Raw genomic sequence first — 901,978 nt, 5'->3', positions numbered from 1 at the left:
AGCGCCTTGTCGAGATCGCGCATCGGCACCGCCAAAACCTCGTTCCACCCGGGCATTCGCAGGACAGCTGGTCCCGTTACTTTGTATTGCAAAGTATATGGCACCGCAAAGTAAATGCAAGCCCGAATTGCTGCGGGCAGCCGAAACGATGAGAGCGGACAACTGACGGTTGCGCCTCACCTGCCCTCGCGGATAAGATGGGTGCAAGCGCGTTTGCCGGGGGCTGGTATGTGGTTGAGGTCGTTGGTCGTTGCGTTGGTGTTGCAGCTGAGTGTGGTCGGAGCGAACGCGGCGGGGCCGTTCGGCACCGTCAATGTCGGCAACTGGATCGGCGGCGCGTTCAGCAATGACGAGCCGGGCGCGTTCTCCCATTGCGCGGCGACGACGCCTTACGCGAACGGCGTCATTCTCGTCGTGGGTTACAATGCCACCGGCACCTGGACGCTGGCTTTTGCGAGTCCGAGCTACCGCTTCAACAAGGGCGAGAGCGCCGCGATCGACGTGACCTTCGACGGGCAGGAGCAAGCCAGGCTGTACGCTACGGCGTACCAGTCCAACATGCTCACCGCCGTCATGCCGCTCAAAGTCGTGCGCACCTTTCAGAAGGCGAGCCTCATGGTGGCGACAGCCGGTCGCGCCGTTCTGAATTTCGATCTGACGTCGACCGGGCCGGTGATCGCGGCACTGACCAACTGCGTAAGCAAGGTGAAAGCCGACGGGCTCGACAAGGCGGGCGATTTCACCAAGGGTGCGGCCAAGCCGGCGGCGACGGCGGAGAAGCAGGCGGCACCGCCCTCCGGCGGCAAGCCTGCCCGAGCCAGGAGCGGCACCGGCTTCGTCGTCAGCACGGGCGGGCACATCGTCACCAACCACCATGTGATCGACGGCTGCGTCGGCGACATCAAGGGCAATCTCACCGGCGAAGCCGCAATGGTGCTGCGCGTCGTGTCGAGCGACGCCAACAACGATCTCGCGCTGTTGCAGGCGCCGTCGACGACGACCTTCAAGGACTTCGCCCGGATCCGCGACCGCTCGATCCGCTCCGGCGATTCCGTCGTCGCGATCGGCTTTCCCTATCACGGCATCCTGACGTCGGACTTCAGCGTGACCACCGGCATCGTGAGCTCGCTCAGCGGCATGCGCAACGACTCGCGCTTCCTGCAGATCAGCGCACCCGTGCAGCCCGGCAACAGCGGCGGGCCGCTGTTCGACAACACCGGCCAGGTCGTGGGCGTGGTCACCGGCAAGATCCCGGCCTTGCGCATCGCGGTGGCGACCGGCAACATCCCCGAGAACATCAACTTCGCCATCAAGACCGGCGTGCTGCGCGACTTCCTCGACAATTCGATCGTGCCCTATCAGACCGCCGAGCCAAAGAGCGAGCTCAAGACCACCGACATCGCCGCCAACGCCCGGCCGTACACGATGCTGATCTCGTGCAATGCGACGGAGCAGGCGGACGCGAAGCGGTAGCCATCGGGCAAGGCACACCCTGCATATCACCCTCCGCTGTCATTCCCCGCGAAAGCGGGGAATCCAGTACGCCGCGGCCCATCGATTCAACCACAACTGTCGCGGAGTACTGGATCGCCCGGTCAAGCCGGGCGATGACACATTTGATGTGCGTCGAGCGCCCCCCTCACCCGTGACAGCACGCCGCCTTCGCCGGCTGCGGTTCGTACTGGTCGCGCAGACGCACCCAGTCCATCGGATAGGGCAGGCCTTCCTCGTGACGGCCGAGCGGGGTGAGATCGAGATATTGATAAGCGGCGTTCATCATGTCGAGACCGCGGGCGAAGCAGGAATAGGTATGGAAGATCGCGCCGGCCTCGTCGCGGTAGAACACGCTGATGCCGGGCAGCTCGGGGCCGTACAGCGGCGTGGTCCCGAAATTATACATCGGCTTGCCGGTCGCGACCTCTTCCTGTGAGTACGTCACGCCGTAATCGCGGTTGAAGTCGTTGCGGCCTGAGGAAACCCAGTCGAAGGTCCAGCCCATCCGCTTCTTGAACGCCTCGAGCTTTGCGCTTGGCGCCAGCGAGACCGCAACCATCGCGGTGTCGCGCGCGGCCAAATGCGGCACCATGCGCTCGAACCCATCGGCCCAGAACGAGCAGCTCTTGCACGCCGCCTCCCAATCGGGTGCGAACATCACGTGCTGCACGATGAGCTGCGGCCGGCCCTCGAACAGGTCGCCCAGCGACAGAATGCCGTTCGGCCCGTCAAATTCGTACGCCTTGTCGACCTTGACCCAGGGCAGCCGGCGGCGCTCGTCGGCAAGCCGTTCGCGGGCCTGGGTCAACTCTTTCTCATGGTCCAGAAGGGCCTTGCGCGCGGCGATCCATTGCTCGCGCGAGACGATCTGATGTTGCTGCATGGCGTTCTCCTTGGTCAGGCGACGAAAGCATCGAGCTTGTCGAACAACGAGCTCCAGCCGCGCTGGTGGTTGTCGCGTGCGGTCTCGTCGAAGAACTGGGCGTGATGGAAGATCATCAAGGTGCCGGCGCCATCAGGTTTCAGCGAGATCGTCACCAGCGATTCACGCTCCGGCGTCGAGTGCCAGGCCCAGGTGAAGACGAGAAGCTCGTTCGGCATCACCTCGCGATAACGGCCGCCGGCCTCGAAATATTCGCCGTCATCGCCAGTGAAGCTGATGCGAAACCGGCCGCCGACGCGAACGTCGAGCTCGGCTTTAAGCGTCGCCGGCTTCATGTTCGGCGGCCCGAACCATTGCGCTAGCTGCGCGGCTTGCGTCCAGGCGGCGTAGACCTTTTGCGGCTGCGCGCGGAGCCGGCGCGTGAGCGTGAGGCTTGGTCGTTCTGCCGGGCGTTCGGCGGCGTTGGCGACTGCGTTGGCCATGTCTCTTCCTCCACGAAGGCGGCGAGGCGATCGAGATTGTGGGACCAGAACTGCGCATAGCGATTGAGCCAGTTCATCGCCTGCTCCATCGGTTGCGCGGTCAGCCGGCAGGCAACCGTGCGCCCGGTCTTCTCGCGCACGATCAGCCCGGCATCCGTGAGCACGTCGAGATGCTTCATGATCGCCGGCAGCGACACCGCAAACGGGGCCGCCAGCTCGCTCACCGACAGGCCGTCCTGCTCGCCGAGGCGCGCCAGCAAGGCACGCCGCGTCGGGTCGGACAGCGCCGCAAAAGTCCGGTCCAGCGTCTCGTCCCTATACTTAACCATGTGGTTTAGTATAGACGCGAGCGCGACAGCGTCAAGCCGGAACCCGCAGACGCGGATCCGCACGACTGCGTGATCTGTTGCTGGACGCAGGCTGCATCAACCAAGCAACGCAAAGAAAAAAGCCCTGCCGAACGGCAGGGCTCTCTTCCCGGTCATCACGAGATCGCTACTCGACCTTCAGGCCGGCGAACTCGACGACCTTCTTCCACTTCTCGGTCTCGGCCTTGATCTCCTCGCCGAACGCCTCGGGCGTCTGCACCCGCGGCTCGCCGCCGAGTTCGACCAGGCGCTTGGCCATGTCGGGCTCCTTGATCACCGCGTTGACCTCGGCGTTGAGCTTGGCGATGATCTCCTTCGGCGTGTTCTTCGGCGCGCCCATGCCGAACAGCGCGCTCGCCTCATAGCCCTTCACGGTGTCGGCGATCGGCTGCACGTCGGGCAGCTGCGGCGAGCGTTCCGTGGTGGTGACGCCGATGGCGCGCAGGCTGCCGGAGCGGATGTGCTGGATGATCGAGGGCATGTTGTCGAAGATCACCTGCACCTGGCCGGCGAGCATGTCGGTGATCGCGGGCGCGGCGCCGCGATAGGGCACGTGCTGCATCTTGCAGCCTGTCATGGCCATGAACATCTCGCCGGACAGATGCACCGAGGTGCCGTTGCCGGACGAAGCCATGTTCACCTTGCCGGGATTGGCCTTCACGTACTCGATGAACTCGGCGACGTTCTTGGCCGGCACGTCCTTGTTGACGGTCATCACGTTCGGCACGCGCTGGAACGAGGCGACCGGCGCGATGTCGCGCACGAAGTTGAACTTCAGATTGGCGTAGAGCGAGGCGTTGATGTAGTTGGCCGGATTGACCAGCTGCAGCGTGTAGCCGTCGGGCTCGGCATTGATGACCGATTCGGTCGCGATGTTGTTTCCGGCGCCCGGCTTGTTCTCGATCACGAATTGCTGGCCGAGCTTTTCCGACAGCCGCTGGCCGATCAGCCGTGCCAGGATGTCGGTGGCGCCGCCCGGCGGATAGCCCACCACCCATTTCACCGGACGGGCCGGATAATCGGCGGCAAGGGCCTTCGACAGCGGGGTGGCGGCAAGCGGACTGGCGGCGAGCAGGCCCAGCGCGGTACGGCGAGTGATCATCTCAAGGGTTCTCCCAGTGTTGTTCTTGAAGGTCGGATGGCTTGAAGGCCGCGTGGCCGCGGTTGTAACAAAGCTGGCCGCGGGCGGAAAGTGCGCGGGGCACTTCACGACGAAAGGATGAGACATGACGGTCAAGGTTCATGCCCTGGATCATCTCGTGATCAATGTCACCGATGTCGCGGCAAGTGCTGCGTGGTACGGCAAGATTCTCGGCATGGATGTCAAGCTGTTCGATCCCGGCGGCGGCAAAGCGCCGCGGACTTTCCTTGAATTCGGTAACCAGAGGATCAACGTCCGGCAACGCGACGCCGACAAGGTGGAGTGGTTCACCGCGGACCACCCGACGGCGGGCAGCGAGGACCTGTGCTTTCTCACTTCCGCCACGCCGGACGAGGTGGTGGCGCATTTGCGGGCACATGGCGTCGCGATCGAGGAAGGCCCGGGCCCGAGGCAAGGCGCCCGCGGCACGCTGCGCTCGGTCTATTGCCGGGATCCCGATGGCAGCCTGATCGAGATCTCGTCGTACGAGGATGGTAGCCGGTAGGACCTCCGCTTCCCGCCCCAAACACCGTCATTGCGAGCGAAGCGAAGCAATCCAGAATCCCTCCGCGGAACCAGTCTGGATTGCTTCGTCGCAAGGGCTCCTCGCAATGACGGTGGAGAGAGCTCGGCCCTCTCCCCCGATTTGCTTCACGCCTCATCCGATGGCAGGAAGACGCAATCATCAAAAGACAGCCGCCAGCAAGATGCAGGCTGCACCGGGAGGAGCCATGCCAGTTCAACAGACCACAGCCGGAATCCTGGGCCCGTTCGATGGGCTCGACGTGCCCTGGCTCTTGAAGATGCGCGCCGAAATCCGCAGCTCACATCCGTTCCTGATCTGGGCGCCGTTCGATGCGCCGGCGCGGCGCTGGAGCTACGGCGAGTTTCACGAGCGGGTTGGCGCGCTCGCGGCCGGGCTCGCCAGGCGCGGCGTCAAGCCGGGCGAATATGTGCTCATTCATCTCGACAATTGCATCGAGGCGATGCTGGCCTGGTTCGCCTGCGTCGAGCTGGGCGCCGTCGCGGTCACCACCAACACCCGCTCGGCGCCGGCCGAGATCGCGTATTTCGCCGATCATTGCAGCGCGGTCGCCGCGATCACGCAGCCGGCCTATGCGGACATCGTCGCGCAGAACTGCCGCAACATCCGTTGGCTGGCGGTGACTTCGCACGATGCGGGCGCGGCGCCCGCGCAAGGGGTGTCGCGCGGCGACAGCTTCGAATCGCTGTTCGCCGACAGTGCCGATCGTCCCCGGCGCGCGACCGATCCGCTGGCGCCATGCAGCGTGCAATACACTTCGGGCACGACGTCGCGGCCCAAGGCGGTGCTGTGGACCCATGCCAACGCGCTGTGGGGCGCCAAGATCAACGCCGCGCATGAGGACCTGCACGCCGGCGACGTGCACCAGGCCTACTTGCCGCTGTTCCACACGAATGCCCTCGCCTACTCCATGCTGGCAACGCTGTGGGTCGGGGCGACTTGCGTGATCCAGCCGCGCTTCTCGGCCAGCCGGTTTTGGGGCGTCGCACGCGAGCATGGCGCGACCTGGACCTCGACCATCCCATTCTGCACGAAGGCGCTGCTCGAGCAGGAGATCCCGAAGGACCACAAGTTCCGCCTGTGGGGCACCGCCATCAACGAGCCGCCGGCCTTTGCCGCGTTCGGCATCAAGATGATCGGCTGGTGGGGCATGACCGAGACCATCACCCACGGCATCGTCGGCGAGGTCGACCAGCCCAACATCCCGATGTCGATCGGCCGCGCCGCGCCCGAATATCAGATCCGCATCACCAACGACGACGGACGGCCGACGGAGGTCGGCGACACCGGCAATCTCGCGATCAAGGGCATCCCGGGCCTGTCGCTGTTCGCCGAGTACCTGCACAACGAGAAGGCCACGCGCGAGAGCTTTGACGAGCACGGCTTCTTTCTCACCGGCGACCGTGTCGAGCGGCTCCAGAACGGCTTCATCAAGTTCGGCGACCGCGCCAAGGACATGCTGAAGGTCGGCGGCGAGAACGTTGCGGCCTCCGAGATCGAGCAGGTGATCGCGCTCGTGCCGGGCGTGCGCGAGGCCGCGGTGGTGGCGAAGAAGCATCCGATGCTGGACGAGGTGCCCGTGGTCTTCATCATCCCGCAGGACGGCGTCGCGGGCGCTGCGCCCGATCTGCATGATCGCGTGATGGAAGCCTGCCGCAAGGGCCTCGCCGACTTCAAGCTGCCGCGCGAGATCAGATTCGTCGACGACATGCCGCGCTCGACGCTGGAGAAGGTGGCGAAGGCGGAGCTGCGGAAGATGGTGGGGTGAGGCGCGCGAAGACAGTTCACCCGTCATTGCGAGCGAAGCGAAGCAATCCAGCGTTCCTCCGCGGAGGCAGTCTGGATTGCTTCGTCGCTTCGCTCCTCGCAATGACCGAGGTTGGAGGGATCCTTATCCTAGAACGACCCCAGCGCGACCGGGCGGAACGCCTGCAGCAGCTGCTGGTCGAGCTTGCCGCCCATGCCTTCCATCATCGTGAAGGCGCGGGAGTGGGTGAAGGGCATGCGGTAGGCGCGCTTCTCGACGAGCGCGGCGTAGATGTCGACGATCGTCGTCAGCCGCACGATGTCGCTGATCTGGTTCGACGACAGGCCGTTCGGATAGCCCGAGCCGTCGAGGAATTCGTGGTGATGCAGCACCACGTCCAGCATCTCCGGCGGGAAGCTGCCTTGGGCGGCGAGCGCGTCATAGCCGCGGCGCGGATGCTGGCGGACCTCGGCCATCTCCTCGTCGGTGAGCTTGCCGGGCTTGTCGAGCAGCCAGGCCGGAACGAAGGCCTTGCCGACGTCGTGCAGCAGCGCGGCGCGGACGAGGCGGCGCTGGTCGTCCTCGCGCATACCGAGATGCTGGGCGAAGGCGACGGCGAAGCCGGTGACGAACAGGCAGTGGCGATAGCTGCCGACATGATGACAGCCCACCGTGGTGAGCCATTCACGCAGCGAGGAATGCTTGATCGCCTTCAGGATCTTGCTCTCGGCGGCGATGACGTCGTCGAAGGTCAGGGGCACGCCGAGCGGCAGCTTCTCGAACATCTTGGTCAGCACCGCATGCGCCGCCTCGACGCCGCGGTTGAGCGTCTTGCCGCGATCGGTGGCGTCATAGGCGGCGGTGTCCGGGAAGGCGGCGCGGATGCGCTGCAGGATGGCCTCGGCCTGAAGTGGCCGCGAGATGGTGTCGGTGGCCCCGAGCGCCCAGGCCTGCATGGTGCCGTGATGCAGGGCGTCCGCGAGCACGAACAGCCGCGGCATCGAACGATAGGCATCGCCGCGCAGCTTGTTGCGGACCCGCTGCACGCTCTCGGGCGAGCGCAGGTTGATGTCGACCACGAGGCCGGAGAGATCGCGCGCCGGCTGGGTGGGGATCTCCTCGGTCTTCACCGTCGAGACGTCGCCGACCGCTTTCAAGATGCTGGCGAGCTCGCTGCTGCCGTCGCTGCGATCGGAGGCGAGCAGAAGCCGGCGTTTGGCGGCGGATTTGGCTGTGGCGTTCATGGCTTCCCCACAAGGACCGGGAACTCGGGCGTATTGGCCGATGAGCCTAAGCCGGATCAGGTTCTCTGGCCCTTAAGAGGCGTGCTCAATGGAGGCTTGGGGAATTGCACGCAATTTTAGGGATTGGGTTCCGGGAGGGGGAGCCTCAAAAGCGAGAAAACAACCCCATGCACAGTAGAGCGGGCATTGATAACACAGGGGAATTTCTACAGGCCGCCTCCGCTGTCGTCGCCCGGCTTGACCGGGCGACCCAGTACGCCGAGACGGCGAGCTGGAACCGAGATGCCGCGGCGTACTGTATGCCCGCTTTGGCGGGGCATGACAGTGAGGGTGGGAGGCGGCTCCAAAAACAGATCCGCCGGAGGTTGCCCTCCGGCGGACCATTTGATTCTGCAATCGCGGCTCGGCTTACGCCTTCATGCTCGCCTTCACGGCCTCCGCCGTGATCGGTAGCGCCCGGACGCGGGCGCCGCTGGCATTGTAGATGGCGTTGCCGATGGCCGGCGCGACCACGGTGACCGCGGGCTCGCCGACGCCGGTCGCCTTCTCGCCGTTGGCAATCACGGCAACCGCGACCTCGGGCGTCTGGCTCATGCGCAAGGGCGTGTAGCTGTCGAAATTGGTCTGCTCGATGCCACCGTCCTTGAGTGTCGCCTTCTCGTACATCGCCAGCGACAGACCCCACAACGCCGCACCCTCGACCTGGGCGCGGATATTGTCGGGATGCACCTGCGTGCCGACGTCGGTTGCGACCGTGAGCTTCTTCACGGTCACCTCCCCCGACGGCGCGACGGCGACGTGAGCCACGCACGCCGTCCAGCTCGCGGTCGCGCGCTCCTGCGAGGAGACGCAGGCGACGCCCATGCCCTCGCCTTTCGGCAATTGCTTGGTGCCGTAGCCGGACAGTCCCATCGCGGCGAGCAGCGTGTTGCGCAAGCGCTGCGCGCCGCCGTCGTTCTTGCCGGCGCCGTCGAGCAACGAGATGCGGAACTGCGCGGGATCCTTGCCCGTCGCTGCCGCGATCTCGTCGATCATGCTTTCGACGGCCCAGAAGGTCCAGCCGGGCGCCACCGAGCGAAGCTGGCCGGATGGCGTGGCGTTGTGCGCGAGCTCGTTCTTGATCGCGCGCACATAATGGTTGGGCACGGTGTAGAAGAAGTCCGCGCCATTGACCGTGAACGAATCAAGCGGGCCCTTCTTGTCGACCGAGGGCGTCAGGAAATCGGGGATTCCCCAGCGCGCGGTCGGCCAGGCCGAGACCACGTCGTGGCTGATCGCAACGAGCTTGCCATCGCCGTCCACGCCGGCCTTGACCTTCTGGTAGGTGAGCGGACGCGAGAAATCCATCGTCATGTCGTTCTCGCGCGAATAGATCACCTTCACCGGCTTGCCGACCGCCTTGGCCGCCTGCACCGCCGGAATCATCATGTCGGCATCGAGCCGCCGGCCGAAGCCGCCGCCCAGCCAATGCTGATGCATCACGACGAATTTCGGATCGATCCCGGCAGCGCCCGCCGCGATCGCACCGGAGCGCGTCGCGAACTGGTTGCCGGAATAGATGTGCAGGATGTCGCCCTTGAACTCCGCAGTGGCGTTCATCGGCTCCAGCGGCGCGTGGATGTTGATGCTGGTGGTGTACTCGGCCTCGACCACTTTCGCCGCCGTGCCGAAGGCAGCATTGGGATCGCCGTCCTTGACGAAGAACTGGCCGGAATCCTCCAGGCCCTGCAACCGCTTGGCCTCGTCGAGCAGCGACTGGCTCGACAGCTTCGCGTTCGGACCCGCGTCATAGGCGATCTTCAGCGCCTGTGCCGCCTTCTTGGCGTTGGCGTAGGTGCCGGCGACGGCAACGACCCAGCCCGACGTCGTTGCGGTCTTGTCGTCGAGCGTGACGGCCTTGATGAAGCCCGGCACTTTCTTTGCCGCGCTGTCATCGACCGATTTCACCGTGGCGCCGAAGCGCACCGGCGGCGTGACCACCGCGCCATAGACCATGCCCGGCAACATCACGTCGATGCCGTACTTGGCCGTGCCGTTGGTCTTGGCGGGGATGTCGAGCTGCGGTACCGACACGCCGATCATGGTGTATTGATCGGGTGTTTTCAGCTTGAGTGCCTTGAGCTCGTCCGGCGTGAAGGTCTTCGTCGCCTTGCCGCTTTTCACGACATCGGCGAACGACATCTGCTTCTTCGACTTCGGATGCACGATCATGGAATCGCGCACCACCAGCTCCGATGCCGGCACGCCCATGGCGGCGGCAGCACCTTCCGTCAATGCGATCCGCCCGGCTGCACCGGCCCGGCTCATCGCCTCGAAGTTCATCATGGTCGACCAGCTGCCGCCGGTGATCTGTGCGCCCAGCACGGGATCGTTGAACTTGGGATCGTTGGAGGCGAGCTGCACGCGCATGTCGCTCCATTTCGCGCCCAGTTCCTCGCAGACGATCTGCGCCATGGTGGAGGCGATGTGCTGGCCCATGTCGGCCTTGCCGCAGGTCACGGTCACGAGCCCGTCCGGCGAGATCGCGTACCAGACGCTCGGCTCGAAATTGGCCGGCGCGGCGGCTGCCGATTCGATGCCGGGCACGCCGGCATAGCCGAGCACGAGACCGGTCGCGGCGGTGCCGACGAGGAAGGAGCGGCGGCTGAGATCCGTCGCCTCGGGTGTCACGTTCTTCACATGCTCGTTCATGTGGGCCTCCGCTCGTTGGAGGTGGCGGATGCGGTGCGCATCTCGGATGCGGCGCGCATGATCGCCTTCTGGATCCGCGAATAGGTCATGCAACGGCAGAGATTGCCGTCCATATGGGCGACCACCTCTTCCTTGGTCGGATTGGGATTCTTCGCGAGCAGCGACGCCGCCTGCATGATCTGCCCGGACTGGCAATAGCCGCATTGCGGCACCTGCTCGGCGATCCAGGCCTTCTGCAAGGGATGATCGCCCTTGGCGGAGAGACCTTCGATGGTGGTGATCTTCTTGCCGGCGACGTCGCCGACCATGGTCTGGCACGAGCGCACGGCTTCGCCGTTGACGTGGACGGTGCAGGCACCGCACAGCCCGGCACCGCAGCCGAACTTGGTGCCGGTCATCTGCAATTGCTCGCGGATCGCCCAGAGGAGCGGCGTGTCGTTCGCCGCATCCACGGACAGACTCCGCCCGTTGATGGTGAGAGTTGGCATAGGCGTCTTCCCCTGCCGGTGCATGAAGCCGCTTACGGCGGCAACTTGAATGGCGGACGCCCACCGGGCTAGCGTCAACCTTGCCCGCGAGCATGATCGCGTTCCGGCGCGGAGGCAAATGCAATTTGGAACGAGTCGAAAAAACGTCCGCCACACTCGCCCGTTGTGCGCCGCGCCAAGGGCCGCGACGCAGCCACTGGACACAACAGCGCGTGCGTCAGGCATGCGTGCCATCGCGTTCGAGCGGTTTCTTCGAGGTAACTTGGCGAGCTAGAGTGCAGCCGCACGCAAACCCTTACCCTCCCCTGGAGGGGGAGGGTGAAGCACCGAGTTAGTGGCGAGGAAAAGAAAGGGCGGGAAACAATGCCAAGGATAAACCGGGACGGCGTCGGGATCTACTACGAGGTTCATGGCAACGGGCCGCCGCTGCTGCTCACGCACGGCTATTCCTCGACATCGGCGATGTGGCATGGGCAGATCGATGCGCTGGCCAGGGATCACCAGCTGATCCTGTGGGACATGCGCGGTCACGGCCAGTCCGATTATCCCGACGATGCGAACGCGTACAGCGAAGCGCTGACGATCGCTGACATGGCGGCGATCCTCGATGCGGTTGGTGCGAAGCGCGCCATCATCGGCGGGCTTTCGCTCGGCGGCTACATGTCGCTCGCGTTCTATCGTGCACATCCGGAGCGGGCCCGCGCGCTGCTGATCATCGACACCGGCCCCGGCTTCAGGAAGGACGATGCGCGCGAGGCCTGGAACGCGCGGGCGCTTGCCACCGCAGAGCGGCTCGACCGCGAAGGCCTCGACGTGTTGAAGGCGGCGACGCGCGAGCGCGCCACCGCGCGCCATCGCAACGCCAGGGGACTGGCGCTTGCCGCGCGCGGCATGCTGACCCAGCGCGATGCGCGCGTGATGGAGCTGTTGCCCGACATCCGGGTGCCCAGCCTGATCGTGGTTGGCGCCGACGACACGCCGTTCCTCGCCGCGTCCGACTACATGGCGGCAAAAATCCCCGACGCACAAAAGGTCGTGATCCCCGCCGCCGGACACGCCGTCAACATCGATCAACCCCAGGCTTTTGTTGACGCGGTCGCGCCTTTCCTGAAGAACTTGCCGGCATAGGGCGATCGAGCAGGGACACAGGCGATGAAGCTGATGATGCTGGCTGCGGGCACGATGCTGCTGTCGCTATCTGTGCAGGCCGAGCCGATCGGCGCCGTGCCGCCGCGCCAGCCCTTCGTCACGACCTTGTCGAACAACATTCCGCTCGCCTTCGGCATGGATGCCGAACAGACCGCACGCGCGCTCGGTCAGCCGCTGCAATATGTGCGGGGACGTCCCGGCCACGAGATCTATCTCGCTTTGCGCAACATCGGCGGCAGCCGCCTGATCCCCTCTCGCCACCGCCTGTTCCTGCAATTCCGTCACGGACGGCTGGCCGGATGGAAGGAGGATTACGGCGAGAACTGGATGTGGGAGTAGGTGCTGCGCCTCATCCTGAGAGAATGCGAAGCTATCGCTAGGATTGAGGTTCTGGCTGGCGGACAATGGCCCTACATCATACTCCGTCATTGCGAGCGCAGCGAAGCAATCCAGGCTGCTTCCGCGGAGGGATTCTGGATTGCTTCGCGGAGCCTGTCATCGGGCCGCGCTTTGCGCGGACCCGGTGGCTCGCAATGACGGTGTTGAAGCAGCGAGCTCTCATCTATGACCGTCATCCTGAGAGCCTGAGTTCGTAACAACCAAGAAGGACAACCCGCATGGGACAAGACATCAAGCTGACGGCCTCCGACAATTTCCAGCTCGGCGCCTATCGCGCCGACCCCGCCGGCACGCCGAAGGGCGCGGTGGTGGTGATCCAGGAGATCTTTGGGGTCAATCACCACATCCGCTCGGTCTGCGACCGCCTTGCCGGGGAAGGCTATGTCGCGATCGCGCCGTCGATCTTCGACCGGACGGCGCCGAACTTCCAGTCGGGCTATTCGCCCGACGAGATCGCGGAGGCGCGCAAGTTCGTGGCCAGTCCGGACTGGGCGGCAATGCTGCGCGACACGCAAGCTGCGATCGATGCGGTGAAGAGCACCGGGCCCGTGGGCATCATCGGCTTTTGCTTAGGGGGCAGCATCGCTTTCGTCGCGGCGACGCGATTGACCGGCCTGAAGGCCGCGATCGGCTATTACGGCGGCGCCGTCGTGCGCTTCGCCGACGAGACGCCGAAGGTGCCGACCCAGCTGCATTTCGGCGAGAAGGATGCGGGCATTCCGCTCACCGACGTCGAGACCGTCAAGGCGAAGCGGCCCGAGGTCGAAGTCCACATCTATCCGGGCGCCCAGCACGGCTTCCATTGCGACGAGCGCGCCAGCTACGACAAGGCCAGCGCCGACATCGCCTGGCCGCGCAGCATGGCGTTCTTCGCGAAGCATTTGAAATAGAGTGCGGGTTTCTCCACCGTCATTCCGGGGCGCGCGCAGCGCGAGCCCGGAATCCATCGAGCGTCAGCGCTTGTGGATGAATGGATTCCGGGCTCGCCACTTCGTCGCGCCCCGGAATGACAGAAGGAGAGAACCCTAGAACCAGCGCTCGCCGACGAACACGGTGTCGCCCGGTGCGAGCGGCGTGCCGAGCGGAACAACCGCGCGCATGGCGCCGCCGTTCTCGCTGTGCGTGACCGTGACCACGTCGCGCTTGGCGCGCGGGGAGAAACCGCCGGCGATGGCGACCGCGCTCTCGACCGTCATGTTCGGCACGTAAGGATATTGGCCGGGCGCAAGGACCTCGCCGAGGATGAAGAACGGACGATAGGTCTCGATCTCGACCGCCACCGAAGGTTCGCGGATGTAGCCGTTGCGCAGGCGTGCGGCGATCTCGCCGGCCAGCCCTGCCGTGGTGCGGCCGCGGGCCGGCACCGCGCCGATCAGCGGCATGGTGATGGAGCCGCCGGCATCGATCGCATAGCTGTTGGTGAGACCTTCCTGGCCATAGACCACGACGCGAAGCTTGTCGCCGGCGTCGAGATGGTAGGAGGCGCCATTGCGCACCGGTGCCGCCATCGGCGCGGCGTAGCCGACCGGCATCGGTCCGGGCGAGGCGGCAAAGGAATTGCTGAAGGCTGCGATGGCGCCGCCGCCGTTGCTGGCCACGGCGACCGGCTGCGGCGCGCCGTAGGGCTGGCCGTAGGCCATGGAATCGAGATCGGGACGAGGCTGCACCATCGCGACGGGGGTTGCGGTCTGCATGCAGCCGCCCAGGGCGAGCGCGGCGGACGCTGCCAAGGACGCCAAGTTCGACCATCGAAACGCGCGTGCAAACGGCACCGGACCCATCCCTCGAAACGAGACAGCTCCACTGATGCACCGGGTATGGTTAATAAAGCGTTGAGTGGAGGGATGACGGTGCCACCCTCCCCTGGAGGGGGAGGGTCGATCGCGCGCAGCGCGAGCGGGGTGGGGTGACGGTCTTTCCGCGACGAACAGTGCCCGAGTGGAGAGATCACCCCACCCCGTCACGCAATCTCGCTTCGCTCGATCGCGTGCCGACCCTCCCCCTCCAGGGGAGGGTAAGCAAGACACGTCGTTTAGCTCACGCGCTCACGCCAAGGCCGATCGGGCAGGACACGCCGGTGCCGCCCAGGCCGCAATAGCCGGCGGGATTCTTCGCCAGATATTGCTGATGGTAGTCCTCGGCGAAATAGAACGCACCGGCGGGCGCGATCTCGGTGGTGATGGCACCGAGCCCCTTCGCTGCGAGCGCCTTCTGATAGAGCGCCTTCGACTGCTCGGCCGCCTGCTTCTGCGCATCGGAAGTGGTGTAGATCGCGCTTCGGTATTGCGTGCCGACGTCGTTGCCCTGGCGCATGCCCTGCGTCGGGTTGTGGCTTTCCCAGAAAGTCTTCAGAAGCGTCTCGTAGGAGATCTTGTTCGGATCGAACACGACCAGCACCACTTCGGTGTGGGCGGTGCGGCCCGAGCAGACCTCCTCATAGGTCGGGTTCGGCGTGTGACCGCCGGCATAGCCGACGGCCGTCACATAGATGCCCTCGCGAAGCTGCCAGAACTTGCGCTCGGCGCCCCAGAAGCAGCCTAAGCCGAACAATGCCTGCTCGAGACCGGCGGGATAAGGCGGCTTCAGCTTTGCGCCGTTGACGAAATGGGTGGTCGCGGTCGGGATGGCCTGCGCACGGCCCGGCAGCGCGTCAGCTGCGCTCGGCAATGCAGTGGTCTTGCGCACGAACAGCATGATGGATCTCCGAAGCGAGCGCATGCCTGAGCCAGTCGGGAGACCAGGCGCGTGCTCGCGATGAGGTGGGAATATAGGGCTCTACGCGGCAAGAGGCAGCGCTGTTACGCGGCGGCCGGCGGAACTTGAAAGCTCAATCCCGGGAATAGCCGATCAAGGGCTTGCGCGGGCGGAACAGGATCATCAGGAGGATGCCCAAAATGCCGAGGACGGCGAAGACCGGCTGCTCCAGCACCAGGCGGATCACCGAGGTCCAGAGCCAAGGCGCCTTGGCCTCGACCCAGGTGCGGAAGGCCGATTGGCTGGCCTGATTGATGTCGTTCCAGAACTGGCCGAAACGGGTGAATTTGAGGGTCTGGTCGGCCACCCAGCGGGCGCCGTCATAGACCATGAAGATGAACCCGCCGGCGAGCAGCAACAGCCCAATCAGTCGGAAAAAGCCGCGGATCATGCCTCACCTACGATGGTCGCCCGACCGGACGACCTTGCGAAACGATGCCAGCCAATAGCCGGGCGACGGCAGAAATTCAACCTCTTCAGGGCGTTACGGCACCAAACCGGCCCGCCAAAGGCGCGTTTCCAGCCCCCGAAAGCGTTGACGGTGCGAAAGACCCTCTCTATAAGGGCGCCAACTGGCGGTGGGCGCAATCCCGCCGCCGCTGTTCTTTGAGCAGTTGCAGGCCCCTTGGGCTTCAGGACTCTCTCGAGCTTGAAGTCACCGTGGAGCCTCAGAGACAGCCGCGAGGCGGTCGCTCATGTTCCGGGAACGGCCCAGCAACCGAACACCCTAAATCCGAGCGTCGATTACGCGGTCAAGCAAGCCGGCGCTACCCGACCAAGACGCGACCGGTACCCGCAAAGGACATTGAGACCATGGCCAATACCACTTCCGCCAAGAAAGCGACGCGCAAGATCGCCCGCCGCACCGCCGTCAACAAGTCGCGCCGCACCCAGATGCGTGGCGCCGTGCGCACTGTCGAGGAAGCCATCAAGAGCGGCGATCGCGCCGCTGCCGTGAAGGCACTCGCGACTGCCGAGCCCGCCTTGATGCGCGCCGCCCAGCGCAACATCATTCACAAGAACAACGCCAGCCGCAAAGTCTCGCGCCTCACCGCGCAGATCGCCAAGCTCGCGAAGTAAATCTTGCCAAGTCATCTTGGTGACATCGTCTGATCGGTCGATCCGGTCAGCGCGTCAAAAAGCCCGGCCTCACGCCGGGCTTTTTTGTTGGCTGTCATAATTTCACGCCAGCAGTCACGCGAGGCTCACGCCTCGCTTGGACGATTTAAATCGTCTGCGTCAGTTTTCGTTCCGTAGTTCTACCTGCCGATGTTCTGCAACAGTGGAAACTTCACTGCGTTGCAAAAACCCCTGTGCCGCGGGCGCGAATTGAATCGGTGGCCGATGAGAGTTCTGCACACCGTAGATTCACCGGAACGCGAGCGAGTGTGGAGTTACCCTGCAAAACGAGTCTCGAAAAGCGATGACTCGATAATCACTTATCTACATAGCAGCGACAAGCATTTGGAAAATTCGCCCGCACGTCGGGCGCATGACGAATTTATAAAAAAAATTTGGCGCTGAACGAGAATTGTCACATGACGCGCGGCCTTCTCGATTCTGTGCACGGATTCAAAAACTTGCTTCGGAGCCTGTGAACAACTCCTGTGCGGCATTAACCGAGGTCAAGTTTTTTGACGCCTCAACTGTGAATCAATTTCGTTGCGAGTCTTTCCGCTTAGTGTATTCCTTAACCCAGTCAGCGGCGCCCACGATCTTGAGACCAGCGCGGTTTAGGAAACGGGGCGAACGTGCAGATCGGCGGCGGTAGGCACGTAGGCGACGCTTCAACAAGTGATGTCGGTTCAAAACCCACAGCAATGTGGGAATGGTAGCTCTTTGTCTGAATGTCTCCAAGCGGGATCTCCTCGCTCGCGCCAAGCGCAAATGAGAGACATCGCGAAGTTACCCCGGCACGCAAGGTGGCGAAGTCGAGCGGACGACGAGTACATTGGGCAGACATCCGCGACAGGAGTACGGCGCGGTTGTCTTCAGGACACGCAGGACCTTGTCGTGAGCGATCACGGCAGGACGGGGAGGTATCATGTCTTACGGACTCAGCGCGGTATTGCAGCACGTTTCTTTTTCCAACGATGCCGTTTCAGCCCCGTCGGATCTCCAGCCTCCCGCGTGTGACGGAGCGCCGAGTACGCGCTGACCTCGCGACCCCTCCATCTCTGACATCGCTGATCTGACCCGCGGCGTTCGCGCCGAACGGTCGAGCCATGCCCGACGATGGACTCGCTCGAGGTCGCGCCAGTTCAGGGTGCGTGGCAAGAACCCTGCATGGCGCTCACAACGCAACTATATCTCTCAAGAGAAGTTTTCTGACGATGACAATGGAACAGGATCGCTGGTCACGCGTGAAGGGTCGGTTGCGCTCGAGCGTTGGCGAGGACGTCTACACGAGCTGGTTTGCACGCATGGATCTGGAAGGCGTGCAGGACGAGAGCGTGCGGCTGTCGGTGCCGACGCGGTTCCTGAAGAGCTGGATCCAGGCCCATTATGCCGAGCGCGTGCTGTCGTGCTGGCAGGCCGAGATGCCGGAAGTGCATCGCATCGACCTCACGGTGCGGTCCGCCGTGCGTCCGACGGCGCAGCCGAAGGAAGCGCCCGCGCCGGTCGAGGCGCGCCGCGCGCCGACGCCGGAATTGCGCTCGACCGCGACCGCGCCGGTCTCGGCCAATCACGACGCGCTCGGCGGCTCGCCGCTCGATCCGCGCCTGACCTTCGCGAGCTTCGTCGTCGGCCGCTCCAACACGCTGGCCCATGCGGCCGCGCGCCAGGTCGCCGAAGGACGTCGCGGCGACCCCGTGATGTTCAACCCACTCTACATCCATGCCGGCGTCGGCCTCGGCAAGACGCATCTGTTGCAGGCGGTGACCTGGGCCGGCAATTCCGGCAACGAGCGCAAGGTGCTGTATCTCACGGCGGAAAAATTCATGTACGGCTTCGTCGCCGCGCTGAAGACGCAGACGGCGCTGGCTTTCAAGGAAGCGCTGCGCGGCATCGACGTGCTGGTGATCGACGACCTCCAGTTCCTGCAGGGCAAGTCGACGCAGGCCGAGTTCTGCCACACGCTGAACGCGCTGATCGACGCCGGCCGCCAGGTCGTGATCGCGGCCGACCGTCCGCCGTCCGATCTCGAAAGCCTGGATGACCGCGTGCGCTCGCGGCTCGCCGGCGGGCTCGTGGTCGAGATGGGCTCGCTCGGCGAGGAACTGCGCCACGGCATCCTGAAATCGCGCGTCGCGGCGGCCCGCGCCCATCATGCGACGTTTGAGGTGCCCGAGGAGGTGCTGCACTATCTGGCGCGCACCATCACCCATAACGGCCGCGACCTCGAAGGCGCGATCAACCGCCTGCTCGCGCATTCCAAGCTCAACAACCGGCCGGTGACGCTGGAGATGGCCGAGCACGAGGTGCGCGACCTGGTGCGGCCGCAGGAGCCCAAGCGGATCAAGATCGAGGACATCCAGCGCGTGGTGGCACGGCAATATAATGTCAGCCGCTCCGACCTGCTCTCCTCGCGCCGCACCGCCAACGTGGTGCGCCCGCGCCAGGTGGCGATGTATCTCGCCAAGACGCTGACCCTGCGTTCGCTGCCCGAGATCGGCCGCCGCTTCGGCGGACGCGACCACACCACGGTGCTGCACGCCGTGCGCAAGATCGAGGCGCTGGTCTCCAAGGACACCGCTCTGTCCGAGGAAGTGGAATCGCTGAAGCGCCAGCTTCAGGAATAAAGGCCTAGGGCTCCCGCCCTGCTCCCGCCGCCCCGGCTCGCCCTGGGCGGCGGCCTTCGTTTGGGGCGGTAAATCGTGGGGAACTGGCCCCGATCCCTTGAATCGCCGGGGCATCCGCGGCACCTTGCGCGACCCAGGCGGCTTTGGTCATATCGGCAGGAATGATCCGGCCTTGCGGGGTCTTCGATGCCGTGGCGCGCGTCCCGCCGCCCGGCCTTCTCAACGCTGTGTTTTCCTTGGGGATCGGGCGAGTAGTGCAATGAAGGTTACGGTCGAACGCGCGCAATTGCTGAAGTCGCTGGGCCATGTCCACCGCGTGGTCGAGCGCCGCAACACGATCCCGATCCTCGGCAACGTGCTGGTGCGCGCCGAGAACGCGAAATTGTCGCTGAAGGCGACCGACCTCGACCTCGAGGTGACCGAGACGCTGCCGGCGGAAACCGCGACCGCGGGCTCCACCACGGTGCCGGCGCATATGTTCTACGACATCGTGCGCAAGCTGCCGGACGGCTCGCAGATCGTGCTGGAGGCCGACGGCGACCGCGCGGTGCTGGCAATCCGCGCCGGCCGCTCCCGCTTCACGCTGCAGACGCTGCCGGAGAATGATTTCCCCGATCTGGCGGCCGGCGACATGTCGCACTCGTTCTCGCTCGCCGCCAAGGACGTCAAGCGGCTGATCGACCGCACGCAGTTCGCGATCTCGACCGAAGAGACGCGCTATTACCTCAACGGCATCTATCTGCATGCCGCCGGCACGGCAAAGGCCGCCACCCTGCGCGGTGTCGCCACCGACGGCCACCGCCTCGCCCAGCTCGACCTGGTGCAGCCCAAGGGCGCCGAGGGCATGCCCGGCGTGATCGTGCCGCGCAAGACGGTCGGCGAGGTGCAGCGCCTGATCGAGGACACCGAGGCCGAGATGACGATCGAGCTGTCGCAGGCCAAGATCCGCTTCACCATCGGCAACGTCGTACTGACCTCGAAACTGATCGACGGCACCTTCCCCGATTACGGCCGCGTCATCCCGCAGAACAACGACAAGGAGCTCGTGGTCGACAAGAAGGATTTCGAGAACGCGGTCGACCGCGTCTCGACGATTTCGAGCGAGCGCGGCCGCGCGGTGAAATTGTCGCTGTCGGCGGGCAAGCTGGTGCTGTCGGTGACCAACCCGGATTCCGGCAGCGCGACCGAAGAGCTCGAGGTCGAATACGCCTCCGACGCCCTCGATATCGGCTTCAACTCCCGCTATCTGCTCGACATCGCCGCCCAGATCGAAGGCGACGTCGCAACGCTTCGCCTCGCCGACCCCGGCTCGCCGACGCTGGTGCAGGACCGCGACGACAAGAGCGCGCTGTATGTGCTGATGCCGATGCGGGTGTGAGGATATTTCCCCTCTCGTCATGGCCGGGCTTGACCCGGCCATCCATCAAACAAGATGACTTATTGGGTGTATATCCTCGCCAGCAAGCCCGGTGGAACACTCTACATCGGCGTCACCAACAATCTGGTCAGACGCGTCTACGAGCACCGGGAAGGGCTGGCGGACGGCTTCACCAAACGCTACGGGGTGAAGATCTTGGTCTATTTCGAGGCGCACGACACGATCGCCGCTGCCCTCCAGCGCGAAAAGAACATGAAACACTGGTCGCGCGAGTGGAAGATCGATCTGATCGTGAAGAGCAATCCCGCGTGGCAAGACCTATATGATGAAATTGCCCGCTGACGCGGGCGATGGATTGCCGGGTCAAGCCCGGCAATGACGAGCTATCATGCCCCCCTCCCGCATTCATCGCCTGACGCTGACGCATTTCCGCAATTATCGGGCGGCGGGGCTCGAGACGGCGGCTGACCTGGTGGCACTGGTCGGGCCGAACGGGGCGGGCAAGACCAATTGCATCGAGGCGATCTCGTTCCTGTCGCCGGGCCGCGGCCTGCGCCGCGCGACGCTCGAAGACGTCGCCGACAACCAGGGCGACGGGTCCTGGGCGGTGTCGGCGCAGGTCGAGGGCGCGCTGGGGCTGGCCACGCTCGGCACCGGCATCGATGCGCCGCGCGCGGACGCCCCGGTGAGCCGGCGCTGCCGCATCGACCGCGAGCCGGTGGGTTCGGCCAGCGCATTCGGCGATCACATCCGCATGGTGTGGCTGACGCCGGCGATGGACGGGCTGTTCATGGGCGCCGCCTCGGAGCGCCGGCGCTTCTTCGATCGTCTCGTGCTCGCCATCGACAGCGAGCATTCCAGCCGGATCAACGCGCTCGAGCGCTCCTTGCGCTCGCGCAACCGCCTCTTGGAGACGCGCAATTACGACGACCATTGGTGCGACGCGATCGAGCGCGAGACCGCCGAGCTCGCAGTCGCGGTGGCGGCCACGCGCGGCCAGACCGCGGCAAGGCTGACCGGCATGCTCAACGCGCGCGCGCAAGCCTCCGCATTTCCATCCGCGCAAATCGCGCTCGACGGCTGGATGGAGAACGCGCTGCTGACGGAGACCGCGACCTCGGTCGAGGACCGCTACCGCCAGATCCTGCGCGACAACCGCCCGCGCGATGCGATCGCCGGCCGCACCACCGACGGCCCGCACCTCACCGACCTCGCGGTCCTCTATGCGCCGAAGAGCATGCCGGCGCGCGATGCCTCGACCGGCGAACAGAAGGCGCTGCTGATCGGCCTCGTGCTGGCGCATGCGAGCCTGGTCGCCGAGATGACCGGCATCGTGCCGCTGCTGCTGCTCGACGAGGTGGTTGCGCATCTCGATCCGAACCGCCGGGCGGCGCTGTTCGATGAGCTGAAGAAGCTCGGCGCGCAGGTGTGGCTGACCGGTGCGGATCCCGCCGCCTTCGCCGAGATCGGCGCAGGGGGCGAAGTGTTTGACGTCGAGAGCGGACGAGTCGCGGCCCGCAGCTAGGCCGCCGCATTGAACCCGCTTGTTTGCGGCCACGACTAGCTGCTTGTGGCTGCAAGAGGCGGCCATCGCGCAGGATTTCACAACTGGCGCGATATCCTTGGAGCACGAGCATGGCGACGGTGGGGCGTGGGGCGCAAGCTCCGGCACGATGGCAACTCATTGCGTGCGGCCTTGCTCTCCTCGCAAGCTGCCTGCTCGCGGCAAGCGCCGGCGCCTTCGTGTCGAACCTGCCGCCGCTGTTCCCGGCCGCGCTGACGCTGGATCCCGCGGCCAGGCTGCCCGCACCGACCCGCTATAGCTATCGGGGGATCCACACCACCGTGATGCCCGGCATCGAGGCGCCGCTCCGGACCAGGCTCGAAGCCCGCGTGCCCGCGGCGCTCAGTGACGTGCTCGCGTTCTATCGGACCGAGCTTGGAAAGCTCGGCTGGCAGGAGCAGCAGGATGACGCGGTGGTCGGCGCCGCTCACGCGCGCCTCGCCTTCGTCTCCCCGATCGGGCCGGCGGCGCTGGAGCTCGACCGCAAGGAGGGCAGCACCGCGGTGCAGCTCGTGCAGAAGAATTCGCAGGCCGCGACCCGCGCCAACGTCCTGCCTGAACCCGGCCAGGCCAAGCTGGTGTTCAGCAATATCGGCGAGAACGAAGCCGTGCTCACGATCAACCAGCGGACCATCCCGCGCCCCGCCGGCGCCAACGCCGTCGCGCTGGACCTTGTGCCCGGCACATACAGCTACGGACTGAGCGTGCCGGGCCATCCGGCCAGAACGAGCATGCTCGCGGTCGCAGCCGGCGATACCTGGGAGCTCACGATCGGGCGCGACGGCGAGGCGTGGCCACCGCTGCAGCTGTACTGAGCCGCTGTTCGGCCATGGCTGTTGAACCTGGCCGGTTCCTGCCGCGACTTCTGGTCTGAGGCCGCGCCGATGGGGGCGTCGCCTGCAAATGCGCGGGCATGACGACCCCGCGCCATCCAGGAGCTTGACGATGTCGATGATCCCGCGCGGGACGCAAGTCCCGGCACGATGGCGGCTGTTGGCCTGCGGCCTCGTCCTGGTAGCGAGCTGCTCGATCGCGGCTGCCGCGGACAGCGGTATCGTCGATGTCCACGCGCTGCCCAAGCTCGAGGGTGCGGTGGAGGACACCTCACGGTCCGAATCCTGGCGCCTCGAATATCGCATGCCGACGTCGGAAGCGGTGACGGCGCCCGCGTTGAAAAAGCTCCTCGGCGCCGACGGCTGGGTGCCCTATCTGCGGCCGCTCGACGAAAAGAGCACGACGCTGAATTTCAAGAAGGGACGTCAGGGCCTGTCGGTTCATTTCACGCAGGGCCTCGGCCGCCCGGATCAATCCATGGTCACCTACGCCTCCGACCGGATCTACGGCAACGTGCCGTTCCCCGATGGCGCGACCGACATCATGTTCGATGGCACGAGGCCTTATCTCGGCTGCATCGCGCCCACCGCGCTCGATGCGACGTCGGATTTCTTTGGCCGCGAGATGGCTGCGATCGGCTGGCAAAAGCTCACGGCGGAGACCGCCGCACGCTGGACCAGCAGTCTGGATGAGACCATCCCCAACGGCCTGCGCGCGTATTACGCGCACCCTGATGACCAGGAGACCGGCTTCTCCAAGCAGAAGCCGGTGATGCTGACGCTGACCCGCCGCGACGACGGCCGCACCAATGTCGAAATCCGGGTCGCGCCGTTCGCGCTGCCGGAGGTGCTGGAGGCCGACAGCGAGATGGCCGGCCTGCCGCGGCCCAAGCCGACCAAATCCGCGCGGAGCCTCGGCAGCGCCAGCTCCAACAAGCGCGAGATCTCGGCCGCCGCGATGGCCGAGCTGCCCGCCGTGCTCGCCTTCTACCAGCGCGAGCTCGCCGCACGCGGCTGGCAGGAGGACGGCAGCGCGCCGCTCGCACCCGGCGACGAGGTGGCGATCAAGATCTCCAACACCGATGAAATCGGCGTGCTGCGGCTCGGCCGCAAATATGATTTCACCATGGTCAGCCTCACCGCGCAGGTGAAGGACTCCGCGCTCGCCGCCCGCGCCAAAGCGAAGAAGGAGGCCGACGCGAAGTTCCTCGGCGATGCGCTTGGTGCGGCTCAGCAGCTCATCGCCGCCGACGAGGCGAGGCGCAAGGCGCAGGCCACCTCCCTGTCCGATGCGCCGCTCCGTGCGCTCGCCGACAGCAACACGCCAGTGCCGCTGCCCGAGAGCGCCGAAGGCGTGAAATTCGAAGGCGGCGACGGCCATCTCGAATTCTCCTCCACCTCGAGCGTCAAGGCGCTCACCGCGTTTTATCGCGCATCGCTCAAGCCCACCGGCTGGAAGGAGCAGCCTTCCGTCATCAACCAACCCAACATGGCGGTGATGGAATTTTCCAAGGGCGGCAAGTCGATCTCGATCACCGTGATGCAGATGGGACCGAAGGTGAATGTGAGCGCCAGCGGATCGGGCCTGGTGATGGCCGCGGCCAGGCCGGCGGCCGTCCCGGAGGTGCAGGCCAAATCCGCCGATCCGCTGAAGCCGGATCCCGAATCCCCGCTGCCGGTGCCGACGCAGCGCTCGTCGAAATCGCTCGCCACCTCGAAGATGCCGGGCAGCGAGACGCCGGTCCGCCGCGAGTTGGAGGCCAGCATCCCCGCTTCGCTCGACGAGGTCCTCGCTTTCTACCGTGCGGAGCTTGCAAAGCTCGCCTGGCAGGAAAAGACCGACGGCGCAGCCGTGTCCGCCGAACGCGCGCAGATCGACTTCACCTCGCCGCAAGGCCCGGCCGTGCTCAAGCTCAGCCGCGCCAAGGGCGAGACCATTGTCAATCTGGCGCAGAAGAATGCGGATGCCGCGGCGAAGGCCGACATCATGCCGAAGGCCGGACAGGCCCGGGTGATGATGGGCAACATGGGCGACAAGGAAGCCTCGCTCACGATCAACAAGCAAACCGTCAAGATCGCAGCCGGCGCCGGCGGCCCGCAATCACCGAAAGGCCCGATGCTCGACCTGCCGCCGGGCAAGTACCAATACGCGCTACGCCTGCCCGGACGCCCGGCCCGCACCGAGACCCTCACCGTTGTCGCCGGCGAGGCCTGGGGCCTGCTGGTGGGCCCGAGCGGCGACGTGCTGCCGCTGCAGATGTACTGATCTCATGTCCGCGGGTGTATGGGCCTCGTTGAACCCGTCCGGTTCGTGGGGCGACTAGTCGTCGAGAAGGCGGCGGCGACCGTGTCGCAGCCGCTGCATCGCGCAGAGATCGCGGTATTCCTGGAGAGTGGGCATGACGACGGCAAGGCACGGGGCGAAGGTCCCGGCACGGTGGCGGCTGTTGGTGTGCGGCCTCGCGCTTCTTGCAGGCTGCTCGCAGGAGCCCCTGACCGCAGCAGATCCCCACGCCGACATGCCCGTGCCGACGCGAGCCAGTCACTCCAGCTTCAGCACCATGCGCGCGTCCGGCATCGATGTCCCGTTCCGGCGCGAGCTCAAAGCCCATGTACCCGCAGAGCTCAGCGAAGTCCTGGCGTTCTACCGCACAGAACTCGGAAAGCGCGGCTGGCAGGAGAGGCCTGATGGCGCGATGGTCGCCGCCGATCACGCGCGGCTCGTCTTCGCCTCCCCGAAGGGGCCGGGCACGCTGACGCTCGACCGCGTCAAAAGCGAGACCACAATCGACCTCGTGCAACGAAATACCGAGGTTGCGGCCAAGGCCAACTTCCTGCCGATCGCAGGACACGCGCGGCTGATCTTCGGTTATCTCGTACCTGATGTGGCCTCGCTTGCGATCAACGGCCAGACCATCAAGATCGCGGGCGGCGTCAACCATCCGCAAACGCTGGATCTGCCGCCCGGCACATACTCCTACGCGCTGCTCGTGTCGGGCCATCGGGTGCACACCGACACCATCACCGTGGCCGCCGGCGAGGCCTGGTCCCTCAGTTTGGGGGACGACGATAAGAAGCCGGACCAGATCTACTGAACCCGATGGCCCGTTCCGGGGCGGCACGGCGCCTTCGGAACAGGCATCCATGTCACCGCAAAAACCACGCCTTCCACGGCCGAAAACCGCCCACGAATCGGGCTTTTTGCAGCGCCCGGAATCGCCCGGCAAAAGCCTTGAAAACTTGCCGAAAAACCCTATCTGCTCAAAGGGTTGCCGGGAGATACTTTGCGCTAGGCGCAAGCGGTCTTTCATGGCACAAATAGCTCGCAAATCAGCGCCTTTTGCGCCGCTGATTCGGGCGACATCTCGAAGGCCTCTCATGACAGAACCTGCTCGGCAGCACGCTGCCGAAAACGAGCCCTCCAACGCGAGCGATTACGGCGCGGAATCGATCCGCGTGCTCAAGGGTCTCGACGCCGTCCGCAAGCGCCCTGGCATGTATATCGGCGATACCGACGACGGCTCGGGCCTGCACCACATGGTCTATGAGGTCGTCGACAACGCCATCGACGAGGCGCTCGCCGGCCATGCCACGCGTGTCGACGTGATCCTCAATGCCGACAATTCCGTCACCGTGCGCGACGACGGCCGCGGCATTCCCGTCGACATCCACAAGGGCGAAGGCATCTCGGCGGCCGAGGTCATCATGACCCAGCTGCACGCCGGCGGTAAGTTCGACCAGAACTCCTACAAGGTTTCCGGCGGCCTGCACGGCGTCGGCGTCTCCGTCGTCAACGCGCTGTCGAGCAAGCTCGGCTTGCGCATCTGGCGCGACAACAAGGAGCATTACATCGAGTTCGCCCACGGCGATGCCGTGGCGCCGCTGAAGGTCGTCGGCGACGCCCCGGGCAAGCGCGGCACCGAAGTGACGTTCCTGGCCTCGACCGAGACCTTCAAGAACATCGAATATGATTTCGCTACGCTCGAGCATCGGCTGCGCGAGCTCGCCTTCCTCAATTCCGGCGTCAACATCGTGCTTTCCGACATGCGCCACGCGGTCGAGAAGCGCGAGGAGATGCACTATTCCGGCGGCGTCGAGGAGTTCGTCAAATATCTCGACCGCAACAAGAAGGCGCTGGTGCCCGCCCCGATCATGGTGCGCTCGGAAGCCAACGGCATCGGCGTCGAGGCGGCGCTGTGGTGGAACGACAGCTACCACGAGAACGTGCTGTGCTTCACCAACAACATCCCGCAACGTGACGGCGGCACCCATCTGGCCGGCTTCCGCGGCGCGCTGACGCGCCAGGTCAACGGCTATGCCGAGGCCAATGCCAAGAAGGAAAAGATCGCGCTGACCGGCGACGATTGCCGCGAAGGTCTCACCGCCGTGCTCTCGGTGAAGGTGCCGGACCCGAAATTCTCGTCGCAGACCAAGGACAAGCTGGTGTCCTCGGAAGTGCGCCCCGTGGTCGAGAACGTCCTCAACGAGGCGCTCCAGGCCTGGTTCGAGGAGCACCCGAGCGAAGCCAAGATGATCGTCGGCAAGGTGATCCAGGCCGCGGCGGCCCGTGAAGCTGCGCGAAAAGCGCGCGAGCTGACGCGCAAGAGCCCGCTCTCGGTCTCCTCGCTGCCCGGCAAGCTCGCCGACTGCCAGGAAAAGGATCCGGCCAAGTCCGAGCTCTTCATCGTCGAGGGCGACTCCGCAGGCGGCAGCGCCAAGCAGGGCCGCAACCGCGAGTTCCAGGCCGTCTTGCCGCTCCGCGGCAAGATCCTCAACGTCGAGCGGGTGCGTCCCGACAAGATGCTGTCGAGCGAGCAGATCGGCACGCTGATCACGGCGCTCGGCACCGGCATCAGCGACGAGTTCTCGGTCGAGAAGCTGCGCTATCACAAGATCATCGTGATGACGGACGCCGACGTCGACGGCGCCCACATCCGCACGCTGCTGCTGACGTTCTTCTACCGGCAGATGCGCGACATCATCGACGGCGGCTATCTCTACATCGCCCAGCCGCCGCTCTATAAGGTCTCACGCGGCAAGTCCGAGCAATACCTGAAGGACGAGCGCGCGCTGGAAGATTATCTGATCGACGCCGGCCTCGACGACTGCGTGTACATCCCCGGCACCGGCGGCGACCGCTCCGGGCGCGATCTGCGCGCGCTGGTCGACGACGCCCGAATCGTCCGCAGCATCCTGCGCAACCTGCACAGCCGCTATAACCGCAAGGTGGTCGAGCAGGCCGCCATCACCGGCGTGCTGAACAAGGAAATCTACGGCGATCCCGAGAAGGCGGCGGCCGCTGCGCAATATATCGCGAGCCGGCTGGACAACCAGGCCGAAGAGGTCGAGCGCGGCTGGGTCGGACAATTCGTCGAGGGCCAGGGTTTCCTGTTCGAGCGCACCGTGCGCGGCGTCAAGGAAGCCGCCGTCATCGACGACGCGCTGCTCGGCTCCGCCGAGGCCCGCAAGCTCGACGAGTACACGACCAGGCTCCAGGACGTCTATGCCCGCTCCGGCAAGCTGCGGCGCAAGGATACAGAGCACATGGTCCATGGTCCGGTCGATCTGTTCGAGGCCGTGACCGACGCGGGCCGCAAGGGCATCACCCTGCAACGCTACAAAGGCCTCGGCGAGATGAATCCGGAGCAGCTCTGGGAAACGACGCTGGACACCGAGGCGCGCTCGCTGCTGCAGGTGAAGGTCAAGGAGGTCGACGAGGCCGACGACATCTTCACCAAGCTGATGGGCGACGTGGTCGAGCCGCGCCGCGATTTCATCCAGGAACATTCGCTGAGCGCGACGATCGATATTTGATCGCCTCTCAAGCTCGTAGCTCTCGGTGCCAGCCAAGCACTCGCTGCACCTCTCCCGCTTGCGGGAGGTCGACACGCTCGCAGAGCGTGGCGGGTGAGGGCTTTCTCCTCTAGGGGATTGTCTCATTGCGGAGACACCCTCTCCCCCGCTCTCCCCCGCAAGCGGGGGAGGGAGCGCACCGCCGTCCTGGCTACGAGCCCCACTGCACTCTAGGCCGCTCCTGAACCTCCCCACCCGCCATCGCGACGAAATGGCATGAACCCGCAAGGCCCATTCCGGCCGGGAAGTGTCGCGCCATGACCGCCTCTGCTACGACCAGCTCCGCTGCGCCCTCACGCCGCCTCGGCATCATCGGCAGCATCGTCGGCGTGCTGGCACTGATGGCGGCTGTGCTGCCGCATTGGGTCGTGCCGATCGTGTTTCCGCCGCCGCCGGCGGACAAGGTGATCGTCGACACCGGACACCGCATCAAGGACCGCATCGTCGCGAAGGTGAAGGGCCTGGAGTATCAGGCTCCGAAGGTCGAGAAATCGGCCGGACGAAGCTGGAGTGAAACCGCATCGGTCACGGCAATCTCGCTCGGCCTGCTCGCCATCCTGCTCTCGGTGCTCTCCCTGATCTTCCGGGAGGAGCGGCTCCTTGCCGCTGTCGCCGCCACACTCGGCACCGGCGCCATCGCCATCGAAATCTCCTTCTTCATGATGGGGGCCCTGATCCTGATCGCGATCCTCTACGTGATCGGGAATATCATCGGGCTGTTTTGAGGGGCGCTTTGACGGGTGCGGGTCCCAGCCTGCACAATTGCTCCCGCGGTCAAATCTCTGTAGTTTCCGCCCGAAACAGCCCACCCAACAGGACAGCGAGAACCCCGTGGCGCCCATCCAATACATCGTCGAGGGCGGTCACCGGCTCTCGGGCTCGATCGAGCCGTCCGGCAACAAGAATTCGGCGCTGCCGATCATCGCCGCCGCACTGCTGACCGAGCACCCGGTCGTGCTGGAGAACGTGCCGCGGATCCGTGACACCGAGACGCTGGTCGAGCTGGTCCGCTCGGTCGGCGCGTCGGCGGAATGGTCCGCGCGCAACACGCTTCACATCCACGCCAAGAGCATCCGCGCCGCCGACCTCGACCCCGAGCTGTGCGTGCGCATCCGCGCCTCGATCCTGCTCGCCGGGCCCCTGCTCGCCCGCTGCGGCGAAGTGATGCTGCCGCCGCCGGGCGGCGACGTCATCGGCCGCCGGCGCCTGGACACGCATGTGCTCGCGCTGGAGCAGCTCGGCGCAAAGGTCACCGCGACCGACCGGCTCGAATTCCGCGCGCCCAAGCTCGCGGGCGCGGACGTATTCCTGGACGAGCCGAGCGTCACCGCGACCGAGAACGCGCTGGTCGCGGCGGTCGCCGCCGACGGCACCACCTATTTGCGCAACGCGGCCTCCGAGCCGCACGTGCAGGACCTCGCCAATTTTCTGGTCGCGCTCGGCGCCAGGATCGAAGGCATCGGCACCAACACCATGATCATCCATGGACCAGCGACGCTCGGCGGAGCCACCTACCGGATCCAGCCCGACCATATCGAGGTCGGCTCGCTGATCGGGCTCGCCGCCGTGACGCGCTCGCCCTTACGCATCACGCGCGCGGGCGTCGAGCATCTGCGCTCGATCCGCATGGGCTTCGAGCGGCTCGGCATCGTCTGCCGCATCGAGGGCGACGACCTCATCGTGCCCTCCAACCAGACATTGAAGATCCAGGACGATTTCGGCGGCCATGTGCCCAAGCTCGAAGACCAGCCCTGGCCGGCCTTCCCGGCCGACCTGATGTCGATCGCGATCGTCACCGCCACGCAATGCGAGGGCGTGATCCTGATGTTCGAGAAGATGTTCGAATCCAGGATGTTCTTCGTCGACAAGCTGATCGCGATGGGCGCGCGCATCGTGCTGTGCGATCCGCACCGCGCCATCATCGCCGGCCCCAGCCGCCTGCACGGCGCGACGATGACCTCGCCCGACATCCGCGCCGGCATGGCGATGCTGCTCGCGGCCGTCTGCGCCGAGGGCACCTCGACCATCAACAATGCCGACCAGATCGAGCGCGGCTATGAGCGCATCGAGGAACGGCTGAACGCGCTGGGTGCGAAGATCAAGCGCGTGCCGGAGCGGAAGGGCTGAGGCGTTCTTCCTTCTCCCCTTGTGGGAGAAGGTGGCGCGAAGCGCCGGATGAGGGGTATGCCTCCACAAATTCCGGTGAGAGTTGGACTCGTGGATAAAACCCCTCACCCGTCTCGCCGCTTCGCGGCGAGCCACCCTCTCCCACAAGGGGAGAGGGGAAGAGGTAAGCCTCTCGCATCGTACATCGGTTTCGTGCCCCGGACGCAGCGCAGCGCTTCTTCAGCGATGCGCTGCTGAGCCGGGGCCCATGCGACTACGCGCCACGCTCGCGGCTTCTGGGTCCCGGCTCGCGCTTCGCGCGTCCGGGACACGAGCCATGTTTTCGTCGCGCGGCTGTGCTATTGAGCGCCATGCTCGACACCGTCCAACATCATGCGCAGCCGCATGCCGGCGTGCCGCCGAATCATCTTGCCGAAGAATTCGTCGAGACGCTGCGCCTCGCCGTACCGATGATGCTGACCCAGCTCGGGCAGATCGCGATGATCACCACCGATCTCGCGATGATCGGCCGGCTCGGCGAGGAGGCGGTGGCGGCGGCGGCGCTGGCCCATACGGTCTATTTCGTCAGCTTCACGTTCGGCCTCGGATTGACGTCGGCAGTGTCGCCGCTGGCGGCGCAGGCGTTCGGCGCCGGCGACGCCAGGCGCATTCGCCGCTCGTTGCGCGTCGGTCTGTGGGCCGCGCTGCTGATCTCGCTGCCGATGATGGCCTCGCCGCTCTATGGCGAGCAGATTTTGCTCGCGCTGGGTCAAATGCCGCGAGCCGCCGCGCTGGCGCAGCACTATCTGAACGGCCTCGCCTGGGGCATCGCGCCGGCGCTCGGATTCATCGCGCTGCGCGGCATGATGAGCGCGGTGAACCGGCCGCAGGCGCCGCTGTGGATCACACTGGCGGCGATCCCGGTCAACGCCGCGCTGGTCTACGCGCTGATCCACGGCCTGTTCGGCCTGCCGGAGCTCGGCCTGTTCGGCGCGGGGCTTGCGACCACGCTGGTCAATCTCGGCACCTTCCTCGCCGCACTCGCGATCGCCGGCTTGCGCAAGCCGTTTGCGGACTATCATCCGCTCGCCCGCCTGTGGCGGATCGACTGGCCGTTGATGCGCCAGCTGATCGCGATCGGTGCGCCGATCTCGTTTTCCCTGCTGCTGGAATATGGCCTGTTCTCCTCGGCGGCGCTGCTGATGGGACTGATCTCGACCGCCGCGATTGCCGCGCATCAGATCGCGCTCCAGGTCACCGCCGTGCTGTTCATGGTGCCGCTCGGCATCGGCATGGCGGCGACGGTGCGGGTCGGTCACGCCTACGGCCGCAAGGATCCGGAGGCGGTGAAGCGCGCAGGGCTCGTCGCAGCCGTGCTCGGCGTCGCGCTGGTCTCCGCGCTGACGATCGCCATCGTGATCGGTCGCTATCAGCTCGGCCGGCTGTTTTTCGGCAGCGGCAGCGAAAGCGCGGCAACGGTCGAGCTGACGGCAACGCTGCTGCTGGTCGGGGCCAGCTTCTTCATCGCCGACGGCCTGCAGACCATCATGGGCGGCGCGCTGCGCGGCATCAATGACACAAGGATGACGCTGCTATTCGCCGCGATCGGCTATTGGGGCGTCGCCTTTCCCATCGGCTGGATGCTGGCGTTCCACACAGGGCTCGGCGCGGTCGGCGTCTGGATCGGATTCTCGGTCGGCACGTTCGTCTATGCCGGGCTGTTGATCTTGCGCTTCCGGATGCTGGCGCGCAAACTGGCGGAATGATCGGGACGGTCTGCGAAGTCGCGCCTGAGGTCGATGCCAATGCGCTGCTCGCCGGCGCGCAGTTCATCGACGCGTTTCGCGTGGACATCGGCGCTGCGGCGGTGAATGCCCGCGAAGCCTGCACCAGGATGGTGCTGCACGGGCCGCGCTGGATCGACGCACTGCTGCGCCTGCGCAACATTCTGGTGACGCCGTTCGGACTGAAGACATCAGGCGAAGGCGCCCCGGCGCCGGGCGGCATGATCGGCCTGTTTCCGGTGGTCGACGAAACGCCCGAGCGGCTGGTGGCGGGCTTCGATGATTTGCACCTCGATTTCCGCATCGTGGTCGACGTTTCAGGCAATGCCGCGAGCCGGCAGGTGACCTCGACCACGCTGGTGCGCACGCACAACCTGCTCGGCCGGACCTATCTCGCGCTGATCATGCCCTTCCACAAGCGCGTGGTCCGCAACATGATGGGACGAATCGTGGCGCCGGCCCGCTGAACTGTGCGGGCCGACATTGATGAACACGTCCGCCTTCAGCCCACCGGCCCCGGGGTCCAATTGTCTCCCGCGAGCGGACTGACTCTCACGTCAGGAATGACACCGCGGTCCATGCTCGGATCGAAATGGCGCATCGCCCGCTCGTTGAGGTCGATGATGCGGCCAGGTCTGAGCGGTCCCACGTCATTTATCTTGACGATGACCTTCTTGCCGACAGCCTCGACGAGGGCATATTTCGGCCTCGCGCCAAATTCGACCCCACCAAATTTCCGACGCAGGCTCGTCTTGATGGCAGCCGTCCAGGCAGAGGGATCATAACGCTCGCCGGAGGCTGTCTTCGGACCTCCCTCCTCCTTGCCGGGCTTGAACGGATTGTAGGTGGACGCCGCGCCCACGATCGCATTACCGGAAGCGGCATCGACGACGGCACTTGAGTGATCCCCACGCGTTTCACTTCGAGCAACTGAAACGGAAAAGGCAAGCGTAACCAGGGCGCCGCAAATTGCGGCGCTCGAGCGGAAGAGCATCATAAGTCCTGTTATTTTTTAGATTGTCCGGTTCCAGAACCGCAAAACTGGTCAAGCGAACGCAGCAGCGTTCATCAACTTGCGCCAATCGTTTTGCGGATTCGAGCCAACCCCTGGCTACGGAACCGTTGTGTGAACCGGCGTGGTCCTCACGTCGTGTTTACCGGTTAAGACAGAGATTGCGTCAGCAACATGACCCGATGGAACCTGGCGCGTGCAGCGTCAGAACACGCAGGCAGCGATCACGGCCGAATCGCGCGACGTATGCATCGCGGTCGAAACGAGTCTACGAGGATGCGTTCGACTCACTCCGCCACCCGAACTGACTTGTCGGTTGCGGTTTCCGACCATTCGCCGACGACGCGGTCGAGGTCGCAGAGATCTTGGTGCATCTGCTCCAAGGAGAAGCCGAGCGCGAAGAAGCGCTCGGCGGTGTCGCTTGCGTGGCCGCGGATCAGGCCGTCCTGACGGACGGACGCGACCGCCTCGGCGTAGTGCTGGAGCGCGACATGCACGGGATGGATCGGCGGCGCGCCGGCGCCTTCGCGCAAGGCGCTAGCGGCCGCGCGCAGGAAGCGCGCGATCACGGTCGAGACTTCCGTCAGCGGCGCTGCCAGCCGCATCTGCACCTCGACCGGCAGCGGCACCACCGTGGCGCGGCCGATCATCACGACGTCGTGGCGCAGCCGCAGGATGGTTCGCAACAACGGACCGGTGTCCGGGCCGCTCGACAGCCGCGCGGCGCGCTCGCGCTCGGCCTCGGAGCCGATCGCATTCAGGTTGACCATCGCGGAGCCGATGCCGTCCTGGATCCGGTGCAGCGCGTCGTTGTCGCGGCCGCGCGTGAGGCCTGCCAGCAGCTCGGTGAAGGCATCGGCGATCAGCTCGAGCAGAACCGCCGCGCTGGCGCGGATCTGCCGTACTGCGCGCGAGGGCAGCACCAGGAACGAGACCAGCAATCCCGTGACGGCGCCGACGCCGACCTCGCTGACCCGATCGATCGCCGAGGTCAGGGGATCGGCATGATGCAGGGTCGGAACCAGGAGCACGATCACGGCGGTGACCGTGGCGGCGCTGAGACTCGGATTGATCGCGGCGATGAAGGCGAGCGGGGCGACGGAGAGGACCAGCAGGCCGAGCAGGCCCGCCTCGCTGGAATAGGGAATCAGGATCGCGATGGCGCCGCCATAGATCGCGCCGCCGATGGTGCCGAGCATGTAGTCGCGCGTCGCCTTCAGCGAGCGGCCGACGCTCATCTGGGTCACGATGAGTGAGGTCAGCACCGCCCAGAGCGGCAACAGCAGATGCAGCGCGGTGGCGATCGCATAGGCTGCGGTCGCGGCGACCGTGACCCGGATCGCCAGCCCCAATTGCGTCCGCCGCGCTCGAACCCGGTCGAACAGCTGCCTTGCGCGCGTCATACGGAATATCCCGATCCTTTGCGCCAAGCCAAAAGCATGGCTGATCCCCGCCCCCGCAAGGCCGCTTGAAAGGCCAAATCGACCCGCCTAACTTGCGCGCCAAAACGAGGAAACACGATGGCTCACGAAACCGCAACGCTCGCCGCCTATGTCTTCAATCTGAAGTACCAGGATATTCCCACCGAGGTGCTGGAGCGCGCCAAAGTGTTGACGCTGGACTTTCTCGGCAGCGCAATCCGAGCGCGGCGCGAGGCGGAATCGACCCCGTCGATGCTGAAGATGCTGGAGGCGCTGGCGCTGGACACCAAGGGCGAGTCCACCGTGTTCGGCGATACCAAGACCTGGACGCCGGCGGTCGCGGCGCTGCTCAACGGCGCGCTCGGCCATTCGCTCGATTTCGACGACACCCACGCCGATTCCTCGCTGCATCCGAGCGCACCGGTGGTGCCGGCCACCTTCGCCGTCGGCGAGATGGTCGGCGCGTCGGGCCGCGACGTGCTGACGGCGATCGTTGCCGGTTACGAGGTCTGCTGCCGGCTCGGCAACGCACTCGACCCGACCTCGCATTATGCACGCGGCTTCCACCCCACAGCGACCGCCGGCACCTATGGCGCCGCCGCGGCGGCCGGAAAGCTGTTCGGCCTGTCCGAGAAGCAGCTGATCGCCGCGTTCGGTGTCTCCGGCAGCCAGGCCGCAGGCTCGCTGCAATTTCTGGTCAACGGCGCCTGGAACAAGCGCTACCAGGTCGGCGCCGCCGCGATGAACGGCGTGATCGCCGCGACGCTGGCGCGCAACGATTTCGTCGGCGCGACCGAGTCGGTCGAGGGCAAGCACGGCCTGCTCGCCGGCTACACCGACGATGCGCATCCGGACAAGGCGGTCGCCGAGCTCGGCAAGACCTATGAGACGATGAAGATCGGCGTGAAGCCGTATCCGAGTTGCCGCTATACCCATGCCGCGATCGATGCGCTGATCGCGATGCGGCGCGAGCACAATCTGACCCCGGAGCAGGTCAAGCGCGTCGAGATCGGCCTGCACCGCAACGGCATCACGCTGACCGGCGATGCCGCGACCAAGCGGCATCCGCGCTCGATCGTCGGCGGCCAGTTCTCGATGTTCTTCACCGGCGCGCTCGCGCTCGACCAGGGCTCGTTCGGCTGGGACGATTACAACCGGCTCGGTGATGCCGCGATCGACGCGCTCGCCGACAAGTTCGACGTGGTGCAGGACGATCGGCTCGAGATCGGCCGCACCCATCCCTTTGGCGCGCGCGTGAGCATCACGACGGATGACGGCGTGCACGAGCGGCTCTATGCCGACCCGTCGGGCGAGCCGACCTCATTCCCGGACACGCAGGCGATGCAGCAGAAATTCCTGACGCTGGCGCGCCCCGTGCTGAACGCCCGCGCGGAGAAGTTTGCGGATGCGATCATGACCTTGGAGCGGTTCGACCGCGTGGCGCAGGCGACGGAATTGGGGAGGTAGGGCTCTCTCTTCTCCCTCTCCCCGTTCTTACGGGGAGAGGGTTGGGGTGAGGGGCCTCTCTCCACACGTGAGATCGTCGAGGGACCTGTACCCCCTCACCCGGATCGCAAGAGCGATCCGACCTCTCCCCGCAAGCGGGGAGAGGTTGAGCTAATCCACTCCCGCCAGCTTCCCCTTCTCGCGCGTGGCTGCCACCACCTCGCGCACGAGATCGAACACGCCATCCGCCGCCGGCGGCCAGTTCGGCGAGCGTCCAAGGCGCACGATCACCAGTTGCTCAGACGGGATCACGATGGCGTATTGCCCGATCGTGCCCTTGGCGAAGAAGGCATCGCGCGGCCAGCCATGCTCCACGCGGAAGTTTGCGCCAAAGCTGTCGCCCTGGTTGGTCCAGAAGCCGGCGCCGATGCCGACCCAGGCATTCGGCGTGGCCGTCGCCGAATAGTCCACCCACCCTTCCGGCAAGATGCGTTTGCCGCCGGCGACGCCGTCATTGAGATAGAGCTGGCCGAAGCGCGCCCAGTCGCGCGCAGAGGCGAGCATCTCGCTCGACCCTTCGATCGTGCCGGCGCCGTCGAGCTGGAGCACGACATGGCGCATGCCGAGCGGGGCGAACAATTCGCGGCGCGCAAAGCGCAGCGCGTCTTCCGGCGTGCCACCGGCCGCATCGCGGATCAGATGCGAGAGGATGAGGACGTTGCCGTCGTGATAATTCCACGCGGTGCCGGGCGTGGTCTGAAGCGGGATGGTCTCGGCATAGGCGGCCATGTCCTTCTCGGCGAATTTCATCCGGTTGACGGGCTCGAAGGCGGAGCCGAGCGAAGCCTGTAGCGAACTGCCGAGCGCAAGGCCCGCGGTGTGACGCAGCAGCTGATCGACGGTGATGGCATGGCGGGGATCATCGGGATCTTTCCAGGCCGCGACCGGCGCGGGACCGTCGAGCTTCAGCTTGCCCTGGCGCACCAGCACGCCGATCAACGCCGAGATCACCGATTTCGTCATGGAGAAGCCGAGCAGCGGCGTCTCGGGGCCGATGCCGTCGGCGTAGCGCTCGGCGACGACGCGGCCGGCCTTCATCACGACGATGGCGCGGGTGCGGCGGTGAGGCGGCTGCGCGGGCTCGGCGAAGGCCCGGTCGAGCGCGGCGGCGAGCAAGGGGTTTTGCGGCGACACGATCGCGGGGCCGGCGATCTCGGGCAGCAAGGCGGGCCGTTTGTCGCCAGGCGGCGGCGCGACGGCGGCAATGCCAGTGCCGTGATCGAGCGTGCAGCCGAGGCCCTCGCGATAGACGGCACGGCTGCGGCCGAGGCCAAACAACGTCACCGTGACATCCTTGCGGACGGAATCGACCCTGTACTCCATCGCCCAGCCGATCAGGCTCGCTCCGGGCATGGCGTCGGTGGTCTCGGCGAAGTTACGGCTGGGATCGAGGCCGGAGACGAACGTCTCGGCGCACAGGATGTCGGCGACGAAGCCGGTGGCGACCTTCGGCACGTCGCGGGCCCGGGCCGCGCCGAGCGCGAGGCCGGCTGCGGCGATGGCGGTGGTGAGAAGGAGGATCTTGCGGCGGGTCACGGGCTTTCTCCGGCTGGGACGCATGCTGGAGGAAGCCGGAGCAGCCGGGGGTGCGCTCGCCGGATTTGGAAAATGGCCTTGTTGAAACCGAACTGACCTCGCCGATTCCAGAATTTCGGTGTGATTAGAATGGCTTGGAATTAGGCCGCACTTGTCTTCAGCCGCCGGTACTCCGTCGGGGTCACGCCCGTCACCGCTTTGAACGCCCGGTTGAACGGCCCCAGTGACTGGAAACCGGCGTCCATGGCGATGGTGATGACGGGGACCCCGGCCTGGGCGGGATCGGCGAGCGCGGCCTTGGCTTCCTCGATCCGATGGTTGTTCAGGAACACATTGAAGTTGCGATAGCCGAGCCGCTGGTTGATCAGCCGGCGCAGCCGGTATTCGGGAATCTTCAGCCGGCCCGCCAGCGCGCCGATGGTAATGTTCTCCTGGCGATAGATCCGCTCGTCCGCCATCAGGCGCATCAGGGCATCGACGAGTTTCTGGTCGGAGTCCTCGGCCGTGGGCTGGACCAGCGCGACCGGGAGTGCGGGCTCTGGCGCAATCGGAAACAGGTCGGCGCCATCGACGCGCATCATCGCGTAGGCAATCGCTGCAACGATGCAGGCGAGCACGCCTGTATTGATCGTGTTGGCGACATCGCCCACGCTGAAGGCAACGAGGATCTGGAGCACCGCATTCGACCCGCCATAGAGCACGGCAGCGCAGACGATGAAGACGCGCACGCGGCGGCGACGCTCGACCAGGTCGGCGGACCATGATCGAATCGTCTGCGCCACCGCGAGCACGATGAAACCGAGCACGATCAGGTTCACTGCAGTCACGGAGAACCGCGCGTTGCCACCGGGCGCGATCCAGAGACACCCGACGAAGCTGAAGGCGGTCACCGCAGCCCAGATCAAACCGTGCCACCAGCGCAGGCGAAAGGCGTCGTCGAACAGCGCGCGTGTGAACAGCCAGAATACGACGATATTGCCGGTCGACAGTGCAATCAGCGGCGCGTGCCAGACCGGAACGAGCGACGACACGCCGATGGAATAGCTCGCGGCATGCGCCGCCGAGCCGAGCCCGAAGGCCGCACCGAGCCGGGCTGCCAGCACATTGCGGAACTCGGAGAGCAATGATGCCGCCAGCACCAGCAGCAGCGCGACGCTGGCAGCGCGGAAGGCGAGCTCGGTTGTGGCAAGTGTCATCGGGTGATGCGACGGTGCGGTTGAAGGCAGCCGAACATCGTTCGTTGCGCTCGTTTTTTCAAGGACCATCCGTACGCAAGGGTTAGCGGCGCCCACCGCTGTCATCGCCCGGCTTGACCGGGCGATCCAGTACACCGCGACGCCAGTGATTGAATCGACGGGCTGCGGCGTACTGGATGCCCCGGTCAAGCCGGGGCATGACAGGGGAGTATGTGGTTCGGCCTTTGTCGCGACGGCGATGCGAAATCCTGCTACGATCGCGCTCAACAAAGCTAAAAGGAGTCCACCATGAGCTGGCAGCCCTCGAACGATCCCGTGCTCGGCGATCCCATGTCCTGCGATGCGCTCGATCTCGTCATCGTGCCGCGCACGCGCGACCTCGGCGATGGGTTCGCTGTGCGCCGCGCGTTGCCGCACGGCAAGCGGCAGATGGTCGGGCCCTTCATCTTCTTCGACCATTTCGGCCCGGTGCAGTTCGTCTCCGGCAAAGGCATGGACGTGCGGCCGCATCCGCATATCGGGCTTGCCACCGTCACCTATCTGTTCGACGGCGCGATCATGCATCGCGACAGCGAGGGCAACGTCCAGGAGATCGCGCCCGGCGCGATGAACCTGATGACGGCGGGGCGCGGCATCGCGCATTCCGAGCGCACGCCGGATGCACAGCGCGCCTCGGGCCAGAAGATGCTCGGCCTGCAAAGCTGGATCGCGCTGCCGGCGGGCTCCGAAGAGATCGCGCCGTCGTTCCAGCATTACGCGGCGGGCGACCTGCCGATGATCTCCGAGCGCGACTTCACCGCGCGGGTGATCGCGGGCTCCGCCTTCGGCATCACCTCGCCGGTGTCGATGGTCTCGCCCTGGTTCTACACCGAGGTCACGGCGGTCGCGGGCGCGAGCGTGCCGCTCGACCCCGATCACGAGGAGCGCGCGATCTATTTGGTCGACGGCGAGGTCGAGATCGCGAACGAGCGCTACGAGGGGCCGCGCCTCCTGATCTTCCGGCCCGGCGACCGCATCACCGTGAAGGCGCTGAAAGCGACGCGGATGATGTTTCTCGGCGGCGATGCGCTGGAAGGCCCACGCCACATCTGGTGGAATTTCGTCTCCTCCAGCAAGGAGCGGATCGAGCAGGCCAAGCAGGACTGGAAAACCGGCCGCTTCGCGGCAGTTCCGCAGGAACATGAGTTCATTCCGCTGCCGGAATAGGCTAATCCGGTCTCCGGTCGCGCCGTCAGACGCGGCCGGATGTCCTGTGCGAAGGCTTTGCCGATGACCACCATGCTCTCCAGCGACCTGCCTCTATCCAAGATCGGACGCGGCAAGGTGCGCGATATCTACGCCGTCGACGACGACCGCCTGCTGCTCGTCACCACCGACCGCATCAGCGCCTTCGACGTCGTGATGGGCGAGACCATCCCGATGAAGGGCGCGGTGCTGACGCAGATCAGCGCGTTCTGGTTCAACGAGCTCGAAGGCGTAGTGCCGCATCACATGATCAGCGCCGACACCGACGAGATCGTCGCGGCCGTGCCGGCGTTGCAGCCGCACCGCGCCGAGATCCTCGGCCGCGCCATGCTGTGCAAGCGGACCACCGTGTTTCCGATCGAATGCGTGATCCGCGGCTACCTCTCGGGCTCCGCCTGGAAGGAATACGCCGCCAGCGGCACGCTCGCCGGCGAGAAGCTGAAGACGGGCCTCGTCGAGAGCGAGAAGCTGGAGCCGGCGATCTTCAGCCCGGCGACCAAGGCCGAGAGCGGCCATGACGAGAACATCACCATCGCGAAGATGCGCGCGGTGGTCGGCGACGAGGTCGCCTACACGCTGGAGAGCATGACGCGGGCGATCTACACGCTCGGCGAGGAGCTCGCCCGCGAGCAGGGCATCATCATCGCCGACACCAAGTTCGAGTTCGGCCGCGACAGGGACGGCCGCATCATCCTGATCGACGAAGTCATGACGCCGGATTCTTCGCGCTTCTGGGCCGTGGACGCCTACAAGCCCGGCCAGCCGCAGGCGAGCTTCGACAAGCAACCGCTGCGCGACTATCTCGACGTCGAGCGCCGCGCCGGCCGCTGGAACGGCGACGCCCCGCCGCCGCCGCTGCCGGCCAGCGTGGTTGACGCGACCAGCAAGCGATATCTGGAAGCGTATCGGCGCGTGACGGGGAACGAGCTGAAGATTTAGGGCGCGGTTTGCTGTCGCGCTGCGTTCGCAGGGACGACAGCAGAGTATGGACACGCCTTTGGCGCTTTGCGCCGACCCAAGGGCTCCATTCGGGCTGCGATCTCGCCTCCATTGATCCAGATCAAGCCGGAAGCCAATGATAAGAGAAAAGTGATCACCTCGGCTTGATACAACAACGAGGGAGATCGCCATGGTCGGCACCAAGCGAATGTTACTTTTTGCAGCCGTCCTGGGCTGCGGGATTTTCGGCTCGACCAACTGGTCAAACGACGCCGGCATCGCGTTCGGCGTTCCCAGCGCTGAAGCCAGGGTCGGCCGGCCGGCAACCCCCGTGAGCGTTGCCGGCGTCGCACGTCGAACCACGCGACGCGCGGTCGTGGGGGGAGCGGCGGTGGGTGCGGCAGCTGCCGGCGCGGCATGCGTCCGTGTCTATGTGAACGGCGCCTACGTCTGCCGCTGATGCCATCCGCGCCGGCGAACTCAACTCGCCGGTCCGGGCTACGACGTCAGCTCCGTCATTGCGAGGAGCCCTTGCGACGAAGCAATCCAGGCTGCCTCTGCGGAGGGATTCTGGATTGCTTCGCTGCGCTCGCAATGACGTGGAGAGATGATGGTGGCTTAGACCCCCGCCATCATCACGTATTTGATCTCGACATATTCTTCCATGCCGTGACGCGAGCCTTCGCGGCCCAAACCGCTTTCCTTGACGCCGCCGAAGGGCGCGACCTCGGTGGTGATCAGGCCGGTGTTGACGCCGACCATGCCCGACTCCAGCGCTTCGGCGACGCGCCAGACGCGGCCGAGATCCCGGGAGTAGAAGTACGAGGCGAGACCGAACGGCGAGGCGTTGCACATCGCGATCACGTCGGCCTCGTCCTTGAAGCGGATGACGGGTGCGAGCGGGCCGAAGGTCTCCTCCTGCGACACCAGCGAGTCCGGCTTGACGTCGGCGAGCACGGTCGGCTCGAAGAAGGAGCGGCCGAGCTCGCTGCGCTTGCCGCCGGTGACGACCTTGGCGCCGCGCTTGACGGCATCCGCAATGTGGCGCTCGACCTTGTCGACCGCCTTCATGTTGATCAGCGGGCCCTGCGTGACGCCGCTCTCGGTGCCGTCGCCGATCTTCATCGCCGCGACCTTCTTCGACAGCTTCTGCACGAACTCGTCGTAGATCTTGTCCTGGGCGTAGATGCGGTTGGCGCAGACGCAGGTCTGGCCCATGTTGCGATACTTCGAGACGATCGCGCCTTCGACGGCAGCCTCGATGTCGGCGTCGTCGAACACGATGAAGGGGGCGTTGCCGCCGAGCTCGAGGCCGAGCCGCTTCACGCCGACCGAGGCCTGCTGATAGAGGATCTTGCCGACCGCGGTCGAGCCGGTGAAGCCGACGAAGCGCACCGCCGGATGCTCGCACAGCACCTTGCCGATCGGCGGCGCGTCACCCGTGATGATGTTGAGCACGCCCTTGGGGATGCCGGCCTTCTCGGCGAGCACGGCGAGCGCCAGCGCCGACAGCGGCGTCTCGTTGGCGGGCTTCAGCACCACGGTGCAGCCGGCGGCCAGCGCCGGCGAGACCTTTCGCGTGATCATCGAGTTCGGGAAATTCCACGGCGTGATCGCGCCGCAGACGCCGATCGGCTGCTTGATGGCGAGCAGGCGCGCATCGGGCCGCTGGCTCGGAATGGTCTCGCCATAGACGCGGCGGGCTTCTTCCGCAAAGAACTCGATATAGGCGGCGCCGATATCGACCTCGCCGAGCGCCTCGGTGAGCGGCTTGCCCTGCTCGGAGGTGAGGATCAGCGCGAGATCCTCGCGATTGGCGGTGATCAGCTCGAACCATTTGCGCAGGATGTTGGAACGCTGCTTGGCCGTGTGCTTGGCCCAGCCCGGAAAGGCACGCGCTGCGGCTTCGACCGCTCTGGTGGTGTCGTCAGCACCAAGCTGCGGCACCTTTGCCAGCTCGACGCCCGTGGCGGGATTGTTGACGGCGAAGACCGGCGTACCGACCCAGGCGCCGTCGATATAGCAGGCCTCCTTCAGCAGCGAGGGGTCCTTCAACCGGTCGCGCAGGGTGGCGGTGGATTGAGTGGCGCGGGCGGCGGCGGTCGGGGTCATGGCGTTCTCCCTGCGGGCGATCGGATTGGCCCGGAATATAGGGACAGGCGGCGCGCAATGCACCGCCCCGCAACGCACATCTGATGGGAATTAAACTCGGAGCCGCGAGGTTACGCCGCGCCGCTCATATAGGTCTCGCGCCGGCCGATCATGCGCTCGGCGGCCGCCTTGGCGTCGGCCTTGGAGGACGTCGCGCAGGTCCGGTATTCGAGATCGGGAACGTGGGAGGTGTCGCGACGGCCGAACCACGACTTCGAGCCGACCGGCAGCAGCGCCAGCGCCTGCGCCAGATTGTCGACCGCGCCGAAAGAATAGAGCGCGCCGGTGCCGGCAATGCGGACCTCGTAAATCCCGGGCGAAATCGGCGCCTCCAGGTTCTCGCCCCGTCCGGCACGGGGATAGCGCTTCCATTCGCTCCAGGTCGATATCATCTGAGGTCCCCCCTCGCCGCCCATGCGCGGGCGGCGACATTTGCATCAAATCTTAATCAGCCCATGAGCCGGGCCGGGTGCTGAACGCGGCAGCTCACGAAATGTTTCAAGCTGCCGAAACTATATCGCCTCGAGCCCTTCCGAGGTGAGGCGACGTCCGGCAATCCACCGCAGATTGTGAGAGAGCGTCGCCGTTCAGTCCCGCTGTCGTCGTGCCTGGGACCAAGGCGGTCAAGTCACGACATCGCGACCGGCGCAGCTGCATGGATGCGCTTGCCGCGCGGGAAGGCAGTCGATTACTTCAAACAATAATCAAACCCGAGGACGCCATGCAGACAGCAGAGTCCAAGGCGCGCATCTGCATCACCACCGTCATTGCGAGCCACCGGGTCCGCGCGAAGCGCGGCCCGATGACAGGCTCCGCGAAGCAATCCAGTCTGCCGCCATGGAGAGACTCTGGATTGCTTCGTCGCTGCGCTCCTCGCAATGACGGGGAGAGAGCCTTGCTCTACCCCGTCAACCCGCGCTGCTCCGCCAGCTCCTTAAGCGACACCAGCGGGCGGGCGCCGATGTGCTGGATGACTTCGGCGGCGGCGAGCGCGCCGAGCTCGCCGCACTGCTTGTAGCCGAAGTTGCGCGCGAGGCCGTAGAGGAAACCGGCAGCGAAGAGATCGCCGGCGCCGGTGGTGTCGACCACCTTCTCGACCGGGAAGGCCGGCGCTGCGACCGCGTCTTCCACGGACACGACCATGCAGCCCTTCTCGCTGCGAGTGACGATTCCGAGATTGACGTCGTTGCGCAGCTGCTTCAGCGCGGTGTCGAAGTCCGAGGTCATGTAGAGCGAGTGCAGCTCGGACTCGTTGGCGAGCACGATGTCGACGGTGCCGCCCCGCATCAACGAGAGAAACTCGTCGCGATAGCGATCGACGCAGAAGGAATCCGACAGCGTCAGCGCCACCTTGCGCTTGGCGTCATGGGCGATCTTGGCGGCCTTGACGAAGGCCTCCTTGGCGTTCTTGGGGTCCCAGAGATAGCCTTCGAGATAAACGATGCCGGCAGCAGCAATCTCGGCCGGATCGATGTCGGCGGGCGACAAATCCTGCGCCGCACCGAGATAGGTGTTCATGGTGCGCTCGCCGTCGCCGGTGACCAGGATGTAGGAGCAGCCGGTGGCGGGGCCGTCCTTGGCGGCGGGCGTGTTGAAGGCGACGCCGGCTGAGCGGATGTCGTGAACATAGAGCTTGCCGATCTGGTCGTCCTTGACCTTGCCGACATAGGCGGCGCGTGCCCCCAGGCTGCCGATGCCGACGATGGTGTTGGCGGCCGAGCCGCCCGAGACTTCGGTGGCCGGCCCCATGTCCTTGTAGATGGCCGCCGCCCGCGCCTCGTCAATCAGCGACATGCTGCCCTTGGTCATGCCATGCTTGGCCAGAAAGGCCTCGTCGGTCCGAACCAGCACGTCGAACAGCGCGTTGCCGATGCCGAGAACGTCATATTTCACGTCAGCCATTCACCTTGATCCTGTTTGCCGGATTGCGGACCTCACGGAAATCCGCTTCCTGTCGGCCTGAAATCCAAGCTCGCGGCCTATCACGACCGGGCCTTGGCGGGCAAGCAACGGTATTTTCGAGAGCATGATCCGCTCCTTCCTGACCGTCTCGACGGGAACGCTGGCCTCGCGCCTCCTGGGTTTTGCCCGCGATTCCCTGATTGCGGCGCTGCTCGGCACCGGCGCCGTGGCGGACGCGTTTCTGGCGGCGTTCCAGCTCGTCAACGTGGCGCGGCGGCTGCTCAGCGAGGGCGCGCTGAACGCGGCGCTGATCCCGGCCTGGTTGCGGGTGCGGGACCGCGACGGAGTGGCGGAAGCCGCGGCGTTCGCCGGGCGCGTGCTCGGCACGGTCAGCGCAGCGCTGGTCGCGATCTCGCTCCTGATCGCATTGTTGATGCCGCTGATCATGACAATCATCGCGCCGGGATTCCTCGGCAGCGGCACGCTCGATCTCGCGGTTCAGAACGCGCGGCTGATGCTGCCTTACCTCGCCTTCGCCGGTCCCGTCACCGTGTTGATGGGGCTGCTCAACGCGCAGGGACGCTTCGCGCTCACGGCATTCGCGCCGCTGCTGTTCAACATTGCGCTGATCGCCGCGATCGCGATGTTGCTCGTCGGGCGGGCAGAGGCCGGCTTCGCCGCGTGGATCCTGGCTGCGACCGTTGGTCTCGCCGGCCTGCTGCAACTGATGATGCTGCTGTCGCAGCGAAGCGCGCGCCTCGCGACGCCGCTGCGCGCCAGTTTCGACACGGAGATGCGCGGCTTTTTCGCCAAGGCGATCCCCGGCATGATCGCAAGCTCGGGGCCGCAATGGCTGATGGTGGCGGGCGCGATCATCGCGTCCGCGACGCCGTCCGCGGTGTCCTGGCTCTATTTCGCCAACCGCTTGATCGAGTTGCCGCTCGGCATCGTCGGCGTCGCCATGGGCACCGTGCTGGTGCCGGAGCTGACGCGCGCGGTGGCTAGCTCCGATCGCGACGCGGTGGCGCACGCCGAATCCCGTGCGCTGGAGCTTGCGACCGGGCTGGCGCTGCCGGCGACGCTCGGCCTGATCGTGCTCGCCGAGCCGATCGTGCGGCTGTTGTTCGAGCATGGCGCGTTCGGTGCGGAGGACAGCACGGCCACCGCGCGCGCGCTGATGTGGCTGGCGCTGGGCTTGCCGGCCCATGTGCTGATCAAGGCACTGTCGCCGGCGTTCTATGCCCGCAGCGACACGATGACGCCGCTCATGGCCACCGCCAAAGGCTTTGTGGTCGCGGTCGTCCTCGCGGTCCTGCTCGGCCATCTCTTCGGCGCGAGCGGGATCGCGGCGAGCATCGCGGCGGGCGCCTGGAGCAGCGCGCTCTCGTTGCTCCGAAAGGGCACGCGCGAGTTCGGCTTCTCGGTGGACGATGCCGCGCGAAGACGGCTGCCGCGGATCGTGCTCGCCGCGGCCGCGATGGGCGCCCTGCTCTGGCTGTCCGCAGATCTGATGCCTGCGGAGGCGCATGGCCTGATCCGCTTCGTCGTGCTGGGTGTGCAGATCGCGGCCGGGATCGCGGTCTACGGCCTGCTGCTGCAGATCCTCGGTGCCGCCTCCTGGCGCGAGGCACTTAACGCGCTGAAACGACCCGGCTGACCCACGGCCCGCGCGAAAGACCCTTGACGGGGCAGCGCCGCTGTTGGAAACGACGGCCGAATACCTATGGGAAGGCTGACCATGCCATTCGTTGAACGGGTCTTTTCCGGCGTCCAGCCGACGGGCAATCTGCACCTCGGCAATTACCTCGGCGCCATCGTCAACTTCGTGAAGATGCAGGAAACCCACAATTGCATCTATTGCGTCGTCGACATGCACGCGATCACGCAAGGGGTGGACGTCTGGGGCGGGCCGGTCGAGCTCGCGCGCAACACCCGCGAGGTGACCGCGGCGTTCATCGCGGCCGGCATCGATCCCAAGAAGCACATCGTGTTCAACCAGAGCCAGGTCTCGGGCCACGCCGAGCTCGCCTGGATCTTCAACTGCGTCGCGCGCATGGGCTGGCTCGGCCGCATGACCCAGTTCAAGGAGAAGGCCGGCAAGGACCGCGAGAACGCCTCCGTCGGCCTGTTCGACTATCCCGTGCTGATGGCCGCCGACATCCTGCTCTATCGCGCCACCCACGTTCCCGTGGGCGAGGACCAGAAGCAGCATCTCGAGCTCTCCCGCGACATCGCGCAGAAGTTCAACAACGACTTTGGTGACTCCATCCGCGCGCAGGGCACCAATGACGGCCTGTTCTTCCCGCTGCCGGAACCCTTGATCACGGGTCCGGCGACGCGCGTGATGAGCCTGCGCGACGGCACCAAGAAGATGTCGAAGTCGGATGCCTCCGACAATTCGCGCATCAATCTCACCGACGATGCCGACACCATCGCGCAGAAGATCCGCAAGGCGAAGACCGATCCGGAGCCGCTGCCGACGGAAGAGAAGGGCCTGGAAGCGCGGCCCGAGGCCGACAATCTCGTCGGCATCTTCGCCGCGCTGTCCGGCCGTTCCAAGGCGGACGTGCTGCGCGAGTTCGGCAACGGCCAGTTCTCCAGCTTCAAGAACGCGCTGGCCGAGCTGTGCGTGACCAAGCTCGCGCCGATCGCCGGCGAGATGAAGCGCCTCGTCGCCGATCCCGGCCATATCGACGCGATCCTGAACGAGGGATCCGACCGGGCGCACGCGATCGCCGACGAGACGATGAAGCTCTCCAAGGACATCGTCGGCTTCATCCGCCGGCGCTAGAGCCGCCATTGCAAGACCGGCTGGCGCCACGGCGCCGGCCGCTTCTCCTCTCCCAAACGTTGCGGGAGTGTGGCAGCATGCTTGCCGTGCACAATCCGGGACATGCATGACCAGCAAGCGACTTTGCTACGAGCCGGGTCACAAGCCCAAATGCCTCGTCATCGTCGACGACAGCGCCGAATGGGATCGCGCCGTCTATTACGCCAGCCGCTGGGCGATCCGCGCCGGCGGCGGCGTGGTCATGCTGCGCATCATCGAGCCGGAACAGCAGAGCCAGGAATGGCTCGGCGTGGCCGACATCATGCGCGCCGAGGCGCAGGAAGCCGCCGAAGCCGCGCTCGACCGCGCCGCCGGGCGCGCCAACGGCATTGCCGCCATCACGCCGGAGCGGGTGATCCGCGAAGGCGAAGCGTTGGAGCAGCTGCTCGCTGTCATCGACGAGGACCCCGATATCGCCATGCTGGTGCTCGCCGCCAATCCCGGCGCGGAAGGGCCCGGGCCTCTGGTTTCGCTGCTCGCCCATGCGCTCGGCACGTTTCCGGTGCCGGTGACGATCATTTCGGGCGCCCTGAGCGACCAGAGCGTGGATTCGCTGTCGTAGCTGCGCTGCTCTTACCCTCCCCTGGAAGGGGAGGGTCGGCTCGTGTCGAGCGAAGCGAGACATGAGACGGGGTGGGGTGACAGTCTCTCCACCTCGAACGCTGCCCGTGGGGAAAGATCACCCCACCCCGCTCGCGCTTCCGCGATCGACCCTCCCCCTCCAGGGGAGGGTAAGTAAGAACGTCCCTAACCCGCTGATTTAACAACAGAACGCTATCCGAAGCCCTTGATCGTGCGTTCGCCGTCGCCATCTGCTAGGGGATAGAGCACGCGCCGGCCTTGAACCGGCGACGTCTGGAGAAAATCATGTTCATTCAAACCGAAGCGACCCCCAATCCCGCCACGCTGAAGTTCATTCCCGGCCGCGTCGTGGTCGACGGCAGCCCGATGGAGTTTTCGAGCCGCGAATCGGCGGCGCGTTCGCCGCTCGCTGAAAAGCTATTCGAGGTGCCCGGCGTCACCGGCGTGTTCTACGGATCGGACTTCATCACCGTGACCAAAGCGAGCGGTGAATGGCAGCAGCTCAAGCCCGCAATCCTCGGTGCCATCATGGAGCACTACATGTCGGGCGCGCCGCTGCTGGCCGACGGCGCGGCCACAAGCGAGGCCGATCTCGACGACGAGGACGAGTTCTTTGACGAAGCTGACGCCGAGACCGTCGACATGATCAAGGACCTGATCGAGACCCGGGTGCGGCCGGCGGTCGCCAATGACGGCGGCGACATCACCTTCCGCGGCTTCAAGGACGGTATCGTCTATCTCAACATGAAGGGCGCCTGCTCCGGCTGCCCGTCATCGACGGCGACGCTCCAGCACGGCATCCAGAACCTGCTCAAGCACTTCGTGCCTGACGTGGTCGAAGTCCGGCCGATGTAAGCCCCTTACGCTGCCTTCTGCTTGGCGGTGATCAGCTTGCGGTTGATCAAGACTTCCGCGATCTGGATCGCGTTGAGGGCAGCGCCTTTGCGCAGATTGTCGGACACGCACCAGAGCACGAGGCCGTTCTCCACCGTCGCGTCCTCGCGGATGCGGCTGATGTAAGTCGCGTCCTCGCCGGCCGATTCATACGGCGTGGCGTAGCCGCCGGGCTCCTGCTTGTCGATGACGAGGCAGCCCGGCGCCACGCGCAGGATGTTGCGCGCTTCATCGGCGGTGATCGGATTCTCGAACTCGATGTTGACGGCCTCGGAATGGCCGACGAACACAGGCACGCGCACGCAGGTGGCGGAGAGCTTGATCTTGGGATCCAGGATCTTCTTGGTCTCCGCCATCATCTTCCACTCTTCCTTGGTGTATCCGTCCTCCATGAAGACGTCGATGTGGGGAATGACGTTGAAGGCGATGCGCTTGGGGAATTTCTTCGCGACCAGCTCGTCGTTGGTGTAGACGGCCTTGGTCTGGGAGAACAATTCGTCCATCGCGTCCTTGCCGGCGCCCGACACCGATTGATAGGTCGAGACCACGACGCGCTTGATCGTCGCCTTCTCGTGCAAGGGCTTGAGCGCCACCACGAGCTGCGCGGTCGAGCAGTTCGGGTTGGCGATGATGTTCTTCTTCTTGAAGCCTTCGGTCGCGGCCGCATTCACCTCGGGCACGATCAGCGGCACGTCCGGGTCCATGCGCCAGGCCGAGGAATTGTCGATCACCACGGCGCCGGCGGCGCCGATCTTCGGCGACCATTCCTTCGACACCGACCCGCCCGCCGACATCAGGCAGATGTCGACGTCGGAGAAGTCGTAATGCTCGAGCGCTTTGACCTTCAGGGTGCGGTCGCCATAGGAGACCTCGACGCCGACGCTGCGGCGCGACGCCAGGGCCACGACCTCGTCCGCGGGGAATTTGCGCTCATCCAGGATGTTGAGCATTTCCCGACCGACATTGCCGGTCGCGCCGACGACTGCGACTTTGTAACCCATCGTTCACTCTCCGATGAAAAAGCCCGTTCCCGAAGCTGACGCTTAAACAGGAAGAGCAGCGCTTCTATGCGAGAACCGGCCTCAAGACAACGTTAAGACCATGCCTTAGGGACGTGGATGCAGTCGCCTGAGGCCAGCACGGCCGTTAGCCCTACCCAGATCCAGCTGAGGCTTTTGGCTATCGCCGATGAGGTGGTCGGCACGCTCGCGCATCTGGTCGTGTATGTGGGGGCGCTCGCCCTGTTTGCCATCCTCGCCCTCGCAGGCCTGGGACAGCTGCCTGACCTGCGCGGTGACGGTCCCGCGGACAAGCCAAGCTGGACTACGGCAGACCGCTCGCATCCGCGCTTCGCCGTCAGTCGGATCGATTCATCAGAGAAAACAGCCTCTTACACCATCTTTCGGCATCCCGAAGGCGGCCGCAGGGACGTGCTGCGCTGGACCGACGCGGCGGACAAGCCGGTGGCCGAGATCGAAATCTACCGCCAGGGCGCCGAATTCGACGTGACGCGGCCGGCAGCCGCAGGCTTGGCCGCTCAGATGGGTTTGGGTGCGGATGCCCCGCTCGAGCAGGCCGGCCTGATCGACACCAAATTAGGCCCCGTTGCCCTGTTCCGACCGGTCGGCGCGGCGGAGGGGACGCGGGCCTGCCTCGGCTATCTCAAGCGCTATGAGGAGCCAGGCTTGCAGATCTCCGGCTTCTCTTGCCAGGGCGACAGCTTGCCCGCCCGCCGCGCGGCGATCGCCTGCACGCTGAACCGGCTCACGCTGCTGGCCTCGGGCAACGAGCCGAAGCTGGCCGAATTGTTCGCCCATGCCGAGCTCAGGCGCCGCGGCTGTGCCCCGCAGGGCTCGCCGGACTGGCTGCTCGGCGCCGCGAACGCGCAATTGCGCGGAGCGCTTTGACCTGCATCAAGGATTCTGCATCAAGCTCAAGTGGCTGGTTTGCATGCAACTTTTGCCGGCGCGCACGATTATTCCGCGCTGGTGTGACCCAATTGACCTAGTTGCATCCGCCCTGGCCGGGCTAGTATGGGGTGAAATCGACTGGCGGCCTGCCGCCTGAAGGGGACGTGATGAGCTTGAAATTTTCTGCCGCGAACAAACTGGCGACGTTGCTTGCGGCGGGCGCCGCAATGGCCATCGCGTTCGCGACCCCGGCTTCCGCCGAGACCAGGACCAAGCAGCGCTATGACGAGCGCGGCCGGCCCTATTACGGCCCGAGCGGCCCCAACGCAGTCTACCAGCAGGGCCGCACCCGCATCTATGTGAGCAAGCGCTCCTGGCTCGACGGCGGCACCGAGGTCAATCCGGGCGACCGCAAGTTCACCGACTACGCCTTCCCGCCGGCCGTGGGCTATCCGTCCTTCGCCCGCGAGAACCTCAACCGTCCGATCGACCGCCAGCCGCTCTCGCCGCCGCAGGATGTCGGCGGCTATCCGCAGAACTTCCCGCTGTACTGAGGCGGGTCGACTTGAAGTCAAAATGGCCGGGCCGAAGTCCGGCCATTTTTGTTTTGGCGAGATGCCGTAGGGTGGGTTAGCGCAGCGTAACCCACCACTGTTCTTCGCCGCTGAGACAGAAGAGGTGGGTTACGCCTTCGGCTAACCCACCCTACGCATTCGCATCCAGGTCATAGCGCCGGCAAAATTCTTCGATGGCCTCGGAGCGGAAATCGCTGAGGCGCTCGAAGATCAGCTCATCCGGCCAATCCCACCAGGCAATGCGGCGCAGGCTTGCGGCAACGGCATCATCGAAGCGCTTGCGGATCGGACGGGCGGGAACGCCGCCGACGATGGTGTAGGGCGCGACATCGCGGCTGACGACCGCGCCTGCGGCGATCACCGCGCCGTCGCCGACGCTCACGCCCGGCAGCAGGATGGCGGCGTGGCCGATCCAGACATCGTTGCCGACGATCACCCGATCGCCGCGCCTACCTGCGAAGAAGTCGCGGTCGCGCGTCGCGCCCGCCTCGTAATATTCGGGGACATAGGTGAAGCGGTGCTGCGAGGGACGGCCCATCGGATGGTTCGGCGCACCGATCCGCACCGAATTGGCGATCGCCGTGAACTTGCCGATCACGGCGTCGGCGACGTCGCAATTCTCGCCGAGATAGGAGTAGTCGGCGAGCGAAGCATATTCGATGCGCGTGCCCGCGAGCACCTCGCAGCGCCGCCCGATCTGCGCCTCGCGCAAGCGCACCGTCTCATGGATGATGGTTTCCGCGATCTTGGGGCGGGGTGAATCCATGAGGTGGCTCCTGAGATTACGGACAGTGCCGTAGGGTGGGCAAAGGCGCAACGCGCCGTGCCCACCATCTCTCTCTAACTAATCGCGATCGACTGGTGGGCACGCTACGCTTTGCCCACCCTACGATTGCTACGTTTCTGTGCTTGCCGCTTACGCGTGCAGCTTCTGCAATTCCTTCAGGATCGCTTCGCCCATCTGCGTGGTCGAGGCGGACGTGGTGCCTTCCGACTTGATGTCGGCGGTGCGCAGGCCGCTGGCCAGCACGGCGGCGATGGCCTGGTCGACCTTGTCGGCGAGATCGCCCATGTCGAAGGAATAGCGCAGCGCCATGCCGAAGGACGAGATCATCGCAATGGGATTGGCGAGGCCCTTGCCGGCGATGTCTGGCGCCGAGCCGTGCACGGGCTCGTACAGCGCCTTGCGCTTCTTGGTCTTGACGTCGACCTCGCCGAGCGAGGCCGAGGGCAGCATGCCAAGCGAGCCGGTGAGCATCGCCGCGATGTCGGACAGCATGTCGCCGAACAGATTGTCGGTGACGATGACGTCGAACTGCTTCGGCCACTTCACCAGCATCATGCCGCCGGAGTCGGCGAGCTGGTGCTCGAGCGTGACGTCGGGGTATTCGCGCTTGTGGACCGCCGTCATGACCTCGTTCCAGAGCACGCCCGACTTCATGACGTTGCGCTTCTCCATCGACGTCACCTTGTTCTTGCGCTTCCGGGCAAGTTCGAAGGCGACGCGGCCGATGCGCTCGATCTCATAGGTGTCGTAGACCTGGGTATCGATGGCGCGCTTCTGGCCGTTGCCGAGATCGGTGATGGTCTTCGGCTCGCCGAAATAGACGCCGCCGGTGAGTTCGCGCACGATGACGATGTCGAGGCCCTCGATCGCATCGCGCTTCAGGCTGGAGGCATCCGCCAGTGCCGGATAGCACACGGCCGGGCGGAGGTTGGCGAACAGCGCCAGATCCTTGCGCAGGCGGAGCAGGCCGGCTTCGGGGCGAACCTCGTAAGGCACGGCATCCCACTTCGGGCCGCCGACCGCACCAAAAATCACAGCGTCGGCGTCCTTGGCCTTGGCCATGTCGCCCTCGGAGATCGAGACCTTGTGCGCGTCATAGGCGGAGCCGCCGACGAGGCCGGTGTCGGTCTCGAACTTGGCGATCCCGGCCGCATTGAGCCAGTCGATCAGCCGCTTCACCTCGCCCATCACCTCGGGGCCGATACCGTCGCCGGGGAGCAGCAGCAGTTTGTGGGTCGCCATGGTCGTTTCCTTCTTGATCCTCTCTCGTCATTCCGGGACGCGCCGCCGACCTCGGGTTTACCCGAGTTCGGCATCTTGGTTGTCCAAGTCGGCAACAGCCGACTTGGATGCGCGGGCCCGGAATCCATAACCACCAGCCGGGTTATGGATTCCGGGCTCGCCCGCTTCGCGTGCGCCCCGGAATGACAGGTCGGCCGGAGTGCTAGAGCGGCGTTGCACGCTTGGCAAGACACCATTGCCGGGGTGCGGCTGTGCAAGGCGGGCGGGGCCTGCCACACTGGGCAGGCCGGAGTACCCCTTGCACGCACCTGATCGCCCCCTGCCCGACGCACACCCCGCGCGGCTGATCCTGACCCTGTCGCTGGCCGCGACGGTCGGGCTCGGCATCGGCCGCTTTGCCTATGCGCTGGTGCTGCCGGACATGCGGGAGGACCTCGGCTGGTCCTACTCGGCGGCCGGTTTCATGAACACGATCAACGCCGTCGGCTATCTCGTCGGCGCGCTGGTGGCGTCCCGCCTGATCCAGCGCGTCGGCTGGGCCGCCGCGATCCGCGGCGGAACCCTCGCCTGCGTCGCCGCGCTTGGGACTTGCGCCATGACCGGCAATTTCGTGGCGCTGAGCCTGGCGCGCCTCGTGCTGGGCCTGGGCGCGGCGGCCGGCTTCGTCGCCGGTGGCGCGCTTGCCGCCACCATCGCCCAGTCGCGTCCGGAGCGGGCCAATTTCCTGCTGAGCCTGTTCTATGCCGGGCCCGGCATCGGCATTCTGTCCTCGGGGCTGATCGCTCCGTTCACGCTGCAATATTTCGGGCCGGGCTCGTGGTGGATCGTCTGGTGGGCGCTGACGGTGCTGTCGGTCGCGATGACCGTGCCGCTGTTCCTGATCCGCATCGAGAGCGGCGCGCGCTTCTCGGAAGGCAGCCACACCTCGTTCGCGATCCTGCCGGTGCTGATTTATCTCGCCGGCTATTTCTTGTTCGGCGCGGGCTACATCGCCTACATGACCTTCATGATCGCCTATGTGCGCGACGGCGGCGGCGGAGCCGCGGCGCAGGCGGCGTTCTGGAGCCTGATCGGCCTGTCCGCCTTCGTGACGCCCTGGGCCTGGCGCGCCGTGCTGGCGCTCGATCGCGGCGGACTTGCCACCGCCATCATCCTCGGCACCAACGCGCTGGGCGCAGCCCTGCCGATGCTCGGGCATTCGCCGGCCTGGCTCGCGGTCTCCGCGGTTGTATTCGGCGTCGCCTTCTTCGCCGTGGTCGGCTCGACCACCGCCTTCGTCCGCTTCAACTATCCGCCGCCTGTGTGGCCGACCGCGATCGCGGCGATGACGATCTCGTTCGGCGTCGGCCAGACGCTCGGGCCGATCGTGGTCGGCGCGATCACCGATGCGCTGGGGAGCTTGAGCTACGCGCTGAATGTGTCGGCGGCGCTGCTGGCGCTGGGCGCGGTAGCGGCGTTGTGCCAGCGCAAGGTGGGCCCAGCCAAATAGACGGTGCCGTAGGGTCGATTAGCGAAGCGTAATCCACCAACTTCGTTCGGCAAGCGCGGACGCATGGCGGATTACGCTTCGCTAACCCGCCCTACGGCAGTGGAGTTCGCCTCAACTCCCACTGAACGAATTATACCCCTGGTCTTCCCAATAGCCGCCCTTGTAGTCGTTGGTGACTTCCATCGAGACCACGTATTTCGGGTTCTTGAAGCCGAGCTTGGTCGGCACGCGGATCTTCATCGGGAAGCCGTAGGCGCGCGGCAGGATCTCGTTTGCGTATTTGAACGTCATCTGCGTCTGCGGATGCAGCGCGCTGCGCATGTCCAGCGGCGAGTTGTAGCCGTCCTTGTCGGCGCACTGGAACCAGACATATTTCGCGCGCGTGTCGGCGCCGATCAGTTTCAGGAAATCGCGCAAGGGCGTGCCGGTCCAGCTGCCGATCGCGCTCCAGCCCTCCACACAGATGTGTCGCGTGATCTGCGTCACCTGCGGGAGCTTGTAGAGCTCCTCCAGCGTCCAGGACTTCTTGTTGTCGACGAGGCCGCGCACCTCGAGCTTCCAGTCCGCGGCCGAGACCTCGGGCGCGTCGTCGAGATCGTAATAGGCGTTGAACGGGAACGGCTTTGTTATCGCGCTTTCGGGGAAGGTCGGCGCCAGCGCGTCGGGATTGAAGATGAAGGCCTGCACCGCGTCGTTGAACTTCGAGACGCTCTTCAGCATCTCCTCGGCCGAGGACGAGTCGACGACGTCGCAGCCGGTGAGCAGCGTCAGCGCGCCCAGGCTGGCGCCGCCGGCGATGAAGCGGCGGCGGGTGACGTCGGGCATGGTCTTCATGGAGTCCTTGATCAGCAATCGTTTGTCGACGCCGGGGATCAGAAACGGACGCTTGGCCATGACGGGTCTCCTTATCAGCGGCCAATGATCATCGCACGCAGGCTCTTCGGCACCAGCAGCGCGAGCAGGACGTGAATGACGAGGAAGGCACAAATTGCGGCCATGCAGAAGAAATGCACGTAGCGCGCGGTCGGATAGTCGCCGAACAACATCACGAGATAGTAGAGCTGCACCGGCTTCCACATGCCGAGGCCTGAGAGCACGATCAGCACGCCGACCACGATGATGCCGGCATAGAGCAGCCGCTGCACGTAATTGTAGACGGCGAGATCGTCATGGCCGAGCTTGAAGGTCAGCGCCGCCCTGACGTCATGGAGCACGCCCGCCGGCGTGATCGGCAGCAGTTTTTTGCGGAAGCGGCCGGTGGCGAAGCCGGTGATGAGATAGGCGAGGCCGTTGATCATCAAGAGCCACATCGCCGCAAAGTGCCAGAGCAGGCCGCCACCGAGCCAGCCGCCGAGCGTGTACTCGCGCGGAAAGCGGAAGTCGAACAGCGGCGAGGCGTTGTAGATCTGCCAGCCCGACAGGATCATCAGGATCATGGCGAAAGCGTTGACCCAGTGCATGACCCGCACCCAGGCCGGCTGGATCACTTTGGACTTGATAGCCGTGACCTGCTCGTCGGTGACTGTGAGGCTCGCCATGGCGGGTTCCATTCTGAGGTCGTCTGACAGCGATTATACGCCGGTGTTTCGGCTTTCGTTACATCCCGCCCGCCATCGAATCGATGCGGTCAGGCTATTGTGGTCACAAAAAAGCGAGCCGGGTATCCCCGGCTCGCGGTCTGAGACCATCCTGTTCGGGGATGAAACAGGATCGCGCGGTGTTACGAGGCCGGCATCAGCACGGTATCGACCACATGGATCACGCCGTTGGACTGGTTGACGTTGGAGATCGTCACCATGGAGGTGCCACCCTTGGCGTCGACGATCCAGACCTTGCCGTCCATCTTCTTGACCGTCAGCTCCTCGCCTTCGGCGGTCTTCAGCTTCTTGCCGTCGGTGAGGTCGGAGGCTTCGAGCTTGCCGGGCACGACATGGTAGGTGAGGATCTTGGTCAGCGTCGCCTTGTTCTCGGGCTTGACGAGGCTGTCGACGGTGCCGGCCGGCAGCTTGCCGAAGGCGGCGTTGGTCGGCGCGAACACGGTGAACGGGCCCTTGCCTTCCAGCGTCGGCACGAGGCCCGCGGCCTTCACCGCCGCCACCAGCGTGGTGTGGTCCTTGGAGTTGACCGCGTTCTGGACGATGTTCTTCGAGGGGAACATCGCGGCGCCGCCGACCATGACGGTCTTTTCCTCGGCGCTTGCGGGCGCGACGACGGTCGCGGTGATGGCCAGGGCGCTGAAGGCGGCGGCAGCGAGATAGGCAATGCGCTTCGACATGAGAAAGTCTCCCGATTGAATTGAGACCGGCGATGGCCGGCGTTGAGTTGGGGCAACAACGGCGCCTGCGACAGTCGAGGGGTGATGCAGCAGTGCCGTCGTTGGACCGAACTACGGGAGGGTTTGTGGTGCGGTTTCGAGGAAAAATTCTTTGTGATGGGTGAAACTATCGGCGGGGATGTTCGTGGGGGCCCATCCGCCGTCATTGCGAGGAGCCCTTGCGACGAAGCAATCCAGACTGTCTCCGCGGGCACATTTCTGGATTGCTTCGCTTCGCTCGCAATGACGAGTTTGCGGCTCCGCCTCGCCTCAATCCCTGTTGTTCGGGGTCTGGATGAATCCGCGATTATGCGTCGGGCTGATCAGCACTTCGTTGATGCAGACTCTGGCCGGCATGCCCGCGATGAAGGCGATGGTGCGGCCGAGGTCTTCCGATTGCAGCATCTTCGCCTGCTCCGCTTCGCTCGGCACCACCGGACGCAGCTTCAGGATCGGCGTCGCCACCTCGCCCGGCATCAGGCAGCAGGCGCGCAGGCCGTTGACGCATTCGTCCATGTTGAAGGAATGGGTCAGCGCCAGCACCGCATGCTTGGTGGTGGTGTAAGCCGGGCCCGGCATTTTCGAGACGTGGCGGCCGGCCCAGGACGAGACGTTGATGATGGCGCCGTCTTGCTGCTTGCGCATCGTCGGCAGCACCGCGCGCATGCAATAGAGCACGCCGTTGAGATTGACCTGGACCAGTCTGTCCCAGCCCTCCAGCTCCATGTCCTTCCAGCTGCGCTTGGGAACATTGATGCCGGCATTGTTGACGAGCAGGTCGATGCGGCCGTGCCTTGCGACGATCTGGTCGGCTGCCTTCTGGGCTGCGGCCGCGTTGGACACATCGAGCACAAGGGCCTCGGCCGCCCCACCTTCCCCAGTGATCTTCGCTACCACGGTCTCCAGGGCGTCTTTGCGCCGGCCCGAGACCACAACGATCCAGCCGTCGGCAGCTAGCGCCTCGGCGCCGGCCTCCCCGATCCCGCTGCCACCGCCCGTGACCCAGGCCACGCGTTTCCCGCTTTTTGACATGCAAACTGTCTCCGTTGCTTCATCGGGGCGGTTTTTGCTAATCCAGCCCTCGGTTTTGACCGGCCTGTGCCGGCGAGGAATGTTGCATGAACCAAGCTGCCAACGCCAACCTGTTTTCCCGCCTGTTCGAGGGCCTCGCCGATCCCAAGCGGCTCGCGATCGAGACGCATGACGGCGCCCATATCAGCTATGGCGATCTGATCGCGCGCGCGGGCCAGATGGCGAACGTGCTGGTCGCCCGTGGCGTGAAGCCCGGCGACCGCGTCGCGGTGCAGGTGGAGAAGTCGGTCGCCAACATCGTGCTCTATCTCGGCACGGTGCGCGCCGGCGCGGTCTATCTGCCGCTGAACACGGCCTATACGCTCAACGAGCTCGACTACTTCATCGGCGATGCCGAGCCGTCGCTCGTGGTCTGCGATCCCGCCAAGGCGGAAGGGCTCGCCCCGATCGCCGCCAAGGTGAACGCGAAGGTCGAGACGCTCGGGGCTGACGGCAAGGGCTCGCTGACGGAGGCCGCCGACAGAGCGAGCCGCGAGTTCACGACAGTGCCGCGTGAAAACGACGATCTCGCCGCGATCCTCTACACCTCGGGCACCACCGGCCGCTCCAAGGGCGCCATGCTGACCCATGACAATCTGGCGTCCAACTCGCTTTCGCTCGTCGACTATTGGCGCTTCACCGACAAGGACGTCCTGATCCACGCGCTGCCGATCTACCACACCCACGGCCTGTTCGTGGCGACCAACGTGACGCTGTTCGCGCGCGCCTCGATGATCTTCCTGCCGAAGCTCGATCCGGACCTGATCATCAAGTTGATGGCACGCGCGACGGTGCTGATGGGTGTGCCGACCTTCTACACCCGCCTGCTGCAGAACCCCGCGCTGTCGCATGGGACGACCAAGCACATGCGGCTGTTCATCTCGGGCTCGGCGCCGCTCTTGGCCGAGACCCATCGCGAATGGTCGGCGCGCACCGGACATGCCGTGCTCGAGCGCTACGGCATGACCGAAACCAACATGAACACGTCGAATCCCTATGAGGGCGAGCGCGTGCCCGGCGCGGTCGGCTTCCCGCTGCCGGGCGTCTCTGTGCGCGTCACTGATCCCGAGACGGGGAAAGAGCTGCCGCGCGACGAAATCGGCATGATCGAGGTGAAGGGGCCGAACGTCTTCAAGGGCTATTGGCGCATGCCGGAGAAGACCAAGGCCGAGTTCCGGCCTGATGGCTTCTTCATCACCGGCGACCTCGGCAAGATCGATGCGAAGGGTTACGTGCACATCCTCGGCCGCGGCAAGGATCTCGTGATCTCGGGCGGCTTCAACGTGTACCCGAAGGAAATCGAGAGCGAGATCGATGCCATGCCCGGCGTAGTGGAGTCCGCCGTGATCGGCGTGCCGCATGCCGATTTCGGCGAGGGCGTCACCGCGGTGCTGGTGCGCCAGCCCGGCGCGAGCATCGATGAAGCAGCCGTGCTGAAGGGCCTCGAGGGGCGCCTCGCGAAATTCAAGATGCCGAAGCGGGTGTTCGTAGTCGACGAGCTGCCGCGTAATACGATGGGCAAGGTGCAGAAGAACGTGCTGCGCGAGACGTACAAGGATATTTACGCGAAGAAGTGAGGGGGCAAATGCTCCAGGGCGGGGAGATGCATGAAGCGCGAGCAGGCTGTCCGGATCAACAATCATCTCCTCGATGCTTATCGGGCCCTCGACGAGGCTCGAATGGCAATCGCGGCACTTGGCAAGGCTGAGCGGATCGAGCTCGAAGATTGGCTTGAGGAAGTCGTTGTCGCCTTAGAGGACGAGCTGCTCCAGCCAATCTACGATCAGTACCCGGATCTAGAGCCGCCGAAATCTGATCGAGAACCGCTAAGATATATCTGCGAACTCACGTGGGATGAGGTGCAACTCCCGGCGTCGGTGACCGAAAAGCAGCTCGACGAGATCATTTTCTCGGTCATGGAGCCGACTTGGCGGAAAACCGCGATGATGGTCAGCTATGTGTTGGATCGCTGCAAAGAGCTTGGATTGCCGATCGAAGGCGAAGTGATTGCTGCGCGATTGAAGGTACTTTCCGATTCCGGTCGCATCGAAGGCATCGGCGATCTCCGATCATGGTTCCACAGCGAGGTGCGATTGAAGGACTAGTTCGTAGAGTGGGTTAGCGGAGCGTAACCCACCTCTTTACTTTCTGCGGAGACAGAAGCGGTGGGTTACGCTCCGCTAACCCACGCTACCACTGGATTGCTTCGCTTCGCTCGCAATGACGGAGGTCGTGGCGGCTACTGCCCGCCCACAAGGCTCAACACAAACCGGCTCCCCACGATCAACAGATAACACCCGAACGCCATCTCCAGTGTACGCTTCGACATCGCATGCGCGGCTCTCACGCCCAGCGGCGCGGTGACGAGGCTCATCGGCATCACCAGCACGGCGCCGATCAGCGAGACGTAGCCGAGCGCGAATGGCACTTGCAGCGCTGCGACGGCCGGATAGTTCGCGGCAGCAGGCCGGCCGGCATAGATGTAGCCGAGCGCGCCGGGGATGGAGATCAGCACCGCGAGCGCGGAGGAGGTCGCGACCGCCTGATGAATGGGACGGCTGTAGAAGGTCATCAGCAGGTTCGAGAACAGGCCGCCGCCGATGCCCATCAGGGTCGAGAGAATGCCGACGCCGAAGCCGTAGACGCGCATCAACGGGCCCTTCGGCAGATCATCGCCAAGCTTCCAGGTCTCGCGGGCGAAGATCAGCCGGACCGCGGCTGACCAGGCGACGGCGACGAACACGATCTTGAACAGCCGCTCCGGCGCGAAGCGCGCGACCACGCTGCCGGCGATGACGCCGATCAGGATCGGCAGCCACCAGACCCGCAGGATCGCCATGTCGACGGCGCCGCGCTTGTAATGCGCCTGGAAAGAGCGGATCGAGGTGGGGATGATCACGGCGAGCGAGGTGCCGACGCAGAGCGGCATCCGCACCTCCAGCGGCACGCCGGCGATGCGAAAGCATTCGTAGAACACCGGCACGAGAATCGCGCCGCCGCCGATGCCGAACACGCCGGCCAGGAATCCCGAGAGCGCGCCGGTTGCGATCAGCAGCAGCGCGAGCTCGACAAAGTCCCTGATATCAAGACCTGCAATCACCCCAGACCTGCCCGGCCTGCCGGCCCGATACGCACGTTCAGAGCCGGCCGCGTCGGCAAGCTGTAGGCGATCCGATCCAGCCGGTCGACACGTCGCGCGACCCGGCTGGGGTGGAATGCAGGCTGCGCATATCCGCCCGCACTGCGGGAACCGTGGCGCGCGGCGAGCACCGCGATGGGGCGGCAGCCGGGCTGGTTCACCCTCGGCGATGCCCCTCGCGAGTTGCGATCACGAGGGCCCGAGGCGGCTTAGAGGCGTTCCAATAGTGATTTCAATGCGCCATACGCTCGGGATCAAAGAGCGAACTTATATTCACACTTTCGCTGGCGGACCGATATGCTGGTATACCAAGACCTTGATTGGCCTTGGTTCATCAAGGCCATAGAGCTGAACCCGGGTTCCGTTTATGGCGATTTGGTGATTGCGCAGTCCAAATCGACTCCGTAAATAGAGCCAACCTCTCGCGATCCCCGCGCGCCCCATGCTGGGCCGCAACAAACATCAAAAGCCGCCCATGACCGCACGGATCGAACGACCGCTTTCGCCGCACATCCAAACCTATCGCTGGACGCTGACGATGGCCCTGTCCATCGTCCATCGTGCCACCGGTATCGCCCTCTATGTCGGAACCCTGCTGCTGGTCTGGTGGCTGGTTGCCGCGGCCTCCGGCCCGGCCGCCTATGCCCATGTCCAGGCCTTCTCCGGCAGCATCATCGGCCGGCTGATCGTGTTCGGCTACACCTGGGCCCTGATGCACCATATGCTCAGCGGCATCCGGCATTTCGTCTGGGATCTCGGCTACGGCTTCAAGGCCAATGAGCGCGAAGCGCTGACCTGGGGCGCCCTGATCGGCGGCATCGCGCTGACGGTGCTGATCTGGATCATCGCCTATGCGAACGGAGGCGGCCGATGAGCTTTGACGAATCCCACGGCTCTCCGAAGCGTCCCTCGATGCGCACGCCGCTCGGGCGCGTCCGCAATCTCGGCGCCGCGCATTCCGGCACGACCGATTTCTGGCGCCAGCGCATCACCGGCGTTGCCATGACGCTGCTGATGATCCCCGCGCTGGTGATCATCATGATGCTGCTCGGCCGCAACCAGGTCTACGCGGCGCAGACCCTGAGCTCCATTCCCGTTGCGGTGATACTGCTCCTCTTCATCTTCGCCAGCGCCTGGCACATGAAGATCGGCATGCAGGTGGTGATCGAGGACTACGTCCATAACGAGAAGCTGAAGCTCACCGCGATCATGCTCAACAATTTCTTCTCGGTCGCCGTGGCGCTCGCCTCGACCTATGCGATCCTGAAGCTTTCTTCCGGAGTGTAACCCATGGCCGCTGAGACGAATGGCAAGGGCAACGGCGCTCCCGCCACCAACGGAAAAGCCTATCCGATCGAAGACCACACCTATGACGTCGTCGTGGTCGGCGCCGGTGGCGCGGGCCTGCGCGCGGTCGTCGGCTGCAGCGAAGCGGGCCTCCGCACCGCCTGCATTACGAAAGTGTTTCCGACCCGGTCGCACACGGTCGCGGCGCAGGGCGGCATCTCCGCTTCGCTCGGCAACATGCACAAGGACGACTGGCGCTGGCACATGTACGACACCGTGAAGGGGTCGGACTGGCTCGGTGACCAGGACGCGATCGAATACATGGTGCGCAACGCGCCCGACGCGGTCTACGAGCTCGAGCATTGGGGCGTGCCGTTCTCGCGCACCGAGGACGGCAAGATCTACCAGCGTCCGTTCGGCGGCATGACCACCGAGTTCGGCAAGAGCCAGGCGCAGCGCACCTGCGCCGCCGCCGACCGCACCGGCCACGCCATGCTGCACACGATGTACGGCCAGTCGCTGCGCCACGCGGCCGAGTTCTTCATCGAGTTCTTCGCCATCGACCTGATCATGGACGATCAGGGCACCTGCCGCGGCGTCATCGCGCTCAAGCTCGACGACGGCACGCTGCATCGCTTCCGCGCCCAAACCACGATCCTGGCGACCGGCGGCTACGGCCGCGCCTATGCCTCCTGCACCTCGGCGCACACCTGCACCGGCGACGGCGGCGGCATGGTGCTGCGCGCCGGCCTGCCGATGCAGGACATGGAGTTCGTCCAGTTCCACCCGACCGGCATCTACGGCTCGGGCTGCCTCGTCACCGAGGGTGCGCGCGGCGAAGGCGGCTATCTCGTCAACTCCGAGGGCGAGCGCTTCATGGAGCGCTATGCGCCGTCGGCCAAGGACCTCGCCTCGCGCGACGTGGTCTCGCGCGCGATGACCATCGAGATCCGCGAAGGGCGCGGCGTCGGCAAGAAGAAGGACCATATCTTCCTGCATCTCGACCATCTCGATCCCGCGGTGCTCGCCGAGCGCCTGCCGGGCATCTCGGAATCGGCCAAGATCTTCGCCAATGTCGACGTGACGCGCGAGCCCATCCCGATCGTGCCGACCGTGCACTACAACATGGGCGGCATCCCCACGAACTATCACGGCGAGGTGCTGACCAAGAAGGACGGCGACGACAACGCGGTGATCCCCGGCCTGATGGCGATCGGCGAAGCCGCCTGCGTCTCCGTGCACGGCGCCAACCGCCTCGGCTCCAACTCGCTGATCGACCTCGTCGTGTTCGGCCGCGCCGCCGCGCTGCGCCTTGCGGAAAAGCTCACGCCCAATGCCAAGCAGCCCGAGCTGCCGGCGAACTCGGCCGAGATGGCGCTCGACCGTCTCGACCATTACCGCTATGCCTCGGGCGGCACGCCGACCGCAAAGCTGCGCGAAGGCATGCAGCACGTGATGCAGAACAATTGCGCGGTGTTCCGCACCGGCGAAGTGCTGAGCGAAGGCCAGAACCTGATCGCGAAGGTCCACAGCGGCATCATCGACATCGCCGTGTCCGACCGCTCGCTGGTGTGGAATTCGGACCTCGTCGAGACGCTGGAATTCGACAATCTGATCTCGCAGGCGGTGGTGACGATGAACTCGGCCGCCAACCGCACCGAGAGCCGCGGCGCCCATGCCCGCGAGGATTTCTCGGAGCGCGACGACAAGAACTGGATGAAGCACACGCTGGCCTGGCTGGACGATGCCGGCAAGGTCAGGATCGAGTATCGCCCGGTTCACAACTACACCATGACCAACGACGTTCAGTACATCCCGCCCAAAGCTCGCGTTTACTAAACGTCGCGCGTGTACTGATCGAACAGCGAAGGCCTTAATCGAATGGTTGAATTCGCACTTCCGAAGAACTCCAAGATATCAGGCGGCAAGACCTGGCCGAAGCCTGCGGGCGCGACCGAGCTCCGCGAGTTCAAGGTCTATCGCTGGAATCCGGATGACGGCAAGAATCCGAGCGTCGACACCTATTATGTCGACACCAATGATTGCGGTCCGATGGTGCTGGACGGCCTGATCTGGATCAAGAACCACATCGACCCGTCGTTGACCTTCCGCCGCTCCTGCCGCGAAGGCGTCTGCGGCTCCTGCGCGATGAACATCGACGGCCAGAACACGCTGGCCTGCACCAAGTCGATGCACGACGTGAAGGACGGCGCGGTGAAGATCAACCCGCTGCCGCACCAGCCGGTGGTGAAGGACCTCGTCCCTGACCTCACCAATTTCTACGCGCAGTACGCCTCGGTCGAGCCCTGGCTGAAGACCACCTCGCCGACGCCGCAGAAGGAATGGCGCCAGAGCCACGAGGACCGCGAGAAGCTCGACGGTCTCTACGAGTGCATCCTCTGCGCCTGCTGCTCGACCTCCTGCCCGAGCTATTGGTGGAACAGCGAGCGCTATCTCGGCCCCGCCGCGCTGCTCCAGGCCAACCGCTGGGTGTCGGATTCGCGGGATGAGGCGACTGGCGAGCGGCTCGACAATCTCGAGGATCCGTTCCGGCTCTACCGCTGCCACACCATCATGAACTGCGCCAAGGCCTGCCCGAAGGGCCTCAACCCGGCCGAAGCCATCGCCGAGCTCAAGCTCAAGATGGTCGAACGGCAGATCTGAGGCGAAGTCCCCCCTTTGCGCCCCGGCCAAACCGGCCGGGGTGTCCTGCATTTGCCGTCAATTCGAGCAGAATTTTCTCTGACCCGCTGGGCGCGCAAGTTTCCGGCTCACAACCAGCGGTTCCAGCACAAGCTGCTTCCTTCCTCACGCGGGATTCAGTTAAGCTCCCGTCAGGGACGGAGCGACTGTGCAGAGGGCGCAACGCAACTCGCTGAGGCTGTTGCAGTGGATGATGGCGGCATCCCTGGCGCTGCCGATTGCGCTGTTCGCCGTCGCCGCCGCGATCTCCTACACGTCGACCAAGGATACCGCCGACCGCGAGATCGAGCGGACGGTCGATGTCGCCCATGAGCACGCGCTCAAGGTCTTCGAGACCATCGACCGCAGCCTCGCCGAGCTCAACGAGGTCGTGCGCGGCCTGCCCGACGACGTCATCCGCACCCGGGAGCCGACGCTGCATCGCCGGCTGAAGCGGCTGAGCGATTCGCTGCCGCAGCTCAAATCGGCCTGGATCTTCGATGCGAACGGGAAGGCGCTGGTCAACAGCCTCGTCTCGCCGCCGCCGGACCTGAGCTTTGCCGACCGCGATTACTTCTATGCCCATGTCGACCAGAGCATCGGCACGTTCATCGGCACGGCCCTGACGCCACGGCCGCCCTATCAGGGCGCCCGCTTCTTCGGGGTCAGCCGCCGCCGCGAGTCCGACGACGGCCGCTTCATCGGCGTGATCCAGGCTTCGGTGCTGCCGGAATATTTCGAGAGCTTCTACGCCAGAATCGGGTCCGATCCCGGCAGCTTCCTTGCGATGGGCCGCACCGACGGCGCGATGCTCACGCATTTTCCCCGACTCGACCACGAGCTTCGGCTCGATCCGACCGGACCGGTGGGCCAGAAAATCGCGGCCCAGCCCCAGCACGGCCTCATCACCGTCGCCTGGCCCTCGGACGGGATCGAGCGGCGCATCGCTTACCGGCGCGTCGCCGAATATCCGATCTATGTCAGCGCCGGACTCGAGACCTCGGCGATCCGCGCCCGCTGGCTCGCCACCATCGGCCAGCATCTGGTGTTCGGCATTCCCGCCACCGCGCTGCTGTTCCTGCTGCTGGCGCTCGCTCTGCGGCGCACCCAGCACCTCCAGGCGGAGGCTGCAAAGCGGCGCGAGGCCGAGGAGGCGCTGAAGCACAGCCAGCGCCTGGAAGCGCTCGGCCAGCTCACCGGCGGCGTCGCGCACGACTTCAACAATCTCCTGACGGTGATCCGCGCTTCCGTCGACCTCCTGAACCGCCCGCAGCTGACGGAGGAGCGGCGACAGCGCTACATCACGGCCATCGCCGATTCGGTGGCGCGCGCGGCCAAGCTGACCTCGCAGCTGCTCGCCTTCGCGCGGCGCCAGACCCTCAAGCCGGAGGTGTTCGACGTCGGCGCGCGGGTGCAGTCGCTGCACGACATGCTCGCCACGCTGCTGGGCCCCGCGATCGAGATCGTCATGCAGCTGCCGGCGGAGCCGTGCCTCGTCAATGCCGATGCCAGCCAGTTCGAGACGGCGCTGATCAACATGGCGACCAATGCGCGCGATGCCATGCAGGGCCAGGGACGAATCGTCTTCAAGGTCGAGGCCACGACGGCCGTTCCGGACACGCTGGCATCGACTGGCCCGGGCATGGCAGGCCACGGCTTCGTCCGCGTAACCGTAAGCGACACCGGTGTCGGCATTCCCGCCGCGCGGCTCGGGCGCATCTTCGAGCCGTTCTTCACCACCAAGCAGGTCGGCCACGGCACCGGCCTTGGCCTGTCCCAAGTGTTCGGCTTCGCCAGACAGTCCGGCGGCGAAGTGACTGTCACGAGCGAGGTGGGGCGCGGCAGCACCTTCTCGCTCTATCTACCGCGCGTGCCGCCGGACCTACTGCCGCAGCGCCAGGCGCCCAACACGGCGCCGGCGGTGGCCGGCAGCGGCATGTCGGTCCTGGTGGTCGAGGACAATATCGAGCTGGCGAATTTCGCCGCCGACGGCCTCACCGAGCTCGGCTACAGCATCACTCTGATCGACAACGCGACCGATGCGCTCGCCGAGCTCGTCGTGGACGCCGACCGCTTCGACGTCGTGTTCTCGGACGTGGTGATGCCCGGGATGACCGGGCTCGATCTGGCGCAGGCGATCCGCGACCGCAGCATCGGCGTGCCGGTCGTGCTGACCACCGGCTACAGCCAAGCCCTGTCGCAAGAGGGCGTTGCCGGCTTCGATCTCGTGCAAAAGCCCTATTCGATCGAGGAATTGTCGCGCGTTCTGCATCGGGCAGCCCGGATCAGGCGCGTCAGGGACGGCGCCGCCGAATAGGGGCCCGCGGAACCTCACGGGAACCGGCTGAGTTCCCTTCGCGTTGTCCGCTCATGCACAAACCGGCCGCGACGCGCGAACAGGGCAAGAAGCCGCCCATCATCGATATCCAAGGCGAGAACGGCGACGACGTGACACCGCCGCCGCCCGAGCTGGTCGAACCCGACCCCGAACTGTCACCGGAGGAAGCCGAGCAGGTCCGCAAGGATTATCTGCTGACGCGGTTCTGGATCAGCGCCCGCGGTTTCTGGGGCCGCAACGGCGACCGCCTAGCCTGGCCGTTCTCGATCGGTCTCGTCCTGCTGATCGTGCTGACCGTCGGCTTCCAATACGGCATCAATGTCTGGAATCGTGCAATCTTCGACGCCATCGAGAAGCGCGATGCGGCGAGTGTCTTCCATCTCACCGCAATGTTCTTCCCGCTCGCGATCGGCAGCATCGTGCTCGCAGTCGTGCAGGTGTTCGCGCGCATGGGCATCCAGCGGCGCTGGCGCGCCTGGCTGACCGCGAGCGTGCTGACACGGTGGCTCAAGAACGGGCGCTACTACCAGCTCAACCTCGTCGGCGGCGATCACGGGAATCCGGAATACCGGATCGCGGAGGATCTTCGCATTGCCACCGACGCGCCGGTCGATTTCATTGCCGGCGTCACCTCCGCGCTGCTGTCGGCCGCGACCTTCATCGTCGTGCTCTGGACCATCGGCGGCGCGCTCACCGTCACGCTCGGCGGCTCGTCGGTGACCATTCCCGGCTTCCTCGTGATCGCCGCGATGCTCTACGCCGCGATCGCATCCGGGTCGATCACGGTGATCGGCCGGCGCTTCGTGCAAGTCTCGGAGGATAAGAACCAGGCCGAGGCCGATTTCCGCTACACCCTGACACGCGTACGCGAGAACGGCGAAAGCATCGCACTGCTCGGCGGCGAAGAGGAGGAGCGCGACGGCCTCGATCGCAACTTCACGAACGTGCTGCGGCAATGGGCGCGGCTCGCCGGCCAGCACATGCGCACCACGCTGGTGTCGCAAGGATCGAGCCTCGTTGCGCCGGTCGTGCCGCTTCTGCTCTGCGCGCCAAAATTCCTCGACGGCTCCATGACGCTGGGGCAGGTGATGCAGGCCGCATCCGCCTTCACCATCGTGCAGAGCGCGTTCGGCTGGCTCGTCGACAATTATCCGCGGCTCGCCGACTGGAACGCCTGCGCGCGCCGCATCGCCTCATTGATGATGTCGCTCGACGGCCTCGAGCGCGCCGAGCAGGGCGATGGCCTCGGCCGCATCAAGCGCGGCGAGACCTGCAGCGAGGCCATGCTGGAGCTGAAGGATCTCTCGGTCACGCTCGACGACGGCACCGCGGTGGTCGGCGAGACCGAGGTAGTGATCGAGCCCGGCGAGCGGCTCCTGGTCGCCGGCGAATCCGGCACCGGCAAGAGCACGCTGGTGCGCGCCATCGCCGGCCTATGGCCCTGGGGCGGCGGCAGCGTGAATTTCCATGCCGACCGCCGACTGTTCATGCTGCCGCAGCGGCCCTATGTGCCCTCCGGCTCGTTGCGGCGGGCGGTCGCCTATCCCGGCGCGGCCGACCACTGGACCTTGGACGAAATCGGCGAAGCCCTGCACAAGGTCGGCCTCGATCATCTCAAGGAAAAGATCGAGGAGGAAGGACCATGGGACCAGACCTTGTCGGGCGGCGAGAAGCAGCGCCTCGCCTTTGCGCGGCTGCTGCTGCACAACCCCGATATCGTCGTGCTCGATGAGGCGACCTCCGCGCTCGACGAGAAGAGCCAGGACAAGATGATGAAGATGGTCACCGACGCGTTGCCCAAGGCGACCATCGTCAGCGTCGCGCACCGCGCCGAGCTGGAGGCTTTCCACAGCCGCAAGATCGTGCTGGAGCGGCGCAAGGGCGGCGCCAAGCTCGTCAGCGATATCGACCTGATTCCGCGCAAGGGCAGGCGCCGGCTGCTCGGGCGATTCTTGCGGCAGCGCAAGGCTCCAAGGAAGGCGGCGTGAGGCTCTCTCCGTCGTCCCGGACAAGCGCGCTCCAAGCGCGCAGATCCGGGACCGATACCCACAGGAAGGAAGTTTGACGAAGACTCGGAGTGAGCGTGTCGCATCACACTCCTTCCTGGGGTTATGGGTCCCGGGTTCGCTTCGCGCCCCGGGACGACACCGGTGATCGAGCGTTGGAGTCCCCCGCAAAACCGGCTATGCATGCGCCGCCTGCAACGAGGATCTGCTGCTTGACGTCCGACAATGCCCCTTCGTCCGCGCCGTTCGGCGCGTTCGCGCCCAATGCGGCGCAGGCCGCAATCATCCGCCTCGCTCAACGATCCGGGCTGAAGCGCGGCGCGTTCCGGCCCTGGATGTCGCGGCTGGTCAACCTGCTGCGCAGCGGCCCTGTCGACGTGCAATACCAGGGCGCCTCGTTCCGCCTCCATCACCAGGGCAGCGCGACCGAGCGCGGCGCGCTGTTCAATCCGGACTACAATCTCGACGAGCTCGACTTCCTGCGCCAGCACACCCCCGCGGGCGGCGTGTTCGTCGATGTCGGCGCCAATGTCGGCACGTTCGCACTGGTGATGGCACGGCAGGTCGGGCCATCAGGAAAAGTGGTGGCGATCGAGCCGCATCCGCTGACCTTCGCACGGCTCTCCTTCAACCACGCCGCATCGAAGACGCCGCAGGTTCGCCTGGTCCAGGCCGCCGCGGGCGACAGCGACGGCGAGCTGATGATCGAGAGCGGCGGCGGCAATCTCGGCGCCACCCACGTCGTCACCGGCACGGCCAGTGCCGAGGCGATCAAGGTGCCGTCGCTGCGCTTGATGCGCATTCTGGAGGAGGCCGGCGTCGGGCAGGTCGATTCGCTCAAGATCGACGTCGAGGGCTTCGAGGACCGCGTGCTGATCGGCTTCTTCCGCGACGCGCCACAATCGCTGTGGCCGCGGGCGGTGGTGATCGAGCATCTGTCACAAAACGAATGGCAGCAGGATTGTATTGCCGACATGGTCGGGCGCGGCTTTACGATCGTGCGGAAGACACGAAGCAATACGTTTCTGTCCCGCTGACAGGGACGAACAAGGGAGGTTAGCGATGATCGACCATCTGGGTTTCTCCGTCTCCGACTATGAGCGCGCCAAAGCGTTCTACGTGAAGGCGCTGGCGCCGCTCGGCTACAGCCTGATCATGGAAGTCACGGCCGAGCAGACCGGTCACGCTGCGGCCGCGGGCTTCGGCGCCGAGGGCAAGCCCGATTTCTGAATCGGCGGCGAGGGCGCGATGAACAAGCCCGTGCATGTCGCCATTCGCGCCAAGGACCGCGCCACGGTCGATGCATTCTACAAGACGGCGATGGCGGCCGGCGGCCGCGACAACGGTCCGCCCGGCATCCGTCCGCATTATCACGCGAACTATTACGGCGCCTTCGTGCTCGATCCCGACGGCCACAATATCGAGGCGGTCTGCCACACGCCGGAATAAACCGGGCTTCGAAGCGGGTGGCGCGGAACATCGGCGCTGCGCCGTCGTTGTTGTTCTCTGCACAACGATCCCGATGGTGCCGATGCCGATCGAACCGCCCGAGATTCCGCCCTCGACGCCCGGTACGCCAACTGAGCCACCGCCCGGAATTCCGCCCGGCAATCCGCAGCCCGAAATCACGCCGCCGGTGCGCGAGCCCGGCTCGCCGCCGCGGCCCGACGAATTGCCGGGCCGCATGCCTGAAGAGATTCCATCGCGCGGGCCGCATGGACCGCTCACGCCCAATCCTGCGACGGATGCAATTCCGCCGCGGGATCACGTGTGAAAGGGCCAACGAGTGCAAGGCGATTGCAACCAGCTTCTGAATGCGCAATGAACGTTGCCATAGTGAGATGATTTGCGTGCAGAAATAAATCGAGCCGCGGTTGCATCGCCCGCCACAATGCGGCCTAACGCGTAGCCGTTCATCACGACACTTCGACAAAGAACCTTCCGGGGAAGTTCACCACCATGACCAACCTTCGTTTCGTGCTGCTTGCGACGACGGCTCTGACCGCGATGCAATTGGCCAACACCGCATCGCATGCGCAAGACGCCGCGCCGCTCGTGGTCGCGCAGGCCCAGCCGCAAGACACGGGCCCTGACGGAAAACCGAAGCAGCCGCCGAAGGGACCGCCCGCAGCCGCGCCGCCTGCAGCACCCGCGCGCCCCGCGGCTCCGCCGCCCGCGGCAGCACCGCCCCACCCGATACAGACCGCCGACGGTCGCACCCGCGTTCCGCGCCGCGCCGACGGTCGCAGCGCCCTTGCCGCCGCCGCCGCGTCCGCAACAGCGTGACCTGACGCCGCTCGCGATCGGTGCCGGCGTGGTGGCCGGCGCCGTGATCGGCGCCACCATCGCCGATCTCCATAGCCAGCGACGCGAGGTCGTCGAAGGCGGCCGCACCGTCTACACCGAGCCGGACCGCATCATCATCCGCGATCCGGGCGGGCAGGCCTATGTCCGCGGCAACGATCTCTATCGCTTCCGCTACGGCGCCCGCGACATCCGCACCGACACCGTCGGCGGCGAAACCCGCACCGTCGTGATCCGTCCCGATGGCAGCGAGGTGATCACCGTGGTCGGGCCGGACGGCTCGCTGCTCCGTCGTATCCGCAGGGACCCGCGCGGACGCGAGATCGTGATCATCGACAACACCTACCGCGATCCGCGGGCGGTCGGCGGCTTCTACGTCGACGTGCCGCCGCCGGTGGTCAGCATTCCCTACGATCGCTACATCGTCGACGCCCAGGAGGCGCCGCCGCAGGTGATCTACGAAACGATGCGGGCTCCGCCGGTGCAGCGGATCGATCGGCGCTACTCGCTCGACGAGATCCGCTACAGCCCGAACGTTCGCATGCAGATGCCGAGCATCGACGTCAACACGATCAACTTCGAGACGGGATCGTGGACCATTCCGCCGGACCAGGCGGCGCGGCTTCAAGTGATCGCCGACGGCATCAACCAGGCGCTCCAGGCCAACCCGCAGGAGGTGTTCCTGATCGAGGGCCACACCGATGCGGTCGGCAACGAGGTCGACAATCTGTCGCTGTCGGACCGCCGCGCGCAGGCCGCAGCCGAATTGCTGACGCAGCAGTTCAATGTGCCCGCGGAAAACCTGACGTCGCAGGGCTATGGCGAGCAATACCTGAAGGAGCAGACGCAGGGGCCGAGCCTGATCAACCGGCGCGTCACCGTCCGCCGCATCACGCCGTTGCTCAACGGCGGCCAGGCCAATGCGGCGCCTCCGCCGCGCCAGTAGGACCTTCGCAAAAAGAAAATGGCCGGGAGCAATCCCGGCCATTTTTCTTATCACGCCGTCATGGCTTCCGACGGCAGACATGCCTCACAAACCGCGGCAACATGCCGGTGATCAGTGCCGCAACAGCCGCCGAGAATGCGCATGCCGGGGAATGCGCGCCTGAGCAAATGGTAGCGGCGGCCGAGATCTGCGGGATCACCACTGTCTAACGCCTCCGATTCATCGAGCTCGGCGTGGCTCTTGACCGATGCATTGGCTCTGATGCCGTGGATTCGCTGAACCCAAGCCTCGCCTGTAGCGAGTGCACTCTCGAAGTGCGTTGGGTGCGCGCAATTGATCAGGAAGTATTCGCAAGCCCGCTCCGTTGCGTCGTCGACCGCCTCGATCGCCTCGCGCAGCGACTCTCCCCGGACGAGGCGGCCATCGGTTTCGACCGTGAAAGAGATCGCGACCGGAATGTCCTGTCTCTGGGCTGCACGGACCACGCCCACGGCTTCGTTGATGCTGTTCAGCGTGAATGCAGTCGCCATGTCGGCGCCGGCCTCGGCAAAGGCCGCGATCTGGCCCAAGTGGTAGGCTTCCGCCTCCGCCGCGTCCATGTTGCCGGCCTTGTAGCCGTCGCCTCGCGGACCGATCGCGCCGTTGATGACGCAAGGCGTGCCGGGGGCCTCCCAAGCACCGCGCAATTCGTCGAGGAAGCGAATGGCGCGCATGTTGATGGCCTCGAGCCTGGCCGCATCATAGCCGAGCTTGGCGCCCCAATCAGGGTTGGCGCGCCAAGTCGGACTGTCGAGCACGAAGCCGAGCCCATGCTGCCGCGCGATACGCAGATAGGCTTCGTAGTACTGCCTCAAGTGCGCGCGGCCATCCGCGCTGTCGAGCAGCACGAATGCCGCAAAGTGGGGCAGCTCCAGCCCGTGGTGAAAGATAAGGGTTGTTTCCATGCCGCCGTCGGTCAGGAAAATGCCGCCGCCGCGCTGCGGCAGACCATGCCTGTATCTGGCCATTGATCGCTCCATCATTTGGACGGGCCCGCTCTCTTCATTCGGTCGCGCCATGCCCGTGTTCGGTCGCGGCATTTGGTGCCGCATAATGTCGCGTCGCTCTAGAAGCCCCGTGGTGCGGCTGAACTTCCACCGGCAAGCGTAGACAAATCAAAGATTTGCACGAGTCACTCGGAGAGGTGCTTGGTCCCAAGGGCCAATTTCCGCACCGTCGGTACAGTTCTGGAGACATCGATGGGAAAGGGCGAAGCGACGCGCGAGCGCATTCTCGAAATCGCGGAAGCGGCGGTGCTCGCAAAGGGCTTCGGCGCCACCTCGATCGAGGAGGTCATTGCCGAGGCCGGACTGACCAAGAGCGGCTTCTTCTATCACTTCAAGGACAAGAACGCGCTCGCACGGGAGATGCTGCGCCGCTACGTGGATACGAATGATCGCCTGTTCGACGAGATCTTCAGGCGCGGACGTGAGCTCTCCGACGACCCGCTGCAGTCGTTCCTGATCTCGCTGAAACTGCTCGCCGAAGTCATGGCCGATCTGCCGAACGGCCATCCCGGCTGCCTGATCGCCAGCATCTGCTATCAGGAGCGCTTGTTCGACCGCGATGTTCGCAATCTGACCGCGCAATCGGTCCGGAGCTGGAATGCGCACTTCCGCGAAATTCTCGACGGGATCGCCGCCGTCTATCCGCCCCACGAGCCGATGGACCTCGACGATCTCGCGGAGATGATCTCGTGCGTGGTCGACGGCGCAATCATCATGTCGAAGACGCTCAACGACCCGAAGCGGCTGGAGCGACAGATCCTGCTCTTCCGCAGCTTTGTGAAGCTGGTCTTCACGCCGACTCACTCGTCGTAAATTCATAGGGCGTGAGCGAACCAGGGCGGCCGCCCTGCCGCGTTCGCGTGCGGCAGGCATGTAGTTGTGCCCAGATTGGCAGTCGACCCGTCATCATTGTCGCGCAGCCAATCCCAGCGCATCGGCCATGACACGGAACACGTCGGTATTGTCCATCGAGCCGTGCACGCGCTCGCTGCCCGGTCCGGTCGCGGTCAGGATGACGTCCTCGCCCGAATGCACGCTGGCGCCGACCAGCGCCGACAGATTGCCGGGGCGCAGCACCGCGCCCGGGACCTCCTTGTATTTGTCGTTGGCCTTGTAGGTGCCGTCGTCGCCGGCCTTGACGGTCGGCTCGTTGGGATTGTCGAGCTTCGGACGGAACGTCTCGTAGTGGTCGGGCAGGCTCGCCGAGAAGATGGCAAGCCGCCGGCTCACGTCGACGCGTGACGGATAACCTTCCGCATCCGGCGCGGGATAGTTGGGAAATCCGGCCTGATCGTAGACTCCGACGCGCTCGCGCAAGGGCACGTTGGGCGTCGTGCCCATGTCGTCATTCACCGTGCCGACGAGGCTGTTGGGATGATTGTGATCGGCCAGCACCAGGATGAGGGTGTCGTCGCCGCGTGCGCGCGCCCATTCGCGCGTCTGACGCACGGCGTTGTCGAGCATGATCGTGTCGTAGACGGCGCGCTCCATGTCGAGCAAATGCGCGTATTTGTCGATCATTCCGGATTCGACCATCAGGAAGAAGCCGCTCTCGTTCTTCGCGAGGATCTTCAGCGCCGCCTGCACCTGCTCGGTCAGATCGGGCTGCTCGGGGAATTTCCTGACGCCGCCGCCCTTCAGGAATTTGCGGTCGAGCACACCGTCCATGTTGCCGGTGGCGAACAGGCCGAGCAGCCGGCTCGTCTCCTGTTTTGCGGCAGCGGCGCTGAGCTCGCCCGCGGTGGTCGCCACCTGATATCCGGCATCGCGAAACTTCGCGATGTAGTCGGTCTCGTCCTTGCGCTTGGAGCCGGTAGCCGACTTCGGCAGAAAATTCGCGCTGCCGCCGCCCATCATCACATCCGGCTTCGCCGCGAAGAACTGCTCGACGATGTCGTCATAGGCGGCGCGCCGACGGGTGTGCGCGACCATCGCCGCCGGCGTCGCGTCTTCGATCTCGGTATTGGTGACGATACCGATCGCCATGCCGAGCTGCCTTTTGGCAAGGCTCGTGATGGTTTCGACCTTGGGATCGTCGAGCGGGCTTGCGGTGCGGTCGGCATAGACGCCGAGAGCATTGACGGCGCTCTTGTGCCCGGTCGCATAGGCGCTCGCCGAGTTGGCGGAATCCGTGATGATCGAGTCCGAGCCGGCGGTTGCCACCAGCGCCATATGCGGCATGTCGTCGATGGCGAGCTTGCCGCGGCTCTTGCCTTCCGAAATCCCCTTGGACAGGATTCGCGCGGCGACCCGATGCGCCGGCGACATGCCGTCGCCGATGAACAGGATGACGTTCTTCGCCTTGCGCGCGCCGGTGTCGTAGACCGTCCATGTGACGCTGCGCTGGCGCGTGCCGTCGTTCACGTCGACCACGATGCTGCCGGGCTTGGTCAGCGTGACGTCGCGCAGGATCAGGGCCGACTGCTCCTTGCCGTCCTCGCGCTCGATGAAGCTCCCGGAACGGCCGAACGCGGCCGCATAATCCGCGCCGTTCACCGTCACCTTCAACTTGGCGGGATCGACCAGACCGGGAAGTTCGACCTTGAAGTCGAATTTGGCTCCAGCGAGGATCTCGGCACGATCGATCGGATAGATCGTCTGCGCCTGCAGCGACGATGTCCAGCAAAGGACGATGAGAGAGGCGAGTGCCGATCTCGTGACCATGTTTGATGCTCCGCAATTCCGTTCCGATGGACACAGGAAGCTAGCGATCGAGCATGACACCGTCATTAAGCCCGTAGCCCGGATCGATCGAAGCGCAATCCGGGAATCTCATCGGCTTGGCAGCGGCCCCGGATTTCGCTTCGCTCGATCCGGGCTACGGGGCGTCAGTAATCGTAGGGTGGCAAAGGCGCGAGAGCGCCGTGCCCACCACTATCTCGGTCGCGGAAAGATGGTGGGCACGCTTTCGCTTTGCCCAGCCTACGACAGCGAGAGCGTCAGCCCTTGTCGCTCTCGAGCCGGAATATCTGCGAGCCTTCAGTGCCCGACAACAGGCCGGTCTTCGAATAGAGACCGAGCTTGGTGCGGGTGTCGGCGATGTCGAGGTTGCGCATGGTGAGCTGGCCGATGCGGTCGGCCGGCGTGAAGGCGGCGTCCTCGACCTTCTCCATGCTGAGCCGCTCCGGCGCATAGGTGAGGTTGGGGCTCTCGGTGTTGAGGATCGAATAATCGTTGCCGCGGCGCAGCTCCAGCGTCACCTCGCCGGTGACGGCGCGGGCGACCCAGCGCTGCGCGGTTTCGCGCAGCATCAGGGCCTGCGAATCGAACCAGCGGCCCTGATAGAGCAGGCGCCCCAGGCGCATGCCGCTGATGCGGTACTGCTCGATCGTGTCCTCGTTGTGGATGCCGGTGACGAGGCGCTCATAGGCGATGTGCAGCAGCGCCATGCCGGGCGCCTCATAGATGCCGCGGCTCTTGGCCTCGATGATGCGGTTCTCGATCTGGTCGCTCATGCCGAGGCCGTGACGGCCGCCGATCGCGTTGGCTTCGAGGAACAGCGCGACCGGATCGGAGAAGGTCTGGCCATTCAGCGCGGTCGGCTGACCTTCCTCGAAGCGCACCACGACCTTCTCGGCCTTGACGGCGCAATCGTCGCGCCAGAACGGCACGCCCATGATCGGGTTGACGATCTTGATGCCACTGTCGAGGCTTTCGAGATCCTTGGCCTCGTGCGTGGCGCCGAGCAGATTGCTGTCGGTCGAATACGCCTTCTCGGCGCTCATCTTGTAGGCGAAGCCCTGCGCGGTCATGAATGCCGACATCTCCGCGCGGCCGCCGAGCTCGTCGATGAACTGTTGGTCGAGCCAGGGCTTGTAGATCTTCAGGCCGGGATTGGTGAGCAGGCCGTAGCGGTAGAAGCGCTCGATGTCGTTGCCCTTGAAGGTCGAGCCGTCACCCCAGATGTTGACGCCATCCTCCTTCATGGCCGCAACCAGCATCGTGCCCGTCACGGCGCGGCCGAGCGGCGTGGTGTTGAAATAGGTGATGCCGCCGGTCGAGATATGGAAGGCGCCGGACTGGATCGCGGCGATGCCCTCGTGGACGAGCTGCGTGCGGCAATCGACCAGGCGCGCGTTCTCGGCGCCGAACTCCATCGCCTTGCGCGGGATCTCGTTGTAGTCGGCTTCATCCGGCTGGCCGAGATTGGCGGTGTAGGCGTAGCAGCGCGCGCCCTTCTGCTTCATCCAGAGCAGCGCCGCTGAGGTGTCGAGGCCGCCCGAAAAAGCGATGCCGACTTTCTCACCCTTGGGCAGGCTTTTCAGGATCGTGGTCATGGGGCTTCCAATCGGGTCTCAAGCTGATGTGACGGATGGGTTTGACCGCGCGAATATCAAATTTCGCGGGGCTCGGCACCCCTTTAATGGCTCAAACCGAGGGTTCGGGGCCGGTCTTGCGGCCGAACAGGCGCTGGCGGAGCCGGTAGGCGGGCATGTTCAGCCGGGTCAGGGCGGCATCCACCGCCTCGTCCGAGAACCGCGTCCGCGGCCAGCGGTAAATCAGCGCGTAGGCGAACCAGATCACGACGAAGGTGACGAGGCCGGCGATCGAGACATCGGTAAAGAAGTGCCCGCCGAAGGCCATGCGCAGGGTGCTGGTGACGGCACCGAACACCACGGCGGCGGCATAGGCGAGCGGCCGCCACGCCGGCGGCGCCAGCGCGGCCGGCGCCAGCGTCCAGAATGCCGTTGCCCCTTCGCCGGAGAAGAACGAGCAATTGCGCCCGCAGCCGCCGCGCGGATCCCACCACGGCACGAATTGCTGGTCGCCCGCGAACTCGGTCACCACCACCGGGCGCGGGCGGCCCCAATAAGTCTTGAACGTCAGGTTGGTCAAAATGCCGGCCGACATGATCAGCGTGACCAGCAGGAAAATGATCGTGCGCCCGGGCACCATCAGCGGCCGGTCGGGCCGGACCATCTTGACCACGAGCGCGACGATCGAGGGAAGGGCGAACGCCCAGGCGATCCACATCGCCGCATCGCGCGCAAAGCCGGCCCACTCGTTCAGCTTGAGCGGAAAAGTCCTGGTCTCGGGGTCGAAGAACAGCGAAGCGAGCTTGAGGTCGAGCTCGGGATAGAGGCCGAAGGCGACGCCGATGACGAGCCACAGCGCCAGGGCAATGAAGAGTCCAGTCCGGTTCATGGCGCGCGGTTTAGCGGAGTGGGAAGGGGATGGAAACCCCGGAATCCGTCATTGCGAGCGACTTGTCCGCCGTAGCTCGAAGAGCGAAGGCGGAAGCGAAGCAATCCAGAATCTTTCCGCAGAGGACCCTGGATTGCTTCGTCGCTTCGCTCCTCGCAATGACGGCGTCTCAATCCGGCCGCGAATTCGACGGCATCGGCGGAGGCGGCTTGCGCGCGGGTGGCGGCTCGCGCCAGGCACCGGCGTTGCGGCCGGCGATCAACCAGTAGACCACGCCGGCAACGATGCCGGCACCCGTCATGATTTCCAGGTGACGCCGCACGATGCCCTCGAACTGCAGCGTGTCGGCGTGGAAGGGAACAAGACCGAGATAGCAGGCGAGCCCGACGAGGCCCCCGCCGACGGCATAGGCGATCGCACTGCGGATGTAGAGCGCTTCGGTGATCGCGACGATTACCGCCGCCGGCACCAGTGCGAAGCCCGAGACGAAGATGAAGCCGAAGCCGAGCAGGATGTCGATCGTGCCCTGATCGACCGGACCGGCGCCGAGATCGGCGAATTCCGGAAACAGCAGCGCGACGACGACGATCATGCCGCCGACGAAGCAGGCGGCGAGAAAGCCGATGAAGATGACGACGAGGCGGCCGATCAGGGACATGACGAAAATGCCAACTCAGTCGTCATTGCGAGGAGCGCAGCGACGAAGCAATCCAGACTGCCGCCGCGGAGATATTCTGGGTTGCTTCGCTGCGCTCGCAATGACAGGAATGCGAGAACGACGGCATGAACAACTCAATCCGTCATCGCCATGGCGCGCAGCGCCTGGCGTTCGCGCGCGGATAGCTTTTCGGTCTCCGACTTGAGCTGGCCGCAGGCGGCGAGAATGTCGCGGCCGCGCGGGGTGCGCACCGGCGAGGAATAGCCGGCGTCGAAGATGTATTCGGAGAACCTTTCGATCTGGTCCCAGTCCGAGCATTCATATGCAGTGCCGGGCCACGGATTGAACGGGATCAGATTGATCTTGGCCGGAATGCCCTTGAGCAGCTTCACCAGCAGCTTGGCATCGTCGAGCGAATCGTTGACGCCCTTGAGCATGACATATTCGAAGGTGATGCGGCGCGCGTTGGAGGCGCCGGGATAGTCGCGGCAGGCCTGCAGCAGCTCCTTGATCGGATATTTGCGGTTGAGCGGCACCAGCTCGTTGCGCAGCTCGTCGCGCACCGCGTGCAGCGAGATCGCGAGCATGACGCCGATCTCCTCGCCGGCGCGCACGATGTTCGGCACCACGCCCGAGGTCGACAGCGTGATGCGGCGGCGGGAGATGCCGATGCCTTCGTTGTCGCCGACGATCAAGAGCGCATCGCGCACCGCGTCGAAATTGTAGAGCGGCTCGCCCATGCCCATCATCACGATGTTGGTGACGCGGCGGGTGCCATCCTCGCGATCGGCCCAGTCGTTGAGGCGATCGCGCGCGACCATCACCTGGCCTACGATCTCGCCGGCGGTGAGGTTGCGCACCAGGCGCTGGGTGCCGGTGTGGCAGAAGGCGCAGTTCAGCGTGCACCCCACCTGCGAGGAGACGCACAGCGTGCCGCGGTCGGTCTCGGGGATGTAGACGCATTCGACTTCGTGCGCCTTTTGAACATTGTCGCCGCTCGGCAGACGCAGCAGCCATTTGCGGGTGCCGTCGTTGGAGATCTGCTCGGCCACCACCTCGGGCCGGTCCACGGTGAAATGCTGGGCGAGATCGGCGCGGATGCCCTTCGAGATCGAGGTCATGTCATCGAAGCTCTGGGCGCCGCGGAAATAGATCCAGTGCCACAGCTGCTGCACGCGCATCTTGCGCTGGGCCGGTGCGACGCCGATCTCGCCGAGGCGATCGGCAAGCTCGGCGCGCGACAGGCCGATCAGCGACGGTTTTGCCGGCGGCACATAGGTTTCGAGCGGAGTCTTCTCCACCAGGATGGCGTTGTGCGGCTCGGTCATCGGTTGCCTGAGATTGCTGCTGTCTCGTCATGCCCGGGCTTGTCCCGGGCATCCACGTTCTCCCCGCCGGAACCAGCGCGTGGATGGCCGGGACAAGCCCGGCCATGACGGCAGCGCCTTTGGGATACCCCTATATAGCAACCGGAACCGCCGATTGCGACCTTATCGCCAGCAGACTTAACGCCCGCAGTCTTAACGCCTGCAGTCCTGCGCGATCTTGTCGAGCGCCTGGGCGAGGCCTTTCAGCGAAAACGTGTCGGTCGTCTCGGTGCCCTTGGCCGAGACGCCCTTGACGACGAGATCGGCGGATTTGCGCATGGCTTCGACCATCCGCTCCTCCTCGGCCGCGTTCTTGATCCAGAGCCCGTCGCCCTGCGTGTACATGGCGAAGGAGGCGCCGCCGACCTCGACGGTCGATTCCGAGCCGGGCTTCAGCGCATAGCCGATCATGACCGAGACTTCGTTGTTGACCTTCTCGGCCGGCCGGGTCGAGACGAAGGCATAGGCGGGATCGCGCGGCCGGTTCGGCGGGTTGGTTTTCGACGACGACGGCTTGGCCAGCGCGAAGCAGACCTTCTTGCCGTTCGGCGTCGCCGAATAGGCGCCCCAGGTGCCGAACTGCCCGATCAGGGTCGGCTCCGCGCCCCCCGCAACTGCCGCAGCCGGGGCCGCCGGCTTGCTCTCGGGCTTCGGGGTCGCCTTTGCGTTGGTGTTGGCCGGCGGCGCCGCCGGCTTGGGTGTAGCCTCTTTTGGAGCAGAACCGGACTTGGGCGCCGGTTGCGCCGTCTGCGCCCGCGCAGAAACGGCGATTCCCCCGGCCGCCACGCCAGTCGTCAAAGCTAAAATCAGCACCCGCCACATGCCGCAGTGGTTCCCTCAATATTGTGACTGGAAGATGGCCCGAGCGCGCGTTGTCCCCGGCCAGGGATAGCCGGGAAAGTCCAATTTGGGAAGGCAGTTAGCGGTATCGGCGGCGGTTACGCCTTGGATCTGGCGGCGCGTTGAGCGGCCCATTGCGCCTCGGTCCAGCCGAGCAGATCCTCGGCACCGGAACTGCGCAAATGCGCGCCGCCGTCGATCACCACCATCTCGCCATTGATGTAGGCGGCGCGGTCCGAGACCAGGAAGCTGGCGAGATCGGCCAGCTCGCTGTGCTCGCCGGTGCGCCCAAGCGGGTTGCGCGAGGACCAGCCCTCGTCGCGGCCTTCGGGACGGAGCTGCCCGGTGGCCCCTGCGGTCGGAAACGGGCCCGGCGCGATCGCGACGGTGCGGATGCGCTTCGGGCCCCATTCCACCGCAAGGCTCCTGGTCATCGCCAGCAGCGCCGACTTCGCCATTGCCGAGGGAACCGTGAAGGCGCGGCCGGTGATGGTGGAGGTGGACAGGATCGACAGCACGACGCCGGCATGCTTGGCCTCGATCCAGCGCCGGCCGGCGGCGAGCGTGCAATACATCGCGCCGTGCAGCGTCGGCGCCAGGATCGCATCCGCGGCGCGGAAGGAGAGATGCTCGCTTTGTGCGATGAAGGTGGCAGCGGCATTGTTGACGAGAATGTCGAGCGGCGCCTCGCGCCAGATCGCATCCATCATGTTGTCGACGGCCGCACCGTCGCGGATATCGCAGGCGATCGCGGTGACCCTGCCGCCGGTCTCTTCGCGCATCTCGCGCGCCGTTGCCTCGAGGCGATCGAGCTTGCGGCCGCAGATCACGAGCTCGGCGCCGAGCGCGAGGAAGCGGCGGCCCATCGCGGCGCCCAGGCCCGAGCCGCCGCCGGTGATGAGGATGCGCTTGGTCTCGAGCAGGCTTGTTTCAAACATCGTTTGAATCCTTTCTCCGCGAATTTCGTCATTGCGAGCGCAGCGAAGCAATCCAGACTATTTCCGCGGTGCGGACTCTGGATTGCTTCGCTGCGCTCGCAATGACGGGAGGTTAGGCCGTCGCGTGGTCCGAGACAAAGAATCCGGATTGTCCGACCGCAGTAAATCCGGCAGAAACGACCCAACTATAATTCCACTCGAAACGCTCTCAAGGTGCCGCCATGAAAGCCATCCTCTGCTCGCAATATTGCCAGCCCGACGACCTCGTTCTGACTGAGGTGCCGGATCCGGTGGCAGGGCCCGGCGAAGCCGTCATCGCGATCAAGGCGGCGGCGCTGAATTTCTTCGACATCCTGATGATCCAGGGCAAGTACCAGATCAAGCCGCCATTTCCGTTCTCGCCGGCGGCGGAAGTTGCCGGGGTGATCGAGAGCATCGGCGCCGGGGTCACTGACCTCAAGGTCGGCGACCGCGTCGTCGCCTCCTGCGGCCACAATGGCGCGCGCGAGAAGATCGCGCTGCCGGCGGCATCGATCGTGAAGATCCCCGACAGTCTCGACTACGACCGCGCGGCCGGCATCATCATCATCTACGGCACCGCGCTGCACGCGCTGGAGGATCGCGCCAGCCCCAAGCCGGGCGAGACGCTCGCCGTGCTGGGTGCAGCTGGCGGCACCGGCCTTGCGGCCTGCGAGCTCGGCAAGCTGATGGGCTTGAAGGTGATCGCCTGCGCCTCGTCGGACGAGAAGCTCGAATTCGCCAAGGCGCATGGCGCCGAGCTGACGCTGAACTACGCCAAGGAAGATCTGAAGGAAGGCCTGCGCAAGCTCACCAATGGCAGGGGCGTCGACATCATCTTCGATCCGGTGGGTGGTGCTTACGCCGAACAGGCGCTGCGCTCGATCGCATGGGAAGGCCGCTTTCTCGTCATCGGCTTTGCGGCCGGCGACATTCCCAAGATGCCGCTGAACCTCGCGCTGCTGAAGGGCTGCGACATCCGCGGCGTGTTCTGGGGCGCCTGGACGCGGCTCAACCCGGCGAAAAATCGCGCCAATCTCGAGAAGCTGGTGAAGTGGACCGCGGAAGGCAAGATCTCATCGCATGTCGACCGCACCTTCCCGCTGGCCCAGACCGCGGATGCGTTGAAGGTGCTCGCGGGCCGTCAGGCTATGGGCAAGGTGATCCTGCATCCGTGATCGCAATGTCATCGCGACGCTGTTTCAACATCCACAGCTGTCATCGCCCGGCTCGACCGGGCGATCCATTATTCCAGAGACGTTAGTGATCTAGCCGAGACGCCGCGGTGTACTGGATTCCCCGCTTGCCGCCTACGCTCAAGCTTCGGCGTGCCCAAGACCGAAACCTCGGCGAAGCCTTGGCGTAGCCGGGTCGCGGGGAATGACAGCGGAGGGCGAGACGGGCAGCGTCGACGACCGCGACATCGCAAAGCTGCGCACGCCGCCGCATCGAAAATCCCGCTCAACCATAGCGAGCAAAATTCCGGTGCATTCCGCCGCGCCGCCGTAATCAAACCCAAATATTTCCAGATTCGCGCAAACCACCGTCGTTTTTTGGGCTGAATCGGACGGCGATTTACCGGTTCCAGTTAGCGGGGACCTCTGGACAACAACAAGAAGACTGAAGCCGGGACTGCCCCTGCGTTGCGTCAGTAAAGGGGAGCATCACACCATGGAGACGACGGCCTACCGTCTGTCGAAGGAATCGCACGCGCACGATTCCGATCGATCTGCATCACATCCGCCCATCGCGTCCTATATCCGTGCACGTGCCAAGCGCGCCGAGCTCGCGCAGGACGATCCAATTCCACTGTTTCTGTCCGATCCGCTCGGTGCGCCGGACCCGAGCGAATATGCACCGGTGACATTGCGCTCCAGAATGGTCCCAAGTGTGCTCGCGGCCGTTCTGGCGGCATCCACTCTGGCAGTTCTGGTCACACTGTTTCAGTCCGACTTGCGCGGCCTCTTCGCCACTCATGCCGATAGCTGGGTCCGCATCATGGCGGACCCAGCGATGGCGTCGGCCAGCGCACCGACCACACCGCAGATCCCGCCCAAGGATGCGGCCCGCGTGAGCGACACGAGGCTGGCGAGCGCCGACACGCAGGCTCTCTCTGCACCTGCCGCACCGAGTCGCGAGGCGATCGCGACCGCCTATCAGACCGCGCTGCAAGTCCAAGGACAAACCCAACCAGCGCCCGCGCCCGTCGCGGCGCCGCCTGCACCGCCTGCGCCCGCAAAGACGCTCGATGCTGACACGCTGGCCGCGCTGATGACGCGCGCGAAGAGCCTGTTGGGCGTCGGCGATATTGTTGCTGCCCGCCTGCTGCTTGAACGCGCGGCCAATGCACAGGATGCCACGGCTGCGTTTCTGCTGGCGCAGAGTTATGACCCGGCCGTGCTTGGCACCAGCGACTCGCGGCGCATCGCCGCTGACGCGACCGCCGCGCGCGACTGGTATCAAAAGGCTGCCAGTCTCGGATCGGCGGAAGCGCGCCAGCGCCTCGCCCAGTTCTCGAATTAGGCCAATTCAGAGGGGACATCATGCGTAATACTTTGAAAATGGCGCTTGCCGCCATCACGACCATCTGTGCCTTCGCCGCCCACGCCGAGCAGGCCGAATACGATCCGGCCAAGGTCTCGGACAGCCTGAAGGCCATCTTCCAGTTCGGCTCGACCTCGACCAAGCAGGCGCTGAACGCCAACACCGTCACGCTGATCACGGGCACGATCGGTGGCACTTATGTGCAGTTCGGCGCCGACCTCGCCTCGGTGCTCGACGACGGCAACAAGATCCGCGTGCTGCCGATCGTCGGCCGCGGCTCGGTGCAGAGCGTCGCCGACATTCTGTTCCTGCAGGGCGTCGATCTCGGCATCGTGCGCGCAGACACGCTCGACTATCTCGAGCGCAAGGGCTTCGCCAAGGACATCAAGAAACAGTTCACTTACGTGACCAAGCTCTACAATGAAGAGATGCAGGTCATCGCGCCGAAATCGATCGCAACGCTGAAGGACCTCGAGGGCAAGAAGGTCAGCGTCGATCTGCCCAATGGCGGGACCTTCGTCACCGCACTGACGGTGTTCGAGCGGCTCGGGATCAAGGCGAACTTCGTCTATGTCGAGCAACGCATCGCGATGGAGAAGCTGAAGGCCGGACAGATCGATGCCGTCATCGTGGTCGGAGGCAAGCCGTACAAATCGGTCTCGACCTTCGGCAATGACGGCCGCTTCCATCTCGCGAAGGTGGACTATGCAAAGCCGCTGCAGAGCGACTATCTGCCGGCAACCCTGACCGCCAAGGACTACCCGAATCTCATCAAGGAGGGTGAGAGCGTCGACACGATCGCGGTGCCCGCGGTGCTCGCGGCCTACAATTGGGCGCCCAACACCGAGCGTTATCGCAAGCTCGCGCTGTTCGTGGACGCGTTCTTCACGAAATTCACGGCACTGCAGAATCCGCCCTTCCATCCCAAGTGGAAGGAGGTCTCGCTGGCGGCGCCGCTTTCCGGCTGGAACAGATTGCCGGTGGCGCAGCAATGGCTCGACAAGCACGGCATCGAGCCGGTGACACGGCAGCGCTTCGAGGCGTTCTTGAAGCAGAGCCCTGCGGCAGCAACCGTGTCTGATGCAGACAAGGAGACGCTGTTCAGGCAATTCCAGGCGTGGGACGCGGAGAAGGCGCGGGCGGAGAAGAAATAGCGGCCGTCATTGCGAGGAGCGGAGCGACGAAGCAATCCAGAATCCCTCCGCGGAAAGAGTCTGGATTGCTTCGCTTCGCTCGCAATGACGATGCTCGCGGCAGCAGCAGCCACACACTCAGTGTCATCGCCCGGCTTGACCGGGCGATCCAGTACTCCGTGACGTCAGTGATTGAATCGAGAGGCCGCAGCGTACTGGATGCCCCGGTCAAGCCGGGGCATGACAGCGGAATGTGTGGTTGAATCCGCCTTGACTACGCCGCTTCCACGTCCGCCTCGCTCACCCCGCGCTTCAGCGCGGCGCGGGCGGCTTCGCGGTGCTCGTTCGTGATGTGGCCGGCAACCATGCGGATGGCGGTGGCGAGCACGGCGGCGTCATCGGCGAAGCCGAGCATCGGCATGACGTCGGCGACGAAGTCGAACGGCAGGATGAAATAGGCGATCGCGCCTAACAGCGAGGCCTGGACGTGGCGCGGCGTCTGCCGGTCGAACGCGCAGTAATAGGCCGCAAGCAGATCCTCGGCGAACGGCAGTTGTGCGGCGACGCGCTTCAGCTTGCGCCAGAAGCGGCGGCGCACGCTCTCGCGATCTTCCGCAAGCCGATCGGCCGGCTCAAAGCCAACACTGTGCTCGGCAGCCATGCTGCAACTCCCCGTTCAGCAAGGGGCGGCGGATCGCCGCATGCCCTGCTGATCACAAGATGGGGATGCGGCCGGGCGCTGCAAGATGTCAGCTAGGTGTCAGCTAAGCCGTCGGCTTGGCGATGGCGTTCATCGCCTTGGCGAGCTCGATGTCGCGCGCCGTGACGCCGCCGGCATCATGGGTCGACAGCACCACCTCCACGGTCTTGTAGACGTTACGCCATTCGGGGTGATGGTCCATCTTCTCGGCGACCAGCGCGGCGCGGCTCATGAAGCCGAACGCCTCGTTGAAATCCTTGAAGACAAAGGTTTTCCCGATGGCGTCGCGGCCTTGGACGTCGGTCCAGCCGGGTAGTCCGCCCAGCGCCTGCCTGCGCGCCTCTGCCGAGAGCCGTTCTGACATGACCATCTCCGTCCTTCAGGGGAACTTTACCCTAACACCGCGCTGACGCCCGGGTTCACACGGGGATTTCCTCGATCCGCTAACCATGACGGAGATGTAACCCCGCCGGACAAGAAATTTGCTACAATTGCGGGCGTAAATCGCCGGCCAAGATGAAACTGAGCCTGAAGCGCCTGTTTGGGAGATCTATGACCGGGGGATTGGACCTGGCCGAAGCGCCCCCTCCGCCTTCGCCGCGATCCGCGGCGCGGAAGACGGCTCTCGTGTCGCTGGCCCTGGTGCTCGCGATCATCGGCGCGCTCGCCGGCGGCTACTATTTCGCGATGCGACCGGTGACGCTGAGGATCGCGGTCGGCCCTGCCAACAGCGACGACGTCAAGGTCGTGCAGACGCTGACGCAAGGCTTCGCGCAACACAAGAGCCAGGTGCGGCTGCGCCCGATCCAGACCGACAGTGCCATCGCCAGCGCCAATGCACTCGCGGAGGGCAAGGTCGACCTCGCCATCGTGCGCGGCGACCTCGAGGTGCCGAAGAACGCACAGGCGGTCGCGACCCTGCGTAAGAACGTCGTGGTGCTGTGGTCCGTGCCCGCCAAGGGCAAGAAGAAGGGCGCGAAGATCACCAAGATCGCGCAGCTCGCCGGCCATCGCATCGGCGTCGTCGGCCGCACCCAAGCCAACGTCAACCTCCTCAAGGTGATCCTGCAGCAATACGGCGTCGATTCCGCCAAGGTCGAGATCGTGCAATTCCCGGCGAACGAGGTTGCCGACGCGATCAAGGCGCAGAAGGCCGACGTCTATCTCGCGGCCGGCCCGGTCAACAGCAAGATCACGGCCGACGCGATCGCGGCATCGATCAAGGAAGGCGGCACGCCGACCTTCCTCGAGATCGATTCGGCGGACGCAATCGCACAGAACCATCCGGTCTACGAAGCCTCGGAGATCCCTGCCGGCACCTATGGCGGCTCGCCCGCTCGACCCGAGGACGAGGTCAAGACCATCAGCTTTTCGCATCACATCGTGGCGCGCAAAGGCGTGTCCGAGACCACCATCGCGGCGTTCACGCGCCAGCTGTTCGCCGTGCGGCAGCAATTGGTGACGGAATTCCCGCTGGCGGCAAAGATCGAAACGCCCGATACCGACAAGGACGCCGTGATCCCGGTGCATCCGGGTGCGGCCGCCTTCGTCGACGGCGAGGAGAAGACCTTCCTCGACAAATACAGCGATTACATCTGGTGGGGCTTGATGGCGCTGTCCGCCATGGGCTCGATCGGCGCGTGGTTTGCGGGCTATCTGAAGAAGGACGAGCGCGACAACAACAGCCATCTGCGTGATCGGCTGTTGGACATGATCGCGGCCGCGCGCAAGTGCGAGACCACCGAAGAGCTCGACCAGATGCAGACCGAAGCCGACGACATCCTGCGCGATACGCTGCGCTGTTACGATCACGGCGCGATCGAGGAAGGCGCGCTCACCGCCTTCAACATTGCCCTCGACCAGTTTCATTCGGCGGTCGCCGACCGCAAGGCCCTGCTGATGAGCCTGCCGCAGAACCTGCAGCGCGCCGGCGCGCAATTCCGGGCCGCCGGCAACGCCTGAGCCTGCGCTTGCGCGCGTTATTGCTGCGTCACATTGTCTCAATATAGCTTGCTCCGTCATCCCGGGCGCGCAACGCGCGAACCCCGGAATGAGGTGCCTTCCTGCAAGCTCGGGTTCGGAGCCATCTTCATGAACATTAGGTTCTCCCGCCGCCGCTTCCTCGCCACCGGCGCGGGTGCACTCGGCACGATGGCGATGCCCTATCTTTCCCGCGCGGCCGACCGGCCGGTGGTCACCCACGGCGTGCAATCGGGCGACGTCACCGTGGACGGCGGCGTGGTGTGGGCGCGCGCCGACCGTCCATCGCAGATGCTGGTGGAGGTGGCGACCACCGAGTCGTTCAAGGATGCCCGCGCGCTGCCGCCGATCGCGGCGCTGCCCGAGAGCGACTTCACCGCGAAGCTGCTGGTCGAAAATTGTCCGGCCGGCCAGGACATCTTTTACCGCGTCCGCTTTCGCGATCTCTCCCACAGCGCGATCGAGGGCGAGCCGGTGACCGGCCGCTTCCGCACCGCGCCCGCCGACCGCCGCGACGTCAACTTCGTCTGGGGCGGCGACGTCGCAGGGCAGGGCTGGGGCATCAATCCCGACGACGGCGGCATGTTCACCTTCTCAACCATGCGCAAGCACCGGCCGGACTTCTTCCTGCATTCGGGTGACACGATCTATGCCGATGGCCCGATCCAACCCGAGGTGAAGCTCGCCGACGGCAAGATCTGGAAGAACCTCACCATCCCGGAGAAGGCCAAGGTCGCCGAGACGTTGGACGAGTTCCGCGCCGCGCACAAATACAATCTCACCGACGACAATCTCCGCGCCTTCAATGCCGAGGTGCCGATCTTCGTGCAGTGGGACGACCACGAGGTCACCAACAACTGGTCGCTGTCGAAAGACTTGCCGGCCGCCTACAAAGTGCGCGACATCTCGCTGCTCGCGGCCCGCGCAGGCCGCGCCTTCCACGAGATGTACCCGCTGCGGGAGAGCATCACCGAGCCCGGCCGCGTCTATCGCCAGATCTCCTACGGCCCGCATCTCGACGTGTTCGTGCTCGACGAGCGCAGCTATCGCGGGCCGAACGGCGCCAATCTCGAAACCGCCTATGGCCCTGCCAGCTATTTCCTCGGCCCGGACCAGATTGCCTGGCTCAAGCGCGGCCTGCTGAACTCGCGCGCGACTTGGAAGGTGATCGCGTCCGACATGCCGATCAGCCTGATCGTCTCGGACACGCCGAACGGCGGCTCGGAAGCCGTTGCGCAGGGCGACGGCCCGGTGCGCGGCCGCGAGCTCGAGATCGCCGACATCCTGCGCTTCATCAAGATGGCGCCGATCAGCAACACGGTGTGGCTGACGGCGGACGTGCATTACGCCGCCGCGCACTATTACGATCCGAACAAGGCGCAATTCCAGGAGTTCGAGCCGTTCTGGGAATTCGTCTCGGGCCCGCTGCATGCCGGCACGTTCGGTCCGAACGCGCTCGACAACACCTTTGGCCCCGAGGTGCGCTTCGTCAAGGCGCCGGGCAAAGACAGCCAGAACCTGCCGCCCTCAGCGGGCATGCAGTTCTTCGGCCACGTCAAGATCGACGGCGCCTCCGGCCAGATGACGGTGACCCTGCGCGACCGCGCCGACGTCGCGCTGTGGTCGACCACGCTCGACCCGAAGCAGAGCTGACCGCTAATCGGCGGCGCGCGCCTGAAGCGCCGCTTCCAGCGCCTCGCTGGAGCACGGCTTCTGCAGCCGCGGCCGGCCCGCCAATTCGGACGGAATACGCGCTTCGGCGCCGTAGCCGGTGACGAAGACGAACGGAATCTTCAGCGCGATCAGCCGCTCGGCGATCGCAAAGCTCGTCTCCCGGATCAGCTCGACATCGAGCAGCGCGAAATCGGGTGTCCGTTTCGCGATGGCGTTTAGCGCCTGCGTCACCGAACCCACGGTCCGCACCGCGGATACTCCAAATCCGAGCAGGCGATCCTCGAAATCGATCGCGATGATCGGATCGTCCTCGACGATCAGAACATCGGCCGGCCAGCCTGTGCCATTGGAGGGTGCGGGTGCCATGATCGCATCTTGGTTGGGGGTTTTTGGATCAGGACTGCCGCGACACGATGCCTGCGTCCAGCGCATCGGAGGGTTCCCGGAACGAAACTCACCACATCGTCGTTCTCTGGTCTGTCCACTTGTGCACACAGGAAACGGATGGAACTCGCTAAGGTGAAAGGAAGGGTGGGAGTTCAGGATGGATGCGCGTATCGCCAAGGTCACCGAGGTCGAGAGCCGGCCGGCCAACAATCTGCTGCGGCGCTTGAGCCAGGTCGATTACGGCCTCCTGGCACCGCACGTGACCGTCGAGGAGTCTGCAGCAGGCCACTTGCTCTACAATCCCGGCGATGACGTGCAGGTCGTCCACTTCCCCTGCGGCCCGTCGCTCGCGACTTTCCTCGTCCCCAACGAGGACGGCCGCGACGTCGAAACCATTCTGGTCGGCCGCGAAGGCGCGGTCGGCGGCATCGTCAGCGAGGGGTTTCTGCCGGCCTATACCCGGATCTGCGTGAAATTCGGCGGACCGTTTGCGCGCATTCACGTCGCCAAGCTGGAAGCAGCCAAGCTGCGCTCGGCATCACTGCGCAACGTCTTCGCCCGCTATGCCGATTGCATGCTGGCCCAGATCTTCCAGTCGACCGCCTGCAACGCGATCCATTCGATCGAGCAGCGCACCGCCAAATGGATTTTGGCTGCGATGGAGCGGACCGGCGACGAGACCAGCGTGCCGCTGACCCATGAACAGCTCGCGACGCTGCTCGGGGTGGGCCGCTCCTATGCCAGCCGCGTGCTTCAGTCGTTCAAGGCCGAAGGCGTGCTCGACACGAGGCGCGGCTCGATCCTGGTCCGCAGCCGCGACGGCCTGAGGCTGCGCGCCTGCCTGTGCAACGATGCCGTGAAGATGCATTTCGAGGAGGTGCTGCGCGGGGTTTATCCGACCGAGGAGCGGGAGGCCGGGTAGCTTCTTGCTTCTCCCTTGTGGCGCGATAATGCGCGGCGCGCCGTTCTAACAGCGGTCGTGCTATACTGCCCCCGCATGAGCGGGGCTTTCCTTCACACTCTCTTCGACATCCTGGCCTGGCTGGCGGCGGCGGCCGCCGTCTATTGGCTGTCGCGACGGGGCTTGCAGTTTCCGGCGCAATCCTTCGCGCTGCCGTATGTCGCCGCGCTGGTGTTTGGCGCAGGCCTTGGCGCCTATCTGTTCGGCTCCGCCAATCTGTGGCTGTCAGGGCAAAACGGCATTGCGCGCTCGGTCGAGGGGGCGCTGGCCGGCGGCATCGTGGCAATCGAGCTCTACAAATGGTCCGCAGGGATCACGGTGCGAACCGGCGCGCGGTTCGCGTTGCCGCTGGCGCTCGGCATCGCGATCGGCCGGATCGGCTGTTACCTCGCGGGTCTCGACGATTTCACCTATGGCACGCCGACGGCCCTGCCCTTCGGCCATGATTTCGGCGATGGCGTTCGCCGCCATCCCGTGCAGCTCTACGAGAGCGCGGCCATGGCTCTGTTCGCGCTCGTCTATGCGCTGGCGGTTTTGAACCGGAACGCGTTCGCGATCACCAATGGTTTCTACCTGGTGCTCGCCTATTACGGAGCGCAACGCTTCCTATGGGAATTCCTCAAGCCCTATGGCACGCTGGTCGGGCCCCTGACCCTGTTTCACCTGCTGTCGCTGTCGATCCTGCTCTACGCCGCTTTCATGCTGGCGACGGCACCCAAAGCGAGACCCCTGCATGAACGCGCCGTTGCGTAAGTCGCGTCCCTACATCTTCTGGGGCCAGACCCAATCCCTGTGCGAGACCTGCCTGAAGCTGGTGCCGACCAAGATCCAGATCCAGGACAACGAGGTCTGGTACGAAAAGCGCTGCCGGGAGCACGGCGTGCAATCGACGCTGGTGTCGACGGATGCCGCCTATTGGCGGCTGTGCAAGGATTTCATCAAGCCGGGCGACCGGCCGCTGCAATTCCAGGAGCGCACCCAATTCGGCTGCCCCTATGATTGCGGCCTCTGTCCCGACCACGAGCAGCATTCCTGCCTGGCTCTGATCGAGATCACCGAGCACTGCAATCTCACCTGCCCGGTCTGCTTCGCCGAATCCTCGCCGGCACGAACGAAATTCACGCCGCTCGCGACGGTCGATAAGATGCTCGACGCGCTGGTCGCGAGCGAAGGCGAGCCCGATCTCGTGCAGATTTCCGGCGGGGAGCCGACGCTGCATCCTGACTTCTTCGAGATCCTGGAGGCCGTGCGCGCCCGCCCGATCCGCCATGTCATGATCAACACCAACGGCCTGCGCATCGCCCGCGAGAAGGATTTCGTGGCACGGCTTGCTGAGAACAGGCGCGGGCTGGAGGTCTACCTCCAGTTCGATTCGCTGCAGCGCGATGCGCTGATCAACCTCCGCGGCGCCGACTTGCGAAAAATCCGCCAGCAGGCGCTGGAGAATCTCGAGCATTACGGCATCTCGACCACGCTGGTCGCGACCATCAAGCGCGGCGTCAACGATGCCGAGATCGGCGACATCGTGCGCCACGCACTGACCTGGAAATGCGTGCGCGGCGTGACCCTGCAGCCGGTCCAGGATGCCGGCCGCAACGAGAGTTTCGACAAGAATACCGACCGCATCATGCTGTCGGAGATCCGCAAGCGCGTCGTCGAAACCGGCGTGTTCGGCGACAAGGACATGATCCCGCTGCCCTGCAACCCCGAGAGCATCTCGATAGGCTATGGCCTGCGCAACGGCGAGAAGGTGCTGCCGCTGACCTCGCTGATCCCGCAGGAGCAGCTGGTGGCGGTGATGCCCAACACCATCAGCCCGGAAAAATATCCGATGCTGCGGGAAAAGTTCATCGACCTGTTCTCGCTGTCCTCAGGCCCCCTCAACACGTCCGAGCGCGTCTGCGAATTGTTGTGCTGCCTGCCGAGCTTCCAGGTGCCGGACGGGCTCACCTACGAGAACGTCTTCCGCGTCACCATCGTGCAGTTTCTCGACCGCTTCAATTTCTGCGTCGGCAACGTCAAGCGCAGCTGCATCCATTTCGTGACCGAGCAAGGAGCGATCATTCCGTTCGACACCTACAATCTGTTCTACCGCAACGGGAAGATCGACGGCATCCGTGCCGCGCTGGCCGGCGACACTTATCGAGAAGCCAGGCAGAGCGAGGAGATGCCTCGTTGAGCGAGACGTCGTCACCTCCACCGTCGCGAAGCGGATGCGCCACCGCGCTCATGGTGATGTTCGGGGTGATTCTGCTGTTGCCGGGCATCTGCGCCTTGATTTTCGTCGCCGACTCGTCGTTCCACGTCGATAGCCGTTTCATTCCCATCCTCGTCCTTGCACTACTGGCGGCATTCGCCGGCGTGTTGCTGATTGGGGCCGCGAGAAAGAAATCATGAGCGATTCCAGTCTCAACCCACCGGCAGTGCCTCCGCAGGCCCCGCAACAGCGCGGCGGCTGCCTCACCGCCCTGATGGCGATCGCCGGGATCTTCATGCTGCTACCGGGCTTCTGCGCACTGCTGTTCGGCGGAATGTCGGTGGTCGAGGACGGCAAGATCCCCTCCGACATCGCGTCGCTGGTCTTTTTGGGACTAGTCATCGGCATCGGCGGGGTCGCCATGATCTGGGCGGCGATCAAGGGGCGCAAGGCCCCCGCCGATCCCCCGAACCAGCCCTAAGCCCCGGGGATTCCCGGACAAAATTCAGTCAACCAACGGCCAAAGAACACATTGTTTTTTGGCCGTTTTTGCATATATTGCGCCGCAACGCGCAGGGCGCCCGGTCCGATGGCCGGGCTTCCTTTTTGGGCGCAAAGCGCCCCGTTTCCAGTCTTCCAGCGTTGTTTCGAGAAGAGGTCCCGGTCCGACCGGCGAGATCGCGCTTAACCCATTGTTCGACCGCAAAGAAGCTCACTCATGAATCTTCGTAACGTCGCCATCATCGCCCACGTCGACCACGGCAAGACGACCCTGGTCGACAAACTCCTGCAGCAGTCCGGCACGTTCCGCGAGAACCAGAAGGTGACCGATCGCGCCATGGACTCCAACGATCTGGAGCGCGAGCGCGGCATCACCATCCTGGCCAAGGCGGCCTCGGTGCAGTGGAAGGACACCCGCATCAACATCGTCGACACCCCTGGCCACGCCGATTTCGGCGGTGAGGTCGAGCGCATCCTGAACATGGTGGACGGCGCCCTGGTGCTGGTCGACGCCGCCGAAGGCCCGCTGCCGCAGACCAAATTCGTGGTCTCCAAGGCGCTCAAGGTCGGCCTCAAGCCGATCGTCGTCATCAACAAGGTCGACCGCCCCGACGCGCGCCCGACCGAAGTCATCAACGAGGTGTTCGACCTGTTCGCTGCGCTCGATGCCAGCGAGGAGCAGCTCGATTTCCCGATCCTCTACGGGTCGGCCAAGCAGGGCTGGATGGCGGACAGCCCCGAAGGTCCGCAGGACAAAGGCATGGAGCCGCTGTTCGACCTGATCCTGCGCCACGTCGCCCCGCCGAAGGTCGAGGAAGGTCCGTTCCGGATGATCGGCACCATCCTCGAGGCCAACCCCTATCTCGGCCGCATCATCACCGGCCGCATCTCCTCCGGCACGCTGAAGCCGAACCAGCAGGTCAAGGTGCTGAACGCCGACGGCAAGCTGGTCGAGTCCGGACGCATCACCAAGATCCTGGCCTTCCGCGGCCTCGAGCGCACCCCGCTCGACGAAGCCGAAGCCGGCGACATTGTCGCCATTGCGGGCCTGACCAAGGGCACCGTCGCCGACACCTTCTGCGACCCGACCGTCGAGGTGCCGCTGCCGGCGCAGCCGATCGACCCGCCGACCGTGTCGATGTCGTTCATCGTCAACAACTCCCCGCTCGCCGGCACCGAAGGCGACAAGGTGACGAGCCGCATGATCCGCGACCGTCTGCTCCGCGAGGCCGAGGGCAATGTCGCGCTGCGCGTCGTCGAATCCGCCGACAAGGACGCGATGGAAGTGTCGGGCCGTGGCGAACTCCAGCTCGCAATCCTGATCGAGACCATGCGCCGCGAGGGTTTTGAGCTCTCGGTGTCGCGTCCGCGCGTCGTCTACCAGAAGGACGAAGCGACCGGCGCCACCATGGAGCCGATCGAGGAGGTCGTGATCGACGTCGACGAGGAGCATTCCGGCGTCGTCGTGCAGAAGATGAGCGAGCGTAAATCCGAGCTGATCGAGATGAAGCCCTCGGGCGGCAACCGCCAGCGCCTGGTGTTCTACGCGCCGACCCGCGGCCTGATCGGCTACCAGGGCGAACTGCTCACCGACACCCGCGGCACCGCGATCATGAACCGCCTGTTCCACGGCTATGCGCCATACAAGGGCGAGATCCAGGGCCGCCGCAACGGCGTCTTGATCTCCAACGATCAGGGCGAGGCGGTGGCCTATGCCATGTTCAAGCTGGAAGACCGCGGCCCGATGATGATCGAGCCGGGCTGGAAGGTCTATCGCGGCATGATCGTCGGCGAGCACACCCGCGACAACGATCTCGAGATCAACGTGCTCAAGGGCAAGCAGCTCACCAACATCCGCACGACCTCGAAGGACGAAGCGGTGCGCCTGACCCCGCCGATCCGCATGACGCTGGAAAAGGCGCTCGCCTATATCGAGGACGACGAGCTGGTCGAGGTCACCCCCAAGTCGATCCGTCTGCGCAAGAAGCACCTCGACCCGAACGAGCGCAAGCGCGCGGAAAAGGCCAAGGAAGCGGTGGCGTAAGGCCGCCGCGCCTCAGTGCCGTAGGACCTCCTACCCTTGGTCAAGGGGAACGTCCTTATAGGGCAATATGGTAGCGCCGTGCTCGATGCAGTCCAGGACGCTGCGCGCCGGCTTTGCCGGTGCCTTCGGCATCCTGGACAGCATCTTCCGCCGGGGCGCGGTTCCTACGTCGGTGCTCGAGGCACAGGTGGACAAGGCTGCTCCCGGCGGATCGGCCCGGACGGCCAGTCTACATCCGAAGGCCGCCACGAACCCCACAAGGGTACAGGGTGGGCAAAGCGCAAGCGTGCCCACCAATCGAGATCCCCATAGGCAATGGTGGGCACGGCGCAAGGGCGCCTTTGCCCATCCTACGAAACCCAACGACTGTCATGCCCCGGCTTGACCGGGGCATCCAGTACGCCGCGGCTTCTCGGCTCTATAACGACTGCCTCTGGAATACTGGATCACCCGCCTGCGCGGGTGATGACAGCCGACTTGTGGCGGCTTCAGCACACCCGGCGAACGTGCTAGAGCCCGTCCATGACCTCTCTCCCCTCCTCCGTCGACGTTGCGATCATCGGCGCTGGTGCCGCCGGTCTCGGCGCAGCCCATGCGTTGCACGGCTCCGGCCTCTCCGTCATCGTGCTGGAGGCCCGTGACCGGCTCGGCGGCCGGGCCTGGACGGTGCAAGCCTCGCCCGAGGTGACCTTCGACGTCGGCTGCGGCTGGCTGCATTCGGCGGACAAGAACTCCTTCGTGCCGATCGCGCGACAGCTCGGTTTCGAGCTGAACAAGGACCTGCCGCCCTGGCGCGAGCGCGCCTATGGCAACGCCTTTCCGGAAAGCGAGCGCGACGATTTCATGCGTGCGATGGACGCCTTTTACCAGCGCGTGTGGAAGGCCGCGCAAACGGGCAAGGACGAGCCCACGAGCTCGCATTTGGAGCCTGGCAATCGCTGGAATCCGATGATCGACGCGATCTCGACCTATATCAACGGCTGCGAGCTGAAGGATATGTCGACGCTGGACTGGGACGCTTATGAGGATACGAACTTCAATTGGCGCGTTCGCCGCGGCTACGGCGCGCTGATTGCGGCTTATGGTGCGCCCTGCCCGGTGGCGCTGAACTGCAACGTCACGCTGATCGATCACTCGGACAAGCACATCCGCATCGAGACGTCCCGGGGCACGCTGACCGCGGACAAGGTGATCGTCACCGTGCCGACCAATCTGATCGCCGATGAAGCGATCCGCTTCTCACCGCCGCTCCCCGCAAAGGTGAACGCAGCGGCCGGCCTGCCGCTCGGCGTCGACGACAAGGTGACACTGGGGCTCGACGACGCCGAGGCTTTCCCGAAGGAGGGCAACCTGCGCGGCGCCACCATGCGCACCGACATGGGCACCTACCACATCCGCCCGTTCGGCCAGCCCTGCATCGAGGGCTTTTTCGGCGGCAGCTTTGCCCGCGAGCTGGAAGATGCCGGTGACGGCGCCATCGCCGCGCAAGCTATCAACGAGATCGCGGGTTTCCTCGGCAACGATATCAGGCCCAAGCTGAAGCCGCTCTGCGAGTCCCGCTGGGCTCGCGATCCCTTTGCGCGGGGGTCGTATTCGCATGCGCTGCCGGGGCATGCCGGAGATCGCGCTGTGCTGGCCGCGCCGGTGGATGGGCGATTATTTTTTGCGGGGGAAGCGACGTCCCCAACGTTCTTCACGACGGCGCATGGCGCGCGGGACAGTGGCGAGCGAGCGGCGGGGGAAGTGCTCGCGACTCTGGGAACGTCGTAGCTCCACACTTCCGTCATTGCGAGCGTAGCGAAGCAATCCAGACTGCCACCGCGGAGAGATTCTGGATTGCTTCGCTGCGCTCGCAATGACGAATTATTCGATCACCCGCGCCCGCAAATCCGCGTCGGGCACGAAGCAGGCATCGTACTTGCCGAAGATGCGATAGCGGTTGTGCGCGACGAGGCTGTACACGAGGTCCCGCAGCGGCTTCGGCACGGCGAACAGCCCACGCACCCAGCCCCAGCCGGGGAGCTGCGACAGCACCGTCAGCGCAGCATCCGACTTCATGAACACTTCGCCGCCATGGATCACCGCATTGGTATCGGGATCATCGGGGTCGATACCGAACGTGCGTGCCAGCCGCGCCCCATAGTCCGACTGGATCGGCGTGAAGCGAAAGCGCCTCGCCTCATCGCGCTTGGCGACGAAGCGTACCCAGCGTGAGCAGAAGATGCAGATGCCGTCGAACAGGATAACGTCATCGTCGGGCCATTTTGGCATCAGACTCTCTTTTTGACGCGTTTTCTTCATGCGAACCGGAATCCACTTCGCTCGAAAACGCTATCGATTATCCAGGATGAGCAACGCAACGAGCATCAGCACGATCGCCGGCCCGGTTTTCACCAGCGCGCCGAGCGGTTCGATCCACAGGTCGGGCGTCAGGATCGCCGCGCCCACCATATACCCGAGCGAGGCGACGATTCCCGTGACGAGCCCGACCGCCGCGGTGCGGCGGAAGGCGATCAATACGCCGATGCTCATGTCCATCAGGCTGGTTCCGATGGTGATGGGATCGACCAGCGCGGGCGGAAAATTGTGCGCGCTCAAGATGCCGGCGGCGGCAGGATAGGACACGAACAAGGCGATGAAACCGGAGACGACCCAGAACGCGACCAGGCTTGCGAAGATCAGCGCCTTGACCAGGAACAGGCGCGCGAACCATTTGTCCTGGATGCTGGCAGGATGGCGTCCGATCGTCTCAGGCAGCGTCTTCGGCGCGATGCCCGTCGCGGCGATCCACGCTGACGGATCGCCTGTCACGCCGCGACGGAGCTCGGCAATGGCGGTGGAGCGCATCGGCGGCATCCAGCCGAGATGGCTGGCGATATCACCGAGTTTCGCGCCGAGATCGAGCATGAGGCGCGGCATCGCGATGCGCGGCCAGCCGGCCGTGCCGAATGCAAGGCGAAACGGCTTGATGACGCCGGCCATGGTGACCGGTTCGGCCGCCATCAGGTCCCAGCTCACCGCCCTTAACGAGGCACCGTCGATGTCGCATGCCGCGAGCCAGGCGATGGTCACCGAAATATCCTCGATCGCCACGGGCTGGAATGGCGTTGCCATTTCCTTGGCCGGCAAATCGATCGGAAAGGCAGCAAGCGTGCGGAGCATGGCGCTGCCGCCATAGGCTGGGGGTGCGACCACGAAGCCGGGCCGCAGGATGGCGTGGGGAATGCCGCTAGCCCCGATCAGGCGCTCGGCCTCGCGCTTGGTCGTGGCGAAGGCGGTGCGATCCGCCTCCGCGGCGCCGGGGATCGAGATGTGCACCAGTCGGATTGCGCGGCCGCAGCCGCCGATCGCCTGAAGCAGCCGCGCGACGAAATCGCGATGCACCGCGCTCGTGTTGCTGCCGGGGCCATCCTGGAGCACGCCGAGGCAGTTCACGACGACGTCCACCGCATGCTCGCTGAGGAAACGCATCAGCGCGGCCGCGTCGAGGATGAGGATCGGCAGCTCGATGTCCAGCGCGCTCATCCTCTGCGCCGGCGACAGGCTCCGCGCCACGCCGACGACGCGAAAGCCCCGCGTGCGCAGATCGTCGGTGACGAAGCGGCCGATCAGGCCGGAGGCGCCGAGCACGAGAATGGTGCGCTGGTTCATCACGTGTCTCAAAACGGTTTCGCGATCATCAGCCACAGGATCAGCACGGTCGCGCCGAAGCCGGGGAAGCCGAACGCGAACCAGCGGCGGAACAGCACGAAATAGCGCTGTGGCAGCGCACTGCGCTGCGCAGCAGCCTTGCGCGCGAGGTCGCGCATCTCGATCTGCATGAACACCACCGGCACCCAGAACAACCCGGCAATCGCATAGAGCGCGAGTGAGGCCAGCAGCCAGCGCTCCGCGATCGACGTCGCCGACAGCATCATCAGCACGCCGCCGCTGATCGGCTGGAGGATCACGGCCGACAGCGTGAAGATCGCGTCCGCGATGACGACGACCGAAGCGGTGCGGGCGATGAACTCCGGATCCTGCGTGCGATGCGCCATCAGCATGAAGAAGGCGATGCCGGTCCCGGTGCCGAGAATGACGATGGCGCCGAGCACGTGAACAAATTTGACCAGGAAATACAGCGTCATGGCTTCTTGGTCGCCACAGGCTTGGGCGGGTTCAGCACGCGCGCGAGCTCGCTGCCGGCGGCTTTGACGCCGGCTTCGGTTTCGATCAGCCAATGGCCTTCGCTGCCGACGGCCGGCAGCGGGCGAAACTCGGCCTTGCCGCCAGTGCCGCGAAACGCATCGACGAGTTTGTGCGAGAATGCAGGCGCAAAATAGCTGTCATTGCGCGCAACAAGCCAGGTGACGGGAATGCGGGCGGTCTTGCCGAACTCCGCTGCCGCGGCGAGCAGCGTATGCGGCGCGCAGATTCTGTTCGGCTCATCATTGGCATGGCCGCCGCGTCCCGGAGCAAACACCGTGATGGCGGAAATCACCTTCGGATCGGCATTGGCGAGCGCCAGCGCACCCCATCCGCCGGCGGAATGGCCGATCACGATCGCGCCGTCCTTGCGGATGAAGTCCTGCTTTTGCAGATGAACCAGCGCCCGCGAGATTGCGTCGGCCGTTGCGCGGCCCGAGCGTGCGTAATCGGCTTCGTCGCAGCCGCCCTGATCCTCGAGGTAGCGGCCGCCGGTTGCACCATGGCCGGGCCGCTCCGGCACCAGCACGGCAAAGCCGCGCGCGACGAGATAGGCGGCAAGCGGACGATATTCCGGCTGCGGCATTTGCGCCCGACGCAACGTGTTCTGCGTCGAGGCGTGGGCGATCACCGCGAGCCGGAACGGACCTGGGCCGGAGGGGCGAAACAGCACGGCATGCGCGGCAAGGTCGGTATCCGGCGTGGGCACGCGCCAGTCCTCCCGACGCAACGGCGCGCCCTCCTCTCCCGATGGACCAAACCTGACCTGCGCACACAGAGGCGGCGCAGTCAGCAAAGCCAGCAGAGGCAGGAGCGCGATGATGTTGAGGAGCCGCATGAATTGCCGAGAGCGAACGCGAACAGCGACAGCCAGATTAGTAGGAACGAATCATTATCGGCCGACTTTCTGCGGTGCCATTGCCGTCCCCTCGTTGCCGCGACGTAGTTTTGCACCGACGCCGGCCCTGCGGTTGGCGTTTGACATGGCGGCTTGTCCTCTTTCGGCACAACATGGCCGAAATACTGATGCAGAAAGTCCACAGGTTAACCGATAATTAACGATAGGTCTTGCCGCCGACGCGGCGACTTGGTTTGATCGCGTCCATGAGCACAACCCTGATCGAGGTCCGGCCGGCCAAAGCCGCAGATGCAACTGCGGTGGCGTCGACCCATGACGAAGCCTGGCGTTCGGCCTATCAGGGCATCATTCCCGGGGCCGAGCTGGAGAAGCTGATCAACCGCCGCGGTCCGCAGTGGTGGGACAGCGCGATCCGCAAAGGCAGCCGCGTCAGCGTGCTGGTGTTCGGCGACAAGATCGCAGGCTACGCCAATTACGGTCGCAACCGGGCCCGCAGCCTGCATTTCGACGGCGAGATCTACGAGCTGTATCTGCGGCCCGAATTTCAGGGCCTCGGCTTCGGCCGCCGCCTGTTCGCCGCCGCCCGCCGCGACCTCATGCAGAGCGGCCTGAAGAGCATGGTGGTGTGGGCGCTCTCGGACAACGACCCCGCCACCGAGTTCTACCGGGCCTTGGGTGGCCGCATGGTGGCACGCTCGTCGGAGCGGTTCGGGCCGAAGGCGCTCGACAAGGTTGCCTTCGCTTGGACCAATTGAGCTGCTGAAACCCTAATCGGGCAGCGTTCCCATCCGTCGATACCGCCGGCCGCTCGAGCCGGTGATCGCCGGATTCATTATTTCACAAAAACGCGATGGATCAGCGGGCCAAGCCCGCGTATGACAGCGCCAAAATCGCTGCCGGGCGCGATTTATCCTCGGCAACAACGGAGCCTTGAATGCGTATCGATGCGGTCTCGATCGGAAAAAACGTCCCCCACGATGTCAACGTCATCATCGAGGTCCCCGTGGGCGGCGAACCGATCAAGTACGAGATGGACAAGGAGGCCGGCACGCTGGTGGTCGACCGCTTCCTCTACACGCCGATGCGTTACCCCGGTAATTACGGCTTCATCCCGCACACGTTGTCGGATGACGGCGACCCTTGCGACGTGCTGATCATCAACACCCGCGCCATCATCCCCGGCGCCGTCATGAGCGTGCGCCCGGTCGGGGTGCTGTTCATGGAAGACGAAGCCGGCGGCGACGAGAAGATCCTGGCGGTGCCGTCGTCCAAGCTGACGCAGCGCTACGACAAGGTGAAATCGTACTCCGACCTGCCCGACATCACGCTGCAGCAGATCCAGCACTTCTTCGAGCACTACAAGGATCTCGAGAAGGGCAAGTGGGTGAAGATCCTGCGCTGGGGCGGCCCGGAGGAGGCGCACAAGCTGATCCAAGAAGGCATCGAGCGCGAGAAGAAGAAGAAGGGCTAGGCTTCCGTGCCCCGGACGCAGCGCAGCGTGAAACGATGCGCTGCTGAGCCGGGGCCCAGCACAGCGGCGCCATGGGTCCCGGCTCAGCGTCGCGTCACTTTATGCCGCGCCGCGTCCGGGACGCGAGAGCTTGCTTACACCGCCGGCTTCGGCAGCCCTGCGATGGCGCACGCCGCGCGCAGCGTGTTCACCAGGAGGCACGCCACCGTCATCTGGCCGACGCCGCCCGGCACCGGCGTGATCGCGCCGGCAACGGCAAGCGCTTCCTGATAGGCGACGTCGCCGACGAGGCGCGTCTTGCCGTCCTCCTTCGGAATGCGGTTGATGCCGACATCGATCACGGTCGCGCCCGGCTTCAGCCAGTCGCCGCGCACCATCTCTGGTCTTCCAACCGCGGCATAGACGAGGTCCGCTTTCCTCACGAGGCCGGGCAGATCGCGCGAGCGCGAATGCGCGATCGTTACCGTGGCGTTCTCGTTCAGCAGCAATTGCACGAGCGGGCGGCCGACCAGGTTCGAGCGGCCGATGACGATCGCGTTCATGCCCTCCAGCGAGGCATGCACGCTCTTGGTCAAGATAATGCAGCCGAGCGGCGTGCAGGGGGACAGCGCATCGAAGCCGCCGGCGAGCCGGCCAGCATTGTTCGGATGCAGCCCGTCGACGTCCTTGCCGGGATCGATGGCGTTGATGACGGCCTCGGTGTTCAATCCCTTCGGCAACGGCAATTGCACGAGAATGCCGTGCACGGCGGGATCGCGGTTGAGCTTTGCGACCAGCGCCAGCAGATCTGCCTGCGAGACGTCGGCCGGCAGCTTGTGCTCGAACGAGGCCATGCCCGCGGCCTGAGTCTGGGTGTGTTTTGAGCGGACATAGACCTCGCTGGCGGGGTCATTGCCGACCAGGACCACTGCAAGGCCCGGCACCAGGTTGTGCTCGCGCTTGACGCGGGCGACCTCCTCAGTGACGCGGCCACGGAGTTCTGCCGCAATGACTTTTCCATCGATGATCTCAGCGGTCATGTCAGTTCCCTCAGTCCTTCGATTTGGCCGATACAAGCTGGCGCAGGGCTTCGCCGAGCCGCGCCGGATCGCCGTCGACCGCGATCTGCTTCAGCCGCGACGTGGCTCCGGATAGCAATTTCACGCTGGCCTTGGGCACGTCGAGTGATTTCGCCAGCAGCAGCAGAACGGCCTTGTTGGCCTCGCCGCCATCGGCGATGGCGCGCACCCGCACCTTGAGCACGCTGCGGCCATCCGAAAGTTGCTCGATCCCGTCGACGTCGTCGCGGCCTCCGCGCGGCGTCACCCGCAGCGCGATGCTGATCCCTGCGGCCGAGTAGCGCCAAGGCTCCTTGTTGGCAACCAAGGCGCTCCCGCCCGCTTAGATCACGTTCGGGTAGATGTAGTACAGAATCACCCGCTCGATGAACATGATGATCAGGATCAGGATGATCGGCGAGATGTCGAGACCGCCGAGACTGGGCAGGAAATTGCGAATCGGCGCAAGCAGGGGCTCGGTGATCCGGTACAGGAACTCCGCCACTGCCGAGACGAACTGGTTGCGGGTGTTGACCACGTTGAAGGCGATCAGCCAGGACAGGATCGCGGAGGCGATCAGCAGCCAGACGTAGAGATCGAGCACGATGATGACGATGTCGAGAACGGCACGCATGGCTTTTGAGGCCTCTGGCTTTTGAAAACTCTGGCTCGGTCGGGATTGACGCCCCGTTTGCTAGATATCGGTTCCCCCCGGCCCAAACAAGGGAAGTCGGCGCCCGGATGGCTAAAACCCGGTTACACGCGTCCTTGACTTGACCTTGGCGGGGACTTAAATGGCGCCCGGTTGTCGGCCGCGTTCACCAGAGCGGCCAGCAAAGGGGCCATAGCTCAGCTGGGAGAGCGCGTCGTTCGCAATGACGAGGTCGGCGGTTCGATCCCGCCTGGCTCCACCAGCCTTCGCTGGCTTCGCCAGCTTCGGCTCGGCAAGCCACGTCGAACTCTATCGCAGCGAAGCCAGCGAGGGCTGCCGCGGCGTAGCCCGAAGGGCGGAGCCGGGCTCCCTCCGAATCCCCTACCTCCCCGTAAACCTCGGCGGCCGCTTCTCCATGAAGCTCGCTACACCCTCGCGGAAATCGCTCCCGTTCAACGCCACCATCATCTCGCGGTTGGCCTCGATCGTCGCCTCGGCCAGCGTCTGGAACGGCACCTCGTAGAGCTGGCGCTTGATCACGGCCATCGCGCTCGGCGAGACGAAATCGGCGAGATCGCGCGCGTAAGCATAGGTTTCCTCGCGCAGCTTCTCCGGCGAACACAGCCGGTTGACCAAGCCCATCCGCAACGCCTCATCGCTGGAGACGCGCCGCGCCGAGAGCAACAGATCCAGCGCATTGGCGTGGCCGACGATGCGCGGCAGCATCCAGCTGATGCCGTGCTCGGCGATCAGGCCGCGCCGCGCGAAGGCGGTGGTGAACACGGTGTTGTCGGCGGCAAAGCGCAGGTCGCAATAGAGCGCATGCACGAGGCCGATGCCGGCCGTGGCGCCATTCAGCATCGCGATGACCGGCTTCTTGATCGAAGGATAGTAGCCGTACCGCGTCTGCCAGTCCGGCCGGCGATTCATGTCGAACGGCGGCAGGTTCGAGGCACGCCTGACGTCGTTGGGATCGAGGCCCTTCAGCGCATCCATGTCGGCGCCGGCGCAGAAGGCGCGGCCCGCGCCGGTGAGGACGATGACGCGGACATTGTCGTCGGCGTTCGACGCCTCCATCGCGTGGCGCACGTCACGCTCCATGATCGGCGTCCATGCATTCATGCGATCGGGGCGATTGAGCGTGATGGTCGCGATCTTGTCGCTCACCTCATAGAGAATGTGTTCGTAGGCCACGGCGCTCTCCCTTGCTTGCCGGCACGCATTGGTGCGCGATCGTTTGCAGAGAGCCTAGCATATTCAGGGAAGAGGCAAGGACTTGCGCGAAGGCGCGATCACTCGGCGGCTTGCGCCAGCACCGGCCGGCGCTCCAGCCAGCCATCAATGAAGCGATCGAGCCAGGCGCGTTCGGCGACATCGTAGACGGCACGATCCGCGAAGTGATGATGCCGCTGCCGCGCCCCAGGCGCGCTGAAGCCGTCGTAGCCGCGCGTGGTCCAGCGGCACATCATCGCGTAGGTCACATCGGGGTGGAACTGCACACCGAAAGCATTGCCGGCGCGGAACGCCTGCACCGGGAAATCATCGCCTTCGGCGAGCAAGTCGGCGCCGAGCGGCAGCTCAAAGCCCTCGCGATGCCAATGATAGACCTGCGCCGGCCAATGCGGGCAGAGCGCGCGGCCTGCGGCGGTCGGCCTGATCGGATAGTAGCCGATCTGCGTCAGCGCCTGCGCATGCGGCGCGACACGGGCCCCGAGCTGCATCGCCAACATCTGCGCACCGAGGCAAATGCCGAGCAACGGCCGCTGTTCGCGGAGCGGAATTTCGATCCAGTCGATCTCGCGACGGATGTAATCGTCGGGATCGTTGGCGCTCATCGGGCCGCCGAAGATCACGGCGCCGGCGTGCTGATCGAGCGTCTCGGGCAGGGGATCGCCGAAGCGGGGACGGCGGATGTCGAGGCGATGGCCGAGCGCGCGCAGCGCATTGCCGACGCGGCCGGGCGTCGAGCACTCCTGATGCAGGACGATCAGAACCGGCAGCCGGGTTTCAGCGGCGGCGGCGCGCGGCGCCCTCTGTGGGAAGGCGACCACCTCTGCGCCACCAAACCTGTCCGTCCGGAATGACATGGCCTCTGCGAGTGCTATCGGTTCAGACCGCCAGCATAGCTAAGCGATAGTTAACATCGTGTGAGTTTGCGCACACACGCCGCGTGCTTGAAGCAAGCTCCGGGCCACTACGGACGCGGGCGGCGTTGTTCAGCGCCGCTGCCTCTGGAACCGGCTGGTGGCGGCCAGGATGAAGCCACGCGGAAAGAAGCGCAGCGCGAACGGCACAATCTTGATGCCGAAACCCGGCAGCACTGCCCGTTTGTTGGCCATCAGGCCGCGATACGCCTCCCGCGCAACTTCGGCGGCAGAAACGTTGAGCATGGCCGTATCATGTTGCGAGCCAACACCAGCGCGGGCCTGGAATTCCGTGGGCACCGGGCCCGGACAAAGCACGGTGACGCGAACGCCGCGGGGCGCGAGCTCCGCCCGCAATGCTTCGGTGAAGGAGATCACATAGGCCTTGGACGCGTAGTAGACCGCCATGCCGGGGCCGGGCAGGAAGCCTGCAACCGAGCCGACATTGAGAAGACCACCCTTGTTCCGGACGAGTTGATCGGCGAAGCGCAGCGACAGATCCGTCAGGGCCCGGACGTTGACGTCGACGATGCCGAGCTGCGTGTCGCGATCGCGCTCGATGGCATCGCCGAACACGCCGAAGCCGGCATTGTTGACGAGATGATCGAGCTCGACGCCCTCGGCGGCAAGTGCTGCGGCGATCCTCTCGCCGGCATCCGCGTTCTCGAGGTCGCAGGCGATCACGATCGGCTTCTTGCCGCCCCTGGCGGCGAGCTCGCTCGCGAGCGCTTCGAGCCGATCCACCCGTCTCGCGGTCAATGCGAGGCGATGTCCATTGGCGGCAAACACACGCGCCAGCTCCATCCCGATGCCCGCCGAGGCACCGGTGATCAACGTTACCCGCTCAGTCACGATCGAAGTCTCTTGAATTGAAGTCTGTGGCCCCGGCAATGGCTGAACGAGAGCATAGGCCGTACGCGCCACGCAAGCGGCGCAGGCAGCATGGCTGCTTGAGAAGGCGACAGGGGATCAGCAAAGACCGGTATTTGCAGCCGAATCCGCAAAAGCGGGGCCGCCCGGCTTACATTAAAGTTTCGTCATGTGGCGCGCAGGCCAGGCAATCCGCCGGGGACAGGTCCGACAGCGCGATCCTTGACCTGGCCACCGGCACGCTCCGCAACGGCGTGCTTCAGCTCGATGCGGTCGCGCTGGGAAATGCCGAGCAGATCGGACGCGCGCCAGACCACATTGTCCTCGAACTCGCTAACCTCTCCGTCGGCATAGACCAGCTCCCACATCATCTGCACGATCCGCTTGCGGCCCGCTTCGTCGAGCGAGCGCATGATGACGCTGGTGAAGTGATAGAGGTCGACGGCCTCACCCTCGACCTGGGTGGCATCCGCGATCAGACGGTCAGCGGTGCCGCGGTCGAGCCCGAAATGGCTTTCGATCAGGCTGTGCAGCTTGCGCTGCTCGGCCGCGCTGGGCTGGCCGTCCAGCGAGACCACATGGACCAGCAGCGCGGTCGCGGCCAGCCGATAATCGCTGTCGCCGAAGGCGCGGTCCTGGGCTTGGGGGCCGACAATGTCGGCGATGAATTGACGCAAGCCGTCGAGCATAGGTCCTACCGAGATCGATGACGCCGCAAGGAGCGCGGCCGTTACCAGCATTATATGAGCGGGAAACTCAACCGCCGCAACGTGCGTCAGTTCCGCGCGCGCATTACGTTTCGGCAATCTGGGAGGTGCCTTCGGCCTCATGACATGGGCCGACCCGGCCATGACGATGGAGGATGTATCACCCATCTGCGTCTACAGCGTCATTGCGAGCGCAGTGAAGCAATCCAGAATCTTTCCGCTGAGGCAGCCTGGATTGCTTCGTCGCATCAGCGCAAAATTGCTTCGCAATTTTGTCGCGAGCTCCTCGCAATGACGGAGATGGTGGCAAATTCCGCTGGTCTCACGGTATCTCGTACACCACCATCTTGTCGGCTATGCCGCGGAGCGCGGCCTGTTTCTGAATCGGCTTGATCTCGCGCTGTTGAAGGATTTCGGCAACCGCCGGCACGTCGAGCACCGGGCCGGTGATGTGGATCTCCTGCGCGGTCGACAGGCTCTGCACGCGGGCGGCGATGTTGACGGTCTGGCCGAAATAATCCTGCCGCTCGTTGAGCATCACCGCAAGGCAGGGGCCTTCATGGATGCCGATCTTGAGAATGAGATCGTTGGCGCCGCGTTGCTTGTTCAATTCGTCCATGGCTGCACGCATGTGCAGTCCCGCGGTGATGGCGTGCTCGGGCCTGACGAAGGTCGCCATGACGGCATCGCCGATCGTCTTCACCACCGCGCCCTTTTCGGCCGCGATGATCTCCAGCAGCGCACGGAAATGCGCTCGCACGAGATCGAAGGCACTGAGATCGCCGACGCGCTCGTACAAGGCCGTCGAGCCCTTCAGGTCGGTGAACAGGAACGTCAGGGACGTGATCTTCAGCCGCTGGTCGACGTTGAGATTGTCGGCCTTGAAGACGTCACGGAAGGTCTGATTGGAAAGCATCCGCTTGGCGGTCAGGATCGGCTTGCGCTTGCCGATCATCTCATGCAACGCGTCGGCGGCAATCCAGACCGACGGCAACACGCGATTGCCTGATTGGTTCTCGAGCGTGAGACGCAGCGGTCCGGGACGCATCACGGTGGTCCCCGTGGGCGCCTCCAGCTTGTTGAACATGATCGAAAGCTGCTGGCGTTCGCTGGTCGGCTCACCCTGGACATCCAGGAAGTGTGCGGAATGGGTGACCGGCTCGAAAACGATGATGAACTGGCTGGGCAGGTTCAGCGAGAGGATCGCCTTTTCTCCCGCAGGCAGTTCGAGTGCTTCAAGCGTCACTTCGTTGATCAGCCGTGAAAACGATTCCTCGTTGATGTCGACACCCGAGCTCCAGAACATCTGTCGCACATACTCCCAGATCGGCAGCGTGTCGGGATCGTGAGCCCCGATGCGGCGGACCCGCGGACTGACGGTGAAGGCGACTTCGACCATCTCGTCGACGGACGCCTCGTATCCGGCCGCACAGAGAGCGCAGTTGTAGTCCTCGTGCTTCAGCGATTTCAACGTTGCATGCGCGCCCAAGACACCACCGCAGCCCGGACACAGCACGTTCCAGCTCATGTCGAACAGGCCGAGCCGTGAGGCATGCAGGAATCCGGAAATGACCTTCTCCTGATCGAGCCCGGTACGATCGGCAAAATCGAGCACATTGATACGGTTGAGATCGCGATCATGACCATTGGCGATCAGCTGCGCGATCGCATCGACCACCTCTGGGTCGGCGGTCTGCTTCAGAACGGAGAACTGGGCCTGGATGTCGCTCATGGCGAAACTCTATCTAGGGTGGTTCACGCCAACGGCCAGACGCGCGCCTGTCACCGACGCGTGATGCGGAACATGGGTGAGTGGTCCGGCTGGGTGGTGACGACGCCAAGCGGGATCACGGCGGTCGCGGGGTCGGCGAGCTCGACACGGAATGCGCCGATCAGCCGCGCCAGCGCCAGCACGGATTCGGCCTGGGCGAACGGCGCGCCGATGCAGACGCGCGGACCCGCGCCGAACGGCAGGTAAGCAAAACGGTCCGGTGCCTCCTTCGACATGAAGCGCTTTGGAATGAAGGCGTTCGGCTGATCCCACAGCTTCTCGTGCCGGTGCAACAGCCAAGGCGCGATCATGATGATGTCGCCCTTGCCGATCTCGACGCCCGCCGCGTTGTCCTTGTCGCGCGCGGCACGCGCGACCAGGAAGGCCGGCGGATAGAGCCGCATCGTCTCGTCGATCACCGCGCGGGTGAATTTCTGGCGATCGATGTCGGCCATGCTGTCGAGATGCTCGCCGCGGGTCTCGGACGCCACCTCATCCTGCGTTTCAGGATCGAGCGCGAGCAGGTAGAGCGCCCAGAACAGCGCCGTTGCCGTGGTCTCGTGACCGGCGAGGATCATGGTCGCGACCTCGTCGACGAGCTGCTCGTCCGAGAAGCCCTTGCCCGTTTCGGGATCGCGTGCCTCGTCCATGAGATCGAACAGGTCGCGCGGCGGCGCGCCGTCCTTCTTGCCGGCCTTCCGCCGCTCGGCGATCAGCATGGCCACGAACTCGGTCCAGCGCTTGCGGAAACGGGCGCGGGCAAAATCCATCGGGCTCGGCCAGGACACCGGCAGCACCATGTCGAGGAAATAGGGACGCCCCAACCGCGCGGCATATTCGATGATGAAGTCGCGCAGCGTCGCGCCGTGCTGGTCCATGCCGAACGAGAACATCGTGCGCCCGGCGATCTCCAGCGTCATGCGCTGCATGATCTGGCGCAGGTCGACCGGCTCCCCGGTTTTCGCGTCCAGCCTGGCGATGGTCTCGTCGAGCACCGCCGTCATATGCGGAACGAGGTTCGCGGTCGCGCGCGGCGTGAAGGCCGGCGCGAGTGTGCGGCGCTGGAACGTCCAGGAATGACCTTCCGCGATCAGAAGGCCGTCGCCGAGCACGGGGCGCAGCATGCGGATGCCGGCCGGCGTGCGCGTGTAGTTCTCGTAATTGCTGAGCAGGACGTGCCGGATCGCGTCCGGCTGGTTCAGGATGAAGCTGTTGCGAAAGAAGAAGCGGCCCGGGATGACCTCTTCCTCATAGGCGCGCTGTCCCCAGGTCGCGATCATGTTCTGCCGGATAACCGCGAGCCGGCCGAAGAACGACATATCGTCGGGCGCACGCGGGGGAGCCGGAGGGATGATGGGCCGACGCACGCTGGCGATATTCATGGCTCTCTCCCGCAGGGTGGGACAGGTAAATAGCTAGTAAGTCAGCTCGGCAATGGCAATCCGGTTCTCGGACGCAGGCCAGGCGCGTGCCACAATTCGTTCTTCGCCGAATTGGGCGACGATGTTACGTCCAACCTCGCTGGCGGGAAGCCGCAGGGTTGCTGCCGCATCCGTGGGCACGCCCGGCTTGACGTCGGCCGGCTCCTTGCCGTCAAGCAGCACCACGTCGCGCGGCAGGCCGAAATAGCCGCGCGGACGCGACATGATCACGACGGCGCCGGCGTCCTTGTCGGCCGGCCCGAGCGGGCGCGCAGGCCGCAGATGCACGACCTCGGACGAGCGCGGGAAGGGCGAGCGATAAATGTGCGTCGTCGGCGCATCCGGCGAGGTCAGCACGAATTCGAGCGACCAGGCGGGATCGACCTGCGCCGGCCCCCAGCGGCCATCGGAGCCCGTCTTCGAGTTGTGCAGCACACCGGCTTTGCGCTCACCGGTATCAGGATCGACACGGAAGACATCGACGGTTGCACCCGCGACCGGGCGATTGGTCGGCGCGCCGCCCGGCGTGCCGGTGACCAGGCCGCTCAATGTCACACTGGCCTCCGGCGCGATCGCGATGCGCGCAGGCTCACGGCCGGCGATGAACTTGTAGATCTCCCGGAACGCGCGCGGGTGAAAAGCCACCTCGCGATGGTCGAGCGCGCCGAGTACGAGATTGGTGGCGCCCTTCAGCTCCGGCCCTTCGGCCGTGACATTGGTCGGCGTGCCGGGCTTGCCGATGAAGCGGCCGTCGCTCTGCGCATATTTGTCCATGCCATCGCTGCGCAGCGTGAGGAAGGCAACGCCCGGAGTCACCTCGCTCTCGCCCTCGTTCAGGCTGCGCAGGAACGTGCCGCGGCCATTGAACTCGTTGTTGGGCTGGTCGTCGGTCGCGAACACGCCGTGATTGGGCGTGCCGCACAGCACGGCATGGCTGACATCGCCGGCGCCGCCGTTCCTGATGACGTTGCGGATGGCGTTGCCGCCGCGCGAGCTGCCGACCAGCGCCACGCGAGGCGCGCCGGTGCGGCGCTTCAGTTCAGCGATGGCGGCAGCAAGCTCACGGCGCTGGTCCTCGGTCGAGGAGCGGCCCGCCTGCTCGACCTTGTCGTCGTTGCGCGCCAGGGGGTCGGTGAAATTGATCGCCATCATGCGATCGCGTGCGACGCCATTCGACTCCATCCGCCACAAGGTGGTCATCCAGAGCGCGCCGTAATCGCCATTGCCGTGGACGAACAGAATCGGCGGCAGCTCGGTGCCCGCCGCGGCGGCGGGCGCGGTCTGGGCAAGCGCGTCCGTCCGCAAGCTCGCAAGTGCGAAAGGCGCGCTCGCAGCCCCTTGCAAAATCGTCCGTCGCGACAGCTTCATCTGTTCCTCCCGGCAGCCCGCCTCTTTGCACTGCTTATAGCGGCCTAAGCACTGGACAGCGAAGGACTTTCGCGGGCATCACTGAATTGGCCGGAATCACCACGACCACTTCTGCCATCCGACATGGAAGGGGATATGACCGAGCAGCCGAACCGCCCGAAAATGGCCGCCGACGGCATCACTGCGCCCCTGCGGTACACCGTGTTCCGGCGGATCTGGCTCGCCAGCCTGCTCTCCAATCTCGGCCTCCTGATCCAGGGCGTGGGCGCGGCCTGGGCGATGACGCAGATGGCGGCCTCGGCAGACAAGGTGGCCCTGGTGCAGACCGCCTTGATGCTGCCGATCATGCTGATCTCGATGCCCGCCGGCGCCATCGCCGACATGTATGACCGTCGCATCGTCAGCGTGATTTCGCTGTCGGTCGCGTTGATCGGCGCGAGCGCGCTCACCGTGCTGGCCGGCTTCAACCTGATCACCCCCGAATTGCTGCTCGCCTTCTGCTTCGTCGTCGGCAGCGGCAATGCGCTGTTCGGCCCGGCTTGGCAGTCCTCGGTCAGCGAACAGGTACCGCCGGAGGCATTGGCGTCCGCGGTGGCGCTCAACGGCATCAGCTACAACATCGCGCGCAGCTTCGGTCCGGCGGTCGGCGGCGTCATCGTCGCTGCACTTGGCGCGGTGGCCGCGTTCGCCTGCAATGCGATTCTCTATCTGCCGCTGCTTGTGGTGCTGCTGCTCTGGCGCCGCAGCAACGAGCCGTCGCGCCTGCCGCGGGAAAAGCTCAACCGCGCCATGGTCTCGGGCGTGCGTTACATCACGAATTCGCCGCCGATCAAGATCGTGCTGTTGCGCACGCTGGTGATGGGCCTGATCGGCGGCGCGGTGATGGCGCTGATGCCGCTGGTCGCGCGCGACCTCCTGCATGGCGGCGCACAGACCTACGGCATCATGCTGGGCGCCTTCGGCATGGGCGCAGTGATCGGCGCACTCAATATCCACGAATTGCGCAAGCGCATGAGCGGCGAGGCCGCGATCCGCGCCTGCACCATCTCGATGGCCTTCGCCATGGCCGCCCTCGCTTTGAGCACGGAGCCGGTGCTGACGGCAACCGCGCTGGTCCTGGCCGGCGCGGTCTGGATGGCTGCGATCGCGCTGTTCAACATCGGCGTGCAGCTCTCGGCGCCGCGCTGGGTCGCGGGCCGCTCGCTCGCCGCGTTCCAGGCCTCGATCTCCGGCGGCATCGCGATCGGCGCCTGGGGCTGGGGCCATCTCACCGATTATGCCGGCGTCGAGATCGCGCTGCTGACCGCGGCAGGCCTGATGCTGGTCTCGCCGCTGCTCGGCATCTGGCTAGCGATGCCACGCGTCGGCGCGCGCAACGAGGATGCGGACGTGCTGGCCGATCCCGAGGTGAAGCTGTCGCTGACCGGACGCAGCGGACCGCTGGTGGTCGAGATCGAATACCGGGTCGCGCAAGAGAATGCGCGCGCGTTCCACAACGTCATGCAGGACGTGCAGCTCTCCCGCCAGCGCAACGGCGCCTATGGCTGGTCGATCGCGCGCGACATCGCCGACCCCGAGCTGTGGACCGAGCGCTATCACTGCCCGACCTGGCTCGACTATTTGCGTCAGCGCAACCGTTCGACCCAGTCCGAACGCGCGCTGCATCAGCAGGCGATCGATTTCCACATCGGCCCCGAGCCGGTGCGGATCCGCCGCATGCTGGAGCGTCCATTCGGCTCGGTGCGCTGGAAGGACGAAACGCCGGACCGCGCCAACAGCGAGGTGCTGCCGGTGGTCGCGGCCGGGAGCAGTACGTAATTCTGGTCATTCCGGGGCGCGCGAAGCGCGAACCCGGAATCCATCGAGCAGCATGAGCGTGGAGAAATGGATTCCGGGCTCGCGCCTTACGGCGCGCCCCGGAATGACGAGGATGTGTTTACTGCCCGTGATCCGTCAGCACCTTGTCGCAGCCCTTGCTGAGCCGGGTGCGGTTCTGCTTCAGGCAGGCGAGCACGGCGCCGTCGCCATTGTTCATCACGGCGCGGCAGAAGCGGCTGACATCGCGCGCGCAGGCATCATGGCCGGGCTGCTGTTGCGCTGATGCTGCCGATGCGCACAAGAGCAAAGGAAGAATGAAAAGAAATCTGGTCATCGCGTAATGCCTCTACCCGGAAGAAAGTGCGGGCGAAGCTAGTGCGACGATCCGGAGGCTGCAACGGCTTTATTGCCGGGCTGGAGGCAAGCCACCGCGTGGCCCCGGCGTGACACCGGGGCACATCGCGAGGGGGAGCTGACCAGCGCGACGATCGTTGTTGCGTGCGCTCTTACTGGCTGTCCCGGGCGTCAGCGACCTTGCGCGAGGCGCCCTTGGCGAGGTCCTTGTCCATCACCGCGCGGCAGCCGGCGCTGAGGTCCGAGCGATGCTTGATCATGCACGCCGTGATCTTCGGGATGTTGGGGATCTCCGCCGAGCAGAGACGGAAGGCATCGCCCGTGCACATCTGCTGCGCCTCAGCCGTGAAGGCGAAGCTCGCGCTCGTCGAAGCGATCGAGACGATGGCGGCAAAGCCCAGGGCCAGGCTGGTATCGCGGATCTTGCTGGTAAACGACTTGGTCATTTGAAGCTCCCATTGGCACCGCCTCAGCGGGCCCGTTATCGATGGGAGCTACGATGCTCCGGCAAAACCGTTTCCACTGTGATGACAGTCACGGGAGACCCACTCTCTGTGATCTCGGTCACTTTGGCGCACCCTACTGAAATTCCACCGCAACCGCTGTCGTGTTGGTGTCACGTTAACTCTTGGTTCGCATTAATGGCTCGTCGCGCGGGAAATTCCGCCGGTTTGGTTGCGTAATTGGAAAGATTAGCGATGCGTAATGCGTTGGGCCTGATGCTGGCCAGTGTAGTTGCGGCGGTCGTGATCGCCGCCGGCGGTTGGTTTTATTATTCCACGCGCGCCGACCAGGGCGCTCCGAAGACAGTTGCCGCCCGTGTCGCCGACCCATTGCCGGCACAGGCGAAGCTCGCCGCGAAGGACGACGTCGAGACCACCGCGACCGTCGCGGCCAAGCCAGCCGCTCCGGCACCTGCGCCGGTCATGCCGATGCAGCCGAAACAGGTCTGCACCAATCCGAACGCGCTGGGTGTGTCCCGCGTCGTCGAGATCGACACGACGGGCGGCCCCGGCTTCGGCTTCGAGCATTTCAAGCAGTTCGACTTCCTGACCGAGAAGGAGGTCGTGCTGACCTTCGACGACGGTCCGTGGCCGGTCAACACCCCTACGGTGCTGAAGGCGCTCGCGGACGAATGCACCAAGGGCCTGTTCTTCTCGGTCGGCAAGCACGCGACCTACCATCCGGAGATCCTGAAGCAGGTGCTGGCCCAGGGCCACACGGTCGGCACGCACACCTGGTCGCATGTCAATCTGAACAGCAAGAAGTTGACCGAGCAGCAGGTCAAGGACGAGGTCGAGAAGGGCTTCAGCGCGGTGAAATTCGCGCTCGGCACCAATCCGGCGCCGTTCTTCCGCTTTCCGCAGCTGCAGCACAATCCCGCGATGGTGAGCTATTTCGGCACCCGCAACGTCGCGATGTTCTCGACCGAAATCGATTCCTTCGACTTCAGGAAGGGCGCGACGCCGGAGAAGATCGTCGAGACCGTGATGACGAGGCTGGACAAGCTCGGCAAGGGCATCATCCTGATGCACGACTTCCAGAAGAACACGGGCCTCGCCCTGCCGACGCTGCTCGCGCGGCTGAAGGCCGGCGGCTACAAGGTCGTGCAGATGAAGGCCAAGACGACCTTCCAGACGCTGCCGGAATATGACGAGGCGCTGATGAAGGACATGAAGGTGCCGACCGCGGGCACCAACACCCGCCCGATCGCGAGCGTGGTGCAGACGGTGTCGCAGTAAGCGCGATCAATCCAAACTCTTGCGTCATGGCCGGGCTTGTCCCGGCCATTTTGCGTGTCTGGATCGGGCGAAGACGTGGATGCCCAAGCCCAGGCATGACAGCAAGATTGGAGGATCCGAATCGGGTGCTGGTGCCGCAAGAGGGATTCGAACCCCCGACCCCGTCATTACGAATGACGTGCTCTACCGACTGAGCTATTGCGGCGAACCTGCCGAGACCGAAGCAATGCCGGCCCCGATACGCGCGCTCCTGATATCGGGCATGGCCCGAATTGGCAAGGACAAGCCGGGGGCGAAATGCGGCTCACGCGCCCCAGCGGGACCAGAATCCGCGCCAGCCGCCCGCCTGGGCCTTTGCGTGGGCTTTGGGCGTGCCGATTTGTTCCGTAAATTCATCGCTTGGGCCCTCGTCGTCGATCCCGGGATCGTCGGGTGCACGGACGATCGGAATGACGGTCTGGATCGGCGCCGAGGCGGGCTTACTGAGGTCGGCCCGGGTCCGGAAGACGGGCGTTGCCGCCGGAGGCGATGATTCAGCGGGCGGCGGAGCCGGATTCGCCGGCTCAGCGGGTGTGACGGCCGGCTCGTCGATCTCCGCAGTTTCCTTCGCAGCTCGCTCCGCGGTTTCCTTGGGAGCTTCCTTGACAACCTCCTTCGCGGCCTCCTTGGCCGGAGGGGGTGAATTGTCCTGCGCGGCCGGTGCCGGCACCGGGGCCACCTCCGGCGGTTCCACCGAGGCCTCGCTGGGAACCGCAGTCACCCGCTTCGCCGGCGGAGCGGCCAGCATGGCTTCCTCGAAGGCGGAGGATTCGAGCGTGGGGCCCCTGTCCGAGGGCAGGCTCGCGACCGGCGTCTGCCACTGGAACGCATCGAGGCGGCCGGTGACCGGGGAGACCGGACGCCAGCGGTCGCTGACATAGCCGTCCGCGGTCCAGGCGGGATCGAGGCGGGCGCGCACCGCGCGCAAGGTCCAGGCGCGGGCTCGGCCGCCGTCACCATGCTCGGTGCGCTCGAGCTCGGCCATCAGCAGCGCGACGCGCTGGGTCGGATCCTTGAGATAAGGCGCGAGCACCTCGCGCGCGCGGGCGAACTCCGAGGCCTCGATCGCAGCGCGCGCGATGGCGAGCTGCCCTTCGACATAACCGGGCTTGTCGGCGGGGGTCTTCGCGGCGAGAGTCTCCACCCGCTGCAAGCGGTGCCATGCGGTATCGCCGAGCTTCACATGCGCATAGGCTTCCGCAAGATCGGGATGCGGATTGGCGAGCCAGGCGGCTTCCACCATCTTCATGGCGCGGCGCACCTGATGCGCCTCGCTCTCGAATTTTGCCGCGAGCACGGCCGCCGGCACCAGGGTCGGGGCGAGCTTGACCGCTTCCATCGCGCTCTCCCGCGCGACGTCGCGGTCCATCGTTTCCAGCTCCAGCGCACGCGCGGTGAGCAGCACGCCGCGCTGCCGGCGATAGGTCTGCTTGTCGATCAGGCCCGCGGAGAGATTCGAATCGAGGATCGCGAGCGCGCCGCTCCAGTCGCCGCGCGCGCAGCGGAAGCCGAGCACCGCGTGCGAGGCCCAGGTCGCGGACGGCGACAGCTTGATGGCTTCCTCCGCGATCATCACGGCGCCGACCGCATCATCGGCGCGCTGCGCCTCGATGAATAGACCGCGCAGGCCGAGAAGCCGCGTATCCTCGCGCTCGGCCATGACGCGGAAGACGCGCTGCGCCTCGTCGCGATTGCCTTCGAGCTGCGCCGACTGCGCGTGCAGCAGCAGCGCGAGCGGATCGTTCGGTGCATGCCGCCGTGCCGCCTCGGCGTGCCGGCGCGCGAGCGCGGGATCGCCATGGCCGATCGCGAGCAGGCCATGGGTGATGGCGTGACGGCCGCGGGCATGGCGCTTGTCATGACGCCGGCGGCGCAAGCGCCCCGGCATGCGCCAGATCGTCGTCAGGATGCTCCAGACCAGCACGACGGAAGCGGCAAAGAGCCCGAGCAGGAACACGAACCTCGGCAGCGTCGTCGAGATGCGGAAGCTGCCCGCGGTCAGGACGAGATCGCCGGGCTGGTCGGCAACCCAGGCCGCGCCGACCGCCGCCAGTGCGATCAAGACGAGAAAGAGGACGATGCGAAGCATGGTCGATCCCTATACGCGCCGATTGTTGCGCGAATCTTATTGAGTAGATTTGGCGAGATCCGCCATGGCATCGTCGGCGAATTTGCGGGACGCGGCGAGCGCGGCGTCGCGGGCGTCGGCCTTGTCGAGCCAGGCCTGTGCCGCGGCGCGATCTGCCACGGGCAGCGTCTTCAGCTCGCGCCGCGCCTCGGCGAAATCGCTGCGGAGCGCCGCCGCCGTCACGCGCGACACGATGGCGCCGCGATCGTTGCCGACGCCGTCGGTGCGCTCGATCCGCACGAGCTTTGAGGCGCCGGCCTGGAGACGCTCGACAATGCCGGCCTCGCTCGACGGAGCTTCAGCCGGCGGCGACAGCTTCGGCACGATGTTGAGGAGCTCGCGGCTCAGCGCAGCCGACGTCGGGATGCCGGACGATGCAAACGCCTCGAGCGGCTTGAGCATGTCGGGCTTGGCCGTCAGCGACCGCGCCGCGGCCAATTGCGATTGATAGGGATCGCCGTGGCGAACGGCAACGTCGAGCAGCGACGCCGCCACCACATAACGGAGCGGCTTGTCGTCCATCGTCTTGGCCTCGGCGATCTTCTCGCCCTGCTGCGCGAGCTCGGCCCGCTCGGTCTTGCTGGCGCGCTCGAGCTGAGCGATGCGGTCGGCGAGCGCGGCAAGATCGGGCGCGGCAGTCGGCGGCGCGGATTTCGTATCGTTCAGCGCGCTCTCCATCTTGTCGAACTGCGCGCGCAAATTGGCGATGTCGCCGCGCAGGGCGCTCGCCGCTTTCTCCAACGCATCGATTCGCGTCACTTGGGCCGGATCGGCCGCGGGCTTGGCGGCCTTGGCTTCGACCGCGGCAACGCGTCCGCTCAGCGCATCGACGGTCGCATTGGTGACCTGCGGCGCGGCCGGCGGGGCCTGTACCGCCGGCCAGCCCAGCATCCAGCCGACCGCGATCACGACCGCAGCTGCGACCGCGCCGGAGAACGGTGCAACGACCCAGGGGGAGATCGGCGCCGATACGAGCGCCGCCGCCGACGCCTGCTGCTCTGCCGATTCGGGCTGAGGCTCGGCCTTGAGCTCTTCCGAGCCGGGCTCTTCCACCCTGGCCTGCTCCTGCGCGACATGCTCGGACGGCTCGGGCTCGCCGGCGACCTGCTGCGGCTGGGTCGAGACTTCCGTCGCCTCGAGGTCGATGGTGGGCGGGGTGCGCTTGGCACGACCCGGATCGGGCGCCAATCCAGCGTCTTCAGGCTTATCGTCGGCCATCGTGACGGTTCCTCACACTTCCATACCAGGGTGGATCAGATTGCGTCGGATTCGGCCCGACCTTTACGCCAAACGGGTGCGCAACGCACGCTCCAAGGAGTCGAATAAGGCAGTTTCGTCCGGCGTTGCGGCCACCAGAACCTGCGACGCGCCGGCCTCGCGCAGCACGCCCGCAACGGTCTCGGACAGGCAGCAATGCGGAATCGCCAGCGCCGAAATTTCGACACCTTCGTCCCGCGCCGCATCGAGGAACGCACGCGCGCTACGCCGGGAGTAGTGCAGCACCGCCTCGATCCCATGGGCGGCAAAGCCTTCGCAGACCTCGCGCGGCAAATGCTTCACCGGCGCCATGCGATAGGTCGTCCGCGTCAACACGCGAAAACCTTCCGCACCGAGCTCGCCGCCGAGGTCGCGCGACAGATCCGCGCCGGCGAGATACAGCAGCGCGCTCTTTTTCTTCAGCACCTTGTCGCGCGCGCTCTGCATCACCTTGTCGCGCAAGGACGCGGCATCGCCGCCGGCGACGATCACCTCGGCAAAACCGGCCTCGCGCGCCGCAGCAGCCGTATGCTCGCCGAGCGCGAACAAAGGCAGCTGCAACAGACCGAGGTCCGGCAATTGCGACGCCACGGTGCGGATCGCGTTGGCCGAGGTGACGAGAACGGCATCATAGGAAACGCCACTCTCGCCTTGGAAGGCGACCGGCTCGAGCTTGAGCGCCGGCGCAAGCAGCACCGCATGCCCGCGTGCGCGCAGATTGTCCGCCGTCGCCTCGTTGTCGGGATGCGGCCGTGTGACGAGAATGGACATCGCTGGTGTTCCCGGACCATTTGGCGGTGACGCATTGACCAGAACGGCTGCGCGTGACGATTGCGCAAGACGACCCCGGGATGCTACCGGACGTACCAGAACTCTGCTTTACGGATGAGCGCAAGGGCGCAAATTGGATAACAATTCGCCAATGCTGGTGCTGGGCATCGAAACCACCTGCGACGAGACCGCTGCGGCCGTGATCGAACGCGCGGCCGACGGCAGCGGCAAGATCCTGTCCAACATCGTGCGGTCGCAGATCGAGGAGCATGCCCGTTTCGGCGGCGTGGTGCCGGAGATCGCCGCGCGCGCGCATGTCGACGTGCTCGACGGGATCATCGACCGTGCCATGGCCGAGGCCGGCATCGATTATGCCCAGCTCGACGGCGTCGCGGCGGCCGCGGGGCCCGGGCTGATCGGCGGCGTCATCGTCGGGCTCACCACCGCGAAGGCGATCGCGATGGTGCACGACACGCCGCTGGTCGCCGTGAACCATCTCGAAGCGCATGCGCTGACGCCGCGCCTCACCGACGGTATCGAATTTCCCTATTGCCTCTTCCTCGCCTCCGGCGGCCATACCCAGATCGTCGCAGTCACCGGCGTCGGCCAATATGTGCGGCTCGGCACCACGGTCGACGACGCCATCGGCGAAGCCTTCGACAAGGTCGCGAAGATGCTGGGCCTGCCCTATCCCGGCGGCCCGCAGGTCGAGCGCGCGGCGGCAGGCGGCGATGCCACGCGCTTTGCGTTTCCGCGGCCGATGCAGGGACGCCCGGATGCCAATTTCTCGCTGTCGGGACTGAAGACGGCGGTGCGCATCGAAGCGAGCCGGCTGACCGAGCTCACGCCGCAGGACATCAGCGATCTCTGCGCGAGCTTCCAGGCCGCCGTGCTGGATTCGACGGCCGACCGGCTGAGCGTCGGCCTCAGGCTTTTCCGCGAGCAGTTCGGCGCACCGCGCGCGCTGGTCGCCGCCGGCGGCGTCGCCGCCAATCAGGCGATCCGCGGCGCCCTTGATGATGTCGCAAGGCAGGCCGGGACGCAGCTGATCATGCCGCCGCCCGCGCTTTGCACCGACAACGGCGCCATGATCGGCTGGGCCGGCGCCGAGCGCCTCGCGCTCGGCCTGACCGACACGATGGACGCGCAGCCGCGCGCACGCTGGCTGCTCGACGCCAACGCGACGGCGCCCGCGGGTTACGGCAAGACGCGGGCGGGATATTAGCGATGACCGCGCCGCAATCCGTCGCAGTAATCGGCGCGGGCGCCTGGGGCACGGCGCTGGCGACGGTGGCGGCGCGAGCCGGGCGAAACGTGACGCTGTGGGCACGCAATGCCGAGCATGCCGCGCGGATCGCATCGACGGGTGACAATCCAAGGCTGCCTGGCGTCCAGCTCGTGCCTGAGATCGTCGTCACGAGCGATCTGTCGCTTGCCACGCGTGCGGACATGCTGCTGATCGCAACACCGGCGCAACATTTGCGCGGCGCGGTCAACATGCTGGCCTCGCACATCACGAAGCCAATGCCGATCGTCGCCTGCGCCAAGGGCATCGAGCACGGCACCCACAAGTTCATGACCGAGGTGATCGCCGAGGCCGCGCCGCACGCGCAGCCCGCGATCCTGTCGGGGCCGAGCTTTGCCGACGACGTCGCACGTGGCCTGCCGACGGCAGTGACCCTGGCGGCAAGCGATGAGGCGCTGGCCAGCAGCCTGGTGCAGGCGCTGGGCTCGCCGACATTCCGCCCCTATCACTCCACCGACATCCGCGGCGTCGAGATCGGCGGCGCCGCCAAGAACGTGCTGGCGATCGCGGTCGGCATCGCGGTCGGACGCAAGCTCGGCGCCTCCGCGCAGGCGGCCCTCACGACCCGCGCCTTTGCCGAGCTGACGCGCCTCGGCCGCGCGCTCGGCGCACGCCGCGAGACGCTCACCGGCCTCTCTGGCCTCGGTGATCTCATCCTGACCTGCTCGAGCCCGCAATCGCGCAACTTCGCGCTCGGCCTCGCGCTCGGGCGCGGCGAGCAGCCTCCCGCCGGCAAGCTCGCCGAGGGCGAGTTCACCGCCCCCGTGCTGATCGAGCTCGCCGCTTCGCAAAACATAGAGTTGCCGGTATCGGAGGCGGTCGCATCCATCCTGAGCGGCCGAAGCACGATCGATGCCGCGATCTCGGGGCTGATGACGCGCCCCTTCAAGGCAGAGGAATAAGCATGGCGTACTGGCTCGTGAAATCCGAACCGTCGGTGTGGTCCTGGGACCAGCAGGTTGCGAAGGGCGCCAAGGGCGAAGCCTGGACCGGCGTGCGCAATTTCACCGCGCGCCAGAACCTCGTGAACATGAAGAAGGGCGACAAGGCGTTCTTCTATCATTCCAACGAGGGCAAGGAGATCGTCGGCATCGCCGAGATCATCAAGGAGGCCTATCCCGATCCAACCGACAAGACCGGCAAATTCGTCTGCGTCGACATCAAGGCCGACAAGCCCCTGAAGACGCCGGTGACGATGGCCGCAATCAAGGCCGAGAAGAAGCTCACGGACATGGCGCTGGTGAAATATTCGCGCCTCTCGGTGCAGCCGGTGACGGCGGAGGAATGGAAGCTCGTCTGCAAGATGGGCGGGGTTTAGTCGCATCTTGCCCTGGATCTGTAGGGTGGGCAAAGCGCAGCGTGCCCACCATTCAGGATGAAAGCTCGCGGTGGAATAGTGGGCACGGCGCGCGTAAAGCGCGCCTTTGCCCATCCTACAGATCTGGCAACGCAAACACCTCGCACGGCGCGGCAATGCCGCGCAGCGCATGCGTCCCGAGCGCGACTAGCGGCATCTCCGTCTCTGCAGCGACCGCGCCCGAGACCAGCACGGTCCGGCCCAGCGGCTTGCACAATCCCTCTAGGCGGCTGGCGAGATTGACCGCGGGGCCGATCGCGGTGAAGTCGAGCCGGTTGGCGGCGCCGATATTGCCCCAAAGCATCTCGCCGAGATGGAGCGCGGCGCCAAACGACAGCGGCGGCAATCCTTGCGCGCGGCGCTCCTTGTTGAGGTACGCCATCCCGGCCTCGGCTGCGCCTGCAGCACGCAGAGCAGCGTCACAGGCGCGGCGCGGCGACGCCTCGAGCACCGGAAAGATCGCGAGCACGCCGTCGCCGATGAATTTCAGCACCTCGCCGCCGAAGGCGTGAACCGCGCCGGCGATGCGATCGAACCAGGCGTCGAGCGCCGCGATGACGTCGGCCGGCGGTGTGGTCTCCGACAGGCTCGTGAAATTGCGCAAATCCGCATAGAGCAGCGCGGCCTGGATGGTCTCGCCGAGATCGCGGCGCAGAGGCGCCGCGAGCACCCGCTCCGCGCTGCGCGTGCCGAGGTAAGCATCGAGCGTCGCCCGCAAGGTGGCGCGGGCGGCGAGCACGGCAAGCGGCGTCGCGGCGAAACGCGCGGCCTGACGTAGTTGCTCGATCTCATCCGCCGTGAACGGACGCGGCCCGATCCAGCCGAGCAGCGGCCCATCGGGCCGTCCGGCGACATCTTCATGCACCTGCCCGCGCGCGCTGTCGCGCAGCCAGCGACGGCCGGCGTCGTTGGGTGGATCGGGCGCGAGGCCGCCCGGCGCGAAGCCGAGCGCTTCGATCACCTGGCCGCTATCGGCACGCCACAGCCAGGTCCGTTTCGCGATCAGCGGATGCGGCACCGCCAGCGTCAAGGCGCCTGCCTCGAGCGGCACGCCGTCGGCGACCAGATGCGCGCCGAGTTCCGCGAGCAGGCGGTCGGCCCCGGGACAATCCGAGGCGGCATCGAGGAGCCAGGCGAGGGTCGAAGAGAGGTGCATGGCCCGATGATGACGAAGGCGGACCGTCTTTGTCACGGGCAATCCTTGACGGAGCGCCGGGCCGCCGCCATGTCCCATCGTCAGACCAGGGATGATCGCCGATGCCCGAGCCGTTCATAGTGCGACGCGAGACCCAGATCGCGGCCCCGCGCGCCACCGTCTTCGCCTATCTCACCGACCCCGAAAAGATCCTGAGCTGGATGGGCTCGGATGCGACCACCGAGCCGTATCCCGGCGGGCTCTATTTGCTCAAGGGCGTCAGCCCGCGCGGCGGTGTCGCCCGCGGTGTCTTCCGCGAGGTCGTGCCGGTGCATCGTCTGGCCTACACGTTCGGCTGGGAGGGCGGCCAGGAAGTTCCGCCCGGCTCGAGCCTGATCGAGATCGACCTGATCGAGCAGGACGGCGGCACGCTGCTGCGCATGACCCATAGCGGCCTGCCGAACGAAGCGCAGGCCGCCGCGCATGCGACGGGATGGGCGCACTATCTGGAGCGGCTCACGATCGCAGCCGCGGGCGGCGATCCCGGTCCGGACAAGGGTGTGTCAGAAAAGAAGTAGCGCTCGGTAGGGTGGGCAAACGCGCGCCCTTCGCGCCGTGCCCACCACCTTTCACCATGAGCAAATGGTGGGCACGCTTCGCTTTGCCCACCCTACGAGAGTGCGGCGCGCCGTTACACCGCTGCGGTCGCCACCACCTGCGCCAGCAGCTGTTCACGCCTCGCCTGCGAGCGCTGGCCCTTCATGGTCGCGGCGAAGCGCTCGAGGATGCCCTCCTCGAAGGCGGTGACGATGGTGTCGTGGACGTAGCTCTTGCGGCAGATCGCCGGCGTGTTGGAGAGCTGGTCGGCGGCGGCGCGGATCGCGTCGAGCACCTGCTTCTTGCGGCCGCGCTGGCTGCTCGCCGGCGTGATCCGCGACAGCGATTCCACCACGACGGCGGACGCCATCAGCGTACGGAAATCCTTCAGCGAAATCTTGATGCCGGCGATCTCGCGCAGAAACGCGTTCACCTGGGTGGTGTTGACCGCGCGCACGATGCCGTAGGCATCGCGATACTGGAACATGCGCTTGCCGGGAACGCTCTGCAAAATGCCGATGGCGCGCACCAGCTTGGCGGCGTCGCACTCCTTGCGCACCGCCTTGCCACCCTTGGCCTTGAAGGTCAGCACGAAGCAATCGTCTTCCAGCGTGACGTTGGACTTCAGCAGCGTGGTGGCGCCGCGGGTGCCGTTGAGGCGGGCGTAGGATTCATTGCCGGGACGGATCGCGGTACGCGCGATCAGCTCGATCACGGCCGAGAGCGCGAACTCGCGCGTCGGCTCGTCACCGGACAGGAACGCCGAGACCTTGCGCCGGATTTTCGGCAGCGCGCCGACGAGCTTTGCCAGGCGATGCGCCTTGCGCTGCTCGCGGACCTTCTCCCAATCGGCGTGATAGCGATATTGCAGCCGGCCCGCGGCATCGCGGCCCACCGCCTGCAGGTGCGAGTTCGGATCGGCGGAGTAGCGCACCTCGCGATAGGCCGGCGGCACCGCCATGGCGTGCAGCCGGCGGATGGTGCGGGCGTCGCGGATATGCGCGCCGTTGGGACGGACGAAGGAATAGCCCTTGCCGCGCTTGATACGGCGGATGGTCAGCTCGTTCTGGTCGCCGAGCCGCAAGCCCAGCTCCTTGGCGAGGGCCTCGACCGTCGCCGCAGGCGCCGTGTCGTAGGTCTTCTTCGGGCTCGGGCGCCTGAAACCGGTCGGTTTCGGCCATTGTCCGAGGGCCTTGGCCAGGGCAATGGCTGCAGGATCGGCTGAAGCGGGCCGCATCGTCCCGAGATTCTGCTGATCCATCATGGTCTTATGCCTTAGCCCTGTCTGTTATCGATCAATGCCGCTGTTCTGATTTTTGTTCCGAAGGGTCTCTTTGGACCCGGGTTGGCCATTTAGGGTGTTCCGAACGCTATTGCGAGTCCCGAATCAGTGGGGAACGGTTCCTAAATACCTCCGACTGACGCATAGGGGCTCTGCGGCGTCCCTTCTGGCGGCCTGGGTCAAGAGCCGAAAGGCGCCTGTCGGCCTGTTTCAGAATTGCGACAGCGGGCCTTCCGGACCTTGATCCTCCGCATGGCCGGCTGCCCGCCGAAGGTCCAGCTTGTGCTCCTTGTCGGGTCCGGTTAGCCCGACGCATAATCCGTCAAACGATGCTGTCGGCATTGCCTGAGCTTGCCGCATGTGGAGGGAAGCATGTCCGAGAAGATCTACGACGTCCCCGCGGAGTGGGCGAAGCGCGCCTGGGTCGACCAGGCCAAGTACAAGGAGATGTACGCCCGCTCGATCTCGGACCCGAACGGCTTCTGGGCGGAGCAGGCCAAGCGCATCGACTGGATGAAGGCGCCGACGAAGATCGAGAACGTCTCCTTCGCGCCCGGCAACATCTCGATCAAATGGTTCGAGGACGGAATCCTCAACGTCGCCCATAACTGCATCGACCGGCATCTGCCGGCGCGCGCCCACCAGACCGCGATCATCTGGGAAGGCGACGATCCCTCGCAGTCCAAGCACATCACCTATAAGGAGCTGCACGACGAGGTGTGCCGGATGGCCAACATCCTGCGCACCCGCAACGTCAAGAAGGGCGACCGCGTCACCATCTACCTGCCGATGATCCCCGAGGCCGCCTATGCGATGTTGGCCTGCGCGCGGATCGGCGCGATCCACTCCGTGGTGTTCGCGGGCTTCTCGCCCGACAGCCTTGCTCAGCGCATCAACGATTGCCAGTCCAAGGTCATCATCACCGCGGACGAAGGCCTGCGCGGCGGCAAGAAGGTGCCGCTGAAGGCCAATGTCGATGCCGCGCTCAGTAAAGCCGACGGCGTCGACTGGGTCGTCGTGGTCAAGCGCACCGGCGCCAAGGTGGACATGAACCCGACGCGCGACCTCTGGTACCACGAGGCCGCGGCAATGGTGACCACGGAATGCCCGGTCGAGCACATGCACGCCGAGGACCCGCTGTTCATCCTCTACACGTCGGGCTCGACCGGCCAGCCCAAGGGCGTGCTGCACACCTCCGGCGGCTATCTCGTGTTCGCCTCGATGACGCATCAATACGTCTTCGACTATCACGACGGCGACATCTACTGGTGCACCGCCGACGTCGGCTGGGTCACCGGCCACAGCTACATTCTCTACGGACCGCTGGCGAACGGGGCGACGACGCTGATGTTCGAGGGCGTGCCGAATTATCCGGATAATTCGCGGTTCTGGAACGTCATCGACAAGCACAAGGTCAACATCTTCTACACCGCGCCGACCGCGATCCGCGCGCTGATGCAGAGCGGCGATGAGCCGGTGAAGAAGACCTCGCGCGCCTCGCTCCGCCTGCTCGGCTCGGTCGGCGAGCCCATCAATCCCGAAGCCTGGGAATGGTATCACCGCGTCGTCGGCGACGACCGCTGCCCGATCGTCGATACGTGGTGGCAGACCGAGACCGGCGGCATCCTGATCACGCCGCTGCCGGGCGCCACCAAGCTGAAGCCGGGCTCGGCAACGCAGCCGTTCTTCGGCGTGATGCCCGAAATCGTCGATGCCGACGGCAAGGTGCTGGAAGGCGAGACCACCGGCAACCTCTGCCTGACGCGGTCCTGGCCGGGCCAGATGCGCACGGTCTATGGCGATCACGCTCGCTTCGAGCAGACCTATTTCTCGACCTACAGGGGCAAGTATTTTACGGGCGACGGCTGCCGCCGCGATGCCGACGGCTATTACTGGATCACCGGCCGCGTCGACGACGTCATCAACGTCTCCGGCCACCGCATGGGCACCGCCGAAGTCGAAAGCGCGCTGGTGGCGCATGAGAAGGTGTCGGAAGCGGCCGTCGTCGGCTTCCCGCACGACATCAAGGGTCAGGGCATCTACGCCTATGTCACCCTGATGGCCGGCGTGCAGCCGACCGACGAGCTGCGCAAGGAGCTCGTGACCTGGGTGCGCAAGGAGATCGGTCCGATCGCCTCGCCCGACCAGATCCAGTTCGCCCCGAGCCTGCCAAAAACCCGCTCCGGCAAGATCATGCGCCGCATCCTGCGCAAGATCGCCGAGGACGAGCCGGGGAGCCTCGGCGACACCTCGACACTCGCCGATCCTGCCGTCGTCGATGATCTCGTCAAGAACCGGCAGAACAAGAAGTCAGCGTAAGGCAAGCTCGTGCCCCGGACGCAGCGCAGCGCTTCTTCAGCGGTGAGCTGCTGAGCCGGGGCCCATCTAACGACAAGCGTGTGGCTTGCTGGGTCCCGGCTCTGCGCAGCAGCGTTTCACGCTGCAGCGCGTCCGGGACACGAGACTAGTTTTCGCGTCAGCCCCCAAAAGACAACAGCGATTCACACCCTCACGCTCTTGTCAGCGGGCGCGGTGGTGCGCCGGCATCTTTCCCGCCGAGTGTTGTTTTCAGGTCATTTACTTTATTTCGAACATTTCCTTTGTTCCCCCTGCTGGCCGGCCCTCGGCAGCCGCGCGTGGAAACCATTGGGTTAACGGGCGCGGTTAAGAATGAGCATCGACGAGGGCTTGGTGCGGCGGCGATTGCCGGGTTCTGCGTCATTTTGGACGATCCGTTTGGGGTTAAGGGGAAGCATCGATGTCGATGAGGATTGCGGTGGCGCTGGCCGCCACCATCGCGGCAGGGGCCTTGACGTCGACGGCGGCGCAGGCGCGGCCGGAAATGGTGGGGTCACACCTGGCCGACTATTCGCCGGGCACCATCGTGGTCAAAACCAGCGAGCGGCGGCTTTATCTCATCCTCGGCAACGGCCAGGCCGTGCGCTATCCGGTCGGCGTCGGCAAGGCCGGCAAGCAGTGGGCCGGCACGACGCGGATCGACGGCAAATATCTCAATCCGGCCTGGGCGCCGCCCGCCGAGGTGAAGCGCGACAAACCGAACATGCCCGACGTCATTCCGGGCGGCTCGCCGCGCAACCCGATGGGCGTTGCGGCGATGACGCTCGCCGGCGGTGAATATGCGATCCACGGCACCAACGTGCCGGGCTCGATCGGCGGCTTCGTCTCCTATGGCTGCATCCGCATGCTCAACGACGACATCACCGATCTCTATGGCCGCGTCTCCGTCGGCACGACGGTGGTCGTGACGCGCTGATCGAGGAGCTCGCGAGAAGACCGTCAAAGCCGCGTCGCTCGACGCGGCTTTTTGCTACCAGAAGCGCCAGCCCCGCGCGCACCAGCCGTCGCGATGGCCGCCATTGTAGCTGCGCACGTAGCCGCCCGCGAGCAGCGCGGCCGCGACGTCGGCGGTCCGTCTGGTCGCAACATCGGCGAGGACGCGCCCGTACTTGTCGGCACCGAGATTGCTGATCGTGACGCCGCCCTGGCCGAGCAGATCGCGCAATGCGCGGGTCGCAGCTTCGGCCTTATCCAGCTCCTCCTGGCAGGACGCCTTCAATTCAGGCGCATCGATGCCGCGCAGCCGAACGCGCGCAACGAGACCGCGGCCGTCACGGTGGCGCAGGCGCGCGAGAAAAGTGTCGCCATCGACGGTGCGGATGACCTCGACCGGACGGAGGTCGGCATTGCCGGTCTGCTGCAGGATAATTTCGGCATTCTGCCCCTGGTCGTCAGTCGCATGCGGCTGCGGCCAGTTTGTTCCGTGACGAAAGGTGATCACGATCACCACCGCCACGCCGACCACGAACATCCATGGCGGCAGGCCCGAGAATTGGCGGCGGAACGGAGAACCGCTGAACGACGACCGATGAGGATTGATACGACCGGGGGAACGCATCGTTCCACGCTAGAGCTGAGTCGGGCAACCTCGCAAGCGCGTGCCTTCCACGCACTTCAATGCCGACTGCGTCGCTATCGCTGTTCCAAGCGCTCTCCGGCGGTGACCCCCTGTAGTTGCACGGGCTAATCGGCCGTACTTCTACGGTCACTATGGAATGTTACCCAATTTTCAATCTTTGGTTGCGAATACGATTGCCGTAGGGTGACGATCCAAGGAGGCAGAGGTGGGGACATTCAGGTTTCGCATCGGAACCAAGCTCGGCATCGTGACGGGCATAAGCGTCGTGCTGGTCGGCGGCATGCTGATCAACCAGATGCTCGGTAACCGTTCGATCGCCGAATCCAATCGCCTGGTCACGATCAACTACCTCAACAAGGGCAATGCGCAGGCAGCGCAGACGGCGATGGCACGGGCGCAGCTCGCCGCTCTCGAACTCGGCTCGGCGCCGACAGCCGGAGAGGTCGACAGGCTCCTCGAGCTTCTCCGCACCCGAGGGGGCGAGGCCGGGTCGGAAATCGATGCCGCGACCGAGCGGGCGACCCGGAAGGTCACCCAGGACGCCTACCGTGAGACCAAAAAATTCGTCGAAGCGTATCTGACCAGTGGCATCGAGCTGGCGGGGGCGCAAAAGGCCCTCATTGCCGCTCCTGCCGGTGGTGCCAGGATTGCAGCGGAATCGGCGAAGGCAAGCATTCTCGCAGAGCACATGCGTCCGGCCGCTCTGGAAGTCAGCAAACGCATCGACGACCTCGTCGGCGTCGCCAACGAATTCGCCGCGCGCCGCAAGGGCGAGATGCTCACCGAGCTGGACCGGGTCGCCAATTTCGCATTGATCGTCGGCGTATTCGTCGTTCTGACGTTGGTCGGGTCCGCGGTGTTTTCCGTGATGAGTATCGCCAGGCCGGTCCGTCGCATCGGCGACGTGCTGCTGCAACTCGCGGGCGGCAACAAGGCGATCGAGATTCCCTACACGGGCCGCGGCGATGAAGTCGGCGACAATGCTCGCGCCGCCCAGACCTTCAAGGAAAATCTGATCCGCATCGAGCAGATGGAAGCCGAGACGAAGGACCAGGAAATCGCCGCGGCCGCTCAGCGCAAGCAGGAGATGACGCGGCTCGCGAGCGCATTCGAAACTGCGGTTGGCGGTATCATCGACTCCGTGTCGGCGGCCTCCCACCAACTCGAATCCGCCGCCGGCACACTGTCCGGCACGGCGGAACAGACCCAGCAGCTCTCGGGAATGGTCGCCGCCGCTTCGGAAGAAGCCTCCACCAACGTCGGAGCCGTGGCGTCCGCAGCCGAGGAAATGAGCACGTCGGTCGTCGAGATCGGCCGCCAAGTGCACGATTCCAGCCGCATCGCTAGCGACGCGGTCAAGCAGGCCGAGCGCACCGACGTCAGGATCAATGAGCTGCTCAAGGCTGCGGGCCGCATTGGCGACGTCGTCAAGCTGATCACCGCGATAGCCGAACAGACCAATCTCCTGGCCCTGAACGCAACGATCGAGGCGGCGCGGGCGGGCGAATCCGGCCGCGGCTTCGCGGTCGTCGCCAGCGAGGTCAAGGCGCTCGCAGCACAAACCGCGCGTGCGACCGAGGAGATCAGCGCACAGATCGCCGGCATGCAGGCGGCGACCGAGGATTCCGTCGGCGCGATCAAGGAGATCGGCGCAACCATCGCCCGCATCTCGGACATCTCGACGACGATCGCTGCGACCATCGAGGAGCAGGGCGCGGCGACGGCCGAGATTGCGCGCAACGTCAGCGAAGCCGCCAAGGGCACCGTCGAAGTTACGAATAAGATCGCGCAGGTCAGTCAAGGCGCCAGCGCCACCGGCGCGGCATCGGGACAGGTGCTGGCATCGGCGCGCTCGCTGTCGAGCGAAAGCAGCCTCTTGAAGACAGAGCTCGAGAAGTTCCTCAAGACCGTGCGCGCGGCCTGATCCGCAAAACGTCGGCGAGCATTCGCAGTGCTCGCGGGCGTGGGCGGTACCCCCCGGGATTCTCCGGGTTTGACGACAGCCATCCCACAACTATAGCCTGCATGTGATGCTGCAAGCAACCTCGTTTGCGGAACCACTAGAGTGAGCTCCCCCATATGAACATCGACGGGACTTTCCCCGATTCGCTCCAACGAACCGCCGATCTGATTCGGCAACAGCACGGCTCCCTCGATACTTTGCCGCTTTCGCCGGTCGGCGAATTCCAGACCAGGACCGTCACGCTTGAGAGCTTGATGCGCGAGGTCACCGGGTGCCTTGCGGAGAATTTCCGGCATCGCCCGGCGCAAGACTTCCCGATGCTTTATTTTGCATGCGGCAAGGCTCGTGTCGGCTCGACGGCTCTGAGCAATCTGTTCGGCATGACGGGGATGCCGTCATATTACCAGCCGCTGAAGGCGATCTTGCGCGACGCGCTCGTCGGCCGCCCGCTGACGCCCTGGATCGTTCCATCGGCCACCGACGAGCCGCACATCTTCAGCAAGGAAACGATCGGGCCCTACGTGCTTGCCGAGAGCCTGTTCAATCCGTTGCAGCTCTTGATCGAAGCGGGCTATCCGCGGCACCGGCTCCATCTCATCATGCTTGATCGGGAGCCGGCGAGTTCGCTGGCGTCGTGGCTCGACAAGCTGATCTCGCGCGCGCCAGCAGACGTGTTGCTGCGGCACTATGTGGTCGCAGCGCTCAGCGCGGCTCGGGTCTCTAGCTACGCCGAGCGGCAGGGCGTTCCCGTCACTCACTACGTCTACGAGGTAAGCAAGGAGGCCTTGTCGTCCGTGCGCGTCTTGTTCGACCGCCTCGGACTGTCCGGCAGCTTTACCGAGAATGCCGTGACGTCGTGGCGGGAGCCCGGACAAATGGAGGCGAACAACGCGCGCGTCATCTTCCCGAGCGAAGCGGCGATCTACAAGGTGCCCAATCTGCACACCTCCGACATCGCCTATCGCTACCAGCGCCGCGCGACGGCCTCTCTCAGCGAAGCTCAGCTCGAAACTCTCGAGCGCTGTGGGGTCAATGAATCCTATCGCACCTCCGTTGCGGCCTGCGCTCACGATCTCGGCCTGAATACGGCGATGTCGGCGCGACTGTTCGGCGATTGGTTTGCTGCGGCCGCGTGATGAGCATGCTGGACATCCCCACGACCGCCAGATCCGCCCTCCCTGAAAGGGCCGGCGGCAAGCAGCTTCACGTCACAAGCCATCTCCGACGGCTGGAGGCGGAAAGCATCCACATCCTGCGAGAGACGGCGGCCGAGTTCCGCAAGCCGGTCATGCTGTATTCGATCGGGAAGGATTCGTCGGTGCTGCTGCATCTGGCGATGAAGGCCTTTGATCCCGGCAAGCCGCCGTTTCCGCTGCTGCATGTCGATACGACCTGGAAGTTTCGCGAGATGATCGCGTTTCGGGATCGACGCGCGCGCGAGCTCGGCCTCGACCTGATCGTCCATACCAACGCTGACGGATTGAGCCAGGGCATCGACCCTTTCACCCACGGCTCGGCCCGCTACACCGACGTCATGAAGACGCAAGCGCTGCGACAGGCGCTGGACCTCCACGGCTTCGACGCCGCGATCGGAGGCGCGCGGCGCGACGAGGAGAAGTCGCGCGCCAAGGAGCGCGTGTTCTCGCACCGCAGCGCTGCGCATCGCTGGGATCCGAAGAACCAGCGGCCGGAGCTGTGGGGCCTGTACAACACGAGGCTCGCGCCCGGCGAGAGCATGCGGGTGTTTCCACTGTCGAACTGGACCGAGATCGACGTGTGGGACTACATCCTGCTCGAGGACATCCCGATCGTTCCGCTCTATCTCGCAGCTTCGCGCCCCGTGGTCGAGCGCGACGGCGCGTTGATCATGGTGGACGACGGCCGGATGCCGCTCCAGCCTGGCGAAGAGCCGCAATGGCGCTCCGTCAGGTTTCGCACCCTCGGCTGCTATCCCCTCACCGGCGCAACGAGCTCAACGGCGGCAACGCTGCCTGAGATCGTGCAGGAGATGATGGCATCGCGCACCTCCGAACGACAGGGACGCATGATCGACCGGGACAGTCCCGCATCGATGGAGCGCAAGAAGGCGGAAGGTTATTTCTGATGTCCTATCACGAGGCACCGACGATCGCCGCGACCGATGCGCCGCGGCTCGAGCATGACGATCGGCCGACTCTGCGTTTCGTCACCTGCGGCAGCGTCGACGACGGCAAGAGCACGCTGGTCGGCCGGCTGCTCTACGATTCGAAGACGCTGCTCGACGACCAGCTCGACGCGCTCGCCTCGGAGAGCAAGACCGCCGGAACCACCGGCGGCGACCTCGACTTCGCGCTGCTGGTCGACGGGTTGCAGGCCGAGCGCGAGCAGGGCATCACCATCGACGTGGCCTACCGCTTCTTCGCCACGAAGCTGCGCCGCTTCATCGTCGCCGACACGCCGGGGCATGCGCAATATACCCGCAACATGGCGACCGGCGCCTCCAATGCCGACCTCGCCGTGGTGCTGGTCGACGCGCGCAAGGGCGTGATCACGCAGACGCGGCGCCACAGCCACATCCTGTCGCTGCTCGGCATCCGCCACGTCGTGCTCGCCGTGAACAAGATGGACCTGATCGGATTCGACGGTGATCGCTTCGCTTCCATCACCGCCGAATACCTGACTCTGGCCGGCCAGCTCGGGATCTCCCAGGTCCAGTGCATCCCGGTCGTGGCGCCCGACGGCGACAACATCGTCGCCGCGAGCACGCGCATGCCCTGGTACACGGGGCCGACCATTACGGCCTATCTGGAATCCGTGGACGCGGCCGGGGACGCCTCGCAGCAGCCGTTCCGGCTGCCGGTGCAATGGGTGAGCCGGCCGCATGCGGATTTTCGCGGCTTCTGCGGACGGATCGCGAGCGGGACGATCGCGGTGGGCGATGCAGTCCGCGCGCAGCCGTCGGGACACCAGACCCGCATCGCACGCATTCTCACGCCCGGCGGCGAACACAATCACGCAGGGCCGGGCGAGTCCATCACCCTCACGCTCGCCGACGAGATCGACGTCAGTCGCGGCGACGTGCTGACCGCCGGATCTGCCGCGCCGGTGTCGGACCAGCTCGCGGCCCATCTCGTCTGGTTCGATGACGAAGCCATGGTCGCCGGCCGGCGCTATCTGCTCCGGTGCGGCGCCGCCTCGACCGGCGCGGTGATCACGACGCTCAAGCACCGGGTCGCCATCGACACCAGGGCGCGGGAAGGCGCCACCACGCTCGACGTCAACGAGATCGGCTATGTCCATCTCGATCTCGACCGGCCGCTGGTGTTCGAGGCCTATCGCGACAACCGCGACATGGGCAGCTTCATCCTGATCGACCCGATCAGCCATCGCACCGCCGCGGCTGGAATGATCGACATGTCGCTCCGCCGCGCCACCAACGTTCATTGGCAGCGGCTTGCGGTCGACAAATCCGTGCGAGCCCGGCTGAAGCAGCAACGGCCCTGCGTGCTCTGGTTCACGGGGCTGAGCGGCGCCGGCAAATCGACCATCGCCAATCTCGTCGACAGCCGGCTTGCCGAGCTCGGGCGCCATGCCGCGTTGCTCGATGGCGACAATCTTCGTCACGGCATCAACCGCGACCTCGGCTTTTCCAATGCGGAGAGAACGGAGAACGTCAGGCGCGTCGCGGAGATCGCGGCACTGTTCGTCGATGCCGGCTTGATCGCGCTGGTGGCGCTGATCTCGCCGTTTCGCAGTGAGCGCGAGCTGGCCCGCCAGCGGCTCGAGGCGGGTGAGTTCATCGAGATCCACGTCGCGACGCCGCTTGCCGACTGCGAGCGCCGCGATCCCAAGGGGCTCTATCGCAAGGCCCGGGCGGGCGAGCTGCCGGCATTCACCGGCATCGATCATCCCTACGAAGCGCCGCTGGCACCGGACATCACCCTCGACACCTCGGAGCTGTCGAGCGAGGCGGCCTGCGAACGCATCATCCGCTACTTGCGAGAGCACAATTACCTGTGACGACCGAGACGAGCCATGCCGGCGTTATCCGACCGCAAGTTCAGAAGTCGGAAGCGATGCCCTTGCGCTCCCAATCGCCGTAGCGGGTGGGCTCGGGCCCCTGCGGACCCTGCAACTCCTTCGCTTTGACCTCGGCCTCGTTCTTGGCCTGGGCGGCCGCAGCCTGCCGGCGCGCCTCGGCCTCGGCCAGCGCACGCTGGGCGGCCGGCGACAGCGGCTTGCGATCGGGAACGGGGTCACTCATCGCCGCGCGTTCTAGCGCAGGACCGGGCGTAACGCGATGCCCAATAACGCATTCCTGAAATCGGCTCGGAGCGCTGAAAAACCCGCAAGCGATTCTTACATTTGGCATATTCGCGTGTCAGAGATCGAGTTCTCAAGGCATGCGCCCATTGCGGCGGAACTGCCGCTCGTTCAGAACCTTGCTTCCGCATGCCATCTCAACGTTTCGTCCCTCCGTCCGAAGTGCCCGGCCTTGCGGCGCGACGGATTGCCGCCGACATCGTCGACGGCGTGCTGCACAAGCACCGCACGCTCGACGACCAGCTCGACGGCGGCGGTGCCCATCCCGGACTGAAGACGCTGGCCGACCGCGACCGCGCGCTGATGCGGCGCCTGGTCGCCACCGTGCTGCGCCGGCTCGGCACGCTCGGCCATGTGCTGTCCCGCCTGCTCGACAAGGGCATCCCCTCCGAAGCGCCGCGGGCGCAGAGCGCACTTCTGATCGGAGCCGCGCAAATCCTTTGGATGGACGTTCCGGATCACGCCGCGGTCGATCTCTCCGTCCGCCTCGTGCAATCCGACCGCCGCGCCGCGCGCTATGCCGGCCTCGTCAATGCCGTGCTGCGCCGCTGCGCGCGCGAGGGCAAGGCGCTGGTCGAGGAGGTCGCGACGCAATCGCTGGATCTGCCGCCATGGCTGCTCGCGCGCTGGAGCGCGCATTATGGCGAGGCGACCGCACGAGACATGGCATCCGCGCTCGGCCACGAGCCTTCGCTCGATCTCACGGTGAAATCGGATCCCGCACAATGGGCGAGCCGCCTGCATGGCGAGACGCTGCCGACGGGAACGGTGCGGATGCTGCTGCACGGTGCGGTGACCATGCTGCCCGGCTTCGCCGAAGGACAATGGTGGGTGCAGGACGCCGCCGCCGCGCTACCGGCGCGGCTGTTCGGCGACGTCAAGGGCAAGTCCATTGCCGATCTCTGCGCCGCCCCCGGCGGCAAGACCGCGCAGCTGGCGCTATCGGGCGCGCATGTGACGGCGATCGACCGCTCGCCCGCGCGGGTGGCGCGTTTACGCGAAAACCTGACGCGGCTGTCGCTGCAGGCCGAGACCGTCGTCGCTGACGCCGTCGAATGGGCCGGCCCGGCCGAGGCATTCGACGGTATTCTGATCGATGCGCCCTGCACCTCCACCGGCACGATTCGCCGGCATCCCGACGTCGCATGGCTGCGGCAGGACTCCGACATCGCCCCCCTGGCCGCGCTCCAGCAGCGGCTGCTGAAGAAATCCGTCTCGCTGCTCAAGCCGGGCGGGACACTGGTCTATTGCACCTGTTCGCTGGAACCCGAGGAGGGCGAGCAGGCGGTGGCGGCGCTGCTCGCCGCCGAGCCCGCGCTTCGCCGCGCCCCGATCTTGGCGTCGGAGGTTGCGGACCTCGGCGAAATCCTCAACCGGGACGGCGATCTGCGTACCCTGCCCTGCCATCTCCCGAACGCCGATCCCAGGCTCGGCGGGCTCGACGGATTTTTCGCGGCCCGGCTCGTTAAATCCTGATTTTGCACTGGATTTTGCGACCACGACGCTGATTCGCGCCGTTCAAGGTGGTGTCAGACGTCCGATTTTGGGATTAATAAGGATTCGTCACTGATCCTCTCCCCCATCAAGGCAAGGCGTGTCGGTCGCTCAACGCAGACGTATCTCGACGCTGGTCATGAACCGCTTCGCGCGGAACATGCTCGCGCGCGCGAGCGGCGGTTCCGTTGCGCTGTCGCGGGTCTGGCCCGGCCGCACCGACCGGCTGATCATCGCTCCGCACGATCTGCGTACCGCGGATGCGACCCGTGCCGCCGAGATCTATGCCGGCCGCTTCGTCTTCGCCGGCAAGATCGTCAACTGCCACGGCCGATCGATCTTCGATCTCGAGCCGCCGTCCGAGGATTGGGAGGTTGCGCTGCTCGGCTTCGGCTGGCTGCGGCATTTGCGCGCCGCCGACACGGCGCTGACGCGGGCGAATGCGCGCGCACTCATCGAGGACTGGATCGGCAACCCCGCCAACAAACGCCGTCCCGTCGCACGCCGCGCCGACGTGCTGGCGCGGCGCGTGATCTCGCTGCTGTCGCAGGCGCCGCTGGTGCTGAACGAGACCGACAACAAGTTCTACCGCCGTTACTTGCGCGCCCTCGCGCGCGAGATCCGCTTCCTGCGCTACACCATGGTCGACATTCCGGACGGGGTGCCGAAGCTGCAGGTGCTGATCGCGCTGTGCTATGCGTCCCTGTGCCTCGCCAACCAGACACGTCATATCCGCACCGCCTCGAAGAAGCTGTCCGACGAATTGCAGCGGCAGATCCTTCCCGATGGCGGCCACATCTCGCGTAATCCGGGCGCGCTGATCGAACTGTTGATCGACCTCTTGCCGCTGCGGCAGACTTTTGCTGCGCGCAACATCGCGCCGCCGCCGGCGCTGCTCAATGCGATCGACCGCATGATGCCGATGCTGCGCTTTTTCCGGCACGGCGACGGGAATTTCGCCCTGTTCAACGGCATGAGCGCGACGTCTTCGGACCTGCTCGCGACGCTGCTCGCCTATGACGACACCCACGGCGCGCCGATGGCGAACATGCCGCATACCGGCTTTCAGCGCCTCGATGCCGGCCAGACCACCGTCATCATCGACACCGGCCCGCCGCCGCCGGCGGGCGTCAGCCACGACGCCCATGCCGGCTGTCTGTCGTTCGAGCTGTCCTCCGGCATCAGCCGCATCGTCACCAATTGCGGCATGCCGACCACGGGCCGCGACAATTGGCGGCCCTTCGCGCGCAGCACGGCGGCGCATTCGACGCTGACCTATCACGAGACGTCGTCATGCCAGTTCGTCGAGATGTCGGCGATGAAGCGGCTCCTGCACGGCGCGCCCGTCACCAGCGGCCCGGTCGAGGTCGAGAGCTATCGCGAGGTCGTGCAGAACGGCACGCTGCTCACGACCTCGCATGACGGCTATCTCGGCAAGTTCGGCGCGATCCACCGCCGCGTGCTGATGATCGCCAATGACGGGGCGCGCATCGACGGCGAGGACACGCTGTCGCCGCCGCAGGGCGGACGCTTCAAAGGCACCGATGCCGATTTCGCGCTGCGCTTCCATCTGCATCCGGCGGTGAAGGCGAGTCGGCTGTCGGATGCGCGCGGCGTCATGCTGGTGCTGCCGAACCGCGACGTCTGGACCTTCGAGGCATTGGACGACAAGGTCGATCTCGAGGACAGCGTATTCCTTGCCGGCAATGACGGCCCGCGCCGCACCGCCCAGATCGTGATCCGTCAGAACGCCCGCCAGGCCCCCTCGATCCGCTGGAGCTTTGTCCGCTCCACCGCCTCGCCCGCGGTGACCAATGCCCGCCGCAACGCCCGGCGCGAGCCGGAACTTCCGTTGTAAACAGGCGCGATCCGGCCCCATCTACCCGTTGAGAGCGACGCCAAAAGCTGCTATCGAGCGCTCGCTCGCGCGACTGGCGACCTTGGATGGAGCACCATCGGGAAGCGCGGGACGTATCCGCCGCGCGCCTGGGCATAGACACTCCCTGAACAGAGGATCTTGCTCATGACTGATCATCCCCGCCGCGTCACCCGCGCTCTCCTTTCCGTCTCCGACAAGACCGGCCTAATCGAGTTCGCCAAGGCGCTTGCCGCGCACGATGTCGAGCTGGTCTCGACCGGCGGCACCGCCAAAGCGATCGCCGCGGCCGGCCTCAAGGTGAAGGACGTCTCCGAGCTGACCGGCTTCCCCGAGATGATGGACGGCCGCGTCAAGACGCTGCATCCGAAGGTGCATGGCGGCCTGCTCGCGATCCGCGACAACAAGGACCATGCGGAGGCGATGAAGGCGCACGGCATCGCGCCGATCGACCTGCTCGTCGTCAATCTCTATCCGTTCGAAGCGACCGTCGACAAAGGCGCGGGCTTCGAGGATTGCATCGAGAACATCGACATCGGCGGCCCCGCGATGATCCGCGCCGCTGCGAAGAACCATGACGACGTCGCCGTCGTGGTCGAGGCGCAGGACTATCAGGCCGTGCTCGACGAGCTCGCCGCCAACAAGGGTGCGACCACGCTGGGCTTGCGCCGTCGGCTGGCCGCAAAGGCCTATGCGCGCACCGCGGCCTATGACGCCGCAATCTCCAACTGGTTCAACCGTCAGCTCGAGATCGACGCGCCCGACTTCCGCGCTTTCGGCGGCCGGCTGATCCAGTCGCTGCGCTACGGCGAGAATCCGCACCAGAGTGCCGCATTCTATGCGACCCCGGACAGGCGCCCGGGCGTCTCCACCGCGCGGCAGCTCCAGGGCAAGGAGCTCTCCTACAACAACATCAACGACACCGATGCGGCCTATGAATGCATCGGCGAGTTCGACGCCAAGCGCACCGCGGCCTGCGTCATCGTCAAGCACGCCAATCCCTGTGGCGTCGCCGAAGGACCGAACCTCGTCGAGGCCTATCGCCGCGCGCTGGCCTGCGATTCGACGTCCGCGTTCGGCGGCATCATCGCGATGAACCGTCCGCTCGATGCCGACACCGCGCGCGAGATCACCAAGATCTTCACCGAGGTCATCATCGCACCCGACGCCAGCGAAGAAGCGATCGCCATCATCGGCGGCAAGAAGAACCTGCGCCTGCTGCTCGCCGGCAGTCTGCCCAATCCGCGTGCGCCGGGCCTGACCGCCAAGACGGTGGCCGGCGGTCTACTGGTGCAGAGCCGTGACAACGCGGTCGTCGACGACATGACGTTCAAGGTGGTGACCAAGCGCGCGCCGACCGACGCAGAGATGCGCGACCTGAAGTTCGCGTTCCGGGTCGCAAAGCACGTCAAGTCCAACACCATCATCTATGCCAAGGATCTCGCCACCGTCGGTATCGGCGCGGGCCAGATGAGCCGGGTGGATTCCGCGCGGATCGCGGCGCGCAAGGCGCAGGATGCTGCTAGCGAGCTGAAGCTCGCCGAGCCGCTCACCAAGGGTTCGGTGGTGGCCTCGGATGCGTTCTTCCCGTTCGCCGACGGGATGCTCGCCTGCATCGAAGCCGGCGCCACCGCCGTGGTGCAGCCTGGCGGCTCCATGCGCGACGACGAGGTGATCAAGGCCGCCGACGAGCACGGCATCGCCATGGTGTTCACGGGCACGCGGCACTTCAGGCATTGACACGATCTGCGTAGCGGGCTGCAAGAGCTACGACGATCCTGTCGACCTCGTCATTGCGAGCGCAGCGAAGCAATCCAGAATCTTTCCGCAGAGGAAGTCTGGATTGCTTCGTCGCTTCGCTCCTCGCAATGACAGGGGGTGAGATCGCGTAATGTGGCTACTTCCGCACCCGCATCAACAGCCCGAGACCCGCGACGAAGAACACGACCAGCACGGCCATGCCGGCCTTCTGGCTGGCGGTCAGCGCGGTGACCATGCCGATCAGGAGCGGGCCGATGAAGGACGTCACTTTCCCGGTCAGCGCGAACAGGCCGAAATACTGCGCGATGCGGTCTTTTGGTGCGAGGTGGATCAGCAGCGTGCGGGAGGCGGCCTGGAGCGGGCCGCCGGCTGCGCCGATCAGGCAGCCCAGCACGAGATAAGCGCGCTCGGCCGCACTCGAGAACAGGGGAGCGCCGGCCTGCGGCAGCGCGGTCTTGACGAACAGCACACTGTCCTTGTCGACCAGGAGGATCGCGGCCACCGACAGCAGCAGGACCAGCAGGCTGCCGGCGATGACGCGCTTCGGCCCGAGACGATCATCCAGCTTGCCGCCGAGCCAGGCGCCGAGCGCACCGGCAATCGCGAGCATGATGCCGAACGTCCCGATCTGGATCGTGTGCCAGCCGAAGGTGCCGGCGGCATAGATGCCGCCGAAGGCGAACAGCGACACCAGACCATCGGTGTAGATCATGTTGGCGAGCAGGAATGCCGCGAGCGATTTCTGCCTCGGCAGACTCTCGATCGACTGCTTCAGCTCCGACAGACCCTCGCGTAGCGCCTCGCGCAACGGTCGCTTCGCCGGGTAATCCGGCGTGAACAGGAACATCGGCGTCACGAAGATGATGAACCACAGCGCGGTCAGCGGGCCGGCCGCACGGTCGCCCTGATGCGTGACGGGATCGAGCCCGAACAACGGCGTGAAGCCGAGCAGCGTGCGGCCGGTCTCGGGATTGGCAGCGAGGAAGCCGAGCACGATGATCAGGCTGACGATGCCGCCGATGTAGCCCGTGGCCCAGCCGGTGCCGGAGAGCCGGCCGATCCGCTCCGGTGGCACCAGGGTCGGCATCATCGCATTGTTGAAGACGGTGGCGAATTCCGCGCCGATGCTGGCGAGCGCCACCGCAGTGAGCAGCGGGGGAATGACGGCGGCATCGCCCGGCTTGCCGATCCACAGCGTGCAGGACGCCAGCACCAGAACCGCACCGAACCCCGCGATCCACGGTTTCCTGCGGCCGGCGGCGTCGGCGATCGCTCCCAGCACCGGCGACAGCAGCGCGATCGCAAGGCCCGCCGCAGCCATCGCAAAGCCCCACAGCGACTGCCCGGTGGCGGGATTTGGTGCCACGCTGGTCGCGAAATAGGGCGCGAACACGAAGGTCGTGATCAGCGTGAAATAGGGCTGCGCAGCCCAGTCGAAGAAGATCCAGCTGACGACGGCAGCGCGCGGCGGGTAGGACCGCGGCGCGCCAGCCATACGCACATCCGGGGCGATCGTCGTCATCACGCAGTCCTCATCACGAACAGTTTTGTCTCTCTCGGCGCAAACCGTATAGCATTACCGAGACAGCTGTGAACCGGGTCGAGCGTGCGACGGTAATTTCGATGATCTCGTCATATACAACACGGCGAACCTTTTTCGCGATCGTCGCCAGTCTGGCGTTCGCTCTCACGCCGGCGGCCGCTCAGGACGCGCGGTCGGGCTATGTCCCGCCGGCACGCGATGCGGTGCGGGCCGTCGCCGCCGAGCACGGCATGGTGGTGGCGCAGGAGAAGATCTCCGCGCAGATCGGCGCCGACATCCTGCGGCGCGGCGGCAATGCGATCGACGCCGCAGTCGCGACCGGCTTTGCGATGGCGGTGACCTATCCGCGTGCCGGCAATATCGGCGGCGGCGGCTTCATGGTGATCCATTCCGCCGACCGCAATGAAGACATCACGATCGACTATCGCGAGACCGCGCCGGCCGCGACCACGCCGCAGATATTCCTCGGCGCCGACGGCAAGCCTGACACGACGAAGTCACGGGATTCCGCGCTCGGCATCGGCGTGCCCGGCACCGTCGCGGGCCTCGCCCTCGCGCTCGACAAATACGGCTCGGGTCAGTTCACGCTGGCGCAACTGCTGGCGCCCGCGATCGCGCTCGCACGCGACGGCTTCATCGTCAGCGACGACATGGCCGATACGCTGCCGAGCTGGCACCGGCGGCTGGCGCGCTGGCCTTCCTCGGCCAAGATCTTCTCACGTCCGGATGGCACGCCGCTGGGCGAAGGCGATCGGCTGGTGCAGGGCGATCTCGCCGAAACGCTGGCAGCCGTCGCCGCGCAGGGGCCGCGGGGATTCTATGAGGGGCCGGTCGCCGAGAGACTCGCTAAGGCCGTGACCGATGCCGGCGGCATCATGACGCCGGCCGACCTCAAGGCCTATCAGCCGGTCGTCCGCGCGCCGGTGCGCGGCAGCTATCGCGGCTATGACATCGTCTCGATGCCATTGCCCTCATCCGGCGGCGTCGTGCTGATCGAGACGCTCAACATCCTCGAAGGCTTTCCTATTGCCGATCTGAAGCAGGGATCGGCGGCGTCGCTGCATCTCTTGATCGAAGCCATGAAGCGCGCCTATGCCGACCGCGCCCGCCATCTCGGCGATCCCGCCTTCGTCAACGCGCCGATCGAGACCCTCATTGCGAAGGACTACGCCGCCAAGCTGCGCGCGGGTATTTCCCCCGAACGCGCTACGCCCTCGAAGGAGCTCGTGGCCGCTTCTGCCACGCCGCGTGAGGGCAGCAACACCACGCATTTTTCCGTCGTCGATGCCCGCGGCAACGCCGTCAGCAACACTTACACGCTGAACTTCAGCTACGGCGTCGGCCTCGTCGCCGACGGCACCGGCGTGCTGCTCAACAACGAGCTCGACGATTTCACCGCGGCAGTCGGCGCCTCCAACGCCTATGGCCTCGTCGGCTTCGAAGCGAATCTGCCCGGACCCGGTAAGCGGCCGCTGTCGTCGATGTCGCCGACCATCGTGCTGAGGGACGGCAAGCCGGTGCTGGTGACGGGCTCGCCCGGCGGCAGCCGCATCATCTCGACCGTGCTTCAGGTGATCGTGAATGTGCTCGACTACAAGATGGATGTTGCGGCCGCCGTGGCAACGCCGCGGCTGCACCATCAATGGCTGCCGGACGAGGTGCGCCTCGAGCGCGGCTTTCCCGAGGGCGTGCTGCTCGAGCTGAAGGCGATGGGGCACCTCGTCGTCGAGCCGATGGGGCAGACATCGGCCAACTCGATTCTGGTGACGCCGAACGGGCCACTCGGCGCAGCCGATCCGCGCACGCGCGGCGCGGAGGCGGCGGGGCAGTAACTGCTTCCGGAATGACGGGGTGAGGGACTTTACCGCCCGACCTGATACGGCCCGCCCTTCTCAAGCGCGCGGTTGTACGCAGGCCGGGCGTGGATGCGCTCCAGGAACGCCATCGCCTTGGGATGGCCCTGCTCGAGCCCGCCTCGGGCTTGGGCGGCTTCGAGCGGAAAGCTCATCTGGATGTCGGCCGCGGTGAACTCGCTGCCGGCGAACCACTCGCTCTTCGCAAGCTCGCCTTCCCAATAATCCATGTGCTGCTTGATCTGCGGATTGACCAGCGCGGTCAGCGCCTGGTTGCAGACCTTGCGCACCAGCGGGCGCAGCAGCGCCGGCGCGCGCTTCGGCATCAGCGTGAACAGCAGCTTCAACAGCAGCGGCTGCATCGCGGATCCTTCCGCATAGTGCAGCCAATAGGTGTAGCGCAGCCGCTCGGGCGTGTTCGCCGGGGGAATCAGCCGTCCGTTGCCATAGGTGGCGATGAGATATTCGATGATCGCGCCCGACTCGGCGATGGTGTTGCCGTTGTCGGTGATGACGGGCGATTTGCCGAGCGGGTGGATGGCGCGCAGCTCCTTCGGCGCACGCATGTCCGGCTGGCGCTGATAGCGCACGATCTCGTAAGGCACGCCCAGCTCCTCGAGCAGCCACAGCACGCGCTGCGAGCGGGAATTGTTGAGGTGGTGAACGGTCAGCATCGCGGGGTCCTCAAGGCTTGGACTTAGGCTTAAACTTGGACTTGGGCGTGGTCCCGCGCCGTTGGTGCCAGCCCGGGAACACATTGTCGAGCCGTCGCTGCAGATATTTTCACCCGGGTATATTGACGCGGGGAATTTACCCGGGTATTAAGCCGACAACGCGATCAATATGGCAATGATTCCAATGCAAGGAACCTACACAGCTTTCGCCGGCCAGCGCCGGCTGGCCTCCGGCGCGGCGGGCGATGTCGCGCTTGCCGTCAAACGGGCCACGCAGCCGCTGGACCAGCCGATCATCATCTTCGACGACGGCACGGGCCGGTCGATCGATTTCGACCTGCGCGGTGACGACCGCGAGGTGCTGGCCCGGCTTGCGAAGCTTGCCCCACCGTCGGCTGAGGCGACGGAAGCGCCCGCAGAGCCGCGCGGACGCGGCCGGCCGAAGCTCGGCGTGGTCGCGCGCGAGGTGACCTTGCTGCCGCGGCACTGGGAGTGGCTCAACGCGCAGGCCGGCGGTGCTTCGGTCGCGCTACGCAAGCTCGTCGACGAGGCGAGGCGCGCCAGCGGCGACAAGGACCGTGAGCGTCAGGCGCGCGATGCGGCCTACCACTTCATGTCGACCATGGCCGGCAACCTGCCGCAGTTCGAGGAAGCTTCGCGCGCGCTGTTCGCAGATGACCGGCGGCGCTTCACCGGGCTGATCGCCGACTGGCCGGCCGACATCCGCGACCACATCGTCAAGCTCGCCTACAGCGACCGCGCTTAAACCGCGCATCGCTTTCACAACCCCATCGACGGCCGAGCCGCGCATTGCGCGGCAACGGCTTCGCACGCCCTGATGAAAGGCCAATGCCATGTCTGCCGCAAAACCGCTCTGGACCGCATTCCTCCGCTTCCTCGTCCCCCTGATGCTGGGCAACGCCCTGCAATCGCTGTTCGGCACCGTCAGCAACGTCTATCTCGGCCAGATGATCGGCGTCGACGCGCTCGCCGCGGTCTCGGCGTTCTTCCCGGTGATGTTCTTCCTGTTCGCCTTCGTCATGGGCCTGAGCACCGGCGCCACCGTCCTGATCGGCCAGGCCTTCGGCGCCGGCGAGCATGGCCAGATCAAGATCATCGTCGGCACCACGCTCGCCGCCGGCCTGCTGCTCTCGATTGCGATTGCACTCGTCGGCGGGCTCTTCAGCCGGCACTTGATGGTGATGCTCGCGACGCCCGCGGACATTCTCGATGAGGCCAGCGCCTATGCGCGCATCATGCTGTTGACCATGCCGCTCGGCTTCGTCTTCCTGCTGATGACGGCGATGATCCGCGGCGTCGGCGACGGACTGACGCCGCTGCTGGCGCTGGCCTTGTCGACGGCGATCGGCTTGATCCTGACGCCGATGCTGATCCACGGCACGTTCGGATTGCCGGCGGTCGGCATCACCAGTCCTGCCTGGGCGGCTACGACCGCCAACGCGCTGACGCTGATCGTACTCGCCGTCTATCTGCTGCGGAAAAAGCACGCGCTCGCGCCGGACGCGACGCTGCTGCGTCACCTGCGGCTGAGCGGCGCCGTGTTCGGCAGAATTCTCGGCATCGGCCTGCCGAGCGCGATCGGCATGGTGGTGATGGCGATTGCCGAGCTTGTGCTGCTCGGCCTCGTCAACGGCTTCGGCTCGAATGCCACCGCGGCCTATGGCGCCGTCAACCAGGTGATGGGCTATGCGCAGTTCACGGCGATGTCGATCTCGATCGCGGTCTCGATCCTCGGCGCCCAGGCCGTCGGCGGCGGCGACCGGGTCCGGGTCGACGGCATCGTGCGGATGGGCCTTGCGTTCAACATCGTCCTGACCGGCGGGCTGGTGGCGCTGATCTACCTTGCGCCGCGCGCGGTGCTCGGCATCTTCATCACCGACGGCGCCGTGCTGGACCTGGCGAAGGGATTGCTCAACATCGCCTTGTGGAGCTCGGTGCCGTTCGGGCTCGCCACCGTGTTCTCGGGCGCGATGCGCGGCGCCGGCGTCGCGTTGACGCCGATGCTGCTGTCGATCTTCGCGATTGCCGCAATCGAGCTGCCGGCCGCAATCATCCTCAGCCAAGCCGTCGGCCTGACCGGCGTGTGGGCCGCCTATCCCATCGTGTTCTGCGCCATGTTGATTCTGCAGATGGGCTATTACCACCTGGTGTGGCGCAAGCGGGCGATCCCGCGCCTGATCTGACCTTCAAAGTATTATGACCGTCATTAAACGATGGACCTGTGGCGCGCCCTGCGCCACAATGAGGAAAAGCCAACTCAAAAAGCCAGGCCAGGGAGAATGATCTTGACCCGCACCGCCCCGCAATTCCTGTTCGATTTCGGTAGCCCCAACGCCTATCTCAGCCATCTGGCGATACCGGCCATCGAACAGCGGATCGGCGTCAAGTTCGAATATGTGCCGATCCTGCTCGGCGGCATCTTCAAGTCGACCAACAACAAGTCGCCGGCCGAGACGCTCGCCGGCATCAAGAACAAGCGCGAGTTCCAGCAGATCGAGACCGAGCGCTTCATCAAGCGCTTCCATGTCCAGCCCTATGTCTGGAATCCGCACTTTCCCGTCAACACGCTGAATTTGATGCGCGCGGCGATCGCGGCGCAGCTCGAGGGAGTCTTCGAAAAATATGTCGAGGCCGCCTTCCACCACATGTGGCGCGAGCCGAAGAAGATGGACGATCCCGAGATCGCGGCGAAGGCGCTGACCTCATCCGGCCTCGATGCGCAAAAGTTGTTTGCCCGCAGCCAGGAACCCGAGGTCAAGGGCAGACTGATCAAGAATACCGAGGAGGCGGTCGCCCGCGGCGCCTTCGGCTCGCCGACCTTCTTCGTCGGCAATGAAATGTTCTTCGGCAAGGAGCAGCTGCGCGAGGTCGAGGAGATGGTGAAGGGCGAGTAGTCAATGGCGAATGGCGAGTAGTGGAAACGTTACTCGCGTTTCGTCATCTGCTATCCTATTCGCTAGTCCCTATTCGCCATTCGCCATTGTCCGAAGAACAACAATAACGGAGCTTGTCTCATGCGTATCCTCGTGGTCGGCGCCGGCGCCATCGGCGGCTATTTTGGTGGCAGGCTGTTGCAGGCCGGCCGCGACGTCACCTTCCTGGTCCGGCCGCGCCGCGCCGGCGAACTCGCGAGCGCCGGCCTTGTCATCAAGAGCCCGAACGGCGATGTGACCCTGAAGAACCCGCCGACCGTTCAGGCCGACGCGATCAAGGACAAGTTCGACGTCGTGCTGCTCAGCTGCAAGGCGTTCGACCTCGACGATGCCATCAACTCGTTCGCCCCGGCGGTGGGGCCCAACACGGCGATCATCCCGATGCTCAATGGCATGAAGCATCTCGACACGCTGGATGCCAGGTTCGGCAAGGAGCGCGTGCTCGGCGGCCTCTGTGCCATCGCGGCGACGCTGAACGAAAAGCGCGAGGTGGTGCAGCTCCAGCCGATGCAGTCGATCACTTACGGCGAGCGCGACGGCACGATGTCGGACCGGGTGAAGGCGATCGACGAGGCCTTCAGGAGCGGCATCAATGGCGCCAGCGCAAGCCAGAACATCATGCAGGACATGTGGGAGAAGTGGGTGTTCCTGTCTTCGCTCGCGGCAAGCACCAGCCTGATGCGGACGTCCGTCGGCAATATCCTCGCCGCGCCCGGCGGCCGGGATTTCCTCCTCGGCATGCTGGATGAGACCAGCTCGGTCGCTGCTGCAGCGGGCTACCCGCCGGGCGGGCCGTTCTTCGAGCGCGTCAAAGGCAATCTCACCACCGAGGGCTCGCCGCTGACGGCGTCGATGTTCCGCGACATCAAGGCGGGCCTGCCTGTCGAAGCCGATCACGTCATCGGCGACCTCATCGCGCGCGCCGACGCCGCCAAGGTGCCAGTGCCGAAGCTGCGCATCGCGTATACGCATCTGAAGGCGTATGAGAGGCAGCGGGCGGGGTAGGGCGTCATACACCACCGTCGTCCCGGGGCGCGCGCAGCGCGAGCTATGATGCGCAATTGCGCATCTGAGGATCCATAACCACAGGGAGTGGTTATGGGGCGAGGTGGTCACCACGAGTCTTCGTCAAACTTGATTCTGTGGTTATGGGTCCCGGGCTCGCGCTGCGCGCGCCCCGGGACGGCAGCTGAGTTTATGGCGACAGCTCCGCGCTACCGAAAATGCGCGAGATAGTGCGAGACGGCGGTGATCTCCTCGTCGCTCATGTGATAGGCGACGTCGGCCATCGCGGCGACGCCGCCGCCGACACGCTGGCCGGCTTTGTAGTCATGCAGCGCCTTGACGAGATATTCCTCGCGCTGGCCGGCGAGCCGCGCCACCGCCTTGGTGCCGGCATAGCTGTCCGTATGGCATGAAGCGCAGCGGCGGCCGGCGGCAACCTGCGCGCCCTTTTTCGACAAGTCGGGATCCCCGTCCTCGGCTCCCTTCGGCGGCGTCAGCGTGGCGAAGTAGGCACCGAAATTGCGGATGTCCTCGTTGGTGATCTCTTCGACGATCGGCTGCATCTGGTCGTTCTTGCGCGAGCCGGCGCGAAAGAACACGAGCTGCCATTGCAGGAATTGATCGGGCTGGCCGGCGAGCGAGGGGATGTTCTCGGTCTGCGAAATGCCGTTCTCACCGTGGCAGCCGGCGCAGGCGGCGGCCTTCTCCTTGATCGCGGCATTGTCGGCGGCCTCGGCTGGGATGAAGGCGATCAATGCGAGCGATAGCGCGCCGATTGCGGACCAAGAGAGCTGACGGCGCATGATTGGAGATCCGTTCTGTACTGCGTCATTCCAGGGCGCGTCACTTGGCGCGTGCCCGAATCCATAATCCGCGTTCGTGGTTATGGGTTCCGGACTTGCGCGCAAGTGGCGCGCAGTCCGGAACGACAGCGTGAGGCTTCAAAATGAAGGAGGCTGCGGCCGTTACCCGGTCGCAGCCTCTCCGTCAGGTAGCTACTTCTTGCTGTAGCTGATGCGATAGATCGCGCCGGCCCAATCGTCGGCAACGAGGATCGATCCGTCCTTGGCAAGGATGATGTCGTTGGGACGGCCGAGATAGCCCTGGTCGCCCTCGAGCCAGCCAGAAGCGAAGATCTCCTGCTTCGGGTTTTTGCCGTCGGGCCCGACGATCACGCGCACGATGCGCGCGCCCTGGTACTTGTGGCGATTCCAGGAGCCGTGCTCGGCGATCAGGATGTTGTTCTTGTAGTCGGCGGGGAACTGGTCGCCGGTGTAGAACTTCATGCCGAGCGGCGCGACATGGGCACCGAGATTCAGCACGGGCGGCGTGAACTCGGAGCATTTGTGGCCCATCGCGAACTTGTCGTCGGGAAGATTGCCCTGATGGCAATAGGGATAGCCGAAATGCTCGCCGATCCTGTTGATCATGTTCAGCTTGTCCGAGGGCAGATCATCGCTGATCCAGTCGCGGGCATTCTCGGTGAACCAGAGCTTGCCGGTGCGCGGGTCGACGTCGGCGCCGACCGAGTTGCGGACGCCGAGCGCCCAGATTTCGGCGTTGCCGGTCTTGGGATCGACGCGCCGGATCTGCGACACGCTGGTCGGCGGAATGCCGATGTTGAAGGGCGGTCCGAACGGCAGGAAGAACCAGCCTTCCTTGTCGACCGCGATGTATTTCCAGCCATGCGCGGCGTAGGAGGGCATGTCGTCATAGACCACCTTGCCTTCGCCGAGATTGTCGAGCTTGTTTTCGGCATCGTCGTAGCGGATCAGCTTGTCGACCGCGATGACATAGAGCGCGCCATCCTTGAAGGCGAGACCGGTGGGCATGTTCAGGCCCTTGAGGACGGTCTTGACCTCCTTCTTTCCGTTGTTGTCCTTGATGGCATAGACGTTGCCGAGACCGAACGAGCCGACGAACAACGTGCCCTTGTCACCCCAGGCCATCTGCCGCGCGGCCAGCACGCCCGAGGCGTAGACTTCGATCTTGAAGCCCGACGGCAGCTTGATCTTCTTGACGATGTTGGCGAGCTCGGCGTCGGAGGCGCCGGTCGGCGGGCCCGAGGGCGGCGCGAGTCCCTTCTGCGCCTCGGTCTCGTCGCCGAGGAACCAATCGTCCGGCGGATGGGTCCAGAATTCCTTGGTGCCGGATTCGTATTTCTTCAGCGGCTTGTTCTTGTCCTGTTGTTGCGCGTTGCCGGCACCGGTCCCCGCGAGAAGGGCCACGGCCGCAAGCGCCAACACGGATCGGTGGAACATCGATATCATCGCATCACTCCCCTAAGGCAGCCGTCAGGGCTGCGCGTTATTTTGTTTTGCTAGTCGAGAGGCGAAGTTTTGAGCCCGTCGGGACGACAGACGCAAAAAGGTTAGCACATCTGCCCATCGTGAGAAGCGCGCCGGATGCAGCGCGGCTGCGCTCATCAAAAATTGAGACGGAATGTGAATGAACGGATGAACGCTGCGACGACCGCGTTCCCGCTGCAACGCGGAATCAAGCGCGCACGCGCATCGTCGTCAGGCGCTCCGCCGGGGTGGGCATACAAAAGCGCGAAAACAACCCCATGCACCGTAGAATCGACGCAAGTTGATCCGCACCCGGTGACGCCGGACAGTCATTTGAAGCGTCGAGCAAAATAGCAATTGCGGCGCTTACGAGGCGACGGGGTAGGGTCCGTCGTCAAACAGCGTGTCGTGATAGCCTTTCGATCCGACCTCGCGTGCCAGCGTGCTGCGGACATCGCGACCATCGCGCAGGCCGCGCAGCACATGCGCGAAGTCGAATTCGGGCCGCCAGCCGAGCTCCCGCCGCGCGCGCTCGTTGACATAGACCCGGTCGATCGCGGGGAGGAGTCGCCAGCCGCGCGCTGCATAGAGCTGCGAACACTCCGGATAGAGCTCGCGCACGACAGCGGCGGCATCGCGCGCCAGCGATCCGAGATGACGTTGCTCGAACGGGCTCGTCGCCGAGACGATGTAGCGGGCGAAGCCGATGCCGGGCGCGCGCTCGACGGCGAGCAGATGCGCGCTCACCGCGTCCGCGATATCCAGCCGGCGATAGAGCAGCTCATTGGCCTGCGCGTTCTCCAGCGCGTAGGCCGACCGCATCGCCGGATCGTCGTCGTCCTCCGGAAAGAAGCGCGAGGTCCGCAAGGTAACGACGGGCAGGGCGCGCTCGCGAAAGAACAGCTCGCAGAGGTTCTCGGCCATCAGCTTGGTCGTGCCGTAGATGTTCTTCGGCACCGAGGGCAGCTCCTCGGTGACCCACACCGCGGCCTGTCCCGCCTCGGGCCGCAGCTGCGAGCCGAACGCGCTGGTGGTGCTGGTGAAGACGAAACTCTTCACGCCGGCCGCGACTGCCGCTTCGAGCAGGTTCAGCGTGCCTGACACGTTGGTGTCGACAAAGTCCTGCTTGGAATGGGTCGCCACATGCGGCTTGTGCAGCGTCGCGGTGTGGATCACGGCAGTGACGCCGTTCATCTGCTCCCGTACGAAGGCGGGATCGACGATCGAGCCGACCGCGTCGGTGAAGGGGGAGGGCTTGAGATCGATGCCGCGCGCAGGCGACCCGCGCCCGCGGAGGGTCCTGACGATCGCCTCCCCAAGATGACCCGCGCTGCCGGTGACCAGAATTGTCATGTGGGACTCGAAACAGCCGCCAGTCGCGCGGAAAACCGCGGCCCGATCCGGTTCGGCTGGATGCTTTGGAGAAAATTGGAGCGGGCGAAGGGGCTCGAACCCTCGACCCCGACCTTGGCAAGGTCGTGCTCTACCACTGAGCTACACCCGCATCCTGTGTCGGTCGCGTGACGCGCCGGCAACGGCTGTCGTATGCCAAAAGCGGGAGGGGAATGCAACAGCTACCGGCGGCATCAATTCGCATTTGAGGGCCCCATATGGACCCCCGAAGCTGGCCGAATCGACCGGAAACGCCCCAGAACCGGCGAATAGGGGGGCCTGGATTGAAATTCGGCCCATTCGGCCCAATTTAGGAGCCGACCACAAGCATATGACGCGGCGGCGTGCTAAAGAGCCGCCATTCCAGACATGACGAGGGAATCCCGTGACGATCATCGACCAGGGTAACGGAGCGGCGGGCCCGGCTGCGGCCGACCTGATCAAGGACACCACCACCCAGACCTTCGTGAAGGATGTCATCGAGGAATCGAAGCGCCAGCCCGTGCTGATCGATTTCTGGGCGGAATGGTGCGGCCCCTGCAAGCAGCTCACCCCCGTCCTGGAGAAGGCGGTGAAGGCGGCCAAGGGCAAGGTCAAGCTGGTCAAGATGAACATCGACCACCATCCGGCGATCCCGGGCCAGATGGGCATCCAGTCGATCCCGGCCGTGATCGCCTTCGTCAACGGCCAGCCGGCCGACGGCTTCATGGGCGCGGTGCCGGAGAGCCAGGTCAACGCCTTCATCGAGCGGCTGACCAAGGGCGTCACCGCGCCGGGCGAGGTCAACGTCGCCGAGATCGTGCAGGAGGCCGACGCGGTGCTCGCCGAGGGCGACGCGGCGGCGGCCGCGCAGATCTATGCCGAGGCGCTGCAGCATGATTCGACCAACATCGCGGCGCTTGCGGGCCTCGCGAAGTGCTACGCCGTCTCCGGCGCGATGGAGCAGGCCAAGCAGACGCTGGCCATGGTGCCGGAATCCAAGCGCAACGACCCGGCCGTGAAGGCCGTGCAGACCGCGATCGATCTCGCCGAGCAGGCGAAATCGCTCGGGCCGGTCGCCGAGCTGGAACAGAAAGTCGCCGCAAATCCGCTCGATCATCAGGCCCGTTTCGACCTTGCCACCGCGCTCAACGCCCAAGGCAACCGCGCGGCGGCGACCGAGCAGCTGCTCGAGATCGTCAAGCGCGACCGCAAATGGAACGACGATGGCGCCCGCAAGCAGCTGGTGCAGTTCTTCGAGGCCTGGGGCGGCACGGATGATGCAACCGTCGAAGGCCGCAAACGTTTGTCGACGATCCTGTTTTCGTAACGGCCTTTTTTGAGCATGATCTGTTCGGAACACCGCTCCACACTTTTCCGGATCATGCGCTAGCAACGCCAGTGGGACCGGGCAGATGCCGATCAACATCGAATATCGCGGGCCCGCCGACCTCCCGGAGATCATCCCGGTCTTTCCGCTGCCGGGCGCGCTGCTGCTGCCCCGCGGCCAGATGCCGCTCAACATCTTCGAGCCGCGCTACCTCGCGATGGTCGACGATTCCTTCCGCGACGGGCATCGCCTGATCGGCATGATCCAGCCCGACGTTGCGCATTCGCGGAAGGATTCCGACAAGCCGGCGCTGTTCCGCGTCGGGTGCGTCGGCCGCATCACCCAGCTCGCCGAATCCGGCGACGGCCGCTACATCCTCGAGCTCACCGGCGTTTCGCGCTTCAAGGTGGTCGAGGAGCTCGAGGTGCTCACCCCCTATCGGCAGTGCAAGGTGGACTTCTTCGCCTTCGTCGACGACTTCACCGCGCGCATGGGCGAGGAGGAGGTCGACCGCGAGGCGCTGCTGGCGGTGCTGGCGGACTTCCTGAAGGCCAACAATCTCAAGGTCGACTGGGAAGGCGTCGAGAGCGCGCCCAACGAGGCGCTGGTCAATGCGCTGGCGATGATGTCGCCCTATGGCCCCGCGGAGAAGCAGGCGATGCTGGAGGCGCCCGACCTGAAGACCCGCGCCGAGATCCTGATCGCCGTCACCGAGATGGACCTCGCCAAGAAGCGCACCAGCGGCGATCCGCCGCTGCAGTGATGGTCCCGCGCGACCTAAAGCGCGAAGCGATCAGGATGAATCCTCATCGCGCTTTGGGTTTTTTGTTTGAGCATGATCTTTTCGGAAAACCGCTACGCACTTTGCGCTGGCGCGGCCCTTCGGGTCCGGATCATGCTCTAAGCGGCAAACTCGCCCGCCTCGGCCTTTCGGTCCACCAGCCGCGCGATCGTCGAGGCCCGCATCGGCGGGCTGAGATAGAAGCCCTGCGCCTCGATGCAGCCCTCTTGGCGCAGGATGTCCAGCTGCTCGGCGGTTTCGACACCTTCGGCGGTGGACGTCTTGCCGAGGCTCGTGGCGAATTGGACCACGGCCCGCGCGATCCGATGAGGCTCCTCCATCGGACTGGACAGCTCGCTGACGAAGCTGCGATCGATCTTGATCTTGTCGAACGGAAACTTCTGTAGAAAGCTGAGCGACGAATAGCCGGTGCCGAAATCGTCGAGGGCAATCCGCACCCCGAGCTCGCGCAGCTGGCTGAGTGCTGCGAATACGGTCCCGCTGTCGTGCATGATGACGGTTTCGGTGACCTCGAGCTCGAGCCGGTCTGACGCAATCCCCGAAGCCGCCAATGCGCCCACGATCGTCGACACGAGCTCCCTGCTCCTGAATTGCGCTGGAGACAGGTTGACCGCGATCTTCAGGTCGGAACGCCATTTTGCCGCTTCGGCGCAGGCGGTTCTCAAAACCCATTCCCCCAGCGGCAGGATCAAGCCGGTTTCCTCTGCGACGGGAATGAATTCGCCTGGCGAGACCAGACCGCGCTCGGGGTGATGCCAACGCAGCAACGCCTCGAAGCCGCAGGTCTCGCCGCTGTTCAAATTGACGAACGGCTGGTAGTGGAGCTCGAATTCGCTTCTCGCAAGCGCCTTCCGCAGATCCCGCTCCAGGTTGCGGCGCGCACGCAGGAGCTGGTCCAGCTCCGGCTCGAAGAAGCGGAATGCGCCACGTCCGGCGCTCTTCGCCGAGTAGAGGGCCAGATCCGCGCTCCTGAGGATCGTGTCGGAATCGGCGCCGTCCTGGGGTGCAAGGGCGATGCCGATGCTGGTCCCCACGATGACCTGATGATCGCCGAGATCGAACGGCGCGCTGAGCGCGGCATGAATCGCCTCGGCGAGAGAGGCCGCGTCCGCGGCCGGATTGGTCACGTAATCGACGATTGCGAATTCGTCGCCGCCCAATCGGGCGACGAACGTCGTCTCCCTGACGCAATCCAGCAGGCGCGTGGCCACCGACCGCAGCAGCAGGTCACCCGCCGGATGTCCGAGCGTGTCGTTGACCTCCTTGAAGCGGTCGAGATCGAGCAAGAGAACCGCCAAATGGAGGTTTCCGCCACGCGTATCGGCAAGAGCGGGCTCCAGACGCGCCTTGAGCAGCACGCGGTTCGGCAGCTCCGTCAGCGCATCATGTTGCGCCATGTAGGTGATCTTGGCTTCGGACCGGCGTTGCTCGGTGACATCCAGGTGCGTGGCCACCCAGCCGCCGCCGGCCATCGGCTGCCGCGTCACGCAGATCAGCCGGCCATCGGCGAACGCGTCGATGCGGCTCGACACGGCATGGATCGGCAGTGCATCGAGCTTGGCGATCTGCCGTTCGGCGGCGAAATCGCTGGCCTCGCCTTCGAGTATGCCGCTGGTGACGCGATGTCTGATGATATCGCGGTGCGGAGTTCCCGCGCGCAGCAATTCCGACGGCAGCCGGTACAGCCGGGCGTAACGCTCGTTGCAGATGACGAGCCGCTTCTCGGCGTCGAACATGCAAAGGCCCTCGACCATGTGGTTGATGGCCGTGTCCAGCCTCAGCTTCTGTTCCTTGAGGTCGTTCTGCGACCCTTCGAGCTGCTGCCGTGCGATGGAAAGCTGGCTGATGATCTCCTCGAACCTGGCGGTTCTGGTCGCCAGACGACGATCGGCAAGCACGCCGATCAGGCTCATCCCCAGCACGGACAATGCGACACCGGCGATGGCGAGCGCGAGGAAGGCCGGAGAAAGCGAAAGCGTATCGGTCGCGCGCGCCGGATCCGGTGTGATCTGCACGGCGCCCATGGCCGTGAAGTGATGCGAGACGATGGCGAGCGTCAGCAGGACGGCCGCGGCGAGCGTGCCCCGATAACCCTGGCGGGTGAGCGCGACCGCCAGCGCAGCGTAGCCGAGGCACATGCCCAGAACGATGGAGAGGAGGACGAGGTCGACGGACCAGGAGACTCGGCCCGGCACTTCAAGAGCCCACATCCCGATATAGTGCATGCTGGCAATGCCGCCGCCGATGATGATGCCGCCAGCCGCCGCGCGCCAGCGGCCGGACGTGACGACCGCGACGCCGAAGCCGACCGAGGTCAGCAGCATTGCCGCTGCGAGAGAGGACGCGGTCAACACGATGCCGTAGCCCGTCGTGACGCCGGGCTCGTAGGCGAGCATCGCGACGAAATGCGTGGCCCAGATGCCGTATCCGATGGCCGCGCCGGCAATGGCGATCCAGATCCACCGGGTTCTCGCGCGCGTCGCGATCGCGCGGTGAAAGATGCTGACCGCGACGATGCTGGCAACGAAGCAGACCAGGGCAGCGAGTACGACGAGCCGCCAATCGTGCTCGGTCGTAAGGCAGGAGAAAACGCGGAACATCCAGTCTCGCCTCATCGTCGATATTGTCGATGCTGGACGGGCTAATCGCCATTCGCGTTAATTTTGTGCCGCGCCTGATTGCACGCTTAGCGGCATGCTAACGTCGTCCGTAAAATTTGATCTGTCGGGCTAACGCGCTTCGCGCTTGTCGCGCGGGGAAACCGCTATGCGCGTTTCCGGCTCATGCTCTAAAGGTGGCCGCGGATGCGCTTGCGTCCGGTGATCATTGCGCGGATCAGGTTCTCGCGCTGCAGGATTCCCATCAGCATCACGCCAACGACGTGGAGCACGACCAGAACGATGACGGCATCCGATGAATAATGGTGAGCGTCTTCGACCCACCACACGCCGAAGAACGTGACGGTCACCGACATCGCTCCCGTGATGGTCGAAACGGCGAGCGAGGCCAGCAGCGCGACCAGCATCAGCGTGCCGGCGGGATTGAGCCCGATGTAGCGGCCGGTGATGCCGCGGCGCAGATTCCAGAGATAGCGGGGCGAAGCGCGCAGCCGGACGCCGACCATGCGGAAGCGCGAATAGCGGCTTCCCCAGACGCCCCAGACCAGGCGAAACGCGAGAAGCCCCAGCACGGTATAGCCGACCATGCGGTGAAGGCCGTCATAGACGGTCGGCGTGAACCACGCGGCCAGAACGCCGGCCGCGAGAGCCCAGTGCCAGAGGCGCAGCGGCAGGTCCCAGACAGCGATCGTCCGCGGCGCGGCTCGCTCGGCGGGGGTCCGATCGGACACCCCGCGAGCTTCTGGCATCGCTTCTTCAATCAAGCAAAGACCATCCTCGAGCCCTGCTTTGCGCAGAACGCGTCGCGCAGCCGACCTATAGCAACCTACTTGGCGATCGTGTGCTTCAGGCTGAGATCTTCGGGGCTGTAGAACAGCTCGTAGAGCTTGCCTTCCTTGACGCCGTAGACCTCGTAGCAGGAGCCTTCGACCTTGGAGCGCCGCACCTCATAGCCAAGTGCCTTGGCCTTGGCTTCGGCTTCGCTGGCCGGCTTCCACGACGCCTTGTCGAGCTTGGTGCAATTCTTGAAACCGTCGGCCATGGCCGTCGATCCCGCGCCAATCCCGATCGTCAGTGCAATGGCAACAACTCGAATGACCTTCACGAACTTCTCCTCTCTGTCGTGGGCGCTGCGCGGAGCCGCGGAGCACACCGAAGGAAGCAAAGAGGGGGGTGAAGTCAACAATGAGGGGCTTGGTCCGCTTTAGATAAGTTCTATTGTAGAGTTTAGACTGGTTCTAACATGAGCCACAATGTGAGGGCTTCCTGCGGAGAATGCGGATCTTGGGCCACCGCTGCGGCCTTACGCCTCATCGGTGGAAGCGCAGCTAGTACCCGGCAACCGACATCACGACGACCGCACTGAGCGCCATCCACCCGAAATGCCGGCCGCGCGTCGCCCAGGCGTTGGCGAGGGCGGAAAGGCCGAGCACACAGGCCATGGTGGCGACGATCCAGTGGCGAGCCGGCTCCGATTGCATCCACGGCACCGCAATCAGCAGCATGCCACCGCCGATCCAGGCTACGGTCGAGGTCTGCCACACCAGCCGGATCAGGGTGCGGAGCCGCTCCGGCTCGATGCGCACGCGGGCGAAGACCTTGGCCTCGCCGAGGTAGCCGTGGATGAGGGCCGAGGCGATGGTCACGACGCCGGCGCACTGGAGCAGCAGATCACGCATCAACGCCTCCATACACTGATGTATGGATCGATAGCGCCTGGCCAGTCGCCTGTCAATACACTAGTGTATGGTACGATCCCGGGAAGTGACATGAACCAACAGCTCTCCGCCGACGACTGGACCAGCGAGGGCCTCAAGGCACTGGCCAGAAGCGGCTTCACGGCGCTGAAGGCCGATCCGCTCGCCAAGGCCATGGGGGTGTCGCGCGGCAGCTTCTATTGGCATTTCGCCGATCTGGCCGCGTTTCACGCCGCGGTGCTGAAGCGCTGGCGCGAGATCGCGGCCGAGCAGATCATCGCCGACGTCGAAGCGGCCAGCGACGAGCCGCTCAGGATGCTGCTGCGGAGATCCTTCGGCGCGCGGCTCGACCTCGAGCGCGCCGTGCGCAATTGGGCGGCGTTCGATGCGAGCGCGCAAGGGGCGGTGCGCGCAATCGACCGCCGCAGGCTCGACTACATCGAAGAGCTGCTGCAAAAGCGTGGGCAGGCCCCGGCAACGGCGGTGGCCCGCGCGCAGATCCTGTACTGGACATTTCTCGGTTTCGCCCTGTCGGGCCCGTCAATCACGGCCACGCGGCTGCAGGCCATGCTCGACGAGCTCCTGGCGATGGTCTGCGCCTAAAGCATGATCCGGAAAGTGCGAAGCGGTTTTCCGGAAAGATCATGCGTAAACAACAACCTGAGGCCGTGATGGCGGGTGCGAATTTCTATGGTAAAGGCAGGCGAGTGCCGGAGACTCCCATGAACGCGCCCACCGAACGTCCCGAACCCAGCGTCGATCCAAAACTGCTGGAGATCCTGGTCTGCCCGCTGACCAAGGGCCCGCTGGAATTCGATTCCGCAAAGCAGGAGCTGATCTCGCGCAGCGCCAAGCTCGCTTATCCGATCCGGGACGGCATCCCGATCATGCTGCCGGAAGAGGCGCGCAAGATCGATTGAGGGGATGGCCGTATCGCACGACGGCCATGCAACACTCTCGCTGTCGTCCCGGGGCGCGAAGCGAGCCCGGGACCCATAACCACAGGGAGTGGTTATGACGCGAGCTGGTAACTCCGGGTCTTCGCCAAACTACATCCTGTGGCTATGGATCCCGGGCTCGCGCTACGCGCGCCCCGGGATGTACAGGAGAGGTTGCGGCTACAACACCTCGCCCTTCAACAGCCGCGGCACCTCGCCGGTGAGGCCGGCGGCCTGGCGGATGAAGAGGTTCTTCAGCGGCGGGGCGCGGTCGACGAGGCCGAGGCCGATGTCGCGCACCGTGCGCAACAGCGTCGACTGGTTGGAGAACAGGAAATTCAGCGAGTTGGTGGCGACGCCCATCGCCATCGTGTCGAAGCGGCGCCAGCGCTGGTAGCGTTCGAGCACGTCCGCCCCGCCGATATCCATGCCCAGCCGCGCGGCATCGACCACCACTTCCGCGAGCGCGGCGACGTCCTTCAGGCCCATGTTGAGGCCCTGACCCGCGATCGGATGGATGACATGGGCAGCATCGCCGACCAGCGCGAGGCGCTCGGCGATGAAGGACCGCGCGACGAAATAAGACAGCGGAAAGGCCCGCGGCTTGTCGAGCACCTTGACCTCGCCGAGATGCAGGCCGAAGCGCTGCTCGAGCTCCGCATGGAATTCCTCGTCGCTGAGGGCGATGATGCGCGCGGCCTCCGTGCGGCGCTCGGTCCACACCAGCGAGGAGCGTTTGCCGGTGAGCGGCAGGATCGCGAAGGGACCTGCCGGCAGAAAGTGTTCTTCGGCGCGGCCCTCATGATCGCGCTCATGGCCGACGGTGACGACGATGCCGGATTGGTCGTACTCCCAGCCATGGGTGGCGATGCCGGCGCGCTCGCGCAATTTCGAGCGCGCGCCATCGGCGGCGACCAAGAGGCTCGCCGCGATCACGCTGCCGTCGCCGAGCGTCACGTCGATGCCGTCGGAGCGCGCATCGTAAGACGCGACCGGGGTGGCGCGGAGATCGATGCCTTCGGCCTCCGCACGCACCACCAGCGCATCGATCAGCCGACGGTTCTCGACCATATGCGCGAAGGGCTCGCCCGGCGCGACGTCGCCGGCAAAGTTCAGGAACACCGGACGGGTGGCGTCCTCCAGTTTGGAATCGGTGACGACCATGTCGAGGATCGGCTGGGCCTCGCCCCGCACGTCGTCCCAGGCCCCGATCGTCTCGAACAGGCGGCGGCAGGCGGCGACGATCGCAGTGGCGCGTGGGTCGCGGCTCGGCCGCGTGCCGAGCGCGGGATCGGCGACGACGACGGGGATCTCGGGCCCCAGCCCCTGGCGCAGCGCCAAGGCCAGCGCGAGGCCGGCAAACGCGCCGCCACCAATGACAATGCTACCCTGTACCGACATACCAAGCTTCCCGGTCAATTCTCGGTCTTGCTAGCAGACTTGAGCTGGGCGAAACAGTGCGGTGAAACGAGGGCAGCTAGCCCCATTGTGTCATTCCGGGGCGTGACGAAGTCGCGAGCCCGGAATGACGACTTCAGAGAGCTGTGTTCATGTCCAAAGGCCTGATCGACCTGATCGCGATCCTCGACCTCGAGCAGCTCGAGGTGAACCTGTTCCGCGGCAACAGCCCGAAGACGAGCTGGCAGCGGGTGTTCGGCGGCCAGGTGATCGGGCAGGCGATGGTCGCGGCCTGCCGCACCGTCGAGGGCCGGCTGCCGCATTCGCTGCATTGTTACTTCATCCTGCCGGGCGATCCGCAGATCCCGATCATCTACCAGGTCGAGCGTCTGCGCGACGGCAAGAGCTACTCGACCCGCCGCGTCACCGCGATCCAGCACGGCAACGCGATCTTCTCGATCATGGTGTCCTTCCACGCCGAGGAGGAGACTGCGTTCGACCACCAGGACAAGATGCCTGATGTGCCGCCGCCGGAAAAGCTGACGGCGGAGGAGGTGGCAAAGCAGCCGATGTTCAAGGAGATGCCGGACTTCATCCGCCGCTACTACGAATCCGATCGGCCGATCGAGCTGCGTCCGGTCGAGCTCGGCCGCTATTTCGGCCAGAAGATCGACGACGGCCGCATCCACGTCTGGATCAGGACCGCCGCGAAGCTGCCTGACGATCCGGCGCTGCACATGTGCGCGCTCGCCTATGCCTCGGACTTCTCGCTGCTCGATGCGATCATGGCGCGCTATGGCCGCACGCTGTTCGACAAGCGCATGATGCCGGCGAGTCTCGACCACGCGATGTGGTTTCACCGCCCGTTCCGTGCCGACGAATGGCTGCTCTATGCGCAGGATTCGCCGAGCGCGCAATCCGGCCGCGGCCTGACCCGCGGCTCGATCTTCAAGCCGGACGGCACGCTGGTCGCCTCCGTCGCGCAGGAAGGCTCGGTGCGCGAGCGGAAGACCTGATCGCTGCAAGCGCGACGAGTAGCGCTTGAAGCCTTTCAGATCAGGCCCCGAGCGAGCCGCGCGGCGCGAGCTCGGTCTGCGAGGCGAACCAGTTCATGATCCAGCGATACACCCACGGGATCGGGATGATGAGACTGCACAGGAGCGCAGCCACGATGCCGCGCCAGAGAATGTCGAGACCCGAGCCCTTGAAAACGATCTCGCGCCGCGTGCCCTCGATGCTGCGGCAGAACCAGCGCATCTGGGCCGCGGCCACCCAGGCCCAGCCGATGATGGTGATGATGGAAATCGCGAACAGCAGATTCCAGCCGACATAGGCCCAGACCGAACCGGTGAAGCTCAAGCCCAGCGGCTGCCCGTTGGAGGCGAGGTTCGCGATCATCCATTTGATCAGCAGCCAGTAGAGCACGATCTGGACGATGAACAGCAGATTGCTCAGCAATTGGCTGCCGACGAAGCCGAGCGCGATGGCCAGGACGATGAAGCCGAAAAACCAGGGCACCAGCGTCATCGCGCTGCCGGTGAAGCTGAGATTGGGGCGCCCGGGGACCTTGATGCAGGGCACGATCCATTTCGTGTACCAGACGAACAGCCACGGCACCGGGATGATGAAGCACGAGCCGATCGCGAGCACGAGCGTGCGCCAGGTGAAGTCCCAGATGCCGAAATCGACGGCGAGTGATCCGCCGCGCACTGCGCCGCCATAACCACCGCCACCCATCACCGGGGGCCCGCCGCCTGGGACCATCGGCGGCGCGCCGCCGCCAATCAGGCCGGGAATTTCGGCGGCCTTCTGCCAGCCGGCCATGCCCTCGGTCCACACCAGCGTGTCCGGGCGCACCACGCCCTGGGCGACGAGATCGCGGAATTGCCCTTCCGGAAAGGGCCCCTGCTGCTTGCCCTCGGATGCGTAGAACCAACTCGCCATGGAACGTCCCCCTCGAACTTACGTATGTACCGGCCGGGACGCTTTGGTTCACGCCTGGGTTCACCGCATCCATGCCAAAAATGCATTGTGAAGGATGAACAGCTGCCCTGTACAGAGGCGGCCGTTCACATGACCACCCTTGGCCAAACGTTTTTCCGCTTCAATCTGCAACTTTTTTGTGCCATTTGCCCGGAAAGATGCCAGATTGACGCAGCGCCGGGGACATACGGCGCGGCGCATCCCGGGGAATAGGCCAGACCATGAAACTCGTCGTCGCGATCATCAAACCCTTCAAGCTCGATGAGGTCCGCCAGGCCCTGACGGCAATCGGCGTGCACGGCATGACCGTGACCGAGGTGAAGGGCTATGGCCGGCAGAAGGGCCACACCGAGATCTATCGCGGCGCCGAATATGTCGTGAACTTCCTGCCGAAGCTGCGCATCGAGATCGCGGTCGCCTCCGACGTCGCCGACAAGGCGGTCGCCGTGATCACCGCGACGGCGCGCACCGGGCAGATCGGCGACGGCAAGATCTTCGTCACGCCGATCGACCACGCGCTGCGCATCCGCACCGGCGAGACCGACAGCGACGCGCTCTGACTTTTTGTTTTGACGCGTTTTCTTCACGCGAACCGGTATCCACTTCGCTCGAAAACGCTCTGACACGACTGCTTCGATCGCACCGGGCAACGACGCCACAGCGTGCGACGCCAATTGATGCCGGGGGGAATGACATGGCGGGATTGTTGCGCCGCGCAGCTGCTATGGCTGCGCCAATCGGATTTGTATCCGTCGTAGCTTCGCCGGCGCACGCGGCGGCCAATGAGATCAACACCGCCGACACGGCCTGGATGATCGTCGCGACCGCGCTGGTGCTGATGATGACGATCCCCGGGCTCGCGCTGTTCTATTCCGGCATGGTGCGCAAGAAGAACGTGCTCGCCACCATGGCGCAGAGCCTCGCCGCGGTGACGCTGATCTCCATTCTCTGGGTGGCGTTCGGCTATTCGCTGTGCTTCGTCGGCGACGGCCCCTGGATCGGCACGCTCGATCGCTGGTTTCTCGCCGGCATGACCTTGGACAGCGTCAACCCTGCGGCCAAGACGATCCCGGAAGCGCTGTTCATGCTGTACCAGATGACATTTGCCATCATCACGGTGGCGCTGGTCGCAGGCTCGGTCGCCGACCGCATGCGGTTCTCGGCGTATCTCCTGTTTTCCGTCGCCTGGTTCATCTTCGTCTACATTCCGCTGGCGCACTGGGTGTGGGGCGGCGGCTTCCTCAATAGCATGGGCGTGCTCGATTTCGCCGGCGGTCTCGTCGTGCATCTGTCGGCCGGCACCGGCGGCCTCGTTGCGGCCAAGGTGATGGGACGCCGTCACGGCTACGGCACCGAGAATCTCTCGCCGTTCGATCTGTCGCTCGCGGTGATGGGCACCGGCCTGTTGTGGGTCGGCTGGTTCGGCTTCAACGGCGGCTCGGCGGGCGCGGCCAATTCGCGCGCAGTGATGGCGATCATCGCGACCCATCTTGCCGCCTGCGCGGGCGCGCTGACCTGGGGCGCGATCGAGTGGTCGACGCGGCGCAAGCCCTCGGTGCTCGGCATGATCTCCGGCGCGGTCGCAGGTCTCGGCACCATCACGCCGGCCTCCGGCTTCGTCGCGCCATGGCACGGCATCGTCATCGGCATCATTGCCGGTGCGGTCTGCTACTGGGCCTGTACCTGGCTGAAGCACCGCTTCGACTACGACGATTCGCTCGACGTCTTCGGTGTCCACGGCATCGGCGGCCTGACCGGGACCCTGCTCGGCGGCGTGTTCGCCACCAGCGCCATCGGCGGCACCGCCGGCCTGCTGGAGGGCCATCCGCAGCAGCTCCTGATCCAGTTTTACGGCGTCGCCGTCACCTTCGTCTGGTCGGCGGGCGTCAGCTTCATCCTGCTCAAGCTGGTCGGCCTGTTCGTGCCGTTGCGCGTATCCCGTGAGCACGAGCTCGAGGGACTGGATATTTCGCAGCACGGTGAAGCCCTGCAATAGGCCCTGCTGCTACGTAATTACCTTCCTGCTGCCCGACACGTGAGCAACATTGTGTCGGGAGGCTGTCCTGCCCTCGTTTTGAGCAGGTGTGATCACCTTTTAAGCGCGACGTAATGGCGCACTGCATTGCAATACCCCTCAAACGCGAAAACGCCCGTCTTCATAATCCGTTAGGCAACACGCCTGATCTGGCACGGCATTTGATTCTAGGGGTCCCGGCTGTGCCCGCGTAGTGAAACTTCTCCCTCGTGGCGAACCAGTCGAGAACGCCCGGCCACGTCCGGACCGGGCCCAAGCGGGGATAGGACCCATGAAAATTGTTATGGCGATCATCAAGCCATTCAAGCTTGAAGAAGTCCGTGACGCCCTGACCGCCATCGGCGTTCACGGTCTCACGGTGACGGAAGTCAAGGGGTATGGCCGCCAGAAGGGCCATACGGAAATCTATCGCGGCGCTGAATATGCCGTGAGCTTCCTGCCCAAGATCAAGATCGAGGTCGCTGTCGCCTCCGACCAGGTCGACAAGACCATCGACGCCATCACGTCCGCCGCGAAAACCGGACAGATCGGCGACGGCAAGATCTTCGTCATCAACCTCGACCACGCCGTGCGCATCCGCACCGGCGAGGCCGATGCCGCGGCCCTCTGATTTCGCGCTCAACCTTATCCAAGCAGGAGTAAATAATATGACGTTCAAGCGTCCCCATGGCGCGGGATTGGCGGCTCTCGCAGTCGGCCTGTTCGCTGCGACCGCAGCCTACGCCGAGCCAACGGTCAACAAGGGAGACAACGCCTGGATGCTGACATCGACAGTGCTCGTGCTGTTGATGACGATCCCCGGCCTCGCACTGTTCTACGGCGGTCTCGTCCGTTCCAAGAACATGCTCTCGGTCCTGATGCAGGTGTTCTACACCGTCTGCGTCGTCACCGTGATCTGGGCCGTGTACGGCTACAGCCTCGCCTTCACCGGCGGCTCCGACTTCATCGGCGGCTTCTCCAAGGCCTTCATGATGGGCGTCACCACCGATTCGAAGGCCGCGACCTTCTCGGTCGACGCCAACATCTCGGAGCTCATCTACATGTGCTTCCAGATGACCTTCGCGGCGATCACTCCCGCCCTCATCGTCGGCGCCTTCGCCGAGCGCATGAAGTTCTCGGCGATCGCGCTCTTCATTCCGCTCTGGGTCACGCTGATCTACTTCCCGATCGCGCACATGGTCTGGTACTGGCCCGGCCCGGACATGATCCAGGACGCTGCCAAGGCGCTCGCTGCGGCGGGTGATGCGGCGGCGAAGACCGCGGCACAGGCCAAGCTCGACGAGATCAACGCCGACGCCGGCTGGATCTTCAAGATGGGCGCCATCGACTTCGCGGGCGGCACCGTGGTGCACATCAACGCCGGCATCGCAGGCCTCGTCGGCGCTCTCCTGATCGGCAAGCGCGTCGGCTACGGCAAGGAGCTGATGGCTCCGCACTCGCTGACCATGTCGATGATCGGCGCCTCGCTGCTCTGGGTCGGCTGGTTCGGCTTCAACGCCGGCTCCAACCTCGAAGCCAGCGGCGGCGCTGCGCTCGCCATGACCAACTCCTTCGTCGCCACCGCGGCCGCTGCGCTGTCGTGGATGTTCGCGGAGTGGATCATCAAGGGCCATCCCTCCGTGCTGGGCGTCATCTCCGGCGCGGTCGCGGGCCTCGTGGCCGTCACGCCTGCCGCTGGCTTCGCCGGCGTCATGGGCGCGATCGTCCTCGGCCTCGTGGTCGGCGTGGTCTGCCTGTTCTTCTGCACCGTCGTGAAGAACGCGCTCGGCTACGATGACTCGCTCGACGTGTTCGGCGTGCACTGCATCGGCGGCATCGTCGGCGCCATCGGCACCGGCATTCTCGTCAACCCCGCCCTCGGCGGCGCAGGCATCGTCGACTACACCGCGATCCCGCCGAAGGTCGCCGACTACGACTTCGCGGTTCAGGTGCTCGCTCAGCTCAAGGCTGTCGCCACCACGCTGGTGTGGTCGGGCGTCGGTTCGGCGATCCTCTACAAGGTGGTCGATGTGATCGTTGGCCTCCGCGCCAATGTCGAGAGCGAGCGTGAAGGGCTCGATATCACCGAGCACACCGAGCGCGCCTACAACATGTAACCCTCTCCTCCCGGACGCGGTCTCTTCGGAGACCGCGTCCACAACTACGGTTCGGGCACATACCCGGCAATGCCCTGACCGTTGAGGGGCTCCGGCGCAAGCTGGAGCCCCTTTCTTTTGACCGGGGCGTTGAAGAAAAGGATTGCCATTCCGCGCGGGCGGCGCAGAAATATCGACCACAAAGATAACAAACGGGAGGTCGTCATGCGTTTGGAAGGCGGATGCTATTGCGGCGAGGTGCGCTACGTGGCCGAGGGCGATGCGATGATGCAGGCGCAGTGTCATTGCCGCGAATGCCAGTACATCTCGGGCGGCGCGCCCAACACCTTCATCGCGATGCCGGCGGCCGGCTTCACCTACATCACCGGTCAACCCAAGCAGTTCCGGCGCAAGGACCTCGAACGCCCCGTCACGCGCGAATTCTGCGCCGAGTGCGGCACGCATCTCGTGACCAAGGTTCCGGGGCTGCCCGCCGCGATCCTGAAGGTCGGCACGCTCGACGAGCCGGCGCAGTTCCAGCCGCAGATGGCGATCTACACCTGCGACATGCAGGAATTCCACACGATCCCCGAGGGCATGAAGACGTTCGAGAAGCTGCCGGGGCGCTGAAGCCGCGATGACGGTGCGCTCCCTCTCTCGCAAGCCAAGCGGGAGAGGTGGGGGAACCTGCCCGCCTGGTCGCTCCCATCCTGTTGTTGTCCGGCCCGATTATTCCCGCTCTGGACGCGGGCGGCGGCCGATGGTTAATCGCGTCTTAACCTCGCCCTATCTATGGTGAACTGAACCGCTTCCCGCCGGCGCCTTGGTGCGACCGGCCGTTCCAAGAGTACTGGCGCCCAGAATGGTCATGACCGCTTCATCCCGTGCGCCGCAGGCCAGTGGAAGCTCCGATTCCGAACGCTCGCCCTTCGTCCGGCTGAACGAGCTCTTGGCCCCGCATCAGCCGGGCAAGCCTTTGATTTCGCTTGCGGTTGGCGAGCCCCAGCATCCCGTGCCCGATTTCGTCGGGCCGGTGCTGGCCAAGCACATCGCCGATTTCGGCCGTTACCCGATGAACCAGGGCACCGAGCCGTTCCGCAACGCCGCCGGCGCCTGGCTGTCATCGCGCTTCAAGCTGCCGCGGTCGCTCGACCCCAAAACCGAGATTCTCGTCCTCAATGGCAGCCGCGAGGGGCTGTTCCTCGCCGCGATCGCGGCCGCCCGCTATGTCGGCCCGCGTCCGGGCAAGCCTGCGATCCTGATGCCGAACCCGTTCTATCCGGTCTACGGCGCAGGCGCTCTTGCGGCCGCTTGCGAGCCGATCCATCTGCCGACGACCGTCGAGAACGGCTTCCTGCCCGATCTCGACGCCATCGACGAAGCGACGCTGGCGCGCACGGTGGCGTTCTACCTGGCTTCGCCCGCCAATCCGCAGGGCTCGGTCGCGAAGCCCGATTATTTCAAGCGCTTGAAGCAGCTCGCCGACCGCTATGGCTTCGTAATCCTCAGCGACGAGTGCTATTCCGAGATCTACACCCGCGAGGCTCCCGGCAGCGCGCTGGAATGCGCCGGTCCCGACTTCACGCGCGTGGTTGCATTCCAGTCGCTGTCCAAGCGCTCCAACCTGCCGGGCCTGCGCGTCGGCTTCGCCGCCGGCGACAAGAAATTGATCGGCATGTTCCTCGAGCTGCGCAACATCGCAGCACCCCAGGTGCCGGTGCCGCTCCAGCATGTCGCGACTGTCGCCTATGGCGACGAGGCGCATGTCGAGGAGAACCGGCGGCTGTACCGGATCAAGTTCGATCTCGCCGACCAGATCATCGGCAATCGTTACGGCTATCGCCGGCCCGATGCCGGCTTCTGCGTCTGGCTCAACACCTCCGAGATCGGCGACGACGTGTCGGTGACGCTCAAGCTGTTCAGGGAAGCCGGCGTGCGCGTGGTGCCCGGCAGCTTCCTGGCGCGACGGCAGCCTGACGGATTCAATCCCGGCGCAGGCTATATCCGCCTTGCGCTGGTGCAGGACGGCGAGACCACGGCGCAGGCGCTGCACCGGCTGGTCGAGACTCTGGGTTAGGCGGGGCCCGTGAGCATGTCGGCAATCGAACGTGTCATTCCTCTGGTCGGCCATCTGCCGCCCTCGATCCGCGAGGGGCTGGCGCGGCGCGTGCGCGAGCTCACCGGCCTCGGCCTGATCGCGCTGGCGGGCGTCGCCGCCGCGGCGCTGATGACGTGGTCGGTGCAGGATCCCAGCCTCAGCCACGCGACCTCGCGGCCGATCCGCAACATCCTCGGCTATGCCGGTGCGATCGGCGCCGATCTCGCGATGCAGATCCTGGGGCTCGGCGCGATCATGCTGGTGCTGACCGTTGCGGTCTGGGGCTGGCGCATGATGACGCATCGCCCGTTCGATCGCGAGGCGTTGCGGCTCGGCTCCTGGGTTCTCTGCACGGTGATCGCGGCAGGCTTCGTCAGTTGCTTTCAGCACGGCGGCGCCTGGCCGCTGCCGACCGGCCTCGGCGGGGTGGTCGGCGATGCCCTGGTGCGCGCGCCCGCGGTGATCTTCGGGCCGGCCGGCACGATCTATCGCATCGTGCTGGGCACGATCCTGTTCGCCGCGATGACCGCGACTTTCCTAATCGCCTGCGGCCTCGGCGCACGCGAGCATGACGACGAGCTCGCGGAGATCGAGGAAGACGACAAGCCGCTCGACCAAGACGAGGAGAGCGATCGCGGCTCGGTCTCGCTGGGCTGGCTATTCCATGCGCTGATGAGCACCAAGGCGCGGCTGATCTGGTTGCTAGGCGCTGCCTACCGCTCGCTGGTCTCGAGCGGTCCGAAGACCAAGGCTGTCGCCTTCAGCCGCCAGGAGCCCAATCTCGGCGGCGGCCGCTCAGCGCCGTCTATCTCGCCGCAGTCTCACGACGAGGACGACGAGGACGAGCACGAAGAGGACGTGGAAGACGAGGAGGAGGAAGAGGAGGAGCCCGCCGTGCGCGCCCCGAAGAAGAAGGCTGCGCCGAAGGCCGCTTCCAAGAAATCCTCCGACAAGTTCGATCTTCCCTCCGTCTCCATGCTGGCCGCGCCGAAGGCCGGCGATCGCCAGCCGCTCAGCAAAGCCGAGCTGGAGAACAATTCCCGTTCGCTCGAAGGCGTACTGCAGGATTTCGGCGTGCGCGGCGAGATCGTGAAGGCCAATCCCGGCCCCGTTGTCACGCTGTACGAGCTGGAGCCGGCGCCCGGCATCAAGTCCTCGCGCGTGATCGGCCTTGCCGACGACATCGCCCGCTCGATGAGCGCGCTCTCGGCGCGCGTCGCGGTCGTGCCCGGCCGCAACGCCATCGGCATCGAATTGCCGAACGCGCATCGCGAAAAGGTTTACCTGCGCGAATTGCTGGTGGCGAAGGAGGCGACCGATACGGTGGCAAAGCTGCCGCTCTGCCTCGGCAAGACCATCGGTGGCGACCCTGTCATCATCGACCTCGCGCGCACGCCGCACATGCTGATCGCCGGCACCACCGGTTCGGGCAAGTCGGTCGCGATCAACACCATGATCCTCAGCCTCGTCTACAGGCTGCGCCCCGATCAGTGCCGCCTGATCATGGTCGATCCGAAGATGCTCGAGCTCTCCGTCTATGACGGCATTCCCCATCTGCTCACGCCTGTCGTGACCGACCCGAAGAAGGCGGTGGTCGCGCTGAAATGGGCCGTGCGCGAGATGGAGGAGCGCTACAAGAACATGGCCAAGCTCGGTGTGCGCAACATCGACGGCTACAACACGCGCCTGCTCGAATTGAAGGCCAAGGGCGAGGAGCCGACGCGGACCGTGCACACCGGCTTCGACAAGGAAACCGGCAAGGCGATCTACGAGGAAGAGAAGCTCTCGCTCGACCCGCTGCCCTACATCGTCATCATCGTCGACGAAATGGCCGACCTGATGATGGTCGCCGGCAAGGACATCGAAGGCGCGGTGCAGCGTCTCGCGCAGATGGCCCGCGCCGCAGGCCTGCACGTGATCCTGGCGACGCAGCGTCCGTCGGTCGACGTCATCACCGGCACCATCAAGGCGAACTTCCCGACCCGCATCGCCTTCCAGGTCACGTCCAAGATCGACAGCCGCACCATTCTGGGCGAGATGGGCGCCGAGCAGCTGCTCGGCCAGGGCGACATGCTCTACATGGCGGGCGGTGGCCGCATCAGCCGCGTGCACGGACCTTTCGCCTCCGACGAGGAGGTCGAGAAGGTGGTGCGTCACCTCAAGACGCAGGGACAGCCGGAATATCTCGAAGCCGTCACGGCCGAGGAGCCGACCGAGGACGAGGACGGTGCCGTGTTCGACGCCACCGGCATGGGCGGGGATGGCGGCGGCGATCTCTTCCAGCAGGCGGTTGCGATCGTCAAGCGCGACCGCAAGGCCTCGACCAGCTACATCCAGCGTCGTCTGCAGATCGGCTATAACCGCGCCGCATCGTTGATGGAGCGCATGGAACTGGAGGGCATCGTCGGTCCCGCCAACCATGCCGGCAAGCGCGAGATTCTGGTCGAGGAAGAAGACAGCCATATGTGAGGCGAGGAGCCTCTGAACATCATTTCACGCAAATTCGATATCTGCTTTTGCCCGAAATCACGGTAAAAGGGCGCCCAGCCATACAGGACGACGCGTTGATCAGACATCCGGACATTCGATTCACTGCCACCATCGCCGCACGAAGCGCGCGCATGGCCGGCGTGCTTCTCGTCACCGCCGCGATGGTGACCGCCGCGTCGTTCGCGCAGACCGTGCCGGTGCCGAAACCCGCGCCGAAGGGGCGTGACGGTGGCGCGTCCGCCGGCGGGCCGGCCGTCACCGGCGCGACGCAGGCGCCGCCCAATCCGGTGATCCCGGATCCGCGGCGCAACGTGCCGAGCAGCATCTTCCAGACGTTCGACGCCAACCAGAAGGCGCAGGCGGCCAAGGTCAGCGCCTATCTGTCGTCGCTGCAGACATTGGTCGGGAATTTCGTCCAGGTCGGCCCCGACGGCAGCAAGACGCAGGGCGATTTCTACATCCAGAAACCGGGCAAGGTGCGCTTCGAATATGACGCGCCGAGCCCGATCGACATCGTCGCCGACGGATCCTCGCTCGTGGTGCGCGACCGCAAGCTCGCGACCCAGGACGTCTATCCGCTGTCGCAGACGCCGCTGCGTTTCCTGCTCTCCGATCGCATCGACCTGATGAAGGACACCAACGTCGTCAACGTCTCGGCCGACGACGTCTTCGTCAGCGTCACCATCGAGGAGAAGCAGGCCCTGGTCGGCACCAGCCGCCTCCTGCTGATGTTCGGCGCCAAGGACGGCCAGCTCAAGCAGTGGACCGTCACCGATCCGCAGGGCTACGACACCACGATCGCGGTCTACAATCTGGATTCGAGCAAGAGGCTCGACCCCAACATGTTCAAGATCGATTTCACCAATTACAGCACGCCGTCGCCGGGTTGAGCTCCGCTGCCGTAGCCGTAGGGTGGGCAAAGCGAAGCGTGCCCACGATTCTCGGACTTGAAAAGACGGTGGGCACGGCGCTTTGCGCCTTTGCCCACCCTACGAGAGCTTGCTAAGACGCATTCCCCATGCGTCTTTCCCTGACAACCTGGAACATCAATTCGGTGCGGCTGCGCATCGATTTGGTCGCGAAGTTTCTCAAGAGCGCGCGGCCGGAGGTGCTCTGCCTGCAGGAGACCAAGTGCATCGACGATGCCTTTCCGCTGAAGCGCTTCAAGCGGCTCGGCTACGAGCACATCGCGCTGAACGGGCAGAAGGGCTATCACGGCGTCGCCATCGTCTCGAAGATCCCGTTCGAATCAAAGGACATCCGCACCTTCTGCGACAAGGTGGATTCGCGCCACATCTCGGTGTCGTTCGGCGACAAGGCGGGCATCGCAAGACCGCTGGTGCTGCATAATTTCTACGTGCCCGCTGGCGGCGACATTCCCGATCCCGTTGCGAACGAGAAGTTCGATCACAAGCTCCGCTTCCTCGACGAGATGACGGCGTGCGAGCCGCTGCATCCGCGCGGTGAGGATCGCCACATCCTGGTCGGCGATCTCAACGTCGCCCCGCATGAGAACGACGTGTGGTCGCACAAGCAGCTGCTGAAAGTCGTGTCGCACACGCCGGTCGAAACCGAGAAGCTGAAGGCGGCGCTCGAAGCCGGCGAATGGATCGACGTCGCGCGCGATCGCATTCCGATGTCGGAGAAGGTCTATACGTGGTGGAGCTATCGCTCCGCCGACTGGACCGTCGGCGATCGCGGCCGCAGGCTCGACCATATCTGGGTCTCGCGCGCGCTGAAGGACGCGGTGCAGGATTTCAGGATTCTGCGCGACGCCCGCAGCTGGGAGCGTCCGTCGGACCATGTCCCCGTGACGGTGACGCTGGAGGTTTAGCCCCGCCTGTCATTCCGGGGGCGCGCGCAACGCGAGCCCGGAATCCATCGGGCAACACAGACGGTGGATGAATGGATTCCGGGCTCGCGACTTCGTCGCGCCCCGGAATGACGAGCGGAGAGAGCTCAGCTCGTCAGCTTCGCGCCCGCCATCAGGATATCGCTGGCGATCTGGCTGGAGCGCACCGCGAATTCGTCGCGCAGGCGCACCGCCGCGGCGGGATCGCTTTCGAGCACGCGCTGGAACAGGCTGCGTGCGACGCGGATGACGGAGGAATGCTCCAGCGCGATCGCGCTCGACGGCCGCTTCATCGGCACCACCAGCGCGAGCTCGCCGATCAGCGCACCGGGGCCGGCGATCATTTCGGCGCCGGCGCCGTCCTCGACCCGGAAGGCGCCGCGCTGGACCACGAAACCGGCATCGGCGTCGTCGCCGAGATTGAACAGCACGTCGCCGCGTACGAAGTCGCGCTGCTCGGAGCCGATCGCCAGCATGCGCAACGAAGCGTCTCCCAACAGGCGCAGTGTCGGGACACGCTCGAGAAGCGCTACATCATCGTCGATTGACATTCAGGTCCGAGGCTCGAAGGCATGCGATCTAAAACGATTCGCAGGCCGTCGAAGCGTATCACGGCACCAGCTTGTAGCCACCGGCTTCCGTGACCAGGATCTCCGGGTTGGCCGCGTCCTTCTCGATCTTCTGGCGGAGGCGGTAGATGTGGGTTTCCAGCGTGTGGGTGGTAACGCCGGAATTGTAGCCCCAGACCTCCTGGAGCAGGGTCTCGCGCGACACCGGCATCTGGCCGGCCCGATAGAGGAAGCGGAGGATGGCGGTTTCCTTCTCGGTGAGCCGCACCTTGCGGGCATTGGCCGCGGTCAGCATCTTCGAGCCGGGGCGGAAGGAGTAGGGGCCGACCGAGAACACCGCGTCCTCGCTGGCTTCGTGCTGGCGGAGCTGGGCGCGGATGCGGGCCAGCAGCACGGCGAAGCGGAAGGGCTTTGCCACATAGTCGTTGGCGCCGGATTCCAGGCCCAAAATCGTGTCGGAATCGGTGTCGTGCCCGGTCAGCATGATGATCGGGGCCTTGAAGCCGCCCTTGCGCAGGGAGCGGACGACCTCGCGGCCATCGGTGTCGGGCAGGCCGACATCCATCAGGACCAGATCGGGGGAGTTGGCCTTCGCGGCGCTGGCGCCCTTGGCGCCGGTATCGACGGCGGAGGCCTCGAATTCTTCGTGTAGCGATAATTGCTCCACCAACGTATCGCGCAGATCGGTATCGTCATCCACGATCAGGATCTTGCGGGCATTGGCCATGGGGGGTCATCCTTTTGGGGTCCGGCTCGGCGCGCATCCATGCCGCACCCAGCCGCGAGGGAAGTTTAAGGTCGCCGTTATTATTGTTGTTCGTGTTGAAGTAGTGGGCTGTTACCGATTCACAAGCCAGAAGCACTCTAACTCAGAATAGCAGGCCGTTTTGATGAATGTCCTGTAATGAATTCGACATTGCGCGTTCACATGAAAAATAAAGCAACTTCAGTCGGTTACACCAGGAATCGAAGTGCCGGGCCGCTGTCGGCGATCCGCGTTAAGCCTGCTGCCGGTAATCCGCGGCGGGGCTGGCTGACGGCCGGAGCGCTGACCATTCCGGTTGCGCTGGGGCGAGGCGGCATTCTCGCCAACAAGCGCGAGGGCGATGGCGGCACCCCCAGAGGCAGCTTCCGGCCCAGGCAATTGTGGTGGCGGGGCGACCGGCACAGCCGTCCCCGGACATTCCTGCCGGCCCGGATCATCACCGGCGAGGACGCCTGGTGCGAGGATCCGCGGGATCGCCATTACAACCAGAGCATCCGGCTCGGCGAGGGGCAGGGCGGCGACCGCCTCGAACGCGGCGATCATCTCTACGACTTCATCATCGAGATCGACCACAATACGCGCCCCCGCATCGCCGGCCGCGGCAGCGCGGTGTTCCTGCACCTCGCCCGCGACAATTTCGGCCCGACCGCCGGCTGCGTCTCCATGACGAAATCCGCGATGCTGCAATTGCTGCGGCGCCTGGGCCCGCGAACAAAGATCATCATCGGGTGAGGGCGCGCCGCCGTCATTGCGAGGAGCCCTTGCGACGAAGCAATCCAGAATCTTTCTGCGGAGGGACTCTGGATTGCTTCGCTTCGCTCGCAATGACGAAATCGAGGACGTGTATGGCTCCCTGACCCGGCTTACGGCTATCACCGATGCCCGAAGATCGCGCTCCCGACGCGCACATGGGTGGCGCCCAACATGATGGCGGTCGCGAAATCGGCGCTCATGCCCATCGAGAGATTCGTCAAGCCATTGCGCGCGGCGATCTTGGCGGTGAGCGCAAAGTGCGCGGCAGGGGGCTCGTCGACCGGCGGGATGCACATCAACCCGGAGATCGTCAGCCCGTAGGTGTCGCGGCAGCTCGCAATGAAGGCATCGGCCTCGCCAGGCGCAACGCCGGCCTTCTGCGGCTCCTCGCCGGTGTTGACCTGGACGAACAGCTGCGGGTGCTTGTTCTGGGATTCGATTTCCTTGGCTAACGCTTGGCAAATGCTCGGACGGTCGACCGAATGGATGGCGTCGAACAGCGCGACCGCCTCTTTCGCCTTGTTGGATTGCAGCGGCCCGATCAGATGCAGCGCGATACCGGGGTAAGCAGACGTTAATGCCGGCCACTTGGCTTTGGCTTCCTGCACCCGATTCTCGCCAAATACGCGCTGTCCGGCGGCGATAACCGGAGTAATTGCGTCCGCCGCGAAAGTCTTGGACACGGCGATCAGCGTGACCGAGCCGCGGTCACGCTGCGCGTCCCTGCAGGCGCGTGCAATTTCGGCTTCGACTGTGGCGAGCGCATTTGGTGAATCGCCGGTTACCGGCGCGGCGTTGGCTTCTGTCATGACGTCTCTTGGCTGTGACCGAACCCGCGTTAGGTCCAATTTTACCGAGTTCAAGAAACAGTTTTTGAACCCTTCGCTTTACCTTAGCCCGCGGGGTGGGTAGCGAAAATGGCAAGCGTCAGTCTCAACCGCAAGCGCGCGAAACTCAAGCAGGTTCTCGGAATCCGGGCGCGGCTTGCGTTGCTCGCGGTGATTCTCGTGACGCCCCTGATGATCGAGCGCATCCGGTCCCTCGAAGACACGCGCGCGCGGCAGATCGCGCAGGCTGCGGCTGAATTCACCATTGTGGCAAGGCACAGCGCCGATGCGCAGCGCGAGGTGATCTCGTCGGTCGAGACCATCCTGAAATCGGAGGCCTTCATCCGCGCCTCCGCCGGCGGAATCACCAAGAGCTGCGACGTGCTGCGGGCGAGCCTGCCGTCGAGCCTCCCCTGGATCCGCACGCTTCTGATCGCCGGCCAGGACGGCCGCATCCAATGCACCACCAACAACATGTATGTCGGCCTCGATCTCAGCGACCGGCCGTACTTCCAGCAGGCCCAGGAAACCGGCCGCTTCGTGCTGAGCGACTTCATCATGTCGCGGCCGGTGCCCTCGCCGACGGTGATGGCGGTTTATCCGGTCTCCGCCTTCAGCGGTGTGGCCGATGCCGTCGTGCTCGCCACCGTCAATCTCGACTGGATGTCGAAGGTCATGAACAATCTGGGCGGTCGCGCCGGCATCACAGCGGTGCTGGTCGACAGCGCGGGCACCGTGCTGGCGGCACCGGCCGATCAGCACAGCGCGGTCGGCCGTCCGCTCGACCACATGCCGCTGATGTCCGCGATCGCCGACAAGGCGCTGCGCTCCGATCAGGATGAGGGTTCGCTGTCCTTCCTCGCCGCCGACGGCTCCCGCCGCGCCGTCAGCTATATCCGCATCGCCGGCACCAATGCCCGTCTGATCGCCAGCATCGACGAGGACAAGGTGTCCGCAGCGGTCAGCCGCGACATCCGCACCGCCTATCTGCAGCTCGCCTTCGTGCTCATGTTCGTCCTGCTCGGCGCGCTGATCGCCGCCGAAAAGCTCGTGATCAAGCCGATCGAGATGCTCGCCGACATGGCCAAGCGTCTCGGCGAGGGCGATCTCTCGGCCCGCGCCGCGCGCAATCGCCTGCCCGCCGAGTTCGTGCCGCTGGCCCGCGCGTTCAACGCGATGGCCGCGCAGCTGAGCCAGCGCGAGCGCGAGCTGATCGCAAGCAACGACCGCCTGACGGTGATGGCTTCGATCGACATGCTGTCCGGCCTCGCCAATCGCCGCGGTTTCCAGAGCCGGCTGGATTTCGAATGGATGCGCGCGCAGCAATATGGCAGCGAGCTTGCGCTTCTGATGATCGACGTCGATCATTTCAAGCTGTTCAACGACACCTATGGCCATCTCGAAGGCGATTCCTGCCTGACGCGACTCGGCGAATCGCTATCCGGCATCGCCGCCGACACGATGGGCTTCGCGGCCCGTTACGGCGGCGAGGAGTTCTGCCTGCTGCTGCCGAACACCGACGTGACGCGCGCCGTGGAGATCGGCGAGCAGGTGCGTTCGGCCGTGCTGAGGCTCTGTCTGCCGCACATCACCTCGCACCACATGATCGTCACCGTCTCGATCGGCGTCGCTGCGACCAAGCCGAACGAGACCCTGCGCCCAGGCGACCTGATCGAAGCCGCTGACGCCGCGCTCTACGCCGCCAAGCACCGCGGCCGCAACAACGTCGTCGAGCACGGCGTGCAGGCCATCGAGACCAGCGCGGCCGGCATGATGATGGTGGCGAGCGCCTAAAAAGCACGACGGGATTCATCGCGCCTTGGGTTGTTGTCTGGGCATGATCCTTCCGGAAAACCGCTTCGCACTTGTCCTGATCGTGCTTTACCCCGCAGCCCCGGCCCGCTCGAGCTCGCTCTCCGTCACCACACGATTACGACCGCCGCCCTTGGCGAGATAGAGCGCGCGGTCGCAACGCTCGATCAGATCCGCGATCGTCTCGCCGACCCGATATTGCGCCACGCCGATCGACACGCTGATGCCGGGCAGGATCTCGCCGGTCGAACGACGCGTGATGGTGGCTTCGGCGATTGCGCGCCTGATGCGTTCGGCGATCTCGGCGCAGGCGGCCAGATCGGCGTCCGGCAGCACCGCGATCAGCTCCTCGCCGCCATAGCGGGCCGGCAGATCCTGCGCGCGAACCTTCTCGCGCAGCACCTTGGCCATCAGGCGCAGCACCTGGTCGCCGACACCGTGGCCGAAATTGTCGTTGAAGGACTTGAAGTGATCGATGTCGAGCAGCAGCACGCTGAGCGGCTCGCCCCATTCCGCCGTCGTCTGCGCCTTGCGCAGGAATTCATCGAGTGCCCGCCGGTTCGCGAGCCCCGTCAGCGTGTCGGTCCGGGCGCGCTGCTCGGATCGCGACAGCGAATCGCGGATCACGTCGAGCTCGCGGGTCTTTTCCGCAAAGCCTGCCTCCAGCCGCGTCGCCCGCGTGGCGGCCCGCGCCAGCTCGTTCATGAGCTGGGCGACCAGCAGCTTTGGATCGACGCCGGCCTTGCCCTGGTCGGCCACCTGGCTGATGACCTGCATCTGCGAATGATTGTCAGCGATCGCTGTCGCCAGAAACTCCTTCGCCGTCCCCATCAGCGCCTGCAGCCGCTCGGACGTGTCGACCACGACGGCACTCACCTGGGGCGCGACGTAGGTCTCGAACAGATCCTGATTGGTTTGGGCATCGAACGGACGATTGTGATCGATCAGGAGATCGATTGCGTTGCGCAGATCGTCGTGGCCGCCTGCGAAATATTGGTACCAGACCGCAAAATTGGCCGGGGTCGGCGCAACCCGCTGTTCGGCCATGCTCCGCATCGCCCGCCCAGCAATGGACGCGGCATAGTCGTAATCGGGATCGTCGAAGCTGGAATCCATTTGCGGTACGCGGCCTTGTCGAGCCGCAAATTGGCATTGACCCCTTAATCACACCCCAACGCGGGCCCTCGTAGTTATGCGGAGGCGTGGTCAAAGTTCCAAAACGCGGCAACCCATTGACCCCCCGAGGTCTTCTATGGCCTAGTCCGCCGTCTTGACGGCCGAACCCACGAAAACCCAACGATTCCATGACCTCCGAACGCTATAACGCCCGCGATGCCGAACCGCGCTGGCAACGCCTCTGGGACGAGCAGGCGATCTTCGTCTCCAAGAACGACGATCCGCGGCCGAAATATTACGTCCTCGAGATGTTCCCCTACCCGTCCGGGCGCATCCATATCGGCCATGTCCGGAACTACACGCTCGGCGACGTGCTGGCCCGCTTCATGCGCGCCAAGGGGTTCAACGTGCTGCATCCGATGGGCTGGGACGCTTTCGGCCTGCCGGCCGAGAACGCCGCGATCGAGCGCAAGGTGGCGCCGAAGGCCTGGACCTACGACAACATCGCCGCGATGAAGAAGCAGCTCCGCTCGATCGGGCTGTCGCTGGACTGGTCCAGGGAGATCGCGACCTGCGATCCCTCCTATTACAAGCACCAGCAGAAGATGTTCCTGGACTTCCTGCGCGCAGGCCTTGCCGAGCGCGAGAAGCGCAAGGTGAACTGGGATCCCGTCGACATGACCGTGCTCGCCAACGAGCAGGTGATCGACGGCCGCGGCTGGCGTTCGGGCGCCGTGGTCGAGCAGCGCGAGATGAACCAGTGGGTCTTCAAGATCACGAAGTACTCGCAGGAGCTGCTGTCGGCGCTCGACGGGCTGGACCGCTGGCCCGACAAGGTGCGGCTGATGCAGCGCAACTGGATCGGCCGCTCGGAGGGCCTGTTGATCCGCTTCGCGCTGGATGCGGCAACGACGCCGGCGGGCGAGAGCGAGCTGAAGATCTTCACGACGCGCCCCGACACGCTGTTCGGCGCCAAGTTCATGGCGATCTCGGCGGATCATCCGCTGGCGCAGGCAGCAGCGGCCAAGAACCCGAAGCTTGCCGAGTTCATCGCCGAGATCAAGAAGATCGGCACCGCGCAGGAGATCATCGACACCGCGGAGAAGCAGGGTTTTGATACCGGCATCCGCGCGGTGCACCCATTCGATCCCTCCTGGAAGCTGCCGGTCTATGTCGCCAACTTCGTGCTGATGGAATACGGCACCGGCGCCATCTTCGGCTGCCCCGCACACGACCAGCGCGACCTCGATTTCGTCAACAAGTACAATCTCGGCAACACGCCCGTCGTATGCCCGGAAGGTCAGGACCCGAAGAGCTTCGTCATCACCGACACCGCCTATGACGGTGACGGCCGCATGATCAATTCGCGCTTCCTCGACGGCATGACCATCGACGAGGCCAAGGAAGAGGTGGCGAAACGGCTCGAGACCGAGCTGCGCGGCAACGCGCCGGTCGGCGAACGTCAGGTCAATTTCCGCCTGCGCGACTGGGGCATTTCACGCCAGCGCTATTGGGGCTGCCCGATTCCGATCATTCACTGTCCGAAGTGCGACGTGGTGCCGGTGCCGGATGCCGACCTGCCCGTGAAGCTGCCCGACGATGCGACCTTCGACAGACCGGGCAACGCGCTCGATCATCATCCGACCTGGAAGCACGTCACCTGCCCGCAATGCGGAGGCAAGGCCCAACGCGAAACCGACACCATGGACACCTTCGTGGATTCGTCCTGGTACTTCGCGCGCTTCACCGATCCCTGGAACGAGGCTTCGCCGACGACGCCTGATGTCGCAAACCGGATGCTGCCGGTCGACCAATATATCGGCGGCGTCGAGCACGCGATCCTGCATCTGCTCTACAGCCGCTTCTTCACCCGCGCGATGAAGGCGACGGGGCACATCGCGCTGGACGAGCCGTTCGCCGGCATGTTCACGCAAGGCATGGTGGTGCACGAGACCTACCAGAAGGCCGACGGCACCTATGTGCAGCCGGCCGAGGTGAAGGTCGAGGTCGGCGGCAACGGACGGCGCGCCACGCTGCTGACGACGGGCGAAGACATCGCGATCGGCCCGATCGAGAAGATGTCCAAGTCGAAGAAGAACACGGTCGACCCCGACGACATCATCGAGACCTATGGCGCCGACGTCGCCCGCTGGTTCATGCTATCGGACTCCCCGCCCGACCGCGACGTGATCTGGAGCGACGAGCGCGTCCAGGGCGCCTCGCGCTTCGTGCAGCGGCTGTGGCGGCTGGTGAACGATGCCGTCGAACTCGGCAAGGCTGCGCCCGCGGCCCGGCCGGCCAGCTTCGGCCCGGACGCCACCGCTTTGCGCAAGGCCGCCCACGGCGCGCTGGACAAGGTCACCACCGGCATCGAGCGGTTGCATTTCAACGTTTGCCTGGCCCATATCCGCGAATTCACCAATGCATTCTCGGAGGTGCTCCAGCGGCCCGGCCAGCCCGCCCCTGATCTCGCCTGGGCGATCCAGGAGGCCAGCCAGATCCTGGTCCAGCTTTTCTCGCCGATGATGCCGCATCTGGCCGAGGAGTGCTGGCAGGTGCTTTTCAAGAATGGTCTTGGCCGAAAGGGGCTGGTTTCGGAGGCCGATTGGCCCCAAATCGAACGCGATTTGCTGGTTGAAGACAGCGTGACCCTGGTGGTCCAGGTCAACGGCAAGAAGCGGGGTGAGGTCACAGTTGCAACAGCGGCCCAAAATCCGGAAATCGAGGCTGCCGTTTTGGCCCTCGATGCGGTAAAGCTGGCCCTGGACGGCAAGCCCGTCCGCAAGGTGATCATCGTCCCCAAGAGGATCGTGAATGTTGTCGGCTAGGATCCGTATCGCAGCCCGCTTGCTGGCAGTCGCCGCGCTGGCGGCGCTGACGGCCGGCTGCTTCCAGCCGATGTATGCCGAGCGCAGCGACGGCACCCCAGGCCTGCGCGAGAAGCTGATGGGGGTCGAGCTGCCCCCGATCAACAAGTCCAATGCCTCCCGCGAGGCCCGCGTCGGCGTCGAGATCCGCAACGCGCTGGCCTTCAAGCTTTATGGCACCGCGACGGGCATGCCGCCGACCCACCGGCTCGACATCCGCTTCACCACCAGCCGCTCCTCGCTGATCGTCAGCTCCATGACCGGACTGCCGACCAGCGAAAATCTCGGCATCGACGCCCAGTACAATCTGATCGACGTCGCGACCGGCCGGTCGGTGATGAACGGCTCGACGTTCTCGCGCGTGTCCTACGACATGCCCGGCTCCTATCAGCGCTTCTCGCGCACCCGCGCCGTACGCGATGCCGAGGATCGCGCCGCCAACGAGATCGCCGAGAACATCACGACCCGGCTCGCCTCGTTCTTCACTGCGGGCACGTAGTTCGCTCCCGTCGTTCCGGGGCACGCGAAGCGTGAGCCCGGAATCTCGATCCCAAACCTCTGGATTCTCTGGTGCGCAATTGCGCACCGTAGTTCGCGCCACGCGCGCCCGGAACGACGGTTAGCCCCAATGGTCGCACTGCGTGGAAAAGAGATCGACGCCTTCCTCGCCCGCCCTGATGCGGGCCGTCCGATCATCCTGCTCTACGGTCCTGATGCCGGTCTGGTGCGCGAGCGCGCCGATGCGCTGATCGCGTCCAGCGTCGACGATCCCAACGACCCGTTCTCGCTGGTCAAGCTCGACGGCGACGAGCTCTCCGCCGAGCCGTCGCGCCTCGTCGACGAGGCGATGACGGTGCCGCTGTTCGGCGGCCGCCGCGCCATCCGCGTTCGCGCCGGCTCGCGCAGCTTTGCCAGCGGCATCGAGACGCTGGCCGAGATGAACGTGAAGGATTGCCGCATCGTGATCGAGGCCGGCGAGCTCCGCCCGGAATCGCCGCTGCGCAAGACCTGCGAGAAAGCCAAAACGGCGGTCGCGATCGGCTGCTATCCCGACACCGAGCGCGATCTTGCCAAACTGATGGACGACGAGCTGCGCATCGCGAATTTGCGCATCGCGCAGGACGCCCGCGCGGCGCTGATGTCGTTCCTCGGCGGCGACCGCCAGGCCTCGCGCAACGAGCTGCGCAAGCTGACGCTCTACGCCCACGGCAAGGGTGAGGTCACGCTGGATGACGTCATGGCCGTGGTCGCCGATGCCTCCGAGCTGAAGCTCGATCCGATCGTCGACGGCGCCTTCGCCGGGCGGCCCGACATCGTCGAGACCGAGTTTGCCAAGGCGATGATCGCCGGGACCTACCCCGGCGTGATCATCTCGGCCGCCCAGCGCCAGGCCGCGTGGCTGCACAAATCCGCGCTCGCCATCGCCGACGGCACGCCAGCCTCCGCCGTGCTCGAGGGCGGCTATCCGCGCCTGCATTTTTCTCGAAAGCCTGCAGTCGAAACCGCGCTGCGCAATTTCAGCCCGGCGCGGCTCGCCGCTGTGATCGAGCAGCTCGCGACCGCCGCGCTCGACACCCGCAAGCAGTCCACCCTCGCCGCCGCCATCGCCCAGCGCGCGCTGATGGCGATCGCCGCGAACGCGAAGCGGCGGGGATAGGCCCCCGCTCTCTCGCCACGTCATTGCGAGCGCAGCTGTCTCCACCCGTCATTGCGAGCGGAGCGAAGCAATCCAGAATCGTTCCGCAGTGGGACTCTGGATTGCTTCGCTGCGCTCGCAATGACGATGTGGAAATAGTTGCGCGCCCACGCACGCCCTGACGTCCTCGAACGTGGGAACGACGCCCGAGGATTCGGTCTACAGCGCGCCCTTGGCCAGCCGCTTCATCACCTCGTCGAGCTGATCGAGGTTGCGGTAGTTGATCTGCACGGAGCCGCCGGGATCGCGGTGGTTGACGGTGACCTTGAGGCCGAGCGCGTCGCTGACGCGCTTCTCCAGATCGATCGTGTCGGGGTCCTTTTCCTTGCCCCCGTTGGCGCGCGCCTTCTGCGGCTTGCGCTCTGGCACGCCCTCTTCGTGCGCGAGCGCCTCGGCCTGGCGGACGTTGAGACCTTCCTCGACGATGCGCTTGGCGGCAGCGAGCGGATCGGGCACGCCGATCAACGCGCGGGCGTGGCCGGCCGTCAGCTCGCCGGTCGCGATGAAGGCCTGCACCTCCGCCGGCAGCTTGGTCAGCCGCATCATGTTGGCGACGTGGCTGCGGCTCTTGCCGACGACCTTGGCAATGTCGTCCTGGCTGCGTTTGAACTCGTTGGCGAGCGCGTGATAGCCCTGCGCCTCCTCCATCGGGTTGAGGTCCTCGCGCTGGACGTTCTCGACGATCGCGAATTCCAGCGCGTCGCTGTCGCTGATGTCGACCGGCACGATCGGCACTTCGTGCAGGCCGGCCATTTGCGAGGCGCGCCAGCGTCGTTCGCCGGCGATGATCTCGTAGCGATCCTGCGCGCCCTTCACGGGCCGCACCACGATCGGCTGGATCACGCCATGCTGCCTGATGGAGTCGGAGAGCTCCTTCAGCTCGGTGTCCGAAAACGTGCGGCGCGGGTTGCGCGGATTGGCCTTGATGAATTCGATCGGCACCTTGCGCTGCGCGCGCGGACGATCGACATGCTGGGCCTCGCCGCCGACGTCACCGATCAGACTTGCAAGACCCCGGCCCAGTCGCGAACGCGCTTCATCGGCCATCGCCAGCTCCCTTGGATTCACGGTGCAGCACTCCAGAACTGAATTATCGTAGGGTGGGCAAAGCGAAGCGTGCCCACCGATTGTGTGCGGAGGACGGTGGGCGCGGAAAACGCCTTTGCCCACCCTACGGGAGCGTCAATGCGTCGTGCGCAGCTCGCGCTCGCGCTGGATCACTTCGGTCGCGAGCCGCAAATACGCTTCGCTGCCGACGCATTTGAGATCATAGACCAGCACCGGCTTGCCGTAGGACGGCGCTTCCGAGATGCGCACGTTGCGCGGGATCATGGTCTTGTAGACCTTCTCGCCCATGAACTGGCGGACGTCGGCGACGACCTGGTTCGACAGGTTGTTGCGCGAGTCGAACATGGTCAGCACGATGCCGTGGATCGACAGGTTCGGATTGAGCGTCGAGCGCACCTGCTCGACGGTCTGCAAGAGTTGCGACAGACCTTCGAGCGCGAAGAACTCGCACTGCAGCGGCACCAGGATCGCATCCGACGCCGCCATCGCGTTGACCGTGAGCAGGTTGAGCGAGGGGGGGCAGTCGATCAGCACGTAGGTGTAGTCGGCGTCAGGCGAGACGTTGTTGTTGAGCGCGCCGATCGCGTCGCGCAACTTGAAGGCGCGACCGGGCGTGGTGCCGAGCTCGAGCTCGAGGCCGGAGAGGTCCATGGTCGAGGGTGCGATGTGCAGCCGAGGCACCGCGGTCGAGACCACGGCTTCACGCAGAGGCGCTTCACCGATCAGCACGTCATAGGTCGAGCAGGAGCGGTTGCGGCGATCGATGCCGAGGCCGGTCGAGGCGTTGCCCTGCGGATCGAGATCGACGATCAGGACGCGCTCGCCGATCGCAGCGAGCGCCGTGCCGAGGTTGATCGCTGTGGTTGTCTTTCCCACGCCGCCCTTTTGATTCGCCAGCGCGAGAATGCGCGGATGGCCATGGGGGACCTCATCGGACTTTTGGGCCGTCTGTTCTTGCTGCGGTTCGTCAATCACGCTCATCGCGATTCCCCACTCACCCCTCAGCCGCGCCGTTCGGCGGCATTGAGCTCCACGATCCACCCGTCGCCCGTGCGGCTTTGGTGGAGCTGCGGCCGAATATTCCAATATTTAGCGGCTTCGGTCAATTCAGCCTCTACATCTTGACCCTTGAGAAATAACGCCTTTGCGCCCTGGCGCATCAGCGGCTCCGCAAAGCCGATGAGTTGATGTAGCGGAGCCAGTGCACGCGCGGTGACGCAATCGACGGGGCCGGTGATTCTATCCACATTATCCCCGATCTCAGCGAGATGTACGACTCCCGGAGATGTGGTGACGCGGATCGCTTCGCGCAAAAAGGCGGCCTTCTTGGCGATTCGCTCGACGAGATGGACGCTCGCGCCAAGTGTGCCGGCCATGGCGCAGGCGAGCACGACCCCGGGAAATCCGCCACCGCTGCCGAGATCGGCCCAGCGCTTTGCGGCCGGCGCGAGATCGATCAGCTGAAGCGAGTCGGCGATGTGCCGGGTCCAGAGCTGCGGCAAGGTCGAGGGCGCGACCAGATTGGTCTTGGCCTGCCACTCCCGCAGCAGCGCAATGTAGCGATCGAGCCGCTCCTCGGTTTCACGTGAAACGGGAGCCAGCTTGAGGGCAGCGATCTTGTCAGCGGCGATGATGGAATCGAGCGCCTTGTCGTTGGCAACGGCCTTACTGGCCGTTGGGCTGACCGGTCCCGCCTCCATTCGGCGCCCAGCGCCCTCGCCCGCTTGGGGTCGTCGCGTTGGCGGTCGATCCCCGCCCGATCCGCGCTGTTTCACGTGAAACGCCTATGCGATTGGCTTTATGCGATTGCTTTGGAAGTCTTTCGTGCCTCGCGGCGCAGATAGGCCGCGAGAATGCCGAGCGCCGCCGGCGTCATACCGTCAATGCGGCCGGCCTGGCCGACGGTGAAGGGTCGTGCCTTCTCCAGCTTGGTACGCACTTCATTGGAGAGACCGGGAACGAGATGGTAATCGACGTCCGCCAGCACCATGCCCTCGTCGCGGCGGAAGGCTTCGACGTCGGCGCTCTGGCGCTCCAGATAGACGTCGTACTTGGCGTCGATCTCGAGATGGGTGGCGATGACGGGATCGATGGCCGACAGCTCCGGCCAGATCGCGCGGACCTGGCTCCAGCCGATCTCCGGATAGGCCATCAGCTCGAAGGCCGAACGGCGCTGGCCATCCCGGTTCAGCGACAGCCCGTGCTTGATCGCCTCGTTCGGGGTGATGGTCAGGGACTTCGAGAGCGTCCTGGCGGCGTTCAACGCATCCATCTTGGCGCGATGATGGCGGGTTCTGGCGCTGCCGACGCACCCCAGGGCGATGCCCTTCTCGGTCAGACGCTGATCGGCATTGTCGGCCCGCAGGGTCAGCCGGTACTCGGCCCTCGAGGTGAACATGCGATAGGGCTCGCTGATCCCGCGGGTGACGAGGTCGTCGATCATCACGCCGAGATAGCCGTCGGCACGATCGAACACGGTGAGCGCGGCACCGCTGGCGGAAAGCGCCGCATTCAGGCCGGCAACAATGCCCTGCCCGGCGGCTTCCTCATATCCGGTGGTGCCGTTGATCTGCCCGGCCAGGAACAACCCGCGCAGACGCTTGGTCTGCAGGGTCGGATCGAGCTCGCGCGGATCGATGTGGTCGTATTCGATGGCATAGCCGGGGCGAACCATCTTCACCCGCTCCAAGCCGGGAATGCTGGCAAGGATCGCAAGCTGCACCTCCTCCGGCAGCGAGGTCGAAATGCCGTTGGGATAGACGGTCGTATCGTCGAGCCCTTCCGGCTCCAGGAAGATCTGGTGGCCGTCGCGGTCGCCGAAGCGGACGATCTTGTCCTCGATCGAGGGGCAATAACGCGGCCCGGAGCTCTTGATCTGGCCGGAGTACATCGGGGAGCGATGGACATTGGCCCGGATCACCTCATGGGTCGCCGGCGTGGTCCGGGTGATCCCGCACTGGATCTGCGGCGTCGTGATCCGCTCGGTCATCACCGAAAACGGCTCCGGCGGCTCGTCGCCGGGCTGCATCTCGACCGCCGACCAGTCGATCGTGGTGCCGTCGAGACGCGGCGGAGTGCCGGTCTTGAGACGTCCGAGGGTAAAGCCAGCGCGCTCGAAAGAGCTGGAAAGGCCCATTGCAGGCGCCTCGCCGACCCGGCCGGCGGGCCAGTTCTTCTCACCGAGATGAATCAGCCCACGGAGAAAGGTGCCGGTGGTCACGACAACGGCCCCTGCCCGAAGCTCCCGGCCGTCCGCTAGGCGCAGTCCGGTCACCCGGTTATCGACCACGATCAGCTCGTCGGCCTCACCCTCGATGACGGAGAGGCCTTCGGTCTCCCGGATCGCCGCCTGCATCGCCGCCGCGTAGAGCTTTCGGTCTGCCTGAGCCCGGGGGCCACGCACAGCGGGGCCCTTACGGCGATTGAGAACGCGAAACTGGATGCCGCCGGCATCGCCGACACGGCCCATCAGACCGTCGAGCGCATCCACCTCCCGGACCAGATGGCCCTTGCCGAGCCCGCCGATGGCGGGATTGCAGGACATCGCGCCGACCGTGGAGAAACGGTGCGTCACCAGAGTGGTCGCCGCACCCATCCGGGCAGCGGCAGCCGCGGCTTCACAGCCGGCGTGGCCGCCGCCAATGACGATGACGTCGAAACTCTCTCGCTCTGTTCGCATGGACGGACTTCTAGCTCAGAGCTGGGAAAGCCGGAAGTGGAAACTCGGGAGCGGCGTTTCACGTGAAACAGGCGCAAGCCCCAAGTCGGAACCATTTTCGCGAAAAACAAGCCCATGCACAGTAGGATGTGCATTGATCCATCTGGTGTTTCACGTGAAACAAATATGGCCTCCTAGGCCGAGCGATGCTCGACCAGACATCCGGTCACATGCCCTCACCGCGCCGCTTTAGCTGCTAGTCGGGGGGCGCCACGTACCGCGTCATGCTCCGTCATTGCGAACGCAGCGAAGTAATCCAGGATCTCGTGGAGGAGGCAGTCTGGATTGCTTCGTCGCAAGGGCTCCTCGCAATGACGGGGAGAGAGCGGCGTTTCAAGTAAACAAAGCGAGGACCCGCCCATGTTTCACGTGAAACAGAAGAAATGGAACAAGGGCTAGTTTTACAATCAAGTACTAGCGTTACTTTCCGATACAGAATTTCTGGAAGATGGCGCCAAGGACGTCCTCGACGTCCACGCGGCCCAAGAGCCGGCCCAAGGCATAGGCCGCTGCCCGCAGCTCTTCGGCCGCGAGCTCCTCGCCGTCTTCTACAAGGTCCAGACTTCGGCGCAAGCTGTCTGAGGCCCGGCTCAACAAGTCTCGCTGGCGGGCCCGGGTCACCATGGCGCCCTCGGTGGTCCCGAAGAACTCGGAAGCGAATCTCACCAGCGCGTCGACCAGCTCGGGGATGCCGTCGCCCCGGCTTGCCGAGATCCCGAACTCGCCGCTTGGCCCCGCTCCACCGCCCCCGCCGAGATCGATCTTGTTGCGCACGATCCAGACCGAGCCGCCGGATGAAGCACCACCGTCCGCGGATGTCCAGCGCGAGCGCATTGTGTCGAGATCGAGGGCTTGCCCGCCCTCCACCAACCACAACACCAGATCGGCGTCCTCGGCTCGCGCGCGGGCCCGGCGCACGCCTTCCTGCTCCACGGGATCATCGGTCTCGCGGATGCCGGCAGTGTCGATGACCGTAACCGGATAGCCATCGAGATCGAGCTGCACCTCGATCACGTCGCGCGTGGTGCCGGCATGCGGCGAGACGATCGCGACCTCGCGGCGCGCCAGCTGGTTGATCAGCGTCGACTTGCCGACATTCGGCTCGCCCGCGATCGCAACCACCAGGCCATCGCGCAGCCGTTCGGAATGTCCCTGTGCCGCAAGCACTTTTGTGATTTCGTCGTGAAGCGACTTGATCGCTTTCACCGCCGGCGCCCTCAGCTCCGCGGGCACGTCGCCTTCATCGGAAAAATCGATGCCGGCCTCGATTAGCGCGGAGGCCTCGATGATGCGCTCGCGCCAGTCGCGCGCGCGGTCGCCGAGCAGGCCCTGCAGCTGGCGTAGCGCCTGACGGCGCTGGCGGTCGGTGTCGGCGTGAATGAGGTCGTCGAGGCCCTCGGCCTCGGTCAGGTCGAGTTTGCCATTCTCGAAGGCGCGCCGGGTGAACTCGCCGGGCTCCGCCGCGCGCGTATTCGGAATATCTGAAAAAGCGGCGAAGAGCGCCGCCAGCACCGCCCGGCCGCCATGGACGTGAAATTCGGCAATGTCCTCGCCCGTCGCGCTGGCCGGTCCCGGAAACCAGAGCACGACCGCATCGTCGATCGGCTGGCCTGCGCCGTCCCGGAGCAGCCGCCGGCTCGCCTGTCGCGGCGCCGGCAACCGGCCCGCAAGCGTCGTCACCGCCAAGCCGGCTTGCGCGCCGGAGACGCGGACCACGGCGATCGCGCTGGGCGCCCGCCCCGATGACAGCGCAAAAATGGTCTGCTCTCGCGGATGCATGGCCTATTTGTCCGGCTGCCGCCGAAAACGCAAACGTCCGTTTTCCGGACGAGCCAACCGTGTTTTGCTGCACAAGATCATGCAGCAAATCGAATATTGCGATGCACAATAACTGCGGGCGTTTTGCTGCACTTTGCCTGATAAGCACACGGGAGGACTGACCCGATTTCAAATATTTAGCTTTAATATCAACAGATTACTAGACATCCAAGGTCGAAGATCCGAGCAGCGGGATGTCTTCCATGCTGCATCTTCGCTGCAGCAAAGCTGCACAATAAAAAGGGCGCCCGAAGGCGCCCTCGAAGTCTTTGCTGCAGTGTCCTCAGGTGTTCATGGAGTCGAAGAACTCCGAATTGCTCTTGGTCGAGCGCAGCTTGTCGAGCAGGAAGTCGATCGCGTCCATCGTACCCATCGGATTGAGGATGCGGCGGAGCACGTACATCTTCTTGAGCACCTGCGGATCGGTGATGAGCTCCTCCTTGCGGGTGCCGGAGCGCGAGATATCGATCGCCGGGAAAGTGCGCTTGTCCGAGACCTTGCGGTCCAGGATCAGCTCGGAGTTACCGGTACCCTTGAACTCTTCGAAGATGACTTCGTCCATGCGGCTGCCGGTATCGACCAGCGCCGTCGCGATGATGGTCAGCGAGCCGCCCTCCTCGATGTTTCGGGCCGCGCCGAAGAAGCGCTTCGGACGCTGCAGCGCGTTGGCGTCGACACCGCCGGTCAGCACCTTGCCGGATGACGGCACCACGGTGTTGTAGGCGCGGCCGAGGCGCGTGATCGAATCGAGCAGGATCACGACATCGCGGCCGTGCTCGACCAGGCGTTTTGCCTTCTCGATCACCATCTCGGCGACTTGAACGTGGCGCACCGCCGGCTCGTCGAAGGTCGAGGACACCACCTCGCCCTTCACAGAGCGCTGCATGTCCGTGACTTCTTCCGGACGCTCGTCGATCAAGAGCACGATCAGATAGCATTCGGGATGGTTGTGGGTGATCGAGTGCGCAATGTTCTGCATCAGCACGGTTTTGCCGGTTCGCGGCGGCGCCACGATCAAGGCGCGCTGGCCCTTGCCGATGGGCGCAACGATGTCGATCACGCGTGCAGACAGGTCTTTCCGCGTCGGATCGTCGATCTCCATGCGGAAACGCTGATTCGGAAACAGCGGCGTGAGGTTATCGAAATTGACCTTGTGCTTGGCCTTTTCCGGGTCCTCGAAATTGAGCGTGTTGACCTTCAGCAGCGCGAAGTAGCGCTCGCCCTCTTTCGGGCTGCGGATATGACCTTCGATGGTGTCGCCGGTGCGCAGGCCGAAACGGCGGATCTGCGAGGGCGAAACGTAGATATCGTCCGGACCCGGCAGATAATTCGCATCGGGCGAGCGGAGGAAGCCGAAGCCGTCGGAGAGCACTTCGACGACGCCCTCGCCGACGATATCGGTCTCGGCCAGCGAGAGCTGCTTGAGGATGGCGAACAGCAGCTCCTGCTTGCGCATGGTGCTGGCGTTTTCGACCCCGTTCTCTTCCGCGAACGAGACCAGCTCGGCCGGGGTTTTCGACTTGAGGTCCTGGAGTTTGATTTCCCGCATTGGGGTGGTCCTGTGGGGTAACCTGAAAAAGAGGGGGGTGCGAGGTGGCTCTGAAATGCGGACGCGAGCAGGTGCAGGTAAGGTCCGCAGGTCTGGCAAGGTTAAGCGCCGGTGAGGCTTCAAACCTGATGCGGTGTCCGGCCTCTGGAAGGCTCGGACACAACCACATCCGCCTGCGTTGGGTGGGATATCGCTAATATAGAAAATCGCTCAACGCTCCGCAAGCCGAAGCGCTGAGCTAATCGCCGCGGGGTATGCCTAGAACGGCTTCACGATCACCATGACGACGATGAAAATCATCAGGACGGTCGGCACCTCATTGATAATCCGATAGAATTTCTGGCTTCGTGGACGCTTATCAGCGGCAAAATCCTTGACCCAGCGGGAAAAAAAGCCGTGGACCGCCGATAGCACCAGGACCAGTGCCAGTTTTACGTGCAGCCAGCCGAACGAGAACCAATGTCCGGACCAGGCGAGATAGAGCCCGGCGAGCCAGGTGACCATCATCGCGGGGTTGATGATCGCCTTGAGCAGCCGGCGTTCCATGACCTTGAACGTCTCGGACTGCTTCGAGCCGATTTCGGCCTCGCAGTGATAGACGAACAGCCGCGGCAAATAGAGCATGCCGGCCATCCAGGAGATGACGGCGATCACGTGCAGCGCCTTGATCCAGAGATAGACGTCTTCGAACATTTTCGACGGTCCGGGTTGCTGTGCAGCTCGGGAGCGCTGGGGATAGTAAGAACTCGTTAAGGTCTTACCCCGCACACATATCCGTCCGTAGCGCCTTCCTCAAATCTAGAATCTTAGATTCTTAAGGTTTGAGTCTATGTGACCGTGGATTGGACTCACGCAATTCCGTCCGCGCGTTCGCGCGCGCTTGTTCACATCCATCCACATATTCCGGACAGCCTTTGTCGACTTCCGATAAGTCAGTCGGCTTCAAAGGCTTGCGCGTTTGTATCGGCAGCTTATCAAGGGACTTGTCCGCGCAATCCCGTTTCCCTCTCGGTGGGGCGCCGGACTTGTCCTGACCGGCAGCAGTGTGAAGAAAATCGCCGCTTGTCCCGCCCCTGGTGTCGCGCATCCCTTTCCGAGAGGTTAAGCTCCACAGAAATCCACAAACCACCCCAACGAAATTCAAAGGGTTTTTGTGCCGACCTCGAACAATTATTTCCATCTCCACCTGGTCTCGGACTCCACGGGTGAAACGCTCATCACCGTGGCGCGCGCGGTCGCGGCCCAATACGCCAACGTGACGCCGGTCGAGCACGTCTATCCGCTGGTGCGCAGCCAGAAGCAGCTCGACCGCGTGCTCGACGAGATCGAGGAAGCACCGGGGATCGTGCTGTTCACGCTGCTCGAGAAGGATCTGGTCGCCAGACTCGAGGACAAGTGCAAGCAAATCAATGTTCCGAGCCTCTCGATCATCGGGCCGGTGATGCAGCTGTTCGAAGCCTATCTGGGCGCTGCGACCACCGGCCGTGTCGGCGCCCAGCACGTGCTCAACGCGGAATATTTCAAGCGCATCGACGCACTGAACTACACGATGATCCATGACGACGGTCAGCACGTCGAAGGTCTCGACGAGGCCGATGTGGTCCTAGTCGGCGTGTCCCGGACCTCGAAGACACCGACTTCGATCTATCTGGCCAATCGCGGTATCCGCACCGCCAACGTGCCGCTGGTGCCGGGCATCCCCGTGCCCTCGCAATTGGAGACGCTGACGCGGCCGCTGGTCGTCAGCCTGCACGCGACGCCGGAACGCCTGATTCAGATCCGTCAGAATCGCCTGCTTTCCATGGGCGCCGAGTCCGGCAGCGATACCTACACCGACAAGCAGTCGGTCACCGAGGAGGTCGCGTTCGCGCGCAAGCTGAGCGCCAAGCACGACTGGCCGCTGCTGGACGTCACGCGCCGCTCCATCGAGGAAACCGCGGCGGCGATCATGAAGCTGTATAGTGACCGCCAGCGCAACCGGCCGTCCGAGTAAGTGTCGCCGATGAGTTTGTGGCGCGGCAAAAGTCCGTTGATCCTGGCCTCGCAAAGCAGCGCGCGCAAAATGCTGCTGGCCAATGCCGGGCTCGAATTCGTAGCTGTCATCGCTGATATCGACGAGCGCGGCATTCAGGCCGCGTCAAAACTTTCGGACCCGCGCGAGATCGGCCTGTTGCTGGCGCGCGAGAAAGCCAGAGCGGTCTCTGCCGGTCATCCCGGACACTATGTGATCGGCGCCGACCAGACGCTGGCCCTCGGGAACCGTCTCTTCAACAAACCGGCCGGCCGCGCCCAGGCGCTGGCGCAATTGCGCGATCTCGCCGGTCAGACGCACGAGCTGAATTCAGCCGTCGCCGTGGCGCAGGATGGCAGGATCGTGTTCGAGGACGTTTCCGTGGCGCGCATGACCATGCGGCCCATGAGCGAAGCCGAGCTTTCGGCCTATCTCGACGCCGCCGGCGAGGCCGTGACCAGAACCGTCGGTGCCTATCAGCTCGAGGGCCTCGGCATCCATCTGTTCGAGCGCATCGAGGGCGACCATTTCACCATTCTCGGCCTACCGCTGCTGCCGCTGCTTGCGTATCTGCGGAGCGAGCAGCTAATTGCGGTGTAGATGCGACAGAAGGCTGGGTGCTGATGCGGATTCTCGGACTGACTGGCTCGATCGGGATGGGCAAATCCACCACCGCGAAATTGTTCGCGGAGGCCGGCGTTCCCGTCTACGACGCCGATGCCGCCGTGCATCAGCTCTATGAGGGTGAGGCTGCCCCCGCAATCGAGGCCGCTTTCCCCGGCACCACCGCGAACGGCAAGGTCGACCGGCAAAAGCTGTCGGCGCGCGTCGTGCACGATCCCGCCGCCATCAAGCAGCTCGAGCAGATCGTTCATCCCATGCTCGGCGCTTCCCGGCAGAAATTCTTTGCCGATGCCGAGGCAGCCAAGGTGCCGGTCGTCGTGCTGGACATCCCGCTGCTGTTCGAGACCGGCGGCGAGAAGCGGGTCGATGCCGTGGTCGTGGTCTCGACCTCGCCGGAGCTTCAGCGCCAGCGGGTGCTGGCGCGCGGCACGATGGACGAGGCCAAGCTCGATGCCATCATCGCCAAGCAGATGCCGGATGCCGAGAAGCGCAAGCGGGCCGATTTCGTGGTGGATACCTCACACGGCCTTGACCCGGTGCGCGCCCAAATCGCGCACATCCTGGCCGAGGTCGTTAAGATGCCGCAGCGGCGGATCTGATTCGCCACCTCACACGGCTTCTTAAAGACATGCGCGAAATCGTCCTCGACACTGAAACCACCGGCCTCGATCCGCTGCGCGGCGATCGACTGGTCGAGATCGGCTGCGTCGAGATTTTCAACCGCATGCCGACCGGACAGACGTACCACGTCTATATCAACCCTGAGCGGGACATGCCGGCGGAAGCGTTTGCGGTGCACGGATTGTCGTCCGAATTCCTGGCGACCAAGCCGTTGTTCCACGAGGTCGCCGACGACTTTCTCGCGTTCATTGGCGACGCCCCGCTGGTGATCCACAACGCTTCGTTCGATATCGGCTTCATCAACGCCGAGCTCGACCGCATCGAGCGCGCTGCGATCCCGCGCGAGCGCCTGGTCGATACGCTGCTGCTGGCGCGTCGCAAGCATCCCGGCGTGTCCAACCGGCTCGACGATCTCTGCTCGCGCTATTCGATCGACAATTCACACCGCACCAAGCACGGCGCGCTGCTGGACGCCGAGCTGCTCGCCGAGGTCTATGTCGATCTGGTTGGAGCGCGGCAGTCGCAGCTGCTGCTGGCCTCCGACACCGAGGAGATCAGGGTCCACAGCGCTGGCGATGCGCCGCGGCGGCAACGTCTGGTGCCGCTCACGCCGCGGATTTCTGAAGCCGAGCGCGAGGCCCATCGGGCCTTCATCGCGACCATGGGTGACAAGGCGATCTGGAACGAGTACCTGCCCGCTCCAGCCGTGGCGGTCGCCGCTCAGGCCTGACCGGCTTGACCCTGAGCGGCCATTTGTCGCTCCATGTTCTGGCGGTACAGACCGACGAAGTCGACCGGATCCAGCATCAGCGGTGGGAACCCGCCGTCGCGCACCGCGGTGGCGATGATCTCGCGTGCGAACGGGAACAAGAGGCGCGGGCACTCGATCATGACCAGCGGATGCAGGTTCTCCTTGGGCACGTTGACGATCCGGAACACGCCGGCATAGGCGAGCTCGAACGAGAACATCACTTTACCTGCGGTCTCGGCCTTGCCCTCGACCGACAACGTCACCTCGAATTCCTGTTCGCTGAGATTGTTGGCGCTGACGTTGATCTGGATGTTGATCTGCGGCGGCTGGCTCTGCTGCTGGAGCGAGCCGGGCGCGTTGGGATTTTCGAACGAGAGGTCCTTGGTATATTGCGCCAGCACGTTGAGCTGGGGAGCCTGGGCCGCCTCGGGAGGGGTGCCGTTACCGTTGGTCATGAAAGTGTCTCCTTACCCGATTGGGGCTGAATTTCGCGGCGGTTGGCTAACATAGGGCCGGCTCGTTCCACAAGGACGAACGGTCCCGGACCGGGAATTCGGCCCGCGCTCGCGCCTTGGACGCTCATCCTGCCTTTTCCGCGAAATTTCGCCTTAAGTGATTGAAGATGCGCGATTTCCGGCCAGGATCGGGTTTCCCCTTAAGCATAAAACGCGCTACACTTGGCGCTGTGCCAAAAGGCGCCATTGGCCGGGCAAGATTTCGTGCCTACATCCCACGGACCTGACGCGGACCTAATATGGTGATGTAGACTTGCCGTTTCCGAAAGGAACGGTCTACTGGCCGGATTGATTTTCCCGGCAACGAGCCCTGAAAAGACCAGAAAGCGGATACGACGTGGACATCTACACCATCATATTCCTGGCGCTGGCCGTCTTCATCTTCTTGCGGCTGCGTAGCGTGCTGGGGCAGCGCACGGGCAATGAGCGGCCGCCGTTCGATCGCACCGCCGCCCGCAATGCGCTGGGAGGTGCCCAGGACAACAACGTCGTGACCGTGCCGGGCAAGGTGATCGACCAGGCGCCGCTGGCGCCGACGGCCGAGCCGACCGCACCGGCCGATCGCTGGAAGGGGCTGGCCGAGCCGGGCACTGCGCTGGCGCAGGGTCTCGATTCCATCGTCGAGAAAGACTCCAGCTTCGACCCGCGCCATTTCCTCTCGGGCGCGCGCGGCGCCTACGAGATGATCGTGCTGGCTTTCGCCAATGGCGACCGCCGCGCGCTGCGCGATCTGTTGTCGTCGGACGTCTATGACAGCTTCGACGCCGCGATCAAGGAACGCGAGAGGAACGAGCAGAGGACCGAGACGCGCTTCGTCTCAATCGACAAGGCCGAGCTCGTCGGCGCCGAGCTGCGCGACCGCAACGCGCAGCTGACCGTGCGCTTCGTCTCGCAGATGATCTCGGTCACCCGCGACAAGACCGGCAACATCGTCGATGGCAGCGCCGAGACGGTCGCCGACATCACCGATATCTGGACCTTCGCCCGCGACACCTCCTCTCGCGATCCGAACTGGAAGCTGGTTGGCACCGGAAGCGCGAATTAAGACTTTCCTGAAGAACAGCGCGACGGCGCTTTGCGCAGGCGCCGTCGTGCTGTCGTCGTTTTCGCTCGGTGCCGAGGCGGCGCGGCGTCATCACCGCAGTCACTACCATCATCTGCCACGAACGCCTGCCGCTCCGCCGCGGGCCTTGCCCTATCCACAGCTCTCCCTGCCGTTCGAAATTCCCGGCGCGCAATATCTGCCGCTGGCCTGGGCAGACGTGAAGGGTTGGGGCGACGACAATCATCTCACGGCGTACAAGACCTTCCGCGCCAGCTGCAAGTCGATCAATGCGCAGAGCGGCGCGGCCGAACCCAAGGCCGAATCCAAGGCTTTGGGTGCCTCGTTGGCTGAGCCCTGCCGGGCCGCCAAGACGCTCGATCTCACCGACGACGGCAAAGCGAAGACCTTCTTCGAGGAGAATTTCACGCCGCTGCGGATCTCGCGGCTCGGCGAGCCCGACGGTTTCGTCACCGGCTATTACGAGCCGGTGCTGGAGGGATCGCGGACACAGACCGATGTCTACAACGTGCCGGTCTATCGCCGCCCCTCGAACCTGTTCGTGCGCGGCTACAAGCAGGACTCGGTCAGCCTGCCCAACAAAGGCCCGGTCTATCGCAAGATCGGCCGCCGCAAGCTGGTGCCCTATTACGACCGCGGCGAGATCGAGGACGGCAAGATCGCGGGCCGCGGGCTCGAGATCGCCTGGCTGAAGGATCCGACCGATCTGTTGTTCGCCCAGATCCAAGGCTCGGCGCGGATCAAGTTCGAGGACGGCAGCTCGGTTCGGCTCAATTACGACGCCTATAACGGCTATCCCTACACGGCGGTCGGTCGCATCCTGATCGAGCGCGGCATCATTCCGAGGGAAGAGATGTCGATGCAGAAGATCAGGGAATGGATGACGCAGAATCCTGAAGGCGCCAAGGAGCTGCGCCGCGCGAACCGCGCCTACATCTTCTTCCGCGAGGTCAACCTCTCCGACAAGGAGGAGGCAGTTGGCGCGCAAGGCATTCCCTTGACTGCGGGACGTTCGATCGCGGTCGACAAATCGCTTCATGTCTACGGCACGCCGTTCTTCATCGAGGGCGAGCTGCCGATCGAGTCCGAGCGCGCCAAGACGCCGTTCCACCGGCTGATGATCGCGCAGGACACCGGCTCGGCCATCATCGGTCCCGCACGCGCCGATCTGTTTTTCGGCGCCGGCGCGGATGCCGGCCGCGTCTCCGGCCGGCTGCGCCACCCCATGCATTTCGTGATGCTGGTGCCGAAGAGTCTCGATCCCGCCCCGCGAGCCGCGAAGCTGCCGATCCCGGACCCCAGGCCCTCGGAGAAGATCGCAAAGCTGTTTCCGCAGACCGATCCGGCAAAGACCGGCACGCCTGTCGCCGCGGCGGCGCAAGGCAAGAGCGAAACTGTCGCCGTCGCCGGCCCCGTTCCGCTGCCGGTGCCGCGTCCCGCGATCGAGCCTGCCCCTGAGCCGCGCCGTCCGGCGAAGAATCGTCCTCACCGTCCGCAATGAAGCGACCCTCCCGTCCGCCCGTGCTGGAGCCTCGCCCCTCGCCGCGCCGTCGCGCGCTCAGCGAGGAAGAGCGCGAGCTCTGGGATCTCGTTGCAAAGCATGTCAAGCCGCTGCGGAAGCATCGCGCGGTCAAGGCGCATGCCCCGCGCGCCGAGCCTTCGCCCGGGACCCAGGTGACCAGGACTTCGCTACCGGCAAGGCCGGTTGCCGCTGCACCGGCGCCGCGCGCCGCAAAGCCGTCGATTCCGCCGCTTGCGCCGCTCGGCAAGCGCGAGCGGACAAAGCTGTCGCGCGGCCGCAGCGAGATCGACGCGCGGCTCGATCTGCACGGCATGACCCAGATGCGCGCCCATCGCGCGCTGGCCGGCTTCCTGCACCGCGCCCGTCAGGACGGCCTCACCTTCGTGCTCGTCATCACCGGCAAGGGACGCAGCGGCGGCGAAAGCGGCGTGCTCCGCCGCCAGGTGCCGGAATGGCTCAGCCTGCCCGAATTCCGCGCCTTCGTCGTCGGCTTCGAGGAAGCCGCGATCGGCCATGGCGGCGAGGGGGCGCTGTATGTGCGGATCAGGCGAGCGCGAGGGTAGAGAGTTCTGGCGGGCGAGTTCGGTGCAACCTCTCCCGCTTGCGGGAGAGGTCGGCGCGCGAAAGCGCGGCGGGTGAGGGTTCTGTCCTCTTGGGGGCTTTTGGTTGCGGAGAGAGCCCTCTCCCCAACCCTCTCCCGCAAGCGGGAGAGGGAGCGCACCGCCTAAAACGGGCGAACGATTCCAACGCGCGGGATCAGCGTGAGTATCAAGCCGAAGATGTTGGTCTTTCGATCCTCGGCCGGAATCAGCGGCGCTTCCTGCTTGGCCGGCAGCATCGTCACGGCATGCAGGATCAGGAACATGCAGACCGCCCAGTTCGAGATCCAGCGCGAATAGTCGAACACCATCGCGAACATCACGAGATAGGCGACGCTGATGCCGACCAGCGCGGCGATGACGAGCCGCTTGTGCCGCTCGCTCGCGAGCGCACCGATCAGGCTCGCGAAGAAACGCCATAGCGGCGTGTGCAGCCAGATCAGCAGCGCGAACACGGGCACGCCGAGGATGTTGTGCGGCAGACGGCTCCAGGTGTCGGCAACTTCTTTGGCCAGCGGCTGGTACCAGATGTAGGCGAATTGCAAGAGGTCGGTGCGCGCCGGATCGGCCATCCGGCTCTTCAGATAGGCGATGAAGTCCGCTTCGGGGATCGGCATCGTTCCCATAAACTGCGCGGCGAAGAACAGCGCCGAGACGGCGGCAAGGGCGATCACACCGAAGACGACATTGCTGCGATCACAGCCGCAAGCGAGGTAGTGCCGGATCACGACGATGGTGATGATCGTCGGCACATACATCAAGAGATGAATGTGATGGATCAGCACGAGAATGATCGAGAACAAAGCAGCCGTCGCCACGAAGACCAGCGAGCCCGCCGGCATCAGCAAGAGGATGATCGCCAGCGCGCAGCCATAGATGTCGAAATGGCCGAGCGTGTGCATGAAATTCTTCAGGAAGAACGGCGAGCCCGCGGTGAAGACGAACAGCGGCAGTGTTTTCGCGGAGAAGCCGAACGTGTTCTGGAAGAGCCTGGCATAAAGGCCCAGCGTTGCAAGCCACGTCGTCCCGCCGAGCGCGAACACCAGCCACACCGGCACCTTCGCCGTGAACAGCGCGACGATTGCCCCGATCAGCGCGCGCTTGATGAAGCCGAAATGATAATCGACCAGCAGATGGATGTAGGGGACATAAGGCGGCAGCTGGATCTTGTGGACGAAGACGCCAACGATGACCGCCGCGTTGATCGCGAGCAGGAGCCGCCAGGGATTTTGCAGGATGCGTACGGTCACGCCGCATCAATAGCGTGACCGCTCCAAATTACAAAATGAACCGGCTCAGATCCGCGTTCTTGGCGAGGTCGCCGATGTGCTTTTGCACGTAATCCGCATCGAGCCGGACGGTCTCGCCGTTGCGGTCGGGGGCGGTGAAGGAGATCTCGTCCAGCACCCGCTCCATCACGGTCTGCAGCCGCCGGGCGCCGATGTTCTCGACCGTTGAATTGACGGCAACCGCAATGTCGGCCAGCGCATCGATGGCGCTGTCGGCGATGTCGAGCGTCACGCCCTCGGTCTGCATCAGGGCGACATATTGCTTGATCAGCGAGGCCTCGGGCTCGGTCAGGATGCGGCGCATGTCGTCGCGGGTCAGCGCCTGCAATTCGACGCGGATCGGCAAGCGGCCCTGCAATTCCGGCAACAGGTCGGACGGCTTGGCGACGTGGAAGGCGCCGGAGGCGATGAACAGGATGTGGTCGGTCTTGACCGCGCCGTGCTTGGTCGAGACCGTGGTGCCTTCGATCAGCGGCAGCAAGTCGCGCTGCACGCCCTCGCGGGAGACGTCGCCGCCGACGCGGCCATCGCGGGCGCAGATCTTGTCGATCTCGTCGAGGAACACGATGCCGTTGTTCTCGACCGCGCTGATCGCTTCCAGCGTCAGCTGCTCGGTGTCCAGGAGCTTGTCGGATTCCTCGTTGACGAGAATTTCGTGCGAGCCTTCCACCGTGAGCCGCCGCGTCTTGCTGCGGCCGCCCAGCTTGCCGAAGATGTCGCCGATCGAGATCGCGCCCATCTGGGCGCCCGGCATGCCCGGGATCTCGAACATCGGCATGCCGCCGCCGGACGACTGCGTCTCGATCTCGATTTCCTTGTCGTTCAATTCGCCGGCGCGCAGCTTCTTGCGGAAGGATTCCCTCGTCGCCGAGCTCGAATTGGCGCCGACCAGCGCGTCGAGCACACGCTCCTCGGCGGCGAGCTGGGCCCGCGCCTGCACGTCCTTGCGCTTCCTCTCGCGCACCTGCGCGATCGCGACCTCGACGAGATCGCGGATGATCTGCTCGACGTCGCGGCCGACATAGCCGACCTCGGTGAACTTGGTCGCCTCCACCTTCAGGAACGGCGCATTCGCGAGCTTGGCGAGCCGCCGCGCGATTTCCGTCTTGCCGACGCCGGTGGGGCCGATCATCAAGATGTTCTTCGGCAGCACCTCCTCGCGCAGGGAGCCGGTCAGCTGTTGCCGGCGCCAGCGATTGCGCAGCGCGATCGAGACGGCGCGCTTGGCGTCGCCCTGGCCGACGATGAAACGGTCGAGTTCGGAAACGATTTCGCGGGGGGAGAAGTCTGTCATGTCTGATTAGCTAGGGCGGGAGGCAGCCAAGGACAAGCCGCATTTTGGGTCAGATGATCGGCGGGCCGGATTGCCATTGCTTCACGGCCTCGATCGGATGGATCAGCATCAGGATATTGAGCGTCAGATTGTCGCGAATGTGGAGCGCCAGCACGATCTCGAAGGCCAGCCCCAGCAGCACGGTCGCGGTGACAGGCAGCGCGCGCGCGGCCAGGAACCCGAGGATCATGGCCAGATTGTCCGAGACCGAATTGAGGATGCTGTCGCCGTAATAATCCAGCGAGATGGTGCCGGCACGGTATCGCTCGATGATGAAGGGCGAGTTCTCGACGATCTCCCAGGCGCCTTCGATCAGTATCGCGATGATCAGCCGTGCCGGCCAGGAGAGATGCAGGAACGGCAATCGTGCGAACAGCAGCCAGGTCAGGCCGTAGAACAGGAAGCCGTGCAGGACGTGTGAGAACGTGTACCAGTCCGCGATCTGCTGGGAATTCTCCGAGCTGTTCACCACGCCGTGCCACAGCTTGATGGTGCCGCAGGTGCAGATCGGCACGCGGCCCATCGCAAGCAGGATCGCGGCCTGCAGCGCGAGCAGCAACAGCGCGATGCCGACCCAGGCGAGCGGCGGGACAGCGACCTTGCTCTCGCGGGCCTGCACCAGCGTCACGGTTCGCGCACCATCAGCAAGGCCGGACCGTCCGGCGTCTCGACCATGCGATCGCGGACGAATCCCGCTTTCTCGTAAGCGCGTATCGCGCGCGCGTTGAGCGGGTCCGGATCGGTGACCATGCGCGGCAGCCCCTGCCGAAACCGTTCGTCGACGAATTGGCGCGCCAACGCCGAACCATGGCCGCGCGCGATCATGTCGGTTTCGCCGATGAACTGGTCGATGCCACGCGTGCCCTCCGGTTGCGGCCCGAAGCCCGTATTCCAGGCGGTCAGGCGGTAGCATTGAAGATAGCCGAAGGGCCTGTCGCCGGCCAACACGATGAACTGGTCCATCGCCGGCTCGTCGAGATCGCCGCTGACCAGCGAAAGCTGCTCGTCCGGATCGCCCCACCACTCCCGCACATGCGCCTCGCCCAGCCATCGCCGGATCAGGGGCAGGTCGGCCACGGTCATCGGGCGGAAGGCGTAGGTGGACGCCATCGCCTAGCCGCTTGCCAGGCTCTCAATGGTCAGATTCCGGTTGGTGTAGACACAGATGTCCGCGGCGATGTCGAGCGAGCGGCGGACGATGGTCTCGGCGTCCTTGTCGGTGTCGAGCAGGGCCCGAGCGGCCGCCAGCGCGTAATTGCCGCCGGAGCCGATCGCCATCACGCCGGCCTCGGGTTCGAGCACGTCGCCGGTCCCTGTCAGCACCAGGGAGACGTCCTTGTCGGCCACGATCATCATGGCTTCCAGCCGCCGCAAATAGCGGTCGGTGCGCCAGTCCTTGGCGAGCTCCACGGCCGCCCGGGTCAGCTGCCCCGGATATTGCTCGAGCTTGGATTCGAGCCGCTCGAACAGGGTGAAGGCGTCGGCCGTGGCGCCGGCAAAGCCGCCGATCACGTCGCCCTTGCCGAGCTTGCGGACCTTCTTGGCGTTGGACTTGATCACGGTCTGGCCGATCGAGACCTGGCCGTCGCCGCCGACCACCACCTTGCCGCCCTTGCGGACCGTTAGAATCGTGGTGCCGTGCCAGCCCGGCGAGCTGTTCTGGGAGTCCTGCATGAAATACCTCGTTGTCCGGCCTGATTTAGGCGGTCAGGGGCTGGGGCACAACGGGCCGTTCCGGCCCTAGATTCTGCTCACCATAGGCGGAAGTGGTGCCATGCTTGAGCGTTCCCGCAGTAGCGAAGGCGTCGTTTGGCTGTTAAGAGACTGGCGTTTTCGGCTCCCAAGCTAGAATGGAAACCGCACTTCAATGCGCACCGCGACGATCAAGCGCAAGACCAAGGAAACCGACATCGAGGTCTCCGTGAACCTCGATGGCACCGGCGTGGCCAATATCGCGACCGGCATCGGCTTTTTCGACCATATGCTCGATCTCCTCGCCCGCCATTCCCGCATCGACCTCACGGTCAAGGCGGTGGGCGATCTGCACATTGATTATCACCATACCACCGAAGACACCGGCATCGCGCTTGGCCAGGCGGTCAAGCAGGCGCTCGGCAACATGGCGGGCATCACCCGCTATGCCGGCGTGCACATGCCCATGGACGAGACGCTGACGCGCGTGGTCATCGACATCTCGGGCCGCTCGTTCCTGGTGTTCAAGGCCGACTTCCCCCGCGCCAAGATCGGCGAGTTCGACACCGAGCTGGTGCGCGAGTGGTTCCAGGCTTTTGCCATCAACGCCGGCGTGACTCTCCACGTCGAAACCCTATATGGCGATAACAGCCATCATATCGCCGAGTCCTGCTTCAAGGGTCTGGCGCGGGCGCTGCGCACCGCCGTGGCGATCGATCCGAAGGCGGCGGGCGAAATCCCCTCCACCAAGGGCTCGCTCGGCGGCTGACATCTCCGTCTTGCGGCGAACGCTGCTGGCGGCATCACTGAATTTCGAGAACGGGGCATCACCATGCCTGTCTACACAGTTCACGCTCCCTCACCCGCCGGAGCCGATCTGCGCGCGACCGACAGGTTCGTGTTCGTGCGCGACGGCTTCCATTTCTGGGCGATGATCTTCGGTCCGTTCTGGCTGTTGTGGAATCGGCTGTGGTTGGCGCTGATCGGCTATCTGATCTTCGTGGCCGCGTTCAACGCGGGGCTGTCGAGCCTCGGCGCCGGGCGCTCTTCGATCTTCTTCGCCGATCTGATCGTCGCGGTACTGATGGGCTTTGAGGCCTCGAGCCTGCGCCGCTGGACCTTGTCGCGCGGCAAGTGGCGGCAGCTCGACATCGTGGTCGGCGACGACGGCGATACCGCGGAGCGCCGCTTCTTCGAGCGCTGGAGCGAGAAGAACGGCATCGCTGGCGATCAATGGACCATCGATCGCGGCGGCCCGCCGCCGACCCGGAATGTGCCGGGTCAGCCATTCTCGAACCCGCCGCCGATTCCGGCCGGCGGCATCATTGGGTTGTTTCCAGAACCGGGAGGGTCAAGATGAGCGTCGCCATCATCGATTACGGTTCCGGCAATCTGCATTCCGCCGCGAAAGCCTTCGAGCGCGCCGCGCGCAGCCTGGAGAGCCCGCAAAAGGTCTTCGTCACCAGCGATCCCGACCAGGCTTACGAAGCTGACCGCCTGGTGCTGCCCGGCGTCGGCGCCTTCGCCGATTGCCGGCGTGGGCTCGACGCCGTCAACGGCATGGTCGAGGCGATCACCGAAGCGGTGCGCGTCAAGGCGCGGCCGTTCTTCGGCATCTGCGTCGGCATGCAGCTGATGGCGAGCCGCGGCAAGGAACACGTCGTCACCGAAGGCCTGAACTGGATCGGCGGCGACGTCGAGAAGATCACGCCGCGCGATGAAAACCTGAAGATCCCGCACATGGGCTGGAATACGCTCGAGGTGCTCAGGGAACATCCGGTGCTGGACAAGCTGCCGCTCGGCCCGAAGGGCCAGCACGCTTATTTCGTGCACTCCTATCACCTCAACCCGGCCAGCGAGGCGGACGTGCTCGCGCGCGCCGATTACGGCGGGCCCGTCACCGCGATCGTCGCGAAGGACACCGCCATCGGCACGCAGTTTCACCCCGAGAAGAGCCAGCGTTTTGGCCTGGCTCTGATCTCGAACTTTTTGCGATGGAAACCGTGATGGATTGCACGGCTTTCACCTCGTCATTGCGAGCGCAGCGAAGCAATCCAGCGTCTTTCCGCGGCGGCAGTCTGGATTGCTTCGCTGCGCTCGCAATGACGAGGTGCTTAGCTGGCAGATCCGTTCCCATGATGGGGACGAGAGCAGGTGCGACATGATTCTCTTTCCCGCGATCGACCTCAAGAACGGCCAGTGCGTGCGCCTCGAGCAAGGCGACATGGCGCGCGCGACCGTGTTCAACCTCAATCCCGCCGCGCAGGCGCAGAGCTTTGCTGCGCAGGGCTTTGAATATCTCCACGTCGTCGACCTCGACGGCGCCTTCGCCGGCAAGCCGGTGAATGCTGACGCCGTCGAGGCGATGCTGAAGACGATCAAGATTCCGGTGCAGCTCGGCGGCGGCATTCGCGATCTCAAGACCGTCGAAGCCTGGCTCGACAAGGGCATCATCCGCGTCATCATCGGCACCGCCGCGGTGCGCGATCCGGAGCTGGTGAAATCCGCGGCGAAGACATTCCCCGGCCGCGTCGCGGTCGGGCTCGACGCCCGCGACGGCAAGGTCGCAGTCGAAGGCTGGGCCGAGACGTCGCAGGTCACCGTGCTTGAGATCGCCAAGCGTTTCGAGGATGCCGGCGTTGCCGCCATCATCTTCACCGACATCGCGCGCGACGGCCTGCTCAAGGGCTTGAACTTAGAGGCGACGATTGCGCTCGCCGATGCCATCTCGATTCCCGTAATCGCCTCCGGCGGCCTCGCCTCGATCGAGGACGTGAAGGCGATGCTGACGCCGCGCGCGAAAAAGCTCGCGGGCGCGATTGCGGGCCGTGCGCTCTACGACGGCCGGCTCGATCCCGCCGCCGCCCTCACCTTGATCCGCGACGCGCGCAGGAGCTGACCCATGTTCAAGGTGCGCGTGATTCCCTGCCTCGACGTCAAGGACGGCCGCGTCGTCAAGGGCGTCAACTTCGTCGACCTGCGCGATGCCGGCGATCCCGTCGAAGCCGCGATCGCCTATGACGCCGCCGGCGCTGACGAGCTCACTTTCCTCGACATCACCGCGACCCACGAGAACCGCGGCATCATGCTGGACGTGGTCCGGCGCACGGCGGAAGCCTGCTTCATGCCTGTCACCGTCGGCGGGGGCGTGCGCGAGGTCAACGACATCAAGACGCTGCTGCGCGCCGGCGCCGACAAGGTCTCGATCAACAGCGCCGCGGTGTCGCGGCGCGAATTCGTCAAGGAAGCTGCCGAGAAATTCGGCGAGCAGTGCGTGGTTGTCGCGATCGACGCCAAGCGCGTCAAGCGTCCGGGCGGCGACCGCTGGGAGATCTTCACCCATGGCGGACGCAACTCGACCGGCATCGACGCCATCGAATATGCCCAGGAAGTGGTTTCGCTCGGCGCCGGTGAAATCCTGCTCACCTCGATGGACCGCGACGGCACCCGGCAGGGATTCGACATTCCGCTGACCCGCGCGATCGCCGACAGCGTTCCCGTTCCCGTGATCGCCTCGGGCGGCGTCGGCAATCTCGACCATCTCGTCGACGGTATCCGCGACGGGCACGCCACGGCCGTGCTGGCCGCCTCGATCTTCCATTTCGGGGAATTCACCATTCGCGAAGCCAAGGAGCACATGGCGCGGCGTGGGCTGCCGATGCGCCTTGATGCCTGACGACTCCGGTTCGTAACGATGCTACATTGGCGGATGGCGATGGCCGCGGTGGCCAGATCTGTTGCCAAGCGTGTTTTTGAGTGAGTCCGATGCCGCGTTTCACGATCCATGATCTGGCCGAAACCATCGACGCCCGCGCGGCGTCCGGCGGCGAAGCGTCCTATACCCGCAAGCTGCTCGACAAAGGCCCCGAGCATTGCGCCAAGAAGTTCGGCGAGGAAGCAGTCGAAACCGTAATCGCTGCAGTCGAAAACGATCGCGCGCATCTGATCGCTGAAAGTGCCGACCTGCTCTATCATTTCCTTGTGCTGCTGAAGGCACGCGGCATAAAGCTGGAAGAGGTCGAGGCGGCGCTGGACAAGCGGACCTCGATGTCGGGGCTAGAAGAAAAGGCGTCGCGCAAGGGCGGCTAGGCAAGGCGAATAGATCGCAACGGAAAGGCGGCGTCATGGATATCCGCGCACCCGAGCAGCAGTACAATCCCTACCGCGTCTATACGCGCGAGCAATGGGCGCGACTGCGCGACGATACGCCGATGACGCTGGAGCCGGGCGAGTTCGACCGGCTGCGCTCGCTGCACGACCGCCTCGACCTGCAGGAGGTCGAGGACATTTATCTGCCGCTGTCGCGCCTGTTGTCGATCTACGTCGACGCGATGCAACGGCTGTATTACGCCGAGCGCCAGTTCCTCAACATCCGGGATCGCAAGGTGCCCTACATCATCGGCGTCGCCGGCTCGGTGGCGGTCGGCAAATCCACCACGGCACGCGTGCTCCAGGCGCTCTTGGCACGCTGGTCGCCGCGGCCGAAGGTCGAGCTGATCACGACGGACGGATTTCTCTACCCCAACGCGGTGCTCGAGCGTCAGGGCATCATGCAGAAGAAGGGTTTCCCGGAGAGCTACGACCTGCCGCTGCTGCTCAGCTTCCTCTCCGACATCAAGTCCGGCCGCGGCCACGTCCGCGCGCCGGTCTATTCGCATCTGACCTACGACATCGTGCCGAACCAATGGGCCGAGATCGACCAGCCCGACATCCTGATCGTCGAAGGCGTCAACGTGCTGCAGACCGGCAAGCTGCCGCGCGACGGCAAGGCCGTGCCCGTCGTCTCCGACTTCTTCGATTTCTCGGTCTATATCGACGCCGACGAAGCGGCCCTGCGGCAATGGTACATCAAGCGCTTCCTGGCGCTGCGCGATACCGCATTCACCAATCCCAAGTCCTATTTCAACCGCTACGCGCTATTGTCGGACGAGGAAGCCACTGCCACCGCGATCGCGATCTGGGAGCGCACCAACCTCGCCAATCTCGAGGACAACATCCTGCCGACCCGGCCGCGTGCGACGCTGATCCTCAAGAAGGGCGCCGACCACACGGTGGAGAGCGTGGCGCTCAGGCGTCTGTAATCGCCCCCGGTGCGCTGCCATGCCCGTTCGAGCATGGTGTCTTTTGTTGCAGACCAATAATGGGTATTCCGCTATTCCTTGGAAAACGGCGGGGGCACACCATGGTTGATCGTCTCAGGAGCGCTGCGGAGCAGCTGGAAGCTCCGATCTGCCCGGATTGCCATGTGGAAATGAAGTGGTTCCGCTCGGAACTGCTCGCGGACGAGCCGACCCCGGTTATCGCGCATCTCTTCGTATGCCCGCACTGCAAGCGCGCGGCGCAGGCAAATACCGTCTTCCGCGGAGGCCAGACGACACCGGACAAGCTCTCTGCGCCGCGCTTCACTGCCTCGGCTGCTTGACATTCCGCGTCGGCCGGATCGTCCGCGCCAGGCCCGATATGACGGTCATTTCCGGGCTCCCTGTTGCACCTTCGCGACGACGAAGATGTGCCACGTCGTCAGAAACATCGCAGCGACGAGCGGGCCGATGACGAAGCCGTTCGCACCGAACGAGGCGAGCCCGCCCAGGGTGGCAAGCAGCACGACATAGCTCGGCATCTGGATCGACTGGCCGACCAGGATCGGGCGGAGAAAATTGTCCGCAAGCCCGATCACGAAGGTGCCGAAAGCGAGCAGGATGAGCCCCTTCGTGACTGCGCCTGCCACGAGCAGGTAGAGTGCAGCCGGAACCCAGACCAGGGCGGAGCCGAGCACGGGCAGCAGCGAGACCAGCGCCATGAGCGCGCCGGCGAGCAGCGGCGCCGTCAGGCCGAGCAGCCAGAAGATGAGCCCGCCAAGTGCTCCCTGGATCAGAGCGACGAGAACGATTCCTTTGATGGTTCCACGAACCGCCAGCGTGAAGGCATCGAGGATTTCGGCGGTGTCGCTCGGGCGCAGCGGCAGCGCGTCGCGAATGCGGGCGTTGAGCTCGTCACCGTCGCGCAGCAGGAAGAACAGCAAATACAGCATCACGAGCAGGCTTGCGACGAACTCCAGCGTCACCTGACCGATGTTGATCGCATGTCCGGCCAGTTGTTGCCCGGCAGGGACGACCAGACCCGACAGGCGTTCCCTCAGGGATGAAAAATCGATGCCGGCCAGGCGATCCAACAGGGACGCAGCCCAGTCGGGAAGCGCGGATTTCAGCTGCTGCAGGGGATGAGCGAGGCTGATCTCCCCGCTCTGAATGCGCTGGTATAGCTCTCCGCCCTGGTCGATGAGCGAAGCGATGACGATCGCTACGGGGATGAGGACCATGACGACCACCACGACGACGGTGATGAGTGCGGCAAGGCTGTGCTTCCCGGGCAAGGACTTCAGGACCCGTCGATAGAACGGGGCGAAGATGATGGCCAGCAGCGTGGCCCACAACACGGCACCGGAGAACGGCCAGAGCACCCAGGCGAACGCAACGGAGATCGCGCCGAGCAGGATGAGGAATGAACGGTCTTCCGATGTTCTCACGTGTTCGCCAGCTCTTCACTCGTTCGCCACACGACGTCCGTAGCACGACATCGTGGTGGAGCGGCAGTCCTGGCCGCTTCCCGGTCCCTCACCTGCCCGCTTTCGCGATCCAATCCGCAAGCTTGATGCGCCCGGCTAAGGTGGCGGGGCCCGAGCTGCCGGCCTTGTAGACGAAGGCCTCGCCTTCCTGGACGTCGCCGGCCTCCTTGCCGAAGGCGTCGGCGATGTTGGTCTTGTGGGTGATTAGGACCGTGTTGGTGCCCGCCTTCGGCGGCGCGTCGACGAGCTGACGCACGGCCTGCCCGGCCTTGGCATTGGCGCCGGTCGGGTTTGCCATTCCCGATGCGCTGGCGTTGCTGCTGTCGGTCAGGGCATCGACCGGCTTGACCTCGCGGCCGGAGATCAGCTTGCCGGCCTCGACCGCGCGGTTCAGCCGGCTGGTGTAGATATCGCCGATCGGGATCGCGAGGTCCCTGATCGCCATCCCGATCTGGCGCGCCGCCTCCCTGCCCTTCTCGCTGAGCTGACGCTGGGCGCTCATGTCATCGAACTTGAAGGGATAGACGTCCTTCTGGCTGTCGTCGGTCGCGGTGTGCCGGAAGATCAGGACGTAACCGCCCTGCTTGAGCGACGAGATGAGATCAGGTGTATCGGCGGCAGCGTGCCGAACGCTTCCGGCGAGGAGGACAATGAGGGCGAGGCGGCAAAGCACGTTCATGCGCAAAATCCTCAGTTGCAAATGCCCCCCTTGAGGATCGTGACGCGCAACGCGCGCGATTTCAATTACGATCGCCGAACGAGATCAGGTTCCCGTGAGATCCGGAACTGTCAGGTGCCGGGACGCGGCGAGGCCCGCGAGCGCCTCCTCGAGCTTCTCGCGGTCGAGCGGCTTGATCAGAAATCCGTTCATGCCCGCCTCGAAGCAGGCATAACGATCCTCCACCAGCGTGTTGGCGGTGAGCGCCAGGATCGGCGTGTGCTGAGCGCCAAGAGCGGCCTCGTGCGCGCGGATGCGCTTTGTCGCCTCGATGCCGTCGAGCTGCGGCATCTGGATGTCCATCAGCACGAGATCGTAGGGCGTGCCGGCGGATGAGGCCGCGAGCCAGGATTCCAGCGCGGCCTCGCCATGGACGGCGATGACGACGCGGTGGCCGAGCTTGGCCAGCAGCGAGTGCATCAGCAAGGCGTTGATCTCGTTGTCCTCCGCGACGAGGATCGACAGGCCTTTCGCCGGCGCGGGGCCGGCGGTTGCCGCCGGCGGCTCCGGCGCGAGATCCGGCGAGGCGACCTCCGGGGTCAGAGCTAGACGCGCGGCGAGCGAGGCCGCTCGCAGCGGCTTCACCAGAAAGCCGGTGAAGGCCGGCGACAGCTTCTCGTGCCGCGAGCTCGACGTCAGCAGCACGAGGCGCTGCAAGGCATGCGCGCGGGCGGCTTCACCGAGGTGGTCGGCCACGGCAGGACCGAGCGTACGATCGATCAGCACCGCGTGCCAGAAGCGTTCCGGCAGCAGCGCTTCGGCGACCGCCGCATCCGCAACCAGGCAGGTCTGGCCGCCCCAGCGCTCGAGGCGCCGCGCGATGAGCGAAGCTTCGATGCCGTCGGCGACGAGCAGCATCGACTTGCCGGTGAGGTCGGGGCTCGGAAATGCGGTCTGTCCCGCGCCGCCTTGCGAGGGCGGAAGCGGCGCTGCGACCTCGAAGGTCGAGCCCTTGCCCGGCTCGCTCGTGAGCGTGATCCGGCCGCCCATGCGCTTGACGATGCGCTCGCTGATGGCAAGGCCAAGTCCGGTGCCGCCATAGGTGCGGGCGACGCGCTCGTCGGCCTGCTCGAATTCGCGGAAGATGCGCTGCTGGGCTTCGGCTGCGATTCCGATGCCGGTGTCGCGGACCAGGAAGCTGATCTCGTTCGGCCAGATGCCGGGCTCGACGATCAGCGCCACACCGCCGCTGCTCGTGAACTTGATGGCGTTGCCGGCGAGGTTCAGCAGCACCTGGCGCAGCCGCGCGGCGTCGCCGACCACTTCCAGCGGCAGGCGCTCGTCGACATAGGCGGCGATCTCGAGCGACTTCGCCTGCGCGCGCGGCGCGAGCAGCTCGGTGATCTCCTCGACCAGGGTCGAGAGCGCGAAGGGACGTTGATCGAGGTCGAGCTTGCCGGCCTCGATCTTGGAATAGTCGAGCAGCTCCTCGATCAGCGCCATCAAGGCTTCGCCCGAGGTCTTCACCGCCCTGGCATAAGTCACCTGCTCCGGCGTCAGATTTGTGTCGAGCAACAGGCCGCCCATGCCGATGATGCCGTTCAGGGGCGTGCGGATTTCGTGCGAGGCCATCGCCAGGAAGCGCGACTTGGCGCGGTTGGCGGCGTCGGCCTGGTCGCGCGCATCGGACAATGCACGCTCGGTCTCGGTGCGGTCGGTGACGTCACGTCCCACGCTCTGCAATTCGGCGGGCTGGCCGGCATCGAGGCGGACATAGCCCTCGCGCCAGGCGATCCAGCGCGCACCGAGGGGCGTTGCGATCTTCTGGTCGTGGATGCGCGTGCCGTTGCTCTCGCGGGCGCTGTCGCCCTGCTCCAGCACGTCGAAATCGAAGCGCGTGCCGACCAGCGCGCTGCGCGCCTGTCCTGCGAGCGTGCAATAGGCCTCGTTGGCAAAGGTGATGCGGCCATCGGTAGCGCGCAGCACGATGAGGTCGCCCTGCTGCTCGAACAGGCTGCGGGCGCGTTCTTCCGCCTCCTTCAGCTCCCAATTGCGGTCGATCAACGCTTCGTTGTGGGCGGCGAGCGTCCGCAGCCGCTTATTGACGAAGCGCAGGCGCATGCTCAGCGTTGCAAGGCCGAGACAGGCGAGCGCGAACAGGAAGCTGGCGCCGATCGCAAAGGTATGGGGATCGTAGCCGGAATTCTCGGACCGGCTGCCGGAGACGAAACCATAGGCGCCGCCGAACGTCGCCGAGAAGATCATGAAGGAACGGATCGCGAAGGCGAGCCTCGGATGCTGCCGCCTGAAGCGACGCATGCGCACCTTGATCCGGAACGTCCGACCCATCACAACCGACCCTTGGCAACCGACCCTTGCCTGAAACCCGCCGCCGCATGCGACGATGGCCCGCCGACCTTGCGAACAGCTTGCGGCTGTGGCGATGCCTCCGAACAGGGTTGACGAGGTGTTAACGGGTCAGAGCATGATCCGGACCCGAAGGGCCGCGTTAGCGAAAAGTGTGTAGCGGTTTTCCCTCGCGACAAACGCGGAACACGTTTGCGCGGAGATCATGCTCAAAAAATTTAAAGCGAAGCCGCCTGGAAGCGGCCATGGCCGCCGCGCGCGCCGACGATCAGCGCTGCCGCCTCGCGCGGCGAGAACGTCTTCGAGCGCACAAAGATGCGGTAATCCGCCGGTCCTTCGCTGGAGAGATAGACCACCTGGCCGCCGTCGACCGGCTGCGCTGCGATCGAGACGAGGCGCGTCGAGGGACCAGCCTGGCAGGAGTCCGGCTCGGAGCCGAGGCCGTCGTCGACCACGGCAAAATCCGCCGCGTCGGCATCGTCGGTGATCTGCACCCGCACCGTGGCCCGCGCGGGATCGTCGGTGAAGGCGACATGCACGCCGGCGGTCCAGAACAGCGAGGTGAGCTCGACCGATGTGTCGCCCAGCGCGATGCAGGGATGCGACACCGAACCGATCTCGGCGCGGGCGAAGACCGCAGCCGCGAGCAGGGGAACAGCCGAGGCCAGGAACTTGAAACGCAACATGACGCTCTACTCGCCGGGCCCAGGGAAACTCACAGTCGAAACGCGTCGGGCCTTATGGTTTGCAGAGCGTAAAGGAAAGTCGTTACCGCCGGGTTGATGCGAGGGCGCTTACGCCAGCTGGCGCACATCCTCCGCGAGTGCGCGGTAGGACAGCGCTTCGGCAAGGTGCAGCCGGCCGATCTTGTCGGCATGATCGAGGTCGGCCAGCGTGCGCGCCACGCGCAGCACGCGGTGATAGCCGCGCGCCGACAGCCGCATCGTCTCGGCGGCGTCGCGCAGCAGTTTCTGACCCTGCGCGTCCGGCTTTGCGATCTCCTCCAGCACGGAAGCGGGGGCCTCGGCATTGGTGCGGACATGGGGCAGGCCTGCGTTCGCATAGCGCGCCAGCTGGATGTCGCGCGCCGCCGCCACGCGGGCAGCGACCTCGGCCGATCCTTCCGCCGGCGGCGGCAGGATCAGGTCGGCGGCGGTCACCGCCGGCACTTCGATGCGCAGATCGATGCGGTCCATCAGGGGACCGGAGATGCGCGCCTGGTAATCGGCGGAGCAGCGGTCGATGCGGCCGCGCTTGCAGGCATAGCCGGGCTCGAACGCATTGCCGCAGCGGCAGGGATTCATCGCCGCGACCAGCATGAAGCGGGCAGGGTAGGTGACGCGGTGATTGGCCCGCGACACCGCGACCTCGCCGTTCTCCAGCGGCTGGCGCAGCGAATCCAGCACGCGCGGATCGAACTCCGGCAATTCGTCGAGGAACAGCACGCCTTGATGCGCCAGCGAGATCTCGCCGGGCTTGGCGCGCGCGCCGCCGCCGGTGAGGGCGGCCATGCTGGCGGAATGATGCGGCGAGCGGAACGGGCGCCGTGCTGTCAGCGCGCCGCCTTCGATCTCGCCGGCAACGGAGGCAATCATCGAGACCTCGAGCAGCTCGCTTGGCGACAGCGGCGGCAGGATCGAGGGCAGGCGCGCCGCCAGCATCGATTTGCCCGCGCCCGGCGCGCCGATCATGAGCAGATGATGTCCGCCGGCGGCCGCGATCTCGAGCGCGCGCTTGGCGCTTTCCTGGCCCTTGATGTCGCGCAGGTCGAGCGTCGAGGCGGCGGGCTCGTGCACCTTCGGCGTCGGCCGCGACAGCACCTGCGTGCCCTTGAAATGGTTGGCGATCTGGATCAGCGAACTCGCCGCAATGATCTGGATGTCCGGGCTCGCCCACGCCGCTTCGGAGCCGCAGGACGCCGGGCAGATCAGCCCTTCCTCGCGCATATTGGCGCCGATCGCGGCGGGAAGGACGCCGGCCACCGGTGCGATCGAGCCGTCGAGGCCGAGCTCGCCGAGCACGGTGAAGCCGGTCAGCGCGTCCGGCGGGATCGCACCGATCGCCGCCATCAGCCCGAGCGCGATCGGGAGGTCGTAATGGCTGCCCTCCTTGGGCAGGTCGGCCGGGGCCAGATTGACGATGATCCGCCGCGCCGGCAGCGCCAGCCCCGAGGCGATCAGCGCCGAGCGCACCCGCTCGCGCGCCTCCGACACCGCCTTGTCCGGCAGGCCGACGATGGCGAAGGCCGGCAGGCCAGGCGCGACCTGCACCTGCACGTCGACCGCGCGGGCCTCGATCCCCTCAAAGGCGACGGTGGAAACCCGCTGAACCATGCCGAACCAGCCTGCCCTGTCCTGCAATTAGGGGTAGCAGAGCGCGGCCATCTCTGCAAGAACAATACGGGAACAATCCGCTGGCGCCCGGTCAAGTCCTAACCGGGCGTAAACGCGCCGCGGAAACTACGTCTCGAATGCGAGTCGCTCTCCTCAGCACATTCCAACGAATGTCCGCTACTCCTAGGCCTGCGGGATGGGCCGTGGTCTAACGGGTGAAAAGTAAATGCTTGCAAATCGCCGGAGAAGCGAACGTCGGGTGTGCAGCCGTCTCGCAAAGATCCATTTTGGCGCGGGCTCGCTGCCGCGGGATTGCACGATCACGGACATTTCGGATGGCGGCGTGAAGGTGGTGGCGGAATTTTTGGAAGTGCCGCCGCAATTCACCATCATCTTCGCGCCCGATTATTCCCGCCAATGCCGCCTGCGCTGGCGCATCGGCTGCGAATTCGGTGCCGAATTCGTCGACTGAACCTCGACAGGCCTGCCTCCTTAACGGGACTTTAGCGTTAATCGGTAAGCATCTCTGATCAGTTGCCGAGTGATCAGAGTATGTCCAAGCGTTCGTCCCTCGCTTTTCCCCCGGCGAGATATCTGTGTTCTGCCGTCCTGATCCTTGCCCTCGGCGGCTGTCAGACCACCGGCATCGAGGACGTCACCGGCGCGCTCGGCGGCAAGAAGGAGTCCGCCGCCAAGGACGGCGCCAAGTCTGACACCAGGGCCGACGCCAGGCCGGAGATGGACGCACTTCGCGAGCGCTATCGCGCCAAGCCCGGCGATCCCGCAATTGCCATCGAATACGGCAAGGCGCTGCGCGACAGCGGCCAGCGTGCGCAGGCGGTCGCGGTGCTCGAGCAGGCCGTGCTCGCTCATCCCGGCAACAAGGCGCTGCTCGCCGGCTATGGCCGCGCGCTCGCCGACAACGGCAATTTCCAGCAGGCCTTCGACGTCCTCGGCCGGGCGCATAGCCCTGAGGATCCCGATTGGCGCATCCTGTCGGCGCAGGGCGCTGTGCTCGATCAGCTCGGCCGCAACGAGGAAGCGCAGCAATATTACGCCGCGGCGTTGAAGATCGTGCCGAACGAGCCGACCGTGCTGTCCAATCTCGGCCTGTCCTATATGTTGCAAAACAACCTGTCGAAGGCCGAACAGGTGCTCGGCCGCGCCTATCAGCGCAATCAGAACGATGCGCGGGTCCGCGCCAATCTGGCGCTCGTGCTGGGATTGCAGGGTCGCGAGGCCGAGGCCGAAATCCTCGTGAAGGCAGATTTGCCGCCGGACCAGGCCGCGGCCAAGGTCGCGGCGCTCAAGCAGCTGCTGGCGAAGAAGCAGCAGCGGGCGGACAGGTAATCCGCCCTAGAGCATGATCCGGAAAAGTGTGAAGCGGTTTTCCGAAAAGATCATGCTCAATTAAGCTGCGCCTACGACGCCTTGCGATGCGGAGCCGAGCTCCGTCCCGACTTGCCCTTCAGCTTCTTCAAAAGCGGCTCGAGCAGCGAGCGCTTCGGCTTCTTCACCTCGCCGCGGCCGGCGAGGCGGTTCGCCATGTTCTGGAACAGAACGGTGGTGCGGTGGCTCCTGGAGACCTCCGCGATCATCTGGCCATTATTGGCCGCGGTCGAGAACAGTTTCGAATCGAATGGGATCACCGCGATCGGCTGGCTCTCCATGGTCTTGGCGAAGGCCTTGACCTCGATCTCCGCGCGCTTGGGCATGCCGACCTGATTGATGCAATACAGCGGCGGCCGGTCGTTCGGTCGCGCCGCCTTCAGGACGCTCAGCATGTTCTTGGTGTTGCGCAGATTGGCGAGATCGGGCTCGGCCACGATCACGATGTCGTCGGCGTTCACCAGCGCGCGGCGGGTCCAGCCGGACCATTGATGGGGAACGTCGAGCACGATGCAGGGCGTCGTCATGCGCAGCGTGTCGAACACCGCGTCAAAAGCTTCGGCACCGAAATCGTAGACGCGGTCGAGCGTGGCGGGCGCCGCCAACAGGCTGAGGCGATCGGTGCATTTGGCGAGGAGGCGCTCCATCAGCGCCGTGTCCGGCCGGTCCTGCGACAGCACCGCATTGGCGATGCCTTGCACCGGATCCTGGTTGTAGTCGAGGCCCGCGGTGCCGAAGGCGAGGTCGAGATCGATCACGACGGAATCGAGCGAGAGGTCGCGGGCGATGGTCCAGGCCAGATTATGCGCAACCGTGGACGCGCCGACGCCGCCCTTGGCGCCGACCACCGCGATGACGCGGCCGGTGATGATGGCCTCGGAGGCCGAGAACAGGCTGCAGATCGAGCGGACCACGTCGAGCGTCTCGACCGGTCCGACCACGTAGTCGTTGACGCCGCGGCGCACCAGCTCGCGATAGGGCGCGGTGTCGCTGGGGCTGCCGATCACGACGACGCGGGTGCCGGGATCGCAGACGCCGGCGAGATCGTCCAGTCCCTCGAGGATGTCGCGCGTGCCGTCGGACTCGATGACGATCACGTTCGGCGTCGGCATCGATTCATAGGCTTCGATCGCCGCGGCAATGCCGCCGTCCTTGGCGCTGAGGTGGGCCTTGGCGAGCCGGCGGTCCTGGCCAGCCGCCGTCACCGCGTTGAGCGTCTGCTCGGTCTCGCAAAAGGCTTGCACCGAAATGCGAGGAACCGGCGCGATATGTTCCTCGGGATGCTGCGGATCGTCCGCGTCTTCGTTGTGGATGGCTGTCATCTGCCGGTGTCGCTGAGTTTGGCCTTGTCGGATTCGGGATAGGTGGTCGTCGTCGTCGTGCCCTTGCGATAGCGCTCGAACGCGATGTCGCGCCGTGCGGTATAGGCGGGCGTCTCGGCGCGCGGCTGCTCGAGGTCGGCCGGGTTGTCGATCATCGCGGCGAGATTGCGCTGGCTGGCGCAGCCCAGATTGAAATAGGGCCGGTTCTCGTTGTAGCCGGGATCGAGGATGTTGGGGCCGACGTCTTCCGGCCACAGCCCGCAGGGGCCGGCGACCGCGGTGATCTTCGAATAGCTGAGGCGGATGGTCGGCAGCAGCCCGGGATCGTCAGGGCGATAGGGCCGCTGGACGATGGCGCGCGACGGCACGCCGCCGGACGTGAGCACCGAACGGATCTCCTGATAGCTCGCGGCAGCCGCGCGCGAATTGGCGGTGTCGACGGGCACGTCGACGACGACGGAGCCGCTGCCTTCGCGCACCCAGTCCCGCGCGATGCCCGCGACGTCCGCATGCTGCGCAGCCGAGAGGCCGCCTCGGCTCTTGCCGACGAAGATCACGATCGACTTCTTGCCTTCCTGCACCGCGATCGGGTGGCGCTGGCGATAATCGGTCGGCACCGTCTGGGTGACGATCTCGGTGGTGTTGCAGGCGCCCAGCATGACGGACAACCCCGCCAGTGCCAGCGCGATGCTTACGCTGCGACGTCGATCGGCTCTCGTCTTCGTCATCGCCTGATCCCCTCTTGCCCCGTGTCTTGCCCGGTCCCCAAACCGTTCGTCTCAGTCGATGATGAAGCCGAAATCACCAGGCGTGCCGGCGACCGGATCGACGCGGCTCGCGACGCCGTAGAGGCGGTTGACCCGGCCGAGCAGCGCCCTCTGCGCGTCCGAGGCCGGCGCGAAGCCGTCGTCGGGCCGCGACAATTCCTTCTGGGCCACCGCGCGCACCACATAGGGCGTCACGATCACCATCAGCTCGGTCTCGTTGTTGACGAAGTCCTGGCTGCGGAACAGCGCGCCGATGATCGGCACCTGGTCGACACCAGGCAGCCCGTTGATCGCCTGCTTGGTCTGCTGCTGGATCAGGCCGGCCATCGCCATCGAGCCGCCCGACGGAATTTCCAGCGTCGTTTCGGCGCGGCGGGTTTGCACCGAAGGGATGGTGATCGAGTTGGTCGAGTTCCCGGACACGGCCTGCGTCAACGTGATCGAGTTGGTGTTCGACAGCTCCGAGACCTCGGTCATCACGCGCAGGCTGATGCGGCCTTCGCTGAGCACGACCGGGGTGAAGTTCAGGGAGATGCCGAACTTCTTGTAGGTGACCTGGGTGGTGCAGACGTGTGTGACCGGATCGCAGGCATAGCCTCCGGGAATCGGAAATTCACCGCCGGCGACGAAAGTGGCGGATTCGCCCGAGATCGCGGTCAGGCTCGGCTCGGCCAGCGTGCGCATGACACCGGCGCTCTCCATCGCCCGCATCGTCGCGTTGACGGTGGCGACGCCCTTGGCGAGCCCGGTGACGCCGAGCCCATTGCTGCCGACGATCGGCCCGCCGGAGACCGAGAACGGGTTGGAATTGTTGAAATTCACCACGGCGGTGCCGGCGTTCAGGCTGGCGCTGAGATCGACACCGAGCTGCTTGACGATGTCGCGGCGGACTTCGCCGACCACGACCTTGAGCATGACCTGATCGCGGCCGCGCACGACGATGTTGTTGACGACCTTGTCCGAACCGCCGACGAGCTTTGCGGCGACATCGCCGGCCTGCTGGGCCTCGACCGGGCTCGACACCGAGCCGGTCAGCATCACGCTGTCGCCGACGCCTTCGATCTGGACTCCGGGCAGGGACTGGCGCAGCGCTGCACGCATGCCGTTGAGGTCGCGCTTCACCGCGATGTCATAGGAGGCGACCTGCTGGCCGTCGGCGGCGAAGAACACGACGTTGGTCTGGCCGACCTGGCCACCGATGATATAGGCGCGCTGGGCCGAGCGGATCACCGCATTGGCGATCTTGGGATCGGCCACCAGCACGTCCTTGACCTCGCGCGGCAGGTCGATGACGACGGACTTGCCGATGCCGAGCGACAGAAAGCGCGACCGCGCCGGTGCGACCGTCCCGACCGACGATACGCTGAGATCCGACGCCTGCATCGGCGCCTGGTCGCCGACCGGCGCCTCCGCGGCACTGACGACGCCGTGAGCCGCGAGCAGCCCCAGCATCAAGATCGTCCCCGTCAGGACCGAGCCCGCGCGCTTCCCCCGAATGCGCAGGCCCGTCCGATCACCCCCGTAGTTCATGCTGTCCCCATCACTTCTGCGACGTCAGTTGCCGTGCCTGGACGCCGTAACGGATCACGTTCACGCCGCCCGGGCGCTTGATCGCCTGGTCCTCGGGCGTGCCGTCGACTGCGTTGGCATCGACGATGCTGCGCAGTGCGAGTGTCAGAGTGCCGCCCTGCCGTGCGGCTGAAAGCGTGGCGATCTGGTCGGGCCGGAGCTCGAGCGTGACCGTCTTGCCGACGACCGCGTTCTGGCCCTCCTTTTCCTTCGGGGCCTGGTCGATCGCGAGCACGCGGATGTTGGTGAGAATGACCTCCGACAGGATGAGGTCGTTGCCGCCGGTCGGACCGTTGCTGTTGCCGCCGTCCGGATTCTTCAGCCGGCGGGTCAGGACGATGTCGACGCGGTCGTTCGGCAGGATGAAGCCGCCGGCGCCGGTTTCGGCTGAAATCTCGGTGGAGACTGCGCGCATCCCGGACGGCAGGATCGCGGCCATGAAGCCGGAGCCTTCGGCCTTGACCAGCTTCTGCTCGCGGATCGGCTCGCCCTGCATCAGCGGCACGCGCGCGATCGAGCCTGCGATCTGGGTCCGGGCCTCCGGCCTGCTGTCGCGGCGGATGAAGGCGCTGCTGGCGGTCGCCGCGGGCCAGGCCTGCCATTGCAGGTCCTCGGGCTTCACGGCCTGGCCGAGCTGGATGTCGTTCTTGGCGATGAGGACCTCGACCGTCGGCAGCTTCTCGGCGACGGGCAGGGTGGCCGCGGGCGGATTCTGATAGCCGCTCGCCAGATATGCAGCGACGCCGCCGGCGCCGAGAGCGATGACGAGAACGACAATGCGTGCGGTATTCATACGCTTCTACTCTTACGCGGGGCACTCGAACCGCACCTGGCGTGTTCCCCCGCGTCGATGAGTAGGCAGCAAAAGTATAAGGGGTGTTGCGAGGCCGAACGCGATTGCCGGCCGCGATGCTGGTTTTCGGCAGATGGTGAACGCGGCGTTATTGAGCCGGCCAACGGCCCCGTAGTTTCACGCATGTCGGAGCACGCGTTTGCGCGAGGCGCGGGGGCGTCATGGTGAATACGTCGTTAGCGCGCGAGGTGGCCGCGAGCATCGTCCGTAGCCTGGATGGAGCGCAAGCGTAATCCGGGGCCGGTGCGAGTGGTGGGCGTCCCGGATTTCGCTAACGCTCTATCCGGGCTACGCGCAGAGCTCTACCTCTTCCGCTTCGCTTCGATCGCGTCCCAGATCTTCGCCGCGACATCAGGGCCGCCGAGCCGTGCGATGGCGCGGATGCCGGTCGGTGAGGTCACGTTGATCTCGGTGAGATTGCCGTTGATGACGTCGATGCCGACGAACAACAGGCCGCGCTCGCGCAGCGCCGGGCCGACGGTGGCGCAGATCTCGCGCTCGCGCGGCGTGAGCTCGGTCTCCTGCGCCGCGCCGCCGCGCACCATGTTGGAGCGGAGGTCGTCGGCCGCCGGCACACGGTTCACCGCGCCGGCGAACTCGCCGTCGACCAGGATGATGCGCTTGTCGCCGTGCTTCACCTCGGGGATGAATTGCTGGATCACCCAGGGCTCCCTGAACGTCACCGAGAACATGTCGAACAGCGAGCCGAAATTCATGTCCTGCGGCATCACGCGGAACACCGCCGCGCCGCCATGGCCGTGCAGCGGCTTCATGACGACGGCGCCGTGCTTGTCGCGGAACGCGTTGATCTCATCGAGGTCGCGCGAGATCAACGTCGGCGGCATCAGCTGCGGAAAATTCATCACGAACAGTTTTTCCGGCGCGTTGCGCACCGAGGCGGGATCGTTGACCACCAGCGTCTTCGGATGGATGCGCTCGAGGAAATGAGTCGAGGTGATGTAGGCGAGGTCGAACGGCGGGTCCTGGCGGAGCAGCACCACGTCGAAGCCGTTCAGAGCCTCGCGCTTGGGCTCGCCGAGGGTGAAATGGTCGCCGGGCTCGTCGCGCACGGTCAGGAGCTGAACCGGTGCGACCAGCTCGTCGCCGACCATCGAGAGCTTGTCGGGCGTGTAATAGGACAGGCCATGGCCGCGCTTCTGCGCCTCCAAGAGCAGCGCGAAGGTGGAATCGCCCTTGATGTTGATGCGGGCGATGGGGTCCATCTGGACGGCGACGTTCAGTTTCATGGGCTGCCTTTCAGGTCGAGGCGTCGAATGCCGCCAACACATGGCGCGGAAGCGAGCGCGGCGCAATCAGCATGGCGTCGAATCGCAATTCAAATTCGGCATGCTCGGGATGCGCTGCGAGCCAGCCTTGGGCGGCGTCGATGATGCGCTGCTGCTGGCGCGGCGTCACGGCAAAGGCGGCATCGTCCAGCGTGGCGCGTGCCTTGACCTCGACGAAGGCGATCAGGTTGCGGCGCCGCGCCACGATGTCGATCTCGCCATGCGGCGTGCGGTAACGTTTGGCGAGAATGCGGTAGCCCTTGGCCATCAGATAGGCGGCGGCGCGGCTCTCCGCGGAAATCCCCGTCTGGAACGCCGCGACGCGCTCCGGCGAGGCGACCTTTGGCTCCGCAGGAGTCTCAGTCTTCGCCATCGCCGCCCCGCGAATCCTTTGCGAGCTCGAGCGCGCGGGCATAGACCTCGCGGCGCGGCCGGCCCGAGAGCGCGACCGCATGCGCCACGGCATCTTTAACGCTGTGCGCGGCAAGCTGCTCGCGCAACAGACCGTCGAGTGCGTCCAATGTCAGAACCTCGGCGTCGGCCGCGGGCGGCGCGATCACCAGCACGAATTCGCCGCGCGTCTCCAGCGTATCGGCCTCGCGCGCCAGTTCGCTCAATGGTGCGCGCGAAATCTCCTCGTGCAGCTTGGTCAGCTCGCGGCAGATCGCAGCCTCGCGCGTCCCCATGATCTCGGCGAGATCGGCGAGCGTGTCCTGCACGCGGTTGCCGGATTCGAACATCACCAGCGTCGCGTCGATCCGCGCGAGCTCGGCGAGGCGCGACTTTCGCGCCGCGGATTTCGCCGGCAAAAAGCCTTCGAAGAAGAACCGATCGGTCGGCAGGGCTGCGACCGACAACGCCGCTAGTACCGAGGACGGGCCGGGCAGCGCATACACCGCATGGCCGGCGGCGCAGACCTCGCGCACCAGCTTGAAGCCGGGATCGGAGATCAGCGGCGTGCCGGCGTCCGACACCAGCGCGACCGAGCCGCCCTGTCCGAGGGCTTCGAGGATTTTTGGACGCGCGGCCTCCGCATTGTGCTCGTGATAGGGCTTGAGCTGTGCCGTGATCGCATAGCGCTCGGTCAGGCGGCGCGTGATGCGGGTGTCCTCGCAGGCGATGACGTCGACGCCGGCGAGCGTCTGCAGCGCCCGCACGGTGATGTCGCCGAGATTGCCGATCGGGGTCGCGACCAGATGGAGGCCTGGCGCCGCCTTCGGCGCCGCGAGCCGATGGGCATCGATGGAGAAACCGCGCGAGGCGGCGTCTTGAGCTTCAGGCGTATTTATCGGGGCCGGCTTTGCGCGCATAATGAAGTCAACTTAGGCACGATCGGTGGGGCTGGGAACCGGCTCGCCGAAAAAGATCGTGCCGAGGTGAGGGGCGAGGAACGGACGGGAATGTGATCGGTCGAAGATCACGTCGGGAGGGAGTTAGGGCCCTCGCGCCATATTCGCGACGGAAACGCCGCCTTGATGAGTGAATGAGTGACGGTAAAGAGCTGCCGGGACGGGACGGCGGCCGCGTTAAGCGGTTGTTATCCTTTTGTTTTGGTTAACTATTTGCCGACACACTGTCTGAATCCGCGGCCTGTGTCGCGGAAAGCAATGTCGTGATCGGCTGGCGCACGGCCGGTCAGAAGAGAAGCTGCCATGCTGGGCCCGCGTCATCCAAAGTCTCCCGTTCCGGGGTCCCGATCGCCAGGGGCGACCCGGCGGACTGCGCTCGGCCTGTTGCTCGGCGCGCCCGTGCTGTCGGCCTGCGCCGGCGTGCAGCAAAGTCTCAGCCAGTTCTCCAACCCGTTCTCGAGCTCCGCACCGCCGGCCCAGCCGGCAGGTCCGCAGCAGCAGGCGACGACCGCCGGCACCGGCGGCGTGAAGGTCGGTCTGATCCTGCCGCTCTCCGCTGCCGGTAACGCCGGGCTCGCCGCGCAATCGATGCGCAATGCCTCCGAGATGGCGCTGGCCGAGTTCCAGAACCCGAACATCCAGCTCCTGATCAAGGACGACAATGGCAGCCCGCAAGGCGCGCAAGCCGGCGCGCAGCAGGCGGTCGACGAGGGCGCCGAGATCATCCTCGGGCCGCTGTTTGCGCAATCGGTGCCGGCGGTGGCGCAGGTCGCGCGCACGCGCGGCATCCCGGTGATCGCGTTCTCGACGGATTCCAGCATCGCCGGCCGCGGCGTCTATCTGTTGTCGTTCCTGCCGGAGTCCGACGTCAACCGCATCGTCGAATATTCCGCCGGCATCGGAAAGCGCTCCTTCGCCGTGCTGGTACCCGACAACGCCTATGGCAATGTCGTCGAGGCCGCGGTGAAGGCGGCGGTGCCGCGGCGGGGCGGGCGCATCGTCGCGTTCGAGAAATATGGCGCCGATCGTGCCACCCCCGCGCGCACCGTGGCGCAGCAGCTCGGCAGCGCGGACGCGCTGTTCATTGCCGATGACGGCGATGCGGTCGTGTCAGTGGCGGATGCGATGACGGCCGCGGGCGCGAACCTGCGCAACATCCAGCTGCTCGGCACCGGCCTGTGGGACAATCCGCGCGTCTATGCCAGCGCCGCGCTGCAGAGTGGCCTCTACGCCGCGCCCGACCCGGCCGGTTTTCGCGCGTTCTCCGGCCGCTACCGCACCAAATACGGCGCGGAGCCGATCCGCACCGCAACGCTCGCCTATGATGCGGTCGCACTCGTCGCCGCGCTGGCGCGCACGCAAGGCGGCCAGCGCTTCTCCTCCGACGTGCTCACCAACCCCTCCGGCTTTGCCGGCATCGACGGCCTGTTCCGCTTCCGCGCGGATGGCACGAATGAACGGGGCCTTGCCGTGATGAAGGTGACGCAAGGCGGCGGTGCTGCGGTGGCGGGATCGCCGAAGAGCTTTGGGGCGTAGTACGACGACGGTGTCGTAGGGTGGGCAAAGCGAAGCGTGCCCACCAATTCACGCGGTTTTGTTGAGAGATGGTGGGCACGGCGCAAGTGCGCCTTTGCCCACCCTACGGCATCTCCTTACGCCGCCAGATCCGCGACCACCGCATCCAGCACGGGAAATCCGCTGCTGGTCACGCGCAGGCGTCCCGTGCCATCCACGGTGATCGCGCCTTCCTCGCGCAGCAGCGCGATGCGGCGGGGGTCGAGCGGGCGGCCGGCGAGGGCCCTGTAGCGCTCGGGATCGATGCCTTCGGCGAGACGCAAACCCATCAGCAGGAATTCGTCGGCGCGCTCCTCGCTGTTGAGGAGCTCGTCGCTGACGACGCCGTCGCCGTTGGTCTCGACCCGCATCAGCCAGGCCTCCGGACGCTTCTCGGTGGCGGTGGCGTGCCTGATCCCGTCAATGTCGAGGCGGCCATGTGCGCCGGGGCCGATGCCGGCATATTCCTCGCCGCGCCAATACACCAGATTGTGCCGGCACTCGGCGCCGCGCCGGGCGTGATTGGAGATCTCGTAGGCGGGCAGGCCGAGCTTGTCGCAGGTCTCCTGCGTGACGTCGTAGAGCGCGCGTGCGACCGCTTCGTCCGGCGTCTTTAGCTTGCCGGCCTGGTGCAGGCCGAAGAACGGCGTGCCTTCCTCGATCGTCAATTGATAGAGCGACAGATGCTCGGCCGCTTCATCGATGGCGTGCCTGAGCTCGTCGGCCCACATCGCCGGCGTCTGGTCGGGCCGGGCGTAGATCAGGTCGAACGAATAGCGGTCGAACGCGCGGCGCGCGATGGCGACGGCATCGAGCGCCTCGCGCGCGCTGTGCATGCGGCCGAGCGCCTTCAGCGAGGCGTCGTCGAGCGCCTGCACGCCGAGCGAGACGCGGTTGACGCCGGCGCTGCGATAGCCGGCAAAGCGCGTGGCTTCGACGCTGGTCGGGTTCGCTTCCAGCGTCACCTCGACGTCGCCGGCGACGGTCCAGTGCTTGCCGATCGCATCTAACACCGCGCCAACCGTGGCGGGCTGCATCAGCGAGGGCGTGCCGCCGCCGAGGAAGATCGAGGTGACCTCGCGGCCGGGGGCGCGCTCGGCAGTCGTTGCGATCTCGCGCGCGAAGGCGGACGCAAACCTCGCCTCGTCGATCGCGGCGTGGCGGACGTGGCTGTTGAAGTCGCAATAGGGGCACTTCGACAGGCAGAACGGCCAGTGCACGTAGACGCCGAAGGCTTCCTTAGCGCGGCTCAAGGCAGATCTCCGCCAGTTTCACGAAGGCGCGGGCGCGATGCGACAGGCCTAGGCCAAGCGGCGGCAGGCCGTGTTTTTCGATGCTTTCCATCTCGCCGAAGGTTCGCGTGTGCCCGTCCGGCAGGAACATCGGGTCGTAGCCGAAGCCGGCCGTGCCGCGCGGTGGCCAGATCAGCGTGCCGTCGACGCGCGCCTCGACCTCCTCGCGATGATCGTCGGGCCAGGCCACGCATAGCGCGGAGACGAAGTGTGCCTTGCGCTTGTCCGGCGTGGTGGCGCCGCGCTCCTGCAGCAGGCGCTCGATCTGCGCCATCGCCGCGTTGAAATCCTTGGTCGGGCCGGCCCAGCGCGCGCTGTAGATTCCGGGTGCGCCGTCGAGCGCGTCGACCACGATGCCGGAATCGTCGGCGAAGGAGGGAATCTTGGTCGCCTGCGCTGCGGCGATCGCCTTGATCGCGGCGTTGCTGCGGAAATCGTTGCCGGTCTCCTCGGGCTCGTCCAGGCCGAGCTCGCCGGCCGACACCGCCTCGATCCCGTACGGCGCGAGCAGCTCCCTCATCTCGGCGAGCTTGCCGGGATTGTGGGTGGCGATGACGAGCTTGTCCGTGATTCGGCGGTGCATGGGCCTATTGACTACGCCACGGCCAGTTTCTGCAAGTCCACCAGGCGCGCGATGCCCTTCTGCGCCAGGGCGATCAGCTTCAGGAACTCGTCCTGCGTAAACGGCTCGCGTTCCGCGGTGCCCTGCACCTCGATGATGCGGCCGTCGCCGGTCATGACGAAATTGGCGTCGGTCTCGGCTTCCGAATCCTCGGCATAGTCGAGATCGAGCACCGGCGTGCCGTTGTAGATACCGCAGGAGATCGCGGCGACGTTGTCGCGCAGCACGTTGGTCTTCACCATGTTGCGCGCCTTCATCCAGTTGAGGCAATCGGCAAGCGCGACCCAGGCGCCGGTGATCGAGGCCGTGCGGGTGCCGCCGTCGGCCTGGAGCACGTCGCAATCGACCGTGATCTGGCGCTCGCCGAGCGCTTCGAGATCGACGATGGTTCGAAGCGAGCGGCCGATCAGGCGCTGGATCTCGACCGTTCGGCCGCTCTGCTTGCCGGCAGAGGCCTCGCGGCGGGTGCGTTCGGAGGTTGCGCGCGGCAGCATGCCGTATTCGGCGGTGACCCAGCCGCGGCCCTGGCCCTTCAGCCACGGCGGCAGGCGCTCCTCCAGCGTGGCAGTGACCAGCACATGGGTGTCGCCGAATTTCACCAGGCACGAGCCTTCCGCATATTTGACCACGCCGCGCTCCAGCGTCACGGGGCGCAATTCGTCGGGCGCACGGCGGCTTGGCCGCATGGGAAATCTCCAAAACTCACGGGAAAAGGCTGTTCGCGGTGCTTGTAGGTGGGGCGGGGGTGGGCGGCAAGGGCTTATTCACCCCCTGACGTCGAGCCCGCAAACGCCACGCTTGTCAGAAGCGGCCCGGATGGACAAATTATAAGTATCTGAGAGGAGTTACCGTCTGTGGCCCATCACGATCCGATCCATCTGATCGCGCCGCGCGCAGGCCTTGCCCAGCTCAACGAGCGTTCCCGCGACATCTTTCGTCAAATTGTCGAAAGCTATCTCGCGACCGGTGAGCCGGTCGGCTCGCGCAACATTTCCCGCCTGATCGCCATGCCGCTGTCGCCGGCCTCGGTCCGCAACGTCATGGCCGATTTGGAACAGCTCGGCCTGATCTATGCCCCGCACACCTCCGCCGGCCGGCTGCCGACGGAACTGGGCCTGCGCTTCTTCGTCGACGCCCTGATGCAGGTCGGCGACCTCAATGAGGCCGAGCGGCAGTCGATCCAGAGCCAGCTCTCCTCCGTCGGCGAGGCGCAATCGGTCGAGGCGGCGCTGGACCAGGCCTTGATGCGGCTCTCCGGCCTGACCCGGGCCGCCGCCGTCGTGCTGACGCCAAAATCCAATGCCCGGCTGAAGCACATCGAATTCGTCCGCCTGGAACCGGAAAAAGCGCTTGTCATCCTGGTCGGCGAGGACGGCCAGGTCGAAAACCGCGTGCTGACGCTGCCGCCCGGAGTTCCCTCCTCGGCGCTGACCGAGGCCGGCAATTTCCTCAATGCGCGGATCCGCGGCCGCACCCTGGCCGAGGCGCGGCTCGAGCTCGAGACCGCACTCGGCGAGGCCCGTGCCGAGCTCGATCAGCTGACACAGAAAGTGATCTCGGCCGGCATCGCCAGCTGGTCCGGCGGCGAGAATGAGGACCGCCAGCTCATCGTCCGCGGCCATGCCAATCTGCTCGAAGACCTGCATGCGCTGGAGGATCTGGAGCGGGTGCGGCTGTTGTTCGACGATCTCGAGACCAAGCGCGGCGTGATCGACCTGCTCGGCCGGGCCGAGACCGCCGAAGGCGTGCGGATCTTCATCGGCAGTGAGAACAAGCTGTTCTCGCTGTCGGGGTCGTCCACCATCATCTCGCCCTATCGGGATGCCGCCGGCCACATCGTCGGCGTTCTCGGCGTGATCGGCCCGACGCGGCTGAATTATGCCCGTGTGATCCCGACCGTGGACTACGCCGCCCGCATCGTCAGCCGCCTCTTAGGGGGCTGATTTGGGGGGCTGACCGGCCTTTCCGCCGATCACGGGCGCTTGATTTTCGTGGGCTTAAGCACGATATCCGGGCCAGCATCCCTGAAACGAGTTCGAGACCAGAGCCGATGACCGAGCAAGACCGGCAACCCGAAGACACGACTGCAGCGACCGGCGAGCCCGTGGTGTCGAAACCCTACATCATGCCCGACGATCCCGAGCCCGGCGCGGTCGAGACGTTGCAGAAGGAAGCCGCCGAGGCGCGCGACCGCATGCTGCGGACGCTGGCCGAGATGGAGAACTTGCGCAAGCGCACCAGCAAGGAGGTCGCCGACGCCCGCCTCTACGGCATCACCGGCTTCGCCCGCGACGTGCTCGATATCGCCGACAATCTTCAGCGTGCGCTCGATGCCGTTCCGGCCGAAGCGCGTGCCGCGGCCGATCCCGGCCTGATCGCGCTGATCGAGGGCGTCGAGCTCACCGAACGCTCGCTGCTCAACGCGCTGGAAAAGCACGGCGTGAAGAAGCTCGATCCCTTGGGCCAGAAGTTCGACCCGAACTTCCACCAGGCGATGTACGAAGTGCCCGATGCGTCGGTGCCGTCGGGCACCGTGGTGCAGATCATGCAGGCCGGCTACACCATCGGCGATCGCGTGCTGCGCCCGGCGCTGGTAGGCGTCGCCAAGGGCGGCGCAAAGGCTGCGTCTGCGGCGAACAACAACAACGAGCAGAGCGGCGCGGCGAACTGAGTCTCAGGCCCTCATGGTGAGGAGCCGCGCCCTTGCGCGGCGTCTCGAACCATGCAGGCCCGGCTCTGGCAGCTCGGCCTTCCTCCTTCGAGACGCGCGCGAAGAAGCGCGCTCCTCAGGATGAGGGTCGTCCAGTGTTGCGCGCTGCTTACGCGCTCACCGCGATATCCGCAGACTGAATCCGCTTCACGCCGGCCTTGGCCATATCGGCCCAGGCCTTTGCCAGCGAGCCCTGCGTGTCGATGCCGCGGCAGGCGTCTTCCACCACATAGACCTCGAAGCCCGCCTTGCGTGCGTCGAGCGCGGTCCAGGCGACGCAGAAGTCTGTCGCGAGGCCAGCGACGAAGACGCGCTTGATCTTGCGGCCCTTCAGGTAGCCGGCGAGCCCCGTCGAGGTCTTGCCGTCGGCTTCGAGGAAGGCCGAATAGCTGTCGACGTCCTTGTGAAAACCCTTGCGGATGATGAGCTCGGCGTGTGGGATCGAGAGGTCCTTCGACAGCGCCGCGCCGTCGGTGCCCTGCACGCAATGGTCCGGCCACAGCACCTGCTTGCCGTAGGGAAGATCGACCGTTTCGAACGGCTTCTTGCCGGCATGAACCGACGCAAACGAAACGTGGCCCGGCGTGTGCCAGTCCTGCGTCAGCACCACGTTCGCAAATGCCTTCGAGATCTTGTTGATGACCGGCACCACCTGCTCGCCTTCCTTCACCGCGAGGCTACCGCCGGGCAGGAAGCAGTTCTGCACGTCGATCACGAGCAGCGCGGATGCATCGTCCGGCTTGATCGATGCGGCCGCGAGCAGCGCGGTTGGCGCCAGCGTCGCCAGCGCCGTCGTTCCAAGCATTGCCAAGACTTGTCGCCGAACCAGCATGTATGCCTCCCTCCAGGATGATCCAACGGGAGGAAGCCTAGTTCCGTTCGTGTACGAACAGAAGCCCGAAAATGCAGCCGGCTTTGATGAGCGGTTGGGCTGATCGCCCCAACATCATCGTCATCCCGGGGCGCGCAAAGCGCGAGCCCGGGATCCATAACCACAGGGAGACGTGTGGCGAAAACTCTTCGTTGGTACTGTATCCGACTGCAACCGTGAGGTCACGCGGTATGGATCCCCGCCCCCGTGCGCAATTGCGCACTAGGCGGGGATGGCACTGAATGTGCTGAAGCCCCGAGCCTCACCCCTTCGGCTGAATCCCGTCGCGCACGGCGCGGAAGCGGGTGAAAGCGGCTTGCCACTGGTCGCGCGGGGCGCTGGCGATGATGCGCAGCGAGGTGCCGCCGGTGGAGAAACGGATCCACTGCACCACGGTGACCGGGGTCTTGTCCTTGCCGCTGACGCCGTCGATCCGGGTCTCGAAACCCTGCTGGCCGTTGATGCGGATCGGCTCGGACATGGTGATGCGCGAGTCGCGCACGCCGGGAATCTGGCGCGCTGCCTCCTGGGCGAAGCGGGCGCGGTCGTCTGCGGCTTGCGGGGTGGCGCCGATCAGGCCGAGGATGATGAACGGCTTTGACTCGTAGCCGGCGCTCTCGTCACCGTCGGCCAGGATGATGCTGGAGCCCGGCGCCAGCGTCCGGACGTCCTTGAAGTCGGCGAGATCAGTGATCTTGAACGGCAGCAGTGCGAGCTGCTCTTCGGCCGACACCTGCCTGCGCGTGGTGGCGCTCGCGAACATCTGTCGCACCGCCTCGTCCGTGTAGATCTTGGTCGCATTCTCCGGGATCTGCACCGCGACATAGCCGGAGAAGCCGGCGCCGGGCACGATCATCGAATAGCGCTTCACCGGCGTATCGCCGGCCTTGCCGCTTTCGGTGGTGAAATAGGCAAGACCCGCGGGGGTCTCGACCTTGTCCTGCTTGACGCCGCCCGTCCCGCCGGGATTGGAATTGAAGGCGCTCACGACCTCGCCATAGGCCGCCGGCGGCAGCTCGGTGACCAGCACCTTGACGCTGCCGTCCTCGCTCTCGAAGCCCGGAAAGGTCTTGGCCGTGCTGAGGCCGATCAGCGGCACCATGCCGAGACGCAAGCCGGGCGGAAACACGGCGTCGGCGGCGCAGGCCGGAAGCGCGGAAGCGGCGAGGAGGGCGAGCGCGGCGAGGGGGCGGATCAGCTTCATGGGCACTCTGATTGGTTCACATTGAGGCCGTTCGATGGTTGGCCACCGGGCCGCTTTGTCGCGCGAAGCAGCGCTCGCGGCTGCCCGGCCGGTCCGCCTTTTACCGGGTTTGGGCTTGCGGTAACAGGGCGACCCGGGCCCGCGGGTGCAGGGGCTTGCCGAGGCCCGAACCTATTAATATTTCCTCACCCGCAAGGGCGGTTGAGCCCGGATATCACCTTCCAAAACCCAATGTTTTAGCGGCAGAAACGTAGCTTCGGTCCTTGCGGGCCCCTCCCCCCCTCCTATATGAGCCTCAATCATCGCAATATCGCGGATGTTTGATCTTAGGGGGTTTCGGTTCGGGTGCCTCTTGGGCCCAGCCAACCTGCCGCAAAAAGAAGGATATCAGGACCATGGGAAAGGTCATTGGGATCGACCTCGGCACCACGAATTCGTGCGTTGCCGTGATGGATGGCAAGAACGCCAAAGTCATCGAGAATTCCGAAGGCATGCGCACGACGCCTTCGATCGTCGCCGTCACGGATGACGGTGAGCGCCTCGTCGGCCAGCCGGCCAAGCGCCAGGCCGTCACCAATCCCGAGCGCACCTTCTTCGCAGTGAAGCGCCTCATCGGCCGCCGCTACGACGACCCGATGGTCGAGAAGGACAAGAAGCTCGTTCCCTACAAGATCGTGAAGGCCTCCAACGGCGACGCCTGGGTCGAGGCCGACGGCCAGACCTACTCGCCTTCGCAGGTCTCGGCGTTCATCTTGCAGAAGATGAAGGAGACCGCGGAAGCCCATCTCGGCCAGAAGGTCGAGCAGGCCGTCATCACCGTTCCCGCCTACTTCAACGACGCCCAGCGCCAGGCGACCAAGGACGCCGGCAAGATCGCGGGCCTTGAAGTGCTGCGCATCATCAACGAGCCGACCGCGGCCGCGCTCGCCTATGGCCTCGACAAGACCAAGGCCGGCACCATCGCGGTGTACGACCTCGGCGGCGGCACGTTCGATATCTCCATTCTCGAAATCGGCGACGGCGTGTTCGAGGTGAAGTCGACCAACGGCGACACCTTCCTCGGCGGCGAAGATTTCGACATGCGCCTGGTCGGCTATCTCGCCGACGAATTCCAGAAGGAGCAGGGAATCAACCTGCGCAACGACAAGCTCGCCCTGCAGCGTCTGAAGGAAGCCGCTGAAAAGGCCAAGATCGAGCTGTCCTCGACAACGCAGACCGAGATCAACCTGCCCTTCATCACCGCGGACCAGACCGGCCCGAAGCATCTGACGATGAAGCTCACCCGCGCGAAGTTCGAGGCGCTGGTCGACGACCTCATCCAGAAGACCGTCGAGCCCTGCCGCAAGGCGCTGAAGGACGCCGGCGTCACCGCCGGTGAGATCGGCGAGGTCGTGCTGGTCGGCGGCATGTCGCGCATGCCGAAGGTCCAGGAAGTCGTGAAGCAGCTGTTCGGCAAGGAGCCGCACAAGGGCGTCAATCCGGACGAAGTCGTGGCGATCGGTGCCGCGATCCAGGCCGGCGTGCTCCAAGGCGACGTCAAGGACGTGCTGCTGCTCGACGTCACCCCGCTGTCGCTGGGCATCGAGACGCTGGGCGGCGTGTTCACCCGCATCATCGACCGCAACACCACGATCCCGACCAAGAAGAGCCAGGTGTTCTCGACGGCTGAAGACAATCAGAATGCCGTCACCATCCGCGTCTTCCAGGGCGAGCGTGAAATGGCGGCCGACAACAAGATGCTCGGCCAGTTCGACCTGATGGGCATTCCGCCGGCCCCGCGCGGCATGCCGCAGATCGAGGTGACCTTCGACATCGACGCCAACGGCATCGTCAACGTCTCGGCCAAGGACAAGGCCACCGGCAAGGAGCAGCAGATCCGCATCCAGGCCTCCGGCGGCCTGTCGGAAGCCGACATCGAGAAGATGGTCAAGGATGCCGAGGCCAATGCCGAGGCGGACAAGAAGCGCCGCGAGGCCGTCACCGCCAAGAACGAGGCGGATGGTCTGGTGCATTCGACCGAGAAGGCCTTGGCCGAGCACGGCTCGAAGGTTGCCGAGAGCGAGCGCCGCGCCATCGAGGATGCCGTCAGCGACCTCAAGGAAGCGCTGAAGGGCGACGATGCCGAGGCGATCAAGGCCAAGACCCAGACGCTGGCGCAGGCTTCGATGAAGCTCGGCGAGGCCATGTACAAGCAGCAGGCCGAGGCCGACGCCAAGAAGGACGCGGCCAAGGACGACGTCGTCGACGCGGAATTCACCGAGGTCGACGACGACAAGAACAACAAGAAGTCCGCTTAAGCCCCGAGAGGGTGACGATGCGGACGGCTTGGACCCCACACACGCTACCGGCCTCCTCCCTCGCGGGGGAGGCCGTCGTGTCGGGACGGGGCGAGGCGCCCGTTACGATCAATCAATTCCCGACCGTTATGCTGAACGCAGGCACGGTGCCCTCTGCCGCAAGGCGGAAGGCTGCCTATATCGTCGCTTGGCGACGTCGTTTTGCTCCAACTTGAATCGCGATTGGATAGACCGAGTCCCACATGTCCACGTCCACCAAGCGCTGCTATTACGAGACCCTCGAAGTCGAACGCGACGCCGACGAAGGCAAGCTGAAATCGTCGTTCCGCAAGCTCGCAATGAAATTCCATCCCGACCGCAATCCGGGGGATGAGACCAGCGAAGTCAAGTTCAAGGAAATCAACGAGGCTTACGAGGTCCTGAAGGACAAGGACAAGCGCGCCGCCTATGATCGCTACGGCCACGCCGCGTTCGAGCAGGGCGGCGGCTTCGGCGGCGGCGCCGGTTTCGGTGCGGGCTTCGCCTCCTCTTTCTCTGACATCTTCGAGGATCTGTTCGGCATGGCCGGACAGCGCGGCCGCGGCGGCCGCGAGCGCGGCGCGGATCTGCGCTACAACATGGAAATCACCCTCGAGGAAGCTTTTGGCGGCAAGACCGCGCAGATCGAGATTCCGGTCTCGGTCACCTGCGAGGCCTGCTCGGGCATCGGCGCCAAGGCCGGCACCAAGCCGAAGACCTGCTCGACCTGCGGCGGCGCCGGCCGCGTGCGGCAGTCGCAGGGCTTCTTCACCCTGGAGCGGACCTGCCCGGGCTGTCAGGGCCGCGGCCAGATGATCGAGGACGCCTGCCCGTCCTGCTCGGGACAAGGGCGGGTGACCCGCGAGCGGACGCTCTCGGTCAACATTCCGCAAGGCGTCGAGGACGGCACACGGATCAGGCTCGCCGGCGAGGGCGAGGCCGGCGTCCGCGGCGGGCCGCCCGGCGATCTCTACATCTTCCTGTCGCTGGCCCAGCACCAGTTCTTCCAGCGCGACGGCGCCGACCTGCATTGTCGCGTGCCGATCTCGATGGTGACCGCCGCGCTCGGCGGCGAATTCGAGGTGCCGACCATCGAGAAGGGCAAGACCAAGGTGAAGGTGCCCGCCGGCACCCAGTCGGGACGCCGATTCCGCATTGCATCAAAGGGCATGCCGGTGCTGCGGTCGCGCCAGATGGGCGACATGTACGTTCAGGTCATGGTCGAGACCCCGCAGAACCTGACCAAGAAGCAGCAGGAATTGCTGGCCGAGTTCGAAAAGCTCTCCTCCGGCAACACCCAGCCGGAAGCCGAGGGTTTCTTCGCCAAGGTCAAGGATTTCTTCGGCAATCGGGCGAATTGACTCGTCTTGACCGTATCGCCTCCGGCCTATACGTCTTTATGACCATTTTCTGACACGCCGCGGTCCCGCGGTTCCGTCCGGTCCCGACATGCCATTGCCATCGTCCGCGCGTGCGTTGAAGAAGCCTCGTCTTGACGACGAGGTGCGCTTTCTCAGGTCGTGGATCGAAAAGCCCCTGCACATGGGCGCGGTGATGCCGTCCGGCAAGCTGCTGGCGCGGACCATGGCTCATTACGTCGATCCCGATTCCGACGCACCGGTGGTCGAGCTCGGACCCGGCACCGGCGCCATCACCTCCGCGCTGATCGAGCGGGGCGTCGACCAGAAGCGTCTCGTTCTCGTCGAATACAATCCCGGCTTCTGCGCGCTGCTGCGTGACCGCTACCCGCAAGCCAAGGTGGTGCAGGGCGATGCCTATCGCCTGCGCGATACGCTCTGGAATGTCTTGAGCGCGCCGGCCAGTGCGGTCGTGTCCGGCCTGCCGCTCGTCACAAAACCGATGCTGACGCGGCTGCGGCTCGTCCGCGATGCCTTCACCGCTCTCGCACCTGGTGCGCCCTTCATCCAGTTCACCTATGCGGTGGTGCCGCCGATCCCGAAATCGCTGCCCGGCGTGTCCACAGAGGCCTCGGAACGGATCTGGATGAACCTTCCGCCGGCCCGCGTCTGGGTGTATCGCAAGCATTAATTCCGCCGGCTCCTCCTTTGCGCGGCGGGCTCGTTTCGCCGAACGCGTGGGATTGGATGCCAGCTCCCAAGATCCTGATCATTCCCGGCTCGCTGCGCACCGGCTCGCACAATGCGAAGCTGGCGGCGGTGGCGGCCTACGAATTCGCGCAGGCCGGCGTCGACGTCACCCGCATCTCGCTCGCCGATTTTCCGCTGCCGATCTACGACGGCGATCTCCAGGCCAAATCCGGCGTGCCCAAGCACGCGATCAATCTGAAGCGCATGATCGGCGCGCATCACGGCGTCCTCATCGTCTCGCCCGAATACAACGCCTCGGTGCCGCCGCTGCTGAAGAACGCGATCGACTGGGTCAGCCGCGTGCACGAGCTGCACGAGGCGCGCGGCGAGGTGTTCCGCAACCGCGTCTTCGCGCTTGCCGGCGCGTCCCAGAGCCGGTTAGGTGCCGCCCGCGCGCTGCAGGCGCTGCGGCTGATCCTCTCCTCCTGCCACGCCAATGTGATTGCGAGCCAGCTCACGCTCGCCTTTGCCGACCAGGCCTATGACGATATGGACAGGCTGAAGAACGAGGGCGATATCGCCGCCTTGAAGGAGCTGGTCGCGCAGTTGATCGACGTTTCCCAACGCATGATGTGAGGTGACATGACACCAGCCGAAATCGCCCCAAAGGACCGCCTGATCGTAGGCCTCGATCTGCCCAGCGTGGATGCCGCGGAGGCGATGGTCGCAAGGCTCGGCGACAGCGTCACCTTCTACAAGATCGGTTATCGCCTCGCTTACGCCGGCGGGCTGCCCCTCGTCGCCAAGCTTGCCGACAGCGGCAAGAAGGTCTTTCTCGATCTCAAGCTGCACGACATCGGCAATACGGTGATGCAGGGTGTTCAGAGCATCACCAGGCTCGGCGCTACCTTTCTGACCGTCCATGCCTATCCGCAGACGATGAAGGCGGCGGTCGAAGGTTGCGCGGGCTCCGGGTTGAAAATTCTCGCCGTCACTGTGCTGACCTCCTACAACGACGACGACCTGCATGCGGCGGGCTATCGACTCCACGTTTCCGAACTGGTTGAAGCGCGGGCGGCGCAAGCGCAGGCGCTTGGCGTTGCCGGCATTGTCTGCGCGCCGGAGGAGGTCGGCAATCTGCGCAAGGTCGTGGGGCACCAGACGAGTCTCGTCACCCCAGGCATCCGGCCCGCCGGCACGGCCGCTGGCGATCAAAAGCGCATCATGACCCCCGGGCGCGCGATCGCTGCGGGTGCCGACTACCTCGTCGTTGCGCGACCCGTGATCGAGGCTGTCGATCCCAGGGCAACAGCCGAAGCCATCCACGCCGAGATCGCGCAGGCGCTCGGTTAACCCACCAACAACAGGGAGAAGAACAATGGCAAAGGGTTACTGGATCGGGCGTGTCGATGTCAGCAATGACGAGGGCTACAAGCCCTACGCGATCGCCAACGGCCCGATCTTCAAGAAATGGGGCGGCCGTTTCGTCGTCCGCGCCGGCAAGTTCACCGCCGTCGAAGGCGCGAGCCGCAACCGCAACGTCGTGATCGAATTCCCGGACTACGAGACCGCGCTCGCCTGCTACAACTCGCCGGAATACCAGGCCAACATCAAGGTGCGCCAGCCGCACTCGATCGCCGACCTCATCGTCATCGAGGGCTATGACGGCCCGCAGCCGCAGGACGGCTGAGGCTCTTTCTTACCCTCCCCTGGAGGGGGAGGGTCGCTGAGCATGGAGCGAAGCGGAATGCGCAGCGGGGTGGGGTGATCTCTCCACGCGGGCACTGTTCGTCGCGGAGGGACCGTCACCCCACCCCGCTCGCGCTGCGCGCGATCGACCCTCCCCCTCCAGGGGAGGGTAAGAGCGCGTCACCGCCCCAGATCGACCCTCCCCCTCCAGGGGAGGGTAAGAGCGCGTCACCGCCCCAGATCCCCCTCGGTTGCCGGAACTGCCTCCCCCCGCTACAACGGCTCCGAAGAGGATCACACCATGTCCGACATGCGGTTGATTGTTGCGGGAGCCGGCGGCCGGATGGGCCGGGCGCTGGTGCGGGCAATTGCCGAGAGCAAGGGTGCGGTGCTGGCCGGCGCGCTGGAGGCGCCGGGCTCCGACCTGCTCGGCAAGGATGCCGGCGTGCTCGCAGGCCTGCCGGCCAATGGCATCAAGCTTTCCGCCGATCTCTGGGCGATGTCCAAGGACGCCGACGGCATCCTCGATTTCACCGTGCCGGCGGCGACCATCGCCAATGTCGCGATCGCCGCCGAACGCGGCCTCGTGCACGTCATCGGCACCACCGGGCTGTCCGGCTCCGACAATGCGGTGATCAAGAGCGTCACCAACCGCGCCGTCGTGGTGCAGTCGGGCAATATGAGCCTCGGCGTCAACCTGCTTGCCGCCGTGGTCAAGCGCGTCGCCAAGGCGCTCGACCAGAGCTTTGACATCGAGATCGTCGAGACCCATCACCGCATGAAGGTCGATGCGCCCTCGGGCACCGCGCTGATGCTGGGCCAGGCCGCAGCCAGTGGCCGCGGCGTCAGCCTCGATGACCATTCCGAGCGTGGGCGTGACGGCATCACCGGCGCGCGCAAGCCCGGCCATATCGGTTTCGCCTCCTTGCGCGGCGGCACCGTCGCCGGCGATCACAGCGTGACCTTCCTCGGCGCGTTCGAGCGCCTGACGCTGTCGCATCAGGCCGAGGACCGCATGCTGTTCGCACATGGCGCGCTCAAGGCGGCACTATGGGCGCATGGCAAGAAGCCGGGGCACTACTCCATGGCCGACGTGCTCGGCCTGTCCGACATCTAAACTGAAAAACACGGAAAGCAGTGATGAGCGAACGTCTTCTCGTGCTCGTGCGCCATGGCCAGAGCGAATGGAATCTGAAGAACCTGTTCACGGGATGGAAGGACCCTGACCTCACCGAACTCGGCGTGAAGGAAGCCAAGGAAGCCGGCCGCAAGCTGAAGGCACAGGGCCTGGTGTTCGACGTCGCTTTCACCTCGGTGCTGACGCGCGCGCAGCACACGCTCGATCTCATTCTTGCCGAGCTCGGCCAGGAGGGGCTGCCGACCTCGAAGGACCTCGCGCTGAACGAGCGCGACTACGGCGATCTCTCCGGTCTCAACAAGGACGACGCCCGCAAGAAATGGGGCGAGGAGCAAGTCCATGTCTGGCGCCGCTCCTACGATGTGCCGCCGCCCGGCGGCGAAAGCCTGAAGGACACGCTGGCGCGCGCACTGCCGTACTACGTGCAGGAGATCCTGCCCGGCGTGCTCAACGGCAAGCGCACGCTGGTTGCCGCCCACGGCAACTCGCTGCGCGCGCTGATCATGGTGCTGGAAAAGCTCTCGCCCGAAGGCATTTTGAAGCGCGAGCTCGCGACCGGCGTGCCGATCATCTACCGCCTCAACGCCGACTCGACCGTGGCCTCGAAGCTGGATCTGGCGGGCTGAGTTTCGCCACACACGCGGTGCCGTAGGGTGGGCAAAGCGCAGCGTGCCCACGCAGCGTCAGCGGTTTAAGAGAGATGGTGGGCACGGCGCTTTGCGCCTTTGCCCACCCTACGGCAGTGTGCTTGTTACGCCTACTGCAGCCCCAGCTGCCCGGCTTCCCAGCCCAGCATGGCCTGCTTGCGGGTGATGCCCCAATGATAGCCGGTCAACGTGCCGCTCTTGCCGAGCGCGCGGTGGCAGGGCACGACGAAGGAGACCGGGTTCTTGCCGACGGCCGCGCCGACGGCGCGCGAGGCCTTCGGATTGCTGATGTTGCAGGCGATGTCGGAATAGGACACCGCGCGCCCCATCGGAATTCTCAAGAGCGTCTCCCACACCCGGACTTCGAAATCGGTGCCGATCAGCACCACGCGCAGCGGCTGATCCGGCCGCCACAATTTTGGATCGAAGATGCGCGCTGCGAGCGGCGCGGTGCCGTCGTGATCTTCCACATAGGTGGCGTTCGGCCAGCGCCGCGTCATGTCGGCGAGCGCGATCTTCTCCTCGCCGTGATCGGCGAAAGCGAGGCCCGACAAGCCGCGGTCGGTGGCGATCACGATCGCGGTACCGAACGGCGAGGGATGGAAGCCGTAGCGCAGGGTGAGGCCGGCGCCGCCGTTCTTCCACTCGCCCGGCGACATCGCCTCATGCGTCACGAAGAGATCGTGAAGCCGGCCCGGCCCCGACAGGCCGGAGTCGAGCGCCGCGTCGAGGATGCTGGCGGAATCCCGCAGCAGGTTCTTGGCGTGGTCGAGGGTGAGCGCCTGCATGAAAGCCTTCGGCGTGATCGAAGCCCAGCGGCGGAACAGATGGTGCAGCTCATCCGGGGTCACGCCGGCGGCATCCGCCATCGCCTCGATGGTCGGCTGCGCGCGCCAGTTCGCCGAGATGAAGGCGATCGCCCGCCGCACCGAATCATAGTCGCGCAACGCGGCGTTCTGGGTGCCCGGCTTGGTCAGGCGCTGGTCATGTATCGCAAGGGTCATCATGACTGGAAATGTAGGGAAGGGGGCGGCGCGAAACCACCCGATTTCCGACTGTGCTCAGGTCACCGGATTATAGGTCGGGCCACGCCGCGCGGCGTTCAGGGCTCCAACCAAGGCATTGTAAAAGCTCGATTTTTCTTCCGGCCCGAGAAAGCCTGCGATGAGCAGCCGGCGGCCGCGGGAGATCAGATAGAGGTGCTCGATGCCGTATTCCTCGTCGACCTCCTGGTCGAGCCTGACCCAGAGCGGATTGAAGGTCCATTCGGCAACCTGGCCGCGATGGCTGACGCGTCGCACCCGCAATTCCGTCGGCGTCACCACGATCTCCTCGCTGGCCCGTGCCGCGCGAAAATTGACCTTGAAGGCCCACCAGATCACGAGCACGTCGAGACCGAAGAAGCCGAACACCGGCCAGGCGCCCATCATCAGGAAAGCGACGCCCGTGACGAAGCTGACGGCGCTCAGGAACAGCATTACGGCGAGAAAGCCGGTGCGGTTCAGGGAGCGGTGCGGCGTCAGCAGCGCGGAGAAGATCTGAGGCTCGTCCTCGCTTTCAGATCGCGGCCACGCAATTTCGTTGCCTGTGCTCATCGTCCATCAGTATATCCCGATCATGGCGAAAATCACCCGCAAGCCGGTCCCGCGCAAAGCGGCCGTGCCGAAGAAAAAGGCAAAGCCGGTCGCTACCAAGCCGAAAGCGCCCGCGAAGAAATCGCTCAAAGCCACCAGACCCTGGACTCCCGCCGAGATCCGCGAGGTCTTCAGCCGTTTCCGCAAGGCCAATCCGGAGCCGAAGGGCGAGCTCGAGCACGTCAATCCGTTCACGCTCCTGGTCGCCGTGGTGCTGTCGGCGCAGGCGACCGATGCCGGCGTCAACAAGGCGACGCGGGCGTTGTTCGAGGTCGCCGATACGCCGCAGAAGATGCTCGATCTCGGCGAGGAGCGCTTGCGCGACTACATCAAGACCATCGGCCTCTACCGCACCAAGGCGAAAAACGTCATCGCGTTGTCGGCGAAGGTGCTCAGCGATTTCGGTGGCGAGGTGCCGCGCACGCGGGCCGAGATCGAGTCATTGCCCGGTGCAGGACGCAAGACCGCCAACGTCGTGCTCAACATGGCCTTCGGCGAGCACACCATGGCGGTCGACACGCACGTCTTCCGCGTCGGCAACCGCACCGGACTTGCGCCGGGCAAGACACCGCTCGAGGTCGAGCTCGGTCTCGAAAAGGTAATCCCGGCCGAGTTCATGCTGCACGCGCATCATTGGCTGATCCTGCACGGCCGCTATACCTGCCTCGCCCGCAAGCCGCGCTGCGAGGTCTGCCTGATCAACGATCTCTGTCGCTGGCCGGAGAAGACGGTCTGAGACAGCGCCGTGCCGGGTGCATTTATCGCACCTGCCGCGCCGGCTCGATCAGCTCGGGCCGCGGGCCTGACAGGCGCTTGTGCATGTGGACCATGAAGGCCATGCCGAAGATCGGCGTCGCCAGATTGACGATCGGGATCGAGACGAAGGCGGCGATGAACAGACCGGCGGTGAAGATGGTCGCGGCATTGTCGCGCCGCATCGCCTTGGCTTCCTCCGGCGGGCGGAAGCGCATCGCGGCGAGCTCGAAATATTCGCGGCCGAGCAGCCACGCCGCGGCGATAAAGAAGATCAGGAAGCCGGCGCCGGCGAACAGCACCAGCGGCAGAGCGATCAGATAGACCAGGATCGTCAGCAGCGCGGTCTTGATGCCCTCGAGCATCGCCTGGCTGAACGGAAGCGCGGCGCCCGGCCGCTCGGCGGGATAATGTTCGCGCTCGACGATCTCGGCGACGTCGTCGACGAACAGGCTCGCCACCAGCGAGGTGATCGCAGGCATCAGGAAGATGCCGCCGAACACCACACCGAGGCCCGCCGCGATTGAGACGATCCACGAGAGAACCTCGAGCGAGGAATGCCAGCCCGGCCCGAGCAGGCCTTCCAGCCACACCTCGCCGGAGGTCGCAAACCAGCTGAGCAGCCGCTGCAAGCCGATCGCCAGCACGGTGATCAGCACCAGCGCAAGCCCGATCGACCGCCACAGGATCGAGCGCATCGGCGGCGAGATCATTTGCGACAGCGCCTTGATGGCGGCATCCAGCATGGGGGACCCTCGGAGGTAAACGACCTGCGAGAGGTAGAGATGCAGGGCGACTTCGGCAAGGGCGGGGGCCGCGCTGCCGTCGGCCGCGAGCGCGGCGCGAGCCCTTGCTTACCCTCCCCTGGGGTATCGCATATGACTTGTGGCGGCGGTCTGCGCGCACGCCTCGTCCTTCGAGACGGCGCTGACGCGCCTCCTCAGGATGAGGCTAATCATCGTCAGTGCCCGTTGAAACTGCTGCCGCGCACTCCGCCCTCATCCTGAGGAGCCCGCCTCAAGCGGGCGTCTCGAAGGATGGCCGCAGGGAAAAGCTCTCAAATGCGATAGCCCTCCCCTGGAGGGGAGGGTAAGAATCGCCACTCTCTCCCCGAGTAGCCTACTCGTGCCGATGGCCATGCCCGTGCCTGCGCGCCTTCGCCGGCTTGCCGTCGCCCGTCGGGATCATCACCACGCGGCCGTAGCGCACGCCACGCTCGGCGATGATGTGGTCGGCGAAATGCCTGACCTCGGCGGCCGCGCCGCGCAGCGCCGTCATCTCCATGCAATTGTTGTCGTCGAGGTGGACGTGCAGCGTCGCCAGCGCGAGGTCGTGATGGCCGTGGAATTCCTGCACCAGCCGTTTCGACAGATCGCGCGCCGCGTGGTCATAGACGTAGACGAGGCCGGCGACGCATTGGCCGGTCTGCGCGGTATCCTCGGTGCTCTGCTGCAGGCCGGCGCGCGCGAGGTCGCGGATGATCTCGGAGCGGTTCTGGTAGCCGCGCGCTTCAGCTGCGGCATCGATCTCCGCCAGGAGATCATCCTCGATCGTGATCGTAATCCGCTGCATCAGGTCCTCCGCGGGCGCCGCTCTCTCTCACCTCGCCCCGCTTGCGGGGAGAGGTCGGAATTCAAGCGTAGCTTGAATTCCGGGTGAGGGGGACTCTCCGCGAATCCAATTGTCACCGTCCCTGTGGAGACTCCCCCTCACCCCAACCCTCTCCCCGCAAGCGGGGCGAGGGCGCGCACCGACCTCGCAGCCAAAGCGGTCACAGCCGCATCGCACGCAGCCGCAGCGCGTTGCCGACGACGCTCACCGAGGACAGCGCCATCGCCGCCGCGGCGATGATCGGGGAGAGCAACAGACCGAACGCCGGATAGAGAACGCCGGCCGCGATCGGAATCCCGGCGGCGTTGTAGATGAAGGCGAAGAACAGGTTCTGCCGGATGTTGCTCATCGTCGCCTGGGACAGTTTCCGCGCGCGGACGATGCCGACGAGGTCGCCTTTGAGCAGCGTCACGCCGGCGCTCTCCATCGCAACGTCGGTGCCGGTGCCCATGGCGATGCCGACCTCGGCCGCCGCCAGCGCAGGCGCGTCGTTGACGCCGTCGCCGGCCATGGCGACGCTGCGGCCGGCCTTCTGCAGTTTTGTCACCACCGCGCTCTTCTGGTCCGGCAGCACCTCCGCTTCGACCTCGGCGATGCCGAGCCGGCGCGCCACGGCCTCTGCCGTGGTGCGGTTGTCGCCGGTCAGCATGATCACCTTGATGCCTTCGCCCGCGAGCGCCTTCAGCGCCTCCGGCGTCGAGGCCTTGACCGGATCGGCGATCGCGAACAGGCCGGCCAGCCGGCCGTCGACGGCCATGTTGATCACGGTGGCGCCGTCGCCGCGCAGCCGTTCGGCTGCGGCGTCGAGCGATTGGGTATCGATGCCGATCGACGACAGATATCTGGCATTGCCGAGCACGACGGTCTTGCCGTCGACGTTGCCGGTCGCGCCCTTGCCGGTCGGTGAATCGAACTGCTCGACTTGCCCGAGATTGAGCTGCTTCTCCTTGGCCGCGCGCACGATGGCGTCGGCCAGCGGATGCTCGCTGGCACGCTCGACGGTGGCCGCCAGCCGGAGGATGTCGTCCTCCGCAAAGCCGGACGCCGGCACGATCGAGACCACCTTGGGCTTGCCCTCGGTCAGCGTGCCCGTCTTGTCGACTACGAGCGTGTCGATCTTCTCCATCCGCTCCAGCGCCTCGGCGTTCTTGATCAGGACACCGGCTTGCGCGCCGCGGCCGACGCCGACCATGATCGACATCGGGGTGGCCAGGCCCAGCGCGCAGGGGCAGGCGATGATCAGCACGCTGACGGCGGCGACGAGGCCGAAGGCGAGCCGCGGCTCCGGTCCGAACCAGGCCCAGGCGGCAAAGGCGGCGACGGCGACGACGATCACTGATGGCACGAACCAGCCGGCGACCTGGTCGGCCAGGCGCTGGATCGGCGCGCGCGAGCGCTGTGCGTCCGCGACCATCTGCACGATCTGCGACAGCAGCGTCTCGCGCCCGACCTTGTCGGCGCGCATGATGAAGCTGCCGGACTGGTTCAGCGTGCCGGCGATGACTTTTGCACCTTGCTCCTTGGTGACCGGCATGGACTCGCCCGTCACCAGCGATTCGTCGAGCGACGAGCGGCCTTCGAGGATAACGCCGTCGACCGGCACCTTCTCGCCGGGGCGGACGCGCAGGCGATCGCCGGCGTGCAGCGTGTCGATCTCGACCTCATGTTCGCTTCCGTCGGCATCGACGCGGCGCGCGGTCTTCGGGGCGAGCTGGAGCAGCGCCTTGATCGCGCCCGAGGTCGCGTCGCGGGCGCGCAGCTCCAGCACCTGGCCGAGCAGCACCAGCACGGTGATGACCGCGGCCGCCTCGAAATAGACCGCGACCGCGCCCTCATGGCCGCGGAAGGTGGCCGGGAAGATCTGCGGTGTGACCGTGCCGAGCACGCTGTAGACATAGGCGACGCCCGTGCCCATCGCGATCAGCGTGAACATGTTGAGATTGCGCGTCAGCAGCGATTGCCAGCCGCGGACGAAGAATGGCCAGCCGGCCCACAGCACCACGGGCGTTGCGAAGACGAGCTGGATCCAGTTCGACAGCGTCGGATCGATCCAGCTGTGGGGGCTTGCGAGATGGCCGCCCATCTCCAGCACCACCGGCGGCAGCGACAGCACGCCGCCGATCCAGAACCGCCGCGTCATGTCGGCGAGCTCCGGATTGGGGCCGGTCTCCAGGCTTGCGACCTCAGGCTCCAGCGCCATGCCGCAGATCGGGCATGTGCCCGGCCCGACCTGGCGGATCTGCGGGTGCATCGGACAGGTGTAGATCGTGCCCGCGGGCATCTCAGGTTCGGGCGCCTTTTCCTTGGCAAGATACTTGGCAAGATACTTGGCGGGATCGGCGGCGAACTTGGTGCGGCAGCCGGCCGAGCAGAAATGGAAGGTCTCGCCGTGATGTTCGAAATGATGTTTCGAGGTCGCGGGATCGACGCTCATGCCGCAGACGGGGTCTTTGACCTTGGTTGCGGCGTTGCCATGATCGTGGGCGTGATGAGGGCCATGGCCGGTATGATCGCCGTGGCCGCCGCAGCACGAGGGAGCCTCGGGCTTGGCCGCCGGCGCTGCAGCTTTCGTGGAACAGCCGCACCCGGCAGGCGTTTCCGCGCTGTGACGATGCTCGTACTCGTTGTTGTTCATTGCCATGTTCCGGCCTTTGCGCCTGGTCTTGAAACCTATACCCGGTAGGGGTATATAGACGCCATGCGCAAGGACATCAAGGTATCCGTCGGAAAACGTCTCGGCCGGATCGAGGGCCAGGTTCGTGGCCTCTCGAAAATGGTAGACGAAGACCGCTACTGCATCGACATCGTGACGCAAATCGCAGCGGTGCGCGCCGCGCTGCGCCGGGTCGAGGAAGAGGTCCTGAAGGATCACGTCGCCCATTGCGTCGAGCACGCCATCGCGAGCGGCGACAAGGCCGACCAGCGCGCCAAGATCGCGGAGTTGATGGCGGTGATCGGACGGGCGGAGCGGTAACCCTCGCGCTCTCCGCCGTCATTGCGAGCGCAGCGAAGCAATCCAGACTTTTACCGCGGAGGCAGTCTGGATTGCTTCGTCGCAAGAGCTCCTCGCAATGACGGTGGAATCTCGTAGGGTGGGCAAAGCGGAGCGTGCCCACCATCAGTCAGTGATCGCGTGAGAACGTGGGCACGGCGCTTCGCGCCTCTGCCCACCCACGAGACCGGGCGAGATCTCTCCGCGCGCCGAACCTAAGCCGCCATCTCCCGCGTCTGCGCGCGGTACACCGCGAGCTCGCTGAGCAGCACAAAGTGCTCGGAGAAAACAACGCTGGCTTGCGCAGGTGGCGCGTTCACTTCTTCAGCCGGAATCTCAGTCGGCGTCTCTTCGTCAATCGCCTCAGGAACGAGCGGCGGCGCACGGAGCGTTTCTGGAAACACACTGAACGTGCCCGCCACCTCCTCGAGCGGCTTTTGCTTGTCGGCCCAGTGCAGGGCGGTGTAGTCGAATCCATTGACGATGGTGGGTTTGACCACCTCGAAATAGGGCGAGATGTCGAAGTCGCGGGGCATGTAGAGCGAGGAATCGCGGATGTGCAGGATTTCGCGCCGCGCGGCGCGGCTGCCGGCCTTGGTGATCTTCGGCAGGATCGGGTAGCGCACGGCGTCGAAGGCCTGCGCGATCAGCGCCGAGCAGATGATCTTGGTCGGGTCGCCCGAGCCGATCGCGATCATGCGCCGGCGCCAGCGCTGCGGTATCGGCAGCGGGAACAGATAGCGCATGAGGTCGACGATGTTCTTGGTGTCGTAGCCGAACCCGATGCGGTTGATCGCATAGCGGCAGACCGTGGTGCGGTCCTCATAGGACAGCCCGACCGGGCGGCAGAGGCGGGTGTGATAGGGGAAATATTTCGACAGCGGTGCCGAGGTGACGCCTTCGCCGATATTGGCCTCGATCAGAACATGCGGCTCGCCGTTGGGCTCCTCTGCCCCCTCGATCGGACCGACATAGAGCGCGGCATGCGACCAGGTCGACTGCGTCAAATATTTGATGATGCCGGAGATGCGGTTGTTGCCCTCGACCAGCAGCACGTCGCCGGGCGCGATGACGCCGCGCAGATGCTCCGGGTCGCTCGGCGTGAACGGCTCATAGCCCGGCACCTCCTTTGAGAGGTACGCGGCAATCAGCTTGCCGACAGAATCCAGGACCGTCCCCATCTCGAACTCCCCCCACGGCCTTTTCCGGCCGTCTTTTTCCCTTCTCTATCATGGTCGAAACGTGTTGCAATTCGGTTCATCGCTCTGTGAGATCAAGCATGATTGATTCACCATGATGGTTGCTGCGCAACATCAGATACGGCAAGGTTCGCGGGCTGTTCCCGTTCGCCGCAAGTCCCCGGAAACCATGACATGACAATCACGCGCCGCGGCTTCCTTTCGGCGTCCGCGGTCCTTGCGGCGATGCCGGTGCTGCGCGCATCCGCCGCGCCCCTGCCGCGCGAGGCCGACATCGTGGTGATCGGTGCGGGGGCTGCGGGAATTGCCGCGGCGCGGCGTATCATGGCAACGGGCCGCAAGGTCATCGTGGTGGAAGCAGCATCGCAAGTCGGCGGCCGCTGCATCACCGACAGCACGACCTTCGACACCCCGTTCGACCGCGGCGCGCGCTGGATGCACAATCCCGACACCAATCCGATGATCCGGCTGGCGCGCAGCGCCGGGCTCGACGTGCTGCCGGCGCCCTCGGGCCAGAAGATGCGCATCGGCCGCCGCAACGCCCGCGCAGGCGAGACCGAGCAGTTCCTGGCCGCCCTGGTGCGCGCCAACCGTGCCATCGACGAGGCCGCGCGGGGCAAGCTCGATACCTCCTGTGCCGCCGTGCTGCCGAAGGATCTCGGCGACTGGGCCGGCGCGGCCGAGTTCACGCTCGGCGCGAGCTTCGCCGGCAAGGACCTGAAGGAGCTGTCCGCGATCGACAAGGGACGCGCGCAGGACCGCAACGCAGCGATCGCCTGCCGTCAGGGCCTGGGCACGCTGATCGCCAGGCTCGCCGAGCAGGCGCCGGTGGCGCTGTCGACGCCGGCGAGCCGCATCGCCTGGAGCAACCGCGACGTCAGCATCGAGACGCAGGCCGGCAAGATCGCGGCGCGTGCCGCCATCGTCACGGTCTCGACCAACGTGCTGACATCGGGCGCCATCAAGTTCGCCCCCGACATTCCCAAGCGAACGCTGGATGCGGCATCGAAGCTCAGCCTCGGCAGCTACGATCGCATCGTGCTGCAGCTGCCGGGCAATCCGCTCGGCCTCACGCGCGACGACATCCTCATCGAGCAGAGCAATTCGACCCGCACGGCGTTGATGTTCGCCAATATCGGCGGCTCCTCGCTGTGCTCGATCGATGTCGGCGGCTCGTTCGGCCGCGATCTCTCGGAGCAGGGCGAGAAGGCGATGGTGGCCTTTGCCAAGGAGTGGATCGCAAAGCTGTTCGGCAGCGAGGCTGCTTCCGCCGTGCAGAAGACCAGCGCCACGCGCTGGAATGCCTCGCCCTACGTGATGGGCGCAATGTCGGCGTCTGCGCCCGGCGGCCAGCTCTCGCGAAAGATTCTGACCGAGCCGATCGGCAATGTCTTCCTCGCCGGCGAAGCCACGCACGAGACGCTTTGGGGCACCGTCGATGGCGCCTGGGACAGCGGCGAACGCGCCGCGGATGCAGCCCTGCGCAAGATCGGCGCGCTCAAGGACGAGCCTGCGGATGTGCCGACGCAGTCGACCAAGAAGCGGCGCGTGCCGAGGCAGTAGTTACCGCAACACGCCGTCCAACGCCGGCAGCCCAAAGATCACGGCCATCGCAATCAGCGCGTAGCAGATGCCGCGAAACACTTTCTCGCTCGCGCGCCCGAACAGCGAGGCGCCGAAGGCGACGCCGAGGGCGTAGACGGGGCCGACGATCAGCGACAGCACCAGCGATTCGCGGCTGATCAGGCCGGTGGTTGCGTAGCTGACCATCGAGAAGAAATCCGACGCGCCGAAGAACAGCACGATGTTGGCGCGCGCGACGATCGGCGCGATCGGGCGGCCGAGCCAGTAGCCGACGATCGGCGGGCCGCCGGTCTGCGCGAGACCGCTGCAGAAGCCGGAGAGGCCGCCGATGCCGACCGACAGCCAGGCGTGGTCCTTGCCGCGATAGCGCCACCCCGACAGCAATAGCAGCAACAGCGCCGCGACGAAGCAGGAGATGATCCAGCGCGTGGTGACGGGTTCGAGCACGCTGAGGAAATAAGTGCCGATGGGTACGCCGATCAGCGCGCCCAGCACGATGACCGCGGTGGCCTTGCGATCGGCCTTCCGCCAGGCCTCGGGCAGCAGCGGCGCGGCCGCGACGAAGTCGATGACGAGCAGCAGGGCTGCAACGAGCCGCGGCGCCGCGAAGCTGCTTGCCAGTGGCATGAAGATCAGCGCCGCGCCGAAGCCGGAGAAGCCGCGCGCGGTGCCCGAAACGAAAGCGACGGCGCAGAGCGCCGTCGCGATCGTGAGGCTGAAGTCCTTCGGAAGGAAATCAGCGAAGGTCATGCTCTATGACTCCCAAGCATGACTTTTGTCCGAAAACCGCTTCACACTTTTCGGCGTCATGCTCGCAAAACGCCGCCGGTCTTCTTGGTGACCTCGGCCACGATCTTGGCGCCGACGGCCTCGATCTCCTGATCGGTCAGGGTTTTTTCGCGGGGCTGAAGCGTGACCGCGATCGCGATCGACTTCTTGCCGTCATCGATGCCCTTGCCCTCGTAGACGTCGAAGACGTTGACGCCCGTGATCAGCTTCTTGTCGACGCCTTGCGCGGCGCGAACGATGTCGCCGGCCCTGACGCCGCGGTCGACAATGAACGCGAAGTCACGCGACACCGGCTGGAACGCCGAGAGCTCGATCAAGGGCTTGGCGCGCGTCGGCTTCTTCTTGGCCTCGGGAATGCGGTCGAGGATCACCTCGAACACGACAAGCGGCCCGTCGGCGCCGAGTGCCTCGAGCGCTTTGGGGTGCACTTCGCCGAAATATCCGAGCACGTTCTGCGGCCCGATCTGGATCGTGCCGGAGCGGCCCGGATGCAGCCAGCCGGGACCACCCGCCACGATCTGCAGCGCCTGCATCGGCGCGCCGGCGGCCGCCAGCACCGCCAACGCATCGGCCTTGGCGTCGAACACGTCGGCCTGCGCCGAGCCGGACCAGTGCCGTCCGAGACCTTCAGATGAAGCAAGGCCGCGGCGCACGCCACTCGCCGCCATGAACTGGTCCTGGGGGCGATCGCCCTTGAACACCTGGCCGACCTCGAACAGCGCGACATCGCCGAAGCCGCGATCGGCATTGGCCTGCGCCGCCGCGATCAGGCCGGCGAGCAGGGTCGGGCGCATGTCGGAGAGATCCGAGGCGATCGGGTTCGCCACTTCGAGCTCGCGCTGTCCGCCGCCGAACAATTCGGCGGCCGGCTTGGCGATGAACGACCAGGTGACGGCTTCGACCATGCCGCGGCTTGCGAGCGCGCGCCGCGCGCGGCGGGTGCGCAGCTGCAGCGGCGTGAGCACCGGCTTGCGCGGCTCGTCGCCGCGCTCGAACGGCGTCATCGGCACCTTGTCGACGCCGAAGATGCGGACGATCTCCTCGACGATGTCGGCCTTGCCGTGCACGTCGGAGCGCCACGAGGGCACCGCGACCTTCACCACCGGGCCGGGACCCGCCATCATGAAGCCGAGATGGGTCAGGATGCGCTTCATCTCGACCTGCGGCACCTCGATGCCGGAGAGGCGCTTCACCTCCGTGACCGGGAAGTCGATCACGCGGTCGTCGGCGAAGGCTTTGCCGACCACGACTGTTTCGGACGGCGTGCCGCCGCACATCTCCATCACCAGCTTGGTCGCGAGCTCGACGCCGGGCACCATGAAGGCCGGATCGACGCCGCGCTCGAAGCGGTAGCGCGCGTCCGAATTGATGCCGAGCTTGCGGCCGGTCTGGGCGATGTTGATCTCGTTCCACAGCGCCGATTCGATCAGCACGTCAGTCGTGTTCTCGTCGCAGCCCGAGGCTTCGCCGCCCATGATGCCGGCGAGCGATTCGACGCCATGCTCGTCGGCGATCACGCAAATGGCGGGATCGAGATTGTAGGTGCGGCCGTCGAGCGCCAGCAGGCTCTCGCCCTCGCGCGCGCGGCGCACGACGAGATTGCCCTTCACCTTCCTGGCGTCGAACACGTGCAGCGGGCGCGCACGGTCGTAGGTCATGAAGTTGGTGATGTCGACCAGCGCGTTGATCGGACGCAGCCCGATCGCGGTCAGCCGCTTCTGCAGCCATTCCGGCGACGGTCCGTTCTTGACGCCGCGCACCAGGCGGAGCGCAAAACCCGGACAGAGCGTGGCATCCTCGACCGTGACCTTCACGGGGCAGGGGAATTCGCCCTTGATCGGCTTGATCGTAGGGTCCTTGAACCTGCCCATGTCGGCGGCGGCGAGATCGCGCGCGATGCCATGCACGCCGGTGCAGTCCTGCCGGTTCGGCGTCAGGTTGATCTCGATCACGGGATCGCCGAGCCCGGCCCATTCGGCGTAAGCCGCGCCGATCGGCGCGTCCACGGGCAATTCCATGATGCCGTCATGGTCGTTGGAGATCTGCAGCTCGGCCGCCGAGCACAGCATGCCGCGGCTCTCGACGCCGCGAATGGTGCCGACGCCCAGCGTGATGTCCTTGCCGGGAATGTAGGTGCCGGGCGGTGAGAACACACTGACGAGGCCCGTGCGCGCATTCGGCGCGCCGCACACGACCTGCACCGGCGCACCACCGTCGCCGGTATCGACCATGCAGACCCGCAGGCGATCCGCATTCGGATGCTGCTCGGCCGAGATCACCTTCGCAATGGTGAACGGCTTCAGCGCCTTCGCCTTGTCCTCGATGTTCTCGACCTCGAGCCCGATCATGGTGAGCTTGTCGGCGAGCTTGTCCAAAGGCTCGTCGGTCTCGAGATGATCCTTCAGCCAGGAGAGGGTGAATTTCACGTGCTCAGCCCTCCGGCAAGCGTTGGTACTTCGAGCGGCTTGAAGCCGTAGTGGGACAGCCAGCGGACGTCGCTGTCGAACAGCTGGCGCAGGTCGGCGATGCCGTATTTCAGCATGGCGATGCGGTCGATGCCCATGCCCCAGGCAAAGCCCTGGTACTCGTCGGGATCGATGCCGCAGGCGCGCAGCACGTTCGGATGCACCATGCCGCAGCCGAGGATCTCGAGCCAATCCTCGCCCTCGCCGAAGCGGATCTCGCCCTTGTCGCGGCGGCACTGGATGTCGACTTCGAGCGACGGCTCGGTGAACGGGAAGAACGAGGGCCGGAAGCGCATGTTGATGTGGTCGACCTCGAAGAACGCCTTGCAGAACTCGTGCAGGATCCATTTGAGGTGGCCGAGATGCGAGTGTTTGTCGATGACGAGGCCCTCGACCTGATGGAATTGCGGCGTGTGGGTCGCGTCCGAATCGATGCGGTAGGTGCGGCCCGGGCAGATCACGCGGATCGGCGGCTTCTGGCTCAGCATGGTGCGCACCTGCACCGGCGAGGTGTGGGTCCGCAGCAGCATGCGCGAGCCGTCCTCCCTCGGATGGAAGAAGAACGTGTCGTGCATCTCGCGCGCCGGATGGCCTTCCGGAAAATTCAGCTTGGTGAAGTTGTAGTCGTCGGTCTCGATATCAGGGCCTTCGGCCACCGAGAATCCCATGTCGGCGAAGATGGTGGTGAGCTCGTCCCAGACCTGGCTCAGCGGATGGATGCGGCCGGCCTCCGCCGCCGTATCGCGCAGCGGCAGGGTGACGTCGACGGTCTCGGACGCCAGCCGCGCATCCAGCGCGGCCGACTTCAGCACGTCGCGTCGCGCCGCAAGCGCCTGGCTGACTTCGTCCTTGGCCTGGTTGATCGCCGCGCCTTGCGTCTTGCGCTCGTCCGGCGACATCTTGCCGAGCGTGGCGAGCAGCGCCGAGATCGAGCCCTTCTTGCCGAGGGCTGCAACGCGCACGGCCTCTAACGCAGCCTCGTCGGCAGCCGCGGCGATGTCGGTGATGATCTGGGCTTGGAGCTGGGCAAGATCGGTCATGGCAATCCCTTTTGGCCAGGATGCTGAGCCGATGATCCTAGCCCGTCACGCCCGGCCCAAAAGCGCGAAGCGCGTCTTCGCGTTAGATTCGCCGGGCATCCACGTCGGAGAAGTTGTGCTTTGCGCGAGAGATGACGGCCGGGGCGATGAAGCGCGAGACGCGCCTCTGCCCGGGCCATCACAAGCTCAATGCTGCGCAAGTTGCGCAGTTGGGCGGCTTACGCCGCCAGCGCGGCTTTGGCCTTCTCGGCGATCGCCTGGAACGCGGCAGGCTCGCGGATCGCGAGATCCGACAGCACCTTGCGGTCCACGGTGATGCCCGACTTGGCCAAGCCGTCGATAAATCGGCTGTAGGTCAGGCCGAACGGACGGACGGCAGCGTTGAGGCGCTGGATCCAGAGCGCGCGGAAGGTGCGCTTGCGACGCTTGCGGTCGCGGAAGGCGTATTGCTGGGCCTTCTCCACGGCCGGCTTGGCGGCGCGGATGGTGTTCTTGCGGCGGCCGTAGAAGCCCTTGGCGGCCTTGTAGACTTTCTTGTGCTTGGCGTGGGCGGTCACACCGCGTTTGACGCGAGACATGACGAAATCCTTCAGAGATGACTTTGGTTATCGGATCGCCGCGCGGACGCGGCAGGGATGGCAATGATCGTGGACGCGATCAGGCGTTCGGCAAGAAGTACTTCTTGACGTTGTCGCCGTCGGTCTTGAACAGCACGCGGGTGCCGCGGAGCTGACGGATCTGCTTCTTCGTCCGCTTGATCATGCCGTGACGCTTGCCGCGCTGGGCGTGCATCACTTTGCCGGTGGCAGTCACCTTGAAGCGCTTTTTAGCGCCCGATTTGGTCTTCAGCTTGGGCATTTGGCTCTCCTAATGGCCACAGAGATCCGCCCGCGAAGGCGGCTGGACCGTCAATAATGCTCGTTAGAGCGTTGATTGTGCTCAGGTTTTGCGAACAAGCGCGAAACCCGCACGAGACACCGCCACGGCAGCCCGTAAATCAGCCGGGCGATGAAGGCTGGGCTTATGACAGAGCACAGGCCAATTGGCAACGATGAACCGCCAAAACCACCCCGCCGACTATTGGACGCTGCTACCCTCATGTCCAAGCCTTCTCGCTGAAGCAGGTCCAAAATGGCTCATTTCCCGCAACTTTTGATTTCACTGGCCGATTTCGCTCGTCCGCGCCGTCTGGCGCTGTTCGCCGTGCTCGCCGCGGCTGCGCTGCCTCAGGCCGCCGATGCCCGCGCCGGCCGCTATGACGGCATCTGGAACGTCACCTTCGCCACCACCCGCGGCAATTGCAGCTCGGGCTACAGCGTTCCCTTCACCGTGACAGGCACCCGCGTCTCCTCCGCCGGCGGCGGCCGGGTCTCGGGCCGGGTCAACCGCTCCGGCGCTGTCGCCGTCCAGGTCTCGGTCGGCGCCTCCCACGCCAGCGGCGGCGGCCGGCTCGCCCGCGTGAACGGCGCCGGGTCGTGGAAGGGCATCATTTTGGGCGACCAGTGCAGCGGCACCTGGCAGGCGACGCGGACCTGATACACAAACGGCCCGCCGGGGATCCGGACGGGCCGTTGCATTCTCAAGTCCCAAAGCGTTGCGCGTCAGCGCGGCGCCAGCACCATGACGACCTGGCGACCTTCGAACCGCGCGTCCTGCTCCACCTTGGCGAGCTCGGCGACGTCGGTCTTGATCTTGTCGAGCAGCTTGGTGCCGATCTCCTGGTGCGCCATTTCGCGGCCGCGATAGCGCAGCGTGATCTTCACCTTGTCGCCCTCTTCGAAGAACCGCTGCATCGCGCGCATCTTCACGTCGTAATCGTGATCGTCGATCATCGGACGGAGCTTGATCTCCTTGATCTCGACGGTCTTCTGCCGCTTGCGGGCTTCCGCGGCTTTCTTCTGGGCGGAATACTTGTACTTCCCGTAGTCCATGATCTTGCAGACGGGAGGGCTGGTATTCGGCGAAATCTCGACCAGATCCATGCCAGCTTCCTGGGCCATCCGGATGGCGACGACCGTTTCGACCGTGCCCTTGTTGTCACCGGTCTGGTCGATCAGCTGGATCTGCGCATTGCGGATATCATCATTGATGCGCGGCCCGTCTTTGCTGGCAGCGGGCGGAGCTTTATTAGGACGGCGAATGGGTGGTTCTCCAAAGTTGTGAAAGAAGCGGCTATTTTGAAGGAAGATGCGTTTGCGGGCAAGCAAGTCGCTGGTACGAGGCGCGAAAAACCCTCAAATGCGAGGCATTTTGGTCACGGCCCTCGGCACGCTGACCGACATAGACACCTTGCCTCTGTTCCGCAAGCGTCCCAAAGGACCAATAGCGATGCCGGTCGTCTTCGGAACAGGTCCGGACAGCTCAAACCGCACAGCCAGAGTAAACGTTCCATGACCGACGCAATTCCCGATGCCGCGCTTGAGTTCATCGATGTGGGCGAAGGGCGGTCCGCACGCCGGATCGCGGTGCGCCGCCGTCCCGGAAAAGGCCCCGGCCTGGTCTGGCTGGGCGGCTTCAAATCGGACATGCAGGGTGGCAAGGCCGTGGCGCTGGATGCCTGGGCCCACGAGCGCGGCCGCGCAATCGTCCGGTTCGACTATTCCGGTCACGGCGAATCCAGCGGCGATTTCGCCGACGGAACCATCGGCAGCTGGCTCGAGGACAGTTTTGCGGTGTTCGAGCGCTTTTGCGACGGCCCGCAAATCCTGATCGGCTCCTCCATGGGCGGCTGGATGGCGCTGCTGCTCGCCCGCGAGATCAAGAAGCGTGCCGGCAAAGCGTCGCTCGCAGGGCTCGTGCTGATCGCGCCGGCGCCCGATTTCACCGAAGAGCTGATGTGGAAGAATTTCTCGCCCGCGGTGAAGAAGGAGATCGAGACCAGGGGCTTCTGGCTGCGCCCGTCGGAGTACGGCGACGGCACGCCCTATCCGATCACGCGGAACCTGATCGAGGAGGGGCGCAACCACCTCGTGCTCGGCAGCGCCATCGATCTCGGCTGCCCCGTCCGCATCCTGCAGGGCGCGAAAGATCCCGATGTGCCGTGGCAGCATGCGTTCGCGCTCACCCATCGCCTGCCGGCCGACGACGTCGTGCTGACCATGATCCAGGACGGCGACCACCGCCTGTCCCGCCCCCAGGACATCGCGCGCATTCTTGCCGCGGTGGCGGAGATCGGGTGAAGTTGCAGTGCTCGCTGTCATTGCCCGCGAAGGCGGGCAATCCAGTATTCCAGAGGCCATCGTGCTTAAGCCGAGAAGCCGCGGCGTACTGGATGCCCCGCCTTCGCGGGGCATGACAGAAACGGGAAGGGAGAAACGCCAATGACAACCGTCACCGCCATGCTGCGGGCCTTCTGCGACGCGGTCGAGCAGCGCAACTGCAAAGCCTTCGCCGAGCTCTTCACCGAGGACGGCGTCTATCACGACGTTTTCTACGGTGCCTTCGCCGGCCGCACGAAGATCGCCGCGATGATCGACGACTGGTTCTATCGCACGGCGACGGATTTCCGCTGGGACATGCATGACCCCGTCACCGACGGCACCACGCTCTATGCGCGCTACACCTTCAGCTACAAATCGACATTGCCGGAAGCGAACGGCGCGCGCGCGATGTTCGAGGGCGTTGCGATCATGACGCTGAAGGACGGCAGGATCGCGAGCTATCATGAAGTCGCCAACACCGCGCCGGCGTTTGTCGACTTGAGATTTGCGCCGGAGCGGATCGCGAAGATCGTCGCAAAGCAGGGCGCCGAGCTCAAGGCGCGGCCGGAGATGCAGCGGCATCTAGCCGTCATTCCGGGGCGCGCGTAGCGCGAACCCGGAATCCATTCCTCCACCAACTCTGCCGTCCGATGGATTCCGGGCTCGTGACTTCGTCACGCCCCGGAATAACGGCGTTGAGCTAACGCTTCGACGGATTCGCCATCGGCTTGCGCTGCGCCAGCGCGGCCACCGTCGCGGTGCCGATCGGGCCCGCTTCGTCATAGAGCCAGCATTCGCCGATCGCGACGCCGTCGGTGGCGTGGTGGTTCACCACCTCCAAGCCGATCCACTCCGACACCGGCAGGCGGTGCAGGTAGATCGTGACGTCGCTGTTGATGTAGCCGAGCCCCTGGTCGCCCGCATTGGCAAACGGGCTGGCAAAATCGGCGCCGGTGGCGACATGGACGAACGGTGTCATCGCGGCGCCGGCGACGAGCTCGCGCACCTCGCTCATCCACAGCCGGCGCGGCCCCAGCGAGCCCATATGGCCGACGATGGGGCGCGTCGCCCATTTGCCGTTCATGCCGAGCCGGGGATCGGTCGGCTTGGGAATGTCGGATGGTTTCGGCGCATCCCAGTTCGGCGGCGACCACACATTGCCATCGGGATTCTGCGTTTTGCGCAGCAGCTGGCACGAGGCGCGCGCCATGCCGACGCCGCCGGAAAGAAACTCCGCCTCGACCACGCGGATGCGCAGTCCATCGCGCACCAGCCGCGTCCTCACCTCGATCGGCTTGTCGATGGTCGGCAGCCGGAACATGTCGACCGTGAGCCGCGCCGGCACGAATTCGGGCCCGGAATGGCGCTCCTCGATGACGAAGCCGAGCAGGCCGATGATGACGCGCCCGTGCAGCGATTTCGGATCCCATGGACCGTTGGCGACTTCCGTCGGATGGAATGTGTCACCCTCCCGGGTGAAGAAAGGCATGTTTGTCATGCGCGCGAGATTGCGGGAACGCGCGGGGAAATCAAGGGTGGTGAGGGCGTGTGTGCTCACCATACAAAAGGTGTCATCGCCCGGCTTGACCGGGCGATCCAGTACTCCGCGGCGGTTGTGGTTGAATCGACAGGCCGCGGCGTACTGGATTCCCCGCTTTCGCGGGGAATGACAGCAGAGAATTAGGACGCAGCTCGCCACTCCTCACGCACGCTATCGTCGTGCTCCTTGCGCGCAGCAGCAGATCTCATCGCCTCAAACTCTTCTCGTGACACCAACTGCCCCAGCGCCCACACCGCCGCCCCGCGCACCAGTGGGCTTGAGTCATCGAGTAACCGCCGCGCCTCGTCCGCCAGTGCCGCCTCGCCTGAGTTGCCGATCGCAATCAGCACATTCCGCAAGAACCGGTCGCGCCCGATGCGCTTCACCGGCGACTTCGTGAACAGCGCACGAAACGCGGCATCGTCGAGCCGTGCCAGCTCGGCGAGATCAGGCGCGCGCAATTCGTCGCGCGCGGCGAGCTTGGCCTCGCGCCCCTCCTGCGCGAACTTGTTCCAGGGGCATGCCGCGAGGCAATCGTCGCAGCCATAGATGCGATTGCCGATAGCCTTGCGAAACTCGTGCGGGATCGGGCCCTTGTTCTCGATCGTGAGATACGAGATGCAGCGCCGCGCATCTAGCTTGTAGGGCGCGGGAAAGGCCGCGGTCGGGCAGATGTCGAGACAGGCCCGGCACGAGCCGCAATGATCGATCTCGGCGGCATCGTGCGGCAGATCGAGCGTGGTGTAGATCGCACCGAGAAACAGCCACGAGCCGAACTCGCGCGAGACGAGGTTGGTGTGCTTGCCCTGCCAGCCAAGGCCTGCGGTCTGCGCCAGCGGCTTTTCCATCACCGCCGCAGTGTCGACGAACACCTTCACGTCCGACGGCGCGGTCGCCACCAGCCAGCGCGCCAGCGCCTTCAGCCGCTTCTTGATGATGTCATGATAGTCGTCACCTTGCGCATAGACCGAGATCGCCGCGCGCGTGCGCTGCTTCAGGACCGCGAGCGGATCGGAGTCGGGACCGTAGTTGACGCCGAGCATGATCACGCTGCGCACGTCGGCCCACAGCCCGCGCGGATCGACGCGGCGCTCCGGTTGGTTCGCCAGCCAGTCCATGTCGCCATGGCCGCCCGAGGCGATGAATTCGAGGAAGTATTTTCCGGCCGCATCGATCGTGCCCGGCGCGGTGACGCCGATGCAGTCGAAGCCGAGCGCGTGCGCTTCGCGCGCCAGCGCCGCCTTCAGCTCAGTCGGGTCGGAGCTCAGAAATCCAGGTCCACATAGGTCCGCGACGCCGGCACGCCGGCCAGCCATTCGCTTAGCAGCGGACGGAACGACGGGCGGGATTTCACCCGCGCGTACCACGCCTTTGCTGCGTCGTCCTCGCTCCATGGCACGTCGCCCAGATAGTCGATCGCCGAGAGATGCGCCGCGGCGGCGAGATCCGCGTAGGTGAGCCGGTCGCCGGCGAGGAAATTGCGCGTCTGCGCCAGCCAGCCGATATAGGCCAGATGATAGCGCACATTGGCTTTCGCTGCGCGCATGACGTCGGCCGAGGGCGGGCCGCCGCCGTTCTCCTCGCTCATGAAGCGCTTGTAGATCCGCTCGGTGACGAGCGGGTGCGAGACCTCCTCGAAGAACTTTTCGTTGAACCAGGCCATCAGCCGGCGCACCTCGACGCGCTCGAAGGTGGTCTCCGGCATCAGGCGCTTGACGCCCATCCCCGCGCCATAGGCCTCGTCGACATATTCGGCGATGATGGCCGCGCCCGGGATCGGCGGCTGTTCCTTGTCCACCAGCACAGGCGTGGTGCCGGCCGCATTCAGCAGCAGAAACGCCTCGCGCCGCTCCCAGCTGCGCTCCTCGACCAGCTTCAGGTCGAGCCCGTATTCACCCACGATCAGGCGGATGAAGCGCGAATGCGGGCAGAACGGATGATGAAACAGCGTAAACATGAAGCCTTTGACTATTTGATGGTGCTTAAGAATCCATCAATGTTTGTGCGTCGCCACACTAGCCCTTCAAAACCGCGAAGCAAGGGCGTGATGTCGCATTTTGCGATTGCGGCATGGGGGCGAATAGGCGAGAAGAGCCCCGCTTTTCCAGCCGAAATGGACCGTAAATATGTCAGACGCAATACGGGCAGTGATCCTCGGCATCATCGAGGGTGTGACCGAGTTCCTTCCCGTATCCTCGACCGGCCACCTCCTGCTCGCGGAGCGCTTCTTCCATCTCGGCGAAGGTGCGTTCTGGGATTCGTTTACGGTCCTGATCCAGCTGGGCGCGATCCTCGCGATCGTGGGGCTCTACTTCAGGAAGCTCTGGGATGTCGTGATCGGCCTGTTCACGGGCGATGCCTATGCGCGCCGCTTCGTGATCGGCGTGCTGGTGGCGTTCCTGCCGGCCGTGATCGTCGGTCTCGTCGCCGGCAAATACATCAAGACCCTGCTGTTCAATCCGTGGGTCGTGTGCTTCACGCTGATCGTCGGCGGCGCCATCCTGCTCTGGGTCGACAAGCTCGATCTCAAGCCGCGCGAGCACGACGCCACCAAGTTTCCGCTCTTGATGTATCTCTATATCGGCATCGCGCAATGCGTGGCGATGATCCCGGGCGTGTCGCGCTCCGGCGCCAGCATCGTCGCTGCGATGCTCTTGGGCGCCGACAAGCGCGCGGCGGCGGAGTTCTCGTTCTTTCTCGCCATCCCCACCATGATCGGCGCGTTCGCCTACGATTTCTACAAGAACCGCGCCGAGATGACGATGGATCACATGAACATCGTCGCGATCGGCTTCGTGGTCTCGTTCATCACCGCAATCATCGTTGTGAAGACGTTCCTGACCTACGTCACCCGCCACGGCTTCGTGCTGTTCGCCTGGTGGCGCGTCATCGTCGGCACGCTCGGCCTGATCGCGCTGGCATTGGGCCGGTAGGCCCGTTACCCCATCTACGCGCCTGCCGCGCCTTCAACGCAATATAAGCTTTTGATCGGTACTCAGTTTCGGAATGCAGGGCGGTGCGCCCGGCACAGGAGCTGAACCATGACCCTCGTCAGCGGCTGGGGCCGTTTCCCGGTCGTCGATAGCGACGTGCTGCGGCCGCGGTCCTTGGAGGCCGTTGCTGAAGCCATGGTGTCCGGCACCGTGGCGCGCGGCAATGGCCGCGCCTATGGCGATGCCGCGATCGGGGTCGCCAGGACCGTCGCGATGACGGGCTTCGACCGCATCAGGTGGTTCGATCCGGCGACCGGCTGCATCCGCCTCGAGGCCGGCGTGCTGCTCTCGGATCTCATCGACACTTTCGGCCCGCGCGGTTTTCTGCCCTTCGTGCTGCCCGGCACGCGCTTCGTGTCGATCGGCGGCGCCATCGCCGCCGACGTGCACGGCAAGAACCATCATTGCGAGGGCGGCTTCGGCCGTTACGTCGACAGCATCCTGCTGCGCACGGGCGAGGGCGAGACCATCGAGGCCTCGCGCGAGCAGAACTCCGATGCATTCTTTGCCACAATCGGCGGCATGGGTCTGACCGGAATCATCCTCGAGGCGACGCTACGGCTGCGCAAGGTCGAAACGGGATGGATCCGCGAGCGCGTGATCTCAGCGTCCGATCTCGATGCGGCGATGCGCGCGCTCGATGCAGGCGATGCCGCGACCTATTCGGTGGCCTGGATCGATTGTGCCGCGCGCGGCAAGGATCTCGGCCGCTCGCTGATCTATCTCGGCGAGCACGCCGGCAAGGACGAGCTTCCTGCCGGTGCCGCCGCGTTTCCTGCCGGCAAGGATCCCGGTCTCGGCGTCCCCATCGATTTGCCCTCGATGACGCTGAACCGCTTCAGCATCCGTGCCTTCAACGAGCTGTATTACCGCATGGGCGCGCGCCGCGCCGGCCGCAGCCATGTGGTCTCGCTCTATCCTTATTTCTTCCCGCTCGACAGCATTGCCGACTGGAATCGCATCTACGGCAAGCGCGGCTTCCTGCAGCATCAATGTGTGATCCCGGAAAACGGTGCGCGCGCCGTGCTCGGCGAAATCCTCGATCGCGTCGCGCGGCGCGGCGATGCCTCCTTCCTCGCGGTGCTGAAGAAGCTCGGCCAGGGCGACGGCATCCTGTCGTTTCCGCTGCCCGGCTACACGCTGGCGCTGGATTTCCCGGTGCGGGGCGACATCCTGAATTTTCTCGACGACATCGATCGTCTTGTCGTCGCGGCAGGCGGAAGGCTCTATCTCGCCAAGGATGCGCGCCAGTCGCGCGAGACGCTCAATGCCGGCTATCCCGCGCTGTCGCGCTTCAATGCGATCCGCAAATCGCTCGATCCCGCCGGCAACATCCGCTCCAAGCTTTCACAACGTCTGTTTGATGAGGTCTAGGCCGTGACGTCGCGCAAGTCTGTACTGGTCCTGGGTGGCTCATCCGACATCGGCCGCGCCGTGGCGCGCGCCTTTGCCAAAGCGGAATACGATGTGGGGCTCGCCGGCCGCAGCGTCGCCGCGCTGGAGCCTGACGCCGCCGATCTGCGCGCGCGCTACAATGTCGAGGTCGGTCTCCACACCTTCGACGTGCTCGACATCGCCTCGTTCGAAGGCTTCGTCGCCGGCCTTCCCGCGCTGCCCGAGGTCGTCATTTCGATCGTCGGCCTGCTCGGTGTGCAGCAACAGGCCGAGAGCGATCTCGCCCACGCCACCGCGATCATGCGCTCCAACTACGAGGGCCCGGCGCTGATCCTCGGCCTGCTCGCGGAAAAGTTCTTAAGCCGCGGCAGCGGCACGCTGGTCGGCGTGTCCTCGGTTGCCGGCGATCGCGGCCGCGCCTCCAACTATGTCTATGGCTCCGCCAAGGCCGGCTTCTCCGCCTTCCTGTCCGGCCTGCGAGCCCGCGCCAGCCGGGGCGGCGTCCACGTCGTCACGGTCAAGCCCGGCTTCGTCCGCACCAGGATGACCGAAGGCATGAAGCTGATCGGCCCGCTCACCGTCGAGGCTCCCGTCGTCGGCGCTGCGATCCTTCGCGCCGTCGAGAACAAGACCGATATCGTCTATGTCAGCGCCAAATGGCGCCTCGTGATGTTGATCATCAAGACGTTGCCGGAAGTGGTGTTCAAGAAGCTGAAGTTTTGATGCCGTTGCCGCACGTTCGGTGCGCTCCCTCGCCGCTTGCGGGAGAGGGCTGGGGAGAGGGGTGTCTCCACAGAGAGACTCCCGATGACGAGAAAGCCCTCACCCGCCGCTTCGCGGCGACCTCTCCCGCAAGCGGGAGAGGTGAAACTCACACGCTCATCCGCTGGAACTGCCCGGCCGCGCGGAAGCGCCAGAGATATTGCGGAGCGATCGCTTCCAGCGAATCGGGCGTGATGCCGAGGCCTTCCAGCGTCAGCCCGGCCGCCTTCGCCGCCTCCGACACGACATTGTCGCGCTCGAGCAGCGTGACCTGGTCGGGCGTCAGCTTGAACGCGCCCGGTGCGAATTGCAGGAAGTTGGCCTGGAAGCGGGCGAGGCCGAACGACAGCGGCACCAGCATCCGCTTGCGGTCGGTGATTTCGAGGATCGCCTCGATGATCTCGCGCATGCTCAGCACCTCCGGCCCGCCGAGCTCGTAGGTCGCGCCCGCCTTGGCCTTGCCGTCGGCGGCATCCGCGATCGCGCTGGCGACGTCGCCGACATAGACCGGCTGCATCTTCGTCTCGCCGCCGATCAGGGGCAGCACCGGCGACATCCGGGCCAGTGCGGCAAAGCGGTTGGTGAACTGATCCTCGGGGCCGAACATCACGGAGGGACGGAAGATCGTGGCGGAGGGAACCGCGGCCAGGACCGCGGCTTCGCCGGCCGCCTTGGCCCTGGCATAGCGCGAGGGCGATTGCGCATCGGCCCCGATCGCCGAGACATGCACCAGCTGGGCCCCGGCGGCGGCGGCCGCCTTGGCGACGGTCTCGGCGCCCTTGGCCTGGACGGCGTCAAACGTCTGCGCCCCGCCCTCGGTGAGCACGCCGACCAGATTGATCACGACATGCGAATCACGCAGCGCCGCCTCGACCGAGGCCGGATAGCGCAGATTCGCCTGCACATTGTGGACCTGTCCGACCCGGCCGAGCGGCTGGAGGTATCCGGCGAGTTCCGGCCGCCGCACCGCGACCCGGACCCGGTAATCCCGCTTGCACAGGGCGCGGACGACGCTGCGGCCCAAAAACCCCGATCCGCCGAAAACCGTGACGAGCGTGTCCAGATTCGATGCCATGGGAGCCGTTCCTGCGGAAAGAGTGTGTCGTGTCAGGCTTGTATCGGGCCGGTTTGCGATGCGCAATCGGCATCCCGACCCCGGCCTCACGCATGAATTGACAACGGCGTCACCGAACCGTAGTAACCGCCTCCGTGCCCCAAACGGCATGCCCAGGTGGTGGAATTGGTAGACGCGCTGGCTTCAGGTGCCAGTGGCTTAACGGCCGTGAAGGTTCGAGTCCTTTCCTGGGCACCATCCCTTGCTCAAGCGACTGAAATCGCTCATCCGCAGGACATCGAGCTGCTGACCGGTCCACGACTCCGAAGCACAGCGCTCATGGCGCGCCGAATGGCCGTCGTCGCCACGTCGGAAGATGCCGGCAAGGCCGGTGACCCCGAGCCCCCCTAGGAGGCCTCAGTGCTCGTTGACCGCAGCGCCGAGCTTGATCAGGCTCAGCGAGCGGTTCGCGGTCTCGCGCAGGCGGCAGTAGCTCGCGCCGCCCCGGTACATGCCCGGGTCGACGTTGTCGAAGACCGCGCAGAGGCGATCACGCGACGCGGCGAAAATTTTCTGCGAGTCATTGACCGCCTTGATCGCGTCGGCGAACCCGCCGGCCTGAACCTTCTTCAGCGCCTCACTGGTTTTCTGCGTCCAGACGGCGAGTTCGCGCGCCGCGCAGGCCTTCCATCTGGCGACATCGTCATTCGCGCCCTCTGCCGCCTTGATGCAGGGGTCGGCGACGAGCCCGACGCAAGCGCCGCCGAAACCGCCGGTTTTCTCCACCTTCTTCAGGCAGGCATCGATCAAGGCAAGGTCGGCTGGCGCGGTGCTTTGGGTGGTGTCTTGGGCGAAAGCCACCGATGCCAGCGGGAGGCCTGCGGCGAGGATCGCGGCGGCAAGTTTGAATTTCACTGGAGATCTCCGTTCGGCGCATCGATGCAACCTTGGTCACCGAAGGCCCGGCGTGGGTTCACCCGAACGTGGAGCAGGAGCCGCTCCCTCACACCACCCGCTTCCCCGTCCCCTCCGCCACCGCCTTCTGCACGAAATACATCATCACCAGCGTGACGATCGTCGTGGTGACGACGACGTAGCCGATCCGGTCGAAATGGAGCAGCGCGCCGTCGGCGCCTTGCGCGATGATCGCGCCGGCGAGCACCGAGCCGAGGCCGCCGGAGAGCTGCTGCAGCGAAGCGCTGACCGCGCTGAACGAGCCGCGCTGGCCGGGGTCCGGGATCGCCGACATCAGCGCCTGCGACGGGATCATGCGCGAGAAGATGCCGACGAACATCAGCACGTTGACCAGAATCGCGGTCGCGAGCGAGACGTGGCCGAGATGGGTGTAGATCAGCACCATGAGGACGGTCATGGCGCAGCCGAACACGAAGGTCGGATATTTGCCGAAGGCGTCGCTGGCGCGGCCGACCAGCGGCCCGGTGACGATGCTGAACAGGCCGGAGACGAGATAGATCGTCGGCAGATGCGTGATGTCGATGCCGAGATTATGCACGGTGTAGGCGCTGGAGAACGGCATCAGCATGTAGCCGCCGGTCGCCAGCAGCGTCGTGACGGCGAAGGCCAGCGTATAGCGCGGCTCGCCGATGGTCGCGACCAGATGGTGGAACGGGTTTCTGTCCTGCTTCAGCTTCAGATGCGCGTCGACCGGCTCCATGGCGAAGGCGATGATCGCGATCGTCACGATCGACAGCACGACGATCGCGACGAAGCAGACATGCCAGCTCCAGTGATTGGCGAGAAACAGGCCGGCGGGAATGCCGAGCACCTGGCTGGCGGCGAACGCCGTCTGGATGATTCCCATCACGCGGCCGCGCATCTGCAGCGGAAACAGGTCGGTGATGATGGCGAGCACGACCGCGCCGATCACGCCGCCGAACAATCCGGTCACGATCCGGCCGATCAGCAGCACATGGTAGTTCGGCGCCACCGCGCACAGCAGCGTGCCCAGCGTGAAGCCGACATAGAAGAACAGCAAGAGGCGCTTGCGATCGAAACGATCGGCAAAGCCGGCGGCGAGGATGCCCGATAGTCCCGCGCTGAAGGCGTAGGCCGACACCGCGACGCCGAACTGCCCCGCCGTGATGTTGAGCGACGGCATCAGGATGGCGCCGAGCGGCGACATGATGATGAAATCGAGGATGATCGTGAACTGCGTCAGCGCCAGCAGCGCGATGAGGAGCGCCTGGTAGCGCGAGAATCCGCGCGGGCGCTGGTCGTCGATCGGCGCAGCGAGCGTTTGTTCGGTCATGGCATCTGATTCACGGTGGGGAGCCCCGGGGAGGGAAATTGGCAGATAGGGTGGGCGGGGACGATGTCCACGGCGCGGAAAGCAAAAGTTCTGCCGGGACAGGAAGCTCGCGGCGGATTGTGGGATCCGGGCAACAGCGCCTGGGGCGGAAGCCGTCCCCACCTCTCCAACCGAATTAAGCCGCCTTTAGCGAATGTTCCCATAGGGTTGGCCGTCCATTTCCTGCTCCCCGGCCGAATTGCCGGTCATGTCGCGGCAAGTCAGAGCGTTTTCCGATGGAGCAGCGTGCCTCCCAGTATGATCCTGGCGTGTCCGAGCCGTCGGCGGCCCGGACCCTCGTCATCGACCTCGAAGGCGCCCTGTTGCGGTCCGAGCTGCTGTTGGAGGCGCTGTTCTCCAGCCCCGGCCGCCTGCTGGCGCGCTTCGGCGCGGGCGGACGGGCCGGGATGGCGGCGCTCACGAAGATCCTGGCGCGGGCGCAGATCGATTACGCCCATCTGCCCTATGATTCCGATGTGATGAACCGGGCGCTGGCGGCACGGGCGCGCGGGGCGAAGATCTATCTCGTCGCGGATCGGCTCGCCGCTCACGCCGCGGCGATCGCAGCGCATCTCGGCTTCGATGGCGTCGTCACGTCGGCCGATCTCGCCGCGGGCAGCGTGCCGTTCGATCGTGCCTCCATTGCGCGCATCGAAAATCGCGAGGTCCGCAGAGCTGACCTCGCCATCTGGGTGAAGGCGCTGCGGGTCCATCAATACGCCAAGAACACGCTGGTGTTCGTGCCCGCGCTCACGGCGCATCAGATGAGCCTTTCGGTGCTGGGCTACGCGCTGCTCGCGTTCCTGGCGTTCTCGGCCTGCGCCTCGGGCGCCTATCTGATGAACGATCTGCTCGATCTCGCCGCCGATCGGCAGCATCCGACCAAGCGCCACCGCGCGCTCGCGGCCGGCGACTTGCCGATCTCGTCGGCGCTGTCGGCCGTTCCCGCATTGTGGTTGTTCGCGCTCGCCGCCAGCCTCTGCATCTCGCCGCTGTTCCTCGGCCTGCTCGGTCTCTACCTCGTCACCACGATCGCCTATTCGCTCGCGCTCAAGCGCAAGATGCTGGTCGACATCGTCACGCTCGCCGGCCTCTACACGCTTCGCATCGTCGCCGGCGCGGTCGGTGTCGGCGTGGTGCTGTCGGAATGGCTGTTGATCTTCTCGCTGTTCGTGTTCACCTCGCTCGCCCTGATCAAGCGCTTCAGCGAGCTCAGCATGCGCGAGAGCGCAGGCCTCGCCGATCCCGCCAACCGCGACTATCGCGTTACCGACCTTAACGTCATCGCCGCGATGGCGGCGGCGAGCGCCATGAACGCGGTGACCGTGTTCTCGCTCTACGTCTCGTCCTCGGCGGTGACGCCGCTCTACAGCCGGCCCTGGATGCTGTGGCTGCTCACGCCGCTGCTGCTGTACTGGTTCGGCCGTGCCCTGATGATGGCGCATCGCCGCGAGATGCCGGACGATCCGATCCTGTACGCTTTCCGGGACGGTCCCAGCCGCATCGCCGTCGCGGCGATGGTCTGCATCATGCTCGCCGCGATCTGACCGGCCCGTAAGGTCGCGGCCGCCGCTTGCGTGACCTGCTGCGACTGGCTACATCGCGATCCATTCGACTAGCCTATGATATCGACGCACCGATTCGACCCGAGGTTTTCATGACCGTACGCCTGCACCGCGGCGACCTGCCCGACCTGTCCCGCTACACCGGAGCGGTGGCGATCGACACCGAGACCATGGGGCTGAACCCGCACCGCGACCGGCTCTGCGTGGTGCAGCTCTCGCCCGGCGATGGCAGCGCCGACGTGGTGCAGATCCCCAAGGGCCACACCGACGCGCCGAACCTGAAGGCGCTGCTCGCCAATCCGGCGGTCACGAAGATCTTCCATTTCGCGCGGTTCGACGTCGCGGTGCTGTACCAGACCTTCGGCGCCATGACTGGGCCGATTTATTGCACCAAGATTGCCTCCCGCCTGACCCGCACCTACACCGACCGCCACGGCCTCAAGGACCTCGTCCGCGAGGTGCTCAACATCGACCTCTCCAAGCAGCAGCAGTCCAGTGACTGGGGTTCCGACAGCCTGACCGAGCCGCAGCTCGCCTATGCCGCCTCCGACGTGCTGCATCTGCATGCCTTGCGCGAGCGGCTGGATGCCATGCTGGTGCGGGAAGGCCGCAGCCAGCTGGCGCAGGCCTGTTTCGACTTCCTGCCGACCCGAGCCTTGCTCGACCTCCAGGGCTGGGCGGAAGAGGACATTTTCGCGCATTCCTGAACGCCCGGCGCGGCGATTGGCCGGCCCTTGCCGCCCCGTTTCGGACACTTTCGTAACGGCCTGTCGCCGGCTGCATATTTGGGCGGCGCCGGATAGAATGGGGTGCCCCCCTCGACCGGACACGGCGAGCTCCTCGTCAGGAGCCAGGCAAGCAGGAACCCAGGTGAATTCGGCCCAGAATCCCACCTACGACGCCGCGCTCGCGGCGAAGTTCGCCAGCGCGGCGCGCCACAGCCGCCTGGTGCGGATTCTGCGCATCGCGGTGCCGGGTGCGGTGCTGCTGTCCATGGCCGCCATCGTCGGCGTCTCGATCTTCAACCCGTTCCGCATGCTGATACCGAAGCTGCCGGTCGATAGCGGAAATCTGGTGGTGTCGGGCACCAAGATCACGATGGAATCGCCGCACCTCGCTGGTTACACGCCCGATCAGCGGCCCTACGAGCTCTGGGCCAAGACCGCGACGCAGGACATCACCGATCCTGACCATGTCGATCTCAAGGACTTGCGCGCGAAGGTGTTGATGGAGGATCAATCGACCCTGTTCCTCGACGCCCGCACCGGCCGCTTCGACAACAAGCAGCAGCAGCTCGATCTGCGCAAGGACATCTTGCTGCGCACCTCGACCGGCTATGAGGCGCGGCTGAACTCGGCTTTCGTCGACATGGGCAAGGGCACGGTCTCCTCGGACGAGCGCGTCGACGTCAAGCTGACCAATGGCACGCTGAGCGCGGATCGCCTGCGAATTACCGAAGGCGGCGACGTCATCCGCTTCGAGGGCAATGTGGTGATGCATCTGGACAAGCTGGATGAGCCCGCCGCTGTTCAGCCTGCACCGCCCGAGCCTGCGCCGACGAAGACACGCACGCCTCAGAACAAATCTGCCAATTCGAAGTGATTTTCATGATGACCTGTTTTCCGCGTGACGCTGTTGTCAGCAAGGCCGCGCTCGCAATCGGCCTCGCACTGCTCGTCACCGGTGCGGCGCTTGCGCAGAGCACGATGCAGGGCGTGCCCAATGCGATGCAGGGCTTTTCGCAGAACCGCGATCAGCCGATCCAGATCGAAGCCGCCTCGCTCGAGATGCGCGACAAGAAGAAGGAGGCGACCTTCGCCGGTAATGTGAAGGTCGTGCAGGGCGACACCACCATGACCTCGAAGACGCTGGTGGTGTTTTACGAATCGGGCGGCGGCGACAAGCCGGCCGCGCCGCAGCCCGCAGCGAAAGGCGCGAAATCGGCGCCGATGCAGTCGGCGCAGCCGGGTCCGGGCGGCAGCTCCTCGATCAAGCGGCTCGAGGCGCGCGGCAATGTCGTGGTCACCCAGAAAGACCAGGTCGTGACGGGCGAGACCGCGGTGTTCGACACCAAGACCAATCTCATCACCATGCTCGGCGGCGCGGGCGGCCAGGTGGTCCTGACCCAGTGCAAGAACGTGCTGCGCGGTGATCGTCTGATGGTCGACATGACCACCGGCGTGTCCCGCGTGGAAGCCGACAACGGACGGGTGCAGGCATTGCTGCCGCAGGGCGGCAGCAATGATTGCGGCCAGGGCGCCAAACCCGGCGCGCCGCCGCCTCTGCAATCGCCGGGCGCAACTAAACAAAAGTGAATTCAACAACTTGGATCGGGTGCTCCCGATCCGAGGTTGAAGCTTGGCGGGCGAGCCTGTATCTAGCGCGCAGGGCTTTTGAAGCGGGGTCTGCCGCTTTTCGGGCGTGTTTCACTGGGCATGAGACATCCCTTCATTCATGGTGCGCCGGCGAATCGAGGCCGGCACGGCAGATCGCGTGATGATCGCGAAAGGCTAGAAGGCGGGGATGGTCGATCTCTTCAGCATGTTCCGTCGGCGCCCCGCCAAGCGCGGCCGGCCAGGATTTGCGCGTCAGGACATCACCGCGCTCGGTGACAGCGTCGGCGGCCTCGTGCCCAGTCCTGTTAGGGACGCCCCACCGATTGGCCGCGACCAGCCGCGCGCGGCCGACCAGTTCCAAGGTGACTACGAGGCCGACTATCCGGCCGAGCCGCGCCCGCAGGCGGTTCATCCGGTCCGGACTGTCGCCAGGCCCAACGGTGGCGGCGGGCCGCAGCTGTTGAAGCGGCCCGGCTTCCTGGCTGTGCATAGCGTGGAAAAAGCCTTCGGCAGCCGCCAGGTGGTGCGCGGCGTCAGCATCTATGTGCGCCGCGGCGAAGCCGTCGGCCTGCTCGGCCCGAACGGCGCCGGCAAGACCACCGTCTTCTACATGATCACCGGCCTGATCAAGGCCGATCGCGGCGCGATCGAGCTCGACGGCCACGACGTCACGAAACTCCCGATGTATCAGCGCGCGCGGCTCGGCATCGGCTATCTGCCGCAGGAGGCCTCGATCTTCCGCGGCCTCACCGTCGAGCAGAACATCCGCGCCGTGCTCGAAGTGGTCGAGCCCTCGCGCAAGAAGCGCGAGCAGCAGCTTGACTCGCTGCTCGACGAGTTCAACATCACGCGCCTGCGAAAATCACCGTCGATCGCGCTGTCGGGCGGTGAGCGCCGCCGCGTCGAGATCGCGCGTGCGCTGGCGACGCGGCCGAACTACATGCTGCTCGACGAGCCCTTCGCCGGCATCGACCCGATCGCGGTCGGCGACATCCAGGACCTCGTCCGCCATCTCACCAATCGCGGCATCGGCGTGCTCATCACCGACCACAATGTCCGCGAGACGCTCGGCCTCACCGACCGTGCCTATATCGTCTATGCCGGGGAAATCTTGACCGAGGGAACTCCGGATGAGATCGTGGCTGATCCGGACGTGCGCCGCCTTTACCTTGGCGAGGAATTCCGCCTCTAGCCCGTTTTTGCGTTTCGTCAAGACGTGTACATCGGGCTCGGACTAGGATAAGCAAAAATCGGACCATTTTTGGGAACGGTTCTTGCTTCATGGCGCTTACGCAGAGATTAGAGTTCCGGCAATCGCAGTCGCTGGTCATGACGCCGCAGCTGATGCAGGCGATCAAGCTGCTGCAATTGTCCAATCTCGATCTCACGACCTTCGTGGAAGAGGAGCTCGAGCGAAACCCTCTGCTGGAGCGGGCCAGTGACGAGGCCCCCGCGGACGCCCCGGCCGAGGCCGGCAGTTACGGCGATGCCGAGGGTGGCCAAGGCGATGGCCAGGGCGAGGATGGCTTCAGCGGCAGTGCCGAGGGTTTCGAGCCGGGCCAGGAAGAATGGATGAGCAAGGAACTCGGCACCCGCGCCGAGATCGAGCAGACCCTGGACACCGGCCTCGACAACGTCTTCTCCGAGGAGCCGGCCGAGGCTGCGGCGCGCAACGCCCAGGATGCGGCGCCGACCACCTATACCGAATGGGGCGGCGGCGCCTCCGGTGACGAAGACTACAATCTCGAAGCTTTTGTCGCGGCCGAGACAACGTTGTCGGACCATCTCGCCGAGCAGCTCTCGGTGGCCTTCACCGCGCCCGCGCAGCGCATGATCGGCCAGTACCTGATCGACCTCGTCGACGAAGCCGGCTATCTGCCGCCCGATCTCGGCCAGGCCGCCGAGCGTCTGGGCGCGTCGCAGGCCGAGGTCGAAAACGTCCTCGCCGTGCTGCAAAAGTTCGATCCGCCCGGCGTCTGCGCGCGCTCTCTCAGCGAATGCCTGGCGATCCAGCTGCGCGAGCTCGACCGCTACGACCCCGCGATGCAGGCGCTGGTCGAGCATCTCGATCTGCTCGCCAAGCGCGACGTCGCGGCGCTGCGCAAGATCTGCGGCGTCGACGACGAGGACATCGCCGACATGATCGGCGAGATCCGCCGCCTCAATCCCAAGCCCGGCATGAAGTTCGGCTCGGCGCGCCTGCAAACCATGGTGCCCGATGTCTATGTCCGTCCGGGTCCCGACGGCGGCTGGCATGTCGAGCTCAACAGCGACACCCTGCCGCGCGTGCTGGTCAACCAGACCTATTATTCCGAGCTGTCGAAGAAGATCGGCAAGGACGGCGACAAGTCCTATTTCACCGACGCGCTGCAGAACGCGACCTGGCTGGTGCGCGCGCTCGACCAGCGCGCCCGCACCATCCTGAAAGTGGCAACCGAGATCGTGCGCCAGCAGGACGGGTTCTTCACCCATGGCGTCGCGCATTTGCGGCCGCTCAATCTGAAGGCGGTCGCCGACGCCATCCAGATGCATGAATCCACGGTGTCGCGCGTCACCGCCAACAAATACATGGCGACAAATCGCGGCACATTCGAGCTGAAATATTTCTTCACGGCCTCGATCGCCTCGGCCGACGGCGGCGAAGCGCATTCGGCGGAAGCCGTGCGTCACCACATCAAGCAGCTGATCGATTCGGAGGAGCCCTCCGCGATCCTGTCGGACGACACCATCGTGGAACGCTTGCGCGCCTCGGGCATTGATATTGCCCGCCGCACGGTCGCGAAGTACCGCGAAGCCATGCGCATACCCTCCTCGGTGCAACGCCGCCGCGACAAGCAGAGTGCTCTTGGTAACGTCCTCTCTACCGCCTTGTCCGATCGCTCCCGCAATCCCGAACCGGCCTGATTGCGCTGGCGCCAAATCGCGCTACTCTCGATGCCCCATCGAGACCGATCCAAGCTGGGCACCAACCAAGCGAGGCATCACATGACTCTCAGAATCTCGGGCAAGAGCATCAGCGTCGGCGAGGCCCTGCGCGGCCGCGTTGCCGACCGCACCGACGAGGTGCTGCGCAAATATTTCGACGGCAATTATTCCGGCCACATCACGCTGAGCAAGGACGGCTTCGGCTTTCGCACCGATTGCGCCCTGCATCTCGATTCGGGAATCACGCTGGAGGCCGATTCGAACGCACCGGATGCCTATGCCAGTGCCGACCAGGCGCTGCTGATGATCGAGAGGCGGCTGCGACGCTACAAGAACCGGCTCAAGGACCGTTCCGCGCGCAAGGCCCATGCCGCCTCCGAGGCGATGGCTGCGCTCGACGCCACCAGTTATGTGCTGGAAGCGCCCGGAGAGGGCGAGGACGAAGTCGCCGGCTACAGCCCCGTCATCATCGCCGAGCAAACCACGTCGCTAAAGCGGCTCTCGGTCAGCGAAGCCGTCATGGAACTCGACCTCAGCGGGGCACCCTGCCTGGTATTCCAGCATGGCTCGTCCGGCCGGGTGAACATCATTTACCGCAGGGCGGACGGCAATGTGGGCTGGATCGACCCGCCGGGAGCCAAGGTGGACGGCCAGGCCGGCGGCTAGGCCCGTGGGCCGGCACCCGTACCATCCCGGCCCTTAACAATGACAGGGGCAAAGCCGCACGCGGGAGTTGGCACCGGGATTGCGTTGGAGTAGAAGCCCCCCACATCTGGACTTGGTAGGGCTTGGGCTAAGTCCCCCTCCTGCTTCATGTTATTGACGCCGGCCGGGCTTGGTCTATCAAGCCAGCCAAATCGGAACCTGACGGTTTAATTCACCTCGGAAAGCTTCCATGCCGATTACCGATCTGGTCGCACCCGAGGCGATTCTCCCGGCATTGAAAGTCAACAGCAAGAAGCAGGCCCTGCAGGAGCTCGCGGCCAAGGCCGCCGAGCTGACCGGGCAGAACGAGCGCGCGGTGTTCGAGGTGCTGCTACAGCGGGAGAAGCTAGGCACCACCGCGGTCGGCTATGGCGTCGCCATTCCGCACGGCAAGCTGCCCAAGCTGGAGAAGATCTTCGGCCTGTTCGCGCGGCTCGATCGCCCGATCGATTTCGAGGCGATGGACGGCCAGCCGGTCGATCTCGTCTTCCTGCTGCTCGCCCCCGAAGGCGCCGGCGCGGATCACCTCAAGGCGCTGGCCCGCATCGCCCGCCTGCTCCGCGACCAGGACATCGCCAAGAAGCTCCGCGCCTCGCGCGATGCCCAGGCGATCTATTCCGTGCTGGCGCTGCCGCCGGCAACGGCGGCGTAACGTCGCCTTCTTCCAGCCTGTCGAGGGTCCGATCCGCTCGGGCTCCTGGATCGCGCGTTGGGCCGTGTCGCCACGCCCCGGTGATCTCCAAGGTAGACGGTATGAAAATCTTCCCGCCTGAGACGCACGGCACATTGGCCGGTGTCAAGGTCCGCTAAGAGTCGCTCGAGACCATTTGGACTGAGTGGACGTGATGCGGAATGGAAGGGCGCCGTTGCGCATCGGCGCGGCGGCGGAAGAACGGCTCCATGGACGCCGGCGTTTGCGCCTGGCGCTGCTCGGCACGGTGGCAAGCGGTGCATTCTGGCTGGCCGAACTGGAGCCGGCGCAGGCCGGACCGGGCAGTTGCACGATTGTCGGCGACACCGCCACCTGTAGCGGCGATCAATCGGCCGGGATCGGTGCGGCCGATTTCAACCCAGGCGTGATCGGCACGCTCAACGTCAATGCGCTGACGACCGACATCGCGCCGGGCTCCGGCGTCGCCGCGATTTCCTTCAACAAGGGCAACGGCAACGTCACCATCAACAGCGACCTCGGGCCGTATGCCATCCACGCGACTGGAATCACCGACGCAATTACCGGCACAGTCAACGGCAGCGTGACCATCAATCACGCCGGCAACATCAGCTCGGCCGGCGGCGCCGGCATCTACTTCACGACGGTCGGTGGGGCCGCCGGCGGTACCACCGACATCAGCATCACCAGTAGCGGCACGATCGACGCGTATAGTGACGGCATTCATGCGTGGGTACAGACCGCCTTGTCCAACGGCCCCGTCGTCATTGCGCACACTGGCGACATCACGTCGAGGACGACCTATGGGGTTTCCGCGCTGACCCTCTCCAACACCGTAAACGTCACTACCGTCGGCAACATCAACGCGGCCGTTGGGGGCATCGAGGCAACCGCCGACTTTGATGTTACCGTCAACAGCACGGGAAACATCGCAGCTACCGCAGGCATCCTTGCGTTCTCCATCTTCGGCCACATCACGGTTTCGCAACGCGGTAACATCGCCGCCGCCACTAACGACGGCATCTTTGTGAGTACCTCGAGCGGTTCTGCGACGGTCACGCAGAACGGCAATATCTCGGCTGGACGCAACGCCATCTTCGTCGCGGCGGCGGACAGCGTCAGCATCACCAGCCGCGGTGATCTCGTCGCCCATGACACCGGCATCGCGGCGACCGGCGGCGGCGTCGGCGTGAACAGCATCGGCAACATCGCCGTGAGCAACGGCGCGGGGATGTACATCATCGGGCAGCAGGCCGTGGGAATCACCAGCCGTGGAAACGTAAGCGGTTCCACCTACGGCATCTTTGCGGGCATGACGAACCTGTTCGGATACTTTACGACTGTGGACAGTGCCGGCGACATCGTCTCCTCCGCAGGCGAAGGAATTCACGCCGTAACGGTTGCCGGAGTGACCTCCGTCACCAGCCGCGGGACCATCAGCGCATTTGCCGACGGCATCCGCGCTTACGCGCCCGGCAATGTCACCGTGAACAGCACCGGCACGGTTTCGTCCGCGTCGGGCAACGCCATCTATGCGAGCGGGGGAGGCAATCTCGAGGTCACGGCCAGCGGCGGCGTCGTGTCGGGCGCGCTCGCGGGCATCCGGCTGGACGGCGGCGCAACCAATACCGTGAGCATCGATGCGACGGCCAGAATCATGGGCGGTCTCGATGCAGTTCTGGCGAGCACCGGCAACGACACCGTGAACAATTCCGGTATCGTCAGCGGCAATGTCGTGCTCGGCGGCGGCAGCAACGCCTTCAACAACCTGTCCGGCAGCGTGTTCAACAGCGGCGCGACGGTGGATCTCGGCGCCGGCAATCTGCTGAGCAACGGCGGCATGCTGGCTCCGCTTGGGGTCGGCGCGGTCGGCACCACGACGCTGACCGGCGATTTCGTTCAGGGCGCGAGCGGCAGGTTCATGGTGGACGTGGACGCCGCCGGTCACAGCGCCGACCGGCTCAACGTCACCGGCACGGCCGGCCTCGGCGGCAAGGTGGTGGTGGATCCGCTGGCGCGCCTGGCGACGACGACGACCTACACGATCGCGAGCGCAGGCAACGTGAGCGGCACCTTCACGGGCGTGGATTTCCTGACCGCAAACAGCTTCGCGCGCAACGCCCGGCTGAGCTATGTCGGCAACGACGTGCTGCTGACGCTCGATCCCGGCCTGCTGTCGTATTCGCTCCCCAGCAATGCCAGCGTCAATGTGCGGAACGTTGCGGCGGGGATCGACGCGCCATTGATAACAGGCGCGGCGCTGCCGGCGGGCTTCAATGCCCTGTTCGCAATGGCCGGTGCGCCGCTGATGAACGCCCTGACGCAGGCCTCGGGCGAGACTGCGACCGGCTCGCAGCAGACGACTTTCAACGCCATGAGCCAGTTCATGGGCACGCTGACCGACCCGTTCCTGGCCGGGCGCGGCGATCCTCACGCGTCAGCCGGTGTGACGGGATACGCTGGCGATGCGCCGGCGTCAGCCGGTGGCCGCAAGCGCAGCGGTGCCGAGCGTGACGCCTACGCGGCGATCTCCCGCAAGGCGGCGCCCGCGCAGACCTTCGAATCCCGCTGGAGTGCATGGGCCGCAGGCTTTGGTGGCTCGCAGACCACCGACGGCAACGTGCAAATCGGCTCGAATAATGCAACCAGCCGCATCGCCGGCGCAGTCGCCGGCGCCGACTATTGGCTCTCGCCGCATACCGTTGCGGGCTTCGCGCTCGCCGGCGGGGGCACCAGCTTCTCGGTGGCCAATGGCGGCACCGGCCGCTCCGACCTGTTCCAGGCCGGCGCGTTCGTGCGGCACAATGCAGGCGCGGCCTATGTCACGGGCGCGCTCGCCTATGGCTGGCAGGACATTACTACCGATCGCACGGTCATCATCGCCGGTGCCGACCATCTCCAGGCGCGCTTCAAGGCCAACGCCTATTCCGGCCGGCTCGAAGGTGGATATCGCTTCGTCGCGCCCTGGATCGGCGGCGTCGGCATCACGCCTTATGCCGCGGCCCAGTTCACGGCGTTCGACCTGCCGGCCTATACGGAGCGGGCGATCACCGGCAACGACACCTTTGCGCTCAGCTACGCTTCGAAGATTGTCACCGCCAGCCGCAGCGAACTCGGCCTGCGCACGGACAAGTCCTTCGGCATGGCCGACGGCATTGCCACGCTGCGCGGCCGTCTTGCCTGGGCGCATGATTTCAACCCTGATCGCTCGATCGGAGCAACCTTCCAGGCGCTGCCCGGCTCGAGCTTCGTGGTCAATGGCGCCGCACAGGCCGCCGATGCCGTGCTCGTCAGCGCGTCGGCGGAGGAGGCATGGCTGAACGGTTGGTCCGCGGCTGCAACGTTTGAAGGTGAGTTCTCGAACGTCACGCGCAGCTACGCCGGCAAGGGCGTCGTACGATATGCGTGGTGATGCCCGGGGCCGGTGAGAGCGGTCAGCTCGTGACCAGCCTGCACACCGACGATTCCCAGGAGGACGAAAGCGCGATCTGGCAAGCGCCCAGCGTCGGCGTGGAAAAGCTGGCCGGAAACGTGATGCGCTGCTCGATCACGGTCAATGTGATCGCGTCGATGGGTGTCCTCCACCCCGCGCTGCTTCCCGCAGAATGGAGCTTTGTGCAACAGGTCGTTGCGCTCCTGATGTGGGTCTTCTTGATCTACGCCAGTGCCTTCGTGCGTCCCTGCCTGCGCGTGCAGCCCAATCCCGATTTCATCGCGCTGGTCGCATTCTATGCTCTCGCCGCTGTTTCCGTGCTCTGGAGCGGCCTCGCCACTGCGGCGATCATGAAGAGCGCGGCCCTCGTGGTCACGACCTTCGGTGCGTACTGCCTCATCACGCGGATCGACATCGACGAGATCGTCGGAGCGACGGCGCTGGGGCTCTTCATCTTGGTCGCCGCCTCGACCCTGTGTGCGGTCTTCGTGCCCGAGATCGGCGTCGATCAGAGCTGGATGCACAGCGGCCAGTGGCAAGGAATCTACGAATCGAAGCAGACGCTCGGCTTCATCAGCGCCTATCTGATGTTCTTTGCCTTCTATCAGAAGATGACGGGCCAGGGCTGGATCGTCTTCCTCCTGACGTTTCTCCTGGCATCGACATGCGTCATCGCCTCGGAATCCCGCGGTGCCGGCGCCGTCGCGATTGCCGCGGGCGCACTGCTCGTGACCTCGATGTGGTCGATCCGCTGCATGAGGATCTACGCGGTGCTGCCGGTCATCATGTGCATCCTGGCTGCACTCCTGATCCTGTATTTCTACGTCACCGGTTACGATTCCATCCATCTCGGCGAATCGACCATCAACTTGACCGAGCGGACGTTCATCTGGCAGTACGCCATCAGCCATTTCAACGACGCGCCGCTGCTGGGCTTCGGCATCAACGGATTCTGGACGCGCCCTGCGATTTACGACTATTTCAACCAGAACCACGGCTGGGTGCTCGACAATTACCATAGCGGCTACATTGCGGTGGCGATGGAGACGGGTTTCCTGGGATACGTGCTGTTCGTCGCGAGCGTCTATCTGTTCTCGGAAAAGGTCCTGTACCTGATCGCCACCCGGTCGATCGATCGTCGCCACTGCGCTCTCGTGATCGGATTTGTCGTCCTCAGCTTTCAATCGAATTTCACCGAGACGATGTTCCTTCGCTCCACGATGTTCACCTCGGTGCTGCTCGTCGCATTCTTCTTCGCCGTGTGTCGGCCGGTGCCGCAGCAAGGCTCTCAGCAATGATGGAGCAGGCAGGATGAACGCCATCTGCGCCCGCTGGGCGGCAGCTTTCGGTCTCGCCTTGGCGCTATCGGTGCTTGCGATCTGCTCCCCGGCAGAGGCAGCCGGGCAGGCCAAATCCGCTCCCCCAAAATTGGGACGCGGCATCAACATCCTTGGCTACGACGGCATCTGGGAGGGAGGCCGGAACGCGCCATTTCGTCTGGACAATCTCACTGCGATCAGGCGCGCCGGGTTCTCGCACGTTCGGATCAATTTCTTCGGCTTCAAGTTCATGAACCCGGGGAATGCGCTGGACGAAGTCGTCTTGAGGCGGCTCGATGCCGTCATCGAGGAGGTGCTCGCCCGGAATCTCATCCCCATCCTGGACGAGCACGATACCCATGTCTGTCAGCGCGACGTCTCCGGCTGCGCCGAGAAGCTGAAAGCATTCTGGACGCAAATCGCGGCGCGCTATGCCGGGAAATATCCGAGGCTTGTCTTCGAGGTGCTCAATGAGCCGGGCGGGCAGATGACGTCCGCCGCCTGGAACGCCCTTCTGAACGAGTGTCTCGGCATCATCCGCGCCACCAACCCCCGGCGGTCGGTGATCGCTGCGGTCCTCAACGTCGATGAGATGCCGGTCGAGGACCTCGTCCTGCCGTCAGACGACCGAAACCTCATCGTCACGTTTCACTATTACGCGCCGCTCCGCTTCACCCATCAGGGCGCACCGTGGTCGCCGAAATTCTCGCAAATCGGCCCGCTCGATTGGGGCACGCCGGAGGACGAGCAGAAGGCGCGCGCCGATTTCGAGAAGGTCAGGTCCTGGTCCGAACGGGAAAAGCGCCCGGTCTATCTCGGCGAGTTCGGCGTGTACGAGGCCGCTCCCGCCGAAGCCCGAACGCGATATCTGTCGTTCGTGGCGCGGAGCGCGGAGCGGCTCGGCTGGGCCTGGGCCTATTGGCAGTTCGACCACGATTTCGCGGCCTTCGACAGCGCACGCCAAACCGGGAAGCCGGAGATCATCCGGGCGCTGATTCCAAACGCACGCTGAAACGCGAATGTTACGTGACCTGAACTCGACCGCGCGATGCGATCCTGCTCCGCCTTACGCGCCGTTTTCCGGCTTAAGACGCCGAGAGGCGGCGACGCCTTGCGTTCACTTTTGACCAATACCCAATTACCAAATGTATCGGAGTGTTGCTGCCCGAATACAGCGCGCGGAGGCCGGCCGATGTACCTTGGCTGGAGATTTCTATCGCTGATTGCTTTGGGGGTGACGAATGAAACGACTGCTGCTGGCGACGTCGGCTCTGATTGTCGCAGGCTCTGCTCAAGGTGCCGATCTGGGAGCTCGTCCCTACACGAAAGCGCCGGTTGCGGCGGCCGTGCCTTTCAGTTGGACCGGCTGCTATGTCGGGGGTCATGTCGGCGGCGGTGCGAGCCGAACGGGCTTCACGGATCCCGGCATCGGAACGGGGGCGCTCATCGCGCCGGCAATGACCATAGGCAATGTCCCTGGTGATCGCATTGGGGTGAACGGAGACGTCGGAATTGTAGGAGGCGTTCAGGTAGGTTGCGATTACCAATTTGCCAGCAACTGGGTGCTCGGGATTGCCGGCGATTTCACGGCCACCGATCTTCACGGCACCGCCAACGATCCCTTCTTCGCCGGAAAGACCGGCGCGCCCGCCACTCTATCGAGCCGCACCGACTGGGTCGCCAGCGTCACGGGTCGGATCGGCTACACATGGGATCGCTTCCTGGTTTATGGCAAGGGCGGCGTCGGGTTTGCGCATGACCGGTACAATCTGAACAATTTCACGACGATTGGCGGCTTCGTTTGTCCCGGTGTGGGATTCCTCGTTTTTGAGCCCTGTAATTCAAGCGCCAGCACCGATCGTGTCGGCTGGGTGGCAGGTGCCGGTGTCGAGTGGGCCTTCGCCCCGAACTGGTCGGCCTTGATCGAGTACACTCACTACGGCTTCGACAGCAAGCGCGTGGGGTTCGCCAATCCAGTCGCCGCCACCACCGCGTTGATCGATATTCGTCAGGACATCGATATCGTGAAGGTAGGCATCAACTATCGGTTCGGCGGATCACCCGTCGTCGCGAAGTACTGATTGATCGCGTAAGCAGACAAAGGGAGCGGCCGGTGGCTCTAACCTCGCGCCGCTTCCATGCGATTCACGATCCGCTGCCCGATCGGGCTCTTCAACCAGGCCTGGAAACCTGGCCTGTCCCAGGTCATCCGACGCAGCACCAGAAGCGATCCATCCGTGTGCGATCGCACGGGATTGTCGGGTTCTGGCTCGAGCGTCCATCCGAGCTTCGACAGATATTGAATGGTCGTCTGGTTGCGATCCAGCACGAACGCGCGGATGCGGCTCAACTTGAGATCGTCGAACACGAATCTGAGCAGCGGAATGAAGGTGTTCACCGTTGCTCCGCCGTTACGGTGCTCCTTCTCGCCGATGACGGCGCTGACGAGCGCCTCGCTCGCCGCTGCGTTGACGTCGAGGCGAATGAAGCCGACATGGATGCGGCTGCCGCGCTCGAATATCCCGAGCAGCAGCCGTTCGCGCTGATCGAAGGATTTGATGTAGTCGGCGATGTCGGCCTTGGTCATCGCGCGCGGTGACGTGTTGAGCACATGCACCGTCCAGGGGTCGGACAACCAGTCCGCCCAGCGCTGCGAGGCGTCATCGCGCTTGATGGTGCGCAGGAAATAGCGCCCGGCCGGAAACCACAATTGCTGCTTGGGCAGACGTTCGACTTTCGGCGGCATGCCGCATCTAAGCAGTTTCGAGTCGGACGATCAATTTGGATGACTCAACGTGCAGGTCTCGAGCGGCGACGCCTTCGTGCGAGCCGCTGGTGCGCGTCAGCAGACCGTCGGCAGCAGGCGCCGGACTTCGTCGAGCAGTTCGGGAACCGCCGTCTTGTCACCCGCGAGGTGCTTGAGCAGCGCACTCTGGAATAGACCGTCAAACAGCGCATAGAGCGCGCCTGGCGACGACGCCGGCCGCTTGCCGCCGAACTCGGCATACCGAGAGGCAATGCGCCAGATCATCGCTTCCAGGCTCTTGTCGATCTCGAGCACATCCTTGCGAAACGCCGCCTCGAACATCGCCTGCGAGCGCAAATCGTACCAAAGCCGGTGCATGCGGGCTTCGTTCTGCAGCGTTGCTGCGAGCTTGGCGAGGAAGCCCTCCGTCAATTCGTCGCGGCTCGTTGCGGTCGCGACGACCTCGTCATAGCGCGTCACGCACTTCGCCTTGTAGTGGCGAACGCAGCAGCAGATCAGGTCGAGCTTGTCGCTGAAATAATAGTGAAACACGCCGTGCGTGAACGCCGAGTTCTGCGCGATCTCGCGCAGGCTGGTCCGGGCGAAGCCAAGCTCTCCAAGCGTCTCGAGCGCGGCCTCGGCGAGCTCGATGCGCCGCGCGTTGAACTTGTCGTCCCGCACGATCTCCGCCACGGCCTCTCGCTTCGCCGCCCCTGTCGCTTGCCGCGCCATCGTCGCGCTGTCTCCCGTCTCTTGGTCACCACGATCACATCGTCGGTCATCGTCTACAGACCATCCTCTTTGACAACTGTCAAATTTTTACCTTGACAACTGTCAAGTCCCGGGAGGAGTGTGCGCGCCAAGAAATTTGGACAGTCGTCAAGACGCCAGCAAATGGAGGAAATGCACCCACCGGCGCCGCGCCGCCGGAACGGACTCGCATGCCGTTGCGCAACCGCGCCGGCACCGTGCTGCCAGCCGCAGCACGCACCGATCATCAGCGAACAGATCAGTTCAACAGATCAGTCCAAGCAAAGGGAGGACGTGCGATGAGTGAGAAGAGTCTTGATGGCCGCAAAGCCCTGGTCACCGGCGGAGCCCGCGGGATAGGAGCCGCCATTGCAGAGGCACTGGCGCGCTCCGGTGCGGCAGTCATGATCGGCGACATCCTCGATGACGTCGGCAAGGACAGCGCCGGCCAGATCGCCAGGCTCGGTGTGAAGACCGGCTTCGTGCATCTCGATGTCACCGACGATGCGCAGTGGGAGAAAGCGACTGCTGCGACGATTGCCACCCTCGGCGGCTACGACATCCTCATCAACAATGCCGGCATCGAGATCACGTCGCTGGTCAGCGAGATCAGAGCCGAGGATGCGCGGCGGATGTGCGACGTCAACATCGTCGGCACCGTGCTCGGCATGAAGCACGCCTTCCGCGCGATGCGGCCGGGCGGAGCGGCGGGCAAAGGCGGCGCGGTCGTCAACATCGCTTCCGTCGCGGCGACGATCGCCTTCCCGAGCATCGCGGTCTATTCCGGCACCAAATCTGCGGTCGATCGCATGACACGGGTCGCTGCGATGGAAGCCGGCAAGCTCGGTTATGGCGTGCGCGTCAACTGCATCTATCCCGGCTTGATCCCGACCGACATGGGCCTGCAGCTGGCGAACGACATCGTGAAGATCGGTCTCGCGCCCGACGTCAACGCCGCGGTCGGCTCGGTGGTGGAGCAGACGCCTCTCGGCAAGCTCGCGGAGGTCGGCGACATCGCCAATGCCGCGGTGTTCCTGTGCTCGAACGAGGCGCGCTTCATCACCGGCATCGGACTGCCGGTCGATGGCGGCATGGGCATGTGAGCTGCAAACCTGACAACGAACATTCCGGAGGAACGAGCATGAGCGCGAAGAAGCCCGTCATCGTCTATGGCGCGTCCGGCTATACCGGCCGCCTGGTCTGCGAATACTTACGCGAATACAACATCCCCTTCATCGCCGCCGGCCGCAGCGCGGAGAAGCTCAACGCCGCAATGAAGGCGAACGTGGCCGGCATCGAGACCGCCGACTACGAGGTGGTGGAAGTGCCGCACACCGTGAGCGCACTGACCGAGTTGTTCAACGGCGCCTCGGTGGTGCTCAACACCGTGGGTCCCTTCGCCAGGTTCGGAGGCGAGGTGGTGCAGGCGTGTTGGGCTTCCCGATGCCACTACACCGACACGACAGGCGAGCAGGACTGGCTGATCACGCTCGAGCAGGAGTGGGGCACCAAGTTCGCCAATGCCGGCCTGCTGCTCGCGCCGGGCATCGCGCAGATGTACACCACCGGCGAGATCGCCGCGCAGCTGTGCCTGGAGACGCCCGGCCTCGACACGCTGGATATCGCCGTGTTCTGGGGCGGCAGCCCGACCATCGCCTCGACCCAGACCATCCTGGTCAACGCCGCGATGGCAAAAGCCTACTATTTGGAACAGAACAAGTATGTCGAGCATCAGCCCGACGCCGGTCTCTACAACCTCGCCATCCCCGGCCAGCATGAGCTGGCGCTGGCGCTGCCCTGGGGCGGCACCTCGCACCCGGTGTGGTTCAAGCGCGATCCGCGCGTTGCCAACGTGAAGGTGCTGGGCGGCGTGTTCAACCGCGCGCTGATGCTGGGCGTGCCGCAGATCGTCGCCGCCGCGCTGGACGCGACCAAGGACATGAACCCCGACGACCGCTATGCCGCGTTGGCGCAGACTGCCGCCGGCGTGATGAACACCATGCCGCCGCGGGAGAACCCGCGCGTCAACAAGTCGCTGGATTCGGTGCATGCCTCCGGCCCGTTGGGGCGCGCGCACTGCGTCATCAACGGCAACAGCAATTACAAGCAGACCGGCTTGCTGCAGGCCTATGCCGCGGCGCACCTGCTGCAGCAGCCGCCCAAGCGCGTGGGCTTCGCCTCGGGCTGCCAGGCCTTCGGTCACCACGAGCTCCTCGGCCAGCTGCGGAGCTTCGGGCTGGTCAGCAGACCGATCCTCACCGTGCACGACTGAGCAGGATCGCGGGTGGCGCGGTCGCGCGCCACCCGCCAGCCGTTTCGGGGATTGATCATGCGCTTTATCGATTACCTCGACAAAGGTGCCTCGCTCGGCGCCGATGCGCCGTGCCTGACCATGGACGGGCGCGATCTCAGCTACCGCGAGGTGCAGTTGCTGAGCTACCGCGTCGCGCGCGGGCTCGCGCGATCGGGTATTGCTGCTGGCGAGAAGGTCGCAATTCTTTCCGGCAACGATCCGGTCGCGTTCGCATGCGTGTTTGGCATCTCCCGCGCGGGCTCGGTTTGGTGCCCCATCAATCCGCGCAACGAGGCGGCCGAAAACCGGCTCATCCTCGACCAATTCGACTGCAGCCTGCTGCTGTTTCATTCGAGCTTCGCGCCGATGGTCGAGGCGGTGCGTGCAGAGCTGCCGAAGCTGCGCGTCCTGGTCTGCCTCGATGCCGAGCTGCCCTTCGCGCCCTCGTTCGACGGCTGGCTCGCTGGCCTCCCCACCGACCCATATCAACGCGAGACGGTCGACGATCTCGCGATGATTCCCGGTACCGGCGGCACCACCGGAAAGCCGAAGGGAGTCATGCTGTCGGGCCGCAACATCGAGGCCATGACGGCACTGACGCTGATGGGCTACCCCTTCAAGGGCCGTCCGGTCTATCTCGCGCTCGCGCCGTTGACCCATGCGGCCGGCGTGCTGTGTTTCCCGATCATGGCGCTCGGCGGTCGCATCGTGATCATGCATCACCCCGACATCGCCGAATTCCTCGATTTGATCGAGCGCTACCATGTCACGCACACCTTCCTGCCGCCGACATTGATCTACATGCTGCTCGATCATCCCAGGCTCGACTCCGCGAAGCTCGGGTCTCTGCAATGCTTCTGGTACGGCGCGGCACCGATCTCGGCCGCACGGCTTGCAGAGGCGCTCCGGCGCATCGGGCCGATGGCGCAGTTGTTCGGTCAGACGGAAGCGCCGATGATGATTTCGATGATGGCACCTGGCGAGCATTACAATGCCGATGGCACGATCGCGATGGAGCGCCTCGCCTCGGCGGGGCGGATCAGCCCGTTGGTGCAGGCCGGCATCATGGATCGCGACGGCAATTTGCTGCCGACCGGTTCACGCGGCGAGATCGTGGTCCGCGGCTCGCTGGTGATGCAAGGCTACTACAAAAACCCTGAAGCCACGGCGGAGGCCTCCGCGCATGGCTGGCACCACACCGGCGACATCGGCTACATCGACGACGAGGGCTACCTCTATATCGTCGATCGCGCCAAGGACATGATCATCACCGGCGGGTTCAACGTCTACTCGATCGAGGTCGAGAACGCGCTGCGGGCGCATGAGGCAGTCCAGGATTGCGCCGTGATCGGGCTTCAGGACGAGAAATGGGGTGAGCGGATCGTCGCCGTGGTGCAGCCCCGTGCCGGCCAGAGCGTCGATGCGACGGCGCTGGCGGCCTTCGTCAAGCAGCGGATCGGCAGCGTCAAGACACCGAAGCAGATCGAAGTCTGGCACGATCTGCCGCGCTCCAAGGTCGGCAAGGTGCTGAAGCCGGATATCCGAGCGCGGCTGGCAGGTCGCTCAGGCGGCTAGAGCGTGATGAATTGAGGCTTGATCGCCCAACGACGAAGGTGCGCTCCCTCTCCCGCTTGCGGGAGAGGGTTGGGGAGAGGGTGCTTCCGCAATGGGACAATCCCCAAGAGGAGGAAGCCCTCACCCGGCGCGCGGGACGATGCTTCGCATCGCCCGGACGCGCCGACCTCTCCCGCAAGCGGGAGAGGTGAACGAGCCGCGGCAATCGATTCGACCTAAAGCCATTCCGCTCTAATCCGAGAGCCGCTCCAGCACGTCGCGCACCAGCCCTTGCAGAAGATCGAGCTTGTAGGCCGTCATCGGCAATGGTTTGGCACCCGAGCTCGCCGCTTTCGCCGCTTCCGCGATCGATGCCGCATTGGCAGTCTTGCCACTGAGCGCGACTTCCACGGCGGTGAGGCGAAGCGGCACGGGCGCGACGCCGCCGGCAGCGAGACGCACGAGCTGGAACTTGCCGCCGGCGATCACGACGCGGGCGCAGAGCTCCACCAGCGGCCATTCCGCATAGGTCCGGCTGATCGCCCGCTTGTAGGAAGCGCGCTCGCCCTGAAGCGGAGCGGGAAGCGCAATGCTCTTGATCATCTCGCCTGCTGCGAGTGTATGATCGGCGTGCGAGACCGAGCCGTCGCCGAGCAGGTCGGCAATCGTCAATCCGCTGCGCCGGTCCGTGGTGATGGTCGCATCATAGGCGAGCAGAGCCGCCGCCATGGTCGAAGGATGCGGCGCGACACACGGGCCGAGATCGAAGGCAACGCCATAGAGGTGATTGCCGGACCGGGCGGGGCAGGTGCTGCCGCCTTTCTTCAGGCAATCGATGTCGGCCCGGCGGAAATACCAGCAGCGTGAACGCTGCGCGAGATTGCCGCCGAGCGTTGCAACCTGGCGCACCTGTGGCGTGGCGAGCCCTTGCGCGCTCGCCGCAATACCGGGATAGGCAGCGGCGATGCGCGCGTCGGTCGCGATCGTGGCGATGGTGGCAAGCGCGCCGATCTCGGCTGCTCCGTCGGCGTCCCAGGTGATCGTCTTGTCGCCGGTGGCCGAGATATCGATCAGCATTCCCTGCGACACGCCGCTGCGGCGGCGTTCGCTGAAGTCGGTGCCTCCGGCGCGGAATTCCGGCGTGGGCTTGGCAGTGGGCTTGGCGGTCATGACGGCGACACTCATGCTGCATCCCTCCCTTTCAGCGCGGCCACCAGACGATCGGGCCGGAACGGAATTTCGGTCAGTCTCACGCCGATCGCATCGCGGATGGCGTTGGCGATCGCGGGCGAGGTCGGCACGGTGGCGACTTCGCCGATGCCGACGCTGCCGCCCGGCACATGCTCGAAACCGGCCTCGTCGAAATGCACTTCCAGTTTCGGCATGTCGGCAATCCCCGGAATGCGGTAATCCTCCATGCTGCCGCTCAGGATGTGGCCGCTCAAAGGATCGGTCTCCCGCGACTCATAGAGTGCGTAGCCGATGCCCTGGATCACCGCGCCCGCGGCCTGGCTTCGCGCCAGCGCCGGCGCGGCGAGCTTGCCGATCGAAAGGCCCGTATAGGCGTTGAGCACGCGCACATGGCCGAGCCAGGTATCGACCTCGACTTCCATCACCTGGACCGAGCTCGGCACGCCGGCGCCGACCACCATGTGGTTCATCAGACGCAGCACCCAACCGAACACCCGGCCCATGATGCCCGCCTCGTGCAGAGCGGGCCTGACGCCGGGCGGCGGCCTGCCGTCCTCCTGGCGTCTCGCCGACACGGCGATATCGGGAGAAGCCGCGATCATCTCGCGCCACGGCGCGTTCGAGCCCGGAGCAGGTGTGCGAGACGCGGTGCGCTTGATTTCCGCTTTCAGCTTGTCGATGGCAAGCAAGGTCGGCGGCACCACCGAGGCGGTGACGCGGCTGCCGCCGGAGCCCGGTCCGGGCGGCAGGTTGGAGCGGCCGATGCGAACGTCCACATCCTGCGGCTCGAGATCGAACGCCTTCGCGACGGTGTTCGCGATCACGCTGCGCGTGCCCGTGCCGATATCCTGTACCGCGCAGCTTGCGACGATGCGTCCGCCCTTGATCGCGAGTTCGACCGAGGAGCCGGTCTGCCAGAGATAGAGCCAGTAGCCGGTGGCGACGCCGACGCCGCGCCGGTAGCGGCCGGTTTGCGAGGCGGCCGGCTTGCGGTTCTTCCACACGTCGAGGCCGGCGGCCCAGTCGTACAGTCGCTGGCGGTTGGGATCGGAGTCCCAGAGCCTGCGCAATTGAATCGGATCGACCTTCATGCGCAGCGCCGCTTCGTCGACCGCCTGCTCCAGCGCAAACGACATCGGCGGACCGCCGGGGCCGCGGAACGGCGCGCCGGGCGGCAAATTGCTGAGCACGTCGAAGTCGACGAGCTCTTTTGCTTCGGCCGGATAGATCAGCCGCGCCAGGCCGGCGATCAGCGAGTTCACGGCGGCGCCGGTATCGGCATGGGCGGTGAGCGACAGCGCCTTGAGGCGGCCTTCCGCCGAAGGCAGCAAGGACAGCTTCAGCTCGGCGGCCGGACGATAGCCGGCGACGGAAAGCTCTTCTTCACGATCGAAGGCGACACGCACCGGCGCCTTCGCGGCGCGCGCAAGCTCGATTGCGGCGATGGTCTCCAGCCCAACGCTGCCCTTGGAGCCGAACCCGCCGCCGACATGATCGGCGATCACACGCACCTTGTCGTGCGGAAGGCCATAGCGCTTGGCGATCTTCTCCATGCTCTCGTGAATGGCCTGGGTCGAGATGTGCACAATGAGCTGATCGCCGTCGAACCTGGCCACCGCGGCATGTGGTTCGAGGCTTGCGTGCTGTTGCGTCGAGACGCGGAAGGTCTCCTCTATCAGCAGCGGATTGCGTTGCTGGCGCGCCTCGTCGAGCCAGCTCTTGGCCCGCTTGGCTTTTTGCGAGAACGGCGCCGAAGGCCCACGCACATTGCCGTTCCACGACACCGGAGCGCCGCCGGCGCCCTCGGACACGTTGCCGGCACGCTTGCGGTCCTTCTTTTCGAACACGACGGGCGCATCATCGCGTCGCGCTGCATCCAGCCCGATCACCGCGGGCAAAGGTTCGGGCTTGAAGCTGATCGCGGCAATGGCCTTCAGTGCGGTGCCGCGATCCCTAGCCGCGACGGCTGCAATCGGCGCGCCGACGAAGCGGACCATGTTGTCGTCGTCGAGCAGCGGAACGACCGCGGCAACACCGGCAATGGCGCGCGCCGGCGCCAGATCAAGCTCCGTGATCCTCGCATGCGCGACGTGCGCGCGCAGGATGACGCCTTCGAGCTGGCCGTCATGGCGGATGTCGACCGTGTAGCGGGCCAGTCCCGTCACCTTGTCGCGGGCTTCCAGCCGCGGCGCGATGGGATCGTTGCCGTCGAAGCGGCCTGAACAAGCCTCCGCCACCGCGCGAAAAATGCCTTCATAGGCGCCGCAGCGGCAGAGATGTCCCGATAGCGCGGCGGCGATCTCCTCGCGCGAGGGCGTCGCCGCGCCCTTGGTCGCGCGCCAGCCGTCATGGAAGGCGGTGGCATCGACGACGAAGCCGGGCGTGCAGAAGCCGCATTGCAGGGCGTCGTGCGCCATGAACGCCTTCTGCACGGGATGCAATCCGGCTGCTCCGACGCCCTCGATGGTCGTCAGCGATTTGTCGGCGGCCGCCTGCGCCGGCAACAGGCAGCTCACGACGGGCGTGCCGTCGAGCAGCACGGTGCAGGCGCCGCAGACGCCGGAGCCGCAGACGAGTTTGGTGCCGGTGAGGCCGCCGTCGCGGATCACGTCGATCAAGAGCGCATCCGGATCGTCGGGCAGCACCAGAGGCCGTCCATTGATGGTCGTGGTGGTCATTTTCGAACTCCCGGTTTGCGGTGGGACTTCTTTGCGGACGGCGCCATCGCGCCGGCGATCAGCATGCGCAGCATGAGCTCGAGCTGTTTCAGGAACGCGTCGACCGGCTGCATGGAAGGGAAAGCGGATTTGGTGCCGTGGATCGCCATCTCCACGCAGCGCGCGAGCTCGCGCACGCTGACGCCGCTTTCGAGCGTGAGCTTCCGCTTGCGGCACACCCGCGCGATCGTGGTTGCGATCTCGTCGGCGAAACGGCCGGAATAGCTCTGGTAGAGGTCGCGCGCCTGCGCGAGGTGCTCGGAAAACAGCTCCTCGGTGTGGGGCGAGTCCTTGAGCGAAGCGAGCAGCGACTGCATCCGCGCGCCGATTTCGGCGACCAGGATGTCGGCAAGCTCGAGGCCGGCCTCTTCCGCCGCCTTTGCTGCCGCGATTTCGGCAGCGAGCCCCTGCTCGTAGATCCGCTCGAGCACGGCGCGAAACAGCGCCTCCTTGGAGGCGAAGTGATGATAGAGCGCCTGCCGCGTCAGTCCGGCTTCCTCGGCCGCCTGCTCGATCGAGGAGCGGCGGAAGCCGTGGCGCCGGAACACGCGCAAGGCGGCGTCGAGGATCCGGTCCTGGGGAGGGGCCTTGGCCTGCATTTTGTCAGATTTGACAAACATGCAGGAACTGTCAAATCACGGATTGATGAGGTCTCGTGCGCGCAAGAGCCAGGGACGCCCCGCACGCCAGGGCTATCGGAGTTGAGAGTTTTCTCCTGCGGCCATCCTTCGAGACTGCGGCCATCCTTCGAGACGCCCGCCTGAGGCGGGCTCCTCAGGATGAGGTCGGGGTGCGCGGCAGCAGTTTCAACGGGCACTGACGCTGATGAGCCTCATCCTGAGGAGGCGCGTAAGCGCCGTCTCGAAGGACGAGGCGTGCGCGCAGGCCGCCGCCACAAGTCATGTGTGATAGCCAATGCCCCAGCCGGGCAGGGACATCACCGAATTCCCGCTGGCTGGCGATGGCGCCGCGAAAACGTCACCTCTCAAATGAAAACGGGCACGCCTTCTTGCGAAGGCATGCCCGCCAAAGCTCTATTCGTGCGACGCGCGTGCTTTAGTGCACGCTCACCGCTTGCAGCTCGTTGCTCCAGGCGTTGGCGACCGCGGCTTCCCGGCTGTCGGTCAGCATGATCGGCGTGCCGTCGGCGGCGTGGAGCGCGAACAGCTTGAGGCCCGGCGCGATCTTGGGCGCCTCGGGGAACAGGTCCGGCACGTCCTCGGAACGGATCTGCTTCACATAGGCGATATGGCCTTCGCCCAGGGTTGCCAGCGTCTCCGGAGAGACATTCTTGGCTTCGTATTCGAACGCAACGTGACCTTCACTCATGGTCTCGACTCCTCTGGAACACTAAGCGGTCGAGTCCGCTACTCGTTCCATTATTCGTGCTCATTGATAGCGATTGTCTTAACGATCCGCTCCGGTTCAGGCCGGGCCAGATCGATCGACAACAGCCCGTTCTTCAGATCCGCACCCAGCACCAGCATCCCCTCCGCCAGCACGAAGGTGCGCTGGAAGTGGCGCGCGGCGATGCCGCGATGGATGTATTGCCGGGACTTGTCGTCCTGCTGCCGCCCGCGGATCACGAGCTGGTTTTCCTCAATGGTTACATCGAGTTGGTCGCGCGTAAATCCGGCGACCGCCAGCGTGATGCGCAAACGCTCGGGCTGGCCGTCCGCGCCGCCGCACCTCTCGATATTGTAGGGAGGGTAGCCGTCGGCACCTTTGACGACGCGGTCGAGCACGCGCTCGATCTCGTCGAAGCCCAGCAGGAAGGGACTGGAGAGCGTTGGAACACGAGACATAGTTTACAAAGTCCTCTCGAAGCGACTTTGGTGCATCAGGGCCCGCGAACGGCACCCCTTGATCAGCAATATGGGCATGTTCCCCTGTGGGTTCAAGCAGGTAGCGGGGGAGCTGTGGATGGGCGATTTTCCCCACTCGCCGGATGTCTCCGGTTCGTCATGGCCGGCATGACCAGTTTGGAGGCGATTTATCCCAGCAAAAACAAACCCCCTCCTACTGTGCATGGGGTTGTTTTCGCACTTTTGTTGTCTGGCTCTTCGGATCCCCTCAGGCCTCGATCCGCTTCCGCCCGTCGCCGCTGAACAGATGCAGCTTCGCCCGCACCGCCGCGACGCGGATTCTCGCGCCGATGGCGGGCGCCTGGGTCCCGGGAATGCGGACGATGACCTCGCCGGGCGGCAGCTCGCCGGGCGTGGCGGCGACGCGCTGGTCCTCCTGCTCGCGGGAGCCGTAGACGAAGGTTTCGGCGCCGACGCGCTCGATCGCCTCCACGGTGAGCGGCAAGGCGACGCCGCCGGCCGGCGTTTCGTCGGTGATGACAAAATCCTCCGGGCGGATGCCGAGGATGCCGGCATCGGCAGCAGTGCTGCCGGCGAGCTGCGAGCGGATCTCCTCGGGCCGCGTCGACATCAAGTTCATCGGCGGCGCGCCGATGAAGGAGGCGACGAAAGTCGTCGCCGGCTTCTCGTAGATATCAAGCGGATTGCCGACCTGCTCGACCTGGCCGCCGTTCATCACGACGAGAATATCGGCGAGCGTCATCGCCTCGAGCTGGTCATGGGTGACGTAGATCGACGTCGTGTTGAGCCGGCGCTGCAATTTGCGGATCTCGACCCGCATCGCGATGCGCAGCTTGGCGTCGAGGTTGGAGAGCGGCTCGTCGTACAAAAACACCTTCGGCTGGCGCACGATGGCGCGGCCCATGGCGACGCGCTGGCGCTGGCCGCCGGAGAGCTGGCGCGGCTTGCGCTCCAGCATGGCGGAGAGCTCGAGCACGCGCGCGGCTTCCTCGACGCGAGTCTTGATCTCGGCCTCGGCCATGCCGCGGTTGCGCAGGCCATAGGCCATGTTGTTGTAGACGCTCATATGCGGATAGAGCGCGTAGTTCTGGAACACCATCGCGATGTCGCGATCGGCGGGTTCGATCTGGTTGACGACGCGGCCGCCGATGTCGATCTCGCCGCCGGTGACCGTCTCCAGCCCCGCGACCATGCGCAGCAGCGTGGACTTGCCGCAGCCGCTTGGTCCGACCAGCACGCAGAACTGTCCGTCGCCGACATCGACGTCGACGCCCTTGATGGCCTCGAAGCCGCCGGGATAGGTTTTGCGGACACTGCGCAGGGTGACGTTGGCCATAAGTCTCTACTTCTCCGTCTCGACCAGGCCGCGCACGAACAATTTCTGCATGGCGACGACGACGAACACCGGCGGCAGCATGGCCAGCACGGCGGTTGCCATCACGATCGGCCATTCGGTCAGCGCGTCGGTGGTGGTGATCATCTTGCGGATGCCGATCTGGATGGTCTGCATGTCGTCGCGCGTGGTGATCAAGAGCGGCCAGAGATATTGATTCCAGCCGAGAATGAACAGGATCACGAACAGCGCCGCCATGTTGGTGCGCGACAGCGGCAGCAGCGTATCCCAGAAGAAGCGCAAGGGGCCGGCGCCGTCGATGCGCGAGGCTTCCAACAGCTCGTCCGGCACGGTCATGAAGAACTGGCGGAACAGCAGCGTCGCGGTGGCCGATGCGATCAGCGGCAGCGACAGGCCGGCATAGCTGTCGAGCATGTGCAGGTCGGCGACGATCTTGTAGGTCGGATAGATGCGGACCTCGACCGGGAGCATCAGGGTGATGAAGATGAGCCAGAAGATCGGCATCCGGAACGGGAAGCGGAAATACACGATCGCATAGGCCGAGATGATCGAGATCGCGATCTTGCCCACCGCGATCAGCAGCGCCATCACCAGCGAGTTCAGCATCATGTTGCCGACCGGCTCGCGGGTCGAGCCGCTCGTGCCGACGAAGATGGTCTGGTAGTAGGTCTCGAAGAAGTGGCCGCCGGGCAGCAGCGACATCTGCCCGTTCGCGATCACGGCGTTGTCCTGGGTCGAGGCGACGATTGCGATGTAGACCGGGAAGGCGACGATCGCGATTCCGATCCACAGGATGATGTGGGCGACGTAGCGCCGAAAGCCCTCTTCCTCGACCATCAGTAGGTCACCTTGCGTTCGACGAAGCGGAACTGGATGCCCGTGAGCACGATCACCATGATCATCAGGATCACCGACTGCGCCGCCGAGCTGCCGAGATTGCCGCCGAGCAGGCCGTCGGAATAGACCTTGTAGACCAGCGTCTCGGTCGACTTGCCGGGGCCGCCGCGGGTCATGGTGTCGATGATGCCGAACGTGTCGAAGAAGGCGTAGACGATGTTGACGACCAGGAGGAAGAAGATGGTCGGCGACAGCAGCGGGAAGGTCACGGTCCAGAACCTGCGCATCGGGCGCGCGCCGTCGATCGCGGCGGCCTCGAGCACGCTTCTGGGGATGCTCTGCAGGCCGGCGAGGAAGAACAGGAAGTTGTAGGAGATCTGCTTCCAGGCGGCGGCCAGGATGATCAGCGATGCGGCCTGGTCGCCGTCGAGCAGCGGATTCCAGTCGATGCCCAGAGTGCGCAGGTAGCGCGAGAGCACGCCGAGCGAGGGATGCAGCATGAAGATCCAGAGCACGCCGACGACGGGCGGCGCCACCGCATAGGGCCAGATCAGCAGCGTGCGGTAGAGCGTCACACCGCGCAGCGGCTTGTCCGCCATCACGGCGAGCAGCAGCGCGAACGACAGCGACGACACCGCGATCGCGAACGAGAAGAAGAAGGTGCGCAGGATCGCCTCGAAATAGGCGCGCTCCCTGAACAGCTCGAGATAATTGTCGAACCAGACGAAGCTGGTCGACAGGCCGAAGGCGTCCTGGAGCAGGAAGGACTGGATCACCGCCTGCAAGGCCGGCCAGTAGAAGAAAATCAGGACGATCGCGAGCTGCGGCGCAACCAGCGCATAGGGCAACAGCTTCGACTGGAAAATGGCTTGCTTTTGCATGATGCCCCAGAGAAGCGGCAGGCCGGTGACGGCCTGCCGCTGGTCGCCTTACTTCACGGCGGTCTTTTCGAACTGGCGCAGCATGGTGTTGCCGCGCTCGACGGCGGCGTCTAGCGCCTGCTTGGCGGTCTTCTTCCCCGCCAGGGCCTGCTCGATCTCCTCCGCCCAGACGTCACGGAGCTGCACCATGTTGCCGAGGCGCAGGCCGCGCGAATTCTCGGTCGGCTCCTTGTTGGTCAGCTCGAGCAGCGGCGTCTCGAGATAGGGCTGGTCCTTGTAGAAGCCCTCGGCCTTGGCCTTCTCATAGGCCGCCTTGGTGATCGGCAGATAGCCGGAGGCCTTGTGGATGTAGACCTGGCGATCGGTGTCCGAGAGGAAGGTGAGGAACTTCGCGACGCCCTTGTAATCGTCCGCCGGCTTGCCGCCCATCACCCAGAGCGAGGCACCGCCGATGATCGAGTTCTGCGGCGCGCCCTTGGCGTCCGGATAATAGGGCATCGGCACCGCGGTGAAGGCGAACTTGGCCTGCGCCTTGACGTTGCCGAAGAACGCCGACGAGGTCAGGTAGAGCGGGCATTCGCCCGACGTGAAGCGGCCTTCGCCGGTATTGGTGCGACCGGCATAGTCGTAGGTCTTGTCCTTCTGGAGCTCGACCAGGTTTTCGAGATGCTTGACCTGGAGCGGTCCATTGAAGGAGAGCACGGTGTCGAAACCGTCGAGGCCGTTGGCCTTGGTCGACAGCGGCACGTTGTGCCAGGCGGACAGCTGCTCGAGATTGACCCAGGTGACCCAGGAGTTGGAGAAGCCGCAGGTGGCGTGGCCGGCCGCCTTCAGCTTCTTGGCGGCGTCGAACACGTCGGGCCAGGTCTTCGGGATCTCGACATTGGCCTTCTTCAGCTCGTCGAGGTTGACCCACATCACGGTCGACGACGAGTTGAAGGGGAACGACAGCATCTCGCCCTTCGAGGTCGAGTAATAGCCGGTGATCGCGGGCAGATAGGCCTTCGGATCGAACTTCTCGCCGGTCTCGGCCATCAGCTTGTAGACCGGCTTCACGGCGCCGGTGGCGGCCATCATGGTGGCGGTGCCGACCTCGAACACCTGCATGATGTGCGGCGCGTTGCCGGCGCGGAACGCGGCGATGCCGGCGTTCATCGTATCGGCGTAATTGCCCTTGTAGGTCGGGATCACCTTGTAGTCGCTCTGCGTGGCGTTGAAGTCGTTGGCGAGCTTGACGATGACGTCGTTGTTGGCGCCGGTCATCGCGTGCCACCACTGGATTTCGGTCACGGCAAGTGCCGGCGAAGCGCCGAGACCAACCGTGAGCGCGACAGCCGCCGCCGCGCCAAAATGTCGAAGAGCCATCAAGAAAACCTCCCTTGCCCGTCACTAAGAAGCGCTTGCGCTAGCAGCGCCATATGACGTTCACATGACTGTGTAAGCGGGAGAAACGAAAGCAGCAAGCGCTGCCAAATGGGAAGTCGTCAAATAGGCGAAGACGGAGCGGTCAGCCAACTCCGTTCGCGCTGCACATGCGTGCGCGCGCCGCAGTGCGGCATTGGTGGATGGGAAGGGTGAGGCCCTTAGCGCTTGCGGTCGGGACCGCAGACCGTGCCTTTTTCGACCATCGCGTCGATCTCGGCCTTGGAGTAGCCGAACCCGCCCAGCACCTCGGCCGCGTGCTGGCTGAACTTCGGCGGCACGCGGCGCAGGCTGGGCTTGCTGCGGTCGAGCCGGATCGGTGACGCCACGCCCTTGTACCAGTCCTTCTCGATGATATCGCCACGCGCGATCGTGTGCGGATTCGTCAGCGCCTGGTCGATCTTCTGCACGGGACCTGCGGGCAGGCCCGCGGCGAGCAGGCGGTTGCACAGCGGCTCGGCCTCGTGCTGGCTGAACACGGCGGCGAGCTCGGCGCGCAGCGCCTCGCGATTGGCGATGCGGTCCTTGTTGCGGGCAAAGCGCGGATCGGTGCCGAGCTCGGGCTTGCCGATCTCCTTGGCGAGCTTGCGGAAGGTGCCGTCATTGCCGACGCCGATGAAGATGTTGTCGGTCTTGGTCGGGAAGATCGCATAAGGCACGAGGTTCGGGTGCTCGTTGCCGGTGAGGCCCGGCGGCTTGCCATGCATGAAATAATTCGCGGTGTGCGGATGCATGATGGCAAGGCCGGTCTCGTACAGCGTCGTCTCCAGAAACTGGCCCTTGCCCGAACGTTGCCGCTCCGACAGCGCCATCAGGATGCCGATCGCCGCATAAAGTCCGGTGGTGATGTCGACCAGCGGCACGCCGATCCGCATCGGCCCGCTCTCGGGCGAGCCGGTCGCCGCGATCATGCCGGTCATGGCCTGGATGATGGCGTCATAGCCGGGATTGCCGCCACGCGGGCCGTCGGCGCCGAAGCCGCAGATCCGGCAATGCACGAGGCGCGGATATTTCTTGCCGAGGACGTCGTTGCCGATGCCCCATTTCTCCAGCGTGCCCGGCTTGAAATTCTCGATCAGGACGTCGGCCGTTTCCAGCATCTTCAGCAGCACGACGCGCCCGCCTTCGGAGGCGAGGTCGAGGCCGATCGAGCGCTTGTTGCGGTTGATGCCGACGAAATAGGCCGCATCCTCCTCGTGGAACGGAGGGCCCCATTCGCGCACCTCGTCGCCCGCGGGCGGCTCGACCTTGATCACGTCGGCGCCATGGTCGGCGAGGATCTGGGTGCAGTAAGGACCGCCGAGCACACGCGTGAGATCGATGACGCGCAGTCCGCTCATGGCACCCGTTGCGGCTTCAGAACTCATGCCTTCGCTTCTCCTGTGTCGACGTTCGAGCACAGGCCTAGCGAGGTTTGTTTGCGCCAGCAATGGGCCCTCGCGTAGGGCCGCATGCGCGGCTGCGCTGCCATGCCGCGGCGTGGCAAATTCAGTCGGAAGCGGCCGGCCCGAGGGGGATCCCGGGCCAGCCAATCCGCGCTGCCGATCAGACGACCGTCAGGCGAACGTCGACATTGCCGCGCGTGGCATTGGAGTACGGGCACACCTGGTGCGCCTTGGCGACCAGCGCCTCGGCCTCCGCGCGGGCAAGGCCCGGCAGCGAGACGGCAAGATCGATGTCGAGGCCGAAGCCGCCTTCCGAGCGCGGGCCGATGCCGACGGTCGAGGTGACGGAGGCATCGGCCGGAACCTTCGGGCCGCCCTGCGAAGCCACGAACTTCATCGCGCCGATGAAGCAGGCGGCATAGCCGGCCGCGAACAGCTGCTCGGGATTGTTGCCGGCGCCGCCGCCACCGCCGAGCTCCTTCGGCGTGGTGAGCTTGACGTCGAGCGCGCCGTCGAGGGTCGCAGCATGGCCGTCGCGGCCGCCGGTGGCCTTGGCGCTGGTCTTGTAGAGGACGTTCACGGACATTTTCGTCTCCTCGGGTCTTTCCAGGTTGGGGTGTGAGCTTTATCGCAGGCAATTAGATTGCGCGCAATCTAAATCGGCGCGTCTCACATTTAATTGTTCGCAATTGAATGCGCCGCCGGCCGGGCCCAGAATGGGAGAAACGCACGAGATTCGTCATGGCCCGGAAATCAACGGCGGTCGACCCGCTTCGCCTCGACAACCAGATCTGCTTCGCGGTCTATTCCGCCACGCACGCCTTCAACCGCGTCTACAAGCCGCTGCTCGATCGGCTCGGCCTGACCTATCCGCAATATCTGGTCATGCTGGTGCTGTGGGAGCGCGACGACGTGCCGGTGAAGGACATCGGCGAGAAGCTGTTCCTGGATTCGGGCACGCTGACGCCGCTGCTCAAGCGGCTCGAGGCCGCCCATCTCGTCAAGCGCACCCGCTCGCGCGAGGACGAACGCCAGGTGCTGATCGCCCTGACGCCGCAGGGCCATGCACTGAAGGAAAAGGCGCGCGCCGTGCCGCACTCGATCCTGGCGGCATCGGACTGCTCGGTGTCGGAGCTGGTGGCGATGAAAGACGAGATCGTCGCGCTGAGGGATCGGCTGAATGCGGTGATCGGGGAGTAGGGGTTAGAGCCGCTTCTTGGCGAAGGCGCGACCGGACGCTGACTTCAAGTACTTCTCGAATGCGACGGCCTGCTTCTCGTTGCTGAATGCGACGTAAGTCTTGAGACGCCAAGGCCCGTATTTCGAGGTGTGGGGCACCTCGCCAGCATTGTGCTTTGCCAGTCTGGTTCGCAGGTCGTCGGTGATCCCGACATAAAAGTGAAGGGAATCGAGGCTCTCAGAATGTAGACGTATTTCACGGCACACTCCCCAGTCGTCGAGGGGGAGCTTACACCCGCGTTCTATCTGATGGGGCCCGGATTCGCCCTTCGGGCTGCGCCGCGGCAGCCTTCGCTCACTTCGCTACGATGGAGCGGGGCTGGCTTGCCGAGCCGTAGCTCGCGAAGCGAGCGAAGGCTGGTGGAGCCAGGCGGGATCGAACCGCCGACCTCTTGCATGCCATGCAAGCGCTCTCCCAGCTGAGCTATGGCCCCTTAACCTTAGACGGGGTGAACCTGGTCGATCACCCCGGACCGGCGAGCCTTTCCGACTCGCGCGGTGCACCCTTTTTCACAGATCAGGGCTGATCTCAAGTCTCTTCATCACCTCCGACATCACCAATGATGTCGGTCACGTCCTCATCGCCCTCTTCCTCGTCGGCAATGAAGGTCGAATCGTCGTCATCATCGTCGTCGAGGGTCTCGTCGACCTCGATATCGTCCTCCGATTCGGGCACGACGGCCTTGACCTTGCCGGTGTTCTCCTCGGCATCGGCCTCCTCGAGCGAGACCAATTCCTCGGCCTCTGCCGGCTCCGGCGCGTTGTCCTGGGCCATGTTGCGGGCCTCGGCCCCACGGGGCGCGCGCGCAGGAGCGACCGGGGCGATCGGCACCACTTCGCCGGTATAGGGCGAGATCACCGGATTCTTGTTGAGGTCATAGAACTTCTTGCCCGTGGTCGGGCAAATACGTTTGGTTCCGAGTTCGGACTTGGCCACGGCAGGAATCCTGGGAATGTCTGAAAAGCGGTGCTTCACTTGGCTAGTTGGCGGCCCGCTGTCAATAGCGCATTACGGGAGAACGACATGCCCGTGACGGGGCGCGGACCATGTGATACCTGCGCGCCAGCCCATCGGGCCTATTCAAGGACACAATCTTGACCCATTCCGACCAACCGAGGCCGCTCCAGTCTCGCGCCAGCGGTCCCCTGACCGGGAAAGTACGGGTGCCGGGCGACAAGTCGATCTCCCATCGCGCCCTGATCCTGGGCGCGCTCGCGGTCGGCGAGACCAGAATTTCGGGCCTGCTCGAGGGCGAGGACGTCCTCAACACCGCCAAATCGATGCAGGCGCTGGGTGCCAGGGTCGAGCGCACCGGCGATTTCGCCTGGAGGGTCAACGGCGTCGGGGTCGGAGGTTTCGCCCCGCCCAAGGCGCCGCTGGATTTCGGCAATTCCGGCACCGGCTGCCGGCTGGTCATGGGCGCCGTCGCCGGCTGCCCGATTTCGGCGGTGTTCGACGGCGATGCCTCGCTGCGCAGCCGTCCCATGCGCCGGATCCTCGATCCCTTGGAAAAGATGGGTGCCAAGGTCACCGCGGGCAGCGAGGGCGGGCGCCTGCCGCTGACCCTCCAGGGCGCGCGCGATCCGCTGCCGATCACCTACAAGACCCCGGTCGCCTCGGCCCAGATCAAATCGGCCGTGCTGCTGGCGGGCCTGGCTGCACCCGGCACCACCACGGTGATCGAGACCGAGGCCAGCCGCGACCACACCGAGCTGATGCTGAGGCATTTCGGTGCCGACATCACCTCGGTCCAGGAAGGCCAGCACGGCCGCCGCATCACGCTGGTCGGCCAGCCCGAGCTGCACGGCGCCAATGTCGTGGTGCCCGCCGATCCCTCGTCGGCCGCCTTCCCGATCGTCGCGGCGCTGATCGTCGAGGGCTCCGATGTCGTGCTGTCCGATGTCATGACCAATCCGCTGCGCACCGGCCTGTTCACCACGCTGCGCGAAATGGGCGCCTCCATCGAGGAGAGCGAAGTGCGCGGCGATGCCGGCGAGCCGATGGCGCAATTGCGCGTGCGCGCCTCGAAACTGCGCGGCGTCGAGGTGCCGCCGGAGCGCGCGCCGTCGATGATCGACGAATATCTGGTGCTGGCGGTGGCGGCGTCGTTCGCCGAAGGCACCACGATCATGCGCGGCCTGCAGGAGCTGCGCGTCAAGGAATCCGATCGCCTGGAGGCGACCGCCGCCATGCTCCGCGTCAACGGTGTCAAGGTCGAGGTCTCCGGCGACGATCTGATCGTCGAGGGCCGCGGCCACGTCCCGGGCGGCGGCACTGTCGCCACCCACATGGACCATCGCATCGCGATGTCCGCGCTGGTGATGGGCTGCGCCTCCGATCAGCCCGTGACCGTCGACGACACCGCCTTCATCGCCACCAGCTTTCCGGATTTCATTCCGATGATGCGTTCGTTAGGGGCCGAGTTCTCATGATCATCGCCATCGACGGGCCCGCGGCCTCGGGCAAGGGGACGCTCGGCAAACGTCTCGCCCACCATTACGGCTATCGTCATCTCGATACCGGCGTGATCTATCGTGCGGTGGCCTATGCCCTGATGCAGTCAGGGCACGATCTCAACGACGAGGCGGCTGCCGTGCAGGCCGCATTGGAGCTCGATCCCGAAAAGTTCGGCAATCCTGCGCTGAAGACCCAGAAGGCCGGCGAGGGCGCCTCGATCGTCTCGGCAATCCCTCGGGTTCGCGAGGTTTTGGTCAATTTCCAGCGGCAATTCGCCGCCGATCCGCCGGGCGCCGTGCTCGACGGCAGGGATATTGGAACCGTGATCTGCCCCCATGCCGACGTGAAGATCTTCGTCGTCGCCGACCCCAAGGTCCGCGCCCGCCGCCGCACCATGGAGGCCAGGGCGCGGGGCGAGGATGCGGACGAGGCGGCCGTGCTCGCCGACATCCTCCAGCGCGACGAACGCGACAAGAACCGGCCGATTGCGCCTTTAAAACCGGCCCCGGATGCTTACTTGCTAGATAACTCCCAACTGGATATAGAAGGCGGCGTCCGGGCCGCCATCGACATTATCGAGGCTGTCCGAGCGGGCCGGTCGCGGGGTTAAGCCGCCGCCGTCATTGGAGGAAGTGCCCGCTCCCGCTCTTTGAGGTCGATACGCTTCGTCCCGGTTTCGGGACCGGCGCGATCCAGGTTCCGGACAAAGCTTTCAACGTATCGAACGCGCGGGCCTCAGCCGGCCCGCTTCCGCTGTTCTGGTCGCAAGGCCGGGGCAACGAGCGGTCGCTCGAAGGTCTTGCGGACCTTCCGACACTGCGCGCGCGATGCGCCCATGAACCCAACGGCCGGCAAGACATCCGCAACTGGAGAACAAATGGCTTCGACTTCTGCTGATACCTATAGCCCGTCGCGCGACGATTTCGCCGCGATGCTCGACGAGTCCTTCGCAGGCGGCAACCTGCAGGAAAGCTCCGTCGTCAAGGGCAAGGTGGTTGCAATTGAAAAGGACATGGCCGTCATCGACGTCGGCCTGAAGACCGAGGGCCGCGTTGCCCTGCGCGAATTTTCCGGCCCCGGCCGTGACTCTGACCTCAAGGTCGGCGACGAGGTGGAAGTGTTCCTCGATCGCATCGAGAACGCCCTCGGCGAAGCCGTGCTGTCGCGCGACAAGGCGCGCCGCGAAGAGAGCTGGGGCAAGCTGGAGAAGGCGTTCCAGAACAACGAGAAGGTCAACGGCGTCATCTTCAACCAGGTCAAGGGCGGCTTCACCGTCGACCTCGACGGTGCCGTGGCCTTCCTGCCGCGCTCGCAGGTCGACATCCGTCCGATCCGCGACGTTGCGCCGCTGATGAACAACTCGCAGCCGTTCCAGATCCTCAAGATGGACCGTCGCCGCGGCAACATCGTGGTGTCCCGCCGCACGGTGCTCGAAGAGACCCGCGCCGAGCAGCGCCAGGAGCTGGTGCAGAACCTCGAAGAGGGTCAGGTCATCGACGGCGTGGTCAAGAACATCACCGACTACGGTGCGTTCGTCGACCTCGGCGGCATTGACGGCCTCCTGCACGTCACCGACATCGCGTGGCGCCGCGTCAACCATCCGACCGAGGTGCTCTCGATCGGCCAGACCGTGAAGGTCAAGATCATCAAGATCAACCACGAGACGCACCGCATCTCGCTGGGCATGAAGCAGCTGCTGGACGATCCGTGGCAGGGCATCGAAGCCAAGTACCCGCTGGGTGCCCGCTTCACCGGCCGCGTCACCAACATCACCGATTACGGTGCGTTCGTCGAGCTCGAGCCGGGCATCGAAGGCCTGATCCACGTCTCCGAGATGTCGTGGACCAAGAAGAACATGCACCCCGGCAAGATCGTGTCGACCTCGCAGGAAGTCGACGTGCAGGTGCTGGAAGTGGATTCCGTCAAGCGCCGCATCTCGCTCGGCCTCAAGCAGACCATGCGCAACCCCTGGGAGGTCTTCGTCGAGAAGCATCCGACCGGTTCGGTTGTCGAGGGCGAGGTCAAGAACAAGACCGAGTTCGGTCTGTTCCTGGGTCTCGAGGGCGACGTCGACGGCATGGTCCACCTCTCCGATCTCGACTGGAAGCTTCCGGGCGAGCAGGTGATCGACAACTACAAGAAGGGCGACATGGTGAAGGCCGTGGTGCTCGATGTGGACGTCGAGAAGGAGCGCATCTCGCTCGGCATCAAGCAGCTCGAAGGCGACCCCTTCGCCGAGCCGGGCGATGTCAAGAAGGGCGCGGTCGTGACCTGCGAAGTGCTCGAAGTGAAGGAGAGCGGTATCGAGGTGAAGATCGCCGGTACCGACTTCACCACCTTCATCAAGCGCTCCGAGCTCGCCCGTGACCGCAACGACCAGCGCGCCGAACGCTTCGCCGTCGGTGAGAAGGTCGATGCCCGCGTGATCCAGTTCGACAAGAAGGCCCGCAAGGTCCAGGTGTCGATCAAGGCGCTCGAAGTCGCCGAAGAAAAGGAAGCCATCGCGCAGTACGGCTCCTCGGATTCGGGTGCGACGCTCGGCGACATCCTCGGCACCGCGCTCAAGAACCGCGACAGCAAGTAAGCGAAACGTCCGTTTTGCTGCATCAAGGCCCCGGCGCAAGCCGGGGCTTTTTTGTTGCGGCATACGCGACTGTCGTCCCGGGGCGCGCGAAGCGCGATCCCGAGACCCATAACCCCAGGGAGGAGTTTGACGAAGACCCGGAGTTGCCAGCTCGCGCGACGACTCCTCCCTGGGGTTATGGATCCCCGCCCCCGTGCGCAATTGCGCACTAGGCGGGGATGACGACTGCGTTTGCGGCGACCTGCGCGTCCCCCACGAGGCCTTGTTTTCTTCAAATTGCGCCGCAATTGATGTATCCAGATAGGCCGATGGTCACGCCGTGACGGCACAACGCGCCTGATCTTTCATTTGGAGATATTCCGATGTCGCTCGATTCGGACATCATCGTCGATCGCCGCAGGATTCGCCGCAAGCTGACGTTCTGGCGCGTCATCGCGGCGCTGATCGCGATCGCGGCGATTGCAAGCTTCGCACTGATTGCGACACCCGGTGCACGCGGCACCTTCGCATCCGCCGGCTCGATCGCGCGCGTCCATATCGAGGGATTGATCCGCAGCGATTCCGACCGCACGCAGGCGCTGGAGCGGCTCGAGAATTCGCAGGCCGCGGCCGTCATCGTTCACATCAACTCGCCCGGCGGCACCACGGCCGGCTCCGAGCAGCTCTATGACTCGCTCGTCCGTCTCAAGGCGAAAAAGCCGCTGGTCGTGGTGGTGGAGGGCCTGGCTGCCTCCGGAGGCTACATCACGGCGATTGCAAGCGACCACATCGTCGCCCAACAGAGCTCGCTGGTCGGCTCGATCGGCGTGCTGTTCCAGTACCCCAACGTCACCGAGCTCTTGAAGACCATCGGCGTCAAGGTCGAGGAGGTGAAGTCCTCGCCGCTGAAGGCGGCGCCCAACGGTTTTGAGCCGACCAGTCCCGAGGCGCGCGCCGCGCTCGATGCGCTGGTGAAGGATTCCTATGCCTGGTTCAAGGGAATGGTGAAGGAGCGGCGTGGCATGGATGACACGCAGCTCGAAAAAGTTGCCGACGGCCGCGTCTTCACCGGGCGCCAGGCGATCGATCTCAAGCTGATCGACCAGATCGGCGACGAGAAGACGGCCGTGACCTGGCTGGTCGAGCAGAAGGGCGTCAAGAAGGGGCTTCCCGTGCGCGATTACAAGCTCCAGCCGCGCTTCGGCGACCTGCCGTTCCTGAAGACCGCGGCCGCATTGACGCTGGAAGCGCTCGGTTTGGGGTCGATCGCGCACCAGATCGGGCAAACCGGCGTCGCACAGGCGATGGATCGGCTCGGAATGGATGGCATGCTGGCCTTGTGGCAGCCGGCTGCGTCCAACTGACCGTCGACAGGCGAGTTCCAGAGCTTTTTCCCGTCCGGCGCGTGCCGGCGCAGCCTGCTTTTTCGGCATTTGTCACGAATTTTCACGACGCCCAACCTTGATTTAGCGTCTTGACAGATCACGGTATTTTCACGGAAATGGTCATCCGCATGCTTCCGGGTCCTATCTCTCGATGATCAAATCCGAACTTGTTCAGCGTATCGCCGAGCACAACCCGCATCTGTACCAGCGGGATGTCGAGAACATTGTGAATGCGATTCTCGAAGAGATCGTAGCGGCGCTTGCACGCGGAGATCGCGTCGAGCTGCGCGGCTTCGGTGCCTTCTCGGTCAAGCATCGCCCGGCGCGCGCCGGGCGCAATCCACGCACCGGCGCCCATGTGCCCGTCGATCAGAAGAGCGTTCCGTTCTTCAAGACCGGCAAGGAAATGCGCGAGCGGCTCAACCGCGACCATCCGGATCCCGGCGGCGCAGACTGAAGCGCGATGTGAGCGCGCTTGAGGGTTTTTCGCGGTCGCACAGGATGCGGCCGCATGCTTGATTCAAGGCGAGCGAAGCGAGATGCGAAAGTTCCTGACCGCGCTGATCGTGATTCCGCTGGGCCTGATCCTGGTGGCGTTCGCCGTCGCCAACCGGCATTTCGTCACCGTCTCCTTCGACCCCTTCATTGCCGACGACCCATCGCTGTCGATTACCCTGCCGCTGTTCCTGCTGCTGATCCTGGCGGCGGCCCTGGGCGTCGTCGCGGGCGGCTCCGCCGTCTGGCTCGGCCAGCGGCGCTGGCGGCGCGCGGCGCGCCGGAATGATGCGGAGGCCCGGATTGCCAGGGCCGAACTGGCCGATCTGCGGGCCCAGGGGACCGCGGCGAAGCCGGCGCCCCAGCGCCTTCCCGTTCCCTCCGGGATGGGCCTGTACGGACCCGTCGGGCGAGACAAGCAGCGCGCGACGTTGTAGAAGCGGCCCCGACCGAAAAGCCCCGTTTTCCGGCCGCGGACCCGCGGCCTTCACCTGCTTTGAGACCATGTCCCTGCTCGTCAAGATCTGCGGCCTGTCCACGCCCGAGACGCTCGAAACGGCGCTCGGCGCCGGCGCCGACATGGTCGGGTTCGTGTTCTTCCCGCCGTCGCCGCGGCACCTGTCCCTGGAGCTCGGCCGCGATCTCGGCCGTCAGGTGCAGCGGCGTGCGCTCAAGGTGGCGCTCACGGTCGATGCCGATGACGCAACGCTCGACAACATCATGGATGCGCTGTCGCCGGACATTTTCCAGCTTCACGGCAAGGAGAGCGTCGCGCGGCTGCGCGACATCAAGCACCGCTTCGGCCGCCCGGTCATGAAGGCGGTGCCGGTCGCAACCTCAGCCGATCTCGCGGTGCTGCCCGGTTACGCCGCCGTCGCCGATCGCATCCTGTTCGACGCGCGCGCGCCGAAGGATGCGACGCGGCCCGGCGGTCTCGGGGAATCCTTCGACTGGCACCTGCTCGAAAATCTCGATCTGAAACTGCCCTACATGGTCTCGGGCGGGCTGCACGCCGACAATCTCGCTGAGGCCCTTCGCGTCACCCGCGCCGGCGGCGTCGACGTGTCCTCCGGTGTCGAGAGCGCCCCCGGCGTGAAAGACCCGGAGATGATCAAGGCCTTCATCCGCGCCGCGCGCGCAAGCAAAGATGCAAGTCAAGAGTTGAGCGTCCGATGAACATCGCCAAGCCAAACTCCTACCGCAGCGGCCCGGACGAGCGCGGCCATTTCGGCATTTTCGGCGGACGCTTCGTCGCCGAAACGCTGATGCCGCTCATCCTCGATCTGGAGAAGGCCTACACCGCGGCCAAGGCCGATCCGGCGTTTCAGGCCGAGATGAACGGCTATCTCAAGAACTATGTCGGCCGGCCCTCGCCGCTCTATTTCGCCGAGCGCCTCACCTCACATCTCGGCGGCGCCAAGATCTACCTCAAGCGTGAAGAGCTCAACCACACCGGCTCGCACAAGGTGAACAACGTGCTCGGCCAGATCATGCTGGCGCGTCGCATGGGCAAGAAGCGCATCATCGCCGAGACCGGCGCGGGTCAGCATGGCGTCGCCACCGCGACGCTGTGCGCGCGCTTCGGCCTGGAATGCGTGGTCTATATGGGCGCCGTCGACGTCGAGCGGCAGCAGCCCAACGTCATCCGCATGGAGATGCTGGGCGCGAAGGTGATGCCGGTGCAGTCGGGCACGCGCACGCTCAAGGACGCCATGAACGAGGCGCTGCGCGACTGGGTCACCAACGTGCACAACACGTTCTATTGCATCGGCACGGTGGCGGGCCCGCATCCCTATCCGACGCTTGTGCGCGATTTCCAGTCGGTCATCGGCGACGAGACCAAGGCGCAGATGCAGGAGATCGAGGGCCGCCTGCCGGATTCGCTGGTCGCCTGCATCGGCGGTGGCTCCAACGCGATGGGCCTGTTCCATCCGTTCCTCGACGATCCCAGCGTCGAGATCTTCGGCGTCGAAGCTGCCGGCCATGGCCTCACCCAGCTGCATGCCGCCTCGATCGCGGGCGGCCGTCCCGGCGTTCTCCACGGCAACCGCACCTATCTCTTGATGGATGCCGACGGCCAGATCCAGGACGCGCATTCGATCTCGGCCGGCCTCGATTATCCCGGCATCGGGCCCGAGCATTCCTGGCTGCACGAGGTCGGCCGCGTGAATTATCTCTCCGCAACCGACGACGAGGCGCTCGCCGCGTTTCAGCTGCTGTCCAAGCTCGAAGGCATCATCCCCGCGCTCGAGCCGGCGCATGCCATCGCCAAGGTGATGGAGCTCGCGCCGAAGCGGCCCAGGGATCACCTGATGGTCGTCAATCTCTCCGGCCGCGGCGACAAGGACGTCCCGCAGGTCGGCGACATCCTGAGGGGCAAGAAGTGACCACGCGTATCGATACCCGTTTCGCCGATCTGAAAAGCCAAGGCCGCGCGGCCTTTGTCACCTATGTGATGGCCGGCGATCCCGATCCGGCGACATCGCTCGAGATCGTCAAGGCGCTGCCGAAGTCCGGCGCCGACGTCATCGAACTCGGCATTCCCTTCACCGATCCGATGGCGGATGGTCCCTCGATCCAAGCTGCAGGCCTGCGTGCGCTCAAGATCGGCATGACCTTGAAGAAGACGCTGGAGCTGGTGCGCGACTTCCGCAAGGACGACAACGTCACGCCGCTGGTGCTGATGGGCTATTACAATCCGATCTACATCTACGGCGTCGACAAGTTTCTGGCCGATGCCAAGACGGCCGGCGTCGACGGCCTGATCATCGTCGATCTGCCGCCGGAGGAAGACGACGAGCTCTGCATTCCCGCGCTGAAGGCGGGGCTGAACTTCATTCGCCTCGCGACCCCGACCACTGACGACAAGCGCCTGCCCGCGGTGCTCGCGAACACATCAGGCTTTGTCTATTACGTCTCGATCGCCGGCATCACCGGTGCAGCGGCGGCGGACGCCAATGCGGTCGGCGAAGCTGTCGCGCGCATCAAGCGGCATACCAGGCTGCCGATCTGCGTCGGTTTCGGCATCCGCACGCCGGAGGCAGCGCGCGCCATTGCCGAGAAGGCGGATGGTTCGGTGGTCGGTACCGCGCTGGTCGATGCGCTCAAGAACAGCCTCGATGCCGAGGGGCGGGCGACCGCCAAAACCGTTAACGCCGTCGCCGAGCTGACGGCCGCCCTGGCCCAGGGCGTCAAGGGCGCACAGCAGGCGGCGGAATAGGCCATAATTCCGCTGTTGGGACGGGCGACACGGCGGCTTGCCGGGCAGATGTCCGGCCGCCATATATCCTTCAGGCGATTCCCAGCGGGATCGCACATCGGAGCAAACCATGAACTGGCTTACCAATGTGGTCCGGCCGAAGATCCGCAACATGCTGCGGCGGGAGACGCCGGAGAACCTGTGGATCAAGTGCCCGGACTCCGGACAGCTCGTGTTCTACAAGGACGTCGAGGCCAACCAGTTCGTCATCCCCGGCTCGAACTACCACATGCGCATGGGCGCGGTGGCGCGTCTCAAGTCGATCTTCGACAACGAGACCTGGTTCGACGTCGCGCTGCCCGAGGTCACGCCTGACCCGCTCAAGTTCCGCGACGAGAAGAAATATGTCGACCGCATCAAGGATGCGCGGGCGCGGACCAATCTGAACGACGCGGTCAAGGTCGGCTATGGCAAGCTCGAAGGCGCCGCCGTCGTCGTCGCCGTGCAGGATTTCGACTTCATGGGCGGCTCGCTCGGCATGGCCGCGGGCGAAGCCATCGTGCGCGGGATGGAGCTCGCGGTCGAGAAGAGGTCGCCGTTCATCGTGTTCGCGGCGAGCGGCGGCGCGCGCATGCAGGAAGGCATCTTGTCCTTGATGCAGATGCCGCGCACCACCGTTGCGGTGCAGATGCTGCGCGAGGCGAAGCTGCCCTACATCGTCGTGCTGACCAATCCGACCACCGGCGGGGTCACCGCGTCCTATGCGATGCTCGGCGACGTGCAGATCGCCGAGCCCGGCGCGCTGATCGGATTTGCCGGCGCGCGCGTGATCGAGCAGACCATCCGCGAGAAGCTGCCAGAAGGTTTTCAGCGTGCCGAATATCTCAAGGAGCACGGCATGGTCGACATGGTCGTGCACCGTCACGAGCTGCGCCCGACCCTGGCACGGCTCTGCCGTCTCTTGACCAAGGCGCCGGCGCAGGAAGGGGCATCGAAGTCCGTGCAGCCGGTCGCAAGCCCGGCGCAGATCGTATCCGCCGCCGAGACGGCGCCGGCTGCGCCGCACGCGTGAACGCCTCCCCCGACCGTGCAAAGACACCGCTCGACGAAGTGATCGGGCGGCTGTCGGCTCTGCATCAAAAGCGCATCGATCTCGGGCTGGAGCGGATGCACCGCCTGCTCGAGCGGCTCGGCCACCCCGAGCGCAAGCTGCCGCCGGTAATCCACATCGCCGGCACCAACGGTAAGGGCTCGACGCTGGCCTATCTGCGCGCGACGCTGGAAGCTTCAGGCCTGCGTGTCCACGCCTACACCTCGCCCTATCTGGTCCGCATCAACGAATGCTTCCGGCTTGGCCGCGTCGGCGGCGGTGTGCTCGTCGGCGACAACGAGCTGCGGGCCGCGCTGGAAGAGGTCGAGCGCGTCAATGCCGGTGAGGCCGCGACCTTGTTCGAGCTGAAGACCGCCGCCGCTTTCCTGCTGTTCGCGCAGAATCCGGCCGACATCGTGCTGCTCGAAGTCGGCCTCGGCGGCCGGCTCGATTCGACCAACGTGGTCGATGCGCCTGCGGCCTGCGTGATCACGCCTGTCAGCATGGATCACATGGATTTCCTCGGCGATACGCTGGCATCGATTGCCGGCGAGAAGGCCGCGATCATCAAGCGCGGTGTGCCCGTGATTTGCGCCGAGCAGATGCCGGAGGCGATGGCCGTGATCGAGGCGCAGGCGAGGCGCATGCGTGCGCCGCTGTTTGCCGCAGGCGAGAGCTGGCACGTCAATGTCGAGCGCGGACGCCTGGTCTATTCCGACGACCGCGGCTTGATGGATCTGCCGGCGCCGCGTCTGTTCGGCCGCCACCAATTCGCCAATGCCGGGCTCGCGATCGCGACGCTGCGCGCGCTTCCGGACCTGAAGGTCAACCACGCCGCGTTCGAGGCCGGCATCCTCAGTGCCGAATGGCCGGCGCGGATGCAGCGCCTCACCTCGGGCGAGCTGCTGTCCTGGGGTCCGCAGGGCTCGGAGATCTGGCTCGATGGCGGCCACAATGCCGAAGGTGGCCGCGTGGCAGCGGCGGCGGTCGGCGATCTCGAGGAGCGGGTGTCGCGGCCGCTGGTGATCATCGCCGGCATGATGGCCAACAAGGATGCGCAGGGCTTCCTCGCCAATTTCGCCGGCCTCACCCGTCACATCATCGCAGTGCCGATCCCCGACATCGAGAATGCGATGCCGGTCGACCGTCTCGTCGATGCCGCGCGCAGCCTCGGCATGCGCGTCGAGCCCGCCCCCGGCATTGAAGCCGCCCTGCGCGCGCTGGCGCAGCTCGCCTACGAGCTGCCGCCGCGCATCCTGATCACCGGCTCGCTGTATCTCGCCGGCCACGTGCTGGCGATCAACGGCACGCCGCCTGCATAGACGGTCTCGTGTCCCGGACAAGGCGCATCGCGCAAGCGATGGGCCGCAGAGCCGGGACCCAGAATGCCGCAACATGGGCCCCGGCTCTGCAGTGCAGCGCTAAAGAAGCGCTGCACTGCGTCCGGGGCACGAGAGTGAGAAATGCCAATGCGCTTTGCCGCGATTGCCGACGTCCACGGAAACTATCTCGCGCTTGAGGCCGTGCTCGCCGACATCCGCGCGCTCGGCATCGCCGACATCGTCAATCTCGGCGACATGCTGAGTGGCCCGCTCGATGCGCGCCGCACCATCGAGATCCTGATGCCGCTCGACGCCGTGCACGTCCTCGGCAATCACGACCGTTACTTGCTCGACCGTCCGCCGGAGAAGATGGGCTCGTGGGATCGCCCCGCCTACGAACAGCTCGATGCCGCCCACCTCGATTGGCTGCGCGCGCAGCCGATGACGCGGGTCTTCCGCGAGCAGGTTTTCCTTTGCCATGCGACGCCCGGCAGCGATGAGGTGTACTGGCTCGACACCGTCCACCCCGACGGCGCGGTGGCGCTGTCGCCGCTCGATCGGATCGAGCAGCTCGCGCAAGGCATCACGCAATCGCTGATCCTGTGCGCCCACACCCATCTCGCCCGCGCGGTGCGCCTGCGCGATGGCCGTCTGATCGTCAATCCCGGCAGCGTCGGCAGTCCCGGGTTTCGCGACAAGCATCCGGTCCCGCATGTCGTCGAAGCCGGCACGCCGCACGCGCGCTATGCGATCCTCGAACGCGTCGATGGTGCCTGGCAGGTGACGTTCCGGCATGTCGCCTACGATCACGAGGCCATGGCCGCACTTGCGCAGCGCAACGGTCAGCCGGAGCTGGCGAACGCGCTGGCGACGGGGTGGATCAAGTAGAACCTCTCATGTCCCGGACAAAGCGCATCGCGCAAGCGATGAGCCGCAGAGCCGGGACCCAGAATGCCGCGACATGGGCCCCGGCTCTGCAGCGCTTCGCGCTGCGCCCGGGGCACGAGACCGCGTCACTTCAACAGCTTCATCGGATCGGCCGCCTTCTGCTTCAGCTGCTCGAAGGTGCATTGCCGCGGCGCCTTGTCGGGACGCCAGCGCAGGATCGAGGTGCCGTGGCGAAAACGCTCGCCGCTGAAATGGTCGTAGCAGACCTCGATCACCAGCTTCGGCTTCAGCGGACACCACTTTGCGGAACGCTCGGTCGACCAGCGGCTCGGCCCGCCCGGCGCGTTGCCGGTGAAGCCGGGCTCGCCGATCAGCGCTTCGAGCCGATCGGTCAGAGAAGGCTTCGCCTCAGCCTTGATCGCCGAAGTGAAGCCGACATGGTGCAGCAGGCCGTCATCGTCGTAGAGCCCGAGCAGCAGCGAGCCGACGACGTTCCGGCCGGCGATCTTGTTGGTGGCATAGCGGAAGCCGCCGACCACGCAATCGGCGCTGCGAAATTTCTTGATCTTCTGCATGCCATCGCGATTTCCGCCCTGGTAGGGCAGGTCGATCCGCTTGGCGATGACGCCGTCCGAGCCGCCGCCGGATTGCGCCAGCCATTTGTTTGCCGTGGCGTAGCTCATCGTCGTCGGCGAGAGACGGAAGAGGCTGCCCCTGAGATTGGCTTTCGCAAAGACTTCCAGCGCCGGCCGGCGCTCGCGCAGCGTCTTCTCGGCCAGACCTTTCTCTCTGGATGTCGCGAGCAGATCGAAGACGAGGTAGAGCGCCGGCGTCTCCTGCGAGAGCTTCTTCACGCGGCTTGCCGCCGGATGGATGCGTTGCAGCAGCGCGTCGAAGGAAAAGCTCTTGCCGTGCGGCACGACGATCTCGCCGTCGAGCGTGAAGCGGTCGGCCTTCAGCTCCAAGGCCGCGGCGACGACCTCCGGGAAATAGCGCGCGAGGTCTTCGCCGGATTTGGAGCGCAGATCGACCTTGCTGCCGCTCCGCGACAGCAGGCAGCGGAAGCCGTCCCACTTGGGTTCATATTGCCATTCCTTGCCGCGCGGAATCTCGTTGACCGAACGCGCCTCCATTGCGGCGAGAGAGGTGGGCTTGCGGTCGCGCTTTCGGGGAGGAGAAGGCAAGGGCGGGACTCGTCATACGCTGAACACGTCCCATCAACGCAAAACGGCCGGCTTTCGCCGGCCGTTGTCGAAAATAATCTTGCGAGAGGCGGATCAGACCGCGGAGGTGATCCACTGCTGCAGCTTCGCCTTCGGCGCAGCACCGACCTGGCGGGAGGCCATCTCGCCGCCCTTGAAGATCATGAGGGTCGGGATCGACATCACGCCGTACTTCGACGCGGTCTTCGGGCTCTCGTCGACGTTGAGCTTCACGATCTTGACCTTGTCGCCCATCGCGCCGGCGATCTCGTCGAGAGCGGGTGCGATCATGCGGCAGGGGCCGCACCATTCGGCCCAGAAGTCGACGACCACGGGGCCGTTCGCCTTGAGCACTTCGGCTTCGAAATCGGCGTCGGAAACCTTGCTAACGGCCATTGGGAGTACCTCACTCGGTTGAAAGCGAATCGGCGCGACCTGGAATCGCGCCCGGGATCATGCGGTCAACCTATGAACGGCCCCTTGCCGGGTCAAGGACGCTCACACCGAGATGAAGGGATGCCAGCGCCGCGTCCAGCGCGGGGGCCGAAATCTCCATATATTCAAGCGCCTCGGTCCAGAGCAGGACTGCCCGGACGGGCTTTTGGGGATAAAGCCGCGACAGCACTGCCCGGTACAGCGCCAGCTGGCGGACATAGGCGGCGGGCGCCTCGGCGGCGCTCTTGGGTGGGCTCTGGTTGGTCTTGAAGTCGACGATCAGGACCTCCTCGGGGCGCACGACCAGCCGGTCGATCTGCCCCGACACCAGGGCGGGGGTGCGGCCCGGCCACTCCAGCCGGCCGGCGATCGCGACCTCCGCCCGGCTGCCGGCGGCAAAGACGGGCGCAAAACGCGGGTCCGTGATCAAGGCGAGCACCTTGTCGGCCAGCGCGATGCGGTCGGTCTCAGGCCAGTCCGAGGCGTTGCGCGCCATGAAGCTGAGCGCGGCCTCGCGCCGGCGCTCGCTGGCGATCTCGGGCAGCGATTGCAGCAGCCGGTGCACCAGCGTGCCGCGTTGCAGCGCCAGCGCGCGCGATTGCACCGATTCGCCCGGTCGGACGCTGCGGCCATCCTCGGCAGACTGGCCCGAGGGGCGCACAGCATCCTCGTCGATGGTCTCGCGCGGCGCCGGTGTCCGCAGCCAGTCCGGCAAGGCGATGGTCTGGTGCGCGGATGTCGCCGGCGCGCCCAACGCCGCGACATCCTCCGGGCGTGCGAACCGGGTCACCTTGCCGAGCGGCGTCTCGACCACCTGCTTGTCGAGGCCCGAGCCGGCAAGCCCAGTGTCGACGAGGTCGTACCAGCTCAGCTTGCGCACCGTCTTCATGTTGCCGGGCATGCAGCCGCCGACGATCAGCCGGTCGGCCGCGCGCGTCATCGCGACATAGAGCAGGCGGCGATATTCGTCCTCGGTCTCCTCCAGCATTGCCTTGCGCGCCTCGGCGACGGGTTTGGGATCATCAGCTTTGCGGCCGGCCCAGACCACGACCTCGCCGCCATTGCCGCGCGGCACATGGATCAGCCGCAGCCGCTGCGAGTCCGCGGGCGAGGACGTGGTGTCGACCATGAACACGACCGAGGCCTCCAGGCCCTTGGCGCCGTGCACGGTCATCACCCGCACCTCGTCGCGCGAGATCTCCATGTCGCGCTTGACCTCGGTATCGGCCGAGCGCAGCCAGGCCATGAAGCCCTGCAGCGAGGCCGGCGCCTTGCGCTCGTAGTTCAGTGCCAGCTCCAAAAATTCGTCGAGCGCGTCATTGGCCTCGTGGCCGAGCCGGCGCAGGATGCGCGCACGTCCGCCATCGCCGCCCAGCAGCCAGGCGTAGAACGCGAACGGCGTTTCCTCGCGGGCACGGATTTCGCAGGCTTCCAGGCGTCGCAACGCCGTGGCGAATGTCTCGCTTGTGGCCGCATGCTCGCCGAGCGCGCGGCGCAGCGATCCCTTGCGGTCATGGGCAAGCGTGAACAAATCGTCGTCATCGAGCCCGAACAGCGGGCTCTTCAGCGCCACCGCGAGCGCGAGATCGTCCTGCGGCAGCAGCAGCGCGTCGGCAAGGTTCATCAGGTCGATGATGGCGATGTGCTCGGTGAGCTTGAGGCGGTCCGCGCCGGCGACCGGAATGCTGGCGTGCTTCAGCGCCTGGATCACGGCGTCGAATGCGTTGCCGCGGCGGCGCACCAGGATCAGCATGTCACCGTAGCGCAAGGGACGACGCTCGCCCTCGTGCCCTGTCAGCGTGCCGCTTTCGACCAGCCGCTTGATCTCGGCCTGGATGCGTCGGGAAAGCTTGACCTCGGGGCTGGTCACGGCGACGCCGTCGAACGGCGCACGCCAGCCCTCGATCTCCTGCCGATCGTCGGCCTCCGCAAGGTCCCACAGCTCGATCACGCTCGGGCCGGCATCGCTGAGCGCGTTGTGCAGGGGATGGCCGATCTCCACCGAGTGGATGCTCTTGTAGATCGCGGGATCGCGGAAGACGTGGTCGACCGAATGCAGGATCGTTGCGCCCGAGCGGAACGAATAGGTGAAGGCGACCGGATCGAATTTCAGCCCGGCCGCTGTGAACTTGCGATGCAGCTCACGCCGTCGTGCGTCGAACTCGTGGGGAGCCGCGCCCTGGAACGAGAAGATCGACTGCTTCTCGTCGCCGACGGCGAAGATGGTGCGGTTCAGCCCATCGCGGGCGCCTTCGCCGGCGGTGAACTCGGAAATGATGTGCGCGACGATGTCCCATTGCCGCGGGCTGGTATCCTGGGCTTCGTCGATCAACACGTGATCGACGCCGCGGTCGAGCTTGTAATGCACCCAGCCCGAGGCGATGCGGTCCAGCATCGCCAGCGTCTTGTCGATGAGGTCGTCGTAGTCGAGCAGGCCGCGCTCCTGCTTCTCGCGGCGGTAATTCGCGGCGGCTGCCGTCGCGATATGCAGCAGGGCCGCGGTGCGGTCGCGAACCGTCACGGCGCGACGCTTCTCGATCAGCCCTGCAAGGCGCTGCGCCTCGGCTTCGAACAGGCGGGCCACGGACGGATTGTGATCGCAGAACTTCTTGGTCAGCACCGCCTTGCGCGGCAGCTTGTCCTCGGTGAGGAACACGGACAGATAGGCATCGACCTGATCGCTGCCGGAAAACACCTTGGCGGCGCGCAGCCGCGCTGCCTGGTCATTGTCGGATTTGCTGCCGTCCTCCAGCGCGAAGGCAATGTCGTCCCAGCGCGCGCGCGGCAGGAACGGGCCATCGAGAATCTCCGACTCGACGGCCTCGATCCGATCGCTCGTGTCGACGCCCAGCACCGCCGCCATCTGAGCGGCAGCGGCTTCCGCGTTGCCGGCTTCGTCGGTCCAGGCCATGAAATGATCGCGGCTGAGGCACGCCTCGCGCACGACCTCCTTGAAGGTGACATCAGCGGCGCTCGCCATCGCCGTCAGCAGCGCGCGGCCGGTGACGCTCTCCGGATCGCGCGCGGCCTCCAGCAGGACCTTCAGATTGGCGCGCTCCATCATGTCGGTCTGGTCGCGCTCGTCGATCACGGCAAAGCGCGCGGGGACATTGGCCTCGAACGGAAATTGCTGGAGCAGGCGGGTGCACAGCGCGTGGATGGTCTGCACCTTCAGCCCGCCCGGCGTCTCCAGCGCGCAGGCGAACAGTTTTCGGGCGTCGCGGCGCAGTTTTGCGCCGGGATGCGGGATGCCGACCGCGCGGATCGCCGCGTCGAGCGCATCGTCGTCGAGCGTCACCCAATGGCCAAGCGTGGTGAACACGCGCTCCGCCATGTTGGCGGCCGCGGCCTTGGTGAAGGTGATGCAGAGGATTTTTTCCGGCGGTACGCCCGACAGCAAGAGGCGGATCACGCGCTGCACCAGCACATGCGTCTTGCCCGAGCCCGCATTGGCCGAGACGAAGGCCGATGCAGTTGGATCGGAGGCGCGCGCCTGCCGCGCGCGCACTTCGTCGGGGATGGGACGCGGCGCCTTCACCATTCCTCGATCCCCAATCCGCCGGCCGCGGACCATTCCTTGATCCGGGCAAGGTCGTCATAGGTGCCGTAGCGGTTCGCCCACATCGGCAGGTTCAGCGAGGTATAGGGCTGGTTCTCGTCCTCGAAGGCGCGGATCAGCGCTTCCAGCTTGGCTCGCGCTTCTGCGGCCGCGGTGTCCGGCGGCTGCGGCTCGTCGCCCGGCTTGAACTTGAGCTCGAGGATGCGCTCCTCGCCCGGCGGGTTGTTGCCGCTGAGACGGACATAGACGAGCTGGCTCACGGAGGCGCCGGCGTCGATATCAGGGAAGCCGCCCTCGCGGAGGATCGCGGCTTCCAGCGTCAGCTGTGGCGACAGGCCCATGCGGACCTGCTTGCCGGTCGGCGGCTGCCCGGTTTTGTAGTCGAGGATGGCGTAGCCGCCGCCCTTTCGGCGCTCGATGCGGTCGGCTCGCGCCGAGAGGCGGAAGCTGCGCTTGTTATCGAGCATGATCGAGATCTCGCCACGGGTCTCCGCGACGATCGCCTCGATCGCCTCGCGCCGCGCCGTCTCCCATTCGCCGAACCAGCGCGCGATGCGCTGGAAGCGCGGCCACCACAGCGCGCGCGCCTCGGGGCGCTCCATCAGCGGCGCAAAATGCTTCTCGCCGATCGCGCGCAGCACCCGCGCGGGATCGTCCGGCAGACGCGTCGCATAGCTTTCCGTGAATTCGCCGATGGCATCGTGAATCGCCGAACCGCGATCGGCGGCCGAGAGCGGCATGTCGACGGGATCGAGCGCATCGAGCCGCAAGATACGTTTGGCGTAGATCGTGTAGGGATCGCGCAGCCAATCTTCGATCTCGGTGACGGACATCTTGAGCGGCCGTGTCGCGCGCGGCGGCCGGGGCTCCGGCTGCTTGATCGGTTTGACCTCCTCGGGCTGGTCGAGCGCCGCAGCGAACTGCACGTATGTCTCACCGGCGCGAATGGCCGCCTTCCAGAGCGCGTCGCCGGCCACCGCCTCCAGCCGATGCAGGAAGCGCGAGGCCACCGCCGGCGCGCCGCCGGCCTTGGCGGAATGCGTCAGGATCACTTCATCCCCGCCGAGCAGCTGCGCGAAGTCATGGGCGGACAGGCCGATGCGGCGTTCCGGCAGATCGAGGCCGAGCTCGTGCCGCATCGGCCGGCTGAGCCAGGGATCGATGCGCGGCGCCGGCGGCCAGACACCTTCGATCAGGCCGCCGATGATGACGCGGTCGGCCTGCATCAGGCGCGATTCCAGCGGGCCGTAGATCTGCAAGCGTGCGCCCGGCCTGTCGCGCCGCCGCACCGCGCGATCGCCGAACGCGGTCTGGAAGACGTCCGCGTAGTCCGCTAGCTGCACCAGCAATCCGCTGGTCGTGCCGCCGCGCAGGAGATCGTCGAAGGCGCCGGCGAGCGCAAGACCATCGCGATCCTCGAAGGCGAGCGGGATGCCCTGCTCGTCGCGCGACAGCTCGATCATGATCTCGCGATGCCGATGCGCGAGCTCGGCGAAATCATAGGGCTTCGAGGGCGGCAGGCTCTCGATCGGCGCCAATGCCTTCTGCAGGGCATCGACCAGAGCTTGGATGCGATCGAGATCCTCGGCTTTCAGGCGCGCCCGCGGCTCGGCGCGATGCAGCGCGGAGACCTCGCTGCGCCACAGCTTCGCCAGCTCCTCGCGGAAGCGGTTGAATTCGCGCAGGAGGCCCGCGGTGCCCGCAGGCGGCCGCGTGCCGCGCAGCACCGCGAGCTCCAGGCTCTCGATTGCCATCTTCCACGCGCCCGGCGCGCGGCCGAGCCGGCATAACGGATGCTTCAGCATCGCCAGCAGCGTCGGCGGCTCCAGGCCCTTGGTCGCCGCCTCTGCCGCGAGGCGCGCAAACGTGCCGGCGGAGGTTTCCATCAGCACGTCGCCGCCGGAATCGTCGAAGGCGAGATCCCATCGGGTCAGCGCCGCCATCACCCGCCGCGCCAGCGCGCGGTCGGGCGTCACCAGCGCTGCGGATTTGTCGAGATGGCGCGCCTCGCGCATCGCGATGGCGATGGCGAGTGCTTCCATCTCGGGATTGGGCGCTTCGACCACCGCGAGGTTCTGCATGCCGCCCGCGATCTTCGCGGCGACATCAGGCTGCTTCAGCCGGTCGTGCCAGACTTCCGTCTTGGCGGAAGGCCGCATCGATTCCGACGCGAGCAGGTCGCGGCCGTCTTCCGCTGGCGGCTGCAAGATTTCGACGTCGCTGCGCTTCATGCCGAAGCGCTGCAGCAGCGCATTCATGGCGTATTGCGGATGGTTCGAGGCCGGATGCTCCGCGAATTTGCCGAGCGCATCGCGCACGCCACCGATGCTGCGCCAGGCGTCGTCGTCGAGATCGGTGTCGAGGCCCGGCAGCACCACCGCGCCATGCGGCAGCAACGCGACCGCATGGAGAAATTTTGCGGTGGCCGGCATCGAGCCGGTCGAGCCCGCCGCGACCACGGGTCCATTTGGATGCGCGGTCAAGCGCCTCGCTTCCGCGGCGATCAGAAGATCGCGCCGCGCGGCCGGCTCGATCCGGTTGATCTCGGCGAGATGATTGGGCCAGGCGATGCGGGCGATGCGCAGGAATTCGAGCGAGTGCTGCCAGTAGCGGTCGAGGTTGTCGGGCACCAGCCCATCGAGCGCGCTCCAGTCGACGCCGCGTGTCACCATGTCGTCGATCAGGCGCGCGAGGTCGCCGGCGAGAGCCAGCGTCGAGGCGGGCCCGCCGACCACCAGCGGCGCCAGCACCGGGCCCTTGGCCCAGGCGGCGACGAGCTGCGCCAGCGTCAGGCGCCGTTCGAGCTCGCCCAGGCGCGGCGGAATGTCGAGCGGCGCGGTCCCGGAAAACTGTTCGCTCTCGCCGGCGAAAGCGAGCTCGTCCTCGTCGATATCGCCGAGCGCAACGATGCGCGGCAGCACGACGGCATCCGCCTTCATCTCGTCGAGGAATATCTCGCGGACGACGCGCATCGCGCGCCGCGTCGGCAGATACAGCGTGGCGTCCGCCAGCCGCGCCGGTTCCTTGCGCGCCTCGAACCCCTCGACCAGCCGCCCGTCGAGCAGGGCCGTGACGACCGTGCGCAGGAACGGAACTGAGATGGGAACGCTGAAAACGCGCATGGGCCGCCTGATTCGAAGGATCAGGCAATATAGGGAGACGGGGTCAAATGGTCATGGGTATGGGCGAGTAGTCCCCGCTGTTCGTGCGACGAGCACAGGTCTCGTAGGGTGGGCAAAGCGAAGCGTGCCCACGCATTTTTTGCGGTCGACAGAGATGGTGGGCACGGCGCAAGGGCGCCTTTGCCCACCCTACGGCACCGTGCCTGGAGCGCCCCTACGCCACGCTCTCCAAAAACGCCTCTTCCGCGGCGTGCACGGCATCGGGCGTGCCGACATGCATCCAGACGCCGTCGAGGCGCAGGCCGAACAGCCGTTCCTGCTCGTTGGCGCGATCGAACATTTTCGTCAGCGAGAATTCGCCCTTGGGCGCGTCGGCAAAGATCGCCGGCGACATGATCGCCGCGCCGGCATAGACGAACGGAACGACCTCCTTCTCCTTGCGCTTGCGCAAGGCGCCGTCCGGCAGCATGCCGTAATCGCCGCGGCCGCCATAGCCGATGCTGGTCGCGGTCGGCGCCATCAGGAGCAGGATGTCCATGCGATCAGGGTCGAAGTTTTCGGCGAGCCGCGTCAGGTTCGAGCGCACGCCGTCGATCCACAGCGTGTCGGAATTGACGTGGAAGAACGGCGCATCGCCGAGCAGCGGCAGCGCCTTGACGACGCCGCCGCCGGTGCCGAGCACCTGGTCGCGTTCGTCCGAGATAGTGACATGCGGAAGCTGACGCGATGCGACGTGGTCGATGATCTGGTCCGGCAGGTAATGCACGTTGACCACCGCCTCGGTCACGCCGGCCTGGCCGAGCTTGTCGAGCACGTGGTCGAGCAGGGGCTGGCCCGCGACCGGCACCATCGGCTTCGGCATCCTGTCCGTCAGGGGGCGCATGCGCAGGCCAAATCCTGCGGCGAGCACCATGGCTTTGGTCGGTTTGACGGACATCCTTCGCCTTCTCAGACCTTTCGCGTTCGCAGCAATCCTAACACGAGGCTCGATCTGCCGCACCGCATCTCGACCGCCTTAACCACCCGCCGTGACGGTTGTACGACGGGTGTTGCCGTCACGCCCCAACGGCTGTGGAACGGACCTTCTTCTTCTTGTCGCCCACTTTCAGGAAATTGACGCCGATCTGGTCGCCGTTGACCCAGGCCAGCTCGCAGCGCCGGTAGGCGAGTCCGGTGGACGAGAGCAGGAGAAAGAATTCCTTCAGATGGAGCCCTTCGACCGAGCCGTCGATGGTCAGCTTGGCGCCGGTCTCGGAGACATCCTCCATGGTGCAGTCGCGCCGCCAGGTGCCGTCGATTCCCATCATCTGGGCCGAAAACCCGCGCTCGAAAATAACCCGGCTATTTCCGCGCTGATCCGCTTTCGCTGCCATCTGCCCCGCTCCAGCCCCGTAATTTCCGGCTGCCTCGGCGCCAGAGTAGCGACATCTTGGCTAACGGCCGGTAAATCGGTCCTGAATCAGCCTGGCGGCGGGACGTTGGCGAGATACCAGTTGCGCAGATGGGCGAGCGCGGGATGGGCCATCGAGCGCTGGAGATAGGTCCAGATCCGCGGCTGGTGGCGCAGATAATGCGGCTTGCCGTCGCGGCGGTTGAGCCGGGCGAAGGTGCCGAGCAGGCGCGTGTTCCGCTGCGCCGACATGATCGCGTAGAGCTCGGCGAAGCCGGCGGCGTCGAAGCTCGAATCTTGCGCCCGCCGCGCCTTGATGTAGCGCGACAGCAGCGTCAGCTCGATGCTCTCGGGCACGTCGATGCGGGCGTCCTGGAGCAGCGACACCACGTCGTAGGATTGCGGCCCCAGCACGGTGTCCTGGAAGTCGATCACGCCGACGCGTTCGATGCCGCTGTGCTGCCCGAGCCAGATCAGATTGGGCGAGTGATAGTCGCGGATGATCCACGTCTTCGGCGCCGCCAACGGCCCCTTCAGCAATTCGCGCCACATCGCAAAAAATTCCGCGCGCGTCGCCTCGCTCAGCGGCGCGTTGCGATCGGGCAGATACCATTCCGGCATCAATCCGATCTCGATCAGCAGCGCCTCGACGTCGAAGACGGGGATCGCGTAGGTCTGCCCGTGCAGCGGCAGTGTCTCCGGCAGCGCCTTGCCGTGCAGCATCGCCAGCACGTCGGTCGCGGCTTCGTAGCGCTCGAGAATCGGTCGCGGCGGATCGCCCTCGATCACGCCCTCGTTGCCGAAATCCTCGGTGATCAGGAAGCCATGGTCGAGATCGGAATGGTGGATGGCCGGCGCCGAGATTCCCTGCGCGCGCAGACCTTCATCGATGGCGACGAAGGGTCTTACGTTCTCGGCCAGATGCACCGCGGCGCTGTAGGATTTTCCGTCGTAGAGCGCCGCGCCATCGGGGCGCTGCGGAAAGTTCATGAGGATGACGATTTCCTCATCGCGCACGAGCCGCGCATAGGAGCGCGTCGAGGCGTCGCCGGCCATGCGCTTGCGCATCGCATCGATGTAACCGGATGCGTCGAGGAATTCGCGCAGCGCCTTCAGCCGCGCGACTTGCGCGGCGCCCTTGCCATGGCCCGTGATGTCGGCGGCACGTGCGTTCGCGCCCAGCGCCGGCCGGTGCGTCAGCGCGATGTCGATGCGGTCCTCGGGCATTGCCGACGGGGCGCGCTCGGGCCATTCGATCAGCACCAGCGTGGCATCGGGCAGCGGCGACAGCCCGATCTCCTCGAGCTCGCTCTCGTCCTCGACACGGTAGAGATCGGCATGCAGCACCGGGAAGGGCGGCAGCTCGTAGCCCTGCACCAGTGTGAAGGTCGGGCTCGGCACTTCCAGCGCGTCATCGCCGGCGAGATAGCGGATCAGGCTGCGCGCCGCCGCAGTCTTGCCGGCGCCGAGATCGCCGGTGAGGGTGATGACGTCCCCGGGACCGACCAGCAGCGCGAGGTCGGCCATCAATTGCGCCGTGGCCGTCTCGTTGTGAAGCGCGACGGCGAATGTGGTTGTTTCCGTCATTCGGCGGCGTCGCGGTGCGCCGCCTGGTCGGTCGGGAAGTCGCAGATCACGACCGTGCCCCGGCCGACGATCGAATCCACCCGCACCTTGCCGCCATGCAGCTCGACGAAGGAGCGCACCAGCGACAGGCCGAGCCCGGCGCCGCGATGACGCGAGCCCTGCGAGCGGCTTTCGAACCAGTTGAACACCTTGTCCTTCATGTCGGCAGGTATTCCAGGGCCCGAATCTGTCACGGTGAAGACCACGCTGCGGTCGGTGCGCCGGGCGCTGATGCCGACGGTGGAATCCTGTGGAGAAAACCCGACGGCGTTGGCGAGGAGGTTATAGAGCACCTGCACCACGCGCTTCTCGTCGCCGACGAAGCTGCCGACATCGGGCGCGATCTCGACCTTGAGGCGGATGCGGTCGGTGGCGAGCCGGTCCTGGATGCCCTCGGCGGCAAGCTCGATGGCCTTGCTGACATCGACCTGCCCGAGTTCCAGCTTCATCGCGCCGGCGTCGATGGTGGCGAGATCGAGGATGTTGTTGGTGAGCGCGAGCAGCGCGTTGGTCGATTTGGTGACGTAGTCGAGATATTCGGCCTGCTTCGGCGTCAGCGGTCCGGTCGAGGGATCGCTGAGGAAATGCGCAAAGCCGATGATGGTGGTGAGCGGCGAGCGCAGCTCGTAGGAGACGTGGTGGACGAAATCCACCTTCATCTGGTCGGCCGCCTCCAGCGCCTCGTTGCGCTCGCGCAGCGCGCGCTCGACATTCTCGGTGTCGGTGATGTCCTGGAACGTCAGCATGGTGGCGCCGTCGGGCAGCGGCCGGATCATGCCGTCGAGCACGCTGCCGTCCTTGCGTTCCAGCTTCAGCGGCACGTCCGCGCGGTTCTCGATCGAGGTGATGGCCTCGCGGATCTGGCGCCAGACTTGCGGATCGTCGAACAGCTGATGGCACCAGCCTTCCACGGTCTGGATGTGCGGCTCGTCGCGCATGGCATCGCTCGACAGCTTCCACATCCGGACGAAGGCCGGATTGAACAGCTGCGCCTTGCCGTTGCTGCCGAACACCGCGACGCCTTCGGCGAGACTGTCCAGCGTCTCGCGCTGGACGCGGATCAGGCCGTCGAAGCGGCGGGCGAGGTCGAGGCTTTCGGTGACGTCGTCGAACAGATAGGTCACGCCGCCCTCGGGGTTCGGCGTGGTGACGACCGAGAGCGCGCGGCCGTCGGGCAGGAACCAGGTGTCCTTGGCCGTCTCGACCGCGCGATAGGCCTCGTGCAGCTTGGCTTTCCAGGCGCGGAAATCCGGCTGCTCCGGTAATTTGCGCGCGGCGCGGAGCTGGTCGAGCACGCTGGAATCGTCCGGATGGGCGTCGAGGAAGTTGCGATCGAGATCCCACAGCCGGCGATAGGAATCGTTGTAGAAGGCAAGGCGCCGCTGGCCGTCGAACACGGCAACGCCGGAGGAGAGCTGGTCGAGCGTGCGGCGGTGCGCCTCCGCCATGCGCACCAGCGCCGAGCTCAGCGCATCCGCCTCGCTGGCATCGATGGCGACGCCGACGCTGCCGCTGCCGACATTGACGGCGCGCACGTCGTAGATGCGCCGCTCGCCGCCGACCACGATCGGCAGCCGCGAGGTGAAATTGGCGGCGTCCTTCAGCCCCCGCTCCATCGCGGTGCGGTCGGCGCTGTCGAGCAGCTCGAGCTTGCGCTCCTGCGCATCGACGGCGCTGGTCGCCTCGGTGGCGCGCACATAGGCCGGGTTGGCGTAGGTCAGCGCGCCGTTCTCCCCCTTTGCCCAGATCGGCCACGGTGCGGCCGTGGCAAAGCCGCGAAGCATCTCGGTCTCGTCGGAGAGTGCCTTGTAGCGCAGATGGGTCTCGGCGAGATCGCGGCGCAGTCCGGACAGCTCGCGAATGCGGACGATGGCCTGGCCGCCGATGGCGCGCCCGATCGCTTCCAGCATATGGCCTTGCGCGGTGGTCAGCGTCAGCTGGAACCCGTCGCCGCGCTCGCGCAGCGCATCGACCGCATGGTCCATCTGCAGCGCCGGCTCCGGCGGCAGCCAGGTTCCGAACGCCAGCACGCGCTGCGGCGAGGAATCGCGCGGCAGCACCAACGCGATGTCGCCGGAAATCTGCGCGCGGTTGTCGCCGGCCGGCCACGAGATCAGGATCTGCGGCTCGGTGAACAGCAGCGCGCCGAAGCGGTCGGCCTGGAGCTGAAGTTCCCCGATCCGGGCGCGCAGCCGCGCCTCGTTCGTCGCCGTGCGCACCCGCGTGCGCATCAACAGGATCGCGGCCACCACCGAAAAGCCGAGCAGGGCCAGCGCGGTGGCGAGCACCGCGAGTTCCTGCCGGTTCAAATCCATCACGAGGGAAAGGGTGTCGATGAGGTCGGCGGCCTTTGCCGGCGCAGCCGGCAGCAGCGCTGCGAGAGCGCCTCCCACCAAGCCGTTGCGCGCCAGCGATGTGCACGACAGCAGCGTCCGACGCATCGACACGATCACGCCTGACATAGTTGCCCCAAGACCGCACGAATTGACGCGCGGCGACCCCCGTCGCGCGCGAATCAAAAGACAATACCCTCACCGCGACTCCGCCGGTAAGAGTCCAGATCGTGAACGCAAAGGCGGGTCCCAAAAAAGTGCCCCGCGCGTTGTTCCGAAGCACGTGATTCTGCGGATGATTCGGCTGGGATTGCCGTGCGTTAGCGTGTCATCCGGATTGCCCGCCACGATCGTGGTGCGCTCCCTCCCCCGCTTGCGGGGGAGGGCTGGGGAGAGGGTGTCTCCGCAACCGGACATCCCCAAGAGGATAGAGCCCTCACCCGCCGCGCTCTGCGAGCGCGACGGCCTCTCCCGCAAGCGGGAGAGGCAAGAAAGCTAGCGCCCGGTCGAGCCGAAGCCGCCGGCGCCGCGATCGGTCGCGGACAAGGTGGCGACGGGAACCAGCGCGGCCTGCAGCACCGGCGCGATCACCATCTGGGCGATGCGTTCGCCGCGCTTGATCACGAAGGGCGTGGTGCCGTGATTGATCAAGATCACCTTGATCTCGCCGCGGTAGTCCGCATCGATCGTGCCCGGCGAATTCAGCACGGTGACTCCGTGCTTGGCCGCCAGCCCCGAACGCGGCCGCACCTGTGCCTCGTGCCCGGGCGGCAAGGCGATCGCGAGGCCGGTCGGCACCAGCGCGTATTGGCCTGGTGCGAGCGTCATGGGCTCGTTGTCCGGCACCGCGGCCATCAGATCGAGGCCGGCGGCCTCGCTGGTCTGATAGGCCGGCAGCGGCAGCCCTTCAGCGTGGGCGAGGCGTTGCAGCTCGACGGCAACCTTCGTGCTCAAGATGCGGTCTCCAGGGATTTGCCGGTCACGCTTTTCGCGATCTGCGCGACCAGTTCGATGGCGACCTGTTCCTTGGTCATCGCCGGCCAGGAATCAACTGCAATCTCGCCGTCCTGCGCGCCGTTCTTGCGGCTGAGCAGGTGGACCGTGTTGCGGTCGCCGCCCATCACTCCGGTGGCGGGCGAGACGTCGTTGGCGACGATCCAATCGCAGCCCTTGCGCGCGAATTTTGCCTTGGCGTTGTCGATTAGGTGCTCGGTCTCGGCGGCAAAGCCGATCACGAGCGGCGGGCGCTTGTCGGTGAGCTTGGAGATCGTGGCGAGGATGTCGGGGTTCTCGACGAGCTGAAGCGGCGGCATGCCGGCTGCCGTCTTCTTCAGCTTCTGCTCGCCTTCGTTGGCGACGCGCCAGTCGGCGACCGCGGCGGCGAAGATCGCGACGTCGGTGGGAAGCGCGGCCTCGACCTGCTCCAGCATCTGCCGCGCCGATTCGACGTGCCTCACCGTCACGCCCGGGGGATCGTCGAGGTCGACCGGACCGCTCACCAGAGTAACCTCGGCGCCCGCGGCCTGCGCGGCGGCGGCAATGGCAAAGCCCTGCTTGCCGGAGGACCGGTTGGCGATGTAGCGCACCGGGTCGATCGCCTCGTGAGTGGGACCTGCGGTGATCAGCACGCGCTTGCCGGCGAGCGGCTTCGGCATCGGCGGCCGCAGCAGCCGTTCGGCGGCATTGGCGATCTCGATGGCTTCCGACATGCGGCCCGTTCCGGCTTCGCCGGCTTCGGCCATCTCGCCCGCGTTCGGGCCGATCAGCACCACGCCGTCGCGCTGGAGCTGGGCGACGTTGCGGCGCGTCGCCGCGTTGCTCCACATCAGCGGATTCATCGCCGGCGCCAGCAGCACCTTGCGGTTGGTCGCAAGCAGGATGGCGCTGGCGAGATCGTCGGCATGACCGTTCGCCATCTTCGCCAGCAGGTCGGCGGTGGCCGGCGCCACCACGATCAGGTCGCAATCGCGCGCAAGGCGTATATGGCCGGCGTCGAACTCGCTCTGCGGGTCGAACAAATCCGTGTAGACGCGCTCATGCGAGAGTGCGCTCGCGGCCAGCGGCGTCACGAATTGCTGCGCCGCCTTGGTCAGCACGCAGCGCACCTCGATGCGGCGCTCCTTCAGCCTTCGGATCAGGTCGAGCGATTTGTAGGCCGCGATCCCGCCGCCGATGATCAGGGTGACACTGGCCTCGGGAAGGGCGCCGGTGCGCTGAGGCGTCGGGGCGGCGGACGCGACGGGCGGCACCGCAAACGGGGTCAGCGGCTCCTCGCGGCCGTCGATCAACTCCCGCAGGATGACCCGGACCTCCTCCTCGACCGACCTGTGGTTCTTGGCCGAACGCAGCCGCAGATAGGTTTTGACGGCGTCGTCGAGCTTGCGGATGGTCAGGCTTGCCATGACGCCCTCCGGCACGGAATGATAGCGATGCTATCATCCTCGTGATTGCAGTGCAATCACAGATTCCGGACGGCGATCAGAATCCCGATGAAGGTCGCGGCGATGATCCAGAGCGCCACGGTGCGCCAGCGGTTCTTGCGGCCCTCGCTGCGCCCCATGGCCGCGATGCTCTCCGGCGACAGCCTGATGCCCTCCCGCGTCATGGTCTCGAGCTGCTCGAGAACCTTCACCGACCGCTCGGCAATCTCCGGCATGCGCATCAGGACGCGCGCGATGTGGCCGGTCCCGGCAAGTGCGCCCTGCACCCGGCCGATCGGCCCGAGATTGCGCTCGATCCATTCGCGAACCACGGGGTCGGCAACCCTCCAGATGTCGAGCTTCGGATCGAAGCCGCGCGCCACGCCCTCGACCACCACCATGGTCTTCTGCAGCAGGATCAGCTCGGGCCGCGTCGTCATGTCGAACAGGCCGGTCACCTCGAGCAGCAGCGTGAGCAACCGCGCCATCGAGATCTCCTCGGCGGTGCGATTGTGGATCGGCTCGCCGATGGCGCGGATGGCTTGCGCAAAATTCTCGACCGAATGGTGCGCGGGCACATAGCCGGCCTCGAAATGCACCTCGGCGACGCGGCGATAATCGCGGGTGATGAAGCCGAGCAGGATCTCGGCGAGGAAGCGCCGCTCCTTCATGCCGAGCCGGCCCATGATGCCGAAATCGACCGCGACGAGGCGGCCGGCCTCATCCAGGAACAGATTGCCGGGATGCATGTCGGCGTGGAAGAAGCCGTCGCGCAGCGCGTGGCGCAGGAAGCTCTGGATCACCTTGCGGCCGAGATCGGGCAGATCGACCTGCGCCTCCGCGAGGCGCTTGTGATCGTTCAGCGCGATGCCGTCGATCCACTCCATCGTCAGCACGTTATGCGTGGTGCGGTCCCAGTCGACGGCGGGCACGCGGAAATCGGGATCGTCGCGCGTGTTCTCCGCCATCTCCGACAGCGCGGCAGCCTCTAACCGCAGGTCCATCTCCATCGCGACCGAGCGCGACATGGTGTTGATGACCTCGATCAGGCGCAGGCGCCGCGCCTCGGCCGAATAGGCCTCGGCCTTGTGCGCGACGAAGAAGAAATCCGAGAGATCGCGGCGGAAGCGTGCCGCGACGTTGGGCCTCAGCACCTTGATCGCGACGGGCCTGCGGATGCCGTCGCGCAACACCTCGCCGCGATGCACCTGCGCGATCGAGGCCGCCGCGACCGGCGGTCCGAAGCTCACGAAGACGTCCGTCAGCGGCCGCTCCAGCGAGATCGCGATCGTGGCCTTGGCTTCCTCCTGCGGGAACGGCGGCAGGCGGTCCTGCAGGCTTTCGAGATCGCGCGCCATGATGACGCCGACCACGTCGGGACGCGTGGCCAGGAATTGGCCGAGCTTGAGATAGGCCGGGCCCATCCGCGTCAGCGCGCGCGAGATCCGCGGGCCGTGCTTGGCGCCGCGGCGCTCAATGAGGCGCGCCAGCTTCAGCGCGAGCTGTCCCGGCGGCGGCACCAGGCTCGGATCGACCGCGCCGAACACGCCTTCGCGCGCAAACACGAGCGCGGCGCGGATCAGGCGCGCAATGTGGGTGACGGCAGAGATCACAAACGCCAGCCCGAATGCAGTGCGACGATGCCGCCGGAGAGCGTCTGCCAGCTGACGCGGGCAAAGCCGGCCTCGCGGATCATGTCGGCGAAGGCGGCGGGCTTTGGAAACTTGCGGATGGACTCGACGAGATATTGATACGATTCTGCGTCGCCCGTGACCATGCGCCCGAGCGGCGGGATCACCTTGAACGAGAACAGATCATAGAGCTTGTCCAGCCCCGGCATCTCGACGGTGGAGAATTCCAGGCACAGGAAGCGGCTGCCGGGCCTCAGCACGCGATAGGCCTCGCGCAGCGCAAGATCGATCCGTGGCACGTTGCGGATGCCGAATGCGATCGTATAGGCGTCGAAGCTGCGATCGGCAAAGCCGAGCGATTCGGCATTGCCTTCGACGAAATCGACCTGGGTGTCGAGATGGCGCTTGGCGGCGCGCTCCCGCCCCACAGCCAGCATGTCCGAATTGATGTCGCACACCGTGGCGTGGAAGCCGGGGCCGGCTGCCTTGGCGGCACGGAACGAGATGTCGCCGGTGCCGCCGGCGACGTCGAGCAGCGCGAACGCCCGGTCGCTCCTGGGCGGATCCAGCGCGGTGATCATGATGTCCTTCCAGACCCGGTGCAGGCCACCGGACATCAGGTCGTTCATCAAGTCATAGCGCGACGCCACGCTGTGAAACACATCGTTCACCAGCGTCTGCTTGTCCCCGAGGGGGACGTCCCTGAAGCCAAAATGCGTGGTTTCGCCCGGCCGATCCATTACTCTACTCCACAGGGCGGACCATAGCCTGCCCGCCGCAATGGCGCTATCACACCGCCCTCATAAGGTGAATGCCTGACCATGCCTGAATTGCCCGAAGTCGAGACCGTCCGCCGCGGCCTTCAGCCCGTGATGGAGGGTGCGAAAATCCTCAATGCGGAGGCCCGCCGGCCGGATTTACGCTTTCCGTTCCAGCCCGATTTCGTGGCCCGGCTCAAGGGGCAGGTCGTCACGGGGCTCGGGCGCCGGGCAAAATATCTCATGGCCGATCTCGCCTCCGGCGACGTGCTCTTGATGCATCTGGGCATGTCGGGCTCGTTCCGCGTCATCAAGCCGGACGACGAGGCTCAGCCCGGCGAGTTTCACTATCCGAAGGCCAAGGACTCCGCGCACGATCACGTGCTGTTTCGGATGTCCTCAGGCGCCGACATCGTCTTCAACGATCCGCGCCGCTTCGGCTACATGAAAGTGATCGCGCGCAACGCGCTCGAAGACGAGCCGCTGCTGCGCGGCCTCGGCCCCGAGCCGCTCGGCAATGAATTCGACGCGGCGATGCTGGCGCGCTCTTGCCAAGGCAAGACCACCAGCCTGAAGGCCGCGCTGCTCGACCAGCGCGTGGTGGCCGGGCTCGGAAACATCTATGTCTGCGAGGCGCTGCACCGCTCGCATCTGTCGCCGCGGCGCATTGCTGCGACCCTGTCGACCAAGGCCGGACAACGTAAGGGCGTTGCCGGGGGCGAGCCGACGGATCATGCCAAGAGACTGGTCGGTGCGATCCACACCGTGCTGAACGACGCGATCAAGGCCGGCGGCTCCAGCTTGCGCGATCACCGCCAGACCACGGGCGAGCTCGGCTATTTCCAGCACTCGTTCAAGGTCTACGACCGCGAAGGCGAAACATGCACGACGCCGCGCTGCGGCGGCACGATCAAGCGGTTCGTGCAGAACGGCCGCTCGACCTTCTGGTGCCCGAAATGTCAGAAGTGATACCAATCGCAGCCAAAAGGCTGTGAGTCTCTGCAAGACGACGATCCCACCACGCCGTCATTGCGAGCGCAGCGAAGCAATCCAGAACCCCTCCGCGGCGACAGTCTGGATTGCTTCGCTGCGCTCGCAATGACGCGTGGGGAGAGCTTCCCTCAGAGCGCGAGGCGAAGCAATCCGGCCGTGGCCGGACTGCTTCGTCGCTTGGGCTCTTTCAGCGGATGGCGAAGCGCCCGATTGTCGCCCGAGCGGTCGCCCCGCTCAGGACGCCAGTGTCGTGGTCTCGTCCGCCGCAAGCTCGCTGGCGACGTGCAGCATGCCGTGGGCAGCCGAGATGACCTGGTCGATCAGGACATCGGTGGTGGCTTCAAGCTCGAGCCGGGTCTCGATCCAGCGCCAGAGGCCGCGGATCTCGTCCGCCGACTTGCCGTTCGGCGCGAATTCGCTCACGGCAAGGCCGCTGGCGAGTGCGTCCTGGTGATCGTTGCGCATCACGATCAGCGGACGCGCGAGCACCTCGGCAAGGTCGAGCGCGGCTTCCTCGGCGAGCGCGGTCGCGGCGTTGTCGATGCGCTGGCCGCGGATCGGCGTCTGGTTCAGCACGAAGCTGTAGGGCCGCTTCCAGGCGCGGGCGACGCTGAGCGTCGAGACGGTCGCCTCGATGTCGGCGACGCTGGGACGGGCCGGGATCAGGCAGAGGTCGGAATGGCGGATCGCGGCGGTGGTGGCGGCGGAAAGGCCGGCCGCGGTGTCGACGATCGCGAGCTGGAGGCCGCTATCGGCCAGCATCTTCAGGCGCGGCGCGATATCGGCTGCGTGATAGATCGGCTCGACGACGAGATCGTCGGTAGAGCGGCGGCGCTGCCAGTTGGAGAGGGTGCCCTGCGGGTCGGTCTCGATCAGGCGGACGGTGAAGCCGGCCTGCTTGGCGGCCAGCGCGAGGCCGATGGCGAGCGTGCTCTTGCCGCTGCCGCCCTTTTGGGTGGCCAGTACGATCGTATGCATTGAAGATCAATCCTTTGGAGTGCTGGGTCAGGGATACGCCACGCGAACGTGCATCGCTTCTGGATGCTGAGCGCTTCTCGCTCAGGACGTGCCGGCCCGATCCAAAGGGGATCGCGGAGGTCCGAATCAACGGTAAGGATGATGGCGGAATCGCGAATTCCAGCGAATCCGTACCACTACCGGCTCCGTAGTCGTACGTAAGCGCATGGGCAACCGTGCCCCGGACAAAGCGTATCGCGAAAGCGATGCGCTGCAGAGCCGGGGGGCAGAGGGCAACAAGCGCGAGTGTTGCTGATATGGGTCCCGGCTCAGCGGAGCGGCATTGCATGCCGCACCGCGTCCGGGACACGGGAGAGTGGTGCGCTCGCGCGGCCTACTTCCGCACGCAGATGACGCGCACGACGGAGGCCTTGGCGTCCGCCGACGCGCCATTCGCCGCGACCCCGTTCGCCTTCAGGAATCCGCGCACCGCCTCTGCCGGGACCATCACCGCCTGTGACGCCGGTACCGATGTCGCAGGCCCTGCGACCATGGCCGGCTTCAGCAGCGCGATGCCGGCGAACCTGCCGTCGGCGTCGACGGCCGGGCTGCCGGAGAAGCCAACCGCCGGCGGCGGCGAGAGCGCGGAATTGCTGCCCGTCACCGGCGCCAGCGCGGCCTTGAGGCTCGACACGCCGGCCGCGCCGCCCTGGCTTTGCGGATCGGCGATGCCGACGACATCGACATTGGTCTTCACGGCCCCGCCGGCGAGGCTGAGCGGTCGCAACCCGCGCGCGCCGTAGATGTGCAGCAGCGCCAGATCATGCTCCTTGTCCTCGGCGAGACGGTCGGCGCTGCCATGGCCCGCGATCGTGATCGCAAGGCAGCCGTCGGTGACGAGGCGGTCGGTGACAATCGCGCCGTCCTCGCTGACGACGATCCCGGTGCCGTATTCGACGGTCTTGCGCGGCGGCGGCCCGGCCAGTGGTCCCGACGGAAACGCGTTGAACGCGCTCGACATCGCGATCACGACCGGCTCGACAGTATTCTCTGTCGCCTGGTCGTAGAGGATCGTCATGGTGCGGACCTCGTCGCCCCTAAAGGTGCCGCGGACGTAGAATTTCTTCAGGCCCTGCAAGCCCGACAGCACGAAGAAGTCGGGCTTCACCACGGTGTAATCGACCTTGCGCCCGGACGGCTCCTTCTCGAGCTCGGCGAGCTTTGCCGAGGTCGGGTTCGCCTCCTTGCGGCGGCTGAGAACCACCTGCACCGTCCCTGTCGGCGAGGTCCATTTCGAGCCATTGGCGTCGCTTGCCTGCTGCGGCACCAGCTTGCCGGGAATGCCGAGCCGGGCGCCGCTGGTCGGCTCCGTCACGATCTTCCAGCCGACGCTCTCCTGCTTCTTTCGCGCCGTCTCGGCGAGCGCGGCGCGCTCCTGCGGATTGAGCACGCCAGTCGGCTTGCCGCCCTTGGTCTTCTGGTATTCCTTGATGGCGTTGACCATGCGCTCGCTGACGTCGCCGGTGATGGCGCCGTTATACTGGCCGACCCAGGCGAGGTCGGACTGCAGCGCCAGCCGCTCCGCTTTTGCCATGGCATCGGCGGTCGCCGACGGCGTCTGCATTGCGGGAGGCTGGATCGGGACGGTCTGGACCGTTTTCGGCTTGGTGCCGGCGACCGGCGATGTCGTCATCTGGGCATGCGCGCCCGTGGCGGCTGCAAACACCAAGGTTGCCGCAAGCATCGATCTCATGACAAATCCAGCCAGCCCATTGAACGTCAAGACATTGAAAAGCATGCCATTGAAGCACATCTCGTTGGTCGCGAACAACGTAGCGGTGGTTCAGGCCCAAGGTCGAGCCGTGTACACAGGTCCTCATCCTGAGGAGCGGCCTCAAGGCCGCGTCTCGAAGGATGGCCCCAGGTGAGATCGGGGCCTTCATGGTTCGAGACGCGCGTTCCGCGCTCCTCACCATGAGGATCGAAAGCGAGCGCTTGGTAGGAGAGGCGTACGACGATGCTGAGCCCGGACGAACTCGAACGCTATGCCCGCCACATCGTGTTGCGTGATGTCGGCGGTCCCGGCCAGGCCGCGCTGAAGCGGGCCTCGGTGCTGGTGATCGGCGCCGGCGGGCTCGGCGCGCCCGCTTTGATGTATCTGGCCGCCGCCGGCGTCGGCACGCTCGGCGTTGTCGACGACGACGTGGTGTCGCTGTCCAACCTGCAGCGCCAGGTGATCCACACGACGCCCGACATCGGCCGGCACAAGGTCGAGAGCGCGGCCGAGCGGATCGCGGCGCTCAATCCACACGTCCGCTTCGTCGGTCACGCCACCTGGCTCAACGCCGACAATGCGCTCGGCCTGATCGGCGATTACGATCTCGTGCTCGACGGCTCCGACAATTTCTCGACGCGTTATCTCGTCTCCGACGCCTGCTTCTTCGCCAAGCGGCCGCTGATCACCGCGGCGCTCGGCACCTTCGACGGCTCGCTCACCACCATCCGTGCCCACGAGACCAACGAGCAGGGCGAGTTCAACCCGACCTATCGCTGTCTGTTTCCCGAAGCGCCGCCGCCCGGCACCGTGCCGGCCTGTGCGGAAGCCGGGGTCATGGGCGCATTGGCGGGCGTGCTCGGCTCGATGATGGCGCTGGAGGCGATCCGCGAGATCGTCGGCTTCGGCGACGGCCTCGTCGGGCGCCTGCTGATGATCGATGCGCGCGCGATGCGCTTCGAGACGCTGCGCTATGGGCGCGATCCGGCCAATCCGCTCAACGGCGATGGGCCTGTGATCACCGATCTCAGCGCTCACCGCACCTGATTGCGGCCGTTACGCCTTACAGCATGCTCGGCAGCACGCGATCCGGCGGCTTGTGGGCGTCGAGGAAGGTGCGGATGTTGATGATCACCTTCTCGCCCATCTCGACGCGGCCTTCGATCGTGGCCGAGCCCATATGCGGCAGCAGCGTCACCTTGCCAGCCTTGGCGAGCCGCACCAGTTTTGGATTCACCGCGGGTTCGTGCTCGTAGACGTCGAGGCCGGCGCCGCCGATCTCGCCGCCCTCGATCAGCTTGATCAGCGTGTCCTCGTCGGTGACCTCGCCGCGCGCAGTGTTGACGATATAGGCGTCCTTGCGGATCAGCTTCAGCCGCCGCGCCGAGAGCAGGTGATAGGTCGCCGGCGTGTGCGGACAGTTCACCGAGATGATGTCCATCCGCGCCAGCATCTGGTCGAGGCTTTCCCAATAGGTCGCGCCAAGCTCCTCGGCGATCACGGGGGCGACGGGACGGCGGTTGTGATAGTGGATCTGCAGGCCGAAGGCCCGGGCGCGGCGCGCCACCGCCTGGCCGATGCGGCCCATGCCGATGATGCCGAGGCGTTTGCCCCCGATGCGGTGGCCGAGCATCCAGGTCGGCGACCAGCCGGCCCAGGGCTTGCCGTCGGTCAGGATCGAGGCGCCTTCGATCATCCGCCGGGGCACCGCCAGGATCAGCGCCATGGTCATGTCGGCGGTGTCTTCGGTCAGGACCTTCGGCGTGTTGGTGACGGTGATGCCGCGGGCATGGGCGGCTGTGACGTCGATATTGTCGACGCCGTTGCCGAAATTGGCGATCAGGCGGAGCTTGCAGTCGGGCTGATTCACGACCTCGGCGCTGATATGGTCGGTCACGGTCGGAACCAGCACGTCGGCGGTGCGGGCGGCTTCCGCGATCTGCTCGGGCGACATCGGCGTGTCGTCGAGATTGATCCGCGCGTCGAACAGCTCGCGCATCCGCGTCTCGATCGAATCCGGCAGCTTGCGCGTCACCACGACGAGGGGCTTTTTCTTCACCGACATGTCCTGCTCTCATGAGACATCGCAGGCCGCCTCTGTCGCCAAAGGCCGGTCGTTGAGGCCTCATTAACCCGGTTGTTCGACACTGCCCTTGCCGTGTCCGTCCCCGGCGTTTCCTCCAAGCTCACCCGACATTTCCGGCCGGAAAATCGGGGCCAATTGGTTGCTCAAGTGCCCGTTCTCTCTAGCAGAAGGCCGGGCCAAGACAAGAACCACGGCTTAGGGCTTGGAACCCGCGTGGGGCGGGGACAAGGGGCAGGCGCGGCAGGGTTTTTGGAATTTGGGGTGAGGGCCCGGTCTGCCGGGTCTTCGAAGGAGACGGGTTGATGGCGTTGGGGCGTTTTTGTGCGGTGATGGCGCTCGTTTGCACCTGGTTGAGCGCCTCGGTCGGCCCCTCGCATGCGGCGAAGGACAATACTCCGCAGACCGCCAGCGGCCTGCCGGTGCCGCGCTATGTCAGCCTCAAATCGGATCACGTGAACGTCCGCGCCGGCCCGACCAAGGACAATGACGTCGCCTGGGTCTACACCCGCGCCGGCCTGCCGGTCGAAATTACCGCCGAGTTCGAAAATTGGCGTCGGGTGCGCGATTCCGAAGGCGCCGAGGGCTGGGTCTATCACTCGCTGTTGTCGGGCCGTCGCACCGCCGTCGTCACCATGAAGCACAAGGACGATCTCGCGCCGATCTATGACCGGCCCGATCCCGACAGCGCGGTTGCGGCCAAGCTGCAGGCCGGCGTCGTCACCCAGGTCAAGAAATGCGCCGCAGGCTGGTGCCGCGTCATCGGCAATGGCTTCGACGGCTGGATCCAGCAGGAGCGCCTCTGGGGCGTCTATTCGGACGAGCAGGTCAATTGACGCCGATCGGCGTCATCCCGGGATGGAATGACGGGCAAAATGACAATGGCCGGGACAAGCCCGGCCATGACGATCGCATCAGCAATCTCGGATTAGCTCAGCGCTTTTTGCGCAGGCGCACGACCATGTCGATGCGGGAGATCTCGTAGCCCTCGGGCACCTCGGGCATCTTGGACAGCGCCAGATGCGGATCCTCGATGTCGACCAGCTCGTGGCTGTTCTCGAGATAATAGTGGTGGTGAGTGGTGACGTTGGTGTCGAAATAGGTCTTGGTGCCGTCGACGCTGACCTGGCGGAGCAGGCCGGCATCGGTGAGCTGGTTCAGGGTGTTGTAGACGGTCGCCAGCGACACCGGGACCTTGGCGAGCGTCGCTTCCTCGTACAGCATTTCAGCCGTGAGGTGGCGTGCGCCTTTTCCGAACAGCAGCCAGCCCAGCGCCATGCGCTGACGCGTCGGCCGCAACCCCGCGGACTGCAGCATTTCGTTGACGTCGTGCCAGGGACAGCCGGTCAGGGCCGGCTGGCGGCCGGACAGGAGGGCCGCGGCATGGTCGTCGTCGTGTTGGGACGCGGTATTCTCGTTCATTTCCAAGATTTCGGGCACGCGTGAACAATATCTCTCTGTAATATAAGAACAGAAAGATGCAGATGCAAGTTTCTCGCAACTAGAGCTGTTCTAATCAGGCTTGGAACCGCCTGGGGATCGCGTCATTTTACCTTCATGGATGCGCTTTGCCACCCGAAATGGCCTGTGTTAGAGAGCGCGCGGTTCCGCTTAGCCGATTTTGGCGCAACCGGGCATGGAAGCCCGGTCGGCAGTCCATCCGAAGCTTGCGCAGGTCGCGGCCGGCGGTGGCAATTGGTGTTGCTCTCCGATCGAGGCGGGGCCCATTTTCGCCAAGATACGCCGCTCAATCGGGATTTGAACAGAGGCTCGTGAATGCTGAACAGGCGCAACGGTTACGACTACGAGGATCTGCTGGCCTGTGCCCGCGGCGAGATGTTCGGCCCGGGCAATGCCCAGCTGCCGCTGCCGCCGATGCTGATGTTCGACCGCATCTCTGACATCAACGACAATGGCGGTGAGTTCGGCAAGGGCCTGGTGCGCGCTGAGCTCGAAGTGAAGTCCGATCTCTGGTTCTTCGGCTGCCACTTCAAGAACGATCCCGTCATGCCCGGCTGCCTCGGCCTCGATGCGCTGTGGCAGATGGTCGGCTTTTACCTCGGCTGGAGCGGGGGTGAAGGCCGCGGCCGGGCCCTTGGCCTGAGCGAGCTCAAGTTCAGCGGTCAGGTGCTGCCGGAAGCGCGCAAGGTTGTGTACAACGTCGATATCAAACGCGTGATGCGTTCGAAGCTCGTGCTCGGCATCGCCGACGGGTGGCTTTCGGTCGATGACCAGATTATCTATCGCGCCAAGGATCTGAAGGTCGGCCTGTTCAAGCAGGGCACGAGCCTGGGCTGAGCGCATCACCACGAAGACAACGATTGAGGCGAGGCTGTCATGAGGCGGGTTGTGGTCACCGGGATGGGCATCGTCTCGTCGATCGGAAACAACACCCAGGAAGTGCTTGCGAGCCTTCACGAGGCGAAGTCGGGCATTTCGCGGGCTGAGAAATATGCCGAGCTCGGCTTCCGTTCGCAGGTGCAAGGCGAGCCGACGCTCGATCCTTCGACGGTGGTCGACCGCCGCGCGATGCGCTTCCTCGGCCAGGGCGCGGCGTGGAATCACATCGCGATGGAGCAGGCGATCCAGGATTCCGGCCTGTCGCCTGACGAAGTCTCCAACGTCCGCACCGGCATCATCATGGGCTCCGGCGGCCCCTCGGCGCGCACCATCGTCGAAGCCGCCGACATCACCCGCTCCAAGGGCCCGAAGCGCGTCGGCCCGTTTGCGGTGCCGAAGGCGATGTCCTCCACGGCGTCCGCGACGCTTGCGACCTGGTTCAAGATCAAGGGCGTGAACTATTCGATCTCCTCGGCCTGCGCGACCTCGAACCATTGCGTCGGCAATGCCTATGAGACCATCCAGATCGGCAAGCAGGACGTCATCTTCGCCGGCGGCTGCGAGGAGCTGGACTGGTCGCTGTCGGTGCTGTTCGACGCCATGGGCGCGATGTCCTCGAAGTACAACGACACGCCGGCCACGGCCTCGCGGCCCTACGATCTCAATCGCGACGGCTTCGTCATCGCCGGCGGCGCCGGCGTCCTGGTGTTGGAAGAGCTCGAGCATGCCAAGGCGCGCGGCGCGCGCATCTATGGCGAGGTCGTCGGCTATGGCGCGACCTCGGACGGTCACGACATGGTGGCGCCGTCGGGCGAAGGCGCCGAGCGCTGCATGCGCATGGCGATGTCGACGGTGAAGACCAAGGTCGACTACATCAACCCGCACGCGACCTCGACGCCGGCCGGCGACCCGCCGGAGATCGAGGCGATCCGAAATGTGTTCGGCGTCGGCGAGAAGTGCCCGCCGATCTCGGCGACCAAGGCGCTGACCGGCCACTCGCTCGGCGCCACCGGCGTGCAGGAGGCGATCTATTCGCTGCTGATGATGAACAACGGCTTCATCTGCGAGAGCGCGCACATCCAGGAGCTCGATCCCGTGTTCGCCGACATGCCGATCGTGCGCAAGCGCATCGACAACGTCAAGATCGGCACCGTGCTGTCGAACTCGTTCGGCTTCGGCGGCACCAACGCCACGCTGGTGTTCAGCCGGCTGGACGTGTGAGTTCTACCTTGCCGACTCCGGCGGAAGGACCAGACGAGATCAACTGGCACGACGGGGTTCTCGTTGACCTTCGAATTTCGGGGTTTGCCGAGGGCGAGCAGGAATTCACCCTTATCGTCGATCTGTATCCGGACGCTGACGTGCACGCGCCGCGACGCCGATACCGCTGCATTGGAACGAACGTTTCCCGTTTCGTCATGAGCGGCGATCGGGCGACTTCTGAAGAATCGATCCAGCGGGAATATCGATCTGTTGCGCATGGAATATACGGCCGATACAGAAATCCTTGTTGTCTGCCTGTTTGGTGGAACAATCGAAGTTGAAGCCAGATCTTTCCGACTCATGGAATCCACCACATGACTTCGTTGATGAAAGGCAAGCGCGGTCTGATCATGGGCATCGCCAATGATCATTCCATCGCCTGGGGCATGGCGCGGACGCTGCATGCCCACGGCGCCGAGCTCGCCTTCACCTTCCAGGGCGAGGCGCTCGGCAAGCGCGTCAAGCCGCTGGCGGAGCAGCTCGGCGTCGATCTGGTGCTGCCTTGCGACGTCGAGGACATCGCCAGCGTCGACGCCACTTTCGCGGTGCTCCGCGAAAAATGGGGCAAGCTCGACTTCGTCATCCACGCGATCGGCTTTGCCGACAAGAACGAGCTGAAGGGCCGCTACGCCGACACCAGCCGCGAGAACTTTTCGCGCACCATGGTGATCTCGTGCTTCTCGTTCACGGAGGTCGCAAAGCGCGCCGCCGAGCTGATGACGGAAGGCGGCAGCATGATCACGCTGACCTTCGGTGCCTCGGAGCGCGCGATGCCGAACTACAACGTGATGGGCGTCGCCAAGGCGGCGCTGGAAGCTTCCGTGCGCTATCTCGCCGCCGATTTCGGACCACGCGGCATCCGCGTCAATGCGATCTCCGCCGGCCCCATCCGCACCCTCGCCGGCTCCGGCATCGGCGAAGCGCGCGCCATGTTCGCCTACATGCAGAAGCACGCGCCGCTCCGCCGCGGCGTCACGCTCGACGAGCTCGGCGGTTCGGCGCTGTATCTGTTGTCGGATCTCTCCGGCGGCGTGACCGGCGAGATTCATTATGTGGATTCCGGCTACAACGTCGTCCTGATGCCGCGGCCGGATGATTTGAAGGCGGAATAGGCGACCCTGCCGTAGGGTGGGCAAAGGAGCGCAAGCGACGTGCCCACGATCTCCCAGCGATCGCCATAGATAGAGGACGTGGGCACGCTTCGCTTTGCCCACCCTACGAGAGCTTGCTTACCCCGCCGCGATCGTCTCCGCGCGTTGGAACGCCGGCCGCGCCGTGCAGCGCGCCAGATAGGCGTCGAAGGCCGGGCGCGACGGCACCATCTTGAACCGGCGTACCGCGAAGTTCAGGCCCGAGCCGATCACGACGTCGGCGGCGGAAAATTCCTCGCCGAGAATCCACGGCCCCTTGGCGAGCGCGGCGTCCAGCACGTCGAACACCTGCGTCGCGCTGCCCCAGGCCGCGGTCGAGGTCGGGATCTCGATCTTGGTGAAGATCTGGATGATGGCCGGCTCGATGCAGCCCGGTGAGAAGAACAGCCATTGCAGATAGCGCGCGCGGCGTGGATCGGTCACGGCGGGCGCGAGCTTCGTCTCGGGATAGCGGTCGCCGATATAGGCGCAGATGGCCGCGGCTTCGGCGAGCGCAGCATCGCCGTCGGTCAGCGCCGGCACCTTGCCCATCGGATTGATCTTCAAATAATCCGGCGCCTTCTGCGCGCCGGTCGTGATGTCGGTCAGCACGCGCTCATAGGGCAGGCCGCTCTCCTCCATCAGCCAGAGCGTCGTGAACGAGCGCGAGCGGGGCGACCAGTAGAGCTTGATCATGGCGCGGACCTCATTGCTGGAGCAGTCCTGGTAATGTCCGGTCGAGGCTTGTCGTCAATAAGGCACGGACACCGTCCCGCAGCTTTGCGTTGGCCGCCACCTCGGCGGGAGCCGATGGAAAGGCCGCCTCGTCCATCTCCTTGTTGGGACCACTGATCGGGTTGATCCCGATCAGGCGGGACATCATCGGCTCGTCATCAAGGCTTGCGGGGCCCTTTTTGATGGCCTCGAATGACTGCCCGTCGTACACGGTGATGTAGGTCAACGCGTACAGGAGCGTGCGGCGCTTGATCGGGTTGCCCCATTTGACGATGCCAAAGCCTTCGACGGACTGGTTGGTATTGCTGAAGCGGTTCTGGTATCGCTCGACCAGGACATAGCGTTGGCACTTGGTGGTGGCAGCGCTCTGCTGCACGAACTCCTGTCGTTCCGGGTTCCGACGCAGCATCGGCGATCCCGATTCCACGGCATGCGCAAAAGCAGCGGGCGAATACGCAATTCGCCTGACCGACTTTCCGGCTGCGGCGGCACGAAGCCGCGACAGGATGAGATCGTCCAGCCCCCAGCTGTCGACCGGCACGGGTGTGTACTCGTTGCCGAACATGGTGAAGCCGACCTGCTGAACGCCGAAACGATTGGCCGCCGCGGCCAGGAGACCGATCTCGCATGGGCCAGCGTCTGCAGCGCCCGCCTGCTTGGGATTCGGTGTGCCTTTCGGAGTTGCGCCCTTGGCTGGGCGCGTCGTTGGCGCAGCCGACGGCGGTGCAGGCTGCGCCGCGGCGACACTGACGAGGCCAAACAGGGAGAGCGCGGTCAAACAGATGCGAAACATGGAATCGGCGGGCGGGGACCACGGCTTGGAGATGTCCGATCAGGACTTGAGATAAGTCTTAGAGCGAGCCGATGACAGCCGCAAGGTGAGGGTCTCGGCGCGCTACGCGTCGATGGTCCTTCGATTCCACCGATAGTACTTCATCACGAACCCGTTCGACGGCTCGATCTCTTCCTTCTCGAACACAAAGCCTTCGCGCTCGTACCAGCGCCAGGCCTTTTCGTTCTCGCGCACACAGCGCAGATGCATCTCGTCGGGCATTTGCGTGCGCGTGAAGGCGAGCAATTGCCGGCCGAGCGATTGGCCTTGATAGGCCGGCGCGACGAACAGCATGTCGAGATAGAGCTTGGGCAGATGCAGCGCCAGCATCGCAGCGATCGTGCCGCGATCGTCGGCGACGAACAGGCTCCAGCCGTCCGCGATCTCGCGCCTGATGCGCGCACGCAAGTTCGCCAGCAGGAAGTCGCTGGCTTCGGCAAGCCCGGTTGAGACCCAGCTCTCCATCCAGACGCGGCCGATCTCGTCGTACTCCTCCGGGCGAGCGGGGCGGATGATCGGATGCGACATCCGCCGGTCAAGCCTTCTGGCTGCGCAGGGATTGCCGCGCGCGCACCTTGCCGGCCGACAGGCACACCACTTCGGAAATCTGCAGCAGCTGCCGCGCCAGCGGGCTGGTCTTGCGCCAGACCATGCCGATGGTGCGCGACGGCTCGGGGTCGCGGAAGCGCGCCAGCGAGACCGAGGCGGAGCGCGTCTCCACCGGCACCGCCATCTCCGGGATCAGGGTGACGCCGATGCCGGCGCTGACCATCTGCACCAGCGTCGACAGCGAGTTCGCATCCAGCATCTCGCGCGGCGGCGCCGATTGCATGTTGCAGAACGACAGCGCCTGGTCGCGGAAGCAGTGCCCCTCCTCGAGCAGCAGAAGCCGCATCTCGCGCATCATCTCGCGCGACGGCACCGGTGTGCCTTCATCGGCGCCCGGCCGTACCAGCAGAAATTTCTCCTCGAACAGCGCGACCTCGGTGAGCGAGGGCTCCGACACCGGCAGCGCCACGATGGCGGTGTCGAGCCGGCCCTCCACCAGTTCCTGGATCAGCCGCGGCGTCATGGTCTCGCGCACGCGGATGTCGAGCTCCGGGTGCATGCGCGTGAGATTCTTGGTGATCTTGGGAAGTAGGTAAGGCGCGATGGTCGGGATCATGCCGATGCGCAGGCGGCCGGCGAAGCGGTCCTGCGATGCGCGCGCGAAATCGCCGAGCTCGTCGACCGAGCGCAGGATGTCGCGGACCCGTTGCGCCAGCTCCTCACCGAACCGGGTCAGCGCGACCTGCCGCGCGCTGCGCTCCAGCAGCAGGCCGCCCAGCGCCTCCTCGAGTTCCTTGATCTGCATCGACAAGGCCGGCTGCGAGATCGAGCAGGACTCGGCCGCGCGTCCGAAATGGCCGTGACGGGCCAGCGCATCGAAATAGCGGAGCTGGCGCAGCGTCAAGTTGATCATCAGAAAATCCTATCGCAGCGATCACTAAAGTCAACTTCCCCTGATAGGACGCGGCGCTTAGAGTGGTTCTACCTGGTCAAGGGCGCGAGTTCGACGCCGCCAGAGGAGGTATTCATGGACGACACTTCGAAGTGCCCGTTTTCGGGCGGAAAACCCACGCGCGTGAACCGCGACTGGTGGCCGACGCAGCTCAACATCGAGGTGCTGCACAAGAATTCCGATCTGTCCGACCCGATGGGCAAGGAATTCGACTACGCCAAGGAGTTCAAGTCGCTCGACTTGAACGCGGTCATCAAGGACCTCACGGCCCTGATGACGGATTCGCAGGAATGGTGGCCCGCCGACTTCGGTCATTACGGCGGCCTGATGATCCGCATGGCCTGGCACAGCGCGGGCACCTACCGCATCACCGACGGCCGCGGCGGCGCCGGCGCCGGTCAGCAGCGTTTCGCCCCGCTCAACAGCTGGCCCGACAACGCCAACCTCGACAAGGCCCGCCGTCTGCTGTGGCCGATCAAGCAGAAATACGGCCGCAAGATTTCCTGGGCCGATCTGATGGTGCTCGCCGGCAACGTCGCGCTGGAATCGATGGGCTTCAAGACCTTCGGTTTCGCCGGCGGCCGCGCCGACGTCTGGGAGCCGGAAGAGCTCTATTGGGGTCCGGAAGGCACCTGGCTCGGCGATGAGCGCTACAGCGGCGAACGCCAGCTCGCCGAGCCGCTCGGCGCCGTGCAGATGGGCCTCATCTACGTCAATCCGGAAGGCCCGAACGGCAAGCCGGATCCGGTCGCCGCGGCCAAGGACATCCGCGAGACCTTCTTCCGCATGGCGATGAACGACGAGGAGACCGTCGCGCTGATCGCCGGCGGCCACACCTTCGGCAAGACCCATGGCGCGGGCGATCCATCGCTGGTCGGCCCGGAGCCGGAAGCCGGCGCGCTGGAAGATCAGGGCCTCGGCTGGAAGAGCAAGCACGCATCGGGCCTCGCTGGCGATTCCATCACCAGCGGTCTCGAGGTGACCTGGACGACGACGCCGACGAAGTGGAGCAACAACTTCTTCGAGAACCTGTTCAAGTACGAATGGGAGCTGACGAAGAGCCCGGGCGGTGCGAACCAGTGGACGGCCAAGGGTGCCGACGCGATCATTCCTGACGCCTTCGACAAGTCGAAGAAGCACCGCCCGACGATGCTGACGACCGACCTCTCGCTACGCTTCGATCCCGCCTACGAGAAGATCTCGCGGCGCTTCCTGGAGCACCCGGATCAGTTCGCGGACGCCTTCGCCCGCGCCTGGTTCAAGCTCACCCACCGCGACATGGGTCCGATCCAGCGCTATCTCGGCCCGCTTGTGCCGAAGGAGACGCTGATCTGGCAGGATCCGATTCCGGCCTTAAACCACGAGGTGGTCGGTGAGCAGGACATCGCTTCGCTGAAGAGCAAGATCCTGGCTTCGGGTCTGTCGGTCTCCGAGCTGGTCTCGACCGCCTGGGCGTCGGCCTCGACGTTCCGCGGCTCGGATAAGCGCGGCGGCGCCAACGGCGCGCGCATCCGTCTTGCTCCGCAGAAGGACTGGGAGGTGAACGACCCGGCCCAGCTCGCCAAGGTGCTCGGCAAGCTCGAAGCGATCCAGAAGGACTTCAACGCTTCGTCAGGCGCGAAGAAGGTCTCGCTCGCGGATCTCATCGTGCTCGGCGGCACCGCCGCGGTCGAGAAGGCCGCCAAGGATGCCGGCGTCGACGTCAAGGTCGGCTTCACGCCGGGCCGCATGGATGCCTCCCAGGAGCAGACGGACGCGGCCTCGTTCGCGCCGCTGGAGCCGCGCGCCGATGGTTTCCGCAACTACATCGGCAAGCGGCATCAGTTCATGCAGCAGGAGGAAGCTCTCATCGATCGCGCGCAGCTCTTGAGGCTCACCGGCCCCGAGATGACGGTGCTGGTCGGCGGCCTGCGTGTGCTCGGTGCCAACGCGAATGGCTCGAAGCACGGCGTGTTCACCACCAAGGTGGGAACGCTGAGCAACGACTTCTTCGTCAACCTGCTCGACATGAGCGCGCAGTGGACGCCGGCTGCCGACGGCACCTACGAGGCACGCGACCGCAAGACCAATGCGGTGAAGTGGACCGGCACCCGCGCCGATCTCATCTTCGGCGCGCACTCGCAGCTCCGCGCCTTCGCCGAGGTCTATGCGACCTCGGACGCCAAGGAGAAGTTCGTCAAGGACTTCGCCAAGGCCTGGACCAAGGTGATGAACCTCGACCGCTTCGACATCGCGGCGTGAGTGTGACACCTCTCCCATAGGGAGAGGTCGGCGCGCAGCGCCGGGTGAGGGGTTCTACTCTCTCGTGGGACCAAACCCCCTCACCCGATTTGCTTCGCAAATCGACCTCTCCCCGCTGGGGAGAGGTGAAGAGCAGCGCGCTGACGGATCGAGACCACCAACAAAAAGGGCGGCCTTTCGGCCGCCCTTCGTTTTTTGCTTTGTCGCGAGAGGCCTTACTCGCCGGCCGCTTCGCGCGGGGCCTTCTCGCCTTCGGCCTTGTCCTTGCCCTCGAGGTCCTCGCCGGTGGTCTGGTCGACCACTTTCATCGACAGGCGGGTCTTGCCGCGATCGTCGAAGCCGAGCAGCTTGACCTTGACCTTGTCGCCTTCCTTGACGACGTCGGAGGTCTTCTGCACGCGGCTGGCCGCGAGCTGGCTGATGTGGACGAGGCCGTCCTTGGAGCCGAAGAAGTTCACGAAGGCGCCGAACTCCATCACCTTGACGACGGTGCCGTCGTAGATCTGGCCGACTTCCGGATCGGACGCGATCGACTTGATCCACTTGATCGCGGCCTTCATCGCCTCACCGTCAGAGGAGGCGACCTTCACGGTGCCGTCGTCCTCGATGTTGACCTTGGCGCCGGTCTTCTCGACGATCTCGCGGATCACCTTGCCGCCGGTGCCGATCACTTCGCGGATCTTGTCGGTGGCGATCTTGAAGGTCTCGATGCGCGGCGCGTATTCGCCGAGCTCGGCGCGGGCCGCGGTGAGGGCCTTGGCCATCTCGCCGAGGATATGGATGCGGCCGTCCTTGGCCTGGGCCAGCGCCACCTTCATGATCTCTTCGGTGATGCCCTCGATCTTGATGTCCATCTGGAGCGAGGTGATGCCCTGTTCCGTGCCGGCGACCTTGAAGTCCATGTCGCCGAGATGGTCCTCGTCGCCGAGGATGTCCGAGAGAACCGCAAAGCGCTTGTCTTCGAGGATCAGGCCCATCGCGATGCCCGCGGTCGGCCGCTTCAGCGGCACGCCCGCGTCCATCAGCGCCAGCGAGGCGCCGCAGACCGAAGCCATCGAGGACGAGCCGTTGGACTCGGTGATCTCCGACACCACGCGCGTGGTGTAGGGGAATTCATGGTGCGGCGGCAGCACCGGACGAATCGCGCGCCAGGCCAGCTTGCCGTGGCCGATCTCGCGGCGCTTGGTGCCACCGAGGCGGCCGGTCTCGCCGACCGAGTAGGGCGGGAAGTTGTAATGCAGCAGGAACGTTTCCTTGTACGTCCCGGACAGCGCGTCGATGTACTGCTCGTCCTCGCCGGTGCCGAGCGTGGTCACGACCATCGCCTGGGTCTCGCCGCGGGTGAACAGCGCCGAGCCGTGGGCGCGCGGCAGCACGCCGACCTCGGCGACGATGTTGCGCACCGTCTTGCTGTCGCGGCCGTCGATGCGCTTGCCGGTGTCGAGGATGTTCCAGCGAACGATCTTGGCCTCCAGCTCCTTGAACACGCCGGCGATGCGCAGCTTGTCGTATTGCGGCTCCTGCCCTTCGGGGAAGTAATGGGCCATCACCTTTTCCTTGACCTTGCCGACCGCGGCGTAGCGATCCTGCTTGACCGGAATGGCGTAGGCGGCGCGCAGCTCCTGCTCGACCAGGCCGAGCATTTCCTTCTCGAGCGCGGCATTGTCGATGACGGTGACTTCGCGCGGCTCCTTGGCAGCCTTCTCGGCGAGATCGATGATGGCGTTGATCACCGGCTGGAAGTGGCGGTGACCGAACATCACGGCGCCGAGCATGATGTCTTCGTTCAGTTCCTTGGCTTCCGATTCCACCATCAGCACGGCGTCGGCGGTGCCGGCGACGACGAGGTCGAGCTGGGTGTCGACCATCTCGTCGAGCGTCGGGTTGAGAATGAATTCGTCATTGGCGAAGCCGACGCGGGCCGCGCCAATCGGGCCCTTGAAGGGGGCGCCGGACAGCGTCAGCGCGGCGGAGGCCGCGACCATCGCCACGATGTCGGGATCGTTCTCCATATCGTGCGACAGCACGGTGACGATCACCTGGGTCTCGTTGCGCCAGCCGTCGACGAACAGCGGGCGGATCGGTCGGTCGATCAGGCGGGAGACCAGCGTCTCCTTCTCGGTCGGACGGCCCTCGCGCTTGAAATAGCCGCCGGGAATGCGGCCCGCAGCGTAGGCCTTTTCCTGGTAGTCGACGGTCAGCGGCAGGAAGTCGACGCCTTCGCGCGGCGCCTTCGCCGCGACGACGGTGGCGAGCACCACGGTCTCGCCATAGGTGGCGACGACGGCACCGTCGGCCTGGCGGGCGATCTTGCCGGTTTCGAGCTTGAGTGGGCGTCCGCCCCAGTCGATCTCGACTGAATGCTTATTGAACATAGAGGTCTTCTTTCATGGGTTCTCGAAAGAAGGGACGGCTCTCGAAAAACAAAAACCATGCGCAAGATTGCGGGACGCTGATCGGAGCGGATGATCAGCGTCCTGCGATCCTGCCATGGTTTTTGGATGTCGGATGGCGTCCATCCTTTCGGGTCATACGGGCGCCTTGCCCGTTGTGCCCAGCCGCCGGATTGCTGCTGGACTGTCAGTCGGCACGAATGCGAACACCGAACCGCGGTCCTCGCCCTTCATGCCCGGATGCTCGCCCTCAACGGCTTGCGTCCGATGTGCGCGCAACCTCGATCAAAAAGCTTGAAATAAGCGCTTTCGTTCGAAACCACGTGCGAAAACGCGCGCCGGTGGCGCGCGCAGGAACTCTTAACGACGAATATTGTGCTTCTCGAGCAGCGCCTTGTAGCGTGCCTCGTCCTTCTTCTTGAGATAGTCGAGGAGCGAGCGGCGGGTCGAGACCAGCTTCAAGAGGCCGCGACGCGAATGGTTGTCCTTCACGTGGGTCTTGAAATGGTTGGTGAGGTTGTTGATGCGTTCCGACAGGATCGCGACCTGAACCTCGGGCGAGCCGGTGTCGCCGGCCTTGGTGGCATTCGTCTTGATGACTTCCGCTTTGCGTTCTGCGGCAATCGACATCGTCAATTTCTCTCGTTGCGACCGGGGCTGGCAGTCAGGCCGGTCAGGTTGAACACACGCTTGGGGATGATTTCGCCATTGCCAACTTCGGCAAGCGCCAAAAGACGGCCTGCCACCGTGACATAGACTGTGCCGCTACAAGTGGGCGCATCCCGTCCGCGCAACAAAACGGCCTGGCCCCGATGGAGCCTTGCCGCATCAGCCCGAGTGACGGCCAGTGCCGGGATGTCGTCCAGCGCGGTCTCAACGGGCAAAAGCGCGTCGGCGAGGCTGCCCTCGCCGGACGCGGCTCTATCGCACAAAGCCTCCAACTGATCCAGCGGAATCATGTCGTTTTCGCCAAATGGGCCGACCAGGGTCCGCCGGAGCGCGCAGATATGGCCGTAAGTGCCGAGAATCCGGCCCATATCGCGGGCCAGCGCCCGCACATAGGTGCCCTTGCCGCATTCGGCCTCGAACACGGCCCGGCCGTTATCCGGTTGATCTACAAGGGTTAAATGGTGAATCTCGACCGGGCGGGGGGCCAGCTCCACGACCTCGCCGTCGCGGGCGAGGTCATAGGCGCGCTCGCCCTGGACCTTGATCGCCGAATAGCGCGGCGGGACCTGCTCGATCACCCCGGTGAAGCGGGGCAGCAGGGCGAGGATGGCCTCCCGGCTCGGGCGCTGGTCCGAGGTCGCGGTCACCCGGCCCTCGATGTCGTCGGTGTCGCGCTCCTCGCCCCAGCAGACCGTGAAGCGGTAGCGCTTGCGGCCGTCCATCACGAAGGGGACGGTCTTGGTGGCCTCACCGAGTGCGATCGGCAGCCCGCCGGAGGCGAGCGGATCGAGCGTGCCGGCGTGTCCGGCGCGCTTGGCGTTGAACAGCCGCTTGAGCACGGCGACCGCCTGCGTCGAGGTCATGCCGATCGGCTTGTCGAGCACGACCCAGCCATGGACATCACGGCGGTCGCGACGGACCTGGTTGCCCTTCTGCTGCTTGGCGCGCGGATCGTTGTTGACGCGGCGCGGCTCCTGATGCGGCTGAGAATTCTCCGCGAAATTGTTGTTCTGCACGTCGCGCTGGTCGGTGTCGTTGCCGCCGATCGTGCCGTGAGCCGGGTCCATGGTCATTGCTCTTCTTCCCGATCCGAATGCGGATCCTGTTCCAAATCCTTCTGCACCGCAGGCGTTCGCAAAAGCTTCTCGATCCGTTCCGCTTCGTCGAATCGTTCGTCGACGCGGAAGCGAATGTCAGGTGCAAATTTCAGGTTAACGCGCCGCGCGACCTCGCCGCGCAGGAACTTCTTGTTGCGTTCGAGCGCAGCGATCACGATCTCGGTGTCGCGGCCACCGAGCGGCATCACGTAGACGGTCGCGAGCTTCAGGTCGGGCGACATCCGCACCTCCGGCACGGTGATGATGTGACCTTCCAGATCAGCATCATGCACATTGCCTTGCGCCAGAATATCGGCCATCGCGTGGCGAACCTGCTCGCCGACGCGCAGCTGACGCTGCGAGCCGCCGGGCGCGGAACTCTTCTTCTGATGATGCCGTGGCATTTTTTCGAAAATCACCTCGTCATGCCCGTGCCTTCGACACGGGCATTGTCATGTGTCCTGTTGAAACGAAGAGGGGTGGATGGCCGGAAAAATCCGGCCATCGCACTCCCGCAATCTCAGTTCAAAAAGATCCGAACGCTTCGGTAAGATTTGGACTTACAGGGAGCGCTGGATCGTCTCCACGCGATAACACTCGATCACGTCACCGGCACGCATGTCGTGATAATTCTCGAAGGCCATGCCGCATTCCTGGCCGGACTGGACTTCCTTCACTTCGTCCTTGAAGCGCTTCAGCGTCGACAGCTTGCCTTCGTGCACGACGACATTGTCGCGGATCAGGCGCACATTGGCGCCGCGTTCCACGGTACCGTCGGTGACGCGGCAGCCGGCGACCTTGCCGACCTTGGAGATGTTGAAGATCTCCAGGATCTCGGCATTGCCCAGCATGGTTTCGCGCAAGGTCGGCGCGAGCAGGCCGCTCATCGCCTTCTTCACGTCGTCCACGAGGTCGTAGATGATGTTGTAGTAGCGGATCTCGATGCCGTTGCGCTTGGCGGCCGCAGCGGCCTCCTTGTTGGCACGAACCGAGAAGCCGATGATCGCGGCGTTGAAGCCTTCGGCCAGCGTCACGTCGGATTCCGAGATGCCGCCGACGCCGGCATGCAGGATGCGGGCGGCGACCTCGTCGGTGCCGAGCTTCTCCAGCGAGCCGAGGATGGCTTCCAGCGAACCCTGCACGTCGGCCTTGACGATCAGCGGGAATTCCTTGCGGCCCGCCGTCTTCAATTGCGACATCATCTGCTCGAGCGAGCCGCGCATGCCGGAGATCGAGGCTGCCGCGTTCTCGCGCTTCTGGTGCGCGCGGTAGCTGGTGACCTGGCGGGCGCGGGCTTCGTTCTCGACCACCGCGAGACGATCGCCGGCCTCGGGCGGGCCGTTGAAGCCGAGCACTTCGACCGGCACCGAGGGGCCGGCCTCCTGCACGGTCTCGCCCTGATCGGAGATCAGCGCGCGGACGCGGCCCATTTCGGCACCGGCGACGATGATGTCACCGACGCGGAGCGTGCCGCGCTGGACCAGCACGGTGGCGACCGGACCACGGCCGCGATCGAGCTTGGCCTCGATCACGGTGCCTTCGGCGGGACGCTCCGAATTGGTCTTCAGGTCGAGGATTTCGGCCTGGAGCGCGATCATCTCGAGCAGCTTGTCGAGATTGGTCTTGTTCTTGGCGGACACCTCGACGTCGACGACTTCGCCGCCGAAGGATTCCACCTGCACCTCGTGCTGGAGCAGCTCGGTGCGCACGCGCTCGGGCTTGGCATCGGGCTTGTCGATCTTGTTGATGGCAACGATGATCGGCACGCCTGCCGCCTTGGCGTGATTGATGGCTTCGACCGTCTGCGGCATCACGCCATCATCGGCCGCGACCACCAGCACGACGATGTCGGTGACCTTGGCGCCGCGGGCGCGCATCGCGGTGAACGCTGCGTGGCCGGGCGTGTCGATGAAGGTGATCTTCTTGCCGGTTTCAGGCGATGTCACCTGATAGGCGCCGATGTGCTGGGTGATGCCGCCGGCTTCGCCGGAGACCACGTTGGCGTGACGGAGCGCGTCGAGCAGCGACGTCTTGCCGTGGTCGACGTGACCCATGACGGTCACCACGGGCGAACGGGTCTCGGTGTCGGTCGAATCGTCGGTAGCGTCGAACAGACCTTCCTCGACGTCGGACGCGGCAACGCGCTTGACGGTGTGGCCGAGCTCTTCGGCGATCAGCTGCGCGGTGTCGGCATCGATCACGTCGGTGATCTTGTGCATCGCGCCCTGCTTCATCAGCATGCGGATGACATCGACCGCGCGCTCAGCCATGCGGTTGGCGAGCTCCTGGATGGTGATCGCTTCCGGAATGACCACCTCGCGGATGAGCTTTTCCTTGGGCTCATTCGAGGCGTGGCCCTTCAGGCGCTGGGTGCGGCGGCGGAACGAGGCGATCGAGCGCTCGCGCACTTCGTCGGCATTGAGCGCGGTGACGACGGTCAGGCGCCCGCGCTCCTTCTGCGGGCCGGGCTTGTGGGTGGGCTTGGGGGCTACCACGGGGACGGGACGGCGCGGCGGGGGCGGCCGGCGCGGGCTTTGCCGTCACCTCAGGCGCGTGCGGCTCGGGTCCGTCGCCAATGCGGCGCTTGCCGCGCTTCTCGACCACGACCTGCTTGCTGCGGCCATGGCTGAAGCTCTGGCGCACGGTGCCCGTTTCGACGCGCGGCTTGAGCGATAGCGTCTTGCTCGGAACGCTCAGCTTCTTGTCGCCAGGGGTCTTGGTATCAACCATTCAGCAGTCCTAATCCTGATTTATCAGTGTTGTGCGTTGCCGCACCATCCAATTGGGTCGTCGTTGTCTCTCAGAAATCCTGGCCGGGTTTTTCGGCAGTCTTGTCGTCGTCCGCCATCCGGTATCGGACCAGGATCTGGCTACGTGACAGGAATGACTTGCTCGCCGGGCCCGCGAGCAGGGCAGCATGTATCACATTTGACCGGGTCAGTGCCAAATCCAATTCTAACGATTTCAGAGCGGTAACGACGGGAATCTGCGCCTTAGCACCGCGATTCCCGGCATTCTGGCGCGCCAGCATGTCCAATTTGCGGATTCCGTCCGCGGCCCCGTCGCTGGCATGGATCAGGACCTCGACCGTCCCTTCCCGAAGGGCGCTCTCGACCTTGCCGAAGCCGGCCACGACCTGGCCCGCCTTGGCGGCGATCCCAAGGGCTTCGGTTACGCTCCGGACCAGGAGCGCCTCGATGTCGGTGGGAAGCGTCTGAGGGATGCGCAGCTCGCGCTTGAAGGCTTTGCTGAATTGGTGACGCCGCACCGCTTCCGCAACCGTCTTGCGTGAGGCGGTGAGCCACATCCCGCGTCCGGGCAGCTTGCGCTTGAGATCGGGAACTATTTGTCCGTCAGGCGATGCGACGAAGCGGATCAGCTCGTCGATCGGCCGGACCTCGCGGCTGACCGCGCACATGCGCATGGTCGCGGACCTTTCGGTCCGCGGGCCATGGTCAAGTTCGAGGTCGGAATCTGCAAGCATCCGGGCGACATTCTCCTTTGCCCTTAAGCCGGCTGATCTTCGGTCGCCTCGGCCTCCTCGGCCGGCTTGGCGAGATCGGCCTCGGTGATCCAGCCGGCCTTGACGCGGGCCTGCATGATCATCGCTTCGGCGTCGTCACGGGAGATGTCGATTCCGTCGAGCGCACCGGCGTGCTTGGTCGGCTCGCTGCCTTCCTTGCGCTCGGTCCAGCCGACCAGATCGTCGGTGGCGCAGCCGGCGAGGTCCTCGACGGTCTTGATGTCGTTCTCGCCGAACTTCACCAGCATCTTCGAGGTGACGCCGGGCACGTCCTTGAGCGCGTCCTCGACGCCAAGCTCCTTGCGCCTCGCCTCGAGCTCGGCTTCCTGCTGCTCGAGATATTCGCGGGCGCGGTTCTGCAGCTCCTGCGCGGTCTCCTCGTCGAAGCCCTCGATGCCGGCGAGCTCCTTGACGTCCACCATCGCGAGCTCCTCGACCGAGGTGAAGCCTTCGGACGCCAGCAGCTGGCCGACTACCTCGTCGACGTTGAGCGATTCCATGAAGACGCGGGTGGAGTTCTCGAAGTCGGCCTGGCGACGCTCCGATTCCTCCTGCTCGGTCAGGATGTCGATGTCCCAGCCGGTGAGCTGCGAAGCCAGGCGCACGTTCTGGCCGCGGCGGCCGATCGCCAGCGAGAGCTGGTTGTTGGTGTCGGGCACCACGACCTCGATGCGCTCGCGGTCCTCGTCGATGACGACCTTGGAGACTTCCGCCGGCGCCAGCGCGTTGACCACGAAGGTCGCGATGTCGGGCGACCAGGGAATGATGTCGATCTTCTCGCCCTGCAGCTCGTTCACCACGGCCTGCACGCGCGAGCCGCGCATGCCGACGCAGGCGCCGACCGGATCGACCGAGGAATCGCGGGAAATCACGCCGATTTTCGCGCGCGAGCCGGGATCGCGGGCCACCGCCTTGATCTCGACGATGCCGTCGTAGATCTCCGGCACTTCCTGCGCGAACAGCTTCGCCATGAACTGCGGATGGGTGCGGGAGAGGAAGATCTGCGGGCCTCTCGTCTCGCGGCGGACGTCGAAGATATAGGCGCGGACGCGGTCGCCGTTGCGGAACACTTCGCGCGGCAGCATCTCGTCGCGGCGGATGATGGCTTCGCCGCGGCCGAGATCGACGATCACGCTGCCATATTCGACGCGCTTGACGACGCCGTTGACGATGTCGCCGATGCGGTCCTTGAATTCCTGGTACTGCCGGTCGCGCTCGGCCTCGCGCACCTTCTGCACGATCACCTGCTTGGCCGATTGCGCGGCGATGCGGCCATATTCCAGCGGCGGCAGGGTGTCGGCGATGGTGTCGCCTACTTGCGCGCCCGGATTGGCGCGCTGCGCGTCCACCAGCGAGATCTGGTTGGAGTGATTCTCGACCTTGTCGACCACCAGCATGTGGCGCGACAGCCGCAGCTCGCCCTTCTTCGGGTCGATCTCGGCATGAACGTCAGTCTCGCTGCCGTAACGGGCGCGCGCCGCCTTGGCGATGGCGTCTTCCATCGCTGCGATGACGATGCCGCGGTCGATCGACTTTTCGCGCGCGACGGCGTCCGCGATCTGAAGCAATTCAAGTCGGTTGGCGCTGACTGCCATGGCTAGTCTCCTTGGTCAGGCTCGATCTCGCCGCGCCGCGCGCGTTCGGCGGCAAGGCGATGTTTCTTCGTGTTGGTCGGGGCCGGCTTCTTCTTCGGCTTGGTGTTCTTGGTGGTCTTCTCGCTGATCTTGGCGTGCGGTGCCTGCGGCGGCTCGAGACCGAGATTGCGCCGCATCTCGCGCGCCTCGGCCTTGCCGCGGCGCATGGATTCGGCGATCAGCTCGTCAGTCAGCACCAGCCGCGCATCGCCGATATCCTCCATGGTCAGGAGAACGTCGGCATCGTCGCCAGCCTTGGCATCGTCGCGATGCAGATGCACGCGGTCGCCCTCGACCGCGCCGAGCGTGCCGCGGAAGCGCTTCCGCCCGTCATGGGCGACCGCCATCTCGATCTTCACCAGATGCCCGGAATAGCGCTCGAAATCGGAGCGGCGCACCAGCGGACGGTCGATCCCCGGCGAGGAGATCTCCAGCCGATAGGCGCGGTCGATGGGATCGGCGACGTCGAGCACGGGCGACAGGGCCCGCGAGATCGCCTCGCAATCCTCAATCTGCATCGAGCCGTCGGGCCGCTCGGCCATGATCTGCACGGTGCAGCCGGCTTCCCCGGAAATGCGGATCCGGACCAGGCGGTAGCCCATGCCCTGGAGCACGGGACCTGCCACCGCGGACACCCGTGCCGCGACGCCGGGCTCGACCACGAGCCGCGGCTCGGCCAGCAATTCGGCATCCGTGGAACCAGGGTTCGGTTCGGTCATGTCCAGGGTCAGGGCGCTCGATGGTTAAGGCTTGGTTACGATTTCAAAGCCCGCTTCGGAACTTTCCCGACAACGCGTCGGGCGCATCTCCCGCCGAGCCGCGTTCAGGTAATAAAAAAGAGCGGGTCCTTTCGGGCCCACTCTCACTACGCGGATCGTATGAGAAGATGAATTGGCGCTGATATAGCGCTTTCTTAACCCCCGGACAAGGCCCATTGCAGCGAGAACGGGGGCCTTTTTGCGCCCGTCTGCAGGCCCTGCGCAACGCTTCCTTCATCAAGCAGGCCTAGATTTTCCGATTGTGGGGCGGCTTGAACCAAGGGCGCACCCGCGGCGTGCCCCGTTCGAGTTGCGTTTTCATGACCGTTGCCACGTCGCTCATTCCTGGACTGGACGATATCGTCAAGCGCGGCGATCCGCGCCGCCGCGGCGAGATCGCGCGTGCCATCTCTCAATTGTTCTTCCGGGACGCGGACAAGCTCCGCCCCGAGCTGATCGATCTCTTCGACAATCTCCTGATCGATCTCGTCCCCCATGCCGAGCTCGCCTCCCGCGCTGATCTGGCCGAGCGCTTCTCGCGCCTGAACAATGCGCCGCCGCACCTCGTCAATCAGCTCGCGCGCGAGAACGAGATCATGGTGGCCGGCCCCGTGCTGCGCCGCTCGCCCGTGCTCGACGAGGCGGCTCTGGTCGAGATCGCGCGCTTGAAGGGCCAGGGCCATCTGCTGGCGATGACGGAGCGTCCCGCTTTGTCACCCGCCGTCACCGACGTGCTGGTCGAGCGCGGCGATCGCGACGTGGTGCGGCGTGCCGCCGCCAATGCCGGTGCGGTGTTCTCGCCAGGCAGCTATTCCGAGATGATCAAGCGCGCGGCGCAGGACGGCGTGCTGACGCTCAAGATCGGTCAGCGCAACGACCTTTCCGGCGAGAATCTGAAGCTGCTGCTGGACGGGACGCTCGACGTCATCCGCCGTCGTCTCTCCACCGTGGTCAATCCCGTGCGCCAGGTCGAGATCAAGCGCGCGATGGCCGCGATCGAGGAGGCCGCGCTGCCGCCGGGCCCGCGCCGCGATTTCTCCGCGGCACAACGCACGGTGCTGACCTTGAATCGCGAGGGCCATCTCGGCGAGAGCGCGCTGCTCGGTTTCGCCAAGGCGCACAAATACGAGGAATCGGTCGCCGCGCTGTCGGCGATGTCGGGCGTTCGCCTCCAGGTCCTCGACCGCCTGATCGCGGGCGACCGCTACGATCCGCTGCTGATCCTGGGCCGCGTGCTGAACCTCGGCTGGCCCACGGTGCGCGCGCTCATCCTGCTCTGGTACGGCTCGAACCGCACGCCGGCCGATGCCGACATCGAGACCGCGCGCGTGAACTTCACGCGCCTGATGCCGACGACCGCCGAGCGCGTCGTGAATTTCTGGCGCAACCGGCAGACGATTTAGTTCCGCGCGTCGTCATTGCGAGCGTAGCGAAGCAATCCAGAAATCTCTCCGAGCAGGCACTCGGGATTGCTTCGTTCGCCAGCGCAAATTGCTTTGCAATTTATCGCGGGCTCCTCGCAATGACGGCTAATCGACCCGCCTGAACCGCAAATACGCCGCCTTGCGCCCTTCGCGCGCGGCCTTTCGACCGTAGCGCGTCATGGTGTAGCCCGGCCATGGCTGCCGGAAATCGTCGGCGCGTTCGGCGAGCCAGACGAAGTCTGGCGAACGCGCAAGATGCGACAGCGTCCAGGCGCAGTAATCGTCGATGTCGCAGACGAAACGGAATTCACCATTCGGCCTGAGCACGCGCGCCATTGCCGCGATGGTGCGGTCCTGGACGAAGCGCCGCTTCCAGTGTCGCCGCTTCGGCCAGGGATCGGGATGGATCAAATCGATCCGCGACAGCGACTTCCGGGGCAGCCAGGCGAGCAGCTCGGCGGCATCGCCCGCGAACAGGCGGATATTGCCGATGTTGGCCGCCTCGATCTGCGCGAGGATCTTGGCCATGCCGTTGACATAGGGCTCGCAGCCGATGAAGCCGGTGGCGGGAAAGTTTTGCGCCTCGGCCGCGAGATGCTCGCCGCCGCCGAAGCCGATCTCGAGCCTGATGTCGTCGGCTGCGGGATCGAAGATGTCGCGGGCGTCCGCCGGCGCCTCACCCTCGATATCGAGCGCAAGATGCGGCAGCAGCTGCTCGATCAACCCGGCCTGGTGTTGCCTGAGCTTGTGGCCCTTGCGGCGCCCGAAGAAGGCGCGCTCGCTGTCGTCGCGATCGGGGGTTGACTTGCGTTCGCTCATCGCAGCGTCTGATAAAGGCGATGGAGCAGCCGCGCGCGTGGTGCCAGTGAGGAGACATAGAGCTGCTCGTAATGGGTGTGCGCGCCCTTGCCGTCGACGCCGAGCCCGTCGAGAGTCGCGGTGTGCGGGGCGGTGAAATTGCCGTCCGAGCCGCCGCCGGTATGGGTGTCGATCAGCTCGAAGCCGATCTCGCCGGCGAGCGTTCGGGCATGCTCGTACAGCGATGCGCCTGCATTGCTCTTCTCGTAAGGCGGCCGGTTGAGCTCGCCGGTGACCATGACGGTGACGCCGTCGGTCTTCGATCGCAGCCCGAGGATCTTGCCGACGAACTCGTCTGCGTCCTTGAGGCTCACCACGCGCAGATCGACTTCCGCATAGGCATCCTCGGGCGTGACGTTGGGACGCGTGCCGCCGCGCACCACACCGACATTGACGGTGACGCCGCGCGCCAGATCGTTCATCCCTTCCAGCGCCAGGATGACGTTGCCGAGTTCGCGGACGGCGCTGCGGCCGTCTTCGGGTCGCGAGCCGGCATGCGCGGGCACGCCCTTGATGAAAACCCGGAAGCGACCGACGCCCTTGCGTCCGGTCACGATCTTGCCGCCGTCGCGCGCCGGCTCGGTCACCAGCACATATTTGGCCTTGCGCCCTTCCTTTTCGATCAGCGCGCGCGACGTCGGGCTGCCGATCTCCTCGTCGGAGGTGAACAGATGCGTGATGCCGAGCGGCGAGCGATCGCCCGTCGCGCAAAGCGCGCGGAAGGCGTGATGGGCGATGTAGGCGCCGCCCTTCATGTCGTAGATGCCCGGGCCGAACGCGACGTCGCCTTCGACCTTGAACGGCAGGCGCTCGATGAAGCCCATGGGATGGACGGTATCGAGGTGGCTCAGCACCAGGATGCCCGGCTGCTCCTGCCCCCAATTCGTGCGCGCCATGAGATGGTCTCCGCAGCCGTCCGTGCCGGCGATGCGCTCGAGCGTGACGGGCAGGTCGCAGTATTGCTCCGCGACCACGGAGACCAGCTTGTTGACCTGTTCAGGTGCTTCCGTCGGTGTCTCGATCTCCACCCAGCGGCGGATGCCATCGAGAATAGTTTGTGAATCGAACCAATTGGAGTCGGTCATGGGCGCATCTGTGCCTTTGAATCGCATCATCGCAGCGGACGCGCATCAAAGCGCGGTCGTAAATGACGACATAGGCCAGATTTGATGCAGTCTCAAATCGCCGTGGAGATGGCGATTCAGCGCTTGTCGGGGCCTTCGCGGGCCGCGATCTGCTCGACCAGATCGACGATCGAGCGGCGCATCTTCGAATCCGTGATTCGCGTGAACGCCTTGGTCAAGGCGAGCCCTTCGGAGGTCGCGAGAAAGTCCGAGACGTAAGAGGGCGAGGCGCCCTCGCTGAAGCCATCCGGACCCGGCACGCCGCTCGGGCCGCCCTCGAACAGGAAGGACACCGGCACCTGCAGAATCTCCGCGATCTGCTGGATGCGGCTCGCGCCGACCCGGTTGGTGCCCTTCTCGTATTTCTGAATCTGCTGGAAAGTCAGGCCCAAAGCTTCACCGAGCTTTTCCTGGCTCATGCCCAACATGATGCGGCGCATGCGCACGCGACTGCCGACATATTTGTCAACAGGGTTGGGCGCTTTCGACATTTCCTCAGCCCTCCAAACACCACCTTCGGCGCAATGATCAAGCATGCCTCGGGTGCAACATCGCAAAATCAAACCCTGTTATTGGGAAACATTGCGGAGAAATTTAGCAACGCACCACTGTCTTTTGCAGCCGGTGCAGAATGGGGAGCCCGTGTGCAGTCTGTCAACCGTGGGACTACGGTTGTCAAAGGATTCCGGCCGCTGCGGCGGCGGCGCGATCAGGGCTGGCGTTTGCCTATTCGTCGGCGGACCGCCAACAGCACGGCCACCGCGACGAGCATCGCTGCGGGCACATCACCCACCCGTGCATAAACGGTCGGTGGGATCGCCGTCGGCAGATTTGCATCCAGAATGCCCTCGATGCCGAGACCGAGGCTCGCCACCGTGCGGCCGACCGGATCGATCACTGCGGAGATGCCGGTATTGGCCGAGCGGACCAGCGGCAATCCGAGCTCGATCGCGCGCATCCGCGACTGCTCCAGGTGCTGGTAGGGACCGGTCGAGATGCCGAACCAGCCGTCATTGGTGAGGTTCACGATCCAGCCCGGACGTTCGTTGCGTGCGGCCACTTCGTCGGGAAAGATCGCCTCGTAACAGATCAGCGGCAGCGCCGGCGGCGCGCCGGCAACGGGGAGCGCATGCCGCACGGTCCCTGGAATGAAGCCGCCGCGCACACGCGTCAGTTGCTCGAAACCGAGCTTCTCCATCAACGACTGGTAGGGAAGAAATTCTCCGAATGGGACCAGGTGCAGCTTGTCGTACACGGCGAGCACGCTGCCGTCGTGATCGATCACGTAGATCGAGTTGTAGGCGCGCGTGATCGGCGTGCCCCGCGGCAGGTCAGGCGCACGGACCGATCCCGTGATCAGCACCGTGCCCTTCGGCAAGAGATCGGCGATTTGCGCCATCGCGTCGGCTTCGCGGGTCAGGAAGAACGGAAAGGCGGATTCCGGCCAGATCAGGATGGTGGCATCGCGCACGCCGGTCGATTGCGGCCCGGAGGCGCGGTCCGACAGCGCGAGGTACTTCTTCATTACCTCCGGCTTGGCGGCGTAGTTGAATTTCGCGTCCTGCTGCAGGTTGGGCTGCATCAGGCGCAGCTTGGCGCCCGCCACCATCGTGGTCGGATGCAGCGCCAGGCGGATCGCGCCGAAGATGCTCATGACAACCAGGAGCGCGAGGCCCGCGGCCGGCACCCGCCATTGCAGGCGCCGATCGGGCGTGCGGTCGATCAGCGTCGCCGGGCTCGCGAAGATCGCGACCGTCAGGAACGTCATGCCCCACAGGCCGATCAGCGAGGCCGTCTGCGCCAGCGGCAATGGCTCGGAGAGGGCATAGCCGAACGCGTTCCAGGGAAAGCCGGTCAGCGCATGACCGCGCAGCCATTCGCTGATGGTGAGGCTCGCCGCGAGCGCCAGCACGCGCGTGGCGTTCTTGCTCCAGAGCAGCCGCGCCAGCGCAAAGCCGATCGCCGTGAAGATCGCAAGATAGGCCGGCAGGCCCAGCACCGCGAACGGCGTCAGCCAGGCGAATATGTCGGCTTCGACGAAGAAGGCATAGCCGATCCAGTAGAGGCCGGGCACGAAATAGCCGAGCCCGAACCAGTAGCCGGTCAAGGCCGCCGCGGGCACGCCGCCATAGCGGCCGGCCCCGGCGCCGTCGATCAGCCAGACCAGCACCGGGAAGGTGACGAACAGCACCGGAAAGAGGTTGAACGGCGCCAGTGCCAGCACCGACAGCGCGCCGGCCGCCATGGCGACGATGGCGCGCTGCCATCCCCAGGTGAGGATGATGGCCAGCGCAATTTGCCGAAGGCGCTGCGATGGGCTCACTGCGGGCCGGTCCCGTCGCTCGGCGGCGGCGTGGGCGTGTCGCTGGCCGGCGCTTGTCCGCTCTCCGGCGCGGCTTCACGGCGCCGGCTCTCGCGCTGGGTGCGGGGCGCCGGGCGCTCCTTCCGCGTCGCGATGCGCAGCCGCTTGACGCGGCGCGGATCGGCATCGAGCACCTCGACCTCGTAATTGCCGGGGCCCGAGATCACCTCGCCGCGCACCGGCAGGCGCCCGACGAAGCTGACGAGATAGCCGCCCAGCGTCTCCACCTCCTCGCCGGCCTCGCCGGTGACGAAGTCTTCGCCGATCACCGAGCGGACGTCGTCGAGGCTGGCGCGGGCGTCGGCGATGAAGGCGTTGTCGGGGAGGCGCACGATCGAGGGCGGCTCGTCGCTGTCGTGCTCGTCGTCGATCTCGCCGACGATCTGCTCGACGATGTCCTCGATCGAGACCAGCCCGTCGCTGCCGCCATATTCGTCGACCACCAGCGCCAGATGGATGCGCGAGGCCTGCATCTGCGCGAGCAGGTCGATCGCCCGCATCGACGGCGGCACGTAGAGCAGCTTGCGGATGATGTGCGCCTCGTGAAGCGGCAGCGCGAGATCCACCGCGCGCAAGTCGAGCCCGGCCGGCAGCGGCTTCTTGCGCTTGGTCTTGGTGGCTTCCGACACGCGGGCACGCGCGGTCATGAAAGCGAGCAGGTCGCGGATGTGAACGATGCCGACGGGATCGTCGAGCGTCTCGTCGAAGACGACGAGGCGGGAATGGCCGGCGCTCTCGAAGCGGTCCATCAATTCGCCGAGCGGGATGTCGCGCTTCACCGCGATGATGTCGGCGCGATGCACCATGACGTCGGCGATGCGGCGCTCGTGCAGGCCGAGGATGTTGCGCAGCATGGTGCGCTCGACCGCGGAGAAGCCGGTGTCGTCGGGCGTCGAGGCGTCGAGCACGACCTGGAGATCATCGCGCACCGACCCCGCCTTCCAGCCGAACAGCGTGCGGATGGCGCGCAGCAGCCAGCTATCGGCGGTCGGGCGCAGCACCTCGCCCGGCGTCACCACGGCCGGCAGATTGGCCGTGGTGCGCGGATTGTCGTGGGTAGGCTCGGAATCCGGCATCTCAGTGCGTCCCCGGGCGGTCGGCATAGGGATCGGGGATGCCGAGATGAGCGAGGATCTCCGTTTCGAGCGCTTCCATCTCCTCGGCGTCGCTCTCGTTCTCGTGGTCGTAGCCGATCAGGTGCAGGAAGCCGTGCACGGCGAGGTGGCTCAAATGATGGTCGAACGGCTTGTGTTCCTCGTCGGCCTCGCGCCGCATGGTCTCGTAGGCGATCGCGATGTCGCCGAGCATGCGCGGCGCATCGCCCGGCTTCCAGGCGCCCTCCGGCTGCAGCGCGGGAAACGATAGCACGTTGGTCGGCTTGTCGATGCCGCGCCAGTTGCTGTTGAGCGTGCGGATGCCGGCATCATCGGTCAGCATCACGGCCACTTCCGCGTCGGCAACGTCCTCGTCGACGCTCTCGGCGGCAGCCGCCACCGCGCGCTGGATCACGGCTTCGGAATCGGGCTCGCGCTGCCAGCAATCGGCGACGACGAGGACCTCGGTCATGGGAAGGTTGGAATGGGACATTGTGTTGTCTCGGACGAAAGGCGCCGAGTTCGCGCCCTCTTGGGTCCGGTGTTGCCTCGTCAGGACTGACCGGTGGCCGGCCGCTGCGGCGGCCCTTCGTAGGCGGCGACGATCCGCGCCACCAGCTCGTGGCGGATCACGTCCTCGGCCTTGAAATGAACCTGGGCGATACCCTCGACGCCGCTCAGGAGGCGGGTCGCCTCGGCCAGGCCCGAGGTCTGGCCGTTCGGCAGGTCGATCTGCGAGGGATCGCCCGTCACGATCATGCGGCTGTTCTCGCCCAAACGCGTCAGGAACATCTTCATCTGCATCGACGTGGTGTTCTGGGCCTCGTCCAGGATGATGGCGGCGTTGGTCAGCGTGCGGCCGCGCATGAAGGCGAGCGGCGCGATCTCGATCTCGCCGGTCTGCAGCGCGCGCTCGACGATCCGCGCATCCATGAGGTCGTAGAGCGCATCGTAGATCGGGCGCAGATACGGATCGACCTTCTCGCGGAGATCGCCAGGCAAAAAGCCGAGCCGCTCGCCGGCTTCCACCGCCGGACGCGACAGGATGATCTTGTCGACCTCCTTGCGCTCGAACAGCTGCGCGGCGTGCGCGACGGCGAGCCAGGTCTTGCCGGTGCCGGCGGGGCCGATGCCGAACACCAGCTCGTGGCGCTTCAGCGCGCGGATGTAGGAGTCCTGCGCAGCGGTACGCGCACGCACCGGGCGCTTGCGTAAGTTGATGCTGTCGAAGGTGGACTTGGCTGATTTGGCGTCGAACTCGAACAGCGAGCCCTGCGCGATCACGGCGCGGATCGCGCCTTCGACCTCGCCCTGGTCGAGGTCCTGTCCCTTCACGGCCTGCGCGTAGAGCATCTCCACCACGCGGCGCGCGGCGTCGCAGCCGTCGCGGGTGCCGCCGATGGTGATGTGGTTGCCCTTGGAATCGACGACGACGCCGAGCCTCCGCTCGATCTGCGCGAGATTCTGACCGTAAGGGCCGACCAGCGCGGAAGCGGCGCGGTTGTCGTCGAGGTCGATGACGACCTGGGTCTCGGGCGGAACTTGCATGTCGCGGTCAAATTTGCGGCTGGGAGCGAACGAAGACGAATCCGATGCGCTTTTGGGCAAGGGTTCAGGCTCCACTGGCTTGCGATAAAGCGGGCTCGCGCGCCTTGCGCGGCGTCACGAGCTCGCCGAGAAAACTGTAGCGCTCGAGGCTGTCGATCCTGACGGGCAGGATCTGTCCGATGATGTCGGGCGGGGCCATCACATGGGCTGGCTGCAGGTAGGCGGTGCGGCCGACGATCTGGCCGTCCTTGCGCGCCGGACGCTCGAACAGCACGTCGACCGTTGAGCCAATCGCGGCCTTGTTGAAGGCCGATTGCTGGCTGTCGATCAGTTCCTGGAGCCGCTCCAATCGCTGGTCCATCTCGGCGGGGGACACCGTCTCCTGCATGTCCGCGGCCGGCGTTCCCGGCCGGGCGGAGTATTTGAACGAATAGGCCGCAGCGTAACCGATTTGCGTGACAAGCGCGAGGGTGGCGAGAAAATCTTGCTCGCTCTCCCCGGGGAAGCCGACGATGAAATCCGATGAAAAAGCAATGTCTTGGCGTGCGGACCGGAAACGGTCGATGACCCGCCGATAATCATCGGCGGTATGTTTGCGGTTCATGGCCGCCAAAATGCGGTCCGAGCCCGACTGCACCGGCAGGTGCACGAACGGCATCAGGGCGCCGAGGTCGCGATGGGCTGCGATCAGGCTGTCATCGACGTCGCGGGGATGGCTGGTCGAATAGCGCAGCCGCGCGATGCCGGGAATCGCCGCCAGATGTGCGAGCAGCCGGCCGAGCGGCCAGGTTTTTCCGTCCGGCCCCTCGCCGTGATAGGCGTTGACGTTCTGCCCGATCAGCGTGAGCTCGCGCACGCCGTTGTCGGCGAGCCGCTTCACGTCGTCGACGATCTTCGCCACGGGCCGGGAGACTTCGGCGCCGCGCGTATAGGGCACCACGCAGAAGGTGCAGAACTTGTCGCAACCTTCCTGCACCGTGACGAAGGCGGAAATGCCGCGCGCGCGGATCGCGTCCGGCTTCGGCTGGGCCAGGAAGCCGAACTTGTCGGCGGCCGGAAACTCGGTCTCGATCGCGCGGCCTTCGCCCTCGGCGCGCTTCAACAGCTCCGGCAGATGATGATAGCTCTGCGGACCCACCACGACGTCGACGACAGGCGCGCGGCGCACGATCTCCTCGCCCTCGGCCTGCGCCACGCAGCCGGCAACCGCGATTTTCATCGCGCGGCCCGCACGCGCGGCCTCGTCCTTGGCGACGCGCAGGCGGCCGAGCTCGGAATAGACCTTCTCCGAGGCCTTCTCGCGGATATGGCAGGTGTTGAGGATGACGAGATCGGCATCCTCTGCGCTCGCCGTCTCCACGAATCCTTCCGGGGCCAGCGTGTCCACCATGCGCTGGGCATCGTAGACGTTCATCTGGCAGCCATATGATTTGATGTGCAGCTTGCGCGGCGGCGTCATGGAACCCGAAATGGAGGTGGAGGACGGCCCTCAGATATAGGTTGGAGGGCCGAAAATCCAGCGAATGCGGCCTCTTTCGGCCCGTCATTCCGGGGCGCGCGCCAGCGCGAACCCGGAATCCAGAGGTTTTACTGCGAGATTCCGGGTTCACGCGCGTCGCGCGTGCCCCGGAATGACGGTCCGGGACAACAATCAACCCGCCAGAGCGTCCGCCTCGACCCGCCGGACCAGGTCCGGCAACTGATGCATGTCGGCGAAAGTTAAGTCGGCGCCGGCTTGGCGCAGGGTCTCGGCATGGCCGCCCCCGCAATGACTGCCCCCGTAAAAGCCGAACACTTTCATACCGGCCGCCCGCGCGCCGGCGATGCCGGCCAGGCTGTCCTCGATCACGACGCAGCGCTCGGGCGGGACGCCCATTTGGCTCGCCGCGAACAGGAACAGGTCAGGTGCTGGCTTGCCGTTCTTGACCTGCGAGGCCGAGAAGATATTTGGCGCGAGACGCTCATAAAGCCCCGTGCTTCCGAGACTCACCTGCATGCGCGGATGCGAGCCGCTGGAGGCGACGCAGACGCGCTGGCTGACGACATCCAGCACATCATGGATGCCGCGGATCGCTTCCAGGTCGGCTTCGAACGAACGAAAAAGCTCGTCCTGGAGATCACCGTGATAGGCCTCGGGCAGCTTGCGGCCGAGCTCGGTTTCGATCTCGAGATTGGCCTGTTTGGTCGAGCGGCCAAGGAAGCGCGCGAACACCTGCTCCGATGTGATCGGATAGCCGTGCCGGGTCAGCACGTCAGCGTGCGCGCGACAGGAGATCACCTCGCTGTCCACGAGCACGCCGTCGCAATCGAAGATAATGAGATCGATGGGCACTAAGGCATGACCCGGAATAGTGTGAAGCGGTTTTCCGACAAGGTCATGCCAATCAAGACGTCGGCTTGTCGTCATCGAGCGGGACGCAATAGAGCTCGAGCCGGTGATCGACCAGCCGATAGCCGAGCTTGCGGGCGATCTCGGCCTGGAGCTTCTCGATCTCTTCGGAGGTGAACTCGATCACCTTGCCGTCGCGCAGATTGATGAGGTGGTCGTGATGGCTGTCGCGCATCTGCTCGTAGCGCGCGCGGCCTTCGCGGAAATCGTGGCGCTCGATGATGCCGGCGTCCTCGAACAGTTTCACGGTGCGGTAGACCGTCGAGATCGAGATCTTGTCGTCGACCGCAACGCAGCGCCGGTACAGTTCCTCGACGTCGGGATGATCGATCGCTTCGGCCAGCACGCGGGCGATGACGCGGCGCTGCTCGGTCATGCGCATGCCCGTGGCGGCGCAGCGCGCCTCGATATCGGACGCCTTGGACGCAGGAGAATGTTTCAGTGTGGTCATAGCGTTGTCTGCCTGGCGGGCGCTTTCTGCCACCGATGTTACGCCAAGTCGCGTCGCATCAGAAGGGCGTTCAATTGTTCCCCGTTGGGCTGCTTATAGTAGCGATCGCGGCGCCCGACCACCACGAATCCAGCTCGATCGTAAAGCCGCCGCGCCGGCTGGTTATTTTCCTCCACTTCCAGAAATATCGTGCGCACGCCGCGCCCGGCGAGGTGGCCGAGATGGGTCATCAGCAGCGTACGGGAGAGGCCGCGGCCGCGATAAGCCCCGTCCACCGCGACCGAGAGGATTTCCGCCTCGTCCGCGCCGATCCGCGACACCGCAAAGCCGACCGTCTTGCGGCCGAGACGCAAGCGATGCACCAGCGTGTTGCGCTCGCTCATCATGCTCTCGAACTCGCCTTCGCCCCAGCCATGCGCGAAGGCGGCGCCGTGCAGCTGCGCGAGCCGCGCGGCATCGCGCATGGTCGCGGGCTCGACGGCGGCCGTGCCGCCGCGCCACCACTCCGACAGCCATCCCATCATGAGGTCGCGGCTTGTGCTGCGCGCGGCGTCTGTGCCGCCGGCTTGGCGTCGGGCGCTTTCAGATAGAACGGCCGCGCCGGATTGGTGTCGGGATTGGCCGCCGCGCCGAGCCAGGCGATCCAGCTGATGTCGGGCGCGGGCTGCGCGTCGACCGCAACGGGTTGCGGTCCATCCTTCGGCCAACGATCGGCGAGAATCCCGGCGGCATTGCCGACCAGATGCGGCGCGCCGAATTGCGAGGCCGCGATCGCCGCGTCGATCGCGGCGACACAGGGCCGCACCAGCTGGCTGCCGTCGCCGGCGACGATCTGGAAATAGACGTGATCGTGCCGCGCATCGATCGCGGAGATCACCGGCGCCGTTCCGCTCTGGCCGACGACACCAGCGGCATAGGCCGACAGCGTCGTCAGCCCGACCGCCGGCCGTTTCGCCGCCAGCGCAAGGCCCCGCGCCGCCGAGATGCCGACGCGCAGGCCGGTGAAGCTGCCGGGCCCGACGGTGACGGCGATGCGGTCGAGCGAGGTGAAGGCGAGGCTGGCCCTCTGCATCACGCGCGCGATCATCGGCATCAGCGCCTCGGCATGGCCACGCTTCATGAGCTGCGATTCCCGGGCGAGGAGCTCGCCGGCGTCGGTATCGAGAACGGCGGCCGCGCAGGCTTCGAGCGCAGTATCGATGGCAAGGATCAGCATGAAACAGCAAACGGCGAGTGGCGAATGGAGAGCACTCTAGCGAACCAGGCGCCTGTCCGCCATTCATCACGCACGATTTGCAGGTCCCCGATATGCGCCATTTCGCAAGGAGGGCAAGCGTGCGCCTTGCGGCCAAGCCGCTCTGCCCACCGGCGAGCGGCTATGCCGCGCGCGCGTTCCTGAATTCCTTGGCCGCCTTGTCCAGCACGAACAGCGATCCCTCCGCCACGCCGAAATAGGCGCCGTGGGTCTGCATCTGGCCGCTCTCCACGGCCTTGCGCACGAACGGGAAGGTCATCAGGTTTTCCAGGCTGCGGAACACGGCGGCCTTCTCGATGCGCTCGACGAATTGCGCCATGGTCTCGTGCTCGCGCTGCTCGACCACCTCGCCCGGCTTGATGAACATCTGCATCCATTTGCCGATGAAGTCGCCGGGCGTCAGCGGCTCGATCTTGTCGACGAAGGCGCGGATGCCGCCGCATTGCGCGTGGCCGAGCACCACGATGTGCTTCACCTTCAGCACCGTCACCGCAAACTCCAGCGCTGCCGAGACGCCGTGCGCGCTTTCGTCGGGCTGATAAGTCGGCACCAGATTGGCAATGTTGCGGACGACGAAGAGCTCGCCCGGCCCCGCGTCGAAGATCACCTCGGGGGAGACCCGGGAGTCGCAGCAGCCGATCACCATGGTCTCGGGCGACTGCCCTTTGACCGAGAGTTCGCGGTAGCGGTTCTGCTCGGTCGGCAGCCGCTGGGTGGCGAAGGCCTTGTAGCCTTCCAGCAATTGCTTCGGGAATGTCGTCATGGCCCATGCCTAATCACATACCGCCAGAGCCGACAAGCCTTTCGAATGGGCAGGCCAAGTGCTATCGCCTGGGGGTCGGACGACAGACCAGGAAGGAACGCCAGCATGACCCGCCCGCGCCGCAGCCATCTGTTCATGCCCGGCTCCAACCCGCGTGCGCTGGAAAAGGCGCGCAATCTCCCCGCCGACGGCCTGATCCTCGACCTCGAGGATTCCGTCGCCCCTGAGGCCAAGGCGGCGGCGCGCGACGGCATTGCGGCGGCGATCGCCGCCAAGGGCTTTGCCAGGCGCGAGATCCTGATCCGGACCAACGGCCTCGACTCGCCCTGGTGGGCAGATGACGTCGCCATGGCCGCCAAGGCTTCGCCGGACGGCATCCTGGTTCCAAAAGTCTCGAGCGTCGAAGATCTCGAGGTCATCGGCCGCAAGCTGGCCGAGCTCGGCGCCGCGCCGACCGTCAAGGTCTGGGCCATGATCGAGACCGCGCGCGCCGTGCTGCATGCCGAGGAACTGGCCGCCGCCGGACGCGATCCATCGAGCCGCCTCTCGGGCTTCGTGTTCGGCCCGAACGACATCTCGCGCGAGACGCGGATCAGGATGCTGCCGGGCCGCGCCGCGATGATCCCGATGATCACCCATTGCATCCTGGCGACGCGCGCCCACGGCCTCGAGATCCTCGACGGCCCCTACAGCGACATCGCCAATTCCGACGGTTTCGCCACCGAATGCGCGCAAGGCCGCGACCTCGGCTTCGACGGCAAGACCCTGATCCATCCCTCCCAGATCGACGCCTGCAACGCGATCTTCACCCCGCCGGAGGAGGAAGTCGCCCGCGCGCGAAAAATCATCGCGGCGTTCGAACTGCCGGAGAACGCCTCGCGCGGCGCGATCCGTCTCGACGGCGCGATGGTGGAGCGCCTGCACGCCGACATGGCCCGGCGCACGATCGCGATTGCGGACGCGATCGCGGCGATGGCGAAGGGCTGAGGCGCGAGATTTGCTTTTCCGCGCGCCAAGCAGGTTTCGCTCTCTATCGTCCCGCCCGTGAAACGGCTTTGAATTCACCACCTGCTCCGTGGGAGGCGGCGATGGCGCTTTGCCGGAAAGGCGTATCGGCAGGCTGCGGCGCCGCCAATTCCTGGCAATACATCCGATCGATGGTGCGCTGCATGAGCGCATAGCAATCGCATGCGACCCTCTCGAGCCGCGCCCGATGGATTTCGACAAACCCGCGCCGGTCGGACGGGATGGCGCCGGCCTCGCGTAGCTTGCTCATCGTCAGAGTCACCGTCGTCCGCCGTACCCCAACCAGTTGCGCCAGCGCCTCCTGCGTCACCGGAAGGAGGTCCTCGGGAACGCGGTCGTGAAGCTGCAGGAGCCACCGGGCCATGCGGCCATCCACCCGATGCAGCGCGTTGCAAGCGGCGACGTGCTGGAGCTGCAATAACACGGCGCGGGCGTGGACCTGCACGACATGCCTGATGGCTGCGCTTTGCGCATGGGCCGCGCGAAATTTAGCGGCGGAGATCACCGATGCAGTACCGGCTATGCGGGCGATCGCGGTGACGGATGAAGGCGACGGGCCGAGCACGGAGAACGAGGCCAAAGCGCCTTCCCGTCCCATCAAGGTGGTCGCGACCGTTTGCCCGTCCGGCATGTCGAGCATGAAGGCGATCGCGCCGCTATGGGGAAAATAGACCGGGTCGAGCTCGTCGCCCGATCGCACCAGGACGGCATCGGGTTCGAACGAGACCTTCTGGAAGTGGGGCGTCAGCAAGGCGAGATCCGCCGGCGGCAGCGCCGCCAATAGCCGATTCCCGATGCCCTTGCGGTGGGCAGTCACGGTGTCCTCTGTTGAACGAGCACCCAATGAACGACGGGAATCATCTGTTTCATTCGCCATGTTTATCCGAAATGCGAATTGCGGAACGGTACGATCCAAACAGAGCTAATAGTCGAGATCAAGCACGGATAATTGCGGTGAGCTTTCCCGCATCCTCGCCGCGCAAACAGTCATACTATTTACGCCCGTTGCCACCCGGCGATGCGCACGAGTTGAAAGCTCTGCCGTACGCTGGCATCAGCCGGTCCGGCAGATGGTCGGGTCTTTCTCGGTGACGATAGCGGTGGCAAGATCGCGGATGCGATCGCGGTGATGCGGAAGGGCTGAGGGCTCGCGCACTCCATCGCCTCGCGACGAAGTGCGCAAGTGCCGCTTCGATCAGATCGTCTGTCCGCCGGACACCTCGATCCGCTGTGCTGTGACCCAGCGGTTATCCGGACCGAGCAGGCTCGCGACCATCGGCCCGATGTCGTCGGGCAGCCCGACGCGGCCAAGCGCGGTCATTTGCGCGAACTGCTTGTTCAAATCCGGCATGTCGCGGACCGCGCCGCCGAGGAAGTCGGTCTCGATTGCGCCCGGCGCAACGACGTTGGCGGTGATGCCGCGTTCGCCGAATTCTCTTGCCATGTAGACGGTCAGAACCTCGATGGCGCCCTTGGCGGCGGCATAGGCCGAGAAGCCGGGGAAAGACACGCGCGTCAGCCCGCTCGAGAAGTTGATGATCCGGCCATTGTCGCCAAGCAGCGGCAGCAAGGCCTGCGTCAGGAAGAACGGCCCTTTGACATGGGTGTCGAAGAGCGCGTCGAACTGCTGCTCCGTCGTCTCGGTCATGGCGGCCATTTCGCCCTGGCCGGCATTGTTGACGAGATGATCGAACCGCTCGGTGTGCCAGTGCTCCGCCAGTGCCGACCCGACTTTTGCAGCGAACGCCGGAAAGGTCGATACGGAGGTGACGTCGAGCTGGAGCGCGACCGCTTTTCGGCCGAGCGCCTCGATCTCGGTGACGACCTCGCGGGCGGCGGCGGCGCCGCTGCGATAGGTCACGATGACGTCGCCGCCGTGATGCGCGATGGCGATTGCGGTATTGCGGCCAAGGCCCCGGCTGGCACCGGTGACGAGAGAAATGGTGGGCATTTGCAGGTTCCTCGTGGAGTTTCGGCAGGGCCCTTCTGCCTGTGATCGAGCGTCGGATGTTGCCGGATCCTCTGCTCGTCTTGCCCAACCCTCCAGAATGTGGCCGGCGACCGACTTGCCTGGAACTCCCGTCTTCTTGCCTGATCGCCCGCCGGCAATTGCCCGCGTGCCTGGCTCGGCCTAGATTGGGCCCGTGACCGAAACGCTGCTCCAGATCGCCAGCCGCTACGCCGCAGCCCACGCCGATGACAAAGGCCTTGCGTCCACGCCTTTCGCCGGCATCTCGATCATTCGTGAGACCGCGCCGAGCGCGCTCCAATTTGCGATCTCCAAGCCTCTGGTCGCCTTGGTGCTGCAAGGCGCCAAGCGTGTTGCGGTCGGCGCCACGTCCTTCGACCTGGGTGCAGGCGATTCGCTGGTGATCGCGAGCGACGTGCCGACGGTCAGCCAGATTACGCACGCCACAGTCGCGGTGCCCTATTTGTCGCTCGTCGTCGAGCTCGATCCCATTGTCATTGAGGGGCTGGTCGTCGAGATCGGGGCGGCGCCTTATGTTCCGTCCCGGCCGCTGCGGGTCGAGCCGACGGAGCGGGATGTGAGCGACGCGGCGCGGCGGTTGTTGCGCCTGATCGATCGGCCCTCGTCCGCCTCAATCCTCCAGAGCCAAATGCTGCGGGAGCTGCATTATTGGCTGTTGGCCGGTCGGCACGGTGGCGCCATCAGGGCGCTCGGTATTGCCGACAGCCATGCGCAGCGGATCGGCCGTGCGGTTGCGATCATCCGCGCCGACTATGCCAAGCCTTTGCGTGTCGACCGGCTCGCCAAGGCTGCGGGGATGAGCCAGTCGGCATTTCACCTGCACTTTCGCAGCGTCACGTCGCTGACCCCGCTTCAGTTTCAGAAGCAGCTTCGTCTGATCGAGGCGCGCCGCACCATGCTGGCCGATGGCGCAAGCATCGCGACCGCCTCGCATCGGGTCGGCTACGAAAGCGTCACGCAGTTCACGCGGGAATATTGCCGGCTTTTCGGCATGCCGCCTGGGCGCGACATGCGCGAGGCGAAGCGGCGCGTCGAATCGGCGGCTTGAAGAGTTCTCAAATGGCGACAATCGACAGGATCTACATCCTCGACGGAGGCATTGCGGAGGTCGAAGACGGTTCGATCTATTCTCCCGGCATCAACGTAGGCGTTCCCATGACGTTGAGCTGCAATGCCTATCTCATCGGTCACCGTGGTGAGTGGCTGATCTGGGATACGGGCATTGAGGATGAGCTGGCGAAGCATCCGGAAGGGCGCATCATCGCGCATGGCATACGGGGCATCGTGCGTCGTCCCATCGCGGACCAATTGGATGAAATCGGGGTGCGGCCCCGCGATATCCGCACGATCCTCCTTTCCCACGCGCATTTCGATCATATCGGGAATGTCGATCTGTTCGAAAATGCAAGATGGATCGCTCAGCGGGCCGAATTCGAGGCCATGTTCGGGCCTGAGCCTGACGAATTCGGCTACTCGCTTCAGCACTACAGGATGTTGAAGGAGCGGCCTTACGAGATCGTCGATGGTGATCACGACATCTTCGGCGACGGCGCAGTGCGCATGATCTTCACGCCCGGCCATACGCTTGGGCATTGCTCGCTGATGCTGAAGCTGCCGCGGCGCGGCGCCGTGCTGCTGAGCGGCGACGTCGCGCATAACCGAGAGAACCTCCGGCGCATGCGTGTACCGTCGTTCAATGCCGACCCGCAGGCGACGGTTGCGTCGATGGCCAAGGTGGTCGAGCTGCTACGCCTCGAGAACGCCGAAATTTGGATCAATCACGATACGGCGCAAAGCGAAGGGATGGCTTACGCGCCGAAGTGGATCGAGTAACGCAACGCCTCACCGCGGCGCGTGTTCGGCGCGCTCGAGCGTCTCCAGCGTCGAGGCGTTGGCGCAATAGCCGTGGTAATTCTCCGCGGCGGTGCCCTCAGCGAGGTCGCGGTCGCACTGTCCCTTTTGATTGCAGAGCGAGCAGACCCGTTCGAGGTCGCGGAGCAGCAGCGGCTGCGCGCGGCCGAGCGCCTCAGTGCTGATGCCGAGCTGCTCGAGCATCTTCGGCAATTCGTCGGCGGCGTGGCGGCCGTGACGGACCAGCTCCTCCAGATCGTCGGGCGCGATCCTGAGATCATTGGCGATCCGGTCGAAATCGGCGCGGTCGAGCTGCCGCATCTCGTTGATCTCGCGGCGGTGCTTCAGCCAGTTCGCGAAGGACTCGATGAGATCCTGGACGATGGGATAGGGCCTGGTTGCGGTGCTCATGGCAAGCTCCATTCGGACGAGCGGAATTGGAGCGAGATAAGCACAATGATGCAGAAGCGCGTTGCGCTGGATCAAACAGGGAAGAGCGGGATTGCCAACCTCTACCGCTTGCGGGAGAGGGAGCGCACTTCCTGCGCAGCAACTACCTAAACCGCTCCGCCGCCCACGCATACAGGCTACCGGGAATCGGCTTCTCGCCGCCGCGGCCCTTCGGCGAGATGTGCAGGCCGATGATGCTGGGGTCGGTGACGAGACCGAGATAGCTCGAGGGATCGAAGAACAGTCTTGGCTCGGCATGCACGGCGTAGAACGACTGCTTCGGCAATGCGTTCTGCAATTCACCGGTACGCCGCGCCAGCGCTGTGAGTGCCGCGGGCCCGTAGATCGCGACGCGAATATCCGAGAGGCGGTTCGAGCCGCCGCGCAGGCGACGCATCATGAAGGTGATGCGATGGCGCAGCGACAGCCAGTTCGGCGTCAGCTCCTCCTGCTCCATCAGCTCCTCGAAGGCGGCGACGATGCCGTGCGCGGGCGGCAGGTAGAGCACGGAATTGCCGAGCTGGCGCGGCCGCTCCCAGGCGAAGTAGGGCTTTGCCGGATCGATCTCGACCGGCTTCAGGAGCAGCACGTCGGCGTCGAGCCAGAGGCCGAGGCCCTTCGCCATCAGCTTCATGCGGAAGAAGTCGCTGAACTGCAGAATGGTCCAGTCGCGCCAGCTGCCATCCGGCTGCGGCGGCCGCAAGCGTTCGGAGAACGCGTGGGGCAGGATCGCCTCGGCCTCGGCATTCGCAACGCCGGCGGGGAGGCCGGGAATGGGATCGAAGCTGTAGACCGTGACCTTGTGGCCGGCAGCCAGCTGCGAGCGCAGACAGGTCTGGCGTAGCGCGTCCATCGGGCCGTGCCAGAAGGTGACGATCTCGGGCAGCATGTGTGCAGCTATACGGGCTAATCAGAACAAAGAAAAAGCCCCGGCGCCTTCGACGCCGGGGCTCGAACGGAAATCTGATATCAGGCCCAGGCGCGCTCGCGCTTGAGCTTGTCCTCATAGGAATCGATCGAAGCCTTCTTCTCCATGGTGAGGCCGATGTCGTCGAGGCCGTTGATCAGGCAGTGCTTGCGGAACGGATCGATCTCGAACTTGACCTTGCCGCCGTCGGGGCCGCGGATCTCCTGGTTCGGCAGGTCGATCGTCAGCGTCGCATTGGCGCCGCGCTCGGCGTCGTCGAACAGCTTGTCGAGGTCTTCCTGAGACACCCGGATCGGCAGAATGCCGTTCTTGAAGCAATTGTTGTAGAAGATGTCGCCGAACGAGGTCGAGATCACGCAGCGGATGCCAAAGTCGAGCAGCGCCCAGGGCGCATGCTCGCGGCTCGAGCCGCAGCCGAAATTGTCGCCGGCGACCAGCACCTTCGCATTGCGATAGGCCGGCTGGTTGAGCACGAAGTCCGGGTTCTCGCTGCCGTCATCCTTGTAGCGCTGCTCGGAGAAGAGCCCCTTGCCAAGGCCGGTGCGCTTGATGGTCTTGAGGTACTGCTTCGGAATGATCATGTCGGTGTCGACATTGATGATCTTCAGCGGCGCCGCGACGCCTTCCAGCGTAGTGAACTTGTCCATGGTTGCGCTTTCCCGCACGTGGTTCAGGGAACCGGCTATTTATCGCGATCGGACCGGGAATCCTAGGCCGAAATCGGCAGATCTCGTCTGCTTGCTCATGAGCCAAGAGAAAGGTGAGCTCCCTCCCCCGCGAGCGGGGGAGGGTTGGGGAGAGGGTTTCTCCTCTAGGAGACTGTCCCATTGTGGAGACACCCTCTCCCCGGCCCTCTCCCGCAAGCGGGAGAGGGAGCGCACTTCGCGCGTGGCAACGGTGCTACCCCGCCTTGGCCTCAATGGCCGCCATATCGCCGTCCGACAGACCAAAATGGTGGCCGATCTCGTGGATCAGGACGTGGCGGACGATGTGGCCGAGGCTTTCGTCGTGCTCGGCCCAATAGTCCAGGATCGGGCGGCGGTAGAGCCAGACCATGTTGGGTAGCCGCGCCACGTCGCCAAAACTCTGCTGGGGCAGGCCGACGCCCTGGAACAGGCCGAGCAGGTCGAACTCGCTCTCGCATTCCATCTCGTCCAGGACCTCCTCGGTCGGGAAGTCCTCGACGCGGACGATCACGCCCTCGCAGAGCTTGCGAAATTCCGCCGGCAGGCGCTCGAACACGTCGTGAGTCATCGCTTCCATCTCGGCGAGCGAAGGCGCTTTCAATTCCGTCCACATGTGCCCCTCATACCGCGGGTTCCGTGGCGATGCATCTGGCTTTATAAGCGGCGAGGTTGACGAGCGCCGCCAAAACGGGGAGCGTGGGGCGGTCAATGGGACGTTTCAGGTGGGCGGAAAAATGCGAGCGAAAACAGCGCTGACTCTACTATGCATGGGGTTGTTTTCGCAGTTTTGCGTCGGTGCCGAGGCGCAGACAGCCAGTTCCGGACTCCGGATGGCCCAATTGGTCTCGCCGGACGATGTCCCCCCGCCGCGCAAGCGGCCTCCAGCGCGTCTGCGCGTCACGCCCTATTACAGCCCGGATGGCGTCTATCCCCGCTACAATCCCGGCCCCGACGCGGTCCGCGTCTGCAACGCCACCTATGTGCAGGAGTACCGGCCGAGCGGTACGGTGATCGTGCCGCGCGTGAGCTGCTACTGGCGCCGGGGCTGACCGTCGATGCCCGCGCCAGCGAGCTTCGCGGTGGCCTCGTGAGGGCCATGATGGCGAGATGGATCGCATTGGCAATTGCCGCCGCGCTTGCCGCCGGACTGCCTTGCGCGTCCGCCGCGCCAAGGGCGACGATCCCGGAGGCGTCGGCAGGGATCGCGGTTTTCGATGTGCGACGACACGCGCGGACATATGACATGGCGCGGCCTGCCGTACGCCGCGATCCGCGCTACTACGCGCGCCCTGTCTACTATCGTCCCTATCCCTACGGCGTGCCGGCGCCGTTCGTCTTCAGCTACGGGCCCTTCTGGTAAGGCGCCGCCTTGGACCGCCGGCTTTGTGATCGTGCGAGGCACGGCGTCGCATCGCCGCGCCGCGTGTCGTTCATTCATGGCGCGTTCACATCGCTGTCCGCAACTTAATCCCTGGAGCGACTGCAATTGAACAGCAATGGCGCGGCCGAGACGTCGCAGCTCTGCCGTCCGGGTTCAGGGAGGATTTCATGCTGATGATATTGGGTCGTCGGGCCAGCCCGATGCGCCTGCTTGGGCTTGCGGCCGCCGCGACGCTGATGCTGTCGGCCGGCAGCGCGCGTCGCGCTGAAGCGCTCACCTTGATCAATCCGGCGACGTCGCCGGTGACGAAGGCCGCAACCGACGATCTCGTCACGCAGGTTCGCCATGGCGGGCACGGCGGACATGGTGGCGGCGGGCATTTTCACGGCGGAGGTTTCCGCGGTGGCGGCGGACATATCGGCGGTTTCCGCGGCGGTGGCTTTCATGGCGGCGGCTTCCGCGCCGCGCCGGCCTTTCACGGCGGCGGCATTCGTTACGGCGGATTCCGTCACTACGGCGGCCATCACCGGCACTGGGGCTATCGCCCCCATTACGGCTATCGCCACTTCCACCGGCGCTACTACTACGGCGGCTATTATCCCTACTACCACTATCCGCGCCGCTGCCGGATCATCTGGACCTATTACGGCCCGCGCCGCGTCTGTCGCTGGCCCCGCTGGCACTATCCGTACCGGTATTATTGGTGATGTGAGCCTCCGCTCGATCCGCACGCGTCATGCCCGGGCATAGCCGTCCGAAGGACGGCGTCGCTTCCGCTCGCCTATGTCCCGGGCATCCACGATCTCTTCATGCGTGCCTAAGAACGTGGATGGCCGGGACACGCCCGGCCATGACGGAGAGACTTGTTAGAGCCAGTCCTTCAGCTTCCACGACGAAGCCTTCCACCGCATCAGGTTCTCGAGCTTCCATTGCTTGAACATCGCCGGTGGCCAGCGGCTGAGCTTGGAGGTCTCCTCGACCTCCGGCTTGGCGACGATGCGCAATGGCGCCGCGCGCCGGCGGTGCTGGCGCGTCGCTTCGCTGATGAGATCGACATATTCCGGCTTGTTGGCCATGACGTGTCCTCGCGAAACCGTCGCGAGGACACTGTCGGCGCCGCCGATTAACGACGCTTTGCCGCGATCGCTACAATTGCAGGGACCGGCTTAGCGCCAGTCCCTGACGTCGACGAAGTGACCTGCGATCGCCGCCGCGGCCGCCATCGCCGGCGACACCAGATGGGTGCGGCCCTTGAAACCCTGGCGGCCCTCGAAATTGCGGTTCGAGGTCGAGGCGCAGCGCTCTTCCGGCTTCAGCTTGTCCGGGTTCATGGCAAGGCACATCGAGCAGCCCGGCTCGCGCCATTCGAAGCCGGCCTTGATGAAGATCTTGTCGAGGCCCTCGGCCTCGGCCTGCTCCTTCACGATGCCGGAGCCCGGCACGACCATGGCGTTGACGTTCGCCGACACGGTCTTGCCTTCCGCGATCTTCGCTGCCGCACGCAAATCCTCGATGCGGCCGTTGGTGCAGGAGCCGATGAAGACGCGGTCGAGCTTGATGTCGGTGATCTTCGTCCCCGCGGTCAGGCCCATGTACTTCAACGCGCGGTGCTTGGAGATGCGCTTCGCCTCGTCCGCGATCTTGTCGGGATCGGGCACGATGCCGGTGACCGAGATGACGTCCTCAGGCGAGGTGCCCCAGGTCACGATCGGCGGCAGCTTTGCCGCATCGAGGCGCAGCTCGTGGTCGAAATGTGCGCCGTCGTCGGAGCGCAGCTTCTCCCAATAGCGCATCGCCGCGTCCCAGTCCGCGCCCTTCGGCGCCTTCGGGCGGCCGCGCAGGAAGTCGAACGCCTTCTGGTCGGGCGCGACCAGGCCGGCGCGCGCGCCGCCTTCGATCGACATGTTGCAGACCGTCATGCGGCCTTCCATCGAGAGCGCGCGAATCGCCTCGCCGGCGTATTCCAGCACGTAGCCGGTGCCGCCGGCGGTGCCGATCTCGCCGATGATGGCCAGGATGATATCCTTGCCCGTCACGCCCTCCGGCAGTTTGCCGTCGACGGTGACGCGCATGTTCTTGGCCTTCTTCTGGATCAGCGTCTGCGTCGCCAGCACGTGCTCGACTTCGCTGGTGCCGATGCCGTGGGCGAGCGCGCCGAACGCGCCATGCGTCGAGGTGTGGCTGTCACCGCAGACGATGGTGGTGCCGGGCAGCGTAAAGCCCTGCTCGGGGCCGATGACGTGGACGATGCCCTGGCGCTTGTCGAACTCGTTGTAATATTCGATGCCGAATTCCTTGGCGTTCTCGGCCAGCGCCTTGATCTGCTCGATGCTTTCGGGATCGGGATTCGGCTTGGTGCGGTCGGTGGTCGGCACGTTGTGATCGACGACGGCGAGCGTCTTCTCGGGCGCGTGGACCTTGCGCCCCGTCGCGCGCAGGCCTTCGAATGCCTGCGGCGAGGTCACCTCGTGCACCAGATGGCGATCGATGTAGAGCAGGCAGGTGCCGTCCTCGGCTTCGTGCACCAGATGGTCGTTCCAGATCTTGTCGTACAGGGTGGTCGGCTTGGACATGAGCTCGAGCTCCGAAGAATGTGTGTCAGCGATGAGCGCGGCAGGCCGCGCGGGCAACAAAATCGTCAGCGCAGCTTTTTAAGCTGCGCTGCTAAGCTCTGACGTTGCCGAGGTCGCGAAGCGTCCGAAGAACCGGCCAGGCAGCCGCGAGCGATCGTCGATGACGATGCGCCGGACGGGTGCGAAGCTGGTCGGATCTGGAAACATTCTAGAAGCTATATAGCACGCAGCGATAAAAGCGCGAGAGCTTAGCTGCGTCGTCATTGCGAGGAGCCCTTGCGACGAAGCGATCCAGACTGTCTCCGCGGAAAGACTCTGGATTGCTTCGCTGCGCTCGCAATGACGAGGTCGGGGAGGGCGTCCGGTCAAAACAAAAAAGCGCGGAGCCGAGCCCCGCGCTTTCGAAAGACTTGCCTGGTGGCGAAGCTTACTCGCCGACGGCAGCAGCGCGGTCCTGCTTCTCGACGATGCGGGCCGACTTGCCGCGAAGGTTGCGGAGATAATAGAGCTTGGCGCGACGCACCTTGCCGCGGCGCACCACCTTGATCGAGTCGATCATCGGGGAGAGCAGCGGGAACACGCGCTCGACGCCCTCGCCATAGGAGATCTTGCGCACGGTGAAGCTCTCGTTGAGGCCACCGCCGGAACGGCCGATGCAAACGCCCTCATAGGCCTGCACGCGGGTGCGGTCGCCTTCGACCACCTTCACGTTGACGATCACGGTGTCGCCGGGGGCGAATTCCGGGATGTCCTTGCCGGCGGACAGCTTGTCGAATTGCTCCTGCTCGAGCTGCTTGATCAGGTTCATGGGTAAATCTCCATCGGCGCGCCCAGCCTTTAAGAAACGGGGGCTGCGTGAAATTCGTCTATCCAGCCATTGCGGATTTGGCCGCTGCTATAAGGCAAGCCGAAGCGTTTGTCACCCGTCTGTCTTGTTTTTTGGCGTTTTTTGGCCGCTCCCCCGATTTGCGGCCTTTTCCCACAAATCCGGGCGCCGGGCGGCCGTCACGGCCTCGGATTCGGCCCGCCGCCACGCCGCTACCTTGGCGTGGTCACCCGAGGTGAGGACGGCCGGGATCGGAACCCCCTCGAACAGCTGCGGGCGGGTGTATTGGGGGTACTCCAGCAGGCCGTCCGAAAAACTCTCCTCGGTTCCCGAGGCCTCTTTACCCATCACCCCCGGCAGCAGCCGGACGCAGGCGTCAATCAGGGCCAAGGCTGCGATTTCGCCCCCGGACAGCACGTAATCGCCGATCGAGACCTCCTCCAGGCCCCGCCCGTCGATCACCCGCTGGTCGATCCCTTCGAACCGCCCGCAGACGATCAGGGGGCCGGGGCCCCGGGCGAGCTCGGTAACGCGGGCCTGGGTCAATGGCCGACCGCGCGGGCTCATCAGCAGGCGTGGCCGCGCTCTTGACGGGTCTTGCCCGATCTCGGCGGCATCGATCGCCGCGGCCAAAACGTCCGCCCGCAGCACCATGCCCGGGCCGCCGCCGGCAGGGGTATCGTCGACGCTGCGGTGGCGGTCGGTCGCGGAGGCCCGGATGTCCCGCGCCTCGATCTGCCAGAGCCCGGACGCGAGCGCCCGGCCGGCGAGGCTCACGCCGAGCGGCCCCGGAAACATCTCCGGAAACAGCGTCAGCACCGTCGCGCGCCAGGGTGAGGGGTTGGTCATTGCATCCCGATCTCGTCGTCCCGGGGCGCGCGAAGCGCGAGCCCGGGACCCATAACCACCGCAACCCGTGTTGCGATGGCTGGAACTGCCAGCTTAGCCAAAAACTACGCGTCGTGGTTATGGGTCCCCGCCTTCGCGGGGACGACTCGCGGAGGGAGTATTGCCAGGCTCCTCGCCCTCGATCTCCTGCGGCAGCGCGATCACGACGCGGCCGCCCTTGAGGTTGACCTCCGGCACCACCGCGTTGGAGAACGGCAGCAGCATGGTCGGGCCCTTGAGGGGCGCGATCTCGATGATGTCGCCGGCGCCGAAATTATGGATCGCGAGCACACGGCCGAGCGCATCGCCATCGGTGGAGACGGCGGCAAGCCCGATCAGATCGGTGTGGTAATATTCGTCCTCGTCCGTCGCGGGCAGCTTTTCGCGCGGAACGTAGAGTTCGATGCCGTTGAGGCGCTCGGCCTCATCGCGGGTCGCGACACCCCTAAATGTCGCGACCAGATGATCTTTGGCCTCGCGCACCTGCGCGATCTCGAACTGGCGCCTGCCGTCCTTGGTCGACAGCGGCCCGTAGCGGCGGACGGCAAAGGGATCCTCGGTGAAGGTCCACAGCTTGACCGCACCGCGCACACCATGCGCGGCGCCGATCCGCGCGACGCAGACCAGCGCCGACATGATCCGGCCTTACGCCTTGGCGGCGGCTTCGGCCTGCGCCTTGCGCTCCTTGCGCGGCACGGCCTTCTGCGGGTTGTTGCGGGCTTCGCGCTTCGCAACGCCGGCGGCATCGAGGAAACGCGCGACGCGATCGGACGGCTGCGCGCCCTTGGCGAGCCAGGCCTTCACCTTGTCCATGTCGAGCTTGAGGCGGGTCTCGTTGTCCTTCGGCAGCAGCGGATTGAAATAGCCGAGACGCTCGATGAAGCGGCCATCGCGCGGGAAGCGCGAGTCGGCAACGACGACGTGATAGACGGGACGCTTCTTGGTGCCTGCGCGGGCGAGGCGGATAACGACGGACATGTTGGTCTCCTGAGTAGTTGTTAATTCAAAGGTTGATTTGGTTCGTCATTGCGAGCGCAGCGAAGCAATCCAGGAAAGCATCCGCGGAGAAAGTCTGGATTGCTTCGCTTCGCTCGCAATGACGGGTGAACTCACTTCTTCTTCCCCAGTCCGGGGAAGCCGCCGAGCCCGGGCAGGTTCGGCTTGTTGCTGAGGCCCGTCAGCCCCGGCACATTCGGCAGGCCCTGGCGAAGCCCGGCCGGCAGATCCTTCGGCAGATTCGGCAGGCCTTGTCCGCCGCCGCTCTGCATCTTCTCCTGCAGCGCCTTCATCTCTTCGGGCGAAGGCATCTTCATGCCGCCGCCGAAGCCCATCGCCTGCGCGATGCCGGCGAGCGGGCCTCGCTTGCCAGAGCCCATGGCCTTCATCATGTCGGCCATGTTCCGGTGCATCTTCAAAAGCTTGTTGACGTGCTCGACGCTCTGGCCGCTGCCGGCCGCGATGCGCTTCTTGCGGCTCGCCTTCAGAAGGTCCGGATGACGGCGCTCATCGCGCGTCATGGAATCGATGATCGCGACCTGGCGCTTCAAAATCTTGTCGTCGATGCCGGCTGCCGCGATCTGGTTCTTCATCTTGGAGATGCCGGGCATCATGCCCATCAGCCCGCTGATGCCGCCCATATTGGCCATCTGCAGCAGCTGCTCGCGCATGTCGTTGAGGTCGAACTGACCCTTGCGCATGCGCTCGGCGGTGCGCGCGGCCTTTTCGGCGTCGATATTGGCGGCGGCGCGCTCGACCAGCGAGACCACGTCGCCCATGCCGAGGATGCGGCCGGCGATACGATCGGGGTGGAAGTCTTCCAGCGCGTCGGTCTTTTCACCGGTGCCGATCAGCTTGATCGGCTTGCCGGTGACCGCGCGCATCGACAATGCGGCGCCGCCGCGACCGTCGCCGTCCACCCTCGTCAGCACGATGCCGGTGAGGCCGACGCGCTGATCGAACGAGCGCGCGAGGTTCACGGCGTCCTGGCCGGTGAGGCTGTCGGCGACCAGCAGCACTTCATGCGGATTGGCCGCGGCTTTGATTGCGGCGGCCTCCGCCATCATCTCTTCGTCGAGCGTGGTGCGGCCGGCGGTGTCGAGCAGCACGATGTCGTAGCCGCCGAGCTTGCCGGCTTCCAGCGCGCGTTTTGCGATTTGCGGCGGCTGCTGCCCGGCGACGATCGGAAGCGTCGGAATGTCGAGGTCGCGGCCGAGCACGGCCAGCTGCTCCATCGCCGCCGGACGGTAGACGTCGAGCGAGGCCATCAGCACCTTGCGCTTGTCGCGCTGGACCAGGCGGCGGGCGAGTTTGGCGGTGGTGGTGGTCTTACCGGAGCCCTGCAGGCCGACCATCATGATCGGCACCGGCGGCACGGAATTGACGTCGATGGTCTGGCCTTCGCTGCCGAGCGTGTTGACCAGCTCGTCATGGACGATCTTGACTACCATCTGGCCGGGGGTGACCGACTTGACGACGGTGGCGCCGATCGCCTGCTCGCGGACCCGCTCGGTGAAGCTGCGGACCACCTCGAGCGCGACGTCGGCCTCCAGCAGCGCGCGGCGCACCTCGCGCATCGCGGCGTCGACGTCCTTTTCGGTCAGCGCACCGCGCCCCGTCAGACGATCGAGAATGCCACCAAGCCGTTCCGACAGATTGTCGAACAATGCCGTTTGTCCTTTTTTACCTCTCCCCGCCTGCGGGGAGAGGTCGCCGCCCTCTTGGGCGGCGGGTGAGGGGTACGGGACCATCGACGCGCACCATGCGCGGAGAGAGCCCCTCACCCCGACCCTCTCCCCGCAAGAGCGGGGAGGGAGCAGAAAACCAAACACCTTTGCGCCCGAGGGCGCACAGCGCTGTCGGGCGTTAACCTCCGGCCTCGGGGGCCGGTCGGCGGGTCGAAAAGAAAGCCTTTCCGAGAAAGTGGCGGGGTTAAACGCCGCTCCAGCCCAAAAGTCAAGGAAAGTTAGGGTGCCGGCTCGCTCTTGGTAAGGCAAGGTTTTGAAAACGTGATCCTTTTGTCGCGGTTCCTTTTCCGCCGGCCCCGCCCATATAGGCGGTGATGTCTTACCCTTCCGACCATTCCTAGAAGCCCGCTCGTGCCGATCACCCGCCGCCGCCTTTTCGGACTATTCGCCGGAGCCGGCGCGCTGGTCGGCGTCCCCTCCCTCTGGATGTCCCGCATGAAAACCTATGACGGTCCCGCCTCCGACCATTTCGACGGTCTGACCTTCTTCGATCCGGACGGGTCGCCGCCGAAATCGCTGCGCGAGGTGCTGCGTTGGCAGTTCAGCGGCAAGCGGCGGCGGGCGACCTGGCCGGATTGGGCGCCGAGCCCCCACGCCGACACCCCGCCGGCGCGTGTCGATGGCGACAAGGTGCGGCTCTCCTTCGTCGGCCACGCCAGCTGGCTGATCCAGGCCGGCGGCGTCAACATCCTGGTCGACCCGGTCTGGTCGGAGCGGGTCTCGCCAATCGCCTGGGCTGGGCCGAAGCGGCACAACGATCCCGGCATCGCCTTCGAGAAGCTGCCGAAGATCGACGTCGTGCTGGTCTCGCACGGCCATTACGACCATCTCGACATCGCAACGCTGTCGCGCCTCACCAAGAATTTCGCTCCGCGCGTCGTCACCCCGCTCGGCAACGACGTTACGATGCGCAGCACCGATCCCACCATCAAGGCGGAAGCGTTCGACTGGCATGATCGTGTCGAGCTCGGCGAAGGCGTCGCGGTGCATCTGGTGCCGACCCGGCACTGGACCGCGCGCGGCCTGTTCGACCGCAACAAGGCGCTGTGGGCGAGCTTTGTCCTGGAGACGCCGGCGGGCAAGATCTACGTCGTCTGCGATTCCGGCTACGGCGATGGCCGCCATTTCCGCCGCGTCGCCGAGAAGCACGGCAAGCTGCGCCTAGCGATCCTCCCCATCGGTGCCTACGAGCCGCGCTGGTTCATGCGCGACCAGCACATGAATCCGGAAGATGCCGTGAAGGCGCTGGCCGATTGCGGCGCGGAAGCCGCGCTCGGGCATCATCACGGCACATTTCAGCTAACGGACGAAGCGATCGATGCGCCGGCGAAAGCGCTGGTGGAAGCGCTCGATGCGGCGAAGATTCCGCAGGAAAGGTTCGTGGCGATGATGCCCGGGCAGGTGGTGGAGATTTAATCTTTCCCGAACACGCCGCTCGTGCCCCGAACGCAGCGCAGCGTCACCCCGGCGATGCGAAGCATCGTCCGGTGCGACAGTGCGCTGCAGAGCCGGGGCCCATGTCGCGGCAATGTACTTTGTGGCTTTCTGGGTCCCGGCTCTGCGCAACAGCGTTTCACGCTGCAGCGCCTCCGGGACACGAGACCTGTTATTCCTTGGCCTTGATCGCCCAGCTCACATTCACCGTCACCGTCAGCGTCTCCTCGCCGGGCGCGACTGCGGCCGGCGCCGCCATCGGCGCGGGTGCCATCCGGGCTTTGAACAACGGCACGGGCGCACCGCCCTCGGACACGCTCAGCGGCGCGCCCAGCGTCACGCCGGTGGCCTTGGCGTAGATCTCCGCCTTGCGGCGCGCATCCGCCACGGCCTGCTCGCGCGCATCATCGAGCAGCTTTGAGGCCTGCGTCACCTCGAAGGAGATATTGCCGATGTCGTTGGCGCCGGCGGCAACCAGCGTGTCGATGATGCCAGCCACCTTGGTCACGTCGCGGATCTTCACCGTGACGCGGTTGCTGGCGCGGAAACCGACCACCGGCGAGGTCCCGGTGGATTTGTTCTGGCCGTATTGCGGCTGCAGCGACAGCCGCGAGGTCTGGTAATCCTTCTCGGCGATGCCGGCGCCCTTCAGCGCCAGCAGCACCTTGCCCATCGCCGCGTTGTTGGCATCGGAGGCTTCCTTCGCCGTCTTGGCGTCGCTGGCGACGCCGGCATCGATTTGCGCGAGATCGGGCGCCGCGGACACCGAAGCTTCGCCGCTCACCGTGATCGCGGCGGGAACATCGTCGGCGCGCGCGGGCGCGGCCAGCAGCGTGGTGGCAAGGACGGCGGCGAGCAGGGCAGGCTTTTTCATCTCTCTCACTTCAGCGGCACGAAAACGTTGATCACGAGCTTGTCCTCCGCCGTCTTCAGGGGATCGGTGAGGTACTCCTCGATGAAGGTGTCCTTGGCTTCCAGCCTCTTGTCGTCGAGGTGATTGGTGATCGCCTCATAGGTGTTATCCATGTTGTCGTAGGAGCCGCGATGGACGAATTTCAGCGCCTTGCCTTCAGGCGACTTGCCGACGCTCATGTCCTTGGGCAGGCTCTTCGGGTCCTGCTCGACCGGGATCTCGGCAAGGAAGGTGAAGCCGGTGTCGTCGGTCGAAGTGTAGACGATCATCGAATTGCCCGACGGCTTGATGCCCTGCTTGTCCAGCAGCGTGTTCAGCGCCTTGAAGGCGTCGATCAGCGTGTCGAAGGCCGAGTCCCAATTGGCGGTGCCCTTGACCATCACGACCTTCTTCGACTCGAGAATGGTCTCGAGGCCAAAGGGATCGGCGGTCTGAACCGGGGCCGGCGTCGCGGCGGCCGCCGGGGGCGGCTCGCAGAGGCCGCCGGTGCGGGGCTCGGCGTCTGCGCCAGAGCGCCCGACGGCCCGAGCGACAAGGCCGCAGCCGGGATCAGCGCGGCCAAAGCGAGGCGACGAAAAGTGTTCATTTTATTCTCCCCAAGGCCCCGCTTCGTCGGGTCCCGAATTCATCAAGGCCTTACCCACCAAGGCCTTAACCCGGCCGCGCGTCCCGGTTCGCGCGAACCGCGCCGTTCTAACACGCGAGCGCCGAATTCGTCCCATGACAGATGCGTCATGGCCGGCACCTTGGCCCATGTCCCGACCCGGGCGGCAAATCACTGGCCAAGCGGCCGAGGATCGCCATATAAGGCAGGCGAAATTCGGGAATTTTCATGAGCGCGCTGGCCAACCATGCATTTGCCAAGATGAACGGCATCGGCAACGAGATCGTCGTTGTCGACTTGCGCGATTCGACGGCCAAGGTCACCCCGGACGACGCCCGCGCCGTGGCGTCCGCGAACGGCGGCGTGGCCTATGACCAACTCATGGTGCTCTCGAGGCCGCGGCTCGACGGCACCGAGGCCTTCATCAACATCTACAACAATGACGGCTCGGAGGCCGGCGCCTGCGGCAACGGCATGCGCTGCGTCGTGCGCCGCATCTTCGAGAAGACCGGGCAGACCACCGCGACGTTCGAGACGGCCGCCGGCCTGCTCAATGCCTGGCAGGGCCCTGCACCCGATCTCTACACGGTGGACATGGGCGCGCCAAAATTCGGCTGGCAGGACATTCCGCTGGCGGAAGAGTTTCGCGACACCCGCTACATCGAATTGCAGATCGGGCCGATCGACAATCCGATCCTGCATTCGCCCTCGGCGGTGAGCATGGGCAATCCGCACGCGGTGTTCTGGGTCGACGACGTCAACGCCTACGATCTCGGCCGCTTCGGTCCGCTCTTGGAAAACCATCCGATCTTCCCCGAGCGCGCCAACATCACGCTCGCCCACATCGTCGATCGTGAGCACATCACGATCCGCACCTGGGAACGCGGCGCGGGCCTGACCAAGGCGTGCGGTTCGGCGGCCTGTGCCACGGCGGTCGCCGCCGCGCGGCTGAAGCGTGCCGAGCGCAAGGTCGAGATCACGCTGCCGGGCGGCAAGCTCGGCATTGAATGGCGCGAGCGCGACGATCACGTGCTGATGACGGGCACCGCGACCTTCGAATATGAGGGCACCTTCGATCCGGCGCTGTTCGCGTCCGTCGCCTGATGGCCGTCGACATCGTCACCTTCGGCTGCCGCCTCAACGCCTTCGAGGCCGAGGTGATTCGCAGCAAGGCGGAAGCCGCGGGGCTTTCCGACACCGTTGTCATCAATAGCTGTGCCGTCACCAACGAGGCGGTGGCGCAGGCGCGCCAGTCGATCCGCAAGTTGAAGCGCGAGCGTCCCGAGGCGCGCATCGTCGTCACCGGCTGCGCGGCGCAGACGCAGGCTGCGATGTTCGCCGACATGGCCGAGGTCGATCGTGTCGTCGGCAATGACGACAAGATGCGTGGCGAAGCATGGCGGAAGACACGCGATGCCTTCGATCTCGGTGCCAACGAGAAGATCGCCGTCAGCGACATCATGGCTGTCAAGGAAATGGCGCCGCATCTCGCCGACGGCTATGCGAGCGGCCTGCCGCGCGTCTTCGTGCAGGTACAGAACGGCTGCGACCATCGCTGCACCTTCTGCATCATTCCGTTCGGCCGCGGCAATTCGCGCTCGGTGCCGATGGGCGCGGTGGTCGATCAGGTGCGCACCCTGGCCGAGCGCGGCCATGCCGAGATCGTGCTGACCGGCGTCGACCTCACCAGCTACGGCACCGACCTGCCCGGTGCGCCGAAGCTCGGCATGCTGACCAAGCAGATCCTGCGCCATGTGCCCGAGCTGAAGCGCCTGCGCGTCTCCTCGATCGATTCGATCGAGGCGGACGACGACCTGCTCGATGCCATCGCCGAGGATGCGCGGCTGATGCCGCATCTGCATCTGTCGCTGCAGTCAGGCGACGACATGATCCTGAAGCGCATGAAGCGGCGGCATTCGCGGCAGGATGCGATTGCATTCTGCGAGCAGGTGCGCCGCCTGCGCCCCGATGTCGTCTTCGGCGCCGACATCATCGCGGGCTTCCCGACCGAGACCGAGGAGATGTTCTCGCGCTCGCTCGACCTCGTCGAAGAATGCGGCCTGACCTTCCTGCACGTCTTCCCCTATTCCCCGCGGCCCGGCACGCCGGCCGCACGGATGCCGCAGGTGGCGGGAGGCCTGATCAAGGAGCGTGCGAAAAGGCTGCGCGCGGCCGGTGAAGCGGCCTTGCGGCAGCGCCTGCGAGCCGAGATCGGCACGAGGCGCGAGGTGCTGATCGAGAGCGCGGAGCAGGGCCGCACGGAGCATTATCTGCCGGTGGCGATTGCGGGCGAGCAGGTCGGAAGCATCGTGCCACGATTGATTGCCGGCGTTGATGGCGAGCGGCTCACCACATAAGCCGTTGTCTCTTCCCTTCTCCCCTTGCGGGAGAAGGTGGCGCGAAGCGCGGGATGAGGGGTTGTATCCGCGCACTCACATTGAGAGGTTATGCGCGGAGAGAGACCCCTCACCCGTCTCGCCGCTATCGCGGCGAGCCACCCTCTCCCGCAAGGGGAGAGGGAAAACCTACGACGCCCTTACCTGCCAGAACCGCAGCGTCCGCTTGGCATTCTCCGCCGTCATTCTCGCGTAGTGTCCCTGCGCCCTGGCGATGTCCGCCGGCTTCATTGCGCCTGTCGCGAAACGGCATTCGAGCACGGCCATGGTCGTCTCCCAGCTGAGCTGCGCGGCCTTGCACGGCACCAGCAGGCCGTCCTCGCGGAGACTCTGCATCAGCGGACGAATCACCTCGACGGTCGATCCGGACAATGCCGCCAGGGCCGCCACCGTCTCCTCATAGCGCCGCTGTCTGGCGAATCCGAACAATGTCGCCTCGTTGAGTTGGCCGGTGGCCTTGAGATACCCGATCGCGCGCTTGGCACCCTCGAAATCGCGGACACCCGACATCTCGCGCTCCACGCCGACGGTGACGGCGGCGATGGCGCTCTGGATCTCCTCGAACAGATGCGGCGGAGCGCGCGACAGCAGGCGGGTGCGTACGGCATCGGTCGCCGAGCGCAGCAATTGGCGGCGCAGCTCCGATGGCAGATCGACGCGGACGCCGACGCCGACCGCGAGCTCCGGATCGCTTTCGGCCTGGCCGACGATGATGGCAAACCCTTTTCCGGAGACGCGCGCGCCGGGATTGGCGGCGAGCCGCCGGCTGACGCTGGGATAGCGGCGCGCCAGCAGCGCGTCGGTGACGATCTCCTTCAGCCACCAGCGGCCGGCGACCGCGAGCAGATGCGGCTCGCCCTTGCTGGAGGCGATCTTCACCAGCTCGCCGTCGTCGAGCCGCGCGGATTCCTGCAGCACGGGGCCGGCGATGCGGATCTCGTCATTGTTGGCGAGGCGGCGGATCACCGACGGCGGCGCCTGCGCGATCGGCGCCAGCTGAGCGCTGATCTCGGCCAGGGCGACGCGTGCTGCCACATCGGCGATGGCGCGCAGCTCGATCGTGCCGATCAGGCGCTCGAGCACCTCGTCGAACAGCGCGATCTGCTCGTCGTCGAAATTGCCGGCGGAGGAGAGGAACAGCTCGGTGACGCGCCGCGCCGTCGCCAGGCCCTTTTCCGGCGAGCCGATCCGAAGTGCGGATTCGACCTCGTCGATGATCGATAGCCCGGCCTTGGTCATCACGCGCGGCTCGTCCTGAGCGGTTACGGAAGCTTTTTCTAAGCAACCGTTATCATTAGAGGTGAGCCCTGAACGTTTCGTAAACCATGGCGCGGTAGCCGGGCACGGCTCCGCTCCTCATCCTGAGGAGCCCGCAAAGCGGGCGTCTCGAAGGATTTGGCCGCGGGCGAGATGCGGGCCTTTCATGGATCGAGACGGCGCTAGCGCGCCTCCTCACCATGAGGGTCGACACCTATTCCCCATTCCACCCGCAGGCCCGGAGCTTCTCATGCATGTGCGGCGGGGCCGGCGCCACCACGCGGATCGGCTCCTTGTTCCGGGAGATCGGCACCACGATCTCGCGCGAATGCAGGTGCAGGCGCGGCTCGCCGAAGCGCGGGCCGTTGCCGTAAATGTTGTCGCCGAAGATCGGCCATCCGGTCGCCGACGAATGCACGCGCAATTGATGGGTGCGGCCGGTGACGGGTTCCATGGCAAGCCAGGCGAAACCGTCGCCCCGACCCAACACCTTCCAGTTGGTGATGGCCTTCTGGCCGTCGGGATCCGGCTTCTGCCACCAGCCGCGTTCGGCATTGAGCCGGCCGAGCGGCATGTCGATGATGCCCTCATCTTCAGCAGGGCCGCCTTCGACCACGGTCCAGTAGGTCTTGCCGATCTTGCCGTGCTTGAACAAAAGGCCCAGCGATGCCGTCGCCTTGCGGTGGCGGCCGAGCACGAGGCAACCCGAGGTATCCTTGTCCAGCCGGTGGGCCAGCACCGGCGGCCGCGGCAGGCCGAAACGCAGCGCGTCGAAGGAATCCTCCAGATTGGGGCCACCCTTGGGGCCGCGATGCACCGGCAGGCCGGCCGGCTTGTCGATGACCAGCATCAGCCCGTCGCGATGGAGCACGCGGGCCAGGATCTCATCGGCGGTCAATTGGGGAACATCGAGCAATTGCAGGACTTTCGGTCAAGGCTTTCGTTTACGGGCCGGAACGGCTAACACGCCATCATGAACGATACCACGTCAGATCCCCCCAAGCTGAGCTGGTGGCGCCGCCTGTCCAACGGGCTGAAGCGCACCTCGTCCTCGCTCGGGACCGCGGTCGCCGACCTCGTCACCAAGCGCAAGCTCGACCGCGCCATGCTCGACGACATCGAGGACGTGCTGCTGCGCGCCGACCTCGGCACCTCCGTCGCGGTGCGGATCGCGGACGCGGTCGGCACGGGGCGCTACGACAAGGCGATCTCGGCGGACGAGGTCAAGGACGTCGTCGCGACCGAGGTCGAGAAGGTGCTGTCGCCGGTGGCAAAGCCGCTCGTGATCGATGCGGCCAAAAAACCGTTCGTCATTCTCGTCGTCGGCGTCAACGGCTCCGGCAAGACCACCACCATCGGAAAGCTCTCGCAGAAATTCGCCTCCGAAGGCCGCAAGGTGATGCTGGCCGCCGGCGATACGTTTCGCGCCGCGGCCATCGAGCAGCTCAAGGTCTGGGGCGAGCGGACCAAGACGCCGGTCATCGCGGGCGCGCAGGGCTCGGATTCGGCGAGCCTTGCCTTCAACGCGCTCACCGCGGCGAAGGAGCAGGGCATCGACGTGCTGCTGATTGACACTGCCGGCCGCTTACAGAACAAGGCCGAGCTGATGAACGAGCTCGAGAAAGTCGTGCGCGTGATCCGCAAGGTGGATGACACTGCGCCGCATGCCGTGCTGCTGGTGCTGGATGCGACCGTCGGCCAGAATGCGATGTCGCAGGTCGAGGCCTTCCATCGCACCGCCGGGGTCACCGGCCTCGTGATGACCAAGCTCGACGGCACCGCGCGCGGCGGCATCCTGGTGGCGCTCGCCGAGAAATTCAAGCTGCCGGTGCACTTCATCGGCGTCGGCGAAGGCGTCGACGATCTCGCGCCCTTCACCGCGCGCGACTTCGCCCGCGCCATCGCCGGAATCGAATAGCTTCATCCTTCGAGACGCCGCTTGCGCGGCTCCTCAGGATGAGGTCGTGCCACATAAGAGGTCCTCATCCTGAGGAGACCGCGAAGCGGTCGTCTCGAAGGATGGGAGAGACGGAAGAGAGAATGGACAAGACCCAGCCGCATCCGCTGTTCAAGCTCGCGACCGAGCTCGGTCCGCTGCTCGTATTCTTCTTCGTCAACGCGAAGTTCAATCTGTTCGCCGCGACCGGCGCCTTCATGGTCGCGATCGTGGCGGCGATGGCCGCCTCCTACATGGTGACGCGCCACATCCCGATCATGGCGATCGTCACGGGTGTGATCGTGCTGGTGTTCGGCACCCTGACGCTGGTGCTGCATGATGAGACCTTCATCAAGGTCAAGCCGACCATCATCTACGGCCTGTTCGCCGCGATCCTCGGCGGCGGCCTGTTGTTCGGCCGCTCCTTCATCGCCGTGATGTTCGATCAGGTGTTCAACCTGACCCCGCAGGGCTGGCGCATCCTCACCTTGCGCTGGGCGCTGTTCTTCGCCGGCATGGCGGTGCTGAACGAGATCGTCTGGCGCACCCAGAGCACGGATTTCTGGGTGAACTTCAAGGTGTTCGGCGTCACCCCGATCACGATGATCTTCGCCATCGCCCAGATGCCGCTGACCAAGCGCTATCACCTCGCGCCGGTCTCGCTGGAAAGAAGCGAGGCCGAGGCGGGCGATGTGAGCAAGGGGTAACGGTCTCTCCGCTCGTCATTGCGAGCGAAGCGAAGCAATCCAGAATGTCTGTGCGGAGGGACTCTGGATTGCTTCGTCGCACCAGCGCAAAATTGCTTCGCAATTTTGTCGCGGGGCTCCTCGCAATGAGGGTCTTGGCTAAGACCCCTTCAGCGCCTTCTCCATCTGCGGCATCAACACCGTCCGCAGATTGTCCGGCGTGATCGGACCGACCAGCTTAAAGACGATGGTGCCCTCGCGCCCGACGACGAAAGTCTCCGGCACGCCGTAGACGCCCCATTCGATCGAGGCGCGGCCGTTGGCGTCCACGCCGACATGGCCGAACGGGTTGCCGTAGCGGCCGAGGAAGCGCCGCGCATTGTCGGCGGCGTCCTTGTAGTTGATGCCGACGAGCTGGAAGCGCTTGTCCTTGGCGAGCTCGGTCAGGAGCGGCGCTTCGTCGTGGCACGGCACGCACCAGGACGCCCAGACATTGACGAGGCTGACCTTGCCCTTGAAGGCGGCGGGATCGAGCCCCGGCACCTGCGTGCCGTTGTCCTGCAACCCCTCGATCGGCGGCAGCACGGTCTGCGGCGCGGGGCGGCCGATCAGCGCGGAGGGAATCCGCGAGGGATCGCCGCTGCCGAGCCGGAACCAGAACAGAAGCGCAAGGCCGATGAAGGCGATCAGCGGCAGCACCACCAGGAAGGTGCGGCGCTGCGGCGGAGCGGAGGCAGGTTGATCGCTCATCGCGGCTCCGTCGCGCTGCGGCCCGACCGACGGGTGATGCCGCGCTGCTCCAGCTCGCGCAGGCGCTGCGTCTGGCTGCGATAATCGAGTATGACCCAGCCGATCAGGATCACGATCACGAGGGCGGCAGCGGCATAAGAGGTCACGATGAAGGAGGCGTAGGGACCGAGCGACATCGTCATGCAGCCCCAGCTTCTTTTGACGCATTGTCTTCACGCGAGCCGGATGCCACCTCGCTCGAAAACGCGATGCGACTCGCCTGCATCATCTGCAGCGAGCGGACACGGCGGCGCAAAATCTCGTTGCGCATCGCGGCCAGGTGCAGCGTGACGAACAGCAGCGTGAAGGCGATCGCCATCACCAGCAGCGGAATCAGGAACGATTTGTCCAGCGCCGAGCCGCCCATGCGCATCACCGAGGCGGGCTGGTGCAGCGTGTTCCACCAATCGACCGAGAACTTGATGATCGGCAAGTTGATCGCGCCGACCAGCGTCAGCACCGCAGCGGCGCGCGCCGCGCGCGAGGGATCGTCGACCGCGCGCCACAGCGCCATCAGGCCGAGATACATCAGGAACAGGATCAGCACCGAGGTCAGCCGCGCGTCCCATTCCCAATAGGTGCCCCACATCGGCCGACCCCACAGCGAGCCCGTGAGCAGCGCGAGGAAGGTGAAGGCGGCGCCGATGGGCGCTGCGGCCTTGGCGGCGACGTCGGCGAGCGGATGCCGCCACACCAGCGTGCCCAATGATGCGATGCTCATCACGCCCCACACGAACATCGACAGCCAGGCATTGGGCACGTGGATGAACATGATCTTCACGGTCGCGCCCTGCTGATAGTCGTCCGGCGCGTAGGCGGCCTGATAAAGACCGATCGTGAGCAGGATGATTGTCGCGGCCGCCAGCCACGGCAACACCCGCGCTGTCAGCGCGAGGAACCGCGTGGGGTTGGCGAGGTCGATCAGCGTCATGGTATCCTGATAATCACCGGGGGCCGCTCAGGCAATCAGCACGAAAGCCCGTGGCGAAAGTTGATCGGGGTCAAGGTTGGTCCGACCGATCTCAATCGAGACCATGGCGCAGGCTCGCCGCCGCCGCGAACGGGCCGATCACGAGGCTGACCAGCGACAGCGCGCACAAGATCGAGAACGGCGCGCCGAAGGTCATGGGACCGACGATCACCGCCTGAGAGGCCGCAACGCCGAAAATCAGCACGGGAATCGACAGCGGCAGCACCAGGACGGCCATCAACAGCCCGCCGCGATGCAGCGTCACCGCGAGCGCTGCGCCGATCATGCCGGTGAAGGTCAGGGCCGGGGTGCCCGCCAGCAGCGTCAGCGCCACCGCCGCCGTGGCGACCATGTCGAGGTTGAGCAACAGGCCGAGCACGGGGGTTGCGACAATCAGCGGCAGGCCGGCGGCGAGCCAATGCGCCAGCGCCTTGGCGGCGCAAGCGAGTTCCAACGGCGTCCGGCTCATCGTGATCAGGTCGAGCGAGCCGTCCTCATGGTCGGCCATGAACAGCCGGTCCAGGGTCAGCAGGCTCGCCAGCAGCGCGCCAAGCCAGAGAATGGCCGGGCCCAGCCGCGACAGCAGCGCCAGATCCGGCCCGACCGCGAACGGCATCAGCACCACCACGGTCAGAAAGAACAAGACGCCAATCAAGGCTCCGCCGCCGACGCGGAGCGCGATGCGGATGTCCCGGCGGATGAGGGCGGCGAGGGCGGTCATGGGGCCTCGGACCCCACAGGGGGGGAGGCCACAGGGGGGGAGGGTAGGGAGAGCACGGCGCCCAGCCGCTCGGAAAGCTGAGGGTGCATCGGCATCACGCCGTCCCCCCGATCCGCAGCTCTCGCGAATCGACGCCGAGCGGGGCATGCGTCGCCGCGACGATCATGCCGCCGCCAGCCAGGTGCTCGCGCATCAATCCGGAAAACATGTCCTGACCGGCGACGTCCAGCGCGTTGGTCGGCTCGTCCAAGAGCCAGACCGGGCGGCGGACGGTCAGCAGCCGGGCCAGCGAGAGCCGGCGGCGCTGTCCCGCGGACAGGAATCCGGCGGGCAAATGGGTGGCGTGGTCGAGCCCGACCTTGGCGAGGCTGTCAGCCGCATCGAAACGCTCTCCTCCAAGAAAATCGGCCCAAAACGTCAGGTTTTCGGCAACGCTCAGCGCCGGCTTCAGGGCATCGCGATGGCCGAGATAGTGGCACTGCTCCGCCAGGGTCAGCTCGCCGTCGCCCCCGTCCAGCGCGATCGTCCCGCCGGCGGGAACGAGCAGGCCCGCGATCAGCCGCAGCAGCGAGGTCTTGCCCGATCCATTGCGGCCGACGACCGCGACGGCCTCGCCCGAGACGGCCGCGAAATCGAGCCCGGCGAACACCTCGCGTCCGCCCCGCACGCACCTCAGCCCGTGACCGGACAGCCGCATGTCGCCCTGGTTCAATCCGCTCACAGCCGGGCCTCAGGAAATCTTGGGGTAGCGCATGGGAATTTTTGGCTCGCGGATTGCTGCAGCACGATAGTGGCTGTGGCGGCGCGGTTAGAAAGCTTCTATAAGCCCGGAACTACTTGATGCAGCAACTCAACCTGCCCCTGCAAGCGGCCCAGCCTGATACGCTGACGGTGTTAAAATACCCTGCCGGGTATAACTAACAATTGGGATCTCCTACATGACCTCGCTCGACAGCTTCAAATGCAAAAAGACCCTCAAGGTCGGCGCCAAGACCTATGTCTATTACAGCCTGCCTACCGCCGAGAAGAATGGTCTGAAGGGAATTTCCAAACTTCCCTATTCGATGAAGGTCCTGCTCGAGAATTTGCTGCGCAACGAGGACGGCCGCTCGGTCAAGAAGGAAGACATCGTCGCGGTGTCGAAATGGCTGCGCAAGAAGTCGCTGGAGCATGAGATCGCCTTCCGCCCGGCGCGCGTCTTGATGCAGGACTTCACCGGCGTGCCCGCGGTGGTCGACCTCGCCGCGATGCGCAACGCGATGCAGAAGCTCGGCGGCGATGCCGAAAAGATCAATCCGCTGGTGCCGGTCGATCTCGTCATCGACCACTCCGTGATCGTGAACTTCTTCGGCGACAACAAGGCCTTCGGCAAGAACGTCACCGAGGAATACAAGCAGAACCAGGAGCGCTACGAGTTCCTGAAGTGGGGCCAGAAGGCGTTCTCGAACTTCTCCGTCGTGCCGCCCGGCACCGGCATCTGCCACCAGGTCAACCTCGAATATCTCGCCCAGACGGTCTGGACCAAGAAGGAGAAGATGACGGTCGGCAAGAAGACCGGCACCTTCGAGGTCGCCTATCCCGATTCGCTGGTCGGCACGGATTCGCACACCACCATGGTCAACGGTCTCGCCGTGCTCGGCTGGGGCGTCGGCGGCATCGAGGCGGAAGCCTGCATGCTCGGCCAGCCGCTGTCGATGCTGCTGCCCAATGTCGTCGGCTTCAAGCTGAAGGGCGCGCTGAAGGAAGGCGTCACCGCGACCGACCTCGTGCTCACGGTGACGCAGATGCTGCGCAAGCTTGGCGTGGTCGGCAAGTTCGTCGAGTTCTTCGGCCCCGGCCTCGACCATCTCTCGGTCGCCGACAAGGCGACGATCGCCAACATGGCGCCCGAATACGGCGCGACCTGCGGCTTCTTCCCGGTCGATGCCGCCGCGCTCGATTACCTCAAGACCTCCGGTCGTGCCTCGGCCCGCGTTGCGCTGGTGCAGGCCTATGCCAAGGCGCAGGGTCTGTTCCGCACCGCCAAGTCGCCCGACCCCGTGTTCACGGAGACGCTGACCCTGGACCTCGGCGACGTCGTGCCGTCGATGGCCGGTCCGAAGCGTCCCGAAGGCCGCATCGCGCTGCCCACCGTCGCGGACGGCTTCTCGCTCGCGCTCGCCAGCGAGTACAAGAAGGCCGAGGAGCCGGCCAAGCGCTTCCCGGTCGAAGGCAAGAACTTCGATATCGGCCATGGCGACGTCGTGATCGCCGCGATCACCTCCTGCACCAACACCTCGAACCCGAGCGTTCTGATCGGCGCCGGCCTGCTCGCGCGCAATGCGGCCGCCAAGGGCCTCAAGGCCAAGCCGTGGGTGAAGACCTCGCTCGCCCCCGGCAGCCAGGTCGTCGCGGAATATCTCGCCAATTCCGGTCTGCAGCCCGATCTCGACAAGGTCGGCTTCAACCTGGTCGGCTTCGGCTGCACCACTTGCATCGGCAATTCCGGTCCGCTGCCCGAGGAGATCTCGAAGTCGATCAACGACAACGGCGTCGTCGCGGCCGCCGTGCTCTCCGGCAATCGCAACTTCGAAGGCCGCGTCTCGCCGGACGTGCAGGCGAACTACCTGGCCTCGCCGCCGCTGGTGGTCGCCTATGCGCTTGCCGGCAGCGTCACCAAGAATCTCGCCACCGAGCCGCTCGGCGAGGGCAAGGACGGCAAGCCGGTGTACCTGAAGGACATCTGGCCGACGACCAAGGAGATCAACGCCTTCATGAAGAAGTTCGTGACCGCGTCGATCTTCAAGAAGAAGTACGCCGACGTGTTCAAGGGCGACACCAACTGGCGCAAGATCAAGACGGTCGAGAGCGAGACCTATCGCTGGAACATGTCCTCGACCTATGTGCAGAACCCGCCTTACTTCGATGGCATGAAGAAGGAGCCGGAGCCGGTCACCGACATCGTCGAGGCGCGCATCCTCGCCATGTTCGGCGACAAGATCACGACCGACCACATCTCGCCGGCCGGCTCGATCAAGCTCACCTCGCCAGCCGGGAAATATCTCAGCGAGCACCAGGTGCGTCCGGCCGACTTCAATCAGTACGGCACGCGCCGCGGCAACCATGAAGTCATGATGCGCGGCACCTTCGCCAACATCCGCATCAAGAACTTCATGCTGAAGGGCGCCGATGGCAACATCCCCGAGGGCGGCCTGACCAAGCACTGGCCCGACGGCGAGCAGATGTCGATCTACGACGCCGCGATGAAGTACCAGGAAGAGAAGGTGCCGCTGGTGGTGTTCGCCGGCGCCGAATACGGCAACGGCTCCTCGCGGGACTGGGCCGCCAAGGGCACGCGCCTGCTCGGCGTGCGCGCCGTGATCTGCCAGAGCTTCGAGCGCATCCACCGCTCCAACCTGGTCGGCATGGGCGTGCTGCCGCTGACCTTCGAGGAAGGCACCTCCTGGTCGTCGCTGGGCCTCAAGGGCGACGAGAAGGTCACGCTGCGCGGCCTCGTCGGCGACCTCAAGCCGCGCCAGAAGCTGACCGCGGAGATCGTCTCCGGCGACGGTTCGCTGCAGCGCGTTTCGCTGCTCTGCCGCATCGATACGCTGGACGAGCTCGACTACTACCGCAACGGCGGCATCCTGCACTACGTGCTGCGCAAGCTCGCGGCGTAAGCGCGGATTTGTGAACGATGGCTCACTGCGAAGTGAGTAGAAGCCTTAACGAAGGCGGCCTATCAAAGGCCGCCTTCGCGCGTTTGCGGTACGCTTCAGATGGGCCCGCCCGGCGGAATACCTCCCCTTGGACGGTGGCCCGGATGGATGAATGTACCGCGCCCCGTAAGACTACGGTGACCATCCGGCGATAAGATTTCCCTCTGAGAGCAACGGTGTGCGGCGTTCGACATGACGACAATGACGGCTTCCCATCTGATTCCACGTTGGTCCGGTGCCCTCTGGTCGGGAGCTCTCGGCATATGTGCGATCATCGCCGTCATTCGTCCTGCCGAGGCTGATCCCCGCGCCGTCGTCGAATTGTTCACCTCGCAGGGCTGCTCCTCCTGCCCGCCCGCCGACCAGATCATCGGCGATCTCTCCAAGGATCCCTCGGTCATCGCGCTGAGCATGCCGATCGATTATTGGGACTATCTCGGCTGGAAGGACACGCTGGCGGATTCGCGTTTCTCTGCACGGCAGCGCGCCTATTCGCGCATGCGCGGCGACCGCGAGGTCTACACGCCACAGGTCGTGGTCAACGGCTCCACGCATGTCATCGGCAGCGATCGCGCCGGCATCGAGAACGCGATCGGCAAGACCGACAAGGGCAACGGCGTGATGAGCGTGCCGGTGACGATGTCGCTCTCGGGCAAGCAGATCAACGTGTCGGTGGCCGCGAGCAAGGAGCCCACGGTCTCGCATGGCGAGGTCTGGATCTGCTCGATCGCCAAGTCGGTGCCGATCGCGATCACCCGCGGCGAGAATCGCGGACAGCAGGTCACCTATCACAACGTGGTGCGCAACCTGCTCAAGGTCGGCGACTGGACCGGCCGTCCGGAGAGCTGGACGGTGCCGATCGAAAATCTCACGCGCGACGGCGTCGACGGCGCAGTGGTCTACGTCCAGGACGGCAGCCGCGAGCGACCGGGCCCGATGTTGGGTGCGGCGTACACGTCGCTGCATTGAAGCAAGCAGAACATCTCAGCAATTGATGCTTCGCCATTCCGGGGCGCGCGAAGCGCGAGCTATGCTGCGCAATTGCGCACCTGAGAATCCATCGATCCATTGTGCAAGCTGAGCAATGGATTTCCGGGTTCGTGCCAAGAGGCGCGCCCCGGAATGACGGCAAAACCGGAAACATCGCGACACAAACAAAAAAGGACCAACTTGCGTTGGCCCTCCTTGTCGTGCGTACAGACCCGATCCTGTTCGACCCCGGGGGGCTGGGGGCTGAGGAATCCGGAACCGAAAGGACCGGGTCAACGCACACCAGTCTTTTCGCAATGCAGGGCGGCGGGCGGTTGGCGGAAAAGCGGCGATACTATGATTCCTGCTAACGATCCCGTGACGGTTTGCCGCGACGGAGTTCCACCCTTGCGTGTGCCCGGACGCACTGTCGATTCGACCGGTTGAGCCCCTTGCGGCGCGGAACGGTTGGCGCAATCATGCAAGTGTCATGAACGCGGTTCCGGGGACCGTCTTCGCGGACCCGGGTCATAGCCGTGCGATGAGGAGGCGCTTCCCATGAGTCTGACGTCGGAGGATGCCGAGCCGAGCGAGCAGCGCGCGGCGGCGCGTCCCGCCGCGGCGCATGCGCCGCCGAACCGGGTGACCTTCAACCGGCTCGAGCTGCACCGGATTCTCAATCTCTACGGTCGCATGGTCGCCGACGGCGAGTGGCGCGACTATGCCATCGACTTCCTGAAGGACCGCGCCGTGTTCTCGGTCTATCGCCGTGCCTCGGAAGTGCCGATCTACCGCATCGAGAAGGACCCGCGCCTCGCGCGCAAGCAAGGCATGTACAGCGTGATCTCGGCGACCGGCCTGATCCTGCGCCGCGGCCACGAGCTCGAGCGGGTGCTGCTGGTGATCGATCGCAAGCTGGCGGTGGTGTAGCGGCACGAACGCTGCCGTAGGGTGGGCAAAGGCGCACCGCGCCGTGCCCACGTCCTATCTCAATCGCCGCGAACGGTGGGCACGCTTGCGCTTTGCCCACCCTACGAAACCGAGCTTACTTCCCCGGCACCGTGCGCGCGCCCTCGCCGAGGTCGCGCTGCATCATCACCGTGTCCAGCCAGCGCCCGAATTTCAGCCCGACGCTGGGATGCGTGCCGATCATCTTGAAGCCGCACCTTGTGTGCACGCCGATCGACCCGGCATTGGCGGAATCGCCGATCACCGCGATCATCTGGCGGAAGCCGCGCGCCTCGCATTCGGCGATCAGCCGTTCCAGCAGCATTGAGCCGACGCCGCGGCGGTGGAAGGACGGATCCAGATAGATCGAGTTCTCCACTGTGAAGCGATAGGCCGGCCGCGGCCGGTAAGCGCCGGCATAGGCATAGCCGGCCACGCTCCCGTCCAGCATGGCGACGAAGTAGGGATAGCCGCCATCGATCAGCGCGCGATAGCGGCGCGTCATCTCCGTAAGGTCAGGCGGCTCCAGCTCGAACGTCGCCGTGCCCTCGCGGACGGCCTGCTGGTAGATGGCGGTGATGGCGGGAAGGTCGGCCTCGGTGGTGGGCCTGATATCGGGTGCGGACATGGCGGGAAGGATAGAGCCTTCATCCGACTGCTGGAAGGGGGCTACGCCGCCTCCGCAGCGTCATTGCGAGCGCAGCGAAGCAATCCAGAAATGCATCCGCGGAGGGACTCTGGATTGCTTCGCTGCGCTCGCAATGACGGTGTTTGTGGCCGCCCCCGCGCCCCCCAAACAAAAACCCCGGCCTCTCGGCCGGGGTTCGTGTCGTTCGCTCGGTCCTGTCGCCTACTCGCGCTGGCCGAGGAGCTGCAGCAGCAGCGTGAACAGGTTGATGAAGTTCAGGTACAGCGACAGTGCGCCGGTGATGGCCGCACGCTCTGCGATGTCACCGCCGGCCGAGGCATAGCCGTAGATGTAGTCGTTCTTCAGCCGCTGGGTGTCCCACGCGGTGAGGCCCGAGAACACCAGCACGCCGACCACCGAGACGATGAACTGCAGCATCGAGCTGGCCAGGAACAGGTTCACCAGGCTGGCGATGATGATGCCGATCAGGCCCATGAACAGGAACGAGCCCATCCCGGTCAGGTCACGCTTGGTGGTGTAGCCGTAGAGGCTCAGCGCACCGAAGGTGGCCGCGGTGATGAAGAACACCCGCACGATCGAGGTGTGGGTGAACACCAGGAAGATCGACGACAGCGAGATGCCCATCAGCGCCGAGAACACCCAGAACAGGATCTGGGCGGTCGAGGGGGCCAGGCGGTTGATGCCCGCCGAGATCACGAACACCATCGCGAGCGGCGCGAGCATGAACAGCCACTTCAGGGGGCTGACGAACATGGCGTAGCCGAACGGCGTCAGGAACAGCTTGCCGACGCGGACGGCGTCCGCCGTCGGGACGTCGGTCACGGCGGCCATGTAGACGCCGAGCGCGGCAAGGCCGGTGATGGCCAAGCCAATGCTCATGTAGTTGTAGATGCGCAGCATATAGGCGCGCAGGCCGGCATCGACCGTCGCGGCGTCGACACGCCCGGCGGCCCTGCCGAAAGGAGAAGCGTAGTTACGGTCTAGGTCCGACATGGTCGAATTCCCGTTGGTTGGTCCGGTCCGGCATGAGGGTCGCCATGCCGCCGGTTCGTCAAATTCTATCTCGGAGACCGTTGCCAGCCGACTAAATTTTGGCTCACAATCGGGGCCCCGAACCCATTCGATATGTGGGAAACTAACACATTCGCTGCAACCTTCCACGCGCGGCCGAATGTCGCCCTTGGCGGCAATCCTGACGTGGAGCTGACGAGCAGCGTGGTTAATCGCGGAAACCGGGGCGATTCCGGCTCGATCCGCCGCTTCAATTTGTCACAAATTTCGCAACACCGTCGCCGGCTTTTTGTTCAATGCCAGCAGCGTGCCGGCAAGCCCGAGCCCGACGGTGACGACCAGCGCGGCCGCGACCACGCCGGCGGCGCTGCCGGCCTGCCAGACGAAGCTCAGCGTCATCAGCCGCGTGACGATCATCCACGCCGCGATGCTGCCTGCGATCACCCCGAACACCGCCGTGGCAAGGCCGATCAGGAGGTATTCGAGGGCATAGGCGCCGAGCAGTCGCAGCCGCGTCGCGCCCAGGGTCTTCAGGATCACCGCATCATAGACCCGGTGGCGGTGGCCGGCGGCGAGCGCCCCGCCCAGCACCAGGATCGCCGAGATCAGGGTCACGGCGCTGGCGCCGCGGATCGCCAGTGCCAGATTGGTCACGACCGAGCCGACCGTCTCCATCACCTCGCGCACGCGCACGCTCGTCACCATCGGATAGGCGTCGGCGATCTCCTTGATGATCTTGCCGTCGCCCGCCGCATTTCCGCCCGCTTCCGTCAGCGTCGCGATGTGGGTGTGCGGCGCGCCCTTGAAGGCGTTGGGCGAGAACACCAGGACGAAATTGATGCCGAGCCCCTGCCAGTCGATCGTGCGCAAATTGCTGATCTTCGCCGGGATGTCGCGGCCGAGCACGTTGACCACCACCTCGTCGCCGAGCTTGAGGCCGAGCCCGTCGGCGATCTTCTTCTCCATCGAGACCAGCGGCGGGCCGGAATAATCGGCGCGCCACCACTCGCCCTCGACCACCTTGGAGCCCTTGGGCAGCTCGGCGGTGTAGGTCAGCCCGCGGTCGCTCTGCAGCACCCATTCGGAATCGGTTGTGGGCTTGAGCTCCTCGGCGCGCACCCCGCGCGCGGCGACGATGCGCCCGCGCAGCATCGGCACGTCCTCGATTCGGGCGCCGGGGGCGATCCGGTGCAGATAGGCGTCGAACTGCTCGGCCTGCGCGCTCGGAATGTCGATGAAGAAGAACGACGGTGCCTGGTCGGGGAGCGCGGCCAGGAACTGCCGGCGCAGATTGCCGTCGATCTGGGTGATGGTGACGAGCACGGCGAGCCCGAGTCCCAGCGACAGCACGACTGAAGGCGTCAGCGCGCCCGGCCGGTGGATGTTGGCAATCGCCAGCCGCAGCATCGGCAGCCGCGTCCGCGGCAGCCGGCGTGCGATCGCCATCAGCAGGGCGGCGATGCCGCGCAGCAAGGCGAACACCACGACGGAGGAGGCCACGAACACCGCGGCGATGCGCTTGTCGAACGACAGGCCGATCACGACCGCGATGAGCAGCGCGATCACGACCCCCATGAACACGAGATAGCCCGCACGCGGCCGGTGCCATTCGGAGCTGATGGTGTCGCGGAACAGCGCGGCCACCGGCACGTCGTGCACGCGCCCGAGCGGCCACAGGCCGAAGGCAAGCGCAGTGAGGAGGCCGTAGACGAAGGACAGCGCGAGCTCGTCGGCATGCACGGCCGGCACCACCGGCAGCGGCAGCAGCTTGCCGAACAGGCCAACGATGGCAAAGGGCATCGCGGCGCCGAGCGCAAGGCCGATCACGGATCCGATCGCCGCCAGCAGGACCACTTGCGCCAGGTAGATGCCGAACACGTCCCGGCCGGTGGCGCCGACGGCCTTGAAGGCGGCGATCACCTCGAGCTTGCGGTCGATGTGGCTCTTGACGGCATTGGCGACCCCGACGCCGCCGACCAGCAGCGCGGCGAGGCCGACCAGGGTCAGGAACTGCGTGAAGCGGCTGATATTGCGCTCGAGCTGCGGCGAGGCATTGGACCGGCTGCGGATCTCCCAGCCGGCTTGCGGCGCGGCGCTGCGCGCATCCGCGATGAAGGCTTCGGTGGCGCGCTCGTTGTTCGCAGCCTCTGGCAGCTTGACCCGGTAGACCCAGCGCACCAGGCTGCCGGGCTGGATCAGGCCGGTGGCGCGCAAGGCCGCCTCGCTGATCAAAAAGCGCGGCCCGAAGCCGATGCCGCCCGCGAGTTTGTCGGGCTCGGCCTCGACCGTCGAGCGGATCTGGAAGGTCGCCGCGCCGATGGTGACGCGGTCGCCGGTCTTGAGCGAAAGCCGCGCCAGCAGCGTCGGATCGGCGGCGGCGCCGAACGCACCGTCGCGCTCGGCGAGCAGATCGGCCATCGGCAGGGGCGGCGCCAGCGTCAGCTGCCCTAGCATCGGATAGGTGCTATCGACCGCCTTCATCTCGACCAGCGCCAGCTTGCCGTCAGCCGAACGCGCCATGCCGCGCAAGGTCGCAGCGGTCGACAGCGTGCCGCGCGAGCGCAGGAACGCGACCTCTTCCGGCTTGGCCTCGCGCTGGAACAGCACGAACGAGACGTCGCCGCCGAGCAGTGTGCGGCCCTCGCGCGCGAGACCATCGCTCAGGCTGGCGGACACCGAGCCGACGCCGGCAATCGCCATCACGCCGAGCGCGATGCAGGCGATGAAGACGTAGAAGCCGCGCAGGCCACCGCGCAATTCGCGCAAGGCGTAGCGCAGCGACAGCGCGACGGCGTTCGGCTTCGCGAACGGTTCGGCCACGGCGCTCATGCCGGCGCAGACTGCGTGTCGATGCGCCCGGAGCGCAGGCGGATGACGCGGTCGCAGCGGTGTGCGAGCGAGGAATCGTGCGTCACGAGCACCAAGGTCATGCCGCGCTCGGCATGCTTGGTGAACAGCAGATCGACGATCTGCTTTCCGGTCGCTTCGTCGAGATTGCCGGTCGGCTCGTCCGCGACGAGGATCGCGGGATCGGGTGCCAGCGCGCGGGCGAGCGCGACGCGCTGCTGCTCGCCGCCGGAGAGCTGCGTCGGATAATGATGCAGGCGGTCGCCGAGCCCGACCGATTGCAGCTCCTCTGCCGCACGCTTGGCGGCATCGGGATTGCCGGCGAGCTCGAGCGGCACCGCGACGTTCTCCAGCGCCGTCATGGTCGGGATCAGGTGGAAGGACTGGAAGACGATGCCGACCTGGCGGCCGCGGAAGCGCGCCAGCGCGTCCTCGTCGAGGGCATTGAAAGGCGTGCCATTCACCACCACCTCTCCGCTGTCAGGACGCTCCAGCCCCGCCATCACCATCAGCAGCGTGGATTTGCCCGAGCCTGACGGGCCGATCAGGCCGATCGTCTCGCCCGAGGCGACGCGCAGGCTGATATCCTTGAGGATGTGAACGCGTGCCGCGCCCGTGCCCAATGACAGATTGACGTTGGAGATGGCGATGGTGTCCGCGGCAGTAGCGGCGAGCGAAGAGGGGTCGATGCGAGTGTCCATGGTCCGGTCATATGGCAACTCCGCACGCGGGGTCGAGAGGCGTTACGGATTGTTCATGCACATAGCCGTGTTGATGCTCGCCTTGATGACGATGGCGAACCCGGCTTGGGCAGGCGCGACAAAACCGGTCAAGCTTGTCGTTCTCGGCGATTCCCTGAGCGCCGGCTTCGGCCTTCCGGCCCAGGAGGCGTTCCCTCAAAAGCTTCAAAAAGCCTTACAAGCCAAAGGCATAGAGGTCGACATGACCAATGCCGGGGTGTCCGGGGACACCACCTCGGGCGGCCGCGACCGGCTCGACTGGTCGGTGCCCGATGGAACTGACGGCGTCATCGTCGAGCTCGGCGCCAATGACGCGCTGCGCGGCATCGATCCCGACGTGGCGCGCGCGGCGCTGACCGACATCGTCCAGCGGCTCAAGGCGCGAAAGATTTCAGTCATGCTCTGCGGCATGCTGGCGCCGCCGAATTACGGCGCCGAATACGCCGCACGCTTCAATTCGATTTATCCGGATCTGGCCAAGACATTCGACGTGCCGCTCTATCCGTTCTTCCTCGAGGGCGTCGCGGCCGACGCCAAGCTCAACCAGGCCGACGGCATTCATCCGACCGCTGAGGGCGTCGACATCATCGTCGGCAGGATCATGCCCACGGTGGAGGCATTCATTGGCACGATCGCTGAGCAACGGCGTTGAAAACCAGGCAACGCTAACCCTAATTACCAGGGTTTTACCGGGGTGAGGCGCGGCATGCTTCGCAGAGTCACACAACTGCGATAGGAATCAGGGTACCGGTGATTCGTCGCCGGCTCTAATTTGGATATGGTTCTCGCGCTTCGAGGACTGTACCCAAGCATCGGGAGTGCGAAACGATGCCGCGTTTGTTCACGGGTCTGGAAATTCCGGCCGAGATCGGCCAGTCGCTTTCCAACTTGAGGGGCGGCCTCCCCGGCGCCCGCTGGATCGATCCCGAAAATTATCACGTCACCCTGCGCTTCATCGGCGACATCGACGGCGCTTCCGCCAACGAGATCGCATCGATGCTGTTTCGCGTCGACCGCAAGCCGTTCGAGGTGAAGGTGCAGGGGCTCACCAGCTTCGGCGGCCGCAAGCCGCGCGCAGTGGTCGCCACCATCGCGCCGAGCAAGCCGCTGATGGAATTGCAGGCCGAGCTCGAGCGCATGATGCAGCGGATCGGCCTCGACCCCGAGGGACGCAAGTTCATCCCCCACGTCACGCTCGCGCGGCTACACGACGCTTCCGACCGCGACGTCGCCGACTATCTCTCGATCCGCGGCTACTTCCCGAGCAAGGCGTTCATGGCGGAACGCTTCGTGCTGTTCTCCTCGCGCGCCTCCACCGGCGGTGGCCCGTATGTCGTCGAGGACGCCTATGAGCTGTGTGAGTAGCACCGCTCTCGTGCCCCGGCCGCAGAGCCGGGGCCCAGTGCTCCGCGATGAACGTTAATGTGGTGATGAACGAGACGGTGGGTCCCGGCTCTGCGCAGCAGCGTTGCACGCTGCAGCGCGTCCGGGACACGAAACCGCATAGCTCTGACCTCATTTCACGGCTTGCAATTTCCGTCCGTCTCTGGCCGTAAAGGGCCATGCTCTCCACCCAAAATTCCTCATTCCGCGAGGCCTACCAGGCCGAGATCGCGTCCGGCGCGATCGAGCCCGATGCCGCGCAGGCCGAGGTCGCCGAGGCCTATGCGGCGCTGGACCTGCGGCTTTCGACCTACAAGCCGGCCCGCAAGCAAGGCCTGCTCAGCCGCCTGTTCAGCTCTGGTGACAAGGACGAGGCGCCGCGCGGGCTCTACATCCATGGCGAGGTCGGCCGCGGCAAGACCATGCTGATGGACCTGTTCTTCCAGCACTCATCGGTCGAGCACAAGCGCCGCGCGCATTTCCACGAGTTCATGGCGGACGTGCACGAGCGCATCTACGACTACCGCCAGAGCATCGCGCGCGGCGAGATCGCCGATGGCGACGTCATCGCGCTGACCGCCAATGCGATCTTCGAGGAGAGCTGGCTGCTCTGCTTCGACGAATTCCACGTCACCGACATCGCGGACGCGATGATCCTGGGCCGCCTGTTCGCGAAACTGTTCGAGCTCGGCACCGTCGTGGTCGCGACCTCCAACGTCGCGCCCGACGATCTCTACAAGGGTGGCCTCAACCGCTCGCTGTTCCTGCCCTTCATCAAGCAGATCACCGACCACATGGACGTCGCGCGGCTCGATGCGCGCACCGACTTCCGGCTCGAAAAACTTCAGGGCGTGCGGATGTGGCTGACGCCGGCCGATGGCGATGCCGACGCCGCGCTCAACCGCGCCTGGGTGAAGATGACCGGCAATGCCAAATGCAAGCCGCGCGACATTTCGATCAAGGGGCGCATCCTGCACGTGCCGTGCTCGGCCCATGGCGTGGCGCGGTTCTCCTTCGCCGACCTCTGCGAGCAGCCGCTCGGCGCATCCGACTACCTCAGGCTGGCGCACGACTATCACACCATCCTGGTCGACCATATTCCAGTGATGGACTCCTCCCAGCGCAACGCGGCCAAGCGCTTCATCACGCTGATTGATACGCTCTATGACAACGCCGTGAAGCTGATGGCCTCGGCCGACGCCAACCCGATCTCACTTTACCTCGCGACCGAGGGTGTTGAGGCCATGGAGTTCAAACGGACCGCCTCGCGCCTGATCGAAATGAGCTCGGAATCCTATCTGGCGCTGCCTCACGGCCGCAAGGATTCCACCGCCAGCGGCTCGACCAAGGGCCTGGTGGAGACTTAAGTCCTATTCCCGCCGTCATTCCGGGGCGCGCGGAGCGCGAGCCCGGAATCCATTTCTGAGCGCGCTCCGCCCCACCGATGGATTCCGGGCTCGCGACTTCGTCGCGCCCCGGAATGACGGCTTCGGTGTGTTGGCCGGAATCGCGGCAAGCCCGACAATTGGGCATTGGGCGACTTGAACGGGGGAGGCGAAAGGGATAACCACCCGTCTCAGTTTTCCCCTCCTTACGTGTCTAAAGGACAGGTTCACATGGCGCGCGACAAGATTGCTTTGATTGGCTCCGGTCAGATCGGCGGAACGCTGGCTCACCTCATCGGCCTGAAAGAACTGGGCGACGTCGTGATGTTCGACATCGCCGAAGGCGTGCCGCAGGGCAAGGCGCTCGACATCGCGCAGTCCTCGCCGGTCGACGGCTTCGACGCCCACTACACCGGCGCGAACTCCTATGAGGCGCTCGACAACGCCAAGGTCTGCATCGTCACCGCCGGCGTGCCGCGCAAGCCCGGCATGAGCCGCGACGACCTTCTGTCCATCAACCTCAAGGTCATGGAGCAGGTCGGTGCCGGCATCAAGAAGTACGCTCCCGATGCCTTCGTCATCTGCATCACCAACCCGCTCGATGCCATGGTCTGGGCACTGCAGAAGGCTTCCGGCCTGCCGCACAAGAAGGTCGTCGGCATGGCCGGCGTGCTGGATTCGGCGCGCTTCCGCTACTTCCTTGCCGACGAGTTCAACGTCTCGGTCGAGGACGTCACCGCCTTCGTGCTCGGCGGCCACGGCGACACCATGGTGCCGCTGGTGAAGTACTCCACCGTCGCCGGCATCCCGCTGCCCGACCTCGTCAAAATGGGCTGGACCTCGCAGGCGCGCCTCGACGAGATCGTCGACCGCACCCGCAACGGCGGCGCCGAGATCGTCAATTTGCTGAAGACCGGCTCGGCCTTCTACGCGCCGGCGGCCTCCGCGATCGCGATGGCCGAGAGCTATCTGAAGGACAAGAAGCGCGTGCTGCCTTGCGCCGCCTATCTCAACGGCGAGTACAGCGTGAAGGACATGTATGTCGGCGTGCCCGTCGTGATCGGCTCCAAGGGCGTCGAACGCGTGGTGGAGATCGAGCTCGCCGGCAAGGACCGCGAAGCCTTCGACAAGTCGGTCGGCGCCGTGCAGGGCCTGGTCGATGCCTGCAAGAAGATCGCACCGGATCTTCTCGGCCGCTAAGGCGCAAACGACATCCCGCCGAAGATCGAAACCCGGTCTTCGGCGGTTTCACTTCCGGGACCCACTGCCGGGGCGGGTTCCCTAGTCCAGAGATCTTGAAGTCAAAGAATCCGGGTTGCAGTTCCTGTGGTATATGGTATGCCAGCCACAAGACTGAGGTGGGCCCATGAGGTCACCGCCCGCGGGTTCAGGGAGCGACCATATGAATATCCATGAATATCAGGCCAAAGCGCTGCTGAACGAGTTCGGCGTGCCGATCTCCAAGGGCGTCCCGGTCCTTAAAGCGAGCGACGCCGAAGCTGCGGCCAAGGCGCTGCCCGGCCCGGTCTGGGTGGTGAAGAGCCAGATCCATGCCGGCGGCCGCGGCAAGGGCAAGTTCAAGGAGGCTAGCGCCGGCGACAAGGGCGGCGTCCGCATCGCCAAGTCGGCCGCTGAAGTCTCTGAGTTCGCCAAGCAGATGCTGGGCGCAACCCTGGTGACCGTGCAGACCGGCCCCGCCGGCAAGCAGGTCAACCGCCTCTACATCGAGGACGGCTCGGACATCGACAAGGAATTCTACCTCTCGATCCTGGTCGACCGCGAGACCTCGCGCGTCTCCTTCGTCGTCTCGACCGAGGGCGGCGTCAACATCGAGGACGTCGCGCACAACACGCCTGAGAAGATCGTCACTTTCTCGGTCGATCCCGCCACCGGCATCATGGGCCACCACGGCCGCACGGTCGCCAAGGCGCTCAACCTCTCCGGCGATCTCGCCAAGCAGGCCGAGAAGCTTACGGCGCAGCTCTACGCCGCCTTCGTCGCCAAGGACATGTCGATGCTGGAGATCAACCCGCTGGTCGTGACCAAGCAGGGCCAGCTCCGCGTGCTCGACGCCAAGGTGTCGTTCGACGACAATGCGCTGTTCCGCCATCCCGAGGTGCTCGCGCTGCGCGACGAGACCGAGGAAGACGCCAAGGAAATCGAGGCGTCCAAGTACGACCTCAATTACGTCACGCTCGACGGCAACATCGGCTGCATGGTCAACGGCGCGGGCCTTGCCATGGCGACGATGGACATCATCAAGCTCTACGGCATGGCGCCGGCGAACTTCCTCGACGTCGGCGGCAGCGCCAGCAAGGAGAAGGTCGCGGCCGCCTTCAAGATCATCACTGCCGATCCCAACGTGAAGGGCATTCTGGTCAACATCTTCGGCGGCATCATGAAGTGCGACGTGATTGCCGAGGGCGTCACCGCTGCGGTTCGTGAAGTCGGCCTCAGCGTGCCGCTGGTGGTCCGCCTCGAAGGCACCAATGTCGAGCTTGGCAAGAAGATCATCCGTGAATCCGGACTGAACGTGGTGCCCGCCGACAATCTCGACGACGCCGCGCAGAAGATCGTGAAGGCCGTCAAGGGAGGCTAAGGCCATGACCCAGGACCATCTCGCCGCATCATCTCCGCTCCCCGAGCACACGCGCCTCGCCGCGTTCGCCGGCGAATGGGATGGTGAGGAGATGGTCTTCCCGTCGCGCTGGAACGCGGGCGGGCCGGCCACCTCTCACGTCGTCGCGCGCATGGACCTGAACGGATTCTATCTGATCCAGGACTCGGTCCAGATGCGCGACGGCAAGCAGATCTTCGCCACCCACGGCATCTTCACTTTCGACCGCGACGACCGGACCTACAAATTGTTCTGGTACGACTCGCTCGGCTACACGCCGCCTTCGCCCGCCTCAGGCGGGTGGGTCGGCAAGACCCTGACGCTGGTGCGCGGCTCGCTCCGCGGCAATGCGCGCCACGTCTACGAGATCATCAATGAGGATTCCTACTCGTTGAAGATTCAGTTCTCGCCGGACGCGGAAGGCTGGTCCGACGTCCTCACCGGCGTCTACCGCCGCATCCACTGACCCTCTCACTCTGTTAGTTTCGCGAAAGCAGACCTCATGTCCATCCTGATCGACAAGAACACCAAGGTCATCTGCCAGGGCTTCACCGGCAAGAACGGCACCTTCCATTCCGAGGCCGCGATCGCCTACGGCACCAAGATGGTCGGCGGCACCTCGCCGGGCAAAGGCGGCTCGACGCATCTGGGCCTGCCGGTGTTCGACACCGTGCGCGAGGCGCGTGAGAAGACCGGCGCCGACGCGTCGGTGATCTACGTGCCGCCGCCGGGCGCGGCGGATGCGATCTGCGAAGCGATCGACGCCGAGGTCCCGCTGATCGTCTGCATCACCGAGGGCATTCCGGTCGTGGACATGGTGCGCGTCAAGCGCTCGCTGCTCGGCTCCAAGTCGCGCCTGATCGGGCCGAACTGCCCGGGGGTCATGACCGCCGGCGAGTGCAAGATCGGCATCATGCCCGCCAACATCTTCAAGACCGGCTCGGTCGGCATCGTCTCCCGCTCGGGCACGCTGACCTATGAAGCCGTGTTCCAGACCTCCCAGGAAGGCCTCGGCCAGACCACCGCGGTCGGCATCGGCGGCGACCCGGTCAAGGGCACCGAGTTCATCGACGTGCTGGAGATGCTGCTGGCCGATCCCAAGACGGAATCGATCATCATGATCGGCGAGATCGGCGGTTCCGCCGAGGAGGACGCCGCCCAGTTCCTCAAGGACGAGGCCAAGCGCGGCCGCAAGAAGCCGATGGTCGGCTTCATCGCCGGCGTCACCGCCCCTCCCGGCCGCCGCATGGGCCATGCCGGCGCCATCATCTCGGGCGGCAAGGGCGATGCCGGTTCCAAGACCGAGGCGATGAAATCCGCAGGGATTACAGTGTCTCCGTCGCCCGCCCGCCTCGGCCACACGCTTGCCGAAAAGTTGAAAGGCTAATTCACTTCTTCGTGCTTTTCCGGGCGAAGTTTCGCAGCAAATAGGGTAAAGGGTGCCTGTCGCGTCGAGCCCTGTCGGGGAGCTCGGCGCCAGCGCCGTTTGTTATGCGCGAACCGAAATCGCCAGGAACTCAAGTATGTCTCGCCAGGACGCGAACGCAGCCTTTGCCCTGTCCTCCTTTTTGCAGGGCACCAACGCCACCTACATCGACGAAATCTACGCCCGCTACCAGAAGGACCCGTCCTCGGTCGACGCCGAGTGGCAGGAGTTCTTCAAGAGCCTGAACGACGCGCCCGCTGACATCAGCAAGAACGCGGAAGGCCCGTCCTGGGAGCGCGACAACTGGCCGCTGACCCCGAAGGACGACCTGACCTCTGCCCTCGACGGCAACTGGGCCGAAGTCGAGAAGGCGGTCGGTGCCAAGATCGCCGCCAAGGCGCAGACCAAGGGCGCCGACATCTCCTCCGCCGACGTGCTTCAGGCCACGCGCGACTCCGTCCGCGCCCTGATGCTGATCCGCTCCTACCGCATGCGCGGCCACTTCCACGCCAAGCTCGATCCGCTCGGGATCGAAGCCCAGCGCAACCGCGAAGAGCTCGATCCGCGCACCTACGGCTTCACCGAGGCCGATTTCGACCGCAAGATCTTCCTCGATCACGTGCTCGGTCTCGAATACGGCACGTTGCGCGAGATCACCGCGATCTGCGAGCGCACCTACTGCCAGACGCTCGGTGTCGAGTTCATGCATATCAGCAACGCCGCGCAGAAGGCCTGGATCCAGGAGCGCATCGAGGGACCCGACAAGGAGATCTCGTTCACGCGCGAAGGCCGCAGAGCCATCCTGCAGAAGCTGATTGAAGCCGAAGGCTTCGAAAAGTTCTGCGACACCAAGTTCACCGGCACCAAGCGCTTCGGTCTCGATGGCGGCGAAGCGCTGATCCCCGCGCTCGAGCAGATCATCAAGCGCGGCGGCAATCTCGGCGTGAAGGAGATCGTGCTGGGCATGCCGCATCGCGGCCGCCTCAACGTGCTGACGCAGGTGTTGGGCAAGGCCCATCGCGCACTGTTCCACGAGTTCAAGGGCGGCTCGGCCAACCCCGACGCGGTCGAAGGCTCGGGCGACGTCAAGTACCACCTCGGCGCCTCCTCGGACCGCGAGTTCGACGGCAACCGCATCCATCTGTCGCTGACCGCCAACCCCTCGCATCTCGAGATCGTCGATCCCGTGGTGCTCGGCAAGGTCCGCGCCAAGCAGGACCAGCACGGTGATCCCCCGGACATGCGGATCTCCGTGATGCCGCTTCTGATGCACGGCGACGCCGCGTTCGCCGGCCAGGGCGTGGTCGCGGAGTGCTTCGGCCTGTCCGATCTGAAGGGCTATCGCACCGGCGGCTCCGTGCACTTCATCGTCAACAACCAGATCGGCTTCACCACGTATCCGCGCTACTCGCGCTCCTCGCCCTATCCGTCGGATGTGGCGAAGATGATCGACGCGCCGATCTTCCACGTGAACGGCGACGATCCGGAAGCCGTCGTGTTCGCGGCCAAGGTCGCGACCGAATTCCGGCAGAAGTTCCACAAGCCCGTCGTCATCGACATGTGGTGCTACCGCCGCTACGGCCACAATGAGGGCGATGAGCCGGCCTTCACCCAGCCGGTGATGTACAAGCGGATCGCGGCCCATCCCTCGACCCTCACGCTCTACTCCAAGCGCCTGATCGCAGAAGGCGTCGTCACCGAGGGCGAGGTCGACAAGCTGAAGGCGGACTGGCGCGCCCGGCTCGACGCCGAGTTCGAGGCCGGCACCTCCTACAAGCCGAACAAGGCCGACTGGCTCGACGGCAAGTGGTCCGGCTTCAAGATCGCCGACCAGGAAGAGGATGCGCGGCGCGGCGTCACCGGCGTCGATATCGCCACGCTGAAGGATATCGGCCGCAAGATCACCAAGGTCCCGGACGGCTTCCGCGTTCACCGCACCATCCAGCGTTTCCTCGACAACCGCTCGAAGGCGATCGACACCGGCGCCGGCATCGACTGGGCGACCGGCGAGGCGCTGGCGTTCTGCTCGCTGCTCAACGAAAACCATCACGTCCGTCTGTCCGGACAGGATTCGGAGCGCGGCACCTTCTCGCAGCGCCATTCGGTCCTGATCGACCAGGAAGACGAAAGCCGTTACACGCCGTTCAACCATCTCGGTCACGAGCAGGGCCACTACGAGGTCATTAACTCGCTGCTGTCGGAAGAAGCCGTGCTCGGCTTCGAATACGGCTATTCTCTCGCCGAGCCGAACACGCTGACGCTGTGGGAAGCCCAGTTCGGCGACTTCGCCAACGGCGCGCAGGTCGTGTTCGACCAGTTCATCTCCTCGGGCGAGCGCAAATGGCTGCGCATGTCCGGCCTCGTCTGCCTCTTGCCGCACGGCTATGAGGGCCAGGGTCCGGAGCACTCCTCGGCGCGCCTCGAGCGCTACTTGCAGATGTGCGCGGAAGACAACATGCAGGTGGTCTACCCGACCACGCCGGCGAACTACTTCCACGTGCTGCGCCGGCAGCTGCATCGCGAGATCCGCAAGCCGCTGATCATGATGACGCCGAAGTCGCTGCTGCGTCACAAGCGGGCGGTGTCGCGTCTCGAAGAGCTGGCGAAGGGCACGACCTTCCACCGCATCCTCTATGATGACGCCCAGATGCTGCCGAACGAGGCGATCAAGCTCGTCCCCGACGAGAAGATCCGCCGCATCGTGCTGTGCTCCGGCAAGGTCTATTACGACCTCTACGAGGAGCGCGAGAAGCGCGGCATCGACGACATCTATTTGATGCGCGTCGAGCAGCTCTATCCGGTGCCGCTGAAGGCGCTGGTGGCCGAGCTGTCGCGCTTCAAGAAGGCCGAGATGGTGTGGTGCCAGGAAGAGCCCCGCAACATGGGTGCCTGGCACTTCATCGAGCCCTATCTGGAATGGGTGCTGAACCAGGTGAACGGCGTGAGCCGGCGTCCGCGTTATGTCGGCCGCGCTGCCTCCGCTGCGACCGCAACGGGTCTGATGTCCAAGCATCAGGCTCAGCTGAAGGCGTTCCTGGACGAAGCACTGAGCTGAGAAGGTTTTTAGGACTAGGTCAATGCCCCGCCTAGTGCGCAATCGCGCACGGGGGCGGGGCATCCAGTATTCCGCGGCTTTCGTTTTGATCACGAAGGTCACGGCGTACTGGATTGCCCGCCTTCGCGGGCAATGACGTATGAAATTCATGACCGCTACCGGCGATCCCTTAAGGAAGAGACCATGACTGAAATTCGTGTGCCGACGCTCGGCGAATCCGTCACCGAGGCCACCATCGGCCGCTGGTTCAAGAAGGCCGGCGACCCCGTCGCCGTCGACGAGCCCTTGGTGGAGCTCGAGACCGACAAGGTCACCATCGAAGTCCCCGCGCCGTCCGCCGGCACGCTGAGCGAGATCATCGCCGCCGATGGTGCGACCGTTGCCGTGGGCGCGCTGCTCGGTCAGATCACCGACGGTGCCGGCGCAGCCAAGCCCGCCGCCGCGCCGGCCAAGGCTGCTGCGCCCGCGGCTGCCGCCGCTGCTCCCGCGCCGGCGCCCGCTGCCGCGAAGGCACCGCCGGCCGACGCGCCGCTCGCGCCGTCCGTGCGTAAGCTGTCTGCCGAGACCGGCATCGACGCCTCGACCGTTCCCGGCTCCGGCAAGGACGGCCGCGTCACCAAGGGCGACATGCTGGCCGCGATCGAGCGTGCCGCCTCGGCGCCGACCCCGGTCAACCAGCCCGCCGCCGCCGTTCAGGTCCGCAGCCCCTCGCCGGCCGATGACGCCGCCCGCGAAGAGCGCGTCAAGATGACCCGCCTGCGCCAGACCATCGCGCGCCGCCTCAAGGACGTGCAGAACACCGCGGCCATGCTCACGACCTTCAACGAGGTCGACATGACCAACGTCATGGCGCTGCGTGCGCACTACAAGGACGCGTTCGAGAAGAAGCATGGCGCCAAGCTCGGCTTCATGGGCTTCTTCACCAAGGCCGTCGTGCAGGCGCTGAAGGACATCCCGGCGGTGAATGCCGAGATCGACGGCAGCGACCTGATCTACAAGAACTACTATCACATCGGCGTCGCCGTCGGCACCGACAAGGGCCTGGTCGTGCCCGTGGTGCGCGACTGCGACCACAAGTCGATCTCCGACATCGAGAAGGGCATCGCCGATTTCGGCCGCCGCGCCCGTGACGGCCAGCTCAAGATCGACGAAATGCAGGGCGGCACCTTCACCATCACCAACGGCGGCATCTACGGCTCGCTGATGTCGACCCCGATCCTGAACGCGCCGCAGTCGGGCATTCTCGGCATGCACAAGATCCAGGAGCGGCCGATGGTCGTCGGCGGCAAGATCGAGGTGCGCCCGATGATGTATCTGGCCCTGTCCTACGATCACCGCGTGATCGACGGCAAGGAAGCCGTCACCTTCCTGGTTCGCGTCAAGGAGAGCCTGGAAGATCCGGCGCGCCTGGTGCTCGATCTCTGATCGCTGATGCGTTGCGAGCGCCGTCGCGACTGATGCGACGGCGCGTGTCGAACCATGGAGGCGCCCGTGACGGATAAAGTCGTTGTCATCACCGGCGGCAGCCGCGGCATCGGTCGTGCGACCGCGCTTGCGGCGGCCGCGCGCGGCTTCCGCGTCGTGGTCGGCTATGCCAGCAACAAGAATGCGGCCGACGAGGTGGTCGCGCAGATCGCGGCCAGCAATGGCAAGGCCATCGCTGTGAAGTGCGATGTCGCCGAGGAAAGCGACATCCTCAATTTGTTCAAGGAGGCCGACAAGTTCGGTACGCTCGGCGCGCTCGTCAACAATGGCGGCATTGTCGGCAAGAGCGGCGTGCGTGTCGACGAGATGTCGGCCGAGCGCATCCAGCGCGTGATGGCCGTCAACGTCACCGGCTCCATCCTCTGCGCGCGTGAAGCAGTGAAGCGGATGTCGACCAAGCACGGCGGCAAGGGCGGCGTCATCGTCAACCTGTCCTCGGTCGCGGCCCGTCTCGGCGCACCCAACACCTATGTCGACTACGCCGCGTCCAAGGGCGCGGTCGATTCCTTCACCGTCGGCCTCGGTTATGAGGTCGCGGGCGAGGGCATTCGCGTCGCTGCGATCCGTCCCGGCCTGATCGACACCGAAATCCACGCCGCCGGTGGCGAGCCCGACCGCGCCCATCGTCTGGCCCATCTGGTGCCGATGAAGCGCGTCGGCACCGCCGACGAAATCGCCAATGCCATCGTCTGGCTGATCTCGGACGAGGCCTCCTACGTCACCTCAGCCATTCTCGATGTGTCCGGCGGACGCTGAGGCGCCGCGCGGACTCATCCTCATCACGCCTAACCTTACGGGACTTTCTCTCATGGCTACCTACGATCTCGTCGTCATCGGCACCGGACCGGGCGGTTATGTCTGCGCGGTGCGCGCAGCCCAGCTCGGCATGAAAGTCGCCGTGGTCGAAAAGAACGCAACCCTCGGCGGCACCTGCCTCAACGTCGGCTGCATGCCGTCGAAGGCGCTGCTGCACGCCTCCGAGATGTTCGAGGAAGCCGGGCATTCCTTCGCCAAGATGGGCGTGAGCGTTTCCGCGCCGAAGCTCGATCTGCCGTCGATGATGAACTTCAAGCAGCAGGGCATCGACGGCAACGTCAAGGGCGTCGAGTTCCTGATGAAGAAGAACAAGATCGACGTGCTCAAGGGCACCGGCAAGATCCTGGGCACCGGCAAGGTCGAGGTCTCCGCCGACGGCAAGTCGCAGGTGGTCGAGACCAAGAACATCGTGATCGCCACCGGCTCCGACATCGCGCGCCTGAAGGGCATCGAGATCGACGAGAAGCGCATCGTGTCCTCGACCGGCGCGCTGTCGCTGGAGAAGGTGCCAGGCCGATTGCTGGTCATTGGCGCCGGCGTGATCGGGCTCGAACTCGGCTCCGTGTGGCGCCGGCTCGGATCCGAAGTCATGGTGGTTGAATTTCTCGACCGCATCCTGCCCGGCATGGACGGCGAGATCGCCAAGCAATTCCAACGCATCCTTGAAAAGCAGGGATTTGCATTCAAGCTGGGCTCGAAGGTGACCGGCGTCGAGGTGAACAGCAAGGCATTGCTCGCGAAAATCGAACCGGCTTCCGGCGGTGCCGCCGAGACCATCGAAGCCGACGTCGTGCTGGTCTGCATCGGCCGCGTGCCCTACACCGACGGTCTCGGCCTCAAGGAAGCCGGCGTCGCGCTGGACGCGCGCGGCCGGGTGCAGATCGATCCGCATTTCGCCACCAGCCTGAAGGGCGTCTATGCCATCGGCGACGTCGTCGCAGGCCCCATGCTCGCGCACAAGGCCGAGGATGAAGGCGTCGCGGTCGCCGAGATCATCGCCGGCCAGGCCGGCCACGTGAATTATGACGTGATCCCGGGCGTCGTGTATACCACGCCGGAAGTGTCCTCCGTCGGCAAGACCGAGGAGGAACTGAAGCAGGCGGGCACGGCTTATACGGTCGGGAAGTTTCCGTTCACCGCCAACGGCCGCTCCAAGGTCAACCAGACCACCGACGGCTTTGTGAAGATTCTCGCAGATGCGAAGACCGATCGCGTGCTCGGCGTGCACATTATCGGCCGCGAAGCCGGCGAAATGATCCATGAAGCGTGTGTTCTCATGGAATTTGGCGGCAGTGCGGAAGATCTCGCGCGCACCTGCCATGCCCATCCGACCCGCTCGGAGGCCGTCAAGGAAGCCGCGCTTGCGGTCGGCAAGCGCGCCATCCATATGTAGCGAAGCGCCCAGCGCCAAATCGGGCGGGAAACACATGCTGCGCCGCCTTCTTCAACCGGTCTGGGTCCTGCTTGCGATCGTCTTCCTGATCGAAGCCTGGCTGTGGGACCATCTCGAGCCGATCGTTGCCAAGGTCGTCGCAGCCATCCCGCTTGCGCGCTTCAAGCAATGGCTGACCGAGCGCGTCGATGCGCTGTCGCCGGCCATGACGCTGATCGTGTTCGCGGTCCCAATCGTCCCGCTGTTTCCGCTCAAGCTGGTCGGCCTGTGGCTGCTCGCGCACGAATACTGGACCAGCGCCGTCTTCACGATCGTGTTCGCGAAGCTCATCGGCGTCGGCGTTACCGCCTTCGTGTTCGACGTCACGCGCGCCAAGCTTCTGGAGATGCGCTGGTTTGAGCGGATCTACGGGCTGGTGCTGAAGATCCGCGCCAAGGCTGCGGAGCTGGTCGACCCGATCAAGCGCCGCATCCGCGAATTGATCGCCGGCGACGGCGAGGGCTGGTCGTCCCGCACGTTGCGTATGATCCAGCGTTTCAGGAAGAGCGTGCACCAGGCGCGCTAGCTGTTCACCACACGCTCGCTGTCATCGCCCGGCTTGACCGGGCGATCCAGTATTCCAGAGACGTCAGTGATTGAACCGAGAAGCCGCGGCGTACTGGATGCCCCGGTCAAGCCGGGGCATGACACTGTCTGTGTGGTTTCGGGCGCGCGCCACACGCTCCCCTCAATGCAAATGCAGCAGATGCGGCCACCACAGGCCGAGTGCGGTCATGATCAGGCCGGCGATCGTCAGCACGCCGCCGACATAGGCGAGCGCGAACATGCCGGTGATGATGGTGGCCGAGGCCAGCACGATGCCGATCTGGAAGGCGGCCGAGGCCAGCTCGAAATGGTGGTATTTCGCGGTCGCCTCGTCGCGGTCGTGCTCGGCGTGCTTGGCCTTCTCCGCAAGCTGCTCGGTGCCTTCGCCGGTCTCGGGCTCGGAGCGGTAGCGCTGCGCGGTCTTGGTCCAATCCTCGATCTGCTTCTGCACGGCGGGCTTCTGCGCCTCGTCCGCGGCGGCCAGCGTCAGCTTGCCCTGCTCGGCCGCGGTCACCACCACGGTGCGGCGGATGCTCTTGGCCTGGAAGAACGCCCAGAGATTGGCGGCTTCGACGTTCTTGCTGATCGATTCGGTCTGGGCCCCCTTGCCGAGCGTCTCCGAGATCGCAAGGAAAAGCGCCAGCACGGCGATCAGAAGGGCGATCTTCTTGTTCGAGCCGGACGCGTGTTCGGCGTGCTCGGCATGCTCCATGCTTTCATGTGCGCTCATGATTCCCCTCTTGGTCGGTTCCGCAACGATTGACCGAACCGCGCGGCCTGCGCAAGAGGCACGCGCGCTATGACGAGAGTGTGTCAGTCTGCCGGCTGCGCAGCCTGTGGGGGAGGCCGCGCCGCGACACATCGGTCGTTCACCGTACCCGCTCAGCCGGAAACTCGACCGCATCCCCGAAATCGGGCATGTCGTCATACGGGGTGACAAAGAAGCGCGGTTGACGCGGTTCAAACGCGCCGCCGGTCAGGCAGGCAAAGACCAGCGGAAAGGTGTCGATCAAGGTGATGTCGTCTGGAGCGGCCGCGCGGCATTGCTTCGGCAGCCGAATTGCGTTCAGAACGCCGAAGCGCTCGTGGAGATCGGCGTCCGACCAGGTAGATGGCGAGCGCTTGGTCTGGCCGCGGAAGTCCGTGCCATGATCCGACTGCAGGATGATCAGTGCGTCGGGATCTGACGTGACAATCTTGTCGACGAGCGTCAGCGTCTGAGAGTTGGTGCAGCGGAGCTGGTCGAGGAAGGCCGGGCGGCTCGCCGGGTCCCAGCGCTGCAGGTCCGGGGCGGCCGAGCGGAAACCGCAGTCCGCCGTGAAGCGGAACGGGATATGCGGGACCAGGATGTGTGCGTACAGGAAGAACGGCGATGGAGTCGCCTGGACCTCATTCAACAGACGGGTCAGGTCATCGACGCCGCCCCACGCAAACGGCGACTGCCGCCGACCGATGATCAAGTCGATGATCGGTGTGTTGGAGAGAATGGCGACGTCCATCTCGTCCAGCCCGACATTCCCGCGCAGGCAACGCGGCCCGTCGAACGCGCATTTGGTCAGGTTGTCATAGCCGTTTTCAAAATGGACATAGCTGTATCCGGCCGAGGTGAGCCGGGCCACCGTCCGGTTCTTGCCTCGAACGAGCGGATATAGCCGCTCCAGCGGGAAAGCCTTGAGGTCCTTGCCTTCGCCCTCGACGGTGTAGTCGGCGTTGGCCGTGCTCGATATCGAATTGGCCGTCGCCGGAAAATTCGAGCGGGCATTGCGAAATACCGTAAAGTCCTTCGCGCCGAGCGAGGCGAGGAAGCCGCTGTTGTCGAATGAAAAATCTTCCTTGAGGACGTCCTGCCTCGGATAGGCATCGAGCACGATCCAATAGATGTTGGGAGACATCGTGAGCTTCATCGCCGGCTCACCGGCGCCCGGCACCGGGCGCGGCGCGCGCTGCTCCTTCACAAGCGCGGTCGCGATGCGGGTGACGGGCAGGGCGGCAAACGCCAACGACGCCACCAGTGCGATTGTCACGAGCGCAGGTCGGCGGATGACAATCAGGGCACCGATGCCGGTGGCGATGGCCATCACGGTCCAGGCGATCGCGGCCCAGTCGCCGAAGCGGCCCTTCATCTCGTACTCGACCAGCTCGACGCGATAAGCGAAGAAGACGAAGACCGTCAGCCCGACCGCCAGAACGATGCGCCATGGCGGGACCTTGCGCAGCAGCAAGGCGAGACACACCGAGAGAACCGCCGCGATCGCCATGATGCCGGCCGCGTATTGCAACACGCGCGACGGACCAGCCAGCGCGCTCATGTTCGCTGCGTAAAAATTGAGGAGGGCCATCGTGGACAGAAGTACAGCCGTCGCGACCGCGCGGAGCAGGACGAATCTGTCATCGGATCGTAGCGGCATTTCAGTCTCCACCGGCCTGTCTTGCGAATTCGTACAGCGTGCGGCCGCCCGGGGTGAGCTCGAGCCGCCGCACGATCGCTGCATGGCGGGTCAAGGCGCGCTCGAATTGCTCGCCGTCATAGCCATCGAAGATGTCGCGCCTCAATCGCAGCATGCGCTGGATCATCGGGTCGGACTTCGGAACGAACTCGATCACGCCGCGGGGTGCCAGTCCGACGAGCCAATCCAGCACCGACGGCAGCGGAATGTTCCGGCCGATCGCGAGATGGTGCACGATCGCGAGCGCGATAACGGCGTCCGCGCGGCTGCGCGAATGCAGCCCCGAACGCTCGGTCTCCGCCCAGCCCTGACCGGGGCTTGGATTTGCGGCATCGCTGAACAGCGGGAGAAAGTCCAGATTGTCCGCGGTCGCACGCGCCACCGCAACGTCGAGCGCATTGAGATCGGCGTCGAACCCGATCACGGACCGGACCCGGTTTTGCAAAAGCGCTTGCGAATACCGACCGGTGTTGCAGCCGATGTCCCACGCGCAGGCCAGCGTATTGTTCTGCGCGAAGCAACTGACGAATTTCTCCTTCCTGCTTTCCTCGGTATTGGAATATGAAAGATTGCCGCGCTCATATTGCTGCCATTCGGTCGGTCCGACGTCTTTCGGCGCGAGATTGGAGATCCAGCGCCGCAACCGGCGCAACATCATCTGAAGCGCGGCTTTGGGCAGCGGCTTTGGCTGTCGTGAGGGCTGATTCGGCTCGCGGCGTGCCCGTCGCTGAAAACGGTCCGGAAGCGTGATGTTGGTCAGGACGTCCGGGGAGAGCCACCGTTTGGGCCATCCGATCAGCGCGGCCATGTCGGCGGTCGGAATGCCTTCCAGCGCGCCCCGGTACCAGGCGTTGTGGGCGACGCCGAGCAGCGCGCGCATCAGCAAGGGGTTCGCGAACTGCTCGACGAACTGCCGGTGGCCGTCCCAATAGTCGCCGTCCCGGTACGGCACGAAAGAGGAAATGTCGATGAAGACCGGCCGGATTCCGATGAACTGAATATTGTAAGCGGTCGCATCCGACAGCGTCAGTCCGAAATCGAGCGCGAGCAGATGGACATCGAGGTGGAGCAGGGCGGCGCGCTTGAGCAACTCGAACGGCCATTCATATGGATAGGAGATGAACGGGACGCGCGGATGCTCCAGAACTTTCAGTCGATCCGATTCGGCATGGATCAGAGTCTGCGTCGCCTCGTCGGAGCTTGCCTCCTCCGCGGCGACGATCCATCCTCTTTCCATCAGCGCGTCGTAGGCGCCCGACGATTTCAGCAGCAGGAAGTTGCGATATGCTTCGTCCTCGACCGCGCGAAAAACTCGGCCAGCATGGGTGAAGACGTAGCCTGAGGGATCGCGGAACGATCCGGGATCACGCATCGCGGTCCAGTATGGATCTGCTGGTGGCGACGTCCGGCGACGATTTCGAGCGCCGGAAGAAATCCATCACCCGCTTTCCGTACGCTCGAATGGCGATCAGGCCGCCGGCAATGCCGGCAAGCAGAGCCTGTACGGCGAAGGCGCCGCTCCCCGGATCCAGATAGGCATAGGCGCTGGTCGGCATCAGCACGGCGATTCCGGCCAGCACCGCCACAGTCATTCCCGGAGAGGTCTTGTTCATTTTCCACACGCCGTAGACGATAGTCGCGGGTCGCACATGCCGCCTATTGGTCTTTTGCACCATCCACCTACGCGCGTAAACGGAAATCCGCTCTATTCCACCGGTCGTCGACGGCCTGTCTGCCGTTGCGGTGCAGTGCGCACGGCCGTGCCTCAGCGCCGCGGATGCGCGCTGGCATAGACCTCCAGCAGCCGCTCGGAATCGATGCCGGTATAGACCTGCGTCGTCGACAGCGAGGAATGGCCGAGCAATTCCTGGATGGCGCGCAAGTCCCCGCCGCGCGAGAGCAGGTGCGTGGCGAAGGAATGGCGCAGCGCGTGCGGCGTGGCGCTGTCCGGCAGCCCAAGCGCACCGCGCAGCCGCTCCATCGCGAGCTGGATGATGCGCGGGCTCAAGGGACCGCCGCGCGCGCCGACGAAGATCGGCTCTTCCGCCGGCAGCGGATAGGGGCACATCGAAACGTATTCCTGCACCAGCTCCAGCACGTTTTGCAGCACCGGCACCATGCGGGTCTTGTTGCCCTTGCCGGTCACGACCAACACGTCGCCCTCGCCGGGACGCGGCACCTCGCGGCGCTTCAGGGAGAGCGCTTCGGAGATGCGCAGCCCCGATCCGTACAAGAGCGCCATCACCGCGGCATCGCGCGCCAGGATCCAGGTCTCGCGTTCCTCGCCGGCACGCTCGTCGGCATCGGCAAGACGCTTTGCGGATGCCATCGGCAGGGGTTTTGGCAAGCTCTTCGCCACCTTCGGCGCGCGGATCGCCGACAACGCGCCGACCTTGCCCTTGCCCTCGCGCTCCAAGAAACGTCCGAACGAGCGCAGGCCCGCCAGCGTACGCATCAGGCTGCGGCCGCCAATGTCGTCGGCCCGGCGCATCGCCATGAAGGCGCGCACGTCGGTCGCCTCCAGCGCGTTGAAGCGCTTGAGCGTGACGCGCTCGCCCCAATGATTGCTGAGGAAATCCAGGCACTGCCGCAAGTCGCGGCCATAGGCCTCCAGCGTCTTCGGCGACAGCCGCCGCTCGGCGCCGAGATGCGCCAGCCAACGCGCCATCTCCTGCGCGATCGAGGGATCGGCGCTGGCGAGCTCGATGTGTGGGGCGGCCGCTTTGCTCATGCGCTCTGGACGTGGTGATTCCGCACAGTATATCGCATCACACCAGTTTACTGTTCGCTAAGGCCGCCGCGCGGCGCTAGCCTCAAGGCCTCAAGGTTCCGATTCTCAGCTCATGGACCAATCGTCGCGCAGCAACACCGCCCCCGCCACCCGCATGGTCGACGTGCTGGTGCCGGTCGCGCTCGACCAGACCTATTCCTACAAGGTGCCGCGCGGCATGGAGCTGAAGGCGGGCGATCTCGTCGGTGTGCCGCTCGGTCCGCGCGAGGTGCTGGCCGTGGTCTGGGGCGAGAATGCCAATCCCGATCCGCGCCTGCACAACCGCCTCAAGGAGGTCAGCGAGAAACTCGACGTCCCGCCGCTCAAGCCGGAGCTGCGCTCGGTGGTAGACTGGGTCGCCAATTACACGCTGAGCCCGCGCGGCATGGTGCTGCGCATGGGCCTGCGCATGGGCGAAAATCTCGGCCCGGAGCGGGTGCGCGCCGGCGTGCGCCTGACCGGCGATCCGCCGAAGCGTCTGACGCCGGCGCGGGCGCGCGTCATCGCGGTGCTGTCGGACCGGCTGCTGCACGGCAAGTCCGAGGCGGCCAGGGAGGCCGGCGTCTCCTCGGGCGTGATCGACGGCCTCGTCGATGAAGGCACGCTCACGGTGGAGCCCATGCCGCCGCCGCCTCCACCGCCGGCGCCCGATCCCGAATTCGGCCGGCCGGATTTTTCGCCGCTGCAGCGTGCCGGTGTGGATGCGATGCGCGCGCTCGCGGCCAACGGCACCTTCCATGTCGCGCTGCTCGACGGCGTCACCGGCTCGGGCAAGACCGAGGTCTATTTCGAAGCCGTCGCCGAGGTGGTCCGCCGCGGCAAGCAGGCACTGATCCTGATGCCGGAGATCGCGCTCACCGGCCAGTTCCTCGACCGTTTCGCGCAGCGCTTTGGCGTGCGGCCGATCGAGTGGCATTCGGAGCTGACGCCGCGCACCCGCGCGCGCAATTGGGCCGCGATCTCCGAAGGCTCGGCGCCGGTCGTGGTCGGGGCGCGCTCGGCGCTGTTTCTCCCTTACGCCAATCTCGGCCTCATCGTCGTCGATGAGGAGCACGACCAGGCCTATAAGCAGGACGAGGGCGTGCATTACCACGCCCGCGACATGGCGGTGGTGCGCGGGCATATCGCAAAGATCCCGGTCGTGCTGGCCTCCGCCACGCCGTCGGTGGAATCCGAGGTCAATGCGCGCAAGAACCGCTATCAGCGCATCGCGCTGCCCTCGCGCTTCGGCGGCCAGCACATGCCGCATATCGAGGCCATCGACCTCCGCCGCGAGCCGCCCGCGCGTGGTCGCTTCATCTCGCCGCGGCTTGCCGGCGAGATCCGAACCGCGATCGAGCGGCGCGAGCAGGCGCTGCTCTTCCTCAATCGCCGCGGCTATGCGCCGCTGACCTTGTGCCGCGCCTGCGGCCATCGCTTCGCCTGCACCATCTGCGACGCCTGGCTGGTCGATCACCGCTTTCGCCAGCGCCTGGTCTGCCACCATTGCGGCTTCTCGATGCCGCGCCCGCATATCTGCCCGAACTGCTCGGCCGAGGAATCGCTGGTCGCGGTCGGCCCCGGCGTCGAGCGCCTGCAGGAGGAGGCGGCGGCGCTGTTCCCGCAAGCGCGCACCATGGTGCTGTCGAGCGATCTCATCACCTCGATCGAGACGATGCGAAGTGAGCTCGCTGAAATCGCGGAGGGCCGCGTCGACATCATCATCGGCACGCAGCTCGTGGCGAAAGGCCACAACTTTCCGCGGCTCAATCTGGTCGGCGTGGTCGATGCCGATCTTGGCCTCTCCAACGGCGATCCGCGCGCGGCGGAGCGGACCTGGCAATTGCTCAACCAGGTGATCGGCCGCGCCGGCCGCGAGCAGGGCCGCGGCGTCGGCTATCTGCAGACCCACCAGCCCGATCATCCCGTGATGCGGGCCTTGATCGCCTGCGACCGCGAGGCCTTCTACGACAGCGAGATCGAGCTGCGCGAGAAGACGCTCTATCCGCCGTTCGGCCGGCTCGCCAGCCTGATCATCTCCGCCGGCGACCGCCCGGGCGCCGAAGGCTTCGGCCGCAAGCTCGTCGCGCTCGCGCCGCGCGACGAGCGCGTCGTGGTGCTCGGCCCCGCCGAAGCGCCGCTCGCCGTCATCAAGGGCCGCTACCGCTTCCGCATCCTGGTGAAGTCGGCGCGCGGTTTCGACCTGTCGGACTATTTGCGCAGCTGGCTCGCGGTCTGCCCGAAGCCGACAGGCAATCTGAAGCTGGAAGTGGACGTCGATCCGCAGAGCTTTTTGTAGGGCTGCCCGACTCTCTCTCTCGTCATTGCGCGGAGCCCTTGCGACGAAGCAATCCAGAGTCTCTCCGCGGAAAGATTCTGGATTGCTTCGCTGCGCTCGCAATGACGGGACGTAAAAAAGCCCGCGGTCCCCCAAGACCGCGGGCTTGTTTTCATGCGCGCATCAAACTGATGAAAAGTGCGCGGGTAGGCGGCTCGTCGCGCCTTTAGGAGACGACCTCCGCGGTGACGCGGCCGACGCCGGCACCGGTGAGGCCGATGGCGCGGGCTGCACCCGTGGAGAGGTCGAGGACACGGCCGCGAATGAACGGGCCGCGGTCGTTGATGGTGACGATCACGCTCTGGCCGCGGTGGGTGACGCGCAGCTTGGTGCCGAACGGCAGCGAACGGTGCGCCGCGGTCATGGCGTTCTGGTTGAAGCGCTGGCCCGAGGCGGTCCGGCTGCCGGACTCGTTGCCGTAATAGGAGGCCACGCCGGAGAAGCTGTGGCCGGTGCCGGAGGTCGGCGTCATCGACGCATTGGCATTGCGCCAATCGGAGGTCGCGTTGGCCTCGGTCTGGGCGTGGTGGCGGTGGTGATGCCGGTGATGCCGGGATTTGGCGGAAGCTTCGGTGGCAGTTCCACCGACGATCAGAGTTGCGGCGACGAAAGCAATCGCCGTGCGCGGCCGGGTCACAAAGCCCAGCGTCTTCAAAGACAGCATTTAATGGTCCCTAAGCTAGTATTGCCACATTTGTGGCAAGTGGAGCCCCCATCAGTTTGTGAGCGGGTTGGCGTTTCGATTCCTAATGAGGCGCGAATTGGGCAGTAATTCCGGTATGTGTCGTCATGAAATATCTTGTTACCGTCGCGCGATATTCGGCCGATGTTCCGAAATCTTCGGCTTTAACGATTTATTAACCTGCCGATTACTTACAAATACTGTAGAGCGAAGTCATCGCCGCCAGCGTTTAGAATTCGATAAGTATTCGGCCTGTGGAACTCGCTGGGGCGGATTCACGCCTCGGCGATCCGTGTTCATGGCGGCTATGCGCTAGGGGCAGGAACCAATGGAGGGCGCGGCGGCAAAGCCGGCGCCAATTTCCGTGAGCTGGGACGCCGCCGCCTCGGCCGCCCCTCGGCGCGCGATGTGTCGCGCGGCTGCGACGAACTGGCGACAGAACCTCATGCCTTTAATTTGGCGTCATGTTGCACCTGCGCGCCTGCTATGTTAGCAAAGCCGCGATTTTAACGAGCCCGGCACCTCCCGTGCTGGTCGAAAATCGAAGTCCCGCTTGAATTCCAAGGGCTTGGATCGCTAGGCGCCGCTTCGTGGCGACGGTTTTTCCCTTGCGAGTTTGACAGCAAAAAGAGCGCGTCTGTGGCTGCAGAAGATACGTCCGTTTCCGGTGTGTCCGGCCGTTATGCAACGGCCTTGTTTGAACTGGCCCGCGACCAGAATTTGGTCGACGCGGTCAAAGCCGATCTCGACAAATTCGAGGCCCTGCTGAACGAGAGCGCCGATCTGAAGCGCCTCGTCCGTAGCCCGGTGTTCGCGGCCGATGCCCAGTCCAGGGCCCTCTCGGCCGTGCTGGACAAGGCGGGCATCGCCGGCATCGCCGCCAACTTCCTGAAAGTGCTGACGGCCAACCGCCGCCTGTTCGCGGTGGCCGACGTCATTCGCGCCTACCGCGCGCTCGTCGCCAAGTTCAAGGGCGAGACGACGGCCGACGTCACCGTGGCGGAAGCGCTCTCGGACAAGAATCTCGATGCCCTCAAGGTCGCCCTGAAATCGGTGACCGGCAAGGATGTCGCGCTGAACGTGAAGATTGATCCCTCGATCATCGGTGGCCTCGTCGTCAAGCTGGGCAGCCGCATGGTGGATGGTTCGCTTCGCACCAAACTCAATTCGATCAAGCACGCGATGAAAGAGGCAGGCTGATGGACATCCGCGCCGCGGAAATTTCCGCGATCCTCAAGGACCAGATCAAGAATTTCGGCCAGGAAGCTGAAGTCTCCGAAGTCGGACAGGTGCTGTCCGTCGGCGACGGTATCGCCCGCGTCTACGGTCTGGACAACGTCCAGGCCGGCGAAATGGTCGAGTTCGAGAACGGCACGCGCGGCATGGCGCTGAACCTCGAGACCGACAACGTCGGTGTCGTTATTTTCGGTGCCGACCGCGAAATCAAGGAAGGCCAGACCGTCAAGCGCACCCGCGCCATCGTGGACGCGCCGGTCGGCAAGGGCCTGCTCGGCCGCGTCGTCGACGCGCTCGGCAATCCGATCGACGGCAAGGGCCCGATCCAGGCCGACAAGCGCATGCGCGTCGACGTCAAGGCGCCCGGCATCATTCCGCGCAAGTCGGTGAACGAGCCGATGGCGACCGGCCTCAAGGCGATCGACGCCCTGATCCCGATCGGCCGCGGCCAGCGCGAGCTGATCATCGGCGACCGTCAGACCGGCAAGACCGCGATCGCGCTCGACACCATCCTGAACCAGAAGCCGCTCAACGCGCAGCCGGACGAGAACATCAAGCTGTACTGCGTCTACGTCGCGGTCGGTCAGAAGCGTTCGACCGTCGCGCAGTTCGTGAAGGTGCTGGAAGAGCAGGGCGCGCTCGAATATTCGATCGTCGTCGCCGCCACCGCCTCGGATCCGGCGCCGATGCAGTACATCGCGCCCTTCACCGGCTGCACCATGGGCGAGTACTTCCGCGACAACGGCATGCACGCGGTCATCATCTATGACGACCTGTCCAAGCAGGCCGTCGCCTACCGCCAGATGTCGCTGCTGCTGCGCCGCCCGCCGGGCCGCGAAGCTTATCCGGGCGACGTGTTCTATCTGCACTCCCGCCTGCTCGAGCGCGCGGCGAAGCTGAACAAGGACCAGGGCTCGGGCTCGCTGACGGCGCTGCCGGTCATCGAAACCCAGGCCAACGACGTGTCGGCCTACATCCCGACCAACGTCATCTCGATCACCGACGGCCAGATCTTCCTGGAAACCGACCTGTTCTTCCAGGGCATCCGTCCTGCCGTGAACGTCGGTCTGTCGGTGTCGCGCGTGGGTTCGTCCGCGCAGACCAAGGCCACCAAGAAGGTCGCCGGCAAGATCAAGGGTGAGCTCGCGCAGTACCGCGAAATGGCGGCGTTCGCGCAGTTCGGCTCCGACCTCGACGCCTCGACCCAGCGCCTGCTCAACCGCGGTTCGCGCCTCACCGAGCTCCTGAAGCAGCCGCAGTTCTCGCCGCTGAAGATGGAAGAGCAGGTCTGCGTGATCTGGGCCGGCACCAACGGCTATCTCGATCCGCTCCCGCTCAACAAGGTGCGCGCGTTCGAGGACGGCCTGCTCTCGCTGCTGCGCGGCAAGCACGCCGACATCCTCAACTCGATCCGCGACAGCCGCGACCTCTCCGACGACACCGCCGGCAAGCTGAAGTCGGTGGTCGAAGGCTTTGCGAAGAGCTTCGCTTAACAGCAAGTATGGCCGGATCGTCCGGCCATGACCGCTTCGCGAGAGGCAAATCAATAAGAAGCATGCCCGGCGCCCGGCCGGGCATTGCGGTAGGGACAGGCTAGCGGTCCGACGCTTCAGTCGAACCGCCGGGGTGAACGAAGAATGGCGTCACTTAAAGACATGCGCGTCCGCATCGCCTCCACCAAGGCGACGCAAAAGATCACCAAGGCGATGCAGATGGTCGCGGCCTCCAAGCTGCGCCGCGCGCAGACCGCGGCGGAAGCCGCGCGTCCCTATGCCGAAAAGATGAGCGCGGTGATCTCCAACATCGCCAGCGCCGCGGCGGGCTCGCCCGGCGCGCCGGCGCTGCTGGCCGGCACCGGCCGCGATCAGGTTCACCTGCTGTTGGTCTGCACCGGCGAGCGCGGCCTGTCCGGCGCTTTCAACTCCTCTATCGTGCGTCTCGCCCGCGAACGCGCTCTGGCGCTGGCTGCGCAGGGCAAGGAAGTGAAATTCTTCTGCGTCGGCCGTAAGGGCTACGAGCAGCTCCGCCGCCTGTTCGACAAGCAGATCGTCGAGCATCTCGACCTGCGCAGCGTGCGTCAGCTCGGCTTCGTCAACGCCGAGGACATCGCCAAGAAGGTGCTGGCGCGGTTCGACAACGGCGAGTTCGACGTCTGCACGCTGTTCTACTCGCAATTCAAGTCGGTGATCGCACAGGTCCCGACCGCCCAGCAGATCATCCCGCTGGTCGTCGAGGAAGGCGGTGCGAACGCCAGCGCGACCTCCTACGAATATGAGCCGGAGGAGGACGAGATCCTCACGCGCCTGTTGCCGCGCAATCTCGCGGTGCAGATCTTCCGCGCCCTGCTCGAGAACAACGCTTCGTTCTACGGCGCGCAGATGTCGGCGATGGACAACGCCACCCGCAACGCCGGCGAAATGATCCGCAAGCAGACGCTGGTCTACAACCGCACGCGTCAGGCTCAGATCACCAAGGAACTCATCGAAATCATCTCCGGCGCAGAAGCAGTCTGACCGGACACGAAATTCGGATCGAAGGAGACAGTAAATGGCTACAGCAGCCACACAGATCGGTCGCGTTACCCAGGTCATGGGCGCCGTCGTCGACGTGCAGTTCGAAGGCCACCTGCCGGCCATTCTCAACTCGCTGGAGACCAAGAACGGCAACAACCGCCTGGTGCTGGAAGTCGCGCAGCATCTCGGCGAATCGACCGTCCGCACCATCGCGATGGACGCCACCGAAGGTCTGGTGCGCGGCCAGGAAGTGACCGACACCGGTCAGCCGATCTCGGTTCCCGTGGGTGACGGTACGCTCGGCCGCATCATGAACGTCATCGGCGAGCCGATCGACGAGGCCGGCCCGATCAAGTCGGAAGGCATCCGCGCCATCCACCAGGAAGCGCCGACCTATACCGACCAGTCGACCGAAGCCGAAATTCTCGTCACCGGCATCAAGGTCGTCGATCTGCTCGCTCCGTATGCGAAGGGCGGCAAGATCGGCCTGTTCGGCGGCGCCGGCGTCGGCAAGACCGTGCTGATTCAGGAGCTGATCAACAACGTCGCCAAGGCGCACGGTGGTTACTCCGTGTTCGCCGGCGTCGGCGAGCGTACCCGCGAGGGCAACGACCTCTATCACGAGTTCATCGAGTCCAAGGTCAACGCCGATCCGCACAATCCGGATCCGAGCGTGAAGTCGAAGTGCGCTCTCGTGTTCGGTCAGATGAACGAGCCGCCGGGCGCCCGCGCCCGCGTCGGCCTGACCGGCCTGACTGTCGCCGAGCACTTCCGCGACCAGGGCCAGGACGTGCTGTTCTTCGTCGACAACATCTTCCGCTTCACGCAAGCGGGTTCGGAAGTGTCGGCGCTGCTCGGCCGCATTCCCTCGGCGGTGGGTTATCAGCCGACGCTCGCCACCGACATGGGCGCGCTGCAGGAGCGCATCACCACGACGCAGAAGGGTTCGATCACCTCGGTGCAGGCGATCTACGTGCCGGCCGACGACTTGACCGACCCGGCGCCCGCGACCTCGTTCGCGCACTTGGACGCCACCACGGTGCTGTCGCGCGCGATCTCGGAAAAGGGCATCTATCCGGCGGTGGACCCGCTCGACTCGACCTCGCGCATGCTCTCCCCGCTCGTCGTCGGCGAGGAGCACTACGCCGTCGCCCGTCAGGTCCAGCAGGTGCTGCAGCGCTACAAGTCGCTCCAGGACATCATCGCCATTCTCGGCATGGACGAGCTTTCGGAAGAGGACAAGCTGACGGTGGCCCGCGCCCGCAAGATCGAGCGCTTCCTGTCGCAGCCGTTCCACGTCGCCGAAATCTTCACGGGTTCGCCCGGCAAGTTCGTCGACCTTGCCGACACCATCAAGGGCTTCAAGGGCCTGGTGGACGGCAAGTACGACCACCTGCCGGAAGCGGCCTTCTACATGGTCGGCACCATCGAAGAAGCCGTCGAGAAGGGCAAGAAGCTGGCGGCGGAAGCTGCCTAAGAGGCGAACGGCGAATGGGAGTAGCGAATACAAGCTGCTCCCGACCGCCACTCGCTATTCGCCACTCGCTACTCGCAGGTTTCTCATGGCCACCTTCCATTTCGATCTCGTCTCTCCGGAAAAGCTCGCCTTCTCGGGCGAGGTCGATCAGGTCGACATTCCCGGCGTCGAGGGTGACTTCGGCGTGCTGGCAGGGCATGCGCCGGTCGTGGCTGCGATCCGGCCCGGCATCCTCACCATCACCAGCGGTGGCAGGCACGAGAAGGTCATCGTGCTCGGCGGCCTCGCCGAGGTGTCCGAGAGGGGCCTGACCGTGCTCGCCGACGTCGCGACCTCGCTGGATGAGCTCGATCGTGCCCAGTTCGCCGAGACGATCGCGGAGATGGAAGAGAATCTGAAGGAGCATGAAGGCGGCGAGCTCGATCAGGCCATCGAGCGACTGGATCACTTCAAGAGCATCCAGCACCAGCTCAACTCCACGGCTATGCACTAAGCCCCGGGGCACCGCTCCGGGGCTCGGGTAAGACATTCCTGCAAAGGAATTCCTGAACAAGTTCAGCGCTCGTCACGACCGTGGCGGGCGCTGAAACTTTGTTGCACCGCGCCGGAGATGGCGGCATTCTGCGCCCCGCGGATTTGTTCCGGGGGCCGGTGGCAGATGAAACGCAAGATCGCAGCGATTTTCGCAGCCGATATTGCCGGGTATTCGAGGCTGGTCGCGGAAGACGAAGAGGAGACGCTGCGGCGTCTCGCCTCCTATCGCGAGGTCGTCGACGATTTCATCGCCAAGGCCGGCGGACGCATCTTCAACACGGCGGGCGATGCCGTGCTCGCGGAGTTTCCGAGCGCGGTGGATGCGGTGCGCTGTGCGATCGACATCCAGGAAAGCTTGCGAACCCGCAACATGGCCTATCCGCCGAGCCGGCAGATGTCGTTCCGCATCGGCATCACCATCGGCGACGTCGTCGAACGCGACGGCGATCTGTTGGGCGACGGCGTCAACATCGCCGCGCGCCTGGAGGGCCTCGCCGAGGTCGGCGGCATCTGCGTCTCCCGCGCGGTGCATGAGCAGGTCGCCAACAAGCTGTCGGTGCAGTTCGCCGATATCGGCGCGCAGGAGGTCAAGAACATCCCGACGCCGGTGCACGCCTATCTGGTGGCGATGCGGCGCGAGGACGGCAGCTATGCCAAGCCGCAGCTGAAGACGGCGGCTTCCAAGGTGGCCGCGGCACCGGTGTGGATGTGGCCGCTGGTGGTCGCCGTCGTCTCGATCGTCGCCATCGTCGTCACCGGCTTTCTCTACAACACCAAGCTCAAGCAGACCGCGAGTGCCGCGGCGCCGGCTGTGACGCCCAATGCGGCGCCGAGCCCAACGCCGGCTGCGGCGGCGGCAACGCCGAGCCCGATGCCGACCCAAATGGCAAAGGCGCCGATGGCTCCGATGGCTCCGTCTAACGCCGGCGCCGCGATGGCGCCGATGCCTGCGCCGTCACCATCGGCATCGCCGATGACGGGCAAGCTTGCTGCCGACAGCGTGCCCTTCATCAACGAGCGCGTGCGCAGCTTCCTCGCTGGCGATTATGCGAGCTCCGGCGATTACAAGGCCTTCGCACTCAATGTCGGCGGCTTCACCGGCTCAGCGCTGAACCAGGCAAGCGAGGAAGCCGCGCGCAACATGGCACTCGAACAGTGCCAGAAGCGCGCCGATGCCGCGCAATCGCCGCGGCGCTGCGAGCTCTACGCCGTCGGCAACACGATCGTTTACACGCACGGCAAGCCGCCGATGCCGCCGCCGCCCTATGTCAGGCATGATGCGATGATCGAGCGGCCGTTCGCCTCGAAGGATTTTCCGATCGTACGCGAGCCGCAAAAAGTCCGGATCGAGAACATCTTCGCCCCCGCGGCGAAATCGCGCTCGGTGGCACTCAGTCCGGGCGGGCAATATTTCATGGTGCTGGGCGCATCATCAGCCGACGACGCGGCGAAGCGCTCGCTGGAATCGTGCGGCGCAATCGCCGGCGTTGCCTGCATGGTCGTTGCGGTTGACGACAATTTCGTCGTGCCGATCCCGACCCTGTTCAGGATCACCGGCTTCTTCAACGCCGCCTCCAATTCCTCGATCGTGGCCGAAGCGCGCGGCGAGGTCGTCCGCAAGCTCGGGGACGCCACGGGCTGGAACGCCGTCGCCGTCGGCACGTCCGGCCGCGCCGGCCTCGGCCTCAAAGCCGCCGACGAGCAGACCGCCGTCAATTCCGCGCTCGCCGACTGCGCCAAGCGCGACAGCGACTGCCACGTCATCGCCATCGGCCCATTCACGGTCGGCCCGATCAATTAGAGATGAGGCCCCGACTGGTGCGCTGGCAGAGGCGCCCCTTTATGCGTCCATCCCGGCAAAATAACCTAACGATTTCAACTCCATCTCTACTGTGCATGGGGTTGTTTTCGAAAGTTCAGCTCGCGAGGTGCGCAAACTCTCGCGCCACGGCGCGGTAGACCTCGCGGCGGAACGGCACCACGAGCTCGGCGACACGGTCGAGGCGCTCCCAGCGCCAGGCATCGAACTCGGCGGGCTGGCCGTTGCGCGGCGTCAGCGGATCGATCTCGTCGTCGCGGCCGGTGAAGCGCAGCGCGAACCATTTCTGGCGCTGGCCGCGAAACTTCGCCAGGCGATGCGTTTGCGGTCCGTCGTAAGGCGGGAATTCATAGGTGAACCAGTCGGTCTCGCCGAGATAGTCGGCGCTGACGACGTTGGTCTCCTCCCAGAGCTCGCGCAGCGCCGCGTCGCGCAAATTCTCACCCTCGTCGACACCGCCCTGCGGCATCTGCCAGTCGAGCCCCGGAAGGATGATCTCGGGCCCGTCGCCCTTGAAGCGATGGCCGATCAGCACATGGCCGTCCGGATTGAACAGCGCGATGCCGACGTTCGGGCGGTAGGGTTTTTCATTGTTCATCTTGTCATTCCGGGGTGCGCGGAGCGCGAGCTCTGGTGCGCAGTTGCGCACCTGAGAATCCATAACCACAGGCGGTGGACGGTTGGAAGCTCGTGGTGATATCCGGCCCACCACTCCCGTCCGGGGTTATGGACCCCCGCCCCGGTGCGCAATTGCGCACTAGGCGGGGGTGACGAGCGGAGTGCTGGGATGAAGCTCGCTATCCCTCCGCCAGCGCAGAAAATTCCTGCACCACGCGCTCATAGACCGGGCGCTTGAACGGGATGATCAGCTCAGGGAGATTCTTCATCGACTCCCAGCGCCAGCTCACGAATTCGGCCTTGTGGCCGCCGCCGCCGGGATTCGCGACATTGATCTCGCTGTCCTTGCCGGTGAAGCGCACCGCGTACCATTTCTGGCGCTGGCCGCGGTAGCGGCCTTTCCAGGCGCGCCCGGCGACCGTGCGCGGGATGTCGTAAGTGAGCCAGTCCGGGACTTCGCCGAGCCGCTCGACCGAGCGCACGCTGGTCTCCTCGTAGAGCTCGCGCTTGGCCGCCTCCCAGGTGTCCTCGCCGGGATCGACCCCGCCCTGCGGCATCTGCCAGACATGGGTGTCGTCGACATGCTCGATGCCGCCGGCGCGGCGGCCGATGAACACCAGTCCCTTTGGATTGATCAGCATCACACCGACACAGGTCCGGTAGGGCAGATCCTCGTAACGCGCCATTCCGCCAGACCTCTTGCCTGCTTTTTGGAAGGCATGCCGGCCCCGCGAGACCCGTGCCGAACCAATTCGTTGATTTAGCTGGATTTTGATTTCAGCATCGCGGTTGTCAATGGCACCAAAAGGATACCTCGGTCGCCCAGGGTCTTGGTCCAGGCGCTGATGCGCTCGATCGAGACGGGCAGGGCGGAGGCCGTGCCGACGGCGATGCCGCGCTCGCGCGCCGTCGATTCCAGCTTGTTGAGGGCGCGGTCGATCTCGGTCGCCGTCGGCACCGCATCGATGGCGATATCGCCCTTGCCGAACGGCACGGCTTGGTTGGCCGCCGCCTGGGGCGCGATGCTGCGGGGCGAGGAGCCGTCGTCGAAGAAGCCGAGGCCGCGCTTGGCCGCCTCGCGGATGATCGGCTGCATCGCCGGCTCGGTCGCAATGAAACGGGCGCCCATGAAATTGGTGAGGCCGACATAGCCCTGCATCCGGCTGAGGTGCCAGTACAGGCGGTCCATGTTCTGGTCGGGGCTGAGCGAGGTCAGCAGCGTCTGCGGCCCCGGATCGTTGTCCGGGAAGTCGTAGGGCTCCATCGGGATCTGGAGGAAGATCTCGTGGCGCTGCGTCCGCGCCCGCTCGGCGAGCTTGCCGGGATCGGATCCGTAGGGCGTGAAGGCCAGCGTCACCGCCGGCGGCAGCTTCATGATGGCATCGGTGGTTTTTGCGGCGCCGACACCGAGGCCGCCGATCACGATCGCGACCACAGGCATCTTGGCAGCCTTGGCACGGTCGGCATCGGCCGCATAGACGGTGAACGGCCTCAGCCCGTCGGCCACCACCGGGATCATGCCGTAGCGTGATTTCTCCAGCAGCTTCGGATTGATCCCGGCCATGACGGGCGGCGGGCCGGATGCCGCCTCGCCCTTGTCGGCAGCATCGCCTGCGCCGATCACCACGTCGTGGCGGGCGCCGGTGGACCCGTCGATCATGGTGATGGTCTTCTGCTCGCCGGGCGCGGCCTGCTTCGGCGCTTCCTTGGTCTCGTGCTTGGCGTCTGGCTTGCTCTCGGCGCCGTGGCCGGACGCGGCCGGCTTCTCGTCCGTGGCACTGGGAGCGCGGATCGCGAGCCTGGCCATCGGCTCGCCGCCGAGCGGATCCTTGTTGAAGATGGCGAAGCCGGCAAAGGTAATCAGGAACAGGCCGAGCAGGACGGCCACTAGCTGCAGGGCGGTGAACGGCAGCCGCAGCCGGCGTTTCCGGCGCGGCTTGTCCTGTCCGAGCGGGGCGCTCAGATCGTCGGCCGTCTCAGTCATGCGCGATCCCGAATCACTCGTGCCGACGATACCACGCCGCGGTCAAGCGGCGGCAGGCCGGGAGAGGCCGGGGACGACGGGAGTTCCAAGCAAAAAGGGCGGCTTCAGGAAGCCGCCCTTTCGTGGGATCGCGCGTGACGCCGACTTAATTCGCCGCTTTGGGCTTGTCGGTCGTGGCCTTGTTGTCGTTGCCCGGGGTCGGCGCGGCCGAGGCGCTGTTCTTGATGCCGTGGAGCAGGTCGCCGGCGAGCTTGAGCGCCTTGTCGTCCTTGGCGTCCGGCGGGACATAGGACTGCGAGCCGGTCTTCTCGTCGCCGTCGTTCTTCAGATGGCCGCGCAGCGAAGCCTCGCCCTTGGTGTCGGTGCGCGACTTCAATTCGTCAGGCACGTCCTGCAGCACTTCGATGTCGGGCACGATGCCCTTGGCCTGGATCGACTTGCCCGACGGCGTGTAATAGCGCGCCGTGGTCAGCCGCAGCGCGCCGTTGCCCGAGCCGAGCGGAATGATGGTCTGCACCGAGCCCTTGCCGAACGAGCGCGTACCGACGATCGTCGCGCGCTTGTGGTCCTGCAGCGCGCCGGCGACGATTTCCGACGCCGAGGCCGAGCCGCCATTGACCAGCACGATGACAGGCTTGCCTTTGGTCAGGTCGCCCGCATGCGCGGTGCGGCGCTGGGTCTCCTCGGCATTGCGGCCGCGGGTCGAGACGATCTCGCCCTTCTCAAGGAAGGAGTCCGAGACGGTGACCGCTTCCTCGAGCAGGCCGCCCGGATTGTTGCGGAGGTCGATGATGAAGCCCTTGAGCTTGTCGCCGCCGATCTGGTTCGTGAGGTTACCGACCTCGCGCTTCAGGCCTTCGGTGGTCTGCTCGTTGAAGGTGGTGATGCGGATATAGCCGATGTCATCCTGCTCGACACGCGCGCGCACCGAGCGGACGCGGATGTTGTCGCGCACCAGCGTCACGTCGAGCGGATTGTCCTGGCCCTTGCGGATGATCTTGAGCTTGATCTTGGTGTTGACCGGGCCGCGCATCTTCTCGACCGCCTGGTTCAGGGTCAGGCCCTGCACCGCCTCGTCGTCGAGATTGGTGATGATGTCGTTGGCCATGATGCCGGCGCGCGAAGCGGGCGTGTCGTCGATCGGCGAGACCACCTTGATCAGGCCGTCTTCCATCGTGACCTCGATGCCGAGGCCGCCGAACTCGCCGCGGGTCTGCACCTGCATGTCGCGGAAGCTCTTGGCGTCCATGTAGCTCGAATGCGGATCGAGGCCGGTGAGCATGCCGCTGATGGCGGATTCGATCAGCTTGGTGTCATCGGGCTTCTCGACGTAATCGGAGCGCACGCGCTCGAAGACGTCGCCGAACAGGTTGAGCTGGCGATAGGTGTCCGCGGTGGCGGCTCGCGCGCTGGAGCCCATGAACACCGCGCGCGGCTGGGTCACGAACAGCGTCAGCGCCGCACCGGTGGCGGCGCTGAGGAGGATTACTGAAGTCTTGCGCATCATCCGCGAACCTTCTCGCCTTCATTTGCGGCCCACCATGGGCCTGGATCGATTGGAGTGCCGTCTTTACGGAACTCGACATACAGCACAGGTTGACTCGCGTTCGTGGCGAGAATGGAGGCGACCTGAGAGGTCGACCCCATCGTCGCGACCGGCTCCCCCGTGAGCACAAACTGCCCGATGTTGACCGAAATGCGCTCCATCCCGGCGATCAGGACATGATACCCGCCCCCGGCATTGAGGATCAAGAGTTGTCCATAGCTGCGGAATGGGCCGGCATACACAACCCAGCCATCACACGGCGTCGTGACCTGGGCGCCGGGCTTGGTCGCCAGCGAAATGCCCTTCTGGACGCCGCCGACCCCGTCGGAACCGCCAAAATCCCTGATCTTGTTACCGTTAACCGGAAACGGCAGGAGACCCCTGGCCGAGGCGAAGGCGATCGCCGGGGTGGTGCGGGACTTGTCCTTGAACGCGCCCGGGCCCTGTTTGGCGCTGGCAGCCGCCTTGGCCTCGGCCTGCCTTGCGGCCTCGGCGGCTTTCTCGGCCGCCTTGGCGGCGCTTTGCAGGTCCTGCTCCATCTTGGCGATCAACCCCTGGAGATCGCCGACCTGCTTTGACAGCGCGATCGCGCGCGCGCCTTCGGCGTCGAGGTCTTTTTCGCGTGCGGACTGCTGGCGCTGCCGTTCCTCGATCAGGGCGGTGAGCCGGGTCTGGTCGCTCCTGACCTTGTCGCGGTCGGAGGCGAGCTGATCGCGCTCGGTGGCGATGGTCCTGCGCAAGGCCACAAGCTCGCCGAGCTCGCCCGCGATTCTTTCGGCGCGGCCGCGCAATTCCGGCACGACGGCACCGAGCAGCATCGCGGTGCGCAGTGATTGCAGCGCATCTTCGGGCCGCACCAGCAGCGCTGGCGGCGTGCGCCGGCCGGCGCGCTGCAAGGCCGCCAGCACCTCGACGATGTCGGCGCGGCGCGAATCCAGCGAAGCGCGCATCTGTTGCTCGCGGCCGTTCAGCGCGCGCAGCCGCGCCTCGGCCTCGTCGATTTTGGTCTCGACAGTGCGCACATTGGCGGCGGTTTCGATCAGCTGCTGATTGAGCTGGGTGCGGTCCTGGCCGAGCGCGGTGATCTCGGCCTTGAGCTTGGCCTGCGCTTCTTCCGCGCTTCGTTGCCTCGAGCGCGCGGCCTCCAGCTCCTGCTCGCGCTGCTTGATCGCATCGGGCGAGACCGCCGCGGTCTGCGGCGGCGCAACTGTCTGACCTTGCGTCGGAGCTTGCGCGAGGCTTGTGTTCGCTTGCGCGAGGCTTGCGCCGGCGAGGCCCGTGATCAGCAGCAGGTTGAGGAGCGGCGCTCGCATCGTGTCGGCAAAGGTGCTCGTTGTGGCGCGCATCACGCGCGGTGATAGGGGTGGCCGGCCAGGATGGTGGCGGCCCGATACAGCTGTTCCAGAAGCATGACGCGGACCATTTGGTGCGGCCAGGTCGCAGAGCCGAACGCGATCGCGAGCTTGGCCTTACGGCGCAATTCGGGCGAAAGTCCGTCCGCCCCTCCGATCACGAAGAAAGTATGTCCGGCCCCCTCGTCGCGCCAGCGTCCGAGATGCCGTGCGAATACGGTGGAGTCGAGATTTTGGCCGCGCTCGTCCAGCGCCACCAGGATCGCCTTGTCAGGAATATGCGCCGAGATCGCCGCGGCCTCTTCGGCCATCCGCGTCGCGGCATCGCGCGCGCGGCTCTCGGCAACTTCATAGACACTGAGCCCGCGGAATCCGAGCTTGCCGCCGGCGTCGCAGAACCGTTCGAAATAGCGGTCGGCAAGCTCCCGTTCGGGGCCCTGCTTCAGCCGGCCCACCGCAATGACAGCAACACGCATGATTTCAGTGCCGCGTTGACAAGACCGCGCGCAACAGGCGCGCGCACGACGCTAGCATGCGCGTCAGCCGATTCGAAATCGGCAGTGAGCCTAGATCGCCTTCGCCGCCCCTGGGCCCTGCGTGTACAACCGCTCGAGGTTGTAGAACTCGCGGACCTCGGGTCTGAACACGTGCACGATCACGTCGCCGGAATCGATCAACACCCAGTCGCAATTGGGCAAGCCCTCGACATGGATGTTCTTGATGCCGTTTTCCTTGAGGCTCTTGGTGACGTTTTCCGCGATCGCGCCGACGTGCCGGTTCACCCGGCCGGTGGTGACGATCATGTAGTCGGAGTACGCCGATTTGCCGCGAAGGTCGATTGTGACCGTCTCTTCCGCCTTCATGTCCTCGAGGCGGGAGAGGATCAGGCTCAGCGTCTTGTCGGCGTCGGGTTGCGCCTTCAAGGCCGCAGCTTTGGTCGATGTTTTACGCGTAGGCTTGGCAACCTTGGGTAAAACAGGCTTGGACAATACAGATGCGGTCAGGGACCATTCCTTTCACTGTATCGCGAACGCCGAATCCGGCGCCCACCGGTTACACTACATCATGTGGGGTTAAGGGTTTCAATATGCCAGAGAGCCCGTAGTCCACACCATGTCCGTACACTTCGTCTCACTTCGTACCTTTCCAGCTCCCGTCCGGGTTCCGTAGGCCGGTCGAGGACAGGTTCAGCTTCAATCCGGTCAGGAACACCCAGGCCGGTGCCGGGCGATCTGCAAGCAGGGCCGCCTTTTTTTCGGGCAGACGGTAGCGCGATAACGCCTGGGCTGCGGGCGAGCCGAGCGCGCGAAAACTCTGCGGCGGGCGATCGATCACCGCCATCGGCACCTGGGCGGCGATGCGCCGCCAGTCCTGCCAACGATGGAATTGAGCGAGATTGTCGGCGCCCATGATCCAGACAAAGCGCAAGCCAGGGAAGCGGCGGCGCAAGGTGTTGATCGTGTCGATAGTATAGCGGGTGCGAATGACGGATTCGAGACAGCTCACCTCGATGCGCGGATCGTCGGCGACGTCGCGCGCGGCCTGCATGCGCTCGCCGAGCTCGTGCAGCGTGCCGTTCTCCTTGAGCGGATTGCCTGGCGTGACCAGCCACCAGACGCGATCGAGCTGCAATCGCTTCAGTGCGAACTGGCTGATGGCGCGATGAGCCTGATGCGGCGGGTTGAACGAGCCGCCGAGCAGGCCGATGCGCATGCCCGGCGTCGAGGCCGGGACCGCTTGCGCCACGAAGCGCGGCACGACGAGATTGTTGCTCAATGCCCGCGCCCCGCGACGTCTACGGCCGGGTCTGCCCGGTGCCGTGGACGCGATATTTGAAGCTCGTCAATTGCTCGGCGCCGACCGGGCCGCGCGCGTGGAAGCGGCCGGTGGCAATCCCGATCTCGGCGCCGAAACCGAACTCGCCGCCATCGGCAAACTGCGTCGAGGCGTTGTGCAGCACGATCGCGGAATCGACCTCGCTGAGGAATTTCTGCGCCGCAGCCTCATCCGCGCTCACGATGGCATCGGTGTGATGCGAGCCGTGGTCCTGAATATGCGCGATCGCGCCGTCGACGCCGTCCACCACCTTCGCCGCGATGATCGCGTCGAGATATTCGGTGTCCCAATCCTCGTCGCTCGCCGGCTTGACGCGCGCATCGGCCTTCTGCACGGCCTCGTCGCCGCGCACCTCGCAGCCGGCATCGAGCAGCATCTCGACCAGCGGCTTAAGGTTCTTGCCAGCGGCAGCGCGGTCGACCAGCAGCGTCTCGGCAGCGCCGCAGACGCCGGTGCGCCGCATCTTGGCATTGAGCACGATCGACTTCGCCATGGCGAGGTCGGCACTGGCATCGACATAGACGTGGTTGACGCCTTCGAGATGCGCGAAGACAGGCACGCGCGCTTCCTGCTCGACGCGCGCGACGAGGCTTTTCCCCCCGCGCGGCACGATGACATCGATGGCGCCGCTCAGGCCCGACAGCATCATGCCGACCGCCGCGCGGTCGCGCGTCGGCACCAGCGTGATCGCAGCTTCCGGCAGGCCGGCTTCGCGCAGGCCCTGCACCAGGCAGTCGTGGATGGCGCGGCACGAACGGAAACTGTCGGAGCCGCCGCGCAGGATTACGGCATTGCCCGACTTCAGGCACAGCACGCCGGCGTCGGCCGCAACGTTCGGCCGGCTCTCGAAGATCACGCCGACGACGCCCAGCGGCACGCGCACGCGCTCGATGGTCATGCCGTTCGGCCGCTGCCAGCTCTCGATGACGATACCGATCGGATCGGCGATGCCGCGCACGTTGCCGATGCCTTCGGCCATCGCTTCGACGCGCGCCGGTGTCAGCGTCAGGCGGTCGATGAAGGAGGAGGTGGCATTGCCGGAGGCGCGGGCCTCCGCGACGTCCTCGGCATTGGCGGCGAGGATCGCGGCCGCGTTGGCGCGGATCGCCCGCTCCATGGCCTCCAGCGCCCGGTTCTTCTGCTCCGGCGGCGCCAGCGCCAGCACGCGCGCGGCGGCGCGGGCACGGGTTCCGAGCTCGGACATCAGCGCCTGAAGATCGGCATTGCCGTCGACGGCTTTGAGGGGGGCGGCCATGGGAGTTCAACCTTCTGCTAAGGCGGTGTCCTAGCACGGAAATCCCGCTTTTGCGAAGGGCGGGGAGGGTATGGCAGGGCCCCGGTTCGCGCCGCCGGGTCGGCCAATGGCCCGGCTGGGGTCGGCTTGCCGGACGCCAAAATATCTCGGAATATCAATGCCCAATCATGGAGCCTGCGATGCCGACCGTCGAAGAGCGTGAAGAGCGGCGAAAGGCCAAGCTTGAGGCGCTGAGGGCCGAAATCCAGAAGGGCTTTGACAGCGCGCCGATGGAGGAGATCGGCGATGTCCATGAATGGTTCGAAAATATCAAGGCGCGAGGACGCGAACGGTTGGCTGCGCGGAAGGCCGACAAAAAGGTTTGACCTTCGAGACTGCCCTTCTCGCTCTTAGCCGCCCACCACCAGATCGTCGCGGTGGATCATCTCGGCGCGGCCGCTGATGCCGAGGATGGTCATCACGTCCGGCGAGGAGCGGCCCTTGATGCGTTCGGCGTCTTCGGCGTCATAGGCGATCAGGCCGCGGCCGATCTCGCTGCCGTCGGGGCCGCGCACGATCACGGCATCGCCGCGGGCGAACTGGCCCTCGACCTTGATCACGCCGGCCGGCAGCAGGCTGGCGCCGGCGCGCAGTGCGGTCACGGCGCCGGCATCGATGGTCAGCGTGCCCTTCGGCTCCAGCGTGCCCGCGATCCAGCGCTTGCGCGACGTGATGGGATTGGCGGGCGTCAGGAACCAGGTGCAGCGGCCGCCATCGGCGATCGCCTGCAGGGGATGCTCGATCTTGCCGGAGGCGATCAGCATGTGGGTGCCGCCGGTGGTGGCGATCTTGGCCGCCTCGACCTTGGTGCGCATGCCGCCGCGCGACAGCTCGGACTCGGCATCGCCCGCCACCGCCTCGATCTCCGAGGAGATGCTGTCGACGACGGGAATGAGTTTTGCGTTCGGGTTGTTCTTCGGCGGGGCGTCGTAGAGCCCGTCGATGTCGGACAGCAGCACCAGCAGGTCGGCGCTCGCCATGGTCGCGACGCGCGCGGCGAGGCGATCATTGTCGCCGTAGCGGATCTCGGTGGTCGCCACCGTGTCGTTCTCGTTGATCACGGGGATGGCGCGCCATTCCAGCAGCTTGCCGATGGTGGAGCGCGCGTTGAGATAGCGGCGGCGCTCCTCGGTGTCCTGCAGCGTCACCAGGATCTGGCCGGCGCCGATACCGTGCGCCCCGAGCACTTCCGACCAGATCCGCGCCAGCGCGATCTGGCCGACGGCAGCGGCGGCCTGGCTCTCTTCCAGCTTCAGCGGTCCGCGCGGCAATTTGAGGCGGCTGCGGCCCAGCGCGATCGAGCCGGAGGACACGACGAGGACGTCGCGTCCTTCCTTGTGCAGCTTGGCCATGTCGTCGGCGAGCGCGGCGAGCCAGGACGCCCGCACCTCGCCCTTGTCGGAATCGACCAGCAGCGCGGAGCCGACCTTGACGACGATGCGGCGGAATTGACTGAGTTCGGGGCTGGCCATGGCGGTCGTCAAATTGCTCTGTCGCTGATCCGGCGGAGCGAAAAGGGCGGCGCCGATGCGGCTAGCTTTTGCAGCAGGACGGTGGCCGGCGCAAGGCAGCGGAGCCGGTAAATAGGCCTAACGGCGCCCTTGTCGGCCGAGGCTCGGGCAGTCTATGCCTCGAACAATCAATAACGAGGGAGGATTGTCGTGGACCGACGCAGCTTCATCGCCGGAGGCCTCTCGCTGCCCTTGCTGGCGCAGGCCAGTGGCGCACATGCTCAATCCGGTCCGCTGACGCGCATCATCTTTCCGTTCGCGGCAGGCGGCAGCGGTGATGCCTTGTGTCGTCTCATTGCCGAGCAATTCAGCGCCCCGCTTGGGCGAACCATGATCGTCGAGAATCGTACCGGTGGCGACGGATTGATCGGAATCAGGGCCGTGAAGGGCGCAAGCTCCGACGGCAATACAATCTTGGTGACGACCGGTCCGACCATGTACCTGCTGCCGATGGTGGAGAATCAACCGAGCTTCGACGCGGCCAGGGATTTCGTCCCCGTGTCGCAACTCGTTCGCTTCGAGTTTGCCGTCGTTGCAAGTCCCGCGATCGGGGTGGATAGTTTTAGTGAACTCGTCACCTGGTTGAGGGCAAATGTCGCGAAGGCCACCTATGGGACACCAGGCAGCGGCAACATCCCGCACTTCCTCGGATGGCGACTTGAACAGATCCTTGGTCTTTCAGTGACCCGGGTGCCCTATCGCGGGAGCGCGCTCGTCATGAATGATCTCATCGCCGGCCATCTGCCGTTCGGCATCACCACGGTATCCGATGCGATCGCGCAGCATCGTGCTAACGGCGTGAGGATCCTCGCGATTGCAAGCGCAGAGCGCTCGCCGTTCGTCCCCGATGTGCCGACGCTGAAGGAAAGCGGCATCGATCTCGTTGCCGACGGCTGGTACGGCATGTGGCTCCCCGCCGGCAGCCCGCCCGATTTTGCCGAAAAGCTCAGCGCAGCCGCGGTCGCGGCGCTCGCCAAGCCCGAGGTGAAGGAGAAGCTGATGGCGATCGGGTTGATACCGGTCGGCTCGACGCCGGAGGGATTGACGAAGGAGCTCGCCGCGAACACCGCGCTGTGGCAGCCGATCGTGAAGGCGACCGGATACAAGATCGAGAATTGAGGTCTCTCCTCCCGTCATTGCGAGCGCAGCGAAGCAATCCAGAGTCCCTCCGCGGAGGCAGTCTGGATTGCTTCGCTGCGCTCGCAATGACGGGGAGGGACGGAGTTCTACATCTTCGTGCGCTGCGCTATCCCGTCCTTGATCGCCGTGAGTTCGGCTTCATTCCAGATGCCGATCAAAATCCCGCCCTTCACCTGCAACTGATTATCCGCATAGGCGGCGATCTTCTCGCGCGGCGTGGTGATGTGGTCGTTCGGATGCAGCGCCCAGTCGAACAGCTCGGCCTGGAGCCCCGCGATGATGCCGGCGCAATCAGGATCGTCGCCACGATCGACGTACTCGTCCGGATCGGTTTCGAGGTCGTACAGCATGGGGCGGAAGCCGGAGGCGTGGATGTATTTCCAGCGGCCGTCGAACACCATGAACAGGCGGCAGCGCTCGATCGGCTGGTTCAGCTTCAGCCGCACGTCCTGCATGGAATAGTCGTATTCGGAGAAAGCGACCTGGCGCCAATCCGGCGGCGTCGGCCCGCGCAGCAGCGGCAGCAGCGAACGTCCTTCGAGAATGTGGCCCGGCACCTGGCCGCCGAAATAATCGACGAAGGTCGGCGCAAGATCGATCGCCTCGACCAGCGCATCGCTGCGCGTGCCGCGGGTGGCGTCGGCCTCATGCGAGGGATCGATGATGATCAGCGGGATCTTTGCGGACTGCTCGTGGAACAGGTCCTTCTCGCCCATCCAGTGATCGCCGAGATAATCGCCGTGATCGGAGGTGAACACGATCATCGTCGTGTCCAACAGGCCACGCTCACCCAAGAATTTCATCAGCACGCCCATCTGGTCGTCGATCTGGGTGATCAGGCCCATATAGGTCGGGATCACCTTCTCGCGGGCCTCGTCACGCGCCATGTTGCGGGAGTAGCGCATGTCCATGTAGGCGCCGAACACCGGGTGCGGATTCTGTCGCTCGCGCTCCGAGCGGATCACCGGGATCATGTCATCGGTCGAATACATGCTGGCATAGGGCTCCGGCGCGATGTAGGGCCAATGCGGCTTGATGTAGGACAGATGCAGGCACCACGGCCGGCCGTCGGACTCGGCCTCGCTGATGAAGTCCATCGCGCGCCGCGTCATGTAGGGCGTCTCGGAATGCTCGTCGGGCACGCGTGCGGCCTTGTCGGCGTGCACCAGCAGCCAGCCGTTCTGCAAGCTGCCATCCTCGGCAGCACCGGAATTTGCCCAGTGCTCCCAGGGATTGCTGGCTTCAAAGCCGTGCTTTCGCAGATATTCGTCGTATTTCGGCCGCGGCCGTCCGGTCGGATGCAGCCCATCGTCGCGCTCGTACGGCTCAAAGCCGCATTCGGCGACGTGCACGCCGATCATCGATTCCGGCGGAATGCCGAGCGCCTTCATGCCTTCGATGTCAGGCGCCATGTGGGTCTTGCCGACCAGCACGTTGCGTACGCCGATCTTTTTGAGGTGATCGCCGAGCGTGGGCTCGCCGACCCGCAGGGGCCAGCCGTTCCAGTGCGAGCCGTGCGAGCGCATGTAGCGCCCGGTGTAGAACGACATCCGCGACGGGCCGCAGATCGGCGATTGCACATAGGCCTTCGTGAACAGTACGCCGCGCTTGGCCATGGCGTCGATGTTCGGTGTCTTCAGTTTGGGATGGCCGGTGCAGCCGAGATAATCGTAGCGAAGCTGGTCGCACATGATCCAGAGAACGTTCTTCGCGCGCGCCATGCGTTGTCCCTGCCGGTTCTTGAGCGTTTGATGCTGCGATATTGCGCGCGCCAAGACAAGCCGGTGATGCGCGCGCTCGCAGCGATGCACTCCGCTGTCGTCCCCGCGAAGGCGGGGACCCATAACCACAGGGAGTTGTTTGGCGAAGATTCGTCGGTCGGTACTACGACCATTCGCAAAAGATAGATCACGCGGTATGGGTCCCCGCCTTCGCGGGGACGACGGTGGGGAGAGAGTTTAGGCCGACCACGGCTCCGCTTCGGCCGCGCTCTTCGCCTTCGCAGACACCGGGCTCTCGCCGATCACATCGGCCAGCGCGCGCAACGCTTCCTTGACGCCCTGGCCGGTCGCACCGGAAATCAGCAGCGGCGTCTTCTTGGCGGCGCGCTTCAGCCGGTCCTTCTGCTTCTTGAGCTCGTCCGGCTCGACCGCGTCGATCTTGTTCAGCGCGACGATCTCGATCTTGTCGGTGAGCTGGCCGCCATAGGCATCGAGCTCCTTGCGTACCGTCTTGTACGCCTTGCCGGCATGCTCGCAGGTGGCATCGATCAGGTGCAAGAGCACGCGGCAGCGCTCGACATGGCCGAGGAAGCGGTCGCCGAGGCCGGTGCCTTCATGCGCGCCTTCGATCAGGCCGGGAATGTCGGCGAGCACGAACTCGCGTCCGTCGGCATTCACGACGCCGAGCTGCGGATGCAGCGTGGTGAAGGGGTAGTCGGCGATCTTCGGCCGCGCCGCGCTGACCTTCGACAGGAAGGTCGATTTGCCGGCATTGGGCATGCCGACCAGGCCGGCATCGGCGATCAGTTTCAGCCGCAGCCAGATCCAGCGCTCCTCGCCGGGCTGGCCGGGATTGGCGTTGCGCGGGGCGCGGTTGGTCGACGATTTGAAATGCGCATTGCCGAAGCCGCCATTGCCGCCCTCGGCCAGCACGAATTTCTCGCCGACCTTGGTGAAATCGTGGATCAGCGTCTCGCGGTCCTCGTCGAAGATCTGCGTGCCCACGGGAACCTTCAGCACGATGTTCTTGCCGTTGGCGCCATGGCGGTCCGAGCCCATGCCGTTCTCGCCCTTCTGGGCCTTGAAGTGCTGCTGGTAGCGGTAGTCGATCAGCGTGTTGAGGCCGTCGGCGACCTCGATGATGACATTGCCGCCGCGGCCGCCATTGCCGCCGGAGGGACCGCCGAATTCGATGAACTTCTCGCGGCGGAACGCCACGCAGCCGTTCCCGCCGTCACCGGAGCGGATATAGACCTTTGCTTCGTCGAGGAATTTCATGGGCCATAGGTAGGCCAGCCGGCCCCCTCCGGCAACCCGAACACCCTGCGAATCGGCCGAATTTCTGGCGATTCTGCCCCTTGCTTAACCGGCCGGCCGCCGCCGGATCAGGAATTTCTGCAGTCCCTCCAGCACCAGCTCCTTGCGCTGGTTGAACACGGTGCTGCGAAGCGCCACCGTGCCGGTCGAGCGCCCCGGCACAAGCTCGGTGACCTGGAGCGCCGGATAAAGGGTGTCGTCGGCGAACACGGGTTTCAGAAAGCGGCTCGATTGCTCGAGGAAGCCGACCAGCGATTCCTCGACCAGGAACGGAAACAGGCCGGCGCCCGGCGCGGTGTGGATCAGGGTCTGGAAGCCGTGGGCGAGCAGATGCGGCATGCCGCGGGCGCGGCAATATTCGACGTCATAGTGCACGGGATGGGTGTCGCCGCTCGCGGTCTGGAATGCGGCGAACACAGCCGAGGTCTGGGTGCGGCTCGGCAGCACGAAGCGTTCGCCCACGACGAAATCCTCAAACCAGCGTTGCGTCGGGATCATGCGATGCCGGGCCGGATCGAAATCGGTCATGTCAGGCTCTCTGGTCGATGTGGCTCGTATCGCTACCGCGATGCGAAGAGTGCGACAATCCGTTCAATTCGGCGGTAGCGGGCTTGTCCCGGCGGCTCACGTCATTAAAACGACCGCAAGCGACTCCGGTCGCCATGATTCCGCGCTCTCTCCTTGTCATTGCGAGGAGCGAAGCGACGAAGCAATCCAGACTGCCGCTGCGGAGACAGTCTGGATTGCTTCGCTTCGCTCGCAATGACGCTTCCCACGAACGACCGCAATGCCGCTCTTCAAGAATCTCTCCGCCTATGACGATCGCTCCGCGCGCCTGGCCGGCATCGGGCTCATGGTGCTGTCGATCTTCATGTTCTCGTTCGGCGATGCCATGGGCAAGTTCCTGGTCGGGACCTATTCGGTGGGGCAGCTCCTGTTCCTGCGCGCCTGCGCGGCGCTGCTGCTGCTGTCGCCCCTGATCTGGAAGCAGCGCGACCTGTTCCTGCATCTGGAGCGGCCGGGCCTGCAGCTGGTTCGCGTCGTGTTGTCGACGCTGGAAGTCGCCGCCTTCTTTCTCGCAACCGTCTATCTGCCGCTCGCCGACGTCATCACCTATTATCTCGCCGGGCCGATCTTCGTCACCGCAATGTCGGCGATCTTTCTCGGCGAGAAGGTCGGCTGGCGGCGCTGGACCGCGATCCTGATCGGCTTTTGCGGCGTCTTGATCGCGCTGCGCCCGTCTGCGCAGACGGTCAGCCTGCCGGCGCTGATCGCGCTCGGCGGCAGCCTCTCCTTCGCAACCCTGATGCTGATCACGCGCAGCCTGCGCAAGACGCCCGACATCGTGATGGCGTCCTCGCAATTCATCGGCACGTTTTCGCTGGGGGCGGTGCTGTCGGCGTTCCACTGGGTGCCGCCGACCCCTGGCAGCCTCGTGATCTTCGCGCTTGCCGGATGCGTCTCGGTGACCGCGCTGTTCTGCGTCAACCGCTCGCTCAAGCTCGCGCCGGCCAGCGTCGTGGTGCCCTATCAATATTCGATGATCGTCTGGGCCGTGATCTTCGGCTTCGTCGTGTTCGGCGACGTCCCGTCCATCGCAACACTCGTCGGCGCCGCCATCATCATCGGCGCCGGGTTCTATATCTACTTGCGCGAACGAGATTTGGGACGTTCCGGCGACGAAGTGAATCCGCCGGCGTAACTCTTACCCTCCCCTGGAGGGGGAGGGTCGATCGCGCGAAGCGCGAGCGGGGTGGGGTGATCTCTCCACTCGGGGACTGCTTCCGCTGAGAGACTGTCACCCCACCCCGTCTCACATTTCGCTGCGCTCAATGTGAGCCGACCCTCCCCCTCCAGGGGAGGGTAAGCTACCGCACCCGTCTTGCACTGCTCCAGCTCTTCAGCGAGGCCCACACCCCGCGCGAGAGGCGGAAGCAGTCGACGGGCGTCGAGGAGCCCAGCGCCAGGAAGCGGTGCAGCTGCACGCCGCTCCATTGGAAGCCGCACTTCTCCAGCACCTTGCGCGAGGCCGGATTGGTGACGCGCGCGCCGGCATGGAGATGCTCGTCCTCGAACTCCTCGAAGAAGAAGTCGATCGCGCCGCGCGCGGCCTCGGTGGCAAAGCCCTGGCCCCAATGCTCGACGCCGAGCCAATAGCCGAGCTCGGCATTGCCGGGCCTGGAGCAATCGATGCCGACCATGCCGACCGGACCGCTGTCGTGCTCGATCAGGAACACGGTCTCAGCTCCGAGCTCGGCGGTGGCGCGGATGAAGTCGGCGGCGTCGTCCTGCGAATAGGGATGCGGCAGGCGGCGGGTGTTCTCGGCGACACGGCGGTCGTTGGCGAGCCGGGCGATGGTCCTGACGTCGGCCAGCGTCGGCCGCCGCAAGGTCAGCCGCTCGGTGGCGACGACGCTGGGTCTCGCCTCGGCCAAGGTCACGCTCGAAAAATCCTGCAACATGTCCGGCTCCGTGAAAGTCACTAATGCAAAGTGAGCAACGAAAAGGGGAGGCCGGTTTCCCGCCTCCCCTTGGAGCCTTCGATCTGTTGGGATCTTCAGGACTCCGCCGGTTCAGTCGGGACCGGCGGACTCCAATTTGATCCACCGTCTATTCAGCAGCCTCGGCAATCGGAAGCACCGATACGAAGGTGCGGCCGTTGGCTTTGGCCTGGAACGCAACGCGGCCCTCGATCTTGGCGAACAGAGTATGATCCGTGCCCATGCCGACATTGAGGCCGGGATGCCAGGTGGTGCCGCGCTGACGCGCAATGATGTTGCCGGGCGTGACGATCTCGCCGCCGAACGCCTTGATACCGAGGCGCTTGCCCTTGGAATCGCGACCGTTGCGCGATGAACCGCCTGCTTTTTTGTGAGCCATGGCTCGTCTCCGAAATCCTGCGTAGTTCTAGGTCAATTCCTTGACGGAATCATTTCAAAATTTCTCACGCTTCAATTCGTGAATTGGCGTGATCGATTTCCGTTACTCGGCGGCTTCCGCTGCCGGCGCCACCTTCTCCTTCTTCGGACGCGGGCCCTTGGTGGGCTTGGCGCCGTCGGTCAGGATCTCGCTAATGCGCAGCACGGTGATCTCGTCGCGATAGCCGCGCTTGCGGCGCGAATTCTTGCGGCGGCGCTTCTTGAAGGCGATGACCTTGGGGCCGCGCTTGTGGTCGAGCACCTCGACCGCGACGGACGCGCCTGCCACCGTCGGAACGCCCAGCACCGGCGTGTCGCCGCCGACCACCAGAACTTCATTCAACTGCACGATCGAGCCGACTTCGCCTTCGATCTTGCCAACTTCGAGAACATCATCCGGCACGACGCGGTATTGCTTGCCGCCGGTTTTGATGACTGCGAACATCGTTCTTTCTCCGTGTTCAATCCCGGCCTCGGGACGTCTTCGTCCGGGTCGGCTTTTTGTCAGTCGCTATGGGTTTATCTGCGTTTTGCGCGGGTGGGTTTTATCCCTTTGAAAACCCACGCAAAAACAAGCGGCGCGAGAAACGCCCCGCGCCGGCTGTGGGACTTATAGCCGCGATCCGCCCAGAGTCAAGGAAAACTGGGCGAAAACCGCCCGGATTTGAAGGATTTGGCGAGAGTTCCAGCGCGTGGGCTGAATCTGCCGCCGGCTTGCAACCAACGGGTTCCCACCCCGTTGTGTCCTCGCAAATTGGACACGCGGGCAAGGGCTTATCATGGCGACGGACGAACTGGTCAAGACGACGGGCATCGCCCAGCACGGCGCGAGCCGCCTGCCGTCGGTCGATGTCGACAGCTTCAACATCGAGATCAAGGACGAGGACGGGTTTCTCGGCGACCGCGCCTCTAAGGGCGCCTTTCGCGAGATCCTCGAGGAATGGCGCAAGCCCTTACGCAAGAGCGGCGAGGATCCGTTCGGCGAGGAGCCGTCCGACAAGATCAGCAAGAAGGTCCTGGATGCCGTTCTGGTCGGCGACGACACCGAGGCCACCGCCGTCGTGCACAGCGCGATCGAGGATTTTGCGCAGGAGCTCGCCTACGTCACGCGGCGATTCCTCAAGACCAAGGCCTGGGCCAAGACCGAATGCATCGTGGTCGGCGGCGGCTTTCGCGCCTCTAGGCTCGGCGAGATCGCCATTGCTCGGGCCGAGATCATCCTGAAATCGGAGGGCTTCAAGGTCGACCTGGTGCCGATCCGCTTCGACCCTGACGATGCCGGCCTCATCGGAGCCTTGCACCTCGCGCCGTCCTGGATCTTCGAGGCCTATGACAGCATTCTCGCCGTCGATATCGGCGGCACCAACATCCGCTGCGGCATCGTCGAGACCCGCTGGAAGAAGGCGCCCGATCTGTCCAAGGCGATCGTCTTCAAATCCGAGCTGTGGCGCCACGCCGACGACGAGCCGAGCCGCGAAGCCGCCGTGAAGCGGCTGGTCAAGATGCTGCAAGGCCTCGTCGAGGACGCCGCGGCCGAAGGCTTCAAGCTCGCACCCTTCATCGGCATCGCCTGTCCCGGTGTGATCAACGCGGACGGCTCGATCGAGAAGGGCGCGCAGAACCTGCCCGGCAATTGGGAGAGCAGCAAGTTCAACCTGCCGGCGAGCCTGGTCGAGGCCATTCCGCAGATCGGCGACCACGACACCGCGATCCTGATGCACAATGACGGCGTGGTTCAGGGCCTCTCCGAGGTGCCGTTCATGCAGCATGTCCAGCGTTGGGGCGTGCTCACCATCGGCACCGGCCTCGGCAACGCGCGCTTCACCAATCGCCGCAAGGAAAGCAACGGCAAGGACAAGGACTCCGCCGAGAACGGCAAGAAAAAGGACAAGGACGGCAAGAAGGGCGACTGAGCGGCCAAGGTCGATCGGCCAACGCGCCGCTGCCCACCTCTCCCGAAGGGAGAGGTCGAATGGCATCGAGAGATGCCATTCGGGTGAGGGGTTTCGGTCTCGATCATGCTGACCGCATGTCCGCCCCCGGCCTTACCGCGCCCGGGTAACCTTGACCGGTTAGGTTAAGGGACGGATTGCGTTGCGGGAAACCCGCCGCCCGCTAGGGTCTAGCCGTCGCTTCCACTCGGCCGGCGAAGCCGCCCTTCACGGCCAGTATTTCAATGAGCGGCACGGGACCGCCAGTGTTTACCGCGTCTGGCGGTCCCACCCCTTTTTCTGAACATCGGCTTTTGAGAGCTTTTTGCTGCTGCCATCCTTCGAGACGCCCGCCTTGGGCGGGCTCCTCAGGATGAGGGCGGAGTGCGTGGCTGCAGCTTCAACGGGCACTGACGCTGATTAGCCTCATCCTGAGGAGGCGCGTAAGCGCCGTCTCGAAGGACGAGGCGTGCGCGCAGGCCGCCGCACCAGGTCCATCGCTGCCCGAGTTCGGCCTTCTTGCGCCTCAACTCCACCCCACCCGCTGAAAGAACGCCGCAATCTCGCTTGCCGCGCGATCCGGATCTTCCCGATGCGGGAAGTGGCCGACGCCGGGAAACATCTTAAGGTCGAGATCGCTGAACGTCTCGCCCAGCCGGTCGGTCCACGCATAAGGAAACAGCGGATCGTGCTCGGCCCAGCGCACGCAGGTCGGCACCGCGATCGGCGGAAGCCTGGGCGCTTCGCCCTTCATCATCGCGACCCGCCCTTCATGCGAGGCACGGTAATGCGCAAAGCCGCCGGCGAGGTTGCCGTCTTTCAGGAAATTGTCGGTGAAGGCTTCCAGCACCTCGTCGAAGGCGCCTCTCCGGTGCGCCCAGCCCTTGAGGAAATGGCCGATATAGAGCCGGCAGCTCTCCCGGCTCGCACCAATGAGCTGTGGCGCCATCTCCATCTGGTGAAAGGACTGGTACCAGATGTGGTTGAGCCGATCAGGCGCGGCCATCCGCGGCCCGATCCCGGGATAGACGAAATCGAACAGGAACAGCCCGGCGAATCGCTTCGGCGCCAGCCGGGCCAGGGGCTGCATGACGGCGCCGCCGACATCGTGGCCGACCACGCCGAATCGGTCGATGCCGAGCCTGTCCATCAGCGCCAGCATGTCGGCCGCGTGCCCGTCCGGCCCGTAAGGGCCATCCGGCTTGTCGCTGTCGCCGAACCCGCGCAGATCAGGCGCGATGAGCGTGAACCGGTCCGAAAGCCGCGATATGACCGGCTCCCAGGTCAGCCAGAATTCCGGCCAGCCATGCAGCAAAAGCAGCGGTTTGCCCTTTCCGGCGCGGACCAGGTGGAAATCGGCGCCATTGGCCGTGATGGTCAGGTGCTCCATGGCGGTTCCTTTCGCGCTTAGAGGCCAATCGGACGACAAATGGGCAGACAAGGGCTGAAACAGGCAGCGGATTTTCCCCTTTCGCGCCTTGTCTGGCCCGCCATCCTCGCTTATGAACGCCCCCAACCACAGGGGCGCCTCGCCTCTATATGGCGCCTTCAGGAGAGGTGGCAGAGTGGTTGAATGCACCGCACTCGAAATGCGGCATAGGTGCAAGCCTATCGGGGGTTCGAATCCCTCCCTCTCCGCCAGCTCAACGACGATCCTTCCAAATAGCTCCGCAAAATCAGCCTGATGCCGGTGCCGTTCGGCCGGCCAGCACCGCCCGCGCCGTCGCCACGAAGGCCTGCGCCGCCGGCGACAGCGTTCGGCCCTGGCGCTGCAGCAGCGACACGGGGCGCGTGAGGGCGGGGCGCACGAGCGGTCTTGCGATCAGTGTCGGGAACTGGTCGGCCGGCAGCATCGTCGCGGGAAGGATCGCGAGACCGAGACCCTGCGCCGTCATGGCGAGGGCGGTGTTGATCAAGGTCACTTCATAGGTCGGATCGAGACGCTTGCCCTGCGCGCTCAGGGCCTGATCGATCTGCATGCGGATCCGCGTCTCCCGGCGCATCGCGATGGTCGGCAGTTGCGCCAGCTCGTCCCAGGTGAGGGAGCGACGTGCGGCGAAGTCCGCGGTGCGGCGGCCGATCGCGCTCAGGCGGCCGCTTGTCAGCGTCTCGATCGTCAAGTCCGCGAATTCGCCTTCCACGCTGCCGATCGCGAACTCGGCATCGGTCGTGGTCAGCCGTGGCACGAGATCGTCGGCGGCAACATCCCGCATGTCGATCTCGATGCCGGGATGGCTGGCGCGGAATTTCGCCAGCACCATGGGCAGCAGCGCCGATGCGGTGCCGGCCGAGGCGAGAAACGCGACGCGGCCGGCGCGGGCCTGCGCGAGGTCGCGCATGCGGCGCGACAGGCCTTGCGCATCGCTCAGCATACGTTCGGCGGCGTGGAACGCCTCGTCGGCAGCCAGCGTCGGCTGCACCAAACGCGTGGAGCGGTCGAACAGCTTGACGCCGAGCTGGGTCTCGAGCTGCTGGATCAACAGGCTCGCCGCCGATTGCGTAATGCCGAGCTCGCGGGCGGCCCGCGTGATGCTGCGCGTCCGGTACACGCCGGTGAAGGCCTCCAATTGGCGCAAGGTGACATTCATCGGAAAAGCTCATGAATTGATGAGTACTTTCCGGCTTATCTCATAAGCCGGCCTGCAATAAAATGCATGATGTGCGGGCGGACAGAATCCGCGGCAAGGATTGGAGCGAGCATGAGAGCGCAAGTGCTGGTGGTGGGCGCCGGGCCCGTCGGATTGACTGCGGCGATGGATCTCGCCTCGCGCGGGATCGACGTCGTCGTCGCGGAAATCCGCCACGCCGGCGATCCGCCCAGCGTCAAGTGCAATCACGTGTCGGCGCGCTCGATGGAGATTTTTCGACGGCTCGGAATTGCCGCCAAGCTGCGCGATGCGGGACTTCCTGCGGACTTTCCCAACGATTGCTCCTATCGGACCACGGCGACCGGGATCGAGCTTTGCCGCATCGACATTCCCTCCCGCGCGCGCCGCTATAGCGCGACGGGCCCCGACACCTGGTGGCCGACGCCCGAGCCGCCGCACCGGATCAACCAGGTCTATCTCGAGCCGATCCTGTTCAGCCATGCCGCCGCGCAGCCGCGCATCAAGATCCTGCCGCGCACCGAAATCACCGACATCGAGCAGCACGATGACCACGTCGTCGCGCTGGCGCGCGATCTCGACAGCGGACATGCGCTCCGCATCGAAGCCAGCTTCGTGATCGGCTGCGACGGCAGCCGATCCCTCGTTCGGAAAGCGATCGGTGCCAGCCTGTCCGGCACGCCGGTGATCCAGCGCGTGCAGTCGACCTTCATCGAGGCCCCGCAACTGAAGGAGTTGATGGGCGCACACAAGCCGGCCTGGATGGTGCTCGCGCTCAACCCGCGCCGCTCCGGCACCGTTGTTGCGATCGACGGTCACGACCGCTGGCTGATCCACAACCACCTGAAGCCCGACGAGCCCGAGTTCGATTCGGTCGATCGCGACTGGGCCATCCGCGCCATCCTCGGCGTCGATGAGCGCTTCGAATACCGCGTGCTCAGCAAGGAGGATTGGGTCGGGCGTCGCCTCGTGGCCGATCGCTTCCGCGACCGCAGGGTCTTCATCTGCGGCGACGCCGCGCATCTGTGGATGCCCTATGCCGGCTACGGCATGAATGCGGGCATTGCGGATGCCGTCGATCTCTGCTGGCAATTGGCGGCGCATCTGAACGGCTGGGCGCCGGCTGCGATCCTCGATGCCTATGAGGCGGAGCGCCAGCCCATCACCGAGCAGGTGTCGCGCTTTGCGATGGACCATGCGATGAAGATGATGGCGCAGCGCGGCGGCGTACCTTCGGAGATCGAGGACGACACGCCGCGCGGCCATGCGGCGCGCGCCGCGCTGGCGAGAGCGGCCTATGATCTCAACGTGCAGCAATATTGCTGTGCCGGCCTCAACTTCGGCTATTATTACGATGCCTCGCCGATCATCGCCTATGACGGCGAGACGCCGCCGCCCTATGCGATGGGCAGCTTCACGCCCTCCACCGTGCCGGGCGCTCGCGCGCCGCATTTGTGCCTGCGTGACGGACGCTCGCTCTACGACGCCTTCGGCCCCGGCTACACATTGCTGCGGTTCGACCCGGCCATCGATGTGACGCGGCTACAAGACGCTGCAAAGGAGCGGGGCGTGCCGCTGGCGCTGGTCGACGTTGCGCCGGAGGAGGCGAACGGCGCCTATGCCGAGAAGCTCGTGCTGGCGCGGCCCGACCAGCACATCGCCTGGCGCGGGCAGTCCGCGCCGGAGAACCCGCTGGGCCTGCTGGCACGTATCACTGGCGCTGCGGCGTAAGACGACACCGAGCGGACGGCCTGGCGGCGCAGCTCGCCAGGCCGACTTTCAAAAGCAGGAACGCATGGAGGAGGAGAGCGTGTTTCACGTTGCAAGGCGCCGCATCCTGGCCGCGCTGACGGCCGCGACTTTCGCGGTGTTGCCGCCGGCGGCGGCCCGAGCCGCCTATCCCGAGCAATTGATCAAGATCATCGTGACCTTCCCGCCCGGCGGCAGCGCCGACACCGTCATCCGCGCGCTCGAGCCGCTGGTCACAGCCGAGCTCAAGCAGAGCCTGGTGATCGAGAACCGCGCCGGCGCCGGCGGCAACATCGGCATGGCCGCGGTCGCGCAGGCGAGGCCGGACGGCTACACGCTCGGCGTGGCGCCGGCAGGCGCGCTGACGGTGAATCCACACCTCAACGCCGCGATGCCGTTCGCGCTGAAGGATCTCGCGCCCATCACCCTGCTCGCGGAAATTCCCTTTGTGCTGGTCGCATCCGCGAATATCCCGGCGCGTAACACCGCGGAGACGATCGCGCTCGCCAAGGCGAGGCCAGGTGCGCTGTCGATCGGGCATGGCGGCAACTCGACGGCGATGCATTTGACCGCCGCGCTGTTCACGCACAAGACCGGAATCGCGATGGAGCTGGTCCCGTATCGCGGGACGGCGCCGGCGGCGGTCGATGTTCTCGCAGGGCATGTCCCCTTCGCGGTGCTGGATATTCCGGCATCGCGGCAGTTGATCCTCGATGGCAAGCTCAACGCGATCGGCGTTTCCTCCGCCCGCCGCCTTTCATCCTTGCCCGATGTGCCGACGCTGGCCGAGAGCGGCATTGCGGGTTTCGAATCCGTCGGCTGGTTCGGGCTCGTTGCGCCCGCCGGCACGCCTGCGGATGTCATGGGACGGCTGAACGACGCCTTCACCAAGGCGCTGAAGGATCCTTCCGTGGCGGAGAAGATCCGGACCCTCGGCGCGGAGCCTGCGCCGACCTCGCCGGAGCAGTTCGGCCGCTTCATTGAGAGCGAGAGCACGAAATGGGGCAAGCTGATCAGCGAGGCCGGCATCAAGGCAAACTAGAGCGGGCTTGAGGGATTGCCGCGGCTCGTTCACCTCTCCCGCTTGCGGGAGAGGTCGGCGCGAAGCGCCGGGTGAGGGCTTTCTCCTCTTGGGGATTGTCCCATTGCGGAAACACCTTCTCCCCAACCCTCTCCCGCAAGCGGGAGAGGGAGCGCACGTTCGTTTTTGCGGCGATCGAGCCTCATTTCACTGCGCGCTAGCGCTTTCCGCTCGGCCGATAACGCACGTGATCGATCAGCGCGCGCAGCTTCGGCGGAAGATTCCGCCGATCCGGAAAGTAGAGGAAGAAGCCGGGGAAGAACGGGCAATATTCCTCCAGCACGGGCACCAATTCTCCTCGTTCGATATAGGATCGAAACGTTTCCTCCATGCCGAATGTCAGGCCGCCTCCCGCGCAGGCGGTCCGCACCATGACCCACATGTCGTTGGTCGTGATCCTCGGCTCCACCGCGACGTCGAACTCGCGCCCTCCTTCCGCAAATTCCCAGCGGTAGGGAGCGACGTGCGGCGCCGGCCGCCACCCGATGCAGCAATGCTGCGCAAGCTCGCGCGGATGAGAGGGGGCGCCGAACCGTTCCAGATAGGCCGGAGCGGCCACGACCAGCTGGCGCTGATCGCCCGAGACCGGCACGGCGATCATGTCCTGCTCGATCACTTCGCCGAGCCGGACGCCTGCATCAAAGCCCTCGGCCACGATGTCGAATTCGTCATCGGTCACGGTCACGTCAACCCGCACGCCGGGATTGGCGTGCGTGAATTCGGCCAGCAATGGACCGCGAATGAAACGCTCGGCGATCGATGAGACGGCGAGACGCAGCTGCCCCGTCGGCTGCGCGTCACGGTCGCGGGCGCCATTGATCGCCTGTTCGACTTCGGCGAGCGCCGGCGCCACGCGCTGATGCAAGCGCACGCCGGCTTCGGTGAGACTGACGCTGCGCGTCGTGCGCTGGACGAGAGCCACGCCCAACTGGTCTTCCATGCGTCGGACAGCTTGGCTCACGGCGGATCGTGTCACGCCGAGCCGCTCGGCGGCGCCACGGAAGCTCTTGGCTTCCGCGACCGCGATGAAAACGGCGACGAGGTTCAGGTCGGTGGTCATTGGTTAGCTAGGCTTACCACCCCAGTCATCATTGGCCAACTTCTCCCACCTCTCACCGGGGACTACCTCCGAACCACACGAAGGAGGCTCTGATGACGTCGCTCGATCAATACCGCCTGCTTGGCCGCTCCGGCCTGCGCATATCTCCCCTTGCCCTGGGCACGATGACCTTCGGGACGGAGTGGGGATGGGGCGCCGACCCCAGTGAGGCACGGCGGATCTTCGATCTGTACGTCGACCGCGGCGGCAATTTCATCGACACCGCGGTGAACTACACCAATGGCGCTTCCGAGCGCTTGGTCGGCCAGTTCGCACGGGAGAAGCGCGATCGCCTCGTGCTCGCGACCAAGTTCACCATGGCCCGCGATCCCGGCAACCCCAATTCCGGCGGCAACCACCGGCTCAACATGGTTCGTTCCGTGGAGCAGAGCCTGCGGCAACTCGATACGGACCGCATCGACCTGCTTTACCTCCACGCTTGGGATGCGACGACGCAGCCGGATGAGGTGATGCGCGGCCTGGACGATCTCGTGCGCACCGGAAAGATTTTGTACGTCGGCATCTGCAACACGCCGGCTTGGCGCATTTCACAGCTGCAGACGATGGCAGATCTGCGCGGTTGGTCGCCCTTCGTTGCCCTCCAGATCGAATACAATCTGGTCGAGCGCACCGTCGAACACGAGCTCATCCCGCTGGCAGCAGCCCTCGGCCTGGGCGTGCTGCCCTGGTCGCCCCTCGGCGGCGGCGTGCTCACCGGCAAGTACACCCGCGCCGATCTAAGGGATTCTCAGGAACGGGCGGTCGGAACCACACGCGCCTCGATCATCGCGTCATCCGGCCTTCTCAACGAGCGATCGCTCGCCGCGGCCGAAACGGTGCGAACCATCGCCTCGGAGCTCGGCGCAACGTCCTCGCAGGTAGCCATCGCATGGACGCTGGCCAATCCGGCGGTCACCGCGCCGGTGATCGGCGCCCGCACCCTGGAGCAGGCGGAAGACAATTTCGGCGCGGTCGGGATAACGTTGTCTGCCGAACAGATGGCGCGCCTCGACCAGGCGACTGCGCCAGATCCCATTTTTCCAGGCCGCTTCTTGCGCCGCCCCATGGTGGAGCAACTCATCTTTGGCGGCGCCAGCGTCGCGCGGCGCGGCTAGATCGGGCAACAACACGTCGCCGATCTCGACCGACCGCGCGTGCATCACTTCGGGGCAGGACGACATTTGCACCAGAGAGGGAGACACAATGGCAGTCATGGTCAATCGCGTACTTGCGTGGTGCGTCTATGCGGTCATCTTCACTGCATCCAGCCTGACAACGGCCGCGCCTTGCGGACAGGCCAGTTCGGTGCAGGGTGACAACAAGCGGGTCGTCGCCGATGCATTCGATCGATGGGCGGCGGGAGGAACCAGATTCTTCAATGACCTGCTGCACGAAAACGTGGTGTGGCGCATCAAGGGATCCGGTCCAAGCGCCGGCGAGTTCAGAGGGCGCGAGGTGTTCCTCGATCGCGCGGTTCGCCCGTTCGCCAGCCGATTGTCGACACCGGTGCGTCCTACTGCCGTGAGGATCTTCGCCGATGGTGATCACGTCATCGCGCATTGGGAAGGCAGCGGCGTGGCCCGTGACGGCAGGCCTTACGCGAACAGTTATGCGTGGATCATGCTCATGCAGGATGGCAAGGCGGCCGAGGTCACGGCCTATCTCGACCTCGCACCCTATGACGACGTCCTGCGGCGTATTCCTTCGTCAGCGCAATAGGCGGGGTGCGAGTAGGCTTGATCGCGACAAGGGAAGGTGCGCTCCCTCCCACGCTTGCGGGGGAGGGGTGGGGAGAGGATGTCTCCGCGCTGGGATTATCGAGATTAACTGAGGACGTCCCTGCGCGGCGAGAGCCCTTACCCGCCGCGCTCTGCGAGCGCGATAGCCGAGGCTACGCCTCGGCGTCCTTTTGAAGGACGGCCGCCGAAGGCGGCCTATGCTCTCCCGCAAGCGGGAGAGGCGGAGCAAGCCTGCAGACGATCTGATACGGCGTTGTCGATGCCGGCCGTAATCGCCCTCCCGCAGACCTTGCAAACCCGCGAAATCATCGGGATGATCGCCGCGTCGTAGCATCGCCCGCGAGGCCTACATGCGAAAATGCGAAGTCGCCGTGCTGGGTCTGGGGCTCATGGGCGGAGCAGCGCTGGGCGCATTGCTGGATGCCGGCGTCGATGCGCTCGGCTTCGACCCTGTCGCAGCAGGTTCGGATCGAGGCTCGTCACATGGTTCATGTCGCATTTTCCGTCGCTTCAATTTCGAAAACCCCAACTACACCAGCCTGAGCGACGAGGCGCACGCCGGCTGGATCCGGCTGCAGAGCGAAAGCGGTCAAACAATTCTGACGGAAACCCCTGTTTTGGAGGCCGGCCGCCCCGGCTCCGCCATGGTGGCGTCCTCGCGCGCGGCCGCGATCGCGAAAGGGCGCCCGGATCCGATGTTGACCGCAGGCGAAGCGAACAAGGAATTTCCGGCTTTCAGCCTGCCCGGCGACTGGGACGTCGTCGTGCAGGACGGCGGCGCGATCCTGCACACTGAGGTCGTCATGACACTGATGCGCGCACGCGCTCGCGACCGTGTGATTCCGGAACGCGCGAGCTTCACGCCGCACCACGACGGCGTGTCGATCCGCACGGCGACCGAAGAGTTCTTCGCCGAGCGCGCTATACTGGCGCTGGGCCCATGGCTCGGTCGCGCGCTCCCGCAACTCGCCGCGCTGCTGAACGTGACCCGACAGGCGGTCGGCTGGTTCGCGCCTGCTAGCCCCGACACTGTGGCGCTCGGTCGTTTCCCGATCTTCATTCTGGACCGAGGTCCTGATGACATGGTCTACGGCTTTCCGGACTTCGAACAGCGCGGCGTTAAAGCTGCGCCTCACAACCACGGGCCCGTGGTCGGCCCCGACGACTGGGGTCCGCACGCCAGCGATGCCGAACTCCGCCCGATCGGCGAAGCGTTGGCCGCGCTCGTCCTGGGCGCGGCCGGGCCCATCATCGATCGCGACGTCTGCCTCTACACCAACACCGTGCCCGCCGACCGCCTGCTAGACGCGGGCGAGGAATTCATCATCGATCGCTGGCCGGATTCCCGCCTGATCGTCTGCTCCGCGTGTTCAGGCCATGGTGCGAAGTTCGCGCCCGCCATCGGGCAAAGGCTTGCTCGCCTTGCCACCGATCCGTCCTACCAGGCAGAACCCTTCTTTCAGCTGTCCCGATATTCTCGATTTGCCTGAGCGGATGCTGGATGTTGCGGTGACAGTGCACGCGCACCGTCCGGCGGCAGACGCCTTCACGAGACCCGGGCCAAAGCCCTGCCTGTCCGACCTCTTGCGACGATGCCACTATGCTCCTGTTTTGCTCGACGAAGCAAATGACGGGAGATTCCTCGGCTTTTTGGCTCCTGAAATCCTGCCCGACCCGCACCTGATCCAGCCCTCCGCGTAACCCATTGATCTTGCAACCCCCGTCTACTGTGCATGGGGTTGTTTTCGCACTTTTGTTGCTCCATGGCTGAACGCGAAGCGTTCAACCCTCACGGCACGCCCCCACCAAGCGAGACCAACATGCACTCTTCCGCCAGCGGCTGGGGCAACGGGCTCCTCGGCGTCATCATCTTCAGCGGCTCGCTGCCGGCGACGCGCGTGGCCGTCGGCGGCTTCTCGGCGCTGTTCCTGACCTCGGCGCGCGCCGTCATCGCGGCGCTGATCGGTGCGGCGGTGCTCGGCCTGCTCCGCCAGACTTGGCCGCAGCGGCAGGATCTCGCCTCGCTCACCATCGTCGCGATCGGCGTCGTGATCGGCTTTCCCCTGCTGACGGCGCTCGCGCTCCAGCACATCACGTCCGCGCGTTCCATCGTCTTCATCGGCCTGTTGCCGCTGGCGACCGCGATCTTCGGCGTGCTGCGCGGCGGCGAGCGGCCGCGGCCGCCGTTCTGGCTGTTCGCTTGTCTCGGCAGCGCCACGGTGGCCGGCTTCGCCCTCGCCGGCGACGGCGCGGCCTCGCTCACCGGCGATCTCCTGATGGTCGCCGCGATCGTGCTGTGCGGCCTCGGCTATGCCGAAGGCGCCGCGCTGTCGCGCCGCCTCGGCGGCTGGCAGGTGATCTCCTGGGCGCTGCTGCTCGCGCTGCCGCTGATGCTGGCGCTCGCAGTTCTGACGTGGCCGCCCGCCTGGAGCGGCATCAGTGGGCCCGCCTGGGTCGGGCTCGCTTATGTCTCCGTCTTCAGCATGTTCGTCGGCTTCATCTTCTGGTACCGCGGGCTCGCCATCGGCGGCATTGCCCGCGTCGGCCAGCTGCAGCAGCTACAGCCGTTCTTCGGTCTCGCGCTCGCAGCTCTTCTGCTGCACGAGCCGGTCGCAGGAAGCATGATCGCCGCGACCGCGATCGTGGTCGCCTGCGTCTTCTTCGCGCGACGGTTTGCGTGAGGACAACCCGCTTCGTTACTTCCTGCCGGATTGAGGCTTTTCGATCCCGGGCAATCGCGCGATCTGCTCGGCGAGGAAATCGACCAGGAGGCGCACGCGCGCAACGCCGGACCGCTCCGGCACGATCAGCATGTTCAGCGGAACGGGCGGCGGCGAATAGTCCGGCAGCACGCGTTCGAGGCGGCCGTCGGCGAGCAGGTCGTTGACCAGCCAAAGATGCGCCGGCGCAATGCCGCGGCCCGCCGCGAGCGCCTCACGCGCGGCCAGCCCGTGATCCAGGCGCAGCCGCCCGCTGAAGGGTATCGCATTGCGGCCACCGCGGCGGCCCTGCAGCACGAGGACATCGCTGCCGGCGATGTTGGACATGCGAACGCCCTCGTGATGGGCGAGGTCTTGCGGACGCGCGGGCCGGCCACGCGCGGCAAGATAGCCGGGTGCGGCCACGAGCAGCCGCCGCGACTGGCCAAGCGACTTCAGCTTCATCGTGCTTTCGGCGAGCGGCCCCAAACGGAGTGCGACATCGACGCCCTCCCGGACGAGGTCGATCCGCTCGTCGGTCAGGCTGAGGTCGACCGACACGTCCGGATAGATGTCCTGAAAGGCGAAGATGAAACGGCTGACGTGGAGCACGCCGAACGCCGCGGTGCAGGAGACCCGGACAGTTCCGGCCGGCGCGCCGCGCGTCGAGCGCGCCTCGTCGCCGGCCTGCTCGACGAGACGCAGGATATGCACGCAGTCGGCGTAGTAATTGCGGCCCTCCGCCGTCATGGTGACCCTGCGCGTGGTCCTGGTGAGCAGCGGCACGCCGACCGCCTGCTCCAGCTCTCGAATGTGCCGCGTCACGGTGGATTGTCCGACCCCGAGCTCGCGCGCGACCGCGGACAGGCTTCCGCGCTCGGCGACGCGCACGAAGCTGCGCATGCGCTCGAGCGTAACCTCCGACCTATCCATTTTCCGGCACAATCTTATCCATTGGCCGCTTCTACCGGATCGCGGTCCAGGGCGCTATCTGCCGAGCGCAAATCATCAATCCAATGGTGCCGACATGAAAGTGTTGATCGTCTTTGCTCATCCTGAAGCGCGCTCGCTGAATGGTTCGCTCCGGGATGTCGCCATCAGAGAGCTCGAGGCGCAGGGCCACGAGGTGCGGGTCTCCGACCTCTATGCCGGGGGCTGGAAGTCCGAGGTCGATCGCGGCGACTTCCCGTCGCTGCCGAACGATGCGCGTCTCTCGGTTGCCGCGGCATCCAAGCAGGCGTTCGAGGCGGGCACGCTGACCGCCGACGTCAAGGGCGAGATCGAGAAGCTGCTGTGGGCCGATGTTCTGATCCTGCAATTTCCGCTGTGGTGGTTCAGCATGCCTGCGATCCTCAAGGGCTGGGTCGACCGCGTGTTCGCCTACGGTTTCGCCTATGGTGTCGGCGAGCACAGCGACAAGCGATGGGGCGACCGTTACGGCGAGGGGACCCTGGTAGGCAAACGCGCGATGCTGATCGTGACCGCCGGCGGCTGGCAGGACCATTATTCCGCCCGCGGCATCAATGGGCCGATCGACGACCTGCTGTTTCCGATCAATCACGGCATTCTCTATTATCCCGGCTATGACGTCCTGCCGCCGTTCGTGGTCTATCAGGCCGACAGGTTCGACGACGCCGCTTTCGCCGCGGCGGCCGAACGCCTGCGCGAGAGGATGAGAACGCTTGCGACGACGTCACCGATTCCCTATCGGCGCCAGAATGGCGGCGATTACGTCATCCCGAGCATGCAGCTCCGCGCCGGGCTCGAGTCGCCCGGGGCGCGCGGTTTCGCGCTCCACTTCGATCGGCCTGATGAATGCGGCGCGGCGGACAAGCCTGGCGTGATTCGATCGACGACAAATCTCCGCGCCGCAACCGCGTAGTTGCGAGACGGCTCGCGTCGCGCTCTCGAGGCTGGGAGCGCGACGCGCTCATCCCATCACGGTTCGCGTCAGCGCGCTGCGTGCAAACTTCTTCAGCGGCATCGGCTTGCCGAACAGAAAGCCCTGCACGAGGTCGAAGCCGAGCTCGTTCGCGGCGACGAGATCGGCGCGGCTTTCGACCCCTTGCGCCACCGCGCGCGCGCCAAAGCCCTGCGCCAGCTCGACGATGTGACGGCACACCGTGCGCTTCAGCCGGTCGCCGCCGCTGCCGGTGACGAATTGCCGATCGGCCTTCAGCTTGACGAAGGGAATCTTGTCCAGGTCCATCAGCGAGGGCCAGTTGGCGCCGAGATTGTCGATCGACAGGCCGATATTGTGCAGGCCGACCTCGCGCGCGACCTCGCCCAGGAGATCGAGCTCGCGGATCGCCTCCTCGCTGTCGATCTCGACCGTCAGTCCGCCGAAGGCCGGGTGTGTCGGCACGCGGCGGCAGAGATCGCGCACCGCCTGCGGCTCCCTGAGATAGGAGGCGGGAAGATTGATCGACAGGTCGACCGGACTTTGTTGCTCGAGAAGATAGTGCCAGTCCTGCATGGCGCGATCGATCACGAACTCCGACAGCGCGCGAAAATGCGGATCGTGCGGCTCCGGGATGAAATAGGCCGGCGGCACCACGCCCCAGGTCGGATGCCGCATCCGCACCAAGGCCTCGGCGCCGTTGCGGACCAGCGTGCGCGCGTCGATCTTGGGCTGGTACCAGAGCTCCAGCCAGCCGGCATGCAAGGCCTCGCCGACATGCACGGCCGGGCTCGGCGCCGGCTCCTCCGGCAGCAGCATGGCAACGCGCTCGCGCAGCGTCTCCGCGGCAAAGGGCGTCGTCAGCGGCGGCAGCATCGCAAGGCCGTATTCCTCACCGACCTGCCGCACGGCTTTGACGATGATCGAATCGCGGGCGCCGACGGCGAGAACCTTGCCGGAAAATGCCTCGCGCACCAGGATTTCGAGGAATCGTCCCGGCTCGATGCCGTCGGCGGCGACGCCGAGCAGGATCAGGTCGGGCAGTTCGCTGGCGAGCACGGTCTGCAGCTCGTCGGCGCTGGCGCATTCGCAGGTGACGAAGCCGAGATCTTCGAGGATCTCGCTGAGAAAGGCGCGCAAGTGACGCTTGCTGTCGGCCACGCAGGCGCGCGGCGTCACCTTTCGTCGTCCGAAGGTCACAGGCCTTCGTCCGACGAGCTCAATCATCCCATCGTTCATTGCAACACCACTCCCGTTCCGTGACGGTTTCATAACCGCGGAGCGTGGGTTCAAATAAGGAGAGCTTCACATCGTTCTTGAATTATCTGAGTAACGTTAAGCCCTGCAATTCGAGCTAATTTGTCGACAGATTCTTCGAAATGAATTCGCATACCCGAGCACCACACGCGCAGCGCCGGTTGTTGCAGGTGAAATGCCTCCGCGCGTGCTTGGCGCGCGACTTGCCGCTCGACGGCGTCGAAGGATGCACGCGCGCGGTTGCTCCGAGGCGGCGATCAAGCCGGCGCAGCGTTAATCGGCGGCGACTTTCAACTCGCGCCTTCCCGCGATGCGCGCGTCGCGGCCTTCCGCGCGTGACGATTCTGCGACAACGGGTCCGGGCTAGCGGCCAAGAATGTGAAGTACATCACACGCGCATTGCTGCACTCGCGCTAAAGGTTCCCCGAGCTGGTGGAGGGCTGTCGAGGACTACAGCTATGTCGATGCGGCGAATGATGTATTGGTGGTTCAGGTTCGTGCTGTCAGGGCGATTCATGGATCGCTTCCTGTGCCTGCCGCGTTAGCCGCGCTGTGCACCGTGGCCTTCGCGGCCGGACCCGATCTAGGTCTGCCCGATCAATTTGCGGAACGCCGCCGCGCCGTCCTGCATCGCGTCGCGTCCCTTCCAGGCCAGATAGCTCAGCTTGCCGCCGATCGTGTCGTGGCTGCGCAGCCGCCGCGAGCCGAGAATGTGGCCGACATTGGAGGGGAAGCGGCTCACCTCGGCGGAGACCAGCGCCGCGATCGCGTCCATCAATTGCTGGAGGCGGACGCCCCATTCGCAATGCTCGATGCCGTCGATGCGAACCTTGAGCGCATATTCGGTGTCATAGATTTCGGCGAGCAGGTCGCGGGCGATCAGCACCCGGTTGTGCCGGAGTGCGACGCGAAGTGCGAGGCGCTTGTCGTCGAGCCGGTCGAGGACCATCGGCACGACGCAGGCATAGGGTGTGGCGGCGGCGTCCGCGGCGGCCTTGCTCGCAGCCGCCCTGGTGGCAAGCCGCACCAATTGCCATGAGGTCTTCAGTCGTCGCGCCACCAGCGCCAGCGCGAAGGGCAGCGCCTGGGGATGGGCCTTCTTGAAGGCGTCGAGCTGCGCGGTGATCTGGGCGACTTGGCCATCGTCGAACTTCGCGATCTTCTCGGGCAGCTTCGCGTTGAACTTCGGTAGCGCATCGCCGGCGCGCAACACATGCAGCATCTTCACGACGTCGTCGAAAGCGGTGCGCGAGGCCGTATATTGCCCGAGCTTGGCGCGCGCAGATTCGGCGCTCTCGGGCGAATTGAGCGTGCTCTCGAGGACCTTGACGACCTTGGTCTGGAAGGTCGAGGCGATCTTCTGCACTTCCTTGGGGTTGTTGGCGGCGACCTGGTCGCCGATCGCCTTGATGTAGTCGCGCGCCATGGTCGGCAGCAGGTCGCGGCAGATCCACTCCCACATCGGGGTGAGGGTGTTGCGCGAGATCCGCCCCATGTTGGCATGCTCGGGCGCGCCGTCGATCAGCAGCAGCTCCAGCGGTGCGAAGAAATAGCGCGACGGGCTGGTGGCGCGCGCCTGGCTCGATCCGTCCTTGCGGAATTCGGCGCGCAAGCGCGCCTGGATGTCGGCCGAACCGGGCATGTCGATGCCGCACAGCTCGAGCCGCTCGAGCTCGCTGAGCAGACAGCTGCGCGACAGCGGCGTCAGCCTCTGCAGAAATTCCGACAGCCGATCGATCTCGTCCATGGCACGCAATCTTTCGCAGCGTGGCCCGCGGGCTTGCGGGCCCAATGCGTGGAGGCATTTGCGCGCTCTCAACCTCCCTAGAGAAGCAAGTCGCCGTTAATTAATCCGTAAAATCCGGGGGGCGCATGTCGGAGCAAGGCGGCCGCACGAGGAGCTTTTCCTCGTCCGAGACCAGGATCTGGGCAGAAAACTCAACCGCTACATGGTCGCGTGCGACGTCGCGCAAGCACAAATTGTGCCGAAGCCGTCATTTTAGCGTAAAAGGGCCCAAATCACCGTAGTCTTACGGAGCAGAAAGTTAACCACAGACCCGCCCCGGTTCCGGTAAACGAGTGACATGGGGTCACAGAATGATACGGCCACCGATTCGCGGCCGTCGGAATGGCACGAAAGCGCTGCTTCAGCTGAAGAGCCCGATTTCGTCCGTCTGAGCGCCGTTCGTGCACAGGCGGCCGACGAAATGGCGGCTGCGATCGCTCGCGAGCTCAACGGCCCCCTGACCGCGCTGCTGCTCTACATGGGCGAGATCAAGCATCACAGCGATCAGCTCGTCCCCGCCATGGGCGATCGTGCCTATCTGCAGCGGGTGGTGGAGAACGCGCTGGCACAGACCGAGCGCGTTTGCGGCCTGGTCAAGCAGCTCGCCGGCGCTCACAAGGGCGGCTTGTCGGCCCCGTCCAGCACCGAGGAGGCAGAATCGAGGGCCGCCCGCGTGCTGCAGCCGCCGCGCGCACCGAGCGCCGATCTTCTCGGCCCGTCCGGCCAGAAGCGGCTGACCAAGCGCGAGCGCGAGGTGCTGAGGCTGATCAGCGAAGGCTACTCGAACAAGCAGGGCGCGCTGCGCATGCAGATCAGTCCGCGCACCTTCGAGAGTCATCGCGCCGAGGCGATGCGCAAGCTCGGTGCGCGCAACACCGCGGACCTCGTCCGTGCGGCGCTCTTGCATGCGATCGACTGATCCGGGCTGGTTGCGCCGCCCTCGGGCGGCGCGGACGAGATGCCGAAGATCCATCTCGATAGTTTGGAAATCCGCGCTCAGAAATAGTCTTCGGCGAACGGACGTGCGCGCGGGGCGGGACGCAGCGGTTTGATCTCTTCCTTCGGCGCGCTCGGAATGATCGTGATGGTCCAGCGGGGAGGCATGCTCGATTCCTGCTCCAGCACCGAGCGCACGAAACCGGTCACGGTCGACTCGCCGGCCCTGACCGTCGCCATCCGGCCGTTGAACTGTGCGATGCGGAAGCGACGAACCTCCTTCTGGTCGGCGGTCTCGTAGGTGAACATGGAAAACCCTCCTGGTTTTCCGGGACTATCGCCAGCTATGATTAGCCATCTGTGAAAATCGCAAACCGTAGAAGTACGGCGGGAATACACGCGCCGGTAGTTCGGGAGCGCTTTTACGCGAAGTAGCGCGACGAGGGCGCGCCAAAAAGCGAACTAGCCTTGCGGCTCCTGTGCATGCGCGGCGGCGTAGGCCGCATCCATCAGGTCCAGCATCGCGTGGAATTCGGCCTCGCCGAGGCTTTCCGCGGTTTTCTCCAGCCGCAGTGCCAGCGCTGCGAGCCTGAGATAGCCGAACGTTCCGGCCGCGCTCTTCAACGAATGCGCTTCGCGCGCGATCTTGGCGTGGTGCTGCGCAGGCGAGAGCGTGCGGAACAATTGCAGGCGTGCGCAGGTCTCGCTCCAGAACACGTCGCGCACTTCAGTGGCACCGTCCTCGCCGATCTCGCGCACCAGCGCTTCGTACGCCCGCGGCTCGCGCGCGGGTTCGGCATCGAGCGCCATCGCAGGCGCGACGGTGACGTCAAACATGGCCTTGCCTGCCTTGATCACGGTTCGTTGTCGCGCGGCACGTCGCCGCGCGAGGCATGTCGCGTATCTACGGCATTCGAATTTCAGTTCCGGTAGCGGGATGGCCGGTGTTTGCAGGCCGGCATTAGCGCCCGGTTTACCAAGCGGGCGGCGCTCAGTGCGGGCCGAGCAGCCGGTCGTACTGGCCCTTCACGGCGGCGTAGCATTCGCACGCCGTCTGGCGCAGCCCGTCGAGGTTGGTGATCTGGATGTGCCCGCGGCTGTAGTGGATGAAATTGGCCTGCTGCAGCGAGTTGGCGACCAGCGACACGCTGTTGCGCCGGGCTCCGATCATCTGGGCCATGGTCTCCTGGGTCAGCAGCAGACGCGACTCGCCCGACAGATCATGAGTGTGCAGCAGGCAGCGCGACAGCCGCGACTCCACCGGATGGGCGGCGTTGCAGCCCGCGGTCTGCTGCACCTGGGCGTAGACCGCCAGCCCGTGGCGCGAGAGCTGTGCGCGCAGGGTGCTGCTCTGGTCGGCGGCCATGCGCAGGCGGTCCAGATCCACCACCGAGGCGACGCCGGGCACCAGCACGATCGCCGTGTTCAACGCACACGCATCGCCCACGATGGCGAGCGTCCCGAGCAGGCTGTCGCGGCCGATCATGGCGACTTGCACATGCTCGCCCTTGGCCAGTTCCACGACCAGCGAGATGACGCCGCGGTGAGGAAAATAGGCGCGCCTGAGCGTCTCGCCGGTCTCGACCAGCACCGCCTCGTGGGGCAGATCCGCCGTTCGCAGGTGCGGGCGGATCAATTCATAATCGTCCGCCGACAATGCGGACAGGAAACCGTTGGATGGACGCATCATCGTTTCCAAGGCTGCCTCCCCGTTCCCATGCGCCTTCGAATTCGCAGCGCGCGGATGACGTCGTGTGCGGGTAAGTTCCATCATCTTCGCGTCGGGATATATTGGCAATTGAGACAAGTTGTCCGGCCCTGGCGATGCGTCGACGCTGCGTGCACGTCGGCATACAGGGCTCGCATCGTGCTCCCGTCACGCCACCAAGGCCTGGGAACAGCACAACCACCTCCATCGGCGAGATCCCGTCGGCAAGTGCCGCACCGGTCCCCACGACGCCGTCGCGGCCCAGCATCGCAATTTCGATCGTCTGTCCTTCGGACAGGCTCACCCTGATCGAAACGGATCCACCATGCGGGAAGTAGACGTGTCCCGGCGCAATGCCGACCTCGCCCACGACAGATTTACTGACCATTTCGACCGTCGCGAGATACGGACGCAGCAAATCGAAATCTGCCGCGTCGAGCAGTTGCAGCAGCTGATTGGGCGGGGGCCCGCTCACGGTCATGCAGGTCAATCCGGCGGGTTCGATGGTCGGCGGGCGGGGCGGCTTCGTCACTCAGGTGCACAGCGCGCAAATACTAACCTGAAGGTTGTGGTGACGTCCATATACCCGTTAGAGGGCAGACAGGCTGTCTCATTTGCGGCGGAGTTAAGAAGCGCACACTGATTCGCTGGCGAGGCGGCCGTCCTGCAACGCGTACGCGGGAATTGGCGGCAAGGGGGCCTCAGGAGCTGGAAGGCATTGCATCCGCGCTGGCCATCGGGCCGGTTCGCGTCGCCTCGTCCGCTTCCGCAAACGACGTTCGTTCCATCCCTCATCGAAACCAAAGGAGAAAGGCGTGCCCCACGGTTCAATCGTTGAATCGCCGAAACGGGAAGCTCAATTGGGGCGAGACGATCTGCGCCATATTCTCGTCGTCGACGATGACCCGATGGTGTGCATGGCCATCGAGGTCTACCTCCAGCGCAACAATTTTCGGGTGACGATCGCCGAGGGCGGTGAAGCCGGACTGCGTGCCCTCGAGGACAAGCAATTCGATCTGATGATCATCGACATCTTCATGCCGCACATGCGCGGGTTCGAATCGATCCGGATTTTCCACGAGCAGGCGCCGGTGATTCCGCTGATTGCGATGTCCGGCCACGCTTTCGCAAATCTGAACTCGCCCGCGCCCGACTTCCTGCGGATGGCGCTGGAGCTCGGCGCCGCGCGTTGTCTGCGTAAGCCGTTCACGCCGGACGCGCTGCTCGCCGCCATCAACGATTGCCTGGCAGAGCATCGCCCCCGCTCCGACGTTGCCACGGCGGTGCAGCTCGGTTAGCGCCGCACGAGCCGCTCGGCCGCAGGGTAACCGTTCGTTTACCTCGAGCGCGGATCGCGCAAATCGCGGCAGCGCCCAGGAAACGTTCAAGAGCGCGCGCGGCGAGAGCCCCGCCGATTGCGGGCGGCCCGCGCCAACCGCCTGCGGGCCGGCCCTATCGTTCTTTGCGAGCAGGACTTTCCCACGCGCCTCGTCGCGCAATTATCGGCTTGTTGACCGCGCGGCTCCCGCCGTTGCGACGCGGAGGCGGTTTTGCCGAAAAGCGCTGCAGCATGCAGCAGAACCGCAAACTTCTCTTCAATATCCGTAGTAGCACGGAGGATGAAATTAACGGGACTGTGAAAGGGGATGTCTAACGATCCAGGATAGGGGCTTCCGTCCGTGCCGAGGGTGGCTCGGACGTCGCGTTTGCGGCCCAGGTCAGTAAGGCGTAGCTCATGGATGATCTGTTGCGGGAGTTTCTGACGGAGACCAGCGAGAGCCTGGACACCGTGGACAATCAGCTGGTGAAGTTCGAGCAGGAGCCGAACAACGCCAAGATCCTGGATAACATCTTCCGCCTTCATGGATGATCTGTTGCGGGAGTTTCTGACGGAGACCAGCGAGAGCCTGGACACCGTGGACAATCAGCTGGTGAAGTTCGAGCAGGAGCCGAACAACGCCAAGATCCTGGATAACATCTTCCGCCTGGTCCACACCATCAAGGGCACCTGCGGCTTCCTGGGCCTGCCGCGGCTGGAAGCGCTGGCGCATGCCGGCGAGACCCTGATGGGCAAATTCCGTGACGGCATGCCTGTCACCGCCGAGGCGGTGACGGTGATCCTGTCGTCGATCGACCGCATCAAGGAGATTTTGGCTGGCCTGGAGGCAACCGAGGCCGAGCCTGAAGGGAACGACCGCGATCTCATCGACAAGCTGGAGGCCATGGTCGAGCAGGGCATGGCCGCCATGTCAGGCTCGGCGCAGCCGATGCCGGCCGGCACCCCCGTTGCCGATGCGCCGCCGCTGGCGCCCGACGCCCCGGCCGCGGCGCCTGCCAAGGAGATGACCACGGGCTCGCTGGTCGAGCAGACCCTGGAGCGTCCGCTGCGTCCGGGCGAGGTCTCGCTCGACGAGCTCGAGCGCGCCTTCCGCGAGACCGCGATCGAAGCGCCGGTCGCCGCGCCCGTGGCCAAGACTGAGGTCAAGGCTGCACCTGCGCCGGCTGCCGAAGCCGCCGTTGCCAAGGAAGCCGCAAAGGCGCCCAAGGAGAAGGCCGCGAAGAAGTCGATGGCCGACGAGATGGCGGGCGAGGGCGACCGCATCGCCAACCAGTCGATCCGCGTCAACGTGGATACGCTGGAGCACCTGATGACCATGGTCTCCGAGCTGGTCCTGACCCGCAACCAGCTTTTGGAGATCTCCCGCCGCAACGAGGACACCGAGTTCAAGGTGCCCTTGCAGCGCCTCTCCAACGTCACCGCCGAGCTGCAGGAGGGCGTCATGAAGACGCGCATGCAGCCGATCGGCAATGCCTGGCAGAAGCTGCCCCGCATCGTCCGCGACCTCTCATCCGAACTCGGCAAGCAGATCGAGCTCGAGATGCACGGCGCCGACACCGAGCTCGACCGCCAGGTGCTCGATTTGATCAAGGACCCGCTCACCCACATGGTGCGCAACTCCGCCGATCATGGCCTCGAGACCCCCGCCGAGCGCCTCGCCAGCGGCAAGGGCGAGCAGGGCACCATCCGCCTCTCCGCCTATCACGAGGGCGGCCACATCATCATCTGCATCGCCGACAACGGCCGCGGCCTCAACACCGAGAAGATCAAGGCCAAGGCGCTTTCCTCAGGTCTCGTCTCCGAGGCCGAGCTGGAGAAGATGAGCGAAGCCCAGATCCACAAGTTCATCTTCGCGCCGGGCTTCTCGACGGCGGCCGCCATCACCTCGGTCTCGGGCCGCGGCGTCGGCATGGACGTGGTCCGCACCAATATCGACCAGATCGGCGGCACCATCGACATCAAGTCGGTCGCGGGTGAAGGCTCCTCCGTCACCATCAAGATCCCGCTGACGCTCGCCATCGTCTCGGCGCTGATCGTCGAAGCCGCCGGCGACCGCTTTGCGATTCCGCAGCTCTCGGTGGTCGAGCTGGTGCGGGCCCGCGCCAACTCCGAGCACCGCATCGAGCGCATCAAGGACACCGCGGTCCTCAGGTTGCGCAACAAGCTCTTGCCGCTGATCCACCTCAAGAAGCTGCTGAAGATCGACGACGGCGCCGCCAGCGATCCCGAGAACGGCTTCATCGTGGTCACCCAGGTCGGCAGCCAGACCTTTGGCATCGTCGTCGACGGCGTGTTCCACACCGAAGAGATCGTGGTCAAGCCGATGTCGACCAAGCTGCGTCACATCGACATGTTCTCCGGCAACACCATTCTGGGCGATGGCGCGGTGATCATGATCATCGATCCCAACGGCATTGCCAAAGCGCTCGGCGCCGCCGGCTCCTCGGCCCATGACATGGGCGACGAGAACGGGGCGCATCACATCGGCTCCGGCGAGCAGACCACCTCGCTCTTGGTGTTCCGCGCCGGCTCGTCGCAGCCCAAGGCGGTCCCGCTTGGCCTCGTCACGCGCCTGGAAGAGCTGCCCGCCGACAAGATCGAGTTCAGTAACGGCCGCTACATGGTGCAGTACCGCGAGCAGCTGATGCCGCTGGTCGCCATGGACGGCGTCACCATTGCCAGCCAGGGCGCCCAGCCGATCCTGGTGTTCGCCGACGACGGCCGCTCCATGGGCCTCGTCGTCGACGAGATCATCGACATCGTCGAGGAACGCCTCAACATCGAGGTCGGCGGCTCCTCCTCCGGCATTCTCGGCTCGGCCGTGATCAAGGGCCAGGCCACCGAGGTGATCGACGTCGGCCACTTCCTGCCGATGGCGTTCGCCGACTGGTTCACCCGCAAGGAGATGAAGCCGTCGCTGCATTCGCAGTCGGTGCTGCTGGTCGACGACTCGGCGTTCTTCCGCAACATGCTGGCGCCGGTGCTGAAGGCCGCCGGCTACCGCGTCCGCACCGCGCCGACCGCGCAGGAAGGCTTGGCTGCCCTGCGCGCCCAGAGTTTCGACGTGATCCTGACCGACATCGAGATGCCCGACATGAACGGGTTCGAGTTCGCGGAAGTCGTCCGCTCCGACAACAACCTCGCCGCGACGCCGATCATCGGCCTCTCGGCGCTGGTGTCGCCGGCGGCGATCGAGCGCGGCCGGCAGGCCGGCTTCCACGATTATGTCGCCAAGTTCGACCGTCCCGGTCTGATCGCGGCGCTGAAGGAGCAGACCGCGGGCGCCGCCGGCGCCTCCGAGCTGAGCCGGGCGGCGGCGTAAGCAGGACGGGGATCAGGAGACACCGAGATGAGCAAGAAGACCCAGTCCGCTGAAGGCGCCATGGTCGAGTACGTCACCGCGATGATCGGCGGCCAGCTGTTCGGCCTGCCGATCTCCCGCGTCCAGGACGTGTTCATGCCCGAGCGCGTCACCCGCGTGCCCCTGTCCTCGCGCGAGATCGCGGGCGTCCTCAAAGTACGTCACCGCGATGATCGGCGGCCAGCTGTTCGGCCTGCCGATCTCCCGCGTCCAGGACGTGTTCATGCCCGAGCGCGTCACCCGCGTGCCCCTGTCCTCGCGCGAGATCGCGGGCGTCCTCAATCTGCGCGGCCGCATCGTCACCGTGGTCGACATGCGCGCCCGTCTCGGCCTGCCCAAGGCCGAAGACGGCAAGGTGCCGATGGCGGTCGGCGTCGACCTGCGCGGCGAATCCTACGGCCTGCTGATCGACCAGATCGGCGAGGTGCTGCGCCTGTCCGAGGCCGGCAAGGAGGAGAACCCCGTCAACCTCGACCCCCGCATGGCCAAGCTCGCCGGCGGCGTCCACCGCCTCGACGGCCAGCTCATGGTCGTGCTCGACGTCGACCGCGTCCTCGAGCTCGAAACCAAAGTGCAAATGGCCGCGTGAGCCAACGAAAAGCATCGAAGCCGGAGAACCAAAATGAAAACCTGTTTGGTGGTCGATGATTCCAGCGTCGTGCGCAAGATCGCACGCCGGATCCTGGAAGGCCTCGAGTTCGAGGTCACCGAGGCCGAGGACGGCTCGAAGGCGCTCGAGATCTGTCAGCGGCAGCTGCCCGATGCGGTGCTGCTCGACTGGAACATGCCGGTCATGGACGGCTTCGAGTTCATGGGCCACATGCGCCGCCTGCCCGGCGGCGATCAGCCGAAGGTGGTGTTCTGCACCACCGAGAACAACGTGGCTCATATCGCTCAGGCGCTCAGCGGCGGCGCCAATGAGTACATCATGAAGCCCTTCGACAAAGACATCATCGCCGACAAGTTCGCTGAAGTTGGTTTGATCCCGGTCGGACAAGCCATGGTCTGAGTGTGTCTGGCCCAAAGTGCTTGGGCCAGAGTGTTCCAGTACAGTTCGAAGAGGCCATCCGTGACCCCGACCGAGTATGAGTATCTGCGCAAGTTCCTGAAGGACAATTCCGGTCTCGACCTGTCCGCAGACAAGCAATATCTGATCGAAAGCCGCTTGATGCCGCTGGCCCGCAAGGCCGGGATCTCTGGCATCGCCGAGCTCGTGCAGAAGCTGCAAGGCGGCTCGCGCCAGCTGATCACCGACGTGGTCGAAGCCATGACCACCAACGAGACCTTCTTCTTCCGCGACAAGGTCCCGTTCGATCATTTCCGCGACCACATCATGCCGGAGATCATCAGGGCGCGTGCGGCCAAGCGCAGCGTGCGCATCTGGTGTGCCGCCGGCTCGACCGGGCAGGAGCCCTATTCGCTGGCGATGTGTCTGAAGGAGATGGGCGCGGCCCTCACCGGCTGGCGCGTCGAGATCATCGCCACCGACCTGTCGCAAGAGGTGCTGGAGAAGGCCAAGGCCGGCGTCTACAGCCAGTTCGAGGTGCAGCGCGGCCTGCCGATCCAGATGCTGGTGAAATATTTCAAGCAGATCGGCGAGACCTGGCAGATCAATCCCGAATTGCGGGCGATGATCCAGCACCGGCAGCTCAACCTGCTGCACGATTTCGCCCAGCTCGGCACCTTCGACGTCATCTTCTGCCGCAACGTGCTGATCTATTTCGATCAGGACACCAAGATCAACATCTTCAACCGCCTGGCGCGCCAGATCGAGCCTGACGGCTTCCTGGTGCTCGGCGCTGCCGAAACCGTGGTCGGGCTGACCGACACGTTCCGGCCGATTCCGGAGCGGCGCGGCCTCTACAAGCCGAACGATCCGCGCGCGGCAGCGGCCAAGCCGGTTCTCGCCGGTGCGGCGCCGCGCATGGCGGCGGTGGCGGGACGATAATCATGGCCGAGGAGGGCAAGGGCGTCGAGCGCGTGACCTTCAGCCGCGGTTATGATGTCTGCATCATGGCCATCGACGGCACCTGGCGGCGCGACTGCAAGCTCAACGCGATCTCCGACACCGACGCCGTTCTCACGGTGGAGGGCTCGATCCAGGGCTTGAACCTGAAAGAGTTCTTCCTGCTGCTGTCGTCCACGGGTCTCGCCTATCGTCGCTGCGAGCTGGTCCGTGTCAACGGTGCCGAAATGGATATCCAGTTCCTGCGCGGCAAGAATCGGAAGAAGCGCGGTGCGGCCGGCGGTCACGACGCCGCGGCCTGATCCCGCCGCCACTGTCGCCACGCATTCCGACACTTTGCTTCACATTTGCTGAAGACTTCGGAGTCAATTGCACGCAGCAGCTTTACGCGGCTTAAGCGCGAGCCGTGTATCCATTGACGCTCTCAATCTCAGGATACGGCAATGCCCAGAAGTTCTCTTTCCCCGATCTCGTCAAACCTGCCCGACGGCACTGAACGGCGTGCGCTTCAGCTCCTGGTGGTCGACGACGACGCCACGCAGCGCAGCCTGATCACGGTCGCGGCCAAGCAGGCCGGCCACGAGGTCACCGTGGCGCCATCCGTTGCGGACGCGATCGAGAAGCTTCGCGCTGCGCGCTTCGATTGCGTGACGCTCGACCTCGTGCTGGAGGATGGCGACGGCGTCGACGTGCTGCGCGAGATGGCGAGCGCCAAGTTCGCCGGCTCCGTGATCGTCATCAGCGGCATGGACGGCAAGCGCCGCAGTGCCGCCCGCAGCTTCGCCCGTTCCGTCGGGATCGAGCTCCAGAGCCTGCCGAAGCCGCTGGATCTCGCGGCGCTGCGCATCAGCCTCGCCAATCTCGGCAAGACCGCGATGGGCCTGCCGGCGATTCACACCTGGGGTGGTGTCGCCACCGACGCTATCGTGGAGCGGCACCGCGCCTAGCTCGCGGAGCTGCCATGCGGTCAGATGCTGCCGCCCGCCGCGTTGCCGGATTCCGATAGGCATTGCAGGGCGTGGCCGAGGCCCGCCCGGCAGGCATTGAGGGCCGCGCTCGCGCTGGCGTAGCGGGGCGTGACGTCGTCGAGCACGACGATATCCGCGGAACCTTCCGGATCGCTGCCGTGTTCTTGGTCCATGGCTGCGGCGATCCGGCGCATGCTGGTCTCGATCTGTGCGATCAGCAAACGAAGGTCCGCCGCAATCAGCTCACGGCTCGCGATTTCGGGCGTTGCGACGGGAGGCGGCGTGTCGGCCAAATTTAGCATGGATATTCTCCGTCCACTGCAATTAGGCGCCATGCCGCTACTTGTGCGTTAAGTCCATGTCCCGTACAAATACGGGTGGGCCGAATCCGCGCCGAGCGCCATAACGAATGGCGCGGAACGCGAGTCCTTCATGCCAACCGGATGTGGCACATGGCCGAACAAAGCTCTCGCGGTGAAATCTTCGTGGTCGACGACGACCCTGCCGTTCGCGACACCTTGTCGATGGTGTTGAAGGCGGCGGGCTATGAGGTGATCTGTTTTGCCGACGGTGCAGCGCTGCTCTCGGTCGCGCGAAACCGCACACCGGCTGCAATCCTGCTCGACGTGAATATTCCCGGAAAGTCGGGTCTCGACATCCTGAAGGAGCTGCACGGCGAGGACTACCCGGCACCGATCTTCATGATCTCCGGGCAGGGCGACATCGCGATGGCGGTGGGCGCGATCAAGAGCGGCGCACTCGACTTCATCGAGAAGCCGTTCCGCGGCAGCGAGATCGTCGGTCGCCTCGACGAGGCGATCGGCGCCTATGCACGCCGGCAGGCGGAGAACGCGTCGCCGAAATTCGGCTCGCTGCATTTCCCCGGCCGCGAGCCGCTGACGCGCAGGGAGCGCGAGGTGCTCGAGCAGTTCGCCGCCGGTGCCTCCAACAAGGAGGCCGGCCGCACGCTCGGCATCAGCCCGCGCACCATCGAGGACCACCGCGCCAACATCATGAAGAAGCTCGGCGCACGCAATGCCGCCGACCTGATCCGCATCGTGATGACGGCGGCCCAGCGCGCGTCGTAGCGTTATACGTGAGATGCCGTAGGGTGGGCAAAGCGAAGCGTGCCCACGAACTTCACGTGATGCAGTGAGAGAGATCGTGGGCACGGCGCAAGTGCGCCTTTGCCCACCCTACGAGAGCTCGCTGCGCCGCTAAGTTCGCGCTCGTGCAGGCTTCAACACTGTTCTCATATTGCGCTGCGCTCCGTCCGGGTTACGTCTCTCACCCGCTCAGCGCCTTGCGGATGATCCGTGCCAGATCCGATTTGCGATAGGGCTTGGCCAGCAACATCACGCCGGAATCCAGCCGGCCGTGATGGATGATCGCGTTCTCGGTATAGCCTGACGTGTAGACCACCTTGAGATCCGGGCGCGTCTTCATCAGCTCGTCCGCGAGCTGCCGTCCGTTCATCTTGCCGGGCATGATGACGTCGGTGAACAGAAGGTCGAACGGCTTGCCGGCGGCGACGATCGCGAGCGCCTCCGCGGCGTCCGCGGCCTGCAGGGTGACGTAGCCCAGCGAATGCAGCTGCGCGAGCACGTAGTCCCGCACCAGCCGGTCGTCCTCGACGACCAGGATCGTCTCGTGTCCGCCCTCGATCGTCGCCGGCGTCACGCCCTCGCCGCTCGCCGTCGGCGTCTTGCCGGGCGGCAGATACATCTTGATCGTGGTGCCGTGGCCCTCCTCGCTGTAGATCTTGATGTGACCTGCGGACTGCTTGATGAAGCCGTAGACCATCGAAAGCCCGAGCCCGGTGCCCTTGCCCGGTCCTTTCGAGGTGAAGAAGGGGTCGAACACCCTGGGCAGCATGTGCGCGGGAATCCCGGTGCCGGTGTCGCTCACCGCGATCAGCACGTAGTGCCCCGGCGGCACGTCGTTGGCGCCGGCATAGACCTCGTCGAGATAGGCGGCGCCGGTCTCCACGATCAGCTTGCCGCCGCCGGGCATGGCGTCGCGCGCATTCAGCGCCAGGTTGAGGATCGCGGTGGTGAGCTGGTTGGGATCGACGATGGCGACGCAATTCTCGTCCTCGAACACCGATTCGATCTGGATCTGCTCGCCCAGCGTCGGACGCAGCAATTTTGCGGTGTCGACGATCAGCGAGTTGATGTCGATCTCGCGCGGCTGCAGCGGCTGCTTGCGGGCGAAGGCAAGGAGGTGCTGGGTCAGATCGGCGCCGCGCGCGGCGGCCTCGTCGATCATCTTGGTGATCGCCGCGAGCTGCGGCTCCTTGGCGACCGCCTCCGCGAGAATCTCGATCGTCCCGGTGATGACGGTGAGAATGTTGTTGAAGTCATGCGCCACGCCGCCGGTGAGCTGGCCGACGGCCTCCATCTTCTCGGCGTGGCGGATGCGCTCCTCGGCGGCGATCTTGTCGGTGAGGTCGCGGTAGAAGACGTTGAACAGCAGGCCCTCGCGCCGCTTCAGCGCGGTGACGCTCAGCTCGGCCCTGAATTCCTTGCCGTCGCGGCGGCGGCACATCAGCTCGCGGCGGCGGTTCAGCGTCGTGCCGTCCTCTTCGGCCAGGAATTGCTTCAGCCCCGCCCTGACCCTCTCGCGTTCGCTCTCGGCGACGATGAGGTCGATCGTGCTCTTGCCGAGCACCTCGTCGCGGCGCCAGCCGAACAGCTGCTCGGCCTGCGAGTTCCAGTTCAGGATGCTTCCGGTCTCGTCGGTCTGGACGAAGGCGTCGAGCGAGGTCTCGACGATGTTGCGAGCGAGCCGCTCGCTCTCGCGCAGCGATTCCTGCGCGAGCCGCGCTTCGGTCATGTCGCGTCCGACGAAGAAGAAGCGCTTGGCAGGCTCGGACCAGCTGCCGAGCCAGGACAGCCAGACCTCGTGCCCGTTCTTGTGGAGGCAGCGCGTGTCGGCGAGCTTGACGCGCTCGCCGCGGCGCATCGCGCGCATTTCGGCACGGGACTGCTCCAGATGAGCGGGATGAATGAAGTCGGCGCCGCTGCGGCCGATCATCTCGTCCGGTCGATAGCCGAGTATGGTCTGGCTGCTCGGGCTGATCTGCGCGACATGGGCTCGCGCGTCCATGACCATGATCAGGTCCTGCGACGTCTCGAAGATCTGGCGCCGCTCCTCCAGCTGGTTCTGCAGGGCCCGCTCGGCGCGGCGCGCCTCGGTCAGGCTGCGCGCGCTTCCCGAGGCGCCGATGACCTCGCCCGCCGGTCCCTTGATCGGCGACAGGCCGAGCGAAATCTCGACCGGCGTGCCGTCCTTGCGCAGGCGGACCGTCTCGAAGCGTTCGATCGGCTCGCCCCGCGCGATCCGCCGCAGATAGTCCTTGCCGTGCTCGCGGCGGTCGGGTGGGACAATGATCGACGTGGGCTTGCCGATCGCCTCCTCCGCCGTATAGCCGTAAAGGCGTTCGGCGGCCGGATTCCAGCCGGTGATGACGGCATCGAGCGTCTGCATCACGATCGCATCGTCGGACGATTCCACCGCGGCACTGAACAGGCTCTCGCGCGCCGCATGATGGCTTCGCGCCGCCTCGGTGCGGCGATGGTCCTCGATCTCGCGTTCGAGCGCGGCTGTTTTCGCGCGCATCTCCTCCACCATCCGGGCAAAGGCCCGTGCCAGCACGCCGGTTTCGCCGCTGGCATCGACGGGGATATCCGCGGGACGTCCGCTGCCGATGGCCTGCACCGCCTCCGTCAGGCGCCCGATCGGGCGGGTCAACGAGCGCGCCAGCAGCACCGCGAGGGCAGCTGCGGCGAGAACGGCCAGCACGCCGACGAGCAGGGACGTTTTTTGAATGGCGGCCGGCACGCGGCCGAACACGGGCGCAGGGATCGTTTCGATGATGGCGACCCATTCCTTGCCCGCGAGCAGGGTCGGCGCCAGCGCTGCCCCGCTCGGCCGGCCCGATGAATCGGTCATGAGCCGCGTGGATCCTTCCAGCGTGCCCGTCAGAGCCCCGAAGTATGGAAAGTCCTTGCGCCAATCGTTGGGGCGGTCATGCGCTGCGCCGAATTCGCGCATACGGTCGGGATGGACGAGATAGTCGCCGCGCGCGTTTACAACGTGGATCTCTCCGCCGGAGGTCGTTGTCGCACGGACCCGGTCGAGTGCCGGGCGCATGTCGACATTGGCCACGATGATGCCGAACGGCTTGTCGTCGGCTGTGAACAGCGGCATCGCGACCCGCAAAGTCGGCGCGTGGGACGCCCTCGTTCCCCCCTGACGCGTGGCGAGCTCGATGGGAGACACATAGATCTCGCCGGGCGCGAGCCGTATGGCTTCCTGGAAGTAGGCTCGGTCGCTCTTGCGCTCCAGTTCACCGTCCGGGGCGATCCTGACTGCTCCGTTCGGTCCGGAGCGATCGACGTGGACCAGTTCGCGCTGGTCGTTGTCGACGCCGATGATCCTGAACTGCCCGTAGATGGGCTTGGCCTCGATCTCGGCCGCGAGCCGTGCCGCGATACGCTCGCGCCAGGTTTGCTCCGAGACGCCATCCACGGGATCGATCCCTCCGCCGACATGAGCGCGGATCAGGCCGTTGATCGCCGCTGCGGCGCGATAGCCGACCAGATCGCCGCGCACGCCGGCAACGTAGGATTCAAGGTTGGTCGCGAGCAGGCGCGATTGGGCTTCGACCCGCTCCAGCACCCGCGGAATGACGGCCTGTGTGGTGTTGCGATAGCCGAGCCATCCGACCGCGGCCACGGTAACCGCCACCAGCAGGATCATCGCGATGGCCAGCCGCGTGGCCAGCGTCGTTGCTGCTCTCATGGGGAATTTCGCCGGACCCGCCGTATCGCTGCGCCATTTCTGGCTTGCAGCAGAGGAGGTGCCCTTGTCATCGGCGGCCGGAGCGGACATCGGACCCCTCCGGCTCGTGGGCCTTCAGGCAATCTGCGACCACGGCGAGCAGTGTACCGGGCCGGAACGGCTTTTGCAGGCTGGCGACCGCGCCGAGCTTGGTCGCCATCTTCAGGAAATCCGGCTCCGCATAGGCATCCGGCGTGCTCGAACGGCCGGAGATGACGACGATCGGAACGGCCGGGGCCAGCACCCGAATGTGACGCATCGTCTCCAGTCCGTCCATGCCGGGCATGAAGATGTCGAGAAACAGCAGGTCGAACCGGCTGGCCTCGAACAGCGCCAGCCCCTTGCGGCCATCCCCGGCGACCGTCACGTGATGACCAGCCCGTTCCAGCAGCAGCCGGATGGTGAACTGGACGGCCGGATCGTCATCCACGATCAGGATGTTGGCCACGTCTGAAATCCTCCGGAGTCGGCGGAGTTAGTCCCACCAACCGCAAATCAAGCCAATCAACTCGAAATTGTTGCGCGGTTTCTCGTCTGCCGGCAAGCACTTCGGCCGGTGCTGCCGATTTATTGCGCTGCACCGCCAAATATGCCCGCCTGAGTGCATAGCAGAGGTTCGCCATCCGCCAGCCCAGCGCCTTGCCGGGGGTGGATTGCCTGTGAGAAGAGCAGGGCCAATCCTCCGGACGGACAAGGAATGCGATGACCAACAAGAAGAAAACGCCCGACCAGCTCCGCAGCGCGCGTTGGTTCGCGCCCGATGATCTGCGCTCGTTCGGCCACCGCTCCCGCGCCATGCAGATGGGCTATGCGCCGGAGGAGTGGAAGGACCGCCCGATCATCGCGATCCTCAACACCTGGTCGGACGCGCAGCCCTGCCACATGCACTTCAAGTCGCGCGTCGAGGACGTCAAGCGCGGCATCCTGATGGCGGGCGGCCTGCCGCTGGAGCTGCCGGCGCTGTCGCTGTCGGAATCGCTGCTCAAGCCCACCACGATGCTCTATCGCAACCTGCTGGCGATGGACGCGGAGGAGCTGCTGCGCAGCCATCCGGTCGACGGCGTGGTGCTGATGGGCGGCTGCGACAAGACCACGCCGGCGCTGCTGCTGGGCGCGACCTCGATGAACATCCCGGCGATCTATCTGCCGGCAGGCCCGATGCTGCGCGGCAACTGGAAGGGCAAGACGCTCGGCTCCGGCTCCGACGGCTGGAAATATTGGGACGAGCGCCGCGCCGGAAAGATCTCCGACAAGGACTGGCTCGACATCGAGGCCGGCATCGCCCGCAGCTACGGCACCTGCATGACCATGGGCACCGCCTCGACCATGACCGCGATTGCAGAAGCGATCGGCATGACGCTGCCCGGCGCTTCCTCGATTCCCGCCGCGGATGCCAACCACATCCGCATGGCCTCTGAATGCGGCCGCCGCATCGTCGAAATGGTGTGGGAGGATCTGACGCCGAAGACGATTCAGACCCGCAAGGCGTTCGAGAATGCCATTGCGGTCGCGATGGCGATGGGCTGCTCCACTAACGCCATCATCCATCTGATCGCGCAGGCCCGCCGCGCCGGCCAGGACATCGGCCTCGACGATTTCGAGAAGGCCAGCCGCAAGGTGCCCGTCATCGCCAACGTGCGGCCGAGCGGCGAGACGTACCTGATGGAGGACTTCTTCTACGCCGGTGGCCTGCCGGCGCTGATGAGCCAGATCAAGCCGCATCTGCATCTCGAGTGTGTCACCGTCACTGGAAAGACGGTGGCTGAGAACATCGCGGGCGCCGAGGTGTACAATGCCGACGTGATCCGCGGCATCGACAATCCCATCTACAAGGAAGGCGCGCTCGCCGTGCTCAAGGGCAATCTCGCGCCCGACGGCTGCGTCATCAAGCCCTCCGCCTGCGCGCCGCGCTTCCTCAAGCACACCGGGCCGGCGCTGGTGTTCGACGACTATCCCTCGATGAAGAAGGCGGTCGACGATCCCAACCTCGACGTCACCGAGAATCACATCCTCATCTTGCGTAATGCCGGGCCGCAAGGTGGCCCCGGCATGCCGGAATGGGGCATGCTGCCGATTCCCACAAAACTCGTGAAGCAGGGCGTGCGCGACATGGTGCGCATCTCGGATGCGCGCATGAGCGGCACCAGCTATGGCGCCTGCATCCTGCACGTCTCGCCGGAATCGTATATCGGCGGTCCGCTGGCGCTGGTGCGGAACGGCGACCGCATCACGCTCGACGTCGCCGCGCGCACCATCAATCTCGACGTCTCCGAAGCCGAGCTCGCAAAACGCCGCGCCGCCTGGAAGCAGCCCGCGCGCCGCTTCGAACGCGGCTATGGCTGGATGTTCACCAAGCACATCAAGCAGGCCAATGACGGCTGCGATTTCGACTTCCTGGAGACCGATTTCGGCGCGCCGATCGGCGAGCCGTCGATTTACTGACCGTCGTTCCGGGGCGATGCGAAGCATCGAACCCGGAACCCATTTCACCCCAGCGTATGCGGCCCGATGGATTCCGGGCTCGCGCTACGCGCGCCCCGGAATGACGAGTACATCATGACCAAACTCACCGAAGCCACCCGCAACAAGCTCAAATCCGTCTCCACCGCCACCGTCGCCACCGCCTTGTTCAAGCGCGGCCTGCGCATCCAGATGATCCAGGATGTGCATCCCGTCGGCCCGGACCAGCCGACCATGGTCGGCGAGGCCTTCACGCTGCGCTACATGCCGGCGCGCGAGGATCTCAACACCATCGACGTGTTCAGGGATCGCTCCCATCCGCAGCGCAAGGCGGTCGAGGATTGCCCGCCGGGCGCGGTGCTGGTGATGGACAGCCGCAAGGATGCGCGCGCGGCCTCGGCCGGCGCGATCCTGGTGACGCGCCTGATGAAGCGCGGCGTCGCCGGCGTCGTCACCGATGGCGGCTTTCGCGACTCCGCCGAGATCTCAAGGCTCGGCTTTCCCGCCTTCCACCATCGCCCCTCGGCGCCGACCAATCTGACGCTGCATCAGGCAATCGAGATCAACGTGCCGATCGGCTGCGGCGATGCGCCGGTGTTTCCCGGCGACGTCATTCTCGGCGATGCCGACGGCGTCATCGTGATCCCCGCGCATCTTGCGGACGAGATCGCCAACGAAACCTTCGAGATGACCGCATTCGAGGATTTCGTCACCGAGGAAGTCGGCAAGGGCCGCGGCATCTTCGGTCTCTATCCCGCCACCGATCCCCAGACGCTCACCGATTTCGCGGAATGGCGCAAGAAGAACGGGCGGTAGTTCCTTCGCCTTTCCCCGCTTGCGGGGAGAGGGGGAAGCCCCGCAATCTGAGCTGTCGTAGGGTGGGCAAAGCGAAGCGTGCCCACCTCGCCTTATTTGGAGACGGTGGGCACGGCGCTACGCGCCTTTGCCCACCCTACAAGGCTGCGGCTATGGCTACACCTCAGCCTCCGCCATCCCCGCCGCCCACAGCGCGAACGCGTAGACGATCGCGACTTCGTCCAGCCGGTCGAAGCGGCCCGACGCGCCGCCGTGGCCGGCGCCCATGTTGGTGCGCAGCAGGACCGGGCCGCCGCCGGTCATGGTGGCGCGCAGGCGTGCGATCCACTTGGCGGGCTCCCAGTAGGTGACCCGGGGATCAGTAAGTCCGCCCATCGCCAGGATCGCCGGATAGTCCTTCGCCGCGACGTTGTCGTAGGGCGAGTAGGAGAGGATGGTGCGGAAATCTTTCTCGCTCTCGATCGGGTTGCCCCATTCCGGCCATTCCGGCGGCGTCAACGGCAGCGTGTCGTCGAGCATGGTGTTGAGCACGTCGACGAACGGCACCTCGGCGACGATGCCGGCGAACAATTCGCCGGCACGGTTGGCGACCGCGCCCATCAGCATGCCGCCGGCCGAGCCGCCATGGCCGATGATGCGCTTGGCGCTGGTATATTTCGCGGTGATCAGCGCGCGGGCGCTGGCGGCGAAATCGTCGAACGAGTTGGTCTTTTTCTCGCGCTTGCCGTCGAGATACCAGCCCCAGCCCTTGTCGGCGCCGCCGCGGATATGCGCGATGGCGTAAACGAAGCCGCGATCGACCAGCGACAGGCGGTTGGCGCTGAACGAAGCCGGCATCGCCATGCCATAGGAGCCGTAGCCGTAGAGCAGGAGCGGCGCTGTGCCGTCGAGCTTCAGCCCGCGGCGATGCAGGATCGAGACCGGCACCTCGGCGCCGTCATGCGATTTCGCCATGATGCGCGTCGTGACGTAGTCGGCCGGGTTATGCCCCGACGGAATCTCCTGCCGCTTGCGCAGCACGCGCGTCCGTTTCGTCATGTCGTAATCATAGACTTCCGACGGCGTCGTCATCGACGAATAGGCAAAGCGCAGTGTAGTCGTCTCGAACTCGTAGGAGCCCATCGTGTCGAGCGAATAGGCGGCCTCGTCGAACGCGATGGCATGCTCCTCCCCGCCAGCGAGATCGCGGATCACGACCGACGGCAGCGCATGGGCGCGCTCGAGCCGCACCAGATGGCCGGCATAGAGATCGAGGTCGATGATGTAGATGCCGGGCCGATACGGAATCAGGTCGCGCCAGTTCTTGCGCTCGGGCGCGTGAAGCGGCGCGGTGACGATCTTGAAGTCGATGGCGTCATCGGCATTGGTGAGGATGAACAGCTCGTCGCCGCGGTCTGCGAGTGAATATTGCACGCCCTCCTCGCGCGCCGCGACGAGGCGCGGCGGCGCGTCGGGGTTGGTGAGGTCGATCAGCCGTTGCTCGCTCGTCTCGTGATCGCCGCCCGCGATCACGCAGAAGCGGCCGCTGGTGCTCTCATGCAAATGGGTGAACCAGCCGGAATCCTGCTCCTCATAGACCAGCGTGTCGTCGGCCTGCTGGGCGCCGAGCCTGTGCCGCCACACCTGCATCGGCCGATGATTGTCGTCGAGCTTCACATAGAAGAAGCTCTTGCAGTCCGCGGCCCAGACCACGCCGCCATCGGTCTCCTCGACGAGATCGTCGAGATCCTTACCGCTCGCCCAGTCGCGAACGCGGATCGAAAAATATTCCGAGCCCTTGGTGTCGGCGCTCCAGGCCTGCAGCTTGTGATCGTAGGAGTGCCGGCTGCCGCCGAACTTGAAATATGTGTGGTCCTTGGCGAGCGCGTCGCCGTCGAGCACGATCTCGCCGTCGCCGCCGTCGCGCGGCATGCGGCCGAACAGCTCGTGCTGCCCGCCCTCGCGAAACCTGCGGAAATAGGCGAAGGGACCGTCGGGTGACGGCACGCTGGAATCGTCCTCCTTGATCCGCCCGCGCATCTCGCGCACCAGCGTCTTCTGCAGCGGCGCGGTATGGCCGAGCAGGCTCTCGGTATAGGCGTTCTCCTCGTCGAGATATTTGCGGATGTCAGGGTCGATCACGGCGGGATCGCGCAGCACCTCCTGCCAGTTCGCATCCTTCAGCCAGGCATAATCGTCGGTCACGGTGATGCCGTGCCGCGTGAAGGCATGCGGCCGGCGCGGGGCGACGGGGGGCTTCGAAGGCGTCTTGGCTTGGGTCACTCGGTCCTCATTCGTGTCCGTACGTCGCTGCACTTCGCCTCTCCCCGCTTGCGGGGAGAGGCCGGATTGCACGCAGATGCAATCCGGGTGAGGGGGACTCTCCGCGAGTCCAACTCTCACCGTCCTTGCGGAGACTCCCCCTCACCCCAACCCTCTCCCCGCAAGCGGGAGAGGGAGAAGGCGCGTTCCCTTATATCGTTCCCATTCCGTGGATTGCCAGCACGCCTGTTCCAAAGGCGGCGCCATCTCACCGGGTTGTTGATCCGTCCCTTGTATGCTTTAGGGACGCTATCCCCGCCGCCGGTCCAGCCCGATGCTGTTCAATTCCTACCCCTTCATCCTGCTGTTCCTGCCGGTCGTGCTCGCCGGCTATTTCCGGCTCGGCCGGCGCAGCAATCTGGCTCCGGTGATCTGGCTGGCACTGGCCTCCATCACCTTCTATGCAATCGGCAGCTGGCAGTTCGTCGCCCTGCTGCTGCTTTCGATCGCCTTCAACTACGGCGTCGGCCATCTTCTCATCGTGGCGGAGCTCACGCATCCGCAACGAAAGGCGGCGCTCGCACTCGGCGTCGCCGGCGATCTCCTCATGCTCGGCATCTTCAAATATGCCGGCTTTGTCGCCGAGAACGTCAACGCGCTGCTCGGCACGCATGTCGCGATCCACATCCTGCTGCCGGTCGGCATCTCCTTCTACACCTTCACCCAGATCGCGTTCCTGGTCGATGCTTATCGCGGCCAGGTCGCGGCCTATGCGCTGCCGCACTACGCGCTGTTCGTGACCTACTTCCCGCATCTGATCGCCGGGCCCATCCTCCATCACAAGGACATGATCCCGCAATTCGAGGAGGAGGAGACCAAGCGCCCGGACGGGCATCTCATGTTGTGCGGCGTTATCATCTTCGCGATCGGCCTGTTCAAGAAGACCTGTCTTGCCGACGGCATCCAGCCGCTGGTCGCGCTCGCTTTCGAGGCGCGCTCGCCGAGCTTCGACCAGGCCTGGCTCGGCGCGCTCGCCTACACCTTCCAGCTCTATTTCGACTTCTCCGGCTATTCCGACATGGCGATCGGCATCTCGCTGATGTTCGGCATCTTCCTGCCGGTCAATTTCAACTCGCCCTACAAGGCGACCAGCATCGTCGAGTTCTGGCGGCGCTGGCACATGACGCTGTCGCAATTCCTGCGCGATTATCTCTACATCCCGCTCGGCGGCAACCGCCGCGGCCGCGTGCTCCGCTACGTCAATTTGATGATCACGATGCTGCTCGGCGGGCTCTGGCACGGCGCGGCCTGGACTTTTGTCATTTGGGGCGCGCTGCATGGCGCTTATCTCTGCGTCAACCACGCTTTCAGCGCGCTGGTGCCGAACGTTCCGTTGCTGGCGCGTCCCGGCCGCATGCTTGGCGCCGTGCTGACCTTCCTCGCCGTCGTCATCGCCTGGGTGTTCTTCCGCGCCGAGAGCGTCGCCTGGGCACTGCGGGTGCTCCACGCCATGGCTGATCCCGCCAACATCGTGCTCGGCCGCGAGGAGATTGCAGCGCTGGTGCAGGTCGCAATCTACGCGGCGCTGGTGTGGCTGGCGCCGAACACGCAAGCGCTGATGGGATACGACCACGGCAACCGCAAGGTCGGCGAGGCCTTGCGGGCGGGGCGCATGCGGCCCCTGGTGCTCTATGCGGCCTCGCTGGTGCTCGCCTTCGGCTTCCTGGGCATCCAGAGCCACAGCGAATTCATCTATTTCCGGTTCTGATGCAGGGCGCGTTCACCCATCTCACACGTCTTCTGCTGGCGAGCGCGGCCTGCGTGCTCGGCGCCGCAGCGCTCACCTTCGCCGTCGATCCCCTGCAATTATTCCGCCCCTCGCGCCTGATCCCCGCCTTCTACTCGGAGGACACGCGCGTGCAGAATGCCGGGCTGATCCGCAGCCAGCCGTTCGACACCGCCTTCATGGGTACCTCGCTCGCGATCCATTTCCGCCAGAGCGACATCGATCGCGCGCTCGGCGTCCGCTCGCTCAAGCTCGCGATGACCGGCTCCAATTCGCGCCAGCAGGCTTTCGTGCTGGAGCAGGCGATCGACCGCGGCGCAAGGCGCGTGATCTGGGCGATGGACGACTTCATCTTCATCGATGCCGCCGATATCGAGGCCGATCCATATTTGTCCGTCGATCTCTACCGCCGGACGGCGAAAGGCGTCGCCTCCTATCTGTTCAGCGCGGCGATGGCGAAGGAATCCCTGTTCGCGCTGCTGCGGTCCGTCCCGCTGCTGCGGGAGCCGCTGACCCGGGCGTCGCCCTATCTCCCGGTCAAGTTCGCGCTGGCAGACATCGACGACATCTACGCCCTGGCGCGGGATTTCGACGTTGCGCGAGACTACAACGCGAAGAAGACGCTCGCCGCCTTCGCCTATATCACCAGCCCCGTACGCAGCCGCTTCCTCGGCGAAGGCTACGGCTTCGAGGCCATGGTCCGGCATTTCGAGCAGGACGCCGCCGGCCTGATCGCGCGCCACCCCGACGTGACCTTCGACATCTACTTCCCGCCCTATTCGATCCTGCAATTCGTCGCGATGCGCGATGCCTCACCGGAGACGCTGAAGATCGTCACCGATCTCACGGCGCACATTGCGCGGCGCCTGACGCAACTGCCCAACGTCCGCCTGTATGATTTCCGCGCGCTCGAGGCGGTCACGCACGATCTCGACAATTACAGCGACGTCATCCACCATTCGCCAGTGGTGGATGCGATGGTGCTGAGATGGCTTGCGAGCGGGGAATATCGGGTGGATCCGAAGGCGCCGCTTGCGCCGCTGGAGGAGTTGAAGGCGCAGGTCGAGGCGTATCGCGTCGAGCGATGATCTTCCGCTCTCCTTTTACGGGAGAGGTGGGTCTTTCCGCTAGCTCGGAATCGTAGGGTGGGCAAAGGCGCGCTTAGCGCCGTGCCCACCATCGATTCAACGGTACGACAGAAGTGGTGGGCACGCTTTGCTTTGCCCACCCTACGATACTGCGCTGCGTCCGGGGCACGAGCACGCTTTGCTACACCGCCACCTCGTCGCCGAGATACGCGACCGCCGCCTCCAGCCCGCCCTTGCCGTGCGGGATCTTCAGCGCGTTCAGTCCGACCTCGATCACCCCGAGCGTGCCGAGCAGCATCGGCGCATTCACATGGCCCATATGGGCGATGCGGAAGGCTTGTCCGGAGAGATCACCGATACCGGTGCCGAGCACGACGCCGCACTTGTCCTTGCAATAGCGTTGCAGCACGGCCGGGTCATGGCCGTTGCTCATGGTCACCGTGGTCACGGTGTTGGAGCGCTCGCTGGCCTCGGCGACGTTGAAGCCGAGCACCTGGCCTTCCGACCACATCGCAACCGCGCGGCGCGCGGCCTCACCGAGCAGGCTGTGGCGGCGGAAGGCGTTCTCGAGGCCTTCCTCGTGCAGCATGTCGATCGCCTTGCGCAAGGCGAACAACAGATGCACCGGCGCGGTGCCGGCATATTTGCGATAATTCTCGGTGCCCTCGCGCTCGCTCCAGCTCCAATACGGCGTCGACATGCCGGCCTTCTTGTGCACCTCGAGCGCGCGCGCATTGGCGGCGACGAAGCCGAGGCCGGGCGGCGTCATCAGGCCCTTCTGCGAGCCGGACATCGCGACATCGATGCCCCATTTGTCCATCTCGAACGGCATGCAGCCGAGCGAGGCGACGGTGTCGACCATGTACAGCGCGGGATGGCCACTCGCCTTGATCGCCTTGCCGATCGCCTCGATGTCGTTCTGCACGCCGGAGGCGGTGTCGACCTGGACCACGACGACGGCCTTGATGCTGTGCTCCTTGTCGCGGCGCAGGCGTTCCTCGACCTCGTGCGGCCGCACCGCGCGGCGCCAGTCGCCCTTGAGCACCTCGACCTCGGCGCCCATCAGCGCCGCCGCGTTGCCCCAGCCGATCGCAAAGCGTCCGCTCTCCAGCACCAGCACCTTGTCGCCGCGCGACAGCACGTTGCTCAGCGCCGCTTCCCAGGCGCCGTGGCCGTTGGCGATGTAGATGTAGGACTTGCCCTTGGTCGCGAACAGCTTCGAAATGTCGCTGAGCAGGCTCTCGGTCAGATCCAGCATCTCCTTGGAGTAGATGTCGATCGCCGGACGGTGCATCGCCCGCAGCACCTCGTCGGGCATCGTGGTGGGCCCGGGGATGGCCAGAAACTCCCGGCCCGCGCGAACGGTCATTGCTGTCAGTCCTTATTGCCAGAGAACAGGATGGTGGGTTGCTGATTCACGGTTTTACGCGGCGGAGGGCCTTGAGAAAAGCACGTAAAACGCAGGGCTGGGTTATCGCTTCGTCTCCCGGCATCCGGCCGCTTCGGCCTCTTCGACCGAGCAGAACCAGCGGGTGCCCTTGCTGATCTTCATCTTGATCTGGGTGTACCAGCGGCTGGTCGGCTGGTGATAGATGCACTCGCCGGCGCTGTTCACATTGCCCTTGATGGTGCAATCCGGCGACGGCGCGACCGGCCCCGAGGCCGACGCGAGCAGCACCGCATGCGCGCCGTCCGGCGGCTTGGTCGCGCCGAGGATCGCGGTCTTCTTGTTGCGCTCCCGCCAGTCCCACGGCGCGATGAAGGCACCCTGCCACATGCCGGCTTTTGCCTCACGCGCGGCAGCCTCGTCGGGCTCGTAATCCTTGGAGATGCGGGTGTAGGCCAGCGCCCAGCCGTTGCGCACCAGCCATTTCTGGATGTCCTCGCCGCCGACCTCGCAGCGCGCCACGGTGCGGCCGCGCCGGTCGATCGCGCGGGTGTGGCAGACCCAATTCTTGCCCTCGCTGTATTTGGCGAGCTCGTCGCGGGCCGCGACGCCGCAGGTCCAGCGCTCGGTCTTGGTGTTGAGGCAGAGCTGGTCGACCGCCGGCGCGTCGATGCCGCCGAGCCGGATCCGCGTGTTGCCGATCACCACGGCATCGCCGGCGCGAACCTTTGCCGTGCCGGTGATGTCGGCGGCATTAGCCAGCGACGGGATGGCGAACAAGGACAGCGCAATCAGGACTTTTCGCAACATGCCGGTCCGGTTGTGATGACAATCTCGATAAGCCGCGCAATTGTGGTCGGCTTTTGGCCGCCCGGCCAGCGCAGGCCGAACAGATTGCCTTTCAACTTCCTGTCATTGTGGCGGCGTTGCTTACCCTCCCCTGGAGGGGGAGGGTCGGCATGCGATCGAGCGAAGCGAGATTGCATGACGGGGTGGGGTGATCTCTCCACTCGGGCACTGTTCGTCGCGGAGGGACCGTCACCCCACCCCGCTCGCGCTGCGCGCGATCGACCCTCCCCCTCCAGGGGAGGGTAAAAGGACCATCACCCCCGGGCCATCGCCCGCTTCGCCACCGCCAGCCCCATCAGCACGAACGCCGACGTCACCTCGGGTCCGCCAACAAGGATCCTCGTCGGCGTCTTCATCTTGTTCCATTCATAGGCGCGGAACGGGCCGCGGCGGCCGCCTTCACCGAGCCCGGCGACGATCACGTTCAGCGCCGGTGCGAAGGTGCGCGGGTCGGCGCCGAGATGGCCGAGCGCGATCAGCGCCAGCGCGGCGTCGAACACGTTCATCTCGGCCGCCATCAGCTCGCCCTTGACGTAGGACAGCACGCGGTGGCGGATGAAGTCGAAATCGCCGGCGGGATCAATCGCGGCCTGCGCCGCCAGCGGCAGCGCCAGGAAGGCGGCATAACAGCGGCCGAAATAGGCGCTGTAGAGCTCCGGAAGATAATAGATGTGCGAGCGCGGATTGGCGAAGGCGCCGCTGGCAGCGAGGCGCTTCTGGAATCCGATGATGCGATGGACCGTGGCGAGCCGCGCCGGCGTCTCCAGCACTTTCCAACGCGCCAAGTTACGGAAGCTGACCTCGAGAATGTCGAGGTTGAGCGTCGGATCGAGATCGTTGCCGTAAGGGCGCTCGCCCGCGAGATTGTCGATCCAGGTCGCGACCCCGCCCTCATAGTCGATATTGTCGTTGAGCGGCACGGTCACGCGGGGCTCGTTGACGCCGGCGCGCACCTGATAACCCGCATAGAAGTCCAGGAGCGGCTGGTCGATGATGGCATCAAGGCAGCCGGCCTGCGTCGCCGCGGAGATGGAGCAGGCCGTGGTGTCGCAATCCGGCACGTAGATGCCGAAGCCGAGGTCCTGCTTGATCTGCGCGAAGTAGCGCGAGAAGCGCGGATGCGGTGCCGGCGCCAGGGCGGTGATGACGTTGAAGCGCGCGCCGCCCAAGCCTTCGACCTCCTCGCGGCTGATGTTGACGCAGAAATCGACCATGTCGGCGATCGCGCGCTCCGCCGCGATCTTGTCGGCGACCGAGGCGAGCCCGGTCTCGACGAAGCTGAGCAGGGCCTCGATGAAGAATGCGTCGTAATAGGCCGAGCGATGGCGGATCTGCACCGGCTCCCACATCGGCTCGGCAATGCCCTTCCAGGGCGGATTGACCACGGCGCGCGCGGGCGAGCGCGCGATGAAGACGCGGGCGAGATTGAAAAGCAGCGAGGAGTTCTTGTAGCCGCGCGCGTTGAGGCCCGTGAGCGCCATGATCAGCTCGCGGCCGCGGACGTCGGGATCGCCGATCAGGTTGAAGGCGGCGTAGGTCGGCAGGAAGCCGTTGCGGCGGTACGAGCCGAGCAGATGCTGCGCGCAATCGCGGATCACGCCGTCGATCTGCGCGATCTGCGGCATGGCGGCGTTGAACGGCACCGGCGGCGGCCTGGGATGGTCGAGCGCGATGCCGTCGACGAGATCGGCGATCGGCTGCCCGACCGCCGCCCAGTCGGGCTCGGCCTCGTCGCGGGCCCGGGTGAGCGCCGCGCGCAGCCGCGTCAGCATCCCCTCGTCGCGCAGCTCGGGCAGGCCGGCGCGGCGGAGCAGGATCCGCAGCGCGGGATTGCCGAGCGCGGTCTTGTAGAATTTGGCCAGATGCGGATCGCCGCTGGCCGCATCAGACAATACGGGATCGCAGACCTCGTAAAGCGAGGGGCCGTCCTTCCGCGCCGTCAGCGCCCGGCAGGCGGCGCCGGCAAAATAATGAAAGCTCATGAAATACCTGGTCGCGGGGGCCTTGGTCGGGGATATCAGGCACGCTGGCATCTGCGCGCCACCCCCCTTGCAAGTCGTTGAAAAGGCTACCCGGATTCGCAGGAAATACAAATGTGATGAACGTCACGGAAAAGCCGGCACGAGGGCTGCATGGTCGATCTCCGGAAGGCTACGGGGAAGCCAATGACGCAGGAATCCAGCCCGGAGAATTAACGAACGTATTCAGACACTTAGCTCAAATTTTTGGCAATCTATTGCCCCACGGCCTATATCCGGTTAAGGGTTTGTTTGGTGCGGCGCCGCAAATTGCGCGCAATTCGGGGGCACTTCCCCGGCCAATCCCTCAAACCTAAAGACGCTATCGCGCTACTCAAACAGTGTGCGCGCGCTTGGCCGGTCTTTGGCACAGGAAACGAAGCGAGATGAATGTAAAGCAGCTCGACCTTTCCAGACGTACGATCGCCCTCGCCGCAGCCCTCATCGGCACGGTGTCGCTGGTGATCGGCGCCCATGCTGCTCTCAACATGCGTGCGATCGATGCCGCCAAGGCCGTCTCGACCGACCAGATCACCGGCTCGATCGGCCAGACCTCGCGCCTCGCGCTCGTCATCGGCAATGGCCATTATCCCGACGCCAGCGCGCCACTGACGCAGTCGATCAACGACGCCCGCGCGCTGTCCTCGTCGCTGCGCAAGAACGGCTTTGACGTCGACATGGTGGAAGACGCGACCAAGGACGACATGGTCCGTGCCGTGACCCGCCTGAAGTCCCGGATCACGCGCGACAGCGTCGTCATGCTGTTCTTCGGCGGCTACGGCGTGCAGGCCGGCCGCGAAAGCTACATGCTGCCGGTCGATGCCGTGATCTGGAAGGAAGGCGACGTCCGCCGCCATGGCGTCTCCATCGACGGCGTGCTCGACATGATGAAGGAGCAGGGTGCCAAGGCCAAGCTCGTCGTGGTGGACGCCTCCCGCCGCAATCCTTACGAGCGCCGCTTCCGCTCCTATAGCCACGGTCTCGCGCCGATCAGCGCGTCCGACAATGCGTTGATCCTCACCTCCGCCTCGCCCGGCAAGGTCGTCGACGACGGCAAGGGCGAGCACAGCGTGCTGGTCAGCGAATTCCTCAACAATCTCAGCAAGCCCGGCAGCGCCGAGAGCGTCTTCAACAAGACCCGCCTCGCCATTTCCCGCGCCAGCGAAGGCGACCAGGTCCCGACCGTGTCGTCGTCGTTGCTCGAAGACGTCCGTTTCGGCGAAGCCGGCGGTTAGTTCTTGCAGCAATCGCAGCTGCTGTAGGGTGGGCAAAGGCGCAGAGCGCCGTGCCCACCAACTTTCCAACTTTCCGATAGAAGAGACGTGGGCACGCTTCCGCCGTCGCTCTGCGAGCTATGGCGGACAAGTCGCTTTGCCCACCCTACGATAGCCGTGCCTTAGCACACACCTGCCTCCACGATCGTCATCGCGAGCGCAGCGAAGCAATCCAGAATCTTTCCACGGAAAGACTCTGGATTGCTTCGTCGCAAGAGCTCCTCGCAATGACGATCGTGGCCGCTACTTCGCCGCTTCCGCGCTCGCCATCACCGGACGCACGGGATCGCCTTCGCGCAGCAATGCACCGGCGCGGGCGACGACGACGTCGCCTTCGTTGAGGCCGTCGCGGACCTCGATATTGCCGCCCGACATCAATCCGACCTCGACACGCTTGGTCTCGACGCGGTTGCGGCGGATCACCTGCACCACGGTGCCGGCGGACGAATATTGCACTGATGTCAGCGGCACCGCGACGTTGCAGCTTTGCCCGGTCTTGATCAGCGCGCGCCCGCTGGCATTCAGCAAGAGCCGCTTCTGCGAGGAGATGCCGATATAGACCATCCCCTGCTGGATGTTCGGCTCGACGGTCGGGCCGATGCGGCGCACCTTGCCGTTGATGTCGCCGGCGCCGGCGATCCGGACGGTGGCCTGCTGATTGACCGCGAGCTTGCGCACATCGGTGGTGGCGACGAGACCGACGAGATCGTACTCGCTGCGCGCCACGATCGTGAATAGCGCCTCGCCCTTGGCCGAGGCGAGGTTGCCGATCTGCGCGGTCGAGGTCGCGATCACCCCCGCCACGGGGGCGGTGACCTGAAGCGTGCCGCCCTCGGGCAGCGCCAGCCGCGCCAGCACCTGGCCGGCGGTGGTGGTATCGCCGGCTTCCGCCAGCACGTCCGTGACCTTCAGGCCGGGACGCTCGGGCCGCACCGAGGTTTCCTCCCGCGCGATGATCGTGCCGGTGGCCTCGACGATGTCGGAGAAGCAGGATTTCGCGACCTTCAGCACCGTGACCGCCGGCCCTTTGGGCGCGTCGTCATCGGCGGCACCGGCCGGATGGGAGCTGAGGACGAGCAGGCCGGCGACGGCTGCGGGATACAGGTTTCGAGCAACGGCGCGGGGCAAATGACGCATCGGAAATTCCACGGGGGCTGTGCCTCCAATCGATAGCAGATGGCTGCCGCCCGCACTACGGCCGCGTCGTCCCAAAACAGGACTCAGCGCCGCCGACAGTCGCGGCAAGTCTTTGATGAGTCGCGGAATTGGAGAACAGGTTCGCTCGAAGGGCTCAGGCCGTCAGCGACGCCGATCACCCAGCAGCTTGCCGCTGGCCCGCTCGAGCAGATGCAGACGCGTGCAGGCCGGACAGGACACGGATACGTGCGTGCGGTCAGCCGGCTCGTCGGTGAGCCGATGCTGCACGTTCAGGCCCGTCTGGGGGCATTTGAAGACAATCTGCCGGTCCATGACCGAGATATGACGCCAAGCCGGGCCTCGCGAAATTACGGATGATTACGTAGGTCAGTGGCGGCGCCTCACGGCAGGTTCAGGAACTCGACCCAGTTCGGCTTCTTGCCGGTGGGGTAGGATTTCAGCTTGGCCAGCGCGCCGCTGCCCTGGTCGATGGCATAGACCGTCATGCTGTCGGAGAGTTCGCCGACGGCGGCGAGGTAGCGGCCGGCGGGATCGACCTGGAAGCCGCGCGGCTGCTTCTCGGTCGGCACGCTGCCGATCGTGGTCAGCTTGCCGCTCGAGCCGTCCACCTTGTAGGCGGTGAGCGTGCTGGTGGTGCGCTCGGAGGCGTAGAGGAAGCGGCCGTCCGGGGTGATGTGGATGTCAGCGCCCCAAGGTTTTCCGGAAAACCCGTCCGGCAGCGCGGTGGTGCGCTGGATCTCGTCCCAGGCGCCGCTCCTGGCTTCATAGGTGAATGCTGCGACGTCGCCGTTCAGCTCGTGGAGGAGATAGACGAACTTGCCGCCGGGGTGAAACACGAAGTGCCGCGGCCCCGATTTCTCCGGCACCTTGTGCGCCGGCGGATCGCTCGGCGTCAGCGTGCCGGCTGCGGCATCGAACGCGAAGGCCAGCACCTGATCGGAGCCGAGATTGGTGGCGAACGCGAAGCGGTTGTCGGGCGAGGGCAGGAAGGCGTGGGCGTTCAGCCCGGTCGGGATCACCTGCTTGGGCTCGCCGGCGACGCCGTTGCCAAACAGTGGATTCAGCGCGACCTTGTTGCCGCCATAGGAGGCGCTGAACAGGAACTTGCCGCTGCGGTCGATGGCGATATAGGCCATGCTGTCGGCGAGCGGTCCGTTGCCGAGATGGCTGAGCTCGCCCGTCTTGGGATCGATCGCAAAGCTCACTGCGACATAGGGCTGCGAGCGGATTCCGGCGATCAGCACGCGGTGGTCGGGCGTGATCGCGAGCGGTGTCGATGAGCCCGGCTTTTCGACGCCCTTGAAGGCGGCCGTTTGCACGAGCGTCATCTCGCCGCTCTCGCTCATCTTGAACACGCTGATGTCGTTGCTGTCGGCATTGCCGACATAGGCGAAGGTTTCGGCCATGCCGGCACGGACTCCAGAAACGAGGGCGAGAGAAGCGAACAGGGTTGCGGCGATCGCAGCGCCTGGCACGCGCGATACGATGCGTCGGATCGATCTCGACATGGGCTCCTCCTGAAAGCCGGCTCGCGGCGTGGTCGTTTTGCCGCGAGGATAGCGGGAGACGCGCCGCCGCACCAAAATCCAGATGGGATCGATCGATGCCGAAATCGCATCGGTCGCGGGATGACGGGTCAGCGCACCGCCGCAGTGCGGGACGGCAAATGCGGCCACGGCGGGCGGTCCGGCGGCCCGAGCATGGTCCACACGGTCACCGCGACCAGGGCGGACGTCATGAGCGTCCAGAGGATGAGGCGTTTTCGCATCAGGCCAATCCGTCGGTGCAAGCTGCGAGGCCGAGGGCCGCGTCCGCCATCCTGCACTGCAAAGAGCGGCGGTTCTATGAGGCCGTTCACAGGGCGGGAAACAGTCGATGCCGTTGCGAACCAATGCGCTGCGAACGCATTGAACCGGCATGCCCCGCGAAAACGATCTCGAAGGCAAGCCAGACATGGGCGGCAAGCATGGCGGTCAGGCCGGCCAGCCCAGGCCTCCGCCGCGCCCGCACGAGGGCGAGCGCGACGAGGACGTCGTGGCAAAGCGCCACACCGGCCAAACCGACCGGGCGCCGCCGCCGACCAAACCAAAATAGCGCCTCGCCGCCCGCCATCGCGGCGGCCTGGCGTGGGGAACGGCGCCATCGCTTTGCCGCGTGAGAAAAGGAAGAGGGAGGCTGGATCGTGTTTTGGATCTGTTGGAACACCGCCTGGTCGCTGATCATCAGCGGCATCTGGGTCGCCACCATCGTCAGCCACCCCGACGCCGAATTCGCCGAAGTGCGGGCGGCTCGACAATCGATGTGAGCTTACCGGCCTTGCGGACCCTCGTCCCGGATCACGTCATGCTGCCCGGCATGAAGCAGCGGATCATCGGACGGCCGTTGACGTAATAAGGCCAGACCATGGTGCGCCCGGCGCGGTTGGGCTCGGTGATGACCGTGTCGTCGGGCACCTCGACCCAGTTGCCGAGGAGCCGCACCCGGTAATGTCCGTCCCGCGTCTCCCAGTCGACGTCGTCGAGCGCGGTGCCGTCGGCATCGGCACAACAGGGGCCGCCGCCCTTGCTCTTCAGGCTCTCGAACCAGCCCTTGAGGGGAGAGTTTGCGTAGCGCCCGTCGTCGCGGGCCTCCGCGGCGAGCCCGATCAGGGCCCCAACCGCGACGAGAGGGATCATTCTGAACGCCAAGATTCTGAACGCCAAGATCGCCATGTCACCTCGCTCGTTTCACGCACGCGCGCGCGACAGTGCGGGCGAAAAGCCGCCTGTGGTGCGCGTGATGCAATGTCGACTAGGGCCCGTCGGCCGGAGTTCCCGACCGTCTCAGCGAGGCGATAACCGCAAGGCGCAAGGTTTGATCCTAAATTTTCAAGGCAGGCGGTGAGGGGATGAGCGGCTGCGGACGTCTCCGATGAGGGAGCCGCCGCCCTAAGCCGCGACCGCCTGCGCCGCGAGCAGCTGCTTCAGCTTCGCCGCCGGGACCGCCGGGCTGAACAGCCAGCCCTGCATCTGGCTGCAGCCGAGCCGGCGCAGCACCTCGGCTTGCGCTTCGGTCTCGACGCCTTCGGCCGTCGTCGCCATGTGGCGCGCGGCGGCCATGTGCACCACGGCCTGCACGATCGGCGAGGAATCTTCGGACTGACCGATGTCGCTGATGAAGCTGCGATCGATCTTGATCTTGTCGAACGGGAAGCGGTGCAGGTAGCTCAGCGACGAATAGCCGGTGCCGAAATCGTCGAGCGCGATGCGCACGCCGAGCTCGCGCAATTGCTGCAGGATCGCCAGCGCCTCCGCGTCGTCGCGGATCAGCACCGTCTCGGTGATCTCGAGCTCGAGCCGTCCCGGCGCGAGCCCGGACTCCGCGAGCGCGGCGGCGACCTTGAGCGCCAGCGTGCGCGAGCGGAACTGGAGCGGCGACACGTTGACCGCGATGTGAATCGGGCCGGGCCACGAGGCGGCCTCAACGCAGGCCTGCTTCAGCACCCATTCGCCGATCTCGCCGATCAGGCCGGTGTCTTCTGCGACCGGGATGAACTCCGCCGGCGAAACCATGCCGCGCTCGGGATGGCGCCAGCGCAGCAACGCCTCGCAGCCGGTGACGACATTGGCGGTGAGGTCGACCAGCGGCTGGTAGTGCACCTCGAACTCGCCGCGCGCGAGCGCCTGGCGCAGGTCGAGCTCGAGCTGGCGGCGCTGCCGCGCCTTGGCGTCGTATTCGGGGGCGAACAGGCGGAAGGTGCGGCGGCCTTCCGACTTCGCCGCATACATCGCCAGATCGGCGCGCTTGAGCAGATCGTCGAGATTGTCGCCATGATCGGGCGCGATGGCGATGCCGATGCTGGCATCGGTCGGAATCTCCTGCCCCTTGCAGTCAACCGGCGCGCGCAACGCCTTGAGAATGGTTTCCGCCAGTGCCGTCAGCTCGGCCGGATCGGAGGTCGCGGCCTTGACGATGGCGAATTCGTCGCCGCCGAGCCGCGCGACCATGTCGTTGCCGCTGACGCAGGCGCGCAGGCGGCTCGCCACCTGGCGCAGCAATTCGTCGCCGACCTCGTGCCCGTGCGAATCGTTGACGCCCTTGAACTCGTCGACGTCGATATAGAGGATCGCGAACGGCTTGCCTTGCGCGAGCTCGGCGACGCGGCGCTCCAGATGCCCGCGCAGCAGCACGCGGTTGGGCAGATCGGTGAGCGCGTCGTAATGCGCCAGATGGGCGATGCGCTCGTCGGCGCGGATGCGCTCGGTGACGTCGTCATGGGTGGCGAGCCAGCCGCCGGCAGCGGCCGGCTGGTTCTTGATCTCGATCAGGCGGCCGTCGGCGGTTTCCACGACGGCGCTCTGGGTGCGGCCGATATTGCTCAGGATGTCGTCGCAATAGGCTTCGACGTCGCCCTCGAACGAGCCGGTGTCCCGGCGGTGCCGGATCACGTCGCGGAAGTGGACGCCGGGCTTCACCAATGCGGCCGAGAGCCCGTACATCTCGATGTAGCGGCGGTTGCAGACGATCAGCCGCTCGTCCTGGTCGAACATCAACAGGCCCTGCGTCATCGTGTTCATCGCGGTGTCGAGCCGCTGCTTCTCGAGCGAGAGCCGGTGCGTCACCTGGCGGAAGATCAGAAACAGCGTGAGCACCAGGAGGCCGATCGACAGCACGGCAATGGTGACGAAGAATTTCGTCTGCGTGCGCCAGGTCGCCAGCGTCGCATCCAGCGATTTGGTCGCGACCACGACCAGCGGCTCGCCGGCGAGCAGGCGCGAGGCGACGATGCGGTCCTTGCCATCGATCGGGCTTGCCAGCTGGGTGGTGACGAAGGTGCGCGCGAACACCGCCATCTGCTCCGGCGTGCCGTTGCGGAAGTTTTGACCGATCAGCGCCTCGACATGCGGAATGCGGGCGAGCAGCTGTCCGTTCTGGTGGTGCATCGCGATCGAGGAATCCTCGCCGAGCCCGGTCGAGGCGAAGAAGGATTCGAGCTGCTCGGGCGCGATCGCGCGGGTGACCAGCCCGAGGAACTCGCCGTGCGGTCCGGAGACGCGCCGCGCGAACACGATCGCCGGTCCGCTGCCGAACCGGCCGGGCACGACCTCCACGTCCTCCTGCGCGGCCGGATCGTCCTTGAGACGGTTGAAGTAGCCGCGGTCGGCGACCGAGATGTCGGCGACCGGCCATTGCCGCGACGAGTTGATCAGCACGCCCCTGGAATCGAACAGATTGGCGCCGGCGACGTCGGACCAGCCGCTGGCTTTCGCGCGCAGCACCTCGTGCACGGCGAGCGTGCCCATCTCGCTGCGGAAGATTTCGGCGGACTCGATGCCGTGGCTCTCGAGCTCGGCGATGATGCTCTTCTGCAGCACCGCGAAGTCCTCGAACTGGCGGTCGAAATGCCGGGCGAGCATGCGGACGGCGTTTTCCAGGCTGTCGCGGCCGCTCTCGATGGCGTTTTGCCGGAAGCGGTCGACGGTGAGCGCGGTGCCGATCGCGGTCGCAAGCATCAGCACGAAGCCGCCGGCGATCAGCCACGTCAGCGGCGCCCCGCGCCAACGGCGGAGCAACGCGCGCGTTCGCGCGGTCCATCGGATCGATGCGCCCATCCCAGTCCTCCCGTGGGATGCAAGATGCTGCAAAACCGACAAGACCCAGTTACCACAAAGGGTTAGGAAAACATGAATCGGAACGAAATCAGAGGGTTGGTTCCATCGCGCGGGAGATTGCGGCGAGACCGCGGGACCCTCAGCGCTTGATTTCCCACCTCAAGGCTTCCGCATTGCCTTTGGCGAACATCGCCGGGACGTCGAACTTGCCGGTCTTGAGGTCATACCGGCATTTCCAATCCGCCAATCCCTTCACCGCGACGTTCTTCGGATGCTTGTCCATTTCGCCCGACAGCGAGATCAGGAGATAGCGGTTGTTGGGCCAGTCGACGCCGAGCCAGCGATACCCATCTTCGGTGCCCTTCATCAGATTGGCCGAGATGTGGTAGTCGAGCTTCATGTTCTTCGTGTCGGGCCGGCTGTGGAAATAGGCCCAGGCGAGATCGCTGAGCGATGTCTTCGTCGCGTTGACGAAGGCGCCGTTCTCGACATGGTAGAGAAAGAGATCCTGCTCACCCGAGCCGGTCTTCTGCATGCGCACCAGCCATTGCGAGTCGGCCGTGAAACGGAAGCCGGCCGGATAGCCCTGCTCGGGCTTCAGCTCGCGCATCTCCTCGCCGCGCCGCGCCCAGACCTGCCACGTGATGTCGAAATCCTCGCCCTCCTTCATGTACTGCTCGAGCCTGGTGGCGCCGTCGGGCGAGGTGAAGGCGAGATCGGCATCGTCGGTGAGGATGTAACCGGGCGGCGGGCCGGAGGCGGCCAAAGCGGGTGAAGCGGCCAGCGTCAGCACCAGCGCCAGCGATCGCGCGGCACGGGAAAATACGGTCACGGCAAAAATTCCCTTGAAGAATGCCGCGAGGCGGCCTTGATACTTGGACACCCGCATGGTCGCGCCGGTTCATCCCGCGCGCCTCGGCGGAGGCATAATCCCATCGGCAGTCTTGCTGCGGCAGCCAAATCGGCGCACCTTGCCGGCCTCGGCTGATTTGCCACCCAAGGTCCTTTTCAAATGATCACCGCATCCAAGGCCTTCATCGCCTTCTGTCTGCTCGCGCTGGTCGGCACCGCGCTGGTGATCGGCCCGACCGAGCTGCGCCGCCTGTTGCCGGACGGGACCAAGGTCACCGTCGCTGCCAAGCCGGAGGCCAAGGCCGAGCCCAAGATCGAGGCCAAGGTCGAGCCCAAGCTTGAAGCCAAGGTGGAGTCCAAGCCGGACACGTCCAAGCCTGAGTCCAAGCCAGAGTCCAAGCCAGAATCCAAGCCTGGGCTCGAGCCGGAACAGCCGAAGCTCGCCGGCAGCGCGCCGCCTGCTCCCGAGCCGAATGCGGGCCCGCTGGCCGAGACCCAGAAGCAGGTGGCCGCGCTCGGCGATCTCGTCCCGGTCAAGCCGCCGGCGCCGGTTGCGGACGCCGGCCCCCGTTTCGACGTCGCCCGCGTCGACGAGCACGGCGAGGCGGCGGTGATTGCCGGCCGCGCCACGCCGGGTGCCAGGGTCGAGCTGCTGCGCGACGGCAAGCCGCTCGATAGCGTGGTTGCGGATGCCTCGGGCCAGTTCGTGATGACCCCGCCGCAACTGCCCGCCGGCTCTTACGACCTGACGCTCCGGGCCAAGGCACCGGACGGCACGGTCACCGAATCCGGCCGGACCATGCCGGTCACCATCGCCGCGGCGGCGCCGCCGCCCGCGCGCACGCCACCGGTCGCGAAGCAGGAGACAAAGCAGGCCGAGAAGCCCGACGACAAATCGGATGTCGTCGCCGCCCTGCCGTCGGCCTCGCCGCGCCTGGCCTCGGTGCCCGACAAGCAAGCGGCCCGGCCGAAACTGATCGGCGCGCCGAAGCCCAAAGCTTTCACGCATGCACCTTTCGCGCATGCGCCGGCGGGCACTGCGGTCGCATCGGCCTCGCCCGCGGAGGCGCTCACCGCCGCACCGGCCGAGGCCGGCGGCAGCCGGATCATCGCCCGCGGCGACAGCCTCTGGGCGCTCAGCCGGCTCGCTTACGGCGACGGCGCCCGCTACGGGGTGATCTTCAAGGCCAACCGCGACAAGATTCACAACCCCAACTTGATCTATCCCGGCCAGACCTTCGTGATGCCGCAAAAGGCGGAGTGACACTGCACCGGCATTGGCCGGCCAGCGTTGCGACGCATTGTCCTGTGTCTGTCTGGAACATTCGGTTCCCTCGCGCGTCATTGAGATGCGACGCATTGCGCACGCGGGAGCGAGGGACGTGATCAAGCCCGTGGTTAGGTCAGCGATCATGCCGGGACGCATGGGATTGGCGCTCGCCGGTGCGACCCTGCTGATTGCGGCCGTGCTGCTGCCTGGTAGGGCTGAGGCGCAGTTCGGCTTGCGCGGCGGTCCGCTCGGAGTTGCGCGTTTCGCCGTCGGCCACGTGATCGGCCTGTCGCGCCTGCGCCATTCCCGTATGGCGGTGCGCGGTGGCCGCTACCGCTCCGCTGCGCTGAGGTCGCAAGACCCGCGCGGGGCCGAGCGCGGCCAGCTATCGAACCCTTACGTGCTGCGTGCGGCCCTCACGGCGCAGGCTGCGCTGGCGGGATGGCAAGGCGGCCGCCGTCCGCAGGGTTGGTGGCGTCATCCCGACGGCAGCTACGGCTGGGTCGGCCCGGTGTTCTGGCCGTTCGCGCATGACGATCTCACCAATGCGATCATCTTCGGCGACACCACCAGCCTCTCGCTCTACGGCTACGGCGACATCTATGCCGCGCTGTTCACGCCTTATGCCGCCACCGAGCTGGCCGCCTACACCGTGCCGCAAGGCCGTCGCGCGCGACGAATTCCGGCCGCGGAAACGATGTGCGAGGCCAGCGACACCGGCGGCCTGCCGGTCGAGCGCATCGCGAGCGCCGTTGCACCGAACGAAGCGCAGCGTACCGCGCTCGACGAGCTCTCATCCGCCTGGAATGCCGCGCGCGACACCATCCGCACCGCCTGCCCGGCGCAGGTCCCTGCGAGTGCGGCGGAGCGCCTCGGCCTGATGCGCGAGCGCATCGAGGCCATGATCAAGGCCGTCGACGCCATGGAAGCGCCGCTGTCGAAATTCGTCGGCCTGCTCAATGACGACCAGAAAGCCCGGCTCAACGCCCTCGCGCATGAACGGCGCGCCGCGCTGGCGTCCTACCAGTCCAAAAACGCTGACAGGACCGCGAGCAAGGACGCATCCAGGGACGCGCAGGCGGCCAAGGCCTGCCAGGCGGACTACGATCCTCTTGCTGACGAGAATGCGCAGCGCCAATACGAGCAGCTCGTCCAGCAGCAATGGCCCGCCGCCGACATCGCCGCCACGCTCCACCTCGACGAGGTCGCCCGCGCCCGCTTCGAGGTGCTGCAGGACACCACGCTCCGCACCATGCAGACGCTCAGCGCCTGCCCGACCGAGCCCGCCGCAACCCAGCAGGCCCGCCTCGCCGCCGTGAAGACGCGGCTGCAGGCGATGCTGCAAGCCGTCGGCGCAATCGCCGACGCGCTCGACGATTTCCAGGCCGATCTGAGCGACGAGCAAAAGGCCGGGTTCGAGGCGATCGGGCCGAAGCGGGGGGCGTGATCACCCACACGCCCAGTCGAACTTCATATCCCTAAAGTCCAGCTGCGCGTTGCCGCCGCCGAAATTGTAGCCGCCGAAATACTCCTCGAACTCGATGTAGAACGGGCTCATCTCCGGCACGGCCTGGCAGGGCCGCATGGTGCCGCCGAGATGGTTGGGGGCGTGATCCCTGGCCCAGTCGTGCAGGCGGAAATTGTCGCGGCCCGGCTTGCCGCCGACATAGTAGTAATAAGGCTGATAGCCGGTCGGCGGATTTTCGCGCACATACTCGTCCTGCGGGCCCTTGCCGGCGTTGGGATCATCAGCGCGCGGCGACAGCGCAATCGCGCGCGTCTCGCCGAGATCGGCGCGCGGCGGGGCCGCAAACATCTTCTTCGCGTAAGCCGGCGCGGCCTCGAAGAAGGCGCTGGCGCCGCCGACGTCGAGCCAGCGTGGCCGCTCCACTGTTGCCAGCGCAAGCGGCGCCGGCGGCGCGGCGAATGCGCCGTCATATTCGGCCCGCGTCAGCAGCAGCGCGGCATAGGCGTAGTCGAGAATGTCGGTCATGCGCGACAGGCGCGGATGCGATGGCCGCGCCAGCACCGCCTCGCGAATCTCGGGATCGTCGGGCGCGCCGCCGTCATTGTGATCGGGCGCCGTGGCGAAGAACGACAATGCGACGATGTCCTCGCCATGCACCCGATAATCCTCCGGCAACAGCAGCGTGAAGCCGTGCATCAAGGGATAGCCGGTGACGGGATCGAACGGCCATTGCTCGGATGCAATGCCCGGCGGCAGCCCAAACACCCAGCCCTGATCGCGCGCGCGATCCGCGGGCCGGTCGAGCATCTGCAAATCATAGGCACGCGAAGGCAGCGCAAGCGTCACGAATCGTCTCCCAGAAACAACCTCGCCGTTGAGGCGATGGTTGGTCGCGGGGAGGAGGGAAGTGGTTCGTGGGAGGCGTCCGGGGATGCTGCCAATCTGCCGGTGTTTTCGACTGACGGGGCAAATCGCGTGGGCTCGCGCAGGGCCTGCCGTAAGTCATTGATTTCGCAACCCCTGCCTACTGTGCATGGGGTTGTTTTCGCATTTTTGGTTCGGCTACCCCCTCCGCCGCACCGCCGCGGCATCCACCACGTTCTCCACCGCCTCGCGCCAGCTCAGGATTTCCATCGCCAGCACGGGGTGATTGAAGCCCTTGAGCTGGAGATCGTCGAGGGCGCGGGCCTCCACCCAGGGCTCGACCATGCCGTAGACGCGGCGGCTGACCACGATCTGGTTCGGCTTGGCCTCGCTGCAGAGGCGGGAGGCGAGGTTGGTGACGCTGCCGATCGCGGCATATTCCAGCCGCTGCTCGAAGCCGACCTGGCCGAGCGTGGCATAGCCGAGCGCGACGCCGATGCCGAAGCCGAGGCTGTGACCGCGGTTGCGCCAGCGCTCGGTCAAGGGGCCGATGGTGTCGCGCATCTCCACCGCCATCTTCACCGCGCGCTTGGTGTGGTCCTCGAACTGGATCGGCGCGTTGAACAGGATCATCACGCCGTCGCCGGCATATTTGTCGAGCGTGCCCTCGTACTTGAAGATCAGCTGGCCGAGCGCGGCGTGATATTCGCGCAGCACGTTCATCGCCTCTTCCGGCTCGGTCGCTTCCGTGAACGCGGTGAAGCCGCGCAGATCGCAGAACACCACGGTGACCTCGCGGCGCTGGCTGGTCAGCAGTCCCTCGGGGCTGTCGGAGGAGGCGATCAGCTGCGCCACCTGCGGCGCCAGGAAACGCTCGAGCTTGCGGATGCGCTCGATCTCGCCGAGCTGGGTCCTGACGCGCTCCTCCAGCGACTTGTTCCAGTCCTTGAGCTGCTCGGTCTGCTCGCGGAGCTTGTCGGCCTGGGCGCGCACCGTCGTGTTCGCCGCCTCCAGCGCTTGGCTCTTGTGGTCGACTTCGGTGAACAGGCGCGCATTGCGCATCGCCAGCACCGCCTGGTTGGCGAAGGTGCGCATCAGGCCGATGATGCTGGGCGCGAACGCGCCGGCGGCGCGGCGCAGCACGACGAGCGAGCCCAGCGTGCCCTGCTGGTCGATCAGCGGCACCACCAGCACCGAGCTGAAGCCGGCTGCGAGCGCGACCTCGCGCAGCGGCTGCTCGGCGGCATCGATAAGCTCGGCCAGCGCGATCGGCTCGCCGCTGTCGGCGGCATCGCTCAGGATGTTGCCGCCTTGCGCGATGGTGACATGCGCGCCCTCGGCGGATGTGTCGATGCCGTTGGCTTCGACCAGGTTGAAGCGGCGCGCCTCGGCGTCGAAGCCGTAGATCAGCACCGCATCGGCATGGGTGATCTCGATCGCGCGCGCGGCGATGGTCGCGAGCACCGCGTTGAGATCGAGCGAGGAGGCCACCGCGCGGCCGACCTCCTCGAGCACCTTCAGCTCGTGGATCGATTGCGCGAGATCGCGGGTGCGCTCCTCGACCTTGGTCTCCAGGTTCGAATAGGTCTCCTGGATCTGGTCGGCCATGCGGTTGAACTGCCCGGCGAGGTCTTCCAGCTCGTCGGAGGTGTGCACGTCGATGCGGTGGCTGAAATCGCCGGCGCCGAGCAGTTGCGCGCCGTCGCGCAGCGCCGTGATCGGGATGATCATGCGGCGGGCGAGCAGCGTGCCGGCGAGGATCGCGACCATCAGGCCCATGCCGATCAGAAGCGCGATGCGCACCAGCTGGTCGCGGATCGGCATCAGGGCCTGCGTGGTCGGCTGCTCGAACAGCACGCTCCAGCCGAGCTTCGGCACGAGGCTCGCGGCGCTCATCACCGCATGGCCGTTGAAGTCGGTGCCGGACGTGTCGGCTTCGTGACCGGGCGCAATCGCGGCCGCCACCTGCGGCAGCTTGGAGAGGTCCGCGCCGATCTCGGGCCCCTTCGACGACGCCGCCAGCACCCGGCCGCGCGGATCGACGACATAGGCGAAGGCGGCCTTGCCGACCTGGGCGTCGGACAGGAAGTCGGAGAGGAAGCTGAGGTCGATCTCGGCCACGGTGACGCCGGCATTGAAGCCGGAATGCGCCACCGAGATCGACATCAACGGCGTCCGGTCGGCGAACCAGGCCGGCGCGTAGGTGACGCCGCGGGCGACGGCCTCGGTGAAGCGCATGTCGCGGGAGAGGTCGGCGTTGCCGCCGGTCGTGGTCGATTGCCGGGAGACGCGGAGCACCTCGCGGCCGTCGCCGTTGAGCTGGAACAGCTGGTTGACGACCGAGACCTGGTGCAGCAGCGAGGCGTAGTCGGCGCGGCGCTTCTCCAGCGTGTCCTGGCTCGCCCGCGTCACCCAGCTGATCTGGCGGTCGAGCTCGGAAATCGCCTGCTCGATGCGCCGGGCGGCGCCTTGCGCCTTGTCCTCCAGCCCGTCGGTCAGCTGTGTCCGTGTGGCGCGGTAGGAGATCCAGGTCTCCATCGCGCCGTTGACGGCGAGGACGAACACGACGAGGCCGACGAGGGAGACGACGTATTTGGCGAACAGGCCCTCGCGCAGAGATCGTGTCTTGTCGTTCGCTCCTGCCATCCCGATCCTCTCGCGCCGCCACAGACGCCGCGCGCTATGGGCCGTACAGGGCCCTTCCAAGCCGTTCTACCATAATTCGGACCGAAGGGCCGTCATGCAGCCGGCGGACCGGCCGGTGTGGTTACCTCTGTCTCCTGGGCAGGTGGACCGGCGGCGATTGTAGCAGCCCGATCCGTTCGAACGAGGGAGCCTATCGATTGAACAGCTGCCGCAGCACGTCGTTCATTGGCTGACTGTCCTGCTGCGCGACCGGCGGGTCCTCCAGGGCGGGAGCGGCAGGGGAGGCCTGCGGCGCCGGCGTGGAGGGCGTTGCCGGCAGGCTGCGGCTGCGGCTGGTGCCGGTGCCGCTCCCCGCGCCGCTGGAGAGTCCCTGCTGAATCAGATTGCCGATCGCCTCCCCGAGCGGGCCGCCGAGCAGATTGTTCTGCCCCGGTTGCTGACCTTGCGGATTGGCGTTGCCGGTTGCATTGCCGCCGCCCGGCGCGGCGGTGCCACCTAGTCCGAGGCTGCCGAGGATATTGCCGAGCCCGGCTCCGTCGGGGCCGAACAGGCCCTTGCCCATCTCGCGCAGCTTGGCATAGGCCGCGTCCGGATTGTCCAGCATGCCGGCCATGTCAGGGTAGATCCGCGGCTGCGACCAGGAGCCCTGGATCATCACGGGAATGCCGAAGCCGACCGGCTCGTTGGCGCGGCCCTGGCCTTCGGTCGTCATCACGAGCTTCGGCTCGACGCGAAAGCCCATCATCTTGGTGTCGAGGGCGATGGTGCCGGCGCCGGTGACGCGCACCAGCGGCCCGATCAGGTTGAGGTCGGTCGTCACGGCCTGGCCCTTGTCGATGCGGAAGGAGGCCGAGAGCTGCGACAGATCCGTGCTCTGCTCCTGGTTACTGTTCTGGTTGTCTTGCCAGCCGGACAGCGTGCCCGTCGTCAGCGAGCGGATCATCTGCGCGACATTGATGCCGCGGATGGCGCCGTCCTGGAAATTGACGAAGGCCGTGCCCTGCATGTTCGCCATCAGCGCGCGCTGGCTGTTGCCGGCGCTGCGCAAGGCGAGCTTGGCCTGCAGCTTGCCGTCGATGCGGTCGAACTCGGCAAGGCTCTGGAGCAGCGGCAGCGCGCGCACGCCGACGAGGTCGGAATGCATGGCAAAGCTCGGCGCGCCGGTGGTCGCGTCCAGGATCACCTCGCCCGAGACCTGGCCGCCATAGGCGCCGAGATTGGCCGTGCCGGCCTTGAGCACGCCGCCCGCGAGCTTGGCATCGAGCGCCAGCGGCGCAATGCGCGCATCGCCGATCACGGCCTCGCTCGCGGAGATCCGCACCTGCGCATCGACGTAATTGAGCCCGGAGACGTCGATCGGCGCATTGCTCCAGGGCTGCCCGGACACGCCTTCCGGCGATTTCGCCAGCGGTATAGACAGCCGCTGGAAGTCGAGGTCGACCTTGACCAGCGGCTTGCTCGCGATGTCGACCGAAGCCCAGCCGTTGAAGCCGCCGTCGCCGAGCTTGCCGTTGACGCCGTTGATCATCACGACATTGCCGTTCAGTCGCATCTCGGCGTGACCGGTGAGCTGGGACTTCAGCACGCTGGGCATGTCGATGGCGAAATCCACCGGCACCGACGAGGCCGGTGTGGCCGCCTTGATGTCGAACTTGGTCGGATGCTCGCCGACGCGCGCCGTGCCGGTGATATTGACCTTGCGGTCGCGGTCCATGACCGCGTCGGCGTTGATGGCGCTGATCCGGCTCTCGACACGGTCGCGCAGGCGCGAGAATGCGACTTCGCCGTCGGTGATCCTGATGCGCTCGATGGTGGCGCCGCTGGTGTCGAGCGCGAGCGGCTTCGAAGGCGCGGTTGCATTCGGCAGGCGTTCGCGGAGCAGCGGCTGGTAGAGCACGGGATGGGTGACGACGAGCTCGCTGATCTCAGGCTTGCCTGACCATATGCTGGCGAGCGACATGTCGGCCTGTACGCGGTCGATTGTGAGGCGCGTGATGCCGCTGCGGTCCTTAGGGTCGGCCAGCGTGAGGTCGTTCAGCGTGATGTTCAGCGTCGGCCACAGGCTGATCTTGGTGGTGCCGTCGATCGACAGGCGATAGCCGGTCGCACTCTCGAGGCGCGAGGCGATCGTCGAGGTCAGGAAGCCCGAGGGGATCCCGACCACGAGCAGAAGTGCGATCACGACCATGACGGCGGCCAAAGCCCCGCCGACGAATTTCAATGCTCTCATGTCGACTTTCCAAGCGACGGACAATCCGCGTCGAACCGGCAGATCACCCGTCCTTTGCGCCCAGAGTTTATCCCCGGACGGGAAGCGGCTCCAAGCGCGTAAAAATAGTCGGGGGGTGCTGCAAAGTTATGTGACTTATGACACACTTCTCCGGCGCGGTTTTACGCGATCCTGAAGTCGATGGTTTCAAGCGATTTGCCAAGAACGATGACCAGGACGTTCACAAGGACATTGAAATGAGCAAGCAGGCCGAATTTGCGGTCATCCTGAAGATGAACCCGATGTTCGCCGATCTCGGCGCGGACGAGCTCCAGCGGCTGTCCAATCTCTGCCACACCCAGCATTTGGCCAGCGGCGAGGTGCTGTTCCAGAAGGGCGATCCCGGGAACGCGCTGTTCGGCGTGCGCCGCGGCCAGGTCCGCATCGAAACCGGCGCCTCCGACGGCAGCCGGCTGACGCTGAACTTCATGGGGCCGGGCGACCTGTTCGGCGAGGTCGCGGTGCTGGACGGCCAGAACCGCACGGCGGACGCGACCGCGGGCGAAGCCAGCGAATTGTTCGTGCTGCGGCGCGAAGACTTCCTCGGCTTCCTCGAGCGCGAGCCCAAGGTCGCCATCAAGATCATCGCGCTGCTGTGCCAGCGCATTCGCTGGCAGAGCGAGCGCATGGAAGAGTCCATGCTGCAGCCGCTGCCGGTGCGTCTGGCGCGGCGGCTGTGCGCGCTCGCGGCCGATTTCGGCTCCGAGGTCCACATCTCGCAGGAGCAGCTCGGCGTCTTCGTCGGCGCCGCCCGCGAAAGCGTCAACCGCCAGCTCCAGGCCTGGCGCAAGGACGCGATCCTCGATCTCCAGCGCGGCCGGATCCTGCTTCGGAACATGACCAAGCTGACCGCGATCGCGCGGAACGAGTAAGGCTTACGAGCACGCTTCGTAAGGCTACTCCGCCGCTGGACGCGCGACGCTCTTCGGTGCCGATGCCGCGTGGGCCGGTGTTGGCTCGTGATGAGAGGCAACCTCCGCGTCCTCGCTGTGCACGATCAGCCGCTTGGCGAAGCGCCAGATCAGGGCGCCGAAATCGTCCATCACCATGAACATCGCGGGCACGAACACCAGCGACAGGAGGGTCGAGAAGATCAGGCCGCCGATCACCGCAAGCGCCATCGGCGAGCGGAACTCGCCGCCGGCGCCGACGGCGAGCGCGCTCGGCATCATGCCCGCGGCCATCGCGATCGTGGTCATCACGATCGGGCGGGCGCGCTTCATGCCGGCGTCGATCATGGCCTCTTCGCGCGGCTTGCCGGCGTGGATCGATTCGATCGCGAATTCCACCAGCATGATCGCGTTCTTGGTGACGATGCCCATCAGCATCAGGATGCCGATCCACACCGGCGTGGTGAGCTGCTTGCCCGTGACGAGCAGGGCCGCGATCGCGCCGCCGATCGAGAGCGGCAGCGAGAACAGGATGGTGATCGGCTGCAGGAAGGTGCCGAACAGCAGCACCAGCACCGCGTACACCATCATCAGCCCCGCCGTGATGGCGGTCGCAAAACCCTCCGACAATTCGTTCAGGCTTTCGGCATCGCCCGAGGGCGAGACCTTCACGCCCTTCGGCAGGGTCTTCATGACAGGCAGCTCGTAGATCTTCTTGGTGGCGTCGCCGAGCGCGGCGGAGCCGACGAGGTCGGCGGCAACGGTCGCCTGCCGTTCACGATCGTAGCGGCCGATGCTGGTCGGACCCTGGTCGAGCTTGACGTCGGCGATGACCGAGAGCGGTACGCCGCCCTTCTCGCCGCGCTCGCCGAGCGGCACGCGGAGCTGCTCCAGCGTCTTCAGATTGCCGCGGGCGGCATCCTCGAGCTGCACGCGGATCGGCACCAGGCGGTCGCCGACGTCGAACTTGGCGAGCGCCGGTCCGACGTCGCCGATGGTGGCGACACGGATGGTCTGCGACAGGCTTTCGGTGGAGACGCCGAGCCGTGCGGCGAGATCGGCGCGCGGCTCGATGCGCAACTCGGGGCGCTCCAGCGAGGTCTCGGAGATGACGTTGGCGATGGTGGGAATGCGCTTCATCTGCGTCGCAAGCTCGCTCGCGACGTTGTTGACGATGTTGGGATCGACGCCGGTCACCACCAGCGAGATCGCGCGCAGGCCGTTCTCGTCCAGGAACCAGAAGCGGATATCGGGAACGTTCTCCAACTCCTGGCTGATCGAGAATTCGAGCTCGCGCTGGGTGATGTCGCGGCTGTCCTTGGGCGTGTAATTGATGATCAGGGCGGCGCGCCGGACTTCCTGGGTGCCCGGCGGAACGCGCCCGCCATCGACGAAGATGCTCTTGACCTCGGGCCGCTTGCGCAGGCGCGCGACGATGTCCTCGGTGACCTTTTCGGTGTAGGCGAGCTGGGTGCCCGGCGGCAGCTCGAGCGCAAGCAGGGATCGCGCGCTGTCCTGGGCCGGCAGGAAGCCCTGCGGCAGCAGCGTGATGCTCCAGATCGAGGCCGCGAAGATGCCGAGGCCGATCAGCACCGTGATGAAATAGTGCCGCACCGACCAGGCGACGATGCCATGATACGACCGCAGGATGCGGCCGGGCGGCGGCTCCTCATGCGTACTGTGCTTGAGGAAATAGGCGGCCAGCACCGGCGTGACGAAGCGCGCGGCGAGCAGCGAGAAGAACACCTGCACCGAGACGGTGATGCCGAACTGCTTGAAGAACTGTCCGGCAATGCCCGACATGAAGCTCGCCGGTGCGAAGATGGCGATGATGGTCAGGGAGATCGCGATGACGGCGAGGCCGATCTCGTCGGCGGCCTCGAGCGCGGCCCGGTAGGGCGACTTGCCCATGTTCATGTGCCGGACGATGTTCTCGATCTCGACGATGGCGTCGTCGACGAGAATGCCCGTCGAGAGCGTGATGGCGAGGAAGCTGACGAGATTCAGCGAGAAGCCGAGCAGGTCCATCGCCCAGAACGCCGGGAAGATCGACAGCGGCAGCGAGATCGCGGCGATGATGGTCGCGCGCAGGTCGCGCAGGAACAGCAGCACGATGATGACGGCGAGGATCGCGCCTTCGAACAAGGTCGAGATCGCCGCGTGGTAATTGCCCTTGGTGTATTCCACCGAGGTGTCGATCAGCTTCAGGTCGACCTCGGGATAGGCGGCTTTCAGCGCGTCGATGCGCTTCTGCACGGCCTCGGCCACCTTCACGTCGCTGGCGCCCTTGGAGCGCTTGATGCCGAGCGCGACCACCGGCTCGCCGTTGAAGCGGGCGAAGGTGCGGCGGTCGGCGATGGTGTCGGTGACGGTGCCGAGATCGTCGAGCCGGACCTCGCCGCCGCCGAACAGCGGGATCATGGTGCCGGCGAGATCGCCCAGCGTCTTGGCGCCGGCCAGCGTGCGGATCGCCTGGTCGTTCTTGCCGATCTCGGCGCGGCCGCCGGCGACGTCGACATTGGTGCCGCGCAGGCTCTGGCTGACATTGACCGCGGTCAGGCCCATCGCCTGCAGGCGATCGGGATCCAGCGAGACCAGGATCTCGCGCTCGACACCGCCGATGCGCTCGACCTGGGCGACGCCGCGCACGCCTTGCAGCGCGCGCTTGACCACGTCGTCGACGAAATAGGAGAGCTGCTCCGGCGTCTTGCCGGGCGAGATCGCGGCATAGGTCACGATCGGCAGGCCGATGACGTCGACGCGCTGGATCAGCGGCTCGGTGACGTTCTGCGGCAGGTTGGAGCGCACGCGCGTCACCGCGTCCTTGACGTCGTTGAGCGCGCGGTCGGTGTTGGTCTCGAGCGCGAATTGGATCGTGGTGACCGACAGGCCGTCGGTGATCGAGGAGGTGATGTGCCTGACGCCCTCGACGCCGGAGACGGCGTCTTCAACCGTCTTGGTGACCTGGGATTCGAGCTCGGCCGGCGCTGCGCCGAACTGCGACACCGCGACCGAGATCACGGGGATGTCGGCCGAGGGCAGCCTTGTGATCGCGAGCTTGGTGAAGGACACCCAGCCCAGCACCAGCAGGATGATCGAGAAGACGACCGACGGCAGCGGATGACGGATCGACCATGCCGAGATATTGAGAGCCATCAGCGTACCCGCGTGCGATCGAGTTCATCGGCGAACATGGTCTTGATCTGGTCGCCGTCATGGAGCGAAGAGCCGGCGTCGGCCACGACGATTTCGCCGACCTCGAGCCCTTCCAGGATTTCCGTCGCGCTGTCGGACGACAATCCGACCCGCACCTTGCGTGTCTCGACGATGTTGCCTTTGACGACCTGCACCGTGAGGTGATCGATCGCGGTCTTGGGGATCGAGACGCCGCAGCTTCGCTTGGCGTCGATCGAGGCGCGCGCGAACACGCCGACCTTGAGCGACGGATTGTTGGTGACGCTGATGCGGACCCGCCCGAGCTGCGTGGTGCGGTCGATCTCGGGGGCAACCAGCCGGACCCGCCCGATCAGATCCGGTGCGTCGTCGCGGCTGATGCGCACGGTGGCGCCGGAGGTGAGCTTGGACATGTGCACCGCCGGGACCTGGGCGTCGAGCTCGATCTCGTTGTTGACGGCGATGCGGAACATCGGACCGGCCTGCGGCGAGGCCGGCGCGCCGACGATGGTGCGGACCTCGGTGACGAGGCCGGGCGCGGGCGCCTTCAGCGAGATCGGGCCTTGCGGGCCGGGCCGCTGCGGCTGGCCCGGAATCTGCGGCGGCGCAGTCAGGCGCGCCAGCTCCTGGTTGTCGGCGACGATCGTGCCCTCGGTGACCAGGAGGTCGGTGACCCTGGAGCCTTCCTGGTCGGCCACGACCACCGCCTCGCGGCGCGGCACGAAGAAGCCGGTCACCCGCACCAGATCGGAGAAGCAGGCATTGGTCGACTTCGTCACGATGACGAGCGCCTCGCTTTGCGTCTCCTTCGGCTCGGGACGCTTGCGATGCTCGAACAGATAATAGCCGATGCCGAGCACGACGACGAACGCCACGGTTCCGGCCGGCTTGAGATATTCAGTCAAATTCATCGCCGGATCATCCTGACCTGGCTCACGGCCATCCGCGCGAGGTCCAAACGGAGCGTTTCCCTGAAATGAAGCGGCGTCCCGCAAGGCTGCGGGACGCGCTTTGGAAGCGAGACCTTACACCACATCACGACTTGTCACTGCAAAGGATACGTCGTGCTCACTTCGATGCGGTGGTCTTGTTTTCCATGTTGACGACCTGCACGCGGCGGTTGACCTCCGCCAGCGGCTGGTTCGCGTCCTTGAGCTTGCTCTTGCCGTAGCCGACGGTGACGAGGTCGGTGGCGGAGATGCTGTACTTCTCGACCAGATAGCGCTTGATCGCGTCCGCGCGACGCTCCGAGAGATCCTGGTTGTAGGCTTCGCCGCCGGCGGCGTCGGTGTGGCCCGCGACCACGAAGGTCGAGCCCTTCAGGTCGGTGCTGGTCAACGCGCGGCCGAGCGCCTGCACTGAGGGCATCGACTTGGCGCTGATATTGGCGGAGTTGTAGTCGAACGTGATCTCGAGATCGATGTTCGGCTTGTCCTTGGCGACGGAGGCGATTTCCTCGCGCTCGGTCGACGACAGCGAGCGCGTCGAGCGGCCGCGCACGGATTGCAGCAGCTTGGTCTCCGCGGCGTTCGGCGCGGATTCGGTCTGCGGGCCGATCGAGAGGCCGCGGGTCAGGGGCTTCTTCGGCGCCGGTGCCAGCGCGCGGACGATCTCGTCCTCGGTGACGTTCTTGCTGTTGCCGTCATCGCCCGCATAGGCGGCCGAGGTCGGCAGCGACAGCGTGACGCCGACGGTGATGATGGACAGAATCGCGGTAAGCCCTTTTGCAGCCGATCTCATAGCCAGTCCCTCCTGCGCAGCCAGCTCGCGTGATCTCAAATTCAAGCAACCCACCCCCGAAAAGGCCTGTTGCGGCATCCGCCCATTGGTCTTCCCAGTGCTGTTCAAGGTTCGAGCCTCGGGCGGGCCCAACTCAAAAAAATACTAACGCACTCCGTAGCTTGCGAATTCCTGAACGATGTTCGGGTCCATCGCCTTGGCGTTTGCGATGTCCAGCGCCCCCTCCTGGGCCGAGCCGTTGCGTTGCTTGGCAAGGCCCCGTCCGTAGAGCGAGGAGGTCAGGCGCGGGTTGATCTTCAGGGCCGCGTCGAAATCGGCGATCGCATTCTTCACCGCGCCCGACTTGAGATTGACGAGGCCGCGGCTGTCCAGTGCATCGACGAAGTTCGGCCGCAGCCGCAGCGCCTCGTTGCAATCCTTCAGCGCGCCCTGGAGATCGCCGACCACGGTGCGGGTCCAGCAGCGGTTGTTCAGGGCCTCGACGTCCTTCGAATTGATCCGGAGGGTGTCGTCGAAATCCTTGATGGCGAGGCTGTAGGCACCCTTGCTGGCATAGACCTGGCCGCGCCGGTACAGCGCGTTCACGTCGTCAGGATTGGCGGCAATCTTGGCGGTCAGGCTCTTGATCGTGGGATCGTCGGCCAGCGCGGCGGCACTGGGCCCGCCGTCCGTGCTCGGCGCGGGTGCGGGATCAGCCGGCTTCACCGGCGGTGGCGGCGGGGGCAGGGCGGCCTCGATCTGCGGCCGCGGCGTGGGAGATAGGAGCCGCCTTCCTGCCTGGCATCAAGCATGGCTTCATGCATGGCATCTGCCATAGCCCACCTCCAAAAAAACAGGTCATACCAGGCTGTATCGCAGCTCATTCGCGCGATGCCCAGGTGGGGGGCTCATGCCGATTACCGTCGATCAAGGCGGCGAGTTCATGTCGCGCGATCGTGACCGGTAAGCCTATCAGCGCGGCGATACGCTTACTTTCTATCAGCCGGACAGAGGTCGCTGCTGCTTGATGAGCTTCATCCGGCGCTCAAACTCCTTGAGGCGAGAGGTCATCTCAGGTCGTCGTCTTCGATGGGCAGAGTAGTGCCCAAGGCAGCCCACGCTGAACCGAACCGTCGTCCCGAAGGACGCGGCTCTCATCAAAGCGTCCAAAACTGGAGTAGCGACGGATACGGCACGGTCTATGCATTGCTCTTGCAGGTTCAGCGACCATCTACGCCGAGAAATGGAAACGGCATTGCTGACCGACTTTCCGCGGGGACGTTGAGTGCACATGTCAATAGTATAACCAGGACAAGGGCGTTGGCAGCAGCGTCGAGATAGCACTGTGTGACGGAACACGCTAAGCGATGAAGATCGCGCACGGTATCCCGGACCATTGCTGACCCCTGAGATATGTACTGAAAGGCTCGAGGCGGATCGACGAGGTGCTGGGCAGCGCCTCGTTGGCCAGAGGAGCTTTCTGCGGAACGCCACGACCAGGATGTGCATGTGGGACTGATGGACGACCACACCGATCTGCAGCCGGCTAAGCTCAGCCGACGCGTGTTCGATGGGGGCAGGAAGCAGCCTCTTTACTCCGACGATGCTTTCCTGTCTTGGGGCCGCGGCCCCAATCAATGGCAATGCTGTAAAACGCAACGGCGATAACACCGTAGGTGTTCTTCGCAACTTTGGCGTTCGGAAGATCAAAAAAGATCGCTGTGCGGCTCAACGAGGAGCCGCACAGCGATGATGCGCGCAAGTTAATCGGGCGGGTAGCGCTCACCCGGCGCCCCGGAACCGCGCCAAGCTCGCTGGAGCAAGCTACGCTAGCTTAGCAAGTCCAATACCGGAGCTATGTGGTCGGGTTCCTAATTCTTAGCCTGGGGATTGTCTCTCGGCATCTACATTGCTTGTGTCATGGATGAGCCGAACGTCATTGGGGCCTCCAGGCCCCAAGAGAGCGGTGTAACGTTCGCCGCGAATGTCGTAGTTTATTGCCGGCTGCGCCTCGTTCGGCACCTGGCCCCAGCGGCGGAGCTTCGAGAGCATCGTGTCCGGGGCTGGTTGGTCGCCGTGCGAAAAATTCTCGGGAACGGCGAATGATGCAGCATAAATTTCGCGGGGCGCGGGGGACGTCCCCTCAGCCCTGGAGGAGGACGCCGGAGCGGCTTGCTCGATCGACCGTCCACGCGATGATGAGGCTCGGTTCGCTGGTTGCGCGCTGGGCTGCGGAGCGTTTTCCAGTCGAAATCCCAGAGGAATGGCAGCGCCTGGCGGAAGTGGGGTGCTTCGCCTCATCGTTGCCGCGGGCACGAACAGCGCCGTGTAGCGGTCATTGTGAACGATAAAACTGTTGGGTCGGCTGTCCTGGCTCGGCGCGACGTTGCTACGGTCAAGCGCAGCGGACGCGTGCTGGTCGCCCTGCCGGAAATTGAAGGGAATAACGGCCGGTTCTGAATCCAGCCCTTGGTGATGACCCTCGGTTGGCTCGACGGACGGCGATGCGCCAGCGTTTCCCACCATCGCCCACAGCAGGTCCTGATCGTAGCCTTCCGCGGGAAGGACGAGCCGATCGCTGGCCTGAAACGGTGCGCCGGCGTCTTCCATCGGCTCGCGAACGACTGAACTGCCGGGCTCGCTCACCTGGCGTTCGATAGCATCCCCTTCCGTATGGCTTAGTGTTCTTTGCCTCTTCGCAGGCCTCAACTCCCCGGTGTAATCCTCACCCGTGAGGACCTCGTGACTTGAAGAGGGAGCGCTCCCGGTCAGCTCGTTCCGAGCCGGTTGGTAGCCGTCGCTCCAATTGAACTGGCGAACGGCTTTTCCGCGATCCGGTCCCTGGTGATCGCGCACGGTTGGGAGAGCCGATGTCAGGGCGGGTTCGCCCATCATCCCCCGCAGCGGGTTCTGATCGTGCCCTTCCGCAGGTAGCTCTTTCGGCCAAGTCCAAGCTTCCCGCGGCGCGCTGTGCCAGGCAGCGGTGTCCCCGAGGTGTCTGGTGAGGGCGTCTTCGGGATGAGGACCGTGGGCCCCCTGGTGCCCAAGTTCCAAGGCCTCAATGAGGCTACGCTCTTCCTCAGACAGAGGAAAATAGTAGGGATCTGAAGAAGCAGGAATCTCTGCAACGGCGGGGGCATCAGGCTGCGGCACTCCATCCAAGTACGGCTCAAACTCCGCTTGCTGCTCTTGCGGTTGTGACACTGCGGCGTGGTCACGGTCGAATGGGTTGATGGTGTTAAATGGGTCCATGTCAACTCCAGGTGTTTGAGTCGATTCGCAATGCCGAGCCGATAGTGACGCTCTCTCTCGTTCTATTGAGATCAGCTGTCGAAAAGCTGACGCGTTTAGAGACTTACGGATTGCCTCAGATCAATCATTTCGCCGCTCTTGACCACGACTCGTGACGGAACCGAGCAGGCGGCATGGCTTTGCGTCTTCGGGACGAGCACAATCGCATCGGCACTCTGACGCCGCGACGATCTCGGCAACTGATTGTGGTTCTTCAGTCAACGCAGCGTTTCGACGCCCCCCATCAGCTTGCACCATCAATCTTACGGCTTGTGGCGACAACGCTTCCTTGGCTCGCAGGCTCGTGTGCTGCACCGCGGCGGATGCTCTCGATTGGATTGCAGTTCTCAGCTGGCTCTGGTGCTCGGCGGGAAAGTTATAGAAAGCCAATGGGCTCTAGATTGGCCATCCTTGTCCGGTAATTAGGTCACGCGCATGTTTGGCGCGGCTTTCGGCGAAGGTAGCAAGTGCATGCTCCGCGACCGCCCCGGCTTGGCGCCATTGAAATCCTGCATAGCCTTCTTGCCACTCCAAACCAGTTCGCGATGTCCTTGAGCATGTTGACGGTCTTGTGCTGCCGGCGCTCGTATTCCCCCCCTGCGATTGGTCATTCAGGACCGAAATCATCGAAGGCGAAAGGTTCGGTGCATCCCCTCCAGCAGGGCCGAGAGCGCCTCCTGGATCGCCTGTCGACATAGCGCGCAGCTAAGGGGCGGGCAGCAGAGGATCGAGGCTCCTAGTTCGCCGCGCTCAGACTGGCAAAATCATCGAGGTGAAGCCGATCCAATGCGAGCCGCTCGCGCGCCGGTCCTCGCCTTGAGTGAGCCTGGCAATCTCGATTGCGCCGATATCCGTTGCGATGTTGCGCGCCGGGCCATGGCCGTGCCGCACGGCCCGGCGCGACCATCCGCGCCGGCTTCAGCTCGCCGGCGTCTCCGAAACGCGGTAGTTCCGTCTGGACGGCCCGGACGAACAGATCACGCGCTATGTTGCGGAGAATTTGTAGCAGTGCATGATCAACCGCAGACGGCTGACCAAAGGGCGGGATCTTGATCGCCCCGTTCGGGCCGCATCGGCTCCTTGAAGAAGTTCTCGCAGGTTCGCCATCCGCCCTGGATACGCTGACTCTTCGAGCGCGTTATCACCCAGATTGCAGCGAAGCTCCCGCTTTCTTCGTATTCACCGCCCGTTCCGTTCAAGACCTCTATGTGCAGAACCCGACAGCAAATGGCAGTTGAGTCGATCTGAATCGCAAAGAGATGCTTGCCTGAACCAAGCTCGCAGTCCTGGCACGTCGATTGCTGAGAACCGCCTGCTACATCATGCCACTAACTAGACGCAAAGCCCGAGACAGATCCAACTCGGCCGTCCAAACCAATTCTCTAGCAGACAAGCGGCGCTGTTAACTACCGCTCCGCTAACGGAGCCAGTCATGCTGATCGACGCCTCCAGAATCTTCGATTCCATTCGCATCAACAAGAAGGAAGCGCGGGAGCGCCAGACCGCGGCGCTATGTGAATGGCCTGGTTGCCAGAACAAGGCTACTCATCCCGCGCCCAAGGGCCGCGACAACGCGCGCGAATACTGGCACTTCTGCATCGACCATGTTCGCGAATACAATGAGTCCTACAATTTCTTCTCGGGAATGGACGCGGAAGCGGTCGCGCGCTACCAGAACGAGGCGCTCACCGGCCATCGCCCGACCTGGAAGATGGGCGAGAACATCAGCACCCGCAAAATGGCCGCCAGCGCGGCCGATTTCGAGGATGACTGGCATGCCTTCTGCACGCAACTCGAGCTGAGCGGACGCGCCGGTGCCCGCCCCCGCGCGGTGGCCAAGCCTGAGGCGCACAAGATTTTAAATGCCGAGCGGAAAGCGTTGCAGGTGATGGGCCTGAATGCCAATGCGACGCTCGGCGATATCAAGGCGAAGTACAAGGCGATGGTTAAGCAGCACCATCCCGATGCCAATGGCGGCGACCGCTCTACGGAGGATCGCCTGGTCGAGATCATCAAGGCCTACCATTATCTGAAGAACGTGGTGCGCGAGAGCTAGGCCGGCCACGATTTGAACGGCTTCACACCACTCGCCGCTACGTAGCCCGTCATCGTAAGGCTGCATCCGAGCTGGCGTGTAATCCGCTTCAGACCGCCACGCCTACGCCCGCGAGGCGCAGCATCTCCGCCACGTCAGCCAGAGTCTTTATCAACATCGCGCCCGGATCATTCCACGACGAGCCTTCCGTGATTCTTTCCTCTTTCATTCGCTCGCTCCGCGGCGTTGCAAGGAGAAGGCAAGTCCTCACGACGCCGAAGGGGGGGGCGCAAAGCCGCGCCACAGCGAAACGCCGAAAGCGCCGGTCCTCATCTGCTCAAAGACGCCGCTAGACCAAACTGCTGCTCCGCTGCTCGAATTCAAGGATGGAAAGGTCCTTACTCGATTTGGCTTGCGCCTTAGGACCGCACTCACAGGCAGCGCTCATCCGCGCTCCGCGTCAATGCAGGTGAGGCAACCGGCCTTTAATCACGCTCTTGATCTATATCAATTCGATGTCGCGCCTGAGACGTTGTCGCACGTTTGATGTATGTTGCATCCGCTCGAAGCGCCTCAGATGATACCGTCTTTCTCTGAGTGCCTCTCTCTTAAGGGGAATTTTGCCAAATCGGAAGGTGGTACGAGAATTGCTGTGCCCACCATGCTGGTTCTTGGAAGTCCTGAGGATCGCATGCACGCTGTCGTCCTTATCAAGCAGCTCGTTGTCAATGTCCGCGAGTGGCGGCCCAACATGCGCAAGCGCCTGAGAGGGGCTGCACCGGTCCGCGACCTTAGGTGTGCCGAGCTGCGCGAAGAGTTCCGTGTCGAGCGCACTTCTTTACGTCGGCGCTCGAGACGTTGGTGTGTTCTTACGAGAAGTGCTGACCTTGTCCGCCGCAACCGTTGCATCATTTGCCAGCCGTTCTTTCGAGAGGTCTGGATACGCACGCGACGATTCGGCAGCTCGGACAGCAACCGGACCGGCCGGCAACGAACGAAGACAGCTCCGCGTTGGCTCGACCTGGGGGCGGCGCGCATCGGTTTGCCCCACCTATCTGATCGGTGCGCGCCGGGACCGGGTCAAACATTTCGGGCCCGGCGCTTGAGCTGCAAGAAGCAGAGCCAACATCTGTAAAAGTAAAATGGGAAATAGAAATGGATGACCAATCGCACGGCGCAATGCCACTCTCCTCAATCAGACGGGAAAGCCGCGGGCCAGACCTATTCAGCTTCGTCGAATGTGCTACACAGACCAGATCAATCAAAGCGCTGTTCGATCTTCTTGTGAATTGCGCGAGCAATGAAGGCTTTAATAAAGTCGCGTACGGAGCACTCACCTGCTCGAATGAGCGTCGTCTGCTGGACTATCTGCCGCCGCCGCCAACTATAAACTTCCCGTCTGATTGGTGCCAACGCTATGCTGAGCAAGAGTATGGAGCGATCGACCCGGTAGTCCGGCGGACAGCAATGCTGCCAAGGCCCTTTCTTTGGGATGAACTAACCTGTCGATATGAACTGCAGCCCCGTGAGCTGCGCGTCTTACGCGAGGCCAGAGAAGCAGGTCTTAAGCATGGCATAAGCGTGCCATTGTTTGGATCGCAAGGCCGATTGGCTTTCGTTTCGTTTGCCTCTCCCTTCGACGATGCCGATCCACGGGATCGCATGGCTCATCTCACGACATTGGCGTCGGCATTTCACAACGCTGTCGCGCAGATTACACAGCCGCTTGATGAAGATTGCGAGACAGACATTCCGCTAACAGAGCGAGAAATAGAGTGCCTATACTGGGTCGCAGAAGGAAAGTCAGCCTGGGTAATCGGGAGAATTGTGAAGGTCAGCGAGAATACCGTCAACTTTCACATGAAGAACGTCGTCAGAAAGCTAGGGGCGGCGAACCGGACAAATGCTGTACACAAAGCAACCCGACGCCGCCTGATTTAACTCCGCGCCCGTTCAAAGGCACGATCAAAGGCCCCGTCCTCGGGCGGGCTCTTCCGTTATTGCCGCCGATCGGGAGAACCGATCTCAAGTGGCCTCGACGATGTACTTCAACGGAAGCGGCTCAAACCAGATAGCTGGGCAGGCAAGCGCATCAGGCGCGCGTATGCGGTGTCCCTCAACACGCGGTGTGGACTTGGGGCGTCGTCGTTGCATGCAAGTCTCGTTGCGCCAGACTCAATCCGCCTCTCAAGCGATCTAGTGTTGCTAAACAGGAGGATCAACGAGACGGCGGAAGACGCCGACATGATCTTCAGTCTCTCCAGCAACCGTCCCGAGGCGATCTAGACCGCGCCAGCCGTCCCGGCCTTATCGATCAGGCAATCGAGGTGCCGCTGCCTGATGCGATTCGCCGAGGCAAGGTGGTTCGCCGTATGGCAGCGGCTTGCCGGTGGACGAAGCCGTATCGCGAAGCCGTGCGCTTCACCGCGGGGGCAGCGCCGCCTTACAATTGTAACGCGATTTCGATCAACGTGAAGCTACCTGCTCGTGCAGCGAGGTCAATCGCCTATCTAGGCATTGTGGTAAGGGTTCTCCAGCGCAACGACCTTGCCGCATGTTGATCTAGCAGGAGGTGAGCAGCCCAGGACAATACTGCCGTGGCGGCCGCTGATGCTAAACGGTCTTGATCTTGATCCCCGCTTGAACGTTTCGTTTGGCCGCTCAATGGTGTTAGTAACCGGTATGAGATCTGCCGGTGTCAACGTTCCGCTGCGGTGTTCTACCAGCGCTGGTGTATGTAGTACCATCGGCGCAGAGGCACGAATTGCGGGTCCGGCGATACAGGCAATGAGCCGGGAGTTCGAGTTGGGAGCTGGCCACCTCTGCGACTCACTGCGTTGTAGCAAGAGCCCTAACTCGCACTTGTCGTCTCGCCGCAGCTCAGATGCCGATGAGACGAGTGATTGGACTCGGTATCCAGCGAAGCTTCGGCGGGATGTTTGGGGTGGCGGCAGGCTCCGCCGGCAGCACTGATATGACGCGGAGTGCGTCAAAGCGCTGGCAAGACTCTGCTGGCCAGCGATCAGGTGGTGCTCGAGGTCATACGCAACAGCATGGCGGTCTACGCGCGTGCGGACGCCTTTCGCCCCGTGTGATTGTCGGCAGTCCGCTGCAAGCGAAGCAACTCGCGCAGGCTCTCGACGAACCGACAAGATCGTACCGGTCACGCCGGCCAATTTGGAGGAGAAAGGTATCCTTCCCAGATCCAGATGCGTGAGAGGCCCAGAAGCGACATCGCGAATACGTTGGACCCTTCGCCAGGATAAGCCGAAGCGCAGGCACAATAGTGTCCGCTATTGGATCTTCCGCCGAGGCCTCAGCAACTTGAGGAAGGGACTTGTTTTTGACGCACATGGGGCAGGCGATGCGCTAACAAGCGGCGGGCTTTAGGCAGCCGAACGCGACGTAACCTCGCAATCTCTTTTGGCGCAAGGCCGATCTCGCGGCCAGTTCAACCCGCCACCTCAACTGTTTTGACTGGCAGCCTTAGTGCCAATCCGTTTGGGCGACGTTCTTCCGTAATTGGCTTCAAAGTTCGTGCCAATTCCGAGCGTGCAGCAAGGCTCTTTGTTAATGGGCTATCAGAGTGGCGGGCAGGCACCGATCCTAAGCCCAGCGCACCTTTTGCCGGTGGTCGTACGGGATGGTGTAGGATCGCGGCTACTCTCAGAAGTCACCGAAACTGCCGCGGACCGCCCAGTCCTTCATCGGAGTGTCGCACAGTGAAACTGTCCTGTTGGTTCATGTCCTCGGGTCAAAGTGCCACCTCCTAATCTTTAGTTCTCTAGTCTCACGGACAACGGAACTTAACGAAGGAGTTCCGCAATTGTTTCGGTGTCCAGCTGTTGGCTGCCTTCATTAAATATCTGACCTCGCATCTGCTTTTGCGCGACATCAAAGCGGGTGGAACAGCTCCTGACTAGATGAGCAAAACGCGGGCCAACTTCAGTAAAGGTTCTTGCTTCATGGCGCTCACGCAGAGATTAGAGTTCCGGCAGTCGCAGTCCCTCATCATGACGCCGCAGTTGATGCAGGCGATCAAGCTGCTGCAATTGTCCAATCTCGATCTCACGACCTTCGTGGAAGAGGAGCTCGAGCGAAACCCGCTGCTCGAGCGAGCCAATGAGCATGTAGCTGGCGCCGAGGCCCCGACCGAAATCGATCAGGTCAGCGGCGAACAGCTGGCCGAGGCGGCGGCGCGCAACGCCCAGGATGCCGCGCCGACCACCTATACCGAATGGGGCGGCGGCGCCTCCGGTGACGAAGACTACAATCTCGAAGCTTTTGTCGCGGCCGAGACAACGTTGTCGGACCATCTCGCCGAGCAGCTCTCGGTGGCCTTCACGGCGCCCGCGCAGCGCATGATCGGCCAGTACCTGATCGACCTCGTCGACGAGGCCGGCTATCTGCCGCCCGATCTCGGCCAGGCCGCCGAGCGTCTGGGCGCGTCGCAGGCCGAGGTCGAAAACGTCCTCGCCGTGCTGCAAAAATTCGATCCGCCCGGCGTCTGCGCGCGCTCTCTGAGCGAGTGCTTGGCGATCCAGCTGCGCGAGCTCGACCGCTACGACCCCGCGATGCAGGCGCTGGTCGAGCATCTCGATCTGCTCGCCAAGCGCGACATCGCGGCTCTGCGCAAGATCTGCGGCGTCGACGATGAGGACATCGCCGACATGATCGGCGAGATCCGCCGCCTCAATCCCAAGCCGGGCATGAAGTTCGGCTCGGCGCGCCTGCAGACCATGGTGCCCGATGTCTATGTCCGTCCGGGTCCCGACGGCGGCTGGCATGTCGAGCTCAACAGCGACACCTTGCCGCGCGTGCTGGTCAACCAGACCTATTATTCCGAGCTGTCGAAGAAGGTCGGCAAGGACGGCGACAAGTCCTACTTCACCGATGCGCTGCAGAACGCGACCTGGCTCGTGCGCGCGCTCGACCAGCGCGCTCGCACCATCCTGAAAGTGGCGACCGAGATCGTGCGCCAGCAGGACGGGTTCTTCACCCATGGCGTCGCGCATTTGCGGCCGCTCAATCTGAAGGCCGTCGCCGACGCCATCCAGATGCATGAATCCACGGTGTCGCGCGTCACCGCCAACAAATACATGGCGACCAACCGCGGCACGTTCGAGCTGAAATATTTCTTCACGGCCTCGATCGCCTCGGCCGACGGCGGCGAAGCGCATTCGGCGGAAGCGGTGCGTCACCATATCAAGCAGCTGATCGATTCGGAGGAGCCCTCCGCGATCCTGTCGGACGACACCATCGTGGAACGCTTGCGCGCCTCGGGCATTGATATTGCCCGCCGCACGGTCGCGAAGTACCGCGAAGCCATGCGCATACCCTCCTCGGTGCAACGCCGCCGCGACAAGCAGTGGTCAACGATCAACAATCGAGCATCGGCAGGAACTGGCCTCCAGGAAGAAACTCCCAGCCGTCGATTTGGACTCCACAAGCTACGCTTTGGATTTCTCTGAAAGGGTCCTCAAGCCGCTGCGGTCGTCAGGATTGGATTGCCTCAGCTCCGGGGTGTCGGGGTCGGAGTAGTCATGGTACTGCTCATAGGCTGTCGTAGAAACGGTTGCCCTGCCGCCTGGTTCGGCATGACGCGATGGATGAAAAGTGTGATGGGGTTTGTATGGGTGGTCATCGAAGAACCGTATCTCCGCGATCACGCGGTGATAGGTGGTGAAAGGTGCCGCGCGCGCAATCGCTCACACGCTGCGGATATGCGACGAAGCTCTTCGAGTCGTTCGGGTGAGAGTTGACCGCAGATCGGGACGCATCACCACATCATAGGGAAGTGGCTTGCGAACCATAGACTCGAGACTATGGCTCTAGCGGCACGTTTGCAGTATGGAGTCCGCTCACGCGTGCCGAGGAAGCCAGATGTGCTTTTCAATTAAGGGGATGCGTTCAAGGGCGTGATCTATTTCTTTTCGGTAGGCCGGTGACATTGCCAGATTGTTCACCCAAGTCTTCAAGAACCACGACGGATATCGGCAATCTCCACATGAAGAGATTGAAATGTTCGCTCGCGTCGATTCGAAAAGAATCGAATTCGTCTCTAAAATCGCCGACCTCACAGGCCTAAGAGCGGACGCACGAGCTCTCTTGAGCTCAGCAGGCCACTCAACGTCATGAAACTATAGGCTATAGTCGCTCTATTAGGTTAACTTCCGTGTGCGCGGAAGCGGGGTCTAGCTATAGCTAGGATGCGTTGGAAGCAGCCGGAGCCAGCAGCGAGTAAAATGAAGTCATGAGTCTCGCCGCCTCCATTCCAGGTCTTCGTTTTCAGTGATTCGCGAGCAGGAGACGAGAGGTGCAACTGATGCCGCGAACGTTGCGGCGCGTATTGCTTTTGCGAGACAAGTCGAGAAAAAGAACCCCCGCATGAGCGAGGGTGCGGAAGCGAGGTCCGAGGTAAATCCGCCTGATAGGGGCCTGAGCGCGGCAGGCCTATGGTCCCCGCAACGGTACTCCTCCTGCTGAAGCATTGATCCGCCGCGTCTAGATGGGAGGCGGTCACTTCTTGCTTCATTCAGTCCTCGCTGGGGAGCATCAGCGTGAGCACACGCGTAGTCCGCCTTGGATCACTCGGATCTTCGGAGCCGTACCACATATCCTCGTCGTAGTAGTCGATCTTCCAGAAGAACCTCCGACCGACCAGGTCGAAGCTCCCGAAGTCGTGCTCGCCGCGGGGGTCGTTCTCCTGTGTAAATCGGGAGAAATCCGCCACCTGACGAAGCGCCTTGGCCTTGACGCACTCGGGTAGCTCTGCGACCCCGATTGTCATCATCACCTTACAGCCGCAGAACGTACGTCTGAAGGTGTCGTTGAGGAGAGCGACGCTATTCATCATCGCACTCCTCCGCGTCTTCGCTTCTATAGGGCGGCATGTGGCGTGCACTGCAGTGCGGACAATCATCGTCGCAATTGTACTGTCCACACATCGGTCCACTCGCGGTCGCATTCTGCGCAGTCGTAGCTTGCACCGGAATGAGAGCCATTCAAAGCCCGCTAGAGGTTTGTATGGGCGCGGAAGCTTGCCCAGCCGAACTGCCTTCGGGGTTAGGAAGCGTCAGTACTATGATCCGAGACTTTGGGTCGCAGGGGGTGAGAAACTGTTGCATCGCTCAATCAACTCAACATAAGATAGTGGAGCATTTTTAACGGAAGGGGGCGCGAATGGATCCCGCTACCGTTGCGCAAGCTATTGCTCAGATCATTGCTAAGATTAATGAGTTGAATGAACGATCGGCCGCGCAGGAATGGCAGTCCGAAGTTACGAGCAAGCTCGACTTAGTCATTGCTCAGAATGGCCAGATTATCGCTCTGCTGCGAGACCTATTTATGTTGATCCCCGCAGAGCTGGAGAGATTTTTCAACCAACCGAACGGCGCTGTTCGTCCTGGTGGTTTACAAAGTAACCCGCGTAGATCGCCGCGAAAGACAGGCATTCATCGATCAAACGATCGCGCACATGACTGAGTGGCTAGGCCACGCAGACGGCATGTTTGGTGCGGCCCTCAAACAACAACAAAAGATCATTTCTGACAACCGTCCGGTCCTCAGCCAGGTGCCGCGAGGTCGGGTTGAGCTCCACCGCGCGGAAAGCAGCGTTGAGATCGGCGGCAATCCCGATTTTCCGAGGACCATGCGATGCACAGCGTTCTTGCACACCAATATTCAGATCGACGAGGTCAACTTGACTCGCTCTTCCTTGGATCAAGAAGTGACGAGCGACTGTGGCGAGCTAATGCTTGATGGTCGTTTGGTGGAAGAAAAGATTTCCGCCATGCGAGTTCATATCGATTCACTTCTGGATACAATACGAAAAGCTGAGAACCGCAAGACTATTCTGGACGGACATATCACTGCCTTGAGAAGCATGATTGATCATCTACAGCACGCGTGAGGCTAGTCGCGCTGCTGGTGTTTTTTGAGCGGCAGACGCTGACGGATATGGAGTGGCGGTTTGCGAGCTCATGCTATCGGTTACACGCTCTTGTGGCTGTACGACAAGTATGCGTCAAGAACGGACGCCTAGTGTCGCGTAGGCATTGCATTGGCACGCGAGTGTCTAAGTAACAAATCCCGGCGTTATGAGGAGGTAGCTATGAGGCGTCTGCTCGCGATTGCTATCGCACTCGTTGTACCCTCAATCGGAGTGGACGCCAGAGCGGGATCCCTTGAGGACGACCTCAACGCATTCTATCGCAAGTAACAATCGACGAGCAGCGCGAACGTGCAATTCAATCAGCATCCGAGGTCCTTTCGGGGTTTCGATCACCACAGCTCGCCTTCGGCATAGACTTGAGCGTCGTAAGCACGTTGGCTCAAAGATTGCCTGCAATCACGTATGAAGGCGTGACGGTTATGGGTATTACTGCTGAACGCCAGCTGGTTCGAGTGGACATAGCGTTCGATAAAGTGTTTGACGCGATTGCTGCCGCTGGCGTCCCCATCCCGGAGTTGGTTGCGCAACTTAAGCCGCGCGTTGTTGGCTCCGCTGTCATCTATCTCGGTGTCACAAGTTCGGCCACTTCCTCGGCGGATCAGAATGTTATCCGGCTGCGGCTGTTGCCCGCGCTGCATAGTGTTCGGGTTGATCGTGTGGAAGTTGCCGACACCACTGTGCCCAACCTCCTTGTGGTACTGATAAACCTAGTAAACGCATTTTCAGACCGGATCAGTAGTTACCTGAGCTCCTTACCCATTTGCGATATCACTCTTCCCGCGGCTCCCTCGAGTACAGTCGCGCTACCGGATTCACTTGTGGTGCGGGCTCCCGATGGCGAACCGATAGCGGTTCAATTGCGTTCGAGGTCTGTTCCAGTCCCCGTTTCGATCATTGCGATTGCATGGCTTGTGGACGGAAATACCATCACGGCTATTGTTCGCCTCAATACCAAGCAGATGGACGGTCAATCTCCGTCGAGTCCGCCGACAAATTTCGAGGAGTTATCGACATCGTTCACAAAACTCCTCGCGGATGGGGGTTTCACCGGGCGTCGTCCATGCGGCCCGCACCCACAAAGGCCGCGCCGACGTCGCTGCTTGCATTAAATCGTTGAACCTATCCGATGATTCGACGCGCGGTCGCGCAACGGTTGGATTCGATAGACCCAATGCTGTCCGGCGGGGGGCGAGCTGCCGGGGCGTCCCACGCATTCCGCTTGCGGCGGAGAGGTCACCGCAGGTTGGGGTGCAGCAGTATTGAAGATATCCGCGAGAGGATTGGAGGACGCAGGCACCGTCGTTCGGCCTCTGACCTGCCACTGCGTATTTCCTCCAGAAGGAGTTAGAGTCCGGCCCGAAGAAGGACGGACAGATGAAGCGAGCAAGGTTCACGGAAGAGCAGATTATCGCGGTATTGAAGGAGCATGAGGCTGGGGCGAAGACAGCCGACCTGGCTCGCAAGCACGGTGTTTCCGAGGCGACGATCTACAAAAGAGACAGGCGCTAGCCCACCCGGCGGCATGCATGTTAAGCGGGGCGCATGACCGATGCTCTCTCGATTGCCCGCGATCTGATCCGTTGCCCCTCAGTCACTCCGGCCGATGCCGGCGCGCTCGGGGTGCTCGAAAAAGCCCTGAACGAAGCCGGCTTCCGCTGCCACCGCGTGACCTTCAGCGAGCCCGGCACGCCTGACGTCGACAATCTCTATGCGCGGATCGGCACTGAAGGCCCGCACATCACCTTTGCAGGCCACACCGACGTGGTGCCGCCGGGCGATGAGAGCGCCTGGAGCGTCGGCGCCTTCTCCGGAGAGGTGAAGGACGGCGTGCTGCACGGCCGCGGCGCGGTCGACATGAAGGGCGGCATCGCCTGCTCGGTCGCCGCGGTGCTGGAGCATCTGGCCGCCAACGGCGGCAAGCCGCGCGCGGATGGGACAGGCTCGATCTCGTTCCTGATCACCGGCGACGAGGAAGACGTCTCCATCAACGGCACCATCAAGCTGCTCAATTGGGCCGCCGCGCGCGGCGAAAAATTCGATCATTGCGTGCTCGGCGAGCCTTCCAACGTCGAGACGCTCGGCGACACCATCAAGGTCGGCCGGCGCGGCTCGCAATCCGGCACGCTCGTCGTCGACGGCGTGCAAGGCCATGTCGCCTATCCGCACCGCGCCTCCAATCCGGTGCCGGATATTTCGCGGCTGATCGTGGCGATCGCCGACGAGCCGCTCGACCATGGCAGCGCGCAATTCCAGGCCTCCAATCTCGAATTCGTCTCGGTGGATGTCGGCAACAAGGCCTTCAACGTCATTCCCGGCGAGGCCCGCGCGAAATTCAACATCCGCTACAACGACAACCACACCCAGGCGAGCTTGCGCGAATTGGTCGAGACGCGCCTCGCCAAGGCCTGCGGCAACCGCATCAAGGCGCGCATCGTCTGGGAGCCCTCGAACTCGAACGTGTTCGTGACCAAGCCGGGTCCGTTCACCGATCTCGCAGTGTCCGCAATCGAGGAGGTGACGGGCCGCAAGCCCGAGCTGTCGACCTCGGGCGGCACGTCGGATGCGCGGTTCATTTCCAGCTATTGCCCCGTGATCGAGTTCGGCCTGGTCGGGCAGACCATGCACCAGGTCGACGAGCGCGTGCCGGTGGCGGATCTGGAAAAGCTGACGAAGGTGTATCGCGGGATTTTGGCAAGGTATTTTGCTTGAGGCACTGTTGCCTCCATAAACACAAGTGTCATCGCCCGGCTTGACCGGGAGATCCAGTATTCCAGAGACAGCAGCGATTGAGTCGAGAGGCCGCGGCGTACTGGATGCCCCGCCTTCGCGGGGCATGACACCGAGGGTTTAGTAAGAGCGTGCCCGCTCTCTGCGCCGCGCGCCTAATAATCCACCTTCATCAGATACAGCCCCTCGGGCGGGGCGACGATGCCGCAGGCGGCGCGGTTGCGGGCTGCGAGGGCGGCGGAGAGATCGTCGGCGGTCCAGCGCCCTTCGCCGACCCAGACCAGCGATCCCACCATCGAGCGCACCTGGCTGTGCAGGAACGAGCGTGCCGAGGTGATGATCGTGATCTCGCGGCCGTCGCGGGTCACGTCGAGCTGGTCGAGCGTCTTCTCCGGCGATTTGGCCTGGCACTCGGTGTCGCGGAAGGTGGTGAAATCGTGCTTGCCGAGCAGGCGCTGCGCCGCCGCATGCATCGCGCCAGTATCGAGCTTGCGCGGCACGCGCCAGGCGTGGCCGACATCGAGCGCGAGATTGGCGCGGGTGTTGACGATGCGATAGCGGTAGTGGCGCTTGACCGCCGAGAAGCGTGCTTCGAAGGTGTCAGGCACGATCTCGGCCTCGAGCACCGCGATCGGATGCGGACGCAGATGCGCGTTTAGCCCATCGCGAAAACGGCCCGGCGGAAACTGCTTGTCGACGTCGACATGGGCGACCTGACCGCGCGCATGCACGCCGGCATCGGTGCGGCCGGCGCCGTGCACGCGCAAATCCGCTCCGGTCATCGCCTTCACGGCCGCCTCGAGCGCGCCCTGCACCGACGGCAGCGTGTCCTGCACCTGCCAGCCGAAGAACGGTGCGCCGTCATATTCGATGGTGAGCTTGTAGCGGGGCATCGTGTCCAGTTTCGCCGTCATTGCCCGCGAAGGCGGGCAATCCAGTACTCCGTAGCCTATCCGATTGACCGAGAAGCCTCGGCGTACTGGATACCCCGCCTTCGCGGGGTATGACAGTGTCAGGTGAATTTGGATCCCGACCTCAACGGCACGCCGCGCAGGAAGTCCGCGGCCTGCATGCGGGCCTTGCCCTCGCGCTGCAGCTCGATGATGCGGATGGCGCCGTCGCCGCAGGCGACGGTGAGGAGATCGTCGAGCACCTCGCCAGGGGCGCCGGCGCCTTTCGCCAATTCGCAGCGCAGGATTTTTACGCGCGCATTCTCGAGCTCGGCCCAGGCGCCGGGGAACGGCGACAAACCGTGGATGTGGCGCAGCACCGCGCGCGCGGGCTTGCTCCAGTCGATCCGCGCCTCGGCCTTCTCGATCTTGGCGGCGTAAGTGACGCCGTCCTCGCTCTGTGCCTTGAGCTGGAGGCCACCGCGTTCGAGCGCGGCCATGGCGCGCACCATCAGGTCGGCACCCAGGCGCGAGAGGCGATCGTGCAGGTCGAGCGCGGTCATGCTGTCGGTGATCGCGATGCGCTCGGCCATGGCGACGTCGCCGGTGTCGAGACCGACATCCATCTTCATCACCATCACGCCGCTCTCGGCATCGCCGGCCATGATGGCGCGGTTGATCGGCGCCGCGCCGCGCCAGCGCGGCAGCAGCGAAGCGTGCAGATTGTAGCAGCCGAGCTTTGGCGCATCGAGGATCGCCTGCGGCAGGATCATGCCATAGGCGACCACGACGGCGGCATCGGCCTCGAAGGCACGGAACTCCGCCAGCGCCTCCTCGGTCTTCAGCGTCTTCGGCGTCAGCACGGGAATGCCGAGCTTTCGCGCGGCTTCCTCGACCGGCGTCGGCTGCAATTGAAGGCCCCGCCGGCCGCCCGGCTTCGGCGCGCGGGTGTAGACCGCCGCGATGTCATGACCATGCGCGACCAGCTCGAGCAGCGTCGGCACGGAGAAATCGGGCGTGCCCATGAAGATGAGGCGGAGGGGCATGTGGCTGCGTTCGGTGAGAGTTCTGGTTTTCCGTCATGCCCGGGCTTGTCCCGGGCATCCACGGTCTTTGCGACTAGGCAAGCAAGGCGTGGATGGTCGGGTCAAGCCCGGCCATGACGATGAGAGAGATGAGCCCTACTCCGCCGCGCGCTTGGCGGCCTTCTCGAACTTCTTCATGACGCGGTCGCGCTTGAGCTTCGATAGATAGTCGACGAACAAGACGCCGTTGAGATGGTCGATCTCGTGCTGGATGCAGGTGGCGTAGAGGCCTTCGGCATCCTCCTCATGCACCTTGCCGTCGAGATCGGTGAAGCGCACGCGCACCTTCGCGGGCCGCTCGACCTCCTCGTAATATTCGGGGATCGAGAGGCAGCCTTCCTCGTACACCGACAGCTCCTCGGACGAGGCGATGATCTCGGGGTTGATGAAGACCCGCGGCAGCGGCTTGGTCTCGCCGTTCTCGTCGCGCTTGGCGAGGTCCATGGTGATGAGACGCAAGGGCTGCGCGACCTGGATCGCCGCCAGGCCAATGCCGGGCGCGTCGTACATGGTCTCGAACATGTCGTCGGCAAGCTTGCGGATCTCGGCCGTGACCTTCTCGATCGGCTTGGAGACCAGACGCAGCTGCTTGTCGGGCAGGATAATGATTTCTCTGAGGGCCATGGCCGCGATTTAAGCCGCGCGCCGGATGCGGTCAATGCGGCCAGGAACCCGTTAACCCCTCGCTAACCATAAAACTTCGCCTTTCGTTAACCATAAAAATTAGGGGGTGGTTAACCCCGATCGTTCCCTCTTCGTTCGCGAATATCGGCGAATCGCGTTAGAAGGGCCCATGAACGAGATCATTTTCATGCTGGGCGACTGGCCGGTGCGCACAATCGATGCGCTGATCGGCTTCGGTGCGCTCGTCCTCATCCTGCTGGTTGTGATTACGGTCGTGATCGCGCGCTCGGGGCGGCGTGGCGCGGAACTCGCCATGGCGCATGCGATCCGGGCCGACGAGCTCGAGGAGCGCCTCGCCCAAGTGCTGCACGCCCAGAGCGAGGCCTCGGGCCGGGTCGACGCCATGACCCAGGCGCTGGCGGGACGTCAGGCCGAGATGGCGCGGGCGGTCAACGAGCGGCTGGATTCGGTGACGCATCGCGTCGGCCAGTCCATGGAACATTCGACCCGCAACACCATGGAGAGCCTGCGCGCGCTGCATGAGCGGCTCGGCATCATCGACAACGCGCACAAGAATCTCACTGATCTCACGACACAGGTGACGACGTTGCGCGACGTGCTCGCCAACAAACAGTCGCGCGGCGCGTTCGGCCAGGCGCGGATGGAGGCGATTGTCCAGGACGGTCTCCCCAAGGGATCCTACGAGTTCCAGTTCACGCTCTCGACCGGCAAGCGGCCGGACTGCGTCGTGTTCCTGCCCGACCAGCGCCCGCTCTGCATCGATGCAAAATTCCCGCTGGAGGCGATGACGGCGCTGCACGACGCCCGCACCGACGAGGAGCGGCGCGTGGCCACGCAGCGGCTGCGCAGCGACGTCATGAAGCATGTCAGCGACATCGCCGAAAAATATCTCGTCACCGGCGAGACCCAGGAGATGGCACTGATGTTCGTGCCGTCGGAATCGGTCTACGCCGAGATCCACGACGGCTTCGACGACGTGATCCAGAAGGCCTATCGCGCCCGCGTCGTGCTGGTGTCGCCGTCGCTGCTGATGCTCGCGATCCAGGTGATGCAGCAGATCATGAAGGACGCGCGCATGCGCGATGCCGCCGACCAGATCCGCACCGAGGTGATCAAGCTCGGCGACGATCTCGGCCGCCTGCGCGACCGCGTCCTCAAGCTGCAGAAGCATTTTGCCGACGTGAACGAGGACGTGCGCCAGGTGCTGATCTCCGCCGACAAGATCGAGAAGCGCGCCGGGCGCATCGAGGAGCTCGATTTCAGCAAGAGCGATGCGGTGGAGGGACCGCGCCTGGTGGCGACTGGCGCGGCCGAGCTGTTTCCGCGGAAGCTCCAGGCGGGGGAGTGAGATTGGGGCACACTGTCATGCCCCGCGAAGGCGGGGCATCCAGTACGCCGCGGCGGTTGTGATGGAACCGAGACGCTGGTGGTTACTGGATCGTCCGCCCCAGTGCGCAATTGCGCACAAGGCGGACGATGACGGTGGTGAGATAGTCACATGGGTGCACGCCATTACTACGTCTACATTCTCGCCAGCCGAATTGGCGGCACGCTCTATATCGGCGTGACGAACGATCTCATCCGCCGAGTGGCGCAGCACAAGTTGAAGCCCATCGAAAGCTTCACGGAGAAGTACGACGTCGCCCGACTTGTCTACTTCGAGCAGTTTGACGATCCCGAGAATGCGATCAAGCGGGAGAAGCGGCTGAAGAAGTGGAACAGGGCGTGGAAGGTTCGGTTGATCGAGCAGCATAACCCAAACTGGGATGATCTCTATCCTGGTATAGCCGGACCACCATAGCGCCGTCATACCCCGCGAAGACGGGGTCTCCAGTCCGCCGCAGCAGTTGTGATTGAACCGAGCCGCTGGTGATTACTGGATCGTCCGCCTTCGCGGACGATGACACCGAGCGTGTTGAAAGCTCTCCCGTCTGACCAGCTACCGCGAGAGTCTTTTCCCCCAGAATCTGCTAACACCTCCCCATGACCGCACCCGACGCGACCTCCTCCGCCGTGACCGCCGCCCCTGCGCCCTCCTGGCGCGAGAGCCTTGCCGTTTACCTGCAGCCGCGGGTGCTGATCGTGCTGTTTCTCGGCTTCTCCTCGGGGCTGCCGCTGGCGCTATCAGGGTCGACGCTGCTGGTGTGGATGCGGGAGGCTGGGGTCGATCTCAAGACCATCGGGCTGTTCGCGCTGGTCGGCACGCCCTATACGCTGAAGTTCCTGTGGGCGCCGCTGGTGGATGCGATGCATGTGCCGCTGTTCACCCGCGCCTTCGGCCGGCGGCGCGGCTGGCTGGTGTTCTCGCAGTTGCTCTTGATCATCGCGATCCTGCTGCTGGCGATGACCGACCCCGCACGCTCGCCGTTCTATGTCGCGCTCGGCGCGCTGCTGGTCGCAACCATGTCCTCGACCCAGGACATCGTGGTCGACGCGTTCCGGGTCGAGAGCCTGCCGGAGAGCGAGCAGGCCGCGGGCATGGCCGCTTACGTCGCGGCCTACCGCATCGGCATGCTGGTCTCGACGGCGGGCGCGCTGTTCATCGTCTCGGGCTTCGAGGGCACCGGCATTCCGCGCCAATCAGCCTGGATGTGGGGCTATGTGGTGATGGCGGCGATGGTGCTCATCGGGACGATCACGGCGCTGCTCGCGACCGAGCCCGAGCAATCGGCGCGGGCCGAGGCCGCGACACAGGCCGATACGGCTTTCGCGCGGGTTCTGCATGCGGCCATCGGCGCCTTCTCGGAGTTCCTGTCGCGCAAGGATGCGCTCGCTGCACTCGCCTTCGTGGTGCTGTTCAAGTTCACCGACGCCTTCTCCGGCACGATGACGGCGCCGTTCGTGATCGACCTCGGCTTCACCCGCAACGACTATGCGGCGATCGTGAAGGGCGTCGGCCTCGCGGCGACGCTGATCGGCGGCTTTGCCGGCGGTTTTGTCGCGCGGCGCTATCCGCTGGCGACGAGTCTGTGGATCGGCGGCGTGGTGCAGGCGCTCGCCAACCTCTCCTTCTCCTGGCTGGCCATCGTCGGCACCAACCAATGGGCGCTGGCGCTCGCCATCTGCGCCGAGAATTTCACCAGCGCCATCGGCACCGTGATCTTCGTCGCCTACCTCTCTGCGCTGTGCCAGAACCCGCTGCACACGGCGACCCAATATGCGCTGCTCACCGCGCTCGCGGCGGTGGGGCGGACCTATCTCTCATCAGGTGCAGGCTTCGTGGCGGATACCACGGGCTGGGCGATGTTCTTCGTGATCTGCGTGCTGGTGGCGATCCCGAGCCTGATGCTGCTGGCGTATTTGCAGAAGCGCGGGCATTTCGAGGCGCTGGGGCCGGTGAGGGTTTAAGCTGACGCTCTCACCACCGTCATTGCGAGCGAAGCGAAGCAATCCAGACTGCCCCCGCGGAACGATTTCTGGATTGCTTCGCTTCGCTCACAATGCCGGCCGAGGGAGTGGAGCGCCCCTACTGCTTCTTGATCAAGCTCCACTTCGTGATCACGGCTTCGCTCATCTGGCCGGGATCGCTGGCGCAGGCGACCTCGTCCACCTTCACGGAGATCTCCTTGCCGACGAAGGATTTCAGCTGCGCGGCCTGCGCGTCGCTGGAGGTGACGAGCTGGAACGTCTCGGGGCCGGTTTCGAGATTGCACAGCCCGTTCGGCGGCGGCAGGCGGCGCGGTTCCGACGTGATCTGGTAGGTCGCGACGCGCTTGCCGTTCTTGACGTCACGCACCTTCATCGCGTTGAGCTCGCCCGAGAGCACGTCGCCATTGTTGATCGGCTTGCCGGGCTTGGACGGCGGCGGCGCCTCGTCGCGTTGCTGCGCGGAGATGGCCGGGGTCACCAGCATCAGCATCGTCGCGACCAAAGCGAAGCGTGTGGCGAAAAGTTTCGTCATGTCGTCCGTTCCGTGGAAAGTCTGGATGGCTAGAACAGGGTGCGCTGCCGCATCGCAGCCGATAGCGTACCTTCGTCGAGATAATCAAGCTCGCCGCCGACGGGAACTCCGTGGGCGAGCCGCGTCACCTTCACATTGGCGTCCTGAAGCAGGTCGGTGATGTAATGCGCCGTGGTCTGGCCGTCCACCGTCGCATTCAGCGCCAGGATGATTTCATGCACCTCGGCTGCGTGGGCACGCGCCACCAGTGCGTCGATGGTGAGGTCCTGCGGGCCGACGCCGTCGAGCGGCGACAATGTCGCGCCGAGCACATGATAGCGACCCTGGGTCGCATTGGCCCGCTCCAGCGCCCAGAGGTCGGCGACGTCGGCGACAACGACGATGATGGAGGGGTCGCGCTTCGGATCGGTACAGACCGTGCAGGGATTTTGCGTGTCGATGTTGCCGCAGGTCTTGCAGACCTGGACCTTGTCCAGCGCCACCTGCAAGGCGCTCGACAGCGGCATCATCAGCGCTTCGCGCTTCTTGATCAGATGCAGCGCCGCGCGCCGCGCCGAGCGCGGACCGAGGCCCGGCAGCCGCGCGAGCAGCTGGACCAGCCGCTCGATCTCAGGACCTGCAACAGCGCCCATCTTATTGGCCGAACAGCCCCGGCGGCAGGCCGAGCCCGCCGGTGAGGGCCTGCATCTTCTCCTGCATGGCGGTCTCGGCCTTGCGGCGCGCATCACTGAGGGCGGTGACGAGCAGGTCTTCCAGCACCTCGCGCTCTTCGGCCTTCATCAGCGAAGGATCGATCCTGACTCCCTTGACGTCCATCTTCGCCGTCATGCGCACGGCGACGAGGCCGCCGCCGGAGATGCCCTCGACCTCGACGTTGGCGAGCTCGTCCTGCATCGCCTGCATCTTGGATTGCAGCTGCGCCGCCTGCTTCATCATGCCGAGAAAATCAGCCATGGGTGCGTGTCCTTGAAAACAAAGAATTGGCGCTAGAGATCGTCGTCGCCGTCGGAACCGTCAGGCGGATCGTCGCTGCCATAGTCGGCGTTAATATTGGTCTCCGGCGCCTCGGGGGCAAGCCTGCGGACCTCGACGACCTTGGCGCCGGGGAAACGCGACAGCACCTCCTGCACGCGGGGATCGGCTTCCGCGGTACGGGCATGCTCCTGCTTGGCCGCCTGGTTCACCGAGCGCAGCGTCGGCTGTCCCTGTTCGTTCGAGACGATCACGGTCCAGCGGCGGCCGGTCCACAGCTCGAACTTCTTCGCAAGCTCCGAGATCATGGTCTTGGAGGCGTTGGGCTCAAGCGCGACCTCGAGCCGGCCCTCCTCGAAACGAACGAGACGCATGTCGCCTTCGAGCGCGCCCTTGGTCATGAGGTCGCGCTTCTGCCCGGCGAGCGCAACCAGCTGGGTGAAGCTCGTGATCCGCAGCTGGGGTGCCGCCCCTTGCGGATCCGGCGCGGGCGCCGCCATCTGAGGTCGGGCGCCACCGCCAAACGCAGTCGGAGACGATGTCGGCATCCGCACAGGTGCTGGCGAAATCGGCGCAGCGGAGGCAACCGGCGCGGCGGGGGCGCCGCTGCGCGCGCTACTTCCACCGCTCACGACCGGCGAGCCGCCGCCGTTCTGCTCGAGCATCTTGATCGCTTCGTCGGGCGTCGGCAGGTCGGCGACATAGGCGATGCGCACCAGAACCATTTCCGCCGCGGCCGCGGGGCGCGTTGCGGCCTGCACCTCGGTGATGCCCTTGAGCAGCATCTGCCACATCCGCGACAGCACGCGCATCGAGATCTTCGAGGCGAACTCCTTGGCGCGCACGCGCTCGGTCTCGCCATAGGCGACGTTGTCGGCAGTCGCCGGAATGACCTTCACACGGGTGACGAAATTGACGAACTCGGCGAGGTCCGAGAGCACGACGATCGGGTCGGCGCCGACATCGTACTGGTCACGGAACTCCTTGAAGGCGGCCGCGATGTCGCCGCGCGCCAGCGACTCGAAGAGGTCGATGACGCGGGTGCGGTCGGCGAGGCCCAGCATCTGCCTGACGGCATCGGCCTTCACCTGCCCCGCTGCATGCGCGATCGCCTGGTCGAGCAGCGACAGCGAATCGCGCACGGAGCCTTCCGCGGCCCTCGCGATGATGCCGAGCGCCTCCGGCTCGATCTCGACGTTCTCCTTGGCCGCAATACTGGCGAGGTGCTTCATCAGCACGTCGGCCTCGACGCGGCGCAGGTCGAAGCGCTGGCAGCGCGACAGCACGGTGACCGGAACCTTGCGGATCTCGGTGGTCGCGAACACGAACTTGGCGTGCTCCGGCGGCTCCTCCAGCGTCTTCAGGAAGGCGTTGAACGCCGCCGTCGACAGCATATGGACTTCGTCGATGATGTAGACCTTGTAGCGGGCGCTGGCGGGGGCATAGCGGACGCTGTCATTGATCTGGCGGACATCGTCGACGCCGGTATGGGAGGCGGCGTCCATCTCCAGCACGTCCATGTGCCGGCTTTCCATGATCGCCTGGCAATGCACGCCCAGCGTCGGCATGTGGATGGTCGGCCCCTTCACCGATCCGTCCGGCATCTCATAGTTGAGGGCACGGGCGAGGATTCGCGCAGTGGTGGTCTTGCCGACGCCGCGGACGCCGGTGAGAATCCAGGCCTGCGGGATGCGCCCGGTCTCGAACGCGTTGGAGACGGTGCGGACCACGGCCTCCTGGCCGATCAGGTCGTCAAATGAGGAGGGGCGGTATTTGCGCGCCAGCACCCGGTAGGGCGCGTTGCCGGCCTGGCCGGCGCTGTCGGGTTCGGGAGGGGCGCCAGCGTCGGTCATCGGTCGATCCGCAATGAAATGTCTCTTGGCCGGCTTTTGCGGAAAGGAGCGCGCTGGCGGCTGGTGCCGCCGGCGCTGGTTCGCTCGGAAAAACAGGTAGGAGACTGACGAGCGACCCGATCCGGACCTCGTTAGGGCTGCTTCCTTCCGGACCTGACCCGGTTGGCGAGTGGCTCGTCCACCGCCAATCTCCCGGCCCCTATTTGGGGCCAAAGGGAGCGGAAAGCAAGCGGGTATCCGCTTGAACAGCTTGAGTTTGCCCAGCATCCGGGCAAATTTCGGCCTGCCCAGCCGATAGGCTGTGCTTTCGCTGCCGGGACCACCTTGCTAAGAACGCTGCCGGAACTCCACCCAACCAGAAAAGCGATTGATCCCAATGGTTACACGTCGTGATGTTGCATCGATTGTCGGATTTGGCGCGGTCGCCGCTGCCGCGTTGGCGGCGCCGGCCGTGGCCCAGACCGCCGATCCGAACGAATCGACCTTCGCCCGCATCCGCCGGACCAAGAAGATGCGGATCGGCGCCGTCGGCGGCGGCGCGCCCTATTACATGAAGGATCTGTCCAGCGGCCAATGGAAGGGCTTCTACATCGACATCGCCAAGGGCCTCGCGGACGACATGGAGGCCGAGCTCGAGATCACCGAGACCACCTGGGGCAATTCGGTGCTCGACCTGCAGGCCAACAAGATCGACATCTTCTTCGGCCTCAACCCGACCCCAAAGCGCGCGCTGGTGATCGACTTCTCGGTGCCGGTCTTCAACAACGCCTTCGCCATCCTCTGCAAGAAGGATTTCAAGCCGAAGAGCTGGGCCGAATTGAACTCGCCCGACATCAAGATCGCGGTCGACCAGGGCTCCTCGCATGACCAGGTCGTCAGCCGCCTGACGCCGAAGGCGCAGATCACGCGGCTGAAGACCGCCGACGATGCCACCGCCGCGCTGCAGACCGGCCGCGTCGACGCGCAGTGCCTGATCACCATGCTGTCGCTGACCGTGCTGAAGAAGAACCCCGCGCTCGGCCAGCTCGTGCTGCCGACGCCGATCTTCGCCACCACCTCGAATGCCGGCTTCCGCCGCGAGGCCGACAAGACATGGCGCGACTACGTCAACACCTGGATAGACTTCAACAAGGGCCTCGGCTTCATCCGCAACGCCATCATCACCAATATGGAGCTGGTGGGCGTGACGGAAGCGGACATTCCGCCGGGCGTGTCGCTGTAAGAGTAATGTTCGAGGCCGCCTCGCTCCGCACACTCCACTCCGCCCCCTCCCCCGCTTGCGGGGGAGGGTTGGGGAGAGGGTGCCTCCGCGGAGAGACTCCCCCAGAGGAAAGAGCCCTCACCCGCATCGCATCTTCGATGCGATGCGACCTCTCCCGCAAGCGGGAGAGGTGAAGAAGAGAGCACGCATGTATCAGTGGGACTTCGGAATCCTCTGGAGCTATCGCTGGCTCTTTCTCAACGGGCTCGGCGTCACGGTCGGCTTCACGATCGTCATCGTCGTGTGCGGACTGCTGTTCGGCCTGCTCGGGGCGTTCGGCAGCCTGTCGCGGATCAAGGCATTGCGGCTGACCGCGCTCGCCTTCATCGAGGCGTTCCGCTGCACGCCGATCCTGGTGCAGCTGATCTGGTTCTATTACGCGCTGCCGATTCTCGCCGGTGTCGAGATGACCCCGATCACGGCTTCCGCGCTGGCGCTCTCGCTCTATGGCGGCTCGTTCTATTCGGAGATCATCCGCGGCGGCATCGTCTCGATCGACAAGGGTCAGTCCGAAGCCGGCGCGGCGCTCGGCATGACGCCGAGCCAGAGCATGCGCCGCATCGTGCTGCCGCAGGCGATCAAGCGCATGATTCCGGCGCTGATGAACCAGTCGATCATCCAGTTCAAGAACACCTCACTGGTCTCGGTGCTCGCAGTCCCCGACCTCGTTTATCAGAGCCAGGTCGCCGCCCATGACAGCTACCGGCCGCTGGAGACCTACACCGCGGTCGCGCTCGCCTATGCGGCAATCCTGATTCCGCTCACCATCCTCGTCCGCCGCGGCGAGAAGCAACTGGCGGTGAGCGAATGAGCGAGACGTCGAAAATCGAGATCCGCAGCCTTCGCAAGTGTTTTGGCAGCAACGAGGTCCTCAAGAACATCAATCTCGACGTCACCAAGGGCGGTGTCGTCGCGCTGATCGGGCCATCAGGCTCGGGTAAATCAACGCTGCTCCGCTGCATCAATCTCCTGGTCGTGCCCGACGGCGGCAGCGTCCGCGTCGGCGACACCCGCTTTGCGTTCGGAGACGGCGCCAAATTGCCCGATGTCAAAACGCTGGCGAGATTCCGCGCCACCACCGGCATGGTGTTTCAGCACTTCAACCTGTTCCCGCACATGACGACGCTGCAGAACGTGATGGAGGGGCCTGTCACGGTGCGGCGCATGGCCAAGGCGGAGGCCGAAACGCTCGCGCGTGCGCAGCTCGCCAAGGTGGGACTTGCGGAGAAAGCGGACCAATATCCGGCGACGCTCTCCGGCGGCCAGAAGCAGCGCGTCGCGATCGCGCGGGCGCTCGCGATGGAGCCCGATGTCATGCTGTTCGACGAGGCCACCTCCGCGCTCGATCCCGAATTGGTCGGTGAGGTGCTGAACGTGATCCAGCAACTCGCGTCGGAGGGCATGACCATGGTGATCGTGACGCACGAGATCGCGTTCGCCCGCGAGGTGGCCGAGCGTGTCGTGTTCATGCGCGACGGAATCGTGGTCGAGGAGGGTTCGGCGCGGCAGGTGATCGACAGCCCGCGGGAGGCTGCGACGCGCGCCTTCCTCAGCCATTTCCACCGCACCGGCGCGCTGCCGCCGGCAAATGCGATATCGTGATGTCCGACATCAATCGCGTCTATCTCGTCACTGGTGCCGCCAGCGGCATCGGCCGCGCCACCGCAAAGCTCCTTGCGGCGCCGGGCACTGCGCTGCTGCTCCACACGCGCGCGAACACAGAAGGCCTCGACGCGAGCGCGGCCGAGGCCGAAGCGAAAGGCGCCATCGTCGCAAAGTGTCTCGGCGATCTTGCCGAGAAAGCCGCCATTACTGCTGCCGTCACCGCCGCGAATGCCGCCTTCGGCCGGCTCGACGGATTGATCCTGGTCGGCGGCCACGCCCGTCGCGGCAGCGCCATTGGCACGCCGGCGGATGAATTCCGCAAGGCGATGGACGAATCGGCGCTGGCGTTCACGCGGCTGGTTGATGCCGCGCTGCCGCTGCTGCGCGCCGGGCGCGATGCGCGCATCGTCGCGATGTCGTCCTTCGTCGCGCACGCGATCCGACCCGAATTCGCGCCCTTTGCTGCGACCGCCGCGAGCCGTTCCGCGCTGGAAGCGCTGGTGCGGCTGGCCGCGATCGAGCTCGCGAAGGACGGCATCACCGTCAATGCGGTATCACCCGGCCTCATCGTCAAGGACAGACCGAGCGAGAGTCGGCTGTCGCCCGAACAGATCGCCGCAACCGAAGCGCTGATCCCGATGCGCCGCCGCGGGCGGCCGGAGGAAGTCGCCGAGATCATCGCCTTCCTGGCGTCACCGAAGGCGTCCTACGTCACCGGCCAGGTCTGGCACGTCAATGGAGGCCTGACATGACCGAAGCAACCATCGAGCGCATCAGGCTGTTCCTGATCGAAAGCCCGATCAAGATGGCGCGCCTGCAGGGCGTCGGCAACGTCAAGGGCACGGTGAAGCGCGTGCTGATCGAGCTGACCTGCAGCGACGGCGTGGTCGGCTGGGGCGAGGCGGCACCGTGGGAGGTCTTTACGGGAACGCCTGAAGCGGCGTTCTCGGCGCTCGACATTTACTTGCGCCCCATCGTGCTCGGCAAGCCGGTGCGCCGCATCCGCGCGTTGATGGCCGAGCTCGACCGTGCGCTGGTCGGACATGCCGAGGCCAAGGTCGCAATCGAGATGGCGTTGCTCGACATCGTCGGCAAGTCGTCTGGGCTCTCGGTTGCCGACCTGCTCGGCGGCCGCGTGCGCGACACCATCCCCCTCTCCTTCTCGATCGCCGATCCGGATTTCGCGGCCGATCTCGAGCGCATGCGGAAAATGGTTCCGGACGGCAATGTCATCTACAAGGTCAAGACCGGCGTGAAGCCGCATCGCGAGGACCTCGATCATCTCGAAGCGATCCGCAAGGAATTCGGCGACAAGGTCGACCTGCGCGTCGACTACAACCAGGCGCTGGCGCCGTTCGGCGCCATCAAGATCCTGCGCGACGTCGAGGAATTCGCGCCGACCTTCATCGAGCAGCCGGTGCCGCGCAAATATCTCGACGTGATGGCGCAGCTGACCGCGGCATTGGAAACGCCGGTGCTGGCCGACGAAAGCTGCTTCGACCGCCGCGACATGATGGAGGTGGTGCGGCGTGAAGCGGCCGACGCCGTCTCGATCAAGCTGATGAAGGCCGGCGGCCTGTTCGAGGCCCAGGCGATCATGGCGATCGCCGACATCGCCGGCCTGCCCGGCTATGGCGGCACGCTGTGGGAGGGCGGCATCGGCCTTGCCGCCGGCACGCAGCTGATCGCGGCCACCCCGGGCATCTCGCTCGGCTGCGAATTCTACATGCCACATCACGTGCTGACCGAGGACGTGCTGGAAGAGCGCGTTGCGAACCGCGCCGGCCATGTCGTGGTGCCCGACGGCCCGGGCCTCGGCATCCGCGTCAGCGAAACATCGGTCCGCGCCAATGCAAGGGTGCTGGCGGAGGCGTAGTTTCTGTCATTCCGGGGCGCGCGCAGCGCGAGCCCGGAATCCATAACCACAGGCGGGGGCTGCCGCACGCGCTGGCAACCAAGAGTCTTCGCCACGCTGCTCCCTGTGGTTATGGGTCCCGGATCTGCGCTTCGCTTGTCCGGGACGACGAGCGCGTATGCGGTGACAGCGGGGCGCCATCCTTCCCCTCCGGGAATCCCTATCGTATGGTCGCACCCGACAAGCCCGTTCCCCATCGGGCCATCCGGAAACGCATATGCCCGAACCCGCCTGGTCACTGCACTCCCGCCTGAAAGAGGACACCATCGATATCGGCGATCTGCCGCTGTCGAAGGTGCTGGTCATCAAGGATGCGCATTATCCCTGGCTGCTGCTGGTGCCGCGACGGGTGGATGCGATCGAGATCATCGATCTCGACGAGGTGCAGCAGGCGCAGCTGATGACGGAGATCTCCCGCGTCTCGCGCGCGCTGAAGGAGATCACCAAATGCGAAAAGCTCAACATCGCCGCGCTCGGCAACCTCGTGCCGCAGCTGCACGTCCACATCATCGCGCGCCGGACCAGTGACGCGGCCTGGCCGCGGCCGGTGTGGGGCGTGATGCCGCCATTGGCGCATGACGCCGCGGAGGTTCAGAATTTCATCAGCGCGCTTCGCCGCAAGATCTGGTTGGGTTGAAAGAACAATAATGTCAGCATTCGACGCATTTCCGCTGGGGCAGCCGGCCTTCGTCACCAACGTCCTCGACCGCGCCGCGCATCTGCGCCGAGACGACGAGAAGCTGTTTGTGCTGGAGCAGAAGCCGTCTTCGCGCGCCTATGTGGTGTATCGCGACTCGCTGCTGGTGAAGCGCGACGGCGACAAGGTGCGCGCGCTGCTCGGAATCGACGAAGCGCTGAAATGCGGTGTCAATCCCGGCACGGTGTTCCTCGGGCTTCGCGGCGGTGCGGCCGTGTTCGGCATGGGCCTGTCGCAGGCGGCCGCCGAGAAGCTGGTCGGCGGCGGCGACTACGCCGTCACCGAGCTGCGCGGCATGGCGATGCAGGGCGCGATCCCGCCCGAGGAGCTCTCGGCCGTGGCGATGGCGAAGTCGATGGTGGGCTGGCACCAGCGCCACGGCTATTGCGCCAATTGCGGCACGCGTACCGCGATGAAGGAAGGCGGCTGGAAGCGCGACTGTCCGAGCTGCAAGGCCGAGCATTTTCCGCGCACCGACCCGGTCGTGATCATGCTGGTCGCCTCCGGCGACAAGTGCCTGCTCGGCCGGCAGAAGCAGTTTCCGGCAGGTATGTATTCGTGCCTCGCCGGCTTCGTCGAGGCCGCCGAGACCATCGAGGACGCGGTGCGCCGCGAGATCCTGGAAGAGTCCGGCATTCGCTGCACCGACGTGCAATATTACATGACCCAGCCCTGGCCCTATCCGTCGTCGCTGATGATCGGCTGCAGCGCGCGGGCCGTGAGCGAGGACATCGTGGTCGATCACGCCGAGCTCGAGGACGCGCGCTGGTTCACGCGCGAGGAGGCGGCCCTGATGCTGACACGGACGCATCCCGACGGGCTCGCCGGCCCGCATCCCTTCGCGATCGCCCATCATCTGCTCGGCCGTTGGGTACACGAGAAGAGCAGCTGAGCCGAACGACGATGGCCGGGATCGCGCCGCGCATCCTCTGCATCGGCATGCCGGTGCGCGACCTCATCCTGCGCGTCGAGGCCCTGCCCGAACGTGGCAGCAAGGCGAACGCCAGGCATCTCGCCGAGATCTGCGGCGGCAACGCGCTCAATGCCGCGATCACGATCGCACGGCTCGGCGGCCGCGTCGCCTTCGCGGGGCCGATGGGCGATGCACGGGAGACGTCCAGCTATTTCATTCTCGCGCAGATGGCGCAGGAGGGCATCGATAGCACGCATATCGTGCGCATGCCGGGCCTGACCACGCCGGTCTCGGCGATCATGATCGAGCCCTCGGGCGAGCGGACGCTCACGATCTATCGCGATCCCGCCTTGTGGACCGTGAAGCTGCCCGAGGCCGACGCGTTGCTCGCTGATTGTCAGGCGGTGCTCGTCGAAAGCCGCTGCGCGGCCTTCGCGACCTCGCTTGGCGCAGAGGCACGCCGGCGCGGCATCCCCGTCATCGTCGGCGTCGACCGCGCGATGGCGTTGCAGGACGGTCTGCTCACGGCCTCCTCGCATCTGCTATTCGCCAGCACCGAGCTGCAGGAGACGGCTGGCATCGCTGACGACGGCGCGGCCTTGAGGCGCCTGGCGGAGCTGACGCCCGCCTTCCTGGCGGCCACAAGGGGCCCGCGCGGCACGATCTGGCTGAATGAGGCGGGCGCGCTGGAGGAGACACCGGCCTTCCCGGTCCAGGCGGTCGATACGCTGGGCGCCGGCGACGTCTTCCATGGCGCGTTCGCGCTCGGCCTCGCCGAGGGTAAGGACGTAAGGGGGGCGATGCGATTCGCCGCGGCTGCCGCGGCGCTGAAATGCACCCGCCATGGCGGCGGCCCGGCCGCCCCGCAACGCATTGAAGTTGAAGAGTTTTTGCGCGACCGCCGGTAGAGCGATTCCACTGTCACGCCGAGATTATAGGCTTGCCGTGGAAAGATTTTCTCTATATCAGGGAAATCTGCCCCTGAAATGGAACAAAGTTCTTCAAATGACTGATGTCGCCGTCCAGATCCCTGAGACCAGCCGCCGCCTCGACGCCATCGACCGCAAGATCCTGATGGTCCTCCAGGAAGACGCCTCCCTCTCCGTCGCCGAGATCGGCGACCGGGTCGGCCTGTCCTCGACCCCCTGCTGGAAGCGCATCCAGCGCCTGGAGGCCGACGGCGTGATCATCAAGCGCGTCGCCCTCGTCGACCAGAACAAGATCGGGCTCGGCATCTCCGTGTTCGTGTCGGTCGAGAGCTCCGACCATTCGGATGCCTGGCTGAAGCGGTTCGCCGAAGCCGTCAGCGCCATGCCGGAAGTGATGGAGTTCTATCGCATGGCCGGCGACGTCGACTACATGCTGCGCGTCGTGGTCGCGGACATGCAGGCCTATGACGTGTTCTACAAGAAGCTGATCAGCGCCGTGCCGCTGAAGAACGTCACCTCGCGCTTCGCGATGGAGAAGATCAAGTCGGTCACCGCGCTGCCGATCCCGGCGGTGGTGGCGGCTTAGGATTCATTACACGAAAACTGTCATCGCCCGGCTTGACCGGGCGATCCAGTACTCCGAGGCGGCTGTGATCGAACCGAGAGGCCGCGGCGTACTGGATGCCCCGGTCAAGCCGGGGCATGACAGCGAGATTGTGGCGCGGGCTGTGTTTCCCTGACGCCTCACCTCAAATCTTCTGGTTGTACTCGCCGACCTCGGGATGCGTGCGCAGCACGCTGTTCACCATCTCGAACATGTCGTGCATGCGCTGCTCGGAGACCGGGCTCTCGACCACGACGACGAGCTCGGGCTTGTTGGAAGAGGCGCGCACCAGGCCCCAGCTGCCGTCCTCGACCGTGACGCGCACGCCGTTGACCGTGACGAGATCGCGGATCGCCTGATCGCCGATCTTGGCGCCCTTCGCTTGCAAACCTTCGAAGTGCTTCACCACCTTGTCGATGACGCCGTATTTGACCTCGTCGGCGCAGTGCGGCGACATGGTCGGCGACGACCAGGTCTTCGGCAGCGCATTCTTCAAATCGGCCATCGACTTGCCGGGCGCGCGATCGAGCATGTCGCAGATCGCGATCGCCGAGACCAGGCCGTCGTCATAGCCGCGGCCGAACGGCTTGTTGAAGAAGAAGTGGCCCGACTTCTCGAAGCCCGCCAGCGCGCACATCTCGTTGGTGCGGCGCTTCATGTAGGAATGGCCGGTCTTCCAATAGGCGACCCTGGCGCCCTGCTTCTGCAGCACGGGATCGGTGACGAACAGGCCGGTGGACTTCACGTCGACGACGAACTGCGCATCCTTGTGGATCGCCGACATGTCGCGCGCCAGCATCACGCCGACCTTGTCGGCGAAGATCTCCTCGCCGGTGTTGTCGACGACGCCGCAGCGGTCGCCGTCGCCGTCGAAGCCGAGGCCGACATCGGCCTTGTGATGCAGCACCGCATCGCGGATCGCGTGCAGCATCTCCATGTCTTCCGGGTTCGGATTGTATTTCGGGAAGGTGTGGTCGAGCTCGGTGTCGAGCGGGATCACCTCGCAGCCGATCGCCTCCAGCACCTGCGGCGCGAACGCGCCGGCGGTGCCGTTGCCGCAGGCCGCGACCACCTTGAGCTTGCGCGTCAGCTTCGGACGGGAGGTGAGATCGGCGATGTAGCGCGCGGGATAATTCTCGTGGAACTGGTAGGAGCCGCCCGCCTTGTTCTTGAACTCGGCATTGAGAACGATCTCCTTCAGCCGCGTCATCTCGTCGGGACCGAAGGTCAGCGGGCGGTTGGCGCCCATCTTCACGCCGGTCCAACCATTGTCGTTGTGCGAGGCCGTGACCATGGCGACGCAGGGCACGTCGAGGTCGAACTGCGCGAAATAGGCCATCGGCGTCACCGCAAGGCCGATGTCGTGGACCTTGCAGCCCGCCGCCATCAGACCGGAGATCAGGGCGTATTTGATCGAGGCGGAATAGCCGCGGAAATCGTGGCCGGTAACGATCTTTTGGCGGACGCCGAGCTCGGCGAACAGCGCGCCCAGCCCCATGCCGAGCGCCTGCACACCCATCAGGTTGATTTCCTTCTGGAACAACCAGCGCGCGTCGTATTCGCGAAAGCCCGTCGGCTTCACCATCGGCTCGGATTCGAAGGCGTAGGTGTTGGGCAACAATACGGATTTCGGCTTCGGGAACATTGAGTCGATCTCGTGGAAAGGGGGCGGGATTTGCTGCAGGCTTAGCGAATGCCGGACCGCAGCGAAAGGCGGGAATGAAGGCTTATGGCCGATAATTGCGGCAGTTTGGTAACGCGAAATAGTGCGCCGGCAGAGACTTCCATGTCCGGTCAGATCGGCTATGGGCGCGCCATCTCATCTTCGACGACCACCCTGAGAGGGGGGAGGGCCTGTTGAACGGTCTCCCACACAAGATTGGCTGCAACGTCCTCATAATTGTGGCGATAGACATTGCCTGCGGCCGCCATCTGCCTCCATGCGATCGCTGGATGCCTGGCCTTCAGCTCCTCTGGCAGACGGCGAGACGCCTCTGAAATTATCTCCAGACAGCGCGTAACGGCATAGACCGCCCGCAAGTCCGCCGCGAATGCTTCGCGGTCGAGACCTCCGGCGAACTCAGTCGCCAAATCGATGTGATGCAGGATGTCCCGCAGCGTCCCGTCGATGCGATCAGAAGGCATAGATGGCGTCAGCCGTCGCCGCAGGTGCGACGTATGATTTCAGACCGTCGCGATTGACGACATCAACCGGCCCGTCAAAAAGGTTGGAAAGGTATTCCTTGAGCTCGACGTAGTCGAAGACCGTGATCCGCGCCTCCGGATCGATCTCGACCATGATATCGACGTCGCTGCCGGAGTGATTTTCGCCCCTTGCGACCGAACCGAACAATGCGGCATGCAAAACGCCCCGTTCGCGCAGGGCGCGCTCGGACCGTCGCAGGATGGCAATCGCGTCGGGGCTGTTCATGGACGGAATATAGCACCCCGTCCGGCCTTAAGGGAGGCCCCACAAGGCCAATTGGAGCAGACCTACTGCTCCAGCACCATCTGCCCGTTCGCGTATTCGAAACGCTTCAGGCGGGACAGGAAGGAGAGGCCGAGCAGGTTCTCCGACAGCGCTTCGTCCGGCAGCACCATGGCATCGACGTCGCGCACGATGAGGCCGCCGACATCGAGCATGGCAATGCGGGTGCGCGCGGCCTTGATGGTGCCGTTGGCGGTGGAGACGGTGGCGTTGTACTCGCTGCGCGAAGGACGCAGGCCAAAGCGGGCGGCCGAGGTCTCGTTGAGCGCAACGACGGACGCGCCGGTATCGATCATGAAGCCGATGCGCTGGCCGTCGATCCGGCCCTCGGTCTGGAAATGACCGCGGCCATCCCGGGAGATGGCCAGGCTGCGGCCGCCGGCCGGCGCGGTGGCCGCGACTGCGACCGTCGTGCGCGGCACCGACGTGGCGGAAGCCGAGCTCATCTTGTCCGCCATCTGCGCCATGAAGGTGCCGAGGCCGATCATGACGGCCGCGATGATCATAATGTTACGCATCACACCACTTCCGAGCCGAAAGCTCGATTTCACCACGCGACAAGGCCAACCGCGAGCGAAGGCACGCCGGGGCTCCTGTCATTTTGACGAAAAGGATGAGCGGAGGGTTAATGCCGGTTGCGAGTTCTCACGTCCCGCGCGGCTTCGCCCGCCTGGTCGGCACTGCGCTCGCGGGATCGTCGGGCCAGGGGTGACGCGGATAGCGGCCGCGCAGGTCGGAGCGGACGGCGGCGTAGCTGCCGCGCCAGAAGCCTGGCAGATCGCGCGTCACCTGCACCGGGCGCTGGGCCGGGGACAGCAATTCCAACACCAGTGGCACCTTGCCGGCGGCGATCGAGGGATGGGTGTTGAGGCCGAACAATTCCTGCAGCCGGACCGCGATGGTCGGCCCCTGCTCGGCCTCGTAGTCGATCGCAATCACGCTTCCGGTCGGCGCCTCGAAATGGGTCGGCGCCTCGCGGTCGAGCCGCGCGCGCATCTGCCACGGCAATAGCGCCATCAGGGCATCGGAGAGATCGCCCGCGGAGATGTCCTTCAATGCGATCTTGTCGTAGAGCGCCGGCACCAGCCAGTCGTCGCGCCGTGCGATCAGGCCGTCGTCCGAGAGATCGGGCCAGCTGTCGCCCTCGGCCTTGCGCAGGAACATCACGCGATCACGCCATTGCTTGGCGGCCTTCGACCAGGGCAGCCGGTCGAGGCCCGCGGTGATCAGGCCATCTGCAAAGATGCGTGCGGTGTCCTCCGAGGGCGACACGGCAAGCGTCGCTTCGGACAGCGTGATCGCGTGCAGCACGCGCCTGCGCCGCGCCCGCAGCGCCATCGCGCCGCGATCAAAGGAGATCTCGTCGGTGGTCTCGATGTGCTCGGCGAAATGCCGCTCGATCTCGTCCTCGGTGATTTGCGCGGCGAGCAGGATGCGTCCACTCGCGGCCGTCCCCGTCATCTCGCCGATGGCGATGTAGGGCGCGCGGGCGAGCGAGGAGGTCTGCTCGACGGACGCGCCGCGCCCGTTGGCCAGCACGAAGCTGCCATTGCCGCGATTGCGCGCGACGCGGTCCGGAAACGCGTAAGCGAGCATCAGGCCGGTCGAGAGATCCTCCTGCTGCGCCACCTTCTCCGCAGCCGCGACCTGCGAGGCCCAGCGGCGGGCCAGATCGCGCGCGCTTGCCGCGCGCGGCGAGCGGTCCCGGCGGAACTGGTCGCGGCGGTGCTCGAGATCGACGCTGTCGCCGCCAAGGCCGCGCTCGGTGATGACGGCTGCGATTTCGGCGGCGGCCTCGCCGCTGCCGGCGCGATGCGAATCCACGATCATGCGCGCCAGCCGCGGCGGTAGCGCCAGCGCGCGCAGGCTCTTGCCTTCCGCGGTGATGCGGCCATCGCCGTCGAGCGCGTTGAGCTCGGTCAGCAGGCTCTTGGCTTCCTTCCAGGCCGGCTGCGGCGGCGGATCGAGGAACGACAATGCGGCGGGATCGCCGACGCCCCATTGCGCGAGATCGAGCACCAGCGAGGACAGATCGGCGCTGAGGATTTCCGGCTGGGTGTAGGGCGCGAGCGAGGCGGTCTGCGGCTCGTCCCAGAGCCGGTAGCAGACGCCGGGCTCGGTGCGGCCGGCGCGGCCGCGGCGCTGGTCCACCGCTGCGCGCGAGGCGCGCACGGTCTCGAGCCGCGTCAGGCCGATATCGGGCTCGTAGCGCGGAACGCGGGCGAGACCGGAGTCGACCACGATGCGCACGCCTTCGATGGTGAGCGACGTCTCGGCGATCGAGGTCGCCAGCACCACCTTGCGCGTGCCCTTGGGGGCCGGCGCGATGGCACGGTCCTGCACGGCGGCATCGAGCGCGCCGAACAGCGGCACGATCTCGACGGAGGCGTCCTGCACGCGCTCGGAGAGGAAATTCTGCGTGCGGCGGATTTCGGCGGCGCCCGGCAGGAACGCCAGCACCGAGCCGCTGTCGGCGCGCAGCGCGGACGCGATCGCATCCGCCATCTGCCGTTCGATCGGCGCGTCGGCCTTGCGGCCGAGATAGCGCGTCTCGACCGGAAACGCACGGCCCTCGCTTTCGACGACGGGGGCATCGCCGAGCAGCCTTGCCACCCGCGCACCGTCGAGCGTTGCCGACATCACCAGGATGCGCAGGTCTTCGCGCAAGCCGGTTTGCGCATCACGCGCCAGCGCGAGGCCCATGTCGGCATCGAGCGAGCGTTCATGGAATTCGTCGAACAGGATCGCGGCAACGTCGGAGAGTTCGGGATCGTCGAGGATCTGGCGGGTGAAGATGCCCTCGGTCACCACCTCGATGCGTGTGGCGCGCGAGATCTTCGAGCCGAAGCGGACACGATAGCCGACGGTTTCGCCGGCGCGCTCGCCGAGCGATTTGGCCATGCGGTCGGCACTGGCGCGCGCGGCGATGCGGCGCGGCTCCAGCACGATGATCTTTTTGCCTTTAGCCCAGGGTGCATCGAGCAAGGCCAGCGGCACGCGTGTGGTCTTGCCGGCGCCCGGCGGCGCCACCAGCACGGCGGCGTTATTGCCCTCCAGCGTGCGCGACAAATCGTCGAGCACGGCGTCGATCGGGAGGGGCGTGTCGAAGCTGCGGGGCAAGGAAGCATCCGGTCGTCATGCCCGGCCTTGTGCCGGGCATCCACGTTCTTTCAAGCGAGAGTGAACAAGACGTGGATGGCCGGGACAAGCCCGGCCATGACGGTTTCGTTCAACGAGAATGTGCAGCTATCAGCCCTGCACCGCCGGCCGCCCGACGCTCTCATAGGTGAAGCCGGCGGCTTCCATGTCCTCGGGGCGGTAGATGTTGCGGAGGTCGACGACGACCGGCTGCGCCATGGTCGCCTTCAGCCGGTCGAGATCGAGCGCGCGGAACTGCACCCATTCGGTGACGATGACGAGCGCGTCGGCGCCTTGCGCGCAGACATAGGCGTCCTCGCAATAGGTGATATCGGGCAATTCGCCCTTGGCCTGCTCCATGCCGACGGGATCGAACGCCTTCACCTTCGCGCCCATGTCGATCAGACCGGTCACCAGCGGAATCGACGGTGCATCGCGCATGTCGTCGGTGTCGGGCTTGAAGGTGAGGCCGAGCACGGCGACGGTCTTGCCGCGCAAATTGCCGCCGAGCGCCTGGCTCACCTTGCGCGCCATCGCGCGCTTGCGGTTCTCGTTGACCGCCAGCACCGATTCGACGATGCGCAGGTTCACGTCGTAATCCTGCGCGATCTTGATCAGGGCCTTGGTGTCCTTCGGGAAGCACGAGCCGCCGAAACCGGGACCGGCATGCAGGAATTTTGTGCCGATGCGGTTGTCGAGGCCGATGCCGCGCGCGACCTCCTGCACGTTGGCGCCGGCTTTTTCGGACAGATCGGCGATCTCGTTGATGAAGGTGATCTTGGTCGCCAGGAACGCGTTGGCGGCGTATTTGATCATCTCGGCGGTGCGGCGCTCGGTGAACATCAGCGGCGCCTGGTTCAGCGACAGCGGGCGATAGATGTCGCCCATCACCTTGCGGCCGCGCTCGTCGGAAGTGCCGACCACGATGCGGTCGGGGAATTTGAAATCGCGGATTGCCGCGCCCTCGCGCAGGAACTCGGGATTGGAGGCGACCACCACGTCCGCCGACGGATTGGCCTCGCGGATGATGCGCTCGACCTCGTCGCCGGTGCCGACCGGCACGGTCGATTTCGTCACCACCACGGTGAAGCCTTGCAGCGACTGCGCGATCTCTTTCGCGGCGGCATAGACGTAAGACAGGTCGGCATGACCGTCGCCGCGGCGCGAGGGCGTGCCGACCGCGATGAACACGGCGTCGGCATCGGCAACCGGCTTCTTCAGGTCGGTAGTGAAGTCGAGCCGCTTGGCTTTGACGTTGTTCGCGACCAGCTCGTCGAGGCCAGGCTCGTAGATCGGGATCTCGCCGCGATGCAGGGCCGCGATCTTCCTCTCGTCCTTGTCGACGCAGGTGACGTCGTGGCCGAAATCCGCAAAGCAGGCGCCGGACACCAATCCCACATAGCCCGTGCCGATCATCGCAATTCGCATGAAAAATCCTGTTCCAGCTTGGTTAACGGAAGCCCAATTGGGGGCGGTTTAGCATTTTCCCGAGGTCATGGAACAGTCCGCATGCAAAAACCGGCCCGCGATTTGAACCGGTAAAGAAGTCGGAAACCACTGGGCTCCAAACTGCCCCACGCCCACACAGGGACGGGCGGAACGCGCCTCGAAAAGGGACACCATGGCACGATCAGGCACAATCGCGGCGGCCAGCCCTTCCAAGGCGCCTTCGGCCGCGCGTATCGACTGGGTCGACTATGCCAAGGGCATCTGCATCGTCATGGTCGTGATGATGCATTCGGTGCTGGGGGTCGAGCTTGCCGCCGGGCAGATCGGCTTCATGCATGCCGTCGTGGCCTTCGCAAAGCCGTTCCGGATGCCGGATTTCTTCCTGATTTCGGGCTTGTTCCTGTCTCTGGTCATCGATCGGGACTGGCGAACCTATCTCGACCGCAAGGTGGTGCATTTCGCCTATTTTTATGTCGTCTGGGTGACAATCCAATTCGGCTTCAAGGCGCCGGCCTTCGCGGCCGAGACCGGCTGGCATCAGGTTGGCCTGTTGTATCTCGAATCCTTCGTCGAGCCGTTCGGCACGCTGTGGTTCATCTATCTGCTGCCGATCTTCTTCGTCGTCACGAAACTGACACGCAAGGTCCCGCCGCTCGCGCTCTGGCTAATCGCCGCCGCGCTGGAGACCGCGCGCATCACGACCGGCTCGACCGTCATCGACGAGTTCTGCGCACGCTTCGTCTATTTCTATTCGGGCTATTTGCTCGCGCCTTACGTGTTCGCCCTGTCGAATCGCGCGCGGAAGCATCCGGCGCTGGCGCTTGCAGCGCTCGCCAGCTGGGCGCTGGTCAATGCCGGCCTCGTCGCATCGGGCGCCAGCGAGTGGGCGATCGTCTCGCTCGCGCTCGGCTTCGCCGGCGCCTGCGCCATCATCGTGGCGGGCACGCTGCTCGCGCGTGCGCACTGGCTCAATTTCCTCCGCTTCTGCGGCGAGCATTCGATCGTGATCTATCTCGCCTTCTTCCTGCCGATGGCGTCGACACGGACGCTGCTGCTGCGCACGGGTGTCATTGCCGATATCGGCACGGTGTCGCTGCTCGTCACCGTCGCCGGCGTGCTGGGTGCGTTGGCGATCTGGCAAGGCGCATTGCGGCTTAATGCGCGCTTCCTGTTCGAGCGGCCCGATGCGTTCTGGATCGCGCCGAGGAAAACGGGTGCGGTGTTGCAGGCGGCGGAGTAGCCGCGCCCACGGTGTCGTCGCCCGGCTTGCCGTCTTCGCTAAAGCTTCGCCGGCCGAGCACCGCTGTGGGCCCGGCGTAGCCTCGCGGAGACGGGATCGGGCGACCCAGTACGCCGAGACGCCAGTCATTGAACCGAGAAGCCGCGGCGTACTGGATTCCCCGCTTTCGCGGGGAATGACAGCGGGGGATAGTCGCGCTACCAGCGCAAAAATCCCCCTTCCAAGGCTGTCAAAGCCCGCAAAAATTCATACATTGCGGCCATGCCCAAGACATCTCCGAAGACCACCGCCAAAGCTGACACCAAGGCCGCGCCGAAAGCTGCCGAGACCAAGCCCGCTGCCGCCAAGACTATACCCGCGACAGCTGCTGCCAAACCGGTCGCGGCGAAGGCGGCCGGCAAGGGCGACCATGTCTTCTTGGTCGACGGTTCCTCCTACATCTTCCGCGCCTATCACGCGTTGCCGCCGCTGAACCGCAAGTCCGACGGGCTCCAGGTCAACGCCGTGCTCGGCTTCTGCAACATGCTGTGGAAGCTGCTCCGCGAGATGCCCGAAGACAACCGGCCGACGCATCTGGCGATCGTGTTCGACAAGTCGGAGATCACCTTCCGCAACAAGATCTATCCGGACTACAAGGCGCACCGCCCGCCCGCCCCCGACGATCTCATTCCGCAATTCGCGCTGATCCGCGAGGCGGTGCGCGCCTTCGACCTGCCCTGCCTGGAACAGATTGGCTTCGAGGCCGACGATCTCATCGCGACCTATGTGCGACAGGCCTGCGAGCGCGGCGCCAGCGCCACCATCGTATCCTCCGACAAGGACCTGATGCAACTCGTCACCGATTGCGTCACCATGTACGACACCATGAAGGACCGCCGCATCGGCATATCAGAGGTGATCGAGAAGTTCGGCGTGCCGCCGAACAAGGTGGTCGAGGTGCAGGCGCTCGCGGGCGATTCCACCGACAACGTGCCCGGCGTGCCCGGCATCGGCATCAAGACCGCGGCGCAGCTGATCACCGAATATGGTGATCTCGACCAGTTGCTGTTCCGTGCCGGCGAGATCAAGCAGCCGAAGCGGCGCGAGGCGCTGCTCGAGAACGCGGAGAAGGCGCGCATCTCGCGGCAGCTCGTGCTGCTCGACGACAAGGTCGAGCTGGACGTGCCGCTGGACGACCTCGCCGTCCACGAGCCCGATGCGCGCAAGCTGGTCGCCTTCCTCAAGGCGATGGAATTCACGACGCTGACGCGGCGCGTCGCCGAATATGCGCAGATCGATCCCGCCAATGTCGATGCCGATCCCGGCTATGCCAGCGGCGCCAGCGTGTTCACGACGCTGCCGCCCTCGGACGTCGTGCCCACGCCAGGCACGGGAACCCCGGCGCAGGCCCGGCCGAACCAGCCGAACAAGTCGGCAGGCAAGGAGGACAAGGCTGCGAGCCCGAAGGGTGCGCCGATCTCGCTCGCCGCCGCACGCGAAGAGGCGCTGCGCAAGCTTCCGGTCGATCGCGGCAAATACCAGATTATCAAGACCCCTGGGGAGCTCGACGCCTTCATCGCGCGCATCCATGATGCCGGCCATGTCGCGATCGAGACGAGAGCGAATTCGATCGATCCGATGCAGGCCGATCTCTGCGGCATCGCGCTGGCGCTGGCGCCGAACGAAGCCTGCTACGTGCCGCTGGCGCACAAGCAATCCGGCGGTGGCGCCGGCCTGTTCGATGCCGGCCTCGCGCCGGACCAGGTCAAGCATGACGACGCGCTGCAAGCGCTGCGGCCGGTGCTGGAATCGGCGGGCATCCTCAAGATCGGCTTCGACCTCAAGTTCACTGCCGTGATGCTGGCGCAGCACGGCATCACCTTGCGCAACATCGACGATGCGCTCCTGATCTCCTACGTGCTCGATGCCGGCCGCGGCTCGCATGCGCTGGAGCAGCTGTCGGAGCGCTGGTTCGGTCATGCCATGCTGAAGGAAAGCGAGCTGCTCGGCAGTGGCAAGGGCAAGATCACCTTCGACCAGGTGCCGATCGACAAGGCCGCACCGCTCTCGGCCGAAGGCGTCGACATCGCCTTGCGGGTCTGGCGCGTGCTGAAGCCGCGTCTCGTTTCCGAGCACATGAGTGCGGTCTACGAGACGCTGGAGCGGCCGCTGGTATCGGTGCTTGCGCGCATGGAGCGGCGCGGCATCTCGATCGACCGCCAGGTGCTGTCGCGTCTGTCCGGCGACTTCGCCCAGACCGCAGCGCGCGTCGAGGCCGAGATCCAGCAGATCGCGGGCGAGCCGGTCAATGTCGGCAGCCCCAAGCAGATCGGCGACATCCTGTTCGGCAAGATGGGATTGCCCGGCGGCACCAAGACCAAGACCGGCGCGTGGTCGACCACCGCGCAGGTGCTGGACGAGCTCGCCGAGCAGGGCCACGACTTCCCGAAGAAGATTCTGGAGTGGCGCCAGGTCTCCAAGCTGAAATCGACCTACACCGACGCGCTGCCGACCTACGTCAACCCGCAGACCCACCGCGTGCACACCACCTACGCGCTGGCTGCGACCACGACCGGCCGGCTCTCGTCGAACGAGCCGAACCTACAGAACATTCCGGTGCGCACCGAGGACGGCCGCAAGATCCGCCGCGCCTTCATCGCCACGCCCGGGCACAGGCTGGTCTCCGCCGACTATTCACAGATCGAGCTGCGACTGCTCGCCGAGATCGCCGACATTCCCGTGCTGAAGCAGGCGTTCCGCGACGGTCTCGACATTCACGCCATGACCGCATCGGAGATGTTCGGCGTGCCGATCAAGGGCATGCCGAGCGAGATCCGCCGCCGCGCGAAAGCGATCAATTTCGGCATCATCTACGGCATCTCCGCGTTCGGCCTCGCCAACCAGCTCGGCATCGCGCGCGAGGAAGCCTCCGCCTACATCAAGAAGTATTTCGAGCGCTTCCCCGGTATTCGCGCCTATATGGACGAGACGCGCGACTTCTGCCGCAACCACGGCTACGTCACCACGCTGTTCGGCCGCAAGTGCCACTACCCCGACATCAAGGCGTCCAACGCCTCGGTGCGCGCGTTCAACGAGCGCGCCGCGATCAACGCGCGGCTTCAGGGCACTGCCGCCGACATCATCCGCCGCGCCATGACGCGCGTCGAGGATGCGCTGGCCGAGAAGAAGCTCTCGGCGCAGATGCTGCTCCAGGTGCACGACGAGTTGATCTTCGAGGTGCCGGACGACGAGGTCGAGACCACGCTTCCCGTCGTGCAGAAGGTGATGCAGGACGCGCCGTTCCCGGCCGTGCTGCTCTCGGTGCCGCTGCATGTCGACGCACGCGCTGCGAACAATTGGGACGAGGCGCATTGATGGCCTCCTCTTCACCTCTCCCCGCCTGCGGGGAGAGGTCGGATCGCCCTTGCGATCCGGGTGAGGGGGTACAGGTCTATCGACTATCTCATTCGCGGAGAGAAGCCCCTCACCCCAACCCTCTCCCCGTAAGAACGGGGCGAGGGGGCGCACCGAACGCGCAGCGAGCACCTGATTGTCCTCCGTGCAATTGCGCGATGGCTCGGCGATCCCGCCCATATTAGAACCTTTGCATCTCCCGCACCGGTTCACCCATGCCCCACACCTCCGCTCTGCTCGGCTTTGCCCTCGTCTGCCTCGGCCTCGTGCTCACGCCGGGGCCGAACATGATCTATCTGATCTCGCGCTCGATCACGCAGGGGCCCGCGGCTGGCATCGTCTCGCTCGGCGGCGTCGCGCTCGGCTTCGTGTTCTACATGCTGTGCGCGGCGTTCGGCATCACGGCGCTGTTGCTCGCCATTCCCTTCGCTTACGACGCGCTGCGCTTTGCCGGCGCTGGCTACTTGCTGTGGCTCGCCTTGCAGGCGGTGAAGCCCGGCGGGCGCTCGCCGTTCCAGGTGAGGAAGCTCGCGGTCGACAGCCCGCGCAAATTGTTCGCGATGGGCTTCGTCACCAACCTGCTCAACCCGAAGATCGCGATGCTGTATCTGGCGCTGCTGCCGCAATTCATCGACCCCGCCGCCGGCAGCGTGCTGACGCAGTCGGTGGTGCTGGGCGCGATCCAGATCGCGATCAGCGTCAGCGTCAACGCGATGATCGCGCTCGCCGCCGGCTCGATCGCGCTGTTCCTGGCGAACCGGCCGAGCTGGATGCTGGTGCAGCGCTGGCTGATGGGCACCGTGCTGGCTGGGCTTGCGGTGCGGATGGCGGTGGAAGCGAAGAAGGTGTGAGGGCACACTGTCATGCCCCGGCTTGACCGGGGCATCCAGTACGCCGCGGCCTCTCGACTCAATCACCGCCGTCTCTGGAATACTGGGTCGCCCGGTCAAGCCGGGCGACGACAGCAGAGCAACGGGCTCAATCCAGCTTCGCCTCCATGCCGCGCTTCACTCCCGGCCGGGCCATCAGGGCCTCGTACCAGTGCTTGACGTTGGGGAAGTCGGCCAGCTCAACCTTGTGGCGAGGATGGCGCCAGGCCCAGCCCAGGATGGCAAAATCGGCAACCGAGAGATCGCCGGCGACGAAGTCGCGCCCCTCCAGGCGACGATCGAGCACGCCATAGAGCCGGCGCGTCTCGGCCATGAAGCGCTTCAAGCCGTAGGCCCGGTCCTGCTCGTTCTCGAGCGCGATGAAATGGTGCACCTGGCCGGGCATCGGCCCGAAGCCGCCCATCTGCCACATCAGCCATTCGTAGACCGGGATGCGCTGGATAAGCGATTTCGGCAGGAATTTGCCGGTCTTTTCACCGAGATAGAGCAGGATCGCACCGGATTCGAAGATGTTGACGGGCTTGCCCTCGGGCCCCTCGGGGTCGACGATCGCGGGGATCTTGTTGTTTGGGGAGAGCTTGAGGAACTCGGGCGCCATCTGCTCGCCCTTGGTGATGTTCACCGGGATCACCTTGTAGGGCAGCCTCATCTCCTCCAGCGCGACCGAAATCTTGCGGCCGTTCGGCGTGTTCCAGGTGTAGAGCTCGATGGTCATTCCATGTCCTTCCCAAGAGGCGTGGCCCCCTGAACTACTCCAGAAGGTTGCACCCTCACAACCGGCGGACCGGGATGGCCGATCCCTGTTGACGGGAGACGCCCCCTCTGGAATGTCGCGCCGGTCGCGGATAAATTCCGCCTCCTCCAAAAACGCTGTTCGAGGGACCGCCGTGTCGAAATCCGCCTCCCGCGCCCGCCTGTTCGAAATCATCCGCCGGCGCTCATTCGGCCGCGGCGAGGTGACGCTCGCGTCGGGCCGCAAGAGCGATTTCTACTTCAACCTCAAGCCGACCATGCTCGACCCCGAGGGAGCGACGCTGCTCGCCGAGCTGACTTACGAGGCGCTGAAGGACGACCAGCTCGATTTCATCGGCGGGCTCGAGATGGGCGCGGTGCCGCTCGCCGGCGCGTTGGCGCAAATCTCCTGGATCAAGGGCCATCCGATCGCGGCCTTCTTCGTGCGCAAGAAACCGAAGGAGCACGGCGCCAAGCTCGCGATCGAGGGCCTGCCCAAGGGCGAGACGCTGGCCGGCAAGCGCGTCGTGATCGTCGAGGACGTCACCACGACCGGCGGCTCGGCGATGAAGGCGGTGGAATCGGTGCGCGAGGCCGGCGCCAATGTCGTGCTGGTGCTGACCATGGTCGACCGCGAAGAGGGCGCCACCGACACGTTCGGTGCGGCCGGCCTGCCGTTCCGCTCGCTGTACAAGGCGTCGGAATTTTTGAAGGGGTGAAGGCGGAAATTTCTCCGCCGTCATGCCTCAGTGTGCCCCGGAAGCCACCATCCGTCCAAAGCTGGGCCCGGCCTTAAAGAGGCCACCGCCTCGTCTTGAAACCGCCTCCGCTCAACTGCTCATTTACCATCCCGCTTTATGGTGAATCGTGTGCTGAGACCTCTCGGTCCCAGCCGGTTCAGTAGCGTCGGGTGGAGTAAGCATTGCGTACAGTCATGTCCCATGCGCGCCGGCGGCGTCGCGCGATGCTTGTGGCCGCCATGCTGGCAGCGCCGCTGCTCGCAACTCCGGCTCCGGTTTCGGCCGAAGGCCTGTTCGACTTCCTCTTCGGCGGTATGCAGCAGCAGCGGCCGCAGCGCGAGGTGCCGCAGCAGGCGAACTCCTACGTAGATCCCTTCAGCAGCCAGCAGAATGCCTCTCCGCAATATGTGCCGCCGACCCGCTCGGCCGCGGCCGGCGGCTCGGGACCTGCCTTCTGCGTGCGCAGCTGTGACGGCAAATATTTCCCGCTGATGCGCGGCCTCGTCTCGCCGGCGCAGATGTGTCAGGCATTCTGCCCTGCCACCGCGACAAAAGTCTATTTCGGCTCCAGCATCGAGGGCGCTTATTCCCAGACCGGCGAGCGTTACGCCGAAAGCGAGAATGCGTTCGCCTATCGCAAGGCGCTGCGCGCCGACTGCACCTGCAACGGCCGTGAGCCGGTCGGCCTCGCTCCGGTCGATCTTGCCCTGGATTCCTCGCTGAAAGCCGGTGACGTGATCGCCACCACCGACGGCCTCGTCGCCTATACGGGCATCCGCGTCGGCAACGACCAGGCTGCGGAATTCACCCCGGTCGCCTCCTACCCCGGCCTCACTGCCCAGGTCCGCGCGCGGCTCGGCGAGATGAAGGTGGCGCCGGTGCGGGCAGAGACGGTGTCGGCGGATGCGCCCGCCGCCGAGATCGTGCGCGAGCCGCTGCCTGACGTGACGGTGCCGAAGACGGCCGCGAAGCCGGCGAAGCGGGCGGGGTTGGATTAGCTCACTGCATCCGAGCCGTCATTGCGAGGAGTCCTTGCGACGAAGCAATCCAGAATCCCTCCGCGGAAAGATTCTGGATTGCTTCGCTACGCTCGCAATGACGGAGTTTGCGGCACTACCTCCCGATGATCACCCCGATCACGTTCGGCGCCGCCAGATATTTCTCCTCGATCGCCGCGCGCGCGGCCGCGCGGTTTTCCGGCGTCAGGAGGCCGCGCTTCTCGGCCAGGATCATCCAGCAGAAACCCCACCAGTCCGTCAGCATGCCCTGATCGCCGACGAGGTCATAGCCCTGCTCGGCCGCGAAGATGCGCGCATGCGCTTCGTCCAGCGTGTCGAGAAACAGATGATCTTCGGGCGAGAACAGATCGTCGCTGACGTCGTCGATGGTGTAGCCCCAGATCGACTGACACACCGCGTTGAACTCGCGATCGAACTGGTCATCGTCGACCCTCTGGCGCCGCGCGGCCTGATGCAGCCGCGACAGCGAGCGCGCGAAATCGGCGATCCGGGTGAGGGCAAACTGGTCGAAGGCAATGGTGGACATGTAGTCCTCGCGGAGTCTGACAAACGCTAGATATTGTGTCGGCTCGATACCGAATCACAATGATATATCAAAGACTTGCTAAAGTGTTCTTAATTTGTTCCAGGTGTGTGCGGAATCGAAAGGGGCCGCCCGAGGCGACCCCTTGCCGGTTGCAATCTTGTTCGGGATGAAATCCAGCCCCGGCAAGCGTGACGTTAAAACCGACAACGGGCTTTCGCGATTCCGGAAAAATACCGATCGTACTGCTGTCCTAATTCGGCGGGCGCCTCAATAGCAACGCGACGCCGCAATGGCGTGGACACGGCGGTCGCCGAGGAGATGGGCGACAAAGCCGTTCTTCGGAAAGATCCTGGCGAAGGCAGCGTCGCGGATGCTGAGGCCACCGGCATAGGCGCCGAACGCTGGCATGACGGCGCGCAACCCGTCGCTGGCGAAGCAGCGGCGCTCCATCGAGCGACCGCGCGCCGAGACACGCGCCTTCGGATGCAGATGGCCGGCGATCTCGCCGCATGCGCCGGTCGGCTCGTGGCGGAAGGTGATCGGGCCGATCGCCACTTCATCCGCGATGGTGCCGCCGAGATCGCGCGGCAGCATGGGATCATGATTGCCCGAGATCCAGATCCAGTCGCGGCCGGTCTGGAGTGCGGCCACCGCGTCGCGGTCCTCGGCCGACAAGCGCTCATGCGCGCTGCGGTCGTGAAAACTGTCGCCGAGCGCGATGACTACTCGCGGATCATGGCGGGAGATGACAGCAGCGAGCCGGCCAAGCGTCGCGATGGTATCGTAAGGCGGCAGCAGCACGCCGCGCATCGCGAAGCTCGAGCCTTTCTCCAGATGCAGGTCGGAGACGACGAGCAGGCGCTGCTCGTCCCAGAACAACGCGCCGGAAAGATCGGCCGCGAAGGTTACATCGCTGATCGTGACTCTGGAAACGCGCATGTCCTCGACATCTCCCGATACCTGCGCGCCTGCCGTCACGTCTTACCCGCTTCTATCCATCGCCTCTTTGACGAGCTCGTCGGCGGCTTCCGCCAAAAGCTCGTCTGCAGCTTCGCCATAAACTGACTCGCGGCCGATTTCCAGCATCACGGGCACGGCGAGCGGGGAGACGCGGTCGAGTTCCCGGTGCGTGATACGGCCCTGGATGCGCATCAGCATGTCGCTGAGGCGGCGCAAATCGAGCAGGCCGGTGGCGGCATCGGCGCGCGCGGCGCGGAGCAGGACGTGATCGGCCTGGTGCTTGCGCAGCACGTCGTAGACGAGATCGGTCGAGAACAGCACCTGGCGGCGGCTCTTCTCTTCGCCGGTGTGGCGCCGCGCGATCAGGCCGGAGATGATCGCGCAATTGCGGAAGGTGCGCTTCATCAGCGCGGATTCGGCGAGCCAGGCTTCGAGATCATCGCCGAGCATGTCAGGGTCGAACAGCGCGTTGAGGTCGATCCGGCCCTGACGGATCATGAAAGAGAGATCGCCGAGCCCCCAGATCGCCACGGCATATTCGTTGGCGACGAAGCCGAGCGGCCGCGCGCGGACGCGCTCCAGCCGCCGCGTCAGCAGCATGCCGAGGGTCTGATGCGCGAGGCGGCCCTCGAAGGGATAACACACGAGATAATGCTTGTTGGCACGCGGAAAGCTCTCGACCAGCAGCTCGCGGACCGCCGGCACTCTGCTGACATCCTTCTGCAGCGACAGCCAGTCGCGCACCTGCTCCGGCAAGCCGCCCCAGGCGCGCCCGTCGTCGAGCAGGCGGCGGACGCGCTCGGCGAGATAGGTCGAGAGCGGAAACTTGCCGCCCATGTAGGACGGCACCTTGGGGTCCTTGTCATGCGCGCGCGAGACATAGACCTGGTCCTCGACCAGGGTCTCGTAGCGAACCACCTCGCCCGAGAACACGAAGGTATCGCCGGGCGAGAGGCCCTCGATGAAGGCTTCCTCGATCTCGCCGAGCAGCCGGCCGCCGCGCGCGATCACGCCCGTGGATCCTGTCCCGCCGCCGCGCGAGCGCACCAGCCGCACCTTCAGCATGTCGTCCTCGACGATGGTGCCGACATTCATGCGGTAGCTCTGCCGCACTTTTGGATTGGCGACGCGCCAGCGTCCCTCCTTGTCCTGCTTGATGCGGGCGAACCGCTCATAGGTCTTCAGCGCGTAACCGCCGGAGGCGACGAAATCGACGACATCGTCGAAATCCTGCCGCGACAGACTTGCGTAGGGCGCTGCGGTGCGGACCTCGCCATAGAGCTCGTCGCTGAAAAACGGCTCGCCGCAGGCGCAGCCGAGCACATGCTGGGCCAGCACGTCGAGGGCGCCCGTGCGCAAGGGCGGCGTGTCCTGCGCATTCTCGGCGATGGCGTCGATCGCGACGCGGCACTCCAGCACTTCGAAACGGTTGGCCGGCACCAGCACGGCGCGCGAAGCTTCGTCGAGGCGATGGTTGGCGCGGCCGATCCGCTGCATCAGGCGCGAGGAGCCTTTTGGCGCGCCGATATTGACGACGAGATCGACGTCGCCCCAGTCGACGCCGAGGTCGAGCGAGGAGGTGCAGACCACGCCGCGCAGCCGGCCCGCCGACATGGCGTCCTCGACCTTGCGGCGCTGGGCGACGTCGAGCGAGCCGTGATGCAGCGCAATGGCAAGACCGTCATCGTTCATGCTCCAGAGATTCTGGAACAGCATCTCGGCCTGGCTGCGGGTGTTGACGAAGACCAGCGTGGTCTTGTTGGCCTTGATCAGCTCGTAGATCTCGGGGAGCGCGTGGCGCGCGCTGTGGCCGGCCCAGGGCAGCCGCTCGCGCGTGTCGAGCATTTCGACCACGGGCGGCGCGGCACCGCCGGCGACGACGATGTCGGCTGCTCGTTCCTTGCCGTCGGGCTGCGGCACCAGGAAGCGCGCCAGCTGCTCCGGCTCGGCCACGGTTGCCGACAAGCCGATCGCGCGCATCTGCGGGGCGAGGCGCCACAATCGCGCGAGCCCGAGCGAGAGCAGATCGCCGCGCTTGGACGTGACCAGCGCGTGCAGCTCATCCAGCACGATGCGCTTCAGGGCAGAAAACAGGAACGGTGCGTCGTCGGAGGAGAGCAGCAACGCGAGCTGCTCGGGCGTCGTCAGCAACACATCAGGCGGATAACGCCGCTGCCGCTGACGGCGCGAGACCGGCGTATCGCCGGTGCGGGTCTCGACCTTGATCGGCAAGCCCATCTCGGCGACGGGACGCTCGAGGTTGCGCGCGATGTCGACGGCGAGCGCCTTGAGTGGCGAGATATAAAGGGTATGCAGGCCGCCGCTGCGCTGCACGCTGCGGCCGGTGGAGACGAGGCTCTTCTTCGCGCCCGCGTCTCGCGTCACCGGCTGCGCCGACAGCTCCACCAGCGTCGGCAGAAATCCGGCCAGCGTCTTGCCGGCGCCGGTCGGCGCGATCAGCAGGGCCGAGCGGTCCTCGCGCGCCTTCTCCAGCAGTGCCAATTGATGCGCGCGCGGCGACCAGCCGCGGGCTGCGAACCAAGCCTGGAAGCGATCCGGCAGCAGCGCGGCCGGCTCGGCCGATGTTTGGAGGATACGGGGCGGCACGGCATGACAGGTAAGCCGTAGGGATGGCTTCGTCGAGGGGGGCCGCCCTCCCCGCCTGCACGAGGAGGGCCCGAGGTCTACGCCCCGGCCGGCACCTGATCGAGAAATCCGGTCACGCTCCTGATCCGGCCGTCCTTGAGCACGGCGAAATCCGTGCCCTTGATCGGGCTGTCGACGCCGTCAGGACCAAGTCCCCACGAGAAGCGGATGTGGTCGCCGTAGCCATTGGGCTCGCCGATCAGCTTGAATTTGAAATCGGGAAAGCGCTGCTGCACGCCTGATATCAGCGCCTCGATGCCGTCCTGGCCGTCGCCCTTCATGAGGGGATCGACATAGCTCGCATCCGTCGTCCAGCTTTCGCTGAGCAGCTCGCGGCGGCGGCCAGCAGTGCGCTCGTTCCAGAGCTCGATGTAGCGGCGGGCGATGGTGACGGGATCGGTCATGATGCTCTCCTTCGATGGCGCCGTGTTGTCCGGCTGACCGTGACTATCGAAGGTTCACGCGCATTGATCGATTACCTCGGAGGTCATCAACGCGCGTGAAGTTTTCGCAAGAATTACTTCGCTGCCGTCACCATGATCTCGACGGTGTATTGCGGGGCCGCCAGCTTGGCTTCGACGGTGGCGCGCGCAGGCGTATTGCCGGGCGAGACCCAGGCGTCCCACACCGCGTTCATCTCGCCGAAGGTCTTCATGTCGGTGATGTAGATCGTGGCCGAGAGCAGCTTCGACTTGTCGGTGCCGGCCTTGGCAAGGTGGCCGTCGATCGTCTTCAGGATGTCCTGGGTCTGCTTGGTCACGCTTTCACCGGCCGCGTTATTGGCGACAACGCCGGCGAGGTAGACGGTGTTGCCGTGCACGACGACCTGGCTCATGCGCGGGCCGGTTTCAAAACGCTGAATGCTCATTGGGGATCTCCTGACTGGAATGGCGGCCCTGTCTAGCCCAGCGATTTGCACTGTGCCACCCCCGGTACGCATGCGTTGCCTGCCACGCATGCGTTGGCCGGCAATGCATGCGCCGTTCACGGAAACCGACTGAAGAAGGTCCAGATCGTTTCGGCACCGTCGATGTCGCCATTTTGCGATCCGAGCAGGCTCCTGGCCACTTTTGGGAAGCGGGCATCCGGAGCGAAGCCTGGCATGCGGTGGCCGCCATGGTTGATGCGGTAGAGGACGACGTCGTGCCCCGCCGGACAGCGCGAGCCGATCCGCGTCACTGTGGACTGGTCTGCCGGCGCCGTGTCGGGCATGTCGGACATCCCGGCGTCGTCGGTCTCGCAGCCATTCAGCCTGCGCCAGAACGCCAGCGTTTCGTCCGTCGACCAGAATCCGTCTGCAGCAAAATAGCTCGATCCGCGCCCGCCTTCATAAGGGACCAGCGGGTCGGCGGTCCCGTTCATGAGCAGCATCGGCAGCGGCCGCGACGGATGACAGGTGACGGCAGCTTCATCGGTGAGATTCATGATCACACTCGCAGCTGCCGCAAACAGATCGGCACGCGCGCAGGCCAAGGTCATCGCCATGGCGCCACCATTGGAGACGCCGGCGACGAAGACGCGCTTTGCATCGGCCGTGCCGTCGGCCACCAGCTTCTCGACGAGCTTTGCGATGAAGGCGACGTCATCGGTGCCCGCCGGTGGTCCGCGCAGGGCAGGCCCCGCCTTCGTGCGCGCGTCCGCCCATGCGTTGTTGAGCCCATCCGGAAACACCACGGCCAGGCCCTCGCGCCTGGCAACCTGCGGCCAGGCCGTCCGCGTCACCATGTCGGCACCGCGCTGGGTCTTGCCGTGCAGCACGATCACGAGCGGTGCGGGCCGCTTGGCCGGCAGCTGCGCGGTGTAGGAGCGTTTCACCCCGTTGACGTCGATCGTATCGGCGGATGCAGCTGAAGCTGCCGCCAATGCAGCGATCAGCGTCCCGATGCACATCCACCGCCGCACCATCTAGCCCACCGCCTTGGCGGCGGCCCGGCCTGCATTGCGGCCCGAGAACAGGCAGCCGCCCAGGAAAGTCCCCTCCAGCGATCGATAGCCATGCACGCCCCCGCCGCCAAAGCCGGCGGCTTCGCCGACGGCGTAGAGACCGGGAATGACGCGGCCCTCGTCGCCGAACACACGGGAGTCGAGATCGGTCTCGAAGCCGCCCAGTGTCTTGCGGGTGAGGATGTTGAGCTTCACGGCGATCAGCGGCCCATGCGCGGGATCGAGGATGCGGTGCGGGGAAGCGGTGCGGATCAGCTTGTCGCCGATATAGCGGCGCGCATTGTGGATGTTCATGACCTGCGCGTCCTTGACGTAGGGATTGGCGATCTCGCGGTCGCGCGCCTCGATCTGCATCCTGATGTGCTCAAGCTTGAGGAGATCGCTGCCGGCGAGCTTGTTCATGGCCGCAACGAGCTCATCGAGCTTGTCGCGGACAATGAAGTCGACACCATGGCTCTTGAACGCCTCCACCGGCGCCGCCGCTCCCTTGTTGGTGGCGCGGCGAAGTGTCATACGCCAGCTCTTGCCGGTCAGATCGGGGTTCTGCTCCGAGCCCGACAGCGCAAACTCCTTCTTGATGATGCTCTGGGTCAGGATGAACCAGGAATAATCGTAGCCGGTCGACATGATGTATTTGAGCTGGCCGAGCGTGTCGGAGCCCGGGAACAGCGGCGCCGGCAGCCGCGTGCCTGTAGCGTCGAACCACATCGAGGAGGGACCCGGCAGGATGCGGATGCCGTGGCGCGGCCAGATCGGGTTCCAGTTCTGGATGCCCTCGACGTAATGCCACATGCGGTCGCGGTTGATCAGCCGCGCGCCGGCCTTTTCCGTGATACCGATCATGCGGCCGTCGACATGCTCGGGCACGCCGGAGATCATGAATTTCGGGGGCTCGCCCAGCCGCTCCGGCCAGTTCTGCCGCACCAGCTCGTGGTTGCCGCCGATGCCGCCGGAGGCGACGATCACGGCCTGCGCCTTCAGCGCGAAGTCGCCGACCACGTTGCGCGAGGAGCTCTTGCCGCGCTCTGCATTATCAGGCGCAAGAACGACACCGCTGACGCCGTCCACCGTGCCATTGGTGATAGAGAGCGCATCGACGCGATGGCGGAATCTGAAGATCAATCGGCCAGACTTCATCGCCTCGCGCGCGCGGCGCTCGAACGGCTCGACGATCCCCGGGCCGGTGCCCCAGGTGACGTGGAAGCGCGGCACCGAATTGCCGTGTCCCATCGCGTCATAGCCGCCGCGCTCGGCCCAGCCGACCACGGGAAAGAAGCGATGGCCCATCGCACGCAGCCAGCCGCGCTTCTCGCCGGCCGCGAAGGCAACATAGGCTTCGGCCCATTGGCGCGGCCAGAAATCCTCGTCGCGGTCGAAGCCGGCGGTGCCGAGCCAGTCCTGCATGGCGAGCTCGTAGGAGTCCTTGATGCCGAGCCGGCGCTGCTCCGGCGAATCGACCAGGAACAATCCGCCGAACGACCAGAACGCCTGGCCGCCGAGCGACTGCTCGCCTTCCTGGTCGACGACCATCACGCGCTTGCCCGCATCGGCGATCTCGGTGGCGGCAACGAGCCCCGACAGTCCCGCGCCGACGACGATGACGTCGGTTTCCTCAGCCATGCGCTTCTCCCCCTCCATGAGTCTCTCCCGGTAATTGCCCGGATTGAAGCCAGCGGTTGCAACTGAGATCAAGGGTATGGCGCGTAAGACCTCGTTAACTTGTTCCACTTTGGGATAGAGACCGGCGGGGTGCAGCGCGAACGCAACACTGGATTTGAATTTGTTTTGGGCCAGCAGGCCTGCCTAGACAAAACCTTGGTTACGACAGACGCTAGCCGTGCATCACCACCGGACACGAAGATTCGAATTCGACTGGGGCGGGGGACAATGAAGTTTCTGACGGGGTTGCTTGCGGCGGTTCTCTTGATCGCGGGCATGGGGGCTTCTCACGCGGTGGTTCGGATCGCGGATGACCGCGGCGGCCGGATTGGAACCTACGTCGACAAATACCAGGACCTCAGGCAATCGGGCGAGACGGTCATCATCGACGGTCTCTGCGCCTCGGCCTGCACCATCGTTCTCGGCGCCATCCCGCACGACCGGATCTGCGTGACCTCGCATGCGACGCTGGGCTTCCACGCCGCCTGGGATTTCGGTGCCAACGGCCGCGCCGTCACCAATCCCGAGGCAACCCAGATGCTCTATGCGATGTATCCCTCGCAGGTGAGGCGCTGGATCGGCCAGCGGGGCGGCCTGACCCCGCGGATGCTGTTCCTGAGGGGCAAGCAGCTCGAGGCCATGTACAAGCCCTGCTACCTGGACGCGCAGGCTTCGACGGCCAAGCCGTCGCGCCGGTCGCTTCCGCAGGCGGAGCAACTTGAGTCCGCTCGGGGCCAGCTCCTTCACTGACCTCCGCAGCCTGACGGCATCCTGTGGCGCCGGCGGCGGCGTCTTGCCTGCTGGCGGCGCCTTGCCCGCAGGCGGCGTAAAGCCTATCTGAAAGCCAGGGAACCGGGGCCTTCGTCCCGATCGTTGTCATGGCTCAACCGCTGCACCCATCACATCGGCTATCGGACAATTCGCCCACTGCCGGGCGGATGCCATCCGTGCTGCTGTGGGCTGGCGCGGCTATCGGCGGTCTCGCCGTGATCGGCGCGCTGGCGCTCTGGTTCCATTATGGCAGCCAGGTGTTCTTCGAAATGATCAGGACCGGCTTCGCCGCCTGCTTCTGACCTGCGAAAGAAAGTTTTCCGCCCATGAGCTCCGCCACCCGCCCGCTGGTGATCGCGACCGCCTTCGCCGCAAGCCTCGTCGTCGGGCTCCTGATCATGTTCTGGGCCATGGGCGGGGTCAGCAAGGTGGCACAGCCGGCCGCGATCGGCGGCCCGTTTCAGCTGACCGACCAGAACGGCAAGGCGGTCACCGACAAGAGCCTGAAGGGCAAGCCGACCCTGATCTTCTTTGGCTACACCCATTGTCCCGACGTCTGCCCGACCTCGCTGTTCGAGATCTCGGAAGTGCTGCGCGCGCTCGGCAAGGACGCCGACAAGGTCAATGCCATCTTCATCTCGGTCGATCCCGAGCGCGACACGCCGGCAACGATGAAGGATTACCTGTCGAGCTTCGATCCGCACCTCCAGGGCCTGTCCGGCGACCCCGCCGAGACCGCCAAGGTGATCACCTCCTACCGGGTCTATGCCAAGAAAGTCCCGACCAAGGACGGCGACTACACCATGGACCACACCGCGCTGATCTACCTGATGGACCGCGACGGCAGGTTCGTCTCGCCGTTCAATTTGAAGCGGACGCCGGAAGAGGCGGCGGTTGATTTGAAGCGCTATCTCTGAGCTCCATCCTGGCCACAATCGGCGCTCGCGTTCCCGGGCGGATCGTCTATAAGGCCCTCTGATCCCGACGAAATTCATTCCTTCGGCCGATGGCTCCATCGCAACAGGCGAAATCGCTCAAATCTGTCCGTGGCTTGCTGGCAGGGCTAGCGGCCGGCCTTTGCCTGCTCGGCGGCCTCACCGGGGCGGACGCGCAAGCCCCCGCCAAGCGACCGCCCGCGGCACCTCAGGCCACGCCCCAAGCCGCGCCCCAAGCCGCCCCGCAGGCCGTGCCCGGGTTCTGGGACCCGCGCCGGCGGCCGGAGCGGCCGGACCTGTCGCGCCTGACCGTGATCCGCTTCCTGACCGAGACCGACTACCCGCCGTTCAACTTCACCGGCGCCGACGGCAATCCGGCCGGTTTCAACGTCGACCTTGCCCGCGCGCTCTGCGAGGAGATCAAGGTCACCTGCACGGTGCAGATGCGGCGTTTCGAGACGTTGGTGGATGCGCTCACCTCGAACCGGGGCGATGCCATCATCGCCTCCATGGCGGTGAGCCCGCAGCTGCGCGCGCGCGTCGACTTCACCGATCCCTATTACCGCGTGCCGGCGCGCTTCGTCTCGCGCAAGGATGCGGTGATGCCGGAGATCCGCCCCGAATATCTCGAAGGCAAGAAGGTTGGCGTCATCGCCGGCTCCGCGCACGAGGCGTATCTCAAGGCGATGTTCACCGACGCCGAGCTTCGTGCCTATTCCAGTGACGATGCGATGCGCGCGGCTCTGCGCAAGGGCGAGGTCGATTTCATCTTCGGCGACGCCATCTCGCTGGCGTTCTGGATCAACGGCACGGATTCGGCCGATTGCTGCGCCTTCTCCGGCGGTCCCTTCGTCGAGAGCCGTTTCTTCGGCGAGGGCATCGGCATCGCCGTGCGCAAGGGCAACGACGTGCTGCGCCAGGCCCTGAACTGGGCGATGTTCCGGATCTGGGAAAAAGGCCGCTATACCGATCTCTGGCTGCGCTATTTCTCGGTCAGTCCGTTCTGATCTTTCGCCTCTCCGCGCCTGCGGCATGGAGTGGGGACGATCGCGGATATCCGCACGCGCTTCTCACGCCCGTTCACCACGCCTGAAAATCCCGGTCCCGCCCGCCAGCGAATTCCGCTATTGAGGGACGCGGCAATCGTTCCGTCCTTTCCGCGAGCATTCCGCGTTCGTCGATCCATCTCGCCGGTGCGCAGGTTCAATGCAGCTTTACCTCCCGATCGCCGATCTTCCGGTCAACGTCTTCCTGGTGCTCGCCATGGGCGCGGCGGTCGGCTTCGTCTCCGGCATGTTCGGCATCGGCGGCGGCTTCCTGATGACGCCGCTCCTGATCTTCATCGGCATCACGCCGGCGGTGGCGGTGGCCTCCGTGGCGAGCCACATCGCGGCCTCCTCGTTTTCCGGCGCCCTCTCCTATTGGCGGCGGCGCGCGATCGATCCGGCGCTGGCGAGCGTCTTGTTGTGCGGCGGCGTGACCGGCACGACGCTCGGCGTCTGGACCTTCACCCAGCTGCGCGCGCACGGCCAGCTCGACCTGATGATCGCGCTCTCCTACGTCGTGCTGCTCACCACGGTCGGCAGCCTGATGTTCTCGGAAGGATTGCGCGCCTTGATGCGGACCCGGCGCGGCGCGGTGCCGCCGCGGCGCACGCACAACTGGATCCACGGCTTGCCGCTGAAGATGCGGTTCAAGCGCTCGAAAATCTACCTCTCGGTGATCCCCGTGCTGATCGTCGGCACCATGATCGGTTTCATCGGCGCCATCATGGGTATCGGCGGCGGCTTCATCCTGGTGCCGATCATGATCTATCTTTTGAGGGTGCCGACCTCGACGGTGATCGGGACCTCGATGGTCCTCACCCTCGTCACCATGCTGTTCGCGACCATGCTGCACGCGGCGACCAATCACCTGGTCGATGCCGTGCTGGCGCTGATCCTGATGGTCGGCGGCGTCACAGGCGCGCAGTTCGGCGCCCGTGCCGGTCAGAAGATTCGCGGCGAGCAGCTGCGGCTGCTGCTGGGCTTGCTCATCCTCTCGGTCGGCGTCCGCTTCGCGATCGAGCTGGTGATCCAGCCCTCGGATCTTTTCACCATCCGTGAGCTCGGAGTGAGCGGATGAAGCGCACACTTCTCGCCATCGTCCTTGTCCTGCTGCTCGGCGGCGCTGCGCGGGCCGAGCGGCTGATCGTGTCGGTCTCGAACCACCGCGTCACGGTGACGCCGAACTATTCCGGCGAGGAGCTGGTGCTGTTCGGCTCGGTGGAGAAGGATGCGACGACGCCGGCGGACCGCACGGCCTACGATCTCGTCGTCACCGTGATGGGCCCGCGCGCCGAGATGGTGACGCGGCGGAAGGAGCGCACCTTCGGCATCTGGATCAACACCGACTACCGGCAGTTCCTGCAGGTGCCGAGCTACCTCGCGCTGTTCGCCAACCGCCCGTTCGACGCTATCACCTCGCCCGAGATTGCGCGGCGGCAGCAGATCGGGCTCAACAACGTGCTGCTGACCCAGCGGGTCAGCGGTGACTTTGCCGACGTGGTGCCGAACGATGCGTTCCGCTCGGCCTTCATTCGCCTGCGCACCCAGCGCGGGCTTTATCGCGAAGACGGAAGCGCGGTGACGTTCCTGACCCCGACGCTGTTCCGTACCGGCATTCCGCTGCCCGCGGAGGTGCCGATCGGCACCTATGAGGTCGAGATCAAGCTGTTCGCGAACGGTGCGTTCATCGGCAAGACCGAGACCGCGTTCGAGATCGTCAAGGTCGGCTTCGAGCAGTTCGTCGCGACCACCGCACGGCACAACGGCCTGATCTACGGCCTCGCCACCGTGGCGATGGCGCTGATGACGGGGTGGATGGCCTCGATCGTGTTCAGGAAGGACTAGGCCGTGTGCTCGTAAGAGGAATGTCCCGAGGGCCGAACGGAAATTCTTGAACCGCCAGCGCATTACTGCTTGTGACCCCGGAGCGGACATTTCGGAGTCACCTGCCGGCGCATGGGTTTGCATCCCGCGCAAAATTTCTCCGGAACCATTTCCATTCCGAACCATCCGATGGGGAGCACGGCAAATACCGACAAGGCCGCCCGGCACGCGGTGTGCGCACGGCCGCGGTTTCGACGGGACGATGCTGGTGCCGCAATGCCTCACGAAACCCTGTAAGGAGGTACCCATGGCAAGGGCTCGTTCGACTTCCATCAGCAGACGAAGCGTGGTCGCAGGCCTGGCGCTGACAGCCGCCCCCGTGGCGTTGGCTGGAGCCAATCAGGCGCATGCGCAGGCCCAGCAAACTCCTCCGGATCAAAGTCTGTATGAACGACTTGGCGGTGTTTTCGCCATTGCAGCGGTCGTGGATCACTTCAGCGAGGCTGTCGTAAAGAACCCGATCGTCGGCCAGAAGTCCAAAAATCCGCAGTTGAGGGAATGGCACACCAAGAATCTGAAACGCTTGCCTGGCCTCAAGTTCATGCGAACACTTTGGGTCTGTGACGTTTCGGGCGGGCCGTTCCAGTTCAAGGCCACCAGGCCGGGTACGACGCCCCTTGGCCTTGAGGAGGCGCACCGGGCCTTGCTGATCTCCCCGGCGGAATTCGACGAGGTCGCAGCTGAACTCGGACGGACACTTGACTTCGCCAAGGTCCCGAAGCGCGAGAAGACCGAAGTACTGGCTGCGTTCGCCAGCCACAAAGATGAGGTCACCGCCGGTTACGTATCGAAAGCCAAGCGCGGTTGAAGCATCGCTATGAGGTCGTGATCAACGGCGTTCATCGGCAAGGCCGAGACGGCCAGCGCAGCGAAGCAATCCAGAGTCCCTCCGCGAAAGATTCTGGGTTGCTTCGCTGCGCTCGCAATGACGATGTTGAGATAGCGGGGCCTCTATCTCGCTCACGACTTCGCCTTCGCCGGCCGCGTCACCAGGTAGATGCCGAGCGCGACCGGAATGATGCCGAGCAGGTCGCGCGCCTCGATGTGCTCGCCGAGCACGAGGAACGCGAACAGCATGCCGAGCGGCGGCATCAGAAAATGATAGGCGCTGGCGGCGGTGGCGCCACACGTCTTCAGGAGATGAAACCAGAGCCAGGAGGCGAGGATCGAGCCGCCGAGCACGAGGAAGGCGAAGGCGCCGATCAGGCCCGGCGTATAGTCGATGGCGTGGACATCGGCGAAAATCAGCGCGACTGGCGTCAGCGCGATGCCGGCAGCGAGGTTCTGCACGCCGTTGCCGATCCACAACGACCCCTTCGGTGCGAGTAGCTTGAACAGGATGGTCCCGGCGACGATGGAGGCGAGCGAGGCCAGCGTGAAGACGATCCCGTCCAGGCTGTCGGCGCCGACCGACAGGCGATGCCAGACGATTGCCGTCACACCGATGATCCCGAGCAAGAGGCCGCTCGCCTTGCGCCAGGTCATGCCTTCGCCGAGCAGCAGCGCGGCGAGCGCCGCCGTGAACACCGGATTGGCCGACACGATCAGGCCGCCAAGGCCTGCGGAGACCGATTGCAGGCCGGTGTAGCCGAGCCCGAGATAGAGAGCGTTGTTGGCGATGCCCAGCACTGCGAAGACCGCGGCGTCACGCCAGGTCAATGACCAGCCGTCGCCGCGGGCGAGCGTGGCGCCCAGGATCAGGATGCCCGCGAGCGAGAAGCGCGCGGCGAGCAGGATCAGCGGCGGGCAATGGGTGACGCCGATCTTGCCGGCGACGAAGGCGTAGCTCCAGAGCAGGCAGAACAGGCCGATCGCGAGCGGCAATGTGTTGAAGCGGCTGCGCGGGGCGGGAAGCGAGGTGGCGAGCGACATGAGGGCATTCTCGGATGTTTTTCTTCTGCCCTCGATCTAGGGAGGCCGCTTGTCATTTGGAAATTAAATGATTAACTGCAGTCCAGTGGATTTTTCAATGGAGGCGGCGATGCTGGATCTGGAGCTGCTGCGCAGCTTCGTCTCGGTGGTCGAGGCCGGCGGCTTCACCCGCGCCGGCGAACGGGTCCACCGCACGCAATCGACCGTCAGCCAGCAGATCAAGCGGCTGGAGGAGGATGTCGGTCAGGTGCTGCTGCACCGCGACGGCAAGGACGTGCGCCCGACCGAGGCCGGCGAGCGGCTGCTCTCCTATGCGCGGCGGTTGCTGTCGCTCGCCGAGGAGGCGCGCGACGTATTGCGCCAGCCGGGCGGCGAAGGCGCGATCCGGCTCGGCATCCCCGAGGACTTTGCGGCCTACCGCTTGGCAAAACTGCTCGGCGCGTTCTCGCGATCGCATCCGGGGTTGCGGCTCGACGTGCGCGCCGACCAGAGCAAGCATCTCGCCCGCGATCTCGCGCGCGGTGAGCTCGACCTTGCGCTCTACAAGCGCGAGGCCGGGGCAAAGGACGCGATCGCGGTCTGGCCGGAGCGGGTGCACTGGGTCACCAGCAAGAGCCATCCGGTCGAGGTCGATGTGCCCTCGGTGCCGCTGATCGGCTTTCCGCTCGGCTGCATCTATCGCGCCGGCGCCATCCACGCGCTGGAAAGCGCGGGCCGCGCCTGGCACACCGCCTACACCTCGTCGAGCCTCGCCGGCATCCAGGCCGCGGTCGCCGCCGGCATGGGCTTGAGCATCCTGTCGGAGATGGCGATCCAGTCCGATCACCGCGTGCTGACGGCAAAGGATGGCTTTGCGCCGATCAACAAGACCGAGGTGGCGCTGATGGCTTCACCGGATGCGAGCCCGGCAACGCTGCGGCTTGCGGATCGTCTCGCGGAGTTTTGCGATGCGGTGCAGAGCAAGGCGGCTTGAGCTCGCCGGACCTCCGCTCAATTCGCAGCGGACATCAATTTGTCACCGCACGCGCTTGCGTAGAACTTGCCGCCGCATTGGCGCTTGATCGCAGTGCAGCGGGCTGCGGGCGACGCATTCTGCGGCACCGTGAAGCCGCAGCTGAGGCCGTCGGCGCTGCGACCGGTTTTGCCGGCGGCAAACGCCGCGCTGGTGGCGCTGATGCAGACGACGAGCAGGGCTGCAGTGGCGATTTCGATCAGCAATCTCATGGTCGTCTCCTCCACACTGATGGCTGAATCTTTCGTAATCTAGCACCGAATCCGGCTTTCTCCGTGCTCCTCCGGGTTCCCAACTCGGCCCGTTCCTTGCATAATTTTGCGCCAGCGGCGTGCACGACCGCCGGGCGTCAGTTCCGGTGCAAGGGGCAGGACGCGTAGATTGGTGAGAGTACTTCGACCTAGGAAGTGACGGCTTTGCAGGATTCATCGTTCCAGCCCAGTTTTCCGGCCCCCGGGCAGCCCATCGACGAACTCGCGCTGGCCGAGATCAAGGGCGCAATCCTGGCAAAGCTGCGCCTTGCCATCGGCAAGGACGCTGGCATGGCGACCAGGCACGATTGGTATCAGGCCGCGGCGCTCGCACTGCGCGACCGCATCGTGCATCGCTGGCTCACGGCCGAGAAGCACAGCTACGACGCGGGCCGCAAGCGCGTCTATTATCTCTCGCTCGAATTCCTGATCGGCCGGCTCTTCACCGATGCGCTCAACAACATGGGCCTCCTGCAGATCTTCGAGGTCGCACTCGGCGATCTCGGCGTCTCGCTGCCGGAGCTGCGCAAATGCGAGCCGGATGCAGCGCTCGGCAATGGCGGCCTCGGCCGGCTCGCCGCCTGCTTCATGGAGAGCATGGCGACCCTGTCGATCCCCGCGATCGGCTACGGCATCCGCTACGATTACGGCCTGTTCCGCCAGATCATCAATCAGGGCTGGCAGCAGGAATATCCCGACGAATGGCTGAGCTTCGGCAATCCCTGGGAATTGCAGCGGCCCGAGGTGATCTACGACATCAATTTCGGCGGCGGCGTCGAGCATGTCGATGACAAGGGCCGCGACCGCGCGATCTGGCACGCGAGCGAGACCGTGCAGGCGATCGCCTATGACACGCCGATCGTCGGCTGGCGCGGCCAGCACGTCAACGCGCTGCGGCTGTGGTCGGCGCGCTCGCCCGATCCGCTGAAGCTCGATGCCTTCAACAAGGGCGATTACGTCAGCGCCAGCGCCGAGCAGGCGCGCGCGGAGGCGATCTGCAAATTCCTCTATCCGAACGACGAAAGCCCGGCGGGCCGCGAGCTGCGGCTGCGCCAGGAATATTTCTTCGTCTCGGCCTCGCTGCAGGATCTGGTCAAGCGGCATCTGTCGTCCGACGGCCAGCTGCGCAGCCTGTCGAACAAGGTCGCGGTGCAGCTCAACGACACCCATCCGAGCCTTGCCGTCACCGAGCTGATGCGCATCCTCGTCGACCTCCACAATTTCCGCTGGGACGAGGCCTGGAAGATCACCGTCGCCACCCTCTCCTACACCAACCACACGCTGCTGCCGGAGGCGCTGGAGACCTGGCCGGTCGAGCTGTTCGAGCGACTGTTGCCGCGGCATCTGGAAATCATCTACCGCATCAACGTGCAGCATCTGGCGCTCGCGGAAGCGCGCTGCCCCGGCGACATCGACTTCCGTGCCTCGGTCTCGCTGATCGACGAGAAGAGCGGCCGCCGCGTGCGCATGGGCCAGCTCGCCTTCGTCGGCTCGCACCGCATCAACGGCGTCTCGGCGATGCATTCGGACCTGATGCGCGAGACCGTGTTCCACGACCTCAACCATCTCTATCCCGGCCGCATCACCAACAAGACCAACGGCATCACCTTCCGCCGCTGGCTGATGCTGGCGAACCCGAAGCTGACCGATTTGTTGCGCGAGACCTGCGGCGAGGCCGTGCTCGACGATCCGACCCAGCTCTCGCTGATCGAGGCGCGCGCCAGCGATGTCGAGTTCCAGAAGAAATTCCGCAGCGTCAAGCACCACAACAAGGCCCAGCTCGCCCGCCTGATCGGCGAACGGCTCGGCATCAGGGTCGACCCGGGCGCATTGTTCGACGTGCAGATCAAGCGCATCCACGAATACAAGCGCCAGCTGCTCAACGTCATCGAGACGGTCGCGCTGTACCAGGCGATCAAGGACGAGCCCAACGGCAATTGGGTGCCGCGGGTGAAGATCTTCGCCGGCAAGGCGGCGGCGAGCTATCGCTATGCCAAGCTGATAATCAAGCTGATCAACGACGTCGCCGACATCGTCAACAACGATCCCGCGATCGGCGGCAAGCTCAAGGTCGTGTTCCTGCCCGACTACAATGTCAGCCTCGCCGAAGTAATCATTCCCGCCGCCGATCTGTCCGAGCAGATCTCCACCGCCGGCATGGAAGCTTCCGGCACCGGCAACATGAAGCTGGCGCTGAACGGCGCCATCACCATCGGCACGCTCGACGGCGCCAACATCGAGATCCGCGACCATGTCGGCGCGGAGAACATCGCGATCTTCGGCATGGAGGCAGGCGATGTCATGATCCGGCGCAAGCAGGGGCTGGATGCCTCCGACGTGATCCGCAGGTCACCAAAGCTGCAGCGCGCCATCAACGCGATCGGCGCCGGCGAGTTCTCGCCCGGCGATCCCGGCCGCTTCGAATCCATCGCGCATGCGCTGCGCTATCTCGACCATTACATGGTCAGCGCCGATTTCGATTCCTATTACGAGACGCAGCGCGCGGTCGATGCGCGCTGGCAGGTGGCGCCGGCCTGGACACGCGCCTCCATCCTCAACGTGGCGCGCATGGCCTGGTTCTCCTCCGACCGCACCATCCGCGAATACGCCGAGGAGATCTGGAACGTGCCGGTCAACCCGACGACGCCGCTGCTACCGAACCTGCGCGACGCCGCCGGCTGATTTTCCGCGGGGTGGAAGCGGTGTTACCTGCGAGGTTATTGCATCCTTCGCAAGGGATGATGATATGATCATCATCATCCCCAAAGCGGGTCCGTGACACGACGCCGCAACCTCAAGCACCGTCATTGCGAGCGCAGCGAAGCAATCCAGAATCTTTCCGCGAAGACAATCCGGATTGCTTCGCTGCACCCGCAATGACGACGAGGCACCGAGGACCGACAATGCACGCCAAGCTCCCGCACCCCTTCGACGAGGCCACGCGCGTCACCGCCGGTGACAGCAGCTGGCAGGGACACACCAGCGACGATTACTGGGCCTTTGTCGGCCCGTTCGGCGGCGCCACGGCCGCGACCATTTTGCGCGCGCTGATCGAACATCCGCAAGCGGCCGGCGATCCGCTCGCCGTCACCGTGAATTATTGCGCGCCGATCGCCAAGGGTCCGTTCGATCTCGACGTGCGGCTGGTCAAGGCCAACCGCTCCAGCCAGCACTGGAGCGTCGAGCTCAGCCAGGGCGGCGGCGAGGTCGCAACGCTCGCCACCGCGGTGTTCGCCGAGCGGCGGCCGTCCTGGGAGCACCGGGTGGCGCAATATCCGGATGCTAAGCCGTTCGAGCAGACGCTGCCATTCCCGAAGATCTCGGCATCCTGGGCCAACCAATACGAATTCCGCTTCGTCGAGGGCGAGATGCGGATGGGCCCGCCGCAGGCCGAGCCCGCCAGCACCTATTCGAAGATCTGGATCAGCGACCGCACCCCGCGCAAGCTCGACATGCTGTCGCTGATGTCGATGTCGGACGCCTTCTTCGGCCGCATCTTCCACGCCCGGCGCGAGCTGGTGCCGTTCGGCACGGTGTCGCTGACGACGTATTTCCACACCGACGCCGAGGAGCTCGCGGCTGAAGACATCACGCGCGTGCTCGCGACGGCCGATTCGAAGATCATGCACAAGAGCTACGCCGACCAGAACGCCGAGCTGTGGTCGCCGAACGGCCGGCTGCTCGCGACCACGACGCAGATCGCGTATTTCAAGGCGTAGGTGCTTCCAGACTCCTCATTGCGAGGAGCCCGCGACAAAATTGCGGAGCAATTTTGCGCAGGCGACGAAGCAATCCAGATTGTCTCCGCGGAGGGATTCTGGATTGCTTCGCTGCGCTGGCAATGACGGTGGAGAGAAATGGGGCAAATAAAAAGGGCGGCCTCTCGGCCGCCCTTTTGCATTAAGACAGAGCGTTTACTCCGCCGCCAGCTTCACATCCGGCGCGGCTGCGCGCACCTCGGCGTCGACCTGGGCTTCGAACTTGGCAAAATTCTTCTGGAACATGCCGACCAGCGCGCGGGCGGTCTTGTCGAACTCGTCCTTGTCCTTCCAGGTGTTGACCGGGTTGAGGATCTCGGCCGGCACGCCCGGCAGCGCGGTCGGGACCGCGAAGCCGAAATATTTGTCGGTGCGGAATTCGACGTTGCGAAGCGAACCGTCGAGCGCGGCGGTGAGCAGCGCGCGCGTCACCTTGATCGGCATGCGCGAGCCGACGCCATACTTGCCGCCGGTCCAGCCCGTATTCACCAACCAGCAATCGACATTGTGCTGGGCGATGAGGTCGCGCAGCATGTTGCCGTAGACGCTGGGGTCGAGCGGCAGGAAGGGCGAGCCGAAGCAGGTCGAGAATTCCGGCTGCGGCTCGTTGCCGAGACCGCGCTCGGTGCCGGCGACCTTGGCGGTGTAGCCGGACAGGAAGTGATACATCGCTTGCGCCGGCGAGAGTTTTGCGATCGGCGGCAGCACGCCGAAGGCGTCGGCAGCCAGCATCACCACGTTCTTCGGCTGCGGCGCGCGGCCGGTGCGCGAAGCGTTCGGGATGAAGTCGAGCGGATAGGCCGAACGCGTGTTCTCGGTCTTGGAGCCGTCGTCGAAATCGACCACGCGCGTGTCCTCGTCGAGCACGCAGTTCTCGAGCACCGCGCCGAAGCGAGTCGAGGCGGCATAGATCTCGGGCTCGGCTTCCTTCGAGAGTTTGATGCACTTGGCGTAGCAGCCGCCTTCGAAATTGAAGACACCGTTCGGGCCCCAGCCGTGCTCGTCGTCGCCGATCAGCGTGCGGTTGGGATCGGCCGACAGCGTCGTCTTGCCGGTGCCCGACAGGCCGAAGAAAATCGCGGTATCGCCCTTGGCGCCGACATTCGCCGAGCAGTGCATCGGCATCACGCCGCGCTCGGGCAGATAATAGTTCAGCGTCGTGAACACCGACTTCTTCATCTCGCCGGCATAATAAGACCCGCCGATCAGGACGATCTTGCGGGTGAAATCGATCGCGACGACGTTCTCCGAGCGGCAGCCGTGGCGTTTGGGATCGGCGCGGAAGCTCGGCATGTCGATGATGGTGAGCTCCGGCACGAAGGTCGACAGCTCGATCGCCTCGGGGCGGATCAGCAGCGTGCGGATGAAGAGCGAGTGCCAGGCAAGCTCGGTGAAGACGCGCGTCTTGATCCGGTAGGCCGGGTCGGCGCCGCCATAGAGGTCCTGCGCGAACAGGCGCTGGCCTTCGGCGTGCTTGAGGAAGTCCTGATAGAGCGTCTCGAACTGCTCTGCGGTGATCGACTGGTTGCCGGCCCACCACATCTTCTTGTCGGTGGCGGCGTCGCGCACCGTGAACTTGTCCTTCGGGCTGCGCCCGGTGAACTCGCCGGTGTCAGCGCAGAGTGCGCCATCGGCGGAGAGCACCGCCTCGCCCGCTGCGAGCGAGTATTGATAGAGTTGCGGCGCACCCAGGTTCCAGTGAACCTGCTTGAGATTCTTTAAGCCGAATTTGTCAGCGCCGAAGGCACCGTTGCGCACGCCCGTCTCTTGCACGAAAAAATCCTCCTAGAACTCGCGACACTCAGCGCGGCCAAGTCTGGCGCCGTCGCGATCACCGTGAATATGGGCCGTTCGGCCTCGGCTGAACGACGTAATACTGATGAACGCTGGCGTTGCCAAGCTGATCCCGCAGGATTTGGTTTATTCAAGGACCGCGCCAAACGTCGCGCATGTCAGCTCTGAATGGCTGCATCGAGAAAGTGCTGATGATCGCGCAACCAAATGCACGTTTGCGCGTTATGCCCGGTTATTGCGACGCACAATCGCGGCGCCGACGCCCTATCTTACCTCACCCTCGCCGATCAGCGCGAACGGCCCCCACATCGCGGGATAAGCGTTGCGTGGCGACGAGGCATCATCGAGATAGGCTAACATCGCGCGGCGCAAAGCTTCGGCACGACCGAGCTTCGGTTCGTTCTTGAGTAGCTCGAAGGTCGATGTGGTCAAGCGGGTCGCAGCCTCCGAATCCACGGCCCAATGCGACACCAAGAGCGCGCGGGCGCCTGCGTAGAAGAACGAGCGCGCCAATCCCGACAACGCTTCGGCACCGGGCTTGTCGCCCGCGATGGTGTTGCAGGCGGATAGCACAACCCAATCGGCATTGAGTTTGAGCTGGGCCACTTCGCTCGCGGTGAGAAGACCATCGTCGAGCTCCGTCGGCTGGTCGGGGATGGAGAGCGCAAGCGAGGGCTCCCCCAATCCCTTGACGTCGCCGGCAACGAGGCCGTGGGTGGCAAAGTAGATGATGCCGTATTGGGCAAGCGCTGCACGCTTGAGCGTCGTTTCGCTGGCGTCGCGGCCGAGATGAATATCGCCCTCAGCCGCGCCGACGTCCCTCGCCACCGCGTTCAATTCATCGGCCGTATCGGGCAGTTGCGGCAGTGCCTGGGCCAGCCGCGCACGATCCACGCCGGCGCCGCGCCAGAAGTCGGCATAGGCGATCGTCGCAATGCTGCGTGCGGCGACCTTGCCGCTCGCGGCGCGCCGGTCGGCAGGCCCTTCGGCCGCAGGGTTGAACACGGGATCGCCGAAACCGGTCATCGGCTTGATGCTCTGATCCCTGCGGGCAAAAGCGCGCAGCGATTTCAGGCTGATCACCGACGGCAGCACCGAGACGGCCTGGCGCCGCAGCAGCCAGGCAGCACTGCGGTAGCCCTCGAGCCGGTCCGGGATCGCAGCCTGCGGCTTCTCCGTGACCAGCAGATGAAACGGCAATGCGGTCAGTGCCGCCGACGGCACCACCAGCAGGTTGCGCTTGTCCTTGGTCAGCGCCTCGACCGGGCCGAGCAGCGCGACATAGAGCTCGTTGGCGAGCCCGAGATCGAACAATCCCGATTTGCCGGAGGCATCGCGCGCCTTGCCGACATCGAGCCCCCTGCGGAAGGCGGTGACTTTCTGCGTGATCGCGTCCGCTTCGAGCGGAATCTCCTTCCAATCGACGCGCTCGCGCGTGATCGCGACGACATAGCTCCGCCTGTCGACGACGGAATAGACCACCATCGCCTCGTCGGAGGCCAGCAGCGGCTGGATGTCCTTCACGGTCAGCGGCAGCGGGTTGGAAAGCAAGGAATAGTCGGGAAACTCGACCGCGAGCGTCTCCTGCAATCCGCTACGCGCGCTCGCGATCGCCGCGATCCGCGCGCGGCTGCGCTGCTCGGCCGCGACGTCACGCTGGGCCGATGGCTTCGACACCGCAGCGATGATCGCCTTGTCGAGCGCTTCGGACTCGGCCGCGAGATCCTGATCCTTGCGCACGAGCTCGGCGAGCCGGTCGCTGCCGGCGGCGAGCCGCACCGCGAGCTTGTTCACGGCGGAAGCAGCAGAGGATTGCGAGCCGCGCTGGATCGCACCGAGGGCGTCGTCGAGCGCCTTCTCGCTCGCGAGCAGCGATTGCTGCCTCGCCGCGAACAGGATCGGCAACACGACACGCAGCTGCACACGGTTGGCCGCGAGCGTCCTCTGCGCCAACGGCAAGGCGTCCGCCGTCCGTCCCGTCGCCTGCAGGAAATCGGCGAGATTGCTCGTCGAGGTCGCGACATCGGGGTGATCGGGCCCGAGCGCACTCTCGCGGATCGCCAGCGCGCGGCGATACAGCGGCTCGGCATCGGCATAACGCTGCTGGTGCTGGTAGAGCCCGGCGAGATTGTTGAGCGAGCGCGCGACGTCGGGGTGGTCCGGCCCCAGCACCTTTTCACGGATTGCGAGCGAGCGCTTGATCGGCGCTTCGGCATCGGCGTCGCGGTCGAGGTCGCGCTCGACCTGTCCGATGTTGTTCAGGACCGTGGCGACCGCGGGATGCTCGGGACCTGCGGCCTTCTGATAGATCGCGAGCGCACGCCGGAACAGCGGCTCGGCATCGGCAAAGCGCTCCTGCTTCACATAGAGCGTGGCGAGATTGTTGAGGGCCCGGCCGACATCTGGATGCTCGCGCGACAGGCTCTTTTCGCTGACGGCGAGCGCGCGCTTGAACAGCGGCTCGGCTTCAGTGAAGCGGCCCTGCCGCTGATACAGCGCGGCGAGATTGGTCAGTTCGGGCGAGATCAAGGCGGTGTCGAGGCCGAGCGACTTTTCCATCAGCGCGATCGCGCGCTTGTAGACCGGCTCGGCCAGATCGTCGCGGCCCTGCCCGGCATAGACCTGGCCGAGATTGTTGAGCGCCGCAGAGAGCTCGCGCCCGTCATTGCCCTTCTCCAGGCTCGCGACCATGGCCTGCGCCAGGGGCAGCGCTTCCGCATATTTGCCGGCCTGGTTGAGCGCGTTGATCCGCGCCCCCTGTGCGGCGAGGTCGCCCTTTTGGGCGAGGGCCGGGGTAGCCAGCAGGGTGGTGATGGCGAGCGCCAGACCCGCAGTCCATGCCAAACGTCGACGCGTCATGACCCCTCTCGCTGCGTACCCGACAACCGTCACGGTCATGGGTCGCGGCGATCGGTAGCGGCGTTCAAGCGGTTGCGCCCTGGTCCATCCTCGTGCGCGCCTCGCCAGCGAGGCGGACCAGCATCTTGCGCAGGCCCGTGCCATCCGTCACCCGTTCCGGGAAGTCCAGCCGCAGCGCGGCTTGCCCGTCTTGCATGTCGAGGCCTTCAGGGTCACAGCCAGTACAGCGCCAGTCGCCCTCGGCGGCGCCGAGCAGCTTCGTTGCGTAGAGATTCAGGGCATCGCGATGGTCTGCGTTCATGTGCTCGACGGCGCTCGCCTCCGCCGCCAGCAGGTCCTCGGCGCCGGTGAGGTCGGTCAGGAATTGCTCGGGCTTGAGGTCGACGATCCGGCCGAAGCCGGCGACCAGATGGGTTCCCGTGGGCCGGATCCGGAAGAAGGAGAAATCCTTAAAGGAAACAAAGCCTTCCGCCGAGGGATGGGCACTGAGATACCGTCGCTGGAGCAGATCCTTGTCGGAATTGGCCTCCTCGGCTCGGCCCGACAGCATGATCCGGGCGCCTTCCAGGGGATCGCCGGCCACGCGCTCGTCCAGCATCAGCGAGACCCTGCAGTCCGCGAGGATGTTCCTGGTATGCACGGCAAGGCGCGAGATCAACAGGATCGGCGAGCCGTCGGGATGACTGGCGAGATTGACCAGGGAACAATAGGGATCGCCGCTGCCGGTCATCAGCGTCGCCAAGGCCCCCTGCCGGGACCGCCTCAGCAGCGATCTGGCGAGCCTTGCGGGGTCGAAATCGGGGGTCGGTTGCATCGGCTTTCTCAGCTCAGGTGGTTGCAAGGTGGGCCTTTTTTCGGGTAAACGGGGGCCCGGTTATGGGTCGAGACGCGGCGAATCTGCCGTGTCTCGTGGAACTTGGTCACACTTCAGCCCAGCTTGCATTGCTCGGTGACAAGGTTCGAACGCCACTTCGGCACCCATGTATGCGGCGCATCACTGGATCGCTCGCCGTTTCAAGCCACGACCCAAACGGAAAGCAGAAAGCAGAGAGGCTCATGCCCACAATCGCTTTGGTCGACGACGACCGCAACATTCTCACATCCGTCTCGATCGCGCTGGAAGCCGAAGGCTACCGTATCATGACCTACACCGACGGTGCCTCCGCACTCGACGGTTTCCGGACCACCCAGCCCGATCTCGCCATCCTCGACATCAAGATGCCGCGCATGGACGGCATGGAGACGCTCCGCCGTCTCAGGCAGAAGTCCGACCTGCCGGTGATCTTCCTCACCTCCAAGGACGAGGAGATCGACGAGCTGTTCGGCCTCAAGATGGGCGCCGACGATTTCATCCGCAAACCGTTTTCGCAGCGTCTGCTGGTCGAGCGCGTCAAGGCGGTGCTGCGCCGCTCGGCGCCGAAGGACCCGACCGTCGCGCCGAAAGAGAACGACGCCAAGGCGCTCGACCGCGGCCTTCTGCGCATGGATCCGGAACGCCATACCTGCACCTGGAAGAACGAGCCGGTGACGCTCACCGTCACCGAATTCCTGATCCTGCAGGCGCTCGCGACTCGGCCCGGCGTGGTGAAGAGCCGCAACGCGCTGATGGACGCCGCCTATGACGACCAGGTCTATGTCGACGACCGCACCATCGACAGCCACATCAAGCGGCTGCGCAAGAAGTTCAAGGTGGTCGACAACGAGTTCGAGATGATCGAGACGCTCTACGGCGTCGGCTACCGTTTCAAGGAAGCCTGAGGCGCACCCTCCAGCGCGATCGAGAGCATCTCCGGTTCTCGTTCCATCGGGACGAGGATCGCTCTAGGATGCGGGGACCTTCGCACGGGCCGTCCTAACGCGGGCGTAAGCATTGCTTGACCGAACGCAGCCTGAGCCTAACCAGAGCGCCGGGGATCTCGCATCCGACGGCGTTCAGGAGCACGTTGCCGACGACAAGCCGCAAGGCTTCCGGCCGCTGAACTGGCTGAAACGCGCCGGGCAGTTCTTCTTCGCGCTGTCCTTCTCGAGCCTCACCCGCCGCATCGTCTCGCTCAACCTCGCCGGCCTCGTCGCGCTGGTGGCGAGCATCCTGTACCTGTCGCAATTCCGTGCCGGCCTGATCGACGCGCGCGCCCAGAGCCTCCTGGTCCAGGCCGAGATCATCGCCGGCGCGATCGCGGCCTCCGCCACGGTGCAGACCAACGCCATCACCATCGATCCCGATCGGCTGCTCGACCTCAAGCCGGGCGAGACCTATGGCGGCTCGGACGAGTATTCGCCGCTGGACTTCCCGATCAATCCGGAGCGCGTCGCGCCGGTGCTGCGCACCCTGATCTCGCCGACCAAGACGCGCGCCCGCATCTACGATCCCAACGGCAGCCTGCTGCTCGACAGCCGCAACCTCGAAAACGTGCTGCGCTTTCCGCTGCCGCCACCGGCCGAGCAACCCGGCATCATCGAGCGCGGCAAGGTCGCGGTGCGCACCTGGCTGAACCGTGGCGACCTGCCGCTCTATCGCGAGCTCGGGCCCGAGAACGGCAATGGCTATGCCGAAGTGGGCGACGCCCTGCAGGGCCAGAAGCGCTCGATGGTGCGGGTCAATGCACGCGGCGAGGTGATCGTCTCGGTCGCGGTCCCCGTGCTGCGCTCGCGCGCGATCCACGGCGCCTTGATGCTGTCGACGCAAGGCGACGACATCGACCAGATGGTCACCGCCGAGCGCCTCGCCATCCTGAAGGTCGGCGGCGTCGCCGCCGCCGTCATGATCATGCTGTCGCTCCTGCTGGCGAGCACGATCGCGGGTCCCGTGCGCCGGCTCGCCGACAGCGCCGAGCGCGTCCGCCGCCGCATCAAGGCCCGCATCGAAATCCCCGATTTCACCCGCCGCCGCGACGAGATCGGCCACCTCTCCGGCGCGCTGCGCGACATGACCAGCGCGCTCTACAGCCGCATCGAGGCGATCGAGATGTTCGCCGCCGACGTTGCCCATGAATTGAAGAACCCGCTGACCTCGCTGCGCTCGGCGGTCGAGACGCTGCCGCTGGCGCGCAACGAGAACAGCCGCGCGCGCCTGCTCGAGGTGATCGAGCACGACGTCAAGCGGCTCGACCGGCTGATCTCGGACATCTCCGACGCCAGCCGTCTCGATGCCGAGCTGCAGCGCCAGGATGCGATCCCGGTCGATTTGCGCCGCCTGCTGACCACGCTGGTGTCCGTCGCCAATGAAACCAAGCTCGGCCACGACGTCGCGGTCGAGACACGCTTCGAGGGCCGCAGCCCGACCGACACCTTTGCCGTGAGCGGCCACGATTCCCGGCTCGGGCAGGTCGTCTCCAACCTGCTCTCCAACGCGCAATCCTTCTCCGAACGCGGCAGCAAGGTGCGCCTCACCTGCCGGCGCGTGCGCTCCGAGATCGAGATCGTGGTCGACGACGACGGCCCCGGCATTCGCGAGGACGCGCTGGAGCGCATCTTCGAGCGCTTCTATACCGACCGTCCGCATCAGGGCTTCGGCCAGAATTCCGGCCTCGGCCTGTCGATCTCCAAGCAGATCGTCGACGCTCATGGCGGACGGATCTGGGCAGAGAACCGCCCTGGCCCGCCGGACGCCGACGGCACTCCGACAATTGCCGGCGCGCGCTTCGTGGTGAGGCTGCCGGCGCTATGAGTGACGGCGGGCCCAGCGTTCACGCCTCCGCCGTCAAGGTCGGGACACTCGCCGTGCTGATCCGCGGGCCCTCGGGGTCCGGCAAGTCGCGGCTTGCCTTCGATCTGATCATGGCCGGACGCTCAGGCGTTGTGGAAAGCGCCGTTCTGGTCGGCGATGACCGTGTCCATCTGGCGACACTCGGCCATGAAATTGAGGTCCGCCCCGCGCCTCGCCTGGCCGGCCTGATCGAGATCCGGGGCCTCGGAATCCGCCGCTGCGACTTCGTGGAGCATGCGACCGTCGGTCTCGTGGTCGATCTGGCCGCCGCGGACGCCGAGCGGCTGCCGCCGGCCGAAGCCCTGAAAACCAGCATTTTTGGTGTCGAAATACCGCGAATCCCCGTTGCCCGCGACTATTCGCCCCTTCCTCTGGTTGTTGCGGCCTTGACCACTACCAAGAGTTCATCTTCCGTTAACCCTTCAGGCGATTGTTTGAAGGGAAATGGTAACCATATGAACCCCACTATCGCGACCGAATAGACCGGCGCAGCTCCCCTCATACATCCGTATAGATTCAGGGAGATACGCAACATCCCCTCTTGCGCGGGGGCTCTGGATGGTCAAAGTGGCGCGTTCGTGCGGTGCACCAAAAGCGCCCGCGAGGAGTTTTCCGATGATTGGTCTAGTACTTGTGACCCACGGGCGCCTTGCCGACGAATTCAAGGCGGCGCTTGAGCATGTCATGGGCCCACAAAAGCAAATCGAAGCGATCACGATCGGCGCCGAGGATGATTCCGATCTCTGCCGAAGCGACATCATCGAGGCGGTCAACCGCGTCGATTCCGGCGACGGCGTTGCGATCCTCACCGACATGTTCGGCGGCACGCCGTCGAACCTGGCAATATCCTGCATGAGCCGGCCCAAGGTCGAAGTGCTCGCGGGCATCAACCTGCCCATGCTGGTGAAGCTCGCCAAGGTGCGCGAGGAGCGACCGCTGCCCGACGCGATCGCGATGGCGCAGGAAGCCGGCCGCAAATACGTCACCATCGCCAGCCGCGTGCTCGCAGGCAAATGAGCGAGGAGGCGCCACAAGCCGCGACCGGCGTGCCCGCGGGCGCGATCTCCAAGGATCTCCTGATCATCAACAAGCGCGGCCTGCATGCGCGCGCCTCGGCGAAGTTCGTCCAGGCGGTCGAGCGCTTCGACGCGCAGGTGTGGGTGACGCGCGGCGGCGAGACAGTCGGCGGCACCTCGATCATGGGCCTGATGATGCTCGCCGCGGGGCCCGGCACGACGATCACGGTGGCGGCGGCAGGGACCGACGCCGAAGCCGCGCTGGCGGCGATCACGGAGCTCGTGGAGAGCAAGTTCAACGAGGAAGGGGTCTGAGCCACGCGCTCGGCACCGTCGGGTGGGCAATGCGAAGCGTGCCCACCACATCTCATGATCATTGAAAGTTCGTGGGCACGGCGCTTCGCGCCTTTGCCCACCCTGCGGCACTACGGCAGCCCGGCTATTTCCCCGGCGGCGCGATGTAGACGTTCCAGCTCATCGATGGGCCGGCCTTGCCGCTCGTGAAGCGGCGCGTGCTCATCACCATGCGCTCGGCGTTCGGCGCAACCTCCGACACCCATTTCTCGAATCCAGGCAGGCGGCCATCGGTCGGATCGAACACGCCGATGAAGCCGTATCGCTTGACGTCGTCGAGCGACGTCAGACCCGAGCTCCACGGCTCGTTCGGCGTGAACGCTGCGGGGTGATCCGGGCTGTAGAACACCATCGGCTGGATCGACTCCATGGTGCCGGCAACGACCGCCCAGCGCGAGGCAAAGCGCATGTGCCATTCCTGAGTCAGCTTGCGCGCCAGCTCCGAGCGCGCGCCGTAGGTTGCGGTGTTGCCGGCATTGGCCTCCATCTCGCGCGCGGCGATGAGGGGCGAGGCCGCAAGCGTCGCGGCGCTGAGCACGAGCCAGATCGCCGCGATGTTGAACAGCGCGGCGCTCTGCACGCGCAGCGTCGGGATCGCGACCAGCGCGAGCGGGACCAGGAAGAACAGCGAGATGCCCCAATCGGTCTTCATGTAGATGCTGAACACCAGCGCGCCGAGCGGCGGGCCGAAGGCGACGATGAGCTGGATGATCCAGACGTTCAGCGCCTGCGAGACATTGACGCCCGCATTGGCGCCGCGCGACCAGGCGCGCGTGACGATGCGCAAGGGCGCCCCCAGCAGCAATTTGACCCAAGGCGGCACCAGCGCCATGGCGAGTGCCGCGAGCGCCACCGGCAAGGCCAGCAGCGCGAAATTGTGCAGCACATAGCCCGCGACGAGCTGATGCACCTGGCTCTTGTCCTGCAGGCTGTAGGTGTCGCCGGCATAGGTCAGCGGCACGAAATGCGCATCCGCCAGCCAGACGATGTGCGGGATCATCGCCGCCACCATCGTGGCGATCGCGACCCACGGCGCGGGCGACGACAGGAAGCGCAACCGGTTGGGATGGATCAGCGCGGCGAGCCCGATCGCGCCGATCATGGTCAGCACCCAATATTTGGTCATCAGCGCCAGCGCGCCGGCAAGCCCGAGCAGGATTCCGGATTGCCAGCTCCGCTTCTCGAATGCGTTGAGATAAGCGAGCACCAGGAGCGGCAGCGTGACGAGCTGGAGCAGGTCCGGATTGTACTTGAAGCCCTTGAAATTGAAGATCGGGTAGAGCGCGATCATCGCCGCGACCAGGAACGCGCGGCGCGCATCGACCACGCGCAAGGCGATCAGCCAGCAGAGCACCATGCCGATGCTCACCATTGCCATCGCCAGCGCATAGGTCGCCCAATCCGCCGCCGGGAACACCGCGAACCAGAGGCCGGCCACCCAGCCCGACAGCGGCGGGTGCTTGCCATAGCCCCAGAGGAATTTCTGGCCCCAGCCCCAGGCTTCTGCGACGTCCATGTGAACGTCCTGCGCCGCCTTCAGATTGATCAGGATGAAGGTCCAGAGCACCGCATGCAGGAGGGCGAATTGGATCACCAGCCACAGGCGCGCCTCGGGGCGGACCGCGCAGGCAACCAGGAAGGCCCGGAAGCGGTCGTAACTCAAGCGGGTCTTTGCCCGCGTTCTGGAGGAGGGAAGAGAGGTCGTGGACATGGGCCGTGCGTAGCGCGTTTTGGCCCCTCATGGAATCAGCTTGGCGTGAACAAAGGCCCTGAAAATACAGCAATATGGTTGCCGCACGGGGATGTGAGTGGTATCCCGCGCCCATGACGACCGTCCCCATTTCCAACATCCGCAATTTCTCCATCGTCGCCCATATCGACCATGGAAAATCGACGCTGGCCGACCGCCTGATCCAGATGACCGGCGGCCTTTCCGACCGCGAAATGGCGGGCAAGGAGCAGGTGCTCGATTCCATGGACATCGAGCGCGAGCGCGGCATCACCATCAAGGCGCAGACGGTGCGCCTCGCCTACCGCGCCAAGGACGGCAAGGACTACATCTTCAACCTGATGGACACGCCCGGCCATGTCGACTTCGCCTACGAGGTCTCGCGGTCGCTGGCGGCCTGCGAAGGTTCCCTGCTCGTGGTCGACGCCAGCCAGGGCGTCGAGGCTCAGACGCTCGCCAACGTCTACCAGGCGCTCGACAACAATCACGAGATCGTCCCGGTCCTGAACAAGGTCGACCTGCCCGCGGCCGAGCCCGAGAAGGTCAAGCAGCAGATCGAGGACGTCATCGGCATCGACGCCTCGGATGCGGTGATGATCTCGGCCAAGACCGGCCTCGGCGTCCCCGACGTGCTGGAAGCCATCGTCACCCGCCTGCCGCCGCCGAAGGGCGACCGCGACGCCACGCTGAAGGCGCTGCTGGTCGACAGCTGGTACGACGTCTATCTCGGCGTCGTCGTGCTGGTGCGGATCGTCGACGGCAGCATGAAGAAGGGCCAGCGCGTGCGCATGATGGGCACCGGCGCGGCCTACGACGTCGAGCGCGTCGGCTTCTTCACGCCGAAGATGCAGCAGGTCGAAGAGCTCGGCCCCGGCGAGATCGGCTTCATCACCGCCGCGATCAAGGAAGTCGCCGACACCCGCGTCGGTGACACCATCACCGACGACAGGAAGCCGGTCGCGGACATGCTGCCGGGCTTCAAGCCGGCTATCCCGGTCGTGTTCTGCGGCCTGTTCCCGGTCGATGCCGACGACTTCGAGACGCTGCGCGCCGCGATGGGCAAGCTGCGCCTCAACGACGCCAGCTTCTCCTTCGAGATGGAGACGTCAGCTGCGCTCGGCTTCGGCTTCCGCTGCGGCTTCCTGGGGCTTCTTCACCTCGAGATCATCCAGGAGCGGCTGTCGCGCGAATTCGATCTCAACCTGATCGCGACCGCGCCGAGCGTCATCTACAAGATGAAGCTCACCGACGGCCAGGAGATCGAGATCCACAATCCCGTCGACATGCCGGACGTGGTCAAGATCGCCGAGATCGACGAGCCCTGGATCGAGGCGACGATCCTGACGCCCGACGAATATCTCGGCAGCGTCCTGAAGCTGTGCCAGGACCGCCGCGGCGCGCAGAAGGAGCTCACTTACGTCGGCTCCCGCGCCATGGTGAAATACGACCTGCCGCTCAACGAAGTCGTGTTCGACTTCTACGACCGCCTGAAGTCGGTGTCGAAAGGCTACGCCTCGTTCGACTATCACCTGACCGACTACAAGCCGGCCGACCTCGTCAAGATGCAGATCCTGGTCAATGCCGAGCCGGTCGATGCGCTCTCGATGCTGGTCCACCGCACCCGCGCCGAAGGGCGCGGCCGCGCCATGGTCGAGAAGATGAAGGAGCTGATCCCGCCGCACATGTTCCAGATCCCGATCCAGGCGGCGATCGGCGGCAAGGTGATCGCGCGCGAGACGGTGCGCGCGCTGCGCAAGGACGTCACCGCAAAATGCTACGGCGGCGACATCACGCGCAAGCGCAAGCTTCTGGAGAAGCAGAAGGAAGGCAAGAAGAAGATGCGGCAGTTCGGCAAGGTCGACATCCCGCAGGAGGCCTTCATCGCCGCGCTGAAGGTGGACAGCTGAGGCGACGCTCGGGACGGGCCGGCGCGGTCGCCGAGGCCGGCAAACAGGCGGCAAACAAAAAAGCGCGAAAACAACCCCATGCACAGTAGCCGCCCCCTTGGCGGCACTGTGCTTTTTTCGATTTTACGAAGTCGGCTTGCTCCGTCGGGCAAAACAGGGGTATGGTGGCATCATCGCAGCAGGCCGGATGAGCCAGCACGATCGTCCATCTGCATTTTTTAAAGTACCGATCATTTCATTCATGAACGGAGCTGTCATGCAGCGACGCGAGCTTCTCGCACTGATCGGTGCCGCGGCGGCCTGGTCACCCCTTGCTCGCGCGCAACAGCCAAAGAAAGTCCCCCATATTGTCTTCTTGACCACCGGCTCGATCGAGCAAACCCGCACTTCGGTGGCTGCCTTTCAGCAAGGACTACGCGAACGCGGTTATATCGACGGCGAGAATATCATCGTAGAGCTTCGAGCAGCCGATTCAAAGGTCGAACAACTCCCGGCGTTGGCGAGTGACCTCGTCCGTCTGAATCCTGCTCTTATAGTTGCAGCGAATTCGCTTGCTGCGCGGGCCGTGCAGCAAGCCACCAAATCGATTCCTGTTGTTGTGCCAGTTATGGGCGACCCAATCGAAGACGGACTCGTTGCCAGCATCGCCCGACCAGGAGGTAACATCACCGGACTGACCTTCATCGGCCCGCAGCTTGTTCCCAAGCGGCTCGCGCAATTGAAGGAAGCTTTGCCCATGGCGTCTCGGATAGCAGCGATTTGGCACCCGGCTGCATACGGCAAGTCTACAATTCAAGGCATGATCAGCGGTGCGGAGTCAGCATCAAAAACCGTAGGCGTTCATTTGCAACTCATTGCTGTCCAAGATCCTGACGGGCTGGGCGAGGCGTTTTCCGCGCATGCGGGCGCGCGCGCCGATGCATTCTTCCTATTTCCCAGCCCGATGTTCTTCATTGCACGCAAGCGCATCGTCGAGCTCGCCGCAGAACATCGGCTGCCGCTTTTTGCCATTGGCAAGGAATTTGTTCAACTCGGTGCGCTACTGTCCTACGGAGCGGATATCATCGACTTGAACCGGCTATGCACTGAATACGTCGATAAGATCCTCAAGGGCGCCAAGCCCGGGGATCTGCCGGTCGAGCAACCGACCAAGTATGAACTATTCATCAACCTCAAGACTGCAAAGACACTCGGGATCGAAGTTCCTGCTACATTGCTGGCCCGCGCGGACGGGGTGATAGAATGATCGACTGATGCAAGTCGATGCATGCAAGCCCGCGGACGGCCGGTCTTTTCGTCCCGTTCCCGAGGTGTTGACCAAGGCCGCGTGAGGTCGGTTTCGTCAAGTTCGACGGCTTCGTAGGGTGGGCAAAGCGAAGCGTGCCCACTGCTTGTGTGCCGCCGGGAAGAGTGGTGGGCACGGCGCTCGGCGCGCCTTTGCCCACCCTACGAAAGCTGTGCTCGCCTTCGCTTCTCGCGGCGGATCATCACGGCATCTTCTTCTTCGCCTCGACGTAGCGTGCAAAATTGTCGAGGATCGCCTGCCAGCCACTCCGCTGCTGCTCCTCCGAGTGCGTGGTCTCGGCGTCGAAGACGACGCGGACGACAACGCCTTTTGCGCCGGGCACGAACTCAACCTCGGCCTGGCGATCACCGAACGCGTATTCGATCCGCTGGTGTTCGACGATTTTCGTGTAGGTGCCGGCGAAGTCAAAACCCATGCTGCCGTCCTTGGCTTCCATCCGCGACGAGAAGGCGCCGCCCTCCCGCAGGTCGACCGTCGCCTTGGTCGTATGCCAGTCGTCGGACGCGGTATTCCAGTTCACGATGTCGGCTGGCGTCGTATAGGCGCGCCAAACCTGATCAATCGGGGCGGCTACGCTGGTTTCGACGGTGATCCTCATTGGCATTGCTCCAGTTGCAATTTGACGGCTCGAATTGACGAAATCACGTCACGTGTGCCGGGTCATCTCCGGCACGTCCGAGGCGTGTCAACCCAAGGACGATCGAGGGCGGTCCATGCCGACATGGTGCGGCATCAATGCGCAAAAAAGTCAGGAAAGTCGTATTGCCGCGGGCTCGTTCACCTCGTCCGCTTGCGGGAGAGGCATAGGCCGCCTTTGGCGGCCGTCGTCTCAAAAAACGCCGAGGCAAGGCCTCGGCTAAGGCGCAGCGCCGGGTGAGGGCTTTCTCCACTTGGGGATTGTCCCACTGCGGAAACACCCTCTCCCCAACCCTCTTCCGCAAGCGGGAGAGGGAGCGCACCTCCGTTATTGGAACGATCAAGCCTCATTTCATCGCGCTCTCGCGATGCTCGCTAACGATGCGACGAAGTTCGGTGGCTTTCGGTTACACCTTCGCTCTTCGGCCGACCGCGAACACCTCGCTTGACCACCCTGCGCGCTCTTCAGATCGGCCTTGTCTTCCCTCGAATGGCCATCGCCCGTTTCAGGGCCTGCTCGGCATCGGCGTGGCGACCTTGATTGTTGTAGAGGCTGGCGAGGTTGTCGAGGACGCCAGCAAGATCCGGATGATCAGGGCCGAAGGTTTTCTCGAAAATAGCCACCGACTGCTTGAACAGCCGCTCGGCCTCGGCGTTGCGTCCCTGACGCCCGTAGAGCGCACCGAGATTGTTCAGCGCTTGCGCGATGTCGGGATGATCAGGGCCGTACGCCTTCTCGGTCACGGCCATCGCCCGCTGCAGCAGCCGCTCGGCATCGGCGTAGCGATGCTGCTGGGTGTAGGTATCGGCCAAATTGTTCATCAGCACCGTGGCTTCGGGATCGTCGGGGCCGAGCGCTTTCTGCAGCACGGCGAGGCCCCGCTCGAACAGCGGCTCGGCCTGATCGTAGCGGCCCTGGCTGCTGTAGACGGCGCCGAGATTGCACAGCGGCAACACGATGGACGGATCGTCGGGTTCGAGCACTTTCTCGTCGATGGCGATCGATCGCTTCAGGAGCGGCTCCGCTTCCGCGTAGCGTCTTTCCGCGCGGTAGAGATCGCCGAGATTGTTCAGCACCATTGCGACTTCCGCGTGTTCCGGACCGAGCGTCTTCTCGCGGATGGCCAGCGCGCGCTTGTACAGCGGCTCGGCAACGGCGTATTCGCCGAGATTGTGATGGATCGTACCGAGGTCGCTCAGCGGCATCGCGACGCGCGCATCGTCAGGGCCGAACTCCCTTTCGTGAAGGGCCAGAGACTTCTGAGCCAACGGCAAGGCTTCCATGTATTTCCCGGCCCGATAAAGCTCCTTCATCTGCCGCGTCAGCGCGTCCGTCTCGTCCCCTTCGGCATGAGATGGCGCGCCGAATGGCAGGCTCAGGGCAAGCGCCGTGACTGCAACACGGATCGATGCTTTCAGCGCCTTCATCGTGCCTTCCCTCGTCGCATCCTGCGCTGCTCCTCAGATCGGCCTTGTCTTGCCCCGGATGGCCATCGACCGTTTCAGGACCTGCTGGGCATCGGCATAGCGGCCTTGATACTTGTAGAGACCGGCGAGGTTATCCAGAACGCCGGCGAGATCCGGATGGTTGGGGCCGAGGGTTTTCTCGAAGGTGGCCACCGACCGCTTGAACAGCTGCTCGGCCTCCGCGTTACGGCCCTGACGCCCATAGAGTGCAGCCAGATTGTTCTGCGCCTGCGCGATGTCGGGATGATCGGGGCCGAACGCCTTCTCGGTCACCGCCATCGACCGCTTCAGCAGCCGCTCGGCATCGGCATAGCGATGCCGATTGATATAGGCGTCGGCCAAATTGTTCATCAGCACCGTCGCTTCGGGATCGTCGGGGCCAAGCGCTTTCTGCAGCACGGCGAGGCCTCGCTTGAACAGCGGTATAGCCTGATCGTACCGGCCCTGATGGCTGTAGACCGCGCCGAGATTGCTCAACGCCGGCACGATCGACGGATTGTCGCTCCTCTCGTTGATGGCGATCGAGCGCTTGAGTAGCGGCTCCGCTTCCGCGTAACGCTCTTCCGCGCGATAGAGATCGCCGAGATTGTTCAGCACCATTGCGACCTCAACATGATTCGGACCGAGTGTCTTCTCCCGGATGGCCAGCGCCCGCTTGTACAGCGGTTCAGCAACGGCATATTGGCCGAGATTGTAATGGATCGTACCGAGGTCGTTCAGCGGCATCGCGACGAGCGCACCATCGGGGCCGAACTCCTTCTCGCGGAGGGCCAGCGACTTCTGGGCCAACGGCAGTGCTTCCATGTACTTCCCGGCCCGATAAAGCTCCTTCATCTGCCGGGTCAGCGTGCCCGCCTCGTCCTCTTCGGCATAGGATGGCACGCCGAACGACAGGCTCAAGGCAAGCGCAGTAACTGCAACGCAGATCGATGCTTTCAGAGCCTTCATCACGCGTTCCTTGGTCGCGGTTCTCACCGACATACGCGACTTTGGTGCAGCCGGAAGGCGGAATGGTTCAAAGTCCTCGCCTGGGCGCCCCCGGCCAGGGGCACAAGAAAGATCGAGGTGTTGCCTCCCGCCAACCTCTGATCCAGGCGTGCTGCCGGCGACGCCTCGCCGGGTATCTGGCCCGTGATCCAGGTGGACTGCTTACGAACATTTGGAGCGTGCTATAGTCTGGCTGTCGCACGGCAGCTTTCGAGCGAGGTCAGATGAGACGGCGCGCATTCATCGGGCTGATGACGGGAGCAATCGGCTGGCCGCTCATCGCACGCGGCCAGCAGTCTTCCGCAACGCCGCGCGTCGTCCAGTTGGGACCGGTCGAAGTTCCCGCGCAGATCGCAGCAACCAAAAGGCTGCTTGCAGAGCTTGGTTACGTCGAGGGACGGCTTCGACTCGAGTTTCGTCACGCAGCCGGAGATGCAGATGCACTACCGGCGCTCGCGCAGGAGATCGTGCGGGATGGCCGGGTGGACGTGATCATCGCAATCAGCACACCTGCCGCTCTCGCGGCCTACAAGGCAACGCGAACCATCCCGATCGTGACCCTTGCTGCCGTCGATCCCGTCGCATCCGGACTGGCCGACAGCCTCGCCCGCCCTGGCCGCAACGTGACCGGCATCGCGGTCTTCTCGGAGGAAACCACTGCAAAGCGGATCGAGCTCATGCGGGAGATCATGCCCCAGGCCGTGCGCCTCGGAACTGTCACGACAAAGGTGTCGAGCGGTGCACAGAGTCTCACGCCTGTTCTGGAGGCCGGCCGCAAGCTCGGCTTTCAGGTTGAAACCATCAACATCGATGATCCCGCAAGCATCGGGACGATGCTGAGCGCGGACAACCTTGCCCAATTTGACGGTCTTGTTTTCGTTCCGGACGTCGTGCTCAGCGGCCACCAGGCCGAAGTCATCAGGCTGGTGAACCTGAGCGGGAAGCCCGCGATCTTTGCTTCACCCGATTGGGTCGCGAACGGCGCCTTCATGTCGTTCGGCCCCGACTTTGCAGACGCAGGGCGCCGCCTGATTGCGCAGGTTGATCGCGTTCTGCGGGGCGCAAAGCCGGGCGACCTGCCTTTCGAACGACCCACCAAGTTCGACCTCAGGATCAATCTCCGCATCGCCAGGGCGCTGGGTCTCGACCTGCCCGCAACTGTCGTCGCCCGCGCCGACGAAGTGATTGAGTAACCCATCTTACCCGGGCACAACCGCCCTGCCCCTCGCCCGGTAAGCCATCATCCCTGCTGCGAAGCATCAACAAGACAAAAAGCACGAAGAAACGCATGAAGGTGATGCAGGCGTGCGTCTGCACGCCCGATCCCTGATCGATCATTGCCCGAGCTGTTGGAGCACAGCAGACCACAACGCGAGCGGCTCCCTGAGCGCTCCGGGTTCGTTCGGCTTTTGGCGAACGGCCGTGTGCACCATGACGAGTTTGGAGGCCGGATCGACCAGGATGACCTGACCGCGAATGCCGAGCAGGGCAAATCGGCGCTGCTCGCCGGGGAGGAGCCACACCTGATAGCCATAGCCGAAATAGCGCGTGGCCACGTGCGGGGCGAGATGGCCATCCGCCGGCCGCACGGTCGTGGCATCCAGCAGCCACTGCCGGGGGATCAGCTGCCGGCCCTCCCAGGCGCCGTCATGGGCGAGCAACCGGGCGAGGCGCGCATAATCGCGCAAGGTTGCGTTGAAGCAGCAAAAGGCGATCTCCTGCCCGCTGCCGTCGATCACCCAGGAGGCATCCGCCTCGGTGCCGATGGGATCCCAGATCCGGTCGTGGAGATAATCGGCAACCGCCGTGCCGGTGGCGGCGCGCAGGACCAGGCCGAGGATCTCGGTTTCAACGCTGGCATAGTGGAATTTGGTGCCTGGCGGTGCGGTTCGGGTGTTGAACTGCGCGACGATGGCGGCGGGATCTTTCGGCGGGCCGGCGAACAGGGCCCGCCCAAGCCGGGCGATGTCGTCATTCCCGTCGTAGACTTCCGAGAATTCGACGCCCGACGACATGTTCAACAAGGCGCGTATGGACGTGTTGCCATATTCCGTGCCTGCAAGGCCGGGAACGTAGGTCACGACGACGTCATCGATCGACTTGATCCGTCCCTCCGAGACCGCGATCCCGACCAGCATGGCCACCAGCGTCTTCGCCATGGACTGCGAGACAAAGCGGTGGTGATCGGTCCGCGCATATTGATAGTGCTCGTAGAGGATGGTGTCGTCCCTGGCGATCAGGAGTCCCGTCGCCGGGTTGCGCTTGAGGTAGTCCGCGATGCCGAGCTTTTCGGTACCAAAACTGTAGGTGATCGACGGCTCCGGCGCGCGCTTGAATTGCCAGGCCGTCGTCGCGCGAGCGACCCGGCGCGAGGGATAGATCTCGCCGAAATGGCTGTAGCTGCCGACGAGCCTGTCGAGCTCCGGGGCGGCTCCCCGCGTGCCGACCGGATAGCCTTCCGCCGCGCCGTAGAGCTCGGCATCGGGACCGCTGTCCGAAAAGACCGGCCCCGGCTTGGCGGGCGCGCTTCGGACGTCCTGCGCGCATGCCGGGGCCGTCCAGACGGCGGAGGCGAAAATGACGGACAAAAAAAGCCTGCGGCACCCGCGTGGCCTGCACAGCGCTCCCCGGATCATTGCACTTGCCTCCTCGCACGTTCGTGTGTGTGTGCGCTTATGAGAACAACATCGCAGGCCAGTGACGCGCGGCATGCTATCACTACGAGCAGACGGTGTCAGCCGGCGGTGGCCACCCGCCTTGCTCTTGCCCCGCAGATAAGTCACCATCCATCCCGCGCACCATCAACAAGAGCAAAAGCGCTGAGGAAACGCATGAGCAAGCCGTCAAGCTTCGACTATGGCTGGGTCGTTGTCGCCGCAGGTGCGCTGATGACCTGCATCGGGTTCGGTACGATGCTGTCGCTGGCGGTGTTCTTGCAGCCGATCTCGGAGGCGATGGGCTGGTCGCGCGCCGGCGTGTCGGCGGCCGCGACGCTGGATTTCCTCTGCATGGGATTCGCCGCATTCCTATGGGGCACGCTGTCGGACCGGTTCGGCACCCGCATCGTGGTGCTCTCGGGAAGCGTTCTGCTGGGACTAGGTCTCGTCACCGCGAGCCAGGCCGCAAGCTTGTGGCAATTCCAGCTCTGCTTCGGTGTGCTGATCGGGATCGCCGTGGGCAGCTTCTACGCGCCGATGATGGCGCTCGCGAGCGCCTGGATCGAGAAGAACCGCAGCCTCGCCGTGGCGCTGGTGTCCGCCGGCATGGGCGTGTCGCCAGTGACGGTCGCGCCGGCCGCGAGCTGGCTGATCACGGCCTATGATTGGCGCACCGCGATGCTGATGATCGGCTGCGCTGCCTGGGCGCTGTTGATCCCCGCCTGCTTCCTGGTGCGGCCGGCGCCGTCAGCCGCGGGCTCCGCAACGACGGACGCGACGCCGGCGGTCGAGATGAACGCGGCGCAGGCGCTGCGCACGCCGCAATTCATCGCGCTCGCAGCGGCGCATTTCGCTTGCTGCGCGGCGCATTCCGGCCCGATCTTCCACATGGTGTCCTATGCGATGGTCTGCGGCATCGCTCCGCTCACGGCGGTGACGGTCTATAGCGTCGCCGGCGTCTCAGGCCTCGGGGGACGCCTGCTGCTGGGCGCGCTGGCCGATCGCATCGGCGCGAAACCGGTCCTTGTCGGCGGGCTGTTCGTGCAGGCGATGTGCATCGCGACCTATCTGGCGGTGGCGCAGCTCGGCGAGTTCTACGCGTTGTCAGTCGTGTTCGGCCTCGCCTATGGCGGGGTGATGCCGCTCTATGCGGTGCTGGTCCGCGAATTCTTCGGCGCGCGCATCATGGGCACGGTGTTCGGTGCGGTCTCGGCCTTCGCCAGCCTCGGCATGGCGCTCGGGCCCTGGGCCGGCGGGATCGTGTTCGACACGTTCCAGCAATACACCTGGCTGCACGCCGGCTCCTTCGCGATCGGGCTTGCGGCGGTCGCAGTCGCACTGAGCTTCCCGACCAGACGGCCATCGCTCGAACTTGGCCGCGCGACGGCGTGACACCGACCTGTGGCGATTGCCGGATTTGATTTTCCCAGCCGAACGTCATGACCATCATTTCTCTTGAGCGCAGCGCCGACACTCTTCCCGCGGATTTTCCCGCGCTGGAGGCCGACGCCAAGGCCGATGGACATGCGCACATCACCCGTCTGGCGGCGGAATTCGCAACTGATCGCGCCATGTTTCACACGATATTCACCTGCCATCTCGATGGCAGATTGGCGGGTATCGGCGCGATCACCAACGAGCCTGCACCGGCGCCGGTGCCGATGTGGCGGATGCGGCGGTTTTACGTGCACCAGGACTACAGGTGACGCAACATCGCCAGGGCCATCGCGAACGCCTTGCTGCAAGACGCTGCTGGGAAGGTCGCAATGGTCACCGTCCACGCAGGAAATGCCGGCGCTGTACGGTTTTGGGAAGCGATGGGATTCACCGCCGTTGACGGCCAACCCTGGTCCCACCAAGCACATCTGCCGATCCCGGAGCCTGCCGGCGGCTCGTGAGCGGCTCTGCAAAGCCTTGCTTCGACGAGGAAGCACGACGCGCCGGGCTGGAACCGGTGCGCTTCGAACTGACGAGCGCGTCGCCGACCGCGGTTGCCAGGCGAGGCCGGAGAGGCCGACGGAGAGAGCGGTGCGTTCCTACATATCGAGGAAGCGAGTGGTCACGCCACCAGCGCGGCGTCCTCTTCACCGTCGATGCCGCGTTGTGCGGCCAGCAGGCTGATGATCTCCGCATTCGGCCGGGCCTTGCTGAACAGGAAACCCTGGCCCTCATGGCAGCCTTCGGCGCGGAGGCAGCTGAGCTCGGCCTCGGTCTCGACGCCCTCGGCAGTGATGGTGACGCCAAGACCTTTGCCGAGGCTGACGATGGAGCGGATGATCGCCTGGGCCTCGCGGTTGGCGGCGAGATCGCGCACGAAGGACTGGTCGATCTTGATCTTGTCGAACGGGAAGCTGCGCAGATAGCTGAGGCTGGAATAGCCGGTGCCGAAATCGTCCATGGAGATGCGCACGCCGAGCGCGCGCAGCGCATGCAGCGTCGCCAGCACCTGCGCGCTCTTCTCAAGGAGCAGCGTCTCGGTGATCTCGAGCTCGAGCCGCCGCGGCGGCAGGCCGGAATGCTTCAGTGCGTCGGTCACCATCGAGAGCAGATTGCCGCTGCGGAACTGGAGCGGCGACAGGTTGACCGCGACGCGGACGTCGTCGGGCCAGGTCGCGGCATCGAGGCAGGCCCGGCGCAGCATCAGCCCGCCGAGCGGATTGATCAGGCCGGTGTCTTCGGCGACCGGAATGAACTCGGCCGGCGACACCATGCCGCGCTCGGCATGCGGCCAGCGCACCAGCGCCTCGAAGCCGGTGATGCGGCCGCTCGTGAGGTCGATCAGCGGCTGGTAATACGGACGCAGCACGTCGTTCTGGATCGCGTCACGCAGCTCGACCTCGATCTTGCGGCGGCTCTGCGCCTTCGCATCGAGCGCGGCCTCGAAGAAGGCGAAGCTGCCGCGCGCGTCCAGCTTGGCGCGCGACAGCGCCATGTCGGCGCTCTTGAGCAGCTTTTCGGAATCCTCGCCGTCGCCCGGCGCCATCGCAATGCCGATCGAGGCGCCGATCACCACGGAATGGCCGTCGAGCAGATAGGGATCGGCAATGGCCGCCAGGAGGCGCTTGGCCAGCATCACCGCGTCCTCGGGACGCGCCAGCCCGCTTTGCACGATCGCGAACTCGTCGGAATTGAGCCGCGCCAGCGCGTCCTCTTCCCGCAAGGTGGAGCGCAGCCGCTTGGCGACGCCGCGCAGGAGCTTGTCGCCGACCGCGTGCCCCAGCGTGTCGTTGACCGCCTTGAAATTGTCGAGCCCCAGCATCAGCAGCGCGACCTTCTCGGCGCTGCGCCGCGTGTGCAGCAACATCTCGTCGACCTGCTGCCGCAGCAGGCTACGATTGGGCAGGCCGGTCAGCCCGTCGTGCTGGGCCATGAAGGCGAGCCGCGCCTCGGCGCGCTTGCGCTCGGTGATGTCCATCAGCGCGAGCAGCACCGCGGGCCGCTCGGCATAGGTCAGCTCGCGGGAATAGATCGCAAGGTCGATCAGCGCGCCGTCGGCCTTGACATGCTTCCAGGTGCGGCCGGCCTGCTCCTCGCCGGTCTCATCGACGGTCCAGGGCGGCTCGCTGTCGAAGGCCTGCAGGGAGCGGATCTTCAATCGCTCGAACTCGGCCCGGCTATAGCCATAATGCGCGACCGCGGCATCGTTGACGCCGAGAATGCGCTCGTCGTCCAGCGCGCAGACGATCATGGGCACGGGATTGCCGTCGAACAGCAGGCGGAACGAGGCCTCGCGCTGCTTGAGCTCGGTGATGTCGACGCGCAGGCCGACGACGCCACCGTCATCGGTCAAGCGCTCGTCGATCAGGATGACGCGGCCGTCGGACAGCTTCTGCTCGTGGCGCGCGCCGGGCTTGTAGAGCTTTTGCAGGCGCTCGGCGATCCAGGCGTCCTCGTTGCCGACGGCCTCGGGATAGTCGCCGCGTGCGACGCCGATGCGCAGCGTGTCCTCGAGGCGCGCGCCTTCCTCGAACAGATCGGCGGTCTTGCTGTAGATCTCCGCGTACTTCTTGTTCCAGAGGACGTAGCGGCCTTCGGCATCGAGAAACACGATGCCTTGCGGCAGGATATCGATGGCCTGGCGCAGGCGCTCATGGGATTTGCGCGCGTCCGCGATCGCGGCTTCCGCCTCGGCACGGCTGCGCAGGACTTCGTCGCGTTCGGAAAGCGCACGCGAGGCACGCGCGAAACGCGACTTGCGCGCCTTCTGGCCGGCACGGGCAAGCACGCTTTGCTTTCGCTTTCTTGCTTTTCGAGACCCCAAACTCAACTTCACTCGTCCCAGTCGCGCCCAGCGGCCGCAAGCTTTGGGGCAAGTGTCTGAAAAAAAAGTAATCTTGCCCGGACGCGGTCCGCACGCGGCGGCGCTTGCTGCCTGTTTGCGCGGCGTGGCGAGCGGCTGCAGGCGCCATCAGACTGAGTGTGGCGTCGCAATCAATGAGCGATCTGGTGCAAAATTGCGCGCGCGCCTGAATCCGTTCCGAAACCGCGCGCGATTGCATGCGAGCCGCAAGTATTCCCCGCTCAACGCACGAATTTTGGTCAATGCAGGATACGGTTATTGCACCGTTAAGAAGCGGCGGGTCGAGACGCGATTCGGGCGAGCTGCGGTGAGCCGGCGGCGGGCTCAGCGCCTCGTTCTTAACCCTGGTGCAGCATTGGGCTATAAGAGCGTCAGCATGAGTCGCCGCGGCATCACCCTCCTCCTGCTTTCGTTCGTCTGCCTGGGCGCCGGTAGCGCGCTGGCCCAGGACAAGGGCAGCATCACCCCGAAGCCGCTGCCGCCGCTCGCCAATCCGAACGACCCCGATCTCGCCGCGAAGGAACTGTTCGCGCGCAAGCTGCTGCCGTCGAAGGGGCCGGCCCATGTCATCGGCTCCTACACCAAGGGCTGCATCGGCGGCGCGGAGCAGATGCCGGTCAACGGCGATCATTGGCAGGTGATGCGGCTGTCGCGGAATCGCAGCTACGGTCATCCCGACATGATCGCGCTGATCAGGCGGCTCGCCGCCAAAGCGCACAAGGACGCCGGCTGGCCCGGCATCCTGGTCGGCGACATCGCGCAGCCGCGCGGCGGGCCGGCGCTGTCAGGCCATGCCAGCCACCAGATCGGCTTGGATGCCGACATCTGGCTGACGCCGATGCCGGACCGCCGGCTCTCGCGCGAGGAGCGCGAGGACATGTCGGCGGTGATGATGGTGCGCCAGGATCGGCTCGACGTCGATCCCAAGGTGTTCACGCCGGGCCACGTGCTGGTGCTGCGCGACGCGGCGCGGGAGCCCGCCGTGCAGCGCATCTTCGTCAACGCCGCGATCAAGAAAGCGTTATGCCGCGAGGCCAAGGGCGATCGCGCATGGCTGTCGAAGATCCGCCCCTGGTGGGGCCACGACTATCACTTCCACATTCGCATGCGCTGCCCGGCGGGGGCGGGCGAATGCGAGGGCCAGTCGTCACAGGCCGAGGACGAAGGCTGCAAGCCCGCCGATCTCGCCTATTGGTTCTCCGACGCGGTGCTGCACCCCAAGCCGCCGCCGGAGCCGCCCAAGCCCAAGCCGCCGATGACGCTGGCGCAGATGCCGGCAGCCTGCAAGGCGGTGCTGCATGCAGGCGACGCGAAGCCATAAGGTAAGCTGCCACGGAATGCACCGCCGTCGTCCCGGGGCGCGAAGCGAGCCCGGGATGACGAACTCAGTTGCCTTTGACGTGGCGCCGCGGCCTGCTATGTTTGCACTGCGATATCCCCGCCGGCCGTAAGCCGTCGCAAGGGACCGTGGAACAGCGCTTCCGCCCGTCGCATCTGCCCGACCCAACGCCAGATTTTGCGCGTGCACCTTGCGCGCGCGAGCTCGCACGGAGCGCATCCCATGTTTCGTCTCTCAGGACTTTTCGCCGCCTTCGTCATTCTCGCCGGCACGGCCCTCGCGCCCGCCGCGGCCGAGGACAAGACCATCGCGGTGTTCGCTGCCGCCTCGATGAAGAATGCGCTGGACGAGATCGACGCCGCCTACACCGCCAAGACCGGCGTCAAGTTCAGCGTCAGCTACGCCGCAAGCTCGGTGCTGGCCAAGCAGATCGAGCAGGGTGCGCCGGCCGACGTGTTCGTTTCCGCGGACACCGACTGGATGGACTACGCGATCTCCAAGAAGACCATCAACGAGCCGACACGCGTCAACCTGCTCGGCAACAGCATCGTGCTGATCGCGCCGAAGGATTCCAAGATCGACAGCGTGACGATCGCGCAAGGCTTCGATCTGGCCAAGCTCGCCGGCGACGGCAGGATCGCGACCGGCGACGTCAGGTCGGTACCGGCAGGGAAATATGCCAAGGCGGCGCTGGAAAAGCTCGGGGCCTGGCAGGCCGTAGAGTCGAAATTCGCCATGGCCGAGAGCGTGCGCACGGCGCTGACGCTGGTCGCCCGCGGCGAGGCCGTGCTCGGCATCGTCTATTCCACCGACGCCAAGGTCGAGCCGGGCGTGAAGATCGTCGGCACCTTCCCGGCGGATTCGCATCCTGCGATCATCTATCCGGTCGCGGCAACCAGCACCGCCAAGCCGGAGACGAACGACTATCTCGCCTTTCTGCGCTCGACGGCGGCCAAGACCATTTTGGAAAAATACGGCTTCAAGTTCCTGATCAGCCCAACGACCTGATTCTTGCAAACCTGATTTCTGCGACCCGATATGACGACTTGATGTTCGAGATCTCTGCCGCCGAATGGACGGCGATCCTGCTTTCGCTTAGGGTCGCCGTCATCGCCACGCTGGTCGCGACGCCGTTCGGCATCGCGCTGGCGTGGCTGCTCGCGCGACGTGACTTCTGGGGCAAGTCGATACTGGACGCCTTGGTGCACCTGCCGCTGGTGCTGCCGCCTGTGGTCACCGGCTATCTGCTGCTGCTCAGCTTCGGCCGCAAAGGTCTCATTGGCGGCTTTCTTGCCGACCATCTCGGCATCGTCTTCGCGTTCCGCTGGACCGGTGCTGCGCTCGCCTGCGGCGTGATGGCGTTTCCGCTTCTCGTCCGCCCGATGCGGCTGTCGATCGAGGCGATCGATCGCCGGCTCGAGCAGGCCGCCGAGACGCTCGGCGCAGCCCCGTGGAAAGTGTTCTTCACGGTGACGCTGCCGCTGGCGCTGCCGGGCGTGCTCGCCGGCATGGTGCTGGGCTTTGCCAAGGCGATCGGCGAGTTCGGCGCCACCATTACCTTCGTCTCCAACATTCCCGGCGAGACCCAGACGATTTCGTCGGCGATCTATTCGCTGATCCAGACGCCGGACGGCGATGCCGCTGCGGGAAGGCTCGTGATCGTCTCGATCGTGCTCGCGATCGGCGCGCTGATCGCGGCCGAGTGGTTCGCCCGCCGCGCCACGCAGCGGCTGCACGGGAATTGACCATGCTGCGCGTCGACGTCGAAAAACAGCTCGGCGAATTCTCGCTTCACGCATCCTTCAGCAGCGAGGGGCGCGTCATCGGGCTGTTCGGCGCCTCGGGTGCCGGCAAGAGCTCGCTGGTCAACATGATCGCCGGGCTGCTGCGGCCCGACCGCGGCACCATCGCGATCGACGGCGAGACCGTCGATGACACCGCGGCGGGCATTCACGTGCCCACTTACCGCCGCCGCATCGGCTACGTGTTCCAGGATGCGCGGCTGTTTCCGCATCTGAGCGTGGCGCAGAACCTCGACTACGGGCGGCGGATGAACGGACTTGCGCCCGATCCGGCGCAGCACAAGCGCATCATCGAGTTGCTCGACATCGGCGCGCTCAGGGATCGCCGTCCCGGGAAGCTGTCCGGCGGTGAGCGCCAGCGCGTCGCGCTCGGCCGCGCGCTGCTGTCGAAGCCGCGCCTCCTGCTGCTCGACGAGCCGCTCGGCGCGCTCGACGAGGGCCGCAAGCTCGAGATCCTGCCCTATCTCGTGCGGCTGCGCGACGAGGCCAATGTGCCCATGGTCTATGTCAGCCATGACGTCGCCGAGCTGCGCCAGCTCGCGACGCAGATCGTGATGCTGAAGCAGGGGCGGGTCACGTCATTGGGCGGCGGCGGCGGCGGCGGCGTTGCCGGACGCGAACCGCCGGCGCCCGGAATGAACGAAAAATCTTCGGCCAGTGACGAGGAAATCCACGGCACCTGCTCGCCGCGCGAGGCGCGGGTGACGCCCATCTTGGTGCGGTTCAGCGTCTCCTCGGCCATCAGGTCGGGGACGCGGATTTCCTTCAGCAGTTCCTGGACGAACAGGCTGCGGTCGCCGCCGGCGTCCGAGACCACCGAGGCCAGCGCCGCCGAGTACATCACTAACGTGCCGTTCGGTGCGATCACGGGGGTCAGGCCGGCCGAGAAGCTGCGGAACCGGCGCTCGAACGGGTTGCGCCTGGACGCGTCGATCAGCGCGATCTTGACGCCGGCGCCGCGGGTGTTGAGCTCGCCGAGGACGGTCTCGAGGCTGAAGCCGTCGCGGCGCACGTCGGACTCGGTCCAGATCTGCGCATCCACCGGCAGCAGATAGCTCTGGCGCGCGGACTGGATGCCGAAACCCGAGAAGAACACCAGCGCGACCGAGCCCGGCTTGATCTTGCCGTAGAGCTTGTCGAAGGCGCGGCGCATGGCGTCGCCGGTCAGGTTCTCGCCGAGCTCGACCGAAAAGCCGTCGCGCTTGAGCTCGTCGGCGACGGCGCGCGCATCGTTGATCGGTTCCTTCAGCGGGGCATCCGCGTCCGGATATTTGGCGTTGCCAATGACAAGCGCGAAACGGTCACCGGCCGCAAGCGAGGGGGCAGTCGGGACGAGCGAGATGAGCAAGGACAGGAGAACAAAGAAGCGAATTTTCATAATCAGCGCGGTCCAGCCAAAAAGGCGCCGTTCCAGCTTGCGCCGCGGCGACCTTAACTTACGCTTACCCCATTATCAAACCGGGGACGGGGGGCGTCAACCACTTGGAGATTCGACCTTAATCCGACGATTGACCGCAACGGACGGGCGTGCCGCGAGCGAAAATAGACGGGTTGTCATGACAGTCCTCGGTATCTCGATGCGATCGGCGGACGTTAAGACAACCATGGCGATGAAGACGTGATCGATCTCACATTGCAGGCCCGCCTCCGCCGCAACGCCCCGCGTTTGACCTTTCCTGCCGGCGATGGCTTGGTGGGCGCGATCGCTCCAGAAGATCCAACGCGAAAAAAGCAACACCCATGGGAAACGTCTACGAGATCTACGCCCTGCGCTATGCGACGATGTCGCCGCGCACCCCCCACATGAACTTCCTCGCGCCCGACCCGCATGACAGCGCGGCGCAGGACCTCGATTATTTCGTCTGGCTGATTCGGGGCCACGGCCGCGACATTCTGGTCGATACCGGCTTCAACGCCGAGGAGGCGAGCGCGCGGGCGCGCAAGCTCACGCTCAATCCGGTCGATGCGCTGGAGCGTTTCGGCGTCGCGGCGTCAGCCATTCGTGACGTCATCGTGACGCATCTGCATTACGACCACGCCGGCAATCTCGACCGCTTTCCCAATGCGCGCTTCCATCTGCAGGAGCGCGAGATGGCCTACGCGACCGGGCGCTGCATGTGCAACGGTATGCTGCGCCACCCGTTCTCGGTCGAGCATGTCACGCTGATGGTGCGCCACGTCTATGGCGAGCGCGTCACCTTCTATTCCGGCGACGGCGAGGTCGCTCCCGGCGTGACCGTGCACCGCGTCGGCGGCCATTCCGACGGCTTGCAGGTGGTGAGGGTCGACACCGCGCGCGGCCCCGTGGTGCTCGCCTCCGATGCCGCGCATTACTACGCCAATCTGCAGCGCAGGAGCCCGTTCCCGATCGTCTACAATGTCGGCGACATGGCGCAAGGCTGGGAAACGATCGAGCGCCTCGCCGGCCATCCCGATCGCTACATCCCCGGTCATGATCCGATCGTGACCGAGATCTACCCGCGCGCCAGCGACAAGGTCGACGCCTGGGCGCTGCACCTGCCGCCGTCGCGGTCGTTTGCGAGGTGACGGCGAAGCCGTCATTCCGGGGCGCGCGGAGCGCGAACCCGGAATCCAGAAGTTGTAGCGCGAGATTCCGGGTTCGCCGCTTTGCGGCGCCCCGGAATGCCAAATTGGGCTAATACGCCTGCTTCGCATCCGCCTCTTCGCGGGTCTGGATCAGGTCGAGGCTCGCTTCGATCTTGCCGGGCAGCGCCGCGAGCACTCTTTTGGCTCGGGTCAGGCGGGCCTTATGTCCGCTATGCTCCCGAATGCAGCCGAAAAGAACATCGTCGGAGGTCTGAGTCGGGCCAATTCCGGAAGTAGCATCTTATTCGATCACTTCGTCCGCACGAGCGAGCAGCAATGGCGAAACGGTGAGGCCAAGTGTCTTGGCGGTCTTCAGATTGATCACCAGTTCGTAGCGTGTCGGCTGCAGGACGGGCATTTCGGCCGGATTTGAGCCTTTCAGGATTTGTCCGACGTAGTCGCCTGCTTGTCTGTACATCCAACTGATGCTCGGACCATAGCTCAGAAGGCCACCCGCAGCAGCGATCTGTTGCACAAAGCCTATGGCCAGCACGTTGTGCCGTAGTGCGAAGGAAGCAATCTGCTCGCGCCGATCCAGCAGGATCGGATCACTCGCGGTAATCAATGCTTCGGCCTTGGCACTCAGCAACTGTTCGAGTGCGGCTTCCATTTCGCTCGCGTTTCTCGCATTGAACGTGATGGTCTGCAGGCTCAGCTTCCTCGCCCCTGCTTCGGCATCAGCTTCTTCGGTTTTGGCGTTTGGGTTCGTGGGGTTCATCAGCAGTGCGATGCGGGAAATATCCGGGGCAATTTCATGGAGCAATTCAACTCGCTTTGCGCCGAGTACGTTCGGATTAAAAAGGATTCCAGTGACGTGCCTGCCGGGGCGGTTTATGCTTTCGACGAGTCCATGGCGGACTGGGTCTCCGCCGATAGTAAACACCACTGGCACCGTGTTGCTCGCAAGCTGCGCCGCCCGAGCAGAGGCGACATCTCCTGTGGCAGCAATCGCGACGACGCCCATAGCGACAAGTTCGGCCGCAAGGCGGGGTAACACGCTGTAGTCACCCCGAGCCCAGCGTTCCTCGATACGGACGTTGCGCCCCGCAACAAAGCCAGCTTTTGCCAGACCTTCTTGAAAAGAGTCGGCATTGAAGCGATAGGTCTCGGGCGATGCGCTATTCAGGAAGCCAACCAATGGCATCTGGCGCTGCGCCATCGCGGCAAATGGCAACCCGACCGCTGCACCGCCGACGATGCTGATGAATTCACGTCGTTTCATCTGCGCTTCCTCCGGCGATGAATTCCCGACGTCGCATGTGCCGCTCCCTGCAAGAGACCACACCTACGGAAGGCGACCTTAGCACTTTCTTGAAGGAAGGAGAGTGGAAGGACTGCTTTGGGTCAAAAGCGCCCGGTTTGAGTCTCAGCCGGCGACTTCCGGTCTGCCCCTTGCTTCGGACACGTTCAGCCTCTGAGATCGGGGGGCGTGGTGTCAACGAGCGCCGGCAGGATTCCTACAAGCAACGATATCGTGGGGAGATTTTCGAGCCGCTACCTCCGGCGGAGAGAATACCGCCAAATATCCTCCGTCACCTGCTAGCTTATATGTGGCGACCTCGCGATAACCGACGGCGGTCACTTCGCAGCGCAAGAGCTCAATTGGCGTGCCATGCTTCGACGTCGGAAGCTCGAGATCGACAATTCCGACCCGCGCACCCTGCTTCAAGGCGGGTGCGAGGTTGTAGAGGAAGGCATAGGGTTGGGCTATCTCGTGATACATGTGAACGAGGATTGCGGCATCCAGCGAGGAAGCGGGCAGACGCGGGTCGTGGGGTTCGCCGAGCGCGAATTGCACGTTCGTCAACTTCAGAAGTTCTGTTCGCCTGGCGAGTTCGATGAGGTAATCCCGCGTGACGTCCTGGGCAACGACAGAGCCAGCGGGTCCGACGAGGTGCGAGAGCCGGACCGTGTGGTAGCCACTGCCTGCTCCAATGTCGCCGACTGTCATGCCTGGTTTCAGTTCAAGAACACGCGCGATTTGGCCGGCCTCATTGAGGGCGTCGCGGCGCTCTTCGGCGGCGCGGCGTGGGCTGACGATCCGTGCAACAGGGCGTCGCGGTGAGGGAAACTCGTTTGCCGCGACTCCGGGGGGAGCCAGATAACCTATGTCAGCGGCGTATGCGCGAGTTGCGATAAGCGCCACAAGTAGCATCGCTATATACGTCGCTGCCGTCACGGTCCTACCAAGCTTTCTCAACCGGACTCCCAAAAGCTGACGTCTGCGCCTTATGGGTGGGCGCCCTAATACGCCTGCTTGGCGTCGGCCTCTTCGCTGGTCTGGATCAAATCGAGGCTCTGCTCGATCTTGCCGAGCAGGGCCGAGAGCTGCTTGCGCTCCTGCGCTGAGAGGCAGGCGAGGATCTCGTCCTCTCGCCGCAGCAATTGCGGGAACAGCTCCTCGTAGAGCGCCCGGCCCTTTTTCGTCAGTTGCAGGCGGAATTCGCGGCGGTCGGCTGCGTTCTCGACCCGCTCGATCAGGCCGTCGTTGAGCAGCGTCGTCACCGCGCGGCTTATGGTGGATTTATGCGTGCGGGTGCACTGCGCGATGTACTGCGCGCTGCAGGCATCAACGCGGAAGCCGAGCGTGGCGATCACGCGCCAGGCCGGAATGTCGAGGCCGTGGCGTTCCTGATATTCGACCGACAGCGCGGAACTGACCTCCGCCGCGAGCCGGTTGAGGCGGAACGGCACGAACTTGAACAAATCGAGCCGCGGCTTGGGCCGCGTTGAAGCCTCGTCGGCCGCGCGCGCTTTGAGCGCGATGTCGCTGGATGTCCTCGCCAAGGAAGCGCTCCGAATTCCAGTTGACGGCCGGCCGGCTCCGGTCCAAAATAGTTGCACGTGAGACTATCTAGCAGATCGATCCTGTCCTGACCAGAGCCGAGGTTCGTGTATGGCGCCGGCCAATACCCCTCACGCCAAGACCCAGTTCGGCTACCGCCGTCACCCCGATCAGGACCGCCCTGGCTGGAGCCCCGCGGAGCATCCGGTCGTGATCGTCGGCGCGGGCCCGGTCGGCTTGTCGCTGGCGATCGATCTCGCCCAGCGCGGTCAGCGCGCCGTGCTGTTGGATGATGCCGACCGCATCGGCGAGGGCTCGCGCGCGATCTGTTTCTCGAAACGCTCGCTGGAATATTGGGACCGGCTCGGCGTCGGCGACCGCATGGTCGAGAAGGGCGTGGTGTGGAGTGTGGGGCGGATCTTCCACGGCGAGTCGCAACTCTATCAGTTCAACCTGTTGCCGGAAGACGGGCACAAGCGGCCGGCCTTCATCAATCTCCAGCAATATTACGCCGAGGCTTATCTGGTCGATCGCATCAACGATCTGCCTGATATCGACCTGCGCTGGCGCAACAAGGTGACGGCGCTCGAGCAGCGCAACGATTCCGTGGCGCTGACGATCGAGACGCCGGAGGGCGCCTATCGCCTGCATGCGCAATATGTCATCGCCTGCGACGGCGCGCGCTCCTCGCTGCGGCAGATGGTCGGTGCGGAATTCGCCGGTCAGGTGTTCGAGGACCAGTTCCTGATCGCCGACGTCAAGATGACGGCGGAATTCCCGACCGAGCGCTGGTTCTGGTTCGATCCGCCGTTCCATGCCGGGCGTTCGGCGCTGCTGCACCGGCAGCCCGACGATGTCTGGCGCATCGACCTCCAGCTCAACCGCTATGCAGATCCGGTTCTCGAGAAGAAGCCGGAAAACGTGCGGCCGCGGATCGCCCGCATGCTCGGCCACGACAAGTTCGAGTTCGAGTGGATCTCGCTCTACAAATTCCAATGCCGGCGGATGGACCGCTTCATCCATGGCCGCGTGGTCTTCGCCGGCGATTCGGCGCACCAGGTCTCGCCCTTCGGCGCGCGCGGCGCCAATTCCGGACTGGAGGACGCCGAGAACCTGTCCTGGAAGCTCGACCGCGTGCTGCGCGGCAAATCGCCCGCGAGCCTGCTGGAGAGCTACCATCTCGAGCGCAGCATGGCGGCTGACGAGAACATCCGCGAATCCACCCGTTCGACCGACTTCATGGCGCCGAACTCGCACCAGGAGGCGCGGCTGCGCAAGGCGGTGCTGGCGCTGGCCAAGGAGACCGAGTTCGGCAAGCGCATGGTCAATGGCGGCCGGCTCTCGGTGCCGTGCAGCTACGACACGCCGTTGTCGTCGCCAGACGCCGATGCCTGGGCCGGTGGGCCTCGGCCCGGCTGTTCCATGCTCGATGCGCCCGTTGCCCAGCGAGGCTATCTGACCGATGCCTTCCGCAAGGGCGGAACAGACTTCACCTTGCTGTCGTTCAGCAATGGCGTTGGGTTTGATGCGCCCGATAGCGTGAAGAACATTCGCATCGGCGGAGAGGAAGGACTGGGCGATCCCTCCGGCCTCGTCGCCAGGCGCTACGATGCGGGACCGGGCGCAGCCTATCTGCTCAGGCCTGATGGCTACGTGGCGGCGCGCTTCCGCCATCCGACGCGCGAGGCGATCGCGGCGGCATTGTCTCGGGCTGAAGGGCTGAATTGAGGTTTCGCATGCCGCTGTCCACCAGCTCGAACTTCGCACGCCCCGACGATGCGTTCCGCGCCATCGTCGAGGCGCATCGCGGGCTCACCGAGGAGCAGAGCGCCGATTTCGACGCGGCGCTGGTGCTGATCCTCGCCAACCATATCGGCGACATCGACGTGCTGCGCGAGGCGATCGGACTGGCCAAGCGCCGCATGATCGATGGTCAGCAGCAACAACAGCAACAACAATAGACTTGTAAGGATGAATTGATGGCGAAGAACTTCGCATCCACCGGCGATCTCTCCGAGAAAAAGATCACCTTCTCCGAGATCGGCACCGATCTCTATGCCTTCACCGCCGAGGGCGATCCCAACACGGCCGTGATCGTCGGCGACGATGGCTGCCTCGTCTTCGACGCCCAGGCAACGCCGGCCATGGCGAACAAGGTGATCGAGCGTGTACGCACGGTTACCGACAAGCCGATCAAATACGTCGTGCTGTCGCACTATCACGCCGTGCGCGTGTTAGGGGCCTCCGCCTATCACGCGCAAGGCATCGTCGCCTCGCAGGAGACTTATCGGCTGATCGCCGAGCGCGGCAAGCAGGATTGGGATTCCGAATACGGCCGCTTCCCGCGCCTGTTCCAGGATGCGCAGAGCATTCCCGGCCTGACCTGGCCGACGCTGACCTTCGAGGGCGAGATGTCGATTTACCTCGGCAAGCGCGAGGTGCGGCTGATGCAGCTCGGCGCCGGCCACACCTCGGGCGACATCGTCGCCTGGGTGCCGGATGCCGAGGTCATGTTCTCCGGCGACCTCATCGAATATCACTCGGCCTGCTATTGCGGCGATGCGCATTTGCGCGAATGGCCGATGACGCTGAACGAGATCCGCAACTTCAATCCGAAGGCGATCGCGCCGGGCCGCGGCGATGCGCTGAAGGGCACCGCCACGGTGCGCGAGGCCATCGCCATGACGCGCGACTTCGTCACCTCGCTCTATGGCGCGGCCGAAATCTCGGTCGCCAAGGGCCGCACGCTGAAGGAATCGATGGCGGCGACGCGCGAGGTGATGGATCCGAAATTCCACAGCTTCGCCATCTACGAGCACTGCCTGCCGTTCAACGTGTCGCGCGCTTACGACGAAGCGTCCGGAATCGACGACCCCGTGATCTGGACTGACAAGCGCGACCAGGAAATGTGGGCGGCCTTGCAAGGAGGAGGATAGTCATGAACATCAATACCTCGCCTGACCAGATCATCCGCAGCTCGGCCCAGGTCACGCCGGGCTACATGTCCGGCTTCGGCAACTCTTTCGAGACCGAGGCGCTGCCGGGCGCGCTGCCGATCGGGCGCAACTCGCCGCAGCGCTGCGCCTATGGGCTCTATGCCGAACAACTGTCCGGCTCGCCCTTCACCGCGCCGCGCGGCACCAATGAGCGCTCCTGGCTCTACCGCATCCGCCCCTCGGTGAAGCATTCCGGCCGCTTCGAGAAGGTCGATGCCGGCCTGTGGCGTTCGGCGCCGTGCCATGAATACGACCTGCCGATCGCTCAGCTGCGCTGGGATCCGACGCCGCTGCCCAAGGAGGAGGTCACCTTCGTCCAGGGCATGCAGACCATGACGACGGCAGGCGACGTCAACACCCAGGCCGGCATGGCCGCGCATGTCTACCTCATCACCAAGTCGATGGTGGACCAGCATTTCTACGATGCCGACGGCGAGCTGATGTTCGTGCTGCAGCAGGGCAATCTTCGCCTCGTCACCGAGTTCGGGCGCATCGATGCCGAGCCCGGCGAGATCGTGGTGATCCCGCGCGGCGTCAAATTCCGCGTCGAGATACCGAACGGCCCGGCGCGCGGCTATCTCTGCGAAAATTACGGCGGCGCCTTCACGCTGCCCGAGCGCGGTCCGATCGGCGCCAATTGCCTCGCCAATGCGCGCGACTTCCTGACGCCTGTCGCAAACTATGAGGACAAGGACACGCCGACCGAGCTCTACGTGAAATGGGGCGGCTCGCTGTTCAAGACGACATTGCCGCATTCGCCGATCGACGTCGTCGCCTGGCACGGCAATTACGCGCCGTACAAATACGATCTGCGCACCTTCTCTCCCGTCGGAGCGATCGGCTTCGACCATCCCGATCCCTCGATCTTCACGGTGCTGACCTCGCCGTCGGAGACGGCGGGCACCGCGAACATCGACTTCGTCATTTTCCCCGAGCGCTGGATGGTCGCCGAAAACACCTTCCGGCCGCCCTGGTATCACATGAACATCATGAGCGAGTTCATGGGCCTAATCTACGGCGTCTACGACGCCAAGCCGCAGGGCTTCGTGCCGGGTGGCATCTCCTTGCACAATTGCATGCTGCCGCACGGCCCGGATCGCGATGCCTTCGAGCACGCCAGTAATGGCGAATTGAAGCCGGTGAAGCTGACCGGCACCATGGCCTTCATGTTCGAGACCCGCTACCCGCAGCGCGTCACCGCACACGCCGCGAAGTCCTCGACGCTCCAGGACGATTACGCCGATTGCTGGAACGGCTTGGAAAAGCGCTTCGATCCGAGCAAGCCGTAGTATCGCTTACCCTCCCCTGGAGGGGGAGGGTCGCTACGCATGCAGCGAAGCGGAATGCGTAGCGGGGTGGGGTGACGGTCTCTCCGCAAGGAAAACTGCCCGTGTCGAGAGATCACCCCACCCCGTCTCATATTTCGCTGCGCTCAATATGAACCGACCCTCCCCCTCCAGGGGAGGGTGACACCGTCACCGCTGTGCCACGGGAAACCCATGCCCCATCCCAACGACCCCAGCCTCCGCTCCTTCATCGCCGTCGATCCCGCCTCGGACTTCCCGATCCAGAACCTGCCTTACGGCGTGTTCTCGACTGCGGCAAACCCGACGCCACGCGTCGGCGTCGCAATCGGCGATTACGTGCTCGATCTCTGGGAGCTCGAGCAGGATTCCCGGCTCGACGTCGGCGCGCTCGGCGTGTTCTCGGGCCCCTCGCTCAATCCCTTCATGGCGCTGGGGCCGAAGGTCTGGACCAAGACCCGCGCACGCATCAGCGAGCTCTTGCGCGCCGATCATCCGGAGCTGCGCGACAACGAGGAGCTGCGCAAGCAGGCCCTGGTGCCGATGCGCGAGGCCCGACTGCACCTTCCGTTCGCCGTCGCCGGCTACACCGATTTCTATTCGTCCAAGGAGCACGCCACCAATGTCGGCGTGATGTTCCGCGGCAAGGACAATGCGCTGCAGCCGAACTGGCTGCACATGCCGATCGCCTATAACGGCCGCGCCTCCACCGTCGTGGTCTCCGGCACCAGGGTGAAGCGGCCGCGCGGGCAGCTGAAGCCGCCGAATGTCGAGTTGCCGAGCTTTGCGCCGTGCAAGCGGCTCGATTTCGAGCTGGAGATGGGCGTCGTCATCGGCCAGCCGTCGCCGATGGGCGGCATGCTCACCGAGACCCAGGCCGAGGAGATGATCTTCGGCTTCGTGCTGCTCAACGACTGGAGCGCGCGCGACATCCAGCAATGGGAATATGTGCCGCTCGGGCCGTTCCTGGCCAAGGCGTTCGCGACCTCGATCAGTCCCTGGGTGGTGACGCGCGAGGCGCTGGAGCCGTTCCGCCTGAACGGGCCGGAGCAGCAGCCGGTGCCGCTCGATTATCTCAAGCAGACCAGGCCGCAGAACTACGATGTCGAGCTCGACGTGTCCTTGCGCGCTGCCGGCATCAATGCGCCGGCCAGCATCAGCCGCACCAATTTCAAATACATGTACTGGTCCTCGGTGCAGCAGCTGATGCACCACGCCTCCTCGGGCTGCGCCATGAATGTCGGCGATCTCCTAGGGAGCGGCACCATCTCCGGGCCGGAGAAGAACCAGCGCGGCAGCCTGCTCGAGATTTCTTGGAACGGCACCGAGCCGGTCGAGCTGCCCGGCGGCGCCAGGCGCGCGTTCCTGGAGGACGGCGACAGCCTCGTCATGCGCGGCTGGTGCCAGGGCAACGGCTATCGCGTCGGGTTCGGCGAGGTCGAGGGGACGATTTTGGCGGCGGAGTGAGCCGCGCGTTCGGGCTTCGTAGGGTGGGTTAGCGTTAGCGTAACCCACCTCTTTGGCGTCCGCGGCAGCAGAAGTGGTGGGTTACGCTGCGCTAACCCACCCTACGAGTTCACCGCCTCTCCGGCGGCACGTCGCGCACCCGCGCGCAATGTGCCGCGACATCCTCCACGCTGTACTTCAAATGCACCCGTTTGTCGGACGGCACCTGCTTGGCCGTGCACACGCCCGGCCGCCATTCCTGCGCCGGCCTGATCGGGCGCGGGGCAAAGCCGCCGCCGCAATTCGGGCAGACATTGAACAGCTTGGTCTCGACGCAGTCCGCACAAAACGTGCATTCATAGGAGCAGATCCGCGCATTGGTCGCGTTCGGCGGCAGATCGCAATCGCAATATTCGCAGTTCGGTCGCAGCTGGAGCGCCATGTTGTATCTCCGCATATGGAGCTGCGATCATCGCAGATCGTGCGCTGCGCGCGAATGCCGCAGTTCCCTCGATTTCAGCCGGGCTTGATCTCCTTGAGCGGCAGCTTCGAGCTTTCCTTCAGCCGGTCCAGCACGATCGAGGAGCGCACATGCGCCACGCTCTGGTGCGGCATCAGCACGTCGTTGACGAGGTTGGAGAGACCCTTGAGATCGCGCAGCACAGCCTTGAGCACGTAGTCGGCGTCGCCCGTCAGCGAATACGCCTCCTGGATCTCGTCGATCCGGTTCACCAGCGCGCGGAAGCGCTTTGAGTTGTCCGGCGAGTGTGTCGCGAGCCCGACCTGGATGAAGGCGATCACGCCGAAGCCCAGTGCCTCGCTGGAGAGGTCGGCGTGATAGCCCGCGATCACCTTCTCCTCCTCCAGCCGCATCCGCCGCCGCGAGCATTGCGAGGCGGAGAGGCCCGCGAGCTCGGCCAGCTCCTGGTTGGTGAGGCGGCCGTCGTCCTGGAGCGCGCCTAAAATCTTGAGGTCGAAGGCATCTACGGAAATCATGCGCGTTTTGTCCATTTGATGCACGGATCGTGCATATTATAGCCAATTGGTGCCCCGTTTGCACGCTCCTTGCGCGCCCCATGAAGGATAGTTCGTGCCAGCAGCCATTTGGGAGAACACCATGGGTCCGTTTCCGCACGATGCACCGCCGGCCACAATTAGTGCCGACAATCCGATGGGCACCGACGGCTTCGAGTTCGTCGAATATGCGCACCCTCATCCGGAAGAGCTGCACGCTTTGTTCAAGCTGATGGGCTATGCGCCTGTCGCGCGCCACAAGACCAAGAAGATCACGGTCTATCGCCAGGGCGACATCAATTATCTCGTCAACGAGGAACCCGGCACCCACGGCACTGAGTTCGTCGCCGCGCACGGCCCCTGCGCGCCGTCGATGGCGTTTCGCGTCGTCGATGCCAAGGCGGCCTATGACCGCGCGATCGCGCTCGGCGCCGAGCGCGCCGATGTGTCGTCTGCGCAGAAGACGCTCGATGTCCCCGCGATCAAGGGCATCGGCGGCAGCCTGCTCTATCTGGTCGATCGTTACGGTGCCAAGGGCTCGGCCTATGATGCCGAATTCGAATGGCTCGGCGCGCGCGATCCCAAGCCGGTTGGCGCCGGCCTGTTCTATCTCGACCACCTCACCCACAACGTCCATCGCGGCCGCATGAATGTCTGGGCCGGCTTCTACGAGAAGCTGTTCAACTTCCGCCAGATCCGCTTCTTCGACATCGAGGGCCGCGCCTCCGGCCTGTTCTCGCGCGCGCTGACCAGCCCGGACGGCAAGATCCGCATTCCGATCAACGAGGACGCCGGCGATTCCGGCCAGATCGAGGAATATCTGCAGACCTATCGCGGCGAAGGCATCCAGCACATCGCCTGCGGCTGCCGCGACATCCACCGCACCATCGAGGACTTGCGCGAGGCCGGCCTGCCCTTCATGCCCTCGCCGCCCAACACCTATTTCGAGAAGATCGACGCGCGCCTGGCGGGGCATGGCGAGGATGTCGCGCGGCTCAAGAAGAACGGAATCCTGATCGACGGCGAGGGCGTGGTCGATGGCGGCCAGACCAAGGTGCTGCTGCAGATCTTCTCGGCCAACGCGATCGGCCCGATCTTCTTCGAGTTCATCCAGCGCAAGGGCGACGATGGATTCGGCGAGGGCAATTTCAAGGCCCTGTTCGAATCGATCGAGGAGGACCAGATCCGGCGCGGTGTGTTGAAGGTTGGGAACGCGGCGTAGGTCGCTGCCGCCACGCACACTGCCGTAGGGTGGGCAAAGCGAAGCGTGCCCACGTACCTGCCGAACTGATGCGAAGACGTGGGCACGGCGCTTCGCGCCTTTGCCCACCCTACGCGACCTTTGCCGGCGCTAGATCTATCGCGTCCACGCCTTCATCACCGCCCCGATCTCCGCCGCCTCCGGCTCGCGCGCGGCCGACGGCGTCCGCGAGAATCGCGGCGCGGGCGCCGGCTGCTTCACGCCGTGGCGCTCGATGAAGACGTTGCGGGCGACCATGTGCGGATGCTGTGTCGCCTCCGACATGGTCAGCACCGGAGCGAAGCAGATGTCCGAGCCTTCCATGATCTTGCACCAATCCTCGCGCGTCTTGCTCTTGAACACGGCCTTCAGCTTCTCCTTCAGCGCCGGCCAGGCCTTGCGATCCATCTGCGCGTCGAAATCGGCGTCGGTGAGGCCGGCGTGCTCGCGCAGCAGCGCGTAGAATTGCGGCTCGATCGACCCGATCGAAACGAAGTGCCCGCAGGCGCATTCGTAGACGCCGTAGAAATGCGCGCCGCCGTCGAGGAAGTTCTGGTTACGCGCCTCGGTCCAGCGTCCCATCGTGGTCATGTCGAAGAAGAACGACATCAGCGAGGCCGCGCCGTCGCACATCGCGGCGTCGACCACCTGGCCCTTGCCGGACCTCGAGGCTTCCAGCAGTGCTGCGAGCACGCCGACGACGAGATAGAGCGCACCGCCGCCGAAATCACCGACCAGGTTGAGCGGCGGCACCGGCGCTTCCTTCGTGCCGATCGCGGCGAGCGCGCCGGTGATGGAGATGTAGTTGATGTCATGGCCGGCGGCATTCGCAAGCGGGCCTTCCTGGCCCCAGCCGGTCATGCGGCCGTAGACGAGCTTCGGATTGCGCGCGAGCACGACATCCGGCCCGAGGCCGAGCCGCTCCATCACGCCGGGGCGAAAGCCTTCGACCAGCGCGTCTGCGCTCGCGAGCAGATCCAGCACTTGCACGATCGCGGCCTTGTCCTTGAGATCGAGCTCGATCACCTTGCGGCCGCGCCCCGCCACCGACTTCATGCTCTTCTTCGCGCCGACGCGGTCGAGCGTGACGACGTCGGCGCCCATGTCGGCCAGCATCATGCAAGCGAACGGGCCGGGCCCGATGCCGGCGAATTCGACGATGCGGAAGCCCGAGAGCGGGCCGGAAGTGCGGACGGAGGAGGTGGGGGCTGGTTTGTCGAGCACGTTGTTGTTTCCTCGGGTCGCGGGCGCATGCGCCTGATGCGGCAATCGCCTCTGACGTTTCTTCTGTTGAGCGAGTTAATCGGCCGATTAACTTTTCCCGCCTTCACGCCGACGAGGCAAGCGGTTTTCATGCCGCACGGCCAAAATAAAACGGCGCGCACCGAAGTGCGCGCCGCGGAAAATTTGCGTGGAGACGCTGTCTTAACCTCTCCCCGCTCTGCGCGGGGAGAGGTCGGAATTCGCGCGCCGCGCGAATTCCGGGTGAGGGGCATGGCAATCAGCCGACCGCGATCAAAGATCTCTCCTGCACCTGATCGCATGCAAGATGCATCGAATAAGCGGAGGCAGCCCCTCACCCCACCCTCTCCCCGTAAGAACGGGGAGAGGGAGTGAGAGAACTTGCCTTGTCGTCTAAATTGCGATCGTCAGCGCGCAGTGGCGACCGCGCGTTGCGCCATCACCTTGATCAGATTGGCGCGATACTCTGCCGTGCCGTGGATGTCGGCCAGCAATCCGTTCGCCGAGATGCTGACGCCGTCGATCGCCGACGGCGACCAGTTCGCCTTCAGCGCCGCTTCGATCGCCGGCACCCGCATCACACCGGTTTGCGAGGCGCCGGTGGCGGCCACCCGAACCTCGCCTGACTTGGTCTGCGCCACGAACACGCCGGTCAGCGCGAAGCGCGACGCCGGATGCCGCATCTTCTCGTAACCTGCCTTCGCCGGCACGGGGAACGACACGGCGGTGATGATCTCGCCGTCTTCCAGCGCCGTCGTGAACAGGCCCTGGAAGAAATCATCGGCCGCAATCGACCGCTTGTTGGTCTTCACGGTGGCGCCGAGTGCGAGCAGCGCGGCCGGGAAATCCGCGGCCGGATCATTGTTGGCGATCGAGCCGCCGATCGTGCCGCGATACCGCACGGCGGGATCGCCGAGCACCGAGGTGAGATAGGCAATCGCGGGGATCGCCTTCTTCACATCGCCATTCGTCATAATGTCGTAATAGGTCGTGGCGGCCTTGATGGTCAGCGTGTCGCCCGACAGCTCGACACCCTGCAGCTCCTTGATCTTGCCGAGATCGATGACGTCGGAGGGGCTAGCAAGGCGCTGCTTCATGACCGGAAGCAGCGTCTGGCCGCCGGCGAGGAACTTCGACTCGCTGCCCTTGGCGAACAGGCTGGCGGCTTCGTCGACCGAGGAAGCGCGATGATAGGTCGTCTGGTACATCTTCGGTCCTCCCTTAAGCCGCGTGGATCGTGCGCCACACCCGGTCGGGGGTTGCGGGCATTTCCAGGTTGTTCTTGCCGATCGCATCCGTGATCGCGTTGATCACGGCCGCCGATGCGCCGATCGCGCCGGCCTCACCGCACCCCTTGATGCCGAGCGGATTGCCCGGGCACAGCGTCGTGGTGTGGGACAGGTTGAACGACGGCACGTCGTCGGCGCGCGGCATGGCGTAATCCATGAACGAGGCCGTGACCGGCTGGCCGTTGGCATCATAGATAGCATGCTCGAGCAACGCCTGCCCGATGCCCTGCACGAGGCCGCCATGGACCTGGCCTTCGACGATCATTGGATTGATCAGCCGGCCGAAATCGTCGGCCGCGACGAAGTTGACGAAGGAGGTCTTGCCGGTGCCGGGATCGACCTCGAGCTCGCAGATATAGGCGCCGGCCGGGAAGGTGAAGTTGGTCGGATCGTAGAAGGCGCTCTCCTTCAGGCCCGGCTCCATCCCGTCAGGCAGATTGTGCGCCGTATAGGCCGCGAGCGCGACCATCGGCAGGGCAATCGCCTTGTCGGTGCCTGTTACCTTGAACTCGCCGTTCTCGATGACGATGTCGGCTTCCGACGCTTCCAGCGCGTGCGCCGCGATCTTCTTGGCCTTGGATTCCATCTTCTCCATCGCCTTCAGGATCGCGGTGAGGCCCACGGCCGCCGAGCGCGAGCCGTAGGTGCCCATGCCGAACTGCACCTTGTCGGTGTCGCCATGAACGATCGAGACCTGGCTGATCGGAACGCCCAGGCGCTCCGCGACGAGCTGGCAGAAGGTGGTCTCGTGGCCCTGACCGTGGCTGTGCGAGCCGGTGAGGATCTCGATGGTGCCGACCGGATTGACGCGCACCTCGGCCGATTCCCATAGGCCCACGCCGGCGCCCAGGCTGCCGACCGCCTTCGACGGCGCGATGCCGCAGGCCTCGATGTAGCAGGACACGCCGATGCCGCGCAGCTTGCCGTCCGCCTTCGCCTTGGCCTTGCGCGCAGGGAAGCCGGCATAGTCGATCGCCTTCATCGCCGCATCGAGGGAAGCGTTAAAGTCGCCGGTGTCGTAGGCCATGATGACAGGCGTCTGGTGCGGGAACTGGGTGATGAAGTTGGTCCGCCGCAACTGGGCCGGATCGACGTTCAGCTGCCGCGCCGCCGTCTCCATCAGTCGTTCGATCAGATAGCTCGCCTCGGGCCGGCCCGCGCCGCGATAGGCGTCGACCGGTGTGGTGTTGGTGTAGACCCCGATCACCTCGGCGTGGATCGCCGGGATGTTGTACTGGCCCGACAGCAGCGTCGCGTAGAGATAGGTCGGCACCGAGGACGAGAACAGCGACATGTAGGCGCCGAAATTGGCGTAGGTCTTCACCTTGAGGCCGACGATCTTGTTGTTGGCGTCGAAGGCCATCTCGGCATGGGTGATGTGATCGCGGCCATGCGCGTCGGTGAGGAAGGCTTCGGTGCGGTCGCCGGTCCACTTGACGGGACGGCCGACCTTCTTCGAGGCCCATAGCGCCACCATTTCCTCGGGATAGATGAAGATCTTGGAGCCGAAGCCGCCGCCGACGTCGGGCGCGATCACGCGCAGCTTGTGCTCGGGGGCGATGTTGTAGAACGCCGAGAGCACGAGACGCGCGACGTGCGGGTTCTGCGACGTCGTATAGAGGGTGAAGTGCTCCTCGGCGGTGTCGTAATCGGCGATCGCCGCGCGCGGCTCCATCGCATTCGGCGCGAGCCGGTTGTTGGTCACGTCGAGCTTCACCACATTGGCGGCTTTCGAGAAGGCGGCATTCACCGCGCCCTCGTCGCCGATCACCCAGTCATAGACCTGGTTGCCGGGCGCCTCGGGATGAAGCTGCGGCGCGCCGGACTTGATGGCGGCGTGCATGTCGGCGACCGCGGGAAGCTCCTCGTAATCGACCACGACGGCTTCCGCCGCGTCGCGCGCGAGATTCTTGCTGTCGGCGATCACGACCGCAACCGCCTGTCCGACGAAGCGCACCGTCTCCGGCGCCATCGCCGGCCATGCGCCCATTTTCATCGGGCTGCCGTCCTTGGAGGTGATGGCCCAGCCGCAGATGAGATTGCCGACCTTGTCGTCGACCAGCTGCTGTCCGGTGAGCACTGCGACCACGCCCGGCATCTTCAGCGCCGCGGACGAGTCGATCTTCTTGACCTTCGCGTGCGCGTGCGGGCTGCGGATGAAATAGGCATGGGTCATGCCCGTCAACTTGATGTCGTCGACGTAACGGCCCTTGCCGGTAATGAAACGCTTGTCTTCCTTGCGCACCACGCGTGCGCCGATGCCTTCAACACCCATGTCTGGTCCTCCCGACCGGAAATTTCCTTGACCGCGCTGTCCATCGACAGCTGCGACGGTGGTACTTGTTTCGAGGCGCGCCGGTTACTCGGCCGCCTGCGAGACCTTCATGCGGCCGGCCGCATCCAGCACGGCCTTGACGATGTTGTGATAGCCGGTGCAGCGGCAGATATTGCCTTCGAGCTCGGTGCGGACGGTCGCCTCGTCGAGCTGTCCACCATGGCGCTGCACGATGTCGATCGCCGACATAATCATGCCCGGCGTGCAATAGCCGCACTGCAGGCCGTGATTGTCGCGGAAGGCGGCCTGCATCGGGTGCAGCTCGTCGCCCTTGGCGATGCCCTCGATCGTGGTGACGTTGGCGCCGTCGGCCTGCCCTGCCAGCATGGTGCAGGATTTCACCGCACGGCCGTCCATGTGCACGACGCAAGCGCCGCACTGGCTGGTGTCGCACCCGACATGGGTGCCGGTCAGGTTGAGGTGATCGCGCAGGAGCTGGACCAGCAGCGTGCGGTCCTCGACATCGACAGCAACGGCCTTGCCGTTGACCGTCAGTTTGACTGTAGACACTTGAAGTCCTCCCAAAGTGATTTTGATTGGTTCTAATTAGAGACAGCGCGAACGAAACTTTGCAACTGGGTTTTTGCTGACCGCGGTCATGGAAGGGTCATCGTGGTGACGGTCGCCGATGTGCGATTCGGCCACGATGTCTCGTGCCGCCGCCGTCACGTGCTGCGACGTTGCGAAAGACACGCGGAAAGTCGCAGCTAGCCTCTGCGATGGCGTGCTCGGCTGCCACCATAATAGGCGCGTGACCTGGTCGCGCGTGCCGTGGTCATCCTAGCCCCTTGCCCCTGGACTTCGGCCCGGTCGTGCGTCCTTCCTCCCTCGGGTGCCTTGCTCGTTGCGCGAATAGGAGCATGCGCCCCCGCCTTTGTAATCGCGATCTTGGTAGTAGGACGTCACGGCTTAAGTCTTTGATTTTGCTTATGGCAGTGCAGCGAAGTGCCGCCGTCAAGCCGCGTCGGCCAGTACAGCCCACTCCGTCATTCCGGGGCCCGAGCGGAGCGAGGGAGCCCGGAATCCATCGGGCCGCAGAGTCCGCGCGGAAATGGATTCCGGGTTCGCGCCAAGAGGCGCGCCCCGGAATGACAACGAGTGAATGGTCCGAAAAAGCAGCACTAGTACTTCCTGGCGATTGAATGCGGCCGCGCGCCCTCCTAGTGGAGCCGTACAAGCAACGGCAACAAGGGTGGAAGCGATGCAGATGAACGACAGTCAGCGGATCCCGGCGTCGAAGGCCACGGTGTGGGCTGCGCTCAACGATCCCGAAATTCTCAGGCGCTGCATTCCCGGCTGCCAATCGCTCGAGATGGCATCGCCGACCGAGATGACGGCGACCGTGGTGCTGAAGGTCGGCCCGGTCAAGGCGACGTTCAGCGGCAAGGTGACGCTGACCGACATCGATGCGCCCAATGGCTACCGCATCGTCGGTGAGGGCGCCGGCGGCGTCGCCGGCTTTGCCAAGGGCGGCGCGAAGGTCAGGCTGGAAGAAGAATCGCCTGACGTCACCATCCTGCACTACGAGGCTGACGCGCAGATCGGCGGCAAGCTCGCACAGCTCGGCTCGCGCCTGATCGACTCGACGTCGCGAAAACTCGCCGCGAATTTCTTCGAAAGTTTTGCAGGCGTGGTAGCGCCATCATCGTAACCCAGGGGCGGCAGGGCTGTCGGATCCGAGTTTTTTTCCTGCAGCCATCCTTCGAGACGCCCGCTTTGGGCGGGCTCCTCAGGATGAGGGCGGAGTGCGCGGCAGCAGGTTCAACAAGCGCCGATGCTGATTAGCCTCATCCTGAGGAGGCGCGTAAGCGCCGTCTCGAAGAGACGAGGCGTGCGCGCAGGCCAGCGCCACAAGGATATGCGATACACCGCGATGCGCGGAGAGAATCGGATTGCGGCGCGATGTTGCCCACATCCGATGGCGCATTTCGAGCTGCAAAACAAGGGCAGGACGTGAGGCGCGACAACGAGATGAGCGGCGAAAGCCGCCAATGATTTGCACTACTACCTTCCGCCTATACTAAGCGCGAAAAAGCGATGCTGTAATTTCGAACGATGGCTCGCAGGCGAACTGCCCATCACGAGCGCAACGCGCTCAGGCGCCCAACGAGGCGTGCACAACAACACCGCGGAGGGATACATGACCTTTGGAACGAAGGGCTTCTTGGCCGGCATCTCCACGATTGCGATGCTTGCCGCCGTTACACCTGGCGTTCGCGCCAACGACTCCCTGCTCAAGGCGCAATCCGATTCGAATCAGTGGGCCGTTGCCGGCCACGATTACGGCAACACGCGCTTCAGCCCGCTCAAGCAGATCAACACCGAGAACGCCGGCAAGCTGACGCTCGCTTATTCCTTCTCGCTGGCGTCGCTGCGTTCGAACGAATCCTCGCCGATCGTCGTCGGCAACACGCTCTATGTTTCGAGCTCGTGGGGTCCGAAATACGTCTATGCGCTCGATGCGGCGACGGGGCAGCGCAAATGGACCTGGGAGCCCGACATTCCCGAGGACGTGCTGCAATACGCCTGCTGCGACGTGAACAGCCGCGGCGTCTCCTATGCCGACGGCAAGATCTTCGTCGGCCGCCTCGACGGCAAGCTGACCGCGCTTGATGCCGCGACCGGCAAGTCGCTGTGGACGGCGAAGGTGGTCGACTACAAGCAGGGCTCGGTCATCACCTCGCCGCCGCTCGTCGTGCGCGACAAGGTCATCACCGGTTTCGGCGGCGGCGAATACGGCGTGCGCGGCGCGCTGCTGGCCTTCGACATCAACACCGGCAAGCAGGTGTGGCAGACCTACACCGTTCCTTCGCCGGAGGAACCCGGTGGCGATTCCTGGAAGGGCGATTCCGCCCAGCATGGCGGCGGTGCGGCCTGGCTGGTCGGCTCCTACGATCCGAAGAGCGACACGGTTTATTGGGGCACCAGCAATCCCGGTCCGTGGAACACGGCGGTGCGTTCGACCGGCGACGGCAATTTCGGCAAGCTGACCAACCTCTACACGGCTTCGACGCTCGCGCTCGATCCCAACACCGGCAAGATCAAGTGGCACATTCAGACCACGCCGGCCGACGCCTGGGACTATGACGGCGTCAACGAAGCCGTGCTCGCGGATCTCAAGATCGGCGGCAGCACCGTTCCGGCGCTGATGAAGGCTGACCGCAACGGCTTCTTCTTCGTCGCCAATCGCGAGACCGGCAAGGTGCTGTCGGCGGAGAAATACGTGTTCTCCAACTGGGCCCAGAAGTGGGACGTCGCTACGATGCGCGCGGTCGAGGATCCCGACAAGCGTCCCGGGCCGAACCATCCGGCCAAGGACATCTGCCCGAACCTGATCGGCGGCAAGAACTGGCAGCCGATGTCGTTCAACCCGCAGACCGGCCTCGTCTACATCCCGTCCAACAACGTCTGCATGGACTGGTCGGTCAGCGATGTCGCCTACAAGCGCGGCGTGTTCTATCTCGGCGCCGAATTCCCGACCAAGGAAGGCCCCGGCGGCTTCCTCGGCGAGCTCGTCGCCTGGGATCCGGTCGCGCAGAAGAAGGTCTGGTCGATCAAGGAAGACCTGCCCTTCAACGGCGGCACGCTGACCACCGGCGGCGGGCTCGTGTTTGCCGGCAACATCCATGGCGACTTCCGTGCCATCGATGCGAAGTCCGGCAAGGTGCTGTGGAGCAAGAATCTCGGCTCCGGCATCGGCGCAGGCCCGGTGACCTATCAGGTCGACGGCAAGCAATATGTCGCCATCGTCGTCGGCCGCACCGCTGCGCTGCCTGCGTTCCTGGGCGAGGTAGGAAAGAAGATGACGGCCGCAGCCCCCGAGGGCGGTTCGCTCTTCGTGTTCTCCGTCCAGTGACAACTCGCGCGCGTATCCTCGAGGTGACGGGATACGCGCGCGCTTTCTCCAGACTTTAGCTGCGGCATCGGCCGGTGCCTGCTGCCGCCGCGCCTGGCTCAACAAAGTTCCGGCGCAACAAAGCCAACGCAAGGGAGACGAGGATGCGTTCGAATCATTCCGCCACCGGTGCGAGCCGACATCGCGCCATCGCAGGCCTGCTCGCATGTGCCGCCGCGGCGCTGATCGGTCCGGCCTCGCCGCTGCAGGCCGAGGAAGCGCAGCCGTTCCGCCTCTGCGCCGATCCGACCAACCTGCCATTCTCGAGCGATAGCTCGTCGAAGCCGGGCTTCTATGTCGAGATCGGACAGGCCCTGGCGCAGGCGCTCGGCCGGCCGATCGCCTATGACTGGTACAAATCCTATTTCGGCAAGCGCACCGTGCGCGTCACGCTGCTCGGCAAGCAATGCGACGCCATGATCGGCCTGCCGCGGTCCGAGGATTTCATGGGCCCGGCCGTGATCTTCTCCGAGGCCTTCGCGAAGGAGGGCTATGCCCTCGTGGCCGCCAAGGGCGCGGCGGTCGGCGGCATCGACGGCCTCAAGGGCAAGCGTGTCGCCGTGCAGTTCGCCAGCACGCCGCAAAACCTGCTCGCGAGCCGCGACGACATCCAGAAGGTGACGGTGCTGTCGCCCGAGGAGGGCATGCAGGCGCTCGACCAGGGCAAGGCCGACGTCGCCTTCATCTGGGGACCGGTCGCCGGCTGGCTGAACAAGACCAGCTACGACGGCCGCTACCAGATCGAGCTCACCGAGGGCGAAGGCCTGTCATGGGATGCCGCCATCGGCTTCGCCAAGACCTCGACCGAGCTGCGCGACCGCGTCAATGCCGTGCTGCCGCAGCTTCAGGGCACGATCGGCGAGCTCGCCGCGAAATACGGTTTGCCGAGCGGCGCGCCGGTTCGCTTCGGTGCGGTGCCGGCGGTCACGACGGGGACGGGAACCGGAGCCGGCGTGGTGCAGGTCGCCAATGTGGTGGCGACCGAGACCAAGGGCGACGCGGCCGCGGCAGGCGCTGAGGCCGTCGGCGCGGGCAAGGAGATCTTCAACGGAACCTGCGCGCATTGCCACGGTCCCGACGCGATCCAGAGCGAGCGGAAGATCGATCTGCGGCTGCTGCGTCACCGCTACGGCGACGAGATGCGCGAGAAGTACTGGACGACCGTGCACGAGGGACGGCCGAACAAGGGCATGCCGGCCTGGAAGGAGGTCTATACCGATGACCAGTTCGACAGCATCTATTCCTTCCTGCTGACGGTCCAGACCGAATCGAACGACTGAACGGTCTTGACCGAACCCGATCAGGAGGATGTGGTAGCGTCCATCCGGCACCATCCCGGTGCCGGACGGATGTCGGATGGTTCCGCCTCTTCCGCAGCGGCGGCGGATGCCCATACGGTGCAGCATTCGGCGGTGCAGTCCTGTGAAGGCGCCATGACCAGCTTCCTGATCGTCGACGATCATCCGCTGTTTCGCGAGGCGCTCGGCAATGCGGTGCGGCTGGCCTTGCCAGAGGCGCGGATTGTCGAGGCGGTGTCGATCGAGGATGCCCTTCATATCCTGACGGCCGAGCAGGGCGAGGGCATCGACCTCGCGTTGCTCGACCTCTCGCTGCCGGATGCGACCGGCTTCTCCGGCTTTCTGCGCTTGCGCGAGGCCCATCCGCGCCTGCCTGTCGCCATCGTGTCGAGCGAGGAGGACCAGCGCGTCGTCCGCGAGGCGCTGGAGCTGGGAGCCGCCGGTTATCTGCCGAAGTCGCTGTCGAAGCGCGAGCTGGCGCAATCGATCGAGGGCGTGCTGAATGGATCGGTATCGGTGCCGAAGGATTTCGTGGCAACGCCGCAGCGGCGCCGGGCCGAGGCCAGCAAGGCGCTCGAGGTCAAGCTGCGCGAGCTTACCCCGCAGCAGCTTCGCGTGCTCGAGCTGCTGCGGCGCGGCTATCCGAACCGGCAGATCGGCCAGGAGCTTCAGCTCGCCGAATCCACGGTGAAGGCGCATATCACCGAAATTCTGCGCAAGCTCGGCCTGTTCAGCCGCAACAAGGCGATCATCGAGATCGGCAAGGTGGACCTGCCGGATCCCAAGGCGCGGCCTTATGCGCGGGCCGACCGCGGGCGGCCGCAATGACGCGCAATATACCGCTTGATCTGGATCAAGCCGGTCTGATCCGGCTGGGACATTCTCGTTTCGACACCGACCCCGTCGATCCTCTGGCCGATCAACCAGGAATGGCTCACACGTGATGCGATTTCTGATCGTCGAAGACCATCCGTTGTTTTGCGAGGCCCTCGAGGGCGCGCTGCAGTTGGTGGCGCCGGCCGCCGAGATCCTTCAGGCGACGTCGGTCGACGGTGCGCTCGAGCAGGCCGCGGCGGCTGCCGAGCTCGACCTCATCCTGCTCGATCTGTCGATGCCGGGCACCACAGGCCTTTCGGGGATCATCCGCATCCGCAAGGCCTTTCCCAGGATTCCGGTCGTCATCGTGTCCGGGCATCAGGATCCGCAGATCATGTCCGGCGCCTTGTCGCTCGGCGTCTCCGGCTACATCCTCAAATCGTCCTCCAAGCAGGATCTGGCGCAGTCGATCGGCGAGGTGCTGCGCGGCGCGGTCTGTGTCCCTGCCGCCTATCGCGGGCTGGTCCGCCCGCACCGCGCCGCCGGCCCCGCGCAGGATCTCCTGAAACGCCTGCACGAGCTGACGCCGCAGCAATTGCGCGTGCTCGAAATGCTCAAGCGCGGCCTGCAGAACAAGCAGATCGCCTTCGAGCTGAATATCTCCGAGACCACGGTGAAGGTCCACGTCTCCGACATCCTGCGCAAGCTCAACGTGCTCAGCCGCACCAAGGCCATCGTCGAAATGTCCCGGATCGATTTCGCGACGCTGGCCAGCGAGGGGGCTCCGGCACGGCGCGAGCATGCTCCGCCGGATCGGCAGTGATTAGAATCCCGCTTTTTGCCAGGCGGGACTTGTCTCAGCGGCAGCTAATTCATTGACAGGTCAAAGCCATGTCACGCTGTAAGATGCTACCGGTACGGTGCATGGGGTTGTTTTCAACTTTTGATGTGCGCCGAGTGCGGCTTCAGCTCAGCAGGAACGACAGCAGCGCCCGCATCTCGGCCGGCTTGATCGGCTTCTTCAGCACTTCGAGGCCCTGGAGGCTCGCCTGCTTCGCCGCCTGTTCGGAATAGTCGGCGGTGATGATCATGGCGGGCGTGTCGAGTTTCAAATGCTCCCGCACGTCGGTGATGGCCGACAGGCCGCTCTCGCCGTGATCGAGATGGAGGTCGGCGATCACGACATCGGGCGCGCCGCCGAGCTCGTTGAGGCGCACGAGCGCGTCCGCGCCCGATCGCGTGGTCGCGACGTCGCAGCCCCATCCCTCCAGCAGCGCGGCCATCGCCTCCGAGCCGTTCGGATCGTTCTCGATCAGCAGGATCTTGGCGCCTTCGAGCCCGCTGTAATCGTAGTGACGCGCGGCGGGCGCGACCTCCTGCACCTCGTCGGCGACGTCAGCGAGGTCGGCCGGCTCCAGCTCCAGGGTGAAGGTCGATCCCCTGCCGAGCTGCGACGACAGCCGCACCTCGTGCCCGAGCTCGCTTGCGAAGCGGCGGACGATGGAGAGGCCGAGCCCGAAGCCGGCCTGGTCGGCCGCCGTGGCATCGCCGCGCTGGAATTCGCGGAAGATCGCCTCCTGCTGCGCCTGCGCGATGCCGGGTCCGGTGTCGGAGACCTGGACGCAGATCTGGCCGCCGCGCGGCCGGCATCCCATCACGACGCCGCCGCTGCGAGTGTAGCGAATGGCATTGGCGAGCAGGTTCTGCAGGATCCGCCGCAGCATCATCGCATCCGACATCACCGCCAGCTTTGAGCTGCGGATGCGCAAGGACAGGCCTTGCCGCGCGGTGACCGGCTCGAATTCGTTGCGGAGCTGCTCGAACAGGGGCGCCAGCGCGATCGCGCGCACGTCGGGCTTGAGTGCGCCGGCGTCGAGCTTGGCGATCTCCAGCAGTGAGCGCAGCAGGTCCTCCAGCATCACCAGCGAGCGGCTCGCCTGGTCGATCAGCACGCCCGCTTCCTGCGACTCCATCATCTCCGTCAGCGCGGACAGGGTCAGGCGCGCCGCGTTGAGTGGTTGCAACAGATCGTGGGTGACCGAGATCAGCACCGAGGATTTCAGCGAGCTTGCCGCTTCCGCCTGCTGCTTGGCGCGGTAGAGCCCCTCATTGGCGCGCTCGACCGAATGCAGCGCTTCGCGCAATTGGTGCGTCCGGTCGCGAACCTTGTGGTCGAGCGCGATGGCGGTTTCGAACAATGAAAAGGCGTTGAGCTGCTGGTCCATCGAGCGCTCGACGCGCGACATCAGCGCGGCATTGATCTTCCTCAGCTTGGCGGCCTCGCGCCTGAGCTGGTCGACCGCATCAGGCCCCTGCCACATGTCCGTCACGACGGGCGCCTTCCGATCGCAACCCCCGTGAAGGTCTGGTTCACATGCATGGAGCCGAACTGCTCGCCGTAGGTGTGAAAGCCGACCACGCGGTTCTGCCGGTACAGTTCGGACATGTCGCGGGCGAGCTGATGCTGCTCGGCATCGAGCCGGCGGAGCAGGCACTCGAAGCCGATATAGAGCGAGACGTCTCCGATCTGGTCGCGGATGTCGGCGAACGTCTCGCGGGCCGCGCCGACCAGGCTGCGCGACGTCGCCGCGGTCAGCACCATGCCCTCGTCGATGGCGCAGAAGAAGTGCAGCGAGCCGTCCGGCTCGACGCGCTGGATCGAGCGCGCGTAATAGGCGCCGCCGACGCGGACCAGGACCGGATGCGAGGCGAAGGAGAACGGATCGAGCTTGGCGTCCATGATGCCGACCACGCGCGAATATTCCTGCGCAGCAGGCTCGGCGTTCAGCTCCCGGACCGTGCGGTTTTCGATGTCCGCCTCGGTCACCACCATCTTCTGCGCCTGCGGCTCGAAATTGTCGCACTTGAAGACGCGGAACGGCAACGAGGTGTTGAGCAGGATCAGCAGGGCGGCATTACTGTGTGCCTTGCCGTCGAAGAACACGAACGTCTTCTCGAAGCGCAGCCCGTCGCCCGCGGACCCGCCGACGACCGGAATATCGTCCAGCGATGCATAGATCGCGGACATCACCGCTTCTTCGCGGCGGCACAGGCCGTCGATCAGGACCAGGCCGAAGGGACTGCCGCGCTCGACCTGCGGCGTGGCCCGCAACAGCTCGTGCCGGAGCTCGCCGCCGACCCTGCGGCCGTCCTCGACGCGGAAGCTGTCGAGGTTGAAGATGGGCCGAACCACCGCGGAGAAGTCGGCACGGCTGAACGCCAGCGCCACGACGCTGTTCTCGTCCCAGCCATCGGGGGCAAGCTCGCCTGCGGTGGTGCAACCGCAGACCTGTGTGTCGTCGAATTGCCGGCTGACCTCGGCGATGAAGTGATGGGGATCGTAGCTGGGGGAGAGGAACACCAGGAGCAGCGCCAGTCCGTCGGACGGGAGCTGGGCCGCGAGCTCGGCCACGGCGCCATCGACGCTCGCGGCCTTCGACTTGGCCACGGCAACGCCCGACGCACCGCCAAACCGGAAATCGGTTTGCCCCACTCCGTTTCTCCCTCGAGGCTTGGTCTAACGCCAAGTGCCTGACAAGTGCCTGATAAGTATTCGAGAGTAAGGCGTTTTGCAGGTCGCCGCAACACGGCAGCCGTCGCGCGCCAGCCCGGATCAGCACGGGAGGAACGCCTCCACTCAGGACGCAGACCGCGCGGATTTACCACCCCTTGAGGATTCTGCCCTAATTTTGCGCATGGTTCGGAACGGGCTGCTTCCGGACCGCAGAATGCTGAAAGAACATGAGCTGGGGGTTGGGAATGTCCGGGCGTACCGCGTCGCCGTCGAAGCGTGCACTTTTTCCGACCCTCAGGTTCCGCGCAAAAATCATCCTCGGCTTCGCCGCCGTGCTGGTGATCTCCGCCGGCAGCATGGCCTTCTCCTATTTCGGTTTCGAGCGGGTCGCCTCCGGGGTCGGATCGTACCGCAGCAGCGTGTCGGAGGCCGATCTCGCCCGCAACATCGACCGCGAGCTGCTCGCCTATCGTTCGGCCGTCAAATATTTCGTGGTCACCGGCAAGGAAGACGACGCCAAGGCGGCGCTCGACGCCGAGGCCAGCCTGAAGAACGCCGTCGATCAGGCCATCAAGGGCGCCAAGAAGCCGGCGCGGCAGGAAAGCCTCAACAAGCTCGCCAAGGAGTTCTCCAATTTCTCCGCGACCTTCGCCAAGGTGCTGCAGGCCAAGCGCGACAGTGCGCTGCTGGTGCAGAACCAGCTGCAGCGCCAAGCCAACCTCCTGAAATACAAGCTCGACGACATCGGCAACAATGCCTCCGATTCCGAGGCGCAGGCGATCGAGTTCGGCACCAAGCAGGTCAACGCCCAGTTCCAGACTGCGAGCGCAGCGGCGATCAATTTCGTGCTGACGTCCGACCAGGCGATCGCGACAAGCGCGCTGGCACGGCTCAAATTCGTCGAGAACTCGCTCGGTGCCGTCTATTCCATGGACGACAAGATCGTCGCTGGCCTGAAGGACGCCAAGACCATTCTCGGAGCCTATCGCGAAGCGCTGGAGAAGCTCATCGCCAACGCCAAGCTGGTCGATGACCTCGTCACCGAGATGAGCGGCTCGGCTGGTGCGATCCAGCAAGGAGCCACCGCCATGAAGGCGGACCTCGTCGCCGAGCAGCAGCGGCTCGATTCGGAGTCGGAGGCGACCATCGGGCAGACCGAGCAGCTGGTGCTGATGCTGGCCGTCGGCGGCACGCTGCTCGGCGCGGTCCTCGCCCTGCTGCTCGCCACCGGCATCTCGCGGCCGATGATCGCGATGTGCAAGGCGATGCGCGAGCTCGCCTCCGGCAATTTCGACGTCGTGCTGCCCGGCTTGGGCCGCAAGGACGAGATCGGCGAGATGGCCGGCGCGGTCGAGGAGTTCAAGATCCAGGCTGTTGCCAAGGCCGAGCGCGACGCCGCCGCGAGCGAAGTGCAGAACCGCGAGCAGGCCGCCAGCCGCCGCGCCGAGCTGATCCGGTTTGCCGACGATTTCGAGAGCGCGGTCGGCGCCATCGTCTCCAACGTCTCGGCCTCGGCCGTGCAGCTGGAATCGGCGGCCTCCACGCTGACCCGCACCGCCGAGACCACGCAGAGCCTGTCGAGCCAGGTCGCCGGCGTCTCCGAGCAGGCCTCCTCCAACATGCAGTCGGTCGCGACCGCGACCGAAGAGCTGTCGGCCTCGGTCGAGGAGATCGGCCGCCAGGTGCGCGATTCCAGCCGCATCGCAGAGGCTGCCGTCATGCAGGCCAAGGAGACCGACGGCCGCATCGGCAAGCTGTCGCATGCCGCCCAGCAGATCGGCGAGGTGGTCAAGCTGATCACCGCGATTGCCGAGCAGACCAATCTGCTCGCGCTCAACGCCACCATCGAGGCGGCCCGCGCCGGCGAAGCCGGCCGCGGCTTCGCGGTCGTGGCGAGCGAGGTGAAGTCGCTGGCGAGCCAGACCGCGAAGGCGACCGACGAGATCTCCTCGCACATTGCAGGGATGCAGGGCGCGACCGCCGAATCGGTCGCCGCGATCAAGGAGATCGGCGCGACGATCGGCCAGATCTCGTCGATCTCGACCTCGATCGCGAGCGCGGTGGAGCAGCAGGGCGCCGCCACCCAGGAGATCGCCCGCAGCGTTCAGACCGTCGCGCAGGGCACCCAGACCGCGGCCACCGACATCGGCCAGGTCAACCGCGGCGCCGCCGAGACCGGCTCGGCCTCGGAAGAGGTGCTGAACTCGGCCAAGACGCTGTCGAGCGAAAGCACCCGTCTTCGCGCCGAGCTCGACCGCTTCATGGCAAATATTCGGGCGGCCTAGGAAGGCGCGCCTTAACAAATCCCTACGCCACCTAACTGCCAGTTGCGGCGCCACAAATTTACCGCAGCTTATCCTTTGCCGGTTACCGTGCACACGAGTCAGGAAGCGGGCTGCTTCCCGGCTGCGCCTGGTTTTCCGCGAATGGAATGGGGTGGGGGAATGTCGGTGAAGTCCAAGTCGAGCCAATCGAAGTCGAGCCAATCGAAGCTGCCAACGCTGCGTTTTCGCGCAAAAATCATCCTCGGCTTCGTGGCGGTGCTCGCCATCCTCGCCGGCAGCATGGCGTTCGCCTATTTCGGCTTCGAGCGGATCGCAGGCGCCGTGGCATCCTACCGCACCAGCGTAGCGGAAGCCGACCAGGCGCGGACGGTCGATCGCGAGCTGATCGCCTATCAGGGGCTGACCCGAGCTTATACCCTGACCGGCGCCGTGGATGACGAGACTGCAGCCAAGGCCGCTGAGGGGAATCTGAAGAACGCGATCGCCAAGTCGATGGCTGCGACGACTGGCGCGGCCCGCCGTGAGCAGGTCGGCAAGCTCGAAGCCGAATTCCAGAGCTTTACGAAAGTCTTCAGCGAGATCATCGCGCTGACGCGCGAGAACGGCAAGATCGCGGCCGACGAACTCAACAGTGTCGGCAACAAGATCCGTTTCAAATTCGACGATCTCGCCGACACCGCGGCGCTGGCGGGCCTCGCCTCGGTGCAGACCACGGCCAAGGACATCACCTCGCAATATCTGGCAGTCTCCACCTCGGTCAGCGCCTTCGTGGCCAAGCCGGAGCCGAAGACCGCTGACGGCGTGATCGCCCGCATCAAGTTCCTCGAGACATTGCTGGTCTCCGTCTACGCGAACGACCAGAAGATCACGGATCGCGTCAAGGAGATCGGCGATCTCCTGAAGCAATACCGCGCCTCGTTCGCAAAGCTGACCGAGAACGTGAAGGTCGTCGTCAAGCTGAACGGCGAGATGACCAAGACTGCGGCAACCATCCTCAAGCTCTCGGCCGAGCTGCGTTCGGATCTCACCGCCGACCAGCAACGCATCGAGGCGAGCGCCAATGCGACGATCGGAGAGACCGAGCAGCTGATGCTGATGATGGCGCTCGGCGGGCTGGCTGTCGGCATCGTGCTGGCCTTGTGGCTCGGCAACGGCATCTCGCGGCCGATGATCGCGATGTGCAAGGCGATGCGCGAGCTCGCCTCCGGCAATTTCGACGTCGTGCTGCCCGGCTTGGGCCGCAAGGACGAGATCGGCGAGATGGCCGGCGCGGTCGAGGAGTTCAAGATCCAGGCTGTTGCCAAGGCCGAGCGCGACGCCGCCGCGAGCGAAGTGCAGAACCGCGAGCAGGCCGCCAGCCGCCGCGCCGAGCTGATCCGGTTTGCCGACGATTTCGAGAGCGCGGTCGGCGCCATCGTCTCCAACGTCTCGGCCTCGGCCGTGCAGCTGGAATCGGCGGCCTCCACGCTGACCCGCACCGCCGAGACCACGCAGAGCCTGTCGAGCCAGGTCGCCGGCGTCTCCGAGCAGGCCTCCTCCAACATGCAGTCGGTCGCGACCGCGACCGAAGAGCTGTCGGCCTCGGTCGAGGAGATCGGCCGCCAGGTGCGCGATTCCAGCCGCATCGCAGAGGCTGCCGTCATGCAGGCCAAGGAGACCGACGGCCGCATCGGCAAGCTGTCGCATGCCGCCCAGCAGATCGGCGAGGTGGTCAAGCTGATCACCGCGATTGCCGAGCAGACCAATCTGCTCGCGCTCAACGCCACCATCGAGGCGGCCCGCGCCGGCGAAGCCGGCCGCGGCTTCGCGGTCGTGGCGAGCGAGGTGAAGTCGCTGGCGAGCCAGACCGCGAAGGCGACCGACGAGATCTCCTCGCACATTGCAGGGATGCAGGGCGCGACCGCCGAATCGGTCGCCGCGATCAAGGAGATCGGCGCGACGATCGGCCAGATCTCGTCGATCTCGACCTCGATCGCGAGCGCGGTGGAGCAGCAGGGCGCCGCCACCCAGGAGATCGCCCGCAGCGTTCAGACCGTCGCGCAGGGCACCCAGACCGCGGCCACCGACATCGGCCAGGTCAACCGCGGCGCCGCCGAGACCGGCTCGGCCTCGGAAGAGGTGCTGAACTCGGCCAAGACGCTGTCGAGCGAAAGCACCCGTCTTCGCGCCGAGCTCGACCGCTTCATGGGCAATATCAGGGCGGCGTAGAGACCGCGGGAAGAACGCGTAGGGTAGATTAGCGAAGCGCAATCCACCACCTTGATGTCACGGCCGGGAGTGGAACGGTGGGTTACGGCTTCCCCTAACCCACCCTACAAATCTCACTTCCTTCCGAACGCCCGCTTCAGCTCGACCTTGGCCCGCTCCAGCCGCGTGCGCTGCGTCTTCGGCAGCGTCTTGCCGGCGCGGTTGATGTAGAAGGTCAGCATCGACAGCGCCGAGCGATAGGCGCCGGTCTTGCGTCGCGAGCTGTGCTCGGCCGAGCGCTTCAACGAAGCCGCGATCCTCTTCGCGCTCGTGAGCTTGAACACCCCTTGCTTGAGGTCGAGCGCATCGCTCTCCTCTGTCACGCGCTGCGACCAGCGCCTTGTGGCGCGTTTCGTGCTCTTGGGCGCGGCCGCGCTACGCCGGGTGCTTGCCTTGGGGGCCGTCTTGCGCGGGCCGCTGTTTCGAGAATGTGTCGTCTTTCTGACCTGAGCCATGCGCCAACTCCTTGCGGCTCCAGCGGAAACGAGCGGTGCCCCCGGGCGTTCCGCGGGAACCCGGCCTCATCGCAAACGTTGTCGCACGTGGCAGGCAGATTGCCGCACCCCGATGATCGGATCGACCCCGTCCACGTCGTGTGAAACGGGGTCGCTTCCATTGATCAGACGCAGCAAGCCGATGGAATTGCAGCAAAGCCCAGCGCTGAACTATGCACCCGTCGTCCCGGCGGCCGCGACCGACCGCATCGTCGAGACCAGCATTCCCGCGCGGCTCGATGCGCTGCCGTGGAGCGGATTTCACACGCGCGTCGTGCTCGCGCTGGGCATCACCTGGATTCTCGACGGTCTCGAGGTGACGCTGGCGGGTGCGCTCTCCGGGGCGCTGAAGCAGAGCCCGTCGCTGCATTTCTCCAATCTCGATCTCGGCATCGCCAACTCCGCCTATCTCGCCGGCGCCGTGCTCGGTGCGCTCGGCTTCGGCTGGCTGACCGATCGTATCGGCCGCAAGAAGCTGTTCTTCATCACGCTCGCGCTCTATCTCTCGGCAACGGCCGCGACTGCGCTGTCGTGGGACGTCGCGAGCTATGCGCTGTTCCGCTTCCTCACCGGCGCCGGCATCGGCGGCGAGTACACCGCGATCAACTCGACGATCCAGGAGTTGGTGCCCGCGCGCTATCGCGGCTGGACCGATCTCGTGATCAACGGCAGCTTCTGGATCGGCGCTGCCATGGGCGCGGTCGCCGCCATCGTGCTGCTCGATCCCGCTGTTATCGGCCCCGATCTCGGCTGGCGCCTCGCTTATCTGATCGGCGCAATCCTCGGCCTCGTCGTGCTCCTGATGCGGATGTGGATTCCGGAGAGCCCGCGCTGGCTGATGATCCACGGCCGTCCCGACGAGGCCCACGCCATCGTCGACGAGATCGAACGCTCGGTGACCGGGCATGGCCAGGACACGGGCGAGGGTCGCTTCCCGAAGATCCGCCTGAGAATGCGCGATCACACGCCGATCGCCGAGGTCGTCCACACCTTGTTCTCGGTCTACCGCCAGCGCGCCCTGGTCGGCCTCGCGCTGATGAGCGCGCAGGCATTCTTCTACAACGCCATCTTCTTCACCTTCGCGCTGGTGCTGACCGATTTCTACGGCATCAGCGCCGATCACGTCGGCTGGTACTTGCTGCCCTTCGCGGCCGGCAATTTCCTCGGGCCGCTGCTGCTCGGCCGCCTGTTCGATACGCTCGGCCGCCGCACCATGATCATGTTCACCTATGGCGCATCGGGCGTGCTGCTGGCGCTGTCAGGCTATTTGTTCTCGATCGGCGTGCTGAGCGCGCAGGGGCAGACCATCGCCTGGATGGTGATCTTCTTCTTCGCATCGCCCGCCGCGAGCGCGGCCTATCTCACCGTCAGCGAGACGTTTCCGCTGGAGGTTCGCGCGCTGGCGATCGCGGTGTTCTATGCGGTCGGCACCGGCATCGGCGGCGTGATCGGGCCGGCGCTGTTCGGCGCACTGATCGACACGGGATCGCGAACCAGCGTGTTCGCCGGCTATCTGCTGGGCGCCGTCCTGATGATCGCGGCCGCGATCGTGGCGTGGCGCTATGCCGTCGCTGCCGAGCGCAAATCGCTCGAACATATCGCGCGGCCGCTCGCCTTTATGGAGTAGACTGATGAAATCGGAACTTGCGGAAATGGCGTTGGACCAGAAGCTCACCACACCTGATGACGACGAGACGCCGGAAACGGTGCCAGTGCCGCATGCGTTGGTGCCGCATCTCGATGAAATCGCCATTCTGCTCGACATCGACGGTACGCTGCTCGAGCTGATGCCGACGCCGCGCGAGGTGTGGGTGCCACCGGGCCTGTCGGAAACACTGAAGCATCTGACCGAGCGCACCTCCGGGGCGCTGGCGCTGGTCAGCGGCCGCTCGCTCAACGACATCGACCTGATCTTCGCGCCCGATGTATTTCGCGCCGTCGCCGGCCACGGCGCGGAGATGCGGCTGGCGGTGGACAGTGAAGCGGATGCCCTGCACGCGCCGCCGCTCGACAAGGAGCTGAAGCGACGCCTCGCCGCCATTGCCAAGCTCAGCCCCGGAATCCTGCTCGAGGACAAGGGCTATTCGCTCGCGCTGCATTACCGCCTGGCGCCGCATGCGGAGAAGGCGATCTACGAATCCGTCTCGCTGATCCGGGCCGATCTGCCGAGTGCACCGATCGAGGTGCTGCCCGGCAAGTTCGTCTGCGAGATCAAGCATTCCGGATTCACCAAGGCGAGCGGCGTGCGCGAGTTGATGAAGCACGCGCCGTTCAAAGGACGTCGTCCGCTATTCATCGGTGATGACGTCACGGACGAGACCGTGTTCGCGATCATGCCCGACATGGACGGGCTTGCGTTCTCGGTCGGCCGCCGCGCCATGGGTGTGAATGGCCACTTCGATGCGCCGGCGGATGTGCGTGCGTTCCTGGCGCACCTGCTCGATCCCAGGTGAAACCAAGGCAGCGCCATCTCGCAGACATAAAGGCTTTCATCGCAGCGCCATTGCGCGCCGCGATGCATGCTGCGCAGTCGGGCCGGAAACGCTGTCTTTGCAGCGATATTCCCGGGTTCCGTGAGGAAAACCAGTTCCAACGCGCACGCCCGATTTTGGTTTCAATTGGTTGAAACGATGATCAGGAACCATATTGATGAACGGCAGTTAAATGGGGCGGAATGAACAGGAGGGGACGACCTGTGAACTTGATCGTCGTTTCAAATCGCGTCGCCCGCGGCAAACCCAATGAGCCCATGACGGGCGGCCTTGCGGCGGCTTTGCTTCCCGTGGTGGAACATTCTGGTGCGATCTGGGTCGGTTCCTCCGGCCGGGTGCGTGATGGCCATCAGAAGGAACCGTTCGCCGAGATCGAGGCGCTCGGGACAGGCGCGATCGCAACGCTGGATCTGCCGGCGGCGCATTACGGCGGTTATTACGAAGGCTTCGCGAATTCAGCGCTGTGGCCGGCGTTGCATTCGCGCAGCGATCTCATTCGCGTCTCGCGCGAGGATTATGTCAGCTATCGCGAGGTGAACGCCTTCATGGCGCGCGCCTTGATGCGGTTCCGCAAGGCCCGGACTGCGTTCTGGGTGCAGGACTATCATTTCCTCGCGCTCGGCGCCGAGCTGCGCGAGCTCGGCGTCGACGATCCCATCGGCTTCTTCCTGCATACGCCATGGCCCGTCGCCGCAGTGATGCAGGGCGTGCCCAACCATCGCGAGCTGATCACGGCGATGCTGGCGTACGATCTGCTCGGTTTCCAGACCGAGGAAGATCGGCAGAACTTCCTCTCTTATGTCGGCGGCGAGCTCGGCCTCACCATCGAGGACGGTGTCGTGATCTCGCAGCACGGTCGCACGCGCTGCGAAGTCTTCCCGATCGGCATCGATGCGGAGAAGTTCGCGGCCTATGCCACGAAGTCGGCTGCGCATCCGGACGTGTCGCGGCTGCGCCGCAGCCTCAACGGCGAGCGCCTCGCGATCGGTGTCGACCGGCTCGATTATTCCAAGGGTCTCGTCAACCGCATCAGCGCATTCGACCGGCTCTGGACCGAGCAGCCGCAGTTTGCGCGCAGCATCTCGCTGCTCCAGATCGCCAACCCCTCGCGCGGCGGCATCGAGGCCTATGGCAATCTCCAGAACGAGGTCGCGCGTCTCGTCTCCGACGTCAATGGCCGCCACGGCGAGGTCGATTGGACGCCGATCCGCTATCTGAACAAAGGCTTCAGCCAGGCCGTGCTCGCGGGTCTCTACCGCACCGCGCAGATCGGCGTGGTGACGCCGCTGCACGACGGCATGAACCTCGTCGCCAAGGAATATGTCGCCGCGCAGAACCCCGCCGATCCCGGCGTGCTGGTGCTGTCGAAGTTCGCTGGCGCCGCCAACGAGCTCGACGCCGCGCTGCTGGTCAATCCGCACGACATCGACGGCATGGCCCGCGCGATCGCGATCGCCGCATCCATGCCGCTCACCGAGCGCAAGATGCGCTGGGACGCGATGATGAAGAAGCTGCGCGGCCACACCATCCAGCAATGGTCCGCCGATTTCGTCGCCGAGCTCGAGAAGTGCCGCACCGAGAAGGCGGCCGTGGCCCCGCTCGCAGCCCAGCCGCCGCAGGCGCTGCGCTGGCTGAAGTCGGCGATCTCAGGCGTGCGGTTGATCTAGACTAGCTCGTCTCCCTCTCCCCACAAGCGGGGAGAGGTGAAAACGGCAACCTCAATAGCAATACGACACGCCATCCAGGATCGCGCATTGCCGCTTGTTCGGCGCGTTCGGATCGTCCAGCGGCACCACGCCCTTGCCCTGGCCGACGAACACGCCGGGCCCGACATGCACGGAGCTCTTGTTGCCGATGATCACGCTCTGATGCGGCGTCGAGCTCGAGCGCGTGCCGTCCGGCCAGAGGATGGAATCGCCCGAAAGCACCCCGCGCCGGCCGTCGTCGCAGCTGACGTCGACGCCCTGCCGGGTGCAGACCTCAGCCAGGGCCGGCGTGGCAAGAGCGGAGCCGAGGACCGAAATCAGGCTCAAGGCGGCGATGGTCTTGGTGATGGTCATGGCGTCCCCGGTCGTGTTTGGCGGCTTGCCGTGAATCGTCGCGCCAGAGCCGCCCGTGGTTCAGCCGGCAGGCCCGTCCAGGTACGTATCGAGCCTCATATTGTGCTGTAAATACAATAAGTTGCGGAAAATCACCTGATTTATCCCCCGATCCCTTGCAAAATCGTCGGCGCCCCTTCAAGAGAGGGCGCTCCGGAGAGATGGCCGAGTGGCTTAAGGCGCACGCTTGGAAAGCGTGTGTGCGGGAAACCGTACCGTGGGTTCGAATCCCACTCTCTCCGCCAGCCTCGATTGACCAAGCATTCTCCGTCGAAAAAACCCCTTGTTTGCCTCGGGTTTTAGGGCCCGTTTTCGGATTCAAACCGTTTTCCATGGACTTCGCGTCCTGTCGGTCCCGTCTCTCTGGGCAGCATTTTCTCCGAAGCTCTGCACTCGCGGTCGACAAAACGGAAAGCTAAGTGCCTGCAAGCACAATCATTTAGGTGGGCATAAAATAAGGTAAGTTCGAATTTCCATTGCGCCTCAAGTGCGACGAGAAAAACTGAGCTGACGCTTAGTACCACCGAGCTGTACCGAACTGCCGCGGCAGTCTTACTGGTCCGGAAACAGTGGATTGCTGCCATCCCGCAACCTTCGCTCGAGGAATTGCCCCAACGCCTTCATCGATTGGGAAACCTGCATTTTGGCGGCTACTCCTCTGGCAGGGTCTGCCGAGACCTCAGCGTAAGTATCGCCATTCAGCTCGTCAGGTTGAAAAATTGTATCCCAATAGAACTCTCGTGCGCCCCGGGGTTCGCCAGCGATTACGCCCGCTGTTTCTCCGACGAAGATCTTTACGCACATCCCGTCGCAATAGCCGACGACAGCTCGCGCAATGGCACGTTCGCCACGAGCACTCGTCCTGCGCAGAAATTCTTCCGGACCAAGCGAATCCAACATTGGCTGAGTCAGTCCACCTGGAAAACCCGTAGCTGCGTGCTGCTCGAAGATCAAACCGGCGTGCTCAACGATACATGGGGTGAGAAGGGCTCGGTAAGCTGACACAGCTTTGTGTCGCACCATTTTCACAAGATCCACTTCAAGGGGCTCGTCCGTAGGAATGTCGCTGAAATGAAATTCGAAGCGATCGCCGACGAGCTGTCGATCTCCAACTTCATTGCGAAAGTAGCAAGCTTTCTCGGCGGCGGCGATCTCTTGCCTCTTGAACTCGCTGCGCGTTGCGTAGGTGATCTTTATCTTCATGCGGCCATGTCCGACAGAATTTCCGCGACTGCAGCTGACCTATCAGTTCCGTATGCTGGGATGATTTCAATATTGCGTCGGTGGAAGAGGCGATATTCGAAATCAGAAGGATTCTGAACGATTATGTATGCTCGTCTCCCCGAGAAGCTGTTCGGTAGCTTTTGGAACATCTCGTTTACAGTCTGGAAAAGGTAGGCAATGTTGATGTCCCGGAAACTGTAGCCGATGAAGAGCACTGCGCGACCGAACAGGTCTGACCTAAGCTTTAAGTCCATTGGACCATCAAGCCGCATTCTCCGATAATAATGTCCTTCGGACATCACCATTTCGTCCGGATTATTAAAATCACCATGAAACTTCACGATTTCCGTACCCGGATTTCGCGATCCCATGTCTTCCTCAGAAGCAATAATCTTTGCCGGCCTACCAAACAGCCCGAACGACTTTTCAAGAAACTCATCGTAGTTCGTCGTGTAGAAAATTGGACATTCCGACAGCGCGGCGAGCTTTTGATGCAAGATGGATGACGCCAGCGCGCTTGCGGGCGCGTCCAAGTGACGGACCATCCAGTTGATCAACGGAGCGAAGTTCTTTTTCTTGATCTGGAAATACTCAAGGATCTGGAGGTCGGTTCCGCGCATTCGTAGTAATTCCGGATCTTCAACACCCAGGATGCGAGCAGCCTCATCGACCATCTGGGACCAACTTGGCCCCGCTTGCGGAGTACCAGCGCCATTAGTCCACTTGACCGACATCGAAACGCCGGCCCCAATGAAAGGAAGAACGCTCTGTTGACGATAAAGACGCTTAAGTTCAGGCGGGCATGCGTGCGCCATAAGGTTTGCTCGCGATTAAGCGGGTCAATGAATGGAAGTGTGGAATGTTATTATGCGGGTGAGTTTCGTGTAAGGTGGTGTCAGTTGCATGCATCACTCGCCAATCGCAATAATGGTCGACGTAAGTCGAGTGCGGCAAAAGCAGCGGCGTAAACCCCGGGTGAGCGCTCAAGTCGTGAGGTCCGTTATTAAAAGCGCAGACCAAATTGATGCCCCCTGGTTTGGTACTGTCTTTTAGTTTGGAGATTAGGCTTTGGAGCTCATCGCCGCTATCCAAACAATGAAATATTCCGTAGGCGACGACAACGTCATAGCTTTCAGGATGAAAATGGAAATCAAGTGCGTTTCGTAGGTGCCATCTTATTAGGTCGTGGCTAAAGGACTTCTTGCCGTTGTTAATTGCCAAGGCTGAACAATCTACGGCATCAACCGTGTAACCGATTGCCGCAAGCGCGTGGGCATTTTTCCCCTCCCCACAGCCAACGTCCAGTGCTCTCGCATCCGGCAGTGGTTTAAGAGAGCCAATGACCATCTTCAACAACGAGGCGGGTTCGCGCCCCCAGAAGCACGGGCAAGATCCATAGCCGGCGTCGTACGCGTGCGAGCTATCGTGCAACCCCGAGCTCCCCTATGAGATTGTCGACAACCAGCTCAAATGATTCTAACCCGTACCAGTTGTATATTATGGCGTCCGCTTCTTCAATCAAGGACCTGACTTCCGTCTCGACTGGCGCATTGTAGTGGTCCATAAATTCGTGGAGCGAAATGTCGCTCACTTCTCTTATTTTATACAGTTCATAGGCGACGTCCGGAGGAGTATAGACGAACAGGGTGGATACTCTTAGGCTTGAGCGCGCCCGCAGTTCCTCTAGTGTTTCGGCATGCCGAATACCGTCCACAATCACCCTGATAGCTCCAAGTGACGAAGCTCGCGTCGCTAGGGATTGAGCTAAATTGCGCGGGCCGTCCTTGGAGGTGATGAACTCGTAAGCGCGCTTTTGGAATTCGTCGCGCGGTGTATTAGGTACCGGCGGAATTCCGAGAAGATCGGCGAGAACGGCGCCCGAATTTAGCTCGACGTATCCAGCTCGCTGACATAGCCGCCGTGTGGTGGAAGATTTACCAGATCCAATGGAGCCTGTTACGACTAAGAGGTGAGGCTCCTCGAATGCGGACTTCCGCAAGACTTTGAACGCGGGTTTGCTGCTGACGAATGTCGGAAAGAACTTTCGTAGGCAGAGCTGTGACCAGTATTCAAATTCTAGAAGATCAATCTCAGGGCTATTGATCTTCAACCACTTTAATTGTGAGACGGAAGCTTCTCCTCGGGTCGGCGCCTTCCATTCCGAGTCCTCTGGAGCCCAATATCGTAGGACGGCAGCTACATGCCTTACGCCGACGTCTGAAGAGTCATCGTTGAGAAATCCTAATGGCTCTATCTCGTCCATATTTATTTTCGGGGCTCCCGACGCCAGTCGAATCTCCTCGGAAAGTTCACGTGCTGCATTCGCTCGGATCCCTCGATCGGGATACGATAGTATGCTCAGATCCTCTTCCGTCACGTGGCCGCCAAAGCCAATGCAACGGGCTCCTCGCAGGAATGCAGCGGCTCGGTTGTATCTCCCGCGCTTGAAAGCGAGGATGCGATCCCGCTGCTGGATTATAGTGTATGTGACAAACTGCTTGTACGAAGAATCTGTTTCAGCCTCGACACGCGGCATGTATCGAAGTGATTGCGTCTCGACCAGCGATTTTAGTGTTTCTTCATAGTCGAGTCTGATGCCTTGAAACCCGAGCAAGGAAGCATAATGGCTCCTTGGGACTACCAGAACATCCTCGGAAGGTGGTCTAGGAGCGTGCCGCACTGCAGTGTATTCAGCGGTCCCAGAGGAGCTCTCCTTCGGATTGACCAGATCCCTCAGAAAGAATTTACCTCTTTCAGTTCGCAGAAAGCGCGACCGTGTCCCCTTCTCCAAAATGTCGACGCTTAGCCTGGCTTGCATCGATTTTTGAGGAGTTCTGCTAAGCTCTGCATCACCAAACAGGCCTTCCTCCATGCCATAGGTAACGATCTGGCGCGCCCGAAGAGCGCGTCCATATTTCCGCAAAATTGTTTCCGCGACCCATAGGTAAGTTGCGGACTCGTGCGGCCGATCTTCCAAGGCTGTCCTCGTGGTCCGGAGGACTGTACATTCGGCCCGAGATTTAGGACAGCGTCGGCATCTGGTCTGTGCACAAAAAGTCTGTCTTGAGAAGGTCGTGCAGGGGAAATTAGTCTCGGCCCCTAGAGGCTCGTAAAGTGCCTGCGCTGGGCGGACCAGTTATGAGGGAATGGCTTCAAGAGTGTCTTCAACTCAACAGTTTTGGGCTGTTTGCCATCTAAGATGGCCTGGATCAAATCTGGGGCGAGTAATGTAAGACGGAGCACTCTGCAGACGTAGGACTCGTTGACCGCTTCACGTTTTGAAAGCTCTGCGGCGGAAGCATAGCATCCAGTTTCGATAAGTCGCCGCCATCGGTGCGCTTTCGCGAGAGCAGTAATGATGCTGTTGCTTGGTCGTGATCGAGGTGAGGTCCAGGCATCGGCGCCGGCGGGGACCACAATTTGCTTCCTGCCGCCACTCTGCCGGAAATCGACCGGGATGCTAACAACTAGCTCGCATCCGTCACGGCTCAGCCTCATATTCTGCTTGAGTTCTGTGTTCACGCCGCCTCCATAGTCGTAGCTTTGCCATTGAGCTCGGCGATGAGCGACGCGAAGCCATCCACCCGAAGGTGCACATCAACCTTTGCAGGGGCGACGACCACCTTAGCCGTAATAAGCTGCAGGATACGGGATTGTTCGGCAGGGAATAACTCGCCCCAGACTTGGTCAAAATCGACGAGGGCATCGCGGACCCTCCGCTCGGTGGTCCCGGGCATATGAATACGCATTTTCTTCCAGGTCGCGACAATCAACTCGGGCGAGGCGAGCACGCGCCGGACCTGGTCGATGACGATCTCCTCAATCTCACCTGCGGGGACGCGGAATGCCGCGCTGGGTGCCGCCGCGCCTTTGATGGTCTGCTGGCTGACGTAGTAGCGGTACAGTTTGCCTCGACGGCGAGTATGGGTCGGAGACATTGCAACGCCAGCGGAATCGAAAATCAGCCCCTTGAGCAGAGCAGGGGTCTGCGCCCGGTGCTTTGCCGCGCGCTTACGAGGACTTTCCTGAAGAATGGCGTGCACCTGGTCCCAAAGTTTGCGTTCGATGATGGCGCTGTGCTCGCCGGGATACGCAGTGCGCTTGTGAACGGCGTCCCCTATGTAGGTCCGGTTGTTGAGCAGTTTGTAGAGCACGCCCTTGTCGATGGCCTGGCCGTAGCGATTGCGAACGTCCTTCTGCTTAAGCTCTCGGGCGAGGAGCGTGGCGGAGCCTAGGGTCACAAACCTGCGGAAGATCCACCGGACAGTCTCCGCATCCTGGTCATTGATCACCAGCTTGCGATCCTTGACCTCGTAGCCGAACGGCGCCCAGCCGCCCATCCACATGCCCTTCTTGCGAGAAGCCGCGAACTTGTCGCGGATGCGCTCGCCGGTGACCTCGCGCTCGAATTGGGCAAAGGACAGCAGGATGTTGAGCGTCAACCGGCCCATGGAGGTCGTTGTGTTGAAGGACTGCGTGACTGAGACAAAGGTGACCGTGCGTCGGTCGAAAGCTTCCACCAGCTTGGAAAAGTCCATCAACGACCGCGACAGCCGGTCGATCTTGTAGACCACGACCACGTCTACCTTGCCGGCCTCGATGTCGGCCAAGAGGCGCTTGAGGGCGGGGCGCTCCAGCGTGCCGCCGGAAAAACCGCCGTCGTCATACTGATCAGGAACGAGAAGCCAACCTTCCTGCTTGTGGCTTGCAACATAGGCCTCGCATGCCTCCCGCTGGGCCTCCAGGGAGTTGAACTCCATGTCCAGGCCTTCCTCGCTGGACTTGCGGGTATAGACCGCGCACCGCAGCTTGCGCACGATCGGCTTGCTCATACTGATGCCCGCTGGCTCTTCAGGCCAAAGAAGACGAGGCCATTCCACCGCGTCCCCGTGATGGCTCTGGCGACCGCAGAAAGCGATTTGTAAGGCCTGCCCTGGTACTCGAAGTCGCTGTCGCGCACCGTCACCCGGTGCTCGACGCCCTTCCACTCCCGAATGAGACGGGTGCCGCTGACGGGGCGGTCCGAATTTTTGTGCCGAACGGGCTTTCTGCCCTTGGACGGCAGGTCGGCGGCCAGGGCCTCCAGGCGCCGGACGGTGTCAGCGGACAGGCCGCCGTACGCCAGCTCCTGGATCCGGTACGCCAACCGGCTTTCGAGGAAGCGGCGGTTGTAGGGAGGCGGCTCCGAGCCGAACAGCTCGCGCCAGCGCGCCTTCAGCGTGCCCACGGGGGCACTCCTAAGGGCCGAAATCTGCGCCAAAACGCCGCCGCTAGCCATCCGCCATTCTCCATTCCAAAGGCGCGGCATGTCCGCTCTGGTCGGGCGAGATGTCGAGTGAAACATCTCCCGTGTGGCCGGAAAATCCGCTTGCCTTTCGGGCCTGGATCCGGCTGAGAGCGAGCGCCAAAAGCTCGGCGATTTCGGCAATTCGGTCCTTGGCGGAAGGTATGTGTGGAGATCTTGTGATCATCCGCACTTTTTGGAGATGATTCGGGGAGGAGTCCGGCGGTCAACCTCCCCCGTTCTGGGCTAGGTTTACAGAAACCGATTCACGGCCTGCGGACGAACATGTCTAACCATCACTTTGCGCCAGGACCAAACGCAGAAATCGAGCCGAAGGGCCCGCAACATGCGTTCGAAGGAGCAGTAGCTTTACTGGCGCCCTTCGAACGCCGGCTGGAGGCGCATGCCCCAGCGGATGCACGAGAGGTGATGGCGGCACAGGATCCCCGCCTTTTGGCCTGTGCGGAAGTCCACAGTTTGGCGGAGGCCCTCAATAGTGCGCTGTATCGGGCTCGTCAGGCACCAAGGGTCAAAGACGTCGTCGCCGAACTCGGCCAAGCCCGAGACCGTCTTCGAGAAGCCAATTTGGCGATTGTCTCACTCGGAGAATGGTCCCGCTTTCATCTCCGAACGCCTTCCGAACTTCATCGCGATGGTGTCGAGCCTCGATGGCTGCCGTCCTACGAAGACGGAAGTGCCGGTGAATTCGTTGGACTATCCTCCCGCATAGCCGACCAGATGGAGGGGGTTGTCGGCAAGTTACAAAAGATGTTTGGCGACGGTCAGGTCGCTGACCGAGGTGGCGCTCAGAATTATGAAGAGCGATTTCTTGGCCCGGTGAAGAACAGGTTCATTCGAGAGGCCTTCGAAGTATTCGATGCCTATCACCCGGGAAGTGGCAGTTCGTCAGAAGGCTCGCCGTTTTTCTGCTTCGTACACATGGTCTACGAGTTCGCGACCGGCGAGCATGACGAAGACAAGATGGCCCTTGGATATAAACTGCGAGAGCTGATTAGCGCGCTGCACGGTTATAGCCGTGCCAAGGCTGAATGTTGGAGCATTGAGCTGATGCTCAACTCCAGTGGCCAGGACGACGCAACCAGGGACGATCTCGAAAGGCGCCAAAGGAAAGCAAAGAGGGAAATGGAGCTGCACGAAGGGAAGTTCGTCCCAGCCCTCGCTCAAAAAGGCCTACCTCCTCAAAAAACCGGCAAGTAGGCCGCGGGCGCGAATCATTGGATTGACGGCCTCCTTCGACCTCGTTTTCGAGGTGGAAGGAAGCACGATGAATAGTCGGGAAAGGGAGGGGGCCGGGAAGCCCGGCAGCAGCATGGCGGCCGCGGCGCTGGCGAACGCGGCGAAGGGCTGGCCGGTTTTCCCGTGTCATCCCGAGACTAAGCAACCTCTCGTCAAGGCAGACGCGGATCCGGTCACCGGCAAAGCCATCCCAGCGTCCGGCGGCCTCAAGAAGGCCACTACTGACAAGGCGCAGATTGAAGCTTGGTGGCGAAAGTATCCTAACGCCATGATAGGGGTGCCGACAGGCACGCCCATAGGCGCCTTCGTGGTCGATATCGACGCCGGAACGGATAGCAAGACAGGCGAGGTCTATGACGCCGTGGAAATCCTCGGTCGTCTCGAGGCCACGCTGGGGTGCCCGCTGCCGCCGACAAGGATCTGCCGCACTCCGCGCGGCGGTTTGCATCTGTACTTTCGATTGCCCGAAGGTGGCGCGGCGATGCCACGCAATCGTGCCGGCATCTTGAAGCGGGTCGATGTGAGAGGGGAGGGCGGATACGTCATTGTTCCTCCTTCACTTCGGTCAGACGGCGCTGGTTATGTTTGGCAGAGCGCGGACGATGCTGCCGAGGCCTGGGCGCCAGCCGAACTGCTGGGTTTTTTGGCGGCACCATCTCGCCGCGATGGTTTGCGCCAGCCCAGCGCCAGAACAACCTCAAAAGAGGCCTACGGTATGAAGGCCCTTGCTGATGAAATCCGTGTCTTGCGCGACGCAGCGGATGGTACTCGCAATGACACGCTGTTTCATAGCTCCATAAAGCTGGCGCAACTTGTAGCCTCCGGGCATCTCGACGAAATAGTCGCTCGCTCCGCCCTTGAATCGGTGGCCCGGCAGTGGCCAAACTTTCAAAAGTCAAAAACAACAATCGCCTCTGGCTTTGCGCGCGGTCTCGCCGAACCGAGGTCAGTCCCCACGCGCGCAGTCAAAAATCGACCTGCTGAGCGGGTTGATGACCTCGCGCCGCCGGCACCGAAGATCGCCGCCTCTATTCTCGAGCGCCTCGGTTTGGATGAGCATCACCAAATCCAACTCGACAGAGAATTGGCTCAGTGTCCCCTGACGGACCTAGGTAATGCTGAACGCTTTGCCCGCCGGATGCAGGATCGGCTGATGGCGGTGCCGACGCGGGGTTGGTTTCAGTGGGACGGCTGCCGGTGGACGATGAACGGGGCGGAGGACGCAGCGCGAATTGCGGCGCAGTACGTGGCACGCTCCATCCAGCGCGAGGCGGATGCGCTCTCCGAAACTGAAGAAGACGCCGTCGTTGAAGTTCGCTCTCCTGGTGCCAAATGCGAGCGGGAAATCAGGTTATCCGACAAATTGAGGGACTGGGGTAGAGAGACAGAAAACGATCGGCATTTGACCGCACTTCGCAGGCAGGCCGAGCCGATGATGGCGATCGACCAGGCGCGGCTCGATGCCGATCCGATGAAGATCAACACGAAGAATGGGACCCTTAAGGTCAATCGCAGCTGCGGCGACGAAGATCCTATCAGCTTTTATCCTCATGATCCCGCCGATCTGATCACGAAGGTCATCGATGCCGACTACGACGCAAGCGCGACGTGTCCGGTGTACGACGCCTTTTTGAAGAAAGTTCAGCCCTCACCTAAAGTGCAGCGCTTCCTGCACCAATGGGCTGGACTCGGGCTGACGGGCGACACGTCAGAACAGAAGCTGCTGTTCTTCTGGGGAAAGGGACGCAACGGCAAGACAACGCTGGTGGAGGCGTGGGCGTCGATTTATGGCGACTACGCGTGCTCGCTTGCCGTTGAAACCTTCATGGACAATGGCAGGGGGAGAAGCGGAGGTCAGGCGACGCCGGATCTCGCGCTCCTCCCGGGAATTAGGTTCGTCCATACTGATGAGCCGGCGCGTAACGCGCGCTTGTCGGAAAGCCACGTAAAGCTACTGACCGGAGGCGACACGATCCAAGCCCGGGAGCTGAACAAGGGCTTCTTTAGCTTCAAGCCGCAGTTCAAGTTGACGATGTCGGGCAACTACCGGCCGAAGGTGGACGGCGGCGAGGCGTCTCAGGGCACGTGGCGCCGCCTGATCATGGTGCGCTGGGCAATTACGGTTCCCGAGCAAGAGGTTGATAGACAGCTATCGGCAAAGCTCAAGGCGGAGGCTTCGGGCATCTTAAACCGATTGCTAGATGGCCTTCGCGATTGGATCGACCACGGCCTGGTCGTCCCCGAGGAGATCAAGGAGACGACAGAGGAGTACCGCAGCGACAGCGACGTCCTTGGTCGCTTCCTCCAAGAATGCACCATGCGGGCGGAGGGGCAGCGCCTGTCTAACGCAGAGCTCCACAACCTGTTTGTCGTTTGGAGCAGGAAGAACGGGGAGCGGCCATGGACAAAGAAGAGTTTGACCAGCGCTATGAAGGAGCGGGACTACGAGCAGTCCCGAGGGGAGGAGCGCTATTGGAAGGACATCGTGGCCACCAAGGCGGCGGGTGACTTCGCGGTCAGCGCCTCGGCTGAGGACGATTTAGAGGGTGAGGAGGCCGAAAACGACAGTTGAAAGTGTCGGGAAATACGAGCGTCCAGGAAGTGTCGGAGCCAAAAAAGCTCGAGAAAAGTGGGGCTTCCCGACAGTTTCGACACTTTCGACACTTCGTTGCACAAAACTGCCTAAGCGCGCGCCCGCGCGCGCAGGAAGGACTGGCTCAGGACACCCAAGTGTCGGAAGCGTCAAACTGGTCGGTGTCAACCGGGTGTCAACCTTGTCAACCGTGTCAACCTAACTTTTTGAATGCTCTGGCTAGCGAGACCAAGGGGTGCGAATTACCCGCGGTCGCTCTGGAAGCTAGAGGGACCCGTGAAGCAAAAAGGGCCGACCGCGATGAAGCGATCGGCCTCTGGATCTAGCGAAGTCTCAGGTGGAAACGACGTAAGGGAGAGCAGCGGCAGGCCATCGCCGTACCCGCTCAGCGGACCGCTTCTTACTCAATAGCGGACCTTTGGCGGATGCCTTAGCATGGGCAGCTTTTGACCCTGGCCGTGTAAAAACTCAAGAATCGAAACGCAGCGAAGAATGATATTTTCAAGTCCGACCTCCAAGTTTAATCCGCTTGCGCCTTGAGCGTCTAAAGCGGCCTTCGACGAATAATTTCTTCTATCGCGATTGAGCCTCTTCGCGTTTTCACACAGCCAAGACCCAAAGCGGACCTCAAGGGCTATATGGGATCATCCTCACATGGAAATGACCAGTAAGGGCGGCTCTCGCGATTTGCGTGCCCAAGCCGATGCACCTCGCCCGCCAAGCAGGCGTGACAGGGACGGCGGCACATCGAAAGGATCCGGACAAGAACCTTGAAGTAGCGCAAAAATTTCTGCAGGTCCTCTTGACTAGAAATCCGCTTATTCCTAGGTCGTTTTCCGCCCGGGGGCCGGTTCCGGACCCGGATTTTGGACATCGCTGAACCTACCCAAGGAGGATGTGCATGCATTTCCGCCCGTTGCACGACCGTGTGCTCGTGCGCCGCATCGATGCCGAGGAGAAGACCGCCCGCGGCATCATCATTCCCGATACCGCCAAAGAGAAGCCGCAGCAGGGCGAGATCATCGCCGTCGGGCCGGGCGGGCGAAACGAGCAGGGCCAGCTCGTGCCGCTCGACGTCAAGGTCGGCGACCGGGTGCTGTTCGGCAAGTGGTCGGGCACCGAGGTCAAGATCGACGGCGAGGAGCTGTTGATCATGAAGGAAAGCGATCTTCTCGGCGTGGCCGAGCAGGCCGGCACGCTGAAGAAGGCGGCGTAACGCTGACAGTCATCGAACGGAAAGGAGTTTAACAACATGGCTGCCAAGGACGTGAAGTTCGCGACCGAGGCCCGCGAGCGAATGCTGCGGGGCGTCGACACACTGGCGAATGCGGTGAAGGTCACGCTCGGTCCAAAGGGACGCAACGTCGTTATCGAGAAATCGTTCGGCGCTCCCCGCATCACAAAGGACGGCGTCACCGTCGCCAAGGAGATCGAGCTGGAGGACAAGTTCGAGAACATGGGCGCCCAGATGGTGCGCGAGGTCGCCTCCAAGACCAGTGATCTCGCCGGAGACGGCACCACCACGGCGACCGTGCTGGCGCAGGCCATCGTCAAGGAGGGCGCCAAGGCGGTCGCTGCCGGCATGAATCCGATGGACCTCAAGCGCGGCGTCGACCTTGGCGTGGACGCGATCGTCGCCGACCTCAAGTCGCACGCCAAGAAGATCACCTCCAACGACGAGATCGCCCAGGTCGGCACCATCTCCGCCAACGGCGACACCGAGATCGGCCGTTTCCTGGCGGAGGCGATGCAGAAGGTCGGCAACGAGGGCGTGATCACGGTCGAGGAAGCCAAGAGCCTGCACACCGAGCTCGAAGTGGTCGAGGGCATGCAGTTCGACCGCGGCTACATCTCGCCCTATTTCGTCACCAACGCCGAGAAGATGAAGGCCGAGCTCGAAGATCCCTATGTGCTGATCCACGAGAAGAAGCTGTCGGGCCTGCAGGCCGTGCTGCCGCTGCTGGAGCAGGTCGTGCAATCCGGCAAGCCGCTCCTGATCATCGCGGAGGAGGTCGAGGGTGAGGCGCTGGCGACGCTGGTCGTCAACCGCCTGCGCGGCGGCCTGAAGGTGGCAGCCGTCAAGGCGCCGGGCTTCGGCGACCGCCGCAAGGCGATGCTGGAGGATATCGCGATCCTCACCGGCGGCACCGTGATCTCCGAAGATCTCGGCATCAAGCTCGAGAACGTCACCGTGAAGATGCTGGGCCGTGCCAAGAAGGTCGTGATCGAGAAGGAGAACACGACGATCGTCGACGGCGCCGGCGCCAAGAAGGGTATCGAGGCGCGGAGCCAGCAGATCAGGGCGCAGATCGAGGAAACCACCTCGGACTACGACCGCGAGAAGCTTCAGGAGCGCTTGGCCAAGCTCGCGGGCGGCGTCGCGGTAATCCGTGTCGGCGGCGCGACCGAGGTCGAGGTCAAGGAGCGCAAGGATCGCGTCGACGACGCTCTGCATGCGACCCGGGCCGCGGTCGAGGAAGGCATCCTGCCGGGCGGCGGCGTGGCACTGCTGCGCGCGCTCAAGGCGCTCGACGGCGTCAAGACCGCCAATGCCGACCAGAAGGCGGGCGTGGACATCGTGCGCCGCGCCATCCAGGTCCCGGCGCGGCAAATCGTGCAGAATGCGGGTGAGGACGGCTCCGTCGTCGTCGGCAAGCTGCTCGAGAACCAGACCTACACCTGGGGCTTCAATGCCGCGACTGGCGAGTACCAGGATCTGGTGCAGGCCGGCGTGATCGATCCTGCCAAGGTCGTCCGCACCGCCTTGCAGGATGCGGCCTCGGTGGCCTCGCTGCTCATCACGACCGAAGCGCTGGTGGCCGAGAAGCCGAAGAAGACGGAAGCGCCGAGCGCTCCCGCGATGGACTTCTAAGGACGGGCGAGCCCGGCCGAACGGCCGGGCTCGTTTGCCATGGATCTGTGACTGTGTTCTCGAACGAAAGGAGGATGAAATGATCAAGGATCGTGCTTTCTCCGCTCGCGGGGAAACCACTCGGAAAACGTTGCGGCGGCTCGCCGCCTTGGCCGTTGGGGCTGGCCTCTCGCTGGTGCCCTTTGCGGCCTTTGGCGCCGAAAGCCCCGGCCCTGCCGCCAAGACGGCGGACAGTTTCGAGCGGCTCGCCTTGCCGCCGATCCCGTACCTGGACACGATGCCGTGGTCGAGCTGGGATCGGGGCAGCCCGACCATGAAGGTGGACACATTGCTGCCGGTCCTCGGGCCATCCGGGATCCGGCTCGACCTCACGCCGCCTGATCGAGACAAGCCGGAGCCCGCCACGAGCTGAAACGGAGGAGCGGCCGGCGAGGCCGCTCCTCATCGTTCAGCCACTCATCGCTCACGCGAAAGGAGGATCATCAGATGAGAGGCATTGTCCTCGCCGTCGCTGTGTTGGGCATGGCCAATGGGCTCCAGGCCAAGGAGGCCGACACGCCTCGCGCCGAGATGCGGAGCTCGGCCGAGCCCGCCCGGCAGCTTGCGACCAGTTCCGTCGGAGCGTCTCGGAGCAATCCTGAGAAGTCCGGCCAGACCGAGCGCAGGAGCCGGGAGTTTTCGCCCGAACGTCTCGTCCCCGATATCTGCAGAGGATGCTGATCGGCCAAGGCCGATCAGCATTCTTCTTCGCTCGCCTAACGCGACGTCGCAAGGCGCGCCTCATCGAGGCGCGCGAGCATCTTCGCCTTGATCCGCTGCAACGCGCGCTGCTCGATCTGCCGGACGCGCTCGCGCGAGATGCCGAATTTGCCGGCGAGCGCATCCAGCGTCTGCTGCGGCTCGCCGAGATATCGCGCCTCGACGATGCTGCGCTCCCGCGGTGTCAGCGCAGCGAGTGCATCGGCGAGGGCAGCCTTGGTGCGTTCACGGTCGGCCGCGTCCAGCAGAAGACTCTCCGGATCGGGAGAGGGATCCACCAGCCGGTCCTGCCATTGGTCGCCTTCCGTCTCGACGCTGATCGGCGTGTTGAGTGAGATGTCGCCGCGCAGCCGGCCGTTCATCTCGGCGACGTCGGCTTCCCTCACGTCGAGATGTTGGGCGATAGATGTCAGCTGATCCGTCCGGAGCTCGCCATCCTCCGCGACGCCAAGCTTGTTCTTCAGCTTGCGCAGGTTGAAGAACAGCTTCTTCTGCGCAGCAGTGGTGCCCAGCTTGACGAGCGACCATGATCGCAGGATGTATTCCTGAACCGAGGCCTTGATCCACCAGGAGGCATAGGTCGCGAGCCGGAAGCCTTTCTCGGGATCGAACCGCTTGACGGCCAGCATCAGCCCGACATTGGCCTCCGAGATGAGGTCGGCGATGGCGAGGCCATAGCGGCGATATTGCAGCGCGATCTTCGCCGCGAGCCGCAAATGGCTCGTCACCAGCCGATAGGCGGCGTCACGATCGCCGCCATCGCGCAATCGCCTCGCATAGTCGGCTTCCTCCGATGCCTCGAGCAGCGGAAAACGATGGATCTCCTTGAGATAGCGGGATAGCCCGCTTTCCCCGTGAAGGGCAGGAAGTGAGGCAACCAACATCGCGCCCACCCTCACGAGCACCGTTCGCCCCGATCCAGGGCGCGTTGCCGATCCATCCGACAGTCCAGGTGAAGCGCCGAGAGCGGCGCGGTCCGAGCGCAGTCAGGTTTCATGGCCAAATCCTCGTTAGAGCAAGATGGTTGGACCACCGCGAACCTGATCCGCTGAGCCCGATCATGGCACCCAGACGCCTCAGGCCGGTAGGCGCCACTAGAATTTGGAAATGGCCAGAATGTTCCAGCGTGAATGGTCGTGACTGAAAATGGCGATGGCGATTGCCGTCTCCTTCTCCGCGCTCGCCGGGCTCTTGAAACGCGAAGCCTTCATTCCAATCTGGTCCACGCAGGCGCCGATGAGGCTGCACGCATGTTTGGTTCGTGGGATGGATGACTATCGTGATCTCGTGAGCGCGGCTCTTGCGCTGTTCTGCGCCGGCTTGATGTTGGTGGCCGGCCATCTCCTGATCGAATGGCACGCCAGAAGCACCGATCCCGGCATCGGGATCGAGGCGCCGAAGCGCGACGGCGCGCCCGCGCCGCTCATCTCGAACGGTTCGCCGCCGGACACGCGGATGATCGAGCTTCCCGCCGAGATCAGGCGCAAGCGCGCCGCGTGAGTGCCCCTAGATCGCCCGCAGCCCTTCCTTGGGCATCTCCCGGATCAGCGCATCGATGTCGCTCTGCTCCAGCGTCTCCTTCTCGAGCAGCTTCTTTGCGGCGCGGTCCAGGATCGGCCGCCGCGTGGTCAGGATGCCCTGGGTGCGCTGGAACACCTGGTCGACGATGGTTTTCACCTCGTGGTCGACCGCGGCCGCGGTCTCCTCGGCATAGTCGCGCTCGCGCGTCGGATAGGGGCGGTCAGGGCCGGCCAGGAAGTTGCCGGGATCGCGCTCATAGGCAACGCTGCCGAGACGCTCCGACATGCCGTAGCGCGTCACCATGCTGCGGGCGATATCGGTGACGCGGCGCAGGTCGTCCGCCGCACCGGTCGACAAGTGCCCGAACACGATCAGCTCCGCGGCGCGGCCGCCGAGCAGCACCGCCATCTTGTTCTCCAGCTCCTCCTTGGTCATCAGGAAGCGGTCCTCGATCGGCCGCTGGATGGTGTAGCCGAGCGCGCCGACACCGCGCGGGATGATCGAGACCTTGTGCACGGGATCGGTCCCCGGCAGTGAGAGCGCGACGAGGGCGTGCCCCATCTCGTGATAGGCGACGATCTCGCGTTCCCTGGCGTTGAGCAGGCGGTTGCGCTTTTCCAGACCTGCGACCATGCGCTCGACCGCATTGGTGAAATCGCTCATGGTCACCGCCTCGGCGGCGCGTCGCGTCGCCAGCAGCGCGGCTTCGTTGACGAGATTGGCGAGATCCGCGCCCGTGAAGCCAGGGGTGAGCGCGGCAACGGCGTCTGCGTCGACATTCTCGGCCAGGCGCACCTTCTTCATGTGCACCTTGAGGATCTCGATGCGGCCCTTCTTGTCGGGCCGGTCGACCAGCACCTGCCGGTCGAAGCGGCCGGCGCGGAGCAGGGCGGGATCGAGAATCTCGGGGCGGTTGGTGGCGGCGAGGATGACGAGCCCCGAGCGCGAATCGAAGCCGTCGAGCTCGACCAGCAGCTGGTTGAGCGTCTGCTCCTTCTCGTCATGGCCGCCGGCGAACGGGCCTATGCCACGGGCGCGGCCCAGCGCATCGAGCTCGTCGATGAAGATGATGGCCGGCGCCTTGTCGTGCGCCTGCTGAAACAGATCCCGCACCCGCGCCGCGCCGACACCGACGAACATCTCGACGAACTCCGAGCCGGAGATCGAGAAGAACGGCACCCTGGCCTCGCCGGCCACCGCCTTGGCCAGCAAGGTCTTGCCTGTGCCCGGCGGCCCCACCAGCAGCACGCCTTTCGGCATACGGCCGCCGAGCCGGCCATAGTCGGTCGGATTCTTCAGGAAATCGACGATCTCGCGAAGCTCGTCCTTGGCCTCGTCCACACCGGCGACGTCGGTAAAAGTGACGCCGGTGTCGGATTCGACGTAGACCTTGGCCTTGCTCTTGCCGATCGCCATCAGCCCGCCGCCGATCCCGCCGCCCTCGGCCATGCGGCGGCCGATGTACCACCAGATGCCGAAGAACAGCAGCACCGGCATGACCCACGACAACAGGTCGCGCAGAAACGTGCTCTCGATCTGCCCGGTGAAGCGGACGTTGTGCTTCTCGAGCTCCTGGGCGACCTCCTGGTCGACGCGCGTGGTGACGAATTGCTTCTGGCCGCCGGGCAGCGGCTCTTTCAACGTGCCCTGCAAGGTCCGATCGGAGATGCCGACCGTCTCGACTTTCCCCTGGCGCAGCAATTGCTGATATTCGCTGTAGGGGATCACGGCGATCTGGTTCGCCGCCGAGATCAGATACTGAATCAGGAAGACCGCAAAGATCGCCGCGATGGCGTATCCGAGATTGAAACGGGCATTCTTGTTCATGGGGAGACCAGATCCGATCATGTTACGCGGGCCGGGCTAACGTCGAGGCGCATTTTGACGCGCGCTCGCTCGGGCCCGGTGCGCGGCCGGACCTGCATCTTATCGGCAAAACTTCTCCTGCTGCCATCGGTTCCAGCCATCCCGACGCGCTTCGGGTGAGAGGCGCCTCGCACGCGCCGCGCTCAGGCGATCGGGGTGCCGGGCAGCGATAAGGCCCGGTTGCAGGCCGGGCCTTTGCATCAGCTCACCAGGGATACCAGTAAGGATATGCCGCCGGATAATACCGGACCGTCCGATAGTAGCGGGGGCCGTAATAATATCGCGGCGGACCATAAACCGGCGCATAATAGACCGGAGGTGCAGCCGCGGCGGCCAGCGCTCCGGTGAATATGCCGAGCGCGAGGGCGGGACCGATGCCCGGACCTCCCCAGTGATGATGATGGCCCCGCCAATGGGCCGAGGCCGGCGCAACCGTTCCGATGAGGAGCGTTGCTGCCGCGGCGATTGCAAGAGCAAGCTTTCTCATGTGACTTCCTTCGAATACGCGCCCGCGATGAGCGCGGGCTCTTTCATCCTCTGCATGAGTTTCGTTTTGCCGGACACAGCCGGCAGCGTCTGAACTTAGGATCGGCGGCGACGACTTCAAGCCTCTAACTGACAATTGGCCAAGTGGAGAGAACAGTCAGATCGTGTCAATCGAAGAAGGGCTTCGAACGCCCCTGCTGGCGCGTGCCAATAGTGACTAAGTCAATAAATTAAGCTTTTGGTCACGGGGCATGATTTTTGGGACCAAGCTGCGTTTGCCATCCAACGGCGGACCTCTCGGTCCCAGCTCGTTTTTCGATCCGGAAAAACCTCCAGGCTGGGGCCGATGTGGTCTACTCCGGGCGTAAGCCGCCCCATCAGTACCAGCCCATATTGAAACAGAGACCAAGCCAACCAGCGAGCGCAATTAGAGCGGCAATGTTGATGTACTTCTGAGCGTTCTGCATCATTGCAACGCAATCAAAGGCGCCCCGCAATTCGGAGCAACGGTGATTTGTCACCACCCGTTCCGCCTCTCTGCCCTTGACCAGATCAACAAGGTTCCGGTTTCTTGCGCTCGGTTCATCGCGGGAGCTCGGGGTTCTCCACCTTATGTGCTTTGGCGTGTTCTTCTCGACCTGCGGGACCATGCGGGCGGGATCGGGACCGCCCGGAACGCCCCTGGGGCCGAGCAGCTCACGCGTAATGTCATCCTCGGTTCTTTCCGGCTCGACGCCGTTGATGGGCCGTTGTCGCACGGGAGCGACCTCCTGATGCCCGCCGGCAAGCTCAAGCGACTCAGGTTTGAAGGTCTGGGGCTGCTGCTCTGGCGGATGGCATTTTGAAAGGAATGGGGAACGTCGTGCGCGCGAGGCTTACCAGCGCCGCCCGTTCCTCGGAGAGACGGCTTTCGATGTACTCTCGTTCCAAATCGGAAAGGCGGGTCTTGATCAGCCGCTGGTAGCGGTGAATGTTATTGTGGTGCGTACGCAAGCGGGCGAGCTTATCTTCGAGTGTCATCATCGTCGTCCTCGACGGTTACAAGCAATCCTTTCCAAAAGTGGTCGGAGGAGCCCTCCGGCGTGAGACTTAGAGAGGCTTGATCTTGTTTCAAGATGGATCAGAAGATTGGACCAATTGCCTCTACCTCAGCCAGCGTTCTGTACGCTCCGTGCTCCCCAGCGCGGGGCCGGACCATGGCAACCGAAAATCCGCCATGTGCTCTTGCATCGTCCCGTTGATGTCCGCATGTGGCCCATCGCGACAAGCTCAGCCCGCGCGTCGATGTCGGCAATGAACGCTAAACCGGACCCGGCGTTCGCCGGGCCAGATCGCCGCGATTGACCCCCAGCGGAATACGCCGTGATGCGGCCGTGCCGGATAGAGATTCCGTGGAACCTTTAGGCCGCTGTGATAATTGTTCCCCATCATCGGCCGTGGCTCTGCCCGTAGGCGGCGATGGCTGAGAGACGCTTCTGTGCTCCCGCCTGCAAGACAGGGAGCACGCCATGCCGATCCGTCGAGTTCATTACCCATTGCAAAGCGATGCCGCGCACATCGAAATGGCGCGAGAGGCCGTTCGCGAGGCTATGGAGGTGTTGAGGCAGTTGACGCCCGACACCTTCCTCGGCCCTGAGACCTACAAGCCTTTTCCGATACAAAATAAGGAAGATAACATAGGACATAGCAGCGGAAGTTTGCCGCAGGCATTGTCGCGGGATGAATGATCCGCTGTTTGATCGTGCTCAGCTAGCCATCGAAGAGAGCCAAGCTCTTCAAAAGACAAAACTCGCCTTGCAGGCCGAACAGCTGCATCGTCGCGAGGCACTTCGCCTCAGCGTGATGGAGAACGCGATGTATCGGACGGAAAGCAACGCGTACCGGGAAGATCGCGGTTAGATGGACTATTCAGCGAACGCAAAGCGGTACCGCGACCAAGCCGAAGAATTCCGAGCCAAGAGCGATCTGATGAAAGACCCGGAGACGAGCGCTCAATACAGCCGGATGGCAGACGCTTATGACAAGCTAGCGGCAGGCCAGGACGACCTGGCTCGGAACGACGGCGAAGTAAGCGTAAAGGGCTTTCCATGATCGAAAAGCGGCCGCCAAAGAAGCCGATTGCCAACAACAACAAGCTCTTTCCGCAAGAGGAGATGCGTGAGATGATCCGTGCGGACATCGAGGAGCAGCGCGAGGCTCGTTTGAAAAGCTAAAATCCAAGATGAACTAGAGGACTGCCTCAGTTCGGCGCGAGAGTCCGCTGCTGGGCCCTTTGCGTCTTTGCCAGCACACCCGCCTCCGGTCCGCTTTCGGCAGGAAGCCGGACCTTCCTGCGGTCTTGAGAGCAGCGACTGCCGCTCGCCCCAGACATGCGTAAGCCCGGCACATGGGCCGGGCTTGTCCATCGGAATCCCCTCAACTTCCACTTCGCTGCTAGAGCGAAGATGGGTGCGCCGGAGGGAGCTGCTCCGTTCGAGCCATTGGGCGCTGGTGGCCACTTCAATGGTGACCTATCCAGAACCTTAACGTCGACCCAAAACTCACTTGCGCTTTAGCGTGCGCTCCACCTTCTTCCGGCTACTTCCCACCTTCTTGACCGCCTTCTTCACCGCCGAAGCGGAGCGACGCGTCTTCTTCGCCTCGTAACGAACCTCGTGATCCTGTCGGCCCGCCACGCGTGCGCGATCCTGCTTGCGACCGCGAGCGGTCGACTTCTTCGCCTTAGCCATATTGCACCTCCATACTTTGCGAAACGCATAGAGATTCGGGTGGTTCCTTGTTCTCGGTCCGCCTTGCGGTTGGTCGGAACGAATCCACCATCCCTGTGGGGTACCATCCGGGGGAGCGATAGCTTCACGAAGCCAAATTCGACGGCTGCCGCGTCCAGGTCATCTGGCAAACGAAGCCGCCAAAGTCTTCACGGGCCGTGGTGCCCGACTGAACCAATTGATTCAAGAAGGTCGTCGACGACGCCTGGCACATCAAGACGGGTCAGCGGCCGAACTATCAGCGAGAACGGGCGTTTACCGATCATGTCAGACGCATTCGATTATTTCCGCGCCTACGCCGTCCGAGCTCTTTGCAACGCGCGATCGATGCCGAAAGGCCGGATGAAGCATCTGCAGCTTGTGGTCGGCCGGATCTATAACCTCCCGAAGAAGGAGGCCGCCTACGGCCCAAACACGCAACATCTGGAAGACTTCCGAAAAGCGCAGCAGCTAGAAAGATCTCTGGATGGTCGCCCGAGCGACCCGGCCGTTCGAACTCGCTTTGCCGAGACAAATCCTCACCGTGCAGAACGGGAGGCTCGTTGAGTGGCCTCCCTCGACGCTCGAACCGTAGCAAGCCTCCTGCGAGAATATGCGCAGCGCGCCGCCCTTCGTGGCGGCAACCCGTACCGGGCAAAAGCCTATTCTCGCGCGGCGGACAGCTTGGGCGCCCTAACGGTGCCTTTGGACGTTCTCGTTGCCGAGGACCGGCTCACTGAGGTCCCCGGGGTCGGCGACGCGATAGCCGACATCATTACCAAGCTTCACAAGACGGGCACTCATCCAAGTCTGGAAAGGCTGCGGAAGGAGATCCCCGAGGGCGTGCTCGAGATGCTCGTTGTGCCCGGCCTTCGTCCGGAGAAAGTGCTGCGGCTCTACAAAGATCTGGGCATCGCCTCTCTTGCCGAACTGGAGGCCGCCGCCAAGGACGACCGCGTCAAGAATGCGAAAGGACTTGGTGCCGCGCTGCAGACCAAGATCCTGCAGAACCTGGCCATCGCGAAGAGTGGAGAAGGCCGCCTCCACCTGCACCGTGCCGCCGTCCTGCTCGCGCACGCTCAGAATTCCATCCGGAAGGCTCAGCCCCAGCTAAAGCGCGTGACGATCGCCGGCGACTTCCGCCGTGGATGTGAACTCGTCCGCGACCTTGCGATCGTTGCGGAGGCCGCTAAGTCAAGCAAGACGCCGAAGCCACCAGCGGATGGTCTGCAGATCTCCGTCTCCGACCGCAAACATTTCGGGGCCGCCCTTCTTTTCGCCACCGGCTCAGCCGCCCATGTCGAGCAACTCCAGACATTGGCCGCGGAGAAAGGAATGCGGTTGGAGCCCGATGGCTTGCATAAGGGCCGCACTCTGGTCGCGGGCGAGGAGGCCGACATCTATCGCGCTCTCGGGCTGCCATTCATCGATCCCGAGCTCCGGGAGGGGCGGGGCGAGGTCGAATTGGCTCTGAAGGGCGAGCTGCCGAAGCTCGTCACCGACGACGATCTCCGCGGTATCCTTCACTGCCACACGGATGCTTCCGACGGCGCCGAGACCCTGGAGACGATGGCGAAGGCGACCCGCCAGCGCGGCTTCGAATATTTCGGGGTCGCGGACCATTCAAAGTCTGCGCACTATGCCGGTGGTCTCACCGTGAAGGAGATCGTGCAGCAGCACCGGGAAGCGGACCGACTGAACAAGCAGTTCGCCAAAGAGTTCCGGATATTGAAAGGCATCGAATCCGATATTCTGGCGGACGGGTCGCTCGACTACGACGAGGAGGTGCTTGAAGGTTTCGACTTCGTCGTCGCCAGCATTCATGGTCGTTTCAAGCTGGACCGCAAGGCGCAAACGCAGCGTTTGCTTCGGGCCATTTCCAATCCTCACACAACCATCATCGGCCACATGACCGGGCGGCAGCTCCAGCGGCGGCCGGGCTACGAGATCGACGTCGAGAAGGTACTTCGGGCATGCGCGAAGCACGACGTCGTCGTCGAGATAAACGCGCATCCATGGCGTCTCGACTTAGACTGGCGCTGGCACCAGGCGGCGCTTGAGTTCGGCTGCTTGCTCAGCATCAATCCAGACGCGCACTCGATTGAAGAGCTTGACCACATGCATTGGGGTGTCGAGATGGCCCGCAAGGGCGGCGTCCCTGCCGACCGGGTCCTGAACGCGATGACGCTTCCCGAAATCACGCGCTACCTCCGTCAGAAGCGACGATCGCTTTCCCGCGCTGCCTGATGTCGCCCGCGCACGACCTCTCGCTGGAGGGAAGGGTGGTTGCGGTCGCGGCCGATCGCGGGCACCACTTCAGCAAGCCGTCACGGGACCAGATCGTGCTGGTGGAAGGCCACGGAGTGGAAGGCGACGCCCACGCCGGCCCGTTCGTCCGACACCGTTATCTCGCCCGCCGCCGACCCAGGCTTCCCAATCTGCGGCAGGTTCACTTGATCCCATCCGAGCTCTTCGCAACCCTCGCGGAGGCTGGCTTCGAGATTGGAGCCGGAGAGCTCGGCGAGAACATCACCACCGCGCGCCTGGACCTCGAACGGATGCCGCTCGGGCCGCTGGTCGAACTCGGGCCTACGGCGATTATCGAATTGACCGGTCTTCGGACGCCATGTGTCCTGGTCGACCGCTTTCGAACTGGCCTTAAACGGCACGTGCTCTCGTCGACGCGAACGGACCCTGCATTCAGATGTGGGGTGCTGGGCGTTGTTCGAGCCGGCGGGGCGGTCGCAGCCGGCGACATCGCGCGGGTTCGGCTCCCGTCCTCCTCATTTCGGATGCTGCCGGCCCTTTAGAAAGACCCGGGCGCAAGTCTGCGGTCCGATATCCGATCGAAACGCGTCCGCTTAGCGCGACCGAGTCGGACGGAACTCACGATGCATCCCACTCGTTGCCACCCTCTCTGATCCCGTCGTCCGGTCATGGCTCGAAAATCAACACTGCCTCATCGCCTGCAACCCATGCTGGCCACGCTGACCGATTCACCGTTCGACGATCCCAATTGGGTCTTCGAGGACAAATTCGATGGTTTCCGCATGGTCGCAGAAATCCGGAGTGGTCGGGTCGCCCTCTACAGCCGCAATGGGAAAATTATCAGCCACGCCTATGTCGTAGTCGCGAAAGCACTTGAGGGCGTGAAGGCGGATGCCGTGATCGATGGCGAGCTCGTCGCGATCGGGAAAGACGGCGTTTCCCATTTCCAGTTGCTTCAAAACGCGCTGCGCCATGAGGCCAAGCTTTTGTACTGCGCTTTCGACCTCATGTTCGCAGACGGCGAGGACCTGCGTGCGCTGCCGCTCCTTGAGCGAAAGAAGCGGCTCAAGGCCGTCCTGCCGCGCCACAAGCTGATCGCATTCAGCAAGCACCGTAAAGGCAGCGGCACAAAGTTCTTTGCAGAAGCCGAGCAGAGACATCTCGAAGGCATCATGGCGAAGCGCGCGGACAGCCCGTACGCGTCCGGACGCCGGACCGCTGACTGGCTGAAGGTGAAGACCGCGCAGCGGCAGGAGGTAGTGATCGCCGGCTTCACGGCGCCGAGGCGAACCCGGCCGTTCTTCGGCGCTCTCGTCTTAGCAGTACGCGAAGATGACGCCTGGCGGTACATCGGCCACGTCGGCACCGGCTTCAGTCACCAAATTCTCGAAGAGCTCCATGGCAAGCTGATGAAGCTCAAGACCGCGAAGTCGCCCTTTCCTGCCCAGGTGAAGGACGAGCGCGTCACGACCTGGGTGCGTCCCACATTGGTCGCGGAAGTTAAGTTCGCGGAGTGGACCAGCAAGGGCGAGCTGCGCCAGCCGGTCTATCTCGGTCTGCGGTCTGACAAAAGCGCCAAGGACGTTTTTCGCGAAAAGAGCTGGTCGCGGAAATAATGCCGCCGCTACGAGTCGTCAGCCGGCGGCCCGCTCGGATGCCGAAGGCCAGGGCGGCAGGGGCGGTAACCCAAGAGCCTTGCGCACGGGTCCGAACGATCTCCGGTGAGCAGCGCATGCGCCAAGCCTGGCGAGCGCCTCATAATGAGCTGGCACCGGGTAGCCCTTGTGATCCGCGAATCCGTAGCCGGGGTGACGCGAGTCGAGGGCTCGCATGACGGTGTCACGCTCGACTTTCGCGAGAATGGAGGCGGCGGCGATGCTGGCAGACTTGGCATCGCCTTTGATGATGGCCTGCTGAGGGATGTCGATTTCCTTCAACCGCTTCGCATCGATCAGCAAGTGCTGCGGCGTCAGCACAGGCCCCGGACTGCACGCTGCATAGCCTGGATGCCCCGCCCAATAGATATTGATCGCGTCAATCTCCTCGACCTCGACGAACGCCACGCACCAACTCTCTGCCCTTTCCTTGATCTCCTTCGCGAGTTCTTCGCGAGCCGCGGTATCGAGCTTTTTCGAGTCGTCGATTCCGACTATCCGAGTGCCGGGTTTCAGTATCACGGCGCCAGCGGAGACCGGCCCGGCGAGAGGGCTCATTCCAGCCTCGTCCACGCCTGCTACGGCATGATGGCCGCTTTCCCAGAGAGAGGTCTCAAAGCGGAGCATTTTGCGGAGTCGCTGCCCTTCGGACCTATTTTCGAACCGACGTCTATCGACCGAAGCCAGGATGGCACGCGCTCCCGCACGGGTGTCGGCCCGCAAAATTTGCTCGACGCTGGCCTCGAGCGGTCTTTTCTCGACGACATAGCGCTGACGCAATACATCGAGTGAATACTGGAACATCCTGGGCCTGCGTGGAGACTGACTTTGGGAGAACGTGTCAGTGAACTTTGTGGCGATTGTCTGAAGCTAAATCATGCCCTGATCGACTGAGCAGCGCCTTCTCGAAAGGAGCCGGGCCGGCTCTCAGCCCACATGAGGAACGACCGACGTTGCGGCATCTGCCACGATTTCGCCTCTGACGAGTCAGCTAATTCCCCAGTGTCAGGAGCGATTCGCGCGAGGCATCGAGGTGGCTAATTTGAAGCTCTGGAATGGGCTGACGCGGCGGGAGCAGCGAATAGTCGTCAAGCTTTTCGGCGGCGGGTCGACACAGAATGACAGTCCCAATGAGACAGTCAACTTAGCGCAGCTCGGCCTGATCACCGAAAACGGATTAACCACCACCGGGGTCGAGGTATTCATTGCTGCGTTTAAGGCCCAACGTGAAGCACGCTAGACAGAATCGATGACGTAGTGCTGGGCCCTAACAGAAATTGCGGGGCCGGGCAGCAGTCCACTATTCCTCTATATGCGGCTCGAAAAATCTGTTCATCGCGCTCAGAATCTGAATTCTCGGAACAACTTCTTGCAGGTAAATGGTTGTTCTCAAGAAGTCGACTTCTGCTGGTTGATGAGCTTCGTCGACATCGATGTACCAAGATCTCGGCCTTCCATCTGCGCCGTCGCTCCAACGGTAACCTCGCTTTTTCAACGTATCTTTTAGTTCAAAGGGCGATTGTTCCGCCCATATCCGAATTGTCTTGCGCCGAGCGCGTTCCAGGAGAATGGCGAAAGCCGATCGAACCTGGTTTGGTACGTTTGTGGACAAGATTTCAATCAAGGCCCGGCAATCGTCAATTGCGCGATGCGCTTGGTGAAAGAGGCCCACGCCGGCCAATAAGTAGCCCAGTCGCGATCCGTCAAATCCGTGCCTACGCCATTCGATTTCCGTCGCAGAGCATGCCCACGGCTTCCGCTCAAAAACGGGCCAATAGCGCTCGGCAAATTTCCGATCAAAATTTGCATTGTGGGCGACGATGATCACAGCGTCCGAGACAAACGCCGAAACCGCATTCGGATCGATCCGATGTCCCAGCACCATTTCGTCCGAAATGCCCGTGAGCTCGGTGATCTCGTCGGGGATCGGATTCTGAGGCTCGTTGAAGGATGAAAAGACATCGGTGATTCGTGCAATCCTGTCATCTGGCAGATAGTCGAATTTCACCATCGCCAGCTCGATGATTTCGTCTTGTTCTGTATTCAGGCCGGTGGTTTCAACATCCAGCAAAATGCCAGTCTTTGTTGCCTGTCCGTCGCATGGAGTGAATTCTGTCCGCGGCATGAGCCGACGAAGAACCCGATAATCCGGGGACTTCGATAATATGTCAGCCATTGCTGCTAGATTGATCTCGTTCGACATCATATCAACCAAAAAATCAGGCGGAAGCGCGCGAAACACATGAATGGTGCCTTTTATTCTAGCTCGATCCAAGAGCTTGTCGATTTAACCCCAGACGCTATTCTGGGAAGTCTCGCCAAGCAGAATCCCTTTGCACTAGAGGCGCTGCAGCGCAACGCGTGGCTGAGCCAGATCGAGCTCGCGCGGGCTCAATTTAGTGGGCTCGATGGTTGGATTGCATTTGAGTTTGCGATCCCGCGCATGGGCAAGCGTGCCGACGTCGTGGTGACTACGGCAGGAATCGTTTTCGTCATCGAATTCAAAGTCGGCTCGGATCAGTTCGATGCGGCAGCTCTCGATCAAGTTGTCGACTATGCCCTCGACCTCAAGAACTTCCATGCTGGGAGCCATGATCGGCGAATCGTGCCGATCGTTGTGGCGACGATGGCGGCGAATCCATCCGTTGAGCTCGCATGGCAAAATGACGGAATCGCAAGCCCCGTCAAATCGAATGGGGATAATCTGCGCGAAATCCTCGGGCGTGTCGTGCGTGAGATACCAAAGCAGGCTGACTTGGACGGCGCTCAGTGGTCGCGGACTGGCTACAAGCCCACGCCCACAATCATTGAAGCCGCGCAGGCGCTCTACCAGGGCCATCGGGTCGAAGATATTACGCGCTCCGACGCCGGAGCTAAAAATCTAAGTCAGACGGCAGCATGCCTTGCTGACATCATCGAGGATGCCAAGGCTCACCGACGCAAGGCGATCTGCTTCGTGACGGGAGTGCCGGGTGCCGGAAAGACCTTGGCAGGCCTCAATCTCATGGCACTTCGGACGAAGGCTCACAAGGAAGAGCATGCCGTCTTCCTGTCCGGTAACGGCCCCTTGGTGGAGGTGCTGCGCGAGGCACTCGCACGGGACGAACACGCGCAATTAAAGGAGCGCGGCGAGAAGAGTAAGAAGTCCGACGCGCTCCGGAAAGTCAAAAGCTTCGTTCAGAACATTATGCACTTCCGCGACAGCAACCTCGTCGCCTCTGAGCCTCCGATCGAGCGGGTTGCGGTGTTCGACGAGGCGCAGCGGGCATGGGACGCCAAGCATCTGGCAAACTTTATGAGCCAGAAGAAGGGGCAGACGAACTTCCAGATGTCTGAACCTGAGTTTCTCATAAGCGTCATGGACAGGCACGACGGCTGGTGCACAATCATATGTCTCATAGGCGGAGGACAGGAGATCAACGCCGGTGAAGCGGGCCTAACCGAATGGTTTTCCGCGCTCCAGCGAAGCTTTCGGAACTGGAAAGTCTATACTTCGGAACAACTAGCCCATCGAGACTACCATTGGGGGCAAGATCTACCGGCACTTCTCGCAGGGCTTGAGAGCCAATCTCTGCCGGCGCTTCATTTGGCGGTCTCGGTGCGATCGTTTCGTGCCGAAAAGCTCTCTGCGTTCGTTGGCGCCCTCGTCGCTGGGGAGGCCAAAGAGGCTAAAGCGCTATACCAGGCGATTAAGGAGACCTATCCGATCGTCCTGACGCGAGAGCTCGGCCACGCTCGGCAATGGCTCCGAGATCGTGGGCGGGGTTCGGAACGCATTGGTCTAGTGGCCTCGTCGGGCGCATCGCGCCTGAAGCCTGAGGGACTCAACGTTCACGAAAAGATCGAAGCAACGACATGGTTCTTGAACGGAAAAGATGATGTTCGCTCGTCCTACTATATGGAGGATCCTGCAACCGAGTTCGATATTCAGGGCCTGGAGCTCGATTGGGTGGGGGTGTGCTGGGATGCTGATTTTCGGTCGGTCGATGGCAGGTGGCAGTTCTATCGGTTTTCCGGCACGCGATGGCAGAACGTCAATGACGACAACCGCAAGATCTATCTGACCAACGCTTACCGTGTGCTGCTGACACGCGCGCGACAGGGGATGGTGATCTACATTCCGAGGGGGGATTCGATTGACGCCACCCGTCCACCAGCCTTCTACGAAGGAACGGCCGCGTTCTTAGCGGAGTGTGGGTTGCCGCTGCTTGACCGAGCAAACTGAGCAGAGTGAAAGTCGGTCGCTGGCCGACTTCTTCCATAACGTCGAATACGCGAATCACCGTCACAGCATCGAATTTTCAAACCGCGCCGCATGATCCTGATTGAACAGATGGGCCCACGAACCAACGCCTGCTTTAAGGCCGGAATGTCGCCAGTGAGTCAAAAGCAGACAATCGACGGACCGCCTGACAAGGTCTGCTAAGGGCCAACAGCTGACGAAGCCTCTCTTTTTGCTCACGAAAGCCAGGCTTCGCAATCGCACGGGAAGCGTCGCTGACGATGTGGTCACATCTCGCAGCAGCGCGGAAAATCCCTGCCGCAGCCAAGGCGTTCACGGTGCCGCCGCCACTCGGTAAATTCGAGGCGCAAATGGCCGTGCTCGTAGAAATAAGCTGAGTTCGAGCGGCGCGAGCCGAACCTGCGCGCCTCGGGCTCCGGCACGATCAGGAGAAGCGGATGACCGGCCGCTTTCCGCCGCGCCGCCAATTCATCGTAATAGTCCAGGCCGGAAGGCTCGACCGAGGGCTGCAACTCGTTGCGCGCGTAAAACCCGCGTTGCCAATTGTCGGCGATGCGCTTCATTAAATTCCATATGCGCCGGTAAACGGGGCTGAGTTGTTCGGGGTCATCGTTGAAAAGCCCCGCGGTGAAGAAGAATTGCGCCGCGGTGCCGAGATCGCAAGTCGGCTGCGCGAAGATCCACTCGACCACGTCCAGCCGGTTGTCGCTGTTGTAGTCCCAGCTCTCGACGATGACGTGCCAGGTGTCAGGGGTCTGAAGCTTTATCCAACGCAGGAAGTCTTCCGGCTCGGTGCTGAGTTTGGCATTTGGACACACGCGCCATTCCGCCAAAAGCGCAGCCGTACGTGCTTGCGCGTCCGCCTTCGCTTCCCGTTGCCGGGCCTCGACGGCCTGCATCGCATGCACGGCATGGCGCCGCTGCCACATTACCTTCACCGTGGCGGCGTCGAGTAGCTCCATCAAGCATTCAGCATGCGCCTCGTTCTCAGGCGCGAAAGGCTCGAAGTAAACGAAGAGACCCGCCTGCAACCGGGCAATGGCGGGGGGAGGCAGCAGCAGGATGGTGTCACAGACCGTGCCGACGGTCATGTCGCGCATCCTGATGCGCGCGCCGCGTGCCGCTATTGCGACATCATCAAGAAAGTATTCCCACGACAACCCGTCGAACACTGGTTTCAGTCCCTGGACAGCGAGACATCGGCCCATGACCACGTTGCGAACGTGCTCCCGCGCATCAGGCGGTAATTGATTGTCCTGGACGGCTGCGTCTGCCATAGGGGCCTCGTTGCAATTGATCCGCTAAATCTCGCAGCGAAACATTTATATCATGCAACTTCGGCGGAAGTGAATTTGATCAGATGCGTTCATGAATCGGAAAGTTATGTTGCTTGAAACCTTCCGTCACCCACGACTACCTATTTTTGTAATGTCCGCTAGGGGTCAATCGCGACGGTCGGGCCCGGTTTAAGTTAGGTCCGGTCTACCTCTGTCCGTCGACATATCCTTGGGCTTGGGCTGCGGCAGCGATGGGCCATGAGCCGACATTGCAAACGTCGCCACTCGAGGTAGTTTATCGAGCCGCACACCTTAGTTGGGAAACGGCATCTCCCCTCCGCATTGAGAGTTAAGGATACAAGCAGATGGAGTTGGTGAAGGTGTCAGAGGCGGTTCAGATCGTCTCTGTCTCCACCGGAAAGCCGCACCAGCGGCGCGTTGCAATTCTGCAGCGTGACGACGGGCATTTCACCTTCGCAGAAGAATACTCCTACAAGAAGGTTGGCAGCGACTTCCGCCGGAAGGCATTTTCGAGAGCGCAGAACTGGCTGAGGTGGCAGGTCAGTCAGCTCTCCTTGAAAGGCACAAGGAGCGGCGCTGACCGCTTTGGCAGTTGGCCCGCCGGCCGACAACAGGGCTGGGCGAGCCAACCTGTCACCTACCAAGCCAGAGAGTGACTTCCGCGACGTCGGGTTGGGATCAAAATGCGAAGAACTCAGGTTGAGCTAATCCGGTCCGCTCTGGATCGACGAGCGGACCTCCGTCAGAACCGGCGCAACTTCGCAGATGGGCCAAAGGCAGACATAGATCCGAGAGATATCAGATAAAGCCTTCGATGTACGCTCGCACCGCACTTGTGTCGCCAGCCGCGGCAGCACAGATGCCAAATGCATGGATTTCATGAGGCAATTCGCTGCTTCGGCTCTTGACGATATCCGTCATTATCGAAGAAACCGCCTCGCGCATACGGCCGGCGCTTAGAAGCGCGAGCGCAGCTTCCTTGCTCCGTGTAAGATGTTCTTCTCGTGTTAGCATTGAAGGCAGGTCGCGGGGTGACGACGTAAAATAGGTTGTTCCTTACTAGTTTGGCAGTCAATCCCTTGAGAGTGCCAAAGGAACGGAGCCCAACGCGCTATGCTATCGCAGGATGTCCGTTGAGGAGCGGTGAACGGACCTCGGGCGGATGCTTCTGCCCATGCCTCGTTGGATACGAACTTACATGCGACGGGCCCAGTGGCTGCCGACATCATTGACGCAAAGCAACAATCAGCGTCCAGCAAGTCATAAAGATTAGAATTAGAGAACCCACCGTCCAGAGTGTTGCGCGCGTATCGTGAGTCCTTGCCGTGAAATATGCGGCGAAATGCAATAGCCGCGAGACCGCGTAACCGTACAGCAGCCATTGCGTGAGCGCTATTGATGGCTCGGTCAAGATGAAGAGGAATCCAGCGACTAGGAAAAACGGCAAATTTTCGAGATCGTTCAGCTGAATTCGCCGGATGCGGTCCACATATTCATTTGGTGCTAGTTGTTCTGAGCTTGGATGTGGGTTGAGGATGGTCTTCTTGGTGTCCTCGGGTGAGCGAAATCCGCCTCTTACTTGCATCATTCGAACAACCGTCAACCACGACATCATGAGAGCTTTGAGAACCATGACGGAGGCAGCGATCGCATAGGTACGAAAAAGCGGATCGTGAAAGCTGAGCTTGTCCATATCGCATCGCCTTCGTTTTGCTCGGTCATTCAACCACACAGAAGCGGGGAGCGGCTAGGCCTCAAAGTCCGCTTCGGGTCAAAATGCGAAGAACTCAGGTTGAGCAAATCTGGTCCGCTCTGCCGCGACAAGCGGACCTCCGTGAGATGCAGCGCAACTTCGCAAATGGGCCAGAAGCTGCCCTTGGCAGACTGTTTCGCCTCAATCGGCTCACCAGACGAGGCGACTATTTGGGCTCACTGTAAAAGGGGCCGCGTTTGCCACCACCCAACAAGGAATGGTGGAACAGCTAAGCATGCCAAGACCACGACTACCGCCAAGTTCCGTCCAATGAGGTGGTAGTGAAAGAGCACTTGAGCTGCACCCGCTCCTGCAAAGAAGCCAAACCCCGACGCCGTGTACTGCGAGGTATTCCAGTCAGGTCCTTTGTTGATCGGCAAGCTCATGGAAATGCTCGCTGAGGCGGCCATTTGTCAGGACTGCGAACGTGCACTGCAACTATTAAAACTCATTGAAGTTGCATGCCTGCTTTGGGTCAAAAGCGCCGATTTGAACGGCGGCCGGGCACTTCCGGTTTACCCCCGGCTCCTGACACCTCGCTACGACGCGCCAACGGAAGCGATGGGCCAACAGCAGACATCATTGAGGCCTCGGAGGAAAACCGCAGCGGGCATGCACCTTAGCACTTCGCGAAATCAGGCATCAGAGAGAGGTGGCACCCATCCGACCCTGGACCTGCAATGTCGTCGCGGCGTTGAATTTATCGTTGTTGCTGTCTGGATTTGATGTCGAGCAAGTTCAACAGCGTCGCAGTCGCGATCATCGCCACGATGCCACCGAAACTAAGGGCTATCTGCATCGCAAGCCCGTCCGAGATGTCGAGCCGCGCGACTTCGGCAGCGAACGACAGCAGAACGCCGAGACAATAGATTGGTAGCGAGTTCTGGCCACAGAGGATCGCACCTCGCATCACCGGCGTCATCGGCGCCGGCCATTTGCGAGGCGTGAACCATGCCGCCAGGACTGCCATGGCCAAAAAATGCAGCAGTCTAAATGGATCGAGATTGGATTTGTCCAAGGGGTGCAGCTTCAGCAGCTGCGGAATTACTGCTTCCAGGGGCCTGATGCGCCAGCTCAAGGCGACGATCAAGCTGAGCAGCAGATATAAGACTGAAGCTGTAAGAGCTGCGCGTGACATCAAAAGCGGCAGCACTCTCTCGCCCGCGATAGCCCACCAGGCGCCAAGTACAACCAGCAACTGCCAGGCCAGCGGATTGAAGGCCCAGTGGCCGTTCGGCCACGCAGTGACGGTCCAGCCGAAGATATGCGCCAGCGCATAGAGCGCCAGCGAGGCGCCAAGCGTCACGTTCGGCAGTCGCAGCAGCAGCCACAGCAAGGGCGCGAACGAGAGATGAAAAAGCACGAAGGTCGGCAGCACGTCGGTATTGACCGGACGGTATTGCAGGATCGCCGTGCGCGCGAGCGTCGCGCCCGGATGGTCCAGTAGAATGCGCGTATTGCTTTCGTCAGCAAGGCGGCCTTCGCCCGCAACGTGAACCAGGATGGCGCAAGCGAGCGTGAGCAACAGAAATGCGACATAGATGTCCCAGCTTCGCCGCAGCGTCCGGATGATCACTCCGGTCCAGCCCTCGCAGCGCCATGCCTTGCCGTAGGCCATCGCGCAGGTTACGCCGGAAACGAACATGAATAATTCGGCGGCATCGCTGAAGCCGTAGTTTCGAAGCGTCAGCCAAGTTCCGATGTTGTTGGGAACATGGTCAAGAAAGATGCACCACAGCGCGATGCCCCGACAGGCATCTATTCGCACGTCGCGGCCCTGGCCTTTCCGCTCCGACAGCTCGCCGACCGCTAACCTGGGGATGGCAATTTGGTCGCGCGTCCTCTCATGGGAGACGAAATGCAGATTCACGACTGTCGTATTCCGGGACTGGTTTTGGTCGTTAGGGCAATCGCCAACACCGCTCGCCGGATTGAGACCAAGCGGTCCCGAGCTGGACGAAGGCACGACGCTGCGGTCGTAACATTTCGAGCGATCATGCCGGCCGATTGCCGCTTGGGCTCCTCGAGCCAATAGCTTCCATACCAGATCGACTTGAAGGAAGCGCATCGCGAGGTCGTGGTCTCCGGGAGAGCGATGCAAACAACGAGTTGGCATGGCACTCTCCTTGCGTTTATCGGACGCCTCGCGGGTCGCTCCCTCGGTTCGAGGCGACGTAGTCGATCTCGCCACGCGAAGTACCGATGTCCATCAATTCCCTGTCACTTAGATCGAACAGAGCGGCGCGTAGCCTCTGGCGTTCGCGCGCTTCTTGAAATGCCTCCCAACATCTTTCCAGAAAGCTGACGACGCGCCCTCCAGAAGCCAGTCGTCTGTCCCACCCTAATGCTCTATAGGTCGTGCTCATTGCGCAATCTCCGGAGCCCCAACTCGGCCGGCAGACGCATCATCGCCGCCGCCTTGCTTGCGGGTGCAGTCCTAAAGATACGTTGTGATGGCAACGGAGCAGATGGCCACCGAAGCCATTCCGCCAGCAAGCGCCGCCGACGCCTTATCGCTCTGACAAGCCGACTGTGGTCAGCTTCACGGCCGTTGCCTTCGCGGTCATGCTGGGCCGCGGCATCAGGACGGCGACCTGATGCGGTGACGCCGGCATCCCGCCGTACATCAGCGTTGGGGTCGCCGACTCTTGCTTAACATTTTGCGCTCCCATTACTGCGACCTGATGTCGCGTGATCGGAAGGCCTTTCATTTCAAAGCTTGGAAGTTCTGCGGCTTCTATCTGGGAGCCGACTACCATCACTGCCGCGACAGCGGCCATCAAGAACATTTTCTTCATGGCAATCCTCCGCCTCAAACCAAACAGAATATTCCCACCACAATTCCAAAATAACCTAAATCAATTCGCCGGCGCGTAATGTGGGCCCTTCACAAGCTAGCTCCGCCGGTGGAGGTTAGCGATCCATTTTAAGTCCAGGTGTGACCTAGGGCTACCAGTGCAAAGTATCTATGCATCGGCTTGCTCCGTTCGTTACTCCCGGCTTCCGGTAAAGCCGATTGAGACATGGTGGTCGCCGCCGCGGTGAGGCGAGGCTACGCCCAGGAATCGCACCAGGCGTTGAGTTTTGCCAATGTACGAAAAAAAATCTGAGCGGTGGGATCGGCCCATGGCGAGCATCGCGTGCCACGTCGCACCAGGAATGAGCTACTCGCCCTTGATGTCGCGCACAAGCTTTTCTAGACGGCCGATGTCGGTGACCCGCAGGTTGCGTCCCTCGCGACGCAACAGACCGATCGAAGTGAGACGGCTTACCTCCCGAGAAACTGCTTCTCTATGAGTGCTAACACGGTTGGCAATGTCGGAAAGCGATGGGGCCGGCGATAACAACGGTTGCGCTCCGTCTCCATCAGCATCAGCTGCCAGACGGAGCAACTCCGCCTGAATTCGGTTTTGCACAACAAGTGTGCTGAACTCGAGCACGCGTTGCGACAATCTTCTCAGTTCACCCGCGACGTGGCGCAGCGTTGCCATTGCGACGCTTGGTTCCTTGAGCAGCAAATTTTCAAACTGATTAGAGGTCAGCGTTGCGACGGTGGCTGCCTCCAGTGCCTCGATCGATGCCGATCGCGGGCTCCCGTCGATGGCAGAGATCTCACCAAAAATGTCGCCAGTCCTAAGGTCCCTAAGGATGATAGCTTTCCCACGTGCCGAGTGGATGATTGCGCGGACCCTGCCGGAGACAAGAAAGAATACATTGTTCGAAGGATCGCGATACCCGAGTATTTCTTCACCGCGTTTGTAAGTATGCCATCTGCACGTCTTGGCGAGCTCCTCCAAACATATCTCCGATATACCAGCCAGGATCTGGACGCGCTTTAAAAACTCCAACTGCCGGCCAGGGTGCATGGGACTCGCTGCCTCGGATAGTCCTCATCCGCCGACGGTAATCTAAACCCCGATCATCCCGTGTTACGAGCACTGCTTCCAAAAGCAGAACAATCGAGGCAAGCACTCCGGCTCTCCCTCGCCGAGCAGATGTCTTATTGAAATTACACCGTCGCCATAGCAACCGCGAGACGATAGCACTGACCAGAGCCAACGTCCGAATAGGATGATGACCCATAAGGCCCGGATTGGACGAATGTTTTCCGGTCGTCCCGACACCTGACATCAGAGAAGCGCACCGAGTCTTTGGGGCGCGCCAGTTCGAGACCTTAGCATGTGCAGCGAAGGGCGTGCGCCGAACTCGGTCTTACTCGACCGTCAATGAGGGCAAGCGGCGGGGTAGGATGGTAACCGAGTGCATTGGCCCGCGGCCGATGTTATCGTCGACCCGCAACGACACGGTTACTGGCCTCGTCTGGCCGATGCCCGGCACGGGAGGATTGCCAATGCCCGCTGCTGAAATCTCCGTCGTACCGATGTCCGAGCTCGAGCACCGTACCCACCTGCGCCGGGCGGTCATCGCCAGCACTGTCGGCACGACGATCGCGTGGTACGATTTCCTGCTCTATGGCCAGATGGCCGCGATCATCTTCGCGAAATTGTATTTTCCGTCGTCCGAGCCGCTCACCGCCACGTTGCAGGCGTTCGCCACCTTCGCAGTCGGCTTTGTCGCTCGACCAATCGGCGCGGCGATCTTCGGCCATTACGGTGATCGCATCGGCCGCAAGGCGGCGCTCATCGCGACGCTCTTGCTAACTGGCTTGTCGACCTTCCTGGTAGGCTGCGTCCCGACCTATGAGCAGATCGGCGTTTGGGGCGCAGTCTTGCTGATCGTGTTGCGGTTTATTCAGGGAATTGGCGCCGGCGGTGAATGGGGCGGCTCGGTCCTGATGTCGATGGAGTGGGCGCGCACCAATCGGAATCACGGGATCATCGCGGCCTGGCCGCAATTCGGCGGGCCGGCCGGGTTCTTTTTGGCGACCCTCGCGATCCTGGCGTTCAGCCAGATGTCGGGAGAAGAGTTCTTGAGCTGGGGCTGGCGCGTCCCGTTCTGGCTGAGCATTGTCATGTTCGCAATCGGCTTGTGGATCCGTCTCGGTCTCCTCGAGACACCGATCTTCCAGCGAGTGATCGCCGAGGAGCGGGTGGCGCGCGCGCCCGTCATCGAGGTTTTCAAACGCCAACCGAGGGAGATCGCCCTCACCGCGCTGGTGCGGATGGGCGAAATGGCGCCGGTCTTCATCTATCTCGCCTTCGTCTTCCCCTACGGAACGCAGGTCGTTCACCTGTCGCGCGACTTCATTCTGATAGCGCTTCTGGTCGGCTCGTTCATATCGTTCTTCACGATTCCGTTATCCGGTTATCTGTCTGACCGGCTCGGCCGCAAACGGGTTTATGTTTTCGGCGCGGCCGCCACTGGGCTCTTCGCGTTTCCCTATTTCGCGATGCTCAACAGCGGTGTGCCCGGCCTGGTGATCATGGCGACCATCGTCGCATTGTTTTTCCATGACTTGATGTGGGGGCCGCTGGCGGCGCTGACTGCCGAAGTATTCGCGCCCCGTCTGCGCTACAGCGGCGCCTCGATCGGCTTTCAACTGGCTGCGGTGGCTGCCGGTGGGCCGGCGCCGATGATCGCGACAGCGCTATTGGCCGCCACAGGTTCGGGCTATGTCATCGCGCTCTACATCTTCGGCTGCGCGATCGTCAGCATTGTCAGCACAGCGCTCCTGCCGGACGTCAAGGATCGCGATTTCGCGCGCGATCACCTTTGACGCAATAGGTCGGGCCCCCGCGGAGACCTCCGTGATCCACCAAAGAACCGGTTGAGTCATGGGTCCCGACCTTCCAAGGAAGGACCCGCGGGCCGGAGGTCCGCTTCCTCGGCTTATTGTTGCGCCGACGCCAGCACGACGTGTCGGTGGCCCTCAACAAGGTCTGGCGATTTCAAGCTCCCGCGCCGCATATCCCTGTGTTTTGCACCACAACAGACTCGACGCATCGATGTCGCAGATGGGTCGCAACTTGAAGAACTCAGGTTGAGCAAATCTTGTCCGCTCTGGCTCAACGAGCGGACTATCATCGCCGAGGTGCAACTTCGCCGATGGGCCAATAACGGGAATTTCGCTGTCCTATTAAGGGGGGGGCCCGTGTAGTAAGCTCCGACCGAGTTCAACCAATTCAGCAATACGCCTCCCTGGGCGTTGTCTTTGTCGCAACTTTGCACGCGGCTGGTGACGCGCGTCACCGCGTGCATTCTAGAGAGGAGAGTTAGATGAGGACTCACTCGTTAAAGATATCTTTTGCGACAGCCCTGCTAGGTGCTGCCATCACAAGCGGTGCAATTGGTCAGCAAGACCAACAGCTCGGTAAGGTGACATTCCCAACCTCCTGCGATCCCGGTGTGCAAGCCGAGTTCGACCGCGGGGTCGCCATGCTGCATTCATATTGGTTCCTGATCGCCCGCCGGAAATTCGAATCGATCCTGCAACAAGATCCCGGCTGCGCCATGGCATATTGGGGTGTGGCGATGGACCTCCTTGGCAACACGCTTGCGACCACGCCAACAAATGTCGAGGCACAAGCAGCCTGGGATGCACTTGAAAAGGCACGGTCGGTCGGGGCGAAAACTCCACGTGAGCGGGACTGGATCGAGGCGCTGAGCGCCTATTTCCGCGACTACAATAAGGTTCCGGTTGATGCCCGTCTGACGGCCTACAATGCTGCGATGGAGCGCATCGTGCAAACCTATCCTGACGACTACGAGGCGAAGGTGTACTACGCGCTCACGCTACAAGCTTCCGCGAAGAAGAATGACCTCTCATACACTAACCAGCTGAAATCCTCAGCACTTCTGGAACGCTTATTCGGAGAGAACCCTCAACATCCGGGTGTGACGCATTACCTCATTCACGCCTACGATTTTGCTCCGCTTGCCGAAAAGGGTATTGCATCCGCCCGTCGCTACGCCGGAATCGCTCCGGCGGTGCCGCATGCGCGGCACATGCCGTCGCACATCTATTCCATGGTCGGGCTCTGGGAGGAATCCATCAGCTCAAACGCCTCAGCGCTTGAGATTCAGCCCGACTACTATCACGCGTCGGACTTCACGGTGTATGCGCATCTGCAGCTCGCGCAAGACGCCAAAGCCGACGCAATGATCAAAAAGTCGCTGGCCACCGCCGATCGCGGCGACCGACCGATCAACTTCGTCAATTTCACTGCCAAGGCCGCCATGCCGGCGCGCTATGTCTTGGAGCGTGCCGACTGGGCCAGCGCTGCCAGCCTGGCGATGACGCCGACCAAATATCCCATGGCGGATTCGTTGATCCGCTTCACGCGCGGTCTCGGCATGGCGCGGGTCGGCGATATCGGCGGCGCCAACAAAGAGATCGAGGAGATGAAAGTGTTGCGCACGACGCTGCAGGGTGCTGACCAATCCTACTGGGCCGAACGCACCGAAGAGCAAATGCTTGCGGTTTCCGCATGGGCCGCACTGAAGGAAGGCGACCACGATCGGGCCCTCAAGTTAATGCGGGCAGCCGCCGACAGCGAAGACGGCAGTGTCAAACACGTGGCCATGGAGAACCGCCTCTTTCCGTTGCGCGAACTGTTGGCGGAATTGCTCCTGGAGGTAGGACAGCCCACGGCCGCACTGAACGAGTATGAGACCGCACTCAAGCAAACTCCCAACCGCTTCCGCGCGTTCTGGGGCGCCGCGCGCGCTGCCGACCGCTCCGGCGATCGGCAGAAGTCAACCGATTATTATAGCAAGCTGATAGAGCTCGCCAGGAACGCCGATACGGAGCGGCAGGAAATCCGTGAGGCCAAAGCACAGTTGCGGAACGACACCGTGGGTACTTCACGACAATGATGCTTCGGCTGTCCGACCATGCCCAAGAGCGCCGTCAATGTAGGAATGACAACGCTGATCCCGGCAATTGCTGCGGCGACGGTGCTCGGTGGGCTCGTCGCTCATTTCGCCCTTTACGGGAATGATCGGACGGAATGGGGGATTATACAGCTGCCCAGCGCATCCACCGGCAAAGGGACGACCGCAGTCACACCCGAAGCCTGGCCGATCTGCACCACCATGGGAGCGGTGGCGGCGGATGCTGAGTGGGCGGAGCTCGATCCCGATTTCAAGGTGGGCAAGAGGGCGCTTGCCGCTGCTGATTGGAATGGGGCCATTGTATCGTTCATGCGCGCCGCCCTGCGTGACCCGCTCAATGCCGACATCCAGAACTACCTTGGTTATTCCTATCGACGCTTGCGCCAATTCGGGCCGGCTATTGGACGCTATCAGGAGGCGCTAATGCTAAACCCGCGTCACCGCAGCGCGCACGAGCATCTTGGCGAGGCTTATCTGGCGCTCGGCGAGCCCACCAAAGCTGAGGAACATCTGGCTGCACTGGAAAATCTCTGCCTCCTTCCTCCTTGCCAGGAATATGACGATCTCAAGCGCGCCATCGCGGCATACAGAAAGCTAGCTGCACATTGAGGGCAGCTCGGCCGCTTCGGAATTTAGGCGCATGTCACATGTCGGCTTCGGGTCAAAAGCGCCGGTTTGAAGGGCGCCGTGTCACTTCCGGTCTGCCCCGATCAGCAGACCATATCTGAGCCAAATCGAACTTCGCCATCGGGCCACCAGCGGACTCGCGTGACCGCTTGGACCAAACATGCAGCTACGCTGACCTTTAGTTAAGCTGTCGTTGTTGAACCTTTGCCCGAATTGAAGGACTCACGTCCATAAGCGCCGGGGACGAAGGTCTCCCCAGACGAAGCCACGAACGAGTGTGGCTGTTGCACTCATCATCGAGACGCAGCTGTAGGCGCCATTTTGTTTTCCGGGTTGCCAGCCTTGTCCGATTCAAGCCCGCGGATCGGCCGGCGAAGATCGCGGAGGCAAAGAGATGTTTCAAGCAAAACCTGCGGCACTTTCGCTTGGCTTCACGGTGCTAGTGACGCCAGCACTCGCACACGATGATGACCGATACTACAACTCTCCGCTGAAGCCATGGTTTGAAAGCTTGCAGAGCGAATTTGGAAAGTGCTGCACCGATTTTGACGGGTACATCGTTTCTGATACGGATTGGGAGTCCAATAAGGGACGTTACCGCGTCCGCATCGACAACGAATGGGTCGACGTGCCTGACGGCGCCGTTGTAAAGCAACCAAACCGTTTCGGCCGTACAATGGTCTGGAGGCACTACATCGACGGCCATCCACGCGTCCGGTGCTTTATGCCTGGCAGCATGACTTGATGCAGTGTTAAAGATAGGCCGCTTAGGGTCAAAATGCGAAGACCTCGGACTGGCAAATCCAGTCCGCTCCGCCTGACTAAGCGGACCTTAACGCCTTATGCCGCAACTTCGCTGATGGGCCACAAGCGGATCAAGTTGGCGTGCTCCGAAGCTCGATTTCGGGTAAGAATTCGGCGAACGCCTATCGAGGCCGCGAAAGGCTCAAGCTCCGAGCGCAAAAGTGCCCCTTGCCGACTGAACGAAAGGGTCCGAGCATAAGCGATAGTCCGCGACCGTCACGGGGCGCCCACTACCGCAGCACCGCCAGTCGATTCGGACTGCGCCACTCAGTCTTCAGCGGAAGTCCAACCGAAAAGGAGACACATCCATGACATTCGGAAAATGGAGCTTCATCGCCGCCGCCGTCACCTGCGCCATAGCAGCGAGTTCTTGCGCGACCATAGCGGCCGAGCCGAACGGCAAGATTACGATCCTTTATGACGCGTTTGGCACCGATCCCGAAATGACAAAGGACTGGGGTTTCTCCGCGCTGGTGGAGGTCGCAGGAAAGCGCATTCTGTTTGATACCGGAGATAATGCGGAAATCTTTGCGAAGAATATCAGGGCAAAAGGAGTCAACCTTACCACGCTTGACTTTGTGGTTCTCTCCCATCGGCATTCCGATCACATGGCCGGACTGAGTTATGTGCTGAGTGTGAATCCGAACGTCAAGATATACGCGCCCAAAGAAGGATTCGGGATCTACGGTTCGTCGCTTCCATCTACCTTCTATCGCAAGGACGATTCCCTGCCTCACGAGATGCGATATTTTGGCGGCAATCCGCCGAAAATCATGGAGTTCGGCGCCGCATGGCCGAATGCCAAGTTCGAACTGATCGATCAGACAACGGAGATCGCACCGGGCATCACCTTGATCGCTCTGGTTTCCGATCTTCCCGGCACCAAGGAACTCAAAGAACTCTCCCTCGCAGTGAATACGCCGGATGGCCTTGTTCTTGTCGTCGGCTGTTCGCATCCGGGAATCGAACGCATTGTAGAGGCCGCAACGGCGATCAACCCCAGAATCCATCTTATTGCCGGGGGGTTCCACCTTGTTGTTGCCGCGGATGAGGCCATTGAGAAGATCGTGACGGCCCTCAAGGACAAGTTCAAGGTCGAGAACATTGCCCCCGGACACTGCACGGGCGAACCGACGTTTGCAGCGCTGAAGAAGGCGTTCGGCACGCGATACTTCTATGCCGGGCTCGGCACGTCGCTCGTCCTCGGACCCGACATCGATTCCAAGGTCCGGCGCGGCGAAGCACCCACCTTTGACGATCTCGCGGTTTACCGCAGGCTGGCCAGTCGCGAAGACTGACTTTCGCACAAGAGGAGGGCGCGGGAATGGCGGATGTCCCTCGTGAATACGAGACTCCGCCACGACCGCCCCGGGTCAAAACGCGAAGAACTCAGGTTGAGCAAATCTGGTCCGCTCTGGCGCAACGAGCGGACTTCCGACCGCGGAGGCGCAACTTCGCAGATGGGCCCAGAAGCAGAATTCTACACTCAATCGATCGCGCTGTCGGCACGAGAGAGTAGTATCGGCGGAATTTCGACACCTAGCATTTTAGCTGTCTTGAGATTGATGACCAGTTCGAACTTTGTCGGCTGCTCAACAGGTATGTCGGCAATATGTGCGCCTCGCAATAGTCTTGCGACCTGGCGCGCGCATTGCTCGAAGACCGCGCTGAGGCGAGGACCGTATGCCATCAGTCCGCCTTCTTCCGCCTGTTCGGGCCATTGCAGAATGGCGGGCAGACGACGGAGGGCTAGCCGATCGCGGATCAGGTACTGGAATTTCGATGCCAGGATCGGCGAGGCCAGCAGGTTAACGGCCTCGACCTCTTCGACCTTCATGGCGTCGATTATCCGGATGAGATCTTCCTCTGATCGTGCGGCATACGGAACGATCTCGACGCCGAGCCTCTTGGCCGCGCTTTTGAGAGCATCCATGTTTGGTATCGGCACGCGGTCGGCGAGAGCAGCTATTCGCCGGGTACCCGGCAGTGCTTCATGTAGCAACTCCAAGCGCTTGGCGTCGAGCTGGAATGCAAAGATGGCGACACCAGTAGTGTTACCTTCGGGACGCGGCATCGAGGCGACAAGCTGGCTGCCAACCAAGTCGTCCGCGATCACCACGATTGGTATGCGCTGCGTGGCTTTCTGTGCTGCACGCCCTGCTTCGGCCCCGACCACAACCAAGACATCTGGACTGGTCTTGGCCAGTTCAACGGCCATACTGACATAAGATACTGCGGCCGCGCTTTCGCCACGACTGTCGATCTCGAGGTTGCTGCCTTTGACAAAGCCGACTCTGTCCAGCTCATCGAAGAAGCTGGGTGGTATAGGTCCCAGTTGCGCAACGCGGTGACGCCGGCCAGCCCGCTGCTGCGCGTGGGCCCTGAGCGGCGATGCCACTGCGCCGGCAATCAGCGTGATGAACTCGCGCCGTTTCATGGGACCCAGGGAGCCTTTGACCGGGTTTTTCAATCTACTAGCACATCGGAGCCGAAGACGGTTGTCCGCTTCGGCTCAAAAGCCGCCGTCGGCGAGCAGCCCGATCTTGTCTGCCCGCCCTAGAAGGGTACGTGTCCACGACAGAACTGGGCGATGTCCGGAATTCGCGCCGGCGGCCCGTTCGCTCGGCCTAAGCAGCTAAGCGGTAAGCGCCCTTCGATGCCAAAACTAAGCTGTTGAAATTTAATAAGTTTCTGATCCGAGCGCCGTTTAGTCGATTGGAGAATGTTCGAACTCGGTTTCTCTCCCTCCGCCATCGGCTCGAATCAATCGCGCCGGCTTATTTGCCTTGCGCGCCAGCAAACGTCGCCAAGCGGCCGAGCAGGGCCGCCTCGGCCTCGGGGGCCAGACGGTAGCCTTCCGCCATCTTGACGATGTCGCCGCGGGCAACGCACGCGTCCCACCAGTCCCTCACAAAGCCCTCGGCGTACCCGCGCGTGTTGAAGCCGTAAGGTTCGGCGACGAGGTCGAACGCAATCATCAGCTCGTAACAGGGCGAGTCGTAGGAGGTGCCGGTCTCGGGACGGCCCACGAAAGCCTCGAAGGACTTGGCGGTACAAAGGCTCGAATAGAGCCAGAACATCAGCCCATACATCAGATGCGAGCGCTCGTCGTCGTGCAGGGCAAAGAAGCCTTTCTCGTCCACGATCTGCCGGGCCAAGGTGCGCAACATTCGCTCGCCGTGCGGCAGACGGTCGCCGACGGCGGCCAAAGCTCGCACCACGATCGGCGATAACGTTCCCTGCTCGACGGTTGCGATCGCAGCAGCCCGATCCTCATCAGCGGTGTCGTACTCGGACTCCTCGACCAAGCCTCGAATGAAGGTCTCGAAGTCCGGCGCGATGACGGCGATGCTGTAGTCAGCCTCTTGGTCGACGTACACGACTTGCGGCTCGCCGCGCTTTCCGCAGGTCCGGTAGTCCAGCATAATCAGCTCGTGGCCTCCGGCCGGCGTATCGGCGATGCCGATGCCAATCGGCGGGTAGCCCCATTCCTCGATCATGAACTTGGCGCCGAGTTCACCGCCGAGTGAATATTTGGACGTGCGGCCGATGGCGCAGAGGCCCTCGATTGCCACGTGGTCCTCCGCCCAGCCTGTACGCTCCTTCATTGGGTGGCAGTTGCGCTTGACCATTCCGCCATTGTGGCGCCGTGCGAGATCGACATAGGCGGCCGGCAGCCGATACCCGCCCATCTCCTCTTCAATGGAGGCGATCAGCTCGTCGCTTGGCGGAGGCTCGACATAGTTCTCCAGGGAATACGGACAGTCGTCCCAGAAGCCTTCGAAGTCGAAGCCGTCAAAGGGCCTTTTCGACGTCATCCGCGTTACCCCATCATATTACGGCAGACCCATCCAACCCAGATCCGACGAACACCGTAGCTTTCTCGACAGACCTCGGCTCCGACGCCACCGCATTCGCTGGGACGGAACGTCGATGCCAGCCATCGTCTGCTGATGATCCTGGCTGTGTGAAAAGGCACGAGTCAGCTAGGATTCCTCCGTTTCCTGATGGGAGATACGGATGGGACGCTTCGTTGAAGGCGCGGACAGATCCCAGCTGACGCTCTTGCCGGAATGTCTGGAGGATTGGGTAGACGACGACAACCCGGTCCATGTGATCGATGTGTTTGTCGAGGCGCTCGACCTGCATGGAATGGGATTTGAGGGTGTGATCGCCAAGGAGACGGGCCGGCCTTCCTATCATCCAGCAGTCCTTCTGAAGCTTTACATCTACGGTTATCTCAATCGGGTGCAATCCAGTCGCCGCCTGGAACGTGAGGCGTGCCGCAATATCGAGGTGATGTGGCTGATCGGCCGCCTGGCTCCCGATCATAAGACGATCGCCGATTTCCGGAGGGACAATGGTGCGGCGCTTCGGAGGGTTTGTGCGAAGTTCGTTGCGCTATGCCGGCAAATGGGCCTGTTGCAGACCCCAAGCGTCGCAATCGACGGCAGCAAGTTCAAGGCAGTGAACAATCGCGATCGTAACTTCACGCATGCCAAGATGGCGAGGCGGATGGCGCAGATCGAGGAAAGCGTCGGTCGATATCTGCGTCAACTGGATAGCGCCGATCGGCAGGAGCCATCGGAAGCGATCAGCATCAAGACGACGAGGATCAAGGAAAAGGTTGCTCGGCTGAAGCAGGAGATGAGCCGCCTGGAAGTGCTTGATGCGCAGATGCGCAACACGCCGGATCAACAGATATCGCTGACCGATCCGGATGCTCGTTCGATGGCCACCAGCGGACGCGGATCGGGTGTCGTCGGCTACAATGTCCAGGTCGCGGTGGACACCGAACACCATCTGATTGTTACGCATGAGGTCATAAACGTCGGCAACGACCGTGGGCAGCTTGCTCGGATGTCGAAGCAGGCCAAAGAAGTGCTCGAAGTGGACAAACTCGAGGCGGTCGCCGACCGTGGCTACTTCGACGGAGAGGAGATATTGGCCTGCGAAGAGGCTGGCGTTGCAGTCACGCTGCCCAAGCCGATGACGTCGAACGCCAAGGCGGAGGGTCGGTTCGGCAAACAGGACTTCGCCTACCTGCCTGATGAGGACGTCTACCGCTGCCCGTCCGGCCAGCTGCTGCCCTATCGTTATACCAACATCGAGCATGGAATGACGCTGCGCCGTTACTGGTCGACAGCAGCGTGCCAAGGCTGCGCAATCAAGAGCCAATGTACGCCGTCCAAGGAGCGCCGCATCACCCGTTGGGAGCATGAGCATGTGGTCGAGGAGGTCCAGAGACGGCTCGATTCCAATCCCGACGCCATGCGGACGCGGCGCGAGACGGTCGAGCATCCCTTCGGCACGATCAAAGCCCGTATGGGTGCGACCCATTTCCTGATGAAGCGCCTACGGAATGTTGCCGCTGAGATGGCGCTGCATGTTCTCGCTTATAACCTCACGCGGGTGATGAACATCGTCGGCAAACCGCGCCTGATTGCAGCCATCCGCGCCGTCTGAAGGCCGGAAAGTACGTCCAACAGCGCAATACCGCGTCCCGATACCCACTTTGGCCGTCATTGGGCGATCTGACGCGAGAACATCAGCCGCCTGCGGTGATTGGCGACCACGGCCGCGTGCCGGCCATCTGTTTGCACACAACCAAGATCCATCGCGGACGCCGCACGAGTGTTCAGCACCGACCTGACGGGAAGCCGATACGCGTTGGATTACATTCCGGCGGCTGGTCCAACAAGCTGCCAAACCATCTGCTCGTCAACGAGCCATCCCTGTCGATCCAGGGAATCGGTGGCAATTGCGGCAGGTAGGATGCATACGGCATGACTTTCGCGAGCGTCACTCTGCCCGGAAACCGTGTGAGGAACACCTTGTTCATTCCCCCGTCCAGTCCGCTATATATCGGGGCGGCCGGCAAATCATCTTCAAGCAATCGCGCGTATTCGAGCTCGTCGGCGCGCCTCTTCTCCAGGGCCCGCCGCGCGATGTCCGGATTGACGGCGAAGGGGGGACATTTTTCGGTAGGGTTGAACACTGGAGGCGACGGCGAATTCGGTGGACCTTGCGCATCGAAGACGTAACGGCGGTCGCACACATCCACCTTCGGTTCGATTCGCGTCGTCTCGAAATGATCGTTGCCGACCTTGAGCATTTTCCAGAACGCGAGGTTGGGACTGTTTCGATGCCGCGCCAGATTTGCCGGTGTCAGGCGGAACGGATAGGCCTGGACCTGGAACGACGGGCGGCCGCCGAGGAATGTGTCGCGCGCCAGCGCATAGATTTCGCCGATCTGTTCGTCGGTCATGGCATAGCAACCGCTCGACCAGCAGTCGCCGTGGATCATGAGGAAGCTGCCATTGCGCTTGTGCGCCTTGTCGAACGTGTTGGGGAAGCCGAGGTTGATCGAAAGATAGAAGTTGGAGTTGGGGTTCATCAACTCAGGTGTAATCGTATAGAACCCTTCCGGAGCTTGTCGGTCGCCCTCGTGCAATTTCGGCCCGAGATCGCCCGACCGCCGGCAGATCGGATAGGTCTTGAGGATCTGGAAACGGCCGGTGGTGTCCTGTTTCCAGACCTCGAGCTCGGCCTCCTCCTTGAAGAGACGCACGAGGATAGGTGAATACTTCGGCATCCTTTTCTGCTCGAGCAGCGAGAGCAGCTCATCAGGTAGTTCCCTCGTCGCCTTCGCCGGCAACGGCTTGCTGCTTTCGCCAAGACACATGACCGGCGTCAAGGCGGCGGCAAAAGCCGCCGCCAGCACAAGGACACGTCGGATCATGGCGCGGATCACTGCTGTGCCTCCAGCCCTTCCGGCCCGCGCCGCTAAGTCTCGAACCCGACGAACACCGTCGCTTCCTCGACGGACTTCCGCTCCGACACCACGGCATTCGCCGGAAAAGTTTCATCCGGCCAGCCCAGCGCGATGCTTTTCATGATGACCTGATCGTCGGCGATCCCTGCGTGCTCGCGCACCACGGGGGATTGCATGATGCCCTGGCTGTTGATCACGGCGCCGAGCCCGCGGGACCACGCGGCATTGACCAGGGCGGTCGCCACGGCGCCGCAGTCGAAGGGCGTATCGTCGCTACCGTCGAGCACGCGGTCATAGGTGATGATCACGCAGACGGGCGCGTCGAACTGACGGAAGCCGCGCAGGACCCAGTCCTGGCGCTTCTCCATGTTGTCGCGCTCGATTCCCATTGCGGAGAATAATTGCTTGGCGACGCCGACCTGCCTGTCGCGGTGCTTGCCTGCAAAGGCCTGGCCCGTGCGGAACTCGCGCGACTGCGGGATGCCCGCCAGCATCCGTTCGGTATTGCCGGCGCGGATCCGATCAAGTGGTTCGCCGGTGATGACATAGAAATTCCAGGGCTGGGTGTTCATCGACGACGGAGCGCGCATCGCCAATCCAATGATTTCCGCAATCAGTTCCTTGGGCACCGGATCCGGCTTGTAGCCGCGGATGCTCCGGCGACCGAGGATGACGTCATCGAACTGCATGTGTGTGGAATTCCCCTGGCGAGTTCTGAAACAGCCGGGATTTTCGCGATTTCTGCGCCCTCGCGCAAGCTCCGGCGGCGTGTCCTCAACGGTCCAGCCACACGGAACATGATCGCCAATCTGGATTGGCTGACGCTCGCTCCGCCATCGCGCCTCACCCCACCAGCTTCCACTTCCCATCCGCGGCCCGCTTCAATGCGGGGTCGCTCACGCGCACGTGCTCGGCGAGGAAATCGATGAACGCGCGCACGCGTGCCGGGAGTGGCGCGGTGTGGCCAACATAGACGGCGTGGATGTCTTCGCGGTCGCCGGGATTGTAGCTTTGCAGCACCGGGACGAGGCGGCCGGATTCGATATCGGGGCCGATGTGGAAGAGCGCGAGGCGCGCGAGACCGGCGCCGCCGAGGCAGAGGCGGCGGGCGGCTTCGCCGTCGCTGGCGCGTGCGACGGGCGGGGGCAGGGCCTCCTCGGCGTGGTCGCCACGCCTGAACGGCCAGCCGCGGATGCTGCGCGGAAAGGTCCAGCCGATGCCGCGGTGGTCGGCGAGATCGGCTGGAATCTTCGGCGTGCCGCAACGGGCGAGATAATCCGGCGCGCCGACCACCACCATGCGGCTGGTGCCGAGCTTTCGCGCGACCAGACGCGAGGCGCGCAGCGGACCGACGCGGATGGCGACATCGGCGCGCTCCTGCATCAGGTCGATCACCGTATCGGTCAGCACGAGATCGAGCGTGACGTCGGGATGCTGCTTCAGAAAGCGCGGGATCAACGGCATCACATGCAGCATGCCGAAGGGAATGTTGCAATTGACCGTGAGGCGGCCGCGCGGTGCCGCGCCTGAGGCCGCCTCGCGTTCGGCCTCCTCCATCTCGGCGAGAATGCGCAACGAGCGCTCGTAGAAGGCCTGGCCTTCCGCCGTCAGCGTCAGCTTGCGCGTCGTGCGGTTGACGAGCCGTGCGCCGAGGCGCGCCTCCAGACGCGAGATCAGCTTGCTGACGCCCGATGGCGTCAGGCGCAGCTTTCGCGCGGCCTGGGTGAAGCCGCCGAGGTCCACGACGCGGACGAAGACCTCCATCTCGGCCGAGCGGTTGGTGTCGAAACGGGCCATGTTGAATTCATGTCACAAATGATTGGATTGCGGACATTCTAATGGTTTGGCGGCAGCGCCGCTATCTGCGTGGCTCGTCTCATCCCTTGGAGCAACGCATGCCTCCCGCCGTCCTCGCGCTCACCGCCGGTGCCTTCGGCATCGGCACCACCGAATTCATCATCATGGGCCTGCTGCTGCAGGTCGCCGCCGACGTGCACGTCTCGGTGCCGGTCGCGGGTCTGCTGATATCAGGCTATGCGCTCGGCGTGTTCGTCGGCGCGCCGGTGCTGACGCTGGCGACGCGGCGGATGCCGCGGAAAACCGTGCTGCTGGCGCTGATGGCCATCTTCACGCTTGGCAATGCGGCTTGCGCGCTCGCGCCCACTTACGAATTGCTGATGGCCGCGCGCGTGCTGACCTCGCTCGCGCACGGCACGTTCTTCGGCGTGGGCTCGGTGGTGGCCACCAGCCTCGTCGCTGAGGACAAGCGTGCGTCTGCGATCGCCACCATGTTCATCGGCCTGACGGTCGCGACGCTGCTGGGCGTGCCCTTCGGCGCCTGGTTCGGCCTGATGCTCGGCTGGCGCGCAGCGTTCTGGGCGGTGACTGTCATCGGCCTGATCGCATTCGCGGTCGTCGCTGCGCTCGTGCCGGGCCATGTCGGCAACGACGACAAGCCGATCTCGCTTGCCGAGGAAGTGGCCGTGCTCGGCCGTCCGCAGGTGCTGCTCGGTCTTGCCATGACCGTGTTCGGCTTCGCCGGACTGTTCGTCGTCTTCACCTATATCCAGCCGATCCTGACGCGCTTCACCGGTTTTTCGGAGACCGCCGTGTCGCCGATCCTGCTGGTGTTCGGCGTTGGGCTTGCGATCGGCAATGTCGCCGGCGGCAAGCTCGCCGATCGCGGCCTTGCGCGCGCCCTGATCGGCACACTGGCCGCGCTTGCCATCGTGCTGCTTGGCCTTGCGGCGCTGCTGTCGGTCAAGATCATCAGCGTCGTGCTGATCCTGCTGCTCGGCGTCGCCGCCTTCGCAACCGTCGCCCCGCTTCAGCTCCGCGTATTGGAGGCTGCCGGTCCCAGCGGCCGGACGCTCGCCTCCAGCCTCAACATCGCCGCGTTCAATCTCGGCAACGCGCTCGGCGCCTGGGCCGGCGGCGTCACCATCGACCGCGGCCTCGGCCTCTCGGCGCTGCCGCTGGTCGCAGCCGGCGTCACCGCCATCGGCCTCGTTCTGGCGCTGTGGAGCCTCCAGCTTGATCGCACGGCGACCGCAGTCGCGGCGTGCCCGGCGGAATAGGAGAGCGATCATGGAATACCGCAACCTCGGCGCTTCCGGGCTCAAAGTGGCCGTCCTCAGCTTCGGCACCGGCACGTTCGGCGGCCAGGGTCCGTTGTTTTCCGCTTGGGGCCGCAGCGGCATCGAGGAGGCGCGCAGGCTGGTCGACATCTGCCTCGATGCCGGCGTCAATCTGTTCGACAGCGCCGATGTCTATTCGAACGGCGCCTCGGAGGAGATCCTCGGTGCTGCGATCAAGGGGCGCCGCGACAAGGTGCTGATCTCGACCAAGATGAGCCTGCCGATTGGCGACGGTCCGCTCGATGCCGGCTCGTCGCGGCAGCGACTGCTGGCCTCGGTCGATGCGGCGCTACGACGGCTCGGCACCGACCACGTCGACCTGCTTCAGCTCCACGCCTTCGACGCGTTCACGCCGATCGAGGAGGTGCTGTCCACGCTCGATACGCTCGTGCGCGCCGGCAAGCTGCGCTATGTCGGCGTCTCGAATTTCGCCGGCTGGCAGCTGATGAAGTCGCTCGCCACCGCGGACCGGCATGGCTGGCCGCGCTATGTCGCGCACCAGGTCTATTACTCGCTGCTCGGGCGCGACTATGAATGGGAGCTGATGCCGCTCGCGCGCGATCAGGGCGTCGGCGCTCTGATCTGGAGCCCGCTGGGCTGGGGCCGGCTCACCGGAAAGATCCGGCGCGGCCGGCCGCTTCCGCAAGGAAGCCGCCTGCATGCCACCGCACAGTTCGGTCCGTCCGTGGACGATGCGCGCCTCCATGCCGTCGTTGACGTGCTGGATGCGATTGCCGCTGAGGCCGGTCGTACCGTGCCGCAGGTCGCGATTGCCTGGCTGCTGTCGCGTCCCACGGTCTCCTCCGTGATCATCGGGGCACGCGACGAAGCGCAGCTGCGCGACAATCTCGGCGCCGTTGGCTGGTCGCTGAGCGCGGACCAGATCAAGCGGCTCGATGAGGTCAGCTTCGTGATGCCGCCTTATCCGTACTATCCCTATCGCGTCCAGGAGGGTTTCGCGCGGCTCAATCCACCGTTGGTGTAGGAGCTCTCTCAGAACGCTGCGAATTGCGACAGAGCGTCGCGACAATGCGCCATGCAGAAACGCGCCTGTACATGGTTGCGTGACCTCCATAACCTCCGCCGCGCAATTTTTTGGAGATGCGACGTGGCGAAGAAGACGGCGACCAAGAAGAAAAGTGCTTCAAGGCAGGTAAGCAGGGCCTCGAGCAAGACGAGCACCGCCCGAAAGGGCGCCATTGCGAAAACCGCGAAGACGACAGTCAAGAAGGCGGCACCGCGCAAGCCAGCCGCGGTCCGCCGGCCCAAGGGGCCGATCTGGCAATGGTCCGCGGTCGAGACCGCGGCCGCGGTCCGCGCCGGCGCGATCTCCGCCGTGGAGACCGTCGAGGCCCATCTGGACCGGATGCGCGCCGTCAATCCCAGGCTGAATGCGGTCGTCGTCGATCTCGGCGAGGAGGCGCTGAAGGCGGCGCACGCGGCGGACAAGCAGCGCGCCAAGGGCGGCGATCTCGGTCTCCTGCACGGCGTACCCATCACCATCAAGGAAAATGTCGACTACCAGGGCCGGCCGAATTTCAACGGCGTGCCCGCCAACAAGGACCTCATCGCGCCATCGGATGCGCCCGTGGTGCGCAACCTGAAGAAATCAGGCGCGATCGTCATCGGTCTCACCAACACGCCCGAATTCTCCTTCCGCGGCTTCACCGACAATCCCCTGCACGGGCTGACGCTCAACCCCTGGGATCCCGATATCACCTGCGGCGGCTCCTCGGGCGGCGCGGGCTCGGCGGTCGCCGCGGGCATCGGCACCATCGCCCATGGCAACGACATCGGCGGCTCGCTGCGCTGGCCGGCGCATTGCAACGGCGTTGCCACCATCAAGCCGACGCAGGGCCGCATCCCCGCCTTCAACGGAAGCGCGACGTCGGAGCGGCCGATGCTGGCGCATCTGATGTCGGCGCAGGGGCCGCTCGCACGCCATGTCGCCGACGTCCGCCTCGCGCTGGAGGTCATGAGCCGGCGCGATCCGCGCGATCCCTGGTGGGTGCCGGCGCCGCTGGTCGGCGAGCGGCCGAAGGGGCCGATCAAGGTCGCGCTGGCAAAAATCCCCGAGGACATGGACGTCGATCCGTCTGTCGCCGCGGCGCTGCGCCAGGCTGCCGATCATCTCGAGCGGTCCGGCTATCGCGTCAGCGAGGTCGAGGTGCCCGACATCAACGGGGTCTGGCAGACCTGGTGCGACATCATCACCAACGAGACCGTGATGATGCAGGAGGCCGCCATGCTGAAGGTCACGTCCGAGGATTTTCACAAGTCCTGGGGCGGCATGAAGGCCAAGGCCAACGTGCTCGATCTCAAGGCCTGGATGCAGGCCACCGCCGCGCGCAACGGTCACATCCGCGCCTGGCAATTGTTCTTCGAGGACTATCCGATCGTGCTGGCGCCGACCACGGTGAAGCCGACGCCGGGCCCGCGCGAGGACACCGTCAGCGCAGAGCGCGTGCGCGAGATATTCTGGGGCGAGATCCGCTTCATCTCCGCCATCAACGTGCTGGGCCTGCCCGGCGCGGTGGTGCCGGTGGCGCTGCATGACGGCAAGCCGATCGGCGTGCAGCTGATTGCCGGACGCTATCGCGAGGATCTCGCCCTCGACGCCGCAGCTGCGATCGAGAAGCGCGTCGGCGCGCTCACCCATCGGCTGTGGGAGCAGATGGGCTGACGCTGCGAGCTATCGCAGCGCTGACGGCGGCCCCTCGTCCTCGTGGGCGAGGGTGGCGCCGTGCGTTCGTTAATCGGCTTTAACCCGGTTTCCAGCCATTTCGCGAGCAAGCATTAGGGTTACTTCCTCGATCTCTAGGCGAATTATTGTCCGCTTTACCACCCGCCTCTAACAGAAGGACGGCGGACAACGCACATGCCTCATTCTAGGCCAATAAGTGCGGCCCGCCCCACGCGGAGGTGGCACGATGCGCAACGAGACGATCGCTATTCACGCCGGCTACGAGCCTGAAGCCACCACGCACGCCGTGGCCGTTCCGATCTACCAGACCGCGGCCTACGCCTTCGACAGCGCCGATCATGGCGCAGCCCTGTTCAATCTCGAAGCCGAGGGCTTTCGCTACAGCCGCATCGCCAATCCGACCAGCGCGGTTCTCGAGAAGCGCATCGCGCAGCTCGAAGGCGGCGTCGGCGCGCTCGCGGTCGCGACCGGGCAGGCGGCGCTGCATTTCGCCTTCGTCAACGTCGCCGATCACGGCGGCAACATTGTCTCGGTGCCGCAGCTCTACGGCACCACGCACACGCTGCTCTCCCACATCCTGCCGCGCCAGGGCATCACCGGCCGTTTCGCCGAGAGCGACAAGCCAGAGGCGGTCGAGAAGCTGATCGACGAGAACACCCGCGCCGTGTTCGCCGAGACCATCGGTAATCCCGCCGGCAATGTCTGCGACATCGAGGCGCTGGCGAGAATCGCCCATGCCCATGGTGTGCCGCTGATCGTCGACAACACCGTCGCAACCCCGATCCTCTTCAAGCCGTTCGACTACGGCGCCGACATCGCCGTGCATTCCCTGACCAAGTTCTTGGGCGGTCACGGCACTACGCTCGGCGGCGCCATCGTCGATTCCGGAAACTTCCCCTGGGCCAAGCACGCCAACCGCTTCCCGGCCTACAACAAGCCCGACGCCTCCTATCACGGCCTGGTCTATGCCGAGCGCTTCGGCAAGACCGCCTATATCGAGCGCGCGCGCAGCGTCTATCAGCGCACCATGGGCTCGGTGCTGTCGCCGTTCAACGCCTTCCTGCTGCTCCAGGGCATCGAGACCGTGGCGCTGCGCATGGAGCGCCATGTCGAGAACGCCCGCAGGGTCGCCGAATTCCTCCGCGTCGATCCGCGCGTGGCCTGGGTCAACTACACCGGTTTTCCGGACAGCCCCTATTATCCCCTGGTGCAGAAATACCTGAATGGCAACGCCTCCTCGCTGTTCACCTTCGGCATCGAGGGCGGCATGGAGGCCGGCAAGACGTTTTACGACGCGCTGAAGCTGATCACGCGCCTCGTCAATATCGGCGACGCCAAATCGCTCGCCTGCCACCCGGCGTCGACCACCCATCGGCAGATGTCGGCGGAGCAGCAGCGCGCCGCCGGCGTGCTGCCGGAGACCATCCGTCTGTCGATCGGCATCGAGCATGTCTCCGACATCATCGCGGATATCGACCAGGCGCTGGAAAAGGCCTGCCCGTCGTCGCGCCGCGAGGCTGCGGAGTAGGCGGCGCCGTCCATGACGATCTTGATCGACAAGGATCAGGTCATCGCGGGCCCGACGCTGGTGCCGGCCGCGCACGAGCTCGCGCGCGATGCCGGCCCCGAGCTCACCATCGGCCTCGTCAACAACATGCCGGATGCCGCGTTGAAGGCGACCGAGCGGCAGTTCATGAAGCTGCTTCAGGCCGCAGCAGGCTCGCGCCGTATCCGTTTCCACTGCTTCTCGCTTCCCAGCGTGAAGCGGTCGCCGGAAGCGAAGTGGCATGTCGAAAGCGAGTATTCCAACCTTTCCGATCTCGAGCGCGGCAAATTCGACGGGCTGATCGTAACAGGCACAGAGCCGATCGCGCCCGAGCTCGACCGGGAGCCGTACTGGCGCGACCTCACCAACCTGATCGACTGGGCCAAGGTCAACACGCGTTCGACGATCTGGTCCTGCCTTGCCGCCCATGCCGCGGTGCTGCACCTCGACGGCATTGAACGGCAGCGGCTGCCGGCCAAATGTCACGGCATTTTCGATTGCGACGTCGTGGCGGACGATTCACTGACGCGGTTTGCGCCTGCGCCGCTCAAGGTCTCGCATTCACGTCTGAACGAGATCGCCGAGAGCGACCTTGTGCAGGCCGGTTATCAGGTGCTGACCCGCTCGGAGGAGGCCGGCGTCGACGTCTTCGTTCGCCAATATGCCAGCCGCTTCGTGTTCTTCCAGGGCCACCCGGAATATGACGCGCTATCGCTTCAGCGCGAATATCTGCGTGACATCGGTCGCTATCTCGCGCGCGAGCGGGAGAACTATCCGCACCTGCCGGTGAGTTATTTTGACGCAGCAACGGAAGAGAAGCTGGCTCGCTTCGAGAGGAAGGCGGCACACCAGCGCCATCCGGCGCTCAGCAACGAGCTGCCCGCGCTGAACCTGCGCGGCGATATCGGCGCTGGCGAGGCGGCGGCGGTGCTCTTCCGCAATTGGTTGCGCTATCTCGGCGCGGACGCCGACGCGCCGATGTCGGTGCGCTAGCCGAAGCGGTCTTGGTTCGGCGTTAGGATTACCCGGGCGTTAGGCTTGTTTCGACCTGCGCGCGAATGTTTCAGTAGAGCAAGAGGGCATCACGGGAAACGCAGTCGTGTGGTCGGCACTCCAGGGACGCGTGATCAATCGGCTGGCCCGGCATTTCCGCGCCGCGCCGCACCGGCTGCCTGCGCATGCGCCGATGGTGAGCTTCACGTTCGACGACGCCCCCGATAGCGCCGCAGGCGAGGGCGCCGAGCTTCTGGAGCAACATGGCGGCCGCGGCACTTATTACCTCGCCGGCAGCCTGATCGGTCAGCCGTCGGAGCATTGGCATGGCCTGTCGGATGACGCCATCGTCCGGCTCCACCGCGCCGGGCACGAGATCGCCTGCCACACCTTCTCGCATCAGAGCTCGGCCACGCTCGACGAGGCCGCGATGGCGCGCGAGATCGAACGAAACCGCAGCCATCTCCACGGCATCGATGCCTCGATCACGCTGCAGAATTTCGCCTATCCCTATGGCATCGCCTCGGTGTGGCGCAAGCCGCAGCTGGCAAAAGCCTTCCGTTCCGCGCGCGGCATTCTTCCCGGCGTCAATAGCGGCATCATCGACCTCCAATTTCTGCGCGCCTCGCCTTTGGTCGATTGCGAGATCGACAAGGCGGGGGTCGATCGCTATTTCGACGAGGCGGTCGCGAGCGGCGGCTGGCTGATCTTCTACGGCCACGACGTCACCGACAGGCCGAGCCCCTATGGCTGCACGCCGCATCTGATGCGTCACGCGCTCGAAGCCGCCGCCAAGCGCAACATGCCGATCGTGACCGTCGCAGAAGCGCTGCGGCGGATCGGGGCGTAGCTTTTTCACCTCTCCCCGCTTGCGGGGAGAGGTCGGATCGCTCTTGCGATCCGGGTGAGGGGGTACAGGCCCATCGGCATTCTCATGCGCGGAGAGAGGCCCCTCACCCCGTAAGAACGGGGAGAGGGAGAACAAGCAGCGTTGCCCCGCAAACAGTCTTGCCACGCCGACGCCAGCATGCGACTGGCCTTGTGACGAATCTCACGGCCTGATCTGCTCCGCCCATGTCTGCTCCGTCCCACGCCCCGCTGCCTGCGCCGACCAACGGCCGCGACGCGCTGTCGGTGCTGCATTCGGTGTTCGGCCTGCCGGGATTTCGCGGCGCGCAGGGCGAGATCATCCGCCACGTCACCGACGGCGGCAATTGCCTGGTGTTGATGCCGACCGGCGGCGGCAAATCGCTGTGCTATCAGCTGCCATCCCTGCTGCGCGAAGGCTGCGGCATCGTGGTCTCGCCGTTGATCGCCTTAATGCGCGACCAGGTCGCAGGCCTGATCGAGGCCGGCGTCAATGCCGCCGCGCTGAACTCGTCGCTGACGCCGCAGGAGGCGTCCGACATCGAACGCCGCCTGCTCGCCGGCGATCTCGACCTGCTCTATGTCGCACCGGAACGGCTGGTCACGCCGCGCTGCCTGTCGCTGCTGGCGCAGGCGAAGGTGGCGTTGTTTGCGATCGACGAGGCGCATTGCGTCTCGCAATGGGGCCACGACTTCCGGCCTGAATATGTCGGCCTTTCCGTCATCGCTGAGCGCTTTCCCGACGTGCCGCGGATCGCGCTGACCGCGACCGCCGATGAGCTGACGCGCAAAGAGATCGTCGACCGGCTTCAGCTGACGGGCGCGCCGCAGTTCGTCTCCAGCTTCGACCGGCCCAACATCCGCTACGAGATCGTCGACAAGCGCAATGCGGTGTCGCAGCTGAAGGAATTCATCCGCGAGCGCCACATGGGCGATGCGGGCGTGGTCTATTGCCTGTCGCGCAACCGTGTCGAGGAGGTCGCCGCTGCGCTTGCCGAGGCCGGCATTGCAGCGCTGCCCTACCACGCCGGGCTCGACGGCAGCGTTCGCTCGCGCAACCAGGACCGCTTCCTCAACGAGGACGGCATCGTCATCGTCGCGACCATCGCCTTCGGCATGGGCATCGACAAACCCGACGTGCGCTTCGTGGCCCATCTCGACCTGCCCAAGAGCATCGAGGCCTATTACCAGGAGACCGGGCGCGCCGGCCGTGACGGCAAGCCGTCGGCGGCATGGATGGCCTATGGCCTCTCCGACATCGTGCAGCAGCGCCGCATGATCGACGAGTCAGCGGGATCGGAGGATTTCAAGCGGGTCTCGATCGGCAAGCTCGACGCGCTGGTCGGCCTCGCCGAGACGCCGCATTGCCGGCGCCGGCGCCTGCTCGCTTATTTCGGCGAGATCGTGATGGGCGAGAGCTGCGGCAATTGCGACAATTGCCTGACGCCGCCGAAGATGCGCGACGGCAAGGTGCTGGCGCAGAAGCTGTTGTCCTGCGTCTATCGCACCGGGCAACGCTTTGGCGCCATGCATTTGATCGACGTGCTGATCGGACGCCTGACCGAGAAGGTCACGCAGTTCGGTCACGACAAGCTGTCGGTGTTCGGCGTTGGCCGCGAGCTCAACGAGAAGCAGTGGCGCACGGTGCTGCGGCAATTGGTGGCAATGGGCCATTTGCAGAGCGACAGCGAAGCCTACGGCGCGCTGAAGCTGACGGAGTCCTCGCGCGGGGTGCTGCGCGGCGAGACCGAGGTCTGGCTGCGCGAGGAGGCGCCCGGCACGCGTGTTCGTGCCAGCCGCACGAAGTCGCGACGCGGCGACCTCGCGCCCGCGGCCAGCGCGCCGCAAGGCGACGTCGACCCTGAATTGCGCGCGCGCCTGCGCGCCTGGCGCTCAGAGGTCGCGCGCGAACGCGGCGTGCCGGCCTATGTGGTGCTGCACGATGCAACGATCGACGGCATCGTCCGGGCCTGGCCGACGACGCTGGACGAGCTTCGCAACGTGCCGGGGATCGGCGACAAGAAGCTCGAGCATTACGGCGACGAGCTGCTGCAGATCGTGAGGACGAGGTAGGGCGCGCCACGAAAACTCCGCCGTCATCCCGGGGCGCGACGAAGTGGCGAGCCCGGAATCCATAACCACAAGCGGATGTGGCTACGGCAAGCTAGTCACCACGAGTCTTCGCCAAACATCTTCCTGGGGCTATGGGTCCCGGGGCTCGCGACTTCGTCGCGCCCCGGGACGACAGAGGAGCTAGCCGTTCCGGAACGCGTAGCCGTAGCCGTTTAGCGCCGGCGCGCCGCCGAGATGGGCGTAGAGGATCTTCGCGCCCTTCTCGAAATAGCCCTTCTTCGTGAGATCGATCAGGCCCTGCATCGACTTGCCCTCGTAGACGGGGTCGGTGATCATGGCTTCGAGGCGCGCGGTGAGGCGGATGGCCTCCTTGGTCTCTTCCGACGGCACGCCATAGGCGGGATAGGCGTAATCCTCGATCAGCACGACGTCGTCCGCGACGATCTCCTTGCCGAGCTCGACCAGCTTGGCCGTGTTCTGCGCGATCGAGAGCACCTGTGCTTTCGTCTGCGCCGGCGTGAACGAGCCGTCGATGCCGATCACCTTTCGCGCACGGCCGTCCGCCGCAAACCCGACCAGCATGCCGGCGTGGGTGGAGCCGGTGACGGTGCAGACGATGATGTAGTCGAACTTGAAGCCGAGTTCGGCTTCCTGCTTGCGCACCTCCTCGGCGAAGCCGACATAGCCGAGGCCGCCATATTTGTGCACGGAGGCGCCGGCGGGAATGGCGTAGGGCTTGCCGCCTGCGGCCTTTACTTCCTCGATCGCCTGCTCCCAGCTCTTGCGGATGCCGATGTCGAAGCCGTCGTCGACCAGGCGCACGTCGGCGCCCATGATGCGCGAGAGCATGATGTTGCCGACGCGGTCATAGACGGCGTCCTCGTGCGGCACCCAGGCTTCCTGCACCAGGCGGCACTTCATGCCGAGCTTGGCCGCGACGGCCGCGATCATGCGGGTGTGGTTGGATTGCACGCCGCCGATCGAGACCAGCGTATCGGCATTGGAGGCGATCGCATCGGGAATGATGTATTCGAGCTTGCGCAGCTTGTTGCCGCCATAGGCGAGACCGGAATTGCAGTCCTCGCGCTTGGCATAGATCTCGACATTGCCGCCGAGATGTTTTGACAGCCGCTCCAGCTTCTCGATGGGCGTCGGGCCGAAGGTCAACGGATAGCGCGGAAATTTGTCCAGCTTCATGGGTCATCCCGAGTGGCGTTGGTGTTGGCGGCTCCCTAGCATCATGTCGGGAAAATGTGCTCTCGAATATTGCGCCAATAATGCGCAGCTTCTTGCGAAATGGCGCTGGTAGCTAATATTCCTTCCAGATTAGTTCACATTTGTGGAAGTTCCTTTCATGGCTGCCCGGCTCGACCGCACCGACCTTAAGATCTTGAGATTGCTGCAGAATAACGGCCGGCTCAGCAATGCCGAGCTGGCCGAAACGGTCGCGATCAGCCCCGCCACGTGCCATCGCCGCACCCAGCGCCTGTTCGAGGACGGCTTCATCGCCACTGTCCGCGCCATGGTCGCGCCGAAGAAAGTGGCCAAGGGCACGCTGGTGATGGTTGGCGTCGTGCTCGACCGCTCCACGCCGGAGAGCTTTGCCACCTTCGAGCAGGCCGTCGCAAAACTGAAATTCGTGCTCGACTGCCACCTCGTCGCCGGCGACTTCGACTACTTCCTCAAGATCCGCGTCGGCGACATGGAGGATTTCAACCGCATCCACGGCGAGCAGCTGATTGCGCTCCCCGGCGTGCGCCAGACCCGCACCTTCTTCGTGATGAAGGAAGTCGTCGACAATGCGCCGCTGGAATTTTGAGCTGGCGTGCCGCTATTGGACGGTGATCGAATAGGTATCGACGTCGCGGCTGCCCCTGCCGGTGATCATCTCGATGGTGAAACTATCCGGGCCGTGGTAGCCCGGATTCGATCGGTAATTGACCTCAAAGGCCTTGATCGGCCGTCCGGTGCACGGCGTGCCGCCGCCGCGGGCGAAGCGGTTAATCTCGATGCGCGAGTCCACGGTGCGCGTCGTCAGCTTGCCGTGCTGCGGCTTGGTCAGCAGCCTCACCACGCCGCCATTGCCCTCGCAGTTCGGTCCCCACGAGCGGTAGTGATGCATTCTGACCATCGCTCCGGAGGGGACCGTTCGATCGAACTGCATCGCACATGCTGGTCCGACTGTTGCGCAGAGTAGGCCCAGCGTCGCGATCCAGGCTTCAAATTTCATTCCGTGAGCCCCCCAGCATCACGGCAATGTCAGCATATCGCAGTCGTTCTGCCAAGCCACCTCGGCCGTCCCGGAAGCTTCACTTGCCTAGCGCACCACACGCGAGCCTCGCCGCTGGAGTTTCGAGCAGGAGCGTTATTCAGCGCACTTGATGCGCGATCCGTGTCATGAGAGATTCATGCGATGCAGACATTCCCCTTCCGCCAGCACAATCCGGCCGGGCCGGCCTATCGGCGCGGCTGGGTCGACGAGGCCGTGGCCGCGATCGAGGCCGACCAGTGCCGCACCGCCGACACGCATCTGATCCGGCTGATCGTGCCGGCGCTATCGGGCATCGACATCTATCTGAAGGATGAGTCCACGCATCCGACCGGCAGCCTGAAGCATCGCCTCGCGCGCTCGCTGTTTCTGTACGCGCTCTGCAACGGCCACATCCGCGAAGGCACGCCCGTGGTCGAGGCCTCGTCGGGATCGACGGCGGTGTCGGAGGCCTATTTCGCAGAAATGATCGGCGTGCCCTTCTATGCCGTGATGCCGCGCACGACGTCGGCGGAGAAGATCGCCGCGATCGAGCATTATGGCGGCAATTGCCATTTGATCGACGATGGCCGCGCGCTCTATGCGGAAGCCGCCGCGCTCGCCGCCCGGCTCGACGGCCATTACATGGACCAGTTCACCTTCGCCGAGCGCGCCACCGACTGGCGCGGCAACAACAACATCGCCGAATCGATCTTCACGCAGTTGCAGGGCGAGCCGCGCCCGCTGCCGGACTGGATCGTGATGGGCGCCGGCACCGGCGGCACCTCGGCCACCATCGGACGTTATCTACGCTATCGGCAATATCCGACGCGGCTGTGCGTCGCCGATGTCGAGCATTCCGCCTTCTTCGACTGCTTCCGCACGCAGGACCGCTCGCGTGTCTGCGACCGCCCGTCGCTGATCGAAGGCGTCGGTCGTCCCCGCTGCGAGCCGTCCTTCGTGCCCGGCGTGGTCGACCGCATGATGAAGATCCCGGATGCGGCGACGATCGCGGCGATGAACGTGCTGTCGCGCCGGCTGCGCCGCCCGGTCGGCGGCTCCACCGGCACCAACTTCCTGGCGTTGTGCCGGCTCGCCTCGGAGATGCGCCAGGCCAACGTCACGGGATCGCTGGTGACGCTGATCTGCGATTCCGGCGAGCGCTATCGTCAGACCTATTACGAGCCCGCTTGGCTCGCCGCACGCGGTCTCGATCCGGCGCCGTTCGAAGCGGCGCTGTCGTCGTTCCTCACCACAGGTGAGCCACTGGCGCTGGACGTCGACGATGTCGTCAATCCGCAAAGCGTGCCAGGCCCCACGGCGTGATAGCCGAGATCTCCCTGGGATTTGCGAAAGGGCAAGGTCGTCACGGCAACTTCACTTGCCTTGCGATCTCCTGCGGGTGACGGTTGCCTCTTCTCAATGAGGAGATCCCGCCGTGCGCCTTCCCATTCTCGATCCGAAAGACCTGAGTGCTGAGCAGAAGCCGCTCTATGACGACATGCAGGCCGGCATCAAGGACCACTTCAAGGGCTTTGTGAACATGCGCGAGGACGGCGCGCTGCTCGGGCCCTGGAATCCCTGGATCCGCGAGCCGCGCTTCGGCAAGCCGGTGTGGGAGCTGGTCAAGGCGATTGCGTCGAACCCGCTGCTGCCCGCGCCGGTGCGCGAGGTCGCGATCCTCGTCACCGGCTCGCATTTCCGCTCCGGTTACGAGCTCTATGCCCATGTGCTGGTGGCCGAGCAGCGTGGCCTCTCCGACGAGAAGCTCGCGACCATCGTCGCCGGCCAGCGGCCGGTCGATCTCACCAAGCAGGAGGCAGTCGCCTACGACATGGCCTCGGCCCTGGTAAGCGGCGGCGTGCTGCCCGAGCTGACTTATCGTGCGGCCGTGAAGGAATTCGGCGAGCACGGTGCGGCCGAACTGTCCTATCTCGTCGGCGTCTACTGCATGGTCTCGGTCACGCTCAACACGTTCGACGTGCCGGTGCCCGAGTAGACGGCAACTGCTGCCGTCACTCCGCCGCCTTGTTTGCAGGGGGCGGGGGCATCCAGGCTATGCAGCGGTTGCGGCCCTCGGCCTTGGCCTGGTAGAGGGCATGATCGGCCGCGACCATCAGCGCATCGATGCCGGACATGCTGACGGTGGCCTCGGCAATGCCGATGCTAACGGTGACACCGAACTGCACCTTGTCGGCAAAGACCTGCGTGCTCATCACGCGCTTGCGGATGCGCTCGGCTACCGTTCTCGCCCTGGACAGGCTGGTTTCGGGCAGCAGCACGGCAAATTCCTCGCCGCCGAGACGGCCGACGATGTCCGATTTCCGCTTGCCGTCAAGGCAGGCGGCCGCAACCGCCTTGATCGCGGCATCGCCCACGGCATGACCGTGACGATCGTTGACCGACTTGAAGTGATCGATGTCGAGCATCAACACGGAGACAGAGCGATAATAGCGTTGAAAGCGACTCCATTCCGCTTCGAGGTTGTCGAGGAAGTGGCGGCGATTGTGGAGGCCGGTGAGCGGATCGGTGGTGGCGAGCGTCTCCAGCATTGCGGCCTTTTGCGTCAGATCGGTGATGTCGACATAGGTCAGCATGCGCCCGCCATTCGCCATCGTGGTGCAATGGGCCCGGATGCGGCGTCCGTCCGGCGTCTGCAGGTCGCGTACGTGATCGCCGGCCTTGACCTCCTCGACACGCCGCGCCGGAAACTTCGCGAGCTCGCTGTTCGGAAGATTGGGCGCGCTGGCGCGATGCAGACGTCGGACCAGCGAGGAATAGGCCGGGCGGCTCGCCGCCTCGTCTTCGCCGACCTCCCAGAACCGCCGCATCCGCCGGTTCATGAAGGTGGCGTGCAGGTCGGCATCGAGCAGCAAAACGCCGTCCTGGACATTCTCCAGCGCATCCCGCAGCAGCTTCAACTCGTCGGAGGTGCGCACGATATCGGTGACGGGCGTATAGGTCAGCATGCGCCCACCGTCGGGCAGCGGCGTGACCTGAACGCGTACGACATCGCCATTGGTTCGGCGCACGTCGATTGGGGTTGGATCGCCCGACTCGATCACACGCACGCGCTCCGCTATCAGTGCATCGAGGTCCGGGTCCGGCACCTCATAGGCGCCGGTATCGCGCCCGTGATGCAGCAGGGTGAGAATGGATGGATTGCTGTCGGCAACCTCGTCGGGCAGGTGCCACATCTGGCGGAACGACCGGTTGATCAGGCGCGCCCTGAGGTTGGCATCGAGCAGCACGATGCCGGTTGGCACGTGATCGAGGGCCGCACGAAGCGCGAGCATCTGGCCGCGCATCAGCGCATCGGGCGATCGTCCCTGCCCGTCGCCGGCCGGGTGCTCGACGGCGTTCGGCTGCTCGAAGGCGACGCCGGCCTGACGGTCCGATCGCCAGATCACGCGGCAGGTCAGGATCTCGCGCCCCGCGAGCCGGAGCTGGAAGCGCTCGGGTACGCCCAGGCCACTCTCCATCTCGAGCGTCGCGGCCTCCTCGGTCAGACGGCGTACCACGCAATCGATCGACGACTGGCCGAAATTGAAAAAGATCTTCCCAGCAAGGAACGTCCGTTCCGAAACCAAGCGGGACATTCGCGGCCTCCAAAGCGAACACGACCGAAGAGCCGGGGTAGTTTCGCGCAAGCTTCTTTGCGGCGATGTAACGCAATCGATGTTCCGAAATGAGGATTAATGATCGGTTGACGGCGATGCGGAATGCTGTCCGGCCGGTCAAGCGCTGCCGCCGCGCCTGAGCGAAAATTACTTGCGAATGCAGTCAGTTGCGCACCGCATAGAGCGGCGTTCGCAACGTCAGCTGGTACGACGGCTTCGGCATCCAGGCGATCTGCGCGGTGATGCCGAACAGGCGGTTGTCGTTGTCGTCCATGCGATCGAGGTCGAGCCGCAGGACCGGCTGGGTGAAGGATTCCGCGAGCGTCCGGCCCGCGAGCTGGGCACCGGCGAACGACTGGATGCCGAGGCGCCCGGTGAACTTCCAGTTGCTCGGCCATTGGTAATAGCCGCCTGCATAGAGGATCGTGTTCGGCCGGATACTGGCGAACGGGCTGGCAACGGTGGTGTAGGTATATTGCACGCCGGCCAGCCAGCCCCGCGTCTCGTCCTCGTCGAGCGCGTAGTCGAATTCCAGGATGTTATTGAAGGAATTCGTCATGCCCTGCTCGTTCGGCACCGACTGCGTCAGCGTCGATTGCAGCGTGATGGTCGGGATCTTGCCGCCATTCTGCTGGTAGAGATCGGCCTGCACGCCGACGTTCCAGCTCGTGATGTCGAAGGACGACCAGCCGCCGCCGATATCCGTCGTCGTACCGGATACGCCGCCGTAGAGCGAAACGCGGTCGCTGACGTCGACGGTCAGCGGCAGGTCGATCGCAATCGATTTCGCGGCCGGCAGTCCGTTCGGCAGCGTCGTGCCTCGTTGCGCCGCCAGGGCTTGGAATGCGGCCGACAGCGAGGTATTGCCGAAGCCGAGCGCGAGCGTGCCTGCGGGGATCGTCGCAGAGATGGTGCGGAGGTCGAGATAGATGTTCGGGCCGGTCGGCTTTGCGGGCTCGTCCTCCTCATCGTCGGCGGCGAAGGCGCCGCCAGCCGGGATCGCCAGACACAGCAATCCCGCCGCGGCAGCGCGCAATGCCGGACAACGGGGTTGGCTGCGAAGAGGCACGTGACGGTCCGACGCGTGGCGATTTGGGGGCAAGACCGTTGTTAGATGGAACGTGATCGCTCGCTTGGTCAAGCGCTATCCGCAGGCGATGGACGGCGTGGATATGTGCGGTTACCCTGCCGTGATCGCACTGACACACTCGCCCGCCACTGTGCTGGCCGAACAATGGAGGAGACAGCCATGAACACGTCACGCCGCATCCTGCTCACCGGTCTGGCGGGGCTCGCCGTTGCTCCGACTGCTGCGGCGGCTGTACCCACGGCCGAGCCCGGCGAAGTGACGGTTGCGGAGGAGCGCTTCGCGCGCACGATTGCGGCGGCGCATGCGCCCGACCTCACCTGCGCATGGCAGGCGGAGCGTTACGCGGACACGCACTGGCCGGAATATGTCGGGGCAGCGCGCGCGGTGATCGGCGCGCGCGCGTGATCAAAGCGCTCTCACCTTTTCACCGCCCGCCGCACCTGTTCGCCGATTTGCGACAGCACGAGTTGTGACTGCGGCAGGATTGCGCCCATGGCGTGGAAATTGTGGACCATCCCCTCGTGGCAGACATGCTCGACCGCCACCCCCGCGGCGAGCAGCTTGCGCGCATAGGCATTGCCCTCATCGCGCATCGGGTCGTACTCGGCGGTGTGGATGATCGCGGTCGGCAGGCCCGTGAGGCGTGTCGCGCGCAACGGAGAGACGCGGGGATCGGCAGTATCCCTGCCGTCAGGCAGATAATCGGAAAGATCGGCTTCGATCGTGACGCGATCGATCAGATGGCCCTCGGCAAAGGCCTCGCGCGAAGGCGAGGTCTCCTCGAAATCCAGCACCGGACAGATCAGGCACTGGGCGGCGATGGAGAGGCCGGCGGTCTGCGCCGCATTCTGGCAGACGATCGCCGCGAGTGTGGCGCCGGCGGAATCGCCGCCGATGACAAGGCGGTCAGCGTCGATGCCGAGCGATGCCGCCTCGCGCGCCACCCATTCGGCGGCGGCGATCGCGTCCTCGACGGCTGCGGGGAACCTGTGCTCCGGCGCGAGCCGATAGTCGACCGACACGAGGCGGCAGCCGGTGGCATGCGCCAACGCCGCCGCGATGCGCTCATGCGTGGCAATGCTGCCGGCGACGAGCCCGCCGCCATGAAAGAACACGAAGCCCGGTGCGGGCGCTTCAGTGCCTGCCGGCGTGTAGAGGCGATAGGGCAACTCGCCGCCGGGGCCTGGCAGCATGCCGTCGGAGGTCGTCACATCCGGCGCCTCGGCGCGGGCGAACTGCATCAGCTTGGTCAGCGATTGCCGCCGCTCCTCCACGCTCGGCCGGCTCCGCGCCTGCGGCGCAGCCACGGCCATCATGGTCAACAGACGCTTTGCGAGCGGATCGAGCGGCATGGGGGCACTCCATATCGTGGTCAGCATTATAGCAGGTTTGCTCTGTCTTACCCTTTCCTCCAGAGAGGGGTGGCTAGCCCCGCAGCAAATCGTTTAGAAATTGGGACAATAGTGCCCGCATCTTTGCAAGGGGAGGCCGGTCATGGCCGAGATCAAGAAGCCCATCGACTACTCGCCGAGCTGGACCTTCTTCGAGGGCAAATGGCACGACGGCAATGTTCCGATCATGGGCCCGCGCACGCATGCGGCCTGGCTCGGGTCCGTTGTGTTCGACGGCGCGCGCGCATTCGAGGGTGTTGCGCCCGATCTCGACCGTCACGTCGCCCGCGCCAATCGATCTGCGATCAATTTCGGCCTGAAGCCGGTGGTCGATACCGACGCCTGGCTGACGCTCGCGAACGAAGGCATCGCGCGCTTTGCCGCAAATGCCGAGCTCTATATCCGTCCGATGTACTGGGCGCAGAACGGAAGCGGCGGCGGCGTGCTGTTCGACCCCGAGGCCACCAATTGGTGCCTGTGCATCTATGAAGCGCCGATGCCAAAACCCGTCGGCAACGCCATCACCTTATCGCCGTTCCGCAGGCCGACGGCCGAATGCGCGCCGGTCGAAGCCAAGGCCGCCTGCCTCTACCCGAACAATTCGCGCGCGCTCGCCGAAGCTGCTTCGCGCGGCTTCCAGAACGCGCTGATGCTCGACATGCTCGGCAACGTCGCCGAGTTCGGCAATTCCAACGTGTTCATGGCCAAGGACGGCGTGGTGTTCACGCCGGTGCCGAACGGCACCTTCCTCAACGGCATCACGCGCCAGCGCGTCATCAGCCTGCTTCGTGCCGACGGCGTCACCGTGGTCGAGAAGACGCTGCGCTACGCCGACTTTCTGGCCGCCGACGAGATCTTCTCCACCGGCAATTTCGCCAAGGTCGCGCCCGTGATCCGCATCGACGAGCGCGAGCTGAAGCCGGGCCCGTTCTACACCAAGGCGCGCAAGCTCTACTGGGACTTTGCGCATGCGGTGAAGATGGCGGCATAGGAGCCAGTCCCTCCGTCGCTGCGAGCGCAGCGAAGCAATCGAGGGTCCTTCCGTGGCGGCAGTCTGGATTGCTTCGCTGCGCTCGCAATGACGAATTGGTGGCCGCTCACGAGCCGCGCCGCCGAAACCGGCTGAACTGAAACGCCTGGCTCGAACCCCACGGCGTGTGATGCGTCTCGCTTCGCGTCTCGACCAGCTCGAAGTCCGGCCCGAGCTCCGCCGCAAGGCTCGCGCTGTCATGGCGCTGCACCGGCAAGCCGCTGCATTTCTCGGGGCCGTCGGGTGCAAACGTCGCAATGATGACGTGGCCGCCAGGCTTGACCGTCGACCGCAGGCGCTCCACGTAAGCCGCCCTGTCGCGCGGATCAGTCAGGAAGTGAAACGCTGCGCGATCGTGCCAGACATCGTAGGTCCTGGCGGGATGCCATGTCGTGGCATCGGCAACGATCCAGTCGACCGTCGAAGCGGCCTGACCGATGCGCTTCTTCGCCGCCTCGAGCGCATTGGCAGAAAGATCCAGGACGGCGACGTCGCGATATCCGTCCTGCAACAGCGCATCGACCAGCCGCGATGCGCCGCCGCCGATGTCGATGATGGCCGTGTCACGATCTGAGCCGGCTGCGCGAATCATCGCGAGCGAGATCGCGGGGCTATCCTGATACCAGCTGACCTCGGCCTCGCCCTTGGTGGCGTAGACATGGTCCCAATGGGTGCTTCGGTCAGACATGGCTCGCCCTCCCGCATACAGGGGGCCGGCGTGAATGAAAGACTATTCGTCCTTCTTCGACATCCGCTCGAGGCGCTCCTGCATTTCCTTCATCTGCTGGCGCAGCTCGTCGATGTTGCTGTCCTTCGGCGCCTCGGCATTCGCATCGGGCTCCGGCTCGGGAGTGGTCGCCGGGCGGGGCGCAGCGAACGGCTTGAACATCGAGAAGGTCTGCTGGAACAGCTCCATGTTGCGGCGGACTTGCTCCTCCAACGGAGCAAAAGGAGTGCCGGACAGCGTATTGGCGATCTGCTTGCGGAACTTCTCCTGCTCCTGGGTCAGGGTCGCGATCGACTGCTCCAGATATTTCGGCACCACCATCTGCATGCTGTCGCCATAGAAGCGGATCAGCTGGCGGAGGAAAGTGGTCGGCAAGAGGTTCTGGCCGGCTTTGTTCTCCTGCTCGAAGATGATCTGGGCGAGCACGGAGCGGGTGATGTCGTCGCCGGTCTTGGCGTCATAGACCAGGAAATCTTCGCCGTCCTTGACCATGGCGGCGAGGTCTTCCAGCGTCACATAGGTGCTCGTTCCGGTGTTATAGAGCCGGCGGTTCGCGTATTTCTTGATGGTGGTGGGTTGGTCTGATTTCGCCATGGGCTCTCACTTGCAAACGCGGAGAACGGGAACCTGTCGGGCAATGCCGCAGGGCGGGAAGAGTACGCAACGCAACAAAATAAGCATTTTCAAAGGGCTCACGCTACCGTTTTGTGCGGCACGGTTAATTGCAGAGCAAGATCGTGCTTGCGAAAACGCCAAGAACGCTATTTTGAATGCGCTGCGGTATGAATTCGGTGCCCAGCCGATTGACATGCCTCAACGACGTTAACAGGATGGCTGACGAGACTGGCGATCGCTTTCCAGCCCCGCCTGCCCCCATCACAAGAACCTCAAGCCCCAGGAGATGCCCATGTCAGACGATGTCGTCATCGTCAGCGCCGCCCGCACCCCGGTCGGAAGCTTCAACGGAGCGTTCGCGACCCTTCCCGCCCATGACCTCGGCGCCATTGCCATCAAGGCCGCGCTGGAGCGCGCCGGCATCGAGCCCGGCCGGGTCTCCGAAGTCATCATGGGCCAGATCCTGACCGCCGCCCAGGGCCAGAACCCGGCCCGCCAGGCGTCGATCGCCGCCGGCATTCCGGTGGAGAGTCCGGCCTGGGGCGTCAACCAGCTTTGCGGCTCGGGCCTGCGCACGGTTGCGCTCGGCTATCAGGCGCTGCTCAACGGCGATTCCGAGATCGTGGTCGCCGGCGGACAGGAATCCATGAGCATGGCCCCGCACGCCCAGCATCTGCGCGGCGGCGTCAAGATGGGCGGCCTCGAGCTGGTCGACACCATGATCAAGGACGGCCTGTGGGATGCATTCAACGGCTACCACATGGGCAACACCGCCGAGAACGTCGCGCGGCAATGGCAGATCACCCGCGCCCAGCAGGATGAGTTCGCGGTCGCCTCGCAGCAGAAGGCCGAGGCCGCGCAGAAGGCCGGCAAGTTCAACGACGAAATCGTTCCCGTCACCATCAAGACCCGCAAGGGTGACGTCGTCGTCAGCGCCGACGAATATCCGCGCCATGGCGCAACGATCGACGCGATGGCCAAGCTCAAGCCCGCCTTCGAGAAGGACGGCACGGTGACCGCGGGCTCGGCCTCGGGCATCAACGACGGCGCCGCCGCCGTGGTGCTGATGACCGCCAAGCAGGCCGCCAAGGAAGGCAAGAAGCCGCTCGCGCGGATCGTGTCCTGGGCGCAGGCCGGCGTCGATCCGAAGATCATGGGCTCGGGCCCGATCCCGGCCTCGCGCGCCGCGCTGAAGAAGGCCGGCTGGAGCGTCGGCGATCTCGATCTGATCGAGGCCAATGAAGCCTTCGCGGCACAGGCCTGCGCCGTCAACAAGGACCTCGGCTGGGACACTTCCAAGGTCAACGTCAACGGAGGTGCGATCGCGATCGGTCATCCGGTCGGCGCATCCGGCGCACGCGTGCTGGTGACGCTGCTGCACGAAATGCAGAAGCGCGATTCGAAGAAGGGCCTCGCCACGCTGTGCATCGGCGGCGGCATGGGTATCGCCATGTGTGTGGCGCGCGACTGATCTTACACGCAGCTGACGCGTGCGCCGCACACGTCAGCGCGTGCGTTGCACGCGACTAAAAAGGCAGCGGTTGCAAATCAAATATTCTTCGCAACCCGATAAGCCTCGACTAAAGAGAAACGCCCGGCTCGATGCCGGGCGTTTTGTTCTTGATGTCCGTCAAACCAACCGCATAATCCCTAGCTAAAAACGATCACGTCAGAAAAGTCCGAAGAGTCCAAGGAAGAGGGAAGGAATACGACATGGCACGTGTTGCACTGGTGACGGGTGGTACGCGGGGCATCGGAGCTGCGATCAGCAAGGCGCTGAAGGCGGCCGGCTACAAGGTCGCGGCAAGCTATGCCGGCAACGATGCGGCGGCGGAGAAATTCAAGGCCGAGACTGGCATTGCCGTCTACAAATGGGACGTCAGCAGTTTCGACGCCTGCGCCGAAGGCGTGAAGAAGGTCGAGGCCGAGGTCGGCCCGGTCGACGTGCTCGTCAACAATGCCGGCATCACCAAGGACGGCGCCTTCCACAAGATGAGCCTCGAGCAATGGAACGCCGTGATCGGCACCAATCTCGGCTCGCTGTTCAACATGTCGCGTCAGGTGATCGAAGGCATGCGCGGGCGCAAGTTCGGCCGCATCATCAACATTTCCTCGATCAACGGGCAGAAGGGGCAGTTCGGTCAGGTCAATTATTCCGCGGCGAAAGCCGGCGAGATCGGGTTCACCAAGGCCCTGGCGCTGGAGAACGCCAAGGGCGGCGTGACCGTGAACGCGATCTGCCCCGGTTACATCAACACCGAGATGGTGCAGGCGGTGCCGAAGGACGTGCTGGAGAAGGCGATCCTGCCGCTGATTCCGATCGGCCGTCTCGGTGAGCCCGAAGAGATCGCGCGCGCCGTCGTGTTCCTCGCCGCGGATGAAGCCGGTGCCATCACCGGCTCGACGCTGTCAGTCAACGGCGGCCAGTACATGGTGTGATGCGATCGCATCACGCCGGCTGATATTGTCCACACCGTCATGCCCGGGCTTGTCCCGGGCATCCACGGCCTTACAACAGCCGTCGCCACGGAAGAACGTGGATGGCAGGGACAAGCCCGGCCATGACGGAAACATTGGGCCGATGACTCCCCGCACTGCCACGCTGATCGGCTTGACCGCGATCCTGATGTGGTCGCTGCTGTCAGTGATGACGGTGGCGACCGGAAAGATCCCGGCGTTTCAGCTCGCTGCGATGACGTTTGCGATCGGGGGTCTCGTCGGTCTGCTGACCTGGATCGGGCGGAGCGAGGCGGCGAAAAGCCTTAAGCAGCCGCTCGTCGTCTGGGTCGTCGGCGTCGGCGGCCTGTTCGGCTATCACGCGTTGTATTTCCTCGCGCTGCGCTTCGCCCCTCCGGCGGAAGCGGGCCTCTTGAATTACCTGTGGCCGCTGTTGATCGTGCTGTTCTCGTCGTTCCTGCCGGGCGAGCGGCTGGCGGCGCACCACATCATCGGCGCCGTGCTCGGCCTCGTCGGCACCGTGCTGCTGTTCGCCGGCAACACCTCCGGCTTTGCCCCGGGAACTGTGCCGGGATTGATCGCAGCCTTCATCGCGGCGTTCGTCTGGGCGACCTATTCGGTGCTGTCGCGCCGGTTGAAAGCAGTGCCGACCGATGCGGTCGCGGGCTTCTGTCTTGCCACGGCCATATTGGCCGCGCTGATGCACGGCCTGCTTGAAACTACGGTCTGGCCGGAGACGGGCTTGCAATGGCTCTCGGTCATCGCGCTCGGCATCGGCCCGGTCGGTGCCGCCTTCTACGCCTGGGACATCGGCATGAAGCGCGGCGACATCCGCGTGCTCGGCGCGGCCTCCTATGCGACGCCGCTGCTCTCGACAGGATTCCTCATCGCTGCCGGCTTCGCCAAGGCCAGCGCCAACATCGCCCTTGCTGCGATCCTCATTGCCGGGGGCGGCCTGATCGCGGCCAAGGACATGGTGCTGCGGAAGCGCTGATTGGAAGCTACGGCTCCCAGCTGGGCGGCGCGAGCTCGAAGCCCGCGAACTCGAAAGCGGGCGCCACGGTGCAGCCGACCAGCGTCCACTCGCCTGTGGTTTCCGCCATCTGCCAGGCCAGCGCAGGCACGATCGCCTGCGGCCGCTCACCGCCGATCAGGTCGGTGCCGAGCCGCACCTCGTGCTGCGAGCAGCCGTCATGGGCAATGCGCAGCGTCAAGGGGCTGCCGGCGTAATAGTGCCACGTCTCCACTGCATCGACGCGATGCCAATGCGAACGCTCGCCGCGCGCGAGCAGGAAGTAGATCAGAGTCGAGCGCGAACGCCCGTTGGCGTCCGTGCTCTGGTCGCGAAACGTCTCGCGATAATGTCCGCCTTCGGGATGCGGGCGGAGCTCGAGGCGTGCGATGATCTCGGCTGCGGTCGGCATCGATCCTCGTCGGGATGTGTGCTTCAGGACTTGTTCTTGCGCTCGCGCAGCTCGCCGAACACCGCAGCGGGATCCGCGCCCTTCATGTGCAGCTTGGCCGCGACCGCCGGTTCGTCGGCGCGCAGGAAGACGTTGGCGCGCTTCTCCTCACCGAGCAGGGAAGGAATGGTCGGCTGGTTCTCGGCGCGGAGCTTCGTCACCTCCGCAGCGCGCGCCTGCAGTGCCGCGTTGTCGGGCTCGATGGTGAGCGCGAACTTGACGTTGGAGGCCGTGTATTCGTGGCCGCAATAGAGCTTGAAGTCGTCGGGCAGGGCGCGCAGCTTCAGCAGCGAATCCCACATCATCGGATAGGTGCCCTCGAACACGCGTCCGCAGCCGATCGAGAACAGCGTGTCGGCGGCGAACACCGTCTTCTCGTTGTCGAACACGTAGGAGATGTGGTCGAGCGTATGGCCGGGCGTCTCGACGACACGCGCCAGCAGATTGCCGATCTTGACCACGTCGGCATTGGCGACGCGCAAGTCGACATTTGCGATCTTCGTGGTCTTGTCGTGCGGCGCGACGACGCGGCAATTGTATTTCTGCTTGAGCTCGGCGACCCCGCCGACATGATCGCCATGATGATGGGTGATCAGGATGTCGGTGAGCTGCCAGCCCTCGCGCTCCAGGGCCTTGAGGATCGGGCCGGCCTCCGGCGCGTCGATCGAGGCCGTCGCTTTGGTTTCCACATCGTGGATCAGATAACCGAAATTGTCATTTAAACAGGTGAAAGTACGAATTTCGGCGGCCATGTCATCTCCATCGCGCTCAGCCCCGTCCGACAAATATGGCGTTAACGTTGCGCAGGCAATGCAATATTCCGCGCGCAGCGGCGCCCTCGCGCATGTTACATTGCTGTCATGACCATCGACGTCGTCGACCTCCGCGAGTTCTATTCCCGCCGCCTCGGCATCGTGGCGCGGCAAATGATCAATCGCGGCATCAGGCAGCGCTGGCCCAACGCCGAGGGCCAGCGGGTGCTCGGCATCGGCTATCCCACACCCTATCTGGGGTTGTTCCGCGAGGACGCCGAGCGCTGCCTGGCCTTCATGCCGGCGGCCCAGGGTGTCCTGAAATGGCCGACGGGACGGCCGGCGCTGGCCTCGCTGGTGGACGAATTCTCACTGCCGCTCCCCGAGGCGGCGGTCGACCGCATTCTCCTGGTGCACGCGGTGGAGATGTCGGACGATCCGGCCGCGCTGCTGCGCGAGGTGTGGCGCGTGCTGTCGCCGTCCGGACGCGTCATCGCGGTGATTCCGAACCGGCGCGGGGTGTGGACCCGAACCGACAGCACGCCGTTCGGTCACGGCCGGCCCTATTCGCGCTCGCAGATCACCGAGCTGTTCCGCCAGACCTGGTTCACGCCGACCGCCTGGGGCGAGGCGCTGTTCATGCCGCCCTACGCCGGCGGCTGGGTGCTGAAATCGGCCCAGATGTGGGAGCGCGCCGGCGCCGCGCTGTCGCTGCCCTTTGCCGGCGTCCACATCGTGGAGGCGACCAAGCAGGTCTACCGCGCGATCCCCGCCAAGCGCGAGCGGGCGCGGCTGATTCCCTCGCTCGCCAAGCCCGTGCTGGTGCCGTCCTCGACGACGGTGACGCGCGGCTAAAGCGCGATGCGATTAGGGTGAATCGTCATCGCGCTTTAGGTTATTGTTTGAGCATGATCTTTTCGGAAAACCGCTGCACACTTTTCCGGATCATGCTCTAGCAGCCTCGCGGCTCTGGCCGATTCAGCGGACCGACATCCTCAAAAACAAATCGTCCCGGCGAGGCCGGGACGATTCAAGTCGGAAAGTCAGAAAAGCTTACTCGCCCGAGGCGACTTCGTCGCTGGAAGCGACTGGAGCGGCCTCACGCTCCGGGCGCGGGCCATGCGGCCGGCGCCGCCGGCGCGGATAGCGCTCGCCGCCACCGCCGCCCTCGAAGCCGCCCTGACCGCCGTTCACCTGCGGCTGCGCGCCGGTGATGAAGGAGGGCAGACGGTCGACGCCGCCGGCATCGGCGATGACGGGCTGCGGCTGGTTGGCGGGTTGCGGCTGCGGCTGATATTGCGGCTGCGAACGGTGATCGCGTTCGCGGTGCTCGCGCGGCTGCTGGTTGTCACGCTGATAGGGCTGATTGTCGCGCGGCTGGTGATCACGCTGGTGATGATCGCGCTGGCCGTCGCGGTCGCGCATGAACGGCTGCTGCTGAGGCTGCGGGACGAAGCCGGGCTCCTGGCCGAAGGCCGAGAAATTCTCGCCGTCGTCGTCGCCGTCCTCGCTGCTGGCGACGGGCTCATCGCCGCGCGGCTGCTGGTTCTGACGGAACTGCTCCTGGGCCGCCGCGATCAGGCGGAAATAATGCTCGGCGTGCTGGTAGTAGTTCTCGGCTGCAACGGGATCGCCGGAGGAGCGCGCGTCACGCGCAAGCTGGAGATACTTTTCGGCGATGTGCGAAGCGGTTCCGCGAATCTTGATGTCGGGTCCATTGGACTCGTAGACCCGGGTCATCGGGTTCTGGCCGCGCCGGTTGTTGTTGTTATTGTTGTTGCGGTTGCGCATCCGCTGCTTGTTTTGACCGTTTCTCATGTCCTGCCTTTAATTCCAGCCCTAAAGGTTGCACGCATTACTGATTGCTAGGAGTGACCTGGTGACAGCGGTTCACACGACTCGCGCGCACCGCACGCCAGCGGATCCAACCCTGCCGATGTTCGTCGACCGTCGCGTTCAACAAAGACGCGTTCCCCACCCGCCAGCATTCATCGCCAGCGAACCCATTCATTTCGCCTGCCGAAACAAGCCCAGCTTTCTTGCGTTAGTCTTCAGGCGCAATATCAGGCTTTCGTTCACGTTGCGGTCGGAGAGCAGCGCGGCTCACTGGCCAATCGCGCTCAACAGGACCTGCGGCTTGGAACCTGTAAATCAGTAAAGCTCTCGCCCGAGAGCCCGGCTTTCACCCGTAGGTCTACGGGGCCGACACCGATGTGTTGACCGGAACGTAGTCGTTCCCACGGGATATTCCAAGAGCTTTTTGCGGGCCAATCCGGCTTTTATGGGGGCATTTTTCGGGCCGATACGGCCCGCGGAATGCCCGCCAGGTCTGCCTTGGGTGGCCTGTCCAATGACAACGCGGCGGCCCTCATCAAGGTTTCAATATTTTGGGCCTGACCCTGTCCGGCCTCGACGACCAGGGCGCCGCCGGGGGCGAGGCGCTCGCTCGCCTGCGGGATCAGGGTGCGGTAGGCATCATATCCGTCGTTGCCGCCGTCGAGCGCCAAATGCGGGTCGTGCTCGCGCACCTCGACGCTCAATTTCGGAATTTCAGCCGAGGGAATATAGGGCGGGTTCGAGACGATGAGGTCGAACGGGCCACGGAGCGCGGTGGCGTAGGAGCAGGCGACGAAGCCGGCACGGCCGGCGAGGCCGAGCGCGGCGGCATTGTCCCTGGCGGTTATGAGCGCGTTCTGGCTGAGGTCGGTACCGACGCCGAACGCATCCGGAATTTCGTGCAGCAGCGCGAGCAGGATCGCGCCGGAGCCGGTGCCGACGTCGGCGATACGCGGCGGGTGAGAGGCCTGTCGTTCGCGAAGAATTTCGAGCGCAAGCTCGACCACGGTCTCGGTATCGGGGCGCGGCACCAGGGTCGCCTCCGACAGGCGGAACGGCAGGCCCCAGAATTCGCGCGTCCCGAGAATGCGCGCCACCGGCTCGCCGGCGATGCGGCGCTGCGTATGTTGCGCGAGCCGCGATGCTTCGGCCGCGGTGAGGGGACGGGCCGCCTGCGCAATCAGGCCGGTGAGGTCGAGGCCGAGTGCCGCACTGATCAGGATGCGTGCGTCGAACTCGGCTTCGTCGAGCCCTGCCGATCTCAGTTGCGCAGCCAGCGCGCGCCGCGCGCTCTCGATGGATTGCCCGGTGAAGAGGTTGCTCACGCCTCAGGCCGCCGCGCCTTGCGCAGCGAGCTGTGCGGCCTGGTGCTCCGTCGTCAGTGCGTCGATCAATTCGCCGAGCGCTTCACCCGCGATCACCTGGGGCAGCTTGTAGAGCGTGAGGTTGATGCGATGATCGGTGACGCGCCCTTGCGGAAAATTGTAGGTGCGGATGCGCTCGGAGCGATCGCCGGAGCCGACCTTCTCCTTGCGCTCGGCCGAGCGCGCCGCCTCGACGCGTTGCCGCTCGGCGTCATAGATGCGCGAGCGGAGGATGTTCATGGCGGAGGCGCGGTTCTTGTGCTGCGAACGGCTGTCCTGCATCATCACCACGATGCCGGTCGGGATGTGGGTGATGCGGATCGCCGATTCGGTCTTGTTGACGTGCTGGCCACCAGCGCCCCCTGCGCGCATGGTCTCGATGCGCAGGTCGTCGTTCTTGATGTCGACGTCGACGTCCTCGACCTCGGGCAGCACGGCGACCGTTGCCGCCGAGGTGTGGATGCGTCCCTGTGTCTCGGTGTCGGGGACGCGCTGCACGCGGTGCACGCCGGATTCGAATTTCAGCTTCGAGAATGCGCCGCGGCCCTGGATCTCGGCGATGATTTCCTTGTAGCCGCCGACCGTGCCTTCGCTGGCGGAGATCACCTCGACCTTCCAGCCCTGCAAGCTGGCGAAGCGCTCGTACATCCGGAACAGGTCGCCGGCGAACAGCGAGGCCTCGTCGCCGCCGGTGCCGGCGCGGATTTCCAGCATGACGTTGCGATCGTCCATGGCGTCCTTGGGCAGGAGCGCGACGCGGATCTTCTGGACCAGTTCCTCGATTTTCGGCGCGAGCTCGTCGCGTTCGGCTTCGGCCATGCTCCGCATCTCGGCATCGGTGGCGGGATCGGCGATCAGCGCCTCGGTGTCGGCGAGCTCCTTGACGGCGGAGCGATAGGCCTTCACCGCCTCGATCAGCGGCGTGAGCTCGGCGAGCTCGCGCGTGATCTGCACGTAGCGCTCGGAGGCGAGCTGCCCGAGCGATTCGGCCTCGAGCGAGGCGTGATGCGCGAGCAGGACGTCCAGTTTGGCTTCGGGAAGTGACGACATCGGTTCAGTCTCAAAGGGCGGAAGGGGGCGAGGGCGGCGGGAAAGCGGGCGATCGGCCCGCTACAACGCAAGGCCCTCGGCCTCGGCAAATTCCGTCAGCTTCTGCCGGATCGAGACGCTGCCCGCGGGTGCATCCAGCAGAGGGCCCAGCATCGCTTCGGCCTTCTTGGCGTCGAGGTCGAGCACCATCGCCTTGACCGGGCCGAGTGCGGTGGCCGAGAGCGAGAGCGAGCGGTAGCCCAGCGCAATGAGCGCCAGCGCGCCGATCGGCTTCGAGGCCATCTCGCCGCAGAGCGAGAGCGATTTCTGCGCAGCGTGGGCCTGGCGTGCGATGTCGCGCAGCGCTCGCAGGATCGGCGCCGACATGGTGTCGAAGCGCTCGGACACCTTGGCATTGCCGCGGTCGACCGCGAACAGGAACTGGAACAGGTCGTTGGAGCCGACCGAGATGAAGTCGACTTTCTTCAGGAGTTCGTCGAGCTGGTAGAGCAGCGCGGGCACCTCGACCATGGTGCCGATGTCGATTCGCTCAGGCAGCGTGTGGCCGTGCTGGCGCAGATATGTCAGCTCGCGCTCGACCAGCGCCTTGGCCGAGTCGAATTCGGCGACCTCCGAGATCATCGGGAACATGATGCGCAGCGCGCGGCCGCCGCCGGCCCGCAGCAGCGCGCGGATCTGGCCGCGCAACAGGCCGGGACGATCGAGCCCAAGCCGGATCGCGCGCCAGCCGAGCGCGGGATTTTCCTCGATCACCGCTTCCATATAGGGCAGCGCCTTGTCGCCGCCGATATCGAGCGTGCGGAAGGTGACGGGCTTAGGTCCGGCGGCATCCAGCACGGTGCGATAGAGCGCGAGCTGGTCGCTGGTGCGCGGCAGGCTCTGGCCCACCATGAATTGCAGCTCGGTGCGGAACAGGCCGATGCCGGCGCTCCCGGTGTCCTCGATATGCGGCAGGTCGATGGCAAGACCTGCGTTGATCATCAGCTCGACCTTCTGGCCGTCCCGGGTGACGCAGGGCCGGTCGCGCAGCGCCAGATACTGTGCCTGGCGGCGGGCGCGGAAGCGCACGCGCTCGGCGAAGGCGGCTTCGATCTCCTGCGACGGGCGCACATAGATCGAGCCGGACGTGCCGTCGACGATGATGGCATCGCCGGGATCGGCGATGCCGGGCGCGTTCGGCACCTCGCCGACCGCAGGGATGCCCAGCGCCCGCGCCACGATCGAAACGTGCGAATTGGCGGTGCCTTCCTCCAGCACGATGCCGCGCAGGCGCTTGCGGTCGTAGTCCAGCAGCGCCGCCGGACCCATCGCGCGGGCGATGACGATGGCGTTGTCGGGCAATTGTTCGCGCGAGGGTGCGTGATCCTGGCCGACCAGCTGCCGCATCAGGCGGTAGCCCAGGTCTTCCAGATCGTGCAGGCGGTCGCGCAAATAGGGGTCGGTCGAGCGCAGCATGCGCGCGCGGGTGTCGGACTGCACGCGCTCGACCGCCGCTTCCGCGGTCAGGCCGGTCGCGACCGCCTCGTGCAGCTTGTGCGACCAGCCCTGGTCGTTGGCGAACATGCGGTAGGCTTCCAGCACCTCGCGATGCTCGCCGCCTTCGGCGACGTCGCCGCGCTCCAGCATGCGGTCGAGATCGGCACGCAGCTTGGCGAGCGCGGTATCGAGCCGCTTGATTTCCTTCGGCAGGTCCTCGGCGATGTAGTCCTTGATGACGACGCGCGGCTCGTGCAGCACGACATGGCCGAGCGCAATGCCCTCCGACAGGATGGCGCCGACTTTCTGCGCCGAATGGCGCGCCGCCGGTTCCTGGCCCGGCTGGGCCAGCGCGGACAATTCGCCCGAGGCGATCAGCTCGGCCAGCACCATCGCGGTGGTTTGGAGCGCCTCGAGCTCCTCCTCGACGTAATTGCGCTTGGCGCGGTTCTGCACCACCAGCACGCCGAGCGTGTTACCGGCGCGCAGGATCGGCACGCCGAGGAAGGAGTGATAGATTTCTTCACCGGTCTCGGGGCGGAACGAGAAGGCCGGGTGGCTCTGCGCATCGCTCAGATTGAGCGGCGTCGCCTCGCTGGCGACGAGGCCGACCAGGCCCTCATGGGCGCTGAGCACGGTGTGGTGCACCGCCTCGCGGTTCAGACCTTCGGTGGCGTAGAGCTCGAGCGTGTTGTCGATTCGCAGCACGTAGACCGAGCACACTTCGGCCACCATGTTGGCGGCGATCAGCACCACGATCTTGTCCAGCCGCTCCTGGGCCGAGACCTGCTCCGCCATGGTCTCGCGGAGCCGTCTCAACAAGACGCGGGGACCTCCCGACGCGCTCCGCATGAACCGTCAATCTCCTCCGTCTGCCGGGCCCGGCGGTATCGGCCGGCGGCTGGACCAAAATTCCAGAAAAACAATCAAATTGTTTGTCCGGCGCAGGCACAAGCCCAAAATCCACGGGAAATTTAGCGCTTGTACCGAATCAGCGCCGCCTGAACTGGGACACAGTCTGCGGCAGCCCACCCTGTCCGCCGTATAGCGAATTGAGGCTTGTTTTGCCAAGCAAAACGCCTGCCAAACGCGAAGGTGTGTATACCTTCGCGTTTGCTGCGACCGCTAAGAGAAAATTAGCCTAAGCTTGGTCCGGAAAAGTGCGAAGCGGTTTTCCGGAAAGACCATGCTCAAACGGCAATCTGAAGCGCGACGAGGGTCGCGCTTCAGGCTTGGTCGAGGCCGTAGAGCGTGTGCAGGGTGCGCACCGCAAGCTCGGTATAGGCGGTATCGATCAAAACCGAGAATTTGATCTCGGAGGTTGTAATGGCCCGGATGTTGATGTTCCGTCGGGCGAGAGCCGAGAACGCCTGGGCGGCGACGCCGGCATGGCTGCGCATGCCGCTGCCGATTACCGAGATCTTGGCGACGTCGGTGGCGGTATCGAGCCGCGCATAGCCGATCTTGGCCTTGGCGGCGGTAATCGTGTCCTTGGCACGGGTGAAGTCCGCGGCCGGCACGGTGAAGGTGAGGTCGGTGGTTTTGCCGTCCTCGGAAACATTCTGCACGATCATGTCGACGTTGATGTTGGCATCGGCCAGCGGGCCGAAAATCGAGGCCGCAACGCCGGGCTTATCCTCGATCTGGCGCACCGAGATCTGAGCCTCGTCCTTGGAGAAGGCGATGCCGGTGACGACGTGGTTTTCCATGATCTCCTCCTCGCCGCAGATCAGGGTGCCGGGCGGCTGGTTGGCATGCGGGTCGATATCCTCGGGCTTGTCGAAGCTCGAGCGGACGAAGATCGGCATGTTGTGGACCATGCCGAGTTCCACCGAGCGGACCTGGAGCACTTTGGCGCCCTGCGAGGCCAGTTCCAGCATGTCCTCGAACGCGATCTTGTCGAGCCTCTTGGCCTTCGACACGATTCGCGGGTCGGTGGTGTAGACGCCGTCGACGTCGGTGTAGATGTCGCAGCGGTCGGCCTTGACGGCAGCGGCAATCGCCACGGCCGAGGTGTCGGAGCCGCCGCGGCCGAGCGTGGTGATGCGACCCGTCTCGGGGTTGATGCCCTGGAAGCCGGCGATGACCGCAACCTCCTTGCGCTCCCTGAAGCGCTTGATGATCTCGCCGCCGTCGATGTCCTCGATCCGGGCCGAGGCATGGGCGTCGCTGGTCTTGATCGGGATCTGCCAACCCTGCCAGGAGCGGGCCTGGATGCCCATGCCCTGGAGCACGATGGCAAGAAGACCGGACGTCACCTGTTCGCCCGAGGCGACCACGGCGTCATATTCGCGCGCGTCGTGCATCGGTGAGGCCTCGGTGCACCAGGCGACCAGCTCGTTGGTCTTGCCGGCCATCGCCGAGACGACCACGGCCACTTCGTGGCCGGCATCGACCTCACGCTTCACATGGCGTGCGACGTTGCGGATACGTTCGATGTTGGCGACGGACGTGCCGCCGAATTTCATCACGAGGCGGCTCATGACGACGCGTGCATTCCTTCATAAGGATCAGTATGGTGGCCCGCACTGGACGGGTGCCTCGCGGACACCGACCGCGCGTATACAGAGCGACGGGGCCGGGGGGGCCGGGGCGGGGTAGTGGGTTAACCGAGATCATGGCGCGTTACATCGACGAGATCCTGCAGCCCGGCGAGCGGGTGCTGTATTCGACCAATGCGCACTGGATCTTCTACGTTCCGGCCATCGTGGCCTGGATCGCGGCGCTGGCCCTGCTCATCCTGTCGCGACAGGCGACCGTCGACTGGCTCGTTCTGCTTTGCCTCGCAGCCGCAGCTCTCGCGGCGCTGGCGGGCCTGTATTGGACCGTGAAGGGCTGGTTCCATCGCTTCACCACCGAGACCGACGTCACCAATCTCAGGGTCGTGCACAAGACCGGCTTCATCAAGCGCCGAACCTTCGAGATGGCGCTGGACAAGGTCGAGAGCGTCGACGTCGACCAGACCATTCTTGGACGTATTCTCAACTACGGCGACGTGACGATTCGCGGCGTCGGCGAGGGGATCGAGACGATCAAGACCATCGCCTCGCCGCTCGCTTTCCGTAGTTCGATCACCACGCGGTAGGACCGCGCCCAACCATGAGCATGCAGCAAAATACTTCCCTCTCCACCCAGCCGGGCTCGACCGTCGACGCCACCGAGATCGCGAAATTCTCAAAGCTCTCGGCGGAGTGGTGGGACCCGAAGGGCAAGATGGCGCCGCTGCACCGGATCAACCCGCTGCGGCTCGGCTATATCCGCGACGCCGCCTGCCGCAAGTTCGAGCGTAATGTACGAAGCCTGAACTGCCTGGCCGGCCTGCGCGTGCTCGACATCGGCTGCGGCGCCGGCCTGCTCTGCGAGCCGCTGTCGCGCCTCGGAGCGCAGGTCATCGGCATCGATCCCTCCGCGAGCAACATCGCGGCGGCGAAGCTGCATGCCGACAAGAGCCATCTGGCGATCGACTATCGCTGCACCACGGTTGAGGAGATCGACCCGCGCGAGCGCTTCGACATCGTGCTGGCGATGGAAGTGGTCGAGCACGTCACCGACGTCGGCGTCTTCCTGAAGCGTTGCGCCGCGATGCTGAAGCCGAACGGCCTGATGGTGGTCTCGACGCTGAACCGCAACTGGAAGAGTTTTGCGCTCGCCATCGTCGGCGCCGAATACGTGCTGCGCTGGCTGCCGCGTGGCACGCATGAGTGGAACAAGTTCGTCACGCCGGACGAACTGACGAAATACCTGCTCGACAACCGCCTCGTCATCACCGAGCAGACCGGCGTCGTCTACTCGCCCTTCGCCGACAAATGGTCTCTGTCGTCCGACATGGACGTGAACTACATGGTGGTCGCTGAAGCGATGGTGTGAGGCTATCGGTCGGCGCGAGCATCGCTCCTATGACGTGGGCGTGATTGACCTGCTTGAGCGCAAGCGGCAGGTTGACTGTCTCTTCCTCGCGCCCGCCATCCCATGTTCACCATCGCCAGCCTCTGGATTCCCTTCACCATCATTGCCGCGCTCGGGCAGGTCGCGCGCAATGCGATGCAGCGGTCGTTGACCAAGCCGCTGGGGACCTGGGGCGCGACCAATATCCGCTTCCTGTTCGGCTTTCCGTTCTCGCTGCTGTTCTTGGGGTTGGTGCTGCTCGCGACTGGCGATCATCTGAGCGCGCCGCCGACCGTGTTCTGGCCGTGGCTGCTATTGGGCGCGCTCAGCCAGATCGTCGCCACCGGCCTGATGCTGCTCGCGATGAACGACCGCTCCTTCGTCGTGACGACGGCCTACCTGAAGACCGAGGCGATCCAGACCGCGATCTTCGGCTTCGTCTTCCTCGGCGACCACCTGACCTGGCTGAAGGTGCTGGCGATCGTGATCGCCACCATCGGCGTCGTCATCACCGCGCTCCGCCCCGGCGGCGAGAAGAGCTTTGCCGAGCTGAAGCCGACCATCACCGGCCTCGTTGCCGCGGCGGCCTTCGCGCTCTCCGCAGTCGGCTTTCGCGGCGCCATCATCAATGTGCCGGATGTCTCCTTCGTGACCGCGGCGTCGATCACGCTGGTGCTCGGCCTGTTCGTGCAGACGCTGGTGCTGACGATCTATCTGCTCTGGCGCGCTCCAAAAGTGCTGCAGGCGATCCTCGGCCTGTGGAAGCCGTCGATGCTCGCGGGCTTCACGGGTGCCCTCGCCTCGCAATTCTGGTTCCTGGCATTCGCGCTGACGGCGGCCGCCAATGTCCGCACACTCGCTTTGGTCGAGGTGCTGTTCGCGCAAGCCGTCGCCTACTACTCGTTCAAGCAGCCGATCGCGCGGCGCGAGATTCTTGGCATCGCGCTGATCGTGATCGGCGTGGCGGTGCTGGTGGGGGCCTAATTCCGGTCTTCCGGCAGGGTCGGCAGCGGCGACACCTCGATGCCTTCCTCGATCAGCGACTTCGCTTCTTCGGGCGATGCCTCGCCGTAGATCGGGCGGTGCTCCTTGTCGCCGTAATGCATGGCCCGGGCTTCGTTCGCAAAACGCTCGCCGACATTGTCGGCGTTCTTGACGATGTGATCGCGCAGCTCCTTGAGCTTGGCGCGCAGCTCGCGCTCCTGCGCCATCAGCAACGAGGTCGGCCCTGACGGCGCAGCCTCTGGCGTGGTCGCAGCCACGGGCTCCGGCGGCGGCGTGGCGCGCCCGCGCCCCTTCTTGCTGACGATGCGCGGCGCCATGATGGCCTTGCCGACCTTGGCTGAGCCGCAGATCGGGCAGGTCACGAGCTTCCGCCTCACCTGCGAATCATAGGCCGACGAGCTCTGGAACCAGCTCTCGAAGTCATGGTCGCGGTCGCAGCGTAGCGCGTAGCGGATCATGCCGATCCCCGCACGAGGTGCAAATGGTCCGGCCCCGCCTTGGGATCGGAGACGCCGAAGCGGCGGCCGTGCTGGAGCGAGGGAATCGCCCGGCGCGCGGTCTCGACCTTGGCCGGGTCGATCTTGGCCATGATGATGCCCGGCTCGACGTCGCCCTCGGCGAGGATCTCGCCCCAGGGGTCGATGATCAGGGAGTGGCCATAGGTCTCGCGCTTGTTCTCGTGCAGGCCTGCCTGCGCCGCGGCAAAGATGAAGCAGCCGGTCTCGATCGCGCGGGCACGCAGCAGCACGTGCCAATGCGCTTCCCCGGTCTTGCGGGTGAAGGCCGACGGCACGGTGATGAAATAGGCGCCGCTTTCGGCCAGCGCGCGGTACAGCGCAGGGAAGCGCACGTCGTAGCAGATCGTCAAGCCGACGCGGCCCCAGGGCAGATCTGAGATCACCGCGGTCTCGCCCGGCTGGTAATTGGCGGATTCGCGATAGCTCTCGCCGTCCGGCAGCTCGATGTCGAACATGTGGATCTTGTCGTAGCTCGCGAGCACGTTGCCCTCGGGCCCGATCAGGAAGGAGCGGTTGACCGCCTTCTCCGGCGAAAAGCGCAGCGCCAGCGAGCCGACATGGAGGTGAATTTTCAGCTCCGCCGCGAGCGCCCGGTAGGCCCTTAGCGAGGTGTCGTCCTCTTCGCTCTGGAGATGCTCGAACAGCGCCTTGCGGTTCAGCTGCATCATGTTGCTGACTTCGGGCGTCTGCACGTAATCGGCGCCATTGGCCGCAGCCTGCCGGATCAGCTTCGTGGCCTGTTCGAGGCTCGGCCCGGGCATCAGGCCGGTGCGCATCTGCACCATGGCGGCCGTGAACGTGCGGTTCTCGCTCATGACGTAGCCTTCACGCTTTCGAGCATGCCATCGAGCTTGCCTTCGCGATCGAGCGCATAGAGGTCGTCGCAGCCGCCGACATGGGTGCCGCCGATCCAGATCTGCGGGAATGTCGAACCTTGGCCGGCGCGGCCGTACATTTCCTGGCGCCAGGACGGGTTCTTGGCGACGTCGAATTCGGTGAAGGTCGCCTTCTTGCGGGTCAGCAGCGACTTGGCGGCGGAACAATAGCCGCAGCCCGGCCGGGTGTAGATCTCGACAGCAGCAGTCATTTCGTCTGGCGCTCTCATGTCATGAATTCGTTGAATTATATGGGACGGGGGCCGCTCTCGACAACCCGGGCAAAGACCAGCACGTCGACCTGGGCCGCCTTGGCGCGGAGCAGGGCTCGCGCGCAGGCATCGAGCGTCGCCCCTGACGTCAGGACATCGTCGATCAGGACAACGCGGCGGCCCTGGACCTCGGCCTGCCGGTCGGGAGATACCTGGAATGCGCCCTGCACATTGGTGGCGCGCTGGGCCCGCGACAGGCCGATCTGCTGCTCGGTGACACGCACCCGCCGCAGCACGTCGCCTGCTACCTTGACCCCGCTCTGCCGCTCGATCACACGGGCGAGGGCTCCGGACTGATTGTAGCGGCGCCGCCAGGCCCGCCGCCAATGCAGGGGCACGGGCACCAGCATGTCGGCGCCGGTCAGCAACTCGCGGCCCGCGCGCGCCATCCAGCGGCCCATGGCAGGCGCCAGATCGGTGCGGTCCTGGTATTTCAGCGCATGGACAAGCGAGCGCGCGACGTCGTCATAGCGCACCGCCGCGCGCGCCCGCTGGTAGGCCGGCGGGCTCGCGATCGCCTCCATCGACAGCATGTCGGGGCCGGGGTCATAGACGAAGGGGATGCCGAGCCGCGGGCAATAGGGCCGTTCGATGAACGACAGCCGCGCCCAGCACGAAGCGCAAACGCCTTCGCCCTCGACCGGCTCGTGGCAGGATACGCACTGTGTTGGCAGCGCGATGTCGAGCGCCAGCCGCGCCGCCCGCGCCAGCACGTGGCGGCCGGCCGTCCACGCGGCTCGAAGCGGTGCGACGATGGAACGGGAAGGGACGGTGTTAGCTTCCATGTGGGGAGGCTAGCGTTGTACGCAGCGGATTGCCAGAACCGTGGAGATCGGCGTAACCAGCGGCATGGCCCAACCCCCTCAAACCCCGCCTGCTTTGTTCGATCGCGCCTTGCTGCACGCGCGGCAGCGGCGTGCGCAGGCGCAGGGTCTCGTGAGCTTCCTGCTCGATCGCGTTGCCGAGGACATGTCAGACCGGTTGGCGGCGGTGATGCGGGAGTTTCACGCTCCCGCCGACCTCTGGACGCCCGGCGCGGGCCTGGTGGCGTTGCGCACGCGGCTTCCTTCCATCGAGCACATCGCGCTCGACGCGGCCGGCGCGGAGAAGCTTCCCTTCGCGCCGGAAAGCCTGGACCTCCTCGTCTCGGCGCTGGCGCTGCAATTCGTCAACGACCTGCCGGGCGTGCTGGCGCAGATCCGGCGGGCGCTGAAGCCGGACGGCCTGCTGCTTGCCGCGATGATCGGCGGCGACAGCCTCACCGAGCTGCGGCAGGCCTTTGCGGCGGCGGAAGCCGAATGCGAGGGCGGCGTGTCGCCGCGTGTCGCACCGTTTGCGGACCTCCGCGATATCGGCGCGCTGCTGCAGCGCGCGGGCTTTGCCTTGCCGGTGACTGACGTCGATCGTGTCGTGGTGCGCTATGGCAATGCGTTCGCCTTGATGCAGGATCTCCGCCGCATGGGCGCGGCCAATGTGCTGATCGAGCGGCGCCGCACACCTAGCAGGCGCGCGACGCTGCTGCGGATGGCCGAGATTTACACCGAGCGCTTTGCCGATGCCGACGGCCGCATCCGCGCGACGTTCGACATCATCTGGCTCTCTGGCTGGGCGCCGCATGCGAGCCAGCAACAGCCGCTCAAGCCGGGGTCGGCGAAAGCGAGCCTGGCGGAGGCGGTGAAGAAGGCCGGGAAGGAGTGATGTATGTCCCGGACGCGCTGCAGCGTTCTAACGCTGCTGCGCAGAGCCAGGACCCGGTCTGCGGCCTGGGGCCCCCGGCTCTGCAGCGCTTCGCGCTGCGTCCGGGGTACAGTGCAATCACATCAGCAAATCGATCAGATGCGGGATCAGCGGAATATCCGCCGGCGGCATCGGGTAGTCGCGCAGCTTGTTGGCGCGGACCCAGGCAAGGTTCTGGCCTTCGCGTGCGGTGACCATTCCCTCCCAACGCCGGCAGATGTAGAGCGGCATCAGGAGATGGAAGGTCTCATAAGCGTAGCTGGCGAAGGTCAACGGCGCGAGGCACGGCTCGGCGACTTCGATGCCGAGCTCCTCATGCAGCTCGCGGATCAGGCTCTGCTCCGGCCGCTCGCCCGGTTCGCACTTGCCGCCGGGGAATTCCCAAAGGCCCGCCAGCGCCTTGCCTTCGGGGCGCTGCGCGATCAGGACGCGTTTGTCGGCGTCGACGAGCGCGCAGGCCACCACCAGTGTCAGTTTGAGATCGGCCATGCGTGGTCGTCGCTCGCTGATGATCGTCCGCAACGGTTTGTTAACCTCGTTGCGGTCCATGTTTCGAAGGTCTCCATAAGTCATATTTAATCCACGGTTCCTAGTGTGGGAACGCTTAAACCACACCAGGTCCGACCCATGCGCACTGCGCTTTCCGTTCTCTTCCGCCGGTTCGTCCACGACCGGCGCGGCAATATCGCGGTGATTTTCGCTCTCGCCTGCGTTCCCGTGATCAGTGCGATCGGCTGCGCCATCGATTATTCGCGCGCGACGCTGACCCGGTCCAAGCTTCAGGCTGCCGCCGATGCGGCCAGTGTCGGCTCGATCGCCAAGGCCTCGCCCGGCTTCAAGGCCGCCGGCAACATGACTGCGGACGGCTCCATTTCGGTCGGCGTTACGGACGCCCAGAACATCTTCGATGCCAATCGCGCCAATCTGACCGGCTACACGCTGACGGGCCTCACGCCGACCGTGGTCAAGTCCGGCTCGACCGTCACTGCGACGGTTTCGTTCACCGCAACTATGAACACCATGTTTCTCGGCGTGATCGGCAAGTCCGCGATGACCTTGAGTGGCACGTCGAAGGCGACGGCCAGCATGCCGCTCTATATCGATTTCTATCTGCTGCTGGACAATTCTCCGTCGATGGGTGTCGGCGCGACGCCGAGCGACGTGCAGAAGATGGTCAACAACACGTCCGATAAGTGCGCTTTCGCCTGCCACGACCTCAACGACAAGAACAATTATTACGACCTAGCCAAGAAGCTTGGCGTGACCACCCGGATCGACGTACTTCGGAGCGCCACGCAGTCCTTGATGGATACGGCAAACGCCACTCAGACCTATTCAAACCAGTTCAGAATGGCGATCTATGATTTCGGCGGCTCTGCAAGCTCGCTCGGTCTGCGCAGTCTGTATTCGTTGTCGTCCTCTCTCTCCAGCGCCAAAACGGCGGCCGGCAACATCGACTTGATGTCGGTGAACGGCCAGAACGAGAATAACGATCAGGATACCCCATTCACCGCGGTCTTTCCTGCGATCAACGGCCAGATCAGCTCCCCCGGAAGCGGCACCTCGTCCAGTCCGCTCAAATACCTGTTCTTCGTGTCTGATGGCGTCGCCGACGAGAGTAACACCGGGTGCCTGAAACCGCTCTCGGGCAGCACGCGCTGCCAGTCACCGCTCAACCCTGCGCTTTGCAAGACGATGAAGGATCGCGGCATCAAGATCGCTGTGTTGTACACGACCTATCTCGCGCTGCCGACCAACTCCTGGTACATGAAATGGATCGACCCGTTCAATGCCGGCCCCTATGGCCCGTCGCCGAACAGCCAGATCGCACAGAACATGGAGAGCTGCGCTTCGCCGGGCCTGTATTTTGAGGTCAGCCCGACGCAGGGCATCTCGGACGCCATGAACGCGCTGTTCAAGAAGGCGGTTGCCGACGCAAGGATCTCGGGGTGATTGCTTGGACGCATTCCGGGTTCTCGCTTCGCGAGCCCCGGAATGACACCGTGAGGCCCTACGACCTGTAATCCCCGTTGATCGCCACATATTCCTTGGTGAGATCGCAGGTCATGACGCGGTCGCGGCCCTTGCCGAGGCCGAGCGAGACCAGAATCGCGATCTCCGGCGCCTTCATCGCTTCCGACACCTGGGCCTCGTCATAGGACGGATCGCGCGCGCCGCTCTTGGCGACGCGGATGCCGTTGAAGGAGATCGAGAGCTTGTCGCGATCGGCGGGTTCTCCGGCCTTGCCCACGGCCATCACCACGCGGCCCCAATTGGCGTCCTCGCCGGCGATCGCGGTCTTCACCAGCGGCGAGTTGGCGATCGACATCGCGATCTTGCGGGCGGAGACCTTGGTCTTGGCGCCCTCGACGGTGATCTTGACCAGCTTGCGCGCGCCTTCGCCGTCGCGGGCGACCTGCTCGGCGAGATTGGCGAGCACCTGGTTGAAGGCCTTGACGAAGGTCTTCAGGCGCGGATCGCTGGCGCGGCTGATCTTCGGTGCGCCATGCGCGGCGGCAGCGCCGGTCGCAAACGCCAGCAGCGTGTCGGAGGTCGAGGTGTCGCCGTCGATCGTCACCGCATTGAACGTGTCCTCGACGCCGGCCTTGAGCAGGGCCTGCAGTGCGGCGGGCGCGATCGGCGCGTCGGTGAAGATGAAGGACAGCATCGTCGCCATGTCGGGTGCGATCATGCCGGCGCCCTTGGCCATGCCGTTGATGGTGACCTTGGCCTTGCCGAGCTTGACGGTCGCGGTCGCGACCTTCGGGAAGGTGTCGGTGGTCATGATCGCCCTGGCCGCGGCGAGATAATCGCCGGGCTCGGCGGTTTCGGCGAGACGGCCGAGCACGCCGTCGAACTTGGTGGCGTCCAGCGGCTCGCCGATCACCCCGGTCGAGGCCAGGAAGATCTCGCTCTCGCTGCAGCCGACCGCCTTCGCCGCGATCTTCGCGGTCAGCGCGGTCGAGGCGCGGCCGGTCTTGCCGGTGAAGGCGTTGGCATTGCCGGAATTGACGACGAGCGCGCGCGCCTTGCCGCCCTTCAGCTTGGCGCGGCACCATTCCACCGGGGCCGAGGGGCACTTCGACTTGGTGAAGACGCCGGCGACCGCAGTGCCCTTGTCCATCACCGCCAGCAGCACGTCGGTGCGGTTCTTGTAGCGGATGCCGGCTTCGGCCGTCGCAAGACGGACGCCCGCGATCACGGGCATATCAGGGACGGTTTTGGGGGCGAGGGGAGAGACGGAGGAGGACATCGCGGGCGCCTTGGTAGGGTCTGGACATGCAGATGGCCGGGGGAGCCCCGGCCATTGCGACGTTAGATACTCTTGGCGTCCGCGAAGTGACAGCGAATTCTTACTTCTTCGCCGGCGGCGCCATCTTGCTGTCTGACGGCTTGGCGTCCTTGGAGGCATCCGCCGCCGGCTGGTCCAGCCGTTCGACCTTGGCTTCGGTGCGCAGCTTGGCGACATACTCGGCCTGGGCCTTGCGGGTCACGTACTGCTCGATCTGGGCCTTGACCTGCTCGAAATCGGGCGCCTTGCGGCTGCGCTTTTCCTCGACCTTGATGATGTGCCAGCCGAACTGCGACTTCACGGGGTCGGAGATCTTGCCGGGTTCCAGCGAGAAGGCCACGGCCGAGAATTCCGGCACCATCTGCTCCTTGGTGAAGAAGCCGAGGTCGCCGCCGTCGGCGGAGCCCGGATCCTTGGACTTCTTCTTGGCGAGCTCGGCGAAATCGGCGCCCTTCTCGAGCTCGGCCTTCACCGCCTTGGCCTCGTCCTCGGTCTCGACCAGGATGTGGCGGGCGCGCACCTCCTGCTCGCCGGTGATCTGCTTGGAAGCCTCCTCATAGACCTTCTTCATGGCGTCCGGCGTGGTGGCGGCCTTGCCCTCGTTGGCGAGCAGGCTGTCCATCAGAAGCCGGTTGCGGGCGAAGGCGAGCCGCTTCTTGAACTCCTCGCTGTCGGCGATTTTCTTGTCTTCGGCAGCCTTGCTGACGATCTTCATGTCGATCAGGAACGAGAGGACGTTCTCATCCTTGGTCGCCGGGTCCATCTGGGCGAGGCTCGGCCCGAGCTCCTCCTCGGCCATGGTGACGTCGCTCTTCTTGATTTCCGCGCCGTTGACCTTCGCCAGCACCGGATCATCGGCGGCCCGGAGCGGGCCCGCAAACGCCAGGGACAGCGCCAGGGCGAGGCTGCCAGCCAGGGCGGACGCGTTGCGGAAGCGCTGGCCGGTGATTACCGGGAACGAGGCGGTCATGGAAAATCCTTATGTTGAAGCAGGGGGCTGCTCGAGCGGGGCGGACACTCGCCCAATCAGGGGGGCTTGGCAACGCGAAAAGTCTGTCAAAATGATGAATTAGCCGCAATGCGCCCGCCGTTGACAAGGCCCTGACCGGGCCATATCTCTGCCCGGTCGCGACCATGGCGATGGCGTTTATTTTGCTGCGTTTTTGGCCGTTGAACCCAGACTTGCCCAACTCCCACCCATATGGCGGATGACCCCGCAGTCCGGGCTCTGACGCCGCGAAGCGTCACGGTGAGTTGATAGGCAGGCGGGGAACAACTTCTTGGGCCCAACGCGGTTAAATCGCGAACACAGGAACTAGGCATGATCGGCGCGCTCGCCCGCAAGTTTTTCGGCTCCGCCAACGACCGGCGGGTGAAGGGATATCAGTCCCGCGTCAACGCGATCAACGCGCTGGAGCCTGAGCTCGCCAAGCTTTCCGACGAGGCGCTCAAGGCCCGCACCGCGGAATTCAAGCAGCAGCTCGCGAACGGCAAGACGCTCGACGACTTGCTGGTCCCCGCCTTCGCCACCGTGCGCGAGGCCGCCAAGCGCACGCTCGGCCAGCGCCATTTCGACGTCCAGCTGATCGGCGGCATGGTGCTGCACGAGGGCGACATCGCCGAGATGAAGACCGGCGAAGGCAAGACGCTGGTCGCAACGCTTGCGGTGTATCTGAACGCGCTCGCCGGCAAGGGCGTCCACGTCGTCACCGTCAACGACTACCTCGCCCGCCGCGACTCCGGCTGGATGGGTCAGATCTACAGCTTTCTCGGCATGACCACCGGCGTCATCGTGCACGGCCTCGACGATGCCGAGCGCAAGGCGGCCTATGCCTGCGACATCACCTACGGCACCAACAACGAATACGGCTTCGACTATCTCCGCGACAACATGAAGTACCGGCTCGAGGACATGGTCCAGCGGCCGCACTTCTTCGCCATCGTCGACGAAGTCGACTCCATCCTGATCGACGAAGCGCGCACGCCGCTGATCATCTCCGGTCCGCTCGACGATCGCTCCGACTTCTACAACACCATCGACGGCTTCCTGCCCAAGCTCGACAAGACCGACTACGAGGTCGACGAGAAGCAGCGCACGGTGACGCTGACCGAAGGCGGCATGGAGAAGATCGAGACGCTGCTGCGCGATGCCGGCCAGCTCAAGGGCGAATCGCTCTACGACGTCGAGAACGTCTCCGTCGTGCACCACATCAACCAGGCCCTGCGCGCCCACACGCTGTTCACGCGCGACAAGGACTACATCGTCCGCGACAACGAGGTCGTCATCATCGACGAATTCACCGGCCGCATGATGCCGGGCCGCCGCTATTCGGAAGGCCTGCATCAGGCGCTGGAAGCCAAGGAGCACGTCCAGGTCCAGCCCGAGAACCAGACGCTGGCCTCGATCACCTTCCAGAACTACTTCCGCATGTACGAGAAGCTGGCGGGCATGACCGGCACCGCCGCGACCGAAGCGGATGAATTGTTCGACATCTATAAGCTCGAGGTCGTGGAGATCCCGACCAATCTGTCGATCGCGCGCCTCGACGAGGACGACGAGGTCTATCGCACCCATAAGGAAAAATATCAGGCCATCCTCGCCGAGATCGAGCGGGCCAATGCGCGGCTGCAGCCGGTGCTGGTCGGTACCGCCTCGATCGAGAAGTCGGAAGTGCTGGCCGATTTCCTCAAGAAGAACGGCTATAAGCAGATCGATTTCGGCAAGGAGGGCGCGCTCGACAAGCTCTATGCCGCCGCCCGCGCCGGCAAGCCGGCCAAGCTGTTCGCGGTGCTGAACGCGCGCTTCCACGAGCAGGAAGCCTATATCGTCGCAGAGGCCGGCGTGCCCGGCGCGATCACGATCGCCACCAACATGGCCGGCCGCGGCACCGACATCAAGCTCGGCGGCTCCCTCGAGATGCGCATCCAGCAGGAAACGGCCGGCTTCACCGACGAAGCCGAGAAGGCCAAGAAGATCGAGCAGATCAAGGCCGACATCGAGCATTTCCGCGACATCGTGCTGAAGGCCGAGGAGACCGTCGAGGTCGAGCCGGCCAAGGGAAGCAAGCCCGCCAAGACCGTGAAGAAGCCCGGCGGCCTCTATATCATCGGCTCCGAGCGCCACGAATCCCGCCGCATCGACAACCAGCTGCGCGGCCGTTCCGGCCGTCAGGGCGACCCCGGCCGCTCGAAGTTCTTCCTGTCGCTGGAAGACGATCTGATGCGCATCTTCGGCTCGGATCGCCTCGACAGCATGCTGCAGCGTCTCGGCCTGCAAGAGGGCGAGGCCATCATCCATCCCTGGATCAACAAGGCGCTGGAGAAGGCGCAGCAGAAGGTCGAGGCGCGCAACTTCGACATCCGCAAGAACCTCCTCAAGTTCGACAACGTCCAGAACGACCAGCGCAAGGTGATCTTCGATCAGCGCGTCGAGCTGATGAAGGACGAGAGCGTCGCCGAGACGGTCGCCGACATGCGCCACGCCTTCATCGACGACCTCGTCGCCAAGCACGTCCCCGAGCATGCCTATGCCGAGCAGTGGGACGTCGCGGGTCTGAAGGACGAATTGAAGCGCGTGCTCGATCTCGACCTGCCGGTCGACGAATGGGCCAAGGAAGAGGGCATCGCCGACGAGGAGCTGCTCAACCGCATCGAGACCAAGGCCGACGAGCACATGGCGGCGAAGGTCGCGCAATGGGGTCCCGACGTGATGCGTTACGTCGAGAAGACCATCCTCTTGCAGACGCTCGACCATCTCTGGCGCGAGCACCTGATCATGCTCGACCATCTGCGCCAGGTCATCGGCCTGCGCGGTTACGGCCAGCGCGATCCCTTGCAGGAGTACAAGACCGAAGCCTTCAATCTCTTCCAGGAGATGAGCGCTCATTTGCGCGAGGCGGTCACGGCGCAGCTGATGCGTGTCGAGATCGTCCCGCCGGAGCAGGAAGCCCCGGTGCTGCCGCCGATGGAGGCGCACAAGTTCGATCCGAACACCGGCGAAGACGAGATGGCCCTCGCCAGCGTCACCCTCGGCACCCAGGCTACCGACGCTGCGCTGCGCGATCCGAAGAACCCGACGAGCTGGGGCAAGGTCGGCCGCAACGAGGACTGCCCGTGCGGTTCCGGCAAGAAGTACAAGCACTGCCACGGGCGGTATGCGTAGTGATTAGGTGATGCTGTCATGCCCCGCGAAGGCGGGGCATCAAGTACGCCCCAGCCTTTCGGCTCAATCACAATCGTCTCTGGAATACTGGATCGCCCGCCTCCGCGGGCGATGACAGTTGAGGGTGTAGCTCGCGCTCAATTCGAGCTATCGATCAAGCTCTCCAGCAGCCGCTTCAATTCGCTCGTCGATTTGTCGCCGTAGCTCTCCAGGATGTGCTCCTCCTGGTCGACCGCGAGCGAGTTGAGCTTCTTGCACAGCACCTTGCCGCGGTCGGAGATGAACATCAGCACCTTGCGGCGGTCGTTCGGGTCCTGCACGCGATAGACCAGCGTGTCGGAGACCATGCGGTCGATCATCTTGGTCAGCGTCGGATGGTTGAGCAGCACGGCGTCCGCAAGCTCGCCCATCGAATGGCCCTCGCCATCCGACAGCACTTTCAGGATGCGCCACTGCTCGACCGGCACGCCTTCCTTGCTCAACCGCAATTCGAGCTGCCGGTTGATCTCCCGGTTGGCTTGCGCGAGCAGGTAGGCGAGATGTTCGGTGATCGGGGAGTTTTCTTTCGACGGTTTTGCCACGGCTAAGACTTCGTCTTGACCCAAATGAGTGAATGTCTTGCAAACAATGCTGCATCTATATGCACTTCAATTCTTGAATATTCAATATTTTCAAAATAGGATCATTGCCCAACAAAAGGGCGGAAGCCGCGGCCGCCTGCTCAATGTGCTTTCAAGTCTGGTCTCAGACAGGAGTTGGCGTGCACGCGACGGTAAACTTCCCGGCTCACGGCGGTCCGGCGTTGCCGCCGTCCTTGCTGTTCAGGAATTTGTCGTCATCGGCGGCGGATTTCGACCTGTCTCCGGTCGATGCGCATTTCATGAGGCGGCGCGGCGCGCGCAGCAAGCTGCGCATCGGCAATTTCCTCACCTTCACCGGCTCGCCCGGAATCTGGGGCCCGACCTCAACCAACAGCGCGATGCTCGCGGTTGCCGAGATCAACAAGCGCGGCGGCATTCTCGGCCGCGAGCTCGAACTGTCGATCTACGATTCCGGCGGACCGATCGAGGAGGTGGTGCGCCGTGCCGAGCAGGCGATTGCACTCGACGAGGTCGACCTCATCATGGGCTCGCATATCAGCGCGGTCCGCGTCGCACTGCGCAAGGTCACCGGCAACCGCATCCCCTACATCTACACGCCCGTCTATGAAGGCGGCGAGCGCACGCCGGGCGTCATGGCGATCGGTGAGACGCCGCGCTGGCAGAGCCGGCCGGCGATCCATTGGCTCGCGGACGTCAAGAAGGCGGCACGCTGGTACCTGATCGGCAGCGACTACGTCTGGCCCTGGCAATCGCATCGCGCGGTCAAGCGCTACATCAAGGAGGCGGGCGGCCAGGTCGTCGGCGAGGAGTTCGTACCCGTAGGCGAGGACAATCACGAGCCGCATCTGGCGCGGATCCGTGCCGCCAAGCCGGATGTGGTGCTGATCTCGCTGATCGGCACCGACAGCATCACCTTCAACCGCGCCTTCGCCGAAGCGGGCCTTGCCACCTCGACGCTGCGGCTTGCAGGTGCGATGGACGAGACCGTGCTGCTCGGCATCGGTGCCGACAACACCGAGAATCTGTTCTGCGCCTCCGGCTATTTCAACGGCCTGGTCTCGCGCGCCAATGACGAGTTCCTCGGTGCCTATTATTCCATGTTCGGTGCCAACGCGCCGCCGGTCGGCTCCGTCGGTCAGTCGAACTATGAGGGGCTGCGCTTCCTGGAATCCGTCGCCAACCGCGCCGGATCATTGGCCTTTCGTCCGCTGCTGAAGGCCGCGCGGAACACCGTCTACTCGGCGGGTCGCGGTCCCGTAACGCTTCGCGACGGACGCGCCGAGATGCCGATGTACCTCGCTGAAGCCGACGGTCTCGACTTCAAGATCATCAAGACGCTCTGAGCGACGGCTGCCGATAGGCCGCAGCGCTTTCGCGAAATAATACTTGAAAAGGAAAATATTTCCGTCTCTAGTAACCACGTGAAGCCGGTTGACCCGCACCCCCAAGGCGCGGGCGAGAGGCTTCCATCAGTGCCAGGGATCAAGAAGCCTTCAAGGAGAGCGCCGTGACAGTTGCCCTTCCCACGCCAGCCCAACTTCGCAGTGTCGCCGAGCAGTGCGGCCTTTCGCTCACCGATGATGACGTCGCCTCGTTCCGCGGTCTCATGCAGGGCTCGATCGAAGCCTACAATCTCGTTGCCGCGATGCCGGACGAATTGCCCGAGGTGAAATATCCGCGCACGCCGGGCTATCGGCCCTCGGCCGAAGAGAACCCGCGCAATGCCTGGTATCGCAAGTCGACCGTGAAGGGCGCCGCCAGCGGCAAGCTCAAGGGCAAGACCGTTGCACTGAAGGACAACATCATGCTGGCCGGCGTGCCCATGACCAACGGCTCGTCGACGCTGGAAGGCTATGTGCCCGATTTCGACGCCACCATCGTCACGCGCATGCTGGATGCCGGCGCCGAGATCAAGGGTAAGGTGCATTGCGAGCATTTCTGCCTGTCCGGCGGCAGCCACACCGGCTCCTACGGGCCGGTGCATAATCCGCACAAGATGGGCTACTCGGCCGGCGGCTCGTCGTCGGGATCGGGCGTCGTGGTCGCGCTCGGCGAGGTCGACATGGCGATCGGCGGCGATCAGGGCGGCTCGATCCGCATGCCGTCCTCGTTCTGCGGCATCTACGGCATGAAGCCGACCTGGGGCCTCGTCCCCTATACCGGGATCATGCCGATCGAGATCTATGTCGATCATACCGGGCCGATGACGGCGACGGTCGCCGACAATGCGCTGCTGCTCGAGGTGCTCGCCGGCGATGACGGCTACGATCCCAGGATCAAGGCCCCGAAGGTCGAGGAATACACCAAGGCGCTCGGCCAGGGCGTCAAGGGCATGAAGATCGGCATCCTCAAGGAGGGTTTCGAGCAGCCGACCGCCGAGTCTGCGGTGAACGAAAGCGTGCGCGAGGCCGCAAAGCGCTTCAAGGATCTGGGCGCCACTGTCGAGACCGTCTCGATTCCGATGCACCTCATGGGCGGAGCGATCTGGACTCCGATCGGCACCGAAGGCCTGACCCAGACCATGATGTTCGGCGATGGCTATGGCCTCAGCCGCGGCGATCTCTATTCGACCTCGCTGATGGATTTCCATCGCGGCTGGCGCCGGCAGGCCGACTCGCTGTCCGAGACCACGAAACTGTTCATGATGCTCGGCACCTACATCAACAACAATTTCGGTCCACGCTTCTACGGCAAGGCGCTCAACATCTCGCGCCGGCTGACGGCGGCCTACGACAAGGCCTTTGCGGATTACGATCTGCTCTTGCTACCGACCACGCCGATGAAGGCGACCAAGCTGCCGGAGCCCAATGCCAGCCGCGAGGACTACGTCGCTCGTGCGCTCGAGATGATCTCGAACACCGCGCCGTTCGACATCACCCATCATCCCGCGATGTCGCTGCCCTGCGGCATGGTCGACGGCCTGCCGGTCGGCCTGATGCTGGTCGGCCGCATGTTCGAGGAATCCACCATCTACCGCGCCGCCCATGCCTTCGAGCAGATCGACGACTGGAAGAAGATGTGAACGAGGGACTAGTCCAGACGAACGGAACACCACCACATGGCTAACGCGTTCGTCGCAGCGTTCGAAATCCTGAGCTTCGGTGCGATCATCGTCCTGATCGTGCTGGGGCTCGGGATCATCGCCAGCATGATGGGCATCTTCAACTTCGCGCAGGGCGAGTTCGTCCTGCTCGGGGCGTACATCACCTATCTCGCTTATGCCAAGGGCCTGCCGATCTGGGCGGGCATGGTGGCAGCGCCCTTCGTGGTCGGCGCTCTCGGCTTCGTGCTGGAAGCGCTGATCATCCGGCGATTCTACGCCGCACCGATCGTTGCCATGCTCGGCACCTATGCGCTCGGCCTGATCATCCGCGAGATCGTTCGCGGGCTGATCGGCGGCTTCTATCTCACCGTGCCGGAGCCGATCGGCGGCTCGATCGACGTCGGCGCCATGCACATCTCGGCCTGGCGCTTCACCATCATCGTCATCACGCTGCTGGTGATGGGCCTCTGCTATCTGCTGCTGTCGCGCACCAGCTTCGGCCTGCGCGTGCGGGCGACGCTGGAGAACCCGTCGCTGGCGCGCGCGTCGGGCATTTCAACGCCGCTGATCTACGGCGCCACCTTTGCCTTCGGAGCAGCGCTCGCCGGCCTGGCCGGTGCGCTGATCGTGCCGGTGTTCAGCCTGTTTGCCGATCTCGGCCTGCGCTTCCTGATCCAGGGCTTTGTCGCGGTCATGGTCGGCGGCGTCGGCTCCTTCATCGGCCCGGTCGCGGGCGCCGGCGTCATCGGCACGCTGAGCGCGGCGCTGCCCTGGGTGATGGCGCCCGTCGTCGCCGACGTGCTCGTCTTCGTCCTTGCCATCGTCTTCATCAAATTCCGTCCGCAAGGTCTCATCGCTGGAAAAGGGGTTTAGTCATGTTCGATCGTACGCAGCTTTCGCGCCGCCGCTTTCTCTCCAATTTCGCCTTTGCATCGGGCGCGGTCGCAACCGGCGTCGGCAGCTGGGTGATCCCGGCGCCCTGGGCCAATGCGGCGGAGGCGCCGATCAAGGTCGGCATCGCCACCGACCTCACCGGACCCATTGCCTATGCCGGCAATGCCGATGCCAACGTCGCGAAAATGGTGATCAAGGAGATCAACGGAGCCGGCGGCCTGCTCGGCCGCCCGCTCGAGCTCTACATCGAGGACACCGCGTCCAACGAATCCGTCGCCGTCGGCAACGTCCGCAAGCTGATCCAGCGCGACAAGGTCGACATGGTACTGGGCGGCATCACCTCGTCGATGCGCAACGCGATCAAGGACCCGATCGTGGCGCGCGGCAAGACGCTCTACATCTATCCGCAGCTCTACGAGGGCAAGGAGTGCACGCCCTACCTGTTCTGCACCGGCCCGACGCCGGCGCAGCAATGCGACGAGTTCATCCCCTGGCTGATCAAGAACGGCGGCAAGAAGTTCGCGCTGCCGAGCGCCAACTACGTCTGGCCGCATACCCTCAATGTCTACGCCCGCAAGGTGATCGAGGCGAGCGGCGGTGAGGTCGTGTTCGAGGAATATTACCCGCTCGACCAGGTCGACTTCTCCGCGACCGTCAACCGCATCATCTCCAACAAGGTCGACGTCGTCTTCAACACCGTCATCCCGCCCGGCGTCGGCCCGTTCTTCAAGCAGCTCTATGAAGCCGGCTTCCTCAAGAACGGCGGACGTCTCGCCTGCGTCTACTATGACGAGAACACGCTCAACATCAACCAGGCTGCCGAAATCGAGGGCCTCGCCAGCTGCCTCGATTATTTCAAGGTGCTGACCAAGGAGAACCCGTTCGACGCCAAGATCCAGGCGGCCTATGAGAAGGACTTCCCGGGCAACTTCCTGTTCGCCGCTGGCAGTGCCGCCACCGGCACCTATCGCGGCCTCAAGCTGTGGGAAGCCGCCGTCAAGGAAGCCGGCAAGATCGACCGCGAGTCCGTGGCCGCCGCGCTCGACCATGCCAAGATCGCCGAAGGTCCCGGCGGACCCGCCGAAATGGTGCCGGGCAAGCGGCACTGCAAGATGAAGATGTACACCGCGGTCGCCAAGAGCGGCAATTACGAGATCGTCGGGCGCAGCAACGGTCTCGTCGATCCCAAGGAATGCTGAATCTTCACCTCTCCCGGAGGGAGAGGTCGGATCGCATCGCAAGATGCGATCCGGGTGAGGGGATCTGGTCTCACTGGCTGCCGCGGCCCCTCACCCGGATTGCTGCGCAATCCGACCTCTCCCCGCTGGGGAGAGGTAAACCCGCCGTCATTAACGTGGCTGACTCTCACGATGTTTAACTCGGAATGCTGAAGCCGATGAGTGTGGTAAGAGAGGCCATCGTCGCCGACGCGGACGACGAAGCGGATGGTGCGATGGCTGAAGGCGCAGCGGCGGAACAGGCCAATGACCGCGTCGCGGCAGGACGAAAAATCCTGCCCATCGTCGAGGGCCTTGTGCTCGTCGCGGCGCTGTTCGCGCCCCTGGTGCTGCAGGACTATCTCACGGTATTCGCGACGCGCGTGGTCATCCTCGCGCTGTTCGCGCTGTCGTTCGACCTGGTCTGGGGCTATGCCGGCATCATGAGCTTCGGCCAGGCCCTGTTCTTCGGCTCGGCCGGCTACGGCGTCGCCCTGCTCGCGCGCGACCTCGGCATCACCAACATCTTCCTGGTGCTGCCGGCGGGCACGCTGATCGGCCTGACCTTCGCGCTGCTGCTCGGCGGCTTCCTGCTGCTGGGACGGCACCCCTCCAGCGTGATCTTCGTCTCGCTGGGCACGCTGACCGGCTCCTACGCCGCCGATCGTCTGGCGCGCGGCTGGTATTATCTCGGCGGCCAGAACGGCATCCCCTCGATCGCGCCGATGTCGCTTGGGTCTTACGACTTCACGGAAGGACCGGCCTTCTATTATCTCGTGCTCGGCATCCTCGTCGTCGTCTATCTGCTCTGCCGCTTCCTGGTGCGCTCGCAGTTCGGTCTGGCGCTCGCGGGGCTCCGCGAAAACGAGCAGCGCATCGCCTTCTTCGGCTACAAGGCGCAGCACCTGAAAGCGATCATCTTCACCATCGGCGGGGCCGTCGCCGGTCTCGCCGGCAGCCTCTATGCCTTCCACGAAGGTTTCGTCTGGCCCAACATGGTCGGCGTCGTGGTTTCGACCCAGGTCGTGCTCTACGTCCTGTTCGGCGGCTCCGGCACGCTGATCGGCGCCGTCATCGGCACCGTGATCGTCGAGGGCGTCAGCTTCTGGCTCTCGGACAATTACCGCGACATCTGGCCGATCATCCTCGGCTTGCTGCTCCTGCTCGTGATCCTGTTCCGGCCGCTCGGCCTGATCAGTTTTGTCCTTGGCGAGCGCGAACGGGTCGGCAGCTTCGGCTCCCGGATCAAGGAGAAGCACAATGCTCCTTGAAGCCGCCGGCATCAAGAAGGTCTTCGGCAAGCTCACCGCGCTCGACGGCGCAGCCCTCAGCGTCGGCGAGAACGAGTTCCACGGCCTGATCGGCCCGAACGGCTCGGGCAAGAGCACATTGATGAAGTGCATCGCCGGCGCCGAGGTGCCGACGCAAGGCAAGGTGAGCTTCGTCAACACCGATATCACCGCGTTCACGCCGACCGAGCGCGCCCGCGCCGGCATGAGCCTGAAATTCCAGATCACATCCGTGCTGCCGTCGTTGACGCTCTACGACAACATCCTGCTCGCGCTGCAGGCGCAGTGCTCGCTGTTCGACCTCGTGTTCTCGCGCACACGCGGCGCGTTGCACGATCAGGTCATGACCATGCTCAGGCAGTTCCGTCTCGCCGACCGCGCCTTCGATGCGGCCGCCGCGCTGTCGCACGGTCAGCAGCAATGGCTGGAGATCGCGATGGCGCTCGCCGGCAAGCCGAAGCTGCTGCTGCTCGACGAGCCCACCGGCGGCATGAGCCTGGAGGAGCGTCGCGTCACCGGAGAATTGCTGCAACCGATCAAAAAGCATTGCTCGCTCGTCATCGTCGAGCACGACCTCGATTTCATCCGCGACATCTGCGACCGCCTCACCGTGCTCGACCAGGGCAAGGTGCTGGCAACAGGCTCGGTGTCCGAGATCCAGGCCAACACATCCGTCCAGGAGATCTATCTGCGCCGTGCCTGAATTTTTGGACATCAAGCATCTCGACGCCGGCTATGGCCGCAGTCAGGTCCTGTTCGACGTCAGCCTCGGCATCCCCTGGCGCGGCGGCGTTGCCGTGCTCGGACGCAACGGCGCCGGCAAGACCACGCTGATGAAGACCATCGTCGGCGAGCTGCCGGCATGGAAGGGCGAGGTCGCATTCGATGGCCGCGACATCAGTCGCCGCGCCACCCAGGAGCGCGTCCGCGCCGGCATCGGCTATGTGCCGCAGGAGCATTCGGTGTTCGCGCGCCTGTCGGTGCGCGACAATCTCGCGGTCGGCTCGCTCGCGAGCAAGGACGCATCGGCAATCGACCGCGTGCTGGCCATCTTCCCGAAGCTCGGCCAGCGCCTCGACCAGCCCGCCGGCACGCTCTCCGGCGGCGAGCGCAAGATGCTCGCGATCGGGCGCGCCATGCTGGGCGATCCCAAGCTGCTGCTGCTGGACGAGCCCACCGAAGGCGTCTGGATCGGCGTCATCGAGGAGATCACCGAGCGCCTGATCGAGCTCGCCAAGACCATCGCCGTCATCATCGTCGAGCAGCACCTCGATCTCGCTTTGCGCGTCGCCGACTACGCCTATGTGCTCGACCGCGGCCGCGTCGCGCTGCAGGGCGAGGCGGGGGAGGTGAGGGGCAATCCGGAGCTGATGCGCTATCTGGCGCCGTAGGGAGGCGCGTGAAGCGCTCTCACATCGACCTCGCCTGTCATGCTCCGCGAAAGCGGGGCATCCAGTACGCCGCGGCCTCTCGATCGATAACGACGGCCTCTGGAATACTGGATTCCCCGCTTTCGCGGGGAATGACAGCGGAGCTGGTGGCGGCGTCGAATCCCCGATTCAATTGTCAAACAGCCGAACGTGACATCGCGATCCCGCAGCGCTTCCGCGCCCGGGTTTTGCTTCGCTTCTGACGCCCTTCGAGTCGGAAGGGCGCAGGGAAGGCCGGGTACCGGCTGGCACCCACGAGCCCCTGTGCATGATGCGTAGAGTAGATGCTCACAGGGGAGACACAGGTGCAGCCCGATAACCGGCCTTCCCTGCGCAGTGGTTTGACGGCTTATGTCGCGCTCTCCCCGGGGAGCGTTGCACTTTTGCCCCCGTCGCCTCGCCAGATCGCTGATGTGGGCAACCCGGTCGGGCACCCACACCACCGCGGAGACTTGACGCCAGCCTGCGGGCGCCAGGACCACACGATTTTGCCGTACGCTGGCCCTGCTTCGCCTTTCGGCCTCGCAAGGGCACGGCAGCGCCGTCGTACCACGCCCGCTGATCGCTCACGGGGACTACCCGCCCTGCGACCGCATCTGGCGCCAACGCCGCCCGCGTCCACCGCAACCCACCCCACGAACCGTGACGATCGCGACCCGCCCCTTCCGGAGGGATGAGATGGGCGGGAGGATAGGGTGTTTCGGGGGTTCGGGTAAAGCGAAATTTTGTTTGTCCGAAGTAGCGTGCTTTACTTCACCGCAGAGAACCGGCTGTCGAACGAGTTCGACTGCACCACCGGCGCGGCGCCGGCCATCATCGGGGCATTGTCACCCGCGCCGTCCGAGACCGACGGCTTCAGCGCCGGGCGTGTCGCGGCGAGGCGGGTGTCGGGCTTCGGCGGCTCGACAGGCTTGGCCGCCGCAACGGCCGGCTTCGGCGTGTCCTTCGCCGCGTCCTTTACTGAATCCTTGGACTTGTCCTGCCCCGGCACGAAGCGAGTTACGGCGGCCTTGAGTCTCGAGGCGGCCGTGGCCGGCGTCGTGGAGGTCTGGGCGGCCGGGGCCACGGACGCGGTGGCTTGCGGCGTCGGCGTGGTGGTCGCGGTGGTATCGGTGGTGCCGAGCCCCATCTTGCGGCCGAGATTGGAGAAGAAGCCGCCGGACTTTTCGGCAGGTTGGGCCGCGGCGACGCGGGTGCCGGTCGCGGGCGTGCTGACGGCGACGACAGGCTCTTCCTTCGGTGCGGGCGCGGACGCGACGGCGTCGAGGTTCGGCTTGGGCGGATTGACGTGGCCGGGGATGGTGCCGGGCGCCTTCGCCATGGCGAGCATCTGCAGCGTGGTGCCTTCGGCGCCCTCGGACAGGCCGGTCGAGCCTTCCGGAATCTTGGCGGCGAAGATCTTGTTCATGCCGCCATCGATGCCGGTGTTCATCCGCGCCACCGGCGTGCCCTTGGCGACGAGCTTTGCGTATTCGGCTTCGTCCTTGGCCTGCTTCTCGCGCACGGCGCTGGCGACGTCCTCGGGGATCACATAGGCCGGGCATTTTGCGGAAGCGTCGAACACCGGATCGCGCTTGGCATCGGCCGGTTTCGCCGCGTCGAAGACGTACTTCTTCTCGCAGAAATCGACCTTCGGCTCCTGCCGCGTCACCTCGAAATGATCATAGCCTTCCTTGATCATCTTCCAGAACGCCATGTTCGGATTGTTCCGGTGCTTGGCCATGTTCACCGGCGTCATCTTGAACGGATAGGCCTGCAGCTGGAACGCCTTCTGGCCGCCGAAGAAGGATTCGCGCCCCAGCGAATAGATCTCCGCGATCTGCTCATCCGTCATCGCGTAGCAGCCGCGCGAAGAGCAGTCGCCGTGCACCATCAGCTGCGAGCCGGTGCGGCCCAGCGCCTTGTCGAACGCGTTCGGATAGCCGGTGTTGAACGAGAGGTAATAGGCCGATTGCGGATTCATCTGGCCCGGGTTGATCGAGTAGAATCCTTCCGGCGCTTGACGGTCGCCCTCGCGCACCTTGGGGCCGAGATCGCCCGACCAGCGGCAGATCGGATAGGTCTTGAGCAGCGCGAACTGGCCGTTGCGGGTCTGCTTCCAGACCTCGAGCTCCGCCTCCTGCTTGAACAGGCGGACCAGGATCGGCGATTGCAGGTCCATGTTCTTCTCGGCCATCGCGGCGATCAGCTTCGGCGGCACGGGCTGATTGGCCTTGGCATTGGTTGCGAGCGAGACCTGATCGGTGTCGCAGCCGGACAGCAGAACGCCGGCCGTCATCAGCGCAACCGAAGCCAAGAGCGCGCGAGCAAGCGAACGAGAAATCAAGATGGACCCCACACCGTGCCGGGCATTGAAGCGCGAACCCCAATTCTCCCGAAGCGCAATCCGACCGGAAAACCGACCCGCCGAGACGGGCCCGGTCAGACCCCGCTCCAGCGCTTATGCCCTGAAGCCATTGATTAAAATTCTAACCTCTGGGTCATGTGGTCGCAACCCGAGCGGGGATCACGAGGGCGTTGGCCCAGTGGCATGGTCAACAGAGACTAAATGGACGCGACTTGGGACGGAACTTGGGCTTTTGGCCCAGCAGGACTCAGATCGCCGATTTGGGCAAAAAAAGGGTTAACGCTGGGTTACCGGGGACTGCGAAAGGTCTCGTAGGGTGGGCAAAGGCGCGAAGCGCCGTGCCCACGATCTGTCCGTTGCGAGGCGTAAAATGGTGGGCACGCTTCGCTTTGCCCACCCTACGAGACTGGAATCGAGGCGAATTAGCCCAGTTTCCGGCCGATATCGAGGAATTTCTGCCGCCGCTGCTTGCGGATGGCATCCCCATCAAAGTTCCGGAGCTCATCGAAGGCCTTGGCGATGGCCTCGCCCGTGGTGGCGATCATGGCGGCGGGGTCGCGGTGGGCGCCGCCGACCGGCTCCTTCAGGATGGCGTCGATCACGCCAAAGCGGAGCATGTCCTGGGCGGTGATCTTCATGTTGTTGGCGGCTTCCTGCGCCTTGGTGCCGTCGCGCCAGAGAATGGAGGACGCCGCCTCCGGCGAGATCACGCTGTAGATCGCGTGCTCCAGCATCAAGACCTTGTTGGCGGTGGTGATGGCGATGGCGCCGCCCGACATGCCCTCGCCGGTGACGATCGCGACGTTCGGCACGGTCAGCGCCAGGCACGCATCGGTCGAGCGCGCGATCGCCTCGGCTTGTCCCCGCTCCTCGGCGCCGATGCCGGGATAGGCGCCGGCGGAATCGGCCAGCGATAGCACCGGCAGGCCGAAGCGCTCGGCCATCTCCATCAGCCGCACGCATTTGCGATAGCCTTCGGGGCGCGCCATGCCGAAATTGTGCCGGATGCGGCTCTCGGTGGAATCGCCCTTTTCCTGGCCCATCACGCAGATCGGCTCGCCGCGGAAGCGGCCGAAGCCGGCGACCAGCGCCTCGTCCTCGCCGAACTTGCGATCGCCGGCGAGCGGGGTGAACTCGGTGATCAGGCCCTTGATGAAGTCGTTGAAATGCGGCCGCTGCGGATGCCGCGCGACAAGCGTCTTCTGCCACGGCGTCAGGTTCGCATAGAGGTCGGCCAGCGCCTGCGCCGCCTTGTCCTCGATCCGTCCGACCTCGTCGCTGATATCGGTGCCGGTGGCGGCGAGCGCGCGCAATTCGTCGACCTTGGAGTCGAGCTCGGCGACGGGCTTTTCGAAGTCGAGATAGCTGCGCATCTGGTCTTGCATCAACTCAATATAAGGGGACGGGGCTCGAGAAGCGAAGCGAGGTTGGGATGACGGAAAGAAGTGTAGCGTCTTCAATGGTTTGGCTTGTGCGCTGATGCAGTCGGCCAAATCAGCCGTTGGGCCCCGGCTCTTTCTGCGGAGATCTGGCCGAAGTCAAGGCGGTTTCCTCGTCGTTCTGGCTGGGCTCTCGTGTCCCGGACGCGCTGCAGCGCTTTTATAGCGCTGCTGCGCAGAGCCGGGACCCAGCGCGGCCTGGGCCCCGGCTCAGCAGCGCATCACTGACGTGCTGCGCTGCGTCCGGGGCACGAAGACCTCTCACTTATCCTTACTTCTCCGCCAGCGGGTGCAGGTCGCGCACCAGGCTCTTGAGTCGCTCCTCGACCACATGGGTATAGATCTGGGTCGTCGAGATGTCGGTGTGGCCGAGCAGGGTCTGCACGATGCGCAGGTCCGCGCCGTTGTGCAGCAAATGGCTGGCAAAGGCATGGCGCAGCACGTGCGGGGAGACCAGCCGGGCCTGCAGGCCGGAGGCGACCGCGAGCTCCTTCAAGTCGCGGGCAAAATGCTGTCGCGTCAGATGTCCGCTCTCGCCGAACGAGGGGAACAGCCATTTCGAGGCGGCCACGCTGTTCTTCCTGTCGGCCTTTGCTGCTTCCGTCGCGGCGAGATAATCCGCCATCGCCTGCCGCGAGGCGTCGTTGAGCGGCACCAGCCGTTCCTTGTTGCCCTTGCCGCGCACCACGATCATGCGGGCGTCGCGCTTGGCCGCCGAGCGCGGCAGTGCCACCAGCTCGGAGACGCGCAGGCCCGTGGCGTAGAGCACCTCGAGCAGGCAGTAGAGCCGCAGCGCCCGCAGCCGCTTGGAGGGCGAGGCATCTTCCGCCTCGCTCAATTCCTTGGCGCGGCGGAGCATGCGGTCGACGTCGGCGATCGACAGCACTTTTGGCAGGCCGCGGCCGCGCTTCGGGCCTGACAGGATCGCCGCGGGGTCGTCACCGCGGATGCGCTCGTTCAGCAGGAAACGGTAGAGGTGCCGCATCGCCGATAGCCGGCGTGCGACGCTGGTGGACTTGAAACCGCGGGTGTCGAGATCGGCGAGATAGTCGCGCAGCGTCTGGGTCTCGGCATCCACGAAGGTATGGCCGACCCGGCCCAGAAATTCGGAGAAATCGGTGAGGTCGCGGCGGTACGCGTCGAGCGTGTTGGGGCCGGCGCCCTGTTCCGCTGCGAGCATGTCGAGGAACAGGCCGATGAGCTTGGCGTCTGAGGGCGGGTTGCGCATGCCCTGGAGGCTAGCTTCTATTTCTTGAGAAATTTGTCCGGCGGGATCGTCACCGTCATTTCCCGCGGCTTCGGATTGACGAAGTTCGCCAGCGCGAAGACCACGCCATAGACGATGCCGGCGATCACAGCAACGACCGTCAGGAAGCGGAACAGGCTCGGCATCGTTCGGGAGTCTCGGGTAGGGGCTCGGCAGCCAAATTAACCAATGAAATCATCCAACATGTTCGCCGTTTCGTGGCAAGAGTCCTCTGGCGAGGGCCCCCATGGGGTCGTATAGGTGGCCAAAGCATGCCGCATCTGGCGGCAGTTCGAGCGAGATCCAGTCGAGCGAGACGATGTCCGACGCCGCGTTGCCGCTTCCTGCTTCGCCCGAGGCCGACATCCTGTCGGCGCTCGGCGCGCGCTCGATCGTGCTCGTCGGCATGATGGGGGTGGGCAAATCCACCATCGGCCGGCGGCTCGCGGCCCGGCTCAAGCTGCCCTTCGTCGACGCCGACACGGAGATCGAGGCGGCGGCCGGCATGACCATACCGGAAATTTTCGAGCGTTATGGCGAAGCGCATTTCCGCGAGGGCGAGACACGGGTGATCGCGCGGCTGCTCGACGATGGACCCGTGGTGCTGGCAACCGGCGGCGGCGCCTATATGCGCGAGGAGACGCGGTCCCGCATCGCCGCCAAGGCGGTCTCGATCTGGCTCAGGGCGGACCACGACGTCATCATGCGCCGCGTCCGCCGCCGTGCCGACCGTCCGCTGCTCCAGACTGCCGATCCGGAAGGGACGGTGACGCGCCTGCTCACCGAGCGTGAGCCGGTCTATGGCAAAGCCGACCTCACGATCGCCTCGCGCGACGTGCCCCACGACAAAATCGTCGAGGAGTGCATCGAGACGTTGCGTGCTCATCTCTGCGGCGAGCAGTCCGCCCCACCACCTCAAGACGTTGCGAGTGCGTTAAGATGACTGCGCCGCTGAAGCATTCCGATCCCATCAACGTCGGCGTCGCGCTGGAGAATCGCGCCTATGACATCGTCATCGGCCGCGGCGAGCTGGCCTCGCTCGGCGAGCGCATCGCCGCGCTGCGTCCCGGCGTGCGCACGGCGATCGTGACCGATCGCACCGTGGCAAAACACTGGCTCGAGCCGACCGAAGCATCGCTTGCGGCCGCCGGCATTCCGACCTCGCGCATCGTGGTCGAGGAAGGCGAGATCTCGAAAACCTATGCCGGCCTCGAAAAGGTCAGCGAGGCCCTGATCGCCGCAAAAATCGAGCGCAACGATCTCGTCATCGCGCTCGGCGGCGGCGTGGTCGGCGATCTCGCCGGCTTTGCCGCGGCCATCCTGCGCCGCGGCGTCGATTTCGTGCAGGTGCCGACCTCGCTTCTCGCTCAGGTCGATTCATCCGTCGGCGGCAAGACCGGCATCAATTCGCCGCAGGGCAAGAACTTGCTTGGGGCCTTCCACCAGCCGGTGCTCGTCATCGCCGACACCGCCGTGCTGGACACGCTGTCGCCGCGTCAGTTCCGGGCCGGCTATGCCGAGGTCGCCAAATACGGCGTGCTGGGCGACGAAGCCTTCTTCTCCTGGCTGGAGAAGAACCATGCCGACATCTCTAGGGGAGGCTCGGCCCGCGAACATGCGATCGCGACCTCCTGCCGCGCCAAGGCCGCAATCGTCTCACGCGACGAGCGCGAAACCGGCGAACGCGCGCTGCTCAACCTCGGTCACACCTTCGGTCACGCGCTGGAAGCTGCGACCGGCTTCTCCGACCGCCTGTTCCACGGCGAGGGCGTCGCCATCGGCATGACGCTGGCGGCGCAGTTCTCCGCGAAGCTCGGCATGATCGGCGCGGCCGATGCCGCACGTGTCGAGCGTCACCTCATCGAGGCCGGCCTGCCGACGCGCCTGCAGGACATCGCCGGCTTTGCGCAGGAAGGGCTTGCCGATGCCGACGCGCTGATGGCGTTGATGGCACAGGACAAGAAGGTCAAGCGCGGCAAGCTCACCTTCATCCTGCTGGAGGCGGTGGGCCGCGCGGTGATCGCGAAGGATGTCGAGCCGGCGCCGGTGCGCGACTTCCTGAAAGAGAAGCTCGCGCAGTGATGGCGGGACCGTTCAGATCGGCCGCCCGCGAAACGGCGGGGAATGCCGGGGCGGTCGCGAGGCAAACATGAGTTCGATCTCGATCAACCTTCTGCTTGCGGCCCTCCTGCTCGCTGCCAACGCGTTCTACGTGGCGGCGGAATTTGCGCTGGTGAAGAGCCGCGGCTTCCGCGTCAAGGCCATGGTCGAGCAGAACCGCTTCGGCGCTCGCCTGCTGCAGACCATGATGGGGAATATCGAATCCTATCTCGCCTGCTGCCAGCTCGGCATCACCATGGCTTCCCTCGGTCTCGGCTGGATCGGTGAGCCGACCGTGTCGGCGCTGCTGAGCCCTGTCCTCAGCCCGCTCGGATTGTCGGAGGCCACGCTGCACTTCACCTCGTTCGTGGCGGGCTTCCTGGTCTTCTCGTCGCTGCACATCATCATCGGCGAGCAGGTGCCGAAGACGCTTGCGATCCGGGAGCCGATGCCGGTGTCGCAGTGGATCGCGTACCCGCTGCATGTCTCCTATCTGGTGTTCTATCCGCTGAGCTGGTGTCTCAACACGGCCTCGAGCGCGATCCTGCGCCTGATCGGGGTCCAGGAGTTTTCGCAGCACGAGATCCTGACGGATTCGGAGATCGAAGGCCTGGTCGAGGAATCGGCCGTGCACGGCAAGATCGAGAGCGGCGAGGCCGAATACATTCACAACGTCTTCCGCCTCGGCGAGCTCACGGTGTCCGACGTGATGGTTCACCGCACCGCCATGGTGATGATCAATGCCGACCTGCCGCCGGAGGAGCTGGTGCGGGAGGTGCTGGCCACCGAATACACCCGCATTCCGCTGTGGCGCGACAAGCCGGAGAACATCATCGGCATTCTGCACGCCAAGGATCTGTTGCGCGCCATCCGCGCGTCGGAGGGCGAGACCTCGCGCATCGACGTCTCCACCATCATGCTGCCGCCCTGGTTCGTGCCGGAGATGCGGCCGATATCCCAGCAGCTCAAGGCGTTCCGCCGTCGCAAGACCCATTTCGCGCTCGTCGTCGACGAGTATGGCGAGGTTGAAGGCCTCGTGACGCTGGAAGACATTCTGGAAGAGATCGTCGGCGATATTTCCGACGAGCATGACGTGGTGGTGGCCGGCGTGCGCCGCCAGCCCGACGGCTCCGTCGTCGTCGACGGCTCGGTGCCGATCCGCGACCTCAACCGCGCCATGGACTGGCATCTGCCCGATGAAGAGGCAACCACGGTCGCCGGCCTCGTCATTCACGAGGCGCGCTCGATCCCCGACCGCGGCCAGAGCTTCACCTTCCACGGCTTCCGCTTCCGCGTGCTCCGCCGCGAGCGCAACCGCATCACCGCGCTCCGTATTTCACCGGTGCCGCGCGAGGCCGAGCTGGAAGAGGCCAAGCCGAGACGGGCCGGGACGTCGTTCTAACCTTCCCCCGGCGCCTGCGCATTGATCGCGAGCGCGTGCACGCTGCCGGCAAGTTCCGCGGCGAGCGCCGAATTTATCATGCGATGACGGTCGACCCGGCTCTTCCCTTTGAAGGCGGCAGACACGATATACACACGGAAGTGCGTCTCGCCGCCCGACCGATGGCCGGCGTGGCCCTCATGCAAATGTGACTCGTCGACGACTTGCAGGCTTTCGGGCGTGAAAGCTTCCTGCAACTTGTTGCTGATAGTGTCTTTCATAGCCATGTGTGCCATTAAGGTGCGCGGTCGCACCCCGTCAATACCCGGACGTCCAGGCTCGTCGCGACCGGGTGCTCAGCGAATTGCAATGTCAAGACTTGAAGGTTTTCGCATTGCGTAGTCAAAGTCAGCCATGCCGATCGATTCATCAAAGTTCTTCGACTCCATCCGCGTGAAGCCGCGGGGCAAGCAGCCGGAAGTGAAGCCGCGCGACACCGCGGTCAATTGCGAGTGGGCGGGCTGCGCCAACAAGGGCTCGCACCGCGCGCCGAAGGGCCGCGAGAACCAGCGCGAGTATTGGCACTTCTGTCTCGACCACGTGCGCGAGTACAACCAGAACTACAATTTCTTCTCCGGCATGAATGCCGAAGCCGTTGCGCGCTACCAGAAGGATGCGCTGACCGGTCACCGCCCGACCTGGAAGATGGGCGCCAATGGCGGCAAGAAGGGCGCGGAAGAGATCGACATGGCGGCCGATCCTTTCAGCATGTTCTCCGAGATCAACGGCCGCGCCAGCTGGCGCAAGGGCCCCGAAGCGGAGCCCAAGGCCGAGACCCGCAAGGTGATGAACGCCGAGCGCAAGGCGCTCCAGGTCATGGGTCTCGGCCCCAGCGCCACGCTCGCCGACGTCAAGACCAAGTACAAGGCGCTGGTGAAGCAGCACCACCCCGACGCCAATGGCGGCGACCGCTCGACCGAGGACCGCCTGATCGAGATCATCAAGGCGTACAATTATCTGAAGACGGTCGTGCGCGAGGCGTAGGACTCGCGGTACCTTCCGGTGTCGTCCCGGTTTTCGCGCGGACGGCAGTGTCGTAGGGCGGGCAAAGCGACTTGTCCGCCATAGCTCGAAGAGCGACGGCGGAAGCGTGCCCACACTTTTTTTCGATCGAGAGAGATGGTGGGCACGGCGCAAGTGCGCCTTTGCCCACCCTACGATTCCCGGACTCGCGGAGAGATCCGCGCCACCTCACGCCACCGGCATCGCCCCGACATACGACGAGCTCGGCCTGATCAACCGCCCCGTGCGCTGCTGCTCGCGCGCGTGTGCGGTCCAGCCGGCGCTGCGCGCGACCGCGAAGATCGGCGTGAACGCCTGCCGCGGGATCGTCAGCGCATCGAGCAGGATCGCGGTGAAGAACTCGACGTTCGTCTCCAACGGTCGGTCCGGATTCTTCTTGCGCAGGGCGCTGCGGATATAGGCCTCGACCTCGCCGGCAAACGGCAGGTCGGTGCCATTGGACGCCAGCGCTTCGACCGCGGTCTTGAGCACGTCGGCGCGCGGATCGCGCACGCGATAGACGCGGTGACCGAAACCCATCATCCGCTCGCCGCGCGCCAGCGCCGCATCCACCCAGGGCTGAATGCGCTCGCGCGAGCCGATCGCGTCCAGCATTTCCAGCACCGGCTCCGGCGCGCCGCCATGCAGCGGACCGGTCAGTGCGCAATAGCCGGCGGTGACGGCGGCGAACAGATCGGCCTGCGTCGAGGCCACCACGCGCGCGGTGAAGGTCGAGGCGTTCATGCCGTGGTCGCTGGCCGTGACGAGATAGGCGTCCAATGCCGTGACCTCGCGCGCGGCCGGCGAACGCCCGTGCAGCATGCGCAGCGTGTCGGCGGCATGGCTCACGTTGGGATCGGGCGCGACCGGCTCGAGCCCCCTCGCGCGCCGCACCAGTGCGCCCGCGATCACCGGAAATGCGCCGACGATCGTCGCCTCGTGCTCCAGCCCGGGCTCGGCGCGAAGTCCGGCGACGGCCGCCCGGAACCCGTCGATGACGCCCATGCCGCGCGTCGCCGGCAGCAGGTCCGGCAGCCGCGTGAAGGCGCGCTCGCGCGCCGCGCCCAGGTGTGAGCGCACATTGGCTTCGGTGAGGGTGGTTTTGCTGGCGCCGTTCCAGAGCCGGGCGGTGACGCCCTCGAAGCTCGAGATGGCGGCGAGTCGGCCGACATGCTCGCCAGCGATGATCAGCTCGCCGCGCTCGCCATCGACATGGCTCAGCACGGTCTCGGCCGCGGGAACGCCGTCCAGCCCGATCTGGCTTTTGGTGAGGTGGATGTTCATGGCCCAAATCTCCTGTTCACGGAGGATAAGGTCAGGCCTATCGACACGTTGATCAATCTTGATTACATAAATCAATATGAAAAATTCCGATGGGCTGTACCTCTCCGCCCGGGAAGCCGCCGCCGAGCTCGCGATCTCCCCGGCCACCCTCTACGCCTATGTCAGCCGCGGCCTGATCCGCTCCGAGCCGACGCCGGACTCGCGCAAGAACCGCTATCGCGCCGAGGACGTCCGCGCGCTCAAAGAACGGCGCGTGCCGTCGCCCGAGCCGCGCGGCCTGCGCAGCTTCGATGCCGACCTGCCGGTGATGGACACGGAGATCTCGACCATCACCGAGGAGGGCGCGATCTATCGCGGCGTCAATTGCGTCGATCTTTCCGAGAACGACACGCTGGAGCACACGGCGACGCTGCTGTGGGATGTCGCCGACGTCGATCCGTTCGATCCGGATAATCAGCCAGAGATGTCCGAGGAGATGCGCACGATCGCGGCGGCCGCGCGCCGGGCGGCGCCGATTGACCGCGCCATCGCCGTGCTGGCGCTGGCGGCGAGCGTCGATCCCCGCGCCTTCACCCGGGCGCCCGATGGGCGCGCCATGGTCGGCGCACGCATCGTCCGCCTGCTGGTTGCGACCATGCTCAATGCGGAAGCCTCGCCCGAGCCGCTGCATCAGCAGGTCGCGCGCGCCTGGGCGGCGGACAACAAGCACGCGCCCGATCTGATCCGCCGCGCGCTGGTGCTGCTCGCCGATCACGAGCTGAACGCCTCGACCTTCACCACGCGCTGTGCGGCCTCGACCGGCCTCAACCTTTATGACTCCGTCATTGCCGGGCTCGCCGCATTGAAGGGGCCGAAGCATGGCGGCGCCGGCGTCTTGGCCTCGCAGCTCGTCAAGACGCTGGTCGACCGCGATGTCGCGCCTGTTGTGCGCGAACGCGTCGCGCTTGGCGAGCGCTTTGCCGGCTTCGGACACGGCGTCTACAAGCGCGGCGATCCCCGTGCGCAGTCGCTGCTGAACGCGCTGTCGCGCGCCGGCGCACCGCGCAAATTCACTAGGGAAGTGCCGGAGCGGATCGCGGAAGCCACCGGCGAGTTCGTCAATATCGACTACGCGCTCGCCGTGCTGGTGCACGCATTGCGCCTGCCCGCCGGCAGCGAGCTCGCGCTGTTCGCGATGGCCCGCAGCGTCGGCTGGATCGCCCACGCCAGCGAGCAATTGCAGTTCGGCAAGCTGATCAGGCCGCGGGCAAGGTATGTGGGACCGGCGCCGGGGCGGCGAGCGGGGGCCGCGGAGTAGAATACTTTGCCGGTCCCGTTAGCTCAGGCTTCCGGCGAAGCGTTCGGCGAGCCTGTTTTTCTTGAATGCGTCGGCAACCCAGTCCACGAAGACTCTCGTCTTCGCGGGCACAAGCTTGCGCGATGCGTGGTAAATCGAGATTGCGCCAGCGTCACAGTACCAACGTGGCACCAGGCGTAGCAGCGACCCGTTTTCGAGGGCGGGAAGAATGTCGGCGGTGGCAAGCATGGCAACGCCCAGGCCCAACAGTGCCGCCTCGCGCATCGCAGCGGGATCGTTGACCACGATCGACTCAGATAGTGGGGCTTGAACTTCCCGCCCCGAAACATCGCGCATCGACCAGTGCCGGATGCGTCCCGTCTGCAGCGAGCGCATGACGATGCCATCCAGTGCGGCCAGTTCGTCTGGCTTGGTCGGTGATGTTCGCCCGGACATGTAGGCTGGAGACGCCACGGCGATGATGTGTGCTGGCGCAAGGGTGCGACTGACAAGACCGGGCAACAATTCGAACCCACCTCCGATCGCGGCGTCATAGCCTTCACCGACCAGATCGACCTGACGGTTCTCGAAGTGCCACTCAGGGCGGACCTGCGGGTAACGGGCCAGGAAGCCGGGAAGCAGTGGCAGGATATGGGCTGTGCCGAATGTCGGCGGCAGGCTTATCTTGAGAACGCCCGCCGGCTCCTCGCGTCCGGTCGATGCTCCGGCGATCGCGGCCTGCAGTCCCTCAAGATGGCCGGCGATGGCTGTGCGAAACGTCTCGCCGGCCTCGGTGAGCGTCAGCCTCCGTGTCGAACGATGAAATAATCGGACGCCGAGATTGCGCTCCAGCATGGCGACGTTGCGGCTGACGGCTGCCGGAGTCAGCAAAAGGCGCCGGCCAGCCTCCGAGAAGCTGCCGCACTCAGCGCTGCGAATGAATGATTCCAGGTTCGCCAGTGTTTCCATGGGCTCATTTGCAAGTGATCGTTGAAAATCTTACGAGCAATATCCTCCTAATCAAAGGGCAATGTTTGGGTCATCTCTAGGCCACCGATCAGCTCGCCTGATCCCAAACAGCTCGGAGCATTCCATGTCCACCATCGGCATCATCGGCGCAGGCAATATTGGCCGCGCAATCGCCCAGGCACTGGCGCGCAATGGCATCGCCGCGACCCTGTCCAACAGCCGCGGCCCGGACAGTCTTAGGACGACCGTGGCCGAGATCGGTCCGCTCGTGATCGCCGGCACCCGCGAGGAAGCTGCGGCCAAGGATATCGTCTTCGTTGCGGTCAACTGGTCGAAGCTGCCTGATGCGCTTGCCGGCCTGCCGCCATTCGGCGGGCGCATCGTCGTTGACGCCAACAATCCGATCGAGGCGCCGCTGTTCAAGCCGGCGGAGCTCGGTGGTCGCGCCTCGTCCGAAGTTTTCGCCGATCTGGTGCAAGGTGCGCGGGTGGTGAAGGCGTTCAATCATCTCTTGGCGCAGCTCCTCGCAACAGACCCGGCGAGCGAGGGCGGCAAGCGCGTGCTGTTCTACTCGGGCGACGACGCCGATGCGAAGGCAAGTGTCGGCGCGCTGATCGACCGGCTCGGATTCTTTGGCATCGATCTCGGTTCGCTCGCGGTCGGAGCCAGGCTGACCCAGTTTCCGGGCGGTCCGCTTCCGGCGCTGAACCTGGTCAAGTTCGGTTGATGGCTTCGAGGAAGTTCTCCAACAAGATGAGAAAGGCTGCGAGATGACCACCAATGATATCGATTTCGACCGACTTCTACGGGCCAATTTGGAGCGCGTGTTCAACGAGCGGGACGAGGACAAGCGGCGGACCGCCATTGCCGAGTTGTTCGTTGAAGAGCCCGTCATGTACGAGCCGACGAAGATCGTTCGGGGACGCCTGGAGATATCGCGCGTCGCCGGAGAGCTTCTGAAGCAGTTCGGACCGACATTCAGGTTCGTACCCGATGGGGTTGCGGTCGGGCATCATGGCTTGGCGCGTCTGGCCTGGCATGCCGGACCCGAGCAAGGCCCTATTGCAGTGACCGGTGCCGACGTAGCCGAAGTCGAAGGTGGAAAAATCGCACGGCTCTGGGTGTTGCTCAATCCGCCGCAGTGAAAACAAGTCGTGCTGCCGAACTAGGCCTGCGGCGTCTTCGCCGCGACATCACCATTCCGCCGGCGATAGATCCACACGGCTACGCCCAGCACGATCGCGACGGCTACCACCGTCAAGATCCAAACGTGCTTGCCGACATGTTCGTGATGATGCAGCCCGGCATATTCGTGCAGCGCCGACACGGCCAGCACGCCGGGCAGCACATGCGCCGGCGCCCAGGCCAGGATCGCCGGGATGTTCACGGCATAGAATTTCGCGGGCGCCATGCCCAGCGCGCCGGCGGTCACCGGCACGAAGGCGCGGATCGGCGGCACGAAGCGGGCGAAGAACACGGCCCAGGTGCCGAAGCGGTGGAAGAAATTCTCGCTCTCGGCGACCAGGCGCGGATAATTGGTCAGCGGCCAGGTGTTGAGGATTTCCCGCTGCCGCCTATGCCCGATCCAATAGGCCGAGCCGTCACCGAGCACGGCGCCGGCTGCGGCCGCGAGCAGCACCCACGGCAGCTGCAATTCGCCGCCGGGGACCAGGGCGCTCAGCGCCAGGATGATGGTCGAGCCGGGGATCACCGATCCCACCACCGGAACGGCTTCGAGCAGCGCCGCCAGGAACAGGGTCAGGTAGGCCAGCCACGGATGGGCGGAGACGAAGGCGATGAGGGGATCGAGAAAGGACGTCACGTCGTCTCTTGAAGGGCTGGAGCATGGGAGCTTCGGACCCTACATAAGTACCCGCATACGGCCAAAGTAACCATTCGCACGGAACGGCGCGACCCGCCCGAATTTGGGCGTGATTCGCAAGGCAGCCCTCCAAAAACCGCGCTCCTTGCCTATCTAAATGAAAAGACAACGGAACTTTGATTGGTGGGCGGGCTTCTGCCGGCTCGTTGTCTCTGATAGGTTGATTTTCAGCACCCAGCCGCAGCCAACGTGCGAATAACCGGTTTCGGGACCGCCCGGGACCTCGGAGGATTGATGACGACCGCCGCCCTGTCCAAAGTTGAGGAAGTTTCCGGTCAGCCCGACATGAAGGTGTCGGTGCGCCAGGTGTTCGGGATCGACAGCGATCTCGAAGTGCCGGCCTATTCCGAAGTCGATCCTCACGTGCCCGAAGTCGATTCCGATTATCGCTTCGACCGCGCCACCACGCTCGCCATTCTCGCCGGCTTCGCCCGCAACCGCCGCGTGATGGTGACCGGCTATCACGGCACCGGCAAATCCACCCATATCGAGCAGGTCGCGGCACGCCTGAACTGGCCCTGCGTGCGCGTCAACCTCGACAGCCACATCAGCCGTATCGACCTCGTCGGCAAGGACTCCATCGTGGTCCGCGACGGCAAGCAGGTCACCGAATTCCGCGACGGCATCCTGCCCTGGGCGCTGCAGAACAACGTCGCGCTGGTGTTCGACGAATACGACGCCGGCCGCCCGGACGTGATGTTCGTGATCCAGCGCGTGCTGGAAGTCTCCGGGCGCCTGACGCTCCTGGACCAGAACAAGGTGATCAAGCCGCATCCGGCGTTCCGCCTGTTCGCGACCGCCAACACGGTCGGCCTCGGCGACACCTCGGGCCTCTATCACGGCACCCAGCAGATCAACCAGGGCCAGATGGACCGCTGGTCGATCGTCACCACGCTGAACTATCTCAGCCACGACGAGGAAGTCGAGATCGTGCTGGCCAAGGCCAAGCATTATCGCACCCAGGAAGGCCGCGACATCGTTAACAAGATGGTGCGCCTTGCCGATCTCACCCGTAACGCCTTCGCCAATGGCGATCTGTCGACGGTGATGAGCCCGCGCACGGTGATCACCTGGGCGGAAAATTCCGACATCTTCGGCGATATCGGCTTCGCCTTCCGCGTCACCTTCCTCAACAAGTGCGACGAGCTCGAGCGTCCCCTGGTCGCCGAGTTCTATCAGCGCTGCTTCAATGCGGAGCTGCCGGAATCGGCGGTCAACGTGGCGCTCAGCTGACCCCATGACAGCCATCACCGTCGAGCGCACCATTGGTACCACCAAGAAGGCTGTGCTCGCCGGTCTCGGCGCTTACAACGACGAGAAGTTTGGGAAGCAGAAGGTCAAGAGCATCGCGGTTTCGCTGAAGGACGGCCGCAAGATCGTCGGCGGCATCGTCGGGCAACTCTGGTCCACGGTTCTGTTCATCCAGTACTTCTGGATCGACCAGAAGCAGCGCGGCAAGGGTCACGGCACGAAGCTGATCGCGGCGATCGAGGACGAGGCAAGACGGCTCGGCGCGATCCGGGCCCATGTCGATACGATGAGTTTCCAGGCGCCGGGCTTCTATCGTTCTTGCGGGTATCAGGAATTCGGCACCATCGACGGCTATCCCGGCGGCGTGACGCGCCATTCGTTTACGAAGTCGCTATGAGCACATCATCATCCAACTCCAAATTCCGCAACAACAAGGAAGCGCCGACCGAGCCGTTCAAGCGCTCGGTCGCCTCCTGTCTCAAGGCGATCGCGAAATCGCCCGAGCTCGATGTCTCCTTCGCCGCCGAGCGGCCGGGCCTCGCGCCCGGCAAGGCGCGGCTTCCGGAGCCGGCGCGCAAGATGACCAAGCGTGACGCCGCCATCGTGCGCGGCCACGCCGATTCCATCGCGCTCAAGATCGCCTGTCACGATCCCAAGGTTCATCGCAAGCTGATGCCCGGCAATCCGCAGGCGCGCGGCGTGTTCGAGGCGGTGGAGCAGGCCCGCGTCGAGGCGATCGGCGCGCGCCGCATGGCGGGCGTTGCCAAGAACCTCACCGCGATGCTCGACGACCATTTCCACCGCGGCAAGTTCGACGAGATCACCGACCGCGCCGACGCGCCGCTGGCGGACGCGCTGGCGATGCTGGTGCGCGAGCGCCTCACCGGCATGGCGCCGCCGACGGCGGCCAAGAAGATGGTCGACCTCTGGCGGCCGATCCTCGAAGACAAGATCGGCAGGCGGCTCGACCGGCTCGACGGCGTGCTCGAGGATCAGACCAAGTTCGGCGATGCCGTGCATGATCTGTTGTCCGCGCTCGAGCTCGGCGACGAGCGCAACGCCGACAGCGAGGACAACGACGAGAACGAGGAGAACCAGGACGGCGACAATGACCAGTCCGGCGCCGAGGGCTCGCCCGATTCCGATGCCGCGCAGGAGATGAGCGCCGACCAGGCGCAGGCAACATCCGAGGAGATGAGCGAGAGCGCGATGGAAAGCGCGCAGGCCTCGACCTCCGACACCTTCGACGACGGCGAGCTCGGCGACGACGAGACGCCGGGCGAGGCGACGCGCCCGAACCAGCACGGCAGGAACGAGCCGCGCGGGCCGGAATATCACGCCTTCGCGCCGAAGTTCGACGAGGTCATCGCCGCCGAAGATCTCTGCGACCATGACGAGCTGGAGCGGCTGCGCGCCTATCTCGACAAGCAGCTCGCACATCTGCAAGGCATCGTCGCCCGTCTCGCCAACCGGCTGCAGCGCCGCCTGATGGCGCAGCAGAACCGCGCCTGGGAGTTCGACCTCGAAGAGGGCATCCTCGACCCTGCGCGCCTGTCGCGCGTCGTCACCGATCCCTATCATCCGCTGTCCTTCATGCACGAGAAGGAGGCGACCTTCCGCGACACCGTGGTGACGCTGCTGCTCGACAATTCCGGCTCGATGCGCGGCCGCCCGATCACGGTCGCCGCGACCTGCGCCGACATCCTCGCGCGCACGCTGGAGCGTTGCGGCGTCAAGGTCGAGATTTTGGGCTTCACCACGCGGGCCTGGAAGGGCGGGCAATCGCGCGAGGCGTGGCTTGCCGCCGGCAAGCCGGCCAATCCCGGCCGCCTCAACGATCTCCGTCACATCATCTACAAGTCGGCCGATGCTCCCTGGCGTCGTGCGCGCAAAAACCTTGGCTTGATGATGCGCGAGGGGCTGCTGAAGGAGAACATCGACGGCGAGGCGCTGGACTGGGCGCACAAGCGCCTGCTCGGCCGGCCCGAGCAGCGCAAGATCCTGATGATGATCTCGGACGGCGCGCCGGTCGACGATTCCACGCTGTCGGTCAATCCCGGCAACTACCTCGAGCGGCATCTGCGCCATATCATCGAGGAGATCGAGACCCGCTCGCCGGTCGAGCTGATCGCGATCGGCATCGGCCATGACGTGACGCGCTATTATCGCCGCGCCGTGACGATCGTGGACGCCGAGGAGCTCGGCGGCGCGATCACCGAAAAGCTCGCCGAGCTCTTCAGCGAGACCAACACGGCGCCAACGCAAGCGGCCGGTCGCCCGCGACGCAAATTGCATTCGTGAGCACGATTTCATCCCGCCGCAGCTTTCTCAGGCACGCCGCGGCGGGATTCTCCACATTCGCAGTCTCCAGGTTCGCGCAGGCGCAAGCCGCGACCGAGCCGCCACCGCGCCCGCTTCAGGTCGAGCACGCCGTCGCGGCGCCCGTCAGCGTCGAGGTCAACGCGCGCAGCATTCCCAATTTCGAGCCGCGCGACCGCACGCGCACGCGCTTCGGCTCGCTGGACTATCGCAGCGGCCTGGTGCTGACCTCGCCCTATCGCGGCTTCGGCGGCCTGTCAGGCCTCCGCTTCCTCGACGGCAAGGGCGAGCGTTTCCTCGCGATCTCCGACCAGGGCGGCTGGTTCACCGGCAGCATCCGCTATTCCGGCCGCGACATGGTCGGCCTTGCCGACGTCGAGGCCGCGCCGCTGCTCGGCGCCGAAGGGCGGCCGATCACGGAAAAGCACCTCTGGTGGGATTCGGAATCGATCGCGCGCGACGGCAGCCTCGTCTATGTCGGGCTCGAGCGCGTCAACCAGATCCTGCGCTACGATTTTGCCAAGGGCGGCACCCGCGCCCGTGGCGAGGTGATTGCCGTCCCAGCCGCCTTGCGCAAGCTGCCCTCCAACAAGGGGCTGGAGGCGATGGTCGTCGTGCCCAAGGGCAAAGACCAGAACCTGCCGCTCGCCGGCACCCTGATCGCCTTCTCCGAGCGCGGGCTCGATGCCGACGGCAACCTCATCGCCTTCCTGATCGGCGGTCCCACGCCCGGCCAGTTCAGCGTGCGGCGTACCGAGAAATACGACATCAGCGATGCCGTGCTGCTTCCCTCCGGCGAACTGCTCATCCTCGAACGCAAATTCTCCTGGTTCACCGGCGTCAACATCCGCATCCGCGCGATCCCGCTGAAAGCAATCGCGCCCGGTGCGCTGGTCGATGGCCCCGCGCTGTTCGCCGCCGATCTCGGCCACGAGATCGACAACATGGAAGGCATCGACGCCCACGTCACGGCCGAGGGGGAGACGGTGCTGACCCTGATCTCCGACGACAATTTCTCGATGCTGCAGCGAACCCTGCTGCTGCAATTCACGCTGGCGGAGTAGGGTAGTCTCTCTCCCGTCATTGCGAGCGCAGCGAAGCAATCCAGAATCTTTCCGGGGCGGCAGACTGGATTGCTTCGCTGCGCTCGCAATGACGATGGGAAGTCTGGCTCGCGTCAAACCGGCATTGCGGAAATGCACGCTGTGGGTACCCGCCATTCCCGCCGCGCAACTAGCAATCCGCGCGTCCCTCACTACACTCTTCTCGCATTGCCCCTCCATCCTCCGGAACTCCCCGCATGAGCGCCCTGTTTTCCCCGATCAAGCTGCGCGGCCTGACCTTGAAGAACCGCCTCGTGGTGTCGCCGATGTGCCAATATTCGGCCGAGGACGGCGTCGCCACCGACTGGCACTTCACCCACATCAACAATCTCAGCCTGTCGGGCGCGGCGATGTTCTGCATCGAGGCGACGCATGTCGAGGCGATCGGCCGCATCACGCCGGGGTGCCTCGGGCTCTACAGCGATGCCTGCGAGGCCGCGCTGCATCAGATCCTCAATTCGGTGCGCAAGCATTCCTCCACCGCGATCGCGATGCAGCTCGCCCATGCCGGCCGCAAGGCTTCGAGCGCGCGCCCCTGGGACGGCGGCCAATTGATTCCGGAAGGGCAGGGCGGCTGGCGGACGGTGGCGCCGTCGGCGGTGCCGCACAAGGAGGGCGAGGCCGCCCCGCTAGCACTGGATGCGGTGGGCCTGAAGCGCATCCGCGAGGCCTTCGTCGATTCGACCAAGCGCGCCGCGCGGCTCGGCATCGACGCTATCGAGGTCCATGGCGCGCATGGCTATCTGATTCATCAATTCCTTTCGCCGATCTCCAACAAGCGCACCGATGAATATGGCGGCAGCCTCGAGAACCGCATGCGCTTTCCGCTGGAGGTGTTCGACGCGGTGCGCGCCGCGTTCCCTGCTGACAAGCCGGTCGGCATACGGGTGTCCTCGACCGACTGGGTCGAGGGCGGCTGGGATCTGGCGCAAACCATCGAATTCGCGAACGCGCTGACGGCGCGCGGCGTCGACTGGATCGATGCGTCCTCCGGCGGCGTCTCGCCGCTGCAGAAAATCCCGCTCGGCCCCGGTTATCAGGTGCAGTTTGCAGAGGCGATCAAGCGCGAGACCGGCCTGCCCACCATCGCCGTCGGCCTCATCACCGAAGCCAGGCACGCCGAGGAGATCGTCGCATCGGGCAAGGCCGACATGGTCGCGATTGCCCGCGGCCTGCTCTACGATCCGCGCTGGGGCTGGCACGCCGCCGCCGAGCTCGGCGGAATGGTCGAGGCGCCGCCGCAATATTGGCGCTCGCAGCCCTCGACGCAGAAGGCGCTGTTCGGCAAGACCACGTTCGGGGCGCGGTGAGGGCGAGTGTGGTGCGATGACGGCGCTATAAGCTCCGCTGTCGTCCCGGATCTGCGCTCCGCTCCGCGCGCTTGTCCAGGACGATTGCTGAGTGTGTTGCGCTCGCTCTCACCCCCGTCACGCATCCGTAAAACTCCTCGCCTTCCACCCACCGCAAAACTGGCCTAACCTCTCAGCATTCAACGCCTCGCGGAGGCTGGCCATGCATTTTCGTGTTCGTAAAACCGCCCATGTGTTCGAGCGCGTCGGTCTTGCCATGGCGGGGGCCGCGTGCGGATTGTTCGTCGGCGCCTATGTCGGCTCGGCGATCCCCACTCTCACCACGCAGGGCTTCCTGCTGCTGATGATGCTGCTCGGCGGCATCGGCTTCTATCTCGGCATCGACACGCCGCAGATGCCTTTCGACGATGCGCACAGCCAGATCGACGCCGCCGAGCTCATGAGCGCCGCCGGCACGCTGTGCGCCACGCTCACCGCCTTTGCCTCGGTCGCCGTGATCGTGCTCCGGCTCGATCCGCACATGGCCTGGACCTGGCTCGTCTTGGTCGGCTGGATTGCCGGCGTCGCCATGCAGATCGTCGCCGGCGCCAAGGCTAGGCTTCGGAAGTAGCTCTCTCTCATGACGCGCCCGCCTGAAGCGGGCATCTCGATGGATGGCCGCGGGAAAAGCTCGCAAGTCCGAGAGCCCGGTCCTTCACGGCAGGGTCTGGCCAGCCTCGACGGCCTTTCACTGCGTCGTCTCTCTCCCTGTCAACCCGTCATCCGGTCAGGGCATCGTTCGAAGCATTGCAAGCGCATCGGTCTTGAAGAGTTCATCTTTGCTGCCCATCTTGTGACGCCCGCAGGTAGAGGCGTACCCTGCATTTCCTGCGGCTTGGATGCGAGGACCTGGGGATGAGCGGACCGGACGGAAGCAGGCAGTTGATCAAAAAGCACGATTTCGTTCAGGTCAGCGCAATCGCCGGGCTTCTCGCCGCGGCATTCGCCCTGTCCGGCTGCGACAAGCCGGCATCGCAGGCTGCGGCCCCGCCACCGCCGCCGGTGACGGTCGCCCAGCCGGTCAAGCGCACGGTCACCGATTGGGACGAGTTCACCGGCCGCTTCGAGGCGGTGGAGGAGGTCCAGGTGCGGCCGCGGGTCGGCGGTTTCGTCAACTCGGTCGAGTTTCAGGACGGCGCCATCGTGCGCCAAGGTGATCTGCTCTACGTGATCGATCCGCGCCCGTTCGAGGCGGTGGCCACTCAGGCGGAGGGCCAGCTGTCCGACGCACGGGCAAGAGTCGAGCTTGCCAAGCGCGAGCTCGATCGTGGTCTGAATTTGGTGCAGACCAGCGCAGTCTCCGAGCAGGTCGTCGACCAGCGCCGCCAGGCCCTGCAGGCCGCGCACGCCGCCGAGATGCAGGCCGAAGGCGCGCTGAAGGCTGCCAAGCTCAACATCGAGTTCACGCATGTGGCTGCGCCGCTGACCGGCCGCGTCAGCCGCCATCTCGTCAGCCCCGGCAATCTCGTGCAGGGCAGCGACACCGGCACCTCGACGCTGCTCACGTCGATCGTCGCGCTCGATCCGATCTACATCTATTTCGACATGGATGAGGCAACGTTCATCAAATACAGCAAGCTGTGGTTCGAGGGGCGGCGGCCAAGCTCGCGCGATACGGCGAACCCGGTGCAAGTGACTCTCGCCGGCGAGACCAAGCCGTCGCACGAGGGCACCGTCAATTTCCTCGACAATCGGCTGGACGTCTCGACCGGCACGCTGCGCAGCCGCGCGGTGGTCAAGAACACCGATCTGTCGATCCTGCCCGGCCAGTTCGGCCGCGTCCGCCTGATCGGCAGCGCGCCCTACGAGGCGCTGCTGATTCCGGACGTTGCGATCGCGACCGACCAGTCCCGCAAGATCATCTTCGTGGTCAAGCCTGACGACACGGTCGAGGCACGCCCCGTGGTGCTCGGACCGCTCGACGACGGCCTGCGTGTGATCCGTGACGGGCTGAAGGCCGACGACCGCGTCATCGTCAACGGCATCCAGCGCGCCCGCGTCGGCGCCAAGGTCGCTCCCCAGACCGCGCAAGCCCCAGCCGGTGGCAAGCCATGAATCTCGGCCGTCTCTCCATCAACCAGCCCATCCTCGCGATGGTGCTGTCGATCGTGCTCCTGATCGTCGGCGCGCTCGCCTACACGACGCTGCCGGTCTCCGAATATCCGCAAGTGGTGCCGCCGACCGTCGTCGTCACCACGCAATATCCCGGCGCCTCGGCGCAGACCGTGTCCGACACGGTCGCAGCTCCCATCGAGCAGGAGATCAACGGCGTCGAGGACATGCTGTACCTCTACAGCCAGGCCACCTCGAACGGCCAGCTCACCATCACCGTCACCTTCAAGCTGGGCACCGATCTCGATAAGGCGCAAGTGCTGGTGCAGAACCGCGTCGCCATCGCGCAGCCGCGGCTCCCTGAAGAAGTCCAGCGCAACGGCGTCACCACGCGCAAGAACTCGCCCGACATCCTGATGGTCGTGTTCATGCTGTCGCCTGACGACACGTTCGACCAGCTCTACATCTCGAACTACGCCCTGCTGCAGGTCCGCGACCAGCTCTTGCGCATCGACGGCGTCGGCGACATCCAGATTTTCGGCGCGCGCGACTATTCGATGCGGCTGTGGCTCGACCCTGACCGGATCGCCAATCTCGGACTGACGTCGGCCGAGGTGCTGGCGGCGATCCGCGCCCAGAACGTGCAGATCGCCGGTGGCCAGATTGCCGAGCCGCCGATCGTCGACCGCGCCTTCCAGCCCAACCTCACCTTCACCGGGCGGTTGAAGGACCAGAAGCAGTTCGAGGACATCCTGATCAAGGCAGGCTCCGACGGCCGCGTCGTTCGCTTGCGCGACGTCGCCCGCATCGAGCTCGGGGCGCTGGCCTATTCCACCAACAGCTTCCTGCTGCGCAAGTCGGCGGTGGCCATGCTGGTAACGCAGCGGCCGGGCTCGAACGCGCTCGCGACCGCAAAAAACATCTCCGACACCATGACGAGGCTCAAGGAGAGCTTTCCCAAGGGCCTCGACTACAATATCGGCTACAATCCGACCGAGTTCATCGCCCAGTCCGTCCACGAGCTGATCAAGACCATCTACGAGGCCATGCTGCTCGTGGTCGTCGTCGTGCTGGTGTTCCTGCAGGGCTGGCGGCCCGCGATCATTCCGATCATCGCGATCCCGGTGTCGCTGGTCGGCACCTTCGCGGTGATGGCGGCGCTCGGCTTCTCCATCAACAATCTCACGCTGTTCGGCCTCGTCCTCGCCGTCGGCATCGTGGTCGATGACGCCATCGTCGTGGTCGAGAATGTCGAGCGCCATCTCGAGCACGGCCTCAGTCGTCGCGATGCCGCGCTGAAGACGATGGAGGAGGTCGGCGGCGCGCTGGTCTCGATTGCGCTGGTGCTATGCGCGGTGTTCGTGCCGACCGCGTTCCTCGGCGGCATTTCCGGGCAATTCTTCCAGCAGTTCGCCGTCACCATCGCGGTCGCGACCGCGATCTCCTGCTTCTGCTCGCTGACGCTCTCGCCCGCGCTGGCCTCGCAGATCCTCACGCCGCATGAGGAGAAGCGGCCGCCGGCGAGCTGGAATGTCATTGCGCGCGGCTGGAATGCGTTCACAGGCGTGTTCAACCGTCTGTTCGACCGGCTCTCGCATGGCTATGCCGGCCTCGCCAATTTCGTGATCCGGCATTCGGTGGTGATGCTGCTGTTCTACGTCGTGCTGATCGGCAGCGCCGGCTGGCTGATCGCGACCACGCCGCAGGGCTTCATCCCGGCGCAGGATCGCGGCTACGTCATCATATCGGTGCAATTGCCGGGCGCGGCGTCGCTGGCGCGCACCACCGAGGTCGTGCGCGAGATCGAGCGGATCTCGCTGGATACGCCGGGCATCGTTCGCGTCGCTGCCTTTGCCGGTTTCTCCGGCGCCACCCGCACGCAGGCCGGCAATGCGGCGGCGCTATTCCCTGTGTTCGACGAGCCGGAGGTGCGGCTGAAGAAGGGCCTGTCCGCCACCGCCATCACGGGCGAGCTGCGCAAGCGGCTGTCCGCGATCCAGGGCGCCTTCATCATCGTGATTCCGCCGCCGGCCGTGCCCGGCATCGGCACCGGCGGCGGCTTTGCCATCCGCATCCAGGACCGCCAGGGCCGCGGGCCTGAAATGCTCGCTGCGGCCACCGACGAGCTCGTCGCCGCCGCGCGCAAATCGCCCTCGCTGCTCGCCCCTTCGGTGTTCTCGCCGTTCACGGCGAACACGCCGCAGCTCTTCGTCGACATCGACCGCACCAAGGCGCAGAAGCTGGGTGTCCCCATTTCCAACATCAACGAGACGATCCAGACCTATTTCGGATCGACCTATGTCAACGACTTCAACCTGTTCGGCCGCACCTATCACGTCACCGCGCAGGCCGACTTCCCGTACCGAAAAGAGCCGAGCGATCTCGCGCGCCTGCGCACGCGCAATGCGTCCGGCGATATGGTGATGCTCGGCAGCGTGGTCGAGTTCAAGGACGTCTCGGGACCCGACCGCGTCGCGCGCTACAATCTCTACGCAGCCTCCGAGCTCCAGGGCGAGCCGGCGCCGGGCACCAGCTCGACCACCGCGCTCAACGCCATCAAGCAGCTCGCGAACGACACCTTGCCGAGCGGCTTCACCTTCGAATGGACCGACCTGTCCTATCAGCAGATTACCGGCGGCAATGCCGGGCTCTACGTATTTCCGATCTGCGTGCTGTTCGTCTATCTCGTGCTCGCCGCGCAATATGGCAGCTGGACGCTGCCGTTCGCGGTGATTCTGATCGTGCCGATGTGCCTGCTCGCCGCCACCATCGGCGTGCGCATCATGGGCCAGGACGTCAACATCCTCACCCAGATCGGCTTCGTGGTGCTGGTGGGACTGGCGGCGAAGAACGCGATCCTGATCGTCGAGTTCGCGCGCGACATCGAGAACGAAGGCAAGCCGCGGCTGGAGGCCGTCATCGACGCCTGCCGCTTGCGCTTGCGGCCGATCCTGATGACCTCGTTCGCCTTCATTCTCGGCGTGCTGCCGCTGGTGATCTCGACCGGCTCCGGCTCGGAGATGCGCCAGGCCGTCGGCGTCGCCGTGTTCTTCGGCATGATCGGCGTCACCCTGTTCGGCCTGCTGTTCACGCCGATCTTCTACGTCGTGGTGCGGAACCTCGCGGAAGGGCGGCGCGACAAGAAGCCGGAGGTGGTGGCCCCTTAAGTGCAAGTGGTGGCCACAGGCTTATCCTCACTCTCCGCCGTCGTCCCCGCGAAGGCGGGGACCCATAACCCCAGGGAGAAAGCGTTGGGCGAAGCGGTAACTCCGAGTCTTCGTCCAACTCGATCCTGTGGTTATGGGTCCCGGGCTCGCACTACGCGCGCCCCGGGACGACGGAGCGCGCAGAATCCCATACTAACGACCAATATGAAATGGATGGGCGCCCGCGGGGTTCTTCACTATCATCCGCGCGATTTCACAGAAGAATGCTGGAGATAAACATATGAAATCAGCACTTTGGGCCGCAGCGGCCTCGGCCCTCTTGATTGCGGTTCCCGCATCCGCGCAAGGCGTCAAGATCGGCATCCTCAACGACCAGTCCGGCGTCTATGCCGATTACGGCGGCAAATGGTCGGTCGAAGCGGCCAAGATGGCGATCGAGGATTTCGGCGGCGAGGTGCTCGGCCAGAAGATCGAGCTCGTCACTGCCGACCACCAGAACAAGCCGGATCTGGCCAGCTCGATCGCGCGGCGCTGGTACGACGTCGAGAATGTCGACATGATCACGGAGCTGACGACCTCCTCGGTCGCGCTCGCGATCCATGAACTCTCCAAGGAAAAGAAGAAGATCGACATCGTCGTCGGCGCCGCGACCTCGCGGCTGACAGGCGATGCCTGCCAGCCCTATGGCTTTCACTGGGCCTACGACACCCGCGCGCTCGGCGTCGGCACCGGCGGTGCGCTGACCAAAGCCGGCGGCGACACCTGGTTCTTCCTCACCGCGGACTACGCCTTCGGCTACGCGCTGGAGAAGGACACCAGCGAGATCGTCACCGCCAATGGCGGCAAGGTGGTCGGCTCGGTGCGCGTGCCGCTCAACTCCTCGGACTTTTCGTCCTTCCTGCTGCAGGCGCAGAGCTCGAAGGCGAAGATCGTCGGCCTCGCCAATGCCGGCCTCGACACTACCAATTCCATCAAGCAGGCGTCCGAATTCGGCATCGTCGCCAGTGGCCAGAAGCTCGCCGGCCTCCTGATGACGCTCGCCGAAGTCAACGGCCTCGGCCTTCAGGCCGCGCAAGGTCTGGTGCTGACCGAGGGCTATTACTGGGATCTCAACGACAAGACGCGCCATCTCGGCGAGCGCTTCCTCAAGCGCACCGGGCGGATGCCGAGCATGATCCACGCCGGCACCTATTCGGCGACGCTGAGCTACCTGAAGGCGGTCAAGGCCGCTGGCACCAAGGATCCGGATGCCGTCGCCAAGAAGCTGAAGGAGCTGCCGGTCGACGACGACTTCGCGCAGGGCGGCAAGGTGCTCGAGAACGGCCGCATGGTCCACGACATGTATCTGTTCGAGGTCAAGAAGCCCTCGGAGTCGAAGAAGCCCTGGGACTATTACAAGCTGCTCGCCACTGTCCCCGGTGACAAGGCCTTCTTCACCGCCAAGGAAAGCGGCTGCCCGCTGACGAAGTGAGGCTCTCCTGTCCCGGACGCGCTGCAGCGCGCCCGGGACACGACGCCCGCGTGATGCTAGGCTTCACTTCACCAACCGCAACACCACCGCCCCCAGCGCCCCGACCCACAGCGCCATGGCGGCGAGCGCCCGGATCGCGAAACCCGTGCCGCGCTTGGCCGCTGCTTGCGAATAGCCGACGAAATAGACGATACGGCCGATGATCCAGATCGCGCCGATCCCCGCCGCGATGGCGTCGCTGACATAGATCGCGAACAGCCAGAGCGCGGGCAGAACAATCGGCATCCATTCCAGCGTGTTCATCTGGATGCGGAAGGCCCGCTCGAAATCCGGATGGCCCGCCATCGCAGGCACTTTGACGCCGGTCTTGGTGCGCGAGCGTGAGACGTTGATGGCGGTGAAGAAATAAAATGCGATCGCCAGCAGCGTGACGAGCGCGGTGAGATGATACATCGCGAAACCCCTTGAAGAGAAGCCGCGCTTCAATAGCCGGTCAGCTCGAGATAGCCAACGCCGTCATGCGTGCCGGCAATGCTGATTGGCCCTTCCCAGTACGAGAAGCCGGTCCCCATCCAGGCTCTGGGATTGAGCGGCTTGCACAGGATCGCGAACGATCGCGAGGGGATCGCGATCTCCCATTGCACCGGCAGCTTGCGTCCCGCGACTTCCGCCGTCGCCTTCGGCATCATCTGGATGTCGTTCCCTGCAATCATCTGCGTCTCGCCGCTGGCGCTGATCCAATTGCCGAACGGATAATCCTTACCGTCCTTCTGCCGCAGCCGGTACAGCATCAGCTTGTCGCCGGATGACAGATGCAGTGACAACCAGTCCCAGCCGGTCTGGTCGGCGTCGAGCGGCTGGCTGCTCCATTCCCGGTCCATCCAGGCCTGGCCCGAGACATCGACCGGCTTGTCGTCGATGCTGAGCGTGCCGCGGGCACGGTAGAACGGCTGGCTGTAGTAGTACGAAGCCTGCCCGCGCTCCGACTTGCGGCTGTAGCCCCGATCGCCCTGCAGCACCACCGGCCGGTCGGCCTCCAGCGTCAGCGCATAGCTGAAATCGGCGCCAGACGCCTTCAACGACAGCGGCGCCAAAGCGCGATCGTCTGTGCGCTCAAGGCCCTTCATCTCCCAATCGTCGATCCAGGCATCGAACGGTTTTGCCGTCACGCCGGCTTGCCCGACGCCGCCGCGTGAAAACGTCTCAGAGAAGCGGTGGGTGTCGGCGCGCGTCACCGCCGCATGCGCCATCCACACCTGCTGATTGGCCCAGCCTTCGCCTTGCGGACCCGGCTGCGAAGCCTGGCGGAACAGCGTCCATTGCAGGCCGCAAGGAGCACCGCTCGCGTCGACGAGGTTTGCCGTGAGATACCACCACTCGATACGAAACTCTGGATGCGGTCCGTGGTCGGCCGGAAAGGCGAACGTCCTTCCCGGCGTCACCTTCGCAAAGCCGTCCGCTGTCTCGCCGAGCCCGGCATAGCCCTGCGCGGCCGCGCGGCGTGCGAGCGCCAGCGCAGCGATGCCGCCGGCGAAGGCGCGTCGCGTGATTGCTTCAGCGCTCATTGGCAAACACCTTGACGAGATTCGCCGGCTGCATCCGCGCCAGCCGGACCATCGGCAGCAGCGCCGCAAGCAGCGAGGCGAAGAGCGCCACCGCGACCAGCTCCACCAGTTGCAACGGGAAGACGTGGAACGGCAACCGCCAGCCGAACGCTTTCACGTTCACGATTGCAATCAGGCACCACGCGACCAGAAGGCCGAGCGGCACGGCCAGCAGCGCCGTGAACAGCGCGACCGAGAGCGTCTTGGTCAGCTCGATCGCGGCAAGCCGCGGCCGCGTCAGGCCGATCGCCCACAGCGGCGCAAGCTGCGGCAGTCGGGAGTTCGCCAGCGTCAGCAGGCTCGTGAGCAAGGCGATGCCGGCGACGCCGAGCGTGAAGGCGTTCAGCGCCGACGTCACCGCAAAGGTGCGGTTGAAGATGCGGATCGATTCCGCCTTCACCGTCGCCTGGTCGGCGACGCTGCGGTCGTCGAGCCCGAACTGCTTCTGCAAGGCCGCGATCAGGCCGGGGATATCCTCTCTCGCGACGATCAGGCCGATCCGCGTCTGCGGCGTCTGCGGAAACTGCCGGAGCAGTGCGGCGACGTTCACCGTGAGCTGCCCCTTGGGGTTGCCGTAATCGGCATAGATGCCGACGATGTCGAGCTCCCAGCTCCCGCCCGGCGCTGGCACCTCGACGACGTCGCCGATCTGCACGTTCAGCCGGCGGCTCAATTGCTCGCTGATGAAGGCGGCATTGCCCGGCACCAGCCGGGTCCAGGCGCGCGGCGCGGTCTCGAGCAGCGGCCAGCGCTCGCGATAGAGCGCGTGATCGGGCAGGCCGAGCAGCTCCACCGGCTGGCCCTGAACCTGCGCTTCGGCGCGTCCGCCCGAGAGGATCGCCTGAACATCGCTGCGATTCTTCAGCCAGTTGCGGATCGCGACGCCCTGCGCATTGTCGGAGGCGCTGACGTAGACGTCGGCGGCGAGCCGCCCGTTGAGCCAGCCGATGAAGGTGCGGCTGAAGGTCTCGACCATGGTGGAGACCCCGACATTGACGGCAAGCGCGAGCAGCAGCGCCATCAGCGCCAGCGACAATCCGGAAAGCTGCTGCCGGCTGTCCGCCCAGAACCACAGCGCGAGCGGGCCGCGCGCGAGGCGCTGACCCACGAGCAGGATGATGTCGAGGAAGGCCGGCAGGATCAGTGCCGCACCGAACATCAGCGCGGCCAGCACGCCGAACCCTGCGATCAGCGATTGCCCGTAGTGGAGCAGTATCAGCGCGACGGCGAACACGGCGCAGGCCGCACAGCTCTGCAGGATCAGCCAGCGGCGTTGCCGCTGCTGCCAGGCGCCCGGCTGCGCCGTCGCCAGCACCGGCATCCTGATCGCCTTGATCAGGCTCGTCGCCGCCGCCACGAGCGCGCCCGCAACGCTGATGCCGATGCCGGCGAGCCACCATTCGCCTCGCAGGCTGAGCTGCCCCGGGATCTGCGCGCCATAGAGCCCGCGCAGCGAGGCCGCGACATCGGGCAGCAGGGCGGCTGCGATGAAATAGCCGCAAGCGAGCCCGATCAGGCCTGCGGCCAGCGCCAGTGCAACCAGCTCGATCACCAGCACCGTATTGACCAGTCGCGCCGAGGCGCCACAGGCGCGCAAGGTGCGCAGCATCGGCAGCCGCTGCTCGAAGGCAAGGCCCACGGCAGAATTGACGATGAACAGGCCGACGAAGAACGACAGCAGACCGAAGGCGGTGAGGTTGAGATGAAAACTGTCGGTGAGACGCTCCAACTCCGTCTCCGCATTCGGCTCTATCAGCTGCAACTGCTCGCCGACGACGCTCGCGAGCGGTGCGGGCTTGCCCTTCGGCTTGCCGATCAGCAGCCGCGAGACCTGGTCGGGCTTGCTCAGCAGCCGTTGTGCCACGCCGATATCGACCACGAGCACACCGGGTGCGAGTTGCGGCATGACGCGCAGCGGCGGCAGCTTTGCGCCGCTGCTGATCGCCGGGGCCGCGCCTTCTGCTTGCTCCAAGTCCCTCAGCGTCTCCCGGGCCACCAATGTCTGGCCGGGCGGAGCAACGAAGCTGCTGAGATCCGCGGCACCCAGGCGCGGCGCATTGCCGACGTCGACCGGCAGCGTGACCGGCTCGATACCGAGTAGCCGCACCGAATGCCCGTTGATCTGGACACGTCCCTCCAGCATCGGCGACACCGGCCAGCCGGCGCGGCGGAGCTTTACGAACAGCTCCTGCGGGAAAGTCGCCGCATTGGGAGCGACCAGCATCGCCGTGCGCACGCCGCCGAACGTCGCCGCGGCGCGGTCATAGGCATTGCGGGCCTGCTGATTGATGGCCTGCACCCCGCTCCACAGCGCGGTTGCAGCGATCAATCCGATGAGCAGCGTCGCGAATTGCATCTTGTGGCGCCGCCAATGGCTGAGCAGCACGGCGAGAACCCAGAGCGCGCGCCTCATGAAATGCGCCCTGCATGCAACGTGAGATGACGGTCGAGCGTGGCGGCGAGATGCAGGCTGTGCGTCACCATCAGGAAGCCGCAGCCGGTGCGCGAGACGAGATCGCGCGCCAATGCCAGCACCTCCTCGGCAGTGGCTTCGTCGAGATTGCCGGTCGGCTCGTCCGCCAGCAGCAGCGAGGGCTTTGTCGCCAGCGCCCGGCCGATCGCGACCCGCTGCTGCTGGCCGCCGGATATTTGCTCTGGATAACGCTTGAGCAGGCTGCCGAGTCCGAGCCGCTCGACAAGCTCCTTGGTCCAGGCCGCATCATGCCGGCCGGCAATCCGGGCCTGGAAGGCTAGATTGTCCGCGACGGAGAGGCTCGGGATCAGGTTGAATTGTTGAAAAACCAGGCCAATGCGATCGCGCCGCAAGCCGGCCCGTCCTGTGTCCGAGAGCTTGGTGACCTCGATGTCGCCCAGCCGGATCGAGCCGCCGTCCGCGGCATCGAGCCCGGCGATCAGGTGCAGCAGCGTGCTCTTGCCGCTGCCGGATTCACCGGTCAGTGCGACGCGCTCGCCAGCCCCGAGGTCAAGGTCGACGCCGCGCAGAACGTGGACGGGCTCGCCCGCCGAGGAGAAGGTCTTTGAGAGGTTTCGGATGCTCAGCACGGGCCTGCCACTTCTCTTCCACCTGTCCCATAGGGAGAGGTCGCGCCATAGGCGCGGGTGAGGGGTTACGGTCTCTTGAGAGCCCAAGGCCCCTCACCCGATTTGCTACGCAAATCGACCTCTCCCCGACGGGGAGAGGTAAGAATGCTGCGTAGCACACCTGATGCGGAAATGCCGGGGTTGCGTTGGCCCTGAAGCCGCTGTTAGCTTCCAAGACGGCCAAATCAAAAAAGTGCCGAAAAAGACATGCGGGGAGAATGATGAGCGCTCAGGGAACGCCGAATGTGGCGGCTAGAACGACCAAGACGCCACAGGGCGCCTGGACCGTTACATTTCTCCTCTTTCTCTTCATGGTGGTGAACTTCGCGGACAAGATCGTCGTCGGTCTCGCCGGCGTGCCGATCATGACCGACATGAAGCTCAGCGCCGAGCAGTTCGGCCTGCTCGGGTCCTCGTTCTTCTTCCTGTTCTCGATCTCGGCCATCGTGGTTGGCTTCATCGTCAACAAGGTGCCGACACGCTGGGTGCTGTTGACGCTGGCGGTGATCTGGGCGGTGGCGCAGTTCCCGATGGTCGGCACGGTATCCTTCACCACGCTTCTGATCTGCCGCATCGTGCTGGGGGCCGGCGAAGGCCCGGCCTTCTCGGTCGCCGCGCACGCCATCTACAAATGGTTCCCCGACGAGAAGCGCACCCTGCCGACCGCGATCCTGTCGCAGGGCTCGGCCTTCGGCGTCATCCTGGCGGTGCCGGCGCTGAACTGGATCATCGTCAACCATTCCTGGCACTACGCCTTCGGCGCGCTCGGAATCGTCGGCTTGATCTGGGTCGCGGCCTGGCTCGCGCTCGGCAAGGAAGGCCCGCTGGAGGATACCGAGGTCCTGGCCGCCACCGAGCCGAAGATTCCGTACGTGCAGCTGCTGACCTCGCGCACCTTCCTCGGCTGCGTGATCGCGACCTTCGGCGCCTATTGGGCGCTGTCGCTCGGCCTCACCTGGTTCACGCCCTTCATCGTCAAGGGGCTCGGCTTCTCGCAGAGCCAGGCCGGCTTCATCTCGATCCTGCCCTGGGTGTTCGGCGCCACCATCGTCATCCTCACCGGCTGGATCTCGCAAGTGATGATGGCGCGCGGCTACACCACGCGCATCTCGCGCGGCGTGCTCGGCTCGGTGCCGCTGATCATTGGCGGCCTGATCCTCACCGCGATGGCGCATGTCGAGGGCGCCGGCCTGCAGATCGCGCTGCTCGTCGTCGGCTCCGGCCTGTGCGGTGCGATCTACGTGGTCTGCCCGCCGATGCTCGGCGAGTTCACCCCGGCCTCGCAGCGCGGCGCGGTGATCGCGATCTACGGCGCGCTTTACACGCTCTCAGGGATCATCGCGCCGAGCGTGATGGGCACCGTGATCCAGCGCGCCGGCACCATGCTCGACGGCTACCTGACCGGCTTCACCATCAACGCGGCGGTCATGATTGGCTCCGGCGTCATCGGCCTGCTGCTGCTGTGGCCGAACACGGAGAAGGCCAGGCTGACCCGCGGTGCGGCGGCGCAGGGCACAGCGCTGAAGGGCGCGGTGTCGCCGACGTAAGGGGAGGCGCGCTCTTTCTTACCCTCCCCTGGAGGGGGAGGGTCGATCGCGCAAAGCGCGAGCGGGGTGGGGTGATCTCTCCGCTCGGGCACCGTATCGGTGGAGAGACTGTCACCCCACCCCGTCTCACATGTCGCTGCGCTCCATATGAGCCGACCCTCCCCCTCCAGGGGAGGGTGAGCGGTCGCCTCGCTAGCTCGCCATCTCCTGCGCGCCACGAATCAGCTTGCCCGGCCGCCGCCCGGTGGCTTCGCCGTGCCGCCGCGTCACCACGCCCGAGACGATCGTCGCCTCATAGCCGTCGACATCCTGCAACAGCCTGCGACCGCCGACCGGCAGGTCGTAATGCACCTTCGGCGGATGCAGATGCAGCCGGTCGTAGTCGATCACGTTGACGTCGGCTTTATAGCCGGGAGCAATGAGCCCGCGGTCGGTGAGGCCGACCGAGAGCGCGGTCTTGCGCGACTGCGCGGCGACCACGAACGGGATCGACAGCTTCTCGCCGCGCGTGCGGTCACGCGTCCAGTGCGTCAGCAGATAGGTCGGAAAGCTGGCATCGCAGATAATGCCGCAATGCGCGCCGCCGTCGGAGAGGCCCGGCACCGATTGCGGATCGAGCAGCATCTCGCGCGTCGCATCGAGATTGCCATCGGAATAGTTCAGGAACGGCACGTAGAGCATGCCGCGCCCGTCGTCCGACAGCATGGCCTCGTACGCGAGCTCCTCCGGCTGCCTTCCCTGCTGGCGCGCCCGCGGCCCCAGCGCGTTCTCCGGCGGCTGCTCGTAGTCGGGGGGATCGCCGAGCAAAAACATCTTGTCGTAGTTGGGCCGGAAGAACAGCGGATCGTCGGTCGCAGTCGCCGCCTCGCTCAGGATCGCCTCGCGCATGTCGGCTTGACGCAGCTGCATCAGCCGCTCCTTCAACGGCAGGTGCGCGATCGCCTTGTAGCTCGGATGGGTCTGGAACGGATTGCGCGAAAGCTCGAGCCCGAGCAGGAGGCCGACGGGCCGGGCTGCGATCTGCGCGGTGATGGAGAGGCCGCGCCTGGCGGCTGCATTGATCTCGTCCAGCGTCTGGCGCCAGCGGTTTGGCGCCTTGTCGTTCTGCGTGATCGAGAACGAGATCGGGCATTTTGTGCTGTCCGCCACCCGCAGCATCATCGGCAGGTCTTCGTGGATGGTGGAGAGGTCGAGCACGAATTGCAGCACGCTGCGCCCCTGCCGGTGCATCGCGCCGGCAATCGCGGTGAGCTCGTCCTCGCCGGCCTTCAGGGTCGGCGTGAAATCGCCGGTCGAGGTGCGGTGGTTGAGCGTGCGCGAGGTCGAGAAGCCGAGCGCGCCCGCGCGCACGGCCTCGCCCGCGAGCTTCGCCATCGCCGCGTTGTCCTCAGGCGTCGAGGGATCGCGGCGTGCGCCGCGCTCGCCCATGACATAGACGCGCAGCGCGGCATGCGGCAGCTGCGCGCCGACGTCGATGTCGAAATCGCGCTTGCCGAGCCAGTTCATGTAGTCCGGAAAGCTCTCCCAGGCCCAGGGAATGCCGGCACTCAGCACCGGCTCAGGAATGTCCTCGACGCCCTCCATCAGCTGGATCAGGCGGGTGTGGTCGGCAGGCTTGCACGGCGCAAAGCCGACGCCGCAATTGCCCATGATCGCGGTGGTGACGCCGTTCTGCGACGACGGCGTGATGTCCTGGCTCCAGGTGACCTGCCCGTCGTAATGGGTGTGCACGTCGACGAAGCCCGGCGTCACCAGCTTGCCGCGCGCGTCGATCTCTTCGCGGCCTTTCGCGGAGACCTTCCCGACTTCGCTGATCCTGCCGCCGGTGATGGCGACGTCGGCCTCGAACAGCTCGCCGCCGCTTCCGTCCGCGACATTGCCGCCGCGGATCACGAGATCAGGATTGCTCATGGTGTTTCTTCCCGTTTTTTGTTGCTTGTTTTCGTCGTCCCGGACAAGCGCGCTTTCAGCGCGGCCGATCCGGGCCCTCGCCGCGACGACAGATGAACCTTGGCTACGCCTTGGCCGCCCGCCGCTCGGTGAACGGCGACAGCACCACTGTCGCCAGCATGAAGATCACGGACGCCCCGAACACCCAATGCGGCGCGCTCTGGTCCATGATCCAGCCGAACAGCAGCGGTGAGACGATGCCACCGAGGTTGAAGCCGGTGGAGACGATGCCGAAGGCGCGCCCCGCGGCACCCGCAGGCGCGGCATTGCGCACCAGCATGTCCCGCGACGGCGCGATCACGCCGGAGAGGAAGCCTGCGGTCGCCATCGTCGCCGTGAGGGCCCAGCCCGGCAGCGTCACCAGCGCGATCAGCAGCACGATGACCGCATTCGCGGCGAAGCAGGCCGCGGCGACATAGCCGTGACGCGCGGTGCGGTCCGCGAGGAAGCCGCCGGCGAGCACGCCCGCGGCGCTGGCGGCAAGGAACGCAGTCAGCGCGACATTGGCGATCGAATAGGACGTGCCGTAGCCGCTCATCAGCGCCACCACGCCGAAATTGTTGATGCCGGCGACCGACAGGCTGAGCAGCATGAACAGCGCGGTCAGCGTGATCAGCGCCGGGGTGATGACGGCCTGCTTCGGCGCGCTCTCGCTGCCCGGCTTCTTCTTGTGCGCGCCGGCCTCGGGGATGCCCATGGCCACCAGCAACACCGCCACCAGAATGGCGATCGCGCCGGAGGCGATCAGCGCGCCGACGCCGCCCCACACCGTGACCAGTGCCGCCACGACCGCCGGCGTCACCGCGCCGCCGAGATAGCCGGCAAAGGTGTGGACCGAGAAGGCGCGGCCCATCCGCGCCTCGTCCATGTGCTCGGCCAGGATCGCGTAGTCGGCAGGATGATAGACGCTGTTGGCGAGCCCGAGCAGCACGGCGCAGGCGATCAGCGCAGCGTAGCTGAGGTGCAGGCCGAGCAGGATCAGCGCGCAGCCGCCGAGCGTCAGCCCTACAAGCAGGATCTTGCGCGCGCCAAAATGGTCGACGAGATAGCCGGTCGGCGCCTGCGTCAGGCCGGAGACGACGGCGAGCGTGGTCAGCGAGAAGCCGAGCTCGACATAGCCGACGCCGAGCTTCTCCTTCAGGAACGGGAACAGCATCGGCAGGACCAGCAGATGGAAATGGCTGACCCAATGCGCGATCGAGATGCCGGTGAGCGTGCGCAGCGCACTATCCGCCTTGCCTTGCTGCGGTGCGGCGAGAACGTCGACCATTGCAGTTCCGTTTCACTCCCGATGGACCGGCAAACTATCGGGGAGGGCGGTTATTTGTCCATGAACGCAGGCGCATGGCAGGTAGTGCGGGTGGAGCTCCATCACCGCTAGCGCGCGATCAACATCAGCGTTCCCACTCAGAACGGCTCGTCGTCAGGGCCATAGCGGTCGCGTTTCGGCGTCGCGATGTCGCCGTCTTCGTAATCGTCGTCATCGACCTCGCGCCGGGGCGAGGGCTTCCTCGCCTTGTCTTGCCCCTGTTTCGGCGGCTCGCTCGGCTTGTCGGTCGTCTTCCCGGTGGTCTTATTCCCGGTCTTGGTCATGGCGGGTCCCGGATGGTGATGCTGCATCCGAATGTACCGCCAAATATGTGCGGCGCCTGATTTATCTCAAGGGGCGACGAGGTCGTCAGTGCACCACCGGCCCGCCCGCCTTCTTCCAGGCATCGAGGCCGCCGGCGATATGTGCGCTGTTGAGAAGCCCCGCTTCCTTTGCAGCCGCAACGGCCATCGCCGAGCGTTCGCCGAAGGCGCAGAAGAACACGACGCGGCGCCCCGTTGCGGCCGCGACCTCGCGCAGCATGCCGCCGGGCTTGAGGCTTTCCTCCACAGAGGGATAGGGCGTGTGCAGCGCGCCTTCGAGCATGCCGTGCTTCATCCGCTCATTGGTCTCGCGCAAGTCCACGAGCAGGATGTCGGGCCGGCCGAGGCTGCGGATCGCCTCGGTCGCGCTGAGCGCGCGGCCTTCCTTCTCCAGCTCCTCCTGATGCAGGCCGACATGCATGTTGGCGGGGATCGCCACGTCCATCATCTTCGGATTGGGCAGCTTCAGGTTGGCCATCAGCTCGACATATTCGTCGACCGAGCGCACCTGGAGCCGCGGATTGTAGCGCTTCTCCTCGCCGATGGTGGAGACGGTGTCGCCCTTGTAGTCGTGGGCCGGAAACACCATCGTCTCGTCCGGCAGCTTCAAGAGACGGTTGAAGATCGAATCGTATTGCGCGCGTGCCGAGCCGTTCTGGAAATCGGTGCGGCCGGTGCCGCGGATCAGCAGCGTGTCGCCGGTGAAGACGCGGTCGCCCATCAAATAGGAATAGGAATCGTCGGTGTGGCCCGGCGTGTACATCACGTCGAGCGACAGGCCCTCGATCGTCACCTTGTCGCCGTCCGCCACCCGCATGGCGACGACGTCGGCCTTGGTCTGGTCGCCCATCACGGTCATGCAATGGGTGCGGTCGCGCAGCTCGCCGAGGCCGGTGACGTGGTCGGCATGCAGATGCGTGTCGACCGCCTTGACCAGCTTGAGGTCGAGCTCGCGCAGCAATTGGCAGTAGCGGTCGACCTTCTCCAGCACAGGGTCGAGAATCAGCGCCTCGCCGCCGGGGCGGCTGGCGAGGACGTAGCTGTAGGTGCCCGAAACGCTGTCGAAGAGCTGGCGGAAGATCATGGCAGGACCCGGCTTGGAACTGACTTCCAAGATTCTACTACGGTATGGGTCCAAAAGAGAAGCAATTCACTGCGTGAACAGCGAAATCTAGAAGATTCTTATTGCGGGTGCGAGAGCAGCGACCGCATCATCCCAGTCCGGCAATGCCTGGATTGCCCTCGACCCCTTTCAGCGTCACGCCGGAGCCCAGTCGCTCCTGAAGCATCCGGCCCGAGCGCAGATATTTGCCGACGACGTCCCATACCGGCGCGCCCTGCTGGCCGTTGACCGAGGCCCAGCCCGCGACCTTGTAGCGGTGGCTGGCGCTGAGCGCCTTGCCGCTACCGAGCTTCAGCTCCGAGATGCGGCTGCCGATCGCAGCGTCCGGCGTGCAGGTGTAGCTGAGCCCGCCGGCGCGCACCATGTCGCCGCCCTGCTGGTAGTAGGGATCGGTATTGAAGAGGTTGTCGCAGACGTCCTCGAGCAAGTCCTTGATCTGGGCCCCCGTCATCTCCTGCACATAGGTTTCGGGATAGGTGATCGCGGTTTCCGCCAGCAGATCCTCCATGGTCATAGCCTGGCCTGACAGTGCGGTGACGCCCCAGCGGAAGCCCGGCGACAGCGCGATCTCGGCATCGAGCTCGGTGCGCAGCGCGGTGCAGATCAATTCGTCCATGGGCCCGGAGAAATTGCCGCGGCGATAGAGCAGACGGTCGGGTGTCGCGATCTTCTCCGACCAGTCGGCCACATGCGGTGCACGGACCCGGCCGATGAGCTCGGCCATCGCCGGATCGGGCTTCAGCAGCTCCGAATAGACCGGCAGCAGATGATACCTGACATCGCTGACCTTGCCGCTGTCGAGCGCGAGATCGAGCACACCCAGAAATTTCCCGTTGGATCCGGCATTGGTGACGAGCGTCGTGCCACCTGCGTTCTTCACTGCCATAGGCTGCGGTACGGCATCATGGGTGTGGCCGCCGAGAATGACGTCGATGCCGGTGACCCGGCTTGCGAGCTTGAGGTCCACGTCCATGCCGTTGTGCGACAGCAGCACGACGGCATCGACCTTGTCGGTGCCGCGCAAGGCATCGACATGCTTCTGCAGCTCCTCCTCGCGGATGCCGAAGCTCCAGTCCGGCGTGAACCTCTTGGGATGCGCGATCGGAGTGTAGGGGAAGGCCTGGCCGACGATCGCGACGCGATGCCCGCCGAGTTCCTTGATGACAGAAGGCTTGAACACGCGTCCGGTGGCCTTGTCGAAGGCGGGGGCGTCGTTGAACGCGGCCTCCTCGGTCAGGAACACGTTCTGCGCCAGGAACTCGCCCTTGAAGCGCTCGAGATTGTCGCGCAGCGCCTGCTCGCCATAGGTGAATTCCCAATGCCCCGTCATCGCCTCGATGCCGAGCAGATTGGCGACCTCGACCATGTCGCGGCCCTGCATCAGGTTGGCCAGCCCCGTGCCCTGCCAGAGATCGCCGCCGTCGACGAGCAGCGAACGCCGCTCGCCGACATCGGCGCGCAAGCGATCGACCAGCGTCTTCAGATGGGCAAAGCCCCCGAGCTTGCCGAAGCGGCCTGCTGACTTCTCGAACTCGAAGCAGGTGAAGGCATAGGCATCGGCGCTGTCGGGCCGGATGCCGAAGCGTTCGAGAAAGGCGCGGCCGACCAGATGCGGCGGCCGTCCCGCCATTTCGCCGATGCCGATATTGACACTGGGCTCGCGGAAATAGACCGGATTGAGCTGCGCATGCGTGTCGGTGATGTGCAGGATTCGCGCAGTGCCGAACCGTTCGAGGTCGTAGATGCTGGCAGCCTCAGCGCCGCGGGCCAGCCGCGGCAGGGCGATCGTTGCCGCGGCAAGGCCCGCACCTTTCAGGAAATCGCGGCGGCGGATCGCCATCCAGGAATTCTCCGCGCCTCTCGTGTGGACTGCGTTCACCGCGGGGCAGTCTAGCGGATTTCCATCGCCTTCCAGGCTTCTTTTTCGGAACTAGCCTGGAAGATCGACGCCTTCGCCAGCGCTTCGGCCTCCCTGGCTGCGGCCACCGCACGGTCGAAATCGCCGCCGTCGGCAGCCTTCTTCGCAGCCGCCAGCGCAGATACGGTCACCGTCCACTGGTTGCGCATGCCGGCCGCCTCCTTGGAGGCGGCTTCGGCGGCGGCATAGGCTGCCTTGTAGTCCACCTCATTCGCCGCGCGCGTGGATGGCGCAAGGCTTAAGGCGAGCAGCATGGCGAGCGCAAGTGACCGCTTCATGGCCGTGCTCCTGGCCCTGAGATCGGCAGGCCGTTGGCGACGTAGGACAGGAAATATTCGACGTCGCGATATTCATCCGCCTGCGGCTCCAGCGGAACCGCGCGGGTCTGGCTGTTGCAGGTGACGAAGCGGCGGCTGGTCGTGCCCATGCCGCTCCATTCGGAGCGGTAGATCGGCATCGCGTTGACGATGCCGAGCGCCGGGGCAAGGGTCTCGGCGCGGATGCGCTCGCCCGGGCTCTGCACATGGCAGCTCGCGCAGGAGAAGTTCATCTGGCCGCGGCGGGTGTAGAAATAGCGCTTGCCGTTCTCGTACGCCGCGAGCGCGCGAGGGTCATCGGGAATCTTGATGTCCATCAGCTTGCCGCGGGAGGTGTAGGCCATGTAGGCGGTGAGCGAGGCCATCTCGTCCTTGACGTAGGAATAGGGCGCCTCGCCGTTGGCCTCGCGGCAGCGGTTGAGCGCGAGCTCCAGCGTGATGACCTTGCCTTCCTTGCTGTCGAAGTACGGATAGTTCTGGCGGATGGCGATGCCGCCGTTCGGGAAGCAGTCGGCATAGGTCTTGCCGTTCTTGAACGGGGTCGAGAACATCTCCTTGCCGGCATCGAGCGCGAACTCGTAAGGCGGGAATTCCTCTTTCTCCTGCCACTGCCGCTTCATGTCCTCGTTCATGGAATACGGGCCGTTGACGAAATCCTCGTGCTTCACGTTCGGAAACTTCTGGAAGAAGAAGTTCTGGAACGCCTTGGCATCAGCAACGGGATCCACCTTGTCGGCAGCGATCACGCGGGGCGAAGCGAGGGCGAGCGCGACGAGCGCGGCGCCGAGCGAGCCCAGCAGGAGGTGGATGCGGGCCTTCATCACGCGATCTTCGCGGTGGTCGTGTCCGAGCCGCCCTTGTTGTCGGTCCATGAGATCTTGAGCTCGTCGCCCTTCTTGGCGCCCTTGAAGCTGAACTTGACATAGGGGTCCTTGGAAACGGCGGTGCCCCAATCGGCGACGAACACGTCCTTGCCGTTACATTCGAACTTCAGCTGCTGGATGAAATGCGCCGGGATCAACTCGCCCTTGGAATCCTTGACGAGGCCGGTGTCCATGGGGTGCTGGATCAGCGCCTGCACCTCGGTGATGTCGCCGCTCGATGTTGCGCGCACGCGAATGCTGGATGCCATGTCGAACTGCCTCGCTTAGCCGCCGCAACCGCCGACGGTGACCTTGACCTCCTTGGTCGCGCTGTAGAGCTTGCCGTCGGCCTCCACGATCGCGGTCAGTTTGGTGGTCCTGGCCATCTTCAGCCGGTTGGCGACGGCAGGGATGGTGCCATCGGGAATCCTGTAGCTGGCGGCCAGCGCGCTCGGGTTCTCCGCCACGAAGAACGAGATCGAGGTGACCTTCTCCAGCGTCGTCGTCACCGAGATCGGCACGACGCCGCCGTTCTCGGCGATCTCCGGCGCATCCAGCTTGACCTTGTCCGACGGTTCGGCGGTCTTGCCGTAGAGCGCCTTGATCGCGTCGGCTTCGCTCTTCTGCCTGAAGGCCTCTTCCGGATATTTGTCGTTCGCCGCGGCGCGCGCGGGCGCGAACGGCAGATTGCCGAGGCCGAGCAGCGCCACGGAGGCTGCGCCCTGAAGGATCAGGCGCCGCGTCGGGTGGGGCCTCGTGGTCGTGGTCATCTCAAGTCTCCTGGGGCCGCCGGCGGTTACAGGGTCTGCAGGAAATCAACGATCGCGTCGATCTCCTGTTCGGTCAAAATCCGGTTCCGGCCGAACGGCGGCATCATGGTTTGCGGATTGCGCTTGGTCTCGTCGAAGATGATCGCGGTGAGCTCGTTGCGATCAGGGTATTTTGACTTGATGTCCTTCAGTTCCGGTCCGATCGTCCCCGGCAGGTCGCCGCCTTTGATGACATGGCAAGTCAGGCAATTGCCCTTGCCGCGGTCGAAGGCGAGCTTCTGGCCCACCGTCACGGCGGATTGCGCCCCCGCCGGGGCCATGGCCATGCCGGCGAGGAGGGCCAGGGCAACAAGCAAAGCGGGCTTGCGAGGAAAGGCGGTCAAGGCATCGTCCCGGAGCGTTATCTCGATGATCTCATTTACGGAATTGTTCAAAAGCACAAAGGACATCGCCTGACAATCAAGACTATGCATGCGGCAAAATGGGGTTAATATCCTCCGCATTGCAACCGACAAGATAGTTCGTTCATGCGGATGGGCGCGGACTAGCAAATTATTCTCGGACCTTTGGCCTTCTGGCCTTCTTTTTTGGTACGCATTTTTGGGGACGTCACTTGGCTGAATATGTCGTCGAATTTGGCAGGGATGGCGGACGGGTCGAGCCGGATGGCCGGCTCGATGCGCCGGCCTTTCATCGCAATCACGAACCGATCTGGGCCGCCCTGGAAAAGCACCTCGCGGATGCGACCGGCAACGTCGTGGAACTCGGCAGTGGAACCGGGCAGCACGTGGTGCATTTCGCCCGCCACACGCCCGGCCTGGTCTGGTGGCCGAGCGATCTCAACCAGCGCCACCTCAAGAGCATCGAGGCCTGGCGCATGCATGCGGGCCTGCCGAACATCCGCCCACCCCTGCGCATCGACCTCACCGATGCCGATTGGTGCCCGGAAATGAAAAGCGGGCAGGGGCCGACCAGCCTCGCGGCCGTGTTCTGCGCCAATGTCATTCACATCGCGCCCTGGGCCGTGGCCGAAGGCCTGTTCGCCGGCGCCGGCCGTTATCTGCGCCGCGACGGCAAGCTGTTCCTCTATGGCCCGTTCAAGCGCGACGGCAAGCACACCGCGCTCAGCAACGCGGTGTTCGACACCTCCTTGCGCGAGGGCAATCCCGAATGGGGCGTGCGCGACGTCGTCGACGTCGAGAAGCTGGCGAAGGCGGCAGGCCTCGGTCTCGTCGATACGATCGAGATGCCCGCGAACAATCTGACGTTGGTGTTTGCGCGGTAGCTACGCCGGAGGTGCGCTCCCTCTCCCGCTTGCGGGAGAGGGTGCTTCCGCAACGGGATACTCCCCTAGGGGAGAAAGCCCTCACCCGCCGCGCTCTTCGAGCGCGTCGGCCTCTCCCGCAAGCGGGAGAGGCAAGAACTGTCCGTGGCCAGCACCTTGTCAAGACGTCTCAGTCTTCGTCATCCCGCCACCCGATCTTCTCCTTCAAGAACCGATAGCCCAGCACCTCGAAACCCGCGCGCTCCTTGTTGTCCTTGCCGTAGCCGTGGCCGCCTGCGGCCGGTTCGTAGAACCAGGCCTCATAGCCCATGGCCTGCAGCTTGGCCGCCATCTTGCGCGCGTGGCCGGGATGGACGCGGTCGTCGCGCCGCGTCGTCGCGATCAGAATCGGCGGATAGGCCTGGCCGGCCTTCACGTTGTGATAGGCCGAGTAGGTCTTCAGCCATTCCCATTCGTCGGGCTTGTCGGGATCGCCATATTCCGCGATCCAGCTCGCGCCCGCGAGCAGCTTTGTGTAGCGGCGCATGTCGATCAGCGGGATGGTGCAGAACAGCGCGCCGAAACGCTCGGGGTAGCGCACCAGCATGTTGGTGATGAGGATGCCGCCGTTCGAGCCGCCCTGCGCGGCGATACGCTTTGCGCTCGTCACACCGCGGCGGACGAGATCGGCGGCAACGGCGGCGAAATCGTCGTGAGAGAGCTTCTTGCCGGCAAGGCGTCCGGCATCGTGCCAGCGCGTGCCGAACTCGCCGCCGCCGCGCAAATTCGCCTGCACCGTGGTGCCGCCGCGCTCCAGCCACAGCTTGCCGAGCGACGCGTTGTAATACGGCTTCACCGAAACCGCGAAGCCGCCATAGGCGCTCATATAGACCGGCGCATCGCCGGTCTCGCCGGCGGGGCCGGTCTGCACATAGGGAATTCGCTCGCCGTCAACGGAGATCGCCTCGTGCTGCGTCACCATGAGCCCGTCGGCGGTGAACGTCTTCGGCGCCTGCTTCAGCACGATCGGGCTTGCGACGCCGCGTTCGATCAGCAGCAACGAGGGCGGCGTCAGCGGATCCTGCACATTGGCGAGCAGGGCGCCGTTGCTCTCGGAGGCATGGCGATCGAGCGTCCAGACGTCGACGACGCCGATTCCCGGCAGGCCGGAAAGCGTCTCGCGGCTCCATGTCGCGGCGGAAGGCGTGCAGATCTCGAAACGCGGCCTCAGCTCGTCGAGGATCGAAAGGACCAGCCCGCCTGCCACCCAGAAGAAGCCCTGGATCGCCCGACGCGGCGCCGGCTCGAACAGCATGGCGAACTCGCGGCCGCCTTTGAGGAATGCGGAGAGCGAGATGCCGAGCGCCGCGTCGGCCTCGTACGTCCGTCCGGCCACGGACCAGTTCGAGCGCGGTTTGATCGCGAGCCAGTCGCCATGGGCCTGCAATTCTATGTCGGTCGGCAGATCCAGCCTTGCGAGCGGTCCGGTCTGATCTCCGATCGAGACGCTGAAGTTGAAGAAATCCAGCATGCGGCCGAACCATATCGTTCGATTCGTCGTGATGCGATCGACGTAGCAATATGCCGCCATGTCGTCCGCCGAGGCCTCGAACAGCACCGAAGCCTGTTCGACCCTTTGGCCGCGCCGCCAAAGCCGCACGGTGCGCGCATAGCCCGATGTCGTCGCCATGCCCTCGCCATGCGCGCTCGAAAGCAGCAGCGTGTCGGCATCGAGCCAGTCGACGCCGCCCTTGGCTTCCGGCAGTGCGAAGCCGCCGGCAACGAAGCTTCTCGTGTCGAGGTCGAACTCGCGCAAAGTGACGGCGTCGCTGCCGCCGCGCGACAGGCTGAGGATCGCGCGCGAACTGCCGGGCATCGTGGTGATCTGGCTCAGCAGCCAGTCCTCGCCTTCGCTCGCCGCAAGCTGATCAATATCAAGTATGGTTTCCCATGCCGGATGCGGCTTTCGAAACTCTTCCAACGTGGTCCGCCGCCACAGGCCGCGGGGATTGCTGGCGTCCTTCCAGAGATTGTGCAGATCGGAGCCGCGCCGGCTGACATAGGGAATGTTGTCGGGACGATCGTAGATGCCAGCGAGTATGTCGCGGCCGCGTTCGAAGGCCGCTCCGCCGAAGGCCTGCAGCGTCAGGCTGTTCTGCCGCTCGACGAAATCGAGCGCCTGCCGGCCCTCGATCTCCTCCAGCCACAGCCAGGGATCGTCGTCGGGAGCTTGCAGCGTGGGCCTGTCGTCGACGGACATAACGTAACTCCCAGTGATCGCGGCGGATAGGATTTGATCGAGCGCAAGCCGTCAAGGGCGCGCATCGCTATCATCGCAGCGATTGCGTCAGGGGCATGGCCCGCGCCCGTTTGCGCCGGTTGCCGGCCCTCTCTCACCCCTCCATAGTGCCGCGAATCAACAGAGCCCTTTGGGCGGAAATGCCGATGCTGGACGTGACTGCAGCCAATGAGATCGCCGACGATGCCCGCGTGCGCGCCAACGTGGTGCGCCTTGCCGCCGCGCAGGCGCTGACCGGCGCCAACTCGGCGGTGATCTTCGCCACCGGCGCGATCGTCGGTGCCACGCTCGCGCCGGACATGTCGTTCGCGACCGTGCCGATCTCGATGTATGTGGTCGGGCTCGCTGCCGGCACGCTGCCGACCGGCGCGATCTCGCGCCGCTTCGGCCGCCGTGCCGCCTTCGTCATCGGCACCGGCCTCGGCGCGCTCACCGGCCTGCTCGGCTCGTTCGCGATCCTGCACGGCTCGTTCGCGCTGTTTTGTCTGGCGACCTTTCTCGGCGGCCTCTACGGCGCGGTGGCGCAATCCTATCGCTTTGCGGCTGCCGACGGCGCCAGTGCGGCCTACCGGCCCAAGGCCGTGTCCTGGGTGATGGCGGGCGGCGTGTTCGCGGGCGTGCTCGGTCCGCAGCTCGTGCAGTGGACCATGGATGTCTGGCAGCCTTATCTGTTCGCCTTCAGCTTCCTGGTGCAGACGGCCGTCGCGCTGGTTGCCATGGGCATCGTCGCCGGCGTCGATATGCCGAAGCCCGCGCCGGCCGATCTGCACGGCGGCCGGCCACTGCTCACCATCGTGACGCAGCCGCGCTTCATCGCGGCCGCTTTGTGCGGCGTCATCGCCTATCCCATGATGAACCTGGTGATGACCTCTGCGCCGCTCGCCATGAAGATGTGCGGCCTCAGCGTCTCCGATTCCAATTTCGGCATTCAATGGCACATCGTCGCGATGTATGGGCCGAGCTTCTTCACGGGTGCGCTGATCGCGCGCTTCGGGGCGCCGAAGATCGTGGCTGCCGGCCTGCTGCTGGAAGCAGGCGCCGCCACCATCGGTCTCTCCGGGCTCACCGCGATGCACTTCTGGGCCACGCTGATCGTGCTCGGCGTGGGCTGGAATTTCGCCTTCATCGGCGCCTCCGCGCTGGTGCTGGAGACGCATCGCCCGCAGGAGCGCAACAAGGTGCAGGCCTTCAACGATTTCCTGGTGTTCGGCATGATGGCGATCGGCTCGTTCTCGTCGGGCCAGCTGCTCGCCAATTTCGGCTGGTCCGCGGTGAACCTCGTGGTGTTCCCGCCGGTGCTGCTGGGTCTTGCCGTGCTCTCGCTGGTCTCCTGGGCGAGGCGCCGCCAGGCGCGGCTGGAGGCAGCCATGGGCGAGTTCCCCGACGCGGTCTAGTTTGGCAAGAGGCTGTCAGCAGCGTTGACACTTCGATCCAGGTCGAAGTGATTTTCGGAAGCCCGGTTGTTACATGATGCTCGTCATCAACAGGCGAGCGTTCAGCCCAAGCGCTCGCGGGGGGAACGAAGGACCAGCGCAAATGCTCGACAATCCCCGCCACATTCCGCCAATCGACGAATCCTCGCTCCGTTACGAAGGCTGGCGCATCGTCGCGGTCTGCTTCCTGCTCGCGACCTTCGGCTGGGGGCTCGGCTTCTACGGCCAGAGCGTCTATGTCGCCGAGCTGCAGCGGGCGCGGGGCTGGCCGGCCTCGCTGATCTCCTCCGGCACCACGTTCTTCTACCTGTTCGGCGCGCTGCTCGTCGTCTTCGTCGGCGAGGCCGTGCGGAAATACGGTCCGCGCCTCAGCCTGCTGGCCGGCACGCTGGCGATGGCGGCGGCCGCAGTCGCGATCGGCGCGGTAAGCGAGCCCTGGCAGCTCTATCTCGCCGATGCCGTGCTCGCCTTCGGCTGGGCCGGCACCAGTCTCGCCATGATCACCAACACGATCAGCCTGTGGTTCGACGAGAGGCGTGGCATGGCGATCAGTCTCGCACTCAACGGCGCCAGCTTCGGCGGCATCGCCGGCGTGCCGCTGCTGGTGGCGTTGATCGGCCATGTCGGCTTTGCCGGTGCGATGTACGCCGCCGCCGGCGCCATGCTGGTGCTGCTCGTGCCGGTCATCCTCCTTCTCGTCGACCGCCCGCCCGATCGCCACGGCTGGCACGCGGCGAAGGCAAGACCGCAATCATCGACGGAGATCCGCGCCTGGGCGCTGCGTGACGTCGGCTTCCTCACGGTGACGATCGCCTTTGCCCTCGTGCTGTTCGCCCAGGTCGGCTTCATCGTGCATCTGATCTCGTTCCTCGATCCCGTGATCGGGCGCGAGCGCGCCGCCGTGGCCGTCGCGGTGCTGACCGCGATGGCGGTGGTCGGTCGCGTGCTGTTCTCGCTGGTGATCGACCGCCTCAATCAGCGTCTCGCGTCCGCGCTGTCGTTCCTCAGCCAGGCCGCCGCGCTTCTCGCCGTCATCAACCTGCACAACGACTATGTACTGATCGCGGCCTGCGCCGTGTTCGGCTTTTCGGTCGGCAACCTCATCACGCTGCCCTCGCTCATCGTGCAGCAGGAGTTCGACTCCGCCGCCTTCGGCGTGCTGATCAGCCTCAATACCGCGATCAACCAGGTGACCTATGCGTTCGGCCCCGGCGTCGTTGGTTTCCTGCGCGATCTCTCGGGCGGCTATACGCTGCCGTTCTACCTCTGCATCGCGCTGGAGGTGATGGCGGCGGCGCTGATCATGGTGCGCGGGAAGCCGCGTTTCTCCGGGACGACGCGCGCTTAGCGAGGCGTTAGTCCGCCACGATCTTGACGCGATCGCGCACCTTGACCTGCGCGGTGCGATCGAGGCCGTTCAGCACGCGGAAGCGCTCGGCGGGATGGTCGACGCCGGCCATGCGGTGCGAGAGCGATTCCACGGTGTCGCCGGGCTGCACCGTGATGACCTTGATGCGCAACGGGCGCGCGGCCTGGATTTCCTCCAGCGTCAGGCGGCGGAACGAGTTGACGGTCTCGCGCGCGTTGCGCTCGCTCTCGGTCGATTTCTGCCGTGCCGCGAAGATGAAGCGATAGACGTCGCTGCCGAAGCGCAGCGCATAGACCTTGAACTGCCACTGGTCGCCCTTGGCGGTGGCGGACGCCGCCGGAAAACCGTTGATGGTGAGGTCCTCGGTCGAGGCCTTCTCGACGCCTTCCATCCAGCCGGAGTTGAGGTAGTCGCCGAGCGACTGCTCTCCGGGCACGCGCACGACGTCGAAGCGCATCGCCTGCGCGCCGCCCTCGCGCACGCCGATCACGGCCTGTGCGGTGTTGTCGAGCGTGAAATTGTCCGGCGCCTGGAAGGTGAAGCCGAGCTTCGGATGCAGGAAACGCCGACCGCGGACAAAGCCTTCGCTGGGGTCTTCGCCATAGACGAGGTTGTCGATCGCGGCGAGATAGCTCTCGCGATCGCGCTCGGCGCCTTCGGGCGCCGTGTATTGGCGGGCAATGTTCTGCGCGTTCTGCACGCGTTCCGGCGTTGCCGGATGCGACGAGGTGAAATCCTGCGCGCGCGGATCGAGCGAGCTCTTGCCGGCCTTCAGCTCGGCATTGCGCTCCATCGCGGACAGGAAGCGCGCGGCGCCGTATGGGTCGAAATGCGCCTTGGCGGAGATGCCGACGCCGATGCCGTCGGCCTCGAACTCCTGCTTGCGCGAGAAGCTCGCCATGGTGAGCTTGGTCTTGGCCAGCGCCAGCGCGGTGAGGTCGGGATCGTTGCTCATGTCGGTGACGACGCGGGTGACGATCGCGGCCTGGCGCGCCTGGTCCTCGCGCATTGCGGCGTGCTTGGACAGCACATGCGCCATCTCGTGGCTGAGCACGGAGGACAATTCGGAGGTGTCGCTGGCGAGCGCAAGCAGGCCGCGCGTGACATAGAGCTGGCCGTTCGGCAGCGCGAAGGCGTTCACCGCGCCGGAATTGAGGATCGTGACCTTGTAGCCCTGGTCGGGCCGGTCGGAGGCCGCGACCAGCCGGTCGACGGTCTTGCTGACGAGCGCCTCGAGCTTGGGATCGTCATAGGTCCCGCCATAGCTCGCCAGGATGCGCTCGTGCTCCTTTTCGGTGGCCGGGGTTTGTGCGACGGCGGGCTTTGGCTTCGGCATCGCCACGGCCGTCGGGGTCGCCGCAGTCTGGAACCGGCCCATATCGCCGCAGCCGGCGAGAAGCCCGCCCAGCACAAGGCAAAGCGCGGCCGGCGCAGCCCGCAGGCGGCGGCAATCACCCAGTCCGTGCCGTTCTAGCACCCCATTCACGTCGATTGACCCGTGCCCGGCCGTTTAAGGCCTTACCCCAGTAGGCTCGTTTGCGCCCAGCAATTCAACCTGTCCCAAGAGACGCACATCGATACGCGGCCCCGTCGTCCCCTCAACCCAGCCCCGAACGCGAATACGCCGATTTTCCAGGGACTTAAGGGCCATGCCGGCGTTTTCGAACGCCGCTAGCGTGCGCTTTGAAATAGTCACGGCAAAGCCGCGTGTCCAGTTCCGTCCGAAGTTGAGGTAGGTCGTTGCCCCAGCTTGCCGGACTGACAGGACTTTGCCCTCGATTACCGCAAAGCGCCCGATCTCCGCCAAAATATCGTCCGGACTTTCCGCGTTTTTTATGGCCGACGGGTCAGCCCAGCTGCCCATTTTTTGACGCCGCGCCGCGGCTTCGGACGCCATCAGGGCAGCCGCGCAGTCTTTGTCTACGATCTCGGCGGAGACCACGGCCTCGCCCCGGGCGAGCAGCATGGCCTGCACCGAGGTGTCGCTTTCGCCGATGAAGACCAGCGCGCTCTGGCGGCCGTAGCGATCGGGCGTGTCGTCAGCGCTCCGCAGCATCACGTCGCGGCCGGCGAGCAGCGAGGTCAGCGCCTGCTTCGTGGTCGCGGTCGGCACGATGCCGCTGAGGCGGATCTCGCGGCCGTCGTCGAGACGCACGCTGCGCGCATCGACAATGGCTGCAACGCGGCCTTCGCCCTGGGACTCGAACTGGCAGGGTGCGGCGAAGGCGGTGTTAGCCGCAACGAGAAGAAAGAGGACGATGAGGCGAAGCCGTTGCGTCACGTGACCCGGAGAGGTTGCGCTGCGCGGCAACCATACCTCAAGCGTGGTTGGGTGCGAAGAGGTTTCGCCATACTCCGTCATTGCGAGGAGCCCTTCGCGACGAAGCAATCCAGAATCTTTCCGTGGATGCATTTCTGGATTGCTTCGCTGCGCTCGCAATGACGATGCGGAAACATTTCGTCGTCCTCACCATTCCGCTTTGCGGAAAACATACGCGGCAATGCGCGCTTCCAATCTCTCCCCGCGCTTGCTGCCCCCTCCCGCATGCGGCATGATTGCGGCAACACCAATAACCAAGCCGCCATCAGAGCACGGCGCGATAAGGGAGGTCGTTTTCGATGAAGAGTATTTTGTCCGGCATTTTTGCCGCCGCGTTTGCCCTCAATGCGAGCGCCGCACAGGCCCAGGACAAGCCGCCGCTGAAGATCGGCGGCATTCTCGACATGTCGAGCCTTTATGCGGACATCACCGGCCCCGGCAGCGAGACTGCGGCGAAGATGGCGGTCGAGGATTTCGGCGGCGAGGTGCTGGGACGCAAGATCCAGGTGCTGGCGGCCGATCATCTCAACAAGGCCGATCTCTCCGCCAACATCGCCCGCGACATGCTCGACAACCAGGGCGTCGAGATGATCTACGACGTCGCGGCCTCCGCGACCGCGCTTGCCGCCGGCGAGATCGCGAAAGCGCGCAACAAGATCGTCATGTTCAACGGGCCGGGCTCGATCCGTCTCACCAACGAGGCCTGCGGCCCCTACACCATCCACTACGTGTTCGACACCTACGGCCAGGCCAATGTGACCGGTCTTGCGGCGGTGAAGTCGGGTCTCGACAGCTGGTTCTTCCTCACCGCCGACTACGCCTTCGGCCAGGATCTGGAGAAGGACACCAGCGCCGTCGTGACCAAGACCGGCGGCAAGGTGCTCGGTGCCGTCCGCCATCCGCTCAACACGTCGGATTTCTCGTCCTTCCTGCTCCAGGCCCAGGCCTCCAAGGCCAAGGTGATCGGGCTCGCGAATGCCGGCGGCGACACCATCAACGCCATCAAGCAGGCGGCGGAGTTCGGCATCACCAAGGGCGGCCAGAAGGTCTCGCCGCTGCTCGCCTTCGTCACCGATATCGACTCGATCGGGCTCGAGACCGCGCAGGGTCTGCTGCTCGCGGAAGCGTTCTACTGGGATCTCAACGACGACACGCGTGCCTTCTCGAAGCGCTTCATGGAGCGCACCAAGCGGGTGCCGACCTCGGCGCAGGCCGGCGTCTATTCCTCCGTCACGCATTACCTGAAAGCCGTGAAGGCGGCCGGCACCACCGACGCCGCGGCGGTGATCAAACTGATGAAGGAGACGCCGATCAACGACTTCTTCGCCAAGGGTGGCAAGATCCGCGAGGACGGCCGCATGGTCCACGACATGTACCTGTTCGAGGTGAAGAAGCCGTCGGAGTCCAAGGGCCGCTGGGACGATTACAAGCTGCTCGCCACCGTCCCCGGCAACGAGGCATTCCAGTCGCTGGAGCAGTCGCGCTGCCCGCTGGTGAAGAAATGACGGCGTGACTTCTTCACGCCGTCATTGCGAGGAGCTCTTGCGACGAAGCAATCCAGACTGCATCTGCGGAAACATTCCTGGATTGCTTCGCTTCGCTCGCAATGACGATGTGGTGATAGGTCGGCTAGACGATAACAAGGAGACGTCCGCATGAACGACATGGTCCTGCAAAAGCTCGAAGGCGGGCTGCTCACCATCACCATGAATCGCCCGGAGCGGAAGAACGCGCTCAACCCCGAGATGGTCGCCGGGCTGGTCGAGGCGGCGCGGCGCGCGGCGGATGATCCCGAGGTGCGGGCGGTGCTGTTCAAGGGCGCCGGCGGCTCGTTCTGCGTCGGCGGCGACGTCAAGTCGATGGCGCAGGGGCGCGCACCGCTGCCGTTCGAGCAGAAGCTCGCAAATCTTCGCCGCGGCATGGAGGTTTCGCGCATCCTGCATCAGATGCCGAAGCCCGTGGTGGCGCAGCTCGATGGTGCGGCGGCCGGCGCCGGTCTGTCGATGGCGCTGTCCTGTGACCTGCGGATCGCCTCCGAATCCTGCAAGATCACGACGGCCTTTGCCAAGGTCGGCTTCTCCGGCGACTACGGCGGCACCTACTTCCTGACCCAGTTGCTCGGCAGCGCGCGGGCGCGCGAGCTCTATCTGATGTCGCCGGTGCTCACGGCGAGGGAAGCGCACGCGATCGGCATGGTGACGAAGGTCGTGCCCGACGCCGAGATCGACGCCGCCGCGCACGAGCTCGCACTGTCGCTGGCGCAGGGCCCGTCGATCGCGCTCGGCTTCATCAAGCGCAACATCAACAATGCCGAGCACCTGGCGCTGGAGGATTGCTTCGACGGCGAGGCGATCCATCACACCCGCTGCGGCGACACCGAGGACCACAAGGAGGCCGCCAAGGCCTTCGTCGAGAAGCGCAAGCCGACCTTCAGGGGCGCATGACCATGGCGCCGTATATCCGGCTGCGTCAGATCTGCCTGGTCGCGCCGCAGCTCGAGCCCGTCATCACGGATATCGGCCGGATCATGGGCCTCGCCGTCTGCTATCGCGACGGCAATGTCGCCAAATACGGCCTGGAGAACGCACTGCTCCCGGTCGACACGATCCTGCTGGAGGTGGTCGCGCCGTTCAAGGACGGCACCACGGCCGGCCGCTTCATCGAGAAGACCGGCGGCCGCGGCGGCTATATGGCGATCTTCTGCTGCGACGATCCGGACGAGCGCGGCCGCAATGCCAATGCGCAGGGCGTGCGCACCGCCAACGTCATCGACCACGCGCCCTATCACGGCGTGCAGCTCCACCCCCGCGACTGCCGCGCCGCCTTCATCGAGTTCAATCACACCGACGGCAGCGACGATATCCTTGGGCCGTATCCGCCGGCCGGACCGGACTGGCAAAAGTTCATCCGCAAGGATGTCACCGAGGCGCTGACGGTGGTGGAGATGCAGAGCCCGGATCCGCAAGGGTTGGCCGAGCATTGGGGCAGGATCATCGGCGTTGCGCCTGAAGGCACCGAACTGAAGCTGCCCAATGCGACCTTTCGCTTCGTCAAGGGCGCCAGCGAGATCATGAGCGCGCTGGAGTTTCGGGTGACAGACGTGGCGCAGGTGCTGCATACCGCCAAGGCGAAGGGACTCGCGGTCGCGGGCAATGAGTTCTTGCTGGGCGGAGTGACGTTCCGCGTGAGCTGAGCGACTCATGCGCAGGGTTGGGCAAAGCGAAGCGTGCCCACCAATTCCACCACACAAATGAAGCGATGGTGGGCACGGCGCTTTGCGCCTTTGCCCACGCTACTGCTCCGGCTTACCGCCCCTTGAAATTCGCCGCGCGGCGTTCTTCAGTCGCCTTCACGCCTTCCTTGAAGTCCTCCGTCGCGCGCAATCTAGTCTGCTCGGCGAGCTCGTGATTGGTCGCAGCCATCACGCGGTCGGCGAGGCCATTGCGCATCGTGGCGCGGGTGGAGAGCAGGCCGAGCGGAGAGCATTCGGCGATCTCGCCGGCGAGCTTCATCGCGGCCGCCTTGACCTGGTCCTGCGGCACCAGCTCGTTGGCGAGGCCCCATTTATAGGCTTCCTCGCCGGTGACGCGGCGGCTGGTGTAGAACATCAGCTCGGCGTTGTTCTTGCCGATGAGTTCGGGCAGCGTCACGGTCAGGCCGAAGCCGGGATGGAAGCCGAGCTTCGTGAAATTGGCGGAGAAGCGCGCCTCGGGGCAGGTGACGCGGAAATCGGCCGACACTGCAAGCCCGAGTCCGCCACCGATGGCCGCGCCCTGCACGGCGGCGACGATCGGCTTCCTGGCGCGGAAGATGCGCACGGCCTGGATGTAGAGATGGTTGATCGGGCCGAGACTGTCGGCGGGATCGCCCTTCTTCTCGGCTTCGCGTGCCTCCTGGGCCTGCCGCGCAGGATCGCCGAAATTGGCGCCGGCGCAGAACGCCTTGCCTTGCGCGGAGAGCACGGACGCACGGATCTCGATGTCGCGGTCGAACTCGTCGAGCGCGTCCGCGATCTGGTTGATCAGCGAGATGTCGAAGAAGTTGAGCGGCGGGCGGCGGATCTCGATAGTGCCGACATGCCCCACCTTCTCGACGCCGATATCTTTATACGTGCTCATGATGATCCTCGATTGAATTAGCGCAGACCCAAGCCGCGGGCGATGATGCCGCGCAGCACCTCGGTGGTGCCGCCCTGGATGGTGAGCTTCGGCGCGGTCTTGATCGCGAAGTCGAGCTGCCGCTCCAGGGTCTCGCGGTTGGTCGCGGTCTCCTCGACGAAGGCGGCGAGATCGCGAACCCGATGCGGCAGCTGCTGCTCCCAGACCGTGCCGATGTCCTTGACGATGGACGCCTCCACCACCGGCTCCTTGCCGGCTTCGAGCATGCCGGCCACCGAGACCGACATGCGCCGCATGGTGTGGAGCTGCGCGACCAGGCGGCCGATGCCCTCGGCGCTGCGCGTGTCCGGGTTGGGGCCGACCGCACGCACGAGCTCGGTGAGCACGTAATAGGTCTCGAGGAAGCGCTCGGGGCCCGAGCGCTCATAGGCGAGCTCGCTCGTCGCCTGCTTCCAGGCCCCGTCGACTTCGCCGAGCACATGGTCATCGGGGATGAAGTGATCGGTGAAGACGACCTCGTTGAACTCGTACTGGCCGGTGATCTGGCCGATCGGGTTCACCTTGATGCCCGGCTGCTTCATCTTGACCAGGAACTGGGTCAGGCCATGACGGCGGTTTTCCTTGGTCGGCGGCGAGGTCCGGAAGATCGCGATCATGTAGTCGGCGATATGCGCCGACGAGGTCCAGATCTTGGTGCCGTTGATCAGATAGCCGCCGTCGGTCTTGGTCGCGCGCGTCTTCGCCGCGAACAGGTCGGAGCCCGAATTCGGCTCGCTCATGCCGATGGCAAAGCAGATCTCGCCGCGGCAGATCCGCGGCAGGATGTCCATCTTGATGTGCTCGGGCGCGTATTTCAAAAGCACCGGCCCGCTCTGGCGGTCGGCGACGAAGAAGCGCCGCGTCGGCGCGTTGGCCACGCGCATCTCCTCGGTCACCACGTAGCGCTCGAGGAAGGAGCGTTCCTGGCCGCCATACTTTTTCGGCCAGGTCATGCCGAGCCAGCCCTTGGCGCCGACCCGGCGGGAAAATTCCGGCGCGTCGGTGTCTTCGCGGTTGGGCTTGTGCGGATCGAAGGTGCCGGCGGCGATCTCCTCGGCGAGGAAGGCGCGCACTTCCTTGCGCAATTGCTCGCATTTCTCGGGCAGGCGGATCGGATCGAAACGCAGGGCAGCGGTCATGTCTTCTCTCTCCGATCAGCGCGATGCCACGAGCGGCCACAATTCGTCGGCGCCGCGGTTTGCGACGAGCTTGCCGAGCTCGACCGCCCAGTAGCTCTCCGAGCCGAAATCGTCGCGCCAGGCCAGCGCCCGCAGCGAGTAGCGGTGCAGGATGTGCTCCATGGTGAAGCCAATCGCGCCATGGACCTGATGCGCGATGCCGCCGCCTTTTTCGGCAGCTTCCGCGCAGCGGATTTTTGCGGAGGCGGCTTCGAGATAGATCTCGTCGTTGAACGATTTTGCGTTCGCGATGGCGTCGGCGGCGGACGTCGCCGCCGCCAGGGCCGCGGCGGATTCGCCGGCAAGGCGGGCGAGATTGTGCTGCACCGCCTGGAATTTCGAGATCTTCTTCTCGAAGGCGACGCGCTCGTTGGAATAGCGCACGGAAATGTCGAGCATCGATTCCAGCGCGCCGGCGATTTGCAGGCTGCGCGCGACGCCGCCCATCAGCATCAGATGAATCTGCTCGAAGCCCTTCGGTGCGGGCTTGATGGTGATCGGCTGGACCTTGTCGAGGGTGACGGTGTCGCTGTGGTCGTAGCCGACATTGAGTCCGGCCTCGATCCGCGCCTTGGCCGCGTCGATCAGCGCAATGGAAACGCCGTCCTTGCCGTGCGCCAGCACCGCGAAATGCTTCGCCGTCTTGGCGAAGGGCACGCCGCGGGCACGGCCGGAGAGCGCGCCGTCGGCATCCAGGCTGATGCGGTCCTTTGGCGTGGCCGGCAGCACTGTCATCTCGCCCTCGGGCGAAGCGATCTTCGCCTGCGCCAGCAGCCATCCCGCCAGCATGGTCTCGGCCAGCGGCACCGCGACCGCGAAACGGCCGGCGGCGCCCATCAGCGCAAAGCCGTCGGCGAGGCTCGCGCCCGAGCCGCCGAGATCATCAGCCACCCAGGACAGCGGCAGGCCGGCTTCGCTCAGCGCCTGCCACAGCGGCGCCTGCCACGCATTCGTCTTGTCGTTGTTGATGGTCTGCGGATCGGCGAGATCGGCGAAGATTTTCTCCGCGGTCTCGACGACGATATTGTCACTCTCCGCCACAGCGTTCCCCGTCTTTTGCCATTGGCGCGTCCGGTCTGATCGGCCAGTGCGCAGTCTCTTCTTGCGCCCGATGATCGGAAAAAGCCATGGCCCTGACAAGCGTTGATCGCAGGTCCATCTGCGGCGCCGGCATGGGGCCAGGCTTGAAGAAATGCTAATTCCGCTTAGCGGAGTTTGCTCGATTTGCAGGGCGCGGCAAACTCGCTAAACAGGACGCCACACCAGACACAGGGGAAGGAAATCCGGATGGCAAAAGACGGCTTGTGCGCAATCGTGACGGGGTCCGCATCCGGGCTGGGTGCAGCGACTGCGGAAATTCTCGCGCGCAGCGGGGCGCGGCTCGTCATCAACTATTCGTCGAGCCAGAAGGAAGCCGAGGCGACGGCCGAGACCTGCCGCAAGGCGGGCGCCGCTGAGGTGCTGGTCGCACAGGGCGACGTCTCCAAGGATGAGGATTGCCGCAAGATCGTCGCGGCGGCGAGCGGCTGGGGCCGGCTCGATATCCTCGTCAACAATGCGGGCACCACCAAGCATGTGGCTCATGCCGATCTCGACGGCTTGTCGGCTGAAGATTTCCAGCGGGTCTACGGCGTCAACACGATCGGCCCGTTCCAGATGGTGCGCGCGGCGCGCAGCCTGCTCGAGGCCGGTGCGAAGGCTTCGGGGCGGCCCTCGGCGGCGGTGAATGTGTCGTCGGTCGCCGGCATCAGCGGCGTCGGCTCGTCGATTGCGTACGCCGCGAGCAAGGGCGCGCTCAACACCATGACGCTGTCGCTGTCGCGTGCCCTGGCGCCGCTGATCCGCGTCAACACCGTGTGTCCGGGCTATATCGACACGCCCTGGTTCACCAAGGGCCGCGGCGAGGCGCAGGCCAAGCAGGTACGCGACAGCGTCGTGGCGAAGGTGCCGCTGAAGGTCGCATCATCAGCGGAGGACATCGCCCAGCTCGTCTGCTTCCTGGCGATGCCGGCCTCCAGCAACATGACCGGCGAAGTCGTGCGCATGGATGCGGGAATGCATTTGGTAACGTGAACTCGTCATTGCGAGCGCAGCGAAGCAATCCAGAAGTCCCTCCGCGGAAATAGTCTGGATTGCTTCGTCGCTGCGCTCCTCGCAATGACGATGTGGAGGCGGTGTGCCGCCCCTCCCGATTGAGGTTGTCACCCCTTTATCACGCCACTCGCCACCAGCCGGTGCCAGATGAACAACACCACCACCGCGCCGATCGTCGCTGTGATGAAGCCGGCGCCTTGGTCGGGGCTGTAATGGCCGATGGCCTGGCCGACGAAGGTCGCTAGAAACGCGCCGGCGATGCCGAGGATGGTGGTGAGGATGAAGCCGCTCGGATTGTTCGGCCCCGGCGCCAGCCAGCGCGCGATGAGGCCGGCAATGAAGCCGACGACGATGATCCACAACAGGCCGCCCATGCTCATGACTGTGCTCCCCTTCCCGAAAGCGTATCGATCGAGGTCCGACTAGATTCTGCCCGAGAGCTCGTTCTCGGTCGGTAGCCGTCCATCCGGCGTCAGATGGTCGACCACTTGCGGCAGATACTGGCTGAGGCCGTTGAGCAGTTCCTCGCGCGACAGGCCGCTCTGGGCGGACAGGCTCTCGATCTGGTCGGCACCGAGTGCGCTGGCGAGATCGCCCGGCGCGATCGGCTTGTTCTCGCCCTTGCCGACCCAGGAATTCGCGGCATCGCCGTGGCCGCCCTGCTGCAGCTGGTTGAGGAGATCGCCGAGACCGCCGCTGAGCACGGTGCCGGCCGCGCCGCCCGCGAGCAGGCCGCCGAGGCCGCCCTTGAGAATGTCGCTTAGCCCGCCGCCGCCTGCACCCGCGTTCACCGGCGGCGGTGCTGGCGATGGTGACGGTTGCGGCGCCGAGCCTGACTGGCTGGTCGTGAAATGCTTGAACGCCTTCCAGGCGAGCAGGCCGAGCAGCGCCATGGTCATCGGCGACATGCCGCCCGAGGATTTCTCTGAGCTCGGCGTAGAGGGGCCGCGCGGGCCGTTCTGCATGCCGTTGAGGACGTCGAGTAGACCCATGGTGCTCTCCTTTGGCGTCTCGTTCGGCGAGCGCTCGCCGCTGGCTGCCCCCGGGGCGAAAACATATGGGGCAGTCATGACCGTTACAAGTCGGATGCGCCGCGATTGGTTGCCGGCCTCGCCTCTGCTATCGAAGGCCGGTCATTCAGGGAGTAAGCCCAGTGGTTGCGGATCGATCGATCGTGGTGGCTGGCGCCGGCGCCATCGGCTGTTTCGTCGGCGGCAAGCTGGCCGCCGCCGGCCGGCGCGTCGCGCTCTTGGTGCGGCCGCGGGTGAAGACCGAGATCGAGCGGTTCGGCCTGCTTCTGACCGATTTCGACGGCTCCGAGACGAAGCTCGGCGCCGGCCAGCTAGCGCTGTCGGAAGACCCTTCGATCTTGCACAGCGCCGGCATCGTGCTGGTCACGGTGAAAAGCGCCGACACCGCCGCTGTCGCCGACCAGATCGCGCAGCATGCGCCTGAGGATGCCGTCATCGTCTCGCTCCAGAACGGCATCGGCAATGTCGCAGTGCTGCGCGAGCGGCTCGGCGGCCGGTCCGTGCTCGCCGGCATGGTGCCGTTCAACGTGATCGCGATGGGCGATGGCCGTTTCCACCGCTCGACCTCCGGCGACATTCACGTCGGAGAGGATTCGGTGAACACGGCCGTGGCGCTCTCGGTCTCCGGCCTCAGTGTGCGCGCGAGCCGTGACATCACCGGCGTGCAATGGGGCAAGCTGATCATCAACCTCAACAATGCGCTGAGCGCGCTGTCCGACATGCCGCTCGCCGCGCAATTGGCGAACCGTGACTGGCGAAGATTGTTCGCTGACCAGATGGCGGAAGGGCTGGCCGCACTGAAGGCCGCCGGCATCGTGCCGGTATCGTCGACGCCGATCCCGACGAGCTGGTCTCCGGCCTTGCTGCGGCTGCCCGATGCGATCTTCGGCGCGATCCTCGGGCGGACCATGAAGATCGATCCCGAGGCGCGCTCCTCGATGTGGCAGGATCTGAAGCAGGGCCGCAAGACCGAGATCGACTATCTGCAAGGCGCGGTCATTGCGCTCGCCGAGCAGAACCATGTCGCCGTGCCGCTGATGCGCCGCATTGTTGCGCTGATCAAGGAAGCCGAGGCGGCCGGCAACGGTCCGCCGCGGCTGACGCCGCAGCAGATCCGGGGCGTGAATTGAGGACGAGGAGGGCGTGATGAAGCGTTGTCTGATGATCGGCCTCGCGCTGGCCGCGCTCTGCGGCATGTCGACGCTCGCCTACGCCAGGCCGCCGACGGTCTTGAACTCCCCCGGCTATGACAGGCGTTTGCAGGAGAGCCGGTCGCAGTTGGGTGCTTCGCCGACGGTCACGGCGCCGGTGGTCCATCCGAAGCGCGGCAAGAAGAAGCAGCCGAACTGAGGATTGCAAGCCGGAGCTCTATCCACGCGTCATTGCGAGCGCAGCGAAGCAATCCAGTATCTTTCTGTGCCGAGACTCTGGATTGCTTCGCTGCGCTCGCAATGACGCCTGTCGTGAACTCAGCTCTCGTAGGGTGGGCAAAGCGAAGCGTGCCCACCGACGCTCTCAATCATAAACAGACGGTGGGCACGGCGCTTTGCGCCTTTGCCCACCCTACGACCATCTCGCAATGACGGCTGCTGCTTCAGCCCTTCTTCGCGGGCTTGCTCGGTGTCGGGTTGAACAGCTTCTTCAGGTCGTTCAAGCTTTCCGACAGACGCGGCCATTCGCAGGAGAATGAGCTCTTGGTGCAAGGCGCGGCCTTCGGCCTTGCGCCTGCGGCCTGCTGCACCTTCGGCCGCTCGACCGGCACCGGCACGCGCTCGACTTCGGTCCGCAGCGCGACCTGCTGGAGCTGCTGCACCTGTTGCTCTTGCTGCTCGCGCTGCTGCCGCGCGGTGGCCTGGGCCGCTTCGTTGCTGCGGCGCTGCTTGGCGAGATAGGCGGTATAGGCTTCGTCGATCTTCTTCTGCTCCTCCGGCGTCGGATTGGGGCCGGCGATGTCGAAGGTGCGATCCTGGAGGAAATCGTAATAGGAATAGCCGCCGCCCAGCTTGCGGCGGCCGGCAAACTTGGCGTTGCAATCGGCAAGGGCCGCGGTCTTCTCAGCCTTGGTTGCGGCTTTCTCGGCGGCGTCGGCGCATTCCTCGAAATCGACAGGTGCGCGTTTCCACCATTGCGCCTCGGCATGCCCCGGCGTCAGCAGAATAAATCCTGCTGCGGCAACGAGAAGCAGCGCCGCGCGATGCGATGTAACTACGGCCGACATTCTAAGAGGGTATTCCTTGCAAGACGCAACCCGAACTGAGTCGAGCCAGATTTTTGCCTCTTTATGGCCGGCTTGTCACCCATGGAACCCGGGAAATTCAGGGCTGGGATGCTGACATTTTGTGCTTGACGTGGCGCGGGAGTCACAGCGCCCCGCCGGCAGGCTGTTACACTCGTATTGCGAGCGCCTCACTCCCGGCTGGCGACGCCAGGAAGACGAAGTGGCGCGCCTTCCGGATCTGGCCTTTCGAAGGCGCGGGCGCATGCTGAATGAGACAAACACGGAAGGACTGATATGACGATCACCATCGCAGCGAGCAGCGTGCCGAAGCCGCCGGCTGATATCATTAAAGGTTTCAGGGACGCGCCGACCTCGGTGATCTCGGACAACCTCGGCCGGCTGCCCGGCGCGGTCGGGCTGAGGCCGTATCATCGCGGCGGCAAGCTGGTGGGAACGGCCTTCACCGTGCGCACCCGGCCCGGCGACAATCTCGCCATCCACCGCGCGCTCGACCTGGTCGGGCCCGGCGACGTCATCGTGGTCGACGGCGGCGGCGACGAGACGCGCGCGCTGATCGGCGAGATCATGAAGAACATCGCGCAATGGCGCAAAGCCGAAGGCTATGTGATCGACGGCGCGATCCGCGACGTCGCGGCCTTCGCGGCCGACGACTTTCCCTGCTACGCCCGCGCGGTGATCCATCGCGGTCCGTACAAGAACGGCCCCGGCGAGATCAACGTGCCGGTGACGATCGGCGGCAGCGTGATCGCGCCCGGCGACATCGTCGTCGGCGACGAGGACGGCGTGGTTTCGTTTCCCGCGACTGGTGCGGCCGCGCTGCTGGAAGCGGTGCGCGTTCAGGTCGCGCGCGAGGAGGAGACGCTGAAGGCGATCCGTGAGGGTCGTTACCAGGGCGCTTACGGCAAGGCCTGATCTGGCGGAGTGTAAAGGGGAGGATGACGTGAGCCAGAAGGACGAATTCCACAATCTCGACGACGCCAGCGACGGCCTCTTCCGCGAGCTCGCCGCCGGCGTGACCACGCGCATCTTCTCCGGCGAGCAAGCGATGCTGTCGGTGGTGACACTGGCGCCGCATGCGCAAGGCACGCTGCATCATCATCCCGAAGAGCAATGGGGCGTGCTGCTCGACGGCTCCGCCATCCGCGTCCAGGGCGATGAGGAAATCCCGGTCAAGAAGGGCGATTTCTGGCGCACGCCAGGGAACGTGCCGCACACCATGCGTGCCGGTCCCGACGGCGCCCGCGTGCTGGACATCTTCAGTCCGCCTCGGCCAGAATACAGAAAAGCAGGGTCAGGCTTCGGCACGACCTAAAGCGCCTTGCGCTTTAGCCTATTTTCTTGAGCATGATCTTTCGGAAAACCGCTGCACACTTTTCCGGATCATGCTCGAGCGCCACAGAGCAAAAAGCCGGGCGCAACAACAAGGGAGGGGACCATGACGATCACACGACGCACGCTCTTGGCCGCACCGGCCATCCTCGCGATGGCACCGGCAGCAGCGCAGGCCGGCAAGATAACGCTGGTGGTGCCGTTTCCGCCTGGCGGATCGACCGACGCGATGGCGCGGCTGCTGCAGACGAACCTGCAGACCAAGCTGGGTCGCATCGTCGTGGTCGAGAACAAATCGGGCGCGGCCGGTGCGCTCGGCGCGGCGCAGGTCGCCAAGAGCCCGGCCGACGGCTCGACCTTCCTGGTGACGTTCGATTCCCATGCGGTGATCCCGTCGATCCTCGACAAGCCGCCGGTCGACGTCGAGCGCGAGCTGATGCCGGTGCTGCTGATCGGCACCGCGCCCTACGTGATCGCGGCCGGCGCCGGACGCCCCTACAAGAGCTTTGCCGACGTGGTCGCCGCCTGCAAGGCGAGCCCCGGTGCGGTGAAATACGCCTCGGTCGGCATCGGCACGCTCGGCCATCTCGCCATGACCGTGCTCGGCAGCAAGGCCGGCGTCGAGATCATGCACGTGCCCTATCGCGGCGGCGGGCCGGCCATGAACGACGTGCTCGGCGGCCATGTCGATCTCATCGCGGGATCGGCGGCGCTGGTCGCGGCCCAGCTCGGCACCAACATGCTGCGCCCGATCCTGCAGCTCGGCCGCGAGCGGCTGCCGGCCCTGCCGGACACGCCCACCGCGATCGAGGCCGGCTTCCCCGATTTCGAGACGCTGGCATGGTGGGGCATCTTCGCCCCCGCAGGTACGCCTGCCGACGTCGTCGCGGCCATGGCGACGGCATCCAAGGAGATCCTGAGCGAGCCCGCGACCGCCGCCCAGCTCAAGGACACCCAGCACATGACGCTGCTGCTCCAGGAAGGCGCCACCTTCAAGACCTTCTTCGACAAGCAGGTCGCCTATTGGGGCAAGGTCGTGAAGGACAACAATATCAAGGCGTGAGATCCACCCATGCCCGGAATTGCCATCCTGGGTCCAGTGCGCTCGCGCGGGCTTGCGCGTCAGAGCATCTTGCCGACGATCTTCGTCATATCTGCCGCCGAAAACGCGCGCAGCGTTTCGGTGCGGACATTGCCGAGTGCGCTGAGACTAAGGCTGAGTGACATCGCGGCAGCCTCATCCGGAGCCTCGAGAACGGTCACAACGTCATATCGTCCCTGCGTCCAGACGATCTCTTTCACAGTCACGCCGAACGTTTTGGCCATCTCCTTGAAGGCTTCGGCCCGCTTCGGCGAGTCCTTGACGTTTCGGACTCCCTGATCAGTGAAGTTTCCCAGCACGACATAAGCTACCATGGTCGTCCTCCCTGGTTAGAACTTGAGGAAACCGCGCCGAGCTTGCCACGGTGGCTGAGACAGCGCTACTTGCGCGTGGTAACGTCAGCAGATGCGACTTATTCGGTCAGGGCGACGGCCGTGCGAAACTGAGCTCATGGCCGTCGCGGTCGGTGAGATGGAAGTAGCGCTCGCCCCATTCGGCATCGCGCGGCGTGGTCGACGGCTGCCATCCTGCCGCGAGCGCCTGCTCATAGGTGGCGTCGACATCGGCGACATAGAAGATGACGCGGCCCCACCAGGACCAGCGCTTGTCGTCCGGCTGCGCAGTCAGGTTGAGATAGCCGCTGCCGCCGCGAAAGCTGGTGAATGCTGCGGCTTCGCCGCCATAGAGAAGCTCGAACCCGAGCGAGCGGTAGAAGTGCACGGCGCGTGCCATGTCGTGGGTGCCGAGCGTGATGGCGCTGATGCTCTCGATCATGTGGGCTGCTCCGTCGAAGGGGTCCGGGCGCGATTGTACTGCCGCCGTGTTCAGCTTGACGATGGATCTCGCCCGTCTTGCGGCTGGCGAACCGTATCCTGCTCTGCTATGACCGGATTGAACCCGTAGCCACGGGTTCCGCGGTCCCGTAGCTCAGCCGGATAGAGCGACGGTTTCCTAAACCGTAGGTCGGAAGTTCGAGTCTTCCCGGGATCGCCATTTCCTTGTCCGGCTTTGCTTCGTCTGTCGCCCTGCCGAGGGCTGCGCGACGGTCGATGTCAGTCCAGATGCCGACAATTGCGCCGCTGCCCATTTGATTGTAGCATTTCGCGTCAGAGCATCAGTTTATTGTCGATGCAGCCGAAGATTGATTGATGGCGCGCCGCGGATCAGCGCCGGCCCGCCCGATATTTGTGGTTTGCAGCGGATGACTTTTCAGCGCGACAATGCGGCTTTCGAGCACTGGCTGCGCAAGCAATGCGACGTCGTTGAGGCGGACCTCGCCCACAAGCACGAGCGGATGCAGAAGGATGCGTTCACGTTCCTGCGTGCGACGTTCTTTCGCTGGGCGCGGCGCATCGAGAAGCTCTGTCCCAAGCTGAGGGATGCGCCCGCCGTGCTGTCGGTCGGCGACACCCACATCGAAAATTACGGGACCTGGCGCGATGCCGAAGGCCGTCTGGTCTGGGGCATCAACGACTTCGACGAAGCCGCGGTCATTCCCTATCCATTCGATCTCGTCCGCCTTGCGACCAGCGCGCGGCTCGCACCGAAGGCGCGGAGCTCCAATCGCAATGCGGCGGCGGCCATTCTCGATGGCTATCGCGAAGGACTCGCAAACCCGCGCCCGTCGCTGCTGGACGAGGAGGAGAGCTGGATGCGGCCCTTCGTGGCCTGCTCCGACGAGGAACGGCGCGACTTCTGGCACGAGCTGGAGGACTATCCGGATGCGGAGCCGCCTTCGCAGGTTGCTTCGGCGCTCAGAAAGAACCTGCCCGACCATGCCGAGCTGGAGCGGTTCGCTTCGCGCAGGAAAGGCGGCGGCGGCCTTGGCCGGCCGCGCTACGTTGCGATCGCCACCTGGGATGGCGGCAAGATCGTGAGGGAAGCCAAGGCGCTGGTACCCTCCGCCTGGGATTGGGCGCACGGCATGAACGGCAAGCCGCGCTTTCTGGACGTCGCCCAAGGAGAGTTTCGGGCGCCCGATCCGCATCTCAAGTTGAAAGGCGGCTACATCATTCGCCGCATTGCTCCCGATCAGCGCAAGCTCGAGCTCAGCAATCGCAGTCATCCGCGGCTGAGACTCGATCTGCTCTGGGCCAAGGGATTCGATCTCGGCGCGATTCATGCGGGAACGGGCGGCGCCAGATCCAAGATCGAGCACGATCTCGATGGACGCAAGGACGACTGGCTTCACAGCGCCGCAAAAGTCGCCGCCGCGGACGTCCATGTGGACTTCGAGGAATGGCAGAAGGTCCGGCTGCCGTGGACACCTGATACCCAGGATTGACGTGCGAGGCGCCGGCAGGCGGCTTGCAAGCGCTGGGAGCGTAACCGGCATGCGCGCCGATTTGCTCAGCGGGCGCGAAAATTGCTAACAGGGACAATTGCAGGGACCTGCCCGGGTCTCCTGCCTGTAATCCTGCCATACCCAGCCACATCCCGGAGACCATTGATGCCTTTCGACCTGATCCTGCGCGGGGGGCGGGTGATCGACCCGTCCCAGAAGCTCGACGCCGTGACCGATGTCGCCTTTGCCGGCGGCAAGGTCGCCGCGATCGGCAGCGCCCTCAAGGCGGATCCGGGCACCGAGGTGCGCGACGTCTCGCAATTCATTGTGTCGCCGGGGCTGATCGATCTGCACACCCATGTCTATTGGGGCGGCACCTCGCTCGGCATCGATGCCGAGGAGTTCTGCCGCCTCTCCGGCGTCACCACGGCGGTCGATACCGGCAGCGCCGGACCCGGCAATTTCGCCGGCTTCCGCAAGCATGTGATCGAGCCGAGCCAGGTCCGCATCCTCGCTTATTTGCACGTCTCGCATGCCGGCATCTTCGGCTTCTCGCACCGGATCATGGTCGGCGAGAGCGAGGAGCTGCGATTGATGAATCCGGTCGAGGCGGCCGAGGTGGCCGATGCCAACCGCGATCTCATCGTCGGCATCAAGGTGCGCGTGGGCCTGCATTCCTCGGGCACCTCGGGTGCGGTGCCGCTCGACATCGCGCTCGAGGTCGCGAACGAGGTCGGCATGCCGCTGATGGCGCATATCGACCATCCGCCGCCGAGCTATGAGGACGTGTTGGCGCGGCTGCGTCCCGGCGACGTGCTGACCCATGCGTTCCGCCCTTTCCCGAACACGCCGGCGACGGCGCAAGGCACCGTGAAGAAGGCGGTGCTGGAGGCGCGCGAGCGCGGCGTGCTGTTCGATATCGGCCACGGCAAGGGCTCGTTCGCGTTCAAGACCGCGCGTGCCATGCTCGCCAATGGTTTCTATCCCGACACCATCTCCTCCGACATCCATCAGCTCTGCATCGACGGCCCGGCCTATGACCAGGTCACGACCATGTCGAAGTTCCTGTGCATGGGCATGGAGCTGCCGGATGTGATCGCGGCATCGACGGTGAATGCGGCGATGGCGCTGCGGCGTCCCGAGCTCGGCAGCCTCAAGCCCGGCAGCGTCGGCGACGCCACGCTGATTTCGGTGAAGCAAGGCCAGTTCGACTACGAAGACGTCGTCGGCGAGCATCTGATCGGTGATCGCAAGATCGTCTCAGAGGGTGTCGTCATCGGCGGGCGCTGGTGGCATCCGAATTGACGATCGCTAGCCCCGCTCGCGATAGAATTGCAGCAGCCGCGCGCCCGCCGGCGAGAGCCAGTCGGGTGCGCCGGTGATGTAGCCTTCGACGCGGCTGCTCGCTCCGACCAGATAGGTGACGGGCATGCCGACGAGCGGGAACATCGCCCTGGAAGCTTCAGCTGCCGCGCCGTAGGCGTCGGCGTAACACGCGAGGTTCTGCACGGCGAGGCCGCCGAGAAATGCGCGGATCTTGCGCAGGTCTTTGGTGTCCGTGCAGATCGCGACCACGTCGAGCGGCTCGGGCCGCGAGGCTGCAAGGCTTGCGAGCATCGGCAGATCGAGCTTGCAGGCCGCGCACCAGGTCGCCCAGAAATTCACCAACGTGATGCGGCCGGGCTTCGCCGTCACGATGGCATCCCGGCCGTGCAGGTCCTGAAGCCTGAGCTGTGGCATCGGGGCGCGCGGCCGAACCAGTGTGAACTGGCTGCGTCCGGCCTCGAACATTGGCGGCCAGCTGTCTTGCGCGCGGCCGGCGGGCGGGATGGCGAGAGAGGCTGCCGCGGCCATCAGGATCGATCGCCGCGACAGCGCGCGATGGCTCTCGTCCGCCTCACGCATGGATATAGGCCCAGCCCTTCAATTGCAGGTCGACGACGCGGCCAATGCCGAACGGGACGAGGCTTGCGCCCGGGATCAGCGGGATGGAGATCTGCTCCTTGGCTTCCGCGATGGTCTTGGACGAGGCGCACATGCTGAAGGTGAGATTGGGCAGCGACTGGCGCAGCGTCGCGAGCGGCTCGACCAGCGGCGTCTTGTCGGCGCGGAAGACGTCGATGCCTTTGCCGTTGGCCACGACCTCGATCAGCAATCGCGCGCCCCTCTCGGCAAAATGCTTGGAGAGATTGGCCGAATAGCTGATCGCGTGACCCATGACGTAGGGCTCGTTGCTGTCGATCAGGATCACGACGCCCTCAGCGAGACGATCCTCCTTGGCCGCGGCGGTGCCGCCGGTTGTGAGGACCGCGGTGCCGGCGAGCAGGCTTCTGCGGGACCATGCAGAGATCATGGCGTTCCTGCCGCTCAGAACTGGCGCGGGGTGATCGGCGCCTTGCTGCCTCGTCCCCACAGCACGAACAGGCTGAGCGCAAGCAGGACGGTGTTGAGCGGCGTCACCTCGGCCTCGCCGCGCGAGAGGTGGAAGACAAGCGCAATGACCTGCAGCACCGCGCAGCCGAGCGCGGCGAGCACCGTCAGCCGCGGCAGGATCCGCGTCAGCGCCGGCAGCAGGATGCCGATCCCGCCGGCGAGATCGACCAGCGCAATCGTCCGGACGAACGTTTCGGAATACTGACCGGCCCACGGCATCATCGCGGCCAGCTGGGGAATGGGCGTGGTCAGCTTCACGAAGCCTGCCGAGACGAACACGGCGGAGAGGGCGACCTGCGCGGCCCAGAGGCCGATGCGAAGGGACCGGCCGGGAGCGGCGGTTTCGATGGTGGTGGCGGACATGGGGTTCTCCGGAATGTGAAGGTTGCCACCATTTGATAGTTTCGCCGCATTTGATCATTCTGCGCTAAAGGAATTATTCATTTCCTGGATGTTGATGATCTCATGGATACTCTGGTCAGCATGAAGGTGTTTTGCCTGGTCGCGGAGCTGAAGAGCTTTGTGACCGCGGCGCAGCGCCTGCGCATCTCGCCTGCCATGGCAAGCAAGCACGTGATGCAGCTCGAGAAGCGGCTCGGCACGCGACTGCTCAACCGGACCAGCCGGCGCGTCAGCCTGAGCGAAAGCGGCACGCTCTATTTCGAGCAGGCGCGGCAGATGCTGGACTCGCTCGACGAGGTCGAGGCCGCCGTCAGCAAGGCGACGGTCGTGCCGCGCGGCACGCTGCGGCTGACCGCGCCGGTGTGGATGGCGAACACGATCTTCGCGGGCGTGCTGGCGGACTATCAGGCCCGTTATCCGGAGGTGCGTCTCGACGTCGATCTCAGCGGCCGGATGGTCAACCTCGTCGAGGAGGGATTCGATCTCGCACTTCGGGCGACGGCCGCGCCCGACGAGGCGCTGATCGCGCGGCCCATCACCGGCGTTCCGTTCTACCTGGTGGCCGCTCCCGCCTTCCTCAAACGCGCGGGCCGCCCAAGGACCTTCGCCGATCTCTCCGGCCAGGCGTTGCTGCACTATGCGCTTTATCCGGGCGAGAGCTTCTCCTTCCAGGGCGAGCACGGCCCCGAGACCGTCAAGCTCAATCCGGTCCTGCGCAGCGGCAACGAGACGCTGCTGCACATGGCGGCGCTGGAAAGCATGGGCTTCGCCTTCCTGCCAAAATGGCTGGTCACCGAGGACATCGCCAGCGGACGTCTCGTCCACGTCCTGCCCGACGAAGTCATCTTCGAGGGTCGCCTGCTCGCGGTCTATCCCAGCCGCAAATATCTGTCCGCGAAGGTGAGGACCTTCATCGACTTCGTCGCCGCCGACAAGCGGATGAGGTGACCGGATAGTGCGACCACTCGTCAGTCGCGTCCCGCCTCGATGATTGCCTTGGCGAGCCGCGCCGGATCGGAGAAGCACAGCTCGTGGCTTCCCGCAACCTGCACCAGGCGGAACAGGCCGAGCTTCTCCGACAGGCGCGGATGCCAGCCATGGCTGTGCGGCAGCGCGGTATCCTCGGTGCAGTTGATGTAGGATTTGGCCAGCGGCATCTCGGCCGGATTGCTCTTGAGCGCGATCTTGTCGGTGAAGGTCGCGAGCGGATGCGGATTGAGCACGTCATAGGCGCGCTGCGCCGTCTCCAGATCGGCATCGTTGATGAAGGCCTCGCGCCAGATCGGGAAGGGCAACACCACCGAGCCGTCGCCGCGCTCGGCCGCAATGGCGTCGAACAGACCAACATAGCGCGGCGGCACCATGTCGTTGAGGCACTCGCCATTGTTGGGCACGAAAGCGTTCCAATAGACCAGGCGGCGGATGCGCTCCGGCGCGAGGTCGGCGACCCCCGTGATGACCATGCCGCCATAGGAATGGCCGAGCAGGATGACGTCCTGCAGATTATTCTCCGCAAGGTAGTCGGCGATCGACTGGATCGCTTCCTTCAGCCCGGTCGTCTTGGCATCGCCCGGACGGTTGCCCTTGATGGTGGGGGTATGGACCTGATGGCCGGCTGCGCGGATCGGCGCGGCGACCGGCTCGAGCTCGGCACCGGTATGCCAGGCGCCATGGACGAGAACGTAGGTCGACATGTTGTGGCTCCCTCGGAAGACTGCTTAGATCGGTGCGGCGATGACCTTGCCTGGATTTGCCGGCTGAACGCCGGTCGACGTTGTTGCCGCCATACTGAACCGCTGGCGCGTTGCGCGCTTGTCCGACGGTGAACCGGATTGGTCCTGGAGCGAACTGATGGAGCAGCTCAATTCCGAAAGCCGGCCCCGCCGTTTGGTCTGGGACACCGGCGAGACGCGGCCGGAGGAGCAGTTCTCCTACTATCGCGAAGCGATCTGCCAGGCATTCATGAACCTGACGCCGGAATCGGCAACCACCTCACGCTTCCCGGCCAAGGTCGAGGCGATCAAGATCGGCAGCGGTGCCATCAACCGCGTGGTCTTTCCCGAGCACACCGTGCATCGCTCGCGCGCCGATATCGCTGCGTCGACCGAAAGCTGCTTCTATCTGAACTTCAAGCTAGCCGGCCGCTGCCGCGTGGTCCAGGGCGGCTGCGACGTCAGCCTGTCGCGCGGTCAGGTCGGCATCTGCGACAGCGACCGGGAAGTGACCTTGTTGCATGATCGCGGGCCGACGCTGCAGGTTGCATCCTTCTGGGTGCCTTCGCGCGAGCTGCGTGATCGGCTGCCGCCATCCTTCGACTTCAGGGTGGAGCGTGTGTCCGACGATCCCTTCGTCGGCCATCTCATCGTCGAGACCGCGCGAACGCTGAATGCCGCCGCGCTGCGGATGACGGAAGGCGAAGCCGTCAGGCTGTTCGGCGTGCTGCTCGATCTTGTCGCGCTGAGCCTGTCGCGCCGCGCGCGTGCGCAGACGGCCGAGGCCGCCAGCTTTGCCGACGCGACCGCGCTCGCCCTCCGCCGCGCCGTGCATGAGCGGCTCTCCGAGCAGCGCCTTGCGGTTGCGGACGTCGCGCGTGCCATCGGCATCAGCGAGCGCTACGTGCACAAATTGTTCGAGCGCGCAGGCACCACATTCTCGGACTACGTCATGGATCGAAGGTTGGACGGCGCGGCACGTGACCTCAGCGATCCTGCGAAGGCGGACCAGGCGATCGGCGCCATCGCGTTCGACTGGGGCTTCTCGGACCTCTCCCACTTCACCCGCCGCTTCAAGCAGCGCTTCGGCTGCCGGCCGCGCGACTGGCGCGCGCGGTGATCTACAGCGACCTGACCTTATAAGGATCTGGCGATCAGCAGCTTCATGATCTCGTTGGTGCCGCCATAGATCTTCTGGATGCGGGAATCGATGAAGATGCGCGAGATCGGGTATTCCTGCATGTAGCCGTAGCCGCCGAACAGCTGCAGGCATTCGTCGGCGGTCTCGACCTGCTTCTCCGAGCACCAATATTTCGCCATCGAGGCCGTCACGGTGTCGAGGTCTTTCGCGACCAGGCGCTCGATGCACCAATCGACGAAGACGCGCGCGATCATCGCCTCGGTCTTGCGCTCGGCCAGCGTGAAGGCGGTGTTCTGGAAATCCATCAGCGGCTTGCCGAACGCCTTCCGCTCCTTGGTGTAGTCGGTGGTGAGCTTGACCGCGCGCTCCATCGAGGCCACGGCGCCGACCGCGAGCGCAAGCCGCTCCTGCGGCAATTGCTGCATCAGCTGGACGAAACCCTGGCCCTCCTCCTTGCCGAGCAGGTTTTCCGGCGGCACCGTCACGTTGTCGAAGAACAGCTCCGAGGTGTCGGAGGCGTGCAGGCCGATCTTGTCGAGGTTGCGCCCGCGTTTGTAGCCGTCCGCGCCTGCGGTCTCGACCGCGATCAGCGAAATGCCTTTCGCGCCGACTTCGCCGGTGCGCGCGACCACGATGACGAGATCGGCGGCCTGGCCGTTGGTGATGAAGGTCTTCTGGCCGTTGATGACGTAGGAATTGCCCTGCTTCTTGGCCGTGGTCTTGACGGCTTGCAGGTCCGAGCCGGTCCCGGGCTCGGTCATGGCGATGGCGCCGACCATCTCGCCGGACGCCATCTTCGGCAGCCAGCGTTTCTTCTGCTCCTCCGAGCCGTAATTGAGGATGTAGTGCGCGACAATGGCGCTGTGCACGGAGACGCCGGTGGTCAGCTCCGGCACCGTGCTCTCGAGATCGTCGAGCACGGCGGCGTCATAGGCGAAGGTGGCGCCGAGGCCGCCATATTCCTCCGGCACGCTCGCGAGCAGCGCGCCCATCTCGCCGAGCCCGCGCCAGGCGAAGCGGTCGACCATCTTCTGCTCGCGCCACTTCTCGGCATGCGGGGCCAGGTCCTTGGCGAGATATTTGCGGAACTGGTCGCGGAACGTGTCCAGCTCTTCGGTCATCCAGGACGATCGATAATGCATCAGCGCCTCGCTCTCACACAATCAGGCCGCCGCCGGCGACGACCATCTGACCGCTGATATAATTGGATTCCGGACTGCAGAACAGATAGACGGCGTCGGCCGCCTCTTCCGGCGTACCGCCGCGGCCGAGCGGGATCATGCGCGACATGGCTTCGAGCATGTGCGGCTGCACGCCGACTTTGATGTCGCGGCCGGCGACGTCGATGGTCTTCTGCTGCGCCTCGATCGGCTGGGTCAGGCGGGTGTTGATGAGGCCAAAGGCGACGCAATTGACGTTGACCTTGTAGCGGCCCCACTCCTTGCACATGGTTCGGGTCAATCCGATCAGCGAAGCCTTGGCCGAGGAATAGCTGGCCTGCCCGGCATTGCCGTAGAGGCCTGCGATGGAGGAGATGTTCACGACCTTCCGGAACACCTCGCGCCCTTCCTCGGCCTCCTTCCGGGCAAAGACGCGGATCGGTTCGGCGGCCGCGCGCAGGATCCGGAACGGCGCGACGAGATGGACGTCGAGCATGGCCTGGAACTGCTCGTCGGTCATCTTCTGGATGGTGGAGTCCCAGGTGAAGCCGGCATTGTTGACGATGATGTCGAGCCCGCCGAACTTGTCCAGCGCGGCGCCGACGAAGCGATCGGCGAAGCCCGCCTCCGCGACGCTGCCGTTCACGGCAGTGGCGTTGCCGCCGAGCGCCTCGATCTCCGCGACCACGGCGTTGCCGGGCTCGGCATCGAGGTCGTTGACGACGACCCTGGCGCCTTCGCGCGCCAGCTTGAGTGCGATCGCGCGCCCGATGCCGCGGCCCGAGCCGGTGACGAGCGCGACCTTTCCCTGCAGTTTTGTCATTTGAATGAGTCCTCTTGCTGTCACAGCGCGATGACGGCGCTGCCTTCGAGCTTGACCTCGCCGCGATCGTCCTTGGAGGTGAGCGCGAGCCTTGCGCGGCGCTCGCCATTCTCGGCGAACAGCTCCGTTACGGTGCCCTCGCACGTCAGCTTGGCGCCAAGCTGGGTGAGGCGACGAACCGGGTCGCAAAGCTGCGGAGCCTCGATGGCGGCACCACGTCCGTGAGGGCCTGCCCGAGATAGGCCATCACCAGCATGCCGTGGGCGAACACATCGGGAAATCCCGCCGTCCTGGCGAAGTCGATATCCACGTGGATCGGATTATGATCGCCCGATGCACCGCAATAAAGCGCGAGCGTGTGGCGGGTGATCGGCGGAAAGACCTTGTGGACGATGCGGTCGCCGGCCTTGATGTCTCCGGATGCTGTCATGGCGCCACCTCGTTGCGGACCACGATGGTGCGCGCGGTATCGGCGACATGCACGCCGTCCTGGTTGGTCACCTCGCATCGGACGCCGATCAGCGTCATCGCGCCGCCCTTCTTGTCCGTCACGCTGGTGACGCGCGGCCGAAACGTCAGGGTGTCGCCGACCAGAACCGGCGCGTGATAGGCGAAGCTCTGCTCGCCATGCAACACGCGGGCGAGATCGATGCCGAGCGCGGTGAACATTTCGAAGGGATCGTCGACGTCCATCATCTCCAGGCAGAACAAATAGGTCGGCGGCACTGGGGTGCCGGCGAATCCGGCCGCCCGCGCAGCGTCCGCATTGCGGTAGACCGGATTCTGTTCACCCAGCGTGTTGAGGAAGTAGCGGAGACGGCCGGGCTCGACGCGCGCGGTGACCGGCGTGAAGCTGCGCCCTACGGCGGACTGGTCGACCATGGCCGCTATCAGTGCCGCTTGTAGAGCGTGACGACGCAGGCGCCGCCGAGGCCCAGATTGTGCTGGAGCGCGACCTTCGCACCCTCGACTTGCGTGGAGCCTGCCGTGCCGCGCAATTGCCGCGTCAGCTCGTAGCACTGCGCAAGCCCGGTGGCGCCGAGCGGATGTCCCTTGGACAGCAATCCGCCGGACGGATTGGTCACGATCCGGCCGCCATAGGTGTTGTCGCCGTCATTGATGAACTTGCCGGCTTCACCCTCGCCGCAAAGGCCGAGCGCCTCGTAGGTGATGAGCTCGTTATGGGCGAAGCAGTCGTGCAGCTCGACCACGTCGAGATCGCCGGGGCCGATGCCGGCGCTCTCATAAACCCGGCTGGCCGCCTCTCTTGCCATGTCGTAGCCGACCAGCTGCATCATGTCGCCGGCCTTGAAGGTCGAGGGCGTATCGGTGGTCATGGCCTGCGCCGCGATGCGTACCTCTTTGCCGATGCCATGCTTGTCCGCAAACCGCTCGGAGACCAGCACGGCGGCGGCGCCGCCGCAGGTCGGCGGGCACGCCATCAGGCGCGTCATCACGCCCGGCCAGATCACCTGGTCGTTCATCACGTCGTCCGCCGTGACTTCCTTGCGGAAAAGCGCGAGCGGATTGTTCCTGGCGTGTCGGCTCGCCTTGGCGCGCACCTTGGCGAAGGCGTCGAGCGGCGTGCCGTATTTCTTCATGTGGCTGAGCCCGGCGCCGCCGAAATAGCGCAGCGCCAGCGGAATGCCGGGGGCGTCGATCAGCTGGTCCGCGGCGGCGTCGAAGTCCTCGAACGCGCTCGGGCGATCGGTGTAGACGCTGCCGAGCGCGCCGGGTTTCATCTGCTCGAAGCCGACCGCCAGCACGCAATCCAGCGCCCCGCTTGCGATCATCTGCCGCGCCATGAACAGCGCGGTCGAACCGGTCGAGCAATTGTTGTTGACGTTGACGATGGGGATACCGGTCATTCCGACAGGGTAGAGCGCGCGCTGCCCGCAGGTGGAGTCGCCGTAGACGTATCCGACATAGGCCTGCTCGACCTTCTCGTAGCCGAGGCCGGCGTCGGCGAGCGCGAGCTTGACCGCTTCCGTCCCCATCTCGTGATAGGGCGCGCTGGCGCCCGGCTTGGCGAACGGGATCATGCCGACCCCGGCGACGACGACGTCAGACATCGCTTCCTCCCAATAAATTACCCATTGGACTTTTTCTTACCCATGGGTAACATATCGCCCGATCTCCACCAGAGTCAACCGATCGACCATGGACTCAGCGCCGCCCGCTCCGCCTTCATCGCCTTCGCCCTGGCTGCCGTTCGAGAGCCGGCGCCGCGCCCGTGACGAGAAGCGCGAGGCGGTGCTGCGCGCCGCCGTGCAACTGTTCCTGGAGCAGGGCTACCATCGCGTGACGCTGAACGAGGTCGCGGACCGGCTGAACATTACCAAGCCCGCGCTGTACAATTACTTCCGGGGCAAGGACGAGATCCTGTTCGAATGCTGGTCGATGGGCGCCGAACTCGTCGACGGCGTGATCACGGAGATCAACGCCGGCGGTGGTTCGGGTCTCGCCAAGCTGCGCAAGCTGGTGCACGCCTATGCCGAACTGATGGCGACCGATTTCGGCGCGAGTCTCGTGCGTTTCGATTTGCGCGACCTGACCGAGCGGAACGCCGGTATCGCGCGCGCCGCCAAGAGGCGGATCGACGCCACCTTCCGGCGATACATTGCCGCAGGCATTGCCGACGGTTCGATCAGGCCTTGCGATCCCAAGCTTGCAGCCTTCGCGATCGCGGGTTCGCTCAATTGGATCGGCCATTGGTATCGGCGGGAGGGCAAGCTGTCGCCGACCGCAATCGCCGACGAGTTCACGGTGCGGCTGACGGACGGCTTGGCGGCCGAGGTTCGGCTGCAGATGACAAAGAAGACGCCGAGGGCGCCGCAAGGGCGCAACTCAGGACGCAAAACAACAGGGAAGAAACGCACGGGAGGAGGAACGGGATGAACATCACGCACGGACTGCGCAGGGCGCTGCAGATCAATCCGAATGGGCTGGCCACATTCTATGGCCAGCGGCGGCGGAGTTGGGGCGAACTCGGCGAGCGCGTTACAAGGCTGGCCGGCGGCCTGCGCACGCGCGGCGTCAGGGACGGCGACCGTGTTGCGGTGCTGTCCTTCAACTCGGACCGCTATCTCGAGCTCTATCTGGCAACCGGCTGGGCGGGCGGCGTGATCGTGCCGCTCAACATCCGCTGGAGCGCTCTGGAAAACGAGGATGCGCTGCGCGACTGCCGCGCGTCCGTTCTGCTGGTCGACAAAGCCTTTGCGCAGGTCGGCGCGCAGCTCGCAGGCGCCATTCCGGGGCTGACGCTGATCTATGCCGATGATGGCGAGGCGCCGGCGGGGATGGAGAGCTATGAGGATCTGGTTGCGGGCAGCGCTCCGGTGCCCGATGCCATGCGCAAGGGCGACGATCTCGCCGGCATCTTCTACACCGGCGGCACCACCGGCCGTTCCAAAGGCGTGATGCTCAGCCACCAGAATCTGATGGCCAATGCGCTCAACGCACTCGGCGAAGGCCTGTTTCCGGCGAGCGCGATCTACCTGCATGCGGCCCCGATGTTTCACCTTGCCAACGGGGCGGCGATGTATTCGCTGCTGCTCTCCGGCGGCTCGAACGTGATCGTTCAGGGCTTCACGCCCGAAGGCGTGATGGCTGCGATGCAGAACGAGCGCGTCACCGACGTGCTGCTGGTGCCCACGATGATCCAGATGTTCGTCGATCACCCCGCGATCGGCAACTACGACCTGTCGTCCCTGAAGAACATCATCTACGGGGCCTCGCCGATCAGCGAGGCGGTGCTCGACCGTGCCGCGCGCGCACTGCCGCATGTGCGCTTCACGCAGGCCTATGGCATGACCGAATTGTCGCCGATCGCGACGCTGCTGCACCCCGACGAGCATGTCGGGGAGGGGCGCAGGAAGGGGCGCCATCGCGGTGCCGGCCGTGCCACGCTCGGCTGCGAGGTACGGATCGTCGACGAGAACGACCAGCCGCTGCCGGCGGGCGCCGTCGGCGAGATCGTGGTGCGCGGCGACACCGTGATGATGGGCTATTGGGAACGGCCGGAGGAGACCGCGCGCGCCGTCGTCGACGGCTGGATGCACACGGGCGACGGCGGCTACATGGACGAGGACGGGTTCATCTATGTCGTCGACCGCGTGAAGGACATGATCATCTCGGGCGGCGAGAATGTGTACTCGGTCGAGGTCGAGAACGCGCTGGCGCAGCATCCGTCGGTGCTGCAATGCGCCGTGATCGGAATTCCCAATGAGCAATGGGGAGAGCAGGTCCATGCCGTCGTGGTCAAACGCAGTGGCGTGGAGGTCTCGACCGGCGAGCTGATCGAGTTCACGAAGACGCTGATTGCCGGCTACAAATGTCCCCGCAGCATCGAGATCACCGAGACGCCGCTGCCGCTGTCGGGCGCCGGCAAGGTGCTGAAGCGCGAGCTTCGCAGGCCGTTCTGGGAGGGGCGGGAACGGCGGGTCAGCTGACGGCTCCCGCGCGTTACGGCATGCGCGCCGAGCACGCGCGAAGATTGATGTTTCCAGAGCGCGGTCGCGCGGGTATCTGTTGCGGGACTCATCGGGAACATCCAGTCTTGGTCCAGAGGCGCGAGCTCAAGCTCGACATCGAGCGCATCGGCACTGTCTCGGCGATCCTGACGCAGCCGGAGCATGCGCGCGCCTGCTACGTGCTGGCGCATGGCGCCGGGGCCGACATGCGGCATTCCTTCATGGAGAAGGTCGCAGCCGGCCTTGCCGAGCGCGGCATTGCGACGTTCCGCTTCAATTTTCCCTACATGGAAGCGAAGAAGGGGCGTCCTGATCCGCCCGCCATCGCACACGCGAGCATCCGCGCAGCGGTCGCGGAGGCGGCGCGGCTCTGTCCCGGGCTGAAGCTTGTCGCCGGTGGGAAATCCTTCGGCGGCCGCATGACCTCGCAGGCGCAGTCGAAGTCGCCGCTGCCCGATGTCAAAGGGCTCGCTTTTCTCGGCTTTCCCCTCCATGCCGCCAAGAAGCCGTCATCCGAGCGCGCCGAACACCTTGCCGCCATCGCGATCCCCATGCTGTTCCTGCAAGGCACGCGCGACGAGCTTGCCGATCTGAGCTACCTCAAGCCTGTCGTCGAGAAGCTCGGCCCGAAGGCGACGCTGCATGAGGTCGCAGGCGGCGACCATTCCTTCGCGGTGCTGAAGAAATCCGGCCGTACCAATGACGAGGCGCTCACCGAGGTGCTGGACACGCTCGCGGCCTGGATCGACGCGCTCGCCTGAGACTCACGCCGAGTAGAGCCCCCTGTCGCGCGCCTTCTGGATGGCGAGCGCGGCGATCAGGTCGAGCGTCGGCGTCGACAGGCCGGCGGTGCGCGCGAAGGCCTGGGGCGCCTTCACCAGCACGTCGATCTCCATGGCGCGGCCGAGCTCGTAATCCTGCAGCAGCGATGGTTTGTGGTTGGGGGCAGGGCCGCTGCGGCTGACGCGCTTGACCTCGGGAATGAAGTATTGGGCGATCTCGTTGGCCTCGTTCAGCATGCGCGGAATCACCTCCGTGAAGGCGGGGTCGTCGCGCACGCCGCGCGCGGTCTGGCCGGTGAGCAGGCACAGCACCGACAGCGACATGTTGGTCAGCAGCTTTGACCAGATCGCCTCGCGGATCTCGGCGACCGGCGGCGATTCCAGCCGCGCGTCGTTGAAGACACCGCGCAGCCTGGTGATGCGCTCGCAATTGCGGTCGTCGCACTCGCCGATCAGGAGACGGTTGCGGTCCGGCGTCAGGTTCTGCACCACGCCGGGCGCGATCACCTCGTTGGATGAGAAGACCACGCCGCCGACGATCCGTTCCTTCGGGATGCAGGCGCGCAGGCGCCCGCCGGGATCGAGGAATGAAATGTCCGGCGGCGCCGGGTGCCGCGGCGGCAGGCCGATGCCGTACCACCAGGGAATGCCGTTCTGCGCAAACACGATCGCAGTGTCGTCCTGGAGCAGCGGCTTGATGCTGGAAACCAGCCCCTGAAGCGCGGTCGCCTTCAAGGTCGAGATCACGACGTCCTGCGGGCCGAGCTGGGCCGGATCGCCTGACGCGTTCACCTTGGCACCGACCTCGGAATCGCCGACGCGCAGCTTGAGGCCATTGGCGCGGGCCGCCTCCAGATGCGCCCCCCGCATCACGCAACTGACCTCATGGCCGGCGCGCGCCAGCCGTACCGCAATGTGGCTGCCGACGGCGCCTGCGCCGAAAATGCAGATGCGCATATTGATATCCCGTATCCATCCCGTGGTGTCGCCCGCAGCCAGCATGACACAAGCCGCCATGCGATGGACGCGGCCGCCCTACGCCGGAAAGATATGGATCAGGGCACGCGCCCTCAGCCATAGTGCGCGGCAAACAACCGGAGGACCGCCGATGACTGCCAGCCCCGTCCTGTGGAGCCTCGATGAACGCGGGGTTGCGACCGTCACGTTGAACCGGCCGGAGGTCAACAATGCCTATGACGCCGCGCTGATCTCAGGCGTGCTCGCGGCCATGGACGACCTCGGCAGCAAGCCCAATCTGCGCGTCGTCGTGCTCCGGGGCAACGGCAAGCACTTCCAGGCCGGCGCCGACCTCAAATGGATCAACAGCGTGCGGCCGCAATCGAGCGAGGCGAACGAGGCGGCCTCGCGGGCGACGTTCGAAGCCGTGCAGCGGCTCAACACGTTGCCGATTCCCACCGTCGCGCTGGTGCAGGGCGGCTGCTTCGGGGGCGGTACCGGCGTCATCGCGGCCTGCGACGTCGTGATTGCCGCCGACAACGCCCTGTTCTCGATCACCGAGGTGCGCTGGGGCCTGACCGCAGCGATCATCATCCCGCAGCTCTGCGATGCCATCGGCGTCCGCCAGGTCCGTCGCTACGCGCTGACCGGCGAACGCTTCGGCGCCGAAGATGCCCGCCGCATCGGCCTCGTCCACGAGGTGGTGCCGCTCGCCGATCTCGAGGCCGCAGGCGTCAAGGTGGTCGAGCAGCTGCTCGCCAACGGACCCGAGGCGATGGCCGAGACCAAGCGACTCGCGCTGGAGAGCTCGTTCGGCGGCATGGCGGTGGACGATGCGGCGTATACGCGGCTCGTGCAATTGCACTCGCTCAAGCGCCAGAGCGCCGAGGCGGCGGAAGGGCTTGCGTCGTTCGCAGAGAAACGGGCGGCGAACTGGGGCGGTGGCAAAGGTTAGGCGTCAGCAGCCGCGGCAGATATTGTTGATGCTGCGGTAGACGGCGTCGTCGTCCTGGCGCAATTGGCGCAGCGTTTCGAGCGTCGTGCTCTCAGCCGCCGGCGCGGCCGGCTTGCGCTTCGCCGCAAGTTCTTCCTCCTGCCTCTTGTAGCAGGCTTCGCGATCGGCCTTGGCCGGGATGAAGCGGCAGTTTTGCTCCACGGCTGCGGCGGGAAGGGCCGTGAGCGCGAGGGCAATAGAAGCGGCGAAGCAGTACCTGACGATGATCGAATTCATGGCCGCACTTGTCTCAGGTTCACCGATGGCGAGCAACCGCGATCTTGCGGGCATGAGGACCGCCGGCTAAGTCGTGATCCAGTTCGAACCAGATTCCGGGAAGGAACGCGCCATGCCGGCCATGACGATCGATGAACCAGCGCGCAAAGTACCGCTCTACGGCGAATATGAAGTCGTCGTGCTCGGCGGCGGCCCGGCCGGCATCGTGGCGGCGGCCGCAGCGGCGCGCGCGGGACGGAAAACGCTGCTGATCGAGCGCTACGGCTTTCTCGGCGGCATGGGCACCGCGGCCGGCGTCACCAACTTCTGCGGCCTGCACGGCAACGTCCATGGCGAGCACCGGCGGCTGGTGCAGGGTCTGGCCTCGGAGCTGCTGGCGCGGATCGATCGCTTGAACGGTCTCAACGCGCCGCATCTGATCCTGGGCAAGGTGTTTGCCCAGGCCTACGACACCGCCGCCTACAAGATCGCGGCCGACGAGCTGCTGGCTAGCCACAAGGTGAATATCCTGTTCCATGCCCTCGGCGCCGGCGTCGTCATGGCTGGTGAGCGTCGCATCAACGCGATGCTGGTGGAGACCAGGGCCGGCCGCCAGGCGGTGCGCGCGGAGATCTTCATCGACTGTTCCGGCGACGGCGATCTCGCCGTGTGGGCCGGCGCGCCGTTCGAGGTCGGCGACGAGCATGGCCATCCCCTGTATCCTTCGATGATGCTGCGGCTCAACGGCATCGATCCCGCCAAGGCCGGCGAGGCCTGGCGCACCATTCCGCAATTGATGGAGAAGGCGATCGCCGCCGGCACGCACAGATTTCCGCGGAAAAGCGCGATCGTGCGGCCACAGAAATCCGGCATCGAATGGCGGGTGAATTTCACCCAGGTGGCGCGCGAGGATGGTCACGCCATCAACGGAATCGAGCCCGACGATCTCACCCGCGGCGAGATCGAGGGGCGCAAGCAGGCGCTCGCCGCGTATGAATTCCTGCGCAGCGCGGTGCCGGGGTTTGAGAAGTCCTACATCGTCGACCTGCCGCCACAGCTCGGCATCCGCGAGACCCGCCGCATCAAAGGCGGCTACCAGCTCAGCGGTGAGGACGTGCTCGGCTGTGCCTCGTTCGCCGATTGCATCGGCGTCAACGGCTGGCCGATCGAGGCCCATGTGCCCGGTGACGTCGTCTTCACCTTCCCGCCGATCCCGGAATCGCGCGGCTACAACGAGCTGCCTTACCGGATGCTGGTCCCTGAAGGCGTCGACAATCTCCTGGTCGCCGGCCGCTGTGCCTCGATGACCCATGAGGGACAGTCGGCGGCGCGGGTCTCCGGGGCCTGCTTCGCGATGGGTGAGGCCGCCGGTTCCGCCGCCGCGCTGGCGCTGTCCGGAAACCGAATTCCACGCGAAATCCCCATTGAAAAGTTGCAGGAAACGTTGAAACAACAGGGCGCCTTCATCGGAGGGGACCAGGCGGTGCCCGAAGGCCTGTGACGCACTGCAAGACAAAGCGGAGGAAACGGGATGATCGGGATTGCGCGGCTCGCGGTAGCGGGCCTGATGGCGATCATGGCAATGGGCACGGCGCGGGCCGAGGATGCGCTGAAAGCCAAGATCGGCGTGCTCCGCCTGTCTTCGTCGGCGCCGGTCTTCATCGCGCTGGACAAGGGCTATTTCCGTGAGGCCGGCCTGGATATCGAGCTGAAGTTCTTCGACGCAGCGCAGCCGATTGCGGTCGCCACCACCTCGGGCGACGTCGATTTCGGCGTCACCGCCTTCACCGCCGGGCTCTACAATCTCGCCGGCAAGGGAGTGCTGAAGGTGATCGGCGGCATGAGCCGCGAGAAGCCCGGCTACCCCTTGATCGGCTATTTCGCCAGCAACAACGCCTATGCGAGCGGCCTGAAGACACCGAAGGACCTCGCCGGCAAGCGCGTGGCGATGACGCAGGTCGGATCGAGCTTCCACTATTCGCTCGGCCTGCTCGCCGACAAATACGGCTTCAAGCTGGCGGACGTGAAGATCGTGCCGCTGCAATCGCTGTCGAATGCCGCCGCCGCGCTCAAGGGCGAGACCGTCGATGCCGCCTTGCTCCCGATCTCGACCGCGCGAAAGCTGATGGACGAGGGTGGCGCGAAATTTTTGGGCTGGGTCGGCGACGAGACGCCGTGGCAGCTGGGCGCGGTATTCGCGTCGCCGAAGACGCTGGCCAACAAGGCGCTGGTGACGAAATTCCTCGGCGTGCTCGCGAAAGCCGACCGCGAATATCACGACGTCATCCTCGCCGCGATGAAGGACGGTGTCGCCCCGATCAACGACAAGACCAGGCCGCTCCTGGAGATCATCGCCAAGTACACCAACCTGCCGGTCGAACAGGTGGTCGGCAACTGCGCCTATATCGACCCCGAGGGCAAGCTCGACGTCAAGAACGTCGACAACCAGATCAAATGGCTGCAGGAGCAGGGCTTTGCCGACAAGGGCTTTGATGCGGATGCGATCATTGTGAAGGAATTCGTGAAGGCGGATTGATGCTGATGGTGCAGTCTCTCGCGGCGGACGATCTGCCACCCTCCCCTGGAGGGGGAGGGTCGATCGCGCCGGCGATGCGCAGCATCGTCCGGAGCGAGCGGGGTGGGGTGAGCCACGGCGGCGGTCTGTCCGTCGTTTGCTCAAACTCTTCGCGGGAAGTTCGAGAGCAAGCGCTGTCAGTATCCTTGCGGATGGACCGTCACCCCACCCCGGTTTGCATTTCGCTTCGCTGCATGCAAACCGACCCTCCCCCTCCAGGGGAGGGTGAAGAAAGCGGGCTCATCGCATGGACCTGATCGCCAACCACATCACCCATCGCTTCGGCGATCTCGCCGTGCTCGACGACGTCTCTTTCACCGTCGGTGCCGGCGAGGTGGTGGCGATCGTGGGGCCCTCCGGCTGCGGCAAGAGCACGCTGCTGTCGATCCTCGGCGGGCTGTTGCAGCCGACCTCCGGCGCGCCGGAGCTGCGCGGCGCGCCGCCGGCGGATAGTCTCAATCCGCTGACCTTCGTGTTCCAGGACTTTGCGCTGCTGCCCTGGGCCACGGTCGAGGAAAACGTCGAATTCCCGCTGCTGCACACCCAGCTCTCGGCCGCGCAGCGCCGCGCCCTGGTGGAGGATGCGCTGCGCCGCACCGGCCTCACCGATTTTCGCCAGACCTATCCCAAGCAGCTCTCCGGCGGCATGCGCCAGCGCGTCGGCATCTCGCGCGCGCTTGCGGTGAGGCCCGCGATCCTCTTGATGGACGAGCCGCTGTCAGCGCTGGATTCGCAGACCCGCGAGCTCTTGATGGAGGATTTCATCCGCCTGCTTGCCGATGGCGGCATGGGCGCGGTCTACGTCACCCACAATCTCGAAGAGGCGGCGCGGCTCGCCGACCGCATCGTGGTGCTGTCGCGGCGGCCCGGCCGCATCCGCGAGGTCGTCACCGTGCCGATGACGCGCGCGGCGCGCGGCGAAGCGGCGGCGCGCGAAAAACTGCTGGCGCTGCAGAATCAGATCTGGTCGCTGATCCGCAACGAGGCGATCGATGCCGAGCGCGAGGTCCAGCATGCTTGACCGCGCGGCAACGGACACGACGGCCAAGAACGAACCGACGCGGCGCGTCCGCTTTCGTGGTGCGGGCTTCGTGCCTGCGTCGAGCCGGTTTGGCGGCTGGATCGCGCTCGGCCTCGTCATCGCGATCTGGCAAGCCGCCGGCAGCGCCGGCCTCGTCAATGCGCTGTTTCTGCCGACCCCCTCTGCGATTGTCCGCGCGATCTATCAGCTCGCGGTCTCCGGCGCACTGTGGCAGCATGTTTCGGCCTCGCTGCTGCGGATCGGCGTCGGCTGGCTCGTGGGAACGGCGGCCGGCGTCGCCGTCGGCTTCGCCATCGGCCTGTCGCGCCTCGCGCGCAGCGTCGGCATCACCTTCATCTCGGCGCTGTTCCCGATCCCGAAGATCGCGCTGCTGCCGCTGCTCATTCTCTGGCTCGGCATCGGCGAGGAGCCGAAGATCGCGACGATTGCGCTCGGGGTGTTCTTCTCGACCGCGATCTCGGTCTATAGCGGCGTCGATGCCGTGCCACGCAACCTGATCCGCATGGCGCAGAGCTTCAACGTCCCCTTCGCCACCATCGTGCGCAAGGTGATCTGGCCGGGCGCGCTGCCGGCGATCCTCGCCGGCTTCCGCATCACCGCCTCCGTCGCGCTGCTGCTCGTCGTCAGCGCCGAGATGATCGGCGCCCAATACGGCATCGGCGCCTTCGTGCTGCAGGCCGGCAATCTGATGCAGACCGATCAGCTGCTCGCGGGCGTCGTGATCCTGTCGGTGTTCGGCCTCGCAGTGGGCAAGGTGATCGGCTGGCTGGAGACGCGGCTGTTGCACTGGCGGTAGCGGCATTCACCGCTGCAGTAGGGTGGGCAAAGCGAAGCGTGCCCACGATTCCTTCACGCGTCGCGAAGACGTGGGCACGGCGCGTTGCGCCTTTGCCCACCCTACGAGACTGTTGAACTGGAGGTAGCCAACCGTCATTGCGAGGAGCTTTTGCGACGAAGCAATCCAGATTCTCTCCGCGGAGGGATTCTGGATTGCTTCGCTTCGCTCGCAATGACGATGTGGTTGGCAGTGCGACCGTCACGCGTTCCCGCGATCTTCCCGAAACAGATCCAGCTTCTGCTGCACCGGCCGGTCCGAGAAGCTGAACAGCACGGCGTCCTCATCCGCCTCGTGCGTGACCCAGTGCCAGCTCGGCACCACGAACAGATCGCGCGGCCCCCATTCGAACACGGTATCGCCGATGCGGCTGCGGCCGCGGCCCTCGATCGGGCAGAACACCGTTGCGTCCGTCGAACGATAGCGCGCGGTGCCAAAACCCTTCGGCAGCAGCTGGATGAAGGTGCCGATGGTCGGCATGGCGAAATCGCCGGTCTCGGGGTTGCTGAATTTCAGCTTGAGGCCGTGGCAGGCGTCCCATTCCTGGCTCGTCCTGGCCTTCTCCAGCGCCTCGCGCGTGTAGGCATAGGGATAGCTGAAGATGGGTGAGGTCTTCGAGCTCCGCTTCACATCGACGGGCAAGAGGTTGTGGCCATAGCGGGCAAAGCTGTCGCCCGGGGGCTTCGTGATCTTCTGCTGATCTTCCATCGAGCCTTCGGCAAAGGAGCAGTCGAAAAACTGCACCAGCGGGATGTCGAGGCCGTCGAGCCAGAACATCGGCTGATCGGTCTCGTTGGAATGATCGTGCCAGGTCATCGAAGGCGTGATGATGAAGTCGCCCGGCTCCATCGCGGTGCGCTCGCCGTCGACCGCGGTGTGGGCGCCTTTTCCTTCGAGCACGAAGCGCAGCGCCGACTGGCTGTGGCGATGGGCGGGCGCGACGTCGCCGGGCACCACCATCTGCACGCCGGCATAGAGCGAGGTCGTGATCTTGGATTGCCCGCGCAGTCCCGGGTTCTCCAGCACCAGCACGCGCCGCTCGGCCTCTTTGGCGGTGATGAGCTTGCCGGCCTCGGTCATGTAGTCGCGGATGACGTCGAACTTCCAGAGGTGCGGCCGGCAGGCGCTCTTCGGCTCTGGCGTGATCAGGTCACTCATCACCGTCCACAGCGCGGTGAGGTTTTCGCCGTCGATCTTCTTGTAGAACGCCTCGCGTTCCGGCGTCTTGGTCACGGCTTCCATGGTTGCGGCTCCCGATCGTTTTGTTGATTGACAGTATACTGAGGATCTAGGTAGCGTCAACTTGACGAACGACACACAAGATCGTGTCATTCCGGGGCGCGCCGCAAGGCGCGAGCCCGGAATCCATACTCCCGATCGTGGTTATGGATTCCGGGCTCGACGCTGGCGCGTCGCCCCGGAATGACAGAAAATGAGGGAGGCTCTCCATGAAGCTGCACGGCTATTTCCGCTCCAGCGCCGCTTACCGCGTGCGGATCGCGCTGAACCTCAAGGGGCTCGGCGCCGAGCATCTGCCGCATCATTTGCGCAAGGGCGAGCAATGCGCACCCTCTTATCTCGCCATCAATCCGCAGGGCCTGGTGCCGGCGCTGGAGGACGATGCGGGTGGCGTGCTGACGCAATCGGTGGCGATCATCGAATGGCTCGACGAGACCCATCCCAATCCGCCACTGCTGCCGAAGGATCCGCTGCGCCGCGCCAAGGTGCGCGCCTTCGCGCTGGCGATCGCCTGCGACACCCATCCGGTGCAGAACCTGAAAGTGCTGGCGCGGCTGCGCGAGCTCGGCCTGCCCGAGGAGAAGGTCCAGGACTGGGCCGCCTGGGTCAATCGCGAGGGCCTGTCGGCCTGCGAGACGCTGATCAAGGCCGAGCCGGGTCCGTTCTGCTTCGGCGATGCGCCGACGCTGGCCGATCTCTGCCTCGTGCCGCAGCTCGGCAATGCGCGCCGCTTCGGCGTCGACGTCTCCGCCTATCCGCGCCTGCTCCAGGCCGAGGCTGCCGCCAAGGCGCTGGCGGCGTTTGCCGATGCCGCACCGGAGAAGCAGCCCGATGCCGAGTAAGCCGCCCCCTCCGATCACGATCGACGCGGTCTATGCCGCGCCGGGCTATCTGTTCCGGCGCATGCAGCAGATCGCGGTCTCGATCTTCATGGAGGAGTGCAAGGCGTTCGACCTCACTCCGGTGCAATATGCGGCGCTGGTCGCAATCCACACCCATCCCGGCATCGATGCGACGCGGCTGTCGGCGGTGATCGCCTTCGACCGCTCGACGCTCGGCAGCGTGATCGAACGTCTCCAGGCCAAGGCCTATATCGAGCGCAGGCCGGCACCCGAGGACAAGCGGATCAAGCTGCTCTATCTGACCAAGTCGGGCGCTGCGATCCTGCGCGAGATCATTCCCGCCGTGGAGCGTGCGCAGGAGCGGATGCTGGAGCCTCTCAAGCCCGCCGACCGCAAGGCGCTGATGAGCCTGCTGGCGCAGCTGGTCGATCTCAACAACGAAGCATCACGAGTGCCGCTGCGCGCGGAGGACGCGCTGGAACATCTTGGGAAGGCGGGGTGAGGGGGCGCCCCGGCCCAGCCCAGCGCGCGATCTCGTAGGGTGGGCAAAGGCGCGCTTGCGCCGTGCCCACGATTTCTCTCCTATTTTGCAATGGTGGGCACGCTTCGCTTTGCCCACCCTACCGATTGCGGTGAGTGTGGCAACGCCGTCGCCTCACATCCTCAGCAACGCCTGCCGATCGATCTTCCCCGTGCCGGTCTTCGGCAGCTCGTCGATGAAAATCACCTCTCGCGGATATTTGTACGGCAGCAGCTTGCCCTTCACATAGTCCTGCAGCCTGCGCGTCGCATCACTCTGGTTCACCGCGCGGTTGTTCATCACCACCACCGCCTTCAGCGTCATGCGACGGTCCGGCAGCTCGGCGGCGAACACGGCGCATTCGCGGATGTCGGGGTGATCGGCGAGGCACAGCTCGACCTCGAGCGGATAGACCCACTGGCCGGAGATCTTGATGAGATCGTCGGCGCGGCCGCGGAAGAAGTGGAAGCCGTCGGCATCCCGCACGAAGCGGTCGCCGGTGTAGATCCAGCCGCCCTCGCGAATGGTCTCCGCGGACTTGTCAGGCCGGTTCCAGTACAGCGGCGTGTTGGAATCGCCGCGGACCCAGAGAATCCCTTCCTCGTTGTCGCCGACGTCGCGGCCGTCCTTGTCGCGCAGCGCGACCTCGTAGCCGGGGACGCGCAGGCCCGCGGCGCCGAGCTTCTTCTGCTCGGGCTGGTTGGAGAGATAGATGTGCAGCACCTCGGTCGAACCGAGGCCTTCGACGATTTCGAGCCCCGTGAGCGTCTTCCAGCCGTTGAAGACCTCGGCCGAGAGCACCTCGGCGGCGGAGAGCGCCATGCGCAGCGACGAGAAATCCGTCTTGTCCGCCCCTTCGGCCTTGGTCAGCGCGGTGTACAGCGTCGGCAGGCCGAAGAAGACCGTCGGCTTGTATTGCTCGATCGCCGCGAAGATCGACGTCGGCTTCGGCTGCCCCGGCAGCAGCAGCGTTGCGGCGCCGGCCGAGAACGGGAAGGTGACGGAATTGCCGAAGCCGTAGGCGAAGAAGATCTTCGGCACCGAGAAGCAGATGTCATCAGGCGTCAGCTTCAGCACGTTCCGCGCAAAGGCGGCTTCGCTATAGGCCATGTCGTGCTGCAGGTGCACGATGCCCTTGGGCCGTCCGGTCGAGCCGGAGGAGTACATCCAGAACGCCATTTCGTCGCGCTGCGTTGCCGCTTCCGCCAGCTCAGCAGGGAATTGCGCGAGCCAGCTCGCCGCCGCGAGCGCCCGCGGCGCCGCGTGCTCGCCGGCCGCGCCATTGGCGACGATCAGCGTATGCAGCTTCGTCTCCTTGCAAGCCTCCGCATCGAAGCGCGCCGCGAACTCGGCATCCACCACCGCGACAGTCGCGCCGGAATCGGCGAGATAGAATTGCAGGAGGTCCGGCGGCGTCAGCGTGTTGATCAGCAGCGGCACGAAGCCGGCGCGCACCGCGCCGAAGAAGGCGGCGGGGTAGGCCGGCGTGTCGTCGAGAAACAACAGCACGCGGTCGCCGCGCGCAAGGCCAAGCGAGGCGAGACCGTTGCCCCAGCGGCAGGCCTCCGCGCAGAGCTCGGCGTAAGTGCGCGTGCCTGCAGGGCCCAGGAGCGCGAGCTTGTCGCCGCGGCCCTTGCCGAGATTGTCGAACAGCACGCGGCTGGCATTGTAAGTGTCAGGAACGGCAAAGCCGATCTCGCGCGCCCCCTCGCTGTCCGCCGGCACCTGGTCACGGATGTCATGGCTCATGCCGCATCTCCGCCGTTGTCTCCGCCGCGGTCTCCGCCGTTCTTGGCCGCCTCGTAGCGGGTCATGAAGGCCGGCGACATTGCGCGCAGCCGGGAATCGTCGATGCGGCCGGAGCGGGTGATATAGCTGTAGGCGAAGTCCATCAGGGGAAGCTTCATGTGCTCGGCGAAATGTTCGTACCAGAATGCACTGGTGCGCGCGGCGTTGACGAGCTTCTGCACGATGGGCTTGCGCGCGGCCTGATAGCGATGCAGCGCGGTCGCAAGATGCGCATCCGATTCCAGCGCCTTGACGAGGGCGATGGCGTCCTCGATCGCGAGCCGCGTGCCCGAGCCGATCGAGAAATGCGCGGAATGCAGGGCATCGCCGAGCAGCACCATGTTCTTGAACGACCAGTGCTCGTTCCAGACCCAGGGAAAATTGCGCCAGACCGATTTGTTGGAGACGAGGCAATGGCCGCCGAGCGTGTCGGCGAACACCTCCTCGCAGACGCCCTTGGACTGCTCGACGTCCTTGTAGGCGAAACCATAGGCCTGCCAGGTGGCGTGATCGCATTCGACCAGGAAGGTGCTCATGGTCGGCGAATAGCGGTAGTGATGGGCGTTGAAGGCGCCGCGCTCGGTCTTGACGAAGGTCTGCGACAGCGTGTCGAAGCGTTTCGAGGTGCCGTACCAGACGAATTTGTTGGATGAGTAGGACAGCGAGGTGCCGAAATCGCCCTCATAGGCGCGCCGCACCAGCGAGTTCAGCCCGTCGGCGGCGACGATCAGATCGTGGCCGTTGAGCTGGTCGATCGCCTGGATCTGCGTGTCGAAGCGCGGGGTGACGCCGACATCGAACGCGCGCTGCTGCAGGAACTTGAGCAGCTCCAGCCGGCCGATCGAGGAGAAGCCGACGCCGTCGATGGCGACGCTGTCGCCATGCAGGTTCAGCGTGATGTTCTCCCAGCTCTCCATGTGCGGGGCGATCGCATCGACCGTCTCGGGGTCGTCGGTGCGCAGGAACTCCAGCGCCTGTTCGGAGAACACGACGCCAAAGCCCCAGGTCGCGTCGGCCGGGTTCTGTTCGAACAGGTCGACCTGATCCTCGGGGTGACGCTTCTTCCAGAGATAGGCGAAGTAGAGCCCACCGGGCCCCCCGCCAATCACGGCGATCCGCAACGTCTGCCTCCCTAATTGACAGTATACTTACTATCTAGGGGTAGACTAATGTGCTCCGGCGTCCAGCGCCAGCGGAATTATCGCCAGTGCGTGGCACGCCATATCCCGTTATCCGGACGCGCGTTTTGCGGATCCGAAACCGTCAGGCGCGAATCATAGCCAACCCGGGGCGGATTGGCCACCGGGGGGTCAGACGCAGCGCTTCACATAGACCCCGTTCACCAGAACCCTGGTGCAGCGGACCACCGGCACGGGCTTGCGGACGACCACGGCCGCATTGGGGCCGGCGCAGCCGGCGCGAACCACGCCGCGGGCGCACACCACCGCATTGGCGTCAGTGGCCTCGAAGGTCATGGTGGCGGCGAACGCGAAGAGCGCAGAAGCAACGAGCAGCAATGAACGCATGTTGTCCTCCCGGGGCTTGTCTTGATCGAAGCTGCGTCTGAAGAAAGCATCGATGTCAGCGTGCGCGCATCCGATCGCGTACGCCGCAATTCATCTTTCGTGCTGCGTCCGCCTTATCTGGCGGCGAAAGGCGCGAGCACCTCCTTGCAGGCCGGCGAGAGCGATGCCGCCCGGGTGGAAATGCATTGGATGATCCGGCCGCCGCCGGGCGCCACGCCGGCGCAGAGGGTGCGGATGTCGGCGCCGCAGGCCGACCGCGCGATGAACAGCTCTTCGCGCGGCAGCAAGGGCCGCAGCACGATGACGGCAGGTGCCGCGGCAGGCGCTGCCGCTGCGGCCGGTGCAGCACCGGACGCAGGCGGGGTCGCTCCGCCACCGAAAGCCGCATTGATGGCTTTGGCGCAGCCCGCCGACACCTTCGCCTTGTTCTTCTCCAGGCATTCGACCGCGGGCGCGCCGCCCGGCGGCACGCTGGCGCAGACCTTGGGGTAATCGCCGCGGCAGGCGCCCTTGATCGCGGACACCTGCGCGGGGCTCGGCTGCTTTGCTGCCGCTGCCGGCTTGGCTGCGGGCTCGGCGGCGGGCGCCGCTTCCGTCTTTGCGGGCTCAGACTTGGCCGGTTCAGATTTGGCGGGCGCCGCTTCGGTCTTCGGCGCGGCGGCCTGCTCGACCGCGCGAACGGCAGCCTGGCACCCCGACGACAGGCTCGACATGTTCTTGGCGAGGCATTGAACCGCCTCCACTCCGCCGGGCGTCACGCTTGAGCAATGCGCCATGTAGTCGGAGCGGCATGCGGACCGGATGGCGTTCTTCTCGGCCTCGGTCTGCGCGAACGCTCCTGTTGCACTTGCGAAGAGTGCCGTCGCCAGCAACGCGGTGCGCGCCGATGCATGTTTCAACGTGTTGAACATTTGCATGAATTCCTGCCCGGTCGGGAATGCCGACTATTTTTGAAAAGATATGCAAGCGCAATCGTCGCGAGGGTCAGCTCGCGAGCGGCATCTTTGGCCGCTTTGGCCTCTACCGCAAGTGGATAATGTCGCCGCAATCGCGACGCGACTAGGTCGTCAGTCTCACCATGCGCTTGCCGCGGTTCTCGCCTGCGAGCAAACCGATCAACGCTTTCGGCGTGTTCTCGAGGCCGTCGATGATGTCCTCCTGCACTTTGAGCTTGCCGGATTTCACCCAGGACTGGAGATCGGCGAGCGCGCGCTGGCTGTCCTTCATGTAGTCCATCACGATGAAGCCCTGCATCACGAGCCGCTTCACCACGATCAGCCCGGGAACGCCGCGCGGGCCATGCGCGGCGGGCGCGCCGTCATATTGCGAGATCGCACCGCAGCAGGCGATGCGGCCGTAATTGTTCATTTGCGGCAGGCAGGCTTCCAGAATGTCGCCGCCGACATTGTCGAAATAGACGTCGATGCCCTTGGGCGCAGCCGCGCGCAACGCCTTGAACACCGCGCCGTCCTTGTAATCGACGGCGGCATCGAAACCGAGCTCGGAGGTCAGCCAGCGGCACTTGTCGACGCCGCCGGCGATGCCGATGACGCGGCAGCCCTTGATCTTGGCGATCTGTCCGACGATCGAGCCGACCGATCCCGCGGCCGCCGAGACCACGACCGTCTCGCCCTCCTTGGGTTTGCCGACCTCCAGCAGGCCGAAATAGGCGGTGAGGCCGGCGATGCCGAACACGCTGAGCAGATGCGTCATCGGCTCGAGCTTCGGCATCTTGGTCAGATGCTTCGCCGGCACCGCGGCAAATTCCTGCCAGCCGGTGTCGCCGAACACGATGTCACCGGGCGCAAGCCCTGGCGCTTTTGAGCTGACGACTTCGGCGATGGCGCCGCCGGCCATCACGCTGTTGGCCTCGACGGCCGAACGATAGGTCGCGCCGTGCATCCAGGCGCGGTTGGCTGCGTCGAGCGAGATGTAGCGCACGCGCAGCAAGGCCTCGCCGTCCTTCGGTTCCGGCATCGCGCCCTCGATCATCTTGAAATGCTCGGGGGCGAGCTTGCCGCTGGGCTTTTCCACCAGCAGAATCTGGCGATTGATGTTGCCGCTCATGGCGTTTCCCTCTTCATTTGTTTGACGATTATTGGTGCAGCCGCCGCAAGGAAAACGTGCAAGCCGCATGTGTTGTGCGCTGCACGAAGGCTAGATCGCGCGCTGGCGTTGCGCAACGGGAACATCGCGCCCTGGCGCGTGCACGCAAAGCGTGTTGCGTCGCTGTCATATCTGCGACACTATGAAGCGCCGGTGTACGTGGGGGTAAGCGATGTCCAACAGGTTCACGCAATACATTCTGGCCGCGATGGTGCTGGGCATCGTCATGGGCTCGGCGATCTACAACTTCCTGCCGGACACGCGCGCCGACTGGGCCTCCTCCATCAACCTGATCGCCATGATGTTCCTGCGCCTGATCAAGATGATCATCGCGCCCCTGGTGTTCGCGACCCTGGTCGGCGGCATCGCCCATATGGGCTCGGGCTCCAAGCTCGGCCGCATCTTCGCCAAGACGATGGGCTGGTTCGTCAGCGCATCCTTCGTCTCGTTGCTGCTCGGCCTGATCATGGTCAATCTGCTGCAGCCCGGCGCCAACTTCCCCGGCACGCTGCCGCAGGCGGGTCAATCGACCGGCCTGCCGGTCTCGGCCTTCTCCATCGAGAAATTCCTCACCCATCTGATTCCGACCTCGATCGCCGATGCGATGGCGCAGAACGAGATTCTGCAGATCGTGATCTTCGCCGTGTTCTTTTCGGTGGCGATGGGCTCCATGCCCGAACGCTCAAAGCCGATCCTCGCCATGATCGACGACGTCGGCCACATCATGCTGAAGGTGACCGCCTACGTCATGCTGTTCGCGCCGCTCGCGGTGTGGGCGGCGATCACCGCAACGGTGGCCAAGAACGGTCTCGCCGTGTTGTGGAAGCTCATTGTGTTCATGGGCGGCTTCTATCTCTCGCTGGCGATCCTGTGGACCATCCTGGTCATCGTCGGCTTCATCGTGATCGGTCCGCGCTACAGCCATCTCTTGAAGCTGGTCCGCGAGCCGTTGATGATCGCGTTCTCGACCGCGAGCTCGGAGGCGGCCTATCCGAAGACGCTCGAGGCGCTCAACCGCTTCGGCGCCTCGTCGCGAATCTCGAGCTTCGTGCTGCCGCTCGGCTATTCCTTCAATCTCGACGGCACGATGATGTACTGCACTTTCGCGGCCGTCTTCATCGCGCAGAGCTATCATATCGACATGCCGCTCGGCACCCAGCTCGCGATGCTGGCGACACTGATGATCACTTCGAAGGGCGTCGCCGGCGTGCCGCGCGCCTCTCTGGTCGTGATCGCCTCGACCTTGGCGCAGTTCAACATTCCCGAGGCGGGCCTCCTGATGATCATGGGCATCGACACCTTCCTCGACATGGGCCGCAGCGCCACCAACGTGATCGGCAACACGCTTGCGACCTCGGTCGTGGCCAAATGGGAGGGCGAGCTCGGCCCCGAGCACGAGCTTGGCCCTGGCGACGTCGTGCCCGACGACGTGGTCCCGGGCGAGGTGCCCGCGATGGCCGGCCATGGATAGGAGCGCGCCATGGGCAGGATATTGGCGAGGCCGCTGACCTCAGGCGTCCTCTTGCTCGCCGCGTCGTTGCTCGCGGCCTCCTCGTGCGCGACGTCGGCACACGCCCAGACCGCCGGCGAAGGGCTCAGCCCGACACTGTCGGCCATCAAGTCGGCCCACACCGTGCGGCTCGGCTATCGCGAGAGCTCACCGCCGTTCTCGTTCCTCGACCAGTCGGGACGGCCGATCGGCTACAGCCTCGAACTGTGCGAAGCCATCGTCGAGGAGATCGGCGTCGAGGTCGACGATTCCAATCTCAGGATCGACTACGTCAAGGTCACCTCGGACGACCGCATCGACGCCGTGCTCCAGAACAAGATCGATCTCGAATGCGGCTCGACCACGGCCAATGCCGAGCGTGGCAAGCGCGTCGCCTTCTCCCCGCTGATGTTCGTCGCCGGCACCAAGCTGATGGTGCCGAAGGCCTCGACCGTCGCTTCGGTCACCGATCTCAAGGGCAAGACCGTGGTGGTGACCAAGGGCACCACCAACGAGCAGGCGATGCATGCGGCCGACAAGAAGTTCTCGCTCGGCCTCAACATCGTCACCTCGCCCGACCACGAGCAATCGTACCAGATGCTCGCCGACGGCAAGGCCGACGCGTTCGCGACCGACGACATCCTGCTGTTCGGCCTGATCGCGCGCCACAAGGCGCAGGACAAGTTCCGCGTCACCGGCGACTATCTGTCCTACGATCCCTACGGCATCATGTTCAGGAAGGGCGAGCCGCAACTCGCCGCCGTGGTCGAGCGCGCCTTCCGCAAGCTCGGCTCCAACCGCGACCTCGTCCCGCTCTACAACAAATGGTTCACCGCAAGGCTGCCCACAGGCGAGCGCCTGAACGTGCCGATCTCGCTGCAGCTGGAAGAGGCGTTCAAAGCCATGGACGATTCGGCGAGCGCGAATAATTAGCGCTTACTTCCCTTCTCCCCTTGTGGGAGAAGGTGGCGCGAAGCGCCGGATGAGGGGGTGCATCCGCGAGTCCTGTTGCAAGAGGCTCGCGCGCGGAAAGAGACCCCTCACCCGTCTCACCGCTACGCGGTGAGCCACCCTCTCCCACAAGGGGAGAGGGTGCAGCGTGCTTGCAGCTAAGTTTTATCAAACACCCGGTCCAGCGCCGCGTCATAGGTCGCCTGCACCAGAGCCGGATGCAGCTTGGCCAGCGCCTCCATCATCACGCCGGAATTGATCTCGAGCACCTTCCATTCGCCGCCGACACGAACCACGTCGATCGAGGCAAAGACGATGCCGATGGCGCGCGCGGCATCGATCGCGAGCTTCACGCAGGCCGCGCGGACCTCGCCGTCCTGCAGCAGCACCGGCTTTGCGCCGGCATCGAGATTGTGCCGCCAGTCCGAGCCGCGCTGCTTGCTGTAGACGACGCGGGGCGCATCATCGAGCAGCACCACGCGGACCTCCTCCTCGATCGCGACATAGGGTGAGATCACGAGCCCCGTGCTCATCGAAAAGACCTCGCCGGCCGCGTGGTCGAGCTCCGCCTCGGTCGTGACCTTGAACACCGATCGCCCCGATGTCCCCTCGTTCGGCTTCACCACAACGCCCTTCGGATTTTCGGCGAGCAGCGCCAGCATCCCCTCGCGCCAATCGGCGCCGGTGACATGCACGCCCAGCTTCGGGTTGAGGAAGAGCCGATGCGGAATGCAGGGCACCTCCGCCAGCGTCAGCGCCTCGGCGGTGGCTGATTTGTCGTTGGCGAGGCGATGGGCGATAGCGCTGTTGAGGCCGATGTCGTAGCCGAAGGCGAAGTGCCGCCGCGGCCCCCGGCGCATCGCGATGAGCCAGCCGGCGGAGCGGACATCGACCGCGATGCCCCGCGCCGCGCAATAGCGCCCGATCGCCTGAACGAAGATCCGCTCGCCGCTTGCCATGGTGTTTCGTCGTCCCTGGCGCCAAAAGCCGCAAAAATGCGGGCATCGGCGCCAAACCGGGTGAAAATCAGAGCTATTCTTAATGAAATTCCCGCGAGCGCGGCGGAAATTAAGTGCTGCAATGAAGCCCGCGAGGGAAAAGAAATTATCCTCCGCGCGCGCCAGGCAGCAGATTCCTTAATGATGTGACCAGTTCTGCCGCAAATGCCGGTTTGACCGGCATCAATTGCATCCGAAACGAGGTTGATTATTGGTCTCAATGGCGTAGATCACACACGCGAAATCCTCCGCCATGGCAAATGGTGACCGCCCCGTTTCAGGGCCGGGCAACGCTTTTGCCCTAAAACCGCAGCTATTCGGAATATCGAAAATCATGAGCGCGTTTTACCGAGAGAAGGTTCTTTCCGTCCACCACTGGACCGACACGCTGTTCAGCTTCCGCGCCACCCGCGACACCGGCTTCCGGTTCCAGAACGGCCAGTTCGCCATGATCGGCCTCGAGGTCGATGGCCGGCCGCTGCTGCGCGCCTACAGCATGGCGAGCGCCAACCACGAGGAAGAGCTCGAGTTCTTCTCGATCAAGGTGCAGGACGGTCCGCTGACCTCGCGCCTGCAGAAGATCAAGGAAGGCGACACCATCCTGGTCGGCCGCAAGGCGACCGGCACGCTGATCACCGACAATTTGCTTCCCGGCAAGCGGCTGATGCTGCTCTCGACCGGCACCGGCCTTGCGCCGTTCGCCAGCCTGATCAAGGACCCCGAGGTCTACGAGCAGTTCGAAACGATCGTGCTGGTGCATGGCTGCCGCCAGGTCTCCGAGCTCGCCTATGGCGAGAAGCTGGTTGCGACCCTGCGCGAGGATGAGCTGTTCGGCGAGCTGCTCGCAGACAAGCTCGTCTACTACCCGACCGTGACCCGCGAGCCGTTCCGGAACCGCGGCCGCATCACCGATCTGATCAGCTCCGAGCAGATCTTCAACGACATCGGGCAAGGCCCGCTGGACATCGCAACCGACCGCATCATGATGTGCGGCAGCCCGGCGATGCTCGAAGAGCTGAAGGCGATGTTCGAGAGCCGCGACTTCGTCGAAGGCAGCGGCAACAAGCCCGGCCATTTCGTGATCGAGAAGGCCTTCGTCGAGCGCTGAGCGCCACGCCATCGTGCCCCGGACGCAGCGCAGCGCCCCTTCGGCGGTCCGCTGCAGAGCCGGGGCCCATCTCTCCGCATCGCTTGGCGTTGCATTCTGGGTCCGGGGTCTGCGCTTGCGCTTGCCCGGGACACTGCTTGGTTGCGGCCGCTTGCCGCCTAACCCGTCCCTCTGCTGCACTGCAAAACCCGTCCATCCGGCTGATTGATTTGTCTCGACCGAATTCGCTAGCCTGAAACAAGGGCGGCGTCATATCCGTATGACAAGCGCGGGCGTATCGTGACGCCTTCTGCTGGCGAGAGGATCGGAAACGTGGCCGACGACACCAAGACGCATGCATCCCCGAAACGCCTGCCGCTGGCGGAGGAGGGGATCATGGAAACCCTGCTGCTGCCCTTCTCGCCGCGCTTCATCGTGCTGACGATCTGCGCGGTGGTCACCGCGCTCCTGATCGGCGTCGGCATCGCCGACCGCAAGATCTTCGACATCCTGCTGATCCCGATCCTGATCTTCGGCGCGCTGACCCTGCTCGGCGTCCGCGATCTCCTGCAGAAGAGCCACGCGGTGCTGCGCAATTATCCGATTTCCGCGCATATCCGCTTCCTGCTCGAAGAAATCCGCCCGGAGATGCGGCAATATTTCTTCGAGAGCGAGAAGGACGGCATGCCGTTCTCGCGCGACACCCGCGCGGTGGTCTATCAGCGCGCCAAGATGGAGCTCGACAAGCGCCCATTCGGCACACAGGAGGACGTCTATCGCGAGGGCTACGAGTGGATGCATCACTCGGTCTCGCCGAAGGCGCATGCCACGGAGAAATTCCGTGTCGTGATCGGTGGACCGGATTGCGCAAGGCCCTATTCGGCCTCGGTGTTCAACATCTCGGCGATGAGCTTCGGCGCGCTCAGCCCGAATGCGGTGCGGGCATTGAATGCCGGTGCCAGGCAGGGCGGCTTCGCGCACGACACCGGCGAGGGCGGCGTCAGCCCCTATCACCGCGAAATGGGCGGCGACATCATCTGGGAGATCGGCTCCGGCTATTTCGGTTGCCGTCATCTCGACGGCAGCTTCGATCCCGAAGCGTTCGCGCGCGTCGCCGGCGACGACCAGATCAAGATGGTCGAGCTCAAGATCAGCCAGGGTGCCAAGCCCGGCCATGGCGGCGTGCTGCCGGCGGCCAAGGTCTCCGAGGAGATCTCCAAGATCCGCGGCGTCGCGATGGGCGAGGATTGCATCTCGCCGGCCTCGCACCGCGCGTTCTCCACGCCTGTCGGCATGATGCAGTTCATCGCCGAGATGCGCCGCCTCTCCGGCGGCAAGCCGGCCGGCTTCAAGCTGTGCATCGGCCATCCCTGGGAGTTCCTGGCGATCTGCAAGGCGATGCTTCAGACCGGGATCTATCCGGATTTCATCGTCGTCGACGGCAATGAGGGCGGCACCGGCGCGGCGCCGCTGGAGTTCATGGATCATCTGGGCATGCCGATGCGCGAGGGCGTCAGTTTCGTCCACAATGCGCTGGTCGGCATCAATGCGCGCGACCGCATCAAGATCGGCGCCTCCGGCAAGATCGCCACCGCCTTCGACATGGCGCGGGCGATGGCGATCGGCGCCGACTATTGCAACTCGGCGCGCGGCTTCATGTTCTCGCTCGGCTGCATCCAGTCGTTGAGCTGCCACACCGATCGCTGCCCGACGGGGGTGGCGACGCAGGACCCAACGCGGGCGCGCGCGCTCTACGTGCCGCTCAAGATCGATCGCGTGCACAATTATCACCACGCCACGCTGCACTCGCTGACCGAATTGATCGCTGCGGCCGGCCTCGAACATCCGCAGCAGCTGCGGCCGATCCATTTCAGCCAACGGACGTCGACGACCCAGGTGAAGTCCTTCGCGCAGCTCTATCCGGCGCTGCGTCCGGGCGAGCTGCTCGAAGGCACGGAAGACCCGCGGTTCCGCGACGCCTGGCAGATGGCGCGCGCCGAGACGTTCCAGCCCGCGCTGTGACATTCCGGCCGCCGCTGCCGCAGGCCAGAGGCGTCAAATTGCCGAGAGCGGAGGGTGGGTTTAACCTCTGGTTCAACTTTGGGTGTAGATTTGCCCCATGGACGAGCGACGCGACAAAGCCCGACATCGCGTGCTGAAGGCCGGAACGATCGAGTTCGGCGGCGGCGCGATCGACTGCACCGTCCGCAATCTCTCCGACACCGGCGCCGCACTCGACGTCACCAGCCCCGTCGGCATTCCAGATCATTTCACCCTGTTCGTTCAGGCCGACGGCAGGCATCTGCGCTGCACCGTGGTCTGGCGCAAGGAAAAGCGGATCGGGGTGCGGTTCGGGTGAGGCGCGCTCACGCCGCCGCCTGCTCGCCCAGCCGGCTGGCCAAGATCTTGTCGATCCGCCGCCCGTCGAGATCGACCACCTCGATGTGCCAGCCGCCGAAATCGAAGGCGTCGCCGACATTGGGCAGCATGCTGAACTGTTGCAGCACGAGGCCTGCGACTGTGTTGTAGCGATGCGGCGGCAGCTCGATGCCGAGCAGCTCGCCGAACTCGTCGACCGGCATCCAGCCGGAGATCAGCAGCGAATCGTCGTCGCGCCGGATGAAGGCCGGCTCGGGCGGTCCTTCCTCGGAATGAAAGGCGCCGACGATCGACTCGAGGATGTCGGCGGCCGTCACCATGCCTTCGAACGCGCCGTATTCGTCGTAGACGAGCCCGACGTGAACGGGCGCCGCTTTCAGGATGGTCAGCACGTCGCGCGCATCTGCCGACACCGGGATGCCGGGCGCCTCGCGCACGAGCGCGCGCAAGTCCGGGTTGCGTTCGTTCATGTAGGCGACCAGCAGGTCCTTGGCCTGGAGCACGCCGATCGGCTTGTCGCGGTCGCCGTCGGAGACGGGAAAGCGCGAATGCGGGCTCTTGGCGATGATCTCCTGGACGGCGGCGGGATCGTCGTTCAGGTCGATCTCGTCGACCTCGGTGCGCGGCGTCATGACCGCGCCGACCGGCCGGTCGCCGAGCCGCATCACGCCGGCGATCATCTCCTTCTCGCCGGGCTCGAGCACGCCGGCGCTCTCGGCCTCGCTGACGAGGTGATGGATCTCGTCCTCCGAGACCTTCTCCTCGGCCTTGCCGCCGCGGCCGAGCAGCGCGAGGATCAGCTTGCCGGAGATGTCGAGCAGAAAGACCAGCGGCAGCGATATTTTCGCAAGCGCGTGCATCGCCGGCGCGACCCGCACCGCGATGCTTTCGGGGTCGCGCAGCGCCACCTGCTTCGGCACCAGCTCGCCGACGATCAGGGTGGCGTAGGTGATGAGAGTGACCACGATGCCGACGCCGACGATCTCGGCAATGCCGGGGGCCAGACCGAACTCGAGCAGCCATTGCGTCAGCCGCTGCCCGAGCGTGGCGCCGGAGAACGCGCCGGAGAGCACGCCGACCAGCGTGATGCCGATCTGCACCGTGGACAGGAACTTGCCGGGATCGGCCGCCAGCGTCAGCGCCCGTTCGGCGCCGCGCACGCCCTTGGCCGCGAGCAGCGACAGCCGTGCCGGACGGGACGAGACCACGGCCAGCTCGGACATCGAGAGCAGGCCGTTGATGACGATCAGGACGACGACGATGACGAGTTCGAGCGAAAGCATTGACGTTCCGGAGGTAAGCAAGTGTGACCGGGGCCGGCGCAAGCCATTGATATAGGTATTCGGTGCGGAAGTGCTGGCGATTCTGCGCATTCGTCGGGCAAAGGGAACCGGACAGCGTGCCAAGGGGTCCCGCGATGACCCGCCACCCCGCGGAACTACGGACCGTTGCTTAACGAGCCCTTAGTGGCCGGCGGCTAGTTTTCGCGCTTGCAGAAATAATATTCGGAGACCTGAGGATGCGGATCGGGAAGCTTTTCGCGCTGTCGATGCTGACGGTGACGGTGTTTGCAGTCATTCTCGGCGCCGAGGTGCTTATACCGCAGACGCGCATCTTCACGAACCGCTCCGACGCGATCAAGACGGTGGAAGCGTTCGGTGCGATGCTAATAGTGAGCCAGCACGTCGCTGGCCTTCGTGCGCCCTACATCACCCCCATCTTCCAGGAAGGCGCGGCAACGCAGGCGCAGACCGAAGCTGCCGGGAAGGCGGCGAAAGCGGCCGATGCCGGATTCGAGGCCGCAAGACGCGCGCTCATGGCGGTCGATGACGGCGCCGCGATGATCGAAATCCTGGATCGCGCCGCCCGTCGGCTCAAGGACGTTTACACGGCGGCCGATCGCGCAATGAGCGTTCCCCTTGCGGCGCGCGACAGCGCTGTGGTCAAGGGCTTCCTGCCTGCCGTTGCCGAGGTTATCAGCAACATCGAGCCCATCATGAACCGGCTCGAAGGACAGGTCGTCAATGCCGATTCCTCGCTCGCCGCGCTCTTGAGCCTGGCGCGAACGGCGCAGGATCTGCGCGTTTCGGCCGGCAGCCGCGCGGCCACATTGTCGCCGGCGCTGTCCGCACGCCGCCCCCTGGCGGCGGCCGAATTCGCGCTGATGGATCGCATGCAGGGACGCGTCGAAGCCGACCGTGAGCGCATCGAAGCCGGTATGGAGCAGCTCGGCAATCCGCCCCGGATCGCCACGACGCTGAAGGCCGCGACGGAATCCTATTTTGGAAAAGCAGCCTCGGTCGTGGAGAAGGAGATGCCTGCGGCGAAGAGCGACGGCAAGTACGGCATCACCGCCGACGAGCTGGCGAAGGTCATCGTCCCGGCCATCCAGATGTTCTACGGCGTGCGCGATGCTGCGCTGGCGGAAGCCGCCGAGCGTGCCTCGGCCGCGCGCGACGGCGCGCTGGCGATGCTCGCGCTCGCCGGAATCGCCGTGCTGGCCCTGCTCGGCACGCTCGGTGGCGTGACCATCATGCTGCGCAGGCGCGTGGTGACGCCGCTCGGGCGGATCGCCGACGTGATCGGAGCGCTCGCCGTAGGACAGCACGAGGTCGAGATTCCCGCGACGGGCCGCAGCGACGAGATCGGCCAGGTCGCCGGCTCGCTCCAGCATTTCAAGGATTCGCTGCTCGCCAAGAAGTCCGCCGACGAGGCGGCCGCGACCGAAGCGGAAGCGAAGCTGAAGCGCAGCCAGCGCATGGATCAGGTCGCGCGTGAGTTCGAAGCCATGATCGGCGACGTCATCAACACCGTCTCGTCGGCATCCTCCGAGCTGGAAGCCTCCGCGGGAACGCTGACGAGCTCGGCTGAGCAATCGGAAAAGGTCACGGCGACCGTCGCTGCCGCCTCCGAGCAGGCCTCCACCAACGTGCAGACCGTTGCCGCCGCGGCCGAGGAGATGGCCTCGTCGGTCGACGAGATCAGCCGCCAGGTTCAGGACTCCGCGCGCATCGCCGGCGAGGCCGTGCAGCAGGCGGGGCGGACCAACGAGCATGTCGGCGAGCTCGCCAGGGCCGCAGGCCGGATCGGCGACGTCGTCGAGCTCATCAGCCAGATCGCGGGCCAGACCAATCTTCTGGCGCTCAATGCCACCATCGAGGCGGCGCGCGCCGGCGAGGCCGGTCGCGGCTTTGCCGTCGTCGCCTCCGAGGTCAAGGCGCTGGCCGAGCAGACCGCCAAGGCCACCGGCGAGATCAGCCAGCAGATCGCAGGGATCCAGGCCGCCACCGAAGACTCCGTCGGCGCCATCAAGTCGATCGGCGACACCATCTCCCGCATGTCCGAGATCGCGTCCGCAATCGCCGCAGCGGTCGAGGAGCAGGGCGCGGCGACGCGCGAGATCTCACGCAACGTGCAGCAGGCCGCGCGCGGCACCCAGCAGGTCTCGGCCAGCATCGTCGACGTGCAGCGCGGCGCGAGCCAAACCGGATCGGCCTCCTCCAACGTGCTCGCATCGGCAAGGTCGCTCTCGGGCGAAAGCAGCCGGCTCAAGACCGAGGTCGGAAAATTCCTCGACGCGATCCGCGCGGCGTAACGAGGTCATTGTGCAAAGAGGCCGCTTCACCTAGACTTGCATCCCGGGGATGTCGCAGCCTCCCCGTGAAGTGGTGATCCCACGCAAGCGCTGCTCGCTGATCTATGGAGCGAGCAATGGACGGGATCGCAATCGAGCTTCCGCTCTTTCTGTTGGCCACCTTCGCCGGCGCGTTCGTCGCCGGCCTCTCCGGCTTCGCCTTCGGCTTGGTCGCGGCATCGTTGTGGCTTTACGTGCTGACGCCGCTTCAAAGTACCAGCCTGATCGTCGGCTTCGGCCTTCTGGTGCAGGGCTATTCGGTCTGGAAGTTGCGCAGCGCGCTCGACTGGCACCGGCTGTGGCCCTTCATCGTCGGTGCAGTCATCGGCGTGCCGGCCGGGGTGTCACTCCTGACCTGGGCCGATCCGAAGAGTGTTCGCATCGCGGTCGGAGCTGTCCTGATCGCCTACAGCCTCTATGCATTCTTCCGGCCGCAGCTCAAACTCGCGGTCGTCGTGCCGCCGGCCGTTGACATGACGGTCGGCTTCGTCAACGGCCTGCTTGGCGGGCTGACGGGCCTTGCCGGCATCGTCGTCACCATCTGGTGTAATTTGCGCGGCCTGCCCAAGGACGCGCAGCGTGCCACGTTCCAGCCGGTCGCCGTCGTGGTATTCGCCATGGCGGCGTTCTGGCTCGGTGCCAACGGATCGCTCACATCAGACACGGCGAAGCTGTTCGCGCTCGGCGTGCCGTTTCTGTTCGCCGGCACCTGGCTCGGGCTGAAACTGTTCGGCCGGATCGACGAGGCCGCGTTCCGCAAGATCGTGCTGGCGCTGCTGTTCGTCTCGGGTGTTGCGCTCCTGTTCTGAGCCGCAGCTCAGAACTCCCCGTGCAGCCGGCCCGAAAACACCGACACCGGTCCGCGGTCGGCGTTGTAGGCGGGGTTGACGATGAGCTGATAGTCGGCGGTGAGGGTGATGTTCTTGTTCACCGCATAGGCGTAGTAGGTTTCGAGGATGCGTTCCTTGCGGTAGTTCAGCGCGCCGTCGCCGACGAGGACACCGAGGCCGCCGGCGGCAAGGAAGTCGCGATAATCCTGCGAGATCGCGTTGATCGCGCCGCCGACGCCGATCACGTCGTCCGGCCGGCCCCATCTCGTGCCCTTGATCGACAAGCCCGCGGACAGGCTGCGATGAATGTCGGTGAAGGCCAGCGTTTCGAACCGGCCGTCGTTCCAGCTCCAGCGGCCGAACAGCCCGACATCGTCGGTGATCGCCTGCTCGAGATTGAGCACATAGCCGTACTTCAGGCGTCCGCGCCGGGTCTGCGCGATGTCGAGATTGAGCGCGGGATTGTTCAGCGTCTCGCGGAAGCTGCCCATATTGGCGCTGTCGAGCCAGCCGATGGTCCTGAGCTTACCGGGCTGGCCGAGCAGCGAGAAGCGCGTCTCGAGCTCGAGCACGTACTGGCCGCGCTCGCCGACCCTGGTGTCGAAATGATTCGAATTGGATTCCGACACCATCAGGAAATAGCCGCCGCGCAGCGCCCATTGCTTCTGGTTGAGTTCGGCCGTGACGCCGTAGGTGAGACCGACCTTGTCGGCGGAATAATCGAAGGCGCCGGGCGCCCAGAGCGACCAGTTCATGAAATCCCTGCGGGTGTCCTTGGCATAGGCATTGCCGTCGAACACGTCGACCACGGGGAACTTGCCGGCCTGCAAGGTGAGGCGCGACACGTCGACCTTCTGTCCCAGCTGCAGCTGGCTGCTCGCCAGCTCTTCCTGCTCGCCGCCGAAGCCGAAGGTTTGGCGCACGAACAGGCGCGAGGTGTTGTAGTGCGGGTAGGGGAAGTTCGATTTCTGCGCTTCGCCGTTCGGGAAGCCGGCCGCACCGACCGTGTCGTTGAGCCCAAATCCCTGCAGCAGCTCGGGATTGTAATAGACCTCGCCGCCGTCCCACAGCCGCGCGTTCAGGAACAGGCTGTTGCTCCACGTCGCCTTGGCCTGTCGCGACGGCGACAGCGAGTTCGGTCCGGTATAGAGCGCGGGGAACGATGGATAGCCTTGCGGCAGATAGGTGCTCTGGCCGTGGATCTCCCAGCGATCCGATTCCGTGTCGATCAGCGAGCTCTTCGGGTTATAGCCCGGCATGCCGGGCCAATCGACCTTGCGGTTGAGGCCGAGCCTGACCTGCTGGAAGTCGAGCGACGAGGACGTGTATTGCGCGCCCGTGGAGAAGGCGACGTTGGCACTATCGAAGCGGCTGTAGAGATATTCGAGCCGCGCGCTCCAATGCGGCGCGAAACCGTATTCGACGCCGGCGCCTGCGACCCAGCCAGGACGTGTGTTCAGGATCTTCGGGATTTCGGCGCCGGAGGCCGGCGCGTCGAAATAGCGCTCGCCCATCCAGGCAAAGCCGCCGGTGGCATAGACGAGCCACGGACCGCTGGTGTAGCCGACGCGCCCGCGCAGGCTCGCGGTGTAGTCCCATTGCTGCGTGACGGTGTTGGCGGGCGTCGCCAGGAACGAGACGATCGAGTTCGACGTGATGTAGTTGGGAAACGTAAAATCGCCTTCGACGCCGACCAGCCAGCCGGAGTTGAGGCGGTAATTGTAGCCCGCCTGCACGCCGCCGATCATGCCGCTGAAGACGCCGCTGTCGCTGAGTGCGGTGCCGTCGTTCAGCGCAAAATGCGACGAGCCGCGGCCGTAGCCGGCATGCGCGCCGATATAGAGGCCGGTCCAGTCATAGACCGCTCTCAAGGCCGGCGCCTTCAGCGGCAGATCGGCCGCGCGGCCGGCAGTCGGAAAAGCCAGCACGCCCGTGGCAATCGCCGCGGCCGTTCGCAAGCACCGATGTCTGTGACCTCTCAACGCCAAAACGCACGCCCCCAAACGCGAATCTGTTCCACCCGCCGAATATCCCTGACGGGTCGCGACGATTCTGTCACCAAGCCTCGGCGATTGAGGCGACCGGCCGAGATGATCTCGATTCGCCCCCACTTCGTGCCAAGTTCCTGAACCTGCGACAAACCTTATTGCGATTAATTCGCAATAGCAACTGATGCGCATCGCCGCAGAGAAGAGTTCGCACCGCTGTGTGACGCGGCTGCAACAAATTCGCCGGGCTCAAAACGAATGACCCCGCCCGGGGGGACGCCGGGCGGGGTCGGGGGCACGACACGGGGTGGATGAGGCGCCCGTGTCGGACGCAGGATCCACGTGGAGATCGGCCTCAGGTACTCAGATCAGTAGCAGGTGCGAACGCGGCCGACGTACTGGCCGAAGGCGTTGTACTGCGCGACCCAGCCGCAGCGGTGATAGCCGTGGTAATAGGGATCGTTGCTGGCGGCGATCGCGGAGCCGACGACGGCGGCGGTGGCGATGCCGGCACCGACACCCCAGACCCAGCCGGGCTGCTTGGCTTCGGCCGAGGTGGTGGTGGACGCGATGCTGCCGGTGACGGCGAGAGCAGCGAGAGCTGCGGCGGCAATCTTGGTCTTGATCGACATGTGAAACTCCATCCGGGTTGAGGCGGTCCGTTGTGGCCCGCGTGCCCAGTTGGACGGAGGCATGCCGTGTCCGGTTCGAAAGCGCATCTGGCGCTGCCGGAATCCCGTCATTTCTCGAATGGTTTCAGTTGGATGCGGGCTAGCCGAGCGGCCCCTTGGCGAGCCTGTTCACGTCGAAGTTATCGACCTCTCCCAGCAGCTCGCAAAAGGCGCGCGCGCCTTGATCGAGCAACTGCTCGCCCTTCGCTGGCTCAGCCAGCGTCGCGTTGCCGACCGCGCCGCTGGCGTTGAGATCCTGCGCCTGCCAGGCGAACGGCGCCGGCCGCTGCGTCGAGAGCCAGCGATATTGCTGCTCCATCGCGATGCTGCTCGCGGGAAAATCAGCGATCGCATCCTTGCGCACCTGATCACGATAGCGCGCCAGCATGATCGAGGTCTCGACCGCGCCGCCGTGAATGCCGTGGCGCACTTCATCGGCCGGGAACAATGTGTCCGCGCCCGAGAGCCGCGACCACGACGTCGTCACTACCAAGAGCTTTTGATACGCGCGAAGGTCCTGCGCGACCAGCATCATGGCCGCGCTATTGCCGCCATGGCTGGTGACGATGACGAGCTTTCTCACGCCGCGGCGTGCAACCTCCTCGCCGATCCCAGTCCATTTCTTCAGCGCCATTTCGGTCGGCAGCGTCTGCGTGCCCGGATAGTCGATATGCTCGGTGGAAATCCCGACCCGTTCGACCGGGAGGAAGCTCGCTGCAACGCTCGCGGACAACAGCTCGCGCACACGTGCCAGATAGGCGTCCGCGATCAGCACGTCCGTCGTCAGTGGCAGATGCGGGCCGTGCTGCTCGGTTGCCGCCAGCGGCAGCACCGCGATCCAGCGCGACACCTCGTCCGGGCTCGCATGAGCCCAGTCGATGTCGATCCAGTCGCGGGAGGGCGTCATCGAGGTTTCCTTGCCCGAATTTGTCACGTAATTTGCGGTAAGAGGGGATGCGGGCCCGGCCGGCTCGCATCCCCTGATGTCATGCGGTTTTATCGCGTTGCATTCACTTGAACCAGAGACGATTGGACCAGCCAGGGTCGACGGAGTGCCATCATGCCCCCCTTTCATCTGCGGCGAGCGTTAATTGCAGGCTTGTTGGCCGCTGTCGCCTCCTTTGCGCCGGCGCGCGCCCAAACGCTCGACAAGGTCACATTCGGCACCAACTGGGTCGCCGAGGCCGAGCATGGCGGCTTCTTCCAGGCGGTCGCCGACGGCACCTACAAGAAATACGGTCTCGACGTCACCATCGTCCCCGGCGGTCCCAACGAGAACAACCGGATGCTGCTGATTGCCGGCAAGATCGATTTCTTCATGGCCGCGAACACGCTGATGTCGTTCGACGCGGTCGCCAACAACGTTCCCGTCGTCAGCATCGCCGCGGTGTTCCAGAAGGATCCGCAGGTGATGCTGACGCAGCCCGACGCCAAGGTCGCCAAGATCGAGGATCTCAAGCCGCTGACGCTGTTCGTCTCCAAGGAAGGCATGACCAGCTATTTCCAGTGGCTGAAGTCCGAATACGGCTTCAGCGAGAAGAACGTCCGGCCCTACAATTTCAATCCGCAGCCCTTCATCGCCAATCCCAAGAGCGCCATGCAGGGTTACGTCACCTCCGAGCCGTTCGCGGTGGAGAAGGCCGCCGGCTTCAAGCCCAACGTGCTGCTGCTCGCCGATTACGGCTTCAACACCTATTCGACCCTGATCGAGACCCGCCGTGAGATCGTCGAGAAGAAGCCTGACCTGGTGCAGCGCTTCGTCGATGCCTCCATGATCGGCTGGTACAATTACATCTACCGCGACAATTCCGCCGGCAATGCCCTGATCAAGCAGCTCAACCCGGAGATGACCGACGATCTCCTGGCCTATTCCGTCGCCAAGATGAAAGAGCACGGCATCGTCGATTCCGGCGACAGCTTGAAGAACGGCATCGGTGCGATGAGCGACGAGCGCTATGCCTCCTTCTTCAACAAAATGGTCAAGGCCGGCGTCGTGAAGGCGGATCTCGACTTCCGCAAATCCTATACGCTGCGCTTCGTCAACAAGGGCGTCGGCGTCGAGCTGCGCCCGAACAAGCCGTAGATGCTGAGATCAGGCACGGCGGTGCGGCTGGGGCCCACCTCTCCCGAAGGGAGAGGTCGCATCGCATCGTCAGATGCGGTGCGGGTGAGGGGTTACGCTCTCTCGTGGGACCTGAGGCCCCTCACCCGGCGCTGCGCGCCGACCTCTCCCCGTTGGGGAGAGGTGAAAGACGCGGCGCGACCGAGCCTCACAAAGACCAGCGATCGATGGTAGCGAGCTCAACGCCACCCGCCGTCGAGCCCAGTCTGACCGCTCTCGCCGTCAGCCTGCGCGGCGTGACCAAAACTTACGACAACGGCGTGATGGCGCTCGGCCCGTTCGATCTTGCGGTCCGCAAGGGCGAGTTCATCTCGCTGCTGGGCCCGTCCGGCTGCGGCAAATCGACGGTGTTGCGGCTGATCGCCGAGCTCAGCGCGCCGTCGTCGGGCACGGTGCGGGTGGCACGGCACGAGGGCGTGCCGCAGCCGGGTCACGGCATCGGCTTCGTGTTCCAGGAGCCCACCCTGATGCCCTGGGCCAACGTCCGTGAGAACGTGCGGCTGCCGCTGAAGCTCGGCGGCGTGCCGAAGGCGGAAGGGCGCGCGCGTGCCGACGCGGCACTGGCGAGTGTCGGCCTTGCCGATTTCGCCGATGCCTTTCCGCGCGAGCTCTCCGGCGGCATGAAGATGCGGGTGTCGCTGGCGCGCGCGCTCGTCACCGATCCCGATATCCTCCTGATGGACGAGCCGTTCGCCGCGCTCGACGAGATCACGCGCTTCCGCCTCAACAACGATCTGCTGGCGCTGTGGCGGTCCCTGCGCAAGACCGTCATCTTCGTCACCCATTCGGTGTTCGAATCCGTCTATCTGTCGCAGCGCGTCGTGGTCATGACGGCGCGACCCGGCCGCATCCAGGCCGACATCCGCATCGAGACGGTCGAGCCGCGGGCTGAGGAGTTTCGCACCTCGGCGGCCTATTCCGACTATTGCCGACGCGTGTCCGCCGCGTTGGCGCCGTCCTATTCGGAGCAGTCGACGCTATGAGCGCGCAAGCTCCCGTGCCGGCAAAATCCTCTGGCGCGCAACGCGCGATGCGCTTCGTGCTGCCGGTCATCGTCTTCGCAGCCGGCCTCCTTGCCTGGGAACTCGTGGTCCGCATCAAGGAGATCCCGCCTTACGTGCTGCCGGCGCCCTCGGTCATCGTGCTGACACTGATCAAGGACTGGGCGGTGCTGTCACAATCGCTGGCGACCACGCTTGCAACCACGCTCGAAGGTTTTGTCGCCGCCAGCATCGGCGGCATCGCGCTGGCGCTGCTGTTCAACCAGTCGAAATGGGTGGAATATTCGCTGTTCCCCTATGCCATCGTGCTCCAGGTGACGCCTGTGATCGCGATCGCGCCGCTCTTGCTGATCTATCTGGAGCAGCAGACCGCGGTGGTCGTCTGCGCCTTCATCGTCGCTTTCTTCCCGGTGCTGTCGAACACCACGCTCGGGCTGAACTCGGTGGACCGCAATTTGGCCGGCCTGTTCCAGCTCTATGGCGCGTCAAAGCCGCAAACCCTGCGCTTCCTCAAGCTGCCGGCGGCGCTGCCCTATATCCTCGGCGGCCTGCGCATCGCCGGCGGCCTGTCGCTGATCGGCGCGGTCGTGGCGGAGATCGCGGCCGGAACGGCCGGCGCCGGCTCCGGGCTCGCCTACAGGATCGCCGAATCGGGCTATCGCTTGAACATACCCCGCATGTTCGCAAGCCTGCTTCTGTTGTCGCTGGCCGGGATTGTCATCTATGGGGTGCTGGCGCTAGTTTCCCACCTCGTTTTACGGCGCTGGCATGAAAGCGCGCTTGGAAAGGAAAACTGATGGCTGCCGGTTCGATTTCGTCCGAAAAGATCGACCTTCTGATCTATGGGCCGGTGCGGCCGATTCTCGAGAACGGCTTTTCCGATCATTTCGTCGTGCACAAGGCGGAGACGCGCGGCGATCTCGAGCGGCTGACGCCGGCGGTCCGCGACAGGATCCGCGGCGTCGCGGTGACCTACCATACCGTGCGCGCGGACAAGGATTCGCTGTCGCAGCTGCCGAAGCTGGAAATGGTGGCGAGCTTCGGTGTCGGCTACGACCACATCGACGCCAAATATGCCGCCGAGCACAACATCGTCGTCACCAACACGCCCGACGTCTTGACCGAGGAGGTCGCCGACGTCGCGATGGGCCTTCTGATCTCGACCTTGCGCGAGTTCATCAAGGCCGACCGCTATGTCCGCTCCGGGCTGTGGCAGACCCAGAACTATCCGCTCAGCGTCGGTTCGCTGCGCGACCGCAAGGTCGGCATCGTCGGCATGGGCCGGATCGGTCAGGCCATCGCGCGCCGGCTCGATGCCTCGCTGGTGCCAGTGGTCTACCACTCGCGCAACCCCTCCAAGGACGTCGCCTACAAGCACTACCCTGATCTGATCGAGATGGCGAAAGCTGTGGACACGCTTGTTGTGATCGTGCCGGGCGGTGCCTCGACCGAAAAGATGATCAATGCCGAGGTGCTCAAGGCGCTCGGCCCGCGCGGCGTGCTGGTCAACGTCGCGCGCGGCTCGGTGGTCGACGAGCCGGCGCTGATCCAGGCGCTGAAATCCGGCACCATTCTCGCCGCCGGCCTCGACGTGTTCGCGGCCGAGCCGAACGTGCCCGACGAGCTCAAGACCATGCAGAACGTCGTGCTGCTGCCGCATATCGGCTCGGCCTCGGTGGTGACGCGCAACGCCATGGACCAACTCGTGGTCGACAATCTCAAGTCCTGGTTCGCCGGCAAGGCGCCGCTGACGCCGGTTGCGGAAACGCCGGTCAAGGGGCGCTGATGATCGCACGTCGCCTTCTCGCATTTGCCATCGCGGCCTTTCTGGCCGCGACCGGCATCGCGCGTGCGCAGGATGCGACGAGCCTGAAGAAGCAGATGCCCGGACAGTGGGAGCTCTCGACCACCGAGCGCAGCAAGACCTGCGTCGTCACACTGAGAGGTGACGCCGCAGGCCAGGGCTACAAGCTGGAGCTGGAGCCGGCCTGCAAGACCGCGCTGCCCTTCACCAAGGACATCGTCGCCTGGAGCGTGAAGGGCCTCGACATCGTGCGCCTGCAGGATGCGACCGGCGAAGCCGTGATCGATTTCACCGAGGTCGAGGCCGGCATCTTCGAAGGCCTGCGCCAGGGCGAGGGCGTCTACATCCTGCAGGACCTCGCCGCCGCGCGCTCGATGGCGAAGTCGATGGACCAGATGATCGGCGACTGGTCGATGGTGCGCGGCAACGGCCAGCCGATCTGCGGGCTGACGCTGACCAACACCGAAGCGGGCCCGGACAATTTCCAGGTCTTCCTCAAGCCGAGATGCGACGCCGCGATCGCGCAGTTCAACCCGACGCAATGGCGACTCGAGCGTGGCCAGATCATCCTGATGTCCAAATCAGGCGACGCCTGGCAGTTCGAGGCCGACGACAACGCCCAGTGGCGCCGTGTCCCCGACACCGCCGATCCCCTGATCATGCTGCGCCAGTAGGCGGGGCCAAGCCGCGGGCTCGATAACCTCTCCCGCTTGCGGGAGAGGTCGGCGCGTTCCGGGCGATGCGAAGCATCGTCCCGCGCGCCGGGTGAGGGCTTTCTCCTCTTGGGGGTTCTCGATTGTGGAGACACCCTCTCCCCAACCCTCCCCCGCAAGCAGGGGAGGGAGCGCACCTGCTCCTGGAGAAGCATCCCAAGTCCGATTTCCCTGGGTCCTCACGTCGTCACCTTCGGCGGCGGCGCGGTGCCTTGCGCCCATTTCTCCATCTTGCCGAGCACGCCCCAGACGGCGAGCGCGAGCGAGATCGGCATTGCGAACTGGCCAAGGCCGGGCACGGCCGACACGATGGTTCCGAGCAGCCCGGCAAGGCCTCCCGCATTCGGGCTTGCCGTCACCGAGGAGAGCAGGGCGGTGATCAGCGAGCCGCCGATGCCGAGCGCGGTCTTCTTGCCGTCGAGCAGCTTGCCGATGGTCTCGCCGAGCGCGCCATTGACCTGGCCGAGCATCGGCTTGCCGCCGCCGTTGTTGAGCAGGGTGCTCAGCAAATCGACGACCTGTTTCAGCTGATCGACGGGGGCGGGGCTCATCGGGGCGACGGGTCCGGGCATGGGCGCTGTCTTGTTGATGAGGGAGAACAGCCGTTCGAACAGGCTGACGGGATCGTTGGTGGCAGGCAATGTGTTGCTCGGCACGATCGCTGGCAGCGTCCCGCCGCTTGCCGGCGGTCGCAGCACTTGTGTGAGATCTTCCAGCCGCTTCAGGATCTGCGAGAGGTCGCCGTTCTGCCCGGCCGGGCCTGGCTGCTGCATCCCGCGCGTGATGGCGGCGACCGTGGCGGCGTCGAGCAATCCGGTATCCCTCAGGCCGTTCTGCTGCTGAAACAGCGAGACGGCGGCCCTGGTCTTCGGTCCGCTGATGCCGTCCTCGACGAGCGGCGGATTGGCGCCGAGCTTGTTCAGCGCCTGCTGCGTCAGCATGACCGTCGAAGCCACCTCATCCTCGGGCTCGGTGCGACCGGCGAATTGCGGGCCGTCGTCGAGCGCGATCGACGAATCCAGCGCCATCATCGCATGCAGGATCACCGCCGTGCCGAGCTGGGCATCGACATGACCGGGATCGAACACATGGTCGCGGACGAATTTTCCGGCTCTTGCTTCCGGCGGGCCGTACAGGGTCGAGCCGCCATAGAGATAGGGCGAATTGACGCCCTTGGAATGATAGCCGAAGCCGTTGAACGCCTCGAGCCGGAACAGCATCCGCGCGATGCCCCAATCCCGCGCACCGATGAAGTTCTCGATTCTGAACGCGTCCACGGCGCCGTCCACGAAGGTGGCGAACGGGCCGCGCCCCTTCGGAACGATCGTCGTCGTGCGATGAAGCGTTTCGCCGTTGCCCAGATAGGTGTCGAAATCGAAGTTGGATTCGCGGTAATGGCAGAGCGCGGTGAAGTACCAGGGCACGCCGGTCAGCCGCTCGATCTGCTGATAGGTCGCCTTGCCGTTGAGCGCCTTGCGGGCGATGGCATTCGCCTCGGCGACGCGTCCGGTCCGGATTTCGAGACCGGCCCAATTCCGCTCGTATTCGTTCTTGAAACTCTCGAATGAAATCATCTTCCGCTCCCGCAAATTGATTGAATGATCGACTTGCCGTGCAAACCAAGGTGAGCCAGGTGTCGTGATCGGTGCCTGGCTCCAGCGTGATCTGTCGAAAGTCTGGCAGGTCGCCGGCGCGGCGCATGTGAAATGGCTTACAGCTTGGGCGGGAAATCTCGGTAGAACCAGGGCGAGGCCTCCACCGCTCCGGGAACCGGCCGGCGATCCCTCCGTTAGCAAGACGAGACGGTCCGGCAAGGAGTGTTCTGCATGGCCAAGCGCGTCCTCGCGATCGGCATCGAACCCGGCAATGCCGACTACAGCGCATTCCCGCAGCTGACGCCGGAGCTCGTGCGCGACTACATCGAGGCGCAGCTGTTGCGCCTGCGCGATCTCGGCTTCGAGGTCACGAGTTGCCTGATCGATCTCGATGTCACAGCCGAAGCCGGCGTGGTGGCGGCGCTGCGCGATGAGCGCTTCGACTGCATCGTCATCGGCGCCGGCCTGCGCGAGCCGAAGGAGCGCCTGCTCTTGTTCGAGAAGGTGCTCAACCTCGTTCACCGCCTGGCGCCGGATGCCGCGATCTGCTTCAACACCACGCCTGCCGACACCGCCGAGGCGGTGCAGCGCTGGGTGGAGCCCTGACGGGACCGCCCGGGCAGGCCAAGGATCGCTGATTTCGAACTTTTTCTCCGTCTCGAGCGACCAAGACGGAATGGTTCAAACTCGATGGGGCTTTGATATGAAATTCGTTGCCTTGGCCTTTTCGTGCCTTCTGCTTGTCGCGGTGCCCGCCAGCGCGAATGACACCCGCACCTTCAATGCGATGGTCGCGTTGGCCAATCGCGGAGATGCGGAGGCGCAATATCATGTCGGCATGATGCACAATAACGGCATCGGCACACCGCAGGATCGCAGCCAGGCATTCGAGTGGTTTCAAAAATCGGCCGCGGCCAACGATCCGCTCGGAGCCTATAAGCTCGGCTGTTATTATGACGGGCAGGGCGTGGGCGTCGTCGCAACGGATCCGGATCAGGCATTGAAATACAAGCTTGTGTCCGCCAAGGCCGGTTACGCGCGTGCTCAGCACGACGTCGCTCTCATGTACGACCGGCAAGGGAATTCGGAAGAAGCGCTGAAATGGTGGAAGATGGCAGGCGACCAGGGCCTCCCTAGCGCCCTCTTCAGCCTGTCCCGCGCATATTCTGCAGGAAAGGGCACGCCGAGGGACGTGTCCCTGTCGTATGCCTATTTCAAGCTCTCGAAGGTGGCGCCGGCCAGGAATGTCAACGAGATGGCTTCCATGTTGTCCAAGCCGGAGCTCGAGAAGGCCGAGAAAATGGTTGCCGAATGGAAGCCGCAACCGACCGCCCTGACGCTCAAGGCATTCGCCGGCATCACGGCCGCAGAAGACCACTTGAAGGCCGCCAAAAGCCAGATGTTCTGATCTGGCCTCAAGCGCAATGGCTTTAGGTTGATCAATGCCGCGGTCTCGGTTCACCTCTCCCGCTTGCGGGAGAGGTCGGCGCGTCCGGGCGATGCGAAGCATCGTCCCGCGCGCCGGGTGAGGTTTTCCTCTTGGGGATTATCCCATTGCGGAAACATCCTCTCCCCGACCCTCTCCGGCAAGCGGGACAGGGAGTGCGCCTCCGTCTAGGTCTTCGCTGCTGCCTCCGGCATGATCTGCAGCAGCGGCTCCGGCTTGATCGAGACCTGACCGGCGAATGGCCGGTCGTGTGCGGCAATCAGCAGGACGGAGGCGGCCACCCCCGTCGCGAACAGGCCCATCGCGATCGCCGATCCCAGCCGGTTGTCGCAATGAACGAGGCCGATCACCAGCAATGCGCAGGCGGCTTGGAGGTACAGGCACCACCATTTGACTGGATTGACTGCGGCGAGGCTGACGATGATCCTCTGCCGCCGCGCATCCAGCGCCTGCTCCAGCGCGGCGATGAGCTCGCGTTGCACATTCGCCTGCCCCGTGCCTTGCGGCGTCATCGTGATGACGAGCTGCAGGGCATCGGCGAGCGCCGGCGGCGTCACTTTCAGCGATGCCTCCTGATGCGCCATCATCGGCCATTCCACCGCGACAGCCTGCCCGACATAGTCGCGCACCAGGCCGCGCAGCTTCGTCTCCTGCTCCGCCGGCAGGCCGCCGGCCAGCAGCACGGCGCTGCGCAGCGCGCTGGCCTCGCGGCTCACCGCGGCACTGGCGCGATCGCTGTCGCCCCAGACCTGCGCTGCGGTGAAGGCGACGAACAGGCCAAAGATGATGCCGAGCACGGGCAGCATGCCCGGCGAGATCACTTTGAGCGATTTGGCACGCTCCTCCGTTGCGACAAGCGTGATGCCTGCGAAGATCGCCGCGGCCATAAGATAGGTGAATCCGAAGATCACCAGCGCCATGACGGGCACCGGCAGATTGTGCAGCCAGTCGCTCATCGTTCCCTTGTCATCTGATTTGAGACTCTAGATCAGCCGCAGCCCGCGCAGGCTCGCATGCCCGTTCTTGCCGACGATGATGTGATCATGCACGGCGATCCCGAGCGGTTTTGCGATGTCGATGATCGCCTTCGTCATCTGGATGTCGGCCTGCGAGGGCGAGGGATCGCCGCTGGGGTGGTTGTGCACCAGGATCAGCGCGGTCGCCGATAATTCCAGCGCGCGCTTGATCACCTCGCGCGGATAGACCGGAGTGTGGTCGACCGTGCCGGTCTGCTGCACCTCGTCGGCGATCAGCTGGTTGCGCTTGTCCAGGAACAGCAGGCGAAATTGCTCCTTGTCGGCAAACGCCATGCTGGTGCGGCAATAGGCGATCACCTCGTTCCAGGATGACAGCGCGTTGCGGCTGTTGACCTCGCCCTTGGCGACCCGATGCGCCGCCGCGGCAATCAGCTTGAGCTGGTTGATCGCGGACTCGCCGATCCCGTCGACCTCGCGCAGGCGCGCCACCGGCGCATGCACGACCTCGGCGAAGGAGCCGAAGGTCTTGATCAGCAGCTTGGCGAGCGGCTTGGTGTCGCGCCGCGGCAGCGCCGGAAACAGCGCCATCTCCAGCAATTCGTAATCGCTCAGCGCATCCGCGCCCGCGCTGTAGAAGCGCTCGCGCAGCCGCTCGCGATGGCCGAGATAGTGCGGCGCGTCCTCGGGCTTGCTGTTGTCGTGGTCAGGCTTGGCGGGCATCGGCCGCCAGCATTGCCGGGGACCGGCGCTTTTGCAACCGTCAATTGAGATGGCGCGTCGCGTGTCGGCCGGCGTCCGAGCGGGGGGGGGCGGCGCACGTTAGCCGTGGTTGACCTAAGACTGGGAGATGAACGCGCAATGGCCGCCCCGATCGTGGGCGTTGTCGCAAGCTGCGATGGAGGACGAATTGGATTGCTTAAGATCGGAAATTGAGTAGTATGAAATCATTGCTACAACTAGCAATTATGTTGCCAAGCTTTGGATAATTAGTCTCTCGTTGAGGTAGCGATCCTTCCTCGCGGGCAAGCCGCGTTGACATATATTTGCCTCTGGAATTGCTTGAGGGCAAACATGGACCATGCCTCTAACGTTTCACCAGAGTCTGCCGTTTCAGTTTCCCTTATTGCAAAGACTCTGGATACGACAGCAGGTTCGGGTTTGCACGCCATCGCTGAGTGGCTTGATCGCCGTGGACTTGGTGCTTTCACTCCTGTGGCGCTGTACGCAGGGGCTGTTACTTTCACTTTTTTGCCGTTGCTGATAGCCGCTTGCTTCGGCGTACCCATGGCGGCGCGATCGGCTACACTGAATTTGCCTTTTTTCTACGACGTCAGCACGATTTTTATGTATCTGGTGTCGTTTCCTTGTCTGCTGATACTAACAACAACTGACCATGCGCTCCTTTGTCGTTCACTCAATCGCGTTCAAGTCGACGGCATTCTGAATACTTCCGAAGGAAGCGCCGTGTTTCTTGTCGCCCGCTGGAATCGTATTTTCCGCAGGATCAATCTGGGGGCGCAAGCTGTGGGCATGCTTGCCGGAGTAATCGCGGTCTATTTCGTCTACCGGTTGATTGCCGACGGTGCGTATACCAGTTGGGAGTCCGGCCATCCGCTCTCTGCGGCTGGCTACATCCGCATGTACTGTGACTTTCTGTTCGCTGTTGTGGCAGCGGTCTACGTAATCCGCAGTTCCGCTCTACCAGTATTGTTATGGGAAGTCGTTTCCCATTCGGAGCTTCGCATGCTGCCCTTGCATCCGGACAATGCGGGCGGCTTGCGACCCATTGGTCGGTTAGGACTGCGCAATCAGTATGCAATCTCGCTTGTCGGTCTCAATATCGGCTTAGGTTGGCTTGTCAGCCACTTTTTTACGCCCAACGAAGCGCGAGTGGGATTTCTGGTTGTAGCTGTGATTGCCTACTCAGTTATTGGCCCATTTGTTTTCATTGGCCCTCTGCTCCCATTTCGCGATGCTATGATGAAGAGTAAGGCTCAACTCATGAGCGGTGTAGCGTTACGTATGCGGGCCCAACTAGATGACCTGCGCTCGCGCTTCCAGTCTGGCGTCATTACCGCAGACGATGAACAGATGATCGAGCGGTTGCGAAAGATTGGCGCTGTAATCAACGACATGCCTGTATGGCCGTTCGATGCACTTACGATGCGGAAGTTTCTTACGGCTTACGTCATACCCCCCATAGTCAGCTTCATCGTGCCACTCCTGAAAAAGATACTTGGCTACTTCCAAGTTTTATGACGCGCGCAAGGCTGCGGAATTGGGCCGTCACCGACCAGCACGAGACCCAATACTGCTGGTCATCGTTCCTATGCGCATGTTGAGTCCGAATTTCTCATCGATAACTCGCCAAAGGAGGCTAGAATGTTGATACGAGGGTTCGCTAGCATCATCGCGGTTCTCTTTGCGTCGTCTGCAGCCTTCGGCAAACCGCTGTCTTACGACGAGGTGCTAGACTTCCTTACGACCGATCGTTGGGGATTTAGATGTCCAGGATGGGTAAGTGGGGAGGGACATGTCGGCTTACAAACGATCAAAGACGGTGTGACCGCCATCGTGAACATCAAGGTGCAAGCAGTCGAGGAATGGTTGCCAATTCCCCTAGGAGACTACAAGCGTTCTATTCCGATCCGGCCGGCATCGAATTCATTTCCGTCAGATTTAAAGACAAAGTCGGTATGCGGGACTATCTTCGGCCTAGGCGGGTGTTTTCTTGTCGATCGAAGTGAACAGAAAATCAAACTTCACTACTTTGGCGGAGAAAGAACGTTTCTCCCCTTTGATGGTCCTGACAATTCCAAGTATTGCGAACTTCGACGCGTTCTCGGATCTTAGCAGAAATACAGCGAGGTTGTGCTCACCCGATCTGCTTCTCGCCGTGCCGCTCCGACAGCGTGAAGATCTCGACACCCGTCGCGGTGACGCCGACCGAGTGCTCGAATTGCGCCGACAGCGAGCGGTCGCGCGTCACCGCGGTCCAGCCGTCGGAGAGGATCTTCACATGCGGCTTGCCGAGATTGATCATCGGCTCGATAGTGAAGAACATGCCGGGCTTGAGCTGCACGCCCTCGCCGGGCCGGCCGATATGGATGATGTTCGGCTCGTCGTGGAACATGCGGCCCAGGCCATGGCCGCAGAAGTCGCGCACCACGCTCATGCCCTGCGGCTCGACGAAGCTCTGGATGGCATGGCCGATGTCGCCGGTGGTGGCGCCGGGCTTCACCGCAGCGATGCCGCGCATCATCGCTTCATAGGTCACCTCGATCAGCCGCTCCGCCTTGCGGGCGATTGGGCCGATCGCATACATCCGGCTGGAATCGCCATACCAGCCGTCGACGATGAAGGTGACGTCGATGTTGACGATGTCGCCTTCCTTCAGCGGACGGTCGCCCGGCATGCCGTGGCAGACCACGTGGTTGAGCGAGGTGCAGGTCGAGTAGCGGTAGCCGCGATACATCAGCGTCGCCGGATAGGCGCTATGGCTGAAGGCGAAGTCGCGGACGAATTCGTCGATTCTGGAGGTCGGCACGCCGGGCCCGACGATGTCGGTGAGCTCGTCCAGGCACCTGGCCACCAGCGCGCCCGCCTTGCGCATGCCGGCAAAGGCGGCGGGCCCGTGCAGCTTGATCTGTCCGGTCTTGCGCAGGGAGGTCTCGGTGGCGTCGACGTAGCTCATGCGTGTGTGGTCTCTTCGGGCTGATCTCGATTTTGGCGGAAAGGCTTGATTTCAGGCCCCAATTTAATGATTGGCAGGCTTCATGCAAGCCGAGGGGCCCGCCTCGGGGGCGAAAGTGACCTAATTCGGGACTTCTACGGTGGTTTCCACCGGCAGGGCGCCGCCGCGGATGCGGATTTCGCGGACGGGGTAGGGAACCCGGATGCCCTCGCGCTTGAAGGCGTCCCACAGCGCCAGCATCACGTCGCTCTTGACGTTGTCCATGCCGTCGGGGTCCGCGATCCAGAAGGTCAGCGAGAACTTCATGCCGGCTTCCGCGAACTCGGTCAAAATGCTGTTCGGCGCCTTGCTCTTGGTGGCGCGCGGATGGGCGGCGGCGGTCTCGGCGGCGAGCTTGGTGACCAGGCGCGGGTCGGCGTCGTAATTGGTGCCGAAGGCGATCTTCACCAGCGTGTTCTTGTCGGTATAGGTCCAGTTGACGACCTTCTGCGTCACCAGATCCTCGTTCGGCACCAGGAACTCGCGGCCGTCGCCGGCAGCGACGGAAATATAGCGCGTCTTCATTGCGCTGATGCGGCCGGTGTTGTCGCCGATGGTGACGAGGTCGCCCGGCTTCACCGATTTGTCGGCGAGCAGGATGATCCCCGAGATGAAATTGGCCACGATCTTCTGCAGGCCGATACCGATGCCGACGCCGACCGCGCCGGAGAACACCGCAAGCGCCGACAGGTCGATCCCGACCGCGCCGAGCGCGATCACGATCGCGACCGTGAGCAGCCCGATGCGGATGATCTTCACCAGCAGCACCTGTACCGATGGCGTCAGGTCGGTGGTCGAATTGATCCGGCTCTCGGCGAAATTGCTGGCGATGTTGGTGAGCCAGAGCGCGATCAGCAGCAGCGCGCCGGCCTTGAGCACCAGAAGCGGGGTCAGCCTGAGGCCGCCGAGCACAATGGCGAAGGAATCCAGCAGGTCGACCGTCGCATCGAGCTGGCCGACGATCGAGAGCGCGGCGACGAACCAGGCCGTGATCGACACCAGCTTGACGATGAAGGCGTTCCGCAGCACCGAGGTCACGAGCCGGATCACCAGCCAGGCGAAACCCAGCTTGGCTGCGACCATCAGGAGATAGGAGCGGCTCGGCCAGGTCGCGTGATACATCACCACGCGCGAGACGATCACGAGCAGCGTGAACACCGCCGTCGAGGCGCTGGCGACCATGACCCGAACGAAGTGTCGCAGCGGCAGCGGCCAGCGCATCGCCAGCGAGGTCAGGTCGACACGGCTGCGAATGCCGGCTTCCGCGGCATAGGCGATGCCGGCCGCGGCCAGGATGAGGCCGAATTGCAGGTAGAACCAGGGTGAGGAGATTTCCGCCCCGACGCTGCGTGCGGTGGTCTGCACGAACTCCATGAAGTCTTTGAGGTCCATGTCCATCGGTCTCGTCGGCAAGCGGGCAGGAATTGATTCGAGGGCAGGGCGCGGCCGGGCCATCGATACACCGTGAAGTGATGCGCGTTAAGGCCGTAAAATACGGGCAGATTGCCGCGAAGCGCGAAAATGGGTTGGCGCGCGAGTCCGCCGACGATAAGGATGAAATTCCAGCGATTTTTTACCCGGAAGGTGGATGGCTTCCCTCGACTCCGTCAGTCTCGCCATATTGCTCGGCGCCGTCCTCGTCATGGCCGGCATCCTCTCGAGCCTGCTTGCGCTGCGCTTCGGCGCGCCCTTGCTGCTCGTCTTCCTGGTCATCGGCATGCTCGCCGGCGATTCCGGCCCCGGTCAGCTCCAGTTCGACGACGTCCGCACCACCTATCTGGTCGGCTCCGTCGCGCTCGCCCTGATCCTGTTCGACGGCGGCCTGCGCACGCGCTTTGCCAGCATCCGCACCGTGCTCGCCCCGTCCCTCGTGCTCGCGACCGTCGGCGTGCTGCTGACCGCGCTGGTCACGGCGCCGTTCGCCAAATACACGCTCGACCTCAACTGGGCGGAGTCGCTGCTGGTCGGCGCCGTGGTGGCCTCGACCGACGCGGCCGCCGTGTTCCTCCTGGTGCACACCCAGGGCCTGCGTCTGCGCCCGCGCGTCGGCGCGACGCTGGAGGCGGAATCCGGCACCAACGATCCCTTCGCGATCTTCCTCACTTTGATGCTGGTGGAATACATCTCGGTCGGCTCGAGCTCGGCCGGGCACGTGCTGATGGAGTTCGTGCTGGAGGCGGCACTGGGCGCCGTCGTCGGCGTGTTTGGCGGCCGCCTCGTCGTCATCGCGCTCAACAAGGTCGCCCTGCCGCAGGGACTGCATGCGCCCTTCGTGACCACGGGCGCGCTCGTGATCTTCGGCGGCTCGCAGATCATGCACGCCTCCGGCTTCCTCGCCGTCTATCTCGCCGGCATCATCATCGGCAACCGGCCGACCCGCGCGCATAATTCGGTGGTGACCTTCCTCGATGCCGCGACCTGGCTGGCGCAGATCGTGATGTTCGTGCTGCTCGGCCTTCTGGTCTCGCCGAGCCGGCTGGGTGCCAGCGTGCTGCCGGCGGTCGCCGTCGCGCTCGTCCTGATGCTGGTGGCACGGCCGCTCGCGGTGTTCGTGTGCCTGTCGCCGTTCCGCTTCAATTGGCGCGAGAAGATCTTCATCGCCTGGACGGGCCTGCGCGGCGCGGTCGCGATCTTCCTGGCCTCGATCCCGATGCTGGTTGGCCTGTCCAAGGCCTATCTCTATTTCGACGTCGCCTTCGTCGTCGTCATCATCTCGCTCCTGCTGCAAGGCTGGACCCTGGCGCCGGCTGCCCGCAAGCTGCACGTGGCGCTGCCGCGCGCCGAACGCGGCCCGCGCCGCGTCGAGCTCGATCTGCCCGGCCAGCTCGAGCAGCAGCTGGTCGGCTATCCGGTGCGGCCCAAGAGCCTGTATTTCCGCCGCGGTCTGATCCCGTCCTGGTCCAAGCCGACGCTCGTCATCCGCAACGAGAACATCCTGACGCCAACGGAAGCCGACCCGATCGCGCCAGGCGACTACATCTATCTGCTGGCGCCGCCGGAAAAGGCCGAGTCGCTCGACCGCTTCTTCGTCGACATGCAGCCGAGCACCGCGCCCGATCCGCATCTGCTCGGCGACTTCATGGTCTCCGGCGAGCACACGCTCGCCGAGCTCGCCGAGATCTACGGCGTCAAGGTGAGCGAGGACGAGAGCAAGCTCACGCTCGCCGATTACTTCGACGTCCATCTCGATCGCGCGCCGAAGGAGGGCGCCGAGCTCGCGCTGGACGAGATCGTGCTGGTCGCCCGCAGCATCTCCGGTGGCCGCGTCAACGTCGTCGGCCTGCGTCTGCCGGAGGATGACGAGACGCCGCCGCCGCCGACACGCGCCCAGGCGCTGCGGAAGAAACTCGCCGAGCTGTGGTCCTCGGTGGCGGGGGTCTGACGCTGCCGTAGGGTGGGCAAAGGCGCCTTGCGCCGTGCCCACCAGCAGGAACGACGCGGGCACGGCGCGCGAAGAGCGCGCTTTTCCCCACCCTACGAAGTCTGGTGGTTGGCAGGACAAAGCCAGCGAAGCACTCGTCATTGCGAGGAGCTCTTGCGACGAAGCAATCCAGACTGCCGCCCCGGATAGTCTCTGGATTGCTTCGCTACGCTCGCAAGGGATGGGCCACGGGCCCTCACGTCAGCACCTTCACCCCGCCCAATGACGACCAATGGCCAGGTCGAACGAATGAACCGCACGATCAAGGAAGCGACCGTCCAACGCTATTACTACGATCGACACGATCAGCTCGAAGCTCACCTTGCCGACTTCATCAACGCCTACAACTATGCTCGGCGGCTGAAGACCCTGAATGGCCTCACACCCTACGAATACATTTGCAAATGCTGGACTTCCCAGCCAGAACGATTCAAACTCAACCCGCTCCAGCAAATGCCGGGACTAAACAAGAGCCGCATCTGCCAACGAACCAGACCGGACCGGTGCGCGATGACGATCGACGCGTCATCGGCGGTATCATTCACATGCTTCAGTGCGGCGCACGCTGGCGCGATTGCCCGCCCGACTATGGTCCGTACACGACGATCTACAATCGTTTCAATCGCTGGGCCAAGCGCGGACATTGGCGGGCGATCTTTGAAGCGCTCGCCCGCTGCGGCAAAGACGGCGTGACTTTGTCCATCGACTCCACCACGATCAAAGCGCATCGCTCGGCGAGCGGCGGAAAAGGGGGAGCATGAACAAGCGATCGGCCGCTCGCGTGGCGGGCGGACCACGAAAATCCACGCGCAGAGTGACCCTGACTGCAGACCTTGCGCATTTCATCTCACTCCAGGCCAGGACGCTGATATTGCCGCAGCGCCAGCCCTTTTGGAACTCGCGCCACCCATGTCTCCCCTCATTGGCGACAAAGGGTACGACGGCGATGGCTTTCGAGCCGAAATCGTCGATCGTGGTGCCAAGCCCGTCATTCCAAACAAATCCAACAGGGTCACTCTCCACAGCTTCAGCAAACGCGCCTACAAGGGGCGCAACGTCATCGAGCGCTGTTTCTGCCGCCTCAAGGATTTCAGGCGTGTCGCAACTCGCTACGACAAACTAGCCACGAACTTCTTGGCTGCCGTCCATCTCGCCGCCATCGTTGCCTATTGGATCAGCTGAGTCCGAGCCCTAGGCCATTTGCCTGGGAAAGGAGCAACTCACACTCTTCTGGCGAAAGATAATCAATTTCGGGCAACGCCCTTTTTTGGCCATTTGATCTTCGGTGGTGACCTTGCCCCTCAGGCTTAATCCAGGTTGAAGTTCGCTCTGGCCCACGACAAGGACCAGAGCATGAAGCGCAGCCGGTTTTCGGAAGAGTAGATCATCGGGATTTTGAACACCCGGCTGAAGCGGTTGCTGGCTGATGCCATGGTGAACAATGCAGCGCTGAAGGACTTGTTGGGAATAAAGTGGTGACGCCCGCGGGGAACGCGCATCTCGTGGATGCCCACGGGATGAGCGAACGGCGGGCGTGTAAAGCCATCGGCTGCTGCCGCATGACCATGAGATACCAAATGACTCGGGCGGACGAAGCCGGCCTTCGCCAGCGCATGCGGGCAACCGCCCAGGAGCGCCGCCGCCTCGGCTATCGACGCCTGCATGTGCTGCTCAAGCGGGAGGGTCAACCAAAAGAAGCTGTTCCGGCTCTACCTGGAAGGGAGGCTGGCGGTGCGGCGGCGTGGCGGCCGCAAACGGGCGATCGGGACCCGGGCGCCAATGACGGTGCCGATGGCGCCGAACGACCGCCGGTCGCTCGATTTCGTGTCGGGTCAGCTGACCTGCGGCCGCCGCTTCCGTATCCTCACCGTCGTGGATGACTGCACCCGCGAGTGCCTGGCGCTGGTCGCCGATACCTCGCTCTCCGGCATCCGCGTGGCGCGGGAACTGGACCGGCTGGTGATCGGAGCGCGGCAAGCCCAAGACGGTGGTCAGCGACACCGGCACCGAACTGACCAGCAACGCCATCCTGACCGGGGCGGGCAGAGGCGCATCGCATGGCACTACATTGGGCCGGGCAAGCCCATGCAGAATGCCCTTATCGAGAGCTTCAGGCTGCGGGATGAACTGCTGAACGAGACGCTGTTCACGTCGCTGGCCCAGGCTTGCGTCGCACGCGGATGCTGGCGGGCCCGATTACAACGATGCGCGACCACACTCCCAGGATGGAAAACGCCCTCCGAGTTCGCCTTCAGCTGTCACCCACCGTTCAACCGGACAAATCCAACAGCCGGGGCGAACTCAGAACTGGATAATACTTGGAGGCAAGGTCACATTTCACCGCGAACTCGGCAAAGGTCTTCGGCCGTGTCGCTCCGGTATCTATCGATATCGCCACGCTAGCTGTTGTCGCAAGGTCGCTTCGTACGCATGCGCACCGGCCTTCGTGTTCTCGAGACTACGTTTTCCATATCGAGTGGAGTTGACCGTGAAATCGACCCACCACGAGGTTTTATCATTCGCACTGTCATATCCGTTCGATTGTTTCGGTCCGTTGCCTCGCCCAATACGAAATGACGCCGTAGTTGGTGAAACGAATGCTGCCGCCCACTTTGAGGAAGGGAATGCGTCGCCGCTGTTGCAGGCGTCGCACGCTAGAAGTCGAAATTCTCAGTAGTTTGGCCACTTCAGCTTCAATAACTCAGCATCGGCTCTGAAGCAGTCGGGAATTTTCGAAGAACCATACGCGCCGGCGAATTATCATCTCCGGCTGGCATCTCGACTCTACCATTGTTAGGAGGTTTGAGCACTTGTACATGTTGCGCGCCGGCTGGAGCGATCGCCAGGCGCGGAGCCGTGACCACAGGAGACGCCCCAGAAGTCTTGGACGGACCTGCGACCGCTCTATCAAACAAAAACTGCCTAAAACCGGAGCCGTCGCCTGGCCATCGTCAGATAATTTGCGACTGGTCAGGCTCTTTGACAAGGAAGGCTCTGGCTCATCAGCGTTAGAGTTAAGCGGCCTGCAGTTGATGCTGCAAGCGGCGGTTTGCGATGTGTCGCGCTTGATGCGGTTTCGTTCGGGGAGGATCGCCTCAGGCCCTGCCGCAGTAGACATCGGCTGGCGTGAGGTTGTCGATGCTCTCATGATAGCGGACGTGATCATAGGGCTCGACGAAGGCCCCTACTTGATCTTCGAGATCATCGGGTCGGTCGCAGTTGTCGAGCAGAATGCGGTTCTTCAGCGTCTGATGCCAGCGCTCGAGTTTTCACTGGGTCTGAGGATGGTTCGGATCGCCCGTGCCCAACGACAACTGCTCCGAGCAGAATCGTCCCTCGTGCGATCACTACGTCACCGCTGCTCGGTGGCTATGATTTCCGCCTTTATTCTTTCGTGCTCGGCTTCACTCTCACGAACAAGCTCATTGGAAGCTGAATATTCTACCTTACCCACGACCCAAGCCTATCACCTTCTCCAAAGTGCTCTCGGCCGGAGCGAAGCGGCTCGTAGAGCCTGGCAACAAGGATTGCGATTCTAAAAAGCGTGCGTGAAGGTCGCTTGCAAATCCCGCAATCAGACGACGGTCTTATGAATAACTGTGCAGTTGACCAGCATACCAATGTCGACTTCTGACGGCATTTCGTCCAGCGACTTGAATTGACACACGCAGGCGCGCTGAACTCAACAGGGTAGGTTGAACCTACAAGTTTTGGCGGGTGGAACGTTCAACGAATCAACACTAGGGTTGGTTAGAAGGATCGAACATCTTGCATTAGCGAACTGTTGATAAGGAGTGCCAAGCGAAGCGACCGCTGACGTCGGCATCGGTTTCGGCAGCGTAGTATGCCACAATGTCCAAACGCATAGCAGTTCATTGGCGCAGAACCCAGCCATTAGCTGGGATTCTACTCGTATCATAATCGAGTTAGTGGTTTTCGGCTGGCGAAAACCCAGAAACCAGCTTCGGTATCTTCGCTTCAACATGCGAATTCCTCGTGCGCATTGATCGCCTGTCAAGAATTTCTTCCACCAGCACCTATCCCCCGCTTTCCCGGCGGCGTCCGGGAACGTCTGACCAGATGAAGGAGATCAGACATGGCCTACCAGAAACTGATCGATCAAAGCGGACGGATGCTCAAGGGGGCGCTCGTCACGCCTGTTGCCTCGGAGCCGAACCAGCCCGACACGATCATCACGTCGGCGCTGCCGCGGGACGGCAGGCAGACGGTCGACTGTGGTAATCCGCAGAATCCTTTTCCGAACTGGCGAGTGATTTCTTGTTCCGATGGCGCGTTTTCACATGAACACCGGAGACTGCGCGTCGGTTCGATTAGCACGTTTTTCGACGGCTTGGCCATCTTGCGGCAACACGCTATCGGCGCCATTTGCGCCGCGGTCGTTGGAATGTCGCCTCTCTCTGCCGAGCCCTTGGCATTGCGCAGCTATCACGCGCCGATCGGCGAGAGCTCGATCTCCGGCATTTCATCAGGCGCCTTCATGGCAGTCCAGTTCGGCGCAGCCTGGTCCTCGATCGTCAAGGGAGTGGGGGTGGTCGCTGGCGGTCCCTATTGGTGCGCTGAGGCCAAGATGTGGCGCGCGACGGGTCCCTGCATGAAAGGGCCTGCATCGGGCCTGAACATCACGGCGTTCACGACGAAGGCTGATGCGAACGCGTCAGCAGGCAAAATAGATCCGGATAGTAACCTTGCCGGGCAGAAGATCTATCTCTTTCACGGCTACAACGACGCGGTCGTCGATAGGGCCGTCACCGATGCGGCTGCCGACTTCTACCGTCGCTATCTAGGTGGCTCCAATCGAGGCAATCTCTTCTATCAGACCGCCCTCGGCGCCGGGCACTCCTTCGTGGTGGCCAAGCAGGGCGACACCGGACTGAATAGCTGCAGTGCTAACAAGGAACCGTATATTGACCAATGCGGCTACGATCAGGCCGGAATCATCCTGCAGCATATTTATGGCCGCCTCAATCCACCTAATCGCGGGCAGCTCGCGGGCGTCGTGAAGAGCTTCGATCAGTCACTCTATACCAGGCCGCAGGCGCCCGCCGCGTTGAGCCTGAGCGATACCGGCTATCTCTTCGTGCCTCAGGACTGCGAGCAAGGTGCTCTCTGCCGTGTCCACGTGGCGCTGCACGGATGCCGCCAGAATGCCCGCGAGATCGGGCTCAAGTTCGTCAATGATACCGGCTATAATGCCTGGGCGGATACGAACCGTTTGATCATTCTCTATCCACAGACCAGGACCAGCTTATATCGGCCCACCAATCCGCAGGCCTGCTGGGACTGGTGGGGCTACGTCAATCACACGAGCAGCTACGTGACCAAGTCTGGGGCGCAGATCCAAGCGGTCAAGGCTATGCTCGACGCGCTCGCGGCCGATGGCGCGACGCCCGTCAGCGCGACGCGGCAATTGACATCAGCACCTCAGGGGCTCACGGTGATCGATGCTTCTGATACTAGCGTTGACCTGGTCTGGTCGCCGCTGGTAGAAGCAACGACATACCGCGTGCTGCGTGCAGGCCCTGATGACACATTTCAGAGGATCGGCGAGGTTGCAGGAGCCAGCTTCGGCGATTCCGATCTTAGGCCGCAAACAACATATCGCTGGCGCGTCTCGGCCGTTCTCAATGGAGCAGAAGGACCGGCGTCCGAGGAGGTTAGCGCGACCACGCGATCGACGCCTCCACGCTGCAACCATCCGGGGACTTGCCCGGTGACCAAATAGAGGACTCTTGGCCTCTACCGTCTGCGACGAGAGGCCGGTTCGCATCGGCGCCTTGCCAATCCTGGCAATCTCATCTTCCAGACGTGGAGACGCTGCACGGGACGTTTACCAATGTCCGATTTTGCCCAGGTGTCTGCTTGTTCGCGGGATAATCGAAGCTGGCGGTACAGCGAAGAAACCGACCGGAGGCTGCTGAGCGGCCGCGCCAATGAGCCGCATAAAAATGAGCAGGTGACGAAACAAAAGATCGACCTCGCTTCGGCATGAAAGCTCCTCGGAAAATCGCCGGACCGGAGGCTATCTCGATGGCAAGCATGGCTCCGCGTTTGTGTCCGGGGATACGCCATCGGGGATCCTAGTGACGACCCTGTCGTTAGCGCCGCAATGTCGTGCGCATCAACCGCTAGCGCGCTGTGATTGATCTGAAGCCCCTGGCCAAGGTTGTCTCCTCCTAACGAGGCCCGGCAGCTTGCATGAGGAATTCAATTGTCACGAAGACCTGCTTGATACATTCGAAGTCCGCTGTACGACAGCCATCTTTCAGGAGCGAATGGATGCAACTAGTTTTCGTAGTTGCCGCGCAGGTCTTTCTGAGCGCTACTATCCAACGCAAGCGTAGGGCTACGCAATCAGTGTGTTTGCCCAGAGCTGTCCCGGGCTCCTCCGCGCCGCCCAACTGTGCGCCAGCGCAGGTCGCGAAGCTGACCGCAGCACTGCCGCAGCAACCGGCGGTGACGCCCTTCGCAAGTCCGAAAGTTCTGAACGTGCTGGCGCTGGTCGCGCTGGCTCCGGGACAGCCGGGACTGCAGCCGCACGTAGTCCCCGGCGCTACGGATGACGAGCCAAGCGAGGAAACCCGTCGCAACCGGGCAACTTTTGATTTTATCCCTTGTAACAAACTGCAAACGAAAGCTGGATTGCGAGTGGCTTTCGCCAGCGTGGCAGCCGATCTCGTTTCCAGTCGAATCGATGGAGGTGAAGGCCACAGGGTTCCCGTAGGCAAATCGAAATCCCGCCGAGTATCACATAAAGACGGCCTCAGATAGCAAGCGTTACGCGCTCATCTCGATGCACATCATCTCCAAGCAGATCTTTGTGCCGGTCTTCTACGTCGTAGTCGTGAGATATTTCGGGCGTGGCAAAGAACGCGCATCCGTGCGAGCGCACTAGCGACGCCTTCCAGCAGACCCCGACACCGCTTTCAAGATTGAGACACTTGTCCTAAATAGCACTTTCGAGCAGTGCTATGCAGTAACGTAGGGGGTGACTGCTTGAGATGGGCTGCGTAGGAGGCGGACGCCGAATACCACAGAACTTCTCAAAGAGAGCGATACGCCATGACCGAGCGTCGCGAAGAGATGTGCGATTTGCAGGCACGTCGGGCGCACGCGCCCGGATAGCCTCTTCTACAGGCCCGCAGGGAAGAGCACGGCTAGTGCAAGCTGGTGCTGATTGGCGCGACGCGGCAGGGCAAGAAGGAACTGATCAGCTTCAGATCGGCGTGCGGAAAGGCGCAGAGCTGGGCAGAATTCCCGGTCCTTCGAGGAAGCCCGGCTGGCGCTCTCCTTCAAATGCCAGCGATCTGCGACCTGAACCGTGTGCGGCGGGGCCTTTTGCCTCGGCGTCGCCCTAAGCCTCCGCGCCGGTCGCTGGCGAGGATCGCGATTGAGTGATGCGCAGCGAGCCGTCCCCGGGCGACTGCAGGGCTCCTCGTCCAGCAACAGGATCACGATCCGAGATGTACATTACAGACGATGCTGACGTATCGCAGACCGCGTGGCTAGGGCCAATAATCAATGCTGCTAACCCTGAGTGCGCCAGCCGGCTGATGGTGACCGCGTCGGACCAGGCGCGGGAGGCTATCGAGCTATGGCAGTAGTACCCGCTTTGCACCTCCTGCTGCCAAGAAGATTGCAAACAGGACGATTCTGCGCGCCTGTCGTATCAGGTTGCGATCTGTCGGACGTCTGCGAGACGGCGGATCATCGCTAATGACATTGCGCCCTCTGTAGGCTCTATCGCAGCGATGCGGATGCTTGCGGCGCGGATTCGGCCGCATGACAGCCTTGAGCGGCGTGCGGCCAACCCGTCGCGCAAGCTTCTGACGGCGTAGGCTCGATCAGCCGACGACGCGGGCTGCGTGAGTGTTGCCAGGAGTAATCAGGAAAGAAGCGGGCGGCCAACATTGTCGATCAACACTTGGATTTTGGTGGTCGTTCGCCGCGCGAGCAGCCGATCGCCTTGTTAAAGGTCCCTCTTTTTTGGGCCGGTCGCGGGGCCATGGCCTTTGATTTAGCTGGAATCCACCGAGATCGAGCCGGACACGCCGCTTGATTCAGTCAGAGCGTAAAAACGTTTGTCCAAATCCCCTCTCGGCTCCAGCGACTGACGCGGTTGTACACCGTTGTGTACGGACCGTAGACTTCCGGGCAATCATGCCAGCGCGAACCTGCTTTTGGCAACTGGACAATGCCGTTAATCACGCATCGAGCATCGACCCGATGCGCTCCCTTGCGTCTTCGCGGCAACAACGGCTCAATCGGTCGCCTTTCCGCGTAGCTGAGCCAGTCCTCACCCCGCTTGATCCAGCGCAACCTTGGATGCGTCCGGCCATGCTATGTTGCTTCGAATTGTCGAATTGCAATCGAGGCAAGTCATGAAGGCGTATTTTATCGGCGGCGGCATTGGATCGCTCGCGGGCGCGGCGTTCCTCGTCCGCGATGCGCAGCTGCCGGGGCGCGACATCGTGATCTACGAGGCGCAGCCGCTGGTCGGTGGGAGCCTCGACGGCGCGCAGCTCGCGAACGGCGCCTACTCGCTTCGCGGCGGGCGCATGCTTACCACGGATCACTACGAATGCACCTGGGATTTGCTCTCCAGCATTCCCTCGCTCGAGCATCCGGGCCGCAGCGTGCGCGAGGAGACGGTCGCATTCAACGTGGAAAATCCTGCGCACTCCAGGGCACGTCTGGTCGACCGTAACCGCTTCAAGGTCGATGTCTGGCATATGGGCTTCTCCGCACGCGACCGGCTCGAGCTGCTTCGGCTCACCGAGGCTTCGGAGGAGACGCTCGGCAACAGCCGCATCACCGACTGGCTGTCGCCCGGATTCTTCGAATCGAATTTCTGGTACATGTGGCAGACCACCTTCGCCTTCCAGCCCTGGCACAGCGCGGTCGAGCTGAAGCGCTATCTGCATCGTTTCGTGAACGAGTTTCCGCGCATCGAGACGCTCGGCGGCGTCAAGCGTACCGTCTACAACCAGTATGACGCGATCGTGCGGCCGCTCGCGGACTGGCTCAAGCGCCAGGGCGTGCAGTTTGTGCGCGGCACGCGCGTCGTCGACATGGCGTTCGCGGCCGACTGCGGGCGCTTGCGGGTGCGCCAGCTCACGCTCGACCGCGACAGCCACACCGCCAACGTCCGGCTTGAGGGCGACGACATCGTCTTCTTCCAGAACGGCTCGATGACGGATGCTTCGAGCCTGGGCTTGATGACCGAGCCGCCGCCGCGCCTGACCAAGGCCGACAGTCAGGGCTGGGCGCTCTGGGAGACGATCGCGCAAGGACGTCCCGAATTCGGCAATCCGTCGGCGTTCAATAATTCGATTCCCGAATCCTATTGGCTGTCCTTCACCGTCACCTGCGGCGATCCACGCTTCTTCGACCAGATGGAAGCGTTCTCCGGCAACAGGGCCGGCACCGGCGGGCTGGTCACGTTCAAGGATTCCAACTGGCTGATGTCGGTCGTGCTCTATCACCAGCCACATTTCACGGGGCAGCCGAACAACGTTCAGGTGTTCTGGGGCTATGCGCTGCATCCCGACCGCGTCGGCAATTTCGTGGCAAAGCCGATGTCCAATTGCGGCGGCGCAGAGATCCTGAAGGAGCTCTGCGGTCACCTCAACTTCGACGCGAATGTGTTCGAGGATGCGATCTGCATTCCCTGCCGCATGCCCTACATCACCAGCATGTTCATGCCGCGCAACCTGGCCGACCGGCCGCTGCCGGTGCCCAGGAATTCCGTCAACCTCGCCTTCGTCAGCCAGTTCGTCGAAGTTCCCGACGACGTCGTGTTCACAGTCGAATATTCGGTGCGTGCGGCGCAGATGGCGGTCTATCAGCTCATGAAGATCGATCGCCCGGTGCCGCCGGTGACGCGCCACGACAAGTCGTTCGCCGTGATCTTCGCGACGCTGGAGAAAGCGTTCGTGTGAGGCGTTCGCCGGGAAGGGCGTCGCCATCGCGCCACAGTAAGCGGCAGGCTGACGTGAAAGACGCGCCCCCTGACGGGACGTTCTCGCCCGATGCGGCCGCCATACGCTTCGACGATAGTATGCGCAATCGAGAGGCCTATGCCCATGCATTGCGCCTCATCGTGAAAAACGGCTTGACGATCCTGGCCACTTTCCCCGCAAGAATGCCGTGACCTGCGTTGGTACTAGAGACAAGGACGAGGTTGCCCTGAGCGAGACTGGTTCGCCGAGCTGGACCATGTCGCCACGCGAGTGTCTGCGGGCCGGCTCCGTGACCAGTTCGACATCGTTGAGCAGGGGGCCTGCACGGAAAGGAATCGGGTCGCGCTCGCGCCGTTAGGAGCGGGGGA

The 901,978-nt window shown here is 64.8% G+C and carries 819 protein-coding genes, 8 tRNA genes, 1 other RNA gene, 15 pseudogenes and 1 riboswitch (1 of these 844 cut by a window edge); of the genes and pseudogenes, 421 read left to right on the top strand and 422 right to left on the bottom strand.

Annotated elements, in window-relative coordinates:
- Positions 1–23: the beginning of a hypothetical protein gene (locus tag DCG74_RS05845; RefSeq protein WP_172787949.1), read on the bottom strand. The gene continues 595 nt to the left of window position 1, outside the view; only the first 23 of its 618 coding nucleotides appear in the window; its start codon is at positions 21–23; its stop codon lies beyond the left edge, outside the window.
- Positions 24–228: 205 nt separating this feature from the next.
- Here DCG74_RS05845 and DCG74_RS05840 point away from each other — a divergent pair, with 205 nt between their 5' ends.
- Complete coding sequence (locus DCG74_RS05840; protein WP_172787950.1) at positions 229–1,473, top strand: S1C family serine protease; 1,245 nt, start codon at positions 229–231, stop codon at positions 1,471–1,473.
- A gap of 166 nt (positions 1,474–1,639) precedes the next feature.
- Here DCG74_RS05840 and DCG74_RS05835 read toward each other — a convergent pair whose 3' ends face one another.
- From DCG74_RS05835 to DCG74_RS05820, 4 genes and pseudogenes are all read right to left on the bottom strand, one after another.
- Entirely contained in the window at positions 1,640–2,377 is a 738-nt protein-coding gene (locus DCG74_RS05835; RefSeq protein ID WP_172787951.1) for a thioredoxin family protein, read from the bottom strand.
- Positions 2,378–2,391: 14 nt separating this feature from the next.
- A pseudogene (locus tag DCG74_RS05830) lies at positions 2,392–2,724 on the bottom strand (SRPBCC domain-containing protein); the annotation flags it as partial.
- An 11-nt stretch (positions 2,725–2,735) separates the two neighbouring features.
- Positions 2,736–3,188, bottom strand: coding sequence for a helix-turn-helix transcriptional regulator (locus DCG74_RS05825; protein WP_172787952.1), 453 nt, complete (start codon positions 3,186–3,188; stop codon positions 2,736–2,738).
- A 166-nt stretch (positions 3,189–3,354) separates the two neighbouring features.
- Positions 3,355–4,329: a tripartite tricarboxylate transporter substrate binding protein gene (locus DCG74_RS05820; RefSeq protein ID WP_172787953.1), complete on the bottom strand. Its 975-nt coding sequence runs from the start codon at positions 4,327–4,329 to the stop codon at positions 3,355–3,357.
- Between the two features lie 124 nt (positions 4,330–4,453).
- On the opposite strand from DCG74_RS05820, the gene DCG74_RS05815 reads away from it, so the two are divergent.
- Positions 4,454–4,873 carry a VOC family protein gene (locus DCG74_RS05815; RefSeq protein WP_172787954.1) on the top strand — a complete coding sequence of 140 codons (420 nt, stop codon included), beginning with the start codon at positions 4,454–4,456 and terminating at the stop codon, positions 4,871–4,873.
- A 226-nt stretch (positions 4,874–5,099) separates the two neighbouring features.
- Complete coding sequence (locus tag DCG74_RS05810; protein ID WP_172787955.1) at positions 5,100–6,680, top strand: AMP-binding protein; 1,581 nt, start codon at positions 5,100–5,102, stop codon at positions 6,678–6,680.
- Positions 6,681–6,808: 128 nt separating this feature from the next.
- On the opposite strand, the gene DCG74_RS05805 is transcribed toward DCG74_RS05810, so the two are convergent.
- The 3 genes from DCG74_RS05805 to DCG74_RS05795 all read right to left on the bottom strand — a co-directional run bounded on the left by DCG74_RS05805 (position 6,809) and on the right by DCG74_RS05795 (position 11,082).
- On the bottom strand, positions 6,809–7,903 hold the full coding sequence (locus DCG74_RS05805; protein WP_172787956.1) for an HD-GYP domain-containing protein: 1,095 nt from the start codon (positions 7,901–7,903) through the stop codon (positions 6,809–6,811).
- 408 nt (positions 7,904–8,311) lie between these two features.
- Positions 8,312–10,594: a molybdopterin cofactor-binding domain-containing protein gene (locus DCG74_RS05800; RefSeq protein WP_172787957.1), complete on the bottom strand. Its 2,283-nt coding sequence runs from the start codon at positions 10,592–10,594 to the stop codon at positions 8,312–8,314.
- Positions 10,591–11,082, bottom strand: a complete 492-nt coding sequence (locus tag DCG74_RS05795) for a (2Fe-2S)-binding protein (RefSeq protein ID WP_135163526.1) — start codon at positions 11,080–11,082, stop codon at positions 10,591–10,593. The genes DCG74_RS05800 and DCG74_RS05795 overlap by 4 nt, the downstream gene beginning before the upstream one ends.
- 363 nt (positions 11,083–11,445) lie before the next feature.
- On the opposite strand from DCG74_RS05795, the gene DCG74_RS05790 reads away from it, so the two are divergent.
- The 3 genes from DCG74_RS05790 to DCG74_RS05780 all read left to right on the top strand — a co-directional run bounded on the left by DCG74_RS05790 (position 11,446) and on the right by DCG74_RS05780 (position 13,520).
- A complete protein-coding gene (locus DCG74_RS05790) occupies positions 11,446–12,210 on the top strand; it encodes an alpha/beta fold hydrolase (protein WP_172787958.1) in 765 nt (254 codons plus the stop codon).
- Positions 12,211–12,234: 24 nt separating this feature from the next.
- Positions 12,235–12,570, top strand: coding sequence for a hypothetical protein (locus DCG74_RS05785; RefSeq protein WP_172787959.1), 336 nt, complete (start codon positions 12,235–12,237; stop codon positions 12,568–12,570).
- 278 nt (positions 12,571–12,848) lie between these two features.
- On the top strand, positions 12,849–13,520 hold the full coding sequence (locus tag DCG74_RS05780) for a dienelactone hydrolase family protein (RefSeq protein ID WP_172787960.1): 672 nt from the start codon (positions 12,849–12,851) through the stop codon (positions 13,518–13,520).
- Between the two features lie 135 nt (positions 13,521–13,655).
- Here DCG74_RS05780 and DCG74_RS05775 read toward each other — a convergent pair whose 3' ends face one another.
- The 3 genes from DCG74_RS05775 to DCG74_RS05765 all read right to left on the bottom strand — a co-directional run bounded on the left by DCG74_RS05775 (position 13,656) and on the right by DCG74_RS05765 (position 15,775).
- Positions 13,656–14,402, bottom strand: a complete 747-nt coding sequence (locus DCG74_RS05775) for a polysaccharide biosynthesis/export family protein (protein WP_172787961.1) — start codon at positions 14,400–14,402, stop codon at positions 13,656–13,658.
- A 265-nt stretch (positions 14,403–14,667) separates the two neighbouring features.
- Positions 14,668–15,324: a peptide-methionine (S)-S-oxide reductase MsrA gene (msrA, locus tag DCG74_RS05770; RefSeq protein WP_172787962.1), complete on the bottom strand. Its 657-nt coding sequence runs from the start codon at positions 15,322–15,324 to the stop codon at positions 14,668–14,670.
- Positions 15,325–15,457: 133 nt separating this feature from the next.
- The gene (locus DCG74_RS05765; protein WP_025033220.1) at positions 15,458–15,775 is read right to left on the bottom strand and encodes a hypothetical protein; all 318 of its coding nucleotides are present in this window, start codon (positions 15,773–15,775) and stop codon (positions 15,458–15,460) included.
- Positions 15,776–16,197: 422 nt separating this feature from the next.
- Between DCG74_RS05765 and rpsT the strand changes: the two genes are divergently transcribed.
- The 13 genes from rpsT (at position 16,198) to DCG74_RS05700 (ending at position 33,112) form a co-directional block, all read left to right on the top strand.
- Positions 16,198–16,464 (top strand): 30S ribosomal protein S20, encoded by a 267-nt coding sequence (rpsT, locus tag DCG74_RS05760; protein ID WP_024338506.1) that lies wholly within the window; start codon positions 16,198–16,200, stop codon positions 16,462–16,464.
- Between the two features lie 1,253 nt (positions 16,465–17,717).
- A complete protein-coding gene (dnaA, locus tag DCG74_RS05755) occupies positions 17,718–19,127 on the top strand; it encodes a chromosomal replication initiator protein DnaA (RefSeq protein WP_172787963.1) in 1,410 nt (469 codons plus the stop codon).
- Between the two features lie 259 nt (positions 19,128–19,386).
- Positions 19,387–20,505 (top strand): DNA polymerase III subunit beta, encoded by a 1,119-nt coding sequence (dnaN, locus tag DCG74_RS05750; protein WP_172787964.1) that lies wholly within the window; start codon positions 19,387–19,389, stop codon positions 20,503–20,505.
- 54 nt (positions 20,506–20,559) lie between these two features.
- Positions 20,560–20,847, top strand: coding sequence for a GIY-YIG nuclease family protein (locus DCG74_RS05745; RefSeq protein ID WP_172787965.1), 288 nt, complete (start codon positions 20,560–20,562; stop codon positions 20,845–20,847).
- A gap of 46 nt (positions 20,848–20,893) precedes the next feature.
- On the top strand, positions 20,894–22,030 hold the full coding sequence (recF, locus tag DCG74_RS05740) for a DNA replication/repair protein RecF (protein ID WP_172787966.1): 1,137 nt from the start codon (positions 20,894–20,896) through the stop codon (positions 22,028–22,030).
- Positions 22,031–22,140: 110 nt separating this feature from the next.
- Positions 22,141–22,884, top strand: a complete 744-nt coding sequence (locus DCG74_RS05735; protein WP_172787967.1) for a hypothetical protein — start codon at positions 22,141–22,143, stop codon at positions 22,882–22,884.
- A gap of 130 nt (positions 22,885–23,014) precedes the next feature.
- Complete coding sequence (locus tag DCG74_RS05730) at positions 23,015–25,168, top strand: hypothetical protein (RefSeq protein WP_172787968.1); 2,154 nt, start codon at positions 23,015–23,017, stop codon at positions 25,166–25,168.
- A gap of 133 nt (positions 25,169–25,301) precedes the next feature.
- Complete coding sequence (locus DCG74_RS05725; RefSeq protein WP_172787969.1) at positions 25,302–25,997, top strand: hypothetical protein; 696 nt, start codon at positions 25,302–25,304, stop codon at positions 25,995–25,997.
- 283 nt (positions 25,998–26,280) lie between these two features.
- A complete protein-coding gene (gene gyrB, locus DCG74_RS05720) occupies positions 26,281–28,716 on the top strand; it encodes a DNA topoisomerase (ATP-hydrolyzing) subunit B (protein ID WP_172787970.1) in 2,436 nt (811 codons plus the stop codon).
- A 296-nt stretch (positions 28,717–29,012) separates the two neighbouring features.
- Positions 29,013–29,480: a hypothetical protein gene (locus DCG74_RS05715; RefSeq protein ID WP_172787971.1), complete on the top strand. Its 468-nt coding sequence runs from the start codon at positions 29,013–29,015 to the stop codon at positions 29,478–29,480.
- A 106-nt stretch (positions 29,481–29,586) separates the two neighbouring features.
- On the top strand, positions 29,587–30,882 hold the full coding sequence (gene murA / locus DCG74_RS05710) for a UDP-N-acetylglucosamine 1-carboxyvinyltransferase (RefSeq protein WP_172787972.1): 1,296 nt from the start codon (positions 29,587–29,589) through the stop codon (positions 30,880–30,882).
- Between the two features lie 350 nt (positions 30,883–31,232).
- Entirely contained in the window at positions 31,233–32,627 is a 1,395-nt protein-coding gene (locus tag DCG74_RS05705; RefSeq protein WP_172787973.1) for an MATE family efflux transporter, read from the top strand.
- Positions 32,624–33,112, top strand: coding sequence for a DUF2867 domain-containing protein (locus tag DCG74_RS05700; RefSeq protein ID WP_172787974.1), 489 nt, complete (start codon positions 32,624–32,626; stop codon positions 33,110–33,112). The genes DCG74_RS05705 and DCG74_RS05700 overlap by 4 nt, the downstream gene beginning before the upstream one ends.
- A 35-nt stretch (positions 33,113–33,147) precedes the next feature.
- Here DCG74_RS05700 and DCG74_RS05695 read toward each other — a convergent pair whose 3' ends face one another.
- Together DCG74_RS05695 and DCG74_RS05690 are read right to left on the bottom strand one after the other, a co-directional pair.
- Entirely contained in the window at positions 33,148–33,642 is a 495-nt protein-coding gene (locus DCG74_RS05695; protein WP_172787975.1) for a septal ring lytic transglycosylase RlpA family protein, read from the bottom strand.
- Between the two features lie 302 nt (positions 33,643–33,944).
- Positions 33,945–35,060, bottom strand: coding sequence for an aromatic acid exporter family protein (locus DCG74_RS05690; protein WP_172787976.1), 1,116 nt, complete (start codon positions 35,058–35,060; stop codon positions 33,945–33,947).
- Between the two features lie 117 nt (positions 35,061–35,177).
- On the opposite strand from DCG74_RS05690, the gene DCG74_RS05685 reads away from it, so the two are divergent.
- Positions 35,178–36,545, top strand: a complete 1,368-nt coding sequence (locus tag DCG74_RS05685; RefSeq protein WP_172787977.1) for an MmgE/PrpD family protein — start codon at positions 35,178–35,180, stop codon at positions 36,543–36,545.
- A gap of 150 nt (positions 36,546–36,695) precedes the next feature.
- Here DCG74_RS05685 and DCG74_RS05680 read toward each other — a convergent pair whose 3' ends face one another.
- Both DCG74_RS05680 and DCG74_RS05675 read right to left on the bottom strand, forming a co-directional pair.
- Positions 36,696–38,144, bottom strand: coding sequence for a serine hydrolase (locus tag DCG74_RS05680; RefSeq protein ID WP_172787978.1), 1,449 nt, complete (start codon positions 38,142–38,144; stop codon positions 36,696–36,698).
- A 116-nt stretch (positions 38,145–38,260) separates the two neighbouring features.
- Positions 38,261–39,316, bottom strand: a complete 1,056-nt coding sequence (locus DCG74_RS05675; RefSeq protein WP_172788012.1) for a helix-turn-helix domain-containing protein — start codon at positions 39,314–39,316, stop codon at positions 38,261–38,263.
- A 288-nt stretch (positions 39,317–39,604) separates the two neighbouring features.
- Here DCG74_RS05675 and DCG74_RS05670 point away from each other — a divergent pair, with 288 nt between their 5' ends.
- From DCG74_RS05670 to DCG74_RS05660, 3 genes are all read left to right on the top strand, one after another.
- The gene (locus tag DCG74_RS05670; protein ID WP_172787979.1) at positions 39,605–40,522 is read left to right on the top strand and encodes a pirin family protein; all 918 of its coding nucleotides are present in this window, start codon (positions 39,605–39,607) and stop codon (positions 40,520–40,522) included.
- Between the two features lie 63 nt (positions 40,523–40,585).
- Positions 40,586–41,500: a phosphoribosylaminoimidazolesuccinocarboxamide synthase gene (locus DCG74_RS05665; protein WP_172787980.1), complete on the top strand. Its 915-nt coding sequence runs from the start codon at positions 40,586–40,588 to the stop codon at positions 41,498–41,500.
- A gap of 190 nt (positions 41,501–41,690) precedes the next feature.
- Positions 41,691–41,960 (top strand): hypothetical protein, encoded by a 270-nt coding sequence (locus DCG74_RS05660; RefSeq protein ID WP_172787981.1) that lies wholly within the window; start codon positions 41,691–41,693, stop codon positions 41,958–41,960.
- Between the two features lie 158 nt (positions 41,961–42,118).
- Here DCG74_RS05660 and DCG74_RS05655 read toward each other — a convergent pair whose 3' ends face one another.
- The 3 genes from DCG74_RS05655 to DCG74_RS05645 all read right to left on the bottom strand — a co-directional run bounded on the left by DCG74_RS05655 (position 42,119) and on the right by DCG74_RS05645 (position 45,553).
- Entirely contained in the window at positions 42,119–43,612 is a 1,494-nt protein-coding gene (locus DCG74_RS05655) for an NAD-dependent succinate-semialdehyde dehydrogenase (RefSeq protein ID WP_172787982.1), read from the bottom strand.
- A 110-nt stretch (positions 43,613–43,722) separates the two neighbouring features.
- Positions 43,723–44,043, bottom strand: coding sequence for a hypothetical protein (locus tag DCG74_RS05650; RefSeq protein ID WP_172787983.1), 321 nt, complete (start codon positions 44,041–44,043; stop codon positions 43,723–43,725).
- A 508-nt stretch (positions 44,044–44,551) separates the two neighbouring features.
- Positions 44,552–45,553: an adenosine kinase gene (locus DCG74_RS05645; protein ID WP_172787984.1), complete on the bottom strand. Its 1,002-nt coding sequence runs from the start codon at positions 45,551–45,553 to the stop codon at positions 44,552–44,554.
- Between the two features lie 124 nt (positions 45,554–45,677).
- On the opposite strand from DCG74_RS05645, the gene murJ reads away from it, so the two are divergent.
- From murJ to DCG74_RS05625, 4 genes are all read left to right on the top strand, one after another.
- Complete coding sequence (murJ, locus tag DCG74_RS05640) at positions 45,678–47,210, top strand: murein biosynthesis integral membrane protein MurJ (RefSeq protein WP_172787985.1); 1,533 nt, start codon at positions 45,678–45,680, stop codon at positions 47,208–47,210.
- A gap of 81 nt (positions 47,211–47,291) precedes the next feature.
- A complete protein-coding gene (trpS, locus tag DCG74_RS05635) occupies positions 47,292–48,344 on the top strand; it encodes a tryptophan--tRNA ligase (RefSeq protein WP_172787986.1) in 1,053 nt (350 codons plus the stop codon).
- 106 nt (positions 48,345–48,450) lie between these two features.
- Positions 48,451–48,945, top strand: coding sequence for a universal stress protein (locus tag DCG74_RS05630; protein WP_172787987.1), 495 nt, complete (start codon positions 48,451–48,453; stop codon positions 48,943–48,945).
- Between the two features lie 305 nt (positions 48,946–49,250).
- A complete protein-coding gene (locus DCG74_RS05625; protein ID WP_172787988.1) occupies positions 49,251–49,820 on the top strand; it encodes a NifU family protein in 570 nt (189 codons plus the stop codon).
- A 5-nt stretch (positions 49,821–49,825) separates the two neighbouring features.
- Here DCG74_RS05625 and DCG74_RS05620 read toward each other — a convergent pair whose 3' ends face one another.
- Complete coding sequence (locus DCG74_RS05620; protein ID WP_172787989.1) at positions 49,826–50,860, bottom strand: aspartate-semialdehyde dehydrogenase; 1,035 nt, start codon at positions 50,858–50,860, stop codon at positions 49,826–49,828.
- A 117-nt stretch (positions 50,861–50,977) separates the two neighbouring features.
- Between DCG74_RS05620 and DCG74_RS05615 the strand changes: the two genes are divergently transcribed.
- Together DCG74_RS05615 and DCG74_RS05610 are read left to right on the top strand one after the other, a co-directional pair.
- On the top strand, positions 50,978–51,766 hold the full coding sequence (locus tag DCG74_RS05615) for a hypothetical protein (RefSeq protein ID WP_172787990.1): 789 nt from the start codon (positions 50,978–50,980) through the stop codon (positions 51,764–51,766).
- A gap of 170 nt (positions 51,767–51,936) precedes the next feature.
- Positions 51,937–52,323, top strand: a complete 387-nt coding sequence (locus tag DCG74_RS05610; protein WP_172787991.1) for a hypothetical protein — start codon at positions 51,937–51,939, stop codon at positions 52,321–52,323.
- A 151-nt stretch (positions 52,324–52,474) separates the two neighbouring features.
- Here DCG74_RS05610 and DCG74_RS05605 read toward each other — a convergent pair whose 3' ends face one another.
- Both DCG74_RS05605 and leuB read right to left on the bottom strand, forming a co-directional pair.
- On the bottom strand, positions 52,475–53,110 hold the full coding sequence (locus tag DCG74_RS05605; protein ID WP_172787992.1) for a DapH/DapD/GlmU-related protein: 636 nt from the start codon (positions 53,108–53,110) through the stop codon (positions 52,475–52,477).
- Between the two features lie 150 nt (positions 53,111–53,260).
- Positions 53,261–54,373, bottom strand: a complete 1,113-nt coding sequence (leuB, locus tag DCG74_RS05600) for a 3-isopropylmalate dehydrogenase (RefSeq protein ID WP_172787993.1) — start codon at positions 54,371–54,373, stop codon at positions 53,261–53,263.
- 298 nt (positions 54,374–54,671) lie between these two features.
- Here leuB and DCG74_RS05595 point away from each other — a divergent pair, with 298 nt between their 5' ends.
- Positions 54,672–55,862, top strand: a complete 1,191-nt coding sequence (locus tag DCG74_RS05595) for a YbfB/YjiJ family MFS transporter (protein ID WP_172787994.1) — start codon at positions 54,672–54,674, stop codon at positions 55,860–55,862.
- Positions 55,863–55,973: 111 nt separating this feature from the next.
- On the opposite strand, the gene DCG74_RS05590 is transcribed toward DCG74_RS05595, so the two are convergent.
- The 4 genes from DCG74_RS05590 to DCG74_RS05575 form a co-directional block, all read right to left on the bottom strand.
- Positions 55,974–56,756 (bottom strand): molybdopterin-binding protein, encoded by a 783-nt coding sequence (locus DCG74_RS05590; protein WP_172787995.1) that lies wholly within the window; start codon positions 56,754–56,756, stop codon positions 55,974–55,976.
- Between the two features lie 14 nt (positions 56,757–56,770).
- The gene (locus DCG74_RS05585; RefSeq protein WP_172787996.1) at positions 56,771–57,400 is read right to left on the bottom strand and encodes a cytochrome b/b6 domain-containing protein; all 630 of its coding nucleotides are present in this window, start codon (positions 57,398–57,400) and stop codon (positions 56,771–56,773) included.
- Positions 57,401–57,582: 182 nt separating this feature from the next.
- Entirely contained in the window at positions 57,583–58,137 is a 555-nt protein-coding gene (locus DCG74_RS05580) for a fasciclin domain-containing protein (protein ID WP_172787997.1), read from the bottom strand.
- A gap of 309 nt (positions 58,138–58,446) precedes the next feature.
- Positions 58,447–59,208: an SDR family oxidoreductase gene (locus tag DCG74_RS05575; protein ID WP_172787998.1), complete on the bottom strand. Its 762-nt coding sequence runs from the start codon at positions 59,206–59,208 to the stop codon at positions 58,447–58,449.
- Positions 59,209–59,294: 86 nt separating this feature from the next.
- Here DCG74_RS05575 and DCG74_RS05570 point away from each other — a divergent pair, with 86 nt between their 5' ends.
- Both DCG74_RS05570 and DCG74_RS05565 read left to right on the top strand, forming a co-directional pair.
- Positions 59,295–60,824, top strand: coding sequence for a malonyl-CoA synthase (locus DCG74_RS05570; protein ID WP_172787999.1), 1,530 nt, complete (start codon positions 59,295–59,297; stop codon positions 60,822–60,824).
- 30 nt (positions 60,825–60,854) lie between these two features.
- Entirely contained in the window at positions 60,855–61,352 is a 498-nt protein-coding gene (locus DCG74_RS05565) for a DUF3658 domain-containing protein (RefSeq protein WP_172788000.1), read from the top strand.
- Between the two features lie 134 nt (positions 61,353–61,486).
- On the opposite strand, the gene DCG74_RS05560 is transcribed toward DCG74_RS05565, so the two are convergent.
- Entirely contained in the window at positions 61,487–62,347 is an 861-nt protein-coding gene (locus tag DCG74_RS05560) for a sulfite exporter TauE/SafE family protein (RefSeq protein ID WP_172788001.1), read from the bottom strand.
- Between the two features lie 514 nt (positions 62,348–62,861).
- On the opposite strand from DCG74_RS05560, the gene sdhC reads away from it, so the two are divergent.
- The 11 genes and pseudogenes from sdhC to DCG74_RS05510 all read left to right on the top strand — a co-directional run bounded on the left by sdhC (position 62,862) and on the right by DCG74_RS05510 (position 73,949).
- Positions 62,862–63,260: a succinate dehydrogenase, cytochrome b556 subunit gene (gene sdhC, locus DCG74_RS05555; protein WP_172788002.1), complete on the top strand. Its 399-nt coding sequence runs from the start codon at positions 62,862–62,864 to the stop codon at positions 63,258–63,260.
- On the top strand, positions 63,257–63,673 hold the full coding sequence (gene sdhD, locus DCG74_RS05550) for a succinate dehydrogenase, hydrophobic membrane anchor protein (RefSeq protein WP_246504571.1): 417 nt from the start codon (positions 63,257–63,259) through the stop codon (positions 63,671–63,673). The genes sdhC and sdhD overlap by 4 nt, the downstream gene beginning before the upstream one ends.
- Positions 63,674–63,676: 3 nt before the next feature.
- Complete coding sequence (gene sdhA / locus DCG74_RS05545) at positions 63,677–65,512, top strand: succinate dehydrogenase flavoprotein subunit (protein ID WP_172788003.1); 1,836 nt, start codon at positions 63,677–63,679, stop codon at positions 65,510–65,512.
- Between the two features lie 42 nt (positions 65,513–65,554).
- Positions 65,555–66,337: a succinate dehydrogenase iron-sulfur subunit gene (locus DCG74_RS05540; RefSeq protein WP_172788004.1), complete on the top strand. Its 783-nt coding sequence runs from the start codon at positions 65,555–65,557 to the stop codon at positions 66,335–66,337.
- Between the two features lie 187 nt (positions 66,338–66,524).
- Positions 66,525–68,672, top strand: a complete 2,148-nt coding sequence (locus DCG74_RS05535) for a hybrid sensor histidine kinase/response regulator (RefSeq protein ID WP_172788005.1) — start codon at positions 66,525–66,527, stop codon at positions 68,670–68,672.
- Positions 68,673–68,725: 53 nt separating this feature from the next.
- Complete coding sequence (locus DCG74_RS05530; protein ID WP_172788006.1) at positions 68,726–70,681, top strand: ABC transporter ATP-binding protein/permease; 1,956 nt, start codon at positions 68,726–68,728, stop codon at positions 70,679–70,681.
- A 230-nt stretch (positions 70,682–70,911) separates the two neighbouring features.
- On the top strand, positions 70,912–71,736 hold the full coding sequence (locus tag DCG74_RS05525) for an FkbM family methyltransferase (RefSeq protein WP_172788007.1): 825 nt from the start codon (positions 70,912–70,914) through the stop codon (positions 71,734–71,736).
- A 25-nt stretch (positions 71,737–71,761) separates the two neighbouring features.
- Positions 71,762–72,148: pseudogene (locus DCG74_RS05520) on the top strand (VOC family protein).
- Between the two features lie 82 nt (positions 72,149–72,230).
- Positions 72,231–72,473, top strand: coding sequence for a hypothetical protein (locus DCG74_RS05515; protein ID WP_172788008.1), 243 nt, complete (start codon positions 72,231–72,233; stop codon positions 72,471–72,473).
- A 185-nt stretch (positions 72,474–72,658) separates the two neighbouring features.
- The gene (locus DCG74_RS38825; RefSeq protein WP_306558204.1) at positions 72,659–72,985 is read left to right on the top strand and encodes a hypothetical protein; all 327 of its coding nucleotides are present in this window, start codon (positions 72,659–72,661) and stop codon (positions 72,983–72,985) included.
- Between the two features lie 28 nt (positions 72,986–73,013).
- On the top strand, positions 73,014–73,949 hold the full coding sequence (locus DCG74_RS05510) for an OmpA family protein (RefSeq protein ID WP_306558281.1): 936 nt from the start codon (positions 73,014–73,016) through the stop codon (positions 73,947–73,949).
- Between the two features lie 50 nt (positions 73,950–73,999).
- Here the strand turns inward: DCG74_RS05510 and DCG74_RS05505 are convergent, their stop codons facing one another.
- Positions 74,000–74,956, bottom strand: coding sequence for a homocysteine S-methyltransferase family protein (locus tag DCG74_RS05505; protein ID WP_172789497.1), 957 nt, complete (start codon positions 74,954–74,956; stop codon positions 74,000–74,002).
- Between the two features lie 231 nt (positions 74,957–75,187).
- Here DCG74_RS05505 and DCG74_RS05500 point away from each other — a divergent pair, with 231 nt between their 5' ends.
- A complete protein-coding gene (locus DCG74_RS05500; RefSeq protein WP_172789498.1) occupies positions 75,188–75,808 on the top strand; it encodes a TetR/AcrR family transcriptional regulator in 621 nt (206 codons plus the stop codon).
- A 93-nt stretch (positions 75,809–75,901) separates the two neighbouring features.
- On the opposite strand, the gene DCG74_RS05495 is transcribed toward DCG74_RS05500, so the two are convergent.
- The 7 genes from DCG74_RS05495 to DCG74_RS05465 all read right to left on the bottom strand — a co-directional run bounded on the left by DCG74_RS05495 (position 75,902) and on the right by DCG74_RS05465 (position 83,943).
- Entirely contained in the window at positions 75,902–77,659 is a 1,758-nt protein-coding gene (locus DCG74_RS05495) for an alkaline phosphatase (protein ID WP_172789499.1), read from the bottom strand.
- A 275-nt stretch (positions 77,660–77,934) separates the two neighbouring features.
- A complete protein-coding gene (gene argG, locus DCG74_RS05490; RefSeq protein WP_172789500.1) occupies positions 77,935–79,272 on the bottom strand; it encodes an argininosuccinate synthase in 1,338 nt (445 codons plus the stop codon).
- Between the two features lie 91 nt (positions 79,273–79,363).
- Positions 79,364–80,140 carry a phosphatase PAP2 family protein gene (locus tag DCG74_RS05485; protein WP_172789501.1) on the bottom strand — a complete coding sequence of 259 codons (777 nt, stop codon included), beginning with the start codon at positions 80,138–80,140 and terminating at the stop codon, positions 79,364–79,366.
- Between the two features lie 169 nt (positions 80,141–80,309).
- Positions 80,310–80,798 (bottom strand): hypothetical protein, encoded by a 489-nt coding sequence (locus DCG74_RS05480; RefSeq protein ID WP_172789502.1) that lies wholly within the window; start codon positions 80,796–80,798, stop codon positions 80,310–80,312.
- A 134-nt stretch (positions 80,799–80,932) separates the two neighbouring features.
- Positions 80,933–82,126, bottom strand: a complete 1,194-nt coding sequence (gene rlmN / locus DCG74_RS05475) for a 23S rRNA (adenine(2503)-C(2))-methyltransferase RlmN (protein ID WP_172789503.1) — start codon at positions 82,124–82,126, stop codon at positions 80,933–80,935.
- 192 nt (positions 82,127–82,318) lie between these two features.
- Positions 82,319–82,987, bottom strand: coding sequence for an invasion associated locus B family protein (locus tag DCG74_RS05470; protein WP_172789504.1), 669 nt, complete (start codon positions 82,985–82,987; stop codon positions 82,319–82,321).
- A 116-nt stretch (positions 82,988–83,103) separates the two neighbouring features.
- The gene (locus DCG74_RS05465) at positions 83,104–83,943 is read right to left on the bottom strand and encodes an SDR family oxidoreductase (protein ID WP_172789505.1); all 840 of its coding nucleotides are present in this window, start codon (positions 83,941–83,943) and stop codon (positions 83,104–83,106) included.
- Positions 83,944–84,164: 221 nt separating this feature from the next.
- Between DCG74_RS05465 and DCG74_RS05460 the strand changes: the two genes are divergently transcribed.
- The 3 genes from DCG74_RS05460 to DCG74_RS05450 all read left to right on the top strand — a co-directional run bounded on the left by DCG74_RS05460 (position 84,165) and on the right by DCG74_RS05450 (position 87,659).
- Positions 84,165–85,139, top strand: a complete 975-nt coding sequence (locus DCG74_RS05460) for an NADPH:quinone oxidoreductase family protein (RefSeq protein ID WP_172789506.1) — start codon at positions 84,165–84,167, stop codon at positions 85,137–85,139.
- Positions 85,140–85,632: 493 nt separating this feature from the next.
- Positions 85,633–86,484: a hypothetical protein gene (locus tag DCG74_RS05455; protein WP_172789507.1), complete on the top strand. Its 852-nt coding sequence runs from the start codon at positions 85,633–85,635 to the stop codon at positions 86,482–86,484.
- Between the two features lie 20 nt (positions 86,485–86,504).
- Entirely contained in the window at positions 86,505–87,659 is a 1,155-nt protein-coding gene (locus tag DCG74_RS05450) for a TAXI family TRAP transporter solute-binding subunit (protein WP_172789508.1), read from the top strand.
- Positions 87,660–87,912: 253 nt separating this feature from the next.
- Here DCG74_RS05450 and DCG74_RS05445 read toward each other — a convergent pair whose 3' ends face one another.
- A complete protein-coding gene (locus DCG74_RS05445) occupies positions 87,913–88,299 on the bottom strand; it encodes a YkvA family protein (RefSeq protein ID WP_172789509.1) in 387 nt (128 codons plus the stop codon).
- Positions 88,300–88,402: 103 nt separating this feature from the next.
- Positions 88,403–88,702, bottom strand: coding sequence for a 4a-hydroxytetrahydrobiopterin dehydratase (locus DCG74_RS05440; protein WP_172789510.1), 300 nt, complete (start codon positions 88,700–88,702; stop codon positions 88,403–88,405).
- A 152-nt stretch (positions 88,703–88,854) separates the two neighbouring features.
- Between DCG74_RS05440 and DCG74_RS05435 the strand changes: the two genes are divergently transcribed.
- Together DCG74_RS05435 and DCG74_RS05430 are read left to right on the top strand one after the other, a co-directional pair.
- Positions 88,855–90,300 (top strand): TAXI family TRAP transporter solute-binding subunit, encoded by a 1,446-nt coding sequence (locus tag DCG74_RS05435; RefSeq protein WP_172789511.1) that lies wholly within the window; start codon positions 88,855–88,857, stop codon positions 90,298–90,300.
- A gap of 129 nt (positions 90,301–90,429) precedes the next feature.
- On the top strand, positions 90,430–91,971 hold the full coding sequence (locus DCG74_RS05430; RefSeq protein WP_172789512.1) for an alkaline phosphatase: 1,542 nt from the start codon (positions 90,430–90,432) through the stop codon (positions 91,969–91,971).
- 3 nt (positions 91,972–91,974) lie between these two features.
- Here the strand turns inward: DCG74_RS05430 and DCG74_RS05425 are convergent, their stop codons facing one another.
- Positions 91,975–92,358 (bottom strand): response regulator, encoded by a 384-nt coding sequence (locus tag DCG74_RS05425; RefSeq protein WP_246709104.1) that lies wholly within the window; start codon positions 92,356–92,358, stop codon positions 91,975–91,977.
- Positions 92,359–92,536: 178 nt separating this feature from the next.
- Here DCG74_RS05425 and DCG74_RS05420 point away from each other — a divergent pair, with 178 nt between their 5' ends.
- The 7 genes from DCG74_RS05420 to DCG74_RS05390 all read left to right on the top strand — a co-directional run bounded on the left by DCG74_RS05420 (position 92,537) and on the right by DCG74_RS05390 (position 99,852).
- A complete protein-coding gene (locus tag DCG74_RS05420) occupies positions 92,537–93,301 on the top strand; it encodes a Crp/Fnr family transcriptional regulator (protein WP_172789514.1) in 765 nt (254 codons plus the stop codon).
- Positions 93,302–93,376: 75 nt separating this feature from the next.
- Entirely contained in the window at positions 93,377–94,093 is a 717-nt protein-coding gene (locus DCG74_RS05415; protein ID WP_172789515.1) for a prolipoprotein diacylglyceryl transferase family protein, read from the top strand.
- Positions 94,074–95,519: a radical SAM protein gene (locus tag DCG74_RS05410; protein WP_172789516.1), complete on the top strand. Its 1,446-nt coding sequence runs from the start codon at positions 94,074–94,076 to the stop codon at positions 95,517–95,519. Before DCG74_RS05415 ends, DCG74_RS05410 begins: the two co-directional genes overlap by 20 nt.
- Positions 95,516–95,737: a hypothetical protein gene (locus DCG74_RS05405; RefSeq protein ID WP_172789517.1), complete on the top strand. Its 222-nt coding sequence runs from the start codon at positions 95,516–95,518 to the stop codon at positions 95,735–95,737. Before DCG74_RS05410 ends, DCG74_RS05405 begins: the two co-directional genes overlap by 4 nt.
- Positions 95,734–96,018, top strand: coding sequence for a hypothetical protein (locus DCG74_RS05400; protein WP_172789518.1), 285 nt, complete (start codon positions 95,734–95,736; stop codon positions 96,016–96,018). The genes DCG74_RS05405 and DCG74_RS05400 overlap by 4 nt, the downstream gene beginning before the upstream one ends.
- Positions 96,019–96,255: 237 nt before the next feature.
- A complete protein-coding gene (typA, locus tag DCG74_RS05395; RefSeq protein WP_172789519.1) occupies positions 96,256–98,082 on the top strand; it encodes a translational GTPase TypA in 1,827 nt (608 codons plus the stop codon).
- Positions 98,083–98,604: 522 nt separating this feature from the next.
- Complete coding sequence (locus tag DCG74_RS05390) at positions 98,605–99,852, top strand: NAD(P)/FAD-dependent oxidoreductase (RefSeq protein ID WP_172787898.1); 1,248 nt, start codon at positions 98,605–98,607, stop codon at positions 99,850–99,852.
- Between the two features lie 93 nt (positions 99,853–99,945).
- On the opposite strand, the gene DCG74_RS05385 is transcribed toward DCG74_RS05390, so the two are convergent.
- From DCG74_RS05385 to DCG74_RS05370, 4 genes are read right to left on the bottom strand one after another with little or no spacing between them, the layout of a single operon-like run.
- Positions 99,946–100,353, bottom strand: a complete 408-nt coding sequence (locus tag DCG74_RS05385; protein WP_172787897.1) for a thiol-disulfide oxidoreductase DCC family protein — start codon at positions 100,351–100,353, stop codon at positions 99,946–99,948.
- 60 nt (positions 100,354–100,413) lie between these two features.
- Positions 100,414–101,733 carry an SDR family oxidoreductase gene (locus tag DCG74_RS05380; protein ID WP_172787896.1) on the bottom strand — a complete coding sequence of 440 codons (1,320 nt, stop codon included), beginning with the start codon at positions 101,731–101,733 and terminating at the stop codon, positions 100,414–100,416.
- 8 nt (positions 101,734–101,741) lie between these two features.
- Positions 101,742–102,209 (bottom strand): DUF2269 domain-containing protein, encoded by a 468-nt coding sequence (locus DCG74_RS05375; RefSeq protein ID WP_172787895.1) that lies wholly within the window; start codon positions 102,207–102,209, stop codon positions 101,742–101,744.
- Positions 102,206–103,105, bottom strand: a complete 900-nt coding sequence (locus DCG74_RS05370; protein WP_172787894.1) for a S9 family peptidase — start codon at positions 103,103–103,105, stop codon at positions 102,206–102,208. Before DCG74_RS05370 ends, DCG74_RS05375 begins: the two co-directional genes overlap by 4 nt.
- Before the next feature lie 266 nt (positions 103,106–103,371).
- Between DCG74_RS05370 and DCG74_RS05365 the strand changes: the two genes are divergently transcribed.
- Entirely contained in the window at positions 103,372–103,881 is a 510-nt protein-coding gene (locus tag DCG74_RS05365; RefSeq protein ID WP_024338772.1) for a GNAT family N-acetyltransferase, read from the top strand.
- A gap of 179 nt (positions 103,882–104,060) precedes the next feature.
- Positions 104,061–104,597: an inorganic diphosphatase gene (gene ppa / locus DCG74_RS05360; protein ID WP_172787893.1), complete on the top strand. Its 537-nt coding sequence runs from the start codon at positions 104,061–104,063 to the stop codon at positions 104,595–104,597.
- Between the two features lie 134 nt (positions 104,598–104,731).
- Here ppa and folD read toward each other — a convergent pair whose 3' ends face one another.
- The 3 genes from folD to DCG74_RS05345 are packed head-to-tail and all read right to left on the bottom strand — an operon-like array spanning position 104,732 to position 106,268.
- Positions 104,732–105,616 (bottom strand): bifunctional methylenetetrahydrofolate dehydrogenase/methenyltetrahydrofolate cyclohydrolase FolD, encoded by an 885-nt coding sequence (gene folD, locus DCG74_RS05355; protein WP_172787892.1) that lies wholly within the window; start codon positions 105,614–105,616, stop codon positions 104,732–104,734.
- 10 nt (positions 105,617–105,626) lie between these two features.
- Positions 105,627–105,962: a DUF167 domain-containing protein gene (locus tag DCG74_RS05350; protein WP_172787891.1), complete on the bottom strand. Its 336-nt coding sequence runs from the start codon at positions 105,960–105,962 to the stop codon at positions 105,627–105,629.
- A gap of 15 nt (positions 105,963–105,977) precedes the next feature.
- A complete protein-coding gene (locus tag DCG74_RS05345) occupies positions 105,978–106,268 on the bottom strand; it encodes a YggT family protein (RefSeq protein ID WP_018645113.1) in 291 nt (96 codons plus the stop codon).
- 204 nt (positions 106,269–106,472) lie between these two features.
- Here DCG74_RS05345 and DCG74_RS05340 point away from each other — a divergent pair.
- Positions 106,473–106,548: transfer RNA gene (locus DCG74_RS05340), tRNA-Ala, on the top strand.
- Positions 106,549–106,667: 119 nt separating this feature from the next.
- Here DCG74_RS05340 and DCG74_RS05335 read toward each other — a convergent pair.
- From DCG74_RS05335 to DCG74_RS05305, 7 genes are all read right to left on the bottom strand, one after another.
- A complete protein-coding gene (locus DCG74_RS05335; RefSeq protein ID WP_172787890.1) occupies positions 106,668–107,480 on the bottom strand; it encodes an enoyl-CoA hydratase in 813 nt (270 codons plus the stop codon).
- A gap of 98 nt (positions 107,481–107,578) precedes the next feature.
- The gene (locus tag DCG74_RS05330; RefSeq protein WP_172787889.1) at positions 107,579–108,373 is read right to left on the bottom strand and encodes a glutamine amidotransferase; all 795 of its coding nucleotides are present in this window, start codon (positions 108,371–108,373) and stop codon (positions 107,579–107,581) included.
- Positions 108,374–108,502: 129 nt separating this feature from the next.
- Positions 108,503–109,282 carry an SDR family oxidoreductase gene (locus DCG74_RS05325; RefSeq protein ID WP_172787888.1) on the bottom strand — a complete coding sequence of 260 codons (780 nt, stop codon included), beginning with the start codon at positions 109,280–109,282 and terminating at the stop codon, positions 108,503–108,505.
- A gap of 185 nt (positions 109,283–109,467) precedes the next feature.
- Positions 109,468–109,989, bottom strand: coding sequence for a TerB family tellurite resistance protein (locus DCG74_RS05320; protein WP_172787902.1), 522 nt, complete (start codon positions 109,987–109,989; stop codon positions 109,468–109,470).
- A gap of 340 nt (positions 109,990–110,329) precedes the next feature.
- Positions 110,330–111,739, bottom strand: coding sequence for an adenylate/guanylate cyclase domain-containing protein (locus DCG74_RS05315; protein ID WP_172787887.1), 1,410 nt, complete (start codon positions 111,737–111,739; stop codon positions 110,330–110,332).
- A 50-nt stretch (positions 111,740–111,789) separates the two neighbouring features.
- Positions 111,790–113,160 carry a cytochrome P450 gene (locus DCG74_RS05310; RefSeq protein ID WP_172787886.1) on the bottom strand — a complete coding sequence of 457 codons (1,371 nt, stop codon included), beginning with the start codon at positions 113,158–113,160 and terminating at the stop codon, positions 111,790–111,792.
- Between the two features lie 33 nt (positions 113,161–113,193).
- A complete protein-coding gene (locus DCG74_RS05305; RefSeq protein WP_172787885.1) occupies positions 113,194–114,567 on the bottom strand; it encodes a hydrolase in 1,374 nt (457 codons plus the stop codon).
- A 135-nt stretch (positions 114,568–114,702) separates the two neighbouring features.
- On the opposite strand from DCG74_RS05305, the gene DCG74_RS05300 reads away from it, so the two are divergent.
- Entirely contained in the window at positions 114,703–116,385 is a 1,683-nt protein-coding gene (locus DCG74_RS05300; protein WP_172787884.1) for an MFS transporter, read from the top strand.
- A gap of 118 nt (positions 116,386–116,503) precedes the next feature.
- On the opposite strand, the gene DCG74_RS05295 is transcribed toward DCG74_RS05300, so the two are convergent.
- Complete coding sequence (locus DCG74_RS05295) at positions 116,504–116,719, bottom strand: cysteine rich repeat-containing protein (RefSeq protein WP_172787883.1); 216 nt, start codon at positions 116,717–116,719, stop codon at positions 116,504–116,506.
- 172 nt (positions 116,720–116,891) lie between these two features.
- Positions 116,892–117,185, bottom strand: a complete 294-nt coding sequence (locus DCG74_RS05290; RefSeq protein WP_172787882.1) for a hypothetical protein — start codon at positions 117,183–117,185, stop codon at positions 116,892–116,894.
- Positions 117,186–117,437: 252 nt separating this feature from the next.
- Between DCG74_RS05290 and DCG74_RS05285 the strand changes: the two genes are divergently transcribed.
- Complete coding sequence (locus tag DCG74_RS05285) at positions 117,438–118,481, top strand: polysaccharide deacetylase family protein (protein WP_172787881.1); 1,044 nt, start codon at positions 117,438–117,440, stop codon at positions 118,479–118,481.
- A gap of 129 nt (positions 118,482–118,610) precedes the next feature.
- Here the strand turns inward: DCG74_RS05285 and DCG74_RS05280 are convergent.
- The 4 genes from DCG74_RS05280 to DCG74_RS05265 all read right to left on the bottom strand — a co-directional run bounded on the left by DCG74_RS05280 (position 118,611) and on the right by DCG74_RS05265 (position 122,676).
- Positions 118,611–118,686, bottom strand: a tRNA-Thr gene (locus DCG74_RS05280).
- A 99-nt stretch (positions 118,687–118,785) separates the two neighbouring features.
- Complete coding sequence (locus DCG74_RS05275; protein WP_172787880.1) at positions 118,786–120,609, bottom strand: heme biosynthesis protein HemY; 1,824 nt, start codon at positions 120,607–120,609, stop codon at positions 118,786–118,788.
- A gap of 36 nt (positions 120,610–120,645) precedes the next feature.
- Positions 120,646–121,866: a COG4223 family protein gene (locus DCG74_RS05270; protein WP_172787879.1), complete on the bottom strand. Its 1,221-nt coding sequence runs from the start codon at positions 121,864–121,866 to the stop codon at positions 120,646–120,648.
- A 63-nt stretch (positions 121,867–121,929) separates the two neighbouring features.
- Complete coding sequence (locus tag DCG74_RS05265; RefSeq protein ID WP_172787878.1) at positions 121,930–122,676, bottom strand: uroporphyrinogen-III synthase; 747 nt, start codon at positions 122,674–122,676, stop codon at positions 121,930–121,932.
- A gap of 157 nt (positions 122,677–122,833) precedes the next feature.
- Between DCG74_RS05265 and tsaD the strand changes: the two genes are divergently transcribed.
- Genes tsaD through DCG74_RS05250 form a run of 3 tightly spaced genes read left to right on the top strand, consistent with a single transcriptional unit; the run spans position 122,834 to position 125,300 of the window.
- Positions 122,834–123,901 carry a tRNA (adenosine(37)-N6)-threonylcarbamoyltransferase complex transferase subunit TsaD gene (tsaD, locus tag DCG74_RS05260; protein ID WP_172787901.1) on the top strand — a complete coding sequence of 356 codons (1,068 nt, stop codon included), beginning with the start codon at positions 122,834–122,836 and terminating at the stop codon, positions 123,899–123,901.
- Between the two features lie 2 nt (positions 123,902–123,903).
- Positions 123,904–124,884, top strand: a complete 981-nt coding sequence (locus tag DCG74_RS05255) for an NAD(P)H-dependent glycerol-3-phosphate dehydrogenase (RefSeq protein WP_172787877.1) — start codon at positions 123,904–123,906, stop codon at positions 124,882–124,884.
- 2 nt (positions 124,885–124,886) lie between these two features.
- Positions 124,887–125,300 (top strand): EVE domain-containing protein, encoded by a 414-nt coding sequence (locus DCG74_RS05250; protein WP_172787876.1) that lies wholly within the window; start codon positions 124,887–124,889, stop codon positions 125,298–125,300.
- A gap of 115 nt (positions 125,301–125,415) precedes the next feature.
- Here the strand turns inward: DCG74_RS05250 and DCG74_RS05245 are convergent, their stop codons facing one another.
- Positions 125,416–126,495: an adenylate/guanylate cyclase domain-containing protein gene (locus DCG74_RS05245; RefSeq protein WP_172787900.1), complete on the bottom strand. Its 1,080-nt coding sequence runs from the start codon at positions 126,493–126,495 to the stop codon at positions 125,416–125,418.
- 101 nt (positions 126,496–126,596) lie between these two features.
- On the opposite strand from DCG74_RS05245, the gene DCG74_RS05240 reads away from it, so the two are divergent.
- Positions 126,597–127,052, top strand: a complete 456-nt coding sequence (locus tag DCG74_RS05240) for an SRPBCC domain-containing protein (protein ID WP_172787875.1) — start codon at positions 126,597–126,599, stop codon at positions 127,050–127,052.
- Between the two features lie 113 nt (positions 127,053–127,165).
- On the opposite strand, the gene DCG74_RS05235 is transcribed toward DCG74_RS05240, so the two are convergent.
- Entirely contained in the window at positions 127,166–128,335 is a 1,170-nt protein-coding gene (locus DCG74_RS05235; protein ID WP_172787874.1) for a DNA topoisomerase IB, read from the bottom strand.
- A 390-nt stretch (positions 128,336–128,725) separates the two neighbouring features.
- Between DCG74_RS05235 and acs the strand changes: the two genes are divergently transcribed.
- Positions 128,726–130,672, top strand: a complete 1,947-nt coding sequence (acs, locus tag DCG74_RS05230; protein WP_172787873.1) for an acetate--CoA ligase — start codon at positions 128,726–128,728, stop codon at positions 130,670–130,672.
- 439 nt (positions 130,673–131,111) lie between these two features.
- Positions 131,112–131,627 (top strand): L,D-transpeptidase, encoded by a 516-nt coding sequence (locus DCG74_RS05225; RefSeq protein WP_172787872.1) that lies wholly within the window; start codon positions 131,112–131,114, stop codon positions 131,625–131,627.
- A gap of 54 nt (positions 131,628–131,681) precedes the next feature.
- On the opposite strand, the gene DCG74_RS05220 is transcribed toward DCG74_RS05225, so the two are convergent.
- Positions 131,682–132,269, bottom strand: coding sequence for a thermonuclease family protein (locus DCG74_RS05220; RefSeq protein WP_172787871.1), 588 nt, complete (start codon positions 132,267–132,269; stop codon positions 131,682–131,684).
- A gap of 226 nt (positions 132,270–132,495) precedes the next feature.
- Here DCG74_RS05220 and DCG74_RS05215 point away from each other — a divergent pair, with 226 nt between their 5' ends.
- From DCG74_RS05215 to cysN, 4 genes are all read left to right on the top strand, one after another.
- Positions 132,496–134,214 carry a methyl-accepting chemotaxis protein gene (locus tag DCG74_RS05215; RefSeq protein ID WP_172787870.1) on the top strand — a complete coding sequence of 573 codons (1,719 nt, stop codon included), beginning with the start codon at positions 132,496–132,498 and terminating at the stop codon, positions 134,212–134,214.
- Between the two features lie 155 nt (positions 134,215–134,369).
- Positions 134,370–135,389 (top strand): sulfotransferase family protein, encoded by a 1,020-nt coding sequence (locus DCG74_RS05210; RefSeq protein WP_172787869.1) that lies wholly within the window; start codon positions 134,370–134,372, stop codon positions 135,387–135,389.
- A gap of 5 nt (positions 135,390–135,394) precedes the next feature.
- On the top strand, positions 135,395–136,357 hold the full coding sequence (gene cysD / locus DCG74_RS05205) for a sulfate adenylyltransferase subunit CysD (RefSeq protein WP_172787868.1): 963 nt from the start codon (positions 135,395–135,397) through the stop codon (positions 136,355–136,357).
- Entirely contained in the window at positions 136,357–138,252 is a 1,896-nt protein-coding gene (gene cysN / locus DCG74_RS05200; RefSeq protein WP_172787867.1) for a sulfate adenylyltransferase subunit CysN, read from the top strand. The genes cysD and cysN overlap by 1 nt, the downstream gene beginning before the upstream one ends.
- 40 nt (positions 138,253–138,292) lie before the next feature.
- On the opposite strand, the gene DCG74_RS05195 is transcribed toward cysN, so the two are convergent.
- Positions 138,293–138,496, bottom strand: a complete 204-nt coding sequence (locus tag DCG74_RS05195) for a DUF1674 domain-containing protein (protein WP_172787866.1) — start codon at positions 138,494–138,496, stop codon at positions 138,293–138,295.
- A gap of 188 nt (positions 138,497–138,684) precedes the next feature.
- Between DCG74_RS05195 and DCG74_RS05190 the strand changes: the two genes are divergently transcribed.
- From DCG74_RS05190 to purH, 3 genes are all read left to right on the top strand, one after another.
- Positions 138,685–140,031, top strand: coding sequence for an RsmB/NOP family class I SAM-dependent RNA methyltransferase (locus DCG74_RS05190; protein WP_172787865.1), 1,347 nt, complete (start codon positions 138,685–138,687; stop codon positions 140,029–140,031).
- Positions 140,032–140,188: 157 nt separating this feature from the next.
- Entirely contained in the window at positions 140,189–141,907 is a 1,719-nt protein-coding gene (locus tag DCG74_RS05185; RefSeq protein ID WP_172787864.1) for a heparinase II/III family protein, read from the top strand.
- A 59-nt stretch (positions 141,908–141,966) separates the two neighbouring features.
- A riboswitch (ZMP/ZTP riboswitch) is annotated at positions 141,967–142,048 on the top strand.
- A 24-nt stretch (positions 142,049–142,072) separates the two neighbouring features.
- Positions 142,073–143,665, top strand: coding sequence for a bifunctional phosphoribosylaminoimidazolecarboxamide formyltransferase/IMP cyclohydrolase (purH, locus tag DCG74_RS05180; protein WP_172787863.1), 1,593 nt, complete (start codon positions 142,073–142,075; stop codon positions 143,663–143,665).
- A gap of 157 nt (positions 143,666–143,822) precedes the next feature.
- Here purH and DCG74_RS05175 read toward each other — a convergent pair whose 3' ends face one another.
- Entirely contained in the window at positions 143,823–145,208 is a 1,386-nt protein-coding gene (locus DCG74_RS05175) for an MFS transporter (RefSeq protein WP_172787862.1), read from the bottom strand.
- Positions 145,209–145,309: 101 nt separating this feature from the next.
- Here DCG74_RS05175 and ggt point away from each other — a divergent pair, with 101 nt between their 5' ends.
- On the top strand, positions 145,310–147,061 hold the full coding sequence (gene ggt / locus DCG74_RS05170; RefSeq protein WP_172787861.1) for a gamma-glutamyltransferase: 1,752 nt from the start codon (positions 145,310–145,312) through the stop codon (positions 147,059–147,061).
- Between the two features lie 29 nt (positions 147,062–147,090).
- Here the strand turns inward: ggt and DCG74_RS05165 are convergent, their stop codons facing one another.
- Complete coding sequence (locus DCG74_RS05165; RefSeq protein WP_172787860.1) at positions 147,091–147,756, bottom strand: glutathione S-transferase family protein; 666 nt, start codon at positions 147,754–147,756, stop codon at positions 147,091–147,093.
- A gap of 169 nt (positions 147,757–147,925) precedes the next feature.
- On the opposite strand from DCG74_RS05165, the gene DCG74_RS05160 reads away from it, so the two are divergent.
- The 4 genes from DCG74_RS05160 (at position 147,926) to panE (ending at position 151,715) form a co-directional block, all read left to right on the top strand.
- Positions 147,926–148,522, top strand: a complete 597-nt coding sequence (locus DCG74_RS05160; protein ID WP_172787859.1) for a DUF2239 family protein — start codon at positions 147,926–147,928, stop codon at positions 148,520–148,522.
- Between the two features lie 88 nt (positions 148,523–148,610).
- A complete protein-coding gene (locus DCG74_RS05155) occupies positions 148,611–149,960 on the top strand; it encodes an MATE family efflux transporter (RefSeq protein WP_172787858.1) in 1,350 nt (449 codons plus the stop codon).
- A 102-nt stretch (positions 149,961–150,062) separates the two neighbouring features.
- Positions 150,063–150,671 (top strand): 2-hydroxychromene-2-carboxylate isomerase, encoded by a 609-nt coding sequence (locus DCG74_RS05150; RefSeq protein ID WP_172787857.1) that lies wholly within the window; start codon positions 150,063–150,065, stop codon positions 150,669–150,671.
- A gap of 120 nt (positions 150,672–150,791) precedes the next feature.
- Positions 150,792–151,715, top strand: a complete 924-nt coding sequence (gene panE, locus DCG74_RS05145; RefSeq protein ID WP_172787856.1) for a 2-dehydropantoate 2-reductase — start codon at positions 150,792–150,794, stop codon at positions 151,713–151,715.
- Positions 151,716–151,924: 209 nt separating this feature from the next.
- Here panE and DCG74_RS05140 read toward each other — a convergent pair whose 3' ends face one another.
- The 4 genes from DCG74_RS05140 to DCG74_RS05125 all read right to left on the bottom strand — a co-directional run bounded on the left by DCG74_RS05140 (position 151,925) and on the right by DCG74_RS05125 (position 155,507).
- Positions 151,925–152,518 (bottom strand): cytochrome c, encoded by a 594-nt coding sequence (locus DCG74_RS05140; protein ID WP_172787855.1) that lies wholly within the window; start codon positions 152,516–152,518, stop codon positions 151,925–151,927.
- Positions 152,519–152,710: 192 nt separating this feature from the next.
- Entirely contained in the window at positions 152,711–153,985 is a 1,275-nt protein-coding gene (locus DCG74_RS05135) for a sorbosone dehydrogenase family protein (RefSeq protein WP_172787854.1), read from the bottom strand.
- Between the two features lie 384 nt (positions 153,986–154,369).
- Positions 154,370–155,356 carry an NAD(P)-dependent oxidoreductase gene (locus tag DCG74_RS05130; RefSeq protein ID WP_172787853.1) on the bottom strand — a complete coding sequence of 329 codons (987 nt, stop codon included), beginning with the start codon at positions 155,354–155,356 and terminating at the stop codon, positions 154,370–154,372.
- A gap of 76 nt (positions 155,357–155,432) precedes the next feature.
- A tRNA-Gly gene (locus DCG74_RS05125) sits at positions 155,433–155,507 on the bottom strand.
- A gap of 273 nt (positions 155,508–155,780) precedes the next feature.
- On the opposite strand from DCG74_RS05125, the gene trxA (DCG74_RS05120) reads away from it, so the two are divergent.
- Together trxA (DCG74_RS05120) and DCG74_RS05115 are read left to right on the top strand one after the other, a co-directional pair.
- Positions 155,781–156,704, top strand: a complete 924-nt coding sequence (gene trxA, locus DCG74_RS05120) for a thioredoxin (RefSeq protein ID WP_172787852.1) — start codon at positions 155,781–155,783, stop codon at positions 156,702–156,704.
- Positions 156,705–156,789: 85 nt separating this feature from the next.
- Positions 156,790–157,467: an LON peptidase substrate-binding domain-containing protein gene (locus DCG74_RS05115; RefSeq protein WP_172787851.1), complete on the top strand. Its 678-nt coding sequence runs from the start codon at positions 156,790–156,792 to the stop codon at positions 157,465–157,467.
- Between the two features lie 137 nt (positions 157,468–157,604).
- Here DCG74_RS05115 and DCG74_RS05110 read toward each other — a convergent pair whose 3' ends face one another.
- From DCG74_RS05110 to DCG74_RS05095, 4 genes are all read right to left on the bottom strand, one after another.
- Positions 157,605–160,106: an EAL domain-containing protein gene (locus tag DCG74_RS05110; RefSeq protein WP_172787850.1), complete on the bottom strand. Its 2,502-nt coding sequence runs from the start codon at positions 160,104–160,106 to the stop codon at positions 157,605–157,607.
- A 188-nt stretch (positions 160,107–160,294) separates the two neighbouring features.
- Positions 160,295–160,888, bottom strand: a complete 594-nt coding sequence (locus DCG74_RS05105) for a cytochrome b/b6 domain-containing protein (protein WP_172787849.1) — start codon at positions 160,886–160,888, stop codon at positions 160,295–160,297.
- Positions 160,889–160,950: 62 nt separating this feature from the next.
- Positions 160,951–161,229, bottom strand: coding sequence for a PepSY domain-containing protein (locus tag DCG74_RS05100; protein ID WP_025033089.1), 279 nt, complete (start codon positions 161,227–161,229; stop codon positions 160,951–160,953).
- 223 nt (positions 161,230–161,452) lie between these two features.
- Positions 161,453–161,803: a hypothetical protein gene (locus tag DCG74_RS05095; RefSeq protein ID WP_172787848.1), complete on the bottom strand. Its 351-nt coding sequence runs from the start codon at positions 161,801–161,803 to the stop codon at positions 161,453–161,455.
- Positions 161,804–161,893: 90 nt separating this feature from the next.
- On the opposite strand from DCG74_RS05095, the gene DCG74_RS05090 reads away from it, so the two are divergent.
- Complete coding sequence (locus DCG74_RS05090; RefSeq protein ID WP_172787847.1) at positions 161,894–162,424, top strand: TetR/AcrR family transcriptional regulator; 531 nt, start codon at positions 161,894–161,896, stop codon at positions 162,422–162,424.
- Positions 162,425–162,543: 119 nt separating this feature from the next.
- Positions 162,544–162,741, top strand: a complete 198-nt coding sequence (locus tag DCG74_RS05085) for a Trm112 family protein (protein ID WP_027535355.1) — start codon at positions 162,544–162,546, stop codon at positions 162,739–162,741.
- Between the two features lie 198 nt (positions 162,742–162,939).
- On the opposite strand, the gene DCG74_RS05080 is transcribed toward DCG74_RS05085, so the two are convergent.
- Positions 162,940–164,160, bottom strand: a complete 1,221-nt coding sequence (locus tag DCG74_RS05080) for a ubiquinone biosynthesis hydroxylase (protein ID WP_172787846.1) — start codon at positions 164,158–164,160, stop codon at positions 162,940–162,942.
- Positions 164,161–164,309: 149 nt separating this feature from the next.
- Here DCG74_RS05080 and tesB point away from each other — a divergent pair, with 149 nt between their 5' ends.
- Positions 164,310–165,173: an acyl-CoA thioesterase II gene (gene tesB, locus DCG74_RS05075; RefSeq protein WP_172787845.1), complete on the top strand. Its 864-nt coding sequence runs from the start codon at positions 164,310–164,312 to the stop codon at positions 165,171–165,173.
- A gap of 40 nt (positions 165,174–165,213) precedes the next feature.
- On the opposite strand, the gene DCG74_RS05070 is transcribed toward tesB, so the two are convergent.
- Positions 165,214–166,101, bottom strand: a complete 888-nt coding sequence (locus DCG74_RS05070; protein WP_172787844.1) for a DUF4339 domain-containing protein — start codon at positions 166,099–166,101, stop codon at positions 165,214–165,216.
- 260 nt (positions 166,102–166,361) lie between these two features.
- Between DCG74_RS05070 and DCG74_RS05065 the strand changes: the two genes are divergently transcribed.
- The 9 genes from DCG74_RS05065 to DCG74_RS05025 all read left to right on the top strand — a co-directional run bounded on the left by DCG74_RS05065 (position 166,362) and on the right by DCG74_RS05025 (position 176,672).
- Entirely contained in the window at positions 166,362–166,700 is a 339-nt protein-coding gene (locus DCG74_RS05065; protein WP_008142802.1) for a P-II family nitrogen regulator, read from the top strand.
- 134 nt (positions 166,701–166,834) lie between these two features.
- The gene (locus DCG74_RS05060) at positions 166,835–168,136 is read left to right on the top strand and encodes an ammonium transporter (RefSeq protein WP_172787843.1); all 1,302 of its coding nucleotides are present in this window, start codon (positions 166,835–166,837) and stop codon (positions 168,134–168,136) included.
- 310 nt (positions 168,137–168,446) lie between these two features.
- Entirely contained in the window at positions 168,447–168,785 is a 339-nt protein-coding gene (locus DCG74_RS05055) for a P-II family nitrogen regulator (RefSeq protein WP_008142813.1), read from the top strand.
- Between the two features lie 37 nt (positions 168,786–168,822).
- A complete protein-coding gene (locus DCG74_RS05050; RefSeq protein ID WP_172787842.1) occupies positions 168,823–170,271 on the top strand; it encodes an ammonium transporter in 1,449 nt (482 codons plus the stop codon).
- Between the two features lie 204 nt (positions 170,272–170,475).
- Positions 170,476–170,880, top strand: a complete 405-nt coding sequence (locus DCG74_RS05045) for a GFA family protein (protein ID WP_172787841.1) — start codon at positions 170,476–170,478, stop codon at positions 170,878–170,880.
- Positions 170,881–171,112: 232 nt separating this feature from the next.
- On the top strand, positions 171,113–172,327 hold the full coding sequence (locus DCG74_RS05040) for an aminotransferase class I/II-fold pyridoxal phosphate-dependent enzyme (RefSeq protein ID WP_172787840.1): 1,215 nt from the start codon (positions 171,113–171,115) through the stop codon (positions 172,325–172,327).
- A gap of 9 nt (positions 172,328–172,336) precedes the next feature.
- Positions 172,337–174,817 (top strand): DNA translocase FtsK, encoded by a 2,481-nt coding sequence (locus DCG74_RS05035; protein WP_172787839.1) that lies wholly within the window; start codon positions 172,337–172,339, stop codon positions 174,815–174,817.
- 152 nt (positions 174,818–174,969) lie between these two features.
- Positions 174,970–175,728 (top strand): outer membrane lipoprotein carrier protein LolA, encoded by a 759-nt coding sequence (locus DCG74_RS05030; RefSeq protein ID WP_172787899.1) that lies wholly within the window; start codon positions 174,970–174,972, stop codon positions 175,726–175,728.
- A gap of 128 nt (positions 175,729–175,856) precedes the next feature.
- Positions 175,857–176,672 carry an exodeoxyribonuclease III gene (locus DCG74_RS05025; protein WP_172787838.1) on the top strand — a complete coding sequence of 272 codons (816 nt, stop codon included), beginning with the start codon at positions 175,857–175,859 and terminating at the stop codon, positions 176,670–176,672.
- Positions 176,673–176,797: 125 nt separating this feature from the next.
- On the opposite strand, the gene DCG74_RS05020 is transcribed toward DCG74_RS05025, so the two are convergent.
- Positions 176,798–177,241, bottom strand: a complete 444-nt coding sequence (locus DCG74_RS05020; protein ID WP_018646009.1) for a cyclic nucleotide-binding domain-containing protein — start codon at positions 177,239–177,241, stop codon at positions 176,798–176,800.
- Between the two features lie 58 nt (positions 177,242–177,299).
- Positions 177,300–177,986 carry a response regulator transcription factor gene (locus DCG74_RS05015; protein ID WP_008142830.1) on the bottom strand — a complete coding sequence of 229 codons (687 nt, stop codon included), beginning with the start codon at positions 177,984–177,986 and terminating at the stop codon, positions 177,300–177,302.
- 201 nt (positions 177,987–178,187) lie between these two features.
- Between DCG74_RS05015 and DCG74_RS05010 the strand changes: the two genes are divergently transcribed.
- Entirely contained in the window at positions 178,188–178,757 is a 570-nt protein-coding gene (locus tag DCG74_RS05010) for a L,D-transpeptidase (protein WP_172787837.1), read from the top strand.
- A 140-nt stretch (positions 178,758–178,897) separates the two neighbouring features.
- Here DCG74_RS05010 and DCG74_RS05005 read toward each other — a convergent pair whose 3' ends face one another.
- Positions 178,898–179,587: a YggS family pyridoxal phosphate-dependent enzyme gene (locus DCG74_RS05005; protein ID WP_172787836.1), complete on the bottom strand. Its 690-nt coding sequence runs from the start codon at positions 179,585–179,587 to the stop codon at positions 178,898–178,900.
- A 108-nt stretch (positions 179,588–179,695) separates the two neighbouring features.
- Between DCG74_RS05005 and DCG74_RS05000 the strand changes: the two genes are divergently transcribed.
- Positions 179,696–181,399, top strand: a complete 1,704-nt coding sequence (locus tag DCG74_RS05000; protein WP_172787835.1) for a diguanylate cyclase domain-containing protein — start codon at positions 179,696–179,698, stop codon at positions 181,397–181,399.
- Between the two features lie 87 nt (positions 181,400–181,486).
- Here DCG74_RS05000 and DCG74_RS04995 read toward each other — a convergent pair whose 3' ends face one another.
- Complete coding sequence (locus tag DCG74_RS04995; RefSeq protein ID WP_172787834.1) at positions 181,487–182,533, bottom strand: GGDEF domain-containing protein; 1,047 nt, start codon at positions 182,531–182,533, stop codon at positions 181,487–181,489.
- Between the two features lie 188 nt (positions 182,534–182,721).
- Between DCG74_RS04995 and leuS the strand changes: the two genes are divergently transcribed.
- From leuS to holA, 3 genes are all read left to right on the top strand, one after another.
- The gene (gene leuS, locus DCG74_RS04990) at positions 182,722–185,361 is read left to right on the top strand and encodes a leucine--tRNA ligase (protein WP_172787833.1); all 2,640 of its coding nucleotides are present in this window, start codon (positions 182,722–182,724) and stop codon (positions 185,359–185,361) included.
- The gene (gene lptE, locus DCG74_RS04985) at positions 185,348–185,899 is read left to right on the top strand and encodes an LPS assembly lipoprotein LptE (protein ID WP_172787832.1); all 552 of its coding nucleotides are present in this window, start codon (positions 185,348–185,350) and stop codon (positions 185,897–185,899) included. The genes leuS and lptE overlap by 14 nt, the downstream gene beginning before the upstream one ends.
- Positions 185,900–186,028: 129 nt before the next feature.
- The gene (gene holA, locus DCG74_RS04980) at positions 186,029–187,057 is read left to right on the top strand and encodes a DNA polymerase III subunit delta (protein WP_172787831.1); all 1,029 of its coding nucleotides are present in this window, start codon (positions 186,029–186,031) and stop codon (positions 187,055–187,057) included.
- Between the two features lie 198 nt (positions 187,058–187,255).
- Here the strand turns inward: holA and DCG74_RS04975 are convergent, their stop codons facing one another.
- From DCG74_RS04975 to hemJ, 7 genes are all read right to left on the bottom strand, one after another.
- Positions 187,256–188,143, bottom strand: coding sequence for a ParB/RepB/Spo0J family partition protein (locus DCG74_RS04975; protein WP_172787830.1), 888 nt, complete (start codon positions 188,141–188,143; stop codon positions 187,256–187,258).
- A 135-nt stretch (positions 188,144–188,278) separates the two neighbouring features.
- Complete coding sequence (locus DCG74_RS04970; RefSeq protein WP_172787829.1) at positions 188,279–189,145, bottom strand: ParA family protein; 867 nt, start codon at positions 189,143–189,145, stop codon at positions 188,279–188,281.
- 20 nt (positions 189,146–189,165) lie between these two features.
- Positions 189,166–189,864 (bottom strand): 16S rRNA (guanine(527)-N(7))-methyltransferase RsmG, encoded by a 699-nt coding sequence (gene rsmG, locus DCG74_RS04965; RefSeq protein ID WP_172787828.1) that lies wholly within the window; start codon positions 189,862–189,864, stop codon positions 189,166–189,168.
- 98 nt (positions 189,865–189,962) lie between these two features.
- Positions 189,963–191,843 (bottom strand): tRNA uridine-5-carboxymethylaminomethyl(34) synthesis enzyme MnmG, encoded by a 1,881-nt coding sequence (gene mnmG, locus DCG74_RS04960; RefSeq protein WP_172787827.1) that lies wholly within the window; start codon positions 191,841–191,843, stop codon positions 189,963–189,965.
- Positions 191,844–192,302: 459 nt separating this feature from the next.
- Positions 192,303–193,661: a tRNA uridine-5-carboxymethylaminomethyl(34) synthesis GTPase MnmE gene (gene mnmE, locus DCG74_RS04955; protein ID WP_172787826.1), complete on the bottom strand. Its 1,359-nt coding sequence runs from the start codon at positions 193,659–193,661 to the stop codon at positions 192,303–192,305.
- A gap of 322 nt (positions 193,662–193,983) precedes the next feature.
- Positions 193,984–195,249, bottom strand: a complete 1,266-nt coding sequence (gene rho / locus DCG74_RS04950; protein ID WP_011083462.1) for a transcription termination factor Rho — start codon at positions 195,247–195,249, stop codon at positions 193,984–193,986.
- A 258-nt stretch (positions 195,250–195,507) separates the two neighbouring features.
- Positions 195,508–195,942 (bottom strand): protoporphyrinogen oxidase HemJ, encoded by a 435-nt coding sequence (gene hemJ, locus DCG74_RS04945; RefSeq protein ID WP_172787825.1) that lies wholly within the window; start codon positions 195,940–195,942, stop codon positions 195,508–195,510.
- 460 nt (positions 195,943–196,402) lie between these two features.
- Here hemJ and DCG74_RS04940 point away from each other — a divergent pair, with 460 nt between their 5' ends.
- The 4 genes from DCG74_RS04940 to dnaQ are packed head-to-tail and all read left to right on the top strand — an operon-like array spanning position 196,403 to position 199,235.
- Positions 196,403–197,242 (top strand): pyruvate, water dikinase regulatory protein, encoded by an 840-nt coding sequence (locus DCG74_RS04940; RefSeq protein WP_100233242.1) that lies wholly within the window; start codon positions 196,403–196,405, stop codon positions 197,240–197,242.
- A 9-nt stretch (positions 197,243–197,251) separates the two neighbouring features.
- The gene (locus DCG74_RS04935) at positions 197,252–197,860 is read left to right on the top strand and encodes a nucleoside triphosphate pyrophosphatase (protein ID WP_172787824.1); all 609 of its coding nucleotides are present in this window, start codon (positions 197,252–197,254) and stop codon (positions 197,858–197,860) included.
- Between the two features lie 23 nt (positions 197,861–197,883).
- Entirely contained in the window at positions 197,884–198,483 is a 600-nt protein-coding gene (gene coaE / locus DCG74_RS04930; RefSeq protein ID WP_172787823.1) for a dephospho-CoA kinase, read from the top strand.
- A complete protein-coding gene (gene dnaQ / locus DCG74_RS04925) occupies positions 198,483–199,235 on the top strand; it encodes a DNA polymerase III subunit epsilon (RefSeq protein ID WP_257187582.1) in 753 nt (250 codons plus the stop codon). Before coaE ends, dnaQ begins: the two co-directional genes overlap by 1 nt.
- Here the strand turns inward: dnaQ and secB are convergent.
- The gene (secB, locus tag DCG74_RS04920; protein WP_172787821.1) at positions 199,226–199,711 is read right to left on the bottom strand and encodes a protein-export chaperone SecB; all 486 of its coding nucleotides are present in this window, start codon (positions 199,709–199,711) and stop codon (positions 199,226–199,228) included. The genes dnaQ and secB overlap by 10 nt on opposite strands.
- A 397-nt stretch (positions 199,712–200,108) precedes the next feature.
- Between secB and DCG74_RS04915 the strand changes: the two genes are divergently transcribed.
- The 3 genes from DCG74_RS04915 to DCG74_RS04905 are packed head-to-tail and all read left to right on the top strand — an operon-like array spanning position 200,109 to position 202,919.
- Entirely contained in the window at positions 200,109–200,816 is a 708-nt protein-coding gene (locus tag DCG74_RS04915) for a Tim44/TimA family putative adaptor protein (protein WP_172787820.1), read from the top strand.
- The gene (locus DCG74_RS04910) at positions 200,794–202,335 is read left to right on the top strand and encodes a murein transglycosylase A (RefSeq protein ID WP_172787819.1); all 1,542 of its coding nucleotides are present in this window, start codon (positions 200,794–200,796) and stop codon (positions 202,333–202,335) included. The genes DCG74_RS04915 and DCG74_RS04910 overlap by 23 nt, the downstream gene beginning before the upstream one ends.
- Positions 202,332–202,919 carry a Smr/MutS family protein gene (locus DCG74_RS04905; RefSeq protein ID WP_172787818.1) on the top strand — a complete coding sequence of 196 codons (588 nt, stop codon included), beginning with the start codon at positions 202,332–202,334 and terminating at the stop codon, positions 202,917–202,919. Before DCG74_RS04910 ends, DCG74_RS04905 begins: the two co-directional genes overlap by 4 nt.
- 161 nt (positions 202,920–203,080) lie before the next feature.
- Here DCG74_RS04905 and DCG74_RS04900 read toward each other — a convergent pair whose 3' ends face one another.
- The 5 genes from DCG74_RS04900 to hslV are packed head-to-tail and all read right to left on the bottom strand — an operon-like array spanning position 203,081 to position 207,251.
- On the bottom strand, positions 203,081–204,205 hold the full coding sequence (locus DCG74_RS04900; protein WP_172787817.1) for a hypothetical protein: 1,125 nt from the start codon (positions 204,203–204,205) through the stop codon (positions 203,081–203,083).
- Between the two features lie 28 nt (positions 204,206–204,233).
- Entirely contained in the window at positions 204,234–205,538 is a 1,305-nt protein-coding gene (hslU, locus tag DCG74_RS04895) for an ATP-dependent protease ATPase subunit HslU (RefSeq protein WP_172787816.1), read from the bottom strand.
- 49 nt (positions 205,539–205,587) lie between these two features.
- Entirely contained in the window at positions 205,588–206,199 is a 612-nt protein-coding gene (locus DCG74_RS04890; protein ID WP_210268432.1) for a DUF2585 domain-containing protein, read from the bottom strand.
- 2 nt (positions 206,200–206,201) lie between these two features.
- A complete protein-coding gene (locus DCG74_RS04885; protein ID WP_172787814.1) occupies positions 206,202–206,687 on the bottom strand; it encodes a GNAT family N-acetyltransferase in 486 nt (161 codons plus the stop codon).
- Between the two features lie 3 nt (positions 206,688–206,690).
- Positions 206,691–207,251 (bottom strand): ATP-dependent protease subunit HslV, encoded by a 561-nt coding sequence (gene hslV / locus DCG74_RS04880; protein WP_018646043.1) that lies wholly within the window; start codon positions 207,249–207,251, stop codon positions 206,691–206,693.
- A gap of 193 nt (positions 207,252–207,444) precedes the next feature.
- Here hslV and hisB point away from each other — a divergent pair, with 193 nt between their 5' ends.
- The 8 genes from hisB (at position 207,445) to DCG74_RS04840 (ending at position 212,691) form a co-directional block, all read left to right on the top strand.
- Positions 207,445–208,038 (top strand): imidazoleglycerol-phosphate dehydratase HisB, encoded by a 594-nt coding sequence (gene hisB, locus DCG74_RS04875; RefSeq protein WP_172787813.1) that lies wholly within the window; start codon positions 207,445–207,447, stop codon positions 208,036–208,038.
- A 63-nt stretch (positions 208,039–208,101) separates the two neighbouring features.
- The gene (locus DCG74_RS04870; protein ID WP_172787812.1) at positions 208,102–208,629 is read left to right on the top strand and encodes a DUF2628 domain-containing protein; all 528 of its coding nucleotides are present in this window, start codon (positions 208,102–208,104) and stop codon (positions 208,627–208,629) included.
- Complete coding sequence (hisH, locus tag DCG74_RS04865) at positions 208,626–209,276, top strand: imidazole glycerol phosphate synthase subunit HisH (RefSeq protein WP_172787811.1); 651 nt, start codon at positions 208,626–208,628, stop codon at positions 209,274–209,276. Before DCG74_RS04870 ends, hisH begins: the two co-directional genes overlap by 4 nt.
- Positions 209,277–209,430: 154 nt before the next feature.
- The gene (gene hisA / locus DCG74_RS04860) at positions 209,431–210,168 is read left to right on the top strand and encodes a 1-(5-phosphoribosyl)-5-[(5-phosphoribosylamino)methylideneamino]imidazole-4-carboxamide isomerase (RefSeq protein ID WP_172787810.1); all 738 of its coding nucleotides are present in this window, start codon (positions 209,431–209,433) and stop codon (positions 210,166–210,168) included.
- A gap of 3 nt (positions 210,169–210,171) precedes the next feature.
- The gene (gene hisF, locus DCG74_RS04855; protein ID WP_018646048.1) at positions 210,172–210,945 is read left to right on the top strand and encodes an imidazole glycerol phosphate synthase subunit HisF; all 774 of its coding nucleotides are present in this window, start codon (positions 210,172–210,174) and stop codon (positions 210,943–210,945) included.
- 89 nt (positions 210,946–211,034) lie between these two features.
- Positions 211,035–211,358, top strand: a complete 324-nt coding sequence (locus tag DCG74_RS04850) for a phosphoribosyl-ATP diphosphatase (protein WP_036044993.1) — start codon at positions 211,035–211,037, stop codon at positions 211,356–211,358.
- Between the two features lie 35 nt (positions 211,359–211,393).
- Positions 211,394–212,350, top strand: coding sequence for a type I pantothenate kinase (gene coaA / locus DCG74_RS04845; RefSeq protein WP_172787809.1), 957 nt, complete (start codon positions 211,394–211,396; stop codon positions 212,348–212,350).
- Between the two features lie 101 nt (positions 212,351–212,451).
- A complete protein-coding gene (locus DCG74_RS04840; RefSeq protein WP_172787808.1) occupies positions 212,452–212,691 on the top strand; it encodes a hypothetical protein in 240 nt (79 codons plus the stop codon).
- 45 nt (positions 212,692–212,736) lie between these two features.
- Here DCG74_RS04840 and DCG74_RS04835 read toward each other — a convergent pair whose 3' ends face one another.
- The 5 genes from DCG74_RS04835 to DCG74_RS04815 form a co-directional block, all read right to left on the bottom strand.
- Positions 212,737–213,795 carry an AI-2E family transporter gene (locus tag DCG74_RS04835; RefSeq protein WP_172787807.1) on the bottom strand — a complete coding sequence of 353 codons (1,059 nt, stop codon included), beginning with the start codon at positions 213,793–213,795 and terminating at the stop codon, positions 212,737–212,739.
- 88 nt (positions 213,796–213,883) lie between these two features.
- Positions 213,884–214,513 (bottom strand): histidine phosphatase family protein, encoded by a 630-nt coding sequence (locus DCG74_RS04830; RefSeq protein ID WP_172787806.1) that lies wholly within the window; start codon positions 214,511–214,513, stop codon positions 213,884–213,886.
- Positions 214,514–214,597: 84 nt separating this feature from the next.
- Complete coding sequence (locus tag DCG74_RS04825) at positions 214,598–216,841, bottom strand: PAS domain-containing hybrid sensor histidine kinase/response regulator (protein ID WP_172787805.1); 2,244 nt, start codon at positions 216,839–216,841, stop codon at positions 214,598–214,600.
- Between the two features lie 236 nt (positions 216,842–217,077).
- Positions 217,078–217,545: a hypothetical protein gene (locus DCG74_RS04820; protein ID WP_172787804.1), complete on the bottom strand. Its 468-nt coding sequence runs from the start codon at positions 217,543–217,545 to the stop codon at positions 217,078–217,080.
- Between the two features lie 108 nt (positions 217,546–217,653).
- Positions 217,654–219,192, bottom strand: a complete 1,539-nt coding sequence (locus DCG74_RS04815) for a YifB family Mg chelatase-like AAA ATPase (RefSeq protein ID WP_172787803.1) — start codon at positions 219,190–219,192, stop codon at positions 217,654–217,656.
- Between the two features lie 226 nt (positions 219,193–219,418).
- Between DCG74_RS04815 and DCG74_RS04810 the strand changes: the two genes are divergently transcribed.
- Positions 219,419–219,664, top strand: coding sequence for a PilZ domain-containing protein (locus tag DCG74_RS04810; RefSeq protein WP_018644993.1), 246 nt, complete (start codon positions 219,419–219,421; stop codon positions 219,662–219,664).
- Between the two features lie 80 nt (positions 219,665–219,744).
- Complete coding sequence (locus DCG74_RS04805) at positions 219,745–220,542, top strand: tetratricopeptide repeat protein (protein WP_172787802.1); 798 nt, start codon at positions 219,745–219,747, stop codon at positions 220,540–220,542.
- A gap of 71 nt (positions 220,543–220,613) precedes the next feature.
- Here the strand turns inward: DCG74_RS04805 and DCG74_RS04800 are convergent, their stop codons facing one another.
- The 7 genes from DCG74_RS04800 to rsmI form a co-directional block, all read right to left on the bottom strand.
- Positions 220,614–221,903, bottom strand: coding sequence for an AAA family ATPase (locus DCG74_RS04800; RefSeq protein ID WP_172787801.1), 1,290 nt, complete (start codon positions 221,901–221,903; stop codon positions 220,614–220,616).
- A complete protein-coding gene (locus DCG74_RS04795; protein WP_172787800.1) occupies positions 221,900–222,631 on the bottom strand; it encodes a CpaD family pilus assembly protein in 732 nt (243 codons plus the stop codon). Before DCG74_RS04795 ends, DCG74_RS04800 begins: the two co-directional genes overlap by 4 nt.
- Before the next feature lie 51 nt (positions 222,632–222,682).
- Complete coding sequence (locus tag DCG74_RS04790) at positions 222,683–224,200, bottom strand: type II and III secretion system protein family protein (protein WP_172787799.1); 1,518 nt, start codon at positions 224,198–224,200, stop codon at positions 222,683–222,685.
- Between the two features lie 10 nt (positions 224,201–224,210).
- Complete coding sequence (cpaB, locus tag DCG74_RS04785; protein WP_172787798.1) at positions 224,211–225,032, bottom strand: Flp pilus assembly protein CpaB; 822 nt, start codon at positions 225,030–225,032, stop codon at positions 224,211–224,213.
- A 362-nt stretch (positions 225,033–225,394) separates the two neighbouring features.
- Positions 225,395–226,339 carry a glutathione synthase gene (gshB, locus tag DCG74_RS04780; protein ID WP_172787797.1) on the bottom strand — a complete coding sequence of 315 codons (945 nt, stop codon included), beginning with the start codon at positions 226,337–226,339 and terminating at the stop codon, positions 225,395–225,397.
- A 10-nt stretch (positions 226,340–226,349) separates the two neighbouring features.
- Positions 226,350–226,751, bottom strand: a complete 402-nt coding sequence (locus DCG74_RS04775) for a YraN family protein (RefSeq protein ID WP_172787796.1) — start codon at positions 226,749–226,751, stop codon at positions 226,350–226,352.
- On the bottom strand, positions 226,738–227,688 hold the full coding sequence (gene rsmI, locus DCG74_RS04770) for a 16S rRNA (cytidine(1402)-2'-O)-methyltransferase (protein ID WP_172787795.1): 951 nt from the start codon (positions 227,686–227,688) through the stop codon (positions 226,738–226,740). Before rsmI ends, DCG74_RS04775 begins: the two co-directional genes overlap by 14 nt.
- A gap of 342 nt (positions 227,689–228,030) precedes the next feature.
- Between rsmI and DCG74_RS04765 the strand changes: the two genes are divergently transcribed.
- Positions 228,031–229,263, top strand: coding sequence for a penicillin-binding protein activator (locus DCG74_RS04765; protein WP_172787794.1), 1,233 nt, complete (start codon positions 228,031–228,033; stop codon positions 229,261–229,263).
- A gap of 116 nt (positions 229,264–229,379) precedes the next feature.
- On the opposite strand, the gene hemW is transcribed toward DCG74_RS04765, so the two are convergent.
- From hemW to rph, 3 genes are read right to left on the bottom strand one after another with little or no spacing between them, the layout of a single operon-like run.
- Entirely contained in the window at positions 229,380–230,534 is a 1,155-nt protein-coding gene (gene hemW / locus DCG74_RS04760) for a radical SAM family heme chaperone HemW (protein WP_172787793.1), read from the bottom strand.
- Positions 230,521–231,156, bottom strand: coding sequence for an RdgB/HAM1 family non-canonical purine NTP pyrophosphatase (rdgB, locus tag DCG74_RS04755; RefSeq protein ID WP_172787792.1), 636 nt, complete (start codon positions 231,154–231,156; stop codon positions 230,521–230,523). Before rdgB ends, hemW begins: the two co-directional genes overlap by 14 nt.
- 11 nt (positions 231,157–231,167) lie before the next feature.
- Entirely contained in the window at positions 231,168–231,881 is a 714-nt protein-coding gene (gene rph, locus DCG74_RS04750) for a ribonuclease PH (RefSeq protein ID WP_172787791.1), read from the bottom strand.
- 168 nt (positions 231,882–232,049) lie between these two features.
- Between rph and hrcA the strand changes: the two genes are divergently transcribed.
- A complete protein-coding gene (hrcA, locus tag DCG74_RS04745; protein WP_091882505.1) occupies positions 232,050–233,138 on the top strand; it encodes a heat-inducible transcriptional repressor HrcA in 1,089 nt (362 codons plus the stop codon).
- Positions 233,139–233,245: 107 nt separating this feature from the next.
- On the top strand, positions 233,246–233,866 hold the full coding sequence (gene grpE / locus DCG74_RS04740) for a nucleotide exchange factor GrpE (protein ID WP_172787790.1): 621 nt from the start codon (positions 233,246–233,248) through the stop codon (positions 233,864–233,866).
- 148 nt (positions 233,867–234,014) lie between these two features.
- Here grpE and pncA read toward each other — a convergent pair whose 3' ends face one another.
- Both pncA and DCG74_RS04730 read right to left on the bottom strand, forming a co-directional pair.
- Complete coding sequence (gene pncA, locus DCG74_RS04735; RefSeq protein WP_172787789.1) at positions 234,015–234,737, bottom strand: bifunctional nicotinamidase/pyrazinamidase; 723 nt, start codon at positions 234,735–234,737, stop codon at positions 234,015–234,017.
- A gap of 301 nt (positions 234,738–235,038) precedes the next feature.
- Entirely contained in the window at positions 235,039–235,980 is a 942-nt protein-coding gene (locus DCG74_RS04730; protein WP_172787788.1) for a hypothetical protein, read from the bottom strand.
- 395 nt (positions 235,981–236,375) lie between these two features.
- On the opposite strand from DCG74_RS04730, the gene dnaK reads away from it, so the two are divergent.
- The 8 genes from dnaK to DCG74_RS04690 all read left to right on the top strand — a co-directional run bounded on the left by dnaK (position 236,376) and on the right by DCG74_RS04690 (position 243,796).
- Positions 236,376–238,277 carry a molecular chaperone DnaK gene (gene dnaK, locus DCG74_RS04725; protein ID WP_036003245.1) on the top strand — a complete coding sequence of 634 codons (1,902 nt, stop codon included), beginning with the start codon at positions 236,376–236,378 and terminating at the stop codon, positions 238,275–238,277.
- Between the two features lie 242 nt (positions 238,278–238,519).
- Positions 238,520–239,656, top strand: coding sequence for a molecular chaperone DnaJ (gene dnaJ, locus DCG74_RS04720; protein WP_172787787.1), 1,137 nt, complete (start codon positions 238,520–238,522; stop codon positions 239,654–239,656).
- Between the two features lie 88 nt (positions 239,657–239,744).
- On the top strand, positions 239,745–240,344 hold the full coding sequence (locus tag DCG74_RS04715) for a class I SAM-dependent methyltransferase (RefSeq protein WP_172787786.1): 600 nt from the start codon (positions 239,745–239,747) through the stop codon (positions 240,342–240,344).
- Positions 240,345–240,400: 56 nt separating this feature from the next.
- Positions 240,401–240,979 carry an NADPH-dependent FMN reductase gene (locus tag DCG74_RS04710; RefSeq protein WP_172787785.1) on the top strand — a complete coding sequence of 193 codons (579 nt, stop codon included), beginning with the start codon at positions 240,401–240,403 and terminating at the stop codon, positions 240,977–240,979.
- 6 nt (positions 240,980–240,985) lie between these two features.
- On the top strand, positions 240,986–241,696 hold the full coding sequence (pyrF, locus tag DCG74_RS04705) for an orotidine-5'-phosphate decarboxylase (RefSeq protein ID WP_172787784.1): 711 nt from the start codon (positions 240,986–240,988) through the stop codon (positions 241,694–241,696).
- Positions 241,697–241,721: 25 nt separating this feature from the next.
- Positions 241,722–242,033 carry a DUF1330 domain-containing protein gene (locus DCG74_RS04700; RefSeq protein WP_036003256.1) on the top strand — a complete coding sequence of 104 codons (312 nt, stop codon included), beginning with the start codon at positions 241,722–241,724 and terminating at the stop codon, positions 242,031–242,033.
- Positions 242,034–242,333: 300 nt separating this feature from the next.
- Positions 242,334–243,149, top strand: a complete 816-nt coding sequence (gene dapB / locus DCG74_RS04695) for a 4-hydroxy-tetrahydrodipicolinate reductase (RefSeq protein ID WP_172789470.1) — start codon at positions 242,334–242,336, stop codon at positions 243,147–243,149.
- A 23-nt stretch (positions 243,150–243,172) separates the two neighbouring features.
- The gene (locus DCG74_RS04690) at positions 243,173–243,796 is read left to right on the top strand and encodes a 2,3-bisphosphoglycerate-dependent phosphoglycerate mutase (RefSeq protein WP_172789471.1); all 624 of its coding nucleotides are present in this window, start codon (positions 243,173–243,175) and stop codon (positions 243,794–243,796) included.
- Positions 243,797–243,927: 131 nt separating this feature from the next.
- On the opposite strand, the gene DCG74_RS04685 is transcribed toward DCG74_RS04690, so the two are convergent.
- Together DCG74_RS04685 and DCG74_RS04680 are read right to left on the bottom strand one after the other, a co-directional pair.
- The gene (locus DCG74_RS04685; protein WP_172789472.1) at positions 243,928–244,824 is read right to left on the bottom strand and encodes a bifunctional helix-turn-helix domain-containing protein/methylated-DNA--[protein]-cysteine S-methyltransferase; all 897 of its coding nucleotides are present in this window, start codon (positions 244,822–244,824) and stop codon (positions 243,928–243,930) included.
- 54 nt (positions 244,825–244,878) lie between these two features.
- Positions 244,879–245,412 (bottom strand): DUF2244 domain-containing protein, encoded by a 534-nt coding sequence (locus tag DCG74_RS04680; RefSeq protein ID WP_172789473.1) that lies wholly within the window; start codon positions 245,410–245,412, stop codon positions 244,879–244,881.
- A 22-nt stretch (positions 245,413–245,434) separates the two neighbouring features.
- Between DCG74_RS04680 and nth the strand changes: the two genes are divergently transcribed.
- Positions 245,435–246,187 (top strand): endonuclease III, encoded by a 753-nt coding sequence (nth, locus tag DCG74_RS04675; RefSeq protein WP_172789474.1) that lies wholly within the window; start codon positions 245,435–245,437, stop codon positions 246,185–246,187.
- 22 nt (positions 246,188–246,209) lie between these two features.
- Here nth and DCG74_RS04670 read toward each other — a convergent pair whose 3' ends face one another.
- The 3 genes from DCG74_RS04670 to DCG74_RS04660 form a co-directional block, all read right to left on the bottom strand.
- Positions 246,210–246,950, bottom strand: a complete 741-nt coding sequence (locus tag DCG74_RS04670; protein WP_172789475.1) for a sulfate transporter family protein — start codon at positions 246,948–246,950, stop codon at positions 246,210–246,212.
- Between the two features lie 373 nt (positions 246,951–247,323).
- Entirely contained in the window at positions 247,324–247,776 is a 453-nt protein-coding gene (gene nikR / locus DCG74_RS04665; protein ID WP_172789476.1) for a nickel-responsive transcriptional regulator NikR, read from the bottom strand.
- 199 nt (positions 247,777–247,975) lie between these two features.
- Entirely contained in the window at positions 247,976–250,450 is a 2,475-nt protein-coding gene (locus DCG74_RS04660; RefSeq protein ID WP_172789477.1) for a heavy metal translocating P-type ATPase, read from the bottom strand.
- 63 nt (positions 250,451–250,513) lie between these two features.
- Here DCG74_RS04660 and DCG74_RS04655 point away from each other — a divergent pair, with 63 nt between their 5' ends.
- A complete protein-coding gene (locus DCG74_RS04655) occupies positions 250,514–250,789 on the top strand; it encodes a metal-sensitive transcriptional regulator (protein WP_172789478.1) in 276 nt (91 codons plus the stop codon).
- A gap of 233 nt (positions 250,790–251,022) precedes the next feature.
- Here DCG74_RS04655 and DCG74_RS04650 read toward each other — a convergent pair whose 3' ends face one another.
- A complete protein-coding gene (locus DCG74_RS04650; protein ID WP_172789479.1) occupies positions 251,023–251,988 on the bottom strand; it encodes a YiiX/YebB-like N1pC/P60 family cysteine hydrolase in 966 nt (321 codons plus the stop codon).
- A 192-nt stretch (positions 251,989–252,180) separates the two neighbouring features.
- Between DCG74_RS04650 and DCG74_RS04645 the strand changes: the two genes are divergently transcribed.
- Positions 252,181–253,569, top strand: coding sequence for an NAD(P)/FAD-dependent oxidoreductase (locus tag DCG74_RS04645; protein ID WP_172789480.1), 1,389 nt, complete (start codon positions 252,181–252,183; stop codon positions 253,567–253,569).
- Here DCG74_RS04645 and DCG74_RS04640 read toward each other — a convergent pair whose 3' ends face one another.
- From DCG74_RS04640 to rpmI, 5 genes are all read right to left on the bottom strand, one after another.
- Positions 253,570–254,340 (bottom strand): sulfite exporter TauE/SafE family protein, encoded by a 771-nt coding sequence (locus tag DCG74_RS04640; protein ID WP_172789481.1) that lies wholly within the window; start codon positions 254,338–254,340, stop codon positions 253,570–253,572.
- Positions 254,341–254,396: 56 nt separating this feature from the next.
- Positions 254,397–256,805: a phenylalanine--tRNA ligase subunit beta gene (gene pheT, locus DCG74_RS04635; protein WP_172789482.1), complete on the bottom strand. Its 2,409-nt coding sequence runs from the start codon at positions 256,803–256,805 to the stop codon at positions 254,397–254,399.
- Positions 256,802–257,884 (bottom strand): phenylalanine--tRNA ligase subunit alpha, encoded by a 1,083-nt coding sequence (gene pheS, locus DCG74_RS04630; protein WP_172789483.1) that lies wholly within the window; start codon positions 257,882–257,884, stop codon positions 256,802–256,804. The genes pheT and pheS overlap by 4 nt, the downstream gene beginning before the upstream one ends.
- 218 nt (positions 257,885–258,102) lie before the next feature.
- Positions 258,103–258,462: a 50S ribosomal protein L20 gene (gene rplT, locus DCG74_RS04625; RefSeq protein ID WP_027550107.1), complete on the bottom strand. Its 360-nt coding sequence runs from the start codon at positions 258,460–258,462 to the stop codon at positions 258,103–258,105.
- 79 nt (positions 258,463–258,541) lie between these two features.
- A complete protein-coding gene (rpmI, locus tag DCG74_RS04620) occupies positions 258,542–258,742 on the bottom strand; it encodes a 50S ribosomal protein L35 (protein WP_008539890.1) in 201 nt (66 codons plus the stop codon).
- Positions 258,743–259,015: 273 nt separating this feature from the next.
- On the opposite strand from rpmI, the gene DCG74_RS04615 reads away from it, so the two are divergent.
- Positions 259,016–259,420, top strand: a complete 405-nt coding sequence (locus tag DCG74_RS04615; protein ID WP_172789484.1) for a hypothetical protein — start codon at positions 259,016–259,018, stop codon at positions 259,418–259,420.
- A 65-nt stretch (positions 259,421–259,485) separates the two neighbouring features.
- Here the strand turns inward: DCG74_RS04615 and infC are convergent, their stop codons facing one another.
- Positions 259,486–260,025, bottom strand: a complete 540-nt coding sequence (gene infC, locus DCG74_RS04610) for a translation initiation factor IF-3 (RefSeq protein ID WP_080134054.1) — start codon at positions 260,023–260,025, stop codon at positions 259,486–259,488.
- Positions 260,026–260,274: 249 nt separating this feature from the next.
- Here infC and DCG74_RS04605 point away from each other — a divergent pair, with 249 nt between their 5' ends.
- Both DCG74_RS04605 and DCG74_RS04600 read left to right on the top strand, forming a co-directional pair.
- A complete protein-coding gene (locus tag DCG74_RS04605) occupies positions 260,275–261,063 on the top strand; it encodes a carboxylesterase (RefSeq protein ID WP_172789485.1) in 789 nt (262 codons plus the stop codon).
- A 141-nt stretch (positions 261,064–261,204) separates the two neighbouring features.
- Complete coding sequence (locus DCG74_RS04600; protein WP_172789486.1) at positions 261,205–261,693, top strand: nuclear transport factor 2 family protein; 489 nt, start codon at positions 261,205–261,207, stop codon at positions 261,691–261,693.
- 91 nt (positions 261,694–261,784) lie between these two features.
- On the opposite strand, the gene DCG74_RS04595 is transcribed toward DCG74_RS04600, so the two are convergent.
- The 3 genes from DCG74_RS04595 to DCG74_RS04585 all read right to left on the bottom strand — a co-directional run bounded on the left by DCG74_RS04595 (position 261,785) and on the right by DCG74_RS04585 (position 264,581).
- Positions 261,785–262,582 carry an acyl-CoA thioesterase domain-containing protein gene (locus tag DCG74_RS04595; RefSeq protein ID WP_172789487.1) on the bottom strand — a complete coding sequence of 266 codons (798 nt, stop codon included), beginning with the start codon at positions 262,580–262,582 and terminating at the stop codon, positions 261,785–261,787.
- 182 nt (positions 262,583–262,764) lie between these two features.
- Positions 262,765–263,940, bottom strand: a complete 1,176-nt coding sequence (gene queG / locus DCG74_RS04590; RefSeq protein ID WP_172789488.1) for a tRNA epoxyqueuosine(34) reductase QueG — start codon at positions 263,938–263,940, stop codon at positions 262,765–262,767.
- The gene (locus DCG74_RS04585; protein WP_172789489.1) at positions 263,889–264,581 is read right to left on the bottom strand and encodes a glutathione S-transferase family protein; all 693 of its coding nucleotides are present in this window, start codon (positions 264,579–264,581) and stop codon (positions 263,889–263,891) included. Before DCG74_RS04585 ends, queG begins: the two co-directional genes overlap by 52 nt.
- Positions 264,582–264,750: 169 nt before the next feature.
- On the opposite strand from DCG74_RS04585, the gene DCG74_RS04580 reads away from it, so the two are divergent.
- From DCG74_RS04580 to DCG74_RS04570, 3 genes are all read left to right on the top strand, one after another.
- Positions 264,751–265,557, top strand: coding sequence for an undecaprenyl-diphosphate phosphatase (locus DCG74_RS04580; RefSeq protein ID WP_172789490.1), 807 nt, complete (start codon positions 264,751–264,753; stop codon positions 265,555–265,557).
- Between the two features lie 108 nt (positions 265,558–265,665).
- Positions 265,666–266,991: an FAD-binding oxidoreductase gene (locus DCG74_RS04575; RefSeq protein ID WP_172789491.1), complete on the top strand. Its 1,326-nt coding sequence runs from the start codon at positions 265,666–265,668 to the stop codon at positions 266,989–266,991.
- A 3-nt stretch (positions 266,992–266,994) separates the two neighbouring features.
- Positions 266,995–267,735 carry an SDR family oxidoreductase gene (locus DCG74_RS04570; RefSeq protein WP_172789492.1) on the top strand — a complete coding sequence of 247 codons (741 nt, stop codon included), beginning with the start codon at positions 266,995–266,997 and terminating at the stop codon, positions 267,733–267,735.
- A gap of 148 nt (positions 267,736–267,883) precedes the next feature.
- On the opposite strand, the gene DCG74_RS04565 is transcribed toward DCG74_RS04570, so the two are convergent.
- Entirely contained in the window at positions 267,884–268,849 is a 966-nt protein-coding gene (locus DCG74_RS04565) for a complex I NDUFA9 subunit family protein (RefSeq protein WP_172789493.1), read from the bottom strand.
- 150 nt (positions 268,850–268,999) lie between these two features.
- Between DCG74_RS04565 and DCG74_RS04560 the strand changes: the two genes are divergently transcribed.
- A tRNA-Leu gene (locus tag DCG74_RS04560) sits at positions 269,000–269,086 on the top strand.
- Positions 269,087–269,245: 159 nt separating this feature from the next.
- Here the strand turns inward: DCG74_RS04560 and DCG74_RS04555 are convergent.
- Positions 269,246–269,743 (bottom strand): lysozyme inhibitor LprI family protein, encoded by a 498-nt coding sequence (locus tag DCG74_RS04555; protein ID WP_172789494.1) that lies wholly within the window; start codon positions 269,741–269,743, stop codon positions 269,246–269,248.
- A gap of 88 nt (positions 269,744–269,831) precedes the next feature.
- The gene (locus tag DCG74_RS04550; RefSeq protein WP_172789495.1) at positions 269,832–271,097 is read right to left on the bottom strand and encodes an MFS transporter; all 1,266 of its coding nucleotides are present in this window, start codon (positions 271,095–271,097) and stop codon (positions 269,832–269,834) included.
- A gap of 308 nt (positions 271,098–271,405) precedes the next feature.
- Between DCG74_RS04550 and DCG74_RS04545 the strand changes: the two genes are divergently transcribed.
- The 12 genes from DCG74_RS04545 (at position 271,406) to DCG74_RS04490 (ending at position 286,170) form a co-directional block, all read left to right on the top strand.
- A complete protein-coding gene (locus tag DCG74_RS04545) occupies positions 271,406–272,683 on the top strand; it encodes a UbiA family prenyltransferase (protein WP_257187548.1) in 1,278 nt (425 codons plus the stop codon).
- 110 nt (positions 272,684–272,793) lie between these two features.
- On the top strand, positions 272,794–273,408 hold the full coding sequence (locus DCG74_RS04540; protein WP_172788628.1) for a ribonuclease D: 615 nt from the start codon (positions 272,794–272,796) through the stop codon (positions 273,406–273,408).
- Between the two features lie 163 nt (positions 273,409–273,571).
- The gene (gene lptC, locus DCG74_RS04535; RefSeq protein WP_172788627.1) at positions 273,572–274,303 is read left to right on the top strand and encodes an LPS export ABC transporter periplasmic protein LptC; all 732 of its coding nucleotides are present in this window, start codon (positions 273,572–273,574) and stop codon (positions 274,301–274,303) included.
- Positions 274,304–274,308: 5 nt separating this feature from the next.
- Entirely contained in the window at positions 274,309–275,016 is a 708-nt protein-coding gene (locus DCG74_RS04530; RefSeq protein ID WP_172788626.1) for an LptA/OstA family protein, read from the top strand.
- A gap of 208 nt (positions 275,017–275,224) precedes the next feature.
- Positions 275,225–276,229, top strand: coding sequence for an LPS export ABC transporter ATP-binding protein (lptB, locus tag DCG74_RS04525; RefSeq protein WP_172788625.1), 1,005 nt, complete (start codon positions 275,225–275,227; stop codon positions 276,227–276,229).
- A gap of 89 nt (positions 276,230–276,318) precedes the next feature.
- Positions 276,319–277,941, top strand: a complete 1,623-nt coding sequence (rpoN, locus tag DCG74_RS04520; protein ID WP_172788624.1) for an RNA polymerase factor sigma-54 — start codon at positions 276,319–276,321, stop codon at positions 277,939–277,941.
- A gap of 81 nt (positions 277,942–278,022) precedes the next feature.
- Complete coding sequence (gene hpf / locus DCG74_RS04515; protein ID WP_172788623.1) at positions 278,023–278,628, top strand: ribosome hibernation-promoting factor, HPF/YfiA family; 606 nt, start codon at positions 278,023–278,025, stop codon at positions 278,626–278,628.
- 229 nt (positions 278,629–278,857) lie between these two features.
- Positions 278,858–279,319, top strand: a complete 462-nt coding sequence (gene ptsN, locus DCG74_RS04510; protein ID WP_063681444.1) for a PTS IIA-like nitrogen regulatory protein PtsN — start codon at positions 278,858–278,860, stop codon at positions 279,317–279,319.
- 193 nt (positions 279,320–279,512) lie between these two features.
- A complete protein-coding gene (locus DCG74_RS04505) occupies positions 279,513–282,749 on the top strand; it encodes an autotransporter domain-containing protein (protein WP_172788622.1) in 3,237 nt (1,078 codons plus the stop codon).
- Complete coding sequence (locus DCG74_RS04500) at positions 282,749–284,068, top strand: O-antigen ligase (RefSeq protein ID WP_172788621.1); 1,320 nt, start codon at positions 282,749–282,751, stop codon at positions 284,066–284,068. Before DCG74_RS04505 ends, DCG74_RS04500 begins: the two co-directional genes overlap by 1 nt.
- A 13-nt stretch (positions 284,069–284,081) precedes the next feature.
- Entirely contained in the window at positions 284,082–285,101 is a 1,020-nt protein-coding gene (locus tag DCG74_RS04495; RefSeq protein ID WP_172788620.1) for a glycoside hydrolase family 5 protein, read from the top strand.
- Positions 285,102–285,330: 229 nt separating this feature from the next.
- The gene (locus DCG74_RS04490) at positions 285,331–286,170 is read left to right on the top strand and encodes an outer membrane protein (protein ID WP_172788619.1); all 840 of its coding nucleotides are present in this window, start codon (positions 285,331–285,333) and stop codon (positions 286,168–286,170) included.
- Positions 286,171–286,208: 38 nt separating this feature from the next.
- Here DCG74_RS04490 and DCG74_RS04485 read toward each other — a convergent pair whose 3' ends face one another.
- On the bottom strand, positions 286,209–286,835 hold the full coding sequence (locus tag DCG74_RS04485) for a GNAT family N-acetyltransferase (protein WP_172788618.1): 627 nt from the start codon (positions 286,833–286,835) through the stop codon (positions 286,209–286,211).
- 96 nt (positions 286,836–286,931) lie between these two features.
- Positions 286,932–287,567 carry a TetR/AcrR family transcriptional regulator gene (locus DCG74_RS04480; RefSeq protein WP_172788617.1) on the bottom strand — a complete coding sequence of 212 codons (636 nt, stop codon included), beginning with the start codon at positions 287,565–287,567 and terminating at the stop codon, positions 286,932–286,934.
- Between the two features lie 317 nt (positions 287,568–287,884).
- Here DCG74_RS04480 and DCG74_RS04475 point away from each other — a divergent pair, with 317 nt between their 5' ends.
- From DCG74_RS04475 to DCG74_RS04465, 3 genes are read left to right on the top strand one after another with little or no spacing between them, the layout of a single operon-like run.
- Positions 287,885–288,688, top strand: coding sequence for an SDR family NAD(P)-dependent oxidoreductase (locus tag DCG74_RS04475; protein WP_172788616.1), 804 nt, complete (start codon positions 287,885–287,887; stop codon positions 288,686–288,688).
- A 38-nt stretch (positions 288,689–288,726) separates the two neighbouring features.
- On the top strand, positions 288,727–289,857 hold the full coding sequence (locus DCG74_RS04470) for a DUF5938 domain-containing protein (protein ID WP_172788615.1): 1,131 nt from the start codon (positions 288,727–288,729) through the stop codon (positions 289,855–289,857).
- A 57-nt stretch (positions 289,858–289,914) separates the two neighbouring features.
- Positions 289,915–291,453 (top strand): AMP-binding protein, encoded by a 1,539-nt coding sequence (locus tag DCG74_RS04465; RefSeq protein WP_172788614.1) that lies wholly within the window; start codon positions 289,915–289,917, stop codon positions 291,451–291,453.
- Between the two features lie 231 nt (positions 291,454–291,684).
- Here the strand turns inward: DCG74_RS04465 and DCG74_RS04460 are convergent, their stop codons facing one another.
- The 11 genes from DCG74_RS04460 to DCG74_RS04410 form a co-directional block, all read right to left on the bottom strand.
- The gene (locus tag DCG74_RS04460; RefSeq protein ID WP_172788613.1) at positions 291,685–292,617 is read right to left on the bottom strand and encodes a xanthine dehydrogenase family protein subunit M; all 933 of its coding nucleotides are present in this window, start codon (positions 292,615–292,617) and stop codon (positions 291,685–291,687) included.
- Positions 292,614–295,301: a molybdopterin-dependent oxidoreductase gene (locus DCG74_RS04455; protein ID WP_172788612.1), complete on the bottom strand. Its 2,688-nt coding sequence runs from the start codon at positions 295,299–295,301 to the stop codon at positions 292,614–292,616. The genes DCG74_RS04460 and DCG74_RS04455 overlap by 4 nt, the downstream gene beginning before the upstream one ends.
- Positions 295,298–295,960, bottom strand: a complete 663-nt coding sequence (locus DCG74_RS04450; RefSeq protein ID WP_246708997.1) for a TetR/AcrR family transcriptional regulator — start codon at positions 295,958–295,960, stop codon at positions 295,298–295,300. Before DCG74_RS04450 ends, DCG74_RS04455 begins: the two co-directional genes overlap by 4 nt.
- Positions 295,961–296,396: 436 nt before the next feature.
- A complete protein-coding gene (locus DCG74_RS04445) occupies positions 296,397–296,669 on the bottom strand; it encodes a DUF1150 domain-containing protein (protein WP_018645064.1) in 273 nt (90 codons plus the stop codon).
- A gap of 50 nt (positions 296,670–296,719) precedes the next feature.
- Positions 296,720–297,145 carry an Hsp20 family protein gene (locus tag DCG74_RS04440; RefSeq protein ID WP_018323442.1) on the bottom strand — a complete coding sequence of 142 codons (426 nt, stop codon included), beginning with the start codon at positions 297,143–297,145 and terminating at the stop codon, positions 296,720–296,722.
- A 268-nt stretch (positions 297,146–297,413) separates the two neighbouring features.
- The gene (locus DCG74_RS04435) at positions 297,414–298,502 is read right to left on the bottom strand and encodes a sn-glycerol-3-phosphate import ATP-binding protein UgpC (protein ID WP_172788611.1); all 1,089 of its coding nucleotides are present in this window, start codon (positions 298,500–298,502) and stop codon (positions 297,414–297,416) included.
- A 6-nt stretch (positions 298,503–298,508) separates the two neighbouring features.
- Positions 298,509–299,357, bottom strand: coding sequence for a sn-glycerol-3-phosphate ABC transporter permease UgpE (gene ugpE, locus DCG74_RS04430; RefSeq protein ID WP_172788610.1), 849 nt, complete (start codon positions 299,355–299,357; stop codon positions 298,509–298,511).
- On the bottom strand, positions 299,357–300,238 hold the full coding sequence (gene ugpA / locus DCG74_RS04425; RefSeq protein WP_172788609.1) for a sn-glycerol-3-phosphate ABC transporter permease UgpA: 882 nt from the start codon (positions 300,236–300,238) through the stop codon (positions 299,357–299,359). The genes ugpE and ugpA overlap by 1 nt, the downstream gene beginning before the upstream one ends.
- 48 nt (positions 300,239–300,286) lie before the next feature.
- Positions 300,287–301,603 carry a sn-glycerol-3-phosphate ABC transporter substrate-binding protein UgpB gene (gene ugpB, locus DCG74_RS04420; RefSeq protein ID WP_172788608.1) on the bottom strand — a complete coding sequence of 439 codons (1,317 nt, stop codon included), beginning with the start codon at positions 301,601–301,603 and terminating at the stop codon, positions 300,287–300,289.
- Positions 301,604–301,821: 218 nt separating this feature from the next.
- A complete protein-coding gene (locus DCG74_RS04415; RefSeq protein ID WP_246708996.1) occupies positions 301,822–303,027 on the bottom strand; it encodes a CaiB/BaiF CoA-transferase family protein in 1,206 nt (401 codons plus the stop codon).
- Between the two features lie 178 nt (positions 303,028–303,205).
- Complete coding sequence (locus DCG74_RS04410) at positions 303,206–303,631, bottom strand: organic hydroperoxide resistance protein (RefSeq protein WP_018645071.1); 426 nt, start codon at positions 303,629–303,631, stop codon at positions 303,206–303,208.
- A 155-nt stretch (positions 303,632–303,786) separates the two neighbouring features.
- On the opposite strand from DCG74_RS04410, the gene DCG74_RS04405 reads away from it, so the two are divergent.
- Complete coding sequence (locus DCG74_RS04405) at positions 303,787–304,245, top strand: MarR family winged helix-turn-helix transcriptional regulator (protein ID WP_172788607.1); 459 nt, start codon at positions 303,787–303,789, stop codon at positions 304,243–304,245.
- Between the two features lie 3 nt (positions 304,246–304,248).
- On the opposite strand, the pseudogene DCG74_RS04400 reads toward DCG74_RS04405, so the two are convergent.
- From DCG74_RS04400 to DCG74_RS04390, 3 genes and pseudogenes are all read right to left on the bottom strand, one after another.
- Positions 304,249–304,484, bottom strand: a pseudogene (locus DCG74_RS04400) (GIY-YIG nuclease family protein).
- A 158-nt stretch (positions 304,485–304,642) separates the two neighbouring features.
- A tRNA-Ala gene (locus tag DCG74_RS04395) sits at positions 304,643–304,718 on the bottom strand.
- A 95-nt stretch (positions 304,719–304,813) separates the two neighbouring features.
- Positions 304,814–305,221 carry a TIGR02300 family protein gene (locus DCG74_RS04390; RefSeq protein WP_172788606.1) on the bottom strand — a complete coding sequence of 136 codons (408 nt, stop codon included), beginning with the start codon at positions 305,219–305,221 and terminating at the stop codon, positions 304,814–304,816.
- A 158-nt stretch (positions 305,222–305,379) separates the two neighbouring features.
- Here DCG74_RS04390 and aroA point away from each other — a divergent pair, with 158 nt between their 5' ends.
- The 12 genes from aroA (at position 305,380) to DCG74_RS04330 (ending at position 317,684) form a co-directional block, all read left to right on the top strand.
- A complete protein-coding gene (gene aroA, locus DCG74_RS04385) occupies positions 305,380–306,717 on the top strand; it encodes a 3-phosphoshikimate 1-carboxyvinyltransferase (protein ID WP_172788605.1) in 1,338 nt (445 codons plus the stop codon).
- Entirely contained in the window at positions 306,714–307,352 is a 639-nt protein-coding gene (gene cmk, locus DCG74_RS04380) for a (d)CMP kinase (protein ID WP_172788604.1), read from the top strand. The genes aroA and cmk overlap by 4 nt, the downstream gene beginning before the upstream one ends.
- A 267-nt stretch (positions 307,353–307,619) precedes the next feature.
- A complete protein-coding gene (gene rpsA / locus DCG74_RS04375) occupies positions 307,620–309,326 on the top strand; it encodes a 30S ribosomal protein S1 (RefSeq protein WP_172788603.1) in 1,707 nt (568 codons plus the stop codon).
- 362 nt (positions 309,327–309,688) lie between these two features.
- The gene (sppA, locus tag DCG74_RS04370; protein ID WP_172788602.1) at positions 309,689–310,669 is read left to right on the top strand and encodes a signal peptide peptidase SppA; all 981 of its coding nucleotides are present in this window, start codon (positions 309,689–309,691) and stop codon (positions 310,667–310,669) included.
- 172 nt (positions 310,670–310,841) lie between these two features.
- Positions 310,842–311,147 (top strand): integration host factor subunit beta, encoded by a 306-nt coding sequence (locus tag DCG74_RS04365; protein ID WP_124162406.1) that lies wholly within the window; start codon positions 310,842–310,844, stop codon positions 311,145–311,147.
- Between the two features lie 82 nt (positions 311,148–311,229).
- Entirely contained in the window at positions 311,230–311,622 is a 393-nt protein-coding gene (locus DCG74_RS04360) for a lipopolysaccharide assembly protein LapA domain-containing protein (protein ID WP_172788601.1), read from the top strand.
- A gap of 67 nt (positions 311,623–311,689) precedes the next feature.
- Complete coding sequence (locus tag DCG74_RS04355) at positions 311,690–312,361, top strand: phosphoribosylanthranilate isomerase (protein ID WP_172788600.1); 672 nt, start codon at positions 311,690–311,692, stop codon at positions 312,359–312,361.
- A complete protein-coding gene (gene trpB / locus DCG74_RS04350; RefSeq protein ID WP_172788599.1) occupies positions 312,358–313,572 on the top strand; it encodes a tryptophan synthase subunit beta in 1,215 nt (404 codons plus the stop codon). The genes DCG74_RS04355 and trpB overlap by 4 nt, the downstream gene beginning before the upstream one ends.
- Positions 313,569–314,405 (top strand): tryptophan synthase subunit alpha, encoded by an 837-nt coding sequence (gene trpA / locus DCG74_RS04345; RefSeq protein ID WP_172788598.1) that lies wholly within the window; start codon positions 313,569–313,571, stop codon positions 314,403–314,405. Before trpB ends, trpA begins: the two co-directional genes overlap by 4 nt.
- 109 nt (positions 314,406–314,514) lie before the next feature.
- On the top strand, positions 314,515–315,456 hold the full coding sequence (gene accD, locus DCG74_RS04340) for an acetyl-CoA carboxylase, carboxyltransferase subunit beta (RefSeq protein ID WP_172788597.1): 942 nt from the start codon (positions 314,515–314,517) through the stop codon (positions 315,454–315,456).
- Positions 315,453–316,796 (top strand): folylpolyglutamate synthase/dihydrofolate synthase family protein, encoded by a 1,344-nt coding sequence (locus tag DCG74_RS04335; RefSeq protein ID WP_172788596.1) that lies wholly within the window; start codon positions 315,453–315,455, stop codon positions 316,794–316,796. The genes accD and DCG74_RS04335 overlap by 4 nt, the downstream gene beginning before the upstream one ends.
- A gap of 147 nt (positions 316,797–316,943) precedes the next feature.
- The gene (locus DCG74_RS04330) at positions 316,944–317,684 is read left to right on the top strand and encodes a metallophosphoesterase (protein WP_172788631.1); all 741 of its coding nucleotides are present in this window, start codon (positions 316,944–316,946) and stop codon (positions 317,682–317,684) included.
- Between the two features lie 125 nt (positions 317,685–317,809).
- Here the strand turns inward: DCG74_RS04330 and DCG74_RS04325 are convergent, their stop codons facing one another.
- The 12 genes from DCG74_RS04325 to ubiE form a co-directional block, all read right to left on the bottom strand.
- Positions 317,810–318,817 (bottom strand): ATP-dependent DNA ligase, encoded by a 1,008-nt coding sequence (locus tag DCG74_RS04325; RefSeq protein WP_172788630.1) that lies wholly within the window; start codon positions 318,815–318,817, stop codon positions 317,810–317,812.
- Positions 318,818–318,961: 144 nt separating this feature from the next.
- Positions 318,962–319,282, bottom strand: coding sequence for a thioredoxin (trxA, locus tag DCG74_RS04320; RefSeq protein ID WP_008540017.1), 321 nt, complete (start codon positions 319,280–319,282; stop codon positions 318,962–318,964).
- Between the two features lie 70 nt (positions 319,283–319,352).
- Positions 319,353–322,862: a double-strand break repair helicase AddA gene (gene addA, locus DCG74_RS04315; RefSeq protein WP_172788595.1), complete on the bottom strand. Its 3,510-nt coding sequence runs from the start codon at positions 322,860–322,862 to the stop codon at positions 319,353–319,355.
- On the bottom strand, positions 322,856–326,002 hold the full coding sequence (gene addB / locus DCG74_RS04310; protein WP_172788594.1) for a double-strand break repair protein AddB: 3,147 nt from the start codon (positions 326,000–326,002) through the stop codon (positions 322,856–322,858). The genes addA and addB overlap by 7 nt, the downstream gene beginning before the upstream one ends.
- Before the next feature lie 214 nt (positions 326,003–326,216).
- Positions 326,217–326,939: a nucleotidyltransferase family protein gene (locus tag DCG74_RS04305; protein ID WP_172788593.1), complete on the bottom strand. Its 723-nt coding sequence runs from the start codon at positions 326,937–326,939 to the stop codon at positions 326,217–326,219.
- A gap of 118 nt (positions 326,940–327,057) precedes the next feature.
- The gene (locus DCG74_RS04300; RefSeq protein ID WP_036009083.1) at positions 327,058–327,375 is read right to left on the bottom strand and encodes a PilZ domain-containing protein; all 318 of its coding nucleotides are present in this window, start codon (positions 327,373–327,375) and stop codon (positions 327,058–327,060) included.
- Between the two features lie 86 nt (positions 327,376–327,461).
- Positions 327,462–328,979, bottom strand: a complete 1,518-nt coding sequence (gene tsaE / locus DCG74_RS04295) for a tRNA (adenosine(37)-N6)-threonylcarbamoyltransferase complex ATPase subunit type 1 TsaE (RefSeq protein ID WP_172788592.1) — start codon at positions 328,977–328,979, stop codon at positions 327,462–327,464.
- Positions 328,976–331,480 (bottom strand): PAS domain-containing sensor histidine kinase, encoded by a 2,505-nt coding sequence (locus DCG74_RS04290; protein WP_172788591.1) that lies wholly within the window; start codon positions 331,478–331,480, stop codon positions 328,976–328,978. Before DCG74_RS04290 ends, tsaE begins: the two co-directional genes overlap by 4 nt.
- Positions 331,481–331,846: 366 nt before the next feature.
- Positions 331,847–332,305: a dUTP diphosphatase gene (dut, locus tag DCG74_RS04285; RefSeq protein WP_172788590.1), complete on the bottom strand. Its 459-nt coding sequence runs from the start codon at positions 332,303–332,305 to the stop codon at positions 331,847–331,849.
- The gene (gene coaBC / locus DCG74_RS04280) at positions 332,302–333,753 is read right to left on the bottom strand and encodes a bifunctional phosphopantothenoylcysteine decarboxylase/phosphopantothenate--cysteine ligase CoaBC (RefSeq protein WP_172788589.1); all 1,452 of its coding nucleotides are present in this window, start codon (positions 333,751–333,753) and stop codon (positions 332,302–332,304) included. The genes dut and coaBC overlap by 4 nt, the downstream gene beginning before the upstream one ends.
- 56 nt (positions 333,754–333,809) lie before the next feature.
- Entirely contained in the window at positions 333,810–335,384 is a 1,575-nt protein-coding gene (gene ubiB, locus DCG74_RS04275; RefSeq protein ID WP_172788588.1) for a 2-polyprenylphenol 6-hydroxylase, read from the bottom strand.
- The gene (gene ubiE / locus DCG74_RS04270) at positions 335,381–336,142 is read right to left on the bottom strand and encodes a bifunctional demethylmenaquinone methyltransferase/2-methoxy-6-polyprenyl-1,4-benzoquinol methylase UbiE (protein WP_172788587.1); all 762 of its coding nucleotides are present in this window, start codon (positions 336,140–336,142) and stop codon (positions 335,381–335,383) included. The genes ubiB and ubiE overlap by 4 nt, the downstream gene beginning before the upstream one ends.
- A gap of 81 nt (positions 336,143–336,223) precedes the next feature.
- On the opposite strand from ubiE, the gene mutM reads away from it, so the two are divergent.
- Positions 336,224–337,129, top strand: a complete 906-nt coding sequence (gene mutM / locus DCG74_RS04265; protein ID WP_172788586.1) for a bifunctional DNA-formamidopyrimidine glycosylase/DNA-(apurinic or apyrimidinic site) lyase — start codon at positions 336,224–336,226, stop codon at positions 337,127–337,129.
- 258 nt (positions 337,130–337,387) lie between these two features.
- On the opposite strand, the gene DCG74_RS04260 is transcribed toward mutM, so the two are convergent.
- Both DCG74_RS04260 and DCG74_RS04255 read right to left on the bottom strand, forming a co-directional pair.
- Complete coding sequence (locus DCG74_RS04260; RefSeq protein WP_172788585.1) at positions 337,388–338,131, bottom strand: ParA family protein; 744 nt, start codon at positions 338,129–338,131, stop codon at positions 337,388–337,390.
- Between the two features lie 373 nt (positions 338,132–338,504).
- A complete protein-coding gene (locus DCG74_RS04255; protein WP_172788584.1) occupies positions 338,505–339,863 on the bottom strand; it encodes a serine protease in 1,359 nt (452 codons plus the stop codon).
- Positions 339,864–340,127: 264 nt separating this feature from the next.
- Between DCG74_RS04255 and DCG74_RS04250 the strand changes: the two genes are divergently transcribed.
- The gene (locus DCG74_RS04250) at positions 340,128–340,931 is read left to right on the top strand and encodes a molybdopterin-synthase adenylyltransferase MoeB (RefSeq protein ID WP_172788583.1); all 804 of its coding nucleotides are present in this window, start codon (positions 340,128–340,130) and stop codon (positions 340,929–340,931) included.
- Between the two features lie 16 nt (positions 340,932–340,947).
- On the opposite strand, the gene DCG74_RS04245 is transcribed toward DCG74_RS04250, so the two are convergent.
- A complete protein-coding gene (locus DCG74_RS04245; RefSeq protein ID WP_172788582.1) occupies positions 340,948–341,949 on the bottom strand; it encodes a D-glycerate dehydrogenase in 1,002 nt (333 codons plus the stop codon).
- Between the two features lie 323 nt (positions 341,950–342,272).
- Between DCG74_RS04245 and DCG74_RS04240 the strand changes: the two genes are divergently transcribed.
- Positions 342,273–342,803 carry an SH3 domain-containing protein gene (locus DCG74_RS04240; protein ID WP_172788581.1) on the top strand — a complete coding sequence of 177 codons (531 nt, stop codon included), beginning with the start codon at positions 342,273–342,275 and terminating at the stop codon, positions 342,801–342,803.
- 97 nt (positions 342,804–342,900) lie between these two features.
- Here DCG74_RS04240 and irrA read toward each other — a convergent pair whose 3' ends face one another.
- A complete protein-coding gene (gene irrA, locus DCG74_RS04235) occupies positions 342,901–343,389 on the bottom strand; it encodes an iron response transcriptional regulator IrrA (RefSeq protein ID WP_036009037.1) in 489 nt (162 codons plus the stop codon).
- Between the two features lie 354 nt (positions 343,390–343,743).
- Here irrA and fabA point away from each other — a divergent pair, with 354 nt between their 5' ends.
- The 3 genes from fabA (at position 343,744) to fabI (ending at position 346,682) form a co-directional block, all read left to right on the top strand.
- A complete protein-coding gene (gene fabA / locus DCG74_RS04230; protein WP_172788580.1) occupies positions 343,744–344,265 on the top strand; it encodes a bifunctional 3-hydroxydecanoyl-ACP dehydratase/trans-2-decenoyl-ACP isomerase in 522 nt (173 codons plus the stop codon).
- A gap of 39 nt (positions 344,266–344,304) precedes the next feature.
- Positions 344,305–345,528 (top strand): beta-ketoacyl-ACP synthase I, encoded by a 1,224-nt coding sequence (gene fabB / locus DCG74_RS04225; protein ID WP_172788579.1) that lies wholly within the window; start codon positions 344,305–344,307, stop codon positions 345,526–345,528.
- A gap of 356 nt (positions 345,529–345,884) precedes the next feature.
- Positions 345,885–346,682, top strand: a complete 798-nt coding sequence (fabI, locus tag DCG74_RS04220; protein WP_172788578.1) for an enoyl-ACP reductase FabI — start codon at positions 345,885–345,887, stop codon at positions 346,680–346,682.
- A 117-nt stretch (positions 346,683–346,799) separates the two neighbouring features.
- Here fabI and DCG74_RS04215 read toward each other — a convergent pair whose 3' ends face one another.
- The 4 genes from DCG74_RS04215 to DCG74_RS04200 form a co-directional block, all read right to left on the bottom strand.
- A complete protein-coding gene (locus DCG74_RS04215; protein ID WP_172788577.1) occupies positions 346,800–347,396 on the bottom strand; it encodes a glutathione S-transferase family protein in 597 nt (198 codons plus the stop codon).
- Between the two features lie 10 nt (positions 347,397–347,406).
- Positions 347,407–348,228: a hypothetical protein gene (locus DCG74_RS04210; RefSeq protein WP_172788576.1), complete on the bottom strand. Its 822-nt coding sequence runs from the start codon at positions 348,226–348,228 to the stop codon at positions 347,407–347,409.
- Between the two features lie 102 nt (positions 348,229–348,330).
- The gene (locus DCG74_RS04205) at positions 348,331–348,795 is read right to left on the bottom strand and encodes a GNAT family N-acetyltransferase (RefSeq protein ID WP_172788575.1); all 465 of its coding nucleotides are present in this window, start codon (positions 348,793–348,795) and stop codon (positions 348,331–348,333) included.
- A gap of 7 nt (positions 348,796–348,802) precedes the next feature.
- The gene (locus DCG74_RS04200) at positions 348,803–349,729 is read right to left on the bottom strand and encodes a hydrogen peroxide-inducible genes activator (protein ID WP_172788574.1); all 927 of its coding nucleotides are present in this window, start codon (positions 349,727–349,729) and stop codon (positions 348,803–348,805) included.
- A gap of 114 nt (positions 349,730–349,843) precedes the next feature.
- Here DCG74_RS04200 and katG point away from each other — a divergent pair, with 114 nt between their 5' ends.
- Positions 349,844–352,009 (top strand): catalase/peroxidase HPI, encoded by a 2,166-nt coding sequence (gene katG / locus DCG74_RS04195; RefSeq protein WP_172788573.1) that lies wholly within the window; start codon positions 349,844–349,846, stop codon positions 352,007–352,009.
- A gap of 215 nt (positions 352,010–352,224) precedes the next feature.
- Here katG and pnp read toward each other — a convergent pair whose 3' ends face one another.
- From pnp to rimP, 8 genes and pseudogenes are all read right to left on the bottom strand, one after another.
- The gene (pnp, locus tag DCG74_RS04190; protein ID WP_172788572.1) at positions 352,225–354,384 is read right to left on the bottom strand and encodes a polyribonucleotide nucleotidyltransferase; all 2,160 of its coding nucleotides are present in this window, start codon (positions 354,382–354,384) and stop codon (positions 352,225–352,227) included.
- 378 nt (positions 354,385–354,762) lie between these two features.
- Positions 354,763–355,032 carry a 30S ribosomal protein S15 gene (gene rpsO, locus DCG74_RS04185; RefSeq protein ID WP_008540131.1) on the bottom strand — a complete coding sequence of 90 codons (270 nt, stop codon included), beginning with the start codon at positions 355,030–355,032 and terminating at the stop codon, positions 354,763–354,765.
- Between the two features lie 2 nt (positions 355,033–355,034).
- Entirely contained in the window at positions 355,035–356,144 is a 1,110-nt protein-coding gene (truB, locus tag DCG74_RS04180) for a tRNA pseudouridine(55) synthase TruB (protein ID WP_172788571.1), read from the bottom strand.
- Positions 356,141–356,572, bottom strand: coding sequence for a 30S ribosome-binding factor RbfA (gene rbfA, locus DCG74_RS04175; RefSeq protein WP_036008998.1), 432 nt, complete (start codon positions 356,570–356,572; stop codon positions 356,141–356,143). Before rbfA ends, truB begins: the two co-directional genes overlap by 4 nt.
- Before the next feature lie 156 nt (positions 356,573–356,728).
- Positions 356,729–358,898, bottom strand: a pseudogene (gene infB / locus DCG74_RS04170) (translation initiation factor IF-2).
- 70 nt (positions 358,899–358,968) lie between these two features.
- Positions 358,969–359,652 carry an RNA-binding protein gene (locus DCG74_RS04165; RefSeq protein WP_172789357.1) on the bottom strand — a complete coding sequence of 228 codons (684 nt, stop codon included), beginning with the start codon at positions 359,650–359,652 and terminating at the stop codon, positions 358,969–358,971.
- Between the two features lie 23 nt (positions 359,653–359,675).
- Positions 359,676–361,286: a transcription termination factor NusA gene (gene nusA / locus DCG74_RS04160; RefSeq protein ID WP_172789358.1), complete on the bottom strand. Its 1,611-nt coding sequence runs from the start codon at positions 361,284–361,286 to the stop codon at positions 359,676–359,678.
- Between the two features lie 2 nt (positions 361,287–361,288).
- A complete protein-coding gene (gene rimP, locus DCG74_RS04155) occupies positions 361,289–362,044 on the bottom strand; it encodes a ribosome maturation factor RimP (protein WP_172789359.1) in 756 nt (251 codons plus the stop codon).
- A gap of 359 nt (positions 362,045–362,403) precedes the next feature.
- Here rimP and DCG74_RS04150 point away from each other — a divergent pair, with 359 nt between their 5' ends.
- Positions 362,404–363,486, top strand: coding sequence for a DUF2336 domain-containing protein (locus tag DCG74_RS04150; RefSeq protein WP_172789360.1), 1,083 nt, complete (start codon positions 362,404–362,406; stop codon positions 363,484–363,486).
- 126 nt (positions 363,487–363,612) lie between these two features.
- Here DCG74_RS04150 and trmB read toward each other — a convergent pair whose 3' ends face one another.
- The 13 genes from trmB to DCG74_RS04085 form a co-directional block, all read right to left on the bottom strand.
- Entirely contained in the window at positions 363,613–364,326 is a 714-nt protein-coding gene (gene trmB / locus DCG74_RS04145) for a tRNA (guanosine(46)-N7)-methyltransferase TrmB (RefSeq protein ID WP_172789361.1), read from the bottom strand.
- The gene (locus DCG74_RS04140) at positions 364,323–365,480 is read right to left on the bottom strand and encodes a M20 family metallopeptidase (protein ID WP_172789362.1); all 1,158 of its coding nucleotides are present in this window, start codon (positions 365,478–365,480) and stop codon (positions 364,323–364,325) included. The genes trmB and DCG74_RS04140 overlap by 4 nt, the downstream gene beginning before the upstream one ends.
- 86 nt (positions 365,481–365,566) lie before the next feature.
- Positions 365,567–365,980: a helix-turn-helix domain-containing protein gene (locus tag DCG74_RS04135; protein ID WP_018319423.1), complete on the bottom strand. Its 414-nt coding sequence runs from the start codon at positions 365,978–365,980 to the stop codon at positions 365,567–365,569.
- Positions 365,981–366,198: 218 nt separating this feature from the next.
- The gene (gene lnt / locus DCG74_RS04130; RefSeq protein ID WP_172789363.1) at positions 366,199–367,812 is read right to left on the bottom strand and encodes an apolipoprotein N-acyltransferase; all 1,614 of its coding nucleotides are present in this window, start codon (positions 367,810–367,812) and stop codon (positions 366,199–366,201) included.
- Positions 367,809–368,927 carry a hemolysin family protein gene (locus DCG74_RS04125; protein ID WP_246709078.1) on the bottom strand — a complete coding sequence of 373 codons (1,119 nt, stop codon included), beginning with the start codon at positions 368,925–368,927 and terminating at the stop codon, positions 367,809–367,811. The genes lnt and DCG74_RS04125 overlap by 4 nt, the downstream gene beginning before the upstream one ends.
- A gap of 1 nt (position 368,928) precedes the next feature.
- The gene (gene ybeY, locus DCG74_RS04120; protein WP_172789365.1) at positions 368,929–369,438 is read right to left on the bottom strand and encodes an rRNA maturation RNase YbeY; all 510 of its coding nucleotides are present in this window, start codon (positions 369,436–369,438) and stop codon (positions 368,929–368,931) included.
- A gap of 59 nt (positions 369,439–369,497) precedes the next feature.
- Positions 369,498–370,493: a PhoH family protein gene (locus DCG74_RS04115; RefSeq protein ID WP_172789366.1), complete on the bottom strand. Its 996-nt coding sequence runs from the start codon at positions 370,491–370,493 to the stop codon at positions 369,498–369,500.
- A gap of 64 nt (positions 370,494–370,557) precedes the next feature.
- Positions 370,558–371,952 (bottom strand): tRNA (N6-isopentenyl adenosine(37)-C2)-methylthiotransferase MiaB, encoded by a 1,395-nt coding sequence (miaB, locus tag DCG74_RS04110; protein WP_172789367.1) that lies wholly within the window; start codon positions 371,950–371,952, stop codon positions 370,558–370,560.
- A 192-nt stretch (positions 371,953–372,144) separates the two neighbouring features.
- Positions 372,145–372,825, bottom strand: a complete 681-nt coding sequence (locus tag DCG74_RS04105; protein WP_172789390.1) for an HAD family hydrolase — start codon at positions 372,823–372,825, stop codon at positions 372,145–372,147.
- A 52-nt stretch (positions 372,826–372,877) separates the two neighbouring features.
- Complete coding sequence (locus DCG74_RS04100; protein ID WP_172789368.1) at positions 372,878–373,333, bottom strand: Fur family transcriptional regulator; 456 nt, start codon at positions 373,331–373,333, stop codon at positions 372,878–372,880.
- A gap of 38 nt (positions 373,334–373,371) precedes the next feature.
- Entirely contained in the window at positions 373,372–373,857 is a 486-nt protein-coding gene (gene rimI / locus DCG74_RS04095) for a ribosomal protein S18-alanine N-acetyltransferase (protein ID WP_172789369.1), read from the bottom strand.
- Positions 373,854–374,549: a tRNA (adenosine(37)-N6)-threonylcarbamoyltransferase complex dimerization subunit type 1 TsaB gene (tsaB, locus tag DCG74_RS04090; protein ID WP_172789370.1), complete on the bottom strand. Its 696-nt coding sequence runs from the start codon at positions 374,547–374,549 to the stop codon at positions 373,854–373,856. The genes rimI and tsaB overlap by 4 nt, the downstream gene beginning before the upstream one ends.
- Before the next feature lie 160 nt (positions 374,550–374,709).
- Complete coding sequence (locus DCG74_RS04085; RefSeq protein ID WP_172789371.1) at positions 374,710–375,351, bottom strand: carbonic anhydrase; 642 nt, start codon at positions 375,349–375,351, stop codon at positions 374,710–374,712.
- Between the two features lie 105 nt (positions 375,352–375,456).
- Here DCG74_RS04085 and DCG74_RS04080 point away from each other — a divergent pair, with 105 nt between their 5' ends.
- Positions 375,457–376,338, top strand: a complete 882-nt coding sequence (locus DCG74_RS04080) for a CoA ester lyase (protein WP_172789372.1) — start codon at positions 375,457–375,459, stop codon at positions 376,336–376,338.
- A 43-nt stretch (positions 376,339–376,381) separates the two neighbouring features.
- Here the strand turns inward: DCG74_RS04080 and DCG74_RS04075 are convergent, their stop codons facing one another.
- Both DCG74_RS04075 and DCG74_RS04070 read right to left on the bottom strand, forming a co-directional pair.
- Positions 376,382–377,254, bottom strand: a complete 873-nt coding sequence (locus DCG74_RS04075; protein WP_210268566.1) for a Crp/Fnr family transcriptional regulator — start codon at positions 377,252–377,254, stop codon at positions 376,382–376,384.
- A 318-nt stretch (positions 377,255–377,572) separates the two neighbouring features.
- Positions 377,573–378,328, bottom strand: coding sequence for an SDR family NAD(P)-dependent oxidoreductase (locus tag DCG74_RS04070; RefSeq protein ID WP_172789374.1), 756 nt, complete (start codon positions 378,326–378,328; stop codon positions 377,573–377,575).
- Between the two features lie 193 nt (positions 378,329–378,521).
- On the opposite strand from DCG74_RS04070, the gene DCG74_RS04065 reads away from it, so the two are divergent.
- Positions 378,522–379,415: an AraC family transcriptional regulator gene (locus DCG74_RS04065; RefSeq protein ID WP_172789375.1), complete on the top strand. Its 894-nt coding sequence runs from the start codon at positions 378,522–378,524 to the stop codon at positions 379,413–379,415.
- An 11-nt stretch (positions 379,416–379,426) separates the two neighbouring features.
- Complete coding sequence (locus DCG74_RS04060) at positions 379,427–380,200, top strand: N-acyl homoserine lactonase family protein (RefSeq protein WP_172789376.1); 774 nt, start codon at positions 379,427–379,429, stop codon at positions 380,198–380,200.
- A 9-nt stretch (positions 380,201–380,209) separates the two neighbouring features.
- On the opposite strand, the gene DCG74_RS04055 is transcribed toward DCG74_RS04060, so the two are convergent.
- From DCG74_RS04055 to DCG74_RS04040, 4 genes are all read right to left on the bottom strand, one after another.
- Entirely contained in the window at positions 380,210–380,629 is a 420-nt protein-coding gene (locus DCG74_RS04055; RefSeq protein ID WP_172789377.1) for a DUF6455 family protein, read from the bottom strand.
- A 142-nt stretch (positions 380,630–380,771) separates the two neighbouring features.
- Entirely contained in the window at positions 380,772–381,557 is a 786-nt protein-coding gene (locus DCG74_RS04050; RefSeq protein WP_172789378.1) for a hypothetical protein, read from the bottom strand.
- A gap of 80 nt (positions 381,558–381,637) precedes the next feature.
- Complete coding sequence (gene leuD, locus DCG74_RS04045; protein ID WP_027573022.1) at positions 381,638–382,243, bottom strand: 3-isopropylmalate dehydratase small subunit; 606 nt, start codon at positions 382,241–382,243, stop codon at positions 381,638–381,640.
- A 253-nt stretch (positions 382,244–382,496) separates the two neighbouring features.
- Positions 382,497–382,895: a metallopeptidase family protein gene (locus DCG74_RS04040; RefSeq protein WP_172789379.1), complete on the bottom strand. Its 399-nt coding sequence runs from the start codon at positions 382,893–382,895 to the stop codon at positions 382,497–382,499.
- A gap of 154 nt (positions 382,896–383,049) precedes the next feature.
- Between DCG74_RS04040 and DCG74_RS04035 the strand changes: the two genes are divergently transcribed.
- The 3 genes from DCG74_RS04035 to DCG74_RS04025 all read left to right on the top strand — a co-directional run bounded on the left by DCG74_RS04035 (position 383,050) and on the right by DCG74_RS04025 (position 384,370).
- Positions 383,050–383,331, top strand: a complete 282-nt coding sequence (locus DCG74_RS04035) for a hypothetical protein (protein ID WP_172789380.1) — start codon at positions 383,050–383,052, stop codon at positions 383,329–383,331.
- A gap of 50 nt (positions 383,332–383,381) precedes the next feature.
- Positions 383,382–383,642, top strand: a complete 261-nt coding sequence (locus DCG74_RS04030) for a hypothetical protein (protein ID WP_172789381.1) — start codon at positions 383,382–383,384, stop codon at positions 383,640–383,642.
- A 188-nt stretch (positions 383,643–383,830) separates the two neighbouring features.
- A complete protein-coding gene (locus DCG74_RS04025) occupies positions 383,831–384,370 on the top strand; it encodes a hypothetical protein (protein ID WP_172789382.1) in 540 nt (179 codons plus the stop codon).
- A gap of 159 nt (positions 384,371–384,529) precedes the next feature.
- Here the strand turns inward: DCG74_RS04025 and DCG74_RS04020 are convergent, their stop codons facing one another.
- The 7 genes from DCG74_RS04020 to ffh all read right to left on the bottom strand — a co-directional run bounded on the left by DCG74_RS04020 (position 384,530) and on the right by ffh (position 390,613).
- Positions 384,530–384,739 (bottom strand): hypothetical protein, encoded by a 210-nt coding sequence (locus DCG74_RS04020; RefSeq protein WP_027573016.1) that lies wholly within the window; start codon positions 384,737–384,739, stop codon positions 384,530–384,532.
- Between the two features lie 90 nt (positions 384,740–384,829).
- Complete coding sequence (leuC, locus tag DCG74_RS04015; RefSeq protein ID WP_172789383.1) at positions 384,830–386,236, bottom strand: 3-isopropylmalate dehydratase large subunit; 1,407 nt, start codon at positions 386,234–386,236, stop codon at positions 384,830–384,832.
- Between the two features lie 427 nt (positions 386,237–386,663).
- Positions 386,664–387,044 carry a 50S ribosomal protein L19 gene (gene rplS, locus DCG74_RS04010; RefSeq protein ID WP_036008895.1) on the bottom strand — a complete coding sequence of 127 codons (381 nt, stop codon included), beginning with the start codon at positions 387,042–387,044 and terminating at the stop codon, positions 386,664–386,666.
- Between the two features lie 111 nt (positions 387,045–387,155).
- Complete coding sequence (gene trmD / locus DCG74_RS04005; RefSeq protein ID WP_172789384.1) at positions 387,156–387,911, bottom strand: tRNA (guanosine(37)-N1)-methyltransferase TrmD; 756 nt, start codon at positions 387,909–387,911, stop codon at positions 387,156–387,158.
- A gap of 117 nt (positions 387,912–388,028) precedes the next feature.
- Positions 388,029–388,586, bottom strand: coding sequence for a ribosome maturation factor RimM (gene rimM, locus DCG74_RS04000; RefSeq protein WP_172789385.1), 558 nt, complete (start codon positions 388,584–388,586; stop codon positions 388,029–388,031).
- A 9-nt stretch (positions 388,587–388,595) separates the two neighbouring features.
- Positions 388,596–388,928, bottom strand: a complete 333-nt coding sequence (gene rpsP, locus DCG74_RS03995) for a 30S ribosomal protein S16 (RefSeq protein ID WP_172789386.1) — start codon at positions 388,926–388,928, stop codon at positions 388,596–388,598.
- A 131-nt stretch (positions 388,929–389,059) separates the two neighbouring features.
- Positions 389,060–390,613, bottom strand: a complete 1,554-nt coding sequence (gene ffh, locus DCG74_RS03990; RefSeq protein ID WP_172789387.1) for a signal recognition particle protein — start codon at positions 390,611–390,613, stop codon at positions 389,060–389,062.
- Between the two features lie 432 nt (positions 390,614–391,045).
- Here ffh and DCG74_RS03985 point away from each other — a divergent pair, with 432 nt between their 5' ends.
- Entirely contained in the window at positions 391,046–392,110 is a 1,065-nt protein-coding gene (locus tag DCG74_RS03985) for an MBL fold metallo-hydrolase (protein WP_172789388.1), read from the top strand.
- A gap of 190 nt (positions 392,111–392,300) precedes the next feature.
- On the opposite strand, the gene DCG74_RS03980 is transcribed toward DCG74_RS03985, so the two are convergent.
- Together DCG74_RS03980 and DCG74_RS03975 are read right to left on the bottom strand one after the other, a co-directional pair.
- Complete coding sequence (locus DCG74_RS03980) at positions 392,301–393,002, bottom strand: SIMPL domain-containing protein (protein WP_172789389.1); 702 nt, start codon at positions 393,000–393,002, stop codon at positions 392,301–392,303.
- Positions 393,003–393,007: 5 nt separating this feature from the next.
- Positions 393,008–393,627, bottom strand: a pseudogene (locus DCG74_RS03975) (GyrI-like domain-containing protein).
- Between the two features lie 246 nt (positions 393,628–393,873).
- On the opposite strand from DCG74_RS03975, the gene dapF reads away from it, so the two are divergent.
- Both dapF and mtaB read left to right on the top strand, forming a co-directional pair.
- A complete protein-coding gene (dapF, locus tag DCG74_RS03970; RefSeq protein ID WP_172789714.1) occupies positions 393,874–394,749 on the top strand; it encodes a diaminopimelate epimerase in 876 nt (291 codons plus the stop codon).
- Positions 394,749–396,002, top strand: coding sequence for a tRNA (N(6)-L-threonylcarbamoyladenosine(37)-C(2))-methylthiotransferase MtaB (mtaB, locus tag DCG74_RS03965; protein ID WP_172789713.1), 1,254 nt, complete (start codon positions 394,749–394,751; stop codon positions 396,000–396,002). The genes dapF and mtaB overlap by 1 nt, the downstream gene beginning before the upstream one ends.
- 168 nt (positions 396,003–396,170) lie before the next feature.
- Here the strand turns inward: mtaB and DCG74_RS03960 are convergent, their stop codons facing one another.
- A complete protein-coding gene (locus tag DCG74_RS03960) occupies positions 396,171–397,280 on the bottom strand; it encodes a DUF2336 domain-containing protein (RefSeq protein ID WP_172789715.1) in 1,110 nt (369 codons plus the stop codon).
- Between the two features lie 232 nt (positions 397,281–397,512).
- Positions 397,513–398,214, bottom strand: coding sequence for an RluA family pseudouridine synthase (locus tag DCG74_RS03955; protein WP_172789712.1), 702 nt, complete (start codon positions 398,212–398,214; stop codon positions 397,513–397,515).
- Positions 398,215–398,271: 57 nt separating this feature from the next.
- On the opposite strand from DCG74_RS03955, the gene ftsY reads away from it, so the two are divergent.
- Together ftsY and DCG74_RS03945 are read left to right on the top strand one after the other, a co-directional pair.
- Positions 398,272–399,216 carry a signal recognition particle-docking protein FtsY gene (gene ftsY, locus DCG74_RS03950; protein ID WP_172789711.1) on the top strand — a complete coding sequence of 315 codons (945 nt, stop codon included), beginning with the start codon at positions 398,272–398,274 and terminating at the stop codon, positions 399,214–399,216.
- A 122-nt stretch (positions 399,217–399,338) separates the two neighbouring features.
- Positions 399,339–399,941: a septation protein A gene (locus tag DCG74_RS03945; protein ID WP_172789710.1), complete on the top strand. Its 603-nt coding sequence runs from the start codon at positions 399,339–399,341 to the stop codon at positions 399,939–399,941.
- 138 nt (positions 399,942–400,079) lie between these two features.
- Here the strand turns inward: DCG74_RS03945 and DCG74_RS03940 are convergent, their stop codons facing one another.
- The 5 genes from DCG74_RS03940 to ccmA all read right to left on the bottom strand — a co-directional run bounded on the left by DCG74_RS03940 (position 400,080) and on the right by ccmA (position 403,097).
- The gene (locus tag DCG74_RS03940; RefSeq protein ID WP_172789709.1) at positions 400,080–400,670 is read right to left on the bottom strand and encodes a DsbE family thiol:disulfide interchange protein; all 591 of its coding nucleotides are present in this window, start codon (positions 400,668–400,670) and stop codon (positions 400,080–400,082) included.
- Positions 400,667–400,852: a heme exporter protein CcmD gene (gene ccmD, locus DCG74_RS03935; protein WP_172789708.1), complete on the bottom strand. Its 186-nt coding sequence runs from the start codon at positions 400,850–400,852 to the stop codon at positions 400,667–400,669. Before ccmD ends, DCG74_RS03940 begins: the two co-directional genes overlap by 4 nt.
- Positions 400,849–401,640, bottom strand: coding sequence for a heme ABC transporter permease (locus DCG74_RS03930; protein ID WP_172789707.1), 792 nt, complete (start codon positions 401,638–401,640; stop codon positions 400,849–400,851). Before DCG74_RS03930 ends, ccmD begins: the two co-directional genes overlap by 4 nt.
- Before the next feature lie 91 nt (positions 401,641–401,731).
- Entirely contained in the window at positions 401,732–402,400 is a 669-nt protein-coding gene (gene ccmB / locus DCG74_RS03925) for a heme exporter protein CcmB (protein ID WP_172789706.1), read from the bottom strand.
- A 94-nt stretch (positions 402,401–402,494) separates the two neighbouring features.
- Positions 402,495–403,097 carry a heme ABC exporter ATP-binding protein CcmA gene (gene ccmA, locus DCG74_RS03920; protein ID WP_172788855.1) on the bottom strand — a complete coding sequence of 201 codons (603 nt, stop codon included), beginning with the start codon at positions 403,095–403,097 and terminating at the stop codon, positions 402,495–402,497.
- A gap of 241 nt (positions 403,098–403,338) precedes the next feature.
- Between ccmA and acnA the strand changes: the two genes are divergently transcribed.
- From acnA to DCG74_RS03905, 3 genes are all read left to right on the top strand, one after another.
- Positions 403,339–406,059 (top strand): aconitate hydratase AcnA, encoded by a 2,721-nt coding sequence (gene acnA / locus DCG74_RS03915; RefSeq protein ID WP_172788849.1) that lies wholly within the window; start codon positions 403,339–403,341, stop codon positions 406,057–406,059.
- A 231-nt stretch (positions 406,060–406,290) separates the two neighbouring features.
- Complete coding sequence (locus DCG74_RS03910; protein WP_172788848.1) at positions 406,291–407,067, top strand: thioredoxin family protein; 777 nt, start codon at positions 406,291–406,293, stop codon at positions 407,065–407,067.
- 558 nt (positions 407,068–407,625) lie between these two features.
- The gene (locus DCG74_RS03905; RefSeq protein WP_172788847.1) at positions 407,626–407,997 is read left to right on the top strand and encodes a DUF2794 domain-containing protein; all 372 of its coding nucleotides are present in this window, start codon (positions 407,626–407,628) and stop codon (positions 407,995–407,997) included.
- Positions 407,998–408,112: 115 nt separating this feature from the next.
- Here the strand turns inward: DCG74_RS03905 and DCG74_RS03900 are convergent, their stop codons facing one another.
- The 4 genes from DCG74_RS03900 to DCG74_RS03885 form a co-directional block, all read right to left on the bottom strand.
- Positions 408,113–408,643 (bottom strand): GNAT family N-acetyltransferase, encoded by a 531-nt coding sequence (locus DCG74_RS03900; protein ID WP_172788846.1) that lies wholly within the window; start codon positions 408,641–408,643, stop codon positions 408,113–408,115.
- 222 nt (positions 408,644–408,865) lie between these two features.
- The gene (locus DCG74_RS03895) at positions 408,866–409,657 is read right to left on the bottom strand and encodes a Bax inhibitor-1/YccA family protein (RefSeq protein WP_172788845.1); all 792 of its coding nucleotides are present in this window, start codon (positions 409,655–409,657) and stop codon (positions 408,866–408,868) included.
- A gap of 276 nt (positions 409,658–409,933) precedes the next feature.
- On the bottom strand, positions 409,934–412,504 hold the full coding sequence (locus DCG74_RS03890) for an ABC transporter permease (RefSeq protein WP_172788844.1): 2,571 nt from the start codon (positions 412,502–412,504) through the stop codon (positions 409,934–409,936).
- The gene (locus DCG74_RS03885; RefSeq protein WP_172788843.1) at positions 412,501–413,223 is read right to left on the bottom strand and encodes an ABC transporter ATP-binding protein; all 723 of its coding nucleotides are present in this window, start codon (positions 413,221–413,223) and stop codon (positions 412,501–412,503) included. Before DCG74_RS03885 ends, DCG74_RS03890 begins: the two co-directional genes overlap by 4 nt.
- Positions 413,224–413,278: 55 nt before the next feature.
- Between DCG74_RS03885 and DCG74_RS03880 the strand changes: the two genes are divergently transcribed.
- From DCG74_RS03880 to DCG74_RS03825, 12 genes are all read left to right on the top strand, one after another.
- Complete coding sequence (locus DCG74_RS03880; protein WP_172788854.1) at positions 413,279–413,914, top strand: arylesterase; 636 nt, start codon at positions 413,279–413,281, stop codon at positions 413,912–413,914.
- Between the two features lie 176 nt (positions 413,915–414,090).
- Entirely contained in the window at positions 414,091–414,627 is a 537-nt protein-coding gene (gene thpR, locus DCG74_RS03875) for an RNA 2',3'-cyclic phosphodiesterase (RefSeq protein WP_172788842.1), read from the top strand.
- 197 nt (positions 414,628–414,824) lie between these two features.
- Positions 414,825–416,012 carry a cell division protein ZapE gene (zapE, locus tag DCG74_RS03870; protein WP_172788841.1) on the top strand — a complete coding sequence of 396 codons (1,188 nt, stop codon included), beginning with the start codon at positions 414,825–414,827 and terminating at the stop codon, positions 416,010–416,012.
- A 249-nt stretch (positions 416,013–416,261) separates the two neighbouring features.
- Positions 416,262–417,230: a malate dehydrogenase gene (gene mdh, locus DCG74_RS03865; RefSeq protein ID WP_027572983.1), complete on the top strand. Its 969-nt coding sequence runs from the start codon at positions 416,262–416,264 to the stop codon at positions 417,228–417,230.
- A 202-nt stretch (positions 417,231–417,432) separates the two neighbouring features.
- The gene (sucC, locus tag DCG74_RS03860; protein WP_172788840.1) at positions 417,433–418,629 is read left to right on the top strand and encodes an ADP-forming succinate--CoA ligase subunit beta; all 1,197 of its coding nucleotides are present in this window, start codon (positions 417,433–417,435) and stop codon (positions 418,627–418,629) included.
- A 4-nt stretch (positions 418,630–418,633) separates the two neighbouring features.
- Positions 418,634–419,113 (top strand): DUF1579 family protein, encoded by a 480-nt coding sequence (locus DCG74_RS03855; protein ID WP_172788839.1) that lies wholly within the window; start codon positions 418,634–418,636, stop codon positions 419,111–419,113.
- Positions 419,114–419,149: 36 nt separating this feature from the next.
- A complete protein-coding gene (gene sucD / locus DCG74_RS03850) occupies positions 419,150–420,034 on the top strand; it encodes a succinate--CoA ligase subunit alpha (protein ID WP_172788838.1) in 885 nt (294 codons plus the stop codon).
- Between the two features lie 136 nt (positions 420,035–420,170).
- Positions 420,171–423,128, top strand: a complete 2,958-nt coding sequence (locus tag DCG74_RS03845) for a 2-oxoglutarate dehydrogenase E1 component (RefSeq protein WP_172788837.1) — start codon at positions 420,171–420,173, stop codon at positions 423,126–423,128.
- Between the two features lie 183 nt (positions 423,129–423,311).
- Positions 423,312–424,553: a 2-oxoglutarate dehydrogenase complex dihydrolipoyllysine-residue succinyltransferase gene (odhB, locus tag DCG74_RS03840; RefSeq protein WP_172788836.1), complete on the top strand. Its 1,242-nt coding sequence runs from the start codon at positions 423,312–423,314 to the stop codon at positions 424,551–424,553.
- Positions 424,554–424,607: 54 nt separating this feature from the next.
- Positions 424,608–425,369, top strand: coding sequence for an SDR family oxidoreductase (locus tag DCG74_RS03835; RefSeq protein WP_172788835.1), 762 nt, complete (start codon positions 424,608–424,610; stop codon positions 425,367–425,369).
- A gap of 52 nt (positions 425,370–425,421) precedes the next feature.
- Positions 425,422–426,822, top strand: coding sequence for a dihydrolipoyl dehydrogenase (lpdA, locus tag DCG74_RS03830; protein WP_172788834.1), 1,401 nt, complete (start codon positions 425,422–425,424; stop codon positions 426,820–426,822).
- Between the two features lie 34 nt (positions 426,823–426,856).
- Entirely contained in the window at positions 426,857–427,387 is a 531-nt protein-coding gene (locus tag DCG74_RS03825; RefSeq protein ID WP_172788833.1) for a hypothetical protein, read from the top strand.
- Positions 427,388–427,549: 162 nt separating this feature from the next.
- Here DCG74_RS03825 and DCG74_RS03820 read toward each other — a convergent pair whose 3' ends face one another.
- The 5 genes from DCG74_RS03820 to DCG74_RS03800 all read right to left on the bottom strand — a co-directional run bounded on the left by DCG74_RS03820 (position 427,550) and on the right by DCG74_RS03800 (position 432,585).
- On the bottom strand, positions 427,550–428,137 hold the full coding sequence (locus DCG74_RS03820) for a DUF4337 domain-containing protein (RefSeq protein ID WP_172788832.1): 588 nt from the start codon (positions 428,135–428,137) through the stop codon (positions 427,550–427,552).
- A gap of 139 nt (positions 428,138–428,276) precedes the next feature.
- Positions 428,277–429,827: an LTA synthase family protein gene (locus DCG74_RS03815; protein ID WP_257187547.1), complete on the bottom strand. Its 1,551-nt coding sequence runs from the start codon at positions 429,825–429,827 to the stop codon at positions 428,277–428,279.
- A complete protein-coding gene (locus tag DCG74_RS03810; protein ID WP_172788831.1) occupies positions 429,817–431,226 on the bottom strand; it encodes a bifunctional 2-polyprenyl-6-hydroxyphenol methylase/3-demethylubiquinol 3-O-methyltransferase UbiG in 1,410 nt (469 codons plus the stop codon). The genes DCG74_RS03815 and DCG74_RS03810 overlap by 11 nt, the downstream gene beginning before the upstream one ends.
- Complete coding sequence (locus DCG74_RS03805; RefSeq protein WP_246571395.1) at positions 431,219–431,467, bottom strand: hypothetical protein; 249 nt, start codon at positions 431,465–431,467, stop codon at positions 431,219–431,221. Before DCG74_RS03805 ends, DCG74_RS03810 begins: the two co-directional genes overlap by 8 nt.
- A gap of 152 nt (positions 431,468–431,619) precedes the next feature.
- The gene (locus DCG74_RS03800; RefSeq protein WP_172788830.1) at positions 431,620–432,585 is read right to left on the bottom strand and encodes a tyrosine recombinase XerC; all 966 of its coding nucleotides are present in this window, start codon (positions 432,583–432,585) and stop codon (positions 431,620–431,622) included.
- A gap of 112 nt (positions 432,586–432,697) precedes the next feature.
- On the opposite strand from DCG74_RS03800, the gene DCG74_RS03795 reads away from it, so the two are divergent.
- Positions 432,698–434,902 carry a primosomal protein N' gene (locus tag DCG74_RS03795; RefSeq protein ID WP_172788829.1) on the top strand — a complete coding sequence of 735 codons (2,205 nt, stop codon included), beginning with the start codon at positions 432,698–432,700 and terminating at the stop codon, positions 434,900–434,902.
- 205 nt (positions 434,903–435,107) lie between these two features.
- Here the strand turns inward: DCG74_RS03795 and DCG74_RS03790 are convergent, their stop codons facing one another.
- On the bottom strand, positions 435,108–435,605 hold the full coding sequence (locus DCG74_RS03790; protein WP_172788828.1) for a septal ring lytic transglycosylase RlpA family protein: 498 nt from the start codon (positions 435,603–435,605) through the stop codon (positions 435,108–435,110).
- A gap of 657 nt (positions 435,606–436,262) precedes the next feature.
- On the opposite strand from DCG74_RS03790, the gene DCG74_RS03785 reads away from it, so the two are divergent.
- From DCG74_RS03785 to DCG74_RS03760, 6 genes are all read left to right on the top strand, one after another.
- Positions 436,263–436,823 carry a F0F1 ATP synthase subunit delta gene (locus tag DCG74_RS03785; protein ID WP_172788827.1) on the top strand — a complete coding sequence of 187 codons (561 nt, stop codon included), beginning with the start codon at positions 436,263–436,265 and terminating at the stop codon, positions 436,821–436,823.
- The gene (gene atpA / locus DCG74_RS03780; RefSeq protein WP_172788826.1) at positions 436,823–438,352 is read left to right on the top strand and encodes a F0F1 ATP synthase subunit alpha; all 1,530 of its coding nucleotides are present in this window, start codon (positions 436,823–436,825) and stop codon (positions 438,350–438,352) included. Before DCG74_RS03785 ends, atpA begins: the two co-directional genes overlap by 1 nt.
- A gap of 144 nt (positions 438,353–438,496) precedes the next feature.
- Positions 438,497–439,372 carry a F0F1 ATP synthase subunit gamma gene (locus DCG74_RS03775; protein WP_172788825.1) on the top strand — a complete coding sequence of 292 codons (876 nt, stop codon included), beginning with the start codon at positions 438,497–438,499 and terminating at the stop codon, positions 439,370–439,372.
- A 34-nt stretch (positions 439,373–439,406) separates the two neighbouring features.
- Complete coding sequence (atpD, locus tag DCG74_RS03770) at positions 439,407–440,849, top strand: F0F1 ATP synthase subunit beta (protein WP_172788824.1); 1,443 nt, start codon at positions 439,407–439,409, stop codon at positions 440,847–440,849.
- A gap of 85 nt (positions 440,850–440,934) precedes the next feature.
- The gene (locus DCG74_RS03765) at positions 440,935–441,342 is read left to right on the top strand and encodes a F0F1 ATP synthase subunit epsilon (RefSeq protein ID WP_172788823.1); all 408 of its coding nucleotides are present in this window, start codon (positions 440,935–440,937) and stop codon (positions 441,340–441,342) included.
- A 165-nt stretch (positions 441,343–441,507) separates the two neighbouring features.
- Complete coding sequence (locus DCG74_RS03760; RefSeq protein ID WP_172788822.1) at positions 441,508–443,184, top strand: adenylate/guanylate cyclase domain-containing protein; 1,677 nt, start codon at positions 441,508–441,510, stop codon at positions 443,182–443,184.
- Positions 443,185–443,299: 115 nt separating this feature from the next.
- Here the strand turns inward: DCG74_RS03760 and DCG74_RS03755 are convergent, their stop codons facing one another.
- The 9 genes from DCG74_RS03755 to DCG74_RS03715 form a co-directional block, all read right to left on the bottom strand.
- On the bottom strand, positions 443,300–443,800 hold the full coding sequence (locus DCG74_RS03755; protein ID WP_172788821.1) for an RNA pyrophosphohydrolase: 501 nt from the start codon (positions 443,798–443,800) through the stop codon (positions 443,300–443,302).
- A 199-nt stretch (positions 443,801–443,999) separates the two neighbouring features.
- Positions 444,000–444,506, bottom strand: coding sequence for an RNA pyrophosphohydrolase (locus tag DCG74_RS03750; RefSeq protein ID WP_172788820.1), 507 nt, complete (start codon positions 444,504–444,506; stop codon positions 444,000–444,002).
- A gap of 74 nt (positions 444,507–444,580) precedes the next feature.
- Complete coding sequence (locus tag DCG74_RS03745; protein ID WP_172788819.1) at positions 444,581–445,804, bottom strand: divergent polysaccharide deacetylase family protein; 1,224 nt, start codon at positions 445,802–445,804, stop codon at positions 444,581–444,583.
- A gap of 145 nt (positions 445,805–445,949) precedes the next feature.
- Positions 445,950–447,311 (bottom strand): S41 family peptidase, encoded by a 1,362-nt coding sequence (locus tag DCG74_RS03740; RefSeq protein ID WP_172788818.1) that lies wholly within the window; start codon positions 447,309–447,311, stop codon positions 445,950–445,952.
- Positions 447,308–448,663, bottom strand: coding sequence for a murein hydrolase activator EnvC (locus tag DCG74_RS03735; RefSeq protein WP_172788817.1), 1,356 nt, complete (start codon positions 448,661–448,663; stop codon positions 447,308–447,310). Before DCG74_RS03735 ends, DCG74_RS03740 begins: the two co-directional genes overlap by 4 nt.
- Before the next feature lie 32 nt (positions 448,664–448,695).
- Positions 448,696–449,178, bottom strand: coding sequence for a 23S rRNA (pseudouridine(1915)-N(3))-methyltransferase RlmH (rlmH, locus tag DCG74_RS03730; RefSeq protein WP_172788816.1), 483 nt, complete (start codon positions 449,176–449,178; stop codon positions 448,696–448,698).
- Positions 449,179–449,268: 90 nt separating this feature from the next.
- On the bottom strand, positions 449,269–449,625 hold the full coding sequence (gene rsfS, locus DCG74_RS03725) for a ribosome silencing factor (protein ID WP_024338888.1): 357 nt from the start codon (positions 449,623–449,625) through the stop codon (positions 449,269–449,271).
- 208 nt (positions 449,626–449,833) lie between these two features.
- Positions 449,834–450,478 carry a nicotinate-nucleotide adenylyltransferase gene (locus DCG74_RS03720; RefSeq protein WP_172788815.1) on the bottom strand — a complete coding sequence of 215 codons (645 nt, stop codon included), beginning with the start codon at positions 450,476–450,478 and terminating at the stop codon, positions 449,834–449,836.
- A 19-nt stretch (positions 450,479–450,497) separates the two neighbouring features.
- Entirely contained in the window at positions 450,498–451,793 is a 1,296-nt protein-coding gene (locus DCG74_RS03715; protein WP_172788814.1) for a glutamate-5-semialdehyde dehydrogenase, read from the bottom strand.
- Between the two features lie 179 nt (positions 451,794–451,972).
- Here DCG74_RS03715 and DCG74_RS03710 point away from each other — a divergent pair, with 179 nt between their 5' ends.
- Positions 451,973–452,158: a hypothetical protein gene (locus tag DCG74_RS03710; RefSeq protein ID WP_246571391.1), complete on the top strand. Its 186-nt coding sequence runs from the start codon at positions 451,973–451,975 to the stop codon at positions 452,156–452,158.
- A 24-nt stretch (positions 452,159–452,182) separates the two neighbouring features.
- Here DCG74_RS03710 and proB read toward each other — a convergent pair whose 3' ends face one another.
- Positions 452,183–453,304, bottom strand: coding sequence for a glutamate 5-kinase (gene proB, locus DCG74_RS03705; RefSeq protein WP_172788813.1), 1,122 nt, complete (start codon positions 453,302–453,304; stop codon positions 452,183–452,185).
- 189 nt (positions 453,305–453,493) lie between these two features.
- Here proB and DCG74_RS03700 point away from each other — a divergent pair, with 189 nt between their 5' ends.
- A complete protein-coding gene (locus tag DCG74_RS03700; RefSeq protein WP_172788812.1) occupies positions 453,494–454,462 on the top strand; it encodes a Bug family tripartite tricarboxylate transporter substrate binding protein in 969 nt (322 codons plus the stop codon).
- A gap of 107 nt (positions 454,463–454,569) precedes the next feature.
- Here DCG74_RS03700 and DCG74_RS03695 read toward each other — a convergent pair whose 3' ends face one another.
- The 3 genes from DCG74_RS03695 to DCG74_RS03685 form a co-directional block, all read right to left on the bottom strand.
- Positions 454,570–456,204 (bottom strand): alkaline phosphatase family protein, encoded by a 1,635-nt coding sequence (locus tag DCG74_RS03695; protein WP_172788811.1) that lies wholly within the window; start codon positions 456,202–456,204, stop codon positions 454,570–454,572.
- A gap of 237 nt (positions 456,205–456,441) precedes the next feature.
- Entirely contained in the window at positions 456,442–457,482 is a 1,041-nt protein-coding gene (obgE, locus tag DCG74_RS03690) for a GTPase ObgE (protein ID WP_172788810.1), read from the bottom strand.
- 84 nt (positions 457,483–457,566) lie between these two features.
- A complete protein-coding gene (locus tag DCG74_RS03685) occupies positions 457,567–458,049 on the bottom strand; it encodes a MaoC family dehydratase (RefSeq protein WP_172788809.1) in 483 nt (160 codons plus the stop codon).
- A gap of 259 nt (positions 458,050–458,308) precedes the next feature.
- Here DCG74_RS03685 and DCG74_RS03680 point away from each other — a divergent pair, with 259 nt between their 5' ends.
- Positions 458,309–459,223, top strand: coding sequence for a DMT family transporter (locus DCG74_RS03680; protein ID WP_172788808.1), 915 nt, complete (start codon positions 458,309–458,311; stop codon positions 459,221–459,223).
- Between the two features lie 166 nt (positions 459,224–459,389).
- Here the strand turns inward: DCG74_RS03680 and DCG74_RS03675 are convergent, their stop codons facing one another.
- The 3 genes from DCG74_RS03675 to rplU all read right to left on the bottom strand — a co-directional run bounded on the left by DCG74_RS03675 (position 459,390) and on the right by rplU (position 460,884).
- Positions 459,390–459,983: a GNAT family N-acetyltransferase gene (locus DCG74_RS03675; protein WP_172788807.1), complete on the bottom strand. Its 594-nt coding sequence runs from the start codon at positions 459,981–459,983 to the stop codon at positions 459,390–459,392.
- 148 nt (positions 459,984–460,131) lie between these two features.
- Positions 460,132–460,401, bottom strand: a complete 270-nt coding sequence (rpmA, locus tag DCG74_RS03670) for a 50S ribosomal protein L27 (protein ID WP_008538809.1) — start codon at positions 460,399–460,401, stop codon at positions 460,132–460,134.
- 102 nt (positions 460,402–460,503) lie between these two features.
- Complete coding sequence (gene rplU, locus DCG74_RS03665; protein WP_172788806.1) at positions 460,504–460,884, bottom strand: 50S ribosomal protein L21; 381 nt, start codon at positions 460,882–460,884, stop codon at positions 460,504–460,506.
- A 334-nt stretch (positions 460,885–461,218) separates the two neighbouring features.
- Here rplU and DCG74_RS03660 point away from each other — a divergent pair, with 334 nt between their 5' ends.
- Positions 461,219–462,352: an ROK family protein gene (locus tag DCG74_RS03660; RefSeq protein WP_172788805.1), complete on the top strand. Its 1,134-nt coding sequence runs from the start codon at positions 461,219–461,221 to the stop codon at positions 462,350–462,352.
- 544 nt (positions 462,353–462,896) lie between these two features.
- Here DCG74_RS03660 and DCG74_RS03655 read toward each other — a convergent pair.
- On the bottom strand, positions 462,897–463,760 hold the full coding sequence (locus DCG74_RS03655) for an alpha/beta fold hydrolase (RefSeq protein ID WP_172788804.1): 864 nt from the start codon (positions 463,758–463,760) through the stop codon (positions 462,897–462,899).
- Between the two features lie 161 nt (positions 463,761–463,921).
- Between DCG74_RS03655 and DCG74_RS03650 the strand changes: the two genes are divergently transcribed.
- Positions 463,922–464,011 (top strand) — tRNA-Ser (locus tag DCG74_RS03650).
- Between the two features lie 35 nt (positions 464,012–464,046).
- Here the strand turns inward: DCG74_RS03650 and DCG74_RS03645 are convergent.
- Positions 464,047–464,958, bottom strand: a complete 912-nt coding sequence (locus tag DCG74_RS03645) for a LysR family transcriptional regulator (protein WP_172788803.1) — start codon at positions 464,956–464,958, stop codon at positions 464,047–464,049.
- A gap of 111 nt (positions 464,959–465,069) precedes the next feature.
- On the opposite strand from DCG74_RS03645, the gene DCG74_RS03640 reads away from it, so the two are divergent.
- Positions 465,070–466,707: an FAD-dependent oxidoreductase gene (locus tag DCG74_RS03640; protein WP_172788802.1), complete on the top strand. Its 1,638-nt coding sequence runs from the start codon at positions 465,070–465,072 to the stop codon at positions 466,705–466,707.
- A 64-nt stretch (positions 466,708–466,771) separates the two neighbouring features.
- Positions 466,772–467,767: a tripartite tricarboxylate transporter substrate binding protein gene (locus DCG74_RS03635; protein ID WP_172788801.1), complete on the top strand. Its 996-nt coding sequence runs from the start codon at positions 466,772–466,774 to the stop codon at positions 467,765–467,767.
- Between the two features lie 196 nt (positions 467,768–467,963).
- Here the strand turns inward: DCG74_RS03635 and DCG74_RS03630 are convergent, their stop codons facing one another.
- The gene (locus tag DCG74_RS03630; RefSeq protein ID WP_172788800.1) at positions 467,964–468,866 is read right to left on the bottom strand and encodes a LysR family transcriptional regulator; all 903 of its coding nucleotides are present in this window, start codon (positions 468,864–468,866) and stop codon (positions 467,964–467,966) included.
- A 92-nt stretch (positions 468,867–468,958) separates the two neighbouring features.
- On the opposite strand from DCG74_RS03630, the gene DCG74_RS03625 reads away from it, so the two are divergent.
- From DCG74_RS03625 to DCG74_RS03610, 4 genes are all read left to right on the top strand, one after another.
- A complete protein-coding gene (locus tag DCG74_RS03625; protein WP_172788799.1) occupies positions 468,959–470,020 on the top strand; it encodes an aldo/keto reductase in 1,062 nt (353 codons plus the stop codon).
- 88 nt (positions 470,021–470,108) lie between these two features.
- On the top strand, positions 470,109–470,624 hold the full coding sequence (locus DCG74_RS03620) for a nuclear transport factor 2 family protein (RefSeq protein ID WP_172788798.1): 516 nt from the start codon (positions 470,109–470,111) through the stop codon (positions 470,622–470,624).
- A 370-nt stretch (positions 470,625–470,994) separates the two neighbouring features.
- Positions 470,995–472,134 (top strand): FAD-dependent oxidoreductase, encoded by a 1,140-nt coding sequence (locus DCG74_RS03615; RefSeq protein WP_172788797.1) that lies wholly within the window; start codon positions 470,995–470,997, stop codon positions 472,132–472,134.
- 330 nt (positions 472,135–472,464) lie between these two features.
- On the top strand, positions 472,465–473,325 hold the full coding sequence (locus DCG74_RS03610; RefSeq protein ID WP_172788796.1) for a DMT family transporter: 861 nt from the start codon (positions 472,465–472,467) through the stop codon (positions 473,323–473,325).
- Between the two features lie 15 nt (positions 473,326–473,340).
- Here the strand turns inward: DCG74_RS03610 and DCG74_RS03605 are convergent, their stop codons facing one another.
- Positions 473,341–474,276 carry a LysR family transcriptional regulator gene (locus tag DCG74_RS03605; RefSeq protein ID WP_172788795.1) on the bottom strand — a complete coding sequence of 312 codons (936 nt, stop codon included), beginning with the start codon at positions 474,274–474,276 and terminating at the stop codon, positions 473,341–473,343.
- A 94-nt stretch (positions 474,277–474,370) separates the two neighbouring features.
- On the opposite strand from DCG74_RS03605, the gene DCG74_RS03600 reads away from it, so the two are divergent.
- Entirely contained in the window at positions 474,371–475,225 is an 855-nt protein-coding gene (locus tag DCG74_RS03600) for an NAD(P)H-dependent oxidoreductase (protein ID WP_172788794.1), read from the top strand.
- A gap of 48 nt (positions 475,226–475,273) precedes the next feature.
- Here DCG74_RS03600 and DCG74_RS03595 read toward each other — a convergent pair whose 3' ends face one another.
- Together DCG74_RS03595 and DCG74_RS03590 are read right to left on the bottom strand one after the other, a co-directional pair.
- A complete protein-coding gene (locus DCG74_RS03595) occupies positions 475,274–476,482 on the bottom strand; it encodes an EAL domain-containing protein (RefSeq protein ID WP_172788793.1) in 1,209 nt (402 codons plus the stop codon).
- Positions 476,483–477,083: 601 nt separating this feature from the next.
- On the bottom strand, positions 477,084–478,247 hold the full coding sequence (locus DCG74_RS03590) for a hypothetical protein (protein WP_172788792.1): 1,164 nt from the start codon (positions 478,245–478,247) through the stop codon (positions 477,084–477,086).
- Positions 478,248–478,584: 337 nt separating this feature from the next.
- Between DCG74_RS03590 and DCG74_RS03585 the strand changes: the two genes are divergently transcribed.
- Entirely contained in the window at positions 478,585–479,205 is a 621-nt protein-coding gene (locus DCG74_RS03585; protein ID WP_172788791.1) for a helix-turn-helix transcriptional regulator, read from the top strand.
- A gap of 77 nt (positions 479,206–479,282) precedes the next feature.
- Here DCG74_RS03585 and DCG74_RS03580 read toward each other — a convergent pair whose 3' ends face one another.
- The 4 genes from DCG74_RS03580 to DCG74_RS03565 form a co-directional block, all read right to left on the bottom strand.
- Positions 479,283–479,531: a hypothetical protein gene (locus tag DCG74_RS03580; RefSeq protein WP_172788790.1), complete on the bottom strand. Its 249-nt coding sequence runs from the start codon at positions 479,529–479,531 to the stop codon at positions 479,283–479,285.
- A 153-nt stretch (positions 479,532–479,684) separates the two neighbouring features.
- Entirely contained in the window at positions 479,685–480,059 is a 375-nt protein-coding gene (locus tag DCG74_RS03575; RefSeq protein WP_172788789.1) for an Hpt domain-containing protein, read from the bottom strand.
- Between the two features lie 154 nt (positions 480,060–480,213).
- A complete protein-coding gene (locus DCG74_RS03570) occupies positions 480,214–480,912 on the bottom strand; it encodes a Crp/Fnr family transcriptional regulator (RefSeq protein WP_172788851.1) in 699 nt (232 codons plus the stop codon).
- Positions 480,860–481,462: a hypothetical protein gene (locus DCG74_RS03565; RefSeq protein ID WP_257187546.1), complete on the bottom strand. Its 603-nt coding sequence runs from the start codon at positions 481,460–481,462 to the stop codon at positions 480,860–480,862. The genes DCG74_RS03570 and DCG74_RS03565 overlap by 53 nt, the downstream gene beginning before the upstream one ends.
- 343 nt (positions 481,463–481,805) lie before the next feature.
- On the opposite strand from DCG74_RS03565, the gene DCG74_RS03560 reads away from it, so the two are divergent.
- The 9 genes and pseudogenes from DCG74_RS03560 to DCG74_RS03520 all read left to right on the top strand — a co-directional run bounded on the left by DCG74_RS03560 (position 481,806) and on the right by DCG74_RS03520 (position 488,543).
- The gene (locus DCG74_RS03560) at positions 481,806–482,228 is read left to right on the top strand and encodes a response regulator (RefSeq protein WP_172788850.1); all 423 of its coding nucleotides are present in this window, start codon (positions 481,806–481,808) and stop codon (positions 482,226–482,228) included.
- 437 nt (positions 482,229–482,665) lie between these two features.
- Entirely contained in the window at positions 482,666–482,800 is a 135-nt protein-coding gene (locus DCG74_RS03555) for a hypothetical protein (RefSeq protein WP_257187545.1), read from the top strand.
- Positions 482,793–485,591, top strand: coding sequence for a hybrid sensor histidine kinase/response regulator (locus tag DCG74_RS03550; RefSeq protein WP_172789752.1), 2,799 nt, complete (start codon positions 482,793–482,795; stop codon positions 485,589–485,591). Before DCG74_RS03555 ends, DCG74_RS03550 begins: the two co-directional genes overlap by 8 nt.
- A gap of 27 nt (positions 485,592–485,618) precedes the next feature.
- Positions 485,619–485,732, top strand: a pseudogene (locus DCG74_RS38970) (chemotaxis protein CheW); the annotation flags it as partial.
- Between the two features lie 67 nt (positions 485,733–485,799).
- Positions 485,800–486,219 (top strand): chemotaxis protein CheW, encoded by a 420-nt coding sequence (locus DCG74_RS03540; protein ID WP_175424018.1) that lies wholly within the window; start codon positions 485,800–485,802, stop codon positions 486,217–486,219.
- 33 nt (positions 486,220–486,252) lie between these two features.
- The gene (locus tag DCG74_RS03535; RefSeq protein ID WP_018321619.1) at positions 486,253–486,639 is read left to right on the top strand and encodes a response regulator; all 387 of its coding nucleotides are present in this window, start codon (positions 486,253–486,255) and stop codon (positions 486,637–486,639) included.
- A 60-nt stretch (positions 486,640–486,699) separates the two neighbouring features.
- Positions 486,700–487,578 carry a protein-glutamate O-methyltransferase CheR gene (locus DCG74_RS03530; RefSeq protein WP_172789328.1) on the top strand — a complete coding sequence of 293 codons (879 nt, stop codon included), beginning with the start codon at positions 486,700–486,702 and terminating at the stop codon, positions 487,576–487,578.
- A 2-nt stretch (positions 487,579–487,580) separates the two neighbouring features.
- A complete protein-coding gene (locus DCG74_RS03525) occupies positions 487,581–487,898 on the top strand; it encodes a PilZ domain-containing protein (protein WP_172789327.1) in 318 nt (105 codons plus the stop codon).
- 141 nt (positions 487,899–488,039) lie between these two features.
- Entirely contained in the window at positions 488,040–488,543 is a 504-nt protein-coding gene (locus DCG74_RS03520) for a response regulator (protein ID WP_172789326.1), read from the top strand.
- A gap of 20 nt (positions 488,544–488,563) precedes the next feature.
- On the opposite strand, the gene DCG74_RS03515 is transcribed toward DCG74_RS03520, so the two are convergent.
- The gene (locus DCG74_RS03515; protein ID WP_172789325.1) at positions 488,564–488,866 is read right to left on the bottom strand and encodes a hypothetical protein; all 303 of its coding nucleotides are present in this window, start codon (positions 488,864–488,866) and stop codon (positions 488,564–488,566) included.
- A 150-nt stretch (positions 488,867–489,016) separates the two neighbouring features.
- Here DCG74_RS03515 and DCG74_RS03510 point away from each other — a divergent pair, with 150 nt between their 5' ends.
- Positions 489,017–489,652 carry a response regulator transcription factor gene (locus DCG74_RS03510; protein ID WP_172789324.1) on the top strand — a complete coding sequence of 212 codons (636 nt, stop codon included), beginning with the start codon at positions 489,017–489,019 and terminating at the stop codon, positions 489,650–489,652.
- Between the two features lie 199 nt (positions 489,653–489,851).
- On the opposite strand, the gene DCG74_RS03505 is transcribed toward DCG74_RS03510, so the two are convergent.
- Together DCG74_RS03505 and DCG74_RS03500 are read right to left on the bottom strand one after the other, a co-directional pair.
- On the bottom strand, positions 489,852–493,460 hold the full coding sequence (locus DCG74_RS03505; protein ID WP_172789323.1) for a PAS domain S-box protein: 3,609 nt from the start codon (positions 493,458–493,460) through the stop codon (positions 489,852–489,854).
- Positions 493,438–493,857 carry a response regulator gene (locus tag DCG74_RS03500; protein ID WP_172789322.1) on the bottom strand — a complete coding sequence of 140 codons (420 nt, stop codon included), beginning with the start codon at positions 493,855–493,857 and terminating at the stop codon, positions 493,438–493,440. Before DCG74_RS03500 ends, DCG74_RS03505 begins: the two co-directional genes overlap by 23 nt.
- A gap of 254 nt (positions 493,858–494,111) precedes the next feature.
- Between DCG74_RS03500 and araD the strand changes: the two genes are divergently transcribed.
- Together araD and DCG74_RS03490 are read left to right on the top strand one after the other, a co-directional pair.
- Complete coding sequence (gene araD, locus DCG74_RS03495) at positions 494,112–495,851, top strand: L-arabinonate dehydratase (RefSeq protein ID WP_172789321.1); 1,740 nt, start codon at positions 494,112–494,114, stop codon at positions 495,849–495,851.
- Positions 495,852–495,965: 114 nt separating this feature from the next.
- Complete coding sequence (locus tag DCG74_RS03490) at positions 495,966–496,685, top strand: ribonuclease activity regulator RraA (protein WP_172789320.1); 720 nt, start codon at positions 495,966–495,968, stop codon at positions 496,683–496,685.
- 156 nt (positions 496,686–496,841) lie between these two features.
- Here the strand turns inward: DCG74_RS03490 and DCG74_RS03485 are convergent, their stop codons facing one another.
- Positions 496,842–498,947, bottom strand: coding sequence for a S9 family peptidase (locus DCG74_RS03485; protein WP_172789319.1), 2,106 nt, complete (start codon positions 498,945–498,947; stop codon positions 496,842–496,844).
- A 313-nt stretch (positions 498,948–499,260) separates the two neighbouring features.
- Between DCG74_RS03485 and DCG74_RS03480 the strand changes: the two genes are divergently transcribed.
- Positions 499,261–500,694 carry an MBOAT family protein gene (locus tag DCG74_RS03480; protein WP_172789318.1) on the top strand — a complete coding sequence of 478 codons (1,434 nt, stop codon included), beginning with the start codon at positions 499,261–499,263 and terminating at the stop codon, positions 500,692–500,694.
- Positions 500,694–501,800 (top strand): hypothetical protein, encoded by a 1,107-nt coding sequence (locus DCG74_RS03475; RefSeq protein WP_172789317.1) that lies wholly within the window; start codon positions 500,694–500,696, stop codon positions 501,798–501,800. The genes DCG74_RS03480 and DCG74_RS03475 overlap by 1 nt, the downstream gene beginning before the upstream one ends.
- Before the next feature lie 181 nt (positions 501,801–501,981).
- Here the strand turns inward: DCG74_RS03475 and DCG74_RS03470 are convergent, their stop codons facing one another.
- From DCG74_RS03470 to DCG74_RS03460, 3 genes are all read right to left on the bottom strand, one after another.
- Positions 501,982–503,169, bottom strand: coding sequence for an alanine--glyoxylate aminotransferase family protein (locus DCG74_RS03470; RefSeq protein ID WP_172789316.1), 1,188 nt, complete (start codon positions 503,167–503,169; stop codon positions 501,982–501,984).
- Positions 503,170–503,271: 102 nt separating this feature from the next.
- The gene (locus DCG74_RS03465; RefSeq protein WP_172789315.1) at positions 503,272–503,997 is read right to left on the bottom strand and encodes a thermonuclease family protein; all 726 of its coding nucleotides are present in this window, start codon (positions 503,995–503,997) and stop codon (positions 503,272–503,274) included.
- Positions 503,998–504,290: 293 nt separating this feature from the next.
- A complete protein-coding gene (locus DCG74_RS03460) occupies positions 504,291–506,018 on the bottom strand; it encodes a hypothetical protein (RefSeq protein ID WP_172789314.1) in 1,728 nt (575 codons plus the stop codon).
- 422 nt (positions 506,019–506,440) lie between these two features.
- Between DCG74_RS03460 and DCG74_RS03455 the strand changes: the two genes are divergently transcribed.
- A complete protein-coding gene (locus DCG74_RS03455; protein ID WP_172789313.1) occupies positions 506,441–507,289 on the top strand; it encodes a caspase family protein in 849 nt (282 codons plus the stop codon).
- Between the two features lie 282 nt (positions 507,290–507,571).
- Here DCG74_RS03455 and DCG74_RS03450 read toward each other — a convergent pair whose 3' ends face one another.
- The 8 genes from DCG74_RS03450 to DCG74_RS03415 form a co-directional block, all read right to left on the bottom strand.
- Positions 507,572–508,465: an efflux RND transporter periplasmic adaptor subunit gene (locus DCG74_RS03450; protein ID WP_172789312.1), complete on the bottom strand. Its 894-nt coding sequence runs from the start codon at positions 508,463–508,465 to the stop codon at positions 507,572–507,574.
- A gap of 162 nt (positions 508,466–508,627) precedes the next feature.
- Positions 508,628–508,798 carry a hypothetical protein gene (locus DCG74_RS03445; protein ID WP_172789311.1) on the bottom strand — a complete coding sequence of 57 codons (171 nt, stop codon included), beginning with the start codon at positions 508,796–508,798 and terminating at the stop codon, positions 508,628–508,630.
- A 68-nt stretch (positions 508,799–508,866) separates the two neighbouring features.
- Positions 508,867–509,994, bottom strand: a complete 1,128-nt coding sequence (locus DCG74_RS03440; RefSeq protein WP_172789310.1) for a lactonase family protein — start codon at positions 509,992–509,994, stop codon at positions 508,867–508,869.
- A gap of 128 nt (positions 509,995–510,122) precedes the next feature.
- Positions 510,123–510,254: a hypothetical protein gene (locus DCG74_RS03435; protein WP_257187544.1), complete on the bottom strand. Its 132-nt coding sequence runs from the start codon at positions 510,252–510,254 to the stop codon at positions 510,123–510,125.
- A gap of 86 nt (positions 510,255–510,340) precedes the next feature.
- Positions 510,341–510,718, bottom strand: a complete 378-nt coding sequence (locus DCG74_RS03430) for a hypothetical protein (protein ID WP_172789309.1) — start codon at positions 510,716–510,718, stop codon at positions 510,341–510,343.
- Between the two features lie 104 nt (positions 510,719–510,822).
- Positions 510,823–511,161, bottom strand: a complete 339-nt coding sequence (locus DCG74_RS03425; protein ID WP_172789308.1) for a hypothetical protein — start codon at positions 511,159–511,161, stop codon at positions 510,823–510,825.
- Positions 511,162–511,413: 252 nt separating this feature from the next.
- A complete protein-coding gene (locus tag DCG74_RS03420) occupies positions 511,414–514,077 on the bottom strand; it encodes an EAL domain-containing protein (RefSeq protein WP_172789307.1) in 2,664 nt (887 codons plus the stop codon).
- A gap of 139 nt (positions 514,078–514,216) precedes the next feature.
- A complete protein-coding gene (locus tag DCG74_RS03415; protein ID WP_172789306.1) occupies positions 514,217–514,909 on the bottom strand; it encodes a hypothetical protein in 693 nt (230 codons plus the stop codon).
- A gap of 180 nt (positions 514,910–515,089) precedes the next feature.
- On the opposite strand from DCG74_RS03415, the gene DCG74_RS03410 reads away from it, so the two are divergent.
- Together DCG74_RS03410 and DCG74_RS03405 are read left to right on the top strand one after the other, a co-directional pair.
- Positions 515,090–516,193 (top strand): LysM peptidoglycan-binding domain-containing protein, encoded by a 1,104-nt coding sequence (locus DCG74_RS03410; protein WP_172789305.1) that lies wholly within the window; start codon positions 515,090–515,092, stop codon positions 516,191–516,193.
- Positions 516,194–516,341: 148 nt separating this feature from the next.
- Positions 516,342–517,646 carry a Spy/CpxP family protein refolding chaperone gene (locus DCG74_RS03405; protein WP_172789304.1) on the top strand — a complete coding sequence of 435 codons (1,305 nt, stop codon included), beginning with the start codon at positions 516,342–516,344 and terminating at the stop codon, positions 517,644–517,646.
- Here DCG74_RS03405 and DCG74_RS03400 read toward each other — a convergent pair whose 3' ends face one another.
- The 3 genes from DCG74_RS03400 to DCG74_RS03390 form a co-directional block, all read right to left on the bottom strand.
- Positions 517,647–518,513 carry a hypothetical protein gene (locus tag DCG74_RS03400; RefSeq protein ID WP_172789303.1) on the bottom strand — a complete coding sequence of 289 codons (867 nt, stop codon included), beginning with the start codon at positions 518,511–518,513 and terminating at the stop codon, positions 517,647–517,649. It lies immediately after the preceding gene.
- Positions 518,514–518,729: 216 nt separating this feature from the next.
- Positions 518,730–521,177 (bottom strand): adenylate/guanylate cyclase domain-containing protein, encoded by a 2,448-nt coding sequence (locus DCG74_RS03395; protein WP_172789302.1) that lies wholly within the window; start codon positions 521,175–521,177, stop codon positions 518,730–518,732.
- Between the two features lie 190 nt (positions 521,178–521,367).
- On the bottom strand, positions 521,368–523,407 hold the full coding sequence (locus tag DCG74_RS03390) for an AsmA family protein (protein ID WP_172789301.1): 2,040 nt from the start codon (positions 523,405–523,407) through the stop codon (positions 521,368–521,370).
- 236 nt (positions 523,408–523,643) lie between these two features.
- On the opposite strand from DCG74_RS03390, the gene DCG74_RS03385 reads away from it, so the two are divergent.
- Positions 523,644–524,318, top strand: coding sequence for a Crp/Fnr family transcriptional regulator (locus DCG74_RS03385; protein ID WP_172789300.1), 675 nt, complete (start codon positions 523,644–523,646; stop codon positions 524,316–524,318).
- Between the two features lie 24 nt (positions 524,319–524,342).
- On the opposite strand, the gene DCG74_RS03380 is transcribed toward DCG74_RS03385, so the two are convergent.
- From DCG74_RS03380 to DCG74_RS03360, 5 genes and pseudogenes are all read right to left on the bottom strand, one after another.
- A complete protein-coding gene (locus DCG74_RS03380) occupies positions 524,343–527,492 on the bottom strand; it encodes an efflux RND transporter permease subunit (RefSeq protein WP_172789299.1) in 3,150 nt (1,049 codons plus the stop codon).
- The gene (locus DCG74_RS03375) at positions 527,492–528,421 is read right to left on the bottom strand and encodes an efflux RND transporter periplasmic adaptor subunit (RefSeq protein ID WP_172789298.1); all 930 of its coding nucleotides are present in this window, start codon (positions 528,419–528,421) and stop codon (positions 527,492–527,494) included. The genes DCG74_RS03380 and DCG74_RS03375 overlap by 1 nt, the downstream gene beginning before the upstream one ends.
- Before the next feature lie 157 nt (positions 528,422–528,578).
- Complete coding sequence (locus tag DCG74_RS03370; RefSeq protein ID WP_172789297.1) at positions 528,579–529,250, bottom strand: OmpA family protein; 672 nt, start codon at positions 529,248–529,250, stop codon at positions 528,579–528,581.
- A 144-nt stretch (positions 529,251–529,394) separates the two neighbouring features.
- A pseudogene (locus tag DCG74_RS03365) lies at positions 529,395–530,009 on the bottom strand (tetratricopeptide repeat protein); the annotation flags it as partial.
- 1,098 nt (positions 530,010–531,107) lie between these two features.
- Complete coding sequence (locus tag DCG74_RS03360) at positions 531,108–532,481, bottom strand: hypothetical protein (RefSeq protein ID WP_172789656.1); 1,374 nt, start codon at positions 532,479–532,481, stop codon at positions 531,108–531,110.
- Between the two features lie 1,471 nt (positions 532,482–533,952).
- Between DCG74_RS03360 and DCG74_RS03355 the strand changes: the two genes are divergently transcribed.
- The 3 genes from DCG74_RS03355 (at position 533,953) to rpoN (DCG74_RS03345) (ending at position 540,026) form a co-directional block, all read left to right on the top strand.
- On the top strand, positions 533,953–534,576 hold the full coding sequence (locus DCG74_RS03355; protein ID WP_172789657.1) for a J domain-containing protein: 624 nt from the start codon (positions 533,953–533,955) through the stop codon (positions 534,574–534,576).
- A gap of 1,134 nt (positions 534,577–535,710) precedes the next feature.
- On the top strand, positions 535,711–536,496 hold the full coding sequence (locus DCG74_RS03350) for a LuxR family transcriptional regulator (RefSeq protein WP_306558134.1): 786 nt from the start codon (positions 535,711–535,713) through the stop codon (positions 536,494–536,496).
- 2,024 nt (positions 536,497–538,520) lie between these two features.
- On the top strand, positions 538,521–540,026 hold the full coding sequence (rpoN, locus tag DCG74_RS03345; RefSeq protein WP_172789658.1) for an RNA polymerase factor sigma-54: 1,506 nt from the start codon (positions 538,521–538,523) through the stop codon (positions 540,024–540,026).
- A gap of 1,064 nt (positions 540,027–541,090) precedes the next feature.
- Here the strand turns inward: rpoN (DCG74_RS03345) and DCG74_RS03340 are convergent.
- Positions 541,091–541,411: a DUF3768 domain-containing protein gene (locus DCG74_RS03340; protein WP_172789659.1), complete on the bottom strand. Its 321-nt coding sequence runs from the start codon at positions 541,409–541,411 to the stop codon at positions 541,091–541,093.
- 326 nt (positions 541,412–541,737) lie between these two features.
- Here DCG74_RS03340 and DCG74_RS03335 point away from each other — a divergent pair, with 326 nt between their 5' ends.
- The 4 genes and pseudogenes from DCG74_RS03335 to dapE all read left to right on the top strand — a co-directional run bounded on the left by DCG74_RS03335 (position 541,738) and on the right by dapE (position 545,218).
- Positions 541,738–542,040: a hypothetical protein gene (locus DCG74_RS03335; protein WP_172789660.1), complete on the top strand. Its 303-nt coding sequence runs from the start codon at positions 541,738–541,740 to the stop codon at positions 542,038–542,040.
- On the top strand, positions 542,033–542,467 hold the full coding sequence (locus DCG74_RS03330; protein WP_172789661.1) for a hypothetical protein: 435 nt from the start codon (positions 542,033–542,035) through the stop codon (positions 542,465–542,467). Before DCG74_RS03335 ends, DCG74_RS03330 begins: the two co-directional genes overlap by 8 nt.
- 1,416 nt (positions 542,468–543,883) lie before the next feature.
- Positions 543,884–544,000, top strand: a pseudogene (locus tag DCG74_RS03325) (transposase); the annotation flags it as partial.
- Between the two features lie 51 nt (positions 544,001–544,051).
- Positions 544,052–545,218 carry a succinyl-diaminopimelate desuccinylase gene (dapE, locus tag DCG74_RS03320; RefSeq protein WP_172786710.1) on the top strand — a complete coding sequence of 389 codons (1,167 nt, stop codon included), beginning with the start codon at positions 544,052–544,054 and terminating at the stop codon, positions 545,216–545,218.
- Positions 545,219–545,391: 173 nt separating this feature from the next.
- Here the strand turns inward: dapE and truA are convergent, their stop codons facing one another.
- From truA to def, 3 genes are all read right to left on the bottom strand, one after another.
- Positions 545,392–546,129, bottom strand: a complete 738-nt coding sequence (truA, locus tag DCG74_RS03315) for a tRNA pseudouridine(38-40) synthase TruA (protein ID WP_172786709.1) — start codon at positions 546,127–546,129, stop codon at positions 545,392–545,394.
- A 119-nt stretch (positions 546,130–546,248) separates the two neighbouring features.
- Positions 546,249–547,172, bottom strand: coding sequence for a methionyl-tRNA formyltransferase (gene fmt, locus DCG74_RS03310; protein WP_172786708.1), 924 nt, complete (start codon positions 547,170–547,172; stop codon positions 546,249–546,251).
- 135 nt (positions 547,173–547,307) lie between these two features.
- A complete protein-coding gene (gene def / locus DCG74_RS03305; protein ID WP_036041776.1) occupies positions 547,308–547,835 on the bottom strand; it encodes a peptide deformylase in 528 nt (175 codons plus the stop codon).
- A gap of 169 nt (positions 547,836–548,004) precedes the next feature.
- Here def and DCG74_RS03300 point away from each other — a divergent pair, with 169 nt between their 5' ends.
- From DCG74_RS03300 to DCG74_RS03290, 3 genes are all read left to right on the top strand, one after another.
- Entirely contained in the window at positions 548,005–549,204 is a 1,200-nt protein-coding gene (locus DCG74_RS03300; RefSeq protein ID WP_172786707.1) for a DNA recombination protein RmuC, read from the top strand.
- A 150-nt stretch (positions 549,205–549,354) separates the two neighbouring features.
- The gene (locus DCG74_RS03295) at positions 549,355–549,657 is read left to right on the top strand and encodes a GIY-YIG nuclease family protein (protein WP_172786706.1); all 303 of its coding nucleotides are present in this window, start codon (positions 549,355–549,357) and stop codon (positions 549,655–549,657) included.
- A 182-nt stretch (positions 549,658–549,839) separates the two neighbouring features.
- On the top strand, positions 549,840–551,204 hold the full coding sequence (locus tag DCG74_RS03290; protein ID WP_172786705.1) for an MFS transporter: 1,365 nt from the start codon (positions 549,840–549,842) through the stop codon (positions 551,202–551,204).
- A gap of 118 nt (positions 551,205–551,322) precedes the next feature.
- Here the strand turns inward: DCG74_RS03290 and DCG74_RS03285 are convergent, their stop codons facing one another.
- From DCG74_RS03285 to ffs, 5 genes are all read right to left on the bottom strand, one after another.
- Positions 551,323–551,757: a hypothetical protein gene (locus tag DCG74_RS03285; protein ID WP_172786704.1), complete on the bottom strand. Its 435-nt coding sequence runs from the start codon at positions 551,755–551,757 to the stop codon at positions 551,323–551,325.
- Positions 551,758–551,786: 29 nt separating this feature from the next.
- Positions 551,787–552,389 carry a recombination mediator RecR gene (gene recR / locus DCG74_RS03280; protein WP_025032504.1) on the bottom strand — a complete coding sequence of 201 codons (603 nt, stop codon included), beginning with the start codon at positions 552,387–552,389 and terminating at the stop codon, positions 551,787–551,789.
- A 1-nt stretch (position 552,390) separates the two neighbouring features.
- Positions 552,391–552,711 (bottom strand): YbaB/EbfC family nucleoid-associated protein, encoded by a 321-nt coding sequence (locus DCG74_RS03275; RefSeq protein WP_172786703.1) that lies wholly within the window; start codon positions 552,709–552,711, stop codon positions 552,391–552,393.
- 32 nt (positions 552,712–552,743) lie between these two features.
- Positions 552,744–554,582, bottom strand: a complete 1,839-nt coding sequence (locus DCG74_RS03270) for a DNA polymerase III subunit gamma/tau (RefSeq protein WP_172786702.1) — start codon at positions 554,580–554,582, stop codon at positions 552,744–552,746.
- Positions 554,583–554,678: 96 nt separating this feature from the next.
- Positions 554,679–554,775: signal recognition particle sRNA small type (ffs, locus tag DCG74_RS03265), an RNA gene on the bottom strand.
- Between the two features lie 183 nt (positions 554,776–554,958).
- Between ffs and DCG74_RS03260 the strand changes: the two genes are divergently transcribed.
- From DCG74_RS03260 to DCG74_RS03220, 9 genes are all read left to right on the top strand, one after another.
- The gene (locus tag DCG74_RS03260; RefSeq protein WP_172786701.1) at positions 554,959–555,804 is read left to right on the top strand and encodes a transporter substrate-binding domain-containing protein; all 846 of its coding nucleotides are present in this window, start codon (positions 554,959–554,961) and stop codon (positions 555,802–555,804) included.
- Positions 555,805–555,991: 187 nt separating this feature from the next.
- The gene (locus DCG74_RS03255) at positions 555,992–556,654 is read left to right on the top strand and encodes an amino acid ABC transporter permease (protein ID WP_172786700.1); all 663 of its coding nucleotides are present in this window, start codon (positions 555,992–555,994) and stop codon (positions 556,652–556,654) included.
- Entirely contained in the window at positions 556,651–557,445 is a 795-nt protein-coding gene (locus tag DCG74_RS03250) for an amino acid ABC transporter ATP-binding protein (RefSeq protein WP_172786699.1), read from the top strand. The genes DCG74_RS03255 and DCG74_RS03250 overlap by 4 nt, the downstream gene beginning before the upstream one ends.
- Positions 557,445–558,200 (top strand): SDR family NAD(P)-dependent oxidoreductase, encoded by a 756-nt coding sequence (locus DCG74_RS03245; RefSeq protein ID WP_172786698.1) that lies wholly within the window; start codon positions 557,445–557,447, stop codon positions 558,198–558,200. Before DCG74_RS03250 ends, DCG74_RS03245 begins: the two co-directional genes overlap by 1 nt.
- Complete coding sequence (locus tag DCG74_RS03240) at positions 558,197–559,324, top strand: muconate cycloisomerase family protein (RefSeq protein WP_172786697.1); 1,128 nt, start codon at positions 558,197–558,199, stop codon at positions 559,322–559,324. The genes DCG74_RS03245 and DCG74_RS03240 overlap by 4 nt, the downstream gene beginning before the upstream one ends.
- A 256-nt stretch (positions 559,325–559,580) precedes the next feature.
- On the top strand, positions 559,581–560,000 hold the full coding sequence (locus tag DCG74_RS03235) for an HIT domain-containing protein (protein WP_172786696.1): 420 nt from the start codon (positions 559,581–559,583) through the stop codon (positions 559,998–560,000).
- Positions 560,001–560,010: 10 nt separating this feature from the next.
- Positions 560,011–560,952: an NAD(+) diphosphatase gene (nudC, locus tag DCG74_RS03230; RefSeq protein WP_172786695.1), complete on the top strand. Its 942-nt coding sequence runs from the start codon at positions 560,011–560,013 to the stop codon at positions 560,950–560,952.
- Between the two features lie 11 nt (positions 560,953–560,963).
- Positions 560,964–561,881, top strand: a complete 918-nt coding sequence (locus DCG74_RS03225; RefSeq protein ID WP_172786694.1) for a sugar kinase — start codon at positions 560,964–560,966, stop codon at positions 561,879–561,881.
- Positions 561,882–561,978: 97 nt separating this feature from the next.
- Positions 561,979–562,488, top strand: coding sequence for an Lrp/AsnC family transcriptional regulator (locus tag DCG74_RS03220; protein ID WP_025032510.1), 510 nt, complete (start codon positions 561,979–561,981; stop codon positions 562,486–562,488).
- Between the two features lie 163 nt (positions 562,489–562,651).
- On the opposite strand, the gene DCG74_RS03215 is transcribed toward DCG74_RS03220, so the two are convergent.
- From DCG74_RS03215 to DCG74_RS03190, 6 genes are all read right to left on the bottom strand, one after another.
- On the bottom strand, positions 562,652–564,151 hold the full coding sequence (locus DCG74_RS03215; RefSeq protein ID WP_172786693.1) for a phosphomannomutase/phosphoglucomutase: 1,500 nt from the start codon (positions 564,149–564,151) through the stop codon (positions 562,652–562,654).
- 158 nt (positions 564,152–564,309) lie between these two features.
- Positions 564,310–564,651 carry a DUF86 domain-containing protein gene (locus DCG74_RS03210; protein ID WP_172786692.1) on the bottom strand — a complete coding sequence of 114 codons (342 nt, stop codon included), beginning with the start codon at positions 564,649–564,651 and terminating at the stop codon, positions 564,310–564,312.
- Positions 564,641–564,937 carry a nucleotidyltransferase family protein gene (locus DCG74_RS03205; RefSeq protein ID WP_172786691.1) on the bottom strand — a complete coding sequence of 99 codons (297 nt, stop codon included), beginning with the start codon at positions 564,935–564,937 and terminating at the stop codon, positions 564,641–564,643. The genes DCG74_RS03210 and DCG74_RS03205 overlap by 11 nt, the downstream gene beginning before the upstream one ends.
- A 62-nt stretch (positions 564,938–564,999) precedes the next feature.
- Positions 565,000–565,512 (bottom strand): TIGR02281 family clan AA aspartic protease, encoded by a 513-nt coding sequence (locus DCG74_RS03200; RefSeq protein WP_172786690.1) that lies wholly within the window; start codon positions 565,510–565,512, stop codon positions 565,000–565,002.
- A 127-nt stretch (positions 565,513–565,639) separates the two neighbouring features.
- Complete coding sequence (hrpB, locus tag DCG74_RS03195; protein ID WP_172786689.1) at positions 565,640–568,114, bottom strand: ATP-dependent helicase HrpB; 2,475 nt, start codon at positions 568,112–568,114, stop codon at positions 565,640–565,642.
- 129 nt (positions 568,115–568,243) lie between these two features.
- Positions 568,244–569,560: a UDP-glucose/GDP-mannose dehydrogenase family protein gene (locus DCG74_RS03190; RefSeq protein WP_172786688.1), complete on the bottom strand. Its 1,317-nt coding sequence runs from the start codon at positions 569,558–569,560 to the stop codon at positions 568,244–568,246.
- Between the two features lie 193 nt (positions 569,561–569,753).
- Here DCG74_RS03190 and DCG74_RS03185 point away from each other — a divergent pair, with 193 nt between their 5' ends.
- The 3 genes from DCG74_RS03185 (at position 569,754) to DCG74_RS03175 (ending at position 575,065) form a co-directional block, all read left to right on the top strand.
- Positions 569,754–570,821 carry an acyltransferase family protein gene (locus DCG74_RS03185; protein ID WP_172786687.1) on the top strand — a complete coding sequence of 356 codons (1,068 nt, stop codon included), beginning with the start codon at positions 569,754–569,756 and terminating at the stop codon, positions 570,819–570,821.
- 261 nt (positions 570,822–571,082) lie between these two features.
- Entirely contained in the window at positions 571,083–574,175 is a 3,093-nt protein-coding gene (gene polA / locus DCG74_RS03180) for a DNA polymerase I (protein ID WP_172786686.1), read from the top strand.
- Positions 574,176–574,429: 254 nt separating this feature from the next.
- Positions 574,430–575,065 (top strand): LysE family translocator, encoded by a 636-nt coding sequence (locus DCG74_RS03175; RefSeq protein ID WP_172786685.1) that lies wholly within the window; start codon positions 574,430–574,432, stop codon positions 575,063–575,065.
- A 127-nt stretch (positions 575,066–575,192) separates the two neighbouring features.
- Here DCG74_RS03175 and DCG74_RS03170 read toward each other — a convergent pair whose 3' ends face one another.
- Positions 575,193–575,819, bottom strand: coding sequence for a glutathione S-transferase family protein (locus DCG74_RS03170; RefSeq protein WP_172786684.1), 627 nt, complete (start codon positions 575,817–575,819; stop codon positions 575,193–575,195).
- A 172-nt stretch (positions 575,820–575,991) separates the two neighbouring features.
- Here DCG74_RS03170 and pyrE point away from each other — a divergent pair, with 172 nt between their 5' ends.
- Together pyrE and DCG74_RS03160 are read left to right on the top strand one after the other, a co-directional pair.
- Positions 575,992–576,555 carry an orotate phosphoribosyltransferase gene (gene pyrE / locus DCG74_RS03165; RefSeq protein ID WP_036014130.1) on the top strand — a complete coding sequence of 188 codons (564 nt, stop codon included), beginning with the start codon at positions 575,992–575,994 and terminating at the stop codon, positions 576,553–576,555.
- Between the two features lie 245 nt (positions 576,556–576,800).
- Positions 576,801–577,574 (top strand): DUF2865 domain-containing protein, encoded by a 774-nt coding sequence (locus DCG74_RS03160; protein ID WP_172786683.1) that lies wholly within the window; start codon positions 576,801–576,803, stop codon positions 577,572–577,574.
- Positions 577,575–577,689: 115 nt separating this feature from the next.
- On the opposite strand, the gene DCG74_RS03155 is transcribed toward DCG74_RS03160, so the two are convergent.
- The 7 genes from DCG74_RS03155 to DCG74_RS03125 all read right to left on the bottom strand — a co-directional run bounded on the left by DCG74_RS03155 (position 577,690) and on the right by DCG74_RS03125 (position 585,291).
- Positions 577,690–578,121 (bottom strand): hypothetical protein, encoded by a 432-nt coding sequence (locus DCG74_RS03155; protein ID WP_036041807.1) that lies wholly within the window; start codon positions 578,119–578,121, stop codon positions 577,690–577,692.
- A 267-nt stretch (positions 578,122–578,388) separates the two neighbouring features.
- Positions 578,389–579,060, bottom strand: a complete 672-nt coding sequence (gene pdeM, locus DCG74_RS03150; RefSeq protein WP_172786682.1) for a ligase-associated DNA damage response endonuclease PdeM — start codon at positions 579,058–579,060, stop codon at positions 578,389–578,391.
- A 42-nt stretch (positions 579,061–579,102) separates the two neighbouring features.
- Positions 579,103–581,688, bottom strand: coding sequence for a ligase-associated DNA damage response DEXH box helicase (locus DCG74_RS03145; protein WP_172786681.1), 2,586 nt, complete (start codon positions 581,686–581,688; stop codon positions 579,103–579,105).
- A 77-nt stretch (positions 581,689–581,765) separates the two neighbouring features.
- Complete coding sequence (locus tag DCG74_RS03140; protein WP_172786680.1) at positions 581,766–582,131, bottom strand: nuclear transport factor 2 family protein; 366 nt, start codon at positions 582,129–582,131, stop codon at positions 581,766–581,768.
- Positions 582,132–582,244: 113 nt separating this feature from the next.
- Positions 582,245–582,595 (bottom strand): RidA family protein, encoded by a 351-nt coding sequence (locus DCG74_RS03135; protein ID WP_130363611.1) that lies wholly within the window; start codon positions 582,593–582,595, stop codon positions 582,245–582,247.
- 116 nt (positions 582,596–582,711) lie between these two features.
- Positions 582,712–583,617, bottom strand: a complete 906-nt coding sequence (locus DCG74_RS03130) for a PHB depolymerase family esterase (RefSeq protein ID WP_260381818.1) — start codon at positions 583,615–583,617, stop codon at positions 582,712–582,714.
- A 15-nt stretch (positions 583,618–583,632) separates the two neighbouring features.
- Complete coding sequence (locus tag DCG74_RS03125) at positions 583,633–585,291, bottom strand: FAD-binding dehydrogenase (RefSeq protein WP_172786678.1); 1,659 nt, start codon at positions 585,289–585,291, stop codon at positions 583,633–583,635.
- A 267-nt stretch (positions 585,292–585,558) separates the two neighbouring features.
- On the opposite strand from DCG74_RS03125, the gene DCG74_RS03120 reads away from it, so the two are divergent.
- From DCG74_RS03120 to DCG74_RS03090, 7 genes are all read left to right on the top strand, one after another.
- Positions 585,559–586,080, top strand: coding sequence for a hypothetical protein (locus DCG74_RS03120; RefSeq protein WP_172786677.1), 522 nt, complete (start codon positions 585,559–585,561; stop codon positions 586,078–586,080).
- Positions 586,081–586,277: 197 nt separating this feature from the next.
- Positions 586,278–586,403, top strand: coding sequence for a hypothetical protein (locus tag DCG74_RS38965; protein WP_257187543.1), 126 nt, complete (start codon positions 586,278–586,280; stop codon positions 586,401–586,403).
- A gap of 24 nt (positions 586,404–586,427) precedes the next feature.
- Positions 586,428–587,018: an SCO family protein gene (locus tag DCG74_RS03110; RefSeq protein ID WP_172786675.1), complete on the top strand. Its 591-nt coding sequence runs from the start codon at positions 586,428–586,430 to the stop codon at positions 587,016–587,018.
- Positions 587,019–587,107: 89 nt separating this feature from the next.
- Positions 587,108–588,043: a transporter substrate-binding domain-containing protein gene (locus DCG74_RS03105; protein ID WP_172786674.1), complete on the top strand. Its 936-nt coding sequence runs from the start codon at positions 587,108–587,110 to the stop codon at positions 588,041–588,043.
- Positions 588,044–588,242: 199 nt separating this feature from the next.
- Positions 588,243–589,160, top strand: coding sequence for a sulfite exporter TauE/SafE family protein (locus tag DCG74_RS03100; protein ID WP_172786673.1), 918 nt, complete (start codon positions 588,243–588,245; stop codon positions 589,158–589,160).
- Positions 589,157–589,927 (top strand): TIGR02186 family protein, encoded by a 771-nt coding sequence (locus DCG74_RS03095; protein WP_172786672.1) that lies wholly within the window; start codon positions 589,157–589,159, stop codon positions 589,925–589,927. The genes DCG74_RS03100 and DCG74_RS03095 overlap by 4 nt, the downstream gene beginning before the upstream one ends.
- 286 nt (positions 589,928–590,213) lie before the next feature.
- Entirely contained in the window at positions 590,214–590,774 is a 561-nt protein-coding gene (locus DCG74_RS03090; protein WP_172786671.1) for a group 1 truncated hemoglobin, read from the top strand.
- A 152-nt stretch (positions 590,775–590,926) separates the two neighbouring features.
- On the opposite strand, the gene DCG74_RS03085 is transcribed toward DCG74_RS03090, so the two are convergent.
- The gene (locus tag DCG74_RS03085; RefSeq protein WP_172786670.1) at positions 590,927–591,838 is read right to left on the bottom strand and encodes a DMT family transporter; all 912 of its coding nucleotides are present in this window, start codon (positions 591,836–591,838) and stop codon (positions 590,927–590,929) included.
- Positions 591,839–591,947: 109 nt separating this feature from the next.
- Between DCG74_RS03085 and DCG74_RS03080 the strand changes: the two genes are divergently transcribed.
- Positions 591,948–592,811, top strand: coding sequence for a LysR family transcriptional regulator (locus DCG74_RS03080; protein ID WP_172786669.1), 864 nt, complete (start codon positions 591,948–591,950; stop codon positions 592,809–592,811).
- 17 nt (positions 592,812–592,828) lie between these two features.
- Here DCG74_RS03080 and DCG74_RS03075 read toward each other — a convergent pair whose 3' ends face one another.
- Positions 592,829–593,062: a hypothetical protein gene (locus tag DCG74_RS03075; RefSeq protein ID WP_172786668.1), complete on the bottom strand. Its 234-nt coding sequence runs from the start codon at positions 593,060–593,062 to the stop codon at positions 592,829–592,831.
- Between the two features lie 204 nt (positions 593,063–593,266).
- Here DCG74_RS03075 and DCG74_RS03070 point away from each other — a divergent pair, with 204 nt between their 5' ends.
- Both DCG74_RS03070 and DCG74_RS03065 read left to right on the top strand, forming a co-directional pair.
- The gene (locus DCG74_RS03070) at positions 593,267–595,783 is read left to right on the top strand and encodes a glycogen/starch/alpha-glucan phosphorylase (RefSeq protein ID WP_172786667.1); all 2,517 of its coding nucleotides are present in this window, start codon (positions 593,267–593,269) and stop codon (positions 595,781–595,783) included.
- Positions 595,784–596,004: 221 nt separating this feature from the next.
- Positions 596,005–596,820, top strand: a complete 816-nt coding sequence (locus DCG74_RS03065) for an acyl-CoA thioesterase II (protein ID WP_172786666.1) — start codon at positions 596,005–596,007, stop codon at positions 596,818–596,820.
- Between the two features lie 195 nt (positions 596,821–597,015).
- Here the strand turns inward: DCG74_RS03065 and DCG74_RS03060 are convergent, their stop codons facing one another.
- From DCG74_RS03060 to DCG74_RS03050, 3 genes are all read right to left on the bottom strand, one after another.
- Positions 597,016–598,632, bottom strand: a complete 1,617-nt coding sequence (locus tag DCG74_RS03060) for a phosphoenolpyruvate carboxykinase (protein ID WP_172786665.1) — start codon at positions 598,630–598,632, stop codon at positions 597,016–597,018.
- A 285-nt stretch (positions 598,633–598,917) separates the two neighbouring features.
- Positions 598,918–601,512 carry a CHAT domain-containing tetratricopeptide repeat protein gene (locus DCG74_RS03055; RefSeq protein ID WP_172786664.1) on the bottom strand — a complete coding sequence of 865 codons (2,595 nt, stop codon included), beginning with the start codon at positions 601,510–601,512 and terminating at the stop codon, positions 598,918–598,920.
- Positions 601,513–601,576: 64 nt separating this feature from the next.
- Positions 601,577–602,326, bottom strand: coding sequence for a HugZ family protein (locus DCG74_RS03050; protein ID WP_172786663.1), 750 nt, complete (start codon positions 602,324–602,326; stop codon positions 601,577–601,579).
- Positions 602,327–602,568: 242 nt separating this feature from the next.
- Between DCG74_RS03050 and DCG74_RS03045 the strand changes: the two genes are divergently transcribed.
- The 5 genes from DCG74_RS03045 (at position 602,569) to DCG74_RS03025 (ending at position 606,549) form a co-directional block, all read left to right on the top strand.
- Positions 602,569–603,270, top strand: a complete 702-nt coding sequence (locus DCG74_RS03045) for a response regulator transcription factor (protein ID WP_008542552.1) — start codon at positions 602,569–602,571, stop codon at positions 603,268–603,270.
- Between the two features lie 112 nt (positions 603,271–603,382).
- Positions 603,383–605,179 carry a sensor histidine kinase gene (locus DCG74_RS03040; RefSeq protein ID WP_172786662.1) on the top strand — a complete coding sequence of 599 codons (1,797 nt, stop codon included), beginning with the start codon at positions 603,383–603,385 and terminating at the stop codon, positions 605,177–605,179.
- Positions 605,176–605,700, top strand: a complete 525-nt coding sequence (locus DCG74_RS03035; protein ID WP_172786661.1) for an HPr kinase/phosphorylase — start codon at positions 605,176–605,178, stop codon at positions 605,698–605,700. Before DCG74_RS03040 ends, DCG74_RS03035 begins: the two co-directional genes overlap by 4 nt.
- A gap of 133 nt (positions 605,701–605,833) precedes the next feature.
- Complete coding sequence (locus DCG74_RS03030) at positions 605,834–606,235, top strand: PTS sugar transporter subunit IIA (protein WP_007597752.1); 402 nt, start codon at positions 605,834–605,836, stop codon at positions 606,233–606,235.
- The gene (locus DCG74_RS03025) at positions 606,232–606,549 is read left to right on the top strand and encodes an HPr family phosphocarrier protein (RefSeq protein WP_036014186.1); all 318 of its coding nucleotides are present in this window, start codon (positions 606,232–606,234) and stop codon (positions 606,547–606,549) included. The genes DCG74_RS03030 and DCG74_RS03025 overlap by 4 nt, the downstream gene beginning before the upstream one ends.
- Before the next feature lie 124 nt (positions 606,550–606,673).
- Here DCG74_RS03025 and DCG74_RS03020 read toward each other — a convergent pair whose 3' ends face one another.
- Positions 606,674–608,299 (bottom strand): glycosyltransferase family 39 protein, encoded by a 1,626-nt coding sequence (locus DCG74_RS03020; RefSeq protein WP_172786660.1) that lies wholly within the window; start codon positions 608,297–608,299, stop codon positions 606,674–606,676.
- A gap of 113 nt (positions 608,300–608,412) precedes the next feature.
- On the opposite strand from DCG74_RS03020, the gene lepA reads away from it, so the two are divergent.
- Positions 608,413–610,224: a translation elongation factor 4 gene (gene lepA / locus DCG74_RS03015; protein ID WP_172786659.1), complete on the top strand. Its 1,812-nt coding sequence runs from the start codon at positions 608,413–608,415 to the stop codon at positions 610,222–610,224.
- Between the two features lie 187 nt (positions 610,225–610,411).
- The gene (locus DCG74_RS03010; protein ID WP_172786658.1) at positions 610,412–611,470 is read left to right on the top strand and encodes an ABC transporter substrate-binding protein; all 1,059 of its coding nucleotides are present in this window, start codon (positions 610,412–610,414) and stop codon (positions 611,468–611,470) included.
- A gap of 241 nt (positions 611,471–611,711) precedes the next feature.
- Here DCG74_RS03010 and DCG74_RS03005 read toward each other — a convergent pair whose 3' ends face one another.
- The 3 genes from DCG74_RS03005 to DCG74_RS02995 form a co-directional block, all read right to left on the bottom strand.
- Positions 611,712–612,128, bottom strand: a complete 417-nt coding sequence (locus DCG74_RS03005) for an SRPBCC family protein (RefSeq protein WP_172786657.1) — start codon at positions 612,126–612,128, stop codon at positions 611,712–611,714.
- Between the two features lie 503 nt (positions 612,129–612,631).
- Complete coding sequence (locus tag DCG74_RS03000; protein ID WP_172786656.1) at positions 612,632–613,594, bottom strand: tetratricopeptide repeat protein; 963 nt, start codon at positions 613,592–613,594, stop codon at positions 612,632–612,634.
- Positions 613,595–613,627: 33 nt separating this feature from the next.
- Entirely contained in the window at positions 613,628–614,581 is a 954-nt protein-coding gene (locus tag DCG74_RS02995; protein ID WP_172786655.1) for a tetratricopeptide repeat protein, read from the bottom strand.
- Between the two features lie 263 nt (positions 614,582–614,844).
- On the opposite strand from DCG74_RS02995, the gene DCG74_RS02990 reads away from it, so the two are divergent.
- On the top strand, positions 614,845–615,813 hold the full coding sequence (locus DCG74_RS02990) for an ABC transporter substrate-binding protein (RefSeq protein ID WP_172786654.1): 969 nt from the start codon (positions 614,845–614,847) through the stop codon (positions 615,811–615,813).
- Between the two features lie 141 nt (positions 615,814–615,954).
- On the opposite strand, the gene DCG74_RS02985 is transcribed toward DCG74_RS02990, so the two are convergent.
- A complete protein-coding gene (locus tag DCG74_RS02985; RefSeq protein WP_246708880.1) occupies positions 615,955–617,208 on the bottom strand; it encodes a serine hydrolase in 1,254 nt (417 codons plus the stop codon).
- Positions 617,209–617,451: 243 nt separating this feature from the next.
- Here DCG74_RS02985 and DCG74_RS02980 point away from each other — a divergent pair, with 243 nt between their 5' ends.
- Together DCG74_RS02980 and DCG74_RS02975 are read left to right on the top strand one after the other, a co-directional pair.
- Positions 617,452–618,669 carry an MFS transporter gene (locus DCG74_RS02980; RefSeq protein WP_172786652.1) on the top strand — a complete coding sequence of 406 codons (1,218 nt, stop codon included), beginning with the start codon at positions 617,452–617,454 and terminating at the stop codon, positions 618,667–618,669.
- A 47-nt stretch (positions 618,670–618,716) separates the two neighbouring features.
- The gene (locus tag DCG74_RS02975; protein ID WP_246708879.1) at positions 618,717–618,983 is read left to right on the top strand and encodes a hypothetical protein; all 267 of its coding nucleotides are present in this window, start codon (positions 618,717–618,719) and stop codon (positions 618,981–618,983) included.
- Between the two features lie 353 nt (positions 618,984–619,336).
- Here DCG74_RS02975 and DCG74_RS02970 read toward each other — a convergent pair whose 3' ends face one another.
- Positions 619,337–621,502 carry an EAL domain-containing protein gene (locus tag DCG74_RS02970; protein WP_172786651.1) on the bottom strand — a complete coding sequence of 722 codons (2,166 nt, stop codon included), beginning with the start codon at positions 621,500–621,502 and terminating at the stop codon, positions 619,337–619,339.
- A gap of 451 nt (positions 621,503–621,953) precedes the next feature.
- Here DCG74_RS02970 and mepA point away from each other — a divergent pair, with 451 nt between their 5' ends.
- From mepA to modC, 4 genes and pseudogenes are all read left to right on the top strand, one after another.
- Positions 621,954–622,898, top strand: a complete 945-nt coding sequence (gene mepA / locus DCG74_RS02965; protein WP_172786650.1) for a penicillin-insensitive murein endopeptidase — start codon at positions 621,954–621,956, stop codon at positions 622,896–622,898.
- A 240-nt stretch (positions 622,899–623,138) separates the two neighbouring features.
- Entirely contained in the window at positions 623,139–623,924 is a 786-nt protein-coding gene (gene modA, locus DCG74_RS02960; protein WP_172786649.1) for a molybdate ABC transporter substrate-binding protein, read from the top strand.
- A 41-nt stretch (positions 623,925–623,965) separates the two neighbouring features.
- Positions 623,966–624,661, top strand: a complete 696-nt coding sequence (modB, locus tag DCG74_RS02955) for a molybdate ABC transporter permease subunit (protein ID WP_172786648.1) — start codon at positions 623,966–623,968, stop codon at positions 624,659–624,661.
- A gap of 2 nt (positions 624,662–624,663) precedes the next feature.
- Positions 624,664–625,308 (top strand): annotated as a pseudogene (gene modC, locus DCG74_RS02950) (molybdenum ABC transporter ATP-binding protein); the annotation flags it as partial.
- Here the strand turns inward: modC and DCG74_RS02945 are convergent.
- A pseudogene (locus tag DCG74_RS02945) lies at positions 625,302–626,096 on the bottom strand (caspase domain-containing protein); the annotation flags it as partial. The pseudogenes modC and DCG74_RS02945 sit on opposite strands and share 7 nt — an antisense overlap.
- Before the next feature lie 362 nt (positions 626,097–626,458).
- On the opposite strand from DCG74_RS02945, the gene DCG74_RS02940 reads away from it, so the two are divergent.
- Positions 626,459–627,265, top strand: a complete 807-nt coding sequence (locus DCG74_RS02940) for an N-acyl homoserine lactonase family protein (RefSeq protein WP_172788228.1) — start codon at positions 626,459–626,461, stop codon at positions 627,263–627,265.
- A gap of 109 nt (positions 627,266–627,374) precedes the next feature.
- Here DCG74_RS02940 and DCG74_RS38815 read toward each other — a convergent pair.
- The 4 genes and pseudogenes from DCG74_RS38815 to DCG74_RS02925 all read right to left on the bottom strand — a co-directional run.
- A pseudogene (locus DCG74_RS38815) lies at positions 627,375–627,452 on the bottom strand (MarR family transcriptional regulator); the annotation flags it as partial.
- Positions 627,453–627,566: 114 nt separating this feature from the next.
- Complete coding sequence (locus DCG74_RS02935) at positions 627,567–628,547, bottom strand: ABC transporter substrate-binding protein (RefSeq protein WP_172788229.1); 981 nt, start codon at positions 628,545–628,547, stop codon at positions 627,567–627,569.
- A 213-nt stretch (positions 628,548–628,760) separates the two neighbouring features.
- Positions 628,761–629,480 (bottom strand): class I SAM-dependent methyltransferase, encoded by a 720-nt coding sequence (locus tag DCG74_RS02930; RefSeq protein ID WP_172788314.1) that lies wholly within the window; start codon positions 629,478–629,480, stop codon positions 628,761–628,763.
- Positions 629,481–629,569: 89 nt separating this feature from the next.
- Positions 629,570–630,112, bottom strand: coding sequence for a MarR family winged helix-turn-helix transcriptional regulator (locus DCG74_RS02925; RefSeq protein WP_172788230.1), 543 nt, complete (start codon positions 630,110–630,112; stop codon positions 629,570–629,572).
- A 109-nt stretch (positions 630,113–630,221) separates the two neighbouring features.
- Between DCG74_RS02925 and DCG74_RS02920 the strand changes: the two genes are divergently transcribed.
- The 5 genes from DCG74_RS02920 (at position 630,222) to fahA (ending at position 635,877) form a co-directional block, all read left to right on the top strand.
- Complete coding sequence (locus tag DCG74_RS02920) at positions 630,222–631,838, top strand: FAD-dependent oxidoreductase (protein ID WP_172788231.1); 1,617 nt, start codon at positions 630,222–630,224, stop codon at positions 631,836–631,838.
- A gap of 8 nt (positions 631,839–631,846) precedes the next feature.
- Positions 631,847–632,071 carry a DUF2783 domain-containing protein gene (locus tag DCG74_RS02915; RefSeq protein WP_025032749.1) on the top strand — a complete coding sequence of 75 codons (225 nt, stop codon included), beginning with the start codon at positions 631,847–631,849 and terminating at the stop codon, positions 632,069–632,071.
- Positions 632,072–632,089: 18 nt separating this feature from the next.
- The gene (locus tag DCG74_RS02910) at positions 632,090–633,046 is read left to right on the top strand and encodes an MBL fold metallo-hydrolase (protein WP_172788232.1); all 957 of its coding nucleotides are present in this window, start codon (positions 632,090–632,092) and stop codon (positions 633,044–633,046) included.
- A gap of 2 nt (positions 633,047–633,048) precedes the next feature.
- Complete coding sequence (gene hmgA, locus DCG74_RS02905; RefSeq protein ID WP_172788233.1) at positions 633,049–634,395, top strand: homogentisate 1,2-dioxygenase; 1,347 nt, start codon at positions 633,049–633,051, stop codon at positions 634,393–634,395.
- A 210-nt stretch (positions 634,396–634,605) separates the two neighbouring features.
- Positions 634,606–635,877 carry a fumarylacetoacetase gene (fahA, locus tag DCG74_RS02900; RefSeq protein WP_172788234.1) on the top strand — a complete coding sequence of 424 codons (1,272 nt, stop codon included), beginning with the start codon at positions 634,606–634,608 and terminating at the stop codon, positions 635,875–635,877.
- Between the two features lie 109 nt (positions 635,878–635,986).
- On the opposite strand, the gene DCG74_RS02895 is transcribed toward fahA, so the two are convergent.
- Positions 635,987–636,298, bottom strand: a complete 312-nt coding sequence (locus tag DCG74_RS02895) for a DUF1272 domain-containing protein (protein ID WP_172788235.1) — start codon at positions 636,296–636,298, stop codon at positions 635,987–635,989.
- A 74-nt stretch (positions 636,299–636,372) separates the two neighbouring features.
- Positions 636,373–636,852 (bottom strand): Lrp/AsnC family transcriptional regulator, encoded by a 480-nt coding sequence (locus DCG74_RS02890; RefSeq protein WP_036045971.1) that lies wholly within the window; start codon positions 636,850–636,852, stop codon positions 636,373–636,375.
- Positions 636,853–636,973: 121 nt separating this feature from the next.
- Here DCG74_RS02890 and hppD point away from each other — a divergent pair, with 121 nt between their 5' ends.
- The gene (gene hppD / locus DCG74_RS02885) at positions 636,974–638,092 is read left to right on the top strand and encodes a 4-hydroxyphenylpyruvate dioxygenase (protein ID WP_172788315.1); all 1,119 of its coding nucleotides are present in this window, start codon (positions 636,974–636,976) and stop codon (positions 638,090–638,092) included.
- A 135-nt stretch (positions 638,093–638,227) separates the two neighbouring features.
- Here the strand turns inward: hppD and DCG74_RS02880 are convergent, their stop codons facing one another.
- From DCG74_RS02880 to DCG74_RS02865, 4 genes are all read right to left on the bottom strand, one after another.
- Positions 638,228–639,334, bottom strand: coding sequence for a CaiB/BaiF CoA-transferase family protein (locus DCG74_RS02880; protein WP_172788236.1), 1,107 nt, complete (start codon positions 639,332–639,334; stop codon positions 638,228–638,230).
- 425 nt (positions 639,335–639,759) lie between these two features.
- Positions 639,760–640,560, bottom strand: a complete 801-nt coding sequence (locus DCG74_RS02875) for a xanthine dehydrogenase family protein subunit M (protein ID WP_172788237.1) — start codon at positions 640,558–640,560, stop codon at positions 639,760–639,762.
- Positions 640,561–640,573: 13 nt separating this feature from the next.
- Positions 640,574–642,916, bottom strand: a complete 2,343-nt coding sequence (locus tag DCG74_RS02870) for a xanthine dehydrogenase family protein molybdopterin-binding subunit (RefSeq protein WP_172788238.1) — start codon at positions 642,914–642,916, stop codon at positions 640,574–640,576.
- A gap of 84 nt (positions 642,917–643,000) precedes the next feature.
- A complete protein-coding gene (locus DCG74_RS02865) occupies positions 643,001–643,486 on the bottom strand; it encodes a (2Fe-2S)-binding protein (RefSeq protein WP_025032739.1) in 486 nt (161 codons plus the stop codon).
- A 691-nt stretch (positions 643,487–644,177) separates the two neighbouring features.
- Between DCG74_RS02865 and DCG74_RS02860 the strand changes: the two genes are divergently transcribed.
- The 5 genes from DCG74_RS02860 to DCG74_RS02840 all read left to right on the top strand — a co-directional run bounded on the left by DCG74_RS02860 (position 644,178) and on the right by DCG74_RS02840 (position 649,808).
- Positions 644,178–644,627 carry a carbon monoxide dehydrogenase subunit G gene (locus DCG74_RS02860; protein WP_172788239.1) on the top strand — a complete coding sequence of 150 codons (450 nt, stop codon included), beginning with the start codon at positions 644,178–644,180 and terminating at the stop codon, positions 644,625–644,627.
- A gap of 489 nt (positions 644,628–645,116) precedes the next feature.
- Positions 645,117–646,832, top strand: a complete 1,716-nt coding sequence (locus DCG74_RS02855) for a PQQ-dependent methanol/ethanol family dehydrogenase (protein WP_246571711.1) — start codon at positions 645,117–645,119, stop codon at positions 646,830–646,832.
- 143 nt (positions 646,833–646,975) lie between these two features.
- Positions 646,976–648,151 (top strand): c-type cytochrome, encoded by a 1,176-nt coding sequence (locus DCG74_RS02850; protein WP_172788240.1) that lies wholly within the window; start codon positions 646,976–646,978, stop codon positions 648,149–648,151.
- Positions 648,152–648,304: 153 nt separating this feature from the next.
- Complete coding sequence (locus DCG74_RS02845; RefSeq protein WP_172788317.1) at positions 648,305–648,997, top strand: response regulator transcription factor; 693 nt, start codon at positions 648,305–648,307, stop codon at positions 648,995–648,997.
- Between the two features lie 115 nt (positions 648,998–649,112).
- Positions 649,113–649,808 carry a response regulator transcription factor gene (locus DCG74_RS02840; RefSeq protein WP_172788318.1) on the top strand — a complete coding sequence of 232 codons (696 nt, stop codon included), beginning with the start codon at positions 649,113–649,115 and terminating at the stop codon, positions 649,806–649,808.
- Between the two features lie 142 nt (positions 649,809–649,950).
- Here the strand turns inward: DCG74_RS02840 and DCG74_RS02835 are convergent, their stop codons facing one another.
- Together DCG74_RS02835 and DCG74_RS02830 are read right to left on the bottom strand one after the other, a co-directional pair.
- Positions 649,951–651,306, bottom strand: coding sequence for a hybrid sensor histidine kinase/response regulator (locus tag DCG74_RS02835; protein WP_172788319.1), 1,356 nt, complete (start codon positions 651,304–651,306; stop codon positions 649,951–649,953).
- A 5-nt stretch (positions 651,307–651,311) separates the two neighbouring features.
- Entirely contained in the window at positions 651,312–652,478 is a 1,167-nt protein-coding gene (locus DCG74_RS02830) for an FIST N-terminal domain-containing protein (protein ID WP_172788241.1), read from the bottom strand.
- Between the two features lie 266 nt (positions 652,479–652,744).
- On the opposite strand from DCG74_RS02830, the gene DCG74_RS02825 reads away from it, so the two are divergent.
- Together DCG74_RS02825 and DCG74_RS02820 are read left to right on the top strand one after the other, a co-directional pair.
- Positions 652,745–654,784: a methyl-accepting chemotaxis protein gene (locus tag DCG74_RS02825; protein WP_172788242.1), complete on the top strand. Its 2,040-nt coding sequence runs from the start codon at positions 652,745–652,747 to the stop codon at positions 654,782–654,784.
- Positions 654,785–654,943: 159 nt separating this feature from the next.
- Entirely contained in the window at positions 654,944–656,992 is a 2,049-nt protein-coding gene (locus DCG74_RS02820) for a methyl-accepting chemotaxis protein (RefSeq protein WP_172788243.1), read from the top strand.
- A 113-nt stretch (positions 656,993–657,105) separates the two neighbouring features.
- Here the strand turns inward: DCG74_RS02820 and DCG74_RS02815 are convergent, their stop codons facing one another.
- Positions 657,106–657,486 (bottom strand): DUF3175 domain-containing protein, encoded by a 381-nt coding sequence (locus tag DCG74_RS02815; RefSeq protein ID WP_172788244.1) that lies wholly within the window; start codon positions 657,484–657,486, stop codon positions 657,106–657,108.
- A 181-nt stretch (positions 657,487–657,667) separates the two neighbouring features.
- Between DCG74_RS02815 and DCG74_RS02810 the strand changes: the two genes are divergently transcribed.
- The 3 genes from DCG74_RS02810 (at position 657,668) to DCG74_RS02800 (ending at position 661,684) form a co-directional block, all read left to right on the top strand.
- Positions 657,668–659,152, top strand: a complete 1,485-nt coding sequence (locus tag DCG74_RS02810; RefSeq protein WP_172788245.1) for an MFS transporter — start codon at positions 657,668–657,670, stop codon at positions 659,150–659,152.
- 4 nt (positions 659,153–659,156) lie between these two features.
- Positions 659,157–659,978: a trehalose-phosphatase gene (otsB, locus tag DCG74_RS02805; RefSeq protein ID WP_172788246.1), complete on the top strand. Its 822-nt coding sequence runs from the start codon at positions 659,157–659,159 to the stop codon at positions 659,976–659,978.
- 242 nt (positions 659,979–660,220) lie between these two features.
- Positions 660,221–661,684 carry a trehalose-6-phosphate synthase gene (locus DCG74_RS02800; RefSeq protein WP_172788247.1) on the top strand — a complete coding sequence of 488 codons (1,464 nt, stop codon included), beginning with the start codon at positions 660,221–660,223 and terminating at the stop codon, positions 661,682–661,684.
- 51 nt (positions 661,685–661,735) lie between these two features.
- Here the strand turns inward: DCG74_RS02800 and DCG74_RS02795 are convergent, their stop codons facing one another.
- Positions 661,736–662,077 carry a hypothetical protein gene (locus tag DCG74_RS02795; RefSeq protein ID WP_172788248.1) on the bottom strand — a complete coding sequence of 114 codons (342 nt, stop codon included), beginning with the start codon at positions 662,075–662,077 and terminating at the stop codon, positions 661,736–661,738.
- A 194-nt stretch (positions 662,078–662,271) separates the two neighbouring features.
- Here DCG74_RS02795 and DCG74_RS02790 point away from each other — a divergent pair.
- Positions 662,272–662,361, top strand: a tRNA-Ser gene (locus tag DCG74_RS02790).
- Positions 662,362–662,668: 307 nt separating this feature from the next.
- Here the strand turns inward: DCG74_RS02790 and DCG74_RS02785 are convergent.
- The 6 genes from DCG74_RS02785 to DCG74_RS02760 form a co-directional block, all read right to left on the bottom strand.
- A complete protein-coding gene (locus DCG74_RS02785) occupies positions 662,669–663,319 on the bottom strand; it encodes a non-canonical purine NTP pyrophosphatase (RefSeq protein WP_172788249.1) in 651 nt (216 codons plus the stop codon).
- Positions 663,316–664,074 carry an SIR2 family protein gene (locus DCG74_RS02780; protein ID WP_172788250.1) on the bottom strand — a complete coding sequence of 253 codons (759 nt, stop codon included), beginning with the start codon at positions 664,072–664,074 and terminating at the stop codon, positions 663,316–663,318. Before DCG74_RS02780 ends, DCG74_RS02785 begins: the two co-directional genes overlap by 4 nt.
- A 58-nt stretch (positions 664,075–664,132) precedes the next feature.
- Positions 664,133–664,687, bottom strand: a complete 555-nt coding sequence (locus DCG74_RS02775; protein WP_246708963.1) for a bifunctional 2-polyprenyl-6-hydroxyphenol methylase/3-demethylubiquinol 3-O-methyltransferase UbiG — start codon at positions 664,685–664,687, stop codon at positions 664,133–664,135.
- A gap of 73 nt (positions 664,688–664,760) precedes the next feature.
- Positions 664,761–666,317, bottom strand: coding sequence for an HTH domain-containing protein (locus tag DCG74_RS02770; protein ID WP_172788252.1), 1,557 nt, complete (start codon positions 666,315–666,317; stop codon positions 664,761–664,763).
- Between the two features lie 541 nt (positions 666,318–666,858).
- Positions 666,859–668,172 (bottom strand): recombinase family protein, encoded by a 1,314-nt coding sequence (locus DCG74_RS02765; RefSeq protein WP_172788253.1) that lies wholly within the window; start codon positions 668,170–668,172, stop codon positions 666,859–666,861.
- Complete coding sequence (locus tag DCG74_RS02760) at positions 668,169–668,618, bottom strand: DUF2924 domain-containing protein (protein WP_172788254.1); 450 nt, start codon at positions 668,616–668,618, stop codon at positions 668,169–668,171. Before DCG74_RS02760 ends, DCG74_RS02765 begins: the two co-directional genes overlap by 4 nt.
- A gap of 291 nt (positions 668,619–668,909) precedes the next feature.
- On the opposite strand from DCG74_RS02760, the gene DCG74_RS02755 reads away from it, so the two are divergent.
- From DCG74_RS02755 to DCG74_RS02735, 5 genes are all read left to right on the top strand, one after another.
- On the top strand, positions 668,910–669,842 hold the full coding sequence (locus DCG74_RS02755; RefSeq protein ID WP_172788255.1) for a hypothetical protein: 933 nt from the start codon (positions 668,910–668,912) through the stop codon (positions 669,840–669,842).
- Positions 669,843–669,864: 22 nt separating this feature from the next.
- Positions 669,865–672,453, top strand: a complete 2,589-nt coding sequence (locus DCG74_RS02750) for a phage/plasmid primase, P4 family (protein WP_172788256.1) — start codon at positions 669,865–669,867, stop codon at positions 672,451–672,453.
- 922 nt (positions 672,454–673,375) lie between these two features.
- Positions 673,376–673,690 carry a co-chaperone GroES gene (groES, locus tag DCG74_RS02745; protein WP_172788257.1) on the top strand — a complete coding sequence of 105 codons (315 nt, stop codon included), beginning with the start codon at positions 673,376–673,378 and terminating at the stop codon, positions 673,688–673,690.
- A 36-nt stretch (positions 673,691–673,726) separates the two neighbouring features.
- On the top strand, positions 673,727–675,346 hold the full coding sequence (gene groL / locus DCG74_RS02740) for a chaperonin GroEL (RefSeq protein ID WP_172788258.1): 1,620 nt from the start codon (positions 673,727–673,729) through the stop codon (positions 675,344–675,346).
- Between the two features lie 79 nt (positions 675,347–675,425).
- Positions 675,426–675,758 (top strand): hypothetical protein, encoded by a 333-nt coding sequence (locus DCG74_RS02735; protein ID WP_036002054.1) that lies wholly within the window; start codon positions 675,426–675,428, stop codon positions 675,756–675,758.
- A 343-nt stretch (positions 675,759–676,101) separates the two neighbouring features.
- Here the strand turns inward: DCG74_RS02735 and rpoH are convergent, their stop codons facing one another.
- Positions 676,102–676,989 (bottom strand): RNA polymerase sigma factor RpoH, encoded by an 888-nt coding sequence (rpoH, locus tag DCG74_RS02730; protein WP_172788259.1) that lies wholly within the window; start codon positions 676,987–676,989, stop codon positions 676,102–676,104.
- Between the two features lie 382 nt (positions 676,990–677,371).
- Here rpoH and DCG74_RS02725 point away from each other — a divergent pair, with 382 nt between their 5' ends.
- Entirely contained in the window at positions 677,372–677,605 is a 234-nt protein-coding gene (locus tag DCG74_RS02725) for a hypothetical protein (protein WP_172788225.1), read from the top strand.
- Positions 677,606–677,611: 6 nt separating this feature from the next.
- Here DCG74_RS02725 and ftsH read toward each other — a convergent pair whose 3' ends face one another.
- From ftsH to DCG74_RS02705, 4 genes are all read right to left on the bottom strand, one after another.
- Positions 677,612–679,453: an ATP-dependent zinc metalloprotease FtsH gene (gene ftsH / locus DCG74_RS02720; protein WP_172788260.1), complete on the bottom strand. Its 1,842-nt coding sequence runs from the start codon at positions 679,451–679,453 to the stop codon at positions 677,612–677,614.
- 244 nt (positions 679,454–679,697) lie between these two features.
- Positions 679,698–679,979, bottom strand: coding sequence for a hypothetical protein (locus DCG74_RS02715; RefSeq protein ID WP_172788261.1), 282 nt, complete (start codon positions 679,977–679,979; stop codon positions 679,698–679,700).
- Between the two features lie 376 nt (positions 679,980–680,355).
- Complete coding sequence (locus DCG74_RS02710) at positions 680,356–680,736, bottom strand: hypothetical protein (RefSeq protein WP_172788226.1); 381 nt, start codon at positions 680,734–680,736, stop codon at positions 680,356–680,358.
- A 40-nt stretch (positions 680,737–680,776) separates the two neighbouring features.
- Positions 680,777–681,001: a hypothetical protein gene (locus tag DCG74_RS02705; protein ID WP_306558114.1), complete on the bottom strand. Its 225-nt coding sequence runs from the start codon at positions 680,999–681,001 to the stop codon at positions 680,777–680,779.
- Between the two features lie 485 nt (positions 681,002–681,486).
- Here DCG74_RS02705 and DCG74_RS02700 point away from each other — a divergent pair, with 485 nt between their 5' ends.
- The 3 genes from DCG74_RS02700 (at position 681,487) to DCG74_RS02690 (ending at position 682,191) form a co-directional block, all read left to right on the top strand.
- A complete protein-coding gene (locus tag DCG74_RS02700; RefSeq protein ID WP_172788262.1) occupies positions 681,487–681,705 on the top strand; it encodes a hypothetical protein in 219 nt (72 codons plus the stop codon).
- Entirely contained in the window at positions 681,698–681,877 is a 180-nt protein-coding gene (locus tag DCG74_RS02695) for a hypothetical protein (protein ID WP_172788263.1), read from the top strand. The genes DCG74_RS02700 and DCG74_RS02695 overlap by 8 nt, the downstream gene beginning before the upstream one ends.
- Before the next feature lie 188 nt (positions 681,878–682,065).
- The gene (locus tag DCG74_RS02690) at positions 682,066–682,191 is read left to right on the top strand and encodes a hypothetical protein (protein ID WP_257187542.1); all 126 of its coding nucleotides are present in this window, start codon (positions 682,066–682,068) and stop codon (positions 682,189–682,191) included.
- Between the two features lie 327 nt (positions 682,192–682,518).
- Here the strand turns inward: DCG74_RS02690 and DCG74_RS02685 are convergent, their stop codons facing one another.
- A complete protein-coding gene (locus DCG74_RS02685) occupies positions 682,519–682,707 on the bottom strand; it encodes a DUF3606 domain-containing protein (protein ID WP_172788264.1) in 189 nt (62 codons plus the stop codon).
- A gap of 303 nt (positions 682,708–683,010) precedes the next feature.
- Here DCG74_RS02685 and DCG74_RS02680 point away from each other — a divergent pair, with 303 nt between their 5' ends.
- The 4 genes from DCG74_RS02680 (at position 683,011) to ligD (ending at position 686,609) form a co-directional block, all read left to right on the top strand.
- Complete coding sequence (locus DCG74_RS02680) at positions 683,011–683,292, top strand: hypothetical protein (RefSeq protein WP_172788265.1); 282 nt, start codon at positions 683,011–683,013, stop codon at positions 683,290–683,292.
- Positions 683,293–684,972: a DNA polymerase/3'-5' exonuclease PolX gene (locus tag DCG74_RS02675; protein ID WP_172788266.1), complete on the top strand. Its 1,680-nt coding sequence runs from the start codon at positions 683,293–683,295 to the stop codon at positions 684,970–684,972.
- A complete protein-coding gene (locus tag DCG74_RS02670) occupies positions 684,972–685,535 on the top strand; it encodes an MOSC domain-containing protein (protein WP_246708962.1) in 564 nt (187 codons plus the stop codon). The genes DCG74_RS02675 and DCG74_RS02670 overlap by 1 nt, the downstream gene beginning before the upstream one ends.
- Before the next feature lie 126 nt (positions 685,536–685,661).
- On the top strand, positions 685,662–686,609 hold the full coding sequence (gene ligD, locus DCG74_RS02665; protein ID WP_172788268.1) for a non-homologous end-joining DNA ligase: 948 nt from the start codon (positions 685,662–685,664) through the stop codon (positions 686,607–686,609).
- Between the two features lie 18 nt (positions 686,610–686,627).
- Here the strand turns inward: ligD and DCG74_RS02660 are convergent, their stop codons facing one another.
- On the bottom strand, positions 686,628–687,452 hold the full coding sequence (locus tag DCG74_RS02660) for a ribonuclease HII (protein WP_172788269.1): 825 nt from the start codon (positions 687,450–687,452) through the stop codon (positions 686,628–686,630).
- Positions 687,453–687,681: 229 nt separating this feature from the next.
- On the opposite strand from DCG74_RS02660, the gene DCG74_RS02655 reads away from it, so the two are divergent.
- Complete coding sequence (locus DCG74_RS02655) at positions 687,682–687,888, top strand: hypothetical protein (RefSeq protein WP_172788270.1); 207 nt, start codon at positions 687,682–687,684, stop codon at positions 687,886–687,888.
- A 60-nt stretch (positions 687,889–687,948) separates the two neighbouring features.
- On the opposite strand, the gene DCG74_RS02650 is transcribed toward DCG74_RS02655, so the two are convergent.
- A complete protein-coding gene (locus tag DCG74_RS02650; protein WP_172788321.1) occupies positions 687,949–688,854 on the bottom strand; it encodes a 3'-5' exonuclease in 906 nt (301 codons plus the stop codon).
- Between the two features lie 36 nt (positions 688,855–688,890).
- Between DCG74_RS02650 and DCG74_RS02645 the strand changes: the two genes are divergently transcribed.
- On the top strand, positions 688,891–690,873 hold the full coding sequence (locus DCG74_RS02645) for a DUF2075 domain-containing protein (protein ID WP_172788271.1): 1,983 nt from the start codon (positions 688,891–688,893) through the stop codon (positions 690,871–690,873).
- Between the two features lie 284 nt (positions 690,874–691,157).
- Here the strand turns inward: DCG74_RS02645 and DCG74_RS02640 are convergent, their stop codons facing one another.
- Positions 691,158–692,168, bottom strand: coding sequence for a DUF4274 domain-containing protein (locus DCG74_RS02640; protein WP_172788272.1), 1,011 nt, complete (start codon positions 692,166–692,168; stop codon positions 691,158–691,160).
- Between the two features lie 365 nt (positions 692,169–692,533).
- Here DCG74_RS02640 and DCG74_RS02635 point away from each other — a divergent pair, with 365 nt between their 5' ends.
- On the top strand, positions 692,534–692,845 hold the full coding sequence (locus DCG74_RS02635; protein ID WP_172788273.1) for a hypothetical protein: 312 nt from the start codon (positions 692,534–692,536) through the stop codon (positions 692,843–692,845).
- 569 nt (positions 692,846–693,414) lie between these two features.
- Here DCG74_RS02635 and DCG74_RS02630 read toward each other — a convergent pair.
- The 5 genes from DCG74_RS02630 to DCG74_RS02610 all read right to left on the bottom strand — a co-directional run bounded on the left by DCG74_RS02630 (position 693,415) and on the right by DCG74_RS02610 (position 697,739).
- Positions 693,415–693,882: an MAPEG family protein gene (locus tag DCG74_RS02630; protein WP_172788274.1), complete on the bottom strand. Its 468-nt coding sequence runs from the start codon at positions 693,880–693,882 to the stop codon at positions 693,415–693,417.
- Between the two features lie 760 nt (positions 693,883–694,642).
- Complete coding sequence (locus tag DCG74_RS02625) at positions 694,643–695,812, bottom strand: OpgC domain-containing protein (RefSeq protein ID WP_373569512.1); 1,170 nt, start codon at positions 695,810–695,812, stop codon at positions 694,643–694,645.
- Between the two features lie 262 nt (positions 695,813–696,074).
- Complete coding sequence (locus tag DCG74_RS02620; RefSeq protein WP_172788276.1) at positions 696,075–696,308, bottom strand: DUF1127 domain-containing protein; 234 nt, start codon at positions 696,306–696,308, stop codon at positions 696,075–696,077.
- 144 nt (positions 696,309–696,452) lie between these two features.
- A complete protein-coding gene (locus DCG74_RS02615; RefSeq protein ID WP_172788277.1) occupies positions 696,453–696,740 on the bottom strand; it encodes a hypothetical protein in 288 nt (95 codons plus the stop codon).
- A gap of 366 nt (positions 696,741–697,106) precedes the next feature.
- On the bottom strand, positions 697,107–697,739 hold the full coding sequence (locus DCG74_RS02610) for a Crp/Fnr family transcriptional regulator (RefSeq protein ID WP_172788278.1): 633 nt from the start codon (positions 697,737–697,739) through the stop codon (positions 697,107–697,109).
- A gap of 554 nt (positions 697,740–698,293) precedes the next feature.
- On the opposite strand from DCG74_RS02610, the gene DCG74_RS02605 reads away from it, so the two are divergent.
- From DCG74_RS02605 to DCG74_RS02585, 5 genes are all read left to right on the top strand, one after another.
- The gene (locus tag DCG74_RS02605; protein WP_172788279.1) at positions 698,294–699,619 is read left to right on the top strand and encodes an MFS transporter; all 1,326 of its coding nucleotides are present in this window, start codon (positions 698,294–698,296) and stop codon (positions 699,617–699,619) included.
- Positions 699,620–700,119: 500 nt separating this feature from the next.
- Positions 700,120–701,718, top strand: a complete 1,599-nt coding sequence (locus DCG74_RS02600) for a hypothetical protein (protein WP_172788280.1) — start codon at positions 700,120–700,122, stop codon at positions 701,716–701,718.
- 45 nt (positions 701,719–701,763) lie between these two features.
- The gene (locus tag DCG74_RS02595; protein ID WP_172788281.1) at positions 701,764–702,345 is read left to right on the top strand and encodes a hypothetical protein; all 582 of its coding nucleotides are present in this window, start codon (positions 701,764–701,766) and stop codon (positions 702,343–702,345) included.
- A gap of 412 nt (positions 702,346–702,757) precedes the next feature.
- Positions 702,758–703,108 carry a hypothetical protein gene (locus tag DCG74_RS02590; RefSeq protein WP_172788282.1) on the top strand — a complete coding sequence of 117 codons (351 nt, stop codon included), beginning with the start codon at positions 702,758–702,760 and terminating at the stop codon, positions 703,106–703,108.
- A 367-nt stretch (positions 703,109–703,475) separates the two neighbouring features.
- The gene (locus DCG74_RS02585; protein WP_172788283.1) at positions 703,476–704,465 is read left to right on the top strand and encodes an MBL fold metallo-hydrolase; all 990 of its coding nucleotides are present in this window, start codon (positions 703,476–703,478) and stop codon (positions 704,463–704,465) included.
- 188 nt (positions 704,466–704,653) lie between these two features.
- Here the strand turns inward: DCG74_RS02585 and DCG74_RS02580 are convergent, their stop codons facing one another.
- Positions 704,654–705,604, bottom strand: a complete 951-nt coding sequence (locus DCG74_RS02580; protein ID WP_172788284.1) for an ABC transporter substrate-binding protein — start codon at positions 705,602–705,604, stop codon at positions 704,654–704,656.
- Between the two features lie 340 nt (positions 705,605–705,944).
- Positions 705,945–706,985 (bottom strand): SMI1/KNR4 family protein, encoded by a 1,041-nt coding sequence (locus DCG74_RS02575; RefSeq protein ID WP_172788285.1) that lies wholly within the window; start codon positions 706,983–706,985, stop codon positions 705,945–705,947.
- A 202-nt stretch (positions 706,986–707,187) separates the two neighbouring features.
- Here DCG74_RS02575 and DCG74_RS02570 point away from each other — a divergent pair, with 202 nt between their 5' ends.
- Positions 707,188–708,633 (top strand): IS1182 family transposase, encoded by a 1,446-nt coding sequence (locus tag DCG74_RS02570; RefSeq protein ID WP_172788286.1) that lies wholly within the window; start codon positions 707,188–707,190, stop codon positions 708,631–708,633.
- A 172-nt stretch (positions 708,634–708,805) separates the two neighbouring features.
- Here the strand turns inward: DCG74_RS02570 and DCG74_RS02565 are convergent, their stop codons facing one another.
- From DCG74_RS02565 to DCG74_RS02555, 3 genes are all read right to left on the bottom strand, one after another.
- Entirely contained in the window at positions 708,806–709,921 is a 1,116-nt protein-coding gene (locus tag DCG74_RS02565) for a murein L,D-transpeptidase family protein (RefSeq protein WP_257187541.1), read from the bottom strand.
- Between the two features lie 32 nt (positions 709,922–709,953).
- A complete protein-coding gene (locus tag DCG74_RS02560; protein WP_025032723.1) occupies positions 709,954–710,631 on the bottom strand; it encodes a nitroreductase in 678 nt (225 codons plus the stop codon).
- 154 nt (positions 710,632–710,785) lie between these two features.
- On the bottom strand, positions 710,786–711,739 hold the full coding sequence (locus tag DCG74_RS02555; RefSeq protein WP_172788287.1) for a LysR family transcriptional regulator: 954 nt from the start codon (positions 711,737–711,739) through the stop codon (positions 710,786–710,788).
- A 98-nt stretch (positions 711,740–711,837) separates the two neighbouring features.
- On the opposite strand from DCG74_RS02555, the gene DCG74_RS02550 reads away from it, so the two are divergent.
- The 7 genes from DCG74_RS02550 (at position 711,838) to recQ (ending at position 721,262) form a co-directional block, all read left to right on the top strand.
- Positions 711,838–713,019, top strand: coding sequence for an MFS transporter (locus tag DCG74_RS02550; RefSeq protein ID WP_172788288.1), 1,182 nt, complete (start codon positions 711,838–711,840; stop codon positions 713,017–713,019).
- A 10-nt stretch (positions 713,020–713,029) separates the two neighbouring features.
- The gene (locus tag DCG74_RS02545) at positions 713,030–714,064 is read left to right on the top strand and encodes an aldo/keto reductase (RefSeq protein WP_172788289.1); all 1,035 of its coding nucleotides are present in this window, start codon (positions 713,030–713,032) and stop codon (positions 714,062–714,064) included.
- Between the two features lie 123 nt (positions 714,065–714,187).
- Positions 714,188–715,762 carry an amidase family protein gene (locus DCG74_RS02540; protein ID WP_172788290.1) on the top strand — a complete coding sequence of 525 codons (1,575 nt, stop codon included), beginning with the start codon at positions 714,188–714,190 and terminating at the stop codon, positions 715,760–715,762.
- Between the two features lie 247 nt (positions 715,763–716,009).
- Positions 716,010–717,311: an O-acetylhomoserine aminocarboxypropyltransferase/cysteine synthase family protein gene (locus DCG74_RS02535; protein ID WP_172788291.1), complete on the top strand. Its 1,302-nt coding sequence runs from the start codon at positions 716,010–716,012 to the stop codon at positions 717,309–717,311.
- A 12-nt stretch (positions 717,312–717,323) separates the two neighbouring features.
- The gene (locus tag DCG74_RS02530; protein WP_172788292.1) at positions 717,324–718,322 is read left to right on the top strand and encodes a homoserine O-succinyltransferase; all 999 of its coding nucleotides are present in this window, start codon (positions 717,324–717,326) and stop codon (positions 718,320–718,322) included.
- Positions 718,323–718,428: 106 nt separating this feature from the next.
- On the top strand, positions 718,429–719,172 hold the full coding sequence (locus DCG74_RS02525; RefSeq protein WP_172788293.1) for a polysaccharide deacetylase family protein: 744 nt from the start codon (positions 718,429–718,431) through the stop codon (positions 719,170–719,172).
- A 224-nt stretch (positions 719,173–719,396) separates the two neighbouring features.
- The gene (gene recQ / locus DCG74_RS02520) at positions 719,397–721,262 is read left to right on the top strand and encodes a DNA helicase RecQ (protein ID WP_172788294.1); all 1,866 of its coding nucleotides are present in this window, start codon (positions 719,397–719,399) and stop codon (positions 721,260–721,262) included.
- 180 nt (positions 721,263–721,442) lie between these two features.
- On the opposite strand, the gene DCG74_RS02515 is transcribed toward recQ, so the two are convergent.
- A complete protein-coding gene (locus DCG74_RS02515; protein WP_172788295.1) occupies positions 721,443–722,459 on the bottom strand; it encodes a 1-aminocyclopropane-1-carboxylate deaminase in 1,017 nt (338 codons plus the stop codon).
- A 157-nt stretch (positions 722,460–722,616) separates the two neighbouring features.
- Here DCG74_RS02515 and DCG74_RS02510 point away from each other — a divergent pair, with 157 nt between their 5' ends.
- Complete coding sequence (locus DCG74_RS02510) at positions 722,617–723,081, top strand: Lrp/AsnC family transcriptional regulator (RefSeq protein ID WP_036014765.1); 465 nt, start codon at positions 722,617–722,619, stop codon at positions 723,079–723,081.
- 12 nt (positions 723,082–723,093) lie between these two features.
- Here the strand turns inward: DCG74_RS02510 and DCG74_RS02505 are convergent, their stop codons facing one another.
- Positions 723,094–723,492, bottom strand: coding sequence for a hypothetical protein (locus DCG74_RS02505; RefSeq protein ID WP_172788296.1), 399 nt, complete (start codon positions 723,490–723,492; stop codon positions 723,094–723,096).
- 183 nt (positions 723,493–723,675) lie between these two features.
- Here DCG74_RS02505 and DCG74_RS02500 point away from each other — a divergent pair, with 183 nt between their 5' ends.
- Together DCG74_RS02500 and DCG74_RS02495 are read left to right on the top strand one after the other, a co-directional pair.
- A complete protein-coding gene (locus tag DCG74_RS02500) occupies positions 723,676–724,836 on the top strand; it encodes a PLP-dependent cysteine synthase family protein (protein WP_172788297.1) in 1,161 nt (386 codons plus the stop codon).
- Between the two features lie 112 nt (positions 724,837–724,948).
- Positions 724,949–725,509, top strand: coding sequence for a carboxymuconolactone decarboxylase family protein (locus tag DCG74_RS02495; protein ID WP_172788298.1), 561 nt, complete (start codon positions 724,949–724,951; stop codon positions 725,507–725,509).
- A 16-nt stretch (positions 725,510–725,525) separates the two neighbouring features.
- Here DCG74_RS02495 and DCG74_RS02490 read toward each other — a convergent pair whose 3' ends face one another.
- Both DCG74_RS02490 and DCG74_RS02485 read right to left on the bottom strand, forming a co-directional pair.
- A complete protein-coding gene (locus DCG74_RS02490) occupies positions 725,526–727,109 on the bottom strand; it encodes a sensor domain-containing diguanylate cyclase (RefSeq protein ID WP_172788299.1) in 1,584 nt (527 codons plus the stop codon).
- A gap of 184 nt (positions 727,110–727,293) precedes the next feature.
- Positions 727,294–728,166, bottom strand: a complete 873-nt coding sequence (locus DCG74_RS02485; RefSeq protein WP_172788323.1) for a hypothetical protein — start codon at positions 728,164–728,166, stop codon at positions 727,294–727,296.
- Between the two features lie 213 nt (positions 728,167–728,379).
- Between DCG74_RS02485 and DCG74_RS02480 the strand changes: the two genes are divergently transcribed.
- Positions 728,380–728,625 (top strand): hypothetical protein, encoded by a 246-nt coding sequence (locus tag DCG74_RS02480; RefSeq protein ID WP_172788300.1) that lies wholly within the window; start codon positions 728,380–728,382, stop codon positions 728,623–728,625.
- An 11-nt stretch (positions 728,626–728,636) separates the two neighbouring features.
- Here DCG74_RS02480 and DCG74_RS02475 read toward each other — a convergent pair whose 3' ends face one another.
- A complete protein-coding gene (locus DCG74_RS02475) occupies positions 728,637–729,572 on the bottom strand; it encodes an alpha/beta hydrolase (RefSeq protein ID WP_172788301.1) in 936 nt (311 codons plus the stop codon).
- Positions 729,573–729,714: 142 nt separating this feature from the next.
- Between DCG74_RS02475 and DCG74_RS02470 the strand changes: the two genes are divergently transcribed.
- Positions 729,715–730,602 carry a branched-chain amino acid aminotransferase gene (locus tag DCG74_RS02470; RefSeq protein ID WP_172788302.1) on the top strand — a complete coding sequence of 296 codons (888 nt, stop codon included), beginning with the start codon at positions 729,715–729,717 and terminating at the stop codon, positions 730,600–730,602.
- A 106-nt stretch (positions 730,603–730,708) separates the two neighbouring features.
- On the opposite strand, the gene DCG74_RS02465 is transcribed toward DCG74_RS02470, so the two are convergent.
- Positions 730,709–731,329 (bottom strand): trans-aconitate 2-methyltransferase, encoded by a 621-nt coding sequence (locus DCG74_RS02465; RefSeq protein ID WP_172788303.1) that lies wholly within the window; start codon positions 731,327–731,329, stop codon positions 730,709–730,711.
- Positions 731,330–731,371: 42 nt separating this feature from the next.
- On the bottom strand, positions 731,372–731,962 hold the full coding sequence (gene phaR / locus DCG74_RS02460; RefSeq protein WP_172788304.1) for a polyhydroxyalkanoate synthesis repressor PhaR: 591 nt from the start codon (positions 731,960–731,962) through the stop codon (positions 731,372–731,374).
- Positions 731,963–732,275: 313 nt separating this feature from the next.
- Between phaR and DCG74_RS02455 the strand changes: the two genes are divergently transcribed.
- The 3 genes from DCG74_RS02455 to DCG74_RS02445 all read left to right on the top strand — a co-directional run bounded on the left by DCG74_RS02455 (position 732,276) and on the right by DCG74_RS02445 (position 735,434).
- Positions 732,276–733,454, top strand: a complete 1,179-nt coding sequence (locus tag DCG74_RS02455) for an acetyl-CoA C-acetyltransferase (RefSeq protein WP_172788305.1) — start codon at positions 732,276–732,278, stop codon at positions 733,452–733,454.
- A 242-nt stretch (positions 733,455–733,696) separates the two neighbouring features.
- On the top strand, positions 733,697–734,422 hold the full coding sequence (gene phbB, locus DCG74_RS02450) for an acetoacetyl-CoA reductase (RefSeq protein ID WP_172788306.1): 726 nt from the start codon (positions 733,697–733,699) through the stop codon (positions 734,420–734,422).
- Positions 734,423–734,564: 142 nt separating this feature from the next.
- Entirely contained in the window at positions 734,565–735,434 is an 870-nt protein-coding gene (locus DCG74_RS02445; protein ID WP_172788307.1) for a DMT family transporter, read from the top strand.
- Positions 735,435–735,441: 7 nt separating this feature from the next.
- Here the strand turns inward: DCG74_RS02445 and DCG74_RS02440 are convergent, their stop codons facing one another.
- Together DCG74_RS02440 and gloB are read right to left on the bottom strand one after the other, a co-directional pair.
- Positions 735,442–735,864, bottom strand: a complete 423-nt coding sequence (locus DCG74_RS02440) for a cupin domain-containing protein (RefSeq protein ID WP_172788308.1) — start codon at positions 735,862–735,864, stop codon at positions 735,442–735,444.
- A gap of 23 nt (positions 735,865–735,887) precedes the next feature.
- On the bottom strand, positions 735,888–736,655 hold the full coding sequence (gene gloB, locus DCG74_RS02435) for a hydroxyacylglutathione hydrolase (protein ID WP_172788309.1): 768 nt from the start codon (positions 736,653–736,655) through the stop codon (positions 735,888–735,890).
- A 108-nt stretch (positions 736,656–736,763) separates the two neighbouring features.
- Here gloB and DCG74_RS02430 point away from each other — a divergent pair, with 108 nt between their 5' ends.
- Positions 736,764–737,510: a methyltransferase domain-containing protein gene (locus tag DCG74_RS02430; protein ID WP_172788310.1), complete on the top strand. Its 747-nt coding sequence runs from the start codon at positions 736,764–736,766 to the stop codon at positions 737,508–737,510.
- A gap of 198 nt (positions 737,511–737,708) precedes the next feature.
- On the opposite strand, the gene DCG74_RS02425 is transcribed toward DCG74_RS02430, so the two are convergent.
- From DCG74_RS02425 to DCG74_RS02405, 5 genes are all read right to left on the bottom strand, one after another.
- Positions 737,709–738,473 carry a DUF4167 domain-containing protein gene (locus DCG74_RS02425; protein WP_172788311.1) on the bottom strand — a complete coding sequence of 255 codons (765 nt, stop codon included), beginning with the start codon at positions 738,471–738,473 and terminating at the stop codon, positions 737,709–737,711.
- A gap of 461 nt (positions 738,474–738,934) precedes the next feature.
- Positions 738,935–739,816, bottom strand: coding sequence for a peptide chain release factor N(5)-glutamine methyltransferase (gene prmC / locus DCG74_RS02420; RefSeq protein WP_172788312.1), 882 nt, complete (start codon positions 739,814–739,816; stop codon positions 738,935–738,937).
- Between the two features lie 3 nt (positions 739,817–739,819).
- The gene (prfA, locus tag DCG74_RS02415) at positions 739,820–740,905 is read right to left on the bottom strand and encodes a peptide chain release factor 1 (protein ID WP_172788313.1); all 1,086 of its coding nucleotides are present in this window, start codon (positions 740,903–740,905) and stop codon (positions 739,820–739,822) included.
- A 60-nt stretch (positions 740,906–740,965) separates the two neighbouring features.
- Positions 740,966–743,233, bottom strand: coding sequence for a phosphoenolpyruvate--protein phosphotransferase (ptsP, locus tag DCG74_RS02410; RefSeq protein ID WP_172789746.1), 2,268 nt, complete (start codon positions 743,231–743,233; stop codon positions 740,966–740,968).
- Between the two features lie 374 nt (positions 743,234–743,607).
- Positions 743,608–744,864: an aspartate kinase gene (locus DCG74_RS02405; protein WP_172789745.1), complete on the bottom strand. Its 1,257-nt coding sequence runs from the start codon at positions 744,862–744,864 to the stop codon at positions 743,608–743,610.
- A gap of 134 nt (positions 744,865–744,998) precedes the next feature.
- Between DCG74_RS02405 and DCG74_RS02400 the strand changes: the two genes are divergently transcribed.
- The 3 genes from DCG74_RS02400 (at position 744,999) to DCG74_RS02390 (ending at position 747,250) form a co-directional block, all read left to right on the top strand.
- Positions 744,999–745,466 carry a PH domain-containing protein gene (locus DCG74_RS02400; protein WP_172786518.1) on the top strand — a complete coding sequence of 156 codons (468 nt, stop codon included), beginning with the start codon at positions 744,999–745,001 and terminating at the stop codon, positions 745,464–745,466.
- Between the two features lie 14 nt (positions 745,467–745,480).
- Positions 745,481–746,248, top strand: a complete 768-nt coding sequence (ubiG, locus tag DCG74_RS02395; protein WP_172786519.1) for a bifunctional 2-polyprenyl-6-hydroxyphenol methylase/3-demethylubiquinol 3-O-methyltransferase UbiG — start codon at positions 745,481–745,483, stop codon at positions 746,246–746,248.
- Positions 746,249–746,350: 102 nt separating this feature from the next.
- Positions 746,351–747,250: an EamA family transporter gene (locus DCG74_RS02390; RefSeq protein ID WP_172786520.1), complete on the top strand. Its 900-nt coding sequence runs from the start codon at positions 746,351–746,353 to the stop codon at positions 747,248–747,250.
- Here DCG74_RS02390 and DCG74_RS02385 read toward each other — a convergent pair.
- Genes DCG74_RS02385 through DCG74_RS02370 form a run of 4 tightly spaced genes read right to left on the bottom strand, consistent with a single transcriptional unit; the run spans position 747,247 to position 749,721 of the window.
- Positions 747,247–747,729 (bottom strand): DUF1178 family protein, encoded by a 483-nt coding sequence (locus DCG74_RS02385; RefSeq protein ID WP_172786521.1) that lies wholly within the window; start codon positions 747,727–747,729, stop codon positions 747,247–747,249. The genes DCG74_RS02390 and DCG74_RS02385 overlap by 4 nt on opposite strands.
- Complete coding sequence (locus DCG74_RS02380) at positions 747,726–748,604, bottom strand: carbon-nitrogen hydrolase family protein (RefSeq protein WP_172786522.1); 879 nt, start codon at positions 748,602–748,604, stop codon at positions 747,726–747,728. Before DCG74_RS02380 ends, DCG74_RS02385 begins: the two co-directional genes overlap by 4 nt.
- Complete coding sequence (gene grxC / locus DCG74_RS02375) at positions 748,601–748,876, bottom strand: glutaredoxin 3 (RefSeq protein WP_172786523.1); 276 nt, start codon at positions 748,874–748,876, stop codon at positions 748,601–748,603. The genes DCG74_RS02380 and grxC overlap by 4 nt, the downstream gene beginning before the upstream one ends.
- 35 nt (positions 748,877–748,911) lie before the next feature.
- Positions 748,912–749,721, bottom strand: coding sequence for a ComF family protein (locus DCG74_RS02370; protein ID WP_172786524.1), 810 nt, complete (start codon positions 749,719–749,721; stop codon positions 748,912–748,914).
- Positions 749,722–749,785: 64 nt separating this feature from the next.
- On the opposite strand from DCG74_RS02370, the gene DCG74_RS02365 reads away from it, so the two are divergent.
- Positions 749,786–750,634, top strand: coding sequence for a methyltransferase domain-containing protein (locus tag DCG74_RS02365; protein ID WP_172786750.1), 849 nt, complete (start codon positions 749,786–749,788; stop codon positions 750,632–750,634).
- Between the two features lie 117 nt (positions 750,635–750,751).
- Here the strand turns inward: DCG74_RS02365 and DCG74_RS02360 are convergent, their stop codons facing one another.
- The gene (locus DCG74_RS02360; protein WP_172786525.1) at positions 750,752–751,162 is read right to left on the bottom strand and encodes a (deoxy)nucleoside triphosphate pyrophosphohydrolase; all 411 of its coding nucleotides are present in this window, start codon (positions 751,160–751,162) and stop codon (positions 750,752–750,754) included.
- 138 nt (positions 751,163–751,300) lie between these two features.
- Here DCG74_RS02360 and DCG74_RS02355 point away from each other — a divergent pair, with 138 nt between their 5' ends.
- Entirely contained in the window at positions 751,301–752,626 is a 1,326-nt protein-coding gene (locus DCG74_RS02355) for a TadE/TadG family type IV pilus assembly protein (protein WP_172786526.1), read from the top strand.
- Between the two features lie 58 nt (positions 752,627–752,684).
- On the opposite strand, the gene argJ is transcribed toward DCG74_RS02355, so the two are convergent.
- Positions 752,685–753,926 carry a bifunctional glutamate N-acetyltransferase/amino-acid acetyltransferase ArgJ gene (gene argJ, locus DCG74_RS02350; RefSeq protein ID WP_172786527.1) on the bottom strand — a complete coding sequence of 414 codons (1,242 nt, stop codon included), beginning with the start codon at positions 753,924–753,926 and terminating at the stop codon, positions 752,685–752,687.
- 100 nt (positions 753,927–754,026) lie between these two features.
- On the bottom strand, positions 754,027–754,935 hold the full coding sequence (locus DCG74_RS02345) for a peptidylprolyl isomerase (protein WP_172786528.1): 909 nt from the start codon (positions 754,933–754,935) through the stop codon (positions 754,027–754,029).
- A 351-nt stretch (positions 754,936–755,286) separates the two neighbouring features.
- On the opposite strand from DCG74_RS02345, the gene secA reads away from it, so the two are divergent.
- Positions 755,287–758,127: a preprotein translocase subunit SecA gene (gene secA, locus DCG74_RS02340; RefSeq protein ID WP_172786529.1), complete on the top strand. Its 2,841-nt coding sequence runs from the start codon at positions 755,287–755,289 to the stop codon at positions 758,125–758,127.
- Between the two features lie 137 nt (positions 758,128–758,264).
- On the opposite strand, the gene DCG74_RS02335 is transcribed toward secA, so the two are convergent.
- Positions 758,265–758,708 (bottom strand): MarR family winged helix-turn-helix transcriptional regulator, encoded by a 444-nt coding sequence (locus DCG74_RS02335; protein ID WP_172786530.1) that lies wholly within the window; start codon positions 758,706–758,708, stop codon positions 758,265–758,267.
- Positions 758,709–758,887: 179 nt separating this feature from the next.
- On the opposite strand from DCG74_RS02335, the gene DCG74_RS02330 reads away from it, so the two are divergent.
- The 7 genes from DCG74_RS02330 to DCG74_RS02300 all read left to right on the top strand — a co-directional run bounded on the left by DCG74_RS02330 (position 758,888) and on the right by DCG74_RS02300 (position 766,563).
- Complete coding sequence (locus tag DCG74_RS02330) at positions 758,888–760,072, top strand: substrate-binding domain-containing protein (protein ID WP_172786531.1); 1,185 nt, start codon at positions 758,888–758,890, stop codon at positions 760,070–760,072.
- A gap of 164 nt (positions 760,073–760,236) precedes the next feature.
- Positions 760,237–761,751 carry an amidase gene (locus DCG74_RS02325; protein WP_172786532.1) on the top strand — a complete coding sequence of 505 codons (1,515 nt, stop codon included), beginning with the start codon at positions 760,237–760,239 and terminating at the stop codon, positions 761,749–761,751.
- Positions 761,752–761,787: 36 nt separating this feature from the next.
- Positions 761,788–762,645 carry a branched-chain amino acid ABC transporter permease gene (locus tag DCG74_RS02320; RefSeq protein ID WP_172786533.1) on the top strand — a complete coding sequence of 286 codons (858 nt, stop codon included), beginning with the start codon at positions 761,788–761,790 and terminating at the stop codon, positions 762,643–762,645.
- A 2-nt stretch (positions 762,646–762,647) separates the two neighbouring features.
- Positions 762,648–763,865, top strand: coding sequence for a substrate-binding protein (locus DCG74_RS02315; RefSeq protein WP_172786534.1), 1,218 nt, complete (start codon positions 762,648–762,650; stop codon positions 763,863–763,865).
- 185 nt (positions 763,866–764,050) lie between these two features.
- Positions 764,051–765,154: a branched-chain amino acid ABC transporter permease gene (locus tag DCG74_RS02310; RefSeq protein WP_172786535.1), complete on the top strand. Its 1,104-nt coding sequence runs from the start codon at positions 764,051–764,053 to the stop codon at positions 765,152–765,154.
- Entirely contained in the window at positions 765,144–765,875 is a 732-nt protein-coding gene (locus DCG74_RS02305) for an ABC transporter ATP-binding protein (protein WP_172786536.1), read from the top strand. The genes DCG74_RS02310 and DCG74_RS02305 overlap by 11 nt, the downstream gene beginning before the upstream one ends.
- Positions 765,868–766,563, top strand: coding sequence for an ABC transporter ATP-binding protein (locus DCG74_RS02300; protein ID WP_025032669.1), 696 nt, complete (start codon positions 765,868–765,870; stop codon positions 766,561–766,563). Before DCG74_RS02305 ends, DCG74_RS02300 begins: the two co-directional genes overlap by 8 nt.
- Positions 766,564–767,350: 787 nt before the next feature.
- On the opposite strand, the gene DCG74_RS02295 is transcribed toward DCG74_RS02300, so the two are convergent.
- The 4 genes from DCG74_RS02295 to DCG74_RS02280 all read right to left on the bottom strand — a co-directional run bounded on the left by DCG74_RS02295 (position 767,351) and on the right by DCG74_RS02280 (position 771,780).
- On the bottom strand, positions 767,351–768,880 hold the full coding sequence (locus DCG74_RS02295) for a murein L,D-transpeptidase family protein (RefSeq protein ID WP_210268346.1): 1,530 nt from the start codon (positions 768,878–768,880) through the stop codon (positions 767,351–767,353).
- 491 nt (positions 768,881–769,371) lie between these two features.
- Entirely contained in the window at positions 769,372–770,334 is a 963-nt protein-coding gene (locus tag DCG74_RS02290; protein WP_172786538.1) for an acetyl-CoA carboxylase carboxyltransferase subunit alpha, read from the bottom strand.
- 325 nt (positions 770,335–770,659) lie between these two features.
- The gene (xerD, locus tag DCG74_RS02285) at positions 770,660–771,616 is read right to left on the bottom strand and encodes a site-specific tyrosine recombinase XerD (RefSeq protein WP_172786539.1); all 957 of its coding nucleotides are present in this window, start codon (positions 771,614–771,616) and stop codon (positions 770,660–770,662) included.
- A gap of 17 nt (positions 771,617–771,633) precedes the next feature.
- Positions 771,634–771,780 (bottom strand): hypothetical protein, encoded by a 147-nt coding sequence (locus DCG74_RS02280; RefSeq protein WP_035669499.1) that lies wholly within the window; start codon positions 771,778–771,780, stop codon positions 771,634–771,636.
- Positions 771,781–771,953: 173 nt separating this feature from the next.
- On the opposite strand from DCG74_RS02280, the gene DCG74_RS02275 reads away from it, so the two are divergent.
- From DCG74_RS02275 to DCG74_RS02265, 3 genes are all read left to right on the top strand, one after another.
- A complete protein-coding gene (locus DCG74_RS02275; protein ID WP_172786751.1) occupies positions 771,954–772,577 on the top strand; it encodes a shikimate kinase in 624 nt (207 codons plus the stop codon).
- Positions 772,574–773,716: a 3-dehydroquinate synthase gene (gene aroB, locus DCG74_RS02270; RefSeq protein WP_172786540.1), complete on the top strand. Its 1,143-nt coding sequence runs from the start codon at positions 772,574–772,576 to the stop codon at positions 773,714–773,716. The genes DCG74_RS02275 and aroB overlap by 4 nt, the downstream gene beginning before the upstream one ends.
- Positions 773,717–773,783: 67 nt before the next feature.
- Positions 773,784–775,136 carry a hemolysin family protein gene (locus DCG74_RS02265; RefSeq protein ID WP_172786541.1) on the top strand — a complete coding sequence of 451 codons (1,353 nt, stop codon included), beginning with the start codon at positions 773,784–773,786 and terminating at the stop codon, positions 775,134–775,136.
- Here the strand turns inward: DCG74_RS02265 and DCG74_RS02260 are convergent.
- A complete protein-coding gene (locus DCG74_RS02260; protein WP_172786542.1) occupies positions 775,133–775,411 on the bottom strand; it encodes a BolA family transcriptional regulator in 279 nt (92 codons plus the stop codon). The two genes, DCG74_RS02265 and DCG74_RS02260, sit on opposite strands and share 4 nt — an antisense overlap.
- A 118-nt stretch (positions 775,412–775,529) precedes the next feature.
- Here DCG74_RS02260 and DCG74_RS02255 point away from each other — a divergent pair, with 118 nt between their 5' ends.
- Positions 775,530–776,159, top strand: a complete 630-nt coding sequence (locus DCG74_RS02255) for a J domain-containing protein (protein ID WP_036014711.1) — start codon at positions 775,530–775,532, stop codon at positions 776,157–776,159.
- Between the two features lie 207 nt (positions 776,160–776,366).
- Here the strand turns inward: DCG74_RS02255 and DCG74_RS02250 are convergent, their stop codons facing one another.
- Positions 776,367–777,461, bottom strand: a complete 1,095-nt coding sequence (locus DCG74_RS02250; protein ID WP_172786543.1) for a citrate synthase/methylcitrate synthase — start codon at positions 777,459–777,461, stop codon at positions 776,367–776,369.
- 76 nt (positions 777,462–777,537) lie between these two features.
- Between DCG74_RS02250 and DCG74_RS02245 the strand changes: the two genes are divergently transcribed.
- On the top strand, positions 777,538–778,758 hold the full coding sequence (locus DCG74_RS02245; protein ID WP_172786544.1) for a citrate synthase family protein: 1,221 nt from the start codon (positions 777,538–777,540) through the stop codon (positions 778,756–778,758).
- Between the two features lie 18 nt (positions 778,759–778,776).
- Here DCG74_RS02245 and DCG74_RS02240 read toward each other — a convergent pair whose 3' ends face one another.
- Positions 778,777–779,706 (bottom strand): LysR family transcriptional regulator, encoded by a 930-nt coding sequence (locus tag DCG74_RS02240; protein ID WP_172786545.1) that lies wholly within the window; start codon positions 779,704–779,706, stop codon positions 778,777–778,779.
- Positions 779,707–779,830: 124 nt separating this feature from the next.
- Between DCG74_RS02240 and DCG74_RS02235 the strand changes: the two genes are divergently transcribed.
- The gene (locus DCG74_RS02235; RefSeq protein WP_172786546.1) at positions 779,831–780,433 is read left to right on the top strand and encodes an NADPH-dependent F420 reductase; all 603 of its coding nucleotides are present in this window, start codon (positions 779,831–779,833) and stop codon (positions 780,431–780,433) included.
- A 43-nt stretch (positions 780,434–780,476) separates the two neighbouring features.
- Positions 780,477–780,851 carry a nuclear transport factor 2 family protein gene (locus DCG74_RS02230; protein ID WP_172786547.1) on the top strand — a complete coding sequence of 125 codons (375 nt, stop codon included), beginning with the start codon at positions 780,477–780,479 and terminating at the stop codon, positions 780,849–780,851.
- 20 nt (positions 780,852–780,871) lie between these two features.
- Here the strand turns inward: DCG74_RS02230 and DCG74_RS02225 are convergent, their stop codons facing one another.
- Positions 780,872–781,528, bottom strand: a complete 657-nt coding sequence (locus DCG74_RS02225; RefSeq protein ID WP_172786548.1) for a DedA family protein — start codon at positions 781,526–781,528, stop codon at positions 780,872–780,874.
- A gap of 294 nt (positions 781,529–781,822) precedes the next feature.
- Between DCG74_RS02225 and cobS the strand changes: the two genes are divergently transcribed.
- From cobS to DCG74_RS02180, 9 genes are all read left to right on the top strand, one after another.
- Positions 781,823–782,821, top strand: coding sequence for a cobaltochelatase subunit CobS (gene cobS / locus DCG74_RS02220; RefSeq protein ID WP_172786549.1), 999 nt, complete (start codon positions 781,823–781,825; stop codon positions 782,819–782,821).
- Positions 782,822–782,825: 4 nt separating this feature from the next.
- The gene (locus DCG74_RS02215) at positions 782,826–783,236 is read left to right on the top strand and encodes an N-acetyltransferase (protein WP_172786550.1); all 411 of its coding nucleotides are present in this window, start codon (positions 782,826–782,828) and stop codon (positions 783,234–783,236) included.
- Positions 783,233–785,140: a cobaltochelatase subunit CobT gene (gene cobT / locus DCG74_RS02210; protein WP_172786551.1), complete on the top strand. Its 1,908-nt coding sequence runs from the start codon at positions 783,233–783,235 to the stop codon at positions 785,138–785,140. Before DCG74_RS02215 ends, cobT begins: the two co-directional genes overlap by 4 nt.
- On the top strand, positions 785,137–786,222 hold the full coding sequence (locus DCG74_RS02205) for an esterase-like activity of phytase family protein (RefSeq protein ID WP_172786552.1): 1,086 nt from the start codon (positions 785,137–785,139) through the stop codon (positions 786,220–786,222). Before cobT ends, DCG74_RS02205 begins: the two co-directional genes overlap by 4 nt.
- Positions 786,223–786,458: 236 nt before the next feature.
- Positions 786,459–787,571 carry an NADH:flavin oxidoreductase/NADH oxidase gene (locus DCG74_RS02200; protein WP_172786553.1) on the top strand — a complete coding sequence of 371 codons (1,113 nt, stop codon included), beginning with the start codon at positions 786,459–786,461 and terminating at the stop codon, positions 787,569–787,571.
- A gap of 202 nt (positions 787,572–787,773) precedes the next feature.
- Entirely contained in the window at positions 787,774–788,181 is a 408-nt protein-coding gene (locus DCG74_RS02195; protein WP_172786554.1) for a hypothetical protein, read from the top strand.
- 284 nt (positions 788,182–788,465) lie between these two features.
- Entirely contained in the window at positions 788,466–789,665 is a 1,200-nt protein-coding gene (locus tag DCG74_RS02190; protein ID WP_172786555.1) for an efflux RND transporter periplasmic adaptor subunit, read from the top strand.
- Complete coding sequence (locus DCG74_RS02185; protein ID WP_172786556.1) at positions 789,662–792,829, top strand: efflux RND transporter permease subunit; 3,168 nt, start codon at positions 789,662–789,664, stop codon at positions 792,827–792,829. Before DCG74_RS02190 ends, DCG74_RS02185 begins: the two co-directional genes overlap by 4 nt.
- A gap of 280 nt (positions 792,830–793,109) precedes the next feature.
- Positions 793,110–794,300, top strand: coding sequence for an ABC transporter substrate-binding protein (locus tag DCG74_RS02180; RefSeq protein WP_172786557.1), 1,191 nt, complete (start codon positions 793,110–793,112; stop codon positions 794,298–794,300).
- A gap of 63 nt (positions 794,301–794,363) precedes the next feature.
- Here the strand turns inward: DCG74_RS02180 and DCG74_RS02175 are convergent, their stop codons facing one another.
- The 4 genes from DCG74_RS02175 to DCG74_RS02160 are packed head-to-tail and all read right to left on the bottom strand — an operon-like array spanning position 794,364 to position 798,967.
- A complete protein-coding gene (locus tag DCG74_RS02175) occupies positions 794,364–794,753 on the bottom strand; it encodes an MAPEG family protein (protein WP_172786558.1) in 390 nt (129 codons plus the stop codon).
- A 29-nt stretch (positions 794,754–794,782) separates the two neighbouring features.
- Positions 794,783–795,865, bottom strand: a complete 1,083-nt coding sequence (locus DCG74_RS02170; protein WP_172786559.1) for a lipocalin-like domain-containing protein — start codon at positions 795,863–795,865, stop codon at positions 794,783–794,785.
- A complete protein-coding gene (locus tag DCG74_RS02165) occupies positions 795,855–798,317 on the bottom strand; it encodes an FtsX-like permease family protein (RefSeq protein ID WP_172786560.1) in 2,463 nt (820 codons plus the stop codon). Before DCG74_RS02165 ends, DCG74_RS02170 begins: the two co-directional genes overlap by 11 nt.
- Positions 798,314–798,967, bottom strand: coding sequence for an ABC transporter ATP-binding protein (locus DCG74_RS02160; RefSeq protein WP_172786561.1), 654 nt, complete (start codon positions 798,965–798,967; stop codon positions 798,314–798,316). The genes DCG74_RS02165 and DCG74_RS02160 overlap by 4 nt, the downstream gene beginning before the upstream one ends.
- A 260-nt stretch (positions 798,968–799,227) precedes the next feature.
- Between DCG74_RS02160 and DCG74_RS02155 the strand changes: the two genes are divergently transcribed.
- Positions 799,228–800,553, top strand: coding sequence for an MFS transporter (locus DCG74_RS02155; RefSeq protein ID WP_172786562.1), 1,326 nt, complete (start codon positions 799,228–799,230; stop codon positions 800,551–800,553).
- A 192-nt stretch (positions 800,554–800,745) separates the two neighbouring features.
- On the opposite strand, the gene DCG74_RS02150 is transcribed toward DCG74_RS02155, so the two are convergent.
- From DCG74_RS02150 to soxX, 10 genes are all read right to left on the bottom strand, one after another.
- Positions 800,746–802,464: an amidohydrolase family protein gene (locus tag DCG74_RS02150; protein WP_172786563.1), complete on the bottom strand. Its 1,719-nt coding sequence runs from the start codon at positions 802,462–802,464 to the stop codon at positions 800,746–800,748.
- Positions 802,465–802,567: 103 nt separating this feature from the next.
- Positions 802,568–803,773, bottom strand: a complete 1,206-nt coding sequence (locus tag DCG74_RS02145; protein ID WP_172786564.1) for an MFS transporter — start codon at positions 803,771–803,773, stop codon at positions 802,568–802,570.
- A gap of 137 nt (positions 803,774–803,910) precedes the next feature.
- Positions 803,911–804,096: a hypothetical protein gene (locus DCG74_RS02140; RefSeq protein WP_246571705.1), complete on the bottom strand. Its 186-nt coding sequence runs from the start codon at positions 804,094–804,096 to the stop codon at positions 803,911–803,913.
- Between the two features lie 85 nt (positions 804,097–804,181).
- Positions 804,182–805,219 carry an MBL fold metallo-hydrolase gene (locus DCG74_RS02135; protein ID WP_172786566.1) on the bottom strand — a complete coding sequence of 346 codons (1,038 nt, stop codon included), beginning with the start codon at positions 805,217–805,219 and terminating at the stop codon, positions 804,182–804,184.
- A gap of 127 nt (positions 805,220–805,346) precedes the next feature.
- Positions 805,347–807,098 carry a thiosulfohydrolase SoxB gene (gene soxB, locus DCG74_RS02130; protein ID WP_172786567.1) on the bottom strand — a complete coding sequence of 584 codons (1,752 nt, stop codon included), beginning with the start codon at positions 807,096–807,098 and terminating at the stop codon, positions 805,347–805,349.
- Between the two features lie 50 nt (positions 807,099–807,148).
- On the bottom strand, positions 807,149–807,454 hold the full coding sequence (locus tag DCG74_RS02125; protein WP_172786568.1) for a hypothetical protein: 306 nt from the start codon (positions 807,452–807,454) through the stop codon (positions 807,149–807,151).
- The gene (gene soxA, locus DCG74_RS02120) at positions 807,451–808,314 is read right to left on the bottom strand and encodes a sulfur oxidation c-type cytochrome SoxA (RefSeq protein ID WP_172786569.1); all 864 of its coding nucleotides are present in this window, start codon (positions 808,312–808,314) and stop codon (positions 807,451–807,453) included. The genes DCG74_RS02125 and soxA overlap by 4 nt, the downstream gene beginning before the upstream one ends.
- A complete protein-coding gene (soxZ, locus tag DCG74_RS02115) occupies positions 808,314–808,625 on the bottom strand; it encodes a thiosulfate oxidation carrier complex protein SoxZ (RefSeq protein ID WP_172786570.1) in 312 nt (103 codons plus the stop codon). The genes soxA and soxZ overlap by 1 nt, the downstream gene beginning before the upstream one ends.
- Positions 808,626–808,640: 15 nt before the next feature.
- Entirely contained in the window at positions 808,641–809,126 is a 486-nt protein-coding gene (soxY, locus tag DCG74_RS02110; protein ID WP_172786571.1) for a thiosulfate oxidation carrier protein SoxY, read from the bottom strand.
- 26 nt (positions 809,127–809,152) lie between these two features.
- Positions 809,153–809,509, bottom strand: a complete 357-nt coding sequence (gene soxX / locus DCG74_RS02105; protein ID WP_172786752.1) for a sulfur oxidation c-type cytochrome SoxX — start codon at positions 809,507–809,509, stop codon at positions 809,153–809,155.
- A 230-nt stretch (positions 809,510–809,739) separates the two neighbouring features.
- On the opposite strand from soxX, the gene DCG74_RS02100 reads away from it, so the two are divergent.
- Positions 809,740–810,411, top strand: coding sequence for a DUF938 domain-containing protein (locus tag DCG74_RS02100; RefSeq protein ID WP_172786572.1), 672 nt, complete (start codon positions 809,740–809,742; stop codon positions 810,409–810,411).
- A 169-nt stretch (positions 810,412–810,580) separates the two neighbouring features.
- Here DCG74_RS02100 and DCG74_RS02095 read toward each other — a convergent pair whose 3' ends face one another.
- Complete coding sequence (locus DCG74_RS02095; RefSeq protein WP_172786573.1) at positions 810,581–812,650, bottom strand: prolyl oligopeptidase family protein; 2,070 nt, start codon at positions 812,648–812,650, stop codon at positions 810,581–810,583.
- A 185-nt stretch (positions 812,651–812,835) separates the two neighbouring features.
- On the opposite strand from DCG74_RS02095, the gene DCG74_RS02090 reads away from it, so the two are divergent.
- Both DCG74_RS02090 and DCG74_RS02085 read left to right on the top strand, forming a co-directional pair.
- Entirely contained in the window at positions 812,836–814,083 is a 1,248-nt protein-coding gene (locus DCG74_RS02090) for an MFS transporter (RefSeq protein ID WP_172786574.1), read from the top strand.
- A gap of 142 nt (positions 814,084–814,225) precedes the next feature.
- A complete protein-coding gene (locus tag DCG74_RS02085) occupies positions 814,226–815,470 on the top strand; it encodes an MFS transporter (protein ID WP_172786575.1) in 1,245 nt (414 codons plus the stop codon).
- A gap of 7 nt (positions 815,471–815,477) precedes the next feature.
- Here DCG74_RS02085 and DCG74_RS02080 read toward each other — a convergent pair whose 3' ends face one another.
- On the bottom strand, positions 815,478–816,869 hold the full coding sequence (locus DCG74_RS02080; protein WP_246571735.1) for a M48 family metalloprotease: 1,392 nt from the start codon (positions 816,867–816,869) through the stop codon (positions 815,478–815,480).
- Between the two features lie 132 nt (positions 816,870–817,001).
- Positions 817,002–817,853, bottom strand: a complete 852-nt coding sequence (locus tag DCG74_RS02075; RefSeq protein WP_172786577.1) for a thermonuclease family protein — start codon at positions 817,851–817,853, stop codon at positions 817,002–817,004.
- A 257-nt stretch (positions 817,854–818,110) separates the two neighbouring features.
- Between DCG74_RS02075 and DCG74_RS02070 the strand changes: the two genes are divergently transcribed.
- From DCG74_RS02070 to DCG74_RS02060, 3 genes are all read left to right on the top strand, one after another.
- A complete protein-coding gene (locus tag DCG74_RS02070) occupies positions 818,111–819,316 on the top strand; it encodes an ABC transporter substrate-binding protein (protein ID WP_172786578.1) in 1,206 nt (401 codons plus the stop codon).
- 150 nt (positions 819,317–819,466) lie between these two features.
- On the top strand, positions 819,467–820,255 hold the full coding sequence (locus DCG74_RS02065) for an enoyl-CoA hydratase (protein ID WP_172786579.1): 789 nt from the start codon (positions 819,467–819,469) through the stop codon (positions 820,253–820,255).
- Between the two features lie 2 nt (positions 820,256–820,257).
- Positions 820,258–821,004 carry a hypothetical protein gene (locus DCG74_RS02060; protein ID WP_172786753.1) on the top strand — a complete coding sequence of 249 codons (747 nt, stop codon included), beginning with the start codon at positions 820,258–820,260 and terminating at the stop codon, positions 821,002–821,004.
- 112 nt (positions 821,005–821,116) lie between these two features.
- On the opposite strand, the gene DCG74_RS02055 is transcribed toward DCG74_RS02060, so the two are convergent.
- From DCG74_RS02055 to DCG74_RS02045, 3 genes are read right to left on the bottom strand one after another with little or no spacing between them, the layout of a single operon-like run.
- Entirely contained in the window at positions 821,117–821,929 is an 813-nt protein-coding gene (locus tag DCG74_RS02055; RefSeq protein WP_172786580.1) for an enoyl-CoA hydratase/isomerase family protein, read from the bottom strand.
- Positions 821,930–821,946: 17 nt separating this feature from the next.
- Positions 821,947–823,107, bottom strand: a complete 1,161-nt coding sequence (locus DCG74_RS02050; RefSeq protein WP_122400589.1) for an acyl-CoA dehydrogenase family protein — start codon at positions 823,105–823,107, stop codon at positions 821,947–821,949.
- A gap of 15 nt (positions 823,108–823,122) precedes the next feature.
- Positions 823,123–824,187 (bottom strand): acyl-CoA dehydrogenase family protein, encoded by a 1,065-nt coding sequence (locus tag DCG74_RS02045; RefSeq protein WP_172786581.1) that lies wholly within the window; start codon positions 824,185–824,187, stop codon positions 823,123–823,125.
- A 246-nt stretch (positions 824,188–824,433) separates the two neighbouring features.
- Here DCG74_RS02045 and DCG74_RS02040 point away from each other — a divergent pair, with 246 nt between their 5' ends.
- Entirely contained in the window at positions 824,434–825,219 is a 786-nt protein-coding gene (locus DCG74_RS02040; protein WP_172786582.1) for an SDR family NAD(P)-dependent oxidoreductase, read from the top strand.
- Between the two features lie 128 nt (positions 825,220–825,347).
- Here DCG74_RS02040 and DCG74_RS02035 read toward each other — a convergent pair whose 3' ends face one another.
- Both DCG74_RS02035 and DCG74_RS02030 read right to left on the bottom strand, forming a co-directional pair.
- Complete coding sequence (locus tag DCG74_RS02035) at positions 825,348–825,620, bottom strand: GlsB/YeaQ/YmgE family stress response membrane protein (protein ID WP_172786583.1); 273 nt, start codon at positions 825,618–825,620, stop codon at positions 825,348–825,350.
- Between the two features lie 42 nt (positions 825,621–825,662).
- Positions 825,663–826,232, bottom strand: a complete 570-nt coding sequence (locus DCG74_RS02030) for a YidB family protein (protein WP_172786584.1) — start codon at positions 826,230–826,232, stop codon at positions 825,663–825,665.
- A 161-nt stretch (positions 826,233–826,393) separates the two neighbouring features.
- Between DCG74_RS02030 and DCG74_RS02025 the strand changes: the two genes are divergently transcribed.
- Both DCG74_RS02025 and DCG74_RS02020 read left to right on the top strand, forming a co-directional pair.
- Positions 826,394–827,401 (top strand): 2-dehydropantoate 2-reductase, encoded by a 1,008-nt coding sequence (locus DCG74_RS02025; protein WP_172786585.1) that lies wholly within the window; start codon positions 826,394–826,396, stop codon positions 827,399–827,401.
- A 16-nt stretch (positions 827,402–827,417) separates the two neighbouring features.
- The gene (locus tag DCG74_RS02020; RefSeq protein WP_172786586.1) at positions 827,418–827,621 is read left to right on the top strand and encodes a hypothetical protein; all 204 of its coding nucleotides are present in this window, start codon (positions 827,418–827,420) and stop codon (positions 827,619–827,621) included.
- A 244-nt stretch (positions 827,622–827,865) separates the two neighbouring features.
- Here the strand turns inward: DCG74_RS02020 and DCG74_RS02015 are convergent, their stop codons facing one another.
- Positions 827,866–828,489 carry a hypothetical protein gene (locus DCG74_RS02015; RefSeq protein ID WP_172786587.1) on the bottom strand — a complete coding sequence of 208 codons (624 nt, stop codon included), beginning with the start codon at positions 828,487–828,489 and terminating at the stop codon, positions 827,866–827,868.
- A 294-nt stretch (positions 828,490–828,783) separates the two neighbouring features.
- Between DCG74_RS02015 and DCG74_RS02010 the strand changes: the two genes are divergently transcribed.
- The 3 genes from DCG74_RS02010 to DCG74_RS02000 all read left to right on the top strand — a co-directional run bounded on the left by DCG74_RS02010 (position 828,784) and on the right by DCG74_RS02000 (position 830,902).
- Positions 828,784–829,422 (top strand): RraA family protein, encoded by a 639-nt coding sequence (locus DCG74_RS02010; RefSeq protein ID WP_172786588.1) that lies wholly within the window; start codon positions 828,784–828,786, stop codon positions 829,420–829,422.
- 28 nt (positions 829,423–829,450) lie between these two features.
- Positions 829,451–829,822 (top strand): cupin domain-containing protein, encoded by a 372-nt coding sequence (locus tag DCG74_RS02005; RefSeq protein WP_172786589.1) that lies wholly within the window; start codon positions 829,451–829,453, stop codon positions 829,820–829,822.
- A gap of 123 nt (positions 829,823–829,945) precedes the next feature.
- Positions 829,946–830,902, top strand: a complete 957-nt coding sequence (locus tag DCG74_RS02000; protein WP_172786590.1) for a tripartite tricarboxylate transporter substrate-binding protein — start codon at positions 829,946–829,948, stop codon at positions 830,900–830,902.
- A gap of 59 nt (positions 830,903–830,961) precedes the next feature.
- Here the strand turns inward: DCG74_RS02000 and DCG74_RS01995 are convergent, their stop codons facing one another.
- Both DCG74_RS01995 and DCG74_RS01990 read right to left on the bottom strand, forming a co-directional pair.
- Complete coding sequence (locus DCG74_RS01995) at positions 830,962–831,255, bottom strand: GYD domain-containing protein (RefSeq protein ID WP_172786591.1); 294 nt, start codon at positions 831,253–831,255, stop codon at positions 830,962–830,964.
- Between the two features lie 106 nt (positions 831,256–831,361).
- Positions 831,362–831,715, bottom strand: coding sequence for a glyoxalase/bleomycin resistance/extradiol dioxygenase family protein (locus tag DCG74_RS01990; RefSeq protein WP_172786592.1), 354 nt, complete (start codon positions 831,713–831,715; stop codon positions 831,362–831,364).
- A gap of 142 nt (positions 831,716–831,857) precedes the next feature.
- On the opposite strand from DCG74_RS01990, the gene DCG74_RS01985 reads away from it, so the two are divergent.
- The 3 genes from DCG74_RS01985 to DCG74_RS01975 all read left to right on the top strand — a co-directional run bounded on the left by DCG74_RS01985 (position 831,858) and on the right by DCG74_RS01975 (position 834,530).
- Positions 831,858–831,934, top strand: a tRNA-Arg gene (locus tag DCG74_RS01985).
- A gap of 208 nt (positions 831,935–832,142) precedes the next feature.
- Entirely contained in the window at positions 832,143–833,225 is a 1,083-nt protein-coding gene (locus tag DCG74_RS01980) for a DUF2252 family protein (protein WP_172786593.1), read from the top strand.
- A gap of 165 nt (positions 833,226–833,390) precedes the next feature.
- A complete protein-coding gene (locus tag DCG74_RS01975; protein ID WP_172786594.1) occupies positions 833,391–834,530 on the top strand; it encodes an amidohydrolase/deacetylase family metallohydrolase in 1,140 nt (379 codons plus the stop codon).
- A gap of 6 nt (positions 834,531–834,536) precedes the next feature.
- Here DCG74_RS01975 and DCG74_RS01970 read toward each other — a convergent pair whose 3' ends face one another.
- Genes DCG74_RS01970 through DCG74_RS01960 form a run of 3 tightly spaced genes read right to left on the bottom strand, consistent with a single transcriptional unit; the run spans position 834,537 to position 836,021 of the window.
- Positions 834,537–835,130 (bottom strand): TlpA disulfide reductase family protein, encoded by a 594-nt coding sequence (locus DCG74_RS01970; RefSeq protein ID WP_172786595.1) that lies wholly within the window; start codon positions 835,128–835,130, stop codon positions 834,537–834,539.
- Complete coding sequence (locus DCG74_RS01965; RefSeq protein ID WP_172786596.1) at positions 835,123–835,578, bottom strand: DsrE family protein; 456 nt, start codon at positions 835,576–835,578, stop codon at positions 835,123–835,125. The genes DCG74_RS01970 and DCG74_RS01965 overlap by 8 nt, the downstream gene beginning before the upstream one ends.
- Before the next feature lie 14 nt (positions 835,579–835,592).
- Positions 835,593–836,021, bottom strand: a complete 429-nt coding sequence (locus DCG74_RS01960; RefSeq protein ID WP_172786597.1) for a DoxX family protein — start codon at positions 836,019–836,021, stop codon at positions 835,593–835,595.
- A 102-nt stretch (positions 836,022–836,123) separates the two neighbouring features.
- Here DCG74_RS01960 and DCG74_RS01955 point away from each other — a divergent pair, with 102 nt between their 5' ends.
- Positions 836,124–837,008: a LysR family transcriptional regulator gene (locus DCG74_RS01955; protein ID WP_172786598.1), complete on the top strand. Its 885-nt coding sequence runs from the start codon at positions 836,124–836,126 to the stop codon at positions 837,006–837,008.
- A 20-nt stretch (positions 837,009–837,028) separates the two neighbouring features.
- On the opposite strand, the gene DCG74_RS01950 is transcribed toward DCG74_RS01955, so the two are convergent.
- Positions 837,029–837,754, bottom strand: a complete 726-nt coding sequence (locus DCG74_RS01950) for an alpha/beta fold hydrolase (RefSeq protein ID WP_172786599.1) — start codon at positions 837,752–837,754, stop codon at positions 837,029–837,031.
- A 157-nt stretch (positions 837,755–837,911) separates the two neighbouring features.
- Here DCG74_RS01950 and DCG74_RS01945 point away from each other — a divergent pair, with 157 nt between their 5' ends.
- Positions 837,912–838,892, top strand: a complete 981-nt coding sequence (locus tag DCG74_RS01945) for a helix-turn-helix domain-containing protein (protein WP_172786600.1) — start codon at positions 837,912–837,914, stop codon at positions 838,890–838,892.
- A 17-nt stretch (positions 838,893–838,909) separates the two neighbouring features.
- Here the strand turns inward: DCG74_RS01945 and DCG74_RS01940 are convergent, their stop codons facing one another.
- From DCG74_RS01940 to DCG74_RS01920, 5 genes and pseudogenes are all read right to left on the bottom strand, one after another.
- Positions 838,910–840,055, bottom strand: coding sequence for an acyl-CoA dehydrogenase family protein (locus DCG74_RS01940; protein WP_172786601.1), 1,146 nt, complete (start codon positions 840,053–840,055; stop codon positions 838,910–838,912).
- 13 nt (positions 840,056–840,068) lie between these two features.
- The gene (locus DCG74_RS01935) at positions 840,069–840,896 is read right to left on the bottom strand and encodes an SDR family NAD(P)-dependent oxidoreductase (RefSeq protein ID WP_172786602.1); all 828 of its coding nucleotides are present in this window, start codon (positions 840,894–840,896) and stop codon (positions 840,069–840,071) included.
- Between the two features lie 20 nt (positions 840,897–840,916).
- Positions 840,917–841,326, bottom strand: a pseudogene (locus DCG74_RS01930) (MaoC family dehydratase).
- Positions 841,323–841,778: a MaoC family dehydratase N-terminal domain-containing protein gene (locus tag DCG74_RS01925; RefSeq protein WP_172786603.1), complete on the bottom strand. Its 456-nt coding sequence runs from the start codon at positions 841,776–841,778 to the stop codon at positions 841,323–841,325. Before DCG74_RS01925 ends, DCG74_RS01930 begins: the two are co-directional and overlap by 4 nt.
- Positions 841,779–841,786: 8 nt before the next feature.
- Complete coding sequence (locus DCG74_RS01920) at positions 841,787–842,968, bottom strand: lipid-transfer protein (protein WP_172786604.1); 1,182 nt, start codon at positions 842,966–842,968, stop codon at positions 841,787–841,789.
- An 88-nt stretch (positions 842,969–843,056) separates the two neighbouring features.
- On the opposite strand from DCG74_RS01920, the gene DCG74_RS01915 reads away from it, so the two are divergent.
- From DCG74_RS01915 to DCG74_RS01905, 3 genes are all read left to right on the top strand, one after another.
- The gene (locus tag DCG74_RS01915) at positions 843,057–843,794 is read left to right on the top strand and encodes a TetR/AcrR family transcriptional regulator (RefSeq protein ID WP_172786605.1); all 738 of its coding nucleotides are present in this window, start codon (positions 843,057–843,059) and stop codon (positions 843,792–843,794) included.
- Positions 843,791–845,347, top strand: coding sequence for a long-chain fatty acid--CoA ligase (locus DCG74_RS01910; RefSeq protein ID WP_172786606.1), 1,557 nt, complete (start codon positions 843,791–843,793; stop codon positions 845,345–845,347). Before DCG74_RS01915 ends, DCG74_RS01910 begins: the two co-directional genes overlap by 4 nt.
- Positions 845,348–845,454: 107 nt before the next feature.
- The gene (locus DCG74_RS01905; protein ID WP_172786607.1) at positions 845,455–846,129 is read left to right on the top strand and encodes an alpha/beta family hydrolase; all 675 of its coding nucleotides are present in this window, start codon (positions 845,455–845,457) and stop codon (positions 846,127–846,129) included.
- A gap of 3 nt (positions 846,130–846,132) precedes the next feature.
- On the opposite strand, the gene DCG74_RS01900 is transcribed toward DCG74_RS01905, so the two are convergent.
- Positions 846,133–847,107: a ketopantoate reductase family protein gene (locus tag DCG74_RS01900; RefSeq protein ID WP_172786608.1), complete on the bottom strand. Its 975-nt coding sequence runs from the start codon at positions 847,105–847,107 to the stop codon at positions 846,133–846,135.
- Positions 847,108–847,258: 151 nt separating this feature from the next.
- On the opposite strand from DCG74_RS01900, the gene DCG74_RS01895 reads away from it, so the two are divergent.
- Positions 847,259–848,062: an enoyl-CoA hydratase-related protein gene (locus DCG74_RS01895; protein WP_172786609.1), complete on the top strand. Its 804-nt coding sequence runs from the start codon at positions 847,259–847,261 to the stop codon at positions 848,060–848,062.
- Positions 848,063–848,065: 3 nt separating this feature from the next.
- Here the strand turns inward: DCG74_RS01895 and DCG74_RS01890 are convergent, their stop codons facing one another.
- Complete coding sequence (locus DCG74_RS01890) at positions 848,066–848,374, bottom strand: hypothetical protein (RefSeq protein WP_246571702.1); 309 nt, start codon at positions 848,372–848,374, stop codon at positions 848,066–848,068.
- 76 nt (positions 848,375–848,450) lie between these two features.
- Between DCG74_RS01890 and DCG74_RS01885 the strand changes: the two genes are divergently transcribed.
- The 4 genes from DCG74_RS01885 (at position 848,451) to DCG74_RS01870 (ending at position 852,730) form a co-directional block, all read left to right on the top strand.
- The gene (locus DCG74_RS01885; protein ID WP_172786610.1) at positions 848,451–849,818 is read left to right on the top strand and encodes an FAD-dependent oxidoreductase; all 1,368 of its coding nucleotides are present in this window, start codon (positions 848,451–848,453) and stop codon (positions 849,816–849,818) included.
- A gap of 30 nt (positions 849,819–849,848) precedes the next feature.
- Positions 849,849–850,853 (top strand): ABC transporter substrate-binding protein, encoded by a 1,005-nt coding sequence (locus DCG74_RS01880; RefSeq protein WP_172786611.1) that lies wholly within the window; start codon positions 849,849–849,851, stop codon positions 850,851–850,853.
- A gap of 286 nt (positions 850,854–851,139) precedes the next feature.
- A complete protein-coding gene (locus tag DCG74_RS01875; RefSeq protein WP_172786612.1) occupies positions 851,140–851,913 on the top strand; it encodes an ABC transporter ATP-binding protein in 774 nt (257 codons plus the stop codon).
- Entirely contained in the window at positions 851,906–852,730 is an 825-nt protein-coding gene (locus DCG74_RS01870; RefSeq protein WP_172786613.1) for an ABC transporter permease, read from the top strand. The genes DCG74_RS01875 and DCG74_RS01870 overlap by 8 nt, the downstream gene beginning before the upstream one ends.
- Before the next feature lie 240 nt (positions 852,731–852,970).
- Here DCG74_RS01870 and gtdA read toward each other — a convergent pair whose 3' ends face one another.
- Positions 852,971–854,011 carry a gentisate 1,2-dioxygenase gene (gene gtdA / locus DCG74_RS01865; RefSeq protein ID WP_172786614.1) on the bottom strand — a complete coding sequence of 347 codons (1,041 nt, stop codon included), beginning with the start codon at positions 854,009–854,011 and terminating at the stop codon, positions 852,971–852,973.
- A gap of 206 nt (positions 854,012–854,217) precedes the next feature.
- Between gtdA and maiA the strand changes: the two genes are divergently transcribed.
- Together maiA and DCG74_RS01855 are read left to right on the top strand one after the other, a co-directional pair.
- A complete protein-coding gene (maiA, locus tag DCG74_RS01860) occupies positions 854,218–854,850 on the top strand; it encodes a maleylacetoacetate isomerase (RefSeq protein ID WP_172786615.1) in 633 nt (210 codons plus the stop codon).
- A complete protein-coding gene (locus DCG74_RS01855; protein WP_172786616.1) occupies positions 854,840–855,352 on the top strand; it encodes a MarR family winged helix-turn-helix transcriptional regulator in 513 nt (170 codons plus the stop codon). The genes maiA and DCG74_RS01855 overlap by 11 nt, the downstream gene beginning before the upstream one ends.
- A gap of 153 nt (positions 855,353–855,505) precedes the next feature.
- Here the strand turns inward: DCG74_RS01855 and DCG74_RS01850 are convergent, their stop codons facing one another.
- From DCG74_RS01850 to DCG74_RS01830, 5 genes are all read right to left on the bottom strand, one after another.
- The gene (locus DCG74_RS01850; protein ID WP_172786617.1) at positions 855,506–857,119 is read right to left on the bottom strand and encodes a benzoate-CoA ligase family protein; all 1,614 of its coding nucleotides are present in this window, start codon (positions 857,117–857,119) and stop codon (positions 855,506–855,508) included.
- Positions 857,116–858,279 carry an FAD-dependent monooxygenase gene (locus DCG74_RS01845; RefSeq protein ID WP_172786618.1) on the bottom strand — a complete coding sequence of 388 codons (1,164 nt, stop codon included), beginning with the start codon at positions 858,277–858,279 and terminating at the stop codon, positions 857,116–857,118. Before DCG74_RS01845 ends, DCG74_RS01850 begins: the two co-directional genes overlap by 4 nt.
- 189 nt (positions 858,280–858,468) lie before the next feature.
- Positions 858,469–858,684, bottom strand: a complete 216-nt coding sequence (locus DCG74_RS01840) for a hypothetical protein (protein ID WP_172786619.1) — start codon at positions 858,682–858,684, stop codon at positions 858,469–858,471.
- Positions 858,685–858,797: 113 nt separating this feature from the next.
- Positions 858,798–859,595 carry a hypothetical protein gene (locus tag DCG74_RS01835; protein WP_172786620.1) on the bottom strand — a complete coding sequence of 266 codons (798 nt, stop codon included), beginning with the start codon at positions 859,593–859,595 and terminating at the stop codon, positions 858,798–858,800.
- Positions 859,596–859,743: 148 nt separating this feature from the next.
- Positions 859,744–860,751: an NADP-dependent oxidoreductase gene (locus DCG74_RS01830; RefSeq protein ID WP_172786621.1), complete on the bottom strand. Its 1,008-nt coding sequence runs from the start codon at positions 860,749–860,751 to the stop codon at positions 859,744–859,746.
- Positions 860,752–860,962: 211 nt separating this feature from the next.
- On the opposite strand from DCG74_RS01830, the gene DCG74_RS01825 reads away from it, so the two are divergent.
- On the top strand, positions 860,963–862,261 hold the full coding sequence (locus DCG74_RS01825; RefSeq protein ID WP_172786622.1) for a dicarboxylate/amino acid:cation symporter: 1,299 nt from the start codon (positions 860,963–860,965) through the stop codon (positions 862,259–862,261).
- A 9-nt stretch (positions 862,262–862,270) separates the two neighbouring features.
- The gene (locus tag DCG74_RS01820) at positions 862,271–863,212 is read left to right on the top strand and encodes an amino acid ABC transporter substrate-binding protein (protein WP_172786623.1); all 942 of its coding nucleotides are present in this window, start codon (positions 862,271–862,273) and stop codon (positions 863,210–863,212) included.
- A gap of 176 nt (positions 863,213–863,388) precedes the next feature.
- Here the strand turns inward: DCG74_RS01820 and DCG74_RS01815 are convergent, their stop codons facing one another.
- On the bottom strand, positions 863,389–864,189 hold the full coding sequence (locus DCG74_RS01815) for a RimK family alpha-L-glutamate ligase (protein WP_172786624.1): 801 nt from the start codon (positions 864,187–864,189) through the stop codon (positions 863,389–863,391).
- Positions 864,190–864,562: 373 nt separating this feature from the next.
- Here DCG74_RS01815 and DCG74_RS01810 point away from each other — a divergent pair, with 373 nt between their 5' ends.
- The 3 genes from DCG74_RS01810 (at position 864,563) to DCG74_RS01800 (ending at position 867,674) form a co-directional block, all read left to right on the top strand.
- On the top strand, positions 864,563–865,336 hold the full coding sequence (locus DCG74_RS01810) for a ferredoxin--NADP reductase (RefSeq protein ID WP_172786625.1): 774 nt from the start codon (positions 864,563–864,565) through the stop codon (positions 865,334–865,336).
- Positions 865,337–865,711: 375 nt separating this feature from the next.
- The gene (locus DCG74_RS01805) at positions 865,712–867,337 is read left to right on the top strand and encodes an FMN-binding glutamate synthase family protein (RefSeq protein ID WP_172786755.1); all 1,626 of its coding nucleotides are present in this window, start codon (positions 865,712–865,714) and stop codon (positions 867,335–867,337) included.
- 97 nt (positions 867,338–867,434) lie between these two features.
- Complete coding sequence (locus tag DCG74_RS01800) at positions 867,435–867,674, top strand: PilZ domain-containing protein (RefSeq protein ID WP_172786626.1); 240 nt, start codon at positions 867,435–867,437, stop codon at positions 867,672–867,674.
- A 7-nt stretch (positions 867,675–867,681) separates the two neighbouring features.
- Here DCG74_RS01800 and DCG74_RS01795 read toward each other — a convergent pair whose 3' ends face one another.
- A complete protein-coding gene (locus DCG74_RS01795) occupies positions 867,682–868,977 on the bottom strand; it encodes a hemolysin family protein (RefSeq protein ID WP_172786627.1) in 1,296 nt (431 codons plus the stop codon).
- A 236-nt stretch (positions 868,978–869,213) separates the two neighbouring features.
- Here DCG74_RS01795 and DCG74_RS01790 point away from each other — a divergent pair, with 236 nt between their 5' ends.
- Positions 869,214–871,289 carry a methyl-accepting chemotaxis protein gene (locus DCG74_RS01790; RefSeq protein WP_172786628.1) on the top strand — a complete coding sequence of 692 codons (2,076 nt, stop codon included), beginning with the start codon at positions 869,214–869,216 and terminating at the stop codon, positions 871,287–871,289.
- Positions 871,290–871,405: 116 nt separating this feature from the next.
- Positions 871,406–872,137, top strand: coding sequence for a sulfite exporter TauE/SafE family protein (locus DCG74_RS01785; protein ID WP_172786629.1), 732 nt, complete (start codon positions 871,406–871,408; stop codon positions 872,135–872,137).
- Positions 872,138–872,145: 8 nt separating this feature from the next.
- On the opposite strand, the gene DCG74_RS01780 is transcribed toward DCG74_RS01785, so the two are convergent.
- From DCG74_RS01780 to DCG74_RS01770, 3 genes are all read right to left on the bottom strand, one after another.
- The gene (locus DCG74_RS01780; protein ID WP_172786630.1) at positions 872,146–874,116 is read right to left on the bottom strand and encodes a carbohydrate porin; all 1,971 of its coding nucleotides are present in this window, start codon (positions 874,114–874,116) and stop codon (positions 872,146–872,148) included.
- A 398-nt stretch (positions 874,117–874,514) separates the two neighbouring features.
- On the bottom strand, positions 874,515–874,778 hold the full coding sequence (locus DCG74_RS01775; protein WP_036045494.1) for a hypothetical protein: 264 nt from the start codon (positions 874,776–874,778) through the stop codon (positions 874,515–874,517).
- A gap of 139 nt (positions 874,779–874,917) precedes the next feature.
- Positions 874,918–875,724 carry a creatininase family protein gene (locus tag DCG74_RS01770; RefSeq protein ID WP_172786631.1) on the bottom strand — a complete coding sequence of 269 codons (807 nt, stop codon included), beginning with the start codon at positions 875,722–875,724 and terminating at the stop codon, positions 874,918–874,920.
- A 153-nt stretch (positions 875,725–875,877) separates the two neighbouring features.
- Between DCG74_RS01770 and DCG74_RS01765 the strand changes: the two genes are divergently transcribed.
- From DCG74_RS01765 to DCG74_RS01745, 5 genes are all read left to right on the top strand, one after another.
- The gene (locus DCG74_RS01765; RefSeq protein WP_172786632.1) at positions 875,878–876,900 is read left to right on the top strand and encodes an ABC transporter substrate-binding protein; all 1,023 of its coding nucleotides are present in this window, start codon (positions 875,878–875,880) and stop codon (positions 876,898–876,900) included.
- 206 nt (positions 876,901–877,106) lie between these two features.
- A complete protein-coding gene (locus DCG74_RS01760) occupies positions 877,107–877,922 on the top strand; it encodes an ABC transporter ATP-binding protein (RefSeq protein ID WP_172786633.1) in 816 nt (271 codons plus the stop codon).
- Positions 877,919–878,737, top strand: coding sequence for an ABC transporter permease (locus DCG74_RS01755; RefSeq protein ID WP_172786634.1), 819 nt, complete (start codon positions 877,919–877,921; stop codon positions 878,735–878,737). Before DCG74_RS01760 ends, DCG74_RS01755 begins: the two co-directional genes overlap by 4 nt.
- Positions 878,737–879,726, top strand: coding sequence for a 2-hydroxyacid dehydrogenase (locus DCG74_RS01750; protein WP_172786635.1), 990 nt, complete (start codon positions 878,737–878,739; stop codon positions 879,724–879,726). The genes DCG74_RS01755 and DCG74_RS01750 overlap by 1 nt, the downstream gene beginning before the upstream one ends.
- Positions 879,726–880,418 (top strand): AprI/Inh family metalloprotease inhibitor, encoded by a 693-nt coding sequence (locus tag DCG74_RS01745; protein WP_172786636.1) that lies wholly within the window; start codon positions 879,726–879,728, stop codon positions 880,416–880,418. Before DCG74_RS01750 ends, DCG74_RS01745 begins: the two co-directional genes overlap by 1 nt.
- 218 nt (positions 880,419–880,636) lie before the next feature.
- Here DCG74_RS01745 and DCG74_RS01740 read toward each other — a convergent pair whose 3' ends face one another.
- Positions 880,637–882,031: a peptidoglycan-binding protein gene (locus DCG74_RS01740; protein ID WP_172786637.1), complete on the bottom strand. Its 1,395-nt coding sequence runs from the start codon at positions 882,029–882,031 to the stop codon at positions 880,637–880,639.
- Positions 882,032–882,283: 252 nt separating this feature from the next.
- On the opposite strand from DCG74_RS01740, the gene DCG74_RS01735 reads away from it, so the two are divergent.
- Together DCG74_RS01735 and DCG74_RS01730 are read left to right on the top strand one after the other, a co-directional pair.
- Complete coding sequence (locus tag DCG74_RS01735) at positions 882,284–882,658, top strand: hypothetical protein (protein WP_172786638.1); 375 nt, start codon at positions 882,284–882,286, stop codon at positions 882,656–882,658.
- Between the two features lie 97 nt (positions 882,659–882,755).
- Entirely contained in the window at positions 882,756–883,460 is a 705-nt protein-coding gene (locus tag DCG74_RS01730; RefSeq protein WP_172786639.1) for a tetratricopeptide repeat protein, read from the top strand.
- Between the two features lie 206 nt (positions 883,461–883,666).
- Here DCG74_RS01730 and DCG74_RS01725 read toward each other — a convergent pair whose 3' ends face one another.
- Both DCG74_RS01725 and radC read right to left on the bottom strand, forming a co-directional pair.
- The gene (locus DCG74_RS01725) at positions 883,667–884,455 is read right to left on the bottom strand and encodes a DUF4239 domain-containing protein (RefSeq protein ID WP_172786640.1); all 789 of its coding nucleotides are present in this window, start codon (positions 884,453–884,455) and stop codon (positions 883,667–883,669) included.
- Positions 884,456–884,482: 27 nt separating this feature from the next.
- Positions 884,483–885,196, bottom strand: coding sequence for a DNA repair protein RadC (gene radC / locus DCG74_RS01720; protein WP_172786641.1), 714 nt, complete (start codon positions 885,194–885,196; stop codon positions 884,483–884,485).
- Positions 885,197–885,547: 351 nt separating this feature from the next.
- On the opposite strand from radC, the gene DCG74_RS01715 reads away from it, so the two are divergent.
- Both DCG74_RS01715 and DCG74_RS01710 read left to right on the top strand, forming a co-directional pair.
- Positions 885,548–886,735, top strand: a complete 1,188-nt coding sequence (locus DCG74_RS01715; RefSeq protein WP_172786642.1) for a hypothetical protein — start codon at positions 885,548–885,550, stop codon at positions 886,733–886,735.
- A gap of 123 nt (positions 886,736–886,858) precedes the next feature.
- Positions 886,859–887,329 (top strand): hypothetical protein, encoded by a 471-nt coding sequence (locus tag DCG74_RS01710; RefSeq protein ID WP_172786643.1) that lies wholly within the window; start codon positions 886,859–886,861, stop codon positions 887,327–887,329.
- A gap of 22 nt (positions 887,330–887,351) precedes the next feature.
- Here DCG74_RS01710 and map read toward each other — a convergent pair whose 3' ends face one another.
- Together map and DCG74_RS01700 are read right to left on the bottom strand one after the other, a co-directional pair.
- Positions 887,352–888,170, bottom strand: a complete 819-nt coding sequence (gene map, locus DCG74_RS01705) for a type I methionyl aminopeptidase (RefSeq protein WP_172786644.1) — start codon at positions 888,168–888,170, stop codon at positions 887,352–887,354.
- A gap of 120 nt (positions 888,171–888,290) precedes the next feature.
- Positions 888,291–889,607 carry a mechanosensitive ion channel family protein gene (locus DCG74_RS01700; RefSeq protein ID WP_172786645.1) on the bottom strand — a complete coding sequence of 439 codons (1,317 nt, stop codon included), beginning with the start codon at positions 889,605–889,607 and terminating at the stop codon, positions 888,291–888,293.
- 190 nt (positions 889,608–889,797) lie between these two features.
- On the opposite strand from DCG74_RS01700, the gene DCG74_RS01695 reads away from it, so the two are divergent.
- From DCG74_RS01695 to DCG74_RS01680, 4 genes and pseudogenes are all read left to right on the top strand, one after another.
- Complete coding sequence (locus DCG74_RS01695; RefSeq protein ID WP_172786646.1) at positions 889,798–891,591, top strand: potassium/proton antiporter; 1,794 nt, start codon at positions 889,798–889,800, stop codon at positions 891,589–891,591.
- A 267-nt stretch (positions 891,592–891,858) separates the two neighbouring features.
- A pseudogene (locus DCG74_RS01690) lies at positions 891,859–892,098 on the top strand (integrase core domain-containing protein); the annotation flags it as partial.
- A protein-coding gene (locus tag DCG74_RS01685) for an IS5 family transposase (RefSeq protein ID WP_373569511.1) occupies positions 892,035–892,812 on the top strand; the annotation gives its coding sequence in 2 pieces (ribosomal slippage) (positions 892,035–892,390 and positions 892,389–892,812; 780 coding nt in all). The pseudogene DCG74_RS01690 and the gene DCG74_RS01685, both read left to right, overlap by 64 nt.
- 216 nt (positions 892,813–893,028) lie before the next feature.
- A pseudogene (locus tag DCG74_RS01680) lies at positions 893,029–893,895 on the top strand (IS3 family transposase); the annotation flags it as partial.
- Between the two features lie 262 nt (positions 893,896–894,157).
- On the opposite strand, the gene DCG74_RS38960 reads toward DCG74_RS01680, so the two are convergent.
- Positions 894,158–894,316, bottom strand: coding sequence for a helix-turn-helix domain-containing protein (locus tag DCG74_RS38960; RefSeq protein WP_172788220.1), 159 nt, complete (start codon positions 894,314–894,316; stop codon positions 894,158–894,160).
- 328 nt (positions 894,317–894,644) lie between these two features.
- Positions 894,645–894,929: pseudogene (locus DCG74_RS01675) on the bottom strand (integrase core domain-containing protein); the annotation flags it as partial.
- A gap of 797 nt (positions 894,930–895,726) precedes the next feature.
- Here DCG74_RS01675 and DCG74_RS01670 point away from each other — a divergent pair.
- Together DCG74_RS01670 and DCG74_RS01665 are read left to right on the top strand one after the other, a co-directional pair.
- Positions 895,727–897,373, top strand: coding sequence for a fibronectin type III domain-containing protein (locus tag DCG74_RS01670; protein ID WP_172788219.1), 1,647 nt, complete (start codon positions 895,727–895,729; stop codon positions 897,371–897,373).
- Positions 897,374–897,484: 111 nt separating this feature from the next.
- A complete protein-coding gene (locus tag DCG74_RS01665; protein ID WP_172788218.1) occupies positions 897,485–897,640 on the top strand; it encodes a hypothetical protein in 156 nt (51 codons plus the stop codon).
- 2,072 nt (positions 897,641–899,712) lie between these two features.
- Here DCG74_RS01665 and DCG74_RS38955 read toward each other — a convergent pair.
- On the bottom strand, positions 899,713–899,967 hold the full coding sequence (locus tag DCG74_RS38955) for a transposase (protein WP_172788217.1): 255 nt from the start codon (positions 899,965–899,967) through the stop codon (positions 899,713–899,715).
- A gap of 23 nt (positions 899,968–899,990) precedes the next feature.
- Between DCG74_RS38955 and DCG74_RS01660 the strand changes: the two genes are divergently transcribed.
- Positions 899,991–901,589: an oleate hydratase gene (locus tag DCG74_RS01660; RefSeq protein ID WP_172788216.1), complete on the top strand. Its 1,599-nt coding sequence runs from the start codon at positions 899,991–899,993 to the stop codon at positions 901,587–901,589.
- A gap of 53 nt (positions 901,590–901,642) precedes the next feature.
- Positions 901,643–901,801 (top strand): hypothetical protein, encoded by a 159-nt coding sequence (locus DCG74_RS01655; protein WP_172788215.1) that lies wholly within the window; start codon positions 901,643–901,645, stop codon positions 901,799–901,801.
- Positions 901,802–901,978 lie beyond the last annotated feature (177 nt).

This window comes from Bradyrhizobium sp. WBAH42, from assembly GCF_024585265.1.
In the GTDB taxonomy this organism is placed as follows: domain Bacteria; phylum Pseudomonadota; class Alphaproteobacteria; order Rhizobiales; family Xanthobacteraceae; genus Bradyrhizobium.
The sequence above is the reverse complement of the archived record's forward strand: the minus strand, read 5'-3'. Positions and strand labels throughout refer to the sequence as shown.

Excerpts from the sequence above, each read along its gene's own strand:
- DCG74_RS05840 (WP_172787950.1), top strand. The coding sequence starts at position 229 with ATGTGGTTGAGGTCGTTGGTCGTTGCGTTGGTGTTGCAGCTGAGTGTG.
- DCG74_RS05835 (WP_172787951.1), bottom strand. The coding sequence starts at position 2,377 with ATGCAGCAACATCAGATCGTCTCGCGCGAGCAATGGATCGCCGCGCGC.
- DCG74_RS05825 (WP_172787952.1), bottom strand. The coding sequence starts at position 3,188 with ATGGTTAAGTATAGGGACGAGACGCTGGACCGGACTTTTGCGGCGCTG.
- DCG74_RS05820 (WP_172787953.1), bottom strand. The coding sequence starts at position 4,329 with ATGATCACTCGCCGTACCGCGCTGGGCCTGCTCGCCGCCAGTCCGCTT.
- DCG74_RS05815 (WP_172787954.1), top strand. The coding sequence starts at position 4,454 with ATGACGGTCAAGGTTCATGCCCTGGATCATCTCGTGATCAATGTCACC.
- DCG74_RS05810 (WP_172787955.1), top strand. The coding sequence starts at position 5,100 with ATGCCAGTTCAACAGACCACAGCCGGAATCCTGGGCCCGTTCGATGGG.
- DCG74_RS05805 (WP_172787956.1), bottom strand. The coding sequence starts at position 7,903 with ATGAACGCCACAGCCAAATCCGCCGCCAAACGCCGGCTTCTGCTCGCC.
- DCG74_RS05800 (WP_172787957.1), bottom strand. The coding sequence starts at position 10,594 with ATGAACGAGCATGTGAAGAACGTGACACCCGAGGCGACGGATCTCAGC.
- DCG74_RS05795 (WP_135163526.1), bottom strand. The coding sequence starts at position 11,082 with ATGCCAACTCTCACCATCAACGGGCGGAGTCTGTCCGTGGATGCGGCG.
- DCG74_RS05790 (WP_172787958.1), top strand. The coding sequence starts at position 11,446 with ATGCCAAGGATAAACCGGGACGGCGTCGGGATCTACTACGAGGTTCAT.
- DCG74_RS05785 (WP_172787959.1), top strand. The coding sequence starts at position 12,235 with ATGAAGCTGATGATGCTGGCTGCGGGCACGATGCTGCTGTCGCTATCT.
- DCG74_RS05780 (WP_172787960.1), top strand. The coding sequence starts at position 12,849 with ATGGGACAAGACATCAAGCTGACGGCCTCCGACAATTTCCAGCTCGGC.
- msrA (WP_172787962.1), bottom strand. The coding sequence starts at position 15,324 with ATGCTGTTCGTGCGCAAGACCACTGCATTGCCGAGCGCAGCTGACGCG.
- DCG74_RS05765 (WP_025033220.1), bottom strand. The coding sequence starts at position 15,775 with ATGATCCGCGGCTTTTTCCGACTGATTGGGCTGTTGCTGCTCGCCGGC.
- rpsT (WP_024338506.1), top strand. The coding sequence starts at position 16,198 with ATGGCCAATACCACTTCCGCCAAGAAAGCGACGCGCAAGATCGCCCGC.
- dnaA (WP_172787963.1), top strand. The coding sequence starts at position 17,718 with ATGACAATGGAACAGGATCGCTGGTCACGCGTGAAGGGTCGGTTGCGC.
- dnaN (WP_172787964.1), top strand. The coding sequence starts at position 19,387 with ATGAAGGTTACGGTCGAACGCGCGCAATTGCTGAAGTCGCTGGGCCAT.
- DCG74_RS05745 (WP_172787965.1), top strand. The coding sequence starts at position 20,560 with ATGACTTATTGGGTGTATATCCTCGCCAGCAAGCCCGGTGGAACACTC.
- recF (WP_172787966.1), top strand. The coding sequence starts at position 20,894 with ATGCCCCCCTCCCGCATTCATCGCCTGACGCTGACGCATTTCCGCAAT.
- DCG74_RS05735 (WP_172787967.1), top strand. The coding sequence starts at position 22,141 with ATGGCGACGGTGGGGCGTGGGGCGCAAGCTCCGGCACGATGGCAACTC.
- DCG74_RS05730 (WP_172787968.1), top strand. The coding sequence starts at position 23,015 with ATGTCGATGATCCCGCGCGGGACGCAAGTCCCGGCACGATGGCGGCTG.
- DCG74_RS05725 (WP_172787969.1), top strand. The coding sequence starts at position 25,302 with ATGACGACGGCAAGGCACGGGGCGAAGGTCCCGGCACGGTGGCGGCTG.
- gyrB (WP_172787970.1), top strand. The coding sequence starts at position 26,281 with ATGACAGAACCTGCTCGGCAGCACGCTGCCGAAAACGAGCCCTCCAAC.
- DCG74_RS05715 (WP_172787971.1), top strand. The coding sequence starts at position 29,013 with ATGACCGCCTCTGCTACGACCAGCTCCGCTGCGCCCTCACGCCGCCTC.
- DCG74_RS05705 (WP_172787973.1), top strand. The coding sequence starts at position 31,233 with ATGCTCGACACCGTCCAACATCATGCGCAGCCGCATGCCGGCGTGCCG.
- DCG74_RS05700 (WP_172787974.1), top strand. The coding sequence starts at position 32,624 with ATGATCGGGACGGTCTGCGAAGTCGCGCCTGAGGTCGATGCCAATGCG.
- DCG74_RS05695 (WP_172787975.1), bottom strand. The coding sequence starts at position 33,642 with ATGATGCTCTTCCGCTCGAGCGCCGCAATTTGCGGCGCCCTGGTTACG.
- DCG74_RS05690 (WP_172787976.1), bottom strand. The coding sequence starts at position 35,060 with ATGACGCGCGCAAGGCAGCTGTTCGACCGGGTTCGAGCGCGGCGGACG.
- DCG74_RS05685 (WP_172787977.1), top strand. The coding sequence starts at position 35,178 with ATGGCTCACGAAACCGCAACGCTCGCCGCCTATGTCTTCAATCTGAAG.
- DCG74_RS05680 (WP_172787978.1), bottom strand. The coding sequence starts at position 38,144 with ATGCGTCCCAGCCGGAGAAAGCCCGTGACCCGCCGCAAGATCCTCCTT.
- DCG74_RS05675 (WP_172788012.1), bottom strand. The coding sequence starts at position 39,316 with ATGACACTTGCCACAACCGAGCTCGCCTTCCGCGCTGCCAGCGTCGCG.
- DCG74_RS05670 (WP_172787979.1), top strand. The coding sequence starts at position 39,605 with ATGAGCTGGCAGCCCTCGAACGATCCCGTGCTCGGCGATCCCATGTCC.
- DCG74_RS05665 (WP_172787980.1), top strand. The coding sequence starts at position 40,586 with ATGACCACCATGCTCTCCAGCGACCTGCCTCTATCCAAGATCGGACGC.
- DCG74_RS05660 (WP_172787981.1), top strand. The coding sequence starts at position 41,691 with ATGGTCGGCACCAAGCGAATGTTACTTTTTGCAGCCGTCCTGGGCTGC.
- DCG74_RS05655 (WP_172787982.1), bottom strand. The coding sequence starts at position 43,612 with ATGACCCCGACCGCCGCCGCCCGCGCCACTCAATCCACCGCCACCCTG.
- DCG74_RS05650 (WP_172787983.1), bottom strand. The coding sequence starts at position 44,043 with ATGATATCGACCTGGAGCGAATGGAAGCGCTATCCCCGTGCCGGACGG.
- DCG74_RS05645 (WP_172787984.1), bottom strand. The coding sequence starts at position 45,553 with ATGGCTGACGTGAAATATGACGTTCTCGGCATCGGCAACGCGCTGTTC.
- murJ (WP_172787985.1), top strand. The coding sequence starts at position 45,678 with ATGATCCGCTCCTTCCTGACCGTCTCGACGGGAACGCTGGCCTCGCGC.
- trpS (WP_172787986.1), top strand. The coding sequence starts at position 47,292 with ATGCCATTCGTTGAACGGGTCTTTTCCGGCGTCCAGCCGACGGGCAAT.
- DCG74_RS05630 (WP_172787987.1), top strand. The coding sequence starts at position 48,451 with ATGACCAGCAAGCGACTTTGCTACGAGCCGGGTCACAAGCCCAAATGC.
- DCG74_RS05625 (WP_172787988.1), top strand. The coding sequence starts at position 49,251 with ATGTTCATTCAAACCGAAGCGACCCCCAATCCCGCCACGCTGAAGTTC.
- DCG74_RS05620 (WP_172787989.1), bottom strand. The coding sequence starts at position 50,860 with ATGGGTTACAAAGTCGCAGTCGTCGGCGCGACCGGCAATGTCGGTCGG.
- DCG74_RS05615 (WP_172787990.1), top strand. The coding sequence starts at position 50,978 with ATGCAGTCGCCTGAGGCCAGCACGGCCGTTAGCCCTACCCAGATCCAG.
- DCG74_RS05610 (WP_172787991.1), top strand. The coding sequence starts at position 51,937 with ATGAGCTTGAAATTTTCTGCCGCGAACAAACTGGCGACGTTGCTTGCG.
- DCG74_RS05605 (WP_172787992.1), bottom strand. The coding sequence starts at position 53,110 with ATGGATTCACCCCGCCCCAAGATCGCGGAAACCATCATCCATGAGACG.
- leuB (WP_172787993.1), bottom strand. The coding sequence starts at position 54,373 with ATGGCGACCCACAAACTGCTGCTGCTCCCCGGCGACGGTATCGGCCCC.
- DCG74_RS05590 (WP_172787995.1), bottom strand. The coding sequence starts at position 56,756 with ATGGCCAAGCGTCCGTTTCTGATCCCCGGCGTCGACAAACGATTGCTG.
- DCG74_RS05585 (WP_172787996.1), bottom strand. The coding sequence starts at position 57,400 with ATGGCGAGCCTCACAGTCACCGACGAGCAGGTCACGGCTATCAAGTCC.
- DCG74_RS05580 (WP_172787997.1), bottom strand. The coding sequence starts at position 58,137 with ATGTCGAAGCGCATTGCCTATCTCGCTGCCGCCGCCTTCAGCGCCCTG.
- DCG74_RS05575 (WP_172787998.1), bottom strand. The coding sequence starts at position 59,208 with ATGTCAAAAAGCGGGAAACGCGTGGCCTGGGTCACGGGCGGTGGCAGC.
- DCG74_RS05570 (WP_172787999.1), top strand. The coding sequence starts at position 59,295 with ATGAACCAAGCTGCCAACGCCAACCTGTTTTCCCGCCTGTTCGAGGGC.
- DCG74_RS05565 (WP_172788000.1), top strand. The coding sequence starts at position 60,855 with ATGAAGCGCGAGCAGGCTGTCCGGATCAACAATCATCTCCTCGATGCT.
- sdhC (WP_172788002.1), top strand. The coding sequence starts at position 62,862 with ATGACCGCACGGATCGAACGACCGCTTTCGCCGCACATCCAAACCTAT.
- sdhD (WP_246504571.1), top strand. The coding sequence starts at position 63,257 with ATGAGCTTTGACGAATCCCACGGCTCTCCGAAGCGTCCCTCGATGCGC.
- sdhA (WP_172788003.1), top strand. The coding sequence starts at position 63,677 with ATGGCCGCTGAGACGAATGGCAAGGGCAACGGCGCTCCCGCCACCAAC.
- DCG74_RS05540 (WP_172788004.1), top strand. The coding sequence starts at position 65,555 with ATGGTTGAATTCGCACTTCCGAAGAACTCCAAGATATCAGGCGGCAAG.
- DCG74_RS05530 (WP_172788006.1), top strand. The coding sequence starts at position 68,726 with ATGCACAAACCGGCCGCGACGCGCGAACAGGGCAAGAAGCCGCCCATC.
- DCG74_RS05515 (WP_172788008.1), top strand. The coding sequence starts at position 72,231 with ATGCCGATCGAACCGCCCGAGATTCCGCCCTCGACGCCCGGTACGCCA.
- DCG74_RS38825 (WP_306558204.1), top strand. The coding sequence starts at position 72,659 with ATGACCAACCTTCGTTTCGTGCTGCTTGCGACGACGGCTCTGACCGCG.
- DCG74_RS05505 (WP_172789497.1), bottom strand. The coding sequence starts at position 74,956 with ATGGCCAGATACAGGCATGGTCTGCCGCAGCGCGGCGGCGGCATTTTC.
- DCG74_RS05500 (WP_172789498.1), top strand. The coding sequence starts at position 75,188 with ATGGGAAAGGGCGAAGCGACGCGCGAGCGCATTCTCGAAATCGCGGAA.
- DCG74_RS05495 (WP_172789499.1), bottom strand. The coding sequence starts at position 77,659 with ATGGTCACGAGATCGGCACTCGCCTCTCTCATCGTCCTTTGCTGGACA.
- argG (WP_172789500.1), bottom strand. The coding sequence starts at position 79,272 with ATGACCACGATCCTGAAAAGCCTGCCCAAGGGTGAGAAAGTCGGCATC.
- DCG74_RS05485 (WP_172789501.1), bottom strand. The coding sequence starts at position 80,140 with ATGAACCGGACTGGACTCTTCATTGCCCTGGCGCTGTGGCTCGTCATC.
- DCG74_RS05480 (WP_172789502.1), bottom strand. The coding sequence starts at position 80,798 with ATGTCCCTGATCGGCCGCCTCGTCGTCATCTTCATCGGCTTTCTCGCC.
- rlmN (WP_172789503.1), bottom strand. The coding sequence starts at position 82,126 with ATGACCGAGCCGCACAACGCCATCCTGGTGGAGAAGACTCCGCTCGAA.
- DCG74_RS05470 (WP_172789504.1), bottom strand. The coding sequence starts at position 82,987 with ATGTGGCGGGTGCTGATTTTAGCTTTGACGACTGGCGTGGCGGCCGGG.
- DCG74_RS05465 (WP_172789505.1), bottom strand. The coding sequence starts at position 83,943 with ATGTTTGAAACAAGCCTGCTCGAGACCAAGCGCATCCTCATCACCGGC.
- DCG74_RS05460 (WP_172789506.1), top strand. The coding sequence starts at position 84,165 with ATGAAAGCCATCCTCTGCTCGCAATATTGCCAGCCCGACGACCTCGTT.
- DCG74_RS05455 (WP_172789507.1), top strand. The coding sequence starts at position 85,633 with ATGGAGACGACGGCCTACCGTCTGTCGAAGGAATCGCACGCGCACGAT.
- DCG74_RS05450 (WP_172789508.1), top strand. The coding sequence starts at position 86,505 with ATGCGTAATACTTTGAAAATGGCGCTTGCCGCCATCACGACCATCTGT.
- DCG74_RS05445 (WP_172789509.1), bottom strand. The coding sequence starts at position 88,299 with ATGGCTGCCGAGCACAGTGTTGGCTTTGAGCCGGCCGATCGGCTTGCG.
- DCG74_RS05440 (WP_172789510.1), bottom strand. The coding sequence starts at position 88,702 with ATGTCAGAACGGCTCTCGGCAGAGGCGCGCAGGCAGGCGCTGGGCGGA.
- DCG74_RS05435 (WP_172789511.1), top strand. The coding sequence starts at position 88,855 with ATGAAACTGAGCCTGAAGCGCCTGTTTGGGAGATCTATGACCGGGGGA.
- DCG74_RS05430 (WP_172789512.1), top strand. The coding sequence starts at position 90,430 with ATGAACATTAGGTTCTCCCGCCGCCGCTTCCTCGCCACCGGCGCGGGT.
- DCG74_RS05425 (WP_246709104.1), bottom strand. The coding sequence starts at position 92,358 with ATGGCACCCGCACCCTCCAATGGCACAGGCTGGCCGGCCGATGTTCTG.
- DCG74_RS05420 (WP_172789514.1), top strand. The coding sequence starts at position 92,537 with ATGGATGCGCGTATCGCCAAGGTCACCGAGGTCGAGAGCCGGCCGGCC.
- DCG74_RS05415 (WP_172789515.1), top strand. The coding sequence starts at position 93,377 with ATGAGCGGGGCTTTCCTTCACACTCTCTTCGACATCCTGGCCTGGCTG.
- DCG74_RS05410 (WP_172789516.1), top strand. The coding sequence starts at position 94,074 with ATGAACGCGCCGTTGCGTAAGTCGCGTCCCTACATCTTCTGGGGCCAG.
- DCG74_RS05400 (WP_172789518.1), top strand. The coding sequence starts at position 95,734 with ATGAGCGATTCCAGTCTCAACCCACCGGCAGTGCCTCCGCAGGCCCCG.
- typA (WP_172789519.1), top strand. The coding sequence starts at position 96,256 with ATGAATCTTCGTAACGTCGCCATCATCGCCCACGTCGACCACGGCAAG.
- DCG74_RS05390 (WP_172787898.1), top strand. The coding sequence starts at position 98,605 with ATGACCTCTCTCCCCTCCTCCGTCGACGTTGCGATCATCGGCGCTGGT.
- DCG74_RS05385 (WP_172787897.1), bottom strand. The coding sequence starts at position 100,353 with ATGCCAAAATGGCCCGACGATGACGTTATCCTGTTCGACGGCATCTGC.
- DCG74_RS05380 (WP_172787896.1), bottom strand. The coding sequence starts at position 101,733 with ATGAACCAGCGCACCATTCTCGTGCTCGGCGCCTCCGGCCTGATCGGC.
- DCG74_RS05375 (WP_172787895.1), bottom strand. The coding sequence starts at position 102,209 with ATGACGCTGTATTTCCTGGTCAAATTTGTTCACGTGCTCGGCGCCATC.
- DCG74_RS05370 (WP_172787894.1), bottom strand. The coding sequence starts at position 103,105 with ATGCGGCTCCTCAACATCATCGCGCTCCTGCCTCTGCTGGCTTTGCTG.
- DCG74_RS05365 (WP_024338772.1), top strand. The coding sequence starts at position 103,372 with ATGAGCACAACCCTGATCGAGGTCCGGCCGGCCAAAGCCGCAGATGCA.
- ppa (WP_172787893.1), top strand. The coding sequence starts at position 104,061 with ATGCGTATCGATGCGGTCTCGATCGGAAAAAACGTCCCCCACGATGTC.
- folD (WP_172787892.1), bottom strand. The coding sequence starts at position 105,616 with ATGACCGCTGAGATCATCGATGGAAAAGTCATTGCGGCAGAACTCCGT.
- DCG74_RS05345 (WP_018645113.1), bottom strand. The coding sequence starts at position 106,268 with ATGCGTGCCGTTCTCGACATCGTCATCATCGTGCTCGATCTCTACGTC.
- DCG74_RS05330 (WP_172787889.1), bottom strand. The coding sequence starts at position 108,373 with ATGTCATTCCGGACGGACAGGTTTGGTGGCGCAGAGGTGGTCGCCTTC.
- DCG74_RS05320 (WP_172787902.1), bottom strand. The coding sequence starts at position 109,989 with ATGCTCGACGGCTTGCGTCAATTCATCGCCGACATTGTCGGCCCCCAA.
- DCG74_RS05315 (WP_172787887.1), bottom strand. The coding sequence starts at position 111,739 with ATGAGCGACATCCAGGCCCAGTTCTCCGTTCTGAAGCAGACCGCCGAC.
- DCG74_RS05310 (WP_172787886.1), bottom strand. The coding sequence starts at position 113,160 with ATGAATATCGCCAGCGTGCGTCGGCCCATCATCCCTCCGGCTCCCCCG.
- DCG74_RS05305 (WP_172787885.1), bottom strand. The coding sequence starts at position 114,567 with ATGAAGCTGTCGCGACGGACGATTTTGCAAGGGGCTGCGAGCGCGCCT.
- DCG74_RS05300 (WP_172787884.1), top strand. The coding sequence starts at position 114,703 with ATGACCGAGCAGCCGAACCGCCCGAAAATGGCCGCCGACGGCATCACT.
- DCG74_RS05295 (WP_172787883.1), bottom strand. The coding sequence starts at position 116,719 with ATGACCAGATTTCTTTTCATTCTTCCTTTGCTCTTGTGCGCATCGGCA.
- DCG74_RS05290 (WP_172787882.1), bottom strand. The coding sequence starts at position 117,185 with ATGACCAAGTCGTTTACCAGCAAGATCCGCGATACCAGCCTGGCCCTG.
- DCG74_RS05285 (WP_172787881.1), top strand. The coding sequence starts at position 117,438 with ATGCGTAATGCGTTGGGCCTGATGCTGGCCAGTGTAGTTGCGGCGGTC.
- DCG74_RS05275 (WP_172787880.1), bottom strand. The coding sequence starts at position 120,609 with ATGCTTCGCATCGTCCTCTTTCTCGTCTTGATCGCACTGGCGGCGGTC.
- DCG74_RS05270 (WP_172787879.1), bottom strand. The coding sequence starts at position 121,866 with ATGGCCGACGATAAGCCTGAAGACGCTGGATTGGCGCCCGATCCGGGT.
- DCG74_RS05265 (WP_172787878.1), bottom strand. The coding sequence starts at position 122,676 with ATGTCCATTCTCGTCACACGGCCGCATCCCGACAACGAGGCGACGGCG.
- DCG74_RS05255 (WP_172787877.1), top strand. The coding sequence starts at position 123,904 with ATGACCGCGCCGCAATCCGTCGCAGTAATCGGCGCGGGCGCCTGGGGC.
- DCG74_RS05250 (WP_172787876.1), top strand. The coding sequence starts at position 124,887 with ATGGCGTACTGGCTCGTGAAATCCGAACCGTCGGTGTGGTCCTGGGAC.
- DCG74_RS05245 (WP_172787900.1), bottom strand. The coding sequence starts at position 126,495 with ATGCACCTCTCTTCGACCCTCGCCTGGCTCCTCGATGCCGCCTCGGAT.
- DCG74_RS05240 (WP_172787875.1), top strand. The coding sequence starts at position 126,597 with ATGCCCGAGCCGTTCATAGTGCGACGCGAGACCCAGATCGCGGCCCCG.
- DCG74_RS05235 (WP_172787874.1), bottom strand. The coding sequence starts at position 128,335 with ATGATGGATCAGCAGAATCTCGGGACGATGCGGCCCGCTTCAGCCGAT.
- acs (WP_172787873.1), top strand. The coding sequence starts at position 128,726 with ATGTCCGAGAAGATCTACGACGTCCCCGCGGAGTGGGCGAAGCGCGCC.
- DCG74_RS05225 (WP_172787872.1), top strand. The coding sequence starts at position 131,112 with ATGTCGATGAGGATTGCGGTGGCGCTGGCCGCCACCATCGCGGCAGGG.
- DCG74_RS05220 (WP_172787871.1), bottom strand. The coding sequence starts at position 132,269 with ATGCGTTCCCCCGGTCGTATCAATCCTCATCGGTCGTCGTTCAGCGGT.
- DCG74_RS05210 (WP_172787869.1), top strand. The coding sequence starts at position 134,370 with ATGAACATCGACGGGACTTTCCCCGATTCGCTCCAACGAACCGCCGAT.
- cysD (WP_172787868.1), top strand. The coding sequence starts at position 135,395 with ATGCTGGACATCCCCACGACCGCCAGATCCGCCCTCCCTGAAAGGGCC.
- cysN (WP_172787867.1), top strand. The coding sequence starts at position 136,357 with ATGTCCTATCACGAGGCACCGACGATCGCCGCGACCGATGCGCCGCGG.
- DCG74_RS05195 (WP_172787866.1), bottom strand. The coding sequence starts at position 138,496 with ATGAGTGACCCCGTTCCCGATCGCAAGCCGCTGTCGCCGGCCGCCCAG.
- DCG74_RS05190 (WP_172787865.1), top strand. The coding sequence starts at position 138,685 with ATGCCATCTCAACGTTTCGTCCCTCCGTCCGAAGTGCCCGGCCTTGCG.
- DCG74_RS05185 (WP_172787864.1), top strand. The coding sequence starts at position 140,189 with ATGAACCGCTTCGCGCGGAACATGCTCGCGCGCGCGAGCGGCGGTTCC.
- purH (WP_172787863.1), top strand. The coding sequence starts at position 142,073 with ATGACTGATCATCCCCGCCGCGTCACCCGCGCTCTCCTTTCCGTCTCC.
- DCG74_RS05175 (WP_172787862.1), bottom strand. The coding sequence starts at position 145,208 with ATGACGACGATCGCCCCGGATGTGCGTATGGCTGGCGCGCCGCGGTCC.
- ggt (WP_172787861.1), top strand. The coding sequence starts at position 145,310 with ATGATCTCGTCATATACAACACGGCGAACCTTTTTCGCGATCGTCGCC.
- DCG74_RS05165 (WP_172787860.1), bottom strand. The coding sequence starts at position 147,756 with ATGCTGACCGTTCACCACCTCAACAATTCCCGCTCGCAGCGCGTGCTG.
- DCG74_RS05160 (WP_172787859.1), top strand. The coding sequence starts at position 147,926 with ATGGCAATGATTCCAATGCAAGGAACCTACACAGCTTTCGCCGGCCAG.
- DCG74_RS05155 (WP_172787858.1), top strand. The coding sequence starts at position 148,611 with ATGTCTGCCGCAAAACCGCTCTGGACCGCATTCCTCCGCTTCCTCGTC.
- panE (WP_172787856.1), top strand. The coding sequence starts at position 150,792 with ATGCGTATCCTCGTGGTCGGCGCCGGCGCCATCGGCGGCTATTTTGGT.
- DCG74_RS05140 (WP_172787855.1), bottom strand. The coding sequence starts at position 152,518 with ATGCGCCGTCAGCTCTCTTGGTCCGCAATCGGCGCGCTATCGCTCGCA.
- DCG74_RS05135 (WP_172787854.1), bottom strand. The coding sequence starts at position 153,985 with ATGATATCGATGTTCCACCGATCCGTGTTGGCGCTTGCGGCCGTGGCC.
- DCG74_RS05130 (WP_172787853.1), bottom strand. The coding sequence starts at position 155,356 with ATGACAATTCTGGTCACCGGCAGCGCGGGTCATCTTGGGGAGGCGATC.
- DCG74_RS05115 (WP_172787851.1), top strand. The coding sequence starts at position 156,790 with ATGCCGATCAACATCGAATATCGCGGGCCCGCCGACCTCCCGGAGATC.
- DCG74_RS05110 (WP_172787850.1), bottom strand. The coding sequence starts at position 160,106 with ATGTTCCGCGTTTTCTCCTGCCTTACGACCGAGCACGATTGGCGGCTC.
- DCG74_RS05095 (WP_172787848.1), bottom strand. The coding sequence starts at position 161,803 with ATGCGTGATCTGCTGCTCCAGTGCGCCGGCGTCGTGACCATCGCCTCG.
- DCG74_RS05090 (WP_172787847.1), top strand. The coding sequence starts at position 161,894 with ATGAACCAACAGCTCTCCGCCGACGACTGGACCAGCGAGGGCCTCAAG.
- DCG74_RS05085 (WP_027535355.1), top strand. The coding sequence starts at position 162,544 with ATGAACGCGCCCACCGAACGTCCCGAACCCAGCGTCGATCCAAAACTG.
- DCG74_RS05080 (WP_172787846.1), bottom strand. The coding sequence starts at position 164,160 with ATGTCGGTACAGGGTAGCATTGTCATTGGTGGCGGCGCGTTTGCCGGC.
- tesB (WP_172787845.1), top strand. The coding sequence starts at position 164,310 with ATGTCCAAAGGCCTGATCGACCTGATCGCGATCCTCGACCTCGAGCAG.
- DCG74_RS05070 (WP_172787844.1), bottom strand. The coding sequence starts at position 166,101 with ATGGCGAGTTGGTTCTACGCATCCGAGGGCAAGCAGCAGGGGCCCTTT.
- DCG74_RS05065 (WP_008142802.1), top strand. The coding sequence starts at position 166,362 with ATGAAACTCGTCGTCGCGATCATCAAACCCTTCAAGCTCGATGAGGTC.
- DCG74_RS05060 (WP_172787843.1), top strand. The coding sequence starts at position 166,835 with ATGGCGGGATTGTTGCGCCGCGCAGCTGCTATGGCTGCGCCAATCGGA.
- DCG74_RS05055 (WP_008142813.1), top strand. The coding sequence starts at position 168,447 with ATGAAAATTGTTATGGCGATCATCAAGCCATTCAAGCTTGAAGAAGTC.
- DCG74_RS05050 (WP_172787842.1), top strand. The coding sequence starts at position 168,823 with ATGACGTTCAAGCGTCCCCATGGCGCGGGATTGGCGGCTCTCGCAGTC.
- DCG74_RS05045 (WP_172787841.1), top strand. The coding sequence starts at position 170,476 with ATGCGTTTGGAAGGCGGATGCTATTGCGGCGAGGTGCGCTACGTGGCC.
- DCG74_RS05040 (WP_172787840.1), top strand. The coding sequence starts at position 171,113 with ATGGTCATGACCGCTTCATCCCGTGCGCCGCAGGCCAGTGGAAGCTCC.
- DCG74_RS05030 (WP_172787899.1), top strand. The coding sequence starts at position 174,970 with ATGGCCGGCGTGCTTCTCGTCACCGCCGCGATGGTGACCGCCGCGTCG.
- DCG74_RS05025 (WP_172787838.1), top strand. The coding sequence starts at position 175,857 with ATGCGTCTTTCCCTGACAACCTGGAACATCAATTCGGTGCGGCTGCGC.
- DCG74_RS05020 (WP_018646009.1), bottom strand. The coding sequence starts at position 177,241 with ATGTCAATCGACGATGATGTAGCGCTTCTCGAGCGTGTCCCGACACTG.
- DCG74_RS05015 (WP_008142830.1), bottom strand. The coding sequence starts at position 177,986 with ATGGCCAATGCCCGCAAGATCCTGATCGTGGATGACGATACCGATCTG.
- DCG74_RS05010 (WP_172787837.1), top strand. The coding sequence starts at position 178,188 with ATGAAAAATAAAGCAACTTCAGTCGGTTACACCAGGAATCGAAGTGCC.
- DCG74_RS05005 (WP_172787836.1), bottom strand. The coding sequence starts at position 179,587 with ATGACAGAAGCCAACGCCGCGCCGGTAACCGGCGATTCACCAAATGCG.
- DCG74_RS05000 (WP_172787835.1), top strand. The coding sequence starts at position 179,696 with ATGGCAAGCGTCAGTCTCAACCGCAAGCGCGCGAAACTCAAGCAGGTT.
- DCG74_RS04995 (WP_172787834.1), bottom strand. The coding sequence starts at position 182,533 with ATGGATTCCAGCTTCGACGATCCCGATTACGACTATGCCGCGTCCATT.
- leuS (WP_172787833.1), top strand. The coding sequence starts at position 182,722 with ATGACCTCCGAACGCTATAACGCCCGCGATGCCGAACCGCGCTGGCAA.
- lptE (WP_172787832.1), top strand. The coding sequence starts at position 185,348 with ATGTTGTCGGCTAGGATCCGTATCGCAGCCCGCTTGCTGGCAGTCGCC.
- holA (WP_172787831.1), top strand. The coding sequence starts at position 186,029 with ATGGTCGCACTGCGTGGAAAAGAGATCGACGCCTTCCTCGCCCGCCCT.
- DCG74_RS04975 (WP_172787830.1), bottom strand. The coding sequence starts at position 188,143 with ATGGCCGATGAAGCGCGTTCGCGACTGGGCCGGGGTCTTGCAAGTCTG.
- DCG74_RS04970 (WP_172787829.1), bottom strand. The coding sequence starts at position 189,145 with ATGAGCGTGATTGACGAACCGCAGCAAGAACAGACGGCCCAAAAGTCC.
- rsmG (WP_172787828.1), bottom strand. The coding sequence starts at position 189,864 with ATGGAGGCGGGACCGGTCAGCCCAACGGCCAGTAAGGCCGTTGCCAAC.
- mnmG (WP_172787827.1), bottom strand. The coding sequence starts at position 191,843 with ATGCGAACAGAGCGAGAGAGTTTCGACGTCATCGTCATTGGCGGCGGC.
- mnmE (WP_172787826.1), bottom strand. The coding sequence starts at position 193,661 with ATGCATCCGCGAGAGCAGACCATTTTTGCGCTGTCATCGGGGCGGGCG.
- rho (WP_011083462.1), bottom strand. The coding sequence starts at position 195,249 with ATGCGGGAAATCAAACTCCAGGACCTCAAGTCGAAAACCCCGGCCGAG.
- hemJ (WP_172787825.1), bottom strand. The coding sequence starts at position 195,942 with ATGTTCGAAGACGTCTATCTCTGGATCAAGGCGCTGCACGTGATCGCC.
- DCG74_RS04935 (WP_172787824.1), top strand. The coding sequence starts at position 197,252 with ATGAGTTTGTGGCGCGGCAAAAGTCCGTTGATCCTGGCCTCGCAAAGC.
- coaE (WP_172787823.1), top strand. The coding sequence starts at position 197,884 with ATGCGGATTCTCGGACTGACTGGCTCGATCGGGATGGGCAAATCCACC.
- secB (WP_172787821.1), bottom strand. The coding sequence starts at position 199,711 with ATGACCAACGGTAACGGCACCCCTCCCGAGGCGGCCCAGGCTCCCCAG.
- DCG74_RS04905 (WP_172787818.1), top strand. The coding sequence starts at position 202,332 with ATGAAGCGACCCTCCCGTCCGCCCGTGCTGGAGCCTCGCCCCTCGCCG.
- hslU (WP_172787816.1), bottom strand. The coding sequence starts at position 205,538 with ATGACAGACTTCTCCCCCCGCGAAATCGTTTCCGAACTCGACCGTTTC.
- DCG74_RS04885 (WP_172787814.1), bottom strand. The coding sequence starts at position 206,687 with ATGGCGTCCACCTACGCCTTCCGCCCGATGACCGTGGCCGACCTGCCC.
- hslV (WP_018646043.1), bottom strand. The coding sequence starts at position 207,251 with ATGCAGGACTCCCAGAACAGCTCGCCGGGCTGGCACGGCACCACGATT.
- hisB (WP_172787813.1), top strand. The coding sequence starts at position 207,445 with ATGCGCACCGCGACGATCAAGCGCAAGACCAAGGAAACCGACATCGAG.
- DCG74_RS04870 (WP_172787812.1), top strand. The coding sequence starts at position 208,102 with ATGCCTGTCTACACAGTTCACGCTCCCTCACCCGCCGGAGCCGATCTG.
- hisH (WP_172787811.1), top strand. The coding sequence starts at position 208,626 with ATGAGCGTCGCCATCATCGATTACGGTTCCGGCAATCTGCATTCCGCC.
- hisA (WP_172787810.1), top strand. The coding sequence starts at position 209,431 with ATGATTCTCTTTCCCGCGATCGACCTCAAGAACGGCCAGTGCGTGCGC.
- hisF (WP_018646048.1), top strand. The coding sequence starts at position 210,172 with ATGTTCAAGGTGCGCGTGATTCCCTGCCTCGACGTCAAGGACGGCCGC.
- DCG74_RS04850 (WP_036044993.1), top strand. The coding sequence starts at position 211,035 with ATGCCGCGTTTCACGATCCATGATCTGGCCGAAACCATCGACGCCCGC.
- coaA (WP_172787809.1), top strand. The coding sequence starts at position 211,394 with ATGGATATCCGCGCACCCGAGCAGCAGTACAATCCCTACCGCGTCTAT.
- DCG74_RS04840 (WP_172787808.1), top strand. The coding sequence starts at position 212,452 with ATGGTTGATCGTCTCAGGAGCGCTGCGGAGCAGCTGGAAGCTCCGATC.
- DCG74_RS04830 (WP_172787806.1), bottom strand. The coding sequence starts at position 214,513 with ATGAACGTGCTTTGCCGCCTCGCCCTCATTGTCCTCCTCGCCGGAAGC.
- DCG74_RS04825 (WP_172787805.1), bottom strand. The coding sequence starts at position 216,841 with ATGGGTCGGACGTTCCGGATCAAGGTGCGCATGCGTCGCTTCAGGCGG.
- DCG74_RS04820 (WP_172787804.1), bottom strand. The coding sequence starts at position 217,545 with ATGTTGCGTTTCAAGTTCCTGGCCTCGGCTGTTCCCCTGCTCGCGGCT.
- DCG74_RS04815 (WP_172787803.1), bottom strand. The coding sequence starts at position 219,192 with ATGGTTCAGCGGGTTTCCACCGTCGCCTTTGAGGGGATCGAGGCCCGC.
- DCG74_RS04810 (WP_018644993.1), top strand. The coding sequence starts at position 219,419 with ATGCTTGCAAATCGCCGGAGAAGCGAACGTCGGGTGTGCAGCCGTCTC.
- DCG74_RS04805 (WP_172787802.1), top strand. The coding sequence starts at position 219,745 with ATGTCCAAGCGTTCGTCCCTCGCTTTTCCCCCGGCGAGATATCTGTGT.
- DCG74_RS04800 (WP_172787801.1), bottom strand. The coding sequence starts at position 221,903 with ATGACAGCCATCCACAACGAAGACGCGGACGATCCGCAGCATCCCGAG.
- DCG74_RS04795 (WP_172787800.1), bottom strand. The coding sequence starts at position 222,631 with ATGACGAAGACGAGAGCCGATCGACGTCGCAGCGTAAGCATCGCGCTG.
- DCG74_RS04790 (WP_172787799.1), bottom strand. The coding sequence starts at position 224,200 with ATGAACTACGGGGGTGATCGGACGGGCCTGCGCATTCGGGGGAAGCGC.
- cpaB (WP_172787798.1), bottom strand. The coding sequence starts at position 225,032 with ATGAATACCGCACGCATTGTCGTTCTCGTCATCGCTCTCGGCGCCGGC.
- gshB (WP_172787797.1), bottom strand. The coding sequence starts at position 226,339 with ATGAAACTGAACGTCGCCGTCCAGATGGACCCCATCGCCCGCATCAAC.
- DCG74_RS04775 (WP_172787796.1), bottom strand. The coding sequence starts at position 226,751 with ATGGCGAAGACTGAGACTCCTGCGGAGCCAAAGGTCGCCTCGCCGGAG.
- rsmI (WP_172787795.1), bottom strand. The coding sequence starts at position 227,688 with ATGCGCGCAAAGCCGGCCCCGATAAATACGCCTGAAGCTCAAGACGCC.
- DCG74_RS04765 (WP_172787794.1), top strand. The coding sequence starts at position 228,031 with ATGCTGGGCCCGCGTCATCCAAAGTCTCCCGTTCCGGGGTCCCGATCG.
- rdgB (WP_172787792.1), bottom strand. The coding sequence starts at position 231,156 with ATGCACCGCCGAATCACGGACAAGCTCGTCATCGCCACCCACAATCCC.
- rph (WP_172787791.1), bottom strand. The coding sequence starts at position 231,881 with ATGCGGCCAAGCCGCCGTGCGCCCGACGAATTGCGCCCCGTGACGCTG.
- grpE (WP_172787790.1), top strand. The coding sequence starts at position 233,246 with ATGACCGAGCAAGACCGGCAACCCGAAGACACGACTGCAGCGACCGGC.
- pncA (WP_172787789.1), bottom strand. The coding sequence starts at position 234,737 with ATGCTGGTTCGGCGACAAGTCTTGGCAATGCTTGGAACGACGGCGCTG.
- DCG74_RS04730 (WP_172787788.1), bottom strand. The coding sequence starts at position 235,980 with ATGAAGCTGATCCGCCCCCTCGCCGCGCTCGCCCTCCTCGCCGCTTCC.
- dnaK (WP_036003245.1), top strand. The coding sequence starts at position 236,376 with ATGGGAAAGGTCATTGGGATCGACCTCGGCACCACGAATTCGTGCGTT.
- dnaJ (WP_172787787.1), top strand. The coding sequence starts at position 238,520 with ATGTCCACGTCCACCAAGCGCTGCTATTACGAGACCCTCGAAGTCGAA.
- DCG74_RS04715 (WP_172787786.1), top strand. The coding sequence starts at position 239,745 with ATGCCATTGCCATCGTCCGCGCGTGCGTTGAAGAAGCCTCGTCTTGAC.
- DCG74_RS04710 (WP_172787785.1), top strand. The coding sequence starts at position 240,401 with ATGCCAGCTCCCAAGATCCTGATCATTCCCGGCTCGCTGCGCACCGGC.
- pyrF (WP_172787784.1), top strand. The coding sequence starts at position 240,986 with ATGACACCAGCCGAAATCGCCCCAAAGGACCGCCTGATCGTAGGCCTC.
- DCG74_RS04700 (WP_036003256.1), top strand. The coding sequence starts at position 241,722 with ATGGCAAAGGGTTACTGGATCGGGCGTGTCGATGTCAGCAATGACGAG.
- dapB (WP_172789470.1), top strand. The coding sequence starts at position 242,334 with ATGTCCGACATGCGGTTGATTGTTGCGGGAGCCGGCGGCCGGATGGGC.
- DCG74_RS04690 (WP_172789471.1), top strand. The coding sequence starts at position 243,173 with ATGAGCGAACGTCTTCTCGTGCTCGTGCGCCATGGCCAGAGCGAATGG.
- DCG74_RS04685 (WP_172789472.1), bottom strand. The coding sequence starts at position 244,824 with ATGATGACCCTTGCGATACATGACCAGCGCCTGACCAAGCCGGGCACC.
- DCG74_RS04680 (WP_172789473.1), bottom strand. The coding sequence starts at position 245,412 with ATGAGCACAGGCAACGAAATTGCGTGGCCGCGATCTGAAAGCGAGGAC.
- nth (WP_172789474.1), top strand. The coding sequence starts at position 245,435 with ATGGCGAAAATCACCCGCAAGCCGGTCCCGCGCAAAGCGGCCGTGCCG.
- DCG74_RS04670 (WP_172789475.1), bottom strand. The coding sequence starts at position 246,950 with ATGCTGGATGCCGCCATCAAGGCGCTGTCGCAAATGATCTCGCCGCCG.
- nikR (WP_172789476.1), bottom strand. The coding sequence starts at position 247,776 with ATGCAGCGGATTACGATCACGATCGAGGATGATCTCCTGGCGGAGATC.
- DCG74_RS04660 (WP_172789477.1), bottom strand. The coding sequence starts at position 250,450 with ATGAACAACAACGAGTACGAGCATCGTCACAGCGCGGAAACGCCTGCC.
- DCG74_RS04655 (WP_172789478.1), top strand. The coding sequence starts at position 250,514 with ATGCGCAAGGACATCAAGGTATCCGTCGGAAAACGTCTCGGCCGGATC.
- DCG74_RS04650 (WP_172789479.1), bottom strand. The coding sequence starts at position 251,988 with ATGGGGACGGTCCTGGATTCTGTCGGCAAGCTGATTGCCGCGTACCTC.
- DCG74_RS04645 (WP_172789480.1), top strand. The coding sequence starts at position 252,181 with ATGACAATCACGCGCCGCGGCTTCCTTTCGGCGTCCGCGGTCCTTGCG.
- DCG74_RS04640 (WP_172789481.1), bottom strand. The coding sequence starts at position 254,340 with ATGACCTTCGCTGATTTCCTTCCGAAGGACTTCAGCCTCACGATCGCG.
- pheS (WP_172789483.1), bottom strand. The coding sequence starts at position 257,884 with ATGACCGATCTTGCCCAGCTCCAAGCCCAGATCATCACCGACATCGCC.
- rplT (WP_027550107.1), bottom strand. The coding sequence starts at position 258,462 with ATGTCTCGCGTCAAACGCGGTGTGACCGCCCACGCCAAGCACAAGAAA.
- rpmI (WP_008539890.1), bottom strand. The coding sequence starts at position 258,742 with ATGCCCAAGCTGAAGACCAAATCGGGCGCTAAAAAGCGCTTCAAGGTG.
- DCG74_RS04615 (WP_172789484.1), top strand. The coding sequence starts at position 259,016 with ATGGCTCATTTCCCGCAACTTTTGATTTCACTGGCCGATTTCGCTCGT.
- DCG74_RS04605 (WP_172789485.1), top strand. The coding sequence starts at position 260,275 with ATGACCGACGCAATTCCCGATGCCGCGCTTGAGTTCATCGATGTGGGC.
- DCG74_RS04600 (WP_172789486.1), top strand. The coding sequence starts at position 261,205 with ATGACAACCGTCACCGCCATGCTGCGGGCCTTCTGCGACGCGGTCGAG.
- DCG74_RS04595 (WP_172789487.1), bottom strand. The coding sequence starts at position 262,582 with ATGACAAACATGCCTTTCTTCACCCGGGAGGGTGACACATTCCATCCG.
- queG (WP_172789488.1), bottom strand. The coding sequence starts at position 263,940 with ATGGCTGGCCGGCGTGCCGGCGTCGCGGACCTATGTGGACCTGGATTT.
- DCG74_RS04585 (WP_172789489.1), bottom strand. The coding sequence starts at position 264,581 with ATGTTTACGCTGTTTCATCATCCGTTCTGCCCGCATTCGCGCTTCATC.
- DCG74_RS04580 (WP_172789490.1), top strand. The coding sequence starts at position 264,751 with ATGTCAGACGCAATACGGGCAGTGATCCTCGGCATCATCGAGGGTGTG.
- DCG74_RS04575 (WP_172789491.1), top strand. The coding sequence starts at position 265,666 with ATGACCCTCGTCAGCGGCTGGGGCCGTTTCCCGGTCGTCGATAGCGAC.
- DCG74_RS04565 (WP_172789493.1), bottom strand. The coding sequence starts at position 268,849 with ATGGCATCGAATCTGGACACGCTCGTCACGGTTTTCGGCGGATCGGGG.
- DCG74_RS04550 (WP_172789495.1), bottom strand. The coding sequence starts at position 271,097 with ATGACCGAACAAACGCTCGCTGCGCCGATCGACGACCAGCGCCCGCGC.
- DCG74_RS04540 (WP_172788628.1), top strand. The coding sequence starts at position 272,794 with ATGACCGTACGCCTGCACCGCGGCGACCTGCCCGACCTGTCCCGCTAC.
- DCG74_RS04530 (WP_172788626.1), top strand. The coding sequence starts at position 274,309 with ATGATGACCTGTTTTCCGCGTGACGCTGTTGTCAGCAAGGCCGCGCTC.
- lptB (WP_172788625.1), top strand. The coding sequence starts at position 275,225 with ATGGTCGATCTCTTCAGCATGTTCCGTCGGCGCCCCGCCAAGCGCGGC.
- rpoN (WP_172788624.1), top strand. The coding sequence starts at position 276,319 with ATGGCGCTTACGCAGAGATTAGAGTTCCGGCAATCGCAGTCGCTGGTC.
- hpf (WP_172788623.1), top strand. The coding sequence starts at position 278,023 with ATGACTCTCAGAATCTCGGGCAAGAGCATCAGCGTCGGCGAGGCCCTG.
- ptsN (WP_063681444.1), top strand. The coding sequence starts at position 278,858 with ATGCCGATTACCGATCTGGTCGCACCCGAGGCGATTCTCCCGGCATTG.
- DCG74_RS04505 (WP_172788622.1), top strand. The coding sequence starts at position 279,513 with ATGCGGAATGGAAGGGCGCCGTTGCGCATCGGCGCGGCGGCGGAAGAA.
- DCG74_RS04500 (WP_172788621.1), top strand. The coding sequence starts at position 282,749 with ATGCCCGGGGCCGGTGAGAGCGGTCAGCTCGTGACCAGCCTGCACACC.
- DCG74_RS04495 (WP_172788620.1), top strand. The coding sequence starts at position 284,082 with ATGAACGCCATCTGCGCCCGCTGGGCGGCAGCTTTCGGTCTCGCCTTG.
- DCG74_RS04490 (WP_172788619.1), top strand. The coding sequence starts at position 285,331 with ATGAAACGACTGCTGCTGGCGACGTCGGCTCTGATTGTCGCAGGCTCT.
- DCG74_RS04485 (WP_172788618.1), bottom strand. The coding sequence starts at position 286,835 with ATGCCGCCGAAAGTCGAACGTCTGCCCAAGCAGCAATTGTGGTTTCCG.
- DCG74_RS04480 (WP_172788617.1), bottom strand. The coding sequence starts at position 287,567 with ATGGCGCGGCAAGCGACAGGGGCGGCGAAGCGAGAGGCCGTGGCGGAG.
- DCG74_RS04475 (WP_172788616.1), top strand. The coding sequence starts at position 287,885 with ATGAGTGAGAAGAGTCTTGATGGCCGCAAAGCCCTGGTCACCGGCGGA.
- DCG74_RS04470 (WP_172788615.1), top strand. The coding sequence starts at position 288,727 with ATGAGCGCGAAGAAGCCCGTCATCGTCTATGGCGCGTCCGGCTATACC.
- DCG74_RS04465 (WP_172788614.1), top strand. The coding sequence starts at position 289,915 with ATGCGCTTTATCGATTACCTCGACAAAGGTGCCTCGCTCGGCGCCGAT.
- DCG74_RS04460 (WP_172788613.1), bottom strand. The coding sequence starts at position 292,617 with ATGAGTGTCGCCGTCATGACCGCCAAGCCCACTGCCAAGCCCACGCCG.
- DCG74_RS04455 (WP_172788612.1), bottom strand. The coding sequence starts at position 295,301 with ATGACCACCACGACCATCAATGGACGGCCTCTGGTGCTGCCCGACGAT.
- DCG74_RS04450 (WP_246708997.1), bottom strand. The coding sequence starts at position 295,960 with ATGTTTGTCAAATCTGACAAAATGCAGGCCAAGGCCCCTCCCCAGGAC.
- DCG74_RS04445 (WP_018645064.1), bottom strand. The coding sequence starts at position 296,669 with ATGAGTGAAGGTCACGTTGCGTTCGAATACGAAGCCAAGAATGTCTCT.
- DCG74_RS04440 (WP_018323442.1), bottom strand. The coding sequence starts at position 297,145 with ATGTCTCGTGTTCCAACGCTCTCCAGTCCCTTCCTGCTGGGCTTCGAC.
- DCG74_RS04435 (WP_172788611.1), bottom strand. The coding sequence starts at position 298,502 with ATGGCCAACGTCACCCTGCGCAGTGTCCGCAAAACCTATCCCGGCGGC.
- ugpE (WP_172788610.1), bottom strand. The coding sequence starts at position 299,357 with ATGGTCGAGGAAGAGGGCTTTCGGCGCTACGTCGCCCACATCATCCTG.
- ugpA (WP_172788609.1), bottom strand. The coding sequence starts at position 300,238 with ATGCAAAAGCAAGCCATTTTCCAGTCGAAGCTGTTGCCCTATGCGCTG.
- ugpB (WP_172788608.1), bottom strand. The coding sequence starts at position 301,603 with ATGGCTCTTCGACATTTTGGCGCGGCGGCGGCTGTCGCGCTCACGGTT.
- DCG74_RS04415 (WP_246708996.1), bottom strand. The coding sequence starts at position 303,027 with ATGAGTTCTGAAGCCGCAACGGGTGCCATGAGCGGACTGCGCGTCATC.
- DCG74_RS04410 (WP_018645071.1), bottom strand. The coding sequence starts at position 303,631 with ATGTCCGTGAACGTCCTCTACAAGACCAGCGCCAAGGCCACCGGCGGC.
- DCG74_RS04405 (WP_172788607.1), top strand. The coding sequence starts at position 303,787 with ATGGCCCGGAAATCAACGGCGGTCGACCCGCTTCGCCTCGACAACCAG.
- cmk (WP_172788604.1), top strand. The coding sequence starts at position 306,714 with ATGATCATCGCCATCGACGGGCCCGCGGCCTCGGGCAAGGGGACGCTC.
- rpsA (WP_172788603.1), top strand. The coding sequence starts at position 307,620 with ATGGCTTCGACTTCTGCTGATACCTATAGCCCGTCGCGCGACGATTTC.
- sppA (WP_172788602.1), top strand. The coding sequence starts at position 309,689 with ATGTCGCTCGATTCGGACATCATCGTCGATCGCCGCAGGATTCGCCGC.
- DCG74_RS04365 (WP_124162406.1), top strand. The coding sequence starts at position 310,842 with ATGATCAAATCCGAACTTGTTCAGCGTATCGCCGAGCACAACCCGCAT.
- DCG74_RS04360 (WP_172788601.1), top strand. The coding sequence starts at position 311,230 with ATGCGAAAGTTCCTGACCGCGCTGATCGTGATTCCGCTGGGCCTGATC.
- DCG74_RS04355 (WP_172788600.1), top strand. The coding sequence starts at position 311,690 with ATGTCCCTGCTCGTCAAGATCTGCGGCCTGTCCACGCCCGAGACGCTC.
- trpB (WP_172788599.1), top strand. The coding sequence starts at position 312,358 with ATGAACATCGCCAAGCCAAACTCCTACCGCAGCGGCCCGGACGAGCGC.
- accD (WP_172788597.1), top strand. The coding sequence starts at position 314,515 with ATGAACTGGCTTACCAATGTGGTCCGGCCGAAGATCCGCAACATGCTG.
- DCG74_RS04330 (WP_172788631.1), top strand. The coding sequence starts at position 316,944 with ATGCGCTTTGCCGCGATTGCCGACGTCCACGGAAACTATCTCGCGCTT.
- DCG74_RS04325 (WP_172788630.1), bottom strand. The coding sequence starts at position 318,817 with ATGGAGGCGCGTTCGGTCAACGAGATTCCGCGCGGCAAGGAATGGCAA.
- trxA (WP_008540017.1), bottom strand. The coding sequence starts at position 319,282 with ATGGCCGTTAGCAAGGTTTCCGACGCCGATTTCGAAGCCGAAGTGCTC.
- addA (WP_172788595.1), bottom strand. The coding sequence starts at position 322,862 with ATGGTGAAGGCGCCGCGTCCCATCCCCGACGAAGTGCGCGCGCGGCAG.
- addB (WP_172788594.1), bottom strand. The coding sequence starts at position 326,002 with ATGCGCGTTTTCAGCGTTCCCATCTCAGTTCCGTTCCTGCGCACGGTC.
- DCG74_RS04305 (WP_172788593.1), bottom strand. The coding sequence starts at position 326,939 with ATGTCCGTCAAACCGACCAAAGCCATGGTGCTCGCCGCAGGATTTGGC.
- DCG74_RS04300 (WP_036009083.1), bottom strand. The coding sequence starts at position 327,375 with ATGGCAGCGAAAGCGGATCAGCGCGGAAATAGCCGGGTTATTTTCGAG.
- tsaE (WP_172788592.1), bottom strand. The coding sequence starts at position 328,979 with ATGACGGAAACAACCACATTCGCCGTCGCGCTTCACAACGAGACGGCC.
- DCG74_RS04290 (WP_172788591.1), bottom strand. The coding sequence starts at position 331,480 with ATGTCAGGCGTGATCGTGTCGATGCGTCGGACGCTGCTGTCGTGCACA.
- coaBC (WP_172788589.1), bottom strand. The coding sequence starts at position 333,753 with ATGGCAAGCCTGACCATCCGCAAGCTCGACGACGCCGTCAAAACCTAT.
- ubiE (WP_172788587.1), bottom strand. The coding sequence starts at position 336,142 with ATGGATCGGCCGGGCGAAACCACGCATTTTGGCTTCAGGGACGTCCCC.
- mutM (WP_172788586.1), top strand. The coding sequence starts at position 336,224 with ATGCCTGAATTGCCCGAAGTCGAGACCGTCCGCCGCGGCCTTCAGCCC.
- DCG74_RS04260 (WP_172788585.1), bottom strand. The coding sequence starts at position 338,131 with ATGCATACGATCGTACTGGCCACCCAAAAGGGCGGCAGCGGCAAGAGC.
- DCG74_RS04255 (WP_172788584.1), bottom strand. The coding sequence starts at position 339,863 with ATGAGATCGATGCTTGCGGCAACCTTGGTGTTTGCAGCCGCCACGGGC.
- DCG74_RS04250 (WP_172788583.1), top strand. The coding sequence starts at position 340,128 with ATGCTGAGCCCGGACGAACTCGAACGCTATGCCCGCCACATCGTGTTG.
- DCG74_RS04245 (WP_172788582.1), bottom strand. The coding sequence starts at position 341,949 with ATGTCGGTGAAGAAAAAGCCCCTCGTCGTGGTGACGCGCAAGCTGCCG.
- DCG74_RS04240 (WP_172788581.1), top strand. The coding sequence starts at position 342,273 with ATGGCGTTGGGGCGTTTTTGTGCGGTGATGGCGCTCGTTTGCACCTGG.
- irrA (WP_036009037.1), bottom strand. The coding sequence starts at position 343,389 with ATGAACGAGAATACCGCGTCCCAACACGACGACGACCATGCCGCGGCC.
- fabA (WP_172788580.1), top strand. The coding sequence starts at position 343,744 with ATGCTGAACAGGCGCAACGGTTACGACTACGAGGATCTGCTGGCCTGT.
- fabB (WP_172788579.1), top strand. The coding sequence starts at position 344,305 with ATGAGGCGGGTTGTGGTCACCGGGATGGGCATCGTCTCGTCGATCGGA.
- fabI (WP_172788578.1), top strand. The coding sequence starts at position 345,885 with ATGACTTCGTTGATGAAAGGCAAGCGCGGTCTGATCATGGGCATCGCC.
- DCG74_RS04215 (WP_172788577.1), bottom strand. The coding sequence starts at position 347,396 with ATGATCAAGCTCTACTGGTCGCCCCGCTCGCGCTCGTTCACGACGCTC.
- DCG74_RS04210 (WP_172788576.1), bottom strand. The coding sequence starts at position 348,228 with ATGTTTCGCATCTGTTTGACCGCGCTCTCCCTGTTTGGCCTCGTCAGT.
- DCG74_RS04205 (WP_172788575.1), bottom strand. The coding sequence starts at position 348,795 with ATGTCGCATCCGATCATCCGCCCCGCTCGCCCGGAGGAGTACGACGAG.
- DCG74_RS04200 (WP_172788574.1), bottom strand. The coding sequence starts at position 349,729 with ATGATCAACTTGACGCTGCGCCAGCTCCGCTATTTCGATGCGCTGGCC.
- katG (WP_172788573.1), top strand. The coding sequence starts at position 349,844 with ATGGACGACACTTCGAAGTGCCCGTTTTCGGGCGGAAAACCCACGCGC.
- pnp (WP_172788572.1), bottom strand. The coding sequence starts at position 354,384 with ATGTTCAATAAGCATTCAGTCGAGATCGACTGGGGCGGACGCCCACTC.
- rpsO (WP_008540131.1), bottom strand. The coding sequence starts at position 355,032 with ATGTCGATTGCCGCAGAACGCAAAGCGGAAGTCATCAAGACGAATGCC.
- truB (WP_172788571.1), bottom strand. The coding sequence starts at position 356,144 with ATGACCATGGACCCGGCTCACGGCACGATCGGCGGCAACGACACCGAC.
- rbfA (WP_036008998.1), bottom strand. The coding sequence starts at position 356,572 with ATGCCACGGCATCATCAGAAGAAGAGTTCCGCGCCCGGCGGCTCGCAG.
- DCG74_RS04165 (WP_172789357.1), bottom strand. The coding sequence starts at position 359,652 with ATGCTTGCAGATTCCGACCTCGAACTTGACCATGGCCCGCGGACCGAA.
- nusA (WP_172789358.1), bottom strand. The coding sequence starts at position 361,286 with ATGGCAGTCAGCGCCAACCGACTTGAATTGCTTCAGATCGCGGACGCC.
- rimP (WP_172789359.1), bottom strand. The coding sequence starts at position 362,044 with ATGACCGAACCGAACCCTGGTTCCACGGATGCCGAATTGCTGGCCGAG.
- DCG74_RS04150 (WP_172789360.1), top strand. The coding sequence starts at position 362,404 with ATGACCGTTGCCACGTCGCTCATTCCTGGACTGGACGATATCGTCAAG.
- trmB (WP_172789361.1), bottom strand. The coding sequence starts at position 364,326 with ATGAGCGAACGCAAGTCAACCCCCGATCGCGACGACAGCGAGCGCGCC.
- DCG74_RS04140 (WP_172789362.1), bottom strand. The coding sequence starts at position 365,480 with ATGATGCGATTCAAAGGCACAGATGCGCCCATGACCGACTCCAATTGG.
- DCG74_RS04135 (WP_018319423.1), bottom strand. The coding sequence starts at position 365,980 with ATGTCGAAAGCGCCCAACCCTGTTGACAAATATGTCGGCAGTCGCGTG.
- DCG74_RS04125 (WP_246709078.1), bottom strand. The coding sequence starts at position 368,927 with ATGCCGGATTCCGAGCCTACCCACGACAATCCGCGCACCACGGCCAAT.
- ybeY (WP_172789365.1), bottom strand. The coding sequence starts at position 369,438 with ATGTCCCATTCCAACCTTCCCATGACCGAGGTCCTCGTCGTCGCCGAT.
- DCG74_RS04115 (WP_172789366.1), bottom strand. The coding sequence starts at position 370,493 with ATGCAAGTTCCGCCCGAGACCCAGGTCGTCATCGACCTCGACGACAAC.
- miaB (WP_172789367.1), bottom strand. The coding sequence starts at position 371,952 with ATGACGCCGCCGCGCAAGCTGCACATCAAATCATATGGCTGCCAGATG.
- DCG74_RS04100 (WP_172789368.1), bottom strand. The coding sequence starts at position 373,333 with ATGACCACACTGAAACATTCTCCTGCGTCCAAGGCGTCCGATATCGAG.
- rimI (WP_172789369.1), bottom strand. The coding sequence starts at position 373,857 with ATGATGGGATGGCTGTCGGAGTGGTGGCGCGGCGGCACGGCCGCCGTC.
- tsaB (WP_172789370.1), bottom strand. The coding sequence starts at position 374,549 with ATGCTGATCCTTGCCATCGATACTGCGCTCGAAGCCTGCGCGGCCGCC.
- DCG74_RS04085 (WP_172789371.1), bottom strand. The coding sequence starts at position 375,351 with ATGACGACATTCCCGAAGCAATTGCTGGAAGGCTACAAGGCCTTCGCC.
- DCG74_RS04080 (WP_172789372.1), top strand. The coding sequence starts at position 375,457 with ATGACCCGCCCGCGCCGCAGCCATCTGTTCATGCCCGGCTCCAACCCG.
- DCG74_RS04075 (WP_210268566.1), bottom strand. The coding sequence starts at position 377,254 with ATGGCGAATGAAACAGATGATTCCCGTCGTTCATTGGGTGCTCGTTCA.
- DCG74_RS04070 (WP_172789374.1), bottom strand. The coding sequence starts at position 378,328 with ATGCCCACCATTTCTCTCGTCACCGGTGCCAGCCGGGGCCTTGGCCGC.
- DCG74_RS04060 (WP_172789376.1), top strand. The coding sequence starts at position 379,427 with ATGGCGACAATCGACAGGATCTACATCCTCGACGGAGGCATTGCGGAG.
- DCG74_RS04055 (WP_172789377.1), bottom strand. The coding sequence starts at position 380,629 with ATGAGCACCGCAACCAGGCCCTATCCCATCGTCCAGGATCTCATCGAG.
- DCG74_RS04050 (WP_172789378.1), bottom strand. The coding sequence starts at position 381,557 with ATGCTGCCCGAGATCGTCACCTTCTGGCACGGCCCGATGGACGCGCTA.
- leuD (WP_027573022.1), bottom strand. The coding sequence starts at position 382,243 with ATGGACAAGTTCACTACGCTGGAAGGCGTCGCGGCGCCGCTGAAGATC.
- DCG74_RS04040 (WP_172789379.1), bottom strand. The coding sequence starts at position 382,895 with ATGTGGACGGAATTGAAAGCGCCTTCGCTCGCCGAGATGGAAGCGATG.
- DCG74_RS04035 (WP_172789380.1), top strand. The coding sequence starts at position 383,050 with ATGGGGTTGTTTTCGCAGTTTTGCGTCGGTGCCGAGGCGCAGACAGCC.
- DCG74_RS04030 (WP_172789381.1), top strand. The coding sequence starts at position 383,382 with ATGGCGAGATGGATCGCATTGGCAATTGCCGCCGCGCTTGCCGCCGGA.
- DCG74_RS04025 (WP_172789382.1), top strand. The coding sequence starts at position 383,831 with ATGCTGATGATATTGGGTCGTCGGGCCAGCCCGATGCGCCTGCTTGGG.
- DCG74_RS04020 (WP_027573016.1), bottom strand. The coding sequence starts at position 384,739 with ATGGCCAACAAGCCGGAATATGTCGATCTCATCAGCGAAGCGACGCGC.
- leuC (WP_172789383.1), bottom strand. The coding sequence starts at position 386,236 with ATGTCCAAGCCGACCACCCTGTACGACAAGATCTGGAACGACCATCTG.
- rplS (WP_036008895.1), bottom strand. The coding sequence starts at position 387,044 with ATGAACCTGATCAAGCAGCTCGAGCAGGAGCAATTCGACAAGCTGTCC.
- trmD (WP_172789384.1), bottom strand. The coding sequence starts at position 387,911 with ATGACCAACCCCTCACCCTGGCGCGCGACGGTGCTGACGCTGTTTCCG.
- rimM (WP_172789385.1), bottom strand. The coding sequence starts at position 388,586 with ATGTCGGCGCTGGTCTGCGTCGCGCGGATCGGCGCCGCGCATGGTGTG.
- rpsP (WP_172789386.1), bottom strand. The coding sequence starts at position 388,928 with ATGTCCGTCGTTATCCGCCTCGCCCGCGCAGGCACCAAGAAGCGTCCC.
- DCG74_RS03980 (WP_172789389.1), bottom strand. The coding sequence starts at position 393,002 with ATGAAAAAGCCTGCCCTGCTCGCCGCCGTCCTTGCCACCACGCTGCTG.
- dapF (WP_172789714.1), top strand. The coding sequence starts at position 393,874 with ATGAGCGCGCTGGCCAACCATGCATTTGCCAAGATGAACGGCATCGGC.
- mtaB (WP_172789713.1), top strand. The coding sequence starts at position 394,749 with ATGGCCGTCGACATCGTCACCTTCGGCTGCCGCCTCAACGCCTTCGAG.
- DCG74_RS03960 (WP_172789715.1), bottom strand. The coding sequence starts at position 397,280 with ATGACCAAGGCCGGGCTATCGATCATCGACGAGGTCGAATCCGCACTT.
- ftsY (WP_172789711.1), top strand. The coding sequence starts at position 398,272 with ATGAACGATACCACGTCAGATCCCCCCAAGCTGAGCTGGTGGCGCCGC.
- DCG74_RS03945 (WP_172789710.1), top strand. The coding sequence starts at position 399,339 with ATGGACAAGACCCAGCCGCATCCGCTGTTCAAGCTCGCGACCGAGCTC.
- DCG74_RS03940 (WP_172789709.1), bottom strand. The coding sequence starts at position 400,670 with ATGAGCGATCAACCTGCCTCCGCTCCGCCGCAGCGCCGCACCTTCCTG.
- ccmD (WP_172789708.1), bottom strand. The coding sequence starts at position 400,852 with ATGACGATGTCGCTCGGTCCCTACGCCTCCTTCATCGTGACCTCTTAT.
- DCG74_RS03930 (WP_172789707.1), bottom strand. The coding sequence starts at position 401,640 with ATGACGCTGATCGACCTCGCCAACCCCACGCGGTTCCTCGCGCTGACA.
- ccmB (WP_172789706.1), bottom strand. The coding sequence starts at position 402,400 with ATGACCGCCCTCGCCGCCCTCATCCGCCGGGACATCCGCATCGCGCTC.
- ccmA (WP_172788855.1), bottom strand. The coding sequence starts at position 403,097 with ATGCGGCTGTCCGGTCACGGGCTGAGGTGCGTGCGGGGCGGACGCGAG.
- acnA (WP_172788849.1), top strand. The coding sequence starts at position 403,339 with ATGACCTCGCTCGACAGCTTCAAATGCAAAAAGACCCTCAAGGTCGGC.
- DCG74_RS03910 (WP_172788848.1), top strand. The coding sequence starts at position 406,291 with ATGACGACAATGACGGCTTCCCATCTGATTCCACGTTGGTCCGGTGCC.
- DCG74_RS03905 (WP_172788847.1), top strand. The coding sequence starts at position 407,626 with ATGAGTCTGACGTCGGAGGATGCCGAGCCGAGCGAGCAGCGCGCGGCG.
- DCG74_RS03900 (WP_172788846.1), bottom strand. The coding sequence starts at position 408,643 with ATGTCCGCACCCGATATCAGGCCCACCACCGAGGCCGACCTTCCCGCC.
- DCG74_RS03895 (WP_172788845.1), bottom strand. The coding sequence starts at position 409,657 with ATGTCGGACCTAGACCGTAACTACGCTTCTCCTTTCGGCAGGGCCGCC.
- DCG74_RS03890 (WP_172788844.1), bottom strand. The coding sequence starts at position 412,504 with ATGAGCGCCGTGGCCGAACCGTTCGCGAAGCCGAACGCCGTCGCGCTG.
- DCG74_RS03885 (WP_172788843.1), bottom strand. The coding sequence starts at position 413,223 with ATGGACACTCGCATCGACCCCTCTTCGCTCGCCGCTACTGCCGCGGAC.
- DCG74_RS03880 (WP_172788854.1), top strand. The coding sequence starts at position 413,279 with ATGCACATAGCCGTGTTGATGCTCGCCTTGATGACGATGGCGAACCCG.
- thpR (WP_172788842.1), top strand. The coding sequence starts at position 414,091 with ATGCCGCGTTTGTTCACGGGTCTGGAAATTCCGGCCGAGATCGGCCAG.
- zapE (WP_172788841.1), top strand. The coding sequence starts at position 414,825 with ATGCTCTCCACCCAAAATTCCTCATTCCGCGAGGCCTACCAGGCCGAG.
- mdh (WP_027572983.1), top strand. The coding sequence starts at position 416,262 with ATGGCGCGCGACAAGATTGCTTTGATTGGCTCCGGTCAGATCGGCGGA.
- sucC (WP_172788840.1), top strand. The coding sequence starts at position 417,433 with ATGAATATCCATGAATATCAGGCCAAAGCGCTGCTGAACGAGTTCGGC.
- DCG74_RS03855 (WP_172788839.1), top strand. The coding sequence starts at position 418,634 with ATGACCCAGGACCATCTCGCCGCATCATCTCCGCTCCCCGAGCACACG.
- sucD (WP_172788838.1), top strand. The coding sequence starts at position 419,150 with ATGTCCATCCTGATCGACAAGAACACCAAGGTCATCTGCCAGGGCTTC.
- DCG74_RS03845 (WP_172788837.1), top strand. The coding sequence starts at position 420,171 with ATGTCTCGCCAGGACGCGAACGCAGCCTTTGCCCTGTCCTCCTTTTTG.
- odhB (WP_172788836.1), top strand. The coding sequence starts at position 423,312 with ATGACTGAAATTCGTGTGCCGACGCTCGGCGAATCCGTCACCGAGGCC.
- DCG74_RS03835 (WP_172788835.1), top strand. The coding sequence starts at position 424,608 with ATGGAGGCGCCCGTGACGGATAAAGTCGTTGTCATCACCGGCGGCAGC.
- lpdA (WP_172788834.1), top strand. The coding sequence starts at position 425,422 with ATGGCTACCTACGATCTCGTCGTCATCGGCACCGGACCGGGCGGTTAT.
- DCG74_RS03825 (WP_172788833.1), top strand. The coding sequence starts at position 426,857 with ATGCTGCGCCGCCTTCTTCAACCGGTCTGGGTCCTGCTTGCGATCGTC.
- DCG74_RS03820 (WP_172788832.1), bottom strand. The coding sequence starts at position 428,137 with ATGAGCGCACATGAAAGCATGGAGCATGCCGAGCACGCCGAACACGCG.
- DCG74_RS03810 (WP_172788831.1), bottom strand. The coding sequence starts at position 431,226 with ATGCGTGATCCCGGATCGTTCCGCGATCCCTCAGGCTACGTCTTCACC.
- DCG74_RS03805 (WP_246571395.1), bottom strand. The coding sequence starts at position 431,467 with ATGAACAAGACCTCTCCGGGAATGACTGTGGCGGTGCTGGCCGGAATC.
- DCG74_RS03800 (WP_172788830.1), bottom strand. The coding sequence starts at position 432,585 with ATGAGCAAAGCGGCCGCCCCACACATCGAGCTCGCCAGCGCCGATCCC.
- DCG74_RS03795 (WP_172788829.1), top strand. The coding sequence starts at position 432,698 with ATGGACCAATCGTCGCGCAGCAACACCGCCCCCGCCACCCGCATGGTC.
- DCG74_RS03790 (WP_172788828.1), bottom strand. The coding sequence starts at position 435,605 with ATGCTGTCTTTGAAGACGCTGGGCTTTGTGACCCGGCCGCGCACGGCG.
- atpA (WP_172788826.1), top strand. The coding sequence starts at position 436,823 with ATGGACATCCGCGCCGCGGAAATTTCCGCGATCCTCAAGGACCAGATC.
- DCG74_RS03775 (WP_172788825.1), top strand. The coding sequence starts at position 438,497 with ATGGCGTCACTTAAAGACATGCGCGTCCGCATCGCCTCCACCAAGGCG.
- atpD (WP_172788824.1), top strand. The coding sequence starts at position 439,407 with ATGGCTACAGCAGCCACACAGATCGGTCGCGTTACCCAGGTCATGGGC.
- DCG74_RS03765 (WP_172788823.1), top strand. The coding sequence starts at position 440,935 with ATGGCCACCTTCCATTTCGATCTCGTCTCTCCGGAAAAGCTCGCCTTC.
- DCG74_RS03760 (WP_172788822.1), top strand. The coding sequence starts at position 441,508 with ATGAAACGCAAGATCGCAGCGATTTTCGCAGCCGATATTGCCGGGTAT.
- DCG74_RS03755 (WP_172788821.1), bottom strand. The coding sequence starts at position 443,800 with ATGAACAATGAAAAACCCTACCGCCCGAACGTCGGCATCGCGCTGTTC.
- DCG74_RS03750 (WP_172788820.1), bottom strand. The coding sequence starts at position 444,506 with ATGGCGCGTTACGAGGATCTGCCCTACCGGACCTGTGTCGGTGTGATG.
- DCG74_RS03745 (WP_172788819.1), bottom strand. The coding sequence starts at position 445,804 with ATGACTGAGACGGCCGACGATCTGAGCGCCCCGCTCGGACAGGACAAG.
- DCG74_RS03740 (WP_172788818.1), bottom strand. The coding sequence starts at position 447,311 with ATGATGCGCAAGACTTCAGTAATCCTCCTCAGCGCCGCCACCGGTGCG.
- DCG74_RS03735 (WP_172788817.1), bottom strand. The coding sequence starts at position 448,663 with ATGCGAGCGCCGCTCCTCAACCTGCTGCTGATCACGGGCCTCGCCGGC.
- rlmH (WP_172788816.1), bottom strand. The coding sequence starts at position 449,178 with ATGCGTGTTGCTGTCATTGCGGTGGGCCGGCTGAAGCAGGGCCCCGAA.
- DCG74_RS03715 (WP_172788814.1), bottom strand. The coding sequence starts at position 451,793 with ATGGCCGCCCCCCTCAAAGCCGTCGACGGCAATGCCGATCTTCAGGCG.
- DCG74_RS03710 (WP_246571391.1), top strand. The coding sequence starts at position 451,973 with ATGCCGACCGTCGAAGAGCGTGAAGAGCGGCGAAAGGCCAAGCTTGAG.
- proB (WP_172788813.1), bottom strand. The coding sequence starts at position 453,304 with ATGGCCAGCCCCGAACTCAGTCAATTCCGCCGCATCGTCGTCAAGGTC.
- DCG74_RS03695 (WP_172788811.1), bottom strand. The coding sequence starts at position 456,204 with ATGGCGCGCGCGAAGAACGTTCTCTGGATCATGTGCGACCAGCTTCGC.
- obgE (WP_172788810.1), bottom strand. The coding sequence starts at position 457,482 with ATGAAATTCCTCGACGAAGCAAAGGTCTATATCCGCTCCGGTGACGGC.
- DCG74_RS03685 (WP_172788809.1), bottom strand. The coding sequence starts at position 458,049 with ATGACCGATTTCGATCCGGCCCGGCATCGCATGATCCCGACGCAACGC.
- DCG74_RS03680 (WP_172788808.1), top strand. The coding sequence starts at position 458,309 with ATGCCGCTCTTCAAGAATCTCTCCGCCTATGACGATCGCTCCGCGCGC.
- DCG74_RS03675 (WP_172788807.1), bottom strand. The coding sequence starts at position 459,983 with ATGTTGCAGGATTTTTCGAGCGTGACCTTGGCCGAGGCGAGACCCAGC.
- rpmA (WP_008538809.1), bottom strand. The coding sequence starts at position 460,401 with ATGGCTCACAAAAAAGCAGGCGGTTCATCGCGCAACGGTCGCGATTCC.
- rplU (WP_172788806.1), bottom strand. The coding sequence starts at position 460,884 with ATGTTCGCAGTCATCAAAACCGGCGGCAAGCAATACCGCGTCGTGCCG.
- DCG74_RS03660 (WP_172788805.1), top strand. The coding sequence starts at position 461,219 with ATGGCGACGGACGAACTGGTCAAGACGACGGGCATCGCCCAGCACGGC.
- DCG74_RS03655 (WP_172788804.1), bottom strand. The coding sequence starts at position 463,760 with ATGGAGCACCTGACCATCACGGCCAATGGCGCCGATTTCCACCTGGTC.
- DCG74_RS03645 (WP_172788803.1), bottom strand. The coding sequence starts at position 464,958 with ATGAATGTCACCTTGCGCCAATTGGAGGCCTTCACCGGCGTGTACCGG.
- DCG74_RS03640 (WP_172788802.1), top strand. The coding sequence starts at position 465,070 with ATGAGAGCGCAAGTGCTGGTGGTGGGCGCCGGGCCCGTCGGATTGACT.
- DCG74_RS03635 (WP_172788801.1), top strand. The coding sequence starts at position 466,772 with ATGGAGGAGGAGAGCGTGTTTCACGTTGCAAGGCGCCGCATCCTGGCC.
- DCG74_RS03630 (WP_172788800.1), bottom strand. The coding sequence starts at position 468,866 with ATGACCACCGACCTGAACCTCGTCGCCGTTTTCATCGCGGTCGCGGAA.
- DCG74_RS03625 (WP_172788799.1), top strand. The coding sequence starts at position 468,959 with ATGACGTCGCTCGATCAATACCGCCTGCTTGGCCGCTCCGGCCTGCGC.
- DCG74_RS03620 (WP_172788798.1), top strand. The coding sequence starts at position 470,109 with ATGGCAGTCATGGTCAATCGCGTACTTGCGTGGTGCGTCTATGCGGTC.
- DCG74_RS03615 (WP_172788797.1), top strand. The coding sequence starts at position 470,995 with ATGCGAAAATGCGAAGTCGCCGTGCTGGGTCTGGGGCTCATGGGCGGA.
- DCG74_RS03610 (WP_172788796.1), top strand. The coding sequence starts at position 472,465 with ATGCACTCTTCCGCCAGCGGCTGGGGCAACGGGCTCCTCGGCGTCATC.
- DCG74_RS03605 (WP_172788795.1), bottom strand. The coding sequence starts at position 474,276 with ATGGATAGGTCGGAGGTTACGCTCGAGCGCATGCGCAGCTTCGTGCGC.
- DCG74_RS03600 (WP_172788794.1), top strand. The coding sequence starts at position 474,371 with ATGAAAGTGTTGATCGTCTTTGCTCATCCTGAAGCGCGCTCGCTGAAT.
- DCG74_RS03595 (WP_172788793.1), bottom strand. The coding sequence starts at position 476,482 with ATGAACGATGGGATGATTGAGCTCGTCGGACGAAGGCCTGTGACCTTC.
- DCG74_RS03590 (WP_172788792.1), bottom strand. The coding sequence starts at position 478,247 with ATGGACGAGATCGATCGGCTGTCGGAATTTCTGCAGAGGCTGACGCCG.
- DCG74_RS03585 (WP_172788791.1), top strand. The coding sequence starts at position 478,585 with ATGGGGTCACAGAATGATACGGCCACCGATTCGCGGCCGTCGGAATGG.
- DCG74_RS03580 (WP_172788790.1), bottom strand. The coding sequence starts at position 479,531 with ATGTTCACCTACGAGACCGCCGACCAGAAGGAGGTTCGTCGCTTCCGC.
- DCG74_RS03575 (WP_172788789.1), bottom strand. The coding sequence starts at position 480,059 with ATGTTTGACGTCACCGTCGCGCCTGCGATGGCGCTCGATGCCGAACCC.
- DCG74_RS03570 (WP_172788851.1), bottom strand. The coding sequence starts at position 480,912 with ATGATGCGTCCATCCAACGGTTTCCTGTCCGCATTGTCGGCGGACGAT.
- DCG74_RS03555 (WP_257187545.1), top strand. The coding sequence starts at position 482,666 with ATGGATGATCTGTTGCGGGAGTTTCTGACGGAGACCAGCGAGAGCCTG.
- DCG74_RS03550 (WP_172789752.1), top strand. The coding sequence starts at position 482,793 with ATGGATGATCTGTTGCGGGAGTTTCTGACGGAGACCAGCGAGAGCCTG.
- DCG74_RS03540 (WP_175424018.1), top strand. The coding sequence starts at position 485,800 with ATGATCGGCGGCCAGCTGTTCGGCCTGCCGATCTCCCGCGTCCAGGAC.
- DCG74_RS03535 (WP_018321619.1), top strand. The coding sequence starts at position 486,253 with ATGAAAACCTGTTTGGTGGTCGATGATTCCAGCGTCGTGCGCAAGATC.
- DCG74_RS03525 (WP_172789327.1), top strand. The coding sequence starts at position 487,581 with ATGGCCGAGGAGGGCAAGGGCGTCGAGCGCGTGACCTTCAGCCGCGGT.
- DCG74_RS03520 (WP_172789326.1), top strand. The coding sequence starts at position 488,040 with ATGCCCAGAAGTTCTCTTTCCCCGATCTCGTCAAACCTGCCCGACGGC.
- DCG74_RS03515 (WP_172789325.1), bottom strand. The coding sequence starts at position 488,866 with ATGCTAAATTTGGCCGACACGCCGCCTCCCGTCGCAACGCCCGAAATC.
- DCG74_RS03510 (WP_172789324.1), top strand. The coding sequence starts at position 489,017 with ATGGCCGAACAAAGCTCTCGCGGTGAAATCTTCGTGGTCGACGACGAC.
- DCG74_RS03505 (WP_172789323.1), bottom strand. The coding sequence starts at position 493,460 with ATGTCCGCTCCGGCCGCCGATGACAAGGGCACCTCCTCTGCTGCAAGC.
- araD (WP_172789321.1), top strand. The coding sequence starts at position 494,112 with ATGACCAACAAGAAGAAAACGCCCGACCAGCTCCGCAGCGCGCGTTGG.
- DCG74_RS03490 (WP_172789320.1), top strand. The coding sequence starts at position 495,966 with ATGACCAAACTCACCGAAGCCACCCGCAACAAGCTCAAATCCGTCTCC.
- DCG74_RS03480 (WP_172789318.1), top strand. The coding sequence starts at position 499,261 with ATGCTGTTCAATTCCTACCCCTTCATCCTGCTGTTCCTGCCGGTCGTG.
- DCG74_RS03475 (WP_172789317.1), top strand. The coding sequence starts at position 500,694 with ATGCAGGGCGCGTTCACCCATCTCACACGTCTTCTGCTGGCGAGCGCG.
- DCG74_RS03470 (WP_172789316.1), bottom strand. The coding sequence starts at position 503,169 with ATGACCGTTCGCGCGGGCCGGGAGTTTCTGGCCATCCCCGGGCCCACC.
- DCG74_RS03465 (WP_172789315.1), bottom strand. The coding sequence starts at position 503,997 with ATGTTGCGAAAAGTCCTGATTGCGCTGTCCTTGTTCGCCATCCCGTCG.
- DCG74_RS03460 (WP_172789314.1), bottom strand. The coding sequence starts at position 506,018 with ATGAGCTTTCATTATTTTGCCGGCGCCGCCTGCCGGGCGCTGACGGCG.
- DCG74_RS03455 (WP_172789313.1), top strand. The coding sequence starts at position 506,441 with ATGAATGTAAAGCAGCTCGACCTTTCCAGACGTACGATCGCCCTCGCC.
- DCG74_RS03450 (WP_172789312.1), bottom strand. The coding sequence starts at position 508,465 with ATGCGTCATTTGCCCCGCGCCGTTGCTCGAAACCTGTATCCCGCAGCC.
- DCG74_RS03445 (WP_172789311.1), bottom strand. The coding sequence starts at position 508,798 with ATGGACCGGCAGATTGTCTTCAAATGCCCCCAGACGGGCCTGAACGTG.
- DCG74_RS03440 (WP_172789310.1), bottom strand. The coding sequence starts at position 509,994 with ATGTCGAGATCGATCCGACGCATCGTATCGCGCGTGCCAGGCGCTGCG.
- DCG74_RS03435 (WP_257187544.1), bottom strand. The coding sequence starts at position 510,254 with ATGCGAAAACGCCTCATCCTCTGGACGCTCATGACGTCCGCCCTGGTC.
- DCG74_RS03430 (WP_172789309.1), bottom strand. The coding sequence starts at position 510,718 with ATGCCGCTGATGATCAGCGACCAGGCGGTGTTCCAACAGATCCAAAAC.
- DCG74_RS03425 (WP_172789308.1), bottom strand. The coding sequence starts at position 511,161 with ATGATCCCTCTCGTCGCGGTTGGGGCCCTGATCGGGCTCGCCGCGGAG.
- DCG74_RS03420 (WP_172789307.1), bottom strand. The coding sequence starts at position 514,077 with ATGGGCGCATCGATCCGATGGACCGCGCGAACGCGCGCGTTGCTCCGC.
- DCG74_RS03410 (WP_172789305.1), top strand. The coding sequence starts at position 515,090 with ATGATCACCGCATCCAAGGCCTTCATCGCCTTCTGTCTGCTCGCGCTG.
- DCG74_RS03405 (WP_172789304.1), top strand. The coding sequence starts at position 516,342 with ATGCCGGGACGCATGGGATTGGCGCTCGCCGGTGCGACCCTGCTGATT.
- DCG74_RS03395 (WP_172789302.1), bottom strand. The coding sequence starts at position 521,177 with ATGGCAGGAGCGAACGACAAGACACGATCTCTGCGCGAGGGCCTGTTC.
- DCG74_RS03390 (WP_172789301.1), bottom strand. The coding sequence starts at position 523,407 with ATGAGAGCATTGAAATTCGTCGGCGGGGCTTTGGCCGCCGTCATGGTC.
- DCG74_RS03385 (WP_172789300.1), top strand. The coding sequence starts at position 523,644 with ATGAGCAAGCAGGCCGAATTTGCGGTCATCCTGAAGATGAACCCGATG.
- DCG74_RS03380 (WP_172789299.1), bottom strand. The coding sequence starts at position 527,492 with ATGGCTCTCAATATCTCGGCATGGTCGATCCGTCATCCGCTGCCGTCG.
- DCG74_RS03375 (WP_172789298.1), bottom strand. The coding sequence starts at position 528,421 with ATGAATTTGACTGAATATCTCAAGCCGGCCGGAACCGTGGCGTTCGTC.
- DCG74_RS03370 (WP_172789297.1), bottom strand. The coding sequence starts at position 529,250 with ATGAGATCGGCTGCAAAAGGGCTTACCGCGATTCTGTCCATCATCACC.
- DCG74_RS03360 (WP_172789656.1), bottom strand. The coding sequence starts at position 532,481 with ATGGACCCATTTAACACCATCAACCCATTCGACCGTGACCACGCCGCA.
- DCG74_RS03355 (WP_172789657.1), top strand. The coding sequence starts at position 533,953 with ATGCTGATCGACGCCTCCAGAATCTTCGATTCCATTCGCATCAACAAG.
- DCG74_RS03350 (WP_306558134.1), top strand. The coding sequence starts at position 535,711 with ATGGATGACCAATCGCACGGCGCAATGCCACTCTCCTCAATCAGACGG.
- rpoN (WP_172789658.1), top strand. The coding sequence starts at position 538,521 with ATGGCGCTCACGCAGAGATTAGAGTTCCGGCAGTCGCAGTCCCTCATC.
- DCG74_RS03340 (WP_172789659.1), bottom strand. The coding sequence starts at position 541,411 with ATGATGAATAGCGTCGCTCTCCTCAACGACACCTTCAGACGTACGTTC.
- DCG74_RS03335 (WP_172789660.1), top strand. The coding sequence starts at position 541,738 with ATGGATCCCGCTACCGTTGCGCAAGCTATTGCTCAGATCATTGCTAAG.
- DCG74_RS03330 (WP_172789661.1), top strand. The coding sequence starts at position 542,033 with ATGACTGAGTGGCTAGGCCACGCAGACGGCATGTTTGGTGCGGCCCTC.
- dapE (WP_172786710.1), top strand. The coding sequence starts at position 544,052 with ATGACCGATGCTCTCTCGATTGCCCGCGATCTGATCCGTTGCCCCTCA.
- truA (WP_172786709.1), bottom strand. The coding sequence starts at position 546,129 with ATGCCCCGCTACAAGCTCACCATCGAATATGACGGCGCACCGTTCTTC.
- fmt (WP_172786708.1), bottom strand. The coding sequence starts at position 547,172 with ATGCCCCTCCGCCTCATCTTCATGGGCACGCCCGATTTCTCCGTGCCG.
- def (WP_036041776.1), bottom strand. The coding sequence starts at position 547,835 with ATGGCCCTCAGAGAAATCATTATCCTGCCCGACAAGCAGCTGCGTCTG.
- DCG74_RS03300 (WP_172786707.1), top strand. The coding sequence starts at position 548,005 with ATGAACGAGATCATTTTCATGCTGGGCGACTGGCCGGTGCGCACAATC.
- DCG74_RS03295 (WP_172786706.1), top strand. The coding sequence starts at position 549,355 with ATGGGTGCACGCCATTACTACGTCTACATTCTCGCCAGCCGAATTGGC.
- DCG74_RS03290 (WP_172786705.1), top strand. The coding sequence starts at position 549,840 with ATGACCGCACCCGACGCGACCTCCTCCGCCGTGACCGCCGCCCCTGCG.
- DCG74_RS03285 (WP_172786704.1), bottom strand. The coding sequence starts at position 551,757 with ATGACGAAACTTTTCGCCACACGCTTCGCTTTGGTCGCGACGATGCTG.
- recR (WP_025032504.1), bottom strand. The coding sequence starts at position 552,389 with ATGGGCGCTGTTGCAGGTCCTGAGATCGAGCGGCTGGTCCAGCTGCTC.
- DCG74_RS03275 (WP_172786703.1), bottom strand. The coding sequence starts at position 552,711 with ATGGCTGATTTTCTCGGCATGATGAAGCAGGCGGCGCAGCTGCAATCC.
- DCG74_RS03270 (WP_172786702.1), bottom strand. The coding sequence starts at position 554,582 with ATGACCGACGCTGGCGCCCCTCCCGAACCCGACAGCGCCGGCCAGGCC.
- DCG74_RS03260 (WP_172786701.1), top strand. The coding sequence starts at position 554,959 with ATGGTTACACGTCGTGATGTTGCATCGATTGTCGGATTTGGCGCGGTC.
- DCG74_RS03255 (WP_172786700.1), top strand. The coding sequence starts at position 555,992 with ATGTATCAGTGGGACTTCGGAATCCTCTGGAGCTATCGCTGGCTCTTT.
- DCG74_RS03250 (WP_172786699.1), top strand. The coding sequence starts at position 556,651 with ATGAGCGAGACGTCGAAAATCGAGATCCGCAGCCTTCGCAAGTGTTTT.
- DCG74_RS03245 (WP_172786698.1), top strand. The coding sequence starts at position 557,445 with ATGTCCGACATCAATCGCGTCTATCTCGTCACTGGTGCCGCCAGCGGC.
- DCG74_RS03240 (WP_172786697.1), top strand. The coding sequence starts at position 558,197 with ATGACCGAAGCAACCATCGAGCGCATCAGGCTGTTCCTGATCGAAAGC.
- DCG74_RS03235 (WP_172786696.1), top strand. The coding sequence starts at position 559,581 with ATGCCCGAACCCGCCTGGTCACTGCACTCCCGCCTGAAAGAGGACACC.
- nudC (WP_172786695.1), top strand. The coding sequence starts at position 560,011 with ATGTCAGCATTCGACGCATTTCCGCTGGGGCAGCCGGCCTTCGTCACC.
- DCG74_RS03225 (WP_172786694.1), top strand. The coding sequence starts at position 560,964 with ATGGCCGGGATCGCGCCGCGCATCCTCTGCATCGGCATGCCGGTGCGC.
- DCG74_RS03220 (WP_025032510.1), top strand. The coding sequence starts at position 561,979 with ATGACTGATGTCGCCGTCCAGATCCCTGAGACCAGCCGCCGCCTCGAC.
- DCG74_RS03215 (WP_172786693.1), bottom strand. The coding sequence starts at position 564,151 with ATGTTCCCGAAGCCGAAATCCGTATTGTTGCCCAACACCTACGCCTTC.
- DCG74_RS03210 (WP_172786692.1), bottom strand. The coding sequence starts at position 564,651 with ATGCCTTCTGATCGCATCGACGGGACGCTGCGGGACATCCTGCATCAC.
- DCG74_RS03205 (WP_172786691.1), bottom strand. The coding sequence starts at position 564,937 with ATGAACAGCCCCGACGCGATTGCCATCCTGCGACGGTCCGAGCGCGCC.
- DCG74_RS03200 (WP_172786690.1), bottom strand. The coding sequence starts at position 565,512 with ATGCGTAACATTATGATCATCGCGGCCGTCATGATCGGCCTCGGCACC.
- DCG74_RS03190 (WP_172786688.1), bottom strand. The coding sequence starts at position 569,560 with ATGCGAATTGCGATGATCGGCACGGGCTATGTGGGATTGGTGTCCGGC.
- DCG74_RS03185 (WP_172786687.1), top strand. The coding sequence starts at position 569,754 with ATGGCACGATCAGGCACAATCGCGGCGGCCAGCCCTTCCAAGGCGCCT.
- polA (WP_172786686.1), top strand. The coding sequence starts at position 571,083 with ATGCCCAAGACATCTCCGAAGACCACCGCCAAAGCTGACACCAAGGCC.
- DCG74_RS03175 (WP_172786685.1), top strand. The coding sequence starts at position 574,430 with ATGCCCCACACCTCCGCTCTGCTCGGCTTTGCCCTCGTCTGCCTCGGC.
- DCG74_RS03170 (WP_172786684.1), bottom strand. The coding sequence starts at position 575,819 with ATGACCATCGAGCTCTACACCTGGAACACGCCGAACGGCCGCAAGATT.
- DCG74_RS03160 (WP_172786683.1), top strand. The coding sequence starts at position 576,801 with ATGCTTGTGGCCGCCATGCTGGCAGCGCCGCTGCTCGCAACTCCGGCT.
- DCG74_RS03155 (WP_036041807.1), bottom strand. The coding sequence starts at position 578,121 with ATGTCCACCATTGCCTTCGACCAGTTTGCCCTCACCCGGATCGCCGAT.
- pdeM (WP_172786682.1), bottom strand. The coding sequence starts at position 579,060 with ATGCGCGTTTCCAGAGTCACGATCAGCGATGTAACCTTCGCGGCCGAT.
- DCG74_RS03140 (WP_172786680.1), bottom strand. The coding sequence starts at position 582,131 with ATGACCGATCCCGTCACCATCGCCCGCCGCTACATCGAGCTCTGGAAC.
- DCG74_RS03135 (WP_130363611.1), bottom strand. The coding sequence starts at position 582,595 with ATGAGCATTCAGCGTTTTGAAACCGGCCCGCGCATGAGCCAGGTCGTC.
- DCG74_RS03130 (WP_260381818.1), bottom strand. The coding sequence starts at position 583,617 with ATGTGCATCGGGACGCTGATCGCTGCATTGGCGGCAGCTTCAGCTGCA.
- DCG74_RS03125 (WP_172786678.1), bottom strand. The coding sequence starts at position 585,291 with ATGGCTGAGGAAACCGACGTCATCGTCGTCGGCGCGGGACTGTCGGGG.
- DCG74_RS03120 (WP_172786677.1), top strand. The coding sequence starts at position 585,559 with ATGAAGTTTCTGACGGGGTTGCTTGCGGCGGTTCTCTTGATCGCGGGC.
- DCG74_RS03110 (WP_172786675.1), top strand. The coding sequence starts at position 586,428 with ATGAGCTCCGCCACCCGCCCGCTGGTGATCGCGACCGCCTTCGCCGCA.
- DCG74_RS03105 (WP_172786674.1), top strand. The coding sequence starts at position 587,108 with ATGGCTCCATCGCAACAGGCGAAATCGCTCAAATCTGTCCGTGGCTTG.
- DCG74_RS03100 (WP_172786673.1), top strand. The coding sequence starts at position 588,243 with ATGCAGCTTTACCTCCCGATCGCCGATCTTCCGGTCAACGTCTTCCTG.
- DCG74_RS03095 (WP_172786672.1), top strand. The coding sequence starts at position 589,157 with ATGAAGCGCACACTTCTCGCCATCGTCCTTGTCCTGCTGCTCGGCGGC.
- DCG74_RS03090 (WP_172786671.1), top strand. The coding sequence starts at position 590,214 with ATGGCAAGGGCTCGTTCGACTTCCATCAGCAGACGAAGCGTGGTCGCA.
- DCG74_RS03085 (WP_172786670.1), bottom strand. The coding sequence starts at position 591,838 with ATGTCGCTCGCCACCTCGCTTCCCGCCCCGCGCAGCCGCTTCAACACA.
- DCG74_RS03080 (WP_172786669.1), top strand. The coding sequence starts at position 591,948 with ATGCTGGATCTGGAGCTGCTGCGCAGCTTCGTCTCGGTGGTCGAGGCC.
- DCG74_RS03075 (WP_172786668.1), bottom strand. The coding sequence starts at position 593,062 with ATGAGATTGCTGATCGAAATCGCCACTGCAGCCCTGCTCGTCGTCTGC.
- DCG74_RS03065 (WP_172786666.1), top strand. The coding sequence starts at position 596,005 with ATGCACGCCAAGCTCCCGCACCCCTTCGACGAGGCCACGCGCGTCACC.
- DCG74_RS03055 (WP_172786664.1), bottom strand. The coding sequence starts at position 601,512 with ATGACGCGTCGACGTTTGGCATGGACTGCGGGTCTGGCGCTCGCCATC.
- DCG74_RS03050 (WP_172786663.1), bottom strand. The coding sequence starts at position 602,326 with ATGCAACCGACCCCCGATTTCGACCCCGCAAGGCTCGCCAGATCGCTG.
- DCG74_RS03045 (WP_008542552.1), top strand. The coding sequence starts at position 602,569 with ATGCCCACAATCGCTTTGGTCGACGACGACCGCAACATTCTCACATCC.
- DCG74_RS03035 (WP_172786661.1), top strand. The coding sequence starts at position 605,176 with ATGAGTGACGGCGGGCCCAGCGTTCACGCCTCCGCCGTCAAGGTCGGG.
- DCG74_RS03030 (WP_007597752.1), top strand. The coding sequence starts at position 605,834 with ATGATTGGTCTAGTACTTGTGACCCACGGGCGCCTTGCCGACGAATTC.
- DCG74_RS03025 (WP_036014186.1), top strand. The coding sequence starts at position 606,232 with ATGAGCGAGGAGGCGCCACAAGCCGCGACCGGCGTGCCCGCGGGCGCG.
- DCG74_RS03020 (WP_172786660.1), bottom strand. The coding sequence starts at position 608,299 with ATGTCCACGACCTCTCTTCCCTCCTCCAGAACGCGGGCAAAGACCCGC.
- lepA (WP_172786659.1), top strand. The coding sequence starts at position 608,413 with ATGACGACCGTCCCCATTTCCAACATCCGCAATTTCTCCATCGTCGCC.
- DCG74_RS03010 (WP_172786658.1), top strand. The coding sequence starts at position 610,412 with ATGAGCCAGCACGATCGTCCATCTGCATTTTTTAAAGTACCGATCATT.
- DCG74_RS03005 (WP_172786657.1), bottom strand. The coding sequence starts at position 612,128 with ATGAGGATCACCGTCGAAACCAGCGTAGCCGCCCCGATTGATCAGGTT.
- DCG74_RS03000 (WP_172786656.1), bottom strand. The coding sequence starts at position 613,594 with ATGAAGGCGCTGAAAGCATCGATCCGTGTTGCAGTCACGGCGCTTGCC.
- DCG74_RS02995 (WP_172786655.1), bottom strand. The coding sequence starts at position 614,581 with ATGAAGGCTCTGAAAGCATCGATCTGCGTTGCAGTTACTGCGCTTGCC.
- DCG74_RS02990 (WP_172786654.1), top strand. The coding sequence starts at position 614,845 with ATGAGACGGCGCGCATTCATCGGGCTGATGACGGGAGCAATCGGCTGG.
- DCG74_RS02980 (WP_172786652.1), top strand. The coding sequence starts at position 617,452 with ATGAGCAAGCCGTCAAGCTTCGACTATGGCTGGGTCGTTGTCGCCGCA.
- DCG74_RS02975 (WP_246708879.1), top strand. The coding sequence starts at position 618,717 with ATGACCATCATTTCTCTTGAGCGCAGCGCCGACACTCTTCCCGCGGAT.
- mepA (WP_172786650.1), top strand. The coding sequence starts at position 621,954 with ATGAGTCGCCGCGGCATCACCCTCCTCCTGCTTTCGTTCGTCTGCCTG.
- modA (WP_172786649.1), top strand. The coding sequence starts at position 623,139 with ATGTTTCGTCTCTCAGGACTTTTCGCCGCCTTCGTCATTCTCGCCGGC.
- modB (WP_172786648.1), top strand. The coding sequence starts at position 623,966 with ATGTTCGAGATCTCTGCCGCCGAATGGACGGCGATCCTGCTTTCGCTT.
- DCG74_RS02940 (WP_172788228.1), top strand. The coding sequence starts at position 626,459 with ATGGGAAACGTCTACGAGATCTACGCCCTGCGCTATGCGACGATGTCG.
- DCG74_RS02935 (WP_172788229.1), bottom strand. The coding sequence starts at position 628,547 with ATGAAACGACGTGAATTCATCAGCATCGTCGGCGGTGCAGCGGTCGGG.
- DCG74_RS02930 (WP_172788314.1), bottom strand. The coding sequence starts at position 629,480 with ATGCTACTTGTGGCGCTTATCGCAACTCGCGCATACGCCGCTGACATA.
- DCG74_RS02920 (WP_172788231.1), top strand. The coding sequence starts at position 630,222 with ATGGCGCCGGCCAATACCCCTCACGCCAAGACCCAGTTCGGCTACCGC.
- DCG74_RS02915 (WP_025032749.1), top strand. The coding sequence starts at position 631,847 with ATGCCGCTGTCCACCAGCTCGAACTTCGCACGCCCCGACGATGCGTTC.
- DCG74_RS02910 (WP_172788232.1), top strand. The coding sequence starts at position 632,090 with ATGGCGAAGAACTTCGCATCCACCGGCGATCTCTCCGAGAAAAAGATC.
- hmgA (WP_172788233.1), top strand. The coding sequence starts at position 633,049 with ATGAACATCAATACCTCGCCTGACCAGATCATCCGCAGCTCGGCCCAG.
- fahA (WP_172788234.1), top strand. The coding sequence starts at position 634,606 with ATGCCCCATCCCAACGACCCCAGCCTCCGCTCCTTCATCGCCGTCGAT.
- DCG74_RS02895 (WP_172788235.1), bottom strand. The coding sequence starts at position 636,298 with ATGGCGCTCCAGCTGCGACCGAACTGCGAATATTGCGATTGCGATCTG.
- DCG74_RS02890 (WP_036045971.1), bottom strand. The coding sequence starts at position 636,852 with ATGATTTCCGTAGATGCCTTCGACCTCAAGATTTTAGGCGCGCTCCAG.
- hppD (WP_172788315.1), top strand. The coding sequence starts at position 636,974 with ATGGGTCCGTTTCCGCACGATGCACCGCCGGCCACAATTAGTGCCGAC.
- DCG74_RS02875 (WP_172788237.1), bottom strand. The coding sequence starts at position 640,560 with ATGTACCAGACGACCTATCATCGCGCTTCCTCGGTCGACGAAGCCGCC.
- DCG74_RS02870 (WP_172788238.1), bottom strand. The coding sequence starts at position 642,916 with ATGGGTGTTGAAGGCATCGGCGCACGCGTGGTGCGCAAGGAAGACAAG.
- DCG74_RS02860 (WP_172788239.1), top strand. The coding sequence starts at position 644,178 with ATGCAGATGAACGACAGTCAGCGGATCCCGGCGTCGAAGGCCACGGTG.
- DCG74_RS02855 (WP_246571711.1), top strand. The coding sequence starts at position 645,117 with ATGACCTTTGGAACGAAGGGCTTCTTGGCCGGCATCTCCACGATTGCG.
- DCG74_RS02850 (WP_172788240.1), top strand. The coding sequence starts at position 646,976 with ATGCGTTCGAATCATTCCGCCACCGGTGCGAGCCGACATCGCGCCATC.
- DCG74_RS02845 (WP_172788317.1), top strand. The coding sequence starts at position 648,305 with ATGACCAGCTTCCTGATCGTCGACGATCATCCGCTGTTTCGCGAGGCG.
- DCG74_RS02840 (WP_172788318.1), top strand. The coding sequence starts at position 649,113 with ATGCGATTTCTGATCGTCGAAGACCATCCGTTGTTTTGCGAGGCCCTC.
- DCG74_RS02835 (WP_172788319.1), bottom strand. The coding sequence starts at position 651,306 with ATGTGGCAGGGGCCTGATGCGGTCGACCAGCTCAGGCGCGAGGCCGCC.
- DCG74_RS02825 (WP_172788242.1), top strand. The coding sequence starts at position 652,745 with ATGTCCGGGCGTACCGCGTCGCCGTCGAAGCGTGCACTTTTTCCGACC.
- DCG74_RS02820 (WP_172788243.1), top strand. The coding sequence starts at position 654,944 with ATGTCGGTGAAGTCCAAGTCGAGCCAATCGAAGTCGAGCCAATCGAAG.
- DCG74_RS02815 (WP_172788244.1), bottom strand. The coding sequence starts at position 657,486 with ATGGCTCAGGTCAGAAAGACGACACATTCTCGAAACAGCGGCCCGCGC.
- DCG74_RS02810 (WP_172788245.1), top strand. The coding sequence starts at position 657,668 with ATGGAATTGCAGCAAAGCCCAGCGCTGAACTATGCACCCGTCGTCCCG.
- otsB (WP_172788246.1), top strand. The coding sequence starts at position 659,157 with ATGAAATCGGAACTTGCGGAAATGGCGTTGGACCAGAAGCTCACCACA.
- DCG74_RS02795 (WP_172788248.1), bottom strand. The coding sequence starts at position 662,077 with ATGACCATCACCAAGACCATCGCCGCCTTGAGCCTGATTTCGGTCCTC.
- DCG74_RS02785 (WP_172788249.1), bottom strand. The coding sequence starts at position 663,319 with ATGAAGATAAAGATCACCTACGCAACGCGCAGCGAGTTCAAGAGGCAA.
- DCG74_RS02780 (WP_172788250.1), bottom strand. The coding sequence starts at position 664,074 with ATGTCGGTCAAGTGGACTAATGGCGCTGGTACTCCGCAAGCGGGGCCA.
- DCG74_RS02775 (WP_246708963.1), bottom strand. The coding sequence starts at position 664,687 with ATGGTCATTGGCTCTCTTAAACCACTGCCGGATGCGAGAGCACTGGAC.
- DCG74_RS02765 (WP_172788253.1), bottom strand. The coding sequence starts at position 668,172 with ATGAGCAAGCCGATCGTGCGCAAGCTGCGGTGCGCGGTCTATACCCGC.
- DCG74_RS02760 (WP_172788254.1), bottom strand. The coding sequence starts at position 668,618 with ATGGCTAGCGGCGGCGTTTTGGCGCAGATTTCGGCCCTTAGGAGTGCC.
- DCG74_RS02755 (WP_172788255.1), top strand. The coding sequence starts at position 668,910 with ATGTCTAACCATCACTTTGCGCCAGGACCAAACGCAGAAATCGAGCCG.
- groES (WP_172788257.1), top strand. The coding sequence starts at position 673,376 with ATGCATTTCCGCCCGTTGCACGACCGTGTGCTCGTGCGCCGCATCGAT.
- groL (WP_172788258.1), top strand. The coding sequence starts at position 673,727 with ATGGCTGCCAAGGACGTGAAGTTCGCGACCGAGGCCCGCGAGCGAATG.
- DCG74_RS02735 (WP_036002054.1), top strand. The coding sequence starts at position 675,426 with ATGATCAAGGATCGTGCTTTCTCCGCTCGCGGGGAAACCACTCGGAAA.
- rpoH (WP_172788259.1), bottom strand. The coding sequence starts at position 676,989 with ATGTTGGTTGCCTCACTTCCTGCCCTTCACGGGGAAAGCGGGCTATCC.
- DCG74_RS02725 (WP_172788225.1), top strand. The coding sequence starts at position 677,372 with ATGGATGACTATCGTGATCTCGTGAGCGCGGCTCTTGCGCTGTTCTGC.
- ftsH (WP_172788260.1), bottom strand. The coding sequence starts at position 679,453 with ATGAACAAGAATGCCCGTTTCAATCTCGGATACGCCATCGCGGCGATC.
- DCG74_RS02715 (WP_172788261.1), bottom strand. The coding sequence starts at position 679,979 with ATGAGAAAGCTTGCTCTTGCAATCGCCGCGGCAGCAACGCTCCTCATC.
- DCG74_RS02705 (WP_306558114.1), bottom strand. The coding sequence starts at position 681,001 with ATGATGACACTCGAAGATAAGCTCGCCCGCTTGCGTACGCACCACAAT.
- DCG74_RS02700 (WP_172788262.1), top strand. The coding sequence starts at position 681,487 with ATGCCGATCCGTCGAGTTCATTACCCATTGCAAAGCGATGCCGCGCAC.
- DCG74_RS02695 (WP_172788263.1), top strand. The coding sequence starts at position 681,698 with ATGAATGATCCGCTGTTTGATCGTGCTCAGCTAGCCATCGAAGAGAGC.
- DCG74_RS02690 (WP_257187542.1), top strand. The coding sequence starts at position 682,066 with ATGATCGAAAAGCGGCCGCCAAAGAAGCCGATTGCCAACAACAACAAG.
- DCG74_RS02685 (WP_172788264.1), bottom strand. The coding sequence starts at position 682,707 with ATGGCTAAGGCGAAGAAGTCGACCGCTCGCGGTCGCAAGCAGGATCGC.
- DCG74_RS02680 (WP_172788265.1), top strand. The coding sequence starts at position 683,011 with ATGTCAGACGCATTCGATTATTTCCGCGCCTACGCCGTCCGAGCTCTT.
- DCG74_RS02670 (WP_246708962.1), top strand. The coding sequence starts at position 684,972 with ATGTCGCCCGCGCACGACCTCTCGCTGGAGGGAAGGGTGGTTGCGGTC.
- ligD (WP_172788268.1), top strand. The coding sequence starts at position 685,662 with ATGGCTCGAAAATCAACACTGCCTCATCGCCTGCAACCCATGCTGGCC.
- DCG74_RS02660 (WP_172788269.1), bottom strand. The coding sequence starts at position 687,452 with ATGTTCCAGTATTCACTCGATGTATTGCGTCAGCGCTATGTCGTCGAG.
- DCG74_RS02650 (WP_172788321.1), bottom strand. The coding sequence starts at position 688,854 with ATGATGTCGAACGAGATCAATCTAGCAGCAATGGCTGACATATTATCG.
- DCG74_RS02645 (WP_172788271.1), top strand. The coding sequence starts at position 688,891 with ATGAATGGTGCCTTTTATTCTAGCTCGATCCAAGAGCTTGTCGATTTA.
- DCG74_RS02640 (WP_172788272.1), bottom strand. The coding sequence starts at position 692,168 with ATGGCAGACGCAGCCGTCCAGGACAATCAATTACCGCCTGATGCGCGG.
- DCG74_RS02635 (WP_172788273.1), top strand. The coding sequence starts at position 692,534 with ATGGAGTTGGTGAAGGTGTCAGAGGCGGTTCAGATCGTCTCTGTCTCC.
- DCG74_RS02630 (WP_172788274.1), bottom strand. The coding sequence starts at position 693,882 with ATGGACAAGCTCAGCTTTCACGATCCGCTTTTTCGTACCTATGCGATC.
- DCG74_RS02620 (WP_172788276.1), bottom strand. The coding sequence starts at position 696,308 with ATGAGCACGACCTATAGAGCATTAGGGTGGGACAGACGACTGGCTTCT.
- DCG74_RS02615 (WP_172788277.1), bottom strand. The coding sequence starts at position 696,740 with ATGAAGAAAATGTTCTTGATGGCCGCTGTCGCGGCAGTGATGGTAGTC.
- DCG74_RS02605 (WP_172788279.1), top strand. The coding sequence starts at position 698,294 with ATGCCCGCTGCTGAAATCTCCGTCGTACCGATGTCCGAGCTCGAGCAC.
- DCG74_RS02600 (WP_172788280.1), top strand. The coding sequence starts at position 700,120 with ATGAGGACTCACTCGTTAAAGATATCTTTTGCGACAGCCCTGCTAGGT.
- DCG74_RS02595 (WP_172788281.1), top strand. The coding sequence starts at position 701,764 with ATGACAACGCTGATCCCGGCAATTGCTGCGGCGACGGTGCTCGGTGGG.
- DCG74_RS02590 (WP_172788282.1), top strand. The coding sequence starts at position 702,758 with ATGTTTCAAGCAAAACCTGCGGCACTTTCGCTTGGCTTCACGGTGCTA.
- DCG74_RS02585 (WP_172788283.1), top strand. The coding sequence starts at position 703,476 with ATGACATTCGGAAAATGGAGCTTCATCGCCGCCGCCGTCACCTGCGCC.
- DCG74_RS02580 (WP_172788284.1), bottom strand. The coding sequence starts at position 705,604 with ATGAAACGGCGCGAGTTCATCACGCTGATTGCCGGCGCAGTGGCATCG.
- DCG74_RS02575 (WP_172788285.1), bottom strand. The coding sequence starts at position 706,985 with ATGACGTCGAAAAGGCCCTTTGACGGCTTCGACTTCGAAGGCTTCTGG.
- DCG74_RS02570 (WP_172788286.1), top strand. The coding sequence starts at position 707,188 with ATGGGACGCTTCGTTGAAGGCGCGGACAGATCCCAGCTGACGCTCTTG.
- DCG74_RS02560 (WP_025032723.1), bottom strand. The coding sequence starts at position 710,631 with ATGCAGTTCGATGACGTCATCCTCGGTCGCCGGAGCATCCGCGGCTAC.
- DCG74_RS02555 (WP_172788287.1), bottom strand. The coding sequence starts at position 711,739 with ATGGCCCGTTTCGACACCAACCGCTCGGCCGAGATGGAGGTCTTCGTC.
- DCG74_RS02550 (WP_172788288.1), top strand. The coding sequence starts at position 711,838 with ATGCCTCCCGCCGTCCTCGCGCTCACCGCCGGTGCCTTCGGCATCGGC.
- DCG74_RS02545 (WP_172788289.1), top strand. The coding sequence starts at position 713,030 with ATGGAATACCGCAACCTCGGCGCTTCCGGGCTCAAAGTGGCCGTCCTC.
- DCG74_RS02535 (WP_172788291.1), top strand. The coding sequence starts at position 716,010 with ATGCGCAACGAGACGATCGCTATTCACGCCGGCTACGAGCCTGAAGCC.
- DCG74_RS02530 (WP_172788292.1), top strand. The coding sequence starts at position 717,324 with ATGACGATCTTGATCGACAAGGATCAGGTCATCGCGGGCCCGACGCTG.
- recQ (WP_172788294.1), top strand. The coding sequence starts at position 719,397 with ATGTCTGCTCCGTCCCACGCCCCGCTGCCTGCGCCGACCAACGGCCGC.
- DCG74_RS02515 (WP_172788295.1), bottom strand. The coding sequence starts at position 722,459 with ATGAAGCTGGACAAATTTCCGCGCTATCCGTTGACCTTCGGCCCGACG.
- DCG74_RS02510 (WP_036014765.1), top strand. The coding sequence starts at position 722,617 with ATGGCTGCCCGGCTCGACCGCACCGACCTTAAGATCTTGAGATTGCTG.
- DCG74_RS02505 (WP_172788296.1), bottom strand. The coding sequence starts at position 723,492 with ATGAAATTTGAAGCCTGGATCGCGACGCTGGGCCTACTCTGCGCAACA.
- DCG74_RS02500 (WP_172788297.1), top strand. The coding sequence starts at position 723,676 with ATGCAGACATTCCCCTTCCGCCAGCACAATCCGGCCGGGCCGGCCTAT.
- DCG74_RS02490 (WP_172788299.1), bottom strand. The coding sequence starts at position 727,109 with ATGTCCCGCTTGGTTTCGGAACGGACGTTCCTTGCTGGGAAGATCTTT.
- DCG74_RS02480 (WP_172788300.1), top strand. The coding sequence starts at position 728,380 with ATGAACACGTCACGCCGCATCCTGCTCACCGGTCTGGCGGGGCTCGCC.
- DCG74_RS02475 (WP_172788301.1), bottom strand. The coding sequence starts at position 729,572 with ATGCCGCTCGATCCGCTCGCAAAGCGTCTGTTGACCATGATGGCCGTG.
- DCG74_RS02470 (WP_172788302.1), top strand. The coding sequence starts at position 729,715 with ATGGCCGAGATCAAGAAGCCCATCGACTACTCGCCGAGCTGGACCTTC.
- DCG74_RS02465 (WP_172788303.1), bottom strand. The coding sequence starts at position 731,329 with ATGTCTGACCGAAGCACCCATTGGGACCATGTCTACGCCACCAAGGGC.
- phaR (WP_172788304.1), bottom strand. The coding sequence starts at position 731,962 with ATGGCGAAATCAGACCAACCCACCACCATCAAGAAATACGCGAACCGC.
- DCG74_RS02455 (WP_172788305.1), top strand. The coding sequence starts at position 732,276 with ATGTCAGACGATGTCGTCATCGTCAGCGCCGCCCGCACCCCGGTCGGA.
- phbB (WP_172788306.1), top strand. The coding sequence starts at position 733,697 with ATGGCACGTGTTGCACTGGTGACGGGTGGTACGCGGGGCATCGGAGCT.
- DCG74_RS02445 (WP_172788307.1), top strand. The coding sequence starts at position 734,565 with ATGACTCCCCGCACTGCCACGCTGATCGGCTTGACCGCGATCCTGATG.
- DCG74_RS02440 (WP_172788308.1), bottom strand. The coding sequence starts at position 735,864 with ATGCCGACCGCAGCCGAGATCATCGCACGCCTCGAGCTCCGCCCGCAT.
- gloB (WP_172788309.1), bottom strand. The coding sequence starts at position 736,655 with ATGGCCGCCGAAATTCGTACTTTCACCTGTTTAAATGACAATTTCGGT.
- DCG74_RS02430 (WP_172788310.1), top strand. The coding sequence starts at position 736,764 with ATGACCATCGACGTCGTCGACCTCCGCGAGTTCTATTCCCGCCGCCTC.
- DCG74_RS02425 (WP_172788311.1), bottom strand. The coding sequence starts at position 738,473 with ATGAGAAACGGTCAAAACAAGCAGCGGATGCGCAACCGCAACAACAAT.
- prfA (WP_172788313.1), bottom strand. The coding sequence starts at position 740,905 with ATGTCGTCACTTCCCGAAGCCAAACTGGACGTCCTGCTCGCGCATCAC.
- ptsP (WP_172789746.1), bottom strand. The coding sequence starts at position 743,233 with ATGCGGAGCGCGTCGGGAGGTCCCCGCGTCTTGTTGAGACGGCTCCGC.
- DCG74_RS02405 (WP_172789745.1), bottom strand. The coding sequence starts at position 744,864 with ATGAGCCGCCTCGTGATGAAATTCGGCGGCACGTCCGTCGCCAACATC.
- DCG74_RS02400 (WP_172786518.1), top strand. The coding sequence starts at position 744,999 with ATGGCGCGTTACATCGACGAGATCCTGCAGCCCGGCGAGCGGGTGCTG.
- ubiG (WP_172786519.1), top strand. The coding sequence starts at position 745,481 with ATGAGCATGCAGCAAAATACTTCCCTCTCCACCCAGCCGGGCTCGACC.
- DCG74_RS02390 (WP_172786520.1), top strand. The coding sequence starts at position 746,351 with ATGTTCACCATCGCCAGCCTCTGGATTCCCTTCACCATCATTGCCGCG.
- DCG74_RS02385 (WP_172786521.1), bottom strand. The coding sequence starts at position 747,729 with ATGATCCGCTACGCGCTACGCTGCGACCGCGACCATGACTTCGAGAGC.
- DCG74_RS02380 (WP_172786522.1), bottom strand. The coding sequence starts at position 748,604 with ATGAGCGAGAACCGCACGTTCACGGCCGCCATGGTGCAGATGCGCACC.
- grxC (WP_172786523.1), bottom strand. The coding sequence starts at position 748,876 with ATGACTGCTGCTGTCGAGATCTACACCCGGCCGGGCTGCGGCTATTGT.
- DCG74_RS02370 (WP_172786524.1), bottom strand. The coding sequence starts at position 749,721 with ATGGAAGCTAACACCGTCCCTTCCCGTTCCATCGTCGCACCGCTTCGA.
- DCG74_RS02365 (WP_172786750.1), top strand. The coding sequence starts at position 749,786 with ATGGCCCAACCCCCTCAAACCCCGCCTGCTTTGTTCGATCGCGCCTTG.
- DCG74_RS02360 (WP_172786525.1), bottom strand. The coding sequence starts at position 751,162 with ATGGCCGATCTCAAACTGACACTGGTGGTGGCCTGCGCGCTCGTCGAC.
- DCG74_RS02355 (WP_172786526.1), top strand. The coding sequence starts at position 751,301 with ATGCGCACTGCGCTTTCCGTTCTCTTCCGCCGGTTCGTCCACGACCGG.
- argJ (WP_172786527.1), bottom strand. The coding sequence starts at position 753,926 with ATGTCCTCCTCCGTCTCTCCCCTCGCCCCCAAAACCGTCCCTGATATG.
- DCG74_RS02345 (WP_172786528.1), bottom strand. The coding sequence starts at position 754,935 with ATGACCGCCTCGTTCCCGGTAATCACCGGCCAGCGCTTCCGCAACGCG.
- secA (WP_172786529.1), top strand. The coding sequence starts at position 755,287 with ATGATCGGCGCGCTCGCCCGCAAGTTTTTCGGCTCCGCCAACGACCGG.
- DCG74_RS02320 (WP_172786533.1), top strand. The coding sequence starts at position 761,788 with ATGGCTAACGCGTTCGTCGCAGCGTTCGAAATCCTGAGCTTCGGTGCG.
- DCG74_RS02315 (WP_172786534.1), top strand. The coding sequence starts at position 762,648 with ATGTTCGATCGTACGCAGCTTTCGCGCCGCCGCTTTCTCTCCAATTTC.
- DCG74_RS02310 (WP_172786535.1), top strand. The coding sequence starts at position 764,051 with ATGCTGAAGCCGATGAGTGTGGTAAGAGAGGCCATCGTCGCCGACGCG.
- DCG74_RS02305 (WP_172786536.1), top strand. The coding sequence starts at position 765,144 with ATGCTCCTTGAAGCCGCCGGCATCAAGAAGGTCTTCGGCAAGCTCACC.
- DCG74_RS02295 (WP_210268346.1), bottom strand. The coding sequence starts at position 768,880 with ATGACGGCCGGCGTTCTGCTGTCCGGCTGCGACACCGATCAGGTCTCG.
- DCG74_RS02290 (WP_172786538.1), bottom strand. The coding sequence starts at position 770,334 with ATGCAAGACCAGATGCGCAGCTATCTCGACTTCGAAAAGCCCGTCGCC.
- xerD (WP_172786539.1), bottom strand. The coding sequence starts at position 771,616 with ATGCGCAACCCGCCCTCAGACGCCAAGCTCATCGGCCTGTTCCTCGAC.
- DCG74_RS02280 (WP_035669499.1), bottom strand. The coding sequence starts at position 771,780 with ATGCCGAGCCTGTTCCGCTTCCTGACGGTCGTTGCTGTGATCGCCGGC.
- DCG74_RS02275 (WP_172786751.1), top strand. The coding sequence starts at position 771,954 with ATGTCCGACGCCGCGTTGCCGCTTCCTGCTTCGCCCGAGGCCGACATC.
- aroB (WP_172786540.1), top strand. The coding sequence starts at position 772,574 with ATGACTGCGCCGCTGAAGCATTCCGATCCCATCAACGTCGGCGTCGCG.
- DCG74_RS02265 (WP_172786541.1), top strand. The coding sequence starts at position 773,784 with ATGAGTTCGATCTCGATCAACCTTCTGCTTGCGGCCCTCCTGCTCGCT.
- DCG74_RS02260 (WP_172786542.1), bottom strand. The coding sequence starts at position 775,411 with ATGGCACACATGGCTATGAAAGACACTATCAGCAACAAGTTGCAGGAA.
- DCG74_RS02255 (WP_036014711.1), top strand. The coding sequence starts at position 775,530 with ATGCCGATCGATTCATCAAAGTTCTTCGACTCCATCCGCGTGAAGCCG.
- DCG74_RS02250 (WP_172786543.1), bottom strand. The coding sequence starts at position 777,461 with ATGAACATCCACCTCACCAAAAGCCAGATCGGGCTGGACGGCGTTCCC.
- DCG74_RS02245 (WP_172786544.1), top strand. The coding sequence starts at position 777,538 with ATGAAAAATTCCGATGGGCTGTACCTCTCCGCCCGGGAAGCCGCCGCC.
- DCG74_RS02240 (WP_172786545.1), bottom strand. The coding sequence starts at position 779,706 with ATGGAAACACTGGCGAACCTGGAATCATTCATTCGCAGCGCTGAGTGC.
- DCG74_RS02235 (WP_172786546.1), top strand. The coding sequence starts at position 779,831 with ATGTCCACCATCGGCATCATCGGCGCAGGCAATATTGGCCGCGCAATC.
- DCG74_RS02230 (WP_172786547.1), top strand. The coding sequence starts at position 780,477 with ATGACCACCAATGATATCGATTTCGACCGACTTCTACGGGCCAATTTG.
- cobS (WP_172786549.1), top strand. The coding sequence starts at position 781,823 with ATGACGACCGCCGCCCTGTCCAAAGTTGAGGAAGTTTCCGGTCAGCCC.
- DCG74_RS02215 (WP_172786550.1), top strand. The coding sequence starts at position 782,826 with ATGACAGCCATCACCGTCGAGCGCACCATTGGTACCACCAAGAAGGCT.
- cobT (WP_172786551.1), top strand. The coding sequence starts at position 783,233 with ATGAGCACATCATCATCCAACTCCAAATTCCGCAACAACAAGGAAGCG.
- DCG74_RS02200 (WP_172786553.1), top strand. The coding sequence starts at position 786,459 with ATGAGCGCCCTGTTTTCCCCGATCAAGCTGCGCGGCCTGACCTTGAAG.
- DCG74_RS02195 (WP_172786554.1), top strand. The coding sequence starts at position 787,774 with ATGCATTTTCGTGTTCGTAAAACCGCCCATGTGTTCGAGCGCGTCGGT.
- DCG74_RS02190 (WP_172786555.1), top strand. The coding sequence starts at position 788,466 with ATGAGCGGACCGGACGGAAGCAGGCAGTTGATCAAAAAGCACGATTTC.
- DCG74_RS02185 (WP_172786556.1), top strand. The coding sequence starts at position 789,662 with ATGAATCTCGGCCGTCTCTCCATCAACCAGCCCATCCTCGCGATGGTG.
- DCG74_RS02180 (WP_172786557.1), top strand. The coding sequence starts at position 793,110 with ATGAAATCAGCACTTTGGGCCGCAGCGGCCTCGGCCCTCTTGATTGCG.
- DCG74_RS02175 (WP_172786558.1), bottom strand. The coding sequence starts at position 794,753 with ATGTATCATCTCACCGCGCTCGTCACGCTGCTGGCGATCGCATTTTAT.
- DCG74_RS02170 (WP_172786559.1), bottom strand. The coding sequence starts at position 795,865 with ATGAGCGCTGAAGCAATCACGCGACGCGCCTTCGCCGGCGGCATCGCT.
- DCG74_RS02165 (WP_172786560.1), bottom strand. The coding sequence starts at position 798,317 with ATGAGGCGCGCGCTCTGGGTTCTCGCCGTGCTGCTCAGCCATTGGCGG.
- DCG74_RS02155 (WP_172786562.1), top strand. The coding sequence starts at position 799,228 with ATGAGCGCTCAGGGAACGCCGAATGTGGCGGCTAGAACGACCAAGACG.
- DCG74_RS02150 (WP_172786563.1), bottom strand. The coding sequence starts at position 802,464 with ATGAGCAATCCTGATCTCGTGATCCGCGGCGGCAATGTCGCGGACGGA.
- DCG74_RS02145 (WP_172786564.1), bottom strand. The coding sequence starts at position 803,773 with ATGGTCGACGTTCTCGCCGCACCGCAGCAAGGCAAGGCGGATAGTGCG.
- DCG74_RS02140 (WP_246571705.1), bottom strand. The coding sequence starts at position 804,096 with ATGACCAAGACCGGGAATAAGACCACCGGGAAGACGACCGACAAGCCG.
- DCG74_RS02135 (WP_172786566.1), bottom strand. The coding sequence starts at position 805,219 with ATGATCTTCCGCCAGCTCTTCGACAGCGTTTCGGGCACCTACAGCTAC.
- soxB (WP_172786567.1), bottom strand. The coding sequence starts at position 807,098 with ATGGCGATCCGCCGCCGCGATTTCCTGAAAGGTGCGGGCCTTGCCGCG.
- DCG74_RS02125 (WP_172786568.1), bottom strand. The coding sequence starts at position 807,454 with ATGAAGCGGTCACTTGCGCTCGCCATGCTGCTCGCCTTAAGCCTTGCG.
- soxA (WP_172786569.1), bottom strand. The coding sequence starts at position 808,314 with ATGAAGGCCCGCATCCACCTCCTGCTGGGCTCGCTCGGCGCCGCGCTC.
- soxZ (WP_172786570.1), bottom strand. The coding sequence starts at position 808,625 with ATGGCATCCAGCATTCGCGTGCGCGCAACATCGAGCGGCGACATCACC.
- soxY (WP_172786571.1), bottom strand. The coding sequence starts at position 809,126 with ATGACCACGACCACGAGGCCCCACCCGACGCGGCGCCTGATCCTTCAG.
- DCG74_RS02095 (WP_172786573.1), bottom strand. The coding sequence starts at position 812,650 with ATGTCCGTCGACGACAGGCCCACGCTGCAAGCTCCCGACGACGATCCC.
- DCG74_RS02090 (WP_172786574.1), top strand. The coding sequence starts at position 812,836 with ATGCTGGACGTGACTGCAGCCAATGAGATCGCCGACGATGCCCGCGTG.
- DCG74_RS02085 (WP_172786575.1), top strand. The coding sequence starts at position 814,226 with ATGCTCGACAATCCCCGCCACATTCCGCCAATCGACGAATCCTCGCTC.
- DCG74_RS02080 (WP_246571735.1), bottom strand. The coding sequence starts at position 816,869 with ATGGGCCGGTTCCAGACTGCGGCGACCCCGACGGCCGTGGCGATGCCG.
- DCG74_RS02075 (WP_172786577.1), bottom strand. The coding sequence starts at position 817,853 with ATGACGGAGTATGGCGAAACCTCTTCGCACCCAACCACGCTTGAGGTA.
- DCG74_RS02070 (WP_172786578.1), top strand. The coding sequence starts at position 818,111 with ATGAAGAGTATTTTGTCCGGCATTTTTGCCGCCGCGTTTGCCCTCAAT.
- DCG74_RS02065 (WP_172786579.1), top strand. The coding sequence starts at position 819,467 with ATGAACGACATGGTCCTGCAAAAGCTCGAAGGCGGGCTGCTCACCATC.
- DCG74_RS02060 (WP_172786753.1), top strand. The coding sequence starts at position 820,258 with ATGGCGCCGTATATCCGGCTGCGTCAGATCTGCCTGGTCGCGCCGCAG.
- DCG74_RS02055 (WP_172786580.1), bottom strand. The coding sequence starts at position 821,929 with ATGAGCACGTATAAAGATATCGGCGTCGAGAAGGTGGGGCATGTCGGC.
- DCG74_RS02050 (WP_122400589.1), bottom strand. The coding sequence starts at position 823,107 with ATGACCGCTGCCCTGCGTTTCGATCCGATCCGCCTGCCCGAGAAATGC.
- DCG74_RS02040 (WP_172786582.1), top strand. The coding sequence starts at position 824,434 with ATGGCAAAAGACGGCTTGTGCGCAATCGTGACGGGGTCCGCATCCGGG.
- DCG74_RS02035 (WP_172786583.1), bottom strand. The coding sequence starts at position 825,620 with ATGAGCATGGGCGGCCTGTTGTGGATCATCGTCGTCGGCTTCATTGCC.
- DCG74_RS02030 (WP_172786584.1), bottom strand. The coding sequence starts at position 826,232 with ATGGGTCTACTCGACGTCCTCAACGGCATGCAGAACGGCCCGCGCGGC.
- DCG74_RS02020 (WP_172786586.1), top strand. The coding sequence starts at position 827,418 with ATGAAGCGTTGTCTGATGATCGGCCTCGCGCTGGCCGCGCTCTGCGGC.
- DCG74_RS02015 (WP_172786587.1), bottom strand. The coding sequence starts at position 828,489 with ATGTCGGCCGTAGTTACATCGCATCGCGCGGCGCTGCTTCTCGTTGCC.
- DCG74_RS02010 (WP_172786588.1), top strand. The coding sequence starts at position 828,784 with ATGACGATCACCATCGCAGCGAGCAGCGTGCCGAAGCCGCCGGCTGAT.
- DCG74_RS02000 (WP_172786590.1), top strand. The coding sequence starts at position 829,946 with ATGACGATCACACGACGCACGCTCTTGGCCGCACCGGCCATCCTCGCG.
- DCG74_RS01995 (WP_172786591.1), bottom strand. The coding sequence starts at position 831,255 with ATGGTAGCTTATGTCGTGCTGGGAAACTTCACTGATCAGGGAGTCCGA.
- DCG74_RS01990 (WP_172786592.1), bottom strand. The coding sequence starts at position 831,715 with ATGATCGAGAGCATCAGCGCCATCACGCTCGGCACCCACGACATGGCA.
- DCG74_RS01980 (WP_172786593.1), top strand. The coding sequence starts at position 832,143 with ATGACTTTTCAGCGCGACAATGCGGCTTTCGAGCACTGGCTGCGCAAG.
- DCG74_RS01975 (WP_172786594.1), top strand. The coding sequence starts at position 833,391 with ATGCCTTTCGACCTGATCCTGCGCGGGGGGCGGGTGATCGACCCGTCC.
- DCG74_RS01970 (WP_172786595.1), bottom strand. The coding sequence starts at position 835,130 with ATGCGTGAGGCGGACGAGAGCCATCGCGCGCTGTCGCGGCGATCGATC.
- DCG74_RS01965 (WP_172786596.1), bottom strand. The coding sequence starts at position 835,578 with ATGATCTCTGCATGGTCCCGCAGAAGCCTGCTCGCCGGCACCGCGGTC.
- DCG74_RS01960 (WP_172786597.1), bottom strand. The coding sequence starts at position 836,021 with ATGTCCGCCACCACCATCGAAACCGCCGCTCCCGGCCGGTCCCTTCGC.
- DCG74_RS01955 (WP_172786598.1), top strand. The coding sequence starts at position 836,124 with ATGGATACTCTGGTCAGCATGAAGGTGTTTTGCCTGGTCGCGGAGCTG.
- DCG74_RS01950 (WP_172786599.1), bottom strand. The coding sequence starts at position 837,754 with ATGTCGACCTACGTTCTCGTCCATGGCGCCTGGCATACCGGTGCCGAG.
- DCG74_RS01945 (WP_172786600.1), top strand. The coding sequence starts at position 837,912 with ATGGAGCAGCTCAATTCCGAAAGCCGGCCCCGCCGTTTGGTCTGGGAC.
- DCG74_RS01940 (WP_172786601.1), bottom strand. The coding sequence starts at position 840,055 with ATGCATTATCGATCGTCCTGGATGACCGAAGAGCTGGACACGTTCCGC.
- DCG74_RS01935 (WP_172786602.1), bottom strand. The coding sequence starts at position 840,896 with ATGACAAAACTGCAGGGAAAGGTCGCGCTCGTCACCGGCTCGGGCCGC.
- DCG74_RS01925 (WP_172786603.1), bottom strand. The coding sequence starts at position 841,778 with ATGGTCGACCAGTCCGCCGTAGGGCGCAGCTTCACGCCGGTCACCGCG.
- DCG74_RS01920 (WP_172786604.1), bottom strand. The coding sequence starts at position 842,968 with ATGTCTGACGTCGTCGTCGCCGGGGTCGGCATGATCCCGTTCGCCAAG.
- DCG74_RS01915 (WP_172786605.1), top strand. The coding sequence starts at position 843,057 with ATGGACTCAGCGCCGCCCGCTCCGCCTTCATCGCCTTCGCCCTGGCTG.
- DCG74_RS01910 (WP_172786606.1), top strand. The coding sequence starts at position 843,791 with ATGAACATCACGCACGGACTGCGCAGGGCGCTGCAGATCAATCCGAAT.
- DCG74_RS01900 (WP_172786608.1), bottom strand. The coding sequence starts at position 847,107 with ATGCGCATCTGCATTTTCGGCGCAGGCGCCGTCGGCAGCCACATTGCG.
- DCG74_RS01895 (WP_172786609.1), top strand. The coding sequence starts at position 847,259 with ATGACTGCCAGCCCCGTCCTGTGGAGCCTCGATGAACGCGGGGTTGCG.
- DCG74_RS01885 (WP_172786610.1), top strand. The coding sequence starts at position 848,451 with ATGCCGGCCATGACGATCGATGAACCAGCGCGCAAAGTACCGCTCTAC.
- DCG74_RS01880 (WP_172786611.1), top strand. The coding sequence starts at position 849,849 with ATGATCGGGATTGCGCGGCTCGCGGTAGCGGGCCTGATGGCGATCATG.
- DCG74_RS01875 (WP_172786612.1), top strand. The coding sequence starts at position 851,140 with ATGGACCTGATCGCCAACCACATCACCCATCGCTTCGGCGATCTCGCC.
- DCG74_RS01870 (WP_172786613.1), top strand. The coding sequence starts at position 851,906 with ATGCTTGACCGCGCGGCAACGGACACGACGGCCAAGAACGAACCGACG.
- gtdA (WP_172786614.1), bottom strand. The coding sequence starts at position 854,011 with ATGGAAGCCGTGACCAAGACGCCGGAACGCGAGGCGTTCTACAAGAAG.
- maiA (WP_172786615.1), top strand. The coding sequence starts at position 854,218 with ATGAAGCTGCACGGCTATTTCCGCTCCAGCGCCGCTTACCGCGTGCGG.
- DCG74_RS01855 (WP_172786616.1), top strand. The coding sequence starts at position 854,840 with ATGCCGAGTAAGCCGCCCCCTCCGATCACGATCGACGCGGTCTATGCC.
- DCG74_RS01850 (WP_172786617.1), bottom strand. The coding sequence starts at position 857,119 with ATGAGCCATGACATCCGTGACCAGGTGCCGGCGGACAGCGAGGGGGCG.
- DCG74_RS01840 (WP_172786619.1), bottom strand. The coding sequence starts at position 858,684 with ATGCGTTCATTGCTGCTCGTTGCTTCTGCGCTCTTCGCGTTCGCCGCC.
- DCG74_RS01835 (WP_172786620.1), bottom strand. The coding sequence starts at position 859,595 with ATGTTCAACACGTTGAAACATGCATCGGCGCGCACCGCGTTGCTGGCG.
- DCG74_RS01830 (WP_172786621.1), bottom strand. The coding sequence starts at position 860,751 with ATGAGCGGCAACATCAATCGCCAGATTCTGCTGGTGGAAAAGCCCAGC.
- DCG74_RS01825 (WP_172786622.1), top strand. The coding sequence starts at position 860,963 with ATGTCCAACAGGTTCACGCAATACATTCTGGCCGCGATGGTGCTGGGC.
- DCG74_RS01820 (WP_172786623.1), top strand. The coding sequence starts at position 862,271 with ATGGGCAGGATATTGGCGAGGCCGCTGACCTCAGGCGTCCTCTTGCTC.
- DCG74_RS01815 (WP_172786624.1), bottom strand. The coding sequence starts at position 864,189 with ATGGCAAGCGGCGAGCGGATCTTCGTTCAGGCGATCGGGCGCTATTGC.
- DCG74_RS01810 (WP_172786625.1), top strand. The coding sequence starts at position 864,563 with ATGAGCGCGTTTTACCGAGAGAAGGTTCTTTCCGTCCACCACTGGACC.
- DCG74_RS01805 (WP_172786755.1), top strand. The coding sequence starts at position 865,712 with ATGGAAACCCTGCTGCTGCCCTTCTCGCCGCGCTTCATCGTGCTGACG.
- DCG74_RS01800 (WP_172786626.1), top strand. The coding sequence starts at position 867,435 with ATGGACGAGCGACGCGACAAAGCCCGACATCGCGTGCTGAAGGCCGGA.
- DCG74_RS01795 (WP_172786627.1), bottom strand. The coding sequence starts at position 868,977 with ATGCTTTCGCTCGAACTCGTCATCGTCGTCGTCCTGATCGTCATCAAC.
- DCG74_RS01790 (WP_172786628.1), top strand. The coding sequence starts at position 869,214 with ATGCGGATCGGGAAGCTTTTCGCGCTGTCGATGCTGACGGTGACGGTG.
- DCG74_RS01785 (WP_172786629.1), top strand. The coding sequence starts at position 871,406 with ATGGACGGGATCGCAATCGAGCTTCCGCTCTTTCTGTTGGCCACCTTC.
- DCG74_RS01775 (WP_036045494.1), bottom strand. The coding sequence starts at position 874,778 with ATGTCGATCAAGACCAAGATTGCCGCCGCAGCTCTCGCTGCTCTCGCC.
- DCG74_RS01770 (WP_172786631.1), bottom strand. The coding sequence starts at position 875,724 with ATGACGCCCTCCCGCGACTGGATCGACATCGACTGGGCTCATGCGAGC.
- DCG74_RS01765 (WP_172786632.1), top strand. The coding sequence starts at position 875,878 with ATGCCCCCCTTTCATCTGCGGCGAGCGTTAATTGCAGGCTTGTTGGCC.
- DCG74_RS01760 (WP_172786633.1), top strand. The coding sequence starts at position 877,107 with ATGGTAGCGAGCTCAACGCCACCCGCCGTCGAGCCCAGTCTGACCGCT.
- DCG74_RS01755 (WP_172786634.1), top strand. The coding sequence starts at position 877,919 with ATGAGCGCGCAAGCTCCCGTGCCGGCAAAATCCTCTGGCGCGCAACGC.
- DCG74_RS01750 (WP_172786635.1), top strand. The coding sequence starts at position 878,737 with ATGGCTGCCGGTTCGATTTCGTCCGAAAAGATCGACCTTCTGATCTAT.
- DCG74_RS01745 (WP_172786636.1), top strand. The coding sequence starts at position 879,726 with ATGATCGCACGTCGCCTTCTCGCATTTGCCATCGCGGCCTTTCTGGCC.
- DCG74_RS01740 (WP_172786637.1), bottom strand. The coding sequence starts at position 882,031 with ATGATTTCATTCGAGAGTTTCAAGAACGAATACGAGCGGAATTGGGCC.
- DCG74_RS01735 (WP_172786638.1), top strand. The coding sequence starts at position 882,284 with ATGGCCAAGCGCGTCCTCGCGATCGGCATCGAACCCGGCAATGCCGAC.
- DCG74_RS01730 (WP_172786639.1), top strand. The coding sequence starts at position 882,756 with ATGAAATTCGTTGCCTTGGCCTTTTCGTGCCTTCTGCTTGTCGCGGTG.
- DCG74_RS01725 (WP_172786640.1), bottom strand. The coding sequence starts at position 884,455 with ATGAGCGACTGGCTGCACAATCTGCCGGTGCCCGTCATGGCGCTGGTG.
- radC (WP_172786641.1), bottom strand. The coding sequence starts at position 885,196 with ATGCCCGCCAAGCCTGACCACGACAACAGCAAGCCCGAGGACGCGCCG.
- DCG74_RS01715 (WP_172786642.1), top strand. The coding sequence starts at position 885,548 with ATGGACCATGCCTCTAACGTTTCACCAGAGTCTGCCGTTTCAGTTTCC.
- DCG74_RS01710 (WP_172786643.1), top strand. The coding sequence starts at position 886,859 with ATGTTGATACGAGGGTTCGCTAGCATCATCGCGGTTCTCTTTGCGTCG.
- map (WP_172786644.1), bottom strand. The coding sequence starts at position 888,170 with ATGAGCTACGTCGACGCCACCGAGACCTCCCTGCGCAAGACCGGACAG.
- DCG74_RS01700 (WP_172786645.1), bottom strand. The coding sequence starts at position 889,607 with ATGGACATGGACCTCAAAGACTTCATGGAGTTCGTGCAGACCACCGCA.
- DCG74_RS01695 (WP_172786646.1), top strand. The coding sequence starts at position 889,798 with ATGGCTTCCCTCGACTCCGTCAGTCTCGCCATATTGCTCGGCGCCGTC.
- DCG74_RS01670 (WP_172788219.1), top strand. The coding sequence starts at position 895,727 with ATGGCCTACCAGAAACTGATCGATCAAAGCGGACGGATGCTCAAGGGG.
- DCG74_RS01665 (WP_172788218.1), top strand. The coding sequence starts at position 897,485 with ATGTCCGATTTTGCCCAGGTGTCTGCTTGTTCGCGGGATAATCGAAGC.
- DCG74_RS01660 (WP_172788216.1), top strand. The coding sequence starts at position 899,991 with ATGTTGCTTCGAATTGTCGAATTGCAATCGAGGCAAGTCATGAAGGCG.